Here is a 917580-nt window from a genome sequence, read left to right as displayed (position 1 = left end):
GACATGAACGCTGGCGGCGAGTTGGCCGAGCGCCTGGCGGCCCTCTACGACTACATGAGCGAGCGCCTGCTCTACGCCAACCTGCATAACAGCCAGCCCGCGCTGGACGAGGTGGCCGGGCTGCTCGCCACGCTGCGCGAAGCCTGGGCCGGCATCGCCGGGCAGGTGAAGACTGCTACCGCTTGAGCAACTGAGGCCCGCCGCCATGCTCACCCGCCCCACCCTCGACGCCCTGCTCGCCCGCTACGAAGCCATGGCCGAGGCGGCGCGCGCGAATGACTGGGACCGCCTCGCCGCCCTCGAGCGCGAGGCGGCGGCGCTGCGCGACACCGCGCGACTCGGCGCCGATGCAACTGCCGACGCCGCAGCCATGGCGGCCTTGCCCGCCGACGAAGCCGCCGCCCTGCGCACCGGCATCGAGCACCTCCTCGCCCTCGACGCAGAGATCCGCACCCACGCCGACCCTTTCCTCGCCAGCGTGCGCAAACTCCTCGCCGGCGGCCGTCAGGAACGGGCGGTACGCAACGCCTACGGCGCGCTCGCGCCCTGATCTGCGCGCGGGCTGATCGAACGCCGGCCACGCAGGAACTCCCGCGATGATCCCCGCCGACCTCGCCGCCCGCCTGCGCCTGCTCAACGAAGCAAGCTTCTTCAACACCGAGCCACCGGTCGCGGGGCTGCAGCGCGCGCGCGAGATCCAGGCCCAGCTGCCCGAGCTCGTTCCCGGCCAGCGCTTCTTCGCCACCCTGCAGCGCACCCTGCCCGACGGCACCTTCCGCGCGCTGGTCGCCGGGCAGCAGATGACGCTGTCGCTCAACACGGCTGCAAAGTCGGGCGATACGCTGGAACTGGAGGTGTCGCAGGTGACGCCGCGCGCGGTGTTCGCGCGCATCGTCGGCGCAGAGGTAGCGGCAGGCAACACCGCCTCGGCGCAGCCTGCGCTCAGCCAGACCGGGCGGCTGATCAGCTTCCTGCTCACCGGCCAGCCCACGCCGCAGCCGGCCAGCCTCGCCGGCAACCAGCCCTTGCTCAACGCGCCACCGGCCAACGGCGCACAGCTCGTGCCCCTGCTGCGCCAGGCGCTCGGCCAGAGCGGGCTGTTCTACGAATCGCACCAGGTGCAATGGGTGCTCGGCAAGCTCGACACCGCCACGCTGATGCGCGAGCCGCAAGGCCAGGCGCCTGTGCAGATCGGTACCCAACCGGGCACCGGCACAGGTACGCCGGGTGCGCCGGGCACGCCGGGCGCACCAGCGGGCGCCGCGCCTCACGCCGGCCCCGCGCCCGCCCCGGCACAGAGCGCGACAACCGCGCTCTCGGCCGACGCTGCAGCCCGTGCCGCCGCGGCGCCCGCTGAAGGCGGCGAACTCGAGGCCGGCCGCAACGTGGCCGCCGCGCGCGGCGGCGCCGAAGAGGCGGCGCCCGTGCGCGCCCAGCCCATCCCCGAGCGCCTGATGCCGATCGTGCACCAGCAGCTCGACGCGCTCGCCACCCAGCAATACCTGTGGCAGGGCCAGGCCTGGCCGGGGCAGCCGATCGAGTGGCTGATCGAGGACCCGCAAGGCGACGGCAGCACCGAGGGCGAGGACGCCGAGCAGAGCTGGAACACCACCCTGCGCCTCACCCTCCCCCGCCTGGGCGGCGTCGAGGCGCAGCTCCACCTCACCGCGGCTGGCGTGGCGCTGCGCCTGCGCGCCGACGATGCGGCCACGATCCAGGCCCTCGATGCCGGCGCCGCCGCGCTGGCCTCGGCGCTCGAGGCAGCCAACCTCAAGCTCACCGGGCTGGTGGTGGAGCCGCGCGGCGAAGGGCCGACCGCCGCCGACTCCACCGCGAACGGCGCAGTCGGAAGCGGCCTGTCCACCGAGACGTCCAGCCATGCCTGAAGCCCGTCCCCCCCTGCGCAACGAGGCCGTCGCGCTCGCCTACACCGCCGGCGAGGCCGCGCCGCGCGTGGTCGCCAAGGGCAAGGGCGTGGTGGCGCGCGAGATCATCGAGCGTGCCCGCGAAGCGGGGGTCTTCGTCCATGAGTCGCCCGAGCTGGTGAGCCTGCTGATGCAGGTCGACCTCGACGCCCGCATTCCGCCGCAGCTCTACGTCGCCGTGGCCGAGCTGCTGGCCTGGCTGTACCGCATCGAACAGGGCGCCGAAGCCGGCGCTGCCCCGGCGCCCCGCGATCTTCCCGAGTCGCTGCGTCCGCGTCCGACCGAACCCGCGCCGGGCGAACGCTCCGGCTAACGCCCGGCGCCGGCCACGGGCTGCAAGGCGCACCACGCGGGCATCTCGTGATATAAGCAGGGCATCACACGCGGCCCTCGGCGAGGGCACGCCATTGGGCAGCAACGCATGTCGATCGAACACGAAGACACCCGCATCGAACTCATCCACGCCGACGACGAGGCGAAATACCTGCTGCGCGACGGCCGGGAGATCCTCGCCATCCTCAGGAACATCATCGCCGCGCGCGCGCTGGTGAGCGCCCGCCTCGCCCCCGGCAACGAGTCCTACCTGTCGGCGCTGATCGACGTCAGCGAGGACGACGCCAGCGTGCTGCTCGACGCCAGCGCCGATGCGCTGCAGAACGAACGCATCGCCCGGGCCGAGGCGCTCGACTGCGTCACCCAGCTCGACAAGGTGCGGATCCAGTTTGCCCTCACGGGCCAGCGCGCGGTAAGCGAGGGCGGCAGCCCCGGCTTCCGCTGCGAGCTGCCGACGAGCCTGCTGCGCCTGCAGCGGCGCGAGTTCTACCGCCTGCAGACGCCGATCTCGCAGGCCGTGACCTGCACCGTGGCCCTGCCCCAGACCGACGGCAGCCGGCGCACGACGGAATTGCGCATCCTCGACATCAGCGGCGGCGGCGTGGCGGTCGCGGTGCCGCCGGTGGGCGTGCGCTTCGAGCCCGGCACCGAGTTTCCGAACAGCCTGCTCAACCTGCCCGACATGCCGCCCATCCCGGCGCGGCTGATCGTGCGCAACCTGTTCCGCATCACCCACCGCAGCGGCAGCGAGCTGCTGCGCGCCGGCTGCGAGTTCGCCGACATGCCGCGCGGCGCCGAGGACGCCATCCAGCGCTACATCCTCAAGGTCGAGCGCACGCGCAGCGCGCGCGAGCGCGGCCGCCTGTAACCCTAGCCCGCCTTTTGCACCGCCCGAACACCACCATGGCCGACGCCCAAACGCCGCCCCCGATCGACCTTGCCCGCGACGACGGGCTCGAAAAATTCATGCTGCGTGGCAAGCGCCAGATCGCCCAGCTGCTGCAGGATCTCATCGACAACCGCTGCCTGATCTCGGCCCACACCGGCGGCGGGCACGCGTTCATGACCGCGGTGCTGCGCCTGGACGAGGACCGCGACCGCGTCATCCTCGACGCCAGCCCCGACGCCGACTCCAATCGCCGCGCCCTCGCCGCCGATCGCCTGACCTGCGTCACCCACCTCGATCACATCCGGATTCAGTTCGTGCTCACCGGCCTCACCAGCGGCCAGGACGACGCCCACCCCGCCCTGTTCGCGCCGATGCCCGGCGAAATGCTGCGTCTGCAGCGACGCGAGTTCTTCCGCCTCAAGGTGCCGCTGGCGCACGAGCTGAGCTGCCTGCTGCGCGCCGAAGACCTCGGGCGCAAGCCGGTGCAGGTGAGCGTGCGCGTGATCGACATCGGCGCCGGCGGGATCGCGGTCATGATGGCGCCGGACGCCGCCGAGCTGGTGATCGGCGGCAAGCTGCCCGAGTGCAGGCTCACCCTGCCCGACGGCGAGCCGATCGAGCTGACGCTCGAGGTGCGCAACATCACCCGCCAGACCCAGCGCAACGGAACCGAGCTGCTGCGCGTGGGAATGCGCTTCGCGGCGCTGCCGCGCAATGCCGAAGCCCGCATCCAGCGCTACATCTTCAATACCGAGCGCGAGCGCAATGCAAAAGAGCGCGGCGGGCTTTGAGGCCCGCCGCGCTCTCGTTCTGGATGCCGGCCGGTGATCAGACCGGCATGTTCATGATGTCCTGGTAGGCGGTGACCAGCCGGTTGCGCACCTGCACCATCTGCTGGAAGGACAGGCTCGCCTTTTGCAGGTTGACCATCACGTCCTGAAGATTGACGTTGGGGTCGCCCGCCGAGAAATTCTGTGCCATCGCGCGCGCCTCGCCCTGCGCCGCGCTCACATCCTTGAGGGCGGTGTTGAGCACGTCGGCAAAATTCACGCCGCCCGCGGGCGCTTCGGCGGGAGAGGCGGCCTTGCCTTGTGCGGCCTGAGACACCGAGCGCAATTCGCTCAGCATCTGGTCGATTCCACGGGTGTCCATGCGTTAGCCCCCCGGCTTGAGGGTGTTGGGTGACGTCAGTTTAGCAGAGCAAGGCGCGTGCCATGCTTTGTCCCACAGCCGGGCGACTCCCTTCGTGGGAGCGGGCCCGCCCGCGAACATCGCTTCCCCGAGCGCCGCATTCGCGGGCAGGCCCGCTCCGACGACGACATCCTGAAGCCGCGCCTACCGAATACCGGCTCAGCAGTCATATCCCTCCTCGCGATACTGCTGCAGCTTGTAGCGCAGCGTACGCTCGGAAATCCCAAGCTTTTCAACGGTTTTCTTGCGCGAACCGGCGAACTCGCGCAGGGTGGCGAGGATGTGCTCGCGCTCGAGGTCCTTCATGTTCGCCGGTCGCTCCCCATTGCCTGGACCCGGGCTCGACGGGTTCGCTGCTGAGGCCGCAGGCCCAGGCCATGGCCGCGGCGGGGTCGCGGAATGTTCCGCATGCGGCGCGAAATGCCCTTGCGCAGGAGCAAAACCGGCAATTCTTGCCGGTTCGGCGGCAGCGCTTGCCGCCTCCGGGTTCCATTGCGGCAAGCACAGGCGGATGGTCTCCGCACTCAGCTCGTCGCCTTGGGTGAGGATCAGCACGCGGTGCATCGTGTTTTCCAGCTCGCGCACGTTCCCCGGCCAGCCATAGCGCGGCAGCAGCGCTTCCGCCGCGGGAGAAAGATGCACCCTGCGCTGCTGCCGGGCAGCATGGCGGGCAAGGAAGTGACGCGCCAGCGGCACGATGTCGCCCGGACGCTCGCGCAGCGCCGGGATGGCGATCGGAAAGACGTTGAGGCGGTAGTAGAGATCCTCGCGGAAATGCCCGGCAGCCACCTCCTTGAGCATGTCGCGGTTGCTGGTGGCGAGCACGCGGATATCGAGCGCGACCGGTTTCTTGCCGCCGACGCGCTCGACCTCGCGCTCCTGTAGCACCCGCAGGAGCTTGGCCTGCAGGCCGAGCGGCATCTCGGAAATCTCGTCGAGCAGGATGGTGCCGCCCTGGGCCTGCTCGAACTTGCCCGGCTGCGCCGCCTGCGCGCCGGTGAAGGCGCCCTTCTCGTAGCCGAAGAGCGTGGCCTCCAGCAGGTTCTCGGGGATGGCCGCGCAGTTGATCGCGACGAAGGGTCCCTTGGCACGTGGCGAGTGCTGGTGGATGTAGCGCGCGAACACTTCCTTGCCGGTGCCCGACTCGCCCGACAGCATCACCGTCGCATCCGACTCGGCCACGCGCGCGGCGAGCGCGAGCAGGTTGCGGGTGTGGGCGTCCTCGGCGATGGTGTCCTCGCCCGCGGGCTGCACCGCGGCGTAGCGGCGCACGCTCTCGAGCAGCACCTCGGGCTCGAAGGGCTTCATCAGGAAGTCGCAGGCGCCGCCGCGCATCGCCGCCACCGCCTTGTCGACGTCGCCATAGGCGGTCATCAGCAGCACCGGCAGCTGCGGCCGGCGTGCGCGCACCTCGTTGAGCACCTGCAGTCCGTCCATGGGCTGCATGCGCAGGTCGGTGACGACGAGGTTGAAGTGATCGCGCTCGAGCGCTTCGAGCGCCGCGGGGCCGCCATCGACGCCGGTGACGCGGTGGTGCGCCATCTCGAGCGTGAAGCACACGGCGTCGCGCAGCGCGGCATCGTCCTCGACGACGAGGATGTTGAGGGTCTCAATCATGGGTTCTCTTGTGCGCCGTTGGGCGCCGCCGCCAGCGGCACGACGAGGGTGAACTCCGCGCCCTGCCCGGGCGTGGAGCGCAGCGTGATGTCGCCGCCGTGGGCGCGGGCGACGCCGCGGGCGATCGCCAGGCCCAGCCCGGTGCCTTCGGCGCGGGTGGTGAAGAAGGGTTCGAAGAGGCGCTCCTGCAGCTCGGGGGCGATGCCGCGGCCGCTGTCGCGCACGCTGAAGCGGACCGCCGCGACGCCGAGGCCGCTGTGCGCCGGCGCCACCAGCGCCGCCTCGCAATGCAGCGTGCCACCCGCCTCGCAGGCCTGGATGCCGTTCTCCAGCAGGTTGGTCAGCGCGCCGCCGAGGGCCTTGCGGTCGCCGACGAGCTCGGCCGCACCACAGTCGCAGTCGGCGGTGAACGCCACCTGGCGCGCGCGCGCCACCGGCTCGAGCGTATGCGCCAGTTCGGCGAGCAGCTCGCACACCGCGAAGCGCTGACGCCCGGCACTGTCGCCGCGGGCGAACAGCAGCATGTCGCGGATCAGGCGCTCGAGGTAGCGCAGGCGTTCGAGCGCACGGTCGGCCACCATCGCGCGCTGCGCGGGATCGAGCTCGGGCTGGCGCAGGTTTCCGGTGTAGAGCAACGCGGCCGCAAGCGGCGTGCGCAGCTGGTGGGCGAGCCCGGCGACCATCTCGCCCATCGCGGCGAGGCGCTCGTTGCGCTCGGCGGTGAGGCGCATGCGGTGGGTATCGGTGACGTCGTGCACCAGCAGGATGCGTTCGGCGCCGGAATCCAGCTCCGACTCGGAGAGGGCGACGCGGCGCAGGTCGACCTCGGCGAGAGGGCCTTCGCCCTGCCCGCCCGGCTTGGCCGGCATCCCCTCCGGCGCCACCCCGGGAGCGGGCATCGGCGGCAGCGTGTACTCGCCTGGCGTGCCGCTCGCCTGCATGCGTGCGGCGAGTTCGGACCAGGCCTGCCCCGCAAGCCCCGCGCCGAAAAGACCTTCAGCGGCGCGGTTGGCCTGCACCACGGCGCCGGCGCGATCGACGACGAGCACACCTGCAGGCAACGCCCCCATCAGCACGGACAGACGCTCGGTGAGCTGGCCGACCTGAGCCTGGAGCGCGTTGTAGGCGGTGGAGAGCTCCTCCGAGGCGCGGCTGAACAACGCGAAAGCCTCGGCGAGCTGTGCGGCATCGAGCGGCGCCGCGCCGGGCGGAGTCGTGCCCTGCTCCACCGCCACGGACGAAGAGGCATCAGCTGCGGACGCTGCACCAGGCGCAGTCCTTGCATCCGCGACCGGGGAGCCCGTCGCTGCGGGGAGGAGTTCGGATTCCGTTTTCACGCCATGCACTGTAGTGGCCGTTGCCGTCATGGTAGCCGGCAAACAGGCGGCAAAAAATGCCGCTTTTCACACAATGATGCTTGCACGCGCGGACGGACAATGCCGTCATCCGTCGAAGCGTACGCAACAGGATCGCCACCATGGCCGCAGCAGAAAACACCGCCGAGTTCGCGCCCGGCACAGCAGGCGCCGCCCCCGCCGCAGCAGAGTCCCGGATGCAGCAGGCGTTGCAGAACATCAACGCGCTGAGCCCGCGCCAGAAGATCGCCGGCGGCGCCGCGATCGCGCTCGCGATCGCGCTGCTGGTCGGGGTGCTGATGTGGAACCGCGCCCCCGAGTACGCGGTGCTGTTCTCCAATCTCGACGAGCGCGACGGCGGCCAGATCATCGCCGCGCTCGGCCAGCAGAACGTGCCCTACCGCATGTCGGCCAACGGCACCGCCATCCTGGTACCGCAGGCCCAGGTGCACGAGACCCGCCTGCGCCTGGCCGCCGAGGGCCTGCCCAAGGGCGGGCTGGCCGGCTTCGAGCTCATGGACGGCCAGAAGCTCGGCATCTCGCAGTTCAACGAGCAGGTCAACTACCAGCGCGCGCTCGAGGGCGAACTGTCGCGCACCGTGCAGGCGATCGACGCGGTGGCGAGCGCGCGCGTGCATCTGGCCATGCCCAAGCAGACCGCCTTCCTGCGCGACGACCAGCGCCCCACCGCGTCGGTGATGGTCAATCTGCGCCCGGGCCGCATCCTCGACCAGAATCAGGTCGCCGGCATCGTGCACCTGGTGTCGTCGAGCGTGCCGCGCATGCACGCCGAGGGCGTCAAGATCGTCAACCAGGACGGCACCCTGCTCACGGTGCAGGCCGACCCGCTGATGCGCGCCGGGCTCAACGCCAACCAGCTCGAATACGTGCGCGCGATGGAGAAGGCCTTCATCGAGCGCATCGAGAACATCCTGGTGCCGATGGTGGGCAAGGACAACTTCCGCGCCCAGGTCGCCGCCGACGTCGACTTCAACCAGGTCGAGCAGACCGCCGAGACCTACAAGCCCAACCCCACGCCCGACCAGGCAATCCGCAGCCAGCAGACCAACGAGATCATCAACCCGCTGCCCGGCGCGCAGGGCGTGCCGGGCGCACTGACCAACCAGCCGCCGGCGCCGGCCACCGCGCCGCTCACCGCGCCGCCGGCCGGCCCCGGGGCACTCCAGGGCCTGCAGGGCGTGACCAGCGCCAACCGCAGCGCAGTGCTCAACTACGAGCTCGACCGCAACATCCAGCACATCAGGCAGGCGGTCGGCCAGCTCAAGCGCCTGTCGGTGGCGGTGGTGGTGAACAATCGCACCATCCCCGGAACCGACGGCGCGCCCACCACGGTGGCACTGACCGAAGAGGAGATCGCCCGCATCACCAACCTGGTGCGCGAGGCGGTAGGCTATAACGCCGATCGGGGCGACACCATCAACGTCGCCAACAGCGCCTTCGCCGCCGAGCTCAGCGAGCCGGTGCTGCCGCTGTGGAAGGACCCCGAGATGATCGACCTCGGCAAGCAAGGCCTGAACTGGCTGCTGGTGCTGCTGGTGGTGCTGCTCGCCTACTTCGGCGTGATCCGCCCGCTGCTGCGCACCGTGGTGCCGCCGAAGACCAAGGCCGAAGAGGCCGCCGCCGCAGCCGCCGCCGCGGGCGAAGAGGCGGAAGGCGAGGAAGGCGAGGAAGGCGTGCGCGTCACGCTGTCCGGTGCCGGCGAGGAAGAGAGCTTCGAGGAACGCCTCGAGCGTGCGCGCAACCTCGCGCGCAATGACCCGAAGACGGTCGCGAACCTGATCAAAGACTGGATGGGCGTGAATGAGGAGGCCCGCAAGTGACGACGCCTGAAGAGGGCCTGGAAAAGGCCGCCCTGCTGCTGATGTCGCTCGGTCCCGACGCCGCGGCCGGCGTGCTGCGCCAGCTCGGGCCGCGCGAGGTACAGAAGCTGAGCCTGAAGATGTCCGAGATGCCGGCCCAGGCGCGCAGCGCGGTCGAGCCGGTGCTCACCGCACTCATCGAGGAGTTCGGCAAGGGCGCGATGATCCAGCCCGACCAGGATCAGCTGCGCGAGATGCTGACCAAGGCGCTCGGCGACGAGCGCGCCGGCCACATCCTGTCGCGCATGGTGAGCGGCTCGGACACCGCCGGCATCGAGAGCCTGAAATGGATGGATGCCGCCACCGCGGCCGACCTGATCAAGAACGAACACCCGCAGATCATCGCCACCATCCTCGTGCACCTCGAATACGACCAGGCCGGCGACATCCTCAAGCACTTCAGCGACCGTCTGCGCAACGACGTGGTGCTGCGCATCGCCACCCTGGATGGCGTGCAGCCGGCGGCCCTGAAGGAGCTCAACGATGCCCTCACCCGCATGCTGTCGGGCGCCTCGTCGGTGAAGAAGGCGGCGATGGGCGGCGTGCGCCACGCGGCGGAGATCCTCAACTTCGTCGGCTCGAGCGCGGAAACGGCGGTCATCGACAACGTGCGCGAATACGATCCGGAGCTGGCGCAGAAGATCCTCGACGAGATGTTCGTGTTCGAGAACCTCATCGACATCGACGACCGCGGCATCCAGACCATCCTGCGCGAGGTGCAGTCCGACTCGCTGATCATCGCCCTGAAGGGCGCGCCGCCCGAGCTGCGCGAGAAGATCTTCAAGAACATGTCCACGCGCGCCGCCGAAATGCTGCGCGAGGACCTGGAGGCGCGCGGTCCGGTGCGCCTGTCCGAGGTCGAGGCCGAGCAGAAGGAAATCCTCAAGACCGTGCGCCGCCTGGCCGAGGAAGGCCAGGTGATGCTCGGCGGCAAGGGCGGAGACGATGGCTTCGTTTAAGCCCACGACGCGCGGGCGCACCTCCCGGAGCCGGGCATGAGCGTATCCCGCCACCAGGCGGTCGGCGCCTACCGGCGCTGGGAGCCTGCCGATTTCGATGCCGAGGCGGGCGAGGGCAGCGCGGGCGGCGGGGTGCGCCGGCCGGGCAGCGCACAGACGCCAGGCCCCGGCACGTCGGCTGCGGGCACGCCGCCGCAGGCGCCGGGCACCGGCTCGCCGGCCACCCCGCCCGCCTCGCCACAGGCGGGCTCGCCCCCGCCGCAGGCCGCACCCGAGCTCACGCTTCCGCCCGACTTCCATCTGCCGACCGCGGAGGAGATCGAGCGCATGCACGAGGAGGTGCGCCTCGCCGGATTCGAGGAGGGCCGTCGTGCCGGCTACGCCGAAGGACTGGAGGCCGGGCGCGCGGAAGGTCATGCGCAAGGCAAGGCAAGCGCCGAGGCCGAGGCAGCGCGCCTCGCCGGGCTTGCCGACGGTCTCGACGCGGCGCTCCAGGCGCTCGATGGCGAGGTCGCCGAGGAGCTGATGGCGCTCGCCATCGAGATGGCCCGGCGCATGGTCAGGCTCACGCTCGAGGCGCACCCCGAGACCGTGCTCGAGACCGTACGCGGCGCCCTGCTGCAGCTGCCGCAAGGCCACGCCCAGATCCATCTTCACCCCGACGACCTCGCGCTCGTGCGCCAGCACCTCGGCGACCAGCTGGCCCACGCGGGCCACCGCCTGCAGGAAGACGCGCTCCTGCAGCGCGGCGAATGCCGCATCGACGGCCAGGGCGCGCAGGTCGACGCGACCCTGGAGACGCGCTGGCGCCGGGTGCTCGAGTCGATCGGCCACGAGCGCGCGCGCTGGCAGGTCCCCACGGACGAAGCCGGGAATCCGCCCGCATGACCCCGCGCGACACCCTGTGGCGCAACTTCCTCAGCGACGGCCGACGCCTGGTCGAGAGCTGCAATCCGCTCGAAGTCTCCGGCCGCCTCACCCGCATCAACGGCCTCGTCATGGAGGCCGCCGGCATCAAGCTGCCGCTCGGCTCCGGCTGCCGCATCCTGGTGCCCGGCGGCGGTGCGGTGGAGGCGGAAGTGGTCGGCTTCAACGGCGACAAGCTGTACATGATGCCCACCGACGACGTCTTCGGCCTGGCGCCGGGCGCACGCGTGCTGCCGATGGAAGTCGGCGTGCCGCGCCTGGTCCCGGGCAAGCGCATCGGCCCGCGCCGGCGCGCCGCCGATCGCGCCAAGCATCTGCCGGTGGGCGATGCCCTGCTCGGTCGCGTGGTCGACGGCGCAGGCCGCCCGCTCGATGGCCAGGGGCCGCTCGCCACCCAGGAGACGCGCTCGCTGCAGGGGCGGCCGATCAACCCGCTCGCACGCGCACCGATCGCCCAGCCGCTGGACGTAGGCGTGCGCGCGATCAATGCGCTGCTCACCGTCGGCCGCGGCCAGCGCCTCGGCCTCTTCGCCGGCTCGGGCGTGGGCAAGTCCGTCCTGATCGGCATGATGGCGCGCTACACCGAGGCCGACGTCATCGTGGTCGGCCTGATCGGCGAGCGCGGCCGCGAGGTCAAGGAGTTCATCGAGCAGAGCCTCGGCCCCGAGGGCCTGGCGCGCTCGGTGGTGGTCGCTGCCCCCGCCGACACCAGCCCGCTGATGCGCATGCAGGGCGCTGCCTACGCCACCACGGTGGCGGAGTATTTCCGCGACCAGGGCAAACAGGTGCTGCTGATCATGGACTCGCTGACCCGCTATGCGATGGCTCAGCGCGAGATCGCGCTCGCGATCGGCGAGCCCCCGGTCACGCGGGGCTACCCGCCGAGCGTGTTCGCCCGCCTGCCGGCGCTCGTCGAGCGTGCCGGCAACGGCCCCGAGGGCGGCGGATCGATCACCGCCTTCTACACCGTGCTCGCCGAGGGCGACGACCAGCAGGACCCGATCGCAGACTCGGCACGCGCCATCCTCGACGGCCACTTCGTGCTCTCGCGCAGCCTGGCCGACCAGGGCCACTACCCGGCGATCGACATCGAGCAGTCGATCTCGCGCGCGATGCACAACCTGGTGGGTGACGACCACTTCAACGTGGTACGCCAGTTCAAGCAGTTCTTCTCGCGCTATCAGCGCTCGCGCGACCTCATCGCGGTCGGCGCCTACCAGCCCGGTGGCGACCCGCTGCTGGACATGGCGGTCAAGCTCTATCCCAAGCTCGAAGCCTTCCTGCAGCAGGGGATCCAGGAACACGAGACCTACGAGGGCGCGCTGCAGAAACTGGCGCAGGTGTTCTCTTGAGAAGTGAGTGACGCCGCGGGCGCGCGGCACCGTGGGAGCGGACTTGCCCGCGAACGCAGCGGTCCCGCATTCAATATTCGCGGCCAAGGCCGCTCCCACAGACAGTTGCTCCCACGGGACTGCGCGTCCGGTCCGGTCGGCGCTGACCATGACATAAGTCCGCATCGTGGCGGAGCAGCACGGGCTAGAATCCCGACCGCTACTCCCCGTTTCGAGAAATCCACATCCGATGACCGCGCGCTTTCACCTTCAGCCCCTGCTTGATCTCGCCCAGACCCGTACCGACGAAGCGGCGCGCAAGCTCGGCGAACTCGTGGCTGCCGAGCGCGATCTCGAGCAGAAGCTGCGCATGCTCGAGGAGTACCGCCAGGAGTACAACGAACGCTTCGTGCAGGCCGCACGCGACGGCCTCAGCCCCGACGCCTGGCGCAACTACAGCGCCTTCATCAACAAGCTCGACGACGCCATCGGCATGCAGCGCAAGATCGTCGAGCAGTCGCGGGCCAAGACCGTCGAGGGCCAGCAGGCGTGGCTCGCCCAGCGCACCAAGCTCAAGGCCTTCGACACGCTGTCGCAGCGCCACCAGCAGGTGCTCAACCGCCGCGAGGCACGCCAGGAGCAGAAGCAGTCCGACGAGCACGCCGCCCGTCGCAGCCCGGGCGAGGAGCAATGAGGCGAGCCGGCGTCCGCGGCGGAGATCGCGCATCTCACATGGCATGGGGCTTGCTTTGAGCTGACTGTCGGATCGTCCGCGATCCACCGCATCCAGCCCACGAGAGGCCTTTCACCATGTCTTCATCGCTCCCCACCTCCAGTCTCGCCGGCAGCCTGAACCTGCGCATCACGGTGCCGTCGGCGCGCGCCGGCGTACTCGGCATCGAAGGCCTCGGCGCCGCGTCCGACACCTTCTCGCGCACGCTGCAGAACCAGATGAACACCGCCAGCCAGGGCTCGGGTGCCGCGCGCGCGAATCCATCGCCCGCTCCCGAACCCCGGCGCGAGCCGGAGCCCACACGCACGCCCGAGCAGACACGCCAGCCCGAACGCGAGCCTGTGCGGGAGCCGACCCAGACTGCCGAGAGCCGCCCGTCCGAACAGCGCTCGTCCACGGAGAACGGCGAGCCCGCCGCCAAGGGGGCCGACGCCGAAGGCGGCACCACCGCTGCGAAGGGCAGCCGGGATGCCGCCGCAGGCGAGGAATCCGCCCAGGCGGAAGGCAGCGCCGACGAGACACGCGCAGACGCCGCGACTGCGGAGGCCGAGTCTGTGGCACGGGACGGCGCGGGTGCGATCATCGCCGCCGCCACCGAGAGCCTCGACGCCGCTGCCGCTGCGGCGGGCGGAGCGGTCGTCGATGCCCTTGCCGGCGCGGCGGCAAGCTCGCCTACCGACCCGGCAGCACTTGCCGGCCTGCCGGCAGCGATTGCCGCCCTCCTCAGCGGGAGGCGCGAGCCTGCCGCCGAGGGCGATGCAAGCGAAGGCACGGCGCTCGTTGGCGACGACAAGGGCCGTGCCCTACAGAATTCCGGCCTGATGCCGAAATTCGATACATCGGCCGAGGGGGGCGGGCGTGGCGTGGCCACCCCTGGCTTCCTCCTTCAGGGGCGCGAGCTGGCAGCTGCCGTGGTGAGCAACCGTGGCGCGTCGGGCCAGGCGATCCAGGCCCTGCAGGGCGAACCCGGCAGCGTCTCGACGCCGCAAGCGGGACATGCCGTGAATGTGCACGCCGCCGCACAACTGCTGCGTCACGCGCCGCCGCCCCAGCCCGCGACGCCGCAACTGCCGGTGCACACGCCCGCGAACCAGCCGGCCTGGGCCGAGGACGTGGGCAACCAGGTGCGCTGGATGCTCGGCCGCGCGGAGAGCAAGGCCGAGCTGGTGCTGACGCCGCCGAACCTGGGCAAGCTGGAGGTCTCGATCAACCTCAACGGCGACCAGACCACGGCGCAGTTCATCGCCTCCAGCCAGGCCGCGCGCGATGCGCTCGAGCGTGCGATGCCGCAACTGCGCGAGGTGCTGCAGCAGGCCGGCATCATGCTGGGTGACGCCAACGTGAGCACCTCTCAGCAGGGCGCGGGCGGCGACGGCCAGGAAGGACGTAGCGGACGCGGCGCGGGCAGCGCTGCCGAACGTGCAGAGGGTGCCACCGGTGCCGCCGGCAGTGGCAGCGTGTGGCTCAGACAGCAGCAAGGGATGGTCGACACCTTCGCCTGAAGCGCTTGAATAGGGGCGGCTCTGCCCCACTTTTCGGCGCTTGGGCTGGTGCGATCCTCCCGGATAATTCAATCCGTCAAACAGGAGATTCGCATGGCCAAGGCGCCGGCAAAAGCCGAAGAAGGCGACGACGTCCCGAAGAAGAAGGGCAAGCTCGGCCTCATCATCGTCATCGTGTTGCTCGTGGTGCTGATCCTGATCGCAGTCGGGGTCGGTGCGCTGGTGCTGCTCAAGGGTGGCAAGGACAAGGAGCCGGAGGAGCACGCTGCAGCCGCGGCACCGCCTCCCACCCAGGTGCAGACGCCGGGCACGGTCGACCTGACCAAGCCGCCGACCTTCATCCCGCTCGACGCATTCACCGTCAATCTGCGCCGCGACGAGGGCGACCACTACCTCCAGGTGGTGGCCGTGCTGCGCATCGCCGATGCGACCATGGACGCGACGCTCAAGGCCTTCATGCCGGAGATCCGCCACCGCATCAACCTGCTGCTGTCGAGCAAGCTGCCGTCCGAGATCGCCACCATCGAGGGCCGGCAGGCCCTCGCGCTGGCGATCACCGAGCAGACCAACGAGGCGCTCGGGTTCAAGCCGGTGCGCGATGCCGCGGGCAATCCCGTGCCCAACGGCCCGGTGCAGGCCGTGCTGTTTACCTCGTTCATCATCCAGTAAGGGTACGCCGCCATGGCCGCGGACTTTCTCTCCCAGGAAGAAGTGGACGCCCTGCTCAGGGGCGTCACCGGGGAGTCGGACGAACCCGTCGCGGACGACGCGGCCACGGAGGGGATCCGCCCCTACAACCTGGCGACGCAGGAGCGCATTGTGCGTGGGCGCATGCCCACCATGGAGCTCATCAACGAGCGCTTCGCGCGCTACCTGCGCATTGGCCTGTTCAACTACATGCACCGCAACGCCGAGGTCTCGGTGGGGCCGATCAAGGTGCAGAAGTACGCCGAATTCGTGCGCAACCTGGTGGTGCCGACCAACCTCAACCTGGTCATCGCCAAGCCGCTGCGCGGCACCGGGCTGGTGGTGTTCGACCCCAACCTGGTGTTCCTCGTCGTCGACAACATGTTCGGCGGCGACGGCCGCTTCCACACCCGGGTGGAGGGGCGCGACTTCACCCCCACCGAGCAGCGCATCATCCAGGGCATGCTCGACGTGGTGTTCACCGAGTACGGCCGCGCGTGGGCGCCGGTGTTCAAGCTGCAGCTCGAATACGTGCGCTCGGAGATGAACTCCCAGTTCGCCAACATCGCCACGCCCTCCGAGGTGGTGGTGGCGACCAGCTTCTCGCTCGAGCTCGGCGGTGCGCAGGCCGAGATGCATATCTGCTTCCCGTACTCGATGCTGGAGCCGATCCGCGACCTGCTCTACTCGACGATGCAGAGCGATCACCTGACCTCGGACCGGCGCTGGATCAAGCTGCTGTCGAGGCAGCTGCAGACCGCCGAGGTCGAGCTCACCTGCAATTTCGGCACCGCGCGCGTGTCGCTGCGCGACATCGTGGACATGCGCGTGGGCGACGTGATCCCGCTCGAAGTGCCCGCCACGCTGCAGGCCGAAGTCGACGGCGTGCCGGTGTTCGATTGCCACCACGGCACCAAGAATGGCCGCTACGCGGTCCGGGTCGAACGCTTCATCGGCCCCGAAGAGGCCGACACCCAAAAGCTTCCGGGAGGCCAGAATGGCTGACGAAAACCTGATTACCGACGACGACTGGGCAGCCGCCATGCAGGAGCAGGCCGCCGCCGAGACCGACGACAGCGAGGCCGACCGCGTCGCCGCCGAGCTCGCGGCCGCTGCGATGGGCGACTCGCCCTACCAGGCGCGCCCTGCGAGCCAGCTCTTCGAAGACTTCGGCGGCGGCGCCGGCGGCGCCAAGCCAGGCTCGCTCAACGACTTCGACATGATCCTCGACATCCCGGTGCAGATCACCGTGGAACTGGGGCGCACCAAGCTGTCGATCCGCAACCTGCTGCAGCTCGCGCACGGCTCGGTGGTGGAACTGGACGGTCTCGCCGGCGAGCCGATGGACGTGCTGGTCAACGGCACGCTGATCGCGCAGGGCGAGGTGGTGGTGGTGAACGACAAGTTCGGCATCCGCCTCACCGACATCATCACCCCCGCCGAACGCATGCGGAAGATCCGCAACTGATGACCACCCCGCCCGCCCCCACCGGCGCTGGCGCCGCCGCCCCCGAGCTCGGTGCCAGCGTGCTGCAGATGATGTTCGGCCTCGCGGTCGTCATCGCGCTGATGTTCGCCTGCCTGTGGGTGATCCGCCGCCTGAGCGCGCCGCGCGGCGGCGGCGCGGCGATCAAGGTGCTGGGCGCAGCCGCGGTCGGGCCGCGCGAGCGCGTGGTGCTGGTCGAGCTCGGCGAGCAGGTGCTCGTGCTCGGCGTGGCGCCCGGCAGCGTCACCCGCCTGCACGACATGAAGCGCAGCGAACTGCCGCTGCCGGCCGATGCGCCCGGAACCGCCGCACCCGGCGGCAAGGCCTTCGCCGCATGGCTGAAGCAGGCCACGGAGCGCCGCAATGCCGGCTGAGCGCATGACGCCCCCGCCCATGTCGCGCGGCACGGGCCATGCCGCCCTGCTGCAGCTTGCCCTTGTCCTCATCCTCTGCGCCTTCCCCCTGCTCGCGCAGGCCCAGGCGTTGCCGGCCGTGACCACCACGCAGACCGCGGGCGGCGGCACCACCTACAGCCTCACGCTGCAGACCCTGGTGCTGATGACGCTGCTGAGCTTCATCCCGGCCATGGTGCTGATGATGACCAGCTTCACCCGCATCCTCATCGTGTTCTCGCTGCTGCGTCAGGCCATGGGCACGCAGACCGCACCACCCAACCAGGTGCTGCTCGGGCTGGCGCTGTTCCTCACCTTCTTCATCATGGCGCCGGTCGCCGAACGGGTTTACAACGACGCCTACCTGCCGATGTCCGAGGGCCAGATCCAGTTCGACCAGGCGCTCGAGCGCGCCTCGGTGCCGGTCAAGACCTTCATGCTGGCGCAGGTGCGCCAGCCCGACCTCGAACTGTTCGCCGGGCTGGCCAAGCTGCCGCCGGTGGAGAAGGCCGAAGACCTGCCGATGCGGGTGGTGATCCCCGCCTTCGTCACCTCCGAACTGAAGACCGCGTTCCAGATCGGCTTCATCGTCTTCATTCCCTTCATCATCATCGACATGGTCGTGGCCTCGGTGCTGATGTCGATGGGCATGATGATGATGTCGCCGGTGATCGTGTCGCTGCCGTTCAAGATCATGCTGTTCGTGCTCGTCGATGGCTGGACCCTGCTGATCGGCTCGCTGGTGCAGAGCTTCGCGGTGTGACGAGCGCCCCCCGAGGAGAACCGACATGACCCCCACCGCCGTCATCGAACTCGGCCGCCAGGCCATCGAGGTCACCCTGCTGGTGTCGGCGCCGCTGTTCGTCGCTGCGCTCGCCACCGGCCTGATCATCAGCATCTTCCAGGCCGCCACCCAGATCAACGAGATGACCCTGTCTTTCGTGCCCAAGCTGGTGGCGATCTTCGTCACCCTGGTGCTGGCGGGGCCGTGGATGATCACCGTGCTCACCGACTTCATGCGCCGCCTGTTCGAGTCGATTCCGGCAATGATCGGCTAGCGCGGCCGACGGCCGCCTCGCCACCCGCCGCTTCCCCCGTTCGCAGCCCGGTTCCATGCGCGCTCAACCATGATCGACGTCACCGCCGCCCAGCTCGATGCCTGGATCGCTGCGCTGATGTTCCCGCTCGCGCGCCTGCTCGGGCTGTTCTCGTCGGCGCCGGTGTTTTCCAACCGTGGCGTCTCGGTGCGCGTGCGCCTTGCCATCGGCATGGGCGTGGCGATCGCCGTGCTGCCGGTCATGCCACCGATGCCGCAGGTGCCGCCGGGCGGCGGACTCGGCTTGGCGATCTTCGTGCAGCAGATCTTCATCGGCATCGCCATCGGCTTCATGATGCGCATCGTGTTCGCCGCGGTGGACATGGCCGGCGCCCTGATCGGCATGCAGATGGGCCTGTCGTTCGCGATCTTCTTCGACCCCGACGCCGGCGGCCAGACGGCGGTACTGTCGGACTTCCTGAACCTGCTCGCCACCCTGCTCTTCCTGGCGGTGAACGGGCATCTGCTGATGATCGACGTCGTCGTGCGCAGCTTCGAATGGCTACCGGTGACGACGGCCCCGCTCAACGCCGGCGGCTGGGGCTTCATCGCGCGCGCGGGCATCACCGTGTTCGCGGCCGGACTGCTGCTGTCGATGCCGATCATCGCCATGCTGCTGGTGGCCAACATCGCGCTCGGCGTGCTCACGCGCGCGGCGCCGCAGCTCAACCTGTTCGCGGTGGGTTTCCCGATCACGCTCACCGCCGGCTTCATCGGCGTGCTGCTGATCATGACCAACTTCGCGCCGGTGCTGCAGAGCCTGTTCGACCGCGGCTTCGACAGCATCGGCGTGCTGCTCGATGCGCTCGCCCCGCTGCCGCCGGGCTGAGGCGGGCCAGTGCCCGCGCCGCCACCCTGCCGCTATAGCTCGGGAAAGGTCCGCGAACGCACGAGGCGGATCTCCCCGCTCGCGAATCGGCGCGCGAAGGGCCGCGTCGATTCGATGCCTTCCTCGTAGCGGACGACGTCGAAACCGGCGAAGCCGCCCGCCTCCACCACCTGGCGTGCATTGCGCAGGAACACCTGGCGCGCCTCGCCCTCGCCGCCGCTGGCCAGCGCCTTCATGCGCAGATCCATGCGCACACGGTCCTCGCCCGTGCGGCTGACGTCGATCCGCCAGGTCGGCGCCAGCGGATCGTAGATGGCGTAGGCGACGAGCGCGCCGGCGAGGTACTCCGGATCGAGGTATTCGAGCTCGCTCGCCATCCACACGATGCCCGCCGCCAGTGCGACCGGCGCGGAAAGCTTGACCGCACGTTCGCCCACGCGCGGCCCCTCCCCGTCCGTGGCGCAGCCGGCAAGCAGCGCCACGGCAGTGGAAACGGCAAGCGCAGCGCGACGCATGGCTCAGCTCAGGTAGTTGAAGAGCGACAGGCCCGTCGTCTTCAGGAAGGACTGCTGCGCGGCCTGCAGGTAAGTCTGCTGCTGGGTCAGGCGGGAGATGGCCTCGTTGTAGTCGAGGTCCTGCAGGTTCGACAGCGTAGTGGCGTACTGCAGGTCGAGGTCGCTGCCGATGAAGCCGAGCTGCTCGACCTCGACGAGTTGCGAGCCAATCTGTGCGCGCGTGGTCAGGACGCGGTCGAGGCTTGCATCCAGACCGTCCAGCGCATCACTCACAGCGCCGCTCACCGCACCACCAGCCTCCAGCGCACTGACAAACTCGCCGAGCACCTTGAATACGCTGTCGTTCTCGCCTCCGAACACCGTCTCACCACCGAAGCTCACCGGCATGAAGCGCGATGACGATACCTGCATGGTCCGCGTACCCTGATCTCCTTCGTATTTGGCGCTATCGAAGACGGGTTTCGCTGGGTCAGCCGGTGTCACCGAAAGCCCGGCAAAAGGCACAGTATTCGACTTGTAGCCAGCGAACAGGTAGTCACCGTTGGCGTCACGCGTGTTCGCGATGGCGAGCATCGCGTCAAACTGCGCGCGAAGATCGGTGGCAATCGACTTGCGGTCCGAATCCGACAGCGCGGGATTACCCGCCGCCAACGCCCTTTCGCGCGCGTACTGGATGATCTCGCCTGCACCCACCAGCTGCCCCTCGACCAGCTTGAGCGCGTCTTCGGCGTAGCCCTGGTTGGTGGCGAACTGCTGGTTGACGCTGCGCGACTGGGTGACGTCGAGCGCGCGTGCCGAGGCCACCGGGTCGTCGGCCGGCGTGAGGATCTTGCGCCCGGTGGCGATCTGCTGCCCCGTGTAGAGCAGTGCTGCGGACTGCATCTGCAGGGCGCGCACGCCCTGGTCGTAAATCATGTTGGTCGATACACGCATGATGCGTTCTCCCTCAGCGGCCGATCGCCAGCATCTCGTCGAACAGGCGCTGCGCCACCGACATCACCCGTCCCGCCGCCTGGTAGGTCTGCTGGAATCGGACCAGGTTGGCGGCCTCCTCGTCCAGGTTCACACCCGATACCGAATCCCGCGCCGCCGTAGCCTGCGCCAGCAACGAGCCCTGCGTGCGCTCGCCCGCCTGCACCTCTCGCGTCTTGCTGCCAATCTTGGCCACCATCTGAGCATAGGCGTTGTTGAGCGTGGCCGTGGGGGTTCCTGTTGTGCCGGCACCGAACATCAACTTCTCGGTCTGTAGCGCGCCGAGCAGCGCCGCATTGCGGTTGTCGGCGATGCCCCCCGCGTTGTCGGCAAACGTGATGCTGTCTGTAACGGCAGGTGTCCCGGAAAGCTTGAATTCAAAGGCGAACCCAAGGGTGTTGTCCCTGAGCGTGAACACCTTTCCACCGCCTTCCGTCGCGGGCTGGTAAGTCGCATCTCCAACGAAGGAGTACGGCGCGACAGTTCCGAGCGTAAATACACCTCCAGCCTCCGAGAACGTCATCGGAATGGAAAAGTCCTTGAGCGCTCCGCTGAGCTCCGCCATGCCGTCAACATTCGTCACGCGAACGTCGGAGACACGCGCGGAACCCGCATTGCCCTCGGCAACGCTAACGCTGACCGGCGCGGCCGCAGCGACATCGCGCGGATCCGTGACCGCCATCGCGATGCTCGAGGCGGCGTAGCGTGTCGGATAGACGAATACGCGCTGGCCTGCCGCCACACCACCGAGCCCACTCAAGCTCAAACCGCCGAAGGTGGCTTCACCCGCCCCATTAACGGTGAGCGGACGCGTATCCCCGCTGCCGATGTCGGTGATTGAATAGCTGCCTGCATCGTTGCGAATCTCGTAATCGCTCCCGGTGAGCGCGGCCAGTTCCGCCGGATCGATCCGGACCCCCACGCCGCTGGAGCCAGGCTCCACGCGTGGTTGGCCGAGAGAGAAGAAGTTGCGGCCGAGTTCCCCATCGAGGTCGATGCCCAGCTTGTGCTGCTCGTTGAAGGCAGTCGCCAGCGTGGTGGCGATCAGTCCCAGGCTGCGTTGCGCCGGCTCCATGCCATCACGGCGCACCGCGAGCAGGCCGCCAAGCTCGCCGCCGGTGATCAGATTCTCGGCCAGCGGTATCTTGCTGCCGCCGGAGCCGCTGATCAGTACCATCGGCCGGCCGTTCTCGTCGAGCGTGTCGCCCATCGACAGCTCCTTGGCCGTGGTGCCCAGCACCAGCGCTTGCCCCGAACCGATGAAGATCGACAGCGAGCCATCGCGCTGCGGGACCGCATTGACCTTCACCAGCTTGTTGAGCTCGGCGATCGCCTGGTCGCGCTGGTCGAGCAGGTCGTTGGCCGCCCCGCCGCCCGCGCTGCTCTGCGACACGGCGATACGCTGGTTCAGCTCGGCGATCGCGGCCGCGTAGCCGTTGATGCTGACCATCGTCGTCGCGATGTCGGTCTCGACGCCCTGGGCAATCTCGCCGATGCGCGCATCGAGGGTCTGGAAGCGTGCGACCAGCGTCTCGCCGGAGGAAATCAGCGCCTGCCGCGCGGCAACGTTGGTCGGGTTGGACGACACGCTCTGCAGCGCACCGAAGAACTCGTTGAGCGCCGGGGTGAGGCCGGTGTCGGAATCCGCGAGCACGTTGTCGACCTGGGAGATGAAGCGGTTGTATGCCGCATATTCCGCGCGCCGGTTGTCGGCGCTCAACACCTGGGTCTCGAGCAGCTCGCTGTAGGCGCGCTTGACGCCGGTGATCTGCGTGCCGGTGCCGAAGAAGGCGCCGCCGAAGTACTGCGGATCACGCGCCTCCTGGGTGACGCTCTGGCGGTGATAGCCCGGCGTCGCCGCGTTGGCGATGTTGTGGCTCGTGGTGTTGAGGTAGGCCTGCGAGGCATTCAGGCCGGTGAGCCCGATGTTGAGCAAGGACGACATGTTGTTTCCCTGATGCGCTGGTTTCAGGCCTTACATGCAAGATCCCTGCCAGCCCCCGTCAGCCGCGCGATCAGCCCGCCATCGCGAGCGCATTGCGCAAGGTATTGCCGCCGATGATGCGGGTGAGCTTGTCGGCGTACATCGGATCGGTGGCGTAGCCCGCGTCCTGAAGGCTGCGCGCGAACGCGGCCGGATCGGTCTGCCCGAGCACGTCGGCGTAGCGCGGGCTGCGTGAGATCAGGTTGGCGTAGTCGCGGAAGGACTCGGCATACGAACCATAGGCGCGAAAACGCGAGGCCTCGGTGTAGGCCTGGCCGTTGGCGTACTCGACGACGTCACGCGCCACGGTGCGACCGGTCCAGGCGCTGCCGGCCTTGATGTTGAAGAGGTTGTGGCTCGGGCTGCCGTCGGCATGGCGCAACTGTTTCTGCCCCCAACCGGTCTCGAGCGCGGCTTGCGCAACCATGAACTGCGGCGGGACGCCGGTCTTGCGGCTGGCCTCCACCGCATGCGGCCACACCTCGGCGACGAAATCCCTGGCCGATTGCGAGACCGCGCCGGTGGCGTCGCGTGCGCTGCGCACGGCCGCGTTGAGCCGGGCCTCGAGCGCCGCCTTCTCGTAGATCGAGGCCGCGGAGAAACGCCCCGCCCCAACCCCCGCGCCCATGCCCGGCACGCGTGCCGCTTCCGGCAAACCGGCAAGGTCGGCAGCGGCAGAAGCTTCCAGCTCACGCGCGCGGACGGCAGGAATTGCCGGTCGGCGGACGACGTTGGCGAGATCGAAGCCATTGTTGCCGGCACGGGCGATGCCATTGTCCCCTACGCCGCCCGCAGCCTCGGCCGCCTGGCCGTCGACGGACGATCCGGCCCCCGCAGGCCCGGTCTTGCCGCCGAGCTGGCGAAAGATGACCTCGGACAGGCCGGTGCCTCTGGCCTGAGACATGTTCAGCGCCATCTGCTGGTCGAGCAGGCTCTGGTACATCTTGGTCTGCTCGCTGTCCATCAGGCTGCTCGCCGGCGTCGCGTCGCGCATGGACTTCATGACCATCTGCAGGAACAGCGCCTCGAACTGCTTGGCCGCGGCCCGCAAGGCGGCATCGGACTCACCGTCGGTGCGCGCCAGGCGCTTGAGATCGCCGAGCGAGTTGGGGTCGAAGGCGTTGAGCTGGAAGCCGGCGTTCATGGCTGCGCCCTCAGATCACCTCGAGCTCGGCGCGCAGCGCGCCGGCGGCCTTCATCGCCTGCAGGATGCTGACGAGGTCCATCGGCTTGGCGCCGAGCGCATTGAGCGCCTTGACCACGTCGGCGAGGTTGGTGCCGCCGCGCAGATTGAACAAGGCCCCACCGTCCTGGGCGATGTCCACCTGGCCGGTCTGGGTGACGACTGTCTGGCCGCGCGAGAGCGGCGCGGGCTGGCTGACCTGGGCCTCGGTGTTGACGGTGACGGTGAGGTTGCCGTGCGCGACCGCCACGTTCTGCAGCGTGACGCGCTGGTTCATGACCACCGAGCCGGTGCGCGAATTGACGATGACCTTGGCCGCCTGTTGCACGGGCGTGACCTCGAGGTTCTCGAGCTGCCCCAGGAAGGCGACGCGTGCGCTCGAGTCGGCCGGCGCGCGCACCTGGATGCTGCGCCCGTCGAGCGCGCGCGCGGCGCCCGGGTAGGCGATGTTGATCGCATCCACCACCCGGCGTGCGGTACCGAAGTCGCTGTCGTTGAGTTCGAACGTGACGGTATCGCCCTCGCCGAGCGCAGTCGGCACGCCGCGCTCGACGGTGGCGCCACCGGGGATACGGCCTGCGGAGAGATGGTTGATGACCTGCGAGGCGCCGCCGCCCTGCGCGCCCGCGCCGCCCACCGCCATGTTGCCCTGGGCGATCGCGTACACCTGGCCGTCGGCACCCTTGAGCGGCGTCATCACCAGCGTGCCACCGCGCAGGCTCTTGGCGTTGCCGATCGAGGACACGGTGACATCGACCTGCTGCCCGGGGCGCGCAAACGGCGGCAGGGTCGCCGTGACCATCACCGCGGCGACGTTCTTCAGCTGCAGGTTGGTGCCCGGCGGCAGGGTCACGCCCATGTTGCCGAGCATGTTGATGATGCTCTGCACGGTGAAGGGCGTCTGCGTGGTCTGGTCGCCCGAGCCGTCGAGACCCACGACCAGACCGTAGCCGACGAGCTGGTTGTCGCGCACGCCGGCGACCGAGGCGAGGTCCTTGATGCGCTCGGCTGCGGCCTGCGAGGCGCCGGTGTAGAAGATGCTGGCCGCGATGAAGGCCACCGCGGCACGTAACAGCAAGGAGACGAGGTACGACATGGTGCGGCTCCTCAGAACGGCATGATGGCGACGAAGAAGCGCTGCAGCCAGCCCATGGTGTTGGATTCATCGATGAAGCCGCTGCCGCGGTATTCGATGCGCGCGTCGGCGACCTGGGTGGACTGCACGGTGTTGGCGGCGGTGACGTTGTTGGGGTTGATCACGCCCGAGAAGCGGATGAATTCGTTGCCCTGGTTGATCGCCACCATCTTCTCGCCCGACACCAGCAGGTTGCCGTTGGGATAGACGTCGATCACGGTGACGGTGATCGTGCCGTTGAAGGCGTTGTTGGCCGCGGCTGCGCCCTTGCCGGCGAAATCCGACTCCGCATCGGCCTCGAGCTCCAGGCCGTTGAGGCCGCGCAGCGGCAGGCGGCTGATCGGCCCGATGCCGGCCGTCATGCTGCCGTTGCGGGTGGCGTTGGCGTTGGCGCTCTTCTGCGCGGTGTTGCGCTCGACGAGGTTGATGGTGATGGTGTCGCCCACCTGGCGCGCGCGCCGGTCCTCGAACAGCGGCCGGGCCTGGGCCGCCTGGTAGATGGCACCGGTAGCGGGCAAGGCCTGCGCGCGAGCCTCCGGGCGCGCCGTCATCGGCTGATGCACCGCGGTCGGCGGGGTCGGGTAGATCGACGCGCAGCCCGAGGCGAGGAGCAGCGCAGCGAGCGAAAGTACGGAGGAACGCATCATCACGGCGGTTCTCAGAGCTGGGTCAGCCGGCCGAGCATCTGGTCGGAGGTCGAGATGGCGCGCGAGTTGAGCTCGTAGGCGCGCTGGGTGACGATCATGCTCACCAGCTCTTCGGCGACGTTGACGTTGGAGACCTCGACGTAGCCCTGGTTGAGCACGCCGGCGCCGTTGGTGCCGGGCTGGGTGGGCGTGGCCACGCCGCTGGAGGCGGTCTCGTAGAACAGGTTCTCGCCCGCTGCCTGCAGGCCGCCCGGATTGACGAAGGTGGCGAGCTGGACGGCGCCGATCTCGACCGGCGCCACCCCGCCGGCCTGCAGCACGCTCACCGTGCCGTCCTTGCCGATCGTCACCGACAGCGCGTCGGCCGGAATGTTGATGTTGTCGGCGAGCGTATAGCCGCTGGCGGTGACCACGTTGCCCTGGCTGTCGAGCTGGAAGGCGCCGTCGCGGGTATAGGCGGTGGTGCCGTCGGGCATCGCGATCTGGAAGAAGCCGTTGCCCTGCACCGCGACGTCGAGCGAACCGCCGGTCTGCTGCAGCGTGCCCTGGGTGAAGATGCGCTCGGTGGCCACGGGCTTGACGCCGGTGCCGATCTGCAAGCCGCTGGAGATCTGCGTCTGTTGCGTCGACTGCGCGCCGGGCTGGCGGATGGTCTGGTACAGCAGGTCCTCGAAGATCGCGCGCTGGCGCTTGAAGCCGTTGGTGGAGACGTTGGCCAGGTTGTTGGAGATCACGTCCAGCGAGGTTTGCTGGGCATCCAGCCCGGTACGGGCGGTCCACAGTGAGCGGATCATGATGGTTTCCTTTGCCGTGCGTTGCCGGTGCGGCAGGATTTGCCGGCGATTTCTTGCCGTATTGCTGCCGGTTTGCCGATTTTTCGATGGAATCAGTTTAGGCCTGCGCCGTCACCGAGCATCCCGCGATAAGCAACGCAAAAACCGTGCTAATCCATCCTCTGAGACCGACGCTCAGGCGCGATCAGCGCGGCGCGAGCACCTGGGCGGCGGCGCGATCGTTCTGCTCGGCGGTGGACAGCATGCGCGTCTGCATCTCGAACTGACGAGCGAGGGAGATCATCTGCACCATCTGATCGACGACATTGACGTTGCTGCCCTCGAGGTAGCCCCCGGCGACGCGCACGCCGGGATCGGCCGGCGCCGGCGCCCCGCCCTGCACCCGGAACAGTCCATCGTCGCCGCGTACCAGGTCTGCTTCGGGCGGGTTGACCAGCTTGAGCTGGGCGACGACGTTGACCACGCCGGGCTGGTCGGGCTGCGAGGCGGACACCGAACCGTCGGCGCCGATCGTGATTTCGGTGTCGGGCGGCAGCGTGATCGGCCCGCCGTCGCCCAGGACCGGCCTGCCGTCGCGGGTCTGCAGCACGCCGTTGGCGCTCACGTCCAGGCTGCCGTTGCGGGTGTAGGCCTCGGTGCCGTCGGGCATCTGCACCGCAAGCCAGCCCTTGCCGGCAAGCGCGACGTCGTAAGGGCGGCCGGTGAACTGGAGGGGCCCTTCGGTGAAGTCGTTGGCGATACTGGCGTCGACCGTGAACGCGCGCGTGCGCAACGCCTCGGTCTGCACCTCGACCGCGCGCAGCTTGTGCAGCTCGGCGCGGAAGCCGGTGGAATTGACGTTGGCGAGGTTGTGCGCGACCGCCGCCTGCTGGTCCATGGTGCCCTTGGCGCCGGTCATCGCGGTGTAGATCAGGCGGTCCATCGCTGGCCTCTTGCGTTATCGACGGTTCAGGCTCAGCGCAGGTTCACCAGGGTCTGCAGGATCTGGTCCTGCGCCTTGATGGATTGCGCGTTGGCCTGGTAGTTGCGCTGCTGGATGATCATCTGCACCAGCTCCTGGGTGAGCTCGACGTTGGCGTCCTCCACCATGCCGGAGGAGATCACGCCCGCCACGCCCTCGCCGGGCTTGGTCGGGGCGGTGAGGCCGGAGTCGAGCGTCGCCTCCCAGTAGTTGTTGCCGATCGAGTTCAGCGCGTTGGGATTGCGGAAGGTCTGGATGGCGAGCTGAGCGAGCGCGACCGTCTCGCCGTTGGTGTAGCGCCCGGTAAGGACGCCATCGCGACCGACGGACACACCCGCCAGTTCGCCGCCGGTGTAACCGTTCTGCGTGAGCTCGGTGATCAGGTAGGGCCCCCCGATCTGACGCATGCTGCTGAAGTCCGTGTAGAAGCTGATCGGGGACGCGCCCGGCGTATAGGCCGCGGGAACGTTGATCGGGGATGTGGCGCTGGGGCCGACGATCGGCGTCTGGATCGTACCGTTCTCGTTGAAGGTCAGGGTCCAGAGGACACTGGGGTCGGACACGGCACCGGTCAGGGGATCGACCCCCAGCGGATAGTCCCCATCGACGCTGGTGAACACGTTCCAGGTGTTCTGGGCGCCACCCTGGCTCACGTTCTCCTTCACGAAGTAGAAGGAGAATTCGTGCGACTTTCCGAGGCTGTCGAACACCTCGATCGAGGTCGAGAAGTTGTAGGTGCGTGCATCGCGCCAGGCGTCGCTGGCCGGCACGCCGAGCGGCCGGGGGAATTCGAAGGTATTGCCAAGCAGCGCGGAGTAGGCCTCGGCCGGACTCAGTGAGTTCGCGTCCAGGTTTCCACCGACGTCGATCCTGCTCGTGGTCTGCGGCAGGGAGCCGATGATCGGAATCTGGACCTCCTTGAGGCCGCCGACCGGGCTGGGCAACTGCCCGACCGCCGCCGGACTCTGGAAACCCATCAGCTTCTCGCCGGTCGGCGTGATGATGAAGCCGTCCTTGTCGAGCTCGAACTGCCCGTTGCGCGTGTAGACGTTCGGACCATCCGCACGACCGATGATGAAGAAGCCGTCGCCATTGATCGCCAGATCGAGCGGATTGTTGGTGGTGGTGAGATTGCCCTGGGTGAAGGACTGTCGGACCGCGCCGAGCGTGCTGCCGGCGCCGACCTGCGTGCCGGAGACCGACCCGGTCAGCGACGCCGCATAGACGTCCCCGAAGATCGCCCCGCCGCTCTTGAAGCCCACGGTGTTCGTATTGGCGACGTTGTTCGAGATGATGTCCAGGGCCTTGGAGGAAACGTTGAGGCCACTCAAACCTTGCTGGAAAGACATGATCGGGGCTCCGGATCAGAGGATCTGCTTGATGTCGTCGTACTTGAAGATGCCGAGCGAGCCGACCTGGAAGTCGGTGCCGGCGGCGCCACGGATCACGCTGGTGACCGGGCCGAACTCGAGGGTGCGGCCGGTGACCTTCTCGCCCTCCAGGGTCGCGCTCAGCTCCAGGGTGTAGACGCCGTCTGCGGCGCGCGAGCCATCGTTGGCGGTGCCATCCCAGACGAAGTTCTGGCTGCCGGCGGCGACATCGTCGAGCTGGATCTGCTTCACCTCCAGCCCGGAGGCGTCCTTGATCGACAGCACCACCTTGTCGGCCGCGGTGTCGAGTTCGAAGCCCCCGATCGCGCCCGACTCGGTCAGCGCGAGCTTCCGCCCTTCGACCAGCACGCCGCGCCCGACCAGCGCCGCAGCCTGCATCGAGTCGTTGGCGTTCTGGCTGTCGACGAAGGACTGGAACATCTTGTTCAGGCGCTCGATGCCATCGACCGTGCTCATCTGCGCGAGCTGCGAGGTGACCTCGGCGTTCTCCATCGGGTTGAGCGGGTCCTGGTTCCGGAGCTGCGTGGTGAGCAGCGTCAGGAAGCGCGCGTTCATGTCCTCGGAGGCGGCCGCGTCGGCCTTCTTCTCGCGGGTGTTGATGTTGGCAAGCACGCTGGCTGCGGTGCTCTGGGCGTTCGATACGGTGCTCATTCCTCTCTCCTGCTCGCGGCGGTCTCCGCGTCACGGCCGGCCTTCGATCACCGACGGGTGATCACGACTGGCCAATCTGCAAGGTACGCTGAAGCAAGGTCCGTGCCGTGTTCATCACCTCGGCGTTGTTCTGGTACGAACGCGAGGCGGAGATCATGTTCACCATCTCCTCGACGACGTTGACGTTGGGCATCTCGACGTAGCCATCGGCGTTGGCAGCGGGGTTGTTCGGTTCATACACCAGCCGCAGCGGCGCGGTACTCTCCACGACGCCGGCCACCTGCACGCCCACGGCAGCGGGGCCTGCGACCGGCTGCGCCGAGAACACCACCTGCTTCGCGCGGTAGGGCTGACCGTCCTCGGCCGTCACGCTGTCGGCGTTGGCGAGGTTCGAGGCCGTGGTGTTGAGCCGCAGCGACTGCGCATTGAGCGCGGAGCCGGCGATCTGGAAGACGTTGAGCATGCTCATGGTGATTCCCCTTACTGGCCGGTGATCGCGGTGTTCATCGAGCGCAGCATGCCGTTGATGAAGGTGACGCTGGCCTCGTAGTGCAGCGCGTTCTCGGCGAAGTTGGCGCGCTCGACGTCCATGTTGACGGTGTTGCCATCGACCGCGGACTGCAGCTCGGGCCGGTAGCCGGTCAGGCTCTCCAGCGTCGGCGCGCTGCCGCCGGCAATGTGTCCGGGCCGGGTCGTGGCGAGCGCGACGCCGCCGCCCCTGGCCGTATTCAGCGCGCCCTGCAACGCAGACCGGAAGTCCACGTCCCTGGCCTTGTAATTGGGTGTGTCGGCGTTGGCGATGTTGGAGGCGATCAACTGCTGGCGATGGGCCTGCAGGTTGAGGGCGGTCTGGTGGAACTGGATGCTCCGGTCGAAGAGGGTCTTCATCGCGCTGACTCCTTGGGCGAGGCGATCGGCAAGCTCCGGTCGCAGTTTCCATGCCAGCCATGTTAGCCGGCAGGCGGCAGCCCTCTTTTGCCGATAAACGGCGGAAACACCGGCCAATTTCGCCGCTACCACCCGGCAAGCCTTGCCGCTCGCCGCGGGTGATGGCGCGCCGCGGGCATGCGCGGTTGCCTCACGGACCGGCGTCGTGGTGCAATCGGGCCATGCCCAGCCGACCTGATCGCCCCACCGCCCCCCGTCCGCTTCGCTTGATCGCCCGTGGCGTCTTGCTCGCTGCACTCGGCCTGCTCGCCGTGCCCGCGGGCGCGCAACAGCCGTCCGGCGCGGTCGAAGCCCGCGTGCTCGAATTCCTGCACCGGCAAGCCGCAGGGCTGCCGGGCGAAGTGACGATCCAGGTCAGTCCGCTCGATCCGAACAACCAGTTGCCAGCCTGCGCGGCGATCGAGCCCTTCCTGCCTGCGGGCACCCGGGCCTGGGGCCGGATCAGTGTCGGGGTGCGCTGCGATTCGCCGGTCACCTGGACGGCCTACCTGCAGGCGCAGGTGGCCGTGGTCGCGGACTACCTGGTTGCCGCCCGCCCGCTGCGTGCCGGGCAGGTGCTCGGCCCCGCGGACCTCGGCCAGCGCCGGGGCGACCTCACCGCCCTGCCCGACAACCTGCTCACCGACGGCACGCAGGCGATGGGCCACCACACCCGCATCGCGATCGCCGCTGGCAGTCCGCTGCGCGGCGACATGCTGCGTGTGCCGCACGCGGTACGTCAGGGCCAGACGGTGCCCGTCGTCAGCAGCGGTCCTGGCTTCCGCGTAGCAAGCGAAGGGCGCGCGATGAACAACGCCGCACCGGGCGAGAGCGTTCGCGTGCGCCTTGCCAACGGACAGGTGGTCACCGGCATCGCCCAGGCCGGCGGCAGCGTGGAGGTGGCGTTCTGAGCGGTCGCGGCGCGCCCCATCGATAAATCCCTAAAGTTTTGTCGCGCGACGCCGAAAAGAACGTCAGAGTCATTCTGTATGGGAACCGCGCCATGAAGATCGAAAGCACGGGCAAATCGATTGCCCCCAGCGCCACAGGCGAGGCCCGCCCGCGCAACCCGGCAGGTCCGGCCACGACAGTCTCCGGCGGTAGCGAGAAGGTTCAGCTTTCTTCGCTGTCGGCCAGCCTGCAGAAGGCCGAAACGGTCATCGCGCAGACGCCGGTCGTGGACAAGCAGCGCGTCGAGGAGATCAAGCAGGCGATCGCCAACGGCGATTTCAAGGTGGACGCCGGTCGCATCGCCGATGGGCTGATCGCCAGTGTCCGCGAAATGCTGGCTAACCAGCGCTGATCATCGCCAGGCGATGAACCGCAGCCCCGCCGCACCCACGCCCGCCGATCAGCAGCGCCTCGCCCTGCTGATCGAGGCGGAGGCGATCCAGCTCAGGGAGTTCATCGCCCTGCTCGAGCAGGAGGAGGCGCTCCTGAGTTCCGGTGACACCGACGCCCTGCTCGCACTCGTCCCCGACAAGAACGAGCGCTACCGCCGCCTGCAGCGCCTGTCGGACGACCGCGCGCTACTGCTCGGCCGGCTCGGGCTCGTCACCACGGATGCGAGCATCCGCAGCCTGCTCGACGGGCTGCCGCGCGTGCTCGGGCGCTGGGACGAAGTGCTCGGCCTCGCACGCACGGCGAGCGAACGCAATGCCATCAACGGCAAGCTGATCCTCGAGCGCATGGCGCACAACCAGGCTGCGCTGTCGGTGCTGCTCTCGGCAGCGGACCAGGCGCCCCTGTACGACGCCGAAGGCCATACACGGGCCGTGGGTGGCGGGCGCATGCTCGGCAGCGCCTGACTGAACATCCATTCAGTTCCAGCCTCAGTTTCGCCCGCGCCTCTGCTATCCTCTCGGCCTTCGTGAAACCCGACGGGCCTGCAGCATGGCTGGCAAGCAAGACACCCCCAAGCAGTACGACGAATCCTCCTTCCGCGTCCTGAAAGGACTCGAGCCGGTGCGCGAGCGCCCCGGCATGTACACCCGCACCGACAGCCCGGCGCACATCATCCAGGAAGTGATCGACAACGCCGCCGACGAGGCGCTCGCCGGCTTCGCGAAGAAGATCCACGTCACGCTGCACCAGGACGGCTCGGTCACCGTGGCCGACGACGGCCGCGGCATCCCGGTCGGCCTGCACCCCGAGGAAGGCGTGCCGGTGGTCGTGCTCGCCTACACCCGGCTGCACGCCGGCGGCAAGTTCGACAAGCGCGAGGGCAACTCGGCCTACGCCTTCTCCGGCGGCCTGCACGGCGTGGGCGTGTCGGTGACCAACGCGCTGTCCACCCGCATCGAGGTCGAGGTCAAGCGCGAGGGCAAGATCCACCGCATCGACTTTGCCGACGGAGGCGAGACCATCAGCCCGGTACGCGTCGAAGGCGACTGCGGCCGCCAGACCGGCACCCGGGTCCGGGTGTGGCCCGATGGCAAATACTTCGAATCGCCGCGCGTGCCGATGAACGAGCTCGAGCGGCTGCTGCGCTCGAAGGCCGTGCTGCTGTCGGGCGTCGCGGTGCGGCTCGACATCGAGCAGGCCAGCGGCCCAGCGCTGACCAAGACCTGGTCCTACCCCGAAGGCCTGGCCGGCTACCTGAAGGAGCTCGCCGGCGACGTCGAACCGGTGGCGCCGATCTTCACCGCCGACAAATACGCCGGCAAGGACGACCCCACCTTCGCCGCCGGCGAGGGCGCGGCGTGGGCGCTGGCCTGGTTCGAATCGCCGGTGCCGAGCGAGTCCTACGTCAACCTCATCCCCACCGTGAACGGCGGCACCCACGAATCCGGCCTGCGCGCCGGCGTGTTCGAGGCCATGAAGTCCTTCATCGACCACCACACCCTGCTGCCGCGCGGCGTCAAGCTGCAGCAGGAGGACGTGTGCGGGCGCATGAGCTTCGTGCTGTCGGCGCGCCTCCTGGACCCGCAGTTCCAGGGCCAGGTGAAGGAAAAGCTCAACTCGCGCGAGGCGGTCAAGCTGGTGTCCTCGCAACTGCGCGACCCCTTCGAGATCTGGCTCAACAACCACGTCGAGGCCGGCCGCGCGATCGCCGAGCTGTCGATCAAGCAGGCCCTTGCCCGCCAGAAGAGCGCGCAGAAGGTCGAGAAGAAGAAGACCTCGGGCGTGGCGGTGCTGCCCGGCAAGCTGTCGGACTGCGAGTCCGAGGACCTCGCCGACAACGAGCTCTTCCTGGTCGAGGGCGACTCCGCCGGCGGCTCGGCCAAGATGGCACGCAACAAGGAGACCCAGGCCATCCTGCCCTTGCGCGGCAAGGTACAGAACGCCTGGGAGATCGATCCGGACCGCCTGTTCGCCAACGCCGAAATCCACGACATCGCGGTGGCGCTCGGCGTGGACGCGCACAAGGCCGACAGCGACGTGGACCTGTCCGGCCTGCGCTACGGCAAGGTCGTCATCATGTCCGACGCCGATGTGGACGGCGCCCACATCCAGACCCTGCTGCTGACGCTCTTCTTCCGCCACTTCCCCAAGCTCATCGAGCGCGGCCATGTGTATGTGGCGCAACCGCCGCTCTACCGCGTCGACGTGCCCGCCCAGGGCAAGAAGCGCCCGCCGCGCCGCCTGTACGCCCTCGACGAGGGCGAGCTCGCCGCCATCCGCGACCGCCTCGAGAAGGAAGGCTTCAGGCCCGACGCGATCGAGATCGGCCGCTTCAAGGGCCTGGGCGAGATGAACCCCGACCAGCTGCGCGAGACCACCATGGACCCCGCCACCCGCCGCGTGCTGCCGGTGAAGGTGCGCAACGGCGCGCTCAAGGACACGCTGAAGATGTTCACCCTGCTGATGGGCAAGGGCGAGGCCTCGGGGAGAAGGGCGTGGATGGAGGAGAAGGGCGACAGCGTGGAGGCGGATATTTAAGCGCCAGCGGGTACATCGACATTGCCCGATCAGACCACCGGAACTAAAGTAGTGACATTCACTACTTTAGTTCATAGCGAAGGACCCGATATGCATACCGTCTCCGCTGCCGAAGCAAACCGACAGTTCTCCAGCCTGCTGCGCCAAGTGAGCCAGGGTGAAACCGTTACGGTCCTGTCCCACGGTCGCCCTGTTGCAACCATCAGCCCCGCTGTCGTCGGGACGGAACTCGACCACGATCGAACCAAGGCGCGCGCTCGCCTGCTTGCCCGGCTAGATGGGGAGCCCGTTGCGGACAACCGCAACTGGACCCGCGCCGAGTTGTACGACCGCGGCCAATGAAGATCGCCCTCGACACCAACATCCTCGCCTATGCGGAAGGCGCCGGCGACAATGCACGTTGCGCTGCGGCCCGGGTGCTGCTCGGAACGCTCTCGGCGAGCGAGGTGATGATTCCCGCCCAGACGCTGGGTGAGTTGTACCGGGTCCTGACCGGAAAGCTCAAGCGCGATGCGGAAACGGTTCGCACAGCCCTGCTCGACTGGTCCGATGCCTACGAGGTGGCCGATTCGACCTGGCCGAGCTTTCAGGCGGCCATCGACCTGGCCTGCGATCACCGCATGCAGGTCTGGGATGGCCTGATCCTCTCGGTCGCTGCGGAAAACCGTTGCCGCCTGCTGCTGAGCGAGGACCTGCAGCACGGCTTCACCTGGCGCGGCGTCACCGTCATCAATCCTTTCGAGCATGTCGCACACCCGCTACTGCTCGCAGCCTGCAGTTCGAATACATGAGTACAGACACTGCCGATCTCTTCGATGCGCCTGATGCATCCGAATCCGTAACACTCGCGACCTCAACGCCGACTGCAGTGAAGAGCACCGCAGGTACGGCGCAGGATACGGGCGCCGACGAGTCCCCGACGGCCACCGGCGCGAACCCGCCCCCGCCCCCGGCACCGCCCGCCGCCCCCGAGCCCGAGCCCGAGGACGACGGCACGCTGGCGCTCGACCGCTATGCCGAGCGCGCCTATCTCGCCTACGCGATGAGCGTGGTGAAGTCGCGCGCGCTGCCGCAGGTCGAGGACGGACTCAAGCCGGTGCAGCGCCGCATTCTCTATGCGATGAACGAGATGCGGCTGTCGTCCACCTCCAAGCACGTGAAGTCGGCGCGCGTGGTCGGCGACGTGATCGGCAAGTACCACCCACATGGCGACACCAGCGTCTACGACGCGATGGTGCGGGTGGCGCAGGATTTCTCGCTGCGCTATCCGCTGGTCGACGGCCAGGGCAACTTCGGCTCGCGCGACGGCGACTCGGCAGCGGCGATGCGCTACACCGAGTGCCGCCTGACGCCGATCGCCGAGCTGCTGCTGGCCGAGATCGACCGCGGCACGGTGGACTTCATCCCCAACTACGACGGCGCCTTCGAGGAGCCGCAGCTGCTGCCGGCGCGCCTGCCCTTCGTGCTGTTGAACGGCGCCTCGGGCATCGCGGTCGGCATGGCGACCGAGATCCCGCCGCACAACCTGCGCGAGGTGGCCGAGGCGACCTGCCACCTGATCCGCCACCCCGAGGCGACGCTCGACGAGGTGCTCGGCATCATTCCCGGCCCCGACTTCCCCGGCGGCGGCCAGCTCATCTCCCCGCCCGAGACCATCCGCGAGGCCTACGCGTCGGGGCGCGGCAGCCTGCGCCTGCGCGCGCGCTGGAAAATCGAGGAGCTCGCCCGCGGCCAGTGGCGCGCGATCGTCGAGGAACTGCCGCATGGCGTCTCTGCCGCGCAGGTGCTGTCCGAGATCGAGACGCTGACCAACCCGCAGCCGCGCGCGGGCAAGAAGGAGGTCTCGCAGGAGCAGAAGAACCTCAAGCAGCTCGTGCTCGGCGTGCTCGACACGGTGCGCGACGAGTCCAGCGACAAGGCGCCCGTGCGCATCGTGCTGGAGCCCAAATCCAGCCGCCAGAACCGCGACGAGTTCATGGCGGTGCTGCTTGCCCACACCAGCCTGGAGACCTCGGCCTCGGTCAACATGACCATGATCGGGCGCGACGGCAGGCCGCAGCAGAAGAACCTGGTGCAGATCCTGCGCGAGTGGATCGACTTCCGCTACGTGACGGTCGAGCGCCGCACCCGCCATCGCCTGGACGAGGTCGATCGCCGCATCCACATCCTCGAAGGCCGCATGATCGCCTTCCTGCACATCGAGGAAGTGATCCGCGTGATCCGCGAGTCGGACGAACCCAAGCCGGCGCTGATCGCCGCCTTCGGCCTGTCCGAGATCCAGGCCGAGGACATCCTCGAGATCCGCCTGCGCCAGCTCGCCCGCCTGGAAGGCTTCAAGATCGAGAAGGAGCTGGCAGAGCTCAGGGACGAGCGCGCCGGCCTGCAGCACCTCCTCGACAGCCGCGCGGCGATGACCAAGCTGATCCTCAAGGAGATCCAGGACGACGCGAAGAAGTACGGCGACGACCGCCGCACCCTGGTCGAAGCCGTGGCCGCGGTGGCACCGGCCGAGATCTCGGTGCCCGACGAGCCGGTCACGGTGATCGTGTCCAAGAACGGCTGGGTGCGTTCGCGCCAGGGCCATGGCATCGACCCCGCGGGCATCGCCTACAAGGCCGGTGACTTCGGCTTCGCGATCATCGAGACGCGTACCACCTGGCCGCTGATCGTCATCGACACCAATGGCCGTGCCTACACGGTCAAGGTATCGGATCTGCCCGGCGGGCGCGGCGACGGCGCGCCGATCACTACCCTGGTGGAGTTCCAGGACGGCGGCAAGCTGGCGCAGGTGGTCACCGACACCCCCGATTCGGTCTACTTCTTCGCCAACAGCGGCGGTTACGGCTTCCTGTGCAGCGTGATGGATGCCAGCAGCCGCCAGCGCGCCGGCAAGGCCTTCATGAGCCTGGAGAAGGGCGAGAAGGTACTCGCACCGGCGAAGGTCTGCGGCGACTGGATCGCCGCGGCGTCCGAGAACGGTCGTCTGCTCGTCTTCCCGCGCCCGGAGATGAAGACGCAGAGCGGCGGTCGTGGCGTGATCGTGATGGCGCTCGACGAGGGCGAAGCGCTCGCCGCGGTGGCGGTGCCGGCCGACGATGCGGTGCTCACGGTGGAAGGCAGTGGCCGCGGCGGCAAGGCGGTGGCGATCGAGCTCAAGCCCACCCAGCGCGAACCGCTGCGCCACCGTCGCGCACGCAAGGGCGCGCCGCTGACACCGAGGATCAAGCCCGAGCGGATGCGCTGACGCGCCCGGCGGGCCTACAAGCCCTCGGGCAGGATCGAGCGGATCGGGTCGTCGGTCGGAATGACCGTGGGCCCCGGCTCCGCATCGAGATCGGCGGTGCGCGACTCGATCAGCACGGTCACCCGCCGGTTGCGCGCCCGCCCCACCTCGTCCTCGTTGCCGGCGACCGGCCGCTGGTCGGCATAGCCTGCCGCGGTCAGGCGATCGGGCGACACCCCGTTGTCGATGAACAGCCGCGCGACCGTTGACGCACGCACTGCCGACAGCTCCCAGTTGGACGGGAAACGGAAGGTGTTGATCGGGATGTTGTCGGTGTGCCCTTCGACCGTGATCGGGAACGGCGCAGGCGCGAGCACCTGGGCCACCGCACGTAGGGCGTCGACCGCCTCCTGGCCGAGCGCCGAGTCACCCGGCGCGAAAAGCAGGCTCGCGTTGATCTCCACGCTCACGCCGAACGCGCCCTCGGTCACATTGACCTGCCCCGCCTGGGTCAGCGGCGACAGCACGCGGCGAATCTCGTCGGCCATGTTGCGCATGCGCTGCGCGGTCTCGCGCCGCCGCTGTTCGAGCGCCGGGTCCGCCGCGGGTGGCGCGGGCTGGGTGATCGGCCGGGTGGGCAGCACGCTCACCTGCGGCAGCACGATCTGGTCGCCGCTCTCATTGACGGCGACGTTGCGAAAAGCCTGCACCAGCGAGTCCGACAGCACGCGGTACTTGCCCTCGTTCACCGACGACAGCGAGTACATCACCACGAAGAAGGCGAACAGCAGGGTGATGAAGTCGGCATAGGACACGAGCCAGCGCTCGTGGTTGTCGTGCTCCTCTTCAGCCCTGCGCCTGCGCCCCATGTCGTCCTCCCTGCCCGCGCTCAGACCACGTAGCCCTGCATGCGGCTGGCGATGATGCGCGGGTTGTCGCCGTTGGCGATGCCGACCAGGCCATCGACGAACATCTCGCGCTGGGTGGTGAGGATGACGATGTGCGCGGCAAGCTTCTTGGCGATCGGCAGGAACACCAGGTTGGCGAAGCCCACCCCGTAGATGGTGGCGACGAAGGCCACCGCGATGCCGGCACCGAGCCGCGACGGATCGGAGAGGTTCTCCATCACGTGGATCAGCCCCATCACCGCACCGAGGATGCCGATCGTCGGCGCATAGCCCCCGGCCGCTTCCCAGATGCGGGCGGACTGGCGCAGCTGGCCTTCCCAGACGCCGATCTCCACCTCCAGCACCTCGCGCAGCCGGTTGGGCTCGACGCCATCGACGAGCAACTGCAGGCCGCGGCGCATGAAGGGATCGGGCAGACCCTCGATCTGGTTCTCCAGCGTCAGCAGACCCTCCTTGCGTGCGACCTGGCTCCAGCTGGCCACCTGATCGATGATCGTCTGGTGGCTCACCGCTGGCGGGACGAACACCCAGCGCCCCATCCGCATGCCCTCGACGAAGGTGCGCAACGGGCTTTGCAGCATCACCGCGCCCAGGGTGCCGCCGATCACGATGAGGAAGGCGGTAGGCTGGAACAGCGAGGACAGGTGACCGCCCTCCAGCACCTGGCCGACGACAATCGCGGCGATGCCAAGCGTGAGGCCGACGAGGCTGATCTTATCCATGGCGGGCGGTGCTCAATGCGCGAGCGCTCATGATCAGTTGGGCGCAGGCTTCTTGGGCGGGCGGCCACGCTTGCGTGCCGCGGGCATGGCGGCGCCGCCGTCGAAGATGCACGCACGCAGGCGGGCGACCGCCTGGCTGTGCAGCTGGCATACGCGCGATTCGGTGACGCCGAGCACCTCGCCGATCTCGCGCAGGTTGAGCTCCTCGTCGTAGTACAGGGCCATCACCATCTGCTCGCGCTCGGGAAGGCGCTCGATGGCGTCCACGAGACGGCGGCGCATGTCCGCATCCTCGAGCAGATCGAGCGGATTGCTGTCCTCCTGGGCGAAATGGCGCTCGAGATAGTCGTCATCGTCGTCCCGGTTGAAATCCTCGAGATAGACGAGCTGGTGGCCGCGCGCGTCCTGCAGCATGCGCTGATACTCCTCCAGCGGCATGTCGAGGGCGGTGGCGAGCTCGGTTTCCGAAGGCTGGCGGCCGAACTGCTGCTCGAGGCTGTGGATGGCGGACTCGATGCGGCGCATGTCGCGGCGCAGGCTGCGCGGCAGCCAGTCGTTCTCGCGCAGCCCATCGAGCATGGCGCCGCGGATGCGCTGCGCGGCATAGGTCTCGAATTGCGCGCCCAGCCCATGTTCATAGCGGCCGAGCGCATCGAGCAGCCCCATCATGCCGTTCTGGATGAGGTCGTCCACGTCCACGCTGGCCGGCAGCTTGGACATGAGCTGAAAGGCGATGCGCTTGACCAGAGGGGCGTAGGCCTCGACGAGGTTGGTCTTGTCGAGCTTACCGTTTGCGTCGTACATCCATTCGGCCTGTATCGTCTTGCGGTGCGAGCGCCTGCCTGCGCCGGCTCCGGATGTCGGAGGCGCAGATTGTCCCGCAGCGTTCGCGGCATTACCAGCGGGATAAGTCACACCCATGGCCGAATCATCCTCGCCTGGATCCAGGCTCGCGCCCCATGCCGGTGACACGGCGCAAGAAGGCCGCGCCGGCATCGCGCGTCGAGGTCTGCAGGGGCTGCCGCAGCCCGACCGCGATGTCGTCGCGCTCGACCTCGCCCAGCCAGGCCAGGGGCACGCCGACATGACGCCGCACCAGGCCGTGCAGACCGGCGAAGAAGGCCGCTGCGTCATTGCGGCCGCGCGCGCGGCAGACGGCCACATGGACCGAACCGGCCCCGGCGGCGGCCAGGCCCTTGATCGTCTGGTAGGCCTCGGTCGCGCCGCTCGCGCTCGCCTCCGCCACCACCAGGCGACGCGGGGCCGCCTGCACGAAGGGCGAGGGCTCTGCCGCACGCTCGCCCGACGCGTGCACGAGCACGAAGCCGGCGTGGCGATGGAGGATGCGCAAGGCCTCGATGAGGCAGGCGCGCCGGGCGTCGTCCAGCAAGGGCAGCGCAAGCGCAGCGGCAGCCGCGGGCACGCGGCCGACCAGTCCCGGCACCGGCTGCAGCACGACCGACAGGGTGGTGCGGCCGTCGAGCAACTGGAGCAGGTCGGTGCCCTCGGCCAGACCGAGCGTGGCGGCGAGCGCGTCGCGCCCTTCCGCCTCGTCGAGGATAAGCACCCGCTCCGCGCTCCCGGCGATGCGATGTGCCGCGAGCACCGCGTTGCCGCCGCGCTGCCGGCCGCCGGCATAGAGCGCCACGACATGCGGCGGCGCGCGGCGGAACAGGCGGCGCAGCCCCGCCGCCTGGTCTTCGCGTCCGTCGAGCATGATCACGCCCCTCCGGCGGCGGCCAGCAGCATCCCGGCCTCGTCGCCGCTCAGGTGCCAGGGCGACTCGCCGGCGTGCTCGCGCAGCGCGCGATGCAGCAGGTAGGCGCGGTTGGGCAGGTGCAGGTCCTCGGGCACGCGCTGGCCGTTGGTCAGGTAGCGGATGTCGAGCGTGTGCCGCACCGCGACGTCGAGCGCCGGCGCGAGCGAGGCAGCTTCGTCCACCTTGGTGAAGATGCAGCCGGCGAGGTCGTCGCCGGCGTAGGCGCGCACGACGTCGTCGAGCGTGTCGCCGCGCGCGGTGGCGTTGAGGAGCAGCAGGCGGCGGACGTCGCCGGCGCCGGCGAGCATCGCGGCCTGCTCGGCCACCATGCGGTCGCGCTGGCTCATGCCCATGGTGTCGATGAGCACCATGTGCTTGTTGCGCAGGCCGGCAAGGGTCTGCCGCAGGTCGCCCGCATCGCGCACCGAGAACACCGGCACGCCGAGGATACGGCCGTAGATGCGCAGTTGCTCCTGGGCGCCGATGCGATAGCCGTCGGTGGTGATGAGCGCGAGCTTGCCGGCGCCATGGCGCACCACGCAACGCGCGGCAAGCTTGGCGGTGGTCGTGGTCTTGCCGACGCCGGTGGGCCCGACGAGCGCGAACACGCCGCCGCGATCGAGCAGATCCTCGTCCGAGGCGCAGGTCCGCATCAGGCGGTCGAGCGCCGCACCCACGGCCTCGCGCGCCTCGGTGCGGCCGGCGTCCTCCGCCACCGCCTCGGCAAGCTTGCGCGCGACGGCGGCGGAGAAACCGGCCTCGAGCAACTCGCCCAGCACGGTGGCGCGCGCGGGAGCCTGACGGCGCGTCTCGCCCCAGGCGAAACCGGCGAGCTGGCGCTCGATCATGCCGCGGATGCCGGTCAGCTCGGCCATCAGGCGGGCGTTGGTCTCTTGCAGTTCGCGCACGCGTGCGCTGCCGAACTCGTCGCTCGCCGTGGGCTGGGGCGCCGCGCGCCCGACGAATGCAGCGAGCCCCTCGGCCTGATCCGCGCGCCCGCGCACCGTCGTGCGCATGACACCGTCGCGGCTGCGCAGGGCGTAGTCGGCGGTCTCGATGCGCGGCGGATTGAAAGCGCGCACCACCGGCTCGGGCTCGGCGCGGCTGGCGGCAGGCGTGCGCGTCGCGTTGCGCGCGGCGCTGGCGGCCAATGCGGACAGGCTCACCTGAAAGTCCGCCTCCTCCACCGCCGATGCAGGCGCGGCGGCTGTGGTCGGAGCCACCGCGGGCTGGGGGGCTGCGCCGGAACGCGCCGCCACCGCAGCCCGGTTGGCCGCCTGCAGCGCACCGACCGCCTCGCCCGGCAGCGCCAGGATCTCGACGCCCCCCTCGACGGCACGGTTGGAGAGCACGATCGCGTCCGGACCGAGGGCTTCCTTCAGGGCACGAAGCGCCTCGCGGGCGGTGGGGGCAAAGTAGCGTTTGACGTTCATGGCGATTCTCCCGGCGGTCGCGGTCGACCACTGCTTGATGAGGATTATCGCCACCCGGGGTCAAGGCCCTTGGACGGAATAAAGCGGCTTTCCCCCGTCTATTCGCGTTCACGCGGAGCGCGTCTGGGCCTGCGATCCGTCCGCGGGCAAGCAGCCACCCACGCTGCGCCGCACCCGCGTCCTGGGCGCGCGGGTCAGCCCTGCGCGCCCACCATGGCGGTGACGCGGATGGTGCGGCTCTCCGGTACCTCGTTGTTGGAGATGACCTTGAGCGATGGCACGGCCCGGCGCAGGAAGCGCGACAGCAGCATGCGCAGCTGCGCCGGCACCAGCAGCACCGGCGGCAACCCGATGTCCTCCTGGCGCTGGGCGATCTGCGCGGTCTGGCGCAGCAGGGTGTCGGCGAGGCCGGGCTCGATCGCCCCGCCCTCGCCCCCCGCGGCCATGGCCTGGATGAGGATGCGCTCGAGCCCCGGCTCCAGCGCCATGACCTGCACCTCAGCGTTGCCCGGGAACAGGCTCTGCATGATCGCGCGGCCGAGCGCCTCGCGCACCCGGGTGGTGAGCTGAACGGGATCCTGCGTGCGCGGCGCGTGCTCGGCGAGCACCTCGATGATGCTGCGCATGTCGCGGATGTTGACGCCCTCTTCGAGCAGGCTCTGCAGCACGCGCTGCACCACGCTGATCGGCAGCATCTTCGGCACAAGGTCCTCGACCAGCTTGGGCGATTCCTTGCCCACATGATCGAGCAGCGCCTGGGTCTCCTGGCGTCCGAGCAGCTCGGCGGCATGGTTGAGGATGACGTGGTTGAGGTGGGTTGCCACCACCGTGCTCGCATCGACCACGGTGTAGCCGAGCGCATGCGCCTGCTCGCGCATCGAGGCGTCGATCCACACCGCAGGCAGGCCGAAGGCGGGATCGGTGGTCTCGCGCCCGGCGAGCGGCCCGGACACGCGCCCCGGATTGATGGCGAGGAACTGCCCCGGATAGGCCTCGCCGTTGCCGATCTCGACGCCCTTGAGGGCAATGCGGTACGCGTTGGGCTTGAGCTCGAGGTTGTCGCGGATATGCACCGGCGCGGACAGGAAGCCGACCTCCTGGGCGAACTTCTTGCGCAGCCCGCGGATGCGCTTGAGCAGTTCGCCGTCCTGCCCCTTGTCGACCATCGGGATCAGGCGGTAGCCCACCTCGAGGCCGAGCACGTCGACCTGCGACACGTCGTTCCAGCTCGCCTCCTGACTCTCGGACGCGGGCATCGCGACCTGCGCCGCCGCTTCCGGAGCGGCGGCGGCAGCCGCCTCCTCGGCGATGCGCTTGCGCCGCACCCAGGCCATGGCGCCGAGCGTGCCCGCCAGAAGCAGGAACACCAGGTTGGGCATGCCGGGAATGAGGCCGAGCACGCCGATGATCCCACCGGTCAGCAAGAGCACCTGCGGGTTGGAGAACACCTGGTTCATCACCAGTCCGCCCACGTCGCCCTCGTCGCCGACCCGCGACACCACCAGGCCCGCCGCCACCGAAATGATCAGCGAGGGAATCTGCGCGACCAGGCCGTCACCGATGGTGAGCAGGGTGTAGGTGTGCGCCGCGTCGCCAACCGCCATGTCGTGCTGCATCACACCAACGAAAAGCCCGCCGATGATGTTGATCATCAGGATGATGATGCCGGCGATGGCGTCGCCGCGTACGAACTTGGACGCACCGTCCATGGCGCCGTAGAAGTCCGATTCCTGCGCGATCTCCTTGCGCCGCCGCTTGGCCTCCTTCTCGTCGATGAGGCCGGCGTTGAGGTCGGCGTCGATCGCCATCTGCTTGCCGGGCATCGCGTCCAGGGTGAAGCGCGCGCTCACCTCGGCAATGCGACCCGCGCCCTTGGTGATGACGACAAAGTTGATCACGGTAAGGATCACGAACACCACCAGACCAACCGCCGTGTTGCCGCCGACGAGGAAGTTGCCGAAGGCCTCGATGACCTTGCCCGCCGCGTCCGGGCCGGCGTGGCCCTCGAGCAGCACGATCCGGGTGGAGGCTACGTTGAGCGACAGGCGCAGCAGCGTGCTCACCAGCAGCACGGTGGGGAAGACCGAGAAGTCGAGCGGCCGCGTCGAGTACATCGCCACCAGCATCACCATCACCGAGATGGCGATGTTGAAGGTGAAGAACACGTCGAGCAGGAACACCGGCAGCGGCAGCACCATCATCGACAGGATGATGATGATCAGCAGCGGCGCCCCAAGCTGGCGCAGGTTCGCCGGCGTGAGCAGCTGGCGCAGGTTCAGGGTGTCGTTGGTGGCCATGATTCAGGCTTCATTCCTCGGGGGCGCCCGGGTCCATGCCGGCGGGCACCGGCAGCGCGGTCGGCGCCACCGGCGGCAAGCCGCCCTGCTTCATCCAGGTGTCGAGCTGGTATACGTAGGCCATCACCTCGGCCACCGCGGTGTACAGGGCGGCGGGGATGGATTGTTCGAGTTCGCAGTGCTTGTAGAGCGCGCGCGCCAGCGGCGGCGCCTCGAGCAGCGGCACGCCGTGCTCCTTGGCGAGTTCGCGGATCTTCAGCGCCAGCTCGCCGCGCCCCTTGGCGATCACCACCGGCGCGCCCATCTTCGCGGCGTCGTATCTGAGCGCGACCGAGAAGTGAGTCGGGTTGGTCACCACCACGTCGGCCTTGGGCACCTCGGTCATCATGCGCCGGCGCGCCATCTCGCGCTGCAGCGCGCGGATGCGGCCCTTGACCATCGGGTCGCCCTCCTGCTCCTTGCTCTCGCGCTTGACCTCTTCTTTGGTCATGCGCAGCTTCTTGTGGTACTGCCAGAGCTGGAAGGGCACGTCGATGATCGCCAGCAGGCCCAGGCTGAGCACGATCATCAGCGACGCGAAGGCCACGGTGTCCGAGAAGTCGGCCATGCCGATCTCGAGCGGCTCGACCATGAGATCGAACAGATGGTCGATGTTGAGCCACAGCACCAGCGCCGCCACGCCGCCCACCAGCACCGACTTGAGGATGGCCTTGATCATCTCGGCCAGCCCATGCACCGAGAACATGCGGCCGATGCCCTGGATCGGATTCATGCGGCCGAAGTTGAAGCCGAGCACCTTTGGCGCGAACACCAGACCGCCGAGCAGGATCGGCGCCGCCACCGCCGCCACCAGCAGCGCGAAGAACAGCGGCGCCAGCGTCAGCAGCGCACCACTGAGCATGCGGTTGAGCACGTCGAGCATCAGGGCCGGGTCGAAGGCGGCGCTGCGCTCGAACGCGAAGCCGTCGCGCACGATGCCCATCACCCGCCCGGCCATCCAGTTGCCCATCAGCAGCAGGGTGGCGGCACCGGTGACGGTGACGAGGAAGGTCGACAGCTCCCGCGACTGCGGGACCTGGCCTTCCTCACGCGCCTGCTCGAGCCTTCGCGGTGATGGGTCTTCTGTCTTCTCGAGATCGCTTTCTTCGGCCACGGCCGGCTCCGTTCGCGTGCACGAACGCCCGGACAAGCCCGGACGCCAGACGACGTGTGGGGATTATCGGCCGCCCCCGCCAAGCGCCAGCGGCGGAAAAAAGCGACTAAAGCGGCCCTGTTCGTGCCTTGGCCGCCGCTCAGCTCAGCGCGGCGCGGGCAGGCGGTCGAAACCGCGCAGGGTGTCGCCCGCCTTGATGCCACGCTCGGCGAACCAGCCCAGGTTCATCTCGAGCGCAAAGCGCGCCGGCCCTGCCGCGCAGTGGTTGTCGGCAGTCTGCGGCTGCATGTCCTCGATGTTGATCACCCTGCCGCGCTCGTCGACAAACGCCACCGACAGCGGCAACAGGGTGTTCTTCATCCACATGCAGTGCGCACGCGCCTCGGGGAACACGAACACCATGCCGCGATGGAGCGGCATCGTGGTGCGATTCATCAGCCCGGTCTGGCGCGTCTCGAAGGTGTGCGCCACCTCGGCCTCGATGCGGTACATGCCGGCGCCCAGCTCGGCGAGCGGCAGCGCAGTCTGCGCGAACGCCGGGGCGCCCGCGAGCAGCAGCGCGGCGCCGGCCACCAGGCGGCGGGTGAAGGTCGAGCGAGGAATCATGGCGTGCGTCCGGGGCGTTTTCTTGTCGTCGAAACGGGCGGCATCTTAGCTGCGCCCCCCGCGCGCTGGCGAGGCTCCGCCGCCCTGGCTGGCGGCAGCGTGTCGACGGCGACCTCGCGCCACTGCCCGGGGGCGAGCCCGTCGAGCCGCCACGGACCGATCGCCACCCGGATCAGGCGCAAGGTCGGCAGGCCGACCTTGGCGGTCATGCGCCGCACCTGCCGGTTCTTGCCCTCGCGCAGCACGATCTCGAGCCACGCGGTCGGCACGGTCTTGCGGAATCGCACCGGCGGGTCGCGCGGCCACAGCCAGTCGGGCTCGGCCACCGCGCGGGCCGCGCACGGCCGGGTGCGGAAGTCGCCGAGGTCCAGCCCCGCGCGCAGGCGCTCCAGCGCCGCCTCATCCGGCTCGCCCTCGACCTGCACCAGGTAGGTCTTGGGCAGCTTGTGGCGGGGATCGGCGATGCGGTGCTGCAGCGCGCCGTCATCGGTGAGCAGCAGCAGGCCCTCGCTGTCGGTGTCGAGCCGGCCAGCGGCGTACACGCCAGGGACCGGCACGTGGTCCTTTAGGGTGGGCCGGCCCGCCTCGTCGCTGAACTGGCAGAGCACGCCATAGGGTTTGTTGAGCAGAACGAGTCGGGACATGGATCGCGCCCTGGCACTGCGGAATCAGGCGTCGAACCGGCCGCCTGCGCGGAGCCTTGGCGGAGGCGGTGAGATTCGAACTCACGAGGGGCGTAAACCCCTGACGGTTTTCAAGACCGTTGCATTCAACCGCTCTGCCACGCCTCCGCAAGGGCGCGCAGTATATCACTCACGCGCCGCACGCTCGAACACGGCGATCGACTCGACATGCGAGGTCTGCGGAAACATGTTGGCGATACCGGCGCCCTTGAGCACATAGCCCTTCTCCCTGACCAGCACGGCAGCATCGCGCGCCAGCGTTGCGGGGTTGCAGGACACATAGACGATGCGGGCCGGCTGCTGCTGCGGGCCGATCGCCTTGACCACCGCGATCGCGCCTTCACGCGGTGGATCGATCAGCAGCTTGTCCAGCGGCCCGAGCGCCGCGAGGCTATCCTCGGTGGCCTCGAAGAGGTTGGCGGCATGAAATTCGGTGAGCCCGTCCAGGCGGTTGCGGCGGGCGTTGTCGAGGGCGCGGGCGACCAGTGCGTCGCTCCCCTCGATCCCGATCAGGCGCGCACCCCGACGTGCGATCGGCAGGCTGAAGTTGCCGAGTCCGCAGAACAGGTCGGCGATCCGCTCGCCCGGACGCGGATCGAGCAGTTGCATCGAGCGCCGGATCAGCAGCCGGTTCACATGCACGTTGACCTGCGTGAAGTCGGTCGGGCGGAAGTCCATGCGCACGTCGAACTCGGGCAGCGTGTAGGCGAGCTCCGGCGCCTCGAGCGGATGCAGCGGGACCGCGGAGTCCGGGCCCTGCGGTTGCTGCCAGGCCTGGATGCCCTCGGCATCGGCGAAGGCCGCGATCCGCTTCACGTCGGCCCGGCTGAAAGGCAGCAGGTTGCGGAACACGAACACCGTCACCGCGTCGCCGATCGCGATCTCCACCTGGGGCAGGCGGTCGGCGATCGACAGGTCGGCGATCATCTCCCGCAGGCGCGGCAGCAGCGCCGAAATGCGCGGCGGGAGCACCGGGCACTCGCGCATGTCCACGATGTAGCTCGAGCGCCGCTCGTGAAAGCCCACCCGCACCCCGCCCTTGCTCGGCACCACGCGCACCCCGAGCCGGGCCCGGTAGCGGTAGCCCCAGGCCGGCCCCTGGATCGCGGGGAAGACGATCTCGGGACGGATCTTCCCGATGTGCCAGAGTGCATCCTCGAGGATGCGCTGCTTGGCAGCGGCCTGCGCCACCGCGTCGAGGTGCTGCATCGAGCAGCCACCACAGGTGCCGTAGTGCTTGCAACGCGGAGACACGCGTTGCGCGCTCGCCCTGAGGATGCGCACGGTGTCGGCCTGCTCGTAGGTCGGGCGCGCGCGCCGGACCACGTACTCGACGCGTTCGCCCGGCAGCGCACCGTCGACGAACACGGCCTTGCCGTCCTGTCGCGTTACACCGCGGCCTTCGTGGTCCAGGGATTCGATGATGGCGATCGGCATGGTGGCTCGCACGGATTCGGGGAGCGCGATTCTACCGCGCGCGCCCGGCAGACCGGCGGCGTTCGCGACCACGATCACGACCTCGGCGGGTCATCGTGAGGCCCGGGCATCGGATCGAACGCACAATGCGCAGGCGACCCGGTCGCAAGCGCAGAAGAGTTCAAAACTTCTGTTTATCAGATTGTTTCGAAATGATTTTTTACGCGTGAATGACATTTTGCAACGCACAATCAAAGCCTGCTGGCATGACGCGCCATGCTAGAATTCGCGCATCTTCGCTGGCCCGAGCGGGAACCGATACCGCGCAACGCAAATGCGCGAGGTCGTGGCGAAGACCCCCGAACCCCATAAGGAAATGACACCATGAAGCACTCCGTCCTCGTTGCTGCCCTCGTCGCCCTCGCCGTTTCCGCCTGCGGCAAGAAGGAAGAACCGGTCGCCGTGCAACCGGCGCCGACTGCTCAGGAACAGATGAAGGAATCTGCCGCGCAGGCCGTCGAGGCCGCCAAGGAAAGCGCGAAGGCTGCCGGTGACGCCGCCACTGCCGGCGCCGAGGCCGTCAAGCAGGAGGCTGCCGCAGCTGTCGAGGCGACCAAGGAAGCCGCTGCCGCCGCCACCGAGAAGGCCGAATCCGCCCTCGAGTCCGCCAAGGAGCAAGGCACAGCCGCAGTCGAGGCCGTGAAGGAAGGCGCCGCCGAAGCGACCGACGAAGCGGCGAAGGCCGCCGCCGACGCCAAGGCCGCTGCCGAAGCCGCCGTCAGCGCGGCAAAGGAGTCGGCGCAGAAGTAAGGCCCACCGCCAAGGCACAGACGAAAAAAGCCGGCAGCAAGCCGGCTTTTTTCTTGGGGTGCCGCGCTCAGCGCAGCTGCTCGTGGAGCAGGCCCAGCATGCGGCGCGCCGTTTCCGAGTTGTCCTGGCCACCTTCGCGGCTGAGCACGCTAACGCGCGAGCCATCGCCCTGGCCTTCGACGCGCAAACGGTACTCGCTGCCACCCGCGGCAGGCTTGTCATCACTGCGCCAGAAGGCGAGACGCGACAGGAAACCCTTCTCCGGGCTGCGGTTGTCGGCGTCGGGATCCACATAACGCACGAAGTACAGCCCCTGGGCGCGATCACGATCCTCGACGGTGAAACCGATGCGGTCGAGGGCAAGGCCGACTCGACGCCAGGCGCGATCGAAGGGCTCTTCCATGACCAGCATCACACGCCCGTCGGCCGCGGAACTGATCTGGGCACGCTCGGGCGCCTGCTGCGTCGCGATCGCTGCCTCGGCGCGTGCCTCCTCTGCACCGAGGCTGACCATCAGGCGGCGCAGCATCTCGGCTTCGAGTTCGGGGTCGGCCGGGCGCGGCTGCCAGATGGTCGAATCCTTCGCTTCGGTGGGGTAGATCTCCATCATGCCGCGATGGCTGATGTACACCTCCACCGTGCCGGGGTCCTTGCCCTGCTCGAGTCGGGTACGGAACTTGTCGCGCTCGGGTGTGGAGAACAGGCCGTCGAACACCTTGCCGATGCTCGAGCGGATGAAGTCCTGGGGAATCTTGGCGCGATCTTCCGCCCAGTCCGTCTCCATGACGCCGATCTCGGGGCTGTCGATGTTGAGGATGAAGCCGAGCTCGAGCCAAAAATCCTTGATCTGCGGCCAGAGCTGTTCCGGCGTGCCGCTCACCACCAGCCAGCGCTGGCTGCCCGCACGCTCGATGCGCATGTTGTCGGACGCGTTGAGGACCTCGGGCGTACCCGAGGCCACCGCAGGCTGCCCTGCGCGGTCTGCGGAGTAGGCGGAATAGGTGGCGACGCCGCGCGGGGCCACGTCGGGCACGGCGAAGCGGTCGTCGCGCTGCGGCGCGGTCAGATCTGGAGGGATCTCGAGCGGGCGCTCGATCTGACGGGCGCTCTTGTAGTCGATGCGCTTGGACTCGAGCAACGATCCCGAACAACCGCCGAGCGCGATCGAGCATGCGAGCAGGGACAGTGAGGTGCGCGTGGAACGGTTCATGGAATTCCTGGACAGAGAGATTCGGGTCAGACCTTGATGCCGGCCTTGCGCATTGCCTTGAGCACGCGCTCGTGGTGGGCTTCCGACAACTGCGTCAACGGCAGGCGCAGACCGTCGCCGATGAGCCCCATGCGGGCCACGGCCCACTTTACCGGGATCGGATTGGCCTCGCAGAACAGGTCGCGGTGCAGACCCGTCAGCGCGGCATTGGTTTCGCGCAGGGTGCGCATGTCGCCCGCTGCCGCTGCGGCACACAGCGCGTGCATGGCGCGCGGGGCGACGTTGGCGGTGACGGAGATGACGCCGTGCCCGCCGAGCATCAGGAAGGCGGCCGATGTCATGTCATCGCCGCTGTAGAGGGCGAAGTCGGCGGGCGCACGCTCGATCAGGTCGCATGCGCGATCGATGTTGCCGGTCGCGTCCTTCAGGCCGACGACATTCGGCAGCTCGGCAAGGCGCAGCGTGGTGTCATTGGCAAGGTCGGCCACGGTGCGGCCCGGCACGTTGTAGAGGATGAGCGGCAGCTCGACCGCCTCCGCGATGGTGCGGAAGTGCCGGTACAGGCCTTCCTGGGTCGGCTTGTTGTAGTAGGGCACGACCGACAGGTGCGCGGTGGCACCCGCCTGGTGGGCAAAGCGGGCAAGCTCGACAGCCTCGGCGGTGCTGTTCGCCCCCGTGCCGGCAATGACCGGGACGCGCCCGCCCACGTGCTCGACGGTGGCGCGGATGAGTTCGCAATGTTCGTCCACGTCTACGGTGGGCGACTCGCCGGTGGTGCCGACGACGACGATGCCGTCCGTCCCTTCGGCGATGTGCCAGTCGACGAGACTGCGCAGGCGGGGGAAATCCAGGCTGCCGTCGTCATGCATGGGCGTGACGATGGCGACAAGCGATCCGGTAATCATGGCGTCGGGCAGTGAATGAAAGCTTGGATTCTAACCGATCGCGCAAACAGGGCCACTCCCGCACATTGGTTCGTGCGCGCGTGGCCCTGCGTGCGGGGGGACCGGGAATGTACGTTCAGAGATCAGCCAGCGTCTTGATGTGCGCGACGACCGAGCGCGCCAGCGATGACAGCGAATAGCCCCCCTCGAGGATGGAGACGATGCGCTTGTGTCCGCAATCCTCGGCCACGTCCTTGATCTGCTTGGTCGCCCACATGTAGTCGGCCTCGAGCAACCCGAGCGAGCCCATGTCGTCCTCGTAGTGGGCGTCGAAGCCGGCCGAGATGAAGATCATCTGCGGATTGTGGCTGCGCAACGCCGGCACCACGATGTCGCCGAAGACCTGACGGAAGGCATCACCGCGCGTGCCCGCGGGCAGCGGCACGTTGCACATGTGCGCGGGCGGGTTCTCGGTGCCCGAGTAGGGGTAGAACGGGTGCTGGAAGATGCCCGCCATCATTACCCGCGGGTCGTCGCGGAAGATGTCCTCCGTGCCATTGCCGTGGTGGACGTCGAAGTCGACGACCGCCACCCGCTCCAGTCCATGGACCTCGAGCGCGTGGCGAGCAGCGATGGCGACGTTGTTCATGAAGCAGAACCCCATCGCCTTTGCGCGCTCGGCATGGTGACCGGGCGGGCGGACGGCGCAGAAGGCGTTTTCGATCTCGCCCTTGATGACCAGATCGGTGGCGAACACCCCGGCGCCTGCCGATCGCAAGGCGGCCTTCATCGTGCCCGGGCTCATCGCCGTGTCGGGATCGAGGTGGCGTATGCCGTGCTCGGGCACATTGCTGAGCAGGCTCTCGAGATACTCGGCCGGATGCACACGGATGATCTGCTCGCGTTCGGCGACGGGCGCGTCGTAGAAGGAGATGTACATGTCCAGGCCCGCGGCGATCAGCCGATCGTTGATCGCGGACAGCCGGTCGGGGCACTCGGGGTGCATGGACCCCATGTCGTGCAGCCAGCAATCACGGTGCGTGATGAATGCCGTGGTGGTCATACTCCTCCTCTCCCATCGCGAACGCCCGGCGCGGCCACCAGCGGCCGCTGCGCCAGACACTTGTCTCGCCGGTCATCGTGATGCAGGTCATCCGGACCGGCTGCCTTTGTCGTCTATTATCACCGCTTCACGGCCAATTTCACAGTACGCCCGCAATGCCCCTGCATCATGCAAATCGCCTGCTGGAAGCGGCCGGCGGCATCATCCTCGGCAAGGAACGCGAGCTCCGTCTCGCCCTCGCATGCCTGGTCGCGCGCGGGCATCTGCTGATCGAGGATGTACCCGGAGTGGGCAAGACCACGCTCGCTCACGTGCTGTCCCGCCTGATGGGGCTGCAGTTCCAGCGCATCCAGTTCACGAGCGACCTGCTGCCGGCGGACATCCTGGGCGTTTCGGTATTCGATCGCGCCACCGGCGCATTCCGCTTTCATCCCGGCCCCGTGTTCGCGCAACTCATCCTCGCCGACGAGATCAACCGCGCCACCCCGAAGACACAGAGCGCCCTGCTCGAGGCCATGGAAGAGCGCCAGGTCACGGCCGACGGCGAGACCTTCACGCTGCCAGAGCCCTTCTTCGTGATCGCGACACAGAATCCGGCGCACCAGATCGGCACCTTTCCGCTCCCCGAAAGCCAGCTCGACCGCTTCCTGCTGCGCATCCAGCTCGGCTACCCGGACCGCGCCGCCGAGCGCGCGCTGCTGATGGGAGAGGACCGGCGCACGCTCCTCGAACGCCAGTGCGCGGTGATCACGCCGGCCGCGCTGCTCGAACTGCAACAGGCCGCGCACAGCGTGCACGTGTCCGCGGCGCTGATCGATTACGTCCAGGCCCTGCTCGGTGCCACCCGCAACAGCCCCGAGCTCGTCAATGGCCTGAGTCCGCGCGCCGGCCTCGGGCTGATCGCCGTGTCGCGCGCGTGGGCGCTCATCGAAGGCCGCGACCACGTCCTGCCCGAAGACGTCCAGGCGCTCTTCCCGCACGTCGCTGCGCATCGCCTCCATCTGGCCGGCGACGGCAGGCCTGTGCCGCCGGCCACGCTCGCCCGTCTGATGCAGGCGGTTGCCCTGCGCTGATGTCGAAGCCCCCACCCGGCGCCGCAGCCTGGCGCCGCGCCGCCGACCGCTGGCTCTTTCGCATCGGGGCGCCCGAAACCGGGCCGATTCGGCTCGGACAGCGACGCATCTACGTGCTGCCGACGGCAGCGGGGCTGAGCTTCGCGCTTGCCCTCCTGGTGATGCTGCTGGCCTCGATCAACTACAACCTCAGCCTGGGCTATGGCCTCGTGTTCCTGCTCGGCGGCGTTGCCACGGCCAGCATCGTGCACGCGTTCCGCAACCTGCTCGGCCTGGCGATACGCGCCGGGCGTTGCGCACCGGCGTTCGCGGGTGACGCGGTCGGCTTCAGGCTGCTGGTGAACAATCCGCGCCCGACGCGACGACCCGCGCTGAGGCTCCGCGCCCGCGGCGAGGTCAGCCCGTTCGCCCTCGCGCCTGCGGAGGAGGCAGAGGTACTGCTGGCCTGTCCGAGCCGCGTCCGGGGCCCCCTTCCGATCGGACGGACCGTGATCGAGACCGACTGGCCGCTCGGCCTGATACGCGCCTGGAGCGTGCTCGTTCCGGACGCAACGTGCATCGTCTACCCTGCCCCCGAGACCACCCCCCCACCCCTGCCCGAGCACGGCGCAGGCGAGGGCCGGGCAGGTCCGCAGTCGCGCACGGGAGATGACGACTTCGCCGGTCTGCGCGCCCATCGCCGTGCGGACTCACCCCGCCACATCGCCTGGAAGGCGCTCGCCCGCGGCGGTCCCTTGCTGACCAAGCAATATGTGGCGGCGCAAGGCGGAGACGTGCTGCTCGACTGGTCGGCGTTGCCGCCGGAGCTCGACGACGAACGACGCCTGTCACGCCTGACCGCCTGGATCTTGCGCGCGGAGCAGGCCGGGCGTCGCTATGCCCTGAAGCTGCCTGGCGGCATCCTCGGCCCCGACCATGGCGCGAAGCATCGCGACCGCTGCCTGCGGGCGCTGGCGCTCTTCGGCCTGCGCGGCGAGCCTGAGGACGCGCACGAGGGCGAGCAATGAGTGTGCGAAGTCTTGGCGAGCTCATCGCCAAACCGCGTCGAGCGCCGTCCGCACCGCCGCTGGGCATCAAGGCCCCACCGGCCGCGCTCCAGCGCAGCCAGGCCACCTGGCTGCTCGCCACCGCCGCGATCACGCTCGCCCCTCACGGCCTGTGGCTACCGGTCTGGATCTACGCACTCTGTGCGTTGCTGCTGACATGGCGGGGCGTCCTGCTCTGGCAAGGCGGCCGTTCACCGCCACACCTGCTCCTGCTGGCGCTATCGGTCGCTGCCGGGATCGGCGTACGGGTCGAATTCGGCCACTTCTTCGGCAAGGACCCCGGGGTCGCCCTGCTCGCCTTGCTGCTCGGTCTCAAGCTGCTCGAAGCACGGGCCGCACGGGATGTGCGCGCCGGCGTGCTTCTTTGCCTGTTCCTGCAGATGGCGCTGTTTCTCGAGGACCAGTCGATGGCGATCGCCGGACTTGCGCTGCTCGGCACGCTGGCCGCGCTCGGCGCCCTCGCCGCGCTTGCGGACCCTGCCGGGAGCGTGCGTGCCCAACTGCGCACTGCCGCCGTGCTGCTCGCGCACGGGCTGCCCTTCATGCTCGTCTTCTTCCTGCTCTTTCCGCGCATCCAGGGCCCGCTCTGGGGGCTGCCCGCCGACGCCTTCAGCGCCCGCACCGGCCTCTCGGACACGATGAGCCCGGGCTCGATCAGCGACCTCGGCAACTCCACCGCGATCGCCTTCCGGGCCGCCTTCGCGGGTACGCCCCCGCCGCCGGCCCTGCGTTACTGGCGGGGTCCGGTGCTCACCGAGTTCGACGGCCGCAGCTGGACGGCCGCGCCATTCACGGAGGCGCCGGCACCGTCCTATCGTCCCGACGGTCCGCGCCTGGATTACGCGCTCACGCTCGAGGCGCACAACCGGCGCTGGCTGCTCGCGCTCGACTACCCCGGCGAGGCCGGCCCCGACATACGCTTCGCGAGCGATCACCACGCCCTGAGCACCCGGCCGGTCCAGGCGCGCAGCCGCTTTCAGCTCAATGCCTACCCGCAGGCTCGGATCGGCATCGACGAACCAGCCGCCGTGATCGCCGCCGCCACCCGTCTGCCACCGGGGAGCAATCCGCGCAGCCGCGCACTCGCCGCGCGTCTGGCCGAGGGCGCCTCATCGCACGCGGAGGTCCTCGAGCGCGTGATCGCCCATCTTCGCGCCGGCCGGCTCCAATACACCCTGCGCCCCCCCTTGCTCGGCAGGCACAGCGCCGACGAATTCCTGTTCGACACCCGCCGCGGCTTCTGCGAGCACTTTGCCTCCGCCTTTGCGGTCATCATGCGGGCGGCGGGGGTACCGACGCGGATCGTCACCGGTTACCAGGGCGGCGAGGTCAACCCGATCGATGGCTACGTCGTGGTGCGCCAGTCCGACGCTCATGCCTGGGCAGAGGTCTGGCTCGCCGGCCGCGGCTGGGTGCGAGTCGACCCGACCGCGCTCGCCGCACCCGAGCGCATCGACGACGGCCTGGCGGCAGCGCTCGCCGACGGCAGCGAACTGCCCTTCATGCTGCAGGCCGATCTCGCCTGGTTGCGCGACCTTCGCCACCGCTGGGAAGCGGCATCCAATGCCTGGAACCAGCAGGTTCTTGGCTACAATCCCGAACGTCAACGCGAACTCCTCTCCCGGCTCGGGCTCGAACGAAGCGACGTGATGACGATGGTCGGCGCCCTCGCCGGTCTATCCGCGCTTGTACTTGCAGGCCTTTACGTCTGGGCGATGGGCAGGACTCGAAGCCGCGATCCGTTGCAGCGCACCTGGGAGCGGTTCTGCTCCCGCATGGCGCGCTCAGGTCTCGGGCGCGATCCTTGGGAGGGCCCGCTCGCCTACGGCGAACGCCTCGCCGCAGCACTGCCAGAGCAGGCTGAGGGACTGCGTGCCGCATGTGCCACATACGCCCGGCTGCGCTACGGCCCCACGGCTCGGGACGATGGCGTGCGCGAACTGAAGAAACTGCTTAACGAGATCCGCCTCACATGACCCCGAGCACCGCAGTTGCCCCCCGCCGATCCACCGCCCCGCTCCGCCTGCGTCGAGGCACCGCGCTGCTGGCAGCCGCAGCGTTGCTCCTCGGCCTGCCCACCGTTGGCAGCGCGTCCTACGCCGAGCGCGAGGACGCGCGCAGTTTCGTCGCCGAGGTCGCCGCCCGCCACGGCTTCGAGCCGGCCGAACTCGACCGCGCGCTCGCGCAGGCGCGTCACGACCCGACGGTCATCCGCCTGATCACCCCTCCGACCCGCAAGGGGGCCCGCTCGTGGCAGAACTATCGCGCACGCTTCCTCGATCGCACACGGATCGATGCCGGGCGAGCGTTCTGGCGTGCCTACGCGGACGAACTCGCGCGTGCATCGGCGCGGTTCGGCGTGCCACCCGAGATCATCGTCGCCATCATCGGGGTCGAGACCCTTTACGGGCGCAACACCGGAAATTTCGAAACGCTGTCTGCGCTGGCGACGCTCGCCTTCGATTATCCGCCGCGCGCGGAGCTGTTCCGACGCGAACTGGAGGCCCTGTTCCTGCTCGCCCGCGAACAAGGCCGGGATCCGGCGAGCTACAGCGGCTCCTTTGCAGGCGCACTCGGCTACCCGCAGTTCCTGCCGAGCAGCGTGCGGGCATACGCCGTGGATTTCGACGGCGACGGCCGCATCGACTTCGACTCCGACGCGATCGACGCCATCGGCAGCGTGGCGAACTATCTGCGTACCCACGGCTGGCAGACGAATGCGCCGGTCGCCGAACGCGCGCGACTCGCCCCCGGTACGGACGCCGCCGCCCTGGTCGCGGCCGGCATCGAGCCGAGCCTCGACCCCGGCGTGCTCGAGCGCAAGGGTGTCACCACCCTCGACGGGCGCACCGCAGCCGAGACTGCGACGGTGGTCGATCTCGAGACACCAGGCGCCGACACCGAATTCTGGCTGGGCTACCGCAACTTCTACGTGATCACCCGCTACAATCGCAGCAGCTTCTATGCCATGTCGGTTTTCGAGCTCGCCGAAGCGCTACGCCTTGGCCAGCTGGTCGACGAGATGCGCGCTTCTCGCCAATGAGGCCCCCATGACCGAACGACCCGCCGCGCTCGATCCCTCCGCCACCCTCAGGCCCGCGCCCCTGGCGCTCGCAGACATCAGCGCCGCGGTCCGCTTCGGTGTCGCGCAGTTCCGCACCATTCCCTGGCTGAGCGCCGCTTTCGCCGCGCTCTTCGTGAGCATGGGCCTGTTCATGTACCTGGTGCTCGAATTCGGTCAGATCGCACCGATGAGCCTGTCCCTTGCAGGCGGCTTCATGCTGGTCGGCCCGATCCTGCTTGCGGGCTTCTTTTCGGTTTCGGACAAGTTGCGGAACGGGCGCCACCCCGCCTTCGGCGACATCTGGGACGGGTTCCGGCGCATGCCGCGCGGAGGCTGGGTGATTTCCTTCGTCTGCGGCCTTCTGTTCCTGATCTGGATTACCGACGCCGGCATTCTCTATGGCTTCATGGTGGGCCGCGAGCCGTTCGGATTCCTGCGCCTGCTGCGCATCGAGGGCGTGGTGGTGAACTACGCGGGATACAGCGCGATCATGGGAGGCGTGCTCGCCTTCATCCTGTTCGCAGTGTCGGCATTCTCGATACCCCTGATCTACGACGGCCGCGCCCAGCTCGTGTCGGGAGTGGTTGCCAGCGTACGCGCGGTGTTCGGTCGCTTCGGCGTGATGATGTGCTGGGCGCTCGTGCTCGCGGCGGTCATCATCACGAGCACCCTGCTGCTGCCGCTGCTCCTCGTCACCCTTCCGGTGATGGCCTACGCAAGCCGCGAGCTCTACTACCGGACCTTTCCCCCCGGACACGACTGAGGCAAGCGCCCGCGCCCAACCCTGGGCTCTCGAGCACGCGTGCTCACAGCAGCGCGTCGCGAGAGATGCCGTGACGCTTCAGGATGCGCCGCAGCTGGCCGAGCGCCTCGAGCTGTATCTGGCGAACGCGCTCGCGGGTAAGCTCGAGACGAGCGGCGAGCTCCTCGAGTGTGAGCAGCTCGCACTCGTCGATCCCGTAGCGGTGGCGGATGACCATGCGCTGCTTGTCGCTCAACATGGTGATCCATTCGCGCACCAGGCTTTCGACCTCGGTGCAGTGGATTGCCGCATCCGCACTCACCTGGTGTTCGTCGGCGAGTGACTCGCCGATCGAAAGCGAGGGATCGATATCGAGCGGCGCGTCGAGCGATGCGGTGTGCTCGCTGAGGGCGAGGATGCTGCGCACGTCCTCGATGCTCTTGCCCAGGCGGTCGGCGATCTGCTCGAGCGAGGACTCGCCGTTGGCGTTGGCCTCGATATGGCGCTGCGCGCGCAGCACCTGATTGAGCTCCTTGACGACATGCACGGGCAGCCGGATGGTCCGCGACTGGTTCATGATCGCGCGCTCGATGTTCTGGCGGATCCACCAGGTGGCGTAGGTCGAGAAGCGGAAGCCGCGCTCCGGATCGAACTTCTCCAGTGCATGCATCAGGCCGAGATTGCCCTCCTCGACCAGATCGAGCAGAGGGATGCCGCGGTTGAGATAGTGCTTGGCGATGTTCACGACCAAGCGCAGGTTGCGCTCGATCATGGTCTGCCGCGCATCGAAATCACCCGACCGCACACGGCGTGCGATCTGCAACTCCTCCTCAGCGGTCAGCAGCGGGTTCGCCCCGATCTCGTTCAGGTAGAGCTGCGTGACGTCGCTGAAGAAGTCGTTCTCGACGACCGGCAGGACATGATTCGCGAAGACCTCGACCTCGGGCGGAAGATCCGGTTCATGACTTTCCAGTTCGTCAAGATTCGCCGGTTCTTCCATGCTTTCCCCTTAGCGTGCCGGCAGGTATCCCATCGGATCGACGGCCTTGCCCTGCTTGCGGATCTCGAAATGGAGCTTGGGCCGGTCGGCCTCGGAGCTGCCCAGTTCGGCAATCTTCTGCCCCTGCGCCACCTGATCGTCTTCCTTGACGAGCAGCTTGTCGTTGTGGGCATAAACCGAGTTGTACTCCTGGTTATGCTTGATGACAATCAGCTTGCCATAGCCGCGCAGGCCGCTGCCAGCGTACACGACTTTGCCCGCCGATGCGGCATACACCGGGTCACCCACGCTGCCGCCGATGTCGAGGCCCTTGTTGGACGCCTCGTTGAAGCCAGCGATGACACCCCCCGCTGCCGGCCACTGCCACTGCCCGCCACCGACCGCGGCCGGCGGCTCGCTGACGACGGGAGCGGGCTGCACGGGCTGGACCGGCTCGGTGACCGGTGCCCGCCCGCCGATCGGCTCGCGGACCAGGGGCACGGCTCCTGCTTCAGCCCCGGTGGGCGGAACCGGCGTACTTACCGCGGCGGCACCCACCGGGGCGGCGATCGCCCCCGGAGGGGCGCCCGTCGGAGAGACGCGAATGGTCTGCCCGACCTGAATCTGGTTCGGATCGGTGATGCCGTTCCATGAAACCAGGTCCGGCAGCGTGACCCCGTACTGGCGGGCGATGCCAAGCAGCGTCTCGCCTTGACGCACGGTGTGAAAGCCGCTCGCCGGAGCAGGCGCGGTGCTTGCCCCCGAGGTCACCCCGCCCGTGCCATCGCGCACCGGAGCCGTGACCTTGGAGGCGCAACCTGCGCTCAGCAGGACTACCAGCGCGAGGGAGAGATAAGTTGAACGTGTGTGCATCCGAAAAATACCGTCTTTCATTCCGTACCACCGAGCAGGGGTACGAAGCGCACTGCCTCGTACCAGCTTTCCCGGAAAACATTGCCCTGACGTTCGATCAGCAGGAGTCGTTGCTCCGCGCCCCCGACGGGGACGATCAGCCGACCGCCAGGGGCCAGTTGTTCTTTAAGTGCAGGAGGAACGCCGATTGCCGCCGCAGCGACGATGATGCTGTCGAATGGCGCAGCCTCTGAAAGCCCCAGGCTACCATCGGCAAGTTTCAGCCGTACGTTCGGCAGACGCAAGGGGCGCAGGTTGGCGCGAGCGCGATCGAGAAGCGGACGTATGCGTTCGATGGCATACACCTCGGACGCGAGCAGCGACAGCACGGCCGCCTGATAGCCACAGCCCGCTCCCACCTCAAGCGTGCGCCCCAGTTCCCGCCCCGTCCGCAACAACTCGATCATGCGCGCAACGACATAGGGCTGCGAGATCGTCTGCTGGAAACCGATCGGCAGCGGCGTGTCGTCATAAGCGCTGAACGCGAGCCCTTCCTCGACGAATGCGTGGCGAGGCACGGCCTGCATGGCGGCAAGCACGCGCTCGTCGCGGATCCCCTGCGTGCGCAGGCGCTCGACCATGCGCGCACGCGCGCGCGCCGCCTGGCTCGCGTCTGCGGTGCGCGCGGTCACTGCTGCAACCAGTCGAAGACCGGCGCGATCAGGCCGGTATGGGTGAGATCGATCTGCAAGGGCGTGACCGACACGCAACCGTTGGCGACCGCATGGAAATCCGTGCCCTCACCCGCGTCGGCCGCGCCTCCGGCCGCCCCGACCCAATACACCGTGTCGCCGCGCGGCGTCTGACTGCGTACGACCGGCTCTGCCTTGTGGCGCTTGCCCAGCCGGGTGACGCGCGTGCCCCGCAGACGTTCGTAGGCGACGTCGGGTACGTTCACGTTGAGCAGGACAGGACCGGGGAAGGGGTTGCGCATGAAGCGTTCGGCAAGGTCTCGCGCCACACGCGCGGCTGCGCTGAAATCGGTTGCGGACTTGCTGACCAGCGACACGGCGATCGATGGCACGCCGAGCAGGAAGCCCTCGGTCGCAGCCGCCACGGTCCCGGAGTAAACGGTGTCGTCACCCATGTTGGCGCCGTGGTTCACACCCGAGACGACCATGTCAGGGAGGTGATCCAGCATCCCGGTCACGGCAAGGTGCACGCAATCCGTCGGCGTGCCGTTCACATGGTAGAAACCGTTCGCGGTGCGCTTGAGCGACAGCGGGCGATCGAGGGTAAGCGAGTTGCTCGCGCCGCTGCGGTCGCGCTCGGGGGCCACCACGGTGACCTCGCCGAGCGTACTCAGCGCCTCGGCGAGCGCCGAAATGCCGGGAGCGAAATAACCGTCGTCGTTGCTGACCAGGATACGCATCTGAAGCCCGTGCGAGTTGCCGAGAATAAGGCCAGGAAGCCGGATGTTAGCACAGCGTCCTTGCACTGCCGGGCGCCGTCCTGAAAACAAAAAACCGGCCTGGGCCGGTTTGTTTGATTGGTCGGGGCGGCGGGATTCGAACTCGCGACCCCTTGCACCCCATGCAAGTGCGCTACCAGGCTGCGCTACGCCCCGACACAAGCCGCCATTATAGCAGCGAATTCCAAATTTACCAGCAGTTTCGCGCCAGGAACGCCTCAGCCGCGAAGCTCCGCGAGCACCGAGGCAATCTCGCTCCTCAGCTCGCGAACCAGTGCCTCGTAGCGCTCTACCTCGACCTGGCTTTCCTGCTCGTGGATCGCCGACTCGCCCAGCCGGTTGCGGGCGCCGGAGATGGTGAACCCCTCCTGATAGAGCAACTGGCGGATGCGACGAACGAGCAGAACTTCGTGGTGCTGGTAATAGCGACGGTTACCCCCCCGCTTCACCGGCTTGAGCTGGGTGAACTCCTGCTCCCAGTAGCGCAGCACGTGGGGCTTGACCCCACACAGCTCGCTGACCTCGCCGATCGTGAAATAGCGCTTCGCCGGAATCGGCGGCAGTTCCTGCACGCCGGTATCAGGGCTGCTTGCTTGCATCGCTGAGTTGCTCCACCGCGGCCTTCAGTTTCTGGCTGGCATGAAAAGTGACCACGCGACGTGCGGTGATCGGGATTTCCTCGCCCGTCTTGGGGTTGCGCCCGGGGCGCTGCGGCTTGTCGCGCAGCTGGAAATTGCCGAAGCCCGACAGTTTCACGCTGTCGCCCCGCTCGAGCGCCATCCGGATCTCCTCGAAGAAGCCCTCGACCATGTCCTTGGCTTCGCGCTTGTTGAGCCCGACCTGCTCGAAGAGCAGGTCAGCGAGCTCTGCCTTGGTCAGCGTCATCTCAGACCCCCGCGCCACGCAGCCGGCCTCCGAGCACGGCCTCGGCCTGCCTGACCAGCACGGCGATCGCGGCATCGACTTCGGCGTCTTCGAGTGTGCGCTGAGTATCTTGCATCACTACCCTGAAGGCAAGACTGCGCTTGTCGGGGTCGACGCCCTTGCCCTGATAGACGTCGAACAGGTTGATCTCGCGCACGACCGCCGGCGCGGCAGCGCGCAACACCTCGAGCACGCGGTCGACCGGCACCTCGGCCGCGAGCACGAGCGCGAGGTCGCGACGCACGGCGGGCATGCGGGAAATCTCGCAGTAGCCCGGCAGGCGCGCCGCCAGCGCGGCCTCGAGCGCAACCTCGAACACGACCGGGGCCGTACCGAGGTCGTAACGCTGGACCCAGACCGGATGCAGCTCGCCGATGACACCAATGATGTGCCCGTCGAGCTTCACCGACGCCGCGCGACCGGGATGAAGCGCGGGATGCGACAGCGGCGCGAAACTGAGCGTGCGCGGCGCGAACAACGCTTCGAGGTCGCCCTTGACGTCGTAGAAGTCCACGTTCCGACCACGCTCACCCCACTGCTCGGGAAGCACGGAACCCGCGGCCAGCGCGGCGAGCTTCATCACCTGATGAAAGCCGCGCACGGGCTCGCCGTCCGCCTTGCGCTCGAATGTGCGCGCAACTTCGAATACGCGTACGCGCTCGATCTGGCGCTTGCGGTTGGTAGACAGCGTGCCGACCAGACCGGGGATCAGGCTCGAGCGCATCACGCTGAGCTGGCTCGCGATCGGATTGGCGAGGCGAATCGGCTGTTCGTTGGCGCAGAAATCACGCTCCCACGCCTCCTCAACGAAGGCGAAGTTCACCACTTCCTGGTAGCCGCGCGCGGCGAGCAGGTGGCGCAGCGCCCACACCGGGCGGCTGCGCTCGGAACTGGGCAGCATCATCAGGCTGCCCTGCGGCGCGACCGCCGGAATGTTGTCGTACCCGTGCAGGCGTGCGAGCTCCTCGATCAGATCCTCCTCGATCTCGATGTCGAACCGCCACGAGGGCGGCGTGACGAGGAAATCGTCGCCGGCACGCGTCACGCTCAGATGCACGCGCTGCAGCAGCGTCAGCACTGCCTCGTCGTCGAGCATGATACCGAGGACGCGGCGCGCACGCCCCGGGCGCAAGCGCACGGGCCGACGCGCCGGCAACACCTCGGCCGCCAGCGCTTCGACCACCGGACCCGCTTCGCCGCCGCAGATGTCGAGCACGAGGCGGGTGGCACGCTCGATCGCAATGCCTGCGAGCTCGGGATCGACGCCGCGCTCGAAGCGGTGGGAGGCGTCCGAGCCGAATCCATGACTGCGCGCGCGCCCGGCGATCGCCGCAGGCGCGAAGAAGGCGCTCTCGAGGAACACCTCGGTGGTTTCCAGCGTGACCCCGCTATCCTCGCCGCCCATGATGCCCGCGAGCGCAAGCGCGCGCGCTTCGTCGGCGATGAGCAGGGTATCGGCCGCCGGGGTGACGGTCTGCTCGTTGAGCAGGCGCACCTGCTCGCCCGGACGCGGCATGCGCACGTGAATCGCGCCCTGCAGCCTGGTGTTGTCGAAGGCGTGCAGCGGCTGGCCGAGCTCGAGCATCACGTAGTTGGTGATGTCAACCAGGGCGCTGATCGAGCGGATGCCGCTGCGCGCGAGCCGGCGCACCATCCAGTCAGGCGTGGGCGCCTTCGCATCGACGCCACGCAGGATCCGTCCGCAGTAGCGCGGACAGGCGGCAGGCGCGTCGAGGACGATCTCGCGGCGCGCATCGATCGTCGCCGCGACCTCCTCCGCGCCAACCGGACGCAAGGGTGCGCCGGTGATGGCGGCCACCTCGCGGGCGACGCCGGTCAGACTCAGGCAGTCGGCGCGATTGGGCGTGAGCTTGATCGTGAACAACGTGTCGTCGAGGCCGAGATAGGCGCGGATGTCGGTGCCCACGGGCGCGTCGTCCGGTAGCGAATAGAGGCCGGCGTGATCTTCGGACAGACCGAGCTCACGCGCCGAACACAGCATGCCGTACGACTCCACGCCGCGCAGCTTGGCCTTCTTGATCACGAACTCGCCGGGCAGCACGGCACCGACCACCGCGCACGGCACCTTCATGCCGGCCGCCGCGTTGGGGGCGCCGCAGACGATCTGCAGCAGCTCGCCGGTGCCTGCATCGACCTTGCACAGCTTGAGCTTGTCTGCATCGGGATGCTTGTTCGCTTCGACGATGCGGGCGACGACCACGCCGCGGAAGGCCGGCGCGGCCGCCTCGGCCTCTTCCACTTCGAGGCCGGCCATGGTCAGCAGGTGGCCGAGTTCGGTGCTGTCCAACTGCGGATCGACGAAGGTCCGCAGCCACTGTTCTGAGAATTGCATGATTCGATTACCCGGATTGCGTGGTGGGGCGCAGCGTGTTGGCAGCCGCTCAGCGGAACTGGCTCAGGAAACGCAGGTCGCCTTCGAAGAACAGACGCAGGTCATTCACGCCATAGCGCAGCATGGTGAGACGGTCCGGCCCCATGCCGAAGGCGAAGCCGGTATAACGCTCCGGGTCGATGCCGCCGAAACGCAGGACGTTCGGGTGCACGACGCCGCAGCCGGCGATCTCCAGCCAGCGTCCTTCGAGCGCACCGCTCATGAAGGCCACATCGATCTCGGCCGAGGGCTCGGTGAAGGGGAAGAACGACGGGCGGAAGCGCACCTGCAGGTCGTCGGTCTCGAAGAAGCGGCGCAGGAAATCGGCTATGACGCCCTTGAGATCGGCGAAGCTGACTTTTTCGCCCACCCACAGGCCCTCGACCTGATGGAACATCGGCGAGTGGGTTGCATCGGAGTCGACACGGAACACGCGCCCCGGCGCGATGATGCGCAGGTCGGGCATGGCGTCCGCGTCGCGATAGCGCTCGACATGGGCTTGCATCGCACGGATCTGCACCGGGCTGGTGTGGGTGCGCAGCAGGACGTCGTCGTGGCCTTCGAGATAGAAGGTGTCGTGCATCGAGCGCGCCGGGTGGTTCTCGGGCGTGTTGAGCGCGGTGAAGTTGTGCCAGTCGGTCTCGATCTCGGGGCCATCGGCGACCACGAAGCCGATGGAGCCAAAGAGTTGCTCGACGCGCTCGAGGGTACGGCTGACCGGATGCAAACCGCCCTGTACCGCGCCCCGTCCGGGCAGGGTGACGTCAAGCGCCTCTGCGGCGAGCTGGGCGAGCAGAGCGGCTTCGCGCAGCGCGCTGCGACGGGCCTCGAGCGCATTTTCGATCGCCACCTTTGCGGCATTGATCGCCGCACCGGCCTCGCGACGCGCGTCGGGGTCGAGCTTGCCGAGCGACTTGAGGCGCTCGGTGAGCGAGCCGGCCTTGCCGAGGTAGCGCGCCTTGGCCTGTTCGAGCTGCGCGCCATCGGCCGCGGCGGCAAAGTCGGCTGCGGCCTGTTGTACCAGTTGATCGAGCTGTTCCATGTCCCTGAGCCTGGCGAAGTGCAGTGTTGCAGGATGGCGGCCGCCCGGGCGGCCGCACATCGGGAAATCCCTTGCGCCGGGGAATGCCGACGCAGAAGAAAAAAAAGGAGGCCAGGCCTCCTTTTTTCGGGCTGCGTGGAATTACGCAGCGAGTTTGGCCCGGGCCTGTTCGGCAATCGCGGCAAACGCCGGCTTGTCGAACACGGCGAGGTCGGCCAGCACCTTGCGGTCGATCTCGATCGCAGCCTTCTTGAGACCGTTCATGAAGGTGCTGTAGGTCAGACCCAGCTCACGCGCGGCGGCGTTGATACGCGCGATCCACAGCGTGCGGAACTGACGCTTGCGCTGACGACGGTCGCGGTACGCATACTGACCGGCCTTCATCACCGCCTGCTTGGCGATGCGATAGACGTTCTTGCGACGGCCGCGATAACCCTTGGCCTGGGAAAGGACTTTCTTGTGACGGGCGCGGGCGGTTACACCACGTTTAACGCGAGGCATTGCGGTCTCCTATCAAGCGTACGGAAGCATGGCGCGAATCAGCTTTTCATCTGCAGCATGAACTTCGGTCATGCCGCGCAGCTGACGCTTCGCCTTGGTCGTTTTCTTGGTCAGGATGTGGCGCTTGAACGCCTGGGACCGCTTGATCCCACCACTCGAGCGGACCTTGAAGCGCTTCTTGGCGCCGCTCTTCGTCTTCATCTTGGGCATTGCTGAGACTCCATGTTTTTGGATGACACCAGGTAGCGTCGATAAGCCCCGACGCGTTTCATTACCCGGCACCACTTGTTTTCCGCCAGTCAGCCCACGCCGCCTGGCGGCTTTGCCCTTGTGGGCAAATTCTTCGAAGCTTAGTGCTTCTTCTTCGGCGCGATGATCATGATCATCTGGCGCCCTTCCATCTTCGGCATCTGCTCGACCTGACCCAGCTCTTCCAGGTCGGCCTTGACACGCTCGAGTTGGCGAAGGCCGAATTCCTGATGCGCCATCTCGCGACCACGGAAGCGCAAGGTCACCTTGCACTTGTCGCCTTCTTCCAGGAAGCGCTTCAGGTTGCGCAGCTTGATCTGGTAGTCGTTCTCATCGGTACCCGGGCGGAGCTTGACCTCCTTCACCTGCACCTGCTTCTGCTTGAGTCGGGCTTCGTGGGCCTTCTTCTGTTCCTGATACTTGAACTTGCCGAAATCCATCAACTTGCACACGGGCGGCGCCGCCATCGGTGCGATCTCGACCAGATCCAGCCCAGCCTCTTCGGCCATGTTGAGGGCTGCGTTCAGGGACACGATTCCGAGCTGTTCGCCTTCCTCGCCGACCAGCCGGAGTTCGGGCGCGTTGATCTCCCTATTTACGCGCTGCTTCTTATCTTGAGCGATGGTTCAACTCTCCACGAAAACCAAAATCAGACCGACCCGGCTTTCGCTTCAACTTCGCGACGCCAGCGTTCGATCAGCGAATCGAGGGACATTTGGCCAAGATCCTGGCCACCTCGGGCACGTACGGCCACGAGGCCTGCGGCCTTCTCCTTCTCGCCGATGACGATCTGGTAGGGCAGCTTCTGTACGCTATGTTCGCGAATTTTATAGTTAATCTTCTCATTGCGCAAATCGGCTTCGACCCGGAAACCGGCCTTCCGGAGCGCCGCTGCGGCCTCGGCCGCATATTCCGTCTGACCTTCCGAGATATTCATCACGACTGCCTGCAGCGGCGCCAGCCAAAGCGGCATCGCACCGGCATGATGCTCGATCAGGATGCCGATGAAGCGCTCGAGCGAGCCGAGGATTGCGCGATGCAGCATCACCGGGACCTTCTTGGTGTTGTCCTCGTCCACATACTCGGCGCCAAGACGCACGGGCAAGTTGAAGTCGAGCTGGAGCGTGCCGCACTGCCACACGCGCCCCAGGCAATCCTTCAGCGAGAATTCGATCTTCGGCCCATAGAAAGCGCCCTCGCCCGGCTGCAGCTCGTACTGCAGGCCCTGCGCGTCGAGCGCCGCGGCGAGCGCCGCTTCGGCGGCATCCCATTGCTCGTCGGTGCCGACGCGCTTCTCGGGACGCGTCGACAGCTTCACCTGCACATCGGTGAATCCAAAATCCTGGTACACCTGCTGCAGCAGGCGGATGAACTCGGCGGATTCTGCCTGCACCTGGCTCTCCGCGCAGAAGATGTGCGCGTCGTCCTGCACGAAATTGCGCACGCGCATGATCCCGTGCAGCGACCCCGAAGGTTCGTTGCGATGGCAGGAGCCGAACTCGGCCATGCGCAGCGGCAGATCCCGATAGCTCTTCAGACCCTGGTTGAAGATCTGGATGTGGCACGGACAGTTCATGGGCTTGACCGCGTAATCGCGCTTCTCGGACTGCGTGGTGAACATCAGGTCGGAGTACATGCCCCAGTGACCGGACTTCTCCCACAGCGAGCGATCGACGATCTGCGGCGTCTTCACCTCCTGGTACCCGTGCTCGCCGATGGTGCGACGCAGGTACTGCTCGACCTGCTGCCACAGCGTCCAGCCCTTGGCATGCCAGAACACCATGCCCGGCGCCTCATCCTGGATATGGAAGAGGTCGAGCTGGCGACCGAGCTTGCGGTGGTCGCGCTTCTCGGCCTCCTCGATCATGTGCAGGTAGGCGTCGAGTTCGTCCTTCCTGGTCCATGCCGTACCGTAGACGCGCTGCAGCATCTCGTTCTTCGAGTCACCGCGCCAATAGGCGCCGGCCAGTTTCATCAACTTGAAAACCTTGAGCTTTCCGGTCGATGGCACGTGCGGGCCACGGCACAGGTCGATGAAGTCGCCCTGGCGGTAGAGCGAGACATCCTCACTCGAAGGAATGGAGGCGATGATCTCGGCCTTGTAGTGCTCGCCGATCCCCTTGAAGAACGCCACCGCCTCGTCACGCGCCCAAACCTCGCGATGCACCGGGATCTCGCGCTTTGCGATCTCGGCCATGCGCTGCTCGATCGCCTGGAGATCCTCGGGGGTGAATGGCCGCTTGTACGAGAAGTCATAATAGAAGCCGTTCTCGATCACCGGACCGATCGTCACCTGGGCGTCAGGAAAGAGCTCCTTCACCGCGTGCGCCAGAAGGTGGGCCGTCGAGTGGCGAATGATCTCGAGCCCCTCTTCGGTCTTGTCGGTGACGATGGCGAGATCGACATCGGCATCGAGCCGATGAGAAAGATCGACCATACGCCCGCCAACTCGACCGGCAAGGGCCGCCTTGGCGAGACCGGCTCCGATCGAGGCCGCGACCTCGGCCACGGTCACCGGATGATCGAAGCTGCGCACGGAACCGTCGGGAAGCGTGATGTTGGGCATGACTTTGGCCTCGGACTGGTGAGCCCCGACTGGCGAAGGCCGCCGGAGCACGAAACAGAAAGCGTGGACGAAAAAAAAGCGCGATCTGGCGCGCTTTTTTCTCTAGCAGACAAGCGGAGCAGATCCGTTCAGTTTCCGGCCTGAGTAGTAGTTCGGAACATGATGATCGACTCCAGAATCTTGGTAGGCGCGATTGGATTCGAACCAACGACCCCCACCATGTCAAGGTGGTGCTCTAACCAACTGAGCTACGCGCCTGCTGAAGACCCGCATTATAGACACCGAAAGAATCTTGTCAAAGTTTTTTTCGGCACTGCGGAAAAATCACTTCTTCAGGCGTGAAACGAAGAAGAGGATCAGGAAGGCACCGACGACCGCGCCGATGAAACCGGCCCCCTCTCCCGCCTCATAGATGCCCAGGAACGCGCCGCCATAGGTGGCGACCAGCGAGCCGGCGATGCCGAGCAGCGCGGTCATGATGAGTCCCAACCCCTCCTTGCCGGGATGCAGCAGGCGGGCGACGAGACCCACGATGAGGCCGACCAGAATGGTATAGATGATGCTCATGTCGTTCTCCTATGCGGATCGGGACCTTCCGACCTCAATCCCCGGGCCATGCTGCGAGGAACTGCTGCCAGTGAGGCGCATCGATGCGACGCAACGCGTCCCGCACCACCTCCACCTCTGCGGCCCAGGCACTCGCGTCCAGATGTCCGCGCATGCGCTCGAAGCGCAGATAGACAAGGTAGGTATTGACCACGTCCGTCTCGCAGTAGTCCCGGATCTCAGCGATCCTGCCCTCCTGCCAGGCCTGCCAGACCGCAGACCCGTCCATGCCGAGCTTTCCCGGATAGCCCATCAGCTTTGCCAGGTCGTCGAGCGGCGCGTTGGCACGCGGCTGATAGAGCGCGAGCAGATCCATCAGGTCAAGATGACGATTGTGATAGCGACTGATGTAGTTGTTCCACTTGAAGTCGCGCGAGTCATGGTAGTCGCCCTCGCCCTGATCCCAATAGCGCGGAGCCGAGACCCCGTGCAGCATGCCGCGATAATGCAGCACCGGGAGATCGAACCCGCCGCCGTTCCAGGACACGATCTGCGGCGTGTACCGCTCCACGCCATCGAAGAAGCGCTGGATGATCTCGCCCTCTCCCGCATCCGGCTCAGACAGCGAGAACACCCTGAAATGCTGGGCGTCGCGCAGCACGCAGGAAATCGTCACCACCCGCTGCAGGTGATGAGGCAAAAAGTCGTTGCCGTGACTCGCCCGCCGCTGCTGGAAGGCCCACTCCGCAACCTCGAACTCGGACAGTTCGTCCGGCAGGTCACCGAGCGCGCGGATCCCGCGCACATCGGGGATCGTCTCGATATCGAACACCAGGACGGGCATTACTTCCTCACCCAGTTCCCGCCCCGCTGCACCCACCAGCCGGGCTGCGCACGATCGATCCAGCGCTGGGCGAAGGTGCGGCGCACGTCCGCCTCCCACTCCGGATGGTCGTTCGCGCGCGCGATCTCGCGATAGAGCGCCGCGCGATCGGCGTTCTCGGCCGCAATCATGCTGTTGACCTGCGCGCGCTGGGCAAGCGGGACGCTTCCCGCATCGCGCAGCGCCACGCTGCCGTCACTGGCGAGGCCGACTGCACCCGCCGCGTAGAGCGGCGCAAGTTGCCCGTGCCGCTTCTGCATCGACTGCTTGAGGGCAGAGATGGCCGGCGTATCGATCTCGAGGTTGCCTTGCGCATGAACCGACACCGCCAGGGCGAAGCCCACCACGAGCGCGCCAACACGGCGCAGGAACAGGTAAAACCGGTTCATTTTGCCTCTCCTTGCGTGTCGGTCGCAGGCGGCGCGCCGGCGCCCTCGCGCAACTGCCAGACCTCGTCGATGATGCGGTCTGCAGCTTTCTCCGCCGCTGCAGCAGGAAAATAGATGTTGATGGTGACGCAGGCCGACGCCGACAGGGCAAGGGCTGCAGCCAGGAACCACCTCGACGCGACGGCCATGCCGTTCTCCTACAGAGGCCTGAAGTCAGCGCACTTCCGGCGCAACATTCTCGGCAACCACCCGTTGCAGGCGGTCCGTAAGCTCATTCCAATCCACGCGACGATTGTAGCCGATGACATCCAGCGCCGGGACGCCGCCACCGCGGACGATCACGAAGCCCCCGGCGGGCCTCTCCCCGCCCTCGATTCCACCCATCAGGCACACGCCGCCGGCAAGCCTGCAGCGCAGCCCGATCTCACGGTAGCCGAAGCTCTCGAACAGGCCGAGGAGACTGCGCTGGATCGCCGCCATGGCGCCTGCGCCGCCGAGCGCACTGATGTTCTCCACCGCGCGCTGGCTGATCCGGCGCCTGTAGTCGCCTGGACTGCTCACGATCCGTGCATCGAAGGCGACCGGCCGCCACCGCACCAGCTCGAGCCCGTGCACATCGGCGTCGATGAACCCGCTCATGCTGCCGAAGCTGAAGGTCTCGGTCAGCTGGGCAAGATCCACATGGCGCGCCTCGAGATCCGCACTCAGGTGCGAGGCCACGCCGAAGGGCTCGCGCAGACGCAGCCCGGTCGCCCGCAGGTAGCCATCGAAGACCGAGACCACGAGCGCACCCTCGAAGGCCAGCTCGCCCGGAGTCAGCCGCAGGCCGGGCAGCGACGCCGACAGCACGCCTGCCATGATCGGCAGATCGAGCGCTGCGGACAGTTGCGGCATCGACACCGGCTCGATCACCACGCTGCCGCGGCCCTGCCAGCCTCCCTCTGCCTGCGACAGCTCGAGCGCGTCCACCACCAGCGCACCGTCGAGCACGGGAACGCGCAGCCGCGGGACGCGAATGCCGCCATCGACCAGCGCCGCGTCGACCGAGAATGCGCCGAGGGCGAGCTTCTCCCAGCGTCCGCCCCCGACCTCGAGCCTGGCAGCGCCGCGGCTTCCGCGAGCCCAGTCGATGCGCCCCGAAATCGGTCCGAGCGCCACCCCGGTGCCGCCGCCCGCCGCCGCGAGCTCGATGCCGGCAGCCTGGAGACCGACCTCGGCAGACTTGAGACCGCCGGCCTCGACGCGCAGGCGACCGTCGGCGCGTCCCGAGAAGCGCAGCTGCTCCATTCGAGCGGGCGCGAGCAGCGGGGCAAGGATGCGCGGGCCGAGCACCGCGAGATCGGCTCCCTCGATGTCGACCACCGCACTGATTGCGTCGAGTGCAGCAAGATCCCCATTCAGTGAGGCACTCACCCGTCCGACGCCGTCCATCTCGAGCCCGAGCTGCTCGACGCGCATCTGCCCGCGATCCAGTCGCCCCTCCGCACGCAAGCGCGGACCCGCCTCGAGGAAAAGCGGATGCCAATAGGCCGCCCCCTGCTGCCAGTCGAGCGTCGCCCGCCATTGCCAGGCGCGCCCCACCCGACGCGCATCGACTCCGACCTCCAGCGCCAGATCCTCGCCCGCCCGCAGACCATCGGCGGTGCCGAACACCGCCTCATCGACACGGACACCCACCGCGAGCCGATCATCGCCCGACCAGCCGAGCTCGCCACTCAACCGACCCGCCGGCTTGAAGGACGCGACGCGGCGGCTCAGCTCAGGCGCCCAGGCGCGCACCCATTCCTGCAGCACCGTGAACGGCACATCGATCAGGCGCGCGCGCGCGCCGTCTTCGAGGGCATAGCGCAGGTCGACGCGCCCGCCGCCATCGGGCCGCAGCACAAGCGCGATCCGCTGCGCATCCAGATCGGCCTCCACATCGACAAGCATGGGTAACGGCCCGCCGCCGGCACGCCCGCGCGCCTCGCGGCAGATGAGCCCGGAGAGCGAGAGTGCGGCCTTGCCACAGCGTAGCTCGAGAGCGCGAAAGCCCCGCCCACCCACGCTCAGGCGCTCGATCGAGAGCACGGCGCGCGCCTCCCGGGCATCGAACACGAAAGAGATGCCGTGGGCGACGAGCTCAGGCCCCTCCACGTCGGCAACGCGCAGCGTCAGCCGGTCGATCGCCTGCGTGGGCGCAAGCGAAAGCAGCAACACCAGCAACACACGCAACGCACCGTGCATGCATGCCGGTACGCGGCGGACTCGCCCGCGGACGGGCTCAGGCCGGGAACACACCCGTCGACAGGTAGCGGTCGCCGCGATCGCAGACGATGGAGACGATCACCGCGTTCTCGAGCTCGGCCGCGATGCGCAGCGCGACGTGCATCGAGCCGCCCGAGGAAATGCCGGCGAAGATCCCCTCCTCGCGGGCCAGGCGCCGCGTCATGTCCTCGGCATCGGCCTGACTGACGCGCTCGACGCGATCGACGCGCGGGCGCTCGAAGATCTTCGGCAGGTAGGCCTCGGGCCATTTGCGGATGCCCGGGATCTGCGACCCCTCCTCCGGCTCGCAGCCGACGATGCAGACGGCGGGGTTGCGCTCCTTGAGAAAACGCGAGGTCCCCATGATGGTGCCGGTCGTCCCCATCGAGCTGACGAAGTGGGTGATGCGGCCGCCGGTCTGCTCCCACAGCTCGGGGCCGGTGCCCTCGTAGTGGGCGAGCGGGTTATCCGGATTGGCGAACTGATCGAGGATGATTCCACGCCCCTCGTCGCGCATTCTCTCGGCGACGTCGCGTGCCATCTCCATGCCACCGGAGCTCGGGACCAGCACCAGTTCGGCACCGAATGCACGCATGGTCTGGCGGCGCTCGATGCTCTGGTTCTCCGGCATGACCAGGATCATCCGGTAGCCGCGCATGGCGGCCGCCATGGCGAGCGCGATCCCGGTGTTGCCGCTGGTGGCCTCGATCAGGGTGTCGCCCGGCTTGATCTGGCCGCGTGCCTCGGCACGCATGACCATGGACAGCGCCGGGCGGTCCTTCACCGAACCCGCAGGGTTGTTACCTTCCAGCTTCGCCAGGATCACGTTGTTGCGACCGGCGGCGATGCGCTTGAGCCGGACGAGCGGCGTGTGACCGACGTAATCTTCCAGCGTCCTGAATTCCATGAATTTCGTTGCTCGAGTCGAGGTTGAGGGCTATCGAGCCCGGAGATGGACAGTCCGCCCCTGCTCAGGGCGTGAGATCGAACTCTTCGGTGCGGCGCGGCGGATAGGTTTCCCACCCCCCACAGGCAGGGCATCGCCAATGAAACTGGCGCGCCTTGAAACCGCAGGCTTCGCACCGATAGCGTGCGACGCGGCGGGTATGGCCGTGGATGAGCTGCTTCACCAGCTCAATGTCGCTGCGCTGCTCGGCGGGCGCAGCCAGCACGGCGGCTTCGAGCAACTTGTCGAGACCGAGCAGGGTCGGATTGCGTCGCAGCTCCTCGCGAACGAGCTCATAGGCCGCCTTTGGCCCCTCGCGCTCGAGCTCCCAATGGAAAAGCTCGTCGAGCAGGTCGAGCGACGCGTGCGACGCAAGCCAGGCACGCAGCAGCTGGTGCCCCTGCTCGACACGCCCGAGTCTGCCATAGGCGTCCATCACGCGCTCCGCGACGAGAGCGAGATACACCGGGTCCTGGTTCTCGATCCGCTTCCACGCTTCGAGCGCATCTTCGTCACGCCCCTGCGCGGCGAGCAGATCACCGAGGAGACTGCTCGCACGCACACTGCGCCGATTGACCTCGAAGGCGCGCTCGAGGTGCGTCTGCGCCTCGTCGTAGCGAGAATTGGCCATCGCGCTTGCCGCGAGCTCACAGTGAAAATTGGCCATCTCGGTACGCCACATCACCCCCTCGTGCTCGGGCAGGGCCTTCGCGACCTCGATCGCCTTGGCCCAATCCTTCTCCTGCTGATAGATCTCAAGCAGATAGCGCAGCGCGACGTCGTTCGCCCGCGTGCCACGCAGGCGCTGGAATGCAGCCTCGGCTCGGTCGAGCAGGCCCGCTTTCAGAAAGTCCTGACCGAGCTCACTGAGGGCCTGCAGGCGCTGGTCCTCGCTGAGGTCCTCGCGATCGACAAGCAGCTGGTGAATCCGGATCGCGCGGTCGGTTTCACCACGGCGACGAAACAGGCTGCCAAGCGCGAAATGCAGCTCGACCGTCTGCGGGTCGATGCGCACAGCCTCGACAAAAGCATCGATCGCCTTGTCAGGTTGCTCATTGAGAAGGAAGTTGAGGCCGCTGAGGTAGGAGCGGGGCAACGCGCGCGACTCCTGTACCACCTGGCGAATGTCGATGCGCGCAGCGAGCCAGCCGAGCGCGAAGAACAGCGGCAGGGCCAGCAGCCACCAGAATTCGATTTCCATTGGCGATCAGGGCATCGGCAACTGCGCTTCGCCGGCGGTAAGCGCCGTTTCGCCCGAGGCCCTGTTGCGCTCGGCCAGATCGAGCTGCCGGCGCAGGCGGGAAATCTCGCGACGCTGGCGCACCAGCGAGGCAAAGGTGGCGGTCACGCCGAGCAGGGCCCCGGCAGCGAAGGTCAACAGGATGACGAATACCAGCGGGAGCTGCCACTGACTGCCGAAGAAGAAGTTCAGCGTGACCAGCTGATCATTCTTGATTGCGAACCCGAACAGCAGGAAGAACAGCAGCAGGCGGATGAACCAGATGATTGCGCGCATGGCCGGCATTATCCCCGAGCGAAGACCAAAAAAGAAGGCGGCCGCAGCCGCCTTCCATTATTGCTTGTAAAACCGATCGCCGCGCGGTCAATTGCCGCTGAGATCCACCCTTTCGCGCAGTTCCTTGCCCGCCTTGAAATGCGGAACGTATTTTTCCGGCACGTGCACCTTCTCGCCGGATTTCGGATTGCGCCCGGTACGGGGCGGACGGTAGTTCAGCGCGAAACTGCCAAACCCGCGGATCTCGATGCGGTCACCGCGCGCGAGCGCGTCGGTCATCGCATCGAGAATCATCTTGACCGCGTAATCGGCGTCCTTTGCGACCAGCTGGGGAAAACGCTCCGCCAGCTGGGCGATCAGCTCCGATTTGGTCATGATCGGTCAAGTTACTGCTTCTGCTCGTTCAGCTTGGCCTTGAGCAGGGCGCCCAGGTTGGTGGTGCCGGCGGAGGCAGCGCTTTCCGAAGCAAGCTTGTTCATGGCTTCGGACTGCTCGGCCTGATCCTTGGCACGGATCGACAGGCTGATCGAACGAGTCTTGCGATCGACGTTGATCACCAGCGCCTCGACCTCGTCGCCTTCCTTGAGCATGGTGGTCAGGTCGTCGACACGATGCGGGGCAGCCTCGGAGGCACGCAGGTAGCCCTCGACGTCGTCACCCAGCGAGATCACCGCACCGCGGGCCTCGACCGACTTCACGGTGCCGCGCACGAGGCTGTTCTTCTCATGGGTGGCGATGAAGTTGGTGTAGGGGTCACCCTCGAGCTGCTTGATGCCGAGCGAGATGCGCTCGCGCTCGACGTCGATCGCCAGCACCACGGCCTCGACCTCGTCGCCCTTCTTGAACTTGCGCACGGCGTCTTCGCCGGACTCGCTCCAGGACAGGTCGGACAGGTGCACCAGACCGTCGATGCCGCCTTCCAGGCCGATGAACACGCCGAAGTCGGTGATCGACTTGATCTGGCCGCGGACCTTGTCGCCCTTCTTGTGGTTGATGGCGAAATCGTCCCACGGGTTGGACATGCACTGCTTCATGCCCAGCGAGATGCGGCGACGGTCTTCGTCGATCTCGAGGATCATCACTTCGACCTCGTCGCCCAGCTGGACGACCTTGGTCGGATGGATGTTCTTGTTGGTCCAGTCCATTTCGGACACGTGGACCAGGCCCTCGATGCCCTGCTCGACCTCGACGAAGGCGCCGTAGTCGGTGATGTTGGTGACCTTGCCGAACAGGCGGGTGCCCTGCGGGTAACGACGCGAGATACCGACCCACGGATCTTCGCCGAGCTGCTTGAGGCCGAGCGAGACGCGGTTCTTTTCCTGGTCGAACTTGAGGACCTTGGCTTCGATCTCGTCACCGACGTTGAGCACTTCGCTCGGGTGACGGACGCGGCGCCAGGCCAGGTCGGTGATGTGCAGCAGGCCATCGATGCCGCCCAGGTCGACGAACGCACCGTAGTCGGTGATGTTCTTGACGATACCCTTGATGACGGTGCCTTCCTTGAGGTTGGCGAGCAGCTTTTCGCGCTCTTCGCCCATCGACTCTTCCAGCACGGCACGACGCGAGACAACGACGTTGTTGCGCTTGCGGTCGAGCTTGATGACCTTGAATTCGTATTCCTTGCCTTCGTACGGCGTGGTGTCCTTGACCGGACGCATATCGACCAGCGAGCCCGGCAGGAAGGCGCGGATGCTGTTGGTCATGACGGTCAGACCACCCTTGACGCGGCCGGTGATGACGCCCTTGACCAGGGAGCCTTCGTTGAGGGCCTTCTCGAGGTCGTTCCAGGCCGAGATGCGCTTGGCCTTGTCGCGCGACAGGCGCGTCTCGCCGTAGCCGTCTTCGAGCGCATCGATCGCGACGTGGACGAAATCGCCAACGTTGGCTTCGAGTTCGCCGCGGTCATTGCGGAACTCCTCGATAGGCACATAGCTTTCGGACTTCAGCCCGGCGTTGACGACGACGAAATTCTGGTCGATGCGCACGACTTCGGCGGTGATGACTTCACCGGTGCGCATTTCCTGGAGGGCAAGGCTTTCCTCGAAGAGATCGGCAAAGCTTTCTTCGAAGGAGGGGGTGGCGTTGGACATAGATGGAAAAATTCCGGTGCCGACGTGGGACGGCAAACAAGGTAGGTTCAAGAAAAAAAGCGCCGGAGCCCACGCTCCCGCGCGATTACGTTCAACCGGAGGACTTCCACCCTGCCTCGACGAGATCGAGGACGAAAGCCACGGCCTCATCGACATTCCGTTCGGTGGTGTCGAGCAGGACCGCATCCGGCAGCTTCACGAGGGGTGCCACAGGCCGGGCGGCATCGCGCGCATCCCGTTCCTGAAGATCCTTCAGAAGGCTTTCCATGTTAGCAGGCAAACCCTTTTCCATCAACTGCTTATAGCGGCGACCGGCGCGTGCCTCGGCGGAGGCGGTGAGGAACACCTTGGTGCCGGCGTCGGGAAAGATCACCGACCCCATGTCGCGTCCCTCGGCGATCAGTCCCGGGGCGGCGCGGTAGTCGCGCTGGCGGTCGAACAAAGCCGCGCGCACGGCGGCCAGCGCGGCCACCTTCGAGGCGCCGACCGAGCAGGTCTCGGAGCGGATCTCGTCGGTCACATCGTCGCCGTCGAGCAGCACGCGGCCGCCCTCGAAGCGGGCGGGCAAGGCCCCGGCCAGCGCCGCCACGCCGGCTTCGTCGTCGAGCGCCACGCCCGCGCGCAAAGCAGCAAGCGCGGTCAGGCGATACAGCGAGCCGCTGTCGAGGTAGTGCCAGCCAAGCGCCTCGGCCACGCGCGCCGCCACCGTGCCCTTGCCTGAAGCGGACGGGCCGTCGATGGCGACCACCGGCACCGGGCACGCGATCCCGGAGAAGACGTCGAAATACCCGGGAAAGGTCTTGTTGACGCACTTCGGATCGTTGATCCGCACCCGGCAAGCGCCGAGGCTCACCAGCGAAAAGCACATTGCCATGCGGTGGTCGTCGTAGGTGTCGATGGCCGCCGGGCGCAGCGCGTGCGGGCGCTTCACCACCAGGTAGTCGGCCCCCTCCTCCACCTCGGCGCCGACCTTGCGCAGTTCGATCGCCATCGCCGCGATGCGGTCGGTCTCCTTGACGCGCCAGCTGGCGATGTTGCGCAGCCGGCACGGTCCGTCTGCGAACAGCGCCGCGACCGCCAGCGTCATCGCCGCGTCGGGGATGTGATTGAGGTCGAGATCGAAGGCCTTCAGCACACCGCTCGCCGGCGCGGCGGCCTCGATCCAGTTGTCGCCCGTCGTGATGCGCGCGCCGAGCTGTTCGAGCGCCTCGGCGAAGCGCACGTCGCCCTGGATGCTGGCCGTGCCGACGCCTTCCACGCGCACCGGTCCGCCGCCGATCGCGCCGGCTGCGAGGAAGTAGGACGCCGACGAGGCATCGCCCTCGACGAACACCGTGCCCGGGCTGCGGTAGCGCGCACCGCCCGGCACCACGAAGCGCTCCCAGCCCTGCTGGCGGACCTCCACGCCGAAGCGCGCCATCAGCTCGAGCGTGATGCGGATGTAGGGCTTGGAGATCAGCTCGCCGACCACCTCGATGGTGGTCTCGACCCCGGTCAGCGGCAGCGCCATCAGCAGCGCGGTCAGGAACTGGCTGGAAACGTCGCCGCGCACGCGCACCACCCCGCCGGGGCGGATGGTCGCCGGCTTCAGCTGCAACGGCGGGTAGCCCTCGTTGGCGGTGCAGGTGATGTCGGCGCCGAGCTGGCGCAGCGCATCGACCAGGTCGCCGATCGGCCGCTCGTGCATGCGCGGCACGCCCGACAGGCGGTACTCGCCACCGGAGAGCGCGAGCGCCGCGGTCAGCGGCCGGAAGGCGGTGCCGGCGTTGCCGAGGAAGAGGTCGCCGTGCTTGACCGGGAACGGGCCACCGACGCCGCGCACGCGGTAGTTCAGGCTGTCGCCTGCGCGCTGCCAATCGACACCGAGGGCGCGCAAGGCCTCGAGCATGCGCTCGACGTCGTCGGACAAAAGCAGGTCGCGGATGTCGGTCTCGCCTTGGGCGAGCGCGGCGAGCAGCAGCACGCGGTTGGAGATGCTCTTCGAACCGGGCAGGCGAACCGTGCCGGCGGCGCCCAGCATGGGGGGCAGATCGAGAAATTCCATCATGGCCTCAAGAAGCGGGTCCCTCCGAGCGGGACACGGGAAATTCGGGTGCAGGCGCGACCACGCTCCGGGGCGCCCGCCAGGTCGCGGACAAGGACGAGACTACTCCGCGGTGCGTATGGGCAGGCCTTCAGCCCACGCATTGCGCGCACGGCGCGCACGCTCGAACACCGCCTCGAGCGCATCACCATCGGCCTCGACCAGCATCGTGCGCAGGCGCGCGAGCTCGGCGAGGTAGGCGTCGAGCTCCTCGAGCAGGGCCAACCGGTTGGCGACGCAGATGTCGCGCCACATCTCGGGGTGGCTGCCGGCGATGCGGGTGAAATCGCGAAAGCCGCTCGCCGCGTGCGAGAACAGCAGCGGGGCATTGGCGCGCCCGGCGAGGTCATCGACCAGGCCGAAGGCGAGCAGATGCGGAAGATGGCTCACCGCGGCGAACACGCGGTCGTGATCCTGCGGGGTCATGCCGACCACGACCGCACCGCAGGCCTCCCAGGCGTCGCGCACCTTCTGAACCGCGTCCGGGCGGCTTTCGGGGAGCGGGGTCAGCACCACCTTGCGCCCTATGTAGAGCTCGGCGAATGCGGCCTCGACGCCGCTCTTCTCGGCACCGGCGATCGGGTGTGCAGGAACGACGTCCGCGAGTGCGGCACCGAGGTGTCGCTGCACGGCATCGACCACGTCCCGCTTGGTGCTGCCGGCATCGGTGACGATCGTACCGGGACGCAGGTGTGGCGCCATCGCCGCCATGATCGCGTCCATCTGCCCCACTGGCGCGGCGAGCAGGACGAGGTCGGCGCCATCGAGCGCCGTCGCCCAGCCCTCGGCGATCTCGTCGATGACCCCGAGCGCCTGCGCACGCTCGAGCGGCTCGCGGCGCCGGCCGATGCCGACGATCCGCTCCACCGCAGCCGCGCGCCGGAGCGCGAGCGCGAACGAACCGCCGATCAGCCCGACACCGCACACGACCAGTTTGCCGATCAGCGCCATGGACACCCCCGGCTCAGGCCAGCGCCTGCTTGAGCGCAGCGATGAAGCGCGCGTTCTCTTCGGGCAGGCCGATCGACACGCGCAGCCAGTGGGCCATCCCGTAGGCCGCGATCGGCCGCACGATCACGCCCTGGCGCAGCAGGGCCTGATTGATGCCCACCGCATCGCCCGCCTTGAAGGTGACGAAGTTGCCCGCCGACGGGATCCACTCGATCCCCAACTCCGCGAATGCCGTGGTGAGTTGAGCCATGCCACGACGGTTGATCTCGGCGCTGCGCGCGATGAACTCGTCGTCGCCCAGCGCCGCTTCGGCCGCAGCGAGGCCGACCGAGGACACGTTGAAGGGCTGGCGCACGCGGTTCATCAGATCGGCAACTTCGGGATGCGCGATGCCGTAGCCCACGCGCAGACCAGCGAGTCCATAGGCCTTCGAGAAGGTGCGCGACACCAGCAGGTTGGGGAAGCGCGCGAGCCAGGCGATCGAGTCGTAGCGCTGCTCTGGTGCCAGGTATTCGGTATAGGCCTCGTCGAGCGCGACCAGCACGTGGCGCGGCACCTTCTCGAGGAAAGCCTCGATCGCCGCACCGTGCAGGAAGGTGCCGGTGGGGTTGTTCGGGTTGGCGATGAAGATCACCCGCGTCTGCGCCTCGATCGCGGCGGCCATCGCATCGAGGTCGTGGCCGAAGTTCTTCGCCGCCACCTCGATGCCGCGCGCACCGCGGGCGTTGGTGGCGAGCGGATAGACGGCGAAGGCGTGGCGCGAATAGATCGCCGACAGCCCCGGCGCGAGGAAGGCCTGGGACACCAGCTCCAGGATGTCGTTCGAGCCGTTGCCGACCACGAGCTGCTCTGGACGCACGCCCAGGCGCTCGCACAATGCTTTCTTGAGCGCGAAGGCGCCGCCATCCGGGTAGCGCGCGACCTCGGACACCGCGGCGAGCGCGGCATCCCGCGCGTGCGGACTCATGCCGAGCGGATTCTCGTTGGAGGCGAGCTTGACGATGCTCGACTCGGGAATGCCCATCTCGCGGGCAAGCTCGGAGATCGGCTTGCCGGGCTGGTAGGCCATGATCGAGCGCACGTAGTCGGGGGCGAGGCTGGCGATGCTCATGCTTGTCTCCTGCAGCGGTGGCGCCGGACGCCGAACCGCGGTGCTGTCGGTCGGGGCCGCGTTCAGATCGCGGCGACGGGGTAGGAACCGATGACCTTGACGAAGGCGGCGCGCTCGTCGAGCTCCCTGAGCGCGGCCGCCACCGCCGCGTCCTCGCGATGGCCATTGATGTCGGCGTAGAACACGTATTCCCACAGGCCCGAGCGCGCCGGGCGCGACTGCAGCTTGGTCATGTCGACGCCATGGCGGGCAAGCGGCTCGAGCAGCCCGTGGATGGCACCCGGACGATTGGCGGCCGAGAACACCAGCGAGGTGCGGTCCTTGCCCGAAGGGCCGGCATCATGATCGGCGATGACCAGGAAGCGGGTCGTGTTGTTGGGGTCGTCCTCGATGTTGGGGGCGAGGATGTTGAGACCGTAGAGCTGGGCCGCAGCCTCGCCGGCGATCGCGCAGGACTCGGGATCCTCTGCCGCCATGCGCGCGGCCTCGGCATTGCTCGCCACCGGGATGCGCGGCAGGTGCGGCAGATTGCGGTTGAGCCACTCGTGGCACTGGGCGAGCGACTGCGCATGCGAGTAGATGCGCCTGGCGGCGCCGATGCCCTCGGCGCGCGACATCAGCTGCTGGTGGATGCGCAGGCGCACCTCGCCGCACACCTTGAGCGGGTTGGCCAGCAGCAGGTCGAGCGTGCCGCCGACCGCGCCCTCGGTGGAATTCTCCACCGGCACCACGCCGTAGTCAGCGTTGCCCGCCTCCACAGCGCGGAAGACGTCGTCGATCGCCGGCATCGGCAGGAAGTTCGGCGCCGAGCCGAAGTGCTTGCGGCTGGCGCTCTCCGAAAAGGTGCCCGCGGGGCCGAGGTAGGCCACGCGCAGCGGTTGCTCGAGGCCAAGGCAGGCCGACATGACCTCGCGGAAGATGGTCTTCACGGCATCGGCCGACAGCGGGCCGGGGTTGAGCTCTGCCAGCCGGCGCAGCACCTGCGCCTCGCGCTCGGGGCGGTAGTACATGACCCCGCGCTTGATCTCGCCCACGCGCTGCGCGCAGCGTGCACGCTCGGCCAGGCGGGCGAGGATTTCTTCGTCGATGCGGTCGATCTCGTTGCGTAGTTTCAGCAGTTCGTCGCTCATGCTCGGCCCGTGGCCCCTCCAGCTTTCGCTTGGGTAGTTCCCGCTTGGGTTGTTGTCCGTGATCCCGTGTCCTTGCAGCCCCAGCCGCGGTGCGCGCAGACGCTCAGCCGCGGCGCGCGGCGAAGTCGCGCATGAAGTCGACCAGCGCCGCGACACCGGCAAGTGGCATCGCGTTGTAAATCGACGCCCGCATGCCGCCTACCGACTTGTGCCCCTTCAACTGCACCAGCCCGGCGGCCTTCGACTCGGCGAGGAAGGCGTCGTTGAGCGCCTCGTCCTTGAGGAAGAAGGGCACGTTCATGCGCGAGCGGCAGGCCCTGTCGACACGATTCTCGTAGAAATCGCTGCCGTCGAGGAAGTCGTACAGCAGCTTCGCCTTGGCGATGTTCTGCGCCTCGATGGCGGCCACGCCGCCTTGCCGCTTCAGCCACTGGAAGACCAGTCCGGCGATGTAGATGCCGTAGGTCGGCGGCGTGTTGTACATGGAACCATGCTCAGCCACGGTCTTGAAGTCGAAGGCCGTGGGGCAATGCGGCATCGCATGGCCGAGCAGGTCGTCGCGAACGATGACGATGGTCAGCCCCGCCGGACCGATGTTCTTCTGCGCACCGCCGAAGATCAGTCCGTACTTCGACACGTCGACCGCACGCGACAGGATGTGCGAGGACATGTCGGCCACCACCGCCACCTCGCCGCGGCCGATCTGCGCCAGGTCGGGCTCGAAGGGGTACTCGACGCCGCCGATGGTCTCGTTGGTGCAGGTGAACACGTACGCCGGATCGGCCGACAACTTCCAGTCGACCATCGCCGGCACGCTGGTGAAGCCGCCCGCCTCGGACGACGCGGCGATATTCACCTCGCCATACTTGCGCGCTTCCTTCTGCGACTTCTGCGACCACGCGCCGGTGACCACGTAGTCGGCCACACGCTTGTCGCCCATCAGGTTCATCGGAATGATCGCGTTCTCGGCGATCGCGCCGCCCTGCATGAAGAGGATGCGGTAGTTCGCAGGCACCGACAGCAGCTCGCGCAGGTCGGCCTCGGCCTGGGCGGCGATGGCGGTGAACTCCTTGCCGCGATGGCTCATCTCCATCACGCCCATGCCGCTGCCGTGCCAGTCGAGCATCTCCTCGGCCGCCTGGCGCAGCACCTCCTCGGGCAGCACCGCGGGACCGGCGCTGAAGTTCCAGACGCGGCTCATCAGACCTCTCCCTCGTCGCCCGCTGCAGGCGCCTCGCCAGCGCCCTCGTCCGGTCCAGCTTGCGCGCCACCCTCGGCCTCGCTGCCTTCGGCGCGCTCGTCCCCGGCACGCATGCTCTCGTCGGACTCGGACTCCGCAACCTTCTCGACGCTCGCGAGCCAGGTGCCCTCGTCAAGGCTGATCAGGGTGACCCCCTGGGTCGAACGCCCCATCTCGCGGATGCTCTCGACGCTGGTGCGGATGAGCACGCCGCCGGTCGAGATCAGCATGATCTCGTCGGTGGGCTCGACCAGCACCGCGGCCACCAGCTTGCCGTTGCGGTCGCTGGTCTGGATCGCGATCATGCCCTTGGTGCCGCGGCCATGGCGGGTGTATTCGGCCACCGGGGTGCGCTTGCCGTAGCCGTTCTCGGTCGCGGTCAGCACCGACTGCGACTCGTCCTTGGCCACCAGCATCGCGATCACCGCCTGGCCGTCCTCGAGCGTCATGCCGCGCACGCCGCGGGCATCGCGGCCCATCGGGCGAACGTCGGTCTCGGCGAAGCGCACCGCCTTGCCGGCGTCCGAGAACAGCATCACGTCGCACTGGCCGTCGGTGATCGCCACCCCGATCAGGTGGTCGCCGTCGTCCAGGTTGACCGCGATGATGCCGGCCTTGCGCGGGTTGGAGAACGCGCTGAGCGCGGTCTTCTTGACCGTGCCCTCGGAGGTCGCCATGAACACGAAATGTTCCTCGTCGAACTCCTTGATCGGCAGCACGGCGGTGATCTTCTCACCCTCGACGAGCGGGAAGAGGTTCACGATCGGCTTGCCGCGCGAGTTGCGCGTGCCCTCGGGCACCTCGTACACCTTGAGCCAGTAGCAGCGCCCTCGGCTGGAGAAGCACAGCACGGTGTCGTGGGTGTTGGCGACGAAGAGGTGGTCGATGAAGTCCTCGTCCTTCATCGAGGTCGCCTGCTTGCCGCGGCCGCCGCGGCGCTGGGCGCGGTAGTCGGCGAGCGGCTGGCGCTTGAAGTAGCCGGTGTGCGACAGGGTCACGACCATGTCCTCGGGCGTGATCAGGTCTTCGATGTTGATCTCGGCGGTGTTCATCACCAGCTCGGAGCGGCGCGGGTCGCCGAACTGGTTGCGGACCGCGGTGAGCTCGTCGACGATGATCGCGGTAATGCGCTCCGGACGTGCCAGGATGTCGAGCAGGTCGGTGATGACGTCCATCACCTCGCGGTATTCGCCGACGATCTTGTCCTGCTCGAGGCCGGTCAGGCGCTGCAGGCGCAATTCCAGAATCGCCTGGGCCTGGGTCTCGGACAGGCGATAGCCCTGCGCCTGCAGACCGTACTGCGGATCCAGCCCTTCCGGCCGGTAGCTGTCGGCGAGCGCGCGCGAAAGCATCTCCTCGACCAAGGCCGAGCGCCACTCGCGCGCCATCAGCTCGCGCTTGGCATCGGCTGGCGTGGGCGCAGCCTTGATGAGCGCGATGATCTCGTCGACATTGGACAGCGCCACCGCCAGGCCTTCGAGGACGTGGCCGCGGTCGCGCGCCTTGCGCAGTTCGAAGATGGTACGGCGGGTGACGACCTCGCGACGGTGCTCGAGGAAGCACACCAGCATCTGCTTGAGGTTCAAGAGGCGCGGCTTGCCGTCGACCAGCGCCACCATGTTCATGCCGAAGCTGTCCTGCAGCTGGGTGTGCTTGAACAGCTTGTTGAGCACCACCTCGGGCATCTCGCCGCGCTTCAACTCGATGACCAGGCGCATGCCGGACTTGTCGGACTCGTCGCGGATCTCGCTGATGCCCTCGATCTTCTTCTCGTTGACCAGCTCGGCCATGCGCTCCTGCAAGGTGCGCTTGTTCACCTGGTAGGGCAGCTCGTCGACGATGATCGCCTGGCGGTCGGTCTTGCCGATCGGCTCGAAGTGGGTGCGCGCGCGCATGATCACGCGACCGCGGCCGGTGCGGTAACCCTCGCGCACGCCGGCCAGACCGTAGATCAGGGCGGCGGTCGGAAAGTCGGGCGCCTGGACGATGTCGATCAGCGCCTCGATGTCGGTGTCGGGATCCTCAAGCAGCTTCAGGCAGGCGGCCACCACCTCGCCGAGGTTGTGCGGCGGGATGTTGGTCGCCATCCCCACCGCGATACCGGCCGAGCCGTTGATCAGCAGGTTGGGGATGCGCGCAGGCAGGACCAGCGGCTCCTTCTCCGAGCCGTCGTAGTTCGGCCCGAAGTCCACCGTCTCCTTGTCGATGTCGGCCAGCAGCTCGTGGCCGATGCGCGCCATACGGATCTCGGTGTACCGCATCGCGGCGGCGTTGTCGCCGTCGACCGAGCCGAAGTTGCCCTGGCCGTCGACCAGCATATAGCGCAGCGAGAAGTCCTGCGCCATGCGCACGATGGTGTCGTACACCGCGGTGTCGCCGTGCGGGTGGTACTTGCCGATGACGTCGCCGACGATACGCGCCGACTTCTTGTAGGCGCGGTTCCAGTCGTTGGAGAGCTCGTGCATCGCATAGAGCACGCGCCGGTGCACCGGCTTGAGGCCATCGCGCGCATCGGGGAGCGCACGCCCCACGATCACGCTCATCGCGTAATCGAGGTAGGAGTGGCGCATCTCCTCTTCGAGGCTGATCGGCAGGGTTTCCTTGGCGAACTGGGTCATGCTTCAAGGCGGGCAAGCCGCGAAAACCAAAACGTGTGATGTTACCACGCGCCGCCGCCATCGATCCCGGCCATGCAAGCGGCCGCGCCACGCCAGCGTGGGCGCAGGAGACGCCACCGCGCCCACCGGCAGTGGCAGAAAAGTTTTTCGGCACACGCTATTGAATTCCGCCGATCCACCCCCAATTCGAACCGTGTTTCGGATCAACAGGGAGTAACACCGACATGCAGGACCCGAACCAGGCCAGCCAGAATGCTGCCACCCAGGAGGCCGCCGAGGCGCAGGCCGCGAGCGCGCAGTCGCCGACCGGCATCGACCTCGAAGCCGCCGCCGCAGCGGCCGACACCGCGCCCGAGAACGGCATCGACAGCATGCCCAGTATTGAGGAAGCCCTGCGCCAGGCCGAGCTGAAGGCCGCCGAGCACCACGACGCCTGGCTGCGCGCCAAGGCCGAGACCGAGAACGTGCGCCGCCGTGCGCAGGAAGATATCGCCAAGGCCTCGAAGTTCGCCGCGGAGAAGTTCGCCAGCGCGATGCTGCCGGTGAAGGACAGCCTGGAGGCTGCGCTTGCCACCGAGAACCAGACCGTCGACACGCTGCGCGAAGGCGTGGAGCTCACCCTGCGCCAGCTCGTGTCGGCCTTCGAGAGCGCCAGGCTCGCCGAGGAAAATCCCATCGGCCAGAAATTCGACCCCAACAAGCATCAGGCGATCAGCATGATCGAGGCCGACGCCGAGGCCAACACCGTGATCAACGTGCTGCAGAAGGGCTACCTGCTCAACGAGCGTGTGCTGCGCCCGGCCATGGTCATGGTATCCAAGGGCAAGAGCCAGTAAGGCGCGCGCGGATTTTCGTGCGGCGCGCTTGAAAGCAGGACGCGCCGCCCCATATTCGAACCAGACCGGCGCACGGACCGCTGCGCCACCCCGAATACAGACTGAAAAGGAACTCTCATGGGCAAGATCATCGGTATCGACCTCGGCACCACCAACAGCTGCGTTTCCGTGATGGAAGGCGGCAAGCCGAAGGTCATCGAAAACTCCGAAGGCGCGCGCACCACCCCCTCGGTGGTCGCCTACGCCGAAGACGGCGAGATCCTGGTCGGCGCGCCGGCCAAGCGCCAGGCGGTCACCAACGCCAAGAACACCCTGTTCGCGATCAAGCGCCTGATCGGCCGCCGCTTCGAGGAGAAGGAAGTGCAGAAGGACATCGCCATGATGCCCTTCTCCATCACCAAGGCCGACAACGGCGACGCCTGGGTCGAAGTGCGCGGCAAGAAGATCGCGCCGCCGCAGGTGTCGGCCGAGATCCTGCGCAAGATGAAGAAGACCGCCGAGGACTACCTCGGCGAGGAAGTGACCGAGGCGGTGATCACCGTGCCGGCCTACTTCAACGACAGCCAGCGCCAGGCCACCAAGGACGCCGGCCGCATCGCCGGCCTCGAGGTCAAGCGCATCATCAACGAGCCGACCGCGGCCGCGCTCGCCTTCGGCATGGACAAGAAGCCGGGCGACTCCAAGATCGCGGTGTATGACCTGGGCGGCGGCACCTTCGACATCTCGATCATCGAGATCGCCGACCTCGACGGCGAGCACCAGTTCGAAGTGCTGGCGACCAACGGCGACACCTTCCTGGGTGGCGAGGACTTCGACCAGCGCATCATCGACTACATCGTCACCGAGTTCAAAAAGGAACAGGGCGTCGACCTCAAGAACGACGTGCTCGCGCTGCAGCGCCTGAAGGAGGCCGCCGAGAAGGCCAAGATCGAACTCTCCTCCGGCCAGCAGACCGAGATCAATCTGCCCTACATCACCGCCGACGCCTCGGGCCCGAAGCACCTCGCGATCAAGATCACCCGCGCCAAGTTCGAGTCGCTGGTGGAAGACCTCATCGAGCGCTCGATCGAGCCCTGCCGCATCGCGCTGAAGGACGCAGGCCTCAAGGTCACCGACATCGACGACGTGATCCTGGTCGGCGGCCAGACCCGCATGCCCAAGGTCATCGACCGCGTGAAGGAGTTCTTCGGCAAGGAGCCGCGCCGTGACGTGAACCCGGACGAGGCCGTCGCGGTTGGCGCCTCGATCCAGGGCGGCGTGCTGCAGGGCGAGGTCAAGGACGTGCTGCTGCTCGACGTCACCCCGCTGTCGCTCGGCATCGAGACCCTGGGCGGCGTGATGACCAAGCTGATCCAGAAGAACACCACGATCCCGACCAAGGCTTCGCAGGTGTTCTCGACCGCCGACGACAACCAGAGCGCGGTGACCATCCACGTGCTGCAGGGCGAGCGCGAGATGGCCTCGGGCAACAAGAGCCTGGGCCAGTTCAACCTGTCGGACATCCCGCCGGCGCCGCGCGGCATGCCGCAGATCGAGGTCACCTTCGACATCGACGCCAACGGCATCCTGCACGTGTCGGCCAAGGACAAGGCCACCGGCAAGGAGAACAAGATCAAGATCCAGGCCAACTCCGGCCTGTCGGACGAGGAAGTCCAGCGCATGGTGCGCGACGCCGAGGCGCATGCCGAGGAGGACAAGAAGGCGCACGAACTGGTCGACGCCCGCAACCAGTGCGATGCGCTGATCCACTCGACGAAGAAGGCGCTGACCGAGTACGGCGACAAGCTGTCGGACGACGAGAAGGCCAAGATCGAAGCCGCGATGAAGGAGGCCGAGGAGGCCATCAAGAGTGGTGACAAGGACAGCATCGAAGCCAAGAGCCAGGCGCTGGCGATGGCCGCGCAGAAGCTCGGCGAGCAGATGTACGCCCAGGCCCAGGCCGAAGGCGGCGCCCAGCCGGGTGCCGGCGCGGGCGGCCAGCAGGCCGGCGGCAAGGCCGACGACGCCGATGTGGTGGATGCCGAATTCACCGAAGTGAAGGACAAGAAGTAATCGTCACTCTGGCGAATCCTTCGCGGCCGAGCCCCGCCGGAGCCCTGCTCCGGTGCCGGCTCGGCCTTTGCTTGAGACCAGACTGAGCGCAGCACCATGTCCAAACGCGATTACTACGAAGTCCTCGGCGTCAACCGCGACGCTGGCGACGACGAGATCAAGAAGGCCTACCGCAAGCTGGCCATGAAGTACCACCCGGACCGCAATCCGGACAACAAGGAAGCGGAAGAGAAGTTCAAGGAGGCCAAGGAGGCCTACGAGATGCTCTCCGATCCGCAGAAGAAGGCGGCCTACGACCGCTACGGCCATGCCGGTGTCGACCCGTCGATGGGCGCCGGCGGGCAGGGCTTCGAGGGCGGCTTTGCCGATGCCTTCGGCGACATCTTCGGCGACCTCTTCGGCGGAGGAGGCCGCGGCGGGCGCTCGAACGTCTATCGCGGCGCCGACCTGCGCTACAACCTCGAGATCACGCTCGAGGAAGCGGCGCGCGGCGCCGAGAAGACGATCCGCATCCCCACCGTCGAGGAATGCGGCACCTGCCACGGCAGCGGCGCCAAGCCCGGCACGCAACCGAAGACCTGCCCCACCTGCAACGGCCACGGCCAGGTGCGCGTGCAACAGGGCTTCTTCTCGATCCAGCAGACCTGCCCGAAGTGCCACGGCAGCGGCAAGATCATCCCCGACCCCTGCCGCGACTGCGGCGGCGCCGGCCGCGTCAAGAAGCAGAAGACGCTCGAGGTGAAGATCCCCGCCGGCATCGACGAAGGCATGCGCCTGCGCCACGCCGGCCACGGCGAACCGGGCGTCAATGGCGGGCCCCCGGGCGATCTCTACGTCGAGATCCACATCCGCAAGCATGCGGTGTTCGAGCGCGACCACGACGACCTGCACTGCGAGATGCCGATCAGCATCACCACCGCGGCGCTCGGCGGCGAGATCGAGATCCCGACGCTGGAAGGCATGGCGCGCCTGAAGATCCCCGCCGAGACGCAGAGTGGCAAGGTCTTCCGCCTGCGCGGCAAGGGCATCAAGAACGTGCGCAGCCATGTGCATGGCGACCTGATGTGCCATGTGGTGGTCGAGACGCCGGTGAATCTCACCGAGCGCCAGAAGGAGTTGCTGCGCGAGTTCGAGGAGATCGCGAGCGACAACGCCGACCGTCACAACCCGAAGGCCAAGGGCTGGATGGACAAGGTGCGCGACTTCTTCGGCAACTGAAGCGCGCGCACGAAGCAACAACGCCCGCTCCTGCGTCGCAGGGCGGGCGTTTTCACGATGATCGCTTCAGGTCTTCCGGGGATCGCGATCCAGGTCGCCGCCGACCGCGCGGTCGGCCGAAGCTTCGATGGCGCCGCTCAGGCGCGGCGCCAGGTGGTGCCGCCGGCGCCGTCCTCGAGGATCACCCCAGCCGCGGTCAGCTCGGCGCGGATGCGGTCGGCCGCGGCGTAGTCCTTCGCCTTCTTGGCCGCGGCGCGTTCGGCGATCTTCGCCTCGATCGCGTCGGCCTCCAGACCGCCCGCCGCATCCGGCGCACCGGCCTGCAGGAAGGCCTGCGGCGCGCGACCGAGCAGGCCGAGCACGCCGCCGAGCGCCTGCAGCTGCGCGGCGAGCGCCGGCGCGGCGCTGCGGTTGACCTCGTTGGCGAGCTCGAACAGCACCGCCACCGCCTCGGCGGTGTTGAAGTCGTCGTCCATCGCCGCGCGGAAGCGCTGGGCGTGGGCCTCGCCCCAATCCACCTGCACATCGCCCGCGACCGGCACGTTCTTGAGCGCGGTGTACAGCCGGGTGAGCGCGTTGCGGGCGTCCTCCAGATGGGCGTCGGAGTAGTTCAGCGCGCTGCGGTAGTGCGCACGCAGGATGAAGAAGCGCACCACCTCGGGGTCGTACTTCTGCAGCACCTCGCGGATGGTGAAGAAGTTGCCGAGCGACTTCGACATCTTCTCGTCGTCGACGCGCACGAAGCCGTTGTGCATCCAGACATTGACGAAGGCGTGGCCGTGCGCGCCCTCGGACTGGGCGATCTCGTTCTCGTGGTGGGGGAACTGCAGGTCCATGCCGCCGCCGTGGATATCGAAGTGCTCGCCGAGCAGCTCGGAACTCATCGCCGAGCACTCGATGTGCCAGCCCGGCCGGCCCTCGCCCCACGGCGAGGCCCACTTCACCTCACCGGGCTCCTCGAGCTTGGCGTGTTTCCACAGCACGAAGTCGAGCGGATCGTTCTTGTCCTGCGCGACATCGACGCGCTCGCCGGCGCGCAGCTCGTCGAGCGACTTGCCCGACAGCTTGCCGTAGCCCTCGAACTTGCGCACTGCGTAGCACACGTCGCGGTTGGCGGCGACATAGGCCAGGCCCTTCTGTTCCAGGCGCGAGATCAGCGACTGCATCTGCGCGACATAGTCGGTGGCGCGCGGCTCGTGGTCCGGGCGCAGCACGCCGAGCGCGTCGGCGTCCTCGTGCATGGCGGCGATGAAGCGGTCGGTGAGCTGGCGGATGGTCTCGCCGTTCTCCTGCGCGCGACGGATAATCTTGTCGTCGATGTCGGTGATGTTGCGCACATAGGTCACGTCCAGCCCGCTCGCGCGCAGCCAGCGCGCGACCATGTCGAACACCACCATCACGCGCGCGTGCCCGAGGTGGCAGAAGTCGTACACCGTCATTCCACAGACGTACATGCGGACCTTGCCGGGTTCGATCGGGGTGAAGGCTTCCTTGCTGCGCGACAGGGTGTTGTAGATCGAGAGCATCGTGGGCGTGATGGCGATTCGGAGGTGCCGGCGCAGGCCGCGAGGGCGGGCGCCGCGATTGTGAGGGGTAGGCCTTGTTGCTAGAATCCGGCGTCGTCAAGGACGCGGAATCAGCCGCAAAGCGCGCGAGTATACCACGCGGGCCGCGCCCGCCTTTTCCGCCCCCGCTGCGGCACCGGCCCGGCAGCGGAACCGCCACCGGCCGCATTTTGCGCAGGCCCCGCTGCACATGCCGGGCGCCGCCCCAACACCGGAGATCCCATGAAGAAGTCGCTCCTCACCCTCGTCGCGCTCGCCGCCTTCGCCCTGCCTCAGTCGCCGGCCCTCGCCGCCAATCCGGTGGTCGAGATGAAGACCAGCCAGGGCGAGATCGTGGTCGAGCTCTTCGCCGACAAGGCGCCGAAATCCGCCGAGAACTTCGTCCAGTACGTCAAGGACGGCCACTATGACGGCACGGTGTTCCACCGCGTCATCGACGGCTTCATGATCCAGGGCGGCGGCTTCGACGCCGAGATGAAGCAGAAGAGCACCCGCGCACCGATCGAGAACGAAGCCAGGAACGGGCTCAAGAACGAACCCGGCACCCTGGCGATGGCGCGCACCGCCGATCCGCACTCGGCCAGCGCGCAGTTCTTCATCAACCTCGCGCCCAATGGCTTCCTCGACTATCCCTCGCGCGACGGCTGGGGCTATGCGGTGTTCGGCAAGGTGGTCAAGGGCATGGACGTGGTGGAGAAGATCGGCAAGGTGCCGACCGCCAACCGCGGCTTCCACCAGAACGTTCCCGTCGAGCCTGTCGTCATCGAGAGCGCCCGCGTGATCGAGGCTGCCAAGCCGGCGAAGAAGAACGCGAAGTAAGCGCACCGCATCCGCGCCGGGCCTGGAAGCCCGGCGTCCCCCAACCCGGCCGCCACGCCGCCGGGAACACAACGGATTCACCCAGGAGAACCGCACATGGCAGTCAAGCTGCACACCAACCACGGCGTCATCACCCTCGAACTCGACGCCGAGAAGGCCCCGGTCACGGTCGCCAACTTCCTCGCCTACGTCGAGGCGGGGCACTACGACAACACCATCTTCCACCGCGTCATCGACGGCTTCATGATCCAGGGCGGCGGCTTCGAGCCCGGCATGAACCAGAAGCCGACCGGCGAGCAGATCAAGAACGAGGCCGACAACGGCCTCAAGAACGAGCGCGGCACCATCGCCATGGCGCGCACCCAGGCTCCGCACTCGGCCACCGCGCAGTTCTTCATCAACGTCGCCGACAACGACTTCCTCAACCACCGCTCGCCCGACCTGCAGGGCTGGGGTTACTGCGTGTTCGGCCGCGTCAGCGAGGGCATGGACGTCGTGGACGCGATCCGCAAGGTCAAGACCGGCTCGAGCGGCTTCCACCAGGACGTGCCCAAGGAAGACGTGGTCATCGAGCGCGCAGAAGTCGTCTGATCGTGCCCACGCGCGAGCCTTCGCACGCGGCGTCCGCCCCGGCCCGGCCGGGCGGCGCCGCCACCGCGATGCCGGAAGCCGCCCGCGCGGCGCTTCCGGCATTGTTCATTTCCGACCTTCACCTGAGCGAGGACGAGCCGGCCAACGTCGACGCCTTCCTCGGCTTCCTGCAGGGGCCGGCACGCGCGGCCGCGAGCCTCTTCATCCTGGGCGACCTGTTCGAGTACTGGGCCGGCGACGACGACCTCGCCACGCCCTTCAACGCCCGCATCGCCACCGCCATTCGCGAGCTTGCCGACGCCGGCACCGCGGTCTTCTTCATGACCGGCAACCGCGACCTGCTTGCCGGCCGGGCCTTCGCCGACGCCATCGGCGCCACCCTGCTCGAGGATCCGGCGCGCGTGCGCTTCGGCAACGGTGTCGATGCGCCGACACTGCTGCTCGCCCATGGCGACGCGCTGTGCACCGACGACCTCGCCTACCAGGCCTACCGCCGCCAGGTGCGCGACCCGGTCTGGCAGGCCGGCTTCCTGGGCCAGCCGCTGGCCGCGCGCAAGGCCTTCATCGCCTCGCTGCGGCAGAAGAGCGAAGCAGCCAAGGCCGAGAAATCCATGGAGATCATGGACGTCAACGCCGACGCGGTCGCCGCGCTGCTGCGCGAACACGGCTATCCGACGCTGGTGCACGGCCACACGCACCGCCCCGCTTGCCATCAGCTTCGGATCGATGGCCACGACTGCGTGCGCCACGTGCTGTCCGACTGGCGCGGCGCCGCGAGCTGGCTCGCCTTCGACGGCGCGCAGCTGACGCGCGACGGCACGCCGGGGCCAGCCTGACGCCATCCCGCGGGCGCCCGCGCCCGCCCTCCGCGCCCGGCGCATCCTGCGTTTCTGGTCTATAGATCAGGAAAAGCCACCGCCGGGCGTCCCGCCCGGCAGGGTCGGCAAGGCTGCGCGCAAGCCCTGCGAGCGGCGCCAGCCCCGCACGGAGAGCGAAGATGAACACCCCAGACAACGCCCCTGCGGGCACCGCACCCGCGCCGGCTCTCGTCCTGCTGGTGGCGACGCGCAAGGGCGCGTGGCTGTACCACGGCGATGCCCGCCGCGAGCACTGGCGCGTAAGCGGCCCTCACCTGCTCGGTCACATCGTCAGCCACCTGGTGCTCGATCCGCGCGACGGGCGCACGCTGCTGGCAGCGGCAAAGACGGGTCATCTCGGGCCCACCCTGTTCCGCTCGACCGATTTCGGCCAGAGCTGGGCCGAGGCCGAGCAGCCGCCCGCCTTCGCCCGCGCCCCGCACGGCGAGACCGGCCGCGCCGTCGACCACAGCTTCTGGCTCACCCCGGCTCACGCCACCGACCCCAGCTGCTGGTTCGCCGGCACTTCGCCTCAGGGCCTGTTCCGATCGACCGACGGCGGCCTGCGCTGGTCACCCTTTTCCTGCCTCAACGACGATCCGGACTTTCGGCGCTGGATGGGCAGCGCTCAGGACGGCACCCCGGACGGTCCCAAACTGCACTCGATCAACGTAGACCCTCGCGACCCGCAACATCTTTACATCGGGATGTCGGGTGGCGGCGTACACGAGTCATGCGACGGCGGCAGAAGCTTCACGCCGATCATCAAGGGGCTCGAGGTGGTGGAAGGCTTCGACGTCTCCGACCCGACCTTCCACGACCCGCATTGCGTGCGCCTCTGCCCGAGCGCGCCCGACCGCCTGTACCAGCAGAACCACTGCGGGGTATACCGCCTCGACCGTCCCGACGACACCTGGGTCCGCATCGGCCGCAACATGCCGGAGGAGATCGGAGACATCGGCTTCCCGCTCGTCGTTCATCCGCGCGACGCCGACTGCGCCTGGATCTTCCCGATGGATGGCAGCGACGTCTGGCCGCGTACCAGCCCCGGTGGCAGGCCTGCGGTGTACCGCACGCGCGACGCGGGGGCCAGCTGGCAACGCCTGGACGACGGCCTGCCATCCGCGCAGGCCTGGTGGACCGTCAAGCGCCAGGCGATGACGGCCGATCGCTGCGAGCCGCTGGGCCTCTATTTCGGCACCACCAGCGGCGAGCTGTGGATGAGTGGCGACGAGGGCGCCTCGTGGCACTGCATCGCACGCCATCTGCCCGAGATCTTCGCGGTGGAGGTGGGCTTCCCGGCGGCCTGATCGACATGAAGGTGCAGATCCCGACGCCGCTGCTGTCCTATACCGGCGCACGCGAAGTCGAGGCCGAGGGCGCGACGCTCGCGGCCGTGCTGTCCGATCTCGACCGTCGCTTCCCCGGCATCCGCTTCCGGGTGCTCGACGAACAGGGCCGATTGCGGCGACACATCCGCTTCTTCGTCGCGAACGGCCAGATCTTCGATCCGGCCCAAGAGCTGCACGCCGGCGACACGCTCGTCATCGTGCAGGCGCTGAGCGGCGGCTGACACCCGGGCCTGCAGCCGGCGCGGCAGGATCTCACGGATCCGTGCTCGACCGCGCGTTATCATCCTCGTACGTGGAATCGATGCGCGAGGCCGCCTGGAGCGGTGCGCGTCGCCGCGCTTGCCCATTCCGGAACACACCATGGAGGTAACACGATGGCGAACTACAAGATCGAAGACATCGAAGGCATCGGCGAAGTCACCGGCAAGAAGTTCCGCGACGCCGGCGTGAAGGACACCGACTCGCTGCTCGCCGCGAGCACCACGCCGTCGGCGCGCGCCAAGCTCGCCGAGGCGACCGGCCTCTCTGCCGCCCAGGTGCTGAAGTTCGCCAACATGGCCGACCTCTACCGCATCAGCGGCGTCGGCTCCGACTATGCGCAGCTGCTCGAAGCCGCCGGTGTCGACACCGTGCCCGCCCTCGCCCGCCGCTCGCCGGCCAACCTGGCGGCGACGCTCGCCGAGGTCAATGCCCAGAAGAAGCTGACGCGGCGCGTGCCGCCCGAGGCCGACGTCACCAAGTGGGTCGCGCAGGCCAAGGAGTTGCCGCGCGTGCTCGAATACTGATCGAGGCGAGTCGGGGCGAATACCGCCCGCTCGTTGCGGCCACCGCGCGCAGGCCCCGCTGCGGGGCCGCCGGCGCGCCCCCGATCTTCGGCCACCGCGCGCGGCCGCTTCAGCCCCGCGCCAACCCGCGCGCCAGGTCTTCCTTGAGGTCCTCGACATCCTCGAGCCCGACCGCGACCCGCAGCAGCCCCTCGACGATCCCTGCGGTGGCACGTGCCTCCGCGCTGATGCGGCCGTGGGTGGTCGTCGCCGGGTGGGTGATCGTGCTCTTGGTGTCTCCAAGATTGGCGGTAATCGAGATCAGGCGGCTAGAGTCGACGACCCTCCATGCTGCCTCTCGCCCGCCTTCCACTTCGAAGCTGAGGATCGCCCCGCCCGTCTTCTGCTGGCGCATCGCCAGGGCATGCTGCGGATGGGAGGCCAGCCCGGGGTAATGCACGCGCGCCACGCCAGGTTGCGTCTCGAGCCAGCGCGCAAGTGCGAGGGCGCTCGCCGACTGCGCCTCCATGCGGATGCGCAGGGTCTCCAGCCCCTTCAGGATCACCCAGGCATTGAATGGCGACAGCGTCGGACCTGCGGTGCGCAGGAACTTCAACACCTCGTCGGTCACCGCCTTGCTGCCGACCACCGCGCCGCCGAGTACGCGCCCCTGACCATCGAGGTACTTGGTCGCCGAATGCACGACGACATCGGCACCGAGATCCAGCGGCCTCTGCAAGGCCGGCGAACAGAAACAGTTGTCGACCGCGAAAAGCACCCCGGCTGCGCGTGCGATGGCCGCCACGCCGCCAATGTCCACAACCTCGGTGAGGGGGTTGGACGGCGTCTCCGTGAAGAACAGGCGCGTGCGCGGCGTGAGCGCGTCACGCCATGCATCGAGATCGGTCGCGGGTACGAAGGAGGTCTCGATACCGAACCTGGAGAGGATGCCGCCGAACAGTTGCTGGGTGGCGCCGAAGAGGCCGTTGGAGGCCACCACATGGTCACCGGCCTGCAGCGTCGCCATCGCCAGCGACATGATCGCCGACATGCCCGACGCCGTGGCGACGCACGCCTCGCCACCTTCGAGGGCAGCGAGCCGGGTCTGCATCGCCGTCACCGTCGGGTTAGAGAAGCGGGCGTAAACGTAGCCCTCCTCCGCGCCGGAGAAGCGTGCGGCGGCCTGCGCGGCGTTCTCGAAGACGAAACTCGACGTCAGGTACATCGCGTCGCCGTGCTCGCCGAACGGCGTGCGTTCGATGCCCGCACGCACGGCAAGGGTGTCGGGGTGGTAGGCCGGGAATTCAGGGACGCTCATGAGCTCGGACTTCGTTCTGGATGAGGGGCGGCGCGGCTGGATCAGCGCTCGCCGCCCGAGGCGAGATTGAGATCGAGCTGACCGTCGTCGTCGTCGCCGCCGTCGATCTTCGCCGGCTTGGCCTCGCCACGCTGGTTCTCGACGCCGTTGAGGTACTCGGCGGTGATGTCACCGGTGATGTACTGGCCATCGAAGCAAGACGTCTCGAAGAAGCTGATCGCCGGGTTGAGCGCCCGCACCGAGGCCTTGAGATCATCGAGGTCCTGGTAGATCAGGCCATCGGCACCGATCTCGCGGCAGATTTCCGCCTCGGTGCGATCGGAGGCGATCAGCTCGCCGCGCGTGGGCATGTCGATCCCGTACACGTTGGCGTAGCGCACCGGCGGTGCGGCCGAGGCGAGATAGACCCGGGTCGCGCCCGCCTCGCGCGCCATGTTGACGATCTCCTTGCTGGTCGTGCCGCGCACGATCGAGTCGTCGACCAGCAGCACGCTCTTGCCCTTGAACTCCTGGTGGATCGTGTTGAGCTTCTGGCGCACCGACTTCCGGCGGGTCGCCTGGCCCGGCATGATGAAGGTGCGGCCGATGTAGCGGTTCTTGACGAAACCCTCACGGAAAGGCAGGTCCAGCCGGTCCGCCATCTGCATGGCAGACGGACGGCTCGAGTCGGGAATCGGAATCACCACGTCGATGTGCACGTTGGGCATGGTGCGGCGCATCTTGTCGGCAAGGTACTCGCCCATCTTCATGCGCGACTCGTAGACCGACACGCCGTCGATGATCGAGTCGGGTCGAGCCAGATAGACGAACTCGAACATGCACGGCGCCTGAACCGTCTTGCTCGCGCATTGCCGGCTGTGGAACCGGCCGGAACTGTCGATCAGCACCGCCTCGCCCGGCGCCACGTCGCGCAGCAGTCGGAAGCCCAGGACGTCGAGCGCCACGGACTCGGACGCCACCAGCCACTCCGCGCCGGCCTCGGTGTCGTTGCGCCCGATGACGAGCGGGCGGATCCCGTAGGGGTCGCGGAAGGCGAGCAGGCCGTAGCCCGCGATCATCACCACCACCGCATAGGCACCTCGGCAGCGCCGATGCACACCCGCGACCGCACGGAAGATCGCCTCCTCGTCGAGCTTGAGTCCGTTGCACGCCGCCTGCAGCTCGTGCGCAAGCACGTTGAGCAGCACCTCGGAATCGCTGCTGGTGTTGATGTGGCGCAGATCCGACAGGAACATCTCGCGCTTGAGCGATTCCGAATTCGTCAGATTGCCGTTGTGCGCAAGCAGCAGCCCGAAGGGAGAGTTCACGTAGAAGGGTTGCGCCTCGGCGGCGTTGTACGCCGAGCCCGCAGTCGGGTAGCGGACGTGACCGATGCCCCAGTTGCCCTGGAGATTGCGCATGTTGCGGGTGCGGAACACATCGCGCACGAGCCCTGAGCCCTTGTGCATGTGAAAGCGCCCTGCCTCCGAAGTGGCGATACCCGCCGCGTCCTGGCCGCGGTGCTGCAGAACCTGCAAGCCGTCATAGAGCAGCTGGTTGACCGGGGAGGTGGCGACGACGCCGAGAATTCCACACATGGGAGTTACGCCTATCTGAATCGAATCTTTTCGGCCACCTCTGCAGGCAGCCAGGGTTTTGCAGCGATCACCGCCGATTCCATCGGCGGCGAGAAGAGCGCCTGGGTCCACCACGGCTCGCGGGAGACGCCCGCCAGGCCGCCGATCAGCACCACCACGAAGGCGATCGCGAGACCGCGGGCGATGCCGAACAGCGCTCCGAAGAAACGATCTGTCGCGCCCAGCCCGGCGGCACGCAGCAACTCGCGCAGGAGATAGCGGATCAGCGACGCGAGGATCAGCACGCCGACGACCACGAGCGCGCCGCCCGCCACCTGCCGCCACACCGGCTCGACGATCAGCCCTGCGAAAACCTCGGCCGCCTGTTCGTTATAGCGCCACGCGGCGAACAATGCCGCCACCCACGCCAACACGGCCATGACCTCGCTGACGAGGCCACGCCACATGCCGATCGCGGCCGACAAGGCGAGCACCGCCAGGAAGACGTAATCGAATTCCGTCATCGTGCGTCCATCAGCGCGCCTGCAGCACGGCCTGATGGCCTGCAGCCTTCAGCCGCGAGGCGGTGGAATCGGCGGCCGCCCGGCCGGAGATGGGCCCCACGCGCACGCGGGTCACGTTGCCGGCGCGCTCCGTGTAGGCCGGGAAACCCTTCGCCTTCAGCTCGTCGACCAGGCGCGCAGCCTTTGCCGCGTCGCTGAACGCGCCCACCTGCAACACGAATGCCTCGCCACGCGGCGGCACCGGCTGGCCGCTGAGGATGGCCCGCACGCGTGCCTCCTCCTCGGCCGAGGGTGCAGCCGGACGCGACTCGGGGGCCGGGCGCGCAGCCGGAGCGGACGCCTCGCTGCGCGCCGCCGAGGGCGCGGTGGTCGGCACTGGCGCCGGGCTCGGGGCCCCGGCAGCGGCCGGTGTCTCGGGGACGCGTGCGGCGGGCGCATCGCTTGCCGGCGCGCCACCCTTGTCGCTGGCCGCGAGTTGGTCGTCCTCGGGGACCGGCACTGCGCCCACGGCGGGCTGAGCCTCGCTCGCGCCCGGGCTGCGACGCAGGGCGGCGGCCGCGTCCCGATCGGGAATCGTGATCTGGATGTCCTGGACGGCCGGGTGCGGTTCCTGATCCATGATCGTCGGCAACACGACGGCCGCCAGCAGCGCCAGCGCGATCGCGCCGACCAGCCGGCGTCGCGCCCGCTTCTTGATTTCCAGGTTGTCTGCGTCGCTCACCGCCGAACCTCGTCAGTGCCGTGCAGCCTTGATCGCTGCAAGCACATCTGCCACCGTCAGGAAGGATCCGAAAACCACGATTCTATCACCCTCGGTCGCTTCCTTTTGCGCCGCAACAAACGCCTCCACGGGCGAGGCGAAGCAGCGGACGTCGTCCTTCCCGCTCGCGGCCCGCACCACCGGCGCGAGCGCCGCCGCCGCGAGCCCGCGCGGCCCCGGCAGGTCGGCCAGCAACCAGTGGTCGACCCGCCCCGCCATCAACGCCGCCACCCCGGCGGCGTCCTTGTCGTTGAGCATGCCGACGACGGCCCAGGTCTCGGGATAGAAGCCCATGTTGCCGAGGTTGTCGGCGAGCACGCCGGCAGCCTGCGGATTGTGGGCGACATCGAGGACGATGCTCGGCCGCCCCGGCAGCACCTGGAACCGACCGGGCACCTCGACCAGCATCAGCCCCTGGCGAACGTGCTGCATCGACACCGGGATGCGCGACCGCAGGCATTCGAGCACGGTGATGACGGCGGACGCGTTGAGCAGCTGGTTGGCCCCGCGCAGCGCCGGATAGGCCAGGCCGCCGCGCTTGACCAGGCTGCCCTGCGAGGGCGGCTCGGTGTAGCGCCAGTAGCCCCACTGCTGGCGATCGCCGCCGAAGCCGAAATCGCGACCGCTGACCCAAAGCTCGGCGCCCACCTCGGCCGCATGCTCGACCAGGCTGGCCGGGGGCTGCGGGTCGCCGCACACCGCCGGGCATCCGGCGCGGAAGATCCCTGCCTTCTCGCGTCCGATCGCCTCGCGCGTGTCGCCGAGGTACTCCATGTGGTCCATTGCCACGCTCGTCACCAGCGCGCAATCGGCGTCGAACACATTGACCGCGTCGAGCCGCCCCCCGAGGCCGACCTCGAGGACGATGACGTCCGGGCGCGCAGCGGCGAACACGTGCCATGCGGCCAGCGTGCCATGCTCGAAATAGGTCAGTGGAGCATCACCGCGCGCGGCCTCGACGGCCGCGAAGCCCGCGACCAGCTGCGCGTCGCTCGCCTCCCGGCCGTCGATACGGACCCGCTCGTTGTACTGCAACAGATGCGGCGACGTGTAGCAACCGACGCGATAGCCGGCTGCGAGCAGGATGGCCTCGAGCATCGCGCAGCACGAACCCTTCCCGTTGGTGCCGCCTACGGTGATGATCACCGCGTCGCAGTCCACCGCCATGCGCTCACGAACCGCCGCGACGCGGTCGAGCCCGAGCGCGATGCGCTGCCCATGGCGCTGTTCGAGCAGGGAAAGCCAGCCGGCCAGGCTATCCGGCAGCGCCGGCGTCGTTTCCCCGCCCATCAGCCGGCAACCACGTCCGCCGGCTGACGGCTGAGCATCGCGAGCACGGTGGCGAGCTGGTCGCGCATCTCGCGACGATCGACGATGAGGTCGATCGCACCCTTCTCGAGCAGGAACTCGGCGCGCTGGAAGCCCTCGGGGAGTTTTTCGCGCACGGTCTGCTCGATCACGCGCGGGCCGGCGAAGCCGATCAGCGCGTTCGGCTCGGCAATGACCACGTCACCCATGAAGGCGAAGCTCGCCGACACGCCCCCCATGGTGGGGTCGGTGAGCACGGTCACGAAGGGCAGGCGACGCTCGGCCAGACGGGTGATCGCGGCCGTGGTCTTGGCCATCTGCATCAGCGACAGCAGCCCCTCCTGCATGCGGGCGCCGCCCGAGGCGGTGATGCAGATGAAGGGCACGCGCTGCTCGAAGGCGGCCTTCGCGCCGCGCACGAAGCGCTCGCCGACGACCGACCCCATCGAGCCGCCGAGAAACTCGAACTCGAAGCAGGCGACCACCACCGGGACGCTCTTGATCGCGCCGCGCATCACCACCATCGCGTCGGCCTCGCCGGTGTCGGCGGTGGCTGCGGAAAGGCGCTCGGGATACTTGCGCGAATCCTTGAACTTGAGTGCGTCCACCGGCGTCACCTCGGCGCCGATCTCCACCCGCCCCTCGGCATCGAGGAGCAGGTCGAGGCGGCGGCGCGCGCCCACGCGGTGGTGATGACCGCACTTCGGGCACACGCTCAGGTTGCCGTCGAGATCCGAGCGATAGAGCACGGACTCGCAGCCCTCGCACTTGCTCCACAGGCCTTCGGGGATGGACTTGCTGCGCGCCGGCGTGTCGCCGCGCTTGATCTTGGGTGGAAGCAGCTTCTGCAACCAGCTCATGGTCAGACTCCTTTGCCCGCTGCGAGACCGTCGAGCGCGACGCGGATGTCACGCATGAAGGCGGTCACACGCGCCACTTCGGCGCCCGGGTTCTGTTCGATTTCCTCGATGATGCGACTGCCGATCACCACCGCATCGGCCACCGCGCCGACCCGGCGCGCGCTCTCGGCATCCCGGATGCCGAAGCCCACGCCCACCGGCATGCCGACCGCGGCGCGAATCTGCGGGATGCGGCGGGCGACGTCCTCGACGTCGAGCTTGGCGCTGCCGGTCACGCCCTTGAGGGACACGTAGTAGATGTAGCCGCTGCCCGCACGGGCGACGTCGGCGAAGCGCTGCTCCGACGAGGTCGGCGCGAGCAGGAAGATCGGATCGAGCCCGCCCGCCTTGGCGGTGGCGGCGAAGCTCACGCACTCCTCCGGCGGGTAATCGACCACCAGCACGCCATCGACCCCCACTTCATGGGCTGCGGAGACGAAACGCTCGGCGCCCATGGCCTCGATCGGGTTGGCGTAGCCCATCAGCACCACCGGGGTGTCGGCGTTGGTGGCGCGAAAGGCGCGCACGGTCTCGAGCACCTTGCGCAAGCTCATGCCCTGCGCGAGCGCACGCTCGGAGGCGCGCTGAATGGTGGGGCCGTCGGCCATCGGGTCGGAGAACGGCACGCCGAGCTCGATGATGTCGGCGCCGCCGTCGACCAGCGCGTTCATCAACGGCAGGGTGAGCTCGGGCGCCGGAAAGCCGGCGGTGACGAAGGGGATCAGCGCCTTGCGGCCATCGGCCTCTAGGCGCTGGAAAACGGTCTGGATTCGCGACATGTCTCGATCACACTGCGGGCCGCATCAGCGGCCCGCGTCAGGTTCAGAACTGGATGCCGGAGCGTTCGGCGACGGTGTGCATGTCCTTGTCGCCACGGCCGGATAGGTTAACCAGCAGGATCTTGTTCTTGGGCAGCTTCGGCGCGAGCTTGGCTGCGTAGGCGAGTGCGTGGGAAGACTCGAGCGCGGGGATGATGCCCTCGAGCCGGCACAGGTTGTGAAAGGCCTCGAGCGCCTCGGCATCGGTGATGCCGACGTACTCCGCGCGCGCGGTGTCCTTGAGCCATGCGTGCTCCGGGCCGACGCCCGGATAGTCGAGGCCGGCCGACACCGAATGCGTCTCGATGATCTGGCCATCCTCGTCCTGCAGCAGGTAGGTGCGGTTGCCGTGCAGCACGCCCGGCCGCCCGGCCGTGAGCGAGGCCGAGTGGCGGCCGGTGTCGAGGCCGTCCCCCGCAGCCTCGACGCCGACGAGCTTCACGCCGGGCACGCCGATGTAGGGATGGAAGATGCCCATCGCGTTCGAGCCGCCGCCCACGCAGGCGATCACGTAATCCGGCTGGCGCCCCACCATGTCGGGCATCTGCACCAGGCACTCCTTGCCGATCACCGACTGGAAGTCGCGCACCATCATCGGATAGGGGTGCGGACCGGCCACGGTGCCGATGATGTAGAAGGTGTCGGCGACGTTGGTCACCCAGTCGCGCATGGCCTCGTTCAACGCATCCTTCAGCGTCTTCGAGCCCGACTCGACCGGCACCACGGTGGCGCCGAGCAGCTTCATGCGATAGACGTTGGCGGCCTGGCGCTTGACGTCCTCCGAGCCCATGTAGACCACGCACTCCATGCCGTAGCGCGCGGCCACGGTGGCGGTGGCGACGCCGTGCTGGCCGGCGCCGGTCTCGGCGATCACGCGCGGCTTGCCCATGCGGCGGGCGACCATCGCCTGGCCGATGCAGTTATTCACCTTGTGCGCGCCGGTGTGGTTGAGGTCCTCGCGCTTGAGGTAGATCTGCGCGCCACCGAGGATGCTCGACCAGCGCTTGGCGTGGTAGATCGGGCTTGGGCGGCCGACGTAGTGCTTGAGCTCGTATTCGAACTCGGCGATGAACTCCGGATCGTTCTGGCAGGCCGCGTAGGCCTCGCGCAACTCGGCCAGCGCAGGCATCAGCGTCTCGGAAACGAAGACGCCGCCGTATGGACCGAAGTGTCCGCTGGCGTCGGGAAACTGGTAAGGCGTGTCAGCCATCTGCATGTCGAACTCCGGCAATGAAGGCGGCGATCTTCGCCGCATCCTTGATCCCCTTGGCACTTTCCACGCCGCTCGATACATCGACCGCCCAGGGGCGGATGCGGCGCACGGCCTCGGTCACGTTGTCTGCATCGAGCCCGCCGGAAAGCACGAGCGGCCTGCCGAAACCCTGCGGGATCAGCGACCAGTCGAAGGTCTGCCCACCGCCGCCATAGCCATCGACGAAGGCATCGACCAGGATGCCGCTGGCGCGCGGATGGAAAGTCGCGAATTCTAGCAGATCGACCCCGGGGCGCATCCGTGCCGCCTTGATCCAGGGGCGTCCGTAGCGGGCACAATCAGACTCGCTTTCGTCACCGTGGAACTGCAGAAGTTGCAGCGGAACACGAGCCAACACCGCATCGACTTCGGGCGAAGCCGCGTTCACGAACAAGCCTACGGAGCTCACGAAGGGCGGCAACAGGGCGGCGAGTTCGGCGGCCTGGTCGACGGAGACCGCCCGCGGGCTGGGCGGATAGAACACGAAGCCGATCGCATCGGCGCCGGACTCGACGGCCGCGCGCACGTCCTGCGGGCGCGTGAGGCCGCAGATCTTGATTCGGGTACGGGACATTCAGACGAGGGGTAGCTGGGGCAGCGCGATGATACGCCCATCGTTGGGCAGCGGCCAGCGCGGCGGGTAGGCCACGCCGCACAGGTAGAGCCCGTCCGGCGCGAAGGTCGGCGCCGCGTGGGTGCGGTCGCGCGCCTCGAGCAACTCGCGCATCCACTCGACCCGATGACGCCCCTTGCCGACGTAGACCAGGGCACCGACCAGATTGCGGATCATGTGGTGCAGGAAGCCGTTGGCACGAAAGTCGAAGAGTACGTAATCGCCCTGGCGCACCACGCGCGCCTCCTTCATCAGCCGCACCGGCGTCTTCGCCTGGCAGCCGGCGGCGCGGAAGGAGGAGAAGTCGTGCGTCCCGACGAGGCACTCGGCCGCTTCCGCCATGCGCGCCGTATCGAGCGGAAGGTGGAACCAGCCCACCCGTCCGGCGAGCATTGCCGGACGCGTCGGCGCGTTGTGCAGGATGTAGCGGTACTGTCGCTCGCAGGCAAGGAAGCGGGCGTGGAAATCCTCGCCCACCTCGGCCGACCAGCGCACCACCACGGCTGGCGGCAACAGCGCATTGACGCCGCGTACCCAGGCGGAGGACGGTCGCTGCGCACGGGTATCGAAATGCGCCACCTGGGCGCTCGCGTGCACGCCGGTGTCGGTGCGCCCGGCGCAGTGCGTGCGAACGGGCTCCCCGGCGATCTGGGCCAGCGCGCGCTCGAGGACATCCTGCACGGTGCGCCCATGTGACTGGCTCTGCCAGCCGCAGAAGGCATCGCCTGCGTATTCGAGTCCGAGCACGATGCGTTTCACGACAGGTTCCACCACAACAGGACGGCAAACACGCCCAGGCCGATCAGGCCATCGAGCACTCCCAGCCGCTCACGATGGAGCCGCACCACCTCGTCCGCAGGCGAATCCCCCTCATCGGCAAGCCAGTCGCGCCAGTTCGGCTTGCCCGCAGCGCGCGGTGTCGCCTCGACGTAGCGCAACACCAGCAGCAGTCGCAGCGCCAGGCGCTCGGGCGAAACCCCGATCACCGCGAGCGGCCGACTGAGTGCATGCAGCCCGCCCACGAGCCGCTGCAGCGGCAAGCACTCGAGCAGCAGCCCGACCGCACACACCACGGCGACCAGACGCGCCGCGTGCAGGGCCGCGAGGATTGCGCCCTCGCGGCTCGGGCCGAGCCGGGGCCAATCGAGGAACAGGGCTTCGCCAGGCGTGAACCATGCGAACAACACGGTGATCGCGATCAACAGCACGCGCACCCGGCGCAACAGCCGAAGGGTGCGAACGCGCGCCCACGCAGCAGCCGCGAGCAGGCCCGCCGCCACCCCGGCCGCGAGCACGGCAGGCGGCAGCAGCTGGATCGACGCCACGGCCGCCAACCAGAGGATGAGGATCAGTCCGGAATGCATTTCGGTCAACGAACAAGGCCGCCACGAGCCTGGACTCGAGGCGGCCTGGCAGCGGGGGCGTTCAGCCCAGGCGCGAGATCATATCCCGGGCAGTGGCCTGCTGTCTCGCCGAGCCCTCGCTCACCACCTCCTCGAGGAGCTCGAGCGCACCTTCCTTGTCGCCCATCTCCTCGTAGGCGCGCGCCAGCTCGAGCTTCGTCTCGGCCTCTTCGTTGTCTTCGCCCGCCGAAGCCTCGGCGTCCGCAGCCGGCGTTTCGACGTCAGCGTCGGCAGGCCCATCGAACTGCGTCTCGGCGACCGAGAACGGCACGTCCGCGACCTCGTCCGCAGGCTTGTCGTCGAAGTTCTCGAGATCAAGGTCGATCGAGGTCAGGTCGAGCCCCGCCGGTGTCGCGGGCGCAACCGCATCCGGCACCACCGGCGCGTCGAGTTCGAAATCGAAGTCGAGCAGGCTGCTGTCGAAGCTGGTCTTCTCGAGGTCGACGACCGGCTGTGCCGCAGGCGCCTCGCCCACCGCCGCGCCCCCCTGCCCACCCGCCTCGGCCAGGCCTGCAGGCTCTTCTCCGAAGGGCTCGGCGGACGCGCTCACGACCGTGGCGTTGAGGTCGAAGCGATCAGCAGCGCCACCGATGTCGAGATCGGGCAGCTCGAAATCCAGCCCGGTGGCTGTCTGCCCCATGTCGTCGAGGACGGTCGCGGTACCCAGATCGGTCTCGGGCACGATCGGCGCGCCCGCGACCGGGGCAGGTGCGGGCGTGGCGGCCGCCCCCTGCGGTGCGGTCTCAGGCTCGCCGATGTCCAGATCGAACACGAGGCCACTGTCGTCACCGGCAGCCGGCTCGGCCGCGGCTTCGCTCGCGAAGTCGAGATCGAGTGCATGCTCGGGCGCAGCGGCCGGCTCATCGGCCGATTCGTCGGCCGGCGTCTCGTCACCGAGGTCGAGCTCGAAGTCGATCACGCCCGAGTCAAGGGACAGATCCTCGGCCAATTGTTCCGGCGCCGTCCCCTTGGAACTTTCCAGCTCCGTGGTCGCGTCACCGCCATCTGCGCCGAGCTTGCTCAGATCCCCGGGCAGGGTCCAGGTGTCCCGCAATTGCGAGTGGCTCGGCTCGACCGGACCGGAGGTGGTGAAATCGAGCGCAGACAGCTCATGCTTCACGTCCTCGGCCTCGGGTGGCTGCGCCGCTTGCGCAGCGGGCTCCGCTGCCGCTGCCGCCGCAGGCGCGGTGGCGAGCACTCCGGCCGCTCCCGCCGCTCCGGCTGCCATCACGGCCGCGGCCGTCGGCCCGGCGCCGGCCGCGGGTGGCGCGCTCGTCGTCCCCGGCTGGGTCATCGGTGCGTCCTGCACGCCGGCATAGAGCGGATTGTCGGGATCGAGCTTGCGCCCGAGCGCGACCGCCTTGTCCCAGTCGCGCCCTTGCCCGCCGGTTCGTGCAAAAAGCTCGCTGGCCGTCGATTCGAACTGCCGCGTGCTGCGTCGCTGGGCATAGATCTCCAGCAGCTTCACGTAGATCGCGGCGCGACCGGGGTCTGCCTTGAGCGCGTCGAGCAGGATCTCCTCAGCTTGCGCATCGCGGCCATAGGCCATGTACACATCCGCCTCGGCGACCGGATCGACACCCTCGTCGGTGTCGATCGACGACAGCCCGGACTGGCTGAAATCGGTGTGCATGATGCTCGTCGCACCGGTGTCCACGCTTTGTCCACCGGTGCCGGCGAACACGCCGCGGCTGTCGCCCGCCGCAGTGTCGGAACCGAGCGCCGCATCGGCCGCCTGAATCTCGGCCTCCTTGCGGCGCTGGCGTGCCTTGAGACCGGCATACGCGAGCAGCAGCGCCAGAATGCCGCCGCCGCCCGCGAGCAGCGCGGGATCGGCGAGCAGGGAATCGATGAAAGTCGGTTGGACGGCCGGCGCGGCAGGTGCAGGCGCCGGTCGGGCCGCGGCGGTGGGTGCGGGCGCAGGGGTCGCTGACGGTGCAGAAGGTTGTGCAGGTGCAGCCGTTGGCGCCGAAGCGGCCGGCTCGGCGGGCTGTGGTGTCACCGAGGCCGTGGCCGGCTCCGACGGAGCAGGCTCGCGCGCCGCGTCGCCGTCGCTGGGGCCGGCGGACGCCTCCGCGGCAACCGCGGCGGGGGCGCCCGCCTCGGCGCCGGCCTGGAGCTGCCCCATGGTTCCGCTCTGCAGTTCGAGCAGGCGCTGCAAGTCACGGATGCTGCGCTCGAGCTGGGCAAGGCGGGCATTGGCCTCCTCGAGCGCTTACGACCGCGTGGAGAGCTCCTCCTCCAGCGCCTGCAGACGCGCGTCGGCGCCGGCCTCCGCGCCGACGTCGCTGCGCGAAACCTTCACCTGGTCGCCCGTCTCGGCGGCGGGTGCGGGTTCCTCGACCTTCGGCACGATGCGCCCGGCGCTTTCCTGCTCGGCCTGCGCGGGTGGGACCGGAGCTCGGCTGGCGGCAGAGCCGGCGAGTCCGCGCCGGTAGGCCTCGAAATCGGCTGCCTGGGCGCGCAGTTCGCGCCTCGCCTCGCCGGCGTCGATTGCGCGCACCGCCTCGGCGCCGGGCACGCTGAGCACCGCGCCCGCTCGCAGGCGGTTGATGTTGCCGCCATCGAAGGCCTGCGGATTCGCGCGCAGCAGCGCGACCAGCATCTGGTCGAGGGTCGTCCCGGGGTGGGAATTCGCGCTGGCGATACGGTGCATCGTGTCGCCACGGCGAACGGTGTAGGTCTCGGGGACCTGGCGCGGGGGCGCGGCTGCCGCGCGGGCGGGCGGCGCCGGACGAGCCGCCGGCCTCGGCACGGGCGCCGCGGCCGGCGTATCCACCGCGGCGGCAAGCGGGCGTGGTGCGGCCAGATCGACCGGATCGAGCAGGAAAGTGTACTCGCGCACCAGCCGACCGGTCGCCCAGTTCAGCTCGACGAGCAGGTCGACGAAGGGATCGTTGATCGGACGCTCGCTGGTCAGCCGGATGACCGGTCGCGACGCCCGGGTATCGACGCTGACGCGAATCGAGTTCGCCGCACTGCCATAGCTCAGGTTGGCCTGCCGGAAGGCCTCCGCCGACGCGATGCGCGCGCTCAGCGACTGCAGTTCCTGCGCCGTGGCGCTGACCTGGATCTCGGCGCGCAGCGGCTGCCCGAGCCCGCTATACACGTTGATCTGCCCCAGGCCGGCTGCCTGCGCGGTAAGCGGGAGCGCAGCGATGGAGAGAGCGAGCAACGAGGCCCTGAGCGACTTTGTCATGTTGGTTTTCAAACCGCGTTCCCCCGGAACTGTGCTTGGCAGCCAAAAAAACAGCTGATTCGGCCTAGGAATCTAGCATTTCCCGGCGTTCGTCGCATTAGTCGAGCCTGATTCAAGCCCGTCCAGCGTGATGAATTACCGCCCGTCGCGCCGGCGTGACCAACGAAAAAGGGGGCGGCTGCCCCCTTTAACGTCTGCGCCCGGCGAAACTTAACGCTCGAGCAGGATGCGCAGCATGCGGCGCAGCGGCTCGGCCGCGCCCCACAGCAGCTGGTCGCCGACGGTGAAGGCGCCGAGGTACTCGGGGCCCATCGCCATCTTGTGCAGGCGGCCAACCGGGATGCCGAGCGTGCCGGTGACGGCGGTCGGCGTGAGTTCGCGCTCGGTGATCTCGCGATCATTGGGAACCACCTTCACCCACTGGTTGGCGCCAGCGATGATCTCGGTGAGCTCGTCGAGCGGCACGTCCTTCTTGAGCTTGATGGTCAGCGCCTGCGAGTGGCAGCGCATCGCACCGATGCGCACGCACAGGCCGTCGATCGGGATCGAGCCGGGGGTGCGGAAGGCCGGGTTGCCGAGGATCTTGTTGCATTCGGCGCCGCCCTTCCACTCTTCCTTGCTCTGGCCGTGCTCGACCGGGACGTCGATCCAGGGGATCAGGCTGCCGGCGAGCGGGGTGTTGCGGAAGTTCTTCTTCGGGAAGCTCTCGGAGCGCATGGTCTCGGCAACCTTGCGGTCGATCTCGAGGATGGCCGAGGCCGGGTCGGCGAGCAGGTCCTTGACCGAGTCGTGGATGGTGCCCATCTGGCTGATGAGCTCGCGCATGTTCTGCGCGCCGGCGCCCGAGGCCGCCTGGTAGGTCATCGCCGAGATCCACTCGACCAGGCCGTGCCTGAACAGGCCGCCCAGGCCCATCAGCATCAGCGACACGGTGCAGTTGCCGCCGATCCAGTTGCGCCCGCCCTTGGCGAGTGCGGCGTCGATGACGTTGCGGTTGACCGGGTCGAGGATGATCACCGCGTCGTCGTTCATGCGCAGCGCACTGGCGGCGTCGATCCAGTGGCCGTTCCAGCCGGTGGCGCGCAGCTTGGGGAAGACTTCCTTGGTGTAGTCGCCGCCCTGGCAGGTGATCACGATGTCGCAGGCCTTCAGCGCGTCGATGTTCATCGCGTCCTGCAGCGGCGCGGCGGCTTCCTTGCCGCCGAAGGACGGCGCCTTGCCGCCGGCGTTCGAGGTGGAGAAATACACCGGCTCGATGAAGGCGAAGTCGCCCTCCTCCACCATGCGCTGCATCAGCACGGAACCGACCATGCCACGCCAGCCAACCAGACCGACTCGATTCATGTTCATCACTCTCTAATCAGACGTTTCTCGAAAAACCTGTTCGGGCGCAGGCGCTCACAGCGCCGCGAGCACCGCGTCGCCCATCTCGCGCGTGCCCACGCGCCTGGTGCCCGGCTCATAGATGTCGCCGGTGCGATAGCCCTGGGCCAGGACCTTCTTGACCGCGCGCTCGATGCGCTGCGCGGCCGCTTCCTGATTGAAGGTATAGCGCAGCATCATCGCCGCCGACAGGATGGTCGCCAGCGGGTTGGCGAGGTCCTTGCCGGCGATGTCGGGCGCGGAACCGTGCGAGGGCTCGTACATGCCCTTGTTGTCGGCGTTGAGCGAAGCCGAGGGCAGCATGCCGATCGAGCCGGTGAGCATCGAGGCCTCGTCGGACAGGATGTCGCCGAACATGTTGCCGGTGACCATCACGTCGAACTGCTTCGGGTTGCGCACCAGCTGCATCGCGGCGTTGTCGACCAGCATGTGGCTGAGCTCGACCTCGGGGAAGTCCTTGCTGACCTCGATGGCGATGTCGCGCCAGAGCTGGGTGGTCTCGAGCACGTTCATCTTGTCGACCGAGCACAGGCGCTTGCCGCGCTTCATCGCCGCCTCGAAGGCCACGCGCAGGATGCGGCGGATCTCGTACTCGGCGTAGATCATGGTGTTCCAGCCCACGCGCTGGGACTCGCCATTGACCTCGCGCATCTCGATGCCGCGCGGCTGGCCGAAGTAGATGTCGCCGGTGAGTTCGCGCACGATCAGGATGTCGAGGCCGGCGACGACCTCGGGCTTGAGCGTGGAGGCGTTGGCCAGCTCCGGATACAGGATCGCCGGGCGCAGGTTGGCGAATAGGGCGAGCTCCTTGCGGATGCCGAGCAGGCCCAGCTCGGGGCGCTGGTTGCGGGGGTGGTTGTCCCACTTCGGGCCGCCGACCGCGCCGAGCAGGATGGCGTCAGCTTCGCGCGCGAGCTTGAGGGTCGCCTCGGGCAGCGGGTTGCCGGTGGCGTCGACCGCGCACCCGCCCACCAGGGCTTCTTCCATCTCGAACTTGAGATCGAGCGCGTTGAGCACGCGCACGGCCTGCGCCATGATCTCGGGACCGATGCCGTCACCCGGCAGCACGCAAATCTTCATCGAATCGTTTTCCTTGGTTCGGTGAGCCGTCGGGGCTCAGGCAAAGTAGTACGGGTGTTGGGCGCGGCGTTGCGCTTCGAAGGCGCGGATCTTGTCGGCGTGACGGAGCGTGAGGCCGATGTCGTCCCAGCCGTTCAACAGGCATTCCTTGCGGAAGGGGTCGATGTCGAAGGCGATCGACTTGCCGTCCGGGCGCGTGATCGTCTGCGCGGCCAGATCGACGGTCAGCCGGTAGCCCTCGGTCGCCTCGCACTGGCGGAAGAGCTCGTCGACCTCGGCGGCGTCGAGCCTGATCGGCAGCAGGCCGTTCTTGAAGCTGTTGTTGAAGAAGATGTCGGCGAAGCTCGGCCCGATCAGCACGCGGAAGCCGTAGTCCTCGAGCGCCCATGGCGCGTGCTCGCGCGAGCTGCCGCAGCCGAAGTTGTCGCGCGTGAGCAGGATCTGCGCGCCCTGGTAGCGCGCCTGGTTGAGCACGAAGTCGGGGTTGAGCGGACGCTGGCTGTTGTCCTGGCCGGGCTGGCCGACGTCGAGGTAGCGCCACTCGTCGAAGGCGTTGGGGCCGAAGCCGCTGCGCTTGATCGACTTCAGGAACTGCTTGGGGATGATCGCGTCGGTATCGACGTTGGCGCGGTCGAGCGGTGCGACCAGGCCGTCGAGCGTGGTAAACGGCTTCATTATTTCACTGCCCTCTGGATGGCCTCGCCACCCTTTTCGATGTCCTTGCCGACGCCTTGCACGGTGTTGCACGCCATGGAGACGAAGCCGGCAGCGAGCGCGGCGGCGATGAGCGCAAGTTTCTTCATTGCATTGTCCTCGATCGGATGCCGGCCCTCAGGCCAGCGAGCGCACGTCGGTGAAGTGGCCGGTGACCGCCGCCGCGGCGGCCATCGCCGGACTGACCAGGTGGGTGCGCCCGCCTGCACCCTGGCGGCCCTCGAAGTTGCGGTTCGAGGTCGAGGCGCAACGCTCACCCGGCTCGAGACGGTCGGCGTTCATCGCCAGGCACATCGAACAGCCCGGCTCGCGCCACTCGAAGCCGGCGGCGAGGAAGATCTCGTGCAGCCCCTCCTCTTCGGCCTGGCGCTTGACCAGGCCCGAGCCCGGCACCACCAGCACGCGCTTGACGTTGTCGGCCTTCTTGCGCCCTTTGGCCACCGCTGCCGCTTCGCGCAGATCCTCGATGCGCGAGTTGGTACACGAGCCGATGAAGACCTGATCGACCTTGATGTCGGTGATCGGCGTGTTGGCCGTGAGCCCCATGTACTTGAGCGCGCGCTCGACACCCTCGCGGCGCACCGGGTCGGCGACCGCGGCCGGATCCGGCACGCGGCCGTCGACCGTGGTGACCATCTCGGGCGAGGTGCCCCAGGTCACCTGCGGCAGGATGTCCTCGGCCTTGAGCTCCACGACCTTGTCGAACTCGGCGTCCTCGTCGCTGTGCAGGCTGCGCCAGTAGTCGACCGCCAGATCCCAGGCCTGGCCCTTGGGCGAAAACGGACGGTCCTTCAGATAGGCGATGGTGGTCTCGTCCACGCCGACCATGCCGGCGCGCGCACCGGCCTCGATCGCCATGTTGCAGATCGTCATGCGGCCTTCCATCGACAGCGCGCGGATGGCGCTGCCGCCGAACTCCATCGCATAGCCGGTACCGCCGGCGGTGCCGATCCTGCCGATGATGGCGAGCACGACGTCCTTGGCGGTGACGCCGCGGCCAAGCTGGCCGTCGACCTTCACCAGCATCGTCTTCGACTTCTTCTGCAGCAGGCACTGGGTGGCGAGCACGTGCTCCACCTCCGAGGTGCCGATGCCGTGCGCCAGGCAGCCGAAGGCGCCGTGCGTGGAGGTGTGCGAGTCGCCGCAGACCACGGTCATGCCCGGCAGCGTGGCGCCGTTCTCGGGGCCGATGACGTGCACGATCCCCTGGCGTTCGTCCTTGAACGGGAAGTAGGCGAGCGAGCCCACCTCGCGGATGTTGGCGTCCAGCGTCTCGACCTGCTGGCGCGAGACCGGGTCCTGGATTCCGAGGTCCCAGTGGTCGGTCGGCGTGTTGTGGTCGGCGGTGGCGACGATCGAGCTGATCCGCCAGGGCTTGCGCCCGGCCAGCTTGAGACCCTCGAAGGCCTGCGGGCTGGTCACCTCGTGCACCAGATGACGGTCGATGTAGATCAGCGCCGTGCCGTCGGCCTCCTGATGCACGACGTGACTGGACCAGAGCTTTTCGTACAGCGTTTGCGCTTGCATCCCGGAGTGTTCCGCATCAAAAAAAAGAAATCGATTATTTCACAAAGCCGCCAAAACTGAACAGCGCCGCAGCCTGCAGCCGGCCGTGGCCCCTGCCCGCCACGCCCCCGGGAGTCAACGTCGCGCGCCCTGGTAGAGCGGCATCACGCGCGCGGCGTATTCGGCGAGATCGCGCTGCCGATTGGCGTGCGAAGGGTGTGTCGACAGCCATTGCGGCGGCGCGCCGGCCGACTTGCCGGCCATCTTGTTCCACAGCGTGACCGCCGCCCGCGGGTCGTAGCCGGCACGCGCCGCCAGCTCGACGCCCATGCGATCCGCCTCGATCTCGTGCTCGCGCGAATTGGGCAACTCGAAGGTGACCCGGGCAACCTGGCTCATCAGGTCCTGGCCGATCTGTCCCACGCCAAGGAGGGCGCCGGCGACCGAGACGCCGAGTCCCGTCGCCATCGACTTCGACACCTGCTCGCGCGCATGCTCGCGCAGCGCATGCGCGATCTCGTGTCCCATCACCGCGGCGATCTCGTCGTCGGTGAGATCGAGGCGCTGGATCAGCCCGGTGTAGATCGCCATCTTGCCGCCCGCCATGCACCAGGCGTTGAGCTCGTTGGACGAGAACACGTTCACCTCCCACGCCCACGACGGCGCATCCGGACGGAACACGCCGGTCTGTGCGGTCAGGCGCGACACGATGCGGCGCACGCGCTGCACGGTGGCCGGGTCGCGGTTGAGCGCATTCTTCTGGCGCGCCTGGGCGAGCATCTGCTGGTACTGCTGGCTCGACGCCTGCTCGACCTGCTGGGCGGACACCATCATCAGCTGCGAACGCTGCACACCGACCGCGCCGGACTGGGTGGTCTGCACGGTCTGGCAGGCGGTGACGAGCGCACCGGCGATCAGCGCGGGCATGACGAGTCTGAGCATTGCCTTCATTTCATCCTCCTCGGGCAGATGGATCCGGAGCCTGTGCGGGTGCGTCATGCGAGCCGCGCCAGCCAAGAAACAGCCAGACCAGCCCGGCGAGCGCGAAACCCGATCCAATCGTATAGGTCCAGGCCGCGCCGATGGTTTCCCAGGTGTAACCGCTCAGCAGCCCGCCCAGCATCCCGCCCGCACCGAACGAAAGGCTGCCGTAGAGCGCCTGTCCGCGCGACTGCAATCGCCCCGGGAACCACTGATTGACCACCGCGATGGCAGCAGCATGATAAGCGCCGAAGGTCGCGCCGTGCAGCAGTTGCGCCGCCAGCAGCACGACCAGGCTGCCGGCACCCCAGCCGATCATGACGAAGCGCAGCACCGCGCACACGAAGGAGAACAGCAGGATCGCGCGCAAGGAGAAACGCTGCGTGATGCGCGGCATCAGCATGAACACCACGATCTCGGCCACCACGCCGAGCGTCCACATCCAGCCCACCAGCGCCTTGTCGTAGCCGATGTCGACGAGAAAGATCGAATAGAACACGTAAAGCGCGCCGTGCGCCGCCGACATCAGGAAGCAGGCACCCAGCAAGGCCTGAACCTGCGGCCGGCGCAAGGTATCGCCAAAGCTCACGGTCTCGCGCTGGGCCGGCGCTCGTGGCGCCTCGGGCACGACGAAGGCGCACAGCACGATGCCTCCCAGGATGGCGGCGGTGACCCACAGCACCGCGGTGATCGGCAGATGGTCCAGGGAATGTCCCAGCGCGAGCACCGCCACGATGAAGCCCACCGAGCCCCACACCCGGATGCTGCCGTAGCGGTGCCCCGCCTCGCCGAGATGGGCGAAGGTGAGCCCTTCGACCAGCGGCAGCGCCGCACTCCAGAAGAAGGCCATCAGCGCCATCGCCGCGAACAGGCCGCCAAAATCGGTGGTGAAGAAAAAGACGGAAAAGCCCGCCAGACTGGCGAGCGCCGACAGGCGGACGATGGCGATGCGCATACCGAGCCGCTCTGCCAGCCAGCCCCAGAGGTTGGGCGCGAGCACCCGCATCAGCTGCATCAGCGACATCAGCAGCGCGATGTCGGTCGCCGTCAGCGCGATCGACTGCAGGTAGAGCGTGAAGTACGGCGCAAACGCGCCGACGAAGGCGAAGTAGAAGAAGTAATAGGCCGACAGGCGCCAGTACGGGATCATCGGGCGCGCCTCAGGCGCGGCGGCGCGCGCAGGACCGCCGCATCGGCCTTCCGATCACGGGCCGCCGTCGCCGCTCAGCGCGGCGACGGCAGGCGCTGGCTGCCGGTGGGCGCGAGCCCGGGAATGCGGGGGGTGTCGGTGCGCACGTCGCCGCACTGGGCGCGATGGCGCAACGCGTGGTCGATCAGCACCAGGGCCAGCATGGACTCGGCGATCGGCGTGGCGCGGATGCCGACGCAGGGGTCGTGGCGGCCGTGCGTATTGACGATGACCGGATTGCCGGCGCGATCGATCGAGCGTCGGTCCAGCCTGATGCTGGAGGTGGGCTTGATCGCGATGCTGGCGATGATGTCCTGCCCGGTGGAGATGCCGCCGAGCACGCCGCCGGCGTGATTCGTCAGGAAGCCCTCGGGCGTCATCTCGTCACCGTGCTCGGTACCGCGCTGCGCCACCGAGGCGAAGCCGGCGCCGATCTCCACGCCCTTCACCGCATTGATCCCCATCATCGCGTAGGCGATGTCGGCGTCCAGGCGCCCATATACCGGCTCGCCCCAGCCGACCGGGACGCCGCTGGCGACGACGTCGATGCGCGCGCCGATCGAGTCGCCCGACTTGCGCAGTTCGTCCATGTAGGCCTCGAGCTGCGGCACGATCGCGGCATTGGGCGCAAAGAAGGGATTGCCCTCGACCTCGTCCCAGGACAGGAAGGGAATCTCGATCGGGCCGAGCGCGCCCATGCAGGCGCGGATCACGATGCCGTAGCGCTCCTTCAACCACTTCTTCGCGATCGCCCCGGCCGCCACCCGCACCGCGGTCTCGCGCGCCGACGAGCGCCCGCCGCCACGGTAGTCGCGCAGGCCGTACTTCTGCAGGTAGGCGTAGTCGGCATGGCCGGGGCGGAAGCTGTCGGCGATGTTGCCGTAGTCCTTGCTGCGCTGGTCCTGGTTGCGGATCAGCAGCGCGATCGGGGTGCCGGTGGTCACGCCCTCGAACACCCCGGAGAGGATCTCCACGGTATCCGGCTCGCGACGCTGGGTGACGTGGCGCGAGGTGCCCGGCTTGCGCCGGTCGAGCTCGGCCTGGATGTCGGCCTCGCTGATCGCCAGTCCCGGCGGGCAACCATCCACGATGCAGCCGATGGCCGGACCGTGGGATTCGCCGAACGAAGTGACGGTGAAGAGCGTGCCGATGGTATTGCCGGACATGGAAATCTCGCTTATCGCCTGAGCAAGGGGGCGGGCGCAGCACGCCCGCACCTCGCGCAAGGCCTCTCGAATGAACAGGGGACGGGGCGCGAGTCTAGCACGCGCGCCCCGTCCCCTTCAGCCCTGCGGCGGGCGGCGGCCCGGCGTGCGGACGTCCGGCCCGGCCGCTTGAGCCATCAGTGGAAGAAGCCCTCCAGGCGCTCGAAGACCTCATGCTCGGCGCCATGGCGACGGACGTTCAGGACGTCCTCGAGCTTCTCGACCTGGCGCACCATCTGTTCCAGGCGCTGGTCTTCGAACACCAGCAGCCAGATGCGCGAGCGCTTGCCGTCGGACACCGGCATGCAGAGGATGCCCTCGACGTTGAACGCGCGACGCGCAAAGAGATTGCAGATGTGGCTCATCACCCCGGGGTGGTTGTTCACATCCAGTTCCAGAACGACCTTGGCACAGCCGGCTTGCGGCAGCGGGTCGGCAACCTGCTCGATCATCATCAGCCTCCGATCATCTCGGTGTTGGCCGCACCCGGCGGCACCATGGGGTAAACGAATTCCTCGCGGTCGATCGTCGCATGGATCAGACACGGACCCGGCCGCTGCAGGGCCTCGGCGAGCGCAGCGACCGGATCCTCGGCGAGGTCGAGGTCGAGCGCCGGCACGCCGAAACCGTCGGCGATCTTCACGAAGTCGGGTTCGCCGCGGTACTTCGATGCGAACTGGCGCTTGCCATAGAACAGCGCCTGCTGCTGATACACGAGGCCGAGCGCGTTGTTGTTCATCAGCACGATCTTGACGTTGAGGCCCTCCTCGACAAGCGTGTCGAGTTCCTGGATGTTCATCTTGAAGCTGCCGTCCCCCGTGAAGCACACCACCGTGCGGTCCGGCTCGGCGAGCGCGGCGCCGATCGCGGTGGGCAGGCCGAAGCCCATCGTGCCGAGGCCGCCCGAGGTCAGCCACTGGCGCGGTCGACGGAAGGGATAGGCCTGCGCCACCCACATCTGGTGCTGGCCGACGTCGGTGGCGACGATCGCCTCGTCGTCGAGGGCGTTCGCCACCGCCTGGATCAGGCCGTAATGGCTGCGCGGATCGTCCTGGCCCGGGAACTGCATCGGGAAGCGCGCCTTCAGGCTGGCCACCTGCGACAGCCAGGGCGCGCGCAGCGCCGACTTGACGCGCGGCAGCAAGGCCTCCAGCGCGCACTTCACGTTGGCGTGAATGGCCACGTGAGCGTTCTTGATCTTGTGGAGCTCCGAACGGTCGATGTCGACATGGACGATCTTCGCGTTCGGGCAGAACTGCGACGCGCGGCCGATGGCGCGATCGTCGAAGCGGGCGCCGACACAGATCAGCAGGTCGGCTTCCTCGAGCACGAAGTTGGTGTAACGCGCGCCATGCATGCCGAGCATGCCGATCGACAGCGGGTGGTCCATCGCCATTGCGCCTAGCGCCATCAAGGTCATCGTGGTCGGCAGGCTGCCCTGCTCGGCCAGTTGCACGGCGAGCGACGCCGCACCCGCATGGACCACCCCCCCACCGAGGTAGAGCACCGGCCGCTCGGCCGCGTTGATCATCCGCGCCGCCTCCTCGATCGCAGCCAAGTCGAGCTGAGGCGCCGGATCCGCGACCGCAACCGGCGGGAATTCATCGACCGTGATCAGCTGGTTCTGGACGTCCTTGGGCACGTCGATCAGGACCGGGCCCGGGCGCCCGGACATCGCGATGCGGAAAGCGTCCGGGACGACCTCCAGCAGTTCCTGCGCGGAGCGCACGAGGAAGTTGTGCTTGGTGATCGGCACCGTGATGCCGTAGATGTCGACTTCCTGGAAGGCGTCGGTGCCGATCATCGCCTGCGGCACCTGACCGGTGATGACGACCATCGGGATCGAGTCGAGGCAGGCATCGGCAATTGCGGTCACCAGATTGGTCGCCCCGGGGCCGCTCGAGGCGATGCACACCTGGGGCACACCGCTCACCCGCGCCATGCCCTGCGCCATGAAGCCCGCGCCCTGCTCGTGGCGGGCCAGCACGTGGCGAATCCGCTCACTGGCCGAAAGCGCGTCGTAGAAGGGCAGGATGGCGCCGCCGGGCAGGCCCGCGATCGTGCGCACGCCCTGACGCTCGAGGAGGCGCACCATCAGTTGCGCGCCGGTGAGTTGAACCATGTTGGTCTCCTTGCTTGAAGGTTCGGCGGCAAGACCGGCGGGCGCAAAAGCAAAACCCCCGTCGGGCTTGCGCGCCGACGGGGGTTTGAGATCTTGTGCTCGAGTGCTTCTTGTCCCGTTACGACGCGCGCGTGCCTACGCCAACTACGCGTACTACGGTTACCGCGGACACGAAGGCGAAGCTTGCGGGACGGGACATGAAATGCGTTTTCGTCGAGAAGGTATGAAACGTGACCGGCAGTGTAATCACGAAGCGGTGCGATGCACAAGAATCTTTTCGGGGAAATGCCGCCCCTGCAATTCGAGCGACCCGACGCCGCACCTTCCTCGACCGGCAAGGCTCAGCCCGCGCGCAACTCCCGCCGCAGGATCTTGCCGACGTTGCTCTTGGGCAGTTCATCGCGGAACTCGATGTGATGAGGAACCTTGTAGCCGGTCAGGTTCTCGCGGCAGTAGGCCGTCAGCGCCTCGGCGGTGAGCGAGCGATCCTTGCGCACGACGAAGATCTTCACCGCCTCGCCGCTGCGCTCGTCGGGCACCCCGATCGCAGCGACCTCGAGCACCCCCGGATGACTGGCGACCACGTCCTCGACCTCATTCGGGTAAACATTGAAGCCGGACACCAGAATCATGTCCTTCTTGCGATCGACCAGCCGGACGAAGCCCATCTCGTCGATGACCGCGATGTCCCCGGTGCGCAGAAACCCGTCCGGCGTGAACGCGCGCGCGGTCTCCTCCGCGCGCTGCCAGTAGCCGGGCGTCACCTGCGGCCCGCGCACGCACAGCTCGCCGCGCTGCCCGATCGGCTGCTCGTTGCCCTCGTCGTCGCGGATGCTGATCTCCGTGGATGGCACCGGGAGTCCGATCGCATGGTTGAAGCCCTTGAGGTCGAGCGGATTGATGGTGACCGCCGGCGAGGTCTCGGTAAGACCGTATGCCTCAACCAGTTGCACACCGGTGATCGTCTTCCACTTCTCCGCGACTGCCTGCTGGACCGCCATCCCGCCGCCGAGCGCCACCCGCAGCGAGGAAAAGTCCAGCTGCGCGAACGCTTCGCTGTTCACCAGCGCGTTGAACAGGGTGTTGACCCCGGTAATCGCCGTGAATCTGTGCCTGGCCAGTTCCTTGACGAAGCCGGGAATGTCGCGCGGGTTGGGAATCAGCACGTTCGCCGCGCCGATCTTGAGGAAGGTCAGGCAGTTCGCGGTGAGCGAGAAGATATGATAAAGCGGTAGCGCGGTGATGATGATCTCACGACCGTCGCGGACGTGCGGCGCGATCCAGGCGTGGGCCTGCTGGAGGTTGGCGATGATGTTGCGGTGGGTCAGGATCGCGCCCTTGGCCACGCCTGTCGTGCCACCCGTGTACTGAAGGAAGGCGATGTCGTCGTGCCCCACCTCCACCGGCTGCAGGGCGTGAGCCGCGCCGCGCTTGAGCGCTTCGGTGAAGGAAAGATGGCCGTCGAGCGACCACTCGGGCACCAGCTTGCGTATCCGGCGGACGACGAAATTGACCACCGCCCCTTTCGGAAAGCCGAGCATCTCGCCCAGGCTGGTGACGATGACGTGGCGCACCGGCACCTGCCCGCGCACCTGCCCGAGCGTGTGCGCGAAGTTCTCGAGGATGACGATCGCCTCGGCCCCGGCATCCCGAAGCTGATGCTCGAGCTCGCGCGCGGTATAGAGCGGATTGACGTTTACGACCGTATAGCCCGCCCGCAACGCGCCGAAAAGGGCGATCGGATACTGCAGCACGTTGGGCATCATCAGCGCCACGCGCGTGCCGCGCGGCAGCTTCAGGTCGCTCTGGAGGAACGCGCCAAAGCGCGCGCTCAGCGCATCGAGTTCGGCGTAGGAGATCGCCTTTCCCATGCAGATGTAGGCGCTTTGCGCCGCGAAGCGTCGCGCGCTGCGCTCGAACACGTCCCCGAGGGAGCGGAACTCATCGACGTCGATTTCCGCGGGGATGCCCTGGGGGTAGCTTTTCAGCCAGATTTTTTCCACGTCCTCTCCTCCTGTTGCTGGAAATACCGCCGGCGACCCAAAGGTCGCCCGGCTCCGCCCTCCCAAGGCGTCGGCCAGACCCAAGAGCCTGGCGCTCATTCCAACGTGATCGCACCCGTTTCTTGTTCGAGGGTGTCGAGCGGACGGGCTCCCCCGTCCATGGAGGTGCGGCGGACGTGCTCCGCCGCGTACCGCGTTCGGTATCCGGCTACTGCGCCTCGTCCTCGCTCGCCGGCCAGTTGCGGATGTAGTTCTTCAGCATGCGGTTCTCGAAGCTCTGCTCCTCGAGCACCGCCTTGGCGACGTCATGAAAGCTCACCACGCCGAGCAGGGTGTGATCCTCCATGACCGGGAGGTACCGCTGGTGATGCTCGACCATCAGGCGACGCAGCTCGTCCATTTCCATCGTCGGCGATGCGGTGAGCGGTTCGCGCAGCATCGTCTCCTCGACGGTGAGCGCCTGCCAGTCAGCCCCGCCCTTCTGCACCGCCTGCAAGACCTGGCGGAACGTCAGCATGCCCACCATCGCGCCACGGGAAAAAACGACCAGCGAGCCGACGTCCTGCTCGTTCATGATCTCGACGGCCTCCGCGATGCTCCTGTTGGGCGCAATGGTGAACAGCACCTTGCCCTTGATCGCGAGAATCTCGCTCACCAGCATGTCGATCTCCGTACCCGGTCGTTATGAATGTTGAGGTCAGGCGCCATCTTAGTGCATCGCCCGGAGGCCGCAAAGCGGGTCGCGGGCAGGGCCTGCGACCTCAGCGCTTGAGCTGGTCGAGCTTGCTCTTCACCTTGGCCCACTCCTCTGCGTCGGGCAACGGATCCTTGCGTTCGACGATGGGTTTCCAGCCCTTTGCGAGCTCGGCGTTGAGGGCGATGAAATGCTGCTGGTCCTGCGGCACGTCATCCTCGGCGAAAATCGCCTCGACCGGACACTCGGCCACGCACAGGGTGCAGTCGATGCACTCCTCCGGGTCGATCACGAGGAAGTTGGGTCCCTCGCGGAAACAGTCGACCGGACAGACATCCACGCAATCGGTGTACTTGCAGCGAATGCAGCTCTCGGTAACGACATAGGTCATTGCGGCTCTCCATGGTCTTTGGGGGTGCGAGCCGGCTCTGGCGGCCGGCGTCGGGAAAGCCAGAATATAGTCCAGTCCTTGGCGTTTTTGCCACGTCAGGGCGTGACGCGCGGAAAACCGCAGCGGATTCCCTTGACGCAAGCCGGTGCTTCGCATAAGTTTCGTCAAAATTTCTTCACGGAAGAACTCTCCTTCCGCCGGAAAACCCGGATCTGCCGCAGGCACCCTCCTCCGCGGCGCGTTTTCGGGCACATCCCCTCCCCTCTCATGCAATACCAGGCAACGAAGTCACCGACTTTCGTCTATACCCGCTAGCCCTTATGTGAGGAATCATGAGCGAGCATATTCACTATGTGACCGACAGCAACTTCGAAGCTGAAGTGCTGCAGTCCCAGACCCCGGTGCTGGTCGACTACTGGGCCGAATGGTGCGGCCCGTGCAAGATGATCGCCCCGATCCTTGACGACGTCGCCAAGGACTACGCCGGCAAGCTCAAGGTCGCCAAGCTCAACATCGACGACAACCAGGAAACCCCGGCCAAGTACGGCATCCGCGGCATCCCGACGTTGATGCTGTTCAAGGGTGGCAACGTCGAGGCGACCAAAGTGGGCGCCCTTTCCAAATCTCAACTGACCGCCTTCATTGACAGCAACATCTAAGCCGGACCAGGCTCCGGCCCGCTCCCGTGGTTCCTCGCGCGCCCGTCGCCGCGGCGCGCGCAACCGGGACGGTAATTCCCCCCAGAATCCGCAGAACGAAAGCGATCTGTTCGACGTCGAGAACGGCGGCGAGGAAGGCTCTTCCACGCCCCGCGATCCCGACGTTCCCGCGCTTCACCTCTCCGAGCTCAAGGCCCTGCACGTCAGCGAACTGCTGCAGATGGCGATGGACGCCGGCGTCGAGGGTGCGAACAGGCTGCGCAAGCAGGAACTCGTCTTCGCGCTGCTGCGCAACCGTGCCCGCAGGGGCGAACCGATCTGTGGCGACGGCGCACTCGAAGTGCTGCCTGACGGTTTCGGCTTCCTGCGCTCTCCCGACACCTCGTATCTCGCGGGGACGGACGACATCTACGTGTCGCCCTCGCAGATCCGGCGCTTCAACCTGCGTACCGGCGACACGATCGAGGGCGAGATCCGCACGCCCAAGGACGGCGAACGCTACTTCGCGCTCACCAAGCTCGACAAGATCAATGGTCGGCCCCCGGAAGAGTGCAAGAGCAAGATCCTGTTCGAGAACCTCACGCCGCTGCATCCGCAGGAGTGCCTGAAGCTCGAGCGCGACGTCCGCGGCGAGGAGAACATCACCAGCCGCGTGATCGACATGATCGCGCCGATCGGCAAGGGCCAGCGCGGCCTGCTCGTCGCCCCGCCCAAGAGCGGCAAGACGGTCATGCTGCAGCACATCGCGCACGCGATCACGGCCAATCATCCGGACGTCAAGCTGATCGTGCTGCTGATCGACGAGCGCCCGGAAGAAGTGACGGAGATGCTGCGTTCGGTGAAGGGCGAGGTCGTGGCCTCCACCTTCGACGAGCCGGCGACCCGCCACGTGCAGGTCGCCGAGATGGTGATCGAGAAGGCCAAGCGCCTGACCGAGCACAAGTACGACGTGGTGATCCTGCTCGACTCGCTGACGCGGCTGGCGCGCGCCTACAACACCGTGGTGCCGGCCTCCGGCAAGGTGCTGACCGGCGGCGTGGATGCCAACGCCCTGCAGAAGCCCAAGCGCTTCTTCGGCGCCGCGCGCAACATCGAGGAAGGCGGCTCGCTGACCATCATCGCCACCACGCTGGTCGACACCGGCAGCCGCATGGACGACGTGATCTACGAGGAGTTCAAGGGCACCGGCAACATGGAGCTCCACCTCGACCGCCGCATGGCCGAGAAGCGCGTCTATCCGGCGATCAACGTCAATCGCTCGGGCACCCGGCGCGAAGAGCTGCTGCTCAAGGCCGACGTACTGCAGAAGGTGTGGATCCTGCGCAAGCTGCTCTACGGCATGGACGACATCGACGCGATGGAATTCCTGCTCGACAAGATCAAGGCCACCAAGAGCAACGCCGAGTTCTTCGACGCGATGCGCTCGGGTCGCGGCTGATCACCGCCCCGACCGGGAAGCAAGAACGCCACCCTCGAGGTGGCGTTCTCACGTCTGGGCCCGCCCACCCGAGCGCGGGCGGGCGTCAGCGCGGACTCACTTCGCCGGGTATTCGAAGAAGCCCTTGCCGCTCTTGCGGCCAAGGTAGCCCGCCTCCAGCATCTCCACCAGCAAGGGTGCAGGACGGTACTTCGGATCCTTGGTGCCTTCGTACAGAACCTGCATCACCGCCAGTTCGACATCGAGGCCGATCAGGTCGCAGAGTGCGAGCGGGCCGATCGGGTGATTGCAGCCGAGCTTCATCGCCTCGTCGATCTCCGCCGCGGTGGCCAGCCCTTCGCCAAGCGCGAACACCGCCTCGTTGATCATCGGGCACAGCATGCGGTTGACCACGAAGCCCGGACTGTTCTTGACCTTGATCGGCGTCTTGCCGATCGACTTCGCGAGCGCCTCCACCTCCGCATAGGTCCCGGCGGAGGTCTGCAGGCCGTTGATCAGCTCGACCAGTGCCATCAGCGGCACCGGGTTGAAGAAATGCATGCCGATCACCTGCCCCGGCCGCTGGGTCGCCGCCGCCAGGCGCGTGATCGAGATCGACGAAGTGTTGCTGGCGAGGATCGCTTCGGGTTTGAGCGTCTTGTCGAGGTCGGCAAAGATGCGCAGCTTGAGATCGACGTTCTCGGTCGCGGCCTCGATCACCAGATCGCAATCGGCCAGCCCGGAAACGGTGGTCACGGTGGCGATGTGCGCCATGGCGGTCGCCTTCTGCTCGGCACTCATCTTCTCCTTCTTGATGAGCCGATCGAGGCTGGCATTGATCGTGTCGAGGCCGCGCTTCAACTGCGCCTCACTGACGTCCATCATCACCACGTCGCGGCCAGCAACCGCCAGCGCCTGCGCGATCCCGTTGCCCATGGTGCCCGCACCCACCACACCGATCTTGCTGATACTCATCTTGCTTGCTCTCCTACCTGGTTGGACGAGACGCAGGGACGGCCATGCAGGACCGGCCCCGCATATCCATACCGTAGCGTATGTTGTCCAATGTAGCCGATTCTCGCGCCGAGCACCAGCGCCTCGTCAGCTGCCGCACGGAGGCGCAGAAACGATGCCCATCAGGTGCTCCAGGAGCGCTTCGGCCTGCCTCGCGGGCAGCGGACGGCTGAAGAGATAACCCTGCGCATCCTGGCAATGCTGTTCGCGGAGGTACGCCGCCTGCTCGGCCGTCTCCACGCCCTCGGCGATCGTGGCCAGGTTCAGGCCCGCCGCCATCGCGATGATCGCGTCGATGATGGTCCTGTCGCCCGCGCTGCGATCGATCCCGCAGACGAAGGAGCGATCGATCTTCAGGCAGTCGATGGGCATCTTTTTCAGGCGGCCCAGACTTGAATAACCCTGGCCGAAATCGTCCACCGCGACGCTCACCGTCAACGCCCTGATCTGCGCGAGCTTCTCCGCAACCTCATCGGCCTCTCGCTCCAGGAAGCTCTCCGTGATCTCGATCTCGAGTGCCGCCGGCGGGAGCCCGGTGTCGGCCAGCACGCGGCGCAAGGTGTCGACGAAATCCGCCTGGCTGAACTGCCTGATCGACACATTGACGGCAATGCGTCGCAGATCCAGGCCGCGGTCGAGCCACGCCTTCGCCTGTGCGCAGGCCGTCCGCAGCACCCACTCGCCGATCGGGACGATGAGGCCACACTCCTCGGCAATGGGAACGAACTCGAGCGGCGGCACCAGGCCGAGCTCCCGGCTGTTCCAGCGCAGCAAAACCTCCATGCCGCGCAAACGCCCGCCCTCCAGAGCCACCTGGGGCTGATAGACCAGGTACAGCTCGCCGCGGTCTATCGCCTGCCTGAGCAGGTTCTCGAGCGTGAGCCGCTTGAGCACCAGCGCGTTCATCGATTCACGGTAGAAGGCGAATGCATTGGGGCCCAGCCGCTTGGCGTGGTACATGGCCAGGTCGGCATTCTTGAGCAGCGACTCGGTGTCCTCGCCGTCCTGCGGAAAGACGGCAATCCCGATGCTGGGCGTGATGATCACCTGATGTTCGCCGATGACCAGCGGCTTCGATATCGCGGCCGAGATGCGCTGCGCCACGCCGGCGACGCGCTCGTCCCGCTCCAGATCGTGGACGAGGACGGTGAACTCGTCGCCGCCGAGCCGCGACGCCATGCCGAGCGTCACCGTGTCCGTCGCGCGCAGGCAGTCCTCGAGGCGGCGTGCGATCTCCACCAGGACCTTGTCTCCGAAACTGTGCCCGAGGGAGTCGTTCATCCGCTTGAAATTGTCGAGATCAATGAACAGCAGAGCCAACCCCAGCCCGCTGCGCCGGGCGTTGGCGAGGCTCTGCCGGAAGCGATCGAGAAACAAGGCGCGGTTGGGGAGTCCGGTGAGCTGATCGTAGAAAGCCAGTGCATGCAACCTGCCTTCGACCTCCCGGTTGAGCTCCCACTTGCGCGTAAGGGTATGAGCGATCTGCAGGACCTCGACGTTGTCGAAGGGCTTCTTGAGAATGAGCATGCTGTCGGTGTTGCCGAGCTCACGCTGGATCTCCTGCCAGGAATAGTCCGCGTACGCGGTGGACAGCACGACCTGGATCTCGGGGTCGACCTTCCAGATGTGGCGGATGGTCTCGACCCCATCCCATCCCGGCGGCATGCGCCCATCGACGAATGCGAGAGCGTAGGGGCGCCCCGCCGAACAGGCCGCCCGCACCATTTCGAGCCCCTCCTCACCCTGCGAGGCGCAGTCGATGAGATATGAGGGCCGTGGCTCGGGGCTCGCGGTCGCGCCGAAAAGCGCCGACTCCAACTCGGCGAGCCCGTCTCCGGCGCGGTCCAGCGGCTTGCGCAGGATCTTGCGGAAATCCTCATGGATAGAGGCGTTGTCGTCGATGATCAGGATGCGGTGGACGCCGGCATCCGGGCCGTCATTCATCATTGTTCTCCGGTGTTGAAAGGCAACTCCAGGGTGAAGGTCGCACCCATCCCGGCGCCGCGACTGGCCGCATGCAGCGAACCACCAAGCTCCCGGGCGACGAGGGCGCCGCTGTGCAGGCCGAAGCCATGCCCATCCCGCCGCGTCGTGAAGCCGTGCTGAAACACGCGCCTCAGATTCTCCGGATCGATGCCCACGCCATTGTCCGCGACCTCCATGCGAAGCAGCCCCACGGCACTCCTCCCGATCCGCAGCGTGATCACGCGTCCTGGCTGCGCAAGCTCGGCGCAGGCGTGCTTGGCGTTGTTGATCAGGTTGAGCAGGATCTGCAGCACCTTGTGCTTGTCGACCCGGATGTCGGGGACCGCCGCGTACTCGCGCTGGATCTCGATGCCATGACGCGCAACGGCTTCCGCGTTGAGCTTGAGGGCGTCCTCCATGAGCTGCGCGGGCGGCAGCAGTTCCAGCACGCCGATCACCCGCCCGTAGGTCTGCTGCATCGCCACGATCTCCTTGATGTGGTCGATACGATCATGCAGCGTCCGCGTCTCGGCGAACATGCGCGCGCGCTCCTCGTCCAGCGCCGACGCCAGGCCGGCGAGGTAGGCCGGAATCTGCCGGCCACGCGGATCCTCGCTCAGGTAGCGGCCAATGCCACCCGGCGGGTCGGCCATCAGCTCGGCCACCCGCGCGACCTGTCCTATGCGGGACTCCCGCAGGCCCTCCATGAGCAGGTTGCAGGAGACATTGACGCTGTTCAGCACGTTGCCGACGTTGTGCAGCACGCCCGTGGCCACCTCGGCCATGCCGGCCGAGCGCGACAGCTCGACCAGCGTTCCCTGCGCCTCTGCCAGTTCGGACAGCGCGTGTTCCTTGGCTTCGACCTGGTCCTGCAGTTCCTGCGTGCGCGCCCTCACCCGCAGCTCGAGCGTGGCCTTGGCCTCGAGGATCTCCTGTTCGATGCGATGGCGCTCGAACGCGGTGCCGATCGAGGCGGCCAACGACGCGAGGATCGCCGTCTCGTTCTCGCTCCACGAATAGGGCAGGCGGCAGTTGTCGAAGCCGATGAAGCCGCGGAGTTCGCCCGCCACCCGCACCGGCAGGATCAGCACCGACAGGATGCCCTGAGGCTCGAACAGCTGGCGCAACTTGGGTGCCATGTCGCGGGTGATACCGCCAACAGGCCGGCTCGCCCGCAGTTCGTCCAGCCATGGCTGCAGCGTCTGTCCAACCCTGATCACCTCGAATCGCGGATCACGCAGGTGGGGGGCGATACCCTTGGCCGTCCACTCGTAGCGCTGGTGGGCCACCATGCCGCCCGATTCCGGGTCCATCCCGAACTCGAAGAAGTAGACCCGGTCCTGGTCCGACGCCTCGCCGATGATCTCCAGGGCACGGGGTATGCCGACGTCCGGATCCATCGCCGACAGCAGCGCCTGGATGGCGCTCGACGCGCCCTGGAGCTGGCGGTCGCGCAGGCGCAGCGCCTCAGCCATGAGGTTCACCGACTGCCCGAGGTCGCCAAGCTCATCGCGGCGCACGACGTCCGCACGCACCGACAGCATGCCGGCCGCGATCTGCTGCACCACCTCGCGCAGGCGCGCCAGCGGCTTGACCATCTGCCGGGCATAGAGCAGGGATCCGATCAGGCTGAGGAGGATGCAGCCCAGACCGACGAGCGCCGTGTTGCGATAAAGCAGGGCGACGCTTTCGTCATAGCCGTCGAGCGACAGCCCGACATGGATCCAGCCCCACTCGATGCCCGAGTAGTCGAAGGGATGGGCGTAATGGAAGCTGCGCAGCCCGAGCGTCGGCACGGTCGTGATCGCCCCCGCCGCAACGCGCAAGGCCGGCTGCCAGTACGAATCGATCCGCTGCTCGACCGACCATCCCGATCGGCGGGTGACGAGGGCGAACCCGTCGTCCTTGTTGATCACCAGAAAGGCAAGATCCGGATCGCCGTCGAGCAGCGTCTGACTGGCGGTCACGAGGCTGGCGAAGTCCTCGTTGACCGCGGCCCCGGCTGCCACATCGCGCAACGATACGACCACGCCCAGCGCCTTGGACTCGAGGTTCTTCTGGAAGACCCGCTTCTGTTGCGGAATCGTGATCAGGACAAAGACGATCAGCGTCGCCAGCGAAACCAGCCACGCAAGCAGCGCGATTCGATACGCGATCCCGACGCTCGGGCCCCTCGCGGTGGCGGATGACATGGACGGCTTCCTATGGGCGCGGACGATCATTCATTGGCGGCCTTCGCCCGGGATCGCCGCCAGCCCTCCCGGTACTGCCTGAGGAAGCTTATCGTATCCTCCATCACGCTCGGTGGATGCGCCTCCAGCCTGGCCCCCTGGAACAGCGTCATGACCTGCTGACCCGCCACAGAAAGGTGCAGCCGCTCGAGCATCTCCTCGAGCGCGACGCGATTCGGCCCCTGCCAATCCGGCCGGAGGACGAACAGCGTCGGCACGAGCGGCGGCGAGGTGCGCAGCACGGTCAGCTCCTTGCGGATCTGGGGATTCATCTCGCAGACCAGATCGAAGGCCTCCTGCAACACCACGGCGCCGGCGCTCTGGCGAAAGAACACCCTGAGCACGGCCTTGCCGGGTTCCTCCGTCTGCACGGCCGGTGCCTGCCCCGCAGACAGCGCGTTCAGCCAAGTCTGCGCCAGGCTCATCCTCAGGCCCTCGGCAATGCTCACCGGACGTCCAGCCAGGGCCGCAGGCGTCGCCACGCCGCCATCACGGCGCACGAGGAGGACGTAGCGGCTATGGACCTGCGCACCGTCGCTTTGCAGGAAGACGCGATCGGCCTCGAAGCCGATGTCGAGGTATTCCTGGGTCGTCAAGGACAAGGCATCCACCCGCTGCTGACGCATTGCGGCTCGAATGCCTTCGAGCGCGTCGAACACCTCCACCTCGAGCCTGGCGCTCAGCCCGCGCTCGCGCAGGATCGCCTCGCCCCAGCCTCGTATCGCCGCAACGGCATCGTTGCGGTTGATGCGTCCGAGCGAGGACCGGGTGGTCGCGATCCGCACCACCTCCCGCGCCTCCGTACCCACTGCCGAGGCGGCGGCCGGCTCCGTCTCGACGATCAGGCAGGCGACGCACACCGCGAGCAGGACGATCACCCCGCGCGTCAGCCGCGCCCCCGCGGCAACACGCCGCGGCCCGGGCCGCACGGACGCGCCGCAGCCCGCCACGCGATCACCTTCGGCCAAGACTGCCCACGCCATCATCGTTCCCGACCCGTCCGCGCTTCGCCACGCGCCCCGGGCTGCGCACGCAGGAAGGCCAGAGTCTGATCGAGCACGGCAACCGGATGCGGCTCCATCCGCTCGCCTTGGAACACGAGCAGGACCTGCTTGCCGGCCTCGGTCCGGTGCAGGTCGGCTACAGCCTCTTCGACCGCGGGACGCAGCGCGCTCTGCCACGCCGGATGGAGGACGAACAGGTTCGTGATCAGCGGCATGGACTCCGCCAGCACGACGAGGTCGCGTCGAACCTGCGGATTCAACTCACCCGCAAGCTCGAGGGCGTCCCGCGTGACGATGGACGCCTTGGCCTGGCCAAAGAACACCTGCAGGATCGCCTTCGATGCGCTCTCTTCCCGCCGCAGCCCCGACGGCGCCCCCGCCGCTCCGGGGCCTGCGTAGAGGCTTGCCAGCCAGGCACGCGCAAGCTCCATGCGTCTCCCGTCATGAACGATGAGCTCCTCCCCGGCAAGCGCGTCGATGCCCTTGAATGCCGCATCGGCACGGGCGATCAGCACGTAGCGGACATGCGCCCCACCCGACTTCGCCAGCAGATAGACGCGCTCAGGTTCGATCCCCAGCGTGAGAAACTCGGCCGTCGTCAGTTGCAGCGCATCGACCCGCTTGTCGCGGACGGCATGGACGAAGCTGGCCGCCGAATCGAACAGCTGCACATCCTCCTCGATGTCGAGCTGGCGCTCCCCGATCACCGACGCGGACCATGCCTTCACCGCCGCATGGAAGTCGTTCCGGTTCACGCTCAGCAGCGACTGCGGCGAGATGCCGACTCGAAACTTCTCCTCGGTACCGGAGTCGGCCGAGTGGGCACTGCCCGAAACCATGAGGACCGCACACAGGGCCAGGAGCAAGCGCCTCATCGATCGAGCCTCCGGTGGCGGTCGATGACCTGGAAAGCGGTATCGAGCGCGGATGGGGCAATCTGTTCCAGGGTGTCACTCCTGAAGATGGTGAGCACCTGGCGTCCGGCGGACGTCCCATCGAGTGCCTCCAGCGCATCGAGCAGCGCCCCGCGGAACACGGGCGCGTAATCGGCGCGGAGCACGAACACCGTCGGCACCAGATCGACGGACTCGGCCAGCACCACCAGCTTCTGACGCAACTGCGGGTTCAACTCGGCCATGGTCTCGAACCCGCTTCGCGTCACCAGGGCCGCGTCGGCCTGGCGGAAGAACACCGGCAGGATCACCTGCCCGAGCCGATGGTCGCTGGCGACGGTTCGTACCAGGCGCTCGGCCGTGGGCAGCCCCGCTTCGTCGAGCACCAGATCGAGCCACGGCGAAGCCAGGCTGGTCCGCGGGTTGGCGTACACGAGAAGGTTGCGCCCGCGCAGGTCGGCGACCCGCCGCACCGCCCCTTCGCGATGCACCAGCAGTATGTAGCGCTCGGTCAGCGCGCCCTGGTGACGGGTCGCGAAGATGGGCTCGAAGCGCTGCGCATCGACGAGCGGCCGATACTCGGTGACGAGCATGCCCATCGCGTCGATCGTGCCTTCCCGCAACATGCGCCCCCCGACCGGGCCGTCGACGATGAGCGGATCACCCTCCATGGGAATGCCGCGCTCGTCGGCAAGCAGCATCGACCAGACCTTGATCGCAGCGCGGGCGTCATTCCGGTGCACATCGACGAACATGCTGCTCGTGAAGCCCACCCGGAACGCCTGCAATTCGCCCGCGGCCCCCAGCGCCGTCGTCGCCTGCAGGCCGAGCGCCGCGAGCGCCAGCGCGACGATCTGGCGGATCAAGCGCGAGACGATCACCGCAGCCGGGCTCGGCGCGGGACCGACCGCCAACGCCAGGCGTGCCGACACAGCCTTGCAGAGAGCCCGCATTTGCATTCGTCCCTTATCGTCCTGCGAGCACCTTCAGCACCTCGCCCCCCACCACCAGATCCAGACGCGACTGCAAGGCCAGGTGCTCGTACAGCGCGCGGTAGTGCTGCGCCGACATGAACGCCTCCATCAGCTGGGCGCGAATCACCTTCTCGGTCTCGACCAGGCCGTGCTGGTAGGCGCGCGTGTTGAGGTCACGGTTCTCCACGGCCGCATTCATTGCACGGAGCGAAGCGTCATGGGCCTTCTCCGCCGCCTCCAGGCCGAGAACGATGTCGCGTATCTGCAGGCCGATGCCCTCCTGCAGCAAGAGCCGCTCCTCGTTGATGCGCGCCAACCTCGCCCGGCTCTCCGCCACCCGGTTGCTGGTCAGGAAACCATCGAAGATCGGCACCTGGACGCCCACGCCCACCGTCCACCCCTTCTTGTTCTCGCGGGTGGCCATGCCCGCATCGTAGTCGTTCCACCAGCGGTGCAGCTCGCCCGTCACCACGACCTTCGGGAGGTGACCGCTCTCCGCGCTGCGCACCGAACCCTCTGCGGCACGCAGTGCGGCCTCGACCTTGCTCCAGTCGGGGCTGAAGGCATAGGCGGAGCCAACAAGCGCATCGAGCTGGACCGGGAACGGGGCGAACGAGAGGCTGGCGTCAGCCGGCTTCACGCTGGCCTGCCAAGGCAAGCCGACCGCGTTGGCCAGCGCTGCGCGCGCGATCAGCTCGTTCTTCTCGAGCAATGCCACGATCCCGCGCAGCGACTCGACCATCACCTTGTTGTCGAGCCAATCCGTCTTCTTCACCGCGCCCGCGCCTTCCTTGTACATGGTTTCGGTGAGGCGCAGCGTGGCCTCCATGCGCGCCAGCGAATCCTTGCCAAGCTGATGGAGCTGCCTGGCCAACACCGCGCCGTGGTAGAAGCGCCGTACGCTGTCCATCACCTCGAGATCGGTCCGCCTCGCCTCCTGGCGCATCATCTCGAGGTTGCCGCCCGTCTGCTCGCGCACGCCCGCGCGCATGCCGCCGTCGTACACCAGCAGGTCTGCGCGCAACTCGGCGCGATACGAGTCCCGGTCCATCAGCTTGATGTCCTGCTCGGGAACGGCAATCGAACCGACCGGGACGGATCCGATACCCGGAATCTCGATCGGAATCGTGCCCCCCATCGGCAGGCTGAACGTGTAGGACGGAAAGACGTAGTTGGGATCGGAGTCAGCACGCTGATAGCCGGCCTGCGCGGAGATCTGCGGCCAGTACGCGGCGAGCGCCTGGCGGTGCTGCGCCTCGGCCATCTCGACCGCATAGCGCGAAGCGGGTCGCCGCCGGTTGTTGGCCAAGGCCATTTCGAGGCAGGCGGCGAGGCTCAACTCATGCGTGTCGGCTACCGCCGCCGCCCCGGCAGCCGTGGGCAGACCGGAAAAGACGAGCACCGCGCTCCAGGCCGCCGCCACGAGGAACGGGCTTAGCCGAGCACTACCCAAGGAAAAACGCATTGGAACTCCTCGTCGACGCATTGCAGCAGGTTCGAGACTCCCGCGCTCGGCACTCGCACCGGCCCCTCCGGAGCAAGTTTTCCTGCGTGGCCGTCAGGGAAGCAGTGTACGAGACTGGCGATCGGACGCCTGTGCGATATGTCATCGTTCGCGCGCCCGAGGCGCGCCCACAGCCTCCCGAGGGCACGCGGCGAGAAGACACAAGAAAAAGCCCCGAGTCAGAGACCTGACTCGGGGCTTTTCGTTGGTGGCGGAGTGGACGGGACTCGAACCCGCGACCCCCGGCGTGACAGGCCGGTATTCTAACCGACTGAACTACCACTCCGCGCTGACCTGCTCCGGCTTTCGCCGGTTGCGACTCGATCGAATCGAGCCGCCTTGTGTGGCGACCCCACGGGGATTCGAACCCCGGTTATCGCCGTGAAAGGGCGGTGTCCTAGGCCTCTAGACGATGGGGACTTCAAGCCTATCTACTGCATAAACCTTTTGGTGGAGGTAAGCGGGATCGAACCGCTGACCTCTTGCATGCCATGCAAGCGCTCTCCCAGCTGAGCTATACCCCCACAACGAGTCGGCGATTATAGCTTCTGGCAAAGCCCACCGCAACTACCTCGGATCGTCACTTCCGAAGCATTGCAGGACCTGGATCCTGCATAAAAACTGGCGGAGTGGACGGGACTCGAACCCGCGACCCCCGGCGTGACAGGCCGGTATTCTAACCGACTGAACTACCACTCCGCACTGACCTGCTCCGGCTTCCGCCGGATTTGCCCCGCAGCTCACAGGCTGCGCAGCCTTGTATGGCGTCCCCACGGGGATTCGAACCCCGGTTATCGCCGTGAAAGGGCGGTGTCCTAGGCCTCTAGACGATGGGGACTGCATTCTTCAGATTGGTGGAGGTAAGCGGGATCGAACCGCTGACCTCTTGCATGCCATGCAAGCGCTCTCCCAGCTGAGCTATACCCCCGGCACCGAAGAGCGCGCATTATAGGTTCGTGTATTCAGTCTGTAAACGCCTTTTCACACATTTTTCGTGCCCGCGCCCCGCGGCAAACCGGCCGCACGCCTCACCGCCTCTCAGGGCAGCACCTTTCCCGGATTCATGAGACCGAGAGGGTCGAGAGCGTGCCTGACGCTACGCATCATCTCGAGCTCGACAGACGACTTGTAGCGCAGCAACTCCGCGCGCTTGAGCTGGCCGATGCCGTGCTCGGCCGAGATCGAGCCGCCCAGGGAATGCACCAGATCGTGCACGATGCGGTTGACGCGCGCCGTTTCGGCAATGAACTGCGCATTGTCGGCGGCGAGCGGCCTGGACAGGTTGTAGTGCAGGTTGCCGTCGCCGATATGGCCGAAGGCGACGATGCGCACATCGGGCCAGCGCTCGCAGAGGGCTGCGCCAGCGCGCTCGAGAAACTCGGGGATGCGGCTGACGGGAACGGAGACATCATGCTTGATGCTGACCCCTTCGATGCGCTGAGCCTCGGAGAGGTGCTCGCGCAAGCCCCACAGCGCCTGCGCCTGCGACAGGCTGGCCGCGATCACCGCATCGGTCGCCAACCCCTGCTCACAGGCGATCGCCACCGCCTGCTCGAGCTGCCCGGAGAGCGCTGCATCGCTCGCGGCATCGCTGAGCTCGATCAGCACCGCCCACGGCGGCGCATCCTCCAGCGGATCACGGGCACCCGGTATGTGGCGCAGCACCAACTCCAGCGCCGGCCGGCCGACGATCTCGAAGGCACTCACGCGCTCTCCGCACTCGGCGCGCAAGCACCCGAGCAAGCGCACGGCAGCCTGCGGATCGGGCACGGCCACCCAGGCCGTGGCATGCGAACGGATGGCGGGAAACAACTTGAGCACCGCCGCCGTGATGATGCCCAGCGTGCCTTCCGCACCGATGAAAAGGTGCTTGAGATCGTACCCGGTGTTGTCCTTGCGCAGCCCGCGCAGCCCGCTCCAGACGCGACCGTCGGCGAGCACGACCTCGAGGCCGAGGACGAGATCGCGCGCGTTGCCGTAGCGCAGCACCTGCACGCCACCGGCGTTGGTGGAGAGGTTGCCGCCGATCATGCAGCTGCCTTCGGATGCAAGGGCGAGCGGAAAGAGCCGACCAGCCGCGTCGGCCACAGCCTGGACCTCGGCGAGCGTGCAGCCCGCCTCCACGGTGAGCGTGTCGTTGTCGGTGTCGATGGCGCGGATGCGCTTCATGCGCGCCAGGCTGACGACGACGGCGCGACCGTCGACGAGCGGTGTGGCGCCGCCGCATAACCCGGTGTTGCCGCCCTGGGGCACCATCGGCACGCGCGCTGCCGCGCACGCAGCGACGACCGCGGCGACCTCGGACGTGGCGCCTGGCCTCACCACGGCGAGCGCGTTGCCGCGGTAGCGTCCGCGCCAGTCGCTGAGGCAGGCCGCCATGTCGGCCTCGGTGTCGGCGACATGCGCGGCACCCACGATGCCGCGCAGGGTGTCGATCAGATCAGGCACCGCTTTTTCCTTCCTTCCCGGCCGTCTGGGGGCGCTCGTCTTGCGCAGCCTGCTGAACCCCACCGTGGGCCTGATCGCCCATCCCGAGCAACTCGCGCAAGAGCGGGCGGGCGCGCCCCACCGCCGCCACGCCCTCGGCGATTGCCTCGTCGGCACGATGGTAGTCCATCAGCCCGAGTTGGCTCACGCGCGGCGAGATCAACACGTCGGCCGGCTCGCCAGCCAGGCGGCTGCGCGCGATGCGCACCTGCATGATGTTGATGCTGGCGCTGATCACCGAGACGAGCGAGGGCAGGCTCTCAGGCGCTGGCGCGGCCCCCGCGCCGGCAGGCGCGTCATTGGTCAGCCCCATGCTCGCGAACAGGCGCTGACTCCAACCCGGATCGTTCGGGCGCCCCCGCTTGGCCATCTCGGAAGGCTCCGGCTCGTCGGCAGTCACGCCGAAACGCGCCAGCAGGCGCTCGGTCCAGCCGGCCTCGGTCTCTTCCTCCGGCGCCGGCTCGACCGCGGACCGGCGAAACGCACGCCCGACCATGTCCGAGCCCAGATCCACCGCGATCACCACGTCCGCTCCCATCGCCCGGCACAGCGACACCGGCACCGGGTTCACCAGTCCGCCGTCGATGAGCAGCCGGCCCTGGTGACGCACCGGCGTCATCAGGCCGGGGAGCGCGATCGACGCACGGACCGCTGCGGCAACGCTGCCCTCGTGCAGCCAGATCTCGCGCCCGGAGGAGAGCTCGGTGGCGACGCAGGCGAAGCGGTAATCCAGCTCCGAAAAGTCGCGATCGACGAAATTGCGCTCGAAGAAATCGATCAGCCGCTGGCCCTTGATGAGTCCGCCGCGCAAGGACACGTCGAGCAGCGAGACGACGTCCTGCCACTTGAGCGCCTCCGCCCAGCGCACCAGACGTCCGAGGTCACCCGAGGCTGCCGCGGCGCCGACGAAGGCGCCAATCGAGCAACCGGTGATGATCTGCGGATGGATGCCCTCGCGCGCCAGTTCCTGCAGCACGCCCAGGTGCGCCCAGCCACGCGCCGCGCCACTGCCGAGCGCCAGGCCGATGACCGGCCCGTCCTCCGCGCCCGGCAGCCCCGTGCGGAGCACGCCAAGAGCGCCCGCGCCGCTCATGCGAAGAAGCTCCACATGCGCGCCGGGCCCATACGGCTCAGTCCAGCCGTTCGGCGTAGAGGTCGTGAACGTCGCAGTCGGTGATGCGCACGCGCACGAAATCGCCGGGGGCCAGGCCCTCGCCGTCGGGGATGATGACCAGGCCGTCGATCTCGGGCGCATCGCCCGGCGAGCGCGCCAGGGCCCCCTCGTCGTCCACCTCGTCGACGAGGACGGTCATCTCGCGATCGATCTTGGCCTCGAGGCGCTGGGTGGAGATGTCTTCCTGGAAGTCCATCAGGCGCGCGCGGCGCTCCTCGCGCACCTCGTCCGGCACGGCGCCGGGCAGGTCGTTGGCTGCCGCGCCCTCGACCGGCGAATAGGCGAAGGCGCCCACGCGGTCGAGCTGCGCTTCCTCGAGGAAGTTGAGCAGCATCTCGAAGTCTTCCTCGGTCTCGCCCGGGAAGCCGGTGATGAAGGTCGACCGGATGGTGAGCTCGGGACAGATGCTGCGCCACTTGCGCACGCGCTCGAGCACGTTCTCGGCGTTGGCCGGGCGCTTCATGGCCTTGAGGATCCTGGGGCTGGCGTGCTGGAAGGGCACGTCCAGGTAGGGCAGGATCTTGCCCTCGGCCATCAGCGGAATCAGCTCGTCCACGCTTGGGTACGGATACACGTAGTGCATGCGGATCCAGATGCCGAGCTCGCCGAGCGCCTTGGCCAGATCGAGCAGGCGCGTCTTGATCGGGCGCCCGCCCCAGAAGCCGGTACGGTACTTGACGTCCACGCCATAGGCCGAGGTGTCCTGCGAGATCACGAGGATCTCCTTGACGCCCGCATCGGCGAGCGCCTCCGCCTCGCGCATGACCTCGTGGATCGGACGACTGACGAGATCACCGCGCATCGATGGAATGATGCAGAAGGTGCAGCGATGGTTGCAGCCTTCGGAGATCTTCAGATAGGCATAGTGCTGCGGCGTCAGGCGAATGCCCTGGGGCGGCACCAGGTCGGTGAACGGGTCGTGAGGCTTGGGCAGGTGCTTATGCACCGCATGCATGACCTCTTCCGTTGCGTGCGGACCGGTGACGGCGAGAACCTGCGGGTGGGCGGCGAGGATCACGTCGTCCTTGGCACCGAGGCAGCCGGTGACGATCACCTTGCCGTTCTCGGCGAGCGCCTCGCCGATCGCGTCGAGCGACTCCTCGACCGCGGCGTCGATGAAGCCGCAGGTGTTGACGACGACCAGATCGGCGTCGTCGTAACTGCCCGAGATCGTGTAGCCCTCGGCGCGCAGGCGGGTGAGGATGTGCTCGGAATCGACGGTCGCCTTGGGGCATCCAAGGGAAACGAAGCCGACGCGCGGCAGGTCCGGGGTCTTGAAGGTAGTCATGCGTGGGAAACCTGTCGGGTCGAGACGGACGCGCGCGGGAACACCGCGCTCATCCGGTTACTTCTTGCCTTCGTCCTTGCCGGCGGGCGCGGACGGCTGGCCGTCCTCGGGCTTGACGTAAGCGGGAAACTGGAAGCCGGTGAACATGTTGCGCGTCTGACTCTCGAGCTGGCTCTGCATCTGCTCGAACATCTTCTTCGACTGATCGACATAGGCGCCCATCATGCTCTGCAGCGCGGGCCCCTGAAAGTTCAGGAACTGCGCCCACAGGTCCTGGCCCACCGGGCTGTTCTCCCCATAGATCGCGCGCGCCTGATCCTGCAGCTTGGCCTGCATCTCGGTGAAGGCCTTGATGTTGCTTTCCAGGTACTTGCCCATCATGCCCTGCATGGCGTTACCGTAGAAACGGATCATGTGCGAGAGCAGATCGCTGGTGAACATCGGCGCGCCGCCAGCCTCCTCTTCCAGGATGATCTGGAGCAGGATGCTACGCGTGAGGTCCTCGCTGGTCTTGGCGTCGACGACCTGGAACTGCTCGTGGTTGAGCACGAGTTCCTTGACGTCCGCAAGCGTGATGTAGGAACTCGTCCGCGTGTCGTACAGACGGCGATTCGGGTATTTCTTGATCAGGCGCAGCTGTTCCGGCATTTCTCCGTCTCCTCGGCGGCGGTGTATTCGCTCTTTACGAAAAAATTATATCGCGCTGCGAAAACGAAACCCCGTACTTCGACGGGGTTTCGTGATTTCGCGCATGGGACCTAGCGCATCAGCACATGTGCAGGCCGCCGTTGATATTGATGGTGGCGCCGGTGATGTAGGCCGCCTTGTCGGAGGCGAGGTAGGCGCAGAGGTCACCGATCTCGTCCGGACGACCCAGCCGCTTCATCGGCACGGTGTCGATGATGCCCTGGCGGATGTCGTCGCGAATGGCCATGACCATGTCGGTGCCGATGTAGCCCGGCGCCACGGCATTGACGGTCACGCCCTTGGTGGCCAGTTCGGCGGCGAGCGCCTTGGTGAAGCCGAGCACGCCGGCCTTGGCAGCCGAGTAGTTGGCCTGGCCAGCCTGACCCTTGACGCCATTGACCGACGAGATGTTGATGATGCGACCCCAGCCGCGCTCGGCCATCTTGGCAGAGACGTGATGAGTGACGTTGAACAGGCTGTTGAGGTTGGTGTTGATCACCGCATCCCACTGGCCCTTCTCCATCTTCGGGAAGAACTTGTCGCGGGTGATGCCGGCATTGTTCACCAGCACGTCGATCGGGCCGACGTCGGCCTCGATCTTGGCGACCATCGCAGCGCACGACTCGTAGTTGGACACGTCACCTTCGGCCGCGACGAAATCGAACCCGAGGTCGCGCTGGGCGGAGAGCCAGCCGTCCTTCTGATCGAAGTTCGGCAGACAGTTGGCGACGACCTTGAAGCCCTCCTTGGCGAGCGACTGACAGATCGCAGTGCCGAGACCACCCATGGCGCCGGTAACGAGAGCGATTTTCTGGGACATCTTCAGATCCTTCTGGGGCAATTGTGAAAACCGAAGCCATCGGCAGGCACCCGTGCCCACGCTCTCTTCGGCACTTCATGCGGCAGCGCATCAGCCACCTCACGCGGGCATTATATCCACTGTTTCACGATCTTGTTGCGACGCAATAGCCCAGAAAATATTGCGGCGCAGATAAAAAAAACGCACCCCGAGGGGTGCGCTTCCTTGTGCGTGATCCGGCGGCGCGGATCAGAACATGTGCTGGCCGCCGTTGATCGAGATGTTGGCGCCAGTCACGAACGCCGCCTCGTCGGACGACAGGTAGGCCACCAGACCGGCGATCTCTTCCGGCTTGCCCAGGCGCGACACCGGGATCTGCGGCAGGATCTTGGAGTCGAGGATCTCCTGCGGAATCGCCATCACCATCTTCGTACCGATGTAGCCCGGCGAGATGGTGTTGACGGTGACGCCGTTGCGGGCGACTTCCAGTGCCAGCGCCTTGGTGAAGCCGTGCATGCCGGCCTTCGCGGCGGCGTAGTTGGTCTGACCGAAGGCACCCTTCTGGCCGTTGACCGAGGAGACGTTGATCACCCGACCCCACTTGCGCTCGACCATGCCGTCCATGACCTGCTTGGTCATGTTGAAGGTCGAATCGAGGTTGGTGCTGATGACCGCATCCCAATCCGCCTTCGTCATCTTCTTGAAGGTCATGTCACGGGTAATGCCGGCGTTGTTGACGAGCACATCGACCGGACCGACCTCCTTCGTGACCTGCTCCACGCACGCCTTGCAGGAGTCGAAATCCGACACGTCGCAAGGATAGGCCTTGAACCCGTAGCCCATGTTGTTCATCGTCTGGAGCCATTCCTGAGCCTTGCTGTTGCTCGGGGAATGCGTCGTGACCACCTTGTAGCCGAGTGCAGCGAGCTTGATGCAGATCGCCTCGCCGAGACCACCCATGCCACCCGTTACCAGTGCGACTCTTGCCATTGTTCTCTCCTCTCCCATGCGGGTGCTGGTTCTGCTGGACGGTACTTGGACACGACGATGGCGACCGCCCGATCCGCCACCGTCGCAAAAAAAACGACCCGCCGTCAGGCCCGCTCCTTGACGTAGCGCCCGGGTGCCGGCTCGATGGGCTCGTACTTGGTGCTGCCGAGGCGGCCGCGCGCAACGACGTCCTTGCCGCCATGGCCGCGCAGCCACTCGATCCAGTGCAGCCACCAGCTGCCCTTGTTCTCGACCGCGCCCTCCAGCCACTCGTCGGGGTCGGCGGGACAGGCGTCCGCGACCCAGTAGCTGCGGCGGTTCTTGGAGGCCGGGTTGATCGCTCCCGCGATATGGCCGCTCGCGCCGAGCACGAAGGTGGTGTCGCCCCCGAGCAGCTTGCGCGCCAGGTAGGCACTCTTCCACGGCACGATGTGGTCCTCGCGCGCGGCCATGAGGTACGCGGGAACGTCGACCTTGCCCAGATCGACCTTCTGCCCGAGCATCTTGAGCTTGCCCGGCACGCGCAGGTTGTTCTCGAGATACATGTTGCGCAGGTACCAGGTCAGGAACGGACCGGGCAGATTGGTGGAGTCCGAGTTCCAGTACAGGAGGTCGAACGCGGCGGGCTTGTTACCCTTCAGGTAATTGCCGACCACGTACTGCCAAACGAGATCGTTGGCGCGCAGGAAGGAGAACACGTTCGCCAGCTCCTGCCCCTTGAGCACTCCCCCCTTGCCGATCGCCGCCTCGCGCGCGGTCACGCTCGCCTCGTCGACGAGGCAACCGAGCTCGCCGGCGTCGGAGAAATCGAGCAGCGTCGTCATCAGGGTTAGGCTCGACACGGGCTCCTCGCCACGCGCACGCGCCACCGCGAGCGCCGAGGTGAGGATGGTGCCGCCGACGCAGAACCCGAGCACGTTGGGCTTCTTGACCCGGGTGATGGAACGCACCACCTCGAGCGCGGCCAGCGGCCCTTTCTCGAGGTAGTCGTCCCAACCGAGATGACCGCCAGAATCCGGGCGCGGGTTCTTCCACGACACCAGGAACACCGTGAAGCCACGCTCAATGATGAAGCGGACCAGCGAATTCTCCGGCTGTAGATCCATGATGTAGAACTTGTTGATGCACGGCGGCACGATCAACAGCGGCACCTGTGCAACCTTCTCGGTCAGCGGCGCATACTGGATCAGCTGCATCAGCTCGTTCTCGAACACCACCGAACCGGGTGTCAGCGCGAGATTGCGGCCGATCTCGAAGGCCGCGTCGTCGGTCATCGAGATCCGCCCCTTCTCGAGATCGGCGAGCAGGTTCTGAACACCGCGAGCGATGCTCTCGCCCTTGGTCTCGAGCGCGGTCTTGATGAACTCCGGGTTGGTGGCGGCGAAGTTGCTCGGCGACAGCGCGTCGATGTACTGGCGGGTCAGGAACTGGATGCGCGACTTCGCCCGACCATCGGCAATCGGCATCGAGTCGGCCATCTTGCGCAAGAGATCGGCGTTGAGCAGGTAGGCCTGGCGGACATAATCGAACACAGGGCTTTCCGACCACTCCGGCGCGGAGAAGCGCTTGTCACCCGGCTCGGGCTGGACGACGGCCGGGCCCGCCTCGCCCGGCTTGCGCCCGAGCATCGAGGTCCACAGCGCGGCCTGTTTCTCGGCGTACTCCTTCTGCATCGCCGCCATCAGCTCGGCCTCGGGCATCGGCAGCTTGGGGGCGGCCACCCCGGAAGAATCCTGCATCGCCGCATGCTGGCGGGCCAGCGCATCGAAAAACCCCTGTGCCATCGCCTGGCCCGCGGCATAGAGCGCCTGCATGCCCGGCGGTACCTGCTTGCCAGCTGAATCCGACATCAAAAAATCTCCCGAGCCTACCTGTTAGCGCAGCCGAGTAGGCTGCGTCGTCGATGTTGTCACTTGCACGAGCATACGCCACGGCGCGCTAGAATCCGCACATGTACCTGATCCCGATCGCCTGGCTCTACGTCGTCATCCTGGTCGCTGCCGCGGAGGACTCGATCGTCGCCGCGGTGCTGACCTTCGTATTCTGGGGGCTCGCCCCTCTTGCCCTGTTTCTGTGGTTATTCGGCACCCCGGCACGCCGCCGGCGACGCCTGGAGAGAGAAGCGCTCGACCGCAACGATAGAGCCGAAACGGGCTCCGATCAATAGCGGGCGCCGCTTCACAGCCCATGCGATGCGGGAGGCGGACGCCGCGCAACGGGGGCTCACCCCTTCTCCAGCCAGACCAGCGAGGCAAAGCGGCCGGTGACGCCGTCGCGCCGGTAGGAGTAGAAATGCTCCGCCGTCGACGCGGTGCACACGCCGCCTCCCGACACCCGCATGACCCCGGCGCGGTTCAGGCGCAGGCGCGCGAGCAGGAATAGATCGGCGAGCCATTTGCCAGGCAGCGCGCGCGCCACGAAGGCCGTCTCCGCCAACGGGTCGTCCGCGACGAACGCGGCGCGCACCTCGTCCCCGACCTCGAAGGCCCGCGGCCCGATCGCCGGCCCGATCCACGCCCGCACGCGCTCGGGCGCGACGTCCATGGCGCTGATGGTGTTTTCCAGCACGCCTGCGGCAAGCCCACGCCAGCCCGCGTGGGCCGCGGCGACGACGCGCGCGTCGTCATCGCAGAACAGCACCGGGAGGCAGTCCGCGGTGAGGACGACGCATGCACGCGCCGCACTGCGCGCGACTGCCGCGTCGACGCGGGGCACGCCCGCGCAGCGATCTGCGTCCGCCACGTCCGCGCCATGCACCTGCTCGAGCCAGAGCGGATCCGCAGGCAAGAACTTGCGCAGTCGCGCGCGGTTGGCAGCGACCGCTGCGGGGTCGTCACCCACGTGATCGCCCAGATTGAAGTGCGCGTAGGCGCCGGAACTCTCACCCCCGGAACGCGTGGTCAATAGCGCGCCCACCCCGGCCGGCAGATCCCACTCCGGGCGCACCAGCCCGGGCGCGATCTCGAGCAGGCCGCCTTGCCTCGATCGTGTCGTCATGCCCCGCCCTCGCGCAGCACATCGAGCAATGCCGCCAGATCGAGCGCCATCGGCACGCTCCATTCCATCGCCTCGCCGGTGCGCGGATGAACCAGGCCAAGCCTGAATGCATGCAGCGCCTGGCGCCCGAAACCGTCGAGCCGCGGATCGCCGGTGCGCCGCTGGCCATACACCGGATCGCCCACCAGCGGGTGGCCAAGGTGCGCCATGTGCACCCGGATCTGGTGCGTGCGTCCGGTCTCCAGCCGGCATTCGAGCAGGGTGCAGCGTGCGAAGGACTCGACGACGCGATAGTGGGTGACGGCCGGCCGGCCGCTGCCGACCACCGCCATGCGCACGCGCTGGGCAGGATGACGACCGATCGGCGCATCGACCGTCCCGCCGGCAGCGAGCCGCCCCTGCGCGAGCGCCCAGTAGTGCCGCTTGACGCTGCGCGCCTGCAATTGGCGCACGAGCTCGGTCTGCGCAGCGAGCGTGCGCGCGACCACCATCAGCCCGCTGGTGTCCTTGTCGAGCCGATGGACGATACCCGCGCGCGGCACCGCGGCCAGAGCCGGATCGCGATGAAGCAGCGCATTGAGCAAGGTACCGCTCCAATTGCCGTTGCCGGGGTGCACCACCAGCCCGACCGGCTTGTCGATGACGAGAATGTCGGCATCCTCGTAGACGCACCGCAGGGGAATGTCCTCGGGCAGCGCGGCGCCGAGCTCGGGCGACGGCGGAGCGTCGATCTCGATGCATTCGCCCCCCCACACCTTGCGCCGTGCATCGGGCGAGACGCCATCGACGCGTATCAGGCCGTCCTTGAGCCAGGCCTGAAGCCGGCTGCGGGAGTGCTCGGGGAAAAGCTTCGCGAGCGCCTGGTCGAGGCGCATGCCGCCCAGTTCGGCCGGGATCGCCATCTCGTCGCACGAGTCGGCATCGTCGGCAGGGATGGCGGCTGGGATATAATCGGCGCGTTCATTCACGCGAGTGTCTTCGATGGCCAGGTTCACCCCCGGAAGTGTAACGGCAAAAGCCGCCCTCATTGGCGCCCTGCTGCTCGGCGGCTGCGGTCTGCTCCCCGAGCAGGTCGACGAGACTGCAGGCTGGAACGCCCAGAAGCTCTATTCGGAAGCAAAGGCCTCCATGTCCGAGGGTGGCTACGACCGCGCCGTTCAGCTCTTCGAGAAGCTCGAGGCGCGCTACCCCTACGGGCGCTTCGCGCAGCAGGCGCAGCTCGAGGTCGCCTATGCGTATTACAAGCAGGGCGAACAGGCACTGGCCATCGCGGCGGCCGACCGCTTCATCAAGCTCCACCCCAACCACCAGAACGTCGATTACGCCTACTACCTCAAGGGCTTGGTCAACTTCAACGAGGATCTTGGCCTGCTCGCAGGCTTGTCGCGCCAGGACCTGTCCGAGCGCGACCCCAAGGGCGCCCGCGAGGCCTTCGACAGCTTCCGCGAGCTGGTCGAGCGCTTCCCCGAGAGCCGCTATGCGGACGACTCGCGCGCGCGCATGCAATACCTGGTCAACTCGCTCGCCTCCCATGAAGTGCATGTGGCGCGCTACTACTACAATCGCGGTGCCTACGTGGCCGCGGTCAATCGCGCGCAGACCGCGGTGACGAACTTCCCGCAGGCGCCCGCGACCGAGGAAGCCCTGTTCCTGCTCGTCAAGAGCTACGACGCGATGGGCCTGACCCAGTTGCGCGACGACGCCGACCGCGTGATGCACCGCAACTTCCCCGACAGCGTGTATTTCCGCGGCGGCCCGGAGGATGACAGGCCGTGGTGGCAGCTGTGGTGAGAATCTGAGCGAAGGCTCGATGAGAAAGGGCGCCAGCGGCGCCCCTTTTTTGCTGTCATGCCCGCGGGCAGCACGGTCACCCGGGCCGTGCTGCCCTCGCCCGCGCGGGCTCAGGCGCCGAACTTGGCCTTGAACTGCTGGCGGTAACGGTGAAGCAAGGGCTCGGTGTAGCCGCTGGGCTGTGCGCAGCCCTCGAAGATCAGCGCGCGTGCGGCCTCGTAAGCAACCGAGTCGCCGAGGTTCGGCGCCATCGGGCGGTACAGCGGATCACCCGCATTCTGAGCGTCGACAACCGCGGCCATGCGCTGGAGCGTAGCCTCGACCTGCTCGGCCGACACCACGCCATGGCGCAGCCAGTTGGCGATGTGCTGGCTGGAGATGCGCAGCGTGGCGCGGTCTTCCATGAGACCGACGTCGTTGATGTCCGGCACCTTCGAGCAACCGACGCCCTGCTCGACCCAGCGCACGACGTAGCCGAGGATGCCCTGACAGTTGTTGTCGAGTTCCTGCTGGCGTTCGGCCTCGCTCCACGCGGCCTGCTCCACGACCGGAATGGTCAGCAGGTCGTCGAGCAGCGCCTCGGCTTCCTTGTCGAGGTCGAGCTTCTCGATCTCCTGCTGGACCGCCGCAACGCTGACCTGGTGGTAGTGCAGCGCGTGCAGGGTGGCGGCAGTGGGCGAAGGCACCCAGGCGGTGTTGGCGCCGGCCTTGGGGTGGGCGACCTTCTGCTCGAGCATCGCGGCCATCAGGTCGGGCATCGCCCACATGCCCTTGCCGATCTGGGCGCGGCCGCGCAGGCCGGCGGCGAGGCCGATGAGCACGTTGCGGCGCTCGTAGGCGGCGATCCACTTGCTGTTCTTGATGTCGCCCTTGCGCATCATCGGGCCGGCTTCCATCGCGGTGTGCATCTCGTCGCCGGTGCGGTCGAGGAAGCCGGTATTGATGAACGCCACGCGCGCCGGCGCGGCGGCGATGCAGGCGCGCAGGTTCACGCTGGTGCGTCGCTCCTCGTCCATGATGCCGAGCTTGACGGTGTTGGCGGGCAGGCCGAGCAGCTGCTCGACGCGGGTGAAGAGCTCGTCGGCGAAGGCCACCTCGGCCGGCCCGTGCATCTTGGGCTTGACGATGTAGATGGAGCCCTTGCGCGAGTTGCCGCGGCGCTCGAGGTCGCGCTTGGCGATCAGGGTCGTGACCACCGCGTCCATGACGCCCTCGGGGATCTCCTTGCCCTCGCCCCACAGGATGGCGGGGTTGGTCATCAGGTGGCCGACGTTGCGCACGAAAAGCAGCGCCCGGCCGTGGAGCTTCACCGGCTTGCCGTCCGCGCCGGTGTACTCGCGGTCGGCGTTCAGACGGCGGGTCATCGCCTTGCCGCCCTTGTCGAAGGTGTCTTCCAGGGTGCCGTTCATCAGGCCGAGCCAATTGCGATAGACCACGACCTTGTCGTCGGCGTCCACCGCGGCCACCGAGTCCTCGCAGTCCATGATGGTCGACAGCGCCGCTTCCATCAGCAGGTCGTTCACGCCGGCGGCGTCGGTCTTGCCGATCGCGCCGTTGCGGTCGACCTGGATCTCGATGTGCAGGCCATTGTTCTTCAGCAGCACGGCCGACGGCGCGGCGGCATCGCCCTGGAAACCGACAAACTTCTCGGGCTGCTGCAGGCCGACGGACGAGCCGCTCTGCAGCTTCACCATCAGCTTGCCGCCCTCGACCGCGTAGCCCACGGCCTCCGTATGCGAGGCACCGGCAAGCGGCGCAGCCTGGTCGAGCACGTTGCGCGCGAAGGCGATGACCTTTGCGCCACGCACCGGGTTGTAGCCCTTGGTCAGCTCGGCGCCGTCCTTCTGCGGGATGGCGTCGGTGCCGTAGAGCGCGTCGTACAGCGAGCCCCAGCGCGCGTTGGCGGCGTTGAGCGCGTAGCGCGCGTTCATCACCGGCACCACCAGCTGCGGGCCGGCCTGAACGGCAAGCTCGTCGTCCACGTTGGCCGTGGTGGCCTTGGCACCGGCGGGCACGGGCAGCAGGTAGCCGACCGAGGCAAGGAAGGCCTTGTAGGCAGCCATGTCCTTGACCGGGCCGGGGTTGGCGCGATGCCAGGCGTCAAGCTCGGCCTGCAGGCGATCGCGCTCGGCGAGCAGTGCAGCGTTCTTCGGCGCGAGATCATGTACCAGCGCGTCGAAGCCCGCCCAGAATGCCGCGGCATCGACGCCGCTGCCCGGCAGGGCCTCTTCTTCAATGAAACGCTTCAGGTTGGCGGCCACTTCGAGGCGCTGGCACTTCACTCGTTGGGTCATGTTCGGGGCTCTCTGGCTAGGTGATGACAGGCACGCGCCGTCACAGCGGCGCACAACCGAAGGAGGATGCTACCGAGCAAGCGGACAAGTCAAGACGGCAGGACAAAAGTCCTCTATAAGACATGAGCGATATCGTACGATCCGCATGGCCGGAAACCTCGCTTCAGCGCAGCCTCGACAGGAAGGAGCCAGGCTCGGGCAGCGGCGTGTTCGGCACCGTCATGTCGCCGGGGCAAAGCTGCTCTGTGAAGCCGTCCAGCGAGCCCATCGAGCGGCAGTCGCGGCGCGCCACCGGCTCGCTGATCATGTACGCGATGACGAGCCGGGTCAGCGCCTCGAGCGCGTCACGATGAGTGCGCTCCTGGGCGTGCGAGGCGTCGGCACCGAAGCCGACCAGGGCGGTGCGGATGTCGTTGCCCGCCTCCACCGCGGCGGCCGAGTCCGAGCGGTAGTAGCGGAAGATGTCGCGCCGATGGGCGATGCCGTGCTCCCTGGCGAGCGCGATCAGCTTGTGGGTGAGGTGGTAGTCGAAGGGGCCGGACATGTCCTGCATGCAGATCGTGGCGGCATGCTCCGAGGTGTTTTGCCCGGGGGCGGCGATCGAGATGTCCAGGCTCAGCATTTCGGCGATCTCGCCGTGCAGTGCGGCCGATGCGCCGGAGCCGATCTCCTCGGTGATGGTGAGCAGCGGGTGCACATCGACCGGCAGCGCGAGGCCGTGGTCGCGGACTGCCTTGCAGGCGGTCAGCAAGGCGGCCACCGCAGCCTTGTCGTCGAGGTAGCGCGAGTTGATGTAGCCATCGGGCTGGATCTCGGGCTGGGGATCGAAGGCGATCCAGTCGCCGACCGCGAGCCCCGCCGCCTCGAGCGCGGCGCGGTCCTCGGCCGGCAGATCCACCCGCACCTCGACGTGTTCCCAGCCCACCGGCTGGGTGTCGATCTCGCCGCCGAACGCGTGGCCCGAAGTCTTGAGCGGCAGGCAGGTGCCACGCACCTGGCCGTGGTCGGTGAAGATGGTGAGCCGCCCGCCCTCGGCGAAACGCGCCGACCAGTGGCCGATGGGCACGATCTCCAGGCGCCCGTTCGGCTTCAGCGACTTCACCATCGCCCCCAGCGTGTCGAGGTGGGCCACCACCGCGCGCGCGGGCTGCGCGGCCTGGCCCTTGAGCGTGGCGCGGATCGCCCCGCGGCGGGTGATCTCGTACGGGATGCCGAGCGCCTCGAAGCGCCCCGCGGTGTAGCGCACCGCCGCGTCGGTGAGGCCGACCGGGCTGGGGATCGCGAGCAGTTGCAGCATCGTCTCCTCCAGGTAGGCGTAGTCGATCGGCGGCAGGGTCATGATCGGGTTCGCGATCGGATCATTCATGTCGCGCGCTCCTTGTTCGTGGGTCGTTGTTGGCGTGGATGCTGCCCCGCTCATGCCGCGACCGCGCGCGAGCGCGGGAAGAGCAGGTCGATGAAGCGCTCGGCGGTGGGCTGGGGCTCGTGGTTGGCGAGACCCGGGCGCTCGTTGGCCTCGATGATCACGTACTCGGGCGCGTCGACCGCGGGAACGAGGAAATCCAGCCCCGTCACCGGGATGTCGAGCGCGCGCGCGGCCTTCTCCGCGGCCTCGCGCAGCACCGGATGCAGCTCCGCGGTGACGTCATGGATGGTGCCGCCGGTGTGCAGGTTGGCGGTGTTGCGCACCTGCAGGCGCTGCTCGGGCTGCGGCACGGCGTCGAGCGTGAGGCCCTGCGCGCCGACGCAGCGCACGGTCTCGGCGTCGAGCGGGATGCGCGACTCGCCACCGGTGGCGGCCGCGCGCCGGCGGCTCTGGCGCTCGATGAGCTCGCGCACCGTGCTGCGCCCGTCGCCCACCACCACCGGCGGTCGCCGCACCGCCGCGGCCACGACCTGGTAGTCGATGACGACGATGCGCAGATCCTCGCCCTTGCAGAACTGCTCGACGATGACGCGATCGCAGAACTGGCGCGCGCGCTCGATCGCCGCGCGCACGTCCTCGGCGCTGCGCAGATCGACGCTGATGCCCTTGCCCTGCTCGCCCTCGACCGGCTTGACCACCACCGCGCCGAGCTCGGCGAACAGCGTCTGCCAGCCGGCCTCGTCATCGGCATCGGCCTGGCGCGGCACCGCGAGCCCCTCGCCCGCAAGCAGCTTCAGGGTCACGCGCTTGTCCTGACAGCGGCTCATCGCCACCGCGCTGGTGAGCTCGGACAGCGACTCGCGGCAGACGATGCTGCGCCCGCCCAGGGTAAGGCGGAAGTAGCCGTTCGCGGCGTCGATCACCTCGGCGTGGATGCCGCGCCGGATCGCCTCGTCGACGAGCAGGCGGGCATAGGGATTGAGATCCTGCAGCGCCTCGCCGCCGCCGATGAACAGCGGCTCGTTGATCGCGTTGCGGCGCTTGACCGCGAACGCGGGGATGCGCTGGAAGCCGAGCTTGTCGTAGAGCGCGATCGCCTGCTCGTTGTCATGCAGCACCGACACGTCCATCCACTCGCGCCCGCGCGCCTGGTAGTGCTCGGCCAGATAGCGCACCAGCGCCTCGCCCACGCCCGGATGCTCGGCCTGCGGCGCCACCGCCAGCGCCCACAGGCTGGCGCCGTGCTGCGGATCGGCGAAGGCCTCGACATGGTCAAGACCCATCGCCACGCCGATCACCTCGCCGCTGGCGCGGTCCTCGGCAAGCGCGTACGTGATCGCCCGGCTGGCGCGGGCCTTCCAGACCGCCTGCGCATCCACCGGCACCATCCGACGCGCGCGGTAGAGCACGTTGATCGCCGCCACATCCGCGCGCGTACGCAGCCGGCGCAGCGTGAAGCCGCTGCGCCCGGCGCGCTGCGAGCGCCCGCGAAAGGTGGCGAGGTTGAGCCGGAAGGCCTCGGAAGGGTCGAGGAAGAGCTGCTGCGGCGCGTGCGCCACGACCACGTGCGGCTTCTCGACGTAAAAGGCGATGTCGCGCTGGCCGGGGCGCTCGGCGAGCAGGGCCTCGGCCAGGCTCGCGGCATCGCGCCAGGTCTGCGCCGGCAGCAGTCGCCCCCAGCCGCATTCGATGACGACGTCGGTGGGCGCGCCTGCCGGCTCGGGCTGACCGGCAGGCCGATGCACGGCCAGCTGCGCGCTGCGCTGCTCGGCGCGCAGGGCGCGCGCGATGTGCTTGCGGATCATGGTGCCTTGTCCTCAGCCCACATGGGTCTGCAGCCACCACTCCAGCAGCCCGAGCTGCCAGAGCTTGGAACCACGCAGCGGCGTGATGTGGGCGGACGGGTCGGCGAGCAGCATGTCGACGTAGTCCTGGCGGAACAGCCCGCGCTCGCGCGCCGAACGGCTGGACAGCGCGTCGCGCACGCGCTCGAGCACCGGGCCCTGCAGGTACTTGAGCGCGGGCACCGGAAAGTAGCCCTTGGGACGGTCGATCACCGCGCCGGGGATCACCTTGCGCGCCGCTTCCTTCAGCACGCCCTTGCCGCCGTGCGCGAGCTTGTGGCGCGCCGGGATGCGCGCGGCGAGCTCGACCAGCTCGTGATCGAGGAAGGGCACGCGCGCCTCCAGCCCGAAGGCCATGGTCATGTTGTCCACGCGCTTCACGGGGTCGTCGACCAGCATCACCGTGGTATCCAGGCGCAGCGCCTTCTCCACCGGATCGTCCGCACCCGGGGCGTTGAAGCTCGCGGCGACGAAGGCCGCACTCGCATCCACGCCGTGCCACCGCGGATTAACGGTGCGCAGGTATTCCTCGTAGTCGCGGTCGCGGAAAGCCGCCAGATAATCGGCCACCGGGTCGGCGCTGCCGGCGAGCTTCGGGTACCAGTGATAGCCGCCGAACACCTCGTCCGCGCCCTGCCCGCTCTGCACCACCTTGCTGTGCCGGCTCACCGCCTCGGAGAGCAGATAGAAGCCGATGCAGTCGTGGCTCACCATGGGTTCGTTCATCGCCGCCACCGCCTCGGGCAGGCGGGTGAGCAGTTCCTGCTCTGGCACGAAGATGCGTTCGTGCACCGTGCCGAATTCCCGCGCGACGATGTCGGCGTATTCGAACTCGTTGCCCTTCTCGCCGCCGACATCGGCGAAGCCGACGTTGTAGGTGCGCAGATCCTTGACCCCGGCCTCGGCCATCAGGCCGACGATGAGGCTGGAGTCCACCCCGCCCGACAGCAAGGCACCCACCGGCACGTCCGCCACCAGGCGGCGCCTGACCGCGGAGCGCAGGCCGTCGAGCAGGATCTCGGTCCAATCCTCGAAGCTGCGTGACTCGTCGGCGGCGTCGCGGGCGTAGTCCAGCGCCCAGAAGCTGCGCTCGCTGCGCCAGCCATCGGGCTCGATGCGCATCAGCGTGCCCGGGGCGAGCTTGCGCACGCCGGCCAGCAGCGTGTGCGGCGCCGGCACCACGGCGTGGAAGGAAAGGTAGTGATTGAGCGCCGCCGGATCGATCGTGGTGTCGACCCCACCCGCCGCCAGCAGCGCCGGCAAGGCGGATGCGAAGCGCAGCCCGCCCTCGATCGGCGCGTAATACAGCGGCTTGATGCCCAGCCGGTCGCGGCCGAGCAGCACGCGGCCACTGTCGCGCTCCCAGATCGCGAATGCGAACATGCCGTTGAGCCGGGTGACGAAGTCCTCGCCCCAGGCGTGGTAGGCCTTGAGCAGCACCTCGGTGTCGCCGTGGGAGTAGAAGCGGTAGCCCTTGGCCTCGAGCTCGCGGCGCAGCTCGGGGTGGTTGTAGACGGCGCCGTTGAACACGATGCCCAGGCCGAGCTCGGGATCGACCATGGGCTGCTGCGCCGATTCGGACAGGTCCATGATCTTCAGCCGGCGGTGGCCCCAGGCCTGCGCGCCCTGCGCGAACACGCCGCCGTTGTCCGGCCCGCGCGCCTGCTGCTGCGCGTTCATCCGCGCCAGCGCCGCGAGGTCGGGGGTGTTGCCGTCGAATCTCAACTCACCTGCAATTCCGCACATTGAACTTCCTGTCTGGTTAGCGAGCCTCCATTCTACCAAACTATATTTGTGCAAATTTTTAACGGCGCGGGAACGGGCTTTTGCATCCCGCACTGCGCGCGCTCAGGCGCCGGTTCGTCGGCCGATGAACGAACCCGGGGAATCAGCGTGGCTGGCGCATCGTGAGCGCGATACCACCCAGCACGAGCGTCATGCCCACATAGTGGAACCAGGCCGGAGACTCCCCGAGCAGCAGCGTAGACAGGATCGCGGCAAACACCGGCTGCAGGTGGATGAACAAGGATCCGACCGAAGGTCCCACCGCGATCACGCCCGCATTGAAGCAGACGAATCCGAGAAAGGCCGCGATCACGCCCGCATAGAGGATGCCGGCCACCGAGCCGGCATGCAGAACCACCGAACGCCCGCTCGACAGCTCCCACGCATACATCGGCGCCATCACCAGCAGCCCGACGAAGACGAAGGCGGCAAGCTGGAGCATCGGATGCACACCCTTCGGCCGCCACTGCAAGCCGACCGTGTAGATGCTCCAGGTCAGCACGGCGACCAGCATCCACAGGTCACCCGTGTTGAGCTCGAGCGCCAGCAGCGTGTCGAGGCTGCCACGTGCGATCAACGTCACCACGCCGAGCAGCGACACGCCGACGCCGACCGCCTCCGGACGCGTGAGTCGCTTACCGAGAAAGGCGAAGGCAAGCGCGATCGTGGCCACCGGGATGAAGGAGTTGAGCAGGGTCGCACTGGTCGCCGTGGTGTATTGCACCGCAACGTAGGAGAAGGTGTTGTAGAAGCCGACACCGAAGATGCCGAGGAAAACCACCTGCTTCCAGGCCGCCCGCAGCAGCGGCCACTGCGACCTGAAATGCGGCCAGGCCAGCGGCAGCACGCAGGCAAACGCGACCACCCAGCGCCAGAACGCAAGCGCGACCGGCGGCAGGTCGGCGCGCAGGCCACGGCTCATGACCATGTTGCCGGCCCAGAACAGGGACGCGAGCACGAGGAGCAGGTAGGGGTTGAAGCGGGCTTGGTTCATTGCAGCTTGCTCGGCGACGGATTTCGGCCCGTGATTGTCTTTGTAATCCATGCTCAGATAAACCCCATTCCCTGAGCAGCAATGTTCGTGGATTCGCAACAATGCTCCGATGCCCCGGCGACACCTCGCCCCGCGCCTGCGAGCGTGCCCACCTGCACGTCGCACGCAAATTGATTGACACAGATCATGCATGCAACGCGCCGCGGGCATATAGTTGCAGTGCACAAATAACGACGCAGCCGCGCCACCGACCGCATCAACACGGCGCGACGCCCCTGCACAGGCCCCCAAATGAAACGCACCATCGACGTCACCGAACTCGCCCTGCGCGACGCGCACCAGAGCCTGCTCGCCACCCGCATGGCACTCGAGGACATGGTCCCCGCCTGCGCCGACATCGATCGCGCCGGCTACTGGTCTGTCGAGTGCTGGGGCGGCGCCACCTTCGACGCCTGCATCCGCTTCCTCAACGAAGACCCCTGGGAACGCCTGCGCACCTTCCGCCGCCTGCTGCCGAACTCGCGCCTGCAGATGCTGCTGCGCGGGCAGAACCTGCTCGGCTACCGCCACTACCAGGACATGGTGGTGGACCGTTTCGTCGACAAGGCCGCCGAAAACGGCATGGACGTATTCCGCGTCTTCGACGCCCTCAACGACATCCGCAACCTGCAGCGCGCCATCACCGCCGTGCGCCGCACCGGCAAGCACGCCCAGGGCACGATCTGCTACACCGTGAGCCCGCTCCACACCGTAGAGGGCTTCGTGAACATGGCCGAGCGCCTGGTCGAGCTCGGCTGCGACTCGATCTGCCTCAAGGACATGGCCGCGCTGCTCAAGCCGCAGCCCGCCTACGATATCGTCAGGGGTATCAAGGAACGCTGCGGCGCCGGCGTGCGGGTGCATGTGCACACCCATGCCACCACCGGCGTCACCCTGGTGAGCCTGATGAAGGCGATCGAGGCCGGCGCCGACTGCGTGGACACCGCGATCAGCTCGCTCAGCCTCGGCCCCGGCCACAACCCCACCGAAAGCCTGGTCGAGATGCTCGAGGGCACCGGCTTCGAGGCCCGCCTCGACAAGGACTGCCTGCGCCGCGTGCGCGACCACTTCGCCAGCGTTCGCCCGCGCTACGCCGAGTTCATGTCCAACATCCACGGCGTGGACACCGACATCTTCGACAGCCAGATCCCCGGCGGCATGATCTCCAACATGGAGAGCCAGCTGAAGCAGCAGAACGCGGCACACCGCCTCAAGGAGGTGCTGATCGAGGTGCCGCGCGTGCGCGAGGACGCCGGCTTCCCGCCGCTGGTCACGCCATCGAGCCAGATCGTCGGCACGCAGGCCGTGTTCAACGTGATGATGGGGCGCTACAAGGCGATGTCCGGCGAGTTCGCCGACCTCATGCTCGGCTATTACGGCCAGGCGCCGGGCGCCCGCGACCCCGAGGTCGTCGCCCTTGCCGAGCGCCAGGGCGGCAAGCAGCCCATCGACTGCCGCCCCGCCGACCTGCTGCAGCCAGAATGGCAATCCCTGCGCGAGAGCACGCTCGCCCTGCCGGGCAGCGATGGCAGTGACGAGGACGTGCTGACCCACGCCATGTTCCCGCAGGTCGCCCCGAAGTTCTTCGCCAGCCGCGCGGAGGGACCGAAGAATCTCGGCAAGACCGCGCCCCCCGCAGCGCCTGGCAGCGCCCCGGGACCCAGCGCCAATGCGGCCGCTGCCGCGCCGCTGCACGCTACGGTCAGCTACGACGTGACCCTGAACGGACGCTCGCATCGCGTCTCGGTCACACCGGTGGGCTGATGCCCACCACCGCCCCCCGTCCGGACGCGCGCCCCAAGGGAATCCAGGAGCCCCCCATGAACACCATGCAGGACAAGATCGCCGATCTGCAGCGTCGCCGCGCTGCCGCCGAGCTCGGCGGCGGCGCCGACCGCCTCGACAGGCAACGCAAGGCCGGCAGGCTGAGCGCGCGCGAACGCATCGGCGCGCTCGTCGACCCCGACAGCTTCGACGAGACCGGCCTCTTTGCCGCACACCGTGGCACCCTGTTCGGCATGGCGGACAAGACCCTGCCCGCCGACGGCGTGGTGACCGGCGCGGCCGCCGTCGGCGGTCGCCTGATCCACCTCGCCAGCCAGGACTTCACCGTCGCCGGGGGCTCGGCCGGCGAGGTCCATTGCGGCAAGGTCGCCGACATCATGCACATGGCGCTCAAGACCGGCTCGCCCTTCGTCTTCATCAACGATTCGGGTGGCGCGCGCGTGCAGGAGGGCATCGATGCGCTGTCCGGCTACGGCAAGGTATTTCACGCCAACGTGCTGCTCTCGGGCGTGGTGCCGCAGATCTCGCTGATCTGCGGCCCGTGTGCGGGTGGCGCCGCCTACAGCCCCGCGCTCACCGACTTCATCATCCAGACCCGCCAGGCACAACTCTTCATCACCGGACCACAGGTCATCAAGCAGGTCACGGGCGAGACCGTGACCGCCGAGCAACTCGGCGGACCGGACGCCCACATGCGCCACTCCGGGGTGATCCACTTCATCGCCGAGGACGACCGCCACGCCGTGCTCCTGTGCCAGAAGCTGCTGAGCTTCCTGCCCGGCAACAACCTGGAAGATCCGCCGCAGATCGAGGGCGACCGCCGCGTCGAGCCCAACCCGGCGCTCGAGGCACTGGTGCCTGCGGAGGCGCGCCAGGGCTACGACGTGCGCACGGTGATCGCCGGCATCGTCGATTTCGGCGACTTCCTCGAGGTGCAGGCGGGACACGCGCAGAACATCGTCATCGGCTTCGCGCGCGTGAGCGGCGGAACCATCGGCATCGTCGCCAACCAGCCGCTCGTACAGGCGGGCGTGATCGACATCGACGCCTCCGACAAGGCCGCGCGCTTCATCCGCTTCTGCAATGCCTTCAACATCCCGCTCGTCACCTTCGTCGACGTGCCCGGATTCCTGCCCGGCCTCGCGCAGGAGTACGGCGGCATCATCCGCCACGGCGCCAAACTGCTGTTCGCCTACTCCTCGGCCACCGTGCCCAAGATCACCGTGATCCTGCGCAAGGCCTACGGCGGCGCCTATGTGGCGATGTGCAGCAAGGACCTCGGCGCCGACCGCGTGTTCGCCTGGCCGACCGCCGAGATCGCGGTGATGGGCGCCGAAGGCGCAGCCGAGATCGTGTTCCACAAGGAGATCGACGAGGCCGAAGATCCGGACGAGCGACGCCGGGCCCTCATCCACGAATACCGGGAGACGTTCTCCAACCCATACGTCGCCGCCGAACGCCGCCTGGTCGACGCCGTGATCGAGCCTGCCCAGACGCGCCGCCACGTCGCCCAGGCGCTCGAGTACCTGCGCACCAAGCGCGAGCCGCGGCCGCACAAGAAGCACGGACTGATGCCCTTGTAAGGACAGCGCGATGACCGATCATGACAGACTGCTGCAGGTGATCGAAGCCCTGCGCGCCGAAGTGCGCGCGCTCGGCGGACGCATCGCCACGCTCGAATCGCGTCTCGCCGATGTGGCGCAGGCGCCGGAACCGGCCGGCCGCCCGCCCGAGGCCGACGCCGTGAGCGAAGAGGAAATGCTCGCCATCTCGGCTGCGATCGCCGCCTTCCTGGGCGTCCGCGCCCACATCCGCCAAGTGCGCTTGGTGCATTCGGCCACCTGGGCCCAGGTCGGACGCGTGCACATCCAGGCGTCGCACCGCGTGCATTGAGAGGAATTTCGCCGTGAAACTCAGGATCACCCTCAACGGCAAGACCTTCGACGTCGATGTCGAGGTCGCCGAAACCGACAACGCCAACCTGCCCCCCGCCTATCCGGTGGGTTCGGCGGTGCTGCCCGGCAGTGTCGCCAGCGCCCCACCCACACCTGTGGCGAGCGACGGCGCGGACGCCGAGGAAGACAAGGTATGCCGTAGCCCGGTGTCGGGTATCGTCGTGCGCCTGATCGCGCAACCGGGCCAGCAACTGCAGGTCGGCGACGCGCTGATGGTGCTCGAGGCCATGAAGATGGAGACCAACATCACCGCTCCCATTGCGGGCCGCATTGCCACCTTCCACGTTGCCAGGGGCGACAATGTTCAGGCGGGGCAGGTCGTGGTGAGCTTCGACTGACGCGATCGGCGCGCAGAAAAGCAGAACGCCAATCCCGAGGGATTGGCGTTCTGCTTTGTTTGGTTGCGGGGGCAGGATTTGAACCTGCGACCTTCGGGTTATGAGCCCGACGAGCTGCCAGACTGCTCCACCCCGCGTCGGAGAAACGAAACTATATACAAGGCGCTGCTGAAAATCAAGGTTTTTTCTGCGTCGCACAAGAAACTTCGAAATCTGGTGCCGGCAAGAGGAGTCGAACCCCCGACCTTCGCATTACAAGTGCGCTGCTCTACCAACTGAGCTATGCCGGCAACGGGCGCCGATTATAGCGCATGCCCGGCTGTTGGGCGGCACGCGACAGCTTGCGCGCACACCTGTTTTTATATACAGTTCTTCACACAGTACAAACAGTGGAGGGCAGCATGGAATCGCGCACCAGCAAGAGCCTCATGGCACTCGGCCTGCTGGCCGGCCTCATGATCGGCACCGGCCACATTGGCGGCGGGCTCGCCGTAGCGGTCGCGGCGGGCGCCAGCGCCTGGATGACCCGCGCCGAGGCCGTCAAGCGCGACCTTCGCTGAGGCAGCCTCACGCCCCGCCAGGCTCAACGGCCGAACTTGCTGACCAGTTGGCGGAGCTTTTCCTCGCGGCGGCGCTCGGCTTCCTCGGCCTCGCGCTTCTCTCGCTGCTGCTTGGCGACGGCTGCAAAACGTTCCTTCAAGGTCGCCGCGGCATGTTCGCGCTGCTCGGCCGTCACCTCCCCGGCCGGATTTCCATCGAGGTCGAAGCGCTCGGTGCCTCGCTCGACCGCCTTCAGGTACTTGGTCGACGCCGTGTACATGCGCAACGCCACGCGCAGGTTCTTGCGGTCGAACGCCGGAAAGCGCGTCAGGATGGCCGCGTCGATCCTCAGCGCCAGCGGCTTGCAGTCGCGGAACGCGGGAGATTCGGCCTGGAGGTGCTTGAGCATGGCGCGCGGCTCGACGCGCGCGGGCGCGGTGTCGTGCTGCTCCGGGACGCCGGGCGCTTCGACGCCGGTATCGGCTTGATCAGGGGTCATTTCGGAGAGAACTCAGGTACGGTAGAGCGGGTCAATGTGGAGCGGATCATGGGAAACCGACGGCCCTCGGAGTCGACGCGACGCAGAACGGGGGAGTCGGATAACGGCGCTATTCTAACGCCGCGCCCGCGGCATCGTCGCCGGCACTGCCCATTTTGCCGACCGTCTCCGCGGGCGCATGGCGCGCCCGACGGGTGCAGCCCGCTATGTAACGAAGGAACAGCCATGGAAAAGCGTTGGAGGCGACTGCCCGGCTCCCGCACCGAACCCGCGGGCCTGGAACGCAAGGTGCTCGCGCGCCTGCCGATGATCACGCTTTTCGGCACGGCGGCATGCGTCTCGGTTTCCCTGCTGGCACGGCTGTTCTGGTGGGGCGACGCAAGCATGGACACCGCCCGCGCCTTGCAGATGATCGACATCTGGGTGCTCGCAGCGGTCGTGCTGCACTGGACGGTGGTATTCACGGTAGCGATCGGCGCCTTCATCGTCTTCGTGATGAAGGGTCCGGCGTATGTCGCCGACCGCTACGAGCTGCCGGACGAAGACGCCCCGCGTTGAACCGGCGCCGCGGCGAGCCGCTCGATCGTGACGGCCGCACTGGCCCGGGTCCCTCCTCGGCCTGAGGGCGGCCCTCGCCCCGACACCCAATTCCGCATGATCCATCCGTGATGCGCGGGACTCGGGCGCGCGTGCAGAATGGCACGCAGTCCCCGCTCGGCTCGTCCCTATAATGCCGCGAAGATCTTTTCGACCCGGCTTCGTCGACGACCATCATGCCCACGATCAGCAACCCCTCCGAGATTGCCCGCGAAACCCTGCGCCAGCTCGCGATGCGCCGGGTGGCACCCACACCCGACAACTACCGCAAGCTCTACCACGAGATCGCCGGCACACGACCCGACGACGACGCCCTGCCCGAAGCCTTCGTCCGCAAGCTCGCCAAGCGCCTGCCGCGCGACAACGCCGAACGCCAGCGCAACGCCCGCCAGCTCGACCAGGCCCTGACGGACGGCAAGATGAAGGCCGCCGAAACCGCGCTCGAGCGCTACCTCGAAGGCCTCAAGCTCGGCGAGCAGCCAGTCTGGAACGAGCTGATCGCCAGCTTGCTCCGGCAGTGGGAGGCCCGCCACACCGGCTGGACCACGGCGCGCAAGCGCGAATCGCTCGACCGCGTACTCAACGCGGCCGACCCCGCCACCCTCTACAGCCGGCTGCAGGGCTTGCTGCGCGGTTGGAGCCAGGGCGGCACCGAGGACGAAGCCCCCCGCGCGGAGGCCACCGAGGGGGCTCAAGGCGAGCGCGTCGATGCCACTGCCGGTGGCGCCGCGACGCGTACGGCGACCGCCCCTACGGCCAGCGCCACAACCGCCCCGGCCAGCGCCACGCAGGCCACGCCCCTGCCTCAGGCGCTTGCAGCCACCGGCGCCGAACTTGCCGACACCCTGCGCGAACTCCTGCGTCTGAGCCTGCGCAAGGCAGTCCCCGCGATGCTGCAGGAGCACCCCGAGCTGCTGGAAACGGCGACCGCCCTGTCGACGGAGCTCGACCTCCACGCGACCCCGGCAGCGCTGCGCGAGTTCGGCGAGCGCCTGCGCACGTTCGCGCGCGACATCGAGCTCGCTGCGGCCGATGACGCCGAGATCCACGCCGGCCTGCTCGAACTGCTGCGCCTGCTGCTTCGCAACATCGACGAGCTCGTGCTCGACGACCAGTGGCTCAGCGGCCAGATCGAGATGCTGCGCGAGGTCGTCGACAGCAAGCCGGATCCGCGCAAGATCGACGACGCCGGGCGCCGCCTCAAGGAGCTGATCTTCAAACAGGGGCAGCTCAAGCACACGCTTGTCGAAACCCAGCGTCACCTGCGCGACATGCTCGCCGGCTTCGTCGATCAGCTCGCGCGCTTCTCGGAGAGCACCGGCGCTTACCACGACCGCATCGGCACCTGCGCCCAGCGCATCGCCCAGGCGCGCGACATCACCGAGATCGGCCCCCTGCTCGACGAAGTGATGAACGAGACCCGCAGCATCCAGGAAGAGGCCCGACGCTCGCGCGACGAACTGCTCACGGCACGCCAGCAGGCAACCGAAGCCGAGCAGCGCATCGCCAGCCTGCAGGCCGAGCTCGAGGAAACCAGTCGCCTGATGCGCCACGACCAGCTCACCGGCGCGCTCAACCGCCGCGGGCTGGAGGAGATGTTCAAGACCGAGTCGGCGCGCGCGCAGCGCCGCGGCAGCCGGCTTGCCGTCGCCCTGCTCGACATCGACCACTTCAAGAAGCTCAACGACAGCCTCGGCCACAAGGCCGGCGACGATGCCCTCGTCCACCTGGCCAAGGTCGTGCGCCAGCACCTTCGCCCGCAGGACGTGCTGGCCCGCTTCGGCGGCGAGGAGTTCGTCATCCTCCTCCCCGAGACGGCCGAAACCGATGCCCAGCAGGCCCTCGTTCGCCTGCAGCGCGAACTCACGCGCGAGTTCTTCATGGCCGACCAGCAGAAGGTCGTCATCACGTTCAGCGCCGGTGTCACGCCGCTCGGCGAGGGCGAGGGCCTCGAGAGCGCGCTCAAGCGCGCGGACGGCGCCATGTACCAGGCCAAGCAGGCCGGCCGCAACCGGGTCATGACCGCAGCGCTGCCCCCTCGCGACGGCGCGAACTGAGACGCACGCGCCCGCGCCCTGCCCCTTCACGGGAGAAGGGCCCGGTGGCGGCCCCGCAGCTCATGAGGCCGCCAGCGCAGCACGCGCTGGTCGGCCTGGGTAGTGTTCTGATCAGCGCCCCGCCCGAGGCTCGGGCCAGGCCTCCAGCCGGCACTTGTCGCAGTCATCCCACGGCAGGCATTCACACACCCGCGGCAGCACAACGAAGCGGCTTCCCACCTGTACCTTCCCCTCGCTCGTCGCCTGCGCGGGCGGGCTGCGTCGCGGGGCGGGGCCGGATGGCGCCGCCACCGAGCCGTCATGCGGGGTGGGCTGCCAGCGCGAGAACGGGCCCAGATCGCGCCCAGCCTCGACGTACCACAGCTTGCGCGCCGCGTCCCAGCGCGCGCCGAGCTTCTTGGCCTGGTCTTTCTCGGCGAACGGAACCTTCAGGTTGTGGCGCATGGCGGCGGCTTGATCATCGGGGCGGGGCCGCATTATAGGCGATGCCTGCACAGGCCCCTGCGACCTCAGGCGCCTGTTGGATGACTCCTTCCGGTCCAGCGCGAGAAAGGCCGCGCGGCCGGGATGCTGCACATCAGGGCGCCGCCTCGAGCGGACCGCCACGCAGCCTGGGCACCACCACTTCCCATCGCTCGCACTTCACGCGGTCGATGTAGGCCGGCTCGGTCTCTTCCTTGTAGCGGACGACGATGCCGGCAACCTCGCAGCACGCGTGGTCCAGGGCGAGCCTGAAAGCCTTGGCCGTGCGTCCGACCTTGTTGCCGAGCAGATCGAACAGCGCGTAGCGATCACCGTCCGCGCGCAACACCAAGGGGTCGCCGGGCTCCAGTGCGGCGATCGCCGCATGCACCGGCGCACCGGCATGGTGTCGCCCGGCGAAGCCGATATCGACGTCGCCCAGGCTCAGCACCTGGTACTGCACATCCAGCGCCGGATCGTGCCTGCCTTCGAAGCGACGGAGCTGGGTGCATCCACCGAGCGCGGCGACGAAAGCGTTGCCGAGGTCGAACTCGCACAGCGTCAGCGTCTCCTCCGCGCGAGTCATGCCGACGTAGTAGAGCCTGCGGGTCTCGTCCAGCTGCTCGGATGAAGCCTCCCAGTTTCCATCCAGCAGGACGACATGGCGGAACTCCAGCCCCTTGGCCGCATGCACCGTGCCGAGGAAGAGCCCCGGGCGCGGCTGCTGGCGGATCTCGCGCGCGTAGTCGAAGAGCCAGTCGATCACCGTCGCGGGCGCAAGCTGGCACTCGCCGTATTCGCCGCCGAGCTGCGCGCAGGCCGTGGCGAAGAACGCCTGCCAGATCGGATCGGCGATGCGCTCGCGGGCGATCTCGGCCACTGCGGCAGCCGTGAGCGCAGACGCGCCGAGGCCGCGCAGATGCGCGACCAGACCAACGAAGGGGCGCTGCCGGGTGAGCGGCAGGCCGCTCTGCTTGTCGGCGGCGAGGAAGTACGAGATGTCCTCGCGCTCGCACAAGGCCTGCACCGGCCACAGGTAGCGGTGGCTGCGCGCCAGCACGGCGAGTCCCTGCCAGTCGTCGCGTTCCTCCAGCGCGCGCAGCCGCTCGAGCTCGGCCACCACCGCCTGGGCTTGCAGGTTGCCGCACGGACGGTCGGCCCCGGCAACGCGCAGCCTCAGCACACTGCCGCGGCGCGCGGGGTCGAGCGCCTCCCACCTGCCCCCGGGTGGAACGGCCGCCCGCGCCGGGTCGATGCGGATCGGCTGCTCGGCCTTGAGCCGCGCGGCGTTGTGCGCGATCAGATGATTGGCTGCGACGATGATCGCCCGGCTGGAGCGGTAGTTCTCGACCAGGTAGCTGATCTGCGCGCCGAACGCCTCGCAGAAGCGCCCGATGTGGCGGTTGCTGCCGCCGCGCCACTGGTAGATGTTCTGGTCGTCGTCGCCGACGGCGAGGATGCACAGCTCGCCGTCCTGGTCATCGTGCCGCCCGGCGAGAGCGCTGACCAGCCGGTACTGGCGGTCGTCGATGTCCTGGTATTCGTCCACCAGGATGTAGCGATAGCCCTGCAGCAGGCGTTCGCGCAGATCGTCCTCGCCTTCCGCTGCTGCGCGGCCCTCGAGCAGTTCGGCGGCACGGTCGAGGACGGCGTCGAGCTCGCCCTCCTCCACCTTGTCACGGCGATCGAAGCTGGTGCCGGTGAGCCGCATCGCCATCGCGTGGTAGGTGAGCACGGTGATGCCGATCGCATCGTTGCCGACAAGGGCGAACAGGCGCTTGCGGATCTCGTTGGCGGCATGGCGGTTGAAGGTGAGCGCGATGATCGCCGCGGCCGGCACCCGCCGCACGCGCAGCAGATAGGCGATGCGATGCACCACCACCCGCGTCTTGCCCGAGCCCGGGCCGGCGAGGACGAGGCGGTTGCGGTCCTGGTGGTCAGTGACGATGGCCTTCTGCGTCGGGTTCAGCGCGTCGATGATCGCCTTCCACGAGCCCTCGCTGGTCGCCAGCTGCAGGATCTCCTCCTTGCCCGGGAAGTAGGCGCGCAGGAAGTCGTCCTTGCTGCGGGTGAAGTAGTGCATCACCAGCCTCAGGGCGTCGGCCATCTCGCGCAGCGCGACCTCGGCGTATTCGCGCATCACGTGCACCTGGATGCGGCGCTCGCGGTAGTGCTCGTCGAGGCGCTGGAAGTCGTCCTTCACGTAGCGCTGGCTCTGCTTGTCCGGGTTGATGTCGATCGTCATCGCCCGCCGCATCACCGTCATGCCGTGGTTGAGCGTCAGCACCTCCTGGTGGTGGAGGTAGAGCAACACGTGCTCCAGCGCCTTCAAGCGTTGCTCCGGCTTGATCGTCGCGGACAACTCCAGGTCCGCTTCGAGCAGGTGCTGCAGCTCGCCGAAGGTGGTGTGCACCAGCAGGTCCTTGCCGCGCTGCCCGGGTGGGAGCTTGCGGAGCAGGCAGGGCAGCACCGCCGCCGCGATGCGCCGCCGTTTGTCACCCAGCCCCTCGACCTGCGACCAGGTGTATCCACCCCGGATGCGCAGCTTGAGGTGCTCGCGATTCACCTGCCTGAGCTCGAAGCTGCTGCGCTGCTGGCTGTCGCCGTCGCGGTCGAGCGCCAGGCTGTGCAGCAGGCGCGACACATGCAGCGGCAGCAGCTCGGGCTGCTCGCAGCGCGCGCGCAGGGCGGCGGTGAGCGGCGTCAGATTCAAGTCCTGCCAGCGCCCATGGTCCGCATCGGGCGCCAGCTCGCGCAGGACCTTGAACAGCGCGCGCTCGAGCGCAAGGCAGTGCTCGAGGCGCTCGGTCGCCGCGCCCGCAATGCCGTGGCGGACGTAGAGCGTGAGTTGCGCATCGTTCTCGAGCAGGCCGAGCGCCTCGAGCTGCCGCAGCGCCGCGCTGACCTCCTCGCTGGTCTGCCCGGTCAGCAGCATCAGCTGGTCGGTGTTGACGCGTTCGTCGGCCTCGGCCGAGTAAAGGTAGTTCAGGATCGCACGGAACTCCTCGAGTCGGCGCTGCGGCAACCGCGCATGCTCGAGCCGCTTTGCCGCATCTTCCTCGGTCAGACACAGCTTCGCTGGAAACACCTTCGTGTGGTTCTCGTCGCGACGCAGGAACTGCCCGCGCTCGAGCCAGGCGATCGCGGTGACGACCTTGGTCTCGGCGTCGCGGTCGTCCGCCTCGAAGCTGGTCTGCACCGCCTCGTCCTGGAGGATCTCACCGGCCGTGATCACCACCTGCCCGCCCTTGCGTCGCGAGGCCTCGAAACGCAGTTTCTTGAGGATCTGCTGGATGTCCTTGTAGCTCAGCCGCGAGCGCTCGCCGAGCCCGAACTGGGTCTCGATGTCCTGCGGGTCGTAGAGCAGCACGCAGCGCGCGTCGTCCTGGTCACGCCCGGCGCGGCCGGCTTCCTGCAGGTAGTTCTCCAGCGAGCCGGGGATGTCGGCATGGATCACCAGGCGCACATCCGGCTTGTCCACGCCCATGCCGAAGGCGTTGGTGGCGACGATCACGCGCAGCTCGCCGCCGATGAAGTCGTCCTGGATGTCCTTCTTCTCGTGCGGCTGCAGCCCGGCGTGAAAGTGCTTGCAGGTCCAGTTCTGCCCGATGAGGAAATCGGCCAGCTCCTCCGCCTTCCTGCGGCTGGCGACGAAGACCACCGCGCCGCCCGCGCGATCGCCGAGCTCCTCGGCGAGCAAGGCGTGCGCGCGCGCGAACTTCTCCCCCGCGCTCACCGGGAAGACCTCGAAATGCAGGTTCGGCCGCTCGGGCGTGCCGATGAAGGACGCGAAGCGCACGCCGAGCTCGTCGAGGAAATGCTTGCGGATGTCGTCCAGCACGTCCTGCTTGGCGGTAGCGGTGAAGCAGCCGATCGGCGCCAGCGTGCCCGCGCCCGAGAACTCGCGGATGAAGCGCGCCGCGTACAGGTAGTCGGGGCGGAAGTCGTTGCCCCACTTCGACAGGCAGTGCGCCTCGTCGAAGATCCAGGCGCCGATCTGGCGGTTGGCGATCGCCTTGCGGAAGGCCGTGTTGCGGAACTGCTCGGGCGACACCAGCAGCATGCCGACGTCGCCCATCTGGATCTTCTCCAGCACGTCGGCGCGCTCGGGCATCGTCAGCAGGCCGTTCAGGGCGGCGGCGCACTGGACGTTGCGCGCGAGCAGGCCGTCCACCTGGTCCTTCATCAGCGACTGCAGGGGCGAGATGATCACCGTGAGGCTGCCATTGCGGTGGTAGCGGTTGAGCGCCGGCAGCTGATAGCAGATCGACTTGCCGCCCCCGGTGGCGAGCACCGCCAGCACCGACTCGCCGCGCATGCCGGCCAGCACGATGTCGTGCTGCATGCTGCCGCCGTCCGCCTCGTGGCGGAAATCATCGAAGCCGAAGTAGCGCTTCAGTTCCTGCCGGGGATCGTGCGTCGTGCGGCAGTAGCTGCAGGCGGGATCCTCGCAGGGGCGGTCGCGCAGCTCGGCGATCAGCCGGCCGACCTGCGGAAACTGATGGCGCACCCAGGCCGCGAGCACCGAATTGCCGCCCGACACCCGCAGCCAGGCAAGCACGTAGGCGAGCGGCCAATGCAGCGCGGGCGTGCGCAGGTCCTCGGTGACCAGGCTCGCCAGGCGGGTCCGGCACACCTTCAGTGCGCGCGCTAGCCCGGGATCGGTCTCCGCCAGCAAGGCCGGCAGACGGTCCGCGACCTCGTCGATCGCCAGCGGCATGCGCCGGGTCAGCGACAACATGAAGTTGCCCAGTCCCGGCCCCGTGCGCGGCGCGATCAGGGCCTGGTAGCACAGCAGTTCATCGGCGTTCGCCTCGAACAGCCGGTCGAATGCGAGCTGCTGGTCGGCGAACAGGGTCAGCGTCGAGCGGCAGTCCGACAGCGGCGAGTTCAGGCTGTCGCGGATCAGCTTGTAGTCCTTGATCAGCCGGTGATAGGGGTTCTGCGGAAAGGCCAGCGGCGACAGGCGCAGCGTGTCGATCGCCGGAAGCTGCAGCAGCGGCGAGTCCGGAGCAAGCGCGCGCAGCACCGGCAGGTCGTGGGCCAGCACGTTGTGCCCAAGCACGAAGCTCGCCCCGGCGCACATCGCATCGAGGCGCGCGAGCGCCGCATCGAGCCGAACCCCCGTGTCGAGCTCGAGCGTCTCGCCGGTGTCCGGGCGCAGCGCGCCGATCTTGATGATCCGCGGCCGCTCACCCTCCGCTTGCGGGACGGTCTCGAGGTCGAAGATCAGGCACTTGGGCTGTAGGGACTGGGGGGTCTGCGCCATCCGGAAATGGTGCGCGGGCCAGGGTATGGCCGACGCGAACTGCATGAGATCGTCGAGTGCGCCGCAGGCGGAAGGCAGGCGGGAAGTCGGGAAATGCCCGCGCCCGGCGGAACAGTGCGCATGATAGCGGCAATGCCTCCCCATGCCTTTGGCAACGGACTGCCAGTGCGCAACTATTCCACGCCTCGTGGGTTCATACTGCCTCAAGATTGAGCACACCCCGCACCCCGAGGGAGGACAAGGGGCGGCGCCCCTTATCCACAGGCTCGCCCACACCCCTGTCCCCACCCGCTGGGGAAAACCCCGACCCGCAACCCGAACTCACCGTGACCCGGATGACCGACGACACCGCCTTCACCCCCGACACCCCGCCGATCGAGATCGAGACCGGACCGAACCCGCAGTGGTCGATCATCTGGATGCACGGCCTGGGCGCCGACGGCAGCGACTTCGCGCCGATCGTCCCCGAGCTCGGCCTGCCCGCGGGGCTGGCGGCGAGGTTCATCTTCCCGCACGCGCCCTTCCGGCCGGTAACCTGCAACGGCGGCTACGTGATGCGCGCCTGGTACGACATCATCTCGCTGACGCCCGGCGCGCGGCAGATCGACGAGGCCGGCCTGCTCGAGTCGCGCGCCTTCGTCCGCCAGCTGATCGAGCGCGAAACGGCGCGCGGCATCCCGACCGAGCGCATCATCCTTGCCGGCTTCTCGCAGGGCGGCGCGGTCGCCTACCTGAGCGCGCTCACCCACCCGGCGCCGCTGGCGGGCGTCATCGCGCTGTCCACCTACATCCCGAGCGCGCGGCTGATCACCGCCGATCTCGCCGAAGCGAACCGCCAGATCCCGGTGTTTGCGGCGCACGGAACCGACGACGACGTGGTGTCGCTCGAACTCGGCGAGCAGGCGCTGGCGATGCTGCAGACGCTCGGCCTCGCGCCGGAATGGCGGACCTACGCCATGCCCCACTCGGTGTGCATGGCCGAGGTCGCCGACATCGGCGCATGGCTGAAACGCGTGCTGGGCGGAGCGCGCTGAGCCCTGCAACGCTGCCCAAGGAGGAAACCCCGCATGAACACGATCGTCCGCATCCAGCCCCGCAGCGCCGACCTCGGCGAGGGCATGCTCGTCCGCCGCGCCCTCCCCAGTCGCGAGCAGCGCATGATCGGCGCATGGTGCTTCCTCGACCATGCCGGCCCGGTGCAATTCGAGCCCGGCAAGGGCATGCACGTCGGCGCGCATCCGCACATCGGCCTGCAGACCTTCACCTGGCTGATCGAGGGCGAGGTGCTGCATCGCGACAGTCTGGGCAACGAGCAAGTCATCCGCCCCGGCCAGGTCAACCTGATGACCGCGGGTCATGGCATCGCCCACACCGAGGACTCCCTGCACGACGGCGCGCGCCTGCACGCGGCGCAGCTCTGGATCGCCCTGCCACCGGCGCACAAGGATTGCGCCCCGGCCTTCGACCACTACCCGGCGCTGCCGCAATGGCGCGAGGGCGGCGCCGAGCTGACCCTGCTCGCCGGCCGCCATGGCCCGCGGAGCGCGCCGGCGCGCATCCATTCGCCGCTGGTCGGCATCGACATCGCCTGCGACGCGGCGGACGTGCTCACGCTCGCACTCGACCCGGATTTCGAATACGGGCTGATGCCGCTCGTGGGCGAGGCGACGGTCGACGGCGAGCTCATCGGCACCGACGAGCTCGCCTACCTCGGCAAGGATCGGCGCAGCCTGCGTCTGGCCCTGCCGGCGGGCGGGCGCGCCCTGTTGCTGGGTGGCGTGCCGTTCGCGGAGCCGGTGCTGATGTGGTGGAACTTCGTCGGCCACAGCAAGGCCGACATCGCGCAGGCGCAGGCGGAGTGGGAACAGGGCGGTCCACGCTTCGGCCCGGTCGGCGACGGCCGGGCGCCGCGGCTCGTCGCACCGGCCATGCCGTGGCGCGCGGGCGACTGAGAGACCAGCGCCGACTCTGGAGCAGCCGCAGGCCCCTCGCTACCGGTGCCGCGCCTCGCGCAGGATCCACCACCTTGCCGCCGCCCCCCGCCGGCCTATATTGATATCAGGTCGAGCGTTCGATCCGGGTCACGGGCCACCCATGCGGGATGGACGCCACACCGTCAGGGGGGTCGCAAGATGTCTGCTGTCGCGCACGCTTCCCCGGACACGCCCTCAGGGCGCCGCGTTCTGGCTCTCGGCTTGCTGATGACCGGGTCCTTCTGGATCCAGTTCGTCGAGGCGCTCCCGGTCAGTCTCGATCTCACCTGGTTCCTGCCCGTGCTGGCAGGCTGGCTGGCCGCCCGGCACGGGGTCGGCGTGCTGCGCGCGTGGTGGCCGCTCGCGCTCCTTCCCGCGCTCGGGCTCACCCTCGATGCGGGCATCGGGCTCCGCTTCGGGGTCTCGAGCGCGACGCTGCTGCTCTCCCTGGCCGTCGCCGCGGCGGTCGACCAACGGTTCTCGATGCCACCGCCCGGGCGCTGGCTGCGCGGCGACACGGCCCTTCCGGCGATCGCCGGGTTCTGCCTGCTGGTGGTCGCCGCGCTCGACCTCGCGCCATGGCGGGTGATCTCGCCACCCGGCGAACTCCGGGTCAATCTCCTCGCGATTCCGGCCATCCTCATCCTGCTCCTTGCCATCCGCTGGGAGGCACTGGCAGGTGCGGTGTGGACGGAGCGCCCGCGGCGCGCCGTCGGTGCCCTCGCTATCCTGGGTGCGGCCCTGGTCCTGGCGGGGCTGGCGAGCACGGGCTCGGTCCAGCTCGGATCCGCGAGCATCCGTTTCGGCAACTACAGCCTCTCCAGCTTCGTCCCGATCGCCTGCTTCGGCCTCGCCGTGCTCGGCTGTTGCCGTCCGCGCACCCTCGTCGCCATGCTGTTCGCCGGCCTGCTCATCGATCGCCTGTTCGCGCTCGCCATCGGGGAGTCGCTCGAGCACAGCGTCACGGTGGCGGAATGGTCGCGCCTCGGGTGGGATGTCCTGCTCGGGAGCCTCGCGGCAGTCTTCGCCGGCCGCCTGTTCCGAGCCTTCATGGCACCCGGCGCCCGCGGCCTGCCGGACGCCAGGGCCGTCGCACGGCTCGCGCTGGCCTGGATCGGGATCCTGCTGATCACGCCCCTGCTGACACGCTTCACCGTACCGTCCTACGGGGCCGCCCTGTGGCTGGTGGCGGCGATTTCGTTCACCGCAGGCACCCACTGGCGCGCGCGCAGCCTGGTCTTCGTACCGCCCCTGCTGATGGTGGCATGGCTGTCCGCCGCGGCGATTGCGCCCGCAGGGCTGGGCGGCGGAGCCTCCGGTCCGCTCGCGACCATCGGCCTCGTCAGCTTCCCGTTCGCCTTCTGCGGCACCTTCCTTGCGATCGGTCGCGAGCTCGCGCCGTTCGATGCGCGGCACGGCGATCCGGTCGCGACGCCCCCCGCGGCTTCGGGCACCGTCGCGCTGATCGACGTGTCGCCCCTTGCGGAGATCGTCGAGCAGGTCGACCGCTCGGCGACCTGGCGCTCCTTCCTTGTCGCCGCCGCGCCCTTCGTGGTGCTGTGGCAGCTCGTCGAGGTATACGGCACGCAGCGTTTCGTCGAGCAGGCATCGGAGGCCTTCGGCGGCGAACCGCTGCTCGAGGACTGGCACTACGCGGTCGGGGCCCTGCTCGCGCTCACGCCACTCGGCTTCGCCTTCTGGGACTGGCTGGACAGGCAGGACCGCTTCCGGCTGCTGGCGCTGGTCAGCGGATGCGCCATCGGCTCGCTGGCGTGGCAGCTCTTCGGCGGGCTGCTCGGCTACGGCCTGCTGGAGATGATCGACGAGTCCGGCGACGAGCCGCTCGCGATCGTGGGCGTCTTCGCCTGTCTGCTGCTATGGCTCGGGTCCGGTCTGCTGGCGGGCAACGACCGCAGGAGTGCGCGCCCCGTCTTCCTGGGCCTCTCCGCCGCCCTCGTCGCAGCGGCGCTTGCCGGAATCGTCTGGCTCTGGATGGAGGGCGACCGCGATCTGACGGAGCTACTCGGCACCCTGGCCGCGCTGGTCGCCCTCGCCTTCGTCTGCCTTGCGCTGGCCCGCTTCGTCCGTCTGCGGCTGCTGCTGGCCGGCGACCGGCCACGGGAGCTTCTGTTCGGCGCGCTCCGCGACCAGGGCTTCTGGGTCCGCATGGCCGCCGCATCGGGCCTGCCGTCGTCATCGTGGCGGCTTGACGCGCTGAAGAACCCCGCTTTCTGGGCCCTGTTCCTGGCGCGCTTCGTCGTCTACACGGGCGGCGTGCTCGCGCGCTCGCGGGCCCTCATCGGCGCATTCGTGATCGTGCTCGGCCATGCGCTCTTCCACATCGGCAAACGCCTGAGCGCACGCGAGATGTGGCGCCCGGCCTTGGCCTCCGCGCCGGATCGCCCGATCCTTTTCCTGCGCGGCTTCGATGACGATCAGTGCAGCTTCCGGCGGCGTCCCTGGGACCTGCCCGCGCGCTGGCTGGATCTGTGGTCCTTCCGCCAGAACCTGGACGAGGCGCTGGTCGACGAGCTCGCGCAGTTCGGGCCGGTGATCGCGCTCGGCCGGCCGGGCGACAAGCGCACGCCCTTCGGCGCGCAGCGCCATTACTCGGACCACGCAGACTGGCAGCAGACCCTGGCCGCTGCCGCCCGCGCGGCCCAGGCCATCGTGCTGGTGGCGAGCGACTCGCCGGGGGTGAAATGGGAGTATGAACTCCTGAAGAACGAGGCCATGCTCGACAAGGTGCTGCTGGTGTTCCGGCCCGACCCCTCGCACATGGCGGCCAACCGTCACGCGGCCGAATGGTTCGACGACGCCGCCGGCGCAACGATCGACGAGGCGATTGCCGCCGGCCTGCAGCCGGTAGGCCTGCGGCGCGATCGCGGGCGGCCCCTCATGACCGCGGCGATGACCGCGAGCGCTGCGGCCAGCGTGCTCTCGCTCCGCTTGCACTTCCTTGGGGCCGCACGCCAGCGCAGCCCTTGAGCCCCCGCGCAGCCACGGCCGCGGGCAGACGCGTCGCCTCCCGCGCCATGATCATCCCCGGCGACACGGCTGTCGGCGTGGTGGCGGCCGCGTCGATCGCGGGAACTCAGTCGGCCGCCCGGGTGTTCCCGGTGGCGTCCTGGCCGAGGGCGGGGTCCGCACCGAAGAGGAAGGAATCCATCGACAGCACGCCATGCACGATGCCGCCCTCGATGACGCTCGCGGGCACGGCCTGCGCCGCCGCGCCCGCGGCGACCAGCAGCGGCAGGTAGTGTTCGGCGGTGGGATGCGCCCTGCGTGCGTGCGGCGCGATCGCGAGCGCCCGCCGCAGACGCTCATGATCGCCCGCCAGCACCGCGTCGCGCACCCAGTGCGCGAACTCGGTCGCGTAGGCTTCTGCGCGCGGATCGCCGAGGCGGAACTCGTACAGGTTATGAGTCAGGCTGCCGGAACCCACGATCAGCACGCCCGCGTTCGCCAGCGGCGCCAGTGCGCGACCGTACTGATAGGCGCCATCGGCGTCCAGCCACACCGGCAGCGACACCTGCAGCACGGGCACGTCGGCCTCGGGGTAGAGGTGCATCAGCGGCACCCAGGCGCCGTGGTCGAGCCCGCGGTCGGCATCGGGGGCGGCGGCCAGCCCTGCCGCCGCGAGCAGTTCGAGCGCGCGGCGAGCGACGAGATGCGCACCCGCGGCCGGGTAGCGCAGCGTGTAGAGCGCCGGGTCGAAGCCACCGAAGTCGTGGATCGTCTCCGGCCGCGGCGACAGGGTGACCCGCGGCTGGCGCGTCATCCAGTGCGGCGAGACCACCAGCACCGCCTGCGGGCGCGGTAGCCGGCGTCCCAGCGCGGCGAGATTCGCGCCCGCGAGGCCGGGGTCGAGCGCAAACGTGGGCGCGCCGTGCGAGACGAACAGGGTAGGAAGGGCGTGCATCCGAATTCTCCAGAAAGACGGCGCTGTCGCGAGCCAGCTCCAGCATCGATCCCGGCCTGCGAAGGCTCCGATCCTCTGCATCAGCAGTCGCGCAGTGATGCGCCGTCCATGGATCGCACTCTACGGCGCCCAGGCGACTGAGATAAACAGCCCGCCTGAAAAGTCACCGTTCCGAATTTGGAGACAATCTACCCCTCGTGTGGAATCGCCAACCCGGCTCGGCCGAAGATGCCTTCCTGACGATACAGCGGCAGTGGGTCCTGATGCCTGCACCGGGGTCTCGCACGTGCCGCACGCCCAATTGCCCCGGATGTGGCGCGCGAAGGTGAAGCGCCCCGGGGTGTAGTCGCGCCTCTCGGCGACGTCCTCGCCGATGGGGCGGATCTGACGGCCGCAGGCGCGGGTGGTCGAATCGGGTTCGTGAGGGATCTCGCTGCGCGGCAGCTCGGGCTCTTGCACACTGATCAGAACACTACCGTGTTCCCGATTCTCGGCACTCCAGCGGTTAGGCACCGAGGATAGCGGAACGCTGCCGCTCGCCTCTCAGGTCACCAAGGGCGGGCTAAACGGATTGATGCTCCGCACCCCGGCCGACTTGAAGTCTTCCGTGTTGCGCGTAACGACGGTTAGGTCGTAGATGAGGGCGATGGCTGCAATCTGCTTGTCGATGGGATGCTGAGGACTCGGTGACATCAGTCGGCCCCAGAGCTGAGCACAGTCGAGGTCAAAGCCCAGAATACGTTCTGCATAGTCAGCGACCACCCTATCCAGCCAGGCTTCGAGTCGCGCGGCCTGCTCGCAGTCACCGCGATTACGGATGTTCTCTAGGCCCCGGCGAATCTCACCGATTGTCTGGACCGACAGATAGATGTCCTCCGCGGCCAGGGTGGCGAAAAAGGCGGTCACGCCCGGATTGGCACGCCCACCTTTTCGCAACTCGCTGATGATATTGGTGCCGAGCAGGTACATCAGCCCTGCCTGAGGTTGAAGTCTTCATCGGTACCCACGTCCGGCATGCTGGCCAGAACGTCTTTGAAGGTCCGCCGCGCAGGTCGGGCAAGCGCTGCCCGCAGGATTTCCCGATGCTCCGCCTCAGCGCTTCGACCGTGCCGCGCCGCCGCCTCCTTCAAAGCCTGCACGACTGAAGGGTCGATGTTACGAACGACAAGATTGGTCGCCATCGCGCGCTCCTGATGATTGCAATGCTTGCATCGTAGTGAACGCCGCAATCATTGCAATCACCATAAACGCCACAGGCTCGGCCGGACGCTGAATGCCGGCGCGCGTCTAAGACTACCCAGCGGTGCGCATTGAATTCTACCCAGGCACTTTAGCTGCTCGTCATGAAGCAGCCGATGTTCAGTGTAGTCGAGTTGCTGACCGCGAGTGTGCGCAGAGAAGCCCGCGAAGGGCGTAGCCCGAAGCGGGCTTCTCTGCGCGGGCGCCTGGTCAGAACGGTTCGTCCTCGGTAAGGGTTCCGCGCTTGGATTGCTCACGGTCCTTGATCCGCGACCGCGCGCTGGCCGAGCTCTGACGGAAGCAATAGGACTCGTTCCCGGTCTCGACAATGTGGCAGTGATGGGTGAGCCGGTCGAGCAGTGCCGTGGTCATCTTTGCGTCGCCGAACACGCTTGCCCATTCGCCGAAGCTCAGGTTGGTCGTGATCATCACGCTGGTGTGCTCGTAAAGCTTCGAGAGCAGGTGAAACAGCAGCGCTCCGCCGCTCTGGCTGAAGGGCAGGTAGCCCAGCTCATCGAGAATCACCAGGTCCATGCGCAGCAGCGAGAAGGCGAGCTTGCCGGCTTTGCCGGCCACCTTCTCCTACTCGAGCAGATTGACCAGATCAACGGTCGAGCAAAATCGCACCCGCTTGCTGTGCCGGGTGATCCCGAAGACGCCCAGCGCGGTGGCTAGGTGCGATTTGCCTGTGCCGGTGCCGCCGATGAACACGACGTTGTGGGCCTGCGGGGTGAAATCGAGCGTGGCGAGTTCCTGAATCAGCGCCCGCTCCACCTTCGACTGCTCGAAGTCGAACCCGGCCAAGTCCCGATGCACCGGGAACCGGGCCGCCTGCAACCCGGTACTTGAGCCGCCACAGCTTGCCGCCGCTCGGCGTCACCAGGAGAAAAAGCCCCTTCTCGTCGGCGTGCTTGCGCGCTTTCGCCTCGGGCTTGAGCGCCTTGATCTGCGTGTCGGTCAGGGGCATTTGGGGGTATCTCCGGCTGGGGGTACGCTGGCTTTCGCCTCATACCCCCAACTGCCCCCACAAACTTCCGGCTTCCACTAGCCGTTCTTGGACTACTCTGGACGCAAAAAAGCCCGGAATCCTTGATTTTATTGGGATTTCCGGGCTTTCTCGGACTACTTCGGAGGTGTTCGTGGTGGCCGAAGGGCTATCGAACTGTTGCCTAAAAGCCACATAACGAAAGCCTTTTAAGACCTCTAAGTCCTTTCATACCCCCAAAGATACCCCCAGCAACAGCAGGTGACGGGTCAATCGTCTTCCCTGCTCATCGATCCGACGGTCTGCCATGCAGCTACGCTGAAGCGGTGTTCTGCAGCACCAGGAACTTCGCGCCCTCTCGTTCCCGGATCTCCTCGACCCTCTGGGCAAAGTACGAGAGCGATAGCTTCTTCTCGGCCAGGAACCCCATATGGGCGTTGAAGCCCTGCAACACCTCGTTCTTCACCAGCAGTTTGTTTGCGTACTCGATGCAGGCGGGCTCGACGACTGACATCGCGCTGCGGACCAGTGTGGCCTTGTCAAGAGTTCGCCGTAACTCGTCAAACCACTGCACGCCGCGGTTGCTGTCGTTCGTGAAGTCGAGGAAGCGAATCAGGTTTGCGGCCGGCACCGACTGCACGTACCGGGCGTCAAACAGGCGTGCAGGGTCATCCTTGAGCAGCAGCTTGCCGCAGTGCTTGCGAGCGATCACACGCCAGTCGGCGTAGTGGCGAAGCATTTCATCCCGGGCGGCCTCACCCATGCCGAGGTCGCTCATTGCCATCACGCTGCCGAGGCAGGCGAGGACGTAGCAGTCCTCCGTCGCATTCAGTTCGGTGATGTCGTCGATCTCCCCGAGCTGGACCTTGTAGTGATGGGCCAGGGTCGTGAACAGCTGCTTGCTCTGAAGGAGCAAGTGTCGCCGCGTCTCGCCATCCGTGGCCTGCTGAGACAGACGCAGGTGATCGACCGCGGTCATAAGCTGGGCATGCTGCGAAGACTGCAGGAACTGCTTGATGGCTTTCGTCTGCTTCTCAAGAGTGCTCAGCCGCTTGTCGATGCGGTTCAGGCGAGAAGCAAGATAGGCGAAGCCAGTTACCGACGTGACGATACCCAAGCCCGACAGCGCGGTGGTCGCGATCGAGTAGTTCAGGATCTGATCGGTCGCCGCCTTCACCGCAGCCACGTTCGCGCTCAAGGCTTGCATCTGGATTCCGGTCACGACCGACCCGATCGCGCCCAAGCCTGGAACCGCACCAAGCAGGCCAGCAGAAGCCGGCATTGCCAAGTGGGAGACGATTCGACCTGCAGCGTCCCGGATCACCCCACCGTGAAGGCTCAGGTTGCCCGTCGCCAAACCAATCACCTGCTCAACGGGGATGGAACGGGCCACGCTCAAACCAAGTTCAGAAAGCATTTTCTTGTCTCGTTATGAAGTCAGCGCCGCGACGCTGACGTTCGTCCCGGCGGGAACCGAAGCAGGATGCAGCTATCGCCGAGCTAAGCTCGACAGCGCGCTCCCGGGCGTTGATCGGTTCAGAGATCGGGCTCAGTCGAACTCCGCGTTCTTGAATCTCAACACGTTGCAGTTCTCCCTCACTGCGCGCTGCAACCCGTCCTCGAAGCCCGCATCGCTCTCGGCGTCGATCTCGATCGAGATCCGCACCTTCACGCCCGGCTTCGCGGTGAAGTTCAGCACCACCTCGTCGATGATGTCGGCGAACTGCCGCTTCGCCATGACGGGATCGAGGTCGATCGTCCCGAAGAAGTGTGTCCGTGGCGCCGTGGTGGCCGCGGCTGGAGTGGAGAGAACGCGCGTGGTGGCGCCCGAGTCTGCAGCCTTTTGCGCACTGGGCGGTGTGCCAAGCGGATAGGTGACCGCTGCAGCGCCCGCAGCCTCCTGCGCGCGTTCGGCCGCGATGCGCTCGGCCTCCGCGTGTGCAAGCGACGGTTCGATCAGGATCAGCGCGGTGTCCAGAATGGGCGTCGTCCGCTTCGCGAAGCTGAAGCCCAGGTAGCGACCATCCTCCTTGCCTTGCGCGAAGCCGAAAAAATCCCGGCTCTCAGCACCCGCAGCAAGTGTGTTGTGGAACACGGCGTCGTCGCGCAGACGTGGCAGGTAGAGCTGCTGGCAGGTCTGCTGCCAGACGTTGAGCGCATTGGCCTCGCCAGTGCCGTCCTTCCAGAACCACGTCTTCAGCGCGTTGTGAAGGTGGATCGGCGCCCACTCCGTGATCAGCAGCTCGTTCTCGCGCAGCACGCGCTCGATCTCCTGCGTCAGGTTCTGCGCGCCGGAGTTGATCTGGAACGCTTCCCACTGCAGCTCCGAGAGCCCCTTGCCGCGCTCGGCGAACTGGGCCGGCGCCAGCATCCAGCGGTAGCTCTCCTTCACCATGCCGCGCAGTGCATCGTTAGCGTCGTCCAGGCTGCGGCTTGCCTGCCGGGCTTGGTACTGGTCGAGGTTGAGCTTGAGGTCCTTGATGTCGGCGACGATCGACTGCCAAGCCAGCACCGAGCGCACCTGATCCTTCAGGCGGCTCACGCTGTCCGCATCCGGGGCCAGGAAGATCAGGCGGTTCTGCTTGAAGCGCGGCTGCTCACCGCGGTGCTTGAGGATCTCCGTTGCGTAGCGGATCGCCGATTGATCGCCGCTGCGGCTGTAGCCGGCGGTCGGCGGCAACACCACCAGACGCAGCGCCCAGTCGTCGGGAATGTCGGCGCTGGCGGTGAACACATGCACCCCGCTGAACACCCCCGGCGCCAGGGTGCGCTGCACGCGGTCGCGCACCGCAGGAATCACATCGTCCTTGTCCTGAAAGCGCCGTTTGCGGTCTTCCATCTCGCGGCGCAGGTTGGGCCGCGTGTCGAACCAGAAGCGGTTGTTGCCCGAGTTGAGATAGTGCAAGCGGTCGTTCAGGCGGCGCAGCGCGTCCTTGAACACGCCGATCTGCTGCCCGGGCTGCACACATCCCAGCAATACCCGCTCGAGCTCGATGCCGCGCACCATTTGGCTGGAGGTCGTTGGCGCGCTGCCCAGGAAGATCGTCCGCGCGGTGCGCCGGCACGCCTGCACGCTGCCCAGGCGAGTATCCACGCTCTCCAGCGCGGTGGTCTCCGCGCGCTCGCCGTCGACGTCGCGTTCCAGCACCGGGTCCCAGCCCTGCGGCAGGTAGTAGATCGACTCGTTGCGGGTGTCGGCATCGTACAGCGGCAGGCTACCCGGCATGATCAGCAGGTCGGCGTTGTTGTCCTTCCACAGCCGGTGGATGATCTTCGCCATGAGCTTCAGCACGCCGCGGGTGCGCTGGAAGTTGTCGAGCGAAGACCAGTCCTCGTAAAGGCGCACGAAGACCTCGGGGTGGATCGGGTAGGCGTGCATCAGGCGCTCGAAGTAGCGTGCCTCCTGGGTCTCGTGCGGCAGATCGGCTGCGTTGGCGATGTAGTAGTCGGCAAAGGCCCGGCATACCGCCTCGGCACCCAGCTTGTCGCCGATGCTCGAGAAAAGCCGACGACGCACGATCTCGAAGGCCTCTTCGGACGACACCGGCTTCCACAGCGCCTGGACCCGCCCGAAGTAATGCGACAGGGCAGCCAACGCCTTCACGCCGCGCTGGCTGCCGGCTTCCTTGTCCGACTCGGGCAGCGAGGCCAGCAACACCGCCGTCGACACGGCCTTGAGCGCCTCGGTCAGCGCCTGCAAGAAGCTCAGGTTCGAGTCGAAGGATCCGCCCGACAGCGTCTTGCCTTCCTCGAACTGGCGGATGTAGGCCACCAGCTCGTCGATCAGGATCACGCATGGTGCGTAGCGGCCGAGCAGATCCGCCAGCACGCCCTTGCCCGGCGAGGTGCCGGACTCGTCCGCGTCGCGCACCATGGCGTAGCCCTCGGCGCCACCGAGTTGCCATGCGAGCTCGCCCCAGAGCGTGTTGACCGCCAGCCCGTCGCGCTTCATCGGCTGGTTGGGCGAAAGGCGAATGCCGTCGAGCACCGCAATGCGCGCCCGCGGCATTTCCACCACGCCGGCCGCGTTCAGGATCGACGGAATGCCGGGCATGTCCGAGGCCGACACTTCGCCTTTGGCTAGGTGATACACCGCCAGCATCGTGTGCGTCTTGCCGCCACCGAAGGCTGTCTGCAGTTGGATCACCGGATCGCCACCGCGGCCGGTCAGGCGATGCACCACCGAGTCGAGCAGCAGACGCATGCCTTCGGTGATGAAGGTGCGCTGGAAGAACAGCGACGGGTCCTGGTACTCGGCGGTCGCCGTGCCCAGATGCACGCGCGACAGGTCGGCCGCGAACTCGGCCTGTTGGAAGGTGCCCTTGAGCACGTCCTCGTGCGGAACGGCGATCTCGCGCCACGGTTTCAAACTCATCCCCATCATCTCCCATGAAGCTGCAGCAGCACGTCGCGTCGGCAACTTCGATACCGCCAATATTCTTGACTCAACTTGGTCTAGGCCCCACTCACCTGCAGGTTCCCTACCGCATACGCTGTTCTGCCCCCACCACCGGCAAAGGCTTCGGGGCCATCCACAGTCTCCGGAAGTTCATGTGCCGCGCCGCCAATCGCCACTGCCAGCTGCGGATAGACAGGCTCCAACTCCGGGCTCTCGTCCAGAATCCAGCTCGGTAACGGATCCACGAGCTTGCGTGCGATCCGCTTGCCGCGCACTTCTACCCACCCCTCGGCCAGCGCGCGCATCATCGGCAAGCTTGCCCCGCCACCCGTCAGAATCACCGTGAGATCGGTCTTGGTGAGGTAGCTCAGCCACGTGTCGTGCAGCCCTTCCAACACATCCCTGAAGCCCTGCTCGACACGCTCGGAAAACTCCCTGACCGGCCGCGAAGCCATGAAGTCGCCCAGTTCGATCCTTCCGAGCGTACCGTCGCTAAGCGCATACTGGACCGTGGTGTCGGCAAACAAACGCTCCTTAAATCCACGTATGCGACGGCTCAGATCGGCTGCAACCAGCCGACCGTGAGGCTCGGTCAGGTCGACACCCTGGGCATCCAGGATGAACTTCTTAAGCATCATGTCGATCCGATCGCCGGCCTGCATCAGGGCCTTGATTGAGCCCGGCACCTGAAACACCCGCGTGATCTCTCGCTGCTCATCCTCGCGAAGGAGGAAGAGGCCAAAGTCGGTCGTGCCTGCTCCTACATCGATCACCATGAAAGGAAGACGCTTGTCCTCGCCGTCGACAAGGGCACCTGCCGCCACGGCCACGGGCTCCGGCACACCGTCGGCGATCAAATACTCGGGGCGCCGCTCAAGGGCACGCACCAGATCGACAGCAGCCTTAACTTCTGCCACATCCAGACCGCCCTGCCACCGTCCGTGAAAGGTGTCCGCAAGAATCTGCGCTTCGGCCATCCAGTGGCGCATCAACCGGTCCGCCCATGACTTCTGCGCAGAAGACGGCCAGCACGGATGCGCAAATCTCCGCCGTACATAGCGGGAGAGCGGGCCTTTCGTGTCTTCCACCGACCAAGTCTGAACCTGAGAAACGGCCAGATCAGTCAAATAGGCCAAATAAATCCGGATCAAATCGCCTTCGGTCAGCTTGACCTGCGTCGGATTCATTTCGGCCCGCAAAGGGTAGGCATCGAGATTCCCATCCGAGCGCTGACTCAGCCAGCTCTTGATCGAATCCAGGCGCGCCCGGTTGGAGTCTGAAAGCTCCTGGCTTGCATCCACGGCTTCGAAGCCAAACAGCACCTTTCCGCCATCGGTAATGAAGACTGATGACGGCACTGCATAGCCTTCCCCGCCGGCTTGCGCGCCCAACTCCAGCTCAAACGGCTGACCATCGTCCGACTGAGCAAACGCCTTGGACATGGCCGTCCCGAAGTCCAGGCAAAGCAGCACATTGGGGTCATCAGGCGTGCTCCTGTCCAGTGCGTCGGTAACCAAGACGACCTTCGGCTGGACCGTTTTCGGCACCTCAGGAGGGGGCACATCCTCCTGGGGTGGCGGCACGGGAATGACTTGTTCCGCAGTAGTCGGGGGGGCATCCGCTACGCGGCCTGCCACAGACGGCGGCGTAGGTGTTTCGACTGGGGTCGCAGACGGACTCGCAGTTCCGCCCCGCAGCACGGCCAAGGCCACACCCAGCGCCTGACGCTCTGCAGACGAAACAGTCCCGATGGCATTGCGATCGATACGCTCGATCAAACTCTCAAGCAGAAACTTGGCAATCTCTGGATTCACCTACCGCCTCCTTTACCGCGTTCTGAGTTATTCGACCAATCCCTTCAACACCACGTCGCCTGCCGTTCCGTCCTTGCGTATGCGCACCACCGCAGGCTGGCGGACGATGACCTTCTGGCGCGCCACATCACCCACCGCCTGAAAATACTTCGGTGCGAAATCGGTCTCTTGCCCGACCTCACCATAAAGGGCGAGGCCGCGCTGCTGGGCAACTTGGTCCATCTGCAGCAGCAAGCCCTCGAAGCGCTGGAAGCAGTCCTGGGTGACACTCACTAGGCTCTGCTCGTAGATGTCGAGCACGGAGATCACAGGCTCCTTCACACCTGCAACCGCTTGCCGGGCTTCCCTGGCCGCGTTCAGCGCAAGCCCGATCGCCACGTCGGCCTCACGCGCCCCCACCTCCAACGCGGTGCTGCTGGCCTCGCGCCGAGCCACGACACGGCCATGGATGAGCCACTGCCGGGTGTCCTCATCCAGCTCTGGGTGCCGCTCCGCGATCTCCTTTGCAATCGCGCGCGCCCGAAGTGGATAGTTGCACAGCATGTCGAGCTGATCCAAGAGACCTTGGTCACGGACACCTTGCCGTCCCAGCAGGATCAGGGCCTCCCTGACGTCCTTAATCAGCAGAGATAAGGCGCCCTGAAGTGCATCCGGCCAACTACTACTGCCCAGCATGTGCCTGCAGTAGGCCACCGCCCTAAACACCACTGGATCGGTCGCCACAGAAAAGCGCGTGCGAACAATCTCGTGGGTCAGCAGAATTACCTCTTCGGCCAACTCGTTCTGGACCTTCTCTTCCTTCGGCCGACCCACTGCCCGCAGGGGCAGGTTCACCAGTTCATGCAATGCCTTACCGATCTCATCGCCAGCTTCCAGCTCGGACGTGGGAATCAGGCCGCGCAAAGCAGAAAGCGTCCGCGCCTGCCGGCGAGCGACGGAGTCGCCCGGCTTCTCCGTTTCGGGCCTAACGCTGGCCATGGCCCGTGCGACGCTCCTCAGCAGTTCAGCCAGCGTCGGGCTACGGGCCAGCAGGGCGGAAATCATCTCCTCACGCGCCTTCTCGCCTGTTTCCTCGCAAGCGATCGCGTCCGCAAGAAACGCATTCAACCAAGCACCGTCGGCAAGGCTCAGCGCGCGCGCCACGTTCAGCCGATCATCGGCCTCCTTCAGCAGCTGCAACGCTGGAAAGTCCTCGTCCATCGCGGGCGCCAGCCACTGCTGCAAACTGGGCTGCAGGCGCTTCACCACCTGCGCGGAGTGGACTACGCAGGCAATCGCCAGCAGGCGGGACTCGGGCTCCTCGCTACGGTCGGCTGCCACCCGTGTCAGGCTCGCCAGCCCAGCCTGGAAACGCGCGTCATCTGCCTGCTTGGGGATCAGCTTCTCCCGCATCAAGGCTTTGAGTGCTTTTTGCTTCTGCGCAACCGGGCTGTCAGACGCAAAGACGTCGAATGCAAGGTCACCGCTGATCGCGTCAGACATTTCGGCGTGCGTCATGGCAAGCCCCCCCCCTGTCAGCAGCTGCAGACGACCAGAAACACCTCGCGCGGCACTGTTCACGCCAACTCCTCCTCGTCCTTGCGCAGCATGTAGGCGAACTTCTCCTTGATCAGCGCCTTGCGAGCGGCGACGAAATCGTCGTAACGCTCCAGCGTCCACAGCTCTGGGTTGTCCGGAATCAGGTGCATTTGCAGGTAGCGCTCATGCGTTGCATCAGACGAGAATCGCGAACGGGCAAACCACTCTGCGGGCGGGTTATCACACTTACCCGAAAAGCCGTTTTCATCGGCCGTCAGCAGCATGCAGTTGGCGAGCTGATCGCGGTGCTCCGCGCGGTAGTGCAGGATGTTGCGCTTGCCGCTTTCGGGGTTGATGTCCTTCACGGTCTTCAACAGGCTCTGCGGGAAGATGTGATCCACCTGCGGGCCGTTGGCATCCAGTGCGGGTGAATAGTCGAAGTCCCGGTACCAGAGGTTGAAGAAGAGGTGGATCGTCCTCGACCCGTAGTACTGGTCGAAGATCACCGCCGGCGTAATCTCCAGGCTGCGCCCTTCCGCACGGATCACCCCGTAGATCTCAGAGAGGACGAAATCCTGCTGTTCCTGGATGTTGCGCACCAGCTTGTCGATCAGGTTGTCCGGGCTGCCGCCGAACACCCCTGCCACCAGCACCCGCAGCAGATAGGCCGCCATGTCCTGGTTGGCGGCGAACTTCGCCGGGTGGTGGAAACGGTAGTAAATGAGCGGGATCAGCGCCAGATAGGAAGGCATCGCCCGATCAGATCGGATGTACGTCTTGGAGACCAGCAGATCCCGCACCGCCCTGATCGCCTCGGCCAGCTCATCCCATTTGGCGATGATCTCCTCCTTGGTCTTGCCGTCCCGGAACTTGCCGACCTCGTATCGCGCGCCTCTGCCCAGCATGGTCAGGCAGGACTTCAGCACGAAGTCGCGATCGAAATCGAAGCTTCCCTGGTTGAGGTCTTCCAGCAGCGCTTCCATCTCGCCATCGGCCTCGTCCCAGCTCGAAGTCAGCAACGAGAACAGCAGATCCGACTTGCCCAGCTTGGTACCGCCGGAATTGGCGCGGATGAAGATCTCGACGATGTCATCGACCCGGTAGGCATCCGGGTTGTCGATGCCATCTAGCTCCTGGAAGGTGATGTTGTCGTCGTTGACGAACTCCTGCCTCGCCCGTCCGACGTTGAGCTCGATCATGTCCTCCTCGTCATCGGACAAGGCCGCTGGCGCCGAGCGGATGATCTCCTTGGCAATCTGGTTGTCTAGTTTCTTTTTTTCAAACACCAGATCCTTGAACCGCAACCAGGGCCAGCCTGGATTAACCGGCTTGAACGCGAAGCGAAAGCGAATGTCCTCCGGCGCGGCCGCAGCGCCGCCGCTGAGCACGTCGAAGTAAAGTTCGCGCCCCTCGTAGCTGCCGCGCAAGCCGATGAACAGGCTCTGCAGGCGCTGCTGCCCATCGAGCACCATCATCTTCGAGCGCGTGTTGTCCGGGACGTAGAAGTCGGTCAGCTTGATGTCGCGCCGGTAGTTATCGATGAACTTGCGGTGCTTCACCGCCTCCTTCGTCTTCCACACCAGCAGCGTGCTAATCGGGTACTCGCGCATGATCGAATCGAACAGGCGCGTAATCTGCTCCTCACTCCACACGAAGGGGCGTTGGATGTTCGGCAGCCAGAAGCCTCCGCCTTCCGCCTCGTCGTCGTTCAGGTAGCTGACGATCTTCCGGATCGGCAGTTTCTTGTTCTGCATCGTTCTCGATTCCTAAATCAGATATCCAGACTACCCTGCGACCCCACATGCCCTGCCTCGCTCGCCCCGCGCTCCACGCCGCTCCAGGCGGTGATCAGCTCGTTGTAGGCGCGGGCGTCTTCGGCCCAGCCTTTGCGCTCGCACAGGGTGTACAGGCGGTAGGCCAGCGCGCGGATGGGTTCGGCACGGGCGGGCATGCGGGCGAGCAGCGCGCCGGCGGCGGTTTCGCCGTCCTGGTTGAGGGCGCGGATCATCTGGTGCAGCGCTTCCCACACCGGCACGCGGGTGTCGGTTTCCGGGTTCCAGTCGCGCGGCATCTCGGCCCATTTCAGCAGGCGCAGATCGCCCTTGCCGGATTCGACCACGCCGGCCTCGGTCAGGCCGGTGACGCTGGTGCCCTTGGCGCGGGCGAGCACGTCGGCCTCGCCATACTTGCCGGTGGCCCAGCCCTGGCCCTCGAACCAGTGCAGGCAGAACTGGGTGTCGTGGTCGAAGTCGTCCTCGGCGAGGAAGCGGTTGATGAGCTGCAGCGCGGTGCGCACGCTCATCGGCTTGCCGTCGGCTTCCAGCACCGCCGCGTACTGGCTGAAGATCGCCATGCCGGGGCCGATGATGGCCTGGGACAGATCGACCGGCGCCACCGGACTGTTGATGCCGCCGCGGGTCATGTCCATCAGTGCCTCGGGAAGCACGGCGTTGAGTTCGCGGATGAACTCGCGGCGGCTGACGGTGGCAGCGTCGGCGTCGCGCTTGCGGCAGACGAGGACAATGCTGGAGGCCAGGGCGTTGCTGTCTTGGTTACGCTTTCGGTTCTCCCTTTCCGTGCTCATAGGCCACGTACCCGTGATCGCAAATCCCGCATCAATCACAGCACCAAGGAATGTCTCCCATCCGGTACTCGCTGTACCTCCCTTAACCTCAGTCTCGGCCTGCTTGAAAGCGTAATAGATCGTTACAGGGAAGGTCGAATGAGCGTGCATTGCGATGTTCTGCATAGTGCTCGTCATACCCTCAAGGAAGAACCGCTCCGCAGCCTCTTTACCGCCATGCCTGTGCGGTGTGGCAACAAGCTCTTCTTGCTTGGGAACTGCCAGTGTTCCAAAAAGAGCTGGATAGACTGGCTTTAACGATCGTCTCAACCACATATAGAAAAAATCTGACAGGTCGGCGTATCCAATGTTGTCGTAATACGGCGGATCCGTTGACACAACCTTGGCGGTGCTTATCGTTTGTGTGCTTGCGTCCTGCTGTAAGGCATTTCCAATAGCCCCTGGGGTTGCGCCGTTTGCAAGCAAACCAGCAACTGTATTCTCGAGCATGCTTTCAAATGAACCGCTTGGACCTGTGACAACATTTGCCTCTGCAAAGTCCCACGACATTGGAAGTGCTTGCCGACCAAAGGTATCTCCGGGGCACTGCACACCCGACTTGAATGTGACGATCGTACTCGATCGATTTGCTGTTTTGCTCGCGCTGAGGGCCAGATAAACACCTACCGCCTGTGCATATCCTGTTGCCCCAGTCCCATTTAACTCGAGAGGAATACCATCATCAGCGACACCAGAAGTCATCGCATCCGCTCTCACTTTTTCAATGGCCTCTCCGACCAAGTCACAAAAGGTTGAAAGGGCAAGCAGTTGCCGCTTCGTAAAGAGGTCACTCCATTTCGTCAACCCATAATTCCCAACGCGAAAACCGAGTGCTTGTTGGAAGAATTCAGTATCCGGTTGCCAAGTCGGTGAAGCTTGATTCGCAATGAATTCGTGCTTTCGAGTTGGTGCTAGATAAATGCGCCCACGAACACCCTCGGCGACAATCGCCATCAGACGCGCACCCATGCGCCCCGCTTGACCTTCAGCCTTGATGTAGTCGCCCCCAATCGGAGCACCAGAGAGAAGGCATTGGAAATTGGCACCACGCCCTGTAGCTTTGGTGCCAGTTTTCGCTCCCTCGGTCAGCGCTCCTACCTTCACAGTGAACCGGTAACCATCCCCCTCAACCACCGGCTCCACATACGCCTCTTTGCCTTCCTTGCTCGACAGCACGAAGGTCGAGGCCAGCGGCACTTCGGCATGGCTGAAGGCGGGGTTGGGGCTTTTTACCGTGCGCGCCCACAGCCACGCGATCACGGTGAGCTTCTGCCCGAGCAGCGGCTTCAGGTCCGGGCGCTCGGCGACCATCTCGGCGGTAACTTCGATCTTCGGGTACAGGTAGCCGATGCGCTTTTCCGCTTCCGCCCGCATCCAGACGCCGTAGCGGCGCACGTCCTCGGCCAGACCCTTGGCGCCGGACCAGTCTTCGGCCAGCTTGCCCTGCTTGTCGCCGGGGATGTGCGGCCCCACCGGCGCGCGGCCGGCAAAGCGCGGCGGGATCTCGATCATCGCCTTGTTGATGGTGACCGCCACCGGGTTGAGGTCGCTGGCGTAGCTCTCCAGCCCCAGGCGCTGCGCCTCCAGCGGCAGCGCGCCCCCGCCCGCGAAAGGATCATGGAAGGCGGGCAGCTTGTCCGGGTTGAAGAACTCGGCCGCCTGCGGGTGGCCCTTGTTGAGCGCGCAGGTCTCGCGCCAGCTCTTCCAGATCTCCTCGCGGGCGCGGGCGAGCACCTCTTCGTTGTTGGTGTTCTCCCACTGCACGAGGTCTTCGATGATCTTGAAAAGACGCTCGCGCTCGATGGCGGCCTTTTCCTTGTTCACCCCGCGCCCCAGGTGGCGCTCATAGCCGGGGTCATTGACCATCTGCGCAAAGATCACCGCCCGTGCGGCCGCCAAGGGCCGGCGCGCCCACCACAGGTGCAGCGTGCTGGGGTGGCCGTGGCGGATCGACTTCTCGCGCGCCGCGGCGACGTTGATGGCGTCGAGCGGGAGGGCGACTTCGATGAGTTTTTTGGGGGTTTTGATGGGGGTCATGTCTCGGGGTGTCAGAAAGCGGACGCCAGGATGTGCCGATACGGCGCGCTTTGGAGAAAGTCGGGAAAATCTGCGGGCGCCGCCTGAAGGACTGCAATGGCGCTGGCGAGCCAGCGCCTGCGCTCATCCACAAGATCGGAGTCCTTGTTCAGGCCCAGCATGTCGCGCGTCTGGACGACGGCGTGCCGGCGTTGCCGGGTCAGTTCGGGTAGAGGTTCGATGGTGCCGTCGGTGGACAGCGCCCATTCGGCATTGCAGCCCGGGCCGGGTTCGATCGGCAGCAGGCCGTCTTGCTTCTTCTGCCCGCAGGTTTTCGGGTTGATGCAGCTGTGGGCGTAGTTGCTGTAAGCGAAGCACAGGTCCGGTCTGGCATTGGCGCCAGCCTTGGGCTTGATGTGGTCGATCTGGCCTTCGGTCGGCTGCAGAGGTTTTTCGCAGTAGGCGCACAGGCCGCCCTGATCCTTGTTCAGATCGGCTTTGACGGCTAACTTGATCGGCTGGAAGGCTCGACTGTCGAAGTCGGCAGCGGCCAGCGCGGGATGGGCTCCGACAAAATCCGTCAGCGCCGGGGTTGGCGTAGTACGGTGTTGCAGTTCAACCATGCTCAGCCCGCCTTGCCCGACTTACGCGCAGCGAGAAAACGCCACGTTGCCAAGTCGCTGTCGTGGAACTGATAGCCCGCGTTTTCGAGCGTGCCACGCAGTTGCTGTGCGTCAGCGCTGTCTTCCTGCCCGGTCCGCACCAGCTGCTCGTAGCGGCGGATGTCGTCCTGCAGGGGTAGCTCAGGCTCACGTTGTGTACCCATGACCTTGGCTAGGGCATCGCCGGACTCGTGCGCCAGCGGGCTGAAATCGGGCTTGCTGGCTTCGAAGCTGCTTTCCTTGGCCTCGAGAATTCGGATGTTGTCGCGGCTGACGGTGGTCAGCACCTGCGGGCTATGCGTTGTAACGATGAACTGGATGCGAGGGAATGCAGCGATCAACTGGGCGAGGATGACCTGTTGCCAGCGGGGATGCAGGTGCATGTCCACTTCATCGATCAGAACCACGCCACAGGTTTGCCGCGCAGCCTCTTGCCCAAGATGCGGGTTGAGCTTGATGCAGCGGTAGGCGATGTCACCGATCATGGCCAGCACACTGCGAATGCCGTCGCTGAGTTGATCGGCGTTGAGGGTGCCGTACTCGTCATGGCGGAGGACCAGCGACTTTTCCTGGCTGACGCTGTATTCAAGCGAGTGCCAGCCTGTTGCCGGCCGCAGGAAACTGTCTATGGCTTCACGTACAGCCTGCACACGCTGCTGCGCCTGTTGTAGTAGGAGCGGGTCCGCGCGGCGATCTAGTTCCTTGAGCCGCTGCTCCTGATAGCTTTCCGAGGCCCAGATGAACCATGCTTTGAAGTGTTTATAGGTGGAGGCCGGGTCCAAGCAGTCGCGGTAGGCGAAGGTACGGATATAGAAATCCATGTCCTGGGTTTCATCCCTGGCCTTCTGCGACTTGGTCAGCTTCTTTTCGGACCAGAGGCGGCCTGTGCCGTAGTAGCCAAAAACGCTCAAGCCCTGTGGGTCGGACTGGGGGTCGCGGATACGCTGCTGCAGATCTGCCGCCCATTGCTCCATGCGGCGTGTGTTGGCGTCGCTCCTGGTTTTGCTGTTCGCTTTTTCGCTTTCGCGGTAGCGCTTCCACACCGCTGCTCCGGCACCGTAGTCACCCCGCACCTCGAGTCGCGTCGGCAGGCAGCGGGACATGCTTCCATCCGGCATTCTCTGCAAGCGGACATCCTTGATGGTGATGCCATTTGCCGGGTCGTTATAGCCACTGGACGCCAGATCGAAGCTGCTGACGAAGGGCCACAACGCGATCCGAAGCGCGTCCAGAACCGACGATTTGCCCTGCCCATTCTCGGCAACGAGTACGGTCAGCCGCGGATGGAGCGCTATTTCAAGCGATGGAAAACATCGAAAGTTGCTCAGCGTGAGCCTGTTCAAGCGCATGGGGCCGTACTCCTGCCAAGCAGTTCATTGAGATCCAGATTGATGCTGGTGACGGCCCAATCCGGCTCCTGGGTGAAGGGGCGTCGAATGTAGAACGGGCCTTCTACATTGTCACCTTCAGCCAGCACGACTGCCAGGATGAACTTGTCGGCCTGATTGAGCCCGTAGAGGATCTCGTTGCGGGTGACGGTGATGGTGGCGGCGCCCTTGGCGCGCCCCTTGACCTCGATGTGGCGAGCGGGCGGTAGGCGACCATCGATCGGCCCCGGCAGGCTGGTGACGTCCCAGCCGCACTTCTGCGCGGACACGTCGATGACCTCATGGCCAAGGGCGCGCTCGGCATCCATGACGGCCCGCATGGCGATGGCCTCGATGCGGGCGCGGGCGGCGGCGTCCGCGCTCCAGCCGGGTTCCCCCCGCCGTTGCAGCAGCAGCCCCTGCGGGATGACCAGCGCGCCACCAACCACCGTGGGCGTGCTTGAGATCACATGGCGCATAGCCTGCAGCTCGGCGGTGCGGGTTTGCAGTCGAGCGGAGAGCTCGTCCAGTGTGCGCAGGGCGTTATCGTAGTTGAGGCGCGGCTGCTTGCCGGCTGCGACGTCGTCCTTGAGCTTGATCGAGCGGTCCTGCCAGTAGTTGATCTCCTTGACCAGCCGTTCATGCACCGCGGCGAGTGTCTTGTCGACCTGCTGTACGCGGCGGGCGCGGACTTCCTCGAAATGCTCGGGCACCAGATGGGTGGAGGCGTGAACGAGCGCCCGCTGCTCCAGTTGATTGGCTTGACCGGTGGCGACCCAAGGGGCATCGAGCACGTCGCGGATGCGGGCGAGGTCGTCGTCAGCGATGGGTTCAAGGTCGAGGTGCGGCGCCCAACCGGCATGGATGGCCTGGCCGTCGGGGCGCTCATTGGGGTTCACCTCCACGAACTGCATGCGGCGCGAGACGATGCGGTTCTGGTCCGCGCCTTCCTTCACGGCGTGATCGACGATGAACATCAGCCGCGGAGTGACCCCGAGGTCTGCCGGATCGACCAGCACCGCGCCCTGCTTGAGCTTGTTGCGATGCTGTTCCAGCACGATGTCGGTGACGGCCTGCATCAGCGGATGGCCGGGGTGCAGGAGGCTCGCCATCTTGGCCTCGGCGCGGCCGGGCACGCGGACGTGGTCCTTCTCGAAGCAGACGCGCTCGTAGCGGCGCAGCACCGGCTCGTTGTAACGCCGGTCGCGGCCGGCGATCTGCCGGTCGCGTTCGCGGATGATGGCGGGTACATGAGTGATCTCGGCGCGGCCGGCTTCGCGCGGACGCAGTTCGCCTCCGAGCGACTGGAAGGCCTGATTGAAAAAGGCGCGGATGAAATAGGGCTGCAGCTTGCGGGCTTCGGCCTTCTCCATCTCTTCCTTCACCGCATAGAGGCGCTGCGGGTCCATGACCTCTTCACACAGCGCGTTGCGACGGATGATGGTCTGCAGGTGGTCGGTGTCGAGCGCGCCTTCGATCTTGCGGAAGAGCTCGGCCTTGCGCGCGGGGTCTTCGCCGTACTTGATGGCATCGATGAGCAGCTCGCGGAGGCTCTTTTCCTCGAACACTTCGCCCAGGATGTCGAACACCCGCCCGCCCAAGGCCTTGCGCTCGACTTCCAGCTTGTCAAACAGGCGCTGGAACACGTCGCCTTCGCGGGTCTCGTTGGCGACCATGTTCCACAGGTGGCAGATTTCGGTCTGGCCGATACGGTGGATGCGGCCGAAGCGCTGCTCGATGCGGTTGGGGTTCCAGGGCAGGTCGTAATTGACCATGAGGTTGGCGTTTTGCAGGTTCACGCCTTCACCGGCCGCATCGGTGGCGATGAGCACGCGCACCACCGGGTCGTTGCGAAAGAGCTCCTGCACCTTGCGCCTGTCCTCGCGCTTGACGCCACCGTGGATGACCACCACCGCCTCTTCGCTACCCAGCACGCCGCGGATCTTCACGGCGAGGTAGTTCAGGGTGTCGCGGTGCTCGGTAAAGACGATGAGCTTGCGCTGGCGGCCGTCGGCATCGCGCATCTCGGGCGTGTCCTGCAGCAGGCGCGAGAGTTCGTCCCACTTGCGGTCCTGGCCGGAATGCACCACTTGGCGGGCCTGCTCTTCCAGCCCTTCGAGGATGACGATCTCGGCCTGCAGTTCAACGATGGTGCGGGCGGCGGTGGCCTGATCGACGACCGATTCCTCGAACTCTTCGTAGTCTTCCGGGGCGAGGTTGTCGGGGGCGTCCCAGATGTCCTCGCCGGCGCCGTTGGTGAACACGCTGTTGGCGAGCACTTCGCCGCGCTGGCGCAGCTTCTCTTCTTCGACCCGGCGTTGCAGCTTGGTCCGGCGACGGCGCAGCGACTGGTAGATGGCCTCGGGGCTGGAGGCGAGCCGGCGCTGCAGTGCGGTGAGCGCGAATCCGACCGTGCCGCGGCGGGCACCGTCTTCGAGTTGGTCGGCGCGGTTCATCTCCGTCTTAACGTAGTCGGTGACGGCGCCGTACAGCGCGGCTTCGAGATCCGAGAGGCGGTAATTGACCGTGTAGGCGTGGCGCTCGGGAAAAAGCTTCGTGCCGTCGAAGCGCAGCATCTCTTCCTTGACCATGCGGCGCATGAGGTCGGACACATCCACCTTGTGCGCGCCGTCGCGGAACTTGCCGTAGAAGCGATCGGAATCGAGCAGCGACAGGAAGAGCTGGAAATCCTCTTCCTTGCCGTTGTGCGGTGTCGCAGTCATAAGCAGGAAATGCCGGGTGATGCTGCCGAGCAGTTCGCCGAGCTGAAAGCGCTTGGTCTTGTTGATCTTGTTGCCGAAGTAGTTGGCCGAGAGCTTGTGCGCTTCATCGACCACCACCAGATCCCAGCGCGTGAGCTGAAGCTTCTGTAGCAGGTCATCGTTGCGCGAGAGCTGATCGACCCGGGCCACCAGCAGGTCGGTGTCCTCGAACGGGTTGCCGCTGGCGCTGTTCTCGACGAGGTCGCGACCGAAGATGCGGAACTCCAGCCCGAACTTCTCGCGCATCTCGTCCTGCCACTGCTCCACAAGGCTGCCTGGGGCGACGATGAGCACGCGGCGGGCGTCGGCGCGCATCAGGAGCTCGCGGATGAACAGGCCCGCCATGATCGTCTTGCCCGCGCCGGGGTCGTCAGCCAGCACGTAGCGCAGCGGCTGGCGTGGCAACATGGACTCGTAGACCGCGGTGATCTGGTGCGGCAGCGGTTCGACGTTGGAGGTGTGCACCGCCATCATCGGGTCGAACAGATGCGCGAGGTTGATCCGCCACGCCTCTGCCGCGAGCTTGAACGCTTCGCCGGGCGCATCGAAGGCCCACGGGCGGCCTTCTTCGGCGACGGACAGGTTGGCCTCGTCGTTGCGGAACACCATGCGTTCGCCGAAGCGTCCGTCGGCCGTCTTGTAGACCACGGTGAGCGCGTCGGGGCCGACCGGCTCGGTGGCGACGACGCGGACGATCTGGCCCATCTCGATACCAACCAGCGCGGTGTTCGGGGTGATCTGTTCGAGCTTGAGCATGGGCGGCGGGGGCGTGGTTGGGTGCGGCGAACGGACTTGGCATTATACCGATCGCAACCATGCCCCATGGCGGAGCATGGCTGGACGAGTTGCCGCATGCACTCACGTTGTTTCGGCGTGATCACGACGCGGCAGCCTTCACGCGCGTGGATCCGCTTTGCCCCGCGGATTTTGGTGGATACCGGGCTGGATACCGAAGCCAAGATTACCGTGAATTTTGTGGTAACCGAGGTGGTAACTGGCCCTGTGGTAACCAACTACCTGCTGACTGACGTTATGCCTCCGGGCTCAAGTCCTCCGAGACAATGGCGTCCTCGCGCGAGCAGGTCGCTGAAGCTCGATTTCCGTGCGTACTGCCGTGCGTACCGCGCTGTGCGTACTTCAGGGTTGGTCGCCCGCGGCGAGCTACTCCTCGTGAATACGCTTCAGTGCCGCCCGGTGCTCCCTCAAGGCCCGAGCGAGCACCCGCAGCTCTGCGCGCAGCCCGCCTTTGAAGGCATTACGCGAAGAGGCGGCTTTACCCTCAGCCGTGGTCGGCCCCGCTGCCTGCGCCCACGGTTTCCAAGTGCGGATCAACTCTGCCTGTCGTGCCCGCCGCTCCGGCGTCCAACCGCTTGCCATCACTGCTCTCCAATAGTTCGTTCTGCAGAGTTTCGGTTTTTCTCGCGCGACCGCCGGGCATCGTGCCGTTGTTGTTGATCTGCTGCGGGCCGGTCGTCAGGTTCGCCTGCTTCGCGATCAGCACCGGCGGGCTCTTGATCGCAGCGAGCGCTTCGAGCGTCGAGCGACTCTGTGATTGAGCGCGCAGTGCGAGCTTGAGGAAGGTCTCGAAGTTGGGCATGTATTCGGCGCTGAAGGCACGTTCCGTCAATCTGGCAAACAGGGTCTGCAGCGCCGTGGCTTGCCCGACGAGCATCGCCTCGACCTGGGTCAGATCCCCGGCATTGACCACCTTTGCCTGCTCACGGAGTTGGTCGATCAGCGTCGGGACATCTACGGCCTCGCCGAGCCCCACCTTCGTATCGGTGGCATTCAGGACGCGATGGGCCGCGAGTTCAGGGCTGGTGTAGATCTGGGCGAACTTGCGCGCGAGGGTGACTTGGTCGGCGTCCTTGGCGACTTCGATCTGTACGTCCTTGCGGGGAAAGTCCGTGCTGGCTGCGGTTTTGGTGCGCGTCGGCTTCTTGGTCGAGCTCATGTCTTCTTTCTCCTGCTGCGGCTATTCGAGCGGCTCGACGTCGGCCCCCGTCCAGACCAATCTCACTTCCGCTTCGGTCGCCCCCTGCGGGCAGGCGACCGTGAAGGCCGTTCGCAGCGGCGGGCGGATGATCCAGATGCGGTGCAGGCCGGCGATGCGCTTCTGTACCTCGCGGAGGACTGCGGCACGTTGCTCGCGCAGGCGGGGTGCCCACTCCTTCACTGCCGCGTGGTCACCACGCAGGCCGACGCGATTTCCCTTTAGCACAAAGGTCACGCCAGACTTCGCGGCCTGTTCGACAAGGTCGGTCACAGCCATTCGTCGGCCTCCTCCGCTTCTTCTTCCAGAACGGGGGGTTCTTCCGCAACACCGCCACAACCCAGCAATGGCAAGCGTTCTAGCGTTGCGGCAGCGTTTTGTGTGGCTGCAAGTTGCGGGGCGACCGCAACGCTCAATCCCGGTGTCGGCACGGCTTGTGCCGTTGTGGCGGGAGAATGGGCTGTGGCAGCAACGTAGCGCGCGAAGGCGTCATCGAAGTCGCTGAGCATGTAGCCTTTGGGGGTGGTGTGGCCGATACGCACGGTTCTGGAAATGATCTTGAACTCGTGCAAGCGCTTGGCCAGTTGCTTGGCCGTCATCGGCTTTCCACGGTTGAATGCAGCCCACGACTTTTCGTCATCTGCGCACAGCGCCTCAAGCAGTTGTCCGGTGCTGATTCGGTCGACACGCTTGTGATCGAAGATCTCGCGGATGTCTTCCAGCAGCTCTTGGCCGACAGACTTGGCGTCATCAGCGGCGCCTGACAGTGCAATGGCTGCCTGACGAGCCAGTTCCGGCCAGCGGCCCCCCGCAACATCGGCGATCGCAAGCAGGAACTCCCAGTTGTCGGCAGCGCGGTCGTTGAGCACGTCGGGGATGTTCGGACGATGCGCACCGAAGCGGTCTTGGTTGTCCTTCGCGAACCGAACGATGCGCTGGGTGATCCGCTCAAAGCCGCGACGATCCGCATGGCGCAGCTTTTCGGCTGATTCCCCAGGAAGTTTTCGGCGCAGCTCGATAATGATGCTGCGGTCGTGCAGGGTCGTCGATTGACCGCCGATGCTGGCAATGGCCTTCGCCCCCCAGGTCGAGAACTTTCTCGGCTCGAAGTCTTCGCCCACGGTACGAATGACAAATGCAGTCGGGCGAGTGTGGCCACTGTTGATGATGCCGTTCAGCTCGGGAGAGTCCTTCAGGAACATATCGGCTTCGTCGATCAGCAGCGTGGGTGCCCACGCCTCGATACTGCGGAATAGCGCCGGCGCGGTGATGTTGGCAGCTGGCAGCGCGCGGTATGACAGGCGTTGGATCAGGCTCAGGGCCGTTGTCTTGCCGCACCGCTTCTCTGCCGACTTCAGCATCAGGATCGGCGCCACCTCAGCGGCGTCGATTGCATGCGTGAAGACGATCCACAGGGCCATTGCGTGATCTGCGTGCTTGGGCGCCACCAGATAGCGCCCGATCAGCGCTGACAGGTCGTCGAGCAACTCGCCACCGTCCACCGGCAACGCCCATGGCGTGACCTCAGGGAACAGTACTGCGTTGCCTGCGCCGTCGTCAGCCACAGGGCGCTGACCCTTGACCATCTTGTCGAGGGTCGCAGTACGCACGCGAATCTGCTTGGCGGCCTCACCGCGGCGTTGCTCGTACTCCACAAGCGGCAGCGCGGCGAGCTCTGCGATAAACGCTTCATGGTCGTCGGGCTGCGCCTGATCGAGTGCGGATGCAGCCATCTGATCCAAGAAGCTTTGGCCGTTGTCGAGGTGGTTATCCATGACGCACTCCTGCGAGATTCAGTCCCGTCTGGATCCGACCGACGGCGATAGCCAGACGATCGCGGTCCGCACCGGTCAGCGCAGCGCTGGTGCGGATGGCTGCCGCTGCCGCGAGGATCACCAGTGCCTCGAAAGCGAGCGCGCGAAGCACATCGGCAGCGGGAAAGGGACGGCGCTCCCGCGGCAGATGTCCGTCCACACGTTCGGGGAACAGATCCTCGATGCTGAGGCCGATCGCAGCGAGGATGTTCTGCGTCGGCTCGCCGCCGAAGTCGTGAATCAGGAGGCGACCATCGTCCAGTTCGCGCCACGTGCCGGACATCGTCCTGTCGCGGCGCGTCGGGACTCGGAACATGCCGTGGTCGCGGCCGGTAGTCTTGTGGTCGACGAGACTCAAGAACTTGTCGCGAGGACTCATTACAGGACCCCCACGAGCAGCACAGCAGCCACCAACGCCAGCGCGACCAATCCGAGCAGTTCGGTCAGGATGTAGCCGCAGCTCTTGCGCTTCCAGCCGCGTTTCAGTTTGTGACTCAGGCGAGCGGGTTTCGCGAGATCGAACCAGCCCAGGGACGGGGGATGCGCGGGGGCGCGCTGCAGTTCGTCTTGACAGCGGTCGCGCGGCGGGGGCGTGAGGCTTTTCTTGCTCATGGCCTGCCCCTTACGCACGGTTGCGGGCCTGGGCGATGCGATCAGCCAACCATGCGTCGACCTCATGCTCGAGCCAGCCGACGGAGCGTGCGCCCAAGGGGATCGGTGCCGGGAAATCACCGCGCTTGATGCGGTCGTACATGGTCGAGCGCGGCAGCCCAGTGCGGCCCTCGACCTCACGGCGTTTGATGATGCGGGGATGTACTTCTGCGATTGCGGCCATTTTCATTCCTCATATGTCGAAGGAAGACCGAAACGCTCCATTGCGTTCGGTATGGCCGAATCTTGGTGAAATGCCGCAGCCTGAAATAGCTGGGTGGGTTCGGAAAACCTACCCACTACAAGGCGGGGGTGGGTAGGTGGGTTCGCTGTGACAGAAAGATATCTTTCGCGCCCTACCACCCATAAACACCAGTACTGGCAAGGCTTTTGTGGGTGGGCGGGTTATGTGCCGGGGGTGGGCGGGTTACTCGCCGGGCGTCGCCGTTGCACCGCCTGTGACCTTCCAGTTGGCAACCTTCACAACATCAGCAATACCTTGGTTGTTCATGCCTCCATCCCAAGTCAGGCCAAGCTCACGGTATCTGGACTCAAGCCATTCACGCATGGCGACAGTTGGTGCCTTACCTCGCAGCAGGTTCTCGTCGTCCATGGCCTGCCATAACTTCACCGCCGCAGCGAGCTTTGCCGAATAACGCGGATGGTTCGGGTCAAGGTAATCCGGCGCGTCGCTTTTCTCCGGAAAGAAGAAGCCAGTACGAATGCCTCGACCGAAAAGCCACTCCCGTAGTGAATCAACTTCAACACGTGATACGTTCAAGTCAACGGTGCCGGGAATTTCATCGGACGGACTACCGTTGAGGTCCGTATCGTAAAGCGGAACGAAATGCCCCCTGATCGCACCGCGCCGCAGCGCGCTGGCGATCCCGGACTTTGCCGCCTCATATCCACGCGGGCGCTGATGCGGCCGCCAATCCTCGCAGTACGCCCCGTTCTCTCCTGCGGGGTCGACACCCGCAAAAAGCAGTGCGGCCTCCCGCACGCTCAAATCTTCACAAACCCGCCAGCAGTCCAGATCGTCCATATTGCGCCCCATTGGCGTTACATCTTCGAGAAAAGACCGCACCCACCGGCCAAGGGAATCCCGTTCTCAGCCGCGGGAATCAGCCGTGGCCTACGTGCGGCACAATCATTGCGCACCTCGCCTCAGGCAGCGTCCTTGGCCTGCAACGCGATGACATCAGCGCCAGCCTTCAGCCTGTCGAGATAGTCAGCCCATTTTTGCATCATGGCCTTGCGAGCCTTCAGAAACTTCGTCCGGTTGTAGGCTTCACCCAGCGCATCCGGTACGCGGTGCGCCAGTTGATGTTCGATCACATCGCGGTCGACACCGAGCTCTTCATGCAGGATGGTGCGCGCCATAGCTCTGAAGCCGTGGCCGGTAATCTCGGTCTTGGTGTCGTAGCCCATGCGCCGCAGCGCCGCATTGATGGTGGCGTCGGACATGGGCTTCTTCGGGTCACGCCCGACGAACACATGCTGGCGATGGCCGGTCAGCGGATGCAGGTCTTTGAGGATCGCCAGCACCTGCTGAGATAGTGGAACCGTGTGCTCACGCCGTCGCTTCATGCGCTCGGCAGGGATGCGCCATTCTTCCCGCTCGAAGTCGATCTCGGCCCACTGCGCTCCGCGCAGCTCACCAGGACGGACAAAGACCAGAGGCGCCAGCCTCAGCGCCGACTTAACAACGAGCGTGCCCTTGAAGGCGTCCATCGTTCGCAATAGCGCCCCCACTTCTGCCGGGCTGGTGATCGCCGCGAAATGTTCGGCCTTGGGCTTTTTCACCACTCCGCGGAGATCTGCCGTCGGATCGCGCTCGGCACGTCCCGTCGCGACGGCGTACCGCATGGCTTGGCCGATGTTCTGCTTCGCCCGGTATGCGGTATCCGCCGCACCTCTGTCTGCGATGCGCTGGCAGCAGGTCAGCACGTCCATAGGCTTGATGTCCGCCACCGGCATCTTGCCCAGCCAGGGAAACACGTCTTTCTCCAGCCTGCTGATGACCTTCTCGGCATGGCCGGCTGCCCATCCAGACGACACGCGCTCCTTCTCGAACCACTCGCGCGCGGTTGCCTCAAAGGTGTGCTCGACCTGGGCGATACGCTCCGCTTTCTCGGTCTTGCGCGCTTCACTCGGGTCGACGCCCGCGGCGATCAGTTCTCTTGCGTCATCGCGTCGAGCGCGCGCTGCCTTGAGTGACACCTCAGGGTACGCCCCCAAGGCGAGCAGCTTCTCCTTGCCGTCGACCCGGTACTTGAGCCGCCACAGCTTGCCGCCGCTCGGCGCAACCAGGAGAAAAAGCCCCTTCTCATCGGCGTGCTTGCGCGCTTTCGCCTCGGGCTTAAGAGCCTTGATCTGCGTGTCGGTCAGGGGCATTTGGGGGTATCTCCGGCTGGGGGTACGCTGGCTTTCGCCTCATACCCCCAACTGTACCCCCACTCACCTCCGGCTTCCACCGTACCTTTTCGGACTAGTCTGGACGTAAAAAAGCCCGGAACCCTTGATTTCATTGGGGTTTCCGGGCTTTCTCGGACTACTTTGGAAGTGTTCGTGGTGGACCGAAGGAGGATCGAACTCCCGACCTCTGCATTGCGAACGCAGCGCTCTCCCAGCTGAGCTATCGGCCCTGAAAGAGCGCGCATTATAGAGAGCCGCCCCCGTAAATGGAAGCCCCTGCGACGAGTCCTGCACGGTCCTGGCGCGACAACCCGCTTTCACGCGCCGCGGCCTTGGGGCTTATGCCTCCGCGCTGCCCGACCCCACGGCCGCGCGGCCAAGGCGGTCGGCGACCGCGCGCCAGCCCGGACCACCCGGAAGCGCCTCGATCAGGATGAAGTCTGCTCCCACTGCGTCGAGTGCACGCAGGCTGGCGTACAGGCCCTGCGCGTAGGTGGCGGGTTCGGCAGGCAGGGTGCGCCAGGTCAGCCGTGCGTCGCGCGGGTCGGGCGTGGAGTGGGCGAGGACGGTAACGCGGCTGCCCTCGCCCGCGAGCGCGACGGCTTCGTCGACGAGCAGCGCGGGCTCGACCAGGCGCAGAGGCGTGCGCGGAGCGTAGTGGGCGGCCAGCGCGCCGGAGACGCGCGGGGCGGCGTCGGCTGCGGCGGGCGGGGCCGCGCCCTTGCCCCCGGCGCCTGCAAGGTCCGCACGCCCCTGCCCGGCCGCCGTCTCATCGACCGCCGGCTGCGGCTCGCCCCGCACCCGCGGCCGGCGCCCGATCACGCGCGCGATGTCCTCCGGGCCGATCGCACCCGGACGCAGGATCTCCGGCACGTCGCGCGAGAAGTCGAGGATGGTGGATTCGATGCCGACCTCGCAGGCGCCGCCATCGAGGATCATCGCCACGCGCTCGCCGAGTTCTTCGTGCACGTGCGCGGCGGTGGTGGGACTGATGCGACCGAAGCGGTTCGCGCTGGGCGCGGCCAGGCCGCCGTCGAAGGCGCGCAGCAGCGCGAGCGCGACCGGATGCGCGGGCACGCGCAGACCGACGGTGTCCTGGCCGCCGGTGACCTCATCGGGCACCTCGGGCGTGCGCCTGAGAATCAGCGTCAGCGGGCCGGGCCAGAAGGCGCGGGCGAGCGCGAGCACGTCCTTGGGGATGGTGGCGGCCCACTGCGGCAGGTGTTCCGCCGAGGGCAGGTGCACGATCAGCGGATGGTCGGCGGGGCGGCCCTTGGCGGCAAAGATCTTCTTCACCGCCGCAGGGTCGAGCGCGTCGGCGGCGAGGCCGTACACCGTCTCGGTCGGCATGCCGACGATGTCGCCCGCGCGCAGCAGGGCCGCGGCTTCGGCGATGGCCGCAGGCGTAGGCGATGCGATGCGGCCGCGCGGTGCGGCCCCGGTGGCGCTCATCGCTGCGCGCTCACTCGTCGCGGATGCCGATCGCGGCACGCGCGCCGAGCGCGCGCTCGAGCACGGCCTCGGCATCGTCACCGGTCACGACGAAGTGGCCCATCTTGCGTCCCGGACGGGCGTGATGCTTGCCGTACAGGTGCAGGCGCAGGCCGGGCACGGCGTGCACCACCGACCAGTCGGGCTCGCGGTAGACGCCATGACCCTTGCCGTCCTCGTACCACAGCTCGCCGAGCAGATTGACCATGACCGCCGCCGAGTGCTGGCGCGGCGTGGCCAGCGGCAGGCCGCACAGCGCCCTCACCTGCTGCTCGTACTGGCTGACGTCGCAGGCGTCGATGGTGTGGTGGCCGCTGTTGTGCGGACGCGGCGCCATCTCGTTGACCACCAGCTCGCCGCGACAGACGAAGAACTCCACGCCCAGCGTGCCGATGTAGCCGAGCTTGTCGGCGATACGCTCGGCGATCTCCTGGGCGTTGTCCCTCAGGCAGGCAGATGCGCGCGCCGGCGCGATGGTCACATCCAGGATGCCGTTGCGGTGGCGGTTCTCGCCGGTCGGGAAGCAGCGCACGGTACCCGCCTCGTCGCGCGCCAGCACCACGGAGACCTCGTAGTCGAGCGCCAGCATCTTCTCCAGCACGCAGGGCTCGCCCTTGAAGTGCTGGAAGGCGGCCACCGCCGCGTCGCGATCGGCGACGCGGGCCTGGCCCTTGCCGTCATAGCCGAAGCGGGCGACCTTGAGGATGGCCGGGAACAGGCCGGCGTTGGCATTGCGCACGTCGTCCTCGCTGCGGATGACCGCGAACGGACCATGCGGCAGGCCGTGCTCGGCGAGGAAGGTCTTCTCGGCGATGCGGTTCTGGCACACCGCGACCGCGCTCGCCGCCGGGTGCACCGGGATGAACTTGGTCAGGTAGTCCAGCGTGTCGGCAGGGACGTTCTCGAACTCGGTGGTCACCGCGGCGCATTCGCTGCCGAGGGTGTCGAGCGCGACGTAGTCGTCGTAGGCGGCGACCAGGTGGCGGTCGGCGATCAGGCCGGCGGGGCTGTGCGGGTCGGGGTCGAGCACCCAGACCTTGTAGCCCATCTCGTGCGCAGCCGAAACGAAAAAGCGGCCGAGCTGGCCGCCGCCGAGCATGCCAAGGGTGGCAGGCGGGAGGATCATGATGCGGCTCTCAATCCAGGGTCATGTCGAGCACCGCCTGGGTCTGGCGGGCACGGAAGTCGGCGAGCTTCTGCGCCAGCGCGGCGTCCTCGATCGCGAGCAGCGCGACCGCGAACAGCCCGGCGTTGGCTGCGCCCGCCTCGCCGATGGCGAAGGTGGCGACCGGAATGCCCTTGGGCATCTGCACGATGGAGAGCAGCGAGTCCTGCCCCGACAGCGCCTTCGACTGCACCGGCACGCCCAGCACCGGCAGCGTGGTCTTGGCCGCGACCATGCCCGGCAGGTGGGCCGCGCCGCCCGCACCCGCGATGATCGCCTTGAGCCCGCGGCCGCGCGCGGCCTCGGCGTATTCGAACATCAGGTCGGGCGTGCGGTGGGCGGAGACCACCCGCGCCTCGAAGGGCACGCCGAAGTCTTCCAGCATCTTCGCGGCGGCCTTCATCGTGGGCCAGTCGGAGTTGGAGCCCATGATGATGCCGACGACGGGTTTGGTTTCGCTCATCTCGCGGTCCTTATTTGCCGGCAGCGAGTCTGCCTTCACTCGCGGCGCGTTCGGCGGAAATCACGGTGTTTTCCAGCAGCATGGTGATGGTCATCGGCCCCACGCCGCCCGGCACCGGGGTGATCGCGCCGGCGACTTCCCTGGCCGATTCGAAATCGACGTCGCCGCACAGCTTGCCGGCGTCGGGCCCGTCCTGCAGGCGGTTGATGCCCACGTCGATCACGATGGCGCCCGGCTTGATCATGTCGCCGGTGAGGAAGCGCGGCTTGCCGATCGCCGCCACCAGGATGTCGGCGCGGCGGGTGTGGAAGGCCAGGTCCCTGGTCTTCGAATGGCACACGGTGACGGTGGCGCCGGCATTGGTCAGCAGCATCGCCATCGGCTTGCCGACGATGTTCGAACGCCCGATCACCACCGCCTCGGCGCCCTGCACCGGCGTGTCGCCGGTCTCGAGCATCTTCATGACGCCATGCGGTGTGCACGGGATGAAGGCCTCGCGGTTCTGCGACAGGCGACCGACGTTCTCGGCATGGAAGCCGTCGACGTCCTTCTTCAGGTCGATCGCCTCGAGCACCGCCGCCTCGTCGAGGTGCTTGGGCAGCGGCAGCTGCACGAGGATGCCGTGCACCGCGGGGTCGGCGTTGAGCGCGGCGAGCTTGGCCATCACCTCTTCCTGGGTGGCGTTCTCGGGGTAGTCGAAGCGCAGCGAGCGGATGCCGGCCTTCTCGCAGGCGGCGACCTTGTTGCGCACATACACGGCCGAGGCCGGATCGGCGCCGACCAGCATGACCGCCAGGCAGGGTTGCACGCCGCGCGCCGTGAGCGCGGCCGCACGTTCGGCGATTTCGCCGCGCACGCGCGCGGAGAGCGCGTTGCCGTCGATGATGCGAGCGGTCATCCTTCAAGCCCCCAAAAAGCCCGTGATTTTACAGCAACATGCGGAGCGACCGGGAGCCCGGGATCGCGTGCGGTGCAAGGTCCCCACCCGCGGCGCACCCGGGCCGCAGGGGTCAGGCGCCGAAGGGCGGGCACTTGAGGCCGGCGGCGGTGATCACGCCCCGGTCGCTCATCTCGCGCACGGTGAGGGTGAATGCGCCGATCTCGACACGGTCGCCCACCACCGCCGCCCGCCCCAGGCGGGCGAGCATGAGCGCGCCCACGCTGAGGCGACGCTCCTGCTCGGCGATGCTCAAGCCATAGGCGTCGGCAAGATCCCCCGCGAGGCACTCCGGGTCCACGACGAACTCGCCGAAGAAGCTCGCATTGGCGCTGAGCTCGCCGCCGGTTCCGCCGAAGAGGCGCGCGATCTGGTCGGCAATCGCGTCCGGGGCCACGAACCACACCGAGTCGCCCGGGATCATGCGCGTGTGCGCGGTCAGCGGATGCAGGCGACGTGCGCGCACCAGCGCCACGCAGCGCACGTCCTCGCCGGGAAACTCGTCGGCCACGCTGTCCGGATGCCGCCCCTCGGCGCGCGATCCGCCTGCCACGCAGTACTCGAGCAAGTCGACCGCCGCCTCATCGCCCACCCAGACCTCCCGCTTGTCGCGCGGCTCGTCGCGCGGCGGCACCTCCACCTTCAGCCAGCGCGCCGCCAGCGGCACGGTGGCGCCCTGCACCAGCAGCGACAGCAGCACGACGGCGAAGGCGACGTTGAACAGCAGCTGCGAGTCGGGCACCCCCATCACCACCGGCACGATCGCCAGCACGACCGGCACCGCGCCGCGCAGGCCGACCCAGCTGACGTAGGCGAGCTCGTTACGCTTGTAACGGAAGGGCGCCAGGCCGATCAGCACCGCGAGCGGGCGCGCGACCAGCATCAGGAACACCGCCATGGCCAGGGCCTGCAGGCCGTGCTCGAACAGGTGCGATGGCGTAACCAGCAGGCCCAGCACGACGAACATGCCCGCCTGTGCCAGCCACGCGAGACCGTCCATGACCCGCAGCACGTGCTCGGTGGCATGGGTACGGCGGTTGCCGACCACGACCCCGGCCAGATAAACGGCGAGGAAGCCGCTGCCGTTGAGCAGGTTCGTGGCGGCGAAGACCAGCGTGCCGCCGGACAGGATCAGCAGCGCATACAGGCCCTCGGGCAGGGTCAGCCGCGCCATCAGGCGGGCAAGCACCCAGCCGCCGGCGAGCCCGAGCACCGCGCCGAGGCCGAGCTGGCTCACCAGCAGCCAGACGAAGCCGCCGAGGCTCGCGCGCTCCGGCTCGAGCAAGGTGCCGACGAGCGCGGTGACGAGCAGGATCGCCATCGGATCGTTGGCGCCCGACTCGATCTCCAGCGTCGCCTGCACGCGCTCGTTCAGGCGCACCCCGCTGTTGCGCAGCAAGGCGAACACCGCTGCCGCGTCCGTCGACCCGACGATTGCCGCGAGCAGCAGGCCGAGCCGCCAGTCCACGTCGAGAATCCAGGTGGCGAAGACGCCGAGCAGTGCAGCGGTGCCCACCACGCCCCAGGTCGCCAGCACCGCGGCCGGCTTCAGGGCCACCCGAAAGCTGCTCACCCGCGTGCGCAGGCCGCCGTCGAGCAGGATGACCGACAGGGCAGCCTGCGCGATCAGCGAGGCGATGAAGAAGTCCTCGAAGACGATGCCGCCCGGCCCGTCCTCGCCCGCGAGCATGCCCACGCCGAGAAAGAGCAGCAGCAGCGGCAGGCCGAGGCGCGCGGAGATGGTGCTTGCCAGCACGCTGATGAACAGCAGCAGGCCGGTGAGCAGGAAAAGGGCGTTGATTCCGGTCATTCAGAGGGTGCGTTGATTGTCGGTTTGCGTGCCGCCTGCGCGCAGGCGGCACGGGCGCAGATCGCGTCGGCGCCGCGGTGCGCTTCAGCGCAGGGGGGCGCTCGGTTCGAGCGAGACGACGTGCTGGACGAGTTCGGCCAGCGAATGCGCGCCCATCTTCTCCATCACGCGGGCACGGTGGACTTCCACCGTCTTGATGCTTATGCCGAGCACGTCGGCGATCTGCTTGTTGAGCTTGCCGACGATGATCAGGTCGAGCACCTCACGCTCGCGCTGGGTGAGCTGCTCCAGCCGGCGGGCGGTGTCGGCCTCGAGCAGGCGCTTGTCGCGCGTCTCGCGCTCGAGCTGGAGGCACTGCTCGACCAGGCACAGCATGTCGCGCTCGCCGAAGGGCTTCTCGATGAAGTCGACCGCGCCCTTCTTGAGCGCGGAGACGGCCATCGGGACGTCGCCATGGCCGGTGATGAAGACCACCGGCAGCCCGCAGCGGCGGCGGCCGAGCTCCTCGAAGAGCTCCAGCCCGCTCATGCCCGGCATGCGCACGTCGAGCACGATGCAGCCGGTCATCTCGGGTGCGCAGGCGGCGAGGAAGGCCTCCGCGGAGTCGTGGGCCGCCACGGCATATCCGTTGGCTTCGAGCATCCAGACGAGCGAGTCGCGCAGGGCTTCGTCGTCATCGACGATGTGAACGATCTGGTCAGGCGCTGCGGGCAATCCGCTCACTGGCAGTCTCCGTCGGCAGGGTAAACGAGAATATGGTACCGCCTTCGGGGTTCGCATCGACAAGCAATCTGCCGTTGTGGAACTCGACGATGGAGCGGCAGATGTTCAGGCCCATGCCCATGCCTTCGGTCTTGGTGGTGTAGAAGGGTGTGAACAGTTGCTGCCGGCCCTCCTCGCTGATGCCGTGGCCGCGGTCGATCACCGCGACCTCGATCGCCGCGTCGCCGCAGCCTCGCACGCGCACGGTGAGCACGCGCTGCTCGGGCGGGGTATCGGCCATCGCATCGAAGCCGTTGCGGATGAGGTTGAGCAGCACCTGCTCGATCATGATGCGGTCGGCGAACACCAGCGGCAGGTCGGGCTCGATCTCGGTGTGGATGCGGGTACCGGTGCGGCGCGCGTCGATGTCGGCAAAGCCGATCGCGTCGTCGAGCACGTCGGTGATCTTCACCGCACTGCGCCGCGGCTCGCTCTTCTTCACGAACTCGCGCACGCGGCGGATGATCTTGCCGGCGCGCTCGGCCTGGAAGCTCGCCTTCTGCATCGCGGCGAGCACGTCCTCGGTCTTCGCGTTGCCCGCCTGCAGTCGCGTCACCGACCCCGCACAGTAGTTGGCGATCGCCGACAGCGGCTGGTTGAGCTCGTGCGCCAGCGTCGAGGCCATCTCGCCCATGGTGATCAGGCGCGCGGTGCGTTGCAGGCGCTCTTCCTGCTGGCGGGCCACCTCGGCGGTCTGCTTGCGGTCGGTGATGTCGGTGGCGATGCCCATGCGCACCACGCGGCCGTCCACCCAGCGTGTGGCCTGCTCGCGCACGTGGTACCAGCGCCCGGACAGCGGATGCTGGAGTTCGCCGTCGAAGAGCTCGCGCGGCACGTCGGCCGGCAAGAGGTTGCGCGGATCGATGCGGTAGTCGCCGCGCTCGGGCTGCGGCACCGCCACCCCGCGCACGGTGCGCCCGACGGCGTCGAAGCCATGGATGCGCTTGAAGGCGAGGTTGGCGAACAGGATCTCGTCGGTGCGCGCGTCGGCCACGAACACCGCGGCGTCCAGCCCATCGAGCACCGCCTCGAAGCGCTCGTGCGCCGACTCGAGCGCCGCGCGCACGCGCTTGGGCTCGGTGATGTCGGTGATCGAGGCCATCCAGCCGGTCTGGCGGCCGGTGAGGTCGATCAGCGGCGAGAGATAGAAGCGCGCATCGAAGCGCTCGCCGTTCTTGCGCTGGATGCGCATCTCGAAGCCGCTGCGCGGGGCCTGTCCGGCCAGCGTCATCGCCAGGTTGCGCTCGCACACTTCGCGCTGCTCGGGCGGCCAGTAGGGGAACGGCGGCCCGGCCCCGAGCAGCTCGTCCTCGTCGAAGCCGATCATGCGGCAGAAGGCGCTGTTCACGTAGATGATGCGGCCCGTGAGGTCGATCGCACGCAGGCCGGTGACGACCGAGTCCTCCATCGCCTTGCGGAAGGCGGATTCGGCGCGCAAGGCGTCCTCGGTGGCCTTGCGGCCGGTGATGTCGTGCGCCACGGCATACACCAGGCGCTCCTCGCGCACCGGGTTGATGCTCCACACCAGCCACTTGTAGCGGCCGTCGGCGCAGCGGAAGCGGTTCTCGAAATTCACCGCCTCGCCGGCGGCCAGGCTGCGCAGCATGTCCAGCGTCGCGGCAACGTCATCGGGATGGACGAAGTCGATCAGCGACAGGCCGGGCAGGCGCCCGGGATCGTGGCCGAGCACGCGCTCGAAGGCGGGGTTGCAGCGCCGGAAGCGACCGTCCAGGTCGACCACGCACAGCATGTCGAGCGAGAGGTTGAACAGGCGGTCGCGCTCCTTCTCCACCTGCACGCGGCGCAGCACATGGCGCCGCAATGACCACAGGCTCCACATCACGATCAGCGACAGTCCGAGGATCACCCCGGACGGCAGCATCCGCGCCAGCGCGCCGCCCGGGCGCAGCGCCATGGCCTGCAGGGCCATGCCGTTGCCCGGCGGCTCGAGCGCGAGCGTCTGGGAGAGGAGCGCGTCGCCGGCGGGCAGCGCCGAGCTGAGCGCCAGCACCTCGCCCGCCGGATCGAGCACCGCGAGCCGGTACTTCTCCGCGAACCAGTCCGGGGCGAGGCGGCTGATCATGCGTTCCACCGAATACACCGCGACGATCACGCCGACGAACTCGCCACGGCGCTGAACCGGCGCATGAAGCTCGAACACGACCCCGCCCCTCGAGCGGAGGTAAGGCAGACCGTAGGTTGGGCGCGAGGACAGGGCGCTCCGCTGGAAGGCCTGCACCTGGGCGTCGACCAGGGCCTCGCCCGCGAGCCAGTCCTGATTGTCGAAGGGCGCAGCCCAGCGGATGACTTGGTCCCGCCCCACCCAGGCGATGTTGGTGAGCGCCGCGTTGGCGGCGAGGTGCTCGTTGGCGGAGAGCTGAAAGCCGTCGTAATCGAGGGAGCCTGCGGCGAGGTCGCGCGCCATCTGGCCGAGAAACTCCTCGGTGCCGAACATGGCGCGGCGGATCGCCTGCTCGGTCCATTGCAGGTCACGCGCCAGCCCGTCGCGCTCGACCGCCGTCTCGCGCGCCTGCAGCAGCCAGACGAGGGCAAGCATGGCGAGGGCGAACAAGGTCACCGCCACATATGGCACGGCCCAATACCAGCGCGGCGAGGAGGCCTGAACGGCAGCGGGCTCTTGCATGAGGACGGACGGCGACTTTGCGGGCGTGAGGAGAGTCCGCGATTCTTTACCATGGACCGCGCCCTCGTCATCCGGTCTAACCCTTACCGCGGCAATTCCACTGGCATTAGCCTCGATGCCGTCGCGCAGGCAGACAGTCCGGGTTTTCGCCAATACTTGGGAGCGGGTACGCTGCCTAGAGTGCAGACATGTGCTCGCTGATCGCGCTGTTTCGTCGCGCCCTCCCCGCCGTGCTGTTGATCGTGCCGCTCGCGCTGGCACACGCAGCATCGGCACAGGCCCCTCAGGTCGGCAGCACGAACGGGACGAGCGAACGCGCGCCGGTGCGGATCGGGGTTTCGGGGCCGTTCTCGGGGCCGTCATCGCCAATGGGCTTGTCGATGCGCACCGGCATCCGCATCGCGACCGCCGAGCTCAATGCCGCAGGCGGCGTTCTCGGACGACGCATCGAGCTGGTCGAGCGCGATGACGAGGCGAGCAACGAGCTCGGCGCGCAGATCGCCCGCGACTTCGTGAACCGCGAGCGTGTGGTCGCCGGCCTTGGCATCGTCAATACCGGCGTCGCGCTCGCCAGCCAGCGCCACTACCAGAACGCGCGCATCCCGGTGATCACCTCCGTCGCCACCGGCACCCTGATCACGCGCCAGTTCCAGCCCCCGGAGTTCCCCCAGAACTACGTCTTCCGCGTATCGGCCAACGACACCCTGCAGGCGGCGGTCATCGCGGACGAGGCGGTCGTGCGCCGCGGCTTCACCCGCCTCGCCATCCTCCACGACGCCAGCAACTATGGCGTGCTCGGCAGCGCCGACCTGGCCGCCGCCCTGCGCGGCCGGGGCGTCGAACCGGTGGCGGTGGAGCGCTTCCAGCTGCGCCAGACCGACATGCAACCCCAGCTCGAGCGCGCACGCGCGGCGGGCGCTCAGGCTGTGCTCACCTACGGCATCGGCCCCGAACTGGCCCACATCGCCAACGGCATGGCGCGCATGCAGTGGAAGGTGCCGATCATCGGCAGCTGGACGCTGGCGATGTCGAACTTCATCGAGATCGCCGGCCGCAACGCGGAAGGCGCACGCATGCCGCAGACCTTCATCCAGGCAGCGCACACGCCCAAGCAGTCCGCCTTTCTCGAAGCCTGGCAAAAAGCCACGGGCAGCACCCGGATTCCGGTGCCGCCGGCCGCGGCGCAGGGCTACGACTCGATGCTGCTGCTGGCCGCCGCCATCCGCCAGGCGGGCAGCGTCGAAGGCACGCGCATCCGCGAGGCGCTGGAGAACCTGCAGGCGCTGGTCGACGGGGTCGTCATGACCTACCACCGCCCCTTCTCCGCGGACAACCACGAGACCCTGCATTCCACGCAGCAGATCCACCTGGGCGAGATCCGCAACGGCGAAGTCGTCTTCGCCCGCGAGGGCGAGCCCCCACGCAACCCGCTGCCCTGACCCCGGATACGGAGCGAGTGACACACCGGTTCAGCGAAAAGTTATTGCACATTGCGAAAACACGTTTTATATTTCGAAAAGTCGGCCGTGCGCCAACCGGCATGGTCGTGCTCGCAACAAAAACCGTTCTGCCCTACAGGGCAGGGATCGCCAACCGAAAGTCATGAGGAGACGAACCATGACCGGAAACAGCAACGTTCTGCCGCACACCGACACGGACCCGCAGGAAACGAAGGAATGGCTGGAGTCGCTGGCCGCCGTCGTCGAACACGAAGGCCCGCAGCGCGCGCACTACCTGATCGAGACCCTGATCGCCACCGCGCGCCAGGAAGGGGTGAACATCCCGTACTCGGCCACCACCGAGTACATCAACACCATCCCCGCCGAGCAGCAGCCGCCCTACCCGGGCGATCCGGACATGGAGATCAAGCTGCACTCCTACATCCGCTGGAACGCCATGGCGATGGTCGTGCGGGCGAACAAGAACACCAACGTCGGCGGCCACATCGCCTCGTTCGCATCGGCCGCGGCGCTCTATGACGTCGGCTTCTCGCATTTCTGGCACGCGCCCTCCGAGCAGCACGACGGCGACATGATCTACTTCCAGGGCCACTCGGTGCCCGGGGTGTATGCGCGCGCGTTCATGCTCGGCCGCCTGTCCGAGGAGCAGATGGACAATTTCCGCCAGGAAGTCGGCGGCAAGGGCATCTCGTCCTATCCGCACCCCTGGCTGATGCCGGACTTCTGGCAGTTCCCGACCGTGTCGATGGGCCTGGGCCCGCTGTGCGCGATCTACCAGGCGCGCTTCATGAAGTACATGGCCAGCCGCGGCATGATCGACGCCGCGCGCGCAGAGCAGCGCAAGGTGTGGGCCTTCCTGGGCGACGGCGAGACCGACGAGGTCGAGTCGCTCGGCGCGATCGGCATGGCCGGCCGCGAGAAGCTCGACAACCTCGTGTTCGTGATCAACTGCAACCTGCAGCGCCTCGATGGCCCGGTGCGCGGCAACGGCAAGATCATCCAGGAGCTCGAAGCCGGCTTCCGCGGCGCGGGCTGGAACGTCATCAAGGTCATCTGGGGCACGGCCTGGGATGCGCTCTTCGCGCGCGACAAGAAGGGTCTCCTCAAGCAGCGCATGATGGAACTCTGCGACGGCGAGTACCAGACCTTCAAGGCCAAGGACGGCGCCTACGTACGCGAGCACTTCTTCAACACGCCCGAGCTGCGCGCGCTGGTGGCCGACTGGACCGACGACCAGGTGTGGAACCTGAACCGCGGCGGCCATGACCTGTTCAAGATCTTCTCCGCCTACAAGGCCGCCAGCGAACACAAGGGCCAGCCCACGCTGATCCTGGCCAAGACCATCAAGGGCTTCGGCATGGGCCAGGCCGGCGAGGCCATGAACATCAGCCACCAGCAGAAGAAGATGGACGTCGAGGCGATCCGCCGCTTCCGCGACCGCTTCGGCCTGCCGGTGCCCGACGACAAGCTCGAGGAACTGCCCTACCTCAAGTTCGAGGAAGGCTCCCCCGAATACAAGTACATGATGCAGCGCCGCATGGACCTGGGCGGCTTCCTGCCCCAGCGCCGCACCAAGGCCGCGCCGCTGGCCGTGCCCGCGCTGGATGCGTTTGCCGCGCTGCTGAAGGCCTCGGGCGAAGGCCGCGAGCTGTCGACGACGATGGCGGTGGTGCGCATCATGAACACGCTGTTGAAGGACAAGCAGATCGGCAAGCACATCGTGCCGATCGTCCCCGACGAGAGCCGCACCTTCGGCATGGAGGGCATGTTCCGCCAGTACGGCATCTGGAACCAGGAAGGCCAGAAGTACGTGCCGGAAGACCATGACCAGCTCATGTTCTACAAGGAAAGCCAGACTGGCCAGGTGCTGCAGGAAGGCATCAACGAAGCGGGCGCGATGGCCGACTGGATCGCCGCCGGTACCGCCTACAGCGTGCATGGCGTGCAGATGGTGCCGTTCTACATCTTCTATTCGATGTTCGGCCTGCAGCGCACCATGGACCTGTGCTGGGCGGCAGCCGACCAGCGCACCCGCGGCTTCCTCATCGGGGGCACCGCCGGACGCACCACGCTGAACGGCGAAGGCCTTCAGCACGAGGACGGCCACAGCCTGCTGATGGCCAACATGATCCCCAACTGCATCAGCTACGACCCGACCTTCCAGTACGAAGTCGCGGTCGTCGTGCAGGACGGCATGCGCCGGATGTTCGCCGAACAGGAGGACGTCTACTACTACATCACGGTGATGAACGAGAACTACGAACATCCCGAGATGCCGGTGGGCGCCGAGGCCGACATCCTCAAGGGTCTGTACGCCTTCCGCAAGGGCGCCGAGAGCAGCGGTCCGCGCGTGCAGCTGATGGGTTCGGGCACGATCTTCCGCGAGGTGATCGCCGCCGCCGAGCTGCTCAAGGCCGACTGGGGCGTGGAAGCCGACATCTGGGGCGCGCCCAGCTTCAACGAGCTCGCCCGCAATGGCCAGGACGTCGAGCGCTGGAACCTGCTGCACCCGATGGAAGAGCCCCGCAGCTCGCACGTCGCGCAGAAGCTCGACGGCGCGAAAGGCCCGGTCATCGCCGCCACCGACTACATCCGCATGTTCGCAGAGCAGATCCGTCCGTTCGTGAAGAACACCTACGTCACGCTGGGCACCGACGGCTTCGGGCGCTCGGACACCCGCGAGCAACTGCGCCACTTCTTCGAGGTGGATCGCCACTGGGTCACGCTGGCCGCGCTGAAGGCGTTGGCCGATGACGGCGTGATCGGCCGCGACAAGGTGGCCGCGGCGCTGGTCAAGTACAACCTCGACCCGTCCAAGCCGAACCCGATGTCGGTCTGAGCGCGCAAGGAGACAAGAACATGAGCCAACTCATTGAAGTGAAGGTTCCGGACATCGGCGATTTCGACGCCGTGCCGGTGATCGAGCTGTTCGTGAAGGTGGGCGACACGATCGCAGTCGATGACGCGATCGCCACGCTCGAGTCCGACAAGGCCACGATGGACGTGCCGTCGTCGCACGCCGGCGTGGTCAAGGAAGTGCTGGTCAACATCGGCGACAAGGTCTCCGAGGGCAGCGTGCTGATCAAGGTCGAGGCGGCGGGCGTCGCAGCGGCTGCGCCGGCCGCTGCCGCCGCGGCCCCCGCCCCGGCCGCAACGGCGCCTGCTGCTGCGCCCGCAGCGCCTGTCGCTGCAGCGGCGCCCGCGGGCGGCGGCGTGGTCGAGGTGGTGGTGCCCGACATCGGTGATTTCGACGCTGTCCCGGTGATCGAGCTGTTCGTGAAGGTGGGCGACAGCATCAAGGTCGACGATGCGATCTGCACACTGGAATCGGACAAGGCCACCATGGACGTGCCCTCCTCGCACGCCGGCGTGGTCAAGGAAGTGCTGGTCGCGCTCGGTGACAAGGTCAGCCAGGGCAAGGCCCTGATCAAGCTCGAGACCGCGGGTGGCGCCAGCGCTGCCGCCGTTCCGGTCGCGCCGGTGGCGACCGCCGCAGCGGCGGCACCGGCCTCCTCCCCGGCGCCGCTGGCCGACGGCGGCCCGGCCGCGAGCGCGCCCGCCTCGATGCCCGTCGCCTCGGCGGCTGCGCCCTCGGCGGTCAAGGTGGGCGGCAAGGTGCATGCCAGCCCGTCCGTGCGTGCCTTCGCCCGCGAGCTCGGCGTCGATCTCGGCCAGGTCAAGGCCACCGGCCCCAAGGGTCGCATCCTCAAGGAAGACGTCGCCGCCTTCATCAAGGGCGTCATGACCAGCGGCGTGGTCCCGGGCAAGACTCCGGCTGCAGCCGCCGGCGCAAGCCTGGGCGGCGGCCTCGATCTGCTGCCGTGGCCCAAGGTCGACTTCGCCAAGTTCGGCGAGATCGAGGTCAAGCCGCTGTCGCGCATCAAGAAGATCTCCGGCCAGAACCTCGCCCGTAACTGGGTGATGATCCCGGCGGTGACCTACCACGAGGACGCCGACATCACCGACCTGGAAGCCTTCCGGGTGGCGATGAACAAGGAGCACGAGAAGTCCGGCAAGAAGCTCACGATGCTCGCCTTCATCATCAAGGCCTCGGTGCGCGCGCTGCAGGAATTCCCCGAGTTCAACACCAGTCTCGACGGCGACAACCTGGTCTACAAGAAGTACTTCAACATCGCCTTCGCCGCCGACACCCCCAACGGCCTCGTGGTGCCGGTGGTGAAGGACGCCGACAAGAAGAGCGTGTTCGAGATCGCCGCCGAGACCGGCGCGCTGGCCAAGAAGGCGCGTGACGGCAAGCTCGGCCCGGCCGACATGTCGGGTGCCTGCTTCACGATCAGCTCGCTGGGCGGCATCGGTGGCACCTACTTCGCGCCGATCGTCAATGCGCCCGAAGTCGCCATCCTCGGTGTCAACAAGTCGGTGATGAAGCCGGTGTGGGACGGCAAGGCTTTCGTGCCGCGCCTCACCCTGCCGATGTCGCTGACCGCGGACCACCGCGTGATCGACGGCGCACTGGCCACCCGCTTCAACGTGTACCTCGCGCAACTGCTGGCGGATTTCCGCCGCGTGATGCTGTAAGGAGATCGCCATGAGTCTCGTGGAAGTCAAGGTTCCGGACATCGGCGATTTCGATTCAGTGCCGGTGATCGAGCTGTTCGTCAAGGTCGGCGACAGCATCAACGTGGATGACGCGATCTGCACGCTCGAGTCCGACAAGGCCACGATGGACGTGCCGTCCTCGGCCGCCGGGGTGGTCAAGGAAGTGCTGGTCGCCGTCGGCGACAAGGTCGGCGAAGGCGCCGTGCTGCTCAAGGTCGAGGCCGCCGGTGCTGCCGCGGCAGCGCCTGCCCCGGCCGCCGCCGCACCGGCACCTGCAGCGGCGCCGGTCACTGCGCCTGCTGCCGCTGCCCACGGCGGCGCGGCCGATGTCGAGTACGACATGGTCGTGCTCGGCGCCGGCCCGGGCGGCTACTCGGCCGCCTTCCGCGCCGCCGACCTCGGCCTCAGGACCGCGATCATCGAGCGTTACGCGACGCTCGGCGGCGTGTGCCTGAACGTCGGCTGCATCCCCTCCAAGGCGCTGCTGCACGTGGCCGCGGTGATCGAGGAGGCCGAGCACGTCGACACCGCCGGCATCACGTTCGCCAAGCCCACGGTCGATGTCGATGCGCTCAGGAAGCACAAGGACGGCGTGATCGGCAAGCTCACCGGCGGCCTCTCCGGCATGGCCAAGGCACGCAAGGTCGACGTCATCCGCGGCTACGGCCACTTCCTCGACCCGCACCATCTGGAAGTCGAGGAGACCACCGGCAGCAGCCAGGACAAGACCGGCGCCAAGAAGGTGGTGAAGTTCAAGCAATGCATCATCGCTGCCGGTTCGGCCGCGGTGCACCTGCCCTTCATCCCGCGCGATCCGCGCATCGTCGACTCCACCGGCGCGCTCGAGCTGCGCCAGGTGCCGGGCAAGATGCTGGTGATCGGCGGCGGCATCATCGGCCTCGAGATGGCCACGGTGTACTCCACGCTCGGTGCGCGCATCGACGTGGTCGAGATGATGGACGGCCTGATGCAGGGTCCGGACCGCGACGCGGTCAAGGTGTGGGAGAAGCAGAACGCCCACCGCTTCGACAACATCATGCTCAAGACCAGGACGGTCGCGGTCGAGGCCAAGGAAGACGGCCTGTGGGTCAAGTTCGAGGGTGAAAAGGCCCCTGCCGAGCCGGTGCGCTACGACATGATCCTGCAGTCGGCGGGCCGTTCGCCCAACGGCAACAAGATCGGCGCCGACAAGGCCGGGGTGATCGTCGGCGAGCGCGGCTTCATCCCGGTCGATGCGCAGATGCGCACCAACGTGCCGCACATCTTCGCCATTGGCGACGTCGTCGGCCAGCCCATGCTCGCCCACAAGGCGGTGCATGAGGCGCACGTGGCGGCCGAAGTCGCCGCCGGGCACAAGTCGGCGTTCGACGCCACCGTGATCCCGGGCGTGGCCTACACCCACCCGGAAGTGGCCTGGGTCGGCTACACCGAGGCGCAGGCCAAGGCCGAGGGTAAGAAGGTCGACACCGCCAAGTTCCCGTGGGCAGCCAGTGGCCGCGCGATCGCCAACGGCGCCGACTACGGCTTCACGAAGCTGATCTTCGACGCCGAGACGCACCGCGTGATCGGCGGCACCATCGTCGGCCCCTCGGCCGGCGACATGATCGGCGAGGTGTGCCTGGCCATCGAGATGGGCGCGGATGCGGTCGACATCGGCAAGACCATCCACCCGCACCCGACCCTGGGCGAGACGGTGGGCATGGCGGCCGAAGTGGCCCACGGCAGCTGCACCGACCTGCCACCGATGCGCAAGAAGTAAGCAACTCGCCGCGCTTGCGGGGGCGGAGCGATCGCCCCATGGAGAAGCCCCCGGCCCCTTCGCAAAGAAGGGCTCCGGGGGCTTCGCTTTGCTGCTCGGCGGTCTGAAACGGATCGATCAGCGTCAGTCGAGCGCGACCTGCGCCTTCAGCCAGAAGGTGCGACCGGGCTCGTTGATGATTTCGTTGTTGACGGCCTCATATCCGGCGATCGCGGCACTGCCCTGCGACAGGTGCTCGTGATAAGTGCGATCGAAGACGTTGTCGACGCCGACGGTCAGCAGCGTCGCCTTGTTGGGGCGCCATCCCGCATTGAGTGCCAGCGTTGCAAAGCCCGGCGTGGGTCCGAGATCCTTGCCGTTGGAGACGATACTGCCCGACCCGACATCGACCCGGTCCTGCCTGGCAACCACGCGCAACAGGCCGCCATAGGAGAAGGTGCCGTCGTTGTACTCGAGGGCGACACGAGCTTCGAGCGGCGGCTGCTGGGCGAGCGCCTTGCCGTCGGTGTCGTTCTTGCCATGCACCCAGGCCAGCGTGCCGGTCGCACTCCAGTTCGGGGCGAAACGCCAGGTGAGGTCGGCTTCGGCGCCATACAGCGTGGCGTCGATGTTGCGGACGTCGGCGACCGAGGTCGTGCCGACCTGCCACCAACGCAGCAGCATGTAGTCATCGACCTTGCTGTAAAAGCCTGCCACCGAAGCATTCAGGCTCCCGGCAGCCCAGTTGGCCCCGACGTCGATCTGGGCATTCGTCTCGGGCTTGAGATTGCCGAAATCGCGGGCGTCGGCAACGCTGCCCGTGCCCAGCGTCGTCGGCGTTGCGCGCATGAACTCCCAGAAATCCGGGAAGCGCTCGGCATAGCCAATGCCCGCGTACCAGGTGCCCTGCCCCGCTGCGTAGTCCTCTTCGAACCGCAGGAAGCCACTCTCGAGACGCTCGTCGCGAGACGCGTCCGCGAACACGTTCGGCCTGACATTCATGCCGACTTCGATCGAGGTCCGGTAGTCCTTCGCTTCGTGCTCGTCAAGCCGCAGGCCGGCAACGATCCTTTGGGTCGCGGACAAGCCGTACGTCGCCTCGCCGAACACACCATAGCGCTCGAAGCCGAGGTCCTTGTCCCGATTCAGGTTCGTGTAGGCGTCAGTCGCAGCGCCCTTCGCCTTCCTGACCGTGTGCAGGTCGTCCTTGATATCCGCACCCAGGGTGAACATCCAGCGCTCGGCGGGCGTCAGCGTGACCGCGAGCCGCGCGCCCTTGGTCTCGCGATCGGGGTTGTTCACCATCTTCATCCCGCTGACCGTGCGCAGGCTGTAGTTGTCCATCACGTGGTCGATGTAGCTGTAGTAGACGTTGGCCTCGATACGCTGCACGAGTGGCGAGATGTTGCGCTTTTCGAACTTCACGCCGACGTGCTCGCGCTCGAACTTGACGCCGTCCATGCTGCGATCGGCATAGGCGGCCTCCCCGTCACTGCGGCCGAAGTTGAGTTCGAGCAGGGTATCGTCGTCCGGCGTCCAACCCAGCGCACCGGTGGCGCTCCAGCGTGTATAGAAGGAATGCACCTCCTTGCCGTCGCCATCCTCGTAGTTGTCCATGTCGGAACGCGTCGCACCGATGCGGGCGTAGACACCCGGGTTGCCGGCCTTCGCATCGAACACCTGGTCATTGCGCCCCCAACTGCCGAAGGTCAGGCTGCCGCTGGCGCTCCAGCCAGGCTCGGTCAGGCGCGTCATGTCGCGCTCGAACAGCACGACCGCTGCGGAATTGCCACCGCCATAGAGCACGGTTTGCGGCCCCTTGAGAACGGTCACGCGGTCATACGACTCCGGATAGATGTAGGCGGTCGGCGGATCCATGCGGCCACCGCAGCCGCCGTGCACATCCTGGCCGTCCTGAAGAATGTTCAGGCGCGAACCCGACATGCCGCGGAAGACCGGGTCGCCGTCGGCGCCGCCCTTACGGATCACGGAGAAACCCGGGATGCTCTTCAGCATGTCGGCACCGTCATGCGCAGGCAGCGGCTGGCGAGGCGCCTTGGGGTCGGTGGTGACCGTGAGCGGTGCCTGCGTGACCGGGGCGGTCACCACCACGCTATCCAGGATGGCATCGTCGGCGCTTGCAAGTGCGGGCAGCGCAAGGGAGATCGCCACGGCCAGTGGCAGGCGTCGGAAGGTATTTTTCATCGTCGAGAATCCTCGTTGTTCGGGCCTGCGCGCGGATGGAATTCAGATCGCGGGCGCGACAAGCCCCCTCTGCTCGCCTGGGGCGAACAGACACGGAGTGCGAATAGGGAAAGCCTGCGCCGGAGCGCAGACCTCGGCGCGGGCCGGGCTCGGACCGTCGCCTAGCTGCGCTCGGGCGAGCGCTCAGTGCTTGCCGTGCTGCATCTTCATCGGCGCATTGAGCGGGCGGGCGGGCGCGGTGAGCTCGATGGTCTGGCGGCTGCCGTCCTTGTTCTCGACGATCAGCGTCAGCGGCACCTGGTCACCCTCCTTAACCTGGTCCTTGAGATCCATCAGCATGACGTGGTAGCCGCCGGGCTTGAGCTCGACGGCCTGCCCTGCGGGGAGCGCCAGGCCATCGACCCGGTTCATCTTCATGACGTCCTTGTCCATCACCATCTCGTGAATCTCGACCACGCCGGCCACCGGCGAAGCGGCCGAGACGAGACGGGCGTCGGCGTCGGACTCGAGCTGCATGAAGGCACCGGTGGCCTTCTGGGCGGGCACGGTGGCGCGCACCCAGGGCTCGGCGACGGTGACTTCGGCGTGGGCGGCCGCGCTGCCGAGCAGGACGAGTGCGGCCAGGAGGGAGGTGGCGAAGGTCGGCTTGTGCATGGTGGATCTCCGATGGATCTGCGATGGTGCCGCGCGCTCGCACGCCGGCGCTCCGAATGCGTGACGGAGGACGGCAAGCAGCGTACGACGTGCCCGCCCGACCGACGATGCGGTGGCGAGGGCGAGCTTAAGACAAGGCTGGATGAGCGCTGCGCGGAAGCTGAACGCGACCGGCGGGGCCCGCAGGGTCAGGCGAGCGCGGGCGGAGCGCGCGGATGCGCGGGCGACCAGGCAAAGAGCGGTCGCGGGGAGACCAGGAAAAGCGCGGGCAGCACCGCGCCGCCGGCGACGGCAAAGACATGCGGCAAGGACGGCGGAGGCGACAGCGCGTTGCCGAACTGAGCAGAGCAGTAGGGACAGTCGTCCACCTCGAGCGAAGGCCCCGCCGGCTCGGAGTCGGTGCTCACCGCTCCGGTCTCGCCATAGAAGGCCGCTTCGTCTGCGCTCAGCGCGACCCATTCGACGCCGGTCGCGGAGCAGACCTGGACGAGGTAGCGGCCATGCTCGTCCGGCCCCATCGCACGACTCACCGTCGGCGCCAGCGCACTCATCGCCATCGCGAAGATCGCGATCCAGACGTGGAGGCGTTGACGAAAGCGCTGCATGGACGGAGCCGGCCCTTTGGGAAGCAAGACGACGCGCCGGATTCTACCGGATCGGCATCGACATCATTTGATCGTCGTCATTTCTGCGCCAATTGCGTGCCGATGCCCTCGCGCCTGCGCACCCAGGAGACGAACTCCGGCAGCGCCAGCGCAGGCGCGTAAAGGAAGCCCTGAATGTAATCGCAGCCCATCCCGACCAGCAGGCTGGCCGTTTCCTCGTCCTCGACCCCCTCGGCGGTGACGTCCACGCCCAGACGGTGCGACAGGTCGATGATGGATGCCGCGATCTCGCGGTCGCGTGCCGAGCTGAGCAGGTCGACGACGAAGCTGCGGTCGATCTTGACCTCCTGCACGGCGAACTGCTTGAGGCGGCTCATGCCCGAGAAGCCGGTTCCGAAGTCGTCGATGGACAGACTCAGGCCGAGTTGGCGAAGGCGGCGCAGGACTTCCGAGACGCTGTCACCGGCGGCCTCGTCGATCATGCTGGTCTCGGTGATCTCGAGGCACAGCCGCTGCGCCTGCACGTTCCAGGTCGCCAGCGCCTGCGCGATCAGGTCGGGCACCTCGGCATCGTAGAGATCGGTCGCCGACAGGTTGATCGACACGTCCAGTTCCAGCCCTTCCAGGCGCAGCACATGGATGACCTGGGCGGCGCGCTGGAACAGCCAGCGGTTGAACCGGTGGCGCAGCCCCAGACGGTCGATGAGGCTGACCACCACCGGCGGCGGCACCCATTGCCCATCGCTCTTGCGCCAGCGCAGCAGCGCCTCGGCGCTGCGGCACTCGCCGCTGCGCAGGTGCACCTTGGGCTGGAGGTAGAGCTCGAGCTCGTTGCCTCCGGCGAAAGCCGCGCGCAGGTCACGCTCGAGGAGCGCCAGCGAAGGCGAGTACTGCTCCATCGATGGCTCGTAGATCTGGCTGCCGATCTCGGCACGTCCCGCCACGAGGCTCGCGATGCGTGCCGACTGCAGCAGGTGGAAGGCGTCCTTGCCGTGGTCGGGCGACATTGCGGCACCACACACTACCCGCAGCGGCAGCGTGATGCCTTCGATCTCGAGCGGGGCCTCGTTGAACGCCTGCTCGAACTTGAGCATCGCGAGCGTGAGCACCGCGGGACTCGACAGGCTCGGCAGCACGATCAGCCACTCCTTGCCGTCGAGGGCGAACAGCCCGTCCTGCGGGCGCAGGCGAGCGCGAATCTGGCGATCCATCTCGCGCTCGAGGCGCCGCATGTGCTCGAGCGGCAGACGATAGAGCGCGGCATCGGGACGGGCGTAGAGCGAGACCACGCCGACCCCCACGCTGCCCGCCTTGATATCCGCCAGCCGGGCCGAGACCTCGGAAAGCGCAGCGAAGAAGCCTGGCGGCGTGAGCGCGTCCATGTTCAGACCAGATAGAAGTCGTTCGGGTCGATACCGTGCGCGTTGGGCGGCAGCGCCTGCACGATGCGATAGGGCTCACCGTCCGCCGTTTGCGGCTGCATGAGCAGGTCAAGCGTGCGCGGAAAGCGCTCGATGGTCTTGTCGGGTGCGAGCAGCACGAGAACGCGCGGCTGCAGGCGCCGTACCTGGTTCTGCTGGATCACGACGCCGACCTCGCCGGTGTTGAGCTCGACGAGGGTACCGATCGGGTAGAGGCCGATGCACTGCAGGAACTGGTCGACCAGGGTGTCGCGGAACTGGGTGTTGCGCAGTTGATTGAGCGTTTCCATCGCACGCTGGCTCGACACCGCACCGCGATAGACGCGTTCGCGCGTCATCGCGCAGTAGGTGTCGATGATGCCGGCCATCTCGGCCGCGAGCGGAATGCTCATGCCCTCGAGGCCACGGGGATAGCCGGTGCCGTCGAAGCGCTCGTGGTGGGCGGCGATGATCGCCAGCACCGCGGGGTCGAAGTCCTTGTGCACGCGCAGCAGGTTCACCGTGTTGCGGACGTGCGCCTTGACGTGCTCGAACTCGCGGTCATCGAGCGGCCCCGGCTTGCTGAGCACCTCGTAGTCGATCTGCACCTTGCCGATGTCCTGCAGCAGCCCGGCCAGGCCGAGCTGGCGCACCTCCGCGCCGCTCAAGCCGACGAAGCGGGCGAACACCATCGCGTGCACCGACACGTTCACCGCATGGTCATAGGCGTACTGGTCGGTACGCTTGAGGCGGGTGAGCCACAGCAGCGCGTCCGGGTTGCGCTGCACGCCGGACGCCATCTCGCCCACCAGCGCATCCACGCGCGCGACGTCGATGCTGCCATTGGTGTCGATCGCCAGCCGCGTCTCGCGCAGCACGCGGTAGACGTCGTCGACGATCGGCGCCGAGTAGAGCAGTTCGGACTCGAGCCGGCTGCGACCGTCCTCGCCGCGGATGCGCGGCGTGTGCGGCTGGCGCTTGGTGTGGATCTTGCCCTTGAAGCTGCGCGCGACCTTGAGGAAGCGCTGCGCCTCGATGCGCGACTCGGTGGCGTCGGGATGCACGCGCGGCTTGCCGTCGAGGCCGAGCAGGGGGGCATCCTTGTCGATGATCTTGGCGCTGTATTGATCCCCGACCGAGCGTGCGCGGTCGATCACCACCTCGCGGCAGAGCCGCTGCAAGGCCCTGAGCTGGTCGACGTTCTGGATCAGGAAGCCCTGCATCATGAAGGGCGTCTCGGTCCACGGTCGATCGATCTCGACGACGAACATGCCGATCTTGAGATCGCGCGCCGATATCGTGGTGTTCAATGAATGACTCCGATGTGGTTCTGCCGATGCGGTGCAACGACGACACAGGATAACGGCTGCGGTACCCGCAGCTTGAGTGCAGCGGCTGCAGCCGTTCCCCGTTTCGGGTCGTGTCAAGCGGTAAGCGACCTCAACCGAGCCACACGCGGGCGTTGCGGAACATGCGCAGCCAGGGCGAGGCGTCCGGACTTTCCTGCACCAGCCACTGCGGCGCCCACGACATCTGCAGGGTGCGCGCGGTGCGCTCGGGATGCGGCATCATAATCGTGAAACGCCCATCGGCAGTGGTGAAGCCTGTCACACCATCGGGCGATCCGTTCGGATTGGCGGGGTAGGTCTGAGCCGGATTGCCGTGGTTGTCGATGTAGCGCAGCGCGAGCAATGCGCTCGCGCGCTCGGCTTCGCTGCGGAAGACCGCCCTGCCCTCGCCGTGGCTGACCACGATCGGCATCCGGCTGCCAGCCATGCCCTGGAGCAGGATCGAGGGGCTGTCGGCGACCTCGACCATCACGAAGCGGGCTTCGAACTGTTCGCTGCGGTTGCGGTGGAAGGTCGGCCAGGCCTCGGCGCCAGGAATGATCGGTGCGAGGTGGGCCATCATCTGGCAGCCGTTGCACACGCCCAGCGCGAAGGTGTCGTCGCGGCGGAAGAAGGCCTCGAACGCGTCGCGCAGGCGGCTGTTGAAGAGGATGGACTTGGCCCAGCCCTGGCCGGCGCCGAGCACGTCACCGTAGGAGAAGCCACCGCAGGCTGCCAGCCCGTGGAAATCGGCGAGGTCGATGCGGCCGGCCTGCAGGTCGGACATGTGCACGTCGACCGGGGTGAAGCCGGCGCGCTCGAACGCGGCCGCCATCTCGAACTGGGAGTTGACGCCCTGCTCGCGGAGCACGACGACCTTGGGGCGCGTGCCGCTTGCGATGAAGGGGGCGGCGACGTCGTCCTTGACGTCGAAGGACAGCGTCACCGACAGGCCGGGATTGCCGGCGTCGGCGAGCGCATCGAACTCCTGCTGCACGCACTCGGGGTCGTCGCGCAGCCTGGCGATGCGGTAACTGGTCTCGGACCAGGCCTGCAGGAGCTCGGCGCGGCTGGCGCCGAACACCAGCTTGGCATTGCGGCGGAAGCGGAGCTCGTCCTTGTCGTTGGGCTCGCCGATGAAGTGGTAGGCGAGCCGGGCGGCACGCAAGGCCTCGGTGACGCGTGCGCGGTCGTCGCGGCGAATCTGGATCACCGCGCCGAGCTCCTCGCTGAAGAGGCCGGCGAACAGGCGATCGGCGAAGCGCCCCTTGAGGGTGTCGGGCTTCTTCTCGAGGCCATCGACATCCATCATGTAGGGGTCGTAGCAGACGGTGTCGAGCACAAGCGAGAGACCGCACTTCGATGCGAAGGCCATCTCGCACACGGTGGCGAACAGGCCGCCGTCCGAGCGGTCGTGGTAGGCCAGCACCAGGCCGTCGCGGCGCAGCTGCTGCAGGGTCTCGAAGAAGGCCTTGAGCTGCAGCGGATCGACGTCCGGCGCATGCTCGCCGACCGAGTCGAAGGCCTGGGCGAAGGCCGAGCCACCGAGGCGGTTCTTGCCGTTGCCGAGGTCGATCAGCATCAGCTCGGTCTCGACGCCTTCGGGCAACTGAAGCTGCGGGGTGAGCGTGCTGCGGATGTCCTGCACCGGGGCGAAGGCGGTGGCGATCAGCGACAACGGCGCCACCACCTGCTTGTCCTCTTCGCCATCGCGCCAGGCGGTGCGCATCGACAGCGAGTCCTTGCCGACCGGGATCGACATGCCGGCGCTGATGCAGAACTCGGATACGGCCTGCACGGTGTCGAACAGTTTGGCATCTTCGCCACGATGGCCGGCAGCGGCCATCCAGTTGGCGGAGAGCTTGACGTCGCCCAGCTTGGCGATGTCGGCGGCGGCGATGTTGGTGATCGCCTCGCCGATCGCCATGCGGCCCGAGGCCGGTGCGTCGACGCAGGCCAGCGGAGTGCGCTCGCCCATGGCGAAGGCTTCGCCGCGGTAGCCCTGGAAGCTCATCGCGGTGACCGCGACGTCGGCCACCGGCACCTGCCAGGGGCCGACGAACTGGTCGCGCGCGGTCAGCCCGCCCACCGAGCGGTCGCCGATGGTGATCAGGAAGCTCTTGCTGGCCACCGCCGGCATGCGCAGCACGCGCATCCCGGCTTCCTTGAGCTCGAGGTCGGTGGTGTCGAAGGGCGGCAGATGCACCGCGCGCCGCGAGACGTTGCGCGTCATCTTCGGCGGCTTGCCGAGCAGCACCTTCATGTCCATGTCCACCGGCTTGTTGCCGAAGTGGCGGTCCGACACGGTGAGATGGCCGTCGGCGGTGGCAGTGCCGAGCACGGCGAACGGGCAGCGCTCGCGCTCACAGAAGGCCTGGAACATCGGCAGGCTCTCGGGCGCGATCGCGAGCACATAGCGCTCCTGCGATTCGTTCGACCAGATCTCGCGCGGGCTCATGCCCGGCTCCTCGATGTGCACCTCGCGCAGCTCGAAGTGCGCGCCCAGGCCGGCGTGGTCGGCGAGTTCGGGCATCGCGTTCGACAGGCCGCCGGCGCCGACGTCGTGGATGGCGATGATCGGGTTCTTGTCGCCCTGCTGCCAGCAGGCGTCGATGACTTCCTGGCAGCGGCGCTGGATCTCGGGGTTGCCGCGCTGCACCGAAGCGAAGTCGAGGTCGGCGGTGTTGGTGCCGGTGGCCATCGACGAGGCCGCGCCACCGCCCAGACCGATGAGCATGCCCGGGCCACCGAGCTGGATCAGCAGCGTGCCCGGCGGGAAGGTGGGCTTTTCGGCCTGCTGCGCCTGGATGCTGCCCAGGCCGCCGGCGATCATGATCGGCTTGTGGTAGCCGCGCACCTCGCCCTGCACTTCCTGTTCAAACGTGCGGAAGTAGCCGGCGAGGTTGGGACGGCCAAACTCGTTGTTGAAGGCGGCGGCGCCGATCGGGCCCTCGATCATGATGTCGAGCGCGGAGGCGATGCGCTCGGGCTTGCCGTAAGGCTTCTCCCAGGGCTGGCCGAAGTCGGGGATGTTGAGGTTGGACACGGTGAAGCCCGCCAGGCCCGCCTTGGGCCGCGAGCCGCGGCCGGTCGCGCCCTCGTCGCGGATCTCGCCGCCGGCACCGGTGGCCGCGCCCGGGAAGGGCGAGATCGCGGTCGGGTGGTTGTGGGTCTCGACCTTGGCGAGGATGTGGGTATCCTCGTCGTGGTAGCGGAAGGCGCCGTCGGCGTCCGGGTACAGGCGGGCGATGCGCGCGCCCTCGATCACCGAGGCGTTGTCCGAGTAGGCCACCACCGTGCCCTCGGGGTGGGCCTTGTGGGTGTCCTTGATCATGCCGAACAGCGACTTCTCCATCGGCCGCGCATCGATCACCCAGTCGGCGTTGAAGATCTTGTGCCGGCAGTGCTCGGAGTTGGCTTGCGCGAACATCATCAGCTCGACGTCGGTGGGGTTGCGCCCCATGCGGCTGAAGTTCTCGACCAGGTAGTCGATCTCGTCCTCGGACAGCGCCAGGCCCAGATCGCCGTTCGCGCGCTCGAGTGCGCCGCGGCCGCCGGCGAGGATGTCCACGGTGGTGAGCGGCTGCGGCTCGTAGTGGTGGAACAGGGCCTCGGCCTCGTCCACGCTGCCCAGCACCGCCTCGGTCATGCGGTCGTGCAGCAGGGCGGCCAGCCCGGCGCTCGCTTCGACCCCGCGCGCATTGATCGTGTAGGCGATCCCGCGCTCGATGCGCACGATCTTGTCGAAGCCGCACTGGTGAGCGATGTCGGTGGCCTTGGACGACCACGGCGAGATCGTGCCCAGCCGCGGCACCACCAGGCGGAGCGTGCCCGCAGGCGGCTCGGCGCTTGCGGGACGGGCATCGAGCAGATCGGTCAGACGCGAGGTCTCGCCTGCGTCGAGCGCGGCCGAAACCTCGATGAAGTACCAATGCTCGGCGGCCAGCCCGGCAAGCTTGGGCAGCACCTCGCCGACGGCGCGGGAAAGACGTTCCAGACGGGACGAAGACAGCGCCGGGGCGCCACGCAGCTTGAGGATCGAAGTCATGTTCTTGGACAAACCGGAGTCGGAAAGAGGGGCGAGACGGACGCCGCGAGGCGGCCTCGTTCTGGCCTTTCTGGGCAACGCGGCATTATAACCGAGGCACCCCGGCCGCCCTGCCCGTTGTAGACTGCCCGCCGTCCTCCTGACGAGAAGCCCCATGTCCGACATCAACTACCTATGGGCGCCGCCCGCGCCCGTGTCCCTGCCGGTGCGCGGCACCCGCGCACGCTTTCCGGTCAACCGCCTGTTCTTCGTTGGCCGCAACTATCAGGCCCACGCGCGAGAGATGGGCACCTCGGTCGACAAGGCCAGCATGCGGCCGGTGTATTTCACCAAGTTCGCGGCCATGCTCGCCCAGTCCGGCACACTGGCGCCCTACCCGCCCGAGACGGCCGACTACCATCACGAGATGGAACTCGTCGTGGCGCTCGGCGAGGGCGGTTTTCGCGTGAGCGAGGCGGCGGCGGGGCGGATGATCTTCGGCTACGCCTGCGGCCTGGACATGACGCGCCGCGACCTGCAGGCGGTGGCCAAGGCCAAGGGCAACCCGTGGGACGTGGCGAAGAACGTCGAACAGGGCGCGGTGGCGGGCGAGATCGTTCGCGCCGAGGGCCGCATCCTGCGCAGCGGCGAAATCAGCCTCAAGGTGAATGGCGAGGAGCGCCAGAAGGGCGACCTCGGCGACATGATCTGGAGCATCCCGGAGATCATCGCCGACCTGTCGACCTACTACCACCTGCAGCCGGGCGACCTGATCTACACCGGCACGCCCGAGGGCGTCGGCCCGGTGCAGCCGGGCGACCGCCTGGAAGGCCGCATCGAGGGCGTGGGCACGCTCGACTTCAGGATCGGCGCGCCGGATTGAGCCAGCCTCGCATCAGACGCGTGAGGCGTGGCATCACCACCCAGGTCATCGTGGCGACGATCAGCGCGGTGAACGCTGCGGTGCGCGGCAGGAAGGGCAGCCCCTGGAAGCCCGGCCACAGCGACACCAGCCACAGGTAGAAGGACACGACCGGGAAGATGCCCATCCAGGTCACCACCGCCATGCGCACCCGTGGAGGGTGCATGCTGGCCGGCACCACCGCAGGCTCGAACCACGCCTCCAGGCCGCTCAACTTGCGGAACTCGGGCTCCCCCTCGGCCACGTCCTTCATGCGCTCGAGCAGTTGCAGGCGATCCTCGCTCATGTCCCAGGCCTGCAGTTCGGCCTCGGAAGCGAAACGCACGACGAGCTGATATTCCTCACCGGCCGTCTCGGGCGGAATCAGATCACCGCCCAGAAAGCCCTTGTGTTCGCGCATCCTGGCGAGCATCTCGCGCAACATGGCCTCGTACTCGGTCTCGTGCCCGGGACGGGCGCGGCGGCGGGCAATGCGGGTGATGCGGGCGGGTGCGGTCTGGCTGGGTGGATTCATGGTGCGGCTCTCCTGCTCCGGTTGCGAGACGAAGCGCGTCTTGCTTCGTGCCAAGAACAGATGCACTCTACCGCAACAATCTCGAGATTTTTATCAAATAAATGCAGAGCCCGGTTCGCTCAATTTATCCCTGGACGCAAACCGGGCCATGACGCGGGCTTCGGGTGCCCCCCCCTTCCGTGCGCTCCATTAGCCTGATGCCCGAGGTGGCAACAACTCAGCGCCCCAGGTCTTTAGCCGACACGCCGCCGATGCCCCAGTTGGTACTGGGCACTTCGCGGATGACGACACGGACGGTCTGGATCGGCGCGCCCACGGCCTCGACGAGCGCCTGCGTGACCTTCTCGATCACAGCGCGCTTCTGGTCTTCGGTACGGCCTTCCATCATGGTGATTTCTGCCAAAGGCATGTTGCCTCCTACGTGTCTTCGGAAAGATGACGCCTCGCCCGCGCGGGCGCCGCGCCTGATCTCGATTCAGTCCCAATGTGGTCGGCCCCCGTGGCGCCAGCCAACGGGGGCGTAGCGCAGCCTCAGGCCGCCAGCCCCCTGGCCTTGGCCAGGTTCAGCGCCGTATCCTCGATCATGTCCTCCTGGCCGCCGACCATGCCGCGGCGGCCCATCTCGACCAGGATCTCGCGCGCGGGCACGCCGTACTTCTTCTCGGCGCGCTTGGCAAAGAGCAGGAAGGAGCCATACACGCCGGCGTAGCCGAGCGTGAGCGCGTCGCGGTCGATGCGGATCGGGAAGTCCATGATCGGCACCACCAGGTCTTCGGCCACGTCCTGGATCCTGAACACGTCCACGCCGGTCTCGATGCCCATCAGGTCGCACACCGCGATGAAGACTTCCAGCGGCGTGTTGCCCGCGCCGGCACCCAGGCCCGCGGCGGCGGCGTCGATGCGGTTGGCGCCGACTTCGAGCGCGGCCAGGCTGTTGGCCACGCCCATGGCGAGGTTGTGGTGGCCGTGGAAGCCGAGCTCGGTCTCGGGCTTCAGCGCGTCGCGCACCGCGGCCAGGCGCGCCTTGACCGTGTCGGGCAGCAGGTGGCCGGCGGAGTCGGTGACGTAGATGCAGTTGGCGCCGTAGCTCTCCATCAGTTTCGCCTGCTTGACCAGCCCTTCGGGGCTGTTCATGTGCGCCATCATCAGGAAGCCGACGGTGTCCATGCCGAGCTTGCGGGCCATGCCGATGTGCTGCTCGGAGACGTCGGCCTCGGTGCAGTGGGTGGCCACGCGGATGGTGGAGACCCCCAGCTCGTGCGCCATCTGCAGGTGATCGACGGTGCCGATGCCCGGCAGCAGCAGCGCCGAGACCTTGGCCTGCTTCATCAGCGGGATCACCGCGCCGAGGTACTCCTCGTCGCTGTGCGCCGGGAAGCCGTAGTTCACCGAGCTGCCACCGAGGCCGTCGCCGTGGGTGACCTCGATCAGCGGCACGCCCGCTTCATCGAGCCCGGTGGCGATGGATTTCATCTGCTCGAGCGTCATCAGGTGGCGCTTGGGGTGCATGCCGTCACGCAGGGTCATGTCGTGGACGGTGATCTTCTTGCCGCGAAGTTCCATGTTCATCTCTCCTTGTGCCCGGGGCGCTCAGGCCACCATGGTGGCGCGGTTGGATTCGAGCTTCAGACGCCCGGCCAGGATCTCCTCGGCGAACATCTCGGCGGTGCGCGCACCGGCCGCGGTCATGATGTCGAGGTTGCCGGCGTACTTGGGCAGGTAGTCGCCCAGGCCTTCGACCTCCAGGTACACCGAGACGCGGTTGCCGTCGAACACCGGGCCATTCACGAGGCGGTAGCCGGGGACGTACTTCTGCACCTCGCGGATCATGGCGTGGATGGATTCGGTGATCGCGGCCTGGTCGGGTTCGGTCTCGGTCAGGCAATGCACCGTGTCGCGCATGATCAGCGGCGGCTCGGCAGGATTCAGGATGATGATCGCCTTGCCCTTCTTCGCGCCGCCGACCTTCTCGACCGCGCCCGCGGTGGTGCGGGTGAATTCGTCGATGTTCTTGCGCGTGCCGGGGCCGGCCGACTTGGAGGACACGGTGGCGACGATCTCGCCGTAGGCCACCGGCTGCACGCGCGACACGGCCGCAACCATCGGGATCGTGGCCTGGCCGCCGCAGGTGACCATGTTGACGTTCATCTCGCCCTTGCCGACGTGTTCCACCAGATTGACCGGCGGCACGCAGAAGGGGCCGATGGCCGCGGGGGTGAGGTCGATCATCAGCACGCCGAGTTCGTTGAGCTTGCGGCTGTTCTCGGCATGGACGTAGGCGCTGGTGGCGTCGAAGGCGATCTGCACGCCGTCGGCCAGCACATGCGGCAGCAGCCCATCGACGCCCTCGGCGGTGGTCTTGAGGCCGAGTTCGCGCGCGCGCGCCAGGCCCTCCGAGGTGGCGTCGATGCCCACCATCCAGACCGGCTCGAGCACCGGGCTGCGCTTCAACTTGTACAGCAGGTCGGTGCCGATGTTGCCCGGACCGATCAGGGCGCATTTGATCTTGTTCATGCGAGTTCCTTGGGTGTGGTGCGTATTCTGGAAATGCAGGCCGCGCGGCGATCCGGGGAGAGGGAGAGAGAGGATCGCCGCACGGCTGCAAGCGAAAAACGGCCTGACGAGTGTCAGCTCACGATGCGCGCCGCCTCATGCCGCCGACGGCGGTATGTCCTCGGCGCCGATCGCAAGCAGGCCCGCGCGCGCGCACACGCCGTCCTGCTCCTCGGAAGCGCCGGAAACGCCAATCCCGCCCACGAGTTCGCCAGCGACGCGGATCGGCAGACCGCCACCGAACACGATCAGCCGCGGCTGTGCCGAAAAGCCGAGCTTCATGCCCTCGTTTCCAGCGCAGACGTTCATCCATTCGCCGGTCGGAAACCCGAAGCCGCCGGCGGTGTAGGCCTTGTCGATCGCGATCGAGATCGACTGCGGGAAAGCGCCCGGCATGCGCAGGAAGGCGACGAGGTTGCCCGCGGCATCGGCGACCGCGACATTGATGCGGACGCCGAGCGCCTCTGCTTGCTTCACTGCGGCTTCCACCGCGAGGTGGGCCGCCTCCCAGCTGATGGTGGCTTGATGAACAGCGACTTTCATCTGTTGAGCTCCTGTCGTTCAGGGCCGGTCAAAAATCTGTAACCCATGATGTCCGCCGAAGGTAGACCAGGCCATTTTCGACGTCAATACTTTTTCTCGAGATTTTTTCAGGCAGCGATTTTTCTGCCGCTCGGCTAAAATTCCCGTTACCGCACCGAAAATTGAAAATGTCATCATGAGCGAAGTGGTTCTGCAGCGAAGGACGGAAACCGTCGAGCCCAAGACCTTGGTCGAAGGCGCCTACCAGCGCCTGCGCCGGGACATCATCGAAGGCGTGCATCCGCCCGGCGAGAAACTCCGCGTCGAGCACCTGAAGGATCACTACGAGGTCGGCGCGGGCACCCTGCGCGAGGCCCTGCTGCTGCTCGTCACCGACGCCCTCGTCGTCGCCCAGGGCCAGCGGGGGTTCCGCGTGGCGCCGATTTCGATCGAGGACTTCGAGGACATCACCCGTACCCGTCTGCTCCTCGAAACCGAGGCGCTGCGCCAGTCGATCCAGTTCGGCGGCGAGGACTGGGAGGCGACCGTCGTGGCCGCCTTCCATCGCCTCTCGCGCGCCGAGGAAAAGCTCGGCGACAACGACTCGCAGGCTGCCGAAGAATGGGAGCGGCGCAACCGCGCATTCCACGAGGCGCTGATCGCCGCGTCGCCCTCGCGCTGGGTCCGCCACTTCCAGAACATCCTCTACCAGCAATCCGAGCGTTACCGGCGACTGAGCCTCTTCAGCATGCCGATCGCACGCGACATCCATGCCGAGCATCAGGCGCTGTTCAACGCCAGCCTGGCACGCGACGCCACGCGTGCGACCTCCATCCTCACCGAACACATCCTGCGCACCCTCGACGCGGTCAAGCGCCTGCCGAGCGACTTCTTCAACACCCAGCGCAAGCCCTGAGGCCCCCGCCCGGCCCGCGCGCAGCGCCGAGGCCGGACAGGCGGCCCGCCGCCGCGAGCGCGGCGGGCCCTGGGTGCATCAGGACACCACGCTCAGGAAGCGCTCGTTGAGCTTGCGGTCATGGTAGAAGATGCCGGCACCCACCTCGTCCCAGGTCCAGGTGATGGTCTTGTAGTCGGGATAGGTGTCGTAGCCGCCGCAGAAGGTCTCGAAGCGGTTGCCCGAGGGGTCGAAGGCGTAGATCGTCGTACCGCGGGTGATCCCGTGACGGGTCGGCCCGATGTCGATCGAGATCCGGTTCATCGACATGATGTCGGCCGCACGCAGCACCTTCTCCCAGCTGTCGAGCTTGAACGAGATGTGGTGCAGCTTGCCCGGCTCGGGGTGGCGCACGAAGGCGATGTCGTGGGCCTTCGTCGAGCACGACAGCCAGATCGCCAGATCGGTCTTGCCATCCTCCATCACGACGTGCTCGACGAGGTAGAAGCCGAGCACCTTCTCGAAGATCTCCTGCACCTTCTCGATGTCCGGGCCGTACAGCAGACAATGGTCCATGCGCGTCGGCGCGATGCCGCGCTCGGCGTCGGGCGTCCACGGATCGGGGTTGACGTAGGACTGGCCGTTGCCGATGTCGGTCTTCTCGGCGTAGAGCTCGATGAGGTGGCCCGAGGGCACCTCGAAGCGCACGCGCTCCCCGGTCTCGAGCATCTCGCCGGCGGGGATGCGTTCGGTCTTGACGCCGAAGGCCTGCAGGTCGGCATCGAGCTTGTCCAGGGTTGCCCTGTCGGCGACCTTGAAGGCGAAGAAATCCACGCCGGCGCTTTCGGCTTCGCGGATCAGCACGCTGTTGTGCTCGCGCTCGTCCCAGGCCTTGAAGTAGACGCGGCCCTGGCCGTCACGGCCGGTCTCGACCAGCCCGAGCGTGTTCTTGTAGAAGTTGACGCCCTCCTCCAGGTCGAGCACGCGTAATGCGATGTGTCCCGGACGCAGTACACCAGTCATTGCCATGTGATTTCCTCCTCAATTAGACCCAGGGCAGGCAACCCACCCCGAATGGTCTGGTTGACGTCGATCCGGCAGGTGCCGGATCCGGTTTTGACGCGGCCTCTCGCACCGCGTGCTCAATCGGGTCTTTGCGCCCTTCTCCTTCTGCAGCTTAGTTGCCTTCACAAACAAAATCGCCCACCAGACGGATGAAGCGGGACGCGTGCTCGATCTGCGTCCAGTGTCCGCAGCAGCCGAACACATGCAGCTGCGAGCGCTCGATCCAGCGCAGCAGGGTCTCCGAGGTCTGCAGCGGAATCACCCGGTCGTCGCGACCGTGGATGATCAGGGTCTCGTGACGCAGCGCGCGCACATCCTCCTCCCTGCTCGCCAGCGCATCCACCCAGCGCTGGCGCGGCGCGGGAAACATGCGGCTGAACGACTCCTGGAAGCCCGGCCGGATGCTCGCCCGAAAGCGCAGTTCGGCGAGCTCGTCATTCACCAGGCCGCGATCCCATGCGAAGTAGTCCATGATCCGGCGCATGTTCTCGAACGACGGCGTGTAGCCCCAGACCGCGTCGAGGCCCTCGGTGATCTCGAAGGGCACGCCCACGCTACCCATCAGCACCAGCCGGCGCACACGCCCGGGGTGGCGGATCGCCAGCGCCAGGGCGAGCGCACCGCCGAAGGAGTTGCCGACGATGTTGGCCTGCTCGATCCCGAGCGCGTCGAGCAGACCGACCGCCTGCGCCACCCAGGTGTCCATGTCGTAGCGGATGTCGTCGCGACGCTCGCTGAAGCCGAAGCCCGCCATGTCGGGCGCGATCACCCGCATGCGCTCGGCCAGCGGCGCCATCACCAGGCGCCAGTTGGCCCAGGCGGACACACCCGGCCCCGAGCCATGGATGAGGAGCGTGGGGTTCCCCTCGCCCATGTCGTGGTAGTTGGTCAGGATGCCGGCAGCCCGGATGCTGCGACCCCGCTCGGGATCAGCCGCGGTCGCGGGCACGGTGGTGTTCTTGCTCATGCGTTGCTCTCATGGAAGACCTTCGCCGCGCTCCGGCCCCCAGGGGGAGACCGGAGCGCGAACCATCGCAGCGTCGTTCGGAACGCTCAGTCGCCCCCGCGCATGTACTGCGCCTGGAACATCCGCGGCGGGTTCTGCTTGGAATCGACCTGACCCTTGAAATGACCGGTGGTGCAGTGCTTGCCCTGCACGTCGATCATGGAGAAGGCGTCATCGATGCCGATGCCCGCGCCCTTGTTGATCGGCAGGTGGTGATCGGCGTGCGACTTGCCGACCATGAACACCTTCCACAGGTCGCCCTTGCGGTCGTAGATCTCGTTGGCACCGTTCAGGTTGCCGAGCTGCGCATCCATGTAGAACACGCGCTTGCTGACCGGGTGCGCGGTGTTGACCGGCTCGGCCTCGAGCACATACACCTTGCGCAGCTGCCAGGTGCCCTGGTGGAAGCACTCGCCCTGGCCGCCGAAGCCCACGTACTTGTAGCCGTCGGGGTCCTTGAACTCGTCGCTGAGCGCGAGCTCGTTGTGGTTCCACATCGGCAGGATCACGTTCTTGGTGCCCTTGTAGGTCCACTTCATGTCCGAGATGCGGCCGTTATAGCCCTCGAAGTCCTCGATCATCAGGTCCGAACCGAGGAAGGAGTCGGTGGTCTGTCCCGTGGCGAGGCGGCGCACGCGGCGCTGGAAGCCGAGATACAGATAGGCGTCGTCGAGCTTCTGGTCGTCGTCGTAGCGCTGGATCAGGAGCTGCGTGTTCTTGAGGTCCTGTGGCGCGTCGACCTTCACGTAGATGCCGCGGAACAGGTTCGACGGGTTGGGCGTCACTTCGGGCACCGGCTCATCCTTGACGCGATGCTTGAAGTTCAGGAAGTGGAAGCTGAACTGGATCGTGCGCTCGAGCTCGCCGGTCGCCATGTTGCGGTACTTCCAGAAGAACGGCGTGATGTTGGCGTTGTCGCCCCAGTTCACCCCGTACTTGTAGTTCCAGGCCAGCTTCTCGCCCGCGCGCGGATCCTTGAGGTCGGGCTCCTCGACGAACGGCCGGCCGCCGGCGAAGCCCTCGAGATCGCCGTTGTTGGGGCCGAGCTTGGCCTTGCCGAGGTTCTTGCGGGTGGCCTCGATGTAGGCGTTGGAGAGCTCGAACTGGGTGGTGGGGCCGACCTTGATCTCGAACAGGCCATCCTTGAGCAGCTGATAGACGCCCGTCGGGACGACGTCCTTGAACTGGTCGACGTTGCCCTTGTTGATCACGGTGCCGGCGCCGAGCCCGGGAAAGCTCGGGAAGCCGCTCTGGTAGGGGTTGAAGCTCGCCTTGAGGTCGGCTTCGGTGGCTGCATGCGCGGTGAGCGCGAGGCCGAGCAGGGCTGCGGCGATGAGGTTCTTCTTCATGTGATGGTCTCCTCGGGTCAGAACTGGTACTTCAGCTTGAAGTAGATCTCGTCTTCATACATGGCCGAGCCGATCGGGCCGGCGCGGAAGCGGCCGAGCGGCTCGAAGCCGGCGAGACCACGGGAATAGGCGGTCATCGGGTCAGGATCGCCGACAGGCGCGGTGAACGGCGCCCACGGATTGCAGGCGCGGCAATCGTCGAAGCGACGCGCGCCGGTGCCGACCTTGAAGTTGCCGCCGAAGGTGAGCTTGAGGTCGTCGGTGACGCTCCACTCCACGGCCGGGGCGATCGCGGTCGCCTGCGCCCGGAAGTCACGCGCGACGATCAGCTCGGGGCTGAGGCGGTCGTTCATCATGAAGGCCTTGATCAGCACGGTGCCGATGAAGTTGTCCTTCCAGTCCACCATGCCCACCGGTCCGAGGTAGTTCTGGCCATCCTTCGCGCCGGTCTTGTAGTACTCGTGGTCGAAGATGTGCTGCCAGAACAGCTGCGCCGAGATCAGCGTCGTCCGATGCGGGTTGATGAAGGGGATGAAGGTCGGCCGGTCGACGCCGATCACGCTGCGCCACACGCGGTTGCTCGAGTACAGCTCCGGACGTGCGGTGTTGGCGAACTCCTCGCCCCAGGTCATCGCGCCCTCGAAGCGGAAGGCCGCGCCGAGCGCCTCGGACTGGAAGTCGAGCGAGCCGCCGAGCAGCTTGACGCGCGGGAACTCCATGTCGAAGGAGATCAGATAGGGGTTGGTCTCGCTGTAGACACCGGTGAAGCCGTTGGTGGTGCGCTTGGCGCCGTGCAGCGAGGGCAGCTGCGAGCGGTAGTAGAGCGCGTTGAGCGAGAACGACAGCCCATCCTGGGTGATGCCTTCGAACTTGGCGCCGATCTGGGTGTTGCTCAGGCTCCAGTCGGGCAGGTTGACGTCGCGCAGGCCGATCTGCCCAGGACCGAAGTTGGTCGCGAGCAGGGTGCCGGGTGCCACGTTGGCGAAGTTCGCCACCGTGCCGCCGTTGTCCCACAGGTTGGCCATGCCGCGGAAGAAGCAGCCCGCATCCAGGATGGCGTTCGGCGAGCCGCACTGGCCGAGGTTGTTCGGGCGGAACTTGTCGAAGTTCCACACGATCTGGAAGTTGCGGTCCTGCATCGACTCCGACGGCCCCATGCGCCATTCGGCCTGGGCGATCCACATCGGGATGCGGATGTCCTGGAGCTCGTCGTAGATGTTGTTGCGCGAATAGTCGACCGGGTTGATGACGTCGAGCACGCGGAACAGGTCGGTGCGCCCCCACACCACCTGCTGCTTGCCGATCTTGAGGAACAGATCGGAGCCGTCGCCCAGGGTGAAGTTCTTGCGCACATAGGCTTCACGGATGAAGTCGAGGCGGTCGTTGAACTCGGGCGCCTCGAGCTCGGACAGCTTCTTGTCGCCGTAGCCGCCAAAGTCGCGGCAGCCACGGCCGTCCTTGTCGCAAGGCCGCACCGGCACGCCGAAGGCGACACCGCCGGCGGTCTCGTGCAGGCGGTCGCCGAGCACACGGAAACCGTCGTTGGGGCTGTTGGGGTAGCCTGCACCCGACACGAAGGCGTTGTTGGTCAGGCCCAGCCCGTCGACGACCTCCTTGGTCACCGGCCCGGCGCCATGCGGGGTCTCGATGTACCCACCCGGCGTCGTCGACTGGAGGTTGATCGGCCCGCCCGCGGCCTCGCCATACTGCCCCTTGTTCATCCGGTACACGCCGTCCCAGCTGCCGCGCAGGATGCCGCGGAACGCCCAATCGTCGCCCAGTTCCTTGTCCGCCTCGACCTGCAGCGTGTTGCGGAACTTCGACAGGCCGACGCGATCTCCGGTGCGATCCTTGCCGCGGAAGGCGGTGTGGTTGTCGTAATAGACATCCACCTTCCAGGGCTCGGCCTCGCTCCCGAGCTCGGGCAACTGCTGGGCCAGCACCGGCATGGCCAGCGCACAGCCGGTCACGAACGCAAGCAGCTTGAGCGCTGGCGGCCGACGAGTTTCTTTCTTGCTCATCTGTTTGTCTCCTACCCTTTTCTCATTTTCCGGACCTGCAGCGTCCGGTCCCCTGTGAAGCCTGTCCGGTACGTCACCGCACAGGCAGCAAACACCGTGATCGCGCGCCCGGCCTAGACCTCGAGGACGCCGTCCTCGTCGTAGTGGGCCGCCGTGACGAACTTGGGCTTGAACACGACGCACCAGCTCGGGACGATCAGCACGGCCGCGATCGCATTGACGACCAGCATGTAGACCAGCAGCAGCGCTGCGTCGGACTGGAACTTGAGATCGGACATGAAGATCCACAGGATCACCCCGGCGATCAGGGTGGCAGCGGTGAAGGAGACGGCCGAGCCAGTCGTGGCCACGGCCTTGATCACCGCCTGCTTCATGTCTCCGAGGGTGGCGTACTCCTCGCGGATGCGGTCCATGAAATACACCGCGTAGTCGATGCCGACGCCCACGCCCACAGCGATCACCGGCACGGTGTTCACGCTGATGCCGATCCCGATCGCGCCCATGTATGCATAGGTCATCAAGGTGGCGAACAGCATCGGCAGCACCATCAGCCAGCCGGCGTGCAGCGAGCTGTAGTAGATCGACACGATGACGAAGGCGAGGATCATCACCGCGGGGATGATGATGAGGTGGTCGGTATGCAGCGCCTGGTTGGCCGCCGCGGTGACGCCGATGATGCCGCCGCCGAGCTCGATGTGCAGGCCGGGCACCTCCGCCTCGATGATGCGGGCGCCTTCCTCGGCCAGCGCGACCACGCGCTCGATGGTGTCGGCCTGATGGTCCTTGTAGTAGAAGACCATGTTGGCCTCGTTCTCCTGGGCGTTGATGAACTCCTTCAACGCCCCCGGAATCGGGCTCGATGCCAGATAGGCGAACATGAGGCCACCGATCTCGTCGGCGCTGTCCGGCAATTGCATCCAGCGCGGATCGTCGTTGTGGGTCAGCTTGTTCACGACCCGTACCACGCCCGGCAGGGCCTTCGTTCCGCCCAGCGACGGGTCGGACATCATGTGTGCCTGGAAGCGCTCGATGGCTGCCATGACCTCTGGACGCTTGATGCCGCCCGGCTCGTCGGTACGCGCCAGCACGTGCAGCTCTTCCGAGCCCGGAAAGCGCTCGTTGATCGCGGTGGTCGACACGTTGTAGTCATGGTGGCGGTGCAGCAGCGGCGAGCCCGGCTCGGTGTCGCCCATCTTGACCAGCCCCAGCATGTACAGGCCGCCGATGGCGCCGATCAGGGTGAGGATCAGGATGGAGCGGGCGCCGCCGTCGGTGCCGCCCGTCTTGGCCATGGCGCCGCCGAGGATCGCGGGCATGAAGTCGTTGGAGTTCTCGGTCTTCTTCGGCGCCGGCAGGACCGACAGCGCCAGCGGCACCATGAAGTGCACCGTGAAGATCACCGAGATGCCCCAGAAACCGGCGGCGATGCCGAGCTTGTGGTTGAAGGGCGCGGCGCCCAGCACCAGTACGGCGAGGCCGACCGCATCGACGATGATGGCCAGTGAGCCTGGACGGAAGAGCGCGTCCAGCGCGTTCCGTGCCGCCCGCTGGCCGTCCTTCACGATCGCGAGCTCCTCGTAGTAGCGCGCCACCAGCTGCACGCCATGCGAGGTCGCACGCGCGGCGATGAGGAAGGGGATGGGCAGGGACAGCGGCTCGAGGTTGATCCCCATCAGCGCCATGAAGCCCAGACCCCAGACGGTCGACAGCGCGATGCCCAGCATCGGCAACGCAATGCCGTACAGCCTGCGGAAATAGACGATCAGCAGCAATGCGAGCAGCATCAGGGTGAACACCATGATCTCGATGATCTGCCCGAGGTAGGTGTACACCCAGCCGGTCAGCACCGGGTTGCCGGTGACGTGAATGCGGTGGCCGGGGGTCGCCAGCTTCTCGCGCACGGCCTGCAGGGCGGCGAAGGTGGCGGGATAGTCGATGTCGCCCTCGTTGAGCTGCGCCTTGATCAATGCCGCCTTCAGGTCGGGCGACACGAGCAGGCCGTACATCGTCGGGTTGGCGATGACATCCTTCTTGAGCTGCTCGAGTTCGGCGACCGTTCGGGTGGGCTGCTGCGGGTCGTAGTAGGACTCGGAGGCGAAGCTGCCCTGCTCGTCGAGGAAGATCTTGCGCGCCGTACGGTGGGTGAGGCTCGACACCAGGTTGTGATTGACCCCGGGCAGGTTGTCCACGCCCTGCGTCGCGTCGTGGATCAGGCGCAGCGTCTGGTCGTTGAAGATCGTGCCCTGCTCGACCTCGACCGCCATGACGATCATGTTGGCGCCGCCGAAGTTCTCCTTCAGGCGGTTGTAGGTCTGAATGTACGAGTGGTTCTGCGGCAGCAGGTCGGAGAAATCGGTGAACACCCGCAGCTTCGGCAGGGCCATCCCGAAAAGGAGCGAACCCACCAGGATGAGGGCGAGGACGATCTTCGGGTTTGCGAAGATCCACTCCTCGGCGATATGGAGGCGGTGGGTGATGGAGTGACGCATCTTGCTGACCAAGTTCGTATCCCCCTCAGTTGGTCTGCGAACCGATCACGCGCACCAGCCCGCCAGGGCTGCCGGCGATGAGCGCGGATTGACCGGGAAGCGTGGCGCCGGCACCGAAGAACGCCGGTAGCGGGTCCGGATAGGGGACGGGCTGCCAGTGGTCGCGCTCCAGCCGCGCCACCATGCCGCCGGCACCGACGCCGTGCGGCACCTGGCCGTGGAGGAACAGGCGATAGAGCGGAACCTGCGCGTTGTTGGTCTGCCTGACCCAGGTCTGGCCGCCGTCGGACGTGTGCAGCATCTGGCCCGCCAGCCCGCTCACCCAGCCTTCCTGCGGGGAGATGAAGAGGGCAGCGTAGGGGTAGAACTCGTTCGGGATGGGCTCGCGACGCACCCAGGTCGCGCCGCCGTCGGTGCTCACCGCGACCAGCCCGAACTCACCGAGGGCGATCGCATTGTCCGCATCGATGAACTGCAGCGCAGTGATCTGGGCATCCTCCTCGAGGTCGATCCCGCGCCAGGTCTTGCCCTGATCCGCCGAGTGGGCGATGTGGGCATGCGTGCCAGCGACCCACCACCCGCCCTTGGGGTCGCAGGCGATGGTGAGCGGAACCTCGGGGGCCTCGAAGGCGGCGGAGGCGGCGCTGCCGCCATCGGCACTGACGGCCCACACGCGCCGATAGAAGTCGAGGGCGATGAAGCTGCCGTCCGGGCACTTGACCGAGTCGATCAAGGACGCGCCGGCGAGCGCCTTGCGCTCCCAGGTCTGGCCGGCATTGCGCGAGATCAGCAAGGTCCCCGCCTGGGTACCGGCGATGACCGTGGCGTCGTTCGCGCTCAGCGTCTGAATGACGTGATAGCGCTGCAGCGGGCGTTCGGCGTGCGTGCGCACGGCAGACAGATCAGCCTGCGCCTGGCAGCCCGCGATCAGCAGGGCGCACGCGGCGGCAAGCAAGCTCGAACCGGAAGGTCCGATACCAGCGTGGTTCATGGTCTCCTCCTCGACGGGGGCGCTTCGCCCCCGAGACCGGCCCCTCGATGAGGGCCGTTTTGTTTTCTGCGGCGGTGCGGCGAGCGAATCGCGGCAACACCTGAGCGTCCTGCGACCGCAACGGCGCGCAGGCCAGTTCGAAGAAGCGCGGGATCAGCCCCGCGCGGCTCTCATATCTTCTTGAACAGCGGACTGCGCACCTGCTGCACGTCGGCAGCGGAGAAGAACTTCTCCATGAAGATGTCGCGCTCGAACAGGCGCCCCTGCATCAGTGCGGTGATGCAGGCGTCGATCATCAGCGGCGGACCGCACAGGTAGGCCTTGTGCCCGCGGAAGTCGTTGTTGAAGTGCGCCGTCGCCGCCTCGTGAACGTAGCCGCGGAAGCCCGCCCAGTCGGAATCGGCAGGTTCGTCCGAAAGCGCCGGGACGTAGGTGAAGCTGGCATGCTTCTCGGCCAGGGCGAGGAACTCGTCGTGGTAGTAGAGTTCGGCGCGGTTGCGCTGGCCGTACACCAGGGTCATCGGCCGCGTGTCCCCTGCCTCGAGCAGGTCGAGGATCATCGAGCGCGGGCTGGACAGTCCGGAGCCGCCGGCCATGAAGATCAGCGCCTCGGGCGCCGACTTGCGCACGAAGAAACGGCCATAGGGGCCGGAGAGGCGAACGCGCTCGCCAACCTGCAGCTGCTCGTGGATCCAGGTGGTGCCCCGGCCACCGGGCACGATGCGGATGTTGAGTTCGACCTCGCGGCCGGTTGACGGCGGATTGGCCAGCGAGAACGCACGGCTGTACTCGCCCCCCTCGAGGAAGAAGTTGATGTACTGCCCGGCCTGGAAGTGCATCGGCTCGTCGGTCTCGATGAACACCGCCTTGATCGTGGGCGTGAGCGCCTCGATGCGGGTCACGGTGCCGGGGAAGTCGCGCACGGGGATCGACTCCGCGTCCGCCTCCTCCTCGATCTCGGCCTCGATGGTCACGTCGGACTCGAGGCGGGCGCAACAGGCCAGGGTCTTGCCCTCGTCGCGCTCGAAATCCATCAGCGCGAAGCTCGAGGCCTCGCCATGATCGACCTCGCCGTCGAGGACCTGCACCTTGCAGGTGGCGCACAGGCCGTGACAGCAGGCGTGGGGCAACCAGATCCCCGCGCGCAGGGCAGCGTCGAGGATGGTCTGGCCGTCCTCGACTTCGATCGTCTGGCCGATGGGCTCAATGGTCAGTTCGTAGCTCATGGGGTGCGCTTCCCTTCTTGTGATTCGTATGCCGGACGCGCAGGGCGCAGCGCGCGAACGCAACGCCCCGCCTGCAGCCGATCAGTTGCAGGAACCCTTGATGCCGTTGAGGCCGGGCGTGCGGAAGCGGATCACGTCCTTGTGCCTGAGGCCGTTCTCGGCCAGCGACTTGTCGAAATCCGGGGCGAAGGGCTTTCCGGACTTGAGCCACTCCACCTTTGCCCAGTCGATCCGTGCGAAGTCGGGGTGGTAGCCGAAGGCGGCCTGCATCGGCCCGGAGACGACGTCGCCGAAGCGCATGGTCGCCGGGAACGGGAAGCAGAACGGGGCGCAGAACAGCAGATGGTCTTCCCAACCGATGTAGAGCAACTGCGCGCCGTGGAACTTGTCCTGGGTGTCGGCAGGCGCGAACTCGTACTTGGAAATGGCGGCTACAGCCATGTCATGTCTCCTGATGTCTTGTCGTCCGCCGCGGACCCTCGGGGGTCCGCGGCATCGATGGCTCAGATGTTCTTCGTCGCCTGGCCGCGCCACTCGGCGAAGTTCTTCTTGTCTTCGGAAATGTCGAAGTCGAGGTTGTCGCGACCATGCTCGAGGTTGTAGTACTTCAGTACCGCGGCGAGCGGGTCGAAGCCTTCGACGGTCGGGTCGGTGCCCTCGGGGAAGCAGTTGCCCTGGTAGATCTGGTGCACCGGCAGCCAAGCCTGGACGTACTTCTCCGGCTCGTGCTCGAAGATCTCCTTGCAGTGGTCCGAGCAGAAGTGATACTTGTCGCCCTTGTAGTCGACCTCGCGGTAGCAGATCTTGGTCGGGTCGCCCGGCTCGGTGAACAGCATCGGGATCTGGCAGGTCTGGCACAGCATGGGCAGCGTCTTGTTGTAGAAGCGGTTGCCCTTGGCGGCCTGCTCGCGCCAGAACTCGTAGCGCGGGCGATAGAGCTTGTCGAAGCTCTCCGGATACTTGCTCGACAGCCACGCCATCTCGTCCTCGTCGGGCATCCAGGTGTGGAAGTTGGCGGCGGCGGCGTAGTTGTAGAAGGTGCTCCAGGCCTGGTGCGACAGGTGGTCCTTCTCGAGCGCGATCTGCTCGGCGCACTTGGGCATGGTGATGCCGTAGCGGGCGAGGTCCTTGAACAGCGCACCGCCGTTCTCCTCGAAGTACACCTCCCAGGCTTCCTTCCAGCTCATCGTGCGCTTGGGCAGCATGTAGTCCATCATCATCGCCACCAGGGTCAGCACGCGGTAGCCGCGCCAGGTCCACTTGTCGATCCAGCGCTGCACGATCGGCACGTTGGCCGGGTCCTGCTCGAGGATGAACTTGATCACCTCCAGGCCCAGCGTCATGTGGCGTGCTTCGTCGGACTGGGCCGAGAAGCCGAAGGTCATCGTGCCCATGTCGCCGTTGTAGGCGGCGCCCGAGACGAAGGGCACGAACAGCAGGTTGGTCAGTACGTACTCGAACGAGAAGCCGATCGACACCATGAACTCGAACGGGCCGGCGGTGATGGCGTCGTCGAAGAAGCTCTTGGGCACCGACAGGAACCACACGCGGTCATGCATGTGATGGAAGTCGTGCATGCCGTTGTAGTACTTGTTGTAGTTCGAGATCGCGTGCACCTGCGTCTGCGCATGGCGGATCTCGTCGAGCGACTGCATCAGGCAGGCCACCCGCGGGCCGGGGCCCGGGAAGGCACGGCCGGCGTGGGCGAAGCCGCGGTGGGCGACGTACTCGAGCGGGCTGATGCCGCTGATGAAGAGCTTGACCGTGTTGATGTAGCGCGCGTCGGTGACGTTGAGGTGGCCGTTGTTCTGGTTGAAGGCGTCGATGATCGCGTACAGCTTGCGCTCCTTCTCGGCCTGGTACTTCCAGTAGGCGTCCATGGTCAGGCGGAAGGGGTCCTCCCACTTGTCCCAGTCGTGGATCTTGATCCCCTCGTAGGCGATGTAGGGGTAGATGTCTTCCATCTTCTGGTACGACGGGGTCCAGTCGAGGCCCCGGGTCATCACCGAATAGCGCTCTTTCAGGCCGAGCTTCTTCTTGGCAACTTGCATGTCCATCGTCTTGTCTCCTCGGGGTCTCAGGATTTCCAGAACAGGGTGATCTCGTCGTCGGTCTGGTCGAGGTTGCCCGACATGGTGATCATGTTGACCTGCAGCTCCTGCAGGTCGTAGTCGCGACCGATGAGCTCCTCGATCGTCTCGCGGCGGACGACCAGGCGGCCGTCGGCGTTGATCTTCACCATCGCCGGCTGCTCATCGACGACAGCGCCCGGGTTGTCCTGCAGGATCGCCTCGATGATCGGGCGGGTGTCTTCGTTGGTCTGCAACGCAAGGAATACGGTCGACATGGATGCTCCGCTCAGAGGGTGACGCCGGCCTTGGCCATGCGTGCGTTGAATTGCTGGACGACTTCGCCGAGAACCTCGTCCGAGCGCTCGCCCACCGCGATGCGGGCCACCGGCAGCAGGGCCGAGGCTGCGCGGTCGCTCCAGTGACGCAGCCAACGGGCCATGATTTCCTTGTTCTCGGGGGACTCCGCCGCAGCGATCTTGACCGTGGCATCGACCCACTTCTTGGTCTCGGCGAACCAGTCGGTCATGAACTGGGTGAGCATCGCCACCGGCGTGCCGCCCTGGGACGAGAGCACGTCGTCGACGATGGTTTCGTACACGAGGGGATAGAGCAGGCCGTCGAGCGCCGCGTTCTGGGCCACGAAGAGCTCGACCGGGTCCTTGATGACGAAGGAGTCCTCGACGTAGCGACGCAGGCCCTGCCAGGTGTCGTCGTCCATCCAGGCACGCTTGGCCTCGTCCAGCGACTCGACGTCACCGAGCAGGAGGCCGACGCGAGTCAGGTACTGGGCGATGCCCAGCTGGTCCATCGCCTGGTAGATGTGCGGCTGCGAGAAGCCGGTGCCGTAGCTGTACGCACACACGCTCGCGTTGTTCATGTTCGAGCCCCAGGCCACGTGGCGCAGCGGTAGCAGCAGCTTGAGCACGGTATCGCGCACCGACTCGGGCAGCGTCGCCGCGAGCCCGCGGTTCTCGACGAAATCGAAATTGGCTTCGGCGGTGTCCTGCTGCTTGGCGCGCGCCATGGTGTAGGCGCCGTAGTAGAACTGGCGCGGATCCTTGAAGGCGTACCAGTCGGCCATCTTGATCGCAGTGCGCGAGGCATCGTAGATGTCGTGCGCGGGATCCCAGGTCGGCCGGTAGTGGAAATTGGCCGTTTGCTGCATGTCCAGCGTACCTTCCTGGTAACGCGACGCCGGCTTGTCGCCACCGATGCGGCGGGCGACGTTGTCGAAGGTGTGGCGCAAGGGCTTGATCGATACCGTGCGCAGGTCGATTTGCATGTCTTCTCCTCCTGTGGTCTTGCGGGCGATTCAGCGGAATCGCTGATGGGTTGCGTCGTGCAGGCTCCAGCTCATGCCCGATTCGTCGGCCTCCGGCTGAGCCTCGCGCGGTCCGAGGTGGATCACCGCGTTCGCCGTGCAAAAAGCCTCGTAGGCATCGGCGGGAAGGAGCATCTCCGCGAACAGTTCAGGCTCGCCTATCGCGAACTCGAACTCGACGAATCCGTCGGGCCGGCGCTCGATCAAGCGCACGAACTTCCGATCGAGGTCGATACCCGGCTGCGCTTGCTCCATGTTTCGGTCTCCTTCCCTTTGATGAACCAGGTCTTGCTCTGAGACCTGATCTAACAAGTTCCATGCCAACTCGACAGAACCCGCTATTCTCGGGGAATCATTTCCTCTCTCGAGATTTTCTCGCCCATATACGCACCTTATTCATTGATCAGATGATCAACTGAGAATCTCACTTAATCATTTGATCACTTCTGTTTATTGCCCTGCAGCAATCCGCGCCCGAAAAAAAACCGGCGGGCACAAGCCACGCCGGTTCATTGCAATGTCGCTCGCTCTCTTTCTCTAGTCGCTCGCAGGCAAGCCGCCCTTGCCCATGACTGCCGAGGTCCCCGCACACACCGCCCTCAGCATCTTCCCCACCACGCGCAGACGCAGGTCCGAATCAGCAAGAAGCCGGCACGCCAGTACAATCCCGTCCCTTTCCTCCTGCTCACTGATGCAAGCTCGGCTCATCTTGCGTGTGTGGTACTGCCCCTCGACCACCTGTACCTTGCAGACGCCGCAACCGCCACCACGACACCCCACGGGAATCCCCTTGCGGCCAAGCACCTCCATCGCGCGCAGGACGTTTTCGCGACCATCGCTCCGCACGATCTCGCCAGTGTCCTCGATCAGAATCGAAAATCGCTCACCCATTTCTCCTCCCTGGCCGATCAGTGCTGTTTGAATGCAGGTACCACGCACCCGAGCGAAACGCCAGCAAATTGCTCCGAAGCGTTTTCTTTTTCTCGAGATTTTGCATATCATCACACACTTGCAGGGCCGCTGCACGCCCCCCCGCTCAGTCGGTTAATCTAGCAATGGAACTCAGTCGGCCAAGGCCGCACAGCCCGCCACAGAACGGGCGACCAAACTATCGGAGGAGCACCGCTTGAAGGCCATCCACTACCCGGAGAGCAGCGATCTACACAAGCTTCTGAGATTCGCAGCCGAGGATGGCCTCATCTGGCTGGGCGAGCACCGCATGTTGCTTCTGCATGCGGGAGCGCTCTCGGAGCTGCGCAAGGAGCTGGTCAACTCTCTAGGACAGGAACAGGCGCGGCGGATCCTCACCCGGATGGGCTTCGCCTCCGGCGTTCGCGATGCCGAGCTCGCGCGCCGGACGCGTGGCCTGGAGTGCCTCGAGGACGCCTTTGTGGTGGGGCCCCAGCTGCACATGCTTGAAGGCTGCGCCAAGGTCGAGCCCGTCAGCCTTCACATCGAACCCGAGACCAACGATTTTGCCGCCGAGTTCATCTGGCGCCACTCATGGGAGGCCGAGGCGCACGTCCAAGCCTTCGGCGAAGTCGAGCATCCGGCCTGCTGGATGATGATCGGCTACGCTTCAGGCTATACGAGTGCCTTCATGGGAAGCTTCATCATGTACCGCGAGGTCGCGTGCTCGGCAACCGGAGCGGACCATTGCCGCATCGTGGGCCGTCCGGTCGATCAATGGCCGGACGCGGATGAACTTCGCCCGTATTTCGAAGCCGATTCGATCGTCGGCCGCCTGCTCGAGCTGCGCGAGGAGATCGAGATCATGCGCCGCTCGATCGCCTGCCCCCGCCGCACCCCCGACCTGATCGGCAACTCCGCAGGCTTCAAGCACGCTTACGACCTTGTCGCTCGCGCTGCCGCCACCACGGTCACGGTCCTGCTGCTTGGCGAGACCGGGGTCGGGAAGGAGCGTTTTGCGCGCACGCTGCATGAGATGAGCGCGCGCAGCTCCGCCCCTTTCGTCGCAGTCAACTGCGCCGCACTGCCCGATGAGCTGATCGAGTCGGAACTCTTCGGTGTTGAACGCGGCGCCTTCACGGGCGCTCATGCCTCACGCGCCGGCAAGTTCGAACGCGCAGACGGAGGCACCCTGTTCCTCGACGAGGTCGGCGAATTGCCGCTTCCCGCCCAGGCAAAGCTCTTGCGCGTCCTCCAGGAAGGCGAAATCGAACGTCTCGGTGACGAGCGCACACGCAAGGTCAATGTCCGCCTCGTCGCTGCCACCAACGTCGATCTTCAGAAGGCAGTGAACGCGGGTACGTTCCGCCGCGATCTGTATTACCGCCTGAACGTATACCCGGTGACGATCCCGCCGCTTCGCGAGCGCACCGCAGACATCCCGGCGCTGGTCGAGGCTATGGTACGCCGCTTCGAGACACTGCACGGCAAGCGCCTCGCCGGTATCGGGGACAAGGCGATGCGCGCGCTGAAAACACATTCGTGGCCCGGTAATGTGCGCGAACTGGAGAACGTTCTCGAGCGCGGAGTCATCCTCGCGCCACCCAACGGACTGATCGAGGTTGAGCATCTCTTCCTCGGCTCCGCCCCCGAATCAATTCCCCAGCACCGCCTCGGTCAGGCAGGGCAACTCGAGGCCCAGCAGAGCGCCGAAACCGTCGATCTGCCGGGCGCAGTGCTCGACGCGGGGATCAATCTGGAGGCGTTCGAGCAGATCCTCCTCGAACGCGCAGTCGAGCGCGCCAACGGCAACCTGGCTGCAGCTGCGCGCCTCCTCGGGATGACACGGCCGCAACTTACGTATCGCTTAAGGAAGAACCGGAGCACGGACGCGGCACGCTGAGCGCGGCGGCCTACACGGACACGGAGGGGCCATGTTGGATTGAGTGCTCGCGCATTCCCGCTTTTTTGTTCCGATTGTGCAAAAGCGAACGCCCCGCACATTGGACATGTACGGGGCGTTGTATGGGGTTAGTCTGACGATGACCTACTTTCACGAGGGCGGACCTCACTATCATCGGCGCATGTGCGTTTCACGGTCCTGTTCGGGAAGGGAAGGGGTGGTTCCACACGGCTATGGTCGTCAGACTTTGACTTGTTCTCTGCGTTGATTTGCAGAGCAAAGATTGGAAGAAGTGAGTTGTGTGATTGTCTGGATTGCGTGTTTTGGCAACCAGAGAGTCGAGTTCGTTTTGTTTTGAAGGTTATAGGATCAAGCCACACGGGCAATTAGTACCGGTTAGCTGAACGTGTTGCCACGCTTACACACCCGGCCTATCAACGTTGTGGTCTTCAACGACCCTTCAGGGGGCTCGAGGCCCCGGGGAAGTCTCATCTTGAGGCGAGTTTCCCGCTTAGATGCTTTCAGCGGTTATCTCTTCCGCACATAGCTACCCGGCGATGCGACTGGCGTCACAACCGGTACACCAGGGGTGCGTCCACTCCGGTCCTCTCGTACTAGGAGCAGGCCCTCTCAAACTTCCAGCGCCCACGGCAGATAGGGACCAAACTGTCTCACGACGTTTTAAACCCAGCTCACGTACCACTTTAAATGGCGAACAGCCATACCCTTGGGACCGGCTACAGCCCCAGGATGTGATGAGCCGACATCGAGGTGCCAAACTCCGCCGTCGATGTGAACTCTTGGGCGGAATCAGCCTGTTATCCCCAGAGTACCTTTTATCCGTTGAGCGATGGCCCTTCCATACAGAACCACCGGATCACTATGACCTGCTTTCGCACCTGCTCGACGTGTGGGTCTCGCAGTCAAGCCACCTTTTGCCATTGCACTATCAGTACGATGTCCGACCGTACCTAGGTGACCTTCGTACTCCTCCGTTACCTTTTGGGAGGAGACCGCCCCAGTCAAACTGCCCACCATGCACGGTCCCCGACCTGGATTCACAGGCCTGGGTTAGAACCTCGACGACACCAGGGTGGTATTTCAAGGATGGCTCCACCAGAACTAGCGTCCTGGCTTCATAGCCTCCCACCTATCCTACACAAGTCCCGTCAAAGTCCAATGCAAAGCTACAGTAAAGGTTCATGGGGTCTTTCCGTCTAGCCGCGGGGAGATTGCATCTTCACAAACATTTCAACTTCGCTGAGTCTCAGGAGGAGACAGTGTGGCCATCGTTACGCCATTCGTGCAGGTCGGAACTTACCCGACAAGGAATTTCGCTACCTTAGGACCGTTATAGTTACGGCCGCCGTTTACCGGGGCTTCGATCAAGAGCTTGCACCCCATCACTTAACCTTCCGGCACCGGGCAGGCGTCACACCCTATACGTCCACTTTCGTGTTTGCAGAGTGCTGTGTTTTTAATAAACAGTCGCAGCCACCGATTCTCTGCGACCCCGTTCCGCTCCGGCCGCGAGGGCCTTCACGTACCAGGGGCATACCTTCTCCCGAAGTTACGGTATCAATTTGCCGAGTTCCTTCTCCTGAGTTCTCTCAAGCGCCTTGGTATTCTCTACCAGCCCACCTGTGTCGGTTTGCGGTACGGTCACTCTATGACTGAAGCTTAGAGGCTTTTCCTGGAAGCTGGGTATCACTCACTTCGGATCCGAGGATCCTCGTCATCACGCCTCATCTAAGCCACGCGGATTTGCCTACGCAGCACGACTACACGCTTAAACCACCTATTCCAACAGATGGCCGAGCTAACCTTCTCCGTCCCCCCATCGCATCATAGAGCGGTACAGGAATATTGACCTGTTTCCCATCGACTACGCATTTCTGCCTCGCCTTAGGGGCCGACTCACCCTGCGCCGATGAACGTTGCGCAGGAAACCTTGGGCTTACGGCGAGGGTGCTTTTCACACCCTTTATCGCTACTCATGTCAGCATTCGCACTTCCGATACCTCCAGCATCCCTTACGAGACACCTTCGCAGGCTTACGGAACGCTCCCCTACCACGTGTCAAAGACACATCCGCAGCTTCGGTTCATGGCTTGAGCCCCGTTACATCTTCCGCGCAGGACGACTCGACTAGTGAGCTATTACGCTTTCTTTAAAGGGTGGCTGCTTCTAAGCCAACCTCCTAGCTGTCTATGCCTTCCCACCTCGTTTGCCACTTAGCCATGCATTTGGGACCTTAGCTGGCGGTCTGGGTTGTTTCCCTCTTGACACCGGACGTTAGCACCCGATGTCTGTCTGCCGTATATCACTTTGCGGTATTCGGAGTTTGCTATCGCGGGGTAGATCGCAATGACCCCCCCAACGATTACAGTGCTCTACCCCCGCAAGTGTCCGTACGACGCACTACCTAAATAGTTTTCGGGGAGAACCAGCTATTTCCGGATTTGTTTAGCCTTTCACCCCTATCCACAGCTCATCCCCTAACTTTTCAACGTTAGTGGGTTCGGACCTCCAGTACCTGTTACGGCACCTTCATCCTGGCCATGGATAGATCATCCGGTTTCGGGTCTACGCCCAGCAACTCTGACGCCCTTATCAGACTCGCTTTCGCTACGCCTCCCCTACTCGGTTAAGCTCGCTACTGAACGTAAGTCGCTGACCCATTATACAAAAGGTACGCAGTCACCCCTTACGAGGCTCCCACTGTTTGTATGCATGCGGTTTCAGGATCTATTTCACTCCCCTCCCGGGGTTCTTTTCGCCTTTCCCTCACGGTACTGGTTCACTATCGGTCGATCACGAGTATTTAGCCTTGGAGGATGGTCCCCCCATCTTCAGACAGGATTTCTCGTGTCCCGCCCTACTTGTCGCACGCTCAGACCCGCCACCGGCTTTTCGCATACGGGACTATCACCCTGTATCGTCGGACTTTCCAGACCGTTTTGCTAAGCTGATGGTTTAGTCGTGCAGGCTGCTCCGCGTTCGCTCGCCACTACTTGCGGAATCTCGGTTGATTTCTGTTCCTCGAGCTACTTAGATGTTTCAGTTCGCTCGGTTCGCCTCCTCAGACCTATGTATTCAGTCTGGGATACCCCTTGCGGGGTGGGTTTCCCCATTCGGACATCGTGGGATCAAAGCTCTATTGCCAGCTCCCCCACGCTTTTCGCAGGCTTACACGTCCTTCATCGCCTGTGATCGCCAAGGCATCCACCACATGCACTTAGTCGCTTGATCCTATAACCTTGGACCCTCTCCGATGTTGCCATCTCGAAGGCCCGCGTACAGGAACGAACTCGTTTGTGCGATCAAGACTGTGCTGACTACGCAGCCTTGATCAATGCAATCACACAACTTGCAGTACGCACCGGCTCGGTACGTACTACACTTCTTCCACTTTGTTAAAGAGCGAACCTCTACACCCGGCAACCGAAGCTGCCGACCAAGAAGTAAGAGATACCGCCATCGCAACCGATGCCCGCCATCTCTTACTTCTCGAACCTGTTCCCTGGACAGTACTGGTGGAGCTGGTCGGGATCGAACCGACGACCTACGGCTTGCAAAGCCGCCGCTCTCCCAGCTGAGCTACAGCCCCATACTGCTTCGAGCAACCAATTGATTGGTGGGTCTGGTTGGGTTCGAACCAACGACCCCCGCCTTATCAAGACGGTGCTCTAACCAGCTGAGCTACAGACCCTCTCATCCGAGGCTCTTCGCCTGAACAACCGATAAGTTGTGGATACTTGGCCGTCGATGGCCTGTTCTCTTGAAAGGAGGTGATCCAGCCGCACCTTCCGATACGGCTACCTTGTTACGACTTCACCCCAGTCATGAATCTCACCGTGGTAAGCGCCCTCCCGAAGGTTAAGCTACCTACTTCTGGTGAAACCCACTCCCATGGTGTGACGGGCGGTGTGTACAAGACCCGGGAACGTATTCACCGCAGCATGCTGATCTGCGATTACTAGCGATTCCGACTTCACGTAGTCGAGTTGCAGACTACGATCCGGACTACGATCGGCTTTAAGGGATTGGCTCCACCTCGCGGCTTGGCAACCCTCTGTACCGACCATTGTATGACGTGTGAAGCCCTACCCATAAGGGCCATGAGGACTTGACGTCATCCCCACCTTCCTCCGGTTTGTCACCGGCAGTCTCACTAGAGTGCCCAACCAAATGATGGCAACTAGTGACAAGGGTTGCGCTCGTTGCGGGACTTAACCCAACATCTCACGACACGAGCTGACGACAGCCATGCAGCACCTGTGTTCTGGCTCCCGAAGGCACCCTCGCCTCTCAGCAAGGTTCCAGACATGTCAAGGGTAGGTAAGGTTTTTCGCGTTGCATCGAATTAATCCACATCATCCACCGCTTGTGCGGGTCCCCGTCAATTCCTTTGAGTTTTAACCTTGCGGCCGTACTCCCCAGGCGGTCGACTTCACGCGTTAGCTGCGTCACTCAGTGCATTGCTGCTCCGAACGACTAGTCGACATCGTTTAGGGCGTGGACTACCAGGGTATCTAATCCTGTTTGCTCCCCACGCTTTCGTGCATGAGCGTCAGTACAGGCCCAGGGGGCTGCCTTCGCCATCGGTGTTCCTCCTGATATCTACGCATTTCACTGCTACACCAGGAATTCCACCCCCCTCTGCCGTACTCTAGCCTTGCAGTCACAAACGCAGTTCCCAGGTTAAGCCCGGGGATTTCACATCTGTCTTACAAAACCGCCTGCGCACGCTTTACGCCCAGTAATTCCGATTAACGCTCGCACCCTACGTATTACCGCGGCTGCTGGCACGTAGTTAGCCGGTGCTTCTTAGTCCGGTACCGTCATCCACACGCTATGTTAGAGCGTGCGATTTCTTCCCGGCCGAAAGAGCTTTACAACCCGAAGGCCTTCTTCACTCACGCGGCATGGCTGGATCAGGCTTGCGCCCATTGTCCAAAATTCCCCACTGCTGCCTCCCGTAGGAGTCTGGGCCGTGTCTCAGTCCCAGTGTGGCGGATCATCCTCTCAGACCCGCTACGGATCGTCGCCTAGGTGGGCCTTTACCCCACCTACTAGCTAATCCGACATCGGCCGCTCCAATCGCGCGAGGTCCGAAGATCCCCCGCTTTCTCCCTCAGGACGTATGCGGTATTAGCGTAGCTTTCGCTACGTTATCCCCCACGACATGGGCACGTTCCGATGCATTACTCACCCGTTCGCCACTCGCCGGCAGGCCGAAGCCCCCGCTGCCGTTCGACTTGCATGTGTAAAGCATGCCGCCAGCGTTCAATCTGAGCCAGGATCAAACTCTTAAGTTCAATCCAGCAAAGTACTCAAAATACTGACTTTAATCAGCATGAGCACCAATCATTGTGAAACCAGTCGCCAAAGCGACTCGACCACAACAACCAAGCACCCACACTTATCGGTTGTTCAATTTTTTAAAGAACCGCTGCATTCGCTGCAGCAGAGAAGCGAGATTATGATCAGCTATCCAACCACTGTCAAGCATCTTGCGAATCTTTTTTTACCGCCGCCCCGGAACAAACCCGAAACGCTGACCCGCACAACACCCGCCTCGCTTCTCCCTCCACCGCCGCCTCGCCTTCCGAAGAACCGCTGCAGCGCTGAAGAGGTGCGCATTATAGACACCCAAAAAACAACGTCAAGAAAAAAGAAAACAAAAAAAATCTATGGCGGAACAAGCTGAAATGCCGCATCCAGTCCGACCGCAGGACAGGCGCCGAGAGGCGGCGGGACAAACAGTGAAGCAACGCACAATCCGCTGCTGAAAGACCGAGCCCGCTCACTGCACCTGGTATGCAATGAGCCTGTAGCCGGCCTCCTGCGCCAGAGTCTCCACCGGGCGCAACCTGACGACGGTGCCGGCCGCGCGGAGGAACAGTGGCTCCGCGAGTTCAGGGGCGCTGCCCAGACTCACGAACCGGACCACCCCGCCCTTCTCAGGCGTGTCGCAAAGGATGCCCTCGACAGCGAGCTCTCCATCGTCGATCGCAGCCAACACGGGCGTGCGCGCCAAAAGCTCCACGCCCAGGCCGGCATGATTCGGCCACATTCGCAGCCGTCGCACGATACCGAGCTGCCAGCCGGCACCATCCACGAAATGCACGCCCAGCAGCTCTCCGATGTCCGGCCACGCTCGCGTGGGGTCGCTGTCGGCAAGGATATAGAGCCCACTATGGCTGAAGTCGAGGGCCTTCCACGAGCGCGATACGCCCAATGGCTCGCCGCGCACGACAGCGAGACAAGCGGCAAATCCGCGCGCCACCATAACGCCTGCATCCTGCGCGTAGCGACGTCGATTGCGCAAAGGAGGTTGGGCGGACCACTGCGCGCGAAGGTAGCTCAGCGCGGGACGCAACTCAGCTGCCGGTAGCGCACCGAGCGCGGCTGGCACTCCGCCGCCTGCTTCGAGCTGCGCCGCGAAGCCCGCAAGCAATTCATCCGCCGCCCAAGGCGCGAAATGCCACTCGCCAGCTTCCTGCTCACCCCTACGTCGAACTGGGATTGCGCCACGAGCCGGAAATGCGACGTACTGGGGGGCCTGTGACGACTTGCGGGTGAGTTCGAGGAACGGAAGACTCAGATCGACCAGCTGCACGAGCACCACAGCCATGTTCAACTCGACCTGATCGAGATTGATACTGTGGTAGGCGACCGCCCGCAGGTACTCGCGCGCAATGCCAGGAACGTCACCACCGACAAGGCTCGCACTGGCCTCGGGGGTGGCGGTGAAGAGCTGCCCAAGACGGGCCCACAGAACCTCGTCGGGACTGAAGCGATCGCACGCCGACCACTTCATGGCTTCGACGACACTCACCGCCAGCCGATGGCGAACGGTATCGATACCCGCCGTGCTCTGCGACGGAGACAAACACCAATAGGCATCGCAAACGGCCAACGAGGCGTCGCGAGCGCCGGCGAGCCAGCGCGACCACCAGACCGCGTCGTGCGCCGCCCGCTCGCCGCGGGGCTTGATGCCGAGCGGAGCGGAGATCTCGATCGCGTGACGCAACGCGTCATCGAATCCGGAGACGATATGAAGCCCCGCCGCTTCCGCCTTGAGACTGCCAGGCTTGTAGATCGCACGTAGCGTGGCGGTGGCGGCCTCAAGTCCGGCGACGGCGTCACCGCCGCCTGCAAGAACACCGGCGGGCGTGAAGTCGAGGGATCTTCCAGGGTCTTCCACTATCCAGTCTCCACGGCCGGTGCTTGTGCCGACCAGGCCGGATGGGTGCAGAGTCGCATGAAGTTTGTAAGCACTTGCAAGATTCTGCGCCGAAGCCAGACTTGATGTCCACATCATATCGAGCGCAAAAGGCGCGCTGGCGCCTCGACCACGCCAGGCCCAAGACGCGCACGCTCCTGGCACTCGACGCTGCGGCCGGTCACTCCACGCCCGGCCGCCGGGGGCATTTCCGAGCACTCGGCAACGGCGCCGGCAAGCCGCTGCGCAAGGTCATTGTGGATAGAATTGCGTCTTTTACCCGGAGCGCCCCGTGCGTCAGTACCTCGACCTCATGAGCCATGTGCTCGAACACGGCGATCGCAAGACCGACCGGACCGGTACGGGCACCCTGTCGGTGTTCGGCTGGCAAATGCGCTTTCGCCTGCAGGACGGCTTTCCTCTTCTGACGACGAAGAAGCTGCACACGCGATCGATCATCCACGAGTTGCTCTGGTTTCTGCAGGGCGACACCAACATTCGCTACCTGAAGGCGAACGGTGTCTCGATCTGGGACGAATGGGCCGACGAGAACGGCGAACTCGGTCCGGTATATGGCAAGCAATGGCGCCGCTGGCAGACGGCCGACGGCCGCAGCATCGACCAGATCAGCCGGCTAGTCGATGGCATCCGACACAACCCCGATTCGCGCCGTCATCTGGTGACGGCATGGAATCCGGGCGAAGTCGACAACATGGCGCTCCCGCCCTGCCATGCCCTGTTCCAGTTCTACGTCGCCAACGGGCGGCTTTCCTGCCAGCTCTATCAGCGCAGTGCCGACATCTTCCTTGGCGTGCCCTTCAACATTGCGTCGTACGCCCTGCTCACCCACATGGTGGCTCAGGCCTGCGACCTCGAGCCAGGTGACTTCGTGTGGACCGGCGGCGACTGCCACCTCTACCTGAACCATCTCGAGCAAGCGCGCGAGCAACTCACGCGCGAGCCGCGCCCCCTTCCCCGCCTCCGTCTCAATCCGGCGGTCAAGGATGTGTTCGCGTTCCGCTTCGAGGATTTCGTCCTCGATGGCTACGACCCTCACCCCCACATCAAGGCCCCCGTCGCAGTATGAACAAGACGCCTGAAATCGTCATCGTCGCCGCCCTTGCCCGCAATGGCGTGATCGGCCGCGACAACGACCTGCCCTGGCGGCTCAAGGCCGACCTGCAGCACTTCCGTGCGCTAACCATGGGCCATCCGATCATGATGGGCCGCAACACCTGGACCTCGCTCGGCCGCCCCCTGCCCGGGCGACGGAACCTGGTCGTCACCCGCGATCCGGCCTTCAGCGCAGAGGGCGCCGAGGTCTTCGGCAGTCCAGAGGCCGCGATCGCGGCGGCCGGAGAGGTCGACCGGCTCTTCGTGATCGGCGGCGCGCAACTCTATGATGCGCTCCTGCCGCTGGCCCAACGCCTCGTGCTCACCGAAGTGTGGGCAGATGTGCAAGGCGACGCCCATTTCCCGATCTTCGACCGCAGCGACTTCATCGAAGAGCGCCGCGATCCGCGCGTGGCCGACGCGGACAACGAGTTCGACTTCGACTTCGTCGAGTACCGCAGGCGCTGATACCCGAAGCGTCGCCACGCATCAACGACAAGGGCCGCATGCAGCGGCCCTTGTCGCATCCAGCCCCCAAACGTGGGCGGGTGATCAGTCCTGGACGCAATCGACGTGATAGCGCCCATCCTCGCCCTTCACCAGGCCGTGGATGTCGGTCTCGAAGCCGGGGAAGCGGGCGTTGAAATCGCGCGCGAACTTGAGATAGCGCACGATGGTGGCATTGAAGCGCTCGCCCGGAATGAGCAGAGGGATCCCCGGCGGATAGGGGGTGACCAGCATCGCGGTGACGCGTCCCTCGAGCTCGTCCAGCGCCACGCGCTCGATCTCGCGGTGCGCCATCTTGGCGAAGGCATCGGCGGGCTTCATCGCTGGCACCATGTCCGAGAGGTACATTTCGGTGGTCAGTCGCGCAACGTCGTGATCCTTGTAGAAGCTGTGGATCTGGTTGCACAGGTCCTTGAGCCCGACGCGCTCGTAGCGCGGGTGCTTGGCGATGAACTCGGGCATCACGCGCCACAGCGGCTGATTGCGGTCGTAGTCGTCCTTGAATTGCTGCAGCTCGGTCACCATCGTGTTCCAGCGCCCCTTGGTGATGCCGATGGTGAACATGATGAAGAAGGAGTAGAGACCGGTCTTCTCGACGATGATGCCGTGCTCGGCGAGATACTTGGTGACGATCGCCGCCGGGATCCCCGTGTGCTCGGCGAAGTCGCCGTCCATGTTGAGGCCCGGAGTGATGATCGTTGCCTTGATCGGGTCGAGGATGTTGAAGCCCTCGGCGAGATCGCCGAAACCGTGCCAGCGCTCGCCCGCCTTCAGCGTCCAGTCCTCGCGGCTGCCGATGCCTTCCTCGGCAAGGAACTCCGGCCCCCACACCTTGAACCACCAGTCGTCGTCGCCGAACTCGGCATCGACCTTGCGCATCGCGCGGCGGAACTCCACCGCTTCCGACAGGGATTCGTTGACCAGCGCCGGGCCGCCCGGCGCCTCCATCATCGCCGCCGCCACATCGCAGGACGCGATGATCGCGTACTGCGGCGAGGTCGAGGTGTGCATCAGGTAGGCTTCGTTGAAGATGTCGCGGTCGAGCCTGCGGGTCTGCGAGTCCTGCACCAGGATCTGCGAGGCCTGGCTCAGGCCGGCCAGCAGCTTGTGGGTGGATTGCGTCGAGAACACCATCGACTCCCGGCAGCGCGGGCGATCGGCGCCGATGGCGTGATAGTCGCCATAGAAGTCGTGGAAGGCGGCGTGCGGCAGCCAGGCCTCATCGAAATGAAGGGTGTCGATCTCGCCGTCGAGCATGTCCTTGATGGTCTCGACGTTGTACACCACGCCGTCGTAGGTCGACTGGGTGATGGTCAGGATGCGCGGCTTCTTGTTCTTTGCCTCGCGCGCGAACGGGTTGGCCTCGATCTTCTTCTGGATGTTCTCGATCGCGAACTCCTCCAGGGGAATCGGACCGATGATGCCGTAGTGGTTGCGCGTCGGGGTCAGGAACACCGGCACCGCGCCAGTCATGATGATCGAGTGGAGGATGGACTTGTGGCAGTTGCGGTCGACGACGACGATGTCGCCGGGCGCGACCGTGGTGTGCCACACCATCTTGTTCGAGGTCGAGGTGCCGTTGGTGACGAAGTACAGGTGGTCGCAGTTGAAGATGCGCGCCGCATTGCGCTCGCTTGCGGCCACCGGGCCGGTGTGATCGAGCAGCTGGCCGAGCTCGTCGACCGCGTTGCAGACGTCCGCGCGCAGCATGTTCTCGCCGAAGAACTGGTGGAACATCTGCCCCACCGGGCTCTTCAGGAAGGCGACGCCGCCCGAGTGCCCCGGGCAATGCCAGGAGTACGAGCTGTCGGCCGCGTAGTGCGTGAGCGCGCGGAAGAAGGGCGGCGCCAGTGAATCCAGGTAGTTCTTCGCCTCGCGCACGACGTAGCGCGCGATGAACTCCGGCGTGTCCTCGAACATGTGGATGAAGCCATGCATCTCGCGCAGCACGTCGTTCGGGATGTGGCGCGTGGTACGCGTCTCGCCGTGCAGGAAGATCGGGATGTCGGCGTTGCGGAAACGGATCTCCTCGACGAAGGCGCGCAGGTCGGCGATCGCCTTGGCCGAGGCTTCTGGCGAGGAAAACTCCTCGTCGTCGATCGACAGGATGAAGGTCGAGCCACGGCTCTGCTGCTGCGCGAACGAGGTCAGGTCGCCGTAGCTGGTGACGCCCAGCACCTCCATGCCCTCTTCCTCGATCGCCTTGGCGAGCGCGCGAATCCCCAGCCCCGAGGTGTTCTCCGAACGGAAATCCTCGTCGATGATGATGATGGGGAAATGGAATCTCATCCTGGTCGTCTCCAGCGGGGTCCTTGCGGGACGGAAAAAGAGGAAGTGTAACGCCCTCACGTTGCCCGGGCGTTACCGAAATTGAATCGGGAAAAGCACAAGGGGCCGTCAGGCGGCCCCATGGTTCGATTGCACGGCGTCGGCGCTCAGATCTTCGGCAGCGTCACGCCGGTCTGGCCGAGGTACTTGCCGCCACGGTCCTTGTAGGACGTCTCGCAGACCTCGTCAGACTCGAAGAACAGCATCTGCGCCACGCCCTCGTTGGCGTAGATCTTGGCCGGCAGCGGCGTGGTGTTGGAGAACTCGAGCGTCACGTGCCCCTCCCACTCGGGCTCGAGCGGAGTCACGTTGACGATGATGCCGCAGCGCGCGTAGGTGCTCTTGCCCAGGCAGACGGTCAGCACGCTGCGCGGAATGCGGAAATACTCGACGGTACGGGCCAGCGCGAAGGAATTCGGCGGAATGATGCACACGTCGCCCGTGAAATCGACGAAGTTGCGCGCATCGAAGTCCTTGGGGTCGACGATGGTCGAGTTGATGTTGGTGAAGATCTTGAATTCGTTCGCCACGCGCACGTCGTAGCCGTAGCTCGAGGTGCCGTAGGAGACGATGCGACCGCTGTCGTTGCTGCGCACCAGCTCCGGCGCGAACGGCTCGATCATGCGGGCCTGTTCGGCCATGCGGCGGATCCACTTGTCGGACTTGATGGACATGGGCGCGTTTCCAGCGGTTGCGTTGCGACCGGCGGCCGGTCGGAAAAGCGGCGTAGTGTAGGGCAAGCGCCGCGGGGGCGAAAGCCTTCGCCCCCGCTTTGTTGCTGCAGTGCAAAGCCGGCGCGCCGCGCGCGCCATCCGTTGCCGGCGACGTCCTCGCGCCGGCTGCCGCCGGCGAGCGCGTGCCCCCGCTGGTTCAGCTGTTCTTGATGACGATGTTCGGGAACTTGTGCGTCATGTCCTTCGCCCGCTCGGCGATACGCACGGCGACCTTGCGCGCGATCTGCTTGTAGGTCGATGCGATGCGCCCCTCGGGGTCCGCGACCACGGTCGGTGTGCCGCCGTCAGCCTCGGTGCGGATCTGGATGTCGAGCGGCAGCGCGCCCAGAAAGGGAATCCCGAAGTCCTGGCACATCTTCTCACCGCCGCCCTGGCCGAAGATGTGTTCTTCATGGCCGCACTTCGAGCAGATGTGGATGCTCATGTTTTCGACCACGCCGAGGATCGGCACGCCGACCTTCTCGAACATCTTCACGCCCTTGCGCGCGTCGAGCAGTGCGATGTCCTGCGGCGTGGTGACGATCACCGCCCCGGTCACCGGCACGCTCTGCGACAGTGTGAGCTGAATGTCGCCGGTGCCCGGCGGCATGTCGATGACGAGATAGTCGAGGTCGTTCCAGGCGGTGTCCTTGAGCATCTGGTTGAGCGCCTGGGTGGCCATCGGACCCCGCCACACCATGGGCGTGTCCGGATCGATCAGGAAGCCGATCGACATCGCCTGGATGCCGAAGGCCTCGAGCGGAATCATGGTCTTGCCGTCGTCCGACACCGGACGCTGGTCGCCGATGCCGAGCATCTGCGGCTGCGACGGACCGTAGATATCGGCATCGAGGATGCCGACGCGCGCGCCCTCGGCCGACAGCGCCAGCGCCAGGTTGACCGCGGTGGTGCTCTTGCCCACGCCGCCCTTGCCGGAAGCCACGGCGATGATGTTGCGCACCCCCGGCAACAGCTTGACGCCCTGCTGCACCGCGTGGGCGACGACCTTGCTCGTCACCTTGACGTCGACGCGCTCCACGCCCGGCAGCTTGGCGACCACCTCGCTCAGCAGGGCCCGGATCGGCTCGTGCTGGCTTTTCGCCGGGTAACCGAGTTCGACGTCGAAGCTCACCCTGCCGCCCTCAACCGCGAGGTTGCGGATGCTGCGGCCCGCCACGAAATCCTTGCCGGTATTCGGGTCGATCACCTGCTTGAGCGCTTCGGTTACGGTTTGCTGGTCAAGACTCATCGCGTTGTCCTCGAAAATCGGTGCACCCGCTGCGGGGTGAAAGCGGCAGAATCATACCGGAGCGGGCGAATTGACTCACCCGCGATCTAAGCAGGGTTATTGCCCTGCGCCTGACGCCAGCCGTCGTCGCACACCGCCGCGCTGCCGCGGCACAACTGCCTCACACCTCCCGACATGAACGCCCCACGCACCGTCCGCCTCCTGGCCGCCGCAGGCCTCGTTTCGCTGCTCGCCGCGTGCGCGACCACGCCCGCGCCGCAGGCCTCCGACGCCGTCAACCGCCATGCCCTCGTGCGCATCGCCGCACCCGCGCCCGACTGGGCGGCGCTCCGCCAGCGCCTGGCCGATGCCACCGCCGCGCTGCCGGGCGTCGAGCTCGGCGCGGCCGACAAGGCGGGGCTGCGCCTGCAGGTCCCCGTCCCGGACGGCTTCGCAAGCGGCAAGACCGAGATACGCCCCTCGCTCGCCAACGCGCTCGACGCCGTGGCGCCGGTCCTCGCTTCCGAGGCGGGCGCGGCGGTCAAGGTCGTGGGCCACACCGACAGCCAGGGCAGCGAGATGATCAACCTGCAGCTCTCGATCAAGCGCGCCGAGGCGGTGGCCGAGTACTTTCGCCAGCGCGGAATCGCACTCGATCGTCTGAGCGCCGACGGTCGCGGCGAAGCCGATCCGCTCACCAGCAACGCGACCGAAGAGGGGCGCGCACGCAACCGGCGCATCGAACTCGTCCTCACCCGCCAGCCTTAGCGCGCCGCCCCGCATGCGATCCGTTCCCGACCGCACGCGGCGCAGGCGGCGACGCCCGCCCGCACAGCGCCGGCACCCGCTTTGCTAAACTTCCGCCTTTATTTCAGCTGACGGCCTTCACACACCATGCCCCGCAAGCTCCTCGTCACCAACGCCCTGCCCTACGCCAACGGCGACATCCACCTCGGCCACCTCGTGGGCTACATCCAGGCCGACATCTGGGTGCGCTACCAGCGCATGCGGGGACATTCGGTGCATTACGTCTGCGCGGACGACACCCACGGCACGCCGGTCATGCTGCGCGCCGAGAAGGAGGGCCTCACCCCCGAGCAGCTGATCGAGCGCGTACACGGCGAACACCTGCGCGACTTCACCGCCTTCGGCGTCGCTTTCGACAACTACCACTCCACCCACAGCGTCGAGAACCGCTTCTACGCCGAGGACATCTACGGCAAGTTGAAGGCCGGCGGCCTGATCGACACGCGCTCGATCGAGCAGTACTACGACCCGGTCAAGGAGATGTTCCTGCCGGACCGCTTCATCAAGGGCGAGTGCCCCAAGTGCGGCGCGGCGGACCAGTACGGCGACAACTGCGAGGCGTGTGGCGCGGCCTACGCCCCGACCGAGTTGAAGAACCCGTACTCGGCCGTCTCCGGCGCCAAGCCGGTGCTGAAAACCTCCGAGCATTACTTCTTCCGCCTGTCGGACGAGCGTGCGGTGGCCTTCCTGCGCGAATGGACGCGCGGCACCAACGCCGCGGGCGAGCGCCGCCTGCAGGCGGAAGCGGCCAACAAGATGAAGGAGTGGCTCGGCGAGGAAGGCGAGAACAAGCTCTCCGACTGGGACATCTCGCGCGATGCGCCCTACTTCGGCTTCGAGATCCCGGGCGCGCCGGGCAAGTACTTCTACGTCTGGCTGGACGCGCCGATCGGCTACCTCGCCAGCTTCCGCAACCTCGCCACGAGGCGTGCCGACGCGGGCGAGACGATTCCTGTCGAGGACTACACCGACGCCGCCCGCGCCGCCGCGACGGGCGCCGAGATGGTGCACTTCATCGGCAAGGACATCCTCTATTTCCACGCCCTGTTCTGGCCCGCGATGCTCAAGTTCGCCGGCTACGCGACGCCCAGCCAGCTGTGCGTGAACGGTTTCCTGACCGTCGACGGCGCCAAGATGAGCAAGAGCCGCGGCACCTTCATCACCGCGCACTCCTACATCACCCAGAAGCTCAACCCCGAGTGGCTGCGCTACTACTTCGCCGGCAAGTCCAACGGCACCATGGAAGACGTCGACCTCAACCTCGACGACATGATCGCCAAGGTCAATTCCGACCTCGTCGGCAAGTTCGTGAACATCGCCAGCCGCTGCGCCGGCTTCATCGGCAAGCGCTTCGACGGCAAGCTGGGCGCGGTCGATACCGCCGCCTGTGCCGACTTCGCCGCCGCGTGGACCGAAGGCCGGATTGCCGCCGCCTATGACGAGCGCGACTACAGCCGCGCGCTGCGCGAGATCATGCGCCTGGCCGATGTCGCCAACCAGTATGTCAACGACCACAAGCCGTGGGAGCTCGCCAAGCAGGAAGGCCAGGAAGCGCACCTGCACACGGTGTGCAGCACCGCACTGACCATGTTCCGCGACCTCACCCGCTACCTCAAGCCGGTGCTGCCGGCGCTCGCCGCGCAGGTCGAAGCCTTCCTCGCCATCCCGGCGATGGACTGGCAGGGCGAGTGGGCGGCGCTGCCCGCCGGCCACGCCATCCAGGCCTACAGCCACCTGATGACCCGCGTCGAGCGCAAGCAGATCGATGCGCTCCTCGAAGCCAACCGCGAGTCGCTCGCCCCGACTGCGGCCGCGCCGGTCAAGGACGCGGCGGTCGCCAAGGCGGCGTCCTCGCAGCAGCGCCATGCAGAGAAGCAGCAGCACGCCGCCCAGGCCGCGGAGGCACCCTCGGCGCACATCTCGATCGACGACTTCACCAAGGTCGACCTGCGCATCGCGAAGATCGTCAACGCCGAGCACGTCGACGGCGCCGACAAGCTGATCCGCCTCTCGCTCGACATCGGCGAGACCGACGAGGCCGGCAACCCGCGGCCGCGCCAGGTCTTCGCCGGCATCAAGTCGGCCTACGACCCGGCGACCCTCATCGGACGCACGACGGTGATGGTCGCCAACCTCGCGCCGCGCAAGATGAAGTTCGGCATGAGCGAGGGCATGGTGCTGGCCGCCTCGGATGCCGACGGCAAGACGCCCGGCCTCTTCATCCTGTCGCCCGACGCCGGCGCGCTGCCGGGCATGAAGGTCAAGTAAGCCGCCCGCGCCGTCCCGCCGCCATGCCGCTCACGCCCTCGAAACGCTGGATCGTGCTGCACCACGCCGGTCGAGGGTGACCGTCTCCGCCGTCCGCGCCTGCCCCCGCCCGGGGGCGGCGCCGTCCGGGCCTCGCGCCCCGTCCTCTTCAAGTACGACGCAGCGGAGACAGCATGAAACTCGAATTCCGTCCCAAGCTCCTCGACACCCTGCCCGGCTACGGCCGCGCGGCCTTCGCCGGCGACCTCTCGGCGGGCATCACCGTCGGCGTGCTCGCGCTGCCGCTGGCGATGGCCTTCGCGATCGCCTCCGGCATGTCGCCCACCGCCGGCATCTGGACAGCGATCGTCGCCGGCTTCCTGATCGCGCTGCTGGGCGGCTCGAAAGTGCAGATCGGCGGCCCCACCGGCGCCTTCATCCCGATCATCTACGCCATCGTCGCCGACCTCGGCGTGCAGAACCTGCTCATCGCCACGATGATGTCGGGCGTGCTGCTGTTCGCGATGGGCGCGCTGCGCCTGGGCAGCATGATCCGCTTCATCCCGCTGTCGGTGGTGATCGGCTTCACCAACGGCATCGCGGTGGTGATCTTCATCTCGCAGATCAAGGACTTCCTGGGCCTCAGGATCGACAACCTGCCGGGCGAGTTCTTCGCCAAGATGGGGGCGCTGATCCATGCGCTGCCGACGGTGGACCTGCCCACGGTGGCGGTGGCGGTGATCTCGCTGGCGATCCTGGTGGCGTGGAACCGCCAGGCCGTCAGGACCGCCTGGATGCGCCGCCTGCCCGGACCGCTGGCGGTGCTGATCTTGATGACCGCGGTCAATGCGCTCGTCGCGCTGCCGGTGGACACCATCGGCAGCCGCTTCGGCGGCATCCCGCAGCAGATCCCGGCCTTCGGCCTGCCAGAGCTGAGCCTGTCGGCGCTCGGCAAGCTGATCGCGCCGGCGATCACGATCGCGCTGCTCGGCGCCATCGAGTCGCTGCTCTCCGCCCGCGTCGCCGACAGCCAGATCGACGACCGCCACGATCCCAACCAGGAGCTGATGGCGCAGGGCATCGCCAACGTCGCCGCGCCGCTGTTCGGCGGCTTCGCCGCCACCGGGGCGATCGCGCGCACCGCGACCAACATCCGCACCGGCGGCCGCACGCCGGTCGCCGGCATGATCCACGCCGGCGTGCTGCTGGCGATCGTGCTCGCGCTCGCCCCCGCCGCCAGCCACATCCCGCTCGCCACGCTGTCGGCGATCGTGGTCATGGTGTCGATCAACATGGGCGAGTGGCACGCCTTCGCGCCGCGCGAGCTGGCGCGCTATTCGCTGCAGTACCGCACCATCCTGCTCGGCACCTTCCTCCTCACCGTTGTGTTCGACCTCACGCTCGCAGTGGAGATCGGCATGGTGCTGGCGAGCCTGTTCTTCATGTACCGCATGTCGGACCTCACCCGCATCGAGCGCATCGCGCTGCCCGAGCTCGACGGCGCCGAGACGCAGCTGCGCGCGGACGGCACGCCGCGCGTGCTCGCCTACAAGTTGAGCGGCAGCCTGTTCTTCGGGGCCGCCAACAAGCTGGAGAACCTGCTGCTGATGCAGGACGGCCACCCCGACGTGGTGATCCTCGACATGGACCGTGTGATCAGTCTCGACACCACCGGGCTCGACATCCTGCAGACCCTGCACCGCAACCTGAACAAGCGCGGCGCCCACCTGATCCTGTGCCACCTTGGCTCGCAGCCTGGTTCGATCGTGTTCCGCTCAGGCTTCCTGGACAAGTTGGGCGACGACAACATCACCGCCACGCTCGAAGAGGCCGTCGCCCGCGCGCGCCTGCTGAGCGGCAAGGAACCGGAGATCGCCTATGCCTGACACACCCGCTGCCGGCGCAACGCCCGCAATCGCCCGCCTGCTCCGGATCCACGGCCGCGTGCAGGGCGTCTGGTATCGCGCCAGCGCGCAGGCCGAAGCGTCACGGCTGGGCCTCGCGGGCTGGGTGCGCAACCGCAGCGACGGCAGCGTCGAGGCGCTCGCAGTCGGCCGCCACAGCCATGTCGAGGCCTTCATCGCGTGGGCGCATCAGGGACCGCCCAAGGCGCAGGTGTTGCGCGTCGAGGTGATCGAGACCGGCGTGGAGGCGCTCGACGGCTTCGAGCAGCGGCCGACGGTCTGAGCCGCCCGGCCACCGGGCCGCCGTCTTGCTATAATTGCAAGTATCTGAAAGAAATAAATATTCTGTCACTTAACCGGCAACCCACGGGCCCGACCGAATCCCCAGCCCCCGCATCGAGATGAGCCATACCTACTCAGTGAGATCCGTCATGCGCCTTGTGCAGGCGCATGTCCGGCCCCGGCCCCGATAGCCCGACAAGGGCGTAGATCGGCAGGCCGGGGCGTTTGGGTGTCTTCCTCTCCCCTCTCACAGGTCCTGCCATGAATCTCGCCTTGCCTGAAGGCGCCCGCCTCCGACTCGCCGGAGCGATGCGCCGCCCCTCCACCCGCCTCCCGGGTCCCCACTTCCCTCGCCGACCTCGTGTGCAGCGCGGCCATTCAGGGGCCTGCCGACCGAACCACCCGCATGCCCACGGAGCGGGAGCCGCACGGGAGGCGAGATGAAGACGCCCGAACCCACGCGCGCGCTCGCGCCCTGGCTGCGCACCGCGATCGGACTCGCCCTGCTGGTGCTGACGGCGGTCTTCGCCGAGCCGCTGCTCCGCCTGCTGCCGCCCGGCCCGGGTCTGCAGGTCTGGCTCGAACCGCTGCGCAACGCCGCCATCGCCCTGGCGATGTTCGCGGGCGCCCACCTCGTGCATGCGCTGGTGGCGGCCCGGCTCGCGCAGCGCCGCAAGGGTCAGCGGCCGGTGCCCAAGGTCCTGCTCGACCTGTTCAGGGTGTTCCTGTTCGCGCTCGCGCTGCTGGTCGCCCTGTCGCTGCTGTTCCGCCAGGATCTGTCCGGCATCCTCACCGGTTCGGGGCTGGTGCTGGCGGTGCTCGGCTTCGCCATCCGCAACGTCGTCGCCGACACCTTGTCCGGCATCGCGCTCGGCATCGAGGCGCCGTTCCGCATGGGCGACTGGGTGCGGATCGAGACCCTGGCGCAGGGTCGGGTGCAGGAGATCGGCTGGCGCACGACGCGGCTCGTGACCCGCGACAGCACCTACGTGATCCTGCCCAACAGCCAGATCTCGCGCCAGCGCATCACCAATTTCAGCGCGCCGCGCAAGGAGTACCGCGACCACGCCGAACTCACCCTGCCGGCGGACCTCCCGGTGGCCGAGGCCAAGGCCCTGATCCTCGAGGCCCTGCAAGGCGCGGAGAGCATCGTCGGCGACAAGCCGCCCGAGGCCCAGGTCGCGCACTACGGGCCTCAGGGCATCACCTACCGGGTGAAGTACTGGGTGGCACAGCACGACCGCGAACCGGTCTGCCGCAACGAGGTGTTCAGCCTGATCGATGCCGCGCTGCGCGCACGGGGCACGCCGCTCGCGCAAGCGCCGGCCCCCTGCGCCGCGTGCAAGACCGATCGGGAGCAGGCGACGCTGTGACCCTGGGCGCGCCCGCTCAGGGGTAGAGCACCTCGACCGCTTCCGGCGGCAGCCACTCGCGCAGGCCCTCGAGCAGGGCATCCTCGAGTCGCACCCGCCATTCGTCGCCCAGGGGCAGTTCGGCCTCCGCACTCGCATTGCGGTAGCTGACCCGGATCGGGCAACCCCCTTCGCGGAAGGGCTCGAGCAGGGTCTGCAGCTTGCCGGCGGCACTCACCGCGCCGCCGCTCGCGGCCACTTCGCCGTTGATGCGCAGTTGCAGGGCGCGCGCGAAGCGGCTGCGCGCCTCGCCCAGCGTGAGGATGCGGTCGGCGATGATGCGCAGCCCACCCGAGAAGTCGTCGTTGCTGACCTTGGCCTCGACCACGACGACCTCGTCGGTGACGATCTTGCCGCGGCTGGCGTCAAGCACCTCGGAGTACACCGTCACCTCGCGCGGCTCGGTCCCGTCATCGATCTGCACGAAGGCCATCTTGCCGCGGTTGCCGACCTTGGTGCGCTGCTCCATGACCACCCCGGCCAGCGTGGTGAGGTCGCGCGAGGGCTCGAGCTGGGCCAGCGTGCGGCGCACGAAGCGGCGCACCTCGGGCTTGAAGGCGTTGAAGGGGTGGCCGGAGAGGAAGAAGCCGATCGCGAGCTTCTCTTCCTTGAGGCGCTCGCGCTCGCTCCACGCCCTCACCCTGGCGAACTCCGGCGCCGCGCCCGCAGCCTCGGGCATCAGGTCGAAGAGCCCGCCCTGCATCGCGTTGGCCGCCGCCTGCTCGGCCGCCTCCATCGCCAAGGCCACGGTCGCCATCAGCTGCGCGCGGTCCAGGCCCTTGTGGCCCGCCAGCGTATCCATCGCGCCGGCGCGGATCAGCGCCTCGATGACGCGGCGGTTCACCATGCGCCGGTCCACCCGCTCGCAGAAGTCGAACAGGTCGCGGAAGTCTCCGCCCTTCTGCCGCGCGGCGAGGATCGCCCGCACCGCCGGCTCGCCCACGCCCTTCACCGCGCCCAGGCCGTAGCGGATGGTCTTGCGATCCACCGGCACGAAGCGGTAGTCGGAGGTGTTCACATCCGGCGGCAGCACCTTGATGCCGTTGGCGAGCGTGTCCTCGTAGAAGATCTTGACCGTGTCGGTGTTGTCCAGGTCGGACGACATCGTCGCCGCCATGAAGGCCGCGCAGTGGTGCGCCTTGAGCCAGGCGGTGTGGTAGGTGACCACCGCGTAGGCCGCGGTGTGCGACTTGTTGAAGCCGTACTCCGCGAACTTGGTCATCAGGTCGAAGAGCTGCTCGGCGAGCGCCGGGTCGTAGCCCTTCTGCTTCGCGCCCTCGGCGATGGTGGCGCGGTGCTTGGCCATCTCGTCGGCCTTCTTCTTGCCCATCGCGCGGCGCAGCATGTCGGCGCCGCCCAGCGTGTAGCCCCCGATGATCTGGGAGATCTGCATCACCTGTTCCTGGTACACGATGACGCCGTAGGTCGGCTCCAGGCAGGCCTTGAGGTCGGGGTGGAAGTAGTCGATCTCCTGCTGGCCCTTCTTGCGCAGGATGAAGTCGTCCACCATTCCCGAGCCGAGCGGACCGGGACGGTAGAGCGCGAGCACCGCGATGATGTCCTCGAAGCGGTCGGGCGCGAGCTTCTTCAGCAGCTTCTTCATGCCGTCCGATTCGACCTGGAAGATCGCCGTGGTGTTGGCGTCCTTCAGGATCTGGTAGGCGGCGGGGTCCTCGAAGCCCAGACTCATCAGGTCGGGCCGGCTGCCCTCCAGACGCGCCACGTACTCCAGCGCGAGCTCGATGATGGTGAGGTTGCGCAGGCCGAGGAAGTCGAACTTCACCAGGCCCACGGCCTCGACGTCGTCCTTGTCGAACTGCGACACCGGCGTGGCGTCGTCGCCGTCGGCGATGTAGAGCGGGCAGAAGTCGGTGAGCTTGCCGGGCGCGATCAGCACACCGCCGGCGTGCATGCCGACGTTGCGGCTCAAGCCCTCGAGCGGCTGCGCCAGGCTCCACAGGTCGCGCACCGACTCGCCGTCGTTGCCGTCGGCCATCATCTCGCCGATCTGCGGCTCCATCTCGTAGGCCTTGTTCAGCGAGACGGGCTTGGCGCCCTCGATCGGGATCAGCTTCGACAGCCGGTCGCACAGGCCGTAGGGCAGGTCGAGCACGCGGCCGACGTCGCGCACCACCGCCTTCGAGGCCATGGTGCCGAAGGTGGCGATCTGGCTCACCGCGTCCTTGCCGTAGCGCTCGCGCACGTACTCGATGACGCGGTAGCGGTTGTCCTGGCAGAAGTCGATGTCGAAGTCGGGCATCGACACCCGCTCCGGGTTCAGGAAGCGCTCGAACAGCAGCGCGTATTCGAGCGGGTCGAGGTCGGTGATGTCGAGCGAGTAGGCCACCAGCGAGCCGGCACCCGAGCCGCGGCCCGGGCCGACCGGCACGCCGTTCTTCTTCCCCCAGCGGATGAAGTCGGCCACGATCAGGAAGTAGCCCGGGAAGCCCATCTGGATGATGGTGTCGGTCTCGAACTTGAGCCGTTCCTCGTAACGCGGGCGCTGCTTTTCGCGCTCCTCGGGGTGGGGGTAGAGCTGGGCGAGGCGGCGCTCGAGACCGGCCTTGGCCTCCGCCACCAGGAAGTCGTCCAGCGTCATGCCTTCCGGGGTCGGGAACAGCGGCAGGAAGTTCTTGCCCAGCTGCACGGTAAGCGAGCAACGGCGGGCGATCTCGACCGCGTTCTCGAGCGCTTCGGGCAGGTCGGCGAAGAGTTCGCACATCTCCGCCTGGCTCTTGAGGTACTGCTCCTCGGTGAAGTCGCGCGGCCGGCGCTTGTCGGCCAGCACGTAGCCCTGGGCGATGCACACCCGCGCCTCATGCGCCTTGAAGTCCTCGCGCTTGAGGAACTGCACCGGGTGCGTCGCCACCACCGGCAGACCGAGCCGCCCGGCGATGTCCACCGCGTGCCGGATGTAGGTCTCGGTGCCGGGGTGGCCGGCGCGCTGGATCTCGATGTAGAAGGCGTCCGGGAAGAGGCGCGCCCAGTCGGCGGCGAGCTGCTCGGCGAGCGCGAGGTTGCCGGCGGCGATCGCCGCGCCGACGTCGCCGCTCATCGCGCCCGACAGGCACAGCAGCTCGCTCGCTGCGCCGCCCTCGAACCACGCGCGACGCATCTCGGCGCGACCGCGGTGCTTGTTGTCGAGGTAGGCGCGCGTGAGCAGTTCGCAGAGCTGGCCGTAGCCGGCGCGGTTGCGGCAGATCAGCAGCACGCGCTGCGGCTTGTCGCGCTCGACCTCGTTCTGGATCCAGGCGTCCACGCCGACGATGGGCTTGATGCCCTTGCCACGCGCGCCCTTGTAGAACTTGACCATGCCGAACAGGTTGGCGAGGTCGGACATGCCGAGCGCCGGCATGCCATCGGCGGCGGCGGCGGCGATCGCCTGATCGAGCTGGACGATGCCGTCGGTGATCGAGTATTCGGAATGGAGACGAAGGTGAACGAAGCGCGGCGCGCTGGGCACCGGGCCCGGCTCGGCCGGGGTAAGGGCTGCGGAAGTCATGGCGCGGATTTTACCCCGAGGCTGGCGCACTGCCCGCGCCGATCACGCATCCGGGCGCTGCATTCGCGGCCAAGGCCGCTCCCGCGGTGCGGGCGGCCACGCCGCTGCGCCGCTCAGGGCAGCAGGACCGTCGAGCCTGTGGTCCTGCGCGCCTCGAGATCGCGATGTGCCTGGGCCGCGTCCTTGAGCGCATAACGCTGCATGACCTCCACCTTCACCTTGCCGCTGCGCACCACCTCGAACAGCGAGGCGGCGCGCGCGACCAGTTCGTCGCGGGTAGCGATGTAGTCGGGCAGGCCGGGGCGGGTCACGAACACCGAGCCCGCCTTGTGCAACAGCGCGCAATCGAATGGCGCCACCGGGCCGGTGGCGTTGCCGTAGCTCACCATCGTGCCGCGCCGGCGCAGGCAGGCCACCGAGCCCAGGAAGGTATCGCGACCGACCGAGTCGTACACCACCGCCACACCCTCGCCGCCGGTGAGTGCCCGCACCCGCTCCGGGAAGCTTTCGCGCGAATAGACGATGACGTGGTCGCACCCCAGCGCACGCGCGCGCAGCGCCTTTTCGTCGCTGCCCACGGTGCCGATCACGGTGGCACCGAGCAGCTTCGCCCACTGCACCAGGATCGAGCCCACGCCGCCGGCAGCGGCATGCACCAGGATGGTCTCGCCCGCCCTCACCGGGTAGGTGGAATGCAAAAGGTATTGCGCGGTGATGCCCTGCAGCATCATCGCCGCACCCTGCTCGAAGGACAGCTCGTCCGGCAGCACGACCAGATGCCGGGCCGGAATGTTGCGTGCCTCGGAATAGGCGTCGAGCGGGCCGTTGGTGTAGGCGACGCGGTCGCCCACGCGCACCTCGGCGACCCCCTCGCCCACCGCCTCGACCACGCCCGCCCCCTCCATGCCCAGCCCCGACGGCAGGGGCAGCGGATACAGCCCGCTGCGATGGTAGGTATCGATGAAGTTGAGCCCGATCGCATGGTGGCGCAGGCGCACCTCGCCTGCGGCGGGCGGCGGCAGCGTGACGACCTCCCATTGCAGCACCTCGGGTCCGCCGATGCGGTGAATGCGAATTGCGTGAGTGGTGGCCTGGGTCATCGGTCTCTCCTTGTCGGTCGCGTCTGCGGCGTCGGCGATGCAGTTGCCCGGGGGCGAATCGCGGTGCGCCGGGGGGGCTCAGCGTACCAGCGAAACGCCGATCCGGTACTGGGCTTCCTTGTTCTGGTCGTACTCGAGTAGGGTCTCGCCATAGCCCTTGAAGGCCTGCAGGTGGACGAAGGCGCCCACCCCGGAGAACACGCTGCGGCGGAGCGGATACGACAGGTCGTACTGGGTGCCGAGCTTGCCGTCGCTGCCGCGCCGGATCAGGGTCGAGAACATCAGCGCGTCGTCGCGGCCGATGCGCAGGCCCAGTTCGGCATGGCCCCGGTAGCGCGCGATGTCGGGGTTGTCCTCGCGGTCGAGGTAGGTCCAGGCCTTGGGCGCGATGCCCAGGAAGGTGCCCGCGTCATCGAGCCGCAGGCGCGCCTCGGCGCGCACGAACAGCGTGTCGATGCTGCGCGAGGGCATGTCCTCCTTGCCGTTCGACTCGTGCTCGTAGCCACCGGATAGCGCAAGCGAACCGCGGCGCTGCGGATCATCCACCGCCCAGCGGTAGAACAGCGAGGGACGGAAGCTCGAGTCACGGAAGGGCTTGGACTCGGATTGCAGGTCCCACAACGAGGTCTGGGTGAAGCCGAAATAGAGCCCGCTCGCCACCGGGAGGGTCTCCGCGACCACGCCCTGGTCGTCGAAGATGCGGTAGCGGAAGCTGAACTGGAAGCGCGCCGAGACCGGATCCTTGCCGCCGACGAGAAAGTACATCGGCTCGTGAAAGCCGAGCGCCGACGGCTCCACCGGCGCGGCCTCCGGCGGCAGCTCGGCCACCGGAGCCATCGGCGCCAGGGCGACCTGAGCTGCGGCGGTCTGCGGTACGGCGGAGGCGGACGCGGCCGGCACGGGCGCGGGGGCGGCTACGCGCGTCGCGGTGCCGGCGTCGAGCAACAGTCGAGCCGACGGCCGATCCGCAAGTGCGAGCGTCGCCACGCCGGTCACCTCCATCGGCCAGCGCGCAAAATAACGCCGCTGATTCGCAGCCGCATCAGGCCGCCCGATCGCCACCAGCTCGAGCGCGATGCGCGGCCCTCCGGCCGGAAGCTCGAGGCTTGCCGCAAGCCGTTCGGGCCAGTCCGCGCTGCGCCCCTCCCCGATCACCACCACCTCGAAACGCTCGCCTGGCACGACTTGCGGACGGCTGCTCGCGAGCAACCAGTCCGCAGCGAGGGCCGCGGGCGCAGACAGGGACAGGACCCCCGCGATCAGCAGCGGGCGCAGGGCAAGGTGCGGGCGATTCTTCATGTCGTGCTTCTGCAGGGACGGAAACGAAGCGGGGCAGCCCCTTGCAGGGCTGCCCCTCGGTCAGGCACCGACCCGCCCGCGACAGCATGTCGGGCGGGCCGGCCACGGCGCCTGGCATGCGCCGCAGCGGCGCATCAGGCGCCGGTGTTGCGCGATTCCTTGGCGTCGACCACCGCGAGGGCGGTCATGTTCACCAGGCGGCGCACGGTGGCCGAGGGCGTCACGATGTGCACCGGCTTGGCGGCACCGAGCAGGATCGGCCCCACCGACACGCCGTCGCCGTTGGCCATCTTCATCAGGTTGAAGGAGATGTTGGCGGCGTCGAGGTTGGGCATCACCAGCAGGTTGGCCTCGCCCTTGAGATGGGAGTCGGGGTGCAGCTTGTCGCGCATCTCCTGCGACAGCGCGGCGTCGCCATGCATCTCGCCATCGACGTTGAGGTCGGGCGAGGTCTCGCGCAGGATCTCGCAGGCACGGCGCATCTTGCGCGCCGAGGCCGAACTCGAGCTGCCGAAGTTGGAGTGCGACAGCAGCGCCACGCCCGGCTCGATGCCGAAGCGGCGCAACTCGTCTGCCGCCATGCGGGCGATCTCGGCAACCTCCTCCGCGCTCGGGTTCTCGTTCACGTAGGTGTCGGTGATCGCCAGCATGCGCTTGGTCAGCAGCAGCAGGTTCATGGCGGCGAACTGCTTGGCGCCCGGGGCGAGTCCGATCACGTCGGCCACCTGCTTGAGGTGGTAGTCGTAGGAGCCGAAGGTGCCGCACACCATGGCATCGGCGTCGCCACGGCGAAGCAGCATGACGCCGATCAGCGTGGTGTCGCGGCGGATCTTCGCCTTCGCGAGCTCGGGCGTTACGCCGTCGCGGCTCATCAGCCGGTAGTACTCGGTCCACAGCTCGCGATAGCGCGGGTCGGACTCGGGATTGACCACGTCGAAGTCGCGTTCGGGCTTGAGGTTGAGGCCGATCTTCTTGATCCGCATCTCGATGACCTCGGGGCGGCCGATCAGGATCGGACGCGCCAGGCCCTCGTCGAGCACCACGCGCACCGCATGCAGCACGCGCTCGTCCTCGCCCTCGGCGTAGATCACGCGCTTCTGCTCCAGCGGCACCGCCTTGGCGGCCGAGAACACCGGCTTCATGACGATGCCGGACTGGTAGACGAAGCCGGTCAGGCTGGTGACGTAGGCATCGAAGTCTTCGATGGGCTTGGTCGCCACGCCCGAGTCCATCGCCGCCTTCGCTACCGCCGGCGCGATCTTGACGATCAGGCGCGGATCGAAGGGCTTGGGAATGATGTACTCGGGGCCAAAGCTCAGCTCCTGGCCGCCGTAGGCGCTGGCGACGATGTCGCTGGCCTCGGCCTCGGCGAGCTCGGCGATCGCCTTCACGCAGGCGAGCTTCATCTCCTCGTTGATCGTGGTCGCGCCGACATCGAGCGCACCGCGGAAGATGAAGGGGAAGCACAGCACGTTGTTGACCTGGTTCGGGAAGTCCGAACGGCCGGTGGCGATGATGCAGTCCGGGCGCACGGCCTTGGCGTCGGCCGGCAGGATCTCGGGGTTCGGGTTGGCGAGCGCGAAGATCAGCGGCTTGTCGGCCATCTTCGCCACCATCTCGGGCTTGAGCACGCCCGCGGTGGACAGGCCGAGGAAGACGTCGGCGCCGACGATCGCGTCGCCCAGCGTGCGCGCCTCGGTGCGCTGCGCATAGCGCGCCTTGGTCGGCTCCATGTTGGGCTCGCGGCCCTCGAAGATGACGCCCTTGGAGTCGCAGACGGTGATGTTCTCGCGCTTGAGGCCGAGGCTGACCATCAGGTCGAGGCAGGCGATCGCCGCCGCACCCGCGCCCGAGCACACCAGCTTGACCTGGCCGATGTCCTTACCGATGACCTTGAGGCCATTCAGCAGGCCGGCGGCGGAAATGATCGCGGTGCCGTGCTGGTCGTCGTGGAAGACCGGGATCTTCATGCGCTCGCGCAGCTTCTTCTCGATGTAGAAGCACTCGGGCGCCTTGATGTCCTCGAGGTTGATGCCGCCCAGCGTGGGCTCGAGCGCGGCGATGATCTCGATCAGCTTGTCGGGGTCGTTCTCGGCCAGCTCGATGTCGAAGACGTCGATGTTGGCGAATTTCTTGAACAGGCAGCCCTTGCCCTCCATGACCGGCTTGGAGGCGAGCGGGCCGATGTTGCCCAGGCCGAGCACCGCGGTGCCGTTGGTGACCACGGCGACGAGGTTGCCGCGGCTGGTGAGCTCGAAGGCCTCGGCAGGATCGGCCACGATCGCGTCGCAGGCCGCGGCCACGCCGGGCGAATAGGCGAGCGCGAGGTCGCGCTGGTTGGTGAGGCCCTTGGTGGGCACGACCGAAATCTTGCCGCGCGTCGGCGAGCGGTGATAGTCGAGTGCTGCGGCGATGAAATCCTGATCCATGTTCTCCCCTCTCGATACTGTGAGGTCTGTGTTGTGGCTGTATGGTGGAACTGCGCGCAGTCAGGGAAACCGGCGCAGCCCGTGCCGGCCGATCAGCGCGGACACGGGTGCATCGCTCGGGATGTTCGCAGGGGCTTCTTTGTTGTTGTTCACGCCGGGCTGGCGCGGGAACGGCCTCGATTGACGTCGCGGAAGTTTAGCGCAGCCGCCCCCCTTTTGCCGATACGGCGCGTGATGCCGCATATCAGCCGGGCATGAAGCCGCCGGCAGCCCCCCCTTGGAGGCGCGGTTTTGGCAGAATGCGGGCTCCGCGCGCGGCGGTGAGCGCACAAAGGCAGACAAGCAAAGGGGAGAAGGGAATGCGTCGAGTGGTATTCAATCAGAAGGGCGGGGTCGGCAAATCGACGATCACCTGCAACCTGGCCGCGATCAGTGCACAGCAAGGCAAGCGCACCCTCGTCGTCGACCTCGACCCGCAGGGCAACTCGACGCAGTACCTGCTCGGCGCCGCGGGAGAGAACCTCGACGCCACGCTGGCCGATTTTTTCGATCAGACGCTCAACTTCAAGCTCAACCCGCGCGACACCGAGGCGTTCGTCGTCGCCACCCCGTTCGAGCGCCTGCATGTGATGCCCTCGCATCCGCTGCTCGAGGAGCTGCAGTCCAAGCTCGAGTCGCGCTACAAGATCTACAAGCTGCGCGACGCACTCGAGGAGTTGGCGAAGGACTTCGACTGCGTGTACATCGACACCCCGCCAGCGCTCAACTTCTTCACCCGCTCGGCGCTGATCGCCGCCGATGCCTGCCTGATTCCCTTCGATTGCGACGAGTTCTCGCGCAAGGCCCTGTACTCGCTGCTCGAGAACGTGCAGGAGATCAGGGCCGACCACAACCGCGACCTGCAGGTCGAGGGCATCGTGGTGAACCAGTTCCAGCCGCGCGCGAGCCTGCCGCAGAAGGTGGTGCAGGAACTCATCGACGAGGGCCTCCCGGTCTTGCAGCCCTACCTGTCGGCCTCGGTGAAGATCAAGGAGTCGCACGAGCAGGCCAAGCCGATGGTCCACCTCGACCCCAAGCACAAGCTGTCGCAGGAGTTCGTTGCCCTGCACGACACCCTCGCGCGCACGTACGGCACCTGAGCGCTCTGCAACGGGCCGGCAGCCGGCGCCACCGCCAGGCGTTCAACGCGGCGGTGGCAGGCGGGCGAGCTCGGACTCTTCCAGCCACTCCCGCCACACGGCCATCAGCACCGCCAGCACCACCGGCCCGAGGAAGAGCCCCACCAGGCCAAAGGCCGCCAGCCCGCCGAGCACGCCGAACATCACCAGCAGGAAGGGAATCCGCGTGGCGTTGCTGATCACCAGCGGGCGCACCAGGTTGTCCACCCAGCTCACCACCAGCACGCCCCACACCAGCAGGCCGACACCTTCGACGGTCTGCCCGCTCATCAGCAACCACAACGCGATCGAACCCCACGCGAACGGGGTGCCGAACGGAATCATCGCGATCACCGCGGTGATCGCCCCCATCAGCACCGGCGCCGGCACGCCCGCCCACCAGTAGCCGAGGCCGGCGACGAAGCCCTGGCCGATTGCGGTGGCGATCAGCCCCCACACCACGGCCTTGGTCATGCCGCCGACCGCCGCCAGGTAGGCATCGAGCCGCTCGCCGAGAAAGCGGCGCATCACCGCCACCACCTGCGCGAGCGCGCGTTCGCCGTCGCGATACAGGAAGAACACCGTGATCAGCGCAAAGCCGAGCTTGGCTGCATTGCGGCCGACGTCGCCGATCAGCGTCAACACGAGGTTGCTCCCCTGGCGCACCCACTCGGTGAGCTGCACGCGCAGGACCTCGGGCTCGCGGGTGAGCTCGCCCACCATCGCCTGCAGGTCATCGCCAATCCACGGCAGGCTGCGGATGAACTCGGGCAGCTCGAACGCCCCCTCGCGGATCTGCGCGGTCACGGCGGCGATCGCCACGCCCACCTCGGTGCGCAGCAGCATGCCGATCCACAGCGCCGGCAGCACGAACGCGGCGCTCAACAGCAGCGTCATCAGCAAGGCACCAAGGGTCGGATAACGGATCAGCCGGGCGCGCACGCGGCGGTAGGCCGGCCAGGTCGCGAAGGCGATGATCACCGCCCACGCCACCGGCACGATGAACATGTGCAGCACCGCATAGCTCAGCAGCAGCAGGCCGCCGAGCAGGAAGCCGAGGATGACGCGGCGGACGACCTTCTCGGCGACCTGATCGATCATGAGTCGTCCGTCCGCTCCGAGCCGGCAGGCTCCTGCTCGGCGCCAATCTCCGCGGCGGGCTCGGGCAGCCGGGTCGCCAGCACCTTGTCGATGCGCTTGCCGTCGAGGTCGATCACCTCGAGCCGCCAGTTCTCCCAGGTGGCGATGTCGCCCGTGCCCGGGAGGCGGCCGAGCAGCCACATCACCATGCCCGACAGGGTGTGATAGCGCCCCTTCTCTTCCTCGGGCACGGCCTTGATGCCGAGCCGGTCCTTGAGCTCGACGATCGGGATCAGGCCGTCCAGCAGCCAGGAGCCGTCCTCGCGCTGCACCGCCCACGCCTCCTCGGTGTCGTGGGGCAGGAACTCGCCGGTCACCGACTCGATCACGTCATGCAGCGTGACCATGCCCTGGATCTCGCCGTACTCGTCGATCACGAACACGGTGTAGGTGCCCGAGGCGCGGAACTGGTCGAGCAGCTCCATGCCCGTGAGCGACTCCGGGACATACACTGCGGGCTGCAACTCCCGGGTCAGATCGATCGGATCGCCGCGCAGCGACTGATTGAAGAGCTTCTTCGCGCTGGCGATGCCGAGGATGTCGTCGAGCCCGCCGCGGCAAACGGGAAAGCTGGAGTAGGCCGAGGACGCCACCAGCTCGAGGTTCTCCTCCAGCGGCCGCTCGAGGTCGAGCGCGACGATGTCCGCGCGCGGGACCATCAGTGAGCCGATCTGGCGGTCGTCGAGGCGAAATACGTTGCGCACCATGTCGTGTTCGCTCTTCTCGATCACCCCGGCCTCGGAGCCCTCGACCAGCATGGCGTGAATCTCCTCCTCGGTCACGCTCGGCCCGGTGCTCTCGCGCTGGCCCATCAGGCGCAGCAGCACCGCGGTGGAACCGCCCAGCAGGTAGACGAAGGGGCGCGAGGCGACGGAGAGCACGTTCATCGGCCGCGCCACCAGGCGGGCGATGCCTTCCGGGTCGATCTGGCCGATGCGCTTGGGCACCAGCTCGCCCACCACGATCGACACGTAGGTGATCACCACCACGACCAGCACGGTCGAGCCGATCTCGCTCACGCCCTGCTCCATGCCCAGGCCGTGCAGCCAGTCCGCGAGCGGACCGGCGAGCGCGGCCTCGCCGACGATGCCGTTGAGGATGCCGATCGAGGTGATGCCGATCTGGATCGTGGACAGGAAACGGGTCGGGTCCTCGCCGAGCTTGATCGCGACCGCGGCCGAGCCATCGCCCTCCTCAGCCAGGCGCGCGAGCCGTGCCCGCCGTGCGGTGACGAGCGCGATCTCGGACATGGCGAAAACGCCGTTGAGGATGATGAGGGCGATCAGAAAGACGATTTCCATGGATTCGGATAGGTTGACATGAGGGCGCCGGACCGCCGCCGGACAAGACTGCGGACCGCGTGCGCCGGACGCCGGCGATCATGCCCGAGCCCTGACCGGGTGTCGACCGCAGCTCCGGGCCGAGGTTTGCAGCAAACCCTTGACTTTGCCGTGGTGCACCAGACACACTCGCGCCCCATCAAGGGGAGTAGCTTTTTCGCCCCGGCATCGTCATCACGGCAGCTCGGTCCCCGGACCGTCTCCCGGTGCCGGGGGCAACGATCGAATCCGTTGCAAGCGAGACCTTGCCCAAGGGCAAGGTCCGTGCAGCGTCAGCACGCAAGGGTCTGCGTCCTTCGGGAACAGGCCCTTTTTCGTTTTTGTGTGCGGAGCGCGCGGTGGAATCGATCGGAACGTGGTGGTTGTGGGCGGCCTTTGCCGCCATCGTGGTGACGATGTTGCTCGTGGACCTGTTCGCCTTCGGTGGCGGCAGGCAGCATCGGGTGTCGTTGAAGGAGGCGGCGGGCTGGTCGCTCGCCTGGGTCACCGTGGCGATGCTGTTCGCCCTGGGACTGTGGTGGTACCTGGACGGCAGCATGGGGCGCGCGATCGCCAACGAGAAGACGCTCGCCTTCGTCACCGGCTACCTGGTCGAGAAGTCGCTTGCGGTCGACAACGTCTTCGTGTGGATGATGATCTTCAGCTTCTTCGCGGTGCCGCTGGAACTGCAGCGCCGCGTGCTGCTGTACGGCATCGTCGGCGCGATCGTGCTGCGCACGATCATGATCTTCGCCGGCAGCTGGCTGATCAGCGAGTTCCACTGGATCCTCTACATCTTCGGCGCCTTCCTGGTAGTCACCGGCATCAAGATGGCGTGGTTCTCGGAGCACGATCCGGACCTCGAGAAGAACCCCCTCATCCGCTGGATCCGCAACCACTACCCGATCACGGAGAAGCTCGAGGGCGAGCGCTTCTTCGTGATGCGCGACGGCGTGCGCATGATGACGCCGCTGTTCCTCGCCCTCGTGCTGGTCGAGATCTCCGACGTGATCTTCGCGGTCGACAGCATCCCGGCGATCTTCGCGATCACCACCGACCCCTTCATCGTGCTGACCTCGAACCTCTTCGCCATCCTCGGCCTGCGCGCGATGTACTTCCTGCTCGCCGACCTCGGCGACCGCTTCGAGCTGCTCAAGTACGGCCTGGCCGCGATCCTGGTGTTCATCGGCACCAAGATGCTCATCGTCGAGTGGATCAAGGTGCCGGTGCTCGTGTCGCTGTCGGTGGTGGCCACGATCCTCGCCTGCTCGGTGTTCGCCAGCCTGTGGTACGCCGCGCGCAAGGACAAGGAGGCCGCCTCGATCCGCGCGAGCTGATGCGCGCCAGGCGGCTCGGCTCCGGGCGGCCTCGCCCGCCCCCCGAGCCGCCATCGACCGACGCCTCGCCGGCGCCCGTTTCCCCGCAACCCAAAGCAGCCGAGTCCTGAAATGACCGCAAGCCTCCAACGCCTCGTCGAGTCCGCCGCCTTCCAGCGCTTCATCGTCGCCGTGATCGTGATCAACGCGATCACGCTCGGTCTCGAGACCTCTCCGACCGCCATGCAGCAGGCCGGCGGCCTGCTGCTCGCGCTCGATCGCGCCGCGCTCGTCGTCTTCGTGGTCGAAATCGCGCTCAAGCTCTACGTCTATCGCCTGCGCTTCTTCCGCAGCGGCTGGAACGTGTTCGACTTCACCATCGTCGCGATCACGCTCGCCCCCACCGGCGAGGGCCTGCAGGTGCTGCGCTCGCTGCGCATCCTGCGCGCACTGCGCCTGGTGTCGGTGATCCCCTCGATGCGAAAGGTGGTCAATGCGCTGCTGCGCGCCATCCCCGGCATGGGCTCGGTGCTCACCCTGCTGCTGCTCGTTTTCTACGTCGCCGCGGTGATGAGCACCAAGCTCTTCGGTGCCCGCTTCCCGGACTGGTTCGGCAGCATCGGCGAGTCCTTCTACACGCTGTTCCAGGTCATGACCCTGGAGTCGTGGTCGATGGGCATCGCCCGTCCGGTCATGGAGGCCTACCCCTACGCCTGGATCTTCTTCGTGCTCTTCATCCTGCTCACCACCTTCGCGGTGCTCAACCTCTTCATCGCCATCGTGGTGGACTCGATGAGCGCGGTCGAGCACGCCGAGCAGGCGCAGACGCGCGAGCTGGTCAGCGTGGACCACGACGCGGTGCTTGCCGAGTTGCGCGCGATCCGTGCCGAGCTGGCGGAGCTGCGGCGCGGCGGCGGCGCGCCGCCGGCTTCGGACCGAGGCGCCGCAGCCGAGCTCAGCGCTTGACCTCGAGCAGCTCGATCACGAAGCTCAGCGTGCTGTCGGGCGGAACCTTCCCGGCCACGCCGCGGCTGCCGTAGGCGGTCTCGGGCGGGCACACGATGCGCACCGCGCCGCCCGGCTTCATCTGCTGCAGCACCTCCTTCCAGCACGGGATCAGGGCCTCGAGCGGCAGCTCGGCCGGCCGGCCACGGCTGTAGGAGCTGTCGAATTCCTTGCCGTCAGCGAGCGTGCCCTGGTAATGCACGCGCACCACGTCGGCCAGCGTCGGCGCCGCGCCGCTCTCGCCTGCACGGTAGGTCTGGACGGTGACGCCCGAGGGCAAGGTGGTGATCTGCGGCCCGGCGGCGTGGGCGAGCGGAAGGTGCAGCAAGGCGAGAAAAGGCAGCAGTCGGCGCATGGCGGCTCCCGGATGAGGGTCGGTTGCGAACGGATGAACGCGCCCGAGCTTACACCGGGAGCCGTGCCCGCCTGCACCCCGCTCGCCCGGGCTGCCCCGCTCGCCTGCCGTCCCCGCGCTCACCGCCTATCGCCCGGGTGGGCGGATTCGGGCTTGGCCAGCCGCCCGCTCAGCGCCTTCAGGAAGGCGACGAGGGCGGCCCTTTCCGGCGCGCTCAGCTGCAGCGGCGCAATCAGCGGGCTCTGCCCGGGCGCCCCCGCGCCGCCGCGATCGTAGTACGCGACCACCGCCTCCAGGGTCGGCAGCGAGCCGTCGTGCATGTAGGGCGCGGTGGCGGCCACTTCGCGCAGCATCGGCGTCCTGTAGGCCCAGCGCTCGCGCGGGTCGCGCGTGATCTCGAAGCGTCCGAGGTCGCTACGCGGCGCCGCACCGATGCTGCGCACCACCGCGGCGCGCATGCGCGCACGCACGCCCGGCGCCAGCTCGACCTCGACCGCTCCACCTTCCTGGCTGCGCAGCCAGCCGATGCCGGTGTTGTGGTACGCGAAATCGGACAGCAGCGCATCGCGCTCGCCGATGAGGTGGCAGGCCGCGCAGCGGCCCTTGCCGGTGAAGATCGCCAGGCCCGCCTTCTCCTCGGCGCTCAGCGCATCGCGCGCGCCACCGTAACGGTAGCGATCGAAGCGCGAGTCGCCCGCCACCAGGGTGCGCTGGAAGCTCGCCAGCGCCGCGCCCACGGTATCGGCAGTCGCACCACGGCCGGCGAAGGCGGCTTCGAACAGGCCGACATAGTCGGGCAGCGCGCGCAGGTGGTCGAGCACGTGGCCGAGCGAGGGGTTCGCCATCTCGTCGGGCGCGAGCAGCGGGCCCCACACCTGGGTCTCCAGGGCGCCCTCGCGGCCGTCGTGGAACAGGCGCGGATGGTAGGCGACGTTGATCAGGCCGGGGGCGTTGCGGCGCGCGCTGGCGCCTTCGTTGCCCACCGGGGTGCGCAACTCGTTCGAGGTGAAGCCCTGCTCCGGCACATGGCACATCGCGCACGACATCGTGCCGTTGAAGGACAGGCGACGATCGAAGAAGAGCTTGCGACCGAGCTCCACCTTCGCCGCCGTGGGCGGGTTGTCCGCGGGAAACGGCAGCGCGGGCAGCCCGAGCGGGGTGTCGATCGCGAGCGGCACATCGGCACCCGGCCTCTGGACGGCCGACATCTGGGCGACCGGCATCTCGGCAGCGAACGCCCGCGCCACCAGCAATACCGCCAGCAGCGCGCCCTCAAGGCGCGGCCGGCTCCAGCAACAGCGTCTCGATGTCATTGAGCATCACGTCCGGCAGCAGGAAGGCGCTCGAGTAGATCTCGCGCACGCGCCCGCGCGCGTCGATCAGGAACAGCTTGAGCATGTGGTTCAGCACCCGCGTCGGCTGCCCCTGAGCATCCACCTCCACCGACACGTCCTGGCCGAGCTCGTCGAGCAGGGGCTTGAGCTCGGCCACCGAGCGCGTGGTCAGGAAATGCCAGCGCAGCGGACTCGCCGGATCGGCGAGGCGACCTGCGTAGCGCCTCATCTCCTCCGGAACGTCATGCGCCGGATCGAAGGACAGGCTGACCAGCTGCACGCGGCGCGCACGCTCGGGACGCGCCAACAGCCGGTCGCGGAGCGTCGTCATCGTCTCGTACGCCAGCGGGCAACCGATCGGGTCGGTGCAATAGGTGTACATGAAGGACAGCAGCGTCACCCGCCCCGTGGTGTAGCGCGAGAAGGGCTGGCGGCGGCCGTCGATGTCCAGCACCGTGCCCTGCGGCACGCGCTGGATCGGCGGCAAGCTGTAGCTGCCGGGCACCGGGGGGACGAAGTCCTGCACCGGCGCCCTGGGCGCACGTTCAGGCGAGCCGGCGCCGAGCGACGCGGCGCCCGACAGCAGACCCGCAGCCACCAGCACCGCCGTTCTTGCCCACCGGCCTGCGCGGTTCATGTGCGCTCACCGCTGCGCGATCGCCACCTCGCGGCCCGGGTCCCGGGCCGTCCCCGGTGCCGGCTTGGCGGAGAACTTCATGTGGTGCGCGCGCCCGAGCCCGAGCGCATGGAAGTCCAGCGCGAACTGCTCGGTCAGGGCCTTGCCGTCCCAGTGGTAGAGCTTGAGGAACTGCTCGTCGTCGGCGCCGCGCTTGTCCCAGTTGGCAAGCAGGCTGCTGGTGAAATACACGCGCTTGCCGTCCCAGCTCTGGCTCACCATGTTCACCTGCTTGCCGATGACCTTCTCGTAGGTCTGCACCGGCGCCTCGGGGTTGGAAATGTCGAAGTAGCGCGTCTTGCCGTCCATGAAGGTGTTCACCCACAGCCCCTTGGCGTCGGCGGTGATCGAGATGTCGACCGGCAGCGGGATCTGCGCCGGGTCGCCGACCGCAGCCACGGCCTTGGCCTGCCATTCGCCCGCCGCATCCTGCTTCACCAGCACGAGCTGCGAGGTCAGCGCGGTGGCGGTCAGCGCCCAATTGTCGCCCGCCTTCAGCGACCAGCGGATCTCCAGCGGCGAGCCCGGCACGTTCATCACCTTCTGCGGCTTCATCGCCTTCAGGTCCCACATCACCATCGTGCTGCCGAAGCGCGTCATCGCCTCGGCGTCCTGCACCAGCTTGCCGAAGTCCATCATGTAGTTGTTCCAGCCGGTGAAGCTGGAGGTGAGCAGCGCGTTCTTCTGCGGATTGATGCCGATGTCGTAGCCATAGCCGTCGGCCGCCACGCCGTCGTGCTCGCCGGTCGGCATGTCGTACTTGGCGACGAACTCGCCCTTGTTGTTGTACACCGCGATGCCTGTGCGCCCGCCATGGTCCTGCGTGTTCGACAGCCCCTGCACCAGCATGCGCCCGGGCAAGGCATAGAAGGTGTGCGGACCGACGAAGCCGGTCTTGTCGGCGAAGTCGGCGATGGTCTGCACCAGCGTGGGCGCAGCCGGGTTGCTGCCGATGTCGAACACGAAGATCTTGTTGTCGTCCAGGCGGCCGGCCCACAGGTAGCGGCGGTCGTCGCTGAAGCCGCCATGGTGCGCCTCGCCACGCCCGCCGACGCTGAGCACATGCACGACCTTGCCGTAGTCGGGGGACTGCGGATTCACATCCACGGTGACGAGCTTGTCCGACTCGTCACCCAGGCCCTTCACGCCGAGCGTCCATACATGGACGTAGTCTTCCTGGCCCTTGATCAGGGTGCTGAGGTAGGGCGAATTGCAGGTTTCGTCGGCGGCAAGCTGCGGCGCGGCGAGCATGGACGACAGCAGCACGGCCATCGCTGTGAGGCGGATACGAGGCGTCTTCATGGCGCACCTCCTTCTCTCTGTCGGGATCGAGGCCGCCGGCCAGAACACGGGGGGCGATCGCATGTCCTGCCGCGTCATGGTCGGGCGGTCGCCCTTGGAACCTAGAAGCCGGACCCCGTCATGTCAATGTGGATCGACGCCGTCCGCGAGGGCGGGCACACAGCCCGCTGCCGTCTTCAAATAGACTGTCGGCCCCGACAACGACACACCCTCAGCCACCGATGAAGATCGATCTGCTCCCGATCGGCTCCCGCTTCCAGTGGAAAGGCCGCAGCTACACCAAGGTGGGTCCGATGACGGCCGCGGCAGACGGTGGCGGCACGGAGTTCGTCCCCAAGCACGCAGCGCTGCAGCCCATCCCCGGCGAGACCCCGCCGCCCGCGGTGCCGGCCGAGGCCTCAGCGGCGATCGACGCGGCGAAGGTCAAGGCCGCGTTCGAGACCTATCACCGCACGGCGCTCGGTGTCGCGGACGAGGCAGGCCGGCTGGCACTGCAGCGCGCGCGGGCCAGGTTCCTCGCGGAGATCGGCTAGGAGCTTGTCCAGAGCGTGATCGTCATGCGGCAATGCCGCATCCGCCGCCAGGATGGCGACGCGCTCGGTGCGCGGCGGGCGACAGGCGTTCTGTGGAACGCCCCCGTCGGCCGATCGCCGCCACCGCACCCGATCCGGAAGCCTCCCATCCAGCAGGCGGCGCCCCACTCCAGGGAAGCGCCAGCCTGAGGTTTACAGCTTCCCGGCCACCCAGGCCTTCACCCCCGCCAGCGCCGCCGGCAGGTTCTCCGGCTGGGTGCCGCCGGCCTGGGCCATGTCGGGGCGGCCGCCGCCCTTGCCGCCGACCTGCTGGGCAACGAAGTTGACCAGCTCGCCGGCCTTGACCTTGGCGGTGTGGTCGGCGGTGACGCCGGCGATCAGGCTGACCTTGCCCTCGCCCACGCTCGCCAGCACGATCGCCGCCGACTTGAGCTTGTCCTTGAGCTTGTCCATGGTGTCGCGCAGCGTGGGCACGTCGGCGCCTTCGAGCACGGCGGCGAGCACCTTGAGGCCGCCCACGTCCACCGCCTGGTTCGCCAGCTCGTCGCCCTGGCTGGCGGCGAGCTTGCTCTTGAGGCGGGCCAGTTCCTTCTCCAGCGTGCGCACGTTGTCGAGGATGCCGGCGACGCGCTCGGCGACCTCGTCGGGCTGCACCTTGAGCAGCGCCGACATGCCCTGCACGCGGCGCTCCTGCTCCTGCGCGTAGCGCAGCGCGTTCTCGCCGGTGATCGCCTCGACGCGGCGGATACCGGCGGCGACGCCGCCTTCGGTCACGATCTTGAACAGGCCGATGTCGCCGGTGCGCGCAACGTGGGTGCCGCCGCACAGCTCTTTCGAGGTGCCGATCGACAGCACGCGCACCTCGTCGGCGTACTTCTCGCCGAACAGCATCATCGCGCCCGACTTCTGCGCCGCCTCCAGCGCCATGACCTCTGCCTGCGTCGCGCTGTTGGCAAGGATCTCGCGGTTGACGATTTCCTCGACCTCGCGGATCTCCTCGGCGCTCATCGGCGCGGTGTGGGCGAAGTCGAAGCGGGTCTTGTCGGGATCGACCAGCGAGCCCTTCTGCTGCACATGGCCGCCGAGCACCTCGCGCAAGGCCTTGTGCATGAGGTGGGTGACCGAGTGGTTGCGCGCGGTGGCGGCGCGGGCGGCGACATCGACCCGGGCGGACACGCCCTGCCCGACCGCCAGCTTGCCGGTGCGCACCACGCCGTGGTGGCCGAACACCGCGGCCTGGATCTTCTGCGTGTCCTCGACGCCGAAGATGCCGGCCGCGCCACGCAGCTCGCCGCGGTCGCCGACCTGGCCGCCCGACTCCGCGTAGAACGGGGTGTGGTCGAGCACGACCACGCCCATCTCGCCCTCGAGCAGTTCATTCACCGGGGCGCCGTCCTTGTACAGCGCGAGGATGTTGCCCTTCTCTTCCAGCAGCGTGTAGCCGTGGAAGGTGGTTTCGGGGCCGTCGTAGTCGAGGTTGGCCGCCATCTTGAACTTGCCGGCGGCGCGCGCCTGCTCCTTCTGGCGCGCCATCGCGGCGTCGAAGGCGGCGGCATCCACGGTCACGTCACGTTCGCGACAGATGTCTGCAGTGAGGTCGAGCGGGAAGCCGTAGGTGTCATGCAGCTTGAAGGCGGTGTTGCCGTCGAAGACCTTCTTGCCCGCCGCTTCCATCGCGGCGAGTTCGGCCTCCACGATCGCCATGCCGTTCTCGATGGTGGCAAAGAAGCGCTCCTCTTCCTGGCGCAGCACATCCATGATGCGGCGCTCGCCGGCCTTCAGTTCCGGATAGGCGCTGCCCATCTCGCCGACCAGGTCGGGCACCATCTTGTGGAAGAAGGCGGCGCGCGCGCCGAGCTTGTAGCCGTGGCGGATCGCGCGGCGGATGATGCGCCGCAGCACGTAGCCGCGACCCTCGTTGCCCGGGATCACGCCGTCGGCGATCAGGAAGGAACAGGCACGGATGTGGTCGGCCAGCACCTTCAGCGAGGGCGAATCCATGTCCGCGGCCGAAGTTTCACGCGCGGCAGCCTTGATCAGCGCCTGAAACAGGTCGATCTCGTAGTTGGCATGCACGCCCTGCAGCACGGCCGAGATGCGTTCCAGGCCCATGCCGGTGTCCACCGAGGGCTTGGGCAGCGGATGCATCACGCCCTGCTCGTCGCGGTTGAACTGCATGAACACGTTGTTCCAGATCTCGATGTAGCGGTCGCCGTCCTCCTCGGGCGATCCCGGGGGGCCGCCCCAGATGTGCTCGCCATGGTCGTAGAAGATCTCGGTGCACGGGCCGCAGGGACCGGTGTCGCCCATCATCCAGAAGTTGTCCGAGGCGTAGCGCGCGCCCTTGTTGTCGCCGATGCGGATCACGCGATCAGAAGGCACGCCGACTTCCCTGGTCCAGATGTCGTAGGCCTCGTCGTCCTCGGCGTACACCGTGACCCACAGCTTGTCCTTGGGCAGCTTGAAGACCTCGGTGAGCAGTTCCCAGGCGTAGGAAATCGCGTCGCGCTTGAAGTAGTCGCCGAAGCTGAAGTTGCCCAGCATCTCGAAGAAGGTGTGGTGGCGCGCGGTGTAGCCGACGTTCTCGAGGTCGTTGTGCTTGCCGCCGGCCCGAACGCACTTCTGCGAGGTGGTGGCACGGGTGTAGGCGCGCTTGTCGAAGCCGAGGAACACGTCCTTGAACTGGTTCATGCCGGCGTTGGTGAACAGCAGCGTCGGGTCCTCGTGCGGCACCAGCGAGCTGGAGGCAACGATCTGGTGACCCTTGGACTCGAAGAACTTGAGGAAGGCGTCGCGGATTTCGGCGGATTTCATGGAAGTTTGCGTGTTTTCTGGACGATTGGCCCGCACTGCAGGCGAATGCGCAAGTTTATCATGAGCTTAAGCGCGTCATTTGCCGCCCCCGCTCCAGGACGGGCTTCGCCTATAATTGACGCGAACGTCAACCAACCACGGGACACGAGCACACCATGGGTAACCGCCTCTCCAAGATCTACACCCGCACCGGCGACGCCGGCACCACCGGCCTGGGCGACGGCAAGCGCGTCTCCAAGAACAGCCTGCGTATCCACGCGCTGGGCGAGGTCGACGAGACCAATGCCATCATCGGCCTGCTGCTTTGCGAGGAACTGCCGGAGGACGTGCGCGTGCTGCTGACCAACGTGCAGCACGACCTCTTCGATCTCGGCGGCGAGGTCTGCATCCCGGGCATGAGCATGATCACCGACAAGCAGGTCACCCACCTCGAGGAGGAGCTCGACCGCTTCAACGAACCCCTCGAGCCGCTCAAGGACTTCATCCTGCCCGGCGGCACCCGCGCCGCGGCCTACGCCCACCACGCCCGCACCGTGTGCCGCCGCGCCGAACGTGCGCTGGTGGCGCTGGCACTGGAAGAAGCGGTCAATGACGCCCCGCGCCAGTACCTCAACCGTCTGTCCGACCTGCTGTTCGTGCTCGGCCGCGTGCTCAACCGCGCCGGCGGCCGCGGCGACGTGCTGTGGCAGAAGCGCAAGAATGCGTGAGGCGTCAGGAGCCGGGCGCCGCGCTCATGGGCGCCTCGCCACTCACCGCCTGGGCGGCGAGGAGCTCGCGGAACAAGGCTGAACCCTGCGCCAGCTCCCAGGCGCGGCCCACCGCCTCGATGCGCCCGGCGCGCATCAGGATCACCTCGTCGAAGCGGTCCAGCAGGTGCAGCCGATGCACCGAGGACACCAGGGTCGCATCGGCAAAGTGCGTGAACAGGCGCTGATAGACCCGCGCCTCGGTTTCCGGATCGAGGCTGCTGGTGGGCTCGTCGAGCAGCAGCAGGCTCGTGCCTTCGGCGGCAAGCACGCCGCGCGCCAGCGCGAGGCGCTGGCGCTGGCCGCCCGACCAGTTGGCGCCGCCCTCCACCACGCGTGTATCCAGCCCCTGAGCCAGGCCCTCGACCACCGCATCCGCGCCGGCGGCATGCACCGCAGCCGCCACGCGCTCCGCTGATGCAGCCTCGCCGAGGCGAAGGTTCTCGCCCAGCGTGCCGTCGAACATCTCGGCCTGCTGAGGGATCAGCGTCGCCAGCGGGCGCAGGCGCGCCGGCATGTCCGCGGCCGCGTTACCGTCAAGGGTCAGGCGACCCGCAGCAGGCGCATCCAGCCCGGCGAGCAGGCGCAGCAACGTGGTCTTGCCCGCACCACTGGGACCGACGAGCGCATAGCGCCGCCCGCGGACCAACTCGAGACGCTCGACTTCCAGCGCGGCGGCCCGCGCATCGCCATGGGCGAAGCGCACCCCCTCGAGCACCAGCGTGCGCCAGTGCGCCCCCGCAGGCGTGCCCTCGTCGGCCGCCGCGGCCGTCTGCGGCGCGGAGAACAGCGGTTCGGCCGCGGCATAGTTGGCGCGCTGGCGGGCGAGCGACTGAAAGTGGGCGGCGATCGCGGTGATCACCCCACCAGCCTGCTGCGAGTACTCGTACACCATGAAGACCTTGCCGAGCGCGATCGTGCCTGCCGCCGCTGCGGCCCCACCCGCCGCCGCGCCGAAGCCGAACACGCCGGCGGCCTCGGCCGCATACACGCCGACCAGCACGCACCACAGCGCGCTCGCGAGCAGATCCACCGAGCACCACTTGGCCTCGTTCAACACGATGCTCTTCTTCAGCGGCCCGAACACCGCGAGCAGGCGCTCGCCGATCAGCCGCGCCACCCCGGCCCCGCGGCGCAGCGCGAGCACCGAGAGCACGTTGCCGAGCACGTCGACCAGCGTCGCCGAATACGCCCGCTCGGCGCGATTCTCGTCCACCGCGATGCGCATCATCACGCGGTCGAAGCGCGTGATCAGCAGACCGATCAAGCCGTAGCCCAGCGTGGCGACCGCACCCACCAGCGGCGAGATCAGCCACAGCGCGACGATCGGCCCCACCAGGCGCACGGTGTTCTGCAGGTAGATGAACTGGCTCTGGGCGAAGTCGTAGAGCGCGTTGGTGCTTTGCTGCACGCGGTGCGTGGTCTCGCCGGAGTGATGGCGCTCGTGCCAGGAGAGCGGCGCCGCGAGCAGGCGCCCGACGAGCAGCGCCGACAACCGCTCGCGCACCCTGAGCGCGGCGTTGCGCTCGAGGATGCGCCCCGGGCCGTGCAGCACCCAGCTCGCCACGATGGCCGCGAACACCATCGCCAGCCAGCGCGCCGCCTCGTTCATCGCCTCCAGCCCGCCGGACTGGATCAGGTTGATCGCATTGCCGGCGAGCCAGGGCACGGCGAGCTTGAACAGCTGCGAAGCGAGCAGCAGCAGGAAGGCGAACAGCAGCAGGTGGCGCGCACCCGCGGCGTGCCGCCAGAGCGCGCCGTACAGCGCACCGAGGCTGACTGGACGCTCGGGGGCACCCGCCTCGAGCGGCACCGACGACGCGTCCGCAGCTGCTTCATCCGGGCGAGGCGGCTCGCTGACAGGCGCGGCGGCGGCAGCCGATGCGGGCGGCGAGACCTTGCCCGGCCCGGGCGCGGAAACATCGACCATGGAGAACTCCGTATCAGTGGGTCTGGTCCGCGGCCGTATCCGGCGCGGGGTCGAACAGCGAAATCTGCGCCGCCACCGGCACGGCAAGCGCCTCGGAAAAACGCACGCCGACGCCGAGCAGGCGCACCGCCAGCCCCTTGCGCGCATACGCCTCCTCGAGCAGGGCCTGCCAGATGCGCACGTCCGGCACCTCGCACACGCATTCGGCGGTGGTGCGCGAGAAGTCCGCGAAGCGGATCTTCACCACCGCCTTGTGCACCGGCCGCGGCTCCCGCGCACGCTCGAAGCGGCGCTGGAAGTCCGCGATCAGCGCATCGAGCGCGCTGCGGCAGGCGGCGAGATCGGGCAGATCCTGGGCATAGGTCGTCTCCACCGACAGCGACTTGCGGATGCGGTCGGGCTGCACCGCGCGCTCGTCGATGCCGCGGCACAGCCGGTAAAGGCTGGCGCCGAAGCTGCCGAACTGCTGGGTCAGCTCGGCCGCGCCCCACGCGCGCAACTCGCCGCAGGTATGCACGCCCAGGCGGTTGAGCTTCGCTGCCGTCACCTTGCCGACGCCGAAGATCTTCTTCACCGGCAGCGCGGCAACGAAGGCGTCGACGTCCTGCGGTCGCACGACGAACTGGCCGTCGGGCTTGTTCCAGTCGCTCGCCACCTTGGCAATGAACTTGTTGGGCGCGATGCCGGCCGAGGCAGTGATGCCGACCTCTGCGCGGATACGGTCGCGGATCTCCTGCGCCATCAGCGAGGCCGAGCCACGACAGCGCTCGACCCCGGTGACGTCGAGGTAGGCCTCGTCGAGCGAGAGCGGCTCGACCAGCGGGGTGTAGTCACGGTAGATGGCGAGGATGCGGCGCGAGGCCTCGCGGTAGCGCTCGAAGTCGGGCGGCAGCAGGATCAGCTGCGGGCACAGCTGGAGCGCGCGCGCGGTGGACATCGCCGAATGCACGCCGAACGCACGCGCCTCGTAGTTGCAGGTGGCGATCACGCCGCGCGTCTCGGCGCGCCCGCCCACCGCGATCGGCCGGCCGCGCAGGGCGGGGTCGTCGCGCATCTCGACCGCGGCGTAGAAGCAGTCGCAGTCGCAGTGGATGATCTTGCGCGTGGGATTGCTCATGCGCGACACGCGATGCAAAAGGGCCTGCGCACGGCAGGCCCTCCCGCTTGCGCCCGAAAGCGGTGACTCAGAACTCGGCGGCGCGCTTGACGCGGCGCTGGCGCACGCCCTCGGCGAGGATGTCGAGCACCTCGATGCTGTCTTCCCAGCCGATGCAGGCGTCGGTGATGCTCTTGCCGTACTCGAGCTCCTTGCCGGGGACCAGGTCCTGGCGACCCTCCTTGAGGTGGGACTCGACCATCACGCCCATGATGCGCTCCTCGCCGGTCGCGAGCTGCGCGGCGACATCGCGCGCCACATCGATCTGCAGCCGGTGCTGCTTGCGGCTGTTGCCGTGCGAGAAGTCGACCATGATCTTGTTGCACACGCCGGCGGAGGCCAGCGTCTGGCAGGCTGCATCCACGCTGGCGGCATCGTAGTTGGGCTCCTTGCCGCCGCGCAGGATGGCGTGGCAGTCCTCGTTGCCGCGGGTAGACACGATCGCCGAGTGGCCGGCCTTGGTCACCGACAGGAAGTGGTGCGGCGCCTGGGCGGCCTTGATCGCGTCGGCGGCGATGCGCAGGTTGCCGTCGGTGCCGTTCTTGAAGCCGACCGGGCACGACAGCCCGGAGGCGAGCTCGCGGTGCACCTGGCTCTCCGTCGTGCGCGCGCCGATCGCCCCCCACGAGATCAGGTCGGCGATGTACTGCGGGGTGATCATGTCGAGGAACTCGGTCCCGGCGGGCAAGCCGAGCTCGTTCACTTCCCACAGCAGCTTGCGCGCCAGGCGCACGCCATCGTTGATGCGGAAGCTGTTGTCCAGCCCGGGGTCGTTGATCAGCCCCTTCCAGCCCACCGTGGTGCGCGGCTTCTCGAAATACACCCGCATGACGATCAAGAGATCGTCCTTGACGCGAGCGGCCTCGGCCTTGAGCTTGTGCGCGTACTCCATCGCCGCCTTGGGGTCGTGGATCGAGCACGGCCCGATCACCACCAGCAGGCGGTCGTCGGCGCCGTACAGGATGCGGTGGATCGCCTGGCGTGCCTCATAGGCGACCTCGGCCGCCTTGGGCGTGGCAGGGTACTCGCGCAGCACGTGCGCCGGCGGCACGAGCTCCTTGATCTCCTGGATGCGGACGTCGTCGATGTGGACTTTCATGGAGGCGGTCATGCTGTGCCTTTCCTTGGATCTTTGCGGGGATGCGCGATTCTAGCGGAAAGGCGCCCCCAGGCGGACCCGATGCGGACTATAAGCACGATGATATGAACCGATCGCCGTCTGCCGCGTCTGTTGGTACACATGCACCGGCACCGCCGCGCGCGAATCCTGCCGCTGCAACTCGACGGCAACCCCTGCCGGACCGTTACCAAAGAGCCCATGACGATGCTGATCCAGAAACCCGCCGACGTACTGCCGTCGGAAATCACCCCTCGCAGCCTGTTCGAACGCCGGCGCGCCTTCCTCGCCCGCAGCGGCGCTGGCCTTGTGGCGGGTGCGGCGCTGTGGCACGGCCTGCCCGGCCGCGCGCGCGCGGCGAACAAGCTGCAGACCGTGCCCTCGGCGCTGAGCACCACCGAAGCTCCGACAGACTTCAAGGCGATCACGACCTACAACAATTTCTACGAGTTCGGCACCGACAAATCCGATCCGGCACGCAATGCACAGAAGATGGCCGTGCGCCCATGGACGGTGAATGTCGAGGGTGTGGTCGGCAAGCCGCGTCGCTTCGACATCGACGAACTGCTGAAGCTCGCCCCGCTCGAGGAGCGCATCTATCGCCTGCGCTGCGTCGAGGCCTGGTCGATGGTGGTGCCCTGGGTGGGCTTTCCGCTCGCGGCGCTGCTCAAGGAGGTCGAGCCGCTGGGCAGCGCGAAATACGTCGAGTTCGTCACCCACTACGACCCCAAGATCATGATCCGTGACGTGATCGACTGGCCCTATACCGAAGGCTTGCGCCTGGACGAGGCGATGCATCCGCTGACCCTGCTCGCCGTCGGCGTATATGGCGAGGTGCTTCCCAACCAGAACGGTGCGCCGCTGCGCCTGGTGGTGCCGTGGAAGTATGGCTTCAAGAGCGCCAAGTCGATCGTCACCATCCGCCTGACCGAGAAGGAGCCCGCCACCGCCTGGAACAAGTTCGCGCCGCAGGAATACGGCTTCTACTCCAACGTGAACCCCGAAGTGCGCCACCCGCGCTGGAGCCAGGCCAGCGAGCGCCGCATCGGCGAGTTGCGCAAGCGCCCGACGCAGATGTTCAATGGCTACGCCGAGCAGGTCGCCAGCCTCTACCAAGGCATGGATCTCAAGAAATTCTACTGAACACCGGCCGCGCCACGCGGCCCTGCCACTGCACACGATGCTCCCCTCCCTCAAGGCCCCCTCCGCGGGCACGATCTCCGCGTTCAAGGCGATCGTCTTCGCCCTCTGCCTGCTGCCCGCTTTGAATCTCGCCCTCGGCTGGCAGGCGGACACGCTCGGCGCCAATCCGATCGAGACCCTCACCCGCGCGAGCGGCGAATGGGCGCTGCGGCTGCTGCTCATCACCCTGACCGTCACGCCGCTGCGCCGCCTCACCGGCCTGCACTGGCTGCTGCGCCTGCGCCGCATGCTCGGGCTGTTCGCGTTCGCCTACGCGTTCAGCCATTTCGCCATTTACCTCTGGCTGGACCAGTTCTTCGACTGGTACGCGATCGCGCTCGACATCCTCGACCGCCCCTTCATCACGGTCGGTTTCGCCGCCTTCGTGCTGATGATTCCGCTCGCCGCGACCTCGAACAGCCTGGCCATCCGCCGGCTCGGCGGGCGCAAGTGGCAGTCGCTGCACCGCTCGACCTACGCGATCGCGATCTTCGCGGTACTGCACTTCTGGTGGCTGGTGAAGGCGGACATCAGCAGACCGCTGCTGTATGCGGTGATCCTCGCCGTGCTGCTCGGCCTGCGCGGGTGGTGGCGCGAACTGGAACGCCGCCGCCAGCTCTCGGTGCCGCCGCCGGCGAAGCACCTCGAGAAGAAGGTGATCCGGCTGGTGCCGCGCCAGTAGGTTCCGACGCTTCAGCGCCGGGCGAGACGCCAGAGCGAGGTGGTCTCCGCTGCACGTGCGGCATGCAGCGGATCGTCCGCATCGGACGCCTTGCCGTGGCGCGGAAGGATGTCCTCGCGCCCGAGCACTTTCAGCCCGGCCCCCTCGATCCAGCCGAGCAATTCGGCGCGGGTGCGCAGGCCGAGATGCTCGGCAAGGTCGGACAGGATCAGCCAGCCCTCGCCGCCCTCCTCGAGGTGTTCCGCCAGACCGGCGAGGAAGCCGCGCAGCATGCGGCTGTCGGGGTCGTACACCGCGTGCTCGATCGCGGCGCTCGGCTTGGCCGGCACCCAGGGCGGGTTGCAGACCACCAGCGGCGCGCGGCCGGGCGGAAAAAGGTCGGCCTGAAGCAGATCGACGCGGCCGGCGGACGCGTGATGGCCAGACGAGCCCGCGCCAGCGCTTGCCTCAAGACCACTGCCCTGCTCCGGGACCTCCGCCAACAGCCCGAGGCGGGCGAGGTTCTCCTGCGCGCAAGCCAGCGCACGCGGCGACACGTCGGTGGCCACCACGCGCGTCACCCCGCGGCGCGCGAGCAGCGCGGCGATCACGCCGGTACCCGTCCCGATGTCGAAGGCGCGCGTGGTCGCGGGCAGCGGCGCGCGCATGACCAGATCGAGGTATTCACCGCGGATCGGCGAGTACACGCCGTACCAGGGGTGGATGCGGGCACCGAGCGCGGGGATGTCCACGCCCTTGCACCGCCATTCGTGCGCGCCGACGAGGCCGAGCAGCTCGCGCAGCGACATCACGAACGGCGCCGAAGCCAGATCCGCATCCGGCGTACCGGCGACCGCCTCGGCAAGGATTGCGGCGACCTCGGGCGCGCGTCGCAGCGGGATGCGCGCGCCGGCCTCGAAGGGAATCAGCAGCATGCCCAGCGTGCGCGCGCGCTGCGCCTGGACCATGCGGTGCAAGTGAAAGGCCTCCGCGGGGGTGGCCGGCGACTTGCCCGCCCTGGCGACCTTGCCTGCCTTGGCCGGCTTTCGCGTACGGGCGTCGGCGCGGCGCGCCATCGCCTGCAGCAACTGGCGGGCGTTGTGGTAGTCGCCGCGCCACAGCAGCGCGGTCCCCTCGCAGGCCAGGCGCCAGGCGGCGTCGGCCTTGGTGGTGTCGTCGGCGATCACCACCCGGCGCGGTGGCGCCTGGCCGCTCTCGGAGCGCCAGCGCGCGCTGACACTGCGCATCACGCCGTCGTCCGCCCTCTCCTCCCAGACCAGCTCGGCCGGCGCGCTCGAGGGGCTCACGCCTGCTTCGGCCGGATCGCGTGCTTGGGGCGGAAAGCCTTGATCACTGCGTCATCGGTCTCGATGTAGGGGCCGCCGACAAGGTCGATGCAGTACGGGACCGCGGCGAAGATGCCGAGATGGCGCACGCCGCCGTCGGCATCGCGCACGCCCTCGAGCGTCTCGCGGATCGACTTGGGCTGACCGGGCAGGTTGACGATCAGGCACTTGCCGCGGATCACCGCGACCTGGCGCGACAGGATCGCGGTGGGCACGAAATTGAGGCTGATGCGACGCATCTCCTCGCCGAAGCCGGGCATCTCCTTGTCGCCGATGGCGAGCGTGGCCTCGGGGGTCACGTCGCGCACCGCCGGGCCAGTGCCGCCGGTGGTGAGCACCAGGTTGCAGCCGGCGTCATCGACCAGCTCGACCAGGGTGCGCTCGATGAGTGCGCGCTCGTCGGGGATGAGGCGGGTCTCGGCGCTCCACGGCGAGGTGAGCGCCTTGCCCAGCCAGTCCTTCAGCGCGGGAATGCCCTGGTCTTCGTAGGTGCCGTCGGAGGCGCGGTCGCTGATCGACACCAGGCCGATGCGAATGTGTTCACTCATGGGTTCGGTCCCTGTTCGGTGGCGTCGTCGCCGGCAGCGCGCTCCGCCTCGGCCTCGGCTGCGGCGTCGCTGGCTTCCTGCAGCTCACGCAGCACACGGAAGATCTCGCGGAAGGACTTGGGCGGCCTGGCGGCCTCGCGCTCCTTCAAGGCGTTGCGGCGCAGCGTGCGCAGGTATTGCAGGTCGGCCTCGGGCCAGGTCTCGGCGATGGTGCCGATGGTCTGCTCGTCTTCGAGCAGCTGCTCGCGCAGGCGCTCGAGGCGGTGCATCTTCGCCACCTCGGCGGCCGAGTTGCCGGCGAAGGCGTCGAGCTGGGCCTGGATCGGCACGGGGTCGATCTTGCGCATCAGCTTGCCGATGTACTGGAGCTGGCGGCGGCGCGCCTCCATCTTGAAACCCTGGGCGGCACGGATGGCTTCATACAGGGTCTCGGGCAGCGGCACCTTCTTGAGGCGCTCGGGCGAGAGCGCGACGAGCGCCTCGCCGAGATCCTGCAGCGCCTGCATGTCCCGCTTGCGGCTGCTCTTGCTCGGCGGCTCGGGGAAGTCGTCCTCGTCCGCGGGGTCGGAATGGTGGTGGCGCATTGCTTGGATGGGGGGCTGGCTCGATCGGGTTAAGATTATAGCCTTTGCACGCACCCGGCCCGCCCATGTCCAGCCAAGGCTTCTCCTTCTCGCAGGCGCATCTCGCCGAGATCGCCACCGACATCCTCAAATACGCGAAAAAGCGCGGCGCCTCGTCGTGCGAGACCGATGTCTCCGAAGGCTTCGGCCAGTCGGTCGCGGTGCGCCGCGGCGAGGTCGACACCATCGAGTACAACCGCGACAAGGGCGTCGGGGTCACCGTCTATCTCGGCCAGCAGCGCGGCTACGCGAGCACCTCCGACTTCTCGAAGAAGGCGCTCAAGGCGACCGTTGACGCCGCGCTGTCGATCGCACGCTTCACCGCGCCCGACCCCTGCGCCGGCCTGGCCGACGCCGCGCTGATGGCGAAGGCGAAGGAGTCGCCCGAACTCGATCTCTTCCACCCCTGGAACATCGACGTCGCGCAGGCCATCGAACTCGCCCGGCGCTGCGAGGACGCGGCCTTCGCGGTGAGTCCGAAGATCACCAATTCGGAAGGCGCCAACACGTCGGTACAGCAGTCGCACTTCGTGTCGGCCAACAGCCACGGCTTTCTGGGCGGCTACGCCACAACCCGCCATGGCCTGTCGTGCTCGGTGATCGCCGGCGAGGACGACGGCATGCAGCGCGAGTTCTGGTACGACTCGCGACGCGATCCCGCCGAACTGATGGCGGCGGAGGACGTCGGCCGCCTCGCCGGCGAGCGCGCACTGGCACGCCTGGGCGCGAAGAAGATCCGTACCTGCGAGGTGCCGGTGCTGTTCGAGGCGCCGCTCGCGGTGGCGCTGATCGGCAACTTCGTGCAGGCGGTGAGCGGCGGCGCGCTCTACCGCAAGTCGAGCTTCCTGCTCGACAGCCTCGGCCAGCTGGTGTTCTCCCCGGTGGTGAGCATCGCCGAACGCCCGCACCTCAGAAAGGCCTTCGGCTCGAGCCCCTTCGACAGCGACGGCGTCGCCACCCGCGACCGCGAGGTGGTCACCGACGGCGTGCTCAACGGCTACTTCCTGTCCACCTACTCGGCGCGCAAGCTCGGCATGCAGACCACCGCCAACGCGGGCGGCTCGCACAACCTGATCGTGAAGCCGGGCGAGCAGGATCTCGCCGGCCTGATCAAGCAGATGGATCGCGGCCTGCTCGTGACCGAACTGCTCGGCCACGGCGTGAATTACGTCACGGGCGATTACTCGCGCGGTGCGGCAGGCTTCTGGGTCGAGAAGGGCAGGATCAAGCACCCGGTCGAGGAAATCACCATCGCCGGCAACCTGCGCGACATGTTCCGCAACATCGTCGCGGTGGGTAACGACGCCCTGCCGCGCGGCGCCAAGCTGTGCGGCTCGGTGCTGATCGAGCGCATGAAGGTCGCCGGCCGTTGAGGCCGCATTGGTAGATACCCTGACACCCCTGGAATCGAGGCGCTCCGCGGCTCACCCGGGGTCTATAATCGTTCGCTGTAATTACACGCACTCGCAAGGAGAAATCGTGGAACGTCGTTCATTCCTCAAGAAGGCTGGTGTTGGCCTGGCTGCTGGCGCCGCTGCCGGTGTCGCCTCGACCGCGGCCGTCGCCGCCCCCGCCGTCCAGACCGGGCTGCCCGAAATCAAGTGGCGCATGACGTCGAGCTTCCCGAAGAGCATCGACACGCTGTACGGCAGTTCCGAGCTGCTCACCAACCGCCTGCGCGAGATCACCGGCGGCAAGTTCGACATCCGCGTCTTCCCCGCCGGCGAGATCGTCCCCGGCCTGCAGGCGCTCGACGCCGTGCAGCAGGGCACGGTCGAGATGTGCCACTCCTGCTCGTACTACTACGTCGGCAAGGACAAGACCTTCGCCTTCGGCACCGCGGTGCCCTTCGGCCTCAACGCCCGCCAGATGGACGCCTGGGTCATCGGCGGCGGCGGCCAGGAGCTGCTCGACGAGTTCTACAGCGCCTACAACGTTTACTCCTTCCTCGGCGGCAACACGGGCGTGCAGATGGGCGGCTGGTACCGCAAGCAGATCAACACCCTCGAGGACATCAAGGGCCTGAAGATCCGCATCGCCGGCCTCGGCGGCGAGATCCTGTCGCGCATGGGCGCGATCCCGCAGCAGATCGCGGGCTCGGACATCTACCCCTCGCTCGAGAAGGGCACCATCGACGCCGCCGAATGGGTCGCCCCCTACGACGACGAGAAGCTCGGCTTCTACAAGGTCGCGCCGAACTACTACTCCCCGGGCTGGTGGGAGCCGGGTCCGGCGGTGCACTTCTATGTGAACAAGGCCGAGTGGGACAAGCTGCCGAAGGAATACCAGGCTGCGTTCCGCGCCGCGTCGCGCGAGGCCCACATCCAGATGACCGCGATGTACGACCACAAGAACCCGCAGGCGCTCGCCCGCCTGCTGGCGCAGGGCGTGAAGCTGCAGAACTTCTCCAACGAGATCATGAAGAAGGCCTACGAGGTGTCGCGCGAGCTGTACGCCGAGGAAGCGGCCAAGAACCCGGCGTGGGCAAAGATCTACACCGAGTTCGAGAAGTACCGGAAGTCGCAGAACGCGTGGTTCAGCGTTGCCGAGGCCGGCTTCGACCGCTTCATGCAGTCGGTGCGCTGAGCACCTCACCCGCCCGCGAAAGCCCGCGCGTTGCGCGGGTTTTTCTTTGCTTCGGGGCGCAGCCCTCGTCTCGGGCTGCCCATGAAGAAGCCGGGCCTGCGCCCGGCTTCACCTGCGCCCGTGCGCTCAGTTGCCCTGCAACTGGCGCAACAGGTCGGTGTTCGTATCGCCAGCGGGGGGCGGACCGCCGCCGCCGTGCAGGAGCTGATCGAGATCGAGTTCCTGCTGCTGCACCGGTTTCGCGCCGCCATCGCCATAGGACACCAGGCCAGGGAACGCGATGATGAGGCCGACCATGATCAACTGGATGATCACGAAGGGCACTGCGCCCCAGTAGATCGAGGTCGTCTTCACCTTCTCCGAGGCGACGGAGCGCAGGAAGAACAGCGCGAAGCCGAAGGGCGGATGCAGGAAGGACGTCTGCATGTTCACCGCCAGCAGCACACCGAACCAGATCAGGTCGATGCCGAGCTTGTCGGCCACCGGCGCGAGCAGCGGCACGATGATGAAGGCGAGCTCGAAGTAGTCGAGGAAGAAGGCGAGCACGAATACCAGGATGTTCACCGCGACCAGGAAGCCAGTCTGGCCGCCGGGCAGCGAGGTCATCAGGTGCTCGACCCACAGGTCGCCATCCACGCCGCGGAAGGTGAGGCCGAACACGCTCGAGCCGATGAGGATGAAGATCACGAAGCACGACAGCTTGGTGGTCGAGTCCATCGCCTGCCTGAGCAGCGGCAGCGACAGACGCTTGCGCGCGACCGCCATCAGCACCGCACCGAGCGCGCCCATCGCGCCGCCTTCGGTCGGGGTGGCGACGCCGATGAAGATGGTACCGAGCACCAGGAAGATCAGGCCGAGCGGCGGAATGAGCACGAAGGTGACGCGCTCGGCCATGCGCGACAGCAGGCCGATGCCGAACATGCGGTTGATCATCGCGGCCACGAAGGCAATGCCGATGCCGACCATCGCCGACACCACGACCACCTCGTCACGCGGCGCATCGGCGCGATAGATCTGGCTGGCGAACAGCCAGGCGCCCACGACCGAGATCGCCGCCAGCACCGCGAGCGAACGCAGCCCGCTCGAGCCGTCGGCTTCACGCAGCGTACGCGCCTCCAGCGGCATCGCCGGCGCATGGGACGGTCGGAAGATCGACACGAGCATGACATAGACGACGTAGAACCCGGTGAGCATGAGGCCCGGCAGCAGCGCGCCCTGATACATGTCACCGACGCTGCGGCCGAGCTGGTCGGCCATCACGATCAGGACCAGCGAGGGAGGAATGATCTGCGCCAGCGTGCCCGAGGCGGCAATGACACCGGTGGCGAGGCGGTGGTCGTAGCCGTAGCGCAGCATGATCGGCAATGAGATCAGGCCCATCGAGATCACCGAGGCAGCGACCACGCCCGTGGTGGCCGCGAGCAGCGCGCCGACGATGACGACCGCGATCGCCAGCCCGCCGCGGACCGGCCCGAAGAGCTGGCCGATGGTGTCGAGCAGGTCCTCGGCCATGCCGCTGCGCTCGAGGATCAGGCCCATGAAGGTGAAGAAGGGCACCGCGAGCAGGGTGTCGTTGGCCATGATGCCGAAGATGCGCTCGGGCAGAGCCTGGAACAGTGCGCCATGGAGGAGGCCGAGCTCGATGCCGATGAGGCCGAACAGGATGCCGTTGGCGGCGAGCGCGAACGCCACCGGAAAGCCGAACAGCAGAAACAGGATCATGGACGCGAACATCAGCGGCGCCATGTTGGCGATGACGAACTCGGTCATGGTTCCGCCCTCCCCCCGCGCTGCGCCTTGATCGCCGCGACGAGTTCCTCCGTCGCTGCACCGGCGGACTTCTTGCGCAGCGGATTGGGGCCATGCCCGGTGAGGAAGGCGATGCGCTTGATCAGCTCGGACACCGCCTGCAGCACGAGCAGGCCGAGGCCGAGCGGCAGCAGCATCTTCACCGGCCAGCGGATCAGGCCACCCGGGTTCTGCGACATCTCGCCCGACTGCACCGAGGTCATCACGATCGGCCATGACAGCCACAGGATCAGCACCGCCATCGGCAGCAGGAAGAGCAGGATGCCGATCACGTCGACGATGTTCTGCCCGCGCGCGGACAGCCGATTGGTCACCAGGTCGATGCGTACGTGCTCGTTGCGCAGGAAGGTGTAACCCGCCGCGAGCATGAAGATGGCCGCGAACAGGTACCACTGGATCTCGAGCAGGGCATTTGAACTTGTGTTAAACAGCTTGCGGACGAGCGCGTTGCCGGCGCTGATCACCACTGCGATCAGCACCAGCCACATCACGCCACGACCGACCCGCTCATTGATCCAGTCGATCAAGCGGGATAAGCGCAGCAGAAAGGACACGGAAAAACTCCACGACGAGGGGCGGCAGCGGGCCGCCCGGCGCCCGAAACGGACGCAATTGAACATCAGGGACCGCTGATTATTTCACACCGGGACGTGATCTCGCGCGGTCCGGACCGATAAAACGATGAAATCGCGACAGACACCAATCTCATCCAACTCATGCCGGATCTGCCTCGTCCGGCACGGCGAAACCGCCTGGAATACCGAGCGCCGCCTGCAGGGCCACATCGACATCCCGCTCAACGACACCGGCCTGAGCCAGGCCGAGGCCACCGCGCTCAGCCTTGCCCGTGCAGGCTTTCGCTTCTCGGCGCTGTACAGCAGCGACCTGCAGCGCGCGCGCCAGACCGCCGCAGCGATCGCACGCACGCACGCGCTCGCCCCCATGCACGACCCCCGCCTGCGCGAGCGCCATTATGGCCATTTCCAGGGCCTGACCTACGACGAGGCCGAGCACCGCCACCCCGAGCACTTCCAGCGCTTCAAGGCGCGCGAACCGCACTTCGCCGTACCCGACAGCGGCGAGAGCCTGGTCGGACTCGCCGCACGCGTCCATGCTGCGCTCGAGGAGATCGCCGGACGCCACACCGGCGAGGCGGTGGTGGTGGTCACCCATGGCGGCGTGCTCGACATCGTGCACCGCCTCGCCAGCGGCCAGGGTCTCGAGCCCGCCCGAGACTTCGCGATTCCCAATGCGGCACTGAACTGGATCGAGCACACGGCGGGGAGCTGGAAGCTCCTCGCCTGGGCGGACGAGAGCCACCTGCAGAGCGCACTCGACGAGCTCCCCGACGCCTGATGCCAGCGGAATCAAATATGCCGTAGGCGCTCACCATTAGGGTTTTCCGTGGATTACGGCCTCGAATCGGGTCTTCCTATAATCGCATCGATGTTTTCGATCACACCTCACGCGACAAGGAGACACCGTGGAACGTCGTAAATTTCTGCAGGGCGCCGGCATGGCCGGAATTCTGGCTGCCGGCACCGCACCGGCCATCGTTCATGCCCAGCAGCAAATCCGCTGGCGTCTGGCCTCCAGCTTCCCGAAGTCGCTCGACACCGTGTTCGGCGCGAGCGAAGCCTTTGCCAAGAACGTCTCGGACGCAACCGGCGGCAAGTTCGTGATCTCGGTACATCCGGCCGGCGAACTGGTACCGGCCTTCGGCGTCGTCGATGCCGTGCAGCAGGGCACGATCGAGTGCGCCCACACCGCGCCCTACTACTTCTTCGGCAAGGACGAGACCTTCGCCTTCGACTGCACGATCCCCTTCGGCATGACCTCGCGGTCGATGACGGCGTGGATGTTCGAGGGCAACGGACTCAAGCTGATGCGTGAGTTCTACGCCCAGTACAACATCGTGAACTTCCCCTGCGGCAACACCGGCGCGCAGATGGGCGGCTGGTATCGCAAGGAGATCAAGTCGGTCAAGGACATCGAAGGCCTGAAGATGCGCATCGGTGGCTTTGGTGGCCGCGTGCTCGCCAAGCTCGGCGCCGTGCCGCAGAACATCCCCGCGGGCGAGATCTACCAGTCGCTCGAAAAAGGCACGATCGACGCCGCCGAGTGGATCGGCCCCTACGACGACCTCAAGCTCGGCCTGCACAAGGTCGCGCAGAACTACTACTTCCCGGCGTGGTGGGAAGGCAGCACGCAGTTCTCGGTGTACATCAACGACAAGCAGTGGAACAGCCTTTCGGCGGAATACAAGGCGATCGTGGAACAGGCCGCGCGCGCGGCCCACGTGACCTGCCAGGCGCGCTACGACGGCCGCAACCCGACCGCGCTCAAGCAGCTCGTGGCCGAAGGCGCCAAGCTGTCGCGCTTCCCGAAGGACTTCATGGACGCCGCCTTCAAGGCCTCGCGCGAGGTCTATGCCGAGCTCAACGAGAAGAACGCGAACTGGAAGAAGGTCTATCCCGACTACAGCCGCTTCCTCGCCGACCAGGTGCAGTGGGAGTCCGTGGCCGAGGGCAACTACGCCCAGTACCTCGCCTCGCAGAAACTTTAAGCGGTGCGGCGCCGGCGGGCCCGACCCGGCCTGCCGGCCGCCACCCCCTCGCAACCGTCGCATCCCGACTTCCCTCCGCCGAGCGCGCCACCCGCCCTGCTCGGCGTTTTTGTGCACGCAAGGTTCAAGGCGACCCCTATGGACACCCTCCTCAGCTTGTCCCGCGCCATCGATGCGGTAAGCCGCTTCCTAGGCAAGTTCATCATCTGGCTCGTGCTCGCAGCGGCATTGATCAGCGCCGCAAACGCGGTCGCGCGCAAGGCGTTCAACATCGGCTCGAACGCCTTCCTGGAGATCCAGTGGTATCTGTTCGGCGCGGTCTTCCTGCTCGGTGCCGGCTATACATTCCTCCAGAACGCCCATGTGCGGATCGACGTGCTCGCGGGGAAATGGTCCATGCGCACCCGAATGTTCATCGACATTGCCGGCATCATCGTGTTCCTGCTGCCGATGTGCTGGTTCATGATCGACTTCGCCATGCCGGTGGTGAAGGGTGCCTACGTCTCGGGCGAGATGTCGTCCAACGCAGGCGGGCTGATCCGCTGGCCGGTGTACGCGCTGGTGCCCATCGGTTTCGCGCTGCTCGGCCTGCAGGCCATCTCGGAACTCATCAAGCGCATCGCCTTCCTGCAAGGCAAGGCGCCCAACCCGCTGCTGCATGGCGCGCAAGAGAGCAACGAGGCACACGACTCCGCGCACGCCACGCCCCATGACGACAATGCCGGCGAGGTGCGCAAATGATCGAACTGTTCGCCGCCCACGCGCCCGAGCTGATGTTCGGGTCGCTGTTGATCTTCCTGCTCACCGGCTTTCCGGTGGCCTTCTCGCTCGCCGCCTGCGGCCTGCTCTTCGGCTTCATCGGCATGGAGTTCGGGCTCTTGCCGCCCAGCCTGTTCCAGGCGCTGCCGCTGCGTGTCTTCGGCATCATCCAGAACGACACCCTGCTGGCGATCCCCTTCTTCACCCTGATGGGCCTGGTCCTCGAGCGCAGCGGCATGGCCGAAGAGCTGCTCGACACCGTCGGCCAGGTGTTCGGTCCCATCCGCGGCGGCCTCGCGCTGGCGGTGATCTTCGTCGGCGCGCTGCTCGCGGCGACCACCGGCGTGGTCGCGGCCGCGGTGATCTCGATGGGACTGATCTCGCTGCCGATCATGCTGCGCTACGGCTACAGCCCGGCGATCGCCAGCGGCGCGATCACCGCCTCGGGCACCCTGGCGCAGATCGTGCCGCCCTCGCTGGTGCTGATCGTGATCGCCGACCAGCTCGGCCGCAGCGTCGGCGACATGTACAAGGGCGCCTTCATCCCGGCCTTCATCCTGATTGGCCTGTACGTGCTCTTCATCGTCGGCCTGGCGATCTTCAAGCCCGCGATGGTCCCCGCCCTGCCCCCCGAGGCGCGCACCTACCGGGAGCCGGACGGCAGTTCGGGCATGCGCTCGCTCGCCGTCTTCACCGTATTCGTCACCATCGTCGCCGTCACCTTTGGCATGTACTACGGCGAGATCCTGTCCGCGCTCAAGGGCGCCGAGGTCGATCCCGCCGCCGACGAGACGATCGTGGTCGCGCTCACCGGTGGCACCCTGTTCGCCTTCGTCGCCGCAATGATCAACAAGGTGAGCGGCCTGGGCCTGCTGTCGCGCATCACCGAGCGCGTGACCTTCGTGCTCATCCCGCCGCTCGCGCTGATCTTCCTCGTGCTCGGCACGATCTTCCTCGGCGTCGCCACCCCGACCGAAGGCGGCGCGATGGGCGCGGTGGGTGGCATGATCATGGCGTACGCGCGCGGCAAGCTCGACATGGCGCTGCTCAAGCACGGCCTCGAAGCGACCGCCCGCCTGTCGTGCTTCGTGCTGTTCATCCTCATCGGCTCGACCATCTTCAGCTTCACCTTCACCGCACTCGATGGTCCGATCTGGGTGGAGCACCTGTTCGACAAGCTGCCCGGCGGCGAGATCGGCTTCCTCGTGTTCGTGAACACGATGATCTTCTTCCTCGGGTTCTTCATCGACTTCTTCGAGATCGCCTTCATCCTCATTCCGCTGCTGGCGCCGGTCGCCGACAAGCTCGGGATCGATCTGGTGTGGTTCGGCGTGCTGCTGGCGATGAACCTGCAGACCTCCTTCCTCACGCCACCCTTCGGCTTCGCGCTGTTCTACCTGCGCAGTGTGGCGCCGGCGAAGGACTACATCGACCGCATCACCAAGGGCCGGATCGCGGGCGTCAGAACGATGGACATCTACCGTGGCTCGATCCCGTTCGTGATCATGCAGATCGTCATGGTGGTCGCGCTGATCGCCTTCCCGGGGCTGGTGACCTTCACCCTGGACAAGAAGGTCGAGGTGGACCTCGACACCATCGAGATCAACGTCCCGGGCGGCGGAGACGGCGGCGGCTGGGGCCAGCAGAGCGACAGCTGGGGGGGCAGCCCCACCGAATCCGGCGGCAGCGAGGGCGCGAGCCCGGCCGACGGCGGAACGGGTGACGGCGCAGCGGGCGGCGACGCCGCGCCGGCAGGCAACAACGAGGGCTTCGGCACCACCCAGCGCGGCTGGTAACGCCCCGCACCACGCTGCTCGCGCGCGCCTTCGGGCGCGCGCTGCCTTTCCAGGCCCGTGCGCGTGCTAGAATCCGCGTTTCGAATCAAACGATTCCGCCACTTTTCCTCTCAGACGCGCACGCCATGTTCTCCTCGCAAGACACCCTCGCCAAAGTCGATCCCGAGCTGTGGTCCGCCATCCAGGCCGAAAACAAGCGCCAGGAAGATCACATCGAGCTGATCGCCTCGGAAAACTACGTCTCCCATGCAGTGATGGAAGCCCAGGGCTCCCAGCTCACCAACAAGTACGCCGAAGGCTATCCGGGCAAGCGCTACTACGGCGGTTGCGAGCATGTGGATGTGGCCGAGCAGCTCGCCATCGAGCGCCTGAAGACCCTGTTCGGTGCCGAAGCCGCCAACGTGCAGCCGAACTCGGGCTCGCAGGCCAACCAGGCGGTGCTGATGGCCTTCGCCAAGCCGGGCGACACGATCATGGGCATGAGCCTGGCCGAAGGCGGCCACCTCACCCACGGCATGCCGCTGAACATGTCGGGCAAGTGGTTCAACGTCGTGGCCTACGGTCTCAACGAGAAGGAAGAGATCGACTACGACAGGATGGAAGCGCTCGCGCGCGAGCACAAGCCGCGGATCATCATCGCCGGCGCCTCCGCCTACGCGCTGCGCATCGACTTCGAGCGTTTCGCGAAGATCGCCAAGGAAATCGGCGCCATCTTCTGGGTCGACATGGCGCACTACGCCGGACTCATCGCCGCGGGCTTCTACCCCAACCCCGTGCCGCACGCCGACGTCGTCACCTCGACCACGCACAAGACCCTGCGCGGTCCGCGCGGCGGCATCATCCTGATGAAGGCCGAGCACGAGAAGGCGCTCAACTCCGCGATCTTCCCGGGCCTGCAGGGCGGCCCGCTGATGCACGTGATCGCCGCCAAGGCGGTTGCCTTCAAGGAAGCGGCCACGCCCGAGTTCCGCAACTATCAGGAACAGGTGATCGCCAACGCCCGCGTGATGGCGCGCGTGCTGTCGGAAGAGCGCGGCCTGCGCATCGTCTCCGGTCGCACCGAGAGCCACGTCTTCCTGGTCGACCTGCGCAACAAGAAGATCACCGGCAAGGCTGCCGAAGCCGTGCTGGGCAGCGCGCACATCACGGTTAACAAGAACTCGATCCCGAACGATCCCGAGAAGCCCTTCACCACCTCGGGCATCCGTATCGGTTCGCCGGCCATGACCACGCGCGGTTTCACCGAGATCGAGGCCGAGAAGATCGCCCACCTGATCGCCGACGTGCTCGACGCGCCGGAGGACCAGACGGTGATCGAGCGCGTGCGCGGCCAGGTGGCCGAGCTGTGCGCGAAGTTCCCGGTCTACGGCAAGTAAGCTGCCAGGCGGGGCGGGCGCCGCAATGATGCCCACCCCGCCCGTCCATGCCTCCCGGCCATGAAATGCCCGTTCTGCGGTGATCCCAACACCCAGGTCACCGACACGCGTGAGAACGAGGACGGCGACGTCGTCAGGCGCCGCCGTCGTTGCGTGAAGTGCGACAAGCGCTTCACCACCTACGAGCGCATCGATCTCAAGATGCCGCACATCGTCAAGCGCAATGGCAACCGCACCGAATTCGACCACGACAAGCTCGCTGGCAGCCTGAAGCTCGCCCTGCGCAAGCGTCCGGTGACCATCGAGGCCATCGACGCTGCGGTCGACCGCATCGAGGCGCGCCTGCTCTCCATGGGCGAGCAGGAAGTTCCGAGCGAGAAGATCGGCGAACTCGTGATGAAGGAGCTGAAGAAGCTCGACAAGGTCGCCTACATCCGCTTCGCCTCCGTGTATCGCAACTTCGCCGACGTGGACGAGTTCGCCGAAGTGATCCGCGAGTTGCAGGTCCGTCCGCGGCGCGGCAAGGCGGGCAAGGCCGGGCCCGACCCCGAACATGACCTTTTCGGCAGCTGACCATGCCGCGATGGCGCGCGCGCTCGAGCTCGCCGCCCGCGGCCTTACGACGACCTCACCCAACCCGCGCGTCGGCTGCGTGCTCGCAGGCCCGGATGGTGTGGTCGGCGAAGGATGGCACGAGCGGGCCGGCGAACCCCACGCCGAGATTCACGCCCTGCGCCAGGCTGGCGTGCTGTCACGCGGCGCCACGGCCTACGTCACGCTCGAACCCTGTTCGCACTTCGGCCGCACGCCGCCGTGCGCGGATGCGCTCATCGAAGCCGGCGTCGCCCGCGTCGTGGTCGCGATGGTCGACCCCAACCCGCTCGTCGCAGGACGTGGCCTGGAGCGCCTGCGGGCTGCGGGCATCGTGACCGAGCACGGTCTGCTCGAGGCCGAGGCGCGCGAACTGAACCCGGGCTTCGTTTCCCGGATGACGCGCGGCCGTCCCTGGGTGCGACTCAAGGCCGCCGCCACCCTCGATGGCAAGACGGCGCTCGCCAACGGCGTAAGCCAGTGGATCACCGGCCCCGCCGCACGCGCCGACGGCCATCGCTGGCGGGCGCGGGCGTGCGCGGTCCTGACCGGGATCGGCACGGTGCGCGAGGACGACCCCCAGCTGACGGTGCGCGATGTACCTTGCACCCGGCAGCCGCTGCGCGTGCTCGTCGACGCCGGCCTCGCCGTCGCGCCGACGGCGCGAATCCTCCAGGGCGCGCCCATCCTCGTTGCTACCGCGAGCGACGACCACGCCCGCATCGCCGCCCTGGTCGGCCGTGGCCACGAAGTGTTGAGGCTCCCCAATGCAAGCGGCAAGGTGGATCTTCCGCAATTGATCCAAGCGCTCGGTGCGCGCGGGCTCAACGAGGTGCATGTCGAAGCCGGCTTCAAGCTGAACGGCTCGCTGATGCGCGAAGGCTGCGTGGACGAGCTGCTGCTCTACCTCGCGCCGATGTTGGTCGGCGATGCCGCGCAGGGCCTGTTCAACCTGCCCGAACTCACCGCACTCGACCGCGCCCCCCGACTCGATGTCCGTGATCTGCGCATGATCGGCAGCGACCTGCGCCTGATCGCACGTCTCCGCGCGAGCGCCTGAAAGCGCGTCAGCGCGCCTCCGCGCACACGGAGCAACCGGGGTCGCGGCCGAAGCTCACGCTGCGCCACTCCATGCCCAGTCCATCGAGCAGCAACAGGCGGCCATCGAGCGTGCGGCCACAGCCGATGACGAGCTTGAGGGCCTCGGCAGCCTGGGTCGCACCGATGATGCCGACGATCGGAGCGAAAACGCCCATGACCGCACAACGCACCTCCTCGATGTCCTCGCCCTCCGGAAACACGCAGTGATAGCAGGCGCTGTCGGCGTGGCGCAGGTCGAACACGGCGGCCTGACCATCGAAGCGGATCGCAGCCCCGGACACCAGGGGCTTGCGATGGCGCACGCAGGCGCGGTTGATGGCGTGCCGCGTGGCAAAGTTGTCGCTGCAGTCGAGCACCACGTCCGCGCGCGCGACTTCGGCCTCGAGTGCTTCGCCATCCAGTCGGCGCTGGATGGGTTCGACGCGAGTCTGCGGATTCAGCCTGTTCAGGGTCGCCCGCGCAGAGGCCACCTTGGGAAGGCCGACCATGTCGGCGGAATGCATGATCTGGCGCTGGAGATTGGTCAGGTCTACGGTGTCGTCATCGGCGATCGCGATCGTACCCACCCCAGCGGCGGCAAGATACATGGCGGCAGGCGAGCCCAGCCCCCCGGCACCGATGATCAGCGCGCGCGCCTCGAGCAGTGCCTGCTGCCCCTCCACGTCGATCTCGGGCAGCAGGATGTGCCTGCTGTAGCGCAGCAACTGGTCATCGTTCATCGTCGGGACTACTTGTATTCGCGCAGTTCGAGCGGCGTGTCGTCATGATCGCCATGGACCTGGTGGTCCCAGGCCTGGATATAGACCTCGTTCGACTGCTTGATGAGGCGCTCGGGCGAGAGCAGATTGTGGCGCTGGGTCTCTTCGCTGAAATACACGATGGCGCGCACGAGTTTCACGTAGAGCGAGTTCTCGAGTGCGAAGCCGGCGTCGCGCAGGGCGTCCTCGAGCGACTCGAGCGAGTAGTCGAGCACCGAATAACGCACGACGATGGTCAGCGGATCGGCCGTGCGCTCGATCTGAAGCCCCTTCAACAACTGAAGGGCCTTCCATGCGTGTTCGAGCTGGCCCGGAGGCAGCGGCTTGAAGCGGATCTCACGCTGCTTGTAGATATCCGCACCGGGCAGAGGACGGTCGTGATGCCTGCCTGCCAGCTTGTAGGCGGTCTCCCTCCGCATCATGCCCCTCCTCCGGTCGTGGTCTAGTGCTGATTCTGGACGATCTGCTCACCCTTGAGAAGGCGGATGGCCTGCTGCAACTGGTGGTCGTCCTCGCCTGCAAGCTCGAAGCGCACCGGCTCGGACTCGCCGTCCTCGCCAGCGGGTGCAGCAGGCGCCGCTTCCTTGACGGGCGCTTCAGCCTCCTTGCCGTTATCGAGGTGGCGCAGAAGATCGGCCTCGCGCACACGGCGGCTCGAACCATTGGCGGTTTCCTCGACCACGAAGTCGGGCTCGATGCCCTTGGCCTGGATCGAGCGCCCGCTCGGGGTGTAGTAGCGCGCGGTGGTGAGCTTGATCGCGGTGCTGTTGTTGAGCGGCAGGATGGTCTGCACCGAGCCCTTGCCGAAGGTCTGCGTACCCATGACCTTGGCGCGCTTGTGATCCTGCAGCGCGCCCGCGACGATCTCGGATGCGGAAGCCGAACCGGCGTTGACCAGCACGACCATCGGCACGTCCTTGGCCACCGCAGGCAGGCGGCGAAGGAAGTCGTCGCGCGTGCCGCGCAGGTAATCGGACGGCGTGGCGCGATACTCACGCTTGGCGTCCTCGGTCCGGCCGTCAGTGGACACGACCAGGGTATCCGCAGGCAGAAAAGCCGCCGATACGCCAACCGCGCCGTGGAGGAGCCCGCCCGGGTCGTTGCGCAGGTCGAGCACGAGGCCCTGCATCGGCCCCTCCGCGCTGAGCTTGTTCAGATGCTCGACCACCGACGCGGCGGTGTTCTCCTGGAACTGGGCAATGCGCAGGTAGGCATAACCGGGCTCGATGACCTTCGACTTCACGCTCTGCACCTTGATCACTTCCCGGGTGAGCGTGATCACGATCGGACGCGACTCGCCCTTGCGCATGATGGTGAGGGTGATGTCGGTACGCGGCTTGCCGCGCATGCGCTTGACTGCATCGTTGAGGCTCATGCCCTTCACCGGGGTGTCGTCGAGCTTGACGATCAGGTCGCCCGCCAGCACGCCCGCGCGGAACGCCGGGGTATCCTCGATCGGCGAGATCACCTTGACGAAGCCATCCTCCATGCCGACCTCGATGCCGAGACCACCGAACTCGCCCTGGGTACCGACCTGCAGGTCCTTGAAGGCTTCGGCGTCGAGGTAGGCGGAGTGGGGATCCAGGCCGGACAGCATGCCGCTGATCGAGTCGGTGATCAGCTTCTTGTCTTCGACCGGCTCGACGTACCCCTGCTTGATCGCATTGAACACGTCGGCGTAGGCGCGCAACTCCTCGACCGGCAAGGGCACCTGCGTGCTGCGATCGGCGTTGGCAGAAAAATTGAGACTGATCATGACCCCGGCCACCATGCCGGTCATCACGAGGCCGAACTGTTTCAGCTTGCTGCTGCGCATGAGAACTCCAATGATGCGCCGGCTTCGATGGCCGGCCGTGCCGTCATGACTAGTTGAGCCGCACCCACTGCATCGGGTCGAGCGGCTGCCCCTGATGACGGATTTCGAAGTATAAACCCGATTCGTTACCGACCCCGCCCGCCCCCACGTTGGCGATCGCGTCGCCTCCCGCGACCCGATCGCCGACCTCCTTGAGGAGGGCATCGTTGTTGCCGTAGATCGACAGGTAGTCGCTCCCGTGGTCCACGATGATCAGGTTGCCATAGCCGCGGAGCCAGTCGGAAAAGACCACCTCGCCTCCCGCGACCGCGCGCACGTCGGACCCTGCGCCGGCGCGGATGAACACACCTTTCCATGTCGTGCCACCTTCCGCCCTTGGAGCGCCGAAGCGACCCACGAGTTCGCCCCGTACCGGAAAGCGCAGCTGGCCGCGCAGCTGGCTGAAACGCACCCCGGTCGGCGTCGGGCCGGCGGCATCGCGCACCTCGCCCACCACCGGCTCGGCAGCACGCGGCGGCGGGCTCGCGGGACGCCTGTCCGCCCCATCGCGGGCGGCACGCGCCTGCGCGGCCAGCGCCTCGGCTGCACGACGTTCGGCTTCCCGCTGGGCCGCGAGCTGACGCGCGGCCTCGCGCGCGGCAGCCTCACGGGCACGCTTGACGAGGGTGTCGATGACCTTGGCCAGACGCTGCTCGTCCTGCTGCAGCGAGCCGACCTCCTTCTTCTGTGCCTGCAGCTGGCTCGAGACCTCGGCCAGCGCCTGCTTGCGGCGCGCCTGCTCGGATTGCAGCTCGCCGCGCCGTGCGCGCTGCTCGTCCTCGAGCGAGGCGAGCCGGTCGCGCCGTGAATGGATCTCCTGCGCGCGCTGGCGCGTCTGGTCGAGATCGGTGCGCAAGCCCTCGATCAGCGTGAGGCGCGCACGCCCGAGGTGTTCGAGGTAGTGCGCATCGCGGGCGAGCTGGTTGGGATCGCGCGCCGACAGCAGCGGCGCCATGCTGTCGGCCGCACCATGCACGTAGTGCCTGCGCAGCCATTCCCCCAGCTCGCCGCGGCGGGCATCGATGCGTGCGGCAGTCTCGCGCTGCTCGGCCTCGAGGACCGCGAGCTTCTTTTCGGCGTCCTTGCGTTCGCGCTCGACTCGCGCGAGTTCGCGCGTCACCCGAGACACCGCGCGCTCCGACTCCGCCAGGGCCTTGACCGCGTTCGAGCGGCTGGCCTCCGTGCGGGCCATCTCGTTCTGGAGGTCACGAATGCGCTGCTTGAGTTCATCGAGATCGGAACGGCGCTCCGAGATCTCCCCCGCCGGTTGCGCCTGCGCCGCGCCGGGGAGCCCCCCGCCAAAGCCCGCAGTCATCGCGGCGACCAAGGCCCAGACAATGCGCACGCGCAGCACGCGGCCCACCCCTCCGCAATCGTTCAAGGCTCAGCCCCGTCCACAGCCGGAGACGCACGGAGAATTGTCGCAGCCCGGCCGCCACGCCATGCGCGGGGTGGCACACGCGCCGCTGCGAGGCGGTTCGTGAATTGAAAGGGCGATCTGATACATGGATTTTCCGCAGCGGGGACAAGGCGGATGCGCGGACCGTAAGGCACGATCCCCTGCATCGGGACAACGCAATATTTTATACTACCGCTTTGCCCATTCCGGCCCCATCGTGAACAAAGACGACATCTCCGCGCTCATCGACAAACATGAGCACATCGAAACCGCGGCGCGCGCGCTGAAGGCGATCGCGCACCCCTTGCGCCTCAAGATCCTGTGCGTGCTCGGCAGCGGCGAGGAGTGCGTGCAGGACATCGTCGAGGCGGTGGGCACTTCGCAAAGCAACATCTCGCAGCACCTCGCGATCCTGCGCGACAAGGGTGTGCTGCAGACGCGCAAGGATGCCAATCGCGTCTTCTACCGCGTCTGCGACGAGCGTACGCTGCAGCTTATCGTCCTCATGCGTGAAGTCTTCTGCGGCGTCGAGCCGGACGAGCGCTGACCCCCACCCCAAAACGGAGCACCTTTCAGTGGAATTCCTGCAACAGAACTGGTATTGGGCCGCACTCGCCGCCGTCTCGGGCGCCTGGCTCATGGTCGACCTGATTCGCAACCGTGGCGACAAGAGCCAGCTTTCCCCGGTCGAGGCGACAATGCTCGTTAACCGCGAGGACGCGATCGTCATCGACGTCCGCGAGCAGGGCGAGTATGCCCAAGGCCACATTCCCAACGCCCGCCACATCCCTGCCGGCGAGATGGAGCGTCGCGGCAAGGAGTTGGAGAAGTGGAAGGATCACCCGGTGATCCTGTGCTGCGCGACTGGCGCGCGCTCGGGCAGCGCTGCAAGCCAGCTCAGGAAGGCGGGCTTCAATCGCATCTACAACCTGCGCGGCGGCATGATGGAATGGCAGAAGGCCGGCCAGCCGGTCAGCCGCAAGAGAAAATGAGCATGCAGCCTCACGTCCGCATGTACGCGACGGCCACCTGCCCTTACTGCATCCGTGCCGAACAGCTGCTGCAGCACAAAGGGGTGACCGGGCTGGAACTGATTCGCGTGGACCTCGAGCCTGCCCGACGGGAGGAGATGATGAAGGCGAGCGGACGGAGGACGGTTCCACAGATCTTCATTGGCGACTACCATGTCGGCGGCTGCGACGACCTCTACGCGCTCGAGCGCGCAGGCAAGCTCGACCCGCTGCTGCGCGGCGAGCGCGCCTGACCCCCGCTTAAACGACGCGCCGCACCGACTCCCCCGCGGCCGCCCTCAACCTCACCGGATGCCCCTTCATGGCTGAAAACACCCAACCCGTCTTCTCGATCGAAAAGCTCTACGTGAAGGACCTGTCGCTGGAAGTGCCCGGCGCTCCGCAGGTCTTCCTCGAGCGCGAGACCCCGCAGATCAACGTGCAACTGCGCACGTCCGGTCAGGCCGTCGAGGACGGCGTCTATGAGGTCACCCTCACCGTGACGGTCAGCGCCAAGATCGGCGAGGATCGCAACCTCTTCCTGGTCGAAGTCGCCCAGGCTGGCATCTTCCAGATCCGCAACCTGCCCGAGAGCGACCTCGAGCCGGTGATGATGATCGGCTGCCCGAACATCCTCTTCCCCTATGCCCGCGAGGCGGTATCCGACGCCGTCACTCGCGCCGGCTTCCAACCCGTGCTGCTGTCGCCGGTCAATTTCGAGTCGCTCTACCAGGCCCAACGCCAGCAGGCCGCACAACAGGCCGCGGGCGAAGTACCCATCCAGTGAGCCCTGCCAGATGAACCGCGAGCGCCGCGTCACCGCAACACCATCGCCGGGGCGACTTGCCCTGGCCGTCGTCATGCTGTGCGCGGTCTCCGGTCCTGTTGCCGCGCAGGCGATCGAGTACCGCTCGGCCGGGAGCGCGCTGATCGTGCGCGACGCACCCTCCAGCGAAGGGCGTCAGCTGTTCCGCCTGCTCCCTGGCACCCCGGTCGAGATCGTCGTCTCGCAAGACGGCTGGGTCAGGGTACGCGACCCCGAGGGCGCGCTGAACTGGGTCGAGCGCCAGGCGCTCAGCACCCGCCGTACCGTCCTCGTCACCGCAGAGCGCGCCGTCATTCGGCGCGAGCCCAGGGAAACCGCAGCACCCGCCTTCGAGGCGACCCGCCGCGTCGTGCTCGAACTCGCAGAACCACCCACCCTCGGCTGGGCGCGCGTGCGTCATGCACAGGGCCTCGAGGGCTACGTGCGCGCGAGCGAGGTCTGGGGGCTGTGATCCGCTGCCGCATCGCCGTGTTCGGCGCGGGCGCCTGGGGCACAGCGCTCGCTCAGGCATTCTGCAATACCCACGAAGTCAGCCTGTGGGGACGCGACCGCCCTCATCTCGAGGAGATCGCCCACCTGCGCGAGAACCGCCGCTATCTGCCGGGCGTGCGACTGCACGACACGCTGGGCATCCAGGCCGATTTCCGCACCGCAGCCGAGCAGGCCGACCTCCACCTGGTGGTCACGCCGCTCGCCGGGCTGCGCGAAACCGCACGCCAACTCCGGCAGCTGCGCCCAGGCACGCCGCTGCTGTGGGCATGCAAGGGCTTTGAAGCGGGCAGTGGCCTGCTGCCGCACGAGATCATCACCGAGGAACTCGGCCCCGACGCCCCATGCGGCGTGCTCACTGGCCCCAGCTTCGCCGCCGAGGTCGCGCGCGGCCTGCCCGCAGCGGTCACGCTCGCGGCTCGCGACGCCACGTTCGCGCACCACTGGGTGGGCGTGCTGCACCAGCCCCTGCTGCGCATCTATGCGAATACCGACCTCGTCGGCTGCGAGGTAGGCGGCGCAGTGAAGAACGTGATGGCGATCGCCGCCGGCGTCTCCGACGGCATGGGCTTCGGACTCAACGCCCGCGCCGCACTGATCACCCGCGGGCTGGCGGAGATCGCACGCCTCGCGCGTGCGCTCGCCGGCCGCAGCGAGACCCTCATGGGGCTGGCCGGCATGGGCGACCTCATCCTCACCTGCACCGGCGACCTGTCGCGCAACCGCCGCGTCGGCCTCGCGCTCGCCCAGGGCAAGAGCCTCGCCGATATCCTGAGCGAGCTCGGTCATGTCGCCGAGGGCGTATCGACCGCGCGCGAAGTGGTCCGCCTCGCACAACGACACGGGGTCGAGATGCCGGTGTGCGAGGCCATCGACGCACTGCTTCACCACGGTCTCAACGCGCGCAGCGCGGTCGAGCGCCTGCTCGCGCGCGACCCGCGCGAAGAGTGACGCTGCCCGGTCGGACCGGGCTCAGACGTCCTTCGCGCCAGCGAAGCCGAGCTGGCGCCACCCCTCGTAAACCACGATCGCCACCGCGTTCGACAGATTGACGCTCCGGTTGGTCGGCCGCATCGGGATACGGATGCGCGCCTCGAGGGGAAAACCGTGCAGCACTTCGTCGGGCAAGCCCCGGCTCTCCGGCCCGAAAACGAGCGCGTCGCCGGCCCGATAGTCCACATGATCGTGGCGCCGACGGCCGCGCGTGCTGAGGGCAAACAGTCGGCGGCCGGCAAGCGCTTGCATGCATCGCCCCCAGTCTGGATGCACGGTCACGCAGGTCAGATCGTGGTAGTCCAGCCCCGCCCGCGCGAGCTGCTTGTCGGACAGATCGAAACCGAGAGGCTCGACGAGGTGGAGGCGCGACCCAGTATTGGCCGCAAGCCGGATGATATTGCCCGTGTTGGGCGGAATCTCGGGTTGGTAGAGGACGATTTCGAACATCTTCCGATGAGCTCGTGAGGAGGCGCTTCTTATGCCCGGGCGTGAAGGCGGTCGGCGCCCGCGGCGAGGCATCGGCTCGGCGCGCGCATGCCGGAAAGCGCGAGAGTCTACCGCTGTCGAGGGCGATTCAGTAGGGCGCCAGCGTGCGCGCGAGGACAAGATTGCCCACCCAGCTCGCGCCCTGCTGCTTGAGGCAGCGTGCAAGCGCGTCGAGCGTGGCGCCGGTGGTCATCACGTCGTCGATGACGATGACGCGCCGTCCGTCGAGGCTCGCGTCGCACGCGAAAGCTCCGCGCGGGCTGAGCAGCCGCGCGTCGCGGTCCATGCCAGCCTGCGACGGCAGGTCACGCAGCTTGCGCGCGACCGCCAACCCGAGCGGCAGCCCGCGCGCACGCACGAACGGTCGCGCCAATTCCACCGCCTGGTTGAAGCCGCGTTCGGCGAGGCGGTGCGGATGCAACGGCATGGGCAGCACCAAGTCGGCGTCGGGGCCGAAGTCCATGCCGCGCGCCGCCAGCGCAGCCCCGAGGAAGTGCGCCATCGCGAGCTGATGCCGATACTTCAGCGCATGCACCATGACGTCCACCGGGAAGGTGAACTCGAACACCGCCACGGTGGCGTCGTAGGCCGGAGGATCGCGCTGACAGGCCAGGCAAGGCCCTCCCCCGAGTCCAGGCAGCCCGCAACGCCGGCAGGCGGAATCGGGTCGGCGAGGCAGGTCGTCGGCGCAGGTGGCGCAGACGGCCTCCCCGCCCGACTCGGCGCCGCAGACGAAGCAGTCCTGCGGCGCGAGCAGGTCGGCGACCCTGAGCCACAGTGAATGCAGGTGACGCGGCGCATTTGACAACATTTCCGTCCATGGAAGAACATTCGGGCCTCGTAATTACAGCCCGGAACGCCTGAAATGACAATGAGTTCAGCCACGCTCGAGCATCCGGGCGCAGCCGTGGCGGATGCCGCACGCGCGCGCTGGCGCATGATCGAGGCCACCCGGCTGCGCGCGCGCCCCTGCGCTCGCGGCGTCTGAGCGCGGCGACGATGGCCACACCCGCCGACCCTCCCGCGCAGGCCGCTGCCGGGCCGGACGCGAAGCCCGCCGAGTTGGCACTCGACCGCGACCTCTTGCGGCGGCGTTTCGAGCGTGCCGCAGCCACCTGCGACCGCGCCGACGTGCTCATGCGCGAGGTCGCGCGGCGCATGGACGAGCGTCTCGACTACATTCGCATCGCACCGCGCCGCATCCTCGACCTGGGCTGCGGCACGGGTGCAGACCTGCCGCGCCTGGCGGAGCGTTTTCCCGAAGCGACCCTGCTTGCCGCCGACTTTGCGCCGGCCATGTTGGGGCGGGCCAGCGCACGCCTTCGTCCGCAGGCCGGCGGCGGCCTGCTGCGCCGGCTGCTGCGCAGCGCCCCGGCGGCACTGCCACACCTCGTCGCCGACGCGCGCGCCCTGCCCTGCGCGCGCGCCAGCCTGGGCCTGGTGTGGTCGAACCTGATGCTGCCCGCAGTGGACGACCCCCTGCCGGTATTCCGCGAGATCCACCGCTGCCTCGAAGTCGACGGCTTGCTGATGTTCTCCACCCTGGGGCCCGACACGCTGAGGGAACTGCGCGCCGCCCTTCCCGCGCATCGCGGCGATCGCGTGCACCGCTTCATCGACATGCACGATCTCGGTGACGCGCTCGTGCAGGCAGGCTTCACCGATCCGGTGATGGACATGGAGATGCTCACCCTCACGTACGCCGAGTTCGACGGCCTGCTCGAGGACTTGCGCGCCAGCGGCGGCACGAATGCCGCGGTCGGACGTCCGCGCGGACTCTCCGGCCGCACGGAGTGGGCGCAGGCACGCGCCGCCTACGAGCGCCTGCGTCGCGACGGGCGCCTGCCCGCAAGCTTCGAGATCATCCAGGGCCACGCCTGGAAGGCCGCCCCCAAGACCACCGAGGACGGGCGTAGCATCGTGCGCTTCCAGCCTCGTCCAAGCCCACGTTGAAGCGGCTCTCATCCACAGCGCGGAACCCACCCATGCCGAGCCAACCCGTCTGGCTGTTCGACCTCGACAACACGCTGCATAACGCGAGTCCGCACATCTTTCCGCACATCAACCGGAGCATGACGCGCTACCTCGAACAGCACCTGGGCCTGGGCCTGGACGAGGCCAACGCCCTGCGCATGCAGTACTGGCAGCGCTATGGCGCCACCCTGCTGGGCCTGATGCGCCATCACGCCACCGACCCCGACCACTTCCTGCTCGAGACACACCGCTTCGACCGCCTGCACGAGATGATGGTGTTCGAGCGCGCACTCCGCGGCATGCTGCGCCATCTGCCCGGACGCAAGATCGTGTTCTCCAACGCGCCGCGCCACTATGCTCAGGCCGCTCTGTCGATCATGGGGATACGCCGCCTGTTCGCGGACGTGGTCGGCATCGAGGACCTCGGCTACCAGCCCAAGCCCGGCATCCGCGCCTACCGCAGCCTGCTCCACCGCCAACGCCTGAATGCGGCCCAATGCATCATGGTCGAGGATTCGCCGGTGAACCTGCGTACCGCCAAGCGGCTGGGCATGCGCACGGTGCTCGTCGGCGGAGGGCTGCGCACGCCGTCCTACGTTGACCTGCGGATCCCGAACGTCCTCGATCTGCGTCGCCGCCTCGGGCACGTCCTGGTGCGCTGACGCAGCGCCCCTTGCCACGGCCGGTCGCGAAGCTCAGCGCAAGCGCTCCATCAGGCACGCCCCGTCACCGTAGGCCGCGGGCAGCGCGACTGGAAGCGGACTGAAACCCTGGCGCGCCCAGAACGGCGCCGCATCGGCGAGCGCCACCAGGCGCATGCCCCGGTGGCCGGCGGCGGAAGACCACGCGCACACGCGCGCGAGCAGCCCTGCCGCCACCCCCAGTCCGCGCGCCGCCGGCATCACAGCCAGATCGTGCACGAAGCCGCGGTCCGCGCCTGTCGGCAGCGCAGGCAGCGGTGCGTGCAGCGGCGGCGCCCCGAGCGTATCCCAGGGGTGCGCAAGAACGTACCCGACCGCCATCTGCCCCGCGTGCGCGATCCAGCACGCCGCCGGGGCAAGCTCCCGCTTGCGCCCGAGGACCGCGGCCGACTCCTGGTAGCCGTCGCCGTAGGCCGAACGCTGGATGGCGAGCACCGCCGGCAGGTCATCTGCGCGCAGCAGGCGCAGCACGACCGCTGCCGGCTCGTGCAGAGCGTCGCTCCCGCGGCTCAACACCGCCCCTCAGGCAGCGTCCCTGAGCCAGCGCGCGGCGTCGAGCGCGAAATAGGTCAGGATGCCATCGGCGCCGGCGCGCTTGAAGGCGAGCAAGGCCTCGAGCGCGCAAGCCCTCTCGTCCAGCCAGCCATTGGCGGCCGCCGCCTTGAGCATCGCGTACTCGCCGCTCACCTGATAGGCGTAGGTCGGCACCTCGAGTTCCTTCTTGACGCGGCGCACGATGTCCAGATACGGCATGCCCGGCTTGACCATGAACATGTCCGCGCCCTCCGCGATGTCGAGCGCGACCTCGCGAATGGCCTCGTCGCTGTTGGCCGGGTCCATCTGATAGGTGTACTTGTTGCCCTTGCCCAGATTGCCGGCGGACCCCACCGCATCGCGGAAGGGGCCATAAAAGCTCGATGCGTACTTCGCCGAGTAGGCCAGGATGCGGGTGTGGATGTGCCCCGCGCGGTCGAGCTCGTTGCGGATGCGCCCGATGCGGCCATCCATCATGTCCGAGGGCGCGACCACGTCGGCGCCCGCCTCGGCGTGACATAGCGCCTGCCTCGCGAGCGCCTCCAGGGTCTCGTCGTTCATCACGTAGCCGCGCGGGTCGGCCGGGTCGATCAGGCCGTCCTGGCCGTGGCTGGTGTAGGGGTCGAGCGCAACGTCGGTGATCACCCCCAGCTCCGGGAAGCGCGCCTTCAGCGCCTGGACCGTGCGCGGCACCAGACCGCTCGGGTTCCAGGCCTCCTCGGCACCGTCGCTCTTGCCAGCGGCGTCGATCACAGGGAACAGCGCGAGCGCAGGCACGCCGAGTTCCAGCGCCTGCTCGGCGACACCCAGCAGGCGGTCGATCGTGACGCGCTCGACCCCCGGCATGGACGGCACGGCCTCGCTCCGCGACGCGCCATCGAGCACGAACACCGGGTAGATCAGGTCGTTGGCCGTGAGCACATGCTCGCGCATCAGGCGGCGGGAAAAATCGTCGCGACGCATGCGGCGCATGCGGATCGAAGGAAAGGCTCCAGTGGGTCGCATCGTGTTTCTCTCTGGTCGTCGATCGGAGATCGGTGGTTCATCGCTGCGTTCGCCGCGCAAGCGAAAGGCGGCCTTGAGCAGCAGGCAAAGTGCGCGCGTCGCCGACAGGCAGATAACGTGCGGAACTTTCCCGGAGGTGACTGCATCTTAGCAAGCAGATGGCGCCCGGCCGCTTGCCGGCCATCTCCCGCTTCACCTCCCTGAGCGGGTGCCTCACGCCCGGTGAGGCATTTTTGGCCCCCGACTACGTCCCCTGGTCGGGGGCTTTTGTTTTTTCGGCCGACGTCGCGTGAGCAGTCGCGCCCACGTCCTCGAAAGCGGCCGGCTCGCCGCTCAGCCAGCCGCCGATCACGGTCTCGACCTCCTCGACCCCGCTCTTCTTCAGGCTCGAGAAGAGCTGGACGGTGACCTGCGGCCCAAGCGCGCGCAGTTCGCTGCGCACCAACTGCAGCGCCGCGGCGGCCGCTCCGCGCGAGAGCTTGTCGCTCTTGGTGAGCAGCACGTGCATCGGCCGGCCCGACGGTGCGAACCAGTCGATCATCTTCCGGTCCAGCGGCGTGAGCGGGTGACGCGAGTCCATGATCAGCACGAGCCCGATCAGGCTCTCGCGCGTCTTCAGGTAGGTCTCGATCAGTCCCTGCCACTGACGGCGGATCTTCTCCGGAACCGCTGCGTAGCCGTAGCCCGGGAGGTCGACCAGCAAGGCGCCCGAATTGAGGCGAAAGAAGTTAATCAGCTGGGTGCGCCCCGGGGTTTTCGACACGTAAGCCAGGCGCACATGGCCTGCCAGCGTGTTGATGGCACTCGACTTGCCGGCATTCGAGCGCCCCGCGAACGCGATCTCCGGACCCGAGGGGACTGGAAGCCCAGAGGGCTTGGCGATGGAAATCTCGAATTGTGCGTTGCGGAACAGAGGCATGAAAAAATCGGCGAAAAACCGGTTGGCTGCGGGAGAAAGCCTTCATCGCATCGCGCAATCCGGCTTTCGTGTTATAGAATACCTCGTTTGAAAAAATCACTCACGGCTTTCCGAGGACACCATGATCAAGCGTTCCCTGCTGCTCTCGTCGTTGCTGCTTCTCGCTGGCAGCCTCCAGGCCCAGGACCAGGCTCCGGATCTCGACAAGGCGAAACAGACCGCCGAAACGCTCTGCGCCGCCTGTCACATGGCCGATGGCAACAGCCAGTTGCCGGCCAACCCCAAGATCGCCGGGCAGCACGAGGACTACCTCTTCAAACAGCTGCGCGAGTTCAAGGGCTGGAACGGCAACCCGCCGGTACGTGAGAACGCGATCATGGGCGGCATGGTCGCCGCGCTCGAGGAGCCCGACATGCGCGCCCTCGCCAAGTACTTCGCCTCCTTCGAGCTCCAGCCCGAGCCTGCCAAGAACCTCGAGACCATCGAACTCGGCCAGCAGATCTGGCGCGCCGGCATCGCCTCCAAGGGCGTACCCGCTTGCGCGGCCTGCCACGGTCCCGCTGGCGCAGGCATGCCGGCGCAATACCCGCGCCTCTCCGGCCAGTTCGCCGAATACATCGACACGCAGATGAAGGCGTTCCGCGATGGCGTTCGCAAGAACGACCCGAACAGCATGATGCGAACGATCGCGATCAAGATGACCGACCCCGAGATCAAGGCCGTTTCCGACTACGCGGCCGGCCTGCGCTGAGCGCGGCGCATTCACCATCGCGGGGCGGTACTCGCCGCCCCGTCGGTTCCGGCTAGGCCACACGCCCCGTCCGCGACTCGACTCGGCCTGATCCCGACACACCCGGCCCCACCCCCCGGTCCCTCACCCGTCAGCGAGCGGCTCATCGAGCACTGGGGGTGCGAGCACAGGGCGCTCCACAGACACGATCGGGAGCAGCTTCATGACCACCTCCCCCGCAGACGACACAAGCAGCCGCAGCCTGCTCGCAGTGGACGCGGCGCGCGCCAGGATTCTTGACAGCCTCGCTGCCGTAACCGGCTGGGAGCGCGTCCCGGTTCGCGCCGCGCTCGCCCGCGTGCTGGCGGAGGACATCGTCGCGCCCTACAACGTGCCTGCGCACGACAATTCGGCGATGGACGGGTACGCGGTGCGTGCGCAGGATCTTGCGTCCGATACCGAAACCGGTCTCGCAGTGGTCGGCACTGCGTTTGCCGGGCGCCCCTTCTCGGGGATCGTCGGTCCGGCCCAGGCCGTGCGCATCATGACCGGCGCGTCGATACCGCAAGGTGCGGATACCATCGTGGTGCAGGAGGTGGCGCGCCGCGAGCACGACGTGGTCTTCGTCCCGCCCGGCCAGAAACGCGGCCAGAACCTGCGCCGTGCCGGCGAGGACCTCGCCGAAGGCAGTGTGGCGCTGGCCGCAGGCCGTCGCTGTGGTCCTGCCGAGATCGGTCTCATCGCCTCGCTCGGGATCGCCGAGGTGTCGGTGCACAGGCGACTGCGAGTGGCAATCCTGTCCACGGGTGACGAAATCGCCTCGATCGGTCGGCCGCTCGGTCCCGGCGAGGTTTACGACAGCAATCGCTACACCCTGTTCGGTGCCCTGTCGCGCCTGGGCTGCGAACTGCTCGACATGGGAGTGGTACCCGACCGCCCCGACGCCCTCGAAGCCGCTTTCCGCGATGCCGCGCAAGCGGCCGACGTCGTCATCACGAGCGGCGGCGTCTCGGTTGGCGAGGCCGACTTCATCCGCGAGATGATGGGGCGCCTGGGCGAGGTCGCGTTCTGGAAGCTCGCCATCAAGCCAGGCCGGCCCATGGCCTTCGGTCGGATCGGCGGCGCCGTGCTGTTCGGGCTCCCGGGCAACCCGGTGGCAGTCATGGTCACGTTCTACCAGTTCGTGCAGGACGCCCTGCTCAAGCTCATGGGCGTGAGCCCGCTACCACCGGCCGAGCGCTTCCCGGTGCGCGCCGACTTCGCCATGCGGAAACAGCCCGGTCGTGTCGAATACCTTCGCGGTCGACTGCAACGCAGCGCCGACGGACTTGCGGTCACGCTTGCCGGCGCGCAAGGCTCGGGCGTGCTGCGCTCCATGTCCGAGGCCGACTGCTTCATCGTGCTGCCCGAAGACTGCGCCGCGGTGCAGACGGGCGACATGGTCCTCGTGCAACCCTTCAACGGCCTCGTTTGAGCGCCCGCCCCGCAGGCAGAATCCCTCGATGACCCAGGACGAACTCAAGAAAGCCGCAGCCTGTGCGGCACTCGACTACATCGCCGACGCCAGCATCGTCGGCGTCGGAACCGGATCGACCGTCAACCACTTCATCGATGCCCTCGCCTCCAGGCGCGACCGCATCCTCGGGGCGGTCTCCAGCTCGGAGGCGAGCACCCGGCGCCTGCGCGCACACGGCATCGAGGTGTTCGACCTCAACGGGATCGAGACGCTGCCGGTGTACGTCGATGGCGCCGACGAGATCGACGGCCATTTCGCGATGATCAAGGGCGGCGGCGGCGCACTGACGCGCGAGAAGATCGTCGCCGCGGTGTCGGGGCGCTTCATCTGCATCTGTGACGCGAGCAAGCGCGTGGACGTCCTGGGTCGCTTTCCCCTGCCGGTCGAAGTCATCCCCATGGCCTGCAGCCATGTCGCGCGCGAACTGCGCCAACTCGGCGGCGAACCCCGGCTTCGCAAGGACTTCGTCACCGACAACGGCAACCTGATCCTCGACGTGCACGGACTGGCGATCACGGACCCGGCGGACATGGAGACACGGATCAACCAGATCGTCGGCGTGGTCACCAACGGGCTGTTCGCCAGGCGCGGCGCCGACGTGCTGCTGCTCGCCGGCGCCAACGGGGTCGAGCGTCTCGCGCCCCGGCAGGAGGCGGTTTCAGCTGCGTTGCACGCAACAAAATCTTAACAATCGCCTGCTAGCCTGCACGCTTCCTCGAACCGACCCTCGCAAAAATGACCGAACACACGCTCAAGAAGTTCGACGTCGAACTGGAAGAAATCCGCCGCAACCTGCTGCAGATGGGCGGCCTGGTCGAAGCCCAGGTGACCCAGGCGCTCGAAGGGCTGCGCAGCGGGGAGATCGCGCTGCTCGATCAGGTCGTCCAGGGCGACAAACAGGTCAACGTGGCGCAGGTCGAGCTCGACGACGCCTGCAGCCACATCATCGCCCGTCGCCAGCCGGCCGCTGGCGACCTGCGGCTGGTGCTGGCCACCATCAAGGCCGCTTCGGACCTCGAACGCATCGGGGATGAAGCGAAGAAGATCGCCAAGGCCGCCCGCCGCCTGCACCAGGCGGAGGTCAAGTTCATGCCGCGCGTCGGTCTCTCGCAGGCAACCGAGACCGCGATCGAGATGCTGCGTGCCGCGCTGGACGCCTTCGCGCGCGTCAACGCCGACAACATCGAGGAGATGCGACGCAAGGACGCCGAGGTCGACAGCGGCTTCAAGGGCATCATGCGCCAGCTCATCACCTACATGATGGAAGACCCGCGCACGATCTCGAACAGCCTTGAGATGCTCTTCATCGCCAAGTCGATCGAGCGCATCGGAGACCACGCGATGAACATTGCCGAGCAGGTGGTGTACGTGGCCCGCGGCGAGGACGTGCGTTTCGAGAAGTCGCAGGCCGCGCTCGCGGAAAAGCGCTGACCGCTTCGGCACGGAAGAGTGAAGGCCAAAAGACAAGGGGATGCAATGCATCCCCTTGTCTTTTGGCCTTCACGCGGCGGCACCCGCCCGCCGCCGTGCCTCACTGCTGCGGCGGTACGTAGCCGGCGACCTGGTCGGCGCCGCCCTCGAAGAAGTGTTTCTCCATCTGCTCGGCGAGATACTTGCGCGCACGGGCGTCCATCAGGTTGAGGCGGTTCTCGTTGATCAGCATGGTCTGGTACTTCACCCACTGCTGCCAGGCCTCCTTGGAGACGTTCTCGAAAATGCGCTTACCGAGCGCCCCCGGCACGGGCGGGAGGTCCAGACCTTCGGCCTCGCGGCCCAGTTTCACGCAATTCACCATGCGAGCCATGTTTCAATCCTCTCTGCTGTCACGTTCATCGGAGCTCGAAGCCGGCATTCTAGCCGATTCACCGCAGTGCCTCGCCGAGACGGTTGCGCGATTGCGCCCCTCGCTCTTGGACAGGTAGAGCGCCTCGTCGGCGGCGGCGACCAGCGACTCGGCGCCCAGAGCGTTTTCAGGGAAGCGCGCGATGCCCACGCTCGCGGTGACGCCGACCGTGTTGCCCGCGAAGCTGAAGCGCAGTTCGCCCACCGCCTCGACCAGGCGGTGGGCGAGTTCGAGCAGCCCCGGACTCGTGCTCGCAGGCACGAGCAGGGCGAACTCGTCGCCGCCGACGCGGAAGAACATCTCGTTGCGCCGCACGATGCGCCCAACCGCCTGCGCAATGCCCACCAGCACCTCGTCGCCGGCCTGGTGACCATAGGTGTCGTTGACCGGCTTGAAGCCGTCGAGATCGAAGGCGAGCAGGCCGACTTCGGCGTCGCGCCGGGCCGCATCGGCCAGCATCCGCTCGAGCTCTTCCTGAAAGCGGCGCCGGTTGTAGAGCCCGGTCAGTTCGTCGCGCTCGGCCAGTTCGAGCAGGCGGTCGGAGATCCGGCGCGCGGCGGTGACGTCCTCGTAGATCCAAAGCCGCCCGATCCGGCGCATGTCGTCACCGCCCGGTACCACGGCGGAACGGTCGGTCACGATGCGACCGTCGGCGAAGAGCACCTCGTGCTCCTCGCTCTCGCCGCGACTGTCGCGCACGGTGCGTTCGATGTGCTCGAAATAGGCCGGAGGGTCGGCGAGCACCGCGGCCGCCTGATCGCGGAGCACGGCCTCGCGGCAGCCGACGAGCTGGGTCTCGGGCGGATAGCCCCAGATCTCGAGCATCGCGCGATTGTGATACAGCACTCGCCGATCGTGGTCGATGAACAGGATGCCGAGGCGAATGAGGTTGAGCAGCGCCGCCAGCCGCTGACGCTCGTCGTTGCTGCGCAGCAGGTAGTGTTCGCGCAGCGCCTGCGCCCGCCGCAGTTCTGCGACCGTCTCGAGGAGGGTGTATTCGGTCTCCTTGCGCGCCTGGATGTCCTCGGCGGACAGCCGCAGTCCAGCGCCGTCCGCTCGCCGCCGCCAGTGCGTGGCCACCCACACCGAGCCCCCGCCCCGGCGCGCGAGCCGCAGCTCGAAATCCTGCGGCAGGCCGCCGCTGAGGACCTGCGTCATCATGCGCCGGCAGAACTCACGGTCGGATTCATGCACGAGGAGTTCGAGCAGATCCGGCGCAGCCGCGCATTCGCCAGGAGCGAAGCCGGTCAGGCGCTCGATCGAGGGGCTGATCCAGCGCAGCCGGCCAGCGGCATCGAACACCGCCTCTATGCCATGCACGCCCTCGGCGATCTCGCCCAGCAGGTCCGCCTCCGGGTTGGCGACAGGCTTGCGACCCCACTTCATAAGGTCTTCACGAACACCTTGGAGCGGCGCTGGAAGTTGTACAGATCGCGCTTCTGTCTGGGCAGCGCCTCGGGGCCGATCTCGCTGAAGCCGCGTTCGCGGAACCAGTGCGCGGTGCGGGTGGTGAGCACGAAGAGGCGCTCGAGCCGCTGCACGCGCGCGCGCCGCTCGATGCGCCTGAGGAGCTGGTCGCCGAGGCCGGCGCGACGGTAGTCGGGCATCACCGCGAGGCACGCGAGTTCGGCGGCGTTTTCCTCGCTGAACGGATACAGCGCCGCGCAGCCAACCAGCACGCCGTCGTGCTCGACCACGGTGAAGCGCTCGATCTCCTGCTCGAGCAACTCTCGCCCACGCCGCACCAGCGTACCGTCGGCCTCCATCGGCGAGATCAGCGCCACCAGCGCGCCGACGTCGTCGACCGTGGCCTCGCGCAGGCGGAACAGCGGGTCGCGCGACACCACGGTGCCCACGCCCGCATGGGTGAAGAACTCGAGCAACAAGCCGCCGTCGAGGTCGCGGTCGATCAGGTGACAGCGCGCGACCCCCTTGCGCACGGCGCGGATCGCGCATGGCAGAAAGAGGTCGAGGTCCTCGGTGAGCCCTTCGCCCGTGTCGAGCTTGCGCTGCGCCTCGTCGGCGGTCACCGACTCGACGAGCTGGCCGTCGGCGCCGAACAGGCCGGGGGCATCGCAGAGGTAGATCAGCTTCTCGGCCTTCAGCGCCACCGCCACCGCCTCGGCCACTTCCTCCATGGCGAGGTTGAAGATTTCGCCCGCGGGAGATACGCCGAGCGGGGTGATCAGCACGACGTTCTGCTGGTCGAGGTCGGCATTGATCTCCTCGGCGATGATCTTGCGCACCGCGCCGGTGTATTGGTAATCGACGCCGTCCACCACGCCCACCGGGCGCGCGGTGATGAAGTTGCCGCCGGTCACGCGGATGTAGCTGCCCGCCATCGGCGTGTTGGGCAGGCCCTGCGAGAGCAACGCCTCGACCTCGAAGCGGGTCACTGCCATGGCCGACTTGACGCACTCGAGCGCATCCCCGTCGGTCACCCGCAGGCCGTGATGGAAGCGCGGCTCGAGCCCTCGGCGGGCGAGCTCCGCATCGATCTGCGGGCGGGCGCCGTGCACCAGTACCAGGCGGATGCCGAGCGCCGCCAGCAGGTTGCAGTCGTAGGCGAGGCTCTGCGCGCGCTCGCCCGCCGCCACCTCCCCCCCGAACCCGACAACGAAGGTGCGCCCGCGAAAGGCATGGATGTAGGGCGCGGCGCCGCGCACCCAGGCAACGAACTGTGCAGTCGCATCATCGACCACAGGAACTGCGGCCGGCATCGCGGCGGGGGGCTTCTGGCTGGGGCTTGATTCGGCGTTCACTGATTCACCGCTACTGGGACCGGCGGCGCACGGCCCGAAAGCCATGCCCCGCCGGGCGTTCTGTCCTGGATGGCGCGATTCTAGCCCGAATGCACGCTGCCATCCTGCCTGGCAGGCGCTAGCCGAGCGCAGCCTCGATCCGCTCGCAGAGCGTACGCAGGATCTTGATGCGCGCGAAGTGCTTGTCGTCGGCCTCGACCAGGGTCCATGGCGCGCGCTCGGTGCTGGTGCGGTCGACCATGTCGCACACGGCGCGCCGGTAGTCGTCCCACTTCTCGCGATTGCGCCAGTCCTCGGCGCTGATCTTGAAGCGCTTGTGCGGCTCGGCCTCGCGCGCCTGGAAGCGGGCGAGTTGCTCGTCCTTGCTGATCGCGAGCCAGAACTTCACCACCACCGCGCCCGCCTCGATGAGCTGCTCCTCGAAGTCGTTGATCTCGGCGTAGGCGCGCATCCAGTCGGCCTCGGAGCAGAAGCCCTCCACGCGCTCGACGAGCACGCGGCCATACCACGAGCGGTCGAACATCACCACCTTTCCGCGCGGCGGCAGATGGCGCCAGAACCGCCACAGGTAGGGCTGGGCGCGCTCCTCCTCGGTGGGGGCGCCGATCGGCACGATGCGGTAATGGCGCGCATCGAGCGCCGCAGCGATGCGCCTGATGGCACCGCCCTTGCCCGCCGCATCCATGCCCTCGAACACGAGCACGAGATTGCGACGCCGAAACGCAGGCGAGCGCGAGAGCAGCGCGAGGCGCCCCTGGAGCAGTTCCAGCTGCGCCTCGTATTCCTTGCGCTTCATGTCCTGTCGAACCAGGCGGTCGAGCACGTTGAGCTGGTCGATGCAGGGCGGCAGCGGTGCAGCCGACAGGCGCGGCGCCCAGTGCTGGCTGGCGGCGTCGAGGCGGCGGCGCATGGCAGCCAGCAGGGTACGGCCGACGAACAGGGCGCGATAGAGGGGGTCGGAGCCATCCACGATCAACCACGGCGCATCGCCGGTGCTGGTGGTGCGCAGCACATGGCCGGCGACCTCGCGGTAACGGTCGTACTGGTCGTAGTAGTACCAGTCGCGCTCGGTCACGCGCCAGCGCGTGCGCGGCTCCTTCTCGAGCTCCTTGAGGCGCTTCCTCTGCGCGTCCTTGGAGAGGTGGAACCAGAACTTCACCAGCAGCACGCCCTCGCGCGTGAGCATGGCCTCGAAGCGCCGGATTTCGTCGAGACGCTGGTCGAGCCCGGATCTCTTGCTGTCGCGCGCAACACGCTCACGGATCGGCTGCGTGTACCAGTTGTTGAACAGCACGCCGATCTTGCCGCGCGGCGGCAACGCGCGCCAGAAGCGCCACATGAAGGGACGCTCGGCCTCCTCCGGAGTGGGCGCATCGAAGGCCCAGGTCTGGATGTGGCGCGGATCCATCCACTCGTTGAGCAGGTTGATCGTCTCGCCCTTGCCGGCCTTGTCCACCCCGTTGATGAGCACGACGACGGCAAACTGGCGCAGTTCGAGGAGGTCGAACTGGGCGTCGAGCAATTCGGCGCGCAAGCCGGGCACGGCGGCGGCGAAGGTCTTCGCGTCGGTGCGGTGGCCGAGTTCGGCGGATTCGAACATGGACAGCGTCTCCAGTGGGTCGGCAGGTGATGGCGCAGGAGGCGCGGGCGCGCCTCAGAAATCGCCCCAGCGCGCCTGCAGCGCCGCCAGCGCGGCCAGACCGGCAGTCTCGGTGCGCAGGATGCGGGGGCCTAGACGCACGCGGCGGCAGCCGGCGGCATCGAAGGCGGCAAGCTCGAGATCGCTCCAGCCACCTTCGGGCCCGACGAGCAGGTGCACGCCCCCCGCGGGCGCTGGTTCATGCGCGAAGCCGGCCGCCCCGCCGGGGGCGAGCACGTAGTTGAGCGCGCCGCGATGCCCCGCCAGCCAGTGCGCCAGCGGCTGCAGCGGTCGCACCTCGGGGATGCGATTGCGACCGCACTGCTCGCAGGCCGACACCGCGACCTGCTGCCAGTGGGCGTGGCGGCGCTCGGCACGCTCGCCCGCGAGCTTGAGCACCGAGCGCTCGGCCTGCACCGGCTGGATCGCCGTCACGCCGAGCTCGACCGCCTTCTGCACCACCCAGTCCATCTTGTCCCCGGAGGCCAGCGCCTGCACCAGCACGACGGTCAGCGGCGACTCCCGATCGACGCCGCGCGGCGACTCGAGCCGCGCATGCACCGCCTTGCCGCGCACGCTCAGGGTCGCGTCGGCCTCGTTGCCCTCGCCGTCGAACAGCACGACCGGCGCACCGTCGCGCAGGCGCAGCACGCGCACGGCGTGGTGGGCGAGCGCCTCGGGAAGCGCGATCTCGCCCGCTGCGGAAAGCCGGCCAGGAAAGTGGAAGCGTGAAATCATCGTAAGATTATAGGCCCGGGCATCGCCCATCCGACCGACGAGGAGCCCCCCATGCCTACTGCCGCGCTGCGTCTCGCGCGCGCCCGTGCGCTCGAATCCCTGGTCCGCGACATCGCCCGCGAGGAAATCCTGCCGCGCTACCTGAAATCCGCCCGCAACCGCAAGGCCGACGGCTCGCTGTTCACCGAAGCCGATCTCGAATCCCAGCGCCGCTTCTGCGAGGCGCTGCCGAAGTTCCTCCCCGGCGCCGTGCTCGGCGAGGAGATGACTGCGGCAGAGCAGGGAGACTGCTGGAACGAGGGCGCGCGCGGCCTGTGGTGCATAGACCCGATCGACGGCACGACCAACTTCGCCAACGGCATCCCGCTGTTCGCGGTCTCGATTGCCTACATGATCGATCACGAGCCGGTGATCGGCGTGGTCTACAACCCGATCACGGACGAATCCTTCTACGCCGCACGCGGCGCCGGCGCCTTCCTCAACGGCAACGAGCTGCCGCTGCGCGCCGGCGCCTCCAGCCTGCGCGACGCGGTCGCGGGGGTGGACTTCAAGCGCATCAGCCATCACCTCGGCGACGAGCTCGCCGTGCGCCCGCCCTACTACTCGCAGCGCAACTTCGGCTCCAGCGCCCTCGAGTGGTGCTTCGTCGCTGCCGGCCGCCTGGACGTCTATGTCCATGGCGGACAGATGCTGTGGGACTACGCGGCCGGCCATCTGATCCTCTCCGAGGCGGGCGGCCAGGCCGAGGCGCTCGATGGCGGCAAGCTGCTGTCCGGCCCTGCGATCAAGCGCGGGGTGATCGCCGCCGCCAGCCCGACGCTGTTTACCGAGTGGTCGGCCTGGATCAAGGGCCACTCCTGAGCAGGAGGCGAATGCGGGCACCCGGGCATTGCGCGGCGCCCGGGCGCCGCCAGCCCTCTTTTCGGCCGCATTGCGGCGACGCACAATATCGCCTGACCAGCATCACGCCAGCGGCGGAGCGCACCATGTCCATGAAGCACCCGATCATCGCGGTCACCGGCTCGTCCGGGGCGGGCACCACGACCGTGAAACACACCTTCGAGGCGATCTTCCACCGCGAGAACGTCAACGCGGCGATCGTCGAGGGCGACAGCTTCCACCGCTACACGCGCGCCGAGATGAAGGCGCTCATCGAGGAGGCCGAGAGCAAGGGCAGGCGCGGCATCAGCCACTTCGGCCCCGAAGCCAACCTGCTGCCCGAACTCGAGACCCTGTTCCGCGCCTATGGCGAGGCGGCCACCGGCCGTCGCCGCTACTACATCCACAACGAAGCCGAGGCCATGCGCTGGAATCTGCCGCTCGGCACCTTCACCGAATGGGAGGACCTGCCGGTCGGCACCGACTGCCTGTTCTACGAGGGCCTGCACGGGGCGCTGGTGACCGAGGACGTCAACGTCGCCCGTCATGTAGACCTGCTCATCGGCGTGGTGCCGACGATCAACCTCGAGTGGATCCAGAAGCTGCACCGCGACACCAAGCTGCGGGGCTACACCGCCGAGGCCGTGCAGGACACCATCCTGCGCCGCATGCATGACTACGTGCATTACATCGTCCCGCAGTTCGCCTGTACCCACATCAACTTCCAGCGCGTGCCGGTGGTCGACACGTCGAATCCATTCATCGCCCGCGACGTGCCGACGCAGGACGAGTCCATGGTGGTGATCCGCTTCCGCGACCCGCGCGGCGTCGATTTCCCCTACCTGCTGCGCATGATCCACGACGCCTTCATGAGCCGCGCCAACACCATCGTGATCCCGGGCGGCAAGCTCGACCTCGCGATGCAGCTGATCCTCACGCCGCTGATCTGGAAGCTGATGGAACGCCGCCGGCAGTGGGTCTAGGCGCGACGCAAGGGCGGGCGACCCGTGTACGCGCGCTGCGCATCGACCCGATCGGGCGCACGCTGTAATTGCACCGCAACATTGGCATCCGCAGGGTCTTTTAAGGGATAATTGCGGCTTTTCTGATGGTGGCCTTCGGCCCGAGAACAGCATGCAGTCGACCCGCAACGTCAAGCCCCCGGTCTTCAACCCCATCACCGGCGCGATCCGTGCCCTGGCGATGGACGCCGTGCAACAGGCCAATTCCGGCCACCCCGGCGCGCCGATGGGCATGGCCGAGATCGCCGAAGTGCTGTGGCGCCACCACCTCAAGCACAACCCGGCCAATCCAAAGTGGGCCGACCGCGACCGCTTCGTGCTGTCGAACGGCCACGGCTCGATGCTGATCTACGCGCTGCTCCACCTCACCGGCTACGACCTGCCGATCGACGAGTTGAAGCGCTTCCGCCAGCTGCACAGCAAGACCCCGGGCCACCCCGAATACGGCTACGCCCCCGGCATCGAGACCACCACCGGCCCGCTCGGCCAGGGCATCACCAACGCGGTGGGCATGGCACTCGCCGAGAAGATCCTCGCCGCCGAGTTCAACCGCCCCGGCCACGACATCGTCAACCACCACACCTACGTCTTCCTGGGCGACGGTTGCCTGATGGAAGGCATCTCGCACGAGGCCTGCTCGCTCGCCGGCACCTGGGGCCTGGGCAAGCTCGTGGCCTTCTACGACGACAACAACATCTCGATCGACGGCCATGTCGACGGCTGGTTCACCGACGACACGCCGAAAAGGTTCGAGGCGTATGGATGGCAGGTCATCCGCGACGTCCAGGGCCACGACCCGGTGGCGATCGAAGCAGCGATCCAGCAGGCCAAGGCCAACACCACCCAGCCCACGCTGATCTGCTGCAAGACCATCATCGGCGCGGGCGCACCGAACAAGCAGGACAGCCACGACGTGCACGGCGCCCCGCTCGGCGCGGCCGAGATCGAGGCTGCGCGCGCCCACATCGGCTGGAACCACCCGCCCTTCCACATCCCGGCCGACGTGTACGCCGCCTGGGACGCCCGCACCAAGGGTGCCTCGCTCGAGGCGCAATGGAACGCTGCCTTCGCCGCCTACCGTGCCGCCCACCCCGAGCTCGCCGCCGAGTTCGAGCGCCGCATGGCCGGCGAGCTGCCCGCCGACTGGGACGCCCACGTCGCCGCGGTGCTGGCCAAGGTGACCGACAAGGCCGAGACCATCGCCACCCGCAAGGCCAGCCAGAACGCCATCGAGGCCTACGCGCCCAAGCTGCCCGAACTCCTCGGCGGCTCGGCCGACCTCGCCGGCTCCAACCTCACGCTGTGGTCGGGCGCCAAGGGGGTCAGCAAGACCAGCGGTGGCAACTACGTGTATTACGGCGTGCGCGAGTTCGGCATGGCGGCGATCGCCAACGGCGTCGCGCTGCACGGCGGCCTGATCCCCTACACCGCCACCTTCCTGATGTTCAGCGAGTACGCGCGCAACGCCCTGCGCATGGCTGCGCTGATGAAGATCCGCCAGATCTTCGTGTTCACCCATGATTCGATCGGCCTCGGCGAGGACGGCCCCACCCACCAGCCGGTGGAGCAGACCGCCACGCTGCGCCTGATCCCCAACATGGACGTGTGGCGCCCCTGCGACACCACCGAATCCGCCGTCGCCTGGGCGAGCGCGATCGCGCGCAAGTCTGGCCCGACCGCGATGTGCTTCTCGCGCCAGAACCTGCCCTTCCAGACCCGCAGCGCAGAGCAGGTCTCCGCGATCGACCGGGGCGGCTACGTGCTGTCCGAGGCCGCAGGTGGCAAGCCGCAGGCGGTCGTCATCGCCACCGGCTCCGAGGTCGCGCTCGCCATCGCCGCGCAGAAGACCCTGGCCGAGCAAGGCGTCGCCGTGCGCGTGGTGTCCATGCCCTCGACCAACGTCTTCGACCGCCAGGACGCCGCGTACAAGGCGAGCGTGCTGCCCGCCGGCCTGCCGCGGGTCGCGGTCGAGGCCGGCTGCACCGACGGCTGGTACAAGTACGTCGGCCTCGAGGGCCGCGTGATCGGCATCGACCGCTTCGGCGAATCGGCCCCGGCGGGCGAGCTCTTCAAGTATTTCGGCATCACCGCGGATGCGGTGGTGCAGGCAGTGCAAGCGGTGCTCTGACGAGGACCTGGCACGGGAGCGGCTCCGGAGACGGACCGCTCCCGTTGCACATGGGGACGCCGCCCGACGCGGGCCGGCAGGGCATCGGCAAGGACAAACACCCGGTTTATCACCGTTTTTTCAGGGAGAAGCATCGATGAGCATCAAGGTCGCCATCAACGGTTTCGGTCGTATCGGTCGCTGCACGCTGCGCGCCATCTACGAGCAGGGCCTGCAGAACGAGTTCGAAGTGGTCGCCATCAACGCCTCCGGCGATCTGGCCACGAACGCCCACCTGCTCAAGTACGACACCACCCATGGCCGCTTCGCCACCTCGGTCGAGACCGAAGGCGAAAGCATCATCATCATCGACGGCAAGAAGATCCCCTTCTACTCCACCAAGGACCCCAAGGGCGTGAACTGGGGCAGCCACGGCGTGGACGTGCTGCTCGAGTGCACCGGCGCCTACACCACCAAGGCCAAGGCCCAGGCCCTGCTCGACATGGGCGCCAAGCGCGTGCTGATCTCCGCCCCGGGCGGTGACGACGTCGACACCACCATCGTCATGGGCGTGAACGAGGAAGTGCTGCGCGGCGACATGACCGTCGTCTCCAACGCCTCCTGCACCACCAACTGCCTGGCCCCGGTCGCCAAGATCCTGGCCGACAGCGTCGGCATCAAGCAGGGCCTGATGACCACGATCCACGCCTACACCAACGACCAGGTCACCGTGGACGTGCGCCACAAGGACCTGCGCCGCGCGCGTGCCGCCGCCGCCAACATCATCCCGACCAAGACCGGCGCCGCCAAGGCCGTCGGCCTGGTGCTGCCGCAACTCGTGGGCAAGGTCGATGGCTTCGCGCTGCGCGTGCCCACGATCAACGTCTCGCTGGTCGACCTCACCTTCACCGCCGAGCGCGCCACCACCAAGGAAGAGATCAACGCGCTGATGACCGCCGCGGCCAACGGTCCGCTGAAGGGCATCCTCGCGGTCAACACCGAGCCGCTGGTGTCGTCCGACTTCAACCACACCACCGTCTCCTCCACCTTCGACGCCACCCAGACCCGCGTCATCAAGGGCGAGGACGGCTCGGTGCTGGTCAAGGTGCTGGCCTGGTACGACAACGAGTGGGGCTACTCCTGCCGCATGCTCGACGCCGCCCGCGCCTTCTACAACGCCAAGTAAGCCGGCCCCGATCGCAAACCCATCGACGCCCTGTCCCGCAGGGCGTTTTCACGAGCCCAATACGATCATGCAAGTCAAGAAACTCGCCGAACTCGACGTGCGCGGCAAGAAGGTGTTCATCCGTGCCGACCTCAACGTGCCGCAGGACGAGGCCGGCAACATCACCGAAGACACCCGCATCCGCGCCTCGATTCCCTCCATCCGCTACTGCCTCGACAACGGCGCGGCGGTAATGGTCACCTCCCACCTCGGCCGTCCGACCGAGGGCGAACTGCACGCCGAGGACTCGCTGATGCCGGTGGCCGTGCGCCTGGGCCTGCTGCTCGACAAGCCGGTGCGCCTGATCCAGAACTGGGTCGATGGCGGCTTCGAGGTGAAGCCGGGCGAGGTCGTCCTGCTCGAGAACTGCCGCTGCAACAAGGGCGAGAAGAAGGACAACGAGGAGCTGGCGAAGAAGATGGCCGCGCTGTGCGACATCTACGTCAATGACGCCTTCGGCACCGCCCACCGCGCCGAGGCCACCACCCACGGCATCGCCCGCTTCGCCCCGGTGGCCTGCGCCGGCATGCTGATGGGCGCCGAGATCGACGCGCTCTCCCAGGCCACGGAGAACCCGGCCCGCCCGCTGGTGGCCATCGTCGGCGGCGCCAAGGTGTCGACCAAGCTGACCATCCTCAAGACCCTGGCCGAGAAGGTCGACCAGCTCATCGTCGGCGGCGGCATCGCCAACACCTTCCTCCTCGCCGCCGGCAAGCGCATCGGCGAATCGCTGGCCGAGCCCGAGATGGTGCGCGAAGCCCAGCAGGTCATGGACATCATGAAGGCGCGTGGCGCCGAAGTGCCGCTGCCGGTCGACGTGGTGGTGGCCGACGAGGTCTCGGCGCTCGCCCGCGCCAACCGCATCCCGGTGGACGAGGTCGGGCCGCACGACCGCATCCTCGACTTCGGCCCGAAGAGCTCCGCCAAGCTCGCCGACATCATCGCCCACGCCGGCACCATCGTCTGGAACGGCCCGGTCGGCGTGTTCGAGTATCCCCAGTTCGCCGGCGGCACCAAGATGATGGCCTCGGCCATCGCCCACTCCGAGGCGTTCTCGATCGCGGGCGGCGGCGACACCCTGGCGGCGATCGCCAAGTTCCACATCGCCGAAGACGTGGGCTACATCTCCACCGGCGGTGGCGCCTTCCTCGAGTTCCTCGAAGGCAAGACCCTGCCGGCAATCGCGGCGCTGGAAGCACGTTTCGAGAGCTGAGCGCTCGGGAGCAATTTTCTGTGGGAGCGGGCTTGCCCGCGAATAGTGCGGCTGGACAGTTGCCATTCGCGGGCAAGCCCGCTCCCACAGCTCCGCTCCACAGCTCCGCTCCCACAGATGCAATCCCGCAGCCGCCGCTCCAGCTGTCCCTCTCCCACGGGGTCGCCTCCGCGCTGACGACCGGGGGCGCCAGCGCCTCCAGGGGGCGCTGCTAGAATGCGGCGAATACCCCTACCGGAGCGCCCGGATGTCCCGCCACACCAAGATCGTAGCCACCCTCGGCCCAGCCTCGTCCGACACGCAGGTCCTGCAACGCATGGTCCAGGCCGGCGTCGATGTGGTGCGAATGAACTTCTCCCACGGCAAGGCCGAGGACCACATCGCCCGTGCAGACGGGATTCGCGAAGCCTCGGCGCTTGCCGGTCGTCCGGTGGGCATTCTCGCCGACCTGCAGGGCCCGAAGATCCGTGTCGGCCGATTCGCAGAAGGTCGTATCACCCTCACCCGGGATCAGGCCTTCATCCTCGATGCACGCTGCGACCTGGGCAACAGCGAGCGTGTCGGGCTGGACTACAAGGACCTGCCCAAGGACGTGAAGCCGGGCGACGTGCTGCTGCTCGACGACGGCCGCCTCAAGCTCACCGTGCAGCGCGTGCTCGGCCACGAGATCCACACCACGGTGAAGGTCGGCGGCGAGCTGTCGAACAACAAGGGCATCAACCGCCAGGGCGGCGGGCTCACGGCGCCGGCGCTCACCGCCAAGGACATGGACGACATCCGCACCGCGGCGCAGATCGGGGTGGATTTCGTCGCCGTATCCTTCCCCAAGAGCGCGGCCGACATGTACATGGCGCGCCAGCTGCTGCGCGCGGCCGGCAGCACGGCGCTGCTCATCGCGAAGATCGAGCGCACCGAAGCGGTCGCCAACCTCGTGGAGATCCTCGACGCCTCGGACGGCATCATGGTCGCGCGTGGCGACCTCGCGGTGGAGGTCGGCGACGCGGCGGTGCCGGCCCTGCAGAAGAAGATGATCCGCGCCGCGCGCGACCGCAACAAGCTCACCATCACCGCCACGCAGATGATGGAGTCGATGATCACCAGCCCGGTCCCGACCCGCGCCGAGGTCTCGGACGTGGCCAACGCGGTGCTCGACGGCACCGACGCGGTGATGCTGTCGGCGGAGACGGCCGCGGGCAAGTTTCCGGTCGAGGTGATCGAAGCGATGAGCCGGGTGTGCCTGGAAGCCGAGAAGTCCGCCGAGGTGAGTCTGGACCGCGAGGTGCTCAACCGCGTGTTCACCCGCATCGACCAGTCGATCGCGATGGCGGCGATCTGGACCGCCTACCACCTGAAGGTCAAGGCGATCGCCTCGCTCACCCAGACCGGCTCGACTGCACTATGGATGAGCCGCATGAACGCCGGCGTGCCGATCTACGCGCTCACACCCGAACCCTCCGCGCGTAATCAGATGACGCTCTACCGCGAGGTCTATCCGCTGCTGATGAGCCAGACCCATCAGGACCGCGACGTGCTGCTGTGGGAGGCCGAGCAGGTGCTGCTCGAGCAGGGCGTGGTCGAGTACGGCGACCTCATCGTGCTCACCATCGGCGAACCGATCGGCGCCTCGGGGGGCACCAACACGCTCAAGATCGTACGCGTCGGCGAGCATCACATGCCGGGCACGCTCGACGACCCGGTCTGAATCGCTTTCGCCACGACACAGGCTAAAATATCTGCTTTCGATCGCACCGCCGCCGCGCGGCCCCCTACCGGAGAGACTCATGCCCCTCGTTTCCATGCGCCAGCTGCTCGACCACGCCGCCGAGCACAGCTATGGCCTGCCCGCCTTCAACGTGAACAACCTCGAACAGGTCCAGGCCATCATGGAAGCGGCGGCCGAGTGCGACAGCCCGGTGATCATGCAGGCCTCGGCCGGCGCGCGCAAATACGCGGGCGAGGCCTTCCTCCGCCACCTGATCGACGCCGCGGTCGAGGCCTATCCCAATATCCCGATCGTCATGCACCAGGACCACGGCCAGAGCCCCGCGATCTGCATGGGCGCGATCCGCTCCGGCTTCTCCAGCGTGATGATGGACGGTTCGCTGCTGGAAGACGGCAAGTCGCCGTCGTCCTATGAGTACAACGTCGCCGTCACGCGCGAGGTGGTGAAGTTCTCGCACGCCATCGGCGTCAGCGTCGAGGGCGAGCTCGGCTGCCTCGGCTCGCTCGAGACCGGCCAGGCCGGCGAGGAAGACGGCGTCGGTGCCGAAGGCACGCTCGACCACAGCCAGATGCTGACCGATCCCGACCAGGCCGCCGACTTCGTCAAGCAGACCGACTGCGACGCGCTCGCGATCGCCATCGGCACGAGCCACGGCGCCTACAAGTTCAGCCGCAAGCCCACCGGCGACATCCTCGCCATCGAGCGCATCAAGCAGATCCACGCCCGCATCCCCAACACCCACCTGGTGATGCACGGCTCGTCGTCGGTACCGCAGGAACTGCTCGAGATCATCCGCCAGTACGGCGGCGACATGAAGGAAACCTACGGCGTGCCGGTCGAGGAGATCGTGCAGGGCATCAAGTACGGGGTGCGCAAGATCAACATCGACACCGACATCCGCCTGGCGATGACCGGCGCGGTGCGCAAGTTCCTGGTCGAGAACCCCTCCAAGTTCGACCCGCGCGAGTTCAACAAGCCCGCGCGCGAGGCCGCCAAGCTGGTGTGCAAGGCCCGCTTCGAAGCCTTCGGCTGCGCCGGCATGGCGAGCAGGATCAAGCCGGTGTCGCTGGAGAAGATGGCCGCGCGCTACAAGGCCGGCGAGCTGACGCAGGTCGTGCGCTGAGCCCCTGCCCCGCCCCCTGAAAGACGCGCCTCCGGGCGCGTTTTTCGTTCAGTGCTCAGCGCTCCATCGCCCGCATCCTTGCCGCCCCTTCGGTCTGCAGGAACTCGAGCAGCGCATCGAGCGCCGGCGTCATCGGTCGGTCGGTACGTGACACCACGTTCCACTCCCGGATCACCGGCGTATCGGCCACGTCCAGCCGCAGCAGGCGCCCGCTTTCCACCTCCATCGCGAAGGTGTGGTGCGACAGGAAGGCGATGCCCATGCCGGCCATCACCGCCTGCTTCAAGGTCTCGTTGCTGCCGAGCTCGTCCGCCGCCAGCGGCTTGACACCATGGGCGCGCAGGAAGCGCTCGAGGTTGTCGCGCGTGCCCGAGCCCTGCTCGCGCAGCAGCAGGCGCTCGTCGGTGAGCGCCGCGGGCGGGATGTGCCTGCGTCCGGCCAGGCGGTGGTCGGGGCGGGCGACGAAGGACAGCCGGTGCGGCGCGAAGGGGATGCGCCGCAGGTCCAGCCCGCGCGGCGGCTGCCCCATGATCGCCACGTCGCAGCGCTGCTCCTGGATCAGCGCGCGCACATGCTCGCGGTTGGCCACCGTGAGCCGGAACGTGATGTCCGGGAAGCGCCGCCCGAACTCGGCGAGCAGATAAGGCACGAAGTATTCCGCGGTGGTGATCGCCACCACATCCAGCGTGCCGGCCGCCACGCCGATCCGCGCCTTGAGCTCGACCTCGGCGAACTCGAGGCTGTGCACCACCTGCCGCGCCGCACGCACCAGGATCTCGCCCGCCGGCGTCAGCCGGATCTCGCGCCGGCCATCCACCAGCACCTGGCCGACGATCGCCTCCGCGTCGCGGATCTGCATCGAGATCGCCGGCTGGGTCAGATGCAACAGGCGGGCGGCCTGCGTGAAGCTCGCGCTGTCCGCGACCGCCACCAGGGCGCGAAGCTGCTTGAGGGTCAGACGCTGGGCAAGCTTCATCAGATATCCTTATCTCAATAATACAAAAAACGTCATTGGAGCTTATTTAACGAGGCGCTTATTGTCCAGTCACCACCGCTTGACGGTCACAAAAGGAAGGAGACACGACATGGGCGCCGCAGACACCCCGCAGCAGATCCTCGACCCCAAGAAGCGCTACCAGGCCGGCGTGCTGAAGTACGCCCAGATGGGCTACTGGGACGCCGACTACGAGCCCAAGGACACCGACGTGCTCGCCGTCTTCCGCATCACCCCGCAGGAAGGCGTCGACCCGATCGAAGCCGCCGCCGCGGTGGCCGGCGAGTCGTCGACCGCGACCTGGACCGTGGTGTGGACCGACCGCCTGACCGCCTGCGACATGTACCGCGCCAAGGCCTACCGTATCGACCCGGTGCCCGGCCAGGAAGGGCAGTATTTCTGCTGGGTGGCCTACGACCTGGACCTGTTCGAGGAAGGCTCGATCGCCAACCTCACCGCCTCGATCATCGGCAACGTGTTCAGCTTCAAGCCGCTCAAGGCCTGCCGGCTCGAGGACATGCGCCTGCCGGTGGCCTACGTGAAGACCTTCCGCGGCCCGCCCACCGGCATCGTGGTCGAGCGCGAGCGCCTGGAAAAATACGGCCGCCCGCTGCTGGGCGCGACCATGAAGCCCAAGCTCGGCCTCTCGGGGAAGAACTACGGCCGCGTGGTGTATGAGGCCCTGCGCGGCGGGCTGGACTTCACCAAGGACGACGAGAACATCAACTCGCAGCCCTTCATGCACTGGCGCGACCGCTTCCTGTACTGCATGGAAGGCGTGAACCAGGCCGCAGCGCAGACCGGCGAATCCAAGGGCCATTACCTCAACATCACCGCCGGCACCATGGAGGAGATGTACAAGCGCGCCGAATTCGCCCGCGACCTCGGCTCCTGCATCGTCATGATCGACCTCATCGTCGGCTGGACCGCCATCCAGTCGATGAGCAACTGGTGCCGCGACAACGACATGATCCTGCACCTGCACCGTGCCGGCCACGGCACCTACACCCGGCAGAAGAACCACGGCGTGAGCTTCCGCGTCATCGCCAAGTGGCTGCGCCTGGCCGGCGTCGACCACATGCACGCCGGCACCGCGGTCGGCAAGCTCGAGGGCGACCCGATGACCGTGCAGGGCTTCTACAACGTCTGCCGTGACATGGTGACGAAGCAGGACCTGCCGCGCGGCCTGTTCTTCGACCAGGACTGGGCCAGCATCAAGCGCGTGATGCCGGTGGCCTCGGGCGGCATCCACGCCGGCCAGATGCATCAGCTGCTCGACCTCTTCGGTGATGAAGTGGTGCTGCAGTTCGGCGGCGGCACCATCGGCCACCCGATGGGCATCCAGGCCGGCGCCACCGCCAACCGTGTCGCCCTCGAGGCCATGGTGCTCGCCCGCAACGAAGGCCGCGACATCGCCAACGAAGGCCCGCAGATCCTCGCCGATGCCGCCAGGTGGTGCCAGCCGCTGCGCGCCGCGCTCGATACCTGGGGCGACATCACCTTCAACTACACCAGCACCGACACCGCGGACTTCGTGCCCACGGCGACCCCAGCCTGACCGGGAAACAGCCCCGCCCTTGTGGGCGCGGCGCTGGCCTCGTGGGAGCGGGCTTGCCCGCGAAAACGACGACCACGCGAGCGCACATGTTCGCGGGCAAGCCCGCTCCCACGGCAAACCGCTCCCACGGCAAACGGATCCAGCGCGCTGCAGGCCGGCGCCAGAGAACGACATCAGGAGACACCATCATGCGCATCACCCAAGGCTGCTTTTCCTTCCTGCCCGACCTCACCGACACCCAGATCGCCGCGCAGATCAACTACTGCCTCGACCAGGGCTGGGCGGTCGCCATCGAGTTCACCGACGACCCGCACCCGCGCAACACCTACTGGAACATGTGGGGCCTGCCGATGTTCGAGCTGCGCGACCCGGCCGGCGTCATGGGCGAGCTCAAGGCCTGCCGCGAGGCCAACCCCGAGACCTACATCCGCATCAACGCCTTCGATTCCACCAAGGGCTGGGAGACGGTGCGCATGTCCTTCATCGTCCAGCGCCCCACCGCCGAACCCGGTTTCCGCCTCGTCCGCCAGGAAACCCGCGGCCGCAGCCTGCGCTACACGATGGAGAGCTACGCCGTCGGCCGCAACCCGGAAGGCGCGCGCTACGCGGGCTGAGCGCCGGTCGGCGCCCTTGTCCGTGGGAGCGGGCTTGCCCGCGAATCAGGCTCCCGTTTCGCTCGTGTGAGCGCGCTTGCCCGCGAACATCGCGCGCTCAACCGCTGCATTCGCGGGCAAGCCCGCTCCCACGAGCCTGCGCCCACAAACCCGCTCGCACGCCCCTACACCCAGTCAGGAGACGAGACCATGAACGCCCCCGAGCAGGCTCCCGCCCCCGCCATCGAGCCTGGCAGCGCCATCGACCTCGGCGCCGAGTTCCGCGACGCCGGCATCGGCGAAGTGCTCGAATCCCTCGACCGCGAGCTCGTCGGCCTCGCCCCCGTCAAGCGCCGGGTGCGCGAGATCGCCGCCCTGCTGCTCGTCGACCGCGTGCGCCAGCGCCTGGGGCTGGCCACCGAGCACCCCTCGCTGCACATGAGCTTCACCGGCAACCCCGGCACCGGCAAGACCACGGTGGCGATGCGCATGGCCGAGATCCTGCACCGCCTGGGCTACTGCCGCCGCGGCCACGTGGTCGCGGTAACGCGCGACGACCTCGTCGGCCAGTACATCGGCCACACCGCACCCAAGACCAAGGAGGTCTTGAAGCGCGCGATGGGCGGCGTGCTCTTCATCGACGAGGCCTACTACCTCTACCGCCCCGAGAACGAAAAGGACTATGGCCAGGAGGCGATCGAGATCCTGCTGCAGGTGATGGAGAACCAGCGCGACGACCTCGTCGTGATCCTCGCCGGCTACGCCGACCGCATGGAGCGCTTCTTCGAATCCAACCCCGGCATGAAGTCGCGCATCGCCCACCATGTGGACTTCCCGGACTACAGCAACGACGAGCTTGGCGAAATCGCCCAGCGCATGCTCGCCGGCTGGAACTACCGCTTCGACGAGGCCGCGCGCGTCGCCTTCGCCGACTACATCGTGCTGCGCCGGCGCCAGCCCCACTTCGCCAACGCGCGCAGCATCCGCAACGCGCTCGACCGCATGCGCCTGCGCCAGGCCCTGCGCGTGTTCGAATCGGGTGCCACGGTCGACGCCGAGGCGCTGACCACGCTCACCGAGGCCGACGTGCGCGCCAGCCGCCATTTCCAGCCCGCCGAGGCCGGCTGAGCGCGCGCCGCGCCGCCGTTCCGCACCCATAACGACAAGCCACATTCCGGCACCGCCCGGAGGAGACCACCATGTTCAACCTCGACCGCAGCACGCTCACCGAATACCTGATCGAGCACCGCCGCCGCAACCCGGAGGCCACCGGCGAACTCAACGCATTGATCCTGCAGGTCGCCCAGGCCTGCAAGGCGATCTCGCGCGCAGTCGCCCACGGCGCGCTCGCCGACGTGCTCGGCAGCCAGGGCAGCGCCAACGTGCAGGGCGAGGAGCAGAAGAAGCTCGACGTGCTCGCCGACGAGATCTTCCTGCGCGCCACGCACTGGGGCGGCGAACTCGCCGGCATGGTGTCGGAGGAGAACGAGGCGCCGATCCCGCTCCCCGCCAGCGACCAGCGCGGCAAATACCTGCTCGCCTTCGACCCGCTCGACGGATCAAGCAACATCGACGTCAACGTCGCGGTCGGCTCGATCTTCTCCATCCTGCGCGCGCCGCGCCCGGGCGAGGACGCCACCGCCGCCGAGTTCCTGCAGCCCGGCAGCCGCCAGGTCGCCGCCGGCTACGCCATCTACGGCCCGTCGACGATGTTGATGCTGTCGGTCGGCAGCGGCGTCGCCGGCTTCACCCTCGACCCGATCATCGGCGAGTTCTACCTCACCCACCCCGACATCCGCGTGCCCGAGACCACGCGCGAATTCGCCATCAACGCCTCCAACGCGCGCTTCTGGGAGCAGCCCGTGCGGCGCTACGTGGACGAGTGCCTGGCCGGGCGCAGCGGCGCGCGCGGGGCCGACTTCAACATGCGCTGGATCGCCTCGCTGGTGGCCGAGACCCACCGCATCCTGGTGCGCGGCGGCGTCTTCCTGTACCCGCGCGACCGCAAGGACCCGGCCAGGCCCGGCCGGCTGCGCCTGCTGTACGAATGCAGCCCGATCGGCTTCCTCATCGAGCAGGCCGGCGGCCGCGCCAGCACCGGCGTGCGCCCGGTGCTCGAGGTCCAGCCCGAATCTCTGCACCAGCGCATCGGCTTCGTGTTCGGCTCGAAGGACGAGGTCGAGCGCATCGAGCGCTACCACCACGAGCCGCTCATCGGCGGCGCGCAGGACGAGTTGCCGCTGTTCCACGCGCGCTCGCTGTTCCGCGACACCGAATTCGCCCAATAAGCCCCCGGGAGCTCCGCCATGTCCGAACGCCATCCGATCGTCGCCATCACCGGTTCGTCCGGCGCCGGCACCAGCACCGTGCAGCGCACCTTCGAGGAGATCTTCCGCCGCGAGGGCGTCACGGCAGCCGTCATCGAGGGCGACAGCTTCCACGCCTACGACCGCAAGACCATGCGCGAGAAGCTCGCCGCCTGCGAGGTCGGCAGCGGCTGCCAGTTGAGCCACTTCGGCCCCGAAGCCAACCTCTTCGGCGAGCTCGAGAACCTCTTCCGCAGCTACGCCGAATCCGGCAGCGGCACGCGCCGCAAGTACCTGCACAGTGCGGAGGAGGCCGAGCACTACGGCCAGGAGGCCGGCACCTTCACCCCCTGGGACGAGCTGCCGGCCGGAACCGACCTGCTGTTCTACGAAGGACTGCACGGCGCCGTGCAGCACGAGCACATCGACGTCGCCCGCTATGTCGACCTGCTGATCGGCGTGGTGCCGGTGGTGAACCTGGAGTGGATCCAGAAGCTGCACCGCGACAAGAGCACCCGCGGCTACTCCACCGAGGCGGTCACCGACACCATCCTGCGCCGCATGCACGACTACGTGCATTACATCTGCCCGCAGTTCGCCCGCACCCATGTGAACTTCCAGCGCGTGCCGATGGTGGACACCTCCAACCCCTTCATCGCGCGCGCCATCCCGACCGCCGACGAGTCGATGGTGGTGATCCGCTTCGCCAACCCGAAGGGCATCGACTTCCCCTACCTGCTCAACATGATCAACGACAGCTTCATGAGCCGGGCCAACACCATCGTGGTGCCGGGCGGAAAGATGGAGCTGGCGATGCAGCTGATCTTCACCCCCTTCATCTGGCGCCTGATGGACCGCCGCCGCAAGGCGCTGGCGCAATGACGACGAAACGCCGGCCCCGCCGCCCCAGCAACGCACGACGGGGAAATGTTTTTCACTGCCACGCCGCACCCACCCACGTCCAGCGGAGAGCAGGCGGTGTTCCTGAAGCAGGCGAGGACTGTCCGAGCCCGAAGGGCGAGTTCCGCAGCCAGCGGAAGGAACACCGCCTGCTAGGCCGCGGGTTCGCTGATCGGACAGTGGCTGACCAACGGTTCTGGAAACCGCCCCAGCCCCACCAACCGCTCCAGAAAAGCGCGTCGCACGGGGCATTTCTTCCGCAGCCTGCGGAACTCGCCCTGCGGGCTCGGACAGTCCTCGGCTGCTCCAGAAACGCCCCATACGCCACGCTGGCCGTGGCGACTGGCCGACGGCCATAAGCAGTTTCATTTGTGATTGGAGACGTTCCGATGAACATGCGACTCACTCAGGCGCCGATCGACACCCTGTGCGCCAACGCGCTGCGCTTCCTCGCCATCGACGCCGTCGAGGCCGCGAAGTCCGGCCACCCCGGCATGCCGATGGGCATGGCCGAGATCGCGGTGGCGCTGTGGACGCGGCACCTGAAACACGACCCCGCCGACCCCGCGTGGGCCGATCGCGACCGCTTCGTGCTCTCCAACGGCCATGGCTCGATGTTGCTCTACGCCCTGCTCCATCTCAGCGGCTACGAGCTGCCGGTGGACGAACTCAAGCGCTTCCGCCAGCTCGACAGCCGCACCCCCGGCCACCCCGAGGTCGGCCACACGCCCGGCGTCGAGACCACCACCGGCCCGCTCGGCCAGGGTCTCACCAACGCCGTCGGCATGGCGCTCGCCGAGAAGCTGCTCGCCGCCGAGTTCAACCGCCCCGGCCACGCCATCGTCGACCACCGCACCTGGGTCTTCCTCGGCGACGGCTGCCTGATGGAAGGCATCAGCCACGAGGCCGCCAGCTTCGCCGGCGTGCAGCGCCTCTCGAAACTCATCTGCTTCTGGGACGACAACCGCATCTCGATCGACGGCGAGGTCGAAGGCTGGTTCGCCGACGACACGCCGGCGCGCTTCCGCGCCTATGGCTGGAATGTCATCGAGGCGGTGGATGGCCACGACGTCGAGGCGGTCGATCGTGCCATCCGCGAGGCGCTTGCCAACACCGAGAACGACATCGGCCCGACCCTGATCTGCTGCCGCACCACCATCGGCCACGGCAGCCCGGGGCGCGCGGGCACCGCGGATGTGCACGGCGCGCCGCTCGGCGCCGAGGAGATCGCCGCCACCCGCGCGGCGCTGGGCTGGACACACGGCCCGTTCGACGTCCCCGACGAGGTGCGCCATGCCTTCGACGCCCGCGCGCGCGGCGCGTCCCGCCATGCCGACTGGCAGGCGCGCTTCGACGCCTACGCCGCCGCCTTCCCGGACGAGGCCGAAGCATTCACCCGCCGCATGGCCGGCAGGCTGCCGGTGGGCTTCGACATCCTGTCCAACGCCATCCTGCGCGGCGTCGCCAGGGAGGCCGCCACCCTCGCCACCCGCAAGGCGAGCCAGCAGGCCATCGGCCGCCTGGCGCGCGCGCTGCCCGAACTGCTCGGCGGCTCGGCCGACCTCACCCACTCCAACCTCACCGACTGGCCGGGCTGCGGCGTGGTGCGCGCCGACCAGCCCGGCCGCCACATCAACTGGGGCGTGCGCGAGTTCGGCATGGCCGCGGCCTTGAACGGCATCGCGCTCCACGGCGGCTTCCTCCCCTTCGGCGCCACCTTCCTGGTGTTCTCGGACTACGCCCGCAACGCCATCCGCATGAGCGCGCTGATGAGGCAGCGCGTGGTGTATGTGATGACGCACGACTCGATCGGCCTCGGCGAGGACGGCCCGACCCACCAGCCGGTCGAACACATCCCCAGCCTGCGCCTGATCCCCGGGCTGGACGTGTGGCGGCCCTGCGACGCGGTCGAGACCCAGGCCGCCTGGAACGCCGCGGTCCTGCGCCACGACGGCCCCACGCTGCTCGCGCTGTCGCGCCAGAACCTGCCGCATCAGCCGCGCGAGGCCGACCAGGTGCAGGCCATCGTGCGTGGCGGCTACGTGCTGGCCGAGACCCCGTCCGCCACGCCAGCGCCCGCGCTGGTGATCATCGCAACCGGCTCGGAGGTGCAACTTGCGATGGCCGTGCGTGAAGTGCTTGCCGCCGAAGGTGTCGGTGTACGCGTCGTGTCCATGCCCTGCACAGCCGTCTTCGACCGCCAGTCGGCCGCGTATCGGAATGGCGTGATGCCCGCCGGCGTGCCGCGCCTGGTGGTGGAGGCCGCCCACGGCGCCGGCTGGTGGCGGACGGTCGCCGAAGGCGGCGCCGGCGGCGACGTGATCGCCCTCGAACGCTTCGGCGAATCCGCTCCGGCCGCCCGCTTGATGGCGCGCTTCGGCTTCACCGCCGACGCCGTGCTCGAACGCGCTCGCGCACTGCTCGCCGGGTCTGCAGGCCACGGCTGAGCCCGCCTCGACAGGACGGCAGAGGCACCGGCGCCTCTCCTTGCCCTCGCCCGACCTGCCGTCCCCGCGCCCACCCCCAAGCTCACCGAGGAGACCGTCATGAACTTCCTGCGCCTGTCCGACATCCCGGCCACCAAGCTCGCCGGCAAGCGGGTCTTCATCCGCGCCGACTTCAACGTGCCCATGAACCCTGACGGCAGCCTGTCGGACGACACCCGCATCCGCGCCACGCTGCCGGCGATCTGCCACTGCCTCGAGGCGGGCGCGGCGGTGATGATCAGCTCCCACCTCGGGCGCCCGACCGAGGGCGCACTCACCGCGACAGACTCGCTGGCACCGGTCGCCGCGGCCCTGGCGGCCCTGCTCGACCGCCCGGTGCCACTGATCCGCGAGTGGACCGACGGCGGCTTCGACGTGCGCCCGGGCGAGGTCGTGCTGCTCGAGAACTGCCGCGGCAACGTCGGCGAGAAGGCCGACGACCCGCAGCTCGCCGCGCGCATCGCGCGCTTCATCGACGTTTATGTGAACGACGCCTTCGGCACCGCGCACCGCAGGGAGTGCACGCTGCACGCGCTCGCGCTCGCCGCGCCGGTGGCCTGCGCCGGGCCGCTGATGACGGCCGAACTCGGTGCCCTGGGTCGCGCGCTCGCCCAGCCCGCGCGCCCGCTCGCCGCCATCGTCGCCGGCTCCAAGGTATCCACGAAGCTCACCATCCTTGACAGCCTGGCCGGCAAGGTCGATGTGCTGGTGCTGGGCGGCGGCATCGCCAACACCTTCCTCGCCGCGCGCGGCTGCGAGGTCGGCGACTCGCTGTTTGAGCCCGATCTGCTCGAGGCCGCGCGCCGCGTCGAGCGCCGCCTGGCCGAGCGTGGCGGCGTGGTGTGGCTGCCCGAGGACGTCGTGGTCGCCGACCGCTTCGCCGCCGACGCCGACGCCCGCGTCTGCGACGCCGAAGCCGTCCCGCCGGGCTGGATGATCCTCGACATCGGCCCGAAGAGCCGCGACTCGCTCACCGGCGTGCTCGCACGCGCCGGCACCATCGTGTGGAACGGCCCGGTCGGCGTGTTCGAGCTGGACGCCTTCGCCGCCGGCACGCGCGCGCTCGCCGCGGCCATCGCCGCCAGCCCGGCCTACAGCATCGCCGGTGGCGGCGACACGCTGGCCGCGATCGCGCGCTTCGGCGTCGGCGAGCGCATCGACTACATCTCCACCGGTGGCGGCGCCTTCCTCGAATTCCTCGAAGGCCGCGAGCTGCCCGCGGTCGCCGCCCTGCGCGCCCGCGCACATCCGACGGGCGGCTGCGTCGCGCCGCACGCCCGGGAGACGCTGACCCCGCGCTACGCCACCGCAAGGCACTGACGTGCGGCCGGCCGCCCCGCGGTGGTCGGCAGCCCGTTTGCCCAGCCTCAGGCCGAGCGCTCCCTGCCCGCGGGCATTCGGCCCGCTTTCTCGTCCTGGAAGCGGGCCGCCTTTTTGCTGACGACGTGCCGCAGAACGCACCAGCGCGCTTGTCAGGGCGCAGAGGCGTGGGCAAGAATGCCCGCGCGCCGCCCTGCCCTGCCACGCGTCTCGCGCACGCCCATCCGATCGCGACCAGCATGTCTTCCCTTTTCGAACAGCACCCCCTGCGCCAGACCCTCAACGACGAGGTGCACGCCCGCCCGCCCGTGCCGCTCGATACCCCCGAGTTCGTGACCTATCTCGCCTTCCTCCACCACGAAGGCAGCGCCAGCCGCGAGCCCGCGCATCTGGCCCAGCTCGCCGAACAGCTCGGCCTGCCGCCGCCCGCCACCGATTCGGGTCATGTGCTGCTGGAGGCCACAGGCTTCCGCCTGAAGTGGGAGCGCCACAACGAGTTCTCGAGCTACTGCTTCTTCCGCCGCATCGAGCCGGAAGACAGCCCGGACGAGTACGCCCTGCTGCATGTGCCCGCGGCCTGGCGCAAGGCGATCCCCGGCCTGCTGATCGCCGCCACGCACATCGAGCTGCGCGGCGTCGCCGAGGTGCCGCTCGAGACCGTTTTGCACCAGCAGTCGCGCCACGGGCAGGCGCTGGTGGCCTCGGCGGTATCGGACGGCGCCGGCTGGGTGCTGACCGACTTCCACCTGCATGGAGGCTTTTCCCACTTCCTGCTGCTCGACAAGGGGTTCACGCCGCGCCAGGCCGGCCGCATCGCCCAGCGCCTGGTCGAGATCGAGACCTACCGCGTGATGGCGCTGCTCGCCTTCCCAGTCGCCAAGGAGGTCGGCCGCCTGGTGTCGCGCGCCGAGGACGAGCTCGCCGACCTGATGGACGGCATGGGCCAGTCGCGCAGCGCCGAGGATGACCGCGCGGTGCTCGCCCGGCTGTCGCGCATCGCCGCCGAGATCGAGCGCTCGGTGGCGCGCACCACCTTCCGCTTCGGTGCCGCCGCGGCCTACTACCGCCTGGTGCGCCAGCGCATCGACGATCTGCGCGAGCAGCGCCTGCCCGGCTTCTCGCCGATCGGCGAGTTCATGGATCGTCGCCTGGTGCCTGCGATCGACACCTGCGCCTCGATCGCACGCCGCCAGGCCGACCTCTCCGATCGCATCGCGCGCAACTCGCAGCTGTTGCGCACGCGTGTGGACGTGGAGATCGAACGCCAGAACCAGGAATTGCTCGCGCAGATGAACCGGCGCGCCAAGATCCAGCTCCACCTGCAGGAGACCGTCGAGGGCCTGTCCGTGGTGGCGATCACGTATTACGCCTCGCAGCTGGTCAACTACGTCGCCAAGGGCGCGAAGGACTTCATCGCACCGGCCACGCCGGAGGTCATCACCGCGGTATCGATCCCGGTGATCGCCGGGCTGGTGTTCATGGGCTTGCGGCGGATGCGAAAACTGTTGAGCGCCGAAGAAGGCAGCGAAGCGCACGGCTGACGCCGCACGAGCGCCCGGGATCGAGCCGGCCTGGGCCGGCCTCCGGCTCGCTCACCCGCAAGGAGGCGCCGCACGCGGCATGGCGCGTCCGGTCACAGCAGCACGGATTCGAGCGGGCGCCGCAGCGAGCGCGGCATCTCGGGTCCGCGGCCGAAGCGGATGACGAGGTCGGGCCGGCCGCGGGTGATGCCCAGGAAACCGGCGAACGCGGCACGCAGCGAGACCAGCTCCACCGGTTGATTCAGATGTGCCGTGCGCACGCCCATCGCCGTTGCCTGCAGCGCAAAACGCTGGAAACAACGTCCGGCTTCGATCCAGTGCGCCCTGTCATCGAGCTCGGACACGAATACCGCAATGCCGGCGGCACTGCGGACATGGCGTGCGTACTTGTCGTTCTCGGCCTGCTCCGAGAACACGGCATCGAACATCAGCCGGCCCAGCCAGCCTGGAATCGACGGATTGCCGGACGCGCCCGCGAACAGTCCGTCCCGCAGCCTGGCGGCCTCGCCGCCGTTGAACCGGATCCAGTGCGCGAGCTCGCGCACGAATGCGGGATCGCGCATCTGCGCGGTGTTGCCCTCGACCACGAAGCCGAGGACTGCCTCCATGGCCCGCGCCTCGGTCAGCAGCAGCACCTGGACGCCCTTGCCCGAGCCTGCCGCTTCGAGCAGCCTCAGTTCGTCGACCGCGAGCGGCCGCGCATCGAACTCGGTGCGGGTCGTCTGCCGCTGCGGAATGGCCTCGAACAGCGGGCTCCGCTGCACCGCCGCGGGAACCAGCACGACCTCCAGCGTATCCGCCGTCCCGCCAGCAAACAGGTGCTCGCCTCGGAACCCCATCGCCGGCGCCGCTTGCAGGAGGTTCTCGGCCGCGCAGCCGAGGCTTACGAAGAGGTGATGATCGTCCGGGTCGACAACCGGGCATCTGCGCGCGTAATCAGGCACGATCGAAACCCGGCGCTCGCCCAGTCCGAACCGCCAGCACTGCGTGTTGTGGCTGGACGGCGCGAGCGCCGCGTAGCGCACGAGTTCGCGCAGCGCCGCCTGCGGACCGCCGCCCGCGGGCTCGCCGTGGCGCCAGGTCTGGCGAACGGCCTCCGCGTACGCCGCCGCGCCGCGGGCATGCGCGAGGTAGCCGACGCCGCCTGCCGCGGCCAGGGTCGTGCAGGCGGCAGCCGTGATGAACGCGCGTCTTTTCATGATCAGGCTCCTGTGCGTGGCGGGGCATGTCTCGGCGACACGGGAGAACGGCAGCCCTGCGCGAGGACTCGATCATGCGCGCCGCAAGCGCACGACGGAACCGAAAGGCGCTGGCGTGGTCCGCGCAGTACCCGCATCGAAAGGAGCGCGTACATGTCCGAACAGCCGAGATCGCCACAGTCCGCGCGACGCCGCCGGCTCGTCTTTGGCAGCGGCGCGCTGTTGCTGGCCGCGCCGGTCACCGCCGCGCAACGCGCACTCACGCCGAGCCAGATGCTCGGCCCCTTCTACCCGGTCACCCCGCCGCTGCACAAGGACAACGACCTCACCCAGGTCGAGGGCGGCAGCGGCCGCGCCAACGGGCAGATCGCTGACCTGTCGGGCCGGGTGCTCGACATCGACGGCAGGCCGCTCGCCGGGCTGCGGGTGGAGATCTGGCAATGCGACGCCAACGGCCGCTACCGCCACCCACGCGATCGTGGTGGTCTCGACGAAGACCCGAACTTCCAGGGCTTCGGCCACACCGTCACCGATGCCGAAGGGCGCTACCGCTTCCGCACCATCCGCCCGGTGCCCTACCCGGGGCGCACGCCGCACATCCACGCCGCAGTGTTCCAGGAGGCCGACCGCCCCTTCGTCACCCAGATCTATGTGGCCGGCGAGCGGCTCAACGACCGCGACGACCTCTTCATGCGCGTACCCGAGGCGCTGCGCCCGCTGCTGCTCGCGGACTTCGTCCCGGTGGAAGACCCGGTCGCGAAGCTGGCGGCGGAGTTCGACTTCGTGCTGTCGCCGGTGCTTGCGGGACTCTTCGAGGCGCATACGGCCTGAGGCCGATCCGGAGGCCCGGGCGCGCATTTGTACGCCATCAAGGACACGATCACAGGCGTCACCCCCGCGGGCCTTATGCGGATTCACACGGGCCGCCGATCCACGCACGCGCTTGTGCGCCGCCACGGCTCCGAAACCGCGCGCCCCTCCCCTATAATCCCGGCTTTGCCAGCAACCCGAGGCCCCACCGTGGCGACGCCCATTTTCGAGACTTCCATCAAGAGCCTGCCGCTGCTCGGTCGCGGCAAGGTGCGCGACATCTACGCCGTCGACGACGAAAAGCTGCTGATCGTGACCAGCGATCGCCTGTCGGCCTTCGACGTGATCCTGCCCGACCCGATCCCGGACAAGGGCCGCGTGCTGGTGGCGCTGGCCAACTTCTGGTTCGACAGGCTGGCCCACATCCTGCCGAACCAGCTCACCGGCATCGACCCCGAGTCCGTGGTGGCCGCCGACGAGCGCGACCAGGTGCGCGGGCGCGCGCTGGTGGTCAAGCGCCTGAAGCCGCTGCCGATCGAGGCGGTGGTGCGCGGCTACGTGATCGGCTCGGGCTGGAAGGACTATCAGGCCACCGGCGCCATCTGCGGCATCGCGCTGCCCGCCGGTCTGCAGCAGGCAGCCAGGCTGCCGGCGCCGATCTTCACGCCGTCCTCCAAGGCCGAGATGGGCGAGCACGACGAGAACATCTCCTTCGAGCAGGCCCAGGCGCGCTGCGACATGCTGCTCGCGGAGGCACTCGCGGGCACCGGCAAGACCGGCGCCCAGCTCGCCGAGGAAGCGCGTACCGCAGCGATCGCGCTTTACTCGCAGGCGGCCGACTACGCCGCCGGCCGCGGCATCATCATCGCCGACACCAAGTTCGAGTTCGGCATCGACGGCAGCGGCACGCTGCACCTGATCGACGAGGCGCTCACCCCCGACTCCTCGCGCTTCTGGCCCGCCGACAGCTATCGCGAAGGCATCAGCCCGCCGTCCTTCGACAAGCAGTTCGTGCGCGACTACCTCGAGACGCTCGACTGGAACAAGACCGCGCCCGGACCCCGCCTGCCCACAGAGGTCATCGAGCGCACCGCGGCCAAGTACCGCGAGGCCTACGAACGCCTGACCGGCAAGAAGCTGGCCTGAAGCGCGCACTCGGGCCAGCCGGGGCAGAGCGAAGGGGCGTCCGCGAGGCGCCCCTTCGCTTTTTCCGGGAGACTCCGGCCCCCGGCATCGTTCTGTCAGCTTGTCGGGCGCGCACCGCTCGAGGCAGAGCCGATAGCCGTAGCCTATTCGAACAGGAACCACTCTCATTCGCGAACTCTTTGCCCCTGTCCTATTCTAAGAACGCGACGACGGCAGCCTTGGCGCTGTGTCGTCGTGCGCGAACGCGCCGCGCCCCGGCAAACATAACGACAGACAGGCGGAGACGATCATGGACAAGCCCTACGATTCAATGGACCGGCACTTCAACCTGCCCCACATCCGTTCGATCGGAACCGACCGTCCGCTGCAGTGGCTGCGCATGGGCTGGGACGACATGCGTGACAACCTCGGCGCGAGTCTGTCGTACGGGGTGATTCTTGCCGCCATCGGTTACGCGATCCTGTCCTACGCTGCGGACAAGCCCTACCTGTTCATGGCGGCCATCTCGGGCTTCATGCTGATCGGACCGATCGCCGCCGCCGGTCTGTACGAGATCTCGCGCCGCCACGAGAAAGGGGAGAAAACCTCCTTCTTCGGTTCCTTGCGCGGCCTGGCCCGCAACGCCGACACGCTCGCGATGTTCGGTGCCTTCCTCGCGATTGCGCTGGTGGGCTGGGAGCGCATCTCTGCAATCATGTTCGCCCTCTTCTACCGGGGCGAGATCAGCAACGTGACGAACTTCGTCAGCGGCGTCCTGAGCGCCGGCGACAACCTGTACTTCGTCGCGGCCTACGTGATCGTCGGTGGCGTGCTCGCGCTCGTGGTGTTCTCGCTGTCGGCGATCGCGATCCCGATGGTGATGGATCGCGAGACCGACACCGTCACCGCGGCCATGACCAGCCTGCGCGCGGTGCAGACCAACTTCGACGCGATGGTGCTGTGGGCGGTATTGATCGTCGCCCTGATCGGCATCGGCTTCGCGAGCATGATGATCGGCATGGTGATCCTGCTGCCGCTGGTGGGTCACGCCACCTGGCATGCGTACCGCGACCTCGTGCGCTGAAGACCAGCAAACCCATGGCGGCGGGCGCCCGATGCGGCGCCCGCCGTCTTTTTTGCGGCAGAATAGCCGCCTTGCCCAGGCCTCCCGGATCGAACACACAAGGTTGAAGATGCAAGACAACGCCCCAGCCAAGACTGCCTCCCCGCCCCGCAACCCCTTGCTCGACTTCAGCGCCATGCCGCGCTTCGCCGACATCAAGCCGGAACACGTCGAACCCGCCATCCGCGGACTGATCGACGAGAACCGGGCGCTGATCGAACGCCTCACCGCCGATCCTGCGCTCCCGACCTGGGACGGCTTCGTCAGCCCGATGGACGAGGCCGGCGAGCGCCTGGGGCGCGCCTGGGGCGTCGTCGGCCACCTGCACAGCGTGCTGGACGTGCCGGAGTGGCGCGAGGCCTACAACGCGATGCTGCCCGAGATCTCGCGCTTCTACGCCGAGGTCGGGCAGAACCTGGCGCTGTTCCAGAAGTACAAGGCGCTGCACGACAGCCCGGAGTTCGCCACCTTGTCGCCGGTGCGCCAGCGCATTCTGGAACACGGCCTGCGCGACTTCCGCCTCTCCGGGGCCGAGCTGCCCGACGAACAGAAGCCGCGCTTCCAGGAGATCCAGGAGGAGCAGTCCCAGCTCGCCGCCAAGTTCTCCGAGAACCTGCTCGACGCCACCAACGCCCATGCCGAGTGGGTCGCCGATGAAGCCGGCCTTGCGGGGATCCCGGACGACGCCCGCCAGGCCGCGCGCGCCGCCGCCGAAGCCGACGGCAAGGAGGGCTGGAAGTTCACCCTGCAAATGCCCGCCTACCTGCCGGTGCTGCAGTACGCCGACGACCGCGCGCTGCGCGCGCGCATGTACCGCGCCTACGCCACCCGCGCCTCCGAGCTCGGCAAGCCGGAACTGGACAACGGCCCGCTGATCGGCCGCATCCTGGCGCTGCGCGACGAGGAGGCGCGCATGCTCGGCTACCGCAACTACGCCGAGGTCTCGCTGGTGCCCAAGATGGCCGACACGCCGCAGCAGGTGCTCGGCTTCCTGCACGACCTCGCCGCGCGCGCCAAGCCCTTTGCCGAGAAGGACCTGGAAGAGCTCAAGGCCTTCGCCAAGGCCGAGCTCGGCCTCGACACGCTCGAACCCTGGGACGTCGCCTACGCCTCCGAGAAGCTGCGCGAGCAGCGCTACGCCTACTCCGACCAGGAGGTGAAGCAGTACTTCCCCGAACCCAAGGTGCTCGACGGCCTGTTCGGCGTGATCCGCGCGCTGTACCGGGTCGACATCCTCCCCGACGAGGCGCCGAAGTGGGACCCGGACGTGCGCTTCTTCCGCATCGAGAAGGAAGGTGAGCTGGTGGGCCACTTCTACCTCGACCTGCACGCGCGCAGCACCAAGCGCGGCGGGGCGTGGATGGACTCGGCGCGCAGCCGCCACCGCAACACCTGGGGCAGCGACACGCCGGTGGCCTACCTGGTGTGCAACTTTCCCGGCCCGGTCGGCGGCAAACCCGCCACCTTCACCCACGACGACGTGCTCACGCTGTTCCACGAGTGCGGCCACGGTCTGCACCACCTGCTCACCCAGGTGGACGAGCTCGCGGTGTCCGGCATCCACGGCGTCGAGTGGGACGCGGTCGAGCTGCCCAGCCAGTTCATGGAGAACTTCTGCTGGGAGTGGGACGTGCTGCAGGGCATGACGGCGCATGTCGACACCGGCGAGCCGTTGCCGCGCGCGCTCTACGACAAGATGATCGCCGCCAAGAACTTCCAGAGCGGCATGCAGACCGTGCGCCAGCTCGAGTTCTCGATGTTCGACCTGCGCCTGCACAGCGAGGTGGATGCCTCCGCCGGCCCGGTGCCGATCGAGCGCGTGATGGCCCTGCTCGACGAAGTGCGCCGCGAAGTGGCGGTGATGATCCCGCCTGCCTGGCACCGCTTCCCGCACAGCTTCTCGCACATCTTCGCCGGCGGCTACGCGGCGGGCTACTACAGCTACAAGTGGGCCGAGGTGCTGTCGGCGGATGCCTTCGCCGCCTTCGAGGAAGCCGGCGCCGGCCGGGGCAGCCTGCTCGACCCCGAGACCGGCGAACGCTTCTGGCGCGAGATCCTCGCCGTAGGCGGCAGCCGCCCGGCGCTCGACTCCTTCAAGGCCTTCCGCGGCCGCGAGCCCAGGGTCGACGCCCTGCTGCGCCACAGCGGCATGGTGGCGCAGGCATGAAGGTCGCCACCTGGAACGTCAATTCCCTGAAGGTCCGCCTGCCCCAGGTCCTCGACTGGCTGGCGGCCAACAAGCCCGACGCCCTGTGCCTGCAGGAACTCAAGCTCGAGGACAAGGCCTTCCCGGTCGCCGAGCTGGAGGCCGTCGGCTACCACGCCGTCTTCATCGGCCAGAAGACCTACAACGGCGTCGCCATCCTGAGCCCGCAACCGATCGACGAGGCCAGCGTGGTGCGCAACATCCCCGGCTTCGAGGACGAGCAGAAGCGCATCATCGCCGCCACCCTCGACGGTGTGCGCGTGGTATGCGGCTACTTTCCCAACGGCCAGGCGGTGGGCTCGGACAAGTTCGAGTACAAGCTGCGCTGGCTGGCCGCGCTGACCGACTGGCTGCACGAGGAGCTCAAGTCGCACGAACGCCTGGTGCTGGCCGGTGACTTCAACATCGCGCCGGAAGACCGCGACGCCCATCCCGACTGGAAGGACGAGATCCACGTGTCCGAGCCCGAGCGCGCCGCCTTCCGCGCGCTGCAGGGCCTCGGCCTGATCGACGCCTTCCGCCTCTTCGAGCAGCCCGAGCGCGCGTTCTCGTGGTGGGACTACCGCATGATGGCCTTCCGCCGCAACTTCGGCCTGCGCATCGACCACCTGCTGGTGTCGCCCGCGCTGCGCGAAGCCTGCCGCAGCTGCGTGGTCGACAAGGCGCCGCGCCGGCTCGAGCGGCCGTCCGATCACGCACCGGTGGTGCTGGAACTGGCGCTCGGTGCATGAGCGCGAGCCCTGCGGTCGCAACGCGAATGACAATGCACCGATGAGTTCGAATACCGCCCCCGGCCCCGCGCCGACGACCGAGACCGAGCGCCTGGAGAGCCGTTATCCGGTGCTCGCTGAGCTCACTGCGCCAGGGCATGCCCGTCTGCTGCACAGCGCCCGCTGGATGCGGGTGCCTGCCGGCGCGATGCTGTTCGATGACCGCCAGGCCTGCGAGGGCTTCCCCTTCGTGGTCGAGGGCACGGTGCGGGTGAGCAAGTGCGCACCGAGCGGGCGCGAGCTGCCGCTGTACCGCGTCGGCCCGGGCGAGACCTGCATCATCTCCTCGTCCTGCCTGCTCGGCCACGAGGACTACAACGCCCGCGGCGTCACCGAGTCCGACACCCTGCTGATGCTGCTACCCAAGGCGGCGTTCGACGACCTGATGGCCGAGCGCCCGTTCCGCGACTTCGTCTTCCACCTCTTCGCCGAGCGCATCGCCGACCTGATGCAGCTCATCGAGGAAGTCGCCTTCCGCAAGCTCGATCAGCGCCTGGCAGCCCTGCTGCTCGGCAAGGGCCGGCTGGTGCACACCACCCACCAGCAACTCGCCGACGAGCTCGGCAGCGTGCGCGAGATCGTCAGTCGCCTGCTGAAGAACTTTGCCGACCAGGGGCTGGTACGGCTGGCGCGCGAGCAGGTGGAGATCCTCGACCCTGCCGGACTGCGCAAGCTATCGGCCGAGGGTTCGGCGCGCAGCTGAAACCGGCGCGCCGATCGCCCAGGGCAGGAACGCTGTGTAACCGTGGTTACAGACGATGGATCGAGGGCCGTGATCAAATCGCCCCACATTCCATCCCATCAGGAGAACACCATGAAAACCAACGTTGGCGGCATCGACAAGATCATCCGCATCCTCGCCGGCATCGCACTGATCGCCTGGGCGCTGATGGGCGGCCCGGTGTGGGCATGGATCGGCGTCGTCCCCCTCGCCACCGGCCTGCTCGGCTGGTGCCCGGCCTACACGCTGTTCGGCATGAACACCTGCCCGCTGAGCAAGAAGTAAGCAACGCAGCTACCGGTCTGGCGGCCACGCCGCCGAGCCGAGGGCGCACTGTGGGAGCGGGCTTGCCCGCGAAAGGGGCGCTTGTTCTTGCGACATTCGCGGGCAAGCCCGCTCCCACAGACTGTCGCTCCCACAGACAGCTGCGCCAACAGCGGCGCGGTCCGGGCTGCGAGGCCGCGCCCGACGTACCCTGTTTCAGCCGCGCACGGCGCAGTGGTTGGCGATGGCGACGTACTGCGCCACCGAAAGCTTCTCGCCACGCAGACCGGGGTCGATGTGCAGGGCATCGAAATCGGCCTCGTCCAGGAACGCACGCAGCGTGTTGCGCAGGGTCTTGCGCCGCTGGCCGAACGCCGCGGTAACGATCCGACCGAGCAACTCCTCGTCCTTCGCCCCCAGCTGATCCGTCGGCAGCGGCGCCATGCGCACGATGCTCGACATCACCTTCGGCGCTGGACGGAACGCGCCCGGCGGCACGTCGAACAGGCGCCCCATGCGGAAACGGTACTGCAGCATCACCGAGAGCCGCCCGTACTCCTCGGTGCCGGGCTCGGCCACCATGCGCATCACCACCTCCTTCTGCAGCATGAAGGTCATGTCCTTGACCTGGTCGGCGAAGCCGGCGAGGTGGAAGAGGATGGGCGTAGAGATGTTGTAGGGCAGGTTGCCGACGATGCGCAGCCGCGGGCCGCCCTGCCCGCCGCCGCCCTCGCCCCCACCCTCGTCGCCGCACAGGCTGCCGAAGTCGAACTTGAGCGCGTCGCCCTCATGCACCGTGATCTGCGCGGGGGTATAGCGCTCGTGCAGGCGGGCGATGAGGTCGCGGTCGATCTCGACGACGTGGAGGTGGCCGAGGCGCTCGATCAGCGGTGCGGTCATCGCCCCCAGGCCGGGGCCGATCTCGACCATCAGCTCGCCCGGCTGCGGGCGGATGCCGTCGATGATCTTGCGGATGATGTTGGGGTCGGACAGAAAGTTCTGGCCGAAGCGCTTGCGCGCGCGATGGCCATCGGTCTCGAAGTCGTGCATGTGGGTCCTTGACGCGCGCCGGCTCAGGATGCGGCGCGCGTGCTCGCCATCGCGATCGCCAGCTCGATTGCCGCGAACAGGCTGCCGGGATCGGCCTCGCCGGAGCCGGCAAGATCGAGCGCGGTGCCGTGGTCGACCGAGGTGCGGATGATCGGCAGGCCGAGCGTCACATTGACGCCACCGCCGAAGCTGGCGTGCTTGAGCACGGGCAGGCCCTGGTCGTGGTACATCGCCAGCACCGCATCGCCCTTGTCGAGCGTGTGTGGGACGAAGAGGGTGTCGGCAGGCAGTGGGCCGATCAGCTGCATGCCTTCGGCGCGCAGGCGCTCGAGCACCGGGAGGATGACGTCGATCTCCTCGCGCCCCATGTGGCCACCCTCGCCGGCGTGCGGATTGAGCCCTGCGACCAGGATACGCGGCGCGCGCAGGCCGAAATGGTGCACGAGGTCGGTGTGCAGGATGCGCAGCGTCTGCTCGAGCAGCTCGGGCGTGATCGCAGCCGGCACCGCGGCAAGCGGGAGATGCGTGGTCGCGAGTGCGACGCGCAGCCCGCCGCCCACGAGCATCATCACCACCCGCGGGGTGCCGGTGTGCTCGGCGAGGTACTCGGTGTGGCCGGTGAAGGGCATGGTCTCGGCGGCCCCCAGGCCTTCGCAGATCACACCCTTGTGCACCGGCGCGGTGACCATGGCGGCGAATTCGCCGCTGCGGCAGCCCGCGATCGCGCGATCCAGCAGCGCGAGCACGTAGCGCCCGTTGGCTGCGTCGAGCACGCCCGGCGCTGACGCCCGCGCGAGCGGCTGATGCAGCACCTCGATCGTGCCCGCCGGCGGCATCGCATCCGGCTGCCAGAGGCGGATGTCTGCGTTGCAGCCTATGCGCACGGCGCGCGCCCGCAGCAGCTCGATGTCGGCGAGCACGACCAGCCGCGCCGGCCAGGCGCGACCGGCGATGCGCAGGCAGAGCTCGGGACCGATACCCGCCGGCTCGCCGCTGGTGATCGCGATCACCGGGCGGGCCGTGTCGCCCGGCTGGCTCATTCGCGCTCGAGGCGGTAATCGACGTAGGTGCTGTCGCGCAGCTGGCGCACCCAATCCTCGTAGGCCTGCTCGGCCTTGCGCTCGCGCAGGGCCAGGCGGGCGGCGTTGCGCTTGCGCTCGTCGGTGACGTCCTGCACCCGGCGCTCGAGCACCTGGATCAGATGCCAGCCGAAAGGCGAGCGCACCGGCGGGCTGACCTCCCCGGCCTGCAGCATGTTCATCGCGCGCTCGAATTCGGGCACCGTATCGCCCGGATTCAGCCAGCCGAGATCCCCGCCCTTGGCCGCCGAGAGGTCGGCCGAGTTGGCCTTGGCCAGCTCGCCGAAGTCGGCGCCATTGACCACGCGCTCGCGGATCGCCCGCAGCCGCGCCTCGGCGTCGGCGTCGGACAGCACCTCGGAAGTCTTCACCAGGATGTGGCGCGCGCGTGTCTGCTCGAGCTGCTGCATCGTCTCGCCTCCCCCGCCCCGGCGGTCGACAAGGCGCACGATGTGCAGGCCGGCGGCGCTGCGCAGCACCGGCGAGGTCTGGCCCGGCTGCATGTTGCGCACCGCATCGGCGAACAGGCCGGGCAGGCGGTCCAGCGAACGCCAGCCGAGCGCACCGCCCGACAGCCCGTCGGGAGCGTCGGACACTTCGGCCGCCACGCGGGCGAAATCCTCTCCCGAACGCAGACGCGCCATCACCTGCTCGGCGCGGCGGGCGACGGCCTCGACCTGCTGCGGCGAGGCACCCTCGGGCGTGCGCAGCAGGATGTGGGAGACGGCGAATTCCTGGCCGGAGAAGGCGTCCGGATTGCTGGCGATGAAGTTGTCGATCTCGGCGTCGGTGACGACGACGCGGCTATCCACCTCGCGCTCGCGCAGACGGGTGAGGAGGATCTCGGTGCGGATCTCCTCGCGAAAACGCGTCCAGGGCACGCCATCGGTCTCGAGCGCCGCACGCAGCTGCTCCACCGAGAGCTTGTTGTTGGCGGCGACACGCTCGATCGCACGCTCGAGGGTGGCGTCATCGACCCGCAGCGAGGTCTCCTGAGCCAGTTGCACCTGAGCGCGCTCGACGATCAGGCGCTCCAGCAGCTGGCGCTGCAACACCTCCTCGGGCGGGAGCTCGACGCCCTGGCGGCCGAGCTGGCGCTTGGCCTGCTCGACGCGGGCGCGCAACTGCAGGGCCGTGATCACTTCACTGTTGACGACCGCGACGATGCGGTCGACCTCGACCGCGCGCGGCGCGGCATGGACGGGCAGGGCAAGCGTGGCCGCCACCAGGCCGGCGGCGAGGGCGAGGCGGGTTCGCAAAAAGGGACGAGTCATGTTCATTCGCTGTGGAGTCGCGGAGCGGGGCTCACTCGGCACCGAACACGCGGTCGGCCGAGGAGTCGTTGATCTTGCCATAGCCCGGCACGCTGCGCTTGATCAGGCTGAGCGGATTGGAGCCGATGCCCGCGAGGTCGTTGAGTTCGAGTTGGACGAAGATGGAGTTGGTCACGTCGTTCTCGTCGATCGCAAAGCGGTGTACCGCGGTGCGGAACACCCAGCAGCCGCCGTTGTATTCGAGGCCGGCGATTGCTTCGGTAACGCGGCCGTCCTTTATCGAGTGCGTGACCCGGCCCACCCCGTACCAGTTGCGGGTGATTGGCCACTGGCCTGAGACATCGATGTCCTTCAGGCCGACGACATCCTGTCCTTCCAGATCGATGACAAGCTTCGGCGCGTATCGATAGCTGAGGTTCAGGACCTTGCCGAACTCGGGTTGATAGCGAACGTTGGCATTTATACGTTCGCTCTGACTTGTCTCGGTGTTGTACTGCAAATACGAGTCCATCGAAACGGACGGGCTGAGGCGCCCGCCCAACCCGGCCAGCAACTCTGCGCCACGGCCGGAGGCCCTCAGTGTTTCAGCCTTGCTCAGCCCAACCCTCTGATCTGAAAAGTAGTAGCGCTGACCGATCAGCGCTCGCAGGCGCTCGACACCAGTGTCCGACTCGATGAAGCGTGTCGTCACTGCCGCAGTGAGGTCGTTGGCGTCGCCGATCCGATCCTTACCGGAGTAACGGTTCTCGGCAAAGATCTGTGCAAAGCCCACGTCATAACGACTGGTATCGAAGAGGGGAATCGCGCTTTGATCGCGATAGGGAACCTTCAAGTAGAAGAAGCGCGGCTCCAGCGTCTGCGCATACCCGCGTCCGAAGACCTCTGTCTCGCGGTCGAAGAATAACCCGCTGTCGATCGACATGATCGGCACGGAGCGGTTGATCGAGGTGGCCAGATCCTTTTGGCTAGGAATATCAGGGCGCTCCAAAGAGTACTGGCTGTAATGCACGCCCACCTTCGGGGTGACGAACCAAGCCGCGCCCTGCATCGGCAGCGACAGGTGCGGATAGGCGGTTAACCGCCCGCCCTCGACCCGAGTGGCCAATTTGTGCTCGAACTGCACGTACTCAGCATCCATCCCGGCACTGAACCCACCAGCAAGATCCGGGCGCAGTGCGGAGAGTAGGACCTGCGGCACGCGGCGATACGGGCCATAGTTCGGCTTCTCAGGATCGGGACTGAGCGTCTGATAGCTCTGGACGCGCGCCGACGCAGTCCACCAGCCACCCGTGTAATTCAGCCGCCCCTGTCGCAGCAGGTTTACGCGTGAGGCCACTCCGACATTCGAGGACAGATCCTCGAAGTAGGTGTCGTCCGAGACTGCATTTAGGTCCAGCGTGCCGTACAAATTGGGCGCGAACCGATGCTGGTGCTGGATCGAGCCCAGGCGGCGCTCCTCGCCCGTCACCCGGTCCTCGGGCATCCATTCCACGCGCGTCGTACCCTGGTAGTCGGCGCCCAGATAGCGGAACTCGCCGCCGATCTGCACGCCGCGGCGGCTCATGAAGCGTGGCGCGACGGTGGCGTCGTAGTTCGGCGCGATGTTCCAGTAGTAGGGCTGGGTGAAGTCCACACCGGTCTTGTTCGACGAGCCGAAGGTCGGCGGCAGGAGGCCGGACTGGCGCTGGCCGTTGAGCGGAAACTCGATCCACGGCATCCAGAACAGCGGCGTGTCCATGAACACGATCGAGCTACCGTGCGCGGTGCCGACCTCACGGTCGTAGTCGAGTTCGAGCTCGCGCGCCTTGATGTACCAGTCGGGATCGGTCGGACTGCAGGTGGTCCACGTGGCGTTCTTCAACCTGTACTGGTTCTCGCCCTCGAGCCTGAGCACGTCGGCCTCGCCACTGCCCGAGACGGCACGCGGCGCCTCCCCCGCGAGACCGGGGCTGCGCGCGCGGGAGAGTTCGTAACGCGGCGACTCGAACTGGCCCGTGCGGTCACCGACGACCAGGGTCGCCCGCGGGCCGCGGATCGTGTCGGTGCCGCGGCTGAGCACGACGTTGCCCTCGGCGAGCGCCTCGTCGGTCGGCTCCCGGTAGGTGACCTTGTCGGCAGTCAGCACGGTGTCGTCGCGCTGCAGCTCGGCCTCGCCTTCGGCGATGAGCTCGACGCCGCGCGAGCCGCTCAGGCGCAGGGCACTGACCGCGGTCATCCCGGGCGCAAGCGCCGCCGGTGCCGGGGCGGCGGCCGGCGCCACGGCGGCCTCCGGGGACGCGCCAAGCGCAGCGTCGCCCTTGCGCTCGCCATTTCCTGGCTCGGGCTTCGCAGCAGGCTGCTCGGGCTTGCTGACGGCGGGCGTGGCGGGCGTGGCGGGCGTGGCGGCTGCTGGCGGAGTGGCAGGAGCGGTCGCACTCCTTGCCGGCAGCGCGCGCTCCTCCACCACTGCCGGAGAGCTCGGCACCGACCTCGCGCCCGCCGCGGGCGCCGGCTGCCCCTGGCCTGCGGTCTGCGCCCCGCCCGCCTGCTCCCGCTCGACCGCCGACGGCCGGGGTGTGCGCAGCAGGTCAGGCGACACCTTGAGTGCCGGCAATCCCTGTGCATAGCTTGCCCCCGACATGCAGAGCAGCAGCAGCGGAATCAGTCGGATGCGCGTATTAGGAGCCATACGGGGAGCCATGCGGATCAAGCCTTTGCGATCATCCGGCATGCTCGGCTGCACACCCGGACCACCGTGTTGATAAACTCGCGGATTCTACACGAACGCCCGCGGAGAACCGGTTTGCATCGCCTCGAACAACTCAGGACCTGGCTCGCCGCCACCCTGCCCGGCCAGACCTTCGAACTTGCCCCGGCCTCGGCCGACGCCAGCTTCCGGCGCTATTTCCGCGCCAGTTTCGCCGACGGCAGCCCCTCGCGCATCGTCATGGACGCCCCGCCGGAGAAGGAGGACGTGCGCCCCTGGCTGCACGTGGCCGCGCTCTTCGGTGCCGCCGGCGCGCACGTCCCCGAGGTGCTCGCGCAGGACCTGTCCCAGGGCTTCCTGCTGCTCTCCGACCTCGGCTCCACCACTTATCTGCAGGCGCTCAAGGCGCAGGACGACGAACACCGCGCCGCCCACCTCTACGCCGACGCCCTCGGTTCGCTCGCCGCGATCCAGTGCGCCAGCCGCCCCGGCGTGCTGCCCGCGTACGACCGCGCGCTGCTGCTGCGCGAGCTGCAGCTCTTTCCCGAGTGGTACGTCGCCCGCCACAAGGGCGTCACCCTGACCGAGGCCGAGACCGCGACGCTGAACGCCGCCTTCGAGCAGATCCTCGCGGTGAACCTCGCCGAACCGCAGGTCTTCGTGCACCGCGACTACCACTCGCGCAACCTGATGCTGCTCGAGCCCGCTGACGGTCGCGGCGCCAACCCGGGCATCATCGACTTCCAGGACGCGGTCTACGGGCCGATCAGCTACGACCTGGTGTCGCTATTCAAGGACGCCTACATCCGCTGGAACGAGGACTTCATCCTCGACCTGCTGATCCGCTACTGGGAGACCGCCAGGAAGCTCGGCCTGCCGGTGCGCGCCGAGTTCGCCGACTTCCACCGCGACTTCGAATGGATGGGCGTGCAGCGCCACATCAAGGTGCTCGGCATCTTCGCCCGCCTCTGCCACCGCGACGGCAAGGACGGCTACCTCGCCGACATGCCGCTGGTGATGGACTACCTGCGCCGCGCCTGCAAGCGCTACCGCGACCTCGGCCCGCTGCTCAAGCTGCTCGACCGCCTCGAGCCCGAGGAAACCCAGGTCGGCTACACCTTCTGATGGCCCAGACCCGCGCGATGATCCTCGCCGCCGGCCGCGGCGAGCGCATGCGTCCGCTCACCGACCACACGCCCAAGCCCTTGCTGGCGGTCGGCGGCAAGCCGCTGATCGTGTGGCACATCGAGCGCCTGCGCGCCGCCGGCTTCAGCGAGCTGGTGATCAACCACGCCCATCTCGGTCACCGGCTCGAGGAGGCGCTCGGCGACGGCGCCGCCTTGGGCGTGCGCATCGCGTGGTCGCCGGAGGCCTGCGCGCTGGAGACGGCCGGCGGCATCCGCCACGCCCTGCCGCTGCTCGGTGACGCGCCCTTCGTCGTCGTCAACGGCGACGTGTATTGCGACGCCGACTTCGACGCCCTGCGCGCCGCCGCCGACGGCCTGCGCGCCGACGGCACGCTCGCCCACCTGCTGCTGGTGGATAACCCCGGGCACCACCCGGAAGGCGACTTCCACCTCGCCACCGACGGCCTCATCCACGCCGACGGCCAGCCACGGCTGACCTTCTCCGGCCTCGGCGCCTACCATCCCGCGCTGTTCGCCGGGCTGCCCGACGACACCCCCGCCAAGCTCGCCCCGCTGCTGCGCGCGGCGATGCGCGCAGGCACCGTCACCGGCCGCCACCATCGCGGGCGCTGGATCGACGTTGGCACACCGCAGCGCCTGGCCGAGCTCGATGGGGAACTCCGCCGCGGCGACTGAGCCTCACCCTGGCCCGTGCGGTGAACGCAACGGCCTGTCCACGCGAAGCCGCGAAACCAGCGCCCTTCCCTGCAGTGCCATAATTCAGCCCATGAACACCCTCACCGCTCCGCACCTGGCCCCCGCCCTCGACACCACCCCCTTCCGCGCCCGCCGCGCTCGCCTGCTCGCGCGCATGCAGGCGGCCGGCGGTGGCGTCGCCATCCTGCCCACCGCCCCCGAGCGGGTGCGCAACCGCGACGCCCACTACGCCTACCGCCACGACAGCTATTTCTACTACCTCACCGCCTTCCGCGAACCCGAGGCGGTGGTGGTGCTGGTCGCCGGCAAGGAAACGAAGCAGATCCTGTTCTGCCGCGAGAAGAACGAGGAGCGCGAGATCTGGGACGGCTACCGCTGGGGCCCGGAGGCGGCACGCGAGGCCTTCGGCTTCGACGAGGCATGGACCATCGGCGACCTCGAGAAGCGCCTGCCCGACTACCTCGCCGACCAGCCCCTGTTGTGGACCAGCCTCGGCTACGACAACGACTGGGACGCGCGCGTGCTCGGCGCGCTCAACGCCGTGCGCGACAGGGCCCGCACCGGCCTCACCCCGCCGCACTCGGTGCACGACCTGCGCGCCGAGCTCGACGAGATGCGCCTCGTCAAGGATGCCTCCGAGCTCGCCACCATGCGCCGTGCCGCGCAGATCTCGGCCGACGCCCACTGCCGCGCCATGCGCGCCACCCGCCCGGGGCGCTTCGAATACGAGATCGAGGCCGAGCTGCTGCACGCCTTCCGCGCCGCCGGCAGCCAGGCGCCGGCCTACACCTCGATCGTGGCCGGCGGCGCCAACGCCTGCGTGCTGCACTACATCGACAACGACAAGCCACTCGCCGACGGCGACCTGCTGCTGATCGACGCCGGCTGCGAGCTCGACGGCTACGCCTCCGACATCACCCGCACTTTCCCGGTGAACGGCCGCTTCTCCGCGCCGCAGCGCGACGTGTATGAGATCGTGCTCGCCGCCCAGGCCGCCGCGCGCGAAGCCACCCGCCCCGGCGCGCACTGGAACGAAGCGCACGACGCCGCGGTGAAGGTGCTCGCCCAGGGCATGCTCGACCTCGGCCTCATCAAGGGCAGCCTCGACGGCGTGCTCGACAACGGCGACTACCGCCGCTTCTACATGCACCGCACCGGCCACTGGCTGGGCATGGACGTGCACGACGCCGGCGAGTACAAGCTCGGCGGCGAGTGGCGACCGCTGGCCGAAGGCATGGTGCTGACCATCGAGCCGGGCTGCTACATCCGCCCCGCCGACGACGTACCCGAGGCCTTCTGGAACATCGGCATCCGCATCGAGGACGACGCGGTGGTCACCGCCGACGGCTGCGAGCTGATCACCGGGGGCGTACCCAAGGCCGTCGCGGACATCGAGGTGCTGATGCGGGACACCCGTCATGGCTGAGGACGTGGCCGAGCGCGTCCATGACCTGCTGATCGTCGGCGCCGGCCCGGTCGGCCTGGCGCTCGCGCTCGCGCTCAAGGACGCCGGGCTCGACATCGTGCTCGCCGATGCGCGCACGCGCGAGGCCGTCAGCCGCGACCCGCGCGACCTCGCGCTCGCCCACGGCACCCGGCTCACGCTGCAACGCCTCGGCGTGTGGGAGGCACTGCCGACGACGGCGATCCAGCACATCCACATCTCGCATCAGGGCGGGCTCGGGCGCACGCTGATCGACGCCGCCGAGCACGAGCTGCCGGCACTTGGCTACGTCTCGTCCGCCGGCACGCTCGCCGCCGCGCTGCGCGCCGCGGTCGACGCCGCCGGCATCCCGGTGCTCGACGAAACCGAGATCACCAACCTGGCCGCGGGCGCGGACGACGTGATCGCCAGCCTCGCCGTGGCCGGCCAGCCCGCGACCAGGTTGCGCGCGCGGTTCGCCGCCTGCGCCGAAGGCGGGCTGCGCGCGGGGGACGCCAACGTGGTCGAGCACGACTACGGCCAGCATGCGCTGATCGCCGACGTGCAGGTCGCCGGCGGCCACCGCCACACCGCCTTCGAACGCTTCACCCGCGAGGGGCCGGTCGCCCTGCTGCCCAAGGGCCAGGGCTACGCGCTGGTGCATGTCGCCCACCCGGAGACCGCCGACGCACTGCTCGCGCTCGACGACGAAGCCTACCTCGCCCGCCTGCAGGCCCACATCGGCGGCCGCGCGCGGCTCACCAGCGTCGGTCCGCGCCTGCGCTATCCGCTGGTGCTGCGTTACCGGCGCTCGACCATCGCGCAGCGCACGGTATGGCTCGGCAACGCCGCGCAGACCCTACATCCTGTCGCCGGACAGGGCTTCAACCTCGCGCTGCGGGATGTGTGGGCGCTCGCTGACACCGTGCTGAAGCGGCGCGACGCCTGGCTTGCCGGCGCCTCATCCGGTCACGCCCGCCCGAGCGCCCCTGCGGCGCATACGGCGGCATCGGCCGCTCCGGGCACCGGCATGCAAGGTGCAACACCCTTCGACGCCGGTCGCCCCGAGTTGCTTGCCGCTTATGCCCGCGCCCGCGGCCTCGACCGCCTTGGCACGATCCGTTTCACCGATACCCTGGTGCGGGTGTTCAGCAACGACTTCGCGCCGCTACGCCACGCGCGCGGCGCCGCACTGCTCGCGCTCGACCTGCTGCCGCCTGCGCGCAATTTTCTCGCCCGCCGGATGCTGTTCGGCGCCCGCGCCTGGCCGTGAGGGCCCCACACCTGGCCTTGCGGCGCCCCAGGTCTCGGGGCAAGCCGTTCAGGCTCGGCATGCGCGTCCCAAACCAGCAAGAAGGCCTGCACCCCGGACACGAGGCTGCAGGCCTTTCGTTTCATGAGCGCCGCCATCGGGCGGCGCGATCCTCGACTGCCGATCAGAACGCCGGCACCACCGCCCCTTGGTACTTGTCGGCAAGGAACTGCTTGACCTCGGGCGAGCTCAGCGCGGCGGCGAGCTTCTTCATCGCCGGGCTGTCAGCGTTGTCCTCGCGCGCGACCAGCAGGTTGGCGTAGGGCGAGCTGGCGTCCTCGATGAAGAGCGAATCCTTGAGCGGGTTGAGCTTGGCCTCGATCGCGTAGTTGGTGTTGATCACCGCCAGGTCGACCTGGTTGAGGATGCGCGGCAGGGTCGCGGCCTCGAGTTCACGGATCTTGAGCTTCTTCGGGTTGTCGGCGATGTCCTTCTGGGTGGCCGAGATGTTGTTCAGGTCCTTCAGCGTGATCAGCCCGTTCTTGGCCATCAGCAGCAGCGCGCGGCCGGAGTTGGACGGATCGTTCGGGATCGCCACGGTCGCGCCCTCGGGGATGTCGGCCACCGCCTTGTGCTTGCCCGAGTAGGCGCCGAGCGGCTCGACGTGCACCTTGGTGACCACGGTCTGGATGTCGTTCTTCTGCTTCTTCTTAAATTCGTCGAGGTAGGGCTGATGCAGAAAGAAGTTGCCGTCGACGCGCTTCTCGTTGGTCTGCATCGAGGGCTGCACGTAGTCGGTGAACACCTTCACCTCGAGCTCCACGCCTTCCTTGGCCAGCATCGGCTTGACGAACTCGAGGATCTCGGCGTGCGGCACCGGGGTGGCGGCGATGACCAGGCGGTCGGCGGCGGACGCGGCACTGCCGGCGGCCAGGGTCAGGGTGCCGAGGGCGGCGGCGAGCAGCTTGCGCAGGGTAAACGACATCGTTGAAGTCTCCTTCGTGGGGATCACTTGCGGGTGAAATACAGCACCAGGCGGTCGCCCGAGTACTGGATGATCTGGACGAGCACGACCAGCAGGGCGACGGTGATCACCATCACCTCGGTCTGGAAGCGCTGATAGCCGAAACGGATCGCGAGGTCGCCGAGGCCACCGCCGCCGATCACGCCGGACATCGCAGCATAGGACATCAAGGTGATCGCCGTCACGGTGATGGCGGCGATCAGCCCGGGCAGCGCCTCGGGCAGCAGCGCGCCGAAGATGATGCGGTGGGTGCGGATGCCCATCGCCTGGCAGGCCTCGATCACGCCGCGGTCGACCTCGCGCAGCACGTTCTCGACCAGGCGTGCGAAGAAGGGCGCGGTGCCCACCACCAGCGGCGGAATCGCGCCCTCGACGCCGAGCGAGGTACCGATCAGGATCACCGTGACCGGGATCATCACGATCAGCAGGATCAGGAAGGGCACCGAGCGCAGCACGTTCACCACGAAGGACAGCACCGTATAGACGAAGCCCTGCTCGAGCAGCTGGCGCTTGGCGGTGACGAACAGCAGGATGCCCAGCGGCAAGCCGAGCAGGATGGTGAAGAACAGCGACACCCCGGTCATGACCAGGGTCTCCCAGGTCGCCAGCCAGATGTCGCTCCAGTCGATGACGGACAGGTCCATTACTGCAGCACCTCGTGGTGGATCTGGCGGCGGTCGAGCTCGGCGAACACTTCGCGGATCTCGTCCTCGCCGCCCTCGAGCTCGAGCAGCAGCTGGCCGAAGGGCAAGTCCTTGATGCTCGAGACCTCGCCCTGCAGGATCGTGATCTGCACCTTGCCGCCAGCCATGATGCGGCTGAGGATCGGCTGGTAGGTCACGTCGCCGATGTAGGTCAGGCGCACCAGCGTGCCGCGCAGCTTGTCGCTCATGTAGGCGTGCGCCGGGTCGAAGCTCGCCGCCGCAAGCGCGTCGCTCTGCGCCACCATGCTGCGGGTGACCGGATGCTGCGGATGCAGGAAGACGTCCGCCACCCTGCCCGCCTCGACGATGCGCCCGCCGTCAATGACCGCGACGCGGTCGCAGATCGTGCGGATCACCTGCATCTCGTGCGTGATCAGCACGATGGTGAGACCGAGCTGGCGGTTGATGTCGAGCAGCAGGCGCAGGATGGACTGCGTGGTCTCGGGGTCGAGCGCCGAGGTCGCCTCGTCGCACAGCAGGATCTGCGGCCGATTCGCGAGCGCGCGCGCAATGCCCACGCGCTGCTTCTGCCCGCCGGAGAGCTGCGAGGGGTACTTGTGGCCGTGCTCGGACAGGCCCACCAGCGCGAGCAGCTCCTTCACCCTTGCCGCGCGCTCGGCGGCATTCGTGTGCCCGGTCGCCTTCAGCGGCCAGTCGATGTTGTCGGCGACGGTCTTGGCGTTGAGCAGGTTGAAGTGCTGGAAGATCATGCCCACGCGACGGCGCAGGGCGTAGAGGCCTTCGCTGTCGAGCGCGGTGATGTCCTCGCCGTCGATCAGCACGCGCCCGGCAGAGGGGCGCTCGAGCAGGTTCAGGGTGCGGATCAGCGTGCTCTTGCCGGCGCCCGAACGGCCGATGATGCCGAACACCTCGCCGGCGCCGATCTCGAGGCTGATGTCGGCGAGCGCCGCCACCTCGCGGCCGTCGGTGGCGCGGTAGGTCTTGTGCAGGTTTTCGATGCGGATCACGACAGGGGCGTCCGGAGCGGGAAAAAGCCGCGGATTTTACCCGCGCCGCCGACTCGACACCAACAAGGCAAGCTTGTAGGCTCGCCGCCACCCGCGACCGCCCACTCCTGCCCGCCCCCCTCGAGCTTCCTCACACTTCCCGCCCGCAAGGACCGCGCCTCATGCCGCACGACGACACCCTCGCCCCCGCCACCCTCGCCGCCCAGGGCCTGGGCGCAGCGACCATGCCCCATCGCGACATCGTGCCGCCGATCCACATGGCGAGCACCTTCGAGCGCGCCGAGGACGGCAGCCTGCCCGGCGGCCGCATCTACGCGCGCGACGCCAGCCCGGCCTACGACCCCGCCGAAGCCCTGCTGTGCAGGCTCGAGGGCGGCGCCGAGGCGGCGCTGTTCGCCTCCGGCATGGCGGCAGCCTCGGCGGTGCTGCTGGCACTCAGGCCCGGCGCGCGCATCGTCGCCCCGCACGACATGTACTGGTCGCTGCGCAACTGGATGATCGGCTTCTCGACCAACTGGCAGATCACGCTCGATTTCTACGCCGACGCCGACGAGCTCGCCGCGCTGCTGCAGCGCCCAGCCGACCTGGTGTGGGCGGAGACGCCCGCCAACCCGACCTGGGAGATCCTCGACATCGCGCGCGCAGCGGCGCTCGCCCACGCCGCCGGTGCCCGCCTGGTCGTCGACTCGACGGTCCCGACGCCGGTGTTCACCCGCCCGCTCGCGCTCGGCGCCGACATCGTCATGCATTCGGCGACCAAGTACCTCAACGGCCACTCCGACGTGGTCGCCGGCGTCCTGGTCACACGCGCCGCCGACGACTTCTGGACCCGCATCAGGACGGCGCGCGCGGCCGGCGGCGCCGTGCTCGGCCCCTTCGAGGCCTGGCTGCTCAACCGCGGCCTGCGCACGCTCTTTCCCCGCGTGCGCACCGCGGCCGCCTCGGCGCTGCGCATCGCGCAGCACTTCGAGCACCACCCGGCGCTGCTCGCGGTCCTCTACCCCGGTCTGCCCTCGCACCCCGGCCACGACATCGCCCGCAGGCAGATGGAGGGCGGCTTCGGCGCCATGCTCTCGCTGCGCGTGAGGGGCGGCGAAGCGGTCGCGCGCCGGGTCGCCGGCGCGGTGCGCATCTTCCGCCGCGCGACCTCGCTCGGCTCGGTCGAGAGCCTGATCGAGCACCGCGGCCCGATCGAAGGCCCCGGCACGCGCTGCCCGCTCGACCTGCTGCGGATCTCGGTGGGCATCGAGGACTGCGAGGACCTGATCGCCGACCTCGACCAGGCCCTGAGCGCTGCCGCGACCTCCTGAGTCGGCCAGGACACGGGCGGGTCGCGCCCGCATGCACACCGCTGCCGAGAGCGCAAGCCTCTGTATCGATTGCGCATCGTGCAAAAGTCCGCACGCCCAGTCGTCAAGGGGATGGGGTAAAATGCCGCGTTTTCCCCTGCCCATCCGACCATGCAGTTCGCCGGCTTCACCTTGCGCAACAATCTCTTCGTCGCCCCCATGGCAGGGGTGACGGACCGTCCTTTCCGCCAGTTGTGCAAGAAGCTGGGCGCAGGCGTCGCCGTGTCCGAGATGGTCACCTCCAACTCGCTGCTCTACGGCAGCGAGAAGACCCGCCGTCGCGCCGACCACACCGGCGAGGTCGACCCGATCTCGGTGCAGATCGCCGGCGCCGACCCGGCGATGATGGCCGAGGCGGCGAAGTACAACGCCGACAACGGCGCCCAGATCATCGACATCAACATGGGCTGCCCGGCCAAGAAGGTCTGCAACGTGATGGCGGGTTCGGCGCTGATGCAGGACGAGCCCCTGGTCGCACGCATCCTCGAGGCGGTGGTCAATGCGGTGCCCGATACCCCGGTCACGCTCAAGTTCCGCACCGGCTGGAACCGCGCCAACAAGAACGCCCCCGTGATCGCCCGCATCGCCGAGGACGCCGGCATCCGCGCGATCGCGATCCATGGCCGCACGCGCGCCGACCAGTACATGGGCGAGGCCGAGTACGACACCATCGCCCACGTGAAGACGCTGGTGAAGATCCCGGTGATCGCCAACGGCGACATCACCAGCCCGCAGAAGGCCAAGTACGTGCTCGACTACACCGGCGCCGACGGCGTCATGATCGGCCGCGCGGCGCAGGGCCGGCCATGGATCTTCCGCGAGACCGAGCATTTCCTGGCCACCGGCGAGCTCATGCCGTCGCCGCTGGTAAGCGAGATCCACCAGGTCTGCCGCGAGCACCTCGCTGACCTCTACGGCTTCTATGGCGACGATCGTGGCGTGAAGATCGCGCGCAAGCACATCTCCTGGTACACCAAGGGCCTGGTCGGCTCGGCGGCTTTCCGTCGCGCAATGAACCAGATCCCCGACATTCCCGCCCAGCTCGCCGCAGTGGACGACTTCTTCGGCCAGCTTGCCGAGGCCGATGCCCGCCTGAGCTACGAGACGGACGCGCACGTGGACGAATCCGCAGAATTCCCGCAGGAACTCGCAGCATGAGCCGCAGCAACGAGATCGCGGACGCCGTCGTCCGCACGCTGGACCAGTATTTCCGCGACCTCGACGGCGAGAAGCCGGCCGCCATCCACGACATGGTGATCCGCAACGTCGAGCGCCCGCTGCTGGAGTTCGTGCTTCAGCGCGCCAACGGCAACCAGACCGTCGCCGCCGAGATGCTGGGCATCAACCGCAATACGCTGCGCCGCAAGCTGACCGACTACGAGTTGCTGTGAGCGCCGCGGCTGCGCGAACGCGTTCCAGCGATCGCACGCCGCCGATCCTTTCGATTCGCAACCTTCCGATCTTCACCTCCGGTCCAACACGATGAACGTCACCCAAGCCCTGATCAGCGTCTCCGACAAACGCGGCGTGCTCGACTTCGCGCGCGAACTCTCCGCGCTCGGCATCAAGCTGCTGTCGACCGGCGGCACCGCCAGCCTGCTGCGCGAGGCCGGCCTGCCGGTCACCGACGTCTCCGAGCACACCGGCTTCCCCGAGATGCTCGACGGCCGCGTCAAGACCCTGCATCCGAAGGTGCACGGTGGCATCCTCGCCCGCCGCGACCTCGCCGAGCACATGGAGACGATCGCCGCCCACGACATCGGCCGCATAGACCTGGTGGTGGTGAACCTCTATCCCTTCCAGCAGACCGTGGCCAAGCCCGACTGTTCGCTCGAGGACGCGATCGAGAACATCGACATCGGCGGCCCCACCATGGTGCGCGCCGCGGCCAAGAACCATGGCAACGAGGATGGCGGCGTCGGCATCGTCACCGACCCCGAGGACTACGGCTGCATCATCGAGGAGCTCAAGGCCAACGCGGGCAAGCTCAGCCACAAGACCCGCTTCGCGCTCGCGGTGAAGGCCTTCACCCACACCGCGCGCTACGACTCGGCGATCTCCAACTACCTCACCGCGCTGGTCACCAACGAGGCCGGCGACGTGTCGCTGCAGACCTACCCCGAGCGCCTGCAGCTCGCCTTCGACAAGGTGCAGGACCTGCGCTACGGCGAGAACCCGCATCAGACCGCGGCCTTCTACCGTCAGCCGGGCGCGGCCGAGGGCGGCATCGCCGGCTACACCCAGCTGCAGGGCAAGGAGCTGTCGTACAACAACATCGCCGACGCCGACGCGGCGTGGGAGTGCGTCAAGGCCTTCGACGGCTCGGCGCCGGCCTGCGTCATCGTCAAGCACGCCAATCCCTGCGGCGTGGCCGTCGCCGCCAGCCCGCTCGAGGCCTACAAGAAGGCCTTCTCGACCGATCCCACCTCGGCCTTCGGCGGCATCATCGCTTTCAACGGCGAGGTCGACCGCGCTGCGGCCGAGGCCGTGTCGGCGCAGTTCCTCGAAGTGCTGATCGCGCCGTCCTACAGCGCCGACGCGCTCGAACTGCTCGCCGGCAAGAAGAACGTGCGCGTGCTCACCTGCCCGCTCGGCCAGCCCGCCGGCGCCTTCGACTACAAGCGCGTCGGAGGCGGCCTGCTCGTGCAGAGCGCCGACGAGGCGCGCATCCAGGTCGCCGACCTGAAGGTGGTGACCCAGCGCGCACCGACCGAGGCGGAGATACGCGACATGCTGTTCGCCTGGCGCGTAGCCAAGTACGTCAAGTCGAACGCCATCGTGTACTGCAAGGACGGCATGACCATCGGCGTCGGCGCCGGCCAGATGAGCCGCGTCGACTCCGCCCGCATCGCCAAGATCAAGGCCGAGAACGCCGGCCTGCAGATCGCCGGCTGTGTGGTCGCCTCGGACGCCTTCTTCCCCTTCCGCGACGGCCTCGACGTGCTCGCCCAGGCCGGCGCCACCGCGGTGATCCAGCCCGGCGGCTCGATGCGCGACGAAGAGGTGATCGCCGCCGCCAACGAGCAGAACATCGCCATGGTCTTCACCGGCTTCAGGCATTTCCGCCACTAAGAACGACCACCCCAGCAGAGATTCGGAGCAGCACATGAAAGTCCTCGTCATCGGTTCCGGCGGCCGCGAACACGCGCTGGCCTGGAAACTCGCCCAGTCGCCCAAGGTCACCCGCGTGCTCGTCGCGCCGGGCAACCCCGGCACCGCTGCCGAGAAGCTGCTGCAGAACGTACCCGTCACCGACATCAAGGTGCTGGTCGAGCTTGCCAGGCGCGAGCAGGTCGCCTTCACCGTGGTCGGCCCAGAGGCGCCGCTCGCTGCCGGCGTGGTCGACGCCTTCCGCGCCGCCGGTCTGCCGATCTTCGGCCCGACCCAGGCCGCCGCCCAGCTCGAGAGCTCGAAGGACTTCGCCAAACAGTTCCTCGTCCGCCACAACATCCCCACCGCGAAGTACCAGACCTTCTCCGATGCCGCCGCCGCGCACGCCTACATCGAGGCCGAGGGCGCACCGATCGTGATCAAGGCCGACGGCCTGGCCGCCGGCAAGGGCGTGGTGGTGGCGATGACCGCCGAAGAGGCCCACGCCGCGATCGACATGATGCTGCTCGACAACCGCATGGGTGATGCGGGCGCGCGCGTCGTCATCGAGGAGTTCATGGAGGGCGAGGAAGCCAGCTTCATCGTCATGGCCGACGGCAAGAACGCGCTCGCGCTCGCCACCAGCCAGGACCACAAGCGCCTCAAGGACGGCGACCAGGGTCCCAACACCGGCGGCATGGGCGCCTACTCGCCCGCCCCGGTGGTCACGCCCGACGTTCATGCACGCGTGATGCGCGAGATCATCAACCCGACGCTGGCCGGCATGGCCGCCGACGGCCTGCCCTACACCGGCTTCCTCTACGCCGGCCTGATGATCGACGGCGAGGGCAAGCCGCGCGTGGTCGAGTTCAACTGCCGCATGGGCGACCCCGAGACGCAGCCGATCATGATGCGGCTGAAGACCGACCTCGCCGACCTCGTCGAGGCTGCCATCGCCGGCAAGCTCGACCAGACCGAGGCCGAGTGGGACCGCCGCTTCGCGCTCGGCGTCGTACTTGCCGCGGCCGACTACCCGGAAAACCCGCGCAAGGGCGACGTGATCACCGGCCTGCCTGCCACCGAGCAGGAAGACGTGCACGTGTTCCACGCCGGCACCGCGCTGCAGGATGGCCAGGTGGTCACCGCCGGGGGTCGCGTGCTGTGCGTGACCGCCCTCGGCGACAACGTGCGCAGCGCGCAGAAACGTGCCTACGAGGTCGCCGACGGCATCCTGTTCGATGGCCGCCAGTACCGCCGAGACATTGGCCACCGCGCCATCGGGCGCAAGAACTGATGGATCCGCGCACCGTCAAGCCCTGGTTCACCGGGCTGCAGCAGCGCATCGTCGAACGCCTCGAGACCTTCGACGGTCAGGCGTTCCGCAGCGATGGCTGGGAGCGCCCCGGTGGCGGCGGCGGCCTCACGCGCGTCATCGAGGACGGCCATTTCTTCGAACGTGGCGGCGTCAATTTCTCGCACGTGATGGGCGACGGCATGCCGGCGTCGGCAACCGCCCACCGTCCCGAACTCGCCGGTCGCCGCTTCGAGGCGATGGGGGTGTCGCTGGTCCTGCATCCGCGCAATCCCTACTGTCCGACGGTGCACATGAACGTGCGCTGCTTCGTTGCCCTGGCCGAGGGCAAGACGCCGGTGTGGTGGTTCGGCGGCGGCATGGACCTCACGCCCTACTACCCCTTCGAGGAGGACGTGCGCCATTTCCACGGCGCCTGCAAGGCTGCGGTCCTGCCCTGGGGTGGCGAGGCGGAATACGCACGCCTCAGGGACTGGTGCGACCGCTACTTCTTTCTCAAGCATCGCAACGAGCCGCGCGGCGTCGGCGGACTGTTCTTCGACGACCACGGCGCCGATGGCAAGACCGACTTCGACACCGCATTCGGCCTGACGAAAGCGGTCGGCGACGCCTTCCTCGACGCCTATCTGCCGATCGCCGAGCGCAGGCGCGACACGCCCTACGGCGAGCGCGAACGCGACTTTCAGGCCTACCGCCGGGGCCGCTACGTGGAGTTCAACCTGGTCTTCGACCGCGGCACGCTGTTCGGCCTGCAGTCGGGCGGGCGCACCGAGTCGATCCTGATGTCGATGCCCCCGATCGTGAAGTGGCGCTACGACTGGCACCCGGAGCCGGGTTCGCCCGAGGCCGCGCTCTACGACGTCTATCTCAAGCCGCGCGCCTGGGCCTGAGCCCGACGCCCGGCGCACGACGGGGGCTCACCGCGGGCGGCTCACCGCGATGCGGCGCCTGCGGGCTCAGGCCGCCCCCCCGCCCCCAAGGCGTTCCGCGGCTGCCCGGTAGTGGCGCTGGGCCTCGTCGCGGCGCTCGAGGGTGTCGAACAGGTGCGCGAGCGCGAGGTGGGTTTCCACTTCCGGCTTGAGCCCGAGCGAAGCCTCGAGATAGCTCTGTGCCTTGCCCCACAGCTCGGTACGCCGGCAGAGCTGGCCGAGCGCGAACAGGAGTCCGGAATCGCGCGGTTGTCGCTCCAGCCAGGTCTCGGCACGGTGCAAGCAGGCACGTGCCTCATCGACCGAGCCTGCACAGTAGGCGTACAGCCGCGCAAGCCCGCTGTCCCAGCGTTCTTCCAGCAGGCGCTCGGTCTGAGCCCGCGCGCGCGCTGCACAACCCGCGCGGGCGAGCAGCGGCAGCGCCTCTTCCAGCAAGCCGCGATCCTGGAGTTCCTCGGACGGGATGGCCTCCCAGTAATCGGCAAGCGCGGTCGGGCTGGCCTCCAGCTCCTGCATGCGCCCGATGTGCGCGCGGCGCATTCCGGGCGCGGCCTGTTCGAGCGTGAGCGCCTTGTGCTTGCGAAGCTGACGCAGGATGTGCAGCAGTTCCTCCCAGCGCCCGAGCGCGAGTGCCACCTCCGACTCCAGGCGCAGCATCGCGATGTGCTTGTGGCCCGCCTCCCGCAGTTGCGCCAGGCGCGCCGCGGCGACATCGAACTGGCGGCGCTCGATGGCGAGCTCGGCCTCGGTCATCAGCCGTGCAACTTCGCTGTCCTTGCCCTGTTCGGCGGCATGGTCGAGCCACTCCCGGTAGCGCGTGTCGTCCTGCAGTCCGTGCGCGGCGCGCGCCGCCACCAGCGCCGCCATTGCAGAGCCGTCCGCGGCCGCATACGCGGTGGACGCCGATTTCAGCGATTGCGAGAAGCGCCCCTCGAAGAGGGCGTTGAGCGCATCGTGCAGGGAGCGATCGGCCTTCTCGCGACGACGGCGGTCGCGCCACTGCGCGACTCGAGCGGGCAGCGCCAGCGTGCGGGCGAGTACGCGCAGCAGCACATGGATCAGCGCCACGCCCGCCACCAGAAGGACGATGAACAGGTTCAGGGAAATCTGCGCCCGCCAGGGCGACAGCACGACGAGCACGTAGCCGTCGTTCACGCCGGCGACCATCGCCACGCCGACGGCGAGGGCGAAGATGCCGATCAGCCAGATCAGTGCGCGCATCGTCGGGCCCTCACTCGCTCGCCGCCGGCGCTGCGGACGGCGCGGCTTCTGCGGACGGCTCCGGCGTCGCTGCCGGGGCCGACGTGTCGGCGGCCGGTGCATCCGCGGCAGTGGCAGCAGGTGCTTCCGGGGCAGTCTCAGGCGCGGGCGCCGCAGCAGACGTCTCAACGACCGGCCTGACCGGCTCGCTGGGCAGAGGCGGTCGGCCGCTGCGCGCCTGCACGGTGCGCAGCGCGGAGAAGGTCTCGCTGAGGTCGGGCGGCTCGTAGCGCACCTTGACCGCCTCGAGCGCCTTGAGCTCGGCGAGCGCAGCCTGCACGCGCTCTTCACGCAGATCGAAGAAGCGCTCCATCCAAGCGCGCGCCTGGGCAAGATCCGCCTCGTAGGTACGGCCATCGCGGGCGAGCAGTGCCAGCCGCGCGGTGAGCAGGCGAATCTTCAGGTTCTCGCGCAGGAAGGTGTTCTGCGCCGGAGCGAGCAGAACCGGATCGTCCTGGTCGAGACGCTCGACGCGGACCAGCGTACGCACCTCGTGCCACACGTCTGCGGCAAGGGCCTGCGTGAAGCGCCAGACGCTGGCCATCCAGCCCGCGAGCCCGCCGCTTTCGGCAGGCCCCATTTCGCTACCGACCGCGGCGTCGACCGGCAGCTGACCCTCGAAGGCCAGCGGCAGGGCGTCCGCATGCTCGAGCAGCCGCTCGAGCCGCAGGCTGAGGCCCGACACGTCCAGCACCGGCTGCAGGCGGAGCTCGTCGATGTCGCGCGCAAGTGCCCTGCGCAGCGGCGCAAGCTGGCCGCGATCGTGAATGGCGAGACGGGCCTCCGCCTCCTGCAGCGCGATCAGCGCCGCCTCCACGTTGCCGGCGATCTGCAGTTGCTGCGAGGCCAACGCCACGGCCTGCTCGACCTCGGCGATCACGCCGTCCTCCCGGCTGCGCGAGAACTCCTGATACAGCGCCTCAAGCGCCGCGGCCTGCCCCTCGGTGGTCTCGACCTTCGACTCGAGCACGCCGAGCTTGCCCTGCAAGGAGGCGATCACTTCCTGCTGCTGGCGCACGATGCCACGCGCCTCGGCGGCGACCGTCTCGCCGTCCGATAGCCGGCGCGCGAGCTCTTCGCGCAGCGTGACCGACTGCGCACGCGTGTCACGCGCCTGCCACACCGCCCAGCCGGCGCCACCGATCGCGATCAGCGCCAGCAGCAGCGCCCACCACGCCGCGGCGCTGCGCCCGCCCGCCTCGCCAGACTCGGCCACGGGCGCCGGAGCCGGCGGAGTGGGCGCTTGCGTGTGCGCAGGATCCTGCGCGGCGGCGGAGGAGGCTTCACGAGACTCGCCCGGGCGGGTGGTGTCTTCATCCTTCGCAGGTGAGTGCGGCGCCATCGGCGGCTGGGTCAGGGCGGGAATCTCTTCTTTCATGGCCTCAGTTCTAACCAAAGTGGTTCTCAAGCGCCTGCATCAGGCCGTCGTCGCCGGCCGGGGTTTCCACGACGTTCTCGAAACCCGCTGCGCGCGCCTGGGCGACGATGCGCGGGTGGGAGGCGAACACCGTGACGGGACGCAGCGCAGCCAACCCATCGTCGCCTAGCATCTGGCGAAGGTTCCGCACCCCCTCGCTGCTCGTGAGCAGCAAGCCGTCCACCTCGCCACCCGCCACCGGCTGCAAGAGCAGCTCGGGGGCGACTTCGGGACAGAAACGCCGGTAGCACGTGACATATTCAACGCTCGCGCCACGTTCGCGCAAGGTTTGCGCGAGCAATTCGCGCCCGCCATCGCCGCGGAAGATGAGTACCTTGCGCCCGACCACTGCTTCGGGAGCGAACTCGGGCAGGGCGATCACGGCCTCGCTGTCGAATCCGTGCTGCGGCGCAATGACGTGCTCGAAGCCATATCCGCGCAAGACCCGCTCGCTGCCCTTGCCCACGGTGGCGACCCTGAGCGTCGCCGGCCAGGTCCGCCGCGGCAGGACGAACTGCATCGCATGATTGGCTGCGTTCGGACTGACGAAGAAGGCGAGATCGAACTCGTCCAGGCGGCTGACGATGGCTTCCAGGGGTCCGGCATCGAGCGCTGGCCCCACCGCGATCACCGGGAACAGCAAGGCCTTGCCACCCGCGGCACGGATACGCTCGCACAGGCTGCCCGCCTGCTCGCGCGGGCGCATGACCACCAGCGTCCGCCCGGCAAGCGCGGCAGTCGTCGAACGCTTGGCGGAAGACTTGGCGGCGGCCCCGTCGTGCGTCATCTGATCTTGCGCGCGGAGGCGTCAGCCGATGTCGGCAAGGATCGCTTCCGCGCCCTGCGCACGCAGCTCCTCGGCGAGCGCACGCCCGAGCGCTTCGGCCTGCGCCGGGTCGCCCTCGCGCTCGGCGCGCACGATCTCGCTGCCATCGGGGCGCGCGACGAAGCCGCGCAACCACAAGCGCCTGTCGCGCATCACCGCATAGGCGCCGAGCGGCACCTCGCAGCTGCCCGCCAGCGCACGCGCGACCGCACGCTCGGCGAGCACGCAGGCGGTGGTGTCAGCGTCGACGAGGGGCTGCAGCCAGCCGATAACGTCCTTGCGCGCGGCCAGGCACTCGATGCCGAGCGCGCCCTGGCCGGCCGCGGGCAGCGAAACCTCGGCCGGCATCACCGAGCGGATGCGCTCTCCGAGGCCGAGGCGGGTGAGGCCGGCCGCGGCGAGGATGATCGCGTCGTACTGGCCCTCGTCGAGCTTGCGCAGGCGGGTATCGAGGTTGCCGCGCAGGCTGGTCACGCCGAGGAAGGGATACATGGCGTGAATCTGCGACTCGCGGCGCAGGGAGGAGGTGCCGACCACGGCGCCCGGCGGCATGTCGGCGAGGCTTTCGAAGCGGCTGGAGACGAAGGCGTCGAGCGGCACCTCGCGCGCGGTGATGCAGGGCAGCGCGAACTCGGGCTCCATCACCATCGGCACGTCCTTCATCGAATGCACGGCGATGTCGGCGCGGCCGTCGAGCAGCGCGGTCTCGAGCTCCTTGACGAACAGGCCCTTGCCGCCGACCTTGGCGAGCGGGCGGTCGAGGATCTGGTCGCCGCGCGTGGTCATGCCCAGAAGCTCGACCCGGCAGCCGGGATACAATGCCTCGAGCCGGGCCTTGATGTGCTCGGCCTGCCAGAGGGCGAGGCGGCTTTCACGGGTAGCGATGACGATGCGCTCGGGGGTCGCTTGGCTCACGATGGATTTTCACCTGACAGGATGGATTCATGCGAACAACGCCTGATCTTTGCCGCAATGCAGCATCAGGGTTGGCACCTATGGTGCGCGGAATGGCCGGCATTCTAGCATGCGTGCCGATCGCGCTCTCGGCGGCCCAGCCGGGCCTGCCCGCAGCAGGAGACCTGGCTCGGGACGCGGCGGCGATGCGGGCGGCGCGGATGCCGATGGTGGTGCTCTACAGTCAGGCCGGTTGCAGCTACTGCGACGAGGCCCGGACCTACCTGGTGCCGATGGCGCACGATCCGGCAAACGCGCCGCGCGTGCTGTTCCGCCAGATCGACATCGACTCGGACGCTCCGCTCACCGACTTCGCCGGCCAGCGGACGACCCATCGCCGGCTGGCGCGGGCGCTGGGCGCGAAGTTCACCCCGACGGTCGCGGTGCTCGACGCCGAAGGCAGGACGCTCGGCGAGCCGATCCTGGGCATGCGGCTGGCCGACTTCTATGGCCAGTACATCGAGAACGCGATCGACGAAGCGCGCACGACCCTTGCCGCAAGGCCTTGAAGGCCTTGCTCCACCAACCCAGGACCACGGAATAAGCGAAGACATGAATCACGACAAGGACGCCCCGCTGCGTGAAGACATCCGCCTGCTCGGCCGCCTGCTCGGCGACACCGTCCGCGACCAGCAGGGCGCGGCGGCATTCGAGCTGATCGAGCGCATCCGCCAGAACTCGGTGCGCTTTCGCCGCGACGACGACATCGCCGCCCGCCGCGAGCTCGAGGCGATCCTCGACGCGCTGTCGCGCGAGCAGACCATCCAGGTCGTGCGCGCATTCAGCTACTTCTCGCACCTCGCGAACATCGCCGAAGACCAGCACCACATCCGCCGCTCGCGCGCCCACCTGATCGCCGGCTCGGCGCCGCGCGAAGGCAGTCTCGCGCATGCGCTCAGGCACGCGCTCGAGGGCGGCACGTCCGATGCGGCCGCGCTCGTCGAATTCTTCGACAACGCGCTGGTGTCACCGGTGCTTACCGCCCACCCCACCGAGGTGCAGAGAAAGAGCATCCTCAACTGCGAGACCGTGATCGCGCGCCTGCTCGACGAGCGCGACCGCATGCAGCTCACCCCCGAGGAGGCCGAAGCCAGTCATGACGCACTCAAGCGCGCCGTGCTCACGCTGTGGCAGACGCGCATGCTGCGCAACGCCAAGCTGTCGGTGATCGACGAGGTCAACAACGGCCTGTCGTACTTCGAGACCACCTTCCTGCGCGAGCTGCCGCGCCTCTACGCCAGCCTGGAAGACCGCCTCGCCGCCGCCGACCCGGCGCTCGGCGCACCGGAGCTGGCCGCCTTCGTGCAGGTAGGGAGCTGGATCGGCGGCGACCGCGACGGCAACCCCTTCGTCACCGCCGAGGTGCTCGAGCGTGCGCTCGCCATGCAGTGCGCGGTGGCGCTCGGCTACTACCTCGACGAGCTGCACATTCTCGGCTCGCAGCTCTCGCTCGGGATCGGCCTGGTGTCGGCCTCGGATGCCCTGCTCGCGCTCGCCGACGCCTCGCCCGACCGCTCGCCCCATCGCAGCGACGAGCCCTACCGGCGCGCCATCTCCGGCATCTACGCGCGCCTGGCGGCGACCTACCGCGCCCTGCTCGGCCACGCCCCGGCGCGCCATGCGGTCGCCGAAGCTGCGCCCTACCCGAGCGCGGCCGCCCTCGCCGAAGACCTCGACACCCTGCACCGCTCGCTCGCGGCCAACGGCTCGGCCGCGCTCACCCGCGGTCGGCTGCGCCACCTGCGCCGCGCAGTACGGGTGTTCGGCTTCCATCTCGCGCCGCTCGACCTGCGCCAGAACTCCGACGTGCACGAGCGCGTGGTCGCCGAACTGCTCGAGGTCGCGCGCCCCGGCAGCGCCTATTCCACCCTCGACGAGGCGGCGCGCTGCGCCCTGCTCCTCGAGGAACTCGCCACCGCCCGCCCACTCGCCTCGCCGCACGTGCGCTACACGGACGAGACAGAGGGCGAGCTGGCGATCTTCCGCGCCGCCCGCCAGGCCCACCTGCGCTACGGCACGGCGGCGATCCGCAACTGCATCATCTCGAAGACCGACGACGTCTCCGACCTGCTCGAGCTCGCCGTGCTCTTGAAAGAAGCCGGCCTGCTGCGCCCGCTCGAGAACACGCTCGACGTGAACATCGTGCCGCTGTTCGAGACCATCGGCGACCTGGAGAACGCCGCCGGCGTCATGGAGCGCATCTTCTCGATCCCCGCCTACCGCGGCCTGCTTGCCTCGCACGCGCACACCCAGGAGGTCATGCTCGGCTACTCGGACAGCAACAAGGACGGCGGCTTTCTGACCTCCGGCTGGGCGCTGTACAAGGCCGAGGGCGAGTTGGTCGACACCTTCGCCCGCCACGGCGTGCGCCTGCGCCTGTTCCACGGCCGCGGCGGCTCGGTGGGCCGCGGCGGCGGGCCGAGCTACCAGGCCATCCTCGCCCAGCCCGAAGGCGCGGTGCAGGGGCAGATCCGCCTCACCGAACAGGGCGAGGTGATCGGCGCAAAATATGGAAATCCGGAAGTCGGCCGGCGCAACCTCGAGGTACTGGTCGCCGCCACCCTCGAGACCAGCCTGCGCCCGGCCAGTGCGGCACCTACGCCACCGGCCTTTCTCGACGCCATGCAGGCACTGTCGGACGCCGCCTTTGCCGCCTATCGCGGCCTGGTCTACGAGACCGAAGGCTTCGAGCGCTATTTCTGGGAATCCACGGTGATCAGCGAGATCGCCGCGCTCAACATCGGCAGCCGCCCGGCCTCGCGCAAGAAGAGCACCGCGATCGAGGATCTGCGCGCGATTCCGTGGGTGTTCAGCTGGTCGCAGTGCCGGGTGATGCTGCCGGGCTGGTACGGCTTCGGCAGCGCGGTGCGCGCCTTCCTCGCCGCGCACCCGGCCGACGGCCTCGCGCTGCTGCAACGCATGAACGCCGAATGGCCCTTCTTCGCCACCCTGCTGTCGAACATGGACATGGTGCTGTCCAAGACCGACCTCGCCATCGCCAGCCGCTATGCCGAACTGGTCAAGGACGTGGCGCTGCGCGAAGCGATCTTCGGGCGCATCCGCGCCGAGCACCAGGCCACGGTCGATGCGGTGTTGCAGATCACCGGCCAGACCGAGCTTCTCGACGGCAACCCGCTGCTCAAGCGTTCGATCCGCAACCGCTTCCCCTACCTCGACCCGCTCAACCATGTGCAGGTCGAGTTGCTGCGCCGTCATCGCGAGAGCGCCGCGAACGAGGGTGACGACGAACGCATCCGCCTCGGCATCCACATCTCGATCAACGGCATCGCCGCCGGCCTGCGCAACAGCGGCTGAGCACCGCTACAGGCCGAGCGCCTGCCGCACCGCCGGCCACTGCCGCCGGCTCACCGGCAGGCGCTCGCCCAGGTCCCTGATCAGGACTGCCCAGTGCGCGTCGACGCCGTCCTGCTCGCCGACGCGCTCCACCCCCTGCACCGCGTCGCGCGCGACCAGACAGTTGCGGTGCAGGCGCAGGAAGCGCTGCGGGAACTCCTCCTCCAGATGCACCAGCGACTCGTCGAGCACGTACTCGCGCTCGACCGTGCGCGCGGTCACGTACTTGAGCTCGGCACGCAGGTAGAGCACGTCGGCCACGGCCAGCAGCAGGATGCGGCCGCGCTCGCTGACGCTGAAGTGACGGCGCTCGCCAGGCGCGAGGCCGGCCAGCGCGGCGTCAGGGATCCGCGGCTGCGGGACCTTGCCCAGAGCGGCGGCCAGGCGCTCCGCACGCACCGGCTTGAGCAGGTAGTCGACCGCCGCGAGCTCGAAGGCCTGCACCGCGTACTGGTCGTAGGCGGTGACGAAGATCACCGCCGGCGGCCGGGGCAGGCGGGCCAGGTGGCGGGCAAGCTCGACGCCGTCCATCGTCGGCATGCGGATGTCGGCAAGCACCAGGTCCGCCGCCTCGGCCTCGAGCAGGCGCAGCGCCTCGACGCCGTTCGCAGCCATGCCCGAGATGCGCGTCGGGTGGCTGGCGGCAAGGTCACCGAGCAGATCGCGCAGACGCGTTCGGGCCGGCGCCTCGTCATCGACGATGAGCACGCGCAGCGGCGGCTTGCTGGCCTGGTCGGCAGGAACAGGGGAGGCATCGGGATGATCTTGCATCAGGACTCCTTGCGGAACGGCAGGCGGATGCGCACGCGATAGCGCCCCCCACCCTCTTCGATGTCGAGCCCGGCCTCGAGGTCGTAGAAGAGCATCAGGCGCTCGCGGATGTTGTCGAGCGCCATGCGGTTGCCGGCCTGGTGACGCGCGGCGTCGCACACCGGGTTATCCACCTCCAGGCACAGCTCGTCACCGCGCAAGGCGACGCGCACGACCACTTCACCGACCTCGGACGAGGGCTCGATGCCGTGGTAGACGGCATTCTCGAGCACGGGCTGGAGCAACAGCGGCGGCACGCGCGCCTCCAGCATGTGCGCGTGGTTCAGGTCCCCGGGCGCCACCGCGGCGCCGTTCACCGCGAACTCCCAACGCACGGCGAGGCGCTCGTCGAGGCGCAGGCGCTCGAGATCGATGTAGCGCTCGCACACCGCCAGCTCGTCGCGCAGCGGCACGCGCTCGCGGTGATCCTGCATCAGCGAGCGGAAGAGGTCGGCAAGCTCCTCGAGCGCGCGCTCGGCGCGGCGCGGGTCGGCCCGTATCACCCCGAGCACGCCGTTGAGGCTGTTGAAGAAGAAGTGCGGCCGGATGCGCGCCGTGAGCGCCAGCAGGCGCGCCTCGGCCAAGGCGGGGGAGAGTCGCTGGCTGCGGTAGTCGAAGTACCACAGGCAGACGATGGTCGCCCCCCAGGCCCACGCCAGCGCGCGCACGCCGCCCTCGCCGAGCGCACCGACGAGCGCGCCGCTGGCGAGCGCCGCGAGCCCGGTGAGGACGAACACCACAGCGAGCGCGAGCCGCGGAGGCAGCCTGCGCAGGGCCGGCGCAAAAAGGTAGAGCGCCAGCACGGCCAGCAGCAGCGGCAACTCCACCCGGCCCGCCATGAGCGCGATCTCGGGCAGCAGGCGGGCAGCCTCATCCACCCGCAGCAGCACGGTGAGGAGCGCGAGCAGATTCACGGCGAGCAGGATGCGCAGCATCACGCCGAGATTGCGGAAGTCCGGCAGCCGCGGTGCGGCGAGGCCGGAAGGCTTTTGCTTTATACTTTCGAGCATTCCTGTGCGTCGCGTAAGCGGCGTTTTTCCTTGCGGCGACCCTGCAGCGGCGCGCCGCCCGACTCGTTCCGCCCGATTCGTTTCTCCGCCCTCATTATGACAGACACCCCGACGCCGTCCGCCGGTGCAAACGCCGCCGCCGAGGCGCCCGCCAAGGCCTGGTCCGGCCGCTTCACCGAACCCGTCTCCGACCTCGTCAAGCGCTACACCGCCAGCGTGTTCTTCGACCAGCGCATGGCCGCGCAGGACATCCGCGGCTCGCTCGCGCACGCGAAGATGCTGGCCCGCCAGGGCATCATCGGCGCCCAGGACCTCGCCGACATCGAGCGCGGCATGGCGCAGATCAAGGGCGAGATCGAGCGCGGCGAGTTCGCCTGGAGCCTCGACGACGAGGACGTGCACCTCAACATCGAGAAGCGCCTCACCGCGCTCGTGGGCGATGCCGGCAAGCGCCTGCACACCGGCCGCAGCCGCAACGACCAGGTCGCCACCGACATCCGCCTGTGGCTGCGCGACGCGATCGACCAGATCCTGGCGCTGATCACCGAGTTCCAGCGCAACCTGCTGGATGTGGCCGAGGCCAACGCCGACACGCCGATGCCCGGCTTCACCCACCTGCAGGTGGCTCAGCCGGTCACCTTCGGCCACCACCTGATGGCCTATTACGAGATGAGCCGGCGCGACGCCGAGCGCTTTGCCGACTGCCGCCGCCGCGTCAACCGCCTGCCGCTGGGCTCGGCGGCACTGGCCGGCACCAGCTACCCGATCGACCGCGAGTTCGTCGCTGCCGAGCTCGGCTTCGACGAGGTCTGCTTCAACTCGCTGGATGCCGTCAGCGACCGCGACTTCGCGATCGAATTCTGCGCGGCCGCCGCGCTGCTGATGACCCACCTGTCGCGCCTGTCCGAGGAGCTGATCCTGTGGATGAGCCCGCGCGTGGGCTTCATCGACCTCGCCGACCGCTTCTGCACCGGCAGCTCGATCATGCCGCAGAAAAAGAACCCGGACGTGCCCGAGCTCGTGCGCGGCAAGACCGGTCGCGTGAACGGCAGCCTGATCGCCCTGCTCACCCTGATGAAGGGCCAGCCGCTGGCCTACAACAAGGACAACCAGGAAGACAAGGAACCGCTGTTCGACACCGCCGACACGGTCATCGACACCCTGCGCATCTACGCCGACATGATCACTGGCATCCGGGTCAAGGCCGACGCCATGCGCGGCGCGCTCAGCCAGGGCTATGCCACCGCCACCGACCTCGCCGATTACCTGGTCAAGAAGGGCCTGCCCTTCCGCGATGCACACGAAGCGGTCGCGCTGGCCGTACGTGCAGCCGACGTCAAGGGCTGCGACCTGCCGCAGTTCTCGCTCGACGAGCTGCGCATCGCCATGGCGCACGTGCCGGGTGCGGCCGAGCGCCTCGGCGACGACGTGTTCGGCGTGCTGACGATCGAAGGCTCGCTGGCCTCGCGCCAGCACATCGGCGGCACCGCCCCCGAGCAGGTGCGCGCCGCGGTGGCCCGCGCCCGCGCGCGCCTCGGCTGAGGCCGACACCACCACGACCATGACCGCGCCGATGGCGGAGTGCATCGGTCGATACGAGCTCCGCCGCCAGATCGGCGGCGGCGCCACGAGCGCGGTCTTCCTCGCCTGGGACCCGTTCCGCCAGGCGGAGGTCGCCATCAAGCGCCTGCGCCGGGAGATCGTCGGCGACCCCCAGCGCGGACGCCTGCTGCGCCAGATCTTCCTCAACGAGGCCACCTTCGCCCGCAAGCTCAGCCACCCGCACATCGTCCGCATCCACGATGCGATGGTGAGCGACGGTGACGCCTGGCTGGTCATGGACTACGTGCCCGGCGGCACCCTCGACGACATCGGCCGCCCCGAATCGCTCGCCCCCTTCGAGCGCGTCATCGAGATCGTCTTCAAGGCCACCCGCGCCCTCGACTACGCCTTCCACCAGGGCATCACCCATCGCGACATCAAGCCCGCCAACATCCTGCTGATGGCGCCCGAGAGCAGCGAGATCCGCATCTCCGACTTCGGCGCCGCGCTGCATACCGCGCGCGAGACCACGCAGATCGCCGGCGTCGGCTCGCCCGCCTACATGTCGCCGCAGCAAGTGCGCGAGGTGCCGCTCGACCACCGCACCGACATCTACTCGCTCGGCGTGGTGATGTTCCAACTCCTCACCGGCCGCCTGCCCTTCGAGCAGGACAACAGCTACAGCCTGCTCTACAGCATCGCCCATGACACCCCGCCACTGCCCTCCGAGCTGCGCCCGGAGGTGCCCGAGGCACTCGACGCCATCGTGCGCCGTGCCACCGAGAAGGACGTCGATCGCCGCTACCAGAGCTGGAACGAGTTCTCCCACGACCTCGCGCTCGCCTTCCGCAACCGCGGCGCGGCGCCGACAGTGGAGGCCCTGGGCGACACCGGCAAGTTCGAGGCCTTGCGCGCGATGCGCTTCTTTCACCGCTTCGCCGACGCCGAACTGTGGGAGGTCATCGCTTTCTCGCGCTTCAGCCGCACGCGCGCCGGCACGCTGATCATGAAGGAGGGCGAACGCGGCGACGCGATCAGCTTCGTCATCGAGGGCGAGGCGCGCGTGAAGAAGCACGGCCACCTGCTCGACATCCTCAGCCCAGGCGACTGCTTCGGCGAGATCGCCGTGTTCTCGACCGCGCGCGGCGTGCGCTCGGCCTCGGTGGAGGCCGCCACCGACGCCGCCCTCGTCACCATCCGCGCCAGCGCGCTCAAGCGCGCGAGCGACACCTGCCGCATGCACTTCTACCAGGCCTTCCTCGAAGTGCTGGCCACCCGCCTGTCGCAGGCGAGCGCCCGCATCGCCAACCTATGACGCCGACCACCCCTGCCCCTACGCCCGCGCATCCCGCCCTCGCCGCGATCGAAGACGCCATCCGCCGGCACACCGGCAGCGCCTTCCGCATTGCCAGCCAGCACGAGATCCGCGGCGGCAGCATCCACGTCGCCCTGCGCATCGACGACGATGTCGGCAGCCGCTATTTCGTCAAGCTCGGCGAGGCCAGCCGCCTGCCGATGTTCGAGGCCGAAGCCGACGGCCTCGCCGCGATCGCATCGAGCGCGAGCTTCCGCACCCCGGCGGTGATCGCCTGCGAAGCCGACGACACGCACGCCTTCCTCGTCCTCGAATGGCTCGAACTGCGGCCCGTGACCACAGCCGCGGACGGCGCCCGCTGCGCCGAGGCCCTCGTCCGCCTGCACCGCGACACCCGTGAGCACTTCGGCTGGCCGCGCGACAACTTCATCGGCAGCACACCGCAACGCAACGGGCACCAGGCCAACTGGGCCCGTTTCGTCGTCGATCAGCGCCTGCGCCCGCAGTTCGAGCTCGCCCGTGCCAACGGCTACGGCGGCGACCTCCACCGCCAGGGCGAGCGCCTGCTCGACCGCGTGCCTGCGCTCTTCCTCGACTACCGCCCGAGCGCGAGCCTGCTCCACGGCGACCTCTGGCATGGCAACGCCGCGATGCTGGCCGATGGCACGCCGGTGATCTTCGACCCGGCGGTGCATCGCGGCGACCGCGAGTCGGACCTGGCGATGAGCGAACTCTTCGGAGGGTTTCCGTCGAGCTTCTATGCCGAGTACCGCAAGGCCTGGCCGCTGCATGAGGATTACGAGCAGCGGAAGATGCTGTACAGCCTGTATCACGTGCTGAACCATCTGAATCTGTTCGGAAAGGGGTATCTGAGGGAGGCGATGCGGCTGGCGACGAGGCTGAATGAGGAGCTGGCGCGGCGGGCGGATTAAGTCGCCGCAGCGCTAACTAAAGGAAGGCACGCCATCGGAAGAACAGGTCAGCGCGCCCAGCACAAAAGAACTACCGCACACGGCGAAGTCGAAGTCGTCGCCACCCCTTTGCCAACGAATGGCGCAGCAAAAGGCCCATGGGCATGCGCATGCGGTGGTATCGCAGATGGGCCGCCTTCGCTGCAAGCGAACCACGAAGCCCAGCGGGCTCTTCTGGCAAACGGGGCAATAAGGTGCGCGGCAGCATCCACGCCATCAGCGCAACGTGCATATGAGACGGAGGCGAGGGCCACAGCACGGCTGGCACGGGCGTCCCGAGCCAGCGCTGGCAGGCACCCAACGCATGCCAGAACAGGTCCCCGGCTCCGAACATCCCCACGCGCGCCGCAAGCGCATCGTGCTCCCCGCCATCATCGGGCAAGGCACGCAGCATGGCGTCGATATCGAGGAGGTCGCGCAGACGCCCATCGAGCTCAGTGTCCTGAAACAGGTGCACCACCGCATGAATCAACTGATCCACCGGGTCGAGCACGAAGTAACGCGAATCCGGCAGACGCCGTCTACCAGCCCAGAGCACCACTGGATCAGGCTGACAGCGACTGGTCACCGGTGCGATACCGTGGTGCAGATCCAACTCGAGGGCATGGCCTTCGGCCTGCATCGGTGGAATTTCGTGGCTCCATTCTCGGTAATAGCGCTGGTCGTAGGGGTCGGTGACGGTCGAGCACCAGCCAGCTTCAATTAAGGCCGCCTCCGCAACATCCAGATCCGCACGGCGCACCAGCAGGTCGATGTCGGCCACCAGCCTGCCATCGGCAAGCGGCAGGCGCTGCGCATGATAGGCCGCCCCCTTGATCAGCACGACCTCGACATCGGCTGGCAGCTGTGAGTCCAGCGCGCGCAACTCGGTGTCGAGCAGATGCCGGCGCCAAGCAGCAAAGTTCATTGCCGCCTGGAGATGACCGCGCGGCTGTTCTGGCACCCTGGCCCAGAAGTGCGGATTCGCCGATAGGCGGTGACCGAGCGTGGCGTGCACGCGCGCTGCACGGGCAAGCCGGATCACCGGCTCCCAGTCCGGCAGCGCGACTCCCTCAACACGCTGCGGGTCCTGCAGGATTGCCAGCAGGTGCGCCAGCGGCTGCGGGAGACGCTCAGCCATTGGCTCCCCCCTCTGAAGACACGGTGACGAGGCTCCGCAGAGCACGCACGGCCTCATCGAGACGGCTATAGGTAAGTTGATACGCCGGACACGCGGCCGCCAGATCGGCCACCGCGTCGAAACCGATGCGCCCGAGGAGGCCATAGTTGAAGCTGTTGAATGCGAGCCGCGTGAAGGCCTGCTCGGGCGCCTGCGGCTGCAGCTCGAGCGCAGCACCCTCGCGCCAGGCTGGAAAGACGATCACCGCCGGTCGAGCCGGCTGGTGAACCGCGGCTACACTCGTGACGTCCGGCGCAAGGTGTGCAACGTCGCCCTTGCGCGTCGCAGAGAAGGTGGGCCCGATCTCCGCACTCGGGCTGAATCGGCGAATGACCTCGATCGAGGCATTCTTCAGCGCGACCGGTTTGAGCATAGCCAGGAAATCCCCCTGGCGCGGACGAAGCACGCCGAATTCGTCAGAGAGCAACCGAAAGCCCGCGAGCATCAGCGCCGCGGTCAGCGTGCTCTTGCCCGAGCCAGGGATGGCCGGCAGGATCAGCCCACGGTCACCCACCGCGAGCACACCCGCGTGCAGTAACACATATTGGTTGAAACGCTGTGCGAAGCTCCAGTTCAGGCCCCACTCGTAGTGCGGCAAGGCATGGCTGGCCGCAAAGGGGTCGAAGGGCTGGACGCAGTCGATCAGGAAACGGGATTGAGGGCGCACCCAGCGGCGAAACCCGGCGCCAGGCTCGATGTCGACGTGGAAATCGACGAAGGGGAACGCATCCCCCAGCGAGAAATGCCGATACACGGATGCGAACGGCCCACTGAACTGCCCCACTGCACTGCGCACGCGCACCACGCAGGCACCGTAGTCCAAGCAGACGCCCTCGCCACCCAAGCGTCTCTTGACCGACCCGAGATCTCCTAAAGCCCTTGGCCCCGGGCTTTCCGTGAGCGTCATGCGTCGAGCAACCCGATCTCTGAGAGTGCAGCGACCAGCGCCTCGAAATCTTCGCAAGAGAGGCCGGATTCACGTGCGAGCTGCTGTTGCAGCCGCTCCGGCGTCACGGGCCCGGACGCAGCGAGCTCGCAAATTTCTGCGGCAACGGCCGCAAGTTCTGCGGGCAGGAGATGTGTCTGCCAGGTAAGGGAGTTGAAGACGACCGCTCCCTCGCCGAGGAAGCGCACTGCCGAACGTCTTGCCAGCACCGTGCGGGGTCAGGAGAGGATGACAACGGTATTACTGGCCGGGATGTTTGCCGACGGCGTCAGGGAGTTCCAGCACGACGCCCCCGCGATCGGAGCGATGTCGGCCTGCGAGGCGTTGAAAACCAAGCTGGTTTGGTCGGGGTAATTCAGTAACACGTAGTGGTACTGATCCAACCGCTCACTCGGCGCATTCGAGCCGTTCGTGAAAACCTCGCCCAGGACGAGGGATGCAGAGCCATTCGACACGACATACCAGTTACCGAGATGCTTGAATCCGATCGAACTCGAATTCTCACTCTTGATCCGGAACGTCCATGACTGGAACCGACCCCGAACCCAACCGTCACCAGGTTCACTCACGACGGCGTCCACCGAGCTGGTATTGAAGCGGGTGAGGCTCTTTGCGTCGCAGGTCGGGCTGCTCGTGGCGGCAAGCGCCGCTCCGCTCGGCAGCGTAAAGACGACCGGCGCCGCGGCGGCCGCCTTGATCAGGCGCCGACGCTTTTCATGGCTAGTGTTGTCGGGAGCGGACATGGTTTATCTCTCTGGCTTTGGGGCTCGGCGTTCAGGATATACATCCCGAGCGTCCTGAAGCCGGTATTTGATCACGGATACCGATACAGAAGCAAAAAACGCGCCGTTGCGGCGCGTTCTCTTTAAAAACCTGCGTGATCAGCAGCTTGCAACATGGGCACGCCGCGCATAAGCCAAAAACATATCGATCAGTGTAAAGAAAACCGACAGTTCACAGGGTCAGCTGCGCAGAAGAACGCTCAGGCTGCATCCCCGCCCACCACCCCCGCATCCTTCAACACCTGCAGCAACTCCCCGCTCTCGTACATCTCTCGCATGATGTCGCTGCCACCCACGAACTCGCCCTTCACATAGAGCTGCGGAATCGTCGGCCAGTTGGAGAAGTCCTTGATGCCCTGGCGGATGTCGTTGTCGGCGAGCACGTTGACCGCGAGCACCTCGCGCACCCCGCAGCCCTTGAGGATCTGCACGGCGGTGGAAGAAAAGCCGCACTGCGGGAACTGCGGCGTGCCCTTCATGTAGAGCACCACGTCGTTGTTGGTGACCTGATCGCGGATGACGTCCTGGATGTCCATGGTTGATACCTGAAAAAGTCGAGTTAAACAGTCAAGAATTCTAGGGGGCGGCCGGCGATAGCGTCAACAGGTGATGCAAGACTCAGCGGCGGCCGAGCCAGCGCCCGCCGGACACGCGCTCGATGCCGGCCAGATCCTTCCACGACCCGATCGACGCGAAGCCGGCATCGGCGAGCAGGCCGCGCGCGGCCGCCGCCTGGTCGTAGCCATGCTCGAGGAACAGCCAGCCACCATCGACCAGCCGCGCCGGGGCGCCGGCGACGATCTCGGCGAGGTCGTCCAGGCCCTGCGGCCCGGCGGCGAGCGCGCCGCGGGGCTCGAAGCGGACGTCGCCCTGCTCGAGGTGCGGGTCGGCGGCGGCGATGTAGGGCGGATTGGCGACGATGAGGCCGAACTGTTCGTCGCCGAGCGCGGCGAACCAGTCGCTCTGCACGAAGGACACGCTCGCCCCGAGCCTCGCGGCGTTGGCCATCGCCACCCACAGGGCCTCGCGCGAGCGGTCGAGCGCGATCACGTCGGGCGCATCCATCTCCAGCGCCAGCGTCACTGCCAGCGCACCGCTGCCGGTACCCATGTCGAGCACCCGCACGCCGCGCTGGCCGGCGAAATGGGCGAGCGCGAGCTCGACCAGCAGCTCGGTCTCGGGGCGCGGGATCAGCACCGCCGGCGTGACCATGAACTCGCGCCCGTAGAACTCGCGTGTGCCGGTGAGATAGGCCACCGGCTCGCCGGCCACGCGGCGCTCGACGAGGCTGCGGTAGTTCGCCCAGTCCTCGGCGGCCAGCTTCTGCTCGGGCCAGGCCACCAGGCGCGCTGCCGGGCACTGCAGCACGTGGCGCAGGAGCACGCGCGCATCCATCTGGTCGATCCGTGCGCGCGCCCAGGCGAGCGCGCCGGCGATGTCAACCTCGCCCGCGGGCGGAAGCGTTGGCGTATTCATCAGTCGTCCGCCAGTGCAGCGAGCAGGCTGGCCTGGTGTTCCAGGGTCAAGGCATCGACCAGCTCGTCGAGCTCGCCCTGCATCACCGCATCGAGCTTGTAGAGGGTGAGGTTGATACGGTGGTCGGTGACCCTGCCCTGCGGAAAGTTGTAGGTGCGGATGCGCTCCGAGCGGTCGCCGCTGCCGACCAGGCTCTTGCGCTGCGCGGCCTCGGCGCTCTGCTGCGCGCGTACCTTGGCGTCGTAGAGGCGCGCGGCCAGCACCGCCATCGCCTGCGCCTTGTTGCGGTGCTGCGAGCGGTCGTCCTGGCATTCGACGACGATGCCGGTCGGAATATGCGTGATGCGCACCGCCGAATCCGTCTTGTTGATGTGCTGACCGCCCGCGCCCGAGGCGCGGAAGGTGTCGATGCGCAGGTCGGCGGGGTTGATGTCCACCGCTTCGACCTCGTCGGCCTCGGGCAGCACGGCGACCGTGCACGCAGACGTGTGGATGCGGCCCTGGGTCTCGGTGACCGGGATGCGCTGCACGCGGTGGCCGCCCGATTCGAACTTGAGCTTCGAGTAGGCGCCGTTGCCGACCACGCGGGCAATGACCTCCTTGTAGCCGCCGAGGTCGGACTCGCTCGCCGAGACGATCTCCACCTTCCAGCGCTGGCGCTCGGCGTAGCGGGTGTACATGCGCAGCAGGTCGCCGGCGAACAGCGCGGCCTCGTCGCCGCCGGTACCGGCGCGGATCTCGAGGAAGAGGTTGCGCGCGTCGTTGGGGTCGCGCGGCAGCAGCGCGCGCTGCAGTTCGGCCTCCAGTTCGACGATGCGCGCCTCGCCTTCCGCCAACTCCAGCTCGCCGAGCTCGCGCATCTCGGGGTCGGCGAGCAGTTCGCGCGCCGTGGCGCAGTCGGCCTCGGCCTGGCGGTGGTCGCGGTACAGCGCTACCACCGGTTCGATCTCGGCGCGCTCGCGCGACAGGTCGCGGAAGGCGTTCATGTCGCGGGCGCCCTCCTCGGAGGCGAGCGCGCGGTCCAGCTCTTCGAGCCGACTGGCGAGGTGTTCGAGTTTGTCGCGGATGCTCTGCTTCATGGCGATGGACGGGCGCACGCGCGCCGCCGGCAGGCGGCGGCACGCGGAGCCGCGCGGCTAGTGGTGGTCGCGGGACAGGTTGAAGAGCTCGCGCACCACGCGGCCGGCCTCGGCCTTGTGTTCGCCTTCGGCCTGATTCAGGAAGCGGGTGGGGCCGTGCATCAGCTTGTTGGTGAGGCCATGCGACAAGGCCTCGAGCACGCGCTGCGGGTCCTCGCCCTTGGCAAGCAGGCGCACCGCGCGCTCGAGCTCGGCCTGGCGCAGCCCCTCGGCATGCTCGCGCAGGGCGCGGATGGCCGGAACCGCATCGCGCGTCGACATCCAGTGCAGGAAGCCTTCGACGCGGGTGTCGATGATCTGCTCGGCCTCGATCACCGCCTGCTGGCGCGACTCCATGCCCGCCTCGACGACCTGGGCAAGGTCATCGACCGTGTACAAGAAGATGTCGTCGAGTTCGGCGATCTCGGGCTCGATATCGCGCGGCACGGCAAGATCGACCATCACCACCGGGCGGTGGCGGCGCGCCTTGACCGCGCGCTCGACCATGCCGAGGCCGACGATAGGCAGCGGCGCGGCCGTACAGGACACCACCACGTCGAAGCGCGGCAATGCCTCGCCGATCTGGTCGATGCGCATGGTATTGGCGCCGAACCGTGCGGCCAGCGCCTGCGCGCGCTCCTCGGTGCGGTTGGCCACGGTCATCGACCTGGGCTTCGCGCCGCCGAAGTGGGCGGCACAGAGCTCGATCATCTCGCCCGCGCCGATGAAGAGCACGTGCTGATCGGACACGCGCTCGAAGATGCGCTCGGTCAGATGCACGGCAGCCGCAGCCATCGACACCGTGTTGGCGCCGATCGCTGTCGTCGAGCGGACCTCCTTCGCCACCGCGAACGTGTTCTGGAACAGCTTGTGCAGCAGCACGCCCATGGTGCCCGCCTCTTCCGCGTAGCGGACGGCGTCCTTGACCTGGCCCAGGATCTGCGGCTCGCCGATCACCATCGAATCGAGCCCGCTCGCCACCCGGAAGACGTGCCGGATCGCATCGCGCTGCGGGTAGGAATAGAGGTAGGGCGAGACTTCGGTGAGTGCGAGCTGATGAAAGCGCGCCAGCCAGTCGGCGGCATGCTGCGGCTGCTCGGCCGCGAAATAGAGCTCGGTGCGGTTGCAGGTCGACAGGATCGCCGCCTCGCGCACCGAATCCGCACGCGACAGGTCGTGCAGGGCCTGACCCAGCCGCTCGGGCTGAAACGCCACGCGTTCGCGGATCGCGAGCGGCGCGGTGTGATGGTTCAGGCCAAGGGCAAAAAGTTGCATGCGGAGCGGAGTTGGATCGGAGCGGAGCGGATTATAGCACCGCAAAACAGGCCCAAAATTGAGCCGAATCAGCCACTTCTGCCAGATCGACCACCGCAAAGCAAATGGGCCGACACGAGGTCGGCCCATTCTTCGTTCTGGTGGCCAGTCGCGGAATCGAACCACGGACACGCGGATTTTCAATCCGCTGCTCTACCAACTGAGCTAACTGGCCAACGAGGTCCGCATTATAGCGGGCGATTCGTCGATGTCAAATACTTCATGAATCATGGACTGCGCGCACGCCCGAACGGGCCTCAGCGCAGTGCGTCATGGTCACCCTGCACCCGCGGCGGCGGCTGCAGGTGGCTGCGAGGAAACACGACCCGCGCCAGCGTGCCGCGTCCGGCGGGGTTCGCATCCAGCGTCACGGTTGCGCGATGCAGGTCGGCAATCTCGCGCACGATCGGCAACCCCAGGCCGGAGCCGTCGACGCCGCTGCCGAGCACGCGGTAGAAGCGTTCGAACACGCGCTCGCGGTCGGCCTCGGGAATGCCCGGTCCAGTGTCCTCGACCTCGAGGATCGGCGAGCCGGCGAAGCGGATGCGAGCGGTGACGCTGCCGCCGCGCGGGGTGTATTTCACCGCGTTGTCGACCAGGTTCTTGACCATCTCGCGCAGCAGGACGGGGTTGCCCTCGACCAGCAAGGGGTGGTCGCCCGCCTCCACGCCGAGGTCGATCTGCTTGGCCTGAGCGCGCGGAAACAGCTCGAGGGCGACCTCGCGGACGACGTCGTCGAGGCTCACCGTCTCGACCGCGTAGAGCTTCTCGAAGCTGGCCTCCGCACGCGCGAGCGACAGCAACTGGTTGATCAGGTGGGCGGCACGGTCGGTGCTCACGGCAATCCGCGCCAGCGACTCCCGCAACTGATCCGGATCGGTCTCGTGCATGGCGAGGTCGGTCTGCATCTTCAGACCGGTGAGCGGGGTCCGCATCTGGTGGGCGGCGTCGGCGATGAAGCGCTGCTGCGCCTGCAGGTTCTCCTCCAGACGCTCCATCATGTCGTTGTAGGCGACGATCAGCGGGCGCACCTCCTCGGGCACGGAGGAAGGCTCCACCGGCGACAGGTCGGTCGGCCGGCGGCGACGAATCAGACTCTGCAGGCGATTGAGCGGCGCGATGCCGCGACTCAGGCCCACCCACACCAGGACGACGGCGAGCGGAATGATCGCGAACTGGGGCAGCAGCACCCCGGTGACCACGCGCGACGCGAGGTCGGTGCGCTTGTTGCGCGTCTCCGCCACCTGCACGAGCACGATCAGTTCGGGCTGTTCGAGCACGGGCCGCAGGAAGCGGTAGGCGACGCGCACCTCCTCGCCCTGGATCATCTCGTCGCGCAGCAGCACCTCCTCGCCGATCAGCGACCGGGGCAGCGGCGCGGCAGGGATGTCGGCGTCGCCGGTGAGGGTGGTGCCCTTGTCGTCCGCGACCTGGTAGTAGACAACGTCGTCCTGGTCGGCACGGAAGAGCGCGCGCGGCGGCGCGGGAAAATGCACCACCACCTGGCCGTCCTCGACCGAAACCAGGCGCGCCAGCGCACGCACGCTGTCCGCGAGCGCGAGGTCATACGGCTGGTTGGCGATGTTGTCGGCGACGTTGTGAGTGACGATGATCGAGATCGGCCACAGGAACAGCAAGGGCGCGAGCATCCAGTCCAGGATCTCGCCGAACAGCGAGTTCGGCGGCCCGGACTTGCGGGGCGGGTTGCTCCCCTTGTCGCCCTTAGACTTTCGCCGCCGGGGCAGCATCTGGGTTTTCCAGGCAGTACCCCAGGCCGCGCACGGTCACGATGCGCACGCCGCTGTCCTCGAGCTTCTTGCGCAGGCGATGCACGTAGACCTCGATCGCGTTGCTCGACACCTCTTCGCCCCAGCCGCACAGGTGGTCGACCAGCTGGTCCTTGCTGACCAGACGCCCGACCCGCAGCAGGAAGATCTCGAGCAGGCCGATCTCGCGCGCGGACAGCTCCACGAGCTGCCCGCCGATCTTCACGACGCGGTCGGCCTGGTCGTAGCTCAGCTGACCGATCTCGATGCAGCGCGGCTGGCCGGTGCCGCGCCGGGTGAGCGCGCGCACGCGCGCCTCGAGCTCGGGCAGGGCGAAAGGCTTGGTGAGGTAGTCGTCCGCCCCGGCATCGAGGCCGCGCACGCGGTCATCGACACCGTCCTGCGCGGTGAGGATCAGCACCGGCTGCGCCGACTTGCGGGCACGCAGGCGCTTGAGCACGTCGATGCCGTTCATGCGCGGCAGTCCGAGATCGAGGATGAGCAGGTCGTAGACCTGGCTCGCCAACGCGGCATCCGCTTCCATGCCGTCACCCACATGATCGACCGCGCAGCCGCCGCGCCGCAGGGCGCGCGAGATGCCGTCGGCGATCACCGGATCGTCTTCCGCCAACAAGATACGCATAGGTACTGGGCTGTAAGTTCGTTGTAAGCGGAGATTTCGAGAATGGTCCCCGCTGTTCTCCTTTTGCTCGGTCTTCGGGAATGCAAACGCTTGCGCGAACGCATTCCGGGGAGTGCGCGCTCGATCAGGCCTGCGCACTCCCCACCGACTTTTCTCCCTCGAAAACCTGCGGATTATCCCACGCTTCGACGCCCTTCGTGCGCGTGCGATGACGCACGTTCGTACGCGCGCCGTGAACGAAAAACGGCCCCGCACGAAGCGGAGCCGTTTCTGGCATTGCTGGCGGACGAGGCCCCCGAAGGCGCCCCGCGACACCGGGCAGGAATTACATGCCCATGTCCATGCCACCCATGCCACCCATGCCGCCCATGCCCGGCATGCCGGCGGCGGGCTTGTCCTCGGCCAGCTCGCCGACCATGCAGTCGGTGGTGAGCATCAGGCCGGCGACGGAGGCGGCGTTCTGCAGCGCGGTGCGGGTGACCTTGGTCGGGTCCAGCACGCCCATCTCGACCATGTCGCCGTACTCGCCGGACGCGGCGTTGTAGCCGAAGTTGCCCGAACCCTCGACGACCTTGTTGACCACCACCGAGGCTTCGTCACCCGCGTTGGCGACGATCTCGCGCAGCGGCTGCTCCATCGCGCGCAGCACGATCTTGATGCCGGCGTCCTGGTCGTGGTTGTCGCCCTTGAGGCCGGCCAGGTTGGCGCGGGCACGCAGCAGCGCGACGCCGCCGCCCGGGACGATGCCCTCTTCCACTGCAGCGCGAGTGGCGTGCAGGGCGTCCTCGACGCGGGCCTTCTTCTCCTTCATCTCGACTTCGGTGGCGGCACCGACCTTGATCACCGCAACACCGCCCGCCAGCTTGGCGACGCGCTCCTGCAGCTTCTCGCGGTCGTAGTCGGAGGTGGCCTCCTCGATCTGCACGCGGATCTGCTTGACGCGGGCTTCGATGCGCTCGGCCTGGCCGGCGCCGTCGATGATGATGGTGTTTTCCTTACCGATCTCGATGCGCGCAGCCTGGCCGAGGTCGTCCAGGGTGGCCTTCTCGAGGGTCAGGCCGACTTCCTCGGCGATGACCTGGCCGCCGGTCAGGATGGCGATGTCTTCCAGCATGGCCTTGCGACGATCGCCGAAGCCCGGGGCCTTGACGGCGCAGGTCTTGAGGATGCCGCGGATGTTGTTCACCACCAGAGTGGCCAGCGCTTCGCCTTCGACGTCTTCGGCGATGATCAGCAGCGGACGGCCCGACTTGGCGACTTGCTCGAGCACCGGCAGCAGGTCACGGATGTTGGAGATTTTCTTGTCGAACAGCAGCACGAAGGGCTGCTCGAGGATGGCGACCTGCTTGTCCGGGTTGTTGATGAAGTAGGGCGACAGGTAGCCGCGGTCGAACTGCATGCCCTCGACGACGTCGAGTTCGTTCTGCAGCGACTTGCCGTCTTCGACGGTGATCACGCCTTCCTTGCCGACCTTGTCCATCGCACGGGCGATGATCTCGCCGATGTCGCTGTCCGAGTTGGCCGAGATCGAACCGACCTGGGCGATTTCCTTGTTGGTCGAGCAAGGCTTCGACAGCTTCTTCAGCTCTTCGATGGTGGCGATGACGGCCTTGTCGATACCGCGCTTGAGGTCCATCGGGTTCATGCCGGCGGCGACGAACTTCATGCCTTCGCGCACGATCGACTGAGCCAGCACGGTGGCGGTGGTGGTGCCGTCACCGGCGATGTCCGAGGTCTTGGAGGCGACTTCCTTGACCATCTGCGCGCCCATGTTCTCGAACTTGTCCTTCAGCTCGATTTCCTTGGCGACCGAGACGCCGTCCTTGGTCACGGTGGGGGCGCCGAACGAGCGCTCGAGCACCACGTTGCGGCCCTTCGGGCCCAGGGTCACCTTGACCGCGTTGGCGAGGATGTTGACACCGGCGACCATGCGCTCGCGGGCGGAATCACCAAACTTGACTTCTTTAGCTGCCATTCTTCAAAACTCCGGGATATGTTGCGATTAGCGTTGTGCGGGACCGGGGGAGGCTCAGGCCTCGACCACGCCCATGATGTCTTCCTCGCGCATCACGAGGAGCTCTTCGCCTTCGACCTTCACGGTCTGGCCGGCATACTTGCCGAACAGGACCTTGTCGCCCACCTTGACGGCCATCGGACGCACCTTGCCGTCGTCCAGGATCTTGCCGTTGCCGACGGCCAGCACCTCGCCCTGATCGGGCTTCTCGCCGGCGCTGTCCGGGATCACGATGCCGCTGGCGGTCTTGCGCTCGGCTTCCAGACGCTTGACGATCACGCGATCGTGCAGGGGACGAATCTTCATCGATTTCTCTCCTAATGAGTTTCAACTGGTCGGGTTGATTGAATTGCGGGACGAGCCCGCGCAGCAAATTCGCAGTGGGCTTCGGCGGGGGGCTGGCCTCCGCGCGAAGCCTGTTAGCACTCACTGCCAACGAGTGCTAATAATAGGGACGGGGTCCGGGGATTTCAAGTGCGCACACTCATACTTTTTTTCTGCTTCTGCCTGCTCTGCCCCGGCCTCCCGGTCCGCGCCGCAACCGCCCCCGAACAATGGCGGGGCGCCGCTTTCGAGGGCGACCGCGCCGCGCTCGAACGCCTGGCAGCCGCCGGCGCCAAGGTCGTGCGCGTGTATCGCGAAGCCGACGCCTGGGTGCTCGACGAGGCCGGGCGCCTCGGCATGAAGGTGGTAATGGGGCTGTGGGTCGAGCACCCGCGCCATGGCTTCGACTACGCCGACGAACAGGCGGTGCGTGCCCAGGAGCAGACGCTGCTCGCCGCCGTTGCGCGCCACCGCGATCACCCCGCCCTGCTCGCCTGGGGCGTGGGCAACGAGGTCGAGACCGGTGTCGCCGACCCGCTGCCGCTGTGGCGCGAGATCGACCGCCTCGCCGGCCTGGTGAAGCGCCTCGACCCCGCGCGCCCGACCCTGATGGTGGTCGCCGACACGGGCATGGACGCCTTCCGCGCGCTCGCCGGCTGCTGCCCCAACGTCGACCTGCTCGGCATCAACGTCTATGCCGGCGCGGTCTTCGACCTGCCGCAGCGGCTGCGCGAGGCGCGCATCACCAAGCCGGTGGTGATCGCCGAGCTCGGTCCGCTCGGCCAGTGGCAGGCCGGCCGCAAACCCTGGGGCGCGCCGGTGGAGCTCACCAGCACCGAGAAGGCGCGCTTCTTCACCTCGGCGCTCGCCTTCCTCGAGGACCAGCCGCAGATCCGCGGCGCCTTCCCCTTCCTGTGGGGCGCCAAGCAGGAGCAGACCGCGACCTGGCATGGCCTGCTCCTCGCCGACGGCAGCCAGACTGCGATGACCGACGCCCTCGCCGCCGCGTGGGGGCGCCCGGTGGCGAAGCCCGCGCCGGTGATCCGCGGCATCGGCATCGGCGCGGACGAATTCGCCCCCGGCGCGGAGGTCTCCGCCGGTGTGGACGCCGTCGCGCACGACGGCAGCGCCCTCGCCACCGAGTGGACGGTCCGTGCCGAAGCCACCGACCTGCGCAAGGGCGGCGACGCCGAGACGCCCCCGCCGCGCATCGACGTCCGCGTGCTGCAAGCCGATGCGGCGACGGTGCGCTTCCTGGCGCCCCCGGCGGCGGGCGCCTACCGCCTGTTCATCACCGTGCGCGATCGAAACGGCAAGGCGGCGACCGCCAACCTGCCCTTCCTGGTCCGTTGAGCCGCTGCCGGGGTTTATGATGGCGCGGAACAACCCGAACCGCGCGAGGCCCCACCATGCCCCAGCATGCCCCGCTTGCCGCCGAGCAGCTGTTCTGTGCCTGCGACCCCGGAGCGCTCGGCTTCGAGACCTCCGACACCCTGCCCGAGTTGGACGCCGCCGACCTCCACGGCCGCGCGGTCGAAGCGATCCGGCTCGGGCTCGACATCGGTGCCGAAGGCTACAACCTCTTCGTGCTCGGCGACACCGGCAGCGGCCGCCATGCCATCGTCACACGCCTGCTCGAAGCCGAGCGCCACGACGGCCCGCCGCCCGCCGACTGGTGCTACGTGTGGAACTTCGACGAGGCCTCGCATCCACGCCTGTTGCGTCTGCCCTGCGGCCGCGGTCCGGCCTTCCGCGACGACATGCAACGCTTCGTCGAGGAGCTGATCCCGGCGATCGCCGCCGTGTTCGAGAGCGACGAATACCGCAATCGCATCGAGGCCCTGCAGGAAGAAGCCAAGCAGCGCGAGGAGACCGCGCTGCGCCAGCTCGGCGACGAGGCCCAGACGCTGGGCGTCGCCCTGCTGCGCACTCCGCACGGCTTCGCCTTCCTGCCGATGAAGGACGCCGACAGCACGCTGTCGCAGGAGGAGTTCGCGAAACTGCCGGAAGATCGCCAGCATGAGCTCGGCGAGCACATCACGACCCTGCGCGAGCGCATGCACCTGCTGATGAACGAGTTTCCGCGCTGGCGGCGCGAGCTGCAGAACCGCATCCGCGACGCCGGCCGCGACGCGCTGGGCGCCACCGTCACCCACATGATCGACGAGCTCCGGCCGCGGTACGCCGATCTGCCCGACGTGGGCGCGCACCTCGACAACGTGCTCAAGGACATCATCGCCGGCGGCGAATCGCTGCACGCGGCCCCGCGCAGCGAGGACGACGGCGACACCCTGACCTACTCCGGCAGCATCACGGTGCAGCGCTACCTGGTGAACCTGCTGGTGCCCAACCCCGCCGACGGCACCCGCCCGGTGGTCGTGGAGGACCATCCCACGCTGCAGAACCTGGTCGGTCGCATCGACCATCTGGTGCACATGGGCACCCTGGTCAGCAACTTCACCCTGATCCGCGCCGGCGCCCTGCATCGGGCCAACGGCGGCTTTCTCGTGCTCGACGCGATCAAGCTGCTCGCCCAGCCCTTCGCCTGGGAAGGCCTCAAGCGTGCGCTCAGGTCGGGGCGGCTGCGCATCGAGTCGCTGTCCGAACTCATCGGCGTGACCGGCTCGGTGCAGCTCGAGCCCGAGCCGATGACGCTCGAGCTCAAGGTGATCCTGATCGGCGAGCGCCTGGTCTACTACCTGCTGTGCCAGTACGACGCCGAGTTCGGCGCGCTCTTTCGCATCAACGCCGACATGGAGAGCGAGATCGTGCGCAGCGCGGACAACACCGCCGCCTACGCCCGCCTGGTCGCCACCCTCGCCCGTCGTGCCCGCCTGCCACCGCTCTCGGCGCCGGCCATGGCGCGCCTGATCGAGCACGCCGCCCGGCTTGCCGGCGACGCCGAGCGCCTGAGCGCGCGCACCCAGCCGATCGACGACCGCCTGCGCGAGGCCGCGCACTTCGCCACCGCTGCGGGCGCGCCCCGCATCGAACGCGAACACGTGGCCGCCGCGCTCGACGCCCACCGCCGCCGCCACGAACGCCTCCGCCTGCACTACCAGCAGGCGATCCTGCGCGGCCAGTGGCTGGTCGACACCGCCGGCCGCCACGTCGGCCAGGTCAATGGCCTGGCGGTGGTGCCGCTCGGCGACGACAGCTTCGCCCACCCGGTGCGCATCACCGCCACGGTGCGCGTCGGCGAAGGCGAGGTGATCGACATCGAGCGCGAGGTCAAGCTCGGCGGACCGATCCACTCCAAGGGCGTGCTGATCCTGTCCGCCTTCATGGCTGCGCGCTTCGGCTGGACGATGCCGCTGTCGCTCAAGGCCAGCCTGGTGTTCGAGCAGTCCTATGGCGGCGTCGAGGGCGACAGCGCCTCGCTCGCAGAGCTCGCGGCGCTGCTGTCGGCGCTGTCCGGCGTGCCGATCCGCCAGGCGCTGGCCGTCACCGGCTCTGTGAACCAGTTTGGCGTCGTGCAGCCGGTGGGCGGCATCAACGACAAGATCGAGGGCTTCTTCGACATCTGCGCCGCGCGCGGTCTCAGCGGCGAGCAAGGCGTGCTCATCCCGCGTCCCAACGTCTGCCACCTGATGCTGCGCCAGGACGTGGTGGACGCGGTGCGCGCCGGGCGCTTCAGGGTGTGGGCGGTGGCCGGCGTCGACGAAGCGCTCGAACTGCTCACCGGCCTGCCCGCCGGCACGCCGGACGGCGACGGGACGCTGCCGGCGGAGTCGGTCAACGGGCGCGTCATCGCGGGCCTGAGGAAGCTCGCCGAGTTGCGGCGCAGCTTCGGCCGCAAGGGCAACATTCACTGACAAGTCGCGTTCGACATCGCCCGCGGGGCACGCTTAAGATCGCGGCCATCCAACAATGACGGAATACCGCACATGAAGACCCGACTCCTTGCCTCTGCCCTCGTCGTCCTGTCCCTCGCCACCACCGCGCACGCCGGCGGCTCCACCGCCATCGGGGGCGCAGTCGGCGGCGCGGCGGGCGCGGTCATCGGGGAGGCCGTTGGCGGTCGCGAAGGCGCCATCATCGGCGGTGCCATCGGTGGCGGCGTGGGCGCTGCAGCCGGCTACGACAACGAGCGCGATGATCGCCGCTACCGCGAGCGCGAGCGCTACGAGGAACGGCGCTACTACTACGAGGGTGACCGCCGCCGCGGCGACTTCTGCCCGCCCGGCCAGGCCAAGAAGGGTCGCTGCTGAAACTGCACGCGCCGTGGACGTGCGGCGCCCGAACGGTGCCCCGCGCGCCCCGCGCCGCAGGTTATCGCGAGCCCCCGCCTTTGCCGGCCCGGCGGGCCGGCACTGAGCGCCCGAATCAGAATGCGATCGCCACCCCGAAGTGCAGGCGCAGGCTGCGTTCCTGGTGCCCCCAGGCGAGGTCGATCGCCAGCGGCCCCGCCGGGCTGCGCCAGCGCGCTCCCACGCCGTAGCCCACGCGCAGATCGAAATCATCCCGGGTATCGGCCGCATCGCCCGCATCCACGAAGAAGGCCGCGCCCCATTGCGGCTGGAACCAGCGCACGTATTCTGCGCTCGCCGTCGCCAGGTAGCGGCCGCCAACGGTGGCGCTGCCCTCCCTCACGCCAAGGCTCTGGTAGTCATAGCCACGCACCGACTGCGCGCCGCCGGTGCGGAACAGGAAATCCTGCGGGATGCCTTCCCGACTCTCGGCGAGCGTGACGCCCGCCTCGCCACGCAGGATGAACACATCCGTGCCGCGCACCGGCTGGTAGCGCACGAAACGCGAATACAGGCGGAGGAAATCCTGCTCGGCGAGGGCGATCTTCGGCCCCCCTCCGACCTGGAACTCGAGCAGATAGCCGTCGGTGGGATCGAGCAGGTCGTTCACCGCGCGCTTGATCCATGTCCAGTTCGCAGTCAGCGTGTTGCTGCTGCGCGTCTCCCCGCCGGCGGGCTCGATCCTCTCGTGCTGCAGGCGCAGCGCGAGCTGGGTCTCGATGTCGTTGCGCAGCGTGGTGCGGGTCGCCCCGACAGCCTGCGCGTCGATCTTCAGGCCCTCCAGGTCGCTGCGCTCGACGAGCGCGCCGAAGCTGTCGCGGTGACGCCCGCGCGGGGGCAGGAAGACATCGGCGTAAAGCGCCTGGCGGCGCTGTTCGAGGCGCAGGCCGGAGGAGAACTCCCAGCCACGCTTGCGCAGATTGGAGTCGCGATAGCTGAACTCGACGCGCGCGCCGGTGTTGGTCGAGTAACCGGCACCGACACCGGCATAGCGCGGCAGCGCCTCGGTCACCTGCACCCGCACCGGCACCGCAGCGGCAAGCGCCGGATCGCGATCGATGTCGACGATCACCGAGCCGAAATGCGGCGTGTTCTGCAGGTCGGTCTGAAAGGCGAGCAGTTGCTCGCGGTCGTACGGTGCGCCCGGTCTGAGCTGACTGTAGCGCGCCACCAGATCGGCCGGCAGATGCTCGAGCCCTTCCACCTCGAGCTCGCCCAGATAGAAGACCGGCCCGCTGTCGATGCGCACCTTCAGGCGCGCGCGCGCGGTCTCGGGGTCGATCTCCGCGCGGCTTTCGGCGATGCGGGCAGCGGCATAGCGCCGTGCGCTCACCGCATCGAGCAACGCGGCCTTGGCGCTGTCCCAGGCCGCCTGGCGGAAGGGCTGGCCGACCGGCAGGCCCCAGCTCGCGCGGAGCAGCTCCAGATAGGCCTCGCCGCCCTCGCCGGAGACGGCCAGCTCGCCGGTGAAGGCGATGTCGACCGCCTCGACCTCGGTGCGCGCGCCCGGCTCGACCTGCAGCACCCAGTTCGCCGGGTCGTCGCGATCGAAGCGGATGCGCGGCGAGAAGTAGCCCTCGGTCGCGAGCAGGTCGGCCACCTCGCGCCGCGCGCGCCGGGTCATCGCCACACGGTCGGCTTGCTCGGCAGGCAGGGCCTCGCCATCGCGCCTGAGCAGGCGCACGTGCTGCTCGAGCACCGCCCGTACCTCGTCGGGCGCCTCGAGCCGGATCTCGAAGCGGTCCTGCGCCGCCACCGGGGCGGCCGCCAGCACCAGCGCCAGTACCGCGGCATCGCGCCAGCGAGCGCTGCGCCGCGCGCGGCTGCGTGCACCGGGCACCGGCCTCAGGCTCCCTGGTGGTATCCGACCACGCGCTCCACTTCGTTCTTCGAACCGAGGATCACCGGCACGCGCTGGTGCAACTCCGCGGGTTGCACATCGAGGATGCGCTCGCGCCCGGTGGAGGCCGCGCCGCCCGCCTGCTCGACCAGCATCGCCATCGGATTGGCCTCGTACATCAGCCGCAGCTTGCCGCCCTTGGCACGGCACTTCTCGTCCAGCGGGTACATGAAGATGCCGCCGCGCGTCATGATCCGATGCACGTCGGCCACCATCGAGGCCACCCAGCGCATGTTGTAGTCCTTGCCCAGCGGGCCGCCCTTGCCCTGCGTCATCTCGTCGACGTAGCGCTTGACCGGCGGCTCCCAGAAGCGCGCGTTGGAGGCGTTGATGGCGAACTCGTGGGTGTCGGCCGGGATGGTCATGAAGGGCTGCGTGTAGATGAAGCTGCCCATCTCGCGGTCGAGCGTGAAGGCATGGACGCCGTTGCCGACGGTGAGCACGAACTGGGTCGAGGGCCCATAGACGGCGTAGCCGGCCGCGACCTGCTCGCGCCCGGGCTGCAGGAAATCCTCCTCGGTCGGCTCGTCGCAGTCGGGCGGGTTGCGCAGCACCGAGAAGATCGTGCCCACCGAGATGTTCACATCGATGTTCGACGAGCCATCGAGCGGATCGAAGAGCAGCAGGAAACCGCCCTTCGGATAGTCGAAGGGGATCTGGTGCACGGTCTCGACCTCTTCGGAGGCCATCGCGGCGAGGTGGCCGCCCCACTCGTTGGCCTGGAGCAGGATCTCGTTGGCGATGACGTCGAGCTTTTTCTGCGCTTCGCCCTGGACGTTGTCGGTGCCGGCCTCACCGAGCACGCCGGCAAGCGCGCCCTTGGACACGTTCACGCTGATCGCCTTCACCGCGCGGGCGACGACTTCGATCAGCAGGCGCAGCTCGGGGTTGATGCGGCCGGCGCGTTGCTGCTCGATCAGGAACTGGGTGAGGGTGACTCGACGCATTGCGGAACTCCAGGAAAGCGTTTCGGACGGACAGGGGCGAATTATCGCGGTTCCCCGCGCCGAGCGCACGGACAAAAGTGCATTGTCCCGCGCGATTCCGGGCAATCGCCTGCCGTGCCGGAGCGCTCGACGCGCGGTTCAAGGACGCGGCGCGAGGAGGTATCATCGACGCCCCTCCCGCAGGCTCCGCCTCGTGCCTCCGCTCAACCTTTTCCCGCAACACCCGCACATGCACGTCCTGGTTCTCGGTGCCGGATTGTCCGGCGTGACGACGGCGTGGTACCTCCAGCAGGCCGGCTTTCGCGTCAGCGTGGTGGACCGCCAGCCCGAGGCTGCGCGCGAGACGAGCTTCGCCAACGGCGGGCAGATCTCGGTCAGCCATCCCGAGCCGTGGGCGAACCCCGGCGCGCCGGTGCAGATCCTGCGCTGGCTCGGCCGCGACGATGCACCGCTGAAGTTCCGCCCCACCCGCGACCCGGCGCAGTGGCTGTGGGGCGCGCGCTTCCTGCTCGAATGCCTGCCCTGGCGCGCGCATCGCAACACGCGCGCGATCGCGGCGCTGGCGACCTGGAGCGCGCAGCGGCTGCGCGCGCTGCGCGCCGAGCTCGGCCTGGAGTACGAGCAGCTCGAGCGCGGCATCCTTCACCTCTTCTACAGCGCGGGTGAATTCGCCGAAGCGCCGGCGCGCGCGCGCTCGCTCGCCGGCTTCGGCATCGAGGCGCAGGTGTGCAGCCGCGACCAGTGCCTCGCCATCGAACCGGCGCTCGCTGCGCAATCCGGCGTGCTCGTGGGCGGGCTCTACGCCCCCGGGGACGAATCCGGCGACGCCTGCCGTTTCACCCGGGCGCTTGCCGCCCGGGTGGCGGCAGCGGGCGCGCAGATGCACTGGAACTGCTCGATCGAACGCATCTGCACCGGCCACGACGGGAGCGTCACAGGGGTGGAGGTGCGCACGGCGGAGGGAGGGCTGCAGACGCTGCGCGCCGACGCCTGCGTGCTCTGCCTTGGCAGCTACGGGCCGCGCCTGGTGGCCACGCTCGGCGAGCGCCTGCCGATCTACCCGGTGAAGGGCTATTCGATCACCGCCCCGGTGCTGGATCCGGCACGCGCCCCGAGCGTCAGCCTCACCGACGAATCGCGCCGCATCGTGTGCTCGCGACTGGGCGACCGGCTGCGCATCGCCGGCACGGCCGAGCTCAACGGCTTCGACACGCAGGTGCGGCCGGAACGCATCGCCGGCATCCTGGAATGGGCGCAGCGCCGCTTCCCGGGCGCCATCGACATCGCGCGCGCCGAGCACTGGGCGGGCCTGCGGCCGGCCACGCCCGGCAACGTGCCGCTCATCGGGCGCGGTCGCACACCCGGGCTCTGGCTCAACACCGGCCATGGCACGCTCGGATGGACGCTCGCCTGCGGCTCGGCAGCGGCGCTCGCCGAACTCATGAGCGGGCGCCGGCCTGCGGTGGCGTTTCCCTTCCTGCGCGGCTGAACGCCGCTCGCCGCGCTCAGGCGGCGGGCTGTGCCACCGGCTCCGCGTCCGAGCTGCCGGTCGCCGGTTCGGGAGCGTTCATGCTGGCGCAGCCGCAGCCGGCGCCGCGCTGCTCACCGTCGGCGAGCGGGCGCAGGCTGGCACTCTCGACGTCGAAGCCGATGCTGGCAAGGTGGAAGGCCAGTGCGGCGTCCATGCCGTTGACGTGGTTCTCGAACCACGCCGGCAGCTCCTCGATCAGGCGGCGGGCAAGAAAGCGGTCGCCGCGCTCGACACGCTTACGGATGTCGAGCATCACGGCGAGTACACGATCGTGCTCCGCACGATGGCAGCCGGGAAAGTCCACGGCCGCCATCCAGCCGTTCTCCAGATCGAAGTGCGCCTGCGTGTGTTCGATCAGGCGGTCGAAGGCAGGCAGGAACGCCTCGGGTGCGGCCGCGGCGGCCGCGTTGTAGCACTCGATGAACTCGCGGTGCGTGGCATCCATCGGCGCGAGGTCGTTGGCGAGCGAGGCGTTCCAGGTGAGGCTGGGCATGGGGCGGCTCCTTATTTGACGACCTTGAGGTGGCTGCCGCGCGGCGGCCGCGGCGGCGCCTCGGTGACGTCCTCCGCGACGGCGTCGCGCTGGAGCGCCGCGGTGGCCTCGGCCATGTCCTCGACCTCGGCCGCATCCGCGCCGGCGCCCCCGGCGTCGTCCTCGACGGCGAGACCCTCTGGCTCGAAGGCCATGCCCTGGCCGTTCTCGCGTGCATAGATCGCGATCACGTTCGCCACCGGAATCACCAGCGAATGCGCCACACCGCCGAAGCGGGCCTGGAAGCTGATGTAGTCGTTGGCCATCTGCAGCTGTCCGGTGGCATCGGACGACAGGTTCAGCACGATCTGGCCGTCGTGGGCGTAGCCGGGCGGAACGCGGGTGTTCTCATCCACCAGGGCGGCGAGATAGGGCGTGAAACCCTGGTCCACGCACCATTCCCAGATGGCGCGCAGCAGATACGGCTTGGTCGAGACGGTACTCATCGGGTCTCCGGCGGCCATGTGGCGCCCGGATGGGCGCAGCATGGCCTCGTTGCGATCATGCGATTCAGCGACGCATGACCTTTTCGGACGGGGTGAGCGCGTCGATGAAGCCCTGACGGCTGAAGATGCGCTCGGCGTACTTCATCAGCGGCGCGGCGGCCTTGGGCAGCTCGATGCCGTAGTGCTCCAGGCGCCACAGCAGCGGTGCGATGGCGACGTCGAGCATGGAGAACTCCTCGCCCAGCATGTACTTCTGCTTGGTGAACACCGGCGCGAGCTGGGTGAGGTGGTCGCGCACATGGGCGCGGACCTTGTCGACACCCTTCTGCGCGGCCTCGAGGGCCTCGAGGTGGGTGAACAGCTCCTGCTCGAAGGTGTGCAGCAACTGGCGGGCACGCGCGCGCATGATCGGGTCGGGCGGCATCAGCTGCGGATGCGGGAAGCGCTCGTCGATGTATTCGTTGATGATGTTGGCCTCGTAGAGGACGAGGTCGCGATCGACGAGCACCGGCACGCGGTTGTAGGGGTTGATGACGGCGATGTCCTCGGGCTTGTTGTAGAGGTCGACGTCGATGACCTCGAAATCCATGCCCTTCTCGAACAGTACGATTCGGCAACGATGACTGAAGGGGTCGGTCGTGCCGGAATACAGGTTCATCATGGTGTTGCGACTCCGGAATTCAAAAGCAAAAGCGCACCACGCGGGGCCGCGTGGTGCGTCTGGGTCAGGACCGCACTATCCGGCCCGGCGGGCCGTGGCGAATCGGATCAATGAATGTCCTTCCAGTAGTTCTTCTTCAGCGCATAGCTGAGCACGAACAGGCCGGCGAGGAAGATCAGCACGACGGTGCCGATCGTCTTGCGCTTCTCGGCCACCGGCTCGCCCATCCACACCAGGAACGAGACGAGGTCGGCGACGGCCTTGTCGTATTCGGCGGGCGTGAGGGTGCCGGGCTTGACCAGCTCGAGCGTCGTCGAGGTGCTGCCGTCGGCGTTCTGCGTCACCTTGGCGACCTGCTCGCCCTGGAGCTGCCAGAACACGTGCGGCATGGCGACGTTCGAGAAGATCGCGTTGTTCCAGCCGGTCGGACGGGCCGGGTCTCGGTAGAACTGGCGCAGGTAGGTGTACAGCCAGTCCGCGCCGCTGCCGTCTGCCGACGCACGCTGGCGCGCGACCAGGGTGAGGTCGGGCGGCGCAACGCCGAACCAGGCTTTCGACTCCGCCGGACGCATGGCGATCTTCATCAGGTCACCGGTCTTTTCACCGGTGAACATCAGGTTGTCGCGGATCGACGCCTCGTCGAGGCCGATGTTCTCGAGCTGGTTGTAGCGCGTGAAGCTCGCGCTGTGGCAGTTCAGACAGTAATTGACGAACAGCTTGGCACCATGCTGCAGCGCGGCCGGGTCAGTGCTGACCGGCGCCTTGTCGAGATGGACCGAAGCACCCGCCGCCAGCGCCACCGCCGGGGCGAACAGCAGCACCGCTGCCGCCCGCTTGATGAGGTTGATCACGCGCATTTTCATTTGAAGTTCACCCTTTCCGGTTCGGGTTTGCACTTGTCGAGCTTGCTGTACCACGGCATCAGCAGGAAGAAGGCGAAGTAGATCACCGAGCAGATCTGCGACACCAGCGTGCGGCCCGGGGTCGGGGGCAGCACACCGAGGTAACCCAGGATGAAGAACGAGATCACGAAGATCACCAGGGCCATCTTGAAGATCGGACCCTTGTAGCGGATCGACTTCACCGGGCTGCGGTCCAGCCAGGGCAGGAAGGCGATGATGATCACCGACGCACCCATCGCGACCACGCCCCAGAACTTCGCGTCGAGACCGAACAGCGGGTAGGTCACCGCGCGCAGGATCGAGTAGAAGGGCGTGAAGTACCAGACCGGCGCGATATGCGGCGGGGTCTTCAGCGGGTCGGCCGGGATGAAGTTGTTGAACTCGAGGAAGTAGCCACCGCCTTCGGGCGCGAAGAACACCACCGCACTGAAGAAGAACAGGAAGGCGACGACGCCGACGATGTCCTTCACCGTGTAGTAGGGGTGGAAGGGGATGCCGTCCAGCGGCTTGCCGGTCGCATCCTTCTTCTTCTTGATCTCGACGCCGTCGGGGTTGTTCGAGCCCACTTCGTGCAGCGCGACGATGTGCGCGGCGACCAGGCCGATCAGCACCAGCGGCACGGCGATGACGTGGAACGAGAAGAAGCGGTTCAGCGTGGCGTCGGAGACGACGTAGTCACCGCGGATGACCAGCGACAGGTCCGGACCGATCACCGGGATCGCCGAGAACAGGTTCACGATCACCTGGGCGCCCCAGAACGACATCTGTCCCCAGGGCAGCAGGTAGCCCATGAAGGCCTCTGCCATCAGCACCAGGAAGATCAGCGTGCCGAAGATCCAGATCAGCTCGCGCGGCTTGCGGTAGGAGCCGTAGAGCAGGCCGCGGAACATGTGCAGGTACACGACGACGAAGAACGCAGACGCGCCGGTCGAGTGCAGGTAGCGGATCAGCCAGCCGCCCGGCACCTCGCGCATGATGTACTCGACGCTGGCGAACGCGATCGGCACACCCGAGGCGTTGAGCGAGGCATCCGGCTTGTAGTGCATGACCAGGAAGATGCCGGTGAGGATCTGGATGACCAGCACCAGCAGGGCCAGGGAACCGAAGAAGTACCAGAAGTTGAAGTTCTTCGGCGCGTAGTACTCGGTCAGGTGCCCCTTGATGGACGACGTGAGCGGAAAGCGCTCGTCGATCCAGTTGAGCACGGCTTGGGATTTGGTCGTCATCGCTTATGCCTTCCCGTCATCGCCAACAAGGATGGTGGTATCCGCGAGGTACTGGTGCGGCGGCACCTCGAGGTTGTCCGGCGCGGGCATGCTGCTGTACACGCGACCGGCGAGATCGAAGATCGAGCCGTGACAGGGGCACAGGAAGCCACCCGGCCAATCCGCGCCCATGCCGCTCTCGGCGCCCATCTTGAACTTCTCGGACGGCGAGCAGCCGAGGTGGGTGCAGATGCCGACCGTAACCAGATACTCGGGCTTGATCGAGCGGTGCTTGTTCTTCGCGTAGTCGGGCTGCTGCGGCTTCTCGGAGGCCGGATCGCTGACCTTCTCGTCGGTCTTGTCGAGCGAAGCCAGCATCTCGGGCGTGCGACGCAGGATCCACACGGGCTTGCCGCGCCACTCCACAGTCATCATCTCGCCCGGCGCGAGCTTGCTCACATCCACTTCCACCGGCGCACCGGCTGCCTTGGCGCGCTCGGACGGCGTCAGGCTGGCAACAAACGGCACCGCGGTCGCCACTGCGGCCACGCCGCCAGCGGCGGACGTTGCCAGCAGCAGGGTGCGGCGGCTGCTGTCCATCTTTTGATCAACGCTCATGACCCTCTTCCCAAAAAGGAAAACGAAAGACCTGGATACAAATAACCCCGCGATTATATCGAAGACACCGCAACAGAGAAAGCGCAAACCGCGCTTCACCAGCAAGAACAAGGCTTTCCGGGCGAAAACGCGGCCTGGACAGGCGTCGCTTTTCTGCAACGCAACATGGCAAATCAGACCGATCTGCGCTCCACCAGCGCCTGCGCGATCGTGCCGGCGTCGGTGTGCTCGAGCTCGCCGCCGACGGGCACGCCGCGCGACAGCCGGCTGACCTTGACCCCGCGCGCGGACAGCAGCGTCGCCACGGTGTGCGCGGTCGCCTCGCCCTCATTGGTGAAGTTGGTGGCGAGGATGACTTCACGCACACCCTCCTCGGTGGCGCGCGCGATCAGCTTGTCGAGCCGAAGTTCGCGCGGCCCGATGCCGTCGAGCGGAGACAGCCGGCCCATGAGGACGTAGTAGAGGCCGTTGTAGGACTGCGTCTGCTCGATCATGGCCAGATCGGCGGGCATCTCCACCACGCACAGCAGCGAGCCGTCGCGGCGCGGATTGGCGCAGCGCTGGCAGACCGCCTCCTCGGTGAAGGTGTTGCAGCGCTCGCAGTGGCGCAACACCTCGAGCGCGTGCAGCAAGGCCTGGCCGAGCCGCGCCGCGCCGCGCTGGTCGCGCTGCAGCAGATGGTAGGCCATGCGCTGGGCCGACTTCGGCCCCACGCCCGGCAGGCAGCGCAGCGCCTCGATCAGCTCGTCGAGGCTGGAGGGCGACATCGCGGACGCGCGCTCAGAACGGCAGCTTCATGCCGGGCGGCAGATTCAGGCCGGCCGTGACGCTGGCCATCTTCTCCTGGGTCGCGGTCTCGACCTTGCGCACCGCATCGTTGAGCGCGGCGGCGACCAGGTCCTCGAGCATCTCCTTGTCGTCCATCACCGACTCGTCGATGGAGACACGGCGCACGTCGTACTTGCAGGTCATCTGCACCTTGACCATGCCGGCACCCGACTGGCCCTCGACCTCGATCGAGCCGAGCTGGTCCTGCATCTTCTTCATGTTTTCCTGCATCTGCTGGGCCTGCTTCATCAGGCCCGCGATTCCGCCTTTCATCATGGTGGAGCTCTCCGTTGATCGATTGGAAGGTTGAAGGGGTACCCGCGCGCATCGCCGCCGCGCATCGGACGGCCGCGGCGGCTATAGGGGTTTCACCGTGCTCTCGACGAGCGTGGCGTCGAAACGTTCGATCAGCTCGCGCACGAAAGGATCGGCCTCGAGCGCGGCGACCGCCTCGGCATGGCGCGCGCGCCGCTCCTGCTCGTCGCGCTGGGCGGGCGTCTCGCCGGCGATGTCACCGATCTCGATGCGCAGCTTCAGCGGCCGGCCGAGCGCTGCGGTGAGCAGGTCCTGGAGCCGATCGACCGCGGCACGGTTCATGTCGAGCAGGTGACGGTGTGCGGTCGACAGCCGCAGCTGCAGGCCGTCCTCGCCGCACTCGACCCATTCGCAGTGCTGCGCCAGCTCGCGCACCAGCCCGCCCAGGCCGAGCGCGCGGATCAGCCCGCGCCAGTCGCCGAGTGCCAGCAAGGCGGCGGCGTCACCGCTCGGACCGCTGGCCCGCGGGGGCGCGGGCGTGGCGGGGGCGGACGCTGCCGCGACGGCGGCGTCCGACGGTACTGCAGCGGCGGCGCCCTGTGCGTTGGCGCGCCGGGCCGCCGGCGCATCCGTCCGCGCGGACGGGCGCGGTGCAGGCACTGCGCGCGGGCGCGGCGCGAGGTCCTCGTCCGCCATCGACACGCGCTCGGCGCGGGCGGGACGGCCGTCGTCCTCGGCGTAGGCCTCGGCGGGGAGGTCTTCCCAGGGCGGCACGTCGTGCTCGGGGGGCGCGGCGACCGGCGCCGCATTCGCGGGCAAGCCCGCTCCCACGGAGGCCGCAGGCGGCGATTGGTCCGAAAGTCGCGGCGGCGCAGCAGTCGCGGGCAAGCCCGCTCCCACGGAGGCCGTGGGCGATTGGTCCGACGCTCGCGGCGGCGGCGCAGTCGCGGGCGAGCTCGCTCCCACGGAAGCCGCGGCGGATCCGGGAGCCGGCGTCGCGGGTATGCTCGCTTCCGCAGCAGGCGGCGGCGATGCGGCCGGGGGCGCCGATACGGTCGGCGGTGCCGACGCCTCCGCAGCCGCCTGCCCGGTCGCAGACGCCTGCCCGGTCGCAGACGCCGGCCCCGTCGCAGCCGCCTGCCCGGTCGGAGCCGCCTGCCCGGTCGCAGACGCCGGCCCCGTCGGCGCAGCACGCCCCGTGGGAGCGGGCTTGCCCGCGAACGCGTCCTGCCCACCCCCGACTGCGCGCGCACGCCCCGCCGGCCCGGGCTGCACGCCGGGCCCGCCGAGCGCCGCCGGCTGCTCGGGACGGAAGGCGTGCAGGCGCAGCAGCGTCATCGTGAAGCCGGTGTATTCATCCGGCGCCAGCGCCAGCTCGTCGCGGCCGTGGATCGCGATCTGGTAGGCGAGCTGCAGGAACTCGGCGTCGAAGCGATCCACGTAGGCCAGGATGCGTGCGCGCTCCGCCTCGTCACCGATCGCCTCCGGTGCGTACTGCGCGAGTGCGATCCGGTGCAGCAGCGTCGCCAGCGCCTGCAGCGCCGCATCGAAGGACAGGCTCCTCGCCTCCATCCCGTCGGCCACCGCGAGCAGCGCCGGGACATCGCCCGCGGCGAGCGCATCGAGCACCGCGTACAGGTGGTCGTCGCCCACCGTACCGAGCATGTGGGTGACCTGCTCCTCCTCGACCTTGCCCGCGCCGTGCGCGATCGCCTGGTCGAGCAGCGACAGCGCGTCGCGCATCGACCCGCTCGCCGCCTTGGCGAGGTGGCGCAGCGCGCCCGGCTCGAAGGGCACCGCCTCGGCCTGCAGGATCCGCGTCAGGTGCTCGACGATATGGCCCTGCGGCATCTGCTTGAGGTTGAACTGCAGGCAGCGCGACAGCACCGTCACCGGGATCTTCTGCGGGTCGGTGGTGGCGAGGATGAACTTGACGTGCTCGGGCGGCTCCTCGAGCGTCTTCAGCATCGCGTTGAACGCATGCCCGGTGAGCATGTGCACTTCGTCGATCATGTAGACCTTGTAGCGCCCCTGCACCGGCGCATACACCGCCTTGTCGAGCAGCGCCGCCATGTCGTCCACGCCGCGGTTCGAGGCGGCGTCCATCTCGACGTAGTCGGGGAAGCGGTCGGCGTCGATCGCGCGACAGGCATCGCACTGCCCGCAAGGCTCGGCGGTGACGCCGGTCTCGCAGTTGAGCGCCTTGGCCAGGATGCGGCTGATCGTGGTCTTGCCCACGCCGCGCGTGCCGGTGAACAGCCAGGCGTGATGCAGCCGCCCGGTGGCGAGCGCGTGCGTCAGCGCACGCACGACGTGCTCCTGACCGACCAGCGTGCCGAAGGATTTCGGCCGCCACTTGCGTGCGAGGACCTGATAGCTCATGGCGGGCGATTCTAGCAGAGCACCGGGGCTCGGCCGGGCGCCATCGGCGTGACGTACGCCGTTGTGATTGCTTGGCGGCCGCGCTAACCTCCTGCGGGTTATCGCTCCACACCGGTCTGTCGCACGCAGACCAGCCCGTTCCCAGTTCATCCGGCCGCCATGAACCACACCACCCTGCTCCACCACCTGATCAGCGCATCTGCCCAGCGTTCGCCCACCGCGCCGGCGCTCACCTTCGGCGGGGCCACGCAGAGCTACGCCGAACTCGGCGCTGCCGTAGCCCAGTTCGCGGCCGGCCTCCTGGCACTCGGCCTCGAGCGCAGCGAGCGCGTAGCGATCTACCTCGACAAGCGCCCCGAAACCGTCACCGCCATCTTCGGCACCAGCGCGGCGGGGGGCGTCTTCGTACCGGTCAACCCGATCCTGAAGGCCGAGCAGGTCGGCTACATCCTGCAGGACTGCAACGTACGCGTGCTGGTGACCTCGCCCGAACGTTTCGCCACCCTGCGCGACACGCTCGCCAGCTGCCACGACCTGCGCCACGTGGTGCTCACCGGCAAGGTGGATACGCGGCCGGAAATGCCCGGCGCCAGCGTCGTGCGTTGGGAGGAACTCTGCGCCGCGCCGCCCGCCGCCGGCCACCGCATCATCGACACGGACATGGCCGCCATTTTGTATACGTCCGGCAGCACCGGCCGGCCCAAGGGCGTGGTGCTCTCTCATCGGAACATGGTTGCGGGCGGCAAGAGCGTCGCGCAGTACCTCGAGAACCACGCCGGCGACACCCTGCTCGCCGCACTGCCGCTATCCTTCGACGCCGGCTTCTCGCAGCTCACCACCGCGTTTCATTCAGGCGCGCGCGTGGTGCTGCTCAACTATCTGATGCCGCGCGACGTCCTCAAGGCCGTCGAGAAGGAAAAGGTCACCGGCCTCACCGCAGTGCCGCCATTGTGGATCCAGCTCTCGCAACTGCAGTGGTCGGACACCATCACCGAGCACCTGCGTTACATCGCCAACACCGGCGGACGCATGCCGCTGGAGACGCTCACCAAGCTGCGCGGCATGCTGCCCAGGACGGAGCCCTTCCTGATGTATGGCCTCACCGAGGCCTTCCGCGCCACCTACCTGCCGCCGGCGCAGGCCGACATCCGCCCCGACTCGATCGGCAAGGCCATCCCCAACGCCGAGATCATGGTGCTGCGCGAGGATGGCAGCGAATGCGCGCCCAACGAGCCGGGCGAACTCGTGCAGCGCGGTGCGCTGGTCGCGATGGGCTACTGGAACGACCCGGAAAAGACTGCCGAACGCTTCAAGCCTCTGCCCACCAAGGCCCCGGGTCGGCAGAGCGGCCTGGTCCTGCCCGAGATCGCGGTGTTCTCCGGCGACACCGTGCGCCGCGACGAGGAGGGTTACCTCTATTTCATCGGCCGCCGCGACGAGATGATCAAGACCTCGGGCTACCGCGTAAGCCCCACCGAGGTGGAGGAGATCCTCTACGCCACCAGGCTGGTCGGCGAATGTGCAGCCTTCGGCATTGCCCACGACACCCTGGGCCAGAGCATCGTCGTCATCGCCACCCCGCCCGCCGACGGCACGCTCGACACCGCGGCGCTGCTTGCCGAATGCCGCACGCGAATGCCGGCCTACATGGTGCCCGGTCGCATCGAGGTGCGCGAAGGCCCGCTGCCGCGCAACCCAAACGGCAAGATCGACCGCAAGACGCTGGCGAGCGAGTTGGGAGACTGAGGCGATGTTCGCGGGCAAGCCCTCTCCCACAGGGGCAGCACCGGCCGTCGTGGGAGCGGGCTTGCCCGCGAATGCAGTGCCTCGGCACTTCACCAAGGCCTGCAAGACGGCACGGCGCCTTGCCATTATCATCGCCGCCCTCGCTCTCCCGGCTCACGCCGACATCCTGCGTGTCGGCCCCGGCGAGGCCTTCACCCGCATCGCCGAGGCCGCCAAGGCGGCCAGGGATGGCGACATCGTCGAGATCCTGCCCGGCGAATACCGTGGTGACGTGGCGACCTGGCGGCAGAAGCGGCTCACGATCCGCGGCATCGGCGAACGCCCGGTGCTGAACGCCGATGGCAAGATCGCCCAGGGCAAGGCTATCTGGGTAGTTGCCGACGGTGACTTCCTTGTCGACAACATCGAATTCCGTGGCGCGCGTGCAGCCGACCACAACGGCGCCGGCATCCGCTTCGAGCGCGGCCGCCTGGAAGTGCGCAACAGCGTGTTCATCGACAACCAGACCGGCATCCTCGCCGCCAACTTCGATGACGCCGAACTGATCGTCCGCGACAGCCTGTTTGCCCAGGCCCCCCAACAGACGCAGTCGCTGCCTCACCTGCTCTACGTCGGCCGCATCGCCCGCTTCGTGGTCAGCGGTAGCCGCTTCCACCAGGGCTACCGCGGCCATCTGCTCAAGTCGCGCGCACGCTACAACGACATCCGCTACAACCTGCTCTACGACGGCCCCCAGGGCGAGGCATCCTACGAACTCGACCTACCCAACGGCGGGCTCGCCTTCGTGGTCGGCAACATCATCGGCCAGAGCGCGAATACGCAGAACCCCACCGTCATCGCCTACGGCGCCGAGGGCAATGCCTGGCCCGAAAGCGCGCTCTACCTCGCCCACAACACCCTGCTCAGCGACCGCCACACCGGCACCCTGTTCCTGCGCACCTGGTCCGACCGCCTGCCGGCGAACGCGGAAATCGTGGGCATCAATAATCTGAGCGTCGGCCTGGGCAGCCTCACATTGATCAACGGTGGCGACTACCGCGGCAATGTCCCGCTCCCGCCCGGCGCGCTGCAGGACCCGGACACGCTCGACTTCCGCCCGCGCGGCGCCAGCGTGCTGCGTCATTTCACCGCGCCCGCAGGCGCGGCACGCGGCGTGTCGCTGCAGCCCGCGGCCGAGTTCGCGCTGCCGATCGGCACCCGACCGATCACCCCGCCCGCCAGCTGGCTACCCGGCGCCGTGCAGACAGGCTATTGAGCGGCGCCCTCAACACAAGCGGCACTGTGGGAGCGGCCTTGGCCGCGAAAGCGACGCTGGATCTTGCGACGTTCGCGGGCAAGCCCGCTCCCACAGACAGTTGCGCCCACGAGGACTTCGGGCTCAGCGCCCGTGGGAGCGGCCTTGGCCGCGAAAGCGACGCTCGATCTTGCGACGTTCGCGGGCAAGCTCGCTCCCACTGCCATCCGCGCCAGCGCCCCCATCCGAAGCACCTGCGCCACAGTTCACTGACAATCTGTGCGGCATGGGGCATCATCCCGGCGGTTCAATGCAATACGGCCCCGGAAGGCGGCTGATGGAGAGACTTGTGCGCGAACGCTTCTGTGGAGTTTTTGGCACGCCCGACGCGGCGACTTCCCTTCCCGGCCAGATAGCCCGCCTGCAGTTCCCTGCCGGCGCGCTGGCTTACCAGCCCGAGGTGAAGTCCTTCCAGGAAGGCGGCCGGGTCTGCATCGCCCTTGGCCGGCCGCGCTTTCACGACGACGCCCTGCAGCAGATCAACGCCGCACAAGGCCCCGCAGCAGCCTGGGCACAGGCCTTCGCACGCTTTGGCGACGACGCCGTGCAGCAGGCCGGCGGCCGCTTCTGCGTGGTGATGCTGGCCAACGACGGCCGCGAAGCCTTGCTCGCCACCGACCGCTTCGGCACCTGGCCGATCTGCTACGCCGAACGCGACGGCCGCCTGCACTTCTCGGATCGCGCCGACACCGTTCCCGGCATCGCGCGCAAGGTCGCCCCGCAGGCCGTCTTCGAATACCTCTTCTTCCACATGATCCCGGCGCCGACGACCATCTTCGACGGCATCGCCCGACTGCCCCACGGCCACCTGCTCAAGTGGCACAACGGCAAGACCGAACTGCGCCGCTGGTGGAATCCGCAGTTCGACGAGCACGCCGCCCCGAGTTTCGATGAGGCCAAGGCGCGCTTCCTGCAGATCATCGAGGACGGCGTGCGGCGCGAGGTCGACGGCAGCAGCGTGGGTTGCTTCCTGTCCGGCGGCACCGACAGTTCCACCGTCACCGGCATGCTGTGCAAGGTGCTCGGCCAGCCCGCACGCGCCTACTCCATCGGCTTCGACGCCAGCGGCTACGACGAGATGGAATACGCCCGCATCGCCGCCAGACGCTTCGGCGCCGACCATCGCGAGTACTACGTCACCCCCGCCGACCTCGTCGACGGCATCCCCAAGGTCGCCACCCACTACGACCAGCCCTTCGGCAACTCCTCGGCGCTGCCGGGCTGGATCTGCGCCACCCGCGCACGCGAGGACGGCGTCGCGCGCATCCTCGCCGGCGACGGCGGCGACGAACTCTTCGGCGGCAACAGCCGCTATGCCAAGCAGCGCGTGTTCGGCTGGTACGACGGCGTTCCCGGCGTGCTGCGCCGCGGCCTGCTCGAGCCCGCACTGGCGCTGCCCGGCATGGACCGCATCCCGGTCACCCGCAAGGGCCAGAGCTATGTCGAACAGGCGCGCGTGCCCATGCCCGATCGCATCCACATGTACAACATGCTGGTACGCCTGGGGCTGGACACGGTGTTCGAACCCGACTTCCTCGCCCGCGTCGACACCGGCCGTCCGAACGCCGAGCAGCGCGAAGTGTGGAAGGCGACCAACGCGCGCTCGCACATCAACCTGATGCTCAATTACGACTGGAAATACACCCTCGCCGACAACGACCTGCCCAAGGTCATCGGTACCACCCAGCTCGCCGGGGTGGACGTGGCCTTTCCGCTGCTGTCGGACGAGCTCACCGACTTCTCCACCACGCTGCCGCCCGACTGGAAGCTCAAGCGCCTGACCCTGCGCTGGTTCTTCAAGGAGGCGCTGCGCGGCTTCCTGCCCGACGAGATCATCGCCAAGAAGAAGCACGGCTTCGGCCTGCCCTTCGGCGTATGGGCCTGCCAGCACGCCGGCCTCAAGGCGCTCGCCGCCGACGCGCTCGGCAGCTTCCGCCAGCGCGGCATCGTCCGCCCGAGCTTCATCGACGAGTTGCTCTCGGTGCATCTACCCGAGCACCCTGGCTACTACGGCGAGATGGTGTGGATCCTGATGATGATGGAGTTCTGGCTGCGCGAGCACTTCGACGGGGTCCGTCTGGATTGATCCGCGATGGGCCCGCCCCATCGCCACACGCCAGATTGAACGCAGCACGCGGCTCGCCCACAATGGCGGCAGATCAACAGGAGCCGCCCGATGGGACACGCACAGGAAGCCGCACCGATCGATCGCCAGGCCTACCTCGACTGGGAAGCCGAGCAGCCGGACAAGCACGAATACATCGCGGGTGAAATCTTCGCGATGGTGGGGGTGCGGCGGGCACATGCGCTGGTCGCGCTGACGCTCGCGAGCCACCTCAGGTCCCATCTCAAAGGATCTCGCTGCGAGACCTTCATCGCCGACATGAAGCTCTTCGTCGCCGCCGCCGACGCCTATTTCTACCCCGACGTGATGGTCACCTGCGACGAGCGCGACCGCCGCGCCGAGCTCGCGATCGAGCACCCGAAGCTGGTCGTCGAGGTCCTCTCCGACTCCACCGCCGCCTACGACCGCGGCGCCAAGTTCGCCGCCTACCGCAAGCTCGCCGACCTGCAGGAATACCTCATCGTCGACATCGACCAGCGCCGCCTCGAGCTCTACCGGCGCGAGGCCGACCACTGGCTGATGTTCGACAGCGAAGCCGGCGGCCCCGCGCTGCAGTTGGAAAGCGTCGGCCTGGCGCTCTCGCCCGACGAAGCCTTCGAGGACCTCGACGACTGACGCGTACTCCAGTGGGCTCGGACGCGATTGATCCGGCTCATGGCGCGCCGCGCCAGCTCGCCCACAATGCCGGGTAAAGACAAGGAGCCCCTCGTGAGCACCCCGCCCACCCCCGACCCCGACGCCATCCGCCACGCCCTGCGCCGCGTGATGGACCCCGAAGTCGGCGTGAACATCGTCGACCTCGGCCTCATCTACAAAGTCGAAAGCAAGCCCGGCGAGCTCTACATCGAGATGACGATGACCTCGCCCGCCTGCCCGCTCGCCGACATGATCCTCGACGACATCGACAGCGTGCTCGACCCGCTGGTGCCGCCCGAGGTGGAGATCCGCGTCGAGATCGTCTGGGACCCGCCCTGGAGCCCGGACAAGATGGCGCCCGAGGCGCGCGAGCACTTCGGCTGGAAGAAATGAACGCGCGCCCGGCCCCCCTCCTTCCGCCGCAGCGTTACGCCCTCTCACACCCCAGCCTGCGTCAATGAACACACTTCCGCCGCTCGCCCGGGTGCCGCTGCTGGTGCTCGGTCTCGCCTCGCTCGTCACCGGCGTGCTCGCCGGGCTCGCGCGTGTCGGCATCAGCGTGCCCGATGTCGCCGCCATTCAAGCCGGCAGCCATGCCGCGCTCATGATCAGCGCCTTCTTCGGCGCAGTGATCTGCCTGGAACGCGCCGTCGCCCTGGGCGGGCTGTGGCCCTACCTCGGGCCTGCGCTCGCCGGCGGCGGTGGCGTGCTGCTGCTGTTGGGCGGCCCGCTGGTCGTGGCGCAGAGCCTGTTCTTGCTCGCATCGAGCGTGCTCGTGGGCGGCAGCCTGGTCGTTACCAGGAAGCAACTGGCGCTGTTCACCGCGATGCTCGCGGTGGGTGCGGGCTGCTGGCTGGCGGGCAACCTGGTCTGGATCGGCACCGGCAACCTGCATGGGGCGGTGCCCCTCTGGCTCGCCTTCCTGGTGATCACGATCGCTGGCGAACGGCTCGAACTCACGCGCTTCCTGCCCGCACGTCCCGCCGCGGCGCCAAGCTTCGTCGCAGTCAGCGCCGTCATCCTCGCAGGCGCGCTCATCACGCCGCTTGCCGACACGCTCGGGATGACGCTGTTCGGCGCCGGACTGCTCGCACTGGCGATCTGGTTGCTCGTCTTCGACATCGCCCGCCACACCGCCGGCCAGCACGGCCTCACCCGCTTCATCGGCATCTGCCTGCTCACCGGCTACGCGTGGCTGGGCGCGGGGGCGGCCGCCGGGCTGGCCGGCGGCTTCGCGCCCGGTCACGCTCTGCACGACAGCGCAATGCACGCCATCGCGCTCGGCTTCGTGTTCGCCATGGTCTTCGGCCACGCCGCCATCATCTTCCCGGCCGTGCTCAAGGTGAAGATCCCCTACCACCCCTTCTTCTACGTGCCGCTGGCGCTGCTGCACCTGTCGCTTGCGCTGCGGGTTTTCGGCGGCGTCGCCGACAACCTCGCGCTACGTCAATGGGGCGCGCTCGCCAACGCCGCCACGCTCGCCGTCTTCATCGCCACCATGATCGCCAGCGTCATCCGCGGCGCCCGCCAGCCCGTCGGTCGCAGCGGGCGTCGGCGGGCGGTGTAGCGGCTACAATCTGCGCCGCACTGCAACTCTTCGAGCCCGTCATGACCGAAACCCGCCAGCCCCCCGTCCACACCCCGATGTCGCAATTCCGCAGCGAGAACGGCGAGCTGCTCGTCAACGGCCAGCCGATCAGCCGCATCGCCGCGCGGGTGGGGCGCACGCCGTTCTATGTGTATGACCGCAGCCTGCTCGACGCACGCGTGGCGCAGCTGCGGGCGGCGCTGCCGGCCGCGGTCAAGCTGCACTACGCGATGAAGGCCAACCCCATGCCGGCGCTGGTGTGCCACATGGCCCGCCTGGTCGATGGCATCGACGTGGCCTCGGCCGGCGAGCTGCTGGTGGCGCTGGATGCGGGTGCCGACCCGCAGGAGATCAGCTTTGCCGGCCCCGGCAAGACCGAAGCCGAACTCCACCAGGCGGTGGCCGCCGGCATCCTGATCAACGTCGAATCCTTCCGCGAGCTGCCGATCCTCGCCGCCGCGCAGCAGACGCTCGGCCTGCCGGCGCGGGTCGCGGTGCGCGTCAATCCGGACTTCGAGCTCAAGTCCTCGGGCATGAAGATGGGCGGCGGTCCCAAGCAGTTCGGCGTGGATGCCGAGCAGGTGCCCGAGCTGCTTGCCGCCATCGGCCGTGCCGGGCTGGCCTTCGAGGGCTTCCACCTCTTCGCCGGCTCGCAGAACCTCAAGCCCGAATCCATTGTCGAGGCCCAGCAAAAGAGCTTCGCGCTCGCCTGCCTGCTGGCCGAGCACGCGCCCTCGCCGGTCAGGTTCCTCAACCTCGGCGGCGGCTTCGGCATTCCCTACTTCCCGGGCGAGCAACCGCTCGAGCTCGGCCCCATCGGCGCCAACCTCGCCGCCATCGTCGAGCAGGCACAGTCGGCGCTACCGCAGGCGGAAATCGTCATCGAACTCGGACGCTACCTGGTCGGCGAAGCGGGCTTGTATGTCGCCAAGGTACTGGACAAGAAGGTCTCGCGCGGCCACACCTACCTGGTCACCGATGGTGGCCTGCACCACCATCTGTCGGCTTCGGGCAACTTCGGCCAGGTCATCCGCAAGAACTATCCGGCCGCCATCGCCAACCGCATGAACGCCAGCGAGATGGAGACGGTCTCGGTCGTCGGCCCGCTGTGCACGCCGCTCGACCTCCTCGCCGACCGCATGGCCCTGCCTGTGGCACAAGCGGGCGACCTGGTGGCGATCCATCAATCGGGCGCCTATGGCGCCACTGCAAGCCCGCAAGGCTTCCTCGGCCACCCGGGCGTGGTCGAAGTGCTGGTCTGAGGGGCCTCAGCGCGGTGCAAACTCATCCCAAGCGGATGCGCGCTTTCCATCTGTGCCGCCCGGCACACCATGCTTGAAGGGCAGCAACACCCGACACACCACCTCGAAAGGCGCACCCGCGGCATCGAGCGTCTCGGCCGCCTTGGGCAGCGGCATCAAGCCGCGTTCGACCGCCTGCACGGTCAGTTCGATCAACCGGCGCAAGCGATGCCGCGTTCGTTGTTCCATCAAGGCACTTCTCCAATTCTGCTCGAGCACGCGAATGCGGCGAGACCGGCAATCGAAACTGCCCATTTTTCCGATTGCCAAGCAAGAAGCGTTCTCAAGACTTGACCGGCGGCGAAACAGCGTTTGGTATCCGCGGCTTGCGGCAAGTTGGCACTCGTGTCGCCTGACCCGACCGGGCATGCCGAGGCCCGCAATGTAAAGAATTTCGACACTCCAGCAGCCGGCCCGTCTGCGCCCCGAACCGAAGCAGGCCGGCCAACGGATCAATGAGGGCGCCCAGCCACACCCTCTTCGGGGCGTCATTGGCTGCCACCGCCAAGGTGCACGCGTTCGACCCGGTGGCGTTGGACGAGCGCCAGCGCATCCAATTCGACCGCCAGCACTGAAGCCAGCCGAGCGTACTCCCCCGTGGGAGCGGCCTTGGCCGCGATAGTGGCGCCTGATCCTGCGACATTCGCGGGCAAGCCCGCTCCCACGAGGACCTCGGGCCCAGCGCCCGTGGGAGCAACTCTCTGTGGGAGCGGCCTTGGCCGCGAAAGCGGCGCCTGATCTTGCGACATTCGCGGGCAAGCCCGCTCCCACAGGTTGCTGCTCCAACAGCCTGCCTGCACCCAACAGGAAGCTTCGATCATGGCATACGCGCATGCGTCGGCTTTTCTTACACCTCTCACCCATCATTGCTTCGCGAAAACAATATGATCCATCAAATCAATATTTTACGAAGCTTGCCCTGATCCTGCTTATGTGCCGCACCACACACACATTGGAGATCTGTCATGAAGAAGGCACATTTCGTCCGCCAGGGTCTGAAACCGCTGCTTCTGTCCGCCAGCCTGCTTACAAGCGCATCAGCGTTCGCCATTACCTATGGCGGCGTCGACTTTCCAGGTGGCGCCATCTCCTTTGCCGACGCAGTCGTCTCTTACGACCCTGCCCTCGGCGGCGGCGCTGTGCCCACCGCGCCTTACCAGGACGCAACCCAAGCGCTGGGCACACCGAATTTCACATCGGTAGGCGCCATCTCCTATGTCAGCCTTGGGGCCGGCGGACAACTCGTTCTGCGCTTCACCAACAACTCGCTGACCGGCAGCGGCTCATCCGCCCTCGATTTGTGGATTTTCGAGATCGGCCCGGACGTCGAGGACACCACGGTCGACATCAGCAAGGATGGAAGCACCTGGTTCAGCGTCGGCGCCGTTGGTGGCTCCACCTCCGGGATCGATATCGACGCTTACGGCTTCGGCACGTCCGATTTCTTCTCTTTCGTCCGCCTGACGGATGTCAAGGGCGAGGGTGCAACCTCCGGGACAACGGTCGGAGCGGACATCGACGCCGTCGGTGCAATATCGTCCGCCCCCCCGGTCGTGATCGACGTACCCGAACCGGGCATGCTCGCGCTCCTCGGCATCGGTCTCGCCGGCGTTGGCCTTGGCCGGCGCCGCAGGGCGAGCTGAGCCTGAAGCGCTTACTTCATCAGCTCACGGTCGCCCGACACCCACTCGTTCACCGATAACGACATCGTATTGCTCGTGCTCGTGGTCATGGTTTGCCCTCCTCAGGGGTCAAGGTCGATCTGCGCAATCAACCTCTTACCATGACCACCCTTCTCTGCAAGCCCGTTCGGGCTTTTGCACACTGATCAGAACACTACCCACTGAACCTTTGCACGCGTGAGCCTGCCCCGCTCGAAGCTGAATTGAGATCAGGCTCCATTCACCCGGGGTGTGCCGCGTATTCCCAGCCCCACAAACATCAGCACAAACGCCAGCATCGCCAACCTCGGCGCGTCGACCAGGCTGTCGAAGGCGCCGACGATGAAGAATGCGGTCAGCCCGCCGAGCAGCGGCGGCGCCAGCGGGTGCCCAGTACCGCGCCCCAGCGTCAGGCGCCACACCACCGCTGCGCCCAGCAGCGAAAACGCCACCAGCCCGACCCAGCCCTGCTCCACGAAGAAGTGCAGCCACAGGTTCTTGGCGTGCCAGGGCAGGTGATGGCGGTCGCTGGTGAAGAACCAGTGGCCCGCCCCCTGCGCAAAATCCCCGTTGCCCAGCAGCTCGCGCCCGCGCGCATCGACCAGGCTCAGCTCATCCACCTCGAGCAGCGCCCGGCTGGCATTGGCAATCGAGAACACCGTCACCCGCGGCAGCCCCCGCCCCGACCCGCCCAGGCGAGCGGGGCTCAGCACCAGATGCTGCGTCGTCCAGTCCGAGCCCTTCGCCACCTTGATGCCACCGGTCGTGCAGCCCGCCTCGTAGAGCAGATGCTTGCGGCACACCTCCACCGTCAGGCGCGCGTCGGCATCCGGCGCACGCACCCGCAGCGCCAGGTGCAGGGGCGCCACCACGCTCGGTGACACCCGCTGCGACACCCGGTACAGCTCGCCAAACCCCAGCACATGGCGCGGCGCGCCCAGCTTGAGGTACGGATTGGCGCCGTCATGCCCCAGCGTGTGCGAGCCCGGGAACACCTCCTGCGGCGCATGCCAGAAGTACGCCTCGGCAAACTGCCCCACGCCCACACCCAGCCACCGCGCATCCTGCGCCAGCGGCAGCGAAGCTGCGTAGGACCAATGCGCAAAACGCCCCTCCAGATCGGCGGCGGCATTGCCCATCCGGGTCGCAGCGTAATAGGTGTTCAAACTCACCACCCCCACCGCCACCGCGCCCAGGCACATCGACACCAGCACCCAGCCATGCGGCGTCGGGCGCCAGCAGCGCGCAGGCTGCAACCGCACCCCTGCCAGCGGCAGCAACAGCCACAACACACACCACAGCGCCGGCAACAGCCCACCCGACTCCGCCCAGTAGTGCGTCACCAGCACCGCATTAACCGTCAGCCAGCCGAGCAACCCCAGCACCAGTGCCACCGCCATGCGCTCGAGCGTCGCCGGCAGGTGCACGAACAAGGCCCCGCCCAGCAGCACGGCATTGAAGCCATACGCCAGATACACCCCCTTGGGCACTGCCACCATCGCCACCACACTCACGGCCGCGCCGACCAGGGCCACCAGCACCGCCCCGCCCAGCGCACGCGCGGACGCCAGCGCCATCACCGGCGCCACTCCGAACGCCGCCAGCGCCAGGCCCAGCATCGCCCCCATGCCCCGATAGCCCCCCGCCTGGAACACCCCGGCAAGCAGCCACCCGAACACTGCTGCAAAGCCCACCCACGACACCAGCCCCGCTGCCGAAACGCGCCACGCGCCGCGGAGCAGCATCGCCGCCAGCAACACCACGACGCCCACCGTCAGGCCCAGATACAGCCCCCGCGAAAACGTCGTAAAGCTCGCGTACGCCAGCACCGCCAGCAGCACCAATCCCGCTCCCAACCAGCGCGAATCGCGCTCGCCCAGCACCCACCACAGCGCCACCGGCACCGTCAGCGCCAGCCATCCGTCAAGCGTGGCGCCGCCCACGTTCATCTCCCAGAACAGCGCCGTGGTGCGGTAATCGCTCGCAAAATCCGACAACCCGGTAAACGCCCAGCGCTCCCAGATCGCCGCCAGGGACACCAGCACCGCCCCCGCCACCAGCCCCCACACCAGCCAGCGTGTCGCCACCTGCGGCCGATCGCGGAGCGCCCGCGTCAGAAGCGGCAGCAACAACACCGCCCACACAAAGCCCTTGGCCACCCGCGGCCCGTTCAGCGCCGTGCCGTAGCCCATCCACAGCCCAGCATCCTGCGCCGCCGCCCACACGGCCGACCACTGCGTCGACACCAGGTAGCTCAGCCCCAGCCCACCCACCAGCGCAATCTGGATCGCCCCGAAGCGCCACGCCCGCGCGCGCCGCCCACCCACCGCTACCTCCATGCCAACCCGCGCCGCCGCCGGCATCACCGCCTGCGCGCTCCCAGCCAGCAGCGCGCTCATCACCAGCGCGTCACTCTCGGTCAGATGAATCCCCCCCGACCACCCCGCCAGATCCACCACTGGCGCCAGCGCGGGCACACACAGCAACCAGGCGTCACGCCGCACGCTCATCAGCGCCACAAAGACCACCGCAATCGCGCCCCCGGCCATCACCCCAAACGGATGTCGCAGCGCAAATACGGCCAGCCCCAGCGCCCCGCACAGCGCCAGCACGGCCCAGCCCATCCGCGCCACCGCCACGCTGCCCACACTACTGGAATCCGTCGCCATACTCACCGCCCACCCCTCGCTCGACCAGCCTTCAGTCTAGCCAACAATCCCGGCGGCCAACGTCAGCAATGGCGAATCAAGAGTCAACGGGGGTCGCACTCCGGCGATCTGCCGTCAGTGAAAGTAATATCGCCAGCAAACCAAGTTTGTTGCGCGCTGCGCAACGCGATACGATACGCCATGATCAAATCCTTTCGGCACAAAGGCCTCCGCAACTGGCGGATGACCTTCGAGTTTGTCGACGGCAATGCTTACGTTCTGGACTACGAGGACTACCACTGATGGCCATGCATAATCCCCCCCACCCCGGCGAATTCATCACCGAGATCTATCTCGCGCCTCACGGCGTCAGTGGTCGTGAATTGGCCAGCCGCCTGGATGTCGCACCATCGACCTTGAGCCGCGTACTCAAAGGAAACAGCCGCGTCACGCCCGACATGGCCTTGCGGCTATCGAAAGCGCTGGGACGCAGCCCCGAGAGCTGGCTGGCCATGCAGGACGCGCACGATCTCTGGCTTGCGCGCCAGAGCACCGATCTTGCCCGGGTGAGCAAGCTGGAACTGGCCGCAGCCTGAAGCAAGAAGTCGAGAATTGGAAGGGTTGGGAAGGATTGGGGTCAGACTCGATTGATCGCGAAACCAACCGAGCAGCTCACTTCTTCCCATAGGTCGCATCGTGATCGGGCGCGATGGTGAGCAGGCGAATGAAATCCGCGTCACGGTACGCGGTGGCCCGGCGTGCCTGGGTAATGCGCAGGGAGTAAATCGCATCGATACCCTCGGGTGGCTTGGCGCTGGTGATCTTCTCCCACTTGAGCCCCTGATCGCGGTAAAGCTGGTTCCAGGTCAGCTGGCGGATCTTGTTGAGCGTATCCAGTGCAGCATGGCGCTCCGGCTTCTGCAGCGTGAGCAGATTGGCCTGAAAGACGGGGTTGTTCAGGTCGAGCCTGACCTTCGCGTCACTGCTCGCCATTTTCCAGGCGCTTCAGCGTGTCGTCGGCATCGGCATCCGATGCAGCATGGGTGACGGACCAAGCCATCGCCGCTTGCAGATCATCTGCCGCCTTGGGCTCATGGAGCCAGCGCTCGTTGTCAGGGATTACGGTCGCAGTGCGTACGATCCAGACACCGGGCTCGCGCTCTTCCACCAGCACCTGGCGACCAGCGTATTGCTTGCCCAGAGATATCTGACCGTTGGCACCGACGACCTTGACCGTGGGAGAGTGTGCAGCGATGGTCATGATGATGCTCCGCGTTTGTTCTGCACGACATTCTACTTTTCGTGCAGCACGAAAGCAAAGAAAATCAATGGAGTTCGCCCCCTTTTGCGCTGTGGGAGCAAAGGGCTGTGGGAGCGGGCTTGCCCGCGAATGTCGCAAGATCAAGCGCCGCTTAGGCCTACTGACAACCCACCCCGCATCGGTCATCATCGGCCACCCGCCTCGGGCCGCCCCGCCACGCCCACCCGCCGATGCTCTTCAACGCCTACGAATTCCTCTTCCTCTTCCTGCCCCTCACCCTCGCCGGCTACTTCTGGATAGCCCGTCGCGGGCATGAGCCGGCGATCGTCTGGCTGGTGCTGGCCTCGCTGTTCTTCTATGCGTGGTGGCGGCCGGTTTATCTGGTGTTGCTGCTCGTGTCGATGCTCGCCAACTTCGGCCTCGGCAGCCTGCTCGGCAAGGCGCACCGCCAGGGCCGCCAGCACGCCGGCAAAGCCTGGCTGATCGCCGGCGTCGTCCTCAACCTCGCCCTACTCGGCTACTACAAATACGCCAACTTCACGGTCAGCAGCCTCAACGCCCTCGCCGGCACCGACTTTCACCTCGACACCATCATCCTGCTGCTGGCGATCTCCTTCTTCACCTTCCAGCAGATCGCCTACCTGGTCGACGCGCACCAAGGCCAGGCGCGCGAAAGTGATCAATGGGGTCAGACTCGATTGATTCCACTCAATTGAGCGAAGAGGCTCGGCACATCCCCTTCCATCTCCCCCCAACCGTGACAGCCTCCCGTTGAAGCGCCCCCCCATACCCGCTAGGCTTGCGGCATTGCATCAACGCCCCGTGCGGATGCCCACCCCATTCACTGCAAGCACGAGCCACCCATGAAACTCACTATTTTCGGCACCGGCTACGTTGGCCTCGTCACCGGCGCCTGCCTCGCAGAAGTCGGCCACACCGTGGTCTGCATGGACGTCGACCAGGGCAAGATCGACAAGCTCAAGGCCGGCGTCATCCCCATCTGGGAGCCCGGCCTCGAACCCATCGTCACCCGCAACGTCGCCGAAGGCCGGCTGCGCTTCACCACTGATGTGGAAGAAGCCGTCAAGCACGCCGAAGTGCAGTTCATCGCCGTCGGCACCCCGCCCGACGAAGACGGCTCGGCCGACCTGCAGTACGTGCTCGCCGTGGCCGAGAGCATCGCCCGCCACATGCCGCGCTACCGCGTCATCGTCAATAAATCCACCGTCCCCGTCGGAACCGCCGACAAGGTCCAGGCCAAGATCGAGCAGATCCTCGCCGAGCGCGGCGAAGCGATCCCATTCGATGTCGTCTCCAACCCTGAATTCCTCAAGGAAGGCGCTGCCGTGGGCGACTTCCTCAAGCCCGACCGCATCATCATCGGCACCCGCTCGGCACGCGCGCAGGAGCGCATGCGCGAGCTCTACGAGCCCTTCAACCGCAACCACGAACGCACCCAGTTCATGGACGTGAAGAGCGCCGAGCTCACCAAGTACGCGGCCAACGCCATGCTCGCCACCAAGATCAGCTTCATGAACGAGCTCGCCAACATGGCCGAGATCCTCGGTGCCGACATCGAGGAGGTACGCAAAGGCATCGGCGCCGACCCGCGCATCGGCTACCACTTCATCTACCCCGGCTGCGGTTACGGCGGGTCATGCTTCCCCAAGGACGTCCAGGCCCTGGGCCGCACCGCCGACCAGATCGGCTACGACGCCCCGCTGCTCAAGGCCGTCGAAGCGGTCAACAACCGCCAGAAGACCACCCTCTTCACCAAACTCGCCCGCCACTTCGGCGGCGCCGAAGCGCTACGCGGCAAGACCATCGCCGTCTGGGGCCTGGCCTTCAAGCCCAACACCGACGACATGCGCGAGGCCCCCAGCCGAACACTCATCGAAGCGCTATGGGAAGCGGGCGCAAAGGTGCAGGCCTTCGATCCGGTGGCGATGGACGAGACGCGGCGCATCTACGGAGATCGGTCCGACCTGGCCCTGTGCGGCAACAAGTACAGCGCGCTGGAAGGCGCGGACGCGCTGGTGATCTGCACGGAGTGGCAGCAGTTCCGCGCGCCGGATTTCGAGGAGATGGAAAGCCTGCTCAAGGGGAAGGTGATTGTGGACGGGCGGAACCTCTACAGCCCCATCCGTTTGCAAGGCGACGGCTGGCAGTACTTTGGCGTCGGCCGTGGCCAGAGCTGATTCAGCCTACACGCACCTTCACAGAGCCTTGACGGGACTTGGCCCACTTTTGAGGGCTTGCAGTTCTACACCCTCTTCCTCGCCACTTCAGCCAAGAGAACAAATCCACTCCAACGTAGCCCTAGCCACGCCCTCGCTATGCGCCACCGCAGAAAACGTGTGATCCGCTTCTGCAAAGTGCTGCACCCGGCAGCGTCCGGAAGCCATGAACGCCCCCCACTCCGCATCCCCGACAACACACTGCTCGAACTCGCGCGCAACGTAGTCACGACCACTCAGAAACACCACGACAGGCAAGTCGCAACGCTGAAGCCCACGCAGCATGCGCTTCGGCACCGGCCCCTCCCGATCAGACGGCACACTGCCTGCACCTGCCGCCGCGCCGGCGGCCTCTTTAACCCCACCCAGCGCGCCGCGCAAATTCACGCCACCGCCAAGCAGCTTGCGCCAGAAGCGCAGATCCAGCAGCCGCTGCAGGTAATAGTGCTTGAGCATGGTGCGCGCCTGGGTTTCGGCCGTTCGCACCCACGGATTCAGCAGCACGGCGCCCGCCACCAGTGGGTTGCCACCAAGGCTCAGGCAGATCGCACTCGCGCCGTCGCACAAGCCCCATAGCACGACGCGCCTCAGCCCGGGCACTTCGCGGGAAAATGCCGCGATCGCCGCCTCGATGTCATCCGACACCGCCTCGAAATCACGCGCCTCGCCGCTCGCGTCCCCCATGCCTCGATAGTCGAAGCGCATGCAGGGCACGCCATTGTCGGCAAGAAAGCGCGCCAGCATCACGAACTGGCGATGGCTCCCCACCCGATACTGCGGCCCACCAACCACGATCAGCACGCCGGTATGGGCAGCCACAGCATCTGCGTGCGCCGGGACAGAAACCACGCCGACCAGCGTCTCACCCCGGCAGTCGAACACCAGCGCGCGTTCAGTGTGCATGCGCCCACCTGCCCAGCACCGCACACGACGCATCGATCAGCGGCTGTGAAACCTCGATCTCCTGCGTCTGCCAGAACGAGACTCCCTGGATTGCAGCAGAATCAACAGAGACACCCGACGCTTTCGTACGCTCGACAAGCATGCGAACTGCAGGCGAGGACGATGGCTCGCTCTGACCCGAAAGCTCCAGGATGCTGACCGGCGCCGCGTAACCGGGCGGCAGGCTCAACGACGCCGCATCCATGCCCGCAACAAGCGCCGGAGAAAGTGTGTAGCCGGCGACCTCGACCGGCTGTCCCGCTGCGATTTGCGCACGAAGGGTCGACATCGTCTCTTTAACGTCAGCCTCATTGAGCATCTCGCTCACACCCTTCAAGCGGAGAAACTGCTGGAGGTGCTGCTTGCCATTGGTCACAGGCTGCCACGCCAGCCACGGCAACGACCGACCCGAGCGAGCCAACCAGTCCGAGACCAGCAAACCGCCCGCCCGCAGACTCCACACCCCAATCGGCGCACCAGCGTTCGCGGCGAGCCAGTCATGCGCCAGCTCCAGGTCGTCAAGCCAGTCGCCCCAGCCTGCGTCACCAAAATCACCCGCACTGTCGCCACAACCAAAAAGATCAATACGCAACACCAACCAGCCGCGTTCGGCAAAGGCCTCTGCCGCAAGCGCGAGCATCCGGCGCGACTTGTTGAGTTCTTCCGCAAACGGCGGAGCCAATAGCAACTGCCCCTTGGGCTCGCCGTCCGGCCGGGTAACCACGCAGAAGCGGCCCCCTCCGCTGCCAGGCAGGATGAAGGCCTCACGGCGAAGAGCCGCCATGCTCAGGCGAGCTTCCCTTGCACGAATTCCGTCAGGGTCCCCACGGTCGCAAAGGCCGAGCCATCGATCTCGTCATCCTCGACGATGAAGCCGAAGTGCTCCTCCATCATGTTGATCAGCCCAACAACCGCCATGGAGTCCAACTCGGGTACGGCACCCAGCAGCGGCGTATCGCGCTCGAACGCCATCGCCCGCCCTCCCAAGCTGAGCACCTCATCAATCAACCCCAGCAACTCACGCTCGATATCCAAAATCGGCTCCTATCCTGTTGAAACGCACGCCACTCGCCTGGTCCTTACATGCAGGGCTGCGTCGAAGCGCCGGATTATATGCGCTGCACAACGCGTTAGTCCTTCCACTGCCCGAGCCGCTTCAGCCGCTCACGCAAGCCGGCCAGGGGAAAGCCAAGCGCATAGGCCTTGCGGGCATGCCGTCGCGCATCGTCGTAGCGCTTCACCTCGATGAACGCCAAGCCAAGGTTGTAGTGCAGGTTCGCCGAGCCCTCAGTAAGCTTCTCCGCCGCCTCCAGGTGCTCGATAGCCTCGAGCTGCTTACCCACCTTCAGCAGATACTGCCCATAAAGCATTCTCACCATGCCGTCATCCGGGGCAAACCGCATCGCCCGCTCGAACCAGCATGTCGCGGTGTACCGCATATCGGGGGGCTGGTCGGATTTTGCTCTCAATGCCAGTCGCGACATCGAGAGCAAGGCGCGATGGTGATTCGGGAAGGCACGAAGCGTGTAGTCGATATCCCCACCCGGAAGCGCCATCGACTTCCCGCGGATGAGTTGCTCGACATCCGCTGTAAAGTGAGCCCCTTCGACCATCTTGTGCGCATCGCCAAGCTCTGTGCGCACCGACGATTTGTAGCGGTAGTCGAACGGGCCGAAACTATTGTTCAACGACCCACAAAGCCCCAGATCCTGCGCAAAGACAGGTAACGGAGCCATGACGAGCGCCACAAAACCCATTACCACAAGCAACAACTTTCTCTTCCAGTACATAGGTCTCACACTCCTACCAACAATCAGTCATCTCAGGCGAAAAGGCCTCCGAAGCGGCACTATTCACGCATTCGAGCTTATGACTGGCCTAAACTTGAGCCACTCTTCTACCACCAAACCGCCGCAGCCTTGATGCCAACTCCTTGCGAAGTTCCCGCCCTCCCCCTGGCAAGCTGGCAGATGTTCAGCGACGGCGCGGCAGCAACACCAGACACCGTTCTCGGCGCCGAACATACATGCTTCACCACCAGCGGGCGAGCCGCCATTGCGTTGGGGCTGGAACTGCTGGGCGTGAGCCCCGGCCATAAAGTTCTGGTGCCAACCTACCACTGCCCCACGATGATTGCACCCATCGTCAAGTTGGGTGGCACGCCGCTCTTCTATCCGCTCACCGCATCGGGCGCGCCAAACCTGGAGTATATCCAGCAACACGACGAGCATCCGGTGACCGCCATGCTCGTCCCGCACTATTTCGGCCTGCCTCAGCCCATGACGCGCATCCGGGCATTCTGCGACGAGCACCGCATCGCGCTCATCGAAGACTGCGCCCACGCGTTCTTCGGCCGCGCAGACGGAAGCCCCATCGGCGCATGGGGAGACATCGCCATCGCCAGCATCACCAAATTCTTCCCGGCCCCGGACGGCGGTGTGCTGCGCGCAAACAGGCTCCCCGAGAACGCGAGCATGCCCAAGCTCGCCCCGCGCCCCCTGAACGAGAACATCAAGGCCGCAATCGACATGGTTGAGCTTGCCTCCCGCTATCGCCGCCTCATGGGGCTGAGCACACCGCTTAACGCACTCTTTGCGACCAAGCGCAAACTCAGATCCCTGCGACACGGCAACGGCCAGCCTGCTGAAACATCCCGCTCTGGCGACGCCTCGGCCATGCAGGTCGCGCCTGTTCAAATGCAAGCCTTCGACCTCGATCTTGCCCACAAGCAGCCATGCTGGATCAGCACTGTGCTGGCGCGCACGGTCAACCCATCGCGAATCGCAGAACGCCGCCGAGCAAACTATCTGCAGTTGGCCAGGACGCTCTCGGGCCGCACCGGCTTCGCACCTTTGCGCCCCGACCTGCCCGAGGACGCCGTTCCCTATGTTTTTCCGTTGTGCGTCCAGAACCCCGACGACAAGCACCGCGAACTGCGTCGCCGTGGCATACCGGTTTTTCGGTGGAACCTGATCTGGCCTGACACACCCACCATCGAAGGGGACATGGGCCTGGTCTGGGCCAGTCAGATTTTCCAGCTTCCCTGCCATCAAGACCTCAGCCCGGAAGACCTCGACACCATCCAGCGCAATGTGCTGGACGTTTGTGGCTCCCACAGCACGCAGTCATGAAGCGGGCTCTGCTGATCGCCTTTCACCATCCACCCTGCACTGGCACCAGTGGCGTCCAGCGCGCTACACGCTTTGCACAATACCTGCCGGAGTTTGGCTGGCAACCAGAGGTGCTCACCGCCACGCCTGGCGCCTACGAGCAGACTACGGCGACCACCGATACAGCCGCCTACCCCGTGCATCGAGCACTCGCGCTCGACAGCGCCCGTCATCTGGCAATACTCGGTCGCTACCCGGCCTTCATCGCGCGCCCGGACCGCTGGGCGAGCTGGTGGCTGTTTGCCGTACCAATAGGTCTGCAGGTGATCAGGCAGGTTCGACCAGATATTCTCTGGAGCACTTACCCCATACCCACCGCCCATCTCATCGCCCACACACTCCATAGGCTCAGCGGTATCCCCTGGGTTGCCGACTTCCGCGACCCCATGGCGCACGAAGGCTACCCCTCCGATCCAAAGCTCTGGCGCGCATTCGAACGAGTGGAACGCAAGGTGTTCGGTCACGCAGCGCTCGCCACATTCACCACACCGGGCACGCGCAAGCTCTACCAGGAGCGCTACCACTGGCAGGACGAGCGGCTCGACATCATCGAGAACGGCTTCGACGAAGGCCTTTTCGAACAAGCCACCCACCGCGTCGACCAGTTCGCCACTCCGAACGGGCAGCGCGTCCTGCTTCACAGCGGCGTGGTATACCCCGAGTGGCGCAGCCCCCAAGCACTGTTCCGCGCCCTTCGTTCGCTGATAGATGATGGCCACGAAGGCGCGGCGAGCATCCGGATCCACTTCAGGGCGCCCGCTCACGACGATTTCGTGATGGCACTCGCCAAAACGGAGAACGTGACGGAACAGGTCAAGATCCTTCCACCTATCCCCCACCCACTCGCGGTCGCGGAAATGCTCGCAGCACAAGGCTTGCTCATACTCCAATCCGCCGGTTGTAATGACCAAGTACCTGCAAAAATTTACGAGTACCTTCGAACCGGACATCCAATCATTGCACTCGCCGATTCGGCAGGCGACACAGCACAGGTGCTCGCCCAGCACGGCCAACACCTGCTGGCCAACATCGAGCGCGCTGACGAAACCCGGCTCATTCTGCAGCGATGGCTGGCACAACCCATCCGCCGCCCCTCGGACGTAGAGCAAATCGACGCACCCTACTCGCGGCGGCGCTGCACTGAACAACTGGCCCGCACATTCGACAAGGCGCTCTCACTGAAAGGGCGCCACCCGTAAGTCAGACTCACGGCCAACACACCCATCAAGACGAGCAACGCACACAATGAAACTCGACTGGACGCTCTACCCCCCCGACCAATTCGACGAACTCGCCCCCGCCTGGGACGCACTTAATCAGCGCACATCGAACCTGCCTTTCCTCGACTCGCGGTTCATAGGCCCGCTGCTCGAGGTCTTTTCGGCGGGCGACGAAAAACTCGCCTTGTGCCGTTGCGATTCCGAGCTGGTCGCTGCCGCGATCGTCCACAAAGTCGGGGCCGGCCGCTGGGAGACCTTCCAGCCCTCCCAGCTACCCCTCGGCCCCCTGCTGGTAAGCCCCGGCCTCGACCTTGAAGAACTAGGCTCCACGCTCCTCTCCGCGCTCCCCGGCATCAACGTGAGCCTCGGCCTGACGCAGCTCGACCCGCTTTACCTTGCTCGCCCCGACAGCCAAGGTGCCATCGAAACACTCGACTACATCGATACCGCCTGGGTCGACATCACCGGCAGCTTCGACGACTACTGGAATGCGCGCGGCAAGAACCTGCGCCAGAACATGCGCAAACAGCGCAACCGCCTGACGAGAGAAAGCGCAGAGACAACGCTCGAGATCATCAGGGACGCCGCCGAGATCGATCAGGTCATCCGCGACTACGGCGCCCTCGAAGCCGCAAGCTGGAAAGCGGACACCGGCACCGCCATCACCGCCGACAACGATCAGGGCCGCTTCTACGCCAAGATGCTCAAGGCTTTCTGCGGCGCCGGGCGCGGCGTAGCTTATCGGTATCGCCTCAATGGCCAAGTCGTTGCTGTAGACCTGTGCATCGAAGCAGCCAACATGCTGGTCATCCTCAAAACCACCTACGATGCCAGCGACAAGAGCCTGTCGCCCGCCTTCCTGATGCGTGAGGAACAGTTCGCACAGCTCTGGGCCGAGGGCAGGACAAAACGCATCGAGTTCTACGGCAAGGTCATGGAATGGCATACCCGCTGGACCGATCAGGCGCGCACGCTCTATCACGCAACCCTCTTCCGCTGGACAGCCGTAAAGGCCGTCAAAGGCCTGCGCCACAAGCTGCGCAACCGGTCCACAACCGCATCGAGTCAACCAGACGAGACACCGGCAAATGAACAATCCTGATCAGGTCGCAGCCCCTGCGCATGCGCACGAAAGCTTCATAGCAACCGGCGCCGAGGTCTTCCGCATCGAAGCTGAGGCCGTGCTGGCCCAGGCGGCTCGTCTCGGGCCCGAGTTCGATGCCGCGGTCAATCTCATGCTCAACTGCAGCGGCCGCATCGTCGTCAGCGGCATCGGCAAATCCGGCCACATCGGCCGGAAAATCGCCGCCACCCTGGCGAGCACCGGCACACCCGCCTTTTTTGTCCACCCCGCCGAAGCCAGCCACGGCGACCTGGGCATGATCACCAAGGACGACGCGGTGATCGCACTCTCATACTCTGGCGAGAGTGACGAGCTCGTGGCCATCGTGCCGCTGATCAAGCGCGCGGGCACCAAGCTCATCTGCATCACCGGCTCGCCCAAATCCACACTCGCGAGCCAGGCCGACGTCCACCTGCCGGTCACCGTCGAGCGCGAGGCCTGCCCGCTCAACCTCGCCCCCACCGCCAGCACCACGGTAACCCTCGCCATGGGCGACGCGCTCGCCATCGCACTGCTCAAGGCACGCGGATTCGGGGCCGACGACTTCGCCCGCTCGCACCCCGGCGGCAAGCTCGGCAAACGCTTGCTCGTCCGCTTGAGCGACGTCATGCACAGCGGCAGCGCCCTGCCCCAGGTGAGCGACCAAGCCAGCCTTGCCGCCGCGCTCATCGAGATGAGCGAAAAAGGCCTCGGCATGACCGCGATCGTCGATGGCGCAGGACAGTTGCAAGGCGTGTTCACCGACGGCGACCTTCGCCGCGCGCTCGAAGCCGGCGCCGATCTGCGGTCTGCACACATCGTCGACGTCATGAAGCGCAACCCGCTCACCATGCCGCCCGAAAAACTCGCCGTCGAAGCCGTCCGGCTCATGGAAACCCGGCGCATCAACGGCCTGCTCGTGGTGGACCAGAATCAACGCCTCGTCGGCGCGCTCAACATGCACGACCTGTTCAAGGCGGGAGTTGTTTGACCATGGCAAGCAGCGCCGCCAGTACCTGGTCGCACAAACTCAAATGGTCGGCCTTCAGAGCGCTCGAAGCGCTCTCCGACCTCAAGGGCAACGAGGCCGCCGGGCAGCTCGACGTTGAGATCCCGACCACGCCCAAGGCCGCACTCTGGGTCTTCGCCTCGACAATCGGCGAACTCAACGCAGTCGAACCGCTGTTGCGCACCCTGCATCAGCGCAGCCAGCACCTGCAACTCGTCCTCATCAGCGACCATGCGCACTACCGCGACAGCTACCGCTCGCGCTATCCCGGCGCAGTGTTCTGCGTCACTCGCGGGCACTCCCGCGACGCCAGCGCACTTGTCCGGCATTACCCACCCAAGGCGCTCGTCATTGCAGAAATCCCCTGCTACCCGGCCGAAGCACCTTGTCGGTTCTCGTCCGCATTCGTCTTCGCGGCCAAGAACGCCGGCGCCCAGGTCGCCATCATCAACGGCTGGCTTTACGGCTACGCCCCCGCCTGCAAGCTGGACGACCTCGAACGGCGGCTCCTGGCCGTCGACTACCTGAGCGCAATCGACACCATCTGCGCGCAAACCGAAGAGGTCGCCCAAACCCTCATCGATCTAGGCGCGCCGGCCAATAACATCCACGTTGTGGGCAACCTCAAGTTCGACGCCATGCATCAACCCGGCTGGACGCCCGCCAACAGCAAGTGCCCAAAGCTGCTCACCGATCTCATCGAAAGTAAGCGCCCAGTCATCGTGGCCGGCTGCATGACTGACGAAGACGAACAGCAACGCGCAATCGCCGCATTCGCAAGACTCAAGCAATCACAGCCCAACGCATTGCTCGTCCTCGCACCGCGCCACCCCGAAGTCCCGGCCAACATGCAAACCATCGACGCGCAGCTCAAAGCACACACCCTTGCCTACAGCCTCCGCAGTTCGATCGCCGACCACCCCATACCCGGCGAGCAAGCCTGCCTGGTCCTGGACACCATGGGCGAGCTACGAGACTTCTACGCAGTCGCCGCGGTTGCCCATGTCGGCGTCGATCACAACGTCCTCGAGCCCCTCGGCTTCGAAAAACCCGTCACCGTCTCGCCAGGCTGGAACAGCACCTACCCCTCGTATCCCGTGTATAGCCTCTTGCACGCGCAGTCCGTTTTAAACGAAGCGCACACTGCGGATGAGCTGTGCGCAGCATGGCTCACCCATCTACAACCCGGCAAACAGAAACACGATCACGAACAAGCGCGCGCTGTCCTGGCCACCCTGCGTGGCGCCGCCGACCGTCACCTGAATGTGCTCAACAATTTACTGCAAGCCCTCGACCGCTAAGGTTCAACCATGTCGAACGTAAGACGGGGCTTCATCATCACCCTCATGTCCTCAAACGGCATGATGGTGATCAGCTTCATCGCGTCCCTGTTCATCTCCCGCCTTCTCACCCCGGAAGAGATCGGGATCTTTTCGGTCGCCTACGTCTTCGCAGGCTTGCTACGCACCATTCGCGAAATGGGTCTGGGCAGCTACCTGGTCCAGGAGACCGAGCTCACCCCGCTGCGAATACGTACGGCCTTCGGCATTTCGTTGCTGATCTCCTTTGCCTGTGCGCTCATCCTTCTCGCACTCTCAGCATTCGCCGGCCGCTTCTACAACGAACCTCGTATCACCGACGTCCTGAATATCGTCGCGGTGGGCTTTTTCCTCGTGCCCTTCGGCGCCACAACCATGTCACTCCTGCGCCGCGACCTGCGCTTCGGCGACATCGCACGAATCGACCTCACATCCACAGTCGCCCAGAACGCCTGCGCCGTTCTGCTGGCGTGGCTCGGCTTTGGATTCATGAGCCTCGCCTGGTCGGCGCTGGTCGGCATTCTCACTTCAGTCCTTGGCGTGCTCTTCTACCGCCCGGCTGGGCTGCCATGGAAGCCGAGCCTTTCGGAATGGCGCCGAGTTTTGAGCTTCAGCTCTTATGTATCGGGATCCTCACTACTAAATTTCGCCCACTACTCCGCATCTGACCTTCTTCTCGGCAAGGTCATGGGCATGGAAGCAGTCGCCTATTTCAACCGTGCTCATGGATTATCCACCATTCTGGGTACCGTGCTGAATCGTGCAGTTAGTGCCGTAAGCCTCCCTTACTTCGCCGAACAGAATCGCATCGGCACTGCCTTCGTTCAATCTTGGCGCAACTCAACTGCAATCCTCCATACCTTAACCCTCCCGTTCTTCTCAACGCTCGCCATATCCGCGCCATCCGCGATCCCTACGCTATTCGGCCCGCAATGGGGCGAGTCAATCCCCATCCTTCAAATTTTGTGTATCGCTGCTGCGCTAGACAGTCCAGCAAGCCTCGTCCGCCAGATAATGACCGCTGGCGGTCATGTTCGCACGGTGATGAACCTGGATTTGATCAGCTTAACCCTGCGAGTAGCCCTCATCATTTATGCCGCACCATTTGGCCTCGTCGCCATAGCGGCAACATATGCAGCCAGCTCTTTCATCCTTGCCGTACTCCGCACGCTCACGCTTCGCCGCCAAATAAATTTCTCAGTTGCAGACCTTCTGTACACGTACCAATGGGCGGCAGCTCCGACGCTACTGGTATCTGTTCTGTCATATTTCGTTCAGACGGCACAGCTTAGTAACTCCATTAAATTGACCATCATCTCCCTGGGCTGCAGTTCCCTGTGGATTTTCATCATTACGCGAGGAAAAAGTCCACTATCCAGCGAGTTAAGAAGGCTATTGCAAAAAAAACCAATTCAGACCAGCAATAATACCGATAAATAATTTTAATTTAGCAAGAATACATTCTCCGAAATACAAAATGCGCATTCTATTTTTGAACACCGGGACATCTCGCAACATAGGCGACCGCGCAATGCTTATGAATGTATGCGGTCGAATTTTACAGAAGAACCCCGAAACTGATTTTTTATCGGTTAGCGATCTACCGCAGGAAATTAAAGAAGAATTACATGTCACGACGACACCGAATTTATCTAACTGCTGGGGGCGCTACGGCACTCTACAACTACCTTCATTTCTTGACCCAATCCTAAAGCCCATCTACATCGCACTATCAACCATGATCTTCGCCACGCTATTGCGTGCACCAAGATTCGTTTTATCGCGAGCTCACCTTACCGAAGCAGAAATCGCGATACGCATCCGAGAATCGGATGCAGTATGGATGAATGGAGGCGGATATTTGACGGATGAAGGCGCTCTAGAAGCACGGGACAGGCTACTAATAGCGCTCCTAGCATCTCTTTCAGGAACGCCAGTAGTCCTCACGGGGCAAGGCATCGGACCAATAAAAACCCTGACTACACGCGTACTGTTGAAGCTTGTAATAGCAAATGCTCAAGTCCTTTACACACGAGATCATAAGTCGTACGAACTTGCTCTCAACCTGTCCCCACAGAACGCAAAGCGCATTAAATCTGGCTTCGACGATGCTGGATCATTGGCAACACTCAACCAACCCCCACCAAAAAATACGCCCACCAGAATAATCGGCATCCACTTCCGTCTATCAAAATTTCACTCCCAAGCAAAAGCATACGAAACCGAAATTTTCTTAGCCGTAAAATACCTTATCGAAAGAGAAGTCCGAGTAAAGCTATTCTGCTTCCACGAAAATAGCGAGTATGAAATCTCAACATACAAAGAATGGGCCGAGAGGTTACAGAACAACCCACTCCTTGAGATTGTGAGCACCCCCGACCCTAGAGTCATCCGTGGCCATATAGATCTCTGCTCTGCCTGCATTGGATCTGCTTACCACTTTGTCTTGTTCTCTCTTTTGTCCTCAAAACCAGTTCGAGCGATCAGTTCCGGCACCTATTACCACCAAAAATTTAAAGGACTAGAAAAACATTTTGGCGTTCAAGACCTATCCCTTGATGCGGACGAACTTAATAAGGACAAAATTCTGACTTTTATTACTGGTGCCATGAATCACGACAACAGCCATAACCCAACCACAACTAGCTCTGCACTCGCTGATGCAACCGATCGCCAGATTGACGACACATACTCAATACTAATGCAACGAATTCGCGAAATGCGAACATAACGGAACGTGAAAGGACCGACTGGCGTAACTTTTCGCCTTCAGGAGACACCATTGGAACTTGTGAGCGTTCGCATGCAGCCTTCACCCGATTACCCATAACGCTCGCATCACTGGCACGGTGCAATCAGTAGAGGGAACCGAAATACCTATTTGGCTCGAAGTCCCGAACGATCTATAGAACGACATCTCTAAAAGTGTCGAGGTCACCGCAAGGGCGTTCAAGCTCTGGCCGTGGCACTTGAATTCGACTCAGCTTTTCCGCGACATCGTCCTGCTTTGGCAGCTTCGATCTGTAAAGGTGATGCAGCGACAGATCAGCCATCACAGCCAGCGCTGCGAGTGCGGTGGCGATCAAGGCACGCCGTGTCATCCTGAATCCTCCTCCATCGCGCTGATCTACGAAACGGAACGTCGCCTTCCGGTTTTGTACCGACTCCGAATCCACGACATCGAAGGGCGCTCGACAAACACGGTCGTCGCCCATGCGAGCGCCAGGACAAGTAGCAGCACCAGCGGCATGAAGGTCGTGTAGTCATAGCCGGCGATGGACATCTGCCGCATCACGGCCCATCCGATATGCTCGTGCAACAGGTACAGGGTGTAAGAGATCGCACCCAGCCAGACAAGAATGGGACCACCGCTGCCCACGAGCCTTCCGCGGGCGGCGAGCAGCACGGCAGCAAAACACGCCATCGCAATCAGCAAGAGCTTCAAGCCACCAGAAAGCAGTAACAACGCGAGCGCCCCCAGCACGGTAATCCATACCGACCGCCGGTCGTAGTTCGTCCGCTCGACCAGAAAGTACACGCTGATGCCCAGCGCAAACCAAGGTATGTAATCCAGGATCAGCGCAAACTGGACGATGTAGGGCAGATCGATACCGAGAAAGTGCGATGACAGCCGGTAAGCCAACCGCAGCAGAAACAAGAGCCAGATCCATCTCACCCATTGCTGCATTTGGTTGCACAGAAAAAGGAGCAACGCAAGAACGTAGAAGTGCAACTCAACCAGGAGGGTCCAGTAAACACCGTCAACCGACGGCACCTTCAGCCACGTCTGGAACATGAGCAGGTTAAGCACGGCATCGGATAGGCCAACCTCTTTGCCGGGCAAGCCGAGCCACGCGACAACGGTGAAGGTCAGCGCAACGGCAAACCAGTAGGCGGGATATAGCCGGCTGAATCTCGATACGACAAAGTCGCGCCAGTCTCGCGATCGGCTCAATGTCATGAAGATGACGAAGCCACTGATGATGAAGAACAGGTTGACGCCGTAGTGCCCCCAGGACACTTCGAAAGGCAGTTCCGCGGATGGGGCATACAGTTCGCGAAACTTGGTCGTGAAGTGAAACAGCACGACAGCCATTGCAGCGAGCCCGCGAAGCGCATCGAGCTGGACGATCCGCGACGGGTTCGACTTGCCCTTCACTACGATTTCACCCGCCATAGGGTCTTGCATCCCACTGCTCCTGCTCTATCCTGCGCGCCTTCAGACCATCACACCTTGTTGGCCTGAAGCATATTTTTCGCCAGCCTCGCATTGAATCGCAGACGGCTACGGTCCCATGGAGTGAAGCGAGGCAATTGAAATAGATCGCTCCCCTGGCGCGCAACGCCCCAATCCGTACTCACTGCGAAGTCGAATCCGGCGTCACGCACCATCTTCACATGCTCGTCACCGTAGTCCCGCCCCCGCTTTCCATTTGGGTAGGCAAAAACGCGAATCCGCTGTTCAAGCAGTTCCTCAAGACGATCACGGCCATCCTCTATCTCTGCCTTCGCAACCGCTGCACTCACGCGGGTGAGGATTGGATGCGTCATCGTGTGGGCACCGATCTCCATGCCGCAATCGCGCAGGCGAATCAACTCGGTCGAGGTGAGCATCAAGTCAGTGGGCAGTTCGACGCTCGCACGATCACGGACTAGCGCTGCAGCTTCTGCCCGTTGTGCCTGCGGCAGGAACTTCACCTTGTCCAGGATCGCATCAATGGCACGGCGCTTGTCTTCGGTGGTATTGACGGGCAAGTGCGCAAGCCCCAACGCTTCAAGCGAGAGCGCCTCATGGGGCGTCCGCCGCACGGACTCGATGATCATGTCGTTGAACATGATCCCGCCATCGAGAAACCCCGTTGCGATGAAGAAGGTTGCCGACATTCCATGGGCCTTGAGCAATGGCGCGGCGTTCGTGAGGTTGTCGGCGTATCCATCGTCAAAGGTGATGGCTGCGGCGCGAGTCGGGAGGGTGCCTGCTTTGAGCGCGTCCAACCCGGTAGAGAGCGGCATTACGTTGAAGGCGCCGCCGATCCAGTCGAGAAGCTCGTCGAAGCGCTCGCTGTCCACTTCACCGGGGAAGAGCGGATCAGGTGTGGTCAGAACACGGTGAAAGATCAAAACACTCAACGCCCGCGCTGATCGGGGGCGCGTGAGCACAGTGAAAATGAGCCGCTCTAGTGAATTACCGGGCAATCTAAACCTCCGGTGATAACTGATCTAGTGAACCCGATTGGGCACAGTTGAACGAAGCCAAGACTAAACTCAATCGGGCCATCGTCCGCTCCGGCCTTAAACCCCGGCTGCCCCGAAAGCAAGAGCGTCTAATACAAAAACTTAACGCTTGGACCAAGCAGCGACCGGCCCGACATACCCTCTACTAATAACCAGGTTATCGATATACAGGGTCATCGTGTGGGGTGCGCGGGCCGTCCCTCCGTGATAAATATCCATCCATACCGATTCGATATGCAGATCATCTATTTCACGGTAGCGCATGTCCAATCTTTCCAACGCCAACCGTCCATCTATCCAGGCACGCAAGACACCATCACTTTTTCCCGGCGTATTCATGCGCACATATTGCTCAACGCTGTACCACTGATTCTTTCGAATCAAACCCGAAACGCCTTGGTCCCAGCCGATTTGCTCACCCGAACCACCCGAGTCCTTGACCTGGTACACATACGACCCAATGCCTCGAAAACCACTCGCTGCAGATTCGCCTGGGACTTGCCTGAAGAAAGCGCCTCTTGCAGACCATCCGTTGTAACCGTCGGACGACCTCATTCCCCAACCTGCACGCCCATACGTCCCGGCAAAACCTGGCAGCTTTCCGCCGTCTGCAACCGGGTTCCAGTCATTACCCAACCGCAGGTAGTAACGAAAATACGCCTCATCAGGCTCACCGCCAGACGCACTTGCAAACCGGTAGTGGACACTGATCCCGGTGTTATGCCCTTCTAGAATCTTGACGCGAAGCGCTTTGCCATCCAATGGTTCAAAGCCGCTCTCGACGTCGTCCTCCACAAGGTCGAAGGTACTTGTTGGCCTCAAATCCGTCCACGAGGATAGCCACGACTCGCTTTCAAAACTTGTCGCATAGAGAACCTCAGCATGTTGTGAGATACCACGGTCAAGTGTGAAGCCCGAGGCTATGCCACGAGATACTTCTGCCTCTCGCGTCCACGGCAAGTCTGCGTTAAACAGGCCAATCTGCGCACCGTTTCCGTACTGTTTAACCGCAGTTAGCTCAAGGACCGCGGACCGCACTTTCTTGCCATGCTCTGGCTTAAACGGGAAAACTAAAATGCCACTGCGTTTTCCACCGACGTTCAATACTTCAGCGCTTCCTGTACTTCGGTAAGTTGGACATGCAAAATTGGTATCTGCTTGAACGGAGAGTCTGGTGCTTTTCCCATCGACCCACTCAATGGCGAGCGTCGGATGCATCGAAGAATTCGAACTCTCTCGACTGACGAAATCGACTACACCCGAAAGCGGGCTCTCGACTGGACGTAGGAAAAAAACGCCTGGGACACCTTCTCCACTGAGCCACTTTTCAACGAGCGTCCTCGCGTCCCAACGAATGATCTGGGGAGCGTCGAGCCGTTTGACGCTTCTGACATCGAACGGCTTTACCCCATACAAGATCCCTTCACGATCAACCCAATCGCCGCCATTCTGTTTCCAGGAGAGCTTTGCGCCTGCCGAATAGTAATGACACGTCATTCCGTCCGGGCGATCAGTCAAAGGCACTTGGGCGAATGCTTGGACGACACCAAGACATGCAAAAACCAGAACAAGGACACGCAATCTCAATACCGACATGACCCCGCACCTCCTATCCAGACAACCCCCGAAACGATCCGGTCACCCACCAATGAGCGGCTGACTCTACGTCTGCACCTGTGTGTGAGCCAGCAACCAGCGCTGGGTCACCGCGATGATTACGAGGAGGTTATATGGGTAATCATAGTAGGCCAAACTAAGAAAAGCGCCGCCAACCAGATACCCGACAAGAGCGACTTGGCACATTCCTGCGAGGTGATGGACCCAGAGCAGATCATCGACACCCTTTACCCTTTTCCTCAGTGATGCCGCATCTCGCCAGACAAGGAACCAGATAGTCAGAAACAATCCTAGACCGACCCAACCATGCTCACCAAGAACGGAAAAGTAGATACTATGGGCAACGACCGATTTGACAAAATCTGGCTGGTACAAAGCGTAAACAAATGGGGTGTATATATAAAAGCCACCCCCAAAAAATAGGTCATTTGCAAGATTGAAAGTCATCTTCCAGGCGGTGATACGCCCCATCGCGGAGCCGTCTTCCTGATACGTTCTTATTGTCCCCATCCTTTCAAACCAAGAATCCGGCATGAATGCCAGGAGAACAGCCGCAATCACAACAATAAAGAAAGCTGAGTTTGCTTTATGGGGCGATCGCAGCCAAAGAACGAAACCCATGGCGGCAATCGCCAGAAATGCCCCCCGAGACTGCGTTCCAAGTACCGCCACGGCAGTTAGCAGCATAGCCGCCATCAGGCCGCGCTTGATCCATTTTGCATCTGAGGTGAGATAGAGGTAGTACATCAACGGGATGGTAATGAGCATGGCGAGGCCAATCTCATTGTTCCCTCCGATGAACCCGCCAGGCCCCCAAACCCTGCCTCCACCTGCCGTTTGTATCGTATAGATACCGCCTTTTACACCGAAAAAACCGATCGAAAGCACGTTGACCCATACAAACAATTGGATATGTTTTTTCTCGTGTAAAAGCGCCAATGCAACAAGCGTCATCAATTGAATCTTTAGCACTTTTATATATTGTTCGAGCGATAACTCGGGGTATATGGAAAAGGCTGTCGTCAGCCCCATCCATAAAATAAATGCGATCAAAAAATAAATCACACTTGACTTCGGCAGGCTAACTGGACCTTTGGTGGTGACGAGACCAATTAGCGTCACACCTGCCGCGAGTGCTGCAAACGGCGCATTCGTGGCAAAGCCCCAGGCAAGTTTGTGGGGATTCATCAGGCTCAACCAGGTCCACAAAAGGACCCCAATCCATGCGTTTCTAAAGATGAAAGGCAGCGCGCCGAGCACGATGCCAGTGACGAGCAGGTCACGCATGTGCTGGAAACTCCTTGTTGCGATCGACAGCGACCGCGCTGACTACGTAACGATATTTACCGGACTTCTCCGGCGGAATATCAGCGACGTGGGTGATGCGCACCACAACGGCCTTCCCCAGCCGTGCCCGGTAGTCCCGGACGATACGGTCTTCTGAAGCGGGATCGAACTGCGGGTTCGTCACCAGCAGCACCTCGGTAACGTCAAGCGAATGCTGCACGATCTTGAAGCGCTCCACGCCTGGCACGTCACGCACCGTATAGATGAGGGCAAGGCCGTGCATGATGGTGCCGTCCTGTGCCACGACGAAGTCGGTGGTTCGCCCTTGCACTTCGGCCAGCACTGGCAGGCCACGCCCGCAGGCGCAAGGTGCATCGCTGAGCACACCGACGTCGCCGGTTCGGTAGCGCACGAAGGGGAATTCCGCAGTCGCCATGTGGGTGACGACGATCTCGCCCGCCTCGCCCTGCGCGGTGGGGGTGCCATCGGCGCGTACGGTCTCGACGATGATGTCTTCGGCGCTGATGTGCAGGCTGCCAGAGGGGCATTCGTGGGCGATGAAGCCGGCGTCGCGCGCGCCGTAGCCGTTGGCCACCGGGCAGCCGTAGGTTTCGCTGATGATGCGGCGCTGCTCGTCGTAGAGCTTTTCGGAGGTGACGAAGGCGACCTTGATGCCGAGCGTGTCCATCGCGATGCCCTTCTTGCGGGCATGTTCGGCGATCAGCGACAGGCTGGACGGGTAGCCGAAAAGCATCGCCGGCCGCACGCGGCGGATGGTGTCGACGAAGCGGTCGAGGTTGGCGGGCGACATCTCGAAGGCAGGCAGAAGATGGCTGCGCATCAGCGCATCGCGTAGCTGACGGATGCGGTCCTGGGCGCCGAGTTCGACCGGGCTGCCCCAGACCACCAGTTCGGGGTCGCCGATGTCGACGCCCCACCAGCGTGTGGCGCGCCACTTTGCGGCAACGTCGTGGCTCTTGCGGGATTTGCCGATGTAGAAGATCAGCGGCTCGCCGGATGAGCCGCCTGTGTTGTAGCGGCTGAGCTGCCCCTGGCCTTCGGCCTTGAGCTGCTCGACATTGGCGCGGATAACGCGCTTGGTGAGGAAGGGCAAACGCTGGAGCGCCGCGAGCGAGTCGAGGCCTGCAGGGTCGAAGCCTTCGCGCGCGAAGAGGTCGCGGTAATACGGCACCGTCCGCCCGATCTGGCCAAGGAAGGCGCGCAATCGCTGGATACGGTGCTGCTCGATGCGGCTGGCTGGCCACCACTGGCTCTCTTCGAGGCTGTGCCGAAGCTCGACGGAAGTGTGGCCCTTGAGCTTCTCGTGGAGGGGAAACAGCAGACCTGAGGCGATGCGGGTGTAGAGCGTGCTCATGCGGTGTGTTCAGTTGCCTTCGGGTGAGTGGCGAGCAATTGACGGAAATGTCCGAGCAGCAGCGCAATGCGTTTGTCCCAGGTGTTGTCGCATGCGTATGCCACGATGCGGTCGCGATCCCATGGATGCTCGACCGCTTCGGCGAGTGCGTCGCGCAAGGCGGCCGCGTCGCCGAACGGCACGATGCGACCAAGTTCCGGTGTGCAGACGACCTCCGCATTGCCACCCACGTCGGTGGTGACGACGGGCAATCCGCAGGCCATGGCTTCGAGGAAGACATTGGCCCAGCCTTCGTTGCGCGTGGACAGCACGAATATGTCGGCTGCGCTGAGCGGCACATGCAGACGGTCGGGGGGCAGTGGACCGGTGAAGGTGACGTGTGACTCGAGCCCGAGACGGGCGACCTGCTCGCGCAGCTCGGTGGTCATGTCGCCTTCGGGGCTGGGCCCGCCCACCGCCAGGTAATGCAGGCTCGGGAAACGCTTGACCAGTTCGGGGAGGAGCTCGATGACGCGGTGGAATCCCTTGCGTTCGACCAGGCCACCAACCGAGATCAGTACCGGGCCTTCGGCCTTCAGCCCAAGCGCGGCGCGTGCCTCGGCCTGTGGTATGCGGCGGAACTTGGCAAGATCGACACCGTTGCCTACGACGTGCACGTGGTCTTGGGGGATGCCCGCCGACAGCACAAGCTGGCGCAGCGAATCTGAAACGCTGAACACCCGGCTCGCACCGCGTACCGCCGCAAGCACCTTGGGCCGCAACACGGGATCCTGCAGGTGTCGCGACTCGGTGCCACGCATGGTGATCGTAACGGGCAGCCCGAGCCAGCGGCCAAGCCGCGTCGCTGCCTCGCCGCACGGGTAGGCAAAGTGGGCGTCGATGATGCCTAGGCCCTGTTCGCGTTTGAGCCGCCGCATCAGCGGCCACGTGCAGACGGCCATTGAAAGCCCGTCGAATCGGCGCAACAAACCCGGGATGGCGAGAAAGCGCGGGAAGAACACGGTGACACCCTGCTGTGCTTCCTGTGCAGCCGGCATGGGCCGATAGCCGGGCTTGAAGTGCCGGATGAGCGACTGAAACGGGAACCAGGGCTGGGGCGAGACGACGATCAGCGGGGCATAGCGGCGCATGCGGAACATGCGTTCGCGAATGAAAAGCCCCGCGTTTGGCTGGCGTGCGTTGGGGAACAGGGCGGAATAAACCGCGATGGCAGGGAGTTGGGCCGATTCGTCCTGCACAGCGTGCGCGGCGCCTGAATCACGCTTCATGATCGGGCCTCCAAACCTTGCCTCTTGCGCGAACGAGCGCGCGCGAACACCCAAGCGAGCAGCAGGACGAGGCTCGCGACCCCTAGCAGCACCGCAGCGTGGAGCCGCCACTTGAGGGACTGCATGGCCTCGCGCCGTTCCGTGTTCTGCTCGGTTGCAAGGATGCGGATGCCCGGATGAACGCCGGAGGCCACACCGCCCAACTGCTCCGCCGCCCGATGCACACCCCCTAGCGCCCGCACCAGCGGCGCCTGGTCGTACTCGAACACGTTGTTGCCCCACCACATGTACCACTCGGGCAGGCCGCGGCGGTAGTAGTCGATGGCCTTGTCCTCAATCTTGAAACCCGGCCGCGCCAGCGGATCGACCGGCACCAGCTTGATGTCGGTCGCGCCCGCCTGCAGCGCCGCACGAAAGGCCATCGCCGACAGCGGCTGGCCGCTGGCGTCGGTGACGTAGAAGTTGTTGAACACGTCGATCATGATCCAGCGCGCGCGCTGGCTGTCCCAGATCTCGTTGAGGATGTGGCCATGCCCGCCGAAGCCGTCGAAGGAAAACGCCCACGGCCGCGAGAACACCCCGGCCGCGGTGGCAAAGCCGGTGAAGCTGTCGGCGTAGTCGCCGCAATAGCCTTCGCCCTGCTGCGTGATGCGGGTGTAGGTGTCGGTGAGGTCGGCCTGGATGGCGCCGCCGCTGCGCCGGCCGTCGGGCAGCAGGTGGCGACCGATGGCGAGCGCGGTGGCCCAGTCGTCACCTGCGACCTTGAGCTGGTTGCCGGCGACGATGTCGGCGTAGAGCGGCAGCGGCGCGGCCGTCTCGCGCGCAAAGTCAGCCGGCACGGCGGCCGGCGTCCAGTCGTATGCGGCGGGTGCGGATTGCAGCAACAGCGCGTTGCGCATGCGCACCAGCTCGGCGGAGTCGCGCAGGTGCGGCACGAGGGTGGCGCCGACTGCCAGCGTCAGCAGCGCGCTGAGCCAGAACAGTCGCAACCACAGGCGAGCCGCGCCCGCCCTGCCCGGCCGTGCCGCGCCAGCGCTCACCAGCAGAGCCCTTCCACCTGGGCGCGCAGCGCGATGCCCTTGGGCAGGTTCACCAGGTCCAGCACCTTCTGCTCGGGCCGCGCGTGGGTGGCAAGCGCGTCGAAGATCGCCGGATTGGACACGCCGACGATGAGCATGTCGGCCTCGGCGATGATGGCGTCGAGGTCGGGCTTGAGCAGGTCGCCGATGTGCGGCAGTTGCGTTTCGATAAAGCGGCGGTTGGCGCCGAGCAGGCGCGACAGTTGCACGTCGGGGTCGAAGATCGACAGTTGCACGCCCTTGCCGAGGAGCTGCTCGGCAAGGACGACGAGCGGGCTTTCGCGCAGGTCGTCGGTGCCGGTCTTGAACGACAGGCCGAGCATGCCGACCTTGCGGCAGCCGGATTCGAGCACCTTGGCGATGGCGCGGTCGATGTGCTGGCGGTTGGACTGCATGATGCCGCCGAGCATGGGCAGCTCGACGTCGTGCGTCTTGGCCAGGTAGGTGGTGGCGCGCAGGTCCTTGGGCAGGCACGAGCCGCCGAAGGCGAAGCCGGGCTTGAGGTAGGCGGGCGAGATGTTGAGCTGGGTGTCCTGGCAGACCAGCTCCATGACCTCGAAGGGGTTCACGCCCAGCGCCTCGCACAGGCGGGCGGTCTCGTTGGCGAAGGTGATCTTGAGCGCGTGGAAGTTGTTGCACGCGTATTTCATCATCTCGGCCGCACGCACCGAGGTGCGCAGGAACTTGCATGGCAGGTGGCCGAAGAGCTCGCGCAGGCGCTCGACCGGGTAGTCGTGGTTGGCGCCGATGACGGTGAAGGGCGGCTTGTCGTAGTCGCGGATGGACGAGCCTTCGCGCAGGAACTCGGGCTGGAAGCAGGTGTGGAAGCCCTCGCCGTCGCGCTTGCCGGATTCGCGCTCGAGGATGGGGACCAGGGTCTCTTCCACGGTGCCGGGGGCGAGCGTGGAGCGGAACACCAGCACATGCGGTGCGGCCTTTTTCGCGATCGCCTTGCCGAGGTCGGCGGCCAGTCGCAGCACCGCGCCCTGGTCCTGACTGCCGTTGGGGGCCGAAGGGGTGCCGACGCAGATGAGCGAGATGTCGCTGTCGAGGAGCGCCTGGCCGACGTCGGTGGTTACGCTGACGCGGCCGCTGGCGGCAACGCTGGCCATGAGGTCGACCATGCCTTCTTCCACCACCGGGGTGGTGCCGGCCTTGATGAGGTCGAGCTTGGTCTGATCGATATCGACGCCGATGACCTGGTGACCTTCACGCGCGAGGCAGGCCAGCGACACTGCGCCGACGTAACCGAGGCCGAAAATGCTGATCTTCATTGCGTTGCTCCGTGCTTGCTTCGAAATTCTGTAAGGCAGCGGTCGATGATGGCGTCGAGCCGTTCCATGGACCGCGGCCAGGCGTGGTGCGACAGCATGCGGTCGCGGCCGGACTGGGCGAGACGCGCGCGCTCGGCCGGGTTGTCGACGATGCTGCTGATGGCCTGAGCGTACTCCTCGGCCGTGTCGGCAACGAGGAAATGCTCCCCACTCACCGCGTCGACGCCGCCTGCTGCGATGCGGCTGGACACCACCGGCACGCCAATGGCCATGGCCTCGAGGATCTTGTTCTGGGTGCCGCGGGCGATGTTGAGCGGGGCGACCATGGCAGCCGAGCGCAGGATGAACGGGCGCACGTCGGGCACCGAACCGGTGACGGTGATGCCGGGGCGTTCGGCCAGCTTCTGTACCGCGGGAATGGGGTCGGCGCCGACGATGAGCAGCTTCATGTCGGGGCGCTTGCTGCGCAGCAGCGGCCACACATCATCGCAGAAGCGGAACATGGCCTCCTGGTTGGGGTAGTAGTCCATGCGCCCGATGAAGCTGATCGTATCGGGGTCGTAGCCTTCGCCGTCGGGCTTGAAGAAGCCGGCATCGACACCGTTGGGGAACCAGTCGGACGACACGCCGGTGCGGTAGGACTCGAGCGTTTCCCATTCGGCGCGGGTGGTGGCCGTGCACAGGTCGAACTGGCGGGCGAGGCGCTTTTCCTCGCGCACGAGCTTGGTGCCCTCGAGCCAGTAGCCCATGTTGAGCGGGAAAGACTTGTAGTTGACGTACTCCAGCCACTTCTGCGAATCCATGTCGCCGAAGTCGAGGATCTTGGGGATGCCGCGCACGTTCTCGACGTACTGCGCCACCGAGGAGCAGTGCACGAAGATGAGGTCGAAGCGTTCCTTGGCGAGCAGCGCGTCCACCTTGGCGGCAAGCTCTGGCGAGTAGAAATAGCCCATCGACGAGGGCACCGGCGTGGGCAGGCGCGCGACCATGCGCAGCGTCTGCAACGGGTTGGACACCACCGCCATCTCGAAGCGCGCGCAGTGCGGCGCGATGCCACGGCCCTCCTCCGCCTCGGCCTCGCTGCGGGCGAGCGAGCACACCGTCACCTCATGGTTCTGCGACAGGTGGCGGATCATGTTGAAGGGGCGGATCTTGCCGCCGCGCTTGGGCGGGAACGGGAAGCGGTGGCAGACGTAGAGGATCTTCATGCGATAAGCGTCTTCATGCGATGAGGCTCTTCAACTCGGCGGTGACGTCGTCGGGCGAGTGGTGGTCGAGAAAGAGCCGGCTCCAGATTTCGAGGTTCATGAGGGCGAGCAGCGCGTCGGTGCCGTCGATGCGGGCGGCTTCGTGGTCGGCAACCAGGCGGGCGACCACGTCGGGGTCGAACAGGCCACGGTCGCGCACCACGTCGCGCCCCAGCAGGCGGTGCAGCACCGGGGCAAGGTCGCGCTTGAGCCAGGCACCCATCGGCGTGCCGAAGCCGCGCTTCTTGCGGTCGAGGATGTCGGGCGGAAGGATGTCGGCGAGCGCGCTCTTCATCAGGTGCTTGAGGCGGCCGTTCTTGACCTTGAGCGACTCGGGGATGGCGGCGGCGAGCTCGACCAGCTCGCGGTCGAGCAAGGGCACGCGGCATTCGAGCGACACGGCCATGCTCATCTTGTCGGTGAGCAGCAGCAGGTCGTCGGGGAGCTGGGTCTCGGCATCGACCGCGAACATGCGGTTGAGCGCGTCATCAGAGCCCGCGCCGGCAAAGGCCGCGGCCAGCGCGTCGCTGCTGCCGGTGGCGCCGCGGGTGAGCGCGGACACGGTGTCGCGGTCGAGCACCTGCAGGTAGGCGCGGTAACGATCGTCGGGCGACAGCTCGGCCGAGGCCAGGAAGCCGCGCGCCAGGCGCAGGGTGTTGAGCAGCTTGGAGTGGCGGTCGCTCGGCAGCAGGCCGGCGGTGCGCGACATCAGCAGGCGCGACCAGCGCGGCAGCATCTGCAGCTTGCGCACGTAGTGGTCGCCCAGGTAGCGGCGGTAGCCGCCGAAGAGCTCGTCGCCACCGACGCCGGACAGGATGACCTTGACGTCCTGGCGGGCGAACTCCGACACCAGATAGGTGGTGAGGAAGGCCGAGTCGGAAACCGGCTCGTCCATGTGCCACAGCAGCGTGGGCAGCAGGCCGACGACGTCGGGCTTGACGACGATCTCGTGGTGCTCGGTGCCGAGCAGGGTGGCGACCTGGCGGGCGTAGGGGAGCTCGTTGTACAGGCGCTCGGCCTCGCCGCCTTCGAAACCGATGGCGTAGGTGCGAATGGGCTGGTCGGAGTGCCGGGCCATGTAGGCAACCACGGCGCTGGAGTCGACGCCGCCCGAGAGGAAGGCGCCGATCGGCACGTCGGACACCATCTGGCGCAGCACGGCGGCTTCCATGCCGGCGCCGATGCGTTCGATCCACTCGGCCTCGGAGGTCGCGCGGTCGATGCGCGACGGCAGGCGCCAGTAGCGCCATTCGCGGATCTGGCCATCTTCCACCGCCAGCAGCGTGGCCGGCGGCAGCTTGCGGATACCCTTGAACAGTGAATGCGGCGCGGGCACGTAGCCCAGGTGCAGATAGTCGCCGAGCACCTCGCGGTTGAGTTCGGCGTGCACACCGGGCAGTTGCAGCAGCGCCTTGGCCTCGGTGGCAAAGCCGAGCATGCCGGCCGACTGATGCACGTACAGCGGCTTGACGCCAAGGTGGTCGCGGCCGATGAGCAGGCGCTTGCGACGGTTGTCCCACAGCGCGAAGTTGAACATGCCGTCGAGCCGGTGCACGAAGTCGTCGCCGTGCAGGTCGTACAGGTGCAGCAGGACTTCGCTGTCGGAGCCGGTCTTGAAGCGGTAGCCGCGCGCTTGCAGGTCGCTGCGCAGCTCGCGGAAGTTGTAGATCTCGCCGTTGCACACCACCCACAGGCTTTCGTCGGCGCTGGAGATGGGCTGGTGGCCGCCTTCGAGGTCGATGATCGACAGCCGGCGCATGGCGATGCCGCAACGGCCGTCGGGCGTGATGTGCTGGCCTTCGTCATCCGGCCCGCGGTGGGCGGTGACATTGCCCATGGCGCTGAGCTGGCCAGGTTCGACGCGCGCACCGTCGAGGCGATAAAGGCCGTGGATGCCGCACATGATCAGGACGCCTCGGCGAGGATGGATTCGCGCCCGCGGGTGGCGAGCGCGCGGCGGTACACCTCGCGGTAGCGGGCCACGCTGTTGGCCCAAGTGCGTTCGCGCTCGACGAAATCGCGCGCCTGGCGGCGGATGGCGGGCCAGCGCTCGCGGTGGGCGAGGATGTCGGCGATGGCTTCGGCCAGCGCTTCAGCGCTGCCGGCCTGGCACAGAAAGCCGGTTTCGCCATGGCGGACAAGCTCGCGGTGGCCGCCGACGTCCGAGGCGACGAACATGCGGCCCTGCGCCATGGCTTCGAGCGGCTTGAGCGGCGTGACCAGTTCGGTGAGGCGGATCGGCAGGCGCGGATAGGCCAGCACGTCGATGAGCTCGTAGTACTTCTGCACGCGGCTGTGCGGCACGCGGCCGGTGAAGATGACGCGGTCGGCAATGCCGAGCTCGGCGGCCTGGCTGCGGAGGTTGGCTTCCTGCACGCCGCCACCGACCAGCAGCAGACGGATCTGCGGGTCGCGCGCCGCCAGCTTTGCGGTGGCCGCCACCAGCAGATCCAGCCCCTCGTAGCCGTAGAACGAGCCGGCAAAGCCGAGCACGGTGCAGCCGTCGAGGCCGAGCTCGCTGCGCAGCGCGGCGTCGGGCTCGGCGCCGAACTGGAAGGCATTGGCATCGACCGCGTTGGGGATGACGGTGATCTTGTCGGCCGGAATGCCGCGCACCTGGATGTCGCCGCGCAGGCCCTCGCAGATGGTGGTGATCTGGTCGGCGTGGCGCAGCGCGAAGCTCTCGAGCGCACGCGAAACGCGGTAGCGCAGGCTGCCTTCGGTGGTGGTGCCGTGGTCGACCGCGGCATCTTCCCACGAGGCGCGCATTTCATACACCACTGGCAGGCGGCGCTTGCGGCCAACCCATTCGGCCGGCAGCGCGTTGAGCACCGGGGAATGGGCGTGAATGAGGTCGGGCTGCAGCTGGTCGACGAGCTGGTCGATGCGGCGCGCGGTGACACGCATCTGCGCCACCAGTCCCGTGCCCTCGGGCGCCGGCGTGCGGTAGAAGCGCAGGCCATCGGCCTCTTCCACCTCGACCGTCGAGAAACCTTGCTTCGGCGTGGTCAGGTGAAACGTCTCCCAGCCCAACGCCCGCTGCTCACGCAGGATGGCCGCGGTGCGGAAGGTGTAGCCGCTGTGCAGCGGGAGGGAGTGATCGAGGATGTGGAGGATGCGCATGGGCCGACACTTACTTTCCGCTACTTCCGATAAACCTCGCGGCGGTTACCGACCCGCACAACAAGGATGGTCAGGATGCTGTCCTGAATGGTGCAAATGATTCGATAGTCCCCGACACGGTATTTCCAGAACTCACCCAGCGCAGGCCCCGTGAGCGCCTCCCCGATACGCCTTGGATCTTCCAGCGCAGCCACGCGGTCACGCAGGAATCGTGTGATCCGACGTGCGACAGGCTTGTCGAGCCCCGAAAGGTCCTTGAGCGCGGCACGGTCGAACTCAATCTTCCAGGCCAAGGATGCGCTCCACGTCGTCTAAGGAGTAGGTCGCAGACTCTCCTGATCGGTTGGCAATGAGCCGTTGTTCAGCAAGATAAAGATCTTCGAGGTCGTCGAGATGCTCAAGGATCGCCTCGCGCGCGTAGAAGGTTTTGGTGCGCCCGGTCGCCTTTGCAAGCGCGTCAAGGCGCGCCTCGACGTCTGGCGGTAATCTGATGGCAAGCATTTTCCAGCCTCTCTGTCGTTAGTGCTATACAAGTATAGCTCCTTCATTCAACCGACTTGGCGCTCATGCAGGGACACGCCGATCAATCGAGTCTGACCCCATTGATGCCATTGATCCGTTGTTGCGGACGAAGGCTTCGAACATCAACAGCGTCCACAGCGGCGAGCTGTAATCGCGGGCGCCGGACTGGTGGGCCTCGACCAGATGCTCCAGGTAGTCGCGGTTGAAGATACCGGTGGCGGCCAGGGTTTCGCCCAGCACTGCGTCACGCACGCGCTGTTTGAGCGGGCCGCGGAACCAGCGCGCGAGCGGGACGGCGAAGCCCATCTTCGGGCGGTAGAGCACGTCGCTGGGCAGGAAGGGCTCCATCGCCTTCTTGAACAGGTACTTGCCTTCGTTGCCCTGGATCTTGAGGCCGGAGGGCAGCGTGGCGAGCCACTCGACCAGCTTGTGGTCCATCAGTGGTTCGCGCACCTCGAGCGAGTGGGCCATGCTGGCGCGGTCGACCTTGGTGTTGATGTCGCCGACCAGGTAGGTCTTGAGGTCGAGGTACTGGATGAGCGCAAGCGGGTCGTCGGTGTTCGCGGCGGCGGCGTGGCGGCGGAAGACCTCGAGCGCGTCGTAGCCGCCGAGTTCATTGCGGAAGTTGGGGCTGAACAGCTTCTCGCGCATGTCGCCGCGCAGGATGGAGACGCTGTGGAAGTAGGCCTCGGTGGCGTCGCGCGCCATGGCCTGGAAGGTGGTCTTGGCGCGGAACACGCGCGGCGCCCAGTCGGCCTTGGGGTAGACGCGGCCGAGCAGGCCGAAGACGGGCTTGCGCACGCCCATCGGCAGCGCGGCGCGCATTTTCTCTTCCATCAGATGCATGCGGTAGCGGCGGTAGCCGCCGAAGCTCTCGTCGCCGCCGTCGCCCGACAAGGCCACGGTGACGCGCTTGCGCGCGAGCTGGCACACGCGGTAGGTGGGGATGGCGGAGCTGTCGGCGTAGGGCTCGTCGTAGAGCGCGGCCAGCGTGTCGATGAGGTCGAAGTCGTCGGATTTGACCGTTTCGACGAAGTGGTTGGTCTTGTAGCGGTCGGCGACCTTCTGGGCGAACTCGGATTCGTTGAACTTGGGGTCGTCGAAGGCGATGGAGCAGGTGTTGACCGGCTCGCTCGAGAGCCCCGCCATGGTGGCGACGACCGCGCTGGAATCCACCCCGCCCGACAGGAAGGCGCCCAGCGGCACCTCGGCGATCATGCGCAGACGCACGGATTCGCGCAGGCGATCGGTGAGCTCGGCGGTGGCTTCCTCGAGGCTGATGTGGTTGTCGAGGGTGAAGCGCACGTCCCAGTACTGCCTGGGCTCGGGGATGGGCTGGCCGCGGCGGATGCAGAGCGACTCGCCGGGGCCGAGCTTCTTCGCGCCGAGGAAGATGGTGCGCGGCTCGGCGACGTAGCCGAGGGCGAAGTACTCCTCGACGCCGAGCGGGTCGATGCGGCGGTCCAGATCGGGGTGCTGCATCAGCACCTTGAGCTCGGAGCCGAAGGCGAGCGTGCCGTCGGCCAGCAGCGCATAGAACATCGGCTTGACCGCGAGGCGGTCGCGCGCCATGAAGAAGGTGTCGCGATTGCGGTCGTGCAGCGCGAACGCGAACATGCCGCGGAAGCGCTGCACGCAGTCCTCGCCCCAGGCCTCCCAGGCGTGGACGATGACCTCGGTATCGCTGCGGGTGTGGAAGACGTGGCCCAGGGCCTCGAGCTCGGGGACGAGTTCCTGGAAGTTGTAGATCTCGCCGTTGAAGACGACCGCCACCGAGCCGTCCTCGTTGAACAGCGGCTGCTGGCCGGTGGCGAGGTCGATGATCGACAGGCGCCGATGGGCAAGCGCAACGCCCGGCTCGAAGTGATAGCCGCCTTCGTCCGGGCCGCGATGGTGCTGGACGTCGTTCATGCGCTGCATGAGGGCGCGGTCGAAGTCGCGCTTGCCGCGGGTGTCGAAGAGGCCGGCAATGCCGCACATGATCGGAGGTCCTCTTTATCGGGCGCCGGTTGGGCGCAGCAACTGTTCGTAGAGACTGGTGTAACGCGTCACCATGTTGTCGATGCTGAAGTTCTGCTCGACCCGCCGGCGGCCGGCGGCGCCATGGTTATGCCGCAACGCAGCATCCGAAGTGTAGCGCAGTAATGCCTGCGCCATCGCGTCCGGGTCCTGCGCCGGGACGAGCTGGCCGGTGGTGCCGGCAGCGACGAGCTCGGCGTTACCGCCGACCTCGGTGGCGAGCACCGGCAGGCCGCTGGCCATGGCTTCGAGGATGGTGTTGGAGATGCCCTCGGCGCGCGACGGGAGGGCAAAGACGTCGAGCGCGCGCATGACCGCGGGCACGTCGCTGCGCTCGCCGGCGAGCCAGGTGATGTCGCCGATGCCGGTGGCGCGGATCTCGGCCTCGACCTCGCCGCGCTGCGGGCCGTCGCCGGCGATGACCAGGCGCAAGGCCTGGCCACCCTCGCCGCGCGCGCGCGCGATCGCGACCGCGCGCACCAGATTGACCTGGTCCTTGACCGTCTGCAGCCGGCCCACGGTGCCGACGAGGACAGCCGAGGGGTCGGTAAATGGGCTGCCAGGCAGCCGCTCGCGCACCACGGCGGGCCGGAAGCGCAGGGTGTCGACGCCGTTGCAGATGCGCTCGACGCGGCTACGGGCGATGCCCACGCGGTCGGTGAGGTAGGACTCGATCTGGCCCGAGAGGGCGACGTAGCGGCTGACGAAGGGGCTGTAGACGCGGCGCAGGAGTTGGTACTTGCGCAAGGTGCCGCCCGGGTCGGAGGTGTCCCAGCCGTGCTCGCCATGGACGCGCGCGGGCACGCCGGCGAAGCGCGCCGGCACGGTGAATTCCAGCGCCGCGAGGTTGCGCGTGTGCACGATGGCCGGGCGCAGCTCGCGAAACAGGCGATACAGGCGCGGGTAGAGCTTGATGCCATGGCCGGGCGGCTTGTGCAGCGAGATGAAGCGCACATCGGTGCGCCGCACCCGCTCGCAGAAGGCGGGCGCGCAGTTTGCAAGCGCGACCACGACGTGGCGGAAACGCTCGGCGGACATGTGGTTGATCAGGTTCACAACGCCGTTTTCCAGACCACCCACGTCGAAGCTGAAAAGCACATGCAGGATGAGCGGTCGGCGGTCGCCCGAGGAAACGGGAAACGACTGATTCATTGGGGGATCTGCCGAGCCGGTGCCTGCACCGCCTGCTCGATCGCTTCGCCGTGCCGCTCAAGGAAGGCCTTCAGCCGCTCCCGCGCTGAATCTTCGTCCGCATTCACCGGGGTGGATACGATGACAACCGCGGACTCGTCCGACAGCCCGAGCAGGCGATCAAAGGCGAGACGCAGCTTTGCCTCGACATCCCCGACAACTGCCCGTCCATTGATGCGGTACCAGTGCCAGGTGAGGACCCTCCCCTGCTCTGTGCTCACCAAGTTCTCCCGAACGGGGCGATCTGCAAAAACAAGCGTACGCGCAGTGCGCACCAGACTGACTCCGTGGACCGCTGACGAGGCGGGCCCATTGCCCCAAGCGATCATCTCGCTCCCCTCGCGCTGCCCGAGGTACCACGCAGCATGGAACCCCACCGGATCAAGGCCCCCCTCAGCGACGTACGTCTCGCCCGCCTCGGCACGTGCCCCACGATAAACAGGTCGATAATCGAAGCGCTGGGGTGCAGGAGCCAACCAGCCCACTGCAGGCGCTGGGGCCGAAAGCGTAACGGGAAACTCGGGAATCGGGGCGTCCAACACCTTGAGCGCGGGCGGGAACACTGCCACAGCGAGCGCAATGATCAGCGCAGCGAACCAGTTTGCTTGCCCCGAGTCCGGACGCAGCCCTGCAACCGTGTGCGCGGCACTCGAAGTGGGCGCCTCGTGCCAACGACTGCCGATCCAGAACATCAAGAAGATGACGATTCCGAAGAAGACCCAACCATAAAGGATGTGGTCAACCCCGACCGCAATCTTGTTGCCCGAGAGGTACCCGAGCATCACGATGAAATAGGCACGAACCCAGTTGGCCAGGATTGGCATGACAAATGCCACCACCATGAAGAGCAGCCGACGTTTGAGACTCGTGTAGTTGAGGTAGGCGTATAGCGCGCCGACGAACAGAGACGCGATGAGATAACGCACGCCGCTGCAGGCCTCGACCACCGACCATCGACCGTTCGGCACGATGAAATGCAGTCCTTCCTGGTACACCGGCACGCCCGACATGCGCAGCGCCCAAACGGTGAACTCTGCGGTGTAGTGCATGAGCGTCGGCAGCATGAAGTCGCCGATGGGTACGCCGAAAAAGAGAAACAGCATCGGAAAGAGCAGCACACGACTCAGGCGCCAGCCGAGCACGCCGACAAACGCCGACACCAACATCGCAAACAACGCGAGGTGCTGTGCTGCAGCCACGCTGACCATGCCACCAAGCAGCCAGAGCAAACCGGCGACCAGCACCGCAAGCGCCATCCAACCAACTGGCTGTGGCTGAAGTTCTCCCACCCGGTCGCGAGCACGCCAAACCAGCCACGCGAAGGCCGGCAAGACTACGAGGCCATGGGCGAATGTATCGGATCGCCACCAGATACCCGCAACCTCGGTCGCTGTGTGCCAGTACCAGCCCACAACCCACAAAAAGGTGAGCGTAAGTGCGAGCACGATGGAAGAAAAGCTTCTGGATGCTGACATGGCCGGACTATGGGAGCGGGATTGCCCCCGAATGGGTGGGCGTTGGGGCTGGACTGCCTGCTGCTCGCGGGCAAGTCCGCTCTAGCGTAGCCGGGCTGTATCGCCTACCCGAGATTGCGCACGATATGCGGCCCCAGCCGGTTGGCGACGCCGATGGGCAGGCGCTTCCAGATCGCGATGAAGGCGCGGTACTTGGGGTTCATCGGGTTGTTCTGCGGCACGCTGTCGCGCTTGTAGAGGCGGTACTCGTAGGACAGCGGCTGCGGCTCGAAGCCCCAGTTCTTCTTGAAGCTGTAGGGACCGGTGCCGACCTTGCTGCGGCCGTAGTCGAAGACCCTGCAGCCGCGCTCGCAGGCGCGCCGCATGAGCTCCCAGTACTTGAAGTCGTTGGCGGCGAGGTCGCGCGCGGCCACGTCGTCGCCGGCGTAGTACGGCAGCACCTCGTCGCGGAAGTAGAAGCTGAGCACGCTGGAGAGCGGCTTGCCCTCGGGCGAGGTGACGGTGAGCACTTCGCAGGCGTCGCCGAAGCTGTCCTTGAGACGCTGGAAGAACTTCTTCGACAGCGCCGGCGTGCCGTGACGCAGCACGTTATCGGCGTAGAGGGCGAAGAAGCGGTCGACATCGGCGTCGATCTCGCCGATCAGGCCGTTCTTGATGCCCTTGCGCACCATGGCGCGCTGCTTGCGCGGGATGGCGAGCATGTTGGCCTCGACCTCGGGCAGGATCTCCTTGCGGAAGGTGACGTAGAGCTCCTGGCGCGGCCAGTCCTGGTGGCGAAGCTGGACGTTGCGGTACTCGAGGTGGCCGACACCGAGGGCGCGGGCCAGGGTCTCGGCCTTGGCTTCGAGCTCGTGCAGCACCTCGGGGCCGGCGTCGACGTCGGCGGCGATGCCGCCATAGACGCAGAAGGGCAGCGAGGTCAGCGCATGGCCGAAGAGCCGGCTGCGGACCTCGGCCAGCGGCAGCACGGCGACGATGTCGCCCGCGCGCTCGGCGTAGAGGTAGAAGGTGCGATGATCGAAGACTTCCTCGAGGATGTCCTGCCAGGCCGAGAGGTGAAAGAAGGTGGCCTGCGGGCAGCGCTGGACGAACGCGTCCCACCGCTCGCGTTGCGGGTACGTGAGCAGGCTGACGTGAATCGGCAGGCGGTCCATGCGTTCCATCCAGTCTCGATGTGTTCAGGCGGCGTCGCGAAAGACATCGTCGGCGCGCCCCCAGGCGAAATCAGAAAGCAGCCGATCCAGACGGGCCTCGGTGCGCTTGAGGTTAATGTAGTGCCTGAACCGGGTTTTGGCCGTGGCATCGGTCACGCGCGGTTGATCCGGATCAATTTCCCACGGGTGGAAGTAGAAGATCGCCGGGCGCTGGTCGGCGGCGTTCACGCGCGCGATCTGCCAGCGCGACAGCGCATAGGGCAGCAGCCGGAAGAAGCCGCCGCCGCCGGCGGGCCAGTTGCGGCCGAGCATGCTGAGCGTGGTGATCGGCACCTCGACCAGGCCGTTGGGCAGGCGCCACGGGAAGCGTGGCGCGTCCGGGATGCCGTAGTGGTCGTGCTTGACCGGGTAGACGCTGGAGCTGTAGCGATAGCCCGCGTCGGCGATGCAGTCGTGCGCCCACAGGTTGGCCTTGCCGATCGAGAAGCTGGGCGCGCGGTAGCCGGTGACGGCCTTGCCGGTGATGTCCTCGAGGATCGCCTTGGCGAGCCGGATGTCGGCCGAGAACGAGCCAGGCGACAGCTCGCTGGCGCGCTGGTGACCATAGCCATGGCTGGCGACCTCGTGACCGGCATCGGCGATGCGCCGGACGAGTTGCGGGAAGCGCTCGGCGATCCAGCCCAGGGTGAAGAAGGTGCCGCGCGCACCGTGGCCGTCGAGGAGCTCGAGCACGCGCTCCACGTTGCGCTCGACCCGGCATGGCACGCTGTCCCACTGCTCGCGCGGGAAATGCGGCGCGAGCGCGGAGACCTGGAAGTAGTCCTCGACGTCGCAGGTAAAGGCGTTGGTGATGCGCGCGGACATGTCAGCTCCCGGCCGGCGGGCCGCCCTCGGCATCGAGCAGCCAGCGGTGCAGATGTTCGGCGATGCGCTCGGCACAGCGGCCGTCCCAGTACTCGGGGATGCGGCCGGCCTTGCCGCCGGTGTCGAGCACCGCGTGGGCGGCGGCGACGATGGCGCGCGGGTCGATGCCGACCAGGGTGTTGGTGCCCTGCTCGACGGTGATCGGGCGCTCGGTGTTCTCGCGGATGGTGACGCAGGGCACGCCGAGCGCGGTGGTCTCTTCCTGAATGCCGCCGGAGTCGGTGAGCACCAGGCGCGCGCCCGACATCAGGCCGAGCATCTCGAGATAACCCTGCGGCGGCAGGATCAGGAAGTCCGGGGTGTCTAGACGGCCGAACAGGCCGAACTGCTCGAGGTTGTTGCGCGTACGCGGATGCAGCGCGACGACCAGCGGCAGGCGGGCGGCGACCTCGCGCAGGGCGTCGATGATCGGGGCGAGCACCTCGGGGTGATCGACGTTGGACGGACGGTGGAGGGTCACCACCCCGTAGCCGCCGGCGATGCGCCGCGCGTCGAGACCGGCCTGGGCGAGCAGCACCTCGGCGGGCACCGCCTTGGGCAGGCTGGCGCGCAGGCTGTCGATCATGACGTTGCCGACGAAGACCGCGCGCTCGGGCGCGATGCCCTCGCGCGCGAGGTTGTCGTGGGCGGAACGCTCGGTGGTGTACAGCACGTCGGAAATCTGGTCGGTGAGGATGCGGTTGATCTCTTCGGGCATGCGCCGGTCGTTGCTGCGCAGGCCGGACTCCACATGTACCACCGGAATGTGACGCTTGCTGGCAACCAGCGCGCAGGCGAGCGTGGAATTGACGTCGCCCACCACCAGCACCGCACGCGCGCCGTGCGCATCGATGACGGGCTCGAAGCGTTTCATGACCTCTGCAGTCTGCACGGCGTGCGAGCCGGAGCCGACGGCAAGGTTGACGTCGGGTTCGGGCAGCGCGAGATCGGCGAACAGGCGGTCCTTCATCGCCGGGTCGTAGTGCTGGCCGGTGTGCACCAGCAGCGTGGGGATCGGCGGGTTGTGCGCAGCGAAGGCGCGGATGATGGGCGCGACCTTCATGTAGTTGGGACGCGCGCCGACGACACAGATGACCGGCGCGGGGCGGTTGGCGGGAGCATTCATTGGGTCTTGTCCGTTGCCGGCTCGTCGCGGCGCACGGCCTCCAGGAGCTGGCTGAGGATGTTGAGGGTAGCCGACACCGACTGCTCGAGGCCGGCGATGCGGGCCTCGATGCGTTGCAGGTCGTAGCTGCCGGCGAGGCCGGCGGCCTGCGCGGCGAGCTCGGGCGTGGCGCGCAGACGCTCGAGCGCGAGCGCATCGAGCCGGAGCACGGGGGCGGCCTCGCCGGTCGTGGCAAAGTGCGGCGTGTGCACCGGACGGGCCTGCGCCGAGGCGAACTCTTCCTTGAGCTCGTCGATGACTTCGCGGACGTCGTTCTCGCTGACGACGTGACGCTCGGCGAGGAAGGCCGCCAGCATGAGGCGGTCGCACAGGGTGTTGATCTTGCGCGGGATGCCGCCCGAGTAGCCGTAGATGGCGTTGAACGCGCCCGCATCGAAGATGGGGTCGTCGGTCCAGCCGACGTGGGAGAGGCGGTGCTCGATGTAGCCGCGCGTCTCCTCGGCGTCGAGCGGGCCGAGGTGGTAGGAGGCGATCACGCGCTGGCGCAGCTGCTGCATCTCGGCGCGCTGCATGATGTCGCGGAACTCCGGCTGCCCGACCAGGAAGCTCTGCAGCAGCGCATGGTCCTCGAGCTGGAAGTTGGACAGCATGCGCAGCTCCTCGACCGCCGAAGGGGTGAGGTTCTGCGCCTCATCGACGACCAGCAGCGCACGCTTGCCCGCCGCGGCGATGGACACCAGATAGGTCTCGATCGCCAGGAGCAGGCCGGCCTTGTCGAGGTTGCGGGCAGGCACGCCGAAGGCGGCGGCCACCATGCGCAGCATGTCGTTGGCGTCGATCTGGGTGCTGACGATGTTGGCGGCGACCACGCGCTCGGGGTCGAGCTGCTCGAGCAGGCTGCGCACGATGGTCGTCTTGCCGGCACCGACCTCGCCGGTGATGACGATGAAGCCCTCGCTCTGGTGCAGGCCGTACTCGAGGTAGGCCATCGCCCGCCGGTGCCCGCGGCTGCCGTAGAAAAAGGCCGGATCCGGGTTGAGCTGGAAGGGTTTGCCGCGGAGCTTGAAGAATGATTCGTACATCGTGTTCCTGCTCAGAACCGCATGCCGAGCGTGGCGGTGACGGCGTTCTCGGTGTAGCTGTCGTCACCCTCGGACTTGATGTGGCGATAGGTGAGGCTGCCGCTGGCGTTGGGGCTGAGGGTGCGGCTGACGCCGAGGGTGAACATAGTGCGGTCCGTTTCGTCGTTCTCGGCGCCGTCGCCCTCACCTTCCGAGCGCATCAAGCTGACATTGAGGGCCGAGAGCCCGGACAATTGGTGACTGAGCGAGACCGACGCTGTTCGAGTCTTGATCCGTTCGCGGCCATCGAAATCGTCGGAAATATCAGCCGTGCCCTCGAAGGTGTTCAAGGCAGTCCGGTCGGTCTGCCCCACACTGAACGTGAGTGTGTTGCGCACGCCGATGAGGCTGACCCCCGCCGTGATCCCTCGCGATACGTAGTATCGGTTGGTTCGGATCGAACCCGGGTCGTCGAGGAAATAGATATCGCGGGCGAGCAGGCGCAACTCGTCGTCCGTAAATCGATTGCCCAGAGGAGACCCCTTAAGGGCACCAAAAATGTCCTGGTACCTGTCGGTTAGGAAATAGGCCTCTTCGAGCTCATCGAGTTGTGACGAAATATCGCGCGTCGCGGACAGGCTCCACACGGAGCGCGCCATGCGATGCTGAACGCTGACGTTGTAGCCGGTACCGAAGATGCGTTCTTCGCTGGTGGCCGATATGGCCGTCCGATCGGTGGGGTACCAGTCGAAGCCCGCGCCCCAGATTGCACCACTCTCGCCCTGGATCAAGGCGTAGTCGTTAGACTCGTAACCGCCGATCGCGCGCAGCCGGAACTGCGGATCAATGTTGATGAAGAGCGTGCCGCGGCCGACCTCCTCCGTGACATCACGGCTGTCGCCCTCGTCGTAGCTGGTGTCGGTACGGGAATAGTCCAGCCCCCAACCAAACAGGCGAAAGGACACGGGGTCTGCAATGCTGGCCCGCAAGGTGCCGGTACGTTGGTCGCCGAGGGTATCGGAGCCTCCGGTCAACCAACGCTCCTCGTAACCGATGTTGCCCTCGCCGCTCTCACCGAAGCGAAAGCCGAAACGCGGCCCGATCGAGAACAGGCGGGTTTCGTTGTCCTCGTCGTTGTCGAGCGTGTCGCCCGCAAACCGGCCCGTAAAGGCTGAGCGGTTGTCGCGGCTGATCGAGGCCCCAAGATCGACGAAGAACGCATCCTCAATCGCCTCTATGGTGCCCCTGCCCTGCAAGTCGAGGTAGGTGGCGTTGTCCTCTGTCTGATCGGCGTGGACAGTATTTCGCAGGCTCATGTTGAGCCCGCCACTGAAGCGGCCCGACTCGCGGCTGATCGACACGCCGGGGGATATTTCGGCGATCCAGTCTTGCTGGCCGTTCTCTTCGGTGTCGACGTTGTCGGTCCACGTCAGTCGCGTATCCAGCGTGGGCTGGATGCGCACGGTCTGTGCCTGCGCCGCACCTGCTGCCGTTAGCGACAGGAGGAGCGCAGAAATCAGGGCGAGACGCGGGGCGCCGATCTCAGGCCGCGTTGTCGCGCGGCTTTTCGCCATAGCCATATCCGTATCCATATCCGTAGTAGCCTCCCGGACCGCCCTGACGCGACTTGTTCAACAGCATCAGCTTGATCGGACAGCTTTCGATCGTGGCCAGCGCCTGTTTGACCGAAGCGTGCGTGGTGCGCTCGGACTCGACGACCACGACCACCTGCCCCATGTGGGTGGCGAGCACACGCGACTCGGTCGTAACCAGCAAGGGCGGCGAATCGAACACCACGATGCGGTCGGGGTAGCGTGTGGCGATCTGCCTGAGGAGCCGGTTCATGCTCTCGGAAGCAAGCAGCTCGGTTGCGCGCTGGTGCGGCATCCCGGCAGGCAGGATCGACAGCTTCTCGACGTTGGTGCGCAACAGAACGTCGCTGAGATCGGTCACGTCGCCGGCGAGCACGTCCATCAGACCGCGTTCTGGCGGCAGGCCGAGTTGTCGGAAGACCGAAGGTCGCGACACGTCTGCATCGACCAACAGCACGGTGTAGTCGAGCTCCATCGCCATGCTGACTGCCAGGTTGATGGCGCTGAAAGTCTTACCCTCGCCCGGTAGGGCGCTGGTGACCATGATCAGGTTGGCGTTGTCGATGCGGGCCGAGCTGGCATCGGTCGCGTTGCGCAGCAGCGGACGCTTGATGACGCGGTATTCCTCGGCGATTGGGGAGCGCGGATGCTCGGGCGAGACCATCCCTTTTGCCGCAAGTACCGCGAGGTCGATCTGAATCATCCGCGACACGGCCGCGGCAGGCTCATGGGCTGTCGCCAAAGGAACTTCGGAGGACCTGGTAGCCGCCTTGGCGGCGACAGCGGGCTCGGACACGGCAACGACAGACGCCGACGGTGCAGGCGCAAGAGCCTCGTCGCCGGGCTCGGCTGAGGCCTGCTTGAGCTGATCGAGTCGCTGCGCGGCTTTTTCAATAAGACTCATCGTGATGTCCCATTCAACCCTGGATCAGCCGCAACGCAAAGGCCGCCGCGGCAAACGCACCCGCATAGGCCGCGATCCCAAGCCCAAAGGCGAACAACCCCCGCCTGCGAGCCGCTGAGCGCTCGGGCGTGCGCAGCATGGAGACCGTGCCAAGAACGGGCACCCCCGTGATCTCGCGCAAGGAGCGCGCGTCGCTGAATGCTGGACGGAGCTGGCTGACCAGAAACGTGAGCGCAAAGCCGGCCGCCAGACCGGCAAGTCCTGCGAGCGGAATCAGCAAGATGCGGTTAGGCGCAGAGGGTTTGGTCGCCAACGTCGGCGGATCGATGACGCGGAAGTCCGCCACACCGGTCTGCGTGTTCATGTCGACCGCGATGTTGGCCGACTCACGGCGCGCCACGAGCGCGTCGTAGTTGCTCTTGTGCACGCTGTAGTCGCGGTTGAGCTGGGCCATCTCGGCTTCGATCTGCGGGACCATGCGCGCCTGGTCACGAAGCTGGTCTAGCCTCGACTGGAACTCGCCGACCCGCACGCGCAACGAGGCCACCTTGGACTCGGCCTGTACGAGTGCAAGCTTCATTTGCTGGTAAACCGGGTTGGAATCCAGCGCACCGAACTGGCTACCACCCGCGGCCTGCATGGCCTCTATCTGCTGGATCTTCTGTGCTTCAAGATCCTGGATCAGGCGACGGGTACCTAACACGTCGGGATGCTGGTCGGTATAGCGCAAGAGAAGCTCGTCGAGGTTGCGCTTGAGTGTATCGATACGTCCATCGATCTCGGGGATGGACACCGCATTCGCCGAAGGCGTCTGCGGCAGAAGTACCGGCTCCTCGCCAACAATCTGTCGCTGCAGCGATTCGCGCGCATTCTCGGCTTCGCGAAGTTCGAGTTGGGCTTGCTGGAGTTGCTCGGACATGGCCCCGATCTGCGAGATATAGTCGCGCGCGCCGTCCCCAAGAACAGCCATGTTGCGCAAACGGAACTCCTTCACACGGTTCTCGGCCTCGGTGAGCTTTTGTTCGTAACTGCGAATCTGCTCTTCGATGAATCGGCGCGCGGCATCCGTATCCTGGCGCTTACTGCCCAAGCCGGACTCGACGAACAGCGACAGCAGGGACTGCACCACACGCTGCGCCCGCTCAGGCCGAGTATCGGCATAGGACAAGGTGAAGAGGTTGGTGCGATCGGCGGATCCGATGCGAAGATCCTTGGACAGCTCGGTAATGAGCGCCTCCCGCTGCTCCGGCGTGTTCACCTCCAGGTCGAGGTCGGCCATGGTGATCAGCTTCTCGACGTTGGGACGACTGATCAAGGTTCGGCTGAGCATGGCGATCTGTTGATCGACGTTGGGCTGCACGGCAAGACCCGCCATCAGCGGGCGCAACACGGACTGCGTGTCCACGAAAACGCGCGCGCTGGATTCGTACTTGTCAGGCATCTTGTAGATCACGACGCCCGCAACGATGCCGACGACCCAGGCGAGCGCAAGGCCCCACCACCGGAAGCGCCACATGCCGCGCAGGTAGCCGGTGATCTGTGATACGAGTTCTTCCATGAATCAGCTTCGCAGGTTCGAGGCAGAGCCGCCGGCACCGCAGCAGGCCTGCCCCGGGGTGAGTCGGGAGAGCGGCGTCAGAACCAGCTCTGCGGGATGATCAGCACATCACCCGGACGCATTTCGACGTTGGCAGAAACGTCGCCACGCTTGATGAGATCCTTGATGCGGACGCTGTACTGCTTGTTGCCCTCACCGGTGCGCAGGATGCTGGCGTTGTTCCCGTCGGCAAACTGAGTGAGGCCACCGACGGCGATCATCACGTCGAGCAAGGTCATCTTCTGCGTGTAGGGAAGGATGCGCGGCTGCGCGGCCTCACCTACGACGCGGATCTGCTCGCTGTAGGGTCCGGCGAAGTTGGTGACGATGACGGTGACTACAGGCTCGCGAATGAACTTTGCGAGTTCCTTCTCGATGTCGCGCGCCAGCGTGGTGGCATCCTTGCCCAGCGCGGGTAGGTCCTCGACCAGCGGCGTGGTGATCTTGCCGTCGGGGCGCACCGGCACCGACATCGACAGTTCCGGGTTGCGCCAGACCACGATGTTGAGCGTGTCGCCGGGGCCAATCTGATAGTTGTACTCGGCGTCGGCGGCAACAGGCGGCGCCGAGGGGAACGACGAAGCGCAGCCAGCCAGCGTGCCGGCAGCGGCGACAAGCATCGAAATACGAACCAGCCGGGACCACATGCCCCGAACATTGCTACCCATGACAAATCCCCTCGAAGTTCTTGTAGCCGCGAATGATACGTCGGCCGGGCACGGCCGCACACCCTTGACGATCGTATGAAGATACGTCATCGGATGCACAGGAACAAATGCACAGCATTGACCAGTCGGCGGAGCGGAGCATTGCGCAATTGTGTTGCAGCAAAGCGTCTCCCAAGGGGGCGCCATTACCGCAGGCAGCGGACAGGCTCGGGGCTTGCGACGGACCCCGGCCCCGTGCGCCCCGCCCTCCCGGAATCAAGCAACGATCTTGACCTCCCCCCCGGTCGCCGCCTCCAGATGGCGCGCGAACGCCGCCCTCACCTCGTCCTCGCCATGCACCAGCCGCACCTCGCCCGGAAGGTGGCGCATGCGGGTGACGAAGCGGGTGAGGTCGGCCTGGTCGGCGTGGGCCGAGTAGCCAGACATCGAATGCACGCCGGCGCGGATGGCGATCCGCTCGCCGTCCAGGTCCACATAGCCGCCGCGCGGGCCGAAGGTCTGGATGGCGTGGCCGGGCGTGCCGCGCGCCTGGTAGCCGACGAAGAGCACGTCGTGGCGCGGATCACCGAGCATGGCCTTGAGGTAGTTCACCACCCTGCCGCCGGCGCACATGCCGCTGGCGGCGATCACGATGGCCGGCTCGCGGCTGCGCGCCAGGCGCTGCACGTTGGCGAGATGGCGCTCGTGGCTGTCGATCGCGACCAGCTGCTCGTAGCTCAGCGGCTGGCGTCCGGCGCGCACGCGGGCGCGGGCCTCGGCATCCCAGAAGGGCTGCAACTCACGGTACAGCTCGGTGAAGCGCAGCGCGAGCGGGGAGTCGAGGAAGATCTTCAGCCTGTCCCACCTGTCCGCATGCTTGCCCGGGCGCTGGCGCTGGGTGTGGAGGATGTCCTCGAACTCGTACAGCAGCTCCTGCGTGCGGCCGATGCTGAAGGCGGGAATGATCACCGTGCCGCCGTCTTCCAGCGCGCGCTCGACCACCGCCTGGAGGCGCTTGCGCCGGTTGCGGCGGTCTTCGTGCTGGCGATCGCCGTAGGTGGTCTCGAGCACCAGCACGTCAGCCTGCCAGGGCGAACGCGGCGCCGGCAGCAGCGGCGCGTGCGGCGCACCGAGGTCGCCGGAAAAGACGACACGACGCTTCTCGGGCCAGGCCGGGCCGGAGAGTTCGCACTCCACATAGGCCGAGCCCAGGATGTGCCCGGCGCGCTGCAGGCGGATGCGGCAGCTGGCGCCGGCGCTGCGGTAGATCGTGTGCCACTTGCCGTACGGCAGCGCGCGGATGCGGGGCTCGACCATGTCGAGGTAGCGCTCGACCATGGCCTTGTTGCGCGAGACACCGACCTCGAAGGCGTCCGCGAGCACGGTGGGCAACAGGCGCGCGGAGGGCTCGCTGCACAGGATCGGGCCCTTGAAGCCGGCTGCGAGCAGCCAGGGCAGCCGGCCGCAGTGGTCGATGTGGACGTGGGTGAGAATGAGCGCGCCGATGCCCGCCACGGGGAAATCGATGTCGAGGCGGTCGGCGCCGGCCTTGCCGTCGGGTGCCGTCTCGGTGCCCTGGAACAGGCCGCAGTCGACCAGAAAGGAGTTGTCGCCCTCGACGAAGAGCTGGTGGCAGGAGCCGGTGACGCCATTGCGGGCGCCGCGATGGAGGATGGTCGGGTTCATGCCGGCATTCTATTCAATCGCCCGGCGCCGGGCCACGAGCAATGCCATATTCATCGCGCGGCAATGAATTGCCCGTGGGAGCAACTTCCCGTGGGAGCGGCCTTGGCCGCGAATGCAGCCTCGTTCGCGGGCAAGCCCGCTCCCACAACACCGCGCCCGCTCCCACAACACCGCGCCCGCTCCCACAACACCGCGCCCGCTCCCTCAGCACCGCGCCCGCGCCCACAGCACCGCTCGGCAATGTCGATGCCGCAGCCCTACTCCATTCCCCATTTCTGCAGCCGGTAGCGCAGCTGGCGCAGGGTCATGCCGAGATTGCGCGCGGCGGCGGAGCGGTTCCAGCGCGTCTGCTCGAGGGCGCGGATGATGCGCAGGCGCTCGGCGTCGTCGCCCGAATCGCCGCCCGCCACGGACTCGCTCCCGCTTTCGTGCGCGGCGGCGTCGTCGCCAACGGACATGCCCGGCGCGATGTCGGTGAGCCAGCCCGAGGCGGTCTGCTCGGGGTAGAGCTCGATGTCGGCGGCGCCGATCGCCTCACCCTCGCACAGCGCGCAGGCGCGCTCGAGCAGGTTCTCGAGCTCGCGCACGTTGCCCGGGAAGGCATATCGCTGCAGCGCCTGCAGGGCGTCGGGGGAGAGCCTGCGCGGCAGCCCACCCTCGCGCGCGGCGAGCCGCCCGAGGATGTGGGCAGCAAGCTCGGCGATGTCCTCGCGGCGCTCGCGCAGGGGGGGCACGCGCAAGGTGATGACGTTGATGCGGAAGAACAGATCCTGGCGGAAGCGCCCCTCCGCGACCAGCCGCCCGAGATCCTGGTGCGAGGCCGACAGGATGCGGACATCGACCGCCTCTTCCGCGTGTGCGCCGACCGGACGCACCGCGCGCTCCTGGATCGCGCGCAGCAGCTTGACCTGCATCGCGAGAGGCAGCTCGCCGATCTCGTCGAGAAAGAGCGTGCCGCCGTTGGCGGCCTGGAACAGCCCCTCCTTGTCGGTCGCCGCGCCCGTGAAGCTGCCCTTGCGGTGGCCGAAGAACTCGCTCTCCATGAGCTCGGGCGAGATCGCCCCGCAGTTGACCGGCACGAAGGGTCCGGAGGCACGCGCCCCCAGGCTGTGGATGGTGCGCGCGATGACTTCCTTGCCGGTGCCCGACTCGCCATGGATGAACACCGGCGCCTGGTTGCGCGCGAGCTTCTCGGCCTGCGCGCGCAGCTGCTCGAAGGCCGGCGAGTGCCCGATGAGCGCGCGCGCGCCCGCCGCCGCATTCGCCGCTTCGCTGCCGGCCTGGTCCCTGAGCTTGAGCGCATGCTGCACGAGCTCGCGCAGCGCCTTGAGCTCGACCGGCTTGGTGACGAAATCGAAGGCGCCGAGCTTGAGCGCGCGGATCGCCGTCTCGATGCTGCCGAAGGCGGTGATCACCGCCACCGGCAAGCCGGGCTGGCAGCTCTGGATGTGCTCGACCAGCTCGAGGCCGTCGCCGTCGGGCAGGCGCATGTCGGTGAGGCACAGCCGGTAGCGCCGCTGCGCGAGCAAGTCCCGCGCCGCCTGCAGCGATCCGGCGCTGTCGCAGGCCAGGCCCATGCGCATCAGCGAGAGCTCGAGCAGTTCGCGGATGTCGTCCTCGTCATCGACGACGAGGACATCGATCGACTGGGGGCGGTTGCGGCGTTCGGTATGTGTCATGGCTGTGTGCGCGCGCTGAGCACCAGGTGGGCGCCGGCGCCGGCGCTGGCGAGCTCGAGATCGGCGTCGTTGGCTTCGGCGAGCTCGCGCGCGATGTAGAGGCCCAGGCCGGTGCCCTTGGGATGGGTGGTGAAGAAGGGTTCGAAGAGATGCGCGCGGGTGGCCTCGTCGAAGCCGGGCCCGTCGTCCCGCACATGGAGCGCGAGACGCTCGCCGGGCAGTGCCTCGGCCCACACGCGGATCGCGCCAGGCTCGCCGGAGCAGTAGCGGCAGGCATTGGCGAGCAGGTTGTCGAGGATCTGGTGCAGATGGGCACGATCGATCGCGAGCGTGGCGGCCGGGTCGATGTCGACCGCATACAGCGGCGCCTCTTCGGGGGCACGGAACAGACGCGCGTCGATCACCTCGCGGACGAATCCGGCCAGCGGCAGAGCCTCGGGCATCGCCTGCTCGCGGCGACCGAGGGCGAGCACGTCGCGGATCATGCGTTCGATGCGCTGAGCGTTGTCATTGATGATGCGCACCAGGCGCCCCTGCATGTCGGCGCGCTTCTCCTCGCGCAGCAGCTCCGCGGCCTGGGTGACGGCCGACAGCGGATTGCGGATCTCGTGCGCCATGCTGGCGGTGAGGCGGCCGAGCGCGGCGAGCTTGATCTGCTGCAGCTGGCGCTGGATGTCGTCGAAATCGGTGAGATAGAGCAGCGTGTCGCCGGCCGCCGCGCTGCCCGCCTCGCCGGCCACCGCCCGGCAGCGCAGCAGGCGTCCTCCCGGCCCCACGCGCAGCAGCCGCCCCTCGGGGGCCACGCCTGGCTGCAGGACGTGCTCGAAGGCCGCGTCGAGGTCACGCAGTGCCAGGCCCTCCAGCCCCTCGGCGTTGGAATCCGTCATGCCGAGCAGCGCCACCGCCTGACGGTTCGCGTGCAGGATGCGGCCACGCGCATCGACCACGATCACCCCGTCGCGCATGTCGCGGATGATGTGTTCGTTCACCGCCTGTTGCTTGGCGAGCGCCGCGCCGCGTTCGGCGGCGAGCGAAGCGTTGGTGCTGGCGCGCAGCGCGAGCAGGCGGGCGACGAGGGCGATGCCGAAGAAGCCGGCGCAGAAGATGCCCACCTGCAGGAAATCGACCGACTGCCCGCCCGCGGCATAGCGCCAGGTGTTCTCGATGAGGACGGCCAGGGTGGCGAGCGCCGCCGTGAACATCACCATGCGCCCTTCCGCGATCAGGCCGGCGCCGGCGAGCATGACCATGATCAGCGCCGGGATGCCGCTGCGGTAGCCACCGCTGACCCACATGATCAGCGACAGCGCGAGCACATCGACGACCACCTGCATGGCCACCGTGCGCTCGAAGCCGAAACGCCGCGCAGCATCCGGAAAACCCAGTGCGAGCACGGCCCCCAGGTAACCGAAGGCAATGACGTGGTACAGGCGCGGCGCCTCGCTGCCGAGGCCGAGTTCGTGGCCGGCGACAAGGAAGAGCCCGGCGAGTACGAGCCGGAAGAAGTTCAGGTAGCGCAGCGATGCCCGGCGCGCGCGGTCACCCTCGGGCGACGGCAGGATGCGCGCCTCAGTCGGCGCGGCCGGCACGGCGATGCGCATCGCAGCAGTAGAAATCGTCGCCCGCCCGCACGCCTTCGGATTCGGGCACGATCACCCCGCAATGACGGCACTCGAGCATGCGCTCGGCGGCGACCGGCTTGCCGGCCTCCTTGCGCCGCAGGGCGTTCTGCGCCTTGAAGCGGCGCACGGCGCCGCGCGCCCACCAGATACCGACCAGAACCAGGATGACGATGAGCAAATTGCGCACGGTGAGGGCCGCACAGCGGAACGCCGGCGGATCGATGTCCAGAACGCGCGGATTCTAGCATGGGGCCGCGCAGCGCCCGTGGGAGCGGGCGGCGGCCCGGCCAGAACGGATGCCCTTGACGCGCGGGGTTTGCGACAATGTGGCGCACGTCCATTTTTCCGACCTGCCTCCGGACCGCCCCCATGCCGAGCTTCCCCGCCCCCATCGAGTCCCGCCTGCCGAACGTGGGCACCACCATCTTCACCGTGATGTCGCGCCTGGCGCAGGAATGCGGCGCGATCAACCTGTCGCAGGGCTTTCCCGATTTCAACGCCGAGGACCTGCTGTTCGAGCGCGTCGCCCACTGGATGCGCGCCGGCCACAACCAGTACGCACCGATGGCCGGTTGCCTGCCGCTGCGCGCGGCGATCGCGACCAAGGTCGAGGCGCTGTACGGCACGCGCTACGACCTCGAGCACGAGATCACGGTCACCGCCGGCGCCACCCAGGCGCTGTTCACCGCGGTGACCGCCTGCGTGCGCCCGGGCGACGAGGTGATCGTGTTCGAGCCGGTGTATGACTCCTACGTGCCGGCGATCGAACTGGCCGGCGGCAAGGTGGTGCGCATGCGCCTGGCCGCGCCCGACTACCGGCCGGACTGGGATGCGGTGGCGGCGGCGATCACGCCGCGCACGCGCATGATCATGATCAACACCCCGCACAACCCCACCGCCACGGTGTGGACGCGGGACGACCTCGACCGCCTGGCCGCGCTCACCCGCGGCACCGGCATCGTGGTGGTGGCGGACGAGGTCTATGAGCACATCGTCTTCGAAGGCGCCGGCCACGCGAGCTGCGCCGCGCACCCCGAGCTCGCCGCGCGCAGCTTCGTGGTGTCGAGCTTCGGCAAGACCTACCACATCACCGGCTGGAAGGTCGGCTACATCCTGGCGCCGCGCGCGCTGATGGCGGAGTTCCGCAAGGTGCATCAGTTCAACGTGTTCACGGTGAACACCCCGGTGCAGCTCGCGCTCGCCGACTACATGGCCGACGCGTCGCGGCACGAAGGGCTGGCCGCCTTCTACCAGGGCAAGCGCGACTTCTTCCGCGACGCGCTCGCCGGCTCGCGCTTCGAGTTGCTGCCCTCGCACGGCACCTACTTCCAGCTCGCGCGCTATGGTGCGATCTCGGATCTGGGCGATGTCGCCTTCTGCGAACAGCTCACCCGCGAGGTCGGCGTGGCGGCAATCCCTGTGTCGGCCTTCTTCGCCGACGGCCGCGACGAACGCGTGATCCGTTTCTGCTTCGCCAAGAACGAAGCCACACTGGCCACCGCCTCCGAGCGGCTGCGCAAGGTTTGAGCGCATGAAGTTCGCGGGCCAGCCCGCTCCCACAGCGCACCGCGCCGGAGGTGTCCGCGGGAGCGGGCTGGCCCGCGAACGCCCCCCGCATGGCGCGCCACCCCACGCGACTGCGGGCGCAGGCTGGCCCGCGAATACAGCGCCTGAACGACCCTGACCCTTTCGAGACGAACCGATGTTCACGCAACCGCTCCCCACCCTTGAACGCGACGGCGACGCTGTCCGAATCCTCGACCAGACCGTGCTCCCCTACCGCACCGAGACGGTCGTGCTGCACACCCTGGCCGACGCCGCCCACGCCATCCGCAGCATGCAGGTGCGCGGCGCACCGCTGATCGGCGCCACCGCGGCCTTCAGCGTCGCGCTGGCGCTGCGCCACGAAGGTGGCGAGGACGAGGCGCTCGCGCGCGCGCTGAAGGTGCTCGGCGCCACCCGCCCGACCGCGGTGAACCTGCACTGGGCGCTCGCGCGCATGGACGCCGCCTTGCACCCGCTGCCGCGCGCGGCGCGGCTCGAGGCCGCCTGGGCCGAGGCCGAGGCCATCCGTGCCGACGACGCGGCGACCTGCGACGCCATCGGCCGCCACGGCCTCACCCTGATCCGCGAGCTTGCCGCGCGCCGCCCCGGCCCGGTACGGCTGATGACCCACTGCAACGCCGGCTGGCTCGCCACCTGCGGCGCCGGCACCGCGCTGGCGCCGATCTACGCCGCGCAGGCCGAGGGCATCACGGTCGAGGTCTTCGTCAGCGAGACCCGGCCGCGCAACCAGGGCCTGCTCACCGCGTGGGAACTGCGTGCGGCGGGCGTGCCGCACGTGCTGGTCGCCGACAACGCTGCCGGCCTGCTGCTGATGCGCGGCGAGGTGGACATGGTGATCACCGGCGCCGACCGCATCGCCGCCAACGGCGACACCGCCAACAAGGTCGGCACGTATCTGAAGGCGCTCGCCGCGCAGGCCGCCGGCGTGCCCTTCTACATCGCCGCCCCGCGCTCGACGCTGGACTTCGCCTGCCCCGACGGCGCCGCCATCCCGATCGAGGACCGCGGCGCCGCCGAGGTCTGCCACGTCCGCGGCACCACCACGGCGGGCGACATCGCCGAACTCGCCCTCGCCCCCGCCGACACCCGCGCCGCCAACCCAGCCTTCGACGTCACGCCGGCGGCGCTGATCCGGGGCATCATCACCGAGCGCGGCATCGCCGCCCCCGGCGCACTGGCGCGGCTTTATCCGGAGCACGAACGATGAGCGACACCCCCGGAGTCTGCATCCACGAGGAGGCCGGCTGGCAGCCCGGCGACCCGCTGCGCACCGAGCTGCTCAAGACGCTGCGGGCGATGTCCGACGCAGGCCTCAATGTCGGCACCGCGGGCAATGCCAGCGTGCGACTCGGCGCCGGCCCCGCCGACGTCGCGGCTGCCGCGGCCCGCCCGGGCTCTGCCGACGCGGCGTCCTGCGCGCCGGGCATGCTGATCACCCCGAGCGGCCTGTCCGCCGAACGCTGCCAACCGCAGGACATGGTGGAGGTCGACGCGAATGGCGGCTACTCCGGTGCGCTCGCGCCCTCGTCCGAGTGGAAGCTTCACCACGACATCTACGCCGCCTGTCCGGCCGCCGGCGCCATACTGCACGCACATTCGCCCTTCGCGACCGCGCTCGCCTGCCAGCGCCTCGAAATCCCGCCCTTCCACTACATGATCGCGCGCTTCGGCGGCAGCACGGTGCGCTGCGCGCGCTACGCCACCTTCGGCACCCAGGCCCTGTCCGACGCCGCGGTGGCCGCGCTCGACGGCCGCAGCGCCTGCCTGCTCGCCAACCACGGCATGGTGGTGTACGGCCGCGACCTCGCCCACGCGCTCGCGCTGGCGATCGAGTTCGAAACCCTGTGCGAGCAATATTGGCGCACGCTGCAGCTCGGTGCCCCGGTGCCGCTGTCGAACGAGGAGATGGCAGAGGTGATCGAGCGTTTCAGGTGGTATGGCAAGCCGCGGGGCGAAGGTTCGAATCGGATCCAAGGTTGCTGAATGGCGCCCGGAAGGGACCGGGACATGCTTCCGTGAGCATATGGCGCCAGCTTCGTGGGAGCGGCGGCGGCTTCGTGGGAGCGGGCTTGCCCGCGAATGCAGCGCTCGGTCCTCGCAATTCGCGGGCAAGCCCGCTCCCACAGCTCGCCTGGCCGCCGAGGATGCGGCCAGGCGAGCTCAACGTTCAGCCTGAAACCAAGAGCCTGACTCGGCCGCGAACCGCCCCGTTGCCCGCTAGCCCTTTTGCCCGCTCGCCCCGCGGGCAATTCTCCAGCTTGCCTGGGACATCCCTTTTTGCATACCCTTTCGATCTCCATCTACAGACCGAAAGCATGCGCCGCCATAACTCGTCCGCCCTGCGCCGCGGTCGTGTGGCCGAGATCGGCCGCGCATACCTGATCACGACGACCTGCGCTGACCGGCGTGCCCTTTTCGACGACCTCGTCCATGCCCGCACCCTGATCCGGACGCTGCGTGCGGCAGACCAGGCCCACGCCGTCAGGACGCTCGCCTACGTTGCGATGCCTGATCATGTGCATTGGCTGTTTGTGCTGCTCGACGGTGATCTCGCATCGACCGTGCGCACCATGAAGTCCCGCAGCGCCATCGCACTCAACAGGCTCGACGCCGCGCCGGGACGCAAGGTCTGGCAGGCAGGCTTTCACGACCATGCAGTGAGGGCAGAAGAAGATCTGGTGGGAATCGCCCGTTATGTAGTGGCGAATCCGGTGCGCGCAGGGCTGGTCAGCTCGGTCAGGGCCTACCCGCATTGGGATGCGGTGTGGATCTGAATGGGGCGCGAGCAGGACCGAGCGCTGCATTCGCGGGCGAGCCCGCTCCCACGGAAGAGGCGGTCGCCGCGTCTCGTGGGGGCGGACCTACCCGCATTGGGATGCGGTGTGGGTCTGAGCGGGGCGTGAGCAGGATCGAGCGCTAAATTCGCGGGCGAGCCCGCTCCCACGGACAGTTGCGCCCACACAAATGGCGGCCGCTGCGTCTTATGGGAGCGGGCTTGCCCGCGATCGCGTCACCGCTCGAGCACCCGCAGCAGGCTCGACGTGTCGTCGCGCCCCCAGCCCGCAGCCATCAGCGCATTGAGCTGCTGCCACACCTGCGCGGCCACCGGCAGCGGGGCGCCGAGCCTGGCGGCCTCGTCCATCAGGATGGCGAAGTCCTTGTGGTGCAGCCGGGCCTCGATGCCGGCGGCGAAGTCGCGCTCGACCATCTTCGCCCCGATCACCTCGAGCACCCTCGAGCCCGCCGAGCCGCCCATCAGGGCCTGGCGCACCGCGGCGACATCGACGCCGTGGGCGTTGGCCAGGCGAAGCGCCTCGGCGCAGGCCTGGATGACGGAGACCATGATCATCTGGTTGCAGGCCTTGGCGACCTGGCCGGCGCCGGGCGGGCCGATATGCACGACGCGCTTGCCGAGCACCGCGAACAGCGGCCTCACGCAGGCAAGCGTATCCGCCTCGGCGCCGGCCATGATCGCCAGCGTGGCGTCGCGCGCGCCCTGGCCGCCGCCGGAGACCGGCGCATCGACCCAGCCGACGCCGCGTTCGGCGTAGCGGGCGGCGAGCGCGCGCGCGGTCGCCGGGGCGATCGTGCTCATGTCAACATGGATGCTGCCGGACGCGAAGCCTTCAGCCAGGCCGTCCGGGCCGAAGGCGAGCGCCTCGACGTCGGCGCTGGCGGTGACGATGGTGATGACCACCTCGCTGCGCGCGGCGAGCTCGGCCGGCGTCGCGCACAGCGGCACCCCCTCGGCGACCAGCGCCGCGGCCGATTCCGGACGGCGCGCCCAGAGCGCCAGCTCGTGACCGGCAGCGCGCAGGTGGCGGGCCATCGGCTCGCCCATCACGCCCAGGCCGATGAATCCGATTCTCATGGTGCTCTCCCCTGACCCGCTCATTCGCCGGCGCCGCCACTCATGCGCTCGAGGAGCTTGAGCATCGCGACCGAATCGTCCTCGCCCAGACCGCTGCCCGCCATGGCGTTGAAGAGCTGCATGGTGGCCGCCGAAGTCGGCAGCGCCAGACCGAGGCGATGGGCCTCTTCCATGACGATGCGCATGTCCTTCTGGTGCATCCAGGCCTTGAAGCCGGGCTTGAAGTTGCGGTCCAGCATGCGCTGGCCGTGGTTCTCGAGGATGCGCGAATAGGCGAAGCCACCTAGCAGGGCCTCACGCACCCTGGCGGCGTCGACCCCGCTCTTCGCGGCGAGATTGAGCGCCTCGGCCACCGCCGCGACGCCCACGCCGGTCAGAATCTGATTGCAGGCCTTGGCGACCTGTCCGGCGCCGGCGTCGCCGATGCGGGTGATGGACTTGCCCATGGCGGCGAACAAGGGCTGCACGCACTCGAAGGCGGGAGCGTCGCCACCCACCATGATGGTGAGCGTGCCGGCGATGGCGCCCGACTCGCCGCCCGACACCGGCGCGTCGAGCGCGACGATGCCGCGCTCCGCCAGCCGCGCGGCGATCGATTGCGCCGCGGCGGGCGCGATCGTGCTCATGTCGATGTGGATGTGGCCGGCGCTGGCGCCATCGGCGACGCCGTTCGCGCCGAGCGTGACCTGCTCGACGTCGGGCGCATCGGCAACCATGCTGATCGTGACCGATGCGCGGTGCGCGAGCTCCGCCGCATTGGCGCAGTCGCCGGCGCCGGCAGCGAGCAGTGGCTGCATCGACGCGCGACGGCGGCTCCAGACGTGCACGCGGTGGCCGGCCTTGATGAGGTTCAGGGCCATGGGCCGGCCCATGAGGCCGAGTCCGATGAATCCGACGTCCATTGAGTGAAGTCCTCCAGGATAGGGAAGCTTGGGTGGGCGTTTGGCGTTCGCCGGCACGCCCCCATCGACGGCGAGGCGCGGCCTGGCATCCCCCAGTGGGAGCAGCCTTGACCGCGAGCGCAGCGCACGGAGCGCGTACCCAAAACGGGCTGGCCGCCGCAGGCCAAGCCCGCCATAATCGCCGCCATGAAATACGGCGCAATCATCAAGGAAATCGGGCGGGGCGCCAAGGGCGCGCGCGACCTCGACACGGCCGCCGCGGCGGCGCTCTTTGGCGACATCCTGGACGGCGTGGTGCCCGAGCTCGAACTCGGCGCGATCCTGATCGCCTTCCGCATCAAGAGCGAGGCGCTGCCCGAGCTGCTCGGCTTCAAGCAGGCGATGGATGTGCGCACGGCGCAGGTCGCCGTGCCCGAGGGGCCGCGCTGCGTGGTGCTGCCGACCTACAACGGCGCGCGCCGTCAGGCCAACCTGATGCCGCTGGTGGCGCTGCTGCTGGCGCACGAGGGGGTGCCGGTGCTGATCCAGGGTCGGCACGACTTCGAGACGCGGGTGAGCCCGTTCGAGCTGCTCGCCGCGCTCGACCTGCATCCGGCCGCCGATGCGGCCGAGGCCTCGGTGCAGCTCGCCGGGCGGCGCATCGCCTGCATCGGCGTGGACAAGCTGCTGCCCGGACTCGACCCCTTGCTCGCGCTGCGCGTGCGCATGGGCGTACGCGCGAGCGGCCACACCATGGCCAAGCTCATCGACCCCTGCCGCGGACGCAGCGTGCGCGTGGTGGCGGTCACCCACCCCGAGTACCTCGAGCGCATGGATGACTTCCTGCGCGCCGATGGCGGGCGGGCGATGCTGATGCGCGGCACCGAAGGCGAGATCTACGCCAACCCGCGACGCTGTCCGGAGATGAAGGTATATGTCGACGGCGCGGCGTCGGTTGGCGTCGCCGGCGAGGAAGGCGGCGCACCGCCGCTCGCGGGCCTGCCCGACGCCCCCTCGGTGGCGGACAACGCGGCACTGATCCGGTCGATGCTGGCCGGGGCGGTTCCGGTGCCCGAGCCAGTCCTCCGCCAGGTTGCCGCGCTGCGGGCGCTCGCGGCGTGAATTGGCGCCGGGCCGTATAGCCCGCTGCGATCAGGCTGCCAGGCGTCCGGCGCGGTAGTCGGCCACCGCCTGGTAGATCTCCTGCTCGGTGTTCATGACGAAGGGACCGTACTGCGCAATCGGCTCGCCCAGCGGGCGTCCGGCGATGAGGAGCGCACGGGTTTCCGCGGTCGCCTCGAGGCGCACGCCGTCGCTGTCGGCAGCGTTGGCGAGGATGGCCATGTTGCGCGCCGGCACGCCGCCCCCCTCCACCTTCAGCGCGCCACGATAGACGTACACGAAGGCGTTATGCCCTGCGGGCAAAGGCTGGGAGAAGACCGCCCCGGCGGGAAGGCGCAGGTCCAGATAGACCGGCGCGGTCGTCTCCCGCGTGACGGCGCCGCCGACGCCATGGCTCTCGCCGGCGATCACGATCGCCTCGACGCCTGCCTCGGTCACAAAGCGCGGCAGCTCGCCGGCAGCGAAGTCGCGATACCAGGGCGCGCTCATCTTGTCCTTCGCAGGCAGGTTGAGCCAGAGCTGGAAGCCTTCCATCAGGCCCTCCTCCTGCTGCGGGATCTCGGAGTGGATGACGCCGCGCCCGGCGGTCATCCACTGCACCCCGCCATTCTCGAGCAAGCCCTCGTGACCCGCACTGTCACGGTGGAGCATGCGGCCGGCGATCATGTAGGTCACGGTCTCGAAGCCGCGGTGGGGATGGTCGGGGAACCCGGCGATGTAATCGTCCGCCTTGTCGCTGCCGAAGGCGTCGAGCATCAGGAAGGGGTCGAGCCGGCGCTGCAGCGGCTGGGTGAGCACGCGCGTGAGCTTGACGCCGGCACCATCCGAGGTCGGGTGGCCGACGACGAGTCGCTCGACGGTGCGCGAACGGCTCACGCCTGCGGAAGGGATTCGGGACAGCCTGTCGATGCTCATGTGCGTGCTCCTCTCTTGGGGGGTTGGGGACGCGGGCGGGAATGGCCCGCCGCGTGGCAGCGCGCGCCGCGGGCCTCAGCCGAGCGCGGCCTCGATGTCGGCGGCGGCCTCGGCGAAGCCTTGGCGGGCAGCGTCCTCGCCCATGTTCAGGCCCTCGGCGTAGACGAAGCGCACGTCGGTCATGCCGAGGAATCCGAGCACCGTCTTCAGGAACGGCGTCTGGGTGTCGGCCGGCGTGTCGCGATAGCGACCGCCGCGGGCGAAGGCGACATAGACCGTCTTCCCCTTGAGCAGGCCCTCGGGACCATTCTCGGTATAGCGGAAGGTGACGCCGACGCGGGCAATGGCGTCGATCCAGTTCTTGAGCTGGGCGGAGATGCCGAAGTTGTACATCGGCACGCCGAGCACGATCGCGTCCGCGGCCTGCACTTCGGCGATCAGCGCGTCGCTCGCGGCCACACGCGCCGCCTGCTCGGGCGTGCGCTGCTCGGCGGGGGTGAACAGGGCGGCGAGCGCCGCTTCGTCGATCAGCGGCGCCGGATCGCGCGCGAGGTCGCGCAGCACCAGCGTGGCACCGGGCTTGGCAGCCCGGAGGCGGGCGACGATGTCGTCGGCGAGTCGGGTGGAGTTGGCACCTTCGGAGCGGGCGCTGCCGTTGATTTGCAGGATGTTCATGTTCGGGTCCTCTGGGGTTGGGGAAGCGTGTGAATTGAAGTCTATTCAATGCCGCCCATTGCATTAACCCGTTCATTTAGACATCATTGTTCCCCATATGGAACAAATAGACCCCAATGATCTGCTGATCTTCGTACGCGTCATCGACGATGGCAGCTTCACCGCAGCCGCCGAGCGTCTTGGATTGCCGAAATCCACCGTTTCGCGCCGTCTCTCCCAGCTGGAGGAACGGCTGGGCGAACGCCTGCTGCTGCGGACCACGCGCCGGCTCAAGATCACCGAGTTCGGCCAGGCCCTGCTCGAGCATGCGCGCCAGGTGGAGACCGAGGTCGAGGCGGTGGCCGCGCTCGCCGAGAGCCGGCAGGCGCGGCCGAGCGGGCGCCTGCGCGTGTCGATGCCGAACGACTTCGCCAACCTGCTGCTCATCGACATGCTGGCGGCGTTTTCGGCGCTGCATCCGGCAGTGACGCTGGATCTGGACCTGTCGCCGCGCCGGGTGGACCTGCTGGGCGAGAACTTCGACATCGCCATCCGCATGGGCGCGCTGCCCGACGACACCCTGCTCGCCGCGCGCCGGCTGGCGGAGTTTCCGTGGGGGCTGTACGCCTCGCCCGGCTACATCGCCGAGCACGGCGAACCCGATGCGCCGGAGGACCTTAATCGCCATCGTGCGCTGCGCCTGCTCGCGCGCACCGGAGAGCCGATCGGGTGGACGCTGCTGCGCGGCACGCAGCGCTGGGAAGGCGTGCCACCCGGCTCGATCAACGCGAACGCGCCCGAGGTGCTCATCCGCTTCGCGCAGGCGGGCGCCGGGATCGCCGCCGTGCCGGACTACTTCGCCGCACCACAGGTGCGCCGTGGCGAACTGCGTCGGGTGATGCCCGACTGGTGCCTGCCCTCGATCACGGCCTGGGCGGTATTTCCGGGGCGCCGGCTGATGCCGGCCAAGACGCGTGCCTTCCTCGACATGCTGCAGTCCGCGCTGGGCGGCTGAGCGCCAGCCTGCGGCCCGACACCTCCAGCACGCCGGGCGGGGCTGAAATCACGCGCGGCAGGAACGCCTCGCCCACACGGGAGGTCCGAGCGTGCGCACGCCCCCTGTGCCCGCCTACAATGGCGGCCATTTCCGGACAACGAATCACGATGACCCTGCCCAGCCGCATCCTGCACCTGCCCGCCCGGGTGCTTTACCTTGCCCTCTTCCTCGTCGCCACCGGCCTGCTCGGCTTCGGCCTCTATCTCCAGCACGTCGTCGGCCTCGAGCCCTGCCCGATGTGCATCATGCAGCGCTACGCCTTCGCGACGGCCGCGCTGATCGCGCTGATCGGGGCGATCCACGCCCCCGCACGCACCGGCGAGCGCGTCTATGCCGGCCTGATCGGCGCTGCCGCACTGACCGGCGGCGCGATCGCCGCACGCCAGAGCTGGATGCAGATCGATCCGCCGCTGATCCCGGAATGCGGCCCGGGCCTGGAGTTCATGCTCGAGAGCTTCCCGCTCGCCCAGGCGTTGCCGATGATCTTCCGCGGCGCCGGCGACTGCACGGTGGTCGACTGGACCTTCCTCGGCCTGTCGATCGCCAACTGGTCGCTGGTGAGCTTCACCGCGACCGTGCTCTTCGCCGGCTGGATGTTGCTTCGCGGCCGCTGAAGCGGGCTCAGTTGCAGCTCGCCGGGCCGTCCTTGACGCCGAGCTTGTGCAGGATGTTCACCAGCGGGCAGAGACCGGTGAAGGCGCTCTGGAACAGGTTGAGGCCGACGAAGCCGGTCACCCACAGGAAGTGCTTGCTGACGAAGAGCGGCGAGGCCTCGACGCCGAGCGCGAGCGAGATCAGGACGAAGGCGCCGGCAAAGGCGCGCACGTAGTCGTTGGTGGTCATGCTGCTTCCTCCTCGGGGTTCTGCAGACGAGCGATGCGGCCGCGCATGGCCGCGTAGTAAAGCACCGGGATCACCACCAGGGTGAGCACGGTGGACACGAAGATGCCGAAGATCAGGCTGATCGCCAGGCCGTTGAAGATCGGGTCGTCGAGGATGAAGACCGCGCCGATCATCGCCGCCAGCGCGGTGAGCCCGATCGGCTTGGCGCGCACCGCGGCGGCGCGGATCAGCGCCTCGCCGAACGCCATTCCGCCGGCGACCTGCTGATTGACGAAGTCCACCAGCAGGATCGAGTTGCGCACGATGATGCCGGCGAGCGCGATCATGCCGATCATCGAGGTGGCGGTGAATTGCGCACCGAGCAGCGCGTGGCCGGGCATCACGCCGACGATGGTGAGCGGGATCGGCGCCATGATGATGAGCGGCACCAGGTAGCTGCGGAATTGCGCCACCACCAGCAGGTAGATCAGGATCAGCCCGACCGCGTAGGCGGCGCCCATGTCGCGGAAGGTCTCGTAGGTGATCTGCCACTCGCCATCCCACTTCAACTGGTAGCCGGCGTAGGGGTCGTCGGGCTGGTGGATGAACCATTCGCCGAGCGTGCCGGCCAGCCCGGGCGCGCCCTCCAGGGCCATGCCATTGACCTTCGAGCGGATGTCGAACATGCCGTAGAGCGGCGAGTCGAGCTTGCCGCCCATGTCGCCGGTGACATACACCACCGGCAGCAGGTCCTTGCGGTAGAGGATCTGCTCGCGGCGCGTCTCCGCGACCTGCACGACCTCGGAGATCTTCACCAGCTGGCCGGCGCTGTCGCCCATGCGCGCGCGCACCTGCATCGCGAGCAGGTCGGCGAGGTCGGACTGGCGCACCGCGGGCAGCTGAATGCGCACCGGGACCTCGTACTTGTTGTCGCCGCCATGCACCGGGGTGACGTTCTCGCCCGAGAGCCCCAGCCGCACGACCTCGACGATGTCCGCCTGCGCCACGCCCATGCGCGCGGCCTTGGCCTGGTCGACGCGCAGCACCAGCTTGGGTGCATCCTCATCGACCGTGTCGTCGACGCCGACGATGTCCGGAGTGTCCTCGAAGGCGGCACGCACCTGCTTCGCCACCGCCACCTGGCCGTCGTAGTCGGGACCGTAGATCTCGGCGACGATCGGCGACAGCACCGGCGGGCCGGGCGGCACCTCGACGACCTTGGCGTTGCCGCCGTTGCGGCGGGCGATCTCGGTCACCGCGTCGCGCACCGACACCGCGATCTCGTGGCTCTGGCGGTCACGTGCGGTCTTGTCGACCAGATTGACCTGGATGTCGCCCTGCTCGGGGGCGCTGCGCAGGTAGTACTGGCGCACCAGGCCGTTGAAGTTGATCGGCGCGGCGGTGCCAGCGTAGGACTGCCAGTCGGTGACCTCGGGCACGGTCGCCAAGTGGGCGCCGATCTCGTTCAAGACACGGGCAGTGTCTTCCACCGGGGTGCCCACCGGCATGTCGAGCACGACCTGGAACTCGCTCTTGTTGTCGAAGGGCAGCATCTTCATGACCACGAGCTGCACCACCGGCAGCGCCACCGAGGCGCCGATCAGCGCGAACACCGCCAGCCACAGCATCAGCCGGTTGCGCGCGCCGCGACGGGCATCGAACATCGGCGTCATCACGCGGCGGAAGAGCCCATCGAGCCGCTTCGTCATCCGGTCCTCGCCGCCATGCGAGTAGGCGTCGACGTTCTTCAACATCTTCTGCGCCAGCCAGGGCGTGACCACGAAGGCCACCACCAGCGAGATGAACATGCCCATCGAGGCGTTGATCGGGATCGGGCTCATGTAGGGCCCCATCAGCCCGGTCACGAAGGCCATCGGCAGCAGCGCCGCGATCACCGTGAAGGTGGCGAGGATGGTGGGGCCGCCGACCTCGTCGACCGCCTTGGGGATCAGCTTCCACAGCGGGGAGTCGGGCTCGAGCGTGTGCCAGCGGTGGATGTTCTCGACGACCACGATGGCGTCATCGACCAGGATGCCGATCGAGAAGATGAGCGCGAACAGCGACACCCGGTTGAGCGTGAAGCCCCAGGCCCAGGATGCGAACAGCGTGGCGGCGAGCGTCAGCGACACCGCGATGCCGACGATGATCGCCTCGCGCCGGCCGAGCGCGAAGAACACCAGCGCCACCACCGCGGCGGTGGCGAAGGCGAGCTTGCCGATGAGCTGGTTGGCCTTTTCGTTAGCGGTCTTGCCGTAGTCGCGGGTGACGGTGAGCGCCACGCCTTCGGGGATCAGGCTGCCACGCAGGTTGTCGATGCGCTGCATCGCGGCGTGGGCGACGTCGGCGGCATTGGCGCCGGGCTTTTTCGACAGCGCCAGCGTGACGGCGGGGAACAGGCCTTGCTGGCCGATGCCGCGCGCGCCCGCGGCGGCACCCGTGCCGAACCAGACGTACTGCGCGGGCTGGTCGGGGCCGTCGACCACCTCGGCGACGTCGCGCAGGAACACCGGCCGGCGCTCGGCAACGCCCACCACCAGGTTGCGCACGTCGTCGGCGGATTCGAGATAGGTGCCGGTCTGCACCAGCACTTCCCTGTTGCCCGCGACCAGGCTGCCCGCGGGCTGCGAGGCGTTGGCGAGCTGAAGCGCGCCGCGCAGGTCCTGCGCGGTGATGCCGTGCGCGTTCATGCGCTCGATGTCCATGTTCACCCGGATCACGTGACCGGGACCGCCGAGGGTGGCGACATCGCGGGTGCCGGGGATGCGCTTGAGCTCGGTCTCGATCGCGCGCGAGACCTGCTGCAGCGAGAAGGCGGCGCGCTCGGGGTCGGCGGTCCACAGCGTGAAGCTGACGATCGGCACGTCGTCGATGCCCTTGGGCTTGATCAGCGGCTGACCGACGCCGAGCTGCGGCGACAGCCAGTCAGCATGCGAATCCACCGTGTCGTAGAGCCGCACCAGCGCGGTCTGGTTGGGCACGCCGACCTCGAACTGCACGGTGATCACCGCCATGCCGGGGCGCGACACGGTGTAGACGTGTTCGACGCCGGCGATGCGCGACAGCACCTGCTCGGCCGGGCGCGCCACCAGGGACTCGACGTCGCGCGCCGAGGCGCCCGGAAAGGGCACCAGCACGTTGGCCATGGTGACGTCGATCTGGGGCTCCTCTTCCTTGGGCGTGATCAGCGTCGCGAAGATGCCGGCCAGCAGCAGCACGAGCGCGAGCAGCGGGGTGATCGCGTTGCGCTGGAAGCCGGCCGCGACGCGGCCGGAGATGCCGAGGCGCTTGTCCATGGTCGCCTCCCGGCTCAGCGCGCGGCCGCGCCGGCGCGGGCCTCGACCCCGGCCCGGACCGGATCGAGGGCGAGGGTCTCGTCACCCTTGAGGCCGGAGAGCACCTCCACCGCCTCGCCGCCGGGCAAGCTGCGGCCGAGCCGGATCTGACGCAGCGTGAAGCCGCCCCGGCCATCCGCTGCATAGACGGCGGTGAGCTCGCCGCGACGCAATACGGCGGCGACCGGAATCACCACCGGCCCGTCAGCCGGTGCCGATGCGGTGGCGCCATGGAAGCGCACACGCGCGAAACTGCCCGGCAGGACGTCCTCGACGCCGGCGGGCAGGTCCACGCGGACGCGCACGGTGTGCGTGCGCGCATCGGCTGCGGGCAGCACGCTGACCGCGCTCGCCTCGATGGTGCGACCGCTCGCGGGCAGCTCGACGCTGGCGCGCAGGGGCCCCGCGCCGAGCTCGGCGAGGCGCTGCGGGGCGAGGTCGGCGACGGCGCGCATCTGCGCGGGATCGTAGACGGTGATGAGGCTGCGGCCAGGCTGGGCCATCTCGCCGACTTCGATGTGCCGGGCGGCGACCAGCCCAGCAAGCGGCGAAACCACGGTGGCGTAGCTCTGCACGGTGGCGGCCTGCTCGCGCTGGGCACGGGCTGCGCGCAACTGGGCCTCGGCCGCTTCGAACTGTGTGCGCGCGCCGTCGAGCGCCGATTGGCTGAGGAACTTGCGCTCGATCAGGCTGCGCGCACGCTGGTATTCCGCGCGTGCATTGACGAGCGCCGTCTGCGCCTGGGCGATCCCGGCCTCGGCCGCCGCCACCGCCGCCGCGGCCTCCGCGGGATCGATGCGCACGAGGACCTGTCCGCTGCGGACGCGGTCGCCGGCGTCGGCGCCGAGCGCAAGCACGCGCCCGGGCATCTGTGCGGCCAGGGTGGATTGGCGAACGGCCTCGATCGTCGCCTCGGCGACCGCGGCGGGCGCCAGCGCGCGGGTCTCTATGCGCACAGTGGGCACCTCTGCGCGCACGGGAAGGCCGACGCCGAGCAGCGCAGCGGCGAGCGCGAGGGTGGACGAACGCGCGAGCGCGGGAAACACGATGGATTTCATGTCTATAAGTATACTCTTATGAACAAGACGATCAAGCCGCGCGCGCGCAATCGGGCTTCCGCCCGTGACGGCTGTCAGCGCAGGCAGCTGGCGGCGTAGTCGGCCATCGCCCCAACGACCGGCTCGGCCTCGCCCGCCGCGGTGGCGAGCGTGATCTCGCAGCCCGGATGGGCGCTGCGCGCCTCTTCGAGGAGGACGGGAAGGTCGCGCTTGAGGTGGCCGCCCTGGGCCAGGAAGATCGGCACCACTGCCACCCGGCGGGCCCCCGCGGCGGCGAGCCTGGCGATCGCCTCGGGCAGCGTCGGGCTCATGAACTCGAGAAAGGCGAGCTCCACGCGCGGCGCGTCGGCCCGCGCGAGCACGGCGTCACGGATGCGGCGCATTGGCCCCGCCCATTCGGGGTCGCGGGCACCGTGGCCGAAAAGGACGATGGCGGAATCGTGCGAGGGCACTGCGTTCATCAGGCAATCTCCGTGGGGGTGGCGTCTTGCGGACGCGGGGCCGGCATGCGCAGCAGGTGTTCGAGCGCGCGCGCGGCACACAGCAGACCCACGCTCGCCGTCACCGCCATGCTCGAACCATAGCCGGCGCAGGCCAGCCCTTGTGGCCCGGCGCGCGACGCATCTCCGGCGCAAGCCTGGACCGTCGGATAGCGCAGGGGTTCAGTGGAAAACACCGCCTCGATGCCGAATTTCTTCTTCGGGTCGCGGGTGAAGCCGTGCTCCTTGCGCAAGCGCGCGCGCACCTTGGCCAGCAGCGGGTCCTGCAGCGTGCGCGCGAGGTCATCGACAACGAGGCGCGCGGGATCGGTCTTGCCACCCGCGCCCCCGGCCATGACCAGCGGGATGCGGCGCGCACGACAGGTGGCGGCGATCGCGACCTTGGCACGCACGTTGTCGATCGCGTCGATGACGATGTCGAAGCCGCCCAGCAGCGCGGCCGCGTTCTCCGCGGTGAGGAAATCCTCCACCCGATCGACCACGCATGCGGGGTTGATGCCGAGTATGCGCGCGGCCATCGCCTCGACCTTGGCCATGCCGAGCGTGTCCTCGAGCGCATGCGCCTGGCGGTTGATGTTGGATTCGGCGACGTGATCGAGATCGATAAGGGTCAGCCGCCCCACCCCGCTGCGTGCAAGCGCCTCGACCGCCCACGAACCGACCCCGCCGATGCCGATCACGCAGGCGTGCGCGCCGGCCAGCGCGTCGATCGCGCCGTCGCCGTAGAGCCGGTCGATGCCGCCGAAGCGGCGCGCGCGATCGATCCCCGCCTGCAGCATCTGCGGACTCAGGCCGTCTCGGCTTCGGCCACGCGCTGGCTGTCGAGCCAGACGCCCAGCCCCTGCGCATTGAGCTCGAGGTCCATGCGCAGCAGGTCGAGCGTCTCGTCCTCGCTCAAGGCCCAGTTCTGCCGTGCGGCTTCCTCGCGCATGATCTGCTCGAGCCCGGCGAGGATCTCGACATGGCGGGCGACGCCGGTGCCGCGCGCGGCCGAGGCGACCGCCACCATGGTGTCGATCAGCCGATGCAGGTCGGCGCCGAGGCGCTCGACCTCGGTGATGCGGCTGTAGTGGGTCAGGTACATCGCCTGCGGCTGCATGGCGAGCATGCGGTCGATCGACGCGTGCATCGCCTGCGGATCGAACTGCGTCGGCGTCGTCGTCGGCATGATGAAGCAGCGGCCGTCGGCATCCAGCTCGCGATAGGACAGGCCGAAGGTGTCGCCGGTGAAGAAGGCACGCGCGCTCGCGTCCCAGATGCAGATGTGGTGGCGCGCATGGCCCGGCGTGTCGAAGACGCGGAACGTGCGGCGCCCGAGCTGCAGCTCGAGACCGTCGGTGGCGGGGACGATGCGCTCGGCCGGCACCGGCACGAGGCGGCCATAGAGCTCGAAGGCGCGCTCCGCGCCGTAGACCGCTGCGGTGCCCTCCCAGAGCTTGCTCGGGTCGGTCATGTGGCGCACCCCGCGCGGATGCACCAGCAGTTTCGCCGCCGGCAGCGCGCACATCAGGCTACCGGCGCCACCGGCGTGGTCGAGGTGGATGTGGGTCAGCATGACCCAGTCCACCGCCTCGGGGGCAATGCCCAGGGCGGCCAGCGCACCCAGCACGCGTGGCACCGAGGCATTGCTGCCGGTGTCGACGATCGCCGCCCGCCCATCCTGGACGACCACATGGACCGCGGCGAGCTGCGGCCGCCCATAGCCCGAATCGACCGCATGCACGCCGTCGCCGTAGCTGATGAGTTCCTTCATGTTGCTTCCTCCTGCTGCCGATCTTGGGTCGGCTCTCCCGAATTCAATCGTCGTGCGAGCGGCCTTACCGCCGCAGGCACGCAACGACCGTTCAGAACGGGATGTCGTCGTCGAAATCGCCGAAGCCGCCCGACTGCGGGGCGGGCTGCGACTGCGGCCGTTGCGGCGCGGCAGCCGGGGCGTCCCATCCACCGCCACCCTCGTTGCTGCGCATCGGCGCATCGCCCCCCTCGCGGCGGCCGAGCATCTTCATCTCGTCGGCGCGGATCTCGGTGGTGTAGCGGTCCTGGCCGCTCTGGTCCTGCCATTTCCGGGTGCGCAGGCTGCCCTCGATGTACACCTGGCTGCCCTTGCGCAGGTATTGTCCGGCGATCTCGGCGAGCTTGCCGTAGAAGGACACGCGGTGCCACTCGGTGGCTTCGCGGCGCTCGCCGGTGTTCTTGTCGCGCCAGGTCTCGGTGGTGGCCAGGCGGATGTTGCAGATTGCGTCGCCCGAGGGAGCGAAGCGGCTTTCCGGATCGGCGCCGAGGTTGCCGATCAGGATGACTTTATTGAGGGATGCCATCCGGTTCTCCTTTGATTGCGTGTGCACGCGACGCGTGGTCGGCCGCGGCGCGGTGTGTTTCGTGGGCGGGCGCTCACCGGGTCGCCGCGGCAGCGGCGACGCGCAGTGGCGGCGGGTTCATCGAGCTGGCCAACACCAGCCAGGCCAGCGCCAGTGCGGCGCAGAACAGGCTGACCGCCGCAGCGCCGAAGCGCTGGCCGAGCCAGCCGCCGAGCACGCCGCCGAGGAACAGCCCGATCGACTGCAGCGTGTTGTAGACACCCAGCGCGGTGCCCTTCGAGCTGGCTGGTGCGATGCGCGAGATCCACGACGGCTGGGTGGCCTCGAGCACGTTGAAGGCGACGAAGAAAAGCGTCAGCAACAATGCCAATGGTATCAATCCGTCACCAAAAAGCCACAGCCCGAACTGCACCATGGCGAGCAGCACGATCGCGGCGTTGAATACGGTCTTCATCTTGTCGTGGCGCTCGGCCACGATCACCGCCGGCACCATGACGACGAAGGACAGCAGCACCGCGGGGAGGTAGACCTTCCAGTGCTCCGACACCGGCAGGCCACCGCTGGCGACCAGCGCCGAGGGCACCATCACCCACATCGTGGTCTGGATCAGGTGGAGCGCGAACACGCCGAAGTTGAGCCGCATGAGCTGGCCGTCGCGCAGCACGTCGATGACCCTGCCGGTGGCGCGCGGCACGGGCGGCGCGGCGGGCACCACCCACAGCAGCACGCCGATCGCCCCGAAGGCGAGTGCCGCGGTGAGCCAGAAGATGCCGGACATGCCGACCGCGGCGTAGAGCAGCGGCGCTGCCACCAGCGAGAGCGCGAACACGAGGCCGATCGAGGAGCCGATCATGGCCATCACCTTGGTGCGGTGCTGGTCGCGGGTGAGATCGGCAGCGAGCGCGGTGACGGCGGCGGAGATCGCGCCCGCGCCCTGCAGCACGCGGCCGACGATGATCATGTGGATGCCGTCGGCGAGCGCGGCGACCACGCTGCCGATGACGAACAGCACAAGGCCGAACACGATCACCGGCTTGCGCCCGAAGCGGTCGGAGGCGGCGCCGTAAGCGATCTGCAGGCAGGCCTGGGTAAGGCCGTAGGCGCCGATCGCCAGACCCACCAGGGTCAGGTCGTCGCCGCCCGGGATGTCGGCGGCATGAACCGCGAACACCGGCAGGATCAGGAACAGGCCGAGCATGCGCAGGGCGAAGATCGCGGCGAGGCTCATGCCGGCGCGGCGTTCTTCGCGCGTCATCGGGTCGCGTGCGGGAACGGACATACGAGGGACCGGCTGGATCAAAGAGCGGAATTCTAGCATTCCGGCGCCGCGGTATCGTCGTATAGTCTTCGGTTTCCCCAAGCCCGGCAGCAGCCATGGACGAGATCCGCATCCGCGGTGCCCGCACCCACAACCTGAAGAACGTCAGCGTCGACCTCCCGCGCAACCGTCTCACCGTCATCACCGGGCTGTCGGGCTCGGGCAAGTCCTCGCTGGCCTTCGACACGCTGTATGCCGAAGGCCAGCGCCGCTACGTGGAGTCGCTGTCGGCCTACGCGCGCCAGTTCCTGCAGCTGATGGAAAAGCCGGATGTGGACCTGATCGAGGGCCTGTCGCCCGCAATCGCGATCGAGCAGAAGGCGACCAGCCACAACCCGCGCTCCACCGTGGGCACGGTGACCGAGATCCACGACTACCTGCGCCTGCTCTACGCCCGCGCCGGCACGCCGCATTGCCCGGACCATCCGCAGCACGCCCTCGAGGCGCAGAGCGTGGCGCAGATGGTGGACCACGTGCTCGCGCTACCCGAGGAAACCCGCCTGATGATCCTCGCCCCGGTGGTCGCCGGCCGCAAGGGCGAGCAGAGCGATCTGTTCGCCGACCTGCGCGCCCAGGGCTTCGTGCGCGTGCGCGTCGACGGCGAGGTGATGGAGCTCGACGCCATGCCTGCGCTGGACAAGGGCCGGCGCCACGACGTCGAGGTGGTGATCGACCGCCTCAAGGTCCGCGCCGACCTGCGCGGGCGACTGGCCGAGTCCTTCGAGACCGCACTCAGCCATGCCGACGGACGCGCGCTCGCGGTGGAGATGGACAGCGGCCGCGAACACCTCTTCTCCGCGCGCTTCGCCTGCCCCGTATGCAGCTTCGCGCTTGCTGAACTCGAACCGCGCCTGTTCTCGTTCAACAATCCGGCCGGCGCCTGCCCGAAGTGCGACGGCCTCGGACAGGTGGAATTCTTCGACCCGGCGCGGGTGGTGGCGCACCCCGAACTGTCGCTCGCCGCAGGCGCGATCCGCGGCTGGGATCGGCGCAACCAGTTCTATTTCCAGATGCTCGCCAGCCTGGCGACGCACTACGGCTTCGACATCGAAACGCCGTGGGTGCTGCTGTCCGAGCCGGTGCGGGACGCCGTGCTGAACGGATCCGGGCGGACGAAGATCGCCTTCCGCTACATGGCCGACAACGGCCGCATGGTGCTCAAGGAGCACCCCTTCGAGGGCATCCTGCCGAACCTCGAGCGCCGCCTGCGCGAGACCGACTCGGTCGCAGTGAAGGAGGAGCTCTCGAAATACCGCGCCACTCGCCCGTGCCCGAGCTGCCACGGCACCCGGCTGCGCAGCGAGGCCCGCCATGTGCTGATCGGCGGGCGCGCGCTGCACGAGCTTGGCCGCCTGCCACTGGGCGAGTGCCGGACCTTCTTCGCTGGGCTCCAGCTCACGGGCGCGCGCGCCCAGGTGGCCGACAAGATCGTGAAGGAGATCGCCGATCGCCTGAGCTTCCTGATCAACGTCGGGCTGGACTACCTGTCGCTCGACCGCTCCGCCGACACCCTCTCGGGCGGCGAGGCGCAACGCATCCGCCTGGCGAGCCAGATCGGCTCCGGCCTCACCGGAGTCATGTACGTCCTCGACGAGCCCTCGATCGGCCTGCACCAGCGTGACAACGACCGCCTCCTTGCCACCCTGCGCCAGCTCCGCGACCTGGGCAACACGGTGATCGTGGTCGAACACGACGAGGATGCGATCCGCAGCGCGGACTACCTGGTCGACATGGGCCCTGGCGCTGGCGAACACGGCGGACGGATCGTCGCCCACGGCACGCCGCCGGCCGTCATCGCCGACCCCGCCTCGGTCACCGGCGACTATCTGTCGGGCCGCCGCCGCATACCCCTTCCGCCGCGCCGGAAGACGCCCGAGCCCGAGCGCCAGCTGCGCATCGTCGGCGCCCGCGGCAACAACCTGCGCACAGTCACCGTCGCGCTGCCCGCCGGGCTCCTCACCTGCATCACCGGCGTCTCCGGCTCGGGCAAATCCACGCTGATCAACGACACGCTTGCGGCCGAGGCGGCGCGCCGGCTGAATGGCGCCGCCACCGAGCCGGCCGCGCACGAAGCGATCGAGGGGCTCGAGCTCTTCGACAAGGCGATCGTCGTCGACCAGTCCCCGATCGGACGCACGCCGCGCTCGAACCCGGCCACCTACACCGGCATGCTGACGCCGATCCGCGAGCTCTTCGCCGGCGTGCCCGAGGCGCGCGCGCGCGGCTATGGACCGGGCCGCTTCTCGTTCAACGTGCGCGGCGGGCGCTGCGAAGCCTGCCAGGGCGACGGCCTCATCAAGGTCGAGATGCACTTCCTCCCGGACATGTACGTGCCCTGCGACGTCTGCCACGGCAAACGCTACAACCGCGAGACGCTGGAGATCCGCTACAAGGGGCGCACGATTCAGGACGCGCTGGAGATGACCGTCGAGCACGCGCTCGAATTCTTCCGGGCAGTGCCTGCGGTGGCGCGCAAGCTCGAGACGCTGGCCGACGTCGGCCTGGGCTACATCCGCCTCGGCCAGAGCGCGACCACGCTTTCCGGTGGCGAGGCGCAGCGCGTGAAGCTCGCCCTCGAACTGTCGAAGCGCGACACCGGGCGCACCCTTTACATTCTCGACGAACCCACCACCGGACTTCACTTCCAGGACATCGAGCTGTTGCTCGAGGTCCTGCAGCGCCTGCGCGACCACGGCAACACGGTGGTGGTCATCGAGCACAACCTCGACGTGATCAAGACCGCGGACTGGATCGTCGACATGGGCCCCGAGGGCGGCGATGGCGGCGGAACCGTGGTCTGCTGCGGCACCCCCGAGACCGTGGCCGCGGATATCCGCAGCCACACCGGACGCTATCTCCAGCGCCTGCTCGGAGCGCCTCAGGCGGCCGCGTAGCCGCGCGGATTCAGACGCTGCCAGCGCCACGCGTCCTCGCACATCTCGCGCAGGCCACGGACGGCCGTCCACCCCAGGACCTCGCGCGCCCGCGCAGGATCGGCCCAGCACGCCGCAACATCGCCCGGCCTGCGCTCGACGACATCGTAGGGTACCGGACGACCGGAGGCCGCCTCGAAGGCCTTCACCATCTCGAGCACGCTGTAGCCGCGACCGGTCCCCAGGTTCAGGGTCGTGACGCCAGGCAGCGACGCGATCCGCTCCAGCGCCCGCAGATGCCCGAGGGCGAGATCCACCACATGGATGTAGTCACGCACCCCGGTACCATCGGGGGTCGGATAGTCGCTGCCGAACACCCGCAGCCGCGGCAGGCGCCCGACCGCCACCTGGCTGATGAAGGGCATCAGGTTGTTGGGCAGCCCGTCCGGATCCTCGCCGATCTGCCCGCTCGCGTGCGCTCCGACCGGATTGAAGTAGCGCAGCAGCACGATCTTCCACCGTGGATCGGCGCGCGCGAGATCACGCAGGATCTGCTCGCCCATCAGCTTCGTCCATCCGTAGGGATTGGTTGCCGTGGTGGGAAAACCCTCGTCGATCGGAACCCGCGCAGGATCCCCATACACGGTCGCCGACGAGCTGAACACCATCCGCGTGCATCCCGCGTCACCCATCACATGCAGCACGCTGAGGAGGCCCTGCAGGTTGTTGTCGTAGTAGGCAAGCGGCTGCGCCACCGATTCCCCGACCGCCTTCCTGGCGGCGAAATGCACGACCGCCTCGACCGGGTGCTCGGCGAACAGCCGTGCCATCAAGGGCCGATCGCGCACGTCGCCGCGGACAAAGGCGCGCAACGGTCGCCCGCCGAGCGCCTCCACCCGGCGCAAGGCCTCCGGCGAGGAATTCGACAGATCGTCGACCACGACAACCTCGCGCCCGGCCGCCAGCAGTTCGACGCAGGTATGCGACCCGATGTACCCCGCCCCCCCGGTTACAAGCGTTACCCCCATGTTCCCTCCTCCTCGGCGCGCCATGAGACGGCGCATTCAAGCGCGGCTGGCGCGCGTGCCGTGCATGCCCTGCGCGACGCAGGCGAAAAAAAACCGGGACGCGCCCGGTTTTTCGGATGGCTGCACGACGATCAAGCCGCCTGCGCCTCTTCCACTTCGACGACCTCGCCTTCCGGACGGTCGAGCAGCTCGACAAAGGCCATCGGTGCGTTGTCGCCATCGCGGAAACCGCACTTCAGGATGCGCAGGTAACCGCCATTGCGGTTGGCGAAGCGCGGACCCAGCTCGTCGAAGAGCTTGACCACCATGTCGCGGTCGCGCAGGCGGTTGAAGGCCAGACGACGGTTGGCGACGCTGGGCTTCTTGCCCAGGGTGATCATCGGCTCGACCACGCGGCGAAGTTCCTTCGCCTTCGGCAGGGTCGTCTTGATCGCTTCGTGACGCAGCAGCGAGTTGGCCATGTTGCGGAACATCGCCTGGCGGTGGCTGCTGGTACGGTTCAGCTTGCGAAGACCATTACGGTGACGCATTTCAATTCCTCACTTGCCCGGCGTCTCAACCGAGCTTTTCAAGCCCGGCCGGAGGCCAGTTTTCCAGTTTCATGCCAAGCGTCAGCCCGCGGGAGGCCAACACTTCCTTGATCTCGTTGAGCGACTTCCGACCCAGGTTCGGGGTCTTCAGCAGCTCCGTCTCGGTGCGCTGGATCAGGTCACCGATGTAGTAGATGTTCTCGGCCTTGAGGCAGTTGGCCGAACGCACCGTCAGTTCGAGATCGTCGACCGGGCGGAGCAGCAGCGGATCGACCACCGGAGCGGCAGTTTCGGTACGCTCGGGCGCGGTGTCCTGCAAATCTGCAAACACCGACAGCTGATCCATCAGCACGCGAGCCGCGTAGCGGATCGCCTCCTCGGGATCGACCGCGCCATTGGTCTCGATGTCGATGATCAGGCGGTCGAGGTCGGTGCGCTGCTCGACGCGAGCGCTCTCGACAAGATAGCTGACGCGTCGCACCGGACCGAAGGAGGCATCGAGAACGATGCGACCGATCGACTTGCTCTCGCCGTTGTCGGGACGAGCGTTGCCAGGCACGTAGCCACGGCCTTCCTCGACCTTGATCTGCATGTCGAGCTTGCCGCCCGGCGCGAGGTGAGCGATCACGTGCTCGGGGTTGATGATCTCGACGTCGTGACTGACCTCGATGTCACCGGCGGTGACCACACCCTCGCCCGACTTCGCCAGACGCAGGGTTACCTCGCTGCGACCGTTGAGCTTGAACACCACGCCCTTCAGGTTCAGCAGCAGGTCGACCATGTCCTCGCGCACGCCGTCGAGCGTGGAGTACTCGTGGAGCACCCCTTCGATCGCCACTTCGGTCGGCGCGTGGCCGGGAAGCGACGACAGGAGGATGCGCCGCAGCGCATTCCCCAGCGTATGGCCGAAGCCGCGCTCGAACGGCTCCATCGTCACCCGCGCCTGAACAGGCGAGGTGCTCTGGACGTCGATGATGCGCGGTTTCAGCAGTACATTGCTTTGCATCAGCATTTCCTCGGAACTAGAAGAGGATCAGACTCCCGATCAACGGGAGTACAGTTCCACGACCAGGCCTTCGTTGATCGTTGCCGGCAGCTCACTGCGCACCGGATAGGCCTTGAACGTGCCCTTGCCGGCCTTGGCGTCGACTTCCAGCCACTCGGGGAAGCCACGCGACTCGGCGGCCTCAAGGGCGGCCTTGACACGCAGGTGGCCACGGGCGTGCTCGGCAAGCTCGACCACGTCACCGGGACGCACGACGTACGACGGAATGTTCACACGCTTGCCATTGACCAGCACGCCGTTGTGGCGCACGACCTGACGAGCTTCGGCGCGGGAGCCACCGAAGCCCATGCGATAGGCGACGGAGTCCAGACGACCTTCGAGCAGCTGCAGCAGGTTCTCGCCCGTCTGGCCACGGCGGCGATCCGCCTCGGCATAGACCTTGCGGAACTGACGCTCGAGAACACCGTACAGACGGCGGATCTTCTGCTTCTCACGCAGCTGAACGCCATAGCCCGACAGACGCTGCCCGGAGCGCTGGCCGTGCTGGCCGGGCGCGTAGGCGCGACGCTCGATGGCGCACTTGTCGGTGAAACACTTCTCAGCCTTCAGGAACAGCTTTTCGCCTTCGCGACGGCACTGACGGCACTTGGGATCGAGATTACGAGCCACTTATCAACTCCTTGTCAGATACGGCGCTTCTTAGGCGGACGGCAGCCGTTGTGCGGGATGGGGGTGATGTCGGTAATGCTGGAAATCTTGATCCCCAGCGCGTTCAGCGCACGAACCGACGACTCACGACCCGGGCCGGGGCCCTTGATACGCACTTCGAGATTCTTGATGCCGCATTCCTGAGCGACCTTGCCGGCCGCCTCGGCCGCCACCTGGGCAGCGAACGGCGTGCTCTTGCGCGAGCCCTTGAAGCCCGCGCCGCCCGACGTCGCCCACGACAGGGCGTTGCCCTGGCGGTCCGTGATCGTGATGATGGTGTTGTTGAAGCTCGCGTGAACGTGCGCGATGCCTTCCGCGACGTTCTTCTTGACCTTCTTCCGAACCTTCGTTGCAGTCTTAGCCATTATCGGTCCCTATTACTTCTTGCCGGCGATCGCCTTGCGCGGGCCCTTGCGGGTGCGGGCGTTGGTGCGGGTACGCTGACCACGCATCGGCAGGCCGCGACGATGACGGACGCCGCGGTAGCAGCCCAGATCCATCAGTCGCTTGATGTTCATCGTCACTTCACGACGCAGGTCACCCTCGACAACGAAGCGACCGACTTCGTCACGCAGCTTCTCCATGTCCGACTCGGTAAGATCCTTGATCTTGACCGAACGCTGGATTCCGGCAGCGTCGCAAATCTTCTGAGCACGCGAACGGCCGATCCCATAGATGGCGGTCAGCGCGATCTCGGCATGCTTGTGATTGGGAATGTTTACCCCAGCAATACGGGCCATCCGTATACCCCAAAGCGAAAAACGTTAAATTCTAAAGCCTTAAGTTGAACTGATCAACCCTGGCGTTGCTTGTGCCGCGGATCGCTGCAAATGACGCGAACCACACCCTTGCGGCGGATGATCTTGCAGTTGCGGCAAAGCCGCTTAACCGATGCCTGGACTCTCATGGTCTTGCTCCTGTTTCTCTAATCTTCACTTGGTCCGGAACACGATCCGGCCCTTGGTCAGGTCGTAGGGGGTGAGCTGAACGGTCACCTTGTCCCCGGGAAGAATGCGTATGTAGTGCATGCGCATCTTTCCGGAAATGTGTCCAAGGACCATGTGACCGTTCTCGAGCCTGACGCGGAATGTTGCATTGGGAAGGTTCTCGGTGACCTCACCCTGCATCTCGATGACATCTTCCTTCGCCATGGACTTACCTGCCCGGGAAACCCGCCCCCTTGAAATTCGCTTTCTTCAGCAGACTCTCGTACTGATGCGACATCACGAACGCCTGAACCTGGGCCATGAAGTCCATCGTCACCACGACGATGATCAGCAGCGAGGTGCCACCGAAATAGAACGGGACGTTCCACTTCAGGATCAGGAACTCGGGCAGCAGGCAGACCAGGGTGATATACACCGCCCCGGCAAGCGTCAGCCGCATGAGAATCTTGTCGATGTAACGCGCGGTCTGGTCACCGGGACGAATCCCGGGAACGAAGGCCCCGCTCTTCTTCAGGTTGTCCGCCGTCTCGCGGGCGTTGAACACCAGCGCCGTGTAAAAGAAGCAGAAAAACACGATCGCGACGGCGTACAGCATCACGTAGATCGGCTGACCCGGCGACAGCGTCGAGGCGATGTCACGCAGCCAGTACATCCCCTCGGAGGAGCCGAACCACTGCCCCAGGGTTGCCGGGAACAGGATGATGCTCGACGCGAAGATCGGCGGGATCACGCCTGACATGTTCAGCTTCAGCGGCAGATGGGAGCTTTGCCCGCCATACACCTTGTTGCCGACCTGCCGCTTGGCGTAATTCACCAGAATCTTGCGCTGACCCCGCTCGACGAACACCACGAACCCCGTCACGAGCACCACGAGGATGCAGATGAAGAGCGCCGTGAAGGGATGCATCGCCCCGGTACGCACCAGTTCGAACAAGCCACCGATCGCACTCGGCAGCCCCGCCACGATGCCCGCGAAGATGATGATCGAGATGCCGTTGCCGATGCCACGCTCGGTGATCTGCTCACCCAGCCACATCAGGAACATGGTCCCGGTCACCAGCGTGGCCACCGTCACGAAGCGGAACATCACGCCAGGTTCGAGCACCAGACCGGGTTGCCCCTCGAGCGCGATCGCGATGCCCAGCGACTGCGCCAGCGCCAGCGCCAGCGTCCCATAGCGGGTGTACTGCGTGATCTTGCGCCGACCCGCCTCGCCTTCCTTCTTCAGCGCCTCGAGCTGAGGCACCGCCACGGTCATCAACTGCATGATGATGGACGCGGAGATGTAGGGCATGATGCCCAGCGCAAAGATGGTGAAACGCGACAGCGCGCCGCCCGAGAACAGGTTGAACACGCCCAGGATGCCGCCCTGCTGGGACTGGAACAACTCGGCCAGCCCCTGCGGGTCGATACCCGGAACCGGAATGTGCGCGCCGATCCGATACACGATCAGCGCGCCCACCAGGAAAAGCAGGCGCCGTTTCAGGTCGCCGAACTTGCCGGTGCTTCCCAGCGTGGCAGCAGGATTCGCCACAACGGTTTCCCTTGCTTACTCGGCCGCCACGGAACCGCCGGCAGCTTCGATCGCTGCCTTGGCACCCTGGGTCGCACCGATACCGCGCAGCACAACCTTGCGGCTGATGGCGCCCGACAGCACGACCTTGGCCGACAGCGCGTCGGCGGCGATCACGCCGGCCTGCTTCAGCGTCAGCAGGTCGATCTCGTCAACCGGCAGCTTGTCGAGTTCCGACAGGCGCACCTCGACGTTGCGGGCACGCGTCAGCGACACGAAACCACGCTTCGGCAGCCGACGCTGGAGCGGCATCTGACCGCCCTCGAAGCCGACCTTGTGGAAACCGCCGGCACGCGACTTCTGACCCTTGTGGCCGCGACCGCAGGTCTTGCCCAGGCCGCTGCCGATGCCGCGACCGACGCGGCGCGCGACCTTCTTGGAGCCTTCACCGGGCTTGATGGTATTCAGGCGCATATCAACCCTCGCACTTGACCAGGTAGGACACCTTGTTGACCATCCCGCGAACTTCCGGCGTATCCGCCAGTTCAACGGTGTGGTGCATGCGGCGCAGGCCGAGCCCGCGCACGGTCGCGCGGTGCGACTGCTTGGTGCCGATAACGCTCTTGACGAGCGTCACCTTGATTTTCTTGTCCGACATCGCTTACCCCAGGATTTCTTCGACGGTCTTGCCGCGCTTGGCTGCAATCTCCGCCGGGGTGTTGATCGCCATCAGGCCATTGATCGTGGCGCGGACGACGTTGTACGGATTGGCCGAACCGATGCACTTGCAGATCACGTCGGTCACGCCCATCACCTCGAAGACGGCGCGCATCGGGCCGCCGGCGATGATGCCGGTACCGGCCGGAGCGGGCTGCATCAGCACCGAGGCCGCGCCGTGCTTGCCGATCACGGTGTGCTGGAGGGTGCCGTTCTTGAGGGACACCTTGCGCATTTTCCGACGCGCTTCGTCCATCGCCTTCTGCACCGCCACCGGCACCTCGCGGGACTTGCCCTTGCCCATGCCGATCGCGCCATCGCCGTCGCCGACCACGGTGAGCGCCGCAAAGCCGAGGATGCGGCCGCCCTTGACGACCTTGGTCACGCGATTGATCGCGACCATCTTCTCCCGCAGGCCGTCATCGCGCTCGTCGGAGGCTTGCGCACGTTTGGTTTGCTGCTTAGCCATTCGAATCCTCGCTTAGAACTTGAGGCCGCCTTCGCGGGCGGCCTCGGCCAGCGCCTTCACGCGGCCGTGATACAGGAAGCCCGAGCGGTCGAAGGAGACCTGCTCGATGCCGGCGGCCTTGGCGCGCTCGGCAATCAGCTTGCCGACCAGCTCTGCCGCAGCCTTGTTGCCGCCGTTGGCGACCTGCGAGCGGACGTCGGCCTCGACGGTCGAGGCTGCCGCGAGCACGCGGGAGCCGCAACCCGAGATGACCTGGGCGTAGATGTGGCAGTTGGACCGGAACACCGTCAGGCGAACCGCCTTGAGCTCCGCAATCTTGGCGCGAGTTTTGCGCGCACGGCGAAGACGAGTTTCTTTCTTGTTCATGACGAACCGCCTTACTTCTTCTTGGTTTCCTTGAGCACCACCACCTCGTCCGAATAACGGACGCCCTTGCCCTTGTAGGGCTCGGGAGCGCGGTAGGCACGCACCTCGGCAGCGACCTGGCCGACCTTCTGCTTGTCGGTACCCTTGATCACGATCTCGGTCTGGGACGGAGTCTCGACCTTCACGCCTTCAGGCATCTGATGAATCACCGGATGCGAGAAACCGAGCGAGAGGTTGAGCTTGTCGCCCTGCGCCTGAGCACGGTAACCCACGCCGACCAGGTTGAGCTTGCGCTCGAAGCCCTTGGTCACGCCGGTCACCATGTTATTCACCAGCGCCCGCACCGTGCCGGACATCGCCCGGGCGTTGTCGGCACCGTCACGCGCCTTGCAGACGATCGCGTCGCCTTCGCGCACGACATGCACCGAACCGCTCAGCGGCTGACGGAGCGTACCCAGCGGGCCCTTCACGGCGATCTCGGCGTCGGAAATCATCACTTCCACACCCTGCGGGATCGCCACCGGATTCTTGGCTACACGAGACATCGCTTCCCCCTTAGGCGACCAGGCAGATGACTTCGCCGCCGACGCGATTGGCACGCGCGGAACGATCGGTCATCACGCCACGCGGCGTGGAAACAATGGCCACACCCAGGCCGTTCATCACGCGCGGCAGCTCGTCGCTACCCTTGTAGACACGCAGGCCGGGACGGCTCACGCGCTCAAGGCGCTCAATGACCGGACGGCCGGCGTAGTACTTGAGCGTCACATCGAGCGAAGCCTTGCCGGCTTCGTCACGAACGGCAAAGCCGTCGATGTAACCTTCGTCCTGCAACACCTTGGCGATCGCAACCTTCAGCTTGGAAGAAGGCATCGAAACCGAAACCTTCTGGGCCTGCTGGCCGTTGCGGATACGCGTCAGCATGTCGGCGATCGGATCGGACATACTCATCTTCGAATTCTCCTTACCAGCTCGCCTTGGTCATGCCAGGCACTTCGCCGCGGAAAGCGATCTCGCGCAGCTTGTTGCGGCACAGACCGAACTTGCGGAAGACACCACGCGGGCGCCCGGTCAGCGCGCAGCGATTACGCTGGCGAGTCGGGTTGGCGTTGCGCGGCAGTTGCTGCAGGGCCAGGCGGGCAGCCATGCGTTCTTCTTCGGACAGACTGGTGTCCTTGACCTTCGCGACCAGGGCGGCGCGCTTGGCGGCAAATTTCTCCACCAGCTTGGCACGCTTCGCTTCGCGGTTGATCAGAGCGAGTTTCGCCATATCACCCTCAATTCTTGAACGGGAACTTGAACGCGGCGAGGAGCGCACGGGCCTCCTCGTCGGTCTTCGCCGTCGTCGTGATGCTGATGTTCATCCCGCGCAGCGCGTCGATCTTGTCGTACTCGATCTCAGGGAAAATGATCTGTTCCTTGACACCGAGGTTGTAGTTGCCACGACCATCGAAACCCTTCGCAGCGATACCGCGGAAGTCACGCACGCGCGGCAGCGCGATGGTGATCAGGCGATCGAGGAATTCGAACATGCGCGGCCCACGCAGCGTGACCATGCAGCCGATCGGATAGCCGTCGCGAATCTTGAAGCCCGCGATCGACTTGCGCGCCTTGGTCGCCACCGGCTTCTGACCCGCGATCTTGGTCATGTCGCCGAGCGCGTGCTCGAGGATCTTCTTGTCGCCGACCGCTTCACCGACACCCATGTTCAGGGTGATCTTGGTGATGCGCGGCACTTCCATCGGGGACTTGTAGCCGAACTGCTGCTTGAGCGCCGGCGCCACTTCGTCCTTGTAAACTTGTTGCAAGCGAGCCATCGTCACTCCTTAGGCGTTCACCAGCTCGCCGTTCGACTTGAAGAAACGGACCTTCTGGCCGTCCTCAAGCGTCTTGATCCCGACACGATCACCCTTCTGGGTGGCGGGATTGAACAGCGCGACGTTCGACACATGGATCGGCATCTCCTTCTCGACGATGCCACCCACTTCACCCTTCAGCGGGTTCGGGCGCACGTGCTTCTTCACACGATTCACACCCTCGACCACGACGCGCTCATCATCAACGCGGCGCAGCACGGTGCCACGACGGCCGCGATCCTTGCCCGTCAGCACCACAACTTCGTCACCCTTGCGGATCTTGTTCATCTATCGACTCCTCAGAGCACTTCGGGCGCCAGCGAGACGATCTTCATGAACCGCTCGGTGCGCAGCTCGCGCGTGACCGGCCCGAAGATGCGGGTGCCGATCGGCTCGAGCTTGTTGTTCAGAAGCACGGCCGCATTGTTGTCGAACTTGATGAGCGAACCGTCGGGACGACGAACGCCCTTCGCAGTGCGCACGACGACCGCGTTGTAGACATCGCCCTTCTTCGCACGACCGCGCGGCGCAGCATCCTTCACGGTGACCTTGATGATGTCGCCCACGCCGGCGTAGCGGCGCTTCGAACCACCCAGGACCTTGATGCACATCACCGAGCGTGCGCCGGAGTTGTCGGCCACGTCCAGTTTGGACTGCATTTGAATCATGAAAGTATCTCCAACTTATCCCGCATTCGCGGACAGTCTTGGAACCCGTCAGGGTAGGATGCCCCGAGCGAGCCCCGGAGCAAAGAGGCAAAAGTATAACAGCCTGACGCCGGAGCGCCAAGCCGTTTTTTGCGACCTGCCAGTAACTCTGATCAGATGATGCGTGCCTTCTCGAGCACCTTGGCGACACGCCAGGTCTTGGTGCGCGAGATCGGGCGGCACTCCTCGATTTCGACGAGGTCGCCCTGGGCGGCAATGCCATCTTCCACGTGCGCGTGATACTTGGCCGAGCGGGTGATGATCTTGCCGTACAGCGGGTGCTTGACCCGGCGCTCGACGAGGACGGTGACCGTCTTCTGCATCTTGTCGCTCACCACACGCCCAACCAGCGCGCGACGAACCTTTTCAACTTGTTCGCTCATTGCTGACCTGCCTTTTCGCGCAGGATGGTGCGGACGCGCGCGATGTCGCGACGAACCTTCCCGATCTGACTCGTATTGCCCAGCTGCTGGGTGGCGTGCTGCATGCGCAGCGAAAACTGCGCCTTAAGCAGCTCGAGCAATTCCTTGTTCAACTCATCGGCGCTCTTGGCGCGCAGATCCGTTGCCTTCATGTTCAACCCCCAATCAGTCGGGTAACGAACACGGTTTCGATCGGCAGCTTGGCAGCAGCCAGGCGGAACGCCTCGCGCGCCAGCGCCTCGTCAACCCCGTCCATCTCGTAGAGCACCTTGCCCGGCTGGATCTCGGCGACCCAGTACTCGGGGTTACCCTTACCGTTACCCATACGGACTTCGGCCGGCTTCTTCGAGATCGGCTTGTCCGGGAAAATGCGGATCCAGATGCGACCGCCACGCTTGATGTGACGGGTCATCGCACGACGCGCCGACTCGATCTGACGCGCGGTCAGACGGCCACGGCCGACGGCCTTGAGCCCGTACTCGCCGAACGACACCTTGGCGCCGCGGGTGGCGACGCCGGTGTTGCGACCCTTCTGCTCCTTCCGATACTTCCTTCTAGTCGGCTGCAGCATCATTCACTCCTGCTTTCTTCTTGCCGGCCTTCGCCACGACGGGCGGGACGGCGACCCGGACGGCCTTCGCCGTCACGCGGGGCGCCACGACGGCCACGACGGTTATCGGCCTCGGGCTCGGCGGCGACGGGCTGCTCGTTGCGGCCCAGCATCTCGCCCTTGAACACCCACACCTTGATACCGATCACGCCGTAGGTGGTCTTGGCTTCGGAGACACCGTAGTCGATGTTGGCACGCAGGGTGTGCAGCGGCACGCGACCCTCGCGGTACCACTCGGTACGGGCGATCTCGGCGCCATTCAGACGACCGGCACTCATGATCTTGATGCCTTGCGCACCGAGGCGCATGGCGTTCTGCATCGCACGCTTCATCGCGCGACGGAACATGATGCGCTTCTCGAGCTGCTGCGCGATCGAGTCCGCGATCAGCTTCGCATCGAGCTCGGGCTTGCGCACTTCCTCGATATTCACATGCACGGGCACGCCGACGATCTTCTGCAGATCGCGCTTGAGCGCCTCGATGTCCTCGCCCTTCTTGCCGATGACGACACCGGGGCGGGCGCTGAACAGGGTGATGCGGGCGTTCTTCGCGGGACGCTCGATCAGCACGCGGCCGACCGAGGCGTGCGCCAGGCGCTTCTTCAGGTAGTCGCGAACCTTCAGGTCCTCGTGCAGCATGCCGGCGAAGTCCTTGCTGTTCGCAAACCAGCGCGAACCCCAGTCACGCGTGACGGCGAGGCGGAACCCGGTAGGATGGATTTTCTGACCCATGTTTACTCCTTACTCGCCAACGGTCAGGTAGACGTGGCAGGTGGGCTTCAGGATGCGGTTGCCGCGACCCTTCGCACGCGCGGTGAAGCGCTTGAGCGTCATGCCCTCTTCCACGTGAATGGTCTTGACCTTCAGCGTGTCGATGTCGGCGCCGTCGTTGTGCTCGGCGTTCGCGATCGCGGACTCGAGCACCTTGCGGATGATCTTCGCGCCCTTCTTGGGCGAGAAGGCGAGCGTGTTGAGCGCCTGATCGACGGGCTTGCCGCGGACCAGATCGGCCACCAGACGGCCCTTCTGGGCCGACAGCCGAACGCCACGGAGAATAGCTTTGGTTTCCATGTCGTCCCCTTACCGCTTGGCCTTCTTGCTGGCGGCGTGACCCTTGAAGGTACGCGTCAGCGCGAACTCGCCGAGCTTGTGACCGACCATGTTCTCGGTCACGAATACCGGAATGTGCTGCTTGCCGTTATGCACCGCGATCGTCAGGCCGATGAAGTCGGGCAGGATCGTGGAGCGGCGCGACCAGGTCTTGATCGGGCGCTTGTCGTTGCTCGTCCGAGCGGCGTCAACCTTCTTGAGGAGGTGCGCGTCGATGAACGGGCCTTTCTTGATAGAACGTGCCATCTTTTACCCCTTAACGCTTGTGACGACGCTGCACGATCATGTTGTCGGTGCGCTTGTTCGAACGCGTCCGATAACCCTTCGCCGGCGTACCCCACGGGCTGACCGGTTCGCGCGCCTCGCCAGTACGGCCCTCGCCGCCACCATGCGGGTGGTCGACCGGGTTCATCGCGACACCACGCACGGTCGGGCGAATGCCACGCCAGCGGTTGGCACCAGCCTTGCCGATCTTGCGCAGACCGTGCTCTTCGTTGCCGACTTCGCCGATGGTGGCGCGGCACTCGACATGCACGCGACGAATCTCGCCAGAGCGCAGGCGCAGCTGGGCGTACGAACCCTCACGGGCAAGCAGCTGAACCGAGGTGCCCGCCGCACGCGCGATCTGGGCGCCCTTGCCGGGAACCATCTCGATGCAGTGAATCGTCGAGCCGACCGGAATGTTGCGGATCGGCAGGGCATTGCCCGGCTTGATCGGCGCTTCCGAGCCGCTGATCAGCTGCTGACCGACCTCGACGCCGCGCGGCGCGATGATGTAACGGCGCTCGCCATCGGCGTAGCACAGCAGCGCGATGTGCGCGGAACGGTTCGGGTCGTACTCGATACGCTCGACCTTCGCCGGGATCCCGTCCTTGTTGCGACGGAAATCGACCAGGCGATAGTGCTGCTTGTGACCACCACCCTGGTGGCGCATCGTCACGCGACCGTAGTTGTTACGACCGGCGTTCTTGCTCTGCTTCTCAACCAGCGCGGCGACCGGGCGACCCTTGTACAGATCCGGGTTCACCACCTTGACCTGAGCGCGTCGGCCGGCAGAAGTGGGCTTCAGTTTGATGATTGCCATGATCTATCACTCCCCAGCCGCAAAGTTGATTTCCTGGCCGGGCTTCAGGCAGACGAAGGCCTTCTTCCAGTCCTTGCGACGACCCATGGTCTTGCCAAAACGCTTGGCCTTGCCCTTGACGTTCAGGATCTGGACCGACTTGACCTCGACCTTGAACAGCGACTCGACCGCCGCCTTCACCTCGGGCTTGGTTGCGTCGGACGCGACCTTGAACACCACCTGCTCGTTCTTGTCGGCGACGAAGGTCGCCTTTTCGGAAATCTGCGGAGCGAGCAGCACCTGCAGCAGACGTTCCTGACTGATCGCGCTCATTGCCACGCTTCCTCCATCTTCGCCAGTGCACCCTTGGTGACGAGCACCTTCGGGAAACGCACGAGCGACACCGGATCCGCCTCGTTGACTTCCAGCACCAGCACCTGGTGGAGGTTGCGCGAGGAGAGGAACAGGTTCTCATCGATTTCGTCGGTGATGACCAGGACCGAGTCCAGACCCATCCCCTTCAGCTTCTGAGACAGCAGACGGGTCTTCGGCGCCTCGACGCTGAAGTCCTCCACCACCGCCAGACGGTCTTCACGCGCGAGCTGCGACAGGATCGCAGCAACGCCGGCGCGGTACATCTTGCGATTGACCTTCTGGCTGAAGTTCTCATCCGGAGTGTTCGGGAAGATCTTGCCGCCCCCACGCCACAACGGGCTCGACGCCATACCGGCGCGGGCGTTGCCCGTACCCTTCTGACGGAACGGCTTGCGGGTGGACTTGGCGATCTCGGAGCGACCCTTCTGCTTGCGATTGCCGGAACGGGCATTCGCCATGTAGGCGGTCACCACCTGGTGCACCAGGGCTTCGTTGTAGTCACGGCCAAACAGCACATCGGACGCCTCGAGCGTCGACGCAGCCTGACCCTGCTCATTCAAGAGTTTCAGTTCCATTGCGCGCTCCTCAGGCCTTGACCGCCGGACGGACGACGACGTCGCCACCCTTGGCACCCGGCACCGCACCCTTCACGAGAAGGAGCTGGCGCTCGACATCCACACGAACGATCTCGAGACCCTGCGTGGTGCGCTGCACGTTGCCGTACTGGCCCGCCATGCGCTTGCCGGGAAACACACGACCCGGATCCTGGGCCATACCGATGGAACCCGGGGAGTTGTGCGAGATCGAGTTACCGTGAGAGGCGCGGTTCGACGAGAAGTTGTGACGCTTGATCGGACCCGAGAAGCCCTTACCGATCGTCACACCGGTGACATCGACCTTCTGGCCGACCTGGAAGAGATCCGCACCGATCGCATCGCCGGCATTCATGCCGCCGGCCTGCTCGGCCTCGACACGGAACTCCTTGATACCGCGGCAGGGCTCGACACCCGCCTTGGCGAGATGACCCGCGACCGGCTTGGTGATCCGGCTGGCGCGGCGCTTGCCATAAGCGACCTGAACCGCGGCGTAGCCGTCGGTTTCGACCGTCTTGATCTGGGACACACGATTGTCCGACACGTCAAGCACCGTCACCGGGATGGTCTTGCCATCCTCAGCGAAGATGCGAGTCATGCCGACCTTGCGTCCTACAAGGCCTAGACTCATTTTTTTCTCCTGAATCCCGGTTGCGATTGACCGGGGGTCACAATTATTGCGCCAAAAGGCACAAAGGCCGGATTATACCGGCCTGTTCCAAACTTCCGCAAGCAGGGCGTGCTTACTGGAGCTTGATCTCGACATCCACGCCCGCGGGCAGGTCCAGCTTCATCAGCGCATCGACCGTCTTGTCGGTCGGGTCGATGATGTCCATCAGACGCTGATGGGTGCGGATCTCCATCTGGTCGCGCGAGGCCTTGTTGACGTGCGGCGAACGCAGCAGGTCGAAGCGCTCGATGCGGGTCGGCAGCGGCACGGGACCACGGACGACGGCGCCGGTGCGCTTGGCGGTATCGACGATCTCCAGAGCCGACTGATCGATCAGGCGATAGTCGAAGGCCTTGAGGCGGATGCGGATCTTCTGGTTCTGCATGGTTTTTTCCTAAAGAGCTGGTACAGCGAAAAAGAGCGCAAAGAGCGGGCGGGGCGGCGGCGAACCGACCGCCCCGGGATCGAGCACTTACTCGATGATCTTGGCGACGACGCCGGCGCCGACGGTGCGACCACCTTCGCGGATCGCGAAGCGCAGGCCTTCTTCCATGGCGATCGGGGCGATCAGCTTGACGGTGATCGACACGTTGTCGCCCGGCATGACCATCTCGGTGCCTTCGGGCAGCGAGATCGAACCGGTCACGTCCGTGGTGCGGAAGTAGAACTGCGGACGGTAGTTGTTGAAGAACGGCGTGTGACGGCCGCCCTCTTCCTTCGACAGCACGTAGATCTCGCCGGTGAAGTGGGTGTGCGGGGTGATCGAGCCCGGCTTGCACAGCACCTGGCCGCGCTCGACGTCCTCACGCTTGGTGCCGCGCAGCAGCACGCCGACGTTGTCGCCCGCCTGACCCTGGTCGAGCAGCTTGCGGAACATTTCCACGCCGGTGCAGGTGGTCTTGACGGTCGGACGGATGCCGACGATCTCGATTTCCTCACCAACCTTGACGATGCCGCGCTCGACGCGACCGGTCACCACGGTGCCGCGGCCCGAGATCGAGAACACGTCCTCGATCGGCAGCAGGAAGGGCTTGTCGATCGCACGCTCCGGCGTCGGGATGTAGCTGTCGAGCGCGTCGGCCAAGCGGAAGATCGCCGGCTCGCCGATGTCGGACTGGTCACCCTCGAGCGCCTTCAGCGCCGAACCCTTGACGATGGGAATATCGTCGCCCGGGAAGTCGTACTTCGACAGCAGCTCGCGCACTTCCATCTCGACGAGCTCGAGCAGCTCTTCGTCGTCGACCATGTCGCACTTGTTCAGGAACACGATGATGTACGGCACACCGACCTGACGCGCCAGCAGGATGTGCTCGCGGGTCTGCGGCATCGGGCCGTCAGCGGCCGAGCACACCAGGATCGCGCCGTCCATCTGGGCGGCACCGGTGATCATGTTCTTCACGTAGTCGGCGTGACCCGGGCAATCCACGTGCGCGTAGTGGCGCGTGGCGGTCTCGTACTCGACGTGCGCGGTGTTGATGGTGATGCCGCGCGCCTTCTCTTCCGGCGCCGCGTCGATCTGGTCATAAGCCTTCGCCTCGCCGCCGAACTTCTTCGACAGGATCGTGGTGATCGCAGCGGTCAGCGTGGTCTTGCCGTGGTCAACGTGGCCGATCGTGCCGACGTTCACGTGCGGTTTGGTACGTTCGAACTTACCCTTCGCCATGTTCTCGGGTCCTTGTATTGAGGTTGCTGAAAGACGGTTGCGTTGTCTGGGTTACTTGCGGCTGCTGATGACGGCTTCGGCCACGCTCTTCGGCGCTTCCGAGTAGTGCTTGAACTCCATCGAGTAGGTCGCACGACCCTGGGTCAGCGAGCGCAGCTGGGTAGCGTAACCGAACATCTCGGCCAGCGGGACCTCGGCCTTGATCTCCTTCATGCCACCCGGGATGTCATCCATGCCCTGGACGATGCCGCGACGACCCGACAGGTCGCCCATGACGTTGCCCATGTAGTCTTCCGGAGTCTCGACCACCACCGCCATCATCGGCTCGAGCAGAACCGGGCTGGCCTTGCGCATGGCGTCCTTGAACGCCATCGAGCCGGCCATCTTGAACGCGTTCTCGTTCGAGTCGACGTCGTGGTACGAACCGAAGTGCAGCGTCACCTTGACGTCCACCACCGGGAAGCCGGCAAGCACGCCGTTCGGCAGGGTCTCCTGGATACCCTTGTCGACCGCCGGGATGTACTCGCGCGGCACGACGCCGCCCTTGACGGCATCGACGAACTCGTAGCCCTTGCCCTGTTCGGCCGGCTCGAGGTTGATCACCACGTGGCCGTACTGGCCGCGACCGCCAGACTGCTTGACGAACTTGCCTTCCACATCCATCGCGGCCTTGCGGATGGTCTCGCGGTAGGCCACCTGAGGCGCACCGACGTTCGCTTCCACGTTGAACTCGCGCTTCATGCGGTCAACGATGATCTCCAGGTGCAGCTCACCCATGCCCGAGATGATCGTCTGGCCGGATTCCTCGTCGGTACGAACGCGGAACGAGGGATCTTCCGCGGCGAGGCGACCGAGCGCGAGACCCATCTTCTCCTGGTCGCTCTTGGTCTTGGGCTCGACGGCGACGTGGATCACCGGATCCGGGAACACCATGCGCTCGAGGATCACCGGGGCGGAGACGTCGCAGAGGGTCTCACCGGTGGTCACGTCCTTCAGACCGACCACGGCAGCGATGTCGCCGGCCAGCACTTCCTTGATCTCTTCACGATCGTTGGCGTGCATCTGCAGGATGCGGCCGATGCGCTCCTTCTTGTTCTTCACCGAGTTCAGCACGGTGGAACCCGACTCGAGGACGCCCGAGTACACGCGAATGAAGGTCAGCTGGCCGACGAAGGGGTCGGTCATCAGCTTGAACGCCAGCGCGGAGAACTTCTCGTCATCCTTCGCGTAGCGCACGACTTCCTTCTCGTCATCATCCACACCCGCGACCGGCGGGATGTCGATCGGCGACGGGAGGTACTGGATGACCGCGTCGAGCATGCGCTGCACGCCCTTGTTCTTGAAGGCGGTACCACACAGCATCGGCTGGATCTCGCACGACAGCGTGCGCGCGCGCAGGCCGGCGATCACCTCTTCCTCGGAAAGCTCGCCTTCCTCGAGGTACTTGTTCATCAGGTCTTCGTTTGCCTCGGCGGCAGCCTCGACCATGTTCGCACGCCATTCCTCGGCGGTCTCGACCAGCTCGGCAGGAATGTCGTGGTACTCGAACTTCATGCCCTGGGAAGCCTCGTCCCAGATGATCGCCTTCATCTTGAGCAGGTCGACCACGCCCTTGAAGCTGTCCTCGGCGCCGATGGGGATGACCACCGGAACCGGATTGGCCTTCAGGCGCGTCTTCATCTGGTCGACGACCTTGAAGAAGTTGGCGCCCGAACGGTCCATCTTGTTCACGAAGGCGAGACGGGGCACCTTGTACTTGGTCGCCTGGCGCCACACGGTCTCGGACTGGGGCTGCACACCACCCACCGCGCAATACACCATGCACGCACCGTCGAGCACACGCATCGAACGCTCCACCTCGATGGTGAAGTCGACGTGTCCCGGGGTGTCGATGATGTTGAAGCGATGCTCGGGGAAGGAATTGTCCATCCCCTTCCAGAAGCAGGTCACCGCGGCGGAGGTGATGGTGATGCCACGCTCCTGCTCCTGCACCATCCAGTCGGTGGTCGCTGCGCCGTCGTGCACCTCACCCAGCTTGTGGCTCACGCCAGTGTAGAAAAGGATGCGCTCGGTGGTAGTCGTCTTACCGGCGTCGATGTGAGCGGAGATACCGATGTTGCGGTAACGCTCGATGGGAGTCTTGCGAGCCACGTTATACCTGCCTTCCGTTATGCGCGCCCGTGGGCGCGATGAACTGTTCTGTGCGTTAGAAAACATTCGAGCCCTTTGCAGGGCCCGATTTACCGCTAGCGAAGAAAATCAGAAGCGGTAGTGCGAGAACGCCTTGTTGGCTTCGGCCATGCGATGCACTTCTTCGCGCTTCTTCATGGCGGAGCCGCGGCCTTCCGCCGCCTCGAGGAGCTCACCCGCGAGACGCTGGGCCATCGACTTCTCGGCACGCTTGCGCGCAGCCTCGCGCAGCCAACGCATCGACAGAGCCATGCGACGCGACGGACGCACTTCGACAGGAACCTGGTAGTTGGCACCACCGACGCGGCGGCTCTTGACTTCCACCACCGGCTTCACGTTCGAGACCGCAGTCGAGAAAACCTCGAGCGGATCCTTGCCGGACTTGGCCGAAATGTGATCGAAGGCACCGTAGACGATGCTCTCAGCGACGGACTTCTTGCCCGACTGCATGATCACGTTGATGAACTTCGAGACATCCTGGTTTCCGAACTTCGGATCCGGCAGAACCTCGCGCTTGGGTACTTCACGACGACGCGGCATGACAACCTCTCGCTAATTTTTCTGGAGCAACAATCAAGCTTTCTTCGGGCGCTTGGCACCGTACTTCGAGCGCGACTGCTTACGATCCTTGACGCCCTGAAGGTCGAGGGAGCCACGGACGATGTGATAGCGCACACCCGGCAAGTCCTTCACACGACCGCCACGGATCAGCACGACCGAGTGCTCCTGGAGGTTGTGGCCTTCACCGCCGATGTACGAGATGACCTCGAAGCCATTGGTGAGACGGACCTTGGCGACCTTACGCAGCGCCGAGTTCGGCTTCTTCGGGGTCGTGGTGTACACGCGCGTGCAGACGCCGCGCTTCTGCGGGCAGGCCTCGAGCGCCGGAACCTTGCTCTTGGCAACTTCCATCTGGCGCGGCTTGCGGACAAGCTGATTGATTGTTGGCATAGCTTAAGAATTTCCCATAAGACCGCGGCAGCCCACCATGGGCCGCCGCGGGCGGATTATTCCGGCTGCGACTGACTACGATTGGTCAGTCCACAAAAAAGAGGCCGGAGTTTAGTCCGAGGCTGGCCCGAAAGTCAACTCGCCTCGATGTCCTGCTGCGATTCCACCACTTCCTGCGCCGGCGCCCAGGCGTGATCCGGACCCAGATCCACGCCCTGCTCCTGGGCCTTGCGGCTGCGGTGGTAGGCGAGACCGGTACCGGCCGGGATCAGGCGACCGACGATGACGTTCTCCTTCAGGCCGCGCAGTTCGTCGCGCTTGCCCATGATCGCCGCCTCGGTGAGGACGCGGGTGGTCTCCTGGAACGAGGCCGCCGAAATGAAGGAGTCGGTCGACAGCGAAGCCTTGGTGATGCCGAGCAGCACGTTCTCGTACTGGGCCGGCAGCTTGCCTTCGGCGTCGATGCGGTCGTTCTCGTCCAGCACCTCGGAGCGCTCGACCTGCTCCTCGCGGATGAACTTGGTATCGCCGGCATCGGTGATGACCACGCGGCGCAGCATCTGGCGGACGATGACCTCGATGTGCTTGTCGTTGATCTTCACGCCCTGCAGGCGATACACGTCCTGCACCTCGTCGATGATGTAACGCGCCAGCTCGCTGATGCCCTGCAGACGCAGGATGTCGTGCGGATCGGCCGGACCGTCGACGATGAGTTCGCCCTTGTTCACCACCTGACCGTCGTGGACCATGAGGTGCTTGTCCTTCGGGATCAGGAACTCGTGCGAGGTGCCGTCCGGCTCGGTGATCACGAGACGCTGCTTGCCCTTGGTCTCCTTGCCGAAGGACACCGTACCGGTGTACTCGGCGAGCATGCCGGCATCCTTGGGCGCGCGCGCCTCGAAGAGCTCGGCCACGCGCGGCAGACCGCCGGTGATGTCGCGGGTCTTGGCGGATTCTTGCGGAATGCGCGCCAGGATGTCGCCAACGTTGATCTGCTGGCCGTCCTTCACCGTGATCAGCGAGCCGACCTGGAAGGTGATCGCCACCGAGTGCTCGGTGCCGGCGATCTTGACCTCCTCGCCGCTGTCGTCGAGCAGCTTCACCTGCGGACGCACGCCCTTGGTGGTGCCGGTGGTGGAGCGCCGCTTGGCGTCGATCACGACCAGCGTGGACAGGCCCGTGACCTCGTCGATCTGCTTGGCGACCGTGACCCCTTCCTCGACGTTCTCGAACTTCACCGTACCAGCGTACTCGGTGACGATCGGGCGCGTGTGCGGGTCCCAGGACGCCAGCTGCGCACCGGCCTTGACCGGCGCACCGTCGTCAACCATCAGCAGCGCACCGTAGGGCAGCTTGTGGCGCTCGCGCTCGCGACCGAGATCGTCCGCAACGACCAGCTCGGCCGAGCGTGCGATGACGATCTTCTCGCCCTTGGCGTTGGAGACGTAGCGCATGTTGCCGGCGAAACGGATCGAGCCCGCCGACTTGGCCTCGACCCCGCTCGCGGCGGCAGCTCGCGACGCCGCGCCACCGACGTGGAAGGTACGCATGGTGAGCTGCGTACCCGGCTCGCCGATCGACTGCGCGGCGATCACGCCCACCGCCTCGCCGACGTTGACCATCGAGCCGCGGCCCAGGTCGCGGCCGTAGCACTTGGCGCACAGACCGTAGCGGGTCTCGCAGGTGAGCGGCGTGCGCACCTTGACCTCGTCCACGCCGAGGCTCTCGATCAGCTCGACCGCGTCCTCGTCGAGCAGGCTGCCCGCCTCGATCACGGTTTCCTGGTTCTCGGGGTTGACGATGTCCTCGACGCAGACGCGGCCGAGAATGCGCTCGCGCAGCGGCTCGACGACCTCGCCGCCCTCGATCAGCGCCTTCATGTTGAAGCCTTCGCGCGTACCGCAGTCGTCCTCGATCACGACGAGGTCCTGCGTCACGTCGACCAGGCGGCGGGTCAGGTAGCCGGAGTTCGCGGTCTTCAGCGCGGTATCCGCCAGACCCTTGCGGGCGCCGTGCGTCGAGATGAAGTACTGCAGAACGTTCAGGCCTTCGCGGAAGTTGGTCGTGATCGGCGTCTCGATGATCGAGCCGTCCGGCTTGGCCATCAGGCCGCGCATGCCGGCGAGCTGGCGGATCTGGGCGGCGGAACCACGCGCGCCCGAGTCGGCCATCATGTAGATCGAGTTGAACGACTCCTGGCGGACGGTCTTGCCTTCGCGGTTGACGACTTCCTCCGAGCCGAGCTGCTCCATCATCGCCTTGGCGACCTGGTCGCCGCAGCGGCCCCAGATGTCCACGACCTTGTTGTAGCGTTCGCCGTCGGTCACGAGGCCCGAGGTGTACTGCTGGGCGATCTCCTTGACTTCGGCTTCGGCGGCGCGGATCAGCTCGTGCTTGGCATTCGGCACCAGCATGTCCTTGACCGCGATCGACAGGCCGGCGCGGGTGGCCAGGCCGTAGCCGAACTGCATCAGCTTGTCGGCGAAGATCACCGTCGCGCGCAGGCCGCAGCGGCGGAACGAGGCGTTGATCAGCTTGGAGATTTCCTTCTTCTTCAGCGGCTTGTCGATGACGCTGAAAGGCAGCCCGGCAGGCAGGATCTCGGACAGGATGGCACGGCCGGCGGTCGTGTTGTGGCGCACGACCTTCTCGATGCGCTCGCCGTTGGGGCCGAGGTCGGCTTCCTTCAGGCGCACGGTGACGCGCGCATGGAGCGCGATCTGACCGGACTCGTAGGCGCGCTTCACTTCCGACACGTCGGTGAAGATCATGCCTTCGCCCGGCACGTTCACGCCTTCACGGGTGGCGTAGTACAGGCCGAGCACGATGTCCTGCGACGGCACGATGATCGGCTCGCCGTTGGCGGGCGACAGCACGTTGTTGGAGGCCAGCATCAGGGTGCGGGCTTCCATCTGCGCCTCGAGCGACAGCGGGACGTGGACGGCCATCTGGTCGCCGTCGAAGTCGGCGTTGAACGCGACGCACACCAGCGGGTGGAGCTGGATCGCCTTGCCTTCGATCAGCACCGGCTCGAAGGCCTGGATGCCGAGGCGGTGCAGGGTCGGGGCGCGGTTCAGCATCACCGGATGCTCGCGGATCACCTCTTCGAGGATGTCCCACACCACCGGCTCCTGGGTCTCGACCATCTTCTTGGCCTGCTTGATGGTCGTCGCCAGCCCCATCAGCTCGAGCTTGTTGAAGATGAAGGGCTTGAACAGCTCGAGCGCCATCAGCTTGGGCAGGCCGCACTGGTGCAGCTTGAGCGTCGGACCCACGACGATGACCGAACGGCCCGAGTAGTCCACCCGCTTGCCGAGCAGGTTCTGGCGGAAGCGACCGCCCTTGCCCTTGATCATGTCGGCCAGCGACTTCAGCGGACGCTTGTTGGCGCCGGTCATGGCCTTGCCGCGGCGGCCGTTGTCGAGCAGCGAGTCGACGGCTTCCTGCAGCATGCGCTTCTCGTTGCGCACGATGATGTCGGGCGCCTTGAGCTCGAGCAGGCGCTTGAGGCGGTTGTTGCGGTTGATGACGCGGCGGTAGAGGTCGTTCAGGTCCGAGGTCGCGAAGCGGCCACCGTCCAGCGGCACCAGCGGGCGCAGGTCGGGCGGCAGCACCGGCAGCACCTCGAGCACCATCCACTCGGGCTTGATGCCCGACTGCTGGAAGGCCTCGAGCACCTTCAGGCGCTTGGAGAACTTCTTGATCTTGGCTTCGGAGTTGGTGGTCTCGAGGTCGCCACGCAGCTTCTCGACCTCGAGGTTGATGTCGAGCGTGCGCAGCAGCGAGCCGATGCCCTCCGCGCCCATCACCGCGTCGAACTCGTCACCGTACTCCTCGACCTTGGCGAGGTAGTCGTCCTCGGTCAGCAGCTGGCCGCGGTTGAGCGGGGTCATGCCCGGCTCGACGACGACGAAGGCCTCGAAATACAGCACGCGCTCGATGTCGCGCAGGGTCATGTCGAGCACCATGCCGAGACGGCTCGGCAGGCTCTTCAGGAACCAGATGTGGGCGACCGGCGAGGCCAGCTCGATGTGACCCATGCGCTCGCGGCGCACCTTCGACAGGGTCACCTCGACGCCGCACTTCTCGCAGATCACGCCGCGGTGCTTGAGGCGCTTGTACTTGCCGCACAGGCACTCGTAGTCCTTGACCGGGCCAAAGATCTTGGCGCAGAACAGACCGTCGCGCTCGGGCTTGAAGGTCCGGTAGTTGATGGTCTCGGGCTTCTTGACCTCACCGTAGGACCACGAACGGATCTTGTCGGGCGAGGCGAGGCCGATGGTGATCGCGTCGAACTCTTCCTCGTTCGGCAGGGTTTGCTTGAACAGGTCAGCGAGCAGGCTTTTCATCTATCACTCCATCCGGATCGCCGCATCATGCGCGGCGACCCCGGGATTCAATCGCAGGCGGGTTACAGGGAAGGAAACAGGCAGCTCATCCGCGATCGAGATCGATGTCGATCGCGAGCGAGCGGATTTCCTTCACCAGCACGTTGAAGGACTCCGGCATGCCGGAATCGATCTTGTGCTCGCCCTTGACGATGTTTTCGTACACCTTGGTCCGGCCGGTCACGTCGTCGGACTTGACCGTCAGCATCTCCTGCAGCGTGTAGGCCGCGCCATAGGCTTCCAGCGCCCACACTTCCATCTCGCCGAAACGCTGGCCGCCGAACTGCGCCTTGCCGCCCAGCGGCTGCTGGGTGACGAGCGAGTACGGACCGGTCGAACGCGCGTGCATCTTGTCGTCGACCAGGTGGTGCAGCTTCAGCACGTGCTTGTAGCCCACGGTGACCTTGCGCTCGAAGGCTTCGCCGGTGCGCCCGTCGTAGAGGGTGACCTGGCCACCGGTGGGCAGGCCCGCGAGCTCCAGCATCTTCTGGATCTCCTCTTCCTTGGCACCGTCGAACACCGGGGTCGCGAAGGGCACGCCCTTCTTGAGGTTGGTCGCGAGCTCGCGCACGTCGCCATCGTCGAGCTCACCCAGCGTTTCCGGCTTGCCGCTGCCGTTGTAGATCTGCTCGAGGAAGCCGCGCAGCTCCTGCGCCGAGGCCTGGGCCTGCAGCATCTTGTCGATCTGCTGGCCAAGGCCCTTCGCCGCCCAGCCGAGGTGCGTCTCGAGGATCTGGCCGATGTTCATCCGCGACGGCACGCCGAGCGGGTTGAGCACGATGTCGAGCGGCGTGCCGTCTTCCATGTAGGGCATGTCCTCGACCGGAACGATCTTCGACACCACACCCTTGTTGCCGTGGCGGCCGGCCATCTTGTCACCCGGTTGCAGGCGACGCTTCACCGCGAGGTAAACCTTGACCATCTTCTGCACGCCCGGGGGCAATTCGTCGCCCTGGGTGAGCTTCTTCTTCTTGATCTCGAAGGCCTGCTCGAAGTCCTTGCGGGTGTTCTCGAGGCCTTCACGCACCGCCTCGAGTTGCATCGCCAGGGTCTCGTCGGCGAGACGGATGTCGAACCAGTGGTAGAGCTCGAGGCCATCGAGATAGGCGTCGGTGAGCGCGGTACCCTTGGCGAGCTTCTTCGGGCCGCCGTTGGCGACCTGACCCACGATCATGCGGCGGATACGCGCGAAGGCGTCGCGCTCGACGATGCGCATCTGGTCGGCGAGATCGGTCTTGAAGCTGCGCAGCTGGTCGTCGATGATCGACTGCGCACGCTTGTCGCGCTCGATCCCTTCGCGGGTGAACACCTGCACGTCGATCACCGTGCCGACCATGCCCGAAGGCACGCGCAGCGAGGTGTCCTTCACGTCGGAGGCCTTCTCGCCGAAGATCGCGCGCAGCAGCTTCTCTTCCGGCGTCAGCTGGGTCTCGCCCTTGGGCGTCACCTTGCCGACCAGCACGTCGCCGGCCTCGACCTCGGCGCCGATGTACACGATGCCCGACTCGTCCAGGCGCGACAGCTGCGCCTCGCCCAGCGACGCGATGTCGCGGGTGATCTCCTCGGGTCCGAGCTTGGTGTCGCGGGCGACGACCGTGAGTTCCTCGACGTGGATCGAGGTGAAGCGGTCGTCTGCAACGACGCGCTCGGAGATGAGGATCGAGTCCTCGAAGTTGTAGCCGTTCCAGGGCATGAAGCCGACCAGCATGTTCTGGCCGAGCGCGAGCTCGCCGAGATCCGTCGATGCACCGTCGGCCACCACGTCGCCCTTGGCGATACGGTCGCCCACCCTCACCACCGGACGCTGGTTGATGTTGGTGTTCTGGTTGGAGCGGGTGTACTTGATCATGTTGTAGATGTCGACGCCGACTTCACCCGGCAGGGTCTCGTCGTCGTTGACCCGGATCACGACCCGGTTCGCATCCACGTAGTCCACGATGCCGCCACGGGTCGCCTGCACCGCGGTGCCCGAGTCGACCGCGACGCGGCGCTCGATGCCGGTGCCCACCAGCGGCTTCTCGGGACGCAGGCAGGGCACGGCCTGGCGCTGCATGTTGGCGCCCATCAGTGCGCGGTTCGCGTCGTCATGCTCGAGGAACGGAATCAGCGAGGCCGCGACCGAGACGATCTGGCCCGGCGCCACGTCCATGTACTGAACCATGTCCGAGGTGGCGAGCAGGAATTCGCCCTTGTGGCGGCAGGACACCAGGTCGCCGGCGAGCATGCCCGCGTCGTCGATCTCGGCGTTCGCCTGCGCGATCACGTATTGGCCTTCCTCGATCGCCGACAGGAAATCGATCTGGTCGGTGACCTTGCCGTCGATCACCTTGCGGTACGGCGTCTCCAGGAAGCCATGGCGGTTGGTACGCGCATACACGGCGAGCGAGTTGATGAGGCCGATGTTCGGACCTTCCGGGGTCTCGATCGGGCACACGCGGCCGTAGTGCGTCGGGTGCACGTCGCGCACCTCAAAGCCGGCGCGCTCGCGCGTCAGACCGCCCGGGCCGAGCGCCGAGACGCGACGCTTGTGCGTGATCTCGGACAGCGGGTTGGTCTGGTCCATGAACTGCGACAGCTGGCTGGAGCCGAAGAACTCCTTGATCGCGGCCGAGATCGGCTTGGCGTTGATCAGGTCGTGCGGCATCAGGTTGTCGGATTCGGCCTGCGACAGACGCTCCTTGACCGCGCGCTCGACGCGCACCAGGCCGGCGCGGAACTGGTTCTCCGCCAGCTCGCCCACCGAACGCACGCGGCGGTTGCCGAGGTGGTCGATGTCGTCGATCTCGCCACGGCCGTTGCGCAGCTCGACGAGCACGCCAACCACCGCGAGGATGTCCTCATTGACCAGGACGCCGGGGCCGTCCTCGCCCTGCGGGCCCACGCGCTCGTGGAAGCGCTTGAGCCAGCCCGGCGCCTTGTCGTCGATCTTCTCGGGATAGGCACGGCGATTGAACTTCATGCGGCCGACCGACGACAGGTCGTAGCGCTCTTCGGCGTAGAACAGACCGTTGAAGAGGCCCTCGACCGCGTCTTCGGTGGGCGGCTCGCCCGGACGCATCATGCGGTAGATCGCGACCTTGGCGGCCCACTGGTCGGCCGTTTCGTCGATGCGCAGGGTCTGCGAGATATAGCCGCCGCGATCGAGGTCGTTGATGTACAGCGTGCGCAGCTCGGTGACGCCGGCCAGGCGCAGCTTGTCGAGCAGATCCTCGGTGATCTCGTCGTTGGCACGGGCGAGCAGTTCGCCGGTGGCCGGATCGGCGATGTTGTTGGCGATCACGCGACCGAGGATGAAGTCGTCCGGCACCGCCATGGTCTTGACGCCGGCCTGGTCGATCTCGCGGATGTGCTTGGAGGTGATGCGCTTCTCGCGCGCGACGATGATCTTGCCGTCGCCCGTCGTGATGTCGAAGCGCGCGACTTCACCGCGCAGGCGCTCGGGCACGAGTTCGAACTGCGCGCCCTCGCCCTGAAGGTGGAAGGTGTCGGTGTCGTGGAAGGTCGCGAGAATCTCTTCCGGGGTCATCCCGATCGCGCGCAGCAGGATGGTGACCGGCATCTTGCGGCGACGGTCGACTCGGAAGTACAGGTAGTCCTTGGGGTCGAACTCGAAGTCAAGCCACGAACCACGGTAGGGGATGATGCGCGCCGAGAACAGCAGCTTGCCCGACGAGTGGGTCTTGCCGCGGTCGTGCTCGAAGAACACGCCCGGCGAACGGTGCAGCTGCGACACGATGACGCGCTCGGTGCCGTTGATGACGAAGGAACCGGTGGTGGTCATGAGCGGGATCTCGCCCATGTAGACCTCCTGCTCCTTGACCTCCTTGATGGTCTCCTTGGGCGCCTCGCGATCCATGATCACCAGGCGCACGCGCGCGCGCAGCGGCGACGCGAAGGTCAGGCCGCGCTGCTGGCATTCCTTCACGTCGAAGGCGGGTTCGCCCAGCATGTACTGGACGTACTCGAGTCGGGCGTTGCCGCTGTGGCTCGAGATCGGGAAGATCGAGGTGAACGCTGCCTGCAGACCCTGGTTGCGGCGGGCCTCGGGCGGGGTGTCCGCCTGCAGGAATTCAGCGAAGGACTCGATCTGCGTGGCGAGCAGGAAAGGCGCATCGAGCACGGCCGCGCGCTTGGCGAAGCTCTTGCGGATACGTTTCTTTTCGGTGTAGGAATACGCCATGGATGCTCCGGCTAGAGGGCTAACATCGGAAAGACAGGACACAACGTTCGGGCGTTTCCGGCAGCGGACAGTCAGACTGCAAACCCGGCCGGACGATCGGCAAACGCTCTGGCCTGCCATCGACGATCGCGGACCTGGCCGCAATCTCGATTACAAAGCACGAAAGGGCCGGCACTCCGAAGAGTGCCAGCCCCGCTGGGAAGTCGAATATTACTTGATTTCGACCTTCGCGCCAGCTTCTTCCAGTTGCTTCTTCAGCGCTTCGGCGTCGGCCTTCGGCGCAGCTTCCTTCACGGTCTTCGGCGCGCCGTCGACCAGGTCCTTGGCTTCCTTCAGGCCCAGGCCGGTAGCGGCACGGACGACCTTGATGACCTCGACCTTCTTGGCGCCGGCTTCGAGCAGCACGACGTCGAATTCGGTCTTCTCTTCAACCGGGGCAGCGGCAGCGCCGGCACCCGGGGCAGCCACGGCCAGCGAGGCAGCGGACACGCCGAACTTCTCTTCGAACGCCTTGACCAGGTCGTTCAGTTCCATCACGGTCATGCCAGCAACGGCTTCCAGGATGTCTTCTTTGCTGATTGCCATTTCAAATCACTCCAGAATCGATATTTTTGCGAAAACTTTCGTAGCGGGATGTCGCGATCAGGCGGCAGCGCCTTCTTCCTCGCGCTTCTTGGCGAGGGCTGCGAGCACACCGGCCATGCCGGAGACCGGCGCCTGCATGACGCCCAGCAGCTTGGCGAGCAGCTCCTCGCGGCTCGGGATCGAGGCGAGCGCTTGCACACCGGCCTTGTCGAGCGTGTTGCCCGCATAGGAACCAGCGCGCAGGACGATCTTGTCGTTACCCTTGGCGAAGTCGTTGAGCACCTTGGCAGCAGCGACCGGATCGGCCGAGATGCCATAGATCAGCGGACCGGTCAGCTCACCCGCCAGACCCTCGAACGGGGTGCCGGCGATCGCACGACGGACCAGGGTGTTCTTCAGCACGCGCAGGTACACGCCAGACTCGCGGGCCTTGGCACGCAGCGTGGTGAGATCGCCCACCGCAATGCCGCGATACTCGGCCACCGCGATCGTCTGGGCGTTGGCCACTTGTGCCGACACCTCAGCCACTACGGCTTTCTTGTCATCGAGATTGAGACCCACAGGTCTTTCCTCCTTTCAAGTCAACACGCGAACCGCTGTCGCGATTCGCACCCACGGCGACCTGGATCAGGAGTGCGGCCGGCAAGCCGGCCAAATCCTGTTCTGAGCACACCGTCTGCGCAGGCCATCTGAATGCTTAAGCGTCGCCTCGCGGCCGACACACCTGCGGTCTTTGACGATCCGGGGCCACCCAGGGGGCAGCCACGGCTCAAAGTTCTTCGGATCGCCCGCCTGCCGCGGGCGATCGAGGCAATCAGGCAGCGTTGAGGCTGCCCGGCTCCACGCGCACGCCCGCACCCATGGTGCTGGAGACGGCGATACGGCGGAGGTACACACCCTTCGCGGCAGCGGGCTTGGCCTTGACCAGCGCGTCGATGAAGGCCGACAGGTTCTGCTGCAGCGCGTCGACTTCGAACGAGGCGCGGCCGATGGTGGCGTGCACCAGACCCGCCTTGTCGGTGCGGTACTGCACCTGGCCGGCCTTGGCGTTCTTGACCGCGGTCGCAACGTCCATGGTCACGGTGCCGACCTTCGGGTTCGGCATCAGGCCGCGCGGACCGAGGATCTGACCGAGCTGACCGACCACGCGCATGGCGTCCGGAGTCGCGATGCAGACGTCGAAGTTGAGGTTGCCGGCCTTGATCTGCTCGGCGAGGTCGTCGAAACCGACGACTTCCGCACCCGCAGCGCGGGCAGCCTCGGCCTTGTCGCCCTGGGCGAACACGGCCACGCGCACCGACTTGCCGGTGCCTGCGGGCAGCACGACCGAGCCGCGCACGACCTGGTCCGACTTGCGCGCGTCGACGCCGAGATTCACGGCGATGTCGATCGACTCGTCGAACTTGGCGGTGGCGCACTCCTTGACCAGACGCAGGGCGTCGGCGACCGGATAGGCCTGGTTGCGGTCAACCTTGGCGCGCAGCGCCTGAACTCGCTTGGACAGCTTCGCCATGATTACAGGCCCTCCACGGTGATGCCCATGCTGCGGGCGGAACCGGCGATGGTGCGCACGGCGGCTTCGAGGTCAGCAGCGGTGAGGTCGGGCTGCTTGGCCTTGGCGATGTCTTCGACCTGGGCGCGGGTGATCTTGCCCACCTTGTCGGTGTGCGGCTTGGCCGAGCCCTTCTGGATACCGGCCGCCTTCTTGATCAGCACGGTCGCCGGCGGCGTCTTCATGATGAAGGTGAAGGACTTGTCGGCGTAGGCGGTGATCACCACCGGAATCGGCAGACCGGGCTCCATGCCCTGGGTCTTGGCGTTGAACGCCTTGCAGAATTCCATGATGTTCAGGCCGCGCTGACCCAGCGCGGGACCGATCGGGGGGCTGGGGTTGGCCTTGCCGGCCGGCACCTGCAGCTTTACGTAGCCAGTGATTTTCTTTGCCATTGCGGCTTGCTCCTGTGATGAGTGCTAGCGCACCGGACGATCCGGCGCTCCTCGCGTACCCCACGCTCCCGAAGGAGCGTGAACGGGCTTCGGCAGGCCTCGCGGCCTGCCGCCTTGCTCAGGTCTTTTCGACCTGTGCGAAATCGAGTTCGACCGGCGTGGCGCGACCGAAGATGGTCACCGACACGCGCAGCTTGTTCTTCTCGTAGTTGGCGTCCTCCACCGAGCCATGGAAGTCGGTGAAGGGACCTTCCTTGACGCGAACCACCTCGCCGATCTCGAACAGCACCTTCGGACGGGGCTTGTCCACGCCATCCTGCATCTGCTGCATGATCTTCTCGACCTCCTTCTCGGAGATCGGCGCGGGCTTGTTCGCGGTGCCGCCGACAAAGCCGGTGACCTTGGGCGTGGACTTCACCAGGTGCCAGCTCTCGTCATTCATCTCCATCTCGACGAGGACGTAGCCGGGGAAGAACTTGCGCTCGGTGACGGTCTTCTGACCGCCGCGCATCTCGATGACTTCCTCGACCGGCACCAGGATCTGGCCGAAGCTGTCCTGCATGCCCGACCTGTTCACACGGTCGATGAGCGCGCGCTGAACGGACTTCTCGAAGCCCGAATAGGCGTGAACCACATACCAACGCTTGGTCATATCACTTCCAACCCAGAACGAGATCGTACAGAACCCATTCCAGGCTCTTGTCCGTCAACCACAGGAAGATCGCCATGACGACCACGAAGGCGAACACCAGACCCGTGGTCTGCGTGGTTTCCTTGCGGCTCGGCCAGACGACCTTCTTGGTTTCGGTGATCGATTCACGCGCAAAGCCGATGAAGCGGCGCCCCGGCTCGGACATCGAGGCAACGGCGACACCGGCACCCAGACCCACGAGAACGGACAATACGCGCAGCACGAGCGGCTGCTCGGCGAGCAGATAGAAGCCGACCACGCCGGCTGCCAACAGTGCCAGCGCCAGCGCGAATTTCAACTTATCGGCCATTGCGGATAACCACCCGGAAAAATATGGCAGGGGCAGAGGGAATCGAACCCCCAACCTTCGGTTTTGGAGACCGACGCTCTGCCAGTTGAGCTATACCCCTGCAGCAGAGACTGCAAAGCGCACCCGAGCGGGTGCGCTTGTCTGGCAATCAGCGAGCGAATTACTCGATGATCTTGGCGACGACGCCGGCGCCGACGGTGCGACCACCTTCGCGGATCGCGAAGCGCAGGCCTTCTTCCATGGCGATCGGGGCGATCAGCTTGACGGTGATCGACACGTTGTCGCCCGGCATGACCATCTCGGTGCCTTCGGGCAGCGAGATCGAACCGGTCACGTCCGTCGTACGGAAGTAGAACTGCGGACGGTAGTTGTTGAAGAACGGGGTGTGACGGCCGCCCTCTTCCTTCGACAGCACGTAGATCTCGCCGGTGAAGTGGGTGTGCGGGGTGATCGAACCCGGCTTGCACAACACCTGACCGCGCTCGACGTCCTCACGCTTGGTGCCGCGCAGCAGCACGCCGACGTTGTCACCGGCCTGACCCTGGTCGAGCAGCTTGCGGAACATTTCCACGCCGGTGCAGGTGGTCTTGACCGTGGGCTTGATGCCGACGATCTCGATTTCCTCGCCAACCTTGACGATGCCACGCTCGACACGACCGGTCACCACCGTACCGCGGCCCGAGATCGAGAACACGTCCTCGATCGGCAGCAGGAAGGGCTTGTCGATCGCACGCTCGGGGGTCGGAATGTAGCTATCCAGCGCGTCGGCCAGGCGGAAGATCGCCGGCTCGCCGATCTCGGACTGGTCGCCCTCGAGCGCCTTCAGCGCCGAACCCTTGACGATGGGAATGTCGTCGCCCGGGAAGTCGTACTTCGACAGCAGCTCGCGCACTTCCATCTCGACGAGCTCGAGCAGCTCTTCGTCGTCGACCATGTCGCACTTGTTCAGGAACACGATGATGTACGGCACGCCGACCTGACGCGCCAGCAGGATGTGCTCGCGGGTCTGCGGCATCGGGCCGTCAGCGGCCGAGCACACCAGGATCGCGCCGTCCATCTGCGCGGCACCGGTGATCATGTTCTTCACGTAGTCGGCGTGACCCGGGCAATCCACGTGCGCGTAGTGGCGCGTGGCGGTCTCGTACTCGACGTGCGCGGTGTTGATGGTGATGCCGCGCGCCTTCTCTTCCGGCGCCGCGTCGATCTGGTCGTAAGCCTTCGCCTCGCCGCCGAACTTCTTCGACAGGATCGTGGTGATCGCAGCGGTCAGCGTGGTCTTGCCATGGTCAACGTGACCGATCGTGCCGACGTTCACGTGCGGCTTAGTGCGCTCGAACTTACCCTTAGCCATATCACTATCCTTAAAATCAGAACCAGAAAAACCGATGCGGCAGCCACACGAATGGGCCGCCGCCCAGGTCAGGCAGAAAATGAATGGTGCCCATGACGTGGATTGAACACGTGGCCTCTCCCTTACCAAGGGAGTGCTCTACCACTGAGCTACATGGGCTCCGAAACCTTGCGAACACAGCATCGATGGAGCGGGTGAAGGGAATCGAACCCTCGTCTTAAGCTTGGAAGGCTTCAGCTCTACCATTGAGCTACACCCGCACACGCCTGCAACTGCGTTCGCTTGCACACCGCTTGCAGCCGATTCACTGCATCCGCTACGCCGTCCGCTTGCCGCCGCGGCACGACCGAAACTTGGTGGAGGGAGAAGGATTCGAACCTTCGAAGGCTGAGCCGTCAGATTTACAGTCTGATCCCGTTGACCGCTTGGGTATCCCTCCGTCCGGGAAGCCCCGCACTATAGTGCCCGCGTGATGTGGTGTCAAATCTTTTCGCGCTTTTTTTCGACACGGACGGTCGAGGCCATTGCGCCTCTGCCCGCGCCGCCGGGCCCGGGCAACTTCCCTCCCGGCCACTGGTCGACACCTCGGACGCGACATGCGCTGCCGGGCGCGCTTGCCCTCGGCCGGCGCTTGCGGGTAATCAGCGATTGAGCCCCACAGGGCGCAGGTCTAGTCTGAATCGAGGCGCTCCGTCGTCGTCGCCCACGAGGCGGGGATTGCGGGGTTGCGCGGCATCCGACGCCACCACCCAAGGCAGGAGGAGACGACCATGGCAGAAGCCGACCTGGGCGCAGTCAGCCGCGCCCCGAGCCTGGACGACAAATACACCCGCGAATCGGGACGTGTCTATCTGAGCGGCTACCAGGCGCTGGTGCGGCTGCTGCTGATCCAGAAGGCGCGCGACGAAGCCGCGGGGCTCAACACCGCGGGCTTCGTCTCCGGCTACCGGGGCTCGCCGCTCGGCGGCCTGGACCAGACGCTCTGGAAGGCACGCAAGCACCTGCAGACACGCCATATCGTTTTTCAACCCGGTGTAAACGAAGATCTTGCCGCCACCGCCGTGTGGGGCTCGCAGCAGGTCAACCTCAACCCACAGGCCGAGTACCAGGGCGTGTTCGCGATGTGGTACGGCAAGGGCCCGGGCGTGGACCGCTGCGGCGACGTGTTCCGTCACGCCAACGCCGCCGGCAGTTCGAGGCTTGGCGGCGTGCTGGTGGTCGCCGGCGACGACCACGCCGCGAAGTCCTCGAGCCTGCCCCACCAGACCGACCACTTCTTCAAGTCGATGATGATCCCGGTGCTGGCTCCGGCGGGGGTCCAGGAGTACATCGACTTCGGTGTCCACGGCTACGCGCTCTCGCGTTACTCCGGCTGCTGGGTGGCCTTCAAGGCGCTCGCCGACACCGTGGAGACTTCGGCGTCGGTAGATGTGGACCCGGGGCGCGTGCAGGTGCAGATTCCCACGGACTTCGCGCTGCCGCCCGAGGGCCTCAACATCCGCTGGCCGGACCCTCCTCTGGTGCAGGAAAAGCGCCTGCTGCACCACAAGCTCTACGCCGCGCTCGCGTACGCACGCGCGAACCGCCTCAACCGCGTCGTCATCGATTCGCCCGCGCCGCGCCTGGGCATCATCACGTGCGGCAAGAGCTACCTCGACGTCCGTCAGGCCTTCGACGACCTCGGCATCGACGATGCACTTGCCGCCGAGATCGGCATCCGGCTCTACAAGGTCGGCATGGTATGGCCGCTCGAGACCGACGGCGTGCGCCACTTTGCCGAGGGGCTGGACGAGATTCTGGTCGTGGAAGAGAAGCGCCAGCTGCTCGAGTATCAGCTCAAGGAAGAGCTTTACAACTGGCGCGAGGACGTGCGCCCGCGCGTGATCGGCAAGTTCGACGAAAAGGGCGAGTGGGCGCGTATCGGCCGCGCCGACGGCACCGTCGATCACGGCGACTGGCTGCTGCCCGCTGCCGGCGAGCTCACCCCGGCGATGATTGCGCGCGTGATCGCCGCGCGCATCGACCGCTTCTTCACCTCCGAGCGCATCCGCGACCGGCTCGCCTTTCTCGAGGCCAAGGAGCGCGCCCTCGAGCACCGCAGCTTCACCGCCGACCGCGTGCCCACCTTCTGCTCGGGCTGCCCGCACAACACCTCCACCCACGTGCCCGCGGGCAGCCGCGCGGTGGCGGGCATCGGCTGCCACTACATGGTCACCTGGATGCCCGAGCGCCGCACCTCGACCTTTACCCACATGGGCGGCGAAGGCGTGCCCTGGGTGGGCCAGGCGCCGTTCACCCGGGAGAAGCACATCTTCGCCAACCTCGGCGACGGCACGTACTTCCATTCCGGCCTGCTGGCGATCCGCCAGGCGGTGGCGGCGAAGGTGAACATCACCTACAAGATCCTCTACAACGACGCGGTGGCGATGACCGGCGGGCAACCCCACGACGGCCCGCTCGACGTGCCCACCATCGTGCGCCAACTGCAGGCCGAGGGCGTGCACAACATCGTGGTGGTCACCGACGGCACGGAGCGCGCCTACGGCCCCGCCGACGTCCCGCACGTGCCGATCCGCCACCGCGAGGAACTCGACGCGATCCAGCGCGAGCTGCGCGAATCGGGTGGTGTCACCGCGCTGATCTACGACCAGACCTGCGCTGCCGAGAAGCGCCGGCGCCGCAAGCGCGGCACCTTCCCCGACCCGGCCCGCCGCGTGTTCATCAACGAGGCCGTGTGCGAGGGCTGCGGCGACTGCGGCATCCAGTCGAACTGCATGTCGATCCTGCCGGTGGAGACCGAGTTCGGCCGCAAGCGCCAGATCGACCAGTCCTCGTGCAACAAGGACTACTCCTGCCTGAAGGGCTTCTGCCCCAGCTTCATCACCATCGAGGGCGGACAGCTGCGGCGCGGCAAGGCGCTCGCCACCGACGACACGCGTTTCGGCACCCCGCCCGCGCCGACCCTGCCCGATGCCACCACGCCGTACGGCATCCTGGTGACCGGCGTCGGCGGCACCGGCGTGATCACCATCGGCGCACTGATCGGAATGGCGGCCCACCTCGACGGCAGAGGCGTCACCGTGCTCGACATGACCGGTCTCGCGCAGAAGGGCGGCTCGGTATACAGCCACATCCGCATCGCCAGTCACCCGGACGACCTGCATGCGGTACGCATTGCCGCGGGCGAGGCAGACGCCGTGATCGGTGGCGACCTCATCGTCAGCGCCAGCATCGAGGCCCTCGCCAAGATGGCTGCCGGGCGGACGCGCGCGGTGGTCAACCTCGCCGAGACGCCAACCTCGGAGTTCGCCCACAACCCGGACTGGCAGTTCCCGCTGCGGCGCATGCAGAAGGCGATCCGCGAGGCGCTCGGGCTATCGGCCGACGCGCCCGACGGAGCGCGCCTGCGCTTCGTCGATGCGCAGGCGCTGGCCACGCGGCTGCTCGGCGATGGCATCGCCACCAATCTCTTCCTGCTGGGCTTCGCCTGGCAGCAAGGCATGGTGCCGGTGTCGGAGTCCGCACTGATGCAGGCGATCGAACTCAACGGCGTGGCGATCGACATGAACCGCAAGGCCTTCCTGTGGGGGCGGCGCGCCGCTCACGACCTCGCTGCAGTCGAGCGTCATGCCCTGCCCCCGGCGCCGGTCCCGCTGCGTCCGCCCGGACTCGAGCAGATCGTCGCTCGCCGCGTCGAAGCGCTCACCGCCTACCAGGATGCGGCCTACGCCGCACGCTATCGCAGCCTGGTCGAGCGTGTGCGCGACCTGGAGGCCCGGCGCGCGGGCGCGGGCAGCACCCGGCTCGCCGAGGCTGTCGCCCACAACTACTTCAAGCTGCTCGCGTACAAGGACGAATACGAGGTGGCACGGCTGTACGCCGACCCGGCGTTCTGGGAGAAGGTCGAGGCACGCTTCGAGGGCGACTACACGGTGCGCTTCCACCTCGCCGCGCCGCTGCTCGCGCGGCCCGACCCGAATACCGGCCACATCGCCAAGCGCAGCTTCGGCCCGGGCATGATGCGCGTGTTCCGCCTGCTCGCCCGGCTCAAGCACCTGCGCGGCACGCGCTGGGACCCCTTCGGCTACACAGCCGAGCGGCGTGCCGAACGCGCGCTGATCGCCGAGTACGAGCGCGACGTCGCAGAACTGCTCGACACGCTGAGCTACGATCGGCTACCGCTCGCACTCGAGATTGCCCGCCTGCCGGAGGACATCCGCGGCTTCGGCCACGTCAAGGCGTACGCGATGCAGGCCGCGGCCAAGCGACGTCGCGCATTGTTCGCGCGCTGGCGCGAGAGCCCAGCCCCGGCGTCGGCCGGGGAGCGCGCGGTGGCATGAGGCAAACGGGCGTCGAGGCGCTTCCGGCAGGGAGCGCCGATGCTCGCCGCGCCGCCCCCCCCTGCCCCGCTGCGGGCCAGGGGCACGCGGGGCTATGATGCGTGCCCGTGCCACCGCCGCCCCGCTGCCCATGCCCCCTGCCCTCAAAGCCCTGCTCTCTCAGGTCGCCGGCCTGGCGATCGCCTTCGCACTCGCGCGCGCGGGCCTGGTTGCCGGGCTGTGGCCGCTGGTCGGCGTCCAGGCGCTCGGAGCCACGGTTGCCGCCACCGCCTTGAACAGTGCGCGCTGGTGGCTGCCGATCCATCTCTGCTTCCTGCCGCTCGTGGTCGGCGCACACGGGCTAGACCTGCACCCAGGCGTCTATCTCGGCGCCTTCGTGCTGCTCGTGCTGGTCTACTGGACCAGCTTCCGCACGCAGGTGCCGCTCTACCTGAGCAACCGAGACACCGCGCGCGCCGTGGCGGAACTCCTGCCGGCGCGACCGGCCCGCCTGCTCGACATTGGCGCCGGCACCGGCTCCCTGCTGCGCCCGCTCGCGCGCGCGCGCCCCGACTGCCACTTCACCGGCGTCGAGCTCGCCCCCGCCACGTGGCTGGTCGGCCGCCTGCTCGCCGCCGGCATGGCGAACCTGGACTGCCAGCGCGGCGACCTCTTCGCCCGTCCGTGGCACGACTACGACCTGGTATATGCCTTCCTGTCGCCGGTGCCGATGGCCGAGGTATGGCAGAAGGCGGCAAGGGAACTGCGCCCGGGCAGCGTGCTCCTCAGCAACAGCTTCCCGGTGCCCGGCCGCGAGGCCGACTTCGTGGTGGAGGTCGGAGATCGCCGCGCCACCCGCCTCTACGGCTACCGCATCGGGCAGCGCGCGCACGCCTGAAGTGCCTGAATAGCGGTCCCGAACGGGCGCTTTTCCAGCGCTTGTCCTTGCCTGCCGGCGCCGATAATGCGCAGCGTGAACTGGACTGCAAGTGAAGGACTGAAGCGTCATGGCTGAGATCATCTGCGTGATCGGCAACAAGGGCGGGACCGGCAAGACCACGCTTTCGCACATGCTGTGCCAGGGCCTCGGCCTGCTCGGCCAGCGCGCGGCCTGCGTGCTCACCGACACCAGCCGCGAACCCCTGAACCCCGCGGGACGACGCTACGTGATCGCCGACGCCCGCACGCGCGACGCGCTCACCAAGGTTGTCGACAAGCTGCGCACCCTCGACGACTGGGTCGGCGTCATCGACGGCGGCGGCAACCGCACCGAGATGGACCGCAAGCTGTATGCCCTGTCGGACATCGTGCTGCTGCCCTTCCGCGAGTCGCACGAGGACATCCGCACCGTCCTGCGCGACCTCGAGATGTTCCCGCGCGCCTACGCGGTACCCACCCAGTGGCCCCACAATCCTTGGCAGCGCGAGGCCGCCGACCGCACCGTGGCGCAGTTGCTGGGTGCCTACCGCCATCGCATCCTGCGTCCGGTCAATGCCCTTTCATCGACCAAGCTGCTGCTGCAGAAGCACATACCCGAACAGCTGCCGAGCCCGCTTGCCAATGCCTGCCGCGCAGTCGCACGACAGGTGCTCGAGGTGCTCGAGATCGACTTCACCGAGCAGGTCGCTGAGGACGAGACGGCCGCAGCGATGGAAACACTGCCCGCGGCCGAGATGCCGCTGCGCCTCACCCACGGCGCGCGCCGGCCGCACTGAGCCGCGACGCCACTCAGAGGCGCGCCCCGCTGCGCGCGATGGCCACGAGCGCCTGCGAACGGCTGCTGACGCCCAGCGCACGATAGATCGCCGTCATGTGCACCTTTACCGTCCCTTCCGTGAGACCGAGCAGATCGGCAATCTCGCGGTTGCTGCGCCCACCGGCGAGCAGCTCGAGCACCCTCGCCTGCGCCGCGGTGAGACCGTAGCGGTCGACAGGTGTCCGTGGCGCCGGGCGCACCGCACCGGCCGCGCTGCGCACCGGCGTGGGCACGCCGCCGTCGAGCGCCTCGCGCACCGCCTGCACCAGCACTTCGCCCGAGCTCGCCTTGGACACGAAGCCGGAGGCCCCCGCCTTGAGCGCACGTCGCACCGAGGCGTCGTCGTCCATCGCCGACACCACGATCGCCGGCACGTCCGGGAACCGCTTGCCGAGGATGGCGAGGAGCGAGAAGCCGTTCACTTCGGGCAGCATCAGGTCGATCAGCGCCAGGTCGATGTCGGGGTGCTGCTCGAGCAAGGAGAGCGCTTCGCCCCCTTCGGCGGCCTCGATGCAGCTCAGGCCGGGCTCCAGCCGGGCGAGGCGCTGGGCCATCGCCTCGCGCACCAGCGCGTGGTCTTCAACGATGAGGATCTTCGTCATGTCCTGCACGCGGCGTGATGCCGCTCCAACGGGTCGAGCGCGGGAACATAACATGACGAATGCACCACCCCCTATGCCCCGGCGCACAAAGAGGCGAAAATCCGGGGTCGAGTCCCTCCGGTCGCCCTGCCGCGGCCGGCCACGCCCAAGCCCGCCGCGTCCGTCCGCCAATTCGCCCATGCCTTCGAAACCATTCGCGCGCGCCTGCACGACGCTCGGCGAGCCTTGGCGTCCGCCCGCGGAGCGACGGTTGTGATGGGCTGGCCGGCTTGGCGCAGGCGGACACTCGGCGCCCTGCTGTTCGCGTGCGCGCTGCTCGCCACCGGGGTCGCCGCGGCTCAGGTCGTGGTGATCGCCGACCCATCGAGCCCGTCGCACAACGAGGCGGTCGACAGTCTCGCCGCCGCACTCGCGCCCGAGCTCGCCATCCAAGTGCAGAGCGTGGCCGAGGCCGACGCGCGCGCACTTGCCGACGCCCGGCTGGTCGTCACCGTGGGCAGTGCTGCCGCACGCATGAGCGCCGCGCAGCAGATTGCCGCACCCGTGCTCCACGTCCTCCTGCCGCGCAGTACGCTGGAGGCGCTCGAACGACAGCCAGGCGCCCCCTGGAGCGCACTGCTGCTCGACCAGCCGGCCGAGCGCCAGGTCGCCCTGATCCGCCTCGCACTGCCCCGCCAGACACGCGTTGCAATCGTCACCGGTCCCGATACGCACAGCCGCGCGATCGAGCTTGGCGCGGCCGCGGCACATCGGGGGCTGGAGACGCACGTCGCGGCGGCCGATGAGATCGGCGCGCTGTACGCCGCGCTGCGCGCCGCGCTCGCACAACCCGCCGTGCTCGTCATCCCCCCGGACAGCCAGCTGTTCACCAGCCAGACCGTGCATCAGGTGCTGCTCACCGCATTCCGGCTGCGCTCGCCGGTGCTGGGGTATTCGGCCGCCTACGTGCGCGCCGGCGCGGTGCTCGGCCTGTACACCACACCCACCCAGGCGGGTCGCGAGGCGGCCTCGGTGGTGCGCCGGGTGCTGGCCGGCGCACCCATGCCCGCGCCCGGCCCGCACCAGCTGTTCGAGGTCGGAATCAATCCCACGGTGGCGCGGTCGTTCGGGGTCACGCTGCCGGACGCACAATGGCTGGCCGATACGCTGCAAGCACAGGAGAGGGTCGCGCAATGATCTCGGATTGGGGCGTACGCGCCCGCGTCACCTTCGTCGCCTTCGTACCGATGCTGGTGGTAGCCGCGGTGCTCACCGCCACCCACACCGGACTGCGCCTGTCCGAGCTCGACCAGGCCCTGCGCGCGCGGGCTCAGGCGCACGCGCGTCAGCTCGCCGCAGCGAGCGAATACGCGATCTTCGCCGGCGACCGCGAAACGCTGGGCCAACTCGCCGACACGCTGATGCTGGAGGACGACGTCGCCGCGGTGGCCATCCTCGGAGCCGACGGAACGACGCTGGCCAGCGCCGGCCGCTTCGCGATCGTGCTCGCGGGCACGGGGTCCGATCTTGCGCGCATGCAGGCGCTGGAGACCGCAGACGGGCGGTGGCTGCGCATCGTCGAACCGATCAGGCCGAGCCATCTGCTCAACGAGGATGTCCTCTCCGGAGGCCTGGTGCAGGATTCCGTGGCGCAGGCGCCGCTCGGGCGACTGGTCGTCGACATCTCGCTCGCGCGCCTCGAGCGGCGGCGCAGCGAACTCCTGCTCATCGCCGCCGGCTGGCTGCTCATCGCCGCGGTGGGCAGCCTGCTGCTCGCCCGACGCATGAGCCACAGCGTGAGCGGCCCGATACGCGAAGCCGCGGCCGCGGTGCTCAGCATCGGCCAGGGCAACCTGCAGCGCCGCGTGCGGGTCGCCGGCGGCGGCAGCCTGCGCGCCCTCGCCGAGGGCGTGAACGAGATGGCCGAACGGCTGGAGGACGCCCACGCCCTGATGGCGCGCCGCATCGAGGAAGCCACGGCCGAACTGCGCGCGCGCAAGGACGAGGCCGAGCGCGCCAATCTCGCCAAGTCGCGCTTCCTCGCCGCAGCCAGCCACGACCTGCGTCAGCCGCTGCATGCCCTCGGCCTGTTCCTGTCCGAACTGGCGCAGCAACCCCTGGATGCGCGCAGCCGCCAGCTCACCAACCGGCTGATGACCTCCACCGACGCGATGGAGGGCCTGCTCGACAGCCTGCTCGACATCTCGCGCCTCGACGCCGGCGTGCTTACGCCGGAGATCACGGTGTTCGACATGCATGCCAAGCTCGAGCACATCGTCGCTGCGCAGAGCAGCGCCGCCTCCGCCCGCGGCCTCAGGCTGCGCCTGCGCTGCCCGCCATGCTGGGCAAGGAGCGACGCCCTGCTGTTCGAGCGCATCGTCGCCAACCTGGTCAGCAACGCCATCCGCTACACGCCGCAGGGCGTCGTGCTCGTCGCCTGCCGGCGCCGCGGCGAACGCCTGCGCGTCGAGGTTCGCGACAGCGGCCTCGGCATCGCCCCTGAAGATCAGCAGGTGATCTTTCAGGAGTTCGTCCAGCTCGGCAACGCCGAACGCGCGCGCGACAAGGGCCTCGGCCTCGGCCTCGCGATCGTCCGCCGCCTGATCGACCTCCTCGGCCATCGCCTCGAGCTGCGCTCCACGCCCGGCCGCGGCTCGGTATTCGCAGTCGAGTTGCCGGCCGCGGCGCCCCCGCCGGCACCCGCCGGAGACCGCGGCGAAGCGCTGGCGCTGGGTCACTTCGACGACCTGCGGGTGCTCGTCGCCGACGACGACGAGTTGGCCCTGAGTGCGACCTCGAGCCTGCTCGCAGCCTGGGGCTGCGAAGTGTTCTGCGCACGTGACGCCGAGGCCTTGCTCGCGCTGCTCGCCCGCGTGCCCGCGCCCGACCTCCTGATCAGCGACCTTCGCCTGGGTGGAGAAACCGACGGTGTGCGCCTCATCGAGCGCGTACGCGCGCAGCCTGGGCTTGCCGCCCTGCCCGCGGTCCTCATCAGCGGCGACATCGCCCCCGAGACCCTCGCGCGCGTCCAGGTCGCCGGGGTGCAACTGCTGCACAAGCCGGTCCGCCCCGCCCGCCTGCGCGCGCTGATGCATCGCCTGCTGGTCGCGCAGTGAGCCTTCTCGGCGCGGCCGATGCCATCCACCGTTCGATTTGCGCAGCGGTGCCGGCGCATCGGTTAATATCGAGCGATGTCGTCAACCCGAGGGAGCAACCCAATGACAAAGGATCAAAACGCCCAGGATCCGCTCGACTTCGTGCGCGGGATGTGGAATCAGATGGGCTTCTCCCTGCCCGGCATGGTCACCCCCACGCTCGATGTCGACGAGCTCGACAAGCGCATCACCGACATGCGCGCGGTCGAAGGCTGGCTGAAGATGAACCTGAACATGCTGCAGATGAGCATCCAGGGGCTCGAGGTGCAGCGCGCTGCGCTCGCGGCCGTCAAGGCGATGAGCCAGCAGGCGCAGCAGGGAGCCGAGGGCAGCGGCGAAGCCGGCGCCAATCCTTTCGCCGCCGCGGCGGCGATGTGGCCGTGGAACATGATGACCAACAACGCCGAGGCTCAGCCTGCAGCGGAGACCGGCGAACCGAAGGCGCAAGCACGCGGCACCCGTCGCAAGGCACCCGCCGACAAGTAATCCGCCTGGCACGGGGCCGCCACCTGCGGCCCCCGGATCGAAGCTCAGATCACGCCCGCCGCGCGTAGCCGCGCCATTTCCGCCTCGGCCACGCCGAGCCCGGCGAGGATCGCCTCGCTGTCGGCGCCTGCGCGCGCAGGCGCGGCACGCGGCGCGTGCACGGGCATGCCGCTCAGACTTACGGCGCGACCGAACTGCGGCGCGCCCTCGACCTCGACCACCATGCCGCGCGCCCGCAACTGCGGGTTCTGCAGGCTCTCCTCGAGGCGCAGCACGGGCGTGACGCAGCAGTCGACCTCATCGAACACCGCCACCCAGTCACGCTGGCTCCGACTGCGGAAGATCGCCGCGAGCGCTTCGCGCGCCTGCGCGCCCGCCTCGCCCTCTGCCAGATGGGCAGGCTTGAGTTCCGGCCGACCCACGGTATCGCACAGCAGGTGCCAGAACTTCTCCTCCAGCGCGCCGACCGCCATATGGCGGCCGTCGGCCGTCTCGTACACCCCGTAGCAGGGCACGCCGCCCGTGAGCAGATCCTCGCCGCGCGGCTTTACCCGCCCGTGCGCGAGCACTTCGGCGAGCGGAAAAATCATGTGAGCGAAGCTGGTGTCGGTCATCGAGACGTCTACATGGCGTCCCTGCCCGCTGCGGCGGGCGTCGAAGAGCGCCATCATGATGCCCGTCACCGCTCCCATGGTGCCGCCGAGCAGGTCGCCCACCTGCAGGTTGGACAGCCCGGGCGGCCCGCCTGCGCTGCCGATCTGGTCGAGCACGCCCGCATAGCCGAGGTAGTTGATGTCGTGACCGGCACGCAGTGCGTAGGGACCGGTCTGGCCGTAGCCGGAAATGCTGCATAGCACCAGACTGGGCTTGCGCTCGGCAAGCGCGGTGTAACCGAGGCCGAGACGCTCCATCACCCCCGGCCGGAAACCCTCGACCACGACGTCGGCGGTATCGACCAGGCGCAGGAAGAGCGCCCGACCCTCTGGCTGCTTGAGATCGAGGCGCAGGCTGCGCTTGTCGCGGTTGACCAGCTGGTAGAACCAGCTCGTCTCGCCCCCCATCGCACCCATCGTGCGCGCATAGTCACCGGCGGCCGTATCCTCCACCTTGATGACTTCGGCGCCATGATCGGCAAGATGCTGGGTGGCGAGCGGCCCGGGCAGCAGGCGGGTGAGATCGAGCACGCGCACGCCCTCGAGCGGGGCGCGTGCGGTTTGAGCTTGAGCGGACATGCAATCTCCGGAACAGGGGCGCAGCGCGGCCGAGCACGCCGCGGCTGATCGCCCCGAGCCCGGTGACGCGGATTGCGCCTATTGATAGACCCGCACGTCGTCGATGACCTTGCCGTCGTTGGCAAGCGCCCCGGACGGCAGGAAGGCAACCTCGCCGCGCAGCTTGGTCAGCTCCCGGATGCTGGTGGCGATCGCACCGGCCAGGGTCTCGCTGCCGCCACCGGCCACCTCGCACATCAATGTCATGCGGTCGTTGAGCCCGGGATTATCCACCACAAGGCGGGCGCGGGTGATCTCGGGGTGACGGCGCACCACCTGGGCGACCTGCCCGGGATGCACGAACATTCCCTTGACCTTGGTGGTCTGGTCCGCACGCCCCATCCAGCCCCTGATGCGCACATTGGTCCGTCCGCAGGGCGAGGCGCCAGGGAGAACCGCCGACAGGTCGCCGGTGCCGAAGCGGATCAGCGGATAGTCCGGGTTGAAGGTGGTCACCACCACCTCGCCCACCTCGCCGGGTGCGACCGGGTCGCCGGTACCGGGGCGGACGATCTCGAGCACGATGTCCTCGTCCACCACCATGCCCTCGCGCGCGGGTGTCTCGTAGGCGATCAGGCCGATGTCGGCAGTGGCGTAGGCCTGGAAGGCCTGGATGCCGCGCGCGGCGAAGGCCTCGCGCATGCTCGGCGGAAAGGCCTCGCCCGAGACGAAGGCCTTGGTGAAGGAGACGGCGACGCCGAGTTCGTCGGCCTTCTCGAGCAGGATGCGCAGGAAGGACGGCGTGCCGACGTAGGCGTTGGGCTGCAGGTCGGCGATCGCCGCGAGCTGCTGCTCGGTCTGCCCCACGCCGGCGGGAAAGACGGTGCAGCCGAGGGCGTGCGCGGCGGTCTCCATCATCGAGCCGGCGGGCGTGAAGTGATAGGAGAAGGTGTTGTGCACCAGGTCGCCGGCACGGAAACCGGCCGCGAACAGCGCGCGCGCGAGACGGTAGTAGTCGGGTCGCGCGCCCTCGGGCTCGTAGAGCGGACCGGGTGAGGCGAACACGCGCCGGCACGCGGCACCCCAGCCCACGGCGGCGAAACCGCCGAACGGGCGCGCCGCCTTCTGCATCTCGAGCAGCTCGGACTTGCGTGTGACGGGCAGCGTGGCGAGCGCCGCGCGGCTGGTCACCGAATCCGGGTCGACGTCGGCCAGCAGCCGGCCAAACGCCGGCGCAGCGGCGCGCGCATGGGCGATCTGGCCCGGCAGACGGGTTAGCAGCTCGCGCTCGCGGGCCTCGGGGTCGCGGGTCTCGCGCGTGTCGTGGAAATCCATCAGGGCTCCCCTGCTCGATGCGTAGTGAGTGATGTCGGTGGGGCGGGGCTCAGCTCAGCCAGCGCTTGCGGCGGCGGTAGTGCTTGACCTCGCGGAAGCTCTTGCGCCCCTCGCCCGACAGGCCGAGGTAGAACTCCTTGACGTCCTCGTTGTTCGAAAGCTCGCTCGCCGCGCCCTCCATGACGATGCGGCCGTTCTCCATGATGTAGCCGTAGTCGGCATAGCGCAGCGCCACCATGGTGTTCTGCTCGGCGAGCAGGAAGCTCACCTTTTCCTTGGCGTTGAGATCCTTGACGATCTCGAACACCTCCTCGACGATCAGCGGCGCCAGACCCATGGAAGGCTCGTCGAGCAGCACCACGCGTGGCTTCGCCATCAGCGCACGGCCGATCGCGCACATCTGCTGCTCGCCGCCCGAGGTGTAGGCTGCCTGGCTGTTGCGGCGCGTCTTGAGGCGCGGGAAATAGTTGTAGACCTTCTCCAGCGTCTCCTCGACCGCGGCCTTGCCGTCGGTGCGGGTGTAGGCGCCGGTGCGCAGGTTTTCCTCGATGGTCAGGTGGCCGAAGCAGTGCCGCCCCTCCATGACCTGTACGACGCCGCGCTTGACGAGATCGGCCGGTGTCAGCGCCTCGACGCGTTCGCCCTTGTATTCGACCGAGCCCTTGGTGACCTCGCCCCGCTCGCCCTTGAGCAGGTTGCTGACTGCCCGCAGCGTGGTCGTCTTGCCGGCGCCGTTGCCACCGAGCAGCGCGACGATGCTGCCTTCCTGCACCGACAGCGACACGCCCTTGAGCACCAGGATCACGTGGTTGTAGATGACCTCGATGTTGTTGACGCTGAGGAAGGTTGGGTTGGGTGCGTTCATGTTCGATTCCAGGAAAGAGCCTCCGCACCGCGTGGCGCGGAGGCGCGTTTCAACTCAGTGTCGACTTACTGCGCGCACTGCTCGGCGGTACGGCGCTGGATGCCCTTCTCGGCCGCGTACTTGGACGCCGCCTCGAGCACCATCGGACGCAGGACCTTGTCGTCGGCCTGGTACCAGTCGGAGCTGAACGCCCACTTGCTGCCGTCCCAGGAATGCACGCGCACCCACGACGAACCCATGTGGTCGGTGCAGGAGGTCTGCACCGGACGCATCACGCCGGCAAAGCCCATCGCATCGAGCTTGGCCTGGTCGAGGTTGAGGTTCTCGAGGCCCCAGCGCACCTGCTCGCCGGTCATGACCTTGCCCTTGCCGTAGCGCTCCTGCGCCTGGCGCACGCCTTCCACGCCCAGCATGGCGGAGATCAGGCCGCGCATGTACAGCACCGAGCCGACCTCGTCCTTCGGACCGGTGCCCTGGCCCTTGTCGTGCAGCGCCGCCACGATGTCCTTGACGACCTTGCTGTTGGGCTCGGCGCCATGCTGCAGCGCGAGCGCGCTATAGCCCTTGGCTCCGTCGCCGACATCCTTGACATCCGGCTCCGCACCCGCCCACCAGATGCCGAGCATCTTGTCGCGCGGATAGCCGGTTGCCTGGGCTTCCTTGATCGCGGTCGAGTTCATCACGCCCCAGCCCCACAGCAGCACGTGGTCCGGACGGTCACGACGAATCTGCAGCCAGGTCGCCTTCTGCTCGACGCCGGGATGGGCCACCGGCAGCAGTTGGAGGTCGAAGCCGTGCATCTTGGCGCGCTCCTGCAGCAGCGGGATCGGCTCCTTGCCGAAGGGGCTGTCGTGATACACGAGCGCGATCTTCTTGCCCTTCAGCTTGTCGAGTCCGCCCATCTGCTTGGCAATGTGCTGGATGGCGACGTCGGCGCCCACCCAGTACGAGCCCAGCAGCGGGAAGTTCCAGGTGAACACGGAACCGTCCTGCGACTCGCTGCGGCCATAGCCCGCGGTGATGAGCGGGATCTTGTCGACCGGCGCCTTGTCGGTGAGCGCAAAGGTCACACCGGTGGACAGCGGCTGGAACACGGTCGCGCCCTTGCCCTTGAGACGCTCGTAGCACTCGACGCCACGGTCGGTCGCATAGCCGAACTCGCACTCCTCGAACGACAGCTTGACGCCGTTCACGCCGCCCTGGGCATTGACCAGCTTCAGGTAATCGACGTAGCCGTTTGCCCACGGGTTGCCGTTGGCGGCGTAGGCGCCGGTGCGATAGACCAGCACCGGGAAGAACTGCTCCTGCGCCTGGGCCTGGGCAGCAGTGGAGAAGGTGGCGGACGACAGGCCCACCGTGGCGATGGCGGCCGCAAGGGCCAGGGTGCGGAATTTCATGAGTCTCCTCCTTGTAATAATCATCATGGGCACTGCGGGACGGCGCTGCATCAGTGCGGGAACGGCCACAGACGCAGTTTCTGCTTGGCGATCGACCACAGACGGGCGAGGCCATGGGGTTCGACGATCAGGAAGAAGATGATCAGCGAACCGAAGATGATGAACTCGGCGTGGGACACGCCGGCGGTCGATACGGAGACCCCGACCAGGCCGCCGAGGAAGGGCAGGAACTGATTGAGGAAGATCGGCAGGATCACGATGAAGGCGGCGCCGAAGAAGCTGCCCATGATCGAGCCCATGCCGCCGATGATGACCATGAACAGCAGCTGGAAGGAGCGATCGACCGAGAACGCCGCCGGCTCCCACGAGCCCAGATACACGAAGCCCCACAGCGCGCCGGCCACGCCGACGAAGAAGGAGCTCACCGCGAACGCCGACAGCTTGGCGAACATCGGGCGGATGCCGATCACCTCGGCGGCCACGTCCATGTCGCGGATCGCCATCCACTGGCGGCCGATGGCGGCGCGCGTCAGGTTCTTGGCGATCACCGCGAACACCACCACGAAGGCGAGGCAGAACAGGTACTTCTCGACCGGCGAGTCGATCACCCAGCCGAGCACCTCGAGCTTGGCCACCGACACCGAGCCGGACGAGGAGTAGTTGGTGAACCAGCCGATGCGCAGGAAAGCCCAGTCGCACAGGAACTGCGCGGCCAAGGTCGCCACTGCAAGGTAGAGGCCGCGCACGCGCAGGCTGGGGATGCCGAACAGGATGCCGAAGGCGGCCGCCGCGGCCCCGCCGAGGAGCATGGCCAGGATCAGCGGCATGCCGTCGATGCGCACCATGAAGTTGTACGCCGCATACGCCCCGATCGCCATGAAGGCGCCCGCCCCCAGCGTGATCTGCCCGCAATAGCCCACCAGCAGATTTACCCCGAGTGCGGCCAGGGACAGCACCAGGAACGGAATCAGGATGGCGCGGAACATGTACTCGTCGGCCAGCATCGGCACGGCAAGCACGGCGAAGGCGATCAACCCGTAGACGAACCACTTGTCCTGGGCAATGGTGAAGATCTGCTGGTCGGCCGCGTAGCTCGTCTTGAACTGGCCGTTTTCACGATAGAACACTGTTATGTCTCCCGGTCAGACGCGGTTGATGATCTTTTCGCCGAACAGGCCCTGCGGCCGGAACAGCAGCACGATCAGCGCCATCACATAGGCGAACCAGATCTCGATGCCGCCGCCGACGAAGGGGCCGAGGTACACCTCGGAGAGCTTCTCGCCGACACCGATGATCAATCCGCCGACGATCGCGCCCGGCACCGAGGTCAGGCCGCCGAGGATCACCACCGGCAGCGCGCGCAGCGCCACGGTCACGAGCGAGAACTGCACGCCCATCTTCGACCCCCAGATGATGCCGGCCACCAGCGCCACCAGGCCGGCGACGCACCACACGATCACCCAGGTCTTGTTGAGCGGGATGCCCACCGACTGCGCGGCCTGGTGGTCGTCCGCCACCGCACGTAGGGCGCGGCCGATCGCGGTCTTCTGGAAGAAGATGGTGAGGCCGCCCACCAGCACCGCGGCGAGCGCGGCGGCGATGAAGTCCTCCTTGTTGATCATCACGCCGCCTTCGACCAGACCCTCGAACATGATCACCGGGTCCTTGGGCATGCCGACGTTGATCGAGTAGATCTCGCTGCCGAAGAAGGTCTGGCCGAGGCCCTCGAGCACGTAGGCGATGCCAAGGGTCACCATCAGCAGCGTGGCGCCTTCCTGGTTCACCAGCTTGCGCAGCACGAAGCGCTCCACGCCCCATGCCACGATGAACATCACCACGCCGGCGCCGATGATGCCGATCACGTTGGCCAGGAACAGGCTGTCGCCGCCCAGCGCCGCGTTCGCCCATTCGGAAAAGCGCGCCATCGCGAGCGCGGCGACCAGCACCATCGCGCCCTGGGCGAAGTTGAACACGCCCGAGGCCTTGAAGATGAGCACGAAGCCCAGGGCCACCAGCGAGTACAGCATGCCGGTCATCAGCCCGCCCAACATCGTTTCGATAAAGAATCCCATGTTCCGCTCCGCTCAGTGACCGCTGCCCAGGTAGGCGTTGATGACGTCCTGGTTGTTGCGCACTTCGTCCGGCGTGCCATCGCCGATCTTCTTGCCGTAATCGAGCACGACGACGCGGTCGGAGATGTCCATGACCACGCCCATGTCATGCTCGATCAGCACGATCGTGGTGCCGAACTGGTCGCTGATATCGAGGATGAAGCGGCACATGTCCTGCTTCTCCTCCACGTTCATGCCCGCCATCGGCTCGTCGAGGAGCAGGATCTGCGGCTCCATCGCCAGCGCGCGGCCAAGGTCGACGCGCTTCTGCAGGCCGTAGGGCAGCGCGCCCACCGGGGTCTTGCGGATGTGCTGGATCTCGAGGAAGTCGATGATCTCCTCGACCTTCTCGCGGTGGGCGATCTCCTCGCGCAGCGCCGGACCCAGCCACAGCGCCTGCTGGAAGATGTTCGCCTTCATCTTCAGGTTGCGCCCGGTCATGATGTTGTCGAGCACGCTCATGCCCTTGAACAGCGCGATGTTCTGGAAGGTGCGCGCGATGCCCTGCTGGGCCGCCATGTGCGGCTCCATCTTCTTGCGCTCCTCGCCGCGGAACATGATCCGGCCTTCCTGCGGGTGATACACGCCGTTGATCACGTTGAGCATCGAGCTCTTGCCCGCGCCGTTGGGGCCGATGATCGCGCGCACCTCGTGCTCGCGGATGTTGAAGCTGATGTCGGTCAGCGCCTTCACGCCCCCGAAACGCAGCGAGATGTTCTGCAGGTCGAGGATCACGTCGCCGAAGCGGCGGCCCGCCTGCGCCCCAGCGGGCGAAGTATTCATGTCGGTCATCTTCATGCCTCGTCTCCTCAGGCCGCGCGCTTGCCAGCCTGCGGCGCAAAGGTCTTCACTTCCTCGATGCGCAGGTCGGCGGAGACCTTGCCGGTGCGGCCGTCCTCGTACTTGACCTGGGTCTCGATGAACTGGGTCTTGCGGCCTTCGAACATGGCGTCGATCAGCGTGCCGTACTTCTCGGCGATGAAGTTGCGCCGCACCTTGCGCGTGCGGGTCAGCTCGCCATCGTCGGCATCGAGTTCCTTGTGCAGGATCAGGAAGCGCTTGATCTGCGAGCCGCTCATGTTGGGGTCGGCGGCGAGATCGACGTTGACCTTCTCCACGCAGTCGCGGATCAGCTCATACACTGCCGACTGCTGGGCGAGGTCGGCGTAGCCGGAATAGGCCATGCCCTTCTTTTCGGCCCAGTTGCCGACCGCTTCGAGATCGATGTTGATGAAGGCGGTGACGAAGTCCTTGCCGTTGCCGAAGGTCACCGCCTCCTTCACGTGCTGGAAGAACTTGAGCTTGTTCTCGATGTAGTTGGGCGCGAACATCGTGCCGTCGGACATCTTCCCGACGTCCTTGGCGCGGTCGATGATCTTGAGGTGGCCGTCCTCGTCGAAGAAGCCTGCGTCGCCGGTCATGAAGTAACCTTCGGCGTTGATCGACTCGGCGGTGGCGTCCGGGCGCTTGTAGTAGGCCTTGAGCAGCATCGGCCCCTTGACCAGGATCTCGCCGTTCTCGGCGAGCTTGACCTCGACGAAGGGCGCCGGCTTGCCGACCGAGTCGAGCTTGATCTCGCCGTCCGGCTGCAGGCAGACATAGGCGCAGGTCTCGGTCTGACCATAGAGCTGCTTGAGGTTGATGCCGATCGAGCGATAGAAGCGGAACAGATCGGGGCCGATCGCCGCGCCGGCGGTGTAGGCGACGCGGATGCGGCTCATGCCGAGCACGTTCTTCAGCGGGCCATACACCAGCAGGTTGCCCAGCCAGTACTGGAAACGATCGCCGCCCGACACCGGCTTGCCGTCGAGGATGTCCGCGCCGCACCGGCGGGCCACATCCATGAAGTGATGGAAGAGCTTGCGCTTGATGCTTCCGGCGTCCTCCATGCGGATCATCACCTGGGTGAGCAGGTTCTCGAACACGCGCGGCGGCGCAAAGTAGTAGGTCGGCCCGATCTCGCGCAGGTCGGTCATCACGGTCTCGCCCGACTCGGGGCAGTTGATCGTGAAGCCGGCGACCATCGCCTGAGCAAAGGAGAACAGGTGATCACCCACCCAGGCCATCGGCAGGTAGGACAGGATGTCCTCCTTGTCGGTGAGCCGGTCGAACTGCATGCCGCCGCGCGCCGCGGCGATGAAGGCGCCGTGGGTCTGGCACACGCCCTTGGGCTTGCCGGTGGTGCCCGAGGTATACAGCATGATCGAGATGTCGTCGGAGGCACCCTTGTCGATCTCCCCGGCGAGGAAGTCGGACTGGTTGCGGTCGTGGATCCGCCCCATCTCCTGCAGTTCGTCCAGCCCCATCAGCAGGGTCTGGGTGTAATGGCGCATGCCGCGCGGGTCGTCGTAGATGACGTGCTCGAGCGCAGGCGCCTCGCCGACGATCTCGAGCATCTTGTCGACCTGCTCCTGGTCCTCGACGATCGCGAACTTGATCTCGGCGTCCTGGAGCACATAGACCATCTCCTGTGCCACCGCGTCCTGGTACATCATCACCGGGATGCCGCCCAGGCACTGGCAGGCCGCCACCGACCAGTACAGCCGGGGCCGGTTGTCGCCGACAACGGCGAGACGATCGCCGCGCTTGAATCCGAGCTGCGCCAGCCCGCAGGCGATCGCGCGCACGTTCTCTGCCACCTGCGCCCAGGTGTAGGTCTGCCAGATGCCGTATTCCTTCTCGCGCATCGCCGGCTGCTGCGGACGCACCCTGGCGTGGTGCATCAGGTAGCGCGGGAAGGTATCCAGCACTGCCTCGGCCTGCCCGTGGTCGGACGCGCTCGTGCGTGTGTCCATGCCACACTCCTCCTTTGGTCTTGTCCTGTCTGTCTCGACACCCGGGCCCTTGGTGTTCTGTTGGAAGGCCCTGGCGGGACGCACTCACGCGTCCGATCCAGTTCAGGCTGGAGTGTGGCAAGCCACTTTTGCGCAACTGTTTGCGGAATGTACTGAATTGTTGCAGCGGTACGCCCCGGCGCGGGACCTTACGCCCTATGGGTCCAGGCGCAACACGATCTTCACGCGTGGATCGAGCGCATCGGACTCCAGGTGGGCAACCGCGTTGCGATCGGCGAGCACGGCCGCGAGTGCCGCCTCGCTCGATTCCAGGCGCTGGGGCGGCTGCGTGCGCCCGGAGAACCGCAGACGCGCCCAGTAGGCGTTGATCTCGGCCATGTCACGGCCGATCAGGCGCTTGTAGAAACGCTCCCGCAGGGCCTCGACCTCGACGGCCGTCACCGGCACGCCATTGGGCAGCCGCTTCATGCGACCGAGAAAGATGTGCGTCACCTGCTCGCGACTCAGCGTTCCGATCGCGCTGTCGGCATGCGCGACGACGACGATGCCGCCGGCGTGCGCCGACGCTCCCACGAGCACGCCGAGGAGGCCAAGGCACGCCGAGATCGCCGTCAGGATCATGGATTTCCGCATGATCCCCTCAGAACACGAAATCCAGCGACGCCGAGAACAGCATGAACCTGCGCGCACCGGTGCGGTTCCCCGCGTCGTCGAGCAAGGAGGACGAGCGCTTGGCATCGACGCGGTCGAGTTGCAGCTTGAGTGCGGCGTTGGCGCTCAGGTCATAGCGTACGCCGATGCCGGCGGTGTGCTGGTCGTGGCGGACGAAGGCGTTCAGGTTCTCCCAGCCGGCGCGCAACGCATCGATCGCACTCCCCCCGCCCGCCGGCAGTTCGAGGCGGCGCGGCACCGGATCGATGATGCTGCGAGAGTAGGTCAGGAAGGGTTTCCAGTCACCGACGCGGTACGCCGCAGTCGCTCCCAGCCCCCAACCCTCGAAGCCCGGATAGACGGTGACCTTCATGTCGGTGCCCACCAGCTGCAGCGACATGGGGCCGCGCTCCCAGCCGACACCCAGCCCGAGGTAGGACGTACGGGCCGTGGAGGTGATCTCGGCCAGCCGCGCTGCGGCATCGCTCGACAAACCGGCGGCCCCGCGCAGACCTGCGGCGACGGCCTCGTTCTGCCTGTCGCGCGTCGTCATCATGCTGCCCCACGACAGCTTCAGGCTCAGCTCCGGACCAACCCAGTCCAGCGTGGCGCCGAATGTGCGCCCACGCTCGAGGGAATAGACCAGCCCGTTCAGGTAGATGTCCCCCCGCGTGCGTCCGCCGAAGACCTTGAACCGCAGCTGCCCGGGCCCGAGCATCCTCTGGAAGCTGGCGTCCGCACCGTCGAAGGTGTCCAGCGTCAGCCGACCATAGACATCCGCATACGGGCGCACCGTCGTGTAGATGTAGCCGACATGACGCGAATCGCCGTCGAGGTAGATGTCCACCGCCATGCGGCCGAGCCGGAATTCGGCCGCGTCGCTGGGCGCATACTTGATGAAGCCCCAGGTGAGCTGGGGCGTCCAGCGACGATCGACTCCCTGGCGGGCGACCGCCTGCGCCATCAACGACCAGCGTGGGTCGAGCGCCGCATTGACCTGCACGCCGAGCAGGCTGTCGCTGCGCACCTCGAGGTGGCCGGCGCGCGCGCCGCCGCGCTGGTCGATGCTGCGTCGGAAGCGCGTGTCGGGCTCGTCGTGGTACGCGGCGCCGAGCGTGCCGAAACCACTGAAGGACCAGGGTACCGGACCCTGGTCTCCGGCCCCGCCTGCCTGCGCGCATGTGCCCGCGAGGCCGATCACAGCGGCCAGCGCCGCCCGCACCGCAAAAGATCCGCTCATCGTAAGAAACGCACTCTGCATTTGTTGTTTGTGTTGAATGATGCGTCTTCGGGCTTCGGAAACACGATTGCTGCCAATCATCCTGCGTGCGCGACGCCCCGCCATGATCCACATCATGCGGCGCGCGATTTCTTCGGGATTCTGCCGGATTCGCGCTAGACTGCCGGCCTTGCAAGCGCCCGGAATGGGGCAGGGCGAGACGTCACGCACACGGGGAAACGCCAACGATGGAACGCAAGGAATTCACCAAACCCGTCCACGTCACCACCTGGATGGCAGTCTTTCTGGCCCTCGTGGCCGTACTTGCCGCCGCCCTCGTCCCCCAGCTCAAGCACGCCTTCATCGCCAACGCCGCCTTCAATGGCGTCATCCTGTTCGTGCTCGCGGTGGGCATCGTGGTCAACCTGCGTCAGGTCTGGCGCCTGCAGCGCGAAGTGCTGTGGATCGAGGATTTCCGCAGCACCGACGCGGATGCGCTGCAGGGCGGCCTGCGCCCGGTGCTGCTCGCGCCGATGGCGCGCTTGCTGTCGAGCCGCAAGCGCGGCCAGTTCCATCTCTCGCCGACCTCGACCCGATCGATCCTCGACAGCGTGCAGATCCGCCTCGAGGAGCAGCGCGACCTTTCGCGCTACCTGATCGGGCTGCTCATCTTCCTCGGCCTGCTCGGGACCTTCTGGGGCCTGCTCACCACCATCCGCTCGATCGGCGAGATCATCGGCAACATGAGCGTGGGCACCGACCCGGTGGCGATGTTCGAGGCGCTGAAGACCAAGCTCGACGCCCCCCTGGGCGGGATGGCGACCAGCTTCTCGACCTCGCTGTTCGGCCTTGCCGGCTCGCTCATCGTCGGCTTTCTCGACCTGCAGTCGGGCCATGCGCAGAACCGCTTCTACAACGAGCTCGAGGAATGGCTGTCGCACATGACCAAGCTGCCTTCGGGCGTCGGCATGGAGGCCGAGGGCAACGTCCCGGCCTACGTGCAGGCCCTGCTGGAACAGACTGCCGAGAGCATGGAGCGCATGCAGCGCTCCGCGGTCGAGTCCGAGCGCGAGCGTCGCGCCACCGCCGAGCACCTCGGCGAACTCAACAACCAGCTCACCCGCCTCGCCGACCTCATCACCCGCGAATCGCGTGATCTCTCGGCGCTGTCGGCGACGCAGGACGACCTGCGCGGCCTCATCCGCCAGCTCGCGCAGCAGCCGGCCCAGGGCGCGCAGTTCTCCGAGGACCTGCGCGCCGAGTTGCGCCTGCTGTCGCGCACCATCGGCGCCGCCCTCGGCGGCACCGGCACCAACCGGACCGAGTAAGCCATGGCCCGCCTCGCCCGTCGCCGGCCGATGGATTTTTGGCCCGGCTTCGTGGACGCCCTCGCCTCGCTGCTGATGGTGATGGTGTTCGTGATCCTGATTTTCGTGATCGGGCAGTTCGTGCTCGCGGACGCCGTGAGCGGCCGCGACCGCGCGCTCGCCCAGCTCAATGCCGAGCTCGCCGCGCTGGCGCAGACCCTGAGCCTGGAAAAGTCCGCGCGCGCGCGCGCGGACCTGCAGGTGGGCGAACTCAGTGCCTCGCTCGCAGGCTCCGAGCGCGAACGCGAGGCCCTGTCCACCGAACTGCTGACCGCGCGCGACGAACTCCACGCCGCGCAGGATGAAGCGAAGGCGCAGCGCGAGGAGGCCGGCCGCCTCGCCGGCGACATCGCCGCCCTGCAGCGGCTCAAGGCCGAACTCGAGGCCGAAGCCGCGCGCCTCGCCAGCGCGCTCGACACCTCGGAGCGCGGCCTCAAGGAGCAGCAGGAGATGTCGGCCGCCGCGATCGCGCAGGTGGAACTGCTCAACCGCCAGCTCGCCGCCGTGCGCGAGCAGCTCGAGCAGCTCAATGCCGCGCTCGACGCGGCCAAGCTCGCTGCGAAGGACAAGGACCTCAGGATCGAGGAGCTCGGCCGCGAACTCAACCTCGCGCTCGCCGCGCGCGTGCAGGAACTGGCGCGCTACCGCTCGGAATTCTTCGGTCGCCTGCAGGCCGTGCTCGGCGACCGCAAGGACGTGCAGATCGTCGGCGATCGCTTCGTGTTCTCGAGCGAAGTGCTGTTCCCCACCGCGTCCGACGAGGTCAGCGCCGACGGCATGATCCAGCTCACCCGGCTGGCCGAGACGCTCAAGACGCTGTCCGCGGAGATCCCATCCGATCTGCCCTGGGTGCTCCAGGTTGACGGCCACACCGACCGCAGGCCGATCGCTACCGCCCGTTTCCCTTCGAACTGGGAACTCTCCACCGCGCGCGCGCTCGCCATCGTCAAGTTCCTGCGCACGCAAGGCATCCCGCCGCAGCGCCTGGCCGCCACCGGCTACGGTGAGTTCCACCCGCTGGACACGCGCAACACCGAGGAAGCCTACGCGCGCAACCGCCGCATCGAGCTCAAGCTCACCAGCCGCTGAAGCCCCACGGCTGGCCCGGTCGCCTCCGTCAGCCAGGCCGGGCCGTGCGCCCTGCCTGCTCCAGATCCCGCACCACCACGGACAGCGCCTCGGTGGAGATCAGCACCTCGATCAGCGACAGCACCAGCGAGAGGGCGAGGATCACGATGCTGATGCCGAACATCCACTGCCCCACGGCCTGCGCCTCGACGAAGAGCGCGAACATCGACAGTGCGCACAGCAGAAAACTCAGCACGCCGAAGCCCTGCATGTACTGCGTCAACACGATCCGGCGCTTGAGGCCGGGCAACTGGCACTGCACCAGCGGCGCACTGCGGTCGGTGGAGGCATGGAGCTGGCGGATCACCTGCGCCAGGGTCAGAAAGCGGTTGGTGTAGGCGAGCAGCAGCAACGAGATCGCCGGAAAGAGCAGTGCGGGCGTGGTCAGGTTCATGGCGGGTCGGACCGAGGGCGAACGAGCCCGCATTCTAGCCCCCGATTTCAATGGGGTCAGACCCCATTGAAATACTGGGCGCACCAAAAAAAACGGCGCCGAAGCGCCGTATCCCAGTTGGGAGAGGGGGAGGAAACCTGTCTGCTTACATGCTGCGGCGATACTGACCACCGACCTTGTACAGCGCCTCGGTGATCTGGCCGAGCGAGCAGTAGCGCACCGCATCGACCAGCACCTCGAACACGTTGGTGTTGGCGATCACGGCCTGCTGCAGCTTGGCCTGCCACTTCGGGGCCTCGGCCTTGTTGCGGGCGTGGAAATCGGCGAGGCGCTTCAGCTGCGACTGCTTCTCTTCCTCGGTCGAGCGGGCAAGCTCGATCTCCTGCTGGGCCTGCCCCTTCGGGTTGAGGAAGGTGTTCACGCCGATGATCGGGTAGGAGCCGTCGTGCTTCTTGTGCTCGTAGTAGAGCGACTCCTCCTGGATCTTGCCGCGCTGGTAGCCCGTCTCCATCGCGCCGAGCACGCCGCCGCGGCTGGCGATGGCCTCGAACTCCTTGAGCACGGCCTCTTCGACGAGGTCGGTGAGCTCCTCGATGATGAAGGCGCCCTGGTTCGGGTTCTCGTTCTTGGCCAGGCCCCACTCGCGGTTGATGATGAGCTGGATCGCCATCGCGCGGCGCACCGACTCTTCGGTCGGCGTGGTGATCGCCTCATCAAAAGCGTTGGTGTGCAGGCTGTTGCAGTTGTCGTAGATCGCGATCAGCGCCTGCAGGGTCGTACGAATATCGTTGAAGTCCATTTCCTGCGCGTGCAGCGAGCGGCCCGAGGTCTGCACGTGGTACTTCAGCTTCTGGCTGCGCTCGTTGGCGCCGTACTTGTTCTTCATCGCCACCGCCCAGATGCGGCGGGCGACGCGGCCGATCACCGAGTACTCGGGGTCCATGCCGTTGCTGAAGAAGAAGGACAGGTTGGGCGCGAAGTCGTCGATGTGCATGCCGCGCGCCAGGTACGACTCCACGTAGGTGAAGCCGTTGGACAGCGTGAAGGCGAGCTGGCTGATCGGGTTCGCGCCGGCCTCGGCGATGTGGTAGCCGGAGATCGACACCGAGTAGAAGTTCTGCACCTTGTTATGGACGAAGTACTCCTGGATGTCGCCCATCATCTTCAGCGCGAACTCGGTGCTGAAGATGCAGGTGTTCTGACCCTGGTCTTCCTTGAGGATGTCGGCCTGCACCGTGCCGCGCACGGTCGACAGCGTCCACGCCTTGATCTTGGCGTACTCGTCCTCGGTCGGGTCGCGGCCGTTGTCGGCCTTGAACTTGGCGACCTGCTGGTCGAGCGCGGTGTTGAAGAAGAAGGCGAGGATGATCGGCGCCGGGCCGTTGATCGTCATCGACACCGAGGTGGTCGGCGCGCACAGGTCGAAGCCGTCGTACAGCACCTTCATGTCGTCGAGCGTGGCGATCGACACGCCGGAGTTGCCAATCTTGCCGTAGATGTCGGGGCGCAGGTCGGGGTCGCAACCGTAGAGGGTCACCGAGTCGAAGGCGGTCGACAGGCGGTGCGCCGGCATGCCCTCGGACACCTTCTTGAAGCGGCGGTTGGTGCGGAACGCATCGCCCTCGCCGGCGAACATGCGGGTGGGGTCCTCGCCCTCGCGCTTGAACGCGAACACGCCGGCGGTGTAGGGGAAGGAGCCGGGAACGTTCTCCTTCATCAGGAACTTGAGGGTCTCGCCCTCGTCCTCGAAGTTGGGCAGCGCCACCTTGCGGATCTTGCTGCCGGCCAGCGAGGTGTGCGTGAGCTGGGTGCGGATCTCCTTGTCGCGGATCTTCACCACGTACTCGTCGGCAGCGTAGAGCGCCTTCTCGGTCGGCCACTGCTCGAGCAGCTTCCTGGCCTGCGGGGTGAGCTCGCCGTCCTTCCAGTTGATCAGCTCGTCAAACGAGCCAGCGTCCTTGCCGCACTGCTCGAACAGCCCCTTGGCGATCTTCAGCGACTGGCGCTCGCGCGCGACACGGGCCTGCTGCTCGACGTGCTTGTGGTAGCCGCGGACGGTGTCGGCGATCTCGGCCAGGTAGCGGGTGCGGTCGGCGGGGACGATGGCGCGGCCTTCGGACGAGGCCTTCACGCTCACCACCGGCAGCTTGCTCTTGGCGACCTTGAGCCCCTTGCCCACCAGCGCCGGCAGGATCGCCTGGTACAGCGCGGTGACGCCGTCGTCGTTGAAGCGCGCCGCCATGGTGCCGAACACCGGCATCTCTTCGGGGCGCTGGCTGAACAGCTCGCGGTTGCGCTGGTACTGCTTGGCGACGTCGCGCAGCGCGTCCTGCGCGCCCTTGCGGTCGAACTTGTTGATGGCGACGAAGTCGGCGAAGTCGAGCATGTCGATCTTCTCGAGCTGGCTCGCGGCGCCGAACTCGGGCGTCATCACGTACAGCGACAGATCGACGAAGGGCACGATCGCGGCGTTGCCCTGGCCGATGCCGGAGGTCTCGACCACCACCAGGTCGAAGCCCGCCAGCTTGCACGCGGCGATGACCTCGGGCAGCGCGGCCGAGACCTCCGAGCCGGTGTCACGGGTGGCGAGCGAGCGCATGTAGATGTTGTCGTGCTCGATCGCATTCATGCGGATGCGGTCGCCGAGCAGCGCGCCGCCGGTGCGCTTGCGCGAGGGGTCGATCGACACGATGGCGAGCTTGAGCTTGTCGTCCTGGTCGAGACGGAAGCGGCGCACCAGCTCATCGGTGAGCGAGGACTTGCCCGCGCCGCCGGTGCCGGTGATGCCCAGCGTCGGCACCTTGGTCTTGGCCGCGGCCTCGATCAGCGCCTTCTTGACGTCGTCGCCGTAGCCGCCGTTTTCCAGCGCGGTGATGATCTGCGCCAGCGCACGGCGGTCGCCGGCGGCGAGCGCCTTGAGCACGGCGTCGGCCTTCTGCGGCGCGGCCTTGGTGATGTCGACGTCGCAGCGCTCGACCACGCTGTTGATCATGCCCTGCAGGCCCATCTTGGCGCCGTCTTCGGGCGAGAAGATGTGGGTGACGCCGTACGCGTGCAGTTCCTTGATCTCGGCCGGCACGATCACGCCACCGCCGCCGCCGAACACCTTGATGTGCTCGCCGCCGTTGGCCTTGAGCAGATCGATCATGTACTTGAAGAATTCGACGTGGCCACCCTGGTAACTCGTGATGGCGATGCCCTGCACGTCTTCCTGCAGCGCGGCATTGACGATCTCGCCCACCGAGCGGTTGTGGCCGAGGTGGATGACCTCGGAGCCGGTCGACTGCAGGATGCGGCGCATGATGTTGATCGACGCGTCATGGCCGTCGAACAGGGCCGCGGCGGTGACGAAACGCACCTTGTTCTTCGGCTTGTAGGGCGACAGCTTGTGCGCAACGCTCAGGTCGGTCATGTGATCGTCTCCGGTTGGGATGAGCTAACCCTGCAATCTTAGAAGGCGCCGGAGGCGTTGGCCATTGCGCTTGCGGACGTCGATCATGCAAAATCCGCCAATCTTTGACGTGTCCAAGCTTGGCATGGCACAACCCGACAGCTCGCTCTCGCCCCCCCTCGGCGAAACCCCCACGCCGCCGACGCCCGATACCGTGCGCGCCGGGCGCAGGCGCGCGACCGTGGCCATGGGCTTCGTCACCGGCATGCTCGCCGGGTTCCCCCGTCGCGGACTGGATCCGGCCCCGCTGCTCGCCGAGGCCGGCATTGACCTTGCAGATACCGCCAGCCGTATCCCGGTGGAGCGCTACGCCGTGCTCTACAACCTTTGCATTGACGCGCTCGCCGACGAAGCCTTCGCGCTGCTGCCCCAGCCCATGCCGCGCGGCAGCTTCGAGTTCCTCTGCCGCGGCATGCTCGGCGCCCCCACGCTCGGGGAGGCCCTCGAGCGCGCCATCCGCTTCCTGCGCATCGTATTGCCGGGCTTCCGGATCACGCTGCGGCGCGAGGGCGCCCGCGCCGAACTCCTGCTCGAGGACGCCGGCAGCCTTGGAGGCGAGCGCGACGCGGCCGCGCGGGTGTTCGCCTACGAGTGGCTGCTGCGGCTGCTGCACGGGGTCGCGAGCTGGTTCGCCGGCCGCGGGCTGGCCCTGGACGACGTCAGCTTTCCCTACGCCCGCCCGGCGCACGCCGAGGACTACGCGCTGGTGTATACCGAGCACTCCAGCTTCGATGCGCCGCGCTTGACCGCGCGCTTCAAGTCGAACCTGCTCGAGTTGCCGCTACGCCGTGACGAGGCCGCGCTCGCCGGCTTCCTCGACAACGCACCCGGCAAGATCTCGATGCTCTATCGGCGCGACCGCGAGATGGTTTTCCGCGTCCGCGACCTGCTGCGCGCCGCCTTGCCCACCAACCTCGCTCTGGAGGACGTGGCCGACCGCCTGCACCTGTCGCCGCGAACCCTGCACCGCCGGCTGGAGGAAGAAGGCTCGAGCTTTCGCACCATCAAGGAAGCGACGCGGCGCGACATCGCCTACGCCCGCCTCACCAAGACCACCGACCCGATCGCCCGCATCGCCGCCGATCTGGGCTACGCCGACACCTCCACCTTCTACCGTGCTTTCGTGGCCTGGTCCGGCGTATCCCCCGAACGCTTCCGCCAGCAGCTTGCGCAGCGCGCCCCCCGACGCGGCGCGGCCGCCGACCACGCGGATCGGGCGCGCTGATTCGCGGGGCGAGCCGGCGTGGCGGAACGCAAAAGTTCCGTTGACGTGAACGTCAACAATTCGCCACCATCCCGACCGCGCGACGAAGTGCGCTGCCCTCTGCGCGGCTTTGTGCAAAGATCACACGGACAAGAACCACGACGGAGACAGCCCCATGGCGAAAGCCGATCAGGAAGGTCTGCCCTATTCCGCCCTGTCGCCCGAGCAGCGGCGGCGCTACGACCTGCTGCTTGCCGGGCTCGACCTCCTCGACCAGGCGATCGCCGTGTTCGACGCCACGCCCAAGCTGGTCACCTGGAACAAGGCGCTGTTGCGCCTGCTCGACTTTCCCGAGTCACTGGTCCGGGTGGGTACGCCTTTCGAAGAGTTCGTGCGCTTCAACGCCGAGCGCGGCGAGTACGGCCCGGGTGACATCGAGACCCTGATCCGCGAGCGCATGGCCGCTGCGCGGAGCTTCCAGCCTCACTACGTCGAGCGCGCACGGCCCAACGGCCGCATCCTCGCCGTGCGAGGCGTTCCCATTCCCAACCTCGGTTTCGTGTCGCTGTGGACCGACATCACCGAGCAGCGCCGCTACGCCGAGGTGATCGAGCAGCAGAATGCCCAGCTCGAGGCGCGGGTGCGCGAGCGTACCGCCGAACTCGAGGCCGCCAACCTGCGCCTGGAGCAGGCCAACATCGAGATCGACGACATCGCCGATGCCCTGCGCCGCAGCGAGAACCGCCTGCAACTGATCATCGACTCGATCCCGGCGCTGATCGCCTACGTCGACCGCGACGACATCTACCGCTTCGTCAACCGCGGCTATGCGGACTGGTTCGGCCTCGCCAAGGACTCGATCACCGGGCGCAGGATCGTGGATGTGTTCGGCCGCGAGACCTTCGAGCAGATCCGCCCGCACCTGGACCGTGCCCGCGAGGGCGAACAGGTGAGCTACGAATACGCGCGCCAGCGCACCGACGGCCGCACCGTGTATGCGCGCAGCGTGGTCGTCCCCGACCTCGACGCCGACGGCCGCACGGTGGGCTTCTTCGTCATGTCGACCGACATCACCGAACAGCGCGCCAGCCAGGCCGCCCTCGTGCAGGCGCAAAAGATGGAGGCCGTGGGCCAGCTCACCGGCGGCCTCGCCCATGACTTCAACAACCTGCTCACGATCATCATCGGCAACCTCTCGGCGCTCCAGCAGCGCATCGGCAGCGGCGCGGGCGCCGAGTTCGTCGACCCGTCCCTGCAGGCGGCCCGCCGCGGCGCCGAGCTGATCCGCCGCCTGCTCACCTTCTCCCGCCGGCAGACGCTCGAGCCCACCGCGGTGGAAGTCGGCGCCCTGGTGCACAACATGACGCACCTGCTCGCCCGCACCCTCGGTGAAAACATCCGCATCCACCTGCGCCTGCCGGCCGACCCACTGCACGCCCTGGTCGATCCGCACCAGCTCGAGAACGCGATCCTCAACCTCGCCATCAACGCGCGCGACGCCATGCCGGAGGGCGGCGAGCTCACGATCGCGGTCGCGCAGCGCCAGCTCGATCCCGCCCTCGCCAAGGTGGGCGAACTGCCACCCGGCGACTATGTGCAGATCGACGTCAGCGACACGGGCAAGGGGATCGAGCCGGCGGTGCTGCAGCGCGTATTCGAGCCCTTCTTCACCACCAAGCCCTTCGGCGGCGGCAGCGGGCTCGGCCTGTCGATGGTGTATGGCTTCGTACGCCAGTCGGGTGGAAACATCCGCATCCGCAGCACGCCCGGGGTCGGCACCCATGTGCGCTTCGTGCTGCCGACGACGAGCGCGCGAGCGATCGTCGAGCGCGCCGCGCCGGCAGCCGTGCCGGAGTCGCGGCCCGCGCTCGACGGCCCGGTGCTGCTGGTCGAGGACGAGCCCGAGGTGCGCAAGGTGGTGCGCATGCAGCTCACCGGGCTGGGCTACGTGGTCATCGAGGCCGCCAACGGCGTCGAGGCGCTCGGCTTGCTCCAGAACGTCAGCGACATCGCCCTGCTGGTGAGCGACACCGTGATGCCGGGCGGCATCGGCGGGCGCGAACTCGCCCGCCGCGCGCGCGCCCTGCGCCCACGGTTGCCGATCCTGCTGATCACCGGCTACGCCAGCGAAACCACGCCGGTCGACGGCCTCCCGGGCGACGTCCCCACGCTGCGCAAACCCTTCGACCAGCAGGCCCTCGCCGCGACGCTGTCCGCACTGTTGAGCCCTACCCTCGCCAAGGAGTCCGAGCCGCAATGCCCCTGAGTACTCACGACGCCAGCCAGCCGATCATCTTCGTGCTCGAGGACGACCCGGAGATCGCCCGCCTCATCTGCATGAGCATGGGCGAGTACGGCTTTCGCTGCGAACACCTCAGCACCGGAAGACAACTGCTCGCCCGCGCCCGCCAGTCCGCGCCCGACCTGTGCATCGTGGACCTCGGCCTGCCCGACATGGACGGCATGCAGGTGGTGCGCGAACTCCAGGACGGCAGTCCGTGCGCCGTACTGATCCTCACCGGTCGCAACGACGTCACCGACCGGGTGCTCGGCCTCGAGCTGGGAGCGGACGACTACATCGTCAAGCCCTTCGAACCGCGGGAACTCGTCGCCCGCGTGCGCTCGATCCTGCGCCGCTATCAGCGCTCGGCGGCCGCCGACACGACGGTCGAGCGCAACACCGCGCGTTTCGCCGGGTGGACCTTCGATGCCAGCCGCCACGCCCTCACCGCCCCCGACGGTCGCGAGATCTCCTTGTCGGCGGCAGAGGCCGGCCTGCTTGCCAGCCTGCTGCGACGCCCGAACAAGATCCTCTCGCGCGAACAATTGCTCGGCGAGCGCGACGTCGACCCATTCGACCGCAGCATCGACGTGCGTATCTCGCGCCTGCGCCGCAAGCTCGACGACGATCCGCAGAACCCGCGCCTCATCAAGACCGTCTATGGCGCGGGCTATCTTTTTGCCGCCCAGGTGGACTGGCGGTGATGCCCGCGACGTCTCCGGCGGGCGCTACCGGCCGGTCGACACGCCTTGCGCCGTCGCTATAATTATGCATTCTTAACGCCAACCACCCAGGAAGCAGCCATGTCCCAGCGTCCGTTCAAGATCCTCGGCATCCAGCAGATCGCCATCGGCGGTCCGAGCAAGGAGAAGCTCAAGACCCTGTGGGTCGACATGCTCGGCCTCGAAATCACCGGCAACTTCGTCTCCGAGCGCGAGAACGTGGACGAGGACATCTGCGCCATGGGCAGCGGCCCGTTCAAGGTCGAGGTCGACCTGATGCAGCCGCTCGACCCCGAGAAGAAGCCCGCAGTGCACACCACCCCGCTCAACCACGTCGGCCTGTGGGTGGACGACCTGCCCAAGGCCGTGGAATGGCTGGGCGCCAACGGCGTGCGCTTCGCCCCGGGCGGCATCCGCCGCGGCGCGGCAGGCTTCGACATCACCTTCCTGCACCCCAAGGGCAACGAGGAGTTTCCGATCGGCGGCGAAGGCGTGCTGGTGGAACTCGTGCAGGCGCCGCCGGAAGTGGTCGAGGCCTTTGCCCGCCTCGCCGGCAGCTGAGCCTCGGCCGACTCGCAACGGGCGCGGCCCCGCAGCCGGGCCCACCGCTCTTTGCCGGCAGGCGCCCGGAAATGGGGGTGCGCGCGGCGTGCATCGCGCTGACGGGTCGGCCCGGCTTCAGAGCGCGGCGACCGAGAAGGTATCGCAGCTGCGCAGTTGGCCGGTGTCGAGGCCGGCGCGAAACCAGCGCACGCGCTGCGCCGCGCTGCCGTGGGTGAAGCTGTCCGGCACCGCATAACCTTGTGCGCGCTTCTGCATGCGGTCGTCTCCCACGGCGCTCGCCGCAGCCAGCCCCTCCTCGACGTCGCCCGCCTCCAGCACCTGACGCGCGCGATGCGCGTGGTGCGCCCACACCCCGGCGAGGCAGTCGGCCTGGAGTTCGAGCCGCACCGACAGCAGGTTGGCCTCGCGCTCCGAGACGCGTTGACGGGCCTGCTGCACCTTGTCCGATATGCCGAGCAGGTTCTGCACGTGATGGCCGACCTCATGCGCAATCACGTAGGCCTGGGCGAAATCGCCCGGCGCGCCGTAGCGGTGGTGGAGTTCGTCGAAGAAGGCGAGGTCGAGATACACCTTGCCGTCGGCGGGACAGTAGAAGGGCCCCATCTCCGCCTGACCCACCCCGCAGGCGCTGCGCGTGGCACCTGAGTAGAGGACCATGCCTGGTTCGCGGTACTGCGCACCGCCAGCCTGGAAGATCGGCCCCCACGTATCCTCGGTGTCGGCGAGCACCATGGCGACGAAACGTGCGGCTTCGTCCCCCGCTGCCGAGCGCGGGCGCGCGGGCGCGGCTGACTCGACGGCCGGCGGCGACATCATCTCGCTGGTGTTGAGCACCACGCCCGGGTCAATGCCGAAGTACATGGCGATCAGCGCCAGGACGATGGTGCCGATGCCGATCCTGCGGCCTCCTCCGCCCAGCCTTCGTCCGCCCTGGCCACGGCGGTCCTCGACGTTGCGGCTTTCCCTGCCGTTGCGAAAATCCATGTCGGCCGCCTCCTGCTCGGATCGATGAGCGGATCATAGCAGCCCGGAAACGAGGAGGGCCCGCACATGCGGGCCCTCCTCCGTCCCTACGCCGCCCGGATCAGGCAGCGCCCAGGCGGTCTTCGCGGATGGCCTCGTACTCGTCCTGCCAGAACCACTTCTGCTCGCCGAAGGCGGGCACGAGCTGATCCAGCCAGGTGGCCTTGTCGTCGTACTTCGCAAAGAAGGGACGCTGCACCCAATCGGGGTTGCGACCCTGGATGAAGCGCAGCACGAACACTTTCTCGCCGGCGATCTCGGTGATGCCCTGGATCTCGACCTTCCCGGGGCTCGCGCTCATGCTCGGGCCGCGCGCGGTGCGCGCCAGGCCGGAGACCTGCTGGATCGCCTGCTGATAGATCTCCCAGGCGCGCACCAGCGGCACCTCGAAGTACGCACGTGCGCCGGTGTCGCGCTCGACGAACATGTAGTACGGCACCAGGCCGAGCTTGACTTCCATGCGCCACATCTTCGCCCACACCGCCGGGTCGTCGTTGATGTGCGCGACCAGCGGCCCTTGTGCGCGAATCACGGCGCCCGTGCTGCGCACACGGCGGATGGCGGCCTGCGCAGCCTCGGTGTCGAGCTCCTTCCAGTGGTTGTAGTGCGCCATCAGCGCCACGTGCTTGCCACCCTCGACGAGCTGCGTGAGCAGGCGGATGAGGTCGTCGGCGTCCTCCGCGCCCAGGAAGCGGTGCGGCCAGAAGGTCAACGCCTTGGAACCGATGCGGATGGTCTGGATGTGGTCGAACTCGGGCTGCAGCAGCGGCTCGAGGTAGTCACGCAGGTGACGGCTCTTCATCACCATCGGATCGCCACCGGTCACCAGCAGGTCGGTGACTTCGGTGTGCCGGCGAAGATAGTCGTGCAAGGCGCTCGCTTCGGAAGAGGCGATGCGCAGCTCCTTGTCGCCGACGAACTGCGCCCAGCGGAAACAGAAGGTGCAATAGCTGTGGCAGGTCTGACCCTGGCTGGGGAAGAACAGCACCGTCTCGCGGTACTTGTGCTGCATGCCGTCGAGACGGTTGCCGTGCTCGTCGAGCGGCATGTTCATCTGCATCTGGTCGGCAGGATGCGGATTGAGGGCATGGCGTACTTCGGCGATCGCCTGCTCGAGCTCGTCCTTGGGCGCCGCGCGCTCGATCAGGCCGGCAATGCGCTCGAAATGCTCGGGAGCAAGCATGCCGCGCTGCGGAAAGGTGAGCTGGAAGATCGGATCGGCAGGGATGTTGCGCCAGTCGATCAGTTCGTCGATGACGTACTGGTTCACGCGGAACGGCAGCACCGAAGACACCACCTTCATCTCGAAGCGTTGCTCGGGCGTGAGGCTGGCAAGTTGCGGGATGCGATCGAGGTCGCGCTGCGTGTAGACCTTGAACGGCACGGGTCCGAACGGGCCGGCCGCCGCCTCGGGCGTCTCCACACGCGGGTTCAGGGCCTTGAGAGCATGCACTTGAGCGCTCATGAAACGTCCTCCTGGTCTGATCTTCGTATTTGCCGGGCACACGCGTTTGCGCAGCCCACGGCGCCGCGACCGGATGGCGGGATGTCATCCGTGAGGGGTCGACGGCTTTCTTGTGGACGGGTCCGCACGTGATGGGGCCGCACGGCGACCCTGGACCCGGACTACATGCTCCCGAGAAGCGGGAGCGGGGTGACGGCCCGGATAATAGGCCGGCAATTTAATTTGTGCAAATACGACAAGCCTGCCTGGAGAAAGGTTCCAGGCAGATCACCCGCAGCGCGGCGATAAAAAAAGGCCTGCTTGCGCAGGCCTTGTGCCGACAGGCACCCGGGCTCGCAGCCCGGGTCTCCCTCCCCATCGATCAAAACGCTTGAGTGGTGGTGCTCACTCGAACTCGATGATCACCTCGTCCACCGACAGGCTGGCCCCCGGCCTGGCAACGATCTTCTTGACCTTGCCGTCCTGCTCGGCCTTGAGCAGGTTCTCCATCTTCATCGCCTCGATGACGGCGAGCTTCTCGCCCGCCTTCACTTCCTGGCCTTCGGCCACGGCGACCTCGCGCAGCAGACCCGGCATCGGCGACAGCAGGAACTTCGACATGTCGGGAGGCAGCTTCTCGGGCATCAGCGACAGCAGGTGGGCGGCGCGCACCGTCATCACCATCGGCTCGACCTGCAGGCCAAAGTGCGAGATGCGGTAGCGCAGGCCGCGGCGCTCGATCTGCAGGCCGATCGGTGCGCCGTTGACCATGCCGCTGAACAGCAGGTCGCCGAACTTCCAGTCGGACACGATGTTGTAGGTCTTGCCGCCGTGAGTGACGGCGAGGCCGCCTTCGATCGCCCGGGTGTTCATCGGGTACTGCTTGCCACCCATGACCACCACCCACTCGCTGGCCACCTTGCGGCCATGGCCTGCGAGCTGGCCCTCGATCTGCACCGCGCGCTCGATATAGCGCATGCGGGCGAAGGTGGCGACGGCGGCGAGCAGGGCCGGGTCGTCGTGCGGCACCATCGAGGCGTCGAAGCCCTGCGGGTATTCCTCGGCGATGAAGCCGGTGTTGAAGTTGCCCGAGCAGAAGCGCGGGTGCTGCAGCAGCGCGGCCTGGAAGGGGATGTTCGAGCTGATGCCGCGGATCACGAAGTGGTTCAGCGCGTCGCGCATGCGCTCGATGGCCTGCTGGCGATCCTTGCCGTGCACGATGAGCTTGGCGATCATCGAGTCGTAGTACATCGAGATCTCGCCGCCTTCATAGACGCCGGTATCGACGCGCACCTGGCCCGGCACCTCCTGCGGCGCCTGGAACTTCACCAGGCGGCCGGTGGAGGGCAGGAAGCCGCGGAACGGGTCTTCGGCGTTGATGCGGCACTCCATGGACCAGCCGTTGATGCCGACGTCGGCCTGCGCGAGCGGCAGCTTCTCGCCGTAGGCCACGCGGATCATCTGCTCGACGAGGTCGAGCCCGGTGATCAGCTCGGTGACCGGGTGCTCGACCTGCAGGCGGGTGTTCATCTCCAGGAAGTAGAACTCCTTGGTCGCGCCGCTGACCACGAACTCCACCGTACCGGCCGACTCGTAGTTCACCGCACGCGCCAGCGCGACCGCCTGCTCGCCCATCGCCTTGCGCATCGCCGGATCGACGAAGGGGCTCGGCGCCTCCTCGATGACCTTCTGGTGGCGGCGCTGGATCGAGCAGTCGCGCTCGTTCAGGTACACGTAGTTGCCGTGCGAGTCGCCCAGCACCTGGATCTCGATGTGACGCGGCTCGAGCACGTACTTCTCGATGAAGACGCGGTCGTCGCCGAAGGCGTTCTTCGCTTCATTGACGCAGGAGGCGAAGCCTTCGTGCGCCTCCTTGTCGTTGAAGGCCACGCGCAGGCCCTTGCCGCCACCGCCGGCGGAGGCCTTGATCATCACCGGGTAGCCGATCTTCTTGGCGATCTCGACCGCCTCGTCGGGGCCGGAGATGGCATCGTTGTAGCCGGGGATGGTATTGACGCCGGCCGCGATCGCGAGCTTCTTCGACTCGATCTTGTCGCCCATCTTGGCGACCGAGTAGTGCTTCGGACCGATGAACTTGATGCCCTCCTCTTCCAGGCGGCGCGAGAACTCCGCGTTCTCCGACAGGAAGCCGTAGCCCGGGTGCACCGCTTCGGCGCCGGTCTGCTTGCAGGCGGCGATGATCTTGTCCATCACCAGGTAGGACTCTTTGGACGGCGCCGGGCCGATGCACACGGCCTCGTCGGCCAGCTCGACGAAGAGTGCGTCCTTGTCCGCCTCCGAGTGCACGGCGACGGTGGCGATGCCCATCTTGCGGGCGGTCTTGATGACGCGGCAGGCGATTTCACCGCGGTTGGCGATCAGGATTTTCTTGAACATGTATGTATTCCTCGTGCGCGGATCAGAGCGGGATGTTGCCGTGCTTGCGCCACGGGTTTTCCAGTTCCTTGTCCTTGAGCATCGCCAGCGAACGGCACACGCGCTTGCGGGTCTCGTGCGGCATGATCACGTCGTCGATGAAGCCACGCGCGCCGGCCACGAAGGGGTTGGCGAAGCGGCGCTTGTACTCGGCCTCGCGCTCGGCGATCTTGGCGGGGTCGTTCTTCTCCTCGCGGAAGATGATCTCGACCGCGCCCTTCGGGCCCATCACCGCGATCTCGGCGCTCGGCCAGGCGAAGTTCACGTCGCCGCGCAGGTGCTTGGACGACATCACGTCGTAGGCACCGCCGTAGGCCTTGCGGGTGATGAGGGTGACCTTCGGCACGGTGCATTCGGCGTAGGCGTAGAGCAGCTTGGCGCCGTGCTTGATGATGCCGCCGTATTCCTGCGAGGTACCGGGCATGAAGCCGGGGACATCCACCAGGGTGACCACCGGGATGTTGAAGGCGTCGCAGAAGCGCACGAAGCGCGCGGCCTTGATCGAGCTCTTGATGTCGAGGCAGCCGGCCAGCACCAGCGGCTGGTTGGCGACGATGCCCACCGGGGCGCCTTCCATGCGCGCGAAGCCGATGATGATGTTCTTGGCGTAGTCGGGCTGCAGCTCGAAGAAGTCGCCGTCGTCGACCATCTTGACGATCAGCTCCTTCATGTCATACGGCTGGTTGGGGTTGTCCGGCACCAGGGTGTCGAGCGAGTAGTCGAGGCGGTCGGCCGGATCGACGCAGGGCACGACCGGCGGCTTCTCGCGGTTGCTGGCGGGGATGAAGCCGACCAGGCGGCGGGTCATCATCAGCGCCTCGACGTCGTTCTCGAAGGCGAGGTCGGCGACGCCCGACTTGGTCGTGTGGGTGACGGCGCCGCCCAGTTCCTCGGCGGTCACCTCCTCGTGGGTCACGGTCTTCACCACTTCGGGACCGGTCACGAACATGTAGGACGAGTCCTTGACCATGAAGATGAAGTCGGTCATCGACGGCGAATACACCGCGCCGCCCGCGCAGGGCCCCATGATCAGCGAGATCTGCGGCACCACGCCCGAGGCCAGCACGTTGCGCTGGAACACGTCGGCGTAGCCGCCGAGCGAGTCCACGCCTTCCTGGATGCGGGCGCCGCCCGAGTCGTTCAGCCCGATCACCGGCGCGCCGACCTTCATCGCATGGCCATGACCTTGCAGATCTTCTCGGCGTGGGTCTCGGACAGCGAGCCGCCGAACACGGTGAAGTCCTGCGAGAACACGAACACCAGACGGCCGTTGATCGTGCCGTAGCCGATCACCACCCCGTCACCCGGGATGTGGTCGGCGTTCATGCCGAACTCGTTGCAGCGGTGCTCCTTGAACATGTCCCACTCTTCGAAGCTGTCGTCGTCGAGCAGCAGCAGGATGCGTTCGCGCGCGGTGAGTTTGCCCTTGGCATGCTGGGCATCGATGCGCTTCTGGCCACCACCGAGGCGGGCCTTCTCGCGCTTCTCCTCCAGCTGGCGAATGATTTCGTGCATTGATGATCTCCTGTCAGATCCTGGGATTGTCGGGCTGCGACCTTGGCAAGCCCTTGCTGTACTTCAAAGATGGCCGAGCAAGCGGAGCGCGGCGACCGAGGGCGTGGTCGCGCCCTCTTCCACCGCCCGCGCCAGCGCCGGCAATTCGCTCTTGACCTGCGGATGGCTGCGGAAACGGCTGCGCAACCCGGAATCGATCAGCTCCCACATCCAAGCAAGCGCCTGGTGACGGCGCTTGGCGTCGAACTCGCCGGAGGCGGTCAGCGCCTTGCGGTACGCGCTGACCGTGTCCCAGAATTCGGCGACGCCGTCCTTCTTCAGCGCCGACAAGGTCAGCACCGGCACCGTCCAGTTCGGGCTCGCCGGGCGCAGCATGTGGAGCGCGGTCTTGATCTGCGACTTGGCGCGCATCGCGGCCGAAGGGTCGATGTCGGCCTTGTTGATGACGATCAGGTCGGCGATCTCCATGATCCCCTTCTTGATCGCCTGCAGGTCGTCGCCGGCGTTGGGCAGTTGCAGCAGGCAGAAGATGTCGGTCATGCCGGCGACCGCGGTCTCGCTCTGCCCCACGCCGACGGTCTCGACGATGATGACGTCGAAGCCGGCGGCCTCGCACACCAGCATCGTCTCGCGCGTCTTCTCGGCCACGCCGCCCAGGCTGCACGCCGAGGGGCTGGGGCGGATGAAGGCGGCGGGGTTCTGGCTCAGCAGCTCCATGCGCGTCTTGTCGCCGAGGATCGAGCCGCCGGTGACCGACGAGGACGGATCGACCGCGAGCACCGCCACGCGCAGGCCCTGCTCGATCAGATGGAGCCCGAGCGCCTCGATGAAGGTCGACTTGCCCACCCCCGGCACCCCGGAGATCCCCACCCGCATCGCACCACCGGTGTGCGGCAGCAGGGCTTCGAGTACGCGCTGGGCGCGCAGCTTGTGGTCCTCGCGCTGCGACTCGATCAGCGTGATGGTCTTGGCCAGCGGACGCAGCAGGCGCGCGCGCACCCCGTCGACCAGGCTGCGGTCGGCGGCGTCGAGCTCGGGCGACAGGGCGGACAGGGTTTCAGGCATGTTCATGGGCGACGGATTCGATGTTGCGCGCGACCCTGCATGGGGGACGAGCCATGCAGGGTCGGGGATCGCGCGAACTCAGGCGGCGGCCTTGCGTGCGGCGCGGATCTGCTTGAGCACCTCGCGTGCGGCGACCGGAATCGGGGTGCCGGGACCGAAGATGCCCTTGGCGCCGGCGGCATAGAGCGCGTCATAGTCCTGCGCCGGGATCACGCCACCGACGAAGGTGATGATGTCGTCGGCGCCGAGGCGCTTGAGCTCATTGACCACCTGCGGCACCAGCGTCTTGTGGCCGGCGGCGAGGCTGGAGCAGCCGACCGCATGGACGTCGTTCTCGACCGCGTGGCGGGCGGCCTCTTCCGGGGTCTGGAAGAGCGGACCGATGTCGATGTCGAAGCCGAGGTCGGCGAAGGCCGAGGCCACCACCTTGGCGCCGCGGTCATGCCCGTCCTGGCCAAGCTTGGCGATCATGATGCGCGGACGGCGGCCCTCTTCGGCAATGAAGGCCTCGATGTCGGCCTTGAGCGCCTTCCAGTCTTCCTGTTCTTCCACGACGGCTCCATAGACGCCGGACACGGCTTGCGGGTTGGCACGATACCGGCCGAAAACCTTCTCGAGCGCGTCCGAGATCTCGCCGACGGTGGCGCGCAGCCGGATCGCCTGCACCGACAGGTCGAGCAGGTTGCCCTCGCCGGTCTCGGCACACTTGGTCAGCGCATCGAGCGCGGCCTGCACTGCAGCAGCGTCGCGGCTGGCGCGGATCTTGTTGAGACGAGCGATCTGGGATTCGCGCACCGCGTGGTTGTCGATGTCGAGGATGTCGATCGGGTCTTCCTTGGCGAGCTTGTACTTGTTGACGCCGACGATGACGTCCTTGCCCGAGTCGATGCGCGCCTGCTTGTCGGCGGCGCATTCCTCGACCTTCATCTTGGCCCAGCCGGACTCGACCGCCTTGGTCATGCCGCCCATGGACTCGATCTCTTCGATCAGCGCCCAGGCCTTGTCGGCCATGTCCTGGGTGAGCTTCTCCATCATGTAGGAGCCGGCCCAGGGGTCGACGACGTTACAGATGTGGGTCTCTTCCTGGATGATGATCTGCGTGTTGCGCGCGATGCGGGCGGAGAACTCGGTGGGCAACGCGATGGCTTCGTCGAGCGCGTTGGTGTGCAGCGACTGGGTGCCGCCGAACACCGCGGCCATCGCCTCGATGGTGGTGCGCACGACGTTGTTGTAGGGGTCCTGCTCGGTGAGCGACCAGCCCGAAGTCTGCGAGTGCGTGCGCAGCATCATCGACTTGGCGCTCTTGGGGTTGAACTGCTTCATGATCCGCCACCACAGCAGACGCGCGGCGCGCATCTTGGCGATCTCGAGGTAGAAGTTCATGCCCACCGCCCAGAAGAAGGACAGGCGGCCGGCGAAGGTGTCGACGTCCATGCCCGACTTGATGCCGGTGCGCACGTACTCGAGGCCGTCGGCGAGCGTGAACGCGAGCTCGATCGCCTGGTTCGCGCCCGCTTCCTGGATGTGGTAGCCCGAGATCGAGATGCTGTTGAACTTGGGCATGTGCGACGACGTGTACTGGAAGATGTCGGCGATGATCTTCATCGACGGCGTCGGCGGGTAGATGTAGGTGTTGCGGACCATGAACTCCTTGAGGATGTCGTTCTGGATGGTCCCGGAAAGCTTGTCCTGGCTCACGCCCTGCTCTTCCGCGGCGACGATGTAGCCGGCGAGGATGGGCAGCACCGCGCCGTTCATGGTCATCGACACCGAGATCTTGTCGAGCGGGATGCCGTCGAAAAGGATCTTCATGTCCTCGACCGAGTCGATCGCCACGCCAGCCTTGCCGACGTCGCCAACGACGCGCGGGTTGTCCGAGTCGTAGCCGCGGTGAGTGGCGAGGTCGAAGGCCACCGACACCCCCTGGCCGCCGGCGGCGAGCGCCTTGCGGTAGAAGGCGTTGGAGGCCTCGGCGGTGGAGAACCCGGCGTACTGGCGGATGGTCCACGGCTTGACCGCGTACATGGTCGGCTGCGGGCCGCGCAGGAAAGGCTCGAAGCCAGGCAGGGTGTCGGCATGCGCGAGACCCTCGGTGTCGGCCTTGGTATAGAGCGGCTTGACGGTCAGCCCCTCGGGCGTGATCCAGTTGAGCTTCTCGACATCGCCACCGGGGGCCTGCTTGGCGGCTGCTTTTTTCCAGGCCTCGAAGTCGGGCTGGGGATAGACGGGCTCGTTGGCGTTCGACATGAAAAACCTCGTTAAATCTGCAGCCTCGGCGGCTACGGGCACAAAACCGGATCCTTGCGGCGACGGCGCCGTCCGTGACCACTGCCACGGACGGCCGTCGACGCTCCAGAGAGCGACGCGCCCCCTCTTCTTCCGCCGGGCGGACCCGGCGCCTCCCATGACGCGTCGCGCATGGAACTTGACTTGCTCAACGATAAAATAATACTTTATCCATAATTATGAACGCAATGCCCGGGACGATGGAATCGACCCGGCTCCCGGGGGCCACCGCTCCCTTCGCAGTTCGAAACACCGAATCCACACATGAACGCCTCACGCATCGCCCCCATCGCGCTGTATCAGGAAGTGGCCGAGCGCCTGCGGCAGCGCATCTTCTCGCACGAACTGCCGCCCGGCACCTGGGTGGACGAGCAGGCGCTGGCCGAGCATTACGGCATCTCGCGCACCCCGCTGCGCGAGGCGCTCAAGGTGCTCGCCTCCGAAGGGCTGGTCACGCTCAAGCCGCGCCGCGGCTGTTACGTGACCGAGATTTCCGAGCGCGACCTCGACGAGGTGTTCAGCGTGATGTCCCTGCTCGAGGGCGAATGCGCGCGCGCCTCGGCACGCAAGGCGAGCGAGTCCGACCTAACCCGCCTGCGCGCCATCCATGCCGAGCTCGAAAAGGCCGCCGCGGCAGCCGACATCGACGGTTTCTTCGAGGCCAACCAGGCCTTCCACCTCGCCCTCCAGCAGATCGCCGACAACCGCTGGCTGCTGCAGGTGATCGAAGACCTGCGCAAGGTCATCAAGCTGTCGCGCCACCACTCGCTGTTTTCGGAAGGCCGGCTGGAGCAGTCCCTGGCCGAACACCGCGACATCCTGCAGGCGCTGCTCGCCCGCGACGGAGAGCGCGCCGAAGCGCGCATGCGCGCGCACATCCTGAGCGGACGCGCAGCGCTCGCCCGCATCGCTGGCGCGAAGGTCGCCGCCGGCGCCAGCGCCTGATCAGCGCGCCGCGTCGGTCACCGGCGCAGCCGGCGCCCCTTCGCGCGTGACCAGGACCTGGTCGATACGGTAGTTGTCGATGTCGACGACCTCGAACTTGTAGCCGGCATAAGTCACGAAGTCGGTGCGCTTGGGCACCTTGCGCAGGCGGTACATCAGGAAGCCGGCCACCGTCTCGTAGTTCTGGAAGCCCTCGAAGACCTCGATGTCGAGGGCTTGCATGACGTCCTCGATCGGCGTGACGCCATCGATCAGCCAGGAGTTGTCGTCGCGACGCACGATCAGTTCTTCCTGGAACGGGCTCACCAGATCGCCCATCACCGTGCTCATCACGTCCTGCAGCGACAGCAGCCCCACCACGAGCGCGTATTCGTTGAGCACGAGCGCGAAATCCTCCTTCGCATCGCGAAACCGTTCGAGCGCCTCGAACAGGGTCAGCGTGTCGGGCAGCATCAGCACCTTGCGCACGATCGGCTGGGTGCGCAGCGACAGGTCCTGGCCCTGGACGATGCGCGGCAGGATGTCCTTGGCGTCGACATAGCCGATCACGCTGTCGATGCCGTCCTCGCACACCGGGAACTTGCCGTGCGGATGGGCCGCGATCTTGCGCCGGATGCTCTCTTCGGACTCGGACAGGGTGAGGAAGACGATGCTCTCGCGCGAGGTCATCGCCGAGGGAACGATGCGCGAGTCGAGCTCGAACACGTTGCTGATGAGATGCTGCTCCTGGCGCAGCAGCGCGCCGGCCTGCGCACCGGCGTCGGCCATCGCCATGATGTCGTCGGCGGTGATGTCCTCGATGCGCGCGCTCGGCAGCTTGAACCAGCGGAAGATGAGGTCGGCCGCGCCATTGAACACCCACACCAGCGGCGCGAACGCCCACACGCAGGCCTGCATCGGCCGCACCACGGCGACCGCGATGCGCTCGGGCTGCACCATCGCCAGGCGCTTGGGCATGAGGTCGGCGAAGAGCACGAACAGCGAGGTGACGAACACGAAGGAGAGGACGAAGGCGACGGTGCCGAGCATCGGGCCCTCGTAGACGGTGCGCAGGAGCACGGTGACGTAGGGCGACAGCGCCTGCTCGCCCACCACGCCGCCCAGGATCGCCACGGCGTTGAGGCCGATCTGCACCACGGTGAAGAAGTTGCCCGGATTGTCCTGCAGCGCGAGCACGCGCTGGGCATTGAGGTGTCCGCCTTCGGCCATCAGGCGCAACTTGATCTTGCGCGAGGCGGCGAGGGAGATCTCGGACATCGAAAAGAAGGCGCTCGCTGCGATCAGCAGCAGGATGACGAGCAGTTCATTGACAGGCACGACGACTCCTTTGGGATGAAGGTCCCGCCGGAAGGCAAAACCACGGGGCGATGGCGCTGGAGTCTATCACTCGCCTCTCGCCGGGGCGGCCGCCCGCCAGCGGCTGCCGCGCCATCAACGGACAAGCCCGCCCCCACGCGTCAACGTGGGAGCGGGCCTGTCCTCGAATGCCACCCTGTTCGCGGGCAAGCCCGCTCCCACGGAAGCGATCCGTCAGTCGCCTCCCCTCGCCCGCGCGAGGCGGGCGGGGCTCGGCGCTCGATCAGTGCGACGCGGCGGTCGCGGCGCCGACGCCGGTCTGCGCGCGCACGTACTGGTCCTCGAAGGCTTCCTTCTCGGCCGCCGCAACCTTGCTGCTGTCGAGCGTCGAGAACAGCCAGGTCATGAAGAAGGCGATCGGCATCGAGAACAGCGCCGGCTGGGTGTAGGGGAAGATCGCCGAGGCGTTGCCCAGCACATCCACCCACACCGATTTCGACAGCAGCACGAACAGCACCGCGCTGACCAGGCCGGAGTAGCCGCCGACGAGGGCGCCCTTGGTGGTGAGGCCCTTCCAGTACATCGACAGGATCAGCACCGGGAAGTTGGCCGAAGCCGCCACGCCGAAGGCGAGCGCGACCATGAACGCGATGTTCATCTTCTCGAAGGCCATGCCGAGCAGTATGGCGACGATGCCCAGGCCGATGGTGGCGTACTTCGACACCTTCAGCTCGGTGGCCTCGTTGGCCTTGCCCTTCATGATGACGCGCGAATAGATGTCGTGCGAGATCGCCGACGCGCCGGCCAGCGCCAGGCCCGCCACCACCGCGAGGATGGTCGCGAAGGCCACCGCCGACAGGAAGCCGAGCAGCAGGTTGCCGCCCACCGCCTGCGCCAGGTGCATGGCGATCATGTTGCCGCCGCCGACGACCTTGCCGCCGATCACGCCACCCTCGAAGAACTGCGGGTTCTGGCCGACGATGATGATCGCGCACAGGCCCATGATGGCGATGACGTTGAAGAAGTAGGCGACGATGCCCGAGGCGTAGAGCACCGACTTGCGCGCTTCCTTGGCGTCGGTCACGGTGAAGAAGCGCATCAGGATGTGCGGCAGGCCGGCGGTACCGAACATCAGGCCGAGGCCGAGCGAGATCGCGGTGACCGGGTCGGCGAGCAGGCTGCCAGGGTTGAGCAGCTTCTCACCCAGCTTGTGCACTTCCATCGCGCGGGTGGTCAGTTCGTCGAACGAGAAGCCGAACTGGCTGAACGCGAGCAGGCCGACCGCGGTACCGCCGACCAGCAGCATGCAGGCCTTGATGATCTGCACCCAGGTGGTGGCGACCATGCCGCCGAAGGTCACGTACACCATCATCAGCGCGCCGACGACGACGAGCGCGATGTTGTAGTCGAGACCGAACAGCAGCTTGATGAGCTGACCGGCACCGACCATCTGCGCGACGAGGTAGAAGCACACCACGGTCAGCGAGCTCACCGCGGCCATCGTGCGCACCTTGCCCTGGTCGAGGCGGTAGGCGGTGATGTCGGCGAAGGTGAACTTGCCCAGGTTGCGCAGGCGCTCGGCCATCAGGAACAGGATGATCGGCCAGCCGACGAAGAAGGACAGCATGTAGATGTAGGCATCCACACCCTGCGCATACATCATCGCGGTCAGGCCGAGCAGCGTGGCCGCCGACATGTAGTCACCGGCGATCGCCAGGCCGTTCTGGAAACCGGTGATGCCACCGCCGGCCGTGTAGAAGTCGGCGGTCGACTTGGTGCGGCTGGCCGCCCAGTAGGTGATGCCCAGGGTCATCAGCACGAACACGAAGAACATGCCGATGGCGTGGAGGTTGAGGGGCTGCTTCTCGGCCGCGTCCATCGCGGGACCGGCGGCGAGCGCGAGCGGGCTGGCGGCGAGGGCCAGCAGGCCGGCGACAAGACGGGAATGCATGCGGGCGTTCATCACTTCTCCTCCTTCCAGGCGGCCTTCACGAGTTCCTTGTTGATGTCGTCGAACTCGCCGTTGGCGCGCCGCACGTACACCCAGGTCAGGACCCAGAAGAAGACGAACTGCAACAGCCCGGCCAGGATGCCGAAGGTCAGGTTGCTGCCTTCGAACAGACGAGTGCCGATGAGCTCGGGCGCGAAGGCCACGAGCAGCACGAAGCCGTAGAAGACGATCAGGACGATCGCCGCGAGAATGCCCGCGAAGCGGGTGCGCTTGGCGACAAGCTCCGCAAAGCGCGGGTTGCGCCGGATGTGCGCGTACATAGAGCTAGACACTTTCTCCCTCCCATGGATAAGCAACGCAGAAACGCTAGCCTCCACCCTCCTTTATCGACCGGCCCGTCTGCCGCGGGCCGTATCGAGCGAGCGGATGATATATCATCCATAAGACTCCATACACATCCGTATGGAAAAATTTTATTTATCGAAAACGGCCATCCCAATGAGCACACGAATCGACCTCGAGATCGGCGACGGGCTCGCCACCGTCATCCTGCACAACCCGGCCAAGCTCAACGCCGTCAACGCCGCCATGTGGCGTGGCCTGTCGGCGGCCATGAAACGCATCGCCAGCGACAGCGACGTGCGCTGCGTGATCCTGCGCGGCGCCGGTGACGACGCCTTCGCCGCCGGCGGCGACATCGAGGAGTTCCAGCGCGTGCGCACCACCGTGGACGACGCCCTGCACTACCACGAGGATCTGGTGGCGAGCGCGCTCGACGCGATCCGCGACTGCGCCGTGCCCACCGTGGCCGCGATCCGCGGCGCCTGCATCGGTGGCGGACTGGAGATCGCCGGCTGCTGCGACATCCGCATTGCCGGGGAATCATCGCGCTTCGGTGCGCCGATCAATCGTCTCGGGTTCTCGATGTATCCGGGCGAGATGGCCGGCCTGCTCGCGCTGGTGGGGCCGGCGGTGGTGCTGGAGATCCTGCTCGAGGGGCGAATCCTGAGCGCGCGCGAAGCTTTGCAAAAGGGGCTGCTGTCGCGCGTCGTCGATGACGAAAGAGTGTTCGAGGAGGCCGCCGCATGTGCGGCGCGCATCTGCGCGGGCGCGCCGCTGGTGGCGCGCTGGCACAAGCAGTGGGTGAAGCGCCTGATGGACGGCGGCGCGCTCAGCGACGCCGAAAAGCGCGAGGCCTTCGCGTTCCTCGACACCGAGGATTACCGCGAAGGCCTCGAAGCCTTCCTGGCCAAGCGCCCGCCGGTTTTTCGGGGACGCTGACGGGACAGTGCGCACTCAGTCGCGCTGGGGTGTCATCGGCTGCGCCGAGGGGCCCGGGGCACGGCCTGTGCCCGCCTCGCGCATGGCCTCGGCGAAAAGTGCCTCCTTGTCGATCTGCAGCGGCGTCGGTGCCTCGGGTGGGCACAGGTCGGCCGGTTCGCTCCCGCTGCGATCCTGACCGAGCTCGGCCGGCGTCGGCAGATCGTTGCGCGCCACCTCCAGCGTGTTGAGCAGGCGCCCCATCCCGGCGAGCGTTCGCGCCTCGGCGATCGCAAGGTCGTAGCGCGCGCTGGTGTAGGCGCGGCGTGCCTGGAAGTACTCGTTCTCGGTGTCGAGCAGGTCGAGCAGGGTGCGCTGGCCGATGTCGAACTGCTGGCGGTAGGCCTCGCGCGCCTTGGCGATCGACAGCTGGTGCTGATCCAGGTAGCCGATCTGCTCTTTCAGGCGCTGGCTGTCGTTGTAGGCGATCGACAGGGTCTGACGAACATCGCGGCAGGCCTTCTCGCGCAGGTCGCGCGCCTGGTTCAGCGACTCCGCTGCCTGACGAATGCGCGCCTGGTCGGAGCCGCCGCGGAACAGGTTGTAATTGAGCACCACCTCGACCACGCCCTCGCGCGAGCGTCCGTCCACCCCATCGAGGTTGTGATCGACCGACTGCCGTGCGCGCAGGTCGACGCGCGGCTGGTTGGCGGCACGGCGGGCCTCGATCTCGGCCTGGCCGGCGCGCACGTTCTCGATCGCGGCGGCCAGCACCGGGCTCGTGCCGAGCGCGTTCCTGACCGCATCCGCGACCGTCGGCGGCAATCCGGCGGTCCCGGCCAGCGCGTCGGGCAGCGCCGGCAGCGTGTCGGCGGGGGCCTCGCCGACCAGGCGCAGATAGCGCGCGCTGACGTCGTGCAGGTTCGACACTTCGGTCAGCAGGTTGGACTCGGCGAGCGCGAGACGGCCGCTGGCCTGCTCGAGATCGACCCGGCGCCCCACCCCCGCCGCAGTGCGTTCGGCGATCTGGTCGTACACGCGGCGGTGCTCGACGTAGTTGTCCTTGGCGAGCTGGACCAGGTCGCGATAACGCAGCACGTCGGCGTAGGCGCGCACCGTCTCCAGCGCTGCCGTCTCGGACGCATCCACCACCTCGTAGTAGCGCGCCAGGCGGGCGAAGCCCAGGCGGGCAACCTCGCTGCGGGTGAGGAAGCCGTCGTACAACATCTGGTTGAGCGACAGCGCCGCGCCGCGCCGGGTGTAACGGTCCGTAGCCTCGCCCGGACGGTCCTGGCGCTCACGGCCGACGCCGGCGTTGAGGTCGATCTGCGGCAGGTAGCCGCCGCGCGCCACGTCCTGTTCCGCGCCCGCGGCCTGGAATGCGTGCCAGCGCGCCTGCACCTCGGGGTTGGTACCCACCGCCTTCAGCGCCGCCTCGCGCAGGGCCGCGGGCACCGCCTCCGCCAGCGCCGTACCGTGCAGCGCGAAGAGCACCGCGATGACGCAGGTGCGGCGGAAGATCTTGTGCCTTTCCATGTTCTTTGGTTTCCTCGTCATAGCAGCTCGAAAGGGCCGCCGTTGCGTGATTAGACCAAGTTTTCCGCAACCGCCGGAGCACGGAAACGGGGCGCCAGTGACGCTTTGCACAACCGGCCCCAACTTATCCCGGCGGCCGTGCTCCAGGTCACGCCGCCGGCGTCCGGCCGACGGCCCGGCAGGCCCGGATCGCCGATAATCGGAGCCATCCTGTCCGCGCCCGCCGATGCCACCCGCCCTCCTCGCCCACCTTCGCAGGCTGTACCCGGCCATCGCGCTCGCCGCGCTCGTCGGTGGCCTGCCGCTCGCGCTGGCGTCGGCCGATGGCGCACGCATGGAAGAGGTCGCGCGCGCGCGCTACGGTGAAGCCGTCGCCGAGGCCGTCCGCGACTGGCGCACGCTGCTCCTCGGCCCTGACGCGGTCGACGAGCACGAGCGGCTGTCGCGGATCAACACCTTCTTCAACCGCCGCCTGCGCTTCGACGACGACATCCAGGTCTGGAAGGAGGCGGACTACTGGGCGACCCCGCTCGAGACGCTGGCCCGCGGCGCCGGAGACTGCGAGGACTTCGCCATCGCCAAGTACGCCAGCCTGCTGGCGGCCGGCGTGCCATCCGAGCGCCTGCGGCTGATCTATGTTCGTGCCCGCATCGGCGGTCCGCAGAGCAAGCTGTCCCAGGCGCACATGGTCGTCGGCTACTACCCGACGCCCGATGCCGAGCCCCTGATCCTCGACAACCTGGTGAGCGAGATCCGTCCCGCCGGTCGCCGCCCCGACCTCTTCCCGATCTTCAGCTTCACCAGCGAGGGCCTGTGGGTACAAGGCGCGAACACCAGCTCCGCCGATCCCACCGCCCGGCTTTCGCGCTGGCGCAGCGTGCTGCAGCGCATGCGCGCCGAAGGGCTGGATCTTCAACAATGAACCCGCAACACCCTCCCCGGAGCCACCCGACATGTCCCTGATCAAGCAACTCTGGATCGCGACCCTGTGCCTCACCCTGCTCGCCCTCGGCGGCAGCCTGGTGGTCGGCACGCTATCGGCGCGCGACTACCTGGTGCAGGCGCTCACGGTGAAGAACATCGACAACGCCGGCGGCCTCGCGCTCGTGCTCTCGCACCTGCCCAAGGACCCGGTCAGCATCGAGCTGCAGCTTTCGGCGCGCATGGACACCGGCCACTACCGGCTGATCCGCCTGGTCGACCCCAAGGGCGAGCTCATCGCCGAGCAGGTCGCCGAGGGCGGAGAGGGCGACGTACCCCTGTGGTTCCGCGCGCTCATTCCGATGCAGGCCCCGGCCGGCGTGGCGCAGGTACAGGACGGCTGGCACCAGTTCGGCACCCTCAGCGTGCTCAGCCACGACCGCTACGCCTACGAGTCGCTGTGGCGCTCCACGCTCGACCTGCTGCTCTGGTTCGGCGTCGGCGGCGTGGCCTGCGGCGCGCTCGGCACCCTGTTGCTCAAGCGCATCCTGCGTCCGCTGGACGAGGTCGTGGAGCAGGCGACGGCGATCGGCGAGCGCCGCTTCGTCAGCACGCGCGAACCCGGAACGCTCGAGTTCCGGCGCGTGGTGGGCGCCATGAACGCACTGTCCGCACGCGTGCGGCTCATGCTCGGCGAGGAGGCCGAGCGGCTGGAGGCGCTGCGCTTCCAGAGCCAGCACGACGAGCTCACCCGGCTGATGACCCGCACCCAGTTCCTGCGCCGGGTGGAAAGCGCTCTCGCGCGCGAGGACGAGCAGGCAGGCGGGACCCTGGTGATCGCCCGCATCGGCGACATCGCCAACCTCAACCGCCAGCACGGGCGGCCCGCGGTCGATAAGCTGCTGCGCACGCTCGGACACCATCTGCTGCACCTTGCCTCGTCCCGTCCCGACTGGGAGGCCGGCCGCCTGAACGGCACCGACTTTGCGCTGCTGGCGAGCGGCGAGGACGACGCCGCCGGTCTCGCCGAGCGCGTGCAGGCGGTGATCGACGAGGCGCTCGCGCACGCCAGCGACGGCCAGCGCCTTGACGTCGCCTTCCCGCTCGGCGCCTGTGCGTTCTCGCCCGGCGCCGCGCTCAAGAGCCTGCTCGCCCGCACCGACGGCGCGCTCGCCAACGCCGAGCAGGCGGGTGCACGCGCGATCTGCGTCGCCGATCCGCATCGGCCGCCACTTGCCCATACCGAACTCGCCGGCTGGCGCCAGGCGATCGAAGGCGCACTCCAGGCGGGCGGCATGCAGCTCGGCCGCTTCCCGGTCACGGACGCCACCGGCACGCTGCTGCATTTCGAGGCCCCGGTGCGCCTGGACATGGATGGCGGCTTGCAGAGTGCCGGCTACTTCATGCCCTGGGCAGCGCGCCTGGGCGTGATCAACCGCATCGACGCCGAGGTCGTCCGCCTTGCACTGCGCAGCATCGCCGCCACCGGCCATCCGCTGGGGATCAATATCTCGGCCGAGTCGCTGCGCGACGCCAGCTTCCGCAGCCTCCTGCTCGCGAGCTTCGCCGAGCAGCCCGCGAGCGCGCGGCAGCTGTGGGTCGAGGTGCCGGAGTACGGCGTGGTGCAGCACCCGGAGGAGTTCCGCGAGCTCTGCCATGCGCTCAAACCCCTGGGCTGCCGCATCGGCATCGAGCACTGCGGCCGCCAGCTCAAGCAGCTCGGCGACCTGCACGACCTCGGACTCGACTACCTCAAGGTCGACGCCGCGCTGATCCGCGGCATCGACACTGACGCCGGCAACCAGAGCGTGCTGCGCAGCCTGTGCGTGCTGGCGCACAGCATCGGCGTGCGGGTGATTGCGGAAGGGGTGAGCAGCGACGCCGAGCGCCTTGCCCTGCCGGGACTGGGGGTCGATGGCATGACGGGACCGGGCGTGAGTCTCGTCACCCCGCGCGCGGCGTGAGGCGCTGGCAGCGCGCGCCAGCGCATCGGCGCGCGATCGGCCGCAATCGGCCAGTCGCGCGCTAGAGGATCTGTCCGTCGCGCTCGGAGAGGAGGTCGAGGCTGCGCATCGAGACGCGCGCGCTGCGGCGTGCGCTCAGTTTTTCCTGTGCGGCCGGCGGCAGATCGGTAAAGCGGATCACCGAGCGCTCGACCAGCAGGTCGATCAAGTCTTCCAGCACCCGCACGAGCTGCAGGTCGGTATCGGCCAGACCCGGCGTGGAGCTGAGCCGGTGCAGGAAGAGCCGCAGCTCGGGGTCGTCCCCGGGAACGAGCTCCACATGCACGTCATCGGGTGCATCACTGACGGCGGCGATCTCGCCCGCCGGATTTCGCACTACATAAGGCATGCCGTCCTCGCGTGAAAGCCCGCCGGGGCAAGCCCGGCGGGCCATGCTCACCGTCACTCGGTGATCAGTTTGCCGTTGTTGACCAGGTTCTGGATGATCAGCTGGTCGTCGGTCAGGCCGTTGAGAAGATTCACCCCCTCGACGCGGATGATCTGATCGGGCCCGCTCATGGCTGCGCCGTCGGTCTTCACCTCGAGCACGGTCGTGTTGCTCGCCGTCTCGTAGCTGAAGTGGAGATAGTTGCTGAGACTACCCGACGCGTCCGCCAGCAGGTCGCGCAGATCGAGCGCGTCACCCTGCGTGAGGCTGAAGTCCTTGACCGTATCGGTCGCCGGCGCACTCGTCGTTCCCTGGTCGCCGAGTTTCCAGGTGAAGACGTCGGCGCCGAGCCCACCCCATAGCTGATCATTGCCCGCCCCGCCGACCAGGATGTCGTTGCCATCGCCGCCGCGAAGCGTGTCGATGCCCGCATGCCCGAACAAGGTATCGTTCCCCGAACCGCCGTCGAGCGCATCGGCGCCCGCGGTGCCACCGATCGACTCGTCCGCCGCCGTTCCCGCCAGGACGTGGTCGGCGCTGAAGCCGATCGTCATCGACGCCGACGCCGCATCGCCGTCACCGTCCTCGACACTGACCGTCACCGGGATGCGGAAATCGACGGTTGGATCGAGATAGTCGCCGCTCACCGACTTCACGGCGTAACCCGACGCCGTTCCGATCAGTTCGACGCGGTCGAAGGTGGAGCCGATCGCGTCGGCGCTGATGGTCGTCTGCGCGCTCGACTGTCCCACGCCTTGCCCCACCACCTGACCGCTGAGATAGGCGACCCACTGCGCGGTACCGGTGGTGCCGATGACGATCTCATCGAGCATGCGCGGCTGGCCCGAGGCCGGATCCTTGAAGTCCAGGCGCAGGGTCTCGCCAGCGCTGATCTTGTTGCCACCGGCGATCCAGATCTCGTTCGCGGAGTAATTGACCGGTCCACCCAGTCCGGTGGCAACCATCTTGAGGTTGGGCAGGTCGTCATTTCTAAACTCGACGACGTCCTTGTTACCTCCCGTGGTCGGCTCGAGACTGCCGTAGCCGATTGCCGCCGCCGGATCGAGCTTCATCAACACGTTGAGCGTGTAGGACGAGGACTGCAGGTCGAAGCTCAGCGTAAACGCGGTCTCGCCGGCCGCCGTCTTCGCCGTCACGACGCCGTTCTCGATCGTATAGGTGAGCTTGTCGCCGTTATTCACGGTGACGGGCCCGCTGCGGGTAACGCCCGTGAACGGATCTACATAGGTGGCCTGGATGAAGCCGGCGGCATCCACCTGCAGCTGAACACCCGTGATCTCGGCGCCGTCCCCATCCGCACCTGGCGCGAGGTTCAGCTGCCCGCTCAGCGGAAGGCCGGCTTCGATCGTGGCAAACAGGCTTTGCGGGGTGCCGAACACCGGCGCATCGTCCTCGACGCGCAAGTCGATGCCCATCACTGCACTCGCCAGGCCGTCGGACACTGCCACGCCGAATTTCGCGAGCAGGACGTCCTCGCCCGCGGCGGGATGATCGAGTTGATCGAGGAGTTCGATCCGGTACGTGCCGTCCTGCTCAAAGGTCGCCCGCAACACCTCGCGCCCTGCAGCCGTGCCGACGAGCACGCCCGTGCCGACCCCCGACCAGGTGATCGCCTGCCCCGCAGAGGTCAGCACACCGGTCGGCTGCGCCCAGCCGTAGGTGAGCGTGTCGCCATCGGCATCGCGGACCTGGGCGAGATCGAAGCGGCCGCTCGCCACCGTGGCGTCGGTCGTCCCGCCGCCGAGGTTGCCGCCCAACAGCCCCTCTTCGGAGAGCGTGGCAAGCAGCGGCGCGAGCGGGACCACCGGAGGCGAGTTGATGTCGAGCGCGGCGCCCGCACCGAGGTTGCCGGCGAGATCGCTGTAGCTCGACTGGGCCACACTGACGGCAATCGGCGCGAGGCCATTGGCGGTGAAGGTCGCCGTCCAGGTACGCGCATCGACCTGGGTCAGGTTGCTGAGCACCCCACCCGTCGTGCTGACGTCCACCACTTCGAAACCGCTCACGGGATCCGAGAAGCTGAATGTCACGGTGGAGGCTTCATTGGCCGCAAGCGTCGCATCGGCCGACGTGATGGCCACACTGGGCGCTGCGGTGTCGAGCGTGAAGCTCAGCGTCGCAGGGGCCGAGACATTGCCCGCCACATCCGTCTGGCGGACCTGGATCGTGTTGGCGCCCTCGACCGCGGTCGGGGCGGTCGTGCTCCAGTTCACCCCATCGGTGCTGTATTCGACCAGCGCACCGGTTTCGGTGCCAGTAACGGTGTACGTGCCGGTCTTCGTGATGCCGTCGGTGGCGCTCGCGCCGGTATCAGTGTCGAGCGCGATCGTCGGGGCCGCGATCTGCGTGTCGAGCGTGAAGCTCAGTGTCGCAGGGGCCGAGACATTGCCGGCCACATCCGTCTGGCGGACCTGGATCGTGTTCTCACCCTCGACCGCCACAGGCGCGGTCGTGCTCCAGTTCACTCCGTCGGTGCTGTACTCGACGACCGCACCGGTTTCGGTGCCGCTCACCGTGTAAGCGCCCGTCTTCGTGATGCCGTCGGTGCCACTCGCGCCGGTATCGGCGTCGAGCGCGATGGTCGGGGCTGCGATCGCGGTATCGAGCGTGAAGCTCAACGTCGCCGGCGCCGAGACGTTGCCCGCCACATCCGTCTGGCGAACCTGGATCGTGTTCTCACCCTCGACCGCGGTCGGCGCGGTCGTACTCCAGGTGGTGCCGCCGTCGGTGCTGTATTCGACGACCGCACCCGACTCGATCCCGGTGACGGCGTACGTGCCCGTCTTCGTGATGCCGTCCGTGCCACTCGCGCCGGTATCGGCGTCGAGCGCGATCGTCGGGGCCGCGATCGCGGTATCGAGCGTGAAGCTCAGTGTCGCGGGGGCCGAGACGTTGCCGGCCACATCCGTCTGGCGGACCTGGATCGTGTTCTCACCCTCGACCGCCACAGGCGCGGTCGTGCTCCAGTTCACTCCGTCGGTGCTGTACTCGACGACCGCACCGGTTTCGGTGCCGCTCACCGTGTAAGCGCCCGTCTTCGTGATGCCGTCGGTGCCACTCGCGCCGGTATCGGCGTCGAGCGCGATGGTCGGGGCTGCGATCGCGGTATCGAGCGTGAAGCTCAACGTCGCCGGCGCCGAGACGTTGCCCGCCACATCCGTCTGGCGAACCTGGATCGTGTTCTCCCCCTCGACCGCCACAGGCGCGGTTGTACTCCAGTTCACTCCGTCGGCGCTGTACTCGACGACCGCACCGGTTTCGGTGCCGCTCACCGTGTAAGCGCCCGTCTTCGTGATGCCGTCCGTGCCACTCGCGCCGGTGTCAGTGTCGAGTGCAATCGTCGGGGCGGCGATCTGCGTATCGAGCGTGAAGCTCAGTGTTGCGGGGGCCGAGACGTTGCCGGCCACGTCCGTCTGGCGGACCTGGATCGTGTTGGCACCCTCGACCGCGGTCGGAGCAGTCGTGCTCCAGGAGGCGCCGCCATCGGTGCTGTATTCGACCACGGCGCCAGGCTCGGTACCGGTGACGGTGTACGTGCCGGTCTTCGTGATGCCGTCCGTGCCACTCGCGCCGGTATCGGTGTCGAGCACGATCGTCGGGGCTGCGATCGCGGTATCGAGCGTGAAGCTCAACGTCGCCGGCGCCGAGACGTTGCCCGCCACATCCGTCTGGCGAACCTGGATCGTGTTCTCCCCCTCGACCGCCACAGGCGCGGTTGTACTCCAGTTCACTCCGTCGGCGCTGTACTCGACGACCGCACCGGTTTCGGTGCCGCTCACCGTGTAAGCGCCCGTCTTCGTGATGCCGTCCGTGCCACTCGCGCCGGTATCGGCGTCGAGCACGATCGTCGGGGCCGCGATCTGCGTATCGAGCGTGAAGCTCAACGTCGCCGCAGGCGAGACGTTGCCGGCCACGTCGGTCTGGCGGACCTGGATCGTGTTGGCGCCCTCGACCGCGGTCGGGGCGGTCGTGCTCCAGGTGGTGCCGCCATCGGTGCTGTACTCGATGACCGCACCGGTTTCGGTGCCACTCACCGTGTAAGCGCCCGTCTTCGTGATGCCGTCGGTGGCGCTCGCGCCGGTGTCGGCGTCGAGCACGATCGTCGGGGCGGCGATCTGCGTATCGAGCGTGAAGCTCAGCGTCGCCGCAGGCGAGACATTGCCGGCCACGTCCGTCTGGCGGACCTGGATCGTGTTCTCACCCTCGACCGCCACAGGCGCGGTCGTGCTCCAGGTGCTGCCGCCGTCGGTGCTGTACTCGACGACCGCACCAGTTTCGGTGCCGCTCACCGTGTAGGCGCCCGTCTTCGTGATGCCGTCGGTGGCGCTCGCGCCGGTGTCGGCGTCGAGCACGATCGTCGGGGCCGCGATCTGCGTATCGAGCGTGAAGCTCAATGTCGCCGCAGGCGAGACGTTGCCCGCCACATCCGTCTGGCGGACCTGGATCGTGTTGGCGCCCTCGACCGCCACAGGCGCGGTGGTGCTCCAGTTCACTCCATCGGTGCTGTATTCAACCAGCGCACCCGACTCGATCCCGGTGACGGTGTACGTGCCGGTCTTCGTGATGCCGTCCGTGCCACTCGCGCCGGTATCGGTGTCGAGCACGATCGTCGGGGCTGCGATCGCGGTATCGAGCGTGAAGCTCAGCGTCGCAGGGGCCGAGACGTTGCCCGCCACATCCGTCTGGCGAACCTGGATCGTGTTGGCACCCTCGACCGCGGTCGGAGCAGTCGTGCTCCAGGAGGCGCCGCCATCGGTGCTGTATTCGACGACCGCACCCGACTCGGTGCCGGTAACGGTGTACGTGCCCGTCTTCGTGATGCCGTCCGTGCCACTCGCACCGGTGTCGGCATCGAGCGAGATCGTCGGGGCCGCAATCGTGGTGTCGAGCGTGAAGCTCAGCGTCGCGGGCGCCGAGACGTTGCCGGCCACATCCGTCTGGCGGACCTGGATCGTGTTCTCACCCTCGACCGCCACAGGCGCGGTCGTGCTCCAGGTGCTGCCGCCGTCGGTGCTGTACTCGACGACCGCACCAGTTTCGGTGCCGCTCACCGTGTAGGCGCCCGTCTTCGTGATGCCATCGGTGCCACTCGCGCCGGTATCGGCGTCGAGCGCGATGGTCGGGGCCGCGATCTGCGTATCGAGGGTGAAGCTCAGCGTCGCCGCAGGCGAGACATTGCCGGCCACGTCCGTCTGGCGGACCTGGATTGTGTTCTCCCCCTCGACCGCCACAGGCGCGGTCGTGCTCCAGGTGGTGCCGCCGTCGGTGCTGTATTCGACGACCGCACCCGACTCGGTGCCGGTGACGGTGTACGTGCCCGTCTTCGTGATGCCATCGGTGGCGCTCGCGCCGGTGTCGGCATCGAGCGCGATCGTCGGGGCCGCGATCTGCGTATCGAGCGTGAAGCTCAGCGTCGCCGCAGGCGAGACGTTGCCGGCCACGTCCGTCTGGCGAACCTGGATCGTGTTGGCACCCTCGACCGCGGTCGGGGCGGTGGTGCTCCAGGTGGTGCCGCCGTCGGCGCTGTACTCGACGACCGCACCGGTTTCGGTGCCGCTCACCGTGTAAGCGCCCGTCTTCGTGATGCCGTCGGTGGTGCTCGCGCCGGTATCAGTGTCGAGCACGATCGTCGGGGCGGCGATCTGCGTATCGAGCGTGAAGCTCAGTGTCGCCGCAGGCGAGACGTTGCCGGCCACATCCGTCTGGCGGACCTGGATCGTGTTGGCGCCCTCGACCGCGGTCGGGGCGGTGGTGCTCCAGGAGGCACCGCCGTCGGTGCTGTACTCGACGACCGCACCGGTTTCGGTGCCGGTGACGGTGTACGTGCCCGTCTTCGTGATGCCGTCCGTGCCACTCGCGCCGGTGTCAGTGTCGAGTGCAATCGTCGGGGCTGCGATCGCGGTATCGAGCGTGAAGCTCAGCGTCGCCGGCGCCGAGACGTTGCCCGCCACATCCGTCTGGCGGACCTGGATCGTGTTGGCGCCCTCGACCGCGGTCGGGGCGGTCGTGCTCCAGTTCACTCCATCGGTGCTGTACTCGACGACCGCACCGGTTTCGGTACCGGTAACGGTGTACGTGCCGGTCTTCGTGATGCCGTCGGTGGCGCTCCCGCCGGTGTCGGCGTCGAGCACGATCGTCGGGGCGGCGATCTGCGTATCGAGCGTGAAGCTCAGTGTCGCGGGGGCCGAGACGTTGCCGGCCACATCCGTCTGGCGGACCTGGATCGTGTTGGCACCCTCGACCGCGGTCGGAGCGGTCGTGCTCCAGTTCACCCCATCGGTGCTGTATTCGACCAGCGCACCGGTTTCGGTGCCACTCACCGTGTAAGCGCCCGTCTTCGTGATGCCGTCGGTGGCGCTCGCGCCGGTGTCGGCGTCGAGCGCGATCGTCGGGGAGGCGATCGTGGTGTCGAGCGTGAAGCTCAGTGTCGCGGGGGCCGAGACGTTGCCGGCCACATCCGTCTGGCGGACCTGGATCGTGTTCTCACCCTCGACCGCCACAGGCGCGGTCGTGCTCCAGGTGCTGCCGCCGTCGGTGCTGTACTCGACGACCGCACCAGTTTCGGTGCCGCTCACCGTGTAGGCGCCCGTCTTCGTGATGCCATCGGTGCCACTCGCGCCGGTATCGGCGTCGAGCGCGATGGTCGGGGCCGCGATCTGCGTATCGAGGGTGAAGCTCAGCGTCGCCGCAGGCGAGACATTGCCGGCCACGTCCGTCTGGCGGACCTGGATTGTGTTCTCCCCCTCGACCGCCACAGGCGCGGTCGTGCTCCAGGTGGTGCCGCCGTCGGTGCTGTATTCGACGACCGCACCCGACTCGGTGCCGGTGACGGTGTACGTGCCCGTCTTCGTGATGCCATCGGTGGCGCTCGCGCCGGTGTCGGCATCGAGCGCGATCGTCGGGGCCGCGATCTGCGTATCGAGCGTGAAGCTCAGCGTCGCCGCAGGCGAGACGTTGCCGGCCACGTCCGTCTGGCGAACCTGGATCGTGTTGGCACCCTCGACCGCGGTCGGGGCGGTGGTGCTCCAGGTGGTGCCGCCGTCGGCGCTGTACTCGACGACCGCACCGGTTTCGGTGCCGCTCACCGTGTAAGCGCCCGTCTTCGTGATGCCGTCGGTGGTGCTCGCGCCGGTATCAGTGTCGAGCACGATCGTCGGGGCGGCGATCTGCGTATCGAGCGTGAAGCTCAGTGTCGCCGCAGGCGAGACGTTGCCGGCCACATCCGTCTGGCGGACCTGGATCGTGTTGGCGCCCTCGACCGCGGTCGGGGCGGTGGTGCTCCAGGAGGCACCGCCGTCGGTGCTGTACTCGACGACCGCACCGGTTTCGGTGCCGGTGACGGTGTACGTGCCCGTCTTCGTGATGCCGTCCGTGCCACTCGCGCCGGTGTCAGTGTCGAGTGCAATCGTCGGGGCTGCGATCGCGGTATCGAGCGTGAAGCTCAGCGTCGCCGGCGCCGAGACGTTGCCCGCCACATCCGTCTGGCGAACCTGGATCGTGTTGGCACCCTCGACCGCGGTCGGGGCGGTCGTGCTCCAGTTCACCCCATCGGTGCTGTATTCGACCAGCGCACCGGTTTCGGTGCCGCTCACCGTGTAAGCGCCCGTCTTCGTGATGCCGTCCGTGCCACTCGCACCGGTATCGGCGTCGAGCACGATCGTCGGGGCCGCGATCTGCGTATCGAGCGTGAAGCTCAGCGTCGCTGGGGCCGAGACGTTGCCCGCCACGTCGGTCTGGCGGACCTGGATCGTGTTGGCGCCCTCGACCGCGGTCGGGGCGGTCGTGCTCCAGGTGGTGCCGCCGTCGGTGCTGTATTCGACCACGGCGCCAGGCTCGGTACCCGTGACGGTGTACGTGCCCGTCTTCGTGATGCCGTCGGTGGCGCTCGCACCGGTATCGGTGTCGAGCGCGATGGTCGGGGCCGCGATCTGCGTATCGAGCGTGAAGCTCAGCGTCGCCGCAGGCGAGACATTGCCGGCCACGTCCGTCTGGCGGACCTGGATCGTGTTGGCGCCCTCGACCGCGGTCGGGGCGGTCGTGCTCCAGGTGGTGCCGCCGTCGGTGCTGTACTCGATGACCGCACCGGTTTCGGTGCCACTCACCGTGTAAGCGCCCGTCTTCGTGATGCCGTCCGTGCCACTCGCGCCGGTGTCAGTGTCGAGCGCAATCGTCGGGGCTGCGATCGCGGTATCGAGCGTGAAGCTCAACGTCGCCGCAGGCGAGACATTGCCGGCCACATCAGTCTGGCGAACCTGGATCGTGTTCTCACCCTCGACCGCGGTCGGGGCGGTCGTGCTCCAGGTGGTGCCGCCGTCGGTGCTGTACTCGATGACCGCACCGGTTTCGGTGCCGCTCACCGTGTAAGCGCCCGTCTTCGTGATGCCGTCGGTGGTGCTCGCGCCGGTATCAGTGTCGAGCGCGATCGTCGGGGCCGCGATCTGCGTGTCGAGCGTGAAGCTCAGTGTCGCGGGGGCCGAGACGTTGCCGGCCACGTCCGTCTGGCGGACCTGGATCGTGTTCTCACCCTCGACCGCGGTCGGGGCGGTCGTGCTCCAGGTGGTGCCGCCGTCGGTGCTGTACTCGACGACCGCACCCGACTCGGTACCGCTCACCGTGTACGCACCAGAGCTCGTGATCGCATCGCTGGAACTGAAACCCGTGTCGTCATCGAGCACGATCGTCGGGGCCGCCACCGTGGCATCCACCGTTCCGTTCGCCCTGCCATCGGCCGTATTGCCTGCCCCATCATCCACGGTCGCCGTCACCACATAAGGGCCATCGGCGAGCGGCGTGACGGGGGTTACCTGGAAGCCCCCCTGCGCATCCACCGTCGCCACCACCGTCTGCGAAACGCCTGCCGCATCGGTGATCACCACCGTGACCTGGCTGCCCGCAGGCGCGTCGGTGTTGCCGGTGATCGTCGGCGTGTTGTCGTTGGTGAGCGGCGGCGCCACGAGCGTCAGGCTCAGCTCGATCGGCTCCGGCAGCGGGGTCGCATCGTCCTCGGTCGCGCCGGCGAGGGCAGTGGCATCGTCGAACTCGGCGACCGCAGCCGTGCGTGCGCCGTCGAACGCGAACTCGGCCCCATCCACCCCTTCGCTGATCCGCAGCAGGCGCACGAAGTTGCTGCCTTCGCCGCCGCCACCGCCGGCCAGGCCGGCTGCCGGGTCCTCGAGCACCTGCTCCAGATCCTGGCCGGTCTCGATGGCCTGGATGACCTGGGCGATGGTCGCGTCCTCGACGGCGGCTGCGCGCGCGTCGGGGCGCGTGGCCTCGGTCATCTCCTCGGTGATCAGGACGCTGCTGTCGGCGGGGATGGACGTGCTGCCGCCGTCGGCGTAGGCAAGCTCGACGCGGCCACCCTCTGCGGTGATGACGACCTCGCCTTCGCGCAGGCTGTCGCCTTCCTTGAGGATGCGGACCTCTCCATCCGCGTTGCGCGCGAATACCTGTCCGTCAATGCGGACGACCGTTGCGACGACCCTGGGCTCAGCCATTTTGCCTTTCTCCGTGAAGCCTTCCGCCGGTCGGGAGACGCGGGCGGACGCCATGAACCATGATGTCCCAGAGGGTACGGAGGGGCCCGGTCGGCCGCCATTGGCCGGGTGGACAGGCTGCGAACTATGTCACGCTCGCAGCCGTGAGAAGATCACGCCGGAAGGCGGGAAACCAGCAGCGCCAGTTGCAGGCGGTCGCGAACCCCCACCTTCTCGAACACGGCGGCGAGGTGCGCCTTGACCGTGCGCTCGGTGATGTCGAGACGGAGCGCGACCTCCTTGTTCGTGAGCCCCTCGGCCACCGCGGCCGCGACCGCGCGCTCGCGCGCGCTCAGCCCATCGAGTTCGGCCGCCAACGGCGCCGCGACCGGCGCCGGCGGCACGACCGGAACCACCGCGCGGATCATGCGTGCAAGCAGCTCGGGGCCGACCCACAGCCCGCCATGGCGCACCACCACCGCCACCTCTCGCAGCAGCTCTGGCGTGGCATAGGCGTGGCAATACGCGCGTGCGCCCGCCTCGAGTGCCGTCTGCGCCTGGTCGCTCGACGGCGCCGACGACAGCACCACGACGCGGTCGCCGCGCGCCGCGAGCACGCGGGCGTCGTTCACCCACGTATCGCGCTCGGCATCCAGCCACAGCACGGCCTCACCCGGGCGCGGCGGAAGCGCCGCCAGCGACGGAACGCTGGAGAGCCCGGGAAAAGCGCTGCGCCACGACGCGAGCACGCGCGCCTCGGGGCTGACGAAGATGTGAGCGGTCATGCTCAACGCTCCGTCAGCGCGTTCGCCTTGGCGCGCAGCACCGGCTTGGCGAGATAGGCGAGCACGGTCTTCTTGCCGGTGAGGATGTCCACGTCGGCCACCATGCCCGGAATGATCGGCAGCCCCTCCCCAAGCTGGCGCTCCAGCGTACGCACACGCACGATGTAGAAGGCATTGCCTTTGTCATCGGCGACGGTATCCGCCGAGATGTGCTCGACAACCGCCTCGAGGCCACCGTAGATCGCGAAGTCGTAGGCGGAGAACTTCACCACCGCCGGCTGCTGCGGGCGCAGGAAGGCGATGTCCTTGGGCTTGACGCGCGCCTCGAGGATCAGCGCGTCGTCCAGCGGCACGATCTCGACCACCTCCTTACCCGGCTGCACCACGCCACCGACGGTGTTGACCAGCAGACGCTTGACCGTGCCGCGCACCGGCGAGCGGATCTCCGCATGCTTCACGCGATCCTCCAGTCCGCGCGCCCCCTCCGACAGGCTGCCGAGCTTGCTCATGGTCTCCGAAAGCTCGGCCCGCCACTGGTTGCGCACGGCGAGCTCGACCTCCTGGATCTTGCCCTCGGCCTCGGTGATCGCCGCCTGTACGCGCGAGATCTGCGCCGCGGCCTGGTCGCGCTCGCCGCGCATGCGGGAGACGTCGCGCTCCAGGCGCAGGATGTCTACGTCGGACACCGCGCCCGACTTGACCAGCGGCCGCGTCACGCTCAACTCGCGTTCGGCCAGCTCCAGGCTGCGCGCGGCCTGGTCGCGGCGCGCACGCGCCTCGTTCAACTCCTGCTGGCGCTGGTTCAGCTGCTGGCGGGCGATGGCGATCTGGGCCTCGATGCCCTCGCGGCTGGTCTCGTAGAGCCTGCGCTCATGGGCGACGATCTCCGGAATCTCGCGCTCGAGCTCCTCCGGCACCGAGAACGGCCCGCCGCGCCCGAGCGCCTCCAGCCGTGCAGCCTTGGCCTGCAGCGCCTGCGCGGTCGCCCGGCTCTCGAGCAGGTTGGAGACGAAGCGCGTGGGGTCGATGCGCAGCAGCAGCTCTCCGGCGTCAACCGTCTGGCCCTCGCGCACCGCGAGCGACTCGACCACGCCGCCATCGACCGACTGCACCACCTGCAGCTGTGAACTCGGAATCACCCGCGCCTCGCCACGGGTGACTTCGTCGAGTTCGGCAAAGGCGGCCCACAACAGCAACAGGGCAACCACGAACCCGGTTCCCCACAACAGGCCGCGCGCGCGCAGGGGTTCCTGCTGCAGGCGGGCCCAATCCGCCTCGCCGACCCAGTCGCCCGCGTCCGGCCGGTCGCTGCGCGCGGCGCGATCGAGCACGAGGTCGAGCATCGAACCGCCCGCCGAAGCCTTGCCGTCCTGCGTCACCGCGCCACCCTTGGCGAACAGTGCCTGCTGCATCCTGGGCAACATCAGGCAGCCCTCCCGATGCGGCCCTGGCGCAGGGCCTCGACCACCTGGGCCTTCGGACCGTCGGCGACGATCCGGCCGGCATCGACGACGATGATGCGGTCGACCAGATCGAGCAGGGACGTGCGGTGCGTGATGACGATCACCGTCTTGCCCGCCGCGTGGCGCCGCAGCTGCTGCTTGACCGCCTCCTCGCTCGCGTGGTCCATCGACGCCGTAGGCTCGTCGAGCAGCAGGATCGGCGGATCGCTGATCATCGCCCGCGCGATCGCCACCGCCTGGCGCTGACCGCCGGACAAGGACTCGCCGCGCTCACCGACCAGCATCGCGTAGCCGTGGGGATGCGCATCGACGAACTCGGCGATGCCGGCGATGCGCGCTGCCTGCACCACCTTGTCGTCATCGGCCTGCGGCATGCCCATGACGATGTTGTCGCGCAGCGAGCCGTAGAACAGGGTGACGTCCTGTGGCACGTAGCCGATGTTGCGGCGCAGTTCGGCGGGGTCGAGCTGGCGCAGGTCGATGCCATCCACGAGCACCGCGCCGCCGGTCGGCTGGTAGAGACCGAGGATCAGCTTCTCGAGCGTGGTCTTGCCCGAGCCGACCCGGCCGAGCACACCCACGCGCTCGCCGGCCCGGATCGAGAACGACACGTCGCGCAGCACCGGCACCTCGTCCTCGCCATAGGCGAAGCTGACGTTGCGGAACTCGATGTCGCCCGCCAGCCGCGGCCGGCTGACGAAGCGCTTGTCCTGGGGACGCTCGACCGGGCGCTTCATCAGCTCCTCGAGCGACTCGAAGGCGGTGGACGCCGAGTGGTACTGCACGAGCAGGCCCGCGACCTGGCCGATCGGCGCCATCGCGCGCGACGACAGCAGGTAGCAGGCGATCAGCCCGCCCATGGTCAGCAGCCCGTCCTGGATGAGATAGACGCCGATGACGATGGTCGCCAGACTGACCATCTGCTGCACCCACAGCGCACCGTTCGACGAGGTCGCGGCCAGCAGCCGCAGACGGGTGCCGACGCTTGCCACCAGCGCGGCGCTCTTCTCCCACCTGCCCTGCAGGATCGACTCCGCGCCGAGCGCCTTGACCGTCTCCAGGCCCACCAGCCCCTCGACCAGGGTCGCGTTGCGCTGTGCGCTCGCGCGGTAGGTGGTTTCGGCGAGTGCGTGCATGCGGCGCTGGACGGTCAGCGAATACAGCAACAGCAGCGCGATGCCGACCACGAAGGGGATCACCATCGGCCACGCGATCCAGCCGATGACGAGGAGGAAGAGCAGCGCGAACGGAACGTCGATGAAGGCCGTGACGGTTGCCGAGCTGATGAAATCGCGCACGGCCTCGAAGGCGCGCAGATTGGAGGCGAAGGAGCCCACCGAGTCGGGACGCACTTCCATGCGCAGGCCGAGCACCTTCTCCATGATCGCCGCCGACAGCTTGACGTCCGCCCGGCTGCCCGCCAGGTCCACGAAGTAGCCGCGCAGGGTGCGCAGCGCGAGATCGGCACAGACCACCACGAGCACGCCGACTGCGAGCGCCCACAGCGTCTCGACCGCGTTGTTCGGCACCACGCGGTCATAGACGTTCATCGAGAACAGCGGCAGCGCGAGGGCGAACAGGTTGATGATGAGCGCCGCGGCGAGCACGTCGCGATACAGGCGGCGGTTCTCGGCCATGACGCTCCAGAACCAGTGCCCGGAGCGATTCGTCCGGACCTCGGGCGTGCGCGCGTCGAAGCGATGGCGCGGCCGGGCGTAGAGCGTGAAGCCGGCGTAGCGCGCGCGCAGCTCGTCGCGCGCCAGCGTGACCGCAGACTCGCCGAGCTCGGGAAACACGACCTGGCAGCTGCCCTCGGCGTCGCAGGACAAGAGCACGCAGGCCTGCTCGCCATGGAGCAGCAGGACGGCCGGCAGCAGGGCCGGCTCGAGATGGCCGAGAGGCTGGCGGACGATGCGGCTGGTCAGGCCGGCGCGCTGGGCGGCGCGCTCGAAGAGCGCGGGCGTCAGCCGCGCCCCCTCCAGTGGAAGCCCGGCCAGGATTGCATCGGGCGTGACCGAAACGCCGTGCATCTGCGCCACGGCGAGCAGGCAACCGAGCAAGGCGTCGGTGGCGCGGGGTTCGGCCGGGTCGGTCGCGGCAGAAGTCTCGCCCGCGGTCGATCGGAGGAGTTCGAGGCTAGGTACGGGCTGGTCCACGCGCAGGCACACCGATATTGAGCAATGGACGCATTCTAGGGGCAGGCCACCCCAGCCCCGCGCGCAACCGCAGTCCGCACGTTAATTCGATCACACCGCCGCCGCGGCGGTTGGCACGCCGGCGCGTGCGGGGATCATTCCGGCAGCGGCTCCCGATACTCCTCCACCGCCACCCCGCGCAGCTGGTAACCGGCCACCCCCATCTCGGAGTCCACCCGGCCCACCGCCATCACCCCATTCACCCACACCGGCAGCATGTTCCAGCCCGCCGGCACCGGCTTGTCGGGAATCACGTGGATCAGCTGGTTCGCCGGCGGCGGCGGCACATGAACGCAGGCACCGAAATAGGGCACGAGCAGGAACTCGCGGATCTGCTCGCCATCGGTCTCGAGCGGCACGACGAAGCCGGGGATGCGCACTTGCGCGCCGGCCAAGCGCTCGACCACCGGGGCACGGTCCCACTCCTCGCGCAGACGCTGCATCGCCTCCATCGCGCGCGGGTCGGCGTCCTGGAGGTCGTCGAGTTTCAGGTCGGCCAGAAAGCCCTCGGGGTTCCAGTCGGTGGGGATGAGGTCGTCCCAGCTGATCTCGCGGAACGCACCCTGGCCCGCCGGCGCGGGCGCCGCGAGGCGATCGCCGACCTGGTAGCCGCTGCTGCCCGCACGCGATTGCGCGTGCGCAGGCAGAACCCCGCCTGCCAACGCGAGCACGAGCGCAAGCGCCGCCGCCGTGCGTGCGCGCGCCGGCGCCCTGTTCCAATTCTTCATGGCCGATCCCGCTCCGTTCGATTCATCATTGTTCCGTCCCCCGCACACTGCCGGCCCGCAGGGCTCACACGCGAACGCTCATGCCGTCCGCCAGCGAGTAGCGATAGGCGCGCAGCGCCGGCACCAGGCTGGCGATCAGGCTCGCCGCCAGCACCGCGCCGAGCAGGCGCCACTCGCCGGCGCGCGGCCAGCCCAGGCTCAGCTGCAATCCGTGCTCGGCCGCCAGCCAGGGCGAGACGAGAGCGCCGGCACCATACAGCAGCGCCAGCCCGAGCGCGATCCCGGCGAGCGCCAGCAGCGCGCTCTCCACCGCGAGCAGCGCGAAAACCTGCCCTGGGCTGGCGCCGAGCGCGCGCAGGATGGCCAGCTCGCGCCGGCGCTCGCCGAGGCTCGCCACCACCATCGCCACCATGCCCGCCAGGCCCACCGCCACCACCAGCGCGGACACTGCAAGCAGCGCCTTCTCGGCGACGCCGACCAGGCCCCACAGCTCCTGCAGGGTGGCGCCGGGCAGGATCGCGGTCAGCGCCTCGCCCGGGTAGGTGTTGATCTGGCGCTGCACGCGGAACACCGCGGTGCGGCTGTCGAGGCCGACCAGCGCGGCGGTCGCCGACTTCGGCTGCAGGTCGAACTTGCGCACATGCTCGGGCGCGATCTTCACCCCGGGGATGGGCGCGCCGCCATGCCAGTCGACATGGATCGCCTCGATCGCCTCCAGGCTCACGAGCAAGGCGCGGTCCACCGGGGTGCCGCTGCGGGCGAGGATGCCGACGATGGTGAAGGGCTTGTCGGCATGGTCGGCGAAGCGCGGACCGCCCTCGCCCCCCAGGCTGCCGTGGCTGAGCACGATCTGCTGGCCGATCCGATAACCGTGGCGCACAGCGACCTCGGCACCGATCACGACCTCGAACAGGCCCGCGACCTGCTCCGGCGCATCGGCGAAGGAGCGCCCCTGGGCAAACACCAGCGCGCGTCCCTCGCCATGTCGATAGTGCTCGAAGAACGCAGCGCGCGTGCCGATCACGCGGTGGCCGCGGTGCGAGTCACCGAGCGCAATCGGCACCAGCCACTTGACCTGCGGCAGCGTTGCCATGTGCTCGATGCTCGCCCACGACACGTTGTTGGTCGCATTGCCGAGGTGGAACACCGAATACAGCAGCAGCTGAACCGGTCCGCTGCGCGCGCCAACGACCAGGTCGGTGCCGGAGATCGTCTGGGCGAATCCGGCGCGCGCATCCGTGCGCACGCGCTCGACCCCGGTCAGCAGCGCGACCGCCAGCGCCACCGCGATCACGGTGAGCGCCACCGACAGGCGCCGGTTGGCGATGCTGCGCAGCGAAAGTCCGAGCACCGGGCTCATCAGGCGCCCTCCCCGGCCGTCGACGCACGGTTGATACGGCCAAGATCGAGCACGCGATCGAAGTGCGCCGCAAGCCGCTGGTCGTGGCTGACGAAGAGCAGCGCCGCCCCTGCCGCCGCGCACTCCTCGCCGAGCAGGTCGATGAAGGCCTGCTGGCGGTCGGCGTCGAGCGCCGAGGTGGGCTCGTCCGCCACCACCAGCCCGGGGCGGCCGATCAGCGCGCGCGCAGCGGCCACGCGCTGCTGCTGGCCGACCGAGAGTTGCGCCGCCGGCCGTTCGAGGAGTCCATGGGCAAGATCCAGGCGCGCGGCGAGGCGCGCCGCCTCGGCCGCCACCGTGGCGCCGGCGGCCGCGATGCGCGCCTGGCGCGCGGGCGAGAAGCGGCAGGCGAGCTCGATGTTGTCGCGCGCAGAGAGGTAAGGCAGCAGGTTGAAGAGCTGGAACACGAAGCCGACATGGTCGGCACGAAAGCGATCGCGCGCACCCGCCGAAAGCGCACCGAGCGATTGTCCATCCACCTCCACCACGCCGGCCTGCGGCAGAACCACCCCGCCTACGAGCGAAAGCAGCGTGGTCTTGCCACTGCCGCTCGCGCCGCGCAGGAAGACGCGCTCGCCCGGCGCGATCGCGAGCTGGTCGATGGCCAGGCAATCACGCGCAGCGCCCGGCCAGCGGTAGCGCAAGGCGTCGATCCGCACCGCAGCGGACGCCGCTCGGCCTGCCCGAACCTCGGCCGCCGCCAACCCGCCGCGCCCTACAGCGCCCATCACAAGGGCAGGACCGTGCGGCCCGGTCGCAGCACCAGCGCGCCCTGCCCGCCGGCAGTCGCCCTGGCCGCACGAACCTCGCGCAGGCGGGGGAAGACTGCGAACAGCTGCGTGTCGATCGCATCGAGGGCCTGCGGCTGCGCGCAATCGAAGCGGTAGCTCGCCATCACGTCCGCATGCCCGCCCTCGTCGGCGGAGGCCGCGCCGTGCTCGTGCGCCTTGTCGTGGTCGTGGTCGTGCGCCCTGGCCGGGCGCGCAGCTTGCTCCTTGGCGGCTGCCGCCCCTCCCATCCAGCCCCCCTCGATACGGACCTCGGCAAGCGCGCACCCAGCCGCCGCCGGCAGCCTGAACAGGCCCGGCGCATCGCGCAGCTGCGCCTCGGCAGTGGCGAGCGCCCGGCGCTGCGCGGCGCTGGCCGGTGCATGCTCGAAGCCGACGAGATTATCGAGGGGGGAGACGATCTCGATCACCAGCGTCGCGCCTTCGGTGGCGACACTGAGCTCGGCCACGCCGTGCTCATGCGCGCCACCGGCGTGCTGGGCGAGGACGGGCTGCGCGAACGCGAATGCGGACAGGGCGTAGATCGTGTGGCGGACTAGGGGGCAGGAGAGATCTTTCATGAGCAGGTCGAACGCTTGGTGTGAAGCCCGAAGCCTCACGGGTTGAATCCGACGTAGCGCGCCAGGCCGGGCGCGGTGCAAACCAAGTGCTGGCGGACGGCAGGCGGGCTGGCCTCAGTCGCGACGTCTAATGCTACAATGTTGCATCAAAACATCCGACGCGGCCAGCCCTCTGCGGTTCCGCCGTCGCAATTGCCCAGCCATCCATGCCCGACGCCAGCGCTTACCCCCACCCTGCCGCCCGCGAGCTCATCGCCGCCCATGGCGGCCGCGTCACGCGCACGCGGGTCGCCGTAATCGAGGCGCTCCAGGCTGCGGCCCACCCGCTTTCGCACGACGAACTCGGCGCGGCCCTCGGCGCCGATGGCATCGCCCACGATCGCGTCACGCTCTACCGCGCGCTCGACTGGCTGGTGGAACAGGGCATCGCACGCCGGATTGCCGGCGGCGAGCGCGCATGGCGCTTCGAGATCCACCGCGGCGGCGACCACCGCCACGCCCACTTCCACTGTGACCAGTGCGGCCAGATCCTGTGCCTGGAAGACGTCCCCGCAACCGCCAGCCCGGCGCTGCCGGCCGGCTTCGAGGTCGATCGCGCAGAACTCGTCCTCCACGGCGCCTGCCCCGAATGCGGACGCGCCGGCACGAAGGCACGCCTGCCATGAGCCCAGCCGAGCACACGACCGCCGCGGCCCATGCGCACGCCCACGCACATGGACATGCGCATGGAGAAGGGCACGATCATGCACATGTGCACGCCGAGCCGCCGAGAGCGGCTGCCGAACGCGCACCCGCACGCCTGCGCCCCTTCCCCGCGCGCAGCCTGCTCGGCGCCAGCCTGCCCGCCCGCCTCGGCGTCGCCGCCCTCGCCCTCGTCCTGCTGTGGACCGCGGTGCTGTGGGCGCTGCGCTGACATGGACACCGCCGTGCTGCCGATGATCCGCCTCGACAACCTCACCCTCGGCTACGACCGCCACCCGGCGGTACACCACCTCAGTGCCGACATCCCCGCCGGCGCGCTGGTCGCGGTCGTGGGGCCGAACGGCGCGGGCAAGTCCACGCTGCTGAAGGGCCTGGCCGGCGAGTTGCGTCCGATCGGCGGCCGCATCCTGCTGCCCGGATTGCCGCCCGGCGGGCTGGCCTACCTGCCGCAGCGCGGCGAGATCGACCACAGCTTCCCGGTCTCGGTGTTCGACGTGGTGGCGATGGGCCTTTGGCGCGAGATCGGCGCCTTCGGCGGACTGTCGCGCGCTCAGCGCAAGCGCGTGCGGGGTGCGCTGGAGGCGGTCGGGCTGGCCGGCTTCGAGTCGCGCCCGATCGGCTCGCTGTCGGGCGGGCAGCTGCAACGCGCGCGCTTTGCCCGCCTGATGCTGCAGGACGCGCCGCTGATCCTGCTCGACGAGCCCTTCGCCGCCATCGACAGCCGCACGGTGGACGACCTCGTCGGGCTGATCCTCGGCTGGCACGCCGAAGGCCGCACCATCCTCACCGTGGCGCACGACCTCGAACAGGTGCGCCGCCACTTCCCCACCGCGCTGCTGCTGTCGCGCGAGCCGGTCGCCTTCGGCCCCACCGCCGAGGTGCTGACGCCCGCACTGCTCGCGCGCGCGCGCCGCCTGTCGGAGGCCTTCGACGAGCGCGCGCCCGAGTGCCACATCGAGCTCCCGCCCGGGCTTCCCACGCCCGCCATCCACCCGCGGCACACCCCGTGATCGACTTCTTCATCTCCCCCTTCACCGAGTTCGCCTTCATGCGCCGCGCGCTCGCCGGCTGCCTCGCCCTGGCGCTCGGCGCCACCCCGGTCGGGGTGTTCCTGCTGCTGCGCCGCATGAGTTTGATGGGCGACGCCATGAGCCACGCCATCCTGCCCGGCGCGGCGCTCGGCTACCTCGCCTTCGGCCTGTCGCTCGGCGCGATGACCGTGGGCGGGATCATCGCCGGCCTGGTGGTGGTGTTCGCCGCCGGCCTGGTGACGCGCGCCTCGGTGCTCAAGGAGGATGCAAGCCTGGCCGCCTTCTATCTGCTGTCGCTCGCTGCAGGGGTGATGATCGTGTCGCTGCGCGGGCAGAACCTCGATCTGCTGCACGTGCTTTTCGGCTCGGTGCTCGGCCTCGACGACCCCTCGCTGCTGCTGATCGCGGCCATCGCGAGCGTGACCCTGGTGAGCCTTGCCGTGCTCTTCCGCCCGCTGGTGATGGAGTGCTTCGACCCCGCCTTCCTGCGCGGAGTGAGCGGCTGGTCGCCGGTCGCGCATTACGGCTTCCTGATGCTGGTGGTGATCAACCTGGTGAGCGGCTTCCATGCGCTCGGCACGCTGATGGCAGTGGGCATCATGATCCTGCCCTCGGCGGCCGCGCGCCTGTGGGCGAAGGGTCTGCCGATGCTGCTGCTGCTCGCCGTGCTGTTCGCCCTCTCCAGCGGCGTCGCCGGACTGCTGCTGTCCTTCCATGCCGACGTGCCCGCCGGCCCGGCGATCGTGCTGATGTGCGGACTGGTGTACTTCGTGTCGCTGCTCGCCGCACCCGGCGGGCTGCTCGCCGGTCGCCTGCCGGTGCGCCATCACCTCGAATCCTGAGCTCTCCCGCCTTCCGACCCCTGACCCCGCTTCCATGACCAAGTCCAGCCTTCCCTGCCGCCTCGCCGCCCGCCTGCGCCCGCTCGCCGCCGTCCTCCTGCTCGCAGGCGGCGGTGCCCACGCCCAGACCCTCGAGGTCGCCGCCAGCTTCAGCGTGCTGGGCGACCTGGTCAGCGAGGTCGGCGGCGAACGGGTGAAGGTGCGTACCCTGGTCGGCCCCGACGCCGACGCCCATGCCTTCCAGCCACGCCCCTCGGATGCGCGCGAGATCGGCGCGGCCGCAGTGGTCGTGGTCAACGGCCTCGGCTTCGACGACTGGATGCTGCGTCTGGCGCGCGCGGGCGGCTTCAAGGGCACGGTGGTGGTGGCGAGCGACGGCGTCCCCACGCTGACGATGCGCGCGGACGACGATCACGGCCACCATCACGCTCACACCCACGAGACCGGAAACAAACGCGGCGAAGCAGCCGATCCGCACGCCTGGCAGGACGTCGGCAACGTCCGCCGCTATGTTGCGAACATCGCCACCGCGCTCGCCGCGGCCGACCCCGCGGGTGCGTCCGCCTACCGCGACAACGCCGCGCGCTACGACGCCGAACTGCAGGCCCTCGACGACGAGATCCGCAGCACCTTCGCCGCCCTGCCGGCCGAGCGTCGCAAGGTCGTCAGCTCGCACGACGCCTTCGCCTACTTCGGCCGCGCCTACGGCATCGACTTCCTGGCCCCGGTCGGCGTCTCCAACAACGCCGAGCCGACCGCCAAGGGCGTCGCCCGCCTCATCCGCCAGCTGAAATCGGAGAAGGTGCCGGCAGTCTTCATCGAGAACGTCGCCGATCCGCGTCTGATCGAGCGCATCCGCAGCGAGAGCGGCGCCGCCGTCGGCGGCACGCTGTATTCGGATGCGCTGTCCACGGCGGACGGTCCGGCGCCCAGCTACGTGAAGATGATGCGCGCCAACCTCGGCGTCATCCGCGACGCGCTCGGCGCAACGGGCGCTGCAGACTGAGGCGCAGCGCCCGCGCGGGCGCAACGTGCGGCGGCGGGCTCGGGCACGGCGGATGAGCGCCCCCGGGAAACCGGGCCTCAGGCAAAGATGCTGTGCAGCATCTTTGCGCACAGCACCATCAGCAGACCGGCGAACACCTTCTTCAGTGTCGCCACCGGCAGGCGGTGGGCGAGACTCGCACCGATCGGCGCGAAGAACGTGCTGACCAGCGACACCAGCACGAGCGCCGGCAGATAGACGTAGCCGAGGGTGAGCGCCGGCATGTCGGGCGCCCCCCAGCCGTTGACGAGATAGCCCACCGTACCGGCGAGCGCGATCGGCAGGCCGATCGCCGCCGAGGTGCCGATCGCGTTCTGCAGCTTGACGTTGCACCAGGTCATGAACGGCACCGACAGCGAGCCGCCGCCGATCGCCACCAGCGCCGAAACGCCACCGATACCGAGACCGGCCACGCTCATGCCGAGCGTTCCGGGCAGCTCGCGCGAGGGCTTGGGCTTGATGTTGAGCAGCATCTGGATCGACACGTAGGCCATGAACACCGCGAAGAAGATCGCCAGCGGCACCGTATCCACCCGCGAGGCGATGAAGGTGGCGCCGAAGGTGCCGAGCAGGATGCCCGGCGTGATCGCGCGCACCACGTCCCAGCGCACCGCGCCTCTGGCGTGGTGGGCGCGCAGGCTGGAAACCGAGGTCAGCACGATCGCCGCCATCGAGGTCCCGAGCGCGAGATGCACCACCTGCGACTGCGGGAAGCCCTGGGCAAGGAAGAAGGTCGTCAGCATCGGCACCATGATGCCGCCGCCGCCCACGCCGAGCAGACCGGCGAAAAAGCCCACCGCGGCCCCGAGCACGGGGTAGGCGAGCCACCAGATATCGACATCCATCGGGGATCTCTCTTGTTTTGGATTCGCATCGCCGGCCGGCGCGCGCCGGTCGGCAAAGCGGTGAATGATCAACCACCCCGGCCTGCGCCGGCAAGCCGCGCCTTCCGCGGGCATGCACGGTCCGCGCCGACGGAAGCAACTCGATGCACTCTTTCCCCGCCATGCGCGCGCCGCATCGATCCGGATCACCTATAGTTGCAGGCCGCCGTTGGCAAACACGACGGTTACTGCACCCCGCAACCGATCGAGGAGAAAACAATGAAACGAATTCAGCGCCTGCTCGCCATCGTGCTCAGCGTCAGCGTCCTCAACGTCAGTGCCATGCAGACGGCCCACGCCGCGCTGGTATCCACCGAGGAGGCGGCCCGTCTCGCCGACGCATCGCAGACCGAGTCCGGGCATGCCCGCCTCGCCGCGGCGCTGGCCCGCGACGACGTGCGCGCCGAACTGCTGCGCCAGGGCGTCGATCCCGCCCTCGCCCAGGAACGCATCGCCGCGCTCACCGATGCCGAGGCCACGCGCCTGGCGAACCAGATCGACAGCGCACCGGCGGGCGGCATCATCGGCGCCATCCTGCTGGTGTTCTTCGTGCTGCTGTTCACCGACATCCTGGGGCTCACCAAGGTCTTCCCCTTCACGCGCTCGATCCGCTGACGCGGCATGACTGCCGGCAACCGTGTCCGCGCCTCGACCCCGGGCGCGCCGCGAAGCCGACCGTCTGCTTTCTTCTTGCTCGCATTGCTGCTAGCGGCGCTGCTCGCCGGCGGCTGTGCGACGCAGACGCCGGCCTTGCTGTCCCAGCCGCCCACCGGCTTGCCGAGCCGCATCGAGCTCGTCGACACGCCGTTCTTCCCGGACGACAGCCACTTCTGCGGGCCGGCCGCACTCGCCACCAGCCTCTCCGCCGCAGGGCTGCCGACACGGCCCGAGACACTCGTCGATCACGTCTTCCTGCCGGGTCGCGCCGGGTCCCTGCAGGTCGAGATGCTCGCCGGCGCGCGTCGCAGCGGCGCGGTCGCCACCCTCGTTCCCCCCACACTCGAGGCCCTGTTCCGCGAACTGGCAGCCGGTCATCCCGTCGTCGTGCTGCAGAACCTCGGCCTGTCGTGGGCGCCCTCGTGGCACTACGCGGTGGCCGTCGGCTACGATCTCGAGGCCGGCGAGATCCTGCTGCGCTCGGGGCCGATGAAGCGCCAGGCGCTCGCGCTGCGCACCTTCGAGCACACCTGGCGGCGCGGCGAGAACTGGGCGTTCGTCACCCTGCCTCCGGGCCGGCTGGCGGCGACCGCCAGCGAGGCCGAGGCGACCGCGGCCCTGGTCGCCTTCGAGCGTTCGGCACCTCCCGCCGCGGCGGCGACCGCATACCGCGGCGGCCTGCAGCGCTGGCCGCAGAGCTACGCACTGCTGATGGGGCTGGGCAACGCGCTGTACGCGTCTGGCGACCGCAGCGGCGCCGAGGCGGCCTTCGCGCGCGCGGCCGAGACCCACGGCCACGCTGCTGCGCACAACAACCGCGCGCGCGTACTGCTCGAACTCGGCCAACCTGTCGCCGCACGACAGGCGGTCGAGCGTGGACTGGCGAACGCCGGTCCGCTGCGCGCCACCCTGCTCGACACCCTGCGTGCGATCGACGCCGCCACGCCCGCGCGCTGAAGCGCCCCTCACGCCGCGGCCGGCGCGCCCGCCGCGCTGGCCCGATTACGCCAAGGCAGCCATGGCGGTGGTCGCGATCGCCCTCCTCGGCGCACCACTTCTCGGCCAGTTCGATCTCGCCAACATCGCGATGCTGTTCCCGCTCGCGGTGCTGTTCTCCGCGATCCAGCTCGGACGCGGGCCGGCGGTGTTCGCCGCCTTCCTCTCGGTGGCGCTGTTCGACTTCTTCTTCGTTCATCCGCATTTCACCCTCGCGGTGTCGGACCTGCAGTACCTGCTCACCTTCGCGGTGCTGCTCGCCGTCGCGCTCACCACCGCCGAACTCGCCGCGCGCCTGCGTCGCGAGCGCGATACGGCCGAGGCGCGCGCAGAGGAGGCGGCGCAGGCCCGACTGGCGGCCGACGCCGAGCGCCTGCGCAACACCCTGCTCGCCTCCCTGTCGCACGACCTGCGCACCCCGCTCACCGCACTCGCCGGACTGGCCGAGTCGCTTCCCCTTGCCGGCCCCCCGCTGCCGGCGGCGCAGGCCGAACTGGCAGAGGCGATCCGGCTCGAGGCGCTGCGCACCCATGCCCTCGCCCGCGATCTGCTCGACCTCGCCCGCCTGCAGTCGGCGCAACCGCGTCTCGTGCTCGACTGGATTGCAGTCGACGAGCTTGTCGGCAGCGCACTGCAGGCACGGGCGCGGGCCCTGCGTGACCACCGGCTCGACCTCGAGCTGGCCGAGGACCTGCCGCTGCTGCAGGCCGACGCCGCGCTCCTCGAGCGCGTGATCTGCAACCTGATCGACAACGCCATCGCCCACACCCCCGCAGGCGGCCACATCGTGGTCGCGGCCCGCCTCGCCGCCGGCCCCGCAGCCGACGAGCCCGACACCCGCCCAGGGGTTGTGGCGCTCAGCGTCTGCGACGATGGCTGCGGCCTGCCAGCGGGGCGGGAGCACGCCATCTTCGAGCGTTTCGTGCGCGCGCCGCAGCCATCCGCGACCGCTTCGCCAGGCGCCACGGGAGATAGCGGAACCGGGCTTGGTCTGGCGATCGTGCGCGCGATCGTCGAGGCGCATGCCGGCACCGTGGAAGCGCGCAATCGCGACGGCGGCGGCGCCTGCTTCACGCTGCGCCTGCCCCTGCCGCCACAACCCGAACGGCCTCCGCCCGAACACGAAGATCTCGCCGCCCCATAGATGAAGAACGCCTCCCACCCCGCGCCCATCGTGCTGTTGGTCGAAGACGACGCCGGCATCCGCCGCTTCGTGCGGACGGCGCTGGAGTCCGACGGCTTCAGCGTGCATGAGGCCGCCGCGCTCGAGCGCGGACGCATCGAGCTCGCCAGCCGCCGCCCCGACCTGCTCGTGCTCGACCTCGGCCTGCCCGACGGCGACGGCATGGCGCTGCTCGCCGAACTGCGCGGCTGGAGCGGGATGCCGGTGCTGGTGCTGTCGGCGCGCAGCGACGAGGCCGACAAGGTGGCAGCGCTCGATGCCGGCGCCGACGACTACCTTCCCAAGCCCTTCGGCGTCGGCGAACTGCTCGCCCGCGTGCGCGCCCTGCTGCGGCGTGCGATGCGTCCACCGCAGGCGACGGCGAAGGTGGGCTTCGGCGAAGTGGAGGTCGATCTCGAGCAACGCCGGGTGACACGTTCAGGCATACCGGTGCACCTGACCCCGATCGAGTACCGCCTGCTCGGCCTGCTGATTGCCGCCGCCGGCCGGGTGGTGACGCAGCGCCAGTTGCTCGCGGGCGCCTGGGGACCGAACCACGTCGAGCACGCGCACTACCTGCGCGTATACATGGCGGGCCTGCGCCGCAAGCTCGAGCGGGATCCGCGCCTGCCCGCCCACATCCTGACCGAGCCCGGGGTTGGCTACCGGCTCGCGTCCGACCCTGTCAGCGCCGCCAGAACGCCGGACTCAACACCACCAGCAGCGTGAAGATCTCGAGCCGGCCGAGGATCATCGCGAAGCTCATCACCCAGGTCTGGAAGTCGTTCAGCCCCTGGTAGTTGCCCGCCGGCCCCAGCGCTGCAAGGCCCGGCCCGGCGTTGTTGATGCAGGCCACCACGCCGGAGAAGGCCGCCACCAGGTCCAGCCCGGAGGCCGCCAGTAACAGCGTCAGGCTGACGATGCTGACCATGTACATGAAACTGAAGGCGAGCACCGCATGCAGCACGTTGTCGGAGACGCGCTGGCTGCCCAGGCGCAGCGGCACTACCGCGCTCGGGTGCAGCGCACGGACGATCTCGCGATGGACCTGCTTGTAGAGGATGATCGCGCGCATCATCTTGACGCCGCCGCCGGTCGAGCCGGAACAGGCCGCGAAGCTGCTCAGGAACAGGATCCAGAGCTGCGCGAACATCGGCCACGTCGTGTAGTCGTAGGTCGCAAGACCGAGCGAGGTGGCGAGCGAGACGGCGTGAAACGACACGTGGCGAAACGCGAGCGCGCCCTCACGATAGGTACCTGACTCGATCAGGTACACGGTCAGGAAGACGACGGTGACCGCGAGCACGCCGAAGAACCAGCGCAGCTCCGGATCCTGGCCGTAGGGACGCGGCGTGCGGTGCATGAGGGCAAGGTAATGCGTCGCGTAGTTGATCCCGGAGAGCAGCGCAAAGACGATCGTCACGACCTCGATCGGCACGCTGTCGAAGGCGCCGAGACTGGCATCGCGCGTCGAGAAGCCGCCCAGGCCCATGACCGAGAAGGCGTGAATCACCGCATCCCAGGGGCTCATGCCGGCCTGCCAGAGGGCGATCCCGCAGGCAAGGGTGAGCATCGCATAGACGCCCCAGAGGCCCTTTGCGGTCTCGGCGATGCGCGGTGTCAGGCTGGACTCCTTCATCGGGCCCGGTGTCTCGGCTCGGAAGATCTGCCGCCCGCCGATGCCGAGCAGGGGCAGTACCGCGACCATCAGCACGATGACGCCCATGCCGCCGATCCAGTGCATGAAGCAGCGCCACAGATTGATCGAGATCGGCAGTGCGTCCAGCCCGGTGAGCACGGTGGCGCCGGTGGTGGTGAGCCCGGAGGCCGCCTCGAAGTAGGCGTCGGTGAATGACAGTCCGGGGAGATAGAGCATCAGCGGCAGGGCGCCGAACACCGGGGTGACCAGCCAGGTCGCCGCGACCAGCAGGAAACCGTCGGACACGTGCAGGTCGCGGCGCGCGCGACGCGTCGCCGCCCACATCGCCAGGCCGCAGGCGAAGGTGGCGAGGATGGCGAGGTCGTAGGCCGCCGTGGCGCCGTCGTCGAGGGCGAAGGAGACGGCAAGCGGGAAGCCCATCACCAGCCCGAACAGCATCAGCATCATGCCGAGCACACTGACGACGGGAAAATAGGCCTGCATTGCAGCAACGGCACGCGCCGCGGAGGATGGGGGACGCCGCGAATGCTAGGCCCGTGCGTGTAAAGATGGCGTTAAGAGTTTGCAGTGCACCATGGGCGCAGCCTGCCGCCGCGACCGAGCGCGGCGCGCACACGCAAAGAGGGCGCCGTGATCGCTCACCGCGCCCTCTTGTCTGGCCCCCCGCCTGTGCCGTCTGGGCCGAGCATCCTGAACCTAGGGTTCAGGGAGGTCACATCCCTTCCGCTTCAGGATCACCCGGCGAGGGGCGTTCACACCAGCGGCATCGATGGTCAGCGACCGAGTCTCTCGACTATTGGTTCAAGGAATCTACGACTTCGACGAACACTGCAGGGGATTGATCGGTACTACGCCACGGACCCTCAAGAGAAGCTCAGAAGAGTTTTTCCTGCTGTCCCAGCACGCCATCCAGGCGCGCTTTCATGAGTCCGATTCTACGCTTCATGCCCGGCATGTCAAACCCGTTGCCGCGCTGGTACTGCAGGAACTCATGGGCGATGTTGAGCGCGGTCATGACCGCGAGCTTCTCGCCCGAAGAGTTCGTTTTCGCACCGAGTTCGCGGAACTTGTCGTCAAGATAGGCAACGGTCGCCAGCAGTTCGTCGCGGTTCTCCGGGGTGCAGGAAATGCGGTATTCCTTGCCCAGCAACATCATGTCGAGATGGTCGGCGGACATCGCGTCAAGCCTCCGGCAGTTTGTCGAGCAGGCTCTCGAGGCGATCCGTCGCGAGGCGGACCTTGTCGGCGAGCTGGCGGTTTTCGGCTTCCAGCCGCGCCACCCGGCCGCGCAACTCGAGGTTGCCGGCCTTGAGGCGCTCGTACTGGCTGATCAGTTGCTCGAGCTGCGCTTCGAGCTGGGCGAGTTCGTTATCCATGGCGTCGATGGTAGTGAGCGGCCCATAAGGGGTCAATCAGTACGGCAGGCTCCCTCTTGCGGCATGGGCGAGGCGCCGGCGCTCAGCGCTGCACCTGGGTGACGTCGCGCACCGCGCCGGTATCGGCCGAGGTGGTGAGTGCGGCGTAAGCCTGCAGCGCGGCCGAAACCACGCGCTCGCGCTGCGCAGGCTTCCACGCCGCGGCCCCCTTCGCCTCCATCGCGGCCCGACGCCGGGCGAGCTCGGTGTCGGAAATCGCCAGCTGGATGCTGCGGTTCGGGATGTCGATCTCGATCGTGTCGCCGTCCTCGACGAGCGCGATCGCGCCGCCGCAGGCCGCCTCGGGCGAGGCGTGGCCGATCGACAGCCCCGAGGTGCCGCCGGAGAAGCGGCCGTCGGTCAGCAGCGCGCACTGCGCGCCGAGACCGCGGCTCTTCAGGTAGGAGGTGGGGTACAGCATCTCCTGCATGCCGGGGCCGCCCTTCGGGCCTTCGTAGCGGATCACCACCACATCGCCGGCCTGGACCTTCTCGCCGAGAATGCCATCGACCGCGTCCTCCTGGCTCTCGAACACCCGCGCCTTGCCGGTGAACTTCCAGATCGACTCGTCGACGCCGGCGGTCTTCACGATGCAGCCCTTCTCGGCGATGTTGCCGTAGAGCACGGCCAGGCCGCCATCGGCGGTGAAGGCGTGTTCCTTGTCGCGGATGATGCCGTGCGCGCGGTCGGTGTCGAGTTCCTTCCAGCGCCGGTCCTGGCTGAAGGCGACCTGGGTCGGCACGCCACCGGGCGCGGCGCGGTAGAAGGTGTGCACCGCCTCGTCGCTGGTGCGCTTGACGTCCCACTTGTCGAGCGCCTCGGCCATCGAGGCACTGTGCACCGTGGGCACATCGGTGTGCAGCAGGCCGGCGCGATCGAGCTCGCCGAGGATGGACATGATGCCGCCGGCGCGATGCACGTCCTCGATGTGCACGTCGGCCACCGCCGGCGCGACCTTGCACAGGCAGGGCACGTGGCGGCTGATGCGATCGATGTCCTTCATCGTGAAGTCGACGCCGGCCTCGCGCGCGGCGGCGAGCAGGTGCAGCACGGTGTTGGTCGAGCCGCCCATGGCGACGTCGAGGCTGATCGCGTTCTCGAACGCACGGAAACTCGCGATCGAGCGCGGCAGCGCCGAGGCGTCGTCCTGCTCGTACCAGCGGCGAGCGAGGTCGACGATGCGGCGACCGGCCTCGCGGAACAGGCGCTCGCGATCGGCATGGGTCGCGAGCGTGGTGCCGTTGCCAGGCAGCGACAGGCCAAGCGCCTCGGTGAGGCAGTTCATCGAGTTGGCGGTGAACATGCCCGAGCATGAGCCGCAGGTCGGGCAGGCCGAGCGCTCGATGGCGTCGACTTCCTCGTCCGAGCAGTTCTTGTCGGCGGCCTTGACCATGGCGTCGACGAGATCGAGCGTGATCACCTTCGATTCCCACTTGACCTTGCCGGCCTCCATCGGACCGCCGGACACGAAGATCGCCGGGATGTTGAGGCGCAGCGCGGCCATCAGCATGCCCGGGGTGATCTTGTCGCAGTTCGAGATGCACACCAGCGCGTCGGCGGTGTGTGCGTTGCACATGTATTCGACGCTGTCGGCGATGATTTCGCGCGAGGGCAGCGAGTACAGCATGCCGCCATGCCCCATCGCGATGCCATCGTCCACCGCGATCGTGTTGAATTCCTTGGCGACGCCGCCTGCGGCCTCGATCTCGCGGGCGACCAGCTGCCCCAGGTCCTTCAGGTGCACGTGGCCGGGCACGAACTGGGTGAAGCTGTTGGCGATCGCGATGATCGGCTTTTCGAAGTCGCCGTCCTTCATGCCGGTGGCGCGCCACAGGGCGCGGGCACCTGCCATGTTGCGGCCGGCGGTGGAGGTGCGGGAACGGTACTGGGGCATGGCGGTGCTCCGGGAGATCTCGGGTGGGGGACTGGATTCTAACGCGCGTCGGGCAGCATGCGTAACGTCCGCATATGGGGTCGCTCCGGGGCGCGCGGCCCGGCGCTGTGGGTGGGGCGAAGCGGCTGGCGTATCATCCGGGGCTCGTCACCGTCAGGAGCCCCCATGCAGGACACGACCCCCACGACAGAGGCCGGCTTCGACCTCGACCCGGCCGAGATCCGCGTCCTCGGTGTGCTGATCGAGAAAGCCTTCATCACCCCCGACGCCTATCCGCTGTCGATCAACGCGATCACCACCGGCTGCAACCAGCTCACCGCGCGCGAGCCGGTGATGAACCTGAGCGAGGCCGAGGTGCAGGCGGCGGTCGACAGCCTGATCGCGCGCCGCCTGGTGTCCAAGCGCGACCAGGCGAGCGCGCGCGTGGCCAAGTACGAGCATCTGGTGCGCCTGCGCCACTCGTTGCCGCCGGCCGAGCAGGCGGTGCTCGCCATCCTGCTCCTGCGCGGCGCGCAGACCGCGGGGGAGCTGCGCCAGCGCTGCGAGCGCCTGCACCGCTTCGACGACGTCGCCGCGGTCGACGCGGTACTCGAGCACCTGGCCGAGAAGTACCCGCCGCTGGTCACCGCGCTGCCGCGGGCGCCGGGCACCAAGGAGACCCGCCACGTTCATCTGCTCGGCGGCGATGCCGCGGTGCAGGAGATGGCCGAGGCCCAGGCCGGCGGCGCCGCTGGCAGCGGCGGACGCGGGCGGATCGGCGAACTCGAGGACGAGGTGCGCCGTCTGCGCGAAGAGCTCGACGCGTTACGGGAGGCGTTTGCCGCATTCCGCAGACAGTTCGACTGACCACATCCCACCCTCGCCCGCAGCCTGACGGCTCGCTCCGCCCCCTGCCCGACAGCCCCCGAATCCATGCTCGTCCATCCGCAGTTCGATCCGATCGCCTTTTCCCTTGGCCCGCTCTCGGTACGCTGGTACGGCCTCATGTACCTGGTCGCCTTCGTGCTGTTCGTCGTACTCGGCCGCATGCATGCGCGACGCAGGCCGGAGCTGGGCTGGAACGCGCAGATGATCGACGACCTCCTGCTCTACGGCGTGATCGGGGTGATCGTGGGCGGGCGCCTGGGCGAGGTGCTGTTCTTCCAGCCCGGCTACTACCTGCAGCATCCGGGCGAGATCCTCGCGGTGTGGAAGGGCGGCATGAGCTTCCATGGCGGCTTCCTCGGCGTGCTGGCGGCGATGTGGCTGTATGGCCGCCGGCACGGCAAGCGCTTCTGGGAGGTGACCGACTTCATCGCGCCCCTGGTGCCCACCGGACTGGCGGCCGGGCGCGTCGGCAACTTCATCAACGGCGAACTCTGGGGCCGTCCGGTGCACGCCGAGCTTCCTTGGGCGATGGTCTTCCCCTGGGTCGACGCCGCGCCGCGCCATCCCTCCCAGCTCTACCAGGCGGCCGGCGAGGGCCTGCTGCTGTTCCTGATCCTGTGGTTCTACGCCGCCAGTCCGCGCCCGTTGCGCGCCGTTTCGGCGGCATTCCTGATCGGCTATGGCGTGCTGCGCTTCATCGCGGAGTTCTTCCGCACGCCGGATCCGGGCATCTTCGGCACGCTTGCGCTCGGACTATCCACCGCGCAATGGTTGTGCGTACCCATGGTGGCGATCGGGCTGCTGGTTCTGGCGGGCAGCCGGCAGGCCGCGCGCTGAGCGGCCTGCACCCGGCTAGATGACGTCCGCCGCTGCGACGCCGTCGAGCAGGGCGGACAGATCGGCAAGCACGCCGACAGCGTCGGCACCGAGGGCGCGCGCTGCCGATGCGGCCACCGAATCGAGGGCCGGCACGACGGCGATGATCCGGCTACCGGGGGCCATGCGCTTCAGGAGCCCGACCAGCCGGGCGGGCTCGGCCGGCACCACGTCGCAGTCGAGGATCACCAGATCGGGGGCGCAGCGGAAGAACTGCTGCAACGCGTGCGTCTCGGCGTAGGCGCGCGCGACCACCTCGAGACCTGCCCTCGCCGTTTTCTCGAGCTGCCGCTCGACCGCCGTCTGACCATGCCGCTCCGGAGCCACGATCAGCACCCGCAGCGGCATCCGCTCGTCGCCCCTCATCACTTGCACCCGCTTCAATGTCGTCGCCATGCAAAATGGCATATCGATACGTTGCGTGCAAGCGCGGCGAGCCCGTACGTAGTTTTACGCATGCATCCGTGAAATTCGCACACCGGGGCCGCCGGCTGTAACACAAAGCGCCGCCCAAAGCGGGCTATGATCCTGGCAATACATCCAAGCCGCATCGACAGGAGGAGAACATGGCAGGCACCGGGCTGGTATCGCGCGGGCTGACCAAGGTGCGCGAGCTGGTGGCGAGCGCCACTCACTTCGGCAAGCCGCCGGAAGCCGACGACCTCGACCGCATCCGCACCCAGCTCCAGGAATGTGCGGAAGGTCGTGGCGGCGAGGTATCGACACGCCAGCGCGCCGCGCGGCTGGCCGAGACCTACCTGCGTCTCGACGACGCCGGCCGCCACGCCTTCCTGCGCATGATCGCGCATGAGTTCGGCCCCGACCCGCGCGCGGTGGCGGTGGCCCACGAGGCCTACCAGGCCGCCATCGGCACGCCCGCGCAATGGGATGCGGAGGCGCGCCTGCGGACCGCCCTGCGCTCGCGCCGCTTGCGCATCCTCACCCAGTTCAACGCCATCCCGCAGGGCGTCAAGTTCCTCGTCGACCTGCGCGCCGACCTGTTGCGCTTCCTCGCCGAGGATGCGCTGCTCAAGCCGCTCGACCGCGAGCTCGAGACGCGGCTGTCGGCCTGGTTCGACGTCGGCTTCCTCGAGGTGCAGCGCATCACCTGGACCTCGCCCGCGGCACTGCTCGAAAAGCTCGTCCATTACGAGGCGGTGCATGAGATCCGTTCCTGGGACGACCTCAAGAACCGGCTCGACTCCGATCGCCGCTGTTACGCCTTCTTCCATCCGCGCATGCCGCTCGAGCCGCTGATCTTCGTGCAGGTGGCCCTGCTCGAGGAGGTTGCGGACAACGTGCAGCGCCTGCTCGACATCGAGGCCCCGCTCGCCGATGCCGGCCGCGCGAACACGGCGATCTTCTACTCGATCAGCGCGACCCAGGAGGGTCTGCGCGGCGTGAGCTTCGGCAACTTCCTCCTCAAGCGCGTCATCGACGATCTCAAGCGCGACTTCCCGCGCCTGAAGACCTTCGCCACGCTGTCGCCGATCCCGGGCCTGGTGCGCTGGGTGCAGCGCAACCCCGAGGAGTTCGCCGACGCGATCACGCCGACCGACTGGAAGCGGCTCGCTGCACTCGGCGTCACCGGCGTCGAGGCCCCCGCGCTGGCAACGCTCCTCGAGGGCGACACGGCGTGGAGCCGCGACGACGACCTGCAGCAGGCCTTGCGCGAGCCGCTGCTGCGCCTGGCCGCCCGCTACCTCCTCGAAGCGCGCCGCGGCGACAAGCCGGTCGACGCGGTCGCGCGCTTTCATCTCGGCAATGGCGCCCGCGTCGAGCGCCTGAACTGGCTGGCCGACCGCTCCGACAAGGGGCTCGGGCAATCGTGGGGGCTGATGGTCAACTACCTCTACGATCCCGACGACATCGAGGCCAACCTCGAGAGCTTCGCCAGCGAGGGCCGGATTGCGGCCTCTTCGGCGGTGCGCCGGATGGCGCGCCGCTGAGCTGCGCGCCGGAACCCTTTGCGATGCTGCTGCCCTTCCGCCACGCCTCGATTCGCGTCCGCCTGCTGATGGCCAGCACGGTGGTGCAGGTCGTGCTGCTCAGCCTGCTGCTGGCCAACAGCATGCGGCTGATGAACAACGCCGTGTCGGCGAGCCTGGACACCACCATCACGCAGAACGCGAGCATGCTCCATGCCATGGCCACGGCCTACGGCGAGCAGCAGCGCCTCGACGTGCTCCAGGACGTCCTCGGCGAACTCCTCGCGGACGCCGACGAGGGGCTGGTGTACGTGCGCATCGCCGACCCCGGCGGCAAGCCCCTGGTGGCGGCCGGGCAGCCGCTCATGACGCAGCTGCCCGAACCGAGCGAGCAGCGCCAGAGCTTCCTTGCCGGCCTGGTGAACACCGGCGAAGTCGTGCATGTGCGCCGACCGCTCCTGCTTGCGAAGAACGAGGTCGGCGTGCTGCAGTTCGGCGTCTCGGTCTCCGTGCTCGCCGCCGCGCGCCGGGCGATCATGGAGCAGGGCCTCGCGATCGCGATCGCCGAGATCGCGCTCACCTTCTTCCTGCTGTCGACGATCGGCTACTTCCTGACCCGCAACCTTCGCCGGCTGCTCGAAGGCAGCAAGGCGATCGCCGACGGCCGCCTCGACCACCGCGTGAAGTCTCACGGCGAGGACGAACTCGCGGTGATCGCACGCCACTTCAACATCATGGCCGCCACCCTGCAGCAGCGCGTGGCCGAGCTGCAGCACACGGCAGAGCGCCTGCGAGCGAGCGAGGAGCGCCATGCAATGGCCCTGCGCGGCGCCAACGACGGTCTCTGGGACTGGGACCTGCGCGCGGGCTCGGTCTACTACTCGGAACGCTTCTGCCAGATCCTCGGCGTCACCGAGATGCCAAGCGCTCCCGAAGCCTTCCTCGACTTCATCCACCAGCACGAGGTGGATGCCTACCGCCAGCGCATGATCAGCCACCTCAAGGGTGACAGCACGCAGTTCATGATGGAGTTCCGCGTCCGCCTGCCCGACGGCGAGTTCCACTGGGTCTTGATGCGCGGTGTCGCCAGTCGCGATGAGGACATGACCGCCTTCCGCATGGCGGGCTCGCTCGGCGACATCAACCTGCGCAAGCGCGCCGAGCAGCAGCTGGTGCACGACGCCCTGCACGACGGCCTGACCGGCCTGCCCAACCGCGCGATGTTCATCGAGCACGCCGACCGGGCGCTCGCGCAGCGCCGGCGCGGCGACATCCGCCAGCTCGCGGTGCTGGCGATCAACCTCGAGCGTTTCAGCCTGGTCAACGACAGCTACGGCCACGCGGTCGGCGACGAGCTGCTGCGCCGGGTCGCCGCCCACCTCTCCTCCTTCATGCGCCAGGGCGACGTCTGCGCGCGCGTTGGCGGCGACCAGTTCGCGGTGCTGCTCAACGGCGTAGACAGCTCGATCGAGGCGCTGCGCATCTGCGAGCACCTCGTCGCCCTGCCCGCGTTCGCCCCCAGCACCACCGAGCAGGTGCTGCACCCGCGCTGCCGCGTGGGCGTGGCCCTGAGCGACAGCGAGCGCGAGGACGCCGAGTCCCTGTTGCGCGACGCCGACAACGCACTGCACAAGGCGCGCCGCAGCGAGACTGCGACGATCGAGTTCTTCCATGCCGAGATGCACGCCCAGGCCGTGCGCGCGCTGCAGATCGAGGCGGAGTTGCGGGCCGCCCTCAAGCACGGCGGACTCACCGTGTTCTACCAGCCGATCGTCGCCCTCGACAGTCTGCTGCCGACCAGTTTCGAGGCCCTGGTGCGCTGGCCGCACCCGTCGCTCGGCCTGCTTCCGCCGTCCGAGTTCATACCGCTCGCCGAGACCCTGGACCTGATCCACGACATCGGCCTCAACGTCCTTGCCGAAGTCTGCGCCGACCTGCGCGACTGGCAATGCAGGCTGGCGCCGCACGCGCCGCTGCGGGTCAGCGTCAATCTGTCCGCACGCCAGCTCGCGCGCGCCGAGCTCGCCGACGAGCTGCTTCGCGTCATCGACGCCAGCGGGCTCGACCGCGCCGCGATCCGCTTCGAGGTCACCGAGAGCGTGCTCGCCCGCCACGACGGCCCGGCCATCCACACCCTGCACGCGCTGCGCGCCGCCGGCATCGACGTGCTGATCGACGACTTCGGCACCGGTTACTCGACGCTCAGCTATCTGCACACGATGCCCTGCAACCAGGTGAAGCTGGACGGCTCCTTCGTGCGCTCCATCACGCATGACGAGCGCCTGCGCGCGATCGTGCGCCACAGCATCGAACTCGCCCACGACCTCGGCATGACCGTGGTCGCCGAATGCATCGAGGACGAGGCACAGCTGCAGATCCTGCGCGAGATGGGGTGCGATTACGGCCAGGGCTACCTGTTCTCGCGCCCGGTCGATCGCTGCCAGACCCTCGCCCGTCTGCAGAAGAATTTCGGAGGATCGCAGTCATGAAGTTGCGCCACGCCGCCGCGCTCGCCCTGGCGGCCGGCGCGAGCCTGTCGTCGCAGGCCGCACCGGATGCACCTCTCGCCTGGCAGTTCTCGGGTTTCGCGACGCTGGGCGCGGTCTACACGAACTCGGACACGCTGCGGTTCGCCCGCGTCGGCATCGACGAACCGGGCGGATACAGGGTCGACCCCGGCCCCGACTCGGTGCTCGGCGTGCAGGCGGGGCTGCGCCTGGGCGAACGCAACAACGCCGTCGTGCAGCTCATGACCCGCGAGACCCAGCGCGGCGACTATCGCCCGCGCGCCACCCTCGCTTTCCTCAGTCACGCCCTGACGCCCGAGCTCACCGTGCGCGCCGGCCGCCTGCGCAGCCCCTTCTTCATGCTGTCGGACACCGCCGACATCAACTACAACCAGACTTGGGTGCGCCCCCCGACCGAGGTGTATGGACTCAATCCGTTTGCCGACCTCGACGGCGTCGATCTGCTGCACCGCAGCCGGATCGGCGAGACCTTCATCGAAGTCCACCCGTACGTCGGTCGCAGTCGGGTGCCGGTGATCGGCGGCGGGCGGGCAAGGCTGGACGACCTCATGGGTGTGCGGGTGACGATCGAGGCCGGCCGCCTCAGTCTGAGCGCCGGACACGCCAAGGCCGATCTGGCGGTCAGGCGCAGCTCTGCGGGTTACCTCGCGTTCATCGATCGCGTGGGCCTGCCCGCCGCGCTCCAGGAGCGCCTGAGCGGCAGCGGCGCCGACGCCAGCTTCAGCTCGCTCGGCCTGCAATGGGACGACGGACGCTGGCTGGTCAGCGCGGAGCTCGCCCGCACCACCGCGTCGGCGTTCACCAACAGCGCGACCGGCGCTTACCTCGCGGTGGGCCGGCGCGTCGGGACCCTCACCCCTTATCTCAGCCTGGCACGGCAGTGGCAGGACGATCCGCTGGTCGACCCCGCCGAGGCGGGCGCGTACGCAGCGGTGCTCGCACCGTTCAATCGCTCGCGCAACCAGGCCCAGCGCAGCGTGACCACCGGGGTGCGCTGGGACTTCCTCCACAACGCGGCGCTCAAGGCCGAGTTCACCCACGTGAAGACGGATCGCGACGCACACGGCACCTTCATCGCCCGCGACAACCCCTTCGCACCCGGCCTCGACCGACAGTCGATCAACCTGATGAGCATCTCGGTCGATGTGGTGTTCTGACCTGCCCCTCCGCCTGCGCACGCTCACCGCGCTGCTCGCGCTCGCTGCGCTTGCCCTGTGCTGGGCAGCGCCAGCGCTTGCCGAACCGCTCGCGGTCGTCACAGCCCGCCAGGGCGGCGTCACCGCGCTCGACCGCGAGACCGCCGAACAGCTGTTCCTCGGCAGGCGCACCACGCTTGCCGACGGGCGTGCCGTCACCATCGTAGACCTGCCGGCGGGCGCCGAGCGCGACCGCTTCTACCTGCAGCTCACCGGCAAGAATCCAAGCCAGATCCGCGCCTACTGGTCCCGCCTGGTGTTCACCGGGCGCTCGCAGCCGCCGCGCGAGGCGGCAAGCACCGACGATGCCCTTCGCCTCGTCCTCGCCACTCCGGGCGCAATCGCCTACCTGCCGCTGACGGCGGCACAAACCCCCGAACTGCTCATCCTGCTCACCCTCGACTGACGCCCTCCGCACGCTGGCCAGCGTGACTTCGGGCGAAAGCGAGGCACGAACGATTGTCCCGGCGGCGCTTCCATGGTTTAATACGAATCATTCTTGTTTTTAACAGACTTTATAAATGCCCGAGATCGAACCCCGCCGCGATGCAGCCGCTGACGCATCGGCCCCCGGAGCGACCACGCCGGCCGCGGACGACCGCTCCGCCTCGGCCGGCGCATTGAGCAGCAGTCTGTTGCTCGGGTCGCAGCGCGCCGTGACGATCGAGCACGATGGGACGCAATACGTGCTGCGCGCCACGCGCAACGGCAAGTTGATCCTCACCAAGTAGAACGCGCGGCCCGCTCGGGGCCAAATGCCGCCAGGAGAGCTAGACTATGTATGTGTGCGTGTGCAACGCGGTCACCGAACGCCAGATCCGGAAGGCCATGGACGAGGGCGTCCGTACGCTGCGCGAACTGCGGCAGACACTCGGCGTGGCCGCCGATTGTGGTCGCTGCGCGCGCTGCGCCCATGACTGCCTGCGCACGGACGCGCACAAGGCAAGGTCGGCGGGACTCGCGCTGAGACCAGCTGACATGCTGCCCACCTACCCACTCGCCCTGGAGGCAACATGAAAGGCGACAAGAAGGTCATCCAGTTCCTCAACAAGCAGCTGACCATCGAGCTCACCGCGATCAACCAGTACTTCCTGCATGCGCGCATGTACAAGAACTGGGGTTTCGACCGGCTGGGCAAGCATGAGTACGACGAGTCGATCGAGGAGATGAAGCATGCCGACATGCTGATCGAGCGCGTGCTCTTTCTCGAAGGCCTGCCCAACCTGCAGAACCTCAACAAGCTGCTGATCGGCGAGAACGTGCCCGAGTGCATGCAGGGCGACCTGAAGCTCGAGCTGGCCGGGCGCGAGAATCTCGTCGAGGCGATCGCGTACTGCGAGTCCTGTAAGGACTACGTGTCTCGCGAGCTGTTCGAACACATCCTGGAAGACACCGAAGAGCACATCGACTACCTCGAAACCCAGCTCGCCTTGGTCGAGAGCGTCGGCCTTCAGAACTACCTGCAGTCCCAGATGGCGCACAGCGCGTCCTGACCCCAACCCATCGCTGCCTCCGCACCGATGCATTCAGCAGTCCAGGCTTTGCCGTCCCCCGCCACCCACGCTACGCCGCTGACCGAATCGCGTGACGCGTCGGATCCGGCCGCACGGATCGCGCCCGCGGCCGAGACACGCGCAGCCCGCGTACCTGCATTGAACTTTCAGGGGCCGCCCGCGCGCCGCCTGCTCCTTGCGACGCTGGTGGCCGGACTCCACCTTGGCGGCCTCGCCGTGCTCGCCCATCTCGGCATGAAGCAGATCAGCGCACCCGAGATCGTGCCCATCCAGGTTGCCCTCATCGAGGCCGAACCCGTCGCGCGCCCGACACCGCAGCCGCCCGCGCCCGAGCCCACGCCGCCCCAGCCTGCGTCCGAACCTGCTCCCGCGCCGCCGCTGCCCAGGCCCGAGCCACCGCCGCCCGAGGTACGTCGCCCCGATCCGCCGCCCCCACCCAAGCCGGTGCCGCGCAAACCCGCGCCGAAGCCGGTCGCCAAGCAGCCCACGCCGGTGACCGAATCCCCGACCGCGCTCAGCGCTGCGGCCGAGGCCGCGCCTGAGCCTGCCCCGGCCCCTGCCCCGGCGCCTGCACCCGCGCCGGCTCCTGCAGCTGCTGCGTCCGCCGCGGTCACGGCCGCGCGCTTCGATGCGGCCTATCTCAACAACCCGCGTCCGGCCTACCCGATGCTCTCCCGCCGCCTGCGCGAGGAAGGCCAGGTCATGCTGCGCGTGCTGGTGTCGCCCGAGGGCCAGCCGGCACGCATCGAGCTGCGCACCAGCTCCGGCTCGGAACGCCTCGACCGCGCCGCGCAGGACGCCGTCGCGCGCTGGCGCTTCGTGCCGGCAAGGCGCGGCGACCTCGCCGTCGAGGCCTGGGTGCTCGTTCCCATCGTCTTCAAACTCCAAGGAAACTGAACATGGACAGTTCGCAGGCCTTCGGCCTCGCCCATCTGTGGGCGCAATCCGACACCATCATCCGCAGCGTGGGCGTGGTCCTGCTGCTGATGTCGATCACGAGCTGGTATCTGATCCTGACCCGCGCGCTGCGCCAGATGCGCGCACGCCAGCACGGCGACGCGGTCGACGCCTTCTGGGCCGCGCCCGACCTCGACGCCGGCCTCAAGGCGCTGCAGACGCATGCGCCGGATTCGCCCTTCGAGGCGCTCGCCCAGCAGGGCGCGGCCGCCGCGCAGCATGTGCGCCGCCACACCCAGACCAACACCCTCGGCGGCAACCTCGACGCCGACGAGGTGATCACCCGCGCGCTGCGCAAGTCGATCGCGCTGTCGACCGCCGCCCTCGAGTCCGGGCTGACCGCGCTCGCCTCGATCGGCTCCACCGCCCCCTTCATCGGCCTGTTCGGCACCGTGTGGGGCATCTACCACGCCCTGGTGAACATCAGCGCCTCGGGCATGGCGACCCTCGACAAGGTCGCCGGCCCGGTGGGCGAGGCCCTGATCATGACCGCCTTCGGCCTGTTCGTGGCGATCCCCGCCGTGCTTGCCTACAACACGATCACGCGCGCCAACCGCCTCGAACTCTCCGAACTCGACGCCTTCGCCCACGACCTGCATGCCTGGTTCTCGACCGGTGCCCGGATCGCTCCCATGGCCGGCCGTCCGGGGCCGGTCGAGTCCGGGCTGCGGGTCGCCGCCAGCGCGCCGGTAAGCGGCCAGGGAGCCGCGTGATGGCTTTCGGCGGATTCAACCAGGGAGACACCCGGCCGCTGCAGAGCGAGATCAACATGGTGCCCTTGATCGACGTCATGCTCGTGCTGCTGATCGTGTTCATGATCACCGCGCCACTGCTCACGCACTCGGTCAAGATCGACCTGCCCCAGGCCTCGAGCAACCCCACCCAGGAGAAGCCGGAAACCGTGTCGGTGTCGATCGACGGCGAAGGCAAGGTGTTCTGGAACGACGAGGGCGTGGATACGGTGGCCCTGCCGGCGCGCCTCGCCGCCGCCGCCGCGCAGACGCCGCAGCCGGAGCTGCACCTGCGCGCCGACCGCAACACGCGCTACGAGGTCATCGCCGACGTGATGTCGCAGGCGCGTACGGCGGGAATCGAGAAGATGGGCTTCGTCACCGTCCCCGACCGGTAGAACGCTCAGCCCGCACGAAGAGGGCGCTGCCAGCACGCAGCGCCCTCTTCGTTTGCCGCGCGCCGCGCGCGCGCCGGGCCGCAGCCCGCGACGTCAGTCGTGGCGATTGCGCACGCGCACGATGACGTCGATCTCCTGCAGCACGGTGCCGTCCGGAAGACGCGGCGTGCCGACGACCTGCAGTTCGTCGTCGTCGAGGTCGCGTACCTCGCCGGTGTCCATGTTGTAGAGATGGAAGTGCGGCGAGGTCGTCGAGTCGTAGACGATGCGCTGCGGATCGACGAAGAGCTCGCGTACCAGCTTCTTCTCGGAGAACAGGCGCAAGGTGTTGTACACCGTGGCGCGCGAAACGTCGGGCGCGAGTTCGCGCACGTTCGCCCAGATCTGGTCGGCCGACAGGTGCACCGGCGCCGAGAACAGGACGCGGGCGATCTCGATGCGCTGGTGGGTGACGGGCACGCCGGCGCTGCGCAGGCAGGCGATGGCGTCGGCGGAGGTGTATTCGTTCATGGCAGTCGGCGCAGTGATGAGGGCGTTGAGTTCGACCCGACCGGGTCTCCTCAACCGGTATGGATTAGATGTCATCCAGAACCGCCCCGCATTGATTACCGTCAATCCCCTCACAAGCTGATGGAACGTAGCCGCCCGCCTGCAGTCTGTCGTGCGTCCACCGCCGCGGCGGACCCTGCATTCCGATACAAGCTCGGCGCGCCGCAGCCGCTATGCTCTCGCTGAATGAACATGCCGGCATCGCCGACGCCCTCCCTTCGCCAGATCCATGACAAACGAGACTCCTTCCCGCAAACAGCCGCGCCCGCGCTGGCCCCGGCGCGCGCTGCTCATCCTGGTTCCGCTGCTGCTCGCCGGCGGCTGGTATGCCTGGCCGCAATTGTTCGGCAAGCAGGATGCGCTCGCGGCCTACCAGTTCGCCACGGTCGAGCGAGGCGACATCGAGGACGTGGTCACCGCCACCGGCACCCTGCAGCCGCGCGACTATGTCGACGTGGGCGCACAGGTGTCGGGCCAGCTCAAGGAGATCCATGTCGAGGTCGGCGACACGGTCAAGGAGGGCGAGCTGCTCGCCCAGATCGACCCCACGGTCTATCGCGCGCGGGTCGATGCTTCGCGCGCGCAGCTGCGCAATCTGCGCGCCCAGCTCAAGGATCGCGAGGCGCAGCTCACCCTCGCGCAGATCCAGCTCCGCCGCCAGCGCGCGCTGATGGCCGAAGACGCCACCACGCGCGAGAGCCTGCAGACTGCCGAAGCCTCGGCACAGTCGGCCGACGCCCAGCTCGAGGCGCTGCGCGCGCAGATCGAGCAGATCGAATCCACCCTGCGCGCCGACGAGGCCAACCTGCAGTACGCGCGCATCCTGTCGCCGATGGCCGGCACCGTGGTCTCGATCACCGCGCGCCAGGGCCAGACGCTCAACACCAACCAGCAGGCGCCGGTGGTGATGCGCATCGCCGACCTGTCGACGATGACGGTGCAGACCCAGGTGTCGGAGGCGGACGTCAGCCGGCTCAGGCTCGGCATGGAGGCCTACTTCACCACCCTGGGCGGCGGCGGCAAGCGCTGGCAGGGCACGCTGGAGAAGATCGAACCCACCCCCACGGTGACCAACAACGTCGTGCTCTACAACGCGCTGTTCGACGTCCCCAACCCCGACGGCCGGCTGATGACGCAGATGACCGCGCAGGTCTTCTTCATCGTCTCGCAGGCGAAGGACGTGCTGCTGGTGCCGATGGCGGCGCTGACCCAGGGCGCGCCGCGGGCGCCGCGCTCGGGTGCGGCGCATCCGTCCTCCGCGGCGGCAGGCGGGGGCGGAGGTGGCGTGCGCGGGATGGGCGAGGGCCGGGGCGGCGGCGCCCCGGCGGCCGACAGCACGCGTCGAGGCAGCGTCAGGGTCGATGACGGTCGCGGCGGTCTCGAAGCGCGCACGGTCGAGCTCGGCGTGTCCAACCGCGTCCAGGCCCAGGTGCTGTCGGGGCTCGCCGAGGGCGAGCGCGTGGTCGCCGGCCTGAACGTCGGCACAGGCGGCAACCGCCCCAGGATGAGCCCCAGGCTATGAAGATCGACCGGCTGCCCTCGCCCTTCGACCACGCCGGCGGCGGCGCCGCGGCGTCCGCAACGGACACCCGGACCGCGCGCGCGACCACGCCGCTGATCGCGCTCTCGGGCATCACGCGCAGCTTCGTGACCGGCGAGCTCGAGACCCGGGTGCTGCACGGCATCGACCTCGAGATCCACGCCGGCGAGTTCGTCGCCATCATGGGTGCATCGGGCTCGGGCAAGTCGACGCTGATGAACATCCTCGGCTGCCTCGACCGTCCGAGCAGCGGCACCTACCGCTTCATGGGCGCGGACGTGGCCGAGTTCGATCGCGACGCGCTCGCCCGTCTGCGCCGCGAGGCCTTCGGCTTCGTGTTCCAGAGCTACAACCTGATCGGCGGCGCCACCGCGCGCGACAACGTCGAAGTGCCCGCGGTGTACTCGGGCATGCCGCGTCACGAGCGCCACGCGCGCGCCGAAGCGCTGCTCGGTCGGCTGGGCCTCGGCGAGCGCGTTCACCACCGCCCCAGCCAGCTCTCCGGCGGCCAGCAGCAGCGGGTGTCGATCGCGCGCGCGCTGATGAACGGCGGGCGCATCATCTTCGCCGACGAACCCACCGGCGCACTCGACAGCAGGAGTGGCGCCGAGGTCATGAAGCTGCTGCACGAACTCTCGGACGCCGGCCACACCATCGTGCTGATCACCCACGAGCGCGAGGTCGCCGAGCAGGCGCAGCGCATCATCGAGGTGCGCGACGGCCGCATCGTGTCGGACCCCGGCCCGCGACCGCCGCCGGGTCCGGAGCCCGACTTCGCCCCCCACGTCGATCGCACCTCATCGCTCTCGGACGTCATCGAGGCCACCCGCACCGCGCTGCGCGCGCTGCGCGCCAACCTATTCCGCGCCATCCTCACCCTGCTCGGCATCGTCATCGGCGTGGCCTCGGTGATCGCGATGCTGGCGATCGGCGACGGCGCCAAGCAGAAGGTGATCGACCAGGTCAGCGCGATGGGCACCAACCTGCTCACCGTGCGCCCGGGCGCGCCCAACACGCGCGGCCGCGACGCCCCCGCCACCCTGGTGGTCGAGGACGTGCAGGCGATCGCCGGCCTGCCCAACGTGCTCGCCTCGGTGCCCGAACAGGGCGGCACGATCACCGTGCGCGCCGGCAACACCGACCATCGGACCAGCGTCAATGGCACCTCGGCCGACTACGTCCTCGCGCGCAACTGGCCGACCGCCAGCGGCACCTTCTTCAGTGCCGAGGACGAGGCGCGCTACGCCACCGTCGCCGTGCTCGGCCAGACCGTCGCCAACGCGCTCTTCCCCGCCGGCGGTGCGGTCGGCGAGTTCATCCTGGTGAACAACATCCCCTTCCAGGTCACCGGCGTGATGACGCCCAAGGGCGCCACGCCCTGGGGCCAGGACCAGGACGACATCGTCTTCGTGCCCTTCACCACCGGCAGCCTGCGCCTCACCGGGCAGCGCTTCCTGCGCAACGTCACGGTGGCGGTCGAGGACGTCGCGCAGATCGACGACACCCAGGCCGCTGTGCACGCGCTGCTGCTCGCCCGCCACGGCGTCGAGGACTTCCAGATCCGCAACATGGCCTCGGTGATCGACACCGTGTCCGAGACGCAGAACACGCTCACCGTGCTGCTCGGCACGGTGGCGGCGATCTCGCTGCTGGTGGGTGGCATCGGGGTCATGAACATCATGCTGGTGTCGGTGACCGAGCGCACGCGCGAGATCGGCATCCGCATGGCGACCGGCGCGCGTACCCGGAACATCCTGCAGCAGTTCCTGATCGAGGCCCTGGTGGTGTCGGCGGTGGGCGGGCTGATCGGGGTCGCAGTCGGGCTGGGCAGCGCGGCGATCATCGCGGCCTTCGGCACCGCGGTGCAGTACTCGCTGACCCCGGTGGTGCTCGCCTTCAGCTGCGCCTTCCTCACCGGCCTGGTCTTCGGCTACCTGCCCGCACGCAAGGCCGCCCGCCTCGACCCGGTGGTCGCCCTCGCTTCGGAATAGGCTTGTACATGCACACGCAATCGACCACACCCGAGCCTGCCATCATGAAACGCACAGCCTCCATGGACGAGGATCGCGGCCTGCTCACCCGATCCCTGCCGCGTACCCGCCTGCTCCCCGGCGTGCTGCTCCTCGCCTTCACTGCCGGCTGCGCGCTCACCGAGCCGATCGCCCGCCCCGAACTCGACCTGCCCACGCAGTGGGCCGAAGCCGGCGCTGCGGTCGCTGCGGCCGCTCCGGTCCACGACACCTGGTGGCGGGACTTCGGCTCGGCACCGCTCGACGCCCTCGTCGCCGAGGCGCTCGCCACCGCACCGGACCTGCGCATCCAGGCCGAGCGCGTGGTGCAAGCAGAACTTGCGCTGCGTCAGGCCGGCGCGTCCCTGTTCCCGGCGCTCGACCTCAGCGCCGGCAGCGGTGCACGCAAGGTCGACGGCAACGAGACGAACACCACCAGCCTCAACCTCGGCGCCAGCTACGAGCTCGACCTATGGGGCCGCATCGCCGCCGGCGTCGATGCCAGCCGCGCCAACCTGGCTGCCACCCGCTTCGACTACGACGCCGCGCGCCTGTCGATCAGCGCCAGCGTTGCCACCACCTGGTTCCAGACCCTCGCCCTGCAGGAGCGCCTCGCCATCGCGCGCGAGAACCTGGCCATCGCCGAGCGCGTGCTGCGCGTGGTGCAGGCGCGCTACGACAACGGCGCCGCCTCGGCGCTCGAGCTCAGCCAGCAGCGCAGCACCGTGCTCAACCAGCGCCAGGCGATCGCGCCGCTGGAGGTGCAGCTGCGCCAGACCCGCAGCGCCCTCGCCATCCTGCTCGGCCGCAACCCGCAGGCCGCTCCTGCGGACGACGTCCGCCTGGCGGCCGTGCAGGTGCCGACCGTCGACGCCGGCCTGCCGTCGGAGCTGCTGCTACGCCGCCCCGACCTCGCCGCCAGCGAATCCGCGCTCGCCGCCGCAGCCGCCAACATCGCCGCCGCACGCGCCGCCCTGCTGCCCGGCATCAGCCTGTCGGCCGGCGCCGGCGTGGGCAGCGCCGCCCTGCTGTCGCTGGCCGACACCACGCGCACGCTGTCGATCTCGGCCAGCCTGCTGCAGAAGATCTTCGACGGCGGCCGGCTGCGCGCCGAGCTCGACATCCAGCGCTCGCGCCAGCGCGAGCTGGTGGAGACCCACCGCCGCGCCATCCTCGTGGCGCTCAAGGAGGTCGAGGACGCCCTTGCCGACAGCGCGCGCGACGCCCGCCAGGAAGAGGCCCAGCGCGAGATCCTCGCCGAAGCTCAGCGCAGCCTGCGTCTGGCCGAGCTGCGCTACCGCGAAGGCGCCGACAGCCTGCTCGCGGTGCTCGACGCCCAGCGCGCGCTGTTCTCCGCCCAGGACCAGCTCGCCCAGCTGCGCCTGGCGCGGTTGACGGATGCGGTGGCGCTTTACAAGGCGCTGGGGGGCGGGTGGTCGGCCACAACTCCGCGCGGCTGACTCGGGCGGCCGCGCGCAGGCACCGTCCGATCAGGAGGCCATCCTCAAGCAGCAACGATTCGTTATTAAGAATAATTCGCACTACGATTGACATTGGCTACCTCCTCCCCGACAATGCGCGCCATCTGCAACAGCAGGTAACAAGCGCGGACGTCGTCGGCTCGCCGGGACGTCCGCACACAGGGAAGTAGCAAGCCACTCCGCCACGACGGATCAGCCAGCCAAGCAGCCCGACACGCTTCGCCGGAGATCCGTTCACGGTCTGCGCATGGCACGCACGCTCGGTCCATACCATGGACTCGTCGATGCGCCCGCCCCGGACCGCAGCAGGCGCGCTGCATCGCGCGTGTTCGACACGCCTCCGCCAAGCCGGGCTGATCACCTCAAGACAACATGGAACACGTGATCAGGAAATCCGATGCCCTCGAAGAACCCGCATGACACGCAGCCTGCCTCGCTGCGCCGGCGCCCCGCCACCGCAGCCGCAGCGCTCGGACTGTCCGCCGCAATCCTGGTGCCGATGGCCGCCGTCGCCCAGGAGCAGAAGCCGGCCGCCGAATCCACCCTGCAGACGGTCAACGTGATCGACACCGCGCTGGAAGCCAACCCGAACGCCGAACCCGGCGTGCCCTACAAGGCGAAGTACTCGGGTGACGAGCGCCACAAGCGCGCGCTCGCGGAAACCGCGCAGAACATCCAGGTGCTGACCAAGGCGCAGATCGAGGACTCGGGCTACACCGACCTGCGCGAGATCCTCGACGCCCAGCCCGGCATCACGCTGGGTACCGGCGAGAACGGCAACGCCTTCGGCGACCGCTACGTCATCCGCGGCCAGGAAGCGCGCAGCGACGTCTTCGTGGACGGCTTGCGCGACCCCGGCATGACCATCCGCGAGAGCTTCGCCACCGAGCAGGTCGAGATCTCCAAGGGCCCGAACTCCAGCTTCGCCGGCCGCGGCACCTCGGGCGGCGCGGTCAATTCGGTGACCAAGCAGGCCACCACCGCCTACGACTACACCCGCCTGTCCACCGGCTTCGGCACCGACCGCCACACCCGCCTGACGCTCGACACCAACAAGGTCGTCAATCCAGACCTCGCCGTGCGCGCCAACCTGCTCTACGGCTACGAGGAAGTGCCCGATCGCGGCCCGACGGACCGCGAGCGCAAGGGTGTCGCGCTGTCGACCTTGTGGACCCCGACCGACAAGCTCGACCTCACGCTCGACTACTACGGCCTGCGCGCCGACGACAAGCCGGACATGGGCGGCTTCCTCGTCGGCACCCTCCCCGACCGCAAGCCGGCTAAGGACGTGCCGGTCTATGCCCAGGCGCAGGACTTCCTGAGTTCCGATGTCGACACCTTCACCGCACGCCTGCGCTATCAGTTCGACCAGGACACGCGCATCACCAACCTGACCCGTTTCGGCCAGACCGACAACGGCTACGTCGTCACCGGTGCGCGCGCCAACGTGTTCGCCGCGAGCGACCCGCGTGCGGGCGCGCAGACGATCAGCCTCAGCACCCATCAGGGCTGGCAGGAGGTCGAGTACTTCGTCAACCAGACGAACCTGCATCTCGATCGTGAAATCGGCGGGCTCAAGCATGAGCTCATCTTCGGCCTCGAGTACTCCGACCATAGCGTCCTCAACGGTGTCTACGACGTCACCAACTCGGGCGCAAACTGCCTGGTTCCAGGCCGGGGTGGGGTCTCGTCGAGTTGGTGCATCACGGATGGGAGCGGGGCTCTGCTCAACGGCATCGCCACGATCATGAACCGCAATGTCGCCAAGGGCCGGTGGGACAGCGACTGGAACGTCAAGACCGTCTCGCTCTCAGTCATGGACACCGTCGACCTGACCGACAAATGGACCGCCTTTGCCGGCGTACGCTGGGATCGCTTCGACTACGACCTCGGCACGCAGAACACCACGACCCTCGCCCGCACCGACTACAGCACCTCCGACAGCCTGTGGAACGGCCACGTCGGCCTGACCTACAAGTTCCGCCCCGACGCCAACGTGTATGCGAGCTACTCGACCGCGAGCGACGTAAACGGGGGCGAGTCGGACGTCGGCACCAATGCCGGCTATGGCGGCTTCATCCCGGGTTCTGCGAAGCCGGAAAAGACCGAGCTGCTCGAACTTGGCACGAAGTGGAACCTGATGGGCGAGAAGCTGCTGGCGACCGCCGCGGTGTTCCAGATCACCAAGTCCGACGTGATGGAAGGCAACGGCTATGACGCCACGGGTACCTTCAACTCGAGCAAGAACCGCGTGCGCGGTATCGAGCTCGGCCTGACGGGGCTGATCACCGAGAAGCTGACCGCACAGGCTGGCGTGGCGATCATGGGTGCGGAAGTGCTCGAATCGGCCACCCCGGAAAAGGTCGGCAAGACGCTCAGCAACTTCGCTGACAAGAGCGCCTTCGTACAACTCAAGTATCAGGCGACGGATGCGTTCTCGTTCGGCGGCGCAGTCAAGTACGAAAGCGAGAAGTACGCGGGGCAACCCGACACCGCGGCGGGCTTCGACGCAACGACCGGGGAGTACAACAACCCGATCCCCGCCTACACCGCACTGGACCTGTTCGCCAACTACCGCATCAACAAGAACATGGACGTGCGCCTGAACGTGGGCAACGTGACCGACAAGGACTACTACACGGCCGCGTATCAGTCGGGTTCGTTCCTGTACAAGGGTGACGCACGCAACGCCCGCGTGACCCTCAACTATGACTTCTGAGTCCTAGCGACCGTCCCCGGCGGGTCGCGCATGACGCGCGGCCCGCTCTTTCTCATCCACAACAGACTTTCCTGGCGGGCCGTGCTCGCGGCGCATCGACAACGCCCGGACACCCAACGGTCCGGCGACCGCACCCTCCAGGCCACGGATCCGCCCATGAATGCCCGACCGAACCCTCGACTCGTCTCCACGTCCTCCCGCCTCTCACGCCGCCAAGCCCTCCAGGCCCTGGCGGCCGGCATGGCTGGCGCGGCCTTGCCCCGGCTTGCGCTCGCTACCCAAGGCGCGAACCGCGCGGTGGTCGGTGCCGCCTGGCGCGGCCCGCGTGCAGGCGACCCCAATTTCGCCGGCACCCTGGTCGCCGACTGGGAGGCGCGCAAGCTCGCCTTCGGCTACACGGTCCCGCTGCCGAGCCGCCCCCATGGCCTGATGGCAGAGCCGGGCGGCGGGCTGCTGGTGTGCAGCGCCCGTCCCGGCACCTGGCTGCTGCGCAGCGACGGGCAGGGCAGGCTGACGCAGCAGATCGACGTCCAGGACGAAGGCGACTGCCGCCTCGGCGGCCACGTCATCGCCTCGGCCGACGGCGAATTGCTCTATACGACCGAAACCGACTTCGCCAGCGGCAAGGGCAAGATCGGCGTCCGCGACCGCCGCACGCTGCGCAAGATCGCCGAGTGGGACACCCACGGCCTCGACCCGCACCAGCTCCTGCTCGACGGCCAGGGCCAGCTCTTCGTCGCCAACGGGGGAATCCCGCGCACCCTGGCCGACCGCAAGGTCGACATCCACCGCATGGATGCCTCTCTGGTGCGGATTGACACCACCAACGGAAAGCTCCTCGGCAAGTGGAAAGTGGCCGATCCGCGCCTGAGCCTTCGCCACATGGCCTGGAGCCGCCCGCCGCAGGAAGAAGGCGCACTGCTCGGCATCGCCATGCAGGCCGAGCACGACCTCGAGGCCGACCGCCGGCGTGCGCCGATCCTTGCGGTTTTCGACGGCGAGGACCTGAGCATTCCCACCCGCGAGAACGATGGCATCGGCTACGCCGGCGACATCGCGCCCGCGCTCCACGACGGCTTTGCACTGTCCAGCCACCAGGCCGACGTCGCCAACCTCTGGCATCCGGGCCTGCCGGACAGGATGCGCCCGATCATCCAGTTGAAGGCGCCCTATGCGCTCACCGGCTGGCACGGCCCCGCGGACGGTGGCGGCATCCTGGTGGCCACGGCATATGGCCTCGGTCACTGGCATCCGAGCGCCCCGCCGAACCTGCTCGCCTGGCCCGAGCCGATGGCGCTCGACAATCACTGGATCCTGATCGAGGAGGCGTGACCCCCGGCCCTGGCGAGCGCCCGTGCGCAGCCGGTCGAGCCCCCGCCGGGTGCTCGCAGAATCTCCACGGCTCTTGAGCTAGATCAGCGAATCACCTAATGCGACCCATTATCATTCACAGAACACTTTGACGCCTGGACTCCCGCCTCCCATGGACTGCGCATCTTCGCTCGCCCCTTCCACCGCGCTGCGCACCCTGGCGCTCGTCGGCCACCCCAACGTCGGCAAGTCGGTGCTGTTCCACCGCCTCACAGGCACCTACGTCACGGTGTCGAATTACCCCGGCACCACGGTCGAGGTCTCGCGCGCCACGCCGCGCTTCGACCGCGAGGCCTCGCTGCTCGACACCCCGGGCGTGCTCGCCCTGCCCGCACGCAGCGACGACGAGCGCGCCACCGTACGCGCGCTGCTCAATGAGGACATGCGTACGCTGATCCAGGTCGGAGATGCCAAGAACCTGCGCCGCACGCTCAACCTCACCGCGCTGCTCGCCGAGCTCGGGGTGCCGGTGGTGATGGCGCTCAACATGACCGACGAGGCCAAGGCGCGCGGGGTGACGATAGACGCGGCGGCGCTGGCCGAGGCGCTCGGCGTGCCGGTGGTGGCCACGGTGGCGACCGGCGGCGAAGGCGTCGGCGCGCTCACCGATGCCCTGGCGCGCGCCGCGGTACCGGCGCCGCTGCTGCGCTACGACCCGGTACTCGAGCGCGACATCGCCCGCCTGGAAGCGCTCATCCGCAGCGACTGCCCGCATCCGCGCCTGGCCGCCCGCGGGCTGGCGATCCTGGCCATCGGCCGCGACCCCGAGATCGAGGCCTGGCTCGCCGCGCAGGCCAACAGCCAGCACGTGCGCGCCGTGCTCGCCGAACTCACCGCCGCCAGCGGACGCGATTCGCTCCCCGCCCGCCTCGCGCGCGAACGCGGCGGCGCCGCCGAGGCGCTCGCGCGCACGGTGACCGAGCAGGCCGCCGGCAAGGACAGGACGCTGTCGATGCTGCTCGGCCGGGTGGCGGTGCACCGGATGTGGGGCTGGCCGATGCTGCTCGGCGTGCTGTATCTGGTCTATCTCTTCGTCGGCGACTTCGGCGCCAGCACGCTGGTCGGCTTGCTGGAAGAGGACTTCTTCGGCGAGGTCCTGAACCCGGCGGTCACCGGGTTCGTGCGCGCCCACATCGCCACCCCCTGGCTGGCCGATCTGATCGTCGGCGAGTACGGCCTGTGGACCATGGGCATGACCTATGCGCTGGCGCTGATCCTGCCCATCGTCACCACCTTCTTCCTGGCCTTCGGCATCCTCGAGGACTCGGGCTACTTCTCGCGTCTGTCGGTGATCGCCAACCGCCTGTTCGCCGCCATCGGCCTCAACGGCCGCGCGGTGCTGCCGATGGTGCTCGGCCTGGGCTGCGTGACCATGGCCACGCTCACCACCCGCATCCTGCACACGCCGCGCGAGCGCCTGATCACCATCTACCTGATGGCGCTGGCGATCCCGTGCTCGGCGCAGCTCGGCGTGGTGCTCGGTCTCCTCGGCGGCATCTCCTTCGCGGCCACGCTGATCTGGGTCGCGGCGATCGTCGGCGTGCTGCTGTTCACCGGCTGGCTGGCAAGCAAGGTGGTGCCTGGCAAGCGTGTGCCGCTGGTCACCGAGTTGCCGCCGATGCGCATGCCGGTGCTCGGCAACGTGCTGAAGAAGACGGGCGGACGCCTGAAGTGGTACCTGATCGAGGTCATCCCGCTGTTCCTGATCGGCACCCTGATCATGTTCGTGCTCGACCGCAGCGGCGCGCTGCCGTGGATCATCGAGGCCGGCAAGCCGCTGGTGGTGGACTGGCTCGGCCTGCCGCCGGAGGCGAGCGCCGCCTTCGTGATGGGCTTCCTGCGCCGCGACTTCGGCGCCAGCGGCCTGTTCGCGCTACAGAGCGAGCTGTCGATGGTGCAGGCGGTGGTGGGCATGGTTACCATCACCCTCTTCGTGCCCTGCATCGCCAGCCTGATGATGATCGTGAAGGAACAGGGCATGCGGGTTGCCGCGCTCATGCTGGCGATGATCATCCCCACCGCCTTCCTCGTCGGCGGCCTGCTCAACCACGGCCTGCGGCTGTTCTTCTGAAGGAGCCCGCACTCATGAACGCGACCCACGCCCAGCCGCACGAACGCATCCGCCTCACCGGCACGCCGGTGGGCCGCATGGTGCGCATCACCGACTTCGGCGACGCGATCGACGCGCTGCAGCGCGAGCAGCTCCACGCCTATGGCCTGTCGGCCGCGCACGCGGTGAAGGTGCTGCAGCAGACCCCGATGACGGTGCTGCTGTGCGAGCACGTCGAGCTCGCCATCGAGCATGCGGTGGCCCGCCACATCTGGGCGGAACCGGCCTGAGTCGGAGACGCGGCGCGCGCAGGCTGCCGTGTGGGAGCGGGCTTGCCCGCGAAGGTCGCGGCGTCCGGTGCCCCGTTCGCGGGCAAGCCCGCTCCCACAGGTGTTGTGCCCACAGGTGTTGCTCGCACAGGCGGTTGCTCCTACCGGCGGTTGCGTCCGCAACCTCCGCCTCAGCTCCAGCTGACGGTGGCCGCGAGCAGATAGCCCGCGCCATACACCGTCTTGATGAACTTGCCGCTGTGCCCGCCCTGCTCGAAGCGCTTGCGCAGGCGCGACACGCGCAGGTCGATGCTGCGGTCGAGCGCGCACACGTCGCGCCCGGCGAGCAGTTGCTCGCGCGACAGGATCTGGTTGGGGCGCTCGAGGAAGGCGATCAGCAACTGCGACTCCGCCAGGCTGAGCGTGTCCTCCACCCCCTCGGGCGACACCAGGCGATGGGTGCCGCGCTCGAAGCACCAGCCCGCGAAGTGGGCGACGGCGGGCGACTGCGCGTCCACGGCGGGCTCGGGCTGGTAGCGGCGCAGGATGCTGCGCACGCGGGCGATCAGCTCGCGCGGCTCGAAGGGCTTGACCACGTAGTCGTCGGCGCCGAGCTCCAGCCCCATCACGCGGTCGTGGGTGTCGTCGCGGCCGGTGGCGATGAGCAGGCCGAAGCGATAGCGGCTGCGCAACTGCTGCAGCACCTCCATGCCGTCCATGTCGGGCAGGCCGAGGTCGAGGATGGCCGCGTCGGGCACCTGCACGCGCAGCTGGCGCAGGAACTCGCCGCCGCTCGAGAACGCGGCATGACGGTAGCCGAAACGCTCGAGCGTGCCGGTGATCAGCCGCGACACCGCGGCATCGTCTTCGACGACGTGAATCAGCGCCTGGGGCTTGTCGCTCACAACCCTCTCTCCACGCAAGGGGTCCTGCCCGGCAACGCGCCGGACTTCAGGCGATCGCAGCGTGCAGCGCCGCGAGCAGGCACTCCTGGGTGAAGGGCTTGCCGAGCACCGGAATGGCGGCATCCTCGAGCCCGGCCTGCACCTTTTCGGCATAGCCGCTCATCAGCACGACCGGCAGTCCGGGCCGGAACCGGCGGACGAAGCGCGCCAGCGCCCGGCCGTCCATCCCGCCCGGCATCACGACATCCGACAGCACGAGCGCGATCGCCGGGATATTTTCGACCATGTCGGCCGCTTCGTGGCCACTTTCCGCCTCGAGCACCGCACAGCCGAGCGCGGACAGCTGCTTGCGCACCACGTCGCGAACCTTGTCATCGTCCTCCACCAGCAGCACGAGGCGGCCTTCGAGCGGACGTTCGGGCACGAGGGCCGCGCCGGACACTGCGGCGTCCGGCGCCGGCGGACTTGCCTCCGGTCCGGGCTCGCGCCCGCGCGGCGCCTGCGGCAGCAGCAGCGACACCGTCGTCCCCACCGCCTGCCGGCTGCGTATGCGCACGCCCCCGCCCGACTGCTTGATGAAGCCGTACACCATCGCCATGCCGAGCCCGCTGCCGAGGCCGAACTTCTTGGTGGTGAAGAAGGGCTCGAACACCCGCGTGAGCGTCGCGCTGTCCATCCCGGTGCCGTTGTCGGCCACTGCGATCTGCACGTAACAGCCGGGCGGCAGCTCGAGATCAGCCGCCGCCGCACCCTCGATGCATTCGAGCGAGCACTCGATGCGCAGCTCGCCGCCATTGGGCATCGCATCGCGCGCATTGAGAGCGAGGTTGAGGATGGCGCTCTCGAGCTGGTTGGGGTCGACCAGCGCGCGCAGGTCCACGTCGCGCGAGGCGGTGGAGATCGTGATCGTGCTCGGCAGCGAGCGCCGGATCATGCGCGCCATGTCGAGCACCAGCTCGTTCACCTCGACCACCACCGGCACGATCGGCTGCTGGCGCGAGAAGGCGAGCAGGCGGCGGATCAGGCCGGCGCCGCCCTCGGTGGCGGCGAGCGCGGGCTCGACGTATTCCGCCACCGCCGGATGCTCGCCGAGCGCCTCCACCAGCCCCTGCAGGTTGCCCATCACCACGGTCAGCATGTTGTTGAAGTCGTGCGCCAGCCCGCCGGTGAGCTGGCCGATGGCCTCCATCTTCTGCGCCTGGGCGAGCGCCCCCTGGGTGCGGCGCTGCTCGGTCACATCCACCGCATGGACGTAGCAACCGATGACCTCGCCATCGGGCCCGAAGTCGGGCACCAGGGTGCTCCGGGTGTACAGCGTCTCGCCGCCGGGCCCGGGCATGCTGTACTCGTAGCTGACCTCCTCGCCGGCGAGCGCGCGGCGCACCTTGTCCTCGACCTGGGCGAAGACATGCGGCCCGATCACCGCGAGGATCGGCTGGTCCTTCATGCCCTCGCTGGTGGTGCCGAACCATTGCGCGTAGCGCCGGTTGCCGTAGCGGAACACCCAATCGCAGTCGAAATACCCGATGTGCGCGGGAATGGTGTCGGTGATCTGGCGCAGCCGCAGTTCGCTGTGGCTCAGCGGTCCACGACCCGACGATGACTGATCCTCACTCATTTCCCTGCGCCGGCCTCCACTGCGAAAATCCCCCGCCCGCTGCGGGCGCAGGGAAACGGAACATTCTAGAGTCCGCACCCCGGGCGGCAAGGCCCGGACAAGATTGAGTACATTCCAACGCAATTGCAGACAAGATTTTTTGCCATTCTCCATACCCGACGGTATGGATGCCCGGCGCTGTACCCGGCCGTCCACCGCGCGTCGCTAACCTGTTGCAAAACCGGGAGTGGAGAAGGATGTCGAAAATCGCATACGAACAAGGTCTGGACAAGAATCCGGCCAACTATGTGCCGCTGTCGCCGCTGAGCTTCATCGAGCGCACCGCGATGGTTTACCCCACGCGCACCAGCGTCGTGCATGGCGCACGCAGCTACACCTGGCGCGAGACCTACGAACGTTGCCGCCGCCTGGCGAGCGCGCTGGTCGCCCACGGCGTCGGCAAGGGCGACACCGTCGCCGTCATGCTGCCCAACGTGCCGCCGATGTTCGAGGCCCACTTCGGCGTGCCGATGACCGGCGCCGTGCTCAACACGCTCAACACGCGCCTGGATGCCGAGGCCATCGCCTTCATGCTGCAGCATGGCGAAGCCAAGGTGCTGATCACCGACCCCGAGTTCGCCACCGTGATCCGTGCCGCGCTCGAGCTGCTCGAGGGCGACAAGCCGCTCGTCATCGACGCCCTCGACGACGAATACCCCGGCACCGATCGCGTCGGCACCCTGCTCTACGAAGACTTCATCGCCGCCGGCAACCCCGAGTTCAAGTGGAGCCTGCCCGCCGACGAGTGGGACGCGATCGCGCTCAATTACACCTCGGGCACCACCGGCAACCCGAAGGGCGTGGTCTACCACCATCGCGGCGCCTACCTCAACGCCGCCTCCAACGTCATCAGCTGGGGCATGCCGCAGCACTCGGTCTACCTGTGGACGCTGCCGATGTTCCACTGCAACGGCTGGTGCTTCCCGTGGACGATGGCGGCCAACGCCGGCGTCAACGTCTGCCTGCGCAAGGTCGACCCGGCGCTGATCTACGAGCTGATCCGCCGCCACAAGGTCAGCCACATGTGCGGCGCGCCGATCGTCTACGGCATGCTGATCAACGCCCCCGACGGCCTGCGCGCCGGCATCGAGCACAGCGTCGCCGGTCTCATCGCCGGTGCAGCGCCCCCGGCCGCCATCATCGAGGGCGCCGAGCGCATCGGCTTCGACATCACCCACGTCTATGGCCTGACCGAGACCTACGGCCCGGCCTCGGTGTGCGCCAAGCACCCCGAGTGGGACGCCCTGCCCATCGACCGTCGCGCCGAGCGCAACGGCCGCCAGGGCGTGCGCTACCACATGCAGGAAGCGATCACCGTGCTCGACCCGGTGACCATGGAGCCGGTGCCCGCCGACGGCGAGACCATGGGCGAGATCATGTTCCGCGGCAACCTGGTCATGAAGGGCTACCTGAAGAACGAGAAGGCCACCCAGGAAGCCTTCGCCGGCGGCTGGTTCCACACCGGCGACCTCGCGGTCATGCACCCGGACGGCTACGTCAAGATCAAGGACCGCTCCAAGGACGTGATCATCTCGGGCGGCGAGAACATCTCCTCGCTCGAGGTCGAAGAGGTGCTGTACCGCCACCCCGCGGTGATGACCGCCGCCGTGGTCGCCCGCCCGGACGAGAAGTGGGGCGAAGTGCCCGCCGCCTACATCGAGGTCAAGGAAGGCGCCGGCGTTACCGCCGCCGACATCATCGCCCACTGCCGCGAACACCTGGCGCGCTACAAGGTGCCCAAGCACATCGAGTTCTGCATCCTGCCCAAGACCTCCACCGGCAAGATCCAGAAGTTCGCCCTGCGCGAAATGGCCAAGTCCGCCTCGGCCATCGAGTAAGCAGATCAGCCGGCTGATACTCAGTCCCTTCCGCGTCCCGATCTCACCGTCCCGCCGTCACCTGACGCGGGCCGGCGGGACGGTGTCCGCCCACAACAAACAACAACATCCGGAGTCCAGAATGCCCATCCAACGCCAGCACGGCGCCGAGCACCCCTACTGGCCGCTCGGGCCGCTCAAGGTCCGCCTGCCCTTCATCCACTACCGCTGGGAATTCGCGGAAATGGTGCAGGGCCTTTTCATGTTCGTTGTCAGCCTGGGCATGATCCCGCTGCTGATGAAATACCTCGGTATGCCCTATGACGCCGCGCTCGCCTTCTGCGTCGTCGCCGGCATCGGCTACCTCCTGCCCGCGCTGTTCGGCGTGCCGCTGGTGCCGGGCTGGATCACGCCGGCGATTCCGGTCGTCCTGCTCTTCCTGCAGAACTTCGAGCCCGGCCCGGAAGCGGTCAAGGCGATGTTCGCGCTGCAGGTCGAGGTGTTCATCATCTTCCTGTTCCTCGGCCTCACCGGTCTGGGCAACAAACTGGTGACGGTGATTCCGAACTCGCTCAAGAGCGGCATCATCATCGGCGCCGGCATCGCGGCGATGATGGGTGAGCTCAAGACCGGCGGCCGCATCGACAACACGCCGATCTCGCTGCTGATCGGCTCGATCGTATCGGCCTACATCCTGTTCTCGCTGTCCTTCAAGCACATCGTCGAAACCAACAAGCTCGCCAAGGCGATCTCCAACTTCGGCATGATCCCGGGCATGTTCATCGCCATGGCCGTGGGCTGGGTGGTTGGCGAGTACCCGCTGCCCGACATCCAATGGGGCATCACCCAGCCGGACTTCGGCGGGATGATGAACTACCTGGTGTTCAACACCGGCATGCCGACCACGGAGATGTTCCTGCTCGCGATTCCGACCGCGATCATCGCGTACGTCATCGCCTTCGGCGACATCCTGGTCGGCTTCACGCTGTGCAAGCGCGTCGACCACCTGCGCCCGGACGAGAAGATCGAGCTCGACGTCACCCGCGTGCACCTCGTCACGGCGATGCGCAACGGCCTGCATGCGCTGCTCGCCCCCTGGCCCGGCCTCGCCGGTCCGCTGTGGACTGCCGCCCACGCCACCGTTGCCGAACGCTACGCCCTGGGCCGCAAGGCGATGGACTCGATCTACTCGGGTGGCGGCACCTTCTGGATCACCGGCCTGATCGCCGTGTTCATCCTGCCGCTGGTGTCGGTGTTCAAGCCGGTGCTGCCGATCGCGCTGTCGCTCACCCTGGTGCTGACCGCCTACATCTGCATCATGGTGGGCATGGAAGAGCTGAAGAACTCGACCGAGCGCGGCGTGGCCGGCATCGTCGCGGTGACGCTGGCGATGCCCGACCCGAAGGCGACCGTGTATGCGGTGGTGATCGGCCTCGTGCTGTACTGGCTGATCGAGCGCCCCAACGCGGCGCAACGCGCCAAGGGTGACCTGTCGATCATCGGCGACAACACCGCCGACATCGAGGCTGGCGACGAGCACGGCGTCGCGCAGAAGACCTGACGCACCACCAGGCGGCGGGCCGCGTGCCTGCCACCACCCACGGGGCTGGAGCCGGTAGCCGACGCTACCAGCCCAGCCCCTTTCTCATGCCCAGCAGCACCGCCATGCCGAGAATGAAAGGCAGCCAGGGATTGCGCCAGCGCAGCGCCACCGCCAGCACCACCAGCCCGGCAGCGAACTTGGGATTGAGCGGTGACACCTCGCCGCCGTCGATCAGCAGATCGGGCATCACCAGCGCCGACAGCGCGGCGGCCGGCGCATAGCGCAGCGCGCGCTGCAGCGCCGGCGGCAAGCGCCCCTTCTCACCGAGCAGGATGAAGCTGCCACGCGTGCCCACCGTGGTCATGCCCATCAGCGCGAAGGCCACCCACAAGCTGATGCCCTCGATCACGACGGCCTCCCGCGCTGCTGCCAGTGCTCCGCGACGAAGCCCGCGGCAATGCCCACCGCGATCCCCGCCACCACGCCCAGGCGCAGCGGCAACCCGCGCAGCAGCACCGCGCCCAACCCGCCGGCGAGCGCCGCCACCAGCATCGGCCGCGTGCGCACCATCGGCAGCACCATGACCATCAGCGCGATCGTCACCATGAACTCGAGCGACCAGTCGCTCGGCATGAACTCGGCGCCGAAGATACCGAAGGCCGTGAACAGCTGCCACACGCACCAGTTGAAGGCCGAAGGCGCGATGTAGTAGCCCCAGCGCCAGTGCGGGTCCGCGGCGTTGAGCAGCTTGTCGGCGCCGACCGCGAACACGCCATCGACGAGCAGGTAGCTCGACGCCAGCCGGCGCGCCAGCGGCATGCCATGGAAGACCGGCGCGATCGCCGCGCTGAAGATGACGAAGCGCAGGTTGAGCGCGAGCGCGGTGAGCATGACCAGCCACAAGGGCGCGCCGGCGGCGATCAGCGGCAAGGCACCGAGCTGTGCGGTGCCTGCGTAGACGAGCAGGTTCATGCCGAGCGACTCGAGCTCGGTGAGACCGATCGAGCGCATCGCGATGCCGGTGACCATCGCCCACGGCAACAGACCCACCGAGATCGGCAGGAAGTCGCGCAGGCCCTCGCGCGCCCCTTGGCGAAATGCGGAATTCATAGGCGCTCCGTGCAAAAAGCGACGAAGCTTAGCAGCGATCCTGCCGGCGCGGGGCAGGCCTCAGAAGCCCAGCCCCTCTCCGGCGCCGGCGAGGGTGGCGATACCCAGGCCGAGGAAGATCGCCGCCGCGATGCCATGCACCAGCCTCACCGGCATGCGCGCCGCGATGCGGTCGCCGAGCAGCACCGCCGGCACGTTGGCGATCATCATGCCGAGCGTGGTGCCGGCCACCACCGCTACCATCGCCTGGTACTGCGCGGCCAGCGCCACCGTGGCGACCTGGGTCTTGTCGCCCATCTCGGCGAGGAAGAAGGCGATCAGCGTCGCCCCGAACACGCCGAAGCGCGGCAGCTTCGCGTCGTCCTCGTCGAGCTTGTCCGGGATCAGCGTCCACACCGCCATCGCGACGAAGGACAGGCCGAGCACCCAGCGCAGCGTCTGCGGCCCCATCAGCGTGGTCAGCCAGGCGCCAACCGCGGCGGCAAAGGCGTGGTTGGCGAGCGTCGCCACCAGGATGCCGAGCACGATCGGCCACGGGCGACGGAACTTGGCGGCGAGGATGAAGGCGAGCAGCTGCGTCTTGTCGCCGATTTCGGCGAGCGCGACGATTGCGGTGGAGACGAGGAAGGCGTCCATGGCGGGCGAGGTCGGCGAGGGGCTGGGGCGACGAATTTGTCGCGGCGCAGCATTCTACCGCTGTGTCGTTGTGGTGGGCCGGTGACCTGGTGCCTTTTCAAAGGGAACGCTGAGTCACTGCTGAGTTGTCGCGACTTCACGGCTCGTTGCGGGGACGCGAACGGCCTCCTCCTGATCAGGTCTTCATGCCATGTGCCGTCTCCACGTCACGCCTCGCGGCAGGAATACCCCGCGCGTCACCGGCGGATTTGTGCGCCACCGCTCGACGCTAGAACGCCCACCGAGCACAGGGGGCCAGCCCCCGCCTCGGTGCTAACGACCGCGCTCCATCGCCATCCGATACACCAGCGGCACCGCAAACAACGTCAGCACGGTCGAGAACCCCAGCCCCCACACGATGCTCGCCGCCACCGGCCCCCACATCAGCGACTTCCCACCCAGCCCGATCGCCAGCGACAGCAGCCCGCCGATGGTCGTGGTCGAGGTGATCAGGATCGGCACCACGCGCCGGCGCGCGGCGTAGATGGCGGCGTGCTGCACGCTCATGCCGGCCTCGCGGCGCTCGTTGGCGGCGTCGATCAGCACGATCGCGGCGTTGACCGCGATGCCGGTGAGCGCGATCACGCCGTACAGCGTGTACAGCGAAAGCGGATTGCCCGACACCATCAGGCCGAGGATCACCCCGGTGAAGGCGAGCGGCACGGTGAGCAGGATGATCAGCGGCTGCCAGTAGCTGCGGAACTGGGTGGCGAGGATCAGGTAGATCAGACCGATGCCGAGCAGGAACAGCTTGCCCATCGAGTCCAGGCTCTCCTGGATGTCCTCGAGCTCACCGGAGAAGTCCAGCTCCACGCCGGGGAAGCGCGGCTGCAGCTGCACCCAGGCCGCCTTCAGTCGGTCGTTGGCCTCGACGGTATCGATCACGCTGCGGTCGAGCTCGGCTTCTACGGTGATTGCGCGCGTGAGCTGGTAGTGGCGGATGTAGCCCTTGGACAGGCGCAACTCGTGATCCACCAGCTCGCCCAGTTGCACGCTGCGGCCGTCGCCCAGCGGCACCACGCGCTGCAGCAGCTCGGTGACGTCGTTGAGGCTTTCCTGGCGCGCGCGCACGATCACCTCGACCTTCTCGCCACCATCGCGGGTGGTGGCGACCAGCTCGCCTTCGCCGTACAGGCGCAGCAGGCGCGAGACCTCGGCGGGATTGATGCCGGCACGTGCGAGCTTCTCGCGGTTCAGCATCAGGCGCATCTCGCTGCGCCCGGGGACGTCGTCGTCGGTGAGGTCCTTCGCCCCGGGCAGCTTCGCCACCTCGGCGAGCAGGGCATCGGCGGCCGCGCGCAGTTCGGGGTAGTCGTCGGACTTGATCTTCACCGAGATCGGCTTCGCGGTCGGCGGCCCGCCCTTCATCTCCATGAACGAGAACCGGCCTTCACCGCCGAGCGCCTCGATCTGCGGCCGCACGCCGGCGATGATGTCGCCTGTGTCCCGCATGTCGCCTGCGCGCGGCAGCAGCGAGACCAGCACCTGCGCATACTGGTCGCCATAGACGGGCTCGGTGTCGGTGAATTTGAGGCCGGCATACGTCGCGATCGAGCGCAGCTCGCTGCCGTCGATCGCCTGCTCGAGCACCCGCGCCGCACGCTCGGCCTCGGCCAGGGTGCGCTCGGGCGTCACCCCGGCGGGCATGTCCACGCTGACGTAAAACAGCCGCATCGAGTCGAAGGCGAAGAACTGCACCTTCACCAGTCCGGTGGCGACCGCCCCGCCCGCCCCCGCCACCAGCAGGACCAGCGCCGCCGCCGCCAGACGCCGCCGGCGCAGCACGGCGACCAGCGCACGCGCGTACTTCACCCGCAGCCAGTGCGTCAGCCTCTCGCGCAGTACCTGTGCGCGGGTGCGCCGCGCCGGCCTCATGCCGAGCGCGAGGACGTGGGTGGGCAGGATCCAGAAGGCCTCGGCCAGGCTGACGAGCAAGCCGACCGTGACCACGAAGGGCACGATGAACATGAACTTGCCGAGGATGCCGGGCAGCAGCATCAGGGGCAGGAAGGCAGCGACGGTGGTCAGCACCGAGGACAGTACTGGCAGTCCGACCTCGCCCACGCCGCCGATGACCGCCTCGCGCGCGTCGTCGCCGCGCTGCAGGCGGTAGTAGATGGCCTCGACGATCACCACCGCGTCGTCCACCAGCATGCCGAGCGCGATCACCACGCCGAGCAGCACGGTCAGGTTCAAGGTGGAGTCGATCAGATCCACCGCGATGAAGGTGCCGGCGAGCGCGAACGGCACGCCCAGGCCCACCAGCAGCGCCAGCCGCGAACCGAGGAAGATCCAGCACATCACCAGCACCGCGAACAGGCCGAAGATCGCGTTCGACTCCATCACGCCGATCGCGTGGCGGGTGGCGTGAGTCTGGTCATCGATCACCGCCAGCTGGACCCCCTGCGCGGCGAGCAGCGGGTTGCGCTCGGAGGCGAAGGCCTGCAGGCGCTCGACCAGCTCCAGGGTGTTGGCGTCCACCTGCTTGGTGATCGACAGCATGATCGCCGGCCGGCCGTTGTAGCTCACCAGCTGGCTCGGGCGCTCGTGGCTGCGCACCACCTCGGCGATCTCCTCGAGCGCCACCCGGCCCTGCGGCGTCACCACCGCGGCCTGGGCGAGCGTCTCCGGATCGGGCGTCTTGCCCTCCATGCGTACCAGCCACTCGCGATCCTGCACCCGCACGCGGCCGGCAAGGGTGTTGCTGAACCAGGCCGCCACGCCGTCGGCCACCTGCGCCGGCGACAATCCCGCGGCGGCCACGCGCGCCGGATCGAAATCGACGTGCAGTTCGGGGTCGTCGAGCCCGGCGGCGATGACCTGGTCCACCCCGGCCAGGCCCTCGAGCTCCTTTTTCATCAGGAAGCCCGCGCGCCGCAGCGACTCGCCGCCGCTGCCGTGCAGGATCAGGATCGCGGTCGGGAAGCCATTCGAGCTGGTGATCTCCATCACCACCGGGTCGGTCGCATCGGGCGGCAGCTCGGCCGAGGCCTTGTTCTGGATCTCCCGGCGCAGGTCATTGACCCGCTTGTCGAACTGGCGTTCGGCGAGCTCCTCGAAGCGCACCAGGATCGAGGACACGCCCTCGCGGCTCGACGACGAGGCGAAGCGGATGTCCTTGACCTGCTTGATCGCGTCCTCGAGCGGCCCGGTGAGCTCGCGCTCGACGTCCTCGGCCGAGGCGCCCGGCAGCGTGGTGATGATGCTGACCCAGTTGAAGTTGATCTCCGGGTCCTGCGCGCGCGGCATGGTCAGGTAACTGAACAGCCCGCCGAGCAGCACCATCGCGAAGGCGATGTTGGCGAGCGGATGATTGTCGATCAGCCGTCCGTAGAGCCCCCTCACCGCACGCTCCTCACTGCCCGTTCACGCCGGCGCCCGACGTCTGGCCGTCGCGCAGGCCGAGCGCGAAGCGCCCCTGGTCGACCACCGCGGTCTGCAGCGGCCAGTCGACCGCGACCGGGCGTCCCGCCTGAGCGTGGGGGAGCGCGACGAACACCGGCTCGCCGGCGCGCACCACCCATGCCCCGAGCCGGCCGTCGATCTGCTGCAGGTAGGCCGGCGGCAGATGCGGCACGGTACTGCGCCAGCGCAGCTCGCCGGCGAGGCCGGGAGCGAGCGGCGCATCGCCCGCCGCCGCGGCGAGCACTACATCACGCGCCTGCCCCGCCGCCTCGACCACCGGCGACACGCGACGGATGCGCAGCGGACGGACCGTCTCGCCCGCGACCAGCGTCCACGCGCCGGCGGCCTGCAGGCTGTCGATCTGCGCCTGCGGCACGCGCGCGTGGATCTCGGCGTCCGCGGTCGCGGACAGGGTCAGCAGCGGCGTGCCGGGGGCGGCGAGGTCGCCGACCGCGGCACGCCGATCGCGCACCACGCCATCGTAGGGCGCACGGATCACGGTGCGCGCGAGCGCCAGCTCGGCCGCGGCCTGAGCTGCCCGCGCCGCATCACGCTCGCTCTGCAGCACACCGAGTTCGGTCTCGCGGATGCGCAGGCCGTCGGCGCTGATGAAGCCACGCGCGGCGAGCGCGCGCGACTGCTCGAGCTGGGCGCGGGCCAGCCGCAGCCGGCTGTCGATGAGCGCGATCTGGGCGCGCACGCGGTCGAGCTCGATGCGGAACGCGGCGTCGTCCAGCCGCACGAGCTCGGCGCCCCGCGCCACCGCTTCGCCGATGCGCGCCGGCATCGCGACCACGCGCGCCGACAGCTCGGCGGCGATGCGCGCCTCCTCGCGCGCCACCACGGTCGCGGGCGCGCGGAACTCGGGATAGATGGCGAGTTCGGCCAATGGGCGCGGCGACCATGTTTCGGCGTGCACGCCGGTCGACAGCGCGAGCAGGATGAAGGCGAGCAGTCTCATCGCGATTCGGTGGGAGCAAATGGAAGGCATTCGGCGGGCAGGGGCATCGGTTCGGGGGACTGGCACCCACCGCGCACCGGCGGCACGCGGACGGCGCCCTGCTCAGCCTTCGTCGATGACGCGAAAACCCAGGGTGGGCGCGCTGAAATCGTCGGGCGTGGCACCCAGGCCGATCTCGCCCTCGCCGTAGAGCGTGCAGGTGTCACGGCGCAGCATGACCGGGGCGGCGGAGCCGGTGAAGCGCACCCAGCTGCCGTTGCTGCTGAAGTCGGTAAGCAGGCACTGCCCGCCCATCCATTCCACCCGCGCATGCCGGCGCGAGACGCGCGGATCGTCGATGGAGAAGCCGACCCCCTCGCCACGGCCGATGATCAGCGGTGCGTCGTCGGCATGCAACTCGATGTGCTGGTCGAGGCGGTGGATGTCGACCCTGCGCGACGGCGGCTCGCCGTCGACCAGCTCGTGGAAGCCGAGCAGCGTGGTGAGCGTGGTCTCGGCCGTGCGCGCGAAGTCCACCCGCCACACCCGCATCGGTTCGGCCTTGCCCTTGATGCTGATGCGATCGAGGCTGTGGCAGGCGATGCGCAGCGACTCGGGGAGGCTGGCGAACACCGCCTCGCCGATCAGGGTCTCGCCGGTCTGCGCCCGGTCGCTCAGGCGCGCGGCCACGTTGACCGCGTCACCATAGCAGTCGCCATCGTGCTCGACGATCGGGCCGCGGTCGATGCCGGTCTTGACGCCCAGCGGCGCGCGGCGCAGCTCGACGCTGGCGAGCTCCTGGAGCACCTCCTGCAGGCGCGCACCGGATTGCACCGCCGCCACGGGATCGTCGAACAGCACCAGCACGCCGTCGCCCAGGTACTTGACCACGTGACCGCCGGCACAGGCGAGGTGCCGGCCGAGCGCGTGCGTACACCGGGTGACGATCTGCGTCGCCGCCACGTTGCCTGCCGACTCGAACAGACCCGTACTCCCCGTCAGATCGGCGAATACCACGGTCCGGACCGATTGCTCCACGCGCTCCCCCACCCTTTCGTTCTTGCGCGCAGCCCAAGACCCGCCGGCCACTGGCAGGGCGGGTCGTTGGACTGCGCAACGTCCGGATGCTAGCACTAAGCCTTGAATACGTCATCGCCGACCTGCCTGCGGGCCGCCCGTGCAGGCGCTTTGCGCGCCTGCGGGACGGGCCGCGAAGGCTGCGGGAGCGTCGCGCCGGAATCAGGCGGCGCGGAGCTCGCGCAGCGCGGCGGCGAGCATCGGCGCAATGTGCACGGCGTTGGTCGGATGCACGATGCAGTCGGTGCTCCATACCTCGCCGACCCCGGCCGCGCGGATGAGCGCGAGCGCGTCGCCCGCGAACAGGGCGTGGGTCACGGCGACGTCCACCGAGGCCGCACCCGCCGCACGCAAGCCTTCCGCCGTGCGCGCAAGCGTATGCCCCGAGCTGGCCACGTCGTCGAGGATGACCACCGCGCGGCCGCGCACGTCGGCGCCCGCCGGGAGCGCGATGTCCACGCGTTGGTCGTCGTGGCGGACCTTGGTGCACACGAGGTGATCGAGGCCGTGGCGCTGCGCGGCGGTCTCGACCCACTGCCGCGACTCGACGTCCGGCCCCACCAGCAGAGGCTGCGGCCGGTGTGCCACCGCGACGTCGGCGAGCAGGCCGGCGCCCGTGAGCGCGAGCGCATGCGCCACCGGAATCGCCTCGGCCAGGGTGGCGATGCGATGCAGGTGGGGATCCACGGTGATCACGGCGTCGAAGAGACCGGCGAGGAACTCGCCGACGATGCGCTGGCTGACCACCTCGCCGGGGCGAAATGCCTTGTCCTGGCGCATGTAGGCAAGATAGGGAGCGACCAGGGTCAGGTGCTGGGCGCCCTGACGCCCGGCGCTGCGCGCAACGAGCAGGAGCTCGAGCAGCTTCTCGTTGGGGCGATGCAGGCTGCGGTAGAGCACGACGCGTGCGGGGAGCGCCGCAGGCAGGCGCAGGCGAAGCTCGTCGTCCGGAAAACGGTGGCGTTCGATGACCGCCGTCTCGAGACCCGCTTCGCGGGCGAGGCGCGCGGCCTCGTCGGACTCGTCCTCGAAATGCAGCAGCAGGGTGTCTTCAGTCATCATCGGTGCAAGCCTACACCGCCCCCCGCGGACCTTGAAGCCGATCCCGCGCACGAGCGCGAACCAGTTCACACCCGCGCTTCCGGGTCCGCGCAAACGCCTCCGCCGGGCCTTGGCGCGGGGCGCCGCAGGCGCATCCAGCAGGCGTTTGACAAGGCCCTGGGGGCAGACTACAAAAAATGTGCGAGAAGGATAAAAAGCGCGCCTGACCCCCGCTTCATCACGGCAGCCCCTGGCGGGCCGCAGGAGACCAACATGCCCGACGTGCTGGCCCAGGACGCGCTCGCGGCGCTCGAGAGCGCCATCGCGGGCCTGTTGCCCGCCAGCCCGCCTGCGGGGATGACGCGCAGCCTGCGCATCGAGCCGCGCCGCCTGCGTCCGCTCGGACTCGGCGGCTACGTCGGCAATCATTCCGAACCGGATGCCGCGCTCTTCGGCCGCCGCGTGCTCGGCAAGGTGGCGATCAGCGTCGCCGGCGGCAATGAGACCGCCGCACGCGCCCATGTCGACGGCCTCGCGGCAGCGCTGCTGTGCCTGTCGCGCAAGGAACTCGCGACGCGCGGCCTGCACCGCCTCGAGCGCGTCGGCGTGGACGACCCGCGCACGCTCGCCTTCGACATCGATTTCGAGTTCATCCGCATACCCACGACAGGCGAGGACGTGATCACCGATCTCGTCCTCGGCATCGAACCCGACGGCTGACCGGCCCGGGTCGCAAACCGCATGGCGCGCAGCACGCGGCATGCATCGGCAATGCCCCGCGCGGGGCGAACGGACTCCCCAGCGGGGATCGAAGGAGCGGGCGATGGAAGAGAACTTTGCGGAACAGATCGTTCCCGGCACATTCATCCGGGTCCAGGCCGAGGGCTTGATCGCGCCCAAGGGCGTGAGCTTCGGCAACGTCGGCATCGTCGGCACGGCCGCGGCAGCCGAAGGCGTCACCAACGCCATCGGCCAGACGCACATCCTCGGCAGCATGGAGGACGCTGCCAAGCTCTACGCGCCCTCCGACGCGCTCGCCACCGGCGCGCAGAACCTGATGCGCGGCCTCGCGCTGCTGTTCGGCAACGGCGCACGCACCGTCTATGCCCGCGCCGTTGCCGCCGGCGCCGACCAGACCGCCTTCGCCAATGCCGCGGCCGAGCTGCTCAAGGACACGATCAACATCCTGATCGCCCCCGAGCTCGCCACCGCCACCGCGCTGCAGGTACTGCCGTCCGCGGTGAACACCGCCGAGGGCGACGGCAAGGACATGATCACCGTGATCGGCTCGGATGCCACCGCCGTCAGCGACGTCGCCGCCCAGGTCGCGGCCAACAAGCGCGTCGTGCTCGTCACCCCGGGCGTGCGCGCCTACGACCCCGCGGCCGGGGCGATGGTCGACCTCCCCGGCAACTACACCGCCGCCGCGGTCGGCGGCCTCATCGCCAGCCTGGCGCCGCAGGCCAGCCCGACCAACAAGGTGCTGTCCGGCGTCACCCAGCTCACCACCCGCTACAGCTACGGCCAGCTCAAGTCGCTGCTGCAGGCAGACGTCTGCCCGCTCGAGGACCGCCAGGGCATCCGCGTGGTGCGCGGCATCACCACCGAGGGCGCGGCCTTCTCGCAGATCACCACGCGGCGCATCGTCGACTTCGCCAAGGCCGGCATCCGCCAGGTCGCCAACCCCTTCGTCGGCCGACTCAACAACGAGCGCGTACGCACCGCGCTACGCGGCGCGCTCGACAGCTTCCTCACCACCATGGTGGTGGATGAGGCCCTCACCGGCTACCAGCTCGAGGTGACCGCCACGCGCGCCGACGAGATCGCCGGCCGCTGCATCGTCAACGTGGCCATGCAACCCACCTTCAGCATCGACTACATCCGCGTGACCCTGGCGCTGTCCTGAACACGCAGGCAAGGAGACCGACATGCCATCTGCCGCCAACCAGAACGTCTACACCGGTGCCGACGGCACCATCCTGCTCGCCCCCGCCGGCGACGGGCCCGAGGGCTCGGCCGCCGGCGCCGTGATCGAGGGCAACGACCTGATCCAGGTCGGCCGCGTCACCGGCGTCACCGTCCAGGTCAGCTCGGCGATCCGCCCCTTCCACGAGATCGGCCAGCGCTACGCGAGCGAGCTGCGCTCGGGCAACGTCAGCGTGAGCGGCCACATCGACCGCGCCTGGCTCAACGGCGCGCTGCTGCGCCTGCTGCTCGGCGAGGCGGCCGACCAGCGCCCGCGCGCCTCCTGGGTGCAGCCCGCGTTCAACATCACGCTGATGGCCGAGAACGCCGCCAGCCCGGGCACCAAGTCGATCGTCACCCTGCACGACGTCAAGCTCGAGCAGTGGAATCTCACCATGCCGGAGGACGACTTCGTCATGGAGGGCGCCGACTTCCAGGCGCTGTACGTGACCGTCCGCGACGAACGAGGCTGAGCCGATGAGCATGGCAACGCAGGCGCACCCGCCGGCGGTCGACGCGGCGCCCGAAGCCTACCTCGGCGCCGACGAGCTGCTCGCCGGGAGCGCCGCGACCTACGACATCGAGGTACCGGCGGCGCTGATCGAGGCCGGCCGCAGCGGCTTCGCCGGGCGGGTGCAGATCCGCCCGCTGACCGTGCGCGACCTGCAGCTGATCAGCCGCGCCGCGCGCGACAGCGACAGCCTGGCCGGCGCGCTGATGGTGCATGCGGCGCTGCAGCTGCCCGAGCTGTCGCTGCCGCAGGTGTCGGCGCTGCCGATCGGGCTGATGGAGTTCCTGCTCGCCGAGGTCAATCGCGTGAGCGGCCTCGCCGTCGCCCCCGCCGCGCTGGAAGAGGCCGCCGAGCAGCCGATCGCGCGCGCCGCCCACGTGCTGGCGCGCGAATTCGGATGGACGCCGCAGCAGCTCGGCGAGCTCACGCTCGGCCAGATCCTGCTCCACCTGCAGATGCTGCGCGAGGAGGGCGGCCGCCATGGCTGAACCGCGCGGACTCGCGGCCGCCCTTGCGCCCTTCCATGCGGCCAGCAAGCACCTGCAGACGACGCAGGCGCGGCTGTCCGCGCTGATCGCCGCGGTGACCGGCGTGGCCGTGGCGCGCACTGGCAATCTCGAGCGCCTGCCAACGGCGGCGCGCTTCAACCCCTTCGCCGTCGCTGTGCCCTTGAACCCCTTCTTAATGCCGAAATTCGTCGACGCAGCGAACGCCGCCGAAGCCGGCGCCAAGGCGCGCGGACGGCGCGCCGACACGGGCAAGCGGGCCGTGCCCACGGCCGCTGCACCCCCTGGCGGAAACGCGGGGGCCGCCGCAGCCGGCCTGGCCAGCGCCGCGGACAGCCTGCGCCAGGCGCCGGGCCGGGCACCGGACCTCCCGCCGTCGGCCGCAGCGCGCGCCGCCGCCGCGCGCGCAGAGCCCGATCGCACGCTCGCCGACACGGCCCGATCCGGGGCCGCTGCAGCGGCCGCCGCGGGCGCGTCTTCGGCGGACGCCCCGTCGGTCGGCGCGCTCATCGACGCCTTGCTGCAACGCCACGCCGCCCGGGCCGCCTGCCCCAAGGCCGGCCGCACGCCCGCGCGCACGGCCCGATCGGGCGCCGCCGCAGCGGCCGGCGCGGCCGAGTCTTCGTCCGGCGTGCAGTCGGTCGGCGAACTCATCAATGCCGTGCTGCAAGGCCACACCGCCGCCGGGCCCGAGGCGGGCCGTACGCTCGCCAACGCGGCCCGCTCCGGCGCCGCTGCGGCAGCCGGCGCGGGCAGGGCTTCGGCGGGCGCACCGTCGGTCGGCGCACGCGTCGGCGGCCTGCTGCAGCACCATGCCGCCCCGCGCCCGGACACCCGCCCGGCCGCGGACGCGCAGCCCACGGCGAGCGCTGCTTACACCCGCGCTGACATGCAACCCGCCGCCGACACACTGCGCACCCTGGTCGCGCCGCTGTTCCTGCGCCCGGCCCCAGACACCGGCGCCGGGCCTGCGGAGGCGGGCACGCCACGCGCAGCGGAACGCCTGCCGCTGCGGCGCGCGCCGTCGCGACTGCTCGGCGCGGCCGCGTCCGGCGCGCAGGCCACGGGCACACCGGTCGCCGGTGCCAGGGCCTGGGCAGCCGACGCTGAACCCGCATCCGGCCAGCCCGCCGACGGCCCCGCGGACCTCGCCGCCGGGCTCGACCGCCTGCTGCGCGAGCAGGCCTGGCTCAGGGGAGTGGATCTGACATGAGCCTCACCCCCATGCTCGCCGACTGGGAACTCCCGCGCGTGACCCGGCTGGAAACCCTCGAGACGCGCGACTTCCTCGAGCTCCCCGTGCCGGGGCGTGCCGGCAGCCTGTTCCAGGACCTCGATCGCCGCCCGGCGCGCATCGTCATCGAGGGCTCGGTGTTCGGCAGCGAGGCCGGGCTCGAGCTGCTCAACGCGGTGCGCGAGAAATACCTCGCCGGCGCGCCGATGACCTTCGTCTCCGACATCGCCACCGGCACCGACATCCAGTACGTGCTGCTGCAGCAGCTGCACGTGCAGGCCGAGGCCAGCGCGCCCGACCAGATCGACTACACGCTATGGCTCACCGAGTCGCCCCCGCCACCGCCGCCCACCGACGTGCTCGGCGGCATCGACACCGGCCTGCTCGATGACGCCGCCGGCCTGCTCGACCAGGCCATGGGCGCGATCGACGCGCTCGAGGCCCTCGGCAGCCTGCCGGCGATCTCCGACCCCACCGGGCCGCTGGCCGGCATCCTCGGCGACACCGCACCGGCGATCGGCCAGCTTGGCAGCATCGGCGCCGGCCTGCGCGGCCTGCTGGAGTGAGCGACCATGCCCGGACTGCTCGCACAACTCGACCTCAGCGCCTCCGGCGCCGACCTGTCGGCGATCGCGGGCGGCCTCGGCGGCGCCTTCGGCGATCTCGGCAAGCTGATCGCAAGCTGGCAGAGCGGCCCGCCGGGCGACTTCGGCAGCGCGCTGTCCGGGCTCGGCGGGCTGGCGGTGCCGCAGCTCTCCGGCGGTTTCGAATTCGGTGCCAGCTTCGGCAGCCTGCTGCCCAGCCTGCAGGGCGAGCTCGGCGGCCTCGCGCAGGGGCTGCAGGGCGACATCGCCGCCCTCCCCGGGCGCCTCGGCACCGACCTCCAGGCGGCCTTCGCGCCGCTGCTCGCGCGCATCGACCGGCTGCAGGCGCTGTTCGGCGGCGACTGGCGTTGCGGGCTCGGGATTGAAGCGGCCGCGGGTGATGGTGGCGGCGGTGGCGGCGGTGGCGGCGGTGGCGGCGGAGGTGGCGGTGGTAGTGGCTCCGGTACACCCGCGGACAGCGCCGGCGCCCTGAACGATGACCAGGTTGCTGCCGCGCGCACGCTGATCGACACCCTGCCCGCCGACCTCAGCGTGCCCAGCCTGCTGCGCTGGGTGCATGCCCGCGTCGGCACCTTCCGCCCGGGCTATTTCCAGCTCCGCTCGCTGCCCATCCTCGACGACCTGCGCGATCCGCTCGACACCCTGATCCGCTGGGACGACGCCAACGCCGCCGCGGTCCAGGCCGAGCTGGTGCAGACGGTGGCCCAGCTCGACGCGCTGATCGCCGCCAACACCCGGGGCTGCATCGACCGCGCGCTGCCGCCCGCCGACATCGCCGCACAGTCCGGCGTCGCCGTCGGCACCGCCGCTCGCAGCTTCGTGGACGCGATGAACGCGCTCGCCACCGCGGTGCAGGCCGGCAACGCCGCGAGCGCCGCAAGCGCGCTCGTCACCGCGCAGAGCGCGCGCACCGCCCTCGCCACAGCGAACGGCGCCGCGCTCGCCTCCAGCGCGACCGAGGCCCGGGCGCGCCTGATGTCCCGCCTGGTCGAACTGCCCAGCGCGCTTGATGCCGGCCTGTGCCGCACGCTGGTGCTGCTGCAGCCGCGCGCGAGCTTCGCCGACCTCACGGCGGGCATCGGCGGCCTCGCCGTCCCCGCACTGCCCGCCGACGCCTTCGCCCCGCTCACCGCGCTGATCGATGACGTGCGCGATCGGCTGCAGGCGGTGCTCGACCTGCTCGACATCGGCGCCGTCAGCGACCCGATCACCGAGGCGCTGGATGGCGCCCGCGACGCGATCGCCGCCGTCGAGCAGCAGCTCGCCGGCCTCGGCGCCAGCGCCGAGCGCGCCTTCGACAACGCCCGCAGCCAGCTCCAGGCGCTCGACCTCGCCAGCCTGCAACAGCAGCTCGAAGCCGCTTTGGAGCAGGCGGTCGCCGCCATCGAATCGGCGCTGGCGAGCGCACTGTCGCCCGCCACCTCGGCGCTCGGCGAAGCCTTGCAGGCGGCCGACACGGCGATGGACGCGATCGACCCCGAAACGCTCGCCGAACCACTGCGCCAGATCCTCGAGCCGATCGCCAACCTCACCCAGCAGGGCGAGGTCGCCGAACTCATCAGCCTGCTCGAGCAGATCAAGCAGCTCGCCGAATCCCTGCCGCGCATCTCCTTCGCCCCGGTGGCGGACGAGGTGATCGGCGCGATCGGCGAGCTCGAGGGCGTGCTGCGCGCGATCGACCCCGCCACGCTGCCCGCCCCCGGCCCCGAGCTGATCCGCGAGGCGATGGGCGTGCTGCCGCAGTCGCTGGTGCCGCTCACCGACCCGCTGGTGGTCGAGCTCGAGGTCCAGCTCGACGGCAGCCCGGTCGAGCTGCTGCTGCAGATCAAGGCCCTGCCCGAGCAGGCACGCGCACGCCTGCTCGCGCTGTCGCCGCGCGCTGCGCTGCAGCCGCTGCTGGCCGAGCCCTACGGCGTGGTGCGCGACGGCCTGGCCGCCTTCAGCCCGACGCAGTGGATGGAAGAGGCCGACCGCGCGCTCGCCGACACCCGCCAGCGCCTCGCCCGCCAGCTCGACGTCGCCGCCGTGCTGCAGCCGGCCGCGCAGGCCCACGCCGCGCTGATCAAGGAACTGGAGAAGCTGCGCCCGTCCACGCTGCTCAAGCCGCTGACCGACGCCGTGCGCGGCGCGTTGCAGGGGCTGGATGCCGCAGTGCCCGCCGGCGAGCTCGGCGATGCGCTCGGCAGCGTGCTGGCGCGCGTGCGCAGCTTCGGCAACACGCTCGACAGCGCGCTCGAGGTTGCCGACCACCTGGTCGACAAGCTCGGCGCGCTCGGCGACGGCGCCACCCAGCTCGACGCCTGGCTCGACGGCGTGCTCGCCAAGGTCCCCGAGACCGCCAGCGGCGAGCTCGCCGACGCGCTCCAGGCCCTGCGCACCACTGCGCTTTCCGCCAGCGCCGACGCCCTGCGCACGCGCTGGACCAGCGCCCGCAACACCCTCACCGCGGCGCTCCCGGCAGCCGGTGCCGACGCCCTGCTGCGCGAGCTCGCGCTCGCCCGCAGCCGCATCCGCGGCGGCCTCGGCGCGCTGCCGCCAGCCGACGCCAACGCCCTCTCCACCTTCCTCGACGCCCCCGCCACGCGCGCCGCCGAGGACGCGCTGATCGCCCTCGCCGCCCTCGAGCGCCGCCTGGCCGAGACCGACGCCCGCCTCGCCACCCTCCTCGACCAGCTCGGCGCGCGCTTCCCCGGCGCCGACGGTCCCTTCGGCGCGCTGCTGCCCGGCAGCCCGGCGCTTGTCCGGCAGTGGGTGCGCGAGGCGCTGATGCGCCAGTTCGGCCAGCCGCTGGTGCTCTTCCTCGACAGCCTGAAGCTGCTGGCGGCGCTGCTGCAGACCGCCGCGGCCGCGCTGCACGACCTGGTCGATGCGCTGCAGGCCAAGCTCGACGAACTGCTCGCCGCGCCGCAGGCGCTCGCCGACCTGCTCGCCGACATCGAGTCGCTGACCGACCGCATCGCCGGCCTCGACCCCGGCCTGTACGCGCAGCAGGTGGACACGCTCTACGCCGAGTTGCTCGCCGAGCTGCGCGCGCTCGACCCCGCCAGTCTGCGCCAGCCGCTGGAGGCCGCGCGCGACCGCCTGCTCGCGCGCATCTCGCTCGACACGGTGATCCCGCCCGCGCTACGCGCCCAGCTCGACGCCCTGCACCAGGACCTGCAGGCCAAGGTCGGCGCACTCGACCCCGACCCGCTGCTGCTGCAGCCGCTCGACGAGACCTGGCGGGCGACGGTGGAGCCGCTGGTCGCCGCGCTCGACATCAGCGTCTCGATCGAGCTCGTCATCGACTGGGTGCACAGCCTGCCGCCCGAGCTGCGGGTGCAGATCGGCCGCGTCGACCAGGCCTATGCCGGGCTGCTCGCCAGCGCGCCCGGCGGCAGCGGCGCCTCGGCGAGCGCCAGCGTCAGCGTCAGCGTGGGCAGCTAGGAGAACAGGATCATGCTCGGCTCCCTCCTGATCCAGCCACAGATGCTCGCGCGCATGCAGGGGCGCGGCGTGGGCGACGAGATGGCCGACGAGATCGTCGCCATCGCCCACCAGCTCTGCCTCGACCCCGCCGCCGCCGAAGCCGTGCTGCCGGCCTTCCAGGCCGCCGGCCAGCGCTTCGCCGATGCGCTCGTCGCCCGCCTCGGCCCGCGCCTGCCGCAGGCGCTGAACGAGCTGCGCGGCCTGATCGAGCCGGTCACCCAGCCCATCGCCAGCCTGGCAACGGGCGCCCCTGCGAGCGCCGGACCAGCCTCCACCGCCGAACTGCTCGAACGCCTCGCCGACGGCCTCGAGCGCCTGGCGCCGATCGCCGGCCTGCTCACCGACGCGCAGATCCGCAGCACGCTGCAGCGCGCCCAGCGCATCCTTACCGACACGCTCGGCCTCTCCCAGGCGGGCTTTCGCGCCGACTTCCTGGTGCTGCTCGGCGAGGTGCGCGCCGAGCTGCGCACCCACCCCGAAGGCGCCAGCGCCCAGGTGAAGGCGGTGCGCGAGGCCTTCGCCTGCCTGCTCAGCCGGCTCGAGCGCGACGTCTATCCGCGCTTCCCCACGCTCGACCTCGACCTCGACCGCCTCGCCGGCCTCCTCATCCGTGCGCTGCGCGAGACCCCGCTACCGGCGATCTCGGGCCAGGCCGAATGCCTGCTCGGGCGCATCGAGGCGGTGCTGCGCGTGCTCGCCGAGATCGCCCGCGCCGCCGCGGTCCAGACCCGAGGGGGGCTGCCGCGCGCGGCCATTCCGGCCGCGCGCCCGGCAGCCACGGCGCGCGGCCCCCGCAGCCGCAGTGCGCGCTCGACCGGCGTGCCGCCGCGCAGCCAGGACGGCCAGTACTGCTGGTACGCCTCGTGGCTGTATGCACGCCACCGCCAGGGCTTCCAGAACGGCTTCGGCACCGGTCTGCTGCAGAACATCACCCCTGGCTACCCGGGCGATGAAGTCTGGCTCACCACCGACCAGAAATGCCTGGTGCTGCGCCGCGCCACCGTGGACGATGCCGTGCTGCACCGCGCCGACGCGCCCTTCGCCTGGCACCAGGCGCCGCAGTTCGCCGGGCCAGCGAGCCGCGAGCACTTCAGCTTCGGTGCCATCTCGCCCGGCTTCCTGGAGGACTGGACGCGCGCCACCTCCATCCTGCAGAAGAGCGCCGCCGGCTTCTGGCATGCGGTGGCGATGGGCATGGGTGAGCGCGAATACGCCTGCAACATCCCGCTCTGGCTGTGGAACTGGACCGACGCGGTGGCGCGCGGCGCCGGCGAGGCCCCGCTGCCCTCGCTGATCGTGCGCTCGCTCGGCTGGGGGGTGGGTTCGAGCTGGCTGTTCTCGTCGCTGCTGCCGATGCTGACCGTGCTCGGTGGCTCCTTCGAAGGCGTGCATACCAAGACCACAGCCGGGCTCGGCTTCCTGCAATGGCTGACGCTGATCGGCGGCGACGCGCTGTCGGCGTACACCATCAGCGGCGCCACCCAGGGTGTGAACGACTTCTTCCTGTCGCTGTTCACGCTGATCAACCAGACCGGCCCCGACGGCCCGCCGGCGGTGGGCGACGACCTGCGCCCGGCCAACTGGCAGCGTGCCGACCCGGTGATCGGGCTGGTGAACCTCGCCATCGGCTTCGGCTTCCGCGCGCTGATCCCGCGCGACGACTACGGCCTGCCCTTCGACAACGACGGCGCCGCCGCCTTCGGCCCGCTTTACTTCCCGTGGATGCTGCTCGGCGCGCCGCTGATCAACGCCTTCGGCAACATGCTCGGGACCTTCATCGCGTGGGCAATCGCGCGCAACCACACCCCGGTCCAGCTCGGTGAGAAGGTCGGCCTGGGCGCGCTGTTCGGCACGCTCACCTTCATCATCGAGTTCTACAGCCAGCGCGACGGCAGCACCGACGGCGGGCGCTACAACCCGCGCATCGATCCCGACGACACGCCCTACCCCGACACCCGCAGCGACTTCATCGGTTACCCGGACAAGGCCGGCTCGCCCTACAACCTGCCCTATGCCGCCGACAGTGCGATGTACGTCGGCCAGGCCAACCTCGGCTTCTTCAGCCATGCGCGCTGGAACAGCTTTCCGCAGGTCTACGCCTACGATTTCGCGCACGACTTCGGCGATGAGATCCTCGCCATCCGCGACGGCACGGTGGTCGATTTCTTCGACTGGATCCCGGACAACATCAACCCGAACACGACCCAGGAGGCGACCGCGCGCACCGCCTCGGACGGCGTCATGGGCGCGAGCTGGCGCAACGACAACCCGGGCTGGAACTTCATCGCCATCCGCCACGACAGCCGCATCGACGCCCAGGACCGCGACCAGGGCGGCACCGCGGTGACGACCTACGCCGTCTATGGCCACGGCGCCACCGAGGGCGTGCGCGCGCTGTGGCAGGCGCTGTACGGCAAGACACCGCAGCAGATCATCGGCACCCGGGTGCGGCGCGGCAACCCGATCATGCGCGCCGGCAGCACCGGGGTGAGCTTCCACAACCACCTGCACCTGCACGTGCTGCGCGGCCCCGCGCCACCGGCCAGCCCCGAGCCGCTGGGCGCCACCCAGCTCGTCACCGACGGCGATCTCAGCGACTACACCCTGCCCTTCGTCTTCGCCGACGCCCCGGGCGACGGCGTGCTGAAGAACCTGCGCTGGTATCGCTCGCGCAACACCCGGACCACGGAGCTGCCGCCATGATCGGCGACGCGCTGATGGACAGCCTCGGTGGCGCACTCGGCGGCTCGACGGCTGCCGGCACGCTGCCGCCGCCACGCGCGAAGGTGTCGCGCGGCGGCGGTGCGCCCTCGGCCGGCGGCTTCGGCGCCGACCTCGTTGCGCTGCTCACCGGCCCTGCCCAGCCCGACCCGCTCACCGCCGCGCTGGTCGCGGCGGAGGTCCGCCTGCTGCCGGCACCGGCGCTGTCCGCGTGCCGGCTGCGCTTTCTGCCCGGCAGCGAATTCCCGGCGCTGGCGGCGGGCGACGTGCTCAAGCTGCAACTCGGCGCCGGCGACGATCCGCCGGCGGTATTCACCGGCCCGGTGACCTTGATCGGCGGCAGCAGCGGCGTGCTCGAGCTGGTGCTCGGCGCCGCGGCCGCGCCGCTCACCCGCGTGCGCCGCAACGCCGGCTACGAGAACCAGGGCTTCGCCGACCTGATGAAGCTGTGGGCGGGCGAAGCCAGCCTTACTCCGGGCGACATCGACGCCGGGCCCAAGTACGCCTTCCTTGCCATCGACGCCCAGGGCTCGCTGTGGGAATGGATGGCGCGCCTCGGCCAGGCGGCGGGCGTCCAGGCGTGGATGGACGCCGAAGGCCGGCTCAATGCGCGCGCCGCGCGCGGCCAGCCGGTGGCGACCTGGGGCTGGGGGCGCGACCTGCTCGGCCTGCAGGCCGAGCTGCACGACCCGGCGATCACCGCCTTTGCCGGCCTGCCCACCGGCAAGGCCAAGGAAGGCGCATGGAGCGCAGGCGAGAAGCCCGCCTCCGGCGCGGCGCCGGGCGGTGGCGGCGCGGCACCCGGCGGCGCCGGTGGCCTGGCCGGCGCGCTCGGTGGCTTGAACGGCGCGGGCGCCAAGCCCGCCGGTCGGGTGCACATCACCGTGCCCGGCTGTCCGGCGCTCGACATCGCCAGCCCGTTCGCGCTCGAGGGCTGCCCGGGCGGGCGCGGCGACGGCGACTGGGTGGCGGTGGCGGTCGAGCACCGCTTCGCCCCCGGCCAGGGCTTCATCACGCGCGCCACGGGAGTGCCGGCATGAGCGAGCTGTACGACACCCTGCGCCAGCTGATCCGGCGCGAGCTCGCCAGCCACCGCTTCGCCGAGATCGGCAGTGTGCAGGCGGTGTATCCGTCGGACCCCGGCCCTTACAGCGCCGACGTCGTGCTGCGCAGCACCGAACTCGTGCTGCGCCACGTGCCGGTCCTCACCCCGCGCAAGGGCTTCGCCAGCCTGCCCGAGGTCGGCGACCTGGTGCTGGTGCAGTTCATCGGCGGCGCGCTCGACCGCCCGGTGGTCGCCGGCACGCTCTACAACGAGTCCGACACCCCGCCCGAGAACGTCGAGAACGACTGGGTGCTGCAGCTTCCGTCCGGTGCCGACGCCAAGGACAGCGGCGTGCGCGTGGAGATCCGCCAGTCCTCGCCGATCGGCTTCACCGTCAGCCTCAAGGGCGACCGCTTCAGGATGGAGGTGCAGGACGACGACCCGGTGATGACGCTCAAGGTGGCCGACGCCACGGTCACCATCGACGGCGGCGGTGCGATCAAGATCGAGGCGCCCGGCGACCTCGACCTCAAGGCCGCCGGCAAGCTCACATTGAAGGCCGACGGCGACGCCACTGTCGAAGCCAGCGGCAACCTCGTGCTCAAGGGCGCGATGGTCAAGATCAACTAGGGCCAGCGAGGACACGCGACCATGAGCCTGCCTGCCGCAAAAGAAGGCGACCGCATCCTCGCCACCGACATCCACATCCAGATGGTGCCCAGCCCCGGCGGCCCGATCCCGACCCCGCTGCCCAGCCCCTTCGTCGGCACCATCGACGGCGGGCTGTCGTCCGACGTGCAGATCGAGGGCAAGGCCGCCGCCACCAAGGATTCGACCGCCACCAACACGCCCAGCCACATCCCCACCGCCGGGCCGTTCCAGAAATCGCCGTCGAACAGCGCCACCATCCTCGCCGGCTCCGCCACGGTGCAGATCAACGGCAAGGCCGCCGCGCGCATGGGCGACATGGCGCAGACCTGCAACGACCCCGCCGACCTGCCCGCCGGCACCGTGATCGCCAGCGGCACCGTGCTGATCGGATGAACCACATGCCCAGCTTCCGCCCGCCCTCGACCGCCCACCTGCTGTGCGACCTCGCCATCCACGCGGTGCATCGCGAGCTGCGCCCGGTGTATCGGCTCACCGAGACGGCAAAGCAGCCGCGCGCAGCGTGGGACTTCGTGCCGCGCGACGGCCTGGAGAACCTCGCCCAGGCGGTGATCCTGCGCCTGCTCACGCCGCGCGGCGAACTGGCCGCGCTCGGCCACCCGGACTACGGCTCGCGCGTGCATGAACTCATCGGGCGCGAGAACGACGGTCCGCGCCGCAACCTGCTGCGGCTCTTCATCCTCGAGGCGCTCAAGGCCGAGCCGCGCATCGACAAGGTGGCCGAGCTGCGCGTCGAACCCTCGCCCGGCACCCGCTCCACGGTCGACGTGCTGCTGCGGGTGAAGCCGGTCGCCGCCACCGAGCTGGTGACGATCGGCCCCTTCTCCATCGAACTTGCCGTGTGAGGACGCCATGTCTTTCCGCCGCAAAACCTATCCCGAAGTCGCCGAAAGCCTGCTCAACCGCCTGTTGGGCGGGGTAAGCGGCGAGGCCCACCCCTACCCGCCGGCCAAGGCCACGCGCGAGCCCTACCGCCACGCGCTCGAGCGCCCGCCGGTGGACCGCATCACCGCGGTGTGGGGGGCGCGCAACGGCGAGACCTTCCGCTTCGCGCCCGATGCCGACTACGTGCTGTCGGCCGACGGTGCAGAGCTCGAATGGAAGGCCGGCGGCGCCCGCCCCGACGACGGCACCGCCTTCGAGATCCATTACCTGCCACGCCAGCGCGAGATGCGGGTCAATGACCTCTACCCCGGCTCGGTGGTGCGCACGCTGATGGAGGCGGTGGCGCTCGAGACCGCTGGCCTGTATGCGCAGATGGAGACGGTGTATCGCGCCGGCTTCCTCGACACCGCCAGCGGCGGCGCGCTCGACCATGTCGTCGGCCTGCTCGGCATCCGCCGCGTGCGCGCCGGACGCAACAGCGGCGAGCTGCGCTTCACCCGCGCGCGCAACACCGCCGGCGAGATCACCATCCCCGCCGGCACGCGCGTGGCCACCGCCGACGGCGCGATCGAATACGAGACCACCAGCGATCTCACCCTGGTCGACGGCCAGCCCGCGGCCAAGGTCGCCGCCCGCGACCTGGTCGCCGACAACGACGGCCTGCCGCCCGACAGCCTGGTGCTGATGGTGCGGCCGATCGCCGGCATCGAGGCGGTCACCAACCCCGCCGCCACCACGCGCCTGGACCGCGACGAGAACGACGACGAGCTGCGCAGCCGCGCCCGCCGCTTCCTCGCCGGCTCGGCGCGCGGCACGCGCAGCGCGATCGAGGCCGCGATCGCCGCCGAAGGCCTGCGCGCCGAACTCGAGGAGCCCGCGCCCGGCCTGGTACGCATCACGCTGCAGGGCGTACCCGGGCCCGACCAGTTCGCGCGCCTGAAGAAGGCGGTGGATCAGGTGCGGCCGGCCGGCGTGAAGGTGGACGTCCTCACCGGCGAGCCGCCGCTGCAGATCGCCCTCGACCTGCAACTGGTATCCGCCACCGGTCTGCCCGAGACCCGGCTGCGCGCACTGCAGGACGAGATCCGCAGCCGCTACGCCGACTACTTCGCCCGCCTGCCGCTGGCGGCCGACGGCAGCCTGAGCCGGCTCGCCGGCCTGGCGATCGGCGTCGAGGGCGTTGAGGACGTGCGCATCAAGGCGGCCACCGCGGACGGCGCCGACGTCCTCGACGTGGCGGGCGGCCTGCTGACCCTGGGCGGCAAGACCGCCGAGCTCGCCGAGCTGCGCATCGTCGACCCGGCGCTCGCCACCGGCCTCACGCTGGCGGTGCGCTATCCGCGCGGCCAGCCCATCCCGGACCAGGCCAAGCTCGCCGCCGCGGTGGAGGCCGCGATCGCCAGCCTCAACCTGCTCGCCGAGCAGGGCCTGGCGGCCGACGACGCCAAGCGCGTGCTCGGCTGGGGCCGGCTCACCCGCCTGCTGCCGCTGCCGCACGCCGGCTGGACCAGCGCAAGCTTCGAGGCCCAGCTCGGCGGCGCGGCCGGCGCCAGCGCCGGCGAAGTCGGCGAATACACCGTGCAGTGGGTGTTCACGCGGCCGAGCGCGCTCAGCCAGGTACTGGAGAGCGCGGCCGCGCCGGCCTTCGCGCTCGCCACCGGCGAACGCCTGTCGCTCGCCGGCGTGAGCGTCGAAGTGAAGCCGAAGGCGGCCTGATCATGAGCACGCGCGACCCCGCCTTCGCCAGCCAGATCGAGCGCCTGACCGCACTGCTGCCCTCGCTGTGGCGGCCGCAGCCGGACGACCGGACGCTGCTCGCCGACTGGCTGGCCGCGGTCGGCGCCGCCCAGGGCGAGGCCGCCGCCGAGCTGCAGCACGTGCTGCGCGCGCACTGGGCCGACACCGCCGACGCCGCGCTGTGGGCCCGCCACTACCAGGCCCACCGCCGCGAGCGCGGCCTCGGCCCGGCCAACGTGCGCGCCGGCGCCGACCGCGCCGAGCTGCAGCGCTATCCGTGGATCCGCGACCTGGCGCGGCTGGGCGCCCTGCTCGACCTGCCGCCCTGGCGCGAACCCGCCAGCCTGCGCGAGAACGTCGAGGAATACCGCCAGCGCCTGGCCGACGTCGTCGATGCCTGGCGGCTCGGCCTGTGCACGCCCGACGCCCTGCGCCGCCTGGTCGATGCCGCCCTGCCCGAGGACATGAGCGCGCCGCTCACGCGCCAGCGCAGCCGCTTCTCGATCGAAGAGCCGGTGGCGCTGCGCGGCGCCGCCCAGGCCCTGACCGCGCCGCCGAGCGTGCAACAGGGCGATCACGTCGCCCCGCTGGCGCGCTGGAAGATCGACAGCGCCGACACCGCCGGCTTCGTGATCGTCGGCGCCGCGCCGGAGGGGATCATCGCCGCCACCGCGGCGCCGATGGTCGAGCGCTACACCCCGGGCGCCACCCCGGTCGGCATCGGGGTGGCGTGGACCGGCACCCTGGCCGCCGACCAGGCGCTGCGCCTCACCCCCAGCCGCCGCGTCTGGCTGGTGCGCGACGGCAAGCTTCTCGCCAGCCCGCTTGAGACCGCCGCCAACGCCACCCGCGACCCCTCGGCCAACGGTCCGTGGAGCGAGGCCGCCAGCCTGCCTGCCGGCCGCATCGTGGCGCTGACGGGTGCGGTGGATGGCAGCCTGTGGGCGATCCAGCGCACGCTGCAGACCTGGCGCGTGCAGCGCTTCAACGGCAGCGTCTTCGCGCCGGTGGAGACCGGCGCCCCCGCCGGCCCCTTCCATGCGCTGTGCTGCAGCGGCGAGGCGGCCTGGCTCGGCACCGACGCGGGCCTGTTCCGCTGCGCGCTGTGGCCGAGCTCGGGCGGCCTGCGCTGGCAGGCGGTGACCGGTTTCAGCGGCGCGGTGCGCGCGCTCGCCGCGCACGCCGGCGGTGTGATCGCGGCCGGCGCCGACGGCCTCAGCGTGATCGCCGCCGACGGCAGCCTCGCCGCGCGCCGCCACGCCGGGCTCGACCTCCATGCCTGCCTCTGCGAGCACGATCCGGCCAGCGGCGCGGTGCGCCGCGATCTGATCGCCACCGCCAATGCCCTCTTCGAGTGGCGCGCGGGCCGCTACTGGCGCTACCAGGGCGCGGCCGTCTCCGAGCACCTGCCCGACTGGCAGCCGGAGGCGACGCCCGACGCAAGCATGACGAGCCCGCTGCCGCCGCTCGCCACGCTCGCCGCCACCGCCGACGGCAGCCTGTGGCTGGGCGGCCCGGCCGGGCTGGCGCGCTGGCACGTGGCCGACGGCGAAGGCACCCGGCTGGAGGCCTTCCCCGAGCTGATCGGCGCGGTGCACGCGCTCACCGTGGATGAGCGCGGCCTGCTGTGGATCGGCGCCGACAACGGCCTGTTCCGCTTCGACGGCCGCGACCTCGCCCGCCACGACTTCGACGCCGGCGCCTGGATCGCCGAGGGCCGCGCCGACACCGCCTACCCGACGGATTTCAGCGCCGAGCCGCGCGGCCACTGGCAGTACGACCGCGCCCAGTCACGCTGGCTGCGCTGGCGAAGCCGCGAGCGCCGCTTCGGCGACGCCGGCCTGGCCGACCGCCTCGGCAGCGAGCCCGCGCTCGGCGCGCTGCTGTTCGCGCCCACCGTGCGCGCCGAACTCGGCAGCTGGGACGCCGCCAGCCAGCTGTTCACCGCCAGTGCGGATCTCGCCGCCGACGCCCTGCGCCTGCGCATCAAGCCCGACGAGCTGCGCATCGTCGACGGCGTCGCGCCCTGGCTGCCGCCGCCCAGCGGCCGCAGCGACGAGCGCTGGCGCTACCTGCAGCTCACCGACCCAACGCCCACCCCGCCCGCCGCCGGCGGCGACTGGTGGTCGAAGGAGGGCCAGCTGTTCCCGGCGCCGGCCCGGCGCGCGGCGGTGCCCGGCCATTTCCGCACCGACCCGGTATTCGCCAGCGACCCCGACGGCGAAGGCCAGTTCGGCCACGCCGCCTTCAGCTACCCGCCGTCGGCGCGGCTGTGGGCGCTGCGCCGCCTGCCGCCGGCCGCCGGCATTCGCATCCGCCTGTGCCAGCCCGACCCCGGCGCCGCCGCCGACCCCGCGCTCGCCGAGCGCGTCTGGAACCTGATCGAGCGCGCCCGCCCCGCCGGCGTGCCGCTGCAACTGATGGTGGAAGGCAGAATCGTGAAGGAGAGCACATCATGACGCTTCAAGACGCCCGCGAACTCGCCGCGACCCTCGCCGGCAAGGCGGCCGGCCACCTGATCCGCGCCGAGGACTGGAACGCGCTGGTGAGCGTGCTCGACGCCTACGGCAACAGCCTCGACGCGCTGAGCACCGACCTCGCCGTGCTGCAGACCGCGGTCGACACGCTCGAGGCCAGCACCGAAGCGGCGATCTCGGCGCTCGACGCCCGCATCGACCCGCTCGAGGCCCTGCCCGCGCGCGTGCAGCAGCTCGACGCCGAGACCGCGCCGCTGCGCCAGAACTACCTGCTCAAGGTCAGCACCGTGCAGGAGAACTACCTCGTCGGCCAGGCCGCCGAGCTGGTGTTCACCGCCACCACCCTCGACGGCCGCCCGCTGCCCGACCCCAAGCCCTGGCTCGACGTCGTCGCCACCTGGGGCCGGCTGCGCGCCGCGCCCGGCTTCGTGGTTCGCGAGAACGCCGAGGAGAACGCGCTCGCCGTGCAGTTCAACAACGCCGGCCAGGTGCGCCTGCAGCTGCGCTCGCACTTCACCAAGGGGCTGACGCCGAGCGCCGAGGGCAGCTTCGCCGGCGTGCTGCAGGCGCAGGCGGGCGGCAGCGGCAAGACGGTGATGCGCGTGCTGCAGGAGGCGGCCTCGCCGCAGGACCCGGAGGTGCAGATGGCCTTCCGCTCGGTGAGCACGATGTACGAGGCCAACGCCACCGTGCGCGGCTATGCCGACCGCTACATCGAGCAATACACCGGCGGCCGCGTGATCGGCGGCATCCTGCAGACGATGGGCGAGTGGCAGCACTACCGCGCCACCGTGATGGCCTTCGCCAAGCCGGACTCGGTCGCCACCTCGCCCGACCCCACGCGCGGCGTCGCCACCGTGCAGGTCAATTTCCGCGAGTGGATCCCGAACTGGTCGCGCGACCACGTCGACGTCTTCGAGCAGGCCGAGCTCGACTGGAGCCGCATCCTCAACGAGAACCTCCATGTGCCCGACCTGGTGCACCGCATGGTCAGCGAGCTCGACAAGCGCGCCGGCCAGCGCGGCGTGCTCGGCCGCATCCGCGAGATGAAGGCGCTCGACAAGGCCGCCACCGTGATCAACCCGGGCACCGACCCGGCGCGGCAGAACGCCAAGGCGATGATGATGGGGGCGATGCAGATGCAGTTCGCCACCGGCGCGCTCGACAGCGGCGTGGCCGCCGGCTACGGCCAGCAGTCCACGGTGACGCAGCAGGTCGGACAGACCGCCAAGGCGGCGCAGAACATCGCGCAGGACGCCGCCGGCGCCAAGCAGGCGGTCGCGGTGCTCGAAAGCCGGGTGCTGGCGGCCGAGAAGACCGGCAAGGAGGTCAGCGCCGGGCTGCGCGCGCTCGGCGACGGCATCAACAAGATCGACGTCGTGCAGGTGGCCGACCTCGGTTCGCGGCTGCAGGCGATCAACACCTCGCTCAACGGGCTGGCGACCCGCATCAACCGCTGAGCCTCCAGACCCCGCGCCCGCCGCCATGCCGATCGTCTACCTTCAGCCCAGCGATCTCTCCGCCGTCCAGGCGGAGCGCGTGCTGGCCTTCCTGAACGCGGCGACCAGCGCGGATCAGCTCGCGCGCGACATCGAGTTCCCGCGCGAGCCCGACATCGGCGTGCGCCTCGGCCAGCGCCTGCTCGACGCGCGCGCCGCGCTCGGCGGCAGCTTCACCGACATCCTCCAGGTGCGCGCGGTGCGGCTGATCGGCCCGGAGCGCTTCACCGAGATCTGCGTCGCCGCGCTCGGCCTCGATCCAGCGCGCTGGGTCGAGCTGTTCTACGGTGGCGAGCCCTTCGCCACCCCGACCGAGACCGGCCTGGTGCTCACGCTCGCCCTGCACCCGCAGGACGCCTGGCTGGGCGAGCCGCGCACGCTGCGCCTGCAGGTCAATGACCACGGCGGCACGCCGCGCGCAGGGGTGGCGGTGACGGTGCAGACCAGCATCGGCCGGCTCGTCTACCTGTACGGCTTCCAGCGCATCGAGGGCCAGGCGGTGACCGTGCTCACCGGCGGCGACGGCAGCGCCGAACTCGAGCTGCTGACCCCGCCCTCCGAGCCGCTCACCGAGAACCAGCAGGCCGCGCTCGAGACCGCGCTCGGCGGGCTCGACGCCCAGGCCGCGCATCCGCTCGCGCTCGAGGCCGGGCTGCGCGCGATGGCCGACACCTATCTGCGCGACCGCAGCTACAGCCTGCGCAGCGCGGTCGATCTCTACGTGCGCGACGCCCACGGCGCCGCCATCGACACCATCAGCCGCGCGCGCTGGAAGCTGGCATGGCCGGTGGACAGCGGCCTCATCCAGGCCGACGTGCTCGACGCCGAGGACCGCGGCACGAGCCTCGCGCGCGCGGTGCGCACCGCGACCTGGATCGACTGGGTCGAGCCCTGGGTGAGCTTCCTCGCCGACGTGCTCGAGGGCGAGGCGCCGCTCGAGCAGGACCTCGCCGCGCGCACGCAGGGCGGCGACGGCGTCGTGCTCGACGATCTGCTCAACCTCGCCCAGACCCACCTCGCCGGACGCGCCGGACGCACCGCGGAATGGGTCGGCAAGCGCCAGGTGGAGGCGGCGGTGGATCGCTTTCTCGGCAGCGCGGCCGACACCCTGCCGGCGACGGCGCGCGACGCGGTGGTCACCCAGCTCGGCGCGGCGGCGGCCGGCATCGGTCCGCGCACGCTCGGCAGCTACACGCTGAACGCCGCGACCCGGCAGGACCTCGGCTCCCGCATCGACACCGTCGCCGACCTCAATCTCACCGAGTTCGAGCGCATCGGCGTGCTCGCGCGCGAGGTCGAGGCGCGCGCGAGCACGGTCGACACCCAGCTGCGGCAGGTGCAGGCGCTGGCGCAGGCGGTGAATCAGGATCGCCTGGCGGTCGACACCCGCATCGACGGCTTCGACACCCGCTATGCCTCGTTCGATACCCGGTACGCGAGTTTCGACACGCGCTACGCCGACTTCGACAACCGCTACACGCTGCTCGACAGCCAGCTCAACCAGTTCGACCTGCGCTACGGCCAGTTCTCCAGCGAGCTGTCGCGCTTCAACACCGACCTCGCCCGCTTCGACCAGAACCGGCTCGCGCTCGACACCCGCATCGACCGCGTCGACACCAGCCTGCAGAACGTGGTGAGCGTGAACAACCTGCGCCTGACGCGAGGCTGAGATGCCGGCGCCCACCCCATTCGGCCTCTACCGCAGGACGCAGCCGAGCCTCTCCGAGCCGGTGGGCGCGGCGCTCGACCTCGAGTTGCGCTTCCCGATACTGGCCGATGGCGTGGCCATGTTCCGCAGCTCGCTGTGGCTGCCCCTGCCCGAGGCCTGCCGCAGCGCCAGCGCGCTCAGCCTGACCGGTTCCACCCTGCAGGTCGAATTCCGCCCCGCCACGTTCTCGCTCGACACCGACGATGCGCGCTGGTTCACGCGCGCCGAGGACACCGGAGCCGCGCAGACCCGGCTCGAGCTGGTGTGGCCGGCGCCGATCGTGCGCATCGACGACCCGGTGCCCGGGGTGGCGTACGACTTCGGCCTGCACCGTGCCGATGGCGAGGCCGTGAGCGCCGAGGCCGTGCAGGGAGGCAGGACGGGCGCCACGCTCGACCCGCCCTGGGTGGGCTCGCCGCTGGTGGTGAAGTTCACGACCTCGATCCTGCTCGGCGGCCAGCCCGGCATGACCGCCAACCTGCGCGCCCTGCCCGCGCACCGCGGATCGCGCGCCGGCGGCGTCCAGGGGGCCACCGCGATCGCCCAGGACAAGGCCGGCGCGCAGCTCGCGATCGACGCGAACGTCGCCCGCATGCGCCAGGGCTCCGCGCTGGTGTCGCGTGTGCGCATCGCCGCTCGTCCCGCCAGCCCGCGCCTGCGGCTGATGCTCGAAGGCGGCGAGACCGACGGCAGCGACCGCCTGCTGTGGCAGGCGCTGGTGCCGGGCGAGCAGGCCGCGCCCGTCACCCTGCCCGCCGGCACGCTCGCCGACGAATGGGGCGCCGCGCTCGAGCAGGTGCTCACGTTCTGCCGGCGCGTGCCGGAGCCGGCGGCGTTGCCGCGGCTGCGGCTCGACATCGAGTCTGACGCGCCCTGCGCGCTCGGCTTGCGCAATGTCGCGCTCGAGCTGCTCGCCGACCACGCCCTGCTCGCCGAACCGCTGCGGCTGCACTTCGACGGCCGCCAGCACGCGCGCGAAGCGCTCGCCCTGCCCCCGCCCGCCCAGTCCACCCCGCTCGGCACGTCGCTGCAGCTGGATCTGACCGGTCGCGTGCGCGCCGCCGCGACCCCGCCCGCGGGTGCGCTGCCCGGCGCCGGCGGTCCGGGCGCACGGTCCGGGCTGCTGCTCGAGCCCGATCAGCGCATCAGCGGCGAACGCCGTCTCGACGCGCCGGCCACGCTCGCCGGCCTCAGCCTCGACTGGCATCCGCTGTCCGAGCGCCTGAGCGGCGTGCTGCGCGTGCTGCCCGCCGCCGCCCGCCGCGGCACGCCGCCGCTGATCGAGCAGGCCTTCGACTTCGACACCGCCCAGCCCGCCACCAGCGCCAGCCAGCCGCTGCGGCTCGCGCTGCGCTGGCCGGCGCTCGACCTGCAGGCGCAGGTGCTGCGGCTGGAGGTCTCGGTCACTGCGGGGCGCGGGCTGTGGCTGGCCGAGCCCGGCGGCCAGGGCTGGCGGATCCACCGCCAGGCGGACGACGTCGAAGGCCGCGCAGTGGATCTGGACCTCCATGCCAGCTGGCTGGAGAGCGCGCCCGGCGGCGGCGCGGCCGCCGCAGGCGAACCGGCATTCAGCCTGGGCGGCCAGGCGCTCGCCTTCAGCCAGCGCAAGGACGACCGCTTCGCCTTGAGCATCGTGGCGCCCGCGCTGGCGGCGTGGCCGGCCCTGCCGATCGAGGTCGCCAGCGGCGTCGCGGCCGAGGTGATGGTGGAGTCGGCGACGCTGCGCGCAGTCGCGACCTGATCGGCGCCGACCCGCGCCTCAGAACTCCACGAACAGGTGCGGCACCTCGTCCGCGCCGCCGATCGCGTAGCCGCTGGCGCGGGCGCTGGCCTGGCGGGCGAACTCGAGGTCGGAGGGATAGTCGGCATGGACGCGATAGAGCGGTTCGCCCTGGCTGACCGTATCGCCGAGCTTCTTCAGCAGATCCACACCCGAGCCCTGCATCTTGGGCGCGCCGGCGAGGCGGGCGATGCGCGCGAGCTGGTGGTTGTCGATCCCCACCACCACGCCGTCGGCCTCGGCGGCCACCTCGAAGGACAGGCGCGCGAGCTGCGGCGCGTTGTGGTCGAAGGGCTTGCCGCCCTGGGCGCGGATGATCGCGTCCATCTTGGCCAGCGCGCGTCCGGAGTCGAGGATGTCGCGGGCGATCGCGAAGCCGTCGCCACCACGCACGTCGGGGTCGAATTCGAGCATGCGGCCGGCCAGGCGCAAGGCCTTCTGGCGCAGGTCGTTGGGCGCGCGCGGGTCGTTCTCCAGAACCTGCATCACGTCGCGCGCCTCGAGCACCGGACCGATGCCGTTGCCGATCGGCTGGCGGCCGTCGGTGATCACGACATCGATGGTGAGGTTCATGCGCGCGGCGACGAACTCGAACAGCTTGCGCAGCTTCTGCGCCTCGGGCATGGAGCGCACCTTGGCGCTCGGCCCCACCGGGATGTCGAGCACGAGGTGGGTGGAGCCGGCGGCGAGCTTCTTGGACAGGATGGAGGCGACCATCTGCCCGGGCGAGTCGATCGACAGCGGGCGCTCGACCGAGATCAGCACGTCGTCGGCCGGCGACAGGTTGGCGGTGCCGCCCCAGGCCAGGCAACCGCGGTGCTCGCGCACGATCTCGCCCAGGCGCTCGACCGGCAGTTCCACCCGCGCGAGCACCTCCATCGTGTCGGCGGTGCCGGCCGGCGAGGTGATCGCGCGCGAGGAGGTCTTGGGGCAGAGCATGCCGTGGGCGGCGACGATAGGCACCACCAGCATGGAGGTGCGGTTGCCCGGGATGCCGCCGATGCAGTGCTTGTCCACCACGGGACGCTCGTGCCAGTCGATGCGGTGGCCGACCGCCGCCATCGCATCGGTGAGGAAATACACCTCCTCGCGGTCGAGCTCGCCCTGGTTGGTGGCGACCACGAAGGCGGTGAGCTCGATCTTGGAATAGCGGTGCTCGGCGATGTCGCGCACGATGGCGCGGAAGTCGTCGCGGTCCAGGCGCTCGCCGGCGATCTTGCGGTGCAGGGCCGGGATCGAGGACGGCGGCTCGGCCTGCGCCACCATCGCCGGGTGGCCGTTATCGACGCCGAGCTGGGCGAAAGCGTCGATCGACAGCCCGATCTCGTTGCAGCGCACGATGCGCGGATCGTCCACCACGTTGAGGGTGGCGAGAATGCGCCGGCCGTTGGCGCGCACCTCGACCTTGGCCAGCGCCTGGAAGCCCTCGGCGCGGTAGATCTCGCAGTCGCGGTGCAGGTAGGCGACGTTCTCGCGATAGGTATCGACCGCGACCCGGCGCAACTGCAGCGGGAACGCCGCGCCGTCCTCGGGCGCGGGCAGGGCGGCGGGCAGGCGGCCGGGATTTGCTGGTTTCGTGCTCATGGGTCAAAGGCTACACCCGCCGCAGGCCCGGCGGCACGCCTTTGGCCCGCGCACTCATGAACCAGCGCACACCGCGCCGCGCCGGCGGCCGTCGAACCCTCGAACCCTTAACAAATATCAACGCTGTCAAGCGCTTGCCGGCCTAGAGTGTGATCGTATCCACACAACAAGAGAGCAGGAGGCTGACATGACCAACCGCGCGATTTCCTTCATCGTCAAGGACCAGAACCCCCTGATGCTGCGCCCGGGCGACACGGTGCAGACCGCCTGCCAGCGCATGTGCGAGCGCAGCGTGGGTGCGGTGCTGGTCACCGACGCCCATGCCCACCTCAAGGGCATCTTCACCGGCCGCGACGCGGTGCAGGTCATCGCGCGCGGCGGCCACCCCGGCGAAGTCCAGCTCTCCGAAGTGATGACGGCCAAGCCCGACACCATCGGTCCCGAGCGCACCGCCCTCGACGCCCTGCACATGATGTGCGACGGCGGTTACCGCCACCTGCCGGTGGTGGTCGACGGCAAGGTGGTCGGCATCGTCTCGCGCACCGACTTCAAGGGTCTCGAACTCGACCACTTCGAGGACGAGCAGAGCCTCTGGGAACGCATCTGCTGAGCGCCTCCGCCGGCTGAACCTGGGGGCAGCCGGGGGCGCCGGGCATGCGCGCCCACCGCCTTCCTCAGCGCGCCTCCGGCGCCACATGGAAGCGCAGCGTGCCGATCATGCGATCGTCGGCGGTGAGCACGCGCACCTGCCAGCGTCCTTCGGGCGAATCGGGGAAGTTGCGCTTGTGGGTCCAGGCGCGGTAGCCCTCGGCACGGCCGCCGCTGACGTCGAGCGCGATGCGGTCGACCTCCTTGCCCTCGTGCAGCCAGACATGGCTGACGCGTTCGCGCAGCCCGAGCGGCGCATGGATCGCCGTGTACGCGTAGAGGCCTTCGCTGCGCAGGCGGCCGGCATCCACGCTGTGCAGGCTCTGTCGCGGTGCACGCTGCTCGACGTCGATCTCCGTGGCGAGCGCAACCTGGGTCAGCCGCAAGGTGGCCGGCGGTACCCACAGGCGCGCCAGCCAACCTGCCGCACCGAGCGCGGCCAGCAGCACCAGCACCAGCACCCCGCGCCACCAGCGCGGCACGCTGATCGAGCCGGCCAGGGTCGGGAACGACAGCACCGCAGCCACCCCGAGCGCCAGCTGGTAGCTCTCCATCGCCGGCAGATGCAGGATCAGCGGCAGCGCGACCAGCAGCAGCGCGAACAGGGTCAGGGTGTGAAAGCTCAGGAACAGCCAGCGCCGCACCGCCAGGCGGCGAAAGTAGAGCGGATCGATGATCGTGACCAGGGCCATCACGCCGAGCAGTCCGGTGAACAGGGCCTGGCCGCTGTTCCACGAGGTGCTGGCAAAGAAGAACGGCAGCGCGAAGAACAGGCTTTCCTGATGGGTGAACTGCGTCAGGTAGCGCACCAGCATCGGCGAAAGCCCGAAGCCGAAACGCGCCGACACCGCCTGGCTGAGCGCACGCTCGACCACCAGCAGTACCCAGCTCGCCAGCATCGCCACCGCCATCAGTCGTGCCACGCCCTCGTGGCGTTCGACGAGGAAGAAGCTCAACAGCCCGGAGACGAAGCCGAAGGCCGCGACCAGCCCGGGGTGGCGGCGCAGCCAGACCACGCCGCGCAAGATGCGCCGCTTCAGCACGGGCACGGCAAGCCCCCTTTTCCGCGGCGTTCCCGCCCGCCCGTCTGGCGCGCGCGCGGGGCCCCCTGTAGCAGGCCCCTCACTGCATCAGGTCTCGCAGGTCGGCGACCGGCTCGCGGCCGAAATCCTGGTCCAGCAGGTAATCCGCCAGATGCATCGCGCACTCGTCGGGCGCGAGCAGCCCACCGCTCGCCTGCATCTCGGCGAAGCGGTCGCGCAGCGGGAAGCGCTCCAGCGTGCTGGCGCGGATCTCGCCCTGCATCGGGGTGTCGATCACGCCCGGCGCCAGCGCGCAGATGCGCAATCCCGGCGTGGCGTCGGCCTGCACGGCGCGCGCATGGTGGTCGAGCGCGGCCTTGGTGGCGCAATACACGCTCCAGCCCGCATAGGGCTTGCGCGCCGCGCCACTGGAGACGTGCAGCACGCGGCGCTCGCGCACGTCCTCGCCACCGGCCTGCGCCAGTGCTGCGGCCAGCATCAGCGGTGCGGCCACATTCACCGCCACCGCGCGCGCCACCGCGTCGCACTCCTGCAGCGGCAGGGGCCCCATCGGCTGCAGGGTACCGGCGTTGTTCACCAGCAGCACCCGCTCGGCGCCGGCGACCCAGTCGCCGAGGGTATCGCCCGCCAGCCAGCTTGCCAGCGCTGCGCTGTCGGCCAGATCGAGCGCCACCTCGACGAGCTGCCCGCCGTGCCGAGCGGCGAGCGCCGGGTTACCCCGGCGCGCCAGCCCGAGCACCGGGATGCCGCGCGCGAGCAGTTCCTCGGCAACCGCCGCACCCAGGCCGCGGCTGTGGCCGCTCACGATCGCCTTCGTTCCAATCACTGTCCTCTCCTCTGGTGCCGTGCGCACGTCCGCCCCCCCTCTACCAGGGCAGGCGCTCGCCGCGATAATCGAAAAATTCCCCGGAATCCTCCACCGTGAGCCCGGCGAGCACGGTAAGCAGTCGTTTCGCGGCCAGCTCGGGGGGCTGCACCTGCAGGCCGGACTTGGCGAAAGGCGCCGACAGGCCGGTGTCGACCGTGCCCGGGTGCAAGGCCACGCAGATCGCCTGGGGCCGGCTGCGGCGCAGCTCGATGGACGCGGTGCGCACGAGCTGGTTCAGCGCCGCCTTCGAGGCGCGGTAGGCGTACCAGCCGCCGAGCCGGTTGTCGCCGATGCTGCCGACCTTGGCGGACAGGGTGGCGAACACCGCCCGTCGGTCACGCGCGAGCACGGGGAGGAAGTGCTTCATCAGCAGCGCCGGACCGATCGCGTTGATCGCGAAGGCTTGCGCCAGTACCGCCGGATCGAGTTCCCGCCAGCTCTTCTCCGGTGCCATGCCGGGACCGTGGAGGATGCCGGTGGCGTCGATGACGAGCTCCAGGCTGCCGCGTGCGGCGAGCCATCCGGCGCAGGCGGCGATGCTGGCTTCGTCGAGCAGGTCGAGCACCGGCGTGCTGCGGCGACCGAGCACGACGACCTCATCGAAGCCTCGCTCGGCACGCAGCGCCTCGGCCAAGGCCGCGCCGATGCCGCCGCAGCCGATGACGACGGCGATGCGCCTGCGGCCCGAGTCTGCAGCGGGTTCATTCATCTTCGCGCCCCTCCTCGACCGCATGACAGGCCACCTGCTGGCCGCCTCCGAGCGCACGCAGCAGCGGCGCCTCGCTGCGACAGCGATCGGTCGCGAGCGGACAGCGCGGATGGAAGCTGCAGCCCGGCGGCGGCGTGATCGGGTTGGGCACTTCGCCGCGCACGAGCTCGGCGCGCTGGCCGCGCATCGCCAGGCTGGGAATGGTCGCCAGCAGCATGCGCGTGTAGGGGTGGCGCGGATGCGCGAACAGCGTGTGGCTGTCGGCGATCTCGACGATGCGGCCGAGGTACATCACGCCGACGCGGTTCGCCATGTGGCGCACCACCGCGAGGTCGTGGCTGATGAAGAGGTAGGTGAGGCCGAGCGCGTCCTGCAGGTCGCGCATCAGGTTGAGGATCTGCGCCTGCACCGACACGTCGAGCGCCGAGGTCGGCTCGTCGCACACGAGGAACTCGGGGCGGTTGGCGAGCGCGCGCGCGATGCAGATGCGCTGGCGCTGGCCGCCGGAGAACTCGTGCGGGTACTTGGCGCCGTCGGCCGGCGACAGCCCGACCTGGATCAGCAATTCGGCGACGCGGGCGCGGATCTTCGCCGCGTCGCGCTCCAGGCCGAAGACGCGGATCGGCTCGGCGATGATGCGCTCCACCCGCCAGCGCGGGTTGAGGCTGGCGTAGGGGTCCTGGAAGATCATCTGGAAGCGCCGGCGCAGCTTCTGGCGCGCGGCGCTGCCGCGCACCTCGGCGACGTCGCGGCCGTCGAACACGATGCGTCCGGCAGACGGCTCGTGCAGGCCGACGATCAGCCGCGCCACGGTGGATTTGCCACATCCGGACTCGCCCACCAGCGCGAAGGTCTGGCCGCGCGGGATCTCGAACGAAACGCCATCGACCGCCTTCAGCCAGCGCCGCGGCTCGCCCTCGAGCAGACGGTTGAGGAAGGGGCGGGAGACGTCGAAGGCACAGCGCAGGTTGTCGACACGCAGCAGGGGCGCGACGAGCGCTTCGGCACCGGTGCCGGCTGCGACGCCGGCAGGGGCGTCGGCACTGACATCCGGGCGCACACCGGGCTCGACCGCCGCTGCGGCAAGGACCTGCTCGGTGGGAGGAGGGGCGATCTGTCCGGCGACATGGCCATCCTCGCCCGACTGCGCGGCCGGGACCGGCTCCGTGGGAGCGGGCTTGCCCGCGAATGCCGGCTCCACGGCTACGCGCTTCCCGGCCAAGCCCGCTCCCACGACGTCCGGCGCGGAGGAATCTGCGGGTGAGGCGGACGAGTCGCGCACGCCAGCCGGCGCGCCCTCCTCGGGCGCGGGCGCCTCGGGCCGGTGCGCCAGGCCCTCGGCCTCCTCCACCGCAGCGCGGTCCTGCTGCTTGGCCTTGGCGAGCGCGCGCTCGATGATGCTCATGGCTGTTCTCCCCGCCGATGGCGAAGTACGGCCGGCTCACTCCGCGCTTCCCTGTCGTGCGCATGCAGCCAGCACGCCGCCCGCGTCATGCCGGCGGCCATCAGCGGCGGGCGTTCCTCGCGGCAGCGCGCGAACGCCTCCTTGCAGCGCGGATGAAAGGCGCAGCCGGCGGGGATCGCGGTCAGCCGCGGCATCGCGCCATCGATCTGCACCAGGCGCGCGACCTCGGCGCCGAGCACCGGGATCGAGCCCATCAGCCCGCGCGTGTACGGGTGTGCCGGCGCGCGCACGACATCGACCACCGGGCCGATCTCGACCAGGCGGCCGGCGTACATCACCGCGACGCGGTCGGCGGTCTCGGCGATCACGCCCATGTCGTGGGTGATGAGCATCACGGCGGTGTGGTGCTGGCGGCACAGGCGGCGCAGCAGGGCGATGATCTGCGACTGCACGGAGACGTCGAGCGCGGTGGTGGGCTCGTCGGCGATGATGAGCTCGGGCTCGGCACAGAGCGCGAGCGCGATCACCACGCGCTGGCGCATGCCGCCGGAGAACTGGTGCGGATAGTGGTCGATGCGCTGCGCCGGGGCCGGGATGCCGACCTCGTCGAGCAGCGCCAGCGCACGCTCGCGCGCGGCAGCCGGGCTGAGGTCGAGGTGGGTCAGCATGGTCTCGACCAGCTGCTCGCCCACAGTGTACAGCGGGTTCAGGCTGGTGAGCGGGTCCTGGAAGATCATCGCGATCCGCCGCCCGCGCAGCCGCCGCATGGCCTCGCCGCGCAGCGCGTGGATCGGATCGCCGTCGAGCAGGATCTCGCCGCCGGCGATGCGCCCGGGCGGCTCCAGCAAGCCGATGATGGCGGCGCCGGTGAGCGACTTGCCGGCGCCCGATTCGCCGACCACGCCCAGCACCTCGCCGCGCGCGATGTCGAAGGAGACGTCGTCGATCGCCACCAGGGTGCCGCGCCGGGAGGGAAACTCCACCCGCAGGTGGCGCACCGACAGCAGCGGCACGCCACCGCCGGCGTTCATCTGCTCGATCTGCGGCGCGCTCATCGGCGCAGCCTCGGATTGAGCGCATCACGCAGCCAGTCGCCGAGCAGGTTCACCGACAGCGCGAGCAGCAGCAGGGCGAGGCCGGGGAAGAACACGATCCACCACTCGCCCGAGAACAGGTAGTCCTGGCCGACGCGGATCAGCGTGCCGAGGCTGGGCTGGGTGGGCGGCACGCCGACGCCGAGGAAGGACAGCGTCGACTCGAGGATGATCGCCAGCGCCAGGCCGATGGTGGCGATCACCAGCACCGGGCCCATCACGTTGGGCAGGATGTGGCGCAGCAGGATGGTGGGCGCCGGCACGCCGATCACGCGCGCGGCCTGCACGTATTCCTTGTTGCGCTCGGCCAGCGTGGAGCTGCGCACGGTGCGCGCGTACTGCACCCAGTCCGACAGGCCGATCGCCAGGATCAGCACGTAGATCGCCGCCTTGTCGTGCAGCGCCGGCGGCACCACGCCCTTGAACACGCCGAAGATCAGCAGCGCCACCAGGATCGCCGGGAAGCTCAGCTGCACGTCGGCGACGCGCATGATCAGGCTGTCCACCCAGCCGCCGCGATAGCCGGCGACGAGCCCGAGCGCGATGCCCAGCACCGCGGCGAAGGCCACCGCCGCGAAGCCCACCAGCAGCGACACCCGCGAGCCGTAGAGGATGGCCGAGAACAGGTCGCGGCCCTGCGCGTCGGTGCCCAGCCAATAGACGTTGCCGGTGAATTCGTTCGCCTGCATCGGGCGGGTGAAGCCGTCCATGAGGTTGAGCGTGGCCGGGTCGAAGGGGTTCTGCGGCGCGATCACCGGCGCCAGCAGCGCCGCTGTGAGGATCGTCAGCACGACCAGCGCCGAGAGCACGGTGACCGGCGAGCGGATGAAGCTGTGGAAGAGGTCGCTGTCGGCGAGGCGCGCGAGCGCACCGCGCGGCGGCGGGACCGAAGCGACGGCGGAGGTGGGCGTGGGGGATTCGGTACGCATGGCGGGCTCCGGGGTGCCGGGGGCGCTCACTGTCCGCGCCCGCTGCGTTGCACGCGCAGGCGCGGATCGACGACGAAGTACAGCAGATCGACGATGAGGTTGATGACGACGAAGATCAGCGCGATCAGGACCAGGTAGGCCGCCATCACCGGGATGTCGACGAACTGCACCGCCGTGATGAAGAGCAGGCCCACGCCCGGCCACTGGAACACGGTCTCGGTGATGATCGCGAAGGCGATGATCGAGCCGATCTGCAGCCCGGTGATGGTGATCACCGGCAGCAGGGTGTTCTTGAGCGCATGGCCGAAATGCACCGCGCGGTCGGTGAGGCCGCGGGCGCGCGCGAACTTGATGTAGTCGGTGCGCAGCACCTCGAGCATCTCGGCGCGCACCAGGCGCATGATCAGCGTGAGCTGGTAGAGGCCGAGCGTGATCGCCGGCATGATCAGCGACTTCAGCCCCGAGGTGGTGAGCAGCCCGGTGGTCCACCATCCGAGGTCCACCACCTCGCCGCGGCCGAAGGCGGGGAGCACCTTCAGTTCGACCGCGAACACGTAGATCAGCAGGATGCCGATCAGGAAGGTGGGCAGCGACACGCCCACCAGCGACAGCCCCATGATCGCGTGGCTCAGCCATCCATCGCGGCGCAGCGCGGTATAAACGCCGAGCGCGATGCCGAGCGCGAGCGCCCCGAAGCCCGAGATCAGCGCCAGTTCGAGCGTGGCCGGCAGGCGCTCGGCGATCACGTCCGCCACCGGCCGCGCCATGCGGTAGGACACGCCGAACTCGCCCTGCGCCGCGTTGGCCACGAAGCGGAAGAACTGCACCGGCACCGGCTCGTTCAAGCCGAGCGACTCGCGCAGCGCCTCGCGCTCGGCCATCGTCGCCTCCTGCCCGACCATGTTGTTCACCGGGTCGCCGATGTAGCGGAACAGGCCGAACGACACCAGCGCCACCGTCAGCATGACGAGCACGGACTGCAGCAGGCGGCGGAGGATGAAGGCGAACATGGCGTCGGAAGGGACAGGTTGCTGTGGGAGCGGGCTTGGCCGCCCCCACAGGATGGATCAATGGGGTCTGACCCCATTGATCTCGATTTACTTCTTGAACTTCAGCAGCTTGAAGTAGGGATAGTTCTCGGACTGCACCGGGAAGTCGATGTTGTCCTTCATCGCCCAGTTCAGCATCTGGTGGTGGATCGGCAGGTAGACCACGTCGTCCTGCACCGTCTTCCACACCTCGGCGACCATGCCGGCGCGCTTGCCGAGGTCGATCTCGCGCGTCATCGCGGCGACCAGTTCGTCGACCTTCGGGTTCGAATAGCCGGTCACGTTCCACGAGCCGCCCTTGTCGGTCTTGGTTTCGTAGAGGTAGTGGAAGACGTAGTGCGAGTCCATGGTCGGCACGCCCCAGCCGAGCATGTAGAGGTCGAGCTCGCCCTTGGGCAGCTCCGCGAAGTGGATGCTCTTGGGCCGTGCGTCCAGCCGCGCCTTGACGCCGATCTGGCCGAACATGCCGGTCACCGCCTGGCAGATCGCCTCGTCGTTCACATAGCGGTCGTTGGGGCAGGACAGCGTGACCGAGAAGCCGTTGGGGTAGCCGGCCTCGGCGAGCAGCGCCTTGGCGCGCGCGAGGTCGGGCGCCGGCACCACGTCCATCGCCTTGTCGTAGCCGTCGATGAAGGGCGGCGCGACGATGCCGGCGGGCACCGACTGGCCGCGCATCACCACGCGCTTGACCGCCTCGCGGTTGATCGCGATGTTCATCGCCTCGCGCACGCGGCGGTCGGCGAAGGGGTTCCTGCCCTTGACGTCCGCACTGCGCAGCTCGGCCGCGCCCTGGTTCATGCCGAGGAAGATCGTGCGGTTCTCGGGGCCGGAGCGCACCACGAGGCCCTTGGCAGCGGACAGGCGCTCGAGATCCTGCACCGGCGGGTCGAGCAGGAAGTCGACCTCGCCCGACAGCAGCGCGGCGACCCGGGTGGCTGCCGAGCGCACCGGGGTGAACACCACCTTGCTCACCTCCATCGGGTACGTGCCCTTGCCCCAGTAGTCCTCGTTGCGCTCGAGTTCGGTGCGCACGTCGGGCTCGCGCTTGGCCAGCCGGAAGGGGCCGGTGCCGTTGGCGTTGCGCACCGCGAAGGTCTCGTCGCCGGCCTTGTAGTTCTGCGGCAGCGTGACCTTGTTCGCCTCGGACCACTCGCGGTCCATGATGAAGAGGTTGGTGAGGTTGTTGGGCAGCAGCGGGTTGGGGCCGTCGGTGCGCATGCGCACGGTGTGCTCGTCGACCTTGGTCACCTCCACCACCGTGGTGAGCAGGCCCTTCATGTCCGAGTTCTCGTGCTTGGCGCGCATGATCGAGAACACCACGTCGTCGGCGGTGAAGGGGTTGCCGTTGTGGTACTTCACCCCCTCGCGCAGCTTGAACTCCCACACCGTCGGGTCGTCGGTGATGCGCCAGGACGTCGCCAGCCGCGGTGCGAGCTTCATGTCCTGGTCGCGGAACACCAGCGAGTCGTAGACCTGGTGGTTCATGACGTGGGTGGGCCCCTCGTTCTGGGCGTGCGGGTCCATGGTCAGGGCATCGCCGGCGGCGGCCCAGCGCACGGTCTCGGCGGCGGCGGGGGCAGCGAGGCCGCCGAGGGCGGCAAGGGCGAACGGCAGGGCCAGGGCGAGACGGGTCTTCTTCATGGCGTGGATCTCCGTTGGAGCGGGTTGGACCGATGGGCCGGCGTCATGCCGGACGATTGTTGCATCGCCAGCCCGGCGGGCCAAGCGCGACGCGCGCTGATGCGGGTTGTCCCCGATCGGGTGCGATCGGGCTGAGTCGCTGCCGAGCCGGCGCGGGGTCGCGGCAGCGTCAGCCCAGCCAGCGTCCGACCGTACCCATCGCGACGGTGAGGAAGCCGAGCGTGAGGTTGGTGCCGACCAGCTGGCGGATGCGCCCGAGCGCGGCGCCGCCCGCCTTCCAGTCCCCGGCCGCCACTGCGCGGGTGAGCGCGCCATAGGGCGCAAAGAAGACGAAGGCGTAGATGGCGATCATCACCAGCCCCATCAGGAACATGAGGTGCTGGTAGAGCGGCGCGGCCGCGAAGCCGTGGCGCAGGATCAGCGCCAGCCCGCTCGCCAGCACCACCGCGACCGCCACCCACACCCAGGTGAAGAAGCGCGCCAGCACGCCGCGCCACAGGCGCAGCCGCGACGGCGGCTCGAGCTGGCTGGCGGCCTCGGGGCGCAGGCAGACGTACGCGAAGAACATCCCGCCCACCCACACCACGACGCCGGCGACGTGCAGGAACAGCAGCATGGGATCGACGCTCATCACGCGCCTCCTTCGGCGGACAGGGAACCCGATTGTGCCGGAAAAGCCGCCCTGCAACGCCCGGATGCGGCGTGCCCGCAGCCGACTGCGCCCGACCGCGGCGAGGCGTACGCGCCCAGGCAGGCTCAATCAGCGCCGATCCAGCCTCCTGCGGGCAGATGGACGAGGTCCTCCGGTACGTCGATGTCGTGCAGCGCAGGCAGTACGCGATGCGTCCAGCCGAGCGCACGCAGGCGCGCACGCGTGACCTCGGCCACGCTCGGCGTACTCCAGGCAATGTCGGCGAACAGGGTCGGATCGAAGCGGCGCAGCCCGAGCAGCACGTAGCCTCCATCGAAGCTCGGCACGAGCACCGCCTCGGCTGCGTCGAGCGCCCCTGCGGCGGCGCGCAGGCGGCCGGCGTCGAGCGCGGGGCAGTCGGTGCCGATCAGCAGCACGCGCTCGCCACCGGCAAGCGCGCGCCGCGCCGCGCCCGCCATGCGCGCGCCGAGATCGCCCTCGCCCTGCGCCGACCAGCGCAGCGCCGCCGGCAACGCGATGCCCTGCCAGGCGGGATCGTCCGGCGCCGGACTCGCGCACAGTTCCACCTCGCCTAGCCCGGCCTCGCTCGCGACGACCAGGGTGTGTGCCAGCATGTCCGCCGCGAGCCCCGCCGCGCCCTCGGCACCGAGCGCTGGAATCAGCCGCGTCTTCACCCGCCCCGGATGCGGCGCCTTGGCGAAGACCACGATGCGGGTCGCGCTCACCGGTAGGCCTCGGCGAGGCGCTCGGGCGGCACGCCGCGCCAGTACGCCCAGCGCAGCCGCCACATCAGCACGATGGTGCGCCACACCCCGCGCTGTTCCCAGCGCCGGCCCGAGGTGGTGACGCGCGCGCGCAGGCAGGCCGGGCGCGACACGCGCAGCAGGCGGCGCGACAGTTCGATGTCTTCCATCAGCGGCTGCTCCGGGAGGCCGCCCACCGCGGCGAAGACGTCGCGGCGCACGAAGATCGCCTGGTCGCCGGTGGCGATGCCGGTGAGCCGCGAGCGCAGGTTCATCAGCGCCGCCACCACGCGCAGCATGCGCGGACGGCCGTCGATGCGCACGTCGAAGCGGCCCCAGACGGGGGCGCCCGGTGCGACGTGCGCGCGCGACTCGCTCGCCGGAGCGTGCTCGCCCGCCCCCGGAAGCCCCCGGGCGAGCGCGGCGCGCACCCTCTCGTCCGCCGCCTCCGGCAGGCGCGTGTCCGCATGCAGGAAGAGCAGGATCGCGCCACCGCAGGCGCGCGCACCGACGTTCATCTGGCGCGCCCGCCCACGCGCGGCGGCGATGACCCGGAAGCCGGCCGCGCGCGCGATCGCCACCGAATCGTCGTCGCTGCCGCCATCGACCAGCACGAGCTCGCAGCCACGGTCGCGCCAGCCGGCAAGATGGACGAGCAGCGCAGGCAGGGTGGCGGCCTCGTTCAGCACCGGCACGACGATCGACAGCGACGGGGCGCGCGCCGGCGCAAGCAGTGACGCACCGGCCCCCGGTCCTGCCCCATCGTGAGCGGGCACCGCCACGCTCAGCCCTTGAGCGCGCCGCCGCAGCTCGAACCGCTACCCGCGGTACAGCCGAAGCAGTGGCCGGCGACACGGATCGGCGCCCCTGCCAGGTCGCGCGTCAGCAGGTCGCGCAGATGCAGGCCACGCGAGCGTGAGGCCACGCCCTCCTGCACATCGCCCGCTACGCCGTCCGCTCCCAGCAGCAGGCCGAGCTGCTGGTTGAAGTCGCAGTCGTAGAGCCTCCCCTGCCAGTCCACGCTGAGCAGCGCGCGGCACATCACCGCGGCGAGGTTCTCCTCGCGGTGACTGGCCTGCAGCAGCGCCATGTAGGCGTTGAACTGCCCCTTCGAGATCAGCGTCGAGCCGAAGCGCTGGATCGGCATGTTGGCGAGTGCGAACAGGCGGGTGAAGACGATGCCGAAGTTCGCGGCGAGCTCGCGCCGGTAGTCGGCCTCGAGCCGGGCCTGGTCGGGCGGCAGCACCGGTCCCTGCGGGTTGTACACGAGGTTGAGCACCCGCGTGCCGTCGGGCTGGCCGTAGCCGAGCGCGTTCAGGCGCTGCAGGCCGGCGATGCTGCGCTCGAACACGCCCTTGCCGCGCTGGCGGTCGACGTTGTCGGCGGCGTAACAGGGCAGCGAGGCCACCACCTCGACGCCCTGCTCGGCGAGGAACTCGGCCAGATCCTCCTGCCCCGGCTCGGACAGGATGGTGAGGTTGCAGCGGTCGATCACGCGCACGCCGAGCGCGCGCGCCGCACGCACCAGGCCACGGAAGCCGGGATGCAGCTCGGGCGCGCCGCCGGTGAGGTCGAGCGTGCCGATCGCGCGCGCGGCGAGCACGCGCGGGATCAGCGCCAGCGTCTCCTCGTCCATCATCTCGGTCCGGCCGGGGCCGGCATTGACATGGCAATGCACGCAGCTCTGGTTGCAGCGGTAGCCGAGATTCACCTGCAGCGTGGCGGTCGCGTCGCGGCGCAGCGGCGGAAAGCGGTGCGTCTCGAGCAGCGGAAGGGTTGCATGCATCTGGCAGGTCTCCGTCGGGAATCGGGGGTGGGGGTCGGGATGGGGGTGGGGCGTTCGCGCAGCGCACGCGGAATCCGCAGCCTGCGCCGTGGTTTTTTGTCGCACGAGACTCGGAAAAGCTTACGCTCCGGAAGTTCGATCCAGCGCCTCACTCGCTCGAAGCCATGAAACGACTCCTCCTCGTCGGCGGCGGCCATGCCCAGCTCGCCGTGCTCCACGCCCTCGCCCGGCAACGCCCGCGCGGGGTGGAGGCGGTGCTGCTGACGCCCTCGCCCTGGCAATGGTACTCGGGGATGCTGCCCGGCTGGATGGCCGGCCACTACGGCGCCGAGGACTGCCGCATCGACCTGCGCCCGCTCGCCGCCGCCGCGGGCGCGCGGCTGTGCTTCGCTTCCGCCACCGCGCTCGACGCCGACCGCCGCATCGTGCACGACGACGCGGGCGCCTCCCACGACTTCGATCTGCTCTCGCTCGACGTCGGCAGCCTCACCGACACGCGCGCGCTCGACGCAATGCCGGCGGGCACCCTGCTGCCGGTGAAACCACTCGAGGCCTTCTTCTCCGCCTGGCCGCAGCGGCTCGCCGCGGCGCGCGCCGGGCAGCTGCGCCGCCTCGCCGTGGTGGGTGGCGGCGCGGCCGGGGTGGAGCTGGTGCTCGCCGCCGCCCAGGCCTTTCACCGCGCCGGCTGCAAGGTGGCGCTCGCGCTCGTCGCACCACCGGGCGGACTGCTCGCCGGGCACGCCGACGGCGTGCGCAGGCGGGTCGAGCGCAGGCTGACGCGGGCCGGCGTCGCGCTGCACCACGCCCGCGCGCGCGGCACGCCCGCTGGCCTCGCGCTCGTCGATGGCGCAGAGCACACGGCTTCCGCCCTGTCCGCCGACTGCGTGATCGCCGCCACCGGCGCGCGCGCCCTGCCCTGGCTGCAAGCGAGCGGCCTGGCCTGCGACGCCGAGGGCTGGGTCGTGGTCGATGCCGGCCACCGCAGCCGCTCGCATCCGGCCATCCACGCCGCGGGCGACGTCTGCACCCGCGATGCACCCGGCTTCGCGCGCTCGGGCGTCCATGCCGTGCATGCCGGTCCGGTGCTCGCCGCCAACCTGCTTGCCGCGCTGGCCGACGCCACGCCCGCCCCGCCGCAGCGCTACCAGCCGCGCCCGCGCTCGCTCTACCTCATCGCCTGCGGCGCGCGCCACGCCATCGCCTCCTGGGGCCCCTGGTCCGCCGAGGGGCGCTGGGTGTGGCACTGGAAGGACCGCATCGACCGCGGCTTCATCGCCCGCCATCGCAGCCCACCCGCCCGCGCCGTGTAAGGATTCGCCCACTGCCCACGACCAACCCGCAAGCACCCGTCGCCCGAGGCTCTTCCCGCATGCCCCCTTCCCCCTCCCCGCACGCCCTGGCTCGCGCCCTGCGCGCGGGGGTGCTCGCCTGTGCGATGGCGGTGAGCATGGGCGCCGCCGCCGCGGTCGAGGTGGGCCGCTTCGACACCCCTGCCCTGCTGCCGCCCGCCCCCTGGCAGGAGATCCGCTTCGACACCGCGGTGCCGCCCACCCGCTACCGCATCCGCGCCTGGGACGGCGTGATGGCGATCGAGGCCGAGTCCGAAGCGAGCATGTCGCTGCTCGCCCGCCCCATCCAGGTCGACCTGCAGGCGACGCCGGTGCTGTGCTGGCGCTGGCGCATCGAGAACCGGCTCGACAAGGCCGACCTGCGCCACCGCGCGGGCGACGACTACGCGGCGCGCGTGTACCTCGGCTTCCGGCTGCCGCCGGCCAGCCTCGGGCTGGCCACGCGCGCCGGGCTCGCGCTGGCCCGCGCCCGCCACGGCGAGCACGTGCCCGACGCCGCGCTCAACTACGTCTGGGACAACCGCCACCCGGTGGGCACCGAGGCGCCCAATGCCTACACCGAGCGCACGCGCATGATCGTGCTGCGTTCGAACGAAGCCGCCACCGGCCGCTGGCAGGAGGAGCGCCGCGACATCGCCACCGACGGGGCCGCCGCCTTCGGTGAGGAGGGCGTCGAGCTGACGCTGCTCGCGGTCGCCACCGACACCGACAACACCGGTGAGCGCGCGCGGGCGGGCTTTGCCGACCTGCATTTCGTCGCCCGCGGCGCACAATGCCGCTTCCCGCCGGATCGCCCGTGACGATGCTGCGCTCACCCATCCCGCCGACCCCGGCCCCGCCTCACCATTCCACCCCGGAGCCCGCCATGCACGAACTCGTCCAGGACTACTACGGCCGCACGCTGAAGTCCTCCGCCGATCTCAAGACCTCCGCCTGCTGCGACGCCAGCGCCCCGCCACCGACGCTCAGGCCGGTGCTCGGCCGCATCCATCCCGAGGTCCTCGCGCGCTACTACGGCTGCGGCCTGGTGAGCCCGCCGCTGCTCGAGGGCTGCCGCGTGCTCGACCTCGGCTGCGGCGCGGGGCGCGACGTCTATGCGCTCGCGCAGCTCGTCGGCGAGCAGGGCGAGGTGGTCGGCGTGGACATGACCGCCGAGCAGCTCGCCGTCGCCCGCCGCCACGAGGACTACCACCGCCAGGCCTTCGGCTTCGCGCGCAGCAACGTGCGCTTCCTCGAGGGCTACATCGAGCGCCTCGGCGCGCTCGGCCTGGCGGACGCGAGCTTCGACGTCATCGTGTCGAACTGCGTGATCAACCTGTGCCCCGACAAGGCCGCGGTGCTGCGCGAGGTCTTCCGCCTGCTCAAGCCGGGCGGCGAGTTCTACTTCTCCGACGTGTATGCGGACCGCCGCGTGCCCGCCGCGGTGCGCGACGACCCGGTGCTGTACGGCGAGTGCCTGGGCGGCGCGCTGTACTGGAACGACTTCCTCACGCTCGCCCGCGCCGCGGGCTTCGCCGACCCGCGCCTGGTCGAGGACCGCCCGCTCGCGGTGACCGACCCCGCGCTCGCCGCCAAGCTGGGCGACATCCGCTTCTTCTCGGCGACCTGGCGGCTGTTCCGCATCGATGGGCTGGAGGGCGCCTGCGAGGACTATGGCCAGGCGGTGGTGTATCGCGGCACCGTCCCCGGACAGCCTTCGCGCTTCGTGCTCGACAAGCACCACCACATCGACAGCGGACGGGTGTTTCCGGTCTGCGGCAACACCTGGCGCATGCTGCACGACAGCCGGCTGCGCCCGCACTTCGACTTCATCGGCGACTTCACGCGCCACTTCGGGCTCTTTGCCGGCTGCGGCGACACGATGCCCTTCGACCCCGTCGCGGCCGGCACCACCACGGCGCCGACCACGGAGCGCAGCGGATGCTGCTGAACGACGATGCCGCGCTCACCGAGCTGCGTCGCGACATGCTGCGCTTCGCGCGCCTGCAGCTGCGCGACGCCGATCTCGCCGAGGACGCGGTGCAGGAGGCGATGGCGGCCGCCTGCGCACAGCAGGCGCGTTTCGATGGCCGCGCCGAGCTCAGGACCTGGGTGTTCGCGATCCTGCGCAACAAGCTGGTCGACCAGCTGCGCCGGCGCGGGCGCAGCGAGAACTTCAGCACCGTGCTCGCGCCGGACTTCGACGACGCCGCGGTGGACGCACTGTTCCGCGCCAACGGCCACTGGCGCCCCGAGGCCCGTCCCGCCGCGTGGACCGATCCCGAGGCTGCGGCCACCCAGTCGGCGTTCTGGCGCATCTTCGAGGCCTGCCTGGAGCACCTGCCCGAGAACCTCGCACGCGTGTTCACGATGCGCGAGGTGCTCGGCCTGGAGACGGCGGAGATCTGCGCCGAGTTGGCGATCAGCACCGGCAACTGCCACGTCATGCTGCACCGCGCCCGCCTCGGACTGCGCGCCTGCCTCGAGAAGAACTGGTTTTCGCACGGAGAGTGCCCCACATGCTGAGCTGCAAGGATGCCACCCGCCTCTGTTCGGACGCGCTCGAGCGCGAGTTGTCGCTGCGCGAGCGCCTGTCGCTGCGCATGCACCTGGCCATGTGCGCCGGATGCAGCCGCTTCGAGGAGCAGCTCGCGGCGCTGCGCGCGCTGAGCCGGCGCTGGGCCGAGGGACACGCTCCACCGGCTGGCGAACCCCCGCCCGGACCCGCTGGTTCCACGGGTGCGGGTGACGAACGATGAAGAAAGCCCTCCTGCTGCTGGTCGTGCTGGCGCTCGTCGCCGCCTTCTTCGCGAGCGGGCTGCACCGCCAGCTCGACCTCGACGCCCTCAAGGCCGGCATGGACGGCTTCGCCGCCTGGCGCGAAGCCTCTCCGCTCGTGGTTGCCGCGCTTTACTTCGCCGCCTATGTGGCGGTGACCGCGCTGTCGCTGCCCGGCGCGGCGGTGATGACGCTCGCCGGCGGCGCGCTGTTCGGGCTGGGCTGGGCGCTGCTGATCGTGTCCTTCGCGTCCACGATCGGCGCCACGCTGGCCTTCCTGGTCTCGCGCCACCTGCTGCGCGACAGCGTGCACGCGCGCTTCGGCGAGCGCCTGCGCGCGATCGACCAGGGCATCGCGCGCGACGGTGCCTTCTACCTGTTCTCGTTGCGCCTGGTGCCGGCCTTTCCCTTCTTCCTGATCAATCTGCTGATGGGGCTCACGCCGATCCGCACCCGCACCTTCTACTGGGTCAGCCAGATCGGCATGCTGCCCGGCACGCTGGTGTACGTGAACGCGGGCACCGAGCTCGGCGCGGTGGACAGCCTGGGCGGCGTGCTGTCGCCCGCCCTCGTCGCCTCCTTCGTGCTGCTCGGCCTGTTCCCGCTGCTCGCGCGCTGGGCGCTCGAGCGCGTGCAGGCGCGCCGGGTGTATGCGCGCTGGACGCGCCCGGCGCGCTTCGAGCGCAACCTGGTGGTGATCGGCGCCGGCGCCGCCGGGCTGGTCACCGCCTACATCGCCGCCGCGGTGAAGGCGAAGGTGAGCCTGGTCGAGGCGCACAAGATGGGCGGCGACTGCCTCAACACCGGCTGCGTGCCGAGCAAGGCGCTGATCCGCAGCGCGAAGCTCGCCCACCAGATCCGCCACGCCGGCCATTACGGCCTGGATACCGCCGAGCCCCGCTTCAGCTTCCACAAGGTGATGGCGCGCGTGCATGAGGTCATCCGCAAGATCGAACCGCACGACAGCATCGCGCGCTATACCGGGCTGGGCGTCGAGGTCGTGCAGGGCTACGCGCGCGTCGTCGATCCGTGGACGGTGGAGGTGGCGTTGAACGACGGTGGCACGCAGCGCATCACCACGCGCAGCATCGTCATCGCCGCCGGCGCCCGCCCGGCCGTGCCGCCCCTGCCCGGGCTGGAGGCGGTGGGCTACCTGACCAGCGACACGGTGTGGGACGCCTTCGCCCGGCTCGATGCGCCACCGCGCCGGCTCGTGGTGCTGGGCGGCGGGCCGATCGGCTGCGAGCTGGCGCAGTGCTTCGCCCGCCTCGGATCGCAGGTCACCCAGATCGGACGCGCGCCGCAACTGCTGCCGCGCGAGGACGAGGACGTCGCCACCTTCGCCCGCACCACCCTCGAGCGCGACGGCGTGCACGTGCTGACCGGCTTCGAGGCGCTGCGCTGCGAGCGTGAGGAGACGCCGGCCGGGGAACGCAAGTTCATCGTCGTCGCCCGCGCCGGCGAGGAGACGCGGATTGCGTTCGACGCACTGCTGTGCGCGGTGGGCCGCGAGGCCCGGCTCGAGGGCTACGGGCTGGAGGAGATCGGCATCCCGGTGCAGCGGACGGTGGTCACCAACGAGTACCTCGAGACCCTCTACCCCAACATCTACGCCGCGGGCGACGTCGCCGGCCCTTACCAGTTCACCCACGTCGCCGCGCACCAGGCATGGTACGCGGCAGTCAACGCGCTGTTCGGCAAGCTGAAGCGTTTCAAGGTCGATTACCGCGTGGTGCCGCACACCACCTTCATCGACCCCGAGGTGGCGCGCGTCGGGCTCAACGAGCGCGAGGCGCGCGCGCGCGGCATCGCCTTCGAGGTGACGCGCTATGGCCTCGACGACCTCGACCGCGCCATCGCCGACGGCGCCGACCATGGCTTCGTCAAGGTGCTGACGGTGCCCGGCAAGGACCGCATCCTGGGCGCGACCATCGTCGGCGAGCATGCCGGCGAACTGCTGGCCGAGTTCACCCTGGCGATGAAGCACGGCCTGGGCCTCAACAAGATCCTCGGCACCATCCACACCTACCCGACGCTGTCCGAGGCCAGCAAATATGCCGCGGGCGAGTGGAAGCGCGCCCATGCACCGCAGCGCGTGCTCGGCTGGCTGGCGCGCTACCACGCCTGGCTGCGGGGGTGATGGCGCGCGGCAGGCTGCGCCGCGCGGGGCGCATGGCCGCCACGCATCCCCGAAGCGCGGGTGCCGCCGGCTCAGGCGCGCTGGTAGCGCGTCCGGCTCGACAGCACGAGGCCGACGACGCAGGCGAGCCCGGTGATCACCCAGGTCCACTGCCAGCCGCCGGCGGCCCCCGCCACCCAGGCCACCAGCGGCGGGCCGAGAAACTGGCCGGCCGACGAGCACTGCTGCATCCAGCCCACGGTGGTCGACACCGTGTGTTCGCTGGGCGCCACATGCACCGCGAGCGCGAACAGGGTGGCCGGGATCAGGCCGCCGAGCGCCGAGAACAGCACCACCGCCAGGTAGCGCGCGACCGGCGCCTCGGCGGTGACGGGGCTGAAGGCGACGAAGGCGGTGACCGCCATCGCCACGAAACCGGCATAGAGCAGGTGGCGGGCGCACACCCCGCGGTGCAGCAGGCGGCCGGCGGCAAGGTTGCCGGTGACGTTCACCAGGCAGGCGAAGGCGGTCAGCAGGCCCGCCACCTGGCCCGACAGCCCGGCCTGGGCATAGATCGACGGCAGGAAGCCGATCACCGCCAGCCACTGGCTGGAATACATCGAGAAGCTGATCGCCACCCGCCACGGCCCCGGGCTGCCCAGCGTGGCGCGCAGGCGCGCGACCGCCTGCGCGCGTGCAGCTGGGGCGGCCCCGGCCGGCGCGCCGGCACTCGCCGCGGCGCGCCGCGCACGGTCCGACGGCACGCGCAGGAACAGCCACGCCGCCACCGCGGCCGACACCACCGCCAACGCGCCCCACAGCCCCTGCCAGCCGATCGCGCTCATCAGCAGCGGTCCGCCGGCCAGCACCAGCGAGGTGCCGGTGGCCATGTAGGTGCCCCACAAGCCCAGGTGCAGCGCCAGCCGGCTCGGCGGCACGAGCTGGCGGATCAGACTCGGCACCGGCAGCACCACGAGCAGGAAACCGAGGCCCTCGAGCGCGCGCAAGACGAGCAGTTCGCCCGGCTGCGTCGCCCAGGCGCCAGCGAGGCTGGCGGAGGCGAGCACGAACTGGCCCAGCAGCATGCTGCGGCGCAGGCCGAAGCCGTCCGCCGCCAGACCGATGAACACGCCGCCGAGCATGCCCGCCATCTGCACCATCGACAGCAGGAAGCCGGCCTCGACCAGGCTGACGCCGAGCGCGTCGCGCAGCACCGGGAGCGCGGGCGGGATCTTGCCGATGTGGAGCGCGGCCACCATGCCGGCGATGATCACGATGAAGGCTGGCGGGATCCCCGCCCGCCCGGCGGCACTTGCGTCCGTGCCAGGGTGTGTTGCCTGAACCATCTTTCTCCTTTGTTCGCCCGCACCGGCGGGGCGCAGTTCAGTCGGCATGGCCTTCCGCATGCGTGCGCAGGGCGTCGACCAGGCGCAGCAGGTCGGCGCGGAAGTCGGGGTCGGGACGCAGCGGCGAAGCCATGCGAAAGGCGAGCGGCGCCAGCGCGGCGGGCAGCGCCTCGTCGGCCGGCATCGCCGCGCCCTGCACCAGCACCGGGATCACCTGCTTGCCGCGCTGCAGGGCCGACTCGACCTCGATCCGCACCATGTCCTCGGGGTCGTCCAGGCGGCGCCGACCCTGCGCATCGGTGATGTCGAGCCAGCGCGGGCCGATGACGACCAGCACCACCTCGGCGGCGTCGAGTGCGCGACCGATCACGCTGCGGTAATCCTCGCCGGGCACCTGGCCGGCGACGTCGAGGAAGATGCGCGCGGGATCGAAACCGCGACTGAGCGCGTCATGCAGCCGCCCCACCGTCTCGCGGCTGTCGTCGCGCCGGTAGGAGATGAAGATGCCGAGCGCGACCGGCGGCTCGTCGGCGAGCTCGCCGCTCGGCCAGCGCACCAGGCGATGGAGCGCAAAACCCGCGTAGGCGAGGTGGACCACCAGCCAGGCCAGGAAGTAGCCCGCCGCCTCCGGCCTCGCCACCGCGAGCAGGGCGAACAGCACCGCCGACGCGGCCGCCAGCCCGACCGCCGCGAAGCCGACGCGGCGCGCGCCCGGCCGGCGCAGACTGATCATGCGTCCGAACGCGAAGGCCACGCCGGCCACCGCCAGGCCGGCCCCACCCACGATCGCCTGCCCGGCCGCGCCGGCGTAGGGCAGCAGCATCAGCGCCCCGGCGGTGCCGAGCAGGCAGGCCACCGCCAGCAGCATCGACACCAGGCCCAGCCTGCGCACCGCGGCAAGGCGGTGAAAATCGTCCTCGCTCAGCATCTCAGTTCGCCGCCAGCGCCTGCCACAGGCCGCCCTTTTCCAGATGCACCCGGCCGGGCGCGGCGCTCGGCACGCGCACGTCGGCCGGTGCGCGCTCGCTGCGGCGCTCGAACTCGTAGATCAGCGCGCTGGCGTAGTGCGCGGCGGTGAAAGGCTGCGCGGCGATCGCGGACGGCAGGCGCAGGCCGCCGCCGCTCACCCAGGCGCGCGCCTCGGCCTCGGGGGCCGAGCGCGGCGCGGCGGCGAAGTCCTGGTCGGTGACGACGAACACGATCACCCGGTAATGCCCCGGCGGCGCGTTGAACAGCGCGCGCAGCCGGTCGGCGAAGCTCCTGCCGGCACCCTCGGGGTCGACGCTCCAGCGCTCGGGGGCCGGGTAGGGGCTGGCGTCGGCGTGGATCTGCTCGGCGCGCGAGGCGAGGGCGAAGCCGCCCGGCACGCGATAGTAGCTGCGCTCGACGTAGCCGGCGGCGTCGAAGGCGGCCTCGAGGCGCGCTGCGGCGGCGCCCAGGCGCGCGTCCGCCCCGGGCGCGAGCCAGTCGCGCGCGAGCACCTCGAAGGCGGAATAGCGCGGCGGCGGCCAGGGAAAGTCCGGCAGCGCCGAGGCGACCGGGCGGTCGCCACCGTTGGCGGACGGCGGCGGCAGCACGGGCGACGGGGGTGGAGGTGGCGGTGGCGCGGGTTGCACGGGAGCGGGCGCCGGAGCCGGCGGCGGCTCCGCCGTGACCGGTGGGTTGTCCGGCGGCGCGCTGCCGACCGGCGGCTCCGCCTTGTGGCAGCCTGCCGCGCCCATCAGCACTAGCACGCACAGCAGCAAACGTCCCGCCCGCTCCTGGATCCAGCTTCTCATCTCCGCCCCTCCCGAACTTCACTGCACGCGGGTGCGCGCCGCACCGGACGCCCGCGCCCTGCCGTCAATCCCGGCCATAGTATGACCCCGATCGCACGTCAGGGCTGCGCCGTGGCGCAGCGCCCGGGCTTGGTGACGCCCTGCGCGGGGAGTACATTGGCGCCCTTCCCGCCTTTCCGGCCCGTGCCACGCCATGAACGCCCCACATCCCGAAATCCGCCCCGGGCAATCGATCGAGTTGCTCAAGCAGCTTCACATCCTGACCCGCGACGGCAAGCTCAACCAGGACAGCCGGCGCAAGTTGAAGCAGGTCTATCACCTGTACCAGTTCATCGAGCCGCTGCTCGAGGCTGCGCTCGCCGAGCACCCGGACATCGAGCTCGTCGACCACGGTGCCGGCAAGTCCTACCTCGGCTTCATCCTCCACGACCTGTTCTTCAAGACGCGCGCGCCCGCCGGCCGCATCCACGGCATCGAGACCCGCGACGAGCTGGTGATGAGCTCGCGCCGGCTCGCCGACAAGCTGGGCTTTTCCGCCGGCATGCGCTTCCAGAACCTCTCGGTCGCCGACTCGATCAGCTCCGACCGCCTGCCCGCGCGCATCGACATCGTCACCGCGCTGCACGCCTGCAACACCGCCACCGACGACGCCATCCGCTTCGCGCTGAAGAAGGGCGCGCGCGCGATCGTGCTGGTGCCCTGCTGCCAGGCGGAGGTCGCGGCGGTGCTGCGCAAGCACAAGCAGCAGGCGCTGCGCGAGCCGCTCGCCGAGCTGTGGCGCCACCCGATCCACACCCGCGAGTTCGGCAGCCACGTCACCAACGTGCTGCGCTGCCTGCAGCTCGAGGCCCACGGCTACGAGGTCACCGTGACCGAGCTCGTGGGCTGGGAGCACTCGATGAAGAACGAGCTCATCATCGCCCGCCACCAGCCCGACCGCCCGCGCCGGCGCGCCGCCGAGCGCGTCGCCGCGTTGCTGCACAGCCTCGGCCTGGAAGAGCTGAGCGAGCGCTTCTTCACCACCTGAACGCCGCGCCGCTCCCGCTGCAGCGATCGATCGAGCTGCTAGACTGAAACGGCCGCTCGCCCGCCGGATCCCGGGCTGCGGCGCAGACCTCACTCCCTGGAGACCAACATGGCGGTACTGCTGCAGATCGACTTCCCCTTCTCCGGCCCCTGGGGCGAGGACATGGCCGCCGGCATGGAGGCGCTCGCCACCTCGATCGCCGCCGAGCCCGGCCTGCAGTGGAAGATCTGGACCGAGAACCGCGAGGCCGGCGAGGCCGGGGGCATCTACCTGTTCGCCGACCGCGCCAGCGCCGAGGCCTACCTCGCCATGCACCGCGCGCGCCTGCTCGGCTTCGGCATCGCCGCGGTCAATGCCAAGCTGTTCGAGGTCAACCTGCCGCTGTCGCGGATCGATCGCGCCCCGCTGTCCTGAGCGCCCCTGCGGGCGCCCGCCGATGATGGAGGGCGAGCGGTGCGGCCGCTCGCCGAGCACATGAGCGATACACCAGCCCCCCTCTCTTTCCTGCTCGCCTCGACGCATGCGGAGAAATTCCCGCACAAGCTGGCCGAAGGCTTTCCCCACGTCGTACGCCAGCTCGACGCCTTGTGGAACGACCCCGAGGCGCTCACCGAGTACTTCTCCGAGCTGATGGTCTCCAAGCGTCCCGGGCGGCGTGGCTTCCCGCCCGAGGTCGGGGCCGAGATCCTTGCCCTGAGCCTGGCCTACGACCGCATCGGCCCGATCAAGCCCCAGGAGCAGGAGCACGCCGCAGCCGCCAGCGCGCCAGCATCCGACCCCTGGGACTTCGAGCGCGCCGTGGCCGAGCTGGAACGCCTCAACATCCCGCGCACGATGGCGGGCTTCGTGCGCGCGGTCGAGTCGGGCGACGAGCACGTGGCACGACTCTTCCTGCATGCGGGCTTCGACGTCAACGCGCGCGACAGCCGCGAATGGACGCCGCTGATGGTCGCCTCCTTCAACGGCCGCGAGACCCTCGCGCTCGAGCTCATCAAGCTCGGCGCGAGCGTGCACGCGCAGGACGCGGACGGTTACACGCCGCTGCACTGGGGAACCGTAAACGGCTTCCTGAGGGTGGCGGCGCTGCTGCTGCGCAAGGGCGCCGAGGTCAACGCCACCAGCCTCGCGGGCATCACCCCGCTGCTGCAGGCCGCCGCGCGCGGCCATGGCGAGCTCGTCGCGCTGCTGCTGCAGCACAAGGCGCGGGTGAACCTGGTCGCCACCGACGGCTCCACCGCCTTGCTCAAGGCCGTCGCCAACGGCCACTGGCAGATCATCAACCACTTGCTCGATGCCGGTGCATCGACCGCCGTCACCATGCAGAACGGCACGACGCTCGCCGAGATCGCCGCGCGGGCGCGCGATCCGCGCATCCGCGAGCGCATCGCGATCGCCGTCCGCATGGAGCGGCGCGGCGACGCCCCCCTGCAGCGCGACGAACCGCAAGCCTGAGCGGCGTGCTCAGATGCTGAACGGCCGCTCCGCTGCCAGCGTCTCCGGGCTGCGTCCGATCAGCGTCAGGCGCGGCGTCTGGCTGGGTGGCATGTTGGCGACGATGCGCCGCACCATCGTCTCCCAGTCGCCGTCGTAGCGCCCCTCGTCCCACACCCGCAGCAGCTCCTGGGTGAAGCGGCCGTTGCCGACGCCGTCCTGCGATTCCTGATTGTCCTGGCAGCCCGCGAGCAACAGCACCGGGCAGCGCAAGGGCATGTCGAGCTCGCGCGTCAGGATGCGCTCGTCCGGGCCGCGATGCTGGCGTCCGAGCGCGGTGTAGAAGTCGCGATGGGTGCGGAAGGTCTTCATTGCCAGCGACAGCGGCAGCAGGCGGGTGCGCACGGCGGGCGCGGCGCCGCCGGCGGCGGGCTGGCCGGTGCGCCCGGCGCGCGACACCGTCCCGCTGTGGCAGCTGTCGGAGATCATCACGATGCGCACGTCGTCGGCGAACTTCGACCACAGCTCGTAGAGCTCGTCGTCGATCAGCATGCCGTCGTAGAGGCACAGGGTCTCGTCGGCGCCGTCGTCCTCGTCGGCGTTGAAGTCGGGCACCTGGCTGCCGTGGCCGGCGTAGGTGAGCAGGAACACGTCGCCGGCCTTGAGCTTGGCTGCGGCGGCGGTGAGCGCCTTCTTCACCGCCTCGCGCGTGGCCTGCTCGTCGAGCAGCACGGTGCGCTGCTCGAAGCCGCGCTCGCCCGCGATGCGCTCCATGTCCTCGGCGTCGAAGTGGCAGCCGAAGAGCTCGGCGTCGCCGCCGTAGTGCCCGGCATCGACCTTGTTGAGGCCGATGTGCACCGACCAGCCGCGGCGGGCGGGCGCAGCGGCCGGCGCGGCCGCCTTCTTGCCGGTGCCGCGGCTACGCGGCGCCTGCGTGCGTCCGGCGACCGCCTGGATGGCCTTCTCGAAGCGGTCGGCGACGCGGCCGTAGCCGGGGTTCTTCGGATGCAGCTCGTCGTGCCAGACCGCGAGCGTGTTGCCCACCGCGCCGCGCGCATCGACATGGATCGCGCGCACGCCGAAGCGGGCGACGAGCTGGCGCAGGCGCTCGTTGAAGCGGTCGATCATGTGCGCGGCGATGCCGCGCTGCACCGCGCCGTCCTTGATGCCGCGCGCGAGCATCGGCTTGCCCAGCCACTTGCCGGCGTTGGGAATCACGTAGTCGTAGCCGTGGCAGATCGTCACCACGCCGGGCAGCGCCTCGACGTCGCGCAGCACGCGCTCGTACATCGCCAGCGCATGGTCGAGCAGTTGCTCGAAACTCGGCAGCACGTGCGCGGCGGGCGACAGCGCGGGGTCGAAATCGCGCAGGTGGGCGCGCAGGTTGCCGCCGCCGAGCGCGTCGTTGCCGCCCGCCGAGAGCAGGAAGATCGAGGCCTTGCTCTCGCCGATCGCGTCGACGTACTCGTGATCCTTGAGCATGTTCTCGAGCGTGTCGCCGGCCGCGTCCAGGCTGCGCACCGCGAAGCCCTTCGCGTACAGGTGGTCGATGGTGTCCTCGAGCTTGATCGGGTACTGGAACCAGGAGTCGCCCTCGGACACCAGCACCGGCCCCTTGTAGCCATCGGCGAGCATGCGGTCGAAGCGCACGCGCCGGCGCATGCGCGCGATGCCGTTGGCGAAGTTCATCGCCGCCTCGCTGCGCGCGCGCGCCTCGGCGGGGTCGGCGGGCAGCGCGACGGTGTCGGGGTTGAGCTGCAGCTTCGGGTGGAAGAGCCCCGACTGCGCGTCATCGACGATGAAGTAATCCGCGAGCGCACTCTCGGGCACGGAGAGGTCGGCCAGCTTCTGGTTGAGTTCGGCGGGGGTGATGCGCGCGGCGGTCATGGCAGTCTCCTGGGTGCGGTGCGGCAGCGGCGGGCACCCGGGGCAGCGGCGCGCCGGCCCGGGCAAACCCGGACCGCGCCGGGGGCTGGCGGGTCGCGTTCCAATTCAGGATAGGCAGGCCGCCCGACCGTGTCCACGTCGGCCGCGCGGGCTCCCCAGGCGGGCCTCAGCCCAGCGCGCGACCGGCGGCGACGAGCGCCGCGATGTCGCCGGCAAGCGCATCGAGCGCGGCGTCCACGCCCGCCTCGTGCGCCTCGATCGCCTTCTCCAGCGCACCCGCGGCGTCCATGATGGCGAGCGCGCAGATGAAGCCGGCGTTGCTGCGCAGCGTGTGCATGCGGCGGGCGGCGGCGTCCGCGTCGCCGCGCGCGAGGTCCTCGCGTGCGTGCGCGACCACGTCGGCGTTGTCCTCGATGAAGAGCTCGAGCAGGCCGAGGAACATCGCTCGATCCTTGCCGAGACGCTGGATCGCGCGCGCACGGTCGATGCCGGGCAGCGTCGGGAAGTCGTCGTCCGCCGTGGCGGGGGCGGCAGTCGTCGCTGCGGCGGACGGCGGCCGCGGGCCGATCCAGCGCAGCAGCAGCTGCGTCATCTGCTCGAGGTCCATCGGCTTGGGCAGCACGTCGTCGGCACCTGCGGCACGCGCCGCGGCCTGCTGTTCGTCGCGCACTCCGGCGGTGAAGGCGATCACGGGCAGCGCCACCAGACCGAGCTCCTCACGGATGCGGCGGGTGGCGCCGAGGCCGTCGAGTACCGGCATCTGCACGTCCATGAGCACCGCGTCGAAGGCCTGCGCCCGGCTCTTGAGCAGCTCGAGCGCCTGCTGGCCGTCGGCGGCGAGCGTGGCGGTGGCCCCCTCCAGCGCGAGCGCGCGCTCGACGAGGTCGCGGTTCATCGCGCTGTCGTCGACCACCAGGACATGGGCGCCGCTCAGCCGCGGTCCGTGCTGCGCGGGTGCGGAAGGCGCCGCCCGCGCCACCGCCTCGCCCGCGGCCGGCTCGAGCGGAAGCTCGAACCAGAACAGGCTGCCCAAGCCGGGCTGGCTCTGCGCACCGATGGTGCCACCCATCAGCTCGACCAGGCGCTTGCAGATCGACAATCCCAGCCCGGTGCCGCCGAAACGCCGGCCGATGCCGGCGTCGGCCTGGGTGAAGGGGGTGAACAGCCGCGCCAGCGCCTCCGGCGAGATGCCGATGCCGGTGTCGCGCACCTCCACGCGCAGGCGCAGGCCGCCATCGGCAAGGGGATCGGTGCGTACCCGCAGCGCCACCTCGCCGCGCTCGGTGAACTTGATCGCGTTGCCGACGAGGTTGAACAGCAGCTGCTCGATGCGCAGCCCGTCGCCGAGCAGCAGGCCGGGCGGCAGCGCCTGGGCCTCGACGCGCAGGGCGAGGCCCTTGGCGTGTGCGCTCTGTCCCATCAGGCTTTCCAGATTGGCGAGCACGGCGCGCAGGTCGAAGGGGCGCGGCTCGATGCGCAGCTGCCCGGCCTCGATCTTCGACAGGTCGAGTACGTCGTTGAGGATCGCGAGCAGGGACTGGCCGGCGCTGCGGATGCGCTCGACCATGTCACGCTGGTTGGGCGCAAGCGGCTCGCGCTCGAGCACCTGGGCGAGACCGAGCACCGCGTTCATCGGCGTACGGATCTCGTGGCTCATGTGGGCGAGGAATTCGCTCTTGGCGGCGTTGGCTGCGGCGGCTTCTGCCGAGGCCTGGCGCAGGCGGTCCTCCATTTCCATGCGCGCGGAGATGTCCTCGACGATGCCGAGGTAGCGCGGCGCATCCTCGGAGGCGACCTGCACCGGCGCGAAGGCCAGGCTCACCCACACCGGCGTGCCATCCGGGCGCAGGTAGCGCTTGTTGAGACGGTAGCCGGCGATCCGCCCGGCGTCGAGGCGGGCGAGCTGGCGCTGGCTCTCGGCAACGTCTTCGGCATGGGTGAGCTGGATCGGGTCGACGCCGACGAGCGCCTCGGCACGGCGTCCGACGATCTCGGCGAAGCGGCTGTTGGCCTCGGTGATCCGCCGCGTGCGCGGGTCGAGCAGCACGACCCCGAGCGGGGCCTGCTCGAAGATGACGCGAAAGCGCGCCTCGGCCGCCTGGCGCGCCTGCAGCGCGGCGAGTTCGCGCTGCTCGCGGTCGCGCCGCCACATCAGGTAGCCGGCCGAGTACACCAGCGTCAGTCCGAGCAGCATCACCACACCCATGCCCCAGGTCAGCGTACGGATGCCGGAATAGGCCTCGCGCTCGTCGATCTCGGCGAGCATGAGCCAGGGCGTGCCCTCGACCGCGGCCGCGTAGGCCAGCACCGGCACGCTGCGATAGTCGCGACCGCCGGCAAGGATGCCGCGCTCGCCGAGCACGGCGCGCGCGGCGGGCAGGTCGGGCGTGTCGAGCGGCCGCAGGAGCCGGAGCGCGGCGTCGGCGTGATGGCGCAGCGGAGTCAGGAAGCGCACGCCGTCGCCATCGCGGCGCACGAGATAGGTCTCGGCGCTGCGCGTGGGCACCGGCCACGCCTCCACCATCGGATAGAGCTGCGCTTCGGCGCGCCAGATGAGATAGGCGACGCCGCGCGCCGGCGCCCCCACCGGGGCGAGCACGCCGAAGTGGATGCCGCCCTGCGCGTCCTGGTGCAGGTCGACCAGTTCGACGCGCGGCCGGCGCAGCACGTCCGCGATCAACGCGGCATGGACGGAAAGGTCGGCGCTGCCGATCGCGAGCGCGGGCGCGCCTCCGGCGTCCACCAGCGCGACGCTCTCCCAGCCGCGCAGGCGGGCGAGTTCCTCGACGAGCGCGCGCATGCGCGCGAGCGCGGCGGCATCGCGGCGGCCGTCATCGAGCCACTGCTCGAACACCGCTTCGAGCTGCGAGTGCCCGGAGAAGTACATCTCCGCGTCCACCCGCGCTTCGTGGAGCCAGCCCTCGATCTGCTGGCGCTTCTGCTCGGCGATGACGGCGAGCGTGCGCTGCGTCTCGCGGCGGATCTCCTCGCTCAGCGCGCGGTAGCCGAATGCGCCCACCGCGCCGATGAGCAGGGTGAGGGCGATGAGCGGAAAGGCGAAGCGGAGCGCGGCATGGCGGCGGGCACGCTCGCTCGGGGCGGCGGCGTCTGGGGCGTGATTCATGACGGAAGTGTACGCGCTCGCCGCCGCAGCGGAACAGGCGTATCGAGAAAGTCGGCAGGGAGAACGGGATGCTCGACGGCTGCGATGCCGCAAGCGTAGCGCATTCAGCGCGCGCGGCCGGCGTCGGCGAGGAACAGCGCCGGGTCCACCATCGTGCGGTTGAGCATCACCGACCAGTGCAGGTGTGGCCCGGTGACACGCCCGGTGGCACCGACCGCGCCGATGCGCGCGCCCGCAGCAACCTCCTCGCCGGGCCGAACATCGATCGCGGACAGGTGGCAGTACATGCTGAGCAGCCCGCTGCCGTGATCCAGCCACACGGTGTTGCCGTTGAAGAAGTAGTCGCCGGTGTCGATCACCCGGCCCGCAGCTGCCGCCACCACCGGGGTCCCGGTGGGCGCGGCGATGTCCATGCCGCTGTGCGGCTTGCGCGGCTGCTCGTTGAACACCCGGCGCAGGCCGAAGGAACCCGAGCGCCGCCCGGGCACCGGCTGCAGCATGCGCAGGGTGGCGGGTTCGCGCGCACTCCAGGTCGAGATCACCTCGGCCGAGCGCAGGCGCTCACGCTCGTGGCGGGCAAGATCCTCGGGCGACAGGTCGACCTTGCCGGGAGCCACCCGGAGGCGCTGCTCGGCATAGCGTACCGGCGCCACGGCGACCTCGAGCCGCCGCGGCGGCGCATCCTCGCCGCGCACGTCCAGGTACAGCGCGCCGGCTGCGGCCTCGAGCGGGATGCCCACCACCGCGACCCAGCCGCCGGGCCGCCCGCTCACCAGTACCGGCACCCCGTCCACGCTCGCCCGCGGCGCCACCAGCGCCGGACCGAGCTCGACCACGGCGACCCCGCCCGGCACGCTGCGCGCGCGCGGCAGTTCGCCCGCGGCCGCGGGCAACGCGGCAAGCCAGGCGAGAAGAGCGAGCGCTGCCGCAATTGCGCAACGCCGGTGCGAGGTCTTGAACAAACGGTACATCTCGATCGGACTCCCCGGAGTGGGCTGCGCCGCGGGCGCACACGCGCCGTGGATGGTACCGGACGCGCCACACCGCGTGGGCGGGCGGAAGACCGCGCTTGTGTTTCCGCCTCCGCCCTCAATAGACTGAAGGAAGCCTTCGTTTCCGCCCCGCCGAACCCGCACTGGAGACCGAACATGAGCCTGGACACCCGCAAGATCGAACGCGACGTGGAGGCCGCCGTCGGCGCCGACACCGCATCCATCGCCGAGCGCGTGCGTACGATCACCCTCGCCGCGCTGACCGAGGGCCGCCTCGACGGCAAGGCGCTGCGCGACGTGATGAATGCCGTGCTCGAGGGCGCCCAGCGCGGCGCGATGCCGGTCGACGCCGAGCGCAGCGCCGCCTTCAGGGAGGCGATGCACGGCCTCGACCAGGCAATGGCGAGCGCCGCGCAGGCGACCCAGCTCGCCATGCAGGAGGCGGTCGGGCGCAGCGCGGAGTTCACGCGCGAAGGCCTGCGCCAGACGCTGGAGCCCTTCTCCACCCTGGAAAGCGATTTCATCGGCGCCCTCGGCGACGCCGCGCGCAAGACCAGCGGCCAGGCCCGCGACACCCTGACCGAGCTCGCCGAGCACATGCGCCACAGCGGCACCGCCTCCGGCGCGCGCGTGCGCGACGCGATCGCCGAGCTGGCACGCGCCAGCAGCAGCCTGGCGTGGTCCCAGGTCGAGGGCGGGATGCAGACCCTGCGCAACCAGACCGAGCTCCTTGCCAGCCTCGCCGCCGGCATGCTGCGCGGGGTCGCCGACCGCCTGCACCCATCCGGGCCCGGCACCGCGCGCGACGAAGACAAAGACTGATTCGATGCTCTGGGAGGCCATCGGCGCGGCACGCGACCTCGCCCGCGCGCACGAGATCGCCAGCGTGCTCGTGCGCTACGGTTTCAGCGACCTCGTGCGCCGCGTCGGCCTCGGCAACGCGCTCGAACGCGCCGGCAAGGCCCTGCACTGGCGCGCACCCGAAGCGCTCGCCCACATGGAGCCGCCCGAGCGCATCCGCCGTACGCTGGAAGAGCTCGGCCCCACCTTCATCAAGCTCGGCCAGCTCCTCGCCACCCGGGTGGACCTGTTCCCGCCCGACTGGATCGCCGAGTTCGGCAAGCTGCAGGACGCCGCACCCGCGGCGCCCTGGGACGGCATCCACGCGCAGCTCGCCGAGGACCTCGGCGCGGCACCCGAGACCGTTTTCGCCGACCTGCAGACGGTACCGATCGCAGCCGCATCGCTCGCCCAGGTGCATCGTGCGCGCCTGGCCAACGGCCGCGAGGTGGTGCTCAAGGTGCGCCGCCCGGGCATCCGCCCGCAGGTCGAGGCCGACCTCAACCTGCTCGCGCGGCTGGCCGAGCTGATCGACGCCGAAGCCCCCGACCTTCGCCGCTACCGCCCACGCGAGGTGGTGCGCGAATTCACCCTGTCGCTGCGCCGCGAGCTCGACTTCGCCGCCGAGTGCCGCAACGCCGAGCGCATCGCCGGCAACCTCGCCAGCCACGCGGACATCGTCATTCCCGCCATCCACTGGGCGTGGTGCGGCGAGCGCCTCAACGTGCAGGACTACGTCGACGGCATCCCCGGCCGCCGCCTCGACCTGGTCGACGCCGCAGGCCTCGACCGCAAGGCGCTCGCGCGCAGCGGCGCCGCCGCGGTGCTGAAGATGATGCTGGAAGACGGCCTGTTCCACGCCGACCCGCACCCCGGCAACGTGTTCTACCTGCCCGCCAACCGCGTCGCACTGATCGACTTCGGCATGGTCGGACGGCTGTCCGAGGCGCGCCGCCACGAGGTCGCGGTGATGCTGCTCGGCCTCGTATCGGGCGACGCCGCGACCGTCGCAGACGTGATGCAGGAGTGGCGCAGCGGCGACGAGGGCGACCCCGACACCTCGCCCGAGCGCCTGCGCCGCGACATCGAGGCCTTCGTCGACCAGTACAAGGGCGTGCCGCTCAAGCGCCTCGACCTCACCGCCATGCTGTCCGACCTGATGGCGCTGCTGCGCGAGCACGGCCTGGCGCTGCCGCCCGATCTCGCGCTGCTGATCAAGGCCTTCATCACGCTGGAGGGCCTCGGCCGCCAGCTCGACCCCGACTTCGACCTCGCCGGCGAGGTACAGCCGCTGCTCGAGCAGGTGCTCGCCGCCCACCACGCCCCCGCCGCCCTCGCCCGCCGCGGCTGGCGCGGCCTGGGCAGTACGCTCGATCTCGTCACCGGTCTGCCCCAGGACCTGCGCGACCTGCTGCGCGCCGGCCGCCGCGGCAAGCTGCAGATCCAGGTTGACGTGCTCTCGCTCAAGCGCACGGCGGACCAGCTCGACCGCGCGATCAGCCGCATGACGCTCGGCATCGTCACCGCGGCGCTGATCATCGGCACCGCGATCCTGATGGCGGTGGTGCGCGACCCCGGGCTGGCGAGCCTGCGTACCTTCGGCCTGCTCGGCTTCCTCGGCGCGGTGGGGGGCGGGCTGTGGGTGCTGGTGTCGATCTGGCGCAGCGGACGGCGCTGAAGCCGGCGCCGCCCTCGTTCGCCGATGCAGAGCCTAGCCATGGCATGAAACACCTGTTCGAGCTGCCCAGCCCCTTCCCCGCCGAGCCCGGCCTCGTCCGCCTGCTCGAGCCGCCGGACAGCGACGCCGCCGCGCTCGCCGCACGCCTGCTCGCGGGCCGCTACGACAAGCCCTTCGTGCTCGAGAACGGTGGCCTGCGCGCACTGCATTTCAGTCTCGGTTTCGTGCAGAGCGTGATGGTCATCGACCACCCGGCGCTGCTGGCGCTCGCCTACGCCCAGCGCATGATGGCCTGCCTGCTGTTCAACCCGCGCCCGCGGCGGATCACCATGCTCGGGCTGGGTGGCGGCTCGCTGGCCAGCTTCTGCCACCGCCACCTGCCCGCGGCCGAGCTCACCGCGCTCGAGATCGACCCGCACGTGATCGCGCTGCGCGAGCACTTCGGCGTGCCGCCCGACGACGCACGCTTTCGCGTCGTGGCGGGCGACGGCGTGCAGTGGATCGCGGCGGCGCAGACGCGCTGCGACCTGCTGCTGGTCGACGCCTTCGGTGCCGACGGGGTGGCCGGCGCACTACTCGAAGCGGATTTCTACGAACACGCCCGCCGCCACCTGGGCGGGCGGGGCGTGCTGGTCATGAACGTGGCCGGCGCGCGCGCGGGCTACGCACCGCACGTGGCCCGCCTGCTGGAAGTGTTCGACGAGCGCGTGATCGCGATCCCGGTGCGCGAGGACGGCAACCACATCCTGTTCGCCTTCCGCGACCCGGCCTTCGCGCCGCGCTGGCACTGGCTGCGCAGCCAGGCGCTGGCGCTGCAGGCGCGTCTCGGGCTGGACTTCCCCGCCTTCGCGCAGCAGCTCGAGGCCGGCGAACGGCAGGGGCACGCCCAGCGCCTGGCGCGCTGACCACGAACATGACAAGGGCCGCCAGCGTTGGCGCAGGCGGCGCCGGCTCAGCGCCGGTTGGAGAACGGGTAGCCGTAGAGGCGCAGGAGCTGCTTGAAGGCCTCGGCGCTGACTCCGGGCTCGTAGCTGGCGAACAGCTTCTGCTGGCGCTCGTGCAGCGCGGCGGGCTGCGCCGAAAGCAGCATCTCGCGCTCGTCGAGGATGTCGTCACGCATGCGCGGCGTCACGAACATGAAGGCGATCGGGCTGTATAGCCCGTCGCCGAGCGGATGGTGAAAACGGGGATGGGCGATCTGGATGTGTTCTGCGAGGTGACTCTTCATGGCTCCGCGGACGGCATGGAAAACGCGTCTTTATACACCGAAGATGTGACATAAGCATGATCGCCTCGCCCTCCTCCGGCCTGTTCGCCTGAACAGACCGGCCTCCGCGGAGAAAGATTCCCCGCCGCGTGCAGCGCCCACCGCCTGCCTGCAGGTTCAGCGCGAACCGCACTCCGGGTGGACATAGACCTGCAGCAGCCGCTTGAAGGCGGACGCGCTCACCGCCGGGTCGTAGCGCGCGAACAGGCGCAGCTGGCGCTCGTGCAGGGCCGGCGGCAGCGACGCGAGCAGCATCTGGCGCTCGGCCAGGATGTCGTCGCACATGTGCGCGGTGACGAACATGAACGCGATCGGGCAGTACAAGCCCTCGCGGGTCGAATGGTGAAAGCGCGGATGGGCGATCCGGATGTCTTCGGCAAGATGGCTTTTCATGGCAATTCCGCGGGCGCTGGGCGGGGGGCTGGGCGCACGCCCACCCGATGATTCCGACGTCCTCCCTGGCCATTGCGGCAGGGGCGAGGACACACGCTCGCATGATCGCCAGAAAGTCGCGGCGGGTCATCGTCCAAAGGCGGTCGGGCGCCGAATCCGTCACGCTGGGCGACAAGTTCGGCGCAGCGAGCACGCTCAGGCGCGCTGTCCGCAGAGCGTGCAGAAGGCCTGTCCGGGCGCCAGCCGATGCCCGCAGGCGACGCAGAACCGTGGCGCTGCCGGCACGACCGCCGCCGCGGGGGTGATGAGCGCCTCGATCGCCCCCGCCAGGCGCTTGACCCCTTCGGCGAAATAGGGCTCGGGCGGAATGATCACGGCATTGATCGAGGACAGCGCGGCAAGCGAGGCGGGCAACTCCTCGCGCGCGGGCATCCTGGCCTGCCTGACGAGCACCGGCACCAACGGCAGCTCGAGGCCGAGCGCGGTCTCGAGCTCGAAGCGCACCGGATCGTCGGCCTGGTCGAGGCGGCGGCGGCCCTGGCGGTCGGTGGCGTCGGCCCACTGCGGTCCGATGATCGCCACCAGTACGCGCGCGGCCCGGATCGTCTCCTCCACCTTGCGCACGAAGTCCATGCCGGCGGGAATCGAGTCGACATCGCGAAAGACGGCGTGATCACCGAAGTGCATGCCGAGCCGGTCGCGGATGCGGCCGGTGATGTGCTCGGTGTCGTCGCGGCGGTAGGAGAGGAAGATCATCGGCTCGATGCCCGCCTGCACGCGCGGCGCGGATGCGATGCGGCTCGCCGCTTCGGGCGCGGGCGCGGCTGGGACCGCCGGCGCCTCGGTCGCTTCCGGACCGATGACGCGCAGATAGAAGTAGTCGTTCGGCGACAGCATCGAGCCGAACGCATTGCCCAGCCCGCGCAGCGACAGTCCGCCCGGGCCGAGCAGGGGCGCCTTCTCGCCGCACTCGAGGCACACGGTCTCGCCTGCGCGCAGCGCGAGCGTCAGCGGCGGGCTCTTGTAGAAGTCCATCGACACGCCGATCTCGTGCGATCCGGCCGGCAGGGCGTAGCGCCGGGTCGCCCCGGCCTCGAGACTGTCGATCTTGCGGCCGTCGATGAGCACGCTGTAGCTGCGCAGCACTTTGACCGCCGCGCGCGGGCGGGTCAGCTCGACCGTGGCGAGGGGAGCGTCGTTCATGATGTGCAGGGGCCGTCAGTACTGCTCGGTACCGAGCGAGAGGTAGAACACCGTGATGCCGAGGGCGACGAAGAACCAGGTCTTGCCGGCCGCCAGCTTCTCGGGCGACTCGGCGCGCATCCAGTAGTACAGGCCCATGCCCAGGCCGACAACCGGGAACACCACGCTGGCGGCGATCACCCCCCACTTGAGGCCGGCCGACACGCCGGCTTCGGCGCGGGTCAGATCGACGACGTGGATCGGCTCGGCCGGCGTGGCGGGCGGCTCCGGAACGGGCTTGCGTTCGGGAGCGGGGGCGTTCACCGGCTGGGCGAGCGTCGCGCCGCAGTGGCCGCAGAAGCGCGCGCCCGCCTCGTTCTCCTTGCCGCACTCGGGACAGAACATGATCGCCTCCTCCGCTCGGGGGTCTGCTCCAGTATAGGCAAGGAGCCCGGCCGATGAGCCCGCGCTGCCGCAATCAGCTGCCGCAGTCCGCCGCCAGCCAGCGTCCGGCGGTCTCGACGTCGAGGTCGCCGCGCGTGGAACGCATCGTCACCCGCGTGGTGAAGCGCTCGGGGCTGTCGATCTGCGCCCTGAACTGGCCGCTCGCGTCCGGCCCCGTGCAGCTGAGCCGCCCGGTGACCGTGTTGCCCGCCTTGACCACGTCGGTCAGCGTGCAGTTGCCCTCGACCTTGCCCGAAAAGATGTTGTCCTGGCGCGCCTGCTCGGGCGTGATGCAGCTGCGCGCGCTGCCGTCCTGGCCCAGGCTCACGCCGCGCTGCGCCATCTGCTGCTCGATCATGCGGCGGGTGTCGGGCGGCAGGTTCTTGAGCTGCTGCTGCAGCTGCGCCATCTGCGACGACATGTCGGGCAGGCCGCCCAGGCTCAGGTGGGTGGAGCGGAACTCCCACAGGCCGGGGCGGATGTTCTGCACGGCGTGCGCGGAGAGCGGGAGGCTGGCGAGCGCCAGCACGAGCGCGGCGGATCGACGGAAGTTCATGGCGGCATCCTGTGGAGTGTCGGTTCGGCGAAGTGCAATTATCGCCGCCCACCGCGCGCCGTTCCGCCGCGTTGTGCAAGCAGGCGTTGCAGGCGCGCAGCGCTGCGGGCGTGCCGAGCGGCGCACTTGCCGGCACCCTGGGCGGCGAACTGGCCTATAATCCCGGCCCTTCTCCGATCTCCCACGCGCCCGCCCATGTCCGCTGCCCGTCGTCCCGCCTGCCATCACGCGCCGCTGCGCGTGGGCGGTCGCGTGCGCGGCATCGGTTGCGACGGCTCGCCGCTGCGCGATCTGGCGACTCAGCTCGCCTTCAAGGTCACAGGGTCACCCGCCGTGCTTTCCCAGGCCGTGCGGGATCCGGCCCGGGGCTGAGCCCCGCCACCCCGCACGGCACTTGCCCAGGACGCGCATGACGCGTGTCCTGTTCAACGTGCAGCCGACGCGGGACGATCCAGTCTTCCGCCGATCCAGGACCGCAGCCGCGGTCGGGCCACAAGCCCTTTGCAGGGATCGCGCGTTCGCATCAAACCCCGCCCGAGCTGCTTCCGAAGCGCCGCGCCCCGTTCGCCGCGGCGCGCTCGTACGAGGGGTGATGTCATGGTTCTCACACGCAGTTTCGTCAGGGCGAAGCGGCCCTGCACCGATGGATTCCGCTGGTTCGTGCGCCAGTTCAACGACGGCGGCCACTACCAGGAGCTGCTCGACCGGATGGTCGCCGCGGGCCGCGTCGGCGACGCCTGCTGGCTGCTCGAGCAGTTCGGCCCCACCGACGAGGTGCGCGAGGTGGACGCGATCGACGCCGAGGCGATCGTGTTCTCCGGCACGCTGCGGGTGCGCGGCGGCATCGACGTCGAGGGCATCGTCCGCGTCGGCCGGGCGCTGCACGCCGGCGGCGGGCTGCGCGTCGGCGGCGATCTGATCGTCGGCGAGGATCTGCGTACCGAGGGCAAGGTCCGCGTCACGGGCCGCATCGACATCGGCGGCGACCTGCGCGCCGGCTGGGGCGTCGAATGCGCCGGCGAGCTGCGCTGCGCGGGCGACCTGCGCGCCGGCTGGGCGCTGCGCTGCGACGGCCGCCTGCACCTGGGCGGCAACGCCTTCGTCGGCCTCGAGCTCGACGCCGGCAGCGAGCTGCGCTGCGCCAAGAGCCTGCAGGTGGGCGGCGACATCGTCGCCGCCGAGGGCCTGCGCGCCGAGCAGGGCATCACCGCGGGCGGCTCGATCCGGGCCGACCTCCACCTCGAGGCCGGCTGGGGCATCAAGGCCGGCGGTCTGATCGCCGCCGGCGGCGCGATCCGCGTCGGCGAGGGCCTGCACGCCGGCGAGGGCATCGCGGCCGGCGCCGGCTATGGCGTGTTCGCCGGGCTCGGCGTGCATATGGAAGCCTGGGAAGCCAGCGCCCGCGTCAGCGCGCCGCACAAGCCCGCCGGCCTGATGAGCGGCTGGTGGGCCGGCCCGGCCGCGTGCTGAAGGGGATCCCGCCATGACGCTCGCCCTGCCGCTCGCCCTGCCGCCAGCCCTGCCGCCGCTGACCCCGTCGCCGCGCTCGGCCCTTGCCTTCCCGCAACCGCCGCCGCTGCGCCGCCTGCGCGAGCGGTTCGAGGCCTGCGTCGCGCGCCTGCTCGACCCACCCCGGCTCGAGCTGCGCATCGACGTTCAGCACCCGCCGCAATCCATCGAGACCGAACTCGACGCCCTGCACGGTCGCCTGCACGACCCGGACGACGCCCTGTCGCGGTGCACGGCGCTGCCCTCGCCCTGCCCGGCTCGCTTCCCCGGCCTGGCGTTCCGTCACCGCGAGGCGGACGGCGAGCATTACATCTACGTCGAGGACGTGGCCAACGCCCGCCTCGCCGGCTACACGGTGTTCAACCGCCTGATCGAGGTCGATCGCCGCGCCGACCGCCACGCGCGCGCGCCGCACTCCAAGTACGCCCCCGCCTACCAGGGCCGCGGCATTGCCACCGCCGTCTATGAGCTCGCCCTGGCGGGCTGCGACGGCCTGCAGGGCGCGGACGGCACACCCTTCTTCCTGGTCAGCGGCGCCCGCCAGTCGGTCGGCGCCCATGCCCTGTGGCAGGCGCTCGGCCGGCGTCATGCGCTGCGCTACGTGGCCCTGCGCGACAGGTGCATGTACGACCTGGGCTGCGCGCCCCCCGCCGCGCAGCGCGACCACCTCGGCACGCGCATGATCCTGCTCGGACAAGGCTGGAGCCTCGCCAGGCTGGGGGCGCTCGGCCTCCTCCACCGCGACGCTCGAGCGGGCGCCGAGGCCGCCAACGGACCGATGCGGCGGCGCGCCTGAAGCCGCGATGCGGCCGACGCTTGCAGCGGACCGGGCGTATCATTCGCGTCCGACGCGCGCGGCATTTCGCGGCGCAAGGTGACTCAAAGGGTGTCGTGAGTTGAAGATTCGAGAGGTCCAGCACCCGGCTCGTGTCGTTCCGCTGGCGTTCCTGGTCATGATCCTGTTCGGGACCGCGCTGCTCATGCTGCCGGCCGCGCACGCCGAGGCCGGCGGGGCCCCCTGGATCGTCGCGCTCTTCACCGCGGTTTCCGCGGTGTGCGTGACGGGGCTGGTGACGGTGGACACCGGAACCTACTGGTCGCCCTTCGGCCAGTGGGTGATCATGGCGCTGTTCCAGATCGGCGGATTCGGCATGATGACCGCGGCCACGCTGCTCGGGCTGCTGGTGAACCGCTCCTTCCGCCTGCGCACGCGGCTCACCGCACAGGCCGAGACCCACACACTGGGGATCGGAGACGTCACCAGCGTCGCCAAGCTCGTGCTGCTCGCGACCCTGATCGTCGAGGCGATCGCCGCGCTGGCGCTCACCCTGCGCCTGCGCACCGGCTACGACCTGAGCTGGGCCGAGGCCGGCTGGAGCGGCCTTTTCCACGCCGTCTCCGCGTTCAACAACGCCGGATTCTCGATCCACGCCGATGGGCTCATGCGCTATGCATCCGACGGGATCCTCCTCGCACCCATCATGCTGGCGATCGTGATCGGCGGCCTCGGCTTCCCGGTGCTGCACGATCTGCGCCGCAAGTTCAGGGACCCGCGGCACTGGTCGGTGCACACCAAACTGACGCTGGTCGGCACCGCCGTGCTGCTCGCAGGCGGCACCCTGCTGCTGCTCGCCTTCGAGTGGTCGAACCCGCGCACGCTCGGTACCATGGCCGCGGGCGACAAGCTGCTGTCGGCGATGTTCGCCTCGGTTTCGGCGCGCACGGCCGGCTTCAACACCCTCGACATCGGCGGGCTGACCCATGAGAGCCTCGGCCTGCACTATTTTCTGATGTTCATCGGCGGCGGCAGCGCGGGCACCGCCGGGGGCGTGAAGGTCGGCACCGCGATGATCCTGGCGATGCTGGTCATCGCCGAGATCCGGGGGCGGATGGACACGGAGGCCTTCGGACGGCGCATCAGCCCCTCTTCCCAGCGCCAGGCCATCACCGTACTGGTCCTCGGCAGCGCCGTGGTCGTGCTGGGCACGCTGTTCATCCTGCACACGACGGCGATCGCCACCGACAAGATCATCTTCGAGGTGATCTCCGCCTTCGCGACCGTCGGGCTGTCCACCGGCATCACGGCCGAGCTGCCCGAGTCGGCGCAACTGATGCTGGCCCTGCTGATGTACATCGGCCGGGTCGGCACCATCACCCTGGCTGCGTCGCTCGCGCTGGGCGAGCATCGCATGCCCTACCGCTATCCAGAGGAGCATCCCGTTGTTGGCTAGGCTATTTACCGAGCAGTTCGCCTTCTCGCGGGGCGACAGTGTGGTCGTGATCGGACTGGGGCGCTTCGGCGGCGCCGTGGCCAACTCCCTGATGCAGCTCGGGCACGACGTGATGGGAATCGATCGCGACGCGGAGCCGGTGCATGAATGGGCGGACCTGCTCACCCATGCCGTCCAGGCCGACTCGACCAATGCCATGACCATGCGCCAGCTGGGCGTGGCCGATTTCGCGCACGCGATCGTGGGCATCGGCGGCGACCTGGCTGCCAGCCTGATGACCGTCATGGCGCTGACCGAGCTGGAGATCCCCGACATCTGGGTGAAGGCCATGACGCCCGAGCACGGCAAGATCGCCAAGCGCATCGGCGCGCATCACGTGGTCTACCCCGAGGCCGACATGGGGGAGCGCGTCGCCCACCTCATCAGTGGCCGGATGATGGACTACATTGAATTCGACGACGGCTTTGCGATCGCCAAGATCCACGCACCGGCCGCGACACACGACCTGTCGCTCGCCGAGTCGGCCGTGCGCGAGAAGTTCGGCGTCACCATCGTCGGCATCAAGCGTGCGAACGAGGACTTCCAGCATGGCAAGCCGGGGAGCATCGTGCGGGCCGACGACCTGCTGATCGTGTCCGGCCCCACCAAGAAGGTCGAGGCATTCGCGGCGAGCGGACGCCGCGCCTAGCCGGCAGGGCTGCCGCTGCGCCTTGCGCGCATGCACACCGTCCGCTTCATCCCGCTGTCTTCGCAGGAGGTCCCGAAAAATGCTCGACTGGATCCTGAGTCAGTTCAAGCGGCAGTCAGCCGAAGACATCGAGCGCGCGCGCGAGATGGTCAGGACCGCCGAGCGCGACGGCACCCGCGCGAACCTCGAAAGCGCGCGCGAGACGGCGCGCAGGCTCGGAATCGAGGTGGCTCCCGACGCGAGCGCAGAACAGCTGGTTCAGGCCATCCGACGCTACCTGGCGCGCCACGGCCAGGCATGAGACCGCGTGCTCACTGCCCGGGCGCCAGCCCGACCCATGACAGCACTTCAGCTGCGACCGAGGCCCCGCCCCACCACAGCAGCATCACCGAGGCCACCGCGACCAGCGTGGCCAGGTAGCCGCCGAGCAGCATCAGGCCATCGCGCAGACGCAGCCCCCATGACATCAGCACGATGGCCAGCGCCGGCAGCACGTTGTCGAAGCTGATGATCGGCACCGGCACCATCATCGACAGCCCGGCGGCGGACAGCATCACCCCGTTCAGCACGCGGGCCGGCCGGTCGCTCAGCGCCAGCAGGCGCGGCCGCCCCCACAGGGCGATCAGCTTCACGACGCGGCCGAGCATGCGTTCCAGCAAGGCGCGGGCGCGGCCGTTCATCTCGCGCCGGGCGAGCCAGCGCGGCAAGGGCAGGGGCTGGCCCATCACCACCCCGAACGCGATCAGCAGGCAGACGGCGCCCACCGCCGAGGCCATGCCGGGGAGCGCGACCGGAAACAGCAGCGGCATCGCCAGCAGGCCCAGCCACACCACGCGCTGGCGGTTGCTCTGGCCGAGCGCATCGGCCATCGTGCCGTTCATCGACGCGAGCTGCGCCCCGGCGATCCGTTCCACGGTCGCCCTGCGTCTGTCGTTCATGGGCCCCGATGCCGACGGCGCCTCGTCGTTCTTCTGCTTCACGATCATCCCGATGGCGCACCTGCCGAGGCTGGACGGACCCCGTCCCGATCGGCAGGCGCTAGACTTTGTTCAGTACCGATCGATGGACTCCTGATGAACTTGCACAGTTCCGCGCGGGCGCAGCGTGCCTGAAGACGTCGAGCCCTGGTCCCCGGGGGGAGCCCGCACGCGGCCGGCCGCGATCGCGGCCCCCCGGCTCGACCCGGCGTCCCCGCTGCTGTTCGTGATCAACGCCGCGGCGGGCGCGCAGGACGTCGACGCCAAGCGTGCGGTGATCGAATCGGCCCTCGCCGAACGCGGGCGCAAGGGCGAGCTGCTCGTCTGCGAGCCCGACGATCTGCCACGCGTGGCCACCGAGGCCGCGGCGGCGGCGCTGGCGCGCAGCACGGCGGTGGTGGCGGTCGGCGGCGACGGCAGCCTCAGCACGGTGGCGCGCGCGGCGCACGCGGCGGGTTGCGCGATGGGCGTCATCCCCTACGGCACTTTCAATTACTTCGCGCGCACGCACGGCATCCCCACCGATCCGCTCGCCGCCGCAAGACAGCTGGCCGATGCGCGTCCGCAGCCGGTGCAGGTGGGGTCGATCAACGACCGCGTCTTCCTGGTCAATGCCAGCCTCGGCCTCTACCCGGAGTTGCTGCAGGACCGCGAGGCCTTCAAGGCGCGCTTCGGCCGCAGCCGCTGGGTGGCTTTCGTGGCGGCCTTCGCGACGCTGCTGCGCGCGCAGCGCCGGCTGCGCCTGCACATCGAGACCGGTGCCACGGCGCGCGACGTGCACACGCTGACGCTCTTCGTGGGCAACAACCCGCTCCAGCTGCAGCAGTTCGGCGCGGAACCGGAGGACACCCTGCCCGGCACGCCCGGCGACGGCAGCCTCGCCGCGCTGGTGCTGCGGCCGATCGGGACGCTGGCGATGCTCGGGCTGATGGCGCACGGGGCGATGGGCCGGCTCAGGGAGGCCGCCGGGGTGGAGCGCTTCGAGTTCACGCACATGGTGGTGAGGCCGACCCTGGCGCCAGGACACCGCAAGGTGGTCGTGGCCTGCGACGGCGAGGTGACGCGCATGCGCACGCCGATCGAAATCCGCGTGCTCGACACGCCCCTGTACCTGCTCCGCGGCGACGACGCCGCGGACACGCCCCACGCGCCGCGGGCGGCCCCATGAGCGTGCTGCTCCATCTCTCCGACACCCATTTCGGCACCGAGCGCGCGCAGGTGATCGAGGCCCTGCTCGCGCTGGCCGCCCGCGAGCGCCCCGACCTGGTGGTGCTGTCGGGGGACATCACGCAAAGGGCACGGCCTGCCCAGTTCCGCGCCGCGAGGGCCTTCGTCGAGCGCCTCGGCGCACCGCTGCTCGCCATACCGGGCAACCACGACATCGCGCTCTTCGATCTGTGGGCGCGCACGGTGCAGCCCTACGCGCGCTATGCCCGCGCGTTCGGGGCCGATCTCGAGCCCGTTCATGCGTCGCGGGACCTGCTCGTCGTCGGCGTCAACACCACCCGCGCCTGGCGGCACAAGCACGGCGAGGTGTCGCCGCTGCAGATCGATCGCGTGACCGCCCTGCTCCGCACGGCCCGACCGCGGCAGCTGCGCGTGGTGGTCGTGCATCAGCCGGCGGCCGTGTGCCGGCCCGAGGACCGCAGGCACCTGCTGCGCGGCCACCATGCCGCCCTGCGGGCGTGGGCGGCCGCGGGCGCGGACCTCGTGCTGGGCGGGCACATCCACCTGCCCTACATGCTGGCGCCGCCCGGCCTGGCGCGCCGGCTGTGGGTGGTGCAGGCGGGCACCGCCGTGTCCGCGCGCACCCGCCCCGGGTTTCCCAATTCGGTGAATATCGTGCGCTGGCACGGGGGGCCCGGGGGACGCGGTGCAGATCCGCCGGGCGAGGACGCGGGACGCGGCGACTGCGTCATCGAGCGCTGGGACTACGCAGCCGATGCGCACGCCTTCGTCCGCGCAGTCCTCACCCGGCTCACGCCGGAGCGCGCCTGAGCTCAGGCGTGCGCGAGCGCGACCGGCTGCCAGCCGCCGCCGGCGTACTGCCTGCTGCCGCCAACTGGCCGACGTTCCGCGCCTGAGCGCGGCGGAATGGGCGCTGCTGAAGCACGGCCTGATGGCGCTGCCGCCCGATCATCTAGCGGCGATCCGGCGCAAGAAAAGCAAGATGGCGCTGGACGGGGAGCGTATCAATCGGACCCTGGCGGGAGGGCCGCTGCGGTCATCAAAGCCGGCACGCAGTTATCCGAACGGGATGACCGCTTACTCTTTTCATCAACTCACACTATCGGCCATCAGCTGCCCGTCCTCCTCTCCACAATCCTGCCATCCTGATGGCCGCTGGGCCTCGAAACCTGTCATTGCCTCAAGCACGTCGCTCCGCTGTCCTCATCCCTTCTGATGGACTTGTCGTGCGTCGCCGATGTCGCGCCGGGCGTGAGCGACGATGACAAGCCCCGACCACAGCGCGAGCCCGGACATCACCAGTGCAACGACAAGGTCCGGCAATGCGCTTCCGGTACCGAAGACGCCTGCCGCCGCCAGGATCACCGCGAGATTGCCGATCGCATCGTTGCGGCTGCACAGCCACACCGAACGCATGTTCGCGTCGCCCGCGCGAAATCGATACAACATCATCGCCACCCCTGCGTTGGCGAGCAGTGCGAGGATGCCGACCACGCCCATCGTAATCGGCTCAGGCGTCACGCCGTGCTGGAAGGCCCACAGGGCGCGTGCCATTACAACGGCGCCGAAAAGCACCATCGCCACGCCCTTGAGCAAGGCCGCGCGTGCCCGCCATATCAATCCCCACGACAGCACCGTCAGCGACAGCGCATAGTTGGCGGCATCTCCTGCGAAATCGAGGGCGTCGGCCCATAGGGCGACCGAACCGACTGCAAGGCCGGCGACGAATTCGACCAAGAACATCGCCGCATTCACGATCAATGCAATCCACAGTGCTTGGCGGAAGCGCGGGCTCGCTGCGCTGGCATCGCAGGTGGAGTGGGAACAACAGCCGGCCATGGTTTTCTCCTTTACGTGGGCGAGGGGTGCATCACACACCCTGTAGCCACTACAGGGTCAAGCGGTTAAGCTGTTGGGCGGTTGCAATGAGGAGATGCAGGCGATGAAGATCGGTGAATTGGCCAAGGCCGCGCACGTCGAGGTCGAAACCATCCGCTACTACGAACGGATCGGTCTGCTCCCGGCGCCTTCCCGCAGCCCCAATGGATATCGGGCCTACGCGGGTGGGCACCTTGAGCGCCTCGCGTTCATCCGCCACTGCCGGGCACTGGACCTTGCCTTGGTCGACGTCGCGCAACTGCTGCGCTTCGTGGACGACCCCACAACCGACTGTGCTGAGGTCGACGCGTTGATCGACTCCCAACTCACCCGTGTCCGCGCGCGTCTCGACACCCTGCAAATGCTCGAGCGCCAACTCGTCGCCCTGCGCAACCAGTGCGGTGCCCCCGATCGTGCGGCGCAATGCGGCATCCTGCATGAGCTCGAGGCGCCGACGCGGGGGGATGTCTGTGTGTGCCACGATGAGCATGCGCAATGATCTGCGGTTCGGTGGCGGCGTGACCACAATGTGGGGTGCCAGCGCTCCGGTACGTTCATGGTCGCGATATGAGCCGTCAGCCAACGGGCCGGAGTTAAAATCGTCGCCCATGCACCGTTGGCTTGCCATCTTCTTCCTGCTGCTCGTTCCACTTCAGTTCGCTTCGGCGGGCCTGGAGGCGTACTGCTTGGAATCGGCCGGTTTCGCGACCAGCCACGGCGACCACCATCCACATACCTGTCAGGTGGATGAAGGCGATGAAGGGATGAAAGGGCAGCTTCACGCCGACTGCGGTTTCTGCCAGATCCTGGCGAGCGCGGCACTGCTCGATGCGGGTCGTCTGCCATTGACAGGACTGGGCCATGTCCTCGTCGACGCCGGGCGGGACTTCAACGCGTCTGCGCTGGTCACCGAGCCTGAACGCCCCAAGTGGCGCCTCGCTGCCTGAGCGGCAGCCCACCCCTGTCTTCCCCTCGTCTTCGAGCGCGCGCCGCACGGTAGCGGCGGTGTGCTCCATTGCGGACGTCCGGGCACTGCCTATGGCGTCCGCCCCTCCCGAAGCCTGGGAACCAACCCTCGAGATCGACTCGATGCACGACAAACGAACCCAATGGTGGTGGCTGATGGCCGCCTGGGCCGTGGCTCTGGTATCCACGCTGGGCGCGCTCTTCATCGGTGAAGTGATGGGCATGACGCCCTGCGTGCTGTGCTGGTACCAGCGGATCGCCATGTTCCCGCTCGCCCTCATTCTGGGCATGGCCGTGTTCGCCGAGGACCGGCGCGGTGCGGTGTATGCGCTGCCATTCGCGCTCGCTGGTCTCGCGCTGGCCGCCTATCACAGCGCACTGATCGCAGGCTGGGTGCCACAGTGGTGGGTGCCGTGCGGCACCGGCCCCTCGTGCAGCCAGCAAGCCCTGGTCATCCTTGGCGACATCCAGATTCCCTGGCTATCGCTGGCGGCCTTCCTCGCCATCGCCGCCGCCCTGACGATTTATCTGATAAGGACCCGTAAATGAACACACGAAAACTCCTGGCACTCGCCGTGTTGCTGATCCTCGGCCTGGCCTTTTACTTCGGCATGGATGCCTATCGCGACCGCACACAGGCCGAGCAGGACACGCGCGTCGCTGTGGAAGGAAGCCGCCTCGTGCGGATGCATACCCCGATCATCGGGCCGCAGAACGCGCCGGTCACCATCGTCGAGTTCTTCGATCCCGCCTGCGAGACCTGCCGCGCCTTCTATCCGATCGTCAAGCAGATCATGGCCCAGCATCCGGACAAGGTCCGGCTTGCGCTGCGCTATGCGCCCTTCCATCACGGCTCGGACCAGGTGGTGAAACTGATCGAGGCTGCGCGCAAGCAGGGACTCTACACCCCGGTGCTCGAGGCGCTGCTGGCCACGCAACCGGAGTGGGCCGACCACGCGGCGCCCAACATCGGCATCGCCTTCGAAGCAGCCGCCCGCGCCGGCCTGGACATGGGACGCGCCCGGCAGGACATGGAGACGCCCGAGATCCAGGCCGTGCTCGCGCAGGACATCGAGGATCTGACCGCGTTGCAGGTCAGCAAGACACCAACCTTCTTCGTCAATGGACGCAGCCTGCCGAGCTTCGGCCCCGAGCAGTTGGCACGCCTGGTAGCGGAGGAAGTGGGTAAAGTGCAGCCGTGATCGGTTTGTTCAAGCTCGCCGGCCTGTTCGCCTTGACGGCCGTGGCCGAGATCGTCGGCTGCTATCTGCCCTGGCTCGTGTTGAAGCAGGGCCGGAGTGCCTGGCTGCTCGTGCCCGCAGCGCTGTCGCTCGCCGCCTTCGCCTGGCTGCTGACACTGCATCCGACTGCAGCCGGGCGAACCTATGCCGGTTACGGCGGCATGTACATCGCGGTCGCGTTGGTGTGGCTTCGCGTCGTGGATGGCGTTGCGCTGACCCGCTGGGATGTCGCGGGCGCCGGCGTCGCGCTGGTCGGCATGGCCATCATTGCGCTGCAACCGGCCGCCTCTCCCTGAAAGTATCATTGTTGCTTCTCGGGGCGCTCTGGCGACCGCAAACACCGCTCACCTCATCCACATGTACTGCTGGTGTCGCATCATGTGGTCCATCATCATCTGCTGCATCGGCATGTATTGATCCATCATGTACTGGCGCTGCCTTTGTTGTTCGGGCGTAAGCGTCGAGTAGTAGCCGCCCATATGGCCCCATCCCATCATTGGGCCCATCGTCATTCCGGGCCCCATCCCCGGGCCGCCCATGCAGCAGCCCATGCCGCCGCCCGGCCCCCACATGCCGTGCATCAGCTGCATGTTGTTCTGCATCGTGGCCCAGTGCTCCTGGAGTAGTTTTTGCCGCGCTTCGGGATCCTGAGTCTGGTTGATCTTGTCCATCTGCTCTTGCATCTTCTTCATGTTCTCCTGCGCCTGCGCCATCCGCTTGTCGAACTCCTGCACGTTGGGCGGCTCGAGGTTCGCTTGGGCACCAGACGCCGGCTGGGCGAGAGCGGGCATGGACGAAAGTACAACGGCGGACAACGCGGCTGCCAGGATCGTGTTCTTCATCTCGATTCTCCTATGTCACAAGCGGAGGCCATGACGGTCTTGTTACGACGGACCGATGACCACTGGGGATTGCGCCCGGGGACGGGCAGCGGGGGGAAACGGCGCGCATCGGCGATTGATGTTCATCTGGCCCCCGTCGCTAAGTCAGAAGTCTGGATGCCCACCCGGCAACGGCCGTCTTCGCGCAAGCAGATGCGCTCGCGGAATCGTCCAAGATCACCCGAGAAGACATCATCCTCATCGGGTACCGAGCGAATCAGATCGGACAGGGGCCCCATCGTCGGCGAGCCGGTTACCAGCCGATGGTAGAGCCAGCGGCCATCCTTGATGGCGCTCAGCAGGCCAGCCTGACGCAGCGTTTTCAGGTGGCGAGAGAGCTTGTATTGCAGCTCTTGGAGGCTGTCCACCAATTCGCATAGACAGATCTCTTCGCCGGTGTCTACGAGCAGACGCATGATGCGAATGCGGGTGCGGTCGGCCAAGGCTTGGAAGACTTCTTCGGGTTTGACGGTGATGAGATGCATAGTTGCATCATAGTGCAAGCGTGCAGAACCGCTGAGCCGTCTGCGCCGCGAACAACATCTGCGGGGCAGGCCGCTGGTTAACTCACAACAGTGCTTTCAACTTGCTACCGCCGAGCGCCTGAGGTGACCGCCTGCGCGCCGTTGCCGCAGGCGGTCGGGCGGAGTCACTTCAGTGTGAAGCGTGCCGTGGTGGAAGGCTTGCCCGGAAGGGTGACAACCGCGACCAGCTTGGTGCCGGCGCCGACCTTGAAGCTACCCTTGGCTTCGAGTCGATCACCTGCAGGCTTGAGTTCGACATCTTGCTTGTTTGCGCCAGACAGCAGCGTGAGCTTGGCACTGCCGTTTGCCACATCAACAGGCTTGCCGTGATCGCGAAGATGCAACTGGATCACCTCGGGCTTGGCAACGAGTTCGAGATCGAGATCCTTGACCTCGACCACCACGCCTCCATGCATCGATTCATGCTCGTGAGCATGGTCATGCTCGTCGGCTGCAAAGGCGGGGCCCACAGACACGAGAGCAGCGAGGGCGACGACTTTTGAGAACTTCATGGTTTTTCCTTTCTGGTTTGCATGAGGCGGGTTAAGCAGCGTCAGAATGCTTCGGCGTTTCGATCGTCGAGCAGACTCTCTGCATCGCGGCGGCCGAAGAGCCAGAACATTGCAGGGGTAAGGAAGGTATCCAGCAGGGTCGAACTGATGAGGCCCGAGAAGATCACCACGGCCACCGGATGCAGAATCTCGGTACCCGGGCGCTCGGCCTCGAACAGCAGCGGTGCAAGCGCAAACGCGGTTACCAGTGCGGTCATCAGCACCGGCGACAGGCGCTCGATCGAGCCCCGCAGGATCATCGTGTGGTCGAAGCTCTCGCCCTCGATACGCATCAGGTTGAGGTAATGACTCACCTTGAGGATGCCGTTTCGCACCGAAATACCTGCAAGCGTGATGAAGCCGACGAGTGCCGCCACCGACAGCGGCTGACCGGAGATCCACAGTCCAATCACCGCCCCGACCAGTGCGAGCGGAATGTTCGCCATGATGAGCGCCGAGAGTCGAACCGACTTGTAGCGGCTGTAGAGCACGACGAACATCAGCACGAGTGAGACGATCGAAAGCAACCCGACCAAACGGGATGCCTCTTCCTGAGCTTGGAACTGCCCGCCGAGGGTGATGAAGTAGCCCTCGGGCAACTTAAGGTCGGCCACGACGGTGCGGATGTCCTCTACGACCTCCGATAGCGGACGCTGCTGCGCATTGGCCGAGAGCACGATGCGGCGCTTACCGTCGTCCCGGCTCACTTGGTTCGGCCCGTCACCATCCTCGATCGACGCCAGCTTCGACAAGGGCACATGTCCGGTCGGCGTTTCGATCAGGATCTGAGCCAGCCCGTCGACCGAGCGCGCCGTTTCCGGTAGGCGAACGACCAATGCGAACCGTCGACCACCCTCGACGATCTGGGTGACCTTCTCGCCCTCGACGAGGTTTTGCAGCGCGGCCAGAATCTGCGGTGCCGGCACCCCGTAACGGGCAGCGGCCGCATAGTCGATCCGCACCTTGATCTGCGGCGCGAGCACTTGCTTCTCGATCTCCAGGTCAGCGAGCCCCGGAATGGCGGCAAGCCGCGTTCGCAATACGTCAGCCTGACCGCGCAGGGTGTCGAGATCCTCGCCGAAGATCTTGATCGCGATCTGCGAGCGCACGCCCGACAGCATGTGGTCGATGCGGTGTGAGATCGGTTGCCCGATCGCGATCGCAGCTGGCAGATTGACCAGTCGCGACCGGATGTCTGCGGTGATCTCACCCATTGAGCGGCTCAGCTCACCGGCGGGTTTCAGCCCCACATCGAGCTCGCTGACGTGGACACCTTCCGCATGCTCGTCAAGCTCGGCCCGCCCGCTTCGGCGCCCGACGTGCGTCACTTCGGGAACCTGTTTCACGAGCACTTCCGCTTGCTGCGCGAGCACGGTCGACTCCGCCAGGGTAACGCCCGGGTTGAGCCGCATGCCGATCAGCAAGGTGCCTTCGTTGAACGGCGGCAGAAAGGTCGTGGGGAAGAACGGTACCGCAGCGGCAGCAATTGCCACCGCAACCGCACCCGCGGTGACGGCCGCCCTGGGGTGCTCGAGCACCCCCTGCAACGCCCCGCGATAACGTGCCTTGAGCCAGGCGAGCAAGCGCGTGTCACCGTGATCGAGGGACTTCATCCGGGGAAGCAGGTAAAAGGACAGCACCGGCGTCACGGTCACCGAAACGACCAACGAGGCGAGCGTGGAGACGATGAACGCCACGCCGAGCGGCACGAACAGCCGCCCCTCCATGCCAGGCAGCGCGAACAGCGGCAAGAACACCAGCACGATGATGATCGTCGCGTAAAGGATGGCCGAGCGCACTTCCATCGTTGCGCGCGCCACGAGTTCGATCGGGTGAAGCCGATGGTCGTGATGCTTTGCGCGGTCCTCCTTCAATCGGCGCAGCACGTTCTCTACGCCCACAACCGCATCGTCGACCAAGCCGCCAATCGCAATCGCGAGACCACCAAGGGTCATCGTGTTGATCGACTGCCCGAAATACTTGAAGACCAACGCCGTCATGAAGATGGACACCGGAATCGCGGTGAGCGCGATGATCGTCGGGCGCAGGGTGCCGAGAAAAAAGAAGAGGATTGCCGCAACGAACACCGATGCGCCAATCAGCTTACCCTTGAGCGTGCTGATCGATGCCTCGATGAAAGTCGCCTGCCGGAAGGTCACCTCCGGCGCATCCATCCCGGCCGGGAGCGATATCTTCATCTCTTCGAGCGCGGTTTCGATCGAGCGAGTCAGGTGAATGGTGTCCGCCGTAGGCTGCTTCTGAATGCCGAGGATGACGGCCGGCTTGCCCTCGAAGCCCGCATCCCCCCGTTTGGGCGCCGCTGCGAAGGTCACGGATGCGATCTGACGCAGCAGGATCGGCTGGCCATCTCGCGCAGTGATCGCGAGGTTCTTCAGATCCTCCAGGCTCGAGGTCCGACCGAGATGGCGGATGAGATACTCGCGCCCGTTCAGTTCGAGAAAGCCCCCCGAGGTGTTCGACGAGAAGCCTCGAATCGCCCCTTCCAACTGCTCCAACGAAACACCGAGCTCAGCCATACGGCGGGTGTCGGGCTGAACCTGGAACTGCCGCACCTCTCCGCCAATCGGGATGACTTGCGCGATGCCGGGGATCGCCATCAGGCGCGGACGAAGAACCCAGTCCGCATACTCTCGGACCTGCATCGGCGAGATCTTCGCCGTGTCGATCGGGATCGCGATCTGCATGATCTCGCCCATGACCGAGCTGATCGGCCCCATGCGCGGAATCACGTCTTCAGGCAACCCTTCCTCCATGGCTGAGAGGCGTTCCGACACCATCTGCCGGGCGCGGAAAATCTCGGTACTCCAGTCGAAGGTCACGTAGATGAAGGACAGCCCCGAGCTCGAGGTAGAGCGCACTGACTCCACGCCGGGCAAACCATTCATGGTGGTCTCGAGCGGAAAGGTGATGAGTTGCTCGACCTCCTCCGCCGCCATGCCGCCGGCTTCGGTCATGATCGTGACCGTCGGCTTGTTGAGATCCGGAAATACGTCCACGGGTGTTCGCGAAAGCGTGAACGCACCGTAGGCCATCAGTACCAGGCTGGCGATAATCACCAGCAGCCGGTTACCAAGGCTGTTGTCGAGTAGCCACTTGAACATCGGATAGACTCCCGGTCAGCGGATCTGGTTGATCAGCGTGGCGGCACGGGAGGCGACCCGCTCGCCGGCTTCGAGGCCGGACGTCACCGCAATGTTCACGCCGTCCAGCGGCGCGATCGTGACGGTCCGGGACTCGAAACGTTCGGGCGCCGTCTTTACCCAGACGATGGTTTGGTTTGCCGAATTCTTCAGCACCGATGCTGCGGGAACGCTTACACCCTGCTGCGTGCTGCGCGACTGGACGAAGACCTCGACCGGCTGCCCCACGGCAAGAAAGGCCAGCGCTTCCCCTTCGGCTGCAAAGGTGAGCGGCAAGGCCTGCTCGCGCAGGCTGCGGGCGGCGCCGATGAAGGTGAGCGGGATCCGCTGGTCGCCGACCGCAAGACTTGCAGAGGCGACATCCGCCGCTATTTCTGGATCATAGGAGAGCGCCTCGACACGCAGCCGCTTCGGGTCGACGATCTCGAACACGAGCTCGCGCGCATCGACCACTTGGCCTGACACGGCGTTAGTCGATGCGATCACACCGCTGACGGGTGCGGTCAGGACATCACGGGCATTGAGGCCACCACCGATCGCTTTCGATCTGGCCCTCAGGCTGGCAAGCTCGCTTTCGGCCGCCTCGATCTCCTTGCGCGGTACCGTGTCGGCGAGTTCCTTCAGACGCGCAAGGCGCTTTTCCACAAGGGCCCTGGCCGCGTGCAGCTCGGCCAATTGCGCCATCTGGTTAGACCGCTCGATCTGGTCCGTCGAAGGACTAACGTAAGCCAGCACGTCCCCCTTCTTCACGGCCTGACCGACGCTTGGCAACCCCTGCGGGCCCGCCTCCAGGCGCCCAGCCACCATGGCCTGCACCTTTCCGCCGGCATTCGGGTCCATGACCACCTTGCCGGCCAGCGCGGTGGTACGCGGCAATTCGCCGGCTTCCGTAACCAACGTGCGAACACCGATCTGGCGTTGTGCCGGCTTTGGCAGAAAGACACTGCCATCGGCTTGCCGTTGTGGCCCATTGCCTCCTGCCACAACTGGACCTTCATCGCCATGATCATGGCCTTCGCCAGCAAAGGCATTCCACGAGGCACTGGCCGATACCAGCGCCAGCGCAGCAAACAGTACGCTCAGCTTCACGCGGCACCTCCAGTCGAGCGATTACGCGAATTCCCCTTGCGAAGCACAACCCAGCCGATGAGGCCTAGCACAAGCCCCCCCGCGCCTGCCCCAATTGCGTAGGGTTTCATGTCCAATTCGGCAACCTCTTCGTGCGCCTCGGCGGCGGTCTCATGCAAGTCGAGCTCACCAGCGAGCAAATCGGCGTCCTGACCGGCAATCACCGTTGCCGTGACAGAGACGACACCCGGCTTGAGCGTCTCCTCGAGCGTGGCCTCGAACTCACCGTCGGCATGGGGCGTGAGCGCAACGGCCTTCCCATCGAGTTCCAGATCGACCTTTGCGTCCTTGACCGGACTGTTGTCAGCGAAGTGGTCAAGATAGACGGTGACGTTCTTGCCATTCACTACGCCGACCAGCTCGAAGAGTTCCGAGACGGCGGTAAATCGCGGCAATGCCGGGCCCGCTGTGGTCGCGGGCGCTTCTCCATGGTCGTGTCCGTCACCGGCCAGCGTTTGCGGGGCAAGCCCGGCAAGCACGGCAGCGAGGCTCCATGCCGCGAGGGTATGAGTGGATTTCATTTTGGGGATCCTGTTATTCATTCGGGAAGCAGGCCCAACGCTTGGCGCTGGGCCGAGATGGCGGCTGCCAGATCAATACGCGCGCGCGCGCGCTCGCGTTCGGCCTCGGCCGCCTCGAATTCGATGCGCAGACGGGTCGGCAGATCGGCCTCACCGAGGCGGAACGCCTTCTCGAAGAAGCCGCGTGACGCCTGTGCGAGGTCGGAGCGCCGTTCAGCAGCGGCGACCTGCTGCCGTCTCAATTCGACGCGCTGGTGCGCCATCTCTGTTTCGGCCAGCAGACGTTCGAGTTCGATCTGGAGTTGCGCCTCGGCCTCGATGGCCTCTGCATTGGCGCTTGCAACGCGGGACCGGCTGCGCGAACCGGAACCAAGCGGAATGCGCAAGCCCAGCGTGACTGTCTGTTCCCAGGATTCACCCGATGCGCCGCGTTCGCGGGTGGTCGTGACACTCAACTCCGGATTCGCGCGGCCCTGAACGCTGGCAAGGGTCATCGTGCGCCGCGCAACGTCGACCCGATCACGCAGCTCGGCCACTGCAGGGTGCGCCGTCTCAAGAATCTGTGTCGGTGTCGCAGCGGACGGGACGGGCTCCGGCGCAGACACCCCGCCGGATGAGCGTTCTGGCCCGATTCCAGTGAGCGTGCGCAACTGCTGTGCAGCATCTGCAAGGGCGCTTTCTGCCTCGGCGACGGCGGCTTCAGCTGTAGCTTGCACACCGTCGGCCTGATGCTGATCTGCGCGCGCCAGATCACCCGCCTTGATGCGCTTGGCCACGTCGGCGGCCAGTTCGCGGGCGTTCTCGAGACCCGCCCTCGCCAGCGTCACATCTACGCGCGCGCGTTGCCAATCCCAATATGCTGTGCGTACCGCTGCAGCGGTGCGCAACTGCGCGCCGCGAGCCCGGCTCGCCGTGGCAGCTATTTCGGCAGTGGCGAGGGCTGCAGTGCTCGAACGTTCGCCCGACAGCCAGATCGGAACCGCGATGCCGACCTCGTACTCACGGCTCCCGCGATTGCTGTCCAACTGATCGGTTTTTCCGGCTACCTCTAGGGCGGGCGGTTCGACAAACCAACTGTCGGCACTGTCGCGGCGCGCTTGCGCCGCTTCCTGTTGAGTCGTGAGCGACAGCGCTTCAGGCTGGCGTGCCCATGCTGCCTCGAAAGCGTGCTTGAGGGATAGGGCGGTACTTGGAGCCGGGGGGGCGGGCTGCTGCGCCCAGGCACCATTGACGGCAAGGCCGAGCATTAGCCCAGGCAGCCATTTGAGACGAAGTTGCTGAAACATCCAATTCTCCGTTGATGTAAAGACACGGGGAATCGGCAGAGGGCGATCGGACCGATCGCAATGGACGCGTGACGCTACCGCTCAAAGCGGTAGGAACATCAAGAGGGAATGAAGGCGACCGCCCTGCCGATCAGGCTGGGCGGGCCCATTTAGGGCGTTCGGGCTCTGCGGGATGCTCCGCAAGTGAGCACCCAGGTGTGACGCCGATGGGGAGGGATGCCTGATGCTGTGTGAATAGCGCGCTGGACTCACTCGTTACTGCTGAAGAGCCCACCACCTGGCACGATGCGCAGTCTGTGTGTGCGCCCTTCGTGAAGCCCCCTTTTTCCTTGCCTTTTGCATCTTCGGTGTGACGATGCGCGTGATGACCAAAATGATTGGCTGCGGCACCGGATTCGTGCGCGCAGTAATCGCCCACCGCCGCCCAACTCAGTTGGGCAGGCAGCAGGATCAAGAGGAAAATCGCAAGCCAACGACGCATGGCGCGGATTCTATCAATAAGGATTTGCTATCGTCGACAGCGACGGTACCAATGGGCAGACCAAACGGCGCTTTACGAGAACCTGCTGGGCGAAACGCCTGGACGGCCCGACGTCTCGCGCCGATAGGTGGCTTCAGGAGCCACTGTACAGTTCATTCATGTACGCGCGCTCTGTCGGGGTCATGTCGACCAGCTCCTTGAGGACTTCTGCACGGGTCTTGCCGGGTCCGGAAGCACGCGAGGGCACCGCGAGGCCACGCTGCAGGTAGAAATAGCTGCCATCGGCCTTTGCCTGTTCGAGCTCGCGCAACACCTCGGCGCGGGTTTTCGTGCTCGTGGAGTGATCCGGATGGAACGTGAACCCCTGCTCGCCGGGAGCGGGATGCCACAGCGAGCTGGCTTGCGCAGCCGCAGGAACGACAAGGACGGCAGCAAGAAGCGAAAAAAGGGCAGTGGTGCGAGTTTTCGACATGACGAGACTCCTTCGTTCAACGTGAGAGGTGGCGTTCGGCATAAGCCGCTTGGCGTCGCCTTGCACCGAACACGTCGCGGACTTTAAGGGTCCATCCTCGTCGAATCGCGAACTGCCAGATTACGATTTCGTAATGTGATGGTTTCGGCATCTCCGCGATAATCGCTGCATGAAGATTCTGGTTGTGGAAGACGAGCCCAAGCTCGCCGAATACCTACGCAGGGCGCTCACCGAAAGCAATTACATCGTGGATGTCGCGCACAGCGGCACGGATGGCCGCTATCTCGCGACCGAAGGGCATTACGACCTCGTCCTCCTCGACGTCATGCTTCCGGGGCTGGATGGCTATGCCGTCTTGCAAGAACTGCGTCGGGGCAAACACGTACCCGTCCTGATGCTGACCGCGCGGGACGAGGTCGAGGATCGGGTCAGAGGCCTGCAGGCGGGTGCCGACGATTACCTGGTGAAGCCGTTTGCTCTGTCCGAGTTGCTCGCTCGCGTGCAGGCCTTGTTGCGGCGCGGTGCCTTGCGCTCGGATAGCCAGGATTCAACGGTGCTCCGTTTGGCGGACCTCGAACTCGACCTGGTTCGGCGCAAGGCGTCACGATCCGGGCAGCGCCTCGACCTGACCGCCAAGGAGTTCACGTTGCTGACGTTGCTGCTGCGCCGGCAAGGGCAGGTCCTTTCCCGTACCGCGCTCGCAGCGCAGGTGTGGGACATGAATTTCGACAGCAATACGAACGTGGTCGAAGTTGCGGTGCGCCGGTTGCGCGGCAAGATCGACGACGCTTTCGAGAAGAAGTTGTTGCATACCGTGCGCGGCATGGGATACGTCCTTGAGGACCGGAAGCCCTGAGAATGCGCAATCCGCGTTCGCTTAGCCGCTGGTTATCGTGGTGGCTCGCCGTGCTGGCCTCGCTGGGGCTCGGCTTGGTCTGCTCGATCGTTTACGTGGGCGCGAGTCTAAATCTCTCCAACAAGCAGACGGACGAACTGCGGCACAAGCGGGACATAGTGCGCCATCTCGTCGGCGAGATCGCAACGCGGGACGCGTTGCCGAGCCTGCGTCACAAGCTCGACGACTTCTTTGTGGGCCATGCCAACCTCGAGTTACGGCTGATCCAGGGATCTGACGCTCTTCTGTACGCAACTCCGGCGCGTTCAAGCCCCGGCGCAATCCTGCGGCGGGATGAGTTCGAAATCTCCGTGCCATGGTCGCCCACAACCATGCTGCGCGCCGAATTGATACTCGACAGCAGCGCCGACGCGCTGCTTTTGGAGCAGTTGGCCTGGACGCTACTCGCGAGCGCCCTTGGTGGAGCGGCGGCCATCTCAGTGGGCGGCGCATGGCTCGTTCGTAGAGCGCTCTTGCCTGTTCGCGACCTGGCTCGACAAGCAGCGGCCCTAAGCCCGGAAAGCGTTGGACAGCCGCTTGACGGCTCCGCCCAGGCACAGGAGCTTCAGCCGTTGGTCACACAATTCAACGCGCTCCTGGTTCGATTGAACCGCGCATATCAACAACTGGAAGGGTTCAACGCCGATGTCGCTCACGAGCTGCGCACACCGCTGGCGACCTTGATTGGTGAGACCGAGCTAGCTCTGAGTCGTCAGCGCGATGTCGCCGAACTGCGCGATGTGCTCGGATCGAACCTCGAGGATCTTCAACTTTTAGCGGGGCTGGTCAATGACATGTTGTTCTTGTCCCGGGCCGATCGCGGGGAGCGCGCCCGTCGCCACCGTGTGGATAGCCTGGCCGAACTGGTGTCCGAGGTCATCGAATTCCACGAAGCGTCAATGCAGGAGGCCGGCGTGACTGCGCGCTTACGCGGTGACGGCATGGGCACAGTCGATGCTGGGTTGGTTAGGCGTGCGCTCTCGAACCTGCTCGCCAATGCGACCCGTTTTGCAGAGCGCGGATCGGTGATCGAGGTCGATATCAAGCAGGACGCAGATGGCCGCATTTGCCTGTCTGTCAGCAACACGGGCCCTGTCATCCCCCCGGAGCATTTGCCTCGTCTATTCGACCGCTTTTATCGGGTTGATGGGGCCCGCGAACATCGCGACCATAACCACGGGCTCGGCTTGGCGATCGTAGCTGCGATCGCGCGAATGCATGGCGGCGCCACCTTTGTGCGGTCAGCTGCCGGAACGACGAGCGTTGGCCTTACCATGACCGTTATGGATAGCTGTTCATAACGGCCAGTAGCGGCCCGTGGCCTATGTGCGTTGGGCTGCCTGCTTCACGCAGAGACCTGCCACAGGACCAGCTACGCCATGAGTGTCTCTTGTGGGTCGGCTGCCGCTATCTGGACTCAGCATCCGATAGCAGCCACCCGCCATGCATCGAATCGCCTTGCGGTCTGGCGCTCTGCCGGCCATCAGGCGCATACCCGCAGCTCGACACGACTGAGCTGCGCATCGGGCGAAGGGAAGCGGCCGACTGTCAGTCCCGTGGCGTTCAGGCCAAGCTGTCCGGATCCTCCATCCAGGCGGGAATGTCGCGCTGGCCATGCAGCACGCGCCAGACATCGATGTGATCTGGTCTCTCGACATAGAAGACGAGGTAGGGGTAACGGGACAGCGACCACGCGCGCAGGCCGGGAAGCTCAAGTTCATGGGCATATCGCGGCGAGCCCGTCCCCGGATGGCGGCCGATGTGGGTGTAGGCCCGTTCCAGCGCGTCGATGAAATCGAGCGCCACCGAAGGCCCGCCCTCTTCCAGATACCAGGCGAGCGCCGCGTCAACATCTTGGCTGGCCTGCGCACGCGGAACGACGGGCTTCGTCCTCACCCGCGAGAATCTGCCTTGGTACGTTGGCGGACCCGGTCACGCAGGCCTTCGAAATAATCAGCATCGGCCGGGGCTGCGGGGGCACTGGCTGCGCCGGCCAGCAGCAAGCTGCGCAGGCGCTGACGGTCCTGATCCTTGCGGATCAGCGCGCGCACGTACTCGCTGCTGCTGCCGTAGCCGTGTTCGCTGACCTGCTCGTCGACGAAGGACTTCAGGCTGTCGGGCAGGGAAATGTTCATGGTGCTCATGCGAGGAGCCTAGGTCGCTTGGCAAAATTTGGCAAGAACGCCCGTTCAGGCGGCCCTCGTCTGCGCGGCGACGCGCTGCACGATTGCCCCCAGTGCCGCGCTGTCCGCCAGTCCGGCGAGGAAGCGCGGCGGGATGCCGCTCATGCCGACCTGCGCGCCCACCAGCGCCCCGGTCAGCATCGCCCGCGCCAGGTTCTGCCCGCCGCCATTGACCGCGTGCAGCACCGCCGACTCGAAGTCGTCGGCGAAGCGCGCCGCCAGGTAGTAGGCCGCCGGGAACTGGTGGTACACCGCGCACGGCATGCCATATACCAGCGACACCTTCCACGCCGGCTCGATGCGCACGTCGGGGTCGCGCGCTGCACGCGCGATCGAGGACGGCGTGAGCAGCGCATCCGGCGAGGGGAAGCGGCCGGCGGTCGGGGCCTCGGCGGCGCCAGCCTTGGGCGCCTGCAGGTTGCCGGTGGTGACGGTGTGGAAGGGCAGCGCGCCGGACTTCACCCGCGCCATCAGCTTCGCCGAGATCGACGCATCGAGCGTGTGGCCCTCGACCAGCATGCCGAGCACCGCGCCGAAGGCCACCGTCATCGCCACCACGGTGCCGTCGGCCTGCGTCAGCACGGTGTTGCGGGTGACGGCGTCGGCGAGCGCCGCCGGGTCGAGCGCGTAGCGCACCGCGATCGCCAGCGTGCGCTCGGCGGCTTCGGTGGTGTCGGCGTTGCCGCCGACCTGGCCCCAGGGCAGGCCCTGCTGCACGCGCTTGCGCCAGGCCTCGCGGATCGACTGGCTGGTGTAGCCCCCGGGGCCGTGCATCGGCACGCCGTCAATCTGGGGGAAGAACGCCTCGTCCAGGCGGCGGCAGAAGTCGGCCTCGTCATAGCCGCCGCGCTCGGCCAGCGATTCCAGCGTCAGGCGCAGCAGAACGCCGGCCTGCGAGGATTCGCCCGCCTTCATGCCGGCGTGGTAGTGGTCGGGCATCGGCGCGGTGTAGTCCGAGATCCACGGCCCGTAGCGCGCGCGCAGTTCGTCGAGGTCGTAGTACCAGTGCGGCCCGAGCGCCAGCGCGTCGCCGATGAAGGCGCCCATCAGCGCGCCGGCGGCGCGGTCGGCGAGGGTTTCACGGTCGATGGCGCTCATGTTCGTTTCTTCCAGATGGTCAGCTCCGACAGCGTGTGCTGGTGCTTGCGCCGCGTCTCGCGGATCACGAAGGGCACGGACTGCGGCCCCTGCACCAGCTCGAAGTCGGCGGCGAGCAGGTCCTTGAGGCCATCGAGCGTGGTCCAGGACTCGCCGTCCTTCTTGAAGCCACCGATCCACTCCTCGCGCTTGGTGTGCTCCTCCAGCCAGGTGTAGGGCGAGGCGAGCAGCAGCAGGCCGCCGGGGTTGAGCCGGCGGGGGACGTCGGCGAGGAAGCGGCGCGGGCTGTACAGGCGGTCGATCAGGTTGGCGGCGAGGATGAGGTCGAAGCCGGTGAAGACCTCCTTGAGGTTGCAGGCGTCGCCCTGCCAGAACTCGACGCGGCCGGCGGTCTCGGCCAGGCCGAGGGCATCGAGCCGGCGCTCGTGGTAAGTCACGAGTTCGCCCTCGTCGGGCATGGTGTAGCGCAGCGCGCCGGTTTCGGCGAGCCTGGCGCCGGCCTGGATGAAGCGCGCCGAGAAGTCGATGCCGACCACGCGCTCGAAGGCACGCGCCAGCTCGAAGCTGGCGCGGCCGGTGGCGCAACCGAGGTCGAGTGCGCGCCCGAAGCGGCCGTTGCCGAAGCGGCGCTGGGCGGCGATCGCGATGTCGGCGAGCGCCTTCGGGAAGTTGGGCACGCCGAAGGCCTCGTCGCCGTAGTGGAACTCGGCGTACTGCGACAGCAGCGCGTCGGTCTCGTAGGTCGAGGCGGGGTTGAGCACCGGCGCCTCGCTGACGATGTAGCGGAAACCCGCGTGCTGGAAGAAGTGGCGGCGGAAGGCGTAGCGCGAGGCGTGGCGCGACTCGTTGCCAGCCGAGATCCAGCTGCCGCCCTTGATGATGGCGTGGCGGTCGTCGAAGGTCGGGGTGGTGAAGTCGTCGTAGATCGGGTGCACGTCGAAGCCGTCGAAGGGATAGGTCGGCGTCTCGCACCACTGCCAGACGTTGCCGACCACGTCGAAGAGCTCCCCGTGGGCGAACCGCGTCACCGGGCAGCTCGACGCCCAGTGGTCCAGGTGCAGGTTGGCGTTGGCGGGGGCGTCATGCGGCACGTCGGTCAGGCCGGCGTGATCGTAAATGCGGTTCCACTCGTCCTCGGTGGGCAGACGCACCGGCTGGCCGGTCGCGCGCGCCTTCCAGCGGCAGAAGGCGCGCGCCTCCAGGCAGTTAACCTCCACCGGCCAGTCCCAGCGCATCGGCACTTCCTCGGTCATCAGGCGCAGCTTCCAGCCGGCGGCGTCCGGCACCCAGAAGCTGGGGTGTTCGGCGCGCGCGTAACGCCTCCAGCCCAGGCCCTCCTCGTCCCACACGCTGTCGTCGGCGTAGCCGCCGGCCTCGACGAAGCCGAGGTATTCGCGGTTGCTGACCAGGTGGCGCGCCGCCCGGAAGGCCGGCACCTCGGCGCGGTGATGGCCGTATTCGTTGTCCCAGCCGTAGATCGGTTCGTCGAAGGCGCGGCCCAGGTGCACGACGCCGGCGGGGATGTCGACCAGGCTGTTGGCCGGCGGCTCGCCGTACTCGGCACAGGGCTGCCAGGCGGGATGCGGCTTCACGTACTGCAGCGCGTGCTGGCGCATCAGCACCGAGGAGGTCTCGAGGTGGATGCGCTCGTGCTCGATGCCCATCACCACCGCCCAGAACGGATCCTTCCAGCCGATCGGCAGCGTGAAGGGTGTCTCGCGGATCACCCGGTCGACCACCGCGCGCACCTTGTCGCGGTAGGCGGCGACCTCGGCCACGGTGGGCCAGTCGTAGCGCGTATCGTCGAGATCGTCCCAGCTCATTTCGTCAACGCCGACCGCGAACATCGATTCGAGGCGCGGATCGATGCGCTGTTCGATCAGTCCGGCGAGCATGAACTTGTTGATGAAGAAGGTCGCGGTGTGGCCGAAGTAGAAGATCAGCGGATGGCGCAGGCTGATCGGCTTCCTGAAGTAGGCCTCGTCGCAGGCGAGCACCTCGAACAGCGACTCGTAGCGGTCGAAGGTGGCGTGGAAGTAGGCGAGCAGCTCGCCGCGCTTGGCCTCGACGTCGGTGCCGGCGAGCAGCGGGGTGCGCGGAAACCGCGCGCTGCGGTCCTTGCCGGCGCTCGACGGGGTGGAGGAGAAAGCCGAGCCCCTGCGGCCGGCGGCATGCGTATCGCTCATCGTTCGAATCCCTGGCTATGCGACCGGGGTCCGAGCCCGGCCGCGGCGTAACCGGCGCAAAGGCCCCGAACGGGGTCCCGCGCCACGGTCGATGCTGTCTAGGCCCGAGAGTTTAGGCCTAAACGCTGCCTGGCTGGACCTTGCGCGACCACGGGGACCCGCTCATTGCGCCGCGCGCAGCCACTCCGCGACCGAGGCCGGCGCGGGGATGCGCCCCGAGCAGACGAGCTTGTCGTTGATCACCAGCCCGGGGGTCTTGAGCACGTCGTAGGCGAGGATCTGGTCCATGTCGCTGACCTTGGCGATCTCCGCCTCGACGCCGAGGCTGGCCACCGCCTCGCGCACGATCTCCTCGACCTTCCGGCAGTTGGCGCAACCGGGGCCCAGCACCTTGATGTTCAGCATGATCAGACTCCTTTCGGGGGAATGGACGGGACGTGGCGGCTGGCGAGCGCGAGCAGGCCGGCGAGCAGCGCGATGAAACCGGCCAGCCAGGCGGCGAGCACGCCGAGCGCGACGCCGTCGATCCAGGCCCCGTAGGTCAGGCCGGCCATGGCGCTGAACACGGCGACCAGGCCGACGTAGGTGAAGGTTTTCCTGCGCCCGATGATCGCCGAGATGATCAGGATGCTCTGCAGCGACAGCTCGGGGTCGGACATCAGGTAGGCGAGCAGCGGACCGCGGTGCATCCCGAGCTCGAGGAACATCTTCGCGATCGGCACCTCGACCAGGGTCGGGAAGTACATGAACACGCCGAACACCACGCCCGCCAGATTGCCGGTGAGCGAGTTGGTGCCGGCCAGCATCTCGATCCACTCCGGGCGGATGAGCACGCGGATCATGCCGACGATGAACACGCCCACCACCAGCAGCGGGAAGATCTGCTTCACGAAGCGCCACGACTCCCACAGCCAGTCGCGCAGCTCGTCCTCGCTCAGGCGGTGGCGCACGATGTAGCCGAGCACCGCGAGTGCGGCGGCGACACCGAAGAACTTGCCGGTCACACCGACGCGCAGCCCGCCTGCGACCGGCTGCACCGCCAGCGCCGCCACCAGCAGCGTCGCCGCGATCAGCCCCAGGCTGGTCCAGGTCCACGCGTTGGCACCCTCGACGATGTTCTCCAGCCCGCGCCAGGCGGCATAGCCGATCGCGCCGAGCAGCCCGATCAGCACCACGCCCTGCAGCGACACGCCCTCCTCGCCCTTGGCGGCGTCGTAAGGCACCAGGCGGTCGAGCGCGGCCTGCCAGGCCTGGGCATCGGCGAGCGGCAGCTGAAAATTCAGATAGGTGCCGGTGAGCACGTCGAGCTTCAGCGTCCCTGCCAGCAGCAGCGCGACCCACACGAACAGGAACACCAGCGCCATCCGCCCCATGCCCGCGCCCTGCGCGCCGAAGGCGGTGTCGGTGGCGCGGTCGTGCGCGGCGTCGTCGCTGCGGAAGATCAAGGCCATGATCAGGCCAATGCCGATGCCGAAAGTGAGCGAGAGCAGAAAGCGCGCGACGGCGAGGTCGGGGCCGATGATGCCGCCGGTGTAGACCAGCGCCAGGATGTTGGCCGCCGGCGCGAAGAACAGGAAGGTGATCGCCGGACCGAGCCCTGCGCCCTTCTTGTAGATGCCGGCGAAGAGCGGGACGATGGTGCACGAGCACACCGCGAGCAGGGAGCCGGCGGCGGCGGCGGCCGGATACGACACCGCCTTGGGGGAGTTGCGACCGAGGAAGCGGGTCACGGTCTCCTTGGGAATCAGCGCCGACATCGCGCCGGCGATGAAGAAGGCCGGCAGCAGGCACAGCAGCACGTGAGCAGCGAGATAGGCGGCGAGGTTACCCATGCCGCCGTACAAGACGGGCATCGCCCAGGCAAACACCATGTCCATGAAACCTTCTCCCGCAGCGAAGCGCTCATTGTGCGCGTCCGCTCATCAGATCGACTTCTGGTTCACCCGCGCCGACAACTCGGCCGCGCTCTCCTTGCGCTCGCTGTAACGATCGACCAGATAGGGGGCGATGTCACGCGTGAGCAGCGTGAACTTCACCAGCTCCTCCATCACGTCCACCACGCGGTCGTAGTAGGCCGACGGCTTCATGCGGTCGTGGTCGTCGAACTCGAGGAAGGCCTTCGCCACTGACGACTGGTTGGGGATGGTGAGCATACGCATCCAGCGCCCGAGCACGCGCATCTGGTTGACCGCATTGAACGACTGCGAACCGCCGCACACCTGCATCACCGCCAGCGTCTTGCCCTGGGTTGGGCGCACCGCACCCACCGACAGCGGGATCCAGTCGATCTGCGTCTTCATGATGCCGGTCATCGCGCCGTGACGCTCCGGCGAGCACCACACCATGCCCTCCGCCCACTGCGTGAGCTCGCGCAGTTCGACCACCTTGGGATGGGTGTCGGGCGCGTCGTCCGGCAGCGGCAGGCCGCTGGGATTGAAGATCCGCGTCTCGGCACCCATGGCGCGCAACAGTCGGGCAGCCTCCTCGGCCAGCAGGCGGCTGAACGCGCGCACGCGCAGCGAACCATAGAGCAAGGCGATGCGCGGCGGGTGGGAAGACGGCTGCGCCGCGCGCAACTGCGCGGGGTCGGGCACCCGGAACAGCGCCGGATCGACGTTGGGCAGATCGGTGTTTTGCGGAACGTGTACAGACTCAGACACGACGTCCCTCCGCATCGACCACCTGTTCGCCGTCTTCCTTGGTGAAGGCGCCGCGCTGGCGCTGCGGCAGGATGTCGAGCACGACTTCGGACGGCCGGCACAGTCGCGTGCCGAGCGGCGTGACGACGATCGGGCGGTTGATCAGGATGGGGTGGGCCATCATCGCGTCGATCAATTCCTCGTCGCGCTTCGCCGGATCGGCGAGGCCGAGTTCGCTGAAGATCGCCTCCTTGGCGCGCATGATGCCGCGCACCCCGAGGCCGGCGGCGGCGATCAACTCAACGAGCGTTTCACGCGTGGGTGGGGTCTTCAGGTACTCGATGACGGTCGGCTCGACCCCGCTGTTGCGGATCATGGCCAGCGTGTTGCGCGAGGTGCCGCAGCGCGGGTTGTGATAAATCGTGATGTCGCTCATGTCTGTCCCTGTTCAGTTGCGGCGCGCTTGGGCGGCGCCGGGAAACCAGTGCCGGGTGCGATTGACGATGGCCACCAGCGACAGCATGACCGGCACCTCCACCAGCACGCCGACCACGGTTGCCAGCGCCGCGCCGGAATTCAACCCGAACAGCGAGATCGCCACCGCCACCGCGAGCTCGAAGAAATTGGAGGTACCGATCAGGCAGGCAGGCCCGGCGACCTTGTGCGGCAGCCTCATCGCCTTCGCAGCAAAGTAGGCGATGAGGAAGATCCCATAGGTCTGCAGCATGAGCGGCACCGCAATCATCGCGATCACCAGCGGCTTGTCGATGATCGTGTTGGCCTGGAAGCCGAACAGCAGCACCACGGTAGCGATGAGCCCGACGATTGACCACGGCTTGAGCCGGGCGACGAACTCGGACACCGCCTGCGCCGAGCGCCGCTCCAGCGCATGCCGCGTCGCCATGCCGGCAACGAGCGGCAGCACCACATAGAGCACGGTCGACAGCAGCAGCGTCTCCCACGGCACCGTGATGTTGGTGACGCCGAGCAGGAAGGCGGCGATGGGCGCGAAGGCGAAGATCATGACGATGTCGTTCACCGACACCTGCACCAGGGTGTAGTTGGGGTCGCCCTTCACCAGCTGGCTCCACACGAACACCATGGCGGTGCACGGCGCCACGCCGAGCAGAATCATGCCGGCGATGTATTCGCTGGCCGACTGTGGATCAACCCAGGGCGCGAACAGGTACTGGAAGAACAGCACGCCGAGCGCCGCCATCGTGAACGGCTTGATCAGCCAATTGACCACCAGGGTCAGGATCAGGCCCTGCGGCCGCTTGCCGACGTCCTTCACCGCATGCCAGTCGATCTGGATCATCATCGGGTAGATCATCACCCAGATGAACACCGCGACCACGAGGTTGACCTGGGCGAACTCAAGGCCGGCGATGGCCTGGAAGGCGCCCGGCGCGAGCAGCCCCAGGCCGACGCCGGCGAGGATCCCCAACCCCACCCAGACCGTCAGGTAGCGTTCGAACAGCCCCATCTCAGGCCTCCGCGGGCGTCTGGCCGATGCGCTCGATCTCGTGCCGGATGGCCAGGCGGTCGAGCTTGGCCAGCGGCAGGCTCATGAAGAGGCGCAGGCGATTGACGATCTGGTGCTGGACCTGGCTGAAGGCGTCGAGGCGGCGCTGCTCGCTGCCCTCGACCTTGACCGGGTCGGCAAAGCCCCAGTGCGCGGTGAGCGGCTGGCCGGGCCACACCGGGCAGACCTCGCCGGCGGTCTGGTCGCACACGGTGAACACGAAGTCCATCTGCGGGGCATCGGCGCGGGCGAATTCCTCCCAGCTCTTGCTGCGCAGCGCGGTGGTGTCGTAACCCTGGCCCTGCAGCACCTTCAAGGTCAGCGGATGTACCGCGCCGCCGGGCTGGCTGCCGGCGCTGAAGGCGCGGAAGCGGCCCTTGCCGAGCGCGTTGAGGACGACCTCGGCGATGATGCTGCGCGCCGAGTTGGCCGAGCACAGAAAGAGCACGTTGTAGATCTTGTCGGACATGGGAGGCTCCATTTGTCGTTTTGCGCCCGGATCGGGCTGGTGTGATGCGCTTGTCCAGCGCTCAGCAGTCGAGCCCGTCGGCACAGCCGGCCAGGCCGCACAGCTCGGGCATGCCGGCGCAGCATTCCTCGGTGAGGTAGGCGATCAGTTCCCGCATCAGCGCCATGTTGGCGCGGTAGCGCTGGAAGCGGCCTTCCTGTTCCGCCGACACCAGGCCCGCATGGGCCAGCGTCTTGAGGTGGAAGGACAGGTTGGTCGGCGGGACGTCGAGCGCGGCCGACAGTTCGCCCGCCACCATGCCCGCGGGGCCGACGCGCACCAGCAGGCGGAACACGTCCAGACGGATACCCGAGGACAACGCTTCGAAGATCGGCAGTGCAGTGCGCTTTTCCATGTTCGTTCTCCGGGCCGGCGGCTCACGGTGCCGTCGCGGCGGTTTCGTGGTGCGCCATCGGCAAGGCCAGCGTCGCCAACCAGCACAGCAACAACATCAGCGCCGAGCCGACGAGCGCATACGGCAGCCCGCCCCACTGGTAAAGCAGGCCCGACAGCAGCGTGCCGATGAAGCGCCCGAGCGCGTTGGCAGCGTAATAGAAGCCGACGTCCTCGGCCGCCTTCTCCGAGCCCGCATAGGCGAGCACGAGGTAGGAATGCACCGAGGAGTTCACCGCGAAGGCGAAGCCGAACAGCCCCAGGCCGCCGACCACCATCCATTCCAGATTGGGCGCCTGCAGCCACACCGCCACCGCGAGCGCGGCGGGGATCACCGCCAGCAGCGCCGACCACAGGCGCGCGGCCGGCACCTCGTTGCTCAGCCCGTCTGCACTGCGGCGCACGATCTGCGGCGCCAGCGCCTGCACCAGCCCGTAGCCGATCGTCCACACGGCCAGGAAGGTGCCAACCATGGTGAAGGTCCATCCCGCGGAATACAGGAACACCGGCACGCCCACCACGAACCACACGTCGCGCGCGCCGAACAGCACCACGCGCGCGGCGGCCAGGGCGTTGATGCCCGGGTTCTTGGCGAACAGCTCGCGCACCGAGCGCGATGCCTTCTTCCTGCCCATCATCGGCGGCAGCGACAGCATCACGCCTGCCAGCACCAGCGCCAGCAAGCCCGCCATCGCCCACAACGCGCCGCGAAAGCCCAGGGTCTCCAGCAGCAGTCCGCCGAGGAAGAAGCCGATGCCCTTCATCGCGTTCTTGCTGCCGGTGAACCAGGCCACCCACTTGAAGAGCTGGCCCGCCCCCTGCTCCTTCGCCTCGGCCTGGACCTGCGACTGCGTGAGCTTGATCGCCGCCTTGCTCGCGGTCTTGGTCAGGTCCTTGGCCACGCCGCAGATGCCCTGCGCCACCACCACCCAGGCCACCGCCATCGCCGCCGTCCACCCGGGGTCGAGGACCGACAGCAGCACGAAGCCGATGATCTGCGTGACCAGCCCGGCCGCCAGCATGCGTGCGATGCCGAAGTGCGTGGCGAGCCAGCCGCCCACCAGGTTCGCCAGCACGCCCGCCGCCTCGTAGAGCAGGAACAGCAAGGCGAGCGTGAACGGCGAGTAGCCCAGGCGATAGAAGTGCAGCAGCACCAGCATGCGCAGCGCGCCGTCGGTGAGCGTGAAGCCCCAGTAGGCGGCGGTGACGATGGCGTAGTTGCGTGCGGCGTGTTGCATGGATTTCAGATGCCCACGGCTTCCATGTGGCAGGCGAGATCGATCATGCGGCAGGCGTAGCCCATCTCGTTGTCGTACCAGGCATAGACCTTGAGCAGGGTGCCGTCGGTGACCATGGTCGACAGCGCATCGACGATCGAGCTGCGGGTGTCGCGGGCGTAATCGACGCTCACCAGCGGGCGCTCCTCGTAGCCGAGGATGCCCGCGAGCGGACCTTCGGCGGCGGCCTTGAACAGCGCATTCACCTCCTCCGCCGTGGTCTCGCGCTGGAGCTCGAACACGCAGTCGGTTAGCGAGGCGTTGAGCACCGGCGCGCGCACCGCGTGGCCGTTGAGCTTGCCCTCGAGCTCCGGGTAGATCAGCGCGATCGCGGTGGCGCTGCCGGTGGTGGTGGGCGCCAGGCTCATCAGCGAGCTGCGCGCGCGGCGCAGGTCCTTGTGCGGCGCATCGACCACCAGGTTGGTGTTGGTCGGGTCGTGGATGGTGGTGATCTGGCCGTGGCGGATGCCGAGGTTCTCATGCACGACCTTGACCACCGGCGCGAGGCAGTTGGTGGTGCACGAGGCCGCCGTCACGATGCGGTCGCGCGCCGGGTCGTACAGCTCGTGGTTGATGCCGACCACGATGTTGAGCACGCCGCCGGTCTTGACCGGAGCAGCCACGATCACGCGCCTGGCGCCGCGATCGAGATGGCCCCGCAGGGTCTCGGGGGTCAGGAATTTCCCGGTGCATTCGAGCACCACATCCACGCCCAGCTCGCCCCATGGGATCTCCGCCGCGCTTGCATGCGACGAGAACGACAGCTTGCGGTCGTCGATGCGGATCGTATTCTCGCCCTCGGCACGGATGTCGGCGCGCCACTTGCCCTGCACGCTGTCGAAGGCGAGCAAATGCGCGGTGGCAGCGGCGCCACCCTTCAGTTCGTTGAGGTGCACCACCTCCAGGCGATTGCCCGCGCGCGGATCGTCCGCCTGCCGCTCCGCGGCGCCCATCGCCGCACGCAGCGCCAGGCGACCGATGCGACCCATGCCATTGATGCCAAGCTTCATGACCAAACCCTCGTATCAACACTTCAAATATAGTCGAAATATAGCTCGTCAATGTGACGCTTTCGTGACCCCGGACGCGGCGGCCTTCCATCGATTGCGGGACCGCCGCCGCGCGGTCTACATTGGCTAATGAAGGCTGCCCACGAACGCGACGGAGCTCCCCTGAAAACGCACGACGCCCTCACTCGGCTCGCCAGCCTGCGCACCCGGGATCCGCACAATACGAGCGCAGACACGGTCGCCGCGCTGCAGCAGGTCACCGACAGCCTCAGCCCTGACGCCAACGCGGAAGCATGGCGCGAGGCGGCCGCGCTCCTCGCCAGTCATCTGCTCGAATGCCCGCAGGGCGACCGCAGCGACAACGTCGAACGTGCCCAGGCCCTGTATCGCCGCATCCTCGCGGGAGCCGCCCCCGGCCCGGATCCCGACGCCTGGCTGGCCGCGACCACGGGTCTCGCCAACGCCCTCTTCGTCCATCCCGCGGCCACCCCGGCGGCCTTCGACGAAGCGGCCGCGCTGTATCGGGCGGCGATCGACACCCAGCGCGCCATCGACCCTGCGCAACTCCCGCCGCTGCTGGGCAACTTCGCCACTCTGCTGTCCCTGCGCAGGACCGGCGACATCGACGCCGCGCTCGACGAGGCGATCGCCTGCCAGACCGAAGCCGTGGGCCTGGTCGACGCCGCCGACCCGCCGGCGCCGCGCGCCGTCCGGGCGCGCGCCCACTACACCCTGGCGCGGCTCTACCTGCAGCGCCGCGGCGGCGTACGCGCCAACAACGTCGACAAGGCCATCCGCGAACTGCACATCGCGCTGGACCAGCGCCCCGAGCACGAGGACCCCGTCGGCCGCGTCCGCGCCCTGCGCGCCCTCGCGCTGGCCTATCCGGAATGGTCGGGTGCCGCCTCGCCCGCCGCTGCCCGCGAGCTGGCCGACGCCGCGCAGGCCGAAGCCGACGCGATCGAGGCCCGCAACGCCAACGCCGCCCTGCGCAGGCAGGGCTGGGCCGCCATCGCCCGCCAGGCCTCGGCGCTCGATGCCGAGCTCGACGCCCTCTACCACATGCCGGATGCGGATCGCATGCCCTGGCTGCTGCAGCAGCTCGCCGCACACGAGGGCGTGCTGCGCCAGCTCGGCACCGACGCACCGCCCGCGCTGCGTGCGCACTGGCTCGGCGGCGCCGCACGCCTGCTCGGGCGCCTGCCCAGCCTCGGGCGCTGGGACCGCATCGACGCCACCCACCCGGTGTTCGCCGAAGGGCTCGCCGCCGCCGAGGCCAGCCAGCAACCGCGCCTGGTGCTCGCGGTGGCGCGCCGCTGGGGCGAGTTCGCGCACGAGATCGGGGACTTCGAGCGCGCCTTCGCCGCCTACCGCGCCGCCGCCGATCTCGGCACCGAGGTGTTCGAGGACTTCGCCGACCCCACGCACCGCGCGCGCGAGCTCGAGAGCATGCGCGGCGATGCGCTCTTCGCCGCCTACGCGGCGGCACGCACCGGCCGAGCGGCCGAAGCCCTGCGCCTGGCAGAGCTGTCGCGCAACCGCGCGCTCGCCGACGCGCTGCGCGCCGCCCACCTGGCCGCCGATCTCTTTGCCCGGGGGCGCAGCTCCGAGCATGCACGGCTGCTGGCCGCGCTGAGGCAGGTGCAGGCGGGCGAGGACGCCTTGCGCCGCGCCCGCGAGCTCAGCCCGGAGCAGGAAATGGCGACCGCGGTCGCCCGCCTGGCTGCGGCATTCGGTGTCGACCCCACGCTGCTCCACGCCCGCCGCACCGACGCGGGCAAGGACGGCCCCGACCCCACGGCGGCCGAGCAGGCACGCCTGCGCAACGCGCTGCAGCAGGCCTATGCCGCGCTGCGCCAGCTCCTGCGCACCGTCGGCAGCAACGCAGGCGCGGGTGCGACGGCCGTCGACACCGAGGCCATCCGCACGCTGGCGCGATCGATCGGGTGCAGCCTGGTCTACCTGATGGCGACCATCCACGGCACTGCCGCAGTGGCGGCGCTGGCCGACGGCCGCCTGGACGTCCTGCTCCTCGACGGCCTCGACAGCGCCCGCGCCCGCCCGCTCGCCCACCAGCTGATGGACACCGACGCCACCCTGCTCGGCGAGGATGCAGCCAGCGCGCAGCTCGACGACGCGCTGCGCGACATCGACCACGCATTGCGCATGCCGCTGCTGGCTCCGCTCGAAGACTGGCTTGTGCAGCTCGGCGCGGCGCCGAGCTGCCTGATTCCCCTGGGCTCGCTCGGCATCCTGCCGCTGCAGATCGCGACCAGCGACGGGGCCACCTTCAGCCTCGCACCCTCCGCTGCCGCGCTCGCGGTCGCGGCCGCCAGCTCAGCAGGCGCTCGTGTGCAGCCCGCGGGCGCGATCGTGCTCGCCGACCCGGAACGCGCGGAGCTGCCGCCGCTCCCCTTCGCCCGCGCCGAAGCACGCTGGATCGCCCACCTGCACCGCCAGCGCGGCCTCGCGATCGAGGTCCATGTCGGCGACCAGGCCACGCTCGGTCGCCTGCTGCATAACGACACCCCGGCACGCTGGCTGCACCTCGCCTGCCACGGCCACTTCGCCCACGCCGACCCGCTGCAGAGCGCGCTCCTGCTCGCCGGCAACGACAGCCTGCAGCTCGCCGACCTGCTGGGCGCACGCACGACGATCGCGGGCGCGCGCCTCGCCACGCTGTCGGCCTGCTTCTCCGCCCAGGCGGAGCGCCGCGCGCTCCCCGACGAGACGCTCGGCTTCCCGCTCGCGCTCATGCTCGCCGGCGTGGGGGGCGTCATCGGCACCACCTGGGCGGTGAACGACGCCGCCGCGATGCTGTTCAACAGCCGCCTGTACGCCCTGCTGCTCGACGGCGCCACGCCTGCGGCCGCGGTCGCGCACGCCCGCGCCTGGCTGCGCGAAGCCGACGCACGCAGCCTCGCCGCGGCCACGATCCGCATCCGCGCCACCTTGCACGCCGAGGACGGCGCCGCCGACGCCGAGCTCGACAGCCTGCATCGCCATTTCCGGAGCGTCGACCCAGCCAGCCGGCCCTTCTCTGCCGCGCGCTACTGGGGGGCGTTCGCGCTCACCGGCGCCTGACCCGGCAAGCCTGACCGACGCGACGCCCGCGGCAGGTCCACGCGCACCTCCAGCCCGCCGAGCGGGCTGTCACCGAGCGCGATCGTGCCGCCGTGCAGTTCGACGATACGGGCCACGATGGCCAGCCCGAGACCGGCGCCCGAGCCGCTGCCGGCACGGAAGAAGCGTTCGAACACCTTGCTGCGCAGGGCCGGCGGCACGCCCGGGCCACTGTCCTGCACGCGCAGCGTGAGCGCCTCGGCGCCGGCTTCGAGCAGCACGCGGATCCGCCCGCCGGCCGGCGTGTGCTGCACCGCATTGCCGACCAGGTTCTGCAGCAGGATGCCGAGCCCGGACGCATCGGCGAACAGACGGAAGTCGGACGGACGCGCGCGCCCGGCGGCCGGGGTACTCCGACCCGCCAGCTCGGTCGTTCCGGGCGTATCGGCCACGTCGCCCCGCTCGTCCGACCCGGCCACCTCGGACGCATCGCCCTGATCGTTCCCCTCGTCCGCCTCGCCCGCGACCTCGAGTGCCAGCTCCTGCCCGCGCTCGAGCGCCAGCGGGGTGAGCTCGGCGAGCTCCCGGCGCGCGAGCGCGAGCAGATCGATCGGCGCCGTCTGCCGGTTGCCGGCCTCGGGCTCCAGGCGCGCCAGGGTCAGCAGCTGGGCCACCACCCGGGTGGCGCGCTCGATGCCGCCCTCGAGCTGGCGCAGGGCGGCATCGCGGTCTGCCGGGTCGGGCGCCTGGAGCGCGTTCTGGGCGTGGATGCGCAGCACCGCGAGCGGCGTGCGCAGCTCGTGCGCGGCATAGGCGAGGAAACGGCGCTCGCGCTCGAGGAGTGCGGTCAGCTGCAGCAGCAGGCGGTCGAGCGAGGCGACCACGGGTTCGAGCTCCTGCGGCACGTCGTCCACCTCGAGCGGCGACAGCTTGTCGGGGTCGCGCGCCTTGAGGCGCTGCACCACGCGCGCGAGCGGGCGCAGCCCCCAGCCGATCGCCAGCCACACCAGCAGGGCGAGCAGCGGCAAGCCGACGAGGTCGGGCAGCAGGCTGCGCAGCGTGATGCGGCCGACGAGCTCGCCGCGCACGTCCTGGCGTTCGCCGACCACGATCCACTGGCGGTCGCGCGCGTCGCGCAGCACGAACAGCCGCCAGTCGCCATCGTCCATGGCGACCGTGTGATAGCCGGCAAGATGCGCGTCGAGCCGCCGTGGAGCCGCCGGCGCGTGCGCCGCGGCAGCCGTGGAGGGTTCGGCAGGCGACGCAGCGGGCGGCGCGACGGGCGACCCCGGGGACGACGAGGCGGCGGCAGACGGATCGGAGGCTGGCGCAGCGGCGGGCGGGACGGCCGGCGCAGCTGGCAAAGCCGCGGACTGGGCGGACGACGAAGCGCCCAGCAGGCGCGCGAGCGCGGCGACGGGCGCACTCGCCGAACGCAGCAGGCTGGCGCCCTGGTCGTCGAGCACCACGAAGCCGAGCTTGCTCTCGTACTCATGGCCCTGCAGGCGCGCCTCATCGCCTTCACCCGCGCCCGCGCCTTCCGCCTCTCGTGCGCCCGCCGCCGCGCTACCGACCACTGCCTCGTCGAGCGCCTGCTGCAGCGCGAGCCGCGCCGCCGGCGCCATCCCGGCCGGGATCATGCCGGCCAACAGGCGCGCCTGCTGGGCGAGCTCGGCGTCGAACAGCTCCTCGATCTCGTGGCGCGCGTCGCGATAGCTGACCAGCGAGATCGCGCTCAGCCCCAGCGCGAGCAGGCCGAGCACCAGCGCCAGCGTGCGGCTGCGGATCGAGCGCATCAGGCCTTGTCCACCAGATAGCCGACGCCGCGCACGGTGCGGATCAGCTCGGGGAACAGCTTCTTGCGCAGGTGGTGGATATGCACCTCGAGGGCGTTGCTCTCGGCCTCCTCGTCCCAGCCGTAGAGCACCTGCTGCAGGCGGTCGCGGGTGAGCACGCGGCCGGGCTGGGCGAGCAGCTCGTGCAGCAGCAGGAACTCCTTCCTCTGCAGCGCCACCGGCTGGCCACGGTAGCTCACCTGCTGGGCGACCGGATCGAGGCTGACGTCGCGGTAGTGCAGCGCGGGCTGGGCGCGATTGACGCTGCGCCGCAGCAGCGCGCGGATGCGGGCCTTGAGCTCGTCGACGTCGAAGGGCTTGACCAGGTAGTCGTCGGCGCCGGCGTCGAGCCCGGCGATGCGGTCGGCGGTGGCGTCGCGCGCGGTCAGTACCAGCACCGGTGTCGGGTTGGCGGTGGCGCGCAGCCGGCGCAGCACCTCGAGCCCGTCCATGCGCGGCAGGCCAAGGTCCAGGATCGCGAGGCCGAAGTCCTCATGGGTGAGCGCGTGCAGCGCGCTGGCGCCGTCGTGCGCCCAGTCCACGGTGTAGTGCTCGGGCTTGAGCGCGACGCGGATGCCTTCGCCCAGCGCCTCGTCGTCCTCGACCAGCAGGATGCGCATCGGGGGTTCCTCCTCGGGGGTGTATTTGACGCCTTCCGCGGCGGGCGTGCCAGCTTCGCGCGCAGCGACGCGCGCGTTGCGTGGGAGCGGGCTTGCCCGCGAAAGTGGTGCTTGATCTGGCGACATTCGCGGGCAAGCCCGCTCCCACAGACCGTTGCTCCCGCAGACCGTTGCTCCTACCGACGGTTGCTCCCCGGGGCGCCAGGCGCGCGGCGCATCGGGGGCGAAACTCAGCCGCGGCCGCCCTCGCCCTGCGCCGCGGCGAAGCGCTTCACCGTGGGCAGCTGCTTGCGCAGCGCGCGATCGACGACCCGGGGCAGCAGCCGGTTCAGGCGCACGAAGAGCTTCTCCGGCCAGCCGAGCGCGCGCTCGGGCGCCTCGTCGCGCAGGGCCTGCACGATCTGCGCCGCGACCTGCTGCGGCACGTCCATCGCCACGCCCAGCGCGGCGTTCATCGCCACCACGGCGTCGGCGTTCATCGCGGTTTGCGTGGCACGCGGCGCCAGGTACAGCACGCGGATGCCGCTGTCGGCGAGCTCGCGGCGCAGCGCCTCGGCAAAGCCGCGCAGGCCGAACTTGCTCGCGCTGTAGGCGCTGAAGCCGGGAAAGCCGATGGTGCCGAAGGTCGAGCCGACGAACATCAGCAGCGCGCGCCGCGGCTGGCGCAACAGCGGCAGCAGGCGGCGGGTGAGCTGCATCGGCACCAGCAGGTTCACCGTGAGCTGCTGCGCGAGGGCGGCGTCGTCCTGCTGCTCGAGCAGGCCGAAGCGATTCACGCCCGCGGCCTGGATCACGCAATCGACCCCGCCCCAGGCCTGCGCGGCGGCGGCCACCGCGTCGAGCCCGGCCGCATCGGCGAGGTCGGCGGCAACACGGCGCACGCGGCCCGGGAAACGCGCCATGAGCGCGGCGAGCGGGCCCGGGTCACGCGCCACCGCCAGCACCTCGGCACCCGCCGCGCACAGCTGCTCGACCAGCGCCTGGCCGATGCCGCCGCTGGCGCCGGTGAGCAGCACCTTGCAGTTCGCAAGCTCCATCGCCTTCGCCCTCACTGCGCCAGCGGCAGGCTGCGGAACATGTCGCCATAGAGGCGATACACCACGCGCGCGGTGTGCACCACGGCCTCGCGGTCGGCGTCGTCGTCGAGCCGGTTCATCAGCCCCTCGAAGAAGCGGATGTGCTCCTGGTCGAGGCTGCCGTGCGAGTTGAGGTAGCTGAAGGCCGCCGGCGGCAGGCCGAGGCTGCCGCGGATCGCGCTCGCGGCGCGGGTGGCGAGCGCGATGCTGGTGCCCTCGAGCACATTGACCATGCCGAAGAAGCTCACCGGGTTGTGGCGGGCGATGCGGTCGTAGACGTAGGACACCATCAGCTCGGTCGGCAGCGCCGGCTGGCCGTGGCGCACCGCCTCGGGGTCGGCGCCGCAGGCGGCGAGGTCGTTGAGGATCCACTCCTGGTGGCCGAGCTCTTCCTCGATGTACTCGGCGATCGCGCTGCGCAGCCACTCGTGGCGCTCGGGCAGGCGGGCGCCGCAGGCCATCAGCAGCGGCACGGTGTGCTTGACGTGGTGGTAGGCCTCGGTGAGGAAAGCGACGTAGGTGTGGCGCGGCAGCGTGCCCGCCACCGCGTGGTGCAGCACCGGAGCGGCGAGCAGATAGTCGCGTTCGGCGGCGGTGCGGTCCTGCAGAGTCTGGAAGAAAGTCATGCGTCGATCTCGTTTTCAAGAGGAAGGAAGGGGGCGGGGTCGACCGGATCCGCGAGGACGTCCAGCTCAGCGCAGGCGGCGATGCGCGCCAGGTAGCGCTCGACGAGCGCCGCGCGGCGCAGGCGGCCGTTGGCGGTGAGCAGCCCGTTGGCCGGAGTGAAGGGGGCGTCGGCGCGCAGCCAGCGCTGCACGCGGGCGTAGTCGGGCAGGGTCGCGTTGGCGGCCGCCAGCGCCGCGTCGATCTCGGCATCGGCGCAGTCGGCGCGGCGCGGCACGATCACCGCGACGTTGGCGGCGAGCGCCTCGCCATGCACCCAGGCCTGGGCGATCGGCGCCTGCTCGGCGAGCTCGGCCTCCACCCATTCCGGATTGACGTTGCGCCCGAAGGCGGTGACGAACTGGTGCTTCTTGCGCCCGTGCAGCACCAGGAAGCCGTCCTCGAAGTGGCCGAGGTCGCCGGTCGGCAGCCACTCGCCCGCAGGCGCCGGCTCGCCGAGGTAGCCGAGCATGCGCGCGCCGCGCACCTCGACCTCGCCATCGGCGGCCAGGCGCACCGCGGCATGCGCGAGCGGCGGCCCGACCGTGCCGATGCGGCACGCGCCCGGCGTGTTCACGCACACCACCGAGGCGCATTCGGACAGGCCGTAGCCTTCGAAGGCCGGGATGCCGAGCGCCTCGGCGCGGCGCAGCTGCGCGGGCGCCACGCGTGCGCCGCCGACGGCGGCGAAGCGCAGGCTGGACGGACGCGCGGCCCCCTGCTCCACCGCGGCGACCAGCGCGAGCAGCAGCTGCGGCAGCAGGATCAGGCTGTGCGGCTGGCGCGCGTGCAGGGTCTGCATGAATCGCGCGACATCGAAACCGCTGGCGCCGGCGAGACCGAGCGCGGCCTGCGGCAGCAGGTCGACGCGGGCGCCGGCCAGCAAGGCGACATACACGCCGCCGACGTTCTCGAGCAGCGTGGCCAGCGGCAGCACGCACAGGTGGCGTTCGACGCCGCAGGCGGTGCTGACCGCGGCCAGGCTGCGCGCCACCGCGAGCTGGGCGGCGGCATCCAGGCACACGCCCTTGGGCTGGCCAGTGGTGCCGGAGGTGTAGGTGATCTTGACGGTGCCGGCAGGCAACGCAGGCACCACCGAACGCGGCGTACGGCGAAAGATGCTCGCCCCCGCCGTACTGGCCGTGGCCCCGGTCGCAGCCGGGGCGGTTTCCGCCGCGCGACGCATCACGCCCGCGTCAGCCGCCACCGCCACAAAACCCGCGACGCGCGCCGCCACCGCCGGGTCGCCGATCAGCGTGTCGATGCCGGCGCTGTCGAGCACATGGGCCTGCTGCTGCGGCGAGAAGAAGCCCGGCACCGGCACGCACACCCGCCCGCTGGCGAGCAAGGCCAGATCCCAGGCCACCCAGTCGGCGCCGTTGTCGAGCGCCAGCGCGACGCGCTGCGCCCCCAGCGCATCGAGCACCGCACGCCGGGCCTCGACCTCGGCCAGCACCTGCCGCCCGCTCCATTCGCCGGCCACATCGCGCAGCGCAGTCCGCTCGCCATAGGCCGCGAGCGCCGCCCACAGGGCCTTAGGCGCACAAGCCATATGTCGCCTCCAGCGCGCCGAACTGGCGATACGTGCCGGCCGTGGCGAGCGCGCGATCGGCGCCCGGCACCTCGGCCACCATCACCTGCGGGCGGTTGTCGTAATAGCTGCCCCACTCTGCGCGCCACTGCTCGGGATCCACCCCCAGCCGGCGCGGATCAGCCGGCGCCAGGCCGTGCAGCACGATGCCGAGGCGGCGGAAGCTGTTGATCAGCGCCGGCGTGCCGGTGAAGCCCGCCCAGCGCACGCCCTCGGCGGCGAGCAGGCGGGTGAGCGCGACGATCAGCAGGCGCGACAGGCCGGCGCCGCGTGCGGCCAGGTTGCCGACCTCGACCACGTCGGCGCGCGCCACCGTGGTGCCGGCACGGGCGGCGATCAGGTCCTCGATCGGCTCGTCGAGATAGCGCTCGAGAAACAGCGGCTGCACCGCCGCGCTGCGGCAGCCGACCGCGCCGTGCAGGCTGCCGTCGTCGGCCTCGAGACCGAACAGGCAGGGCATGAAGTGGCGCACGTCGGCCTGGTAGTGCGCCGCGAAGCGGTCACGGATGAAGCCCTGCACCGCCGCGCGGCGCGCGGCATCGGCGGGGACGAGGTGAAGGCTGCGCGGCACCTGCGACAGGGCGGCGTCGCGCGTCGAGGGGTATGCGGAGGGGTGGTCGAGCCACGGCAGATCCATGCTTGTTCGATCCCGATGTGTGAAACCGGGATCGATGCTGCCGGGAGAGGCTTAAGCGGACCTTAAGCGGGGCGCGACGCCGCGCGGTAGCCTGATCGCCGCGCCGGCCCCCGCGCTCGCCGCCCGCGCTTCAGGCGTTCACATAAGCGCGGATGCCCGCCGCGATGAACTCCACCGCCAGCGCGGCAAGCACCAGGCCCATCAGCCGGGTCATGATGTTGAGCCCGGTGCGTCCCGCCAGCCGGCTGATCGGCCCGGCGAGGCTGAAGGCGAACCACACCACCACGCCCATCAGCAACCCGGCGCCGAGCAGCATCAGCACCGCGCGCGTCCCCTGGTCGGCGTAGATGATCACCGTGCTCACCGTGCCCGGCCCGGTGAGCAGCGGGATGGTGAGCGGCACCACCGCGATGTTGGCGCGCTCGGCGGCCTCGTGGGTCTCCTCGGCGGTGGTGCGCCCCGGCGTGGGCTGCGCGTTGAACATCGAGATCGCGACGAGGAACAACAGCGCACCGCCACCGACCTGCAGCGAGGGCACGGTGATGCCGAAGCCGGCGAGCAGGTACTGTCCGCCGAGCGCGGTGATCGCGACCACGATGAAGCTCGCCAGCGCGGCGGTGCGCGCCGTGCGCCGGCGCTCGAGCGCGGACTGGCCATGGGTGAGGCCGATGAAGACCGGGATCGCCCCGAACGGGTTGATCAGCGCGGCCAGGGTGATGAAGATCTTGGCGAATTCCATGAGATGCACTCCGGGCGGGCCGGGTGGGTGCAGCCCCGCCATCGTCCCGCGCCGCGCAGACTACGCTGCCCTGCGGGTGGGCGGCAAATCGGCATCTCCAAGTGGACGATCGCGGCATGCACTCCTATGGTGAAGGCATGTCCGCCCCATCGAACGCGGCAAGGCATGGAGATCGCTCATGGCACAGCAAGGTCCTGAAACACCCCCTTCGCCCCTGGCCGCGGATGCCGCCGAGGCTGCCTACCCGGTGGTGGATGACGCAGCGCAGTCTGCGTCCCTGCCCACGGTGCTCGGCGTACAGGATCCCGTTCCGGCGCGACAGGCGGCGCCAACGCTCGCCTTCCGCCGCAAGCGCGCGGTCGACATCCCGTGGGGCGAGATCCTGCAAAGCCTGGCGCCGAGCGGCGAGGTCTCGATCGCGGCGCTGCGCGAATATTTCGAGCACGCGTGGGGGCTGTTCGCGCCGCCCGACGAGGCCCGCCTGGCCGAGCTGTGCGGCGGCAGGCAGCCGCGCATCGTACGCGTGGCGCCCGCATCGCCGCCCGAAGGCGCGCCACCCGGGCGCGCGCTCTTTCGCACCGAGCTCGGCACGCCCGCGAAACCCGCTGCGGCGCGGATCACCTGGGCGGCGGAGGAGACGCCGCCCTCGGACGTCGCCCTGCAGCACGCCAGCGGGCGCTGCTACCTGCTGCAGCCGCGCGCCGGCGAGGTGCTGCGCTTCGACAGTTTCTCCACCCCCGACGGCTACGCCGCCGGCTGGGCGCAGGTGGAGGGCGCCGAGCTGGTGTTCGCCTCGGAGGCCGAGGCGACGCAGGCCTTCACCGAGTACGCCGAGGTCGACCTGCGTCCGGCGATCATCCAGCGTTGCTTCCGCGAGCTTCTGCAGCAGCGCGACTTCGCCGCCAAGGTCGCCGAGGAGGTGGGCAAGGCCACCACGCGCTCGATCGAGCAGATCATCGCGCAGAGTCTGGACATCGACGCCGTCGAGCGCCTGCAGACAGAATCGCTGCGCCTGCAGATGCGCCAGTACGACGTCGAGCGCCGGCTCGAGCGCCTGGTGTCGCAGGCCGCCGACCTGGGCTACTACCTGTTTCTGAAGGACGACAAGTTCACCTTCCCCGACGGCAAGGAGGTGGCGGTCAAGCCGGGCGAGATCTACCGCCAGTTCCGCCGCGAGGCGAAGTGGACCTCGCGCTACACGCGCACGCTCTACGAAGCGAAGAAATTCCTCTTCTTCCGCGTCGGCACGACCGTGCGCACCGTGGTCGACGAACAGGCGCACACCGAGGTCGTCGCCGACTACGCCCAGGTCGACACCTCGCGCGACCCGGTCGCGGACACGCAGACGGCGCTGCGCCAGGCGGGCAAGGCGGTGTACCTCTTCCACCGCGCCCCGGAGGGCTTCGTCACCGCCGACGGCACCACGCTGCGCACGGTCATGGACCAGTGCGCCGCGAGCGAGGCCTTCCGCCAGCGCTGCGTGGTGATGCTGCCGGTGTTCGAGGATTCCATCACCGGGCGCTCGGCGCTGGTGAAGTACAGCGTGTTCAAGCACCCGCTGCCGGGCGTCACCGCCACCGTGCTGCCGCGGCTGTCGCTGCTGGAGGGGCTGTCCTACCGCATGAGCTGGCAGGGCAGCCATGTCGGCGAGCTGGTGAGCAGCATCAACCTCGCCCCGGGGGAGCAACGCACCGTCACCGTGGCGCGCAACTACACCCAGGAAACCACGGTGACGCGCTCGGCCACCTCGGTGTTCGACCTCAGCCGCGCCGAGGGCAACGACCTCAGCAGCGAGATGGAGAACCAGACGCGCACCGAACAGGAGCGCTCGAGCGAGATGAAGCTCTCCACCTCGGTGTCGGGCAGCTACTTCGGCGTCACCGCCGAGGCCAGCGCCAGCGCCGGCAGCAGCACCTCGCTGAAGAACTTCTGCCAGGCGGTGAGCAAGGTCGCCCGCAAGGCCTCGCAGGCGGTGAACCAGCATTCGCGGGAAGAGGTGTCCACGACGTCCAGCACCAAGAGCACGGTCGAGAACCGCGACCAGACCAGCGCCACGATCCGCAACATCAACGAGGGCCGCACCCTCAACCTGATGTTCCACCGCCTGTACAACCGCCACGAGGGCGGCATCTTCCTCGACGAGCTCGGCTTCGAGGTCATCCCCGGCGTCGAGATCATCGCCGGCAGCGGGGTGTATGAATCGATCCGCTTCGGGCTGGGCGACCTCCACGCCGTGGTACGGGAGTTCCGCGACGCACGCCTGCCCTTCGACCTCGACGAGGACGCACGCGGCGTCTGTCTCGAGCGCGTGATCGGCGCGCTCGAGACGCTGTTGAAGAAGGAATACGCCAAGCCGGCTCCCCTGCCGCTGACGCGCGGTGCGCGCAACCGGCTGCTGGTGGGCGCAGGCCCGGGGTCCGGACTCGACGCCTCGGTCGGCCTGCTGACGCTGGGCGCGACGGTCAGGCCGCGCGGCGCGCTGTTCGGCGTCACCGCCGAGCCCGGCGAGCAGGAGGCCGACGCCGCGCTCGCGCAGCGCATCGCCAGCCTCGCCGCCGACCTGCGCGAGGCCACGCTCGACCGTGAGACTCCGATCGAGCCCGCCTCCCTGCTGCTCGCCTCCGGCGGGCTCTACCTCGACGCGGTGGTCGGCGCGCGACCGAGCACGGAGCCCTACTCCGAGGCGATGCGTGCGCAGGAGGTCGCGCTGCGCGCGGCCGAGGTCGAGGCCAAGCTGGCGGCGAGCGTGTACCAGCGCGCACTGGCCACCTATGTGCAGCAAGGCGGCACGCCCCCGCTCGCGGCCGGCAGCGGCGTCACCCTGACGATCGCCCCGCCCGAAACCCACGCATGAAGGCCTCGGCTTTTCGCGACCTGCTGCGCAGCGCTGCAGGCCTCGCCGACCAGCTGAGCCACATGGACGGCATCGCCAGCGCCGACATGGCGCGCGCGATCGAGCTGCTCGAGGGGGCGCTGGCGGTGCTGGCGCCCTACACCCGCGCCGGCGAAGGGGGCGTGCTCGAGATGGACATCCCGGCCTATCAGGGCGAGGACGGCGGCGGGACGCCCGCATTCATGCGCGACGTCGCCCTCGACCTGCTCAACGTGGCCACCGTGCTCGAGCGTGCGCGCGAGGCCTACTGGGCGCTGGATGCACCCGACGCCCCCGCGCCCGACAAGGACGATCATGCGCCCGCGTCCGGGGCGGCCGCCCCGCGCGCCCGTCCCGAGCTGCGCTTTCCCCGCGAGGCGCGCACCGCCTACACCGCCGAGGAAGTGCAGAAGGTGCAGAAGCTGTTCCGCTTCCTGTACTCGAAGCGCGCCTACGCCAAGGTGAAACAGGGCGGCATCTGGCGGCGCGCCCTCAAGGAAGGCCGGGTAGGCGGCGACTGCAAGGACATCGTCACCCTGTCGCGCGCGAACCTGCTGGCGCTGCGCCGCGCCCTCAAGCCGATGTCGCGCGCGGAGCAGGACCTCTACGTCGCGCTCTTCGCCCTCCCGTTCCGGCTCAAGCATGCCACCGCCTCGCAGCACCGCGAGGCCATCGCCAACGTCGGCATGCTGTGGTCGCTGCAGCGGCTGCAGGACTGGTACGTGGTGCCCAGCTCGCAGTTCACCACCGCTTCGGACAAGTACCAGAAGGCCGACTACGACTTCGTGTTCTTCCGCATGGAAGTGGGCGAGGACGCCGTCGACACGCGCTACGGCGACCTGCAGTTCATCTTCAGGACCGACCACGTGTTCGCGGACGGCTGGGTCACGCTGCACGACATGCTGGCGCCGATCGACTCGCAGACCCTGCAGACCCTGCGCCTGAAGTTCGCGCCCGACACCGTGGTGCGGCGCTCGCGCTACCTCGACGACAAGCACTGGTGGCACACCGAGTGGGAGCACACCCCCTGCGACCCCGCCGCCCCCGAGACCCCCGCGCGGCGGGTGCACATTCTCGACGAGGTGTTCTACGGCCCGGACATCCGCGAAGGCCTGGTGCGCGCGATCCTGCGCGACCTGCGCGAAGTGCCCACCCTGCAGCAGGAGGCTTTCGAGCACTGTGGCGACGTGGCCTACCTGCGCTGGCTGGTGGGCGTGCTCTACCGGGTCGAGGCCAAGTACCCGTCGAGCTTCCGCTTCAGCGCCGAGACCCTGGTGCGCGAGCACCGTAAGCCCGCGGCGCAGGCGCCGGCGCTGAAGGCAGCGGTCTGAGACGCCGCCGGGGCGGGTGGCGCACGCTATCATCCCTGCCCTGCCGTCCCCCTTCGTCGATCGGGGGCCCCTGGAAAAGGACACGACCGCAACCGGAGCAGCCCCACGATGACTTCGAGCTACACCCAGGCCCCCGCACACATCCCGCACTGGATCGCTGGCCAGCCCCACGCCGGTTCCGGCGAACGCAGTGCCGAGGTGTTCGACCCCGCGCTGGGCGCGGTGGCGCGCACGCTCGCGCTCGCCAGCGCGGCCGACGTCGAGGCCGCGGTCGCCGCCGCGCGCGCGGCCTTTCCCGGCTGGGCGGCGGTCACGCCGCAGCGCCGCGCCAAGGTGCTGTTCCGCATGCAGGAACTCGTGGAGCGCTACAGCAAGGACATCGCCCGCCTGATCACGCGCGAGCACGGCAAGACCTTTCCGGATGCGCAGGGCGAGGTGCAGCGCGGGCTCGAGGTCATCGAGTTCGCCTGCGGCATCCCGCAGTTGCTGAGCGGACGCCATTCGGACAACGTCGGCGGCGGCATCGCCAACTGGAGCCAGCGCATGCCGCTCGGCGTCACTGCCGGCATCACGCCCTTCAACTTCCCGTTCATGGTGCCGATGTGGATGGCGCCGGTGGCGATCGCCTGCGGCAACAGCTTCATCCTCAAGCCCTCCGAGCGCGACCCCTCGCCTTCGCTGCTCACCGCCGAGCTGTTCCGCGAGGCCGGCCTGCCCGACGGCGTGTTCAACGTGCTGCAGGGCGACAAGCTCGCGGTCGATGGCCTGCTGCAACATCCGGACGTGCAGGCGGTGAGCTTCGTCGGCTCGACACCGATCGCGCGCCACATCTACGAGACCGCGGCCCGCCACGGCAAGCGCGCGCAGGCGCTCGGCGGCGCCAAGAACCACATGGTGGTGATGCCCGACGCCGACCTCGACCAGGCCGCCGACGCGCTGATCGGCGCCGCCTACGGCTCGGCAGGCGAGCGCTGCATGGCGATCTCGGTCGCGGTGGCGGTGGGCGACATTGCCGATGAACTGGTGGCGAAGGTCGTCGAGCGTGCGCGCAGACTCAGCATCGGCGACGGCGAGGCGCCCGGCACCGACATGGGCCCGATCGTCACCGCCGCCGCGCGCGACCGCATCCGCGCCTGCATCGACGCCGGCGTGCGCGAGGGCGCGACGCTGGTGCTCGACGGCCGCGAGCTGACCGTGCCCGGCCGCGAACAGGGCTTCTTCCTCGGCGCCACGCTGTTCGACCACGTGCGCCCGGGCATGAGCATCTACGAGGAGGAGATCTTCGGGCCGGTGCTGTCGGTGGTGCGCGTCGGCAGCTTTGCCGAGGCAATCGAGCTGATCAACGGCCACACCTATGGCAACGGCGTCGCCTGCTTCACCCGCGACGGCGGCACGGCGCAGGCCTTCGCGCAGTCGGTGCAGGTGGGCATGGTGGGCATCAACGTGCCGATCCCGGTGCCGATGGCCTGGCACTCCTTCGGCGGCTGGAAGCAGAGCCTGTTCGGCGATCACCACGCCTACGGCGAGGAAGGCGTGCGCTTCTACACCCGCTACAAGAGCGTGATGCAGCGCTGGCCGGACAGCGCCGCCAAGGGGCCGGAGTTCGTCATGCCGGTGAACAAGTAGGCCCCGGCGGCGGCGCCTGCGCTAGCTGGGGAGGTCGTCGACGATCACCACGTGCAGGTAGCGCGGACCGTGCGCGCCGAGCACCAGGCTGCCCTCGATGTCGGTGGTGCCGCTGGCGCCGGTGATGATGTTGACGTTGCGCGGCGGGCGCTGGCCGGCGGTGGCCGCGGCGTAGTCGTCGAGGTAGGCCAGCACCGTGCTCGCGCGCACCATCACCAGATGGTGCAGGGGCAGAAAGTTGGCGAGGATCGGGGTCTCGGCATCCGAATGGAAGACCAGCGAGCCGGTCTCGGCGATGCCCCAGCGCGCGAAGCCCACCGCCAGGGTCTCGTCGGGCGCGACCCGCTCGTGCAGTTCGAAGCCCGACCAGTCGAGCGCCTTCAGCACGGCCGCGGGCTGCAGCGCGATCGCCGCGGGCAGGTCGCGCGCGTCGAGGTAGCGCGCCACCGCGGCCGGCAGTTCGCGCGCGTCGGCGATGCGCTCGGCGGTGGCCGCCACCTTGGGCGTGACCAGGCGGGCGATGAAGGCCTCGACCAGATCGTCGGCAAGCAGGCCGGGGCGGATCGCGGGCAGGTCTTCGAGCAGGGCGTCGGCCTCGCGCCGCAGCGCCGCCGGATCGAAGCTGCGGTGGCCGAGGGCGCCGCGCACGGCGTTGAGGATGGCTTCGCGGGCGCTCATCGTGCGCTCTCCTGATCCTTGACCATTTCCATGAAGGTGCGTTTGGCGGGTGCGGGAAACTCGCGGTGCGCGGTCCATGCGCCCAGCCCGGGCATGCCCTTGACGAGGCCGCCGCGGCTGAAGAGCCGCATCACTCGCACCGCGATCGCCGTGCCCAGGCGGTAGAGCCGCGGGTGCGAGGCCACGAAGGTGTGGATCCCCAGACCGAAGCGCACCACCGAGGGTTCGAGCCCCTCGCGCCACGAGCGGTCGCGCCAGCCGCGCAGCAGCGTGGGCAGCGGAATCGCCACCGGGCACACCTCCTGGCACTTGCCATTCATCGTGCACGCGTGCGGCAGATCGCGGGATTTTTCCAGGCCGTCGAACACCGGCGTCAGCACCGCGCCCATCGGCCCCGGATAGGTGCCGCCATAGACGTGGCCGCCGAGCTGACGGAACACCACGCAGTGGTTCATGCAGGCGCCGCAGCGGATGCAGCGCAGCATCTCCTGCATGCCCTCGCGCAGCATGCGGCTGCGGCCGTTGTCGACCAGCACGATGTGGAATTCTTCCGGGCCGTCGCGATCCCCCGCCTGCCTGGGGCCGCAGTGGAAGGTGGTGTACTGGGTGACGTCCGCGCCGGTGGCCGAGCGCACCAGCAGGCGCAGCATGGCGATCGCGTGGCCCATGCTGGGGACGAGCTTCTCGATGCCGGCGGTGACGATGTGCACCCGCGGCGGCGTGGTGGTGAGCTCGGCGTTGCCCTCGTTGGTCACCGTGCACGTGGCGCCGGTGTCGGCGAGGAGGAAGTTGGCCCCCGAGATGGCGACGTCGGCGCTGAGGAACTTGTCGCGCAGCTCGCGGCGCGCGCTGTCGACCATCGCCTCGATGGTCTCCTCCTGGTGCGGGGCGCGGTGCAGGCGCTTGAACATCTCCGAGACCTGCTCGCGCGTGCGGTGCATCGACGGCCACACAATGTGCGAGGGGCGGTCGCCGCCGAGCTGCACGATGTGCTCGGCAAGGTCGGTCTCGACGCGCTCTATGCCGGCCTCATCGAGCGCATGCGGCAGGCCGATCTCCTCGCCGAGCATGGACTTGACGCGGGTGACGCGCTTGGCGCCGGCTTCCTTGCACAGGCGCACGACGATCTGCGAGGCCTCCTCGGCGGTCGCGGCCCAGTACACCTTGGCGCCCGAGGCGGTGGCGTTGCGTTCGAACTCGAGCAGGTAGTGGTCGAGGTTGGCGATCACGTGGTCCTTGATGCGCTTGCCGCGCTCGCGCGCCGCCTCGAACTGCGGAAACTGGCTCATCGCCACCGCGCGCTTGCGCTCGGCGGTGCCGGTGGTGCGGTCGATCGCGATCTTTAGCGTGGGGTCGGCGAGCGCGCGCTCGGCGCGCGCCTTGAAGGACAGCGTGGCTTCTTCCATGGCTCAGCCCTCCTCGCCGATCGCTGCGCCGCCGCCCATGCCGGCGAGCACCTCGGCGGCATGGAAGGCGCGTACCTCCGCGCCCTTGCGCTTGAGCTTGCCGGCCATGTTCATCAGGCAGCCGAGGTCGCCCCCGAGCAGCAGCTGCGCGCCGCTGCGCTCGATGGCCTCGGCCTTCTCGCCCACGACCGCGTTGGAGATCGCCGCGTACTTGACGCAGAAGGTCCCGCCGAAGCCGCAGCACACGTCGTTGCCCTCGAGCGGCTTCAGGGTGAGCCCCTCGACCTTGCCGAGCAGCGCGCGCGGCTGATCATGCACGCCGAGCTCGCGCAGGCCCGAGCAGCTGTCGTGGTAGGTGAAGCTGGCGTCGAGCTTCACGTCCGCCGGGGCGTAGCCCATCACGTCGACCAGAAAGCTCATCAGCTCGAAGGTCCGCTCGCCCAGCCGGCGCGCGCGCTCGGCCCAGGCCGGGTCGCCGGCGAGCGCCTCGGCGTAGTGCACCCTGGTCATGCCCACACAGGAGCCCGAGGGCGCGACCACGTAGTCGTAGCCCTCGAAGGTCTCGATGAAGTGACGGGCCAACCTGGCCGCATCTGCAGTGTCGCCGCTGTTGAAGGCGGGCTGGCCGCAGCAGGTCTGCGCCTGCGGGATCTCGACCCGGCAGCCGGCGTCGCGCAGCAGCTTGAGCGCGGCGAAGCCGACGCTCGGACGCATCGCATCCACCAGGCAGGTGACGAAGAGCGCGACGCGCGGCGAAGTCGGGCGCGAATCGCTTCGGGGCTGGTTCATGGGGGTCTTCCTCCTGCGTTGTCGGGGCGGTCGCGCGCGGATCATCGCCGCGCACCGGCGCGCGCTGGCCAGGCACGGGCCGGTCTCGATGGGCGGCGATCGCTGCGTCTTCCGTCAGCGTGCGCAGCCGCCACGAACCACCGGCGCCGGACGAATCCAGCAGCGCGCCAGCGTGCATTCTCGGCATCTTCGCGCCGCCTCACAGCATACGATCTTTTTTCTCCGCGGCGCCGTTCGCATGCGGGGCGCCGGATGCAGCACGGCGTTGTGATCCAGCCGGGCGACGAATATCCTTTCCCGGCGCGCGCCATTCGCAGCTATCCGGAGACACGCCCCATGTGCGGAAGATACGCGCTCTACGGCCCCATCTCACGCCTGAGTGAGCGGTTCGCGGCCAGCATCGACGCGCTGCCGGCCGACTTCGGGCCGCGCTACAACGCGGCTCCGATGCAGATGCTGCCCGTCGTCCGCCAGCGCCCCGGCGGCGAGCGCGTGGCACACCTGCTGCGCTGGGGCCTGCTCCCGGGCTGGGCAAAGGACCCGGGCATCGCCACCCGGCTCATCAATGCGCGCGCCGAGACGCTGGCCGAGAAGCCCGCCTTCCGCGCGGCCTACCGGGCGCGCCGCTGCATCGTGCCGGCATCCGGCTTCTACGAATGGAAGGCGGTCCCCGGCGGCAAGCAGCCCTATTACATCCAGCCCGCCAATGACGAACTGTTCGGCCTTGCCGGCCTGTGGGAACGATGGACCCGCCCCGAGGGCACGCCGATCGACACCTTCACCGTCATCACCACGGCGGCGAACGCGACCATGCAGGCGCTGCACGAGCGCATGCCGGTAATCCTTCAGCCCGCGGACTACGGTCCGTGGCTGAGCCGCGACACCGCACCGGAGCGGCTCGGCCAACTCCTTGCCCCCTGCCCGGACGGCATGCTGAGCATGCATCCGGTGTCGAAGGCGGTCGGCAACGTCCGCAACGAAGGCGCGCGATTGATCGCGCCCGAGTCGGATCCGCAGCCGCGCTGACCCCGCGCAGTTATCCAGCTTTCCTGTGGATAAGGCTGGGGGCAGGGGCTGGGAAATTGCGCCAACCCCGTGTGCCACATGGCACTTGGGGCACTGCTTCAAGAACGGGCGGGAGCACGCTCGGGCGGACCTCCGCCAGTGGCTCCCCGCACCGATTGCCGGCACCATTGTCCACACGTGTGGCTGGCACACGGTCGAGTTCCCGGGAGACCAACATGAACGATGCAAACGCCAACGACGCCCCCCTCAGTCTGCGCGACGCGGCGCGCTTGCTCGCCGGCCAGGACCTGTCGGCACACGATGCCGAAGTCCTGCTGGCAAACGCGATACAGCACTGCGAGCTGCACGCCAACGTCAAGCGCTGGGCCACCGAACAGTGGGATGGCCAAGGCCTGCCTGGCAACATCAACCCGCGGGAAACCTGCATCGAACGCAGCGACCTGGAGGCCTGGCGCAAGCGCAGCACGGCGGTTTGAACCGTCGCGCAGGGAAGGCGCCCCGGCCACCAGCCGCAAGGCGCCCTCAGCTCACCGGGACAGCCGCCGATTCCGCACCATCGGCTACGGCGCGCGCGCCCTCGATGCAGCGAGCCGTGAAGGGGTGACGAGTTGCACGGCTGACGCTCCGGCATCACACGACGCCATCAAGGCGGATCGTGCGAACCGGTTTTGTTACGGAGAGCCGCGTCTTCACTCGACGGTCACGCTCTTCGCCAGGTTCCTCGGCTTATCCACGTCCGTGCCCTTCACCAGCGCCGCGTGGTACGACAGCAGCTGCAGCGGGATCACGTGCAGCACCGGCGACAGCATGCCGTAGTGCTCGGGCATGTGCAGGATGTGCACGCCTTCCGACTCCGGGATCTCGCTGCCCGCGTCGGCGAACACGTAGAGCTCGCCGCCGCGCGCGCGCACTTCCTGCAGGTTGGACTTGAGCTTTTCCAGCAGCTCGTCGGCGGGCGACACGGCGATCACCGGCATGTCCTTGTCCACCAGCGCCAGCGGGCCGTGCTTGAGCTCGCCGGCGGCGTAGGCTTCGGCGTGGATGTAGGAGATCTCCTTGAGCTTGAGCGCGCCTTCCATGGCGATCGGCCAGTGGCTGCCGCGGCCGAGGAAGAGCGCGTGTTCCTTGCCGGCGAAGCGCTGGGCCCACTGCTCGATCTCGGGCTCGAGCTCGAGCACCTTCTGCACCGCGACCGGCAGGTGGCGCAGCGCGGCGAGGCGGCGCTCCTCCTCTTCCTGGCTCAGCCGGCCGTTGATCTTGGCGAGCGCCAGCGTGAGCAGCGCGAAGGCGGCGAGCTGGGTAGTGAAGGCCTTGGTGGAGGCGACGCCGATCTCGGGGCCGGCACGGGTGATGAAGCGCAGCGCGGTCTCGCGCACGATGGCCGACTCGGGCACGTTGCAGATGGCCAGCGTGCGTTCCATGCCGAGCGTCTTGGCGTGCTTGAGGGCGGCCAGGGTGTCGGCGGTCTCGCCCGACTGCGAGATGACCACGACGAGCGTTTCGGCGTCGGGTACGGACTCGCGGTAGCGGTATTCGCTGGCGATCTCGACCGTGACCGGCAGCTTGGCGATGGCCTCGATCCAGTAGCGCGCGACCAGGCCGGCGTGATAGCTCGTGCCGCAGGCCAGGATGAGCACGCGGCGCACGCCGTCGAAGACTTCCGCTGCGCGTGCGCCGAAGTGCTGCGGGGTGATGCCGGCGCCGCCGGCGATCAGTTCAAGCGTCTGCGCCAGGGCCTGCGGCTGCTCGAAGATCTCCTTCTGCATGTAGTGGCGGAACTTGCCCAGCTCCACCGCATCGGCCGACAGGCTGGAGAGGTGCACCGCGCGCTCGACCGGGCTGCCGTCGGGACGGATCACGATGTAGCTGTCGCGGCGCAGTTCGGCGAGGTCGCCGTCTTCCAGATAGACGATCTTGCGCGTGACCTGCAGCAGCGCGGCGGTGTCGGAGGCGGCATACATGCCGTCCTCGCCGATGCCGAGCAGCAGCGGCGAGCCGCGGCGGGCGACGATGATGCGGAAGGGGTCGGCCTCGGCCACCACACCGATGGCGTAGGCGCCAACGAGTTCGTTGGTGGCCTGGCGCACGGCCTCGAAGAGGTCGGGGGTGGATTGCAGCTTGAAATGCACCAGGTGGGCGATGGCCTCGGTGTCGGTCTCGGACTCGAAGACGTAGCCCTTGCCCTGCAGCTCGGCCCTGATGGCCTCGAAGTTCTCGATGATGCCGTTGTGCACCACCGCCAGGCCGGCGGAGATGTGCGGATGGGCGTTACGCTCGGAGGGCACGCCGTGGGTGGCCCAGCGCGTGTGGGCGATGCCGACGTGAGCCGAGAGCTGGCGCGCATCGGCCAGGGCGGCGAGTTCGGCCACGCGCCCGCAGGCGCGCAGGCGGGTGAGCTCGCCCGACAGCACCGCGAGGCCGGCCGAGTCGTAGCCGCGGTACTCGAGCTTGCGCAGGCCCTCGAGCAGGACCGGAACGACGTTGTTGGTTGCGATTGCGGTGACGATGCCACACATGGTCGGGGCTTCCTTGTTCGGTTGTCGGGTGCCGGCTACAGGCGCGGCTTTCCGTGGGAGCGGGCTTGCCCGCGAATGAGGGCGCCCGTTGCCGCCCTGTTCGCGGGCAAGCCCGCTCCCACGGGGTCTCAGCGCGGCTGCTTCACCGGGCGCTTCCAGTTGAGGCTGATCTGCTTGACGCGGGTGACGGTGAGCTGCTCGGCCGGCGCATCCTTGGTCAGCGTGGTGCCGGCGCCGAGCGTGGCGCCGCGGCCGACGCGCACCGGCGCGACGAGCTGGGTGTCGGAGCCGATGAAGACCTCGTCCTCGATGATGGTGCGGTGCTTGTTGGCGCCATCGTAGTTGCAGGTGATGGTGCCGGCGCCGATGTTGACCTTGCTGCCGACGTCGGCGTCGCCCACGTAGGCCAGGTGGTTGGCCTTGGAGTGGTCGGCGATGACGCTGTTCTTGACCTCGACGAAGTTGCCCAGATGCACGTCGGCGCCGAGCACGGTGCCCGGACGGGTGCGCGCATAGGGCCCGATCACGCAGGCCTGCCCCATGGTGGTGCTGTCGACGTGGCTGAAGGGCTCGAGCCGGGTGCCGGCGCCGATGCGGGCATTGCGGACGACGCAGTGGGCGCCGATGCGCACGCCGTCGCCGAGCTCGACCTCGCCTTCGAAGACACAGTTTACGTCGATCTCGACGTCGCGGCCCACACTGAGGCTGCCGCGCACGTCGATGCGCGCCGGGTCGATCAGGGTGACGCCCTCTTCCATCAGGCGGCGGGCGATGTTGCCCTGGTGAATGCGCTCGAGCTCGGCCAGCTGCAGCTTGTTATTGACGCCGAGCGTCTCGGCGAAGGCGTCGGGCTGCACGGTGGTCACCTCGACGCCGTCCGCCACGGCGAGGCCGATGATGTCGGTGAGGTAGTACTCGCCCTGGGCGTTGTCGTTGCCGATGCGGCCGAGCCAGTCGCGCAGGCGCGCCACCGGAGCGACCAGGATGCCGGTGTTGACTTCGCGCACGCGGCGCTCGTCGGCGCTGGCGTCCTTCTCCTCGACGATGCGGACCACCTTGCCGGCGGCATCGCGCAGGATGCGGCCGTAGCCGGTGGGGTTGTCCATCTCGACGGTGAGCAGTGCCAGGCGCTCGCCACCGGCGGCGGCGACCAGCCGGCGCAGGGTGGGCACGCCGATCAGCGGCACGTCGCCATAGAGCACCAGGGCAAGCTCGCCATCGTCGAGGTGGGGCAGCGCCTGCTGCACCGCATGCCCGGTGCCGAGCTGCGGCTGTTGCCGCGCCCAGGCCAGGTCGGGGGCGTCGAGGCGCTCGCGCACGACTTCGCCGCCGTGACCATAGACCACGCAGATGCGCCGAGCGTCGAGCGTGCGGGCGGCCTCGAGCACGTGGGCCAGCATCGGCTTGCCGGCGATGGGTTGCAGGACCTTGGGCAGGATCGAGCGCATGCGCTTGCCCTGGCCGGCCGCGAGAACGACGACTTGCATGGGGGGCTTCCAGTGATTGGCTGACGAATTCGACGACCGCGGGAGTTTACCACCGCGCTGCAGCGCGGAATGTGAGCAAATGCATGGCATGTGGGTCAAAACCAACCGATCTGCGAATAACGGAGGCTTTGATTGACGCATTGCACAATTCGATTACGCTTGTTCTCATCTCGGTCACAGACACCGTCTAAAATCTGCATGTTGCAATGCATTCAACGACGAGCGCACCATGAAACCCGCAGCCGCACCCCAGACCATCCAGAACCGAACGTTCGACGAAATCCAGGTGGGTGACTTCGCCCAGCTGGTCCGCACCCTCCGCCCCGAGGACATCCACCTGTTCGCCGCGATGTCCGGCGACGTCAACCCGACTCACGTCGATCTCGAATACGCCCGCTCCAGCCAGTTCCGCGAAGTGGTCGGCCACAGCATGTGGGGCAGCACGCTGATCTCGACCGTGCTCGGCACCGAGTTCCCCGGCCCGGGGACCGTGTATGTGTCGCAGGGGCTCAACTTCTGGCGGCCGATCACGATCGGCGACACGCTGACGATCACCGTCACCTGCAGGGAAAAGTTCGAGCACAACCATCACATCATCTTCGACTGCCTGGCGGTGAACCAGGACGGCCTGAAGGTGATCGACGGCATCGCCGAGGTGATGGCGCCGACCGAGAAGATCTCGCGTCCGCGCGTGGTCCTGCCCGAGGTCACCATCTCCGATCGCGAGCTGCGCTACCGCCACCTGCTGTCGGTGTCGTCGGGCCTGTCGCCGATCCCGATCGCGGTGGCCCACCCCTGCGACCGCGAATCCCTGCTCGGCCCCGTCCAGGCCGCCCGGGCGGGCCTGGTCGAGCCGATCCTGGTCGGCCCCGAGGCGCGCATCCGCGCCGTGGCCGAAGAGCACGAGATCGACATCAAGGGCTTCCGGATCGTCGACACCGAGCACAGCCATGCCTCGGCCGAGGTCGCGGTGGCGATGTGCCGCGACGGCGGCGCCGAAGCCCTGATGAAGGGCTCGCTGCACACCGACGAGATGATGAGCCAGGTGGTCAAGAACCTGCGCACCGGCCGCCGCATCAGCCACGTCTTCCTCGCCGACGTGCCGACCTACCCGCACCCGCTGATGATCACCGACGCGGCGATCATGATCGAGCCGACGCTCGAGGATAAGGTCGACATCATCCAGAACGCGATCGAGCTCGCCCACATCCTCGGCCTGGCCGAGCCCAAGGTGGCGATCCTGTCCGCGGTCGAGACCGTGACCTCGAAGATCCGCTCGACCATCGACGCCGCCGCGCTGTGCAAGATGGCCGACCGCGGCCAGATCAAGGGCGGGCTCCTCGACGGCCCGCTCGCCTTCGACAACGCGGTGTCGCTGGTCGCCGCCAAGACCAAGGGCATCAAGTCGGTGGTCGCCGGCAACGCCGACATCCTGGTGGTGCCCGATCTCGAATCCGGCAACATGGTCGCCAAGCAGCTCGAGTACCTGGCCAACGCGCTGATGGCCGGCGTGGTGCTGGGCGCGCGCGTGCCGATCGTGCTCACCAGCCGCGCCGACACCGCCGAGACCCGCACCGCCTCCTGCGCGGTGGTGCAGCTGATGGCCCACAGGAAGCGCGAGGCGATGAAAGCATGAAAGCCGTCCTCGTTCTCAACGCGGGCTCGTCGAGCCTGAAGTTCGCGCTCTATCCGATCAACGGTGACGTCGCCGAGGCCCCCGCGGTCTCCGGCCAGGTCGAGGGCATCGGCGCCACGCCCGAGGTCACGCTGAAGACCGCCGACGGCGAACGCATCCGCGAGGCAGTGCCCACCGCCGGCAGCCAGGGCGAGCAGCACCGCGACGCGCTCAACCACGTGTTCGCGCTGCTCGCCCGCCACAATCCGGCGCTCGACATCGTCGCCGCCGGCCACCGCATCGTGCATGGCGGCGAGCGCTACAGCACGCCGGTGGTGCTCAATGCCGAGCTCATCGACGAGCTCGAGGACTTCGTGCCGCTGGCGCCGCTGCATCAACCGCACAACCTGCGCGCGGTTCACGCGGTCACTGCGCTCATGCCGCGGATTCCGCAGGTCGGCTGCTTCGACACCGCGTTCCACCGCACCCAGCCAGCGATCGCGCAGGCGTTCGCCCTGCCGCGCCGGCTCACCAAGGGCGGCATCAAGCGCTACGGCTTCCACGGCCTGTCCTACGACTACGTCGCCCGCCAGTTGCCCGAGATCATCGGCGAGCGTGCCCAGGGCGCGGTGGTGATCGCCCATCTGGGCAATGGCGCCTCGATGTGCGCGCTGCGCGACGGCAAGAGCGTGGCCTCGACCATGGGCTTCACCGCGGTCGAGGGCCTGATGATGGGCACCCGCACCGGCAGCCTCGACCCCGGCGTCCTGCTCTACCTGATGGAAGAAAAGGGCATGGATGCGCGCGCGCTCTCCCGGCTGCTGTACAAGGAGTCGGGCCTGCTCGGCGTGTCGGGCATCAGCCAGGACATGCGCACCCTGCTTGCTTCCGACGCGCCCGAGGCGAAGGAGGCGGTCGACCTGTTCTGCTACCGCATCGCGCGCGAACTCGGCTCGCTGGCCGCGGCCGCGGGCGGGCTGGACGCGCTGGTGTTCACCGGCGGCATCGGCGAGCACGCCGCGCCGGTGCGCACGCAGGTCGCTGCGCTGTCGGCCTGGCTCGGCGTGGACATCGACGCGGCCGCCAACGCGGCCCACGCGCGCCGCATCGACACGCCGGCGAGCCGCGTCGCGGTCGCCGTGGTGCCGACCAACGAAGAGCGCATGATCGCGCGCTACACCGCGCAGACGCTGGGGCTGTGACCCCCGGGGCGGCGGCGTCCCAGGCGCCGCCGCCCGAGCTCGTTTTGCACAAAACAACCCGGGTATTCCCGCCTTGGGCGCGCTCCACGCCCGGTGCTAACGTCATGCTCCCCAGCACGACGGAGCGCACCATGAGAACACGCACCCTCCTCGCCACCGCGGTCATGATGGCCGCCTTCGGCGCCCTGGCGAAGCAGCCGGTCGACACCGGCCACGGCGGCGCGGTCGCCACCATCTCGCACGAAGCCAGCCTGGCGGCGATGCAGATCCTGAACGCCGGCGGCAACGCCGTCGACGCCGCGGTCGCGGCCGCGGCCACGCTCGGCGTCACCGACCCGTTCAGCTGCGGCATCGGCGGCGGCGGCTTCATGCTGATCTATTCGGCGAAGGACAAGCGCGTGATCGCGCTCGACCACCGCGAGCTCGCCCCGGCGAGCTTCCACCCTGGCGTCTTCCTCGACGCCGAAGGCAAGGCGATGGACTGGAAGGCCACCGTGCCCAACGGCATCTCGGTCGGCGTGCCCGGCACCGTGCGCGGCTGGCACGAGGCGCTGACGCGCTACGGCACGATGGGCTTCGACAAGGTGCTCGCCCCCGCCATCCGCGTGGCCGAGGAAGGCTTCACCGTCGGCCCCAACTTCCACCGCATCAACACGATCAACGAGGCCAAGTTCGCGCGCTTCTCGACCGCGTCGGCGCTCTACCTGCAGGACGGCAAGGCGCTGCCGGTGGGCAGCGTGCACCGCAACCCCGACCTCGCGCAGACCTACCGCGACATCGCGCGCGGCGGCGTGAAGGCCTTCTACGAGGGTCCGATCGCGGCCAGCATGGTGGCGGCGGTGAACCACCCGCCGGTCAATCCGGGCGTGAGCGTGATCGCCGGCGGCCTGACCATGGCCGACCTCAAGGACTACGAGGCGCGCATCCGCCAGCCGGTGCGCTCGACCTACCGCGGCTACGAGGTGTACGGCATGCCCGCGCCCTCGAGCGGCGGCATCGCGATCGCGCAGGCGCTCAACATGCTCGAGACCTTCGATCTCGCGGGCAAGCCGCGCGCCGAAATCGAGCACCTTTACCTCGAGGCCTCGCGCCTGGCCTTCGCCGACCGCAACGCCTACGTCGCCGACGAGGCGTTCGTGGACTTTCCCAAGGACGGCCTGCTGTCAAAGGCCTACGCCCGCGAGCGCGCGCAGCGGATCGGCGAACGCGCGGCGCCGGGCAAGGTCGCGGCCGGTGACCCCTACCCCTTCGAGGACGACCGCTCGGTGCCGCTGCGCCCGCAGCCAAGGCCGCTCGCGCAGGAGTCGATGCACACCACCCACCTCGCGGTCGCCGACCGCGAAGGCAACGTGGTCGCCTATACCTTCACCATCGAGGACTGGGGTGGCAGCGGCATCGTGGTGCCGGGGCGCGGCTTCCTGCTCAACAACGAGCTCACCGACTTCGACTTCGAAGGCCCGCACCCGAACGTACCCGAAGCCTTCAAGCGCCCGCGCTCGAGCATGAGCCCGACGATCGTGCTCAAGGACGGCGCGCCCGCGTTCACGATCGGCTCGCCCGGCGGCTCGACCATCATCACCACCGCGCTGCAGACCATCGTCAATCACGTCGATCTGGGCATGAGCCTGGCCGACGCGCTCGCCGCGCCACGCATGAGCCAGCGCAACGGCGACACCACGCTGGTCGAGACCCTGCTGAACTTCCCCGGCAGCGAACAGGCGAAGGCGCTGGAGGCCAGGGGCCACACGTGGCGCGAGACCGACCAGATCGGCGCCGCCAACGGCATCCGCTTCAACGCCGACGGCACGGTGACCGCAGTCAGCGAGCCGCTGCGCCACGGCGGCGGCAGCGCGATCGTGCAGAAGCAGTAGGCCTACAGCAACGCGCCCGCCTCGTCCGCGCCGATCCACAGCGCGGTCGCGGCGAGCAGCGCCGCCATCGTGTAGTTGAATGCCGTCAGCGCGGCCGGCTGTTGCAGCCAGGTCCGCAGCCTTGCCCCCGCCACCGCCCACAGGGTGATGCAGGGCAGGTTCACCGACATGCACAGCAGCGCCAGCCCGGCGGCCGTCGTCCAGTCGGCGTCGCGCGGCAGGAACAGGATGGCGACGTTGAGCACCATCATCCACGCCTTCGGATTCACCCACTGGAACAGCACCGCGGCCACGAACCCGAGCGGCGCGACCCGGCCGCCGCGGCCCGGCTGGCCGGCGCGTGCCTGGCGCAGCGCCAGCCATAGCAGATAGCCACAGCCGACCACCACCAGCGGCAGGCGCAAGGCGTCCAGCCAGGCCATCACCCAGGCCAGGCCGCTGGCGACGATCAGCACCTGGACGCTGTTGCCGGCGCTGACGCCGAGCAGGTGCGGCAGCGTGCGGCGGAAACCGAAATTGACCCCGGAGGCGGCGAGCATGATGTTGTTGGGCCCCGGCGTCACGGACATCGTGGCGACGTAGGTCATCAGCGGCAGGTCGATCATGGCGTTCTCCTCGAGGGGCTTCGGGAGATCACTATACGAGGCGCAGCAGGAAGGTTACAGATCCAGAAAAACATGTTTATAGTGGTCACAGACCGTTTTACAGAACGGCTGTAACCACCCAAGGACGCGCCCACTGTGCCCCCTGCTGCGACCACGGCCCCCCAGAACGCCCCGCTCTATCAGGCGCTGACCGAAGAACTGCGCGAAGCGATCCGCGACGGGCGGCTGGTCGCTGGCGCCCGCCTGCCCTCGGTGCGAGAGGCGGCGACCAGCCGCGGCATCAGCATCAACACGGTGCTGGCCGCCTACCGCCAGCTCGAGGCCCAGGGCCTGGTCGACGCGCGCCCGCAATCCGGCTACTTCGTGCGCTCGCAGCTCGCCGTGCCGCCGGCGCCGCAGGCAGCCGCCGCCGAGCCGAGCTCGGCGATCGCCGCCGAGAGCACGGTGCTGAGCCGCATCGCCAGCGTGCTCGCCGCCCAGACCCGGCCCGACACCATCGACCTGTCGCTCGCCTGCCCCAAGGGCAGCGACTTCTATCCCGGCGAGAAGCTCGGCCGCATCGTCGCCGAGCTCACCCGCCGCCACCCCGAGCTGCTGACCGACTATTCGCTGCCGCCGGGCCCGCTGCTGCTGCGCCGCGAGATCTGCCGCCACGCCACCGAGCTGGGCATGCAGCTGCAGCCCGACGCCATCCTGCTCACCAACGGCTGCATGGAGGCCCTGCAACTGGCGCTACGCGCCACCACCCAGGCGGGTGACACGGTGGGCCTGGAGTCGCCGACCTATTTCAACCTGATCCCGCTGCTCGACCGCCTCGGACTGAAGGCGATCGAGATCCCCACCCATCCCGAAGGCGGCCTGTCGCTCGACGCGCTCGAGCTGCTGCTGTCAGAAGGACGATTGAAAGTGGTGGTGACCATGCCCACCGTGCACAACCCGCTGGGCACCAGCATTAGCCCAGCCAACAAGCGCCGGCTGGCCAACCTGGCGCGCAGCTACAAGGTGCCGGTGATCGAGGATGCGCTCTACGCCGAGCTGCAGTTCAGCACGCCGCTGCAACCGACCGCAAAGGCCTTCGACAGCGACGGCTGGATCATCGTGTGCGCGTCCTACACCAAGACGCTGGCGCCCGGCATGCGCGTGGGCTGGATGGAGGGCGGACGCTTCGGCCGCGAGCTGGCCGAGCTCAAGTTCTGCTCGTCGGTGGCGCAGCCCGCCCTGCTCGGCGAGGCCATCGGGCGTTTCCTCGAGAGCGGCGGCTACGCCCAGCACATCCGCCGCCTGCGCCGCACCTATGCGGCGCAGACCGAGCGCCTGCGCGGCCTGATCCACGACGCCTTTCCGCCCGGCACGCGCGCCACCCAGCCCAGCGGCGGCTTCCTGGTGTGGGTGGAACTGCCCGCGGGCTGCGACACCAACCGTCTGTTCGACCTCGCGCTGCGCCGCGGCATCGGCATGACGCCCGGCAAGCTCTACTCGCCCTCGGGCCGCTACACCCGCCACCTGCGCCTGTCGGGCTGCTACCCCTTCAGCGACCGCCATGTGCATGCGCTGATGACGCTGGGCGAGCTGGCGGGAGCGCAGCTGCGCTGAAGGCCTTGCGCTTGCGCACACCAAGCCGCCGCGGGCCAAGCGCACGAGGCACGCGCCCGGGTGACGAAGCCATGGGCGCTCGTGTGCCACGCGTCGCCCACCCTGCACACAGTCTCAGCCGCGGGAGGCGATGAACTGCAACGCGAGGCCATAGCCCGCGGTCCCGAAGCCGGCCATGACCGCTTCGGCGATATCCGACAGGTAGGAGTGGTGGCGGAAGGGCTCGCGCCTGTGCACGTTCGAGATGTGCACCTCGACGAAGGGAATCGCCACCCCGGCGAGCGCGTCGCGGATCGCCACGCTGGTGTGGGTGTACGCGCCCGGGTTGATCAGGATCCAGGCCACGCCCTCGGTGCGTGCAGCGTGGATGCGGTCGACGATCGCGCCTTCGTGGTTGCTCTGGAAGCACAGCACCTCCACGCCCAGCTGTCCGCCCTGCGCGCGCAGGCCCGCTTCGACGTCGGCGAGCGTGGTGGCGCCGTAGATCTCCGGCTCGCGCGTGCCGAGCAGGTTGAGGTTGGGGCCGTTGATGACGAGGACCTTGGACATGGGGCAGGACTCCGCAAGACACAGTCGTAAAAAAGGCGGCCCGCAGACCGCCTTTCGCAAATCGCTTCAGCGCAGAGGATATCAGCGCGGCAGCAGGCTCTCACCCATCAGGAACTCATCCACCGCGCGCGCGCACTGGCGACCTTCCCGGATTGCCCAGACCACCAGCGACTGCCCGCGGCGCATGTCGCCGGCGGCGAACACCTTGGGCACGTTGGTGGCGTAGCAGCCCTCGCCGTCGGTCGTAGCCTTGGCGTTGCCGCGTGCGTCCTTGTCGACGCCGAAGGCCTCGAGCACGCCGCCCACCGGCTGGGTGAAGCCCATCGCGAACAGCACCAGGTCGGCCTTGATCTCGAACTCGGAGCCCGGCACCTCGGACATCTTGCCGTCCTTCCACTCCAGTCGACAGGCCTTGAGCGCCTTGACCTTGCCGTTCTTGCCGATGAACTCCTTGGTGGCCACCGCGAAATCGCGCTCGCAACCTTCCTCGTGCGAGGACGAGGTCCGCAGCTTGGTCGGCCAGTACGGCCACACCAGCGGCTTGTTCTCCTGCTCGGGCGGCATCGGCATCAGCTCGAACTGGGTCACGCTCGCCGCGCCGTGGCGGTTCGAGGTTCCGACACAATCGGAACCGGTGTCACCGCCGCCGATCACCACCACATGCTTGCCCTTGGCCGAGATCGGGTTGGGCTTGTCGCCGGCGACCTGCTTGTTCTGCGGGATCAGGAACTCGAGCGCGTAATGCACGCCGCCGAGCTCGCGGCCCGGCACCGGCAGGTCGCGCGGCACTTCGGCGCCGCCGGCCAGCACCACGGCGTCGAAATCCTTCTGCAGCTGCTCGGCGCTCACGACTTCCTTGGCGTCATTGACGATGCCGGCGGGCATGTCCTTGGCCGCCACCACCACCCCGGTGCGGAAGCGGACGCCTTCGGCCTGCATCTGCTCGACGCGGCGGTCGATCAGCCACTTCTCCATCTTGAAGTCGGGGATGCCGTAGCGCAGCAGTCCGCCGATGCGGTCGTTCTTCTCGAACACGGTGACGTCGTGGCCCGCGCGCGCCAATTGCTGCGCGGCCGCGAGGCCCGCCGGGCCGGAGCCGACCACGGCGATCTTCTTCCCGGTCTTCGCCTCGGGCGGCTGCGGCACCACCCAGCCTTCTTCCCAGGCCTTGTCGATGATCGCGTGCTCGATCGACTTGATGCCCACCGCGTCGGTGTTGATGTTCAGCGTGCATGCGGCCTCGCAGGGCGCGGGGCAGATGCGGCCGGTGAACTCGGGGAAGTTGTTGGTCGAGTGCAGCACCTCGATCGCCTCGCGCCAGTGGCCGCGATACACGAGGTCGTTCCAGTCCGGGATGATGTTGTTGACCGGACAGCCGTTGTTGCAGAACGGGATGCCGCAATCCATGCAGCGCGCGCCCTGAACCGATGCCTGCTCGTCCGTGAGGCGGACGACGAACTCCTTGTAGGTCTTCAGGCGCTTGTCGACCGGCTCGTAGGCCTCGGACAGACGCTGATGCTCGAGAAATCCAGTGGGCTTGCCCATTTATGCGGCCTCCTTCTCTGCTTCGCGCTGTTCCGCCATCTCGGCCAGCGCGCGACGGTACTCGTGCGGGAACACCTTGACGAACTTCTTCCGCCAGACGCCCCAGTTGTTCAGGATCTCGCGGGCGCGCACGCTGCCGGCGAAGCGGACGTGGCGCTCGATCAGGCCCTTGAGGATGAGCTCGTCGCCCATCGTCAGGTGGTCGATGTCGACGCGGCCGTGGGACTCGAGCTCGTCGCCCGACTCCGAGCCCTTGCGCGCGGCGATCTCGTCGGGCAAGGGCTCGAGCGCGACCTGCGCCATGTTGCAGCGCTGCTCGAAGCTGCCGTCCTCGTCCAGCACGTAGGCCACGCCGCCCGACATGCCGGCGGCGAAGTTGCGACCGGTCTCGCCGAGCACAACCACGGTGCCGCCGGTCATGTACTCGCAGCCATGGTCGCCCACGCCTTCCACCACCGCGGTGGCGCCGGAGTTGCGCACCGCAAAGCGCTCGCCGGCCACGCCGGCGAAGTACACCTCGCCCTCGGTCGCGCCGTAGAGCACGGTGTTGCCGACGATGATGTTGTCGCCGGTGGCGCCGCGGAACTCGGCCTTCGGACGAACCACGATGCGGCCACCCGACAGGCCCTTGCCGACGTAGTCGTTGCCCTCGCCCACCAGCTCGAGGGTGATGCCGCGCGCGAGGAAGGCGCCGAAGCTCTGACCGGCGGTGCCGTTGAGGCGGATGTGGATGGTGTCGTTGGGCAGCCCGGCGTGGCCGTAGCGCGCCGCCACCTGGCCCGACAGCATGGCGCCCACGGTGCGGTTGATGTTGCGCACCGGCAGGTCGATGTTGACCTTCTCGCCCTTCTCCAGCGCCGGCGCGGCGAGCGCGATGAGCTGCTTGTCGAGCGCCTTGTCGAGGCCGTGGTCCTGGGTCTCGGTGTGCAGGCGCGGCACCTCGGCCGGGACCGGCGGCAGATAGAAGATGCGCGAGTAATCCAGCCCCTGCGCCTTCCAGTGCTCGATACCCTTCTTCATGTCGAGCAGGTCGGCGCGACCGATCAGCTCGTCGAACTTGCGGATGCCGAGTTGGGCCATCAGTTCGCGCACTTCCTCGGCGACGAAGAAGAAGTAGTTCACCACGTGCTCGGGCTGGCCCTGGAAGCGCGCACGCAGCACCGGGTCCTGGGTGGCGACGCCGACCGGGCAGGTGTTGAGGTGGCACTTGCGCATCATGATGCAGCCTTCGACGACCAGCGGCGCGGTGGCGAAGCCGAACTCGTCGGCGCCGAGCAGCGCGCCGATGACGACGTCGCGACCGGTCTTGATCTGGCCGTCGACCTGCAGGCGCACGCGCGAGCGCAGGCGGTTGAGCACCAGCGTCTGCTGGGTCTCGGCGAGGCCGAGCTCCCACGGCGAGCCGGCGTGCTTGATCGAGCTCCACGGGCTGGCGCCGGTGCCGCCGTCATGGCCGGCGACGACGATGTGGTCGGCCTTGGCCTTGGCCACGCCCGCCGCCACCGTGCCGATGCCGATCTCGGACACCAGCTTGACCGAGATGCTGGCCACCGGGTTGGTGTTCTTGAGGTCGTGGATCAGCTGCGCGAGGTCCTCGATGGAGTAGATGTCGTGGTGCGGCGGCGGCGAGATGAGGCCGACGCCCGGCACCGAGTGGCGCAGGAAACCGATGTACTCCGAGACCTTGTGGCCGGGCAGCTGACCGCCCTCGCCGGGCTTGGCACCCTGGGCCATCTTGATCTGGATCTGGTCGGCATTGACCAGGTACTCGGTGGTGACGCCGAAGCGGCCGGAGGCCACCTGCTTGATCGCCGAGCGCAGCGAATCGCCGGCGTTGAGCTCGAGGTCGCGCGCGATGCGCTTCTCGCCGATCACCTGCGACAGCTTGATCGCCGCGGTCAGCGGCTTGAAGCGCATCGGGTCCTCGCCGCCCTCGCCGGTGTTCGACTTGCCGCCGATGCGGTTCATCGCCACCGCGAGCGTGGTGTGGGCCTCGGTGGAGATGGAACCGAGCGACATCGCGCCGGTGGCGAAGCGCTTGACGATCTCCTTGGCGGGCTCGACCTCGTCCAGCGCCACCGGGGTCTCGGCGGCCCTGAGCTCGAACAGGCCGCGCAGCGTCATGTGACGCTTGCCCTGGTCGTTGATGATGCGGGCGTATTCCTTGTAGGTGTCGGCCTTGCCCGAGCGGGTGGCGTGCTGCAGCTTGGCGATCGCGTCCGGCGTCCACATGTGCTCTTCGCCGCGGATGCGGAAGGCGTACTCGCCGCCGGCGTCGAGCATGTCGTGCAGCACCGGGTCGGCGCTGAAGGCGGCCTTGTGCAGGCGGATGGACTCTTCCATCACCTCGAACAGGTCGATGCCTTCCACCTGGCTGGTGGTGCCGGTGAAATACTTGTCGAGCAGCGCCTGCTTGAGACCGACCGCCTCGAAGATCTGCGCACCGGTGTAGGACATGTAGGTCGAGATGCCCATCTTGGACATCACCTTCATCAGCCCCTTGCCGATCGCCTTGACGAAGTGCTTGACGTACTTGGCGGCCGACTCGGCATCACCGGCGAGGTGCTGCAGGGTCTCGAGCGCCAGGTAGGGGTGCACGGCTTCTGCGCCGTAGCCCGCGAGCACCGCGAAGTGGTGCACCTCGCGCGCGGAGCCGGTCTCGACCACCAGGCCGGTGCGGGTACGCAGGCCCTTGGCCACCAGGTGCTGGTGGATGGCCGACAGCGCCAGCAGCGCCGGGATGGCGATGCGATCGGCGGCGAGCTTGCGGTCGGACACGATCAGGATGTTGGTGCCGCCCAGCACCGCGTTCTCGGCATCGGCGCACAGCGAGGCCAGGCTCGCTTCGACGCCTTCCTTGCCCCATTCGGCCGGATAGCAGATGTCGAGCTCGGCCGAGCGGAACTTGTTCTGCGTGTAGCGCGCGATGTTGCGGATCTTGGCCATGCCCTCGAAGTCCAGCACCGGCTGGCTCACCTCGAGGCGGAACGGCGGGTTGATCTCGTTGATCTCGAGCAGGTTGGGCTTCGGACCGATGAAGGACACCAGCGACATCACCATCTGCTCGCGGATCGGGTCGATCGGCGGGTTGGTGACCTGCGCGAAGAGCTGGCGGAAGTAGTTGTAGAGCGGCTTGTTCTTGGAGGACAGCACCGCCAGCGGCGAATCGTTGCCCATCGAGCCGGTCGCCTCCTCGCCTGCCTTGCCCATCGGCTCGAGGATGAACTTGATGTCCTCCTGGGTGTAGCCGAAGGCCTGCTGGCGGTCGAGCAGCGGCTCGACGCGCTCGGCGGCTGCCGAGGCGTCGACGATGGCGGGCGCGTCCAGGGTGTCGAGCTTGATGTTGATGCGGCGCAGCCAGTCGGCGTAGGGCTTGGCGTTGGCGAGCGACTCCTTGAGCTCCTGGTCACCGATGATGCGGCCCTGCTCCATGTCGATCAGGAACATCTTGCCCGGCTGCAGGCGCCACTTCTTGACGATCTTGCTGTCGGCGATCGGCAGCACGCCGGACTCCGAGGCCATCACGACGAGGTCGTCGTCGGTGACCAGGTAGCGCGCCGGGCGCAGGCCGTTGCGGTCGAGGGTGGCGCCGATCTGGCGGCCGTCGGTGAAGGCCACCGCGGCGGGGCCGTCCCACGGCTCCATCATCGCCGCGTGGTATTCGTAGAAGGCGCGGCGCTTCTCGTCCATCTGCGTATGCGACTCCCAGGCCTCCGGGATCATCATCATCATCGCGTGGGCGAGCGAGTAGCCGCTCATCACCAGCAGTTCGAGCGCGTTGTCGAAGGAGGCCGAGTCGGACTGGCCAGGGTAGATCAGCGGCCAGATCTTCTGCAGGTCTTCGCCGAGCAGCGGCGAGTGCACGCCCTTCTCGCGCGCGCGCATCCAGTTGTAGTTGCCGCGCAGGGTGTTGATCTCGCCGTTGTGCGCGATGTAGCGGAACGGGTGGGCGAGGTTCCACTTCGGGAAGGTGTTGGTGGAGAAACGCTGGTGCACCAGCGACAGCGCCGACACCGCGCGCGGATCGACGAGGTCGCTGTAGTACTCGCCGACCTGGTTGGCGAGCAGCAGGCCCTTGTAGTTCACCGTGCGCGCCGACATCGACACCATGTAGAACTCTTTGCCGTGCTTCAACTTGAGCGCGCCGATGGCGTTGGCCGCGCGGCGGCGCACGACGTAGAGCTTGCGCTCGAGCGCCTCGGTGACCATCACGTCGGCGCCGCGGCCGATGAAGATCTGGCGGATCACCGGCTCCATGGCCTTGACCGTCGGCGACATCGGCATGTCGCGGTTGACCGGCACGTCGCGCCAGCCGAGCACGACCTGGCCTTCGGCCACCACCGCGCGCTCGATCTCTTCCTCACAGGCCAGGCGCGACGCGGCTTCCTTGGGCATGAACACCATGCCGACGCCGTACTCGCCCGCCAGCGGCAGGGTGACGCCCTGCTTCGCCATCTCCTCGCGATAGAGCTGGTCGGGGATCTGGATCAGGATGCCGGCACCGTCGCCCTGCAGCGGGTCGGCGCCCACCGCGCCGCGGTGGTCGAGGTTCTTCAGGATCTCGAGGCCCTGCAGAATGATGTCATGACGTTTCTCGCCCTTGATGTGGGCGATGAAACCCACGCCACAGGCATCGTGTTCATTGGCGGGGTCGTAGAGACCCTGCTTTTGGGGCAGATCCATCTTCTATTCCTCAAACGACACTCAAGATCACGCGCAGGCGCCGGAAAAAACTTGCATCTGGAGCAAGCACCGACAAACTGAACGCGCACAAAAAAGCCGGGCGCGCGCGCACCGGCTTTGTAGCCCGCACCATTATGGTGCAGAAACAGCGAACAATCTGGCTGGGAGGGCAGCCTTCCGAGGCTTCATGCACCATTTTGGACGCCATGGCCCAATTCGCCGCCAACGAAAAAACTATACCCCCCAAAGTGCGCTGGATTCAACAGTTTTTTTGCACTGCGACACGGGTTCGGGGAATGGTTTTCCAGCCCCGCCACCTCAGTGGATTTCGCCCACGGCGAAGAGGCGCCGGTGCTCCTTCATTGCGTAGCGGTCGGTCATGCCGGCGATGTAGTCGGCGATGGCCCGCGGCTTGTCCTCGCGCGCCATCGCCTGATACTGCGGCGGCAGGATCTGGGGGTCGTCCATGAAGGCGGAGAACAGGTCGCCGACGATACGGCGCGCCTTGTTGGTCATGCGCAGCACCTGGTAATGGCGGTAGAGGTTGTCGCGCAGAAAGTGCTTGAGCTCGCGCAGACGGGGCAGCAGCACCTCCGAGTAGGCCACCAGGCGCGGCGCGGCGCGCACGTCGTCGAGCGAGGCCACGCCGGCAGCGGTGATGTTGGCGCGCGTCTGCTCGAGGAGGTCGATCACCATCAGGTGGATCATGCGGCGCACGGTCTCGTTGATCAGCTTGCGCCCGGACAGCCCCGGCCAGCGCGCCTCGGCCTCGCGGCGCTGGGCGGCGAAGATCGGCACCTCGTCGAGCTGCTCGAGGGTGATCAGGCCCGATCGCAGTCCGTCGTCCACGTCGTGGTTGTTGTAGGCGATCTCGTCGGCGAGGTTGGCGAGCTGGGCCTCGAGCGAAGGCTGGGTGCCGTCGAGGAAACGCTGACCGACGTCACCGAGGCGCTCGGCGTTGGCGCGCGAGCAATGCTTGAGAATGCCCTCACGGGTCTCGAACATCAGGTTCAGGCCATCGAAGCCGGCGTAGCGGTCCTCGAGCAGATCGACGGTGCGCAGCGACTGCAGGTTGTGCTCGAAACCACCGTGCGCCTTCATGCAGGCGTTCAGCGCGTCCTGCCCAGCATGGCCGAAGGGCGTGTGGCCGAGGTCATGGGCGAAGGCGATCGACTCGGCGAGGTCCTCGTTGAGCCCGAGCTCGCGTGCGATGCCGCGGGTTATCTGGGCAACCTCGATGCTGTGGGTGAGCCGGGTGCGGAACAGGTCGCCCTCGTGGTTCACGAATACCTGGGTCTTGTATTCGAGGCGACGGAAGGCGGTCGAATGCACGATACGGTCGCGATCGCGCTGGAACTGCCCGCGCGCGACCGGCGCCGGCTCGTCATGCCGGCGGCCGCGCGAGTTGATCTCGGTGACGGCATAGGGGGCGAGTTGCAGCATGCGGGCTCCTGAAGGAAAGCCGGAAAACGGGAACAGGCGCCCCAGCTCAGCGGCAGCGCGCCTCGATCGCAGCAGCGATGTCTTCCGCGGCCGTCTCGCCGTGGATCACTGCACGCCCGACTTCGCGCAGCAGCACCAGTCTGAGCTTGCCCGCCTCGACCTTCTTGTCGTGCGCCATCAGCTCCATGTAGCGTGCAGCCCCCAGCTTCGGCCCCCACACCGGCAGACCTGCGCGCACGAACAGCGCGGCGATGCGCTCGATGTCCTCGCGCTGCAGCCAGCCCAGCCGGCACGAGAGTTCGGCCGCCATCATCGTGCCCGCAGCCACCGCCTCGCCATGCAGCCATTCGCCGTAGCCCAGCCCGGTCTCGATCGCGTGTCCGAAGGTGTGGCCGAGATTGAGCAGCGCGCGCTCGCCCTGTTCGGTCTCGTCGGCGGCCACCACCTCGGCCTTGTTTCGGCAGGAGCGCTCGATAGCGTAGGCCAGCGCCTGCGGATCGCGTGCAAGCAGCGCCTCGAGCTTGGCCTCCAGCCACTCGAGAAAGGCCGGATCGCGGATCAGGCCGTACTTGATGACCTCGGCGAGACCGGCTGAGAGTTCGCGATCGGGCAGCGTGGACAGCGTGTCGATGTCGGCGAGCACCAGCCGCGGCTGGTAGAAGGCGCCGATCATGTTCTTGCCCAGCGGGTGATTGATCGCCGTCTTGCCGCCGACGGACGAGTCGACCTGCGCGAGCAACGTGGTCGGGATCTGGATGAAGGGCATGCCGCGCTGGTAGCAGGCCGCCGCAAAGCCGCCCATGTCGCCCACCACCCCGCCGCCGAGCGCGACCAGCGTGGTCGAGCGTTCGCAGCGCTCGGCGAGCAGCATGTCGAAGATCAGGTTGAGCGTCGACCAGTCCTTGTGCGCCTCGCCGTCGGGCAGCACCACCGCGGACACGCGCACGCCCGCCGCTTCCAGCGCGCCGCGCAGGACATCGAGATAGAGCGGCCCGACCACGTCGTTGGTGACGATCGCCACCCGCCTCGTCTTCAGGTGGGGCAGGATCAGCTCGGCACGCGCGAGCAGGTCGCGGCCGATATGGATCGGATAGGCACGCTCGCCGAGGGCGACGTTCAGGGTCTGCATGTGTTCGCCTCGTGTTTCTGCACCGCCTCCTCGATGAGGCGGACCATCGCGCCCGGGTTGCTGCGGCCGCCATCGACGATGATGTGTGCCACCTCGCGATACAGGGGGTCACGCTGCCGGTGCAACTCCTCGATGCGCTGGCGCGGGTTGTCCACCTGCAGCAGCGGCCGGTTGCGGTCATGGCGGGTGCGCTCGTAGAGGATCTGCGGCGGCACGTTGAGATAGATGACGATGCCGCGCTCGCGCATCAGCGCGCGATTGGCCGGCGTGGTGACCACGCCGCCACCGGTGGCGATGACGATGTCGGCGCACTGGGTGAGCTCGTCCATCATCTGCGTCTCGCGACGACGAAAGCCCGCTTCGCCCTCGATCTCGAAGATGGTGGGAATGCTCACCCCGGTGCGGGCGACGATCTCCTGGTCGCAGTCGGCGAAGCGCAGCTTGCGCCGGCGCGCCAGTTCCTTGCCGACCGTGGTCTTGCCGGCGCCCATCATGCCGATCAGTATCAGACAGCTCACGCGTGACTCGCCGGAAGTCCAGATGAAAAAGGGCCGGGCACCCTTGCGGGATGCCCGGCCCCGGATTGTATCAGCTGAGCGGCGGGCTCAGCGCAGCGTGAGCGCGTCGGAGACGATGCGCGGGGTGATGAAGACGAGCAGTTCCTTGCGGTTCGACACCTTGCTCTGAGTCTTGAACAGGTGGCCGAGCACCGGAACGTCGCCGAGCAAGGGCACCTTGTCCTCGCCGGTCGATTCCTCTTCCTCGTAGATGCCGCCGATGACCACGGTTCCGCCGTTCTCGATCAGTACCTCGCTCTTGACGTTCTTGGTCTCGATCGGCGGCACGTTGAGGAGCGCGTTTTCATACAGCGGACGGTCCTTGTTGACCTCGATCGACAGCTGCAGGCGCCCATCGGGCGTGATCTGCGGCTTGACCTTCAGCGACAGCACCGCCTTCTTGAACGACACGCTGGTGGCCCCGGAACTGGTCGCCTCCTGGTACGGGATCTCGGTACCCTGCTCGATCGAGGCCTCGACCTGGTTCGCGGTCAGTACGCGCGGGCTCGACACCACCCGACCGCGGCCATCGGACTCGAGGGCTTGCAGTTCGAGGTTGAGGAAACGGGTCAGGCTGTTGTTGAACAGGGTCAGGTTGAGTGCCCCGTAACCATTGGGCAGGAAGCCGTCGCCGCTGCTCGCCGACTCGCCCACGCGGCGCAGGATGGTGTTGATGGGCGCGTTGGCGCCGGTGTTGATGGTGCCGTCCGGGTTGGCCGACGCGAACTCCGAGGTCCCGAACCCGATCTTGCCGCCACCGCCGAGGCTGCGATTGCGGCGATCGCCGTAGCCGAGTCGGACGCCCAGGTCACGTGCGAAGGTCTTGTTCGCCTCGACGATGCGCGCCTCGATCAGCACTTGGCGCGGCGCGACGTCGATCTCCTGCACCAGCCTGCGCAGCGCCTCCAGGCGCGAGGGCACGTCGGTCACGAACACCTTGTTGCTGCGCTCGTCGACCACCACGCTGCCGCGCTTGGAGAGCATGGTCTGGTCCTTGCTCTTGAGGAAATCGAAGATCTCCTTGGCCTTGTGATAGTTGATCTGGAAGCTCTCGGTGTTGAGCGGCTCGAGGTCGCCGATCTGCGCCTTGGCCTCGAGCTGGAGCTTCTCGCGCGCGGCGAGCTCGTCACCCGGCGCGATCCAGATCACGTTGCCGTTCTTGCGCATATCCAGGCCCTTGGCCTGCAGGATGATGTCGAGCGCCTGGTCCCAGGGCACGTCCTTCAGGCGCAGGGTCAGGTTGCCCTGCACCGAGTCGGACGTGATGATGTTGAAGTCGGTGAAGTCGGCGATGACCTGCAGCACCGAGCGCACGTCCACGTTCTGGAAGTTGAGCGACAGCTTCTCGCCCTGGAACTGGCCGCGGCTGCCCTGCACGAGCTTGCTCGGGTCCTCGACGACGCGCTTGACCTCGAGCACGAAGCGGTCGTCGCTCTGGTAGGCGTTGTGCTCCCACAGGCCGTTCGGCGTCACCGTGAGCCGCACGCGGTCGCCGACCTGCTGCGCGGTCATCGAGGTGACCGGCGTGCCGAAATCGGTGACGTCGGAACGCCGGCGCAGGTGCTCGGGCAGCGAGGTCTGCAGGAAATCGACGATGAGGTTACCGCCCTGCTGGCGGATGTCGATGCCCGTGTCCGGGTTCGACAGGTCGACCACGATGCGCCCATCGCCTTCCGTGCCGCGGCGGAAGGCGATGTCGCGGACCGCCAGTCCGCTGGCGGCGACCGCGCGCGAATCCGCGAAGTTGCCCTGCGACTCGGTGACCACGTTGGTCTGCGCAGCCTGCGCGCTCGTCGGCGAGATCGCGATGATGAGGTCGCGGCCCTGCACGCGGGTCTCGTAGGGGCTCATCTTGACCAGGTTGAGCACGACCCGGGTGCGGTCACCCGCCTGCACGATGTTGGCGCTGCGCAGATCGCCCTGCTCGATGCTCTGCAGGTTGCGGCCGAGCGCATTGCCGGTACCGGCGAAGTCGAAGGCGATGCGCGCGGGGTTTGCCACGCTGAAGCTCGGCGGCGGCACCGCGAGGGGCTCGCGCAGGGTGAGGCGCACGTAGACCGTGCCGCCCTGCTCGGCGACCTCCAGCCCTTCGATCTGGTTGGCGAAAACCTGCGTCTGTTCGGCGTCCTGCGCAAGCGCGCCAGGCGCAGGGGCGACGCCTGCAAAAACGGCTGCGAGCAGCAGCACTCCAATACGGTGTCTCATCGTCCGGTCTCCTGCCGCTCCTGCAGCGTCAGCGTGCTCACCCGCTCGACCCAGTCGCCATAGACGTCCTCGACCAGTTCGCGCAGCGTGACTTCGTTTTCGGTGATCTGGGTGACCACGCCGAAATTCTGTCCCATGTAGTTGCCAACCTTCACCTGATGCAGCGCGTTGTTGGCCTTGACGAGCGCATGGGTGTTGCGCCCCTGCATCAGCACACCGACCATCTGCATCGACTCGAGGGGATAGGCCTCGAGCGGCTCGCGGCGACGGTCCATGTCGGGCCGCAGCGCCCCGGCGGATGCGCGCCGCTCGGGCTCCATGCGCCCGGTGCGGAAAGGATCGTCGCCCTGCATGCCGGCATAGGCCACCACCGGGAAGGGCTTCAGCTCGGGCAGGGCACGCACCGCACCGCGCATGGTCTTGGCCTGCTCGTTCATCCACGTCTGGAGGTCGTCCTCGCTGCCGCCCGCGCAACCGGCGAGAAGCAAGCAGGCGCCAAGGATTGCAGCCCTGTTCATTTCTTGTTCCCCTGCTTCGCCGCCTGGGCCGCCTGGGCCGCGGCCCGCTGCTGCGCGAGCTCTTCCTCGTCGAGATAGCGATAGGTCGTCGCCTTGGTCTCGAGCTTCAGGCGCCCGTCCTTCTCGGCCTGGATCGCGATGTTGTTCAGGGTCACGATGCGCGGCATGCGCGCGACGTCGGCGACGAACTCGCCGAGGTCGTGATAGACACCGGTCAGGCGCACGTCGATCGGCATCTCGGCGTAGAACTCCTTGACCACGTCGGCACCCGGCTTGAAGAGTTCGAACTGCAGGCCACGGCCGAGGCCGGCCTGGTTGATGTCCGACAGCAGCGAATCCATCTCGGCGCGGTTGGGCAGCTGCTTGAGCAGGGCGCCGAACTGTCGGTCGATCTCCTCGAGCTGGCGGCGGTGCTCTTCGAGATTCACCGCCTGGCGCTTCTTGGCCACCCAGCTGTCACGCAGCTGGATCTCCTCGTTCTGGCGCTGCTGCAGGGTCGCGACCTGATCCTGCCAGTCGAACCACCAGAAGCCGGCGATCGTCAGCGCCAGCAGGGCGACGAAGACGGCGACGCGCGGCGCCGCCGGCCACAGGCCGGGGTCATTGGGATCGAGACCCTTGAAATCCTGCGCGAGGCGCTTGAAGTCGATGCCCTTGCGTGCGGCGGCGGGAGTCGTCGATTTCATTTGGCAGCCCCCTTGGCGGCGGGAGTCGCGGCCTCCGCGCCAACTTCCTCTTCCGGCTGGCGAATGCTGATCGCGAGGGTGAATTCGCTCAGGCGGCGGTTGTCGATCGTCGTCGCCTTGGCCTCGATCAGCACCGGCTGCTCGACGAAGGACGAGGCCTCGATGTTGCGCATCAGGTGCGAGACGCGGGCGTTCGACTGCGCATAGCCCACCAGCGTGACGCGTCGCGCCTCCTGCTTGATCGACTTGAGATACACGCCATCGGGCATGCGCTGCGCGAGCTCGTTGAACAGATGCACGGTCTCCGCACGCGTACTTTGCAGCGACTCGATGACCTGCTTGCGGGCAAGCATGGCGTCGATCTGTTCCTTGAGGCGGCGGATCTCGGCGATGTCGCGATCGAGCTTGGCGATCTCGTTCTTGAGGAAGGTGTTGCGGGCTTCCTGGGCCTCGATGTGGCTGCTGTAGATGGCGTGCACGCCGAAGCCCACGAGCGCACCGAGCAGGACCATCAGCGCAGAGACGACGTAGAACTGCTGGCGGCGCTGACGGCGTTTCTCCACGCGGTGCGGGAGAAGATTGATCCGGATCATGCGTCGAACCTCCTCATGGCCAGGCCACAGGCCACCATCAGCGAGGGCGCGTCCGACAGCAGCGACTTGGGCCGCACCTTGCTGCCGAGGGTCATGCCGGCGAAGGGGTTGGCGATGAGGGTGTCGACCTGCGCGCGGGCCCCGACCACGTCGCCCAGGCCGGGCATGATCGCGCAGCCGCCGGCGAGCACGATGTGATCGACCTGATTGAATGATGTGGACGTGAAGAAGAACTGCAGCGCGCGCGAGACCTCGAGCGCGAGGCTGTCCATGAACGGGCGCATGAGTTCGCGCGGATAGCTGTCGGGCAGCGAGCCGGCGCGCTTGGCCGACTCCGCCTCCTCGAAGCTCATGCCGTACTGGCGCGCGATGTCCTGCGTGAGCTGGCTGCCGCCGAACGCCTGTTCGCGGGAATAGACCGACTGCCCATTGCGGAACATGGTGACGTTCATGACGCTGGCACCGATGTCGACCAGCGCCACCACCTGATCCGCCCCGCCGCGCGGCAACTGCGTGCATACGAGCTCGAGCGCGGACTCCGTGGCGAGCGACTCCACATCGACGATCACCGCCTTGAGGCCAGCGGCCTGGGCGACCGCGACGCGGTCCTCGACCTTGTCCTTGCGCGAGGCGGCGATCAGCACCTCGACGTCGCCCGGGCTTCCGGCCGCGGGGCCGATCTCCTGGAAGTCGAGATTGACCTCGTCGAGCGCGAACGGGATGTACTGGTTCGCCTCGGCCTCGACCGCGAATTCCATCTCGGTCTCGCGCAGCCCCTCGGGGAGGATGATCTTCTTCGTGATCACCGATGACGACGGCAGGGCGACGGCGACGTTCTTGATGCCTCCCCCCAGCCGTCGCAGCGCGCGGCGCACCGCCTCGCTCACGGCCTCGAGATTGGCGATGTTGCCATCGACGACCGCGTCCCGCGGCAGTTGCTCGATGGCGTAACGCTCCACTTTGTAAGCGTCCTTGTCACCCCCCGACAACTCGACCAGCTTGACGGATGAAGACGAGATATCGAGCCCGGCAAGCTGACGCGTCGCAGAGCTGAGGAAGGGGAGGTCAATCACAAAGAAAGTCCTTACATTTCTTTATGTTACGCGTCAAAGCTAAGACACTTTGTCGCATGCTAGCAACAAGCCCCTGGGGTGTAAAGGGAACTGCTTCACGGTTAACGACCGCTAACAGGAACTCTTTAGGGAGGCCGGAACGCATCCCGTATAATGCCGGTCCGCTCAAAACCGCTCTGGATTGCCCATGCGCTGGGTCCTGTATCCGATCGCAGCGCTGTTCGCGCTGGTCATTCTCGGTCTCGCCACGCTCGCCGCGATGGCGCTCTTCGCGTGGCCGAACCTGCCTGCGCTCGACACGCTCACCGACTACCGCCCGCGTGTGCCGCTGCGAGTATATACGGCCGATGGGCACCTCATCGGCGAGTTCGGGGAGGAACGGCGTGACGTAGTGCGCATCGCCGACGTTCCTTCCACGCTCAAGCACGCCATCCTCGCCGCCGAGGACGAGCGTTTCTACGAACACCGGGGCATCGACCCGGTGGGCCTCGCGCGCGCCGCGCTCGCCAACCTGTCGTCCGGCGGCCGCGGCCAGGGCGCCTCGACGATCACCATGCAGGTCGCGCGCAACTTCTTCCTGTCGCGCGAGAAGACCTACAACCGCAAGCTCTACGAGATCCTGCTCGCCCTCAAGATCGAGCAGAACCTGTCCAAGGACCAGATCCTCGAGCTCTACATCAATCAGATCTTCCTCGGTCAGCGCGCCTACGGCTTCGCCGCCGCGGCCCGGGCCTACTACGGCAAGACGCTGGAAGAGCTCACCCTGCCCGAGTCGGCGATGCTCGCCGGCCTGCCCAAGGCACCCTCGGCGTTCAACCCGATCGTCAACCCGGCGCGGGCCGCCGTGCGCCAGCAGTACGTGCTGCGCCGGATGCTCGAGGCCGGCTTCATCGACCAGGCCAAGTACGAGCAGGCCCTCGTCTTCGCCACCCCGCGCCAGAGCCAGCGCGACACCGCGGCAGCGCGCAAGACGCAGGACATCAGCGTGCCGGGCGATCATGTCGCCGAGATGGCGCGGCAGATCGCCGTCGAGCAGTTCGGCGAGCAGGCTTACGAACTCGGTATCCGCATCATCACCACGGTGACGCGCAAGGACCAGGAAGACGCCTATGCCGCGCTCCGTCGCGGCGTGCTCGACTACGACCGCCGCCATGGCTATCGCGGCCCGGAGTCCTTCGTCGAGCTGCCGGCCGGCGAGGTCAGCGAGGAAAGACTGGACGAAGCCCTCGGCGAGGTCAGCGATCACGGCGACCTGCTCGCCGCGGTCGTGCTCAAGGCCAGCACCAAGGAGGTTGTCGCCTACCGGCGCGGCCAGGAGATCCGCATCACCGGCAAGGGGCTCGGCTTCGTCGCCCCGATGCTTGCGGAGAAGGCGCCGCAGACGCGGCGCGTGCGGCGCGGCGCGATCATCCGCCTGCGCTCGACCGGAAAGGACGCCTGGGAGATCGTCCAGCTACCCGAGGTGCAGGCCGCGCTGCTCGCCATCGACTCCCACACCGGCGCCGTGCGCGCCCTGATCGGCGGCTTCGATTTCAACCGCAACAAGTTCAACCACGTCACCCAGGCGGTGCGTCAGCCGGGCTCGAGCTTCAAGCCCTTCATCTTCTCGGCGGCGCTCGACCGCAACTTCGGGCCCGGGAACGTGCTGGACGACGGTCCGCTTTACTACCCGGCCGGCGTCACCGGCAGCAAGGCCTGGGAGCCGAAGAACTACGACGGCCGCTACGCCGGCCCGATGACCCTGCGCGACGCACTGACGCGCTCGAAGAACATGGTCTCGATCCGCCTGCTGGAAGAGATCACCCCGCAGTACGCGCGCGACTACCTCGGCCGCTTCGGCTTCGATCCCGCGCTGAACCCGCCCTACCTCACCATGGCGCTCGGCGCGGGCGCGGCCACGCCCTGGCAGATGGCCGCAGGCTACGCCGTGTTCGCGAACGGCGGCTACCGCATCGAGCCCTACGTCGTGAAGGAGATCTACGACGGCAGCGGCCGGCTGATCGCACGCACCGATCCGCCGGTGGCGGGCGAGAGCGCCCCGCGCGTGATCGACGCGCGCAATGCCTGGCTGATGGATTCGATGATGCGCGACGTCGTCCAGCGCGGCACGGCGACGCGCGCGCGCGTCCTCAAGCGCAATGACCTCGCCGGCAAGACCGGCACCACGAACGATTACGTCGATGCATGGTTCTGCGGCTACAACCCCGACCTGGTCGCAGTGTCCTGGGTCGGCCACAGCCAGCCGCGCAACCTCGGCCGCGGCGAGACCGGCGGCGCCGCCGCGTTGCCGATCTGGATCAACTACATGGGCGCCGCCCTGGAGGGCGTGCCCGAGACCGAACGCCCGCCCCCGCCGGGCCTCAAGCTGGTGCAGAACGGCCTCGGCAGCCGTGAGGACTATCACTACGCGGAGTACGAGGCGCCCCTGCCGCCCCCCATACCCGACTGGCTGCAGGAGATGTTCGGCAACGACAACGCGCCCGCCATGGAGGCCGAGAGCGAGGCGATCCCGCCGGGCCCCGCACCGCTGCCGCGCCCGGCGCAGGCACCCGCACCGGTGGAAGACCGCATGCCCATGCCCATCCGGCGCTGAGGCCGGCGACGCGATCAGTCCGGCCGGATCAATCCAGCCGCTTCAGCTCGACCGGTTCGCCCGCCTGCGCGCTGGCGAGCGCGGCGAGCATCGCCCACAGATCGGCACCGTCGCGGGTATTGATCCAACGCCCGTCCTGGGGCCGGAAATGAAAGCCCCCCGACTTCGCCGCAACCCAGATTTCGCGGGCAGCGGTGTGGCGGTTGATGATCATCTTGGTGCCATTGTCGAACTCGAGCTCGAGGATCCCGCCGGGTTTGGGTTCGATGTCGATATCAACGCCGCATGCCTCGAGTGCGGATTCGATGCGGGCCAGTTCGGCCTCGGCGAGGGCGTTGAATGCGGACTCTTCCATGCTGACTCCTTCTGTTAGGATTCCGGTTTTTCCCGAAGAACGGCGATGCGAGCCAAACTCCCCTTGATCGCGCTTGTCTGCGCGCTGCTTTCGGCCTGCGGCATCAAGGGCCCGCTCTACCTGCCCGCCCCCGGCACGACCGCGCCGCCGGCAGCGGGCGCCGATCATAGCAAACCCGTCGTTCCGCCGGACCTGCTCTCCGACACCCCGCTCGAATGAACGCTCCCGACACCCGCTCCACCACCTGGCCCATCCCCACGCTCGACATCCGCGACGGCGCACTCCGGCTCGAGGGGCTGCCGCTCGCCGACATCGCCGCACGCTTCGGCACGCCGACCTACGTCTACTCGAAGGCTGCCCTGATGGCCGCCTTCGGCGCCTGGCAGCAGGCGCTCGCCGGTCGCCGGTCGCTCGTCTGCTACGCCGTCAAGGCCAACTCCAACCTCGGCATCCTGTCGGTGTTCGCGCGCCTCGGCGCGGGCTTCGACATCGTCTCGGGCGGCGAACTGGCGCGCGTGCTCGCCGCCGGCGGACGCGCGGACAAGGTGGTGTTCTCCGGCGTCGGCAAGACCCGCGCCGAGATGCGCCTGGCGCTCGAAGCCGGGATCCGCTGCTTCAACGTGGAGTCGGCGGCCGAGCTCGCACACCTCGACGCGGTCGCAGCCGAACTCGGTACGCGCGCGCCGGTAGCGCTGCGCGTCAATCCGGACGTCGATCCGAAGACGCACCCCTACATCTCCACCGGCCTCAAGGGCAACAAGTTCGGGGTGGCCTTTGCCGACGCGCTCGCACTCTATCGCCGCGCCGCCGCGCTGCCCAACCTGCGCATCAGCGGGGTTGCCTGCCACATCGGCTCGCAGCTGCTCGACCCGGCGCCGATGGCGGAGGCGGCAGGCAAGCTGCGCGACCTCGTCGACAGCCTCGCCGCCGAGGGCATCCCGCTCGCGCACATCGACCTCGGCGGCGGACTCGGCATCCGCTACCGCGACGAGACGCCGCCGGCGGTCGCCGACTACCTCGCGCCGCTGCTCGAGGTCTTCGCCGGTCGCGACGAGGAGCTCTGCTTCGAACCCGGGCGCTCACTGGTCGGCAACGCGGGTCTGCTGCTCACCCGCATCGAGTACCTCAAGCCGGGCGAGACGAAGAATTTCGCCATCGTCGATGCAGCGATGAACGACCTCGCCCGGCCCGCGCTCTACGACGCCTGGCACGAGGTGGTGGAGGTCTGCGCGCGGCCCGGGACCGAACGCGAATACGACGTGGTCGGCCCGATCTGCGAAAGCGGCGACTTCCTCGCCCGCGGCCGTCGCCTGGCGGTCGCCGAGGGCGATCTGCTGGCGATCCTGTCGGCGGGTGCCTACGGCATGACGATGAGCTCGAACTACAACACCCGCCCGCGCGCTGCCGAAGTGATCGTCGATGGCGACGGTGCGCATGTGGTGCGCGCGCGCGAGACCGTGCCCGAGCTTTTCGCACTCGAACGCACCCTGCCCTGATGGACACCCCCGCCCCGGCGGGGGCCTCCGTGGCGACGGGCCCCGCGCCGACGGCTTCAGACCTCCGTGCGGGCGATCGACGCGCCTGCGTCGTAGGCTTCGTAGAGGGCGCGCCCGAAGGCCTTCCATGCCGGGCCGCCATGCGTGTGCATGCCGGTCTCGGCGCTCTGGCGCATGTTGATCAGCATCAGTTCGGACAGTGCGAACAGCTCGCCGGTGAGCTTGTCCTGCCGGACGGGGCTGCGCAACAGCTTCATCATGCAGCCCGGCGTGCAGCTCAGCGCCTGCTGTGCGAGTTCGCGCAGACGCGCCTTGTCGTCCCAGTCGAGCCCGATGGCGATGCCCCGTTTGACGATCTCGCGTTCGAGTTCATCAGCCGTGCGCGCGTAATGTCCAAATCCACTCATGATCCCGTTCCTTCCCGACGCACCGCCCAGACGCCATGCGCTGCGCGTGCTGCACCGCACTATTCTGCATGCGGATCGGCTCTTATCCTAGTCCAGTCCGTCGCCGAGCTGCCCGCAATCCGAACTCCTTCGTGACGCCCATCATGCTTTCTGGCCAAACGCTTGCGCGACTCGTCCGCCCACTGATGCTCACGCTTGCGCTTGCTGCAGCGCCGTACGCACACGCCACGCCCGCTCTCCCGCCGGCCGTTCAACTCGCTCTGGACAACGCGCGCATTCCGGCCGATGCGGTGTCGGTGTGGGTGCAGCCGGTCGACGCCGACGCGCCCTCTCTCGCCATCAACGCCGACCGTCCGATGAACCCCGCCTCGGTGATGAAGCTGGTGACGGCGTTCGCCGCACTCGAGCGCCTCGGCCCCGCGCATGCCTGGCGCACGCGCGTCGCCACGCGCGGCCAGGTGCGCGATGGCGTGCTCGAAGGCGATCTTTACCTGGTCGGCGGCGCCGACCCGGTGCTCGGCTACGACCGCCTGTGGAAACTGCTGCGCCGGGTGCGCGCGCTCGGCATCGAACGCATCGCGGGCGACATCGTGCTCGACGCCTCGGTCCTTCGCCTCCCGCCGCACGACCCCGATGCCTTCGACGGCCGCGGCCTGCGCCCCTACAACAGCGGCCCGCACGGCCTGCTGCTCAACTACAACACCCTGCTGCTAGGCCTCTACCCGGGCAAGACCGCCAACGCGCCGGTGACGCTGGCTGCCGAGCCTCCGCTGGCAGGGATCGAGATCGACAACCGCATCCTCACCTCCGACGCCCCCTGCGGCACCTGGTACCGCGACCTGCAGGCGAGCATCGAAGGCGGCCGGCGCCTGGTGCTCAGCGGCAGCCTGCCCGCCGCGTGCGGACCGCGGACGTGGAGCGCAGCGCCGCTGCCACCGACCGAGTTCGGCAGCGCCCTGGTCGCCACCCTGTGGAGCGAGGTGGGCGGCCGGATCGCCGGCAGCGTGCGCGAGGGCACGACCCCGGCCGAAGCGGAAGAACTGTTCGGCGACGAATCGCCCGCGCTCGCCGAGGTCGTGCGCGAGATGAACAAGTGGTCGAGCAACGTCATCGCCCGCCAGCTCCTCGCCACCCTCGGCAACAGCCCGCTGGCACGCGCCGGCGGCGACATGGTCGCCGGCGGCGCACGCATCGCGAACGAAATCCTCGTGAGCGCCGGGATCGATACCACGGGGCTGGTGATCGAGAACGGCTCGGGCCTGTCACGCATCGAGCGCATCCGCGCCGACAGCCTCGGGCATGTCCTGATCGCGGCCTGGAGACGCCCCTGGATGCCGGAGTACGTCGCCGCGCTGCCGGTCGCCGGCCTCGACGGCACCGCCCGCGGCCGCCTGCGCGACAGCGCGGCGAGCGGCCACGCCCACATCAAGACCGGCACGCTCAACGGCGTGCGCGCGATGGCAGGCTACCTTCTCGACCGCCACGGCCACCGCCATGCGATGGTGATGATGATCAACCACCCCGAGGCTGCGAACAGCACCGCAGCCCAGGATGCCTTGATGGACTGGTTGTGGGCGGGAACGCCCTGACCCCGCGGACGGGCGGGAAACACCCGCCCGCCGCCACGCGGGCCTCGCGCGCAACGCTCAGGGCATCGGTAGCGGACGACGCTGGATGAGCACCCACCAGCCGCGCACGATCCGGTAGAGGATCCACAACCCGGCGATCAGCAGCAGGCCGATCGCGAACGGCACCCCGATGATGGTGACGACCATCATCGCCGCCACCGCGATCCACAGCACGGCGAACCAGAAGCTGCGGATCTGCCAGCGGAAGTGGCTCTCCAGCCAGGTCCCGCGCACCGCGTTCTGGTTCCAGTAGTTGAGGACCACCGCGGCGATCGAGGGCAGACTGGCAACGAAGCTGAAGATGATCGTCGCCGAGCCGACCACCGCCGAGAACACCGCGAAGGCGTGCAGCGCATACACCAGGTGGGTGACGGTGACCATGTTCTCGGACGGCTGGCCGGCCTCGAGCGGGGCGGGATAGGGGGTGCTCATCGAGTCTCCTTGCGGGGAAGCCCGCGCCGGGAAGATCCCTGGCGCATGACGAAGGCTTCGACTTCGGACCATGCCGCGTGTTCGGTTGCAGCGCAACAACAAACTGTAACGCGGACGCCCACGGGAACGCTGTTCCGTGGGCGCGGGCTTGCCCGCGAATACCGCGCGCTCGAACGCCGGGTTCGCGGGCAAGCCCGCCCGCACGCGCCGGACTGCGCTACAGCCCCAGCTCGCCCCACATCGCATCTACCCGCGCCTTGACTGCGTCGTCCATGACGATCGGCGTACCCCACTCGCGACTGGTCTCCCCCGGCCACTTGTTGGTCGCATCCAGGCCCATCTTGCTGCCCAGGCCGGCGACCGGGCTGGCAAAGTCGAGGTAGTCGATCGGCGTGTTGTCGACCAGCGTGGTGTCGCGGGTGGCGTCCATGCGCGTGGTGAGCGCCCAGATCACCTCCTTCCAGTCGCGGATGTTCACGTCCTCGTCCAAAACGATGATGAACTTGGTGTACATGAACTGGCGCAGGAAGCTCCAGATGCCGAACATCACGCGCTTGGCGTGGCCGGGGTACTGCTTCTTGATGCTGACCACCGCCAGGCGGTAGGAGCAGCCCTCGGGCGGCAGGTAGAAATCGACGATCTCGGTGAACTGCTTCTGCAGCAGCGGCACGAACACCTCGTTCAGCGCCACGCCCAGCATCGCCGGCTCGTCGGGCGGCTTGCCGGTGTAGGTGCTGTGGTAGATCGGATCGCGGCGCATGGTGATGCGCTCGATCGTGAACACCGGGAAATCGGAGACCTCGTTGTAGTAGCCGGTGTGATCGCCGTACGGGCCTTCGGGCGCCATGTCATTGGGGTGGATCGCACCTTCGAGCACGATCTCGGCCGAGGCTGGTACCTGGAGATCGCTGCCCAGGCACTTCACCAACTCGGTCTTGGCCCCGCGCAGCAGGCCGGCGAACTGGTATTCGGAAATCGAATCCGGCACCGGTGTCACCGCGCCGAGGATGGTCGCCGGGTCGCAGCCCAGCACCACCGAGACAGGAAAAGGCTCGCCCGGATGCGCACGCTGGTGCTCGAGGAAGTCCAGCGCCCCGCCGCGATGCGCCAGCCAGCGCATGATCACCCGGTTGCGGCCGATGACCTGCTGGCGGTAGATGCCCAGGTTCTGGCGCTTCTTGTGCGGCCCGCGCGTCACCACCAAGCCCCAGGTGATCAGCGGCGCAGCGTCGCCCGGCCAGCAGTGCTGGATCGGCAGCTTCGCCAGATCAACCTCGTCACCCTCCCACACCACCTGCTGGCAGGGCGCGGAGCGCACCTCCTTGGGCGCCATGTTGAGCACCTGCTTGAGCACCGGCAGCTTCTCCCAGGCGTCCTTCAGACCCTTGGGCGGCTCGGGCTCCTTCAGGTAGGCGAGCAGCTTGCCGACCTCGCGCAGCGGCGTGCTCCAGTTGCCGTCGGCGACATCCTCGCCCATGCCCATCGCCACCCGTTGCGGCGTGCCGAAGAGGTTGGCGAGCACGGGAATCGCCTGCGGCACACCTTTCGTCACCGGCTTCTCGAACAGCAAGGCAGGGCCGCCGGCGCGCAGCACGCGGTCGGCGATCTCGGTCATCTCGAGGTGGGTGTCGACCGGGACGGTGATGCGCTTCAGTTCTCCGCGCGCCTCGAGCTGGGTGATGAAGTCGCGCAGGTCGTCGTATTTCATTCAGGCCTCTTCGATCGATGTTCAGGCTGGCGCCGCCCGCCAGTGGTCGTGAAATCAGCGCGGTGCCGCAGATTCAGGGGGCGTCCGTGAGAGCGGGCTTGCCCGCGAATGAAGCGGTTCCGCGTCTGCTGTTCGCGGGCGAGCCCGCTCCCACAACGGCATCTCGCCGCCCTGCTCCATGGGAGCGGGCTTGCCCGCGAAGGCGGCGCCTGGTCTTGCGACGTTCGCGGGCAAGCCCGCTCCCACAGACGTTTGCTCCCACGGAGTCGTTGCGGGCAGTGGAGTTCCCGAGCGCCGCACGTCCGGGATCACGCGTCCTGGCCCTTCAGCGCTGGGCGTTGATCGCGTCGCGGGTGTCGAGCGCGACCTTGCGCGCGGCCTCGGCGAAGTCCTCGCCCCTGCCTGCATAGAGCACCGCACGCGAGGAGTTGATCATCAGCCCGGTGCCGTTGGCCGTACGCCCCGCCGCCAGCGTGGCGGCGATGTCACCGCCCTGGGCGCCGATGCCCGGCACCAGCAGCGGCATGTCGCCGGTGAGTTCACGCACGCGCGAGATCTCGGCCGGGAAGGTGGCGCCGACCACCAGGCCGCAGTTGCCGCTGGCGTTCCAGTCCTCGGCGACCGTGCGCGCGACGTGCTCGTAGAGCTTCATGCGGCCGCGGGGGGTGTCGACCTCGAGGAACTGCAGGTCCGAGCCACCCGGGTTGGAGGTGCGGCAGAGCAGGATCACGCCCTTGTCGGGGTAGGCGAGGTAGGGATCGACCGAATCGCGCCCCATGTAGGGATTGACCGTGATCGCGTCCGCCCTGAAGCGCTCGAAGGCCTCGATGGCGTACTGCTCGGCGGTGCTGCCGATGTCGCCGCGCTTGGCGTCGAGGATGACCGGGGTGGCCGGGTGGACGGCGTGGATGTGCGCGATCAGGGCCTCGAGCTGGTCCTCGGCGCGGTGGGCGGCGAAGTAGGCGATCTGCGGCTTGAAGCAGCACACCAGGTCCGCAGTGGCGTCGACGATGGCCTTGCAGAACTCGAATATGGCATCGGGCCGGCCCTGCAGGTGGGCGGGAAACTTGGCCGGGTCAGGGTCGAGGCCGACGCAGAGCAGGCTGTCGCGCTGCTGCCAGGCGGCGCGGAGGGCGGTCATGAAATGCATGGAGAACCCCGGAGACGGTGAGGAAAGCGTGATGGTGCGATCCTGCGACGCGCGCCGCCCCCTGCGAGACGGCCGGCGCGCAGGACGCGAGGCAAGGGATCAGGCGCCGCGCAGCGCGTGGTCGAGGAAGATACCCGCGAACACGGCCGCGCCGAACCAGTTGTTGTGACGGAAGGCCTTGAAGCAGTCAGCGCGCTCGCGCGCCCGGATCAGGGTGTAGTGATAGCCCGCAATGGCCGCCGCGGCGCCCAGGCCGAGGTAATGCGGCAACCCGGCGCCGGTGCGCACGCCCACCCAGGCGAGCAGGCCGAGCGCGCCCGCATAGCACAGCATCACCGCGGCGACATCGAAGCGCCCGAACGTGATCGCGGAGGTCCTGATACCGATCTTGAGGTCGTCCGGCCGGTCCACCATCGCGTACTCGGTGTCGTAGGCGATCGTCCACAGGGCGTTGGCGACCAGCATCATCCACGCCAGCGCCGGCACCGTGCCCTGCACGGCGGCGAAGCCCATCGGGATCGAGAAGCCGAAGGCCAGGCCGAGGTAGGCCTGCGGCACCGCGAAGAAGCGCTTGGTGAACGGGTAGCTGCCGGCCAGGAAGAGCGCCGGCACCGACAGCCAGATCACCAGCGGGTCGAGCGGGAGCACCAGCACGAAGGCGACCGCCGACAACCCGGCCGCGAGCCACAGCGCCTCGCGCGCGCCGACCGCGCCGGTGGCGAGCGGGCGGTTCTGCGTACGCTCGACATGGCCGTCGATGTCGCGGTCGGCGTAGTCGTTGATCACGCACCCGGCCGAGCGCATCAGGAAGGTGCCGAGCACGAAGATCACCAGGATGTGCAGGGGCGGCCAGCCCCCGGCCGCCACCCACAGCGCCCACAGCGTGGGCCACAGCAGCAGCAGGGTGCCGATCGGCTTGTCGATCCGCATCAGGCGGATGTAATGGGGCAACTTGTCGTTCAGGCTCATGCCGGACGTCATCGGGGCAGTTCCAGGATCTCGGGCAGGAAGGCTTCGCTCACCATCAGCGCGCTGCCGCGCAACAGAAAGATCGAGCGCCGGGTCCACAGCGCGCGGGGCATGCGCTGCGCGGGCGCGTAGCGGGACAGCGCGACGCGGGCCCGATGATACCGCGCATCGCGACCGTCCAGACGCCGACAGGCCAGCGGCAGGCGAGCGATCGCGGGGTCGGAGAACAGGGCCGCACCGAGCGGCCGCGAGCCGATCCCGTGAAAGAGGTTCCAGGCGCCACGCACGTTGCGCCGGGGCAGCAGCGAGCGCGCGAACACCACCGGCCGGCCGTCGGCGAGCAGCAACACTTCGCGCAGCCAGGCGCGCTCGCCCGCGCGCAACCCGAGCAGCAGCGCCTCGTCACGGTGCATGCGCGCCAGCTCCTGGCGCACGACCTGCACCGCGAAACGGCTGCAGCGCGCGCGGATGCGCGCGGTGAGCGAGCCGGCGTCACGCATCCAGGGCAGCAGAGCGGCGGGCATGGCCGCGCGCGGCGGATGCGCGAGCCAGGTCTCGTGGCGCGGACCGGTGTGAAGAGGGAAGGCGATCAGCGGACGCATCGAATGTGTTGACGGCAGTGTTGACGGCAGGACAGGCCTTGCGATTGCGGCGCACGCGCACCGGCAGCGGGCGGAGAGATGCTCATGCGCGCAACAGGGCCTCGCGTCCGCCCAGCCAGCGCGTCATCAAGGCCTGAGCCACTGCGGGCTCATGGCTCAGCAGATGCTCGGCGAGCTCGCGCGCTGGCTCGATCAGCGCGGCGTCGGCATCGAGATCGGCGTAGCGCAGCAGCGGCACGCCGCTCTGGCGCGCACCGACGAACTCGCCCGGCCCGCGGATGTTGAGGTCCTCGCGTGCGATCGCGAAGCCGTCGGTGTGTTCGTAGATGACCTTGAGACGCGCGCGTCCGGTCTCCGACAAGGGCTGGGCATAGATCAGGATGCATTCGGACTCGGCGGTGCCACGGCCTACCCGGCCGCGCAACTGGTGCAGCTGGGCGAGACCGAAGCGCTCGGCATGCTCGATCACCATCAGGCTGGCGTTGGGCACGTCGACGCCGACCTCGATCACCGTGGTCGCCACCAGCACGTCGAGCTCGCCCGCCGAGAACGCCGCCATGGTCGCCGACTTCTCGTCGTTCTTCAGCCGGCCATGGACCAGGCCGATGCGCAGTTCGGGCAGCGCCTCGACAAGGGCGGCGTAGGTGTCCTGAGCGGTCTGCAGCTGCAGCGCCTCGGACTCCTCGATCAGCGGGCACACCCAGTAGGCCTGGCGGCCGCCGAGGCAGGCCGCGCGCATGCGCGCGATGACCTGGTCGCGCCGCCCCTCCGCAGCCAGCCGGGTACGGATCGGCGTGCGTCCCGGCGGCAGTTCGTCGAGCACGGAGACGTCGAGGTCGGCGTAGTGCGTCATCGCCAGCGTGCGCGGGATCGGCGTCGCCGACATCATCAGCATGTGCGGGCGCCGGCCCTCGTCGCCCTTCTCGCGCAGGGCCAGGCGCTGGCGCACACCGAAGCGGTGCTGCTCGTCGACCACGGCGAGCGCGAGGCGCGGCAGCATGACCGGATCCTCGATCAGCGCATGGGTGCCGACCGCAAGCAACACCTCGCCGCTCGCCAGGCGGGCGAGTTCGGCCTCGCGCGCGCGCTTCCGGCGGCTGCCCGACAGCCAGGCCACGTCAATGCCCAGCGGCGCGAGCCAGGCCGACAGCTTCTTCCAGTGCTGCTCGGCGAGGATCTCGGTGGGCGCCATCATCGCCGCCTGCCAGCCGTTCTCGGCCGCCTGCAGCATGGCGAGCGCCGCCACCAGGGTCTTGCCCGAACCGACGTCGCCCTGCAGCAGGCGCTGCATCGGGTGCGCCGCAGCCAGATCGGCGGCGATCTCGCCCCAGGCCCGCGCCTGCGCACCGGTCGGCCGGAAAGGCAGCGCGTCGAGCAGGGCCGCCGTCAGCCGCGCGCGCGCGCGCAGCGGCACCGCGGCGCGTGCGCGGCGCGCGAGGTAGGCGCGGCGCAGGGACAGCTGCTGCACCAGCAGTTCCTCGAACTTCATGCGTTGCCAGGCGGGATGTTCGCGACTCTCGAGCGCATGCGGATCGGCGTCGGGGGCGGGGTGATGGAGCGCACGCAGCGCATCGGAGAATGCGGGCAGGCCGAGGCGCTGCAGCCAGTCGGCAGGCAGCAGCTCGTCCAGCGGCTCGGTCTGGAGCGCGCGGTCGACGAGCTTGCGCAGGGTGGCCTGGCCGACGCCGGCGGTGGTGGGATAGACGGGGGTCAGCGCCGCAGGCAAGGCCTCGCCCGGTAGCACGCTGCGCACGCGCGGGTGCACCATCTCGTCGCCGAAGAAGCCGCCGCGCACCTCGCCGAACAGCCGCACCCGCGCGCCGGGCGCAAGCTGTTTCTGCTGCGAGGGATAGAAATTGAGCCAGCGCGCCACGAGGGTCGCGCTGCCGTCACTGATCCTTGCCACGAGCTGGCGCCGCGGACGCAGCACGACTTCGGCGCCGACCACCTCGCCCTCGACCTGGGCCGGAAAGCCGGGCCGGGCCGCGGCGATCGCCGTCAGCCGGGTCTCGTCCTCATAGCGCAGGGGCAGGTGGAGCAGCATGTCGCGCGGGCCGCGCAGGTCCAGCCTCGCAAGCCGCGCCGCGAGCTGGCTGCCGACCCCGGGCCAGCCGCGCGGCGACTCCACTGCCCCCACCCTTGCGTCCCGGCGATGTTCAGTCGAGGACCAGCACCAGGTCCGCCTCCACCAGCGCACCGCGCGGCAGCTCGCGCACGCCGACGGTGGCCCGCGCCGGATACGGCTCGGCGAAGCAGCGCTTCATCACCTCATTGACGACACCGAAGTTCGACAGGTCGGTGAGGTAGATGGTGATCTTGACCACGTCGGCAAAAGAGCCGCCTGCCGCCTCGGCCACCGCCTGCAGGTTGGCGAATACGCGCTGCGCCTGCGCCTCCACGCCCTCGACCATCTCCATGGTCGAGGGGTCGAGGCCGATCTGTCCGGACAGGAAGACCTGGTTGCCGACCTTGACCGCCTGCGAATAGGGGCCGATCGCCGCCGGAGCATTGGGGGTGGAGATGATCTGACGGGCCATGGCGCTTGCCTCCGCAAAAAAAGGAAAGCGGCATTGTACCCGTCACGCCGCGCGAAGGCGCTCAGCCCTCGGCGCGGAGCGTGATCTCGCAGCCCAGCCGGTTGATCACCTTCTGCAGGCCGATACGGGAGACGACGTTGATGACCAGCGGTGCGATGAAGTTCGCGCGCAGACCGGTGGACGCCGGGCCGTTCGCCTCCGCGTCCTCCTTGCGCACGATCACCGCGACCGCTGCCTGCTCGGGCGAGGCGAGCTTCAGCAGCGCCACCTCTTCATCGCTGAGCGGGAACTCGAGGTTCACGCCAAGGCGGGCCGGCAGGGTGATGGAGAACGCCACCTCGGGGTCGTCGGCGCTCTGCAGCAGGAAGACCTCGGGTTCGCTGCCTTCCTCGTGCACGAGCGCGAAGCGCCTGCACGCCTCGAAACCGGGCAGCCCCAGCGGAAACTCGATGACCTTGTCCTCGGGAACCTCGGCGCTGCCGAACATCGGGCTCTTGATCTGCATCGACTCTACCTCGCGTTGAAAAAGACAATGTTGATCCGGCTTCAAGGGTGGCGCCAGGAAGCCAGTCACGATAAATCAATTCGACCGCGCGGGGGCCACGATCACGCCCGCGCCGAGCCCCGCCTCGCGCAGCTTGCGCTGAGCGCGCTCGGCCGCCGCCTTGTCCGCGAACGGCCCCACCACGACACGGCTCTGGATGCGGGCTTCGTAGCCGGCTGCGAGCGCGCGCTCATAGACGGTCACCGCATTGGCGGCGTCGCCGAAGACGCCGAGCTGGACGCGATGACCGGGAGCGCTCGCCGCGACCGCGGCCTCGGGCAGCAACACGCCCGGCGGCGCCAGGGGCACCGACCCGGCGTCGGCAAGCGTGTCGGCCGCGGCGGGCGCCGCGGCGCCCGGCCCGGCAGAAGCGCCCTCCACGGCCAGCGGTCGAACGTTCGGCGTTGATGCCGCACCCTCGGCGGCTGCCGGCGACTTGACGTCCCCGGCAACCTCAGCCACGCGGGGTGCGGAGGCGGCGATCGGGTCGGGGCCGAAGCGCCGCTCCCCCCCATCGCCCGCCGTCGGCTCGACACGGGTGCCCAGCAACAAGGCCGCGATCCCGAGCGCCACCGCAGCCGCCAGCGCAGCCGCCGCGCGTCGCAGCAGGACGTCGCGGGCGGGCGGTTCTCGATGCGATGCGATCACGCGCTCGCCTCCCCACGCCGGGCGAGCGAGAGCACCAGCTCGGCCTCGGCAAGGGTGATGCCGCAGCGCGCGGCGATCATCTCTGCATTGAGCCCCTGCGCCGCGAGCACCATGGCCTCGGAATACTCGGGCGAGCTGGTCGGCTGGACGCGCGCACGCTCGGCCTCGTCCTGCAGGGTGTTGAGGTCCTCCACCAGGCGCGCAATCTCCTGCTGCTGGATGCCGACAAGCTCCTTCTGCGCCTGCAGTTCCTGACGCAGGCGCGAATTCTCGAGCTGGAGTGCGAACACCTCGGCGCGCGCGTCATCAGCCGCGGCGGGGGCCACGACGTCCGTTCCCGCCACCACGGGCGCGATCACCGGTGCGTAGTCGAAGTCACCGTCCTCGTCGCCATCGCCCCCCTGCTCCTCAATGGCTTCCCGGGGGCCGCCGCGCTGCGCGGGGGCCACGGCCGCGGCGGCTGGCGCCGCAGGCGCGCGCCTGGGCGCACGCAATGCGCGCAGAAACTCGAAGGCCGCATACCCCATCAGGGCCAGCACCGCGAGCCAGAGCAGATCCCGCGCGCTCATGCGCTGACGCGAAAGGGAAACACCCCATGCGCGGAGGCGCGCCGTTCGGGTATGGCAATAAGAGGAAGCGTTGCGCGGGGCATGAGCGACGACGAGGATGCGATGCATCGATAATACTTGCCGGCGCACGCCCCGACAAACGACACGCCTGGCGACTTCCGATGCCCCTCGACCTCTCGACCCTGCTGTTCTGGCTTAAGAAATCGGCCGCCATGCTCGCGCTGCCGCCCCTCATGCCGCTGCTCCCCATCATCGCCGGGCTCCTCTTGCTCGGCCGCCGCCCACGACTGGGCAGGACGCTCGCCTGGACGGGGGTGGCGCTGAATCTCGCGCTGATCACACCGGCGAGCGTGAGCTGGCTGGTCGCCCAGGTGGAGTATGCCCATCCGCTCGACACCCGCGCCGTCGCCAATGCCGAGGCAATCGTGGTGCTCGGCGCGGGCAGGCGCAGACATGCGCCCGAGTTTGGCGGCGAGACCATCAACCGCCTCGCACTCGAGCGCCTCCGCTATGCCGCCCGCCTGGCAAGGGAAACCGGTCTGCCACTGCTCGTCAGCGGCGGGGCGCTGCTGGGCGACGTCCCCGAGGCGGTGCTGATGCAACGCAGCCTGCAGGAGGACTTCGGCGTGCAGGCGCGCTGGCTCGAGGGCGCATCGCGCGACACCCGCGAGAACGCTCGCCTGTCGGCGGTCCAGCTGCGGGGCGCCGGCGTGCGCACGATCCTGCTCGTGACCCACGCGATGCACATGAACCGGGCACGCGACGAGTTCGCTGCGACCGGGCTGGTGGTCATTCCCGCCCCGACCGCCTGGCTGGGCAGCGGCGACGTCACCCCCGCCGACGAGCAGGGCCTGCAGCTGCCGAGCCAGAACACCGCATACGCAGCCTGGTTCGCGCTGCACGAGTTGCTCGGGCAGCTGGCCTATCGACTCTCGCGCTGAAGGCACGGAAACGAAAAAGCCCGCCCCCGACCGATTCGGTCGGAGGCGGGCTTGAGCACGTGGGCAGCAGCGACTCAGCCGCCGAAGTCGTCGAGCATGATGTTTTCGCGCTCGACGCCGAGATCCAGCAACGTCTTGATCACCGCGGCGTTCATCATCGGCGGACCGCACATGTAGAACTCGCAATCCTCCGGCGCCGGGTGGTCCTTGAGGTAGTTGTCGTACAGCACGTTGTGGATGAAGCCGGTGTAGCCGGTCCAGTTGTCCTCGGGGAGCGGGTCGGACAGCGCGAGATGCCAGGTGAAGTTCGGGTTTTCAGCCGCCAGCTTGTCAAACTCGTCGACGTAGAAGGCCTCGCGCAGCGAGCGCGCGCCGTACCAGAAGCTGATCTTGCGCGTGCTGTGCAGGCGCTTCAACTGATCGAAGATGTGCGAGCGCATCGGCGCCATGCCCGCGCCGCCGCCAACGAACACCATCTCGTTGTCGGTCTCGCGCGCGAAGAATTCGCCGAACGGGCCATACACGGTGACCTTGTCACCCTTCTTGAGGTTGAACACCCACGACGACATCTTGCCCGGCGGGATGTCGTCACGTCCCGGCGGGGGCGTGGCGACACGGATGTTGAACTTGACCACGCCCTTCTCGCCAGGATAGTTCGCCATCGAATAGGCGCGGATCGTGGTCTCGTCGACCTTGGACACGTAGCGCCACAGGTTGAACTTGTCCCAGTCGCCGCGGAATTTGTCCTGGATCTCGAAATCCTTGTAGTTCACCACATGAGGCGGGCACTCGAGCTGCACGTAGCCGCCGGCGCGGAAGTGCACGTCCTCGCCTTCGGGAAGGCGCAGGGTGAGTTCCTTGATGAAGGTGGCAACGTTCGGGTTGGACTCGACCGTGCACTCCCACTTCTTGACGCCGAACACTTCCTCCGGAACCTCGACCTTCATGTCCTGCTTGACCGGCGTCTGGCAGGACAGACGCCAGCCTTCCTTGGCGTCGCGCTTGGTGAAGTGCGACTCCTCGGTGGGCAGCATCGAGCCGCCGCCTTCCTTGACGATGCACTTGCACTGCGCGCAGGTGCCGCCACCACCACAGGCCGAAGGCAGGAAGAGGCCCGTCTCCGCCAGCGTCTGCAGCAGCTTGCCACCGGCCGGAACGGTGATCTTCTTCTCGCCGTTGATGTCGATGGTGACGTCGCCGGAGGACACCAGCTTCGAGCGGGCGGCGATGATGAACGCGGCCAGCGCAAGCACGATGGCGGTGAACATCCCGATACCCAGAATGATTTCGGTATTCATCGTTTCACGGTCTCCTTAAAGCTGCACGCCCGAGAAGGACATGAAGCCCAGCGACATCAGGCCGATGGTGATGAAGGTGATGCCAAGGCCCTGCAGGCCCTCGGGCACGTCGCTGTACTTGAGCTTCTCGCGGATGCCGGCGAGCAGCGCGATCGCCAGGGCCCACGAGAAACCCGAGCCCAGGCCATAGACCACGCTCTCCGAGAAGTTGTAGTCGCGCTCGACCATGAACAGCGTGCCGCCCATGATCGCGCAGTTCACCGTGATCAGCGGCAGGAACACGCCGAGCGCGTTGTAGAGGCTGGGCACGTACTTGTCGAGCAGCATCTCGAGGATCTGCACGATCGCCGCGATCACGCCGATGTAGGACAGCAGCCCGAGGAAGGACAGGTCGACGTCCGGCAGCCCCGCCCACGCCAGCGCGCCGTCGCGCAGCAGCCAGGTGTAGATGAGGTTGTTGGCCGGCATGGTGATGGTCTGCACGACCACCACCGCGATGCCCAGGCCGATCGCGGTCTCGACCTTCTTCGAGATGGCGATGAAGGTGCACATGCCGAGGAAGAAGGCGAGCGCCATGTTCTCGATGAACACGGCCCGCACGAACAGGCTCAGAAAGTGTTCCATGTCAGTAGGCCTCCTTTTCCACGACATGCGGCGCCATGCGGAAGGCAGGCTTCTCGACCTGCTCCTTCTTCCAGCAGCGCAGCGCCCAGATCAGCAGGCCGATCAGGAAGAACGCCGAAGGCGGCAGCAGCAGCAGGCCGTTGGGGATGTACCAGCCGCCATCCTTGGCCAGCGTGATGATCTCGACGCCGAACAGCTTGCCGGCGCCGAACAGCTCGCGGATCACGCCCAGGGTGAGCAGCACCACGCTGTAGCCGAGGCCGTTGCCGATGCCATCCCAGAACGAGAGCATGGGCGGGTTCTGCATCGCGAAGGCTTCTGCGCGGCCCATGACGATGCAGTTGGTGATGATCAGGCCGACGAACACCGAGAGCTGCTTGGAGAGCCCGTAGGCGTAGGCCTTGAGGATCTGGTCCACCACGATGACCAGCGACGCGATGATCACCATCTGCACGATCATGCGGATCGAGCTCGGGATCTGGTTGCGGATCATCGAGATGAACAGGTTGGAGAAGCCGGTCACCAGCGTGAGCGCGATCGACATCACGAGCGCGGTCTGCAGGTTCGACGTCACCGCGAGCGCCGAGCAGATGCCGAGGATCTGCAGGCCGATCGGGTTGTTGGCGAAGACCGGATTGAACAGGACTTCCTTGACGGTCGGTTTGGCCATTTTCAAGCCCCCTGTTGTGTACGCAGCCTGGAAAGCAGCGGGCCGAAGCCCTGCTCACCAAGCCAGAATTGGATCAGGCGGTCGACACCGTTGCTGGTCAGCGTGGCGCCGGCGAGCGCGTCGACCTGGTGCTTCGCGTCCGGGCTGGCCGGATCGACGCCACCCTTGACGATGCGGATCACCGGCTTGCCGGCGGCGTCGAACAACTCCTTGCCCGGCCACTGCGCCTTCCAGTTCGGATTATCGACCTCGCCGCCCAGACCCGGGGTCTCGGCGTGCTGGTAGAAGCCCATGCCGACGACGGTGTTGAGGTCGCCCTTCACCGCCATGAAGCCGTGCAGCGTGGACCACAGGCCATAGCCGCGGATCGGCAGGATCAGGGTCTGGAGCGCACCATCCTTCTCCACCATGTACACCGTGGTGAAGCGTTCGCGACGCTTGATCATGGCGATGTCCTGCTCCCCGGGAAGGGCGTCGGAGAGCGCCGGATCACGCGCCGCCTTGAGCGGATCGAAGCTTGCAGGATCGTGGGCATCGGTGAATTCGCCGGTTTCCAGATCCACCACCTTGGCGCTGATCCGGCTGGCGAACAGGTCCTTGACCTCGCGCGCCGACAGGCGACCCTCGCCCAGTCCGGCGATGGACAGGATGCTGCGCTGCTTGTCGAGCTGGCGGTTCTCGATCTGCACCGGCTTCAGCGACACCGCTGCGCCGGCGACGAAGACCGAGCTGACGAGACTGACCGCCAGCGCCACCAGCAGCGTGCGGCTCGTCGATTCTTTCTTAGACATTGCGCGCAAGCCTCCGCTTGATGTTGGCCGCGACCACGTAGTGGTCGATCAGCGGCGCACACAGGTTGGCGAACAGGATGGCGAGCATGATGCCCTCGGGGAAGGCCGGGTTCACCACGCGCACCAGCACGGTCATGAGACCGACGAGCGCGCCGAAGATCCACTTGCCGGTGTTGGTCATCGACGCCGAAACCGGATCGGTGGCCATGAACATCATGCCGAAGGCGAAGCCGCCCATCACCAGGTGCCAGTACCAGGGCACCCCGAACATCGGGTTGGTGTCGGAGCCGATCGCGTTGAACAGCAGGCTGGCGCCCACCATGCCGAGGAAGACCCCGGCGACGATCCGCCACGACGCGATCTTCATCACCAGCAGCACGCCGCCGCCGATGAGGATGGCGAGCGTGCTGGTTTCGCCGATCGAGCCATGGACCGTGCCGAGGAAGGCGCTCATCCAGTCGATGCCGTTGCCGACCACCGCCTCGATGCCGCCGGCGGCTCCGAGCGACAGCATGGTCGCGCCGGTGTAGCCATCGACCGCGGTCCACACCGCGTCGCCCGAGATCTGCGCCGGATAGGCGAAGTACAGGAAGGCGCGGCCGGCCAGCGCCGGGTTGAGGAAGTTCTTGCCGGTACCGCCGAACACTTCCTTGGCCACCACGACGCCGAAGCTGATGCCGAGCGCCACCTGCCAGAGCGGGATGTCCGGCGGCAGCGTCAGCGCGAACAGCACCGAGGTGACGAAGAAGCCCTCATTGACCTCGTGCTTGCGGATCGCGGCGAACAGCACTTCCCAGAAGCCGCCGACGATGAAGGTCGTCAGGTAGATCGGCAGGAAGTAGGTCGCCCCGTGCAGGAAGTTGGCCCACACGCTGGCTGGATCCAGCCCCGCCAGCGCGCTGGTGAGCGCGATGCGCCAGCCATCCTGCGCCGCCATCAGCTCGGCGCTGCCGGCCAGGATGGTGTTGGCCTGGTAGCCGACGTTCCACATGCCGAAGAACATCGCCGGGAAGGTGCACAGCCACACCGTGATCATCATGCGCTTGAGGTCGAGGCCGTCGCGCACGTGGGCGGTGGTGCGGGTGACACTGCCGGGCTTGAACAGGCCTGTGTCGATGGCTTCGTACAGAGCGTAGAACTTCTCGTACTTGCCGCCTTTTTCGAAATGATGCTCGATGCTGTCGAGCCAGGAGCGCAGACCCATTCTCAACCCTCCTTCTCGATGCGTGTGAGGTTATCCCGCAGGATGGGACCGTATTCGTACTTGCCGGCGCACACATAGGTGCACAACGCGAGGTCTTCCTCGTCCAGCTCGAGGCAACCAAGCTTCTGCGCCATTTCGGTGTCACTGACGATCAGCGAGCGCAGCAGCTGCGTGGGCAGGATGTCGAGCGGCATCACTTCCTCGTAGTTGCCGATCGGCACCATCGCGCGCTGGCTGCCATTGGTGCTGGTGGTGAAGTCGAACAGCCTGCCCGGCGAGAGCTTGGAGAGGTAGAGGTTCATGACCGAGTGCTTGTTCACGCCCGCCCGCAGGTAATGCAGCATCTCGCGCTCGGTGCCTTCCTCGAGGCAGGAAACCTGCAGGTGGTAGCGCCCGAGGTAGGCACAGGCGCCGCGCGAGGTGCGCCCGCCGAACACCGAGCCGGAGATCACGCGCACCTTCTTGCCGGACTTGAGTTCGCCGGCGGTGAGCTCGTCGAGGCTCGCCCCCAGGCGCGCACGCACCAGGCGCGGCTTGTCCACCATCGGGCCGGCGATCGACACCACGCGCTCCGTCCACAGGCGGCCGGTGGCGAACAGCTTGCCGATGGCGATCAGATCCTGGTAGTTGAGCGACCACACCGACCTGTGCGCATCGACCGGGTCGATGAAGTGGATGTGGGTGCCGGCCAGGCCGGCGGGATGCGGGCCGGCAAAGGTCTCGGTGCGCACGTTGGCGAGCCCGCTGCACGGCATCTGCGTGCCGTCGGCGTGGCAGACGACGACCGGCGCAATACGCGCCAGAACGCGCGCGCCGCGGGCGAAGTCTTCCTTGTGCTCGCCGATCATGCACACCGGATCGGCAGCCAGCGGATGGGTGTCCATCGCGGTGACGAAGATCGACTTCGGCTGCGCGTCGATGGCCGGCACCTTGCTGAAGGGGCGCGTGCGCAACGCGGTCCATAGCCCGGAGTCGATCAGGTTCTCGCGCACCTTCTGCTGGTCGAGGCGATCGATCTCGGCATCGCTGTAGCGTGCGAAGTCGATCGCAGCGTCTGCAGCATCCTCGCCCTCGAGGTCGATCACCACCGACTGCAGCACGCGCTGCTCGCCACGGTGGATCGCGCTGACCACGCCAGCGCCGGGCGCGGTGAACACCACGCCGGGAGTCTTCTTGTCCGAAAAAAGGACCTGTCCGAGTTTGACCCGGTCGCCCACCTGAACGGCCATCGTCGGCTTCATGCCGTGATAGTCGAAGCCGATGACGGCCACGCTACGCACCGGGCGACCTGCCTCGATGCGTTGCGCAGGCGCGCCGGTGATGGGCAGGTCCAGACCGCGTTTGATTCTTATCATGCGCCTCTCGCCCGAAGTTGCCTGGGAATGGACGAGACCGCCTGATTGCACCCGGACCCCCTCGGCACCCGGACGCCAGGGCGATCCCGCGTCGATAAACGCCCGGATTATAAGAGATTGTTACGGCGCGATCACCCCGGAACGGGAAAGGAAGCACGGAAATCCGGGATATCCACAATCTCCGGCGGCCGGAATTGCGCGCGGCCTTCACCCCATGAACATATTGCATTGCAGCAAAAAATCCCGCCGGCCGACGGCTTCATGGCGTTTCCGCCCCGTCGGCCGGCGTTCAGCATGCAGCAAGCTTTCGTTCAGAAAATGCTGCAATGCGCCATCACACCCGCTCGAAAATACCTGCCGCACCCATGCCGGTGCCGATGCACATGCTGATCATCCCGTAGCGCAACCCCGGATCACGCTGCATCGCCGCCATCAGGGTCGCGGTGCGGATGGCTCCGGTGGCGCCCAGCGGATGACCGAGCGCGATCGCACCGCCGAGCGGGTTGACCTTGGCCGGGTCCATCCCGATTTGACGCATCACCGCCAGCGCCTGCGCGGCGAAGGCCTCGTTGAGTTCGGTCCAGCCGATGTCGCCGAGTGACACGCCGGCGCGCGCGAGTGCGCGCGGGATCGCCTCCACCGGCCCGATGCCCATCACCTCCGGCGGCACGCCGGCAACCGCGAAGCTGGAAAAACGCGCGATCGGCCTGACGTCGTAGCGCTTCACCGCGGCCTCGCTCATCAGCAGCACCGCCGCGGCGCCGTCCGACATCTGCGAGCTGTTGCCCGCCGTGACCGAGCCGCGCGCCGCGAAGACCGGCTTGAGCTTGCCCAGCGAGTCGGCCGCGGCATCCGGACGCGGCCCCTCATCGTGCTCGACCAGGCGCTCGGTGATGCGCACCGTGCCATCCGCCCCCGGGGCGTAGGACTTCACGACATAAGGGAGGATCTCGTCCTGAAACCGGCCGCTGGCGATCGCCGCGCAGGCGCGGCGGTGCGACTCGACCGCGAACGCGTCCTGGTCCTCGCGGCTCACCCCCCACTGCTGCGCTACCTTCTCCGCGGTGAGACCCATGCCGTAGGCGATGTCGAGGTTCTCGGCATGCGCGAAGATCTCCGGGTTGAGGCTGACCTTGTTGCCCATGATCTGCGGCATCGCGCTCATGCTCTCGGTGCCGGCAGCGATCATCACGTCGGCCTCGCCCAGGCGGATGCGGTTGGCCGCGTCGGCCACCGCCTGCAGCCCGGAGGCGCAGAAGCGGTTGATGGTGATGCCGGGCACGGCATCGGGCAGACCCGCCAGCAGCAGGCCGATGCGCGCCACGTTCATGCCCTGCTCGGCCTCGGGCATCGCGCAGCCGGTGATCACGTCGCCGATCTCGTTGCCGTCGAGGTTGGGCACCTTGGCGACCACCGCGCGCAGCACCCTTGCCAGCATGTCGTCGGGGCGGACGTGCCGGAATGCGCCATTGCGCTTGGCCACCGGCGTGCGCACTGCGGCGACGATGTAGGCGTCCTGAATCTGTTTGCTCATTCTCGTGTCCTCGATCAGTTGCGCAGGGGCTTGCCGGTTTCGAGCATGTGGGCGATACGCTGCTGCGTCTTCTCGGTCTTGAGCAACGCGACGAACTGCGCACGCTCGACGTCCAGGATCCACTGCTCGCTCACCCGGCGGTTGGTATCCACCTCGCCACCGCACAGCGCCGTGGCGGCGGCCTTGGCGACACGGTAGTCGTGCGCCGAGATGAAGCCGCCCTCGGCCATGTTCACCAGCATCATCTCGCAGGTGGCGATGCCGTTGCGGCCCGCCACCGTCACCGCCGGATTCACCAGCGCCGGGCGCCAGCCCGATTCGGCGATCGCGCGCGCGCGGCGGATCGCGGCATGGAGGAGCTCGTGGGCATTGAGCAGCACGTCGTCGCCCGCACGGCCGAAGCCGAGTTGCACCGCCTCGAGCGCGCTCTTGGCGACCGTGGCCATCGCGATGGTCTGAAAGGCATTCTGGATATAGGGGAACACATCGCCGCCGGCCGCACGCTGCGCCAGCGCATGCGCCTGCAGGGCAAACTCCTTGCTGCCGCCGCCGGCCGGAATCAGGCCGACGCCCGCCTCCACCAGGCCGACGTAGCTCTCGAGCGCGAACACGCGATGCGCGGCGTGCATCACGAACTCGCAGCCGCCCCCGAGCGCCATGCCCTCCACCGCGGCCACCACCGGCACCTGGGCGTGCTTGATCGCCATCGAGGTGCGCTGGAATTTCGCCACCATCTTCTCGAGCAGCTCGAACTGCCCGGCGCGGCAGGCCGCGTCCACCTGCTGCAGGTTGGCGCCCACGGCGAACGGCGCAGGCTGCCAGATCACGAGGCCGTCGAGCTCGATCTCGGCGCGCGCGATCGCCTCCTGCATGCCCTCCATGACCTCGTCGCCAATCGCATGCATCTTCGAAGTGATCGACACGATGCCGATGCCCGCGTCCTGGTCGGCGCGCCGCCACAGGCGCACGCCGGCGTTCTCCCACAGGGTCTCGCCGCGATCGTCGGACGCCTCGCCGAGAATGCGGTCGGGGTAGAGCTGGCGCCGGTACACCGCCAGCGCGGCGCGCGGCTTCAGCGCGTCTGCGGCCGCGCTGTAGGAGCCGGCCGGCGCATGCACGCCCTCACGCGCGAACACCCAGGCGGGCAGCGGCACCTCGGCCATCGCGCGACCGTGCGCGATGTCGTCCCTTACCATCTCGGCGACATCCCGCCAGCCCGCAGCCTGCCAGGTCTCGAACGGCCCTTGCGCCCAGCCGAAGCCCCAGCGCATCGCCAGATCGATGTCGCGCGCGTTGTCGGCGATGTCGGCCAGGTGCACCGCGCAGTAATGGAACACGTCGCGGAAGATCGACCACAGGAACTGCGCCTGCGGATGCGGATGGGCGGCAAGCTGGGCGAATCTCTCCGCGGGACTCTTCAGGCGCAGGATCTCCTCGACCTCGGGAAAGACTTCGCCGCCGCTGTCGCGATAGTCCTGCAGGTGCAGGTCGAGCACCTGGATCTGCCTGCCCTGCTTGCGGTAGATGCCGGCCTTGGTCTTCTGCCCGAGCGCCCCCTTGGCCACCAGCGCCTGCAGCCACTCCGGGGTGCGGAAATGCCTCGCCCACGGATCGGCGTTCTCGCCGGAACCCAGCGTGGCCTGCATGGTGCCGAGCACATGCACCAGCGTATCGAGGCCGACCACGTCGGCGGTGCGGAAGGTCGCGCTCTTGGGGCGACCGATGCGCGGCCCGGTGAGGAGATCGACCTCGTCGAAGGCGAGCCCGAGGCGCTGCGTGTGATGCAGCACGGCCAGGATGGAGAACACCCCGACGCGATTGGCGACGAAGTTCGGCGTGTCCTTGGCGCGAACGATGCTCTTGCCGAGGCGGGTCGTCAGCCAGGCCTCCAGGCCGTCGAGCAGCGCGGCGTCAGTGGCGGTGGTCGGGATCAGCTCGACCAGCGGCATGTAGCGCGGCGGGTTGAAGAAGTGAATGCCGCAGAACTGACTGCGGCGATCATCGGGCATGCCGGCGGCGAGCGCCTCGATCGAAAGCCCGGACGTGTTCGACGCGAAGATCGCCCCCGCCTTCAAGTGGGGCGCGACCCTGGCGTAGAGGTCGAGCTTCCACTCCATCTTCTCGGCGATCGCCTCGATGACGAGATCGCACTCGCCCAGACGGGCGAGATCGCTGGCGTAGTTGGCGGCCTCGACGTACTGCGCACGGTCCTTCGCAGCGAAGGGCGCCGGGTCGAGCTTCTTCATCCCGGCGAGTGCCCTGTCGACGACGCCGTTGGCCGGGCCTTCCTTGGCCGGCAGGTCGAACAGGATCACCGGGACGTCGGCGTTGGCGCAGTGGGCAGCGATCTGCGCCCCCATGACACCGGCGCCGAGCACGGCGACCTTGCGAATGATCAGTCTGCTCACTTGCACCTCCTGATGAAAGCGTAAGGGTTCATCCGTGCCCCGCGGCAAAGGCCATTGGGCACGGCTCGGGATGCTTCAGGTATAGCGCGCGAGGCTGCCTGCGTGATGCAGCGGCCCACCGGTGTGCGGCGCGAAGCCCGCGCCGAAGATCACCCCGGCATCGGCGAGATCCGCGTCGGCCACCACCCCCTGCTCCACGCAGCGTTGCGTGGCGGCCAGCAGCGGCGCAAGCACGCGTTCGGCCAGTCCGGGCGGGATCGGCGGGGACGCTGCCGGACCTTGCCGGCCCGGCACCCCCTTCAGCAGACGGGCGAGCAGCCCGCCCGGCGCCCTGCCCTCGTCTGCGCCCTTGAGCGCCTTGCCCTCGACCCAGCGGTAATAGCCCTCGCCGCTCTTGCGCCCCAGCTTGCCCTCGGCCACCAGCTTCAGCAGCCGCGCCGGCGGCTCGGCACCTTCGCCAGCCAGGGCCCTGCCCGCGGCCACGGCGATGTCCAGACCCACGGTATCGACCAGCTCGACCGGCCCCATCGGCATGCCGAAGGCGACCAGCGCAGCGTCGACCGTCTCGGGCGCAACACCCTCCTCGACGCAGCGCAGGGCCTCGAGCATGTAGGGGCCAAGCACCGCATTGACGAGGAACCCGGGCGCGCTCTTCACCGGCAGCGGTAGCTTGTCGATGCGGCGTACGAAGCCGGTGGCACGGCGCAGCACCTCGGCGTCGGTGGTCTCGCCCTGCACCACCTCGACCAGCGGCAGCATCGGTACCGGATTGAAGAAGTGAATGCCGACCAGGCGCGACGGGTCCTTCAGTGCGCTGGCGATATCTTCCAGGCGCAGGCTGGAGGTGTTGGTGGCGAGCACTGCGTCGGGCCGGGCGCGCGCCTCGAGGTCGGCGAACAGGCTGCGCTTGACCTCGAGGTTCTCGAAGATCGCCTCGATGATCAGGTCGGCGCGCGCCACGCCCTGGCCTTGCGGGTCGGGGATCAGGCGGTCGAGGGTGAAGCGCACCTGCCGGGCATCGCCCTTGTGGCGGCGTTCGAAGAGCTTGGCTGCGCGGGCGATGGCGGGCGCGATGCGCTCGACCGACTGATCCTGCAGCGTCACCGTCATGCCGCGCAGCGCACACACGGCGGCGATGTCGCCGCCCATCACGCCGGCGCCCACCACATGCACATGGCGCGGCGCGAACTCGCTGTCCTTGCCGAAGGCCTTCAGGCGCTCCTGCAGGTGGAAGACGCGCACCAGGTTGCGGGCGGTCGGCGAGCTGAATATGGCGTCGAGCGAGGACGCATCGCCCGCCGGTACGTCGAGCGCGTTGCCGCCGTACTTCTCCCAGATGTCGACGATGGCGAACGGCGCCGGATAGTTGGCGCGGCTGACCTTGCGCGCGGCCTGGGCGCGCGCCTTGTCGGCGACCTGAGCGCGCGCGGGGCCGTTCATCGCCCAGCGCAGCGCGCGTTCCTTGAGCGGCAGGGGCTTCTTCGCCGCGCCGGACAGCGCCAGGATGCGTGCGGCGGACGCCATCACCCGCGCCGGCACGCAGTCGTCGGCGAGGCCGAGGCGCTTCGCCTTCCTCGCATCGACGCTCTTGCCGGTCAGCATCAGGTCGAGCGCCGCAGCCGGGCCGATCAGCGCGGGCAGGCGCAGCATGCCGCCCCAGCCGGGGACGATGCCGAGCATGACCTCGGGCAGCGCGAGTTTGGTGCCCGGCTCGTCGACCACGATGCGGTGCCGGCAGGCGAGCGCGAGCTCCAGGCCGCCACCCATGCAATGGCCGCGGATCAGCGCCAGCGTCGGGTAGGACACCGCGGCGAGGCGGTTGAAGAGCTTCCAGCCACGCTCGACCAGCGCGCGCGCGGCGAGCGCCGAATCCAGCCGCGAGAACTCCTCGATGTCGGCACCGGCGATGAAGCCGGCCGGCTTGGCCGAGGCGATCACCAGCGCCTTGGGCGGCGCGGCGTCGAGCGCTTCGAGCACGCGGGCAAACTCGCTCATCACCTCGGACGACAGCACATTGGCGCTGGCCCCCGCCTTGTCCAGATCCAGCCAGGCCAGTCCGGAGTCCTCACGGCGCAGGCGCCAGTGCTTCCAGTCGTGCTCCATGTTCGCGATCATCGCACCGTCTCCACCAGCATCGCTCCGCCCTGCCCGCCGCCGATGCAGATCGTCGCCAGGCCGCGCCCACCACCCTTGCGGCGCAGCACGTTGAGCAGGTGAAGGACGATGCGCGCACCGCTCGCGCCAACCGGATGGCCGAGCGCGACCGCGCCGCCGTCCACGTTCAGGCGCTCGGCCTCGGGCGCGCCCGGCGCATCGACGCCGAAGTGCGTGCGACAGTAGTCGTCGTCGGCGAAGGCGCGCAGGCAGGCGATGACCTGGGCGGCGAAGGCCTCGTTGAGTTCCCAGGCGTCGAGATCATTGGGCGCAAGACCATGGCGTCGCAGGATGGGCATGGCCGCATGCACCGGTCCGAGGCCCATCTGATCGGGGGCGAGACCCGCCCACTGGCTGTCGACGATGCGGCCGAGCGGCCTCAGGCCGTGACGCGCGACGGCCTGTTCCGAGGCCAGCACCAACCACGCCGCGCCATCGGTGATCTGCGAGCTGTTGCCCGGGGTGACGCGGCCGTACTTCCTGTCGAAGAAGGGTTTGAGCTTGGCGAGATTGGCCATCGACGATTCGCGCCGCACGCCGTCGTCGGCCGCATACACCTGGCCGTCGCGATCGATCAGCGGCACGATCTCGTCGGCGTAGTGCCCGGCGTCCTGGCCGGCGCACACGCGGCGGTGGCTCTCGACCGCGAAGCCGTCCATGTCCTCGCGCGTGATGCCGAACTTCCACGCCAGGTTCTCGGCGGTCTGGCCCATCAGCTGGCCGACGATCGGGTCGGTGAGCCCCTTCATGATGCCGATCACCGGGGCGAGATGCCCGGGACGGAAGGTCCTGAGCATCGCCAGTTTCTGCCCGGTGGTCTTCGCCGCGTACCAGCCGGCGAGCCAGCGCACCATGTTCTCGGAGAACAGCAGCGGCGCATGCGAGAGCGCATCGACACCGCCGGCGAGGACCAGCCCGCTGCGGCCGCGCTGGATGTTGGCGATCGCGGAATCGATCGCCTGCATGCCGGAGGCGCAGTTTCGCATCACCGTCCACCCCGGCACATTGTTGCCGCAGCCCATGCGCAGCGCGACCACGCGGCCGATATTGACCTCATCCGCCGAGGGGCTGGCGCAGCCGAGGATGACCTCGTCGAGCTGCTCGGGCGCGAAGGGCTGGCGCATCAGCAGCGCGCTGCCCGCCGCGGTGGCGAGGTCGGAAGCGGTGAAGGGACCAGGCGCGCTCTTCGCCTTCAGGAAGGGCGTGCGCGCGCCATCGACGATGAAGACCGGCACGCTCATGCAGCCTCCTGCTGCGCCGGCGAACGCTCGGGCATGGCCTGCACCGCAGCCTTGAGGCCGAGGTCGTAGGGGAAGTCATCGACGCGAATCACCTTGTCGCGCAGCGCGTTGCGGCGCTCGATCAAGGCGTATTCCTGTTCGCTGATCACGCCGGCGTGGCGGGCAAGGTGCCAGATCTCATCGACGTCGCCCGAGGCCAGCACCTGCGGATCGAAGCGCCCCTCGCGACGCGCCTCCCTGAGCCTGGCCTCGACCGGCTCGGCAGCAAGGGTCGCGGCGAGCGCGGCCTCGAGGGCGCCCACCGGCTCCTCGACATCGGCGGGCAGATACACGTCCGAAGTCAGGCGATCACGCGTCGGCGACGGCTCGATCAGCAGTTCCGCGACCTGGTGGCCGAGCTTGTCGGAGGGCACGACATAGGGCCGCCCGAGCGGGAAGACCACCACGCGGCGCAGCACGAAGGCGAAAAGCTTGTTCGGGAAGTTGGCGATCACGCCCTCGAAGGCCTGCTGGATGCGGAACATGCAATCCCAGATCGCCCAGTGCATCAGCGGCGCGTCGGCGGCGTGGCGGCCTTCGGCCTCGAAGCGCTTGAGCGTGGCGGTGGCGAGGTACATCAGCGACAGGATGTCGCCCAGGCGGGCGGAGAGCTTCTCCTTGCGCTTCAATGCGCCGCCCATGGTGCCCATCGAGATGTCGGCGATGAAGGCGAAGGCGGCCGAGAAGCGGGTGAGCTGCTGGTAGTAGCGGCGGGTTTCCGGCGCCACGCTTTCCGGCACCTTCACGAAGTGCGAACCGGTGAGACCCATGATCGTCGCGCGCGCCGCGTTCGAGACCGTGTAGCCGACGTGCCCCCACAGCGCCTCGTCGAACGCGCGCAGGTCGCCCTGCTGCGCGGCGTACATCTCTTTCAAGACATAGGGATGGCAGCGGATCGCGCCCTGGCCGAACAGGATCAGGCTGCGCGTGAGGATGTTGGCCCCTTCCACCGTGATGCCGACCGGGATCTGCTGATAGGCGCGGCCGAGGAAGTTCTGCGGGCCGAGGCAGATGCCCTTGCCGCCGATCACGTCCATGCCGTCATTCACCGTCTGGCGGGCGCGCTCGGTGACGTGGTACTTGACGATCGCCGACACCACCGAAGGCTTCTCGCCGAGGTCGATCGCGCCGGCGGTCATCACGCGCGCGGCATCGGACAGATAGGTATTGGCGCCAATGCGGGTGAGCGCCTCTTCCACGCCCTCGAAACGGCCGATCGCGGTCTTGAACTGGTAGCGCACGCGGGCATAGGCGCCGACGGCGCGCGCCACCATCTTCTGCATGCCGGTGTTGGAGCCGGGCAGCGAGATGCTGCGCCCGGCCGCCAGACATTCCATAAGCATGCGCCAGCCCTGGCCGGCCATCTTCGGGCCACCGATGATGAACTCCAGCGGCACGAATACGTCCTTGCCGCGCACCGGGCCGTTCATCCACACCGCATTGAGCGGGAAGTGGCGGCGGCCGATGTCGACGCCCGGGTGATCGTGCGGGATCAGCGCGCAGGTGATGCCGAGCACCTCCTCGCCGCCGAGCAGCCGATCCGGGTCGTAGAGGTGGAAGGCGAGGCCGAACACGGTGCACACCGGGGCGAGCGTGATGTAGCGCTTGTCGAAATTGATCCGCATGCCGAGCACTTCCTCGCCCTGCCACAAGCCCTTGCACACCACGCCGGCGTCGGGGATGGCGGCGGCGTCCGACCCCGCCCACGGGCTGGTCAGCGCGAAGGCCGGGATCTCGTCTCCGCGCGCCAGCCGTGGCAGGTAATGCTGCTTCTGCTCGGGCGTGCCGTAGTGCAACAGCAACTCCGCGGGACCGAGCGAGTTGGGCACCATGACGCTCACCGCGGGCGCCGACGAGCGCGTGGACAGCTTGGTGACGACCTGGGAGTGCGCATAGGCCGAGAAGCCCTTTCCACCGTACTCCTTCGGGATGATCATGCCGAGGAAACCCTTGGCCTTGATGTACTGCCAGACCTCGGCCGGCATGTCGCCGTGCTGGGTGCACGCCCAGTCATGCGTGAGGCGGCAGAGTTCGTCGGTCTCGTCGTCGAGGAAGGCCTGCTCCTCGGCCGTGAGCTTTGGCCACGGAAAGGCCTGCAGCTTGCTCCAGTCCGGCTGGCCGGCGAAGAGCTCACCCTCCCACCACACCGTGCCGGCTTCGAGCGCGTCCTTCTCGGTCTGCGACATGGTCGGCAGCGCACCGCGGAACATCGCGAAAACCGGCGTGGTTACACGCTGCATGCGCACCGACTCGACCAGGAAAACCCCCAGCGCGGCGCCATACACGAGCATCGCGAACAGCGTCGGCAGCACGCCCCAGCCGGCAGCGATACCCATTACCAGCAACCACGCCAGCCCCGCCCAGAGCCAGGCAAAAAGAGGCGCTCGCCCGTAGGCGAGCGCACCTGCCAAGGGAGGGAGGGAAACCAGTAGCAACCAGATCATCTTTCGTCGTCTCCGGATTCGGTCAGGAACCGCATTCAGGCCGCGAACCGAGGCGGCCCCGATTCAGTCTTCGGCAGGCCGCGCAGCATCCGCCCCGCTCGCGAGCTCGGGCAGCGGCGCGCGCAGCCCGCCGAGCAGGAAGGACATCAGGCGCGGGATGAGACGCGCCGGGTCCTCGTCGTCGAACTTGCCGGCAAAGAGTTGCAGCGCGTCGGTGCCGGCGATCGCATACGAGGTGGCGCCCATCATGAAGTGGAAGCGCCACAGGATTTCGTCGCGCGACACACCCGGCAGCGCGGCGTACAAGGCATCGAGAAAGCGCACGAGGGTGTCGGCATACTCGGCGGCCAGGAACTTGCGGACGAAGGCATTGGGCTCGGTGTAGGTGCGCCCGAGGAGCTGCATGAAGATTCGCCCGCCGTGGGTCTCGTCGGTCGCCATCTGCAGCGAGGGCTCGAAAAAGGCCTCCAGCACCTGCGACGGCTTGATCCGCACGCCAGCCACGCGGGCCGCCTCCTCGACACGATCGAGCGCCACGAGGCGGCGCTGGTTGAGCTCGCCCAGACGACGCCGGAAGACTTCCTGGATCAGGTTCTCCTTGCTGCCGAAGTGGTAATTGACTGCCGCCAGGTTGACGCCCGCGGTCGCCGTGATCATGCGCATCGAGGTCGCTTCCAGCCCGTGCTCCACGAACAGCACCTCGGCCGCATCGAGGATGCGCCCTCGGGTTTCGGGCCCGCCCCGACCGCCTGCGTTGCTCATGATCGATCTCCTGAATGAAGCCGAGTTCATTCAAACGTATGTTTGAATTCTAAGGAAAAAGCCGCTTGCGTCAATATTTTTTATGCCTGGATTTGCGCTTTCGCTCGCGAATCCAGGCCCGTGCCCGCAGTGTGGCCTCAATCCGTCTTGTGCCCGCCCGCCGGTCGGTCACCCAGCAGCAATGCGGCCAGCGCGGGCAGCAGGAGCAGGGCGCCAAGCATGTTGATGACGAACATCAGCGCCATCACCAGCCCCATGTCGGCCTGGAACTTGAGCGCCGAGAAGATCCACGTGCCCACGCCGACCGCCATCGTGGTCGCGGTGAACATCACCGCGGTGCCACGCTGGCTCAGCGCCTGGTAGAAGGCGTCGGGCAGGCTGTCGCCGCGCTCGAAGCGGTGCGCCATGCGCTCGTAGAAGTAGATGCCGTAGTCGACGCCGATGCCGACCGCAATCGCCACCACCGGCAGCGTCGACACCTTGAGGCCGATCCCCAGCAGCGCCATCAGCGCGTTGCAGAACACGGCCGCGATCATCAGCGGCAGGATGATGCACAGCGTCGCCCGCCATGACCGGAACTCGAGGAAGAACAACAGGCTGATCGCGCCGAACACCAGCATCAGGATGGCGGTCGAGGCCGCGTCCACCGCCTCGTTGGTGGCCGCCATGACGCCGACGTTGCCCGAGGCGAGCAGGAAGTCGAGCTTGTCGCTGCGATTGGCGGCACGGAAGGCCTTCACCTCCTCGATGATGTGGGCGATCGTAGGCCCCTCGTGGTCACGGGTGAAGATCAGCACCTGCATCGCGCTGCAGTCGGTGTTGAGCAGGCCGGTGCTGGTGTCGACCGGGGTCACCGATTGCGCGAGCACGGTCGGATTGCGCGACAGCACGCGCCAGGCCGGGTTGCCTTCGTTCCAGCCGGCGTTGATCGTCTTCGCCACCCCGGGCAGGCCGACCACGCTCTGTACCCCATGGACGCCACGCATCGTGGTCTCGAAGCGGTCGATCGTGTCCATGATCTCGAAGTTCGTGCACGCGCCATCCACACCCGTGGTCTGCACGATCACCGACAGCACATCGACCCCGATCGAGAACGACTCGACGATCGCCGCCGCATCCAGGTTGTAGCGCGAGTCCTCGTGCAGCTCGGGGATGCCGTGGCCGAGATCGCCGGTCCGCAGGTCGCGCGACTTCCAGGTCGCCGCACCGAGCAATATCGCGGTGATCAGCAGCACCACGGCGGCATGCCTGGGTTCGGCCAGCGTACGCAATCGCTTCCAGAGCCAATGGTCCTTGGTCTCCGCCGCCATCGTCCGCCGCATGGCGGCCGCATCCAGCCGGGTCCACGACAGCAGCACCGGCAGCAGCAGCATGTTGGTGATCAGGATCAGGCCGACGCCGAGGCCGGCGGTGAGCGCGAGCTCGCGCACCATGTCGATCTCGATGCGCATGATCACCAGGAAGCCGACCACCGTCGTCGTCAGCGCCATCGACCCGGGCAGGATCAGGCGCAGGAAGGCACCGTGCGCGGCAGTGAGCGGCCCCGCACCCTGCAGCACCTCCAGCCGCCAGGCGTGGGTCATCTGCACCGCATGGCTGACACCGATCGCGAAGATCAGGAAGGGCACCAGGATGGACATCGGGTCGATGCCGAAGCCGATCAGCGGCAGCAGCCCCATCAGCCACACCACCGGCACCATCGCGCACACCAGCGTGAGCACGGCGAGCTTGACCGAGCCGGAGTAAAGGAACAGCAGCACCGCGGTGATCGCGAACGCCACCAGGAAGAACACCAGCACGCCGCGCGCGCCGTCGGTGATGTCGCCGACCGCCTTCGCGAAGCCGATGATGTGCACGTCCAGACCCTCCCCGGCATAGCGCGCGCGCAGGTCCTCGAGCTGCTTCGCCACCGCCAGGTAATCGAGGCGGGCGCCGGTGTTGGGGTCGATCTCGAGGAGTTCCGCGCTGATCATCGCCGCGCGATGGTCGTTCGACACCAGGCGGCCGACGCGGCCGGACTTGAGCACGTTCTGGCGCACGGTCTCGAGGTCCTCGGCGCTGCCCTCGAAGTCGGCCGGGATGACATTGCCACCCGCGAAGCCGGCCTCGACCACCTCGATGAAGCGCACGTTGGGCGTGAACAGCGAGGTCACCGTGGCGCGATCCACGCCGGGAATGAAGAAGATCTCGTCGGTGGCAGCCTTCAGCTTCCCCATGAACTCGGCGTTGTAGATGTCGCCCTCGTGCTGGCGCAGCGCCACCAGCACGCGGTTGGCGCCGCCGAAGGTGTTGCGGTAGGCCATGAAGGTCTTCATGTATTCGTGTTCGAGCGGGATCATTTTCTCGAACCCGGCATCGACCTGCAGCCGGCTTGCCGACGCGCCCAGCAGCACGGTCATCACCACGAACAGGCCGAGGAAGAACGTGCGCCGCTTGAACAGCAGGAGGCCAAGGAATTCGACGAAGCGCTTCAGCATCAGGACTTCTCCCCGGGCGCCGACGGCAGGGCCATGCGCTCGACGCCCTCCTCGCCCACCAGCAGGATTTCGCCGCCGCCGATCTCCGCCACCGCCGCGCGCACCCGCCGGTCCGGTCCGTCGAATTGGACGAAGCTGCGCCCCTGGTCGGCACTCACGAGCACCACACCGCTCTGCCCCACCAGCACCAGCCGGCCGTCGGCGAGCACGCGGCCACCGAACAGCGAGGACTGCACGCCGGTGTCGATCCCGGCCCAGCTGTCGCCGCCGTCTTCGGTACGGAACACGTGGCCGCGCATGCCGAACACGAGCGCACCGCCATCGGCGAGCGGCAGCGCACTGAAGAAGGAGCCGGCATAGGGCGACTGCAGCGCCTGCCAGGTCTCGCCCCCGTCGTCCGAACGCAGCAGGGTGCCGGCCTCGCCCGCGATCAGGAAGCGCTCGTCACCGAGCCCCAGCACCGCGTTGAGGTGCAGAGCCTCCTCGTTCGCCTCCAGCTCGCGCGCCTCCCAGTTCGAGCCCCCATCTGCGGTGACCAGGAAGCGCCCATAGGCACCGACCGCAAAGCCCTTGCCGGACGCATCCACCCACAGGCCGAGCAGGGGCTCTTCCGCCTCGGGCGCCGACTGCACGAGCTGCCAGCTGTCGCCGCCGTCCTCGCTGCGCAGGATCACCGCGTCGTGGCCGACCGCGAGCGCGCGCTGACCATCGATGAAGCGCACCGCGGTGAGGGTGGCGGTGGACGGCGTGCTCGCGCCACGCCAGCTCGTACCACGGTCATCGGAGACGAAGATGCCGCCGCGCTCGCCCACCGCCACCAGGCGGCCCGCGGCGTTCTCGGCCACATCGAGCATCTGCAGGTGGCCGATCAGCGTACGCGTCGGCGGCATGGGCGGCAGGCTGCGCTCGGAGGACGAATACGCCATCGCGGCCAGCACGAAGGCGACGAACAGGACGCCGATGGCTCGATTCATGAGGACAGGCTCGCATGCAGCGCGGCTCCGGAATGCAGGGCCGGGCAGGAGGGACGGAAGATCTTTCCGGATGCGGATGCGGGGGCCAGCGCCCCCGCCCCGCTTCGTTTCAGGCCCGACACCGTGGCGCCGGGCCGGGTGCTTCAGCGCGTGCCGACGCCGCGCAGGCCTGCGGGCGTGAAGTCGGCCGGACGCGCCTCGATGGCCTGATAGACGCGCGCTTCGTCGTTGCGCAGGCCCATCGCGATGTAGCGGCCCGACTGCAGGTCGTGGTGCACCTCGAGGCTCGGATACAGCATCGGGATGTCGTACCAGTTGATTGAATGCAGCTCCGACACGCGCCACAGCTGGTCGCGCGCGTCGTACTTGTCGATCACCAGGATCGACCACGAGTCCTCGTCCAGATAGAACGTGCGGCGCTTGTAGCTGTGGCTGGTGCCGTCCTTGAGCGTGGCATCCACCACCCACACGCGGTGCAGCTCGTAGCGCGTGAGCTCGGGATTCATGTGGCCCGCCTGCAGCACGTCGGCCATCTTCACGGTGTTGCCGACCAGCTTGTAGGCGTTGTAGGGGACGTAGATCTCCTTCTTGCCCACCAGCTTCCAGTCGTAACGGTCGATGGCGCCGTTGTACATGTCGAAGTCGTCGTTGGTGCGCAGACCGTCGGCCGCGGTGCCCGGGTTGTCGTAGGCGACGTTGGGCGCCAAGCGTACGCGGCGCTGACCGGGGTTGTAGGTCCACGCCTGGCGGCGGTCGAGGAACTCGTGCACCAGCAGGATCTGCCCCGCCAGGCGCGCGGGCGCCGTCACCGTCTGCAGGAAGTTGAACAGCTTGCCCTGCTCGATCTGCTCCGGCGACTTGCTCAGGCTGCCGTAGTGGAAGTCGTACTGGTACTCGAAGCGCACCGGCGTGTAGGTGCCCTGGCGCGTCACCGCGGCCTGGCTCCAGTTCATCGCGTAGGCCTCGCCGCGGTAGCGCGCGAGGTGGTTCCAGATCGCCTCGGCACCGTTCTGCGGAATCGGGAACGGGATGCCGCCGGTCGTGCCCTCGATCGTGCGCCCGCCATCGACCAGCTTGGCGCGGCTGGCGTTGGCGATGGTCTGGTCGTAGTGCCCCTGCGGGAAGGCCGCGCTGCGCCGCGTGGGGTAGACGTTCATCTTCCACGTGGCGTAGGTCTTGAGCATCTCGACCTGGCCCGGGGTGAGCTTGTCGGCGTGCTGGGCGTGGTTGGCGGCGTCGATGGTGAACAGCGGCTTGTCGGCGGCGAAGGGGTCGGCGTAATGCCCGCCGGCCTCATGCCCGGCGGGCGCGGCCTTGAGGCCGCCGTCCCAAGCGGGGATCGTGCCCGCCGCATTGCCGGCGCGCTCCGCGCCCATCGGCGTCAGGTCCTTGCCCAGCCGCGACGCATCGGCCATGGCCGACGCGGACAGCGCCACCGCGAGCGCCGCGCCGAGAATCGTGAGTGTCTTGCGCATGTCGTTTGTCTCCGGATCCGGTGTGGTGCTCAGAACGAATAGCTGACGCTGACCGAGAGGAAGTCGCGGTCCTTAAGGGGATTGGTGCTGCTCGAATAGCTTGGGCTCTGGGTCGCCGCGGGGAAGCCAGCAGCCGGATTTGGATTCGGATCCGTACCAGAAATCGTCTTGCCCCCGAAGAACGCGGTATATGCGATATCTGCCTGCCAGTTCTGTCGGTAGTTGACTCCTACCCCAAACGTCAAAGCCTTCGCACCCTCATTGAAAGTGGGGCTACGTCCGTTCACATCATGAGCAAACGCGACGCGTGGGGAAACCGTTCCTCCAGCAAGGATGTTCGTGTAGTCGGCCCGCGCGACAAGCCGATACCCCCATGAGCTCTCAGTGGCGAAATACGACTGGGTCGAACCGAATGAAGTCTGCGTTGCCGAGCGCGGAGCCGGAAGATAGACACCAGACACATTGAAGGGGATGCCGGACGGCAAGCTGAGCCTCGTGTAACCCACCTCGCCTACCATGACGACCTGATCGGCACCCGCCAGTTGAGGAACTGCTTTCGTGGCACTCAACTGCAACTGGTGCATCTTCACCCGGCGATAACCAGTGATCTCTCCGCCAACCGGGATAGTGTCGGTACCCGGGATCTGGTTCGTCTGCCCAAGAGCTGCGAGCAACAACTCTGGTGCGGCAATTTGGAGCGGCTGATTTGGACGGTATGAATACTCGCCCTGCAAGGCAATCCCTGCAGGGCCAGGCGTATTGAAACTAATACCCCAGAGACGAATGTCTTCCGGATAGTCTGCAAAATAGCGAGCAGTGCCTCGTTGCGACAACACCTGATCAAGCGGCAAATTCACAACACCAACTCCGGGAACAGGAACAGGAACGACAGTCCCTGTACCAGTCAAAGCGGTCGTTGGCTCTCCTTTTACACCGGAGGCAAAGGGCACTCGACTGTGATAGCGAATGTGATAAAGACCGAACTCGGTGTTATTTAGGTGATCTGCGAAATAACGCGCCGCAATGCCGAACTGCCCGCCATCTCTAGCCTTACGATCCGGACCGCGGGGCGCCCAGACAGCCGCCTCAGGATCGAACGGCCCAGCCAGTGCTTCAGTTACGGGATAAAGAGCAGCCGAGGGCCCAACTGGCGGCACCGGATTAGTAGCTAGCGTTCCCAAATCCTTCCTGCGACCAAAACCAACAAATACGTTGTTTGCCCCCGGACTGAGGTAGTCGTTGTTACTGAAGAAGGTTCCTGCCGGATCAATCTTGGTTTTTTCCCACTCAAGAATCAGGGTTGCTTCAACTGACAAGCGATCGGTCAGATCCTGAGACGCCCAAACCATATTCGTGGGAATCAAACCTTCACGAAGCTCGGAACCAGGAATCCTGAGCCGGCTGACATTAACTGGATTCAGCACGTTGATACCGTTCTGAATGAACGTACTTTCCCCCCAGTTGACCACCTGATTACCCAGGCGAACATTGAGCGCTCGCCCACCGACGTCGAAGCGACCACGAACATAAGCGTCAAGCAACTCAACGTCACGACCTGTCTGACTGCGTGCGGCATCACTCAAGCCGCTCTTGTTCATTACAGCATGATCGTAGAAGTAAGAGGCCCGCACGAAGGCACCGTAGTTGTGGTAGTTGAGCTCAAGGTCGTGCGTTGCCTTGAAGGCGAGCGAGACCATGTCGCCCTTGTCGTAATTGAGGTTGCCATCATCCTCGTTAACCGAGCGCGCAGTACCGCCATTAGTGATGCCGACGAGCGAACGGTCCCGGTCCTGCATCCGCCACAACCCGCCAATCGACAAGGTGGTATCGAAACTGCCCGTCACCTCGCCGCTGGCGCTGGTGAATTCGAAGGCCTGTGCCTTGGGCGATGCCATCAGGGCGAGGGCGACCGACACGGCCAGGGTGCTCAACGCCAGGACCGGGCGGTGCGAACGTACTACGGCATGACTCCGACTCATTTGACTCCTCCTCGAGAGCAAAGCGCCCGCCGGGGGCGACGCGGGCATTCTTATGGGTGCGGAAAATCCGCGCGCCGCACCTGCCTTGGGCGCAGCGTATTCTGGCTATCGCTGGGTCAAGCATGCTGTCCCGGGTCCGAGCTGTCTCGTCCGGAAAAACACTTACGCCCCAGCGCCGTCCGGCCTGCGTTGCTCCTGAGGAACCCCGAGCCCGACGAATGAATGCATCGAAATAACTAATTCGAACGTTTGTTTGAATCCTACAAAGTCCGTGTCGGAAGTCAAGCGCCCGCATGCGTTTTTTGCCGGCGGCGTGTGCAATTTGACGCCATCGTGCAGCACCAACAGAATCCGGGCTTCGCGAACGCCCGCGCGGCGGACCGCCTCGGCCGCCGGCAAGCCTTCCACCGCACGCCAGCGCGCCACACAAGCGCACAGCCCGCCCGAACCGCCCCGGCCCCGCGCAGCATCTTCGCCCCGACGCTCCAGCCTGACTGCTCCATCGACGGAAACCCCATGAGACGCGCCCCCGCTTCCGCCCTGCCCGCTCCCGCCACCGGCGATCGCCACGACTGGCAGACGCTGAAGAGCCTGTTCCCCTTCATCTGGGCCTACAAGGGCCGGGTGATCTTCGCGCTCGCCTGCCTGGTGGCGGCCAAGGGCGCCAACGTGTCGGTGCCGATCATCTTCAAGCACCTGATCGACGGCCTCACGATCACGCCCGAGCAAGCTTTCATCGTCGTGCCCGCGGCGCTGCTGCTGGCCTATGGCGTGCTGCGCTTTTCCACCTCGCTGCTCACCGAGCTGCGCGAGGTGGTGTTCGCGCGCGTGACCCAGCAGGCGGTGCGCGAGATCTCGCTGCGCGTGTTCCGTCACCTGCACGCGCTGTCGCTGCGCTTTCACCTCGAACGCCAGACCGGCGGACTCACCCGCGACATCGAACGTGGCACGCGCTCGATCGGCTCGCTGATCAGCTACACGCTGTATTCGATCCTGCCCACGCTGATCGAGATCGGCATGGTGATCAGCATCCTGCTGGTCAGTTACGACTCGGTGTTCGCGCTCATCACGCTCTCCGCGCTGACGATCTACATCATCTTCACCGTCAAGGTGACGAACTGGCGCACCGCGCTGCGGCGCGAGGCCAACGAGCTCGACTCCGCCGCCAACGCGCGCGCGATCGACAGCCTGATCAACTACGAGACCGTCAAATACTTCAACAACGAGGAATTCGAGGCCCGGCGCTACGACGAGCAGCTGCAGAAGTGGACCAAGGCCCAGGTCACCAACCAGTACTCGCTGTCGGCGCTCAACGTCGGCCAGGCGGCGATCATCGCGGTCGCGGTGACGGCGATGATGTGGCAGGCGGCGATCCGGGTGGCGAGCGGCGAGATGACGATCGGCGACATCGTGCTGGTCAACGCGTTCATGATCCAGCTTTACATCCCGCTCAACTTCCTCGGCGTGCTCTATCGCGAGATCCGCCAGGCGCTCACCGACATCGAGCGCATGTTCGGCCTCATGCACACCCAGCGCGAGATCGCCGACGCGCCCGACGCCCGCGCCCTGCCCGCCGGCCCGGCGAGCGTGCGCTTCGAGCACGTCAGCTTCGCCTACGACGCCAAGCGCCCGATCCTCTTCGACGTCGATTTCGACATCCCGGCCGGCAGCACGGTGGCGGTGGTCGGCCACTCCGGCTCGGGCAAGTCGACGCTCGCCCGCCTGCTGTATCGCTTCTACGACGTACAGGGCGGCGCGATCCGCATCAATGGCCACGACCTGCGCAGCCTCACCCAGGACAGCCTGCGCGCAGCGATCGGCATCGTCCCGCAGGACACGGTGCTGTTCAACGACACGCTGCTCTACAACATCCAGTACGGCCGCCCCGGCGCCAGCCGCGACGAGGTCGAAGCCGCCGCGCGCGCCGCGCAGCTCGAGGACTTCATCCGCCAGCTGCCCGAGGGCTACGAGACGCGGGTCGGCGAGCGTGGGCTGAAGCTCTCGGGCGGCGAGAAGCAGCGTGTGGCAATCGCGCGCGCGCTCTTGAAGAACCCGGCGATCCTGATCTTCGACGAAGCCACCTCGGCGCTCGACTCGCGGACCGAAAAGGCCATCCAGGCGCAGATCGAGCTCGCGGCGCAGGGCCGCACCGCGCTCGTCATCGCCCACCGCCTGTCCACGGTCATGGACGCGGACGAGATCATCGTCCTCGACAAGGGCCGCATCATCGAGCGCGGCCGGCATGCGACGCTGCTCGCACAGGGCGGCGCCTACGCGCAGATGTGGCTGCTTCAGCAGCAGGAAGAGGCCGCGGCGACGCCCGAAGCCGGGCACAAGGATGCCGGCGCCGGGGGCGCGGCGGCTGGCGCCCGGGCATAGACTGTAGGGATATTCCGAGCGAGCACGCCTGCATGGACGCCCACGGCAGCTTTCCCTTCCTGAAGGAGACCATCCTCTTCCTCGCCCTCAGCGGCGTGCTGATGCCGCTGCTGTCGCGGCTGCGCATCAACCCGGTGCTCGGCTTCCTGGCGGTCGGCGTGCTGCTCGGCCCCTACGGCCTGGCCTCGCTCGCCGGGAGCTGGCCGCTGCTGTCGTGGTTCACCTTCGCCCGCCCGGAGGACGTCGAGTTCCTCGCCGAGCTCGGGGTGATCTTCCTGATGTTCATGATCGGGCTCGAGATGTCGGTCGAGCGCCTGTGGTCGATGCGCCGCCTGGTGTTCGGCCTCGGCGGGCTGCAGGTGGCGCTGTCGGCGGCAGCGGTCGGAGCACTCGCGCTGTGGTTCGGCAACGGCATCGAGGCGGCGGTGATCCTCGGCGTGGTGCTGGCCTTCTCGTCGACCGCGATCGTCATGCAGCTGCTGATCCAGCGCCGCGAGCTGGGCACGCCGCTCGGCCAGTCGACCTTCGCGATCCTGCTGTTCCAGGACCTGGCGGTGGTGCCGCTGCTGGTGCTGATCAGCATCCTGGGGGCCTCGTCCGGCGAGGGCAGCTTCGCCAGCCTGCTCGGCTCCGCGGTGGTGAAGGGCGTGCTGACCGTGGTGCTGATCTACCTGGTCGGCCGCCGCGTGGTGCGGCCGCTGTTCCACCAGATCGCGGTCGACCGGCAGCCCGACACCTTCACCGCGCTCACCCTGCTGACCACCCTCGGCGTGGCAGCGCTGACCTGGTATGCCGGACTGTCGATGGCGCTCGGTGCGCTGCTCGCCGGCCTGATCATCGCCGAGACCGAGTTCCGCCACGAGGTCGAGATCACCATCGAGCCCTTCAAGGGCCTGCTGATGGGCCTGTTCTTCATGTCGGTGGGCATGGGCATCGACCTGCGCGCGCTGCTCGCCGAGCCGCTGTGGATTCCGCTCTCGGTGGTTGGCCTGCTGGCGATGAAGGCGGCGATCGTGTTCGCGCTGCTGCGCGGCTTCGGGCTGTCGTGGGGGCGCGCGGCCGAGGGCGGGCTGCTGCTCGGCCAGGGCGGCGAGTTCGCCTTCATCGTCATCGGCATGGCGCTCACGCTCGGCCTGCTCGAACGTCAGGTGGGCCAGTTCATGCTGATCGTGGTCGGCGTGTCGATGCTGGTCGCCCCGGTGGTCGCCCGCCTCGGCCAGAGCCTGGGCGACGGCATCGACCGCCGCGCCGCGCCGCCCGCGCCGGAGGACACCGAGGTCGGCGAGCTCGGCGGCCACGTCATCATCGCCGGCTATGGCCGCGTCGGGCAGATGGTCGGGCAGATGCTCGCCGAGCAGGGCGTGGCCTTCGTCGCCATCGAGAACGACGCCCAGCTCATCGCCCACCAACGCAAGGCCGGCGTGCCGCTGGTGTTCGGCGACGCCAGCCGGCCCGAGCTGCTGCGCAAGCTGCGCATCGACCAGGCGCGCGCGGTGGTGCTGACCATGGACCACACCGCCGCCGCCATCCACGCGGTGCAGGGCATCCGCCGGCTGATGCCGATGCTGCGGGTGATCGCCCGCGCGCGCGACGAGAAGCACGCGCTGCTGCTGCGCGAGGCGGGCGCCTCGGTGGTGGTGCCGGAGCCCCTCGAATCCAGCCTCAAGCTCACCGGCTGGGTGCTGGAGACGCTCGGCGTGCCGCCCGATGCGGCCCTGCGCCTGCTCGAGCAGGAGCGCGAGCGCCGCATCGTCGCGCTGCGCGACAGCGGCCACGCCTGACCGCCCTCTCACGAACCCACACGCCGACATGATCCCGCAGCGCACCGCCCTCCAGATCCTGCACAAGCCGCGCATCGTGCTGCTGGCCACCGGCGGCACCATCGCCGGCACCGCCGCCTCGGCCACCGACACCCGCGACTACACCGCCGGCCAGCTCGGCCCCGAGGCCCTGCTCGCCGCCGTGCCACAGCTGGCCGAGCTCGCCCGCCTCGACGCCCGCCAGCTCTTCGGCATCGACAGCAAGGACATGACGCCGCAGCACTGGCTGGTGCTCTCGCGCCGGGTGCAGGCCCTGGTCGACGACCCCGCGGTCGACGGCATCGTCATCACCCACGGCACCGACACGCTGGAGGAGACCGCCTATTTCCTCGGCATCACCGTGGCCACCACCAAGCCGGTGGTGATGACCGCGGCGATGCGCCCGGCCACTGCGCTGTCGGCCGACGGCCCGCTCAACCTCTACCAGGCGGTCGAGCTCGCCTGCCGCCCGGCGGCTGCGCGCGCCGGCGTGCTCGCGGTGATCGGCGACCGCATCCTGCCCGCGGCGACGCTGGCCAAGCGCCATCCCTCGGCGGTGGACGCGTTCGCACACGAGGGGGCGCTGACCACGCTCGCCAGCGACGCGGCGCTGCATGCGCTCGCGCCCTCGCGCTACAGCCGCGTCGCGTTGCCGGAAGACCTGCAGGTGCTGCCCCCGGTGGAGCTGCTCACCATTGCCGCCGGCAGCTCGCCGGCGCTGGCGTCGGCGGTGGCGCGTGCGCTCGCCCGCGCCCAGCTGCTCACCGGGGCGGCCGGCCTGGTGCTGGCCCTGCCCGGCAATGCCAGCCTGCCCGAGGCCTGGCGGCCCGCGCTGGAAGAATTGCCCAACGCGGTCCCGGTGGTGCTCGCCAGCCGTTGCGGCGGCGGCGTGCGGCGGCATCACGACGCCGCCCGCGCCAACTGGCTCGACGCCGGCGCGCTCGATCCGCTCAAGGCACGCGTGCGCCTGATCGCCGGCCTCGGCGCCGGCCTGCGCGGGGCGCGCCTGCGGCGCTGGTTCGATCGCGGCTGATCAAGGCCTGGAGACCGCCCGTGGGAGCGGGCTTGCCCGCGAAGGCGGCGGTCCGGAATGCACCATTCGCGGGCGAGCCCGCTCCCACGAGGACCGGACCGCGCGCGCCCGACGACCTCACAGCCCCGGATCGGTGCCGCCGCCGGCGAGCGCGAGCTCCACCATGCGCCGCGACAGATGCGGCGCGAAGCCCTCGATGAAGGCATACACATAGGCGCGCAGCCAGGCGCGCTTGCGCAGCCCGATCCGGGTCGTGCTCGATTCGAACAGATGGGCCGCGTCGATCATGCCGAGCTTGCGATCCTCGGCGGGGTCGTAGGCCATGCGCGCGAGGATGCCGATGCCGAGATCCATCTCGACGTACTTCTTGATCACGTCCGAGTCGATCGCCGAGAGCACCACCCGGGGCTTGAGGCCACGGCCGAGGAAGGCCTTGTTGATCTGGCCGCGACCGGTGAAGGCGTCGTCGTAGGTGATCAAGGGATAGCGCGCGATCTCCTCGAGCGTGAGCGGCGAGGCCTTGAGGATGGGATGGCGCGGAGTGGCGACCACGCAGCGGTTCCACTGGTAGCAGGGCAGCATCACCAGGTCGTCATACTCGGCGATGGCCTCGGTGGCGATCGCGATGTCGGCGGTGCCGTCGAGCACCATGTCGCACACCTGGCGCGGATTGCCCTGGTGCAGTTCGAGCTTGACCTGCGGGTAGCGCTGCATGAAGCGGCGGATCACGTCGGGCAGCACGTAGCGCGCCTGGGTGTGGGTGGTGGCGATCGACAGGCTGCCGACCGCCTCGTTGGCGAACTCGTCGCCCACCTGCTGCAGGTTGTCGAGGTCGCGCAGCACACGCTCGGCGATCGCCAGCACGGCCTGGCCGGGCTCGGTGACGGCGACCAGACGCTTGCCGTGGCGGGTGAAGATCTCGATGCCGAGCTCGGACTCGAGCAGGCGGATCTGCTTGGAGACCCCGGGCTGCGAGGTGAACAGCGCATCAGCGGCCTCGGACACGTTGAGCCCGCGACGGGCGACTTCATGCACGTAACGCAGTTGCTGGAGGTTCATGATCGCTCACATATAACAACGAGTTCTTAAAGTCTAACCATAAACCGCTTCTTGTGCTTAAACGAAGTCCTTACGATGCGCCGCACCATCCAGGAGCGGATCAAATGGACTTCGCCTACACCATCGCCGGTTTCGCAGTCGGTGCCATCGTCGGTCTGACCGGCGTTGGGGGCGGTTCTTTGATGACGCCGCTGCTGGTGCTGATGTTCGGCATCCACCCCTCGGTGGCGGTCGGCACCGACCTGCTCTACGCCGCGATCACCAAGGCCGGCGGCACCCTGGCGCATGGCCTCAAGGGCACGGTGGACTGGAAGATCACCCGCCTGCTCGCCACCGGTAGCCTGCCGGCGGCGGCGATCACGCTGGCGCTCGTCGGCTGGCTGGCGCCGGGCGGCATCGAGGGCGCGGCGCACCTGATCCAGGTCGCGCTTGGCGTCGCCCTGGTGCTGACCGCGATCGCGCTCATCTTCCGCAAGCGCATCCAGGCCTATGCGGCGGCCCGCTCCGGCGGCCGCCCGGAAGATCCGGCGCGCACCGCCCGCCTGACCATCCTCACCGGCGCCATCCTCGGCGTCCTGGTGTCGATCTCCTCGGTGGGCGCCGGCGCACTCGGCGTCACTGCACTATTCTTTCTTTATCCGGCAATGCCCGCCCTGCGCATCGTCGGCTCGGACATCGCCCACGCGGTGCCGCTTACCGCGGTCGCCGGCATCGGCCACTGGTTCCTCGGCAGCGTCGACTGGTTGCTGCTGGGCAGCCTGCTGGTCGGTTCGCTGCCCGGCATCTGGCTCGGCAGCCACATCTCGACCAAGGTGCCCGACCGCATCCTGCGCCCGATCCTGGCCACGATGCTGGTCCTGGTCGGCGCCAAGCTGATGGCCCACTGACCGACACCGCCGCCCCCGCCCCGAACAGAAGAACCCACCAGAGAGAACACGCATGTACCAATACGACGAATACGACCAGCGCCTCGTCGATGAGCGCGTCGCACAGTTCGCCGACCAGACGCGCCGCTATCTGGCCGGAGAGCTCAGCGAAGACGAGTTCCGCCCGGTGCGCCTGCAGAACGGCCTTTACATCCAGCGCCACGCACCGATGCTGCGCATCGCCGTGCCCTACGGCAACCTCAACTCGAAGCAGCTGCGCACCCTCGGCCACATCGCGCGCACCTACGATCGCGGCTACGGCCACATCACAACGCGCCAGAACGTGCAGTTCAACTGGCCGCGCCTCGAAGACGTGCCCGAGATCCTCGACCTGCTGGCCAAGGTGCAGATGCACGCCATCCAGACCTCGGGCAACTGCATCCGCAACGTGACCGCCGACCCCTTCGCGGGCGTCGCCGCCGACGAGCGCGTCGATCCGCGCCCATGGTGCGAGATCCTGCGCCAGTGGAGCACCTTCCATCCCGAGTTCGCCTTCCTGCCGCGCAAGTTCAAGATCGCGGTCAATGGCGCGGAGGAAGACCGGGCGGTGATCCAGGTGCACGACATCGGCCTCGACATCGTGCACAACACTGCGGGCGAGCTGGGCTTTCGCGTGCTGGTGGGCGGCGGCCTCGGCCGCACGCCGATCATCGGCGAGGAAGTCGCCGCCTTCGTGCCCTGGCAGCAGATCCTCAACTACTGCGAGGCCGTCCTGCGCGTCTACAACCAGCACGGCCGCCGCGACAACGCCTACAAGGCGCGCATCAAGATCCTGGTGAAGGCGCTCGGCGTGCCCGAGTTCGCGCGCCAGGTCGAGGCGGAGTTCGCCCACCTCAAGGACGGCCCGTCCACGCTCACTCAGGCCGAGATCGAACGCGTCGCAGGACGCTTCAACGACCCGGTGCTGGACGCGCTGGCGCAGGACGCCGGCTATCGCGCCCGGCTTACCGAGGACAAGGCCTTCGCCGCCTGGGCCCGGCGCAACGTGCGTGCCCACCGGGTGAGCGGCTACGCCAGCGTGGTGCTGTCGCTCAAGCCCTACGGCGTGGCACCGGGCGACCTCACCGCCGACCAGTTCGATGCCGTCGCCGAGCTCGCCGACCGCTACAGCTTCGGCGAAGTGCGCAGCACCCACGAACAGAACATCGTGCTCGCCAGCGTGCGCGAGGCCGACCTTCATCGGCTGTGGCAGGACGCGCGCGCGATCGGGCTGGCCACACCCAACATCGGCCTGCTCACCGACATCATCGCCTGTCCGGGCGGGGACTTCTGCGCGCTCGCCAACGCCAAGTCGATCCCGATCGCCAACGCCATCCAGGACCGCTTCGACAACCTCGACTACCTGTTCGACATCGGCGACATCGAGATCAACATCTCCGGCTGCATGAACGCCTGCGGGCACCACCACGTCGGCCACATCGGCATCCTGGGTGTCGACAAGAACGGCGAGGAGTTCTACCAGGTGACGATCGGCGGCAGCCAGGGCAACGACGCCGCGCTCGGCAAGGTGATCGGCCCGTCCTTCGCCGCCGCCGAGATGCCCGACGTGATCACGTCCCTGGTCAACAACTACATCGACCACCGCGAGGAGGACGAGCGCTTCATCGACACCGTGCGCCGCATCGGGGTCGAATCGTTCAAGACCCGCGTCTATGCCGAACGCCAGTCGCAAAGGAAAGCCGCCCATGTCTGACAAGATCATCAAGAACGGCCGCGTCATCGAAGATGCGCGCCTGGTCGTGAGCCTCGCCGAGGGCGAGGTCGCCGCCGATATCGCCGTACCCGCCGGCCGTGTTCTGGTGCCACTTGCCGTCTGGCAGGCGCGCCGCGACGCGCTGCTGGCGCGTGCGCGCAGCGGCGAGGTGGGCGTGTGGCTGGCTGCGGGCGAGGATGCAGCGGCGCTCGCCGATCACCTTCAGGATCTGCAGGTGATCGGCCTGCACTTCCCCAAGTTCACCGACGGCCGCAGCTATTCCGCTGCCACCCTGCTGCGCAAGCGCTACGGCTACCAGGGCGAGCTGCGCGCAATCGGCGAAGTGCTGCGCGACCAGTTCAACTACATGACGCGCTGCGGTTTCGATGCCCTGCAGCCGCGCGCCGACCGCTACACGGACGCCCAGCTCGAGGCGGCCATTGCCAGCATCGACGACTTCACCCAGCCCTACCAGCAGTCGGTGAAACACCCGCTGCCGCTGTTCCGCCGCATCGAGCGCGGCGCCGGTCCGCAGGTGCAGGCATGAACGCGAGCGTGTCGATCCTTCGTCCGGCGGCCGCGAACCCCGCCATCCGTCCGCCCCTGACCGACGCCCTGCGCGCCACCGTCGGCGCCAAGGCCGCCGCAGCGGTCGCCCTGCTGCGCGAGGCCGTGGGCGAGTTCGGCACCAAGGGCGAGCTCGCCTTCGCCAACAGCTTCGGCGCCGAAGACATGGTCCTGACCGACCTGATCCTGTCGCACGAACTACCGATCACCGTCTTCTCGCTCGACACCGGCCGCCTGCCTGCGGAGACCTACAGCCTGATCGGCGAGGTCGAGCGCCGCTACGGCGCGAAGCTCGAGATCTACTTCCCCGACGCCGGCGCGGTCGAGGCCTACGTGCGCGCGCATGGCATCAACGCCTTCTACGACTCGGTCGAGCTGCGCAAGGCCTGCTGCGGCGTGCGCAAGATGGAACCGCTGCGCCGCGCGCTCGCCGGCCGCAAGGCCTGGATCACCGGTCTGCGCGCCGCGCAGTCGGTCACCCGCGCCGGCCTGCCGGTGCGCGAGTTCGACGCCGCGAACGGCCTGGAGAAGCTCAACCCGCTGTCGGACTGGACCGAAACCGAGGTGTGGGCCTATATCCGGATCAACGAGGTGCCCTACAACGCACTCCACGAGCAGTTCTACCCCAGCATCGGCTGCGCGCCCTGCACGCGCGCGATCGCCGTCGGCGAGGACGTGCGCGCCGGCCGCTGGTGGTGGGAGAACCCCGAAACCAAGGAGTGCGGCCTCCATGTCAAGTAAGGACACCTGGCCCGCGAATGCGGCTCACCCCGTGGGAGCGGGCTTGCCCGCGAATGCAGCCCCCGAGCACGCCGAAAATCGCGGGCAAGCCCGCTCCCACAGCACCATCGCCCACCACAGCACTGGCACGCCCCGCCGCAGCCTGCAGTACCGCCTCTGCGCCCTGCGTGCCGGCCTCAAGGCTGCGCTGCGCGCCTTCAGAACGCATCAGATCAAGCATCCGCAACGGTAAAAAACATCATGTCGACGCTGACCAAACAGACGCTGTCCCACCTCGACTGGCTCGAAGCCGAAGCCATCCACATCCTGCGCGAGGTCGCCGGCCAGTGTTCCAACCCGGTGCTGCTGTTCTCCGGCGGCAAGGATTCGATCTGCCTGCTGCGCCTGGCCGAGAAGGCCTTCCGCCCGGGCCGCTTCCCCTTCCCGCTGATGCACATCGACACCGGCCACAACTACAAGGAAGTGACCGACTTCCGCGACAAGCGCGCCGCCGAGCTGGGCGAGCGCCTGATCGTGCGCTCGGTGGAGGACTCGATGGCGCGCGGCACCGTGGTGCTCAAGCACGCGGGCGAGTCGCGCAACAAGCACCAGTCGGTGACGCTGCTGGAGGCGATCGAGGAGTTCGGCTTCGACGCCTGCATCGGCGGCGCCCGCCGCGACGAGGAGAAGGCGCGCGCGAAGGAGCGGATCATGAGCTTCCGCGACGAGTTCGGGCAGTGGGATCCGAAGAACCAGCGTCCCGAACTGTGGAACCTGTACAACGCGCGTTCGCACAAGGGCGAGAACATCCGCGCCTTCCCGATCAGCAACTGGACCGAGCTCGACGTGTGGCAGTACATCCAGCGCGAGCAGCTGGAGCTGCCGTCGATCTACTTCGCGCATGTGCGCCCGGTGGTGCGCAAGAGCGGGCTGCTGCAGCCGGTGACCGAGCTGACGCCGGCCAAGGACGGCGACGTGGTGGAGGAGGTGCTGGTGCGCTTTCGCACCGTGGGCGACATCACCTGCACGGCGCCGGTGGAGTCGGATGCGGATACGGTGGAGAAGATCCTGGCCGAGACGGCCACGACGACGATCACCGAGCGCGGGGCGACGCGGATGGATGATCAGACTTCGGAGGCGTCGATGGAGCAGCGGAAGAAGGAAGGGTATTTCTGAGGGTTTTTTTGGTGGCTTGAGTGTTGGTGCTCGGCGGCTCGCTGCGGGGATGCGCACGGGGTGTTCCTTCCGGGGCTGCGGAACTCGCTTCGCTCGGACAGTCCTCGCCCCTTCAGGAACACCCCGCACGCATCCGGGAATCGTGGGTGCTGCTCAATGGAAGGCAAAACACCGGGGCTGAAGCCGCGCGGAAGTCCGCACCGCAAGCGAGCAAAGCGTTGAGACTCGACGCTGTTTTGGCAGTCGAGCGGCAACAAGGGTAGCCGGGGATGTGCGGGGTATTCGTGAAGGGGCGAGGACTGTCCGAGCCGAGCGAAGCGAAGGTGAGTTCCGCAGCCCCGGAAGGAATACCCCGCGCGTCCCCGGCGGATCGCAAGCCCCAAGCCGCATCACCAACACAGCCTCCCAGCCCAACACCGCACCGCCAGAAAACGCACCGAGCAACGAGCGCCAAACAGAATTTCAAAGCATGAACAAAGGAATCCAAACCATGTCCGCCCTTGAGAACCTCCCCGAGATCGACAACGGCCTGCTGCGCTTCCTCACCTGCGGCAGCGTCGACGACGGCAAGAGCACCCTGATCGGGCGCCTCCTGTTCGACACCAAGACCATCCTCGCCGACACCCTCAACGCCATCGAGAAGACCTCCGCCAAGCGCGGCATGAGCGCGGTCGACCTGTCGCTCCTCACCGACGGCCTCCAGGCCGAACGCGAGCAAGGCATCACCATCGACGTCGCCTACCGCTACTTCTCCACCGGCCGGCGCAAGTACATCATCGCCGACGCCCCGGGGCACGAGCAGTACACCCGCAACATGGTGACCGCCGCCTCCACCGCCAACCTCGCCATCATCCTCATCGACGCGCGGCGCGGCGTGCTCACCCAGACCCGCCGCCACTCCTACCTCGCCAGCCTGGTCGGCATTCCCCACCTGGTGGTCGCGGTCAACAAGATGGACCTGGTCGACTACGACCAGGCCGTGTTCGAGCGCATCAAGGCCGACTACCTCGCCTTCGCCGGCAAGCTCGGCATCAAGGACGTGCGCTTCATCCCCATCTCCGCGCTCGAAGGCGACATGATCGTCGACCGCGGCACCCGCCTCGCCTGGTACGACGGCCCCACGCTGCTCGACATCCTCGAGAACGCCCCCGCCGCCCACACCGAGCAGGCCGAGGACTTCCGCTTCCCGGTGCAGTACGTGTGCCGCCCGCAGGACTCGGCCAACCCCGAGTTGCACGACTATCGCGGCTTCATGGGCCGGGTGGAATCGGGCGAGATCGCCGTCGGCGACGCCGTCACCGTGCTGCCCTCGGGCGCCACCAGCCGCGTCAAGCACATCGAGATCGGCGGTGAGCGCCTGCCGCGCGCCATCCACGAGCAGTCGGTGACGCTGCTGCTGGAAGACGAGATCGACATCTCGCGCGGCGACCTCATCGTCAAGTCGGCCGAGGCCCCGGAGCCGGTCAAGCAGATCGACGCCACCGTGTGCTGGCTGTCCGAGACCCCGCTGTCGCCGGCGCGCACCTACCTCGTCCGCCACACGACGCGCGAGGTCAAGGCCAAGCTCGCCAAGATCGACTACCGCCTGGACGTGAATACGCTGGAACAGGAGGCCACCACCGGCCTGGCGATGAACGACATCGCCCGCGTCACGCTCAAGCTCGCCCAGCCGATCGTCGCCGACCGCTATGCGGACAACCGGGCGACCGGCGCCTTCATCATCATCGACGAGAGCACCAACAACACGGTGGGCGCGGGCATGATCGGCTGACCGACGCAGACCCCGAACGGTTTTGTGTTCGCAAGCGGCGCTGCCGATAATGTCGGCAGCGCCGCTTCTTTTTGTGACCGATGCCCACCTCGCACGCCCCAACCAACGCCGCCCGCACCCGCCTGGACAAATGGCTGTGGGCCGCGCGTTTCTTCAAGCACCGCAGCGCCGCCACCGAAGCGGTCGACGGCGGCAAGATCAAGCTCAACGGCGTCGCGGTGAAGCCCGCACGTGACGTCAAGGTCGGCGACCGGCTCGACATCACCATCGGCGAGGACACACGCACGGTGCTCGTGCGCGCCATCGCCGACAAGCGCGGCTCGGCCACGGTGGCGCAGACGCTGTACGAGGAAACGGCCGAGAGCGTCGAAGCGCGCGCACGCGCCCATGAGCTGCGCAAGTTCGCCGCCGCACCGGGCGCAGACCTCCACGGCCGCCCCACCAAGCGCGACCGGCGGCGGATGGATCGCTTCGGCGGCCATTGAGGCTGGGTGGCGCTGCGAACTTGTTCGCCCGTGCACACTCCGACCGTCAGGAGACGCGTCGCCGTCCGCGGCGACCGAGCGTAGGAGGCCATGGCGATGAGGGCAATTTCCCGAGTGCTGACACGCCGGCTGTGCAGCGTGCTGCTGGTCGCGCTTGCCCTGTCCCTTGCGCTGGCCAACACGCTGACGGCGCAGCAATCCGGAGGCGCGCTCGTGCTCCGGGTGGATGGGGCGATCGGCCCGGCGAGCGCCGACTACATCCACAAGGGCCTGACGCGTGCCGCGGCCAGTGGCGCGCAACTGGTGATCATCGAGATGGACACCCCGGGCGGGCTCGACACCTCGATGCGCGCGATCATCAAGGACATCCTCGCGTCGCCGGTACCGGTCGCCACCTTCGTCGCGCCTGAGGGCGCGCGGGCCGCGAGCGCCGGCACCTACATCCTCTACGCCAGCCACATCGCCGCGATGGCACCCGCAACCAACCTGGGCGCTGCGACGCCGGTGGCGATCGGCATCGGCGGCGCCCAGCCCGGGCGCACGTCGCCCCTCGGCGACGAGTCGGGGCCGGCCGAGGATGCTGACGCAGGGGCGCCCGCTGGCAAGGGCGCAACGCCCGGCGAATCGCAGTCCCCCTCACAGCGCTCGTCGCAACCCGGCGATGCAGGCCACGACCGGGCGACCACGCCGGGAGCCGGGGGCGACAAGACGGACGCTCCCCCGTCAGCAGCGGATCAGCCCGCCACCACCTCGCCCGCAGCAGCGGCAGGGGGGCGGCGCACCCCACCCCCCACCGACGCCATGGCTGCCAAGTCCATGTCCGACGCCAGCGCCTACATCCGCAGCCTGGCCCAGCTGCGCGGGCGCGACGTCGACTTCGCCGAGCGCGCGGTGCGCGAGGCCGCCAGCCTGTCGGCCGAGGAGGCGCTCGCCCGGGGCGTGATCGAGTTCATCGCCATCGACACCGCCGCCTTGCTCGAGCAGCTCGACGGCCGCGAAGTCGCCGTGCTCGACGGCACACGCACGCTCGCCACCGCCGGCGTCGCCATCGAGCGCATGGAACCCGACTGGCGCAACCGCGTGCTCGCCGCGCTCGCCAACCCGCAGGTGGCACTGATCCTGATGATGATCGGCATCTACGGGCTGTTCTTCGAGTTCACCTCGCCCGGCTTCGGCGTGCCCGGCGTGGCGGGCGCGATCTCGCTGCTGGTGGCGCTCTACGCCTTCCAGCTGCTGCCGGTGAACTGGGCCGGCGTGCTGCTGCTGGCGGTCGGCGCCGGGCTGATGCTGGCCGAGGCCTTCCTGCCCAGCTTCGGCGTGCTCGGCGTGGGCGGCATCATCGCCTTCGTCGTCGGCGGCCTGTTCCTGATGGACGCCGACGTGCCGGGCTTCGGCATCCCGCTCGCGCTCATCGTCGGCATGGCGCTCGCCAGCGCCGCCATTCTCATCGCCATCGGCAGCTTCGCCGCGCGCAGCCTGCGCCGGCCGGTGGTCAGCGGCAGCGAGGAGATGCTCGGCGCCCTCGGTGTGGTCGAGCGTGCCACCGACGACGGCGACTTGTGGATCGCGGTGCATGGCGAGCACTGGCGCGCGCGCAGTGCGCAGGCGCTGGCTGCGGGCCAGCCCGTGCGCGTGACCCGCATGAACGGGCTCACCCTGGAGGTCGCCGCGCTCGACACGGCGGACGGCGCAGCGCTCACGCCGGCCTCACCCCACCCGCCTCATTCCTCTCACCTCACCCCCGGGAGCCCACCATGATCCTCGACCTTCAATTCGGGCTTGCCCCGCTGATCCTGCTGCTCATCTTCCTCGTCGTCGCCTCGATCAAGATCCTGCGCGAATACGAGCGCGGCGTCATCTTCCTGCTCGGCCGCTTCTGGAAGGTCAAGGGCCCCGGCCTGGTGATCGTGATCCCCGGCATCCAGCAGATGGTCAAGGTGGACCTGCGCGTGGTGACCATGGACGTGCCCTCGCAGGACGTCATCTCGCGCGACAACGTCTCGGTCAAGGTCAATGCCATCGTGTTCTTCCGCGTCGTAGATCCGGAAAAGGCCATCATCCAGGTCGAGAACTTTCTCATGGCCACCAGCCAGCTCGCCCAGACCACGCTGCGCGCGGTGCTCGGCAAGCACGAGCTCGACGAGATGCTGGCCGAGCGCGAACGCCTCAACCTCGACGTGCAGCAGATCCTCGACGCGCAGACCGACTCCTGGGGCATCAAGGTGGCCAACGTCGAGATCAAGCACATCGATCTCAACGAAAGCATGGTCCGCGCCATCGCCCGCCAGGCCGAGGCCGAACGCGAACGCCGCGCCAAGGTGATCCACGCCGAAGGTGAAAAGCAGGCCGCCCAGGCCCTGCTCGAGGCCGCGCAGATGCTGTCCCAGGAGCCCGCGGCGATGCAGCTGCGCTACCTGCAGACGCTTACCCAGGTGGCGGGCGACAAGAGCTCGACGCTGGTGTTTCCGGTGCCGGTGGATCTGCTGGGCAAGCTGATGGGGCAAAAGGAAGCGCCGCCGCGGGCGTGAGTGCCGCGCGACGATGCTGATCGAGGATAATGCGGACGCCGCGGGAGTCGTGGCTGGCTGTTGGTTGCGCACAAGTACATCTCAAGTATTAGGATTACGAGCGAAACACCCGCAGCCTATTTATACGCACCCGGGTGGGCTGGCGCTGTGGCCTAAATGCGCACCCTCAGCACATCCTTGTAAGAGTCGACGAAACGGGCAACACAATGTCCAACGCAAAAATCAGCTCGATTGTAATTGTCGGCGGCGGAACAGCCGGATGGATGAGCGCGGCACTTCTGGCGCAGGTACTGAAAGGAAGATACGCCATCACTTTGGTGGAAAGCGATGAGATCGGAACCGTAGGGGTTGGGGAGGCAACGATCCCTGTCATACAGCTATTCAATCGCTTGCTGGGGATCAACGAGGCAGAATTCCTTCGCGAGACAGGCGGAACCTTCAAGCTCGGGATCGAATTCATAGACTGGGGACGTCCAGGCGATCGATACATGCATGCATTTGGGCGCTTCGGACATGATGCGCTGCACTTGCCCTTCGATAACTACTGGCAGCGTCTATACCAGTCGGGTAAAGCAGCCGACCTCGCTGAGTACTCGATCAACCGGATGGCTGCGAAGGCCAACCGCTTCATGCATCCAAGGAGCGACCCGCCAAACTCGCCGCTTGCCGACATCGCATATGCTTATCATTTTGACGCTTCACGCTATGCGCGATACCTCCGCAAATACGCCGAAAGCCGTGGCGTACGCCGGATCGAAGGCAAGATCCTGGACGTCAGAAAACGGGGCACCGATGGTCACATCGACGCGCTACTGCTCGATGGAGATCGACTTGTAAGCGGCGACATTTTCATCGATTGCACCGGCTTTCGGGCGCTGCTGATCGAGGGGGCTTTGGAGACCGGTTTCGAGGACTGGTCGCACTGGCTGCCCTGCGATCGCGCGGTCGCCATCCCATGCGCATCATCCGGTCCGCTGACGCCCTACACGCGATCAACCGCGCGCCAAGCCGGATGGCAGTGGAGAATTCCCCTCCAGCACCGCATCGGCAATGGGCACGTCTTCTGTAGCAGCTACATCAGCGAGGACGAAGCCACCGCCACCCTACTCGCACATCTGGACGGGGAAGCGCTGGCTGAGCCGAGGGCGTTACGTTTTAAGACCGGAATGCGCCGACTCGGATGGAACAGGAACGTGGTGGCAGTCGGACTCTCCTCGGGCTTCCTCGAACCCCTGGAGTCGACGAGCATCCACCTGATACAGACAGCGATCACGCGCCTGATAACCTACTTCCCCGATCAGGGCTTCGACGCGCCGGACATCGACGAGTACAACCGCCAGTGCCGGCTCGAATACGAACGCGTGCGCGACTTCATAATCCTTCACTATCACTTGAATCAGAGGACTGATTTTCCATTCTGGCGAAGGTGCAGCAGCATGCAGGTCCCTGGGACATTGCAGCGCAAATTGGCCCTGTATCGCAGTCACGGCAGGCTTGTTCGCGACGATAACGAGTTGTTCGCCGAGGTAGCATGGTTGCAGGTCATGCACGGCCAAGGTCTACGGCCCCGTCATTGCCATCCACTTGCGGAGGTGCCCGAGGAGGGCGAACTCGCACGTCACCTTGATAACATCCGTAGGGTCGTCGCCTCGGTGGTCGAGCGAATGCCCGACCACGCTGAGTACTTGAAGGATTACAGCGCGGCGAAAGCATGATGAGTAATGGCCACTGTCGCAGCCACTCGGGAAGTCATTGCTTACCGCTCAGCAAGGCGGAGACGTGCTCTCTACGGGCAAATGTGGGATCCAGTTCGAGCACCCTCGAAAGGAATGGACCCGCCTCTTCTACATTGCCAGTCTGGGCAAGACTTCTTCCAAGGCAGTACGCTGCCCAAGGATCGCTCGGTGCTGCGGCCGCTACCGCTTTCAACACCTCGATCGCCTCACCGTAACGGCCAAGCTCACTGAGAACACAACCATAGGTGCTCTCGATGATCACGTTGCCGGGGATATTCTTGCGTGCGCGTTCGGCAAGTTCCAGCGTCTCGGGGGATGCGCGCCCGGTCTTCACCTGGAGCATGGCCAGATTATTCGCGGCAAGCGGGTTTTCCGGAGCAAGCGCGAGAACGCGCCTATAGCGACGCTCGGCGTCGCTACTCTTGCCTTCGGCTTCGTCGATGGTGCCCAGCGCAAACACGAGGGGCAATTCCTCACGGTGCTTGATCGCCGCCTCGATGGGCTTTCGTGCCTCAGCCACCTTGTTCTGGCGCAACAGCGCATCACCGAGCGCAGCGTTGAGCTGGGCCGCCTCGTCGGCCGATGGCTTATTACCCAAAGCTTTTCGGTACCAGTGCTCGGCGGCAGATGAGTTGCCCGCTGCGGCGGCGAGCACAGCAAGGCGACGCTCTGCGCTGGGTTGAGCGGGCAGAAGGGCCTGCACACGCTTGAATGCGCCAAGCGCCGCCTCGCCGTCGCCCTGACGAAACTGGAAGCTGCCCAGATGAAACCAGGTCTCGGCTCGCTCAGGTGCAAGCCGAGCACCCTCCTGATAAAGGGCGAGGACCCGTGCCGGTTCGCGCCCCGAAAAATCCAGGAAGCGCGCAAGGTTCAGTGCGGTTACGTAAAGGCCAGGGGCAAGCTCATGCGCCCGCATGAAGGCCTTTTCCGCTTCAGAGAAGTTACCTGTCCGCATCGCCTGCTCGGCGCGCATCATCAGAAAGTGCGGCTGGTCCTTGTACCGATCCTCGACATGCTTGAGTTGCATCTCCGCAGCCGAGCTCTCACCTTTGGCGAGATGCCGAAACATCTTATGCACCGCTTGCATCACTTCTGCAGGGGTGAGGTTAGGATCGCGCCGTTCCGCCGCTTGCCAGAGCGCGACCGCTTCAGCGTCACCGCCGAGGTGAAAAGTAACGGTGCCAAGCGCATGCAAGGCATATTGGTCGCTCGGATTGGTGGTCACCGCCTCACGGAGCCGCTCGCTTTGCTCAAGCAGGATCAGCTCCGGGAGAGATGCCACGTTCTGCTGCGAAAGGCTCTGACGCAACGCTTCGGGAACCACCTCAGGGCTGATGAACTCGGCCATCGAAGAATTCTCAGGCAAGGTGGCAAGCGGAACCGCCTGAGCCTGTAGCGCAGAAAGCGACAACAGCAAGGCAAGCAGAAGCTTTGGAAAGACGCGTTCAGGCATGGGTCAGATCTCACGGATTGGAGGCACTGCTCGACAGCATACCGGGGCCCGGGTCTCTCGCGCAGCCTGGAAAAAAGCGGGCTGCCTCAGGGCAGCCCGCCATCGCGCAAAGCGCATCCTCAGAATCAGGCGCTGCGGCGGCGACGCAGCCAACCCAGACCGAATAGACCACCCGCGATCAGCGCGAGCGAACCCGGTTCGGGAACAGTTCCACCGCCATCGTCAGGCGTGTAATTGACGCGAAGATCGGACAGCACCGGCGTCAGGTTGCTCGAACCCGGCCGCGACAGCGTGGCACGGATTTCGAGGTAACGCCCGCTCAGTCCGATCAGATCTCCGCTGTCGTAGCTGAAGTAGTCAGTCCATGTAAGCATGTCGTCCGAAACCCGCGCTTCAACGAGGATCCCTGTAGTGTCCGGAATCGCGCCTTCATCCTCTTCGTTCCAGAAAAGCTCGTCCCACGACGCCCCCGCGCCACCATCCATCACCTTGCGCCACGTTCCACTGGGATTGGTGGTACCAGCCACCACCGAACCGGTCATGTCGCTGTAGTTGTAAGGCAAAGCGTTGCCCCCAAGCTCGATCGTGAGATCAACCGCACCGAAAGTGCCTGCATTAGGATCAATACGGCTGACGCTGTTCGAGCTGTAGTTGGTAGCCCAGACCTTGCCCTTGCTATCCACCGAGATGCCCATCGGCCCGCTTTCGACGACAATGTTGGCTTTCCAGTTGCCGTCCTTGTCCAGCCGGGTCACGGTATTGGAACCGCTGTTGCCGATCCAAAGATCCCCGTCCGGTGTCACCGCGATGCCACGATTCGACGCTCCGCCAGCGTAGGTCTTGGTCCAGATGAGATTTCCCGCAGAGTCCAACTTGCTAACCGAATTGCTGAGATGAGTGTTGTAGATGTTGCCCTCACCATCCACCGCAAGCCCGTACGATCCACCACCCACTAAATGATCAGTCTGGGTATTCGTAGCTGGATCGTAGCGAGAGAGGCTCGCGTTCCCCCAACCGGCCGACCAAAGCACGCCATTGCCGTCAACCAGCCCACCGTAGCCGCTATTGCTGCCAAGGTTGACGATCGCGCTCTTGGCAGCACCGGTATCACCGTCGATCAACTGGTGCTCCTTGTCACCGTAGCCACCCACCCACACATCATTGTTCTTGTCCACGGCGATGGTGCGCACATTCGTACCGGCGGTGCGCACATACAACGAAACGGCGGAATCCGCGGCTGTGCTGGTGCCGCCGTTCGTATCGGCACCGCCGGCGTTGGTCCAGTCGAGAACGTTGAAGTTGCTCCCGTTCCAGACGCCGGTGGAAGTCGTTCCGGTAGGCGTCGCAGACAGCTTGACCACCGACCCCTGCCCTCCACTACCTTGCGCCCGGTTACCAACCCATACGTCACCGTTCTGGTCGACCGTCGTCCGCGAGGGGTCAGCGGGCTGACCCTGCGGTGCCGTCCGGTACTCACCATAGACCGCCCCGCTTCCGGCAGCCGATTCCGCAAGGGTGACGCGTCCATCGGCATCGACATGGTCAGTATTGATGCGCACCGCGGTGTTGCGACCAGACAGCGCCACCCAGATGTGATTGAAAGGCGTCAGAACGACGTCATTCAGCCTGACATGCCCATCACCTGTCGAGGGCGGAGGCTCTCCGTTGGTATTCGTCAACACGCCAGATGACCAATCGGCTGTGGTGGTAAAGGTAAAGGAAGCAGCCCACGACGTATTTGCCGCCATCATGCCTGCCGCTACCAGAGCACAGCACAGAACCTTCTGGCGTGTGCCAGTTCGCTGACTTGCGGTTGAATTGCGCATCATTTTTCTCCCGAGATAAGCGGACACTCTGCCGCATCGCTCTCCTAATGGACGCAGGAACATTGGAGCAAGCGACATATCCAGTGCTCACCTAGCATCAGGTGTGCCAATCTACGGAAACAATAAAAGATCTTTTTTAAATCATGCACTAAGAAGTTACCCTACCGGAAAACCTTGCTGCTTTTAGAAGTGTTGTGTAAAAAAATTCGACACGGCTGCGGCGGTGAGCAAAGTGGCTGAGCGTACGGCCGACTTGTACAGCCCACTCGAAAGCCTCACTCCTCCATCGGCCTGAAAACCCACTCCGCATAGCTCGTCGCACTCCCCGCCACATCGCCCAGTTCAGGCGGAAAGCCCTCGCGCCGGATCGGCGTCTGCGTCGACAGGCTGTGCACCGCGAGGATCGCGTTGCCGTCGCGCTCGATGCCCCACTCAGCCTTGCCGGTCATTGGGTCGCGATAGACCTTGCGCAGGTGGCGACGCGGGGTTGGCCAGCGCTTGTCCTCGACGAGCTGGGCGAACTCGGTGGGGCGGGATGGGGTGCCGACCGGGGTTTCGCGCGCGTAGCTGGCGAGCGCGCGTGCGATCTCGACGCCGACGGCGATCAGCTCGGCCTCGCGCTCGCGCTGGGCCACCTGCTGCCACACCACGCCGGTGCGCGCCACGACCAGGCCCATGCCGGCGACCAGGAACATCACCAGCAGGTAGGTATAGCCGCGCTGGCCGGACCGCAGGCCCATCGCGCTACCACTCGGCAAAGGGCCGGCCGTCGCGGCCGCTGCCGCGCGCGCCGCTGCGCACGTCCCATACCCCGCTGTCGGCGGGGTCGGGCGGCGGCACCAGCTCCCAGGTCTCGGCCGACTCGGTGATCGGGTCCACCGGCAGCTTGCGCAGGTAGCGCTTCTCGACCAGCTCGTTGAGCGTGGCAGGGTACTTGCCGGTGTCGGCGCGGAACTTGTCGATGGCGTCGCGCATGACCCCGAGCGACTGCGCGAGCGCCTTCTCGCGCGCGGTGTCGACCTGGCCGAAGTAGCGCGGCGCGGCGATGCTGAGCAGGGTGGCGACGATCGCCATCACCACCAGCAGCTCGATCAGGGTGAAGCCGCGGCGCAGCGCCAGCGGGACGAAGCGGGTCATGCGCTCACCATTCCTTGTAGGGCACGCCGTTGAGCCCGGTGCGCTCGGACAGCGAGTACACGTCGTACACGTCCTGTCCCTCGCGCGGCGCATCCGGCGGACTGGCGTAGCTGCGCAGGCCCCAGGTGCGCTCGGGTTCGACGCTCGGGTCGATGTGCAGCGGGTCGCGCGGCACCCGGCGCAGGAAGTAGATGCGCCGGCCCTCCTCGTCCTTGATGTCGGGCACGCCCTCGACCAGCGCGCGCAGCCTGGGCGGATAGCCCGAGGCGCCACTCTTCTGCTCGATGCGGCCTTCATCGTAGGCGGCCTTGTAGGCGTCGAGCGCGTTGCGGATCTGGCGCAGTGCGGTGCGCAGCTCGGCCTCCTTGCTGCGTTGAGCGGCGAGCTCGGCCAGGGGCATCACCCCGGCGGCGAGCACGCCGATGATCGCAACGGTGACCACCAGCTCGATCAGCGTGAAGCCGCGCGCCTGCCGGGTCATCGGGAAACGCTTCGCCAAGGCCGCGTCACGGCGCCAGCAGCTGCACCGCCGCAGCCCCCGAAGCCGGGATCGGCACCTGACGCCCGCCGAGGTCGAAGATGAGGCCGTTGAGGCGCACGTTGGCCGTGCCGGTCGCACCTTCCTTGACCTTGAAGCCGATCGGCACCGTCGTCGGCAGGTTGCCCGCCGGCAGCGCGGTGCTGGCCTGGCCGCTCTCCGAGGGCGCAAAGCCCACCGGGTCCAGGCGCTCGGCATCGTAGTCGAACTCGACCAGCACGCCATTGTGGCCGCCCGCGCCGTCGAGCTTGAGCGACAGCGTCAGCGTGCCGCCGGCCACCGCGCTCTCGGGCGCCGCGAGGTCGACGACCACGCTGCCGGGGTCGATCTCGGCCTCGCCGGAAGGCAGCAACGGCCTGGCTGCCGCCGTGACCGCAGTGGCTGCAGCGGCGGCGACGCCCGGCTGGCCGGTGCCGCTCACGAGCAGGCTCTGCGCCGCCATCGGCCCGATGCGCAACGGCGGCGCGCCGACCAGGGCCTCGGTGCCGGCGGCAAGATCATCGCGGGTGAAGGCGGGCGCGACGATGTTGCGCACGATGCGCGGGGTGATCAGCAGCACGATCTCGGTGCGCGCCGCCTGGTCGCGTTCGGACGAGAACAGGCGCCCCACCACCGGCAGGTCGCCCAGGCCGGGCAGACGCAGGTTGCTGCCGCGCTCCTCGTCGTTGATCAGGCCGGCGAGAACCTGGGTCTCGCCGTGCTTGAGGCGCAGCGTGGTCGCCGCGCTGCGGGTGCCGATCTGGTAGGCGAGCGAACCCTCCGGCCCGGGCACCTCGCGCACGATGTTGCTGACCTCGAGCGCGACCTTGATCGCGACCTCGTCGTCCAGCGTCACGCTGGGCTGGACGTCGAGCTTGAGGCCGACATCCAGATAGCTGACCGAGGCCGCCACACCGACGTTGGCGGTGGAGGTGGTGGTGAACACCGGCACCTTCTCGCCGATATGCACCTTGGCCTCGGCACGGTTCTTGACCCGGATGCGCGGGTTGGCAAGGAGCGTGGTGTCGCCGTCCTCGGCGCGCAGGCGCAGCACCGCGGCGGGATTCGACACGAAGGGCACCAGGCCGCCGGTGTTGTTGAGGTTGATCACGCCATCGCGCAGCTCGCCGACGTTCTGGCCGTCGATCGCCCCCCAGCCGATCTCCTGCGGAAACTCGAGGCCGATCTGGCGCAGCTTGCTGCGGCTCACCTCCAGCACCTCGACCTCGAGCATGACCTCCGGCTCGGCGACGTCGAGCGAGGCGATCAGACGTTCGGCCAGGCGCATCGCCTCGGGGGTGTCCTTGATGACCAGCAGGTTGAGCTTCTCGTCGATGAACACGTCGCGCGTCTTCACCACCTGCTTGATCAGGTTGAGCGCCTGCTTCACGTCGGCGTTGGCGAGGTAGAAGCTGCGCGACACCAGCTCCTGGTATTCGCGCTGCTTGGCGGGCGTGGCCGGGTAGATCAGCACCGAGTTGGCGTTGAGCAGCTTGCGGTCGATCTGCTGGGTCGCGGTGAGCAGCTTGATGACCTCGTCGACCGAGGTGTCGCGCACGAAGATGCTCACCAGCGCGTCGTCGCGCACGTCGCTGTCGAACACGAAGTTGAGCCCGGCCGCGCGCGACAGCGCCTCGAACACCACGCGCAGCGGGGCGTCGCGGAACTGCAGGTTCACCTTCTTCGCCAGCGGCCCGGCGAGCGCCTCGACCGGGCGGGCGAGCAGGCGGCGCTCGTCGAGTTCGCGCAGCAGGCGGCGGGCGCGGGTGTTGGCGGGCGCTTCGGCCAGCACCGAGCGCACCAGGCGCTCGGCGTTGGCGCTGTCGCCACGGGCATAGGCGGCCTCGGCCTCGTCCAGACGCTGCAGGCGACGGCGTTCGTCGACGAGGGTGTCGAGCCCGGTGCGCGCACGCGCGTTGGCAGGATCGATGCTCAGCGTCTCGCGATACAGGCGCTCGGCCTGCTCGAACTGCGCGAACGCGCGCGCACGCTCGGCCTCGTTGAGCCAGCCGAGCGCGAGCGCATCGCGGCGGGCGAGGTAGCGCGCGCGCAGGTCGGCATTGCGCGGTTCGGCCACCACCGCCTCGCCAAGACGGCGCAGTTCGGCGATCGGATCCGTTTCCACGCCCGCGTCGTGCGGCATCGGCGGCAGCGGCGTGGCACAGCCGGCAAGCAGCCCGGCGGCAGCGAGCGCCACCGCGCGCAGCGCATGCAGCCTGTTCAGTCGGGATGTCTTCATGTCTTCAGTCCTGCCCGGTCTCGAGCACCTGCCGCTGCTGCATCGGCAGGTAGGTGAATTCGATCTGCGTCGGCGTCACGCGCTCGACGCGGTAGCGCTCTCCGATGCGCTCGCGGACGCCCACCAGATGCAGCTGCTCGCCTTCCATGAGCATCACGGTGCGACGGCCACCGCGTTCGATGCTGCCGATGAATGTGAAGGGCAGCGGCGGAGCGCTCGGCGCGACGGCGAGCGCGGTCCCTTGCTCTGGCTGCGTCCGGGCGCCTGCCGAAGGCTGCAGCAGGTCGGATGCGGACGCCGGCCAGGGTTCGCGGACGATCGCGAGCTCCCCGGCAGTCTGCGCTCCAGCCTCGCCTGCGCGGTCGCGCGCAGGCCCGGATGCGGACACGGGCGCACGCGCGGAACGGACGACGGGCGCCGCCACCTCGGCCTCGCCAGCGTCCTCGACCCGCGCAGCCCACCACGTCGCCGCGAGGGTGGCGACCAGCGCCGCCGCCAGACCCCACTGTCGCGGCTTCATGGCGCCCCCCGATTCACGAACACCAGCAGGCGCAGCTCGCCCTCGACGAAGCCGCTGCGCGCATCGGCGCGGCGCAGCGCGATCGACTCGAGCGCCACGTGCGGCGCGGTGGCGATGAGCTCGGAGAGCCAGCCGTAGAGCGCGCCGTACTCGGCTCGCACCGGCAGGCTCAACGCGACGCGCAGCAGCGGTGCGCCGGCCTCGTCGCTGACGCGGTAGTCGCTGCGATCGACGTCGATCCCGTGCGTCTCCGCCTGCACCTGAAGCTCAGCGAGGAGCGCCGGCAGCGCGCTGCGCTGCGGGAAGCCCTGGTAGAAGGCCTGCAGCGTCTGGCGGTCGATGCCGGCCGGCACCGCGCGCGCCGGTGCATCGCCACCGAGCAGCGCCGCGCGCTCGGCCGCGAGCGCGGCTCGACGGGTCTCGAGGTCGCTCGCCGCGCGATGGTCGACTGCCACGGCGAGCGCGAGAAGCAAGCCGCCCGCCGCCCCCGCCCAGCCGGCGCCGCGGAGGGCCCGGCGCACGGTCTCGCGCAAACGCAGCATGCGCTTCATGGGGCGATCCTCCAGTGCGCGGTGAGGATGAAGCGCACCACCATCTGCGGCCCCTGCACCACCCATTCGTGGCTGTCGATGCGCGCCTCGCGCAGCGCCCCCGCGCGCTGCAGGTTCTCCAGGTAGGCGAACGCCGCCTCGACCGATTGCGCCTCGCCGGTGATGCGCAGCGTGCCGCGCCCGGCGTCGCCCTGCAGGTCGAGCACCGCCACCTCGGCGAGGCGGGCGCGGTCGAGCTCGGTGAATAGCGCCGCCCAATCCGCATTGAGCACGCCGGCGACACGCTGCGCGGGCTCGCGCTCTTCAGGCGGGGCCGGCGTACCGGCGCGCGCCGCCTGCTGCGGGCGTGCGTCGCGCAGCTCCACGCGCAGCCTTGCGGTGAGCGCCTCGCGTTCGGCAAGCTCGGCGTGCGCGACCTGCCAGTCGTAGACCGCGAGACCGAGCGCCCCCGCGCCGATCGCGAGCAAGAGCCAGCCGAGCAGTCGCGGCCGGCGGCGACGCGGCGGCGCGAAATCGAGATCGACCGTGGCAGGGGCATTGGCGAAGAGCTTCATGTCGCCGGCCCCAGGTCCACCCGCCGCCAGGCTGCGGGCAGCTCGCCGGCGAAGCCCGCGGCATAGACCACGCCCCCCGGTTGCGCGCGCGCCGCGCCCTGCGCGGTCGGGCGGGCGTCGGGAGCGGCGTCGCGCATCCACGCCTCGAGCATCAGGCGCAGCGCCGCGGCGCCGTCGTCGCGCACCGCCTGGCTGCGTACACCGGCCCACGCTCCACCGGCCCACATGCCGACCGTGAGGCGGCCGTCACGCAGCAGGGCAAGTGCAGCCCGCGCGCCATCGGCCTCGTCGAAGCGCCGGCGCAGGGTGTTGTAGGCGGTGATGAACTCTCCGGAAATGCCATCGAGCACGCAGCCATGGCGCGCGGCGAACCCCTGCACCGCGGCCACCACGGGAGCGGGCGCCGCGCACGCGAGCGCCGGCAGATCGTGCGCGTCGCGGTCCGCTGCCAGCACCCAGTCGGGGCTGGCGATGCCGTGCACCTCGGCGAAACGATGGGCGAGGAAGGCTGCACGTTCGGCCGCGCTGCGCACACCCTGGGGCCAGCGCACCACCAGGTAGCGCAGCCAGGCATCGGCGAGCCGCACGCGCAGACGCCTGCCGCGCAAGCCGCCCGCGGGCTGCAGGCGCTCGAGCGCCGCAGCCGGCGCCGCGCCATCCAGGGCACAGCGTACCTGGCCGCCGGGTTCCTGCAGCACCCAGGCCTCGCGCTCGAGCCGCAGCAAGGTCTCAGCCGTGGAGCGTGACACGGTTCAGTTCCTCCAGCGTGGTCTCGCCTGCGGCGACCAGTTCGATCACCGCCGCGCGCAGGTTGCGGAAGCCGCGCCGCGCCGCCGCCTCGCGCACGGCGCGCGCCGGCGCGCGGGCGAGGATCAGCTCGCGCACCTCGTCGTCGAGCAGCAGCACCTCGGCCACCGCGCGCCGGCCGCGATAGCCCGAGCCGCGGCAGTGGCCGCAGCCGTGGCCGGCGCGGAAGCGGAAGGCGGACACGTCGCCAAGCCCGGAGTCGGCCACCAGCGCGGGATCGGGCACGACATCCTCGCTGCAGTGCGGGCAGTTGATGCGCACCAGGCGCTGGGCAAGCACGCCATTCAAGGCGGCGACCAGGTTGTAGGGGTCGATGCCCATGTGCATGAAGCGGCCGATGACGTCGAAGACGTTGTTGGCGTGCACCGTCGTATAGACGAGGTGGCCGGTGAGCGCGGCCTGGATGGCGATCTCGGCGGTCTCGCCGTCGCGGATCTCGCCGACCATGATGCGGTCGGGGTCGTGGCGCAGGATGGAGCGCAGACCGCGCGCGAAGGTCAGGCCCTTCTTCTCGTTCACCGGGATCTGCAGCACGCCGGCGAGCTGGTATTCCACCGGGTCCTCGATCGTGATGACCTTGTCGGTGCCGCGGTTGGTCTCGCCCAGCACCGCGTACAAGGTGGTGGTCTTGCCGCTGCCGGTGGGGCCGGTGACGAGGAGCATGCCGTAGGGCTCGTTGGCGAGCCGCCGCAGCACGCGGCGCGCCTCGGCGTCGAAGCCGAGCACTTCCAGGCTGAGTCCGCTCATCTCGCGGCTCAGGTGCTCCTTGTCGAGCACGCGCAACACGGCGTCCTCGCCATGGATGCTGGGCATGATGGAGACGCGGAAGTCGATCTCGCGCCCGCCCGCCTGGGCCTTGAAGCGGCCGTCCTGCGGCACGCGGCGCTCGGCGATGTCGAGCTCGGCCATCACCTTCAGGCGCGAAATGGCTTGCTCGGCCAGATCCGCCGCCGACACCGTGCCGACGCGCGACAGCACGCCGTCGATGCGGTACTTGATGACCAGGCCGCCCGGCTGCGATTCGAGGTGGATGTCACTGGCGCCCTGCTTGAGCGCGTCGTACAAGGTGGAGTTCACCAGCTTGACCACCGGGCTGGCGCCGGCGGTGATGCGCTGCAGCGACAGGTCCTCGACCTCGCCGCCACCGCCCGTGCCCTGGCGCTCCTCGTCGAGACCGGCGGCGCGGCGCACCTGGTCCTCGTGGCGGGCGAGGCAGGCGGAGAGGTCGTCGCGATCGGCGATCGCCAGCTCGAAGGGTTCGATCAGGCGCGCGGCCAGGCCATCGAGCAGGTCGTTGTCGAAGGGGTTGGCGAGCACCAGCACGAGGCCGCCGGCCTCGTCGCGCAGGGCGACGCACTCGTGGCGCACCGCGGTCTCGAAGCCGACCGCGGCAAAGTCGGGCGTGCGCGCCATCAGCATGGCATGACCGAGCACCGGCAGGCCGCAGGTGGCGGCGATGCGGTCGAGGCGCTCGGCGGGGTCGGGCACGCGCTCGGCCAGCGCGTCGAGCAGGCGGCTGCCGGCAGTGCGCGCGGCGGCCAGTTCGGCTGCCGAGAATGCCTGGGCCGGGGGCAGACGCGATCCCGCCCGGGCGCGCGGTTCGGGCGCCGTGGTGGCCGCCAGGGCGAGCGCGGGCTCGTGGCGGGTATCGGGCACGGCGCTCATCCGATGCTCTCCGCAAGCTGGAAGATGGGCAGGTACATCAGCACCACGATCAGGCCGATCGCGCCGCCGATCACCAGCATCAGCACCGGGCCGAACAGGCGGGTAAGCCATTCGATCTCGCGCGCGGTGTCTTCTTCGTGGAACTCCGCCGAACGGGTGAGCATCTCGCCGAGATTGCCGGCGCGCTCGCCCACCGCGAGCATGCGCTGCGCGACCGGCGTCGCCAGCCCGCAGGCGGCGAGCGTGGCGGTGAAGGGCTGGCCCTCGCGCACGCGCTCGATCGCGCCTTCAAGGCTGGCGCGCAGGGTCGGCGACAGCAGCCCGGACACCATGCGCAGCGCGGCCACCGCCGGGATGCCGCCCGACAGCAGCATGCCGAGCGTGCGGTAAAAGCGCGCGAGCTCGAAGGCGCGCAGGCGCTCGCCGATACCCGGCGTGCGCCAGGCCTGGCGGCCGACCGCCGCCCACACCGCGTCGCTGCGGGCGGCCAGCGCCAGTGCGGCGATCACGGCCAGCAGCACGCCCCCCATAGCCAGCGCATGGGCCTCGACCAGGCGCCCCCAGTCGAGCAGCAGCTGCGACAGCCAGGGCAGGTCGTTGCCGACGTCTTCATAGATGTGCGAGAAGCGCGGCACCACGTAGCCAAGCAGGAACAGGACGACCAGCCCGCCGACGCCGACCAGCAGCGCCGGATAGATCGCCGCGCTGACGAGCTTGCTGCGCAGGCTGTCGACCTGTTGCTGGTAGGCCACGTAGCGCTCGAGCGCGCGCTCGAGGTCGCTGGTGCGTTCGGCGGCGCGGATCATGGCGACGTAGAGATCGGGAAAGGCCTGCGGCGCGCGCTCGAGCGCGCGCGAAAGCGGTTGCCCCTCGCGCAGCGCGGCAACGAGGTCGGACAGCACGCTGCGCACCGGCGCGCGCGTCTCCTTCTCGGAGAGCGCGCCCACCGCCTCGGCGAGCGGGATGCCTGCACGCAACAGGGCGAGCAGTTCCTGGTTGAACAGAAGGAGCGGAAAGCGGCCGCGCGCACCAGTGCGCCCTGCGCGCGCCAGCGACAGCACGACCAGCCCGCGCGCCGCAGCCAGGCTGCGCGCCTCGACCTCGGACGGGGCGTCGAGCTCGGTCTCGACCACCCGGGCATCGGAGGCGACCGCCCTGACCCGATAGCGCATGAGAGCCTCGACTCACCAGTTGGTGATGTCGGCGTTCGTACCGTCCCCGCCCGGCTGGCCATCGGCGCCGTAGGAGAAGATGTCGTATTCGCCGTGCTCGCCGGGATGGCGATAGCGGTAGGGGTTGCCCCAGGGATCGGCCGGCACCGCCTTGCGCAGGTAGGGCCCCTGCCAGCGCGACTCGCCGCCCGGCGCGGTCATCAGCGCCTGCAGGCCCTGCTCCGATGAGGGATAGCGGCCGACATCGAGGCGGTACTGATCCAGCCCCTTCTCGAAGGCGTCGATCTGCGCTTTCGCGGTATTGACCTCGGACTTGCCGATCTGGGAGAAAAAGCGCGGACCGACGTAGCCGGCCAGCAGGCCGATGATGACCATCACCACCAGCAGTTCGAGCAGGGTAAAGCCGCGTTGCTTCATGTCTCGTGCCTTCCGGATGCACGGCCGCGAGCGCTTTCCGGGGAACGCTGCAGGCGCGGCAGGGCTATTGAATGGCCCAAGTCTGCCACAAGGAATGTGAATGTTTCGATCGGGTTAATAGCCGTTTTGCGTCATTGTTCCGCGTTTTGAGCGCCCACCGGACGCATCGCGGCTCAATCGAGCACCAGCGCGAGCGCGAGCGGCAGGAAGGCGACCGCGGCAAGGTTGCCGATCAGCACCATCGAAGCCACCTTGTCGGGCTCCTGCCTGTAGCGCTCGGCGAACATGAAGTTGAGCACCGCCGGCGGCAGCGCGCCGAACACCAGCACCAGCGCCTGCTCGCGCACGGGCAGGTCGATGAGCTGCAGCACCATCCACGACAGTGCGAGACCGACCAGCGGCCGTGCCACCGCGCCGAACACGCCGACGCCGACCGCGCCGATGCGCGAATCGGCCAGGCGCACGCCGAGGCCGAAAAGCATCAGCGGGATCGAGATCTCGCCGAGCATGCGGATCGCGGTAAGCAAGGGCGGCCACACCTCGAAGTGCGAAAGGCTCACGCTCAGCCCGAGCGCGGTGGCCATCACCGATGGCACGCGCCACACGGTTAAGAGGCTCACCCGGTGGTCGAGCAACCAGGCGCCGAATGAAAAGTGGAGCAGGTTCGACACCATGAACATCACCACCATCGGCGCCAGCGCCACCTCGCCGAAGGCGAGCACCGCCAGCGGCAGGCCGAGGTTGCCGCAGTTGTTGAACATCATCGGCGGCACCAGCGTCTTCGGCTGCATGCCGGTGAGCTTCGCCAGCGCCCAGCCGGCAGCCCCCGACCCCACCACCATCAGCGTGGACGCAAGGATCAGCGGCAGGAACGCGCTGACGTCGAAGGCCTTGTTCGCCAACGCGGCGAACACGAGCGCCGGCACGAACACATCCATGTTCAGCTTGTTGGCCTGCGACAGATCCGGCTTCACGCGGCGCCCGACGAAGTAGCCGAGCGCGGCAATGGAAAACAGCGGGAAGAGGATCTCGATGATGCGGATCAGCATGTGGGCTGCTCAGGTCCTGGGTCTTTCTGGGCGGCCCCGGGGAACGGGGCGAAAGCATTCGCGGGCAGGCCCGCGCCCACTGGCGAGGCCAACTGCTCTGGCCGTGGGAGCGGGCCTGCCCGCGAACAGGTCTGCGGCAGGATCAAAGCACGTAGCGTGCGAGATCCTCGCGCTGCGCGAGCATGTCGAGGCGTGAATCGACGTAGGCGGCGTCGACCACCACGCTCGCCAGCGCGCTGCTGCGGCCGGCCTCGAAGGAGACCTCCTCGAGCAGCTTCTCCATCACCGTGTACAGGCGGCGGGCACCGATGTTCTCGGTCTTCTCGTTGACCTGGTAGGCGATCTCGGCCAGGCGGCGGATGCCCTCGGCGGTGAACTCGAGCTTCACGCCGTCGGTGGCGAGCAGGGCCTCGTACTGGCGGGTGAGGCAGGCGTCGGTGCTGGTGAGGATGCGGGCGAAGTCCTCCACCGACAGCGACTCGAGCTCGACACGGATCGGGAAGCGGCCCTGCAGCTCGGGGATCAGGTCGGACGGCTTGGACAGGTGGAAGGCGCCGCTGGCGATGAACAGGATGTGATCGGTCTTGATCATGCCGTACTTGGTCGAGATCGTCGTGCCTTCGACCAGCGGCAGCAGGTCGCGCTGCACGCCCTGGCGCGACACGTCGGCACCATGCACATCGCTGCGCGCGGCGATCTTGTCCACCTCGTCGAGGAAGACGATGCCGTTCTGCTCCACCGCACGCACCGCCTCGAGCTTGACCTCCTCGTCGTTGATCAGGCGCGCGGCCTCCTCGTCGGCGAGCAGCTTGAGCGCCTCGCGGATCTGCAGCTTGCGCTGCTTCTTCTTGCCGCCGCCCAGGTTCTGGAACATGCCCTGGATCTGCTGGGTGAGCTCCTCCATGCCCGGCGGAGCGAAGATCTCGGCCTGCATCGACGGCGCGGCGACCTCGATCTCGATCTCCTTGTCGTCGAGCTCGCCCTCGCGCAGCTTCTTGCGGAATTTCTGCCGCGTGGCGGAATCCTGCGCCGGCTCGGATTCGGCATTGAAGCCGACCGGACGCGCCGGGGGCAGCAGCGCGTCGAGCACGCGGTCCTCGGCGGCGTCGAGCGCGCGATCCCGCACCGACTTCATCGCGCGCTCGCGGCCGTCCTTGATCGCGATCTCCATCAGGTCGCGGATGATGGTGTCCACGTCGCGGCCGACGTAGCCGACCTCGGTGAACTTGGTCGCCTCGATCTTGATGAAGGGGGCATTGGCCAGGCGCGCCAGGCGGCGGGCGATCTCGGTCTTGCCGACGCCGGTGGGGCCGATCATCAGGATGTTCTTGGGCGTGATCTCGCCCCTCAGCGGCTCCTCCACCTGGGCGCGGCGCCAGCGGTTGCGCAGCGCGATGGCGACCGCCTTCTTGGCCTTGTCCTGGCCGACGATGTGCTTGTCGAGTTCGGAGACGATCTCCGGCGGGGTCATCTGGGTCATGCGTTCGGCCTCAGTCCAGCACTTCGATGGTGTGGTGGTGATTGGTGTAGATGCACAGATCGCCGGCGATGCCGAGCGCCTTCGACACGATGTCCCTGGGCTCGAGCTCGGTGTTCTCGAGCAGCGCGCGCGCCGCCGACTGCGCAAAGGCGCCGCCGCTGCCAATGGCGACGATGCCCTGCTCGGGCTCGAGCACGTCGCCGTTGCCGGTGATCACCAGCGAGTGCTCGCGGTCGGCCACCGCCAGCATGGCCTCGAGTCGGCGCAGCATGCGGTCGGTGCGCCAGTCCTTGGCGAGTTCGACCGCGCTGCGCAGCAGGTTGCCCTGGTGCTTGTCGAGCTTGGCCTCGAAGCGCTCGAACAGGGTGAAGGCGTCGGCCGTGCCACCGGCAAAGCCGGCGAGGATCTGGCCGTTGTAGAGCGTACGCACCTTGCGCGCCGAGGCCTTGATGACGATGTTGCCCAGGGTGACCTGGCCGTCCCCGCCGAGGGCGACGCGATTGCCGCGCCGCACCGACAGGATGGTGGTGCCGCGATATTGTTCCATTGCTGTTCTCCGCCCGCGGAGTCGCCGGGCTCGTGGATTGTTCAGTGGCGCAAGGTGACGTGGGCGACCTGATCCACGCTCATGACGCGCAACAGGCCCGCCACCATCGCGTTCACGTTGGCGAGGCTCACGAGTTTACCCTGAGCCTGCAAGGTGACGAGAATGTTGAACAAGGTCCCCGCGCAGACGAAGTCGACCCGGCGCAGGCGACTGCAATCGACCTTGAGCATCCGGCGGTCGGCCGCGAAGGCCGCCAGCCGCTTGAGCGTCTCGTTGGCCGCACCCGTCAGTTCGCCCTCGAATGCAAAGCCGTCGGGGTCGGCCGGCGCCGGCGGCACTGCGCCGGCCCTGGCCTCGGCGGCGGGCGCGACCGCAGCACGGCGCTCCCACGACGGCGGCGACTCTTCGAAGGTCACCGCATACTCCACCGCGAGATCCTCGAAGCGCGCCTGATCGCCCGCGTACTGGAGCAGTTCGAGCAGCATCAGCCAGGTGTCGCGCTCCTCCGCACGTCCAGCGGTGACGCGCCGTCCAAGCACCTCGGCCAGCGACTGCACATTGACCAGGGTGACGCCGATGCGCTCCGTCGCCAGTTCGGCGAGCAGTCGGCGCCAGACCGCGCATCCGGCGTCGTCCACGCCGCGAACCTTGCTCACGTCGATGCGCACGCCGCCGCTGCGGCGGGCGATCGCGGCAATCTGCTGGAACTGCTTCTCGGCCGCGGCCGAGAGATTGCCGCTCAGGTTGACCAGGGGCGCCTGGCCCGCCTTCGCCTTGCCGGCGCCGAGGGACAGATCCTCCCAGGGTGGCGGCGAGCGCTCGAAACGGGTGGCGTAGTCGAGCACCCGCGACTCGAAACGCTGGCGGAGGCCGCCCAGCCGGTACAGGTCGAGCAGCATCAGCCATGCGCCCTCGCCCACCGCACCGCCCTCGCCGGGCACCGCCGTCTCGAGGAGCGCAAGCGCCTCGTCATCGTTGCCGTTGGCGTAGAGCACCGCAGCCTCCTCGAAGGCGGCGCCGATACCGCTGCCGCATTCCTGGACCTCGACCAGTCCGGCCGCGTGCGCGAGGCCGCGGCCATGGTCGGAGCCGCTGAAATCAAGCTCCGACAGCTCGGTCGGTGGCGGCACCGCCTCGGCGGCAGCGCGCTCCTCCGGCGCTGCCGCAGGCCGAGGCGGGGCAGGTTTCTTGCCGAAGAAAGGGAGTGCCACGTTCGTTTTCCTGCTGGCCCGGAGCGCTGCACAAGAGCCTCGCATGCACGCCCTTCCTGGCAGCGCCGGGACGAATAACATTTCAAGAAAAATGCTTCTACAACAAGTATTAAGCCTTGACCATCGCACCACTCATCAGCATTTGCAACAGACGTGCACCTGGCGCGATGCCTCGGCTAGAATGCTGCAATGCAACCGAGAATCGACCGCAACGACACCCGCGCAAGCAACCCGCCGGCGCCGTCGCAAGCCTTCACCCTGCCGCTGCGAGTCTATTACGAAGACACGGATGCGGGGGGCGTGGTGTATTACGCAAACTACCTCAAATTCTGCGAGCGTGCGCGAACCGAATGGCTGCGCCGGCTCGGCGTGAGCCAGCAGGCCCTGCTCGACGAAAGCGGGCTTGCCTTCGTCGTGCGCTCGGTGCAGGCCGACTACCTCGCGCCAGCCCGCCTGGACGACGCGCTCGAAATCGCGACACGCATCGGCGCCCTGCGACGGGCAAGCCTGCTCTTCGAGCAGGAAATCCGTCGTGGCGCAGAACTTCTGTTCACCGCCCGAGTCCTCCTCGCCAGCATCGACCTCGGCCGGCACAAACCCATCGCCCTCCCTGCCTCCCTGCACGCCCTCATCGAAAGCCAAGCATGACCGTCACCCACGACCTCTCCATCATCAGCCTGATCTCCCAGGCGAGCGTGCTCGTCCAGCTCGTCATGGCCCTGCTCGCCGGCCTGTCGCTGGTGTCCTGGTACTGGATCTTCCGCAAGTCCTTCCAGATCCGCCAGGCGCGCACCGAGACCGACAACTTCGAGCGCGACTTCTGGAGCGGCGGCGATCTCAACACGCTGTATGAATCCGCCAGCCGCCACCAGGCCGACGGCATGGAGCGCATCTTCGAGGCCGGCTACCGCGAATTCACCAAGCTGCGCGCCAAGGGCCACGACCACGGCGCCACGCTCGACGGCGCCCGCCGCGCGATGCGCGCCACGCACCAGCGCGAGATCGACGACCTCGAGGCCCACCTCGCCTTCCTCGCCTCGGTCGGCTCGGTGTCGCCCTACATCGGCCTGCTCGGCACCGTGTGGGGGATCATGAACTCCTTCCGCGGCCTGTCCAGCGTCGGTTCGGCCACGCTCGCCCAGGTCGCGCCCGGCATCGCCGAGGCCCTGGTCGCCACCGCGATCGGCCTGTTCGCCGCGATCCCGGCGGTCGTCGCCTACAACCGCTTCGCGCACGACATCGACCGCCTCGGCATCCGCTTCGAGAGCTTCATGGAAGAGTTCTCCAACATCCTGCAGCGCAACCTGCGCTGAGCGGACGGAGAGCGAACGATGCGCCAACGCCGCCTCATGAACCAGATCAACGTCGTGCCCTACATCGACGTGATGCTGGTGCTGCTGGTGATCTTCATGGTCACCGCGCCGATGATCCAGCAGGGCACCATCAACGTCCCGTCCGCCGGGGCAGGCACGCCGCCGCCGCAAGCCGAGGCGATCTTCATCGAGGTGAAGGCTGACGGCGCGCTCGCGTTGCGCCCGAGCAACAGCGGCAATTCGCGGCCAGTCCGCAAGGATCAGCTCGCGACCACCCTGCAGGACGCCCTGGCCAAGAACCCGGAGCAAGCCTTCCTGGTCGCCGCCGACAGCAAGCTGGACTATCAGAAGGTCATCGACGTGCTCGAAGTCGCACGCAGCGTCGGGGTCCGCAAGATCAGCCTCGTCACCCAGAGCGCGACGACCCAGAAATGAGGGAACGCGCAGCGCCGCCCCGCCGCGAGGCGCCGGGCAAATGGCAGTCCATGGGCCTGGCGATCGCCGTGCACGTGGGGCTTTTCCTGTTCCTGTTCTTCGGCATCCGCTGGCAGAGCCCGCCGCCCGCGGCGCTCGAGGTCGGCCTGGCATCGATGCCGGCGCGTAGTGCGCCCGCCGCCGCGCGCCCGCAGCCGACGCCCGAGCCGAAACCGGAACCCAAGCCCGAGCCCAAACCCGAACCCAAGCCGGAACCCAAACCCGAGCCGAAGCCCGAGCCCAAGCCTGAACCCAAGCCCGAGCCGCCCAAGCCCGCGCCGGTGCCGAAACCCGAGATCGCGACCAAGCCGCCCGAGAAAAAGCCGGAGCCGCCGAAGCCCGCACCCAAACCGGAACCGAAGCCCGAGCCCAAGCCGAAACCCGAACCCAAGCCTGAGCCCAAACCCGAGCCCAAGCCGCAGCCCAAACCCGAACCGAAGCCCGAACCCAAGCCGCAGCCCAAACCCCAGCCCAAACCCGCTCCCGACCCGACCGCGCAGCGCCTGGAACAGGAGCTGCAGCGCGCCGAGCAGGCACGCCTGGCCAGCCTGATGCAGCAGGAAGGCGCGCGCGCGGCGGCTCAGGGTGCCGCCAGCCAGGGGGCGCCGGGCGGGGACATCGACAAGTACCGCGCGGCGATCGCCGCCAAGGTGCGCGGCAACCTGCTGCGCCCGCCCGGCCTCACCGGCAACCCGGAGGCGGTGTTCGAGGTCGACCAGCTGCCGAGCGGCGAGGTCCTCAACGTGCGGCTGAAGCGTTCGTCCGGCATCGCGGCGCTGGACGAGGCGATCGAGCGCGCGATCCGGCGCTCGAGCCCGCTGCCGCTGCCGGAGAACCGCAGCCAGTTCCAACGCACGCTGGAGCTTAAATTCCGTCCGCTGGCGGACGAGTGAGTCCGTCATGTCTATAATCCGCGGCTGGAGAAAATCCCGCATGATCAAAACCCTGCACATCGTCCGCCTTTTCCTCGCCGGCCTGCTCGCCAGCCTCGCGCTGGGCGCGCACGCCCAGCTGTCGATCGAGATCACCGGCGCCGGCGCCTCGCGCTTCCCGGTCATCATCCCGATCTTCGAGAACGAAGGTCGCCTGCCGCAGAGCGTGACCGACGTCGTGCGCGCCGACCTCGAGCGCAGCGGCCTGTTCACCCTCATCGACACCGGCCCGCTGCCGATGCCCGAATCGGTCATGCCCGACCTTGCCGGCGTACGCGCACGCGGCGCCGACGCGGTGCTCACCGGCAGCCTGATCCCGATGGCCGACGGCCGCTACGAGGCGCGCTTTCGTCTGTTCGACGCCCAGAAGCAGCAGGAGCTCGGCGCCATGGCGCTGCCGATGAGCCCGGCACAGAATCGTCTCGTCGGCCACCGCATCGCCGATTTCGTGTACGAGAAGCTCACCGGCCTGCCCGGCTATTTCGCCACCCGCATCGCCTACGTCATCAAGGCCGGCCCCAACTTCGAGCTCCAGGTCTCCGACGCCGACGGCATGAACGCCGCCACCGCGCTGCGCTCGCGCGAGCCGATCATCTCGCCGGCATGGTCGCCGGACGGCCAGCGCCTGGCCTACGTGTCCTTCGAGCAGAAGAAGCCGATCGTCTACGTGCATACGCTCGCCACCGGCCAACGCCGCGTGGTCGCCAATTTCAAGGGCTCCAACTCCGCGCCCGCGTGGTCTCCGGACGGCAGCCAGCTCGCGGTCGTGCTGACCAAGGACGGTCAGTCGCAGCTCTACGTGGTCAGCGCCGACGGCTCCGGCGTGCGCCGCCTGGCGCAATCTTCGGGCATCGACACCGAGCCCTTCTGGGGCGCCGACGGCCACATCTACTTCACCTCGGATCGAGGCGGCAGTCCGCAGATCTACCGTATTCCTGCCAGCGGCGGCAGTGCCCAGCGGGTGACTTTCGAAGGCAACTACAACGTTTCGCCGCGGCTGTCCTTCGACGGCAAGCTGCTCGCCTTCATCACCCGCAATGCCGGCCGCTTCCAGGTGGCCGTGCAGGACCTCGCCACCCGGCAGACCACCATCCTCACCGATTCGGCACGCGACGAATCGCCCAGCTTCGCCCCCAACGGCCGCATGATCCTGTACGCCACCGACAGCGGTGGCCGCGGCGTGCTGTCGGCGGTGTCGACCGATGGGCGCATCCGCCAGCGGCTGACGGTGCAGGCCGCCGATGTCCGCGAGCCCGCCTGGGGCCCGCAGATCCGGTAATCCAAGAAGCGGTCCGAGCCGCACATTCCTTTCTGCTGTCTTAAACACAAGTACTGGAGCAATACCCATGAAGAAACTCGTTCTCCCGGCCCTGCTGGCCCTGACCCTGGCTGCCTGCTCGAGCACCGGCCCCGAAACCGCCGGCACCTCGGTCGAGGACCGTGGCGCGGGCGTCGCCACCGTGACCGCCGGCGGCCTCGGTGGCAGCGGCATCGCCGCCCTGACCGACCCGAACAACATCCTGTCCAAGCGCAGCGTGTTCTTCGACTTCGACAGCTACGTCATCAAGCCCGAAGCCCGTCCGCTGATCGAGGCGCACGCCCGCTTCCTCGTCCAGAACCCGCAGATGCGCATGCTCGTGCAGGGCAACACCGACGAGCGCGGCAGCCGCGAGTACAACCTGGCGCTGGGCCAGAAGCGTGCCGACGTCGTCAAGCAGGCGCTGATGCTGCTGGGCGCCAAGGAAGCCCAGATCGAGTCCGTGAGCCTGGGCGAAGAGAAGCCGCGCTGCGAAGACCGCACCGAAGCCTGCTACGGCGAAAACCGTCGCGGCGACATGCTGTACTCGGGCGAGTTCTAAGAGAGTCCCGTCATGAAACGCCTTCTGCCGCTTGCCACAGCGCTCGCCCTGAGCCCGTTCGCGCCGGCGCACGCCCAGCTTTTCGGGGGTGACACCGAGGCCCGCAACCAGATCATCCAGCTGCGCCAGGATGTTCAGGGCCAGCTGGAGACCACCAGCCGCGGCCAGCTCGAACTCGCCATGCAGAACGAGCAGCTGCGCGCCGAAGTGGCGCGCCTGCGCGGTCAGATCGAGCTGCTGATGAACGAGGTCGAAACCCTCAAGCAGCGGCAGAAGGATTTCTACGTCGATCTGGATGCGCGTCTGCGCCAGATCGAGACCGGCGGCACCGCCGGCGCTCCGGCCGCGGCCGGGGCTCCGGCGGGCGCCGCGCCGGGCAGCGACCCGGCAGCCGAGTCCGCCGAATACGAAGGCGCGCTCAACCTGCTCAAGAACGGCAAGACCAAGGAAGCGCTCGCGGCCTTCGACAGCTTCACCCGCCGCTACCCCGCGGGCAATTTCACCGCCGGCGCGCACTTCTGGGCCGGCAACGCCGCGCTCCAGGCCAAGGACGTCGCCAGCGCCACGCGTCACTTCAAGACCGTGCTCGACAAATGGCCGAGCGACAACGTCGCCCCCGACTCCATGCTCGGCCTGGCCAACAGCCAGCAGGCGATGGGCGACGCCAGCGGCGCCCGCAACACCTTGAAGTCCCTCACCGAACGTTATCCGCAGAGCAACGCTGCCCAGGTCGCACGCCAGCGGCTGGCCGCGCGCTGAGCCGCGATGGCGGACCAGGAGATGGCGGTGGCTGCGACCGCCCGCCTGCGCATCACCGAGATCTTCGCCTCCGTGCAGGGCGAGTCGAGCCGCGTCGGCCTGCCCACCGTGTTCGTCCGCCTGACCGGCTGCCCCCTGCGTTGCACCTGGTGCGACACCGCCTATGCCTTCACCGGCGGCACGTCGCGCACGGTGGATGAAGTGCTCGCCGAGGTCGCCCGTCACGGCCTGCGCCACGTCTGCGTGACCGGTGGCGAGCCGCTCGCCCAGAAGGCCTGCCTCGTCCTGCTGCGTGCGCTGTGCGATGCAGACTACGACGTCTCGCTCGAGACCAGCGGCGCGCTCGACATCGCCGAGGTCGACCCGCGCGTGGCACGTATCGTCGACCTGAAGGCGCCCGGCTCGGGCGAGGTGGCGCGCAACCGCTACGAGAACATTCCCGTGCTCGGCCCGCGCGACGAGGTCAAGATCGTCCTCGCCGACGCGGCCGACTACGACTGGGCACGCGCGCAGATCGCCGAGCACGCGCTCGATCGCCGCTGCAGCGTGCTGCTGTCGCCGGTGGAAGGCCAGCTCGACCCCGCCCAACTCGCCGAATGGGTGGTGCGCGACCGCCTGCCGGTGCGCTTCCAGCTCCAGCTCCACAAGGTGCTCTGGAACGACGCCCGCGGCCGCTAGCGCGCCGCCTGCCGCGACGATCACCCCGCACGCTGCGCCACGCATCATCCGGCCCGCGCGCCTCGATGGAACCCGCAACATGAACCACCCGCCCCGCGCCGTCGTCCTGCTCTCCGGCGGACTCGACTCCGCCACCTGCCTCGCGATCGCGCGCGACATGGGCTTCGAGACCTACGCCCTCTCGGTCGCCTACGGCCAGCGTCACGCCGCCGAGCTCGCCGCCTCGCGCCGCGTCGCCGTAGCGCTGGGTGCGAAGGAGCACCGCACCGCCAGCGTCAACCTCGGCCAGTTCGGCGGCTCGGCGCTCACCGACCCCGGCATCGCGGTGCCGGTGGACGAGGACAAGGGCGGCATTCCGGTCACCTACGTGCCGGCACGCAACACGGTGATGCTGTCGATCGCGCTCGCCTGGGCCGAAGTTCTCGGCGCCAACGACATCTTCGTCGGCGTCAATGCGGTCGACTACTCCGGCTACCCCGACTGCCGCCCGGCCTTCATCCAGGCCTTCGAGCACATGGCCAACCTCGCCACCAAGGCCGGCGTCGAAGGCGCGCGCCTGCGCATCCATGCACCGCTGATCGACCTCTCCAAGGCCGACATCATCCGCCGCGGCCTCGCGCTCGGCGTCGACTATGGCATCACCGTGACCTGCTACCAGGCCGACGACGACGGCCGCGCCTGCGGGCGCTGCGAAGCCTGCCGTCTGCGTGCGGCGGGTTTCGCCGCCGCAGGGGTGTCCGACCCCACGCCCTATCGCCCGGCGGCCAGCTGACGGCCGCCCGGCGCTTTCCGGTTAAACTCCCGCCTCCGCCCCCTCCGGTCCGCATCATGGAAGAAACCCTGGTCTCCGCCTCGACCATCGTCTGGCTCGCATTCGCGATCGGCACGCTCTTCGGCTTCGTCGCCCACCGCACGAACTTCTGCACCATGGGCGCCGTTTCCGACATCGTGAACATCGGCGACTGGAACCGCATGCGCATGTGGGCACTGGCGATCGCGGTCGCCATCCTCGGCACCGCCGCGCTGCAGGCGCTCGGCCTGTTCGACACCTCCAAGAGCCTGTACACCGGCAGCCGCCTCAACTGGCTGTCGCACCTCGTCGGCGGCGCCAGCTTCGGCATCGGCATGACGCTCGCCTCGGGCTGCGGCAGCAAGACGCTGATCCGCATCGGCGGCGGCAACCTGAAGTCGATCGTGGTCTTCGTGTTCCTCGCCATCGGCGCCTACATGACCCTGCGCGGCCTGTTCGGCGTGTGGCGGGTGGGCCTGCTCGATCCGGTCGCGGTCCAGCTCGAGCACGGCCAGGACCTCCCGTCCTTCCTGGCTGCCGCGGGCCTGGCGCCCGCCACCGCCCTGCTGCTCGCCAGCGTGGCGATCGGCGGCGGCCTGCTGCTGTGGTCGCTGGCCCGGCGCGAGGCCTGGCGCGCGGACGTGCTCCTCGGCGGCCTCGTCGTCGGCGCTACCGTGATCGCCGGCTGGTACGTATCGGGTCACATCGGCTATGTCGCCGAGCACCCCGAGACCCTCGAGGAGGCCTTCATCGCCACCAACAGCGGGCGCGCGGAGTCGCTCACCTTCGTCGCGCCGCTCGCCTACACCCTCGAGCTGCTGCTGTTGTGGAGCGACACCAGCCGCGTCGTCACCTTCGGTATCGCCAGCGCGCTTGGCGTCATCGCCGGCGCGGCCGCCAACGCGGTCGTGGGCGGAAGCTTCCGCATCGAGAGCTTTCGCGACAGCGGCGACCTCGTCCGCCACATGATCGGCGGCCTGCTGATGGGCTTCGGCGGCGTCACCGCGCTCGGATGCACGATCGGGCAGGGCGTCACCGGCCTGTCGACGCTTGCCGTCGGCTCGATCCTGACCACGGCGGCGATCATCGCCGGCTGTGCCGTCACGCTGAGGGTCCAGTACTGGCTGTTGATGCGCGAGGCCTGATCGGGCGGGCTGCGCCCACCCGTCTCGGGCTCCAGGACACCGGCTCAGGGTCGCGCACGCCCGGCTGCATGCCATCCGGCGCTTGACGCACGAGCGTGAGCCCTCTATGATTCGCGCTCGTTTTTCGGGTCGTTAGCTCAGCTGGTAGAGCAGCGGACTTTTAATCCGTTGGTCGCTGGTTCGAATCCAGCACGGCCTACCAAAACACAGGAAAATGCCCAGTCTTCGGACTGGGCATTTTTCGTTTCTGCAACGCCCGCTGGCCGCGGCAACGCGCCTCAGGCGCCGCCTTGCACGATCGCGGCGCGCACCATCGGTGCCGCGCCGGCCGCCTGCAGCGCACGCTCATCGAAGATCCGGCAGCAATTCCGGCCCGACTGCTTGGCTTCGTACATCGCATGATCGGCCTGGCGCAGCAACTGCTCGGGCTCGATCCCGCTCGCTTGCGGAAAATACGCGACGCCCACGCTGCCCGACACCCGCAACTGGACCCCATCCAGGCTCACCGGCGCCGCGATCGCGACCAGCAGGCGGTCGATCAACCCGTGGCTGAGCGTGACCTCGGGCAGGTCGGTGAAGATCGCGGCGAACTCGTCCCCGCCCAGGCGCGCGACGGTATCGGCCTCGCGCAGCACGCCGCGCATCCGGCGGGCGATGTCGACCAGCAGGCGGTCGCCCATCTCGTGACCGTGGGTGTCGTTGACCGCCTTGAATCCGTCCAGATCGATATAGGCGAGGGCAAGCCGCTGGGTGTTGCGCCGCACCCGCCCCATGTCCTGACGCAAGCGATCGATCAGCAACGCCCGGTTCGGCAGCCCGGTGAGCGGGTCGTGATAGGCGATGTGGCGCAGCGCCTCCTGAGCGTCCTCGAGCGCGGCGACCGACTGTGCCAGCTGACGGTTGCGCCGCATCAGCACGACCAGCAGCCCTACTGCCAGCGCCGACAGCACGCCGAGCGCAATGATGAAACTGGCGTAGCGCGCCCACACGTCCCGCCATAAGAACGGCGGCGCATGATCGAAGGGCGGCAGGCGCAGGGCGCGCGCCAGAGTCTCGACCGGAAGGTAGTCGAGCGGCGGCGAGAAGCCGGCGATACCCGCCGCGCGCGCAGCCGGATCGGAGGCCTCGAGCGCGAGCAGGGCCGCGGAGATGCGCCTCACCATGCGCGCCTCGACATGAGGCAGCGCAACGAAAGGCCACTCCGGGTAGAGGCGGGTCGACACCGCATACGGATAGCCGGCGAGGTTCTGGCGGTTGAGCACCACCAGCCGCGCCGGATCGAGGCGGCCCTCGGCCACCAGGCTCTCGATGATCCCGGTGCGCACGAAGCCGGCGTCGGCGCGCCCCTCGAGCACCGCCTCGACGACGGCCTCGTGACTGCCGGTGACGAGCAGATCGACATCTCCGGGCACCCGCACACCGGCCTGCTTCAGTTCGTAGGCCTGGGCCTGGTAGCCGCCAAGGTAGCGCGGCCCGGGGATCGCGATCCGCCGGCCCTCGAGCGCGCGCAGCCCGCTGATGTCCGTACGACCGGAGGACACGATGATGCAGCCACCGAGGCTGGTGACCGCCTGGCCGTTCTCCATGGAGATCACGGTCGCCAGCGCGCCCGACAGGCTGTTATGACTGCGCAGCTCGAGGTAGTGACTCGGATTGGTCATCAGCAGATCGATGCGCCGGGCGGCGACCGCCTCCTCGAGCTCGTCCTGCGCGAGCACCTGCAGCTCGACCCGCACGCCTCCCAGCTTGGCCGACAGGTAATCGGCGAGCGGCGTATAGCGCTCGAGCATGAGCGGCTGCGGCCGAAAGGCGAACACGCCGAGGGTGAGCTTGTCCTGCGCGAAGGCCGGACAGCAGGCAAGCACGAACAGGCAGACGAAGGCTCGCCGCAGCAACGCGATCATCACGCGCTCCCGTTGCGCGGCAGGCAGCTCGGGTCGATCAGACCGATCAGGTCGTCGGCCACGGACAGGCGCCCGGCACGCAGCATCAGCACATTGAGCTCGCGCGCGCTCTTGAGGATGCCGCGCGCCCCCGTGACGTCGAGGTAGGCGCGGTTGCCGGCAAGATCCGGCAGATTGAGGCCGGCAAAGCTGCGCTCGGTCTCTTCCAGGCTGAGACCCCGCCAGGCCGCAATGCGGCGCAGGGCGTCGTCCCGGTTCACGCGCAGGTGGTCGAGGGCGCGAAAATGCGCGCTCAACAGCGCATCGAGCTGGCTGCGTCGAACGGACAGGCGGTCGCTGCGAACTGCGAGCACATCGAAGATCACGCCCGGAAACTGCCGGCTGTCGAACAGGCGGCGCGCGCCCTCGCGTTCGAGCAGCCGGGTGACCGGCTCATAGCCGATCGCGACGTCGATCTCGCCCCGTCGCCACGCCTCGAGCTGATCATCGGGCGCGATGTCGAGCACGGTGACATCCGCCTCGGTCAGGCCGGCGGCCGCCAGCAGCTTGTCGAGCACCAGTTCGCCCACAGCGCCGCGCTCGACCGCGATTGGTCGCCCGGCGACGTCGGCAGGCTGCTCGATGTCGCGCCGAGCCATCACCGCGTCGGCACCGACCGAGACGTCGAACACCAGCACCACGGTCAGGGCCAGGCCGCTCGCCCGCACCGCGAGCACCTCGTCGAGCGTCAGCGCAGCGGCATCGAGTTCGCCGGCCTTCATCGCCGCGACCGAATCGCTTGCAGTCCCGCCTTCGCGCAGGCGCACGTAGTCGGGCAGCCAGCCGAAGGCGCGCGCGATGTAGAACGGTTCGTAGCCCGGCCAGGGATGAATGCCGACGGCAAGTGGTACGTCAGGGTCGCAGCCACTGCCCGCACCGGCCGCCCCCGCAGCGAGTGCCGCGAGTCGCAGTAAGAAAGCACGACGTTGCATGGCCCGCAATTGTACCGATGCCGTCGTCTTCACTTCGCGAAGAATGCTCGCCCGCCGTGGACGAATGCACGCATGGACCCGGAATGCCGAATCGGGTATAGTTTCGGGTGTCGTTCAAATCGGATCCGAATGTACGCGTTCAATCCGGACCCCCGCGCAGCACGCGCGGCGACATCACTCTTTCCCGCAGCGATCCCGAGCGACCCGCGTACGCTCCACCCACTCGCCCTCGCTGCTCGTGCCCTGCGTTCGCCCGCAGGCATGCAACAGCCCTGACCGGCCCGCCGATCACGCGCCGCCCCCACCCGGCCCATGCCGCGCCACCGCACGGCAACAGCCAATCTCGACTCGCCCGCGGCGGAGCGAGTCCGACCGGTGGCGCGCATCCCCGGCACCGGCACAACGACAAGGAGCCCGAACATGGCCAAGGAAGAACTCATCGAAATGCATGGATCCGTCACCGAGGTGCTGCCCGACGGCCGCTACCGCGTGACACTGGACAACGGCCACAACCTCATCGCCTATTCCGGCGGCAAGATGCGCAAGCACCACATCCGCATCATTGCCGGCGACAGCGTCTCCCTCGAGATGTCGCCCTATGATCTGAGCAAAGGCCGCATCACTTTCCGTCATCTGCCCGGCCGCGCGGCCGGCGCCAGCGCAGCGCCCCAGTCCCGCCGCTGAAGCTCAGCGCATCGCGCCCGCGCTGCCGAAGCACGGCAGGCGGGCGAACTCGGCAGCCTCGAGCGGACGGCTGAACAGGAAGCCCTGATAGGCGTCGCAGCCGAGCGTGCGCAGGATCGCCAGCTGCGCTTCGGTCTCGACGCCTTCGGCCGTGGTCGAAAAGCCGAGCCCGCGCGCCATGGCGATGGTCGCCACCACGATCGCGCGATCACTCTCGTCGACGGCGATGCCACGCACGAAACTCTGGTCGACCTTCAGCGTGCCGATCGGAAACCGCTTCAGGTAGGCAAGCGACGAATAGCCAGTGCCGAAATCGTCCACCGCGAGGGTGACGCCCAGCGCATACAAGTGGTGGAGTGTGTCGACCGCCTGCTCGACCTCGTCCATCAGCGCCGACTCGGTGATCTCGAGCTGCAGACGCGCCGCCGGCAAGCCCGTTTCGCGCAGTACCTCAGCGACCAGGCTCACCAGGTCGCGGGCGCGGAACTGACGCACCGACAGATTCACCGCGACACCACCGAAGTCCAGGCCGGCATCCAGCCACGCCCGCGCCTGGCGGCAAGCCTCGCGCAGTACCCAGCCGCCGATCGGGACGATGAGTCCGGTCTCCTCGGCGAGGGGAATGAAGCGATCCGGCCGTACCAGCGCTTCCCCCGGCGGCTGCCAGCGCAGCAGCGCCTCGGCGCCGACCCGCCCGCCCTTCAGGCTCACCAGCGGCTGGTAGTGGATGCGCAGCTCGCCGCGCTCGAGCGCACGCCGCAAGCCCATCTCCATCTCCATGCGCTCGCTCACCGCAGCGGTGAGCTCGCTCGCATAGAAGCAGAAGCTGTTGCGCCCCTCCGCCTTGGCCTGATAGAGCGCCGCGTCGGCATACTGGATGAGGTCGGTGGCGCTGGCGCCGTCGTCCGGATACAGGCTGATGCCCACGCTCGCGCTGACGATGACCTCGCGGTCGCCGGCCACGCGGAAGGGCTGCTGTACCAGCTCCGTGAGCTTGCGGGCGACGCTCGCAGCCTCGTCGGCCGACTCCAGATCCTCGATGACGACGAGGAACTCGTCACCGCCGAGGCGGGCCAGGGTGTCCTCCACGCGCAGGCCCGCGCGCAGGCGGCCGGCCACGGCCTGAATGAGCGCATCCCCGGCCGGATGTCCGAGGCTGTCGTTCACGTTCTTGAAGCGGTCTAGGTCGACGAACAGCACACCGAGCCTGCCGCGATGCCGACGCGCCTGGTCGATCGCGTGTTCCAGCCGCGACTGCACCAGCAAGCGGTTGGGCAGGTCGGTGAGCGGATCGTAATGGGTCAGATGTTCGAGCTGTTGCTCCGAGCGCTTGAGCTGGGTGAGATCGGTGAACACGCCGACATAGTGGCTGGGCTCGCCGGCCTCGTCGCGCACGGTGCTCAGCGTCAGCCATTGCGGATACACCTCGCCGTTCGCCCGCCTGTTCCAGACCTCGCCCTGCCAGTAGCCGACCTGCCGCAGGCTCGCCCACATCGCCTGGTAGAAGGCGCGGTCGTGCCGGCCGGAGCGCAGCAGGCTGGGGTTGCGGCCGATCGCCTCCTCCGCGCTGTAACCGGTGATCTCGGTGTAGGCCGGGTTGACCGCGACGATGCGCGGCTCGAGCGTGGTGATCACCACCCCATCGCGCGTGCTCTCGAACACCGCCGAAGACTGGCGCAGGGCCGCCTCTGCGCGCACCTTCTGCACCGCGAGGCCGGTGATGCGGGCGAACTCCTCGACCAGATCGAGCTCGTCCTGGGCGGGCGTGCGCGGCGTGTCGTAATAGGTGGCGAAGGTGCCGAGCACCTGTCCGGCAGTGTCCTTGAACGGCATGGACCAGCAAGCGCGCACCCCGGCGCGCTCGGCCACGGCCCGGAAACCTCGCCAGTAGGGGTGCCGGGCGATGTCCGCGACGATCACCCGCTCGCCGCGAAACGCCGCCGTGCCGCAGGAGCCGCGCCCTTCGCCGATCTCCAGCCCTTCCACCGCAGCGTTGTAGAAGTCCGGCAGACGAGGGGCGGCGCCGACATGAAGCCGCCTGCTGCGCGCGTCGAGCAGCAGCACCGAAACGCGCATCTCGGGAATCAGCGCCTCCAGCCTGCCGGCGATCATGTCGAGGATCGCCGCCAGCGGCTGGCTCGCGACCACGCCGTCGAGCACGGCGGCACGCGCCGCCCGCAGCTCCTCGGTCCGGCGCTCGGTGGTGATGTCCGTCCAGCTCCCGGCGACCTCGAGCGCCTCCCCCTCCTGCTGCGGCAACACCCGCATGTCGTCGCGCACCCAGATCATGCGCCCGTCCCGGCACCGGAAGCGATACTCGTAACAGAGCCGCCCGTCCGCGATCAGTCGTCGGGCGCGCCTGATCACGTCCGTTCGCGTCGACGGATCGAGGTGGTCCGCCCACCATCCGGGCGTCATCGCCTCGGCGGCCCGGTAACCGGTCAGGCGCTCGATGTTGTCGCTGACCCACGTTGCCTGCAGCGCCCCGTCGACCTGGTGCAGGCTGTAGAGCACGGTGGGGCCGGTGGCCAGCAGCCGCTCGAGGCGCTCGTTCGTCATGCGCAGCTGGGCGCGGTCGCGCGCGCTCATCGCTGCACCCCCTTGCCGGGTTCGTGATCGGCAGCGGGTTTCCGGCGCAGCACCCGGGCGTCGGGTGCATACGAGCTCGCGCGCGAGGCGGACGGGAGAGAGGGAACGAACGCGGGAAACATCACTGACCCAGAGTGGGGAGTTCTCAGGGGACCGATGTTACTTTATCGCGCCTCGCATGGAACGCCCTGGAACGAAAGGCGGTCATCATGAGGCTGCAGCGATGAGGGCAACGCCGCCGCGCCCATGACCCGGCAGCGGTGAGCGCGCCACCGCGGCTCCACACCGACCAGAGACCAGAGGAGATCAGACGCATGAAGACCATGGAAACGGCCACCGATCGCCAACAGTTCGACAGCCTGCTGCCCGCCGCGCGCCTCGATCGCCGCGGCTTCGTCACGACCCTCGCCGCCGCCGGATTCGCGCTCGCCGTGCAGCCGGTGCACGCGAGCACGGTGATCGCCACCGACAGCGCCGGACTGCGTGCCGGAGAAGCCACCGTGGCGGTAGAGGGCGGCGCCCTGCCGGTCTATTACGCCCGTCCCGCAAGCGGCTCCAGACTGCCGGTGGTGCTGGTGGTGCAGGAGATCTTCGGTGTGCACGAACACATCCGGGATGTCTGCCGCCGCCTTGCCCATCAGGGTTATCTGGCGATCGCGCCCGAGCTCTTCTTCCGCCAGGGTGACCCGCGCACCATCGACAACGTCGGCGAGATCCTCCAGGCGATCGTTTCCAAGGTGCCGGACGCCCAAGTCATGGCGGACCTCGACGCCTGCGCGGCGTGGTCGGCAAACCAGGGCGGCGCCCCCGACTGGCTGGCGGTCACCGGGTTCTGCTGGGGGGGGCGCATCACCTGGCTGTACGCCGCGCACAACCCGAAGGTGAAGTGCGGCGTGGCCTGGTACGGCCGTCTGGATGGCACCCCCTCCGAGCTCACCCCGAAGCACCCGATCGACGTGGCCGCGGCACTGCACGCGCCGGTGCTCGGTCTCTACGGCGGCCAGGATCAGGGCATACCGCTCGCCGACGTGGAGATGATGGGCGATGCGCTCAAGAGCGCCGGCAGCGCCAGTACCATCCACGTCTATCCCGATGCGCCGCACGCCTTCCATGCCGACTACCGGCCGAGCTACCGCAAGGCGGAGGCCGAGGATGGCTGGAAGCGGCTGCTGGACTGGTTCGCGCAGCACCGCAGCTGAACGTGCGTCGCGCCGGCGGTGCCGACCACCGTCGGCGCCGCCTGCACCAGCCCCGTTCCCGCCACCCAGCCAAAGGCCAGGCCGCAGATGACCGCGAGCACGGCGCTCAGCCACCGCCACCAACGTCCGCGCATGTGTCCTCCCGAGGTCGCGCGGGCAGTTCGAACCGCCCGCCGTGCCAGATTGGACGGCGACGGTCGCTCAGCGTTCCGGCGCCTTTGCCCCGCCCGGCGGCGAGGGCAGCTCGGCCAGCAGGCGGGCGGCGACCAGACCGTTGACCAGCCCGAACACCACCGCCGCCAACGCAAACACCGGCAACAGATAGAACACGCCATCGTGCGGCACCAGCCATAGCCGGGCCACCACCAGCTGCGCACCGATGTGGGCGAAGGCGGCCAGGATGCTGTGGCTGACCGGCCCGAACCAGCGCCTCGGCAGGTGCATCGCGAAGCCGAGCACGACCAGGCTGGCGAGCGCGCCGGACAGGCTGAGAAAGAAACCGGGTGCGAAGAACTGGCCGAGCAGCAGACTGCCCGCCAGCACGCGCAGCAGCGACACCCACACCGCCTCGCGCCAGCCCCAGCGCGCCAGCACCACCAGGGTCACGATGTTCGCCAGCCCGGGCTTGACACCGGGCAGCGGCAGCGGAATCGCCGCCTCGGCCACCGTCAGCACGATCGCCGCCGCAGCGTGGCGGGCAATGCGGCGGTCCTCCGCGGTGGGCGTCAGTTCAATAGTTGAGGGAGTCATAGTCCGCGGCGCGACCGCTGAGGCTGAGGCTGACTTCGTTGGGCGCACAGATCGCCACCGCGCCCGCCTGCGTGAGCCAGCCCTGGCGCACGCAGTATTGGCGCGGGCCGGGATCGGATGCGACGCGCGCACGGCCGGGCTGGACCTCGATCACGGTGACGCCGAGCGGCCCGGGCACCTCGATCGTGCGCGCGCGCGCAAGATCCACCTCCGCCACCACCCGCCCGCCGGCCCGGACGATCGCGCCATCGGGCTCGCCACCCCGCCACAGGGTCCACACCGCCTGGGCGCACACCAGCAGGCCGAGCGCGACCATGACGAGATCACCCGGACGCAGCAGCGCCCGCCATTGCGACCACTCGAAACTCACTGCGCGGTTCCGCCCCCGGATTCATGGCTGCCCGCCGCGCGGTCGGCCGCACGCCGCGCCGCAGAGCGATGGCGAACGATCACGTCGAGCTGGTCGCGGAAGCGCGCTGCCAGCCACTCGGCGAGGTACACCGAACGGTGCTGGCCGCCGGTACAACCGATCGCCACAGTGAGATAGCTGCGGTTGTCGCGCAGGTAGGCCGGCAGCCAGTTGGCGACGAACTGGTGGATGTCCTGCGCCATGCGTGCGACTTCGGGGATCTTCTCGAGGAACGCGATCACCGGCTGGTCGCGCCCGGTGAGCGGACGCAGGCGCGGATCGTAGTGCGGGTTGGGGAGGCAGCGCACGTCGAAGACGAGGTCGGCATCGAGCGGAATCCCGTACTTGAAGCCGAAGGACTCGAACATCAGCGTCATGCCTTCGGTCGAGGGCATCTGGATGAAGTCCTTGACCCAGGCACGCAGCGTGTTGGGATGCAGGTCGCTGGTGTCGATGCGATGGCCGAGTTCGGCGATGCTTTCGAGCGCCTCGCGCTCGCGCTGGATCGCCTCCTCCAGGCTGACGTCGTCGATCGCCAGCGGGTGACGGCGGCGGGTTTCGGAAAAGCGCGCGATCAGCGCATCGTCACGCGCCTCGAGGAAGATGAATCGCAGGTCTCGCACCATCGCCCGCAGGCTCTCCACCTGCTGCGGCAAGGCAGCGATGCTCACCCCCGAGCGCATGTCCACCGCGACCGCCACCCGCCGCCAGCCGGCGCCGCGCAGGTGGGTGACGAGCTGCGGCAGCAGCGCGGCCGGCAGGTTGTCCACCACGTAGTAGCCGGCGTCCTCCAGCACGTTGAGGGCGATGCTCTTGCCCGATCCGGAGAGGCCGCTGATGAGTACGATCTGCATGGGTCCTTCGTGAATAAAAAGCCCGCCGACACTATAGCGCAGCGTCGGCGGGCAGGTCCTGCGCGCAGGCCGGGCCTGCGTTGGCGGCGATCAGGCCTTGCGCTTGTCGGCGATCCGCTCCCACAGCTCGGCGTTCTCGATGCCGAGAGGACGGGGATCGAACTGCGGCTCGAGACGCCCCTTGGCCTGCTGCGCCTCATAGTCCTTCAGCGCCAGCAGCGCCGGCTTCTGCAGCACCAGGATGGCGAACAGGTTGAGCCAGGCCATCATGCCCACGCCGATGTCGCCCAGCCCCCAGGCAAGGTCGCTCGTACGCACGCAGCCATAGAGCGCGGAGCCGATCAGCGCCACCCGCAGCACGAAGATCAGCGCCTCGGAACGCAGGTTGCGGGTAAGGTAGGCGAGGTTGGTCTCGGCAATGTAGTAGTAGGCCAGCACCGTCGTGAAGGCGAAGAAGAACAGCGCCACCGCCACGAACACCGCACCGAAGCCGGGCAGCACCTGCTCCATCGCGGCCTGGGTGAAGCCGGTGCCCGCGGCGATGTTGGCCAGGCCGGTGAATACCTGCTGCCCGTCCGCGCCGGTGACGTTGTAGGTGCCGGTGATCAGGATCATGAAGGCGGTGGCCGAACACACGAACAAGGTGTCGATATATACCGAGAAAGCCTGCACCAGGCCCTGCGCCGCCGGGTGCGGAACCTCGGCCGCCGCCGCCGCATGCGGGCCTGTGCCCTGGCCGGCTTCGTTGGAATACACGCCACGCTTCACGCCCCACTGGATGGCCAGGCCGATCATCGCGCCAAAGCCGGCATCCAGGCCGAAGGCCGAGGACACGATCAGGCGGATGACCTCGGGCACCTTCTCCACGTTGAGCGCAACCACCACGGCCGCGGCCAGGATGTAGCCGAGCGCCATGAAGGGCACGACCACCTGAGTGACCTGGGCGATGCGGCGCACGCCGCCGAAGATGATCAGACCGAGCAGGATGACAATGATGGTGCCGGTGACCGCCGGCGCCACGCCGAAGGCGTTCTCCATGCTGGCCGCGATGCTGTTGGTCTGGATACCGGGCAGCAGCACGCCGCAGGCGATCATCGTCGCGACCGCGAACACGATCGCATACACGCGCCAGCCCAGGCCCTTCTCGATGAAGTAGGCCGGGCCGCCACGGTACTGGCCGTGGTGCTCGACCTTGTAGATCTGGCCGAGCGCGGACTCGATGTAGGCAGTCGCGGCACCGAGGAAGGCCACCATCCACATCCAGAAGATGGCGCCCGGACCGCCGAAGCCGATCGCGGTGGCCACGCCGGCGATGTTGCCGGTACCCACCCGGCCCGAAAGCGCGATGGTCAGGGCCTGGAAGGACGACACGCCCGCTTCCGAACTACGGCCGCGGAACATCGCCCGCACCATCTCGCCGAAGTGGCGCACCTGCATGAAGCGCGTGCGGATCGAGAAGTAGAGGCCCACCAGCAGGCAGAGATAGACAAGGGCCGGGCTCCAGACCCAGCCGTTGATCCAGTCGACGGTTTCTTGCATGTTGGGAATTCCGGGAAAAGTGAAGCGCGATTGTATCCGCTTGTTGCAGATCGATGCTAAGGCTTGGCTGCAGGCGCTCGAGCCGTCGCGGCAGCCACCGAGCGAAGGTGAACAAAGACCGGACGGGATTCAATCACGTCAGGCAACCACCAGCGCCCGCCCTTCCCGCCGCGCCACCCCGGCACGCTCGAGCTCCTTCACCAGCCAGGCGGCGAGCGCATCCGGGGCCAGGCCGATGAAGCGTTGGTTGGCTTCGCGGTACAGCGGGGTCTCGTCGAGGTGGCGCGGCAGCTCGTCGAGCGCCATGCTGCGCACATCGAGCAGCTTGAAGGTGATGCAGGCGCGGATGGCGTTGCGCGCCATCCGCGCGCCGTCGGCCTCGAAGGCGCGCAGGCGGGCGAAGGCACGCTCGAGCGCGTCGTCGAATTCGGCGAAGGGCGCGCCGTGGCCGGGGATCACCACATCGACCGCGAGCCGGCCGATGCCTTCCAGCGTGCGCCGCGCCTCGCCCAGCCCGTCGCCGGTACCGAGCACGTCGGCGAACAGGATGCCGAAGCCGTCGCGCCACAATGCATCGCCCGACATCAGGATGCGGCGCTCGGCGTTGTAGTAGGCGAGCGCGTCCATGTCATGGCCCGGGGCGGCGATCGCCTGCCATTCCAGTTCTCCGGCGACGAAGCGATCACCCGGTGCGAGCGTGGCGTCGACCTGGAAGGGCTCGCCGGACTGGGCTGCAGTGCTCAGCAGCAGCGCCGCCTCGTCCCAGTGCGTGACCGCGCGCTCCATGCCCACCGGCACGGTGATGGTGCACCCGAAGGCGCGCTGCACGCTGGCGTTGCCGCCGATGTGATCCGAGTGCGAATGGGTGTTGATCAGCCGCCCGAGCCGGCGGCCGTCGAGCGCCGCGCGCATCAGCGCCACCGTCTGCGGGGCATGGCTGACATAGCCGGAATCGACCAGGGCCGCATCGGCGCCGTCGAACAGCAGCACGTTGTTAGCCGACAGCCAGCCGCGCTCGAGGACCTCGATGGTGTCGGGCAGGCGGGGCCGCGCGCTCAATCGCTGCCCTCCCCGACCTGCGCGGCGACATTGGGCGGCAGCACCGCAGGCTGGTCGGTCGCGGGCTGCAAGGCTTCGGGCGGCGCTGCGACCGGCACGCCATTGATCTCGTCCGCGGTGCGCCCACAGCCCAGGCACACGCCCGAATCCCAGTCGATCATGCACACGCCGACACAGAGCGCGTCGCCGCTCATGCGCGCGACTCCACGGCGTGGCCGGACTCGCCCAACCACTCGCGGCGCTCGGTCACGGCGGCGAGGATGCTGCGGCGATCATCGTCGGTGGTGCGGCTCCAGCGCGTGATCTCGTCGATCGTGCGCTGGCAGCCTTCGCACCAGCCGGTGTCGGGGCTCATGCGGCAGATATTGATGCAGGGGGAAGGAACACTCATGGAAACGCTCTCTGTCGGTTGCGGGCTGCGCGTTCGTGCGCGCGGCCTCGTTGATTGCAGGCTCGATTATGAACGAGCCGCAGCGAAGCACGACAGGCAACGGTCGGGCAAACTTGGCGGCTTGCGCGGCGCATCGCCATGCCAGGCGGCCATGTTCGCGGGCAAGCCCGCTCCCACAGCAGGTTCGCCACGCACGGGCGCGTGGGAGCGGGCTTGCCCGCGAATTGCCCTGTTCAAGCGCAAGCCGCCTTGGCACGCTTGGCCAGCACCGCCCGCGCCACGCGCGACGCCGGCTCGCGGCCGAGCTGGGCGCTGATCCAGGCAGCGGTGTCGACCAGCGCGTCGAGATCGATGCCGGTGTCGATACCGAGGCCATTGAGCAACCAGACCACGTCCTCGGTGGCGACGTTCCCCGATGCGCCCGCTGCATACGGGCAGCCGCCGAGGCCGCCGACCGAGGCGTCGAACACCGCCACGCCCATCTCCAGCGACGCATGGACGTTGGCCACCGCCATGCCGTAGGTGTCGTGGTAGTGGCCGGCGAGCTTCTCCACCGGCACGCGCTTCATCACCGCCTCGAGCATGCGGGCGATGCTGGCCGGCGTACCGACGCCGATGGTGTCGCCGAGCGAGACCTCGTAGCAGCCCATGTCCCGCAGCGTGGCCGCCACGTCCGCCACCGCCTGCGGCGCGATCGCGCCCTCGTAGGGGCAGCCGACCACGCAGGAGACGTAGCCGCGCACCTTGACGCCAGCCGCGTGCGCCGCCTCGGTGACCGGGCGGAAGCGCTCGAGCGACTCGGCGATCGAGCAGTTGATGTTCTTCTGGCTGAAGGACTCGGAGGCGGCGCCGAACACCGCGACCTCCTTCGCCCCGGCGGCGAGCGCGGCCTCGAAGCCCTTGAGGTTGGGGGTGAGCACCGGATAGGCGACGCCGGGCGCGGCAGCGGAGAGCACGCGCGGCAGCAGCTCGGCGTTGTCGCCCATCTGCGGCACCCACTTGGGCGACACGAAGGAGGTCGTCTCGATCGCCTTCAGCCCGGCACGCTCGAGGCGGCGCACCAGCTCGAGCTTGGTGTCGGTGGAGACGAGCTGCTTCTCGTTCTGCAGGCCGTCGCGCGGGCCCATCTCGACGATGCGGACGGATTGGGGGAGGCGGATGTTCGCCATCGATTACGTCTCCTCAAACTTTGCTGGGCTGGGATATCACATACCAGCGCAAATGTGCTGCGGACAAGGTGCCGGACCACGGAGAGCGGGCCCCTGTGGGAGCGGGCTTGCCCGCGAAGGCAGCGATTCGGACGGCCCCTTTCGCGGGCAAGCCCGCTCCCACGGCACACCGACGCCCACTGTACAGGTCAGGCCGTCTTCGTCTCGTCGAGCCCGAGTTCTTCCTTCATGCGCTGGCGGATCAGGAACTTCTGGATCTTACCGGTCACCGTCATCGGGAAGCTGTCGACGAAGCGGATGTAGCGCGGGATCTTGTAGTGCGCGATCTGGCCCTGGCAATAGGCGCGCACCTCATCCTCCGTGAGGCGCTCACCCTCGCGCACGATGATCCAGGCGCACAGTTCCTCGCCGAAGCGCTGGTCGGGGATGCCGACCACCTGCACGTCGAGCACCTTCGGATGCGCATAGAGGAATTCCTCGATCTCGCGCGGGTAGATGTTCTCGCCGCCGCGGATCACCATGTCCTTGATGCGGCCGACGATGTTGCAGTAGCCCTCGTCGTCGATCACCGCGAGGTCGCCGGTGTGCATCCAGCCGCCGGCGTCGATCGCCTCACGGGTCTTGGCCTCGTCGTCCCAGTAGCCGAGCATCACCGAGTAGCCGCGGGTGCACAGCTCGCCGGCCTGGCCGCGCGGCACGATGCGGCCCTCGGTGTCGACGATCTTCACCTCCAGGTGGGGCTGGATGCGGCCGACCGTGGACACGCGGCGGTCGATGGGGTCGTCGGTGCCGCTCTGGAAGCTCACCGGCGAGGTCTCGGTCATGCCGTAGGCGATCGTCACCTCCGCCATGTTCATCTTGCCGATCACCCGCTTCATGACCTCGATCGGGCACGGGCTGCCGGCCATGATGCCGGTGCGCAGGCTGGCGAGGTCGAACTCGGCAAAGCGCGGATGATCGAGCGCCGCGATGAACATCGTCGGCACGCCATAGAGCGCGGTGCAGTGCTCCTGTGCCACCGCCTCCAGCACCGCCAGCGGCTCGAAGGCCTCGGCGGGATACACCATGGTGGCGCCGTGGGTGAGGCAGCCGAGGTTGCCCATCACCATGCCGAAGCAGTGGTACAGCGGCACCGGGATGCACAGGCGGTCGCCCGGCACGAGCTTGATCGCCTCGCCCACGAAGAAGCCGTTGTTGAGGATGTTGTGGTGCGACAGCGTCGCGCCCTTGGGGTGGCCGGTAGTGCCGGAGGTGAACTGGATGTTGATCGGGTCGTCGAACTGCAGCTTCTCGGACAGCACGGCGAGCGCGGTGAGTTCCTCGCGGCTGGGCGCGCGCAGCAAGTCGTCGAAGTTGAGCATGCCGGGCGAGCTGTCCGCACCCATGCGGATCACCATCTCCAGGCTGGGCAGGCGGTGGCTGCGCAGCAGGCCAGGTTCGCAGTGGCCGAGCTCGGGGGCGAGGTCGGCGATCATCTCGAGGTAGTTGCTGGTCTTGAAGGCCGGCGACAGCACCAGCGCGCGGCAGCCCACCTTGTTGAGCGCGTACTCGAGCTCGGCGCGGCGGTAGGCGGGGTTGATGTTGACCAGCACCAGGCCGGCCTTGGCGGTGGCGAACTGGGTCAGCGCCCACTCCATGTTGTTCTGCGACCAGATGCCGATGCGATCGCCCGGCGCCAGGCCGAGGCGCATCAGCCCGCAGGCGAGCGCGTCGACGCGGCTCTTCAGCTGCGCGTAGGTGAGGCGCACGTTCTGGTGGCGCACCACCAGGGCCTCGCGCTCGGCGTGGCGGGCGCAGGCGTCGTCGAAGAAGCGGCCGATGGTCTGGCCGATCAGCTGCTTGTCGGACGCACCGTGGACGTAGCTTGCACTGCTCATGACTCGCTCCTCACGACCTTTCTTGTTCTGTTGCATCGCCGCTCACACGGCTGCAGCGGCGATCTGTTCGATTGCTGAAGTCGCCCTCGACGAGGGAAGCCTGCGGTGGCGCGGCTAGCGTCGGGGCCGGGGCTTTGTGGGAGCGGGCTTGCCCGCGAACCTGGCGGTCTGAGCCGCTGCTTTCGCGGGCAAGCCCGCTCCCACACCAAGACTGCTGCCCCTGGGGCTACCCCGTCAGGCGGCAGCTTCGAATTCCACCAGTTCGGCGCCGTCGCCGACCTGGTCGCCGACGCCGAAGCGGAAGGCCTTGACCGTGCCGGCCGCAGGCGCGGTGATGGTGTGCTCCATCTTCATCGCCTCCAGGATCAGCAGCGGCGCGCCCTTCTCCACCTTCGCGCCCTCGGCGGCGACCAGGGCGATGACCTTGCCCGGCATCGGCGCCAGCAGGCCGCCCTCGGCACCGCCGCCCTCGCCGCCGTGGTGCAGCGGGTCGACCGCGGCGAGCTGCCAGGCGCGGCCCTTGGCGAAGACGTGGCGGCGGCCGGCGGCGGCGATCACCGTGGCGTCCATGCGCGTGCCGTCGAGCTCGACGCGCAGCAGGCCGCGCGGGTTGAGCTCGCCGCGCGCCTCCACGCTGCGGCCATCGATCGTCAGCCGGTAGGCACCGGGCAGGTAAGCGACCTCGACCGCGCGGTCGGCCTCGCCATGGCGGAACAGCAGCGTGCGGCGCGCGGTGGCGTTCATGCGCCAGCCGTCGCGGGCGTGCCAGGGCGAGCGCGCGTCCGCGGTGCGCTGGGCGCGCTTGTCGGCCAGCGCCGCCTCGCGTAGCAGCTCGGCGAGCGCGGCGATCTGCAGCACCTCGTCGGGCACGCCCTCCTCGCTCGGGAACAGGTAGGCCTTCTCGCGCTCGATGAGACCGGTATCGAGGTCGGCGCCGGAGAACGCCGGGCAGGCGGTAAGCCGCGACAGGAACTCGATGTTGTTGGCCACCCCCACCACGCGGTAGTCGGCCAGCGCCTGCAGCATGCGGGCGAGCGCGCGGTCGCGGTTGATGTCCCACACGATCAGCTTGGCGATCATCGGGTCGTAGTGCGGGCTGATCTCGTCGCCCTCCTCGACGCCGGTATCAACGCGCACGTGCAGCGATTCGGCCGGCGGCGCCAGGTGCACCAGCCTGCCGGTGGAGGGCAGGAAGCCCTTGGCCGGATCCTCGGCATAGATGCGCGCCTCGAGCGCATGGCCGCGGATCTGCAGCTGCTCCTGCGCCAGCGGCAGCTTCTCGCCCGAGGCCACGCGCAACTGCCACTCCACCAGGTCCAGCCCGGTGATCATCTCGGTCACCGGGTGCTCGACCTGCAGGCGGGTGTTCATCTCCATGAAGTAGAAGGAGCCGTCCTGGTTGGCGATGAACTCCACCGTGCCCGCGCCGACATAGCCCACCGCCTTGGCCGCATCGACCGCGGCCTTGCCCATCGCCGCGCGCCGTTCGAGCGTCATGCCGGGCGCGGGTGCCTCTTCCAGCACCTTCTGGTGGCGGCGCTGCACCGAGCAGTCGCGCTCGAACAGGTACACCACGTTGCCGTGGGTGTCGCCGAAGACCTGGATCTCGATGTGGCGCGGCTTGGTGATGTACTTCTCGACCAGCACGTGGTCGTCGCCGAAGCTGGAGATCGCCTCGCGCTTGCACGAGGCGAGCAGGTCGATGAAGTCCTCCGACTTCTCCACCAGGCGCATGCCCTTGCCGCCGCCGCCGGCCGCGGCCTTGATCAGCACCGGGTAGCCGATGGCGTCGGCCTGCTGGTGCAGATATGCGGGATCCTGGTCGTCGCCGTGGTAGCCGGGGGTGAGCGGCACACCCGCCGCTTCCATCAGCTTCTTGGCCTCGGACTTCGAGCCCATGGCGCGGATCGCCGACACCGGCGGGCCGATGAAGACGATGCCCTCGCGCTCGCAGGCATGGCAGAAGTCCTCGTTCTCGGACAGGAAACCGTAGCCGGGGTGGATGGCCTGGGCGCCGGTGGCCTTGGCCGCGGCGATGATCTTGTCGATCACCAGGTAGGACTCGCGCGCGGCCGCCGGACCGATCAGCACGGCCTCGTCGGCCAGGCGCACGTGGCGGGCGCTGGCGTCGGCCTCGGAATACACCGCGACGGTCTTGATGCCCATGCGGCGGGCGGTCTTGATCACCCTGCAGGCGATCTCTCCACGGTTGGCAATCAGGATCTTGTCGAACATGTCGTCTCCAGTTTCTTGTCGGAATTCAGAAATCTGTCTTTGCGGTCTTTGCAATCATCACGGCGCGGGCAACTCGGGATGCGTCGGTCGCAGCCGCGGCCGGAACACGCGCCGCAGGAAGCGCCACAGGATCACGATCAGCGCCACTGCCAGTACCACGAACACCACCAGCGCCCCCAGGAACCACAGCGGCTCCTGCAGCAGCATCCACAGCCCACCGGCGAACAGCGCGTCCTCGCCGAGCGAGGTGGTGACGTTGCTCACCGGTTCGGGCGAGGTGTTGATCGCCGCGCGCGCCCCCGCCTTGGCGAAATGCGTGCCCGCCGCCAGCGTGCCGCCGGCGAGCGCCGCCGCCACCTGCAGCGCACCGCCCTGATCGCCCATCACCGCAGCCGCGAGCGCCGCGCCTGCCGGGATGCGGATGAAGGTATGCACCGCGTCCCACATCGAATCGACCCAGGGCAGCTTGTCGGCGAAGAACTCCGCCAGCAGCATCACCCCGGACACCCCGAGCAGCAGCGGATGGGTCAGCACCTCCAGCCCACCCGGCAGCTGCACGCCGCCGAAGCGCCCCAGGAACCCGAGCACGAACACCAGCGCGTACAGTCGCAAGCCGCTCGCCCAGCCCAGGCCGGCCGCCAGCGCGGCGAGCGAGGCCATGTCGAGCGGCAGGCCGCTCCAGTCGAGCAGCGCGGTGAGCTCGGTCGGCCAGCTGCTCCACGCATAGGCGTCCACGGCGGTCTCCCCCGACATGCAGAACGTTCAGCGCACGCTACCTGTGCAGTCGTGCCCGGTGCGCGCCTCAGCGCTGCGCGATCCAGCCCGCGGGGCGCTTGTCGAGGAAGGCGGCAAGGCCTTCCTTCGCCTCCGGCGTTGCGCGCAGGCTGGCGATGCGGCGCGCGGTGTCCTCCACCACGGCGTCGCTCACCGGCCGGTTGGCCACCGCGCGGATGAGGTCCTTGGCCGCGGCCTGCGACTTCGGGCCGCCCTGCAGCAGGGCCTCGACCACCTCGGCCACCTTGGCGTCCAGTTCCTCGCCCGCCACCGCCTCGTGCGCCAGACCCAGCGCGGCCGCGCGCGTGGCGTTGATGCGCTCGGCGGTCTGGAAGTAGCGGGTGGCCTGGCGCTCGCCGATGGCGCGGATCACGTAGGGGCTGATCGCCGACGGGATGATCCCGAACTTGACCTCGGAGGTCGCGAACACCGCCTTGTCCCCCGCGATGCAGATGTCGCAGGCGCTCGCCAGCCCCATGCCGCCGCCCAGCGCCGCGCCGTGCACGCGCGCGATGGTCGGCTTCTTCATCTCGGCCAGCGTGCGCAGCATGCCGGCGAGCTTCATCGCGTCGGCGAAGTTCTCCGCCTCGCTCGCCTCGCCGGCGGCCTTCATCCAGTTGAGGTCGGCGCCGGCGGAAAAGCTCTTTCCCCGCCCGGCGAGCACCACTGCGCGCACCGAATCATCGGCATCGAGCGCGATGCAGGCGGTGGTGAGGTCGGCGATCAGTTGCGCGTTGAAGGCGTTGTGCACGTCCGGACGGTTCATCCAGATCGTCGCCACGCCGGCTTCGCGGACGATTTCCAGGGTCTCGTAGCTCATTTGTCTCCTCCGCCCCGCTTACATCCGGAACACGCCGAACTTGGTCGGCTGGATTGGCGCGTTGAGCGCGGCGGACAGGCTCAATCCCAGGATGCGCCGCGACTGCGCCGGATCGACCACGCCGTCGTCCCACATGCGCGCGGTGGCGTAGTAGGGATGGCCCTGGAACTCGTACTGCTCGCGGATCGGCGCCTTGAACGCTTCTTCCTCGTCCTTGCTCCAGCTGCCGCCCTTGGCCTCGATGCCGTCGCGGCGCACGGTGGACAGCACGCTCGCCGCCTGCTCGCCGCCCATCACGCTGATACGCGAATTCGGCCACATCCACAGGAAGCGCGGCGAGTAGGCGCGGCCGCACATGCCGTAGTTGCCGGCGCCGAAGGAGCCGCCGATGAGCATGGTGATCTTGGGCACCTGCACGGTCGCCACGGCAGTCACCATCTTGGCGCCGTCCTTGGCGATGCCGCCGTTCTCGTACTTGCGCCCGACCATGAAGCCGGTGATGTTCTGCAGGAACAGCAGCGGGATGCCGCGCTGGCCGCACAGCTCGATGAAGTGCGCGCCCTTCTGCGCCGACTCGCCGAACAGGATGCCGTTGTTGGCGACGATGCCCACCGGGTAGCCGTGGAGTTGGGCAAAGCCGCACACCAGGGTCGTGCCGTAGCGTGCTTTGAATTCGTCGAAGCGCGAGCCATCGACCACGCGGGCGATGATTTCACGCACGTCGAAGGGCTTGCGGGTGTCGGAGGGAATGATGCCGTAGATCTCTTCCGGGTCGTAAAGCGGCGCCTCGCCCTGCCCGAGCGCCAAGCTGATCGGCTTGGTGCGGTTGAGGTTGGAGACGATGCGGCGCGCGATGTAGAGCGCATGGGCGTCATTTTCGGCCAGATGGTCGGCCACACCGGACAGGCGCGTGTGGACATCGCCACCGCCCAGGTCCTCGGCACTCACCACCTCTCCGGTCGCCGCCTTCACCAGCGGCGGACCGCCAAGGAAGATCGTGCCCTGGTTCTTGACGATGACGGTCTCGTCCGACATCGCTGGCACGTAGGCGCCACCTGCGGTGCAGGAACCCATCACCACCGCGACCTGCGGGATGCCCTTGGCCGACATGTTGGCCTGGTTGAAGAAGATGCGGCCGAAGTGGTCGCGGTCGGGAAAGACCTCGTCCTGCTTGGGCAGGAAGGCGCCGCCCGAGTCGACCAGGTAGATGCAGGGCAGGTTGTTCTGCTCGGCGATCTCCTGCGCGCGCAGGTGCTTCTTGACCGTCATCGGGTAGTAGGTGCCGCCCTTCACCGTGGCGTCGTTGGCCACGATCATGCACTCGACGCCCTGCACGCGGCCGATGCCGGTGATCACACCCGCAGACGGCGCCTCGTCGTCGTACATGCCGTAGGCCGCCATCTGGCCGACCTCGAGGAAGGGGGTGCCGGGGTCGAGCAGGTGGCCGACGCGGTCACGCGGCAGCAGCTTGCCGCGTGCGGTGTGCTTGGCACGTGCCGACTCGCCGCCGCCGAGGCTGACCTGGGCCGCCTTGGCGCGCAGGTCCTCGACCTGGGCGCGCAGGCTGGCGGCGTTGGCCTGGAAGTCTTCGCTGCGGGTGTTGATGCTGGACTTGATCACGCTCATCGCAGGGGCTCCGCTCAGCGGGTTTCGGAGAACAGCTCGCGGCCGATCAGCATGCGGCGGATCTCGCTGGTGCCGGCGCCGATCTCGTACAGCTTGGCGTCGCGCCACAGGCGGCCGACTGCATATTCATTGGTATAGCCCACGCCGCCCAGGGCCTGGATCGCCTCGCCCGCCATCCAGGTCGCCTTCTCGGCGGTGTAGAGGATGACGCCGGCCGCGTCCTTGCGAAGCGTGCGCGCGTGGTCGATGCGGTCGCAGGCCTGGCCCACGGCGTAGGCGTAGGCGCGGCAGGCGCTCCAGGTGGAGTACATGTCGGCGATCTTGCCCTGCATGAGCTGGAACTCGCCGATCGGGGTGTCGAACTGCTTGCGCTCGTGCATGTAGGGCACAACCGCGTCCATGCACGCCGCCATGATGCCGAGCGGGCCGCCCGACAGCACCGCGCGCTCGTAGTCGAGTCCGGACATCAGCACCTGCACGCCGCGACCGATGTTGGCCTCGCCGCCGAGCACGTTCTCGACCGGCACCTCGACGTCGTCGAAGAACAGCGGGTAGGTGTTGGAGCCGCGCATGCCGAGCTTGTCGAGGTGGGTGCCGCAGGTGAAGCCCTTCATGCCCTTCTCGATGATGAAGGCGGTGATGCCCTTGGGGCCGGCATTGATGTCGGTCTTGGCATAGACCACCAGGGTGTCGGCGTCGCCGCCGTTGGTGATCCACATCTTGGCGCCATTGAGCACGAAATGGTCGCCCTTGCGGTCGGCGCGCAGCTTCATCGACACCACGTCCGAGCCGGCGTTGGGCTCGGACATCGCCAGCGCACCGACGTGATCGCCCGAGATCAGCTTGGGCAGGTACTTCTGCTTCTGCGCCTCGGTGCCGTTGCGGCGGATCTGGTTGATGCACAGGTTGGAGTGCGCACCGTAGGACAGGCCCACCGAAGCGGACGCGCGCGAGATCTCCTCCATCGCCACGATGTGGGCGAGGTAGCCCATGTCGGTGCCGCCGTATTCCTCGCTCACCGTCATGCCGTGCACGCCGAGGTCGCCCAGCTTCTTCCACAGGTCGGCGGGGAACTCATTGACACGGTCGATCTCGGCCGCGCGCGGCGCGATCTCCGCCGCGCAGAAGGCCTGCAAGGTGTCGCGCAGGGCGTCGATGGTCTCGCCGAGGTTGAAGTTCAGGCTGGGCACGTTCATGGGGTGTCTCCTTCTCGAGGTTGTCCTGGCGCAGCGGGCAGAGCGTGGCGGACCCACGCGGAAAATCCATTATGGACGGCGCCTGCCCGGGGATGGGTCGAGATTAGCGGCGCACAGCGCACGACGAGTGCCATCGAGGTTGCAATTCGTGCCACGGCGTCTAGCATTCCGGCACATGAAGATCCTCGCCCCCTCGCCCGCCGAACTCACCCGCGGCCGCGCCGCCACGCCGATCGCCTTCATCCGCGCGATCGTCACCGGGTATCGCCGCCGGGGCATGGATCCGGCCAGCGCGCTCGCCCAGGCGCAGATCCCGCCGGCGCTGCTGGACGACCCCGACGCGCGCGTCACCGCCGCGCAGATGGAGGTGATGTCGGGCGCGGCCATGCAGGAGCTCGACGACGAGACCCTGGGCTGGTTCTCGCGCCGGCTGCCATGGGGCAGCTACGGCATGCTGTGCCGCGCCTCGCTCACCTCGCCGACGCTGGAGGTGGCCCTCAAGCGCTGGTGCCGCCACCACCGCCTGCTCACCGAGGACATCGTGTTCGAACTCATCCCGGCACGCGCCGGCCAGCGCGGCGTGGCGACGATCCATGTCATCGAGCACGCCGACCTTGGCGAGCTGCGCGAGTTCTGCCTGGTGAGCACGCTGCGCTATCTGCTCGGCTACGCCTGCTGGCTGGTGGATTCGCGCATTGCGCTCAGCGAGGCCGCCTTCCCCTTCCCCGCCCCGGCCCACGCCGACGCCTACGCCTACCTCTTCGCCGGCCCGGCGCGCTTCGCGGCGCAGGCGGCGAGCATCAGCTTCGACGCACGCTACCTCGCCCTGCCGGTGCGCCGCGACGAGAGGGCGCTGCAGGCGATGCTGCAACGGGCGCTGCCGCTCACCGTGCTGCAGTACCGCCGCGACCGCCTGCTGGTGCACAGCGTCGGCCAGATCCTGGCCGCCGACCCCGCGGCAATCCACACCGCCGAGGACGTCGCGGCACAGCTCAACACCTCGGTTCGCACCCTGCACCGGCAGCTGAAGGAAGAGGGGGTGTCGCTGCAGCGGCTCAAGAACGACGCTCGCCGCGAGCACGCGATCAGGCTGCTGCTGCAGACCCGCAAGCCGGTGAAACAGGTCGCGGCCGCCGTCGGCTTCGACAGCGAGAAGAGCTTCGCGCGCGCGTTCCGGGAGTGGACGGGGGTGGCGCCGAGCGCCTACCGGACGCGCGCCGAGCAGCCCCCCGGACCGCCGCATGGTTCGCCCGAGGCCTAGATCAGATTGCTCGGATTGCTGCACACCGACCGCGACGCCGACGTCGCAGGCGCCCGGCCGGAAAGGTCGATCGTCACCCCGTAGTAGGCGTTGGCGTTCGCAAACGGCGCGATGCGCTGGGCAATCTCCAGCCTGAAGGGCGCCCGTCCCGGTGCACTGCCCGCAAACACGCGCTGCCATTCGCCGGCGCCGAACTCCTCGCAGGCGGTCTCGGTCAGCGTGACGCCACGCACCCGCATCGCGCCGACGATGTCGTAGGGCGGCTCGGCGCCGACCTCCATCCAGTTCATGCCCAGCGTCTTCGCCGCGGGCGCGCCGGTCACCGAGACATCGAGGTTACCCAGGCGACCGCTCGCCGAAAGCTCGCGCGAGCGGGGCTTGGCCGCCCAGCGCACACCGGCCAGGCGCTGGCGCAGACTCGCCAGCGGCACCGCCTCGCCCGCGGCCACCGGCAGGGCTGCCAGCAAGGCGTCGGTGGCCGCAGCGCTCGCAGTGAGCTTGCCCCAGTCCGCAACACATTGCTCGTCGGCCCAGCGCGCAGCATCGGCGCTGCGCGACACGTAGGTCTGCCGGCATTCGGCGAGGAAACGCGGGCGCGCCTCGGGAGGCACCGCCAGAGGCGCAGGGATCGGCCCCGCCGCTGCAGCGGCGGCAGCCGCGGCGGCTGGCGCGGCCGGCGTTGCGGGCTTCGTCGCAGGCGTCGGATCCGGCTGCGTCCTCGCATCGCTCACCGCGACCGCCTCCCCGAAACCATGCCCGTTCCACGCCAGTTGCGCCGCACACTGGGTGCGGGCATTACTGCCGGCGCCGCAGGCCGTGCCCTGACGGGCGATCTGCACCTTGGCCGGCTTGCCCGCGAGCACCCGGTAGCCGATTAGCTGGTCGGAATAGACCCGGCGCGCAGCGTTGCGCGCGTCGACCACGAACAGATCCACCCGCGCCGCGCCGCCCTTGCGGAACAGCCCAGGCCGGCCGACACAGTCGTAATCGCCCTCCGACAGCAGGTAGTCGAGCCGGCCATCGCCGGTGAAATCCTGCGCGACGACGTAGCGCCCCGCGCCCGCGCGCCCGCCGGCGGCGGCGCAGCGGCGATCGAGCGCGTTCATGTGATCGAGCACCACGCTCGGAATGGGCGGACGTGCCTGCGCGAGTGCGAGCGAACACACGCATACGCCAAGGACGAACGACAACGGTCTTCTGGGCATGGCGGCGATCTCCCGGCTGCTTTTTGCAGCCTAGACGCCGCGCCGCCCCCGGGCAAGGCGGCGGCCCGGGCGCAGCCTCAAGCCATCTCGCCGCGCTGCACGAAGACGTAGTGCTTGGTCACCGCCTCCAGCACCTCGAACACGCCCTTGAAACCCGCCGGGATCACGCACGCCTCGCCGGGCCCGAACTCGCGCGCCAGCCCGCCTTCATCGGTGATGCGGACGCGGCCGGAGAGCACGTGGAAGAACTCGTCGGTGTCGTCGGCGAAGGCGATCCGCCACGCCCCTTGCTCGCAGGACCACAGCCCGGCGGACATGCCGTCGCGCGCGAAGTGGTTCCAGGTGGTGCGCAGCGGATTGCCCTGGACGAGACGCTCGGGGCGCGGATGGTCGAGGCTGGCGGGCGTGTCGGCGTGGGCGAAGGCGGTGAGGGTCTTGTGCATCGGTGCGTACGGGCTGGGTCGAGGCCTGGATTCTAGCCTTGCGGCGGGCTTCGCCACGGGCGACACTGCACCGACCCTTTGCCAACAGAACGCGAGACCCCGCAATGGACCTGCCCGCCCACCAGCTCACGATGACCGTCCTGATGACGCCCGACACCGCGAACTTCTCGGGCAAGGTGCATGGCGGCGCCATCCTCAAGCTGCTCGACCAGGTGGCCTACGCCTGCGCCGCGCGCTACGCCGGCCACTACGTCGTCACGCTGAGCGTCGACCAGGTGATGTTCCGTCAGCCGATCCAGGTCGGCGAGCTGGTCACCTTCCTCGCCTCGGTGAACCACACCGGCAACTCGTCGATGGAGGTCGGCATCAAGGTCATCGCCGAGGACATCCGCGGCAAGGTCGTGCGCCACGTCAATAGCTGCTTCTTCACCATGATCGCGGTCGACGACGAAGGCCGACCGACCAAGGTACCGGCGCTGACACCGCAGACCCCGGACGAACGCCGCCGCTTCGCCGAAGCCGAACTGCGCCGCGCGATGCGGCGCGAGATGGAGCGCAAGTTCGCCGAGGTGGGCGGCGGGGAATGAGGGGCGGCGGTCTTGGCGACCGCCTGGTATTGCGCAGCCCCGAGGCCATGCCCGGGAACTGCCAGCAGCGCCACATGCACTTGCACACAGCATGTGCCGAGAAAGGTACCGAAAACCGATGCACCATGCGCCCCGGACGTGGGCGCAAGCTCACACCGTGACGTCGACGATCTGACCCGGCGGATTGGCAGGCGCGGTCTGGGTAGCGGCCGCGGGGGTGTAGGTTTCGACCGTCTCGACGACCGGCTGCGCGGGCGGCTGGGGCGCAGCCACCCTTGCCGCGCGATCGACCGTGGCCGAGACGGTGCCGGCTGTCCGGTCCATGCCCTTGACCGACTCCACCGCCTGCTTGCCCATTTCGGCGCGCGTGCGCGCCTGGCCGGCCTGGCCCTGCAGGTCTTCGGCGCGGCGCTGGGCGGAATCCGCTTCCTTGCGCGCGCTCGTTGCCTCGGCGGCGAGCGCGGCAGCCTTGGCCTCAAGCTGCTGGGCGCTGCGTTCGGCCTGCTGGCGCGCGAGCTGTCCGCCGATGTAGGCGGCGGCTGCACTGGTGGAACCGATACCCTGGATCGCCATGACGATCAGCCCTCAGGTGGCCGGAACATCCTCGATGCGACTCAGGTGCGCAGCACGCCCGGCTCGCGCTGGCCCGGCGCCGTGGGCTGCTCGGGCTGGCTCGGGCGGGCGGCAGCGTTGGCGCCGACCTGCGACATGGCCTCGTAAGAAGCCAGCGCGCGCTGAGCCGAGTAGTTGTTGCGCACGTCGCCGTTGGCTGCAGCGGCGCGGGCCTGTTCGACCGCGCGCGCCTCGACCGTGCCGTTGTCCGGGCTGGGAGCGGCCTGCGCCGCAGCTTCGCCACGCGCGGCGGCGCTCAGGGTGACCACGGCGCTGGGCTGCGCGGCCTCGGAGGTCGCGTCGCGCGCGGCGGTCTCGTTGGCGCGCGCCGCCTCCTCCTGCTGCTGGGCGGCCTGCGTCTGGCGCACGTCCGCCGACCGCATCAGGTCGCGGGAAACGGGGTTCATCCCGGAAGAAATGGCATCCATGGTGCTTGCCTCGTTGAGCGTTGCGGCAGCTGCTCGAGGACCTTGCCGTTCGACTGCCGTCCGGGTCTCCCCGGCACGCGGACTTCCTCGAGACTCCTGGACCCGATGTTCTCACGAACCCGCCCGGACGATCCGCGAAAGATGTCACGGTGACCGCGCACGCGCCCCCGAAACGGCGAGGCCGGCGCCCCCTGCCCGGGAGAGCCGGCCTCGTGCGTCACCCGGCGGGGTCGATCAGGCCGCCAGCGCGCGCCCGATCACCAGCTTCTGGATGTCACTCGCGCCTTCGTAGATCTGGCACACGCGCACATCGCGGTAGATGCGCTCGACCGGGAAGTCGGTGACGTAGCCGTAGCCGCCGTGCACCTGGATGGCGTCCGAGCACACGCGCTCGGCCATCTCGGAGGCGAAGAGCTTGGCCATCGAGGCTTCCTTGAGGCAGGGGCGGCCGGCATCCTTGAGGCTGGCGGCGTGCCACACCAGCTGGCGCGCGGCTTCAAGCTGAGTCGCCATGTCGGCGAGGCGGAAGTTCACCGCCTGGTGCTCGAAGATCGGCTTGCCGAAGCTCTCGCGCTCCTGCGCGTACTTGACCGCCGCCTCCAGCGCGGCGCGCGCCATGCCCAGGCACTGCGCGGCGATGCCGATGCGTCCGGCCTCGAGGTTGGACAGCGCGATCTTGTAGCCCTCGCCTTCGGCACCGATCACCGAGTCGGCCGGGATGCGGCAGTTCTCGAACAGAATCTGCGTGGTGTCGGAGGCCTTCTGGCCCATCTTCTCCTCGATGTGGCCGACCTGGTAGCCGGGCGCGCTCGCGGGCACCAGGAAGCAGGTGATGCCCTTCTTGCCGGCGGCCTTGTCGGTGACCGCGAACACGATGGCGACGTCGGCGTGCTTGCCGGTGGTGATGAACTGCTTCACGCCGTTCAACACCCACTCGTTGCCGTCGCGCACGGCGCTCGTGCGGATGGCGGAGGCGTCCGAACCCACGTGCGGCTCGGTGAGGCAGAAGCAGCCGAGCTTCTCGCCGCGGGCGAGCGGCTTGAGCCAGGCTTCCTTCTGCGCGTCGGTGCCGAAGCGATTGATGATGCCGCAGGGCAGCGAGTTCTGCACGCTGACGATGGTCGAGGTGGCGCCGTCACCGGCGGCGATCTCTTCCAACGTCAGCACCAGGCTCATGTAGTCCATGCCGGCGCCGCCCCACTCCTCGGGCACCACCATGCCGAGCGCGCCGAGTTCGGCGAGTTCGTTCAACGCTTCGCGCGGGAAGGTGTGGTTGCGGTCCCATTCGGCGGCGAAGGGGGCCAGGCGCTCCTGCGCGAAGGCGCGCATCGAGTCGCGGATGAGTTCCTGTTCCTGGGTCAGAATCATGTGTATCGCTCCTTAGCCGCAGGCCACCGACGAATCGACCTCGATCGCCATCGCCGTGGCTTCGCCGCCGCCGATGCACAGGCTGGCGACGCCGCGCTTGAGGCCGCGCTTGCGCAGCGCGCCGATCAGGGTGATCAGGATGCGCGCGCCCGATGCACCGATCGGGTGGCCGAGCGAGCAGGCGCCGCCGTTTACGTTGACCTTGTCATGCGGCAGCTTCATCTCGTGCATCGCCGCCATGGTGACGACCGCGAAGGCTTCGTTGATCTCCCACAGATCGACGTCGTCGGCGTGCCAGCCGGCCTTGGCCAGCACCTTCTGCATCGCGCCCACCGGAGCGGTGGTGAACCATTGCGGCTCCTGGGCGTGGGTGGCGTGGCCGACGATGGTCGCGACCGGCTTCAGGCCGAGCTTGTCGGCGGTGGACTTGCGCATCAGCACGAGCGCGGCGGCGCCATCGGAGATGGAACTCGAGTTGGCCGGGGTGACGGTGCCGTCCTTCTTGAACGCCGGCTTGAGGCCGGGGATCTTGTCGATCTGCGCCTTCAGCGGCTGCTCGTCCTTGTCAACCACGACATCGCCCTTGCGGCCCGACACGGTGACCGGGACCACCTCCCAGGTGAAGTCGCCGTTGTTGATCGCGGCCTGCGCGCGCGTCGTCGACGCGATCGCGAACGCATCCTGGGCCTCGCGGGTGAAATCGAAGTGGCTGGCGCAGTCCTCGGCGAAGGTGCCCATCAGGCGGCCCTTGTTCTCCCTGGAGTAGCTGTCCTCGAGGCCGTCGAGGAACATGTGGTCGAACATCTGGCCGTGGCCGAGGCGATAGCCGGCGCGCGCCTTGGGCAGCAGGTAGGGCGCGTTGGACATCGACTCCATGCCGCCGGCGACCATGACCTCGTTGCTGCCGGCGAGGATGAGGTCGTGCGCCAGCATGGTGGCCTTCATGCCCGAGCCGCACACCTTGTTGATGGTCGTGCAGCCGGCCGACAGCGGCAGGCCGGCGCCGAGGGCGGCCTGGCGGGCGGGCGCCTGGCCGAGGCCGGCGGGCAAGACGCAACCCATGATCACTTCCTGCACCTGTTCGGGCGAGAGACGGGCGCGCTCGACCGCCGCCTTGATGGCGACTGCACCGAGCTGCGGCGTGGTCAGGCTGGACAGGTCACCCTGAAAGCCGCCGAGCGGCGTACGGGCGACGGAAACGATGACGACGGGGTCGGACATGAAGCTCTCCTGTTGCATGCGTGATTAAGCGGTGCGCTCAGTTGCCGAGCGCTTCGAGGGCCGCGGCATAGCGCGGCATGAGATCGTCCGGGCGGCTGACATTCACGCCCAGATCGCGGATGAGACCGTCCTTGAGGCCGTAGATCCAGCCATGCACGGTCAGGTTCTGGCCGCGCCGCCAGGCATCCTGCACGACCACGGTCTGCGCCACGTTGGCCACCTGCTCGATGACGTTGAGTTCGCACAGGCGATCGTGGCGCAGCTCGGACGGCAGGTTGTCGAGCGACTGCACATGGCGCAGGTGCACGTCCTGCACGTGGCGCAGCCAGAGGTCGACCAGGCCGACGCGGGCGCGCTCGAGCGCTGCCTTGACGCCGCCGCAGCCGTAGTGGCCGACCACCATGATGTGCTTGACCTTCAGCACATCGACCGCGTACTGGATGACCGCCAGCGCGTTGAGATCGGTATGCACGATGACGTTGGCCACGTTGCGATGCACGAAGACCTCGCCCGGCAGCAGGCCGACGATCTGGTTGGCCGGCACGCGCGAGTCGGAGCAGCCGATCCACAGGTATTCCGGGCTCTGCAGGTGCGACAGCTTCTCGAAGAAGCCGGGGTCGATCTGCTGCATCTGACGCGACCACGCCAGGTTGTAGTCGAAGAGGTGGAAGAGGTTCTCGTTGTTGACCTCGTCCTCGGACCAGTTCTCCAGATCGAGCGTGAGGAAGATCGTGCCCTCGACCGGCGACGGGTAGTAGGCGGGCGCTTCCTTGAAGCCGAGCTCGCGGTAGAGCTTCACCGCGATGCGCATCGCCGGGACGGTGTCGAGCAGGATGCGGCGGTAGCCGAGCGCGCGCGCGGCCTTGATCGCCTCCAGCGCCAGCTTGCGGCCGACGCCCTGGCCACGGGCGGCAGGGTCGACATAGAGACGCTTCATCTCACACACGCCTTCGGAAAAGCGGCGGATGCCGACGCAGCCTGCCGGCTGGCCGCCGATCTCGGCGTAGAACAGGCGGCCGTCGGCTTCGCCGTAGGCTCCGGGCAGGTTGGCGACCTCGTCGGCGAAGCCCTGGTAGCTCAGGTCGACGCCGAGCCAGGCGGCGTAGTTGCGGAAGAACTGGCGGACCTGCTCCAGTTCCTTGGTGTCGGATGCGGACAATGGGCGCAGTGTCGTCATGGGCCGGCTCAACGTTGGATGGATGCGGGAGGGGGCATGGCGGCGCGCGCAGCTCAGCCCTCGCGCTCCTTCTTGCCGTGCATGGCCATGATGGTCTGCTGCATGATCGCGCACAAGGTCCATTGCTCGTCGCGGATCGCGTACACGTCGGCCCGGGTGACGATCAGCGTGCGCCCCGGGCGCACCACCTCGCCACGCGCCACCAGGCGCTGGCC

The 917580-nt window shown here is 67.9% G+C and carries 812 protein-coding genes, 20 tRNA genes, 3 rRNA genes, 1 other RNA gene and 4 pseudogenes (2 of these 840 only partly in view); 300 read left to right on the top strand and 540 right to left on the bottom strand.

The annotated features are described in order from the left end of the window. From fliS to AAG895_RS07150, 6 genes are all read left to right on the top strand, one after another. Positions 1 to 186: the 3' end of a flagellar export chaperone FliS gene (gene fliS, locus AAG895_RS07175; RefSeq protein ID WP_345794817.1), read on the top strand. Its footprint begins 228 nt before the window's first position; only the last 186 of its 414 coding nucleotides appear in the window; the start codon falls outside the window, past its left edge; it ends in the stop codon at positions 184 to 186. A 19-nt stretch (positions 187 to 205) separates the two neighbouring features. Beyond that, entirely contained in the window at positions 206 to 550 is a 345-nt protein-coding gene (locus tag AAG895_RS07170) for a flagellar protein FliT (protein ID WP_345794816.1), read from the top strand. Between the two features lie 46 nt (positions 551 to 596). Further along, positions 597 to 1886 carry a flagellar hook-length control protein FliK gene (locus tag AAG895_RS07165; RefSeq protein WP_345794815.1) on the top strand — a complete coding sequence of 430 codons (1290 nt, stop codon included), beginning with the start codon at positions 597 to 599 and terminating at the stop codon, positions 1884 to 1886. Continuing rightward, entirely contained in the window at positions 1879 to 2238 is a 360-nt protein-coding gene (locus AAG895_RS07160) for an EscU/YscU/HrcU family type III secretion system export apparatus switch protein (protein ID WP_345794814.1), read from the top strand. The genes AAG895_RS07165 and AAG895_RS07160 overlap by 8 nt, the downstream gene beginning before the upstream one ends. A gap of 108 nt (positions 2239 to 2346) precedes the next feature. Continuing rightward, complete coding sequence (locus AAG895_RS07155; RefSeq protein WP_345794813.1) at positions 2347 to 3126, top strand: flagellar brake protein; 780 nt, start codon at positions 2347 to 2349, stop codon at positions 3124 to 3126. 35 nt (positions 3127 to 3161) lie between these two features. Beyond that, positions 3162 to 3938 (top strand): flagellar brake protein, encoded by a 777-nt coding sequence (locus AAG895_RS07150; protein ID WP_345794812.1) that lies wholly within the window; start codon positions 3162 to 3164, stop codon positions 3936 to 3938. A 37-nt stretch (positions 3939 to 3975) separates the two neighbouring features. On the opposite strand, the gene fliE is transcribed toward AAG895_RS07150, so the two are convergent. The 3 genes from fliE to AAG895_RS07135 all read right to left on the bottom strand — a co-directional run bounded on the left by fliE (position 3976) and on the right by AAG895_RS07135 (position 7190). Next, the gene (gene fliE / locus AAG895_RS07145) at positions 3976 to 4299 is read right to left on the bottom strand and encodes a flagellar hook-basal body complex protein FliE (protein ID WP_345794811.1); all 324 of its coding nucleotides are present in this window, start codon (positions 4297 to 4299) and stop codon (positions 3976 to 3978) included. 198 nt (positions 4300 to 4497) lie between these two features. Continuing rightward, a complete protein-coding gene (locus AAG895_RS07140) occupies positions 4498 to 5955 on the bottom strand; it encodes a sigma-54 dependent transcriptional regulator (protein ID WP_345794810.1) in 1458 nt (485 codons plus the stop codon). Then, positions 5952 to 7190, bottom strand: a complete 1239-nt coding sequence (locus AAG895_RS07135) for an ATP-binding protein (RefSeq protein ID WP_345794809.1) — start codon at positions 7188 to 7190, stop codon at positions 5952 to 5954. Before AAG895_RS07135 ends, AAG895_RS07140 begins: the two co-directional genes overlap by 4 nt. Positions 7191 to 7432: 242 nt before the next feature. Between AAG895_RS07135 and fliF the strand changes: the two genes are divergently transcribed. From fliF to fliR, 13 genes are all read left to right on the top strand, one after another. After that, on the top strand, positions 7433 to 9151 hold the full coding sequence (gene fliF / locus AAG895_RS07130; protein WP_345794808.1) for a flagellar basal-body MS-ring/collar protein FliF: 1719 nt from the start codon (positions 7433 to 7435) through the stop codon (positions 9149 to 9151). After that, complete coding sequence (fliG, locus tag AAG895_RS07125; RefSeq protein WP_345794807.1) at positions 9148 to 10149, top strand: flagellar motor switch protein FliG; 1002 nt, start codon at positions 9148 to 9150, stop codon at positions 10147 to 10149. Before fliF ends, fliG begins: the two co-directional genes overlap by 4 nt. 36 nt (positions 10150 to 10185) lie before the next feature. Beyond that, the gene (locus AAG895_RS07120; protein ID WP_345794806.1) at positions 10186 to 11037 is read left to right on the top strand and encodes a flagellar assembly protein FliH; all 852 of its coding nucleotides are present in this window, start codon (positions 10186 to 10188) and stop codon (positions 11035 to 11037) included. Then, complete coding sequence (gene fliI / locus AAG895_RS07115) at positions 11034 to 12428, top strand: flagellar protein export ATPase FliI (RefSeq protein ID WP_345794805.1); 1395 nt, start codon at positions 11034 to 11036, stop codon at positions 12426 to 12428. The genes AAG895_RS07120 and fliI overlap by 4 nt, the downstream gene beginning before the upstream one ends. Positions 12429 to 12657: 229 nt before the next feature. After that, on the top strand, positions 12658 to 13101 hold the full coding sequence (gene fliJ, locus AAG895_RS07110; protein ID WP_345794804.1) for a flagellar export protein FliJ: 444 nt from the start codon (positions 12658 to 12660) through the stop codon (positions 13099 to 13101). A 116-nt stretch (positions 13102 to 13217) separates the two neighbouring features. Beyond that, on the top strand, positions 13218 to 14642 hold the full coding sequence (locus AAG895_RS07105; RefSeq protein WP_345794803.1) for a flagellar hook-length control protein FliK: 1425 nt from the start codon (positions 13218 to 13220) through the stop codon (positions 14640 to 14642). A gap of 93 nt (positions 14643 to 14735) precedes the next feature. Then, a complete protein-coding gene (locus AAG895_RS07100; RefSeq protein WP_345794802.1) occupies positions 14736 to 15311 on the top strand; it encodes a flagellar basal body-associated FliL family protein in 576 nt (191 codons plus the stop codon). Between the two features lie 12 nt (positions 15312 to 15323). Next, the gene (gene fliM, locus AAG895_RS07095; protein ID WP_345794801.1) at positions 15324 to 16334 is read left to right on the top strand and encodes a flagellar motor switch protein FliM; all 1011 of its coding nucleotides are present in this window, start codon (positions 15324 to 15326) and stop codon (positions 16332 to 16334) included. Next, complete coding sequence (fliN, locus tag AAG895_RS07090) at positions 16327 to 16797, top strand: flagellar motor switch protein FliN (protein ID WP_345794800.1); 471 nt, start codon at positions 16327 to 16329, stop codon at positions 16795 to 16797. Before fliM ends, fliN begins: the two co-directional genes overlap by 8 nt. Next, the gene (gene fliO, locus AAG895_RS07085; RefSeq protein ID WP_345794799.1) at positions 16797 to 17189 is read left to right on the top strand and encodes a flagellar biosynthetic protein FliO; all 393 of its coding nucleotides are present in this window, start codon (positions 16797 to 16799) and stop codon (positions 17187 to 17189) included. Before fliN ends, fliO begins: the two co-directional genes overlap by 1 nt. A 4-nt stretch (positions 17190 to 17193) precedes the next feature. Further along, the gene (gene fliP / locus AAG895_RS07080) at positions 17194 to 17970 is read left to right on the top strand and encodes a flagellar type III secretion system pore protein FliP (protein WP_345794798.1); all 777 of its coding nucleotides are present in this window, start codon (positions 17194 to 17196) and stop codon (positions 17968 to 17970) included. Positions 17971 to 17995: 25 nt separating this feature from the next. Beyond that, positions 17996 to 18265 carry a flagellar biosynthesis protein FliQ gene (gene fliQ / locus AAG895_RS07075; RefSeq protein WP_345794797.1) on the top strand — a complete coding sequence of 90 codons (270 nt, stop codon included), beginning with the start codon at positions 17996 to 17998 and terminating at the stop codon, positions 18263 to 18265. 69 nt (positions 18266 to 18334) lie between these two features. Then, positions 18335 to 19132, top strand: a complete 798-nt coding sequence (fliR, locus tag AAG895_RS07070) for a flagellar biosynthetic protein FliR (protein WP_345794796.1) — start codon at positions 18335 to 18337, stop codon at positions 19130 to 19132. Positions 19133 to 19164: 32 nt separating this feature from the next. On the opposite strand, the gene AAG895_RS07065 is transcribed toward fliR, so the two are convergent. The 12 genes from AAG895_RS07065 to flgB all read right to left on the bottom strand — a co-directional run bounded on the left by AAG895_RS07065 (position 19165) and on the right by flgB (position 30253). Further along, a complete protein-coding gene (locus AAG895_RS07065) occupies positions 19165 to 19647 on the bottom strand; it encodes a hypothetical protein (RefSeq protein WP_345794795.1) in 483 nt (160 codons plus the stop codon). A gap of 3 nt (positions 19648 to 19650) precedes the next feature. Then, the gene (flgL, locus tag AAG895_RS07060; RefSeq protein WP_345794794.1) at positions 19651 to 20580 is read right to left on the bottom strand and encodes a flagellar hook-associated protein FlgL; all 930 of its coding nucleotides are present in this window, start codon (positions 20578 to 20580) and stop codon (positions 19651 to 19653) included. A gap of 13 nt (positions 20581 to 20593) precedes the next feature. Beyond that, positions 20594 to 22564 (bottom strand): flagellar hook-associated protein FlgK, encoded by a 1971-nt coding sequence (gene flgK, locus AAG895_RS07055; RefSeq protein WP_345794793.1) that lies wholly within the window; start codon positions 22562 to 22564, stop codon positions 20594 to 20596. A gap of 70 nt (positions 22565 to 22634) precedes the next feature. After that, positions 22635 to 23747, bottom strand: a complete 1113-nt coding sequence (gene flgJ, locus AAG895_RS07050; RefSeq protein WP_345794792.1) for a flagellar assembly peptidoglycan hydrolase FlgJ — start codon at positions 23745 to 23747, stop codon at positions 22635 to 22637. Positions 23748 to 23757: 10 nt separating this feature from the next. Further along, positions 23758 to 24882 (bottom strand): flagellar basal body P-ring protein FlgI, encoded by a 1125-nt coding sequence (locus AAG895_RS07045; protein WP_345794791.1) that lies wholly within the window; start codon positions 24880 to 24882, stop codon positions 23758 to 23760. Positions 24883 to 24893: 11 nt separating this feature from the next. Continuing rightward, on the bottom strand, positions 24894 to 25565 hold the full coding sequence (locus tag AAG895_RS07040; RefSeq protein ID WP_345795248.1) for a flagellar basal body L-ring protein FlgH: 672 nt from the start codon (positions 25563 to 25565) through the stop codon (positions 24894 to 24896). A 14-nt stretch (positions 25566 to 25579) separates the two neighbouring features. Beyond that, positions 25580 to 26362: a flagellar basal-body rod protein FlgG gene (gene flgG, locus AAG895_RS07035; RefSeq protein WP_345794790.1), complete on the bottom strand. Its 783-nt coding sequence runs from the start codon at positions 26360 to 26362 to the stop codon at positions 25580 to 25582. 184 nt (positions 26363 to 26546) lie between these two features. Beyond that, positions 26547 to 27284, bottom strand: coding sequence for a flagellar basal-body rod protein FlgF (flgF, locus tag AAG895_RS07030; RefSeq protein ID WP_345794789.1), 738 nt, complete (start codon positions 27282 to 27284; stop codon positions 26547 to 26549). 32 nt (positions 27285 to 27316) lie between these two features. Then, on the bottom strand, positions 27317 to 28672 hold the full coding sequence (gene flgE, locus AAG895_RS07025; protein WP_345794788.1) for a flagellar hook protein FlgE: 1356 nt from the start codon (positions 28670 to 28672) through the stop codon (positions 27317 to 27319). Between the two features lie 15 nt (positions 28673 to 28687). After that, positions 28688 to 29365: a flagellar hook assembly protein FlgD gene (locus AAG895_RS07020; RefSeq protein ID WP_345794787.1), complete on the bottom strand. Its 678-nt coding sequence runs from the start codon at positions 29363 to 29365 to the stop codon at positions 28688 to 28690. Positions 29366 to 29426: 61 nt separating this feature from the next. Then, positions 29427 to 29834: a flagellar basal body rod protein FlgC gene (gene flgC, locus AAG895_RS07015; RefSeq protein ID WP_345794786.1), complete on the bottom strand. Its 408-nt coding sequence runs from the start codon at positions 29832 to 29834 to the stop codon at positions 29427 to 29429. 11 nt (positions 29835 to 29845) lie between these two features. Next, positions 29846 to 30253, bottom strand: coding sequence for a flagellar basal body rod protein FlgB (gene flgB, locus AAG895_RS07010; RefSeq protein WP_345794785.1), 408 nt, complete (start codon positions 30251 to 30253; stop codon positions 29846 to 29848). A 221-nt stretch (positions 30254 to 30474) separates the two neighbouring features. Here flgB and flgA point away from each other — a divergent pair, with 221 nt between their 5' ends. From flgA to parC, 7 genes are all read left to right on the top strand, one after another. Beyond that, on the top strand, positions 30475 to 31203 hold the full coding sequence (flgA, locus tag AAG895_RS07005) for a flagellar basal body P-ring formation chaperone FlgA (RefSeq protein WP_345794784.1): 729 nt from the start codon (positions 30475 to 30477) through the stop codon (positions 31201 to 31203). 92 nt (positions 31204 to 31295) lie between these two features. Further along, entirely contained in the window at positions 31296 to 31595 is a 300-nt protein-coding gene (flgM, locus tag AAG895_RS07000) for a flagellar biosynthesis anti-sigma factor FlgM (protein WP_345794783.1), read from the top strand. Between the two features lie 13 nt (positions 31596 to 31608). Next, the gene (locus AAG895_RS06995) at positions 31609 to 32100 is read left to right on the top strand and encodes a flagellar protein FlgN (protein ID WP_345794782.1); all 492 of its coding nucleotides are present in this window, start codon (positions 31609 to 31611) and stop codon (positions 32098 to 32100) included. Positions 32101 to 32185: 85 nt separating this feature from the next. Continuing rightward, entirely contained in the window at positions 32186 to 34174 is a 1989-nt protein-coding gene (locus AAG895_RS06990) for a DNA topoisomerase IV subunit B (RefSeq protein WP_345794781.1), read from the top strand. Between the two features lie 90 nt (positions 34175 to 34264). Beyond that, the gene (locus AAG895_RS06985; protein WP_002924022.1) at positions 34265 to 34516 is read left to right on the top strand and encodes a type II toxin-antitoxin system prevent-host-death family antitoxin; all 252 of its coding nucleotides are present in this window, start codon (positions 34265 to 34267) and stop codon (positions 34514 to 34516) included. Next, a complete protein-coding gene (locus AAG895_RS06980; RefSeq protein ID WP_345794780.1) occupies positions 34513 to 34965 on the top strand; it encodes a PIN domain-containing protein in 453 nt (150 codons plus the stop codon). The genes AAG895_RS06985 and AAG895_RS06980 overlap by 4 nt, the downstream gene beginning before the upstream one ends. Beyond that, positions 34962 to 37418 carry a DNA topoisomerase IV subunit A gene (parC, locus tag AAG895_RS06975; protein ID WP_345794779.1) on the top strand — a complete coding sequence of 819 codons (2457 nt, stop codon included), beginning with the start codon at positions 34962 to 34964 and terminating at the stop codon, positions 37416 to 37418. The genes AAG895_RS06980 and parC overlap by 4 nt, the downstream gene beginning before the upstream one ends. 14 nt (positions 37419 to 37432) lie before the next feature. On the opposite strand, the gene motD is transcribed toward parC, so the two are convergent. The 11 genes from motD to rlmD form a co-directional block, all read right to left on the bottom strand. After that, positions 37433 to 38266, bottom strand: coding sequence for a flagellar motor protein MotD (motD, locus tag AAG895_RS06970; RefSeq protein ID WP_345794778.1), 834 nt, complete (start codon positions 38264 to 38266; stop codon positions 37433 to 37435). Between the two features lie 20 nt (positions 38267 to 38286). Further along, on the bottom strand, positions 38287 to 39027 hold the full coding sequence (locus AAG895_RS06965; protein ID WP_345794777.1) for a flagellar motor protein: 741 nt from the start codon (positions 39025 to 39027) through the stop codon (positions 38287 to 38289). A gap of 33 nt (positions 39028 to 39060) precedes the next feature. Then, a complete protein-coding gene (locus AAG895_RS06960; protein ID WP_345794776.1) occupies positions 39061 to 39831 on the bottom strand; it encodes an RNA polymerase sigma factor FliA in 771 nt (256 codons plus the stop codon). Between the two features lie 124 nt (positions 39832 to 39955). After that, the gene (locus tag AAG895_RS06955) at positions 39956 to 40744 is read right to left on the bottom strand and encodes a flagellar FleN (protein WP_345794775.1); all 789 of its coding nucleotides are present in this window, start codon (positions 40742 to 40744) and stop codon (positions 39956 to 39958) included. 2 nt (positions 40745 to 40746) lie between these two features. Further along, positions 40747 to 42219 (bottom strand): flagellar biosynthesis protein FlhF, encoded by a 1473-nt coding sequence (flhF, locus tag AAG895_RS06950; protein ID WP_345794774.1) that lies wholly within the window; start codon positions 42217 to 42219, stop codon positions 40747 to 40749. 194 nt (positions 42220 to 42413) lie between these two features. Beyond that, positions 42414 to 44516, bottom strand: a complete 2103-nt coding sequence (gene flhA / locus AAG895_RS06945; protein ID WP_345794773.1) for a flagellar biosynthesis protein FlhA — start codon at positions 44514 to 44516, stop codon at positions 42414 to 42416. 10 nt (positions 44517 to 44526) lie between these two features. Continuing rightward, a complete protein-coding gene (flhB, locus tag AAG895_RS06940) occupies positions 44527 to 45669 on the bottom strand; it encodes a flagellar biosynthesis protein FlhB (protein ID WP_345794772.1) in 1143 nt (380 codons plus the stop codon). A 144-nt stretch (positions 45670 to 45813) separates the two neighbouring features. After that, a complete protein-coding gene (locus AAG895_RS06935; protein ID WP_345794771.1) occupies positions 45814 to 46275 on the bottom strand; it encodes a DUF192 domain-containing protein in 462 nt (153 codons plus the stop codon). After that, positions 46272 to 46919 (bottom strand): rRNA large subunit pseudouridine synthase E, encoded by a 648-nt coding sequence (locus AAG895_RS06930; protein WP_345794770.1) that lies wholly within the window; start codon positions 46917 to 46919, stop codon positions 46272 to 46274. The genes AAG895_RS06935 and AAG895_RS06930 overlap by 4 nt, the downstream gene beginning before the upstream one ends. Before the next feature lie 57 nt (positions 46920 to 46976). Further along, positions 46977 to 47066 (bottom strand) — tRNA-Ser (locus tag AAG895_RS06925). Between the two features lie 18 nt (positions 47067 to 47084). After that, positions 47085 to 48395: a 23S rRNA (uracil(1939)-C(5))-methyltransferase RlmD gene (rlmD, locus tag AAG895_RS06920; protein ID WP_345794769.1), complete on the bottom strand. Its 1311-nt coding sequence runs from the start codon at positions 48393 to 48395 to the stop codon at positions 47085 to 47087. A 363-nt stretch (positions 48396 to 48758) separates the two neighbouring features. Here rlmD and AAG895_RS06915 point away from each other — a divergent pair, with 363 nt between their 5' ends. Beyond that, positions 48759 to 49184 carry a hypothetical protein gene (locus AAG895_RS06915; RefSeq protein WP_345794768.1) on the top strand — a complete coding sequence of 142 codons (426 nt, stop codon included), beginning with the start codon at positions 48759 to 48761 and terminating at the stop codon, positions 49182 to 49184. Positions 49185 to 49251: 67 nt separating this feature from the next. On the opposite strand, the gene bamC is transcribed toward AAG895_RS06915, so the two are convergent. The 3 genes from bamC to AAG895_RS06900 form a co-directional block, all read right to left on the bottom strand. Further along, complete coding sequence (gene bamC / locus AAG895_RS06910) at positions 49252 to 50394, bottom strand: outer membrane protein assembly factor BamC (RefSeq protein WP_345794767.1); 1143 nt, start codon at positions 50392 to 50394, stop codon at positions 49252 to 49254. Between the two features lie 26 nt (positions 50395 to 50420). Further along, positions 50421 to 51299, bottom strand: a complete 879-nt coding sequence (gene dapA, locus AAG895_RS06905; protein ID WP_345794766.1) for a 4-hydroxy-tetrahydrodipicolinate synthase — start codon at positions 51297 to 51299, stop codon at positions 50421 to 50423. A gap of 115 nt (positions 51300 to 51414) precedes the next feature. Beyond that, on the bottom strand, positions 51415 to 52341 hold the full coding sequence (locus tag AAG895_RS06900; protein WP_345794765.1) for a histone deacetylase family protein: 927 nt from the start codon (positions 52339 to 52341) through the stop codon (positions 51415 to 51417). Positions 52342 to 52496: 155 nt separating this feature from the next. On the opposite strand from AAG895_RS06900, the gene AAG895_RS06895 reads away from it, so the two are divergent. The 5 genes from AAG895_RS06895 to AAG895_RS06875 are packed head-to-tail and all read left to right on the top strand — an operon-like array spanning position 52497 to position 58287. After that, a complete protein-coding gene (locus AAG895_RS06895) occupies positions 52497 to 53414 on the top strand; it encodes a MoxR family ATPase (protein ID WP_345794764.1) in 918 nt (305 codons plus the stop codon). Further along, complete coding sequence (locus AAG895_RS06890; RefSeq protein ID WP_345794763.1) at positions 53414 to 54421, top strand: DUF58 domain-containing protein; 1008 nt, start codon at positions 53414 to 53416, stop codon at positions 54419 to 54421. The genes AAG895_RS06895 and AAG895_RS06890 overlap by 1 nt, the downstream gene beginning before the upstream one ends. Continuing rightward, on the top strand, positions 54418 to 56436 hold the full coding sequence (locus tag AAG895_RS06885) for a DUF3488 and transglutaminase-like domain-containing protein (RefSeq protein ID WP_345794762.1): 2019 nt from the start codon (positions 54418 to 54420) through the stop codon (positions 56434 to 56436). Before AAG895_RS06890 ends, AAG895_RS06885 begins: the two co-directional genes overlap by 4 nt. Next, the gene (gene mltB, locus AAG895_RS06880) at positions 56433 to 57503 is read left to right on the top strand and encodes a lytic murein transglycosylase B (RefSeq protein ID WP_345794761.1); all 1071 of its coding nucleotides are present in this window, start codon (positions 56433 to 56435) and stop codon (positions 57501 to 57503) included. Before AAG895_RS06885 ends, mltB begins: the two co-directional genes overlap by 4 nt. Before the next feature lie 7 nt (positions 57504 to 57510). Further along, entirely contained in the window at positions 57511 to 58287 is a 777-nt protein-coding gene (locus AAG895_RS06875; protein WP_345794760.1) for a DUF2189 domain-containing protein, read from the top strand. A gap of 43 nt (positions 58288 to 58330) precedes the next feature. Here AAG895_RS06875 and rpoS read toward each other — a convergent pair whose 3' ends face one another. The 30 genes from rpoS to gyrA form a co-directional block, all read right to left on the bottom strand. After that, positions 58331 to 59266 (bottom strand): RNA polymerase sigma factor RpoS, encoded by a 936-nt coding sequence (gene rpoS, locus AAG895_RS06870; protein WP_345794759.1) that lies wholly within the window; start codon positions 59264 to 59266, stop codon positions 58331 to 58333. Between the two features lie 9 nt (positions 59267 to 59275). Next, positions 59276 to 60118, bottom strand: a complete 843-nt coding sequence (locus AAG895_RS06865) for a peptidoglycan DD-metalloendopeptidase family protein (protein ID WP_345795247.1) — start codon at positions 60116 to 60118, stop codon at positions 59276 to 59278. A 17-nt stretch (positions 60119 to 60135) separates the two neighbouring features. Continuing rightward, on the bottom strand, positions 60136 to 60738 hold the full coding sequence (locus AAG895_RS06860) for a protein-L-isoaspartate(D-aspartate) O-methyltransferase (RefSeq protein WP_345795246.1): 603 nt from the start codon (positions 60736 to 60738) through the stop codon (positions 60136 to 60138). Between the two features lie 47 nt (positions 60739 to 60785). Next, positions 60786 to 61529: a 5'/3'-nucleotidase SurE gene (gene surE / locus AAG895_RS06855; RefSeq protein ID WP_345794758.1), complete on the bottom strand. Its 744-nt coding sequence runs from the start codon at positions 61527 to 61529 to the stop codon at positions 60786 to 60788. A 118-nt stretch (positions 61530 to 61647) separates the two neighbouring features. Continuing rightward, positions 61648 to 61724, bottom strand: a tRNA-Pro gene (locus tag AAG895_RS06850). Positions 61725 to 61786: 62 nt separating this feature from the next. Then, a complete protein-coding gene (locus AAG895_RS06845; protein WP_345794757.1) occupies positions 61787 to 62167 on the bottom strand; it encodes a MerR family transcriptional regulator in 381 nt (126 codons plus the stop codon). Next, positions 62148 to 62453 (bottom strand): integration host factor subunit alpha, encoded by a 306-nt coding sequence (locus AAG895_RS06840; RefSeq protein ID WP_324537244.1) that lies wholly within the window; start codon positions 62451 to 62453, stop codon positions 62148 to 62150. The genes AAG895_RS06845 and AAG895_RS06840 overlap by 20 nt, the downstream gene beginning before the upstream one ends. A gap of 1 nt (position 62454) precedes the next feature. Next, positions 62455 to 64845 carry a phenylalanine--tRNA ligase subunit beta gene (gene pheT, locus AAG895_RS06835; RefSeq protein WP_345794756.1) on the bottom strand — a complete coding sequence of 797 codons (2391 nt, stop codon included), beginning with the start codon at positions 64843 to 64845 and terminating at the stop codon, positions 62455 to 62457. Between the two features lie 49 nt (positions 64846 to 64894). Then, entirely contained in the window at positions 64895 to 65926 is a 1032-nt protein-coding gene (gene pheS, locus AAG895_RS06830) for a phenylalanine--tRNA ligase subunit alpha (RefSeq protein WP_345794755.1), read from the bottom strand. A 141-nt stretch (positions 65927 to 66067) separates the two neighbouring features. Then, positions 66068 to 66427, bottom strand: a complete 360-nt coding sequence (rplT, locus tag AAG895_RS06825) for a 50S ribosomal protein L20 (RefSeq protein WP_320364630.1) — start codon at positions 66425 to 66427, stop codon at positions 66068 to 66070. A 12-nt stretch (positions 66428 to 66439) separates the two neighbouring features. Continuing rightward, positions 66440 to 66637 (bottom strand): 50S ribosomal protein L35, encoded by a 198-nt coding sequence (gene rpmI / locus AAG895_RS06820; RefSeq protein ID WP_002923845.1) that lies wholly within the window; start codon positions 66635 to 66637, stop codon positions 66440 to 66442. A gap of 140 nt (positions 66638 to 66777) precedes the next feature. Beyond that, positions 66778 to 67299, bottom strand: coding sequence for a translation initiation factor IF-3 (gene infC / locus AAG895_RS06815; RefSeq protein ID WP_345795245.1), 522 nt, complete (start codon positions 67297 to 67299; stop codon positions 66778 to 66780). 26 nt (positions 67300 to 67325) lie between these two features. Further along, positions 67326 to 69242 carry a threonine--tRNA ligase gene (gene thrS, locus AAG895_RS06810; protein ID WP_345794754.1) on the bottom strand — a complete coding sequence of 639 codons (1917 nt, stop codon included), beginning with the start codon at positions 69240 to 69242 and terminating at the stop codon, positions 67326 to 67328. A gap of 181 nt (positions 69243 to 69423) precedes the next feature. Next, positions 69424 to 69500: transfer RNA gene (locus AAG895_RS06805), tRNA-Val, on the bottom strand. A 66-nt stretch (positions 69501 to 69566) separates the two neighbouring features. Next, positions 69567 to 69809 carry a GlsB/YeaQ/YmgE family stress response membrane protein gene (locus tag AAG895_RS06800; RefSeq protein WP_345794753.1) on the bottom strand — a complete coding sequence of 81 codons (243 nt, stop codon included), beginning with the start codon at positions 69807 to 69809 and terminating at the stop codon, positions 69567 to 69569. A 34-nt stretch (positions 69810 to 69843) separates the two neighbouring features. Then, on the bottom strand, positions 69844 to 70632 hold the full coding sequence (locus tag AAG895_RS06795) for a 3'-5' exonuclease (protein ID WP_345794752.1): 789 nt from the start codon (positions 70630 to 70632) through the stop codon (positions 69844 to 69846). Next, positions 70632 to 71060 (bottom strand): YdbL family protein, encoded by a 429-nt coding sequence (locus AAG895_RS06790; protein WP_345794751.1) that lies wholly within the window; start codon positions 71058 to 71060, stop codon positions 70632 to 70634. The genes AAG895_RS06795 and AAG895_RS06790 overlap by 1 nt, the downstream gene beginning before the upstream one ends. After that, the gene (locus AAG895_RS06785) at positions 71057 to 71248 is read right to left on the bottom strand and encodes a hypothetical protein (RefSeq protein WP_345794750.1); all 192 of its coding nucleotides are present in this window, start codon (positions 71246 to 71248) and stop codon (positions 71057 to 71059) included. Before AAG895_RS06785 ends, AAG895_RS06790 begins: the two co-directional genes overlap by 4 nt. Positions 71249 to 71273: 25 nt before the next feature. Then, complete coding sequence (locus tag AAG895_RS06780; protein WP_345794749.1) at positions 71274 to 73259, bottom strand: hypothetical protein; 1986 nt, start codon at positions 73257 to 73259, stop codon at positions 71274 to 71276. Between the two features lie 64 nt (positions 73260 to 73323). Beyond that, a complete protein-coding gene (gene cysM / locus AAG895_RS06775) occupies positions 73324 to 74214 on the bottom strand; it encodes a cysteine synthase CysM (protein ID WP_345794748.1) in 891 nt (296 codons plus the stop codon). A 64-nt stretch (positions 74215 to 74278) separates the two neighbouring features. After that, a complete protein-coding gene (gene lapB / locus AAG895_RS06770) occupies positions 74279 to 75454 on the bottom strand; it encodes a lipopolysaccharide assembly protein LapB (protein ID WP_345794747.1) in 1176 nt (391 codons plus the stop codon). Between the two features lie 6 nt (positions 75455 to 75460). Then, the gene (locus AAG895_RS06765; protein ID WP_345794746.1) at positions 75461 to 75769 is read right to left on the bottom strand and encodes a LapA family protein; all 309 of its coding nucleotides are present in this window, start codon (positions 75767 to 75769) and stop codon (positions 75461 to 75463) included. An 87-nt stretch (positions 75770 to 75856) separates the two neighbouring features. Continuing rightward, positions 75857 to 76144, bottom strand: a complete 288-nt coding sequence (locus tag AAG895_RS06760) for an integration host factor subunit beta (RefSeq protein WP_320364649.1) — start codon at positions 76142 to 76144, stop codon at positions 75857 to 75859. A gap of 11 nt (positions 76145 to 76155) precedes the next feature. Continuing rightward, the gene (gene rpsA, locus AAG895_RS06755; RefSeq protein ID WP_345794745.1) at positions 76156 to 77859 is read right to left on the bottom strand and encodes a 30S ribosomal protein S1; all 1704 of its coding nucleotides are present in this window, start codon (positions 77857 to 77859) and stop codon (positions 76156 to 76158) included. Positions 77860 to 77950: 91 nt separating this feature from the next. Further along, entirely contained in the window at positions 77951 to 79903 is a 1953-nt protein-coding gene (locus AAG895_RS06750) for a bifunctional 3-phosphoshikimate 1-carboxyvinyltransferase/cytidylate kinase (RefSeq protein WP_345794744.1), read from the bottom strand. Positions 79904 to 80005: 102 nt separating this feature from the next. Continuing rightward, positions 80006 to 80893, bottom strand: a complete 888-nt coding sequence (locus AAG895_RS06745; protein ID WP_345794743.1) for a prephenate dehydrogenase/arogenate dehydrogenase family protein — start codon at positions 80891 to 80893, stop codon at positions 80006 to 80008. 13 nt (positions 80894 to 80906) lie between these two features. Further along, entirely contained in the window at positions 80907 to 82004 is a 1098-nt protein-coding gene (hisC, locus tag AAG895_RS06740; protein WP_345794742.1) for a histidinol-phosphate transaminase, read from the bottom strand. A gap of 62 nt (positions 82005 to 82066) precedes the next feature. Beyond that, the gene (gene pheA, locus AAG895_RS06735; protein WP_345794741.1) at positions 82067 to 83134 is read right to left on the bottom strand and encodes a prephenate dehydratase; all 1068 of its coding nucleotides are present in this window, start codon (positions 83132 to 83134) and stop codon (positions 82067 to 82069) included. A gap of 103 nt (positions 83135 to 83237) precedes the next feature. Then, positions 83238 to 84335, bottom strand: coding sequence for a 3-phosphoserine/phosphohydroxythreonine transaminase (gene serC / locus AAG895_RS06730; protein ID WP_345794740.1), 1098 nt, complete (start codon positions 84333 to 84335; stop codon positions 83238 to 83240). Further along, a complete protein-coding gene (gene gyrA, locus AAG895_RS06725; RefSeq protein ID WP_345794739.1) occupies positions 84335 to 86992 on the bottom strand; it encodes a DNA gyrase subunit A in 2658 nt (885 codons plus the stop codon). Before gyrA ends, serC begins: the two co-directional genes overlap by 1 nt. Before the next feature lie 224 nt (positions 86993 to 87216). Between gyrA and grpE the strand changes: the two genes are divergently transcribed. From grpE to dnaJ, 3 genes are all read left to right on the top strand, one after another. Next, on the top strand, positions 87217 to 87828 hold the full coding sequence (grpE, locus tag AAG895_RS06720) for a nucleotide exchange factor GrpE (protein ID WP_345794738.1): 612 nt from the start codon (positions 87217 to 87219) through the stop codon (positions 87826 to 87828). 117 nt (positions 87829 to 87945) lie between these two features. Then, positions 87946 to 89880, top strand: coding sequence for a molecular chaperone DnaK (dnaK, locus tag AAG895_RS06715; RefSeq protein ID WP_345794737.1), 1935 nt, complete (start codon positions 87946 to 87948; stop codon positions 89878 to 89880). 96 nt (positions 89881 to 89976) lie between these two features. After that, positions 89977 to 91098 (top strand): molecular chaperone DnaJ, encoded by a 1122-nt coding sequence (dnaJ, locus tag AAG895_RS06710; RefSeq protein WP_345794736.1) that lies wholly within the window; start codon positions 89977 to 89979, stop codon positions 91096 to 91098. A gap of 137 nt (positions 91099 to 91235) precedes the next feature. Here the strand turns inward: dnaJ and cysS are convergent, their stop codons facing one another. Continuing rightward, on the bottom strand, positions 91236 to 92624 hold the full coding sequence (gene cysS, locus AAG895_RS06705) for a cysteine--tRNA ligase (RefSeq protein ID WP_345794735.1): 1389 nt from the start codon (positions 92622 to 92624) through the stop codon (positions 91236 to 91238). A 261-nt stretch (positions 92625 to 92885) separates the two neighbouring features. On the opposite strand from cysS, the gene AAG895_RS06700 reads away from it, so the two are divergent. From AAG895_RS06700 to AAG895_RS06675, 6 genes are all read left to right on the top strand, one after another. Further along, positions 92886 to 93482, top strand: coding sequence for a peptidylprolyl isomerase (locus AAG895_RS06700; protein ID WP_345794734.1), 597 nt, complete (start codon positions 92886 to 92888; stop codon positions 93480 to 93482). 96 nt (positions 93483 to 93578) lie between these two features. Then, on the top strand, positions 93579 to 94073 hold the full coding sequence (locus tag AAG895_RS06695) for a peptidylprolyl isomerase (RefSeq protein WP_345794733.1): 495 nt from the start codon (positions 93579 to 93581) through the stop codon (positions 94071 to 94073). A 68-nt stretch (positions 94074 to 94141) separates the two neighbouring features. After that, positions 94142 to 94909, top strand: coding sequence for a UDP-2,3-diacylglucosamine diphosphatase (locus tag AAG895_RS06690; protein WP_345794732.1), 768 nt, complete (start codon positions 94142 to 94144; stop codon positions 94907 to 94909). Positions 94910 to 95070: 161 nt separating this feature from the next. Continuing rightward, the gene (locus tag AAG895_RS06685; RefSeq protein WP_345794731.1) at positions 95071 to 96240 is read left to right on the top strand and encodes a glycosyl hydrolase; all 1170 of its coding nucleotides are present in this window, start codon (positions 95071 to 95073) and stop codon (positions 96238 to 96240) included. 5 nt (positions 96241 to 96245) lie between these two features. Beyond that, on the top strand, positions 96246 to 96503 hold the full coding sequence (locus AAG895_RS06680; RefSeq protein WP_345794730.1) for a MoaD/ThiS family protein: 258 nt from the start codon (positions 96246 to 96248) through the stop codon (positions 96501 to 96503). A 153-nt stretch (positions 96504 to 96656) separates the two neighbouring features. Then, positions 96657 to 97067 (top strand): DUF4332 domain-containing protein, encoded by a 411-nt coding sequence (locus AAG895_RS06675; protein WP_345794729.1) that lies wholly within the window; start codon positions 96657 to 96659, stop codon positions 97065 to 97067. A gap of 109 nt (positions 97068 to 97176) precedes the next feature. Here AAG895_RS06675 and AAG895_RS06670 read toward each other — a convergent pair whose 3' ends face one another. The 26 genes from AAG895_RS06670 to fdxA all read right to left on the bottom strand — a co-directional run bounded on the left by AAG895_RS06670 (position 97177) and on the right by fdxA (position 123964). Then, positions 97177 to 98364 carry an O-succinylhomoserine sulfhydrylase gene (locus AAG895_RS06670; RefSeq protein WP_345794728.1) on the bottom strand — a complete coding sequence of 396 codons (1188 nt, stop codon included), beginning with the start codon at positions 98362 to 98364 and terminating at the stop codon, positions 97177 to 97179. A 41-nt stretch (positions 98365 to 98405) separates the two neighbouring features. Further along, a complete protein-coding gene (gene purF, locus AAG895_RS06665) occupies positions 98406 to 99941 on the bottom strand; it encodes an amidophosphoribosyltransferase (protein ID WP_345794727.1) in 1536 nt (511 codons plus the stop codon). A gap of 11 nt (positions 99942 to 99952) precedes the next feature. Beyond that, positions 99953 to 100444, bottom strand: coding sequence for a CvpA family protein (locus AAG895_RS06660; RefSeq protein ID WP_345794726.1), 492 nt, complete (start codon positions 100442 to 100444; stop codon positions 99953 to 99955). 10 nt (positions 100445 to 100454) lie between these two features. Next, positions 100455 to 101165 (bottom strand): SPOR domain-containing protein, encoded by a 711-nt coding sequence (locus AAG895_RS06655; protein ID WP_345794725.1) that lies wholly within the window; start codon positions 101163 to 101165, stop codon positions 100455 to 100457. Positions 101166 to 101177: 12 nt separating this feature from the next. Then, positions 101178 to 102494: a bifunctional tetrahydrofolate synthase/dihydrofolate synthase gene (gene folC / locus AAG895_RS06650; RefSeq protein ID WP_345794724.1), complete on the bottom strand. Its 1317-nt coding sequence runs from the start codon at positions 102492 to 102494 to the stop codon at positions 101178 to 101180. After that, positions 102494 to 103372 carry an acetyl-CoA carboxylase, carboxyltransferase subunit beta gene (gene accD / locus AAG895_RS06645; RefSeq protein WP_345794723.1) on the bottom strand — a complete coding sequence of 293 codons (879 nt, stop codon included), beginning with the start codon at positions 103370 to 103372 and terminating at the stop codon, positions 102494 to 102496. Before accD ends, folC begins: the two co-directional genes overlap by 1 nt. Before the next feature lie 2 nt (positions 103373 to 103374). Further along, positions 103375 to 104190 (bottom strand): tryptophan synthase subunit alpha, encoded by an 816-nt coding sequence (gene trpA, locus AAG895_RS06640; RefSeq protein WP_345794722.1) that lies wholly within the window; start codon positions 104188 to 104190, stop codon positions 103375 to 103377. A 43-nt stretch (positions 104191 to 104233) separates the two neighbouring features. Next, a complete protein-coding gene (gene trpB / locus AAG895_RS06635; RefSeq protein ID WP_345794721.1) occupies positions 104234 to 105445 on the bottom strand; it encodes a tryptophan synthase subunit beta in 1212 nt (403 codons plus the stop codon). Continuing rightward, the gene (locus AAG895_RS06630; protein ID WP_345794720.1) at positions 105432 to 106055 is read right to left on the bottom strand and encodes a phosphoribosylanthranilate isomerase; all 624 of its coding nucleotides are present in this window, start codon (positions 106053 to 106055) and stop codon (positions 105432 to 105434) included. Before AAG895_RS06630 ends, trpB begins: the two co-directional genes overlap by 14 nt. Further along, positions 106056 to 106853: a tRNA pseudouridine(38-40) synthase TruA gene (gene truA / locus AAG895_RS06625; RefSeq protein WP_345794719.1), complete on the bottom strand. Its 798-nt coding sequence runs from the start codon at positions 106851 to 106853 to the stop codon at positions 106056 to 106058. Next, positions 106850 to 107458: a CbiQ family ECF transporter T component gene (locus AAG895_RS06620; protein ID WP_345795244.1), complete on the bottom strand. Its 609-nt coding sequence runs from the start codon at positions 107456 to 107458 to the stop codon at positions 106850 to 106852. The genes truA and AAG895_RS06620 overlap by 4 nt, the downstream gene beginning before the upstream one ends. A gap of 61 nt (positions 107459 to 107519) precedes the next feature. Next, positions 107520 to 109658 (bottom strand): FimV/HubP family polar landmark protein, encoded by a 2139-nt coding sequence (locus tag AAG895_RS06615; RefSeq protein WP_345794718.1) that lies wholly within the window; start codon positions 109656 to 109658, stop codon positions 107520 to 107522. 54 nt (positions 109659 to 109712) lie between these two features. Beyond that, complete coding sequence (locus tag AAG895_RS06610; protein WP_345794717.1) at positions 109713 to 110696, bottom strand: FimV/HubP family polar landmark protein; 984 nt, start codon at positions 110694 to 110696, stop codon at positions 109713 to 109715. 210 nt (positions 110697 to 110906) lie between these two features. After that, positions 110907 to 112040, bottom strand: a complete 1134-nt coding sequence (asd, locus tag AAG895_RS06605; protein ID WP_345795243.1) for an aspartate-semialdehyde dehydrogenase — start codon at positions 112038 to 112040, stop codon at positions 110907 to 110909. 54 nt (positions 112041 to 112094) lie between these two features. Beyond that, a complete protein-coding gene (leuB, locus tag AAG895_RS06600; RefSeq protein ID WP_345794716.1) occupies positions 112095 to 113159 on the bottom strand; it encodes a 3-isopropylmalate dehydrogenase in 1065 nt (354 codons plus the stop codon). A gap of 36 nt (positions 113160 to 113195) precedes the next feature. Further along, entirely contained in the window at positions 113196 to 113834 is a 639-nt protein-coding gene (leuD, locus tag AAG895_RS06595; RefSeq protein ID WP_345794715.1) for a 3-isopropylmalate dehydratase small subunit, read from the bottom strand. Next, on the bottom strand, positions 113834 to 113962 hold the full coding sequence (locus AAG895_RS06590) for an entericidin A/B family lipoprotein (RefSeq protein ID WP_345794714.1): 129 nt from the start codon (positions 113960 to 113962) through the stop codon (positions 113834 to 113836). Before AAG895_RS06590 ends, leuD begins: the two co-directional genes overlap by 1 nt. A gap of 28 nt (positions 113963 to 113990) precedes the next feature. Continuing rightward, the gene (gene leuC / locus AAG895_RS06585) at positions 113991 to 115400 is read right to left on the bottom strand and encodes a 3-isopropylmalate dehydratase large subunit (RefSeq protein ID WP_345794713.1); all 1410 of its coding nucleotides are present in this window, start codon (positions 115398 to 115400) and stop codon (positions 113991 to 113993) included. A 114-nt stretch (positions 115401 to 115514) separates the two neighbouring features. Next, positions 115515 to 116330: a M48 family metallopeptidase gene (locus AAG895_RS06580; protein WP_345794712.1), complete on the bottom strand. Its 816-nt coding sequence runs from the start codon at positions 116328 to 116330 to the stop codon at positions 115515 to 115517. A 1-nt stretch (position 116331) separates the two neighbouring features. Next, entirely contained in the window at positions 116332 to 117510 is a 1179-nt protein-coding gene (locus AAG895_RS06575; RefSeq protein WP_345794711.1) for an MFS transporter, read from the bottom strand. A gap of 74 nt (positions 117511 to 117584) precedes the next feature. Next, positions 117585 to 118715, bottom strand: coding sequence for a chorismate synthase (gene aroC / locus AAG895_RS06570; RefSeq protein ID WP_345794710.1), 1131 nt, complete (start codon positions 118713 to 118715; stop codon positions 117585 to 117587). 176 nt (positions 118716 to 118891) lie between these two features. Next, entirely contained in the window at positions 118892 to 119209 is a 318-nt protein-coding gene (gene ilvN / locus AAG895_RS06565) for an acetolactate synthase small subunit (RefSeq protein ID WP_345794709.1), read from the bottom strand. Further along, the gene (gene ilvB, locus AAG895_RS06560) at positions 119209 to 120876 is read right to left on the bottom strand and encodes an acetolactate synthase large subunit (RefSeq protein WP_345794708.1); all 1668 of its coding nucleotides are present in this window, start codon (positions 120874 to 120876) and stop codon (positions 119209 to 119211) included. Before ilvB ends, ilvN begins: the two co-directional genes overlap by 1 nt. Before the next feature lie 341 nt (positions 120877 to 121217). Beyond that, positions 121218 to 122879: a long-chain-fatty-acid--CoA ligase gene (locus AAG895_RS06555; RefSeq protein ID WP_345794707.1), complete on the bottom strand. Its 1662-nt coding sequence runs from the start codon at positions 122877 to 122879 to the stop codon at positions 121218 to 121220. 208 nt (positions 122880 to 123087) lie between these two features. Further along, positions 123088 to 123540, bottom strand: a complete 453-nt coding sequence (locus tag AAG895_RS06550; RefSeq protein WP_345794706.1) for a CBS domain-containing protein — start codon at positions 123538 to 123540, stop codon at positions 123088 to 123090. Positions 123541 to 123640: 100 nt separating this feature from the next. Beyond that, positions 123641 to 123964: a ferredoxin FdxA gene (fdxA, locus tag AAG895_RS06545; protein ID WP_345794705.1), complete on the bottom strand. Its 324-nt coding sequence runs from the start codon at positions 123962 to 123964 to the stop codon at positions 123641 to 123643. A 332-nt stretch (positions 123965 to 124296) separates the two neighbouring features. On the opposite strand from fdxA, the gene trxA reads away from it, so the two are divergent. Both trxA and rho read left to right on the top strand, forming a co-directional pair. Then, positions 124297 to 124623 carry a thioredoxin TrxA gene (trxA, locus tag AAG895_RS06540; RefSeq protein WP_345794704.1) on the top strand — a complete coding sequence of 109 codons (327 nt, stop codon included), beginning with the start codon at positions 124297 to 124299 and terminating at the stop codon, positions 124621 to 124623. Positions 124624 to 124843: 220 nt separating this feature from the next. After that, the gene (gene rho, locus AAG895_RS06535) at positions 124844 to 126061 is read left to right on the top strand and encodes a transcription termination factor Rho (protein WP_345795242.1); all 1218 of its coding nucleotides are present in this window, start codon (positions 124844 to 124846) and stop codon (positions 126059 to 126061) included. 96 nt (positions 126062 to 126157) lie between these two features. Here the strand turns inward: rho and AAG895_RS06530 are convergent, their stop codons facing one another. From AAG895_RS06530 to phaC, 20 genes are all read right to left on the bottom strand, one after another. Then, positions 126158 to 127015: a 3-hydroxybutyryl-CoA dehydrogenase gene (locus tag AAG895_RS06530; protein WP_345794703.1), complete on the bottom strand. Its 858-nt coding sequence runs from the start codon at positions 127013 to 127015 to the stop codon at positions 126158 to 126160. Between the two features lie 126 nt (positions 127016 to 127141). Then, the gene (locus AAG895_RS06525) at positions 127142 to 128998 is read right to left on the bottom strand and encodes an EAL domain-containing protein (protein WP_345794702.1); all 1857 of its coding nucleotides are present in this window, start codon (positions 128996 to 128998) and stop codon (positions 127142 to 127144) included. Further along, positions 128998 to 131241, bottom strand: a complete 2244-nt coding sequence (locus AAG895_RS06520) for an ATP-binding protein (RefSeq protein ID WP_345794701.1) — start codon at positions 131239 to 131241, stop codon at positions 128998 to 129000. The genes AAG895_RS06525 and AAG895_RS06520 overlap by 1 nt, the downstream gene beginning before the upstream one ends. Further along, positions 131238 to 132128 carry a PhnD/SsuA/transferrin family substrate-binding protein gene (locus tag AAG895_RS06515; RefSeq protein ID WP_345794700.1) on the bottom strand — a complete coding sequence of 297 codons (891 nt, stop codon included), beginning with the start codon at positions 132126 to 132128 and terminating at the stop codon, positions 131238 to 131240. Before AAG895_RS06515 ends, AAG895_RS06520 begins: the two co-directional genes overlap by 4 nt. A gap of 104 nt (positions 132129 to 132232) precedes the next feature. Beyond that, positions 132233 to 133129, bottom strand: a complete 897-nt coding sequence (locus AAG895_RS06510) for a PhnD/SsuA/transferrin family substrate-binding protein (RefSeq protein ID WP_345794699.1) — start codon at positions 133127 to 133129, stop codon at positions 132233 to 132235. Then, positions 133126 to 134028 carry a PhnD/SsuA/transferrin family substrate-binding protein gene (locus AAG895_RS06505; RefSeq protein ID WP_345794698.1) on the bottom strand — a complete coding sequence of 301 codons (903 nt, stop codon included), beginning with the start codon at positions 134026 to 134028 and terminating at the stop codon, positions 133126 to 133128. Before AAG895_RS06505 ends, AAG895_RS06510 begins: the two co-directional genes overlap by 4 nt. 85 nt (positions 134029 to 134113) lie before the next feature. Next, positions 134114 to 135586, bottom strand: coding sequence for a TolC family protein (locus AAG895_RS06500; protein WP_345794697.1), 1473 nt, complete (start codon positions 135584 to 135586; stop codon positions 134114 to 134116). Between the two features lie 248 nt (positions 135587 to 135834). After that, positions 135835 to 135911, bottom strand: a tRNA-Asp gene (locus AAG895_RS06495). A 58-nt stretch (positions 135912 to 135969) separates the two neighbouring features. Then, a tRNA-Glu gene (locus tag AAG895_RS06490) sits at positions 135970 to 136045 on the bottom strand. 28 nt (positions 136046 to 136073) lie between these two features. Further along, positions 136074 to 136149 (bottom strand) — tRNA-Ala (locus AAG895_RS06485). 98 nt (positions 136150 to 136247) lie between these two features. Beyond that, positions 136248 to 136324: transfer RNA gene (locus tag AAG895_RS06480), tRNA-Asp, on the bottom strand. 63 nt (positions 136325 to 136387) lie between these two features. Further along, a tRNA-Glu gene (locus AAG895_RS06475) sits at positions 136388 to 136463 on the bottom strand. Positions 136464 to 136477: 14 nt separating this feature from the next. Beyond that, positions 136478 to 136553: transfer RNA gene (locus AAG895_RS06470), tRNA-Ala, on the bottom strand. Positions 136554 to 136663: 110 nt separating this feature from the next. Continuing rightward, the gene (locus AAG895_RS06465) at positions 136664 to 138073 is read right to left on the bottom strand and encodes an FAD-binding oxidoreductase (protein WP_345794696.1); all 1410 of its coding nucleotides are present in this window, start codon (positions 138071 to 138073) and stop codon (positions 136664 to 136666) included. After that, positions 138066 to 139205 (bottom strand): patatin-like phospholipase family protein, encoded by a 1140-nt coding sequence (locus tag AAG895_RS06460; protein ID WP_345794695.1) that lies wholly within the window; start codon positions 139203 to 139205, stop codon positions 138066 to 138068. The genes AAG895_RS06465 and AAG895_RS06460 overlap by 8 nt, the downstream gene beginning before the upstream one ends. A 37-nt stretch (positions 139206 to 139242) precedes the next feature. Continuing rightward, positions 139243 to 140574 carry a 30S ribosomal protein S12 methylthiotransferase RimO gene (gene rimO / locus AAG895_RS06455; RefSeq protein ID WP_345794694.1) on the bottom strand — a complete coding sequence of 444 codons (1332 nt, stop codon included), beginning with the start codon at positions 140572 to 140574 and terminating at the stop codon, positions 139243 to 139245. A 57-nt stretch (positions 140575 to 140631) separates the two neighbouring features. Beyond that, positions 140632 to 141222 carry a polyhydroxyalkanoate synthesis repressor PhaR gene (phaR, locus tag AAG895_RS06450; protein ID WP_345794693.1) on the bottom strand — a complete coding sequence of 197 codons (591 nt, stop codon included), beginning with the start codon at positions 141220 to 141222 and terminating at the stop codon, positions 140632 to 140634. Between the two features lie 118 nt (positions 141223 to 141340). After that, a complete protein-coding gene (locus tag AAG895_RS06445) occupies positions 141341 to 142081 on the bottom strand; it encodes a beta-ketoacyl-ACP reductase (RefSeq protein ID WP_345794692.1) in 741 nt (246 codons plus the stop codon). A 228-nt stretch (positions 142082 to 142309) separates the two neighbouring features. Further along, positions 142310 to 143050 (bottom strand): beta-ketoacyl-ACP reductase, encoded by a 741-nt coding sequence (locus tag AAG895_RS06440; protein WP_345794691.1) that lies wholly within the window; start codon positions 143048 to 143050, stop codon positions 142310 to 142312. A 104-nt stretch (positions 143051 to 143154) separates the two neighbouring features. Further along, on the bottom strand, positions 143155 to 144900 hold the full coding sequence (phaC, locus tag AAG895_RS06435; protein ID WP_345794690.1) for a class I poly(R)-hydroxyalkanoic acid synthase: 1746 nt from the start codon (positions 144898 to 144900) through the stop codon (positions 143155 to 143157). 101 nt (positions 144901 to 145001) lie between these two features. On the opposite strand from phaC, the gene AAG895_RS06430 reads away from it, so the two are divergent. After that, positions 145002 to 145217: a hypothetical protein gene (locus AAG895_RS06430; RefSeq protein ID WP_345794689.1), complete on the top strand. Its 216-nt coding sequence runs from the start codon at positions 145002 to 145004 to the stop codon at positions 145215 to 145217. Positions 145218 to 145273: 56 nt separating this feature from the next. On the opposite strand, the gene pgeF is transcribed toward AAG895_RS06430, so the two are convergent. Both pgeF and rluD read right to left on the bottom strand, forming a co-directional pair. Further along, positions 145274 to 146047, bottom strand: a complete 774-nt coding sequence (gene pgeF, locus AAG895_RS06425) for a peptidoglycan editing factor PgeF (RefSeq protein ID WP_345794688.1) — start codon at positions 146045 to 146047, stop codon at positions 145274 to 145276. Then, positions 146044 to 147042, bottom strand: coding sequence for a 23S rRNA pseudouridine(1911/1915/1917) synthase RluD (gene rluD, locus AAG895_RS06420; protein WP_345794687.1), 999 nt, complete (start codon positions 147040 to 147042; stop codon positions 146044 to 146046). The genes pgeF and rluD overlap by 4 nt, the downstream gene beginning before the upstream one ends. Here rluD and AAG895_RS06415 point away from each other — a divergent pair. After that, positions 147029 to 147838 (top strand): outer membrane protein assembly factor BamD, encoded by an 810-nt coding sequence (locus AAG895_RS06415; protein ID WP_345794686.1) that lies wholly within the window; start codon positions 147029 to 147031, stop codon positions 147836 to 147838. The two genes, rluD and AAG895_RS06415, sit on opposite strands and share 14 nt — an antisense overlap. A 110-nt stretch (positions 147839 to 147948) precedes the next feature. Here AAG895_RS06415 and AAG895_RS06410 read toward each other — a convergent pair whose 3' ends face one another. The 5 genes from AAG895_RS06410 to AAG895_RS06390 all read right to left on the bottom strand — a co-directional run bounded on the left by AAG895_RS06410 (position 147949) and on the right by AAG895_RS06390 (position 156121). Then, positions 147949 to 150132: a malate synthase G gene (locus tag AAG895_RS06410; RefSeq protein ID WP_345794685.1), complete on the bottom strand. Its 2184-nt coding sequence runs from the start codon at positions 150130 to 150132 to the stop codon at positions 147949 to 147951. A 163-nt stretch (positions 150133 to 150295) separates the two neighbouring features. Continuing rightward, positions 150296 to 151498 (bottom strand): osmoprotectant NAGGN system M42 family peptidase, encoded by a 1203-nt coding sequence (locus AAG895_RS06405; protein ID WP_345794684.1) that lies wholly within the window; start codon positions 151496 to 151498, stop codon positions 150296 to 150298. A gap of 50 nt (positions 151499 to 151548) precedes the next feature. Beyond that, complete coding sequence (gene ngg / locus AAG895_RS06400) at positions 151549 to 153303, bottom strand: N-acetylglutaminylglutamine synthetase (protein WP_345794683.1); 1755 nt, start codon at positions 153301 to 153303, stop codon at positions 151549 to 151551. A 12-nt stretch (positions 153304 to 153315) separates the two neighbouring features. After that, positions 153316 to 155088, bottom strand: a complete 1773-nt coding sequence (locus tag AAG895_RS06395) for an N-acetylglutaminylglutamine amidotransferase (protein WP_345794682.1) — start codon at positions 155086 to 155088, stop codon at positions 153316 to 153318. Between the two features lie 142 nt (positions 155089 to 155230). Beyond that, entirely contained in the window at positions 155231 to 156121 is an 891-nt protein-coding gene (locus tag AAG895_RS06390) for a DMT family transporter (protein WP_345794681.1), read from the bottom strand. A gap of 291 nt (positions 156122 to 156412) precedes the next feature. Between AAG895_RS06390 and AAG895_RS06385 the strand changes: the two genes are divergently transcribed. The 4 genes from AAG895_RS06385 (at position 156413) to AAG895_RS06370 (ending at position 160238) form a co-directional block, all read left to right on the top strand. After that, entirely contained in the window at positions 156413 to 157924 is a 1512-nt protein-coding gene (locus AAG895_RS06385) for a methylmalonyl-CoA carboxytransferase subunit 5S (RefSeq protein WP_345794680.1), read from the top strand. 65 nt (positions 157925 to 157989) lie between these two features. Next, on the top strand, positions 157990 to 159528 hold the full coding sequence (locus AAG895_RS06380; RefSeq protein WP_345795241.1) for an acyl-CoA carboxylase subunit beta: 1539 nt from the start codon (positions 157990 to 157992) through the stop codon (positions 159526 to 159528). A 10-nt stretch (positions 159529 to 159538) separates the two neighbouring features. Further along, positions 159539 to 159838, top strand: a complete 300-nt coding sequence (locus AAG895_RS06375; RefSeq protein ID WP_345794679.1) for a hypothetical protein — start codon at positions 159539 to 159541, stop codon at positions 159836 to 159838. Positions 159839 to 159851: 13 nt separating this feature from the next. Next, on the top strand, positions 159852 to 160238 hold the full coding sequence (locus AAG895_RS06370; RefSeq protein ID WP_345794678.1) for an acetyl-CoA carboxylase biotin carboxyl carrier protein subunit: 387 nt from the start codon (positions 159852 to 159854) through the stop codon (positions 160236 to 160238). A 60-nt stretch (positions 160239 to 160298) separates the two neighbouring features. On the opposite strand, the gene AAG895_RS06365 is transcribed toward AAG895_RS06370, so the two are convergent. After that, positions 160299 to 160375: transfer RNA gene (locus AAG895_RS06365), tRNA-Met, on the bottom strand. Between the two features lie 77 nt (positions 160376 to 160452). Next, positions 160453 to 160528: transfer RNA gene (locus tag AAG895_RS06360), tRNA-Thr, on the bottom strand. Between the two features lie 111 nt (positions 160529 to 160639). Here AAG895_RS06360 and AAG895_RS06355 point away from each other — a divergent pair. Further along, a complete protein-coding gene (locus tag AAG895_RS06355) occupies positions 160640 to 160798 on the top strand; it encodes a hypothetical protein (RefSeq protein WP_345794677.1) in 159 nt (52 codons plus the stop codon). Positions 160799 to 160821: 23 nt separating this feature from the next. On the opposite strand, the gene AAG895_RS06350 is transcribed toward AAG895_RS06355, so the two are convergent. After that, complete coding sequence (locus AAG895_RS06350; RefSeq protein ID WP_345795240.1) at positions 160822 to 161187, bottom strand: ProQ/FinO family protein; 366 nt, start codon at positions 161185 to 161187, stop codon at positions 160822 to 160824. 315 nt (positions 161188 to 161502) lie between these two features. Between AAG895_RS06350 and AAG895_RS06345 the strand changes: the two genes are divergently transcribed. Both AAG895_RS06345 and AAG895_RS06340 read left to right on the top strand, forming a co-directional pair. Then, positions 161503 to 161835, top strand: coding sequence for a hypothetical protein (locus tag AAG895_RS06345; RefSeq protein WP_345794676.1), 333 nt, complete (start codon positions 161503 to 161505; stop codon positions 161833 to 161835). A gap of 215 nt (positions 161836 to 162050) precedes the next feature. Next, entirely contained in the window at positions 162051 to 163931 is a 1881-nt protein-coding gene (locus AAG895_RS06340; protein WP_345794675.1) for a GGDEF domain-containing protein, read from the top strand. A gap of 111 nt (positions 163932 to 164042) precedes the next feature. Here the strand turns inward: AAG895_RS06340 and AAG895_RS06335 are convergent, their stop codons facing one another. Beyond that, on the bottom strand, positions 164043 to 164375 hold the full coding sequence (locus tag AAG895_RS06335; protein WP_345794674.1) for a DUF5710 domain-containing protein: 333 nt from the start codon (positions 164373 to 164375) through the stop codon (positions 164043 to 164045). 133 nt (positions 164376 to 164508) lie between these two features. Further along, positions 164509 to 169662: a RecQ family ATP-dependent DNA helicase gene (locus AAG895_RS06330; RefSeq protein ID WP_345794673.1), complete on the bottom strand. Its 5154-nt coding sequence runs from the start codon at positions 169660 to 169662 to the stop codon at positions 164509 to 164511. Between the two features lie 335 nt (positions 169663 to 169997). Here AAG895_RS06330 and AAG895_RS06325 point away from each other — a divergent pair, with 335 nt between their 5' ends. The 3 genes from AAG895_RS06325 to AAG895_RS06315 all read left to right on the top strand — a co-directional run bounded on the left by AAG895_RS06325 (position 169998) and on the right by AAG895_RS06315 (position 174623). Further along, the gene (locus AAG895_RS06325) at positions 169998 to 170696 is read left to right on the top strand and encodes an alpha/beta hydrolase (RefSeq protein ID WP_345794672.1); all 699 of its coding nucleotides are present in this window, start codon (positions 169998 to 170000) and stop codon (positions 170694 to 170696) included. 33 nt (positions 170697 to 170729) lie between these two features. After that, on the top strand, positions 170730 to 171614 hold the full coding sequence (locus AAG895_RS06320; protein ID WP_345794671.1) for a pirin family protein: 885 nt from the start codon (positions 170730 to 170732) through the stop codon (positions 171612 to 171614). A gap of 249 nt (positions 171615 to 171863) precedes the next feature. Next, positions 171864 to 174623, top strand: a complete 2760-nt coding sequence (locus AAG895_RS06315; protein WP_345794670.1) for a hypothetical protein — start codon at positions 171864 to 171866, stop codon at positions 174621 to 174623. A 106-nt stretch (positions 174624 to 174729) separates the two neighbouring features. Here the strand turns inward: AAG895_RS06315 and AAG895_RS06310 are convergent, their stop codons facing one another. The 31 genes and pseudogenes from AAG895_RS06310 to AAG895_RS06160 all read right to left on the bottom strand — a co-directional run bounded on the left by AAG895_RS06310 (position 174730) and on the right by AAG895_RS06160 (position 211090). After that, positions 174730 to 175557 carry a class III extradiol ring-cleavage dioxygenase gene (locus AAG895_RS06310; protein WP_345794669.1) on the bottom strand — a complete coding sequence of 276 codons (828 nt, stop codon included), beginning with the start codon at positions 175555 to 175557 and terminating at the stop codon, positions 174730 to 174732. Between the two features lie 200 nt (positions 175558 to 175757). After that, positions 175758 to 176007: pseudogene (locus tag AAG895_RS06305) on the bottom strand (IS66 family transposase zinc-finger binding domain-containing protein); the annotation flags it as partial. Between the two features lie 93 nt (positions 176008 to 176100). Then, positions 176101 to 176526, bottom strand: coding sequence for a type II toxin-antitoxin system VapC family toxin (locus AAG895_RS06300; protein ID WP_345794668.1), 426 nt, complete (start codon positions 176524 to 176526; stop codon positions 176101 to 176103). Next, entirely contained in the window at positions 176526 to 176738 is a 213-nt protein-coding gene (locus AAG895_RS06295) for a DNA-binding protein (protein ID WP_345794667.1), read from the bottom strand. The genes AAG895_RS06300 and AAG895_RS06295 overlap by 1 nt, the downstream gene beginning before the upstream one ends. Before the next feature lie 268 nt (positions 176739 to 177006). Further along, positions 177007 to 177633 (bottom strand): annotated as a pseudogene (gene istB / locus AAG895_RS06290) (IS21-like element helper ATPase IstB); the annotation flags it as partial. Positions 177634 to 177676: 43 nt separating this feature from the next. After that, positions 177677 to 177763, bottom strand: a pseudogene (locus tag AAG895_RS06285) (integrase); the annotation flags it as partial. A gap of 331 nt (positions 177764 to 178094) precedes the next feature. Next, positions 178095 to 179198 carry a hypothetical protein gene (locus AAG895_RS06280; protein ID WP_345794666.1) on the bottom strand — a complete coding sequence of 368 codons (1104 nt, stop codon included), beginning with the start codon at positions 179196 to 179198 and terminating at the stop codon, positions 178095 to 178097. A 132-nt stretch (positions 179199 to 179330) separates the two neighbouring features. Next, a complete protein-coding gene (locus AAG895_RS06275) occupies positions 179331 to 182156 on the bottom strand; it encodes a DUF499 domain-containing protein (protein ID WP_345794665.1) in 2826 nt (941 codons plus the stop codon). An 80-nt stretch (positions 182157 to 182236) separates the two neighbouring features. Further along, positions 182237 to 183994, bottom strand: a complete 1758-nt coding sequence (locus AAG895_RS06270) for a hypothetical protein (RefSeq protein WP_345794664.1) — start codon at positions 183992 to 183994, stop codon at positions 182237 to 182239. 27 nt (positions 183995 to 184021) lie between these two features. Then, on the bottom strand, positions 184022 to 185554 hold the full coding sequence (locus AAG895_RS06265; RefSeq protein WP_345794663.1) for a hypothetical protein: 1533 nt from the start codon (positions 185552 to 185554) through the stop codon (positions 184022 to 184024). Then, positions 185551 to 187266, bottom strand: a complete 1716-nt coding sequence (locus AAG895_RS06260) for a DUF262 domain-containing protein (RefSeq protein ID WP_345794662.1) — start codon at positions 187264 to 187266, stop codon at positions 185551 to 185553. Before AAG895_RS06260 ends, AAG895_RS06265 begins: the two co-directional genes overlap by 4 nt. Before the next feature lie 17 nt (positions 187267 to 187283). Then, the gene (locus AAG895_RS06255) at positions 187284 to 190172 is read right to left on the bottom strand and encodes a DUF1156 domain-containing protein (protein WP_345794661.1); all 2889 of its coding nucleotides are present in this window, start codon (positions 190170 to 190172) and stop codon (positions 187284 to 187286) included. Positions 190173 to 190183: 11 nt separating this feature from the next. Then, a complete protein-coding gene (locus tag AAG895_RS06250) occupies positions 190184 to 190774 on the bottom strand; it encodes a retron system putative HNH endonuclease (protein WP_345794660.1) in 591 nt (196 codons plus the stop codon). Between the two features lie 2 nt (positions 190775 to 190776). Further along, entirely contained in the window at positions 190777 to 192162 is a 1386-nt protein-coding gene (locus AAG895_RS06245) for an AAA family ATPase (RefSeq protein ID WP_345794659.1), read from the bottom strand. Further along, positions 192153 to 195698 (bottom strand): helicase-related protein, encoded by a 3546-nt coding sequence (locus AAG895_RS06240; protein WP_345794658.1) that lies wholly within the window; start codon positions 195696 to 195698, stop codon positions 192153 to 192155. The genes AAG895_RS06245 and AAG895_RS06240 overlap by 10 nt, the downstream gene beginning before the upstream one ends. Before the next feature lie 523 nt (positions 195699 to 196221). Then, the gene (locus tag AAG895_RS06235; RefSeq protein ID WP_345794657.1) at positions 196222 to 196896 is read right to left on the bottom strand and encodes a hypothetical protein; all 675 of its coding nucleotides are present in this window, start codon (positions 196894 to 196896) and stop codon (positions 196222 to 196224) included. Positions 196897 to 196917: 21 nt separating this feature from the next. After that, entirely contained in the window at positions 196918 to 197214 is a 297-nt protein-coding gene (locus AAG895_RS06230; protein ID WP_287366233.1) for a hypothetical protein, read from the bottom strand. Next, positions 197205 to 198710 (bottom strand): DUF3631 domain-containing protein, encoded by a 1506-nt coding sequence (locus AAG895_RS06225; protein WP_345794656.1) that lies wholly within the window; start codon positions 198708 to 198710, stop codon positions 197205 to 197207. Before AAG895_RS06225 ends, AAG895_RS06230 begins: the two co-directional genes overlap by 10 nt. Beyond that, positions 198703 to 199107, bottom strand: coding sequence for a hypothetical protein (locus AAG895_RS06220; protein WP_345794655.1), 405 nt, complete (start codon positions 199105 to 199107; stop codon positions 198703 to 198705). Before AAG895_RS06220 ends, AAG895_RS06225 begins: the two co-directional genes overlap by 8 nt. 20 nt (positions 199108 to 199127) lie before the next feature. After that, a complete protein-coding gene (locus AAG895_RS06215; protein WP_345794654.1) occupies positions 199128 to 199361 on the bottom strand; it encodes a hypothetical protein in 234 nt (77 codons plus the stop codon). Positions 199362 to 199371: 10 nt separating this feature from the next. Beyond that, on the bottom strand, positions 199372 to 199584 hold the full coding sequence (locus tag AAG895_RS06210) for an AlpA family transcriptional regulator (protein WP_345794653.1): 213 nt from the start codon (positions 199582 to 199584) through the stop codon (positions 199372 to 199374). Positions 199585 to 199827: 243 nt separating this feature from the next. Then, positions 199828 to 200445: a hypothetical protein gene (locus AAG895_RS06205; RefSeq protein ID WP_345794652.1), complete on the bottom strand. Its 618-nt coding sequence runs from the start codon at positions 200443 to 200445 to the stop codon at positions 199828 to 199830. A 122-nt stretch (positions 200446 to 200567) separates the two neighbouring features. Continuing rightward, the gene (locus AAG895_RS06200; RefSeq protein ID WP_345794651.1) at positions 200568 to 201797 is read right to left on the bottom strand and encodes an integrase arm-type DNA-binding domain-containing protein; all 1230 of its coding nucleotides are present in this window, start codon (positions 201795 to 201797) and stop codon (positions 200568 to 200570) included. Positions 201798 to 201972: 175 nt separating this feature from the next. Further along, positions 201973 to 202048 (bottom strand) — tRNA-Ala (locus AAG895_RS06195). Between the two features lie 109 nt (positions 202049 to 202157). Then, complete coding sequence (locus AAG895_RS06190; RefSeq protein ID WP_345794650.1) at positions 202158 to 203270, bottom strand: L-threonylcarbamoyladenylate synthase; 1113 nt, start codon at positions 203268 to 203270, stop codon at positions 202158 to 202160. Positions 203271 to 203280: 10 nt separating this feature from the next. Beyond that, positions 203281 to 204435, bottom strand: coding sequence for a 5-(carboxyamino)imidazole ribonucleotide synthase (locus AAG895_RS06185; RefSeq protein WP_345794649.1), 1155 nt, complete (start codon positions 204433 to 204435; stop codon positions 203281 to 203283). 10 nt (positions 204436 to 204445) lie between these two features. Continuing rightward, positions 204446 to 204937, bottom strand: coding sequence for a 5-(carboxyamino)imidazole ribonucleotide mutase (gene purE / locus AAG895_RS06180; protein ID WP_345794648.1), 492 nt, complete (start codon positions 204935 to 204937; stop codon positions 204446 to 204448). 10 nt (positions 204938 to 204947) lie between these two features. Then, a complete protein-coding gene (folD, locus tag AAG895_RS06175; RefSeq protein WP_345794647.1) occupies positions 204948 to 205835 on the bottom strand; it encodes a bifunctional methylenetetrahydrofolate dehydrogenase/methenyltetrahydrofolate cyclohydrolase FolD in 888 nt (295 codons plus the stop codon). A 112-nt stretch (positions 205836 to 205947) separates the two neighbouring features. After that, the gene (locus AAG895_RS06170) at positions 205948 to 207684 is read right to left on the bottom strand and encodes a potassium/proton antiporter (RefSeq protein ID WP_345794646.1); all 1737 of its coding nucleotides are present in this window, start codon (positions 207682 to 207684) and stop codon (positions 205948 to 205950) included. Between the two features lie 84 nt (positions 207685 to 207768). Further along, entirely contained in the window at positions 207769 to 208407 is a 639-nt protein-coding gene (locus tag AAG895_RS06165; protein ID WP_345794645.1) for a response regulator transcription factor, read from the bottom strand. Continuing rightward, positions 208382 to 211090 (bottom strand): PAS domain S-box protein, encoded by a 2709-nt coding sequence (locus tag AAG895_RS06160; RefSeq protein WP_345794644.1) that lies wholly within the window; start codon positions 211088 to 211090, stop codon positions 208382 to 208384. The genes AAG895_RS06165 and AAG895_RS06160 overlap by 26 nt, the downstream gene beginning before the upstream one ends. 188 nt (positions 211091 to 211278) lie before the next feature. Between AAG895_RS06160 and AAG895_RS06155 the strand changes: the two genes are divergently transcribed. From AAG895_RS06155 to lpdA, 4 genes are all read left to right on the top strand, one after another. Next, complete coding sequence (locus AAG895_RS06155) at positions 211279 to 212529, top strand: ABC transporter substrate-binding protein (RefSeq protein ID WP_345794643.1); 1251 nt, start codon at positions 211279 to 211281, stop codon at positions 212527 to 212529. Between the two features lie 178 nt (positions 212530 to 212707). Further along, entirely contained in the window at positions 212708 to 215389 is a 2682-nt protein-coding gene (gene aceE, locus AAG895_RS06150; RefSeq protein ID WP_345794642.1) for a pyruvate dehydrogenase (acetyl-transferring), homodimeric type, read from the top strand. A 20-nt stretch (positions 215390 to 215409) separates the two neighbouring features. After that, positions 215410 to 217089: a dihydrolipoyllysine-residue acetyltransferase gene (aceF, locus tag AAG895_RS06145; RefSeq protein ID WP_345794641.1), complete on the top strand. Its 1680-nt coding sequence runs from the start codon at positions 215410 to 215412 to the stop codon at positions 217087 to 217089. A gap of 10 nt (positions 217090 to 217099) precedes the next feature. Continuing rightward, a complete protein-coding gene (gene lpdA, locus AAG895_RS06140) occupies positions 217100 to 218869 on the top strand; it encodes a dihydrolipoyl dehydrogenase (protein WP_345794640.1) in 1770 nt (589 codons plus the stop codon). A 123-nt stretch (positions 218870 to 218992) separates the two neighbouring features. On the opposite strand, the gene AAG895_RS06135 is transcribed toward lpdA, so the two are convergent. From AAG895_RS06135 to purL, 6 genes are all read right to left on the bottom strand, one after another. Further along, on the bottom strand, positions 218993 to 221053 hold the full coding sequence (locus AAG895_RS06135) for a TonB-dependent copper receptor (protein ID WP_345794639.1): 2061 nt from the start codon (positions 221051 to 221053) through the stop codon (positions 218993 to 218995). 183 nt (positions 221054 to 221236) lie between these two features. Further along, on the bottom strand, positions 221237 to 221707 hold the full coding sequence (locus tag AAG895_RS06130; RefSeq protein ID WP_345794638.1) for a copper chaperone PCu(A)C: 471 nt from the start codon (positions 221705 to 221707) through the stop codon (positions 221237 to 221239). A 188-nt stretch (positions 221708 to 221895) separates the two neighbouring features. Continuing rightward, on the bottom strand, positions 221896 to 222312 hold the full coding sequence (locus AAG895_RS06125; RefSeq protein WP_345794637.1) for a DUF2946 domain-containing protein: 417 nt from the start codon (positions 222310 to 222312) through the stop codon (positions 221896 to 221898). Between the two features lie 77 nt (positions 222313 to 222389). Then, a complete protein-coding gene (locus tag AAG895_RS06120; protein WP_345794636.1) occupies positions 222390 to 223694 on the bottom strand; it encodes a GGDEF domain-containing phosphodiesterase in 1305 nt (434 codons plus the stop codon). A 2-nt stretch (positions 223695 to 223696) separates the two neighbouring features. Next, a complete protein-coding gene (locus AAG895_RS06115) occupies positions 223697 to 225022 on the bottom strand; it encodes an HD-GYP domain-containing protein (protein ID WP_345794635.1) in 1326 nt (441 codons plus the stop codon). A gap of 130 nt (positions 225023 to 225152) precedes the next feature. Next, the gene (gene purL / locus AAG895_RS06110) at positions 225153 to 229088 is read right to left on the bottom strand and encodes a phosphoribosylformylglycinamidine synthase (protein ID WP_345794634.1); all 3936 of its coding nucleotides are present in this window, start codon (positions 229086 to 229088) and stop codon (positions 225153 to 225155) included. A gap of 154 nt (positions 229089 to 229242) precedes the next feature. Between purL and AAG895_RS06105 the strand changes: the two genes are divergently transcribed. Further along, positions 229243 to 229950, top strand: coding sequence for a fumarylacetoacetate hydrolase family protein (locus AAG895_RS06105; RefSeq protein WP_345794633.1), 708 nt, complete (start codon positions 229243 to 229245; stop codon positions 229948 to 229950). Here AAG895_RS06105 and AAG895_RS06100 read toward each other — a convergent pair. From AAG895_RS06100 to AAG895_RS06080, 5 genes are all read right to left on the bottom strand, one after another. Beyond that, on the bottom strand, positions 229928 to 230503 hold the full coding sequence (locus AAG895_RS06100; protein ID WP_345794632.1) for an antibiotic biosynthesis monooxygenase: 576 nt from the start codon (positions 230501 to 230503) through the stop codon (positions 229928 to 229930). The two genes, AAG895_RS06105 and AAG895_RS06100, sit on opposite strands and share 23 nt — an antisense overlap. 217 nt (positions 230504 to 230720) lie before the next feature. After that, a complete protein-coding gene (locus AAG895_RS06095) occupies positions 230721 to 230912 on the bottom strand; it encodes a 2-hydroxymuconate tautomerase (protein WP_270068176.1) in 192 nt (63 codons plus the stop codon). Between the two features lie 122 nt (positions 230913 to 231034). Beyond that, positions 231035 to 232066, bottom strand: coding sequence for a 4-hydroxy-2-oxovalerate aldolase (gene dmpG / locus AAG895_RS06090; protein ID WP_270068177.1), 1032 nt, complete (start codon positions 232064 to 232066; stop codon positions 231035 to 231037). 27 nt (positions 232067 to 232093) lie between these two features. Beyond that, positions 232094 to 233017: an acetaldehyde dehydrogenase (acetylating) gene (locus AAG895_RS06085; RefSeq protein ID WP_345794631.1), complete on the bottom strand. Its 924-nt coding sequence runs from the start codon at positions 233015 to 233017 to the stop codon at positions 232094 to 232096. A 135-nt stretch (positions 233018 to 233152) separates the two neighbouring features. Further along, positions 233153 to 233599, bottom strand: a complete 447-nt coding sequence (locus AAG895_RS06080; RefSeq protein WP_345794630.1) for a heme-binding protein — start codon at positions 233597 to 233599, stop codon at positions 233153 to 233155. A 175-nt stretch (positions 233600 to 233774) separates the two neighbouring features. On the opposite strand from AAG895_RS06080, the gene AAG895_RS06075 reads away from it, so the two are divergent. After that, complete coding sequence (locus AAG895_RS06075; RefSeq protein ID WP_345794629.1) at positions 233775 to 234494, top strand: FCD domain-containing protein; 720 nt, start codon at positions 233775 to 233777, stop codon at positions 234492 to 234494. A gap of 78 nt (positions 234495 to 234572) precedes the next feature. Here the strand turns inward: AAG895_RS06075 and AAG895_RS06070 are convergent, their stop codons facing one another. The 13 genes from AAG895_RS06070 to AAG895_RS06010 all read right to left on the bottom strand — a co-directional run bounded on the left by AAG895_RS06070 (position 234573) and on the right by AAG895_RS06010 (position 249015). Further along, entirely contained in the window at positions 234573 to 235502 is a 930-nt protein-coding gene (locus AAG895_RS06070) for a catechol 2,3-dioxygenase (protein ID WP_345794628.1), read from the bottom strand. A gap of 148 nt (positions 235503 to 235650) precedes the next feature. Then, a complete protein-coding gene (locus AAG895_RS06065; RefSeq protein ID WP_345794627.1) occupies positions 235651 to 236505 on the bottom strand; it encodes an alpha/beta hydrolase in 855 nt (284 codons plus the stop codon). Between the two features lie 86 nt (positions 236506 to 236591). Beyond that, on the bottom strand, positions 236592 to 237893 hold the full coding sequence (locus AAG895_RS06060) for a DUF1329 domain-containing protein (protein ID WP_345794626.1): 1302 nt from the start codon (positions 237891 to 237893) through the stop codon (positions 236592 to 236594). A 17-nt stretch (positions 237894 to 237910) separates the two neighbouring features. Continuing rightward, positions 237911 to 239914, bottom strand: a complete 2004-nt coding sequence (locus tag AAG895_RS06055) for a DUF1302 family protein (RefSeq protein WP_345794625.1) — start codon at positions 239912 to 239914, stop codon at positions 237911 to 237913. Between the two features lie 113 nt (positions 239915 to 240027). Beyond that, a complete protein-coding gene (locus tag AAG895_RS06050; RefSeq protein WP_345794624.1) occupies positions 240028 to 242403 on the bottom strand; it encodes an MMPL family transporter in 2376 nt (791 codons plus the stop codon). Between the two features lie 25 nt (positions 242404 to 242428). Further along, entirely contained in the window at positions 242429 to 243394 is a 966-nt protein-coding gene (locus AAG895_RS06045; protein WP_345794623.1) for a YCF48-related protein, read from the bottom strand. A gap of 170 nt (positions 243395 to 243564) precedes the next feature. Beyond that, positions 243565 to 244620 carry a phenol 2-monooxygenase domain-containing protein gene (locus AAG895_RS06040; protein ID WP_345794622.1) on the bottom strand — a complete coding sequence of 352 codons (1056 nt, stop codon included), beginning with the start codon at positions 244618 to 244620 and terminating at the stop codon, positions 243565 to 243567. An 81-nt stretch (positions 244621 to 244701) separates the two neighbouring features. Then, the gene (locus tag AAG895_RS06035) at positions 244702 to 245061 is read right to left on the bottom strand and encodes a phenol hydroxylase subunit P4 (protein ID WP_345794621.1); all 360 of its coding nucleotides are present in this window, start codon (positions 245059 to 245061) and stop codon (positions 244702 to 244704) included. A 62-nt stretch (positions 245062 to 245123) separates the two neighbouring features. Next, positions 245124 to 246677, bottom strand: a complete 1554-nt coding sequence (locus AAG895_RS06030; protein ID WP_345794620.1) for an aromatic/alkene/methane monooxygenase hydroxylase/oxygenase subunit alpha — start codon at positions 246675 to 246677, stop codon at positions 245124 to 245126. 20 nt (positions 246678 to 246697) lie between these two features. Further along, positions 246698 to 246967 (bottom strand): MmoB/DmpM family protein, encoded by a 270-nt coding sequence (locus AAG895_RS06025; protein WP_004265988.1) that lies wholly within the window; start codon positions 246965 to 246967, stop codon positions 246698 to 246700. A gap of 11 nt (positions 246968 to 246978) precedes the next feature. Then, entirely contained in the window at positions 246979 to 247974 is a 996-nt protein-coding gene (locus AAG895_RS06020) for an aromatic/alkene monooxygenase hydroxylase subunit beta (RefSeq protein WP_345794619.1), read from the bottom strand. A gap of 30 nt (positions 247975 to 248004) precedes the next feature. Next, a complete protein-coding gene (locus AAG895_RS06015; RefSeq protein ID WP_345794618.1) occupies positions 248005 to 248268 on the bottom strand; it encodes a phenol hydroxylase subunit in 264 nt (87 codons plus the stop codon). Between the two features lie 282 nt (positions 248269 to 248550). Next, on the bottom strand, positions 248551 to 249015 hold the full coding sequence (locus tag AAG895_RS06010; RefSeq protein WP_345794617.1) for a 2Fe-2S iron-sulfur cluster-binding protein: 465 nt from the start codon (positions 249013 to 249015) through the stop codon (positions 248551 to 248553). Positions 249016 to 249139: 124 nt separating this feature from the next. On the opposite strand from AAG895_RS06010, the gene AAG895_RS06005 reads away from it, so the two are divergent. Next, positions 249140 to 250825, top strand: coding sequence for a sigma 54-interacting transcriptional regulator (locus AAG895_RS06005; protein ID WP_345794616.1), 1686 nt, complete (start codon positions 249140 to 249142; stop codon positions 250823 to 250825). Positions 250826 to 250956: 131 nt separating this feature from the next. On the opposite strand, the gene rrf is transcribed toward AAG895_RS06005, so the two are convergent. From rrf to AAG895_RS05980, 5 genes are all read right to left on the bottom strand, one after another. Next, positions 250957 to 251070, bottom strand: a 5S ribosomal RNA gene (gene rrf / locus AAG895_RS06000). A 120-nt stretch (positions 251071 to 251190) separates the two neighbouring features. Beyond that, a 23S ribosomal RNA gene (locus AAG895_RS05995) occupies positions 251191 to 254077 on the bottom strand. A gap of 282 nt (positions 254078 to 254359) precedes the next feature. Continuing rightward, a tRNA-Ala gene (locus AAG895_RS05990) sits at positions 254360 to 254435 on the bottom strand. A 25-nt stretch (positions 254436 to 254460) separates the two neighbouring features. Then, positions 254461 to 254537, bottom strand: a tRNA-Ile gene (locus AAG895_RS05985). 72 nt (positions 254538 to 254609) lie between these two features. Further along, a 16S ribosomal RNA gene (locus AAG895_RS05980) occupies positions 254610 to 256146 on the bottom strand. The 16S, 23S and 5S rRNA genes sit together here with 2 tRNA genes alongside, the layout of an rRNA operon. A gap of 38 nt (positions 256147 to 256184) precedes the next feature. Between AAG895_RS05980 and AAG895_RS05975 the strand changes: the two genes are divergently transcribed. Next, positions 256185 to 256538 (top strand): hypothetical protein, encoded by a 354-nt coding sequence (locus tag AAG895_RS05975; protein WP_345794615.1) that lies wholly within the window; start codon positions 256185 to 256187, stop codon positions 256536 to 256538. A gap of 96 nt (positions 256539 to 256634) precedes the next feature. Here AAG895_RS05975 and AAG895_RS05970 read toward each other — a convergent pair whose 3' ends face one another. Further along, positions 256635 to 258038, bottom strand: a complete 1404-nt coding sequence (locus tag AAG895_RS05970; RefSeq protein ID WP_345794614.1) for a hypothetical protein — start codon at positions 258036 to 258038, stop codon at positions 256635 to 256637. Positions 258039 to 258348: 310 nt separating this feature from the next. Between AAG895_RS05970 and AAG895_RS05965 the strand changes: the two genes are divergently transcribed. Continuing rightward, entirely contained in the window at positions 258349 to 259143 is a 795-nt protein-coding gene (locus AAG895_RS05965) for a thymidylate synthase (protein WP_345794613.1), read from the top strand. Next, entirely contained in the window at positions 259140 to 259637 is a 498-nt protein-coding gene (locus tag AAG895_RS05960; RefSeq protein ID WP_345794612.1) for a dihydrofolate reductase, read from the top strand. The genes AAG895_RS05965 and AAG895_RS05960 overlap by 4 nt, the downstream gene beginning before the upstream one ends. A gap of 84 nt (positions 259638 to 259721) precedes the next feature. On the opposite strand, the gene AAG895_RS05955 is transcribed toward AAG895_RS05960, so the two are convergent. The 3 genes from AAG895_RS05955 to apbC form a co-directional block, all read right to left on the bottom strand. Beyond that, positions 259722 to 261965: an arginine/lysine/ornithine decarboxylase gene (locus tag AAG895_RS05955; RefSeq protein WP_345794611.1), complete on the bottom strand. Its 2244-nt coding sequence runs from the start codon at positions 261963 to 261965 to the stop codon at positions 259722 to 259724. Positions 261966 to 262111: 146 nt separating this feature from the next. Beyond that, positions 262112 to 262678 (bottom strand): dCTP deaminase, encoded by a 567-nt coding sequence (dcd, locus tag AAG895_RS05950; RefSeq protein WP_345794610.1) that lies wholly within the window; start codon positions 262676 to 262678, stop codon positions 262112 to 262114. A gap of 196 nt (positions 262679 to 262874) precedes the next feature. Next, a complete protein-coding gene (apbC, locus tag AAG895_RS05945; RefSeq protein WP_345794609.1) occupies positions 262875 to 263966 on the bottom strand; it encodes an iron-sulfur cluster carrier protein ApbC in 1092 nt (363 codons plus the stop codon). Between the two features lie 174 nt (positions 263967 to 264140). Here apbC and AAG895_RS05940 point away from each other — a divergent pair, with 174 nt between their 5' ends. The 5 genes from AAG895_RS05940 to AAG895_RS05920 all read left to right on the top strand — a co-directional run bounded on the left by AAG895_RS05940 (position 264141) and on the right by AAG895_RS05920 (position 270558). Next, entirely contained in the window at positions 264141 to 264713 is a 573-nt protein-coding gene (locus tag AAG895_RS05940; RefSeq protein WP_345794608.1) for an OmpA family protein, read from the top strand. 126 nt (positions 264714 to 264839) lie between these two features. Next, entirely contained in the window at positions 264840 to 267020 is a 2181-nt protein-coding gene (metG, locus tag AAG895_RS05935; RefSeq protein WP_345794607.1) for a methionine--tRNA ligase, read from the top strand. 173 nt (positions 267021 to 267193) lie between these two features. Continuing rightward, a complete protein-coding gene (locus tag AAG895_RS05930; RefSeq protein ID WP_345794606.1) occupies positions 267194 to 268885 on the top strand; it encodes a SulP family inorganic anion transporter in 1692 nt (563 codons plus the stop codon). Continuing rightward, positions 268878 to 269186, top strand: a complete 309-nt coding sequence (locus tag AAG895_RS05925; protein WP_345794605.1) for an acylphosphatase — start codon at positions 268878 to 268880, stop codon at positions 269184 to 269186. The genes AAG895_RS05930 and AAG895_RS05925 overlap by 8 nt, the downstream gene beginning before the upstream one ends. A 439-nt stretch (positions 269187 to 269625) precedes the next feature. Further along, on the top strand, positions 269626 to 270558 hold the full coding sequence (locus AAG895_RS05920; protein ID WP_345794604.1) for a mechanosensitive ion channel family protein: 933 nt from the start codon (positions 269626 to 269628) through the stop codon (positions 270556 to 270558). 16 nt (positions 270559 to 270574) lie between these two features. On the opposite strand, the gene dnaE is transcribed toward AAG895_RS05920, so the two are convergent. From dnaE to AAG895_RS05900, 4 genes are all read right to left on the bottom strand, one after another. Further along, positions 270575 to 274099: a DNA polymerase III subunit alpha gene (dnaE, locus tag AAG895_RS05915; protein ID WP_345794603.1), complete on the bottom strand. Its 3525-nt coding sequence runs from the start codon at positions 274097 to 274099 to the stop codon at positions 270575 to 270577. Positions 274100 to 274212: 113 nt separating this feature from the next. Then, on the bottom strand, positions 274213 to 275199 hold the full coding sequence (locus AAG895_RS05910) for a quinone oxidoreductase (RefSeq protein ID WP_345794602.1): 987 nt from the start codon (positions 275197 to 275199) through the stop codon (positions 274213 to 274215). Between the two features lie 78 nt (positions 275200 to 275277). Further along, entirely contained in the window at positions 275278 to 276498 is a 1221-nt protein-coding gene (locus tag AAG895_RS05905; RefSeq protein ID WP_345794601.1) for a phospholipase A, read from the bottom strand. A 134-nt stretch (positions 276499 to 276632) separates the two neighbouring features. Next, positions 276633 to 278927 (bottom strand): NADP-dependent malic enzyme, encoded by a 2295-nt coding sequence (locus AAG895_RS05900; RefSeq protein ID WP_345794600.1) that lies wholly within the window; start codon positions 278925 to 278927, stop codon positions 276633 to 276635. A 359-nt stretch (positions 278928 to 279286) separates the two neighbouring features. On the opposite strand from AAG895_RS05900, the gene AAG895_RS05895 reads away from it, so the two are divergent. Next, on the top strand, positions 279287 to 280066 hold the full coding sequence (locus AAG895_RS05895) for a ParA family protein (protein WP_345794599.1): 780 nt from the start codon (positions 279287 to 279289) through the stop codon (positions 280064 to 280066). Positions 280067 to 280108: 42 nt separating this feature from the next. Here AAG895_RS05895 and AAG895_RS05890 read toward each other — a convergent pair whose 3' ends face one another. Both AAG895_RS05890 and AAG895_RS05885 read right to left on the bottom strand, forming a co-directional pair. After that, a complete protein-coding gene (locus tag AAG895_RS05890; RefSeq protein WP_345794598.1) occupies positions 280109 to 281185 on the bottom strand; it encodes an AI-2E family transporter in 1077 nt (358 codons plus the stop codon). Continuing rightward, positions 281182 to 282525: a hemolysin family protein gene (locus tag AAG895_RS05885; protein WP_345794597.1), complete on the bottom strand. Its 1344-nt coding sequence runs from the start codon at positions 282523 to 282525 to the stop codon at positions 281182 to 281184. The genes AAG895_RS05890 and AAG895_RS05885 overlap by 4 nt, the downstream gene beginning before the upstream one ends. A gap of 377 nt (positions 282526 to 282902) precedes the next feature. On the opposite strand from AAG895_RS05885, the gene AAG895_RS05880 reads away from it, so the two are divergent. Next, on the top strand, positions 282903 to 283880 hold the full coding sequence (locus AAG895_RS05880) for a TerC family protein (protein WP_345794596.1): 978 nt from the start codon (positions 282903 to 282905) through the stop codon (positions 283878 to 283880). A 111-nt stretch (positions 283881 to 283991) separates the two neighbouring features. Further along, positions 283992 to 284825: an ion transporter gene (locus tag AAG895_RS05875; RefSeq protein ID WP_345794595.1), complete on the top strand. Its 834-nt coding sequence runs from the start codon at positions 283992 to 283994 to the stop codon at positions 284823 to 284825. Here AAG895_RS05875 and AAG895_RS05870 read toward each other — a convergent pair. The 4 genes from AAG895_RS05870 to AAG895_RS05855 form a co-directional block, all read right to left on the bottom strand. Next, positions 284815 to 285219, bottom strand: a complete 405-nt coding sequence (locus tag AAG895_RS05870) for an FKBP-type peptidyl-prolyl cis-trans isomerase (protein WP_345794594.1) — start codon at positions 285217 to 285219, stop codon at positions 284815 to 284817. The two genes, AAG895_RS05875 and AAG895_RS05870, sit on opposite strands and share 11 nt — an antisense overlap. Before the next feature lie 119 nt (positions 285220 to 285338). Continuing rightward, a complete protein-coding gene (locus AAG895_RS05865) occupies positions 285339 to 286532 on the bottom strand; it encodes a cytochrome c peroxidase (protein WP_345794593.1) in 1194 nt (397 codons plus the stop codon). Next, the gene (locus tag AAG895_RS05860) at positions 286492 to 287190 is read right to left on the bottom strand and encodes an SCO family protein (protein WP_345794592.1); all 699 of its coding nucleotides are present in this window, start codon (positions 287188 to 287190) and stop codon (positions 286492 to 286494) included. The genes AAG895_RS05865 and AAG895_RS05860 overlap by 41 nt, the downstream gene beginning before the upstream one ends. A gap of 6 nt (positions 287191 to 287196) precedes the next feature. Beyond that, on the bottom strand, positions 287197 to 288531 hold the full coding sequence (locus tag AAG895_RS05855; protein ID WP_345794591.1) for a selenium-binding protein SBP56-related protein: 1335 nt from the start codon (positions 288529 to 288531) through the stop codon (positions 287197 to 287199). 221 nt (positions 288532 to 288752) lie between these two features. Between AAG895_RS05855 and AAG895_RS05850 the strand changes: the two genes are divergently transcribed. After that, on the top strand, positions 288753 to 289064 hold the full coding sequence (locus AAG895_RS05850) for a hypothetical protein (RefSeq protein ID WP_345794590.1): 312 nt from the start codon (positions 288753 to 288755) through the stop codon (positions 289062 to 289064). A gap of 192 nt (positions 289065 to 289256) precedes the next feature. Here AAG895_RS05850 and alaS read toward each other — a convergent pair whose 3' ends face one another. Further along, complete coding sequence (gene alaS, locus AAG895_RS05845) at positions 289257 to 291878, bottom strand: alanine--tRNA ligase (RefSeq protein WP_345794589.1); 2622 nt, start codon at positions 291876 to 291878, stop codon at positions 289257 to 289259. A gap of 155 nt (positions 291879 to 292033) precedes the next feature. Between alaS and AAG895_RS05840 the strand changes: the two genes are divergently transcribed. Then, a complete protein-coding gene (locus AAG895_RS05840) occupies positions 292034 to 292585 on the top strand; it encodes a cob(I)yrinic acid a,c-diamide adenosyltransferase (protein WP_320366055.1) in 552 nt (183 codons plus the stop codon). A gap of 4 nt (positions 292586 to 292589) precedes the next feature. On the opposite strand, the gene AAG895_RS05835 is transcribed toward AAG895_RS05840, so the two are convergent. The 3 genes from AAG895_RS05835 to aroG all read right to left on the bottom strand — a co-directional run bounded on the left by AAG895_RS05835 (position 292590) and on the right by aroG (position 296821). Continuing rightward, positions 292590 to 294554: an ABC transporter ATP-binding protein gene (locus tag AAG895_RS05835; RefSeq protein WP_345794588.1), complete on the bottom strand. Its 1965-nt coding sequence runs from the start codon at positions 294552 to 294554 to the stop codon at positions 292590 to 292592. Between the two features lie 13 nt (positions 294555 to 294567). After that, positions 294568 to 295671: a DNA polymerase IV gene (gene dinB, locus AAG895_RS05830; protein ID WP_345794587.1), complete on the bottom strand. Its 1104-nt coding sequence runs from the start codon at positions 295669 to 295671 to the stop codon at positions 294568 to 294570. Between the two features lie 67 nt (positions 295672 to 295738). Then, entirely contained in the window at positions 295739 to 296821 is a 1083-nt protein-coding gene (aroG, locus tag AAG895_RS05825; RefSeq protein ID WP_345794586.1) for a 3-deoxy-7-phosphoheptulonate synthase AroG, read from the bottom strand. Positions 296822 to 297034: 213 nt separating this feature from the next. On the opposite strand from aroG, the gene msrP reads away from it, so the two are divergent. Beyond that, positions 297035 to 297970: a protein-methionine-sulfoxide reductase catalytic subunit MsrP gene (msrP, locus tag AAG895_RS05820; protein ID WP_345795239.1), complete on the top strand. Its 936-nt coding sequence runs from the start codon at positions 297035 to 297037 to the stop codon at positions 297968 to 297970. A 37-nt stretch (positions 297971 to 298007) separates the two neighbouring features. Continuing rightward, complete coding sequence (locus AAG895_RS05815) at positions 298008 to 298691, top strand: protein-methionine-sulfoxide reductase heme-binding subunit MsrQ (RefSeq protein ID WP_345794585.1); 684 nt, start codon at positions 298008 to 298010, stop codon at positions 298689 to 298691. An 11-nt stretch (positions 298692 to 298702) separates the two neighbouring features. Here AAG895_RS05815 and AAG895_RS05810 read toward each other — a convergent pair whose 3' ends face one another. Genes AAG895_RS05810 through yjgA form a run of 3 tightly spaced genes read right to left on the bottom strand, consistent with a single transcriptional unit; the run spans position 298703 to position 301148 of the window. Then, a complete protein-coding gene (locus AAG895_RS05810; protein ID WP_345795238.1) occupies positions 298703 to 299917 on the bottom strand; it encodes a class I SAM-dependent methyltransferase in 1215 nt (404 codons plus the stop codon). Positions 299918 to 299973: 56 nt separating this feature from the next. Continuing rightward, positions 299974 to 300564 carry a molybdopterin adenylyltransferase gene (mog, locus tag AAG895_RS05805; RefSeq protein WP_345794584.1) on the bottom strand — a complete coding sequence of 197 codons (591 nt, stop codon included), beginning with the start codon at positions 300562 to 300564 and terminating at the stop codon, positions 299974 to 299976. Further along, the gene (yjgA, locus tag AAG895_RS05800) at positions 300561 to 301148 is read right to left on the bottom strand and encodes a ribosome biogenesis factor YjgA (RefSeq protein WP_345794583.1); all 588 of its coding nucleotides are present in this window, start codon (positions 301146 to 301148) and stop codon (positions 300561 to 300563) included. The genes mog and yjgA overlap by 4 nt, the downstream gene beginning before the upstream one ends. A 65-nt stretch (positions 301149 to 301213) precedes the next feature. Between yjgA and pmbA the strand changes: the two genes are divergently transcribed. Next, positions 301214 to 302560 (top strand): metalloprotease PmbA, encoded by a 1347-nt coding sequence (pmbA, locus tag AAG895_RS05795; protein ID WP_345794582.1) that lies wholly within the window; start codon positions 301214 to 301216, stop codon positions 302558 to 302560. Positions 302561 to 302666: 106 nt separating this feature from the next. After that, entirely contained in the window at positions 302667 to 303773 is a 1107-nt protein-coding gene (locus AAG895_RS05790; RefSeq protein ID WP_345794581.1) for a TRAP transporter substrate-binding protein, read from the top strand. Positions 303774 to 303899: 126 nt separating this feature from the next. Here the strand turns inward: AAG895_RS05790 and AAG895_RS05785 are convergent, their stop codons facing one another. Further along, positions 303900 to 305543: a TRAP transporter large permease subunit gene (locus AAG895_RS05785; protein WP_345794580.1), complete on the bottom strand. Its 1644-nt coding sequence runs from the start codon at positions 305541 to 305543 to the stop codon at positions 303900 to 303902. Continuing rightward, complete coding sequence (locus AAG895_RS05780; RefSeq protein WP_345794579.1) at positions 305540 to 306136, bottom strand: TRAP transporter small permease subunit; 597 nt, start codon at positions 306134 to 306136, stop codon at positions 305540 to 305542. The genes AAG895_RS05785 and AAG895_RS05780 overlap by 4 nt, the downstream gene beginning before the upstream one ends. Positions 306137 to 306263: 127 nt before the next feature. Between AAG895_RS05780 and AAG895_RS05775 the strand changes: the two genes are divergently transcribed. The 7 genes from AAG895_RS05775 (at position 306264) to ribD (ending at position 313730) form a co-directional block, all read left to right on the top strand. After that, on the top strand, positions 306264 to 306938 hold the full coding sequence (locus AAG895_RS05775; RefSeq protein ID WP_345794578.1) for a histidine phosphatase family protein: 675 nt from the start codon (positions 306264 to 306266) through the stop codon (positions 306936 to 306938). Between the two features lie 127 nt (positions 306939 to 307065). Then, entirely contained in the window at positions 307066 to 308148 is a 1083-nt protein-coding gene (locus tag AAG895_RS05770; protein ID WP_345794577.1) for a TRAP transporter substrate-binding protein, read from the top strand. A gap of 138 nt (positions 308149 to 308286) precedes the next feature. Beyond that, the gene (locus AAG895_RS05765) at positions 308287 to 308889 is read left to right on the top strand and encodes a TRAP transporter small permease subunit (protein ID WP_345794576.1); all 603 of its coding nucleotides are present in this window, start codon (positions 308287 to 308289) and stop codon (positions 308887 to 308889) included. Further along, positions 308886 to 310703, top strand: a complete 1818-nt coding sequence (locus tag AAG895_RS05760; protein WP_345794575.1) for a TRAP transporter large permease subunit — start codon at positions 308886 to 308888, stop codon at positions 310701 to 310703. The genes AAG895_RS05765 and AAG895_RS05760 overlap by 4 nt, the downstream gene beginning before the upstream one ends. A gap of 125 nt (positions 310704 to 310828) precedes the next feature. Then, positions 310829 to 312079, top strand: coding sequence for a serine hydroxymethyltransferase (gene glyA, locus AAG895_RS05755; protein ID WP_345794574.1), 1251 nt, complete (start codon positions 310829 to 310831; stop codon positions 312077 to 312079). Positions 312080 to 312139: 60 nt separating this feature from the next. Then, positions 312140 to 312652: a transcriptional regulator NrdR gene (nrdR, locus tag AAG895_RS05750; protein ID WP_345794573.1), complete on the top strand. Its 513-nt coding sequence runs from the start codon at positions 312140 to 312142 to the stop codon at positions 312650 to 312652. Beyond that, positions 312633 to 313730: a bifunctional diaminohydroxyphosphoribosylaminopyrimidine deaminase/5-amino-6-(5-phosphoribosylamino)uracil reductase RibD gene (gene ribD, locus AAG895_RS05745; protein ID WP_345794572.1), complete on the top strand. Its 1098-nt coding sequence runs from the start codon at positions 312633 to 312635 to the stop codon at positions 313728 to 313730. The genes nrdR and ribD overlap by 20 nt, the downstream gene beginning before the upstream one ends. Before the next feature lie 7 nt (positions 313731 to 313737). Here the strand turns inward: ribD and moeB are convergent, their stop codons facing one another. Genes moeB through AAG895_RS05725 form a run of 4 tightly spaced genes read right to left on the bottom strand, consistent with a single transcriptional unit; the run spans position 313738 to position 317765 of the window. Continuing rightward, complete coding sequence (gene moeB / locus AAG895_RS05740; protein ID WP_345794571.1) at positions 313738 to 314490, bottom strand: molybdopterin-synthase adenylyltransferase MoeB; 753 nt, start codon at positions 314488 to 314490, stop codon at positions 313738 to 313740. A gap of 8 nt (positions 314491 to 314498) precedes the next feature. After that, entirely contained in the window at positions 314499 to 314948 is a 450-nt protein-coding gene (locus AAG895_RS05735; RefSeq protein ID WP_345795237.1) for a hypothetical protein, read from the bottom strand. Between the two features lie 23 nt (positions 314949 to 314971). After that, a complete protein-coding gene (locus AAG895_RS05730) occupies positions 314972 to 316345 on the bottom strand; it encodes a S41 family peptidase (protein WP_345794570.1) in 1374 nt (457 codons plus the stop codon). Between the two features lie 49 nt (positions 316346 to 316394). Beyond that, complete coding sequence (locus AAG895_RS05725; RefSeq protein WP_345794569.1) at positions 316395 to 317765, bottom strand: peptidoglycan DD-metalloendopeptidase family protein; 1371 nt, start codon at positions 317763 to 317765, stop codon at positions 316395 to 316397. Positions 317766 to 318000: 235 nt separating this feature from the next. On the opposite strand from AAG895_RS05725, the gene AAG895_RS05720 reads away from it, so the two are divergent. The 6 genes from AAG895_RS05720 (at position 318001) to AAG895_RS05695 (ending at position 321059) form a co-directional block, all read left to right on the top strand. Beyond that, positions 318001 to 318330: a metalloregulator ArsR/SmtB family transcription factor gene (locus AAG895_RS05720; RefSeq protein ID WP_345795236.1), complete on the top strand. Its 330-nt coding sequence runs from the start codon at positions 318001 to 318003 to the stop codon at positions 318328 to 318330. 28 nt (positions 318331 to 318358) lie between these two features. Continuing rightward, a complete protein-coding gene (locus tag AAG895_RS05715) occupies positions 318359 to 318775 on the top strand; it encodes a rhodanese-like domain-containing protein (RefSeq protein ID WP_345794568.1) in 417 nt (138 codons plus the stop codon). Positions 318776 to 318777: 2 nt separating this feature from the next. Then, positions 318778 to 319047 carry a glutaredoxin 3 gene (gene grxC, locus AAG895_RS05710; protein ID WP_345794567.1) on the top strand — a complete coding sequence of 90 codons (270 nt, stop codon included), beginning with the start codon at positions 318778 to 318780 and terminating at the stop codon, positions 319045 to 319047. A gap of 68 nt (positions 319048 to 319115) precedes the next feature. Then, the gene (secB, locus tag AAG895_RS05705; RefSeq protein WP_345794566.1) at positions 319116 to 319580 is read left to right on the top strand and encodes a protein-export chaperone SecB; all 465 of its coding nucleotides are present in this window, start codon (positions 319116 to 319118) and stop codon (positions 319578 to 319580) included. A gap of 10 nt (positions 319581 to 319590) precedes the next feature. Beyond that, positions 319591 to 320070, top strand: coding sequence for an SH3 domain-containing protein (locus AAG895_RS05700; protein ID WP_345794565.1), 480 nt, complete (start codon positions 319591 to 319593; stop codon positions 320068 to 320070). Then, on the top strand, positions 320067 to 321059 hold the full coding sequence (locus tag AAG895_RS05695; RefSeq protein WP_345794564.1) for an NAD(P)H-dependent glycerol-3-phosphate dehydrogenase: 993 nt from the start codon (positions 320067 to 320069) through the stop codon (positions 321057 to 321059). The genes AAG895_RS05700 and AAG895_RS05695 overlap by 4 nt, the downstream gene beginning before the upstream one ends. A gap of 21 nt (positions 321060 to 321080) precedes the next feature. Here AAG895_RS05695 and AAG895_RS05690 read toward each other — a convergent pair whose 3' ends face one another. Together AAG895_RS05690 and AAG895_RS05685 are read right to left on the bottom strand one after the other, a co-directional pair. Then, positions 321081 to 321551: a tRNA (cytidine(34)-2'-O)-methyltransferase gene (locus AAG895_RS05690; protein ID WP_345794563.1), complete on the bottom strand. Its 471-nt coding sequence runs from the start codon at positions 321549 to 321551 to the stop codon at positions 321081 to 321083. Positions 321552 to 321678: 127 nt separating this feature from the next. Continuing rightward, positions 321679 to 322401: a ComF family protein gene (locus AAG895_RS05685; protein ID WP_345794562.1), complete on the bottom strand. Its 723-nt coding sequence runs from the start codon at positions 322399 to 322401 to the stop codon at positions 321679 to 321681. 54 nt (positions 322402 to 322455) lie between these two features. Here AAG895_RS05685 and AAG895_RS05680 point away from each other — a divergent pair, with 54 nt between their 5' ends. The 3 genes from AAG895_RS05680 to AAG895_RS05670 are packed head-to-tail and all read left to right on the top strand — an operon-like array spanning position 322456 to position 324226. After that, positions 322456 to 322578 carry a hypothetical protein gene (locus AAG895_RS05680; RefSeq protein WP_345794561.1) on the top strand — a complete coding sequence of 41 codons (123 nt, stop codon included), beginning with the start codon at positions 322456 to 322458 and terminating at the stop codon, positions 322576 to 322578. An 11-nt stretch (positions 322579 to 322589) separates the two neighbouring features. Beyond that, on the top strand, positions 322590 to 323543 hold the full coding sequence (locus AAG895_RS05675; RefSeq protein WP_345794560.1) for a methyltransferase domain-containing protein: 954 nt from the start codon (positions 322590 to 322592) through the stop codon (positions 323541 to 323543). Between the two features lie 32 nt (positions 323544 to 323575). Further along, positions 323576 to 324226: a pyrimidine 5'-nucleotidase gene (locus tag AAG895_RS05670; protein WP_345794559.1), complete on the top strand. Its 651-nt coding sequence runs from the start codon at positions 323576 to 323578 to the stop codon at positions 324224 to 324226. Positions 324227 to 324259: 33 nt separating this feature from the next. Here AAG895_RS05670 and AAG895_RS05665 read toward each other — a convergent pair whose 3' ends face one another. The 3 genes from AAG895_RS05665 to yihA form a co-directional block, all read right to left on the bottom strand. Next, positions 324260 to 324778: a GNAT family N-acetyltransferase gene (locus AAG895_RS05665; RefSeq protein ID WP_345794558.1), complete on the bottom strand. Its 519-nt coding sequence runs from the start codon at positions 324776 to 324778 to the stop codon at positions 324260 to 324262. A 9-nt stretch (positions 324779 to 324787) separates the two neighbouring features. Further along, positions 324788 to 325804, bottom strand: a complete 1017-nt coding sequence (gene hemB, locus AAG895_RS05660) for a porphobilinogen synthase (protein WP_345794557.1) — start codon at positions 325802 to 325804, stop codon at positions 324788 to 324790. 244 nt (positions 325805 to 326048) lie between these two features. Continuing rightward, positions 326049 to 326723: a ribosome biogenesis GTP-binding protein YihA/YsxC gene (gene yihA, locus AAG895_RS05655; RefSeq protein WP_345794556.1), complete on the bottom strand. Its 675-nt coding sequence runs from the start codon at positions 326721 to 326723 to the stop codon at positions 326049 to 326051. A gap of 121 nt (positions 326724 to 326844) precedes the next feature. Here yihA and AAG895_RS05650 point away from each other — a divergent pair, with 121 nt between their 5' ends. From AAG895_RS05650 to phoU, 4 genes are all read left to right on the top strand, one after another. Beyond that, positions 326845 to 327474 carry a c-type cytochrome gene (locus tag AAG895_RS05650; RefSeq protein ID WP_345794555.1) on the top strand — a complete coding sequence of 210 codons (630 nt, stop codon included), beginning with the start codon at positions 326845 to 326847 and terminating at the stop codon, positions 327472 to 327474. A 202-nt stretch (positions 327475 to 327676) separates the two neighbouring features. Further along, a complete protein-coding gene (gene glp / locus AAG895_RS05645) occupies positions 327677 to 328927 on the top strand; it encodes a gephyrin-like molybdotransferase Glp (protein ID WP_345794554.1) in 1251 nt (416 codons plus the stop codon). A 28-nt stretch (positions 328928 to 328955) separates the two neighbouring features. Further along, the gene (gene rpiA / locus AAG895_RS05640) at positions 328956 to 329657 is read left to right on the top strand and encodes a ribose-5-phosphate isomerase RpiA (RefSeq protein WP_345794553.1); all 702 of its coding nucleotides are present in this window, start codon (positions 328956 to 328958) and stop codon (positions 329655 to 329657) included. 47 nt (positions 329658 to 329704) lie between these two features. Next, positions 329705 to 330400, top strand: coding sequence for a phosphate signaling complex protein PhoU (gene phoU / locus AAG895_RS05635; RefSeq protein WP_345794552.1), 696 nt, complete (start codon positions 329705 to 329707; stop codon positions 330398 to 330400). Positions 330401 to 330500: 100 nt separating this feature from the next. Here phoU and AAG895_RS05630 read toward each other — a convergent pair whose 3' ends face one another. The 5 genes from AAG895_RS05630 to AAG895_RS05610 all read right to left on the bottom strand — a co-directional run bounded on the left by AAG895_RS05630 (position 330501) and on the right by AAG895_RS05610 (position 335951). After that, positions 330501 to 330773 (bottom strand): oxidative damage protection protein, encoded by a 273-nt coding sequence (locus AAG895_RS05630; RefSeq protein ID WP_320365972.1) that lies wholly within the window; start codon positions 330771 to 330773, stop codon positions 330501 to 330503. 3 nt (positions 330774 to 330776) lie between these two features. Then, entirely contained in the window at positions 330777 to 332198 is a 1422-nt protein-coding gene (locus AAG895_RS05625) for a diguanylate cyclase (protein WP_345794551.1), read from the bottom strand. Next, positions 332195 to 333532, bottom strand: a complete 1338-nt coding sequence (gene argA / locus AAG895_RS05620) for an amino-acid N-acetyltransferase (protein WP_345795235.1) — start codon at positions 333530 to 333532, stop codon at positions 332195 to 332197. Before argA ends, AAG895_RS05625 begins: the two co-directional genes overlap by 4 nt. Before the next feature lie 160 nt (positions 333533 to 333692). After that, a complete protein-coding gene (gene pap / locus AAG895_RS05615; protein WP_345794550.1) occupies positions 333693 to 335174 on the bottom strand; it encodes a polyphosphate:AMP phosphotransferase in 1482 nt (493 codons plus the stop codon). Positions 335175 to 335228: 54 nt separating this feature from the next. Continuing rightward, positions 335229 to 335951 carry a 16S rRNA (uracil(1498)-N(3))-methyltransferase gene (locus AAG895_RS05610; RefSeq protein WP_345794549.1) on the bottom strand — a complete coding sequence of 241 codons (723 nt, stop codon included), beginning with the start codon at positions 335949 to 335951 and terminating at the stop codon, positions 335229 to 335231. Between the two features lie 51 nt (positions 335952 to 336002). Between AAG895_RS05610 and AAG895_RS05605 the strand changes: the two genes are divergently transcribed. From AAG895_RS05605 to fba, 7 genes are all read left to right on the top strand, one after another. Beyond that, on the top strand, positions 336003 to 336812 hold the full coding sequence (locus AAG895_RS05605; RefSeq protein ID WP_345794548.1) for an inositol monophosphatase: 810 nt from the start codon (positions 336003 to 336005) through the stop codon (positions 336810 to 336812). Positions 336813 to 336937: 125 nt separating this feature from the next. Continuing rightward, positions 336938 to 337813, top strand: a complete 876-nt coding sequence (locus tag AAG895_RS05600) for a phosphoribulokinase (RefSeq protein ID WP_345794547.1) — start codon at positions 336938 to 336940, stop codon at positions 337811 to 337813. Between the two features lie 151 nt (positions 337814 to 337964). Further along, on the top strand, positions 337965 to 339980 hold the full coding sequence (gene tkt / locus AAG895_RS05595) for a transketolase (protein ID WP_345794546.1): 2016 nt from the start codon (positions 337965 to 337967) through the stop codon (positions 339978 to 339980). Between the two features lie 136 nt (positions 339981 to 340116). After that, on the top strand, positions 340117 to 341145 hold the full coding sequence (gene gap / locus AAG895_RS05590) for a type I glyceraldehyde-3-phosphate dehydrogenase (RefSeq protein WP_345794545.1): 1029 nt from the start codon (positions 340117 to 340119) through the stop codon (positions 341143 to 341145). Between the two features lie 67 nt (positions 341146 to 341212). Continuing rightward, positions 341213 to 342397: a phosphoglycerate kinase gene (locus AAG895_RS05585; RefSeq protein ID WP_345794544.1), complete on the top strand. Its 1185-nt coding sequence runs from the start codon at positions 341213 to 341215 to the stop codon at positions 342395 to 342397. Positions 342398 to 342644: 247 nt separating this feature from the next. Then, positions 342645 to 344099 (top strand): pyruvate kinase, encoded by a 1455-nt coding sequence (gene pyk, locus AAG895_RS05580; protein WP_345794543.1) that lies wholly within the window; start codon positions 342645 to 342647, stop codon positions 344097 to 344099. 79 nt (positions 344100 to 344178) lie between these two features. Further along, on the top strand, positions 344179 to 345243 hold the full coding sequence (fba, locus tag AAG895_RS05575) for a class II fructose-bisphosphate aldolase (RefSeq protein WP_345794542.1): 1065 nt from the start codon (positions 344179 to 344181) through the stop codon (positions 345241 to 345243). Positions 345244 to 345298: 55 nt separating this feature from the next. Here fba and AAG895_RS05570 read toward each other — a convergent pair whose 3' ends face one another. Further along, entirely contained in the window at positions 345299 to 346219 is a 921-nt protein-coding gene (locus AAG895_RS05570) for a LysR family transcriptional regulator (protein WP_345794541.1), read from the bottom strand. A gap of 109 nt (positions 346220 to 346328) precedes the next feature. Here AAG895_RS05570 and AAG895_RS05565 point away from each other — a divergent pair, with 109 nt between their 5' ends. From AAG895_RS05565 to AAG895_RS05530, 8 genes are all read left to right on the top strand, one after another. Further along, on the top strand, positions 346329 to 347795 hold the full coding sequence (locus AAG895_RS05565) for a form I ribulose bisphosphate carboxylase large subunit (RefSeq protein WP_345794540.1): 1467 nt from the start codon (positions 346329 to 346331) through the stop codon (positions 347793 to 347795). A gap of 188 nt (positions 347796 to 347983) precedes the next feature. Continuing rightward, entirely contained in the window at positions 347984 to 348409 is a 426-nt protein-coding gene (locus AAG895_RS05560) for a ribulose bisphosphate carboxylase small subunit (RefSeq protein WP_345794539.1), read from the top strand. A gap of 189 nt (positions 348410 to 348598) precedes the next feature. Beyond that, entirely contained in the window at positions 348599 to 349516 is a 918-nt protein-coding gene (gene cbbX / locus AAG895_RS05555) for a CbbX protein (protein WP_345794538.1), read from the top strand. Between the two features lie 71 nt (positions 349517 to 349587). Next, positions 349588 to 350676: a class 1 fructose-bisphosphatase gene (locus tag AAG895_RS05550; protein ID WP_345794537.1), complete on the top strand. Its 1089-nt coding sequence runs from the start codon at positions 349588 to 349590 to the stop codon at positions 350674 to 350676. An 18-nt stretch (positions 350677 to 350694) separates the two neighbouring features. Next, on the top strand, positions 350695 to 351576 hold the full coding sequence (locus tag AAG895_RS05545) for a phosphoribulokinase (RefSeq protein WP_345794536.1): 882 nt from the start codon (positions 350695 to 350697) through the stop codon (positions 351574 to 351576). A 407-nt stretch (positions 351577 to 351983) separates the two neighbouring features. Next, positions 351984 to 354041: a transketolase gene (tkt, locus tag AAG895_RS05540; protein ID WP_345794535.1), complete on the top strand. Its 2058-nt coding sequence runs from the start codon at positions 351984 to 351986 to the stop codon at positions 354039 to 354041. A gap of 99 nt (positions 354042 to 354140) precedes the next feature. After that, the gene (locus AAG895_RS05535; protein WP_345794534.1) at positions 354141 to 355400 is read left to right on the top strand and encodes a phosphoglycerate kinase; all 1260 of its coding nucleotides are present in this window, start codon (positions 354141 to 354143) and stop codon (positions 355398 to 355400) included. A 239-nt stretch (positions 355401 to 355639) separates the two neighbouring features. Next, positions 355640 to 356941: a DUF3422 domain-containing protein gene (locus tag AAG895_RS05530; RefSeq protein ID WP_345794533.1), complete on the top strand. Its 1302-nt coding sequence runs from the start codon at positions 355640 to 355642 to the stop codon at positions 356939 to 356941. A gap of 92 nt (positions 356942 to 357033) precedes the next feature. Here the strand turns inward: AAG895_RS05530 and AAG895_RS05525 are convergent, their stop codons facing one another. Continuing rightward, positions 357034 to 358140, bottom strand: coding sequence for a Tat pathway signal protein (locus tag AAG895_RS05525; RefSeq protein WP_345794532.1), 1107 nt, complete (start codon positions 358138 to 358140; stop codon positions 357034 to 357036). 153 nt (positions 358141 to 358293) lie between these two features. Here AAG895_RS05525 and AAG895_RS05520 point away from each other — a divergent pair, with 153 nt between their 5' ends. The 7 genes from AAG895_RS05520 (at position 358294) to AAG895_RS05490 (ending at position 365180) form a co-directional block, all read left to right on the top strand. Next, entirely contained in the window at positions 358294 to 358971 is a 678-nt protein-coding gene (locus tag AAG895_RS05520) for a protocatechuate 3,4-dioxygenase (protein WP_345794531.1), read from the top strand. A 189-nt stretch (positions 358972 to 359160) separates the two neighbouring features. Continuing rightward, positions 359161 to 360096: a phosphoribosylaminoimidazolesuccinocarboxamide synthase gene (locus AAG895_RS05515; protein ID WP_345794530.1), complete on the top strand. Its 936-nt coding sequence runs from the start codon at positions 359161 to 359163 to the stop codon at positions 360094 to 360096. Between the two features lie 289 nt (positions 360097 to 360385). Continuing rightward, positions 360386 to 361159: a DUF2189 domain-containing protein gene (locus tag AAG895_RS05510; protein WP_345794529.1), complete on the top strand. Its 774-nt coding sequence runs from the start codon at positions 360386 to 360388 to the stop codon at positions 361157 to 361159. 109 nt (positions 361160 to 361268) lie between these two features. After that, a complete protein-coding gene (locus AAG895_RS05505) occupies positions 361269 to 363365 on the top strand; it encodes a M3 family metallopeptidase (protein ID WP_345794528.1) in 2097 nt (698 codons plus the stop codon). Continuing rightward, on the top strand, positions 363362 to 364135 hold the full coding sequence (gene xth / locus AAG895_RS05500) for an exodeoxyribonuclease III (RefSeq protein WP_345794527.1): 774 nt from the start codon (positions 363362 to 363364) through the stop codon (positions 364133 to 364135). Before AAG895_RS05505 ends, xth begins: the two co-directional genes overlap by 4 nt. A gap of 40 nt (positions 364136 to 364175) precedes the next feature. Next, positions 364176 to 364877 (top strand): Crp/Fnr family transcriptional regulator, encoded by a 702-nt coding sequence (locus tag AAG895_RS05495; RefSeq protein ID WP_345794526.1) that lies wholly within the window; start codon positions 364176 to 364178, stop codon positions 364875 to 364877. A gap of 111 nt (positions 364878 to 364988) precedes the next feature. Beyond that, positions 364989 to 365180: a DUF2892 domain-containing protein gene (locus AAG895_RS05490; RefSeq protein WP_320365874.1), complete on the top strand. Its 192-nt coding sequence runs from the start codon at positions 364989 to 364991 to the stop codon at positions 365178 to 365180. A gap of 195 nt (positions 365181 to 365375) precedes the next feature. On the opposite strand, the gene rsmA is transcribed toward AAG895_RS05490, so the two are convergent. From rsmA to AAG895_RS05470, 4 genes are read right to left on the bottom strand one after another with little or no spacing between them, the layout of a single operon-like run. Beyond that, the gene (gene rsmA / locus AAG895_RS05485; RefSeq protein WP_345794525.1) at positions 365376 to 366209 is read right to left on the bottom strand and encodes a 16S rRNA (adenine(1518)-N(6)/adenine(1519)-N(6))-dimethyltransferase RsmA; all 834 of its coding nucleotides are present in this window, start codon (positions 366207 to 366209) and stop codon (positions 365376 to 365378) included. A gap of 23 nt (positions 366210 to 366232) precedes the next feature. Further along, positions 366233 to 367249: a 4-hydroxythreonine-4-phosphate dehydrogenase PdxA gene (pdxA, locus tag AAG895_RS05480; RefSeq protein WP_345794524.1), complete on the bottom strand. Its 1017-nt coding sequence runs from the start codon at positions 367247 to 367249 to the stop codon at positions 366233 to 366235. Next, positions 367246 to 368562 carry a peptidylprolyl isomerase gene (locus AAG895_RS05475; protein WP_345794523.1) on the bottom strand — a complete coding sequence of 439 codons (1317 nt, stop codon included), beginning with the start codon at positions 368560 to 368562 and terminating at the stop codon, positions 367246 to 367248. The genes pdxA and AAG895_RS05475 overlap by 4 nt, the downstream gene beginning before the upstream one ends. Positions 368563 to 368593: 31 nt before the next feature. Continuing rightward, positions 368594 to 371272 (bottom strand): LPS-assembly protein LptD, encoded by a 2679-nt coding sequence (locus AAG895_RS05470; RefSeq protein WP_345794522.1) that lies wholly within the window; start codon positions 371270 to 371272, stop codon positions 368594 to 368596. Positions 371273 to 371344: 72 nt separating this feature from the next. On the opposite strand from AAG895_RS05470, the gene AAG895_RS05465 reads away from it, so the two are divergent. From AAG895_RS05465 to AAG895_RS05450, 4 genes are all read left to right on the top strand, one after another. Beyond that, positions 371345 to 372373, top strand: a complete 1029-nt coding sequence (locus AAG895_RS05465) for a phosphotransferase (protein WP_345794521.1) — start codon at positions 371345 to 371347, stop codon at positions 372371 to 372373. Positions 372374 to 372390: 17 nt separating this feature from the next. Beyond that, on the top strand, positions 372391 to 373071 hold the full coding sequence (gene murU / locus AAG895_RS05460) for an N-acetylmuramate alpha-1-phosphate uridylyltransferase MurU (protein ID WP_345795234.1): 681 nt from the start codon (positions 372391 to 372393) through the stop codon (positions 373069 to 373071). A gap of 91 nt (positions 373072 to 373162) precedes the next feature. After that, a complete protein-coding gene (locus tag AAG895_RS05455; protein WP_345794520.1) occupies positions 373163 to 374518 on the top strand; it encodes an aminopeptidase P N-terminal domain-containing protein in 1356 nt (451 codons plus the stop codon). Further along, the gene (locus AAG895_RS05450; RefSeq protein ID WP_345794519.1) at positions 374511 to 375788 is read left to right on the top strand and encodes an FAD-dependent monooxygenase; all 1278 of its coding nucleotides are present in this window, start codon (positions 374511 to 374513) and stop codon (positions 375786 to 375788) included. The genes AAG895_RS05455 and AAG895_RS05450 overlap by 8 nt, the downstream gene beginning before the upstream one ends. 163 nt (positions 375789 to 375951) lie before the next feature. Here the strand turns inward: AAG895_RS05450 and AAG895_RS05445 are convergent, their stop codons facing one another. The 3 genes from AAG895_RS05445 to AAG895_RS05435 are packed head-to-tail and all read right to left on the bottom strand — an operon-like array spanning position 375952 to position 378463. Then, the gene (locus tag AAG895_RS05445; protein WP_345794518.1) at positions 375952 to 376752 is read right to left on the bottom strand and encodes a MetQ/NlpA family ABC transporter substrate-binding protein; all 801 of its coding nucleotides are present in this window, start codon (positions 376750 to 376752) and stop codon (positions 375952 to 375954) included. 23 nt (positions 376753 to 376775) lie between these two features. Then, positions 376776 to 377435 carry a methionine ABC transporter permease gene (locus AAG895_RS05440; protein ID WP_004262690.1) on the bottom strand — a complete coding sequence of 220 codons (660 nt, stop codon included), beginning with the start codon at positions 377433 to 377435 and terminating at the stop codon, positions 376776 to 376778. Beyond that, a complete protein-coding gene (locus AAG895_RS05435) occupies positions 377435 to 378463 on the bottom strand; it encodes an ATP-binding cassette domain-containing protein (protein WP_345794517.1) in 1029 nt (342 codons plus the stop codon). The genes AAG895_RS05440 and AAG895_RS05435 overlap by 1 nt, the downstream gene beginning before the upstream one ends. Positions 378464 to 378624: 161 nt before the next feature. On the opposite strand from AAG895_RS05435, the gene AAG895_RS05430 reads away from it, so the two are divergent. From AAG895_RS05430 to hemF, 6 genes are all read left to right on the top strand, one after another. Next, a complete protein-coding gene (locus AAG895_RS05430) occupies positions 378625 to 379773 on the top strand; it encodes a PLP-dependent transferase (protein ID WP_345794516.1) in 1149 nt (382 codons plus the stop codon). A 150-nt stretch (positions 379774 to 379923) separates the two neighbouring features. After that, positions 379924 to 380970 carry a tRNA dihydrouridine synthase DusB gene (gene dusB, locus AAG895_RS05425; RefSeq protein WP_345794515.1) on the top strand — a complete coding sequence of 349 codons (1047 nt, stop codon included), beginning with the start codon at positions 379924 to 379926 and terminating at the stop codon, positions 380968 to 380970. Continuing rightward, a complete protein-coding gene (locus AAG895_RS05420; RefSeq protein ID WP_345794514.1) occupies positions 380967 to 381203 on the top strand; it encodes a helix-turn-helix domain-containing protein in 237 nt (78 codons plus the stop codon). The genes dusB and AAG895_RS05420 overlap by 4 nt, the downstream gene beginning before the upstream one ends. A 91-nt stretch (positions 381204 to 381294) precedes the next feature. Then, positions 381295 to 382884, top strand: a complete 1590-nt coding sequence (gene purH / locus AAG895_RS05415; RefSeq protein WP_345794513.1) for a bifunctional phosphoribosylaminoimidazolecarboxamide formyltransferase/IMP cyclohydrolase — start codon at positions 381295 to 381297, stop codon at positions 382882 to 382884. A gap of 34 nt (positions 382885 to 382918) precedes the next feature. Further along, positions 382919 to 384196 carry a phosphoribosylamine--glycine ligase gene (gene purD, locus AAG895_RS05410; RefSeq protein WP_345794512.1) on the top strand — a complete coding sequence of 426 codons (1278 nt, stop codon included), beginning with the start codon at positions 382919 to 382921 and terminating at the stop codon, positions 384194 to 384196. Continuing rightward, positions 384196 to 385104 (top strand): oxygen-dependent coproporphyrinogen oxidase, encoded by a 909-nt coding sequence (hemF, locus tag AAG895_RS05405; protein ID WP_345794511.1) that lies wholly within the window; start codon positions 384196 to 384198, stop codon positions 385102 to 385104. The genes purD and hemF overlap by 1 nt, the downstream gene beginning before the upstream one ends. A gap of 66 nt (positions 385105 to 385170) precedes the next feature. On the opposite strand, the gene AAG895_RS05400 is transcribed toward hemF, so the two are convergent. The 4 genes from AAG895_RS05400 to hemC all read right to left on the bottom strand — a co-directional run bounded on the left by AAG895_RS05400 (position 385171) and on the right by hemC (position 389561). Beyond that, positions 385171 to 386364 carry a heme biosynthesis HemY N-terminal domain-containing protein gene (locus tag AAG895_RS05400; protein ID WP_345794510.1) on the bottom strand — a complete coding sequence of 398 codons (1194 nt, stop codon included), beginning with the start codon at positions 386362 to 386364 and terminating at the stop codon, positions 385171 to 385173. 10 nt (positions 386365 to 386374) lie between these two features. Further along, a complete protein-coding gene (locus tag AAG895_RS05395; protein WP_345794509.1) occupies positions 386375 to 387781 on the bottom strand; it encodes a uroporphyrinogen-III C-methyltransferase in 1407 nt (468 codons plus the stop codon). A gap of 10 nt (positions 387782 to 387791) precedes the next feature. Further along, entirely contained in the window at positions 387792 to 388526 is a 735-nt protein-coding gene (locus AAG895_RS05390; RefSeq protein WP_345795233.1) for a uroporphyrinogen-III synthase, read from the bottom strand. Between the two features lie 102 nt (positions 388527 to 388628). Then, positions 388629 to 389561 (bottom strand): hydroxymethylbilane synthase, encoded by a 933-nt coding sequence (gene hemC, locus AAG895_RS05385; protein ID WP_345794508.1) that lies wholly within the window; start codon positions 389559 to 389561, stop codon positions 388629 to 388631. 92 nt (positions 389562 to 389653) lie between these two features. Between hemC and AAG895_RS05380 the strand changes: the two genes are divergently transcribed. Both AAG895_RS05380 and ppc read left to right on the top strand, forming a co-directional pair. Further along, positions 389654 to 390109: a thioredoxin fold domain-containing protein gene (locus AAG895_RS05380; RefSeq protein WP_345794507.1), complete on the top strand. Its 456-nt coding sequence runs from the start codon at positions 389654 to 389656 to the stop codon at positions 390107 to 390109. 43 nt (positions 390110 to 390152) lie between these two features. Further along, entirely contained in the window at positions 390153 to 392915 is a 2763-nt protein-coding gene (gene ppc / locus AAG895_RS05375; RefSeq protein ID WP_345794506.1) for a phosphoenolpyruvate carboxylase, read from the top strand. A 6-nt stretch (positions 392916 to 392921) separates the two neighbouring features. Here the strand turns inward: ppc and AAG895_RS05370 are convergent, their stop codons facing one another. Together AAG895_RS05370 and AAG895_RS05365 are read right to left on the bottom strand one after the other, a co-directional pair. Further along, positions 392922 to 393725: a LytTR family DNA-binding domain-containing protein gene (locus tag AAG895_RS05370; RefSeq protein WP_345794505.1), complete on the bottom strand. Its 804-nt coding sequence runs from the start codon at positions 393723 to 393725 to the stop codon at positions 392922 to 392924. After that, positions 393725 to 394774, bottom strand: a complete 1050-nt coding sequence (locus tag AAG895_RS05365) for a histidine kinase (protein ID WP_345794504.1) — start codon at positions 394772 to 394774, stop codon at positions 393725 to 393727. Before AAG895_RS05365 ends, AAG895_RS05370 begins: the two co-directional genes overlap by 1 nt. A gap of 96 nt (positions 394775 to 394870) precedes the next feature. Between AAG895_RS05365 and argH the strand changes: the two genes are divergently transcribed. From argH to AAG895_RS05350, 3 genes are read left to right on the top strand one after another with little or no spacing between them, the layout of a single operon-like run. Beyond that, entirely contained in the window at positions 394871 to 396316 is a 1446-nt protein-coding gene (argH, locus tag AAG895_RS05360; RefSeq protein ID WP_345794503.1) for an argininosuccinate lyase, read from the top strand. A gap of 19 nt (positions 396317 to 396335) precedes the next feature. Next, a complete protein-coding gene (locus AAG895_RS05355; protein ID WP_345794502.1) occupies positions 396336 to 397631 on the top strand; it encodes a serine/threonine-protein kinase in 1296 nt (431 codons plus the stop codon). Then, on the top strand, positions 397628 to 398563 hold the full coding sequence (locus AAG895_RS05350) for a fructosamine kinase family protein (protein WP_345794501.1): 936 nt from the start codon (positions 397628 to 397630) through the stop codon (positions 398561 to 398563). Before AAG895_RS05355 ends, AAG895_RS05350 begins: the two co-directional genes overlap by 4 nt. 70 nt (positions 398564 to 398633) lie before the next feature. Here the strand turns inward: AAG895_RS05350 and AAG895_RS05345 are convergent, their stop codons facing one another. The 13 genes from AAG895_RS05345 to groES form a co-directional block, all read right to left on the bottom strand. Further along, positions 398634 to 399722, bottom strand: coding sequence for a nucleotidyltransferase family protein (locus AAG895_RS05345; RefSeq protein WP_345794500.1), 1089 nt, complete (start codon positions 399720 to 399722; stop codon positions 398634 to 398636). Next, on the bottom strand, positions 399715 to 400584 hold the full coding sequence (locus AAG895_RS05340) for an HprK-related kinase A (protein ID WP_345794499.1): 870 nt from the start codon (positions 400582 to 400584) through the stop codon (positions 399715 to 399717). The genes AAG895_RS05345 and AAG895_RS05340 overlap by 8 nt, the downstream gene beginning before the upstream one ends. Before the next feature lie 80 nt (positions 400585 to 400664). Then, on the bottom strand, positions 400665 to 400895 hold the full coding sequence (locus AAG895_RS05335) for an HPr-rel-A system PqqD family peptide chaperone (protein ID WP_345794498.1): 231 nt from the start codon (positions 400893 to 400895) through the stop codon (positions 400665 to 400667). 30 nt (positions 400896 to 400925) lie between these two features. After that, on the bottom strand, positions 400926 to 401450 hold the full coding sequence (locus tag AAG895_RS05330) for a hypothetical protein (protein WP_345794497.1): 525 nt from the start codon (positions 401448 to 401450) through the stop codon (positions 400926 to 400928). Between the two features lie 239 nt (positions 401451 to 401689). Beyond that, the gene (gene grxD, locus AAG895_RS05325; RefSeq protein ID WP_345794496.1) at positions 401690 to 402025 is read right to left on the bottom strand and encodes a Grx4 family monothiol glutaredoxin; all 336 of its coding nucleotides are present in this window, start codon (positions 402023 to 402025) and stop codon (positions 401690 to 401692) included. Positions 402026 to 402107: 82 nt separating this feature from the next. After that, positions 402108 to 402965 carry a peptide chain release factor N(5)-glutamine methyltransferase gene (gene prmC / locus AAG895_RS05320; protein ID WP_345794495.1) on the bottom strand — a complete coding sequence of 286 codons (858 nt, stop codon included), beginning with the start codon at positions 402963 to 402965 and terminating at the stop codon, positions 402108 to 402110. Next, positions 402965 to 404044, bottom strand: coding sequence for a peptide chain release factor 1 (gene prfA / locus AAG895_RS05315; RefSeq protein ID WP_345794494.1), 1080 nt, complete (start codon positions 404042 to 404044; stop codon positions 402965 to 402967). Before prfA ends, prmC begins: the two co-directional genes overlap by 1 nt. Positions 404045 to 404101: 57 nt before the next feature. Beyond that, on the bottom strand, positions 404102 to 405358 hold the full coding sequence (hemA, locus tag AAG895_RS05310; RefSeq protein ID WP_345794493.1) for a glutamyl-tRNA reductase: 1257 nt from the start codon (positions 405356 to 405358) through the stop codon (positions 404102 to 404104). A gap of 138 nt (positions 405359 to 405496) precedes the next feature. After that, positions 405497 to 405572 (bottom strand) — tRNA-Phe (locus AAG895_RS05305). Between the two features lie 82 nt (positions 405573 to 405654). Continuing rightward, entirely contained in the window at positions 405655 to 407145 is a 1491-nt protein-coding gene (locus AAG895_RS05300) for a sensor histidine kinase N-terminal domain-containing protein (RefSeq protein ID WP_345794492.1), read from the bottom strand. Beyond that, a complete protein-coding gene (locus tag AAG895_RS05295) occupies positions 407120 to 407806 on the bottom strand; it encodes a response regulator transcription factor (RefSeq protein ID WP_345794491.1) in 687 nt (228 codons plus the stop codon). Before AAG895_RS05295 ends, AAG895_RS05300 begins: the two co-directional genes overlap by 26 nt. Positions 407807 to 408131: 325 nt before the next feature. Continuing rightward, entirely contained in the window at positions 408132 to 409781 is a 1650-nt protein-coding gene (gene groL, locus AAG895_RS05290) for a chaperonin GroEL (RefSeq protein ID WP_345794490.1), read from the bottom strand. 54 nt (positions 409782 to 409835) lie between these two features. Beyond that, complete coding sequence (groES, locus tag AAG895_RS05285; protein ID WP_002926786.1) at positions 409836 to 410126, bottom strand: co-chaperone GroES; 291 nt, start codon at positions 410124 to 410126, stop codon at positions 409836 to 409838. Between the two features lie 201 nt (positions 410127 to 410327). On the opposite strand from groES, the gene AAG895_RS05280 reads away from it, so the two are divergent. The 3 genes from AAG895_RS05280 (at position 410328) to AAG895_RS05270 (ending at position 414355) form a co-directional block, all read left to right on the top strand. Next, positions 410328 to 411497 (top strand): glycoside hydrolase family 2 TIM barrel-domain containing protein, encoded by a 1170-nt coding sequence (locus AAG895_RS05280; RefSeq protein ID WP_345795232.1) that lies wholly within the window; start codon positions 410328 to 410330, stop codon positions 411495 to 411497. Positions 411498 to 411553: 56 nt separating this feature from the next. Continuing rightward, on the top strand, positions 411554 to 413959 hold the full coding sequence (locus AAG895_RS05275) for an ATP-binding protein (RefSeq protein ID WP_345794489.1): 2406 nt from the start codon (positions 411554 to 411556) through the stop codon (positions 413957 to 413959). Between the two features lie 72 nt (positions 413960 to 414031). Beyond that, complete coding sequence (locus tag AAG895_RS05270) at positions 414032 to 414355, top strand: glycine zipper domain-containing protein (RefSeq protein ID WP_345794488.1); 324 nt, start codon at positions 414032 to 414034, stop codon at positions 414353 to 414355. A 115-nt stretch (positions 414356 to 414470) separates the two neighbouring features. On the opposite strand, the gene AAG895_RS05265 is transcribed toward AAG895_RS05270, so the two are convergent. Both AAG895_RS05265 and AAG895_RS05260 read right to left on the bottom strand, forming a co-directional pair. Beyond that, a complete protein-coding gene (locus AAG895_RS05265; protein ID WP_345795231.1) occupies positions 414471 to 416168 on the bottom strand; it encodes an autotransporter assembly complex family protein in 1698 nt (565 codons plus the stop codon). Between the two features lie 71 nt (positions 416169 to 416239). Next, the gene (locus AAG895_RS05260; RefSeq protein WP_345794487.1) at positions 416240 to 417241 is read right to left on the bottom strand and encodes a class 1 fructose-bisphosphatase; all 1002 of its coding nucleotides are present in this window, start codon (positions 417239 to 417241) and stop codon (positions 416240 to 416242) included. 229 nt (positions 417242 to 417470) lie between these two features. Between AAG895_RS05260 and AAG895_RS05255 the strand changes: the two genes are divergently transcribed. After that, on the top strand, positions 417471 to 418730 hold the full coding sequence (locus tag AAG895_RS05255; protein WP_345794486.1) for a D-amino acid dehydrogenase: 1260 nt from the start codon (positions 417471 to 417473) through the stop codon (positions 418728 to 418730). Between the two features lie 16 nt (positions 418731 to 418746). Here the strand turns inward: AAG895_RS05255 and AAG895_RS05250 are convergent, their stop codons facing one another. The 9 genes from AAG895_RS05250 to dnaX form a co-directional block, all read right to left on the bottom strand. Continuing rightward, complete coding sequence (locus AAG895_RS05250) at positions 418747 to 419265, bottom strand: hemerythrin domain-containing protein (protein WP_345794485.1); 519 nt, start codon at positions 419263 to 419265, stop codon at positions 418747 to 418749. A gap of 11 nt (positions 419266 to 419276) precedes the next feature. Continuing rightward, on the bottom strand, positions 419277 to 419750 hold the full coding sequence (locus AAG895_RS05245) for a ClpXP protease specificity-enhancing factor (protein ID WP_345794484.1): 474 nt from the start codon (positions 419748 to 419750) through the stop codon (positions 419277 to 419279). Positions 419751 to 419814: 64 nt separating this feature from the next. Beyond that, positions 419815 to 420411: a glutathione S-transferase N-terminal domain-containing protein gene (locus AAG895_RS05240; protein WP_004325185.1), complete on the bottom strand. Its 597-nt coding sequence runs from the start codon at positions 420409 to 420411 to the stop codon at positions 419815 to 419817. Between the two features lie 107 nt (positions 420412 to 420518). After that, on the bottom strand, positions 420519 to 421274 hold the full coding sequence (locus tag AAG895_RS05235; RefSeq protein WP_345794483.1) for a cytochrome c1: 756 nt from the start codon (positions 421272 to 421274) through the stop codon (positions 420519 to 420521). Continuing rightward, positions 421271 to 422539, bottom strand: a complete 1269-nt coding sequence (locus AAG895_RS05230) for a cytochrome bc complex cytochrome b subunit (RefSeq protein ID WP_345794482.1) — start codon at positions 422537 to 422539, stop codon at positions 421271 to 421273. The genes AAG895_RS05235 and AAG895_RS05230 overlap by 4 nt, the downstream gene beginning before the upstream one ends. Positions 422540 to 422542: 3 nt before the next feature. Further along, positions 422543 to 423136 carry a ubiquinol-cytochrome c reductase iron-sulfur subunit gene (petA, locus tag AAG895_RS05225; protein WP_345794481.1) on the bottom strand — a complete coding sequence of 198 codons (594 nt, stop codon included), beginning with the start codon at positions 423134 to 423136 and terminating at the stop codon, positions 422543 to 422545. Positions 423137 to 423309: 173 nt separating this feature from the next. Beyond that, positions 423310 to 423903, bottom strand: coding sequence for a recombination mediator RecR (recR, locus tag AAG895_RS05220; protein ID WP_345794480.1), 594 nt, complete (start codon positions 423901 to 423903; stop codon positions 423310 to 423312). A gap of 13 nt (positions 423904 to 423916) precedes the next feature. Further along, positions 423917 to 424240 (bottom strand): YbaB/EbfC family nucleoid-associated protein, encoded by a 324-nt coding sequence (locus AAG895_RS05215; protein WP_345794479.1) that lies wholly within the window; start codon positions 424238 to 424240, stop codon positions 423917 to 423919. A gap of 81 nt (positions 424241 to 424321) precedes the next feature. After that, positions 424322 to 426601 carry a DNA polymerase III subunit gamma/tau gene (gene dnaX / locus AAG895_RS05210; RefSeq protein WP_345794478.1) on the bottom strand — a complete coding sequence of 760 codons (2280 nt, stop codon included), beginning with the start codon at positions 426599 to 426601 and terminating at the stop codon, positions 424322 to 424324. A gap of 159 nt (positions 426602 to 426760) precedes the next feature. Here dnaX and AAG895_RS05205 point away from each other — a divergent pair, with 159 nt between their 5' ends. From AAG895_RS05205 to AAG895_RS05175, 7 genes are all read left to right on the top strand, one after another. Continuing rightward, the gene (locus tag AAG895_RS05205) at positions 426761 to 428347 is read left to right on the top strand and encodes an acyl-CoA ligase (AMP-forming), exosortase A system-associated (protein ID WP_345794477.1); all 1587 of its coding nucleotides are present in this window, start codon (positions 426761 to 426763) and stop codon (positions 428345 to 428347) included. 61 nt (positions 428348 to 428408) lie between these two features. After that, the gene (locus tag AAG895_RS05200) at positions 428409 to 429602 is read left to right on the top strand and encodes a hypothetical protein (RefSeq protein ID WP_345794476.1); all 1194 of its coding nucleotides are present in this window, start codon (positions 428409 to 428411) and stop codon (positions 429600 to 429602) included. Positions 429603 to 429918: 316 nt separating this feature from the next. Further along, positions 429919 to 431727, top strand: a complete 1809-nt coding sequence (locus AAG895_RS05195) for an asparagine synthase C-terminal domain-containing protein (protein WP_345794475.1) — start codon at positions 429919 to 429921, stop codon at positions 431725 to 431727. A gap of 90 nt (positions 431728 to 431817) precedes the next feature. Next, complete coding sequence (locus tag AAG895_RS05190) at positions 431818 to 432381, top strand: Uma2 family endonuclease (RefSeq protein ID WP_345794474.1); 564 nt, start codon at positions 431818 to 431820, stop codon at positions 432379 to 432381. A 93-nt stretch (positions 432382 to 432474) separates the two neighbouring features. Beyond that, complete coding sequence (locus AAG895_RS05185) at positions 432475 to 432795, top strand: metal-sulfur cluster assembly factor (RefSeq protein WP_345794473.1); 321 nt, start codon at positions 432475 to 432477, stop codon at positions 432793 to 432795. A gap of 64 nt (positions 432796 to 432859) precedes the next feature. Continuing rightward, positions 432860 to 433969 (top strand): hypothetical protein, encoded by a 1110-nt coding sequence (locus tag AAG895_RS05180; RefSeq protein ID WP_345794472.1) that lies wholly within the window; start codon positions 432860 to 432862, stop codon positions 433967 to 433969. A 41-nt stretch (positions 433970 to 434010) separates the two neighbouring features. Then, positions 434011 to 435252, top strand: coding sequence for a pyridoxal-dependent decarboxylase, exosortase A system-associated (locus AAG895_RS05175; RefSeq protein WP_345794471.1), 1242 nt, complete (start codon positions 434011 to 434013; stop codon positions 435250 to 435252). 6 nt (positions 435253 to 435258) lie between these two features. Here AAG895_RS05175 and AAG895_RS05170 read toward each other — a convergent pair whose 3' ends face one another. Continuing rightward, positions 435259 to 435483, bottom strand: a complete 225-nt coding sequence (locus AAG895_RS05170; RefSeq protein WP_345794470.1) for a hypothetical protein — start codon at positions 435481 to 435483, stop codon at positions 435259 to 435261. Positions 435484 to 436256: 773 nt separating this feature from the next. On the opposite strand from AAG895_RS05170, the gene AAG895_RS05165 reads away from it, so the two are divergent. Beyond that, positions 436257 to 436934: a PEP-CTERM sorting domain-containing protein gene (locus tag AAG895_RS05165; RefSeq protein WP_345794469.1), complete on the top strand. Its 678-nt coding sequence runs from the start codon at positions 436257 to 436259 to the stop codon at positions 436932 to 436934. A gap of 248 nt (positions 436935 to 437182) precedes the next feature. Here the strand turns inward: AAG895_RS05165 and AAG895_RS05160 are convergent, their stop codons facing one another. Then, positions 437183 to 439621: a hypothetical protein gene (locus AAG895_RS05160; RefSeq protein WP_345794468.1), complete on the bottom strand. Its 2439-nt coding sequence runs from the start codon at positions 439619 to 439621 to the stop codon at positions 437183 to 437185. A gap of 68 nt (positions 439622 to 439689) precedes the next feature. Between AAG895_RS05160 and AAG895_RS05155 the strand changes: the two genes are divergently transcribed. Further along, entirely contained in the window at positions 439690 to 440196 is a 507-nt protein-coding gene (locus AAG895_RS05155; RefSeq protein ID WP_345794467.1) for a HigA family addiction module antitoxin, read from the top strand. A gap of 76 nt (positions 440197 to 440272) precedes the next feature. Here the strand turns inward: AAG895_RS05155 and AAG895_RS05150 are convergent, their stop codons facing one another. Both AAG895_RS05150 and AAG895_RS05145 read right to left on the bottom strand, forming a co-directional pair. Then, positions 440273 to 440593, bottom strand: coding sequence for a hypothetical protein (locus AAG895_RS05150; RefSeq protein WP_345794466.1), 321 nt, complete (start codon positions 440591 to 440593; stop codon positions 440273 to 440275). Continuing rightward, a complete protein-coding gene (locus AAG895_RS05145; protein WP_345794465.1) occupies positions 440580 to 440861 on the bottom strand; it encodes a hypothetical protein in 282 nt (93 codons plus the stop codon). Before AAG895_RS05145 ends, AAG895_RS05150 begins: the two co-directional genes overlap by 14 nt. A 230-nt stretch (positions 440862 to 441091) precedes the next feature. Here AAG895_RS05145 and AAG895_RS05140 point away from each other — a divergent pair, with 230 nt between their 5' ends. Together AAG895_RS05140 and AAG895_RS05135 are read left to right on the top strand one after the other, a co-directional pair. Next, positions 441092 to 441577: a hypothetical protein gene (locus tag AAG895_RS05140; protein ID WP_345794464.1), complete on the top strand. Its 486-nt coding sequence runs from the start codon at positions 441092 to 441094 to the stop codon at positions 441575 to 441577. Between the two features lie 147 nt (positions 441578 to 441724). Beyond that, complete coding sequence (locus AAG895_RS05135) at positions 441725 to 443059, top strand: UDP-glucose/GDP-mannose dehydrogenase family protein (RefSeq protein WP_345794463.1); 1335 nt, start codon at positions 441725 to 441727, stop codon at positions 443057 to 443059. Between the two features lie 87 nt (positions 443060 to 443146). Here the strand turns inward: AAG895_RS05135 and AAG895_RS05130 are convergent, their stop codons facing one another. The 4 genes from AAG895_RS05130 to AAG895_RS05115 all read right to left on the bottom strand — a co-directional run bounded on the left by AAG895_RS05130 (position 443147) and on the right by AAG895_RS05115 (position 445830). After that, positions 443147 to 444001: a hydrolase 1, exosortase A system-associated gene (locus AAG895_RS05130; RefSeq protein WP_345794462.1), complete on the bottom strand. Its 855-nt coding sequence runs from the start codon at positions 443999 to 444001 to the stop codon at positions 443147 to 443149. Then, positions 443991 to 444824 carry a hydrolase 2, exosortase A system-associated gene (locus AAG895_RS05125; protein WP_345794461.1) on the bottom strand — a complete coding sequence of 278 codons (834 nt, stop codon included), beginning with the start codon at positions 444822 to 444824 and terminating at the stop codon, positions 443991 to 443993. The genes AAG895_RS05130 and AAG895_RS05125 overlap by 11 nt, the downstream gene beginning before the upstream one ends. A 2-nt stretch (positions 444825 to 444826) precedes the next feature. Further along, on the bottom strand, positions 444827 to 445075 hold the full coding sequence (locus AAG895_RS05120; protein ID WP_345794460.1) for a phosphopantetheine-binding protein: 249 nt from the start codon (positions 445073 to 445075) through the stop codon (positions 444827 to 444829). Between the two features lie 95 nt (positions 445076 to 445170). Then, positions 445171 to 445830, bottom strand: coding sequence for a CDC27 family protein (locus tag AAG895_RS05115; protein ID WP_345794459.1), 660 nt, complete (start codon positions 445828 to 445830; stop codon positions 445171 to 445173). A gap of 180 nt (positions 445831 to 446010) precedes the next feature. Here AAG895_RS05115 and AAG895_RS05110 point away from each other — a divergent pair, with 180 nt between their 5' ends. From AAG895_RS05110 to AAG895_RS05080, 7 genes are read left to right on the top strand one after another with little or no spacing between them, the layout of a single operon-like run. Continuing rightward, complete coding sequence (locus AAG895_RS05110) at positions 446011 to 447171, top strand: DegT/DnrJ/EryC1/StrS family aminotransferase (protein ID WP_345794458.1); 1161 nt, start codon at positions 446011 to 446013, stop codon at positions 447169 to 447171. After that, positions 447168 to 448409 carry a glycosyltransferase gene (locus AAG895_RS05105; protein ID WP_345794457.1) on the top strand — a complete coding sequence of 414 codons (1242 nt, stop codon included), beginning with the start codon at positions 447168 to 447170 and terminating at the stop codon, positions 448407 to 448409. The genes AAG895_RS05110 and AAG895_RS05105 overlap by 4 nt, the downstream gene beginning before the upstream one ends. 46 nt (positions 448410 to 448455) lie before the next feature. Continuing rightward, positions 448456 to 449532 (top strand): GNAT family N-acetyltransferase, encoded by a 1077-nt coding sequence (locus tag AAG895_RS05100; RefSeq protein ID WP_345794456.1) that lies wholly within the window; start codon positions 448456 to 448458, stop codon positions 449530 to 449532. Next, positions 449519 to 450523: a KpsF/GutQ family sugar-phosphate isomerase gene (locus AAG895_RS05095; RefSeq protein ID WP_345794455.1), complete on the top strand. Its 1005-nt coding sequence runs from the start codon at positions 449519 to 449521 to the stop codon at positions 450521 to 450523. Before AAG895_RS05100 ends, AAG895_RS05095 begins: the two co-directional genes overlap by 14 nt. 2 nt (positions 450524 to 450525) lie before the next feature. Continuing rightward, positions 450526 to 451842, top strand: a complete 1317-nt coding sequence (locus AAG895_RS05090) for a glycosyltransferase N-terminal domain-containing protein (RefSeq protein ID WP_345794454.1) — start codon at positions 450526 to 450528, stop codon at positions 451840 to 451842. Between the two features lie 9 nt (positions 451843 to 451851). Then, positions 451852 to 453300 (top strand): lipopolysaccharide biosynthesis protein, encoded by a 1449-nt coding sequence (locus tag AAG895_RS05085; RefSeq protein WP_345794453.1) that lies wholly within the window; start codon positions 451852 to 451854, stop codon positions 453298 to 453300. A gap of 37 nt (positions 453301 to 453337) precedes the next feature. Then, complete coding sequence (locus AAG895_RS05080; RefSeq protein ID WP_345794452.1) at positions 453338 to 454591, top strand: polysaccharide pyruvyl transferase family protein; 1254 nt, start codon at positions 453338 to 453340, stop codon at positions 454589 to 454591. A 396-nt stretch (positions 454592 to 454987) separates the two neighbouring features. Here the strand turns inward: AAG895_RS05080 and AAG895_RS05075 are convergent, their stop codons facing one another. From AAG895_RS05075 to AAG895_RS04940, 28 genes are all read right to left on the bottom strand, one after another. Next, on the bottom strand, positions 454988 to 456049 hold the full coding sequence (locus AAG895_RS05075) for an acyltransferase (RefSeq protein WP_345794451.1): 1062 nt from the start codon (positions 456047 to 456049) through the stop codon (positions 454988 to 454990). Positions 456050 to 456087: 38 nt separating this feature from the next. Next, positions 456088 to 456990 (bottom strand): polysaccharide deacetylase family protein, encoded by a 903-nt coding sequence (locus AAG895_RS05070; RefSeq protein ID WP_345794450.1) that lies wholly within the window; start codon positions 456988 to 456990, stop codon positions 456088 to 456090. A 207-nt stretch (positions 456991 to 457197) separates the two neighbouring features. Continuing rightward, on the bottom strand, positions 457198 to 458691 hold the full coding sequence (locus AAG895_RS05065) for a polysaccharide lyase (protein ID WP_345794449.1): 1494 nt from the start codon (positions 458689 to 458691) through the stop codon (positions 457198 to 457200). A gap of 66 nt (positions 458692 to 458757) precedes the next feature. Then, a complete protein-coding gene (locus tag AAG895_RS05060) occupies positions 458758 to 459999 on the bottom strand; it encodes a putative O-glycosylation ligase, exosortase A system-associated (protein ID WP_345794448.1) in 1242 nt (413 codons plus the stop codon). Further along, a complete protein-coding gene (locus AAG895_RS05055; RefSeq protein ID WP_345794447.1) occupies positions 459992 to 461374 on the bottom strand; it encodes a phenylacetate--CoA ligase family protein in 1383 nt (460 codons plus the stop codon). Before AAG895_RS05055 ends, AAG895_RS05060 begins: the two co-directional genes overlap by 8 nt. Continuing rightward, entirely contained in the window at positions 461371 to 462642 is a 1272-nt protein-coding gene (locus AAG895_RS05050) for a glycosyltransferase (protein WP_345794446.1), read from the bottom strand. Before AAG895_RS05050 ends, AAG895_RS05055 begins: the two co-directional genes overlap by 4 nt. Then, positions 462639 to 463682 (bottom strand): hypothetical protein, encoded by a 1044-nt coding sequence (locus AAG895_RS05045; RefSeq protein WP_345794445.1) that lies wholly within the window; start codon positions 463680 to 463682, stop codon positions 462639 to 462641. Before AAG895_RS05045 ends, AAG895_RS05050 begins: the two co-directional genes overlap by 4 nt. Next, a complete protein-coding gene (locus tag AAG895_RS05040; RefSeq protein WP_345794444.1) occupies positions 463679 to 464995 on the bottom strand; it encodes a nucleotide sugar dehydrogenase in 1317 nt (438 codons plus the stop codon). Before AAG895_RS05040 ends, AAG895_RS05045 begins: the two co-directional genes overlap by 4 nt. Continuing rightward, positions 464992 to 466203 carry a TIGR03087 family PEP-CTERM/XrtA system glycosyltransferase gene (locus AAG895_RS05035; RefSeq protein ID WP_345794443.1) on the bottom strand — a complete coding sequence of 404 codons (1212 nt, stop codon included), beginning with the start codon at positions 466201 to 466203 and terminating at the stop codon, positions 464992 to 464994. Before AAG895_RS05035 ends, AAG895_RS05040 begins: the two co-directional genes overlap by 4 nt. A 13-nt stretch (positions 466204 to 466216) precedes the next feature. Beyond that, the gene (asnB, locus tag AAG895_RS05030) at positions 466217 to 468145 is read right to left on the bottom strand and encodes an asparagine synthase (glutamine-hydrolyzing) (RefSeq protein ID WP_345794442.1); all 1929 of its coding nucleotides are present in this window, start codon (positions 468143 to 468145) and stop codon (positions 466217 to 466219) included. Positions 468146 to 468147: 2 nt separating this feature from the next. Continuing rightward, the gene (locus AAG895_RS05025; protein ID WP_345794441.1) at positions 468148 to 469365 is read right to left on the bottom strand and encodes a TIGR04063 family PEP-CTERM/XrtA system glycosyltransferase; all 1218 of its coding nucleotides are present in this window, start codon (positions 469363 to 469365) and stop codon (positions 468148 to 468150) included. A 20-nt stretch (positions 469366 to 469385) separates the two neighbouring features. Continuing rightward, positions 469386 to 469658 (bottom strand): type II toxin-antitoxin system RelE/ParE family toxin, encoded by a 273-nt coding sequence (locus tag AAG895_RS05020; protein ID WP_345794440.1) that lies wholly within the window; start codon positions 469656 to 469658, stop codon positions 469386 to 469388. Next, entirely contained in the window at positions 469642 to 469866 is a 225-nt protein-coding gene (locus tag AAG895_RS05015) for a DUF6290 family protein (RefSeq protein ID WP_345794439.1), read from the bottom strand. Before AAG895_RS05015 ends, AAG895_RS05020 begins: the two co-directional genes overlap by 17 nt. A 63-nt stretch (positions 469867 to 469929) precedes the next feature. After that, positions 469930 to 471867 (bottom strand): XrtA/PEP-CTERM system amidotransferase, encoded by a 1938-nt coding sequence (locus AAG895_RS05010; protein ID WP_345794438.1) that lies wholly within the window; start codon positions 471865 to 471867, stop codon positions 469930 to 469932. Between the two features lie 15 nt (positions 471868 to 471882). Beyond that, positions 471883 to 473058: a TIGR03088 family PEP-CTERM/XrtA system glycosyltransferase gene (locus AAG895_RS05005; protein WP_345794437.1), complete on the bottom strand. Its 1176-nt coding sequence runs from the start codon at positions 473056 to 473058 to the stop codon at positions 471883 to 471885. Next, a complete protein-coding gene (xrtA, locus tag AAG895_RS05000; protein WP_345794436.1) occupies positions 473055 to 474572 on the bottom strand; it encodes an exosortase A in 1518 nt (505 codons plus the stop codon). Before xrtA ends, AAG895_RS05005 begins: the two co-directional genes overlap by 4 nt. 104 nt (positions 474573 to 474676) lie before the next feature. Beyond that, a complete protein-coding gene (locus AAG895_RS04995) occupies positions 474677 to 475726 on the bottom strand; it encodes a FemAB family XrtA/PEP-CTERM system-associated protein (protein ID WP_345795230.1) in 1050 nt (349 codons plus the stop codon). Between the two features lie 24 nt (positions 475727 to 475750). Then, positions 475751 to 476590 carry an XrtA system polysaccharide deacetylase gene (locus AAG895_RS04990; RefSeq protein WP_345794435.1) on the bottom strand — a complete coding sequence of 280 codons (840 nt, stop codon included), beginning with the start codon at positions 476588 to 476590 and terminating at the stop codon, positions 475751 to 475753. Position 476591: 1 nt separating this feature from the next. After that, entirely contained in the window at positions 476592 to 477755 is a 1164-nt protein-coding gene (gene wecB / locus AAG895_RS04985) for a UDP-N-acetylglucosamine 2-epimerase (non-hydrolyzing) (protein WP_345794434.1), read from the bottom strand. After that, positions 477752 to 478837 carry an XrtA/PEP-CTERM system-associated ATPase gene (locus AAG895_RS04980; RefSeq protein ID WP_345794433.1) on the bottom strand — a complete coding sequence of 362 codons (1086 nt, stop codon included), beginning with the start codon at positions 478835 to 478837 and terminating at the stop codon, positions 477752 to 477754. Before AAG895_RS04980 ends, wecB begins: the two co-directional genes overlap by 4 nt. 11 nt (positions 478838 to 478848) lie before the next feature. Beyond that, positions 478849 to 480390: a TIGR03016 family PEP-CTERM system-associated outer membrane protein gene (locus tag AAG895_RS04975; RefSeq protein WP_345794432.1), complete on the bottom strand. Its 1542-nt coding sequence runs from the start codon at positions 480388 to 480390 to the stop codon at positions 478849 to 478851. Further along, positions 480359 to 481312 carry an XrtA-associated tyrosine autokinase gene (locus tag AAG895_RS04970; protein ID WP_345794431.1) on the bottom strand — a complete coding sequence of 318 codons (954 nt, stop codon included), beginning with the start codon at positions 481310 to 481312 and terminating at the stop codon, positions 480359 to 480361. Before AAG895_RS04970 ends, AAG895_RS04975 begins: the two co-directional genes overlap by 32 nt. A 13-nt stretch (positions 481313 to 481325) precedes the next feature. Continuing rightward, positions 481326 to 482870: an XrtA system polysaccharide chain length determinant gene (locus AAG895_RS04965; RefSeq protein WP_345794430.1), complete on the bottom strand. Its 1545-nt coding sequence runs from the start codon at positions 482868 to 482870 to the stop codon at positions 481326 to 481328. 77 nt (positions 482871 to 482947) lie between these two features. After that, complete coding sequence (locus tag AAG895_RS04960; protein WP_345794429.1) at positions 482948 to 483529, bottom strand: XrtA/PEP-CTERM system exopolysaccharide export protein; 582 nt, start codon at positions 483527 to 483529, stop codon at positions 482948 to 482950. A 303-nt stretch (positions 483530 to 483832) separates the two neighbouring features. Beyond that, complete coding sequence (locus AAG895_RS04955) at positions 483833 to 485242, bottom strand: MBL fold metallo-hydrolase (protein ID WP_345794428.1); 1410 nt, start codon at positions 485240 to 485242, stop codon at positions 483833 to 483835. Positions 485243 to 485499: 257 nt separating this feature from the next. Continuing rightward, a complete protein-coding gene (locus AAG895_RS04950) occupies positions 485500 to 486921 on the bottom strand; it encodes a sigma-54 dependent transcriptional regulator (RefSeq protein WP_345794427.1) in 1422 nt (473 codons plus the stop codon). Beyond that, complete coding sequence (locus AAG895_RS04945) at positions 486918 to 488522, bottom strand: ATP-binding protein (RefSeq protein WP_345794426.1); 1605 nt, start codon at positions 488520 to 488522, stop codon at positions 486918 to 486920. Before AAG895_RS04945 ends, AAG895_RS04950 begins: the two co-directional genes overlap by 4 nt. Further along, positions 488491 to 488730, bottom strand: coding sequence for a PP0621 family protein (locus AAG895_RS04940; RefSeq protein ID WP_345794425.1), 240 nt, complete (start codon positions 488728 to 488730; stop codon positions 488491 to 488493). Before AAG895_RS04940 ends, AAG895_RS04945 begins: the two co-directional genes overlap by 32 nt. A 182-nt stretch (positions 488731 to 488912) precedes the next feature. Here AAG895_RS04940 and AAG895_RS04935 point away from each other — a divergent pair, with 182 nt between their 5' ends. From AAG895_RS04935 to AAG895_RS04920, 4 genes are all read left to right on the top strand, one after another. Further along, positions 488913 to 490070 carry a pyridoxal phosphate-dependent aminotransferase gene (locus AAG895_RS04935; protein WP_345794424.1) on the top strand — a complete coding sequence of 386 codons (1158 nt, stop codon included), beginning with the start codon at positions 488913 to 488915 and terminating at the stop codon, positions 490068 to 490070. A 175-nt stretch (positions 490071 to 490245) separates the two neighbouring features. Next, positions 490246 to 491316 (top strand): S-methyl-5-thioribose-1-phosphate isomerase, encoded by a 1071-nt coding sequence (gene mtnA / locus AAG895_RS04930; RefSeq protein ID WP_345794423.1) that lies wholly within the window; start codon positions 490246 to 490248, stop codon positions 491314 to 491316. Further along, positions 491313 to 492092 (top strand): class II aldolase/adducin family protein, encoded by a 780-nt coding sequence (locus AAG895_RS04925; RefSeq protein ID WP_345794422.1) that lies wholly within the window; start codon positions 491313 to 491315, stop codon positions 492090 to 492092. The genes mtnA and AAG895_RS04925 overlap by 4 nt, the downstream gene beginning before the upstream one ends. Before the next feature lie 371 nt (positions 492093 to 492463). Further along, positions 492464 to 492883 (top strand): transposase, encoded by a 420-nt coding sequence (locus AAG895_RS04920; RefSeq protein WP_345794421.1) that lies wholly within the window; start codon positions 492464 to 492466, stop codon positions 492881 to 492883. Between the two features lie 236 nt (positions 492884 to 493119). Here the strand turns inward: AAG895_RS04920 and AAG895_RS04915 are convergent, their stop codons facing one another. Together AAG895_RS04915 and AAG895_RS04910 are read right to left on the bottom strand one after the other, a co-directional pair. Next, positions 493120 to 493980: an NAD(P)-dependent oxidoreductase gene (locus AAG895_RS04915; RefSeq protein ID WP_345794420.1), complete on the bottom strand. Its 861-nt coding sequence runs from the start codon at positions 493978 to 493980 to the stop codon at positions 493120 to 493122. Positions 493981 to 494000: 20 nt separating this feature from the next. Continuing rightward, positions 494001 to 494882, bottom strand: a complete 882-nt coding sequence (locus AAG895_RS04910; protein ID WP_345794419.1) for an NAD(P)-dependent oxidoreductase — start codon at positions 494880 to 494882, stop codon at positions 494001 to 494003. Between the two features lie 186 nt (positions 494883 to 495068). Here AAG895_RS04910 and ybiB point away from each other — a divergent pair, with 186 nt between their 5' ends. Continuing rightward, the gene (ybiB, locus tag AAG895_RS04905) at positions 495069 to 495983 is read left to right on the top strand and encodes a DNA-binding protein YbiB (RefSeq protein ID WP_345794418.1); all 915 of its coding nucleotides are present in this window, start codon (positions 495069 to 495071) and stop codon (positions 495981 to 495983) included. Positions 495984 to 496013: 30 nt separating this feature from the next. On the opposite strand, the gene AAG895_RS04900 is transcribed toward ybiB, so the two are convergent. Both AAG895_RS04900 and AAG895_RS04895 read right to left on the bottom strand, forming a co-directional pair. After that, on the bottom strand, positions 496014 to 496898 hold the full coding sequence (locus AAG895_RS04900) for a pirin family protein (protein ID WP_345794417.1): 885 nt from the start codon (positions 496896 to 496898) through the stop codon (positions 496014 to 496016). Between the two features lie 75 nt (positions 496899 to 496973). Further along, positions 496974 to 497573, bottom strand: a complete 600-nt coding sequence (locus tag AAG895_RS04895) for an NAD(P)H-dependent oxidoreductase (protein WP_345794416.1) — start codon at positions 497571 to 497573, stop codon at positions 496974 to 496976. A 97-nt stretch (positions 497574 to 497670) separates the two neighbouring features. Here AAG895_RS04895 and AAG895_RS04890 point away from each other — a divergent pair, with 97 nt between their 5' ends. Together AAG895_RS04890 and AAG895_RS04885 are read left to right on the top strand one after the other, a co-directional pair. Further along, the gene (locus AAG895_RS04890; RefSeq protein WP_345794415.1) at positions 497671 to 498567 is read left to right on the top strand and encodes a LysR substrate-binding domain-containing protein; all 897 of its coding nucleotides are present in this window, start codon (positions 497671 to 497673) and stop codon (positions 498565 to 498567) included. Positions 498568 to 498716: 149 nt separating this feature from the next. Then, positions 498717 to 499223, top strand: coding sequence for a disulfide bond formation protein B (locus tag AAG895_RS04885; RefSeq protein WP_345794414.1), 507 nt, complete (start codon positions 498717 to 498719; stop codon positions 499221 to 499223). Positions 499224 to 499230: 7 nt separating this feature from the next. Here AAG895_RS04885 and AAG895_RS04880 read toward each other — a convergent pair whose 3' ends face one another. From AAG895_RS04880 to AAG895_RS04845, 8 genes are all read right to left on the bottom strand, one after another. Then, entirely contained in the window at positions 499231 to 499452 is a 222-nt protein-coding gene (locus AAG895_RS04880; protein WP_281050870.1) for a DUF2892 domain-containing protein, read from the bottom strand. Further along, the gene (locus AAG895_RS04875) at positions 499449 to 502724 is read right to left on the bottom strand and encodes an efflux RND transporter permease subunit (RefSeq protein WP_345794413.1); all 3276 of its coding nucleotides are present in this window, start codon (positions 502722 to 502724) and stop codon (positions 499449 to 499451) included. Before AAG895_RS04875 ends, AAG895_RS04880 begins: the two co-directional genes overlap by 4 nt. A 14-nt stretch (positions 502725 to 502738) precedes the next feature. Further along, positions 502739 to 503821, bottom strand: coding sequence for an efflux RND transporter periplasmic adaptor subunit (locus AAG895_RS04870; protein ID WP_345794412.1), 1083 nt, complete (start codon positions 503819 to 503821; stop codon positions 502739 to 502741). A gap of 74 nt (positions 503822 to 503895) precedes the next feature. Next, positions 503896 to 504282, bottom strand: a complete 387-nt coding sequence (locus AAG895_RS04865) for a CbiX/SirB N-terminal domain-containing protein (protein ID WP_345794411.1) — start codon at positions 504280 to 504282, stop codon at positions 503896 to 503898. Further along, positions 504282 to 505100: a tRNA threonylcarbamoyladenosine dehydratase gene (locus tag AAG895_RS04860; protein ID WP_345794410.1), complete on the bottom strand. Its 819-nt coding sequence runs from the start codon at positions 505098 to 505100 to the stop codon at positions 504282 to 504284. The genes AAG895_RS04865 and AAG895_RS04860 overlap by 1 nt, the downstream gene beginning before the upstream one ends. 8 nt (positions 505101 to 505108) lie before the next feature. Beyond that, on the bottom strand, positions 505109 to 506074 hold the full coding sequence (locus AAG895_RS04855) for an MBL fold metallo-hydrolase (RefSeq protein WP_345794409.1): 966 nt from the start codon (positions 506072 to 506074) through the stop codon (positions 505109 to 505111). Positions 506075 to 506165: 91 nt separating this feature from the next. Further along, entirely contained in the window at positions 506166 to 506639 is a 474-nt protein-coding gene (gene ssb / locus AAG895_RS04850) for a single-stranded DNA-binding protein (RefSeq protein ID WP_345794408.1), read from the bottom strand. Positions 506640 to 506712: 73 nt separating this feature from the next. Beyond that, complete coding sequence (locus AAG895_RS04845; protein WP_345794407.1) at positions 506713 to 507894, bottom strand: MFS transporter; 1182 nt, start codon at positions 507892 to 507894, stop codon at positions 506713 to 506715. 119 nt (positions 507895 to 508013) lie between these two features. On the opposite strand from AAG895_RS04845, the gene uvrA reads away from it, so the two are divergent. After that, complete coding sequence (gene uvrA / locus AAG895_RS04840) at positions 508014 to 510851, top strand: excinuclease ABC subunit UvrA (RefSeq protein ID WP_345794406.1); 2838 nt, start codon at positions 508014 to 508016, stop codon at positions 510849 to 510851. Here the strand turns inward: uvrA and galE are convergent. The 47 genes from galE to AAG895_RS04605 form a co-directional block, all read right to left on the bottom strand. Beyond that, complete coding sequence (galE, locus tag AAG895_RS04835; RefSeq protein ID WP_345795229.1) at positions 510836 to 511858, bottom strand: UDP-glucose 4-epimerase GalE; 1023 nt, start codon at positions 511856 to 511858, stop codon at positions 510836 to 510838. The two genes, uvrA and galE, sit on opposite strands and share 16 nt — an antisense overlap. A gap of 131 nt (positions 511859 to 511989) precedes the next feature. Then, positions 511990 to 512388 carry a 50S ribosomal protein L17 gene (gene rplQ, locus AAG895_RS04830; RefSeq protein WP_345794405.1) on the bottom strand — a complete coding sequence of 133 codons (399 nt, stop codon included), beginning with the start codon at positions 512386 to 512388 and terminating at the stop codon, positions 511990 to 511992. Positions 512389 to 512413: 25 nt separating this feature from the next. Continuing rightward, a complete protein-coding gene (gene rpoA, locus AAG895_RS04825) occupies positions 512414 to 513394 on the bottom strand; it encodes a DNA-directed RNA polymerase subunit alpha (protein ID WP_345794404.1) in 981 nt (326 codons plus the stop codon). Positions 513395 to 513433: 39 nt separating this feature from the next. Beyond that, positions 513434 to 514063 carry a 30S ribosomal protein S4 gene (rpsD, locus tag AAG895_RS04820; RefSeq protein ID WP_345794403.1) on the bottom strand — a complete coding sequence of 210 codons (630 nt, stop codon included), beginning with the start codon at positions 514061 to 514063 and terminating at the stop codon, positions 513434 to 513436. 14 nt (positions 514064 to 514077) lie between these two features. Next, a complete protein-coding gene (gene rpsK, locus AAG895_RS04815) occupies positions 514078 to 514467 on the bottom strand; it encodes a 30S ribosomal protein S11 (RefSeq protein ID WP_281050857.1) in 390 nt (129 codons plus the stop codon). 12 nt (positions 514468 to 514479) lie between these two features. Further along, a complete protein-coding gene (gene rpsM, locus AAG895_RS04810; RefSeq protein WP_345794402.1) occupies positions 514480 to 514842 on the bottom strand; it encodes a 30S ribosomal protein S13 in 363 nt (120 codons plus the stop codon). 53 nt (positions 514843 to 514895) lie between these two features. Beyond that, the gene (gene rpmJ, locus AAG895_RS04805; RefSeq protein ID WP_002931619.1) at positions 514896 to 515009 is read right to left on the bottom strand and encodes a 50S ribosomal protein L36; all 114 of its coding nucleotides are present in this window, start codon (positions 515007 to 515009) and stop codon (positions 514896 to 514898) included. A 25-nt stretch (positions 515010 to 515034) separates the two neighbouring features. Further along, on the bottom strand, positions 515035 to 515253 hold the full coding sequence (gene infA, locus AAG895_RS04800) for a translation initiation factor IF-1 (protein ID WP_002931617.1): 219 nt from the start codon (positions 515251 to 515253) through the stop codon (positions 515035 to 515037). A gap of 4 nt (positions 515254 to 515257) precedes the next feature. Further along, positions 515258 to 516583 (bottom strand): preprotein translocase subunit SecY, encoded by a 1326-nt coding sequence (gene secY, locus AAG895_RS04795; RefSeq protein WP_345794401.1) that lies wholly within the window; start codon positions 516581 to 516583, stop codon positions 515258 to 515260. A 15-nt stretch (positions 516584 to 516598) separates the two neighbouring features. Continuing rightward, positions 516599 to 517036 (bottom strand): 50S ribosomal protein L15, encoded by a 438-nt coding sequence (gene rplO / locus AAG895_RS04790; protein WP_345794400.1) that lies wholly within the window; start codon positions 517034 to 517036, stop codon positions 516599 to 516601. A 1-nt stretch (position 517037) separates the two neighbouring features. After that, positions 517038 to 517220: a 50S ribosomal protein L30 gene (gene rpmD / locus AAG895_RS04785; protein WP_281050853.1), complete on the bottom strand. Its 183-nt coding sequence runs from the start codon at positions 517218 to 517220 to the stop codon at positions 517038 to 517040. 3 nt (positions 517221 to 517223) lie between these two features. Then, on the bottom strand, positions 517224 to 517748 hold the full coding sequence (gene rpsE / locus AAG895_RS04780; RefSeq protein ID WP_068638407.1) for a 30S ribosomal protein S5: 525 nt from the start codon (positions 517746 to 517748) through the stop codon (positions 517224 to 517226). 12 nt (positions 517749 to 517760) lie between these two features. Continuing rightward, a complete protein-coding gene (gene rplR / locus AAG895_RS04775; RefSeq protein WP_345794399.1) occupies positions 517761 to 518114 on the bottom strand; it encodes a 50S ribosomal protein L18 in 354 nt (117 codons plus the stop codon). Positions 518115 to 518125: 11 nt separating this feature from the next. Continuing rightward, positions 518126 to 518659 carry a 50S ribosomal protein L6 gene (gene rplF / locus AAG895_RS04770; protein WP_345794398.1) on the bottom strand — a complete coding sequence of 178 codons (534 nt, stop codon included), beginning with the start codon at positions 518657 to 518659 and terminating at the stop codon, positions 518126 to 518128. Between the two features lie 10 nt (positions 518660 to 518669). After that, entirely contained in the window at positions 518670 to 519065 is a 396-nt protein-coding gene (gene rpsH / locus AAG895_RS04765; protein WP_345794397.1) for a 30S ribosomal protein S8, read from the bottom strand. A gap of 13 nt (positions 519066 to 519078) precedes the next feature. Then, on the bottom strand, positions 519079 to 519384 hold the full coding sequence (gene rpsN / locus AAG895_RS04760) for a 30S ribosomal protein S14 (RefSeq protein ID WP_345794396.1): 306 nt from the start codon (positions 519382 to 519384) through the stop codon (positions 519079 to 519081). A 7-nt stretch (positions 519385 to 519391) separates the two neighbouring features. Next, positions 519392 to 519931 (bottom strand): 50S ribosomal protein L5, encoded by a 540-nt coding sequence (gene rplE, locus AAG895_RS04755; protein WP_345794395.1) that lies wholly within the window; start codon positions 519929 to 519931, stop codon positions 519392 to 519394. Positions 519932 to 519940: 9 nt separating this feature from the next. Continuing rightward, entirely contained in the window at positions 519941 to 520258 is a 318-nt protein-coding gene (gene rplX / locus AAG895_RS04750) for a 50S ribosomal protein L24 (RefSeq protein WP_263460823.1), read from the bottom strand. A gap of 11 nt (positions 520259 to 520269) precedes the next feature. After that, entirely contained in the window at positions 520270 to 520638 is a 369-nt protein-coding gene (gene rplN / locus AAG895_RS04745) for a 50S ribosomal protein L14 (protein WP_075148071.1), read from the bottom strand. A gap of 152 nt (positions 520639 to 520790) precedes the next feature. Beyond that, a complete protein-coding gene (gene rpsQ / locus AAG895_RS04740; RefSeq protein ID WP_281050845.1) occupies positions 520791 to 521060 on the bottom strand; it encodes a 30S ribosomal protein S17 in 270 nt (89 codons plus the stop codon). Next, positions 521057 to 521251 carry a 50S ribosomal protein L29 gene (gene rpmC, locus AAG895_RS04735; protein WP_345794394.1) on the bottom strand — a complete coding sequence of 65 codons (195 nt, stop codon included), beginning with the start codon at positions 521249 to 521251 and terminating at the stop codon, positions 521057 to 521059. The genes rpsQ and rpmC overlap by 4 nt, the downstream gene beginning before the upstream one ends. Before the next feature lie 2 nt (positions 521252 to 521253). Then, positions 521254 to 521670: a 50S ribosomal protein L16 gene (gene rplP, locus AAG895_RS04730; RefSeq protein WP_345795228.1), complete on the bottom strand. Its 417-nt coding sequence runs from the start codon at positions 521668 to 521670 to the stop codon at positions 521254 to 521256. Continuing rightward, complete coding sequence (gene rpsC, locus AAG895_RS04725; protein ID WP_345794393.1) at positions 521670 to 522440, bottom strand: 30S ribosomal protein S3; 771 nt, start codon at positions 522438 to 522440, stop codon at positions 521670 to 521672. Before rpsC ends, rplP begins: the two co-directional genes overlap by 1 nt. Before the next feature lie 9 nt (positions 522441 to 522449). Next, complete coding sequence (gene rplV / locus AAG895_RS04720) at positions 522450 to 522779, bottom strand: 50S ribosomal protein L22 (RefSeq protein ID WP_281050842.1); 330 nt, start codon at positions 522777 to 522779, stop codon at positions 522450 to 522452. 9 nt (positions 522780 to 522788) lie between these two features. Further along, positions 522789 to 523064: a 30S ribosomal protein S19 gene (rpsS, locus tag AAG895_RS04715; protein ID WP_004258198.1), complete on the bottom strand. Its 276-nt coding sequence runs from the start codon at positions 523062 to 523064 to the stop codon at positions 522789 to 522791. 10 nt (positions 523065 to 523074) lie between these two features. Next, on the bottom strand, positions 523075 to 523902 hold the full coding sequence (gene rplB, locus AAG895_RS04710; protein WP_345794392.1) for a 50S ribosomal protein L2: 828 nt from the start codon (positions 523900 to 523902) through the stop codon (positions 523075 to 523077). A 6-nt stretch (positions 523903 to 523908) separates the two neighbouring features. Further along, positions 523909 to 524205 (bottom strand): 50S ribosomal protein L23, encoded by a 297-nt coding sequence (gene rplW, locus AAG895_RS04705; protein ID WP_269745256.1) that lies wholly within the window; start codon positions 524203 to 524205, stop codon positions 523909 to 523911. Positions 524206 to 524210: 5 nt separating this feature from the next. Next, positions 524211 to 524831, bottom strand: a complete 621-nt coding sequence (gene rplD / locus AAG895_RS04700) for a 50S ribosomal protein L4 (RefSeq protein WP_345794391.1) — start codon at positions 524829 to 524831, stop codon at positions 524211 to 524213. Between the two features lie 10 nt (positions 524832 to 524841). Next, on the bottom strand, positions 524842 to 525480 hold the full coding sequence (gene rplC, locus AAG895_RS04695; RefSeq protein WP_345794390.1) for a 50S ribosomal protein L3: 639 nt from the start codon (positions 525478 to 525480) through the stop codon (positions 524842 to 524844). Between the two features lie 112 nt (positions 525481 to 525592). Beyond that, positions 525593 to 525904, bottom strand: a complete 312-nt coding sequence (gene rpsJ / locus AAG895_RS04690; RefSeq protein WP_002931577.1) for a 30S ribosomal protein S10 — start codon at positions 525902 to 525904, stop codon at positions 525593 to 525595. Between the two features lie 87 nt (positions 525905 to 525991). Further along, positions 525992 to 527182 carry an elongation factor Tu gene (gene tuf, locus AAG895_RS04685; protein WP_345794389.1) on the bottom strand — a complete coding sequence of 397 codons (1191 nt, stop codon included), beginning with the start codon at positions 527180 to 527182 and terminating at the stop codon, positions 525992 to 525994. A 51-nt stretch (positions 527183 to 527233) separates the two neighbouring features. Beyond that, positions 527234 to 529333: an elongation factor G gene (gene fusA / locus AAG895_RS04680; protein WP_345794388.1), complete on the bottom strand. Its 2100-nt coding sequence runs from the start codon at positions 529331 to 529333 to the stop codon at positions 527234 to 527236. Between the two features lie 108 nt (positions 529334 to 529441). Then, entirely contained in the window at positions 529442 to 529912 is a 471-nt protein-coding gene (gene rpsG, locus AAG895_RS04675) for a 30S ribosomal protein S7 (RefSeq protein ID WP_345794387.1), read from the bottom strand. A 33-nt stretch (positions 529913 to 529945) separates the two neighbouring features. Beyond that, positions 529946 to 530323: a 30S ribosomal protein S12 gene (gene rpsL, locus AAG895_RS04670; protein ID WP_002931569.1), complete on the bottom strand. Its 378-nt coding sequence runs from the start codon at positions 530321 to 530323 to the stop codon at positions 529946 to 529948. Positions 530324 to 530457: 134 nt separating this feature from the next. Beyond that, positions 530458 to 534672, bottom strand: coding sequence for a DNA-directed RNA polymerase subunit beta' (gene rpoC, locus AAG895_RS04665; RefSeq protein WP_345794386.1), 4215 nt, complete (start codon positions 534670 to 534672; stop codon positions 530458 to 530460). A gap of 85 nt (positions 534673 to 534757) precedes the next feature. Next, positions 534758 to 538891 carry a DNA-directed RNA polymerase subunit beta gene (gene rpoB, locus AAG895_RS04660; protein ID WP_345794385.1) on the bottom strand — a complete coding sequence of 1378 codons (4134 nt, stop codon included), beginning with the start codon at positions 538889 to 538891 and terminating at the stop codon, positions 534758 to 534760. Between the two features lie 210 nt (positions 538892 to 539101). Continuing rightward, on the bottom strand, positions 539102 to 539470 hold the full coding sequence (gene rplL, locus AAG895_RS04655; RefSeq protein ID WP_345795227.1) for a 50S ribosomal protein L7/L12: 369 nt from the start codon (positions 539468 to 539470) through the stop codon (positions 539102 to 539104). A gap of 63 nt (positions 539471 to 539533) precedes the next feature. Continuing rightward, positions 539534 to 540037: a 50S ribosomal protein L10 gene (gene rplJ / locus AAG895_RS04650; protein ID WP_345794384.1), complete on the bottom strand. Its 504-nt coding sequence runs from the start codon at positions 540035 to 540037 to the stop codon at positions 539534 to 539536. 253 nt (positions 540038 to 540290) lie between these two features. Continuing rightward, positions 540291 to 540989 (bottom strand): 50S ribosomal protein L1, encoded by a 699-nt coding sequence (gene rplA / locus AAG895_RS04645; protein ID WP_345794383.1) that lies wholly within the window; start codon positions 540987 to 540989, stop codon positions 540291 to 540293. A gap of 2 nt (positions 540990 to 540991) precedes the next feature. Next, positions 540992 to 541423 carry a 50S ribosomal protein L11 gene (rplK, locus tag AAG895_RS04640; RefSeq protein ID WP_345794382.1) on the bottom strand — a complete coding sequence of 144 codons (432 nt, stop codon included), beginning with the start codon at positions 541421 to 541423 and terminating at the stop codon, positions 540992 to 540994. Positions 541424 to 541541: 118 nt separating this feature from the next. After that, complete coding sequence (gene nusG / locus AAG895_RS04635; protein ID WP_345794381.1) at positions 541542 to 542075, bottom strand: transcription termination/antitermination protein NusG; 534 nt, start codon at positions 542073 to 542075, stop codon at positions 541542 to 541544. 1 nt (position 542076) lies between these two features. After that, positions 542077 to 542424, bottom strand: coding sequence for a preprotein translocase subunit SecE (secE, locus tag AAG895_RS04630; RefSeq protein WP_345794380.1), 348 nt, complete (start codon positions 542422 to 542424; stop codon positions 542077 to 542079). Positions 542425 to 542448: 24 nt separating this feature from the next. Then, positions 542449 to 542524, bottom strand: a tRNA-Trp gene (locus AAG895_RS04625). A 60-nt stretch (positions 542525 to 542584) separates the two neighbouring features. Next, positions 542585 to 543775, bottom strand: a complete 1191-nt coding sequence (gene tuf, locus AAG895_RS04620; RefSeq protein ID WP_345794379.1) for an elongation factor Tu — start codon at positions 543773 to 543775, stop codon at positions 542585 to 542587. 84 nt (positions 543776 to 543859) lie between these two features. After that, a tRNA-Thr gene (locus AAG895_RS04615) sits at positions 543860 to 543934 on the bottom strand. 27 nt (positions 543935 to 543961) lie between these two features. Continuing rightward, positions 543962 to 544035 (bottom strand) — tRNA-Gly (locus AAG895_RS04610). Between the two features lie 94 nt (positions 544036 to 544129). Continuing rightward, a tRNA-Tyr gene (locus AAG895_RS04605) sits at positions 544130 to 544214 on the bottom strand. A 331-nt stretch (positions 544215 to 544545) separates the two neighbouring features. On the opposite strand from AAG895_RS04605, the gene AAG895_RS04600 reads away from it, so the two are divergent. From AAG895_RS04600 to AAG895_RS04590, 3 genes are all read left to right on the top strand, one after another. Beyond that, positions 544546 to 548115 (top strand): indolepyruvate ferredoxin oxidoreductase family protein, encoded by a 3570-nt coding sequence (locus AAG895_RS04600; protein WP_345794378.1) that lies wholly within the window; start codon positions 544546 to 544548, stop codon positions 548113 to 548115. Between the two features lie 130 nt (positions 548116 to 548245). Then, positions 548246 to 548992, top strand: coding sequence for a class I SAM-dependent methyltransferase (locus tag AAG895_RS04595; protein WP_345794377.1), 747 nt, complete (start codon positions 548246 to 548248; stop codon positions 548990 to 548992). 109 nt (positions 548993 to 549101) lie between these two features. Then, positions 549102 to 549809 carry a hypothetical protein gene (locus AAG895_RS04590; protein WP_345794376.1) on the top strand — a complete coding sequence of 236 codons (708 nt, stop codon included), beginning with the start codon at positions 549102 to 549104 and terminating at the stop codon, positions 549807 to 549809. Positions 549810 to 549822: 13 nt separating this feature from the next. Here AAG895_RS04590 and AAG895_RS04585 read toward each other — a convergent pair whose 3' ends face one another. After that, a complete protein-coding gene (locus AAG895_RS04585; RefSeq protein ID WP_345794375.1) occupies positions 549823 to 550452 on the bottom strand; it encodes a response regulator transcription factor in 630 nt (209 codons plus the stop codon). A gap of 255 nt (positions 550453 to 550707) precedes the next feature. Here AAG895_RS04585 and AAG895_RS04580 point away from each other — a divergent pair, with 255 nt between their 5' ends. The 3 genes from AAG895_RS04580 (at position 550708) to AAG895_RS04570 (ending at position 554072) form a co-directional block, all read left to right on the top strand. Continuing rightward, positions 550708 to 551628, top strand: a complete 921-nt coding sequence (locus AAG895_RS04580; protein WP_345794374.1) for an ABC transporter substrate binding protein — start codon at positions 550708 to 550710, stop codon at positions 551626 to 551628. Further along, on the top strand, positions 551625 to 553547 hold the full coding sequence (locus AAG895_RS04575; protein ID WP_345794373.1) for an ATP-binding protein: 1923 nt from the start codon (positions 551625 to 551627) through the stop codon (positions 553545 to 553547). The genes AAG895_RS04580 and AAG895_RS04575 overlap by 4 nt, the downstream gene beginning before the upstream one ends. Before the next feature lie 102 nt (positions 553548 to 553649). After that, the gene (locus AAG895_RS04570) at positions 553650 to 554072 is read left to right on the top strand and encodes a PhaM family polyhydroxyalkanoate granule multifunctional regulatory protein (RefSeq protein ID WP_345794372.1); all 423 of its coding nucleotides are present in this window, start codon (positions 553650 to 553652) and stop codon (positions 554070 to 554072) included. 44 nt (positions 554073 to 554116) lie between these two features. Here the strand turns inward: AAG895_RS04570 and AAG895_RS04565 are convergent, their stop codons facing one another. The 10 genes from AAG895_RS04565 to AAG895_RS04520 all read right to left on the bottom strand — a co-directional run bounded on the left by AAG895_RS04565 (position 554117) and on the right by AAG895_RS04520 (position 565677). Then, the gene (locus AAG895_RS04565) at positions 554117 to 555304 is read right to left on the bottom strand and encodes a CaiB/BaiF CoA-transferase family protein (RefSeq protein WP_345794371.1); all 1188 of its coding nucleotides are present in this window, start codon (positions 555302 to 555304) and stop codon (positions 554117 to 554119) included. A gap of 78 nt (positions 555305 to 555382) precedes the next feature. Next, positions 555383 to 556618, bottom strand: coding sequence for an AMP-binding protein (locus tag AAG895_RS04560; RefSeq protein WP_345794370.1), 1236 nt, complete (start codon positions 556616 to 556618; stop codon positions 555383 to 555385). Between the two features lie 49 nt (positions 556619 to 556667). Then, the gene (locus tag AAG895_RS04555; protein ID WP_345794369.1) at positions 556668 to 557483 is read right to left on the bottom strand and encodes an ABC transporter ATP-binding protein; all 816 of its coding nucleotides are present in this window, start codon (positions 557481 to 557483) and stop codon (positions 556668 to 556670) included. Positions 557484 to 557548: 65 nt separating this feature from the next. Next, positions 557549 to 558880: an ABC transporter substrate-binding protein gene (locus tag AAG895_RS04550; RefSeq protein WP_345794368.1), complete on the bottom strand. Its 1332-nt coding sequence runs from the start codon at positions 558878 to 558880 to the stop codon at positions 557549 to 557551. Between the two features lie 50 nt (positions 558881 to 558930). Next, positions 558931 to 560007 carry a branched-chain amino acid ABC transporter permease gene (locus tag AAG895_RS04545; RefSeq protein WP_345794367.1) on the bottom strand — a complete coding sequence of 359 codons (1077 nt, stop codon included), beginning with the start codon at positions 560005 to 560007 and terminating at the stop codon, positions 558931 to 558933. A 15-nt stretch (positions 560008 to 560022) separates the two neighbouring features. Beyond that, positions 560023 to 560952 carry a branched-chain amino acid ABC transporter permease gene (locus AAG895_RS04540; protein ID WP_345794366.1) on the bottom strand — a complete coding sequence of 310 codons (930 nt, stop codon included), beginning with the start codon at positions 560950 to 560952 and terminating at the stop codon, positions 560023 to 560025. Positions 560953 to 560964: 12 nt separating this feature from the next. After that, a complete protein-coding gene (locus AAG895_RS04535) occupies positions 560965 to 561783 on the bottom strand; it encodes an ABC transporter ATP-binding protein (RefSeq protein WP_345795226.1) in 819 nt (272 codons plus the stop codon). A gap of 17 nt (positions 561784 to 561800) precedes the next feature. Continuing rightward, positions 561801 to 563786: an AMP-binding protein gene (locus tag AAG895_RS04530; RefSeq protein WP_345794365.1), complete on the bottom strand. Its 1986-nt coding sequence runs from the start codon at positions 563784 to 563786 to the stop codon at positions 561801 to 561803. A 195-nt stretch (positions 563787 to 563981) separates the two neighbouring features. Next, a complete protein-coding gene (locus AAG895_RS04525) occupies positions 563982 to 564407 on the bottom strand; it encodes a hypothetical protein (protein WP_345794364.1) in 426 nt (141 codons plus the stop codon). 19 nt (positions 564408 to 564426) lie between these two features. After that, positions 564427 to 565677, bottom strand: a complete 1251-nt coding sequence (locus AAG895_RS04520) for a porin (protein ID WP_345794363.1) — start codon at positions 565675 to 565677, stop codon at positions 564427 to 564429. 227 nt (positions 565678 to 565904) lie between these two features. On the opposite strand from AAG895_RS04520, the gene AAG895_RS04515 reads away from it, so the two are divergent. Beyond that, positions 565905 to 566984: a flagellar motor protein MotA gene (locus tag AAG895_RS04515; RefSeq protein ID WP_345794362.1), complete on the top strand. Its 1080-nt coding sequence runs from the start codon at positions 565905 to 565907 to the stop codon at positions 566982 to 566984. 3 nt (positions 566985 to 566987) lie between these two features. Further along, on the top strand, positions 566988 to 568112 hold the full coding sequence (locus AAG895_RS04510) for a peptidoglycan -binding protein (protein ID WP_345794361.1): 1125 nt from the start codon (positions 566988 to 566990) through the stop codon (positions 568110 to 568112). Positions 568113 to 568140: 28 nt separating this feature from the next. Here AAG895_RS04510 and AAG895_RS04505 read toward each other — a convergent pair whose 3' ends face one another. Further along, the gene (locus AAG895_RS04505) at positions 568141 to 568545 is read right to left on the bottom strand and encodes a DUF2721 domain-containing protein (protein WP_345794360.1); all 405 of its coding nucleotides are present in this window, start codon (positions 568543 to 568545) and stop codon (positions 568141 to 568143) included. A gap of 145 nt (positions 568546 to 568690) precedes the next feature. Then, positions 568691 to 571957: a fused isobutyryl-CoA mutase/GTPase IcmF gene (gene icmF / locus AAG895_RS04500; protein ID WP_345794359.1), complete on the bottom strand. Its 3267-nt coding sequence runs from the start codon at positions 571955 to 571957 to the stop codon at positions 568691 to 568693. 226 nt (positions 571958 to 572183) lie between these two features. Between icmF and AAG895_RS04495 the strand changes: the two genes are divergently transcribed. From AAG895_RS04495 to AAG895_RS04480, 4 genes are all read left to right on the top strand, one after another. Next, complete coding sequence (locus AAG895_RS04495) at positions 572184 to 573221, top strand: AraC family transcriptional regulator (RefSeq protein ID WP_345795225.1); 1038 nt, start codon at positions 572184 to 572186, stop codon at positions 573219 to 573221. A gap of 154 nt (positions 573222 to 573375) precedes the next feature. Then, complete coding sequence (locus tag AAG895_RS04490; RefSeq protein ID WP_345794358.1) at positions 573376 to 575466, top strand: PAS-domain containing protein; 2091 nt, start codon at positions 573376 to 573378, stop codon at positions 575464 to 575466. Continuing rightward, positions 575457 to 576185 (top strand): response regulator transcription factor, encoded by a 729-nt coding sequence (locus AAG895_RS04485; protein WP_345794357.1) that lies wholly within the window; start codon positions 575457 to 575459, stop codon positions 576183 to 576185. Before AAG895_RS04490 ends, AAG895_RS04485 begins: the two co-directional genes overlap by 10 nt. Before the next feature lie 99 nt (positions 576186 to 576284). Next, positions 576285 to 576764, top strand: coding sequence for a VOC family protein (locus AAG895_RS04480; protein ID WP_345794356.1), 480 nt, complete (start codon positions 576285 to 576287; stop codon positions 576762 to 576764). A gap of 117 nt (positions 576765 to 576881) precedes the next feature. On the opposite strand, the gene AAG895_RS04475 is transcribed toward AAG895_RS04480, so the two are convergent. The 6 genes and pseudogenes from AAG895_RS04475 to scpA all read right to left on the bottom strand — a co-directional run bounded on the left by AAG895_RS04475 (position 576882) and on the right by scpA (position 586497). After that, on the bottom strand, positions 576882 to 577751 hold the full coding sequence (locus tag AAG895_RS04475) for a neutral zinc metallopeptidase (protein WP_345794355.1): 870 nt from the start codon (positions 577749 to 577751) through the stop codon (positions 576882 to 576884). Positions 577752 to 577851: 100 nt separating this feature from the next. Further along, positions 577852 to 579255, bottom strand: coding sequence for a lysine 2,3-aminomutase (locus AAG895_RS04470; protein WP_345794354.1), 1404 nt, complete (start codon positions 579253 to 579255; stop codon positions 577852 to 577854). A 384-nt stretch (positions 579256 to 579639) separates the two neighbouring features. After that, positions 579640 to 581631 carry an acetyl-CoA carboxylase biotin carboxylase subunit gene (accC, locus tag AAG895_RS04465; RefSeq protein WP_345794353.1) on the bottom strand — a complete coding sequence of 664 codons (1992 nt, stop codon included), beginning with the start codon at positions 581629 to 581631 and terminating at the stop codon, positions 579640 to 579642. Positions 581632 to 581653: 22 nt separating this feature from the next. Beyond that, positions 581654 to 583185, bottom strand: a pseudogene (locus tag AAG895_RS04460) (acyl-CoA carboxylase subunit beta). Positions 583186 to 583248: 63 nt separating this feature from the next. After that, entirely contained in the window at positions 583249 to 584250 is a 1002-nt protein-coding gene (meaB, locus tag AAG895_RS04455; RefSeq protein ID WP_345795224.1) for a methylmalonyl Co-A mutase-associated GTPase MeaB, read from the bottom strand. Between the two features lie 78 nt (positions 584251 to 584328). Further along, on the bottom strand, positions 584329 to 586497 hold the full coding sequence (scpA, locus tag AAG895_RS04450; RefSeq protein ID WP_345794352.1) for a methylmalonyl-CoA mutase: 2169 nt from the start codon (positions 586495 to 586497) through the stop codon (positions 584329 to 584331). Between the two features lie 303 nt (positions 586498 to 586800). On the opposite strand from scpA, the gene AAG895_RS04445 reads away from it, so the two are divergent. Further along, positions 586801 to 587481, top strand: a complete 681-nt coding sequence (locus tag AAG895_RS04445; protein ID WP_345794351.1) for a GntR family transcriptional regulator — start codon at positions 586801 to 586803, stop codon at positions 587479 to 587481. Here the strand turns inward: AAG895_RS04445 and AAG895_RS04440 are convergent, their stop codons facing one another. The 3 genes from AAG895_RS04440 to AAG895_RS04430 form a co-directional block, all read right to left on the bottom strand. After that, positions 587482 to 588798 carry a hemolysin family protein gene (locus tag AAG895_RS04440; RefSeq protein WP_345794350.1) on the bottom strand — a complete coding sequence of 439 codons (1317 nt, stop codon included), beginning with the start codon at positions 588796 to 588798 and terminating at the stop codon, positions 587482 to 587484. Positions 588799 to 589060: 262 nt separating this feature from the next. Beyond that, positions 589061 to 590740: a cation acetate symporter gene (locus AAG895_RS04435; RefSeq protein ID WP_345794349.1), complete on the bottom strand. Its 1680-nt coding sequence runs from the start codon at positions 590738 to 590740 to the stop codon at positions 589061 to 589063. Further along, the gene (locus AAG895_RS04430) at positions 590740 to 591060 is read right to left on the bottom strand and encodes a DUF485 domain-containing protein (RefSeq protein WP_345794348.1); all 321 of its coding nucleotides are present in this window, start codon (positions 591058 to 591060) and stop codon (positions 590740 to 590742) included. Before AAG895_RS04430 ends, AAG895_RS04435 begins: the two co-directional genes overlap by 1 nt. 166 nt (positions 591061 to 591226) lie before the next feature. Here AAG895_RS04430 and AAG895_RS04425 point away from each other — a divergent pair, with 166 nt between their 5' ends. Further along, the gene (locus AAG895_RS04425; RefSeq protein ID WP_345794347.1) at positions 591227 to 592009 is read left to right on the top strand and encodes an enoyl-CoA hydratase-related protein; all 783 of its coding nucleotides are present in this window, start codon (positions 591227 to 591229) and stop codon (positions 592007 to 592009) included. Between the two features lie 15 nt (positions 592010 to 592024). Here the strand turns inward: AAG895_RS04425 and AAG895_RS04420 are convergent, their stop codons facing one another. Continuing rightward, positions 592025 to 593524 carry a TolC family outer membrane protein gene (locus tag AAG895_RS04420; RefSeq protein WP_345794346.1) on the bottom strand — a complete coding sequence of 500 codons (1500 nt, stop codon included), beginning with the start codon at positions 593522 to 593524 and terminating at the stop codon, positions 592025 to 592027. Between the two features lie 226 nt (positions 593525 to 593750). Between AAG895_RS04420 and AAG895_RS04415 the strand changes: the two genes are divergently transcribed. Further along, the gene (locus AAG895_RS04415; protein WP_345794345.1) at positions 593751 to 594446 is read left to right on the top strand and encodes a transglutaminase-like cysteine peptidase; all 696 of its coding nucleotides are present in this window, start codon (positions 593751 to 593753) and stop codon (positions 594444 to 594446) included. 31 nt (positions 594447 to 594477) lie between these two features. Then, the gene (locus AAG895_RS04410) at positions 594478 to 596409 is read left to right on the top strand and encodes an EAL domain-containing protein (RefSeq protein WP_345794344.1); all 1932 of its coding nucleotides are present in this window, start codon (positions 594478 to 594480) and stop codon (positions 596407 to 596409) included. Between the two features lie 61 nt (positions 596410 to 596470). Here the strand turns inward: AAG895_RS04410 and AAG895_RS04405 are convergent, their stop codons facing one another. The 9 genes from AAG895_RS04405 to AAG895_RS04365 form a co-directional block, all read right to left on the bottom strand. Beyond that, positions 596471 to 596842 carry a hypothetical protein gene (locus AAG895_RS04405; protein ID WP_345795223.1) on the bottom strand — a complete coding sequence of 124 codons (372 nt, stop codon included), beginning with the start codon at positions 596840 to 596842 and terminating at the stop codon, positions 596471 to 596473. A gap of 8 nt (positions 596843 to 596850) precedes the next feature. Continuing rightward, positions 596851 to 606354: a retention module-containing protein gene (locus AAG895_RS04400; protein WP_345794343.1), complete on the bottom strand. Its 9504-nt coding sequence runs from the start codon at positions 606352 to 606354 to the stop codon at positions 596851 to 596853. 152 nt (positions 606355 to 606506) lie between these two features. After that, positions 606507 to 607118 (bottom strand): LuxR C-terminal-related transcriptional regulator, encoded by a 612-nt coding sequence (locus tag AAG895_RS04395; protein WP_345794342.1) that lies wholly within the window; start codon positions 607116 to 607118, stop codon positions 606507 to 606509. Positions 607119 to 607120: 2 nt separating this feature from the next. Continuing rightward, positions 607121 to 608542 (bottom strand): HlyD family type I secretion periplasmic adaptor subunit, encoded by a 1422-nt coding sequence (locus AAG895_RS04390; RefSeq protein WP_345794341.1) that lies wholly within the window; start codon positions 608540 to 608542, stop codon positions 607121 to 607123. Further along, positions 608542 to 610611: a type I secretion system permease/ATPase gene (locus AAG895_RS04385; protein WP_345795222.1), complete on the bottom strand. Its 2070-nt coding sequence runs from the start codon at positions 610609 to 610611 to the stop codon at positions 608542 to 608544. Before AAG895_RS04385 ends, AAG895_RS04390 begins: the two co-directional genes overlap by 1 nt. A gap of 260 nt (positions 610612 to 610871) precedes the next feature. Then, complete coding sequence (locus AAG895_RS04380; protein WP_345794340.1) at positions 610872 to 611504, bottom strand: DUF3299 domain-containing protein; 633 nt, start codon at positions 611502 to 611504, stop codon at positions 610872 to 610874. Between the two features lie 64 nt (positions 611505 to 611568). Beyond that, entirely contained in the window at positions 611569 to 612864 is a 1296-nt protein-coding gene (locus tag AAG895_RS04375) for an ABC transporter permease (protein WP_345794339.1), read from the bottom strand. Beyond that, complete coding sequence (locus tag AAG895_RS04370) at positions 612864 to 613547, bottom strand: ATP-binding cassette domain-containing protein (protein WP_345794338.1); 684 nt, start codon at positions 613545 to 613547, stop codon at positions 612864 to 612866. Before AAG895_RS04370 ends, AAG895_RS04375 begins: the two co-directional genes overlap by 1 nt. 83 nt (positions 613548 to 613630) lie before the next feature. Continuing rightward, positions 613631 to 614251 carry a DUF2796 domain-containing protein gene (locus AAG895_RS04365; RefSeq protein WP_345794337.1) on the bottom strand — a complete coding sequence of 207 codons (621 nt, stop codon included), beginning with the start codon at positions 614249 to 614251 and terminating at the stop codon, positions 613631 to 613633. Positions 614252 to 614457: 206 nt separating this feature from the next. Here AAG895_RS04365 and AAG895_RS04360 point away from each other — a divergent pair, with 206 nt between their 5' ends. The 5 genes from AAG895_RS04360 to AAG895_RS04340 are packed head-to-tail and all read left to right on the top strand — an operon-like array spanning position 614458 to position 617832. Beyond that, positions 614458 to 614916 carry a Fur family transcriptional regulator gene (locus AAG895_RS04360; protein WP_345794336.1) on the top strand — a complete coding sequence of 153 codons (459 nt, stop codon included), beginning with the start codon at positions 614458 to 614460 and terminating at the stop codon, positions 614914 to 614916. Continuing rightward, complete coding sequence (locus tag AAG895_RS04355; RefSeq protein ID WP_345794335.1) at positions 614913 to 615164, top strand: hypothetical protein; 252 nt, start codon at positions 614913 to 614915, stop codon at positions 615162 to 615164. Before AAG895_RS04360 ends, AAG895_RS04355 begins: the two co-directional genes overlap by 4 nt. 1 nt (position 615165) lies before the next feature. Continuing rightward, entirely contained in the window at positions 615166 to 615963 is a 798-nt protein-coding gene (locus AAG895_RS04350; protein ID WP_345794334.1) for an ABC transporter ATP-binding protein, read from the top strand. After that, on the top strand, positions 615960 to 616826 hold the full coding sequence (locus AAG895_RS04345) for a metal ABC transporter permease (protein WP_345794333.1): 867 nt from the start codon (positions 615960 to 615962) through the stop codon (positions 616824 to 616826). Before AAG895_RS04350 ends, AAG895_RS04345 begins: the two co-directional genes overlap by 4 nt. A gap of 34 nt (positions 616827 to 616860) precedes the next feature. After that, complete coding sequence (locus tag AAG895_RS04340; protein WP_345794332.1) at positions 616861 to 617832, top strand: zinc ABC transporter substrate-binding protein; 972 nt, start codon at positions 616861 to 616863, stop codon at positions 617830 to 617832. Positions 617833 to 617909: 77 nt separating this feature from the next. On the opposite strand, the gene AAG895_RS04335 is transcribed toward AAG895_RS04340, so the two are convergent. Continuing rightward, on the bottom strand, positions 617910 to 618716 hold the full coding sequence (locus AAG895_RS04335; protein ID WP_345794331.1) for a sulfite exporter TauE/SafE family protein: 807 nt from the start codon (positions 618714 to 618716) through the stop codon (positions 617910 to 617912). Between the two features lie 258 nt (positions 618717 to 618974). Here AAG895_RS04335 and AAG895_RS04330 point away from each other — a divergent pair, with 258 nt between their 5' ends. The 4 genes from AAG895_RS04330 to AAG895_RS04315 all read left to right on the top strand — a co-directional run bounded on the left by AAG895_RS04330 (position 618975) and on the right by AAG895_RS04315 (position 622299). Beyond that, a complete protein-coding gene (locus tag AAG895_RS04330) occupies positions 618975 to 619370 on the top strand; it encodes a PA2779 family protein (protein WP_345794330.1) in 396 nt (131 codons plus the stop codon). Between the two features lie 75 nt (positions 619371 to 619445). After that, a complete protein-coding gene (locus AAG895_RS04325; protein ID WP_345794329.1) occupies positions 619446 to 620369 on the top strand; it encodes a PA2778 family cysteine peptidase in 924 nt (307 codons plus the stop codon). A gap of 61 nt (positions 620370 to 620430) precedes the next feature. Then, a complete protein-coding gene (locus AAG895_RS04320; RefSeq protein WP_345794328.1) occupies positions 620431 to 621552 on the top strand; it encodes a DUF4118 domain-containing protein in 1122 nt (373 codons plus the stop codon). Then, a complete protein-coding gene (locus tag AAG895_RS04315) occupies positions 621553 to 622299 on the top strand; it encodes a response regulator (RefSeq protein ID WP_345794327.1) in 747 nt (248 codons plus the stop codon). Here AAG895_RS04315 and AAG895_RS04310 read toward each other — a convergent pair. The 5 genes from AAG895_RS04310 to ilvD form a co-directional block, all read right to left on the bottom strand. Further along, positions 622256 to 623713, bottom strand: a complete 1458-nt coding sequence (locus AAG895_RS04310; protein WP_345794326.1) for a potassium transporter TrkG — start codon at positions 623711 to 623713, stop codon at positions 622256 to 622258. The genes AAG895_RS04315 and AAG895_RS04310 overlap by 44 nt on opposite strands. A gap of 173 nt (positions 623714 to 623886) precedes the next feature. Continuing rightward, positions 623887 to 624070, bottom strand: a non-coding RNA gene (gene ssrS / locus AAG895_RS04305) — 6S RNA. 34 nt (positions 624071 to 624104) lie between these two features. Further along, positions 624105 to 624407 (bottom strand): cell division protein ZapA, encoded by a 303-nt coding sequence (locus AAG895_RS04300; RefSeq protein ID WP_345794325.1) that lies wholly within the window; start codon positions 624405 to 624407, stop codon positions 624105 to 624107. Positions 624408 to 624411: 4 nt separating this feature from the next. Next, on the bottom strand, positions 624412 to 624606 hold the full coding sequence (locus tag AAG895_RS04295; RefSeq protein WP_345794324.1) for a hypothetical protein: 195 nt from the start codon (positions 624604 to 624606) through the stop codon (positions 624412 to 624414). Positions 624607 to 624688: 82 nt separating this feature from the next. Further along, positions 624689 to 626539 (bottom strand): dihydroxy-acid dehydratase, encoded by a 1851-nt coding sequence (ilvD, locus tag AAG895_RS04290; protein WP_345794323.1) that lies wholly within the window; start codon positions 626537 to 626539, stop codon positions 624689 to 624691. A 165-nt stretch (positions 626540 to 626704) separates the two neighbouring features. On the opposite strand from ilvD, the gene AAG895_RS04285 reads away from it, so the two are divergent. Then, positions 626705 to 627385: a YceH family protein gene (locus AAG895_RS04285; protein WP_345794322.1), complete on the top strand. Its 681-nt coding sequence runs from the start codon at positions 626705 to 626707 to the stop codon at positions 627383 to 627385. Positions 627386 to 627451: 66 nt separating this feature from the next. Then, entirely contained in the window at positions 627452 to 628243 is a 792-nt protein-coding gene (lgt, locus tag AAG895_RS04280) for a prolipoprotein diacylglyceryl transferase (RefSeq protein WP_345794321.1), read from the top strand. Positions 628244 to 628258: 15 nt separating this feature from the next. Here the strand turns inward: lgt and AAG895_RS04275 are convergent, their stop codons facing one another. After that, positions 628259 to 628678, bottom strand: coding sequence for a two-component system response regulator (locus AAG895_RS04275; RefSeq protein ID WP_345794320.1), 420 nt, complete (start codon positions 628676 to 628678; stop codon positions 628259 to 628261). 170 nt (positions 628679 to 628848) lie between these two features. Between AAG895_RS04275 and AAG895_RS04270 the strand changes: the two genes are divergently transcribed. From AAG895_RS04270 to AAG895_RS04225, 10 genes are all read left to right on the top strand, one after another. Next, on the top strand, positions 628849 to 630231 hold the full coding sequence (locus AAG895_RS04270) for a malonyl-CoA decarboxylase (protein ID WP_345794319.1): 1383 nt from the start codon (positions 628849 to 628851) through the stop codon (positions 630229 to 630231). A gap of 23 nt (positions 630232 to 630254) precedes the next feature. Beyond that, the gene (locus AAG895_RS04265) at positions 630255 to 632699 is read left to right on the top strand and encodes an EAL domain-containing protein (RefSeq protein ID WP_345794318.1); all 2445 of its coding nucleotides are present in this window, start codon (positions 630255 to 630257) and stop codon (positions 632697 to 632699) included. After that, positions 632696 to 633895, top strand: coding sequence for a hypothetical protein (locus AAG895_RS04260; RefSeq protein ID WP_345794317.1), 1200 nt, complete (start codon positions 632696 to 632698; stop codon positions 633893 to 633895). Before AAG895_RS04265 ends, AAG895_RS04260 begins: the two co-directional genes overlap by 4 nt. Further along, positions 633882 to 634340, top strand: a complete 459-nt coding sequence (locus AAG895_RS04255; protein WP_345794316.1) for a hypothetical protein — start codon at positions 633882 to 633884, stop codon at positions 634338 to 634340. Before AAG895_RS04260 ends, AAG895_RS04255 begins: the two co-directional genes overlap by 14 nt. Positions 634341 to 634455: 115 nt before the next feature. Then, positions 634456 to 634665, top strand: a complete 210-nt coding sequence (gene hemP, locus AAG895_RS04250; RefSeq protein ID WP_345794315.1) for a hemin uptake protein HemP — start codon at positions 634456 to 634458, stop codon at positions 634663 to 634665. Positions 634666 to 634711: 46 nt separating this feature from the next. Continuing rightward, the gene (locus AAG895_RS04245; RefSeq protein ID WP_345794314.1) at positions 634712 to 634951 is read left to right on the top strand and encodes a (2Fe-2S)-binding protein; all 240 of its coding nucleotides are present in this window, start codon (positions 634712 to 634714) and stop codon (positions 634949 to 634951) included. Further along, a complete protein-coding gene (bfr, locus tag AAG895_RS04240) occupies positions 634948 to 635427 on the top strand; it encodes a bacterioferritin (RefSeq protein ID WP_345794313.1) in 480 nt (159 codons plus the stop codon). The genes AAG895_RS04245 and bfr overlap by 4 nt, the downstream gene beginning before the upstream one ends. A gap of 159 nt (positions 635428 to 635586) precedes the next feature. Next, a complete protein-coding gene (locus AAG895_RS04235; protein WP_345794312.1) occupies positions 635587 to 636345 on the top strand; it encodes an energy transducer TonB in 759 nt (252 codons plus the stop codon). Between the two features lie 2 nt (positions 636346 to 636347). Beyond that, complete coding sequence (locus AAG895_RS04230) at positions 636348 to 637118, top strand: MotA/TolQ/ExbB proton channel family protein (protein ID WP_345794311.1); 771 nt, start codon at positions 636348 to 636350, stop codon at positions 637116 to 637118. Continuing rightward, positions 637118 to 637534, top strand: coding sequence for a biopolymer transporter ExbD (locus AAG895_RS04225; protein ID WP_345794310.1), 417 nt, complete (start codon positions 637118 to 637120; stop codon positions 637532 to 637534). Before AAG895_RS04230 ends, AAG895_RS04225 begins: the two co-directional genes overlap by 1 nt. Positions 637535 to 637627: 93 nt before the next feature. Here AAG895_RS04225 and AAG895_RS04220 read toward each other — a convergent pair whose 3' ends face one another. Continuing rightward, positions 637628 to 638044, bottom strand: coding sequence for a Fur family transcriptional regulator (locus AAG895_RS04220; protein WP_345794309.1), 417 nt, complete (start codon positions 638042 to 638044; stop codon positions 637628 to 637630). Between the two features lie 268 nt (positions 638045 to 638312). On the opposite strand from AAG895_RS04220, the gene AAG895_RS04215 reads away from it, so the two are divergent. The 7 genes from AAG895_RS04215 to AAG895_RS04185 all read left to right on the top strand — a co-directional run bounded on the left by AAG895_RS04215 (position 638313) and on the right by AAG895_RS04185 (position 649543). Next, positions 638313 to 639605, top strand: coding sequence for an efflux RND transporter periplasmic adaptor subunit (locus tag AAG895_RS04215; RefSeq protein ID WP_345794308.1), 1293 nt, complete (start codon positions 638313 to 638315; stop codon positions 639603 to 639605). After that, positions 639602 to 641614: a MacB family efflux pump subunit gene (locus AAG895_RS04210; protein WP_345794307.1), complete on the top strand. Its 2013-nt coding sequence runs from the start codon at positions 639602 to 639604 to the stop codon at positions 641612 to 641614. The genes AAG895_RS04215 and AAG895_RS04210 overlap by 4 nt, the downstream gene beginning before the upstream one ends. A gap of 44 nt (positions 641615 to 641658) precedes the next feature. After that, positions 641659 to 643092 carry an efflux transporter outer membrane subunit gene (locus tag AAG895_RS04205; protein WP_345794306.1) on the top strand — a complete coding sequence of 478 codons (1434 nt, stop codon included), beginning with the start codon at positions 641659 to 641661 and terminating at the stop codon, positions 643090 to 643092. Positions 643093 to 643510: 418 nt separating this feature from the next. Further along, a complete protein-coding gene (locus tag AAG895_RS04200; protein ID WP_345794305.1) occupies positions 643511 to 645832 on the top strand; it encodes a TonB-dependent receptor in 2322 nt (773 codons plus the stop codon). A gap of 156 nt (positions 645833 to 645988) precedes the next feature. Continuing rightward, a complete protein-coding gene (locus AAG895_RS04195; protein ID WP_345794304.1) occupies positions 645989 to 647164 on the top strand; it encodes a DUF1513 domain-containing protein in 1176 nt (391 codons plus the stop codon). 151 nt (positions 647165 to 647315) lie between these two features. Next, on the top strand, positions 647316 to 649274 hold the full coding sequence (feoB, locus tag AAG895_RS04190; RefSeq protein ID WP_345794303.1) for a ferrous iron transport protein B: 1959 nt from the start codon (positions 647316 to 647318) through the stop codon (positions 649272 to 649274). 14 nt (positions 649275 to 649288) lie between these two features. Next, the gene (locus AAG895_RS04185) at positions 649289 to 649543 is read left to right on the top strand and encodes a ferrous iron transport protein A (protein ID WP_345794302.1); all 255 of its coding nucleotides are present in this window, start codon (positions 649289 to 649291) and stop codon (positions 649541 to 649543) included. A 170-nt stretch (positions 649544 to 649713) separates the two neighbouring features. Here the strand turns inward: AAG895_RS04185 and AAG895_RS04180 are convergent, their stop codons facing one another. Then, positions 649714 to 650427, bottom strand: coding sequence for a response regulator transcription factor (locus tag AAG895_RS04180; RefSeq protein WP_345794301.1), 714 nt, complete (start codon positions 650425 to 650427; stop codon positions 649714 to 649716). Between the two features lie 46 nt (positions 650428 to 650473). After that, positions 650474 to 652045: an ATP-binding protein gene (locus AAG895_RS04175; RefSeq protein ID WP_345794300.1), complete on the bottom strand. Its 1572-nt coding sequence runs from the start codon at positions 652043 to 652045 to the stop codon at positions 650474 to 650476. 236 nt (positions 652046 to 652281) lie between these two features. On the opposite strand from AAG895_RS04175, the gene AAG895_RS04170 reads away from it, so the two are divergent. Beyond that, complete coding sequence (locus tag AAG895_RS04170; RefSeq protein WP_345794299.1) at positions 652282 to 653922, top strand: acyl-CoA synthetase; 1641 nt, start codon at positions 652282 to 652284, stop codon at positions 653920 to 653922. A gap of 121 nt (positions 653923 to 654043) precedes the next feature. After that, a complete protein-coding gene (locus AAG895_RS04165; protein WP_345794298.1) occupies positions 654044 to 655462 on the top strand; it encodes a solute carrier family 23 protein in 1419 nt (472 codons plus the stop codon). A gap of 64 nt (positions 655463 to 655526) precedes the next feature. Here the strand turns inward: AAG895_RS04165 and AAG895_RS04160 are convergent, their stop codons facing one another. The 7 genes from AAG895_RS04160 to AAG895_RS04130 form a co-directional block, all read right to left on the bottom strand. Beyond that, on the bottom strand, positions 655527 to 655814 hold the full coding sequence (locus tag AAG895_RS04160; protein ID WP_345795363.1) for an AzlD domain-containing protein: 288 nt from the start codon (positions 655812 to 655814) through the stop codon (positions 655527 to 655529). A 35-nt stretch (positions 655815 to 655849) separates the two neighbouring features. Beyond that, entirely contained in the window at positions 655850 to 656554 is a 705-nt protein-coding gene (locus AAG895_RS04155) for an AzlC family ABC transporter permease (RefSeq protein WP_345794297.1), read from the bottom strand. 60 nt (positions 656555 to 656614) lie between these two features. Beyond that, a complete protein-coding gene (locus tag AAG895_RS04150; protein WP_345794296.1) occupies positions 656615 to 657190 on the bottom strand; it encodes a TMEM165/GDT1 family protein in 576 nt (191 codons plus the stop codon). A gap of 312 nt (positions 657191 to 657502) precedes the next feature. After that, positions 657503 to 660574, bottom strand: coding sequence for an efflux RND transporter permease subunit (locus AAG895_RS04145; RefSeq protein ID WP_345794295.1), 3072 nt, complete (start codon positions 660572 to 660574; stop codon positions 657503 to 657505). Positions 660575 to 660584: 10 nt separating this feature from the next. Continuing rightward, positions 660585 to 661595, bottom strand: a complete 1011-nt coding sequence (locus AAG895_RS04140) for an efflux RND transporter periplasmic adaptor subunit (RefSeq protein WP_345794294.1) — start codon at positions 661593 to 661595, stop codon at positions 660585 to 660587. Positions 661596 to 661697: 102 nt separating this feature from the next. Next, positions 661698 to 662612 (bottom strand): adenylate/guanylate cyclase domain-containing protein, encoded by a 915-nt coding sequence (locus tag AAG895_RS04135; protein WP_345794293.1) that lies wholly within the window; start codon positions 662610 to 662612, stop codon positions 661698 to 661700. Between the two features lie 201 nt (positions 662613 to 662813). Beyond that, positions 662814 to 663713, bottom strand: coding sequence for a ribose-phosphate diphosphokinase (locus tag AAG895_RS04130; protein ID WP_345794292.1), 900 nt, complete (start codon positions 663711 to 663713; stop codon positions 662814 to 662816). A gap of 252 nt (positions 663714 to 663965) precedes the next feature. Between AAG895_RS04130 and AAG895_RS04125 the strand changes: the two genes are divergently transcribed. The 17 genes from AAG895_RS04125 (at position 663966) to AAG895_RS04045 (ending at position 686463) form a co-directional block, all read left to right on the top strand. Next, positions 663966 to 664412, top strand: a complete 447-nt coding sequence (locus tag AAG895_RS04125; RefSeq protein ID WP_345794291.1) for a hypothetical protein — start codon at positions 663966 to 663968, stop codon at positions 664410 to 664412. A 103-nt stretch (positions 664413 to 664515) separates the two neighbouring features. After that, positions 664516 to 665598 (top strand): phage tail sheath C-terminal domain-containing protein, encoded by a 1083-nt coding sequence (locus tag AAG895_RS04120; RefSeq protein ID WP_345794290.1) that lies wholly within the window; start codon positions 664516 to 664518, stop codon positions 665596 to 665598. Between the two features lie 22 nt (positions 665599 to 665620). Further along, positions 665621 to 666130, top strand: coding sequence for a hypothetical protein (locus AAG895_RS04115; protein ID WP_345794289.1), 510 nt, complete (start codon positions 665621 to 665623; stop codon positions 666128 to 666130). 4 nt (positions 666131 to 666134) lie between these two features. Continuing rightward, on the top strand, positions 666135 to 666656 hold the full coding sequence (locus AAG895_RS04110; protein ID WP_345794288.1) for a hypothetical protein: 522 nt from the start codon (positions 666135 to 666137) through the stop codon (positions 666654 to 666656). After that, a complete protein-coding gene (locus AAG895_RS04105) occupies positions 666649 to 667887 on the top strand; it encodes a hypothetical protein (protein ID WP_345794287.1) in 1239 nt (412 codons plus the stop codon). Before AAG895_RS04110 ends, AAG895_RS04105 begins: the two co-directional genes overlap by 8 nt. Continuing rightward, positions 667884 to 668474 carry a hypothetical protein gene (locus AAG895_RS04100; RefSeq protein WP_345794286.1) on the top strand — a complete coding sequence of 197 codons (591 nt, stop codon included), beginning with the start codon at positions 667884 to 667886 and terminating at the stop codon, positions 668472 to 668474. Before AAG895_RS04105 ends, AAG895_RS04100 begins: the two co-directional genes overlap by 4 nt. Before the next feature lie 6 nt (positions 668475 to 668480). Further along, complete coding sequence (locus AAG895_RS04095; protein WP_345794285.1) at positions 668481 to 671939, top strand: hypothetical protein; 3459 nt, start codon at positions 668481 to 668483, stop codon at positions 671937 to 671939. A gap of 12 nt (positions 671940 to 671951) precedes the next feature. Then, a complete protein-coding gene (locus AAG895_RS04090; RefSeq protein ID WP_345794284.1) occupies positions 671952 to 674684 on the top strand; it encodes a M23 family metallopeptidase in 2733 nt (910 codons plus the stop codon). Further along, positions 674681 to 675742 (top strand): hypothetical protein, encoded by a 1062-nt coding sequence (locus tag AAG895_RS04085; protein WP_345794283.1) that lies wholly within the window; start codon positions 674681 to 674683, stop codon positions 675740 to 675742. The genes AAG895_RS04090 and AAG895_RS04085 overlap by 4 nt, the downstream gene beginning before the upstream one ends. Continuing rightward, positions 675739 to 676377 carry a phage baseplate assembly protein V gene (locus AAG895_RS04080; RefSeq protein ID WP_345794282.1) on the top strand — a complete coding sequence of 213 codons (639 nt, stop codon included), beginning with the start codon at positions 675739 to 675741 and terminating at the stop codon, positions 676375 to 676377. The genes AAG895_RS04085 and AAG895_RS04080 overlap by 4 nt, the downstream gene beginning before the upstream one ends. A 21-nt stretch (positions 676378 to 676398) precedes the next feature. Continuing rightward, positions 676399 to 676791: a PAAR domain-containing protein gene (locus AAG895_RS04075; protein WP_320365737.1), complete on the top strand. Its 393-nt coding sequence runs from the start codon at positions 676399 to 676401 to the stop codon at positions 676789 to 676791. A 5-nt stretch (positions 676792 to 676796) separates the two neighbouring features. Next, entirely contained in the window at positions 676797 to 677261 is a 465-nt protein-coding gene (locus tag AAG895_RS04070; protein WP_345794281.1) for a hypothetical protein, read from the top strand. Positions 677262 to 677268: 7 nt separating this feature from the next. Continuing rightward, positions 677269 to 679017: a baseplate J/gp47 family protein gene (locus AAG895_RS04065; protein ID WP_345794280.1), complete on the top strand. Its 1749-nt coding sequence runs from the start codon at positions 677269 to 677271 to the stop codon at positions 679015 to 679017. A 2-nt stretch (positions 679018 to 679019) separates the two neighbouring features. Next, positions 679020 to 681497, top strand: coding sequence for a hypothetical protein (locus AAG895_RS04060; protein WP_345794279.1), 2478 nt, complete (start codon positions 679020 to 679022; stop codon positions 681495 to 681497). Continuing rightward, positions 681494 to 682975: a hypothetical protein gene (locus AAG895_RS04055; RefSeq protein ID WP_345794278.1), complete on the top strand. Its 1482-nt coding sequence runs from the start codon at positions 681494 to 681496 to the stop codon at positions 682973 to 682975. Before AAG895_RS04060 ends, AAG895_RS04055 begins: the two co-directional genes overlap by 4 nt. Before the next feature lie 25 nt (positions 682976 to 683000). Beyond that, positions 683001 to 684683, top strand: coding sequence for a hypothetical protein (locus tag AAG895_RS04050; RefSeq protein WP_345794277.1), 1683 nt, complete (start codon positions 683001 to 683003; stop codon positions 684681 to 684683). A gap of 1 nt (position 684684) precedes the next feature. Then, entirely contained in the window at positions 684685 to 686463 is a 1779-nt protein-coding gene (locus AAG895_RS04045; protein ID WP_345794276.1) for a hypothetical protein, read from the top strand. 18 nt (positions 686464 to 686481) lie between these two features. Here the strand turns inward: AAG895_RS04045 and AAG895_RS04040 are convergent, their stop codons facing one another. Beyond that, the gene (locus tag AAG895_RS04040; RefSeq protein WP_345794275.1) at positions 686482 to 688086 is read right to left on the bottom strand and encodes a thymidine phosphorylase family protein; all 1605 of its coding nucleotides are present in this window, start codon (positions 688084 to 688086) and stop codon (positions 686482 to 686484) included. 187 nt (positions 688087 to 688273) lie between these two features. On the opposite strand from AAG895_RS04040, the gene AAG895_RS04035 reads away from it, so the two are divergent. After that, entirely contained in the window at positions 688274 to 688696 is a 423-nt protein-coding gene (locus AAG895_RS04035; RefSeq protein ID WP_345794274.1) for a CBS domain-containing protein, read from the top strand. A 64-nt stretch (positions 688697 to 688760) separates the two neighbouring features. Here the strand turns inward: AAG895_RS04035 and AAG895_RS04030 are convergent, their stop codons facing one another. From AAG895_RS04030 to arsS, 12 genes are all read right to left on the bottom strand, one after another. After that, entirely contained in the window at positions 688761 to 689783 is a 1023-nt protein-coding gene (locus tag AAG895_RS04030; RefSeq protein ID WP_345794273.1) for a DUF5924 family protein, read from the bottom strand. Positions 689784 to 689856: 73 nt separating this feature from the next. Then, positions 689857 to 690603, bottom strand: coding sequence for an SDR family oxidoreductase (locus AAG895_RS04025; RefSeq protein WP_345794272.1), 747 nt, complete (start codon positions 690601 to 690603; stop codon positions 689857 to 689859). Positions 690604 to 690643: 40 nt separating this feature from the next. Further along, entirely contained in the window at positions 690644 to 691354 is a 711-nt protein-coding gene (locus tag AAG895_RS04020; RefSeq protein WP_345794271.1) for an SDR family NAD(P)-dependent oxidoreductase, read from the bottom strand. Continuing rightward, complete coding sequence (locus tag AAG895_RS04015; protein ID WP_345794270.1) at positions 691347 to 692759, bottom strand: oligopeptide/dipeptide ABC transporter ATP-binding protein; 1413 nt, start codon at positions 692757 to 692759, stop codon at positions 691347 to 691349. The genes AAG895_RS04020 and AAG895_RS04015 overlap by 8 nt, the downstream gene beginning before the upstream one ends. After that, positions 692756 to 693814, bottom strand: coding sequence for an ABC transporter ATP-binding protein (locus AAG895_RS04010; protein ID WP_345794269.1), 1059 nt, complete (start codon positions 693812 to 693814; stop codon positions 692756 to 692758). The genes AAG895_RS04015 and AAG895_RS04010 overlap by 4 nt, the downstream gene beginning before the upstream one ends. Continuing rightward, entirely contained in the window at positions 693811 to 694782 is a 972-nt protein-coding gene (locus AAG895_RS04005) for an ABC transporter permease (RefSeq protein ID WP_345794268.1), read from the bottom strand. Before AAG895_RS04005 ends, AAG895_RS04010 begins: the two co-directional genes overlap by 4 nt. A 26-nt stretch (positions 694783 to 694808) precedes the next feature. Beyond that, positions 694809 to 695792 carry an ABC transporter permease gene (locus AAG895_RS04000; protein ID WP_345794267.1) on the bottom strand — a complete coding sequence of 328 codons (984 nt, stop codon included), beginning with the start codon at positions 695790 to 695792 and terminating at the stop codon, positions 694809 to 694811. Positions 695793 to 695879: 87 nt separating this feature from the next. After that, positions 695880 to 697472, bottom strand: a complete 1593-nt coding sequence (locus AAG895_RS03995; RefSeq protein ID WP_345794266.1) for an ABC transporter substrate-binding protein — start codon at positions 697470 to 697472, stop codon at positions 695880 to 695882. A gap of 169 nt (positions 697473 to 697641) precedes the next feature. Next, positions 697642 to 698103: a CopD family protein gene (locus AAG895_RS03990; protein WP_345794265.1), complete on the bottom strand. Its 462-nt coding sequence runs from the start codon at positions 698101 to 698103 to the stop codon at positions 697642 to 697644. Between the two features lie 125 nt (positions 698104 to 698228). Next, the gene (locus tag AAG895_RS03985; protein WP_345794264.1) at positions 698229 to 698849 is read right to left on the bottom strand and encodes a TIGR04282 family arsenosugar biosynthesis glycosyltransferase; all 621 of its coding nucleotides are present in this window, start codon (positions 698847 to 698849) and stop codon (positions 698229 to 698231) included. Then, the gene (locus AAG895_RS03980) at positions 698846 to 699643 is read right to left on the bottom strand and encodes a glycosyltransferase family 2 protein (protein WP_345794263.1); all 798 of its coding nucleotides are present in this window, start codon (positions 699641 to 699643) and stop codon (positions 698846 to 698848) included. Before AAG895_RS03980 ends, AAG895_RS03985 begins: the two co-directional genes overlap by 4 nt. An 8-nt stretch (positions 699644 to 699651) precedes the next feature. After that, positions 699652 to 700653 carry an arsenosugar biosynthesis radical SAM (seleno)protein ArsS gene (arsS, locus tag AAG895_RS03975; protein WP_345794262.1) on the bottom strand — a complete coding sequence of 334 codons (1002 nt, stop codon included), beginning with the start codon at positions 700651 to 700653 and terminating at the stop codon, positions 699652 to 699654. A 164-nt stretch (positions 700654 to 700817) separates the two neighbouring features. Here arsS and AAG895_RS03970 point away from each other — a divergent pair, with 164 nt between their 5' ends. From AAG895_RS03970 to AAG895_RS03945, 6 genes are all read left to right on the top strand, one after another. Beyond that, on the top strand, positions 700818 to 701963 hold the full coding sequence (locus AAG895_RS03970) for an FAD-dependent oxidoreductase (RefSeq protein WP_345794261.1): 1146 nt from the start codon (positions 700818 to 700820) through the stop codon (positions 701961 to 701963). Positions 701964 to 702022: 59 nt separating this feature from the next. Beyond that, the gene (locus tag AAG895_RS03965) at positions 702023 to 702802 is read left to right on the top strand and encodes a DUF3047 domain-containing protein (protein WP_345794260.1); all 780 of its coding nucleotides are present in this window, start codon (positions 702023 to 702025) and stop codon (positions 702800 to 702802) included. A 65-nt stretch (positions 702803 to 702867) separates the two neighbouring features. Continuing rightward, positions 702868 to 703932, top strand: a complete 1065-nt coding sequence (locus AAG895_RS03960; RefSeq protein WP_345794259.1) for a methyltransferase domain-containing protein — start codon at positions 702868 to 702870, stop codon at positions 703930 to 703932. Continuing rightward, positions 703923 to 704507, top strand: a complete 585-nt coding sequence (locus AAG895_RS03955) for a sigma-70 family RNA polymerase sigma factor (RefSeq protein ID WP_345794258.1) — start codon at positions 703923 to 703925, stop codon at positions 704505 to 704507. Before AAG895_RS03960 ends, AAG895_RS03955 begins: the two co-directional genes overlap by 10 nt. After that, entirely contained in the window at positions 704501 to 704740 is a 240-nt protein-coding gene (locus tag AAG895_RS03950; protein WP_345794257.1) for a zf-HC2 domain-containing protein, read from the top strand. Before AAG895_RS03955 ends, AAG895_RS03950 begins: the two co-directional genes overlap by 7 nt. After that, positions 704737 to 706899, top strand: coding sequence for an FAD-dependent oxidoreductase (locus tag AAG895_RS03945; protein WP_345794256.1), 2163 nt, complete (start codon positions 704737 to 704739; stop codon positions 706897 to 706899). Before AAG895_RS03950 ends, AAG895_RS03945 begins: the two co-directional genes overlap by 4 nt. A 71-nt stretch (positions 706900 to 706970) precedes the next feature. Here AAG895_RS03945 and AAG895_RS03940 read toward each other — a convergent pair whose 3' ends face one another. The 3 genes from AAG895_RS03940 to AAG895_RS03930 are packed head-to-tail and all read right to left on the bottom strand — an operon-like array spanning position 706971 to position 710002. After that, complete coding sequence (locus AAG895_RS03940) at positions 706971 to 708224, bottom strand: MFS transporter (RefSeq protein WP_345794255.1); 1254 nt, start codon at positions 708222 to 708224, stop codon at positions 706971 to 706973. Between the two features lie 37 nt (positions 708225 to 708261). Continuing rightward, a complete protein-coding gene (locus AAG895_RS03935) occupies positions 708262 to 709152 on the bottom strand; it encodes a toll/interleukin-1 receptor domain-containing protein (RefSeq protein ID WP_345794254.1) in 891 nt (296 codons plus the stop codon). Position 709153: 1 nt separating this feature from the next. Further along, positions 709154 to 710002, bottom strand: a complete 849-nt coding sequence (locus tag AAG895_RS03930) for a hypothetical protein (RefSeq protein ID WP_345794253.1) — start codon at positions 710000 to 710002, stop codon at positions 709154 to 709156. A gap of 193 nt (positions 710003 to 710195) precedes the next feature. Here AAG895_RS03930 and AAG895_RS03925 point away from each other — a divergent pair, with 193 nt between their 5' ends. The 3 genes from AAG895_RS03925 (at position 710196) to AAG895_RS03915 (ending at position 712481) form a co-directional block, all read left to right on the top strand. Further along, positions 710196 to 711029 carry an SAM-dependent methyltransferase gene (locus AAG895_RS03925; protein WP_345794252.1) on the top strand — a complete coding sequence of 278 codons (834 nt, stop codon included), beginning with the start codon at positions 710196 to 710198 and terminating at the stop codon, positions 711027 to 711029. A 108-nt stretch (positions 711030 to 711137) separates the two neighbouring features. Further along, positions 711138 to 711443, top strand: coding sequence for a monooxygenase (locus AAG895_RS03920; RefSeq protein ID WP_345794251.1), 306 nt, complete (start codon positions 711138 to 711140; stop codon positions 711441 to 711443). A 60-nt stretch (positions 711444 to 711503) separates the two neighbouring features. Next, positions 711504 to 712481: an ankyrin repeat domain-containing protein gene (locus AAG895_RS03915; protein ID WP_345794250.1), complete on the top strand. Its 978-nt coding sequence runs from the start codon at positions 711504 to 711506 to the stop codon at positions 712479 to 712481. A 9-nt stretch (positions 712482 to 712490) separates the two neighbouring features. Here AAG895_RS03915 and AAG895_RS03910 read toward each other — a convergent pair whose 3' ends face one another. The 3 genes from AAG895_RS03910 to AAG895_RS03900 all read right to left on the bottom strand — a co-directional run bounded on the left by AAG895_RS03910 (position 712491) and on the right by AAG895_RS03900 (position 718442). Then, a complete protein-coding gene (locus AAG895_RS03910) occupies positions 712491 to 714347 on the bottom strand; it encodes a caspase family protein (RefSeq protein WP_345794249.1) in 1857 nt (618 codons plus the stop codon). A 166-nt stretch (positions 714348 to 714513) separates the two neighbouring features. Then, complete coding sequence (locus AAG895_RS03905) at positions 714514 to 717471, bottom strand: ATP-binding protein (RefSeq protein WP_345794248.1); 2958 nt, start codon at positions 717469 to 717471, stop codon at positions 714514 to 714516. Between the two features lie 104 nt (positions 717472 to 717575). Continuing rightward, positions 717576 to 718442: a peptidoglycan DD-metalloendopeptidase family protein gene (locus tag AAG895_RS03900; RefSeq protein ID WP_345794247.1), complete on the bottom strand. Its 867-nt coding sequence runs from the start codon at positions 718440 to 718442 to the stop codon at positions 717576 to 717578. A gap of 177 nt (positions 718443 to 718619) precedes the next feature. Here AAG895_RS03900 and AAG895_RS03895 point away from each other — a divergent pair, with 177 nt between their 5' ends. Genes AAG895_RS03895 through AAG895_RS03885 form a run of 3 tightly spaced genes read left to right on the top strand, consistent with a single transcriptional unit; the run spans position 718620 to position 721886 of the window. Beyond that, positions 718620 to 719285 carry a DUF6781 family protein gene (locus AAG895_RS03895; RefSeq protein WP_345794246.1) on the top strand — a complete coding sequence of 222 codons (666 nt, stop codon included), beginning with the start codon at positions 718620 to 718622 and terminating at the stop codon, positions 719283 to 719285. 4 nt (positions 719286 to 719289) lie between these two features. Further along, positions 719290 to 720981, top strand: a complete 1692-nt coding sequence (locus tag AAG895_RS03890) for an AarF/UbiB family protein (protein WP_345794245.1) — start codon at positions 719290 to 719292, stop codon at positions 720979 to 720981. Between the two features lie 44 nt (positions 720982 to 721025). Beyond that, positions 721026 to 721886, top strand: coding sequence for a spermidine synthase-like protein (locus AAG895_RS03885; protein ID WP_345794244.1), 861 nt, complete (start codon positions 721026 to 721028; stop codon positions 721884 to 721886). A gap of 47 nt (positions 721887 to 721933) precedes the next feature. Here AAG895_RS03885 and AAG895_RS03880 read toward each other — a convergent pair whose 3' ends face one another. The 5 genes from AAG895_RS03880 to AAG895_RS03860 form a co-directional block, all read right to left on the bottom strand. Continuing rightward, entirely contained in the window at positions 721934 to 722209 is a 276-nt protein-coding gene (locus AAG895_RS03880; RefSeq protein ID WP_345794243.1) for a hypothetical protein, read from the bottom strand. A gap of 156 nt (positions 722210 to 722365) precedes the next feature. Next, positions 722366 to 722641 carry a hypothetical protein gene (locus AAG895_RS03875; protein WP_345794242.1) on the bottom strand — a complete coding sequence of 92 codons (276 nt, stop codon included), beginning with the start codon at positions 722639 to 722641 and terminating at the stop codon, positions 722366 to 722368. Positions 722642 to 722836: 195 nt separating this feature from the next. Then, complete coding sequence (locus tag AAG895_RS03870) at positions 722837 to 723844, bottom strand: TIR domain-containing protein (RefSeq protein WP_345794241.1); 1008 nt, start codon at positions 723842 to 723844, stop codon at positions 722837 to 722839. 15 nt (positions 723845 to 723859) lie between these two features. Continuing rightward, complete coding sequence (locus AAG895_RS03865; RefSeq protein ID WP_345794240.1) at positions 723860 to 724228, bottom strand: zinc ribbon domain-containing protein; 369 nt, start codon at positions 724226 to 724228, stop codon at positions 723860 to 723862. Between the two features lie 73 nt (positions 724229 to 724301). Further along, positions 724302 to 724823 carry a DUF3617 domain-containing protein gene (locus AAG895_RS03860; RefSeq protein ID WP_345794239.1) on the bottom strand — a complete coding sequence of 174 codons (522 nt, stop codon included), beginning with the start codon at positions 724821 to 724823 and terminating at the stop codon, positions 724302 to 724304. 195 nt (positions 724824 to 725018) lie between these two features. On the opposite strand from AAG895_RS03860, the gene AAG895_RS03855 reads away from it, so the two are divergent. From AAG895_RS03855 to AAG895_RS03830, 6 genes are all read left to right on the top strand, one after another. Next, positions 725019 to 725195, top strand: a complete 177-nt coding sequence (locus AAG895_RS03855) for a hypothetical protein (RefSeq protein ID WP_345794238.1) — start codon at positions 725019 to 725021, stop codon at positions 725193 to 725195. 225 nt (positions 725196 to 725420) lie between these two features. Then, positions 725421 to 726293: a hypothetical protein gene (locus AAG895_RS03850; RefSeq protein ID WP_345794237.1), complete on the top strand. Its 873-nt coding sequence runs from the start codon at positions 725421 to 725423 to the stop codon at positions 726291 to 726293. 13 nt (positions 726294 to 726306) lie between these two features. Further along, the gene (locus AAG895_RS03845; protein WP_345794236.1) at positions 726307 to 727128 is read left to right on the top strand and encodes a hypothetical protein; all 822 of its coding nucleotides are present in this window, start codon (positions 726307 to 726309) and stop codon (positions 727126 to 727128) included. Positions 727129 to 727285: 157 nt separating this feature from the next. Next, complete coding sequence (locus AAG895_RS03840) at positions 727286 to 728563, top strand: potassium transporter TrkG (protein WP_345794235.1); 1278 nt, start codon at positions 727286 to 727288, stop codon at positions 728561 to 728563. After that, the gene (locus AAG895_RS03835) at positions 728556 to 729251 is read left to right on the top strand and encodes a TrkA family potassium uptake protein (protein WP_345794234.1); all 696 of its coding nucleotides are present in this window, start codon (positions 728556 to 728558) and stop codon (positions 729249 to 729251) included. The genes AAG895_RS03840 and AAG895_RS03835 overlap by 8 nt, the downstream gene beginning before the upstream one ends. 79 nt (positions 729252 to 729330) lie before the next feature. Next, positions 729331 to 729552 carry a hypothetical protein gene (locus tag AAG895_RS03830; RefSeq protein WP_345794233.1) on the top strand — a complete coding sequence of 74 codons (222 nt, stop codon included), beginning with the start codon at positions 729331 to 729333 and terminating at the stop codon, positions 729550 to 729552. Between the two features lie 10 nt (positions 729553 to 729562). Here the strand turns inward: AAG895_RS03830 and AAG895_RS03825 are convergent, their stop codons facing one another. Beyond that, positions 729563 to 730189 (bottom strand): exopolysaccharide biosynthesis protein, encoded by a 627-nt coding sequence (locus tag AAG895_RS03825; protein WP_345794232.1) that lies wholly within the window; start codon positions 730187 to 730189, stop codon positions 729563 to 729565. A 166-nt stretch (positions 730190 to 730355) separates the two neighbouring features. Between AAG895_RS03825 and AAG895_RS03820 the strand changes: the two genes are divergently transcribed. Beyond that, the gene (locus AAG895_RS03820) at positions 730356 to 731396 is read left to right on the top strand and encodes a diacylglycerol kinase family protein (RefSeq protein WP_345794231.1); all 1041 of its coding nucleotides are present in this window, start codon (positions 730356 to 730358) and stop codon (positions 731394 to 731396) included. Then, complete coding sequence (locus AAG895_RS03815; RefSeq protein WP_345794230.1) at positions 731393 to 732226, top strand: metallophosphoesterase; 834 nt, start codon at positions 731393 to 731395, stop codon at positions 732224 to 732226. The genes AAG895_RS03820 and AAG895_RS03815 overlap by 4 nt, the downstream gene beginning before the upstream one ends. A gap of 393 nt (positions 732227 to 732619) precedes the next feature. Here AAG895_RS03815 and AAG895_RS03810 read toward each other — a convergent pair whose 3' ends face one another. Further along, complete coding sequence (locus tag AAG895_RS03810; RefSeq protein WP_002924842.1) at positions 732620 to 733255, bottom strand: cation transporter; 636 nt, start codon at positions 733253 to 733255, stop codon at positions 732620 to 732622. A gap of 103 nt (positions 733256 to 733358) precedes the next feature. Here AAG895_RS03810 and cadR point away from each other — a divergent pair, with 103 nt between their 5' ends. The 5 genes from cadR to AAG895_RS03785 all read left to right on the top strand — a co-directional run bounded on the left by cadR (position 733359) and on the right by AAG895_RS03785 (position 735797). Further along, complete coding sequence (gene cadR / locus AAG895_RS03805; protein WP_345794229.1) at positions 733359 to 733793, top strand: Cd(II)/Pb(II)-responsive transcriptional regulator; 435 nt, start codon at positions 733359 to 733361, stop codon at positions 733791 to 733793. Next, positions 733777 to 734241 carry a hypothetical protein gene (locus AAG895_RS03800; protein WP_345794228.1) on the top strand — a complete coding sequence of 155 codons (465 nt, stop codon included), beginning with the start codon at positions 733777 to 733779 and terminating at the stop codon, positions 734239 to 734241. Before cadR ends, AAG895_RS03800 begins: the two co-directional genes overlap by 17 nt. A 142-nt stretch (positions 734242 to 734383) precedes the next feature. Next, positions 734384 to 734809 (top strand): disulfide bond formation protein B, encoded by a 426-nt coding sequence (locus AAG895_RS03795; protein WP_225433332.1) that lies wholly within the window; start codon positions 734384 to 734386, stop codon positions 734807 to 734809. Next, complete coding sequence (locus AAG895_RS03790) at positions 734806 to 735462, top strand: thioredoxin domain-containing protein (RefSeq protein ID WP_002940125.1); 657 nt, start codon at positions 734806 to 734808, stop codon at positions 735460 to 735462. The genes AAG895_RS03795 and AAG895_RS03790 overlap by 4 nt, the downstream gene beginning before the upstream one ends. After that, on the top strand, positions 735459 to 735797 hold the full coding sequence (locus tag AAG895_RS03785; protein WP_002940142.1) for a YnfA family protein: 339 nt from the start codon (positions 735459 to 735461) through the stop codon (positions 735795 to 735797). The genes AAG895_RS03790 and AAG895_RS03785 overlap by 4 nt, the downstream gene beginning before the upstream one ends. Before the next feature lie 48 nt (positions 735798 to 735845). Here AAG895_RS03785 and AAG895_RS03780 read toward each other — a convergent pair whose 3' ends face one another. The 8 genes from AAG895_RS03780 to AAG895_RS03745 all read right to left on the bottom strand — a co-directional run bounded on the left by AAG895_RS03780 (position 735846) and on the right by AAG895_RS03745 (position 744506). Further along, the gene (locus tag AAG895_RS03780) at positions 735846 to 736343 is read right to left on the bottom strand and encodes a hypothetical protein (RefSeq protein ID WP_002940144.1); all 498 of its coding nucleotides are present in this window, start codon (positions 736341 to 736343) and stop codon (positions 735846 to 735848) included. A gap of 122 nt (positions 736344 to 736465) precedes the next feature. Further along, on the bottom strand, positions 736466 to 736867 hold the full coding sequence (locus AAG895_RS03775) for a metalloregulator ArsR/SmtB family transcription factor (protein ID WP_004367291.1): 402 nt from the start codon (positions 736865 to 736867) through the stop codon (positions 736466 to 736468). 164 nt (positions 736868 to 737031) lie between these two features. Continuing rightward, entirely contained in the window at positions 737032 to 737418 is a 387-nt protein-coding gene (locus AAG895_RS03770) for a hypothetical protein (protein ID WP_037983370.1), read from the bottom strand. Between the two features lie 41 nt (positions 737419 to 737459). Continuing rightward, positions 737460 to 740579 carry an efflux RND transporter permease subunit gene (locus tag AAG895_RS03765; RefSeq protein ID WP_004248730.1) on the bottom strand — a complete coding sequence of 1040 codons (3120 nt, stop codon included), beginning with the start codon at positions 740577 to 740579 and terminating at the stop codon, positions 737460 to 737462. 15 nt (positions 740580 to 740594) lie between these two features. Next, positions 740595 to 741707, bottom strand: a complete 1113-nt coding sequence (locus tag AAG895_RS03760) for an HlyD family efflux transporter periplasmic adaptor subunit (protein WP_002924861.1) — start codon at positions 741705 to 741707, stop codon at positions 740595 to 740597. Continuing rightward, complete coding sequence (locus tag AAG895_RS03755) at positions 741704 to 742267, bottom strand: hypothetical protein (protein WP_002924863.1); 564 nt, start codon at positions 742265 to 742267, stop codon at positions 741704 to 741706. Before AAG895_RS03755 ends, AAG895_RS03760 begins: the two co-directional genes overlap by 4 nt. A gap of 17 nt (positions 742268 to 742284) precedes the next feature. Further along, positions 742285 to 743553, bottom strand: coding sequence for a TolC family protein (locus tag AAG895_RS03750; protein ID WP_039921668.1), 1269 nt, complete (start codon positions 743551 to 743553; stop codon positions 742285 to 742287). A gap of 614 nt (positions 743554 to 744167) precedes the next feature. Further along, positions 744168 to 744506 (bottom strand): DUF4148 domain-containing protein, encoded by a 339-nt coding sequence (locus tag AAG895_RS03745; RefSeq protein WP_004248732.1) that lies wholly within the window; start codon positions 744504 to 744506, stop codon positions 744168 to 744170. A 169-nt stretch (positions 744507 to 744675) separates the two neighbouring features. Here AAG895_RS03745 and AAG895_RS03740 point away from each other — a divergent pair, with 169 nt between their 5' ends. After that, positions 744676 to 745362, top strand: a complete 687-nt coding sequence (locus tag AAG895_RS03740) for a heavy metal response regulator transcription factor (RefSeq protein WP_002924878.1) — start codon at positions 744676 to 744678, stop codon at positions 745360 to 745362. Positions 745363 to 745364: 2 nt separating this feature from the next. After that, positions 745365 to 746702, top strand: a complete 1338-nt coding sequence (locus AAG895_RS03735) for a heavy metal sensor histidine kinase (protein WP_048707302.1) — start codon at positions 745365 to 745367, stop codon at positions 746700 to 746702. Between the two features lie 262 nt (positions 746703 to 746964). On the opposite strand, the gene AAG895_RS03730 is transcribed toward AAG895_RS03735, so the two are convergent. The 13 genes from AAG895_RS03730 to AAG895_RS03670 all read right to left on the bottom strand — a co-directional run bounded on the left by AAG895_RS03730 (position 746965) and on the right by AAG895_RS03670 (position 758220). After that, entirely contained in the window at positions 746965 to 747297 is a 333-nt protein-coding gene (locus tag AAG895_RS03730) for a type II toxin-antitoxin system RelE/ParE family toxin (protein ID WP_345794227.1), read from the bottom strand. After that, positions 747294 to 747545, bottom strand: coding sequence for a type II toxin-antitoxin system ParD family antitoxin (locus AAG895_RS03725; RefSeq protein WP_345794226.1), 252 nt, complete (start codon positions 747543 to 747545; stop codon positions 747294 to 747296). The genes AAG895_RS03730 and AAG895_RS03725 overlap by 4 nt, the downstream gene beginning before the upstream one ends. A gap of 45 nt (positions 747546 to 747590) precedes the next feature. After that, positions 747591 to 748682, bottom strand: coding sequence for an ADP-ribosylglycohydrolase family protein (locus tag AAG895_RS03720; protein WP_345794225.1), 1092 nt, complete (start codon positions 748680 to 748682; stop codon positions 747591 to 747593). Continuing rightward, positions 748679 to 750868 carry a 5-histidylcysteine sulfoxide synthase gene (ovoA, locus tag AAG895_RS03715; RefSeq protein WP_345794224.1) on the bottom strand — a complete coding sequence of 730 codons (2190 nt, stop codon included), beginning with the start codon at positions 750866 to 750868 and terminating at the stop codon, positions 748679 to 748681. Before ovoA ends, AAG895_RS03720 begins: the two co-directional genes overlap by 4 nt. A gap of 162 nt (positions 750869 to 751030) precedes the next feature. Continuing rightward, positions 751031 to 751273, bottom strand: coding sequence for a thioredoxin family protein (locus AAG895_RS03710; protein WP_345794223.1), 243 nt, complete (start codon positions 751271 to 751273; stop codon positions 751031 to 751033). 2 nt (positions 751274 to 751275) lie between these two features. Then, positions 751276 to 752745: a permease gene (locus tag AAG895_RS03705; RefSeq protein WP_345794222.1), complete on the bottom strand. Its 1470-nt coding sequence runs from the start codon at positions 752743 to 752745 to the stop codon at positions 751276 to 751278. A gap of 45 nt (positions 752746 to 752790) precedes the next feature. Beyond that, the gene (gene arsH / locus AAG895_RS03700) at positions 752791 to 753528 is read right to left on the bottom strand and encodes an arsenical resistance protein ArsH (RefSeq protein ID WP_345794221.1); all 738 of its coding nucleotides are present in this window, start codon (positions 753526 to 753528) and stop codon (positions 752791 to 752793) included. Beyond that, positions 753521 to 753943: an arsenate reductase (glutaredoxin) gene (gene arsC, locus AAG895_RS03695; protein ID WP_345794220.1), complete on the bottom strand. Its 423-nt coding sequence runs from the start codon at positions 753941 to 753943 to the stop codon at positions 753521 to 753523. The genes arsH and arsC overlap by 8 nt, the downstream gene beginning before the upstream one ends. Positions 753944 to 753955: 12 nt before the next feature. Then, a complete protein-coding gene (gene arsB / locus AAG895_RS03690) occupies positions 753956 to 754993 on the bottom strand; it encodes an ACR3 family arsenite efflux transporter (RefSeq protein ID WP_345794219.1) in 1038 nt (345 codons plus the stop codon). Between the two features lies 1 nt (position 754994). After that, a complete protein-coding gene (locus AAG895_RS03685; RefSeq protein ID WP_345794218.1) occupies positions 754995 to 755501 on the bottom strand; it encodes an arsenate reductase ArsC in 507 nt (168 codons plus the stop codon). Between the two features lie 61 nt (positions 755502 to 755562). Further along, positions 755563 to 755895, bottom strand: coding sequence for a metalloregulator ArsR/SmtB family transcription factor (locus tag AAG895_RS03680; RefSeq protein ID WP_345794217.1), 333 nt, complete (start codon positions 755893 to 755895; stop codon positions 755563 to 755565). 22 nt (positions 755896 to 755917) lie between these two features. Continuing rightward, the gene (gene arsJ / locus AAG895_RS03675; RefSeq protein WP_345794216.1) at positions 755918 to 757171 is read right to left on the bottom strand and encodes an organoarsenical effux MFS transporter ArsJ; all 1254 of its coding nucleotides are present in this window, start codon (positions 757169 to 757171) and stop codon (positions 755918 to 755920) included. A 5-nt stretch (positions 757172 to 757176) separates the two neighbouring features. Beyond that, positions 757177 to 758220: an ArsJ-associated glyceraldehyde-3-phosphate dehydrogenase gene (locus tag AAG895_RS03670; protein ID WP_345794215.1), complete on the bottom strand. Its 1044-nt coding sequence runs from the start codon at positions 758218 to 758220 to the stop codon at positions 757177 to 757179. A 129-nt stretch (positions 758221 to 758349) separates the two neighbouring features. On the opposite strand from AAG895_RS03670, the gene AAG895_RS03665 reads away from it, so the two are divergent. Further along, positions 758350 to 761304: a CHAT domain-containing protein gene (locus tag AAG895_RS03665; protein ID WP_345794214.1), complete on the top strand. Its 2955-nt coding sequence runs from the start codon at positions 758350 to 758352 to the stop codon at positions 761302 to 761304. On the opposite strand, the gene AAG895_RS03660 is transcribed toward AAG895_RS03665, so the two are convergent. The 7 genes from AAG895_RS03660 to AAG895_RS03630 all read right to left on the bottom strand — a co-directional run bounded on the left by AAG895_RS03660 (position 761271) and on the right by AAG895_RS03630 (position 768444). Next, complete coding sequence (locus tag AAG895_RS03660) at positions 761271 to 763079, bottom strand: ATP-binding protein (RefSeq protein ID WP_345794213.1); 1809 nt, start codon at positions 763077 to 763079, stop codon at positions 761271 to 761273. The genes AAG895_RS03665 and AAG895_RS03660 overlap by 34 nt on opposite strands. Continuing rightward, positions 763079 to 763738 carry a response regulator transcription factor gene (locus tag AAG895_RS03655; protein WP_345794212.1) on the bottom strand — a complete coding sequence of 220 codons (660 nt, stop codon included), beginning with the start codon at positions 763736 to 763738 and terminating at the stop codon, positions 763079 to 763081. Before AAG895_RS03655 ends, AAG895_RS03660 begins: the two co-directional genes overlap by 1 nt. Before the next feature lie 230 nt (positions 763739 to 763968). After that, positions 763969 to 764775 carry an SDR family oxidoreductase gene (locus tag AAG895_RS03650; RefSeq protein ID WP_345794211.1) on the bottom strand — a complete coding sequence of 269 codons (807 nt, stop codon included), beginning with the start codon at positions 764773 to 764775 and terminating at the stop codon, positions 763969 to 763971. 11 nt (positions 764776 to 764786) lie between these two features. Further along, on the bottom strand, positions 764787 to 765440 hold the full coding sequence (locus AAG895_RS03645; protein WP_345794210.1) for an iron-containing redox enzyme family protein: 654 nt from the start codon (positions 765438 to 765440) through the stop codon (positions 764787 to 764789). Then, positions 765437 to 767029 (bottom strand): AMP-binding protein, encoded by a 1593-nt coding sequence (locus tag AAG895_RS03640; protein ID WP_345794209.1) that lies wholly within the window; start codon positions 767027 to 767029, stop codon positions 765437 to 765439. Before AAG895_RS03640 ends, AAG895_RS03645 begins: the two co-directional genes overlap by 4 nt. After that, positions 767013 to 767705 carry a thermostable hemolysin gene (locus AAG895_RS03635; RefSeq protein ID WP_345794208.1) on the bottom strand — a complete coding sequence of 231 codons (693 nt, stop codon included), beginning with the start codon at positions 767703 to 767705 and terminating at the stop codon, positions 767013 to 767015. Before AAG895_RS03635 ends, AAG895_RS03640 begins: the two co-directional genes overlap by 17 nt. A gap of 130 nt (positions 767706 to 767835) precedes the next feature. Beyond that, entirely contained in the window at positions 767836 to 768444 is a 609-nt protein-coding gene (locus tag AAG895_RS03630; RefSeq protein ID WP_345794207.1) for a MarC family protein, read from the bottom strand. Positions 768445 to 768622: 178 nt separating this feature from the next. Between AAG895_RS03630 and AAG895_RS03625 the strand changes: the two genes are divergently transcribed. The 3 genes from AAG895_RS03625 to AAG895_RS03615 all read left to right on the top strand — a co-directional run bounded on the left by AAG895_RS03625 (position 768623) and on the right by AAG895_RS03615 (position 774273). Next, positions 768623 to 771298, top strand: coding sequence for a hypothetical protein (locus AAG895_RS03625; protein ID WP_345794206.1), 2676 nt, complete (start codon positions 768623 to 768625; stop codon positions 771296 to 771298). Next, positions 771295 to 772647, top strand: coding sequence for a hypothetical protein (locus AAG895_RS03620; protein WP_345794205.1), 1353 nt, complete (start codon positions 771295 to 771297; stop codon positions 772645 to 772647). Before AAG895_RS03625 ends, AAG895_RS03620 begins: the two co-directional genes overlap by 4 nt. Positions 772648 to 772755: 108 nt before the next feature. Then, entirely contained in the window at positions 772756 to 774273 is a 1518-nt protein-coding gene (locus AAG895_RS03615; RefSeq protein WP_345794204.1) for a CoA-acylating methylmalonate-semialdehyde dehydrogenase, read from the top strand. 21 nt (positions 774274 to 774294) lie between these two features. Here the strand turns inward: AAG895_RS03615 and AAG895_RS03610 are convergent, their stop codons facing one another. The 3 genes from AAG895_RS03610 to AAG895_RS03600 are packed head-to-tail and all read right to left on the bottom strand — an operon-like array spanning position 774295 to position 777146. Continuing rightward, the gene (locus AAG895_RS03610; RefSeq protein WP_345794203.1) at positions 774295 to 774951 is read right to left on the bottom strand and encodes an LUD domain-containing protein; all 657 of its coding nucleotides are present in this window, start codon (positions 774949 to 774951) and stop codon (positions 774295 to 774297) included. Next, a complete protein-coding gene (locus AAG895_RS03605; protein ID WP_345794202.1) occupies positions 774948 to 776357 on the bottom strand; it encodes a LutB/LldF family L-lactate oxidation iron-sulfur protein in 1410 nt (469 codons plus the stop codon). The genes AAG895_RS03610 and AAG895_RS03605 overlap by 4 nt, the downstream gene beginning before the upstream one ends. A 3-nt stretch (positions 776358 to 776360) precedes the next feature. Next, positions 776361 to 777146 (bottom strand): (Fe-S)-binding protein, encoded by a 786-nt coding sequence (locus tag AAG895_RS03600; protein ID WP_345794201.1) that lies wholly within the window; start codon positions 777144 to 777146, stop codon positions 776361 to 776363. Positions 777147 to 777482: 336 nt separating this feature from the next. On the opposite strand from AAG895_RS03600, the gene AAG895_RS03595 reads away from it, so the two are divergent. Then, complete coding sequence (locus AAG895_RS03595; protein ID WP_345794200.1) at positions 777483 to 778172, top strand: SOS response-associated peptidase; 690 nt, start codon at positions 777483 to 777485, stop codon at positions 778170 to 778172. A 215-nt stretch (positions 778173 to 778387) separates the two neighbouring features. Continuing rightward, positions 778388 to 778648 carry a hypothetical protein gene (locus AAG895_RS03590; protein ID WP_345794199.1) on the top strand — a complete coding sequence of 87 codons (261 nt, stop codon included), beginning with the start codon at positions 778388 to 778390 and terminating at the stop codon, positions 778646 to 778648. A 213-nt stretch (positions 778649 to 778861) separates the two neighbouring features. Here the strand turns inward: AAG895_RS03590 and glmS are convergent, their stop codons facing one another. Both glmS and glmU read right to left on the bottom strand, forming a co-directional pair. After that, entirely contained in the window at positions 778862 to 780688 is a 1827-nt protein-coding gene (gene glmS / locus AAG895_RS03585) for a glutamine--fructose-6-phosphate transaminase (isomerizing) (RefSeq protein ID WP_345794198.1), read from the bottom strand. Between the two features lie 128 nt (positions 780689 to 780816). Further along, positions 780817 to 782175 carry a bifunctional UDP-N-acetylglucosamine diphosphorylase/glucosamine-1-phosphate N-acetyltransferase GlmU gene (gene glmU / locus AAG895_RS03580; RefSeq protein WP_345794197.1) on the bottom strand — a complete coding sequence of 453 codons (1359 nt, stop codon included), beginning with the start codon at positions 782173 to 782175 and terminating at the stop codon, positions 780817 to 780819. Positions 782176 to 782404: 229 nt separating this feature from the next. On the opposite strand from glmU, the gene AAG895_RS03575 reads away from it, so the two are divergent. The 3 genes from AAG895_RS03575 to ggt all read left to right on the top strand — a co-directional run bounded on the left by AAG895_RS03575 (position 782405) and on the right by ggt (position 786863). Continuing rightward, the gene (locus AAG895_RS03575) at positions 782405 to 783811 is read left to right on the top strand and encodes a bifunctional enoyl-CoA hydratase/phosphate acetyltransferase (protein ID WP_345794196.1); all 1407 of its coding nucleotides are present in this window, start codon (positions 782405 to 782407) and stop codon (positions 783809 to 783811) included. Next, complete coding sequence (locus tag AAG895_RS03570) at positions 783808 to 784992, top strand: acetate/propionate family kinase (protein ID WP_345794195.1); 1185 nt, start codon at positions 783808 to 783810, stop codon at positions 784990 to 784992. The genes AAG895_RS03575 and AAG895_RS03570 overlap by 4 nt, the downstream gene beginning before the upstream one ends. Before the next feature lie 131 nt (positions 784993 to 785123). Further along, the gene (ggt, locus tag AAG895_RS03565; protein WP_345794194.1) at positions 785124 to 786863 is read left to right on the top strand and encodes a gamma-glutamyltransferase; all 1740 of its coding nucleotides are present in this window, start codon (positions 785124 to 785126) and stop codon (positions 786861 to 786863) included. Positions 786864 to 786865: 2 nt separating this feature from the next. Here the strand turns inward: ggt and AAG895_RS03560 are convergent, their stop codons facing one another. Continuing rightward, on the bottom strand, positions 786866 to 787468 hold the full coding sequence (locus tag AAG895_RS03560; RefSeq protein ID WP_345794193.1) for a LysE family translocator: 603 nt from the start codon (positions 787466 to 787468) through the stop codon (positions 786866 to 786868). Between the two features lie 135 nt (positions 787469 to 787603). On the opposite strand from AAG895_RS03560, the gene AAG895_RS03555 reads away from it, so the two are divergent. After that, complete coding sequence (locus AAG895_RS03555; RefSeq protein WP_345794192.1) at positions 787604 to 789061, top strand: PLP-dependent aminotransferase family protein; 1458 nt, start codon at positions 787604 to 787606, stop codon at positions 789059 to 789061. A gap of 114 nt (positions 789062 to 789175) precedes the next feature. On the opposite strand, the gene aroQ is transcribed toward AAG895_RS03555, so the two are convergent. The 11 genes from aroQ to AAG895_RS03500 form a co-directional block, all read right to left on the bottom strand. Beyond that, complete coding sequence (aroQ, locus tag AAG895_RS03550) at positions 789176 to 789610, bottom strand: type II 3-dehydroquinate dehydratase (protein ID WP_345794191.1); 435 nt, start codon at positions 789608 to 789610, stop codon at positions 789176 to 789178. 81 nt (positions 789611 to 789691) lie between these two features. Then, a complete protein-coding gene (locus AAG895_RS03545; RefSeq protein WP_345794190.1) occupies positions 789692 to 791155 on the bottom strand; it encodes a glutamate synthase subunit beta in 1464 nt (487 codons plus the stop codon). After that, positions 791156 to 795838, bottom strand: coding sequence for a glutamate synthase-related protein (locus AAG895_RS03540; RefSeq protein ID WP_345794189.1), 4683 nt, complete (start codon positions 795836 to 795838; stop codon positions 791156 to 791158). Positions 795839 to 796156: 318 nt separating this feature from the next. After that, positions 796157 to 797281, bottom strand: a complete 1125-nt coding sequence (locus AAG895_RS03535) for a deoxyguanosinetriphosphate triphosphohydrolase (protein WP_345794188.1) — start codon at positions 797279 to 797281, stop codon at positions 796157 to 796159. A gap of 46 nt (positions 797282 to 797327) precedes the next feature. Continuing rightward, positions 797328 to 798410, bottom strand: a complete 1083-nt coding sequence (gene aroB / locus AAG895_RS03530) for a 3-dehydroquinate synthase (protein ID WP_345794187.1) — start codon at positions 798408 to 798410, stop codon at positions 797328 to 797330. Then, positions 798398 to 798928 carry a shikimate kinase gene (locus tag AAG895_RS03525; RefSeq protein ID WP_345794186.1) on the bottom strand — a complete coding sequence of 177 codons (531 nt, stop codon included), beginning with the start codon at positions 798926 to 798928 and terminating at the stop codon, positions 798398 to 798400. Before AAG895_RS03525 ends, aroB begins: the two co-directional genes overlap by 13 nt. 87 nt (positions 798929 to 799015) lie before the next feature. After that, a complete protein-coding gene (locus AAG895_RS03520; RefSeq protein WP_345794185.1) occupies positions 799016 to 801172 on the bottom strand; it encodes a type IV pilus secretin PilQ in 2157 nt (718 codons plus the stop codon). Continuing rightward, entirely contained in the window at positions 801169 to 801690 is a 522-nt protein-coding gene (locus tag AAG895_RS03515; protein ID WP_345794184.1) for a pilus assembly protein PilP, read from the bottom strand. Before AAG895_RS03515 ends, AAG895_RS03520 begins: the two co-directional genes overlap by 4 nt. Then, the gene (locus AAG895_RS03510; RefSeq protein ID WP_345794183.1) at positions 801687 to 802376 is read right to left on the bottom strand and encodes a type 4a pilus biogenesis protein PilO; all 690 of its coding nucleotides are present in this window, start codon (positions 802374 to 802376) and stop codon (positions 801687 to 801689) included. Before AAG895_RS03510 ends, AAG895_RS03515 begins: the two co-directional genes overlap by 4 nt. After that, positions 802373 to 802969 (bottom strand): PilN domain-containing protein, encoded by a 597-nt coding sequence (locus tag AAG895_RS03505; protein ID WP_345794182.1) that lies wholly within the window; start codon positions 802967 to 802969, stop codon positions 802373 to 802375. Before AAG895_RS03505 ends, AAG895_RS03510 begins: the two co-directional genes overlap by 4 nt. Then, complete coding sequence (locus AAG895_RS03500; protein WP_345794181.1) at positions 802966 to 804042, bottom strand: pilus assembly protein PilM; 1077 nt, start codon at positions 804040 to 804042, stop codon at positions 802966 to 802968. The genes AAG895_RS03505 and AAG895_RS03500 overlap by 4 nt, the downstream gene beginning before the upstream one ends. Before the next feature lie 187 nt (positions 804043 to 804229). Between AAG895_RS03500 and AAG895_RS03495 the strand changes: the two genes are divergently transcribed. Then, a complete protein-coding gene (locus AAG895_RS03495; protein WP_345794180.1) occupies positions 804230 to 806635 on the top strand; it encodes a PBP1A family penicillin-binding protein in 2406 nt (801 codons plus the stop codon). 28 nt (positions 806636 to 806663) lie between these two features. Here AAG895_RS03495 and cyaY read toward each other — a convergent pair whose 3' ends face one another. Continuing rightward, positions 806664 to 806990, bottom strand: coding sequence for an iron donor protein CyaY (cyaY, locus tag AAG895_RS03490; protein ID WP_345794179.1), 327 nt, complete (start codon positions 806988 to 806990; stop codon positions 806664 to 806666). A gap of 45 nt (positions 806991 to 807035) precedes the next feature. Between cyaY and AAG895_RS03485 the strand changes: the two genes are divergently transcribed. After that, positions 807036 to 807209: a lipoprotein gene (locus AAG895_RS03485; protein ID WP_345794178.1), complete on the top strand. Its 174-nt coding sequence runs from the start codon at positions 807036 to 807038 to the stop codon at positions 807207 to 807209. Continuing rightward, a complete protein-coding gene (lysA, locus tag AAG895_RS03480) occupies positions 807206 to 808486 on the top strand; it encodes a diaminopimelate decarboxylase (protein WP_345794177.1) in 1281 nt (426 codons plus the stop codon). Before AAG895_RS03485 ends, lysA begins: the two co-directional genes overlap by 4 nt. 56 nt (positions 808487 to 808542) lie before the next feature. Here lysA and AAG895_RS03475 read toward each other — a convergent pair whose 3' ends face one another. Next, a complete protein-coding gene (locus AAG895_RS03475) occupies positions 808543 to 808893 on the bottom strand; it encodes a hypothetical protein (protein ID WP_345794176.1) in 351 nt (116 codons plus the stop codon). 185 nt (positions 808894 to 809078) lie between these two features. Between AAG895_RS03475 and dacB the strand changes: the two genes are divergently transcribed. Beyond that, positions 809079 to 810482 (top strand): D-alanyl-D-alanine carboxypeptidase/D-alanyl-D-alanine-endopeptidase, encoded by a 1404-nt coding sequence (gene dacB, locus AAG895_RS03470; protein WP_345795362.1) that lies wholly within the window; start codon positions 809079 to 809081, stop codon positions 810480 to 810482. A gap of 57 nt (positions 810483 to 810539) precedes the next feature. On the opposite strand, the gene AAG895_RS03465 is transcribed toward dacB, so the two are convergent. The 10 genes from AAG895_RS03465 to AAG895_RS03420 all read right to left on the bottom strand — a co-directional run bounded on the left by AAG895_RS03465 (position 810540) and on the right by AAG895_RS03420 (position 819680). Next, the gene (locus AAG895_RS03465; protein WP_345794175.1) at positions 810540 to 810953 is read right to left on the bottom strand and encodes a hypothetical protein; all 414 of its coding nucleotides are present in this window, start codon (positions 810951 to 810953) and stop codon (positions 810540 to 810542) included. A gap of 217 nt (positions 810954 to 811170) precedes the next feature. Beyond that, on the bottom strand, positions 811171 to 812661 hold the full coding sequence (ubiD, locus tag AAG895_RS03460; RefSeq protein WP_345794174.1) for a 4-hydroxy-3-polyprenylbenzoate decarboxylase: 1491 nt from the start codon (positions 812659 to 812661) through the stop codon (positions 811171 to 811173). 325 nt (positions 812662 to 812986) lie between these two features. Continuing rightward, entirely contained in the window at positions 812987 to 813811 is an 825-nt protein-coding gene (gene pyrF, locus AAG895_RS03455; protein WP_345794173.1) for an orotidine-5'-phosphate decarboxylase, read from the bottom strand. 99 nt (positions 813812 to 813910) lie between these two features. Beyond that, complete coding sequence (gene ubiA / locus AAG895_RS03450; RefSeq protein WP_345794172.1) at positions 813911 to 814792, bottom strand: 4-hydroxybenzoate octaprenyltransferase; 882 nt, start codon at positions 814790 to 814792, stop codon at positions 813911 to 813913. Continuing rightward, positions 814789 to 815382 (bottom strand): chorismate lyase, encoded by a 594-nt coding sequence (locus tag AAG895_RS03445; RefSeq protein WP_345794171.1) that lies wholly within the window; start codon positions 815380 to 815382, stop codon positions 814789 to 814791. Before AAG895_RS03445 ends, ubiA begins: the two co-directional genes overlap by 4 nt. Before the next feature lie 82 nt (positions 815383 to 815464). Continuing rightward, positions 815465 to 817519: an ATP-dependent DNA helicase RecG gene (recG, locus tag AAG895_RS03440; protein WP_345794170.1), complete on the bottom strand. Its 2055-nt coding sequence runs from the start codon at positions 817517 to 817519 to the stop codon at positions 815465 to 815467. Between the two features lie 19 nt (positions 817520 to 817538). Continuing rightward, positions 817539 to 817919: a RidA family protein gene (locus AAG895_RS03435; RefSeq protein WP_345794169.1), complete on the bottom strand. Its 381-nt coding sequence runs from the start codon at positions 817917 to 817919 to the stop codon at positions 817539 to 817541. Positions 817920 to 817980: 61 nt separating this feature from the next. Next, complete coding sequence (gene fliW / locus AAG895_RS03430) at positions 817981 to 818424, bottom strand: flagellar assembly protein FliW (RefSeq protein ID WP_345794168.1); 444 nt, start codon at positions 818422 to 818424, stop codon at positions 817981 to 817983. A gap of 75 nt (positions 818425 to 818499) precedes the next feature. Beyond that, positions 818500 to 819111: an SPOR domain-containing protein gene (locus tag AAG895_RS03425; RefSeq protein ID WP_345794167.1), complete on the bottom strand. Its 612-nt coding sequence runs from the start codon at positions 819109 to 819111 to the stop codon at positions 818500 to 818502. Continuing rightward, on the bottom strand, positions 819108 to 819680 hold the full coding sequence (locus AAG895_RS03420) for a DUF2802 domain-containing protein (RefSeq protein WP_345794166.1): 573 nt from the start codon (positions 819678 to 819680) through the stop codon (positions 819108 to 819110). Before AAG895_RS03420 ends, AAG895_RS03425 begins: the two co-directional genes overlap by 4 nt. A gap of 161 nt (positions 819681 to 819841) precedes the next feature. On the opposite strand from AAG895_RS03420, the gene AAG895_RS03415 reads away from it, so the two are divergent. Further along, positions 819842 to 820621, top strand: a complete 780-nt coding sequence (locus AAG895_RS03415; protein ID WP_345794165.1) for a YdcF family protein — start codon at positions 819842 to 819844, stop codon at positions 820619 to 820621. 74 nt (positions 820622 to 820695) lie between these two features. On the opposite strand, the gene nqrF is transcribed toward AAG895_RS03415, so the two are convergent. From nqrF to AAG895_RS03335, 16 genes are all read right to left on the bottom strand, one after another. Beyond that, on the bottom strand, positions 820696 to 821919 hold the full coding sequence (gene nqrF / locus AAG895_RS03410; RefSeq protein ID WP_345794164.1) for an NADH:ubiquinone reductase (Na(+)-transporting) subunit F: 1224 nt from the start codon (positions 821917 to 821919) through the stop codon (positions 820696 to 820698). Between the two features lie 15 nt (positions 821920 to 821934). Then, positions 821935 to 822543 carry an NADH:ubiquinone reductase (Na(+)-transporting) subunit E gene (gene nqrE, locus AAG895_RS03405; protein ID WP_345794163.1) on the bottom strand — a complete coding sequence of 203 codons (609 nt, stop codon included), beginning with the start codon at positions 822541 to 822543 and terminating at the stop codon, positions 821935 to 821937. A 1-nt stretch (position 822544) separates the two neighbouring features. Next, entirely contained in the window at positions 822545 to 823213 is a 669-nt protein-coding gene (locus AAG895_RS03400; RefSeq protein ID WP_345794162.1) for an NADH:ubiquinone reductase (Na(+)-transporting) subunit D, read from the bottom strand. Positions 823214 to 823215: 2 nt separating this feature from the next. Then, positions 823216 to 824004 (bottom strand): Na(+)-translocating NADH-quinone reductase subunit C, encoded by a 789-nt coding sequence (locus AAG895_RS03395; protein WP_345794161.1) that lies wholly within the window; start codon positions 824002 to 824004, stop codon positions 823216 to 823218. Beyond that, entirely contained in the window at positions 823997 to 825208 is a 1212-nt protein-coding gene (locus AAG895_RS03390) for an NADH:ubiquinone reductase (Na(+)-transporting) subunit B (protein ID WP_345794160.1), read from the bottom strand. Before AAG895_RS03390 ends, AAG895_RS03395 begins: the two co-directional genes overlap by 8 nt. 2 nt (positions 825209 to 825210) lie before the next feature. After that, positions 825211 to 826563 carry a Na(+)-translocating NADH-quinone reductase subunit A gene (locus AAG895_RS03385; protein WP_345794159.1) on the bottom strand — a complete coding sequence of 451 codons (1353 nt, stop codon included), beginning with the start codon at positions 826561 to 826563 and terminating at the stop codon, positions 825211 to 825213. Positions 826564 to 826897: 334 nt separating this feature from the next. Next, the gene (locus AAG895_RS03380) at positions 826898 to 828097 is read right to left on the bottom strand and encodes an acetyl-CoA C-acyltransferase (RefSeq protein WP_345794158.1); all 1200 of its coding nucleotides are present in this window, start codon (positions 828095 to 828097) and stop codon (positions 826898 to 826900) included. A 14-nt stretch (positions 828098 to 828111) separates the two neighbouring features. Beyond that, entirely contained in the window at positions 828112 to 830505 is a 2394-nt protein-coding gene (locus tag AAG895_RS03375) for a 3-hydroxyacyl-CoA dehydrogenase/enoyl-CoA hydratase family protein (protein ID WP_345794157.1), read from the bottom strand. Between the two features lie 75 nt (positions 830506 to 830580). Then, the gene (locus AAG895_RS03370) at positions 830581 to 832620 is read right to left on the bottom strand and encodes a 3-hydroxyacyl-CoA dehydrogenase NAD-binding domain-containing protein (RefSeq protein ID WP_345794156.1); all 2040 of its coding nucleotides are present in this window, start codon (positions 832618 to 832620) and stop codon (positions 830581 to 830583) included. Next, the gene (locus tag AAG895_RS03365; RefSeq protein WP_345794155.1) at positions 832617 to 833900 is read right to left on the bottom strand and encodes an acetyl-CoA C-acetyltransferase; all 1284 of its coding nucleotides are present in this window, start codon (positions 833898 to 833900) and stop codon (positions 832617 to 832619) included. The genes AAG895_RS03370 and AAG895_RS03365 overlap by 4 nt, the downstream gene beginning before the upstream one ends. After that, a complete protein-coding gene (locus tag AAG895_RS03360; protein ID WP_345794154.1) occupies positions 833897 to 836383 on the bottom strand; it encodes an acyl-CoA dehydrogenase in 2487 nt (828 codons plus the stop codon). Before AAG895_RS03360 ends, AAG895_RS03365 begins: the two co-directional genes overlap by 4 nt. A gap of 63 nt (positions 836384 to 836446) precedes the next feature. Beyond that, entirely contained in the window at positions 836447 to 837145 is a 699-nt protein-coding gene (locus AAG895_RS03355; protein ID WP_345794153.1) for a TetR/AcrR family transcriptional regulator, read from the bottom strand. Positions 837146 to 837282: 137 nt separating this feature from the next. Further along, complete coding sequence (locus tag AAG895_RS03350; RefSeq protein WP_345794152.1) at positions 837283 to 839622, bottom strand: efflux RND transporter permease subunit; 2340 nt, start codon at positions 839620 to 839622, stop codon at positions 837283 to 837285. Further along, positions 839622 to 840596 (bottom strand): YCF48-related protein, encoded by a 975-nt coding sequence (locus tag AAG895_RS03345; protein ID WP_345794151.1) that lies wholly within the window; start codon positions 840594 to 840596, stop codon positions 839622 to 839624. The genes AAG895_RS03350 and AAG895_RS03345 overlap by 1 nt, the downstream gene beginning before the upstream one ends. Before the next feature lie 143 nt (positions 840597 to 840739). Then, entirely contained in the window at positions 840740 to 842071 is a 1332-nt protein-coding gene (locus tag AAG895_RS03340) for a DUF1329 domain-containing protein (RefSeq protein ID WP_345794150.1), read from the bottom strand. Positions 842072 to 842100: 29 nt separating this feature from the next. Then, a complete protein-coding gene (locus tag AAG895_RS03335) occupies positions 842101 to 844002 on the bottom strand; it encodes a DUF1302 domain-containing protein (protein WP_345794149.1) in 1902 nt (633 codons plus the stop codon). Between the two features lie 564 nt (positions 844003 to 844566). Between AAG895_RS03335 and AAG895_RS03330 the strand changes: the two genes are divergently transcribed. Genes AAG895_RS03330 through AAG895_RS03320 form a run of 3 tightly spaced genes read left to right on the top strand, consistent with a single transcriptional unit; the run spans position 844567 to position 849261 of the window. Then, positions 844567 to 846429 (top strand): ABC transporter ATP-binding protein/permease, encoded by a 1863-nt coding sequence (locus AAG895_RS03330; protein ID WP_345794148.1) that lies wholly within the window; start codon positions 844567 to 844569, stop codon positions 846427 to 846429. A gap of 32 nt (positions 846430 to 846461) precedes the next feature. Further along, positions 846462 to 848210 carry a cation:proton antiporter gene (locus AAG895_RS03325; RefSeq protein WP_345794147.1) on the top strand — a complete coding sequence of 583 codons (1749 nt, stop codon included), beginning with the start codon at positions 846462 to 846464 and terminating at the stop codon, positions 848208 to 848210. A gap of 28 nt (positions 848211 to 848238) precedes the next feature. Then, positions 848239 to 849261 carry an asparaginase gene (locus AAG895_RS03320; RefSeq protein WP_345794146.1) on the top strand — a complete coding sequence of 341 codons (1023 nt, stop codon included), beginning with the start codon at positions 848239 to 848241 and terminating at the stop codon, positions 849259 to 849261. A gap of 117 nt (positions 849262 to 849378) precedes the next feature. On the opposite strand, the gene cysB is transcribed toward AAG895_RS03320, so the two are convergent. After that, entirely contained in the window at positions 849379 to 850320 is a 942-nt protein-coding gene (gene cysB / locus AAG895_RS03315; protein WP_345794145.1) for an HTH-type transcriptional regulator CysB, read from the bottom strand. A 104-nt stretch (positions 850321 to 850424) separates the two neighbouring features. Here cysB and AAG895_RS03310 point away from each other — a divergent pair, with 104 nt between their 5' ends. The 10 genes from AAG895_RS03310 (at position 850425) to AAG895_RS03265 (ending at position 861901) form a co-directional block, all read left to right on the top strand. Then, a complete protein-coding gene (locus AAG895_RS03310) occupies positions 850425 to 851207 on the top strand; it encodes a sulfite exporter TauE/SafE family protein (RefSeq protein ID WP_345794144.1) in 783 nt (260 codons plus the stop codon). Between the two features lie 52 nt (positions 851208 to 851259). Next, entirely contained in the window at positions 851260 to 852939 is a 1680-nt protein-coding gene (locus AAG895_RS03305; RefSeq protein ID WP_345794143.1) for a nitrite/sulfite reductase, read from the top strand. After that, positions 852932 to 853486, top strand: a complete 555-nt coding sequence (locus AAG895_RS03300; RefSeq protein WP_345794142.1) for a DUF934 domain-containing protein — start codon at positions 852932 to 852934, stop codon at positions 853484 to 853486. The genes AAG895_RS03305 and AAG895_RS03300 overlap by 8 nt, the downstream gene beginning before the upstream one ends. After that, a complete protein-coding gene (locus AAG895_RS03295) occupies positions 853483 to 854247 on the top strand; it encodes a phosphoadenylyl-sulfate reductase (protein WP_345794141.1) in 765 nt (254 codons plus the stop codon). The genes AAG895_RS03300 and AAG895_RS03295 overlap by 4 nt, the downstream gene beginning before the upstream one ends. Before the next feature lie 240 nt (positions 854248 to 854487). Beyond that, complete coding sequence (gene cysD, locus AAG895_RS03290) at positions 854488 to 855402, top strand: sulfate adenylyltransferase subunit CysD (RefSeq protein ID WP_345794140.1); 915 nt, start codon at positions 854488 to 854490, stop codon at positions 855400 to 855402. A 490-nt stretch (positions 855403 to 855892) separates the two neighbouring features. Next, on the top strand, positions 855893 to 857173 hold the full coding sequence (gene cysN, locus AAG895_RS03285; RefSeq protein WP_345794139.1) for a sulfate adenylyltransferase subunit CysN: 1281 nt from the start codon (positions 855893 to 855895) through the stop codon (positions 857171 to 857173). Positions 857174 to 857253: 80 nt separating this feature from the next. Continuing rightward, entirely contained in the window at positions 857254 to 857658 is a 405-nt protein-coding gene (locus AAG895_RS03280) for an RNA-binding S4 domain-containing protein (protein WP_345794138.1), read from the top strand. Between the two features lie 96 nt (positions 857659 to 857754). Beyond that, positions 857755 to 859416 (top strand): nodulation protein NfeD, encoded by a 1662-nt coding sequence (locus tag AAG895_RS03275; protein ID WP_345794137.1) that lies wholly within the window; start codon positions 857755 to 857757, stop codon positions 859414 to 859416. Further along, positions 859413 to 860186, top strand: a complete 774-nt coding sequence (locus tag AAG895_RS03270) for a slipin family protein (protein WP_345794136.1) — start codon at positions 859413 to 859415, stop codon at positions 860184 to 860186. Before AAG895_RS03275 ends, AAG895_RS03270 begins: the two co-directional genes overlap by 4 nt. A 206-nt stretch (positions 860187 to 860392) precedes the next feature. Continuing rightward, positions 860393 to 861901, top strand: a complete 1509-nt coding sequence (locus tag AAG895_RS03265; RefSeq protein WP_345794135.1) for a tryptophan halogenase family protein — start codon at positions 860393 to 860395, stop codon at positions 861899 to 861901. Between the two features lie 34 nt (positions 861902 to 861935). Here the strand turns inward: AAG895_RS03265 and AAG895_RS03260 are convergent, their stop codons facing one another. From AAG895_RS03260 to AAG895_RS03180, 17 genes are all read right to left on the bottom strand, one after another. Continuing rightward, positions 861936 to 863375, bottom strand: coding sequence for a tetratricopeptide repeat protein (locus AAG895_RS03260; protein WP_345794134.1), 1440 nt, complete (start codon positions 863373 to 863375; stop codon positions 861936 to 861938). A 125-nt stretch (positions 863376 to 863500) separates the two neighbouring features. Then, on the bottom strand, positions 863501 to 865204 hold the full coding sequence (locus AAG895_RS03255; RefSeq protein WP_345794133.1) for a PEP-CTERM sorting domain-containing protein: 1704 nt from the start codon (positions 865202 to 865204) through the stop codon (positions 863501 to 863503). A 272-nt stretch (positions 865205 to 865476) separates the two neighbouring features. Beyond that, positions 865477 to 865941 carry a type II secretion system protein gene (locus AAG895_RS03250; protein ID WP_345794132.1) on the bottom strand — a complete coding sequence of 155 codons (465 nt, stop codon included), beginning with the start codon at positions 865939 to 865941 and terminating at the stop codon, positions 865477 to 865479. A 4-nt stretch (positions 865942 to 865945) separates the two neighbouring features. Beyond that, entirely contained in the window at positions 865946 to 866338 is a 393-nt protein-coding gene (locus AAG895_RS03245) for a prepilin-type N-terminal cleavage/methylation domain-containing protein (RefSeq protein WP_345794131.1), read from the bottom strand. 4 nt (positions 866339 to 866342) lie between these two features. Continuing rightward, a complete protein-coding gene (locus tag AAG895_RS03240; RefSeq protein WP_345795361.1) occupies positions 866343 to 866819 on the bottom strand; it encodes a type II secretion system protein in 477 nt (158 codons plus the stop codon). 25 nt (positions 866820 to 866844) lie between these two features. Continuing rightward, positions 866845 to 869094, bottom strand: a complete 2250-nt coding sequence (locus tag AAG895_RS03235) for a secretin N-terminal domain-containing protein (protein ID WP_345794130.1) — start codon at positions 869092 to 869094, stop codon at positions 866845 to 866847. Between the two features lie 4 nt (positions 869095 to 869098). Further along, positions 869099 to 869614, bottom strand: a complete 516-nt coding sequence (locus AAG895_RS03230; RefSeq protein ID WP_345794129.1) for a hypothetical protein — start codon at positions 869612 to 869614, stop codon at positions 869099 to 869101. After that, positions 869611 to 870165: a hypothetical protein gene (locus tag AAG895_RS03225; protein ID WP_345794128.1), complete on the bottom strand. Its 555-nt coding sequence runs from the start codon at positions 870163 to 870165 to the stop codon at positions 869611 to 869613. The genes AAG895_RS03230 and AAG895_RS03225 overlap by 4 nt, the downstream gene beginning before the upstream one ends. Continuing rightward, a complete protein-coding gene (locus AAG895_RS03220) occupies positions 870162 to 870719 on the bottom strand; it encodes a PilN domain-containing protein (RefSeq protein ID WP_345794127.1) in 558 nt (185 codons plus the stop codon). Before AAG895_RS03220 ends, AAG895_RS03225 begins: the two co-directional genes overlap by 4 nt. Then, entirely contained in the window at positions 870716 to 871468 is a 753-nt protein-coding gene (locus AAG895_RS03215) for a hypothetical protein (protein WP_345794126.1), read from the bottom strand. Before AAG895_RS03215 ends, AAG895_RS03220 begins: the two co-directional genes overlap by 4 nt. After that, the gene (locus AAG895_RS03210) at positions 871449 to 873191 is read right to left on the bottom strand and encodes a GspE/PulE family protein (RefSeq protein ID WP_345794125.1); all 1743 of its coding nucleotides are present in this window, start codon (positions 873189 to 873191) and stop codon (positions 871449 to 871451) included. The genes AAG895_RS03215 and AAG895_RS03210 overlap by 20 nt, the downstream gene beginning before the upstream one ends. Beyond that, the gene (locus tag AAG895_RS03205) at positions 873188 to 874363 is read right to left on the bottom strand and encodes a type II secretion system F family protein (RefSeq protein WP_345794124.1); all 1176 of its coding nucleotides are present in this window, start codon (positions 874361 to 874363) and stop codon (positions 873188 to 873190) included. Before AAG895_RS03205 ends, AAG895_RS03210 begins: the two co-directional genes overlap by 4 nt. Positions 874364 to 874375: 12 nt before the next feature. Beyond that, positions 874376 to 874780, bottom strand: a complete 405-nt coding sequence (gene gspG / locus AAG895_RS03200) for a type II secretion system major pseudopilin GspG (RefSeq protein ID WP_345794123.1) — start codon at positions 874778 to 874780, stop codon at positions 874376 to 874378. 173 nt (positions 874781 to 874953) lie between these two features. After that, positions 874954 to 875829 (bottom strand): AEC family transporter, encoded by an 876-nt coding sequence (locus AAG895_RS03195; RefSeq protein ID WP_345794122.1) that lies wholly within the window; start codon positions 875827 to 875829, stop codon positions 874954 to 874956. Positions 875830 to 875971: 142 nt separating this feature from the next. Then, entirely contained in the window at positions 875972 to 877309 is a 1338-nt protein-coding gene (hslU, locus tag AAG895_RS03190) for an ATP-dependent protease ATPase subunit HslU (RefSeq protein ID WP_345794121.1), read from the bottom strand. Positions 877310 to 877319: 10 nt separating this feature from the next. Then, on the bottom strand, positions 877320 to 877856 hold the full coding sequence (gene hslV, locus AAG895_RS03185) for an ATP-dependent protease subunit HslV (protein ID WP_345794120.1): 537 nt from the start codon (positions 877854 to 877856) through the stop codon (positions 877320 to 877322). Between the two features lie 41 nt (positions 877857 to 877897). Next, positions 877898 to 879067, bottom strand: a complete 1170-nt coding sequence (locus AAG895_RS03180) for an STAS domain-containing protein (protein ID WP_345794119.1) — start codon at positions 879065 to 879067, stop codon at positions 877898 to 877900. A 189-nt stretch (positions 879068 to 879256) separates the two neighbouring features. On the opposite strand from AAG895_RS03180, the gene ybgC reads away from it, so the two are divergent. The 11 genes from ybgC (at position 879257) to AAG895_RS03125 (ending at position 887219) form a co-directional block, all read left to right on the top strand. Then, entirely contained in the window at positions 879257 to 879715 is a 459-nt protein-coding gene (ybgC, locus tag AAG895_RS03175) for a tol-pal system-associated acyl-CoA thioesterase (protein WP_345794118.1), read from the top strand. Continuing rightward, a complete protein-coding gene (tolQ, locus tag AAG895_RS03170) occupies positions 879712 to 880380 on the top strand; it encodes a protein TolQ (RefSeq protein ID WP_345794117.1) in 669 nt (222 codons plus the stop codon). The genes ybgC and tolQ overlap by 4 nt, the downstream gene beginning before the upstream one ends. 18 nt (positions 880381 to 880398) lie before the next feature. Next, positions 880399 to 880815: a protein TolR gene (gene tolR / locus AAG895_RS03165; RefSeq protein WP_345794116.1), complete on the top strand. Its 417-nt coding sequence runs from the start codon at positions 880399 to 880401 to the stop codon at positions 880813 to 880815. Then, entirely contained in the window at positions 880812 to 881747 is a 936-nt protein-coding gene (locus AAG895_RS03160) for an energy transducer TonB (protein WP_345794115.1), read from the top strand. Before tolR ends, AAG895_RS03160 begins: the two co-directional genes overlap by 4 nt. 40 nt (positions 881748 to 881787) lie before the next feature. Further along, positions 881788 to 883065, top strand: coding sequence for a Tol-Pal system beta propeller repeat protein TolB (tolB, locus tag AAG895_RS03155; RefSeq protein ID WP_345794114.1), 1278 nt, complete (start codon positions 881788 to 881790; stop codon positions 883063 to 883065). A gap of 67 nt (positions 883066 to 883132) precedes the next feature. After that, complete coding sequence (pal, locus tag AAG895_RS03150; protein WP_345794113.1) at positions 883133 to 883645, top strand: peptidoglycan-associated lipoprotein Pal; 513 nt, start codon at positions 883133 to 883135, stop codon at positions 883643 to 883645. 12 nt (positions 883646 to 883657) lie between these two features. Beyond that, the gene (ybgF, locus tag AAG895_RS03145) at positions 883658 to 884404 is read left to right on the top strand and encodes a tol-pal system protein YbgF (protein WP_345794112.1); all 747 of its coding nucleotides are present in this window, start codon (positions 883658 to 883660) and stop codon (positions 884402 to 884404) included. Positions 884405 to 884431: 27 nt separating this feature from the next. Then, a complete protein-coding gene (gene queE, locus AAG895_RS03140; RefSeq protein ID WP_345794111.1) occupies positions 884432 to 885082 on the top strand; it encodes a 7-carboxy-7-deazaguanine synthase QueE in 651 nt (216 codons plus the stop codon). Between the two features lie 79 nt (positions 885083 to 885161). Continuing rightward, a complete protein-coding gene (gene queC, locus AAG895_RS03135) occupies positions 885162 to 885854 on the top strand; it encodes a 7-cyano-7-deazaguanine synthase QueC (protein ID WP_345794110.1) in 693 nt (230 codons plus the stop codon). 56 nt (positions 885855 to 885910) lie between these two features. Then, positions 885911 to 887017 (top strand): YeeE/YedE family protein, encoded by a 1107-nt coding sequence (locus tag AAG895_RS03130; RefSeq protein ID WP_345794109.1) that lies wholly within the window; start codon positions 885911 to 885913, stop codon positions 887015 to 887017. Between the two features lie 126 nt (positions 887018 to 887143). Further along, positions 887144 to 887219: transfer RNA gene (locus AAG895_RS03125), tRNA-Lys, on the top strand. A 76-nt stretch (positions 887220 to 887295) separates the two neighbouring features. Here AAG895_RS03125 and AAG895_RS03120 read toward each other — a convergent pair. Further along, positions 887296 to 888921 (bottom strand): diguanylate cyclase, encoded by a 1626-nt coding sequence (locus AAG895_RS03120; RefSeq protein ID WP_345794108.1) that lies wholly within the window; start codon positions 888919 to 888921, stop codon positions 887296 to 887298. Beyond that, positions 888921 to 889892 carry an ABC transporter substrate-binding protein gene (locus tag AAG895_RS03115; protein ID WP_345794107.1) on the bottom strand — a complete coding sequence of 324 codons (972 nt, stop codon included), beginning with the start codon at positions 889890 to 889892 and terminating at the stop codon, positions 888921 to 888923. Before AAG895_RS03115 ends, AAG895_RS03120 begins: the two co-directional genes overlap by 1 nt. Positions 889893 to 890312: 420 nt before the next feature. On the opposite strand from AAG895_RS03115, the gene infA (AAG895_RS03110) reads away from it, so the two are divergent. Further along, positions 890313 to 890576, top strand: a complete 264-nt coding sequence (gene infA, locus AAG895_RS03110) for a translation initiation factor IF-1 (RefSeq protein ID WP_345794106.1) — start codon at positions 890313 to 890315, stop codon at positions 890574 to 890576. 3 nt (positions 890577 to 890579) lie between these two features. Here infA (AAG895_RS03110) and AAG895_RS03105 read toward each other — a convergent pair whose 3' ends face one another. Continuing rightward, positions 890580 to 893165 (bottom strand): EAL domain-containing protein, encoded by a 2586-nt coding sequence (locus tag AAG895_RS03105; RefSeq protein WP_345794105.1) that lies wholly within the window; start codon positions 893163 to 893165, stop codon positions 890580 to 890582. 314 nt (positions 893166 to 893479) lie between these two features. Here AAG895_RS03105 and AAG895_RS03100 point away from each other — a divergent pair, with 314 nt between their 5' ends. Continuing rightward, entirely contained in the window at positions 893480 to 894364 is an 885-nt protein-coding gene (locus tag AAG895_RS03100; RefSeq protein WP_345794104.1) for a dienelactone hydrolase family protein, read from the top strand. Between the two features lie 201 nt (positions 894365 to 894565). Here AAG895_RS03100 and AAG895_RS03095 read toward each other — a convergent pair whose 3' ends face one another. From AAG895_RS03095 to AAG895_RS03030, 14 genes are all read right to left on the bottom strand, one after another. Beyond that, entirely contained in the window at positions 894566 to 895114 is a 549-nt protein-coding gene (locus tag AAG895_RS03095) for a Gx transporter family protein (RefSeq protein ID WP_345794103.1), read from the bottom strand. Further along, the gene (locus AAG895_RS03090) at positions 895095 to 895484 is read right to left on the bottom strand and encodes a NusG domain II-containing protein (protein ID WP_345794102.1); all 390 of its coding nucleotides are present in this window, start codon (positions 895482 to 895484) and stop codon (positions 895095 to 895097) included. The genes AAG895_RS03095 and AAG895_RS03090 overlap by 20 nt, the downstream gene beginning before the upstream one ends. Beyond that, positions 895481 to 896377: an RNase adapter RapZ gene (rapZ, locus tag AAG895_RS03085; protein WP_345794101.1), complete on the bottom strand. Its 897-nt coding sequence runs from the start codon at positions 896375 to 896377 to the stop codon at positions 895481 to 895483. The genes AAG895_RS03090 and rapZ overlap by 4 nt, the downstream gene beginning before the upstream one ends. A gap of 90 nt (positions 896378 to 896467) precedes the next feature. After that, complete coding sequence (locus AAG895_RS03080) at positions 896468 to 897916, bottom strand: alanine/glycine:cation symporter family protein (RefSeq protein WP_345794100.1); 1449 nt, start codon at positions 897914 to 897916, stop codon at positions 896468 to 896470. Between the two features lie 138 nt (positions 897917 to 898054). Continuing rightward, positions 898055 to 898975, bottom strand: a complete 921-nt coding sequence (locus AAG895_RS03075) for an MBL fold metallo-hydrolase (RefSeq protein ID WP_345794099.1) — start codon at positions 898973 to 898975, stop codon at positions 898055 to 898057. Then, positions 898972 to 899169, bottom strand: a complete 198-nt coding sequence (locus tag AAG895_RS03070) for a DUF1289 domain-containing protein (RefSeq protein ID WP_345794098.1) — start codon at positions 899167 to 899169, stop codon at positions 898972 to 898974. The genes AAG895_RS03075 and AAG895_RS03070 overlap by 4 nt, the downstream gene beginning before the upstream one ends. Further along, positions 899166 to 899366, bottom strand: a complete 201-nt coding sequence (locus AAG895_RS03065; RefSeq protein ID WP_345794097.1) for a DUF1289 domain-containing protein — start codon at positions 899364 to 899366, stop codon at positions 899166 to 899168. The genes AAG895_RS03070 and AAG895_RS03065 overlap by 4 nt, the downstream gene beginning before the upstream one ends. A gap of 233 nt (positions 899367 to 899599) precedes the next feature. Then, positions 899600 to 900535, bottom strand: a complete 936-nt coding sequence (locus AAG895_RS03060; protein WP_345794096.1) for a hydroxymethylglutaryl-CoA lyase — start codon at positions 900533 to 900535, stop codon at positions 899600 to 899602. Positions 900536 to 900723: 188 nt separating this feature from the next. After that, entirely contained in the window at positions 900724 to 902412 is a 1689-nt protein-coding gene (locus AAG895_RS03055) for an AMP-binding protein (RefSeq protein ID WP_345794095.1), read from the bottom strand. Between the two features lie 234 nt (positions 902413 to 902646). Beyond that, a complete protein-coding gene (locus AAG895_RS03050) occupies positions 902647 to 904647 on the bottom strand; it encodes an acetyl/propionyl/methylcrotonyl-CoA carboxylase subunit alpha (protein WP_345794094.1) in 2001 nt (666 codons plus the stop codon). Between the two features lie 57 nt (positions 904648 to 904704). After that, entirely contained in the window at positions 904705 to 905382 is a 678-nt protein-coding gene (locus AAG895_RS03045; RefSeq protein ID WP_345794093.1) for a DUF4126 domain-containing protein, read from the bottom strand. 67 nt (positions 905383 to 905449) lie between these two features. Further along, entirely contained in the window at positions 905450 to 906241 is a 792-nt protein-coding gene (locus tag AAG895_RS03040) for an enoyl-CoA hydratase/isomerase family protein (RefSeq protein WP_345794092.1), read from the bottom strand. An 18-nt stretch (positions 906242 to 906259) separates the two neighbouring features. Further along, the gene (locus AAG895_RS03035) at positions 906260 to 907867 is read right to left on the bottom strand and encodes a carboxyl transferase domain-containing protein (protein ID WP_345794091.1); all 1608 of its coding nucleotides are present in this window, start codon (positions 907865 to 907867) and stop codon (positions 906260 to 906262) included. 14 nt (positions 907868 to 907881) lie between these two features. Next, positions 907882 to 909063: an isovaleryl-CoA dehydrogenase gene (locus tag AAG895_RS03030; RefSeq protein ID WP_345794090.1), complete on the bottom strand. Its 1182-nt coding sequence runs from the start codon at positions 909061 to 909063 to the stop codon at positions 907882 to 907884. 175 nt (positions 909064 to 909238) lie between these two features. Here AAG895_RS03030 and AAG895_RS03025 point away from each other — a divergent pair, with 175 nt between their 5' ends. Next, positions 909239 to 910324: an AraC family transcriptional regulator gene (locus AAG895_RS03025; RefSeq protein ID WP_345794089.1), complete on the top strand. Its 1086-nt coding sequence runs from the start codon at positions 909239 to 909241 to the stop codon at positions 910322 to 910324. On the opposite strand, the gene AAG895_RS03020 is transcribed toward AAG895_RS03025, so the two are convergent. Both AAG895_RS03020 and AAG895_RS03015 read right to left on the bottom strand, forming a co-directional pair. After that, entirely contained in the window at positions 910321 to 911529 is a 1209-nt protein-coding gene (locus AAG895_RS03020; protein ID WP_345794088.1) for a hypothetical protein, read from the bottom strand. The genes AAG895_RS03025 and AAG895_RS03020 overlap by 4 nt on opposite strands. A gap of 77 nt (positions 911530 to 911606) precedes the next feature. Further along, positions 911607 to 911972, bottom strand: coding sequence for a cupin domain-containing protein (locus tag AAG895_RS03015; protein WP_345794087.1), 366 nt, complete (start codon positions 911970 to 911972; stop codon positions 911607 to 911609). 104 nt (positions 911973 to 912076) lie between these two features. Between AAG895_RS03015 and AAG895_RS03010 the strand changes: the two genes are divergently transcribed. Beyond that, positions 912077 to 912559 (top strand): acyl-CoA thioesterase, encoded by a 483-nt coding sequence (locus AAG895_RS03010; protein WP_345794086.1) that lies wholly within the window; start codon positions 912077 to 912079, stop codon positions 912557 to 912559. Between the two features lie 150 nt (positions 912560 to 912709). On the opposite strand, the gene AAG895_RS03005 is transcribed toward AAG895_RS03010, so the two are convergent. The 6 genes from AAG895_RS03005 to AAG895_RS02980 all read right to left on the bottom strand — a co-directional run. Further along, positions 912710 to 913132, bottom strand: a complete 423-nt coding sequence (locus AAG895_RS03005) for a hypothetical protein (protein ID WP_345794085.1) — start codon at positions 913130 to 913132, stop codon at positions 912710 to 912712. A gap of 41 nt (positions 913133 to 913173) precedes the next feature. Beyond that, positions 913174 to 913599 (bottom strand): hypothetical protein, encoded by a 426-nt coding sequence (locus AAG895_RS03000; protein ID WP_345794084.1) that lies wholly within the window; start codon positions 913597 to 913599, stop codon positions 913174 to 913176. 234 nt (positions 913600 to 913833) lie between these two features. Beyond that, positions 913834 to 914967 carry an acyl-CoA dehydrogenase gene (locus AAG895_RS02995; protein WP_345794083.1) on the bottom strand — a complete coding sequence of 378 codons (1134 nt, stop codon included), beginning with the start codon at positions 914965 to 914967 and terminating at the stop codon, positions 913834 to 913836. A gap of 12 nt (positions 914968 to 914979) precedes the next feature. Further along, on the bottom strand, positions 914980 to 916188 hold the full coding sequence (locus AAG895_RS02990; protein ID WP_345794082.1) for an acetyl-CoA C-acetyltransferase: 1209 nt from the start codon (positions 916186 to 916188) through the stop codon (positions 914980 to 914982). 37 nt (positions 916189 to 916225) lie between these two features. Continuing rightward, positions 916226 to 917365, bottom strand: a complete 1140-nt coding sequence (can, locus tag AAG895_RS02985; protein WP_345794081.1) for a carbonate dehydratase — start codon at positions 917363 to 917365, stop codon at positions 916226 to 916228. 53 nt (positions 917366 to 917418) lie between these two features. Next, on the bottom strand, positions 917419 to 917580 hold the 3' end of the coding sequence (locus AAG895_RS02980) for a PaaI family thioesterase (RefSeq protein WP_345794080.1). It continues 306 nt past the right edge of the window; only the last 162 of its 468 coding nucleotides appear in the window; the start codon falls outside the window, past its right edge; it ends in the stop codon at positions 917419 to 917421.

Source organism: Thauera sp. JM12B12 (assembly GCF_039614725.1).
In the GTDB taxonomy this organism is placed as follows: domain Bacteria; phylum Pseudomonadota; class Gammaproteobacteria; order Burkholderiales; family Rhodocyclaceae; genus Thauera.
This window is presented reverse-complemented; position numbering and strand designations above follow the sequence as displayed.

Coding starts and splice junctions, on each gene's coding strand:
- AAG895_RS07170 (WP_345794816.1), top strand. CDS start 206: ATGCTCACCCGCCCCACCCTCGACGCCCTGCTCGCCCGCTACGAAGCC.
- AAG895_RS07165 (WP_345794815.1), top strand. CDS start 597: ATGATCCCCGCCGACCTCGCCGCCCGCCTGCGCCTGCTCAACGAAGCA.
- AAG895_RS07160 (WP_345794814.1), top strand. CDS start 1,879: ATGCCTGAAGCCCGTCCCCCCCTGCGCAACGAGGCCGTCGCGCTCGCC.
- AAG895_RS07155 (WP_345794813.1), top strand. CDS start 2,347: ATGTCGATCGAACACGAAGACACCCGCATCGAACTCATCCACGCCGAC.
- AAG895_RS07150 (WP_345794812.1), top strand. CDS start 3,162: ATGGCCGACGCCCAAACGCCGCCCCCGATCGACCTTGCCCGCGACGAC.
- fliE (WP_345794811.1), bottom strand. CDS start 4,299: ATGGACACCCGTGGAATCGACCAGATGCTGAGCGAATTGCGCTCGGTG.
- AAG895_RS07140 (WP_345794810.1), bottom strand. CDS start 5,955: ATGATTGAGACCCTCAACATCCTCGTCGTCGAGGACGATGCCGCGCTG.
- fliF (WP_345794808.1), top strand. CDS start 7,433: ATGGCCGCAGCAGAAAACACCGCCGAGTTCGCGCCCGGCACAGCAGGC.
- AAG895_RS07120 (WP_345794806.1), top strand. CDS start 10,186: ATGAGCGTATCCCGCCACCAGGCGGTCGGCGCCTACCGGCGCTGGGAG.
- fliI (WP_345794805.1), top strand. CDS start 11,034: ATGACCCCGCGCGACACCCTGTGGCGCAACTTCCTCAGCGACGGCCGA.
- fliJ (WP_345794804.1), top strand. CDS start 12,658: ATGACCGCGCGCTTTCACCTTCAGCCCCTGCTTGATCTCGCCCAGACC.
- AAG895_RS07105 (WP_345794803.1), top strand. CDS start 13,218: ATGTCTTCATCGCTCCCCACCTCCAGTCTCGCCGGCAGCCTGAACCTG.
- AAG895_RS07100 (WP_345794802.1), top strand. CDS start 14,736: ATGGCCAAGGCGCCGGCAAAAGCCGAAGAAGGCGACGACGTCCCGAAG.
- fliM (WP_345794801.1), top strand. CDS start 15,324: ATGGCCGCGGACTTTCTCTCCCAGGAAGAAGTGGACGCCCTGCTCAGG.
- fliN (WP_345794800.1), top strand. CDS start 16,327: ATGGCTGACGAAAACCTGATTACCGACGACGACTGGGCAGCCGCCATG.
- fliO (WP_345794799.1), top strand. CDS start 16,797: ATGACCACCCCGCCCGCCCCCACCGGCGCTGGCGCCGCCGCCCCCGAG.
- fliP (WP_345794798.1), top strand. CDS start 17,194: ATGACGCCCCCGCCCATGTCGCGCGGCACGGGCCATGCCGCCCTGCTG.
- fliQ (WP_345794797.1), top strand. CDS start 17,996: ATGACCCCCACCGCCGTCATCGAACTCGGCCGCCAGGCCATCGAGGTC.
- fliR (WP_345794796.1), top strand. CDS start 18,335: ATGATCGACGTCACCGCCGCCCAGCTCGATGCCTGGATCGCTGCGCTG.
- AAG895_RS07065 (WP_345794795.1), bottom strand. CDS start 19,647: ATGCGTCGCGCTGCGCTTGCCGTTTCCACTGCCGTGGCGCTGCTTGCC.
- flgL (WP_345794794.1), bottom strand. CDS start 20,580: ATGCGTGTATCGACCAACATGATTTACGACCAGGGCGTGCGCGCCCTG.
- flgK (WP_345794793.1), bottom strand. CDS start 22,564: ATGTCGTCCTTGCTCAACATCGGGCTCACCGGCCTGAATGCCTCGCAG.
- flgJ (WP_345794792.1), bottom strand. CDS start 23,747: ATGAACGCCGGCTTCCAGCTCAACGCCTTCGACCCCAACTCGCTCGGC.
- AAG895_RS07045 (WP_345794791.1), bottom strand. CDS start 24,882: ATGTCGTACCTCGTCTCCTTGCTGTTACGTGCCGCGGTGGCCTTCATC.
- AAG895_RS07040 (WP_345795248.1), bottom strand. CDS start 25,565: ATGCGTTCCTCCGTACTTTCGCTCGCTGCGCTGCTCCTCGCCTCGGGC.
- flgG (WP_345794790.1), bottom strand. CDS start 26,362: ATGATCCGCTCACTGTGGACCGCCCGTACCGGGCTGGATGCCCAGCAA.
- flgF (WP_345794789.1), bottom strand. CDS start 27,284: ATGGACCGCCTGATCTACACCGCGATGACCGGCGCCAAGGGCACCATG.
- flgE (WP_345794788.1), bottom strand. CDS start 28,672: ATGTCTTTCCAGCAAGGTTTGAGTGGCCTCAACGTTTCCTCCAAGGCC.
- AAG895_RS07020 (WP_345794787.1), bottom strand. CDS start 29,365: ATGAGCACCGTATCGAACGCCCAGAGCACCGCAGCCAGCGTGCTTGCC.
- flgC (WP_345794786.1), bottom strand. CDS start 29,834: ATGAGCATGCTCAACGTCTTCCAGATCGCCGGCTCCGCGCTCAATGCG.
- flgB (WP_345794785.1), bottom strand. CDS start 30,253: ATGAAGACCCTCTTCGACCGGAGCATCCAGTTCCACCAGACCGCCCTC.
- flgA (WP_345794784.1), top strand. CDS start 30,475: ATGCCCAGCCGACCTGATCGCCCCACCGCCCCCCGTCCGCTTCGCTTG.
- flgM (WP_345794783.1), top strand. CDS start 31,296: ATGAAGATCGAAAGCACGGGCAAATCGATTGCCCCCAGCGCCACAGGC.
- AAG895_RS06995 (WP_345794782.1), top strand. CDS start 31,609: ATGAACCGCAGCCCCGCCGCACCCACGCCCGCCGATCAGCAGCGCCTC.
- AAG895_RS06990 (WP_345794781.1), top strand. CDS start 32,186: ATGGCTGGCAAGCAAGACACCCCCAAGCAGTACGACGAATCCTCCTTC.
- AAG895_RS06985 (WP_002924022.1), top strand. CDS start 34,265: ATGCATACCGTCTCCGCTGCCGAAGCAAACCGACAGTTCTCCAGCCTG.
- AAG895_RS06980 (WP_345794780.1), top strand. CDS start 34,513: ATGAAGATCGCCCTCGACACCAACATCCTCGCCTATGCGGAAGGCGCC.
- parC (WP_345794779.1), top strand. CDS start 34,962: ATGAGTACAGACACTGCCGATCTCTTCGATGCGCCTGATGCATCCGAA.
- motD (WP_345794778.1), bottom strand. CDS start 38,266: ATGGGGCGCAGGCGCAGGGCTGAAGAGGAGCACGACAACCACGAGCGC.
- AAG895_RS06965 (WP_345794777.1), bottom strand. CDS start 39,027: ATGGATAAGATCAGCCTCGTCGGCCTCACGCTTGGCATCGCCGCGATT.
- AAG895_RS06960 (WP_345794776.1), bottom strand. CDS start 39,831: ATGTACGACGCAAACGGTAAGCTCGACAAGACCAACCTCGTCGAGGCC.
- AAG895_RS06955 (WP_345794775.1), bottom strand. CDS start 40,744: ATGCTCGACGGACGCGAAGACCAGGCGGCGGGGCTGCGCCGCCTGTTC.
- flhF (WP_345794774.1), bottom strand. CDS start 42,219: ATGAACGTCAAACGCTACTTTGCCCCCACCGCCCGCGAGGCGCTTCGT.
- flhA (WP_345794773.1), bottom strand. CDS start 44,516: ATGGCCACCAACGACACCCTGAACCTGCGCCAGCTGCTCACGCCGGCG.
- AAG895_RS06935 (WP_345794771.1), bottom strand. CDS start 46,275: ATGATTCCTCGCTCGACCTTCACCCGCCGCCTGGTGGCCGGCGCCGCG.
- AAG895_RS06930 (WP_345794770.1), bottom strand. CDS start 46,919: ATGTCCCGACTCGTTCTGCTCAACAAACCCTATGGCGTGCTCTGCCAG.
- rlmD (WP_345794769.1), bottom strand. CDS start 48,395: ATGCCGATCGCCATCATCGAATCCCTGGACCACGAAGGCCGCGGTGTA.
- AAG895_RS06915 (WP_345794768.1), top strand. CDS start 48,759: ATGAAGCACTCCGTCCTCGTTGCTGCCCTCGTCGCCCTCGCCGTTTCC.
- bamC (WP_345794767.1), bottom strand. CDS start 50,394: ATGAACCGTTCCACGCGCACCTCACTGTCCCTGCTCGCATGCTCGATC.
- dapA (WP_345794766.1), bottom strand. CDS start 51,299: ATGATTACCGGATCGCTTGTCGCCATCGTCACGCCCATGCATGACGAC.
- AAG895_RS06900 (WP_345794765.1), bottom strand. CDS start 52,341: ATGACCACCACGGCATTCATCACGCACCGTGATTGCTGGCTGCACGAC.
- AAG895_RS06895 (WP_345794764.1), top strand. CDS start 52,497: ATGCCCCTGCATCATGCAAATCGCCTGCTGGAAGCGGCCGGCGGCATC.
- AAG895_RS06890 (WP_345794763.1), top strand. CDS start 53,414: ATGTCGAAGCCCCCACCCGGCGCCGCAGCCTGGCGCCGCGCCGCCGAC.
- AAG895_RS06885 (WP_345794762.1), top strand. CDS start 54,418: ATGAGTGTGCGAAGTCTTGGCGAGCTCATCGCCAAACCGCGTCGAGCG.
- mltB (WP_345794761.1), top strand. CDS start 56,433: ATGACCCCGAGCACCGCAGTTGCCCCCCGCCGATCCACCGCCCCGCTC.
- AAG895_RS06875 (WP_345794760.1), top strand. CDS start 57,511: ATGACCGAACGACCCGCCGCGCTCGATCCCTCCGCCACCCTCAGGCCC.
- rpoS (WP_345794759.1), bottom strand. CDS start 59,266: ATGGAAGAACCGGCGAATCTTGACGAACTGGAAAGTCATGAACCGGAT.
- AAG895_RS06865 (WP_345795247.1), bottom strand. CDS start 60,118: ATGCACACACGTTCAACTTATCTCTCCCTCGCGCTGGTAGTCCTGCTG.
- AAG895_RS06860 (WP_345795246.1), bottom strand. CDS start 60,738: ATGGTCGAGCGCCTGCGCACGCAGGGGATCCGCGACGAGCGCGTGCTT.
- surE (WP_345794758.1), bottom strand. CDS start 61,529: ATGCGTATCCTGGTCAGCAACGACGACGGTTATTTCGCTCCCGGCATT.
- AAG895_RS06845 (WP_345794757.1), bottom strand. CDS start 62,167: ATGCAAGCAAGCAGCCCTGATACCGGCGTGCAGGAACTGCCGCCGATT.
- AAG895_RS06840 (WP_324537244.1), bottom strand. CDS start 62,453: ATGACGCTGACCAAGGCAGAGCTCGCTGACCTGCTCTTCGAGCAGGTC.
- pheT (WP_345794756.1), bottom strand. CDS start 64,845: ATGCAATTCTCAGAACAGTGGCTGCGGACCTTCGTCGATCCGCAGTTG.
- pheS (WP_345794755.1), bottom strand. CDS start 65,926: ATGGAACAGCTCGATCAACTGGTACAACAGGCCGCAGCCGACTTTGCC.
- rplT (WP_320364630.1), bottom strand. CDS start 66,427: ATGCCTCGCGTTAAACGTGGTGTAACCGCCCGCGCCCGTCACAAGAAA.
- rpmI (WP_002923845.1), bottom strand. CDS start 66,637: ATGCCCAAGATGAAGACGAAGAGCGGCGCCAAGAAGCGCTTCAAGGTC.
- thrS (WP_345794754.1), bottom strand. CDS start 69,242: ATGCCCAACATCACGCTTCCCGACGGTTCCGTGCGCAGCTTCGATCAT.
- AAG895_RS06800 (WP_345794753.1), bottom strand. CDS start 69,809: ATGAGCATCATCTATACCATTCTGGTCGGCCTCATCGTGGGTCTCGTC.
- AAG895_RS06795 (WP_345794752.1), bottom strand. CDS start 70,632: ATGCCCGTCCTGGTGTTCGATATCGAGACGATCCCCGATGTGCGCGGG.
- AAG895_RS06790 (WP_345794751.1), bottom strand. CDS start 71,060: ATGAACCGGTTTTACCTGTTCCTGCGCCGTGTTGGCGCGCTCGTGGTG.
- AAG895_RS06785 (WP_345794750.1), bottom strand. CDS start 71,248: ATGGCCGTCGCGTCGAGGTGGTTCCTGGCTGCAGCCCTTGCCCTGTCG.
- cysM (WP_345794748.1), bottom strand. CDS start 74,214: ATGGAATTCAGGACGCTGGAAGATTACGTCGGTCACACGCCGCTCGTC.
- lapB (WP_345794747.1), bottom strand. CDS start 75,454: ATGGAAATCGAATTCTGGTGGCTGCTGGCCCTGCCGCTGTTCTTCGCG.
- AAG895_RS06765 (WP_345794746.1), bottom strand. CDS start 75,769: ATGCGCGCAATCATCTGGTTCATCCGCCTGCTGCTGTTCTTCCTGCTG.
- AAG895_RS06760 (WP_320364649.1), bottom strand. CDS start 76,144: ATGACCAAATCGGAGCTGATCGCCCAGCTGGCGGAGCGTTTTCCCCAG.
- rpsA (WP_345794745.1), bottom strand. CDS start 77,859: ATGTCCAACGCCACCCCCTCCTTCGAAGAAAGCTTTGCCGATCTCTTC.
- AAG895_RS06750 (WP_345794744.1), bottom strand. CDS start 79,903: ATGGAATTTCTCGATCTGCCCCCCATGCTGGGCGCCGCCGGCACGGTT.
- AAG895_RS06745 (WP_345794743.1), bottom strand. CDS start 80,893: ATGGCGCTGATCGGCAAACTGGTCGTGTGCGGTGTCGGGCTGATCGGC.
- hisC (WP_345794742.1), bottom strand. CDS start 82,004: ATGAGCATCGCCAGCCTCGCCCCCGACTACGTGCGCTCGATCATGGCC.
- pheA (WP_345794741.1), bottom strand. CDS start 83,134: ATGAGCGACGAACTGCTGAAACTACGCAACGAGATCGACCGCATCGAC.
- serC (WP_345794740.1), bottom strand. CDS start 84,335: ATGAGCCGCGTCTGGAACTTCAGCGCCGGTCCCGCGGTGCTGCCCGAG.
- gyrA (WP_345794739.1), bottom strand. CDS start 86,992: ATGACCCAGTTCGCCAAGGAAACCCTGCCGATCAGCCTCGAAGAGGAG.
- grpE (WP_345794738.1), top strand. CDS start 87,217: ATGCAGGACCCGAACCAGGCCAGCCAGAATGCTGCCACCCAGGAGGCC.
- dnaK (WP_345794737.1), top strand. CDS start 87,946: ATGGGCAAGATCATCGGTATCGACCTCGGCACCACCAACAGCTGCGTT.
- dnaJ (WP_345794736.1), top strand. CDS start 89,977: ATGTCCAAACGCGATTACTACGAAGTCCTCGGCGTCAACCGCGACGCT.
- cysS (WP_345794735.1), bottom strand. CDS start 92,624: ATGCTCTCGATCTACAACACCCTGTCGCGCAGCAAGGAAGCCTTCACC.
- AAG895_RS06700 (WP_345794734.1), top strand. CDS start 92,886: ATGAAGAAGTCGCTCCTCACCCTCGTCGCGCTCGCCGCCTTCGCCCTG.
- AAG895_RS06695 (WP_345794733.1), top strand. CDS start 93,579: ATGGCAGTCAAGCTGCACACCAACCACGGCGTCATCACCCTCGAACTC.
- AAG895_RS06690 (WP_345794732.1), top strand. CDS start 94,142: ATGCCGGAAGCCGCCCGCGCGGCGCTTCCGGCATTGTTCATTTCCGAC.
- AAG895_RS06685 (WP_345794731.1), top strand. CDS start 95,071: ATGAACACCCCAGACAACGCCCCTGCGGGCACCGCACCCGCGCCGGCT.
- AAG895_RS06680 (WP_345794730.1), top strand. CDS start 96,246: ATGAAGGTGCAGATCCCGACGCCGCTGCTGTCCTATACCGGCGCACGC.
- AAG895_RS06675 (WP_345794729.1), top strand. CDS start 96,657: ATGGCGAACTACAAGATCGAAGACATCGAAGGCATCGGCGAAGTCACC.
- AAG895_RS06670 (WP_345794728.1), bottom strand. CDS start 98,364: ATGAGCGTCCCTGAATTCCCGGCCTACCACCCCGACACCCTTGCCGTG.
- purF (WP_345794727.1), bottom strand. CDS start 99,941: ATGTGTGGAATTCTCGGCGTCGTCGCCACCTCCCCGGTCAACCAGCTG.
- AAG895_RS06660 (WP_345794726.1), bottom strand. CDS start 100,444: ATGACGGAATTCGATTACGTCTTCCTGGCGGTGCTCGCCTTGTCGGCC.
- folC (WP_345794724.1), bottom strand. CDS start 102,494: ATGGGCGGGGAAACGACGCCGGCGCTGCCGGATAGCCTGGCCGGCTGG.
- accD (WP_345794723.1), bottom strand. CDS start 103,372: ATGAGCTGGTTGCAGAAGCTGCTTCCACCCAAGATCAAGCGCGGCGAC.
- trpA (WP_345794722.1), bottom strand. CDS start 104,190: ATGTCGCGAATCCAGACCGTTTTCCAGCGCCTAGAGGCCGATGGCCGC.
- trpB (WP_345794721.1), bottom strand. CDS start 105,445: ATGCAGATGGCTGACACGCCTTACCAGTTTCCCGACGCCAGCGGACAC.
- AAG895_RS06630 (WP_345794720.1), bottom strand. CDS start 106,055: ATGTCCCGTACCCGAATCAAGATCTGCGGCCTCACGCGCCCGCAGGAC.
- AAG895_RS06620 (WP_345795244.1), bottom strand. CDS start 107,458: ATGCATTCCGGACTGATCCTCATCCTCTGGTTGGCGGCCGTGGCGTCG.
- AAG895_RS06610 (WP_345794717.1), bottom strand. CDS start 110,696: ATGACAAAGTCGCTCAGGGCCTCGTTGCTCGCTCTCTCCATCGCTGCG.
- asd (WP_345795243.1), bottom strand. CDS start 112,040: ATGAATCGAGTCGGTCTGGTTGGCTGGCGTGGCATGGTCGGTTCCGTG.
- leuB (WP_345794716.1), bottom strand. CDS start 113,159: ATGAAGATTTGCGTGCTGCCGGGTGACGGCATCGGTCCCGAGATCATG.
- leuD (WP_345794715.1), bottom strand. CDS start 113,834: ATGAAGCCGTTTACCACGCTCGACGGCCTGGTCGCACCGCTCGACCGC.
- AAG895_RS06590 (WP_345794714.1), bottom strand. CDS start 113,962: ATGAAGAAACTTGCGCTCATCGCCGCCGCGCTCGCTGCCGGCTTCGTC.
- leuC (WP_345794713.1), bottom strand. CDS start 115,400: ATGCAAGCGCAAACGCTGTACGAAAAGCTCTGGTCCAGTCACGTCGTG.
- AAG895_RS06580 (WP_345794712.1), bottom strand. CDS start 116,330: ATGAAGGCAATGCTCAGACTCGTCATGCCCGCGCTGATCGCCGGTGCG.
- AAG895_RS06575 (WP_345794711.1), bottom strand. CDS start 117,510: ATGATCCCGTACTGGCGCCTGTCGGCCTATTACTTCTTCTACTTCGCC.
- aroC (WP_345794710.1), bottom strand. CDS start 118,715: ATGTCCGGCAATACCATCGGCACGCTCTTCACCGTCACTTCGTTCGGC.
- ilvN (WP_345794709.1), bottom strand. CDS start 119,209: ATGATGATCGAGCAGGTTGCCGACCCGCTGCCGCAAGCCGGCTGTGCC.
- ilvB (WP_345794708.1), bottom strand. CDS start 120,876: ATGGTTCAACTCACCGGCGCGCAACTGATGGTGCGCCTCCTCGAGCGT.
- AAG895_RS06550 (WP_345794706.1), bottom strand. CDS start 123,540: ATGCTGGTGAGCGAGATTCTCGCGATCAAGGGCAAGGTGCTGTTCACC.
- fdxA (WP_345794705.1), bottom strand. CDS start 123,964: ATGACCTATGTCGTTACCGAGAGCTGCATTCGCTGCAAGTACACCGAT.
- trxA (WP_345794704.1), top strand. CDS start 124,297: ATGAGCGAGCATATTCACTATGTGACCGACAGCAACTTCGAAGCTGAA.
- rho (WP_345795242.1), top strand. CDS start 124,844: ATGGCGATGGACGCCGGCGTCGAGGGTGCGAACAGGCTGCGCAAGCAG.
- AAG895_RS06530 (WP_345794703.1), bottom strand. CDS start 127,015: ATGAGTATCAGCAAGATCGGTGTGGTGGGTGCGGGCACCATGGGCAAC.
- AAG895_RS06525 (WP_345794702.1), bottom strand. CDS start 128,998: ATGAATGACGGCCCGGATGCCGGCGTCCACCGCATCCTGATCATCGAC.
- AAG895_RS06520 (WP_345794701.1), bottom strand. CDS start 131,241: ATGATCGTCCGCGCCCATAGGAAGCCGTCCATGTCATCCGCCACCGCG.
- AAG895_RS06510 (WP_345794699.1), bottom strand. CDS start 133,129: ATGAGGCGCTTGCTCCTGGCCCTGTGTGCGGTCCTCATGGTTTCGGGC.
- AAG895_RS06500 (WP_345794697.1), bottom strand. CDS start 135,586: ATGCGTTTTTCCTTGGGTAGTGCTCGGCTAAGCCCGTTCCTCGTGGCG.
- AAG895_RS06460 (WP_345794695.1), bottom strand. CDS start 139,205: ATGAGCGGCGCGGGCGCTCTTGGCGTGCTCCGCACGGGGCTGCCGGGC.
- rimO (WP_345794694.1), bottom strand. CDS start 140,574: ATGACTACCTTCAAGACCCCGGACCTGCCGCGCGTCGGCTTCGTTTCC.
- phaR (WP_345794693.1), bottom strand. CDS start 141,222: ATGCCGGAACAGCTGCGCCTGATCAAGAAATACCCGAATCGCCGTCTG.
- AAG895_RS06445 (WP_345794692.1), bottom strand. CDS start 142,081: ATGTCCCAGAAAATCGCTCTCGTTACCGGCGCCATGGGTGGTCTCGGC.
- AAG895_RS06440 (WP_345794691.1), bottom strand. CDS start 143,050: ATGGCAAGAGTCGCACTGGTAACGGGTGGCATGGGTGGTCTCGGCGAG.
- phaC (WP_345794690.1), bottom strand. CDS start 144,900: ATGTCGGATTCAGCTGGCAAGCAGGTACCGCCGGGCATGCAGGCGCTC.
- AAG895_RS06430 (WP_345794689.1), top strand. CDS start 145,002: ATGTACCTGATCCCGATCGCCTGGCTCTACGTCGTCATCCTGGTCGCT.
- pgeF (WP_345794688.1), bottom strand. CDS start 146,047: ATGACGACACGATCGAGGCAAGGCGGCCTGCTCGAGATCGCGCCCGGG.
- AAG895_RS06415 (WP_345794686.1), top strand. CDS start 147,029: ATGGCCAGGTTCACCCCCGGAAGTGTAACGGCAAAAGCCGCCCTCATT.
- AAG895_RS06410 (WP_345794685.1), bottom strand. CDS start 150,132: ATGACCCAACGAGTGAAGTGCCAGCGCCTCGAAGTGGCCGCCAACCTG.
- AAG895_RS06405 (WP_345794684.1), bottom strand. CDS start 151,498: ATGAATGATCCGATCGCGAACCCGATCATGACCCTGCCGCCGATCGAC.
- ngg (WP_345794683.1), bottom strand. CDS start 153,303: ATGATCCGCAAGCACATCGCGCGCGCCCTGCGCGCCGAGCAGCGCAGC.
- AAG895_RS06395 (WP_345794682.1), bottom strand. CDS start 155,088: ATGTGCGGAATTGCAGGTGAGTTGAGATTCGACGGCAACACCCCCGAC.
- AAG895_RS06390 (WP_345794681.1), bottom strand. CDS start 156,121: ATGAACCAAGCCCGCTTCAACCCCTACCTGCTCCTCGTGCTCGCGTCC.
- AAG895_RS06385 (WP_345794680.1), top strand. CDS start 156,413: ATGAAACGCACCATCGACGTCACCGAACTCGCCCTGCGCGACGCGCAC.
- AAG895_RS06380 (WP_345795241.1), top strand. CDS start 157,990: ATGCAGGACAAGATCGCCGATCTGCAGCGTCGCCGCGCTGCCGCCGAG.
- AAG895_RS06375 (WP_345794679.1), top strand. CDS start 159,539: ATGACCGATCATGACAGACTGCTGCAGGTGATCGAAGCCCTGCGCGCC.
- AAG895_RS06355 (WP_345794677.1), top strand. CDS start 160,640: ATGGAATCGCGCACCAGCAAGAGCCTCATGGCACTCGGCCTGCTGGCC.
- AAG895_RS06350 (WP_345795240.1), bottom strand. CDS start 161,187: ATGCTCAAGCACCTCCAGGCCGAATCTCCCGCGTTCCGCGACTGCAAG.
- AAG895_RS06345 (WP_345794676.1), top strand. CDS start 161,503: ATGGAAAAGCGTTGGAGGCGACTGCCCGGCTCCCGCACCGAACCCGCG.
- AAG895_RS06340 (WP_345794675.1), top strand. CDS start 162,051: ATGCCCACGATCAGCAACCCCTCCGAGATTGCCCGCGAAACCCTGCGC.
- AAG895_RS06335 (WP_345794674.1), bottom strand. CDS start 164,375: ATGCGCCACAACCTGAAGGTTCCGTTCGCCGAGAAAGACCAGGCCAAG.
- AAG895_RS06330 (WP_345794673.1), bottom strand. CDS start 169,662: ATGGCGCAGACCCCCCAGTCCCTACAGCCCAAGTGCCTGATCTTCGAC.
- AAG895_RS06325 (WP_345794672.1), top strand. CDS start 169,998: ATGACCGACGACACCGCCTTCACCCCCGACACCCCGCCGATCGAGATC.
- AAG895_RS06320 (WP_345794671.1), top strand. CDS start 170,730: ATGAACACGATCGTCCGCATCCAGCCCCGCAGCGCCGACCTCGGCGAG.
- AAG895_RS06315 (WP_345794670.1), top strand. CDS start 171,864: ATGACCGGGTCCTTCTGGATCCAGTTCGTCGAGGCGCTCCCGGTCAGT.
- AAG895_RS06310 (WP_345794669.1), bottom strand. CDS start 175,557: ATGCACGCCCTTCCTACCCTGTTCGTCTCGCACGGCGCGCCCACGTTT.
- AAG895_RS06300 (WP_345794668.1), bottom strand. CDS start 176,526: ATGTACCTGCTCGGCACCAATATCATCAGCGAGTTGCGAAAAGGTGGG.
- AAG895_RS06295 (WP_345794667.1), bottom strand. CDS start 176,738: ATGGCGACCAATCTTGTCGTTCGTAACATCGACCCTTCAGTCGTGCAG.
- AAG895_RS06280 (WP_345794666.1), bottom strand. CDS start 179,198: ATGCTTTCTGAACTTGGTTTGAGCGTGGCCCGTTCCATCCCCGTTGAG.
- AAG895_RS06275 (WP_345794665.1), bottom strand. CDS start 182,156: ATGAGTTTGAAACCGTGGCGCGAGATCGCCGTTCCGCACGAGGACGTG.
- AAG895_RS06260 (WP_345794662.1), bottom strand. CDS start 187,266: ATGCAGAACAAGAAACTGCCGATCCGGAAGATCGTCAGCTACCTGAAC.
- AAG895_RS06255 (WP_345794661.1), bottom strand. CDS start 190,172: ATGACCCCCATCAAAACCCCCAAAAAACTCATCGAAGTCGCCCTCCCG.
- AAG895_RS06250 (WP_345794660.1), bottom strand. CDS start 190,774: ATGGTTGAACTGCAACACCGTACTACGCCAACCCCGGCGCTGACGGAT.
- AAG895_RS06245 (WP_345794659.1), bottom strand. CDS start 192,162: ATGCGCTTGAACAGGCTCACGCTGAGCAACTTTCGATGTTTTCCATCG.
- AAG895_RS06240 (WP_345794658.1), bottom strand. CDS start 195,698: ATGCTCAAGCTCGAACAGATCACCCCGAACACCGCGCTGGTTGGTATC.
- AAG895_RS06235 (WP_345794657.1), bottom strand. CDS start 196,896: ATGAGCTCGACCAAGAAGCCGACGCGCACCAAAACCGCAGCCAGCACG.
- AAG895_RS06230 (WP_287366233.1), bottom strand. CDS start 197,214: ATGGCTGTGACCGACCTTGTCGAACAGGCCGCGAAGTCTGGCGTGACC.
- AAG895_RS06225 (WP_345794656.1), bottom strand. CDS start 198,710: ATGGATAACCACCTCGACAACGGCCAAAGCTTCTTGGATCAGATGGCT.
- AAG895_RS06215 (WP_345794654.1), bottom strand. CDS start 199,361: ATGAGCAAGAAAAGCCTCACGCCCCCGCCGCGCGACCGCTGTCAAGAC.
- AAG895_RS06210 (WP_345794653.1), bottom strand. CDS start 199,584: ATGGCCGCAATCGCAGAAGTACATCCCCGCATCATCAAACGCCGTGAG.
- AAG895_RS06205 (WP_345794652.1), bottom strand. CDS start 200,445: ATGGACGATCTGGACTGCTGGCGGGTTTGTGAAGATTTGAGCGTGCGG.
- AAG895_RS06200 (WP_345794651.1), bottom strand. CDS start 201,797: ATGCCCCTGACCGACACGCAGATCAAGGCTCTTAAGCCCGAGGCGAAA.
- AAG895_RS06190 (WP_345794650.1), bottom strand. CDS start 203,270: ATGAGCGCCACCGGGGCCGCACCGCGCGGCCGCATCGCATCGCCTACG.
- AAG895_RS06185 (WP_345794649.1), bottom strand. CDS start 204,435: ATGATCCTCCCGCCTGCCACCCTTGGCATGCTCGGCGGCGGCCAGCTC.
- purE (WP_345794648.1), bottom strand. CDS start 204,937: ATGAGCGAAACCAAACCCGTCGTCGGCATCATCATGGGCTCCAACTCC.
- folD (WP_345794647.1), bottom strand. CDS start 205,835: ATGACCGCTCGCATCATCGACGGCAACGCGCTCTCCGCGCGCGTGCGC.
- AAG895_RS06170 (WP_345794646.1), bottom strand. CDS start 207,684: ATGACCGGAATCAACGCCCTTTTCCTGCTCACCGGCCTGCTGCTGTTC.
- AAG895_RS06160 (WP_345794644.1), bottom strand. CDS start 211,090: ATGCAAGAGCCCGCTGCCGTTCAGGCCTCCTCGCCGCGCTGGTATTGG.
- AAG895_RS06155 (WP_345794643.1), top strand. CDS start 211,279: ATGTGCTCGCTGATCGCGCTGTTTCGTCGCGCCCTCCCCGCCGTGCTG.
- aceE (WP_345794642.1), top strand. CDS start 212,708: ATGACCGGAAACAGCAACGTTCTGCCGCACACCGACACGGACCCGCAG.
- aceF (WP_345794641.1), top strand. CDS start 215,410: ATGAGCCAACTCATTGAAGTGAAGGTTCCGGACATCGGCGATTTCGAC.
- lpdA (WP_345794640.1), top strand. CDS start 217,100: ATGAGTCTCGTGGAAGTCAAGGTTCCGGACATCGGCGATTTCGATTCA.
- AAG895_RS06135 (WP_345794639.1), bottom strand. CDS start 221,053: ATGAAAAATACCTTCCGACGCCTGCCACTGGCCGTGGCGATCTCCCTT.
- AAG895_RS06130 (WP_345794638.1), bottom strand. CDS start 221,707: ATGCACAAGCCGACCTTCGCCACCTCCCTCCTGGCCGCACTCGTCCTG.
- AAG895_RS06125 (WP_345794637.1), bottom strand. CDS start 222,312: ATGCAGCGCTTTCGTCAACGCCTCCACGTCTGGATCGCGATCTTCGCG.
- AAG895_RS06120 (WP_345794636.1), bottom strand. CDS start 223,694: ATGGACGCGCTCACGCCGCCAGGCTTCTTCGCTGCGCTTTCCGAGGTC.
- purL (WP_345794634.1), bottom strand. CDS start 229,088: ATGACTTCGATCCTCAAGCTGCGTGGCGCCCCGGCGCTGTCTTCGTCC.
- AAG895_RS06105 (WP_345794633.1), top strand. CDS start 229,243: ATGTCCGACATCAACTACCTATGGGCGCCGCCCGCGCCCGTGTCCCTG.
- AAG895_RS06100 (WP_345794632.1), bottom strand. CDS start 230,503: ATGAATCCACCCAGCCAGACCGCACCCGCCCGCATCACCCGCATTGCC.
- AAG895_RS06095 (WP_270068176.1), bottom strand. CDS start 230,912: ATGCCTTTGGCAGAAATCACCATGATGGAAGGCCGTACCGAAGACCAG.
- dmpG (WP_270068177.1), bottom strand. CDS start 232,066: ATGGAACTTCGCGGCAAGAAGATCACCGTCCACGACATGACCCTGCGT.
- AAG895_RS06085 (WP_345794631.1), bottom strand. CDS start 233,017: ATGAACAAGATCAAATGCGCCCTGATCGGTCCGGGCAACATCGGCACC.
- AAG895_RS06080 (WP_345794630.1), bottom strand. CDS start 233,599: ATGAAAGTCGCTGTTCATCAAGCCACCATCAGCTGGGAGGCGGCCCAC.
- AAG895_RS06075 (WP_345794629.1), top strand. CDS start 233,775: ATGAGCGAAGTGGTTCTGCAGCGAAGGACGGAAACCGTCGAGCCCAAG.
- AAG895_RS06070 (WP_345794628.1), bottom strand. CDS start 235,502: ATGGCAATGACTGGTGTACTGCGTCCGGGACACATCGCATTACGCGTG.
- AAG895_RS06065 (WP_345794627.1), bottom strand. CDS start 236,505: ATGAGCAAGAACACCACCGTGCCCGCGACCGCGGCTGATCCCGAGCGG.
- AAG895_RS06060 (WP_345794626.1), bottom strand. CDS start 237,893: ATGAAGAAGAACCTCATCGCCGCAGCCCTGCTCGGCCTCGCGCTCACC.
- AAG895_RS06055 (WP_345794625.1), bottom strand. CDS start 239,914: ATGAGCAAGAAAGAAACTCGTCGGCCGCCAGCGCTCAAGCTGCTTGCG.
- AAG895_RS06050 (WP_345794624.1), bottom strand. CDS start 242,403: ATGCGTCACTCCATCACCCACCGCCTCCATATCGCCGAGGAGTGGATC.
- AAG895_RS06045 (WP_345794623.1), bottom strand. CDS start 243,394: ATGAACCACGCTGGTATCGGACCTTCCGGTTCGAGCTTGCTTGCCGCC.
- AAG895_RS06040 (WP_345794622.1), bottom strand. CDS start 244,620: ATGAGCTACGAACTGACCATTGAGCCCATCGGCCAGACGATCGAAGTC.
- AAG895_RS06035 (WP_345794621.1), bottom strand. CDS start 245,061: ATGGCTGTAGCCGCCATTTCCAAGTACGAGTTCGCGCCTGCCGACACC.
- AAG895_RS06030 (WP_345794620.1), bottom strand. CDS start 246,677: ATGGACATGCAAGTTGCCAAGAAGAAGCTCGGCCTGAAAGAGCGCTAT.
- AAG895_RS06025 (WP_004265988.1), bottom strand. CDS start 246,967: ATGTCGACCGTATTCCTTGCGTTGCAGACCAACGAAGACACCCGCCCG.
- AAG895_RS06020 (WP_345794619.1), bottom strand. CDS start 247,974: ATGCAAATCGACCTGCGCACGGTATCGATCAAGCCCTTGCGCCACACC.
- AAG895_RS06015 (WP_345794618.1), bottom strand. CDS start 248,268: ATGGAGCAAGCGCAGCCGGGTATCGACCTCGATCGGAAGTTCGTGCGC.
- AAG895_RS06010 (WP_345794617.1), bottom strand. CDS start 249,015: ATGATATGCAAAATCTCGAGAAAAAGAAAACGCTTCGGAGCAATTTGC.
- AAG895_RS05975 (WP_345794615.1), top strand. CDS start 256,185: ATGAGCACCAATCATTGTGAAACCAGTCGCCAAAGCGACTCGACCACA.
- AAG895_RS05960 (WP_345794612.1), top strand. CDS start 259,140: ATGAACAAGACGCCTGAAATCGTCATCGTCGCCGCCCTTGCCCGCAAT.
- AAG895_RS05955 (WP_345794611.1), bottom strand. CDS start 261,965: ATGAGATTCCATTTCCCCATCATCATCATCGACGAGGATTTCCGTTCG.
- dcd (WP_345794610.1), bottom strand. CDS start 262,678: ATGTCCATCAAGTCCGACAAGTGGATCCGCCGCATGGCCGAACAGGCC.
- apbC (WP_345794609.1), bottom strand. CDS start 263,966: ATGAGTCTTGACCAGCAAACCGTAACCGAAGCGCTCAAGCAGGTGATC.
- AAG895_RS05940 (WP_345794608.1), top strand. CDS start 264,141: ATGAACGCCCCACGCACCGTCCGCCTCCTGGCCGCCGCAGGCCTCGTT.
- metG (WP_345794607.1), top strand. CDS start 264,840: ATGCCCCGCAAGCTCCTCGTCACCAACGCCCTGCCCTACGCCAACGGC.
- AAG895_RS05930 (WP_345794606.1), top strand. CDS start 267,194: ATGAAACTCGAATTCCGTCCCAAGCTCCTCGACACCCTGCCCGGCTAC.
- AAG895_RS05925 (WP_345794605.1), top strand. CDS start 268,878: ATGCCTGACACACCCGCTGCCGGCGCAACGCCCGCAATCGCCCGCCTG.
- AAG895_RS05920 (WP_345794604.1), top strand. CDS start 269,626: ATGAAGACGCCCGAACCCACGCGCGCGCTCGCGCCCTGGCTGCGCACC.
- dnaE (WP_345794603.1), bottom strand. CDS start 274,099: ATGACTTCCGCAGCCCTTACCCCGGCCGAGCCGGGCCCGGTGCCCAGC.
- AAG895_RS05910 (WP_345794602.1), bottom strand. CDS start 275,199: ATGACCCAGGCCACCACTCACGCAATTCGCATTCACCGCATCGGCGGA.
- AAG895_RS05905 (WP_345794601.1), bottom strand. CDS start 276,498: ATGAAGAATCGCCCGCACCTTGCCCTGCGCCCGCTGCTGATCGCGGGG.
- AAG895_RS05900 (WP_345794600.1), bottom strand. CDS start 278,927: ATGGATCAGGATTTCATCGCCGCAGCACTCGACTATCACCGCTCGCCG.
- AAG895_RS05895 (WP_345794599.1), top strand. CDS start 279,287: ATGCGTCGAGTGGTATTCAATCAGAAGGGCGGGGTCGGCAAATCGACG.
- AAG895_RS05890 (WP_345794598.1), bottom strand. CDS start 281,185: ATGATCGATCAGGTCGCCGAGAAGGTCGTCCGCCGCGTCATCCTCGGC.
- AAG895_RS05885 (WP_345794597.1), bottom strand. CDS start 282,525: ATGGAAATCGTCTTTCTGATCGCCCTCATCATCCTCAACGGCGTTTTC.
- AAG895_RS05875 (WP_345794595.1), top strand. CDS start 283,992: ATGACCGCAAGCCTCCAACGCCTCGTCGAGTCCGCCGCCTTCCAGCGC.
- AAG895_RS05870 (WP_345794594.1), bottom strand. CDS start 285,219: ATGCGCCGACTGCTGCCTTTTCTCGCCTTGCTGCACCTTCCGCTCGCC.
- AAG895_RS05865 (WP_345794593.1), bottom strand. CDS start 286,532: ATGACATCGAGACGCTGTTGCTGGAGCCGGCCGCGCCTTGAGGGCGCG.
- AAG895_RS05860 (WP_345794592.1), bottom strand. CDS start 287,190: ATGAACCGCGCAGGCCGGTGGGCAAGAACGGCGGTGCTGGTGGCTGCG.
- AAG895_RS05855 (WP_345794591.1), bottom strand. CDS start 288,531: ATGAAGACGCCTCGTATCCGCCTCACAGCGATGGCCGTGCTGCTGTCG.
- AAG895_RS05850 (WP_345794590.1), top strand. CDS start 288,753: ATGAAGATCGATCTGCTCCCGATCGGCTCCCGCTTCCAGTGGAAAGGC.
- alaS (WP_345794589.1), bottom strand. CDS start 291,878: ATGAAATCCGCCGAAATCCGCGACGCCTTCCTCAAGTTCTTCGAGTCC.
- AAG895_RS05840 (WP_320366055.1), top strand. CDS start 292,034: ATGGGTAACCGCCTCTCCAAGATCTACACCCGCACCGGCGACGCCGGC.
- AAG895_RS05835 (WP_345794588.1), bottom strand. CDS start 294,554: ATGGTCGATGTTTCCGCGCCCGGGCCGGGCAAGGTCTCGCCGCCCGCA.
- dinB (WP_345794587.1), bottom strand. CDS start 295,671: ATGAGCAATCCCACGCGCAAGATCATCCACTGCGACTGCGACTGCTTC.
- aroG (WP_345794586.1), bottom strand. CDS start 296,821: ATGACCGCCTCCATGAAAGTCCACATCGACGACGTCCGCATCCAGGAG.
- msrP (WP_345795239.1), top strand. CDS start 297,035: ATGCTGATCCAGAAACCCGCCGACGTACTGCCGTCGGAAATCACCCCT.
- AAG895_RS05815 (WP_345794585.1), top strand. CDS start 298,008: ATGCTCCCCTCCCTCAAGGCCCCCTCCGCGGGCACGATCTCCGCGTTC.
- AAG895_RS05810 (WP_345795238.1), bottom strand. CDS start 299,917: ATGCGCAGTGTCAGCGCGCGCTGGCGCTCCGAGAGCGGCCAGGCGCCA.
- mog (WP_345794584.1), bottom strand. CDS start 300,564: ATGAGTGAACACATTCGCATCGGCCTGGTGTCGATCAGCGACCGCGCC.
- yjgA (WP_345794583.1), bottom strand. CDS start 301,148: ATGCGCCACCACCATTCCGACCCCGCGGACGAGGACGACTTCCCCGAG.
- pmbA (WP_345794582.1), top strand. CDS start 301,214: ATGTCCAGCCAAGGCTTCTCCTTCTCGCAGGCGCATCTCGCCGAGATC.
- AAG895_RS05785 (WP_345794580.1), bottom strand. CDS start 305,543: ATGACCGAGTTCGTCATCGCCAACATGGCGCCGCTGATGTTCGCGTCC.
- AAG895_RS05775 (WP_345794578.1), top strand. CDS start 306,264: ATGAAATCGCGACAGACACCAATCTCATCCAACTCATGCCGGATCTGC.
- AAG895_RS05765 (WP_345794576.1), top strand. CDS start 308,287: ATGGACACCCTCCTCAGCTTGTCCCGCGCCATCGATGCGGTAAGCCGC.
- AAG895_RS05760 (WP_345794575.1), top strand. CDS start 308,886: ATGATCGAACTGTTCGCCGCCCACGCGCCCGAGCTGATGTTCGGGTCG.
- glyA (WP_345794574.1), top strand. CDS start 310,829: ATGTTCTCCTCGCAAGACACCCTCGCCAAAGTCGATCCCGAGCTGTGG.
- nrdR (WP_345794573.1), top strand. CDS start 312,140: ATGAAATGCCCGTTCTGCGGTGATCCCAACACCCAGGTCACCGACACG.
- ribD (WP_345794572.1), top strand. CDS start 312,633: ATGACCTTTTCGGCAGCTGACCATGCCGCGATGGCGCGCGCGCTCGAG.
- moeB (WP_345794571.1), bottom strand. CDS start 314,490: ATGAACGATGACCAGTTGCTGCGCTACAGCAGGCACATCCTGCTGCCC.
- AAG895_RS05735 (WP_345795237.1), bottom strand. CDS start 314,948: ATGCGGAGGGAGACCGCCTACAAGCTGGCAGGCAGGCATCACGACCGT.
- AAG895_RS05730 (WP_345794570.1), bottom strand. CDS start 316,345: ATGCGCAGCAGCAAGCTGAAACAGTTCGGCCTCGTGATGACCGGCATG.
- grxC (WP_345794567.1), top strand. CDS start 318,778: ATGCAGCCTCACGTCCGCATGTACGCGACGGCCACCTGCCCTTACTGC.
- secB (WP_345794566.1), top strand. CDS start 319,116: ATGGCTGAAAACACCCAACCCGTCTTCTCGATCGAAAAGCTCTACGTG.
- AAG895_RS05700 (WP_345794565.1), top strand. CDS start 319,591: ATGAACCGCGAGCGCCGCGTCACCGCAACACCATCGCCGGGGCGACTT.
- AAG895_RS05690 (WP_345794563.1), bottom strand. CDS start 321,551: ATGTTCGAAATCGTCCTCTACCAACCCGAGATTCCGCCCAACACGGGC.
- AAG895_RS05685 (WP_345794562.1), bottom strand. CDS start 322,401: ATGTTGTCAAATGCGCCGCGTCACCTGCATTCACTGTGGCTCAGGGTC.
- AAG895_RS05680 (WP_345794561.1), top strand. CDS start 322,456: ATGACAATGAGTTCAGCCACGCTCGAGCATCCGGGCGCAGCCGTGGCG.
- AAG895_RS05675 (WP_345794560.1), top strand. CDS start 322,590: ATGGCCACACCCGCCGACCCTCCCGCGCAGGCCGCTGCCGGGCCGGAC.
- AAG895_RS05670 (WP_345794559.1), top strand. CDS start 323,576: ATGCCGAGCCAACCCGTCTGGCTGTTCGACCTCGACAACACGCTGCAT.
- hemB (WP_345794557.1), bottom strand. CDS start 325,804: ATGCGACCCACTGGAGCCTTTCCTTCGATCCGCATGCGCCGCATGCGT.
- yihA (WP_345794556.1), bottom strand. CDS start 326,723: ATGCCTCTGTTCCGCAACGCACAATTCGAGATTTCCATCGCCAAGCCC.
- AAG895_RS05650 (WP_345794555.1), top strand. CDS start 326,845: ATGATCAAGCGTTCCCTGCTGCTCTCGTCGTTGCTGCTTCTCGCTGGC.
- glp (WP_345794554.1), top strand. CDS start 327,677: ATGACCACCTCCCCCGCAGACGACACAAGCAGCCGCAGCCTGCTCGCA.
- rpiA (WP_345794553.1), top strand. CDS start 328,956: ATGACCCAGGACGAACTCAAGAAAGCCGCAGCCTGTGCGGCACTCGAC.
- phoU (WP_345794552.1), top strand. CDS start 329,705: ATGACCGAACACACGCTCAAGAAGTTCGACGTCGAACTGGAAGAAATC.
- AAG895_RS05630 (WP_320365972.1), bottom strand. CDS start 330,773: ATGGCTCGCATGGTGAATTGCGTGAAACTGGGCCGCGAGGCCGAAGGT.
- AAG895_RS05625 (WP_345794551.1), bottom strand. CDS start 332,198: ATGAAGTGGGGTCGCAAGCCTGTCGCCAACCCGGAGGCGGACCTGCTG.
- argA (WP_345795235.1), bottom strand. CDS start 333,532: ATGCCGGCCGCAGTTCCTGTGGTCGATGATGCGACTGCACAGTTCGTT.
- pap (WP_345794550.1), bottom strand. CDS start 335,174: ATGTTCGAATCCGCCGAACTCGGCCACCGCACCGACGCGAAGACCTTC.
- AAG895_RS05610 (WP_345794549.1), bottom strand. CDS start 335,951: ATGATTTCACGCTTCCACTTTCCTGGCCGGCTTTCCGCAGCGGGCGAG.
- AAG895_RS05605 (WP_345794548.1), top strand. CDS start 336,003: ATGCCTACTGCCGCGCTGCGTCTCGCGCGCGCCCGTGCGCTCGAATCC.
- AAG895_RS05600 (WP_345794547.1), top strand. CDS start 336,938: ATGTCCATGAAGCACCCGATCATCGCGGTCACCGGCTCGTCCGGGGCG.
- tkt (WP_345794546.1), top strand. CDS start 337,965: ATGCAGTCGACCCGCAACGTCAAGCCCCCGGTCTTCAACCCCATCACC.
- gap (WP_345794545.1), top strand. CDS start 340,117: ATGAGCATCAAGGTCGCCATCAACGGTTTCGGTCGTATCGGTCGCTGC.
- AAG895_RS05585 (WP_345794544.1), top strand. CDS start 341,213: ATGCAAGTCAAGAAACTCGCCGAACTCGACGTGCGCGGCAAGAAGGTG.
- pyk (WP_345794543.1), top strand. CDS start 342,645: ATGTCCCGCCACACCAAGATCGTAGCCACCCTCGGCCCAGCCTCGTCC.
- fba (WP_345794542.1), top strand. CDS start 344,179: ATGCCCCTCGTTTCCATGCGCCAGCTGCTCGACCACGCCGCCGAGCAC.
- AAG895_RS05570 (WP_345794541.1), bottom strand. CDS start 346,219: ATGAAGCTTGCCCAGCGTCTGACCCTCAAGCAGCTTCGCGCCCTGGTG.
- AAG895_RS05565 (WP_345794540.1), top strand. CDS start 346,329: ATGGGCGCCGCAGACACCCCGCAGCAGATCCTCGACCCCAAGAAGCGC.
- AAG895_RS05560 (WP_345794539.1), top strand. CDS start 347,984: ATGCGCATCACCCAAGGCTGCTTTTCCTTCCTGCCCGACCTCACCGAC.
- cbbX (WP_345794538.1), top strand. CDS start 348,599: ATGAACGCCCCCGAGCAGGCTCCCGCCCCCGCCATCGAGCCTGGCAGC.
- AAG895_RS05550 (WP_345794537.1), top strand. CDS start 349,588: ATGTTCAACCTCGACCGCAGCACGCTCACCGAATACCTGATCGAGCAC.
- AAG895_RS05545 (WP_345794536.1), top strand. CDS start 350,695: ATGTCCGAACGCCATCCGATCGTCGCCATCACCGGTTCGTCCGGCGCC.
- tkt (WP_345794535.1), top strand. CDS start 351,984: ATGAACATGCGACTCACTCAGGCGCCGATCGACACCCTGTGCGCCAAC.
- AAG895_RS05535 (WP_345794534.1), top strand. CDS start 354,141: ATGAACTTCCTGCGCCTGTCCGACATCCCGGCCACCAAGCTCGCCGGC.
- AAG895_RS05530 (WP_345794533.1), top strand. CDS start 355,640: ATGTCTTCCCTTTTCGAACAGCACCCCCTGCGCCAGACCCTCAACGAC.
- AAG895_RS05525 (WP_345794532.1), bottom strand. CDS start 358,140: ATGAAAAGACGCGCGTTCATCACGGCTGCCGCCTGCACGACCCTGGCC.
- AAG895_RS05520 (WP_345794531.1), top strand. CDS start 358,294: ATGTCCGAACAGCCGAGATCGCCACAGTCCGCGCGACGCCGCCGGCTC.
- AAG895_RS05510 (WP_345794529.1), top strand. CDS start 360,386: ATGGACAAGCCCTACGATTCAATGGACCGGCACTTCAACCTGCCCCAC.
- AAG895_RS05505 (WP_345794528.1), top strand. CDS start 361,269: ATGCAAGACAACGCCCCAGCCAAGACTGCCTCCCCGCCCCGCAACCCC.
- xth (WP_345794527.1), top strand. CDS start 363,362: ATGAAGGTCGCCACCTGGAACGTCAATTCCCTGAAGGTCCGCCTGCCC.
- AAG895_RS05495 (WP_345794526.1), top strand. CDS start 364,176: ATGAGTTCGAATACCGCCCCCGGCCCCGCGCCGACGACCGAGACCGAG.
- AAG895_RS05490 (WP_320365874.1), top strand. CDS start 364,989: ATGAAAACCAACGTTGGCGGCATCGACAAGATCATCCGCATCCTCGCC.
- rsmA (WP_345794525.1), bottom strand. CDS start 366,209: ATGCACGACTTCGAGACCGATGGCCATCGCGCGCGCAAGCGCTTCGGC.
- pdxA (WP_345794524.1), bottom strand. CDS start 367,249: ATGAGCCAGCCGGGCGACACGGCCCGCCCGGTGATCGCGATCACCAGC.
- AAG895_RS05475 (WP_345794523.1), bottom strand. CDS start 368,562: ATGACTCGTCCCTTTTTGCGAACCCGCCTCGCCCTCGCCGCCGGCCTG.
- AAG895_RS05470 (WP_345794522.1), bottom strand. CDS start 371,272: ATGCCGGATGATCGCAAAGGCTTGATCCGCATGGCTCCCCGTATGGCT.
- murU (WP_345795234.1), top strand. CDS start 372,391: ATGATCCTCGCCGCCGGCCGCGGCGAGCGCATGCGTCCGCTCACCGAC.
- AAG895_RS05455 (WP_345794520.1), top strand. CDS start 373,163: ATGAACACCCTCACCGCTCCGCACCTGGCCCCCGCCCTCGACACCACC.
- AAG895_RS05450 (WP_345794519.1), top strand. CDS start 374,511: ATGGCTGAGGACGTGGCCGAGCGCGTCCATGACCTGCTGATCGTCGGC.
- AAG895_RS05445 (WP_345794518.1), bottom strand. CDS start 376,752: ATGTCGTTTACCCTGCGCAAGCTGCTCGCCGCCGCCCTCGGCACCCTG.
- AAG895_RS05440 (WP_004262690.1), bottom strand. CDS start 377,435: ATGGACCTGTCCGTCATCGACTGGAGCGACATCTGGCTGGCGACCTGG.
- AAG895_RS05430 (WP_345794516.1), top strand. CDS start 378,625: ATGCCGCACGACGACACCCTCGCCCCCGCCACCCTCGCCGCCCAGGGC.
- dusB (WP_345794515.1), top strand. CDS start 379,924: ATGCAGTTCGCCGGCTTCACCTTGCGCAACAATCTCTTCGTCGCCCCC.
- AAG895_RS05420 (WP_345794514.1), top strand. CDS start 380,967: ATGAGCCGCAGCAACGAGATCGCGGACGCCGTCGTCCGCACGCTGGAC.
- purH (WP_345794513.1), top strand. CDS start 381,295: ATGAACGTCACCCAAGCCCTGATCAGCGTCTCCGACAAACGCGGCGTG.
- purD (WP_345794512.1), top strand. CDS start 382,919: ATGAAAGTCCTCGTCATCGGTTCCGGCGGCCGCGAACACGCGCTGGCC.
- hemF (WP_345794511.1), top strand. CDS start 384,196: ATGGATCCGCGCACCGTCAAGCCCTGGTTCACCGGGCTGCAGCAGCGC.
- AAG895_RS05400 (WP_345794510.1), bottom strand. CDS start 386,364: ATGCGCGCACTGATCTGGCTGATCGGCATCTTCGCCCTCGCCGTCGGC.
- AAG895_RS05395 (WP_345794509.1), bottom strand. CDS start 387,781: ATGAAAGAAGAGATTCCCGCCCTGACCCAGCCGCCGATGGCGCCGCAC.
- AAG895_RS05390 (WP_345795233.1), bottom strand. CDS start 388,526: ATGCGCCCGCGCGAGCAGGCGGGCAGCCTGTGCGAGCGTATCCGTGCC.
- AAG895_RS05380 (WP_345794507.1), top strand. CDS start 389,654: ATGGCCGGCATTCTAGCATGCGTGCCGATCGCGCTCTCGGCGGCCCAG.
- ppc (WP_345794506.1), top strand. CDS start 390,153: ATGAATCACGACAAGGACGCCCCGCTGCGTGAAGACATCCGCCTGCTC.
- AAG895_RS05370 (WP_345794505.1), bottom strand. CDS start 393,725: ATGCAAGATCATCCCGATGCCTCCCCTGTTCCTGCCGACCAGGCCAGC.
- AAG895_RS05365 (WP_345794504.1), bottom strand. CDS start 394,774: ATGCTCGAAAGTATAAAGCAAAAGCCTTCCGGCCTCGCCGCACCGCGG.
- argH (WP_345794503.1), top strand. CDS start 394,871: ATGACAGACACCCCGACGCCGTCCGCCGGTGCAAACGCCGCCGCCGAG.
- AAG895_RS05355 (WP_345794502.1), top strand. CDS start 396,336: ATGACCGCGCCGATGGCGGAGTGCATCGGTCGATACGAGCTCCGCCGC.
- AAG895_RS05350 (WP_345794501.1), top strand. CDS start 397,628: ATGACGCCGACCACCCCTGCCCCTACGCCCGCGCATCCCGCCCTCGCC.
- AAG895_RS05345 (WP_345794500.1), bottom strand. CDS start 399,722: ATGGCTGAGCGTCTCCCGCAGCCGCTGGCGCACCTGCTGGCAATCCTG.
- AAG895_RS05330 (WP_345794497.1), bottom strand. CDS start 401,450: ATGTCCGCTCCCGACAACACTAGCCATGAAAAGCGTCGGCGCCTGATC.
- grxD (WP_345794496.1), bottom strand. CDS start 402,025: ATGGACATCCAGGACGTCATCCGCGATCAGGTCACCAACAACGACGTG.
- prmC (WP_345794495.1), bottom strand. CDS start 402,965: ATGAATACGCCAACGCTTCCGCCCGCGGGCGAGGTTGACATCGCCGGC.
- prfA (WP_345794494.1), bottom strand. CDS start 404,044: ATGAAGCAGAGCATCCGCGACAAACTCGAACACCTCGCCAGTCGGCTC.
- hemA (WP_345794493.1), bottom strand. CDS start 405,358: ATGCAACTTTTTGCCCTTGGCCTGAACCATCACACCGCGCCGCTCGCG.
- AAG895_RS05300 (WP_345794492.1), bottom strand. CDS start 407,145: ATGCTGCCCCGGCGGCGAAAGTCTAAGGGCGACAAGGGGAGCAACCCG.
- AAG895_RS05295 (WP_345794491.1), bottom strand. CDS start 407,806: ATGCGTATCTTGTTGGCGGAAGACGATCCGGTGATCGCCGACGGCATC.
- groL (WP_345794490.1), bottom strand. CDS start 409,781: ATGGCAGCTAAAGAAGTCAAGTTTGGTGATTCCGCCCGCGAGCGCATG.
- groES (WP_002926786.1), bottom strand. CDS start 410,126: ATGAAGATTCGTCCCCTGCACGATCGCGTGATCGTCAAGCGTCTGGAA.
- AAG895_RS05275 (WP_345794489.1), top strand. CDS start 411,554: ATGCCCCAGCATGCCCCGCTTGCCGCCGAGCAGCTGTTCTGTGCCTGC.
- AAG895_RS05270 (WP_345794488.1), top strand. CDS start 414,032: ATGAAGACCCGACTCCTTGCCTCTGCCCTCGTCGTCCTGTCCCTCGCC.
- AAG895_RS05260 (WP_345794487.1), bottom strand. CDS start 417,241: ATGCGTCGAGTCACCCTCACCCAGTTCCTGATCGAGCAGCAACGCGCC.
- AAG895_RS05255 (WP_345794486.1), top strand. CDS start 417,471: ATGCACGTCCTGGTTCTCGGTGCCGGATTGTCCGGCGTGACGACGGCG.
- AAG895_RS05250 (WP_345794485.1), bottom strand. CDS start 419,265: ATGCCCAGCCTCACCTGGAACGCCTCGCTCGCCAACGACCTCGCGCCG.
- AAG895_RS05245 (WP_345794484.1), bottom strand. CDS start 419,750: ATGAGTACCGTCTCGACCAAGCCGTATCTGCTGCGCGCCATCTGGGAA.
- AAG895_RS05240 (WP_004325185.1), bottom strand. CDS start 420,411: ATGATGAACCTGTATTCCGGCACGACCGACCCCTTCAGTCATCGTTGC.
- AAG895_RS05235 (WP_345794483.1), bottom strand. CDS start 421,274: ATGAAAATGCGCGTGATCAACCTCATCAAGCGGGCGGCAGCGGTGCTG.
- AAG895_RS05230 (WP_345794482.1), bottom strand. CDS start 422,539: ATGACGACCAAATCCCAAGCCGTGCTCAACTGGATCGACGAGCGCTTT.
- petA (WP_345794481.1), bottom strand. CDS start 423,136: ATGAGCGTTGATCAAAAGATGGACAGCAGCCGCCGCACCCTGCTGCTG.
- recR (WP_345794480.1), bottom strand. CDS start 423,903: ATGTCGCCCTCCAGCCTCGACGAGCTGATCGAGGCGCTGCGCTGCCTG.
- AAG895_RS05215 (WP_345794479.1), bottom strand. CDS start 424,240: ATGATGAAAGGCGGAATCGCGGGCCTGATGAAGCAGGCCCAGCAGATG.
- dnaX (WP_345794478.1), bottom strand. CDS start 426,601: ATGAGCTATCAGGTCCTCGCACGCAAGTGGCGGCCGAAATCCTTCGGC.
- AAG895_RS05205 (WP_345794477.1), top strand. CDS start 426,761: ATGAACCACACCACCCTGCTCCACCACCTGATCAGCGCATCTGCCCAG.
- AAG895_RS05195 (WP_345794475.1), top strand. CDS start 429,919: ATGGAGAGACTTGTGCGCGAACGCTTCTGTGGAGTTTTTGGCACGCCC.
- AAG895_RS05190 (WP_345794474.1), top strand. CDS start 431,818: ATGGGACACGCACAGGAAGCCGCACCGATCGATCGCCAGGCCTACCTC.
- AAG895_RS05180 (WP_345794472.1), top strand. CDS start 432,860: ATGAACACACTTCCGCCGCTCGCCCGGGTGCCGCTGCTGGTGCTCGGT.
- AAG895_RS05175 (WP_345794471.1), top strand. CDS start 434,011: ATGACCGAAACCCGCCAGCCCCCCGTCCACACCCCGATGTCGCAATTC.
- AAG895_RS05165 (WP_345794469.1), top strand. CDS start 436,257: ATGAAGAAGGCACATTTCGTCCGCCAGGGTCTGAAACCGCTGCTTCTG.
- AAG895_RS05160 (WP_345794468.1), bottom strand. CDS start 439,621: ATGGCGACGGATTCCAGTAGTGTGGGCAGCGTGGCGGTGGCGCGGATG.
- AAG895_RS05155 (WP_345794467.1), top strand. CDS start 439,690: ATGGCGAATCAAGAGTCAACGGGGGTCGCACTCCGGCGATCTGCCGTC.
- AAG895_RS05150 (WP_345794466.1), bottom strand. CDS start 440,593: ATGGCGAGCAGTGACGCGAAGGTCAGGCTCGACCTGAACAACCCCGTC.
- AAG895_RS05145 (WP_345794465.1), bottom strand. CDS start 440,861: ATGACCATCGCTGCACACTCTCCCACGGTCAAGGTCGTCGGTGCCAAC.
- AAG895_RS05140 (WP_345794464.1), top strand. CDS start 441,092: ATGCTCTTCAACGCCTACGAATTCCTCTTCCTCTTCCTGCCCCTCACC.
- AAG895_RS05135 (WP_345794463.1), top strand. CDS start 441,725: ATGAAACTCACTATTTTCGGCACCGGCTACGTTGGCCTCGTCACCGGC.
- AAG895_RS05130 (WP_345794462.1), bottom strand. CDS start 444,001: ATGCACACTGAACGCGCGCTGGTGTTCGACTGCCGGGGTGAGACGCTG.
- AAG895_RS05125 (WP_345794461.1), bottom strand. CDS start 444,824: ATGGCGGCTCTTCGCCGTGAGGCCTTCATCCTGCCTGGCAGCGGAGGG.
- AAG895_RS05115 (WP_345794459.1), bottom strand. CDS start 445,830: ATGTACTGGAAGAGAAAGTTGTTGCTTGTGGTAATGGGTTTTGTGGCG.
- AAG895_RS05110 (WP_345794458.1), top strand. CDS start 446,011: ATGTTCAGCGACGGCGCGGCAGCAACACCAGACACCGTTCTCGGCGCC.
- AAG895_RS05105 (WP_345794457.1), top strand. CDS start 447,168: ATGAAGCGGGCTCTGCTGATCGCCTTTCACCATCCACCCTGCACTGGC.
- AAG895_RS05100 (WP_345794456.1), top strand. CDS start 448,456: ATGAAACTCGACTGGACGCTCTACCCCCCCGACCAATTCGACGAACTC.
- AAG895_RS05095 (WP_345794455.1), top strand. CDS start 449,519: ATGAACAATCCTGATCAGGTCGCAGCCCCTGCGCATGCGCACGAAAGC.
- AAG895_RS05090 (WP_345794454.1), top strand. CDS start 450,526: ATGGCAAGCAGCGCCGCCAGTACCTGGTCGCACAAACTCAAATGGTCG.
- AAG895_RS05085 (WP_345794453.1), top strand. CDS start 451,852: ATGTCGAACGTAAGACGGGGCTTCATCATCACCCTCATGTCCTCAAAC.
- AAG895_RS05080 (WP_345794452.1), top strand. CDS start 453,338: ATGCGCATTCTATTTTTGAACACCGGGACATCTCGCAACATAGGCGAC.
- AAG895_RS05075 (WP_345794451.1), bottom strand. CDS start 456,049: ATGCAAGACCCTATGGCGGGTGAAATCGTAGTGAAGGGCAAGTCGAAC.
- AAG895_RS05065 (WP_345794449.1), bottom strand. CDS start 458,691: ATGTCGGTATTGAGATTGCGTGTCCTTGTTCTGGTTTTTGCATGTCTT.
- AAG895_RS05060 (WP_345794448.1), bottom strand. CDS start 459,999: ATGCGTGACCTGCTCGTCACTGGCATCGTGCTCGGCGCGCTGCCTTTC.
- AAG895_RS05055 (WP_345794447.1), bottom strand. CDS start 461,374: ATGAGCACGCTCTACACCCGCATCGCCTCAGGTCTGCTGTTTCCCCTC.
- AAG895_RS05050 (WP_345794446.1), bottom strand. CDS start 462,642: ATGAAGCGTGATTCAGGCGCCGCGCACGCTGTGCAGGACGAATCGGCC.
- AAG895_RS05040 (WP_345794444.1), bottom strand. CDS start 464,995: ATGAAGATCAGCATTTTCGGCCTCGGTTACGTCGGCGCAGTGTCGCTG.
- AAG895_RS05035 (WP_345794443.1), bottom strand. CDS start 466,203: ATGAAGATCCTCTACGTCTGCCACCGCTTCCCGTTCCCGCCCAAGCGC.
- asnB (WP_345794442.1), bottom strand. CDS start 468,145: ATGTGCGGCATCCACGGCCTTTATCGCCTCGACGGTGCGCGCGTCGAA.
- AAG895_RS05025 (WP_345794441.1), bottom strand. CDS start 469,365: ATGCGCATCCTCCACATCCTCGATCACTCCCTCCCGCTGCACAGCGGC.
- AAG895_RS05015 (WP_345794439.1), bottom strand. CDS start 469,866: ATGCTTGCCATCAGATTACCGCCAGACGTCGAGGCGCGCCTTGACGCG.
- AAG895_RS05010 (WP_345794438.1), bottom strand. CDS start 471,867: ATGTGCGGCATTGCCGGCCTCTTCGACACCCGCGGCAAGCGCGACTTC.
- AAG895_RS05005 (WP_345794437.1), bottom strand. CDS start 473,058: ATGAATCAGTCGTTTCCCGTTTCCTCGGGCGACCGCCGACCGCTCATC.
- xrtA (WP_345794436.1), bottom strand. CDS start 474,572: ATGTCAGCATCCAGAAGCTTTTCTTCCATCGTGCTCGCACTTACGCTC.
- AAG895_RS04995 (WP_345795230.1), bottom strand. CDS start 475,726: ATGGACCGCCTGCCGATTCACGTCAGCCTGCTCACGTACCCGCAACGC.
- AAG895_RS04990 (WP_345794435.1), bottom strand. CDS start 476,590: ATGTCCGCGCGCATCACCAACGCCTTTACCTGCGACGTCGAGGACTAC.
- wecB (WP_345794434.1), bottom strand. CDS start 477,755: ATGAATGCTCCCGCCAACCGCCCCGCGCCGGTCATCTGTGTCGTCGGC.
- AAG895_RS04980 (WP_345794433.1), bottom strand. CDS start 478,837: ATGTACGAATCATTCTTCAAGCTCCGCGGCAAACCCTTCCAGCTCAAC.
- AAG895_RS04975 (WP_345794432.1), bottom strand. CDS start 480,390: ATGGCGAAAAGCCGCGCGACAACGCGGCCTGAGATCGGCGCCCCGCGT.
- AAG895_RS04970 (WP_345794431.1), bottom strand. CDS start 481,312: ATGAGTCTTATTGAAAAAGCCGCGCAGCGACTCGATCAGCTCAAGCAG.
- AAG895_RS04965 (WP_345794430.1), bottom strand. CDS start 482,870: ATGGAAGAACTCGTATCACAGATCACCGGCTACCTGCGCGGCATGTGG.
- AAG895_RS04960 (WP_345794429.1), bottom strand. CDS start 483,529: ATGCTTGTCGCCGCTGCCGGCACGCTGGCTGGCTGCGCTTCGTCGTTC.
- AAG895_RS04955 (WP_345794428.1), bottom strand. CDS start 485,242: ATGAACCCGACCATCCTCCATCGCGGCGCCCGCAATGGCGTCACCGGC.
- AAG895_RS04950 (WP_345794427.1), bottom strand. CDS start 486,921: ATGACACATACCGAACGCCGCAACCGCCCCCAGTCGATCGATGTCCTC.
- AAG895_RS04945 (WP_345794426.1), bottom strand. CDS start 488,522: ATGCGCATCGCCGTGCCGGCCGCGCCGACTGAGGCGCGCATCCTGCCG.
- AAG895_RS04935 (WP_345794424.1), top strand. CDS start 488,913: ATGCCGAGCTTCCCCGCCCCCATCGAGTCCCGCCTGCCGAACGTGGGC.
- mtnA (WP_345794423.1), top strand. CDS start 490,246: ATGTTCACGCAACCGCTCCCCACCCTTGAACGCGACGGCGACGCTGTC.
- AAG895_RS04925 (WP_345794422.1), top strand. CDS start 491,313: ATGAGCGACACCCCCGGAGTCTGCATCCACGAGGAGGCCGGCTGGCAG.
- AAG895_RS04915 (WP_345794420.1), bottom strand. CDS start 493,980: ATGAGAATCGGATTCATCGGCCTGGGCGTGATGGGCGAGCCGATGGCC.
- AAG895_RS04910 (WP_345794419.1), bottom strand. CDS start 494,882: ATGGACGTCGGATTCATCGGACTCGGCCTCATGGGCCGGCCCATGGCC.
- ybiB (WP_345794418.1), top strand. CDS start 495,069: ATGAAATACGGCGCAATCATCAAGGAAATCGGGCGGGGCGCCAAGGGC.
- AAG895_RS04900 (WP_345794417.1), bottom strand. CDS start 496,898: ATGAGCATCGACAGGCTGTCCCGAATCCCTTCCGCAGGCGTGAGCCGT.
- AAG895_RS04895 (WP_345794416.1), bottom strand. CDS start 497,573: ATGAACATCCTGCAAATCAACGGCAGCGCCCGCTCCGAAGGTGCCAAC.
- AAG895_RS04890 (WP_345794415.1), top strand. CDS start 497,671: ATGGAACAAATAGACCCCAATGATCTGCTGATCTTCGTACGCGTCATC.
- AAG895_RS04885 (WP_345794414.1), top strand. CDS start 498,717: ATGACCCTGCCCAGCCGCATCCTGCACCTGCCCGCCCGGGTGCTTTAC.
- AAG895_RS04880 (WP_281050870.1), bottom strand. CDS start 499,452: ATGACCACCAACGACTACGTGCGCGCCTTTGCCGGCGCCTTCGTCCTG.
- AAG895_RS04875 (WP_345794413.1), bottom strand. CDS start 502,724: ATGGACAAGCGCCTCGGCATCTCCGGCCGCGTCGCGGCCGGCTTCCAG.
- AAG895_RS04870 (WP_345794412.1), bottom strand. CDS start 503,821: ATGAAATCCATCGTGTTTCCCGCGCTCGCGCGTTCGTCCACCCTCGCG.
- AAG895_RS04865 (WP_345794411.1), bottom strand. CDS start 504,282: ATGAACGCAGTGCCCTCGCACGATTCCGCCATCGTCCTTTTCGGCCAC.
- AAG895_RS04860 (WP_345794410.1), bottom strand. CDS start 505,100: ATGCTGCAGGCGGGGATCGATCGCGCGCGCCGCTTCGGCGGCATCGAC.
- AAG895_RS04855 (WP_345794409.1), bottom strand. CDS start 506,074: ATGAAGGAACTCATCAGCTACGGCGACGGCGTGCATGCGGTCGATTCG.
- ssb (WP_345794408.1), bottom strand. CDS start 506,639: ATGGCATCCCTCAATAAAGTCATCCTGATCGGCAACCTCGGCGCCGAT.
- AAG895_RS04845 (WP_345794407.1), bottom strand. CDS start 507,894: ATGACGCGCGAAGAACGCCGCGCCGGCATGAGCCTCGCCGCGATCTTC.
- uvrA (WP_345794406.1), top strand. CDS start 508,014: ATGGACGAGATCCGCATCCGCGGTGCCCGCACCCACAACCTGAAGAAC.
- galE (WP_345795229.1), bottom strand. CDS start 511,858: ATGGGGGTAACGCTTGTAACCGGGGGGGCGGGGTACATCGGGTCGCAT.
- rplQ (WP_345794405.1), bottom strand. CDS start 512,388: ATGCGTCACCGTAATGGTCTTCGCAAGCTGAACCGTACCAGCAGCCAC.
- rpoA (WP_345794404.1), bottom strand. CDS start 513,394: ATGCAAAGCAATGTACTGCTGAAACCGCGCATCATCGACGTCCAGAGC.
- rpsK (WP_281050857.1), bottom strand. CDS start 514,467: ATGGCTAAGACTGCAACGAAGGTTCGGAAGAAGGTCAAGAAGAACGTC.
- rpsM (WP_345794402.1), bottom strand. CDS start 514,842: ATGGCCCGTATTGCTGGGGTAAACATTCCCAATCACAAGCATGCCGAG.
- rpmJ (WP_002931619.1), bottom strand. CDS start 515,009: ATGAGAGTCCAGGCATCGGTTAAGCGGCTTTGCCGCAACTGCAAGATC.
- infA (WP_002931617.1), bottom strand. CDS start 515,253: ATGGCGAAGGAAGATGTCATCGAGATGCAGGGTGAGGTCACCGAGAAC.
- rplO (WP_345794400.1), bottom strand. CDS start 517,036: ATGCGCCTGAATACCATCAAGCCCGGTGAAGGCTCCAAGAAGGTCGCG.
- rpmD (WP_281050853.1), bottom strand. CDS start 517,220: ATGTCGGACAAGAAAATCAAGGTGACGCTCGTCAAGAGCGTTATCGGC.
- rpsE (WP_068638407.1), bottom strand. CDS start 517,748: ATGGCTAAGCAGCAAACCAAACGTGCGCAAGCCTCCGACGAGCGCGAT.
- rplR (WP_345794399.1), bottom strand. CDS start 518,114: ATGAACAAGAAAGAAACTCGTCTTCGCCGTGCGCGCAAAACTCGCGCC.
- rplF (WP_345794398.1), bottom strand. CDS start 518,659: ATGTCTCGTGTAGCCAAGAATCCGGTGGCGATCCCGCAGGGTGTGGAA.
- rpsH (WP_345794397.1), bottom strand. CDS start 519,065: ATGAGTATGTCCGATCCGATCGCCGACATGCTGACGCGTATCCGCAAC.
- rpsN (WP_345794396.1), bottom strand. CDS start 519,384: ATGGCGAAACTCGCTCTGATCAACCGCGAAGCGAAGCGTGCCAAGCTG.
- rplE (WP_345794395.1), bottom strand. CDS start 519,931: ATGGCTCGCTTGCAACAAGTTTACAAGGACGAAGTGGCGCCGGCGCTC.
- rplX (WP_263460823.1), bottom strand. CDS start 520,258: ATGAACAAGATCCGCAAGGGTGACGAAGTTGTGGTGCTGACGGGCAAG.
- rplN (WP_075148071.1), bottom strand. CDS start 520,638: ATGATTCAAATGCAGTCCAAACTGGACGTGGCCGACAACTCCGGCGCA.
- rpsQ (WP_281050845.1), bottom strand. CDS start 521,060: ATGAGCGAACAAGTTGAAAAGGTTCGTCGCGCGCTGGTTGGGCGTGTG.
- rpmC (WP_345794394.1), bottom strand. CDS start 521,251: ATGAAGGCAACGGATCTGCGCGCCAAGAGCGCCGATGAGTTGAACAAG.
- rplP (WP_345795228.1), bottom strand. CDS start 521,670: ATGCTGCAGCCGACTAGAAGGAAGTATCGGAAGGAGCAGAAGGGTCGC.
- rpsC (WP_345794393.1), bottom strand. CDS start 522,440: ATGGGTCAGAAAATCCATCCTACCGGGTTCCGCCTCGCCGTCACGCGT.
- rplV (WP_281050842.1), bottom strand. CDS start 522,779: ATGGAAACCAAAGCTATTCTCCGTGGCGTTCGGCTGTCGGCCCAGAAG.
- rpsS (WP_004258198.1), bottom strand. CDS start 523,064: ATGGCACGTTCTATCAAGAAAGGCCCGTTCATCGACGCGCACCTCCTC.
- rplB (WP_345794392.1), bottom strand. CDS start 523,902: ATGGCAATCATCAAACTGAAGCCCACTTCTGCCGGCCGACGCGCTCAG.
- rplD (WP_345794391.1), bottom strand. CDS start 524,831: ATGGAACTGAAACTCTTGAATGAGCAGGGTCAGGCTGCGTCGACGCTC.
- rplC (WP_345794390.1), bottom strand. CDS start 525,480: ATGAGTCTAGGCCTTGTAGGACGCAAGGTCGGCATGACTCGCATCTTC.
- rpsJ (WP_002931577.1), bottom strand. CDS start 525,904: ATGCAGAACCAGAAGATCCGCATCCGCCTCAAGGCCTTCGACTATCGC.
- tuf (WP_345794389.1), bottom strand. CDS start 527,182: ATGGCGAAGGGTAAGTTCGAACGTACCAAACCGCACGTGAACGTCGGC.
- rpsG (WP_345794387.1), bottom strand. CDS start 529,912: ATGCCGCGTCGTCGTGAAGTACCCAAGCGCGAGGTTCTGCCGGATCCG.
- rpsL (WP_002931569.1), bottom strand. CDS start 530,323: ATGCCAACAATCAATCAGCTTGTCCGCAAGCCGCGCCAGATGGAAGTT.
- rpoC (WP_345794386.1), bottom strand. CDS start 534,672: ATGAAAAGCCTGCTCGCTGACCTGTTCAAGCAAACCCTGCCGAACGAG.
- rpoB (WP_345794385.1), bottom strand. CDS start 538,891: ATGGCGTATTCCTACACCGAAAAGAAACGTATCCGCAAGAGCTTCGCC.
- rplA (WP_345794383.1), bottom strand. CDS start 540,989: ATGGCGAAGCTGTCCAAGCGAGTTCAGGCGCTGCGCGCCAAGGTTGAC.
- rplK (WP_345794382.1), bottom strand. CDS start 541,423: ATGGCAAAGAAAATCACTGGCTACGTAAAGCTGCAGGTGCCGGCCGGC.
- nusG (WP_345794381.1), bottom strand. CDS start 542,075: ATGACCAAGCGTTGGTATGTGGTTCACGCCTATTCGGGCTTCGAGAAG.
- secE (WP_345794380.1), bottom strand. CDS start 542,424: ATGGCCGATAAGTTGAAATTCGCGCTGGCGCTGGCACTGTTGGCAGCC.
- tuf (WP_345794379.1), bottom strand. CDS start 543,775: ATGGCTAAGGGTAAGTTCGAGCGCACTAAGCCGCACGTGAACGTCGGC.
- AAG895_RS04600 (WP_345794378.1), top strand. CDS start 544,546: ATGGCAGAAGCCGACCTGGGCGCAGTCAGCCGCGCCCCGAGCCTGGAC.
- AAG895_RS04595 (WP_345794377.1), top strand. CDS start 548,246: ATGCCCCCTGCCCTCAAAGCCCTGCTCTCTCAGGTCGCCGGCCTGGCG.
- AAG895_RS04590 (WP_345794376.1), top strand. CDS start 549,102: ATGGCTGAGATCATCTGCGTGATCGGCAACAAGGGCGGGACCGGCAAG.
- AAG895_RS04585 (WP_345794375.1), bottom strand. CDS start 550,452: ATGACGAAGATCCTCATCGTTGAAGACCACGCGCTGGTGCGCGAGGCG.
- AAG895_RS04580 (WP_345794374.1), top strand. CDS start 550,708: ATGGGCTGGCCGGCTTGGCGCAGGCGGACACTCGGCGCCCTGCTGTTC.
- AAG895_RS04575 (WP_345794373.1), top strand. CDS start 551,625: ATGATCTCGGATTGGGGCGTACGCGCCCGCGTCACCTTCGTCGCCTTC.
- AAG895_RS04570 (WP_345794372.1), top strand. CDS start 553,650: ATGACAAAGGATCAAAACGCCCAGGATCCGCTCGACTTCGTGCGCGGG.
- AAG895_RS04565 (WP_345794371.1), bottom strand. CDS start 555,304: ATGTCCGCTCAAGCTCAAACCGCACGCGCCCCGCTCGAGGGCGTGCGC.
- AAG895_RS04560 (WP_345794370.1), bottom strand. CDS start 556,618: ATGGATTTCCACGACACGCGCGAGACCCGCGACCCCGAGGCCCGCGAG.
- AAG895_RS04555 (WP_345794369.1), bottom strand. CDS start 557,483: ATGAACGCACCCAACCCAACCTTCCTCAGCGTCAACAACATCGAGGTC.
- AAG895_RS04550 (WP_345794368.1), bottom strand. CDS start 558,880: ATGAAATTCCGCACCCTGGCCCTTGCGGCCGCCATCGCCACGGTGGGC.
- AAG895_RS04540 (WP_345794366.1), bottom strand. CDS start 560,952: ATGGGATTCTTTATCGAAACGATGTTGGGCGGGCTGATGACCGGCATG.
- AAG895_RS04535 (WP_345795226.1), bottom strand. CDS start 561,783: ATGACCGACATGAATACTTCGCCCGCTGGGGCGCAGGCGGGCCGCCGC.
- AAG895_RS04530 (WP_345794365.1), bottom strand. CDS start 563,786: ATGGACACACGCACGAGCGCGTCCGACCACGGGCAGGCCGAGGCAGTG.
- AAG895_RS04525 (WP_345794364.1), bottom strand. CDS start 564,407: ATGATCCTGACGGCGATCTCGGCGTGCCTTGGCCTCCTCGGCGTGCTC.
- AAG895_RS04520 (WP_345794363.1), bottom strand. CDS start 565,677: ATGAGCGGATCTTTTGCGGTGCGGGCGGCGCTGGCCGCTGTGATCGGC.
- AAG895_RS04515 (WP_345794362.1), top strand. CDS start 565,905: ATGGAACGCAAGGAATTCACCAAACCCGTCCACGTCACCACCTGGATG.
- AAG895_RS04510 (WP_345794361.1), top strand. CDS start 566,988: ATGGCCCGCCTCGCCCGTCGCCGGCCGATGGATTTTTGGCCCGGCTTC.
- AAG895_RS04505 (WP_345794360.1), bottom strand. CDS start 568,545: ATGAACCTGACCACGCCCGCACTGCTCTTTCCGGCGATCTCGTTGCTG.
- icmF (WP_345794359.1), bottom strand. CDS start 571,957: ATGACCGACCTGAGCGTTGCGCACAAGCTGTCGCCCTACAAGCCGAAG.
- AAG895_RS04495 (WP_345795225.1), top strand. CDS start 572,184: ATGGGCTTCGTCACCGGCATGCTCGCCGGGTTCCCCCGTCGCGGACTG.
- AAG895_RS04490 (WP_345794358.1), top strand. CDS start 573,376: ATGGCGAAAGCCGATCAGGAAGGTCTGCCCTATTCCGCCCTGTCGCCC.
- AAG895_RS04485 (WP_345794357.1), top strand. CDS start 575,457: ATGCCCCTGAGTACTCACGACGCCAGCCAGCCGATCATCTTCGTGCTC.
- AAG895_RS04480 (WP_345794356.1), top strand. CDS start 576,285: ATGTCCCAGCGTCCGTTCAAGATCCTCGGCATCCAGCAGATCGCCATC.
- AAG895_RS04475 (WP_345794355.1), bottom strand. CDS start 577,751: ATGGATTTTCGCAACGGCAGGGAAAGCCGCAACGTCGAGGACCGCCGT.
- AAG895_RS04470 (WP_345794354.1), bottom strand. CDS start 579,255: ATGAGCGCTCAAGTGCATGCTCTCAAGGCCCTGAACCCGCGTGTGGAG.
- accC (WP_345794353.1), bottom strand. CDS start 581,631: ATGTTCAAGAAAATCCTGATCGCCAACCGCGGTGAAATCGCCTGCCGC.
- meaB (WP_345795224.1), bottom strand. CDS start 584,250: ATGCCTGAAACCCTGTCCGCCCTGTCGCCCGAGCTCGACGCCGCCGAC.
- scpA (WP_345794352.1), bottom strand. CDS start 586,497: ATGTCGAACGCCAACGAGCCCGTCTATCCCCAGCCCGACTTCGAGGCC.
- AAG895_RS04445 (WP_345794351.1), top strand. CDS start 586,801: ATGAACGCCTCACGCATCGCCCCCATCGCGCTGTATCAGGAAGTGGCC.
- AAG895_RS04435 (WP_345794349.1), bottom strand. CDS start 590,740: ATGAACGCCCGCATGCATTCCCGTCTTGTCGCCGGCCTGCTGGCCCTC.
- AAG895_RS04425 (WP_345794347.1), top strand. CDS start 591,227: ATGAGCACACGAATCGACCTCGAGATCGGCGACGGGCTCGCCACCGTC.
- AAG895_RS04420 (WP_345794346.1), bottom strand. CDS start 593,524: ATGGAAAGGCACAAGATCTTCCGCCGCACCTGCGTCATCGCGGTGCTC.
- AAG895_RS04415 (WP_345794345.1), top strand. CDS start 593,751: ATGCCACCCGCCCTCCTCGCCCACCTTCGCAGGCTGTACCCGGCCATC.
- AAG895_RS04410 (WP_345794344.1), top strand. CDS start 594,478: ATGTCCCTGATCAAGCAACTCTGGATCGCGACCCTGTGCCTCACCCTG.
- AAG895_RS04405 (WP_345795223.1), bottom strand. CDS start 596,842: ATGGCCCGCCGGGCTTGCCCCGGCGGGCTTTCACGCGAGGACGGCATG.
- AAG895_RS04400 (WP_345794343.1), bottom strand. CDS start 606,354: ATGGCTGAGCCCAGGGTCGTCGCAACGGTCGTCCGCATTGACGGACAG.
- AAG895_RS04395 (WP_345794342.1), bottom strand. CDS start 607,118: ATGACCGCTCACATCTTCGTCAGCCCCGAGGCGCGCGTGCTCGCGTCG.
- AAG895_RS04390 (WP_345794341.1), bottom strand. CDS start 608,542: ATGTTGCCCAGGATGCAGCAGGCACTGTTCGCCAAGGGTGGCGCGGTG.
- AAG895_RS04385 (WP_345795222.1), bottom strand. CDS start 610,611: ATGCACGGCGTTTCGGTCACGCCCGATGCAATCCTGGCCGGGCTTCCA.
- AAG895_RS04380 (WP_345794340.1), bottom strand. CDS start 611,504: ATGAAGAATTGGAACAGGGCGCCGGCGCGCGCACGCACGGCGGCGGCG.
- AAG895_RS04375 (WP_345794339.1), bottom strand. CDS start 612,864: ATGAGCCCGGTGCTCGGACTTTCGCTGCGCAGCATCGCCAACCGGCGC.
- AAG895_RS04365 (WP_345794337.1), bottom strand. CDS start 614,251: ATGAAAGATCTCTCCTGCCCCCTAGTCCGCCACACGATCTACGCCCTG.
- AAG895_RS04360 (WP_345794336.1), top strand. CDS start 614,458: ATGCCCGACGCCAGCGCTTACCCCCACCCTGCCGCCCGCGAGCTCATC.
- AAG895_RS04355 (WP_345794335.1), top strand. CDS start 614,913: ATGAGCCCAGCCGAGCACACGACCGCCGCGGCCCATGCGCACGCCCAC.
- AAG895_RS04350 (WP_345794334.1), top strand. CDS start 615,166: ATGGACACCGCCGTGCTGCCGATGATCCGCCTCGACAACCTCACCCTC.
- AAG895_RS04340 (WP_345794332.1), top strand. CDS start 616,861: ATGACCAAGTCCAGCCTTCCCTGCCGCCTCGCCGCCCGCCTGCGCCCG.
- AAG895_RS04335 (WP_345794331.1), bottom strand. CDS start 618,716: ATGGATGTCGATATCTGGTGGCTCGCCTACCCCGTGCTCGGGGCCGCG.
- AAG895_RS04330 (WP_345794330.1), top strand. CDS start 618,975: ATGAAACGAATTCAGCGCCTGCTCGCCATCGTGCTCAGCGTCAGCGTC.
- AAG895_RS04320 (WP_345794328.1), top strand. CDS start 620,431: ATGGCGGTGGTCGCGATCGCCCTCCTCGGCGCACCACTTCTCGGCCAG.
- AAG895_RS04315 (WP_345794327.1), top strand. CDS start 621,553: ATGAAGAACGCCTCCCACCCCGCGCCCATCGTGCTGTTGGTCGAAGAC.
- AAG895_RS04310 (WP_345794326.1), bottom strand. CDS start 623,713: ATGCAGGCCTATTTTCCCGTCGTCAGTGTGCTCGGCATGATGCTGATG.
- AAG895_RS04300 (WP_345794325.1), bottom strand. CDS start 624,407: ATGTCCGCCGACCATCTCGACATGATGTTGCTGGGCAAGGAATACCGC.
- AAG895_RS04295 (WP_345794324.1), bottom strand. CDS start 624,606: ATGGATAACGAACTCGCCCAGCTCGAAGCGCAGCTCGAGCAACTGATC.
- ilvD (WP_345794323.1), bottom strand. CDS start 626,539: ATGCCCCAGTACCGTTCCCGCACCTCCACCGCCGGCCGCAACATGGCA.
- AAG895_RS04285 (WP_345794322.1), top strand. CDS start 626,705: ATGCAGGACACGACCCCCACGACAGAGGCCGGCTTCGACCTCGACCCG.
- lgt (WP_345794321.1), top strand. CDS start 627,452: ATGCTCGTCCATCCGCAGTTCGATCCGATCGCCTTTTCCCTTGGCCCG.
- AAG895_RS04275 (WP_345794320.1), bottom strand. CDS start 628,678: ATGGCGACGACATTGAAGCGGGTGCAAGTGATGAGGGGCGACGAGCGG.
- AAG895_RS04270 (WP_345794319.1), top strand. CDS start 628,849: ATGGCAGGCACCGGGCTGGTATCGCGCGGGCTGACCAAGGTGCGCGAG.
- AAG895_RS04265 (WP_345794318.1), top strand. CDS start 630,255: ATGCTGCTGCCCTTCCGCCACGCCTCGATTCGCGTCCGCCTGCTGATG.
- AAG895_RS04260 (WP_345794317.1), top strand. CDS start 632,696: ATGAAGTTGCGCCACGCCGCCGCGCTCGCCCTGGCGGCCGGCGCGAGC.
- AAG895_RS04255 (WP_345794316.1), top strand. CDS start 633,882: ATGTGGTGTTCTGACCTGCCCCTCCGCCTGCGCACGCTCACCGCGCTG.
- hemP (WP_345794315.1), top strand. CDS start 634,456: ATGCCCGAGATCGAACCCCGCCGCGATGCAGCCGCTGACGCATCGGCC.
- AAG895_RS04245 (WP_345794314.1), top strand. CDS start 634,712: ATGTATGTGTGCGTGTGCAACGCGGTCACCGAACGCCAGATCCGGAAG.
- bfr (WP_345794313.1), top strand. CDS start 634,948: ATGAAAGGCGACAAGAAGGTCATCCAGTTCCTCAACAAGCAGCTGACC.
- AAG895_RS04230 (WP_345794311.1), top strand. CDS start 636,348: ATGGACAGTTCGCAGGCCTTCGGCCTCGCCCATCTGTGGGCGCAATCC.
- AAG895_RS04225 (WP_345794310.1), top strand. CDS start 637,118: ATGGCTTTCGGCGGATTCAACCAGGGAGACACCCGGCCGCTGCAGAGC.
- AAG895_RS04220 (WP_345794309.1), bottom strand. CDS start 638,044: ATGAACGAATACACCTCCGCCGACGCCATCGCCTGCCTGCGCAGCGCC.
- AAG895_RS04215 (WP_345794308.1), top strand. CDS start 638,313: ATGACAAACGAGACTCCTTCCCGCAAACAGCCGCGCCCGCGCTGGCCC.
- AAG895_RS04210 (WP_345794307.1), top strand. CDS start 639,602: ATGAAGATCGACCGGCTGCCCTCGCCCTTCGACCACGCCGGCGGCGGC.
- AAG895_RS04205 (WP_345794306.1), top strand. CDS start 641,659: ATGAAACGCACAGCCTCCATGGACGAGGATCGCGGCCTGCTCACCCGA.
- AAG895_RS04200 (WP_345794305.1), top strand. CDS start 643,511: ATGCCCTCGAAGAACCCGCATGACACGCAGCCTGCCTCGCTGCGCCGG.
- AAG895_RS04195 (WP_345794304.1), top strand. CDS start 645,989: ATGAATGCCCGACCGAACCCTCGACTCGTCTCCACGTCCTCCCGCCTC.
- feoB (WP_345794303.1), top strand. CDS start 647,316: ATGGACTGCGCATCTTCGCTCGCCCCTTCCACCGCGCTGCGCACCCTG.
- AAG895_RS04185 (WP_345794302.1), top strand. CDS start 649,289: ATGAACGCGACCCACGCCCAGCCGCACGAACGCATCCGCCTCACCGGC.
- AAG895_RS04175 (WP_345794300.1), bottom strand. CDS start 652,045: ATGAGTGAGGATCAGTCATCGTCGGGTCGTGGACCGCTGAGCCACAGC.
- AAG895_RS04170 (WP_345794299.1), top strand. CDS start 652,282: ATGTCGAAAATCGCATACGAACAAGGTCTGGACAAGAATCCGGCCAAC.
- AAG895_RS04165 (WP_345794298.1), top strand. CDS start 654,044: ATGCCCATCCAACGCCAGCACGGCGCCGAGCACCCCTACTGGCCGCTC.
- AAG895_RS04160 (WP_345795363.1), bottom strand. CDS start 655,814: ATGGGCATGACCACGGTGGGCACGCGTGGCAGCTTCATCCTGCTCGGT.
- AAG895_RS04155 (WP_345794297.1), bottom strand. CDS start 656,554: ATGAATTCCGCATTTCGCCAAGGGGCGCGCGAGGGCCTGCGCGACTTC.
- AAG895_RS04150 (WP_345794296.1), bottom strand. CDS start 657,190: ATGGACGCCTTCCTCGTCTCCACCGCAATCGTCGCGCTCGCCGAAATC.
- AAG895_RS04140 (WP_345794294.1), bottom strand. CDS start 661,595: ATGAGACTGCTCGCCTTCATCCTGCTCGCGCTGTCGACCGGCGTGCAC.
- AAG895_RS04130 (WP_345794292.1), bottom strand. CDS start 663,713: ATGATGACTGAAGACACCCTGCTGCTGCATTTCGAGGACGAGTCCGAC.
- AAG895_RS04125 (WP_345794291.1), top strand. CDS start 663,966: ATGCCCGACGTGCTGGCCCAGGACGCGCTCGCGGCGCTCGAGAGCGCC.
- AAG895_RS04120 (WP_345794290.1), top strand. CDS start 664,516: ATGGAAGAGAACTTTGCGGAACAGATCGTTCCCGGCACATTCATCCGG.
- AAG895_RS04115 (WP_345794289.1), top strand. CDS start 665,621: ATGCCATCTGCCGCCAACCAGAACGTCTACACCGGTGCCGACGGCACC.
- AAG895_RS04110 (WP_345794288.1), top strand. CDS start 666,135: ATGAGCATGGCAACGCAGGCGCACCCGCCGGCGGTCGACGCGGCGCCC.
- AAG895_RS04105 (WP_345794287.1), top strand. CDS start 666,649: ATGGCTGAACCGCGCGGACTCGCGGCCGCCCTTGCGCCCTTCCATGCG.
- AAG895_RS04100 (WP_345794286.1), top strand. CDS start 667,884: ATGAGCCTCACCCCCATGCTCGCCGACTGGGAACTCCCGCGCGTGACC.
- AAG895_RS04095 (WP_345794285.1), top strand. CDS start 668,481: ATGCCCGGACTGCTCGCACAACTCGACCTCAGCGCCTCCGGCGCCGAC.
- AAG895_RS04090 (WP_345794284.1), top strand. CDS start 671,952: ATGCTCGGCTCCCTCCTGATCCAGCCACAGATGCTCGCGCGCATGCAG.
- AAG895_RS04085 (WP_345794283.1), top strand. CDS start 674,681: ATGATCGGCGACGCGCTGATGGACAGCCTCGGTGGCGCACTCGGCGGC.
- AAG895_RS04080 (WP_345794282.1), top strand. CDS start 675,739: ATGAGCGAGCTGTACGACACCCTGCGCCAGCTGATCCGGCGCGAGCTC.
- AAG895_RS04075 (WP_320365737.1), top strand. CDS start 676,399: ATGAGCCTGCCTGCCGCAAAAGAAGGCGACCGCATCCTCGCCACCGAC.
- AAG895_RS04070 (WP_345794281.1), top strand. CDS start 676,797: ATGCCCAGCTTCCGCCCGCCCTCGACCGCCCACCTGCTGTGCGACCTC.
- AAG895_RS04065 (WP_345794280.1), top strand. CDS start 677,269: ATGTCTTTCCGCCGCAAAACCTATCCCGAAGTCGCCGAAAGCCTGCTC.
- AAG895_RS04060 (WP_345794279.1), top strand. CDS start 679,020: ATGAGCACGCGCGACCCCGCCTTCGCCAGCCAGATCGAGCGCCTGACC.
- AAG895_RS04055 (WP_345794278.1), top strand. CDS start 681,494: ATGACGCTTCAAGACGCCCGCGAACTCGCCGCGACCCTCGCCGGCAAG.
- AAG895_RS04050 (WP_345794277.1), top strand. CDS start 683,001: ATGCCGATCGTCTACCTTCAGCCCAGCGATCTCTCCGCCGTCCAGGCG.
- AAG895_RS04045 (WP_345794276.1), top strand. CDS start 684,685: ATGCCGGCGCCCACCCCATTCGGCCTCTACCGCAGGACGCAGCCGAGC.
- AAG895_RS04040 (WP_345794275.1), bottom strand. CDS start 688,086: ATGAGCACGAAACCAGCAAATCCCGGCCGCCTGCCCGCCGCCCTGCCC.
- AAG895_RS04035 (WP_345794274.1), top strand. CDS start 688,274: ATGACCAACCGCGCGATTTCCTTCATCGTCAAGGACCAGAACCCCCTG.
- AAG895_RS04020 (WP_345794271.1), bottom strand. CDS start 691,354: ATGAATGAACCCGCTGCAGACTCGGGCCGCAGGCGCATCGCCGTCGTC.
- AAG895_RS04015 (WP_345794270.1), bottom strand. CDS start 692,759: ATGAGCATCATCGAGCGCGCGCTCGCCAAGGCCAAGCAGCAGGACCGC.
- AAG895_RS04010 (WP_345794269.1), bottom strand. CDS start 693,814: ATGAGCGCGCCGCAGATCGAGCAGATGAACGCCGGCGGTGGCGTGCCG.
- AAG895_RS04005 (WP_345794268.1), bottom strand. CDS start 694,782: ATGCGTACCGAATCCCCCACGCCCACCTCCGCCGTCGCTTCGGTCCCG.
- AAG895_RS04000 (WP_345794267.1), bottom strand. CDS start 695,792: ATGTTCGCCTTCATCCTCCGCCGCCTGCTGCAGTCCGTGCTCGTCATG.
- AAG895_RS03995 (WP_345794266.1), bottom strand. CDS start 697,472: ATGAAGAAGACCCGTCTCGCCCTGGCCCTGCCGTTCGCCCTTGCCGCC.
- AAG895_RS03990 (WP_345794265.1), bottom strand. CDS start 698,103: ATGAGCGTCGATCCCATGCTGCTGTTCCTGCACGTCGCCGGCGTCGTG.
- arsS (WP_345794262.1), bottom strand. CDS start 700,653: ATGCATGCAACCCTTCCGCTGCTCGAGACGCACCGCTTTCCGCCGCTG.
- AAG895_RS03970 (WP_345794261.1), top strand. CDS start 700,818: ATGAAACGACTCCTCCTCGTCGGCGGCGGCCATGCCCAGCTCGCCGTG.
- AAG895_RS03965 (WP_345794260.1), top strand. CDS start 702,023: ATGCCCCCTTCCCCCTCCCCGCACGCCCTGGCTCGCGCCCTGCGCGCG.
- AAG895_RS03960 (WP_345794259.1), top strand. CDS start 702,868: ATGCACGAACTCGTCCAGGACTACTACGGCCGCACGCTGAAGTCCTCC.
- AAG895_RS03955 (WP_345794258.1), top strand. CDS start 703,923: ATGCTGCTGAACGACGATGCCGCGCTCACCGAGCTGCGTCGCGACATG.
- AAG895_RS03950 (WP_345794257.1), top strand. CDS start 704,501: ATGCTGAGCTGCAAGGATGCCACCCGCCTCTGTTCGGACGCGCTCGAG.
- AAG895_RS03945 (WP_345794256.1), top strand. CDS start 704,737: ATGAAGAAAGCCCTCCTGCTGCTGGTCGTGCTGGCGCTCGTCGCCGCC.
- AAG895_RS03940 (WP_345794255.1), bottom strand. CDS start 708,224: ATGGTTCAGGCAACACACCCTGGCACGGACGCAAGTGCCGCCGGGCGG.
- AAG895_RS03935 (WP_345794254.1), bottom strand. CDS start 709,152: ATGCTGAGCGAGGACGATTTTCACCGCCTTGCCGCGGTGCGCAGGCTG.
- AAG895_RS03930 (WP_345794253.1), bottom strand. CDS start 710,002: ATGAGAAGCTGGATCCAGGAGCGGGCGGGACGTTTGCTGCTGTGCGTG.
- AAG895_RS03925 (WP_345794252.1), top strand. CDS start 710,196: ATGAACGCCCCACATCCCGAAATCCGCCCCGGGCAATCGATCGAGTTG.
- AAG895_RS03920 (WP_345794251.1), top strand. CDS start 711,138: ATGGCGGTACTGCTGCAGATCGACTTCCCCTTCTCCGGCCCCTGGGGC.
- AAG895_RS03915 (WP_345794250.1), top strand. CDS start 711,504: ATGAGCGATACACCAGCCCCCCTCTCTTTCCTGCTCGCCTCGACGCAT.
- AAG895_RS03910 (WP_345794249.1), bottom strand. CDS start 714,347: ATGACCGCCGCGCGCATCACCCCCGCCGAACTCAACCAGAAGCTGGCC.
- AAG895_RS03905 (WP_345794248.1), bottom strand. CDS start 717,471: ATGAATCACGCCCCAGACGCCGCCGCCCCGAGCGAGCGTGCCCGCCGC.
- AAG895_RS03900 (WP_345794247.1), bottom strand. CDS start 718,442: ATGTACCGTTTGTTCAAGACCTCGCACCGGCGTTGCGCAATTGCGGCA.
- AAG895_RS03895 (WP_345794246.1), top strand. CDS start 718,620: ATGAGCCTGGACACCCGCAAGATCGAACGCGACGTGGAGGCCGCCGTC.
- AAG895_RS03890 (WP_345794245.1), top strand. CDS start 719,290: ATGCTCTGGGAGGCCATCGGCGCGGCACGCGACCTCGCCCGCGCGCAC.
- AAG895_RS03885 (WP_345794244.1), top strand. CDS start 721,026: ATGAAACACCTGTTCGAGCTGCCCAGCCCCTTCCCCGCCGAGCCCGGC.
- AAG895_RS03880 (WP_345794243.1), bottom strand. CDS start 722,209: ATGAAGAGTCACCTCGCAGAACACATCCAGATCGCCCATCCCCGTTTT.
- AAG895_RS03875 (WP_345794242.1), bottom strand. CDS start 722,641: ATGAAAAGCCATCTTGCCGAAGACATCCGGATCGCCCATCCGCGCTTT.
- AAG895_RS03870 (WP_345794241.1), bottom strand. CDS start 723,844: ATGAACGACGCTCCCCTCGCCACGGTCGAGCTGACCCGCCCGCGCGCG.
- AAG895_RS03865 (WP_345794240.1), bottom strand. CDS start 724,228: ATGTTCTGTCCCGAGTGCGGCAAGGAGAACGAGGCGGGCGCGCGCTTC.
- AAG895_RS03860 (WP_345794239.1), bottom strand. CDS start 724,823: ATGAACTTCCGTCGATCCGCCGCGCTCGTGCTGGCGCTCGCCAGCCTC.
- AAG895_RS03855 (WP_345794238.1), top strand. CDS start 725,019: ATGTCCGCTGCCCGTCGTCCCGCCTGCCATCACGCGCCGCTGCGCGTG.
- AAG895_RS03850 (WP_345794237.1), top strand. CDS start 725,421: ATGGTTCTCACACGCAGTTTCGTCAGGGCGAAGCGGCCCTGCACCGAT.
- AAG895_RS03845 (WP_345794236.1), top strand. CDS start 726,307: ATGACGCTCGCCCTGCCGCTCGCCCTGCCGCCAGCCCTGCCGCCGCTG.
- AAG895_RS03840 (WP_345794235.1), top strand. CDS start 727,286: ATGATCCTGTTCGGGACCGCGCTGCTCATGCTGCCGGCCGCGCACGCC.
- AAG895_RS03830 (WP_345794233.1), top strand. CDS start 729,331: ATGCTCGACTGGATCCTGAGTCAGTTCAAGCGGCAGTCAGCCGAAGAC.
- AAG895_RS03825 (WP_345794232.1), bottom strand. CDS start 730,189: ATGAACGACAGACGCAGGGCGACCGTGGAACGGATCGCCGGGGCGCAG.
- AAG895_RS03815 (WP_345794230.1), top strand. CDS start 731,393: ATGAGCGTGCTGCTCCATCTCTCCGACACCCATTTCGGCACCGAGCGC.
- AAG895_RS03810 (WP_002924842.1), bottom strand. CDS start 733,255: ATGGCCGGCTGTTGTTCCCACTCCACCTGCGATGCCAGCGCAGCGAGC.
- cadR (WP_345794229.1), top strand. CDS start 733,359: ATGAAGATCGGTGAATTGGCCAAGGCCGCGCACGTCGAGGTCGAAACC.
- AAG895_RS03800 (WP_345794228.1), top strand. CDS start 733,777: ATGAGCATGCGCAATGATCTGCGGTTCGGTGGCGGCGTGACCACAATG.
- AAG895_RS03795 (WP_225433332.1), top strand. CDS start 734,384: ATGCACGACAAACGAACCCAATGGTGGTGGCTGATGGCCGCCTGGGCC.
- AAG895_RS03790 (WP_002940125.1), top strand. CDS start 734,806: ATGAACACACGAAAACTCCTGGCACTCGCCGTGTTGCTGATCCTCGGC.
- AAG895_RS03780 (WP_002940144.1), bottom strand. CDS start 736,343: ATGAAGAACACGATCCTGGCAGCCGCGTTGTCCGCCGTTGTACTTTCG.
- AAG895_RS03775 (WP_004367291.1), bottom strand. CDS start 736,867: ATGCATCTCATCACCGTCAAACCCGAAGAAGTCTTCCAAGCCTTGGCC.
- AAG895_RS03770 (WP_037983370.1), bottom strand. CDS start 737,418: ATGAAGTTCTCAAAAGTCGTCGCCCTCGCTGCTCTCGTGTCTGTGGGC.
- AAG895_RS03765 (WP_004248730.1), bottom strand. CDS start 740,579: ATGTTCAAGTGGCTACTCGACAACAGCCTTGGTAACCGGCTGCTGGTG.
- AAG895_RS03755 (WP_002924863.1), bottom strand. CDS start 742,267: ATGAAATCCACTCATACCCTCGCGGCATGGAGCCTCGCTGCCGTGCTT.
- AAG895_RS03750 (WP_039921668.1), bottom strand. CDS start 743,553: ATGTTTCAGCAACTTCGTCTCAAATGGCTGCCTGGGCTAATGCTCGGC.
- AAG895_RS03745 (WP_004248732.1), bottom strand. CDS start 744,506: ATGTCGAAAACTCGCACCACTGCCCTTTTTTCGCTTCTTGCTGCCGTC.
- AAG895_RS03740 (WP_002924878.1), top strand. CDS start 744,676: ATGAAGATTCTGGTTGTGGAAGACGAGCCCAAGCTCGCCGAATACCTA.
- AAG895_RS03735 (WP_048707302.1), top strand. CDS start 745,365: ATGCGCAATCCGCGTTCGCTTAGCCGCTGGTTATCGTGGTGGCTCGCC.
- AAG895_RS03725 (WP_345794226.1), bottom strand. CDS start 747,545: ATGAGCACCATGAACATTTCCCTGCCCGACAGCCTGAAGTCCTTCGTC.
- AAG895_RS03720 (WP_345794225.1), bottom strand. CDS start 748,682: ATGAGCGCCATCGACCGTGAAACCCTCGCCGACCGCGCCGCCGGCGCG.
- ovoA (WP_345794224.1), bottom strand. CDS start 750,868: ATGAGCGATACGCATGCCGCCGGCCGCAGGGGCTCGGCTTTCTCCTCC.
- AAG895_RS03710 (WP_345794223.1), bottom strand. CDS start 751,273: ATGCTGAACATCAAGGTGCTGGGCCCCGGTTGCGCCAACTGCCGGAAG.
- AAG895_RS03705 (WP_345794222.1), bottom strand. CDS start 752,745: ATGGACATGGTGTTTGCCTGGGCGATGCCCGTCTTGTACGGCGGCATG.
- arsC (WP_345794220.1), bottom strand. CDS start 753,943: ATGAGCGACATCACGATTTATCACAACCCGCGCTGCGGCACCTCGCGC.
- arsB (WP_345794219.1), bottom strand. CDS start 754,993: ATGGGGCTGTTCGAACGCTACCTGACGGTCTGGGTGGGGTTGGGGATC.
- AAG895_RS03685 (WP_345794218.1), bottom strand. CDS start 755,501: ATGTCCGACAAGATCTACAACGTGCTCTTTCTGTGCTCGGCCAACTCG.
- AAG895_RS03680 (WP_345794217.1), bottom strand. CDS start 755,895: ATGGAAAAGCGCACTGCACTGCCGATCTTCGAAGCGTTGTCCTCGGGT.
- arsJ (WP_345794216.1), bottom strand. CDS start 757,171: ATGCAACACGCCGCACGCAACTACGCCATCGTCACCGCCGCCTACTGG.
- AAG895_RS03670 (WP_345794215.1), bottom strand. CDS start 758,220: ATGAAGCTTGGCATCAATGGCATGGGTCGCATCGGTCGCCTGGCGCTG.
- AAG895_RS03665 (WP_345794214.1), top strand. CDS start 758,350: ATGAAGGCTGCCCACGAACGCGACGGAGCTCCCCTGAAAACGCACGAC.
- AAG895_RS03660 (WP_345794213.1), bottom strand. CDS start 763,079: ATGCGCTCGATCCGCAGCCGCACGCTGGCGCTGGTGCTCGGCCTGCTC.
- AAG895_RS03655 (WP_345794212.1), bottom strand. CDS start 763,738: ATGCGCATCCTGCTGGTCGAGGACGACGAGGCGCTGGGCGAAGGCATC.
- AAG895_RS03650 (WP_345794211.1), bottom strand. CDS start 764,775: ATGGAGCTTGCGAACTGCAAGGTGCTGCTCACCGGCGCCAGCGGCGGC.
- AAG895_RS03645 (WP_345794210.1), bottom strand. CDS start 765,440: ATGACTTTCTTCCAGACTCTGCAGGACCGCACCGCCGCCGAACGCGAC.
- AAG895_RS03640 (WP_345794209.1), bottom strand. CDS start 767,029: ATGGCTTGTGCGCCTAAGGCCCTGTGGGCGGCGCTCGCGGCCTATGGC.
- AAG895_RS03635 (WP_345794208.1), bottom strand. CDS start 767,705: ATGGATCTGCCGTGGCTCGACCACCCCTCCGCATACCCCTCGACGCGC.
- AAG895_RS03630 (WP_345794207.1), bottom strand. CDS start 768,444: ATGGAATTCGCCAAGATCTTCATCACCCTGGCCGCGCTGATCAACCCG.
- AAG895_RS03625 (WP_345794206.1), top strand. CDS start 768,623: ATGGCACAGCAAGGTCCTGAAACACCCCCTTCGCCCCTGGCCGCGGAT.
- AAG895_RS03620 (WP_345794205.1), top strand. CDS start 771,295: ATGAAGGCCTCGGCTTTTCGCGACCTGCTGCGCAGCGCTGCAGGCCTC.
- AAG895_RS03615 (WP_345794204.1), top strand. CDS start 772,756: ATGACTTCGAGCTACACCCAGGCCCCCGCACACATCCCGCACTGGATC.
- AAG895_RS03610 (WP_345794203.1), bottom strand. CDS start 774,951: ATGAGCGCCCGCGAAGCCATCCTCAACGCCGTGCGCGGCGCCCTCGGC.
- AAG895_RS03605 (WP_345794202.1), bottom strand. CDS start 776,357: ATGGAAGAAGCCACGCTGTCCTTCAAGGCGCGCGCCGAGCGCGCGCTC.
- AAG895_RS03600 (WP_345794201.1), bottom strand. CDS start 777,146: ATGAACCAGCCCCGAAGCGATTCGCGCCCGACTTCGCCGCGCGTCGCG.
- AAG895_RS03595 (WP_345794200.1), top strand. CDS start 777,483: ATGTGCGGAAGATACGCGCTCTACGGCCCCATCTCACGCCTGAGTGAG.
- AAG895_RS03590 (WP_345794199.1), top strand. CDS start 778,388: ATGAACGATGCAAACGCCAACGACGCCCCCCTCAGTCTGCGCGACGCG.
- glmS (WP_345794198.1), bottom strand. CDS start 780,688: ATGTGTGGCATCGTCACCGCAATCGCAACCAACAACGTCGTTCCGGTC.
- glmU (WP_345794197.1), bottom strand. CDS start 782,175: ATGCAAGTCGTCGTTCTCGCGGCCGGCCAGGGCAAGCGCATGCGCTCG.
- AAG895_RS03575 (WP_345794196.1), top strand. CDS start 782,405: ATGAAACCCGCAGCCGCACCCCAGACCATCCAGAACCGAACGTTCGAC.
- AAG895_RS03570 (WP_345794195.1), top strand. CDS start 783,808: ATGAAAGCCGTCCTCGTTCTCAACGCGGGCTCGTCGAGCCTGAAGTTC.
- ggt (WP_345794194.1), top strand. CDS start 785,124: ATGAGAACACGCACCCTCCTCGCCACCGCGGTCATGATGGCCGCCTTC.
- AAG895_RS03560 (WP_345794193.1), bottom strand. CDS start 787,468: ATGATCGACCTGCCGCTGATGACCTACGTCGCCACGATGTCCGTGACG.
- aroQ (WP_345794191.1), bottom strand. CDS start 789,610: ATGTCCAAGGTCCTCGTCATCAACGGCCCCAACCTCAACCTGCTCGGC.
- AAG895_RS03545 (WP_345794190.1), bottom strand. CDS start 791,155: ATGGGCAAGCCCACTGGATTTCTCGAGCATCAGCGTCTGTCCGAGGCC.
- AAG895_RS03540 (WP_345794189.1), bottom strand. CDS start 795,838: ATGGATCTGCCCCAAAAGCAGGGTCTCTACGACCCCGCCAATGAACAC.
- AAG895_RS03535 (WP_345794188.1), bottom strand. CDS start 797,281: ATGCTGCAACTCGCCCCCTATGCCGTCACCGAGATCAACTCGCGCGGC.
- aroB (WP_345794187.1), bottom strand. CDS start 798,410: ATGCAGACCCTGAACGTCGCCCTCGGCGAGCGTGCCTATCCGATCCAT.
- AAG895_RS03520 (WP_345794185.1), bottom strand. CDS start 801,172: ATGAGACACCGTATTGGAGTGCTGCTGCTCGCAGCCGTTTTTGCAGGC.
- AAG895_RS03515 (WP_345794184.1), bottom strand. CDS start 801,690: ATGAACAGGGCTGCAATCCTTGGCGCCTGCTTGCTTCTCGCCGGTTGC.
- AAG895_RS03510 (WP_345794183.1), bottom strand. CDS start 802,376: ATGAAATCGACGACTCCCGCCGCCGCACGCAAGGGCATCGACTTCAAG.
- AAG895_RS03505 (WP_345794182.1), bottom strand. CDS start 802,969: ATGATCCGGATCAATCTTCTCCCGCACCGCGTGGAGAAACGCCGTCAG.
- AAG895_RS03495 (WP_345794180.1), top strand. CDS start 804,230: ATGCGCTGGGTCCTGTATCCGATCGCAGCGCTGTTCGCGCTGGTCATT.
- cyaY (WP_345794179.1), bottom strand. CDS start 806,990: ATGGAAGAGTCCGCATTCAACGCCCTCGCCGAGGCCGAACTGGCCCGC.
- AAG895_RS03485 (WP_345794178.1), top strand. CDS start 807,036: ATGCGAGCCAAACTCCCCTTGATCGCGCTTGTCTGCGCGCTGCTTTCG.
- lysA (WP_345794177.1), top strand. CDS start 807,206: ATGAACGCTCCCGACACCCGCTCCACCACCTGGCCCATCCCCACGCTC.
- AAG895_RS03475 (WP_345794176.1), bottom strand. CDS start 808,893: ATGAGTGGATTTGGACATTACGCGCGCACGGCTGATGAACTCGAACGC.
- dacB (WP_345795362.1), top strand. CDS start 809,079: ATGCTCACGCTTGCGCTTGCTGCAGCGCCGTACGCACACGCCACGCCC.
- AAG895_RS03465 (WP_345794175.1), bottom strand. CDS start 810,953: ATGAGCACCCCCTATCCCGCCCCGCTCGAGGCCGGCCAGCCGTCCGAG.
- ubiD (WP_345794174.1), bottom strand. CDS start 812,661: ATGAAATACGACGACCTGCGCGACTTCATCACCCAGCTCGAGGCGCGC.
- pyrF (WP_345794173.1), bottom strand. CDS start 813,811: ATGCATTTCATGACCGCCCTCCGCGCCGCCTGGCAGCAGCGCGACAGC.
- ubiA (WP_345794172.1), bottom strand. CDS start 814,792: ATGACGTCCGGCATGAGCCTGAACGACAAGTTGCCCCATTACATCCGC.
- AAG895_RS03445 (WP_345794171.1), bottom strand. CDS start 815,382: ATGCGTCCGCTGATCGCCTTCCCTCTTCACACCGGTCCGCGCCACGAG.
- AAG895_RS03435 (WP_345794169.1), bottom strand. CDS start 817,919: ATGGCCCGTCAGATCATCTCCACCCCCAATGCTCCGGCGGCGATCGGC.
- fliW (WP_345794168.1), bottom strand. CDS start 818,424: ATGCAGATCAAGAGCCCGATGTTCGGCAGCGCCGAGGTTCCCGAGGAC.
- AAG895_RS03420 (WP_345794166.1), bottom strand. CDS start 819,680: ATGAGCGCGCGGGATCTGCTCTGGCTCGCGGTGCTGGCCCTGATGGGG.
- AAG895_RS03415 (WP_345794165.1), top strand. CDS start 819,842: ATGCCCCTCGACCTCTCGACCCTGCTGTTCTGGCTTAAGAAATCGGCC.
- nqrF (WP_345794164.1), bottom strand. CDS start 821,919: ATGAATACCGAAATCATTCTGGGTATCGGGATGTTCACCGCCATCGTG.
- nqrE (WP_345794163.1), bottom strand. CDS start 822,543: ATGGAACACTTTCTGAGCCTGTTCGTGCGGGCCGTGTTCATCGAGAAC.
- AAG895_RS03400 (WP_345794162.1), bottom strand. CDS start 823,213: ATGGCCAAACCGACCGTCAAGGAAGTCCTGTTCAATCCGGTCTTCGCC.
- AAG895_RS03395 (WP_345794161.1), bottom strand. CDS start 824,004: ATGTCTAAGAAAGAATCGACGAGCCGCACGCTGCTGGTGGCGCTGGCG.
- AAG895_RS03390 (WP_345794160.1), bottom strand. CDS start 825,208: ATGGGTCTGCGCTCCTGGCTCGACAGCATCGAGCATCATTTCGAAAAA.
- AAG895_RS03385 (WP_345794159.1), bottom strand. CDS start 826,563: ATGATAAGAATCAAACGCGGTCTGGACCTGCCCATCACCGGCGCGCCT.
- AAG895_RS03380 (WP_345794158.1), bottom strand. CDS start 828,097: ATGAGCAAACAGATTCAGGACGCCTACATCGTCGCCGCAGTGCGCACG.
- AAG895_RS03370 (WP_345794156.1), bottom strand. CDS start 832,620: ATGATCGCGAACATGGAGCACGACTGGAAGCACTGGCGCCTGCGCCGT.
- AAG895_RS03365 (WP_345794155.1), bottom strand. CDS start 833,900: ATGAGCGTGCCGGTCTTCATCGTCGATGGCGCGCGCACGCCCTTCCTG.
- AAG895_RS03360 (WP_345794154.1), bottom strand. CDS start 836,383: ATGATCTGGTTGCTACTGGTTTCCCTCCCTCCCTTGGCAGGTGCGCTC.
- AAG895_RS03355 (WP_345794153.1), bottom strand. CDS start 837,145: ATGAGCAACGCAGGCGGTCGGGGCGGGCCCGAAACCCGAGGGCGCATC.
- AAG895_RS03350 (WP_345794152.1), bottom strand. CDS start 839,622: ATGCTGAAGCGCTTCGTCGAATTCCTTGGCCTCCTGCTGTTCAAGCGG.
- AAG895_RS03345 (WP_345794151.1), bottom strand. CDS start 840,596: ATGAATCGAGCCATCGGCGTCCTGTTCGTCGCCTTCGTGCTGGCCGCG.
- AAG895_RS03340 (WP_345794150.1), bottom strand. CDS start 842,071: ATGCGCAAGACACTCACGATTCTCGGCGCGGCGCTCGCGGTGGCGCTG.
- AAG895_RS03330 (WP_345794148.1), top strand. CDS start 844,567: ATGAGACGCGCCCCCGCTTCCGCCCTGCCCGCTCCCGCCACCGGCGAT.
- AAG895_RS03325 (WP_345794147.1), top strand. CDS start 846,462: ATGGACGCCCACGGCAGCTTTCCCTTCCTGAAGGAGACCATCCTCTTC.
- AAG895_RS03320 (WP_345794146.1), top strand. CDS start 848,239: ATGATCCCGCAGCGCACCGCCCTCCAGATCCTGCACAAGCCGCGCATC.
- cysB (WP_345794145.1), bottom strand. CDS start 850,320: ATGAACCTCCAGCAACTGCGTTACGTGCATGAAGTCGCCCGTCGCGGG.
- AAG895_RS03310 (WP_345794144.1), top strand. CDS start 850,425: ATGGACTTCGCCTACACCATCGCCGGTTTCGCAGTCGGTGCCATCGTC.
- AAG895_RS03305 (WP_345794143.1), top strand. CDS start 851,260: ATGTACCAATACGACGAATACGACCAGCGCCTCGTCGATGAGCGCGTC.
- AAG895_RS03300 (WP_345794142.1), top strand. CDS start 852,932: ATGTCTGACAAGATCATCAAGAACGGCCGCGTCATCGAAGATGCGCGC.
- AAG895_RS03295 (WP_345794141.1), top strand. CDS start 853,483: ATGAACGCGAGCGTGTCGATCCTTCGTCCGGCGGCCGCGAACCCCGCC.
- cysD (WP_345794140.1), top strand. CDS start 854,488: ATGTCGACGCTGACCAAACAGACGCTGTCCCACCTCGACTGGCTCGAA.
- cysN (WP_345794139.1), top strand. CDS start 855,893: ATGTCCGCCCTTGAGAACCTCCCCGAGATCGACAACGGCCTGCTGCGC.
- AAG895_RS03280 (WP_345794138.1), top strand. CDS start 857,254: ATGCCCACCTCGCACGCCCCAACCAACGCCGCCCGCACCCGCCTGGAC.
- AAG895_RS03275 (WP_345794137.1), top strand. CDS start 857,755: ATGAGGGCAATTTCCCGAGTGCTGACACGCCGGCTGTGCAGCGTGCTG.
- AAG895_RS03270 (WP_345794136.1), top strand. CDS start 859,413: ATGATCCTCGACCTTCAATTCGGGCTTGCCCCGCTGATCCTGCTGCTC.
- AAG895_RS03265 (WP_345794135.1), top strand. CDS start 860,393: ATGTCCAACGCAAAAATCAGCTCGATTGTAATTGTCGGCGGCGGAACA.
- AAG895_RS03260 (WP_345794134.1), bottom strand. CDS start 863,375: ATGCCTGAACGCGTCTTTCCAAAGCTTCTGCTTGCCTTGCTGTTGTCG.
- AAG895_RS03255 (WP_345794133.1), bottom strand. CDS start 865,204: ATGATGCGCAATTCAACCGCAAGTCAGCGAACTGGCACACGCCAGAAG.
- AAG895_RS03250 (WP_345794132.1), bottom strand. CDS start 865,941: ATGGGCCTGCGGTCCGGCCAGCGCGGCTATACCTACCTGCTGGTGATG.
- AAG895_RS03245 (WP_345794131.1), bottom strand. CDS start 866,338: ATGACCCGCTTCGTCCCGCTGGCGCTGCGCCGCGGCTTCACCCTGATC.
- AAG895_RS03240 (WP_345795361.1), bottom strand. CDS start 866,819: ATGACCCGGCAGGCGCGCGGCTTCACGCTGATCGAGCTGGTGGTCACC.
- AAG895_RS03235 (WP_345794130.1), bottom strand. CDS start 869,094: ATGAAGACATCCCGACTGAACAGGCTGCATGCGCTGCGCGCGGTGGCG.
- AAG895_RS03230 (WP_345794129.1), bottom strand. CDS start 869,614: ATGAAGCCGCGACAGTGGGGTCTGGCGGCGGCGCTGGTCGCCACCCTC.
- AAG895_RS03225 (WP_345794128.1), bottom strand. CDS start 870,165: ATGAAGCGCATGCTGCGTTTGCGCGAGACCGTGCGCCGGGCCCTCCGC.
- AAG895_RS03220 (WP_345794127.1), bottom strand. CDS start 870,719: ATGAAGCTCTTCGCCAATGCCCCTGCCACGGTCGATCTCGATTTCGCG.
- AAG895_RS03210 (WP_345794125.1), bottom strand. CDS start 873,191: ATGAGCGCCGTGCCCGATACCCGCCACGAGCCCGCGCTCGCCCTGGCG.
- AAG895_RS03205 (WP_345794124.1), bottom strand. CDS start 874,363: ATGCGCTATCGGGTCAGGGCGGTCGCCTCCGATGCCCGGGTGGTCGAG.
- gspG (WP_345794123.1), bottom strand. CDS start 874,780: ATGAAGCAACGCGGCTTTACCCTGCTCGAACTGCTGGTGGTGATGGTC.
- AAG895_RS03195 (WP_345794122.1), bottom strand. CDS start 875,829: ATGCTGATCCGCATCATCGAGATCCTCTTCCCGCTGTTTTCCATTGCC.
- hslU (WP_345794121.1), bottom strand. CDS start 877,309: ATGACCCAGATGACCCCGCCGGAGATCGTCTCCGAACTCGACAAGCAC.
- hslV (WP_345794120.1), bottom strand. CDS start 877,856: ATGGAACAATATCGCGGCACCACCATCCTGTCGGTGCGGCGCGGCAAT.
- ybgC (WP_345794118.1), top strand. CDS start 879,257: ATGCAACCGAGAATCGACCGCAACGACACCCGCGCAAGCAACCCGCCG.
- tolQ (WP_345794117.1), top strand. CDS start 879,712: ATGACCGTCACCCACGACCTCTCCATCATCAGCCTGATCTCCCAGGCG.
- tolR (WP_345794116.1), top strand. CDS start 880,399: ATGCGCCAACGCCGCCTCATGAACCAGATCAACGTCGTGCCCTACATC.
- AAG895_RS03160 (WP_345794115.1), top strand. CDS start 880,812: ATGAGGGAACGCGCAGCGCCGCCCCGCCGCGAGGCGCCGGGCAAATGG.
- tolB (WP_345794114.1), top strand. CDS start 881,788: ATGATCAAAACCCTGCACATCGTCCGCCTTTTCCTCGCCGGCCTGCTC.
- pal (WP_345794113.1), top strand. CDS start 883,133: ATGAAGAAACTCGTTCTCCCGGCCCTGCTGGCCCTGACCCTGGCTGCC.
- ybgF (WP_345794112.1), top strand. CDS start 883,658: ATGAAACGCCTTCTGCCGCTTGCCACAGCGCTCGCCCTGAGCCCGTTC.
- queC (WP_345794110.1), top strand. CDS start 885,162: ATGAACCACCCGCCCCGCGCCGTCGTCCTGCTCTCCGGCGGACTCGAC.
- AAG895_RS03130 (WP_345794109.1), top strand. CDS start 885,911: ATGGAAGAAACCCTGGTCTCCGCCTCGACCATCGTCTGGCTCGCATTC.
- AAG895_RS03120 (WP_345794108.1), bottom strand. CDS start 888,921: ATGATCGCGTTGCTGCGGCGAGCCTTCGTCTGCCTGTTCGTGCTTGCC.
- AAG895_RS03115 (WP_345794107.1), bottom strand. CDS start 889,892: ATGCAACGTCGTGCTTTCTTACTGCGACTCGCGGCACTCGCTGCGGGG.
- infA (WP_345794106.1), top strand. CDS start 890,313: ATGGCCAAGGAAGAACTCATCGAAATGCATGGATCCGTCACCGAGGTG.
- AAG895_RS03105 (WP_345794105.1), bottom strand. CDS start 893,165: ATGAGCGCGCGCGACCGCGCCCAGCTGCGCATGACGAACGAGCGCCTC.
- AAG895_RS03100 (WP_345794104.1), top strand. CDS start 893,480: ATGAAGACCATGGAAACGGCCACCGATCGCCAACAGTTCGACAGCCTG.
- AAG895_RS03095 (WP_345794103.1), bottom strand. CDS start 895,114: ATGACTCCCTCAACTATTGAACTGACGCCCACCGCGGAGGACCGCCGC.
- rapZ (WP_345794101.1), bottom strand. CDS start 896,377: ATGCAGATCGTACTCATCAGCGGCCTCTCCGGATCGGGCAAGAGCATC.
- AAG895_RS03080 (WP_345794100.1), bottom strand. CDS start 897,916: ATGCAAGAAACCGTCGACTGGATCAACGGCTGGGTCTGGAGCCCGGCC.
- AAG895_RS03070 (WP_345794098.1), bottom strand. CDS start 899,169: ATGAGCGGCGACGCGCTCTGTGTCGGCGTGTGCATGATCGACTGGGAT.
- AAG895_RS03065 (WP_345794097.1), bottom strand. CDS start 899,366: ATGAGTGTTCCTTCCCCCTGCATCAATATCTGCCGCATGAGCCCCGAC.
- AAG895_RS03060 (WP_345794096.1), bottom strand. CDS start 900,535: ATGGCGAACATCCGCCTCCCCCAATCCGTCCGCATCGTCGAGATGGGC.
- AAG895_RS03055 (WP_345794095.1), bottom strand. CDS start 902,412: ATGAGCAGTGCAAGCTACGTCCACGGTGCGTCCGACAAGCAGCTGATC.
- AAG895_RS03050 (WP_345794094.1), bottom strand. CDS start 904,647: ATGTTCGACAAGATCCTGATTGCCAACCGTGGAGAGATCGCCTGCAGG.
- AAG895_RS03040 (WP_345794092.1), bottom strand. CDS start 906,241: ATGAGCTACGAGACCCTGGAAATCGTCCGCGAAGCCGGCGTGGCGACG.
- AAG895_RS03035 (WP_345794091.1), bottom strand. CDS start 907,867: ATGAGCGTGATCAAGTCCAGCATCAACACCCGCAGCGAAGACTTCCAG.
- AAG895_RS03030 (WP_345794090.1), bottom strand. CDS start 909,063: ATGAACGTGCCCAGCCTGAACTTCAACCTCGGCGAGACCATCGACGCC.
- AAG895_RS03025 (WP_345794089.1), top strand. CDS start 909,239: ATGAAGATCCTCGCCCCCTCGCCCGCCGAACTCACCCGCGGCCGCGCC.
- AAG895_RS03020 (WP_345794088.1), bottom strand. CDS start 911,529: ATGCCCAGAAGACCGTTGTCGTTCGTCCTTGGCGTATGCGTGTGTTCG.
- AAG895_RS03015 (WP_345794087.1), bottom strand. CDS start 911,972: ATGCACAAGACCCTCACCGCCTTCGCCCACGCCGACACGCCCGCCAGC.
- AAG895_RS03010 (WP_345794086.1), top strand. CDS start 912,077: ATGGACCTGCCCGCCCACCAGCTCACGATGACCGTCCTGATGACGCCC.
- AAG895_RS03005 (WP_345794085.1), bottom strand. CDS start 913,132: ATGGCGATCCAGGGTATCGGTTCCACCAGTGCAGCCGCCGCCTACATC.
- AAG895_RS03000 (WP_345794084.1), bottom strand. CDS start 913,599: ATGGATGCCATTTCTTCCGGGATGAACCCCGTTTCCCGCGACCTGATG.
- AAG895_RS02995 (WP_345794083.1), bottom strand. CDS start 914,967: ATGATTCTGACCCAGGAACAGGAACTCATCCGCGACTCGATGCGCGCC.
- AAG895_RS02990 (WP_345794082.1), bottom strand. CDS start 916,188: ATGTCCGACCCCGTCGTCATCGTTTCCGTCGCCCGTACGCCGCTCGGC.
- can (WP_345794081.1), bottom strand. CDS start 917,365: ATGACGACACTGCGCCCATTGTCCGCATCCGACACCAAGGAACTGGAG.